Genomic DNA, 922,746 nt, shown 5'->3' with positions numbered 1-922,746 from the left:
AGGTGTTCCCGGTGCTGGATCGGCAAATCCGCGAGCTGTTGGAGACCGTGATTTCGGCCCGTTACACCGTTATTCCGCTGCACTCGCCCAAACCTTCCTTCCATATTGGACGGCTGGAAAGTGATCGCCTGCTGGAAAACGTGGATTTCTACCTGTCCGTACACAGCGAGCTGCCCGCCTCCCAGGTGATCGACAACGTGCCACTGAAAATGAAGATTGGCGCGCCGGACGATGTAGAAAAAATCCTCAACTCGGCCTTGCGCGGTGTAGCCATCCACCATGCGGCACAAACGCCATCGGCAGTGCCGGTCCGCGTGGGCAATCACTACTTTGCCTTTGAACCGCACGGCGACATCTTCAGCCGCATGCTGCAGTCGCGCAGCATCTGCATTTATGTTCCGCAAACCTTGTCAGATCTCAGCCTTGAGCTGATCGCCGTCTTCCGTTGAGAGCGCCATGAGCCAAGCCACCATTACCCCAAGCACCGAACGCCCCATCACCGTGTCCGCCCCCGCCTCACCCTCGCTGCGCGAAATGCTGGAGGACGGCATCTACCTGCTGTTTCTGTTGAAGGATGGCAATGCACCGGGCAGTGCGGTGGAGTTCAACCGCCGCGTGGACAGCTTTTTATCGCAATACGAAAAGAACGCCCGCAACTTCAACAAGGACATGAACGAAGTCAATCACGCCAAATACGCTTTTTGCGCGCTGATGGACGAAATCATTCTGTCCTCGGTCTTCTCCCTGCGTGACGAATGGGAGCGCATGCCATTGCAACTACGGCTGTTTGGCGAACATCTTGCCGGCGAAGGCTTTTTCCAGCGCCTGGAACAACTGCGGCTGGAGCCCGCCAAGAGCATCGAGGCACTGGAAGTGTTTTATACCTGCCTGCTGCTGGGCTTTCAGGGCAAATATCTGTTGGAAGGCGAAGAAAAACTGGGCTATCTCACCCACAAACTGGGTCAGGAAATACAGCAGGTGCGTGGAGGCAAGGCAGAATTCGCCCCCAACTGGCAGTTGCCGCAGCGCTTCCAGGCCTTTGTGCGGCACGAACTGCCCTTATGGCTGTATTTCGCCCTGCTGGCGGTGGTGGGTAGCGGCATCTTCCTGACCTACCGCTGGCTGTTGTCACAACAGCTCAGCAAGCTGTTTGGCGGCTGAGATGAGTAGCTTCAGCCGACACACGCTACTGCAGCCATCGGTGCTTGACCGACTGCTGGACGACCATCCGGAAAACAGTGCATTTGACCATGCCGCGCTGTACGAGCTGCCCCAGTTCAAGCAGTCGTTGGCGCGTGATCTGGAAGCCCTGCTCAACACAAGGCTGATGCCGGCTGAAGTGCGCGATGACGACTACCCGCTGGCACGCCGCAGCATGCTCAACTATGGCATTCCCGACCTGAGCGGCATCAGCCTGCTGAATCCGGACGATCGCGAACTGCTGCGCGAACAACTGCGCCGCGCCATCGAAACGCACGAACCGCGCCTGTCGCGCGTGCGCGTCAATCTGGACGCCCCGCGTGAAATGGAGCGGCACCTACGCTTTCGCGTGGACGCCGTGCTGCGCATTCATCCGCACCGCCCGCCCGTCACTTTCGACGCCACGCTGCAACTGTCATCCAATGTATACAAGGTGCAATAAGCATGGCACGCCCCGCCCTGCCAGCGCAGCCCCTTGTCATGAATAAGAGATAAATCCGGGATGGACCTTACCAGCCTTTTAAGCAGCTTCGCCGCCGCCTTTTCCCAGCACCAGCGTCTGCTCACCCTGCAGCTGGATGGCGGGCAGATCGCCGCCGAGCAGTTATTGCCACACACGCTGGACGGCAGCGAGGGCGTGTCGGAGGCCTATCGCTATCAGCTCAGTTGTTTGTCGCCGGATGGCACTATCGAACTCAAGTCCTTATTGGGTGTAGCCGCCCGCCTGGGGGTGCTGGATGCCGCTGGCAGCCAGGTAGTGCGCTGTGGCGTGGTGTCACGCGCCGAGCTGTTAGGCAGCGATGGCGGCTTTGCCAAGTACGGCCTCACCATCGAGCCGCCGTTTGCCCTGCTGCGGCTGCGTCGTACCTCGCGGGTGTTTCAGGACTTGTCGGTGCCGGACATCGTCAAACAGATCCTGGCCGAGCATCAGGCCAACAACCCGGTGTTTGCCCAAGTGCAGACGCTGGAGTTCCACACCGCCAGCGCCAGCCCGCGCAGTTATTGCCTGCAATACCGTGAGAGTGATTTCGACTTCATCGTGCGGCTGCTGCATGAAGAGGGGTATGCGTGGAGGTTTGAACATATCGATGGCGAGCATCCGCAGGTCAAGCTGGTGGTGTTTGATGACGCTTACAGCCTGCCGCCGGCGGCCAGTGAGCGGGTGCGTTTTCATCGCAGCGATGCCACCGAGGAAGAAGACGGCCTCACCGATTGGAGCGCCGCGCGGCAGGTGGTGTCCGGTGCGGTGGCACTGGCCAGTTTCGATTACCAGCCGGTGAGCACCCAGCACAGCGGCGATCAGAGCCGCATCCAGCAAGGCCGCAGTGGTGATGCACTGCAATCCACCTTGCAGGATTACGACCCGCAGTCGCTGTACTACGCCAGCGATGCCGAGCAACTGAGTCAGTATGCGCAGCGGCGTCAGCAGGCGCACGATGTGCAGGCCAAGCAATTCTCTGGCAGCGGCTCAGTACGCAGCCTGCTCGCTGGCCAATGGTTCCGCCTGGATGAACATCCGCTGCACGAGGGCGATAGCAGCGAACAGCGCGAGTTTGTCGTCACCGGTCAAACCTTCCGCGCCAACAACAATCTGCCGGGTGAGCTGGCCAGCAGCCTGCGCGGCTTGCTGGGAGATAGCAGCACATCAAACGACAGCCAGAACAGCAGCCCCTTCCAGACCACCATCACCGCCCAGCGCCGCGGCATTCCGCTCACCCCGGCTTACGCCCACAGCGCGCAGGCCAAGCCGACATCTAAAGGTGTACAGACCGCCACCGTGGTCGGCCCGGAAGGCGAAGAAGTCCATACCGACGAGTTGGGCCGCATCAAGGTGCAGTTCCACTGGCAGCGGCCAGACGAACACCCCGGCAGCGGCGCCAATCTGGACGACCGCTCCTCCTGCTGGCTGCGCGTGGCCATGCCCAGCGCCGGGGCCGGCTGGGGCCACCAGTTCATCCCGCGCATCGGCCAGGAAGTGCTGGTCGACTTTATCGAAGGCGATATCGACCGCCCGGTGATTGTTGGCGTGCTGTACAACGGCAGCCACGCCACCCCGGCCTTCAGCGGTGCCGGCGCTTTGCCCGCCAACAAGACCCTGTCCGGCATCAAATCCAAAGAACACCAGGGCGGCCAGTACAACGAACTGCTGTTCGACGACACGCCCGGTGAAGTCCGCGCCAAGCTCAGTAGCGAAGCGGGCAAGACCCAGCTCAACCAGGGCTACCTCACCCACCCGCGCAGCAATGGCAAAGCCCAGCCGCGCGGCGAAGGCTTCGAACTACGCACCGACCAGCACGGCGCCATCCGCGCCGGCCACGGCCTGCTCATCAGCACCGAAGCGCAAAACGGCGCATCCGGCAAACAACTGGCGCGCGAACACGCACAAAGCCAGCTCGACGCCGCGCTCAGCCTCAGCCAAAGCCTGGGCGACACCGCCGCCGCGCAACTGGCCGACAGCATGGAAACCGGGCCGGACGCCATCAACTCCGACAACGGCAAAGACGGCAACAAGGACAGCGGCCACCTGCAACACCACGCCGCCGCACTCAAAGCCTGGGAAGCCGGCAGCAATACCGACAAGGAAGGCAAAACCGCCAGCAGCGGCAACAGCAGCCAGGCTGGCCAACAGCCGCTGCTCATCCTGTCCGCCCCGGCCGGCATCGCCAGCCTCACCGAACAAAGCCACACCCTCAGCGCTGGAACCAACCTCAACCTCATCGCCCAACGCGATGCCAACCACACCACCGGCCGCCGCTGGCTGCACAACGTCGGTCAGCACATCAGCCTGTTTGTGGCCGGGGTGAAGGACAAGGTGGCGCTGAAGCTGATTGCGGCGAAGGGCAAGGTGCAGGTGCAAGCGCAGAGCGATGCGATGGAACTGACGGCGGATAAGGATGTGACCATCACCTCCTGCAAAGAAAGGATTGTGGTCAATGCCAAGCAGGAAATATTACTGACGGCAGGAGGCGGATATATCCGCATCGCAGGTGGCAATATCGAAATCCACTGTCCGGGGACAGTAAGCGTGAAGGGGGTGAGCCACAATCTGAGCGGGCCGGACCAGATGAATCCGCCCCTGCCAAGCTTCCCTAACACCGTCTGCAAACCCTGTATGGCCAAAGCATTCAATCAGGCCAATCCGCTGGTAGCCGCCAAATGAGTCAACGCATCCTGTTAAACCAAGCCACGCCTGAGGCCTGGCTCACGCTGCTGCAGAACCATGCTGCCGCACTGGCGCTGGAATGGCTGGACCTGATTGTGGATCAGGCGGAATTAAGCCCTGCATGGCAAAACCGGATTACCACACTCAACAAACCGGTGGCACTGCTACAGGACACCCCGCACGAAGAAGCGGCAGAAGCTGGCCCGGTACTGCTACGCGTACCGCTCCATGTCACCGCCCCGCAACTGCTGAAATTACTGCAGCAATGGCATGGCCAGCCCAGGGTAATGGCCCTGCTAAGCAGCTGGGACTTTGCCGACCTGGTCAATAACTGCCGTCTGTGCCTGCAGGCATCCTGGGAACGGGGATTGAAAAAAGGCGTATTGCGCTATCACGACCCCCGGCTGTTTGCCGCAGTGGTGGATACGCTGGATGACGACAATCGCAGCCTGCTATTACGCCCCACCCGTGAATGGCACTGGCTGGACCGTGATGGCAACGCCCGCATGCAGGACACCGGGAAATGGCAAAGTCCGCCGCCTGCCATCTGGCTGGACGAAACCCTGCCATTACAAGACAGCCAGGTGGATGCCCTGGCCAATTGGCATGTTGCCGAGCAATGGCGGCAAAACCACCTGCTCAGCCCGGAGGAATTCCAACTGCAGTCCGAAGAAGAGCTGATGACGCGGCTGGCACACGCGCACCAGGCTGCGGACAAAGCAAAATTGTGGTCGGAAGATGCACGCCTGCCATTCATTGAGCAATTTTTGTGTATTAACTAAGCATATTTAAGATGTTGTAACGACACCCTTAGCGAAGACAAATCAAAAATGAAAATCAAACAGAAAAGCACCACTGCACTTCTTAGCTGGGCATTCTTGATTAGCAACATATCAACAGCACCAATAGCATTGGCTGGCAATAATACTTCTCCACTGGCAGGCAGTTATGTATTGACAGACGACAACTGGCTACCATCCCATCTAAAACTGGAAAAGTCAGGAAAGTTTCAATGGAATTTATATTACAACGGGCACTATAACGTTAGCGGCACCTGGAATATAAAAGATGAAAAAATAAACCTAATAGCCAACAAAGAAAAAGGCCACCCGAAGTACCAGCCATACATATCAGATCAAATAAGATTCCGCCACCCCAACGACGTGATCGGCACCTACATCATTGGCACCGAAATACAAGGCATAACTGGAGATGCCGCAATTTTTGAAGATGAAAAAGGCCAAATAATAAATGGCGAAACAGATCAGAGAAATAGAGGTTTGCTAACAGCAAAAAAACCTCCTTCCTGGGGGCCATGGAAAAGAGTCGCCCTTAAGCGTATTGACGGTGAAGACAAATGGAACTGGTTTTCCGTCACAGATGCTGCACAGGAGAGCGGCATCATGCCTATGATGCTAAAAAATTCCAACAAAATTGCTCCGGCATTCAATAACATCTTACTTTCCTTAAATAATGGGGAAAACGACGAATTGATACTTTCCATGCCAAAGCCGGAAATAAAAGAAAACCCTTTCGCAAAAAGTATTCAAAGCTTATCTTATCGAAAACAGGAAAAGCCAATCAAAGAAAAATTTATAATCGGAAAATACACATCATCCAGTACAAAATCTGAATTATGGTTAGAAAAAAATCACAGAGCAGCATGGTACTCGCAATTTGACTATCTGGAAGGAAAATGGCATATCGAAAATGGACTAGTTAAGTTCACAACCGAACTGCCTAAAACTCAGCCTACCTACCGCTTAATGACTAATGATGAAGAAAAAATCATTAAGCCTGCCACCAATGAGGAGCTGATTATTGTCGTTGGCGTGCCAAAAGCTGGAGGTGCCGAGGATATCGAAGTGCAATTCCAATCAAATGGAAAAATATTGGGTCATGCAGTCAGCAACAGTAGCGGCGATGCCATTTTACAGTGGAGCGGATCGGCTTCTGACTGGACAAAGGTCGGTTTACGAAGAAACGGCAGCCATGATTCTTGGTCCTGGTTTGACATTCCACCTGAGCGACGCAGCAAGCGCATTGTCGGTGTAGCCATCAATGATCTTGGTTTGCTTAAACCCTTTGTATCTGAGTTATGGATAGGTCAATCTCAAGATGGTAGGCTTATTTTACTAGACCCACTCATGAAGTCGGCTCTGCGCTACACGAAGAAAACAGAAAATAGTAATGCGCCTTAAAATAAATCCAAGTTAGCTGACACAGTCAATGCAACGAATGATGGCAAGTGCTTTTAATTAATTAGGCATAACACAGCCACATCGAGGGCACTTGCCATACAAAAAATGGATGAATAGAAAAGCCATGAAGGCGCTAATAGGTATCGAAAAATAGCACAAAATTATCAGAAAATGGCTATCTGCCTACTCGACGACGCAAACCAGGATATGGAATTGCTATGCGAAGCAACGCGCTTAGCAACAGAAAATGTTAAGAAATAAATTATTGGCCATCATCAGCACCCTTGCCCTGCTTAGCGGCTGCCAAAGCATGGCCGACGAAGCCACCATTGGCATTCCAGGCAGAGTAGTTAATACCGACAGTAATATCATAATACTCCGTGCAAGCCTGAATGGTAGCGGAGTGAGTGGGGCTGGTGGTGATGAATGCTGCATGAGTATCCCAGCCAAATGGAAGCCGGGCATGACAGCAACGCTTAGCTGGACCAAGGACCCCAGTCCTGACATTAACCCTGATGGGAAAAGAGCCCCTATAATAAAGAATGGAATAAGCACTCCAGAATGGGATTCCTGGATGGCAAACCACAGGAAGAATTATAGAACTATAGAAAAAACAATACCACTCCCTAAATATGGGGAGACGTGTGGAGTAACATTCGTATTTTTACCGTGCGACGATGCGCGTGTAATAATTGATTGCGAAGAAGAACACCGGTTGTTTTCGAAACTACCTGGCGGTAAAAATTTTGATTCAGAACTAATTCGCCGTCTTGGAGGGAAAAAGACATGCCGGTAAGCCTTGCCCCACACTATCCGGAATCTGGCTTCTTTCCAACTAGGATTGCGGACATCTTGCGACAGCGCCGCGAACAACAAAAGGATATTGCCGAAAGCTGAATGGATGAATGGGTCGTTTAATAGCCCACCCTTTAACAGTAGCCAACAGCATGACGATTCGACGATGCAGCAAATAAAATGACCAGCAAAAATATTGGCAAGTAGTACATAAAATGACAATACGAAACGATTCAACCAAGCAAGAGCACAATGTTTAACAATAAATTATTGGCCTTTATTATCAGCACCCTTGCCCTGCTTAGCGGCTGCCAAAGCATGACCGACGAAGCCACTATTGGTATTGCTGGCAGAGTAGTGAATGCAGACAGCAGCGTCCAAATACTTAATGCAAGCCTGAATGGCAGCGGTGTGAGCGGGTCTGGTGGTGATGAATGCTGCATGAGTATCCCGGCCAAATGGAAACCGGGCATGGCCGCAACGCTTAGCTGGACCAAAGACCCCAGTCCGGGAGTCAATCCAGATGGGAAAAGACGACCAGCTCTGCCGAATGGAATAACTACTCCAGAATGGGAAAAGTGGATGAAAATTCATGAAGCCAATTATAAAAAAATGGAAAAGATCATCCCCTTACCAAAGTATAGTAAGACGTGTGGAGTGACATTTGTATTTTTACCATGCGATGATGCGCGGGTAATTCTAGATTGCAATGAAGAGTACAATTTATTCAGAACATTACCTGGTGGGAAGGACCGCTATCCTGAATTGATTCGTCGTATGGGAGGACGTGCGGTATGCCAGTAAGTCTTGCACCTCACTATCCGGAATCCGGCTTCTTTCCAAGCAGGATTGCGGACATCTTGCGACAACGCCGCGAACAGCAAAAGGATATTGCCGAAAGCTGCATGAAGGAACGTACCATTAAATATGGCTGATTCTTAAAGGCGGCAAACAGCATGATGATTCGACGATGCAATAAATAAAGTAACCAGCAAAATATTGGCAAGCCCTACGCAAAATGACGATACGAAACGATTCAACCAAGCAACAGCACAATGTTTAACAAAAAATTATTGGCCATTATCATCAGCACCCTTGCCCTGCTTAGCGGCTGCCAAAGCATGGCCGACGAAGCCACCATTGGCATTGCTGGTAGAGTAGTGAATGCTGACAGCAGCGTTAAAATACTACGTGCAAGTCTGAATGGTAGCGGCGTGAGTGGTTCTGGCGGTGATGAATGTTGCATGAGCATCCCGGCCAAATGGAAGCCGGGCATGACCGCAACGCTTAGCTGGACCAAGGACCCCAGTCCGGAAGTCAATCCAGATGGAAAAAGACGACCAGCTCTGCCGAATGGAATAACTACTCCAGAATGGGAAAAGTGGATGAATATTCATGAAGCCAATTATAAAAAAATGGAAAAAATCATCCCCTTACCTAAATATGGTGAGACGTGTGGAGTGACATTTGTATTTTTACCATGTGACGATGCGCGAGTTATTCTAGATTGCGATGAGAGATACAAATTATTCAGAACATTACCTGGTGGCAAGGACCGCTATCCTGAATTGATTCGTCGTATGGGAGGACGTGCGGTATGCCAGTAAGTCTTGCACCTCACTATCCGGAATCCGGCTTCTTTCCAACCCGAATTGCGGACATCTTACGACAATGCTGCGAACAGCAAAAGGATATTGCCGAAAGCTGCATGATTGAACGTACCGTTCAATCTGCATCAGACGATGCAGTAAATAAAATGACCAGCAAAAATATTGACAAGCCCTACGCAAAATGACGATACGAGACAATTCAACCAAGCAACTGCACAATGTTTAACAATAAATTACTGGCCATCATCAGCACCCTTGCCCTGCTTAGCGGCTGCCAAAGCATGGCCGACGAAGCCACTATTGGCGTTCCAGGCCAGGTAGTCAACACCGACAGCAGTATCAATATTCTTAATGCAAGCCTGAATGGTAGCGGTGCAAGTGGAACAGGTGGCCAAGAATGCTGCATGAGCATCCCGGCCAAATGGAAACCGGGCATGACTGCAACGCTTAGCTGGACCAAGGACCCCAGTCCGGGAGTCAATCCAGATGGGAAAAGACGACCAGCTCTGCCGAATGGAATAACTACTCCAGAATGGGAAAAGTGGATGAAAATTCATGAAGCCAATTATAAAAAAATGGAAAAGATCATCCCCTTACCTAAATATGGTGAGACGTGCGGTGTCACATTTGTATTTTTACCATGCGACGATGCACGTGTAGTGATTGATTGCGAAGAAAAACACCGGTTGTTTTCGAAGCTACCAGGCGGTAAAAATTTTGATTTTGAGCTAATTCATCGCATGGGAGGGCGTGCAGTATGCCAGTAAGTCTTGCACCTCACTATCCGGAATCCGGCTTCTTTCCAAGCAGAATTGCGGACATCTTGCGACAACGCCGCGAACAGCAAAAGGATATTGCCGAAAGCTGCATGAAGGAACGTACCATTAAATATGGCTGACTCTTAAAGGCGGCAAACAGCATGACGATTCGACGATGCAATAAATAATGTAACCAGCAAAATATTGGCAAGACCTACGCAAAATGACGATACGAAACGATTCAACCAAGCAACAGCACAATGTTTAACAATAAATTATTGGCCATCACCATCAGCACCCTTGCCCTGCTTAGCGGCTGCCAAAGCATGGCCGACGAAGCCACCATTGGCGTTCCAGCACGGGTAGTCAACACCGATAGCAGTATTAAAATACTTAATGCAAGCCTGAATGGTAGCGGTGCAAGTGGAACAGGTGGCCAAGAATGCTGCATGAGCATTCCGGCCAAATGGAAACCTGGCATGACCGCAACGCTTAGCTGGACCAAGGACCCTAGCCCAGGAGTTAACCCAGATGGGTCACGACCACCGAAACTTACTAGTGAAATATCTACCCCAGAATGGGAAAGGTGGGTAAAAATACACAAATCTAATTATAAAAAAATGGAAAGAACTATCCCTTTACCAAAGTACGGAGAAACATGCGGCGTAACTTTCATCTTTCTTCCGTGTGATGGCATCAGAATTGTTATAGATTGTGACGAAAAATACAGTCTCTTCAAGGATCTTCCTGGTGGAAAGGAATTTTATCCTGAACTAGCCCGTCGTGCGGGGGGAGCAAAAACATGCCGGTAAGTCTTGCACCACACTCCCCTGAGGCTGGTTACTTTCCAAGCAACATAGCCCATATCTTGCCACAACGCCGCGAACAGCAAAAAGATATTGCCGAAAGCTGCATGAATGAGTGAGTTGTTAAATAGTCCGCGCTTTAACTGTAACCAACAGCATGACGATTCGACGATGCAGTAAATAAAATAACCAGCAAAATATTGGCAAGTAGTACATAAAATGACAATACGAAACGATGCAACCAGGCAACTGCACAATGTTTAACAATAAATTACTGGCCATCATCAGCGCCCTTGCCCTGCTTAGCGGCTGCCAAAGTATGGCCGATGAAGCCACTATTGGCGTTCCAGCACGGGTGGTCAACACCGATAGCAGTATTAAAATACTTAATGCAAGCCTGAATGGTAGCGGTGCAAGTGGTACAGGTGGTCAAGAATGCTGCATGAGCATTCCGGCCAAATGGAAACCGGGCATGACCGCAACGCTTAGCTGGACCAAGGACCCCAGTCCGGGAGTCAATCCAGATGGGAAAAGACGACCAGCTCTGCCGAATGGAATAACTACTCCAGAATGGGAAAAGTGGATGAAAATTCATGAAGCCAATTATAAAAAAATGGAAAAGATCATCCCCTTACCTAAATATGGTGAGACGTGCGGTGTCACATTTGTATTTTTACCCTGCGACGATGCACGTGTAGTGATTGATTGCGAAGAAAAACACCGGTTGTTTTCAAAGCTACCAGGCGGTAAAAATTTTGATTTTGAGCTAATTCGTCGCATGGGAGGGCGTACGGTATGCCAGTAAGTCTTGCACCTCACTATCCGGAATCCGGCTTCTTTCCAACCCGAATTGCGGACATCTTGCGACAGCGCCGCGAACAGCAAAAGGATATTGCCGAAAGCTGCATGAAGGAACGTACCATTGAATATGGCTGATTCTTAAAGGCGGCAAACAGCATGATGATTCGACGATGCAGTAAATAAAATAACCGGCAAAATATTGGCAAGTACTACTTAAAATGACCATGCAAAACAATTCAATCAAGGAACAATTCAGTGTCAAGAAATAAATTATTGGCCTTCATTATCAGCACCCTTGCCCTGCTTAGCGGCTGCCAAAGCATGGCCGACGAAGCCACTATTGGTGTTCCTGGCAGGGTAGTCAATACAGACCGTAGTATCATTATTCTTAATGCAAGCCTGAATGGCAGCGGTGTGAGTGGAACAGGTGGTCAAGAGTGCTGCATGAGCATTCCGGCCAAATGGAAGCCGGGCATGACAGCAACGCTTAGCTGGACCAAGGACCCCAGTCCTGACATTAACCCTGATGGCAAAAGTGCCCCGGTAATAAAGAATGGTATAAGCACCCCAGAATGGAAAGCCTGGATGGCAAACCACAGGAAGAATTATAGAACTATAGAAAAAACCATCCCCCTACCTAAATATGGAGAAACATGTGGGGTAACTTTTATTTTTCTTCCGTGTGATGGCATCAGAATTGTTATAGATTGTGACGAAAAATACAGTCTCTTCAAGGATCTTCCTGGTGGAAAGGAATTTTATGCTGAACTAGCCCGTCGTGCGGGGGGAGCAAAAACATGCCGGTAAGTCTTGCACCACACTACCCTGAGGCTGGTTACTTTCCAACCAACATAGCCCATATCTTGCAACAACGCCGCGAACAGCAAAAAGATATTGCTGAAAGCTGCATGGACGAACGCGCAGCTGGCAAACCAGCACCCTGCGATATGGTGCTAAATATCAGCCTGTTCTTTGATGGAACCAATAATCATGGTGATTCCGATGATAAGGCAAACCCGGTATGTAGCAGTAATATCCGTCGTCTCTACAACGCCACAATCGGTGAAGTATCTGCTCAGAAGAGTGGATACTTCAGTTATTACATGCAAGGTGTTGGTACAGAATTTAAAAAAATCGGCGAAGATGGCCCTTCTTCCAGCGGGCTGAGTTTTGCCAGTGGTGGCGAGCGCAGAATTCTATGGGGATTAACCCGGCTTATTGATGCTTTACAACAAAGTTTGATTTCAAAGGAAGTTGATGACCGTCAAGCCATGAAGGTAATCCAGCAAATGGAATTTACCTACAAGGAGGGTAATCATGGCGTGATGGTAAAAACCGGCACCAGCAAGGATGATCGCCGCGCAGCGATGAAGGCTGGCATGAGCGATGTTCTGGCCAAACTGGATAGCAAGCCGACCATCCTGAAAATCAAGCTGTACATTTATGGCTTTTCCCGTGGCGCTGCCGAGGCCCGTGCTTTTTTGTGGCGCCTGGATGAGCAGATGCAGGACAGCGCCTTCTTTGGCATCCCGCTGACAGTGGAATTTCTCGGGGTACTGGATACGGTGGCCTCGGTTGGCCTGACCGAGCTGGCCCCCGGTGCACAAGGCCATATGGATTGGGCTGATGGCACCATGCAACTGCCGCAGCGCGAGTGGCTCAAGCGCTGTGCCCACCTGGTGAGCGCACACGAACAGCGCCTGTGTTTTCCACTGGACTCGGTGGCCACCACCACCCAGGGTGCCTACCCTTCCTGCGTGGTAGGCGAATGGGTTTATCCCGGCATGCACAGTGATGTAGGCGGTGGTTACCCGCCAAACGATCAAGGCAAGGCGCGCGAAGGACAGGAAATGTTGCTGTCGCAGATTCCGCTGAATCATCTGTATCGCCTGGCTTTCGATGCGGGGGCACCGCTAAAAATTGACGCCAGCCGTTGCAAGGGTGGAACTGCAAGTGAGAAGTCCAAAATCAAAATGTTGCAAAGTAGCGAGCCATGGAGGTTCTTTGACAAGAACACATCAGATTTATTCATGGTTGAAACACAACTCATCCAGCGCTTCAATGCATGGCGGCATGCGTCAAGATCAGGCGGCTCGCTGATTGACCTGATCAAGAACCAGACTGCGCAAATCAATGCCTGGCGTATCGAGCGCTATGCAGGCGGCTTGCATGGCAGTGGCGGGCAAAGCCAGGAAACTACCGACTACTACAAATATGCGGCGACAGAACGCGAAACGCCGGACTGGGCAATCAAACAAGAGAAGGATGCCTGGGAAACCCAAAGTAAAAAGGGCAAAGCCAGTGCTACCAAGATGAAGTGGCCGGAGCACCGCGTTTCCAATATCAATGGCCGCGGTAGCCATGTCGAGCCCGTGCCCGAGGACAGCATGTCGGCCAATGACAAGGCTTATGTAGGCCGGGACTATCAACCCAATTTGTCCAAGGGCTATGAACCTACCCTGGACGGAACCCAGCTGCGGATGGGTGCCAAAGACTTCCGCGATGACTATCTGGGCCTTCACAGCGTAGACCCGAACCCGCTAGGTTGGCTGGCATCCCTGTTTACTGCCATCTCCCGCCCCTTCAGTGCCGACTGTACCGGCACCGAGCGCGCAATGCTGATCAAACACAGCGAGGCCAAATACCAGAAGCTGATTCAAAACGCGGATCTCATGCTGCTATTCGACGAACATGTCCACGACTCCCGCGCCTGGTTCATGCAATCCACTCTGGGCAAGCTAGAACCCCATGGCTCTTATTGGCGCTATCGCACCATCTTTTTCACGGATGACGACAACAACAAGAAACTCATCTGCAAGGCCCCGGATAGCGAGAAAGATGATGATGATTCCGCTGCTGCAGCCGAGCAGCCAGACCAAGGCACAACAACGCCAAGCAAGGACTTACCCGCCACGGCCTTTTGACATGCCTGCCACCTTGGCGATGGGCAACGATGCATGGGTGCGATGACCTGGCCTTATAAATTAAGACAGCCAATCTGCCGAGCAAGATGCAGCGGGGAAGGCTGGGATACATATAAGCAAAGAAGATACTGATCAAATGAAAAGATACATATATCCAGCGCGAATTACATCGAATATAAAAACGCAGATACTCGCCCTGGACATATTTTCCAGTCCAAAATAGCAGACCCTATGATACATGGGTAAAATACTTCAGGGAGTTTAAAAAATGAAATTAAAGACCATATTAACCATCATTGCCCTTACAAGCACGACCACTATATTTGCATGTGATTTGCACGAATGGAAAATGACAATAAAAAATGGAACCATTGAATCTGTTACCAAATTTATAAAGTCCAATCACTGCGAGATAAACCAGGAACTGGATAGCCTATCCAAGACGCCGCTAGTCTATGCAATTGAAGAAAAAAACATGGGCGCGATCACTGCAATCGTAAATGCAGGGGGTGATGTTAACTACGACGGCTACGATGGAAAAACACCACTTTACTATGCCATCAGCAGCCATCAAATAAATAGTGTGAAATACCTCATTTCGCACGGAGCCGACACGAATTCGAACACTCGCTTTTCAGGAATGACATTACTCATGTTTTCCATTTTAGAGGCAAAACCAGCCATAACGGCTTACTTAGTCTCTCATGGAGCATCACTTAATGAACAAGACAAATACGGTCAAAAGCCTGTTGATTACGTAAAAAAACTGGCAGCACCACAGCGAGCACCCATGTATAGAGCATTACTAAATCAACAATAAATTAAAAAGACCAATACATGTAACACCTATCGCGACATATAAACATTACTCATACCATGATTGGAATATAGTATTAGCACACCATACTTATTTGTTATTGAAAAATGCAAAACAAGCAAAAATAAAAAAACTACAAGCAGTTTTATAAAGTGTTGGAAATTTAAATAATTCATCATCAAGTCATTTTAAAAATACAGAAATAGCAAGCTCAAATGAAAAATTTCATTCGTGCAAAAATTCTGATCGCAAGTATTTTTACATCACTACAAATCACAGCAGCACCACTATATGTTGAAAAAAATACGACAACGCAATGCGGTGGCTTACACCTTGGCATCACCATGTCATGCCAAGCATCAGGCGACGCATTCACTGCGGGGCATTGCAAAATGCCTGGGCTATTAAAAATTGAAAATGCAAACTCCAAAAAAACGCTCACAACAAAAATACCTAATCTGTCTTCGCAAGACGCTTTACCTTACATTAAAAGCAAAACATACCCAACTCTTTATCCACGAGTAATTAGCTGCGCCGTTGTCAATGGCAATCAGTTTGTACAAATTTCGTACTATAGCAATGACAAGCAAAGCTCATGGAATGAATTGACCGAATACTACAGCGAAAATGGATTAATTCAAAAAGGAAAACAGGAAGACTTATTGATTCGATTCTTCGCTGGGCATGTAAGTCAATCTACAAGCAAGTATGTAGATTTAAATGATGAAGATAAGTTGGATAAATAAATACACCCCGACCACTTCAAGCAAAGTTGGAATGCACGGGAAGAGCTAAATACCAGATAAACATTCTTGTTTAATTTAAATATCGACATACAAATCAATGGAGAAATTATTGAACAGTTACACATTGACGACAGTGAGTAGATTTTCTTTTGCCTTGCTTGCACTTCTTGCATCAAATTCATCTGATGCTGAATCGCTGAAAATACAATCGCCGTCACAGAATGAGTCCGTATCTTATAATTGCAGTCAATCCACATGTTCCGCATGGATTGACCGTCATAGTGATAGGTTGTTCTTTTTTAAAAACCTCCCTATTAATGCAGTTACAGCAAGATGGATATCTTCAGACATAGCTCAAGTATCATTTTCATGCGGAAGCCCATGCTCCGTAAGCTTCTTTTATAAAGAATCAAAAGGTATTTCAAAAGATATCCATGACATTCTTGCGATTAGCATACCGAATGAATGTGCCTTAATACCTACCGACGACGGAATTGCCACAATCTATCTATTTGATAAAAATCAAGACAGGACACTGTGGCACGCAAGATACAATGATAGAAAATTTGATTTTAACACTCAATCGGCCACACCATTCTCAACAATAAAAGCAAAATTCAATGCAGATAACACCCTGGAGTTGAATTACCAAAATAGCAATAACTCCTTAATTAGCAGGAAAATTAAAAATCCATGCATTATTAAATAATCACACCAAATCATATTGGCATTAATTGAAGTAACAAGTCAAATCAATACATTGAGAATTAAAGAAGATTACTACTGAAAAATCCAAAACCCGCAAGACGATCACAAGGGAGGATTTTCAACGTGAAATTAAAACTACTTCTATTAACAAGTACGTTAGCTGCAAACACATCTTTCGCAGGCAGCAGAGGATATAATATAGTTCTAATAAACATTGGAGAGCAAAGTTTTTACCATTCAGAAGAGTACAAAAATTTTATCGAAATGAATATCGATCTCAATAAAGAATGTTGGAATAGCACTGCCGCGGGTGAAGAGAAAATATCTCTCATTGCAAAGAAAAAAATACCACCAGGCATCACGGTAAAACTTGCTCGCCAGGCAATAAATGGCGACAGCAGCTCAATCGAATCCATCAGAAAATTGATGATTGGATACAAGGATGAGAATGCGTACCGTGGCTTTGACGGGACATTAATAATCGATCCCAATCCAGAAAAAATTAAAATAATGGGAATTGGGATAAATTCAAAAAATCCATCAAAAATATTTGAAAGCAATTGGAAAACATTCCCTGCAAGGAAAAAGGCACAGCAGCTTGATCTTTTATTTTGCAAAGCAAGCAACCCTCTTGATATTGGATTTGGATTTTAAAATAAAACACCAACCACAGCAGACATTACAAGGAATCGTACGAATCCAATCAAGCACACAAACAACCAGGATAACAAACCAGCAACTGCGTTATCACTTTGCAAAGCCTCAAGAATAGCCTTGCAGCTTACCATTCACCACAGATTGCATAACAAAAAATCACAATAAATTAAAAATGAACCTACTATCCGTTTTGCCAAATTTAGCTATGAAACCACTATTGAACCCGTTGAGTTTCTTTTAAATGCTTGAATCCCTCCTCCCCTATTACGAGCGCGAGCTTGGCCATTTACGGGAATTGTCCGGCGAGTTTGCCCGCCGCTACCCGAAGATAGCCGGCCGGCTGCAGATGGAAGGCGACCAGTGCGCCGATCCGCACACCGAGCGGTTGATCGAATCGTTTGCGCTGCTGGCGGCGCGCATCCACAAAAAGCTGGATGATGATTATCCGGAAGTGGCGGAAAGCTTTCTGAATGTGCTGTATCCGCACTATCTGCAGCCCATTCCCGCCGCCACCATCGTGCAGCTGGAGTGTGACCCGGCGCGGCCGGAAATTACCCGCCGCTACCGGGTGGAGCGTGGCCAGATGGTGCAGGCGCCAGCCATCAACGGTGTGGTGTGCAAGTTCCGCAGCGCTTATCCGGTGGATTTGTACCCGCTGTCGCTCAGCGAGGTGCGGCTGGAGCTGACCAGCGGTTCGGCCTATCTGCGCCAGTTGGCACCGGATGCTGCCGCGGTGTTGACGCTGGAATTGCAAACCCACGGCGGTTTGTCGGTGAGTGCCATCGGGCTGGAGTCGCTACGCTTTTTCCTGGACGGCGAACCGGCACAATCGACACTTTCGACCCAGATAAGTTAAATAAAGAATTATTTGGATTCGACAGTAAGAAATCATCAAAAAGCAGAAAGACAACTTAAATGAGAAAAACCAAAACACTAAGTTTTGCATTAAGTCTACTTGGGATGATTACCACAGGGGTCGCGCTCGCAGGCAGTCGGGAGGCATATTTTATATTAACCGCAGCATCCAATGCGGAGTCTGCTGACTATGCATACAAAAGCCTTGACCAGTTCTTCAACAAAGAACTTGATAGCCAATACTATCGATGCGGCGATAAAAATACTTACCCAGAAGAGTTGGATTTTGATAAAGTTTTTTTAAAAAAAATGCCTACCCAACTCAAGAAAATTGATATAAATCATTTGGAAAAACCATCGGAATCAAAAAAACTACGGTCTCTACTTAGAATTTATCATGATGCAGATGCCCCGCAGGGGTTCGACATCTTCATTACTTACAAAAAAATTGGCGAGCGAATAGAGTTCACATCCCTTGGCGCATCTGATCTAAGCATCAAGAAAGCTTACTCTGAAAATTCCTCACCCAAAGCAATAGCAAAACCACTTTGCAAGATAATTACTGGAACTGGTTTTTCAGATTACATCAAACCATAAAAAGCATAATACCAATAGAAAATACAATATTTTCGCCACAGGAAAATAGATAAACCACTCAAGCTTCAAAACAACGAAACCATATCCAATTTAATTAAACAATGCTTGAATCCCTACTCCCCTATTACGAGCGCGAGCTTGGCCATTTACGGGAATTGTCCGGCGAGTTTGCCCGCCGCTACCCGAAGATAGCCGGCCGGCTGCAGATGGAAGGCGACCAGTGCGCCGATCCGCACACCGAGCGGCTGATCGAATCGTTTGCGCTGCTGGCGGCGCGCATCCACAAAAAGCTGGATGATGATTATCCGGAAGTGGCGGAAAGCTTTCTGAATGTGCTGTATCCGCACTATCTGCAGCCCATTCCCGCCGCCACCATCGTGCAGCTGGAGTGCGACCCGGCGCGGCCGGAAATTGCCCGCCGCTACCGGGTGGAGCGTGGCCAGATGGTGCAGGCGCCAGCCATCAACGGTGTGGTGTGCAAGTTCCGCAGCGCTTATCCGGTGGACTTGTACCCGCTGTCGCTCAGCGAGGCGCGGCTGGAGCTGACCAGCGGTTCGCCCTATCTGCGCCAGTTGGCACCGGATGCTGCCGCGGTGTTGACGCTGGAATTGCAAACCCACGGCGGTTTGCCGGTGAATGCCATCGGGCTGGAGTCGCTGCGCTTTTTCCTGGATGGCGAACCGGCACAGATGCACCTGTTGTATGAGCTGCTGCTGGCCAATGTGCGGCGGGTGCAGGTGGGCGATGGCAGCGAAGACCCGGCCCGTACCCGGCAGTTGCCCGCGTCCTGCATCACCCCGGTGGGCTTTGGCCGTGACGAGGGCATGCTGGAGTATGACGAGCGCTCCTTTGTCGGCTACCGGCTGTTAACCGAGTACTTCTGCTATCCGGACAAATTCCTGTTTGTTGATTTGGGCAATCTGGACAAGGCCGTAGTGCGGCTGGATGGCGACCGGCTGGTGCTGCGGGTGATGCTGGACAAGTTTCCGGATGGCGAGCGCTATAACCGCCTGCTGACCCAGTTGGGCGTGCAGCATCTGAAGCTGGGCTGCACGCCGGTGGTGAACCTGTTTCGCCATGCGGCGGAGCCGATTCGGGTGACGCATCAGAAGTCGTCCTATGCGGTTAGCCCCGATGGCCGCAAGCCACACGCCTACGAGGTGGTGCAGATCAGGCGGGTGCAAAGAGTGGAAAAATCTACCGAGGGCGAACGCAGCGAGGAAGTGCCGCCCTTTTATGCCATCCGTCATGCCGTGCAGGACAAGGCAGCGCGCTTTTACTGGCATGCCAGTCGCCAGGATTCGCCGCATCAGGGCGACAAGGGCAGCGACCTGGAAATCCACCTGGTAGATCTGGCCTTCCACCCGGTGCGCCCGGCTACCGAAGTGCTGAGCCTGGAGCTGCTGTGCAGCAACCGCGACCTGCCCGAACAGATTCCCTTTGGCGGCAGCCAGGCCACGGCCCGCTCGGACTTCACCATTCCCGGCCACGCGGTGGTCAAGCGGGTGCGGCTGTTGCGCAAGCCCGGTGCCACCCAGCGCAGCCCGCTGGGGCGTGCGGTGCAGTGGCGGCTGATTTCGCATCTGTCGCTCAATTATCTGTCCATTGTCGATTCCGGCGTGGAGGCACTGCAGGAGATGCTGACGCTGTACAACCTGACCGATTCCGCCGCCAACAGCCGGCAAATCCAGGGCATTGTGGCAGTAGCCAGCGGGCCGGCAGTCACTCGGGTGGCCGGGCGGGACTTCACCGGTTTTGTCCGTGGCAGCGATATCCGGCTGAAGCTGGATGCCGATTATTACGTGGGGGGCAGCGTGTATCTGTTTGCCTCGGTGCTGGAGCGTTTTTTTGCCCTGTACTGCGCCCCCAATAGTTTCACCCGCCTGCATGTGGAAAACGTACAGGACAGCGAGGAGGTGCTGACATGGCCAGCCCGAGCCGGCGAAGCCCTCGTGATTTGAGGCAGGAACTGGCGGCCGATGCCAGCCAGTTCGGTTTTTTCCAGGCGGTACGCCTGCTGGCGCTGTCGGGACGCAAGCGCGCTGGCAGCAAACGACGCCTGCCCGCCGAGCTGCGGTTTCGCACCCTGGCCACCCTGTCGTTTCCGCCCAGTGAACTGGCGGGCTACCAACCGGCACCGGAACCGGAGCAGGCACCAGACGACGCCCCCGCCACCGCGGAAATGGCCATCAGCTTCATGGGGCTTACCGGGCCATCCGGAGCCTTGCCCATGGCCTATACCGAGCTGCTGCTGGAGCGCAAGCTGCGCCATCGCGACAGCTCCATGCATGCGTTTTTCGATATTTTCAGCCATCGGGCAACGGCGCTGTTTTACGAAGCCTGGCACAAGTACCGCTTCTGGCTGGATCTGGAAGCCGGTGAGCGCGATGGTTTCACCCGCCACCTGCTGGACTTGGGCGGCACCGGCCTCTCCACCTTGCGCCAACAAATCGGGGAGCGCATGGCACTGGACGAAAACCTGTTCGTCTACTTTGCCGGCCTGCTCAGCCAGAAACCGATGTCGGCCCAGTCGCTGGCCACGCTGATTGAAAGCTTTTTTGGCGTCAACGCCCAGGTTGAGCAATTTGTCGGCCAATGGATGGTGCTGCCCGAATCCGAGCAAAGCCGGCTGGGCGATCAGGCCTGCGAACTGGGGGTATCGCTACTGGCAGGCAGCCGGGTGTGGGACCGCCAGACCAAGCTGCGCCTGCGTCTGGGCAGCATGGATGCACAACGCTATACCGCGCTGCTGCCCGGTGGCGATGCCGCTGCCGCGCTGCGCGCGATACTGCAGTTTGCACTGGGCCACAACCTGGCGGTGGAAGTCTGCCTGGTACTGGAAAAACAAGCCGTGCCCGCGGCCACCCTGTCCGCCGCCACCCCGCTGCTGCTGGGTGGCAATTGCTGGCTGGGGCCGCAGTCACACGATCCGGACGATATGCGTTACGCCCTGCTGCACTAGCCGGACAGGCTGCTTCGAATTTTGATTCAAATCATTGGAAAACTATATGTCGGTATCTCTCAAATCGCTGATCGAACGTCTTACCCCCGCCGCACGCCAGGCGCTGGAACAAGCAGCCAGCCGGGCGCTGGGGCGTACCCACTTTGAAGTGGAAATCGAACATGTGCTGCTGGCCCTGCTGGATCAGCAAGACAATGCCGCCCTGGCCGCCTTGCTGGCGCTGGGCCTGCCCCTGGACAAGCTGGGCCGCGAACTGGATGCAGCCCAGGACAGCTTTCGCAGCGGCAACACCCGTAATCCGGTACTGTCCGCCTGGCTGCCACGCTGGCTGGAAAAAGCCTGGCTGCTCGCCAGCATGGAACATGGCGAAAGCGATATCTCCACACTGGATCTGCTACTGACGCTGTGGCAGGACGATGCGCTGCGCAATGCGGTGCAAGGCAGTTCCCGCACGCTGGCCGCACAGGACAGCAGCCTGCTGCACGGTGCCTATCGCGAACTGCGCCGCCATGGCGGTGAAGGCAGCGCCAGCCCGGCCAGCCAGCCAGCAGAAGCTGCCGAACAGGCCGACGACACCAGCGCCAGCCAGGAAAAACCGCAACGGACACGCGGCAATCCGGCACTGGACAAATACACGGTGGACCTCACCGCCCAGGCGCGCGCCGGCAAGATCGACCCCATCCTGGGCCGTGACAGTGAAATCCGCCAGATGATAGACATCCTGATGCGCCGCCGTCAGAACAACCCCATTCTGACCGGGGAACCGGGTGTGGGAAAAACCGCCGTGGTGGAAGGACTGGCGCGGCAGATCGTGCTGGGTGAAGTGCCGGACACCCTGCTGGGCGTGACCCTGCGTACGCTGGACCTGGGCTTGCTGCAAGCCGGTGCCAGTGTGAAGGGCGAGTTTGAAAACCGCTTGCGCCAGGTAATCGACGAGGTCAAGGCCAGCCCGGTACCCATCATTCTGTTCATCGACGAAGCACACACCCTGATCGGGGCTGGCGGTGCGGCAGGACAGAACGACGCAGCCAATCTGCTGAAACCGGCACTGGCGCGCGGCGAGCTGCGCACCATCGCGGCCACCACCTGGGCCGAATACAAAAAATACTTCGAAAAAGATGCCGCGCTGGCCCGCCGCTTCCAGGTAGTCAAAGTGGAAGAACCGGCACCGGACATGGCGGTACAAATGGTGCGCGGCCTCACCGCCGCCATGCGCCAGCACCATCAGGTGGACATTCTGGACGAAGCCATCCGTGCCGCCGTACACCTGTCCAGCCGCTACATTACCGGCCGCCAGTTGCCGGACAAGGCCATCAGCGTGCTGGACACCGCCTGCGCCCGGGTGGCGCTGTCGCGTGCCGGCAAACCCGCGCCGCTGCAGGACATCCAGGTGCTGATCGACAACGCCGAACGGGAAATCGACGCACTGTCGCGTGAGGAAGGCCACGCCGAGCGGATTGCCGAACTCACCGCCCGGCTGGACACGCTGCGTCTTGATCGGGACGCCCTGCACGCTGCCTGGCAACAGCAGCAGCAACTGGTGGATGAAATCGAACAGTTGAAACAGCAGGCCGCAGAAGCGCGCCCCAAGGGCAGGAAAGTCAGCCCCTTGCAACAAAAGCGGCTGGAATTGCGCCAACTGCAAAAAAACCAGCCACTGGCCTTCGAGTGCGTGGATGAAAGCGTGATTGCCGATGTGATAGCCGGCTGGACCGGCATTCCGCTGGGCCGCATGGTCAGCAACGAGCTGGAACAAGTACAAAAGCTGGGCGCGCTGCTGGCCGAACGCGTAATCGGCCAGGACCACGCGCTGGCGCAGATTGCCGAACGGGTACAGATTGCCAAGGCCAATCTGGAAGACCCCGGCAAACCCAAGGGCGTGTTCCTGCTGGTAGGGCCGTCCGGCGTGGGCAAGACCGAAACCGCGCTGGCACTGGCCGAAGCCCTGTACGGCGGTGAGCGCAATCTGATCACCATCAATATGTCCGAATACCAGGAAGCCCACAGCGTATCCGGCCTGAAGGGCTCACCACCCGGCTATGTCGGCTATGGCGAAGGCGGTGTGCTGACCGAAGCGGTGCGTCGTCGCCCGTATTCGGTTGTGCTGCTGGATGAAGTGGAAAAAGCCCATCCGGACGTGATGGAGCTGTTTTTCCAGGTATTCGACAAGGGCGTGCTGGAAGACAGTGAAGGCCGCGAAGTGGACTTCAAGAACACCATCATCCTGCTCACCTCCAACGCAGGCACCGACCTGCTGATGCGCGCCTGCGAACACGGCGTGACGGTGGAAGGCGAAACCCGCGACCCCACCCCGGCCGACCTGGTGGAAATCCTGCGCCCCACGCTGCAACAGGCTTTCAAGCCGGCATTGCTGGGCCGGCTGGACATCGTGCCCTACTTCCCCATCAGCGACGATGTATTGCACGCCATTGTGGCCCTCAAGCTGGAGCGCATCCGCAACCGCATCGCCGCCAACCACGGCGCCAAGGTGGAGTTTCCCACCAGCCTGGCCGCCACGCTGGCCGCCCGCTGCATGGATGTGGACAGCGGTGCGCGCAATGCCGACGCCATTCTCACCCGCACCTTGCTGGCACCGATTTCCTGCGATCTGCTCGGCCGCATGGCCAGCGGCAAGCCGGTAAAGAAAATCGCTGTCTCGCTCAAGGGTGAGGATATCAAGGTCAGGCTGAGCTAAGGGCAGATCACATGTTGAGATTGCTTACCCTGTTTGGCGGTTTCACCATCGGCTGGTGGGGTCTGCTGTGGCTGGTGCTGCCGCTCAGTTGGCAGCGCATCAGCCCCTCGGCCATGCTCTTGCTGCATATCGTGCCGCCGGTGGCCCTGACACTGGGGCTGCGCTGGTGGACGGCCCGCAAAGAGAAAAAAGCCGAAGCCGAACGCCAGCAAGCCGAAGCCGCTGCCGAAGCCGAACGGGTGGCGGCACGAGAAGAGGCGCGCCGCCGCCACCAAGCAGCCCTGGCAGAACGCCGCCAGACCATTGCCTGCCGCTGGCTGCATTGCAGCGCCGTAGCGGTGGGTGACGAACCCGCCTGGCTGGCAGATGCGGATGAATGCTGCCAATGGCTGCCCCTGCAACGGGATGAACTGGAAGACGACACCCTGCTGGACGCCCTGGCCGCGCCACAACGCGACGCGCTGGAAGCCTTGTACCTGGCGGCACCGGGCGCGGCCTGGCTACCGGTATATACCGAGGTGATTCCCACCGAGTCGGGCATCGAACAACTGGCCGCCTTGAAAGCCGTGCAGCAGGAGGCCGCGGCACTGGCACTGGACGCGCATCCACCGCTGGTGGAATGCCGCTTCCTGCCCGGACATGGCGCGGTGGCAGAACGCGCGCGCCAGGTACTGCTGCAGATGCCGGAATGTCCGGGCCTGGTGCTGCTGGCGGCGGATGCGCCAATCCTGCCGCTGCTGGAAGAAGATGAGTTTGACGCCAGCGCAGACCCCGAACAGGCCTGGCGTGGCAAACCGGGATTTGCCGTTGCCTGCCTGCTGTTCCTGCGCCAGGGCCTGCCCTGCGAGGAAGGCAGCAGTGCAATACCGCAAAACGATCAGCAGGACCCTTATCAGCCCTACTGGGAAAAAGCGCAAGTCAGCCCGCACAGCACCAACTGGGGAGCGGTGCCGCCCAGCCGCCAACCCAGCCTGGCGGCGCTGCCGGTATTGGCAGAGCTAAGCCAAGCCACCCAGGGTGCGGCGGCATCCAGCCGGGCCATGCAACTAAGCCGTCAGTTGCAACCCATGCTGGACAATGCCCTGGTCAATGCCTGCTTGCTGGACTATCCGTTCAGCGAGGAAGACGCCGAGCCAGCCGCCAATCGTGCCAGCAGCCTTGGCTGGCTGGTACACAACAGCGGCGAGGTGCAGGTGGGCGGTGCCCGGCTGTCCGCCCTGTCCGGCGCGCTCAGCCGCCATCAGGTTGAACTCCACCCCATCGACCAGGCCAGCAACAGCGTGCGCGAATGGGGTGATGCCGGCGTTGCCACCGCCGCCTTGCTGTGTGCCACCGCCATCACCTGCAGCCATGCCCTGGCCGCACCGGTACTGCTGGCTCAATTTGGCCCGGACGAAGCTGCGCTCAGCGTAGCCAGGCCACCCTTGGAGGAAATGTCATCATGAAACGTGTGATCCGATTGGGCGACCCCACCGACCATGGCGGGAATGTCGTCAGCGCCGCGGCCAGCACCACCCTGTTCGGCAAGCAGGTGGCCTGCCTGGGCGATGCCGTCAGTTGCCCGCAACAGGGCCATGGCAACTGCACCATCGTGGAAGGCGATGGCAGTTGGCTGGTTGGCGGCAAGCCCGTGGCGCTGGAAGGTCACAAGACCAGTTGCGGTGCCGTCCTGATTTCCACCTTGCCCGCTGTCGGCAAGGGTTGATTACCCATTTGCGGAACCATTATGCAAGACACCATCGAAGCCCTGCTCAACCCTGTGGCGGCAGACAATCCGGCAGGAGAGGACCTTAGCTACTCCACCTTGTTCGATCAGATTCGCGAAGCACGCCGCAGCGACGACCCGGCCCTGGCCCAAGGGGAATGGGAACAAACCCTCAAGGTGGCGGAATGGCCACGCGTCATCCGCCTGTGTGAAGCGGCCTTCACCGAGCAAAGCAAGGACCTGCAGCTACTGAGCTGGCTGGCCGAAGCCTGGGTACGCCAGCACGGGATCAGCCGGCTGAGCGATGCGCTGGCCTTGCTGAACGGCTGGCTGGCACGCTTCTGGGAAAACGGCTATCCGGAGCTGGATAGCGCCGATCCGGAAGAACGCGTCGGCAAGCTCGAGTGGCTTAATCTGCAACTGTCCGCCGCCATCCGCAGCGCCCCGCTGCTCAAGGCCGAATTTGGCGGCTATAGCTGGCAGGACTGGCAGGAATCACGCGCGGTGGACAATCTGGGGCTGAAAGACCCCGCGGCACGCGACGCCGCCTTGGCCGAAGGCAAGCTGGCCGGTGAAACCTTCGAGAAAGCCGCCAGCCAATCTGGGACCAACTGGTTCTCCGGCCTGCACGACCAACTGGTACAAGCCTTGGCCGAGTACGAAAAACTGGAGCAGCAGACCGATGGCCGGCTAGGCAAATACGCGCCCAGCCTGGTGGAAATCCGCAATGCCATTTACGCCTGCCAGGACCTGGTGCTGCGCTATCGCAAACAGAACGGCGGCCCGGACATCAGCCCGGCCACCCCCGCCGCAGAAGGAAACACCCGCATGGCCACCCCCAGCCAGACTGCCAGCAGCCCCGCCGTGGCAGCTTACCAAGCCGCCACGGCCAGCCACTTTGACGGCCAGATCCACAGCCGCGAACAGGCGGTGCAGATGCTGGGCGAAGTGGCACGTTATTTCCGGGCCCACGAACCGCACAGCCCGGTTTCCCTGCTGGCCGAGCGCGCTGCGCGCTGGGCGGAGATGAGCCTGGAAGAATGGCTGCAGCATGTCATCAAGGACGACTCCACCCTGAGCCAGTTGCGCGAACTGCTGGACTGCTAATCCAGCGCTGGTGCGCGGCCAGGCTGAGGCTGCGCACCAAAATCGCGCAAACACACCACCCGCGCGGGACCGCACAGGCCCGCCCTGCCTGCGCTGCCTGCAATGGCGCTGGTCGCTGTCGCCTGCAAGCACGACGGCATGCCATGCCGCCGCTGGCGCGATTCATGCTTTGCTGTTGGCCATCCGGAATCTCGACGTATAGTGTGACATATGCAGATCTTCCCTATCAGCCGGCATGAGGAGGCGTGATGCACGCAAGTATTGCACTGGAAACGGCAGGCAGCCTGCTGCAAAGCATGGGGACACCGCAATTCACCAGCCAGCTATGGCAATGGCTGCATGATGTGGTGGACCCGGCGTCCTATCACATGACAGCGCTACGCTTTCGCCGTGGCAGTCAGCAGTCAGCGGTGGAGCAACTGGATGTGCTGTTTTTTGCCGGCGAGGCCGACCCGGAAGAAACCCGGCTGGCCTTGTCGCTCTATCAGCGTGACATGGAGTGGAAGCAGGACAGACAGCTATTGCAATTCATCGAGCAGGTGCAGGACCCGCAACTGGTCCTGTCGCGCAACGATGACCATCCGCCTACCGCCTATGGGCGCATGATTGCGCAAAGTCCACTGGGCGAGGAATGCAGCCTGCTGGGCTGTGAAACCGATTATGTCTATCTGCTGTCGATTTTCCGCACCCGCCACACCCCGTCCTTCACCCTGTCCGAGCTTAGCCGCCTGCGGCAGACCTGCCACTTTCTCATTCCCCTGCTGGCCCGCCACGCGCAACTGAGCACACCCTGTCTGGCTGCATCACAAGATGTGCTGCAGCAGTATTTCGACCGTTGTCTGCAATTGGCCGGCAAACAGCTATCAGGCCGGGAAAGGCTGATTTGTCACGCCATGCTGCAAGGCTGGTCGGTACCGCAGATCGCCGAGCATGTCTCCATCAGCCAGTGCAGCGTACGCACCTATATGGAGCGCGCGCTGACCAAAATCGGCGTGGCCAACAAGTCCGAGTTGTTTGCCTGGTGCGTGGCGGTTGAGCAAACGCATCGTCAATCTGCACTGCTGTCCTGAAATCAGAGGACAGACAGCCGCTGCCCCTCCACGCATGATCATTGCCAGTAGCGCACCGTTGTGACCGGCCCGGCCTTGCCCCGGCGTTCATCACAGTGCGCAGGTCATGAATCAGGAGGCAGGCATGCAGTATCCCGAAAAAATCTATTACAACGGCAGCATCCATACCGGTAACGACCTCAACGCCATGCACACCGCGCTGGCCATTGGCGGCGGCAAGATCATCGCCAGCGGCGATGACCAGACCATCCGCGCCATGGCCGGCAGCCAGACCCAGCAGATCGACCTGGCCGGCAAGCAGATCATCCCGGCCTTTGTCGATGGCCATGCCCACCCGCTGGAAGGGCAGCAAATGGTGGGGGATATCGACCTGGCGCGGGCCGACAGTGCCGAGGGGGTGCTGACGCTGATCCGCGAAGCCGCCATGGCCCAGGCGGAGGAGCCCTGGGTGTTTGTCGGCGGCATTGATTTAAGCGTGTTCGGCAACTACCCCACCCGTCAGCAACTGGATGTCGCCCTGCCCGACCGTCCCTTGCTGCTGCTGGGCCACGATGTACACAGCGGCTGCCTGAACACCCTGGGACTGGCAGCCGCCGGCATCGGCGCTGACACCCAAGACCCCAAGGGAGGCATCCATGAGCGGGAGCCGGGCAGCCAAGAGCCCAGCGGCGTGGTACATGAAGCCGCCCTGTACCGGCTGTTTGGCCTGATTCCGCAACTGGGCCCCGCCCGTTATCCGCAGTCCTTGGCCAAGGCCATTGCCATGGCACACCGCCTGGGCATTACCGGCTGGTTCGATGCGCGGGTGGATGAAGGCCTGCTGCAAGCCTATGCGGCGGCACGCGATGCCGGCACGCTCAAGCTGCATGTCAGCACCGGCCTGCTGGCCACACCACGGCATGATCCCGCGGCACAGATTGCCCGCTTTCAAGACTGGAAACGCCGCTACGAAGGCGACACCCTGCACGTGCATACGGTGAAGATCTTCATTGACGGGGTGACAGAATCACGGACCGCCGCCCTGCTGGAACCTTATCCCGGCACAGCGGACCATGGCCTGGCACTGTGGGAGCAAGCCGCACTGAATGAAATTGTCGCCATGGCCGATGCCGCCGGTTTCGACCTGCACTTTCACACCCTGGCCGACCGCGCGGTGCGCATGGCGCTGGATGCACTGGAATGGGCGGCCAAGTGCAATGGCCCGCGTGACCGCCGGGCACAGTTGGCCCATTTGCAACTGGTGCATCCGGACGACATGCCCCGCTTCAGCCCGCTTGGCGCCATTGCCAGCGTACAGGCGCTGTGGACGGCGGCTGCGCCGGAGCTGCAGTCGTTCTATAGCGAAATCCTGGGCAGCGAACGGGCGGCGCACAGCTACCCGCTGCGCAGTCTGCGCAACGCCGGCGTCATGCTGGCCGGCGGTTCGGACTGGCCGGTTTCCACCATGGACCCGCTGGCCATCATGCAGACCGGTGTCACCCACCAGCCCACGGATGACCCTACGGCAGAACCCTGGAACCCGGATGAGCGCCTGGATCTGCAAGTAATGCTGCAGGCACACACCCTGAACGCCAGCCATGCGCTGCGCTTTGATGATTGCCGCGGCCTGTTGCCAGGCCATGAGGCCAATTTCCTGATTCTGCAGCGCAGCCTGTTTGCGCAAGCGATACAGCAACTGCACCAGACCCGGCTGCTCTGCACGGTATTCCGTGGCGAAACCGTGTATGGCGCGGATACGGATTGCAACGCAGTCGCTGCCTGATTCCCGTTTGTTCACACCATGCCGCCAGCAGAGCGGCCATCACTACAAAGGCTGAGAAATGAAGAAACTGATCCATACCTGTTGTGCGCTCGCCCTGCTGGGCAGCGTGTCCGGCCATGCGGCTGCCGATGCCGGCCAGGTCAATGTCTACAACTGGGGCAATAGTCTGGCCAAAAACAGCAATGCCAACTTCCTCAAGCAGACCGGCATCAAGGTGCGCTATCAGGAGTTCGATAGCAACGACACCCTGATGAGCAAGCTGCTGGTGGGCAATTCCGGCTACGACGTTGTCGTACCGTCCGATGCCTACTTTGGCCGCCAGTTGCAGGCCGGCATGCTCCGCAAGCTGGACAAGAGCAAGATTCCCAATCTGGCGAAGCTGGACCCGGCATTGATGAAGATTCTGGAAGGCAGCGACCCCGGTAATCAATACGGCGTGCCGCTGAACTGGGGCACCGACGGCATCGGCATCAATCTGCAAAAAGTGGAGTCCGTGCTGGGCAAGGGTGTGCCGCTCAACACCTGGGACATGCTGTTTGACCCCAAATACATGGCCAAGCTGTCCAAGTGCGGCGTGTCGGTGCTGGATTCGCCGGTGGACATGTTCGGCATGGGCTTGTACTACCTGAAAAAGAATCCGCTAAGCACCAATCCGGCCGATTACCAGGAAGTATTCAAGCTGCTGAAAACCATCCGACCCTATATCGGCCAGTTCAATTCCAGCAGCTATGGCCCCGATCTGGCCAGTGGCGATATCTGCATGGCCTTCGGCTACTCCGGTGATGTCAACACCGCGCGCATTGCCGCCCTGGCCGCGCACAAGCCTTACACCATCCAGTACATCCTGCCCAAGGAAGGCAGCGTGATCTGGTTTGACGTGATGGCCGTGCCCAAAACCGCCCCCAATTTCGATGCCGCGATGAAATGGATCAACCACGTCATTTCGCCCACTGAGGCCGCGGCGCTGAGCAATGAAACCTTCTACCCCAGTGCAGTACCGGCGGCCAAGCCGCTGATCAGGCCGGAAGTGCTGTCCGACCCGACGGTCTACCCCAGCGCCGCCGAAATGAAAAAGCTGTTCACCGTGCGCGCGCTGCCCACCGAAATCATGCGGCTGGAAACCCGTCTGTGGCAGGAACTGAAAACCCACTGAACGTCATCGCTTAGCCATTCGGGGTACACATCATGCAAAGAAAACTGATTGCCATGGCCATCATGGCGCTGCCCGTGGTGACACAGGCCGGCACCGACAGCAGCGCGGCCCTGCTGCAAAAACTGGAAGCACTGGAGCAGCAGGTAAAGGCCCTGCAGCAAAGCAACGCCCAGATTCCACTGCTGCAGCAGCAAGTACAAAACCTGCAACAGCAACTGGGCAGCAACAACACCGCAGCGGCTACGGGCAATGCGGCATCGGCAAGCGAAAGCGAGGAGCCGGAAACCCTGCAGCAAACCGTCAACAGCCTCAAGATCAAGGTGGACACGCTGAGCGAGGCGGCGCAGACGGGGCCGATTGCCGGCCTGAGCGTAACCGGCTTTGTTGACCCGATGTTCATCTACAACCGCAACAGCAACTCTGCCGGTTTCCGCTTTCTTAACAAGAATGGCGCTTACAACTACTACGACAGCAATCTGGGCGATGTCTACCTGGATATCAAAAAGACCTTTGGCGTGGGGCCGGAGGCCCCCAGCGTGGAGCTGGTCATCCAGCCGGACCGCGGCAGCGGTGCCAGCTTCAGCAGCGAAAGCGGCGGCCTGACCAACAGCATTTTCAATCAGGCCAATGTCAACCTGCCGCTCAGTTCCACCGGCACCCTGCAACTGGGCCTGCTACCCAGCCTGGCCGGTTATGAGCCCAATCCGGCCAGCCAGATCCAGACCCTCACCCACAATCTGCTGTTCGACTTCAGTGAGCCGGCGTCCTACCTGGGCATGAACTACAAGCTGTTCACCAACAACTACCAGACGCTGTGGCAGTTCATGCTGGCCAATGAGCAGCTCAAGTCGGCCGGTGCCATCGTCAACGGCCAGAACGGACGCAGCAACAGTAACAGCACCCCCACGCTGGCGGCGCGGGTGGACTACCAGTACACCACCTCGCTGGACCTGGGCTTCTCCGCCAATATCGGCCGGCAGACCATCCTGACGCCATCCAGCTGCAGCGGTGGCTATGGCTACCAGTGCAATCTGTCCTCACCGTTTGGCCGCTACTTTTATGCCGAGGCTGATCTGACCTATACCTGGTCGGACATCCAGTACAACGCCCAACTGGATTACGGCCAGCAGGCGCACGCCGCCTGGAATGGCGGCATGGCGCAATGGTATGGCTTCTCCTTGCTGGCCGCCAAAAAGTGGTACACCGACTGGCTGGGCAAGGTGGGTACGGTGGTGCGGGTGGACTACCTGAACAACAGCCGCAACGGTGGCGGTGGCAGCGGCATCCTGTATGGTCAGAGCGGCAACATCGCCAGCATCAACCCCAGCAGCGGCTGGGGCGTGGACCAGCAGTGCCTGAACAGCTCGGGCAATAACGGCATTGACTGCAAGGGAACCAACCGCAGTGACATCGCGCTGGATTTGCTGTTCTACCCGGCGGACAAAATGACGGTGAAGCTGGAATACCGCCATGACTTTGCCAGCAATGCAGTGTTCCAGCGCAGCGATGGCAGCCTGTCACGCAATAACGACATTCTGGCCACCCAGTTCATCTACGCTTTCTGAGCATGCCGCAGCAGCCCGCCTCGCCAGCGCGAGGCGGCTATGTTTCAAGCCAGCCGGTAGATGGCAATCTCCACCCGCTCGGCCAGCGGATAATGCACCGTCCCGACAAAAAGCTGATGGTTCACCCACTGATAGCGGCCAGCGCCAGTCCTGATTTCTGGCTGGCAGCGGCAGTGATACAGCTCAGCCGGGATCGGCCAGACACCCGCCGCCTCCAGTGCAGCACCTTCGGTTGAAAAATGCAGAAAGCCGCGGTTATGCACCAGCAGCACCGCACCATCATCCAGTTGCAGCGCATAGCGGGCATCCATGCTGCCAATGCCGTTGCTGCCCTGGCAATAATTGTCAAAGCCACCGGGCAATACCCGGCCACTGATTCCGCCCACCCCCTGCACGCTGCCGCCGGTGATGGGGTAAAGCACACGCCGCCCGTCGGTGGTATGACCGACAACTGTCTCTGCGCCGATAGTGACCGAGAGGTTTAACCACAACTGCAATGAGGGGGAAAGTATGACCGGCTGCATCAGCGCGCTCCTGCAAAAGAGGGGTGGAAAACCCCACACGCTACCCGCAGTCAGCCATGCTTGCTGTCATCGGATCCGATGGCAAGCCGCATCACTGCCGCCAGTTGGCCAACATACCACCTCCGGCCACCAGCCAAACTAGCCGGCTGCCAGCGGCGGCAGCAAGACATGACGGCGATACATGCCGGCTTGGAAATGGCCCGGAATGTAGCAGGCAAACAGCACGGTCTTGCCCTTGCCCGCGGCAAAACGCCAGACCATGGTTCCGGTCTGGCCGCCTTCAAGTGACAGCACATTGCCAGCGTGATGCTGATGTGCCATCCCGCTCATTTGCTGACGCATGGCCGATAAATGCTGCCGGCCAAAGGCCTCATCGCCAATGCTGAACTCATGCCGGGCCTGACCGCGGTTGTGAACGATGAATTTGACGACTTCACCCGCCCGGATATCCATGGCATCGAATTGCAGTTGCATCTTGTCGCTGGCGTCCACATGGATGGTCCGGCTGGCCTCCTCCGCTGCCGCGGGCTGACCAAAGGCAAAGCCTTGCGGACCGTCTATTGCATGCGGCTGCTGCGCCATGGCGCAGCCCACCGGCAGCAACAGCGCCAATAAGAAAATTGCTTGATATTGCATTGCTTGGCTCCTGCCCGGCGCGGTGGAGAACGCTTGCGCCGCCCCCACCCCGTCGGGTGATGACTCAGAAACGACCGAACAGCACGCCGGTACGCTGATCCTTGCGCATGGTGTAAATAGCCAGGGTTCCGGGCTTTTCCTCACCCATGCCGGGACTGTTCAGCGGCATGCCGGGCGCGGACAGGCCCACCACATCGGCCTGGCTGGCCAGCAACTGGCGAATGGCGGCCACCGGCACATGGCCTTCAATGGTGTAGCGGCCAAGCTTGGCACTATGGCAACTGCCCAGACCGGGCGTGACGCCCAGTTGCTGCTTGACCGCCTGCATGTCCTCCCGATTGATGGCCGTGACAGCAAAACCGTTGTGGCGCAGATAGCTGATATACGCCTCGCAGCAACTGCAACTGGGACTCTTGTACAGCGTGAGCGGGGTGGCGGCCACAGCCGCAGTGCTGAATGCGCCGAGCAAGACAGCAAGAACGTGAGTACGAATGGTGGCCATGCTGGCCCTCCTTGTGGTGATGACAATGCTGCGAAAACCGGCCAGCAGGCCGGAACGTTGCAAGATGCAATCAGACTGTCAACGGAGGGCGATGTGGCGGAGAAAGCGTGATGCCGGCCAGCAAGGGCGGCTGAATGGGCTGCAGAATACCGGATCCGGCCCAGAGCGCGACCGATAAGGTGGGCTGCAGCAGCAGCGCAGGCGCGCAATGCTGCACACAGCCGCTGCTGCAAGGCAGGGCATGGGCGGATTGTTGCGGGCTGCCGGGCGTGGAAAGCTTGCCTGCGGCGTGCTGATGACAAGACGCATGCGCTGCATGTGCGATGCAGTCCTCAGACAGGCCTGCCCGGTTTGCCATGGCCATGTCCATCCCCGCCGCCAGCACATTGAGTGCAGGCAGCGCAAACAGCAGCATGAGCAGGAAACGGTAACAGGCTTTCATGGCGGGCAAGATATCACTGTTTGGCCACACCGGTGAACCGCCAGGCAGCGCGTCGGCAGCTATGGTTGATCTGGATCAGGTGCCGTGCTGGCGTGCTGCCGGCCTTACAGTTTCAGCAGCCCCAGCAGCAGCGCCACCACGCCACCGGCAATCAGCGGCCCCACCGCCAGGCCGCGGAAAAAACACACGCCAATCAAGGTGCCTATCATCAGCGCCGTCACCGCCTCCGGCGAGGACTTCATGAACGGCACGCCCTGCGCGGCAATCCAGGCCACCAGCAAACCGGTCAGCACCGCAATCACCCCCGCCGGGGACTTGAATACATTGGCAATACTGTTGGCATCCACCCGGCCGGACACCACCGGCACCAAGACCGCAGCCGTCAGCACAGCCACGCCGACATTGATGCCCTTGGATTCGATGACCGGCAGCCAGCTATCCAGCCCCAGCAGCTTGATCAGCAAGAGCACCAGTGCCGCAATCGACACGGTGAAATTATTGCCGATCAGGGAGATGGCCAGGATGAGCAGGATGGGGAGATTGTCAAAATGCATTGTGGATCGCTTAGGGAAAGTGCAGCGGCTGCCAGCAGCCGCGCGGCCTTGGCGGCAGGCGCGGCGGCCAGGATGGCATACGGTAATGAGTAAGACTCGCAATTATACGCCATCGGCACTGCAGCGCCGAAAGCAATGCAGCAACAAAAAAACGGAGGCACTTTACCATGCCTCCGCACAAGGCCGCAGTAGCCACCAGCACGCTGGCAGCCAGACAGGATTGCGGTTTACTTGATGAAGCTCAGTTGCTGGCAGATTTTGTCCAGCACCGGTTTTTTCCTGGCCTGGAACTGCTGCTTGTTTTGCTGGATCAGGTTATTGCCCTGGGTGTCGATGGAGATGATCAACGGGCCGAATACCCGTACCCGGTTGATCCACAAGGTTTCCGGCATGCCCAGGTCCTGCCATTCGGCACCTTCGATTTCCTCCACCAGCGTGGCGGCCAGCACGGCGCAACCACCGGGGAAGATGGCATGCACAGCCTTGTGCTCCTGGCAGCCGGCAGCGGTTTCCGGCCCCATGCCGCCCTTGCCGACAATCAGCTTTACCCCGGTCTGTTTGATGAATTCACGCTCGAACTTTTCCATGTGCATGCTGGTGGTGGGGCCGATGGACACCATTTCAAACCTGCCGTCGTCCTTTTTGCGCACGATGGGGCCGGCATGAAAGATGGCCCCGCCTTCCAGATTCACCGGCAGCTCACGGCCTTGTTCGATCAGGCGGCAGTGCGCCACATCGCGACAGGTCACCAACTGGCCGGTGAGATACACCACGTCGCCAATGCGCAGCTCGGCCAGGTCTTCATCTTTGATCGGAGTTGTCAGGATTTTTTTCACAGCACCACTCCTTCGTGGGACAGGATTTCATAGGACAGGTCGGCATGGACGCGAATCTTGCCGCGGCGATGCGCCCAGCAGCCGGTATTCACCGCCACGCCCAAAGGACTGCTGCGCATCAACGCGCCACTAGGCTTCGGGCGCTCCTACATCGGCCCGGCGATTTCGGCTTTCAATCGGCGTTATCCGGAAGTGGAAGTCCAGCTGCACCTGAGCGACCGCCCGGTCAACCTGCCGGATGAGGCCATTGATATCGCCATCCTCTTTGGCGAAGCACCGGACTCCCGCCTGATTGCCAAGAAAATTGCCGCCAACCGCCGCCTGCTGTGCGCCTCGCCGGCTTATCTGGCCGCCGCCGGCAGCCCGCAGACGCCGCACGACCTCACCCGCCACCAGTGCATCGTGCTGCGACAAAATGAAATGGCGGCGGGCAACTGGCGACTGAGCCATGGCAAGCAGACGGAAACGGTGAAAGTACATGGCGCGCTCAGCACCAATGATGGCGAGGTAGCGCTGAACTGGGCGCTGGATGGCTATGGCATCCTGATGCGGGCGGAATAGGATGTGGCCAAATACCTGCGCAGCGGCAGGCTGGTCCAGGTGCTGGCGGAATTCGACACCCCGCCAGCCGATGTCTACGCGGTATACATGGCAAGGCTGAACCTGTCGGCCAAGGTGAGCTGTTTTGTCGAGCATCTGCGCAACTTCATGCGCCAGCATGCCGACGGCCCGGCAGCCGGGCGCACCGCCTGGTAGATGTCCTGCCCGCTGAGCGGCCTAGCCTGCCAGGCGGGTGGCAAACCATTGCTGCAGAAAAGCAATGCACACCCGCACCTTGGCCGAAGCGGAAGAGCGTTCCGGATACACCGCCCAGACATCGGCCGGCTGGTATTGCTCAGGCAAGATGTGCAGCAGGCGTCCGTGCTGCACATCATCCGCCACATCCCAGGCCGAGCGCAGGATGATGCCATGCCCGTCCAGCGCCCATTGCCGGGCGATTTCGCCATTATTGCTGGCCAGCCGCCCGCCCACCCGCACCACCGCCTCCCCTTGCGGGCCGTGCAGCGTCCAGCGGCCATAGTCCTGATCCCGCTCGCGGATGAGAATACACTGATGCCGGGGCAGCGCGGACACCGACTGCGGCATGCCATGCGCAGCCACATAGGATGGCGCGGCACACAAAATCCGCCGGTTGGCGGCAATGCGGCGGGTAATCACATTGCCTTCACGCACGCTGCCCACCCGGATATCCAGTTGGAAACCCTCCTCCACCAGATCCACCGCCCGGTCCAGCAATTCCAGTTGTATTTCCAGTTGTGGCTGCTGCAGGGCCAGCGCCGACAATGCCGCCGCCAGCTTGCTGCGGCCAAAGCCGCTGCTGCTGCAGATGCGGATCAGCCCGTCGGCCTGTGACTTCTCCTGTGACACCGCCTCGCCCATCAGCCGCACATCTTCCAGAATGCGCAGCGCCCACTGGTGTACCACCTCGCCCTGCGCCGTCAGCCCGACATGGCGCGTGGTGCGGTGAAACAGACGCTCCTTGATCACCTGTTCCAGCAGGCCGATACGCTTGCTGACCAGCGCCTTGGACACCCCCATGGCACGGGCGGTGGCGGCAAAGCTGCGGTGACGCACCACCTGACAAAACAATTGCAGATCATCCAGTTGCGGCTTGTCGTTCACGATTCGTATCCAATCAATCAACAGTCGCGTCAATTGTAAATAATTCGTAGCTTGTTAAGCTAAGCTTTTGCACCGTCGCTGGATGAAAGTAGACACCATGAAACACAAAATTGCCGTGATTGCCGGGGATGGCATTGGCCAGGAAGTAATGCCGGAAGGCTTGCGCGTATTGCAGGCGGCCAGCCGCCGGTTTGGTCTGGAGCTGGAATTTCAGGTATTCGACTGGGCCAATTGCGATTACTACCTGCAACACGGGCAGATGATGCCGGACGACTGGCATGCGCAGCTATCCGGCTGCGATGCCATTTATTTTGGCGCAGTCGGCTGGCCGGACAAGGTGCCGGACCATGTCTCGCTATGGGGCTCGCTGCTGAAGTTCCGCCGCGAGTTCGACCAGTATGCCAATGTGCGTCCGGTGCGGCTGATGCCCGGCATCCCCTGCCCGCTGGCCGGCAAGCAGGTGGGCGATATCGACTTCATGGTGGTGCGCGAAAACACCGAGGGCGAGTACTCCTCCATCGGCGGCCGCATTTTTGAAGGCACCGAGCGGGAAACCGTGCTGCAGGAATCCATCTTTACCCGCCACGGCACCGATCGCATCCTGAAGTTTGCCTTCGAGATGGCACAAAAACGGCCGAAAAAACACCTCACCTCCGCCACCAAATCCAACGGCATCGCCATCAGCATGCCCTACTGGGACGAGCGGCTGGAAGCCATGGCCGCTCACTACCCGGATGTGGCCTGGGACAAATACCACATCGACATCCTCACCGCGCGCTTCGTCCTCAGCCCGGAGCGCTTTGACGTGGTGGTGGCCTCCAATCTGTTTGGCGACATCCTGTCCGACCTGGGCCCGGCCTGCACCGGCACCATCGGCATTGCCCCATCGGCCAACCTCAACCCGGAACGCAACTTCCCCTCGCTATTCGAGCCGGTACACGGCTCCGCCCCCGACATCTTCGGCCAGGGCATTGCCAACCCGATTGCCATGATCTGGTGCGGCGCGATGATGCTGGAATTTCTGGGGCAAGGCGATGCCCGCTACCAGGGGGCACACGATGCCATCATGGCGGCCATCCATCATGTCCTGGAACACGGCCCGCGCACCCCGGACATGGGGGGCAATGCCAATACCGAGACCCTGGGCAAAGCGGTGGCCGCCGCGCTGGAACAAGGCCACTGAGCACTTGCGCTGCAGAACTCAGGCGCATATGGCGCAGCGGGAGATGCCCTGCCTGCACCCTGGCCGGTGCCGGCGGCCAGCGTGCAACTCAGGCCAGCGTATCCAAGGCACGAGCGAAGTCGGCGATCAAGTCTTCCACTTCCTCCAGCCCCACCGATACCCGAACCATGCCATCCGGGATGTCCATTTCCTTGCGTTTTTCCGGGCCGGCTTCCCAGAAAATGGTGGCGGCCACCGGAATCACCAGGGTGCGGGTATCCCCCAGGCCGGTGGCCTTGATCGGCAGTTGCAGGGCATTGAGGAAGGCATTGGTCTGCTCGGCAGCGCGCAGCTCGAAGGACAGCAGCCAGGCATTGGCACGAAACAGCTTACTGGCGCGCTGATGCTGCGGATGGCTGGCCAGGCCGGGATAGCACACCTTGCGTACCGCCGGGTGTGCCGCCAGGTATTCGGCCAGCCGCTGGGCGCTGGCGCTGCTGTGTTTCACCCGCAGCGCAAGTGTTTCCATGCCGATGGAAATCTGGTTGGCGTGTTCGGAGGACAAGGAAGCGCCCATGTCGCGCAAGCCCTTCTTGCGGATCTGGGTAAGGCCCTGCTGCGCCACCGCCACCTTGCGGTATTCATCGGCGATATTGGGATAGCCGGCCCAATCAAACAGGCCGGTATCAGTCACCGCGCCACCCAGCGCCGCGCCGTGGCCGGAGATGGTCTTGGTCAGGGAATTGACCACCAGGCTGGCCCCCACGCTGGCCGGGTTAAACAGGGCCGGTGAGGTAATGGTGTTGTCCACCACATAAACCAGCCCGTGCGCGCGGCACAGGCTGCCAATGCCTTGCAGGTCGGCAATCTGGGTGCCGGGATTGGCAATGGTTTCCACAAACACCATGCGGGTAGCCGGGGTCAGCACCGCCGCCACGCTGTCGGCAGAGGCCATGTCCACCATGCTGACCTCCACACCGAACTGGCGCAGCGTACCCAGCAGGCTATTGGTATTGCCAAACACATGGCGGCTGGAGACGATGTGATCTCCCGCCTTGAGCAGGGTAAGGAAGATGGCGGCAATCGCTCCCATGCCGGTGGCAAAGCACACCGTACCCACGCCGCCTTCAATCTCGTTGATCTTGGCCTCCAGCATCGCCGTGGTGGGTGTACCCTGGCGGGCATAGTTGAAACCACCCTTTTTGCTTCCCTGGAAGATGCCGATCAGGTCCTCCACGCTTTCCAGCCCGTACTGCACCGAGCTGTGCAGCGGTGCGCGCAATGCGCCATGCTCCATGCCGGCACGGCGGTCGCGATGCACGATGGTGGTGGTGAGGCCCTGCTTGTCTGTTTTGCTCATTGCTCCGATTCCCGATACAGATTTTCTGCGTGCTGTGCTGTCACTGACAGGGCTTGCCGCCTTGCCACCGGCGGTGGGCCGCACAGATGGCAGACAGGCAAATCCTGCATGAATACTGGTAGCCGGCAGATGCGGTGCAGAGTCCTGCCCGCGACTGCGGCAAGCCTCCACGATACACCTTTTGCCCGTGAAATTGACCCAGCCGCCTGCATTTACGCTGCGGACGGATGCAGATTGCTGCGCCGCACATGGCGCGGCGCAAGCAAGCGGCAGCAGGCAAGCCAGCTAAAAACGGGGCCGATAAGCGCTGCCGGACACAATACTGCCGCCGGATGAAAAAGCGGCCGGCAGGCTGCAATGCAGCGCGCCGGCCCAGGCATGAGACTGCTGAGAACGCGGGGAAAACGGTAGTGACTGTCTGGCTCAGCACCAAGGACTCAACGGACGACGGACTCCACCGTCCAGGCATTGTTTTTCACCACCGACAGCGTTACCGGGGCTTTTTGCAAATTGCCGTTGGCGGTAAAGGCAAAGTCCGCCGTCACGCCGCTGTAGCGGATAGCCGCCAACTTGGGCAGGTATTTGGCCGGTTCAACCGAGCCCGCCTGCTTCATCGCCTCGGCCACCAGCATCACCCCGTCGTAAAACTGCGGCCCCAGCAATACCACGTCCTGGTGGAAGCGTGCCTTGTAGCGGGTTTCAAACGCCTTGCCCGCCGGACGGGCGTTGAGCACACCGCCTGGCACTGCCGAGTAATGTCCGGCAGCATCGGCACCGGCCAGTTGCAGGAAAGTGGGCGTGTTCATCATATCGCCGCCCATCAGCCTGGCCTTCAAGCCCAGCCGCTTAAGCTGCTTGGCCATCGGCGCGGCCTGGGCATCGGCTCCGCCATAGAAGATGACATCCGGATTAACCGCCTTGACTGCCGTCAGGATGGAGGTGAAATCGGTGGCCTTGTCGGTGGTGAATTCACGCCGTGCCACCTTGCCGCCATTGGCGGTGACGGCTTTGACAAACTCGTCGGCAATACCCTGGCCATAGGCGGTGCGGTCGTCGATCGCGACAATGCTCTTGGCCTTCAGCGTCTTGACGGCAAACTGACCCAGCGCCCCGCCCACCTGGCTGTCGCTGCCCACCAGACGGAAGGTGGTTTTATAGCCTTGCTGGGTGTAGGCCGGGTTGGTGGACACCGATAGCTGCGGAATGCCGGCATCGGAATAAATGCGCGAGGCCGGAATCGACACCCCGGAATTGAAGTGGCCAATCACCGCCTTCACCCCGGCATCCACCAGCCGCTGCGCCGCCTGGGTGCCAATGCGCGGGTCGGCCTGATCATCCTCCGACACCAGTTCGAACTTGATTTTCTGCCCGCCCACCACCAGGCCCTTGGCATTGATGTCGTCAATGGCCATTTTGGTGGCGTTTTCATTGTCCTTGCCGTAATGCGCCTGCGGGCCGGACAAGGGCGAGGAAAAGCCGATCTTCACCACGGTATCGGCATGCGCGGCAGCAATGGCAAACGGTGCCATCATGCCCCCCAGCGCCACCACCCAGTTCAGCTGGGCAAACAGTTTGTTCTGTGCCATGTCATTTCTCCTTTGATGCTGCATTTATTCAAGAGAAACCAGGTGGTTCCCCCTGCTACTGCTCTCCTGCCCTTACCGGTCTGCGCCGGCCCGAGGCAGGATCAAAAACGACACATGCGGTAGGGCTGCATGTCCAGGGCGGGCGTCTTGCCCTGCAGCATGTCAGCCAGCAGAAGCGCCGTGGTGGCGGCCAGGGTGAGGCCCAGATGGCCATGACCGGTGGCAAACCACAGGCCGGGCTGCTGCGGAGCCGGGCCGATGATGGGCAAGGTGTCCGGCAGTGAGGGGCGGTTGCCCATCCATACCGTCATGTCTGCGGTGGAAAAATCGCCGACGATGCGCCGCGCCTTGTCCAGCAGGATGTGGGCGCGCCGCCAGTCGGGCGCGGCATCACGGTGTGCCAGCTCCACCGTGCCGGCCAGGCGCAGGCCGCCATCCGCCATGGGCAGGATGACAAAGCTTTCGCTGGCGCACTGGATGAAGTGGTGCAGCTTCATTCCGGCCCTGGGCAGGTTGACGTGATAGCCGCGTTCGCTTTCCAGCGGCACGCGGTAACGATGCTGACGGGTAAAGCGGTCGCTCCACACGCCGCAGGCAATCACCGTGGCAGCCGCCTGCAAGCGGCCATGGTGGGCTGTCTCCACCCCGCTGACGCGCCCACCCTGCTCCAGCGTGGCCAGCACCTCATCCTGCACAAAACGTCCGCCTTCACGGACAAAGGCATCAAACAGACCGCGGCTGAAGGTGTAGGGATCGTCCACATGCGACCAGTCCGGCACCCGCACTGCGTATTGCCATTCTTCGGCCAGCAAGGGTTCCTGCGCCAGCAACTGGCTGCGTGACAAGGCATGCCATTGCACGCCGTGGCGGCGCTTTTCCTGCCAGGCGGGCAGGGCGGCATCGAACTCCTGCTGATTGCGGTAGAGGGTGAGGTTGCCGTGGCGTCGCCACATGGCCGTGAGCCCGGCCTTGTCGATCAGCGCGGCGTAGTCCTGATTCACCCGTCCCAGCAAGGCGGACAGATCGCGGGTAAGCGTAGCCACCCGGCTGGGGCGGCTGGCAGCCAGAAAACGCAGCAGCCATGGCAGCAGGCTGGGCAGGTAGCGCCAGCGCAGGGCCAGTGGCCCCAGCGGGTCCAGCATCCAGCCGGGCACCTTGCGCAGCACGCCGGGTTCGGCCAGCGGTATCACATCGCTGATGGCAAAGGCACCGGCATTGCCATAGCTGGTTTCCATGGCCGGTTCGCCACGGTCCAGCAGGGTGACGGCAAAGCCTTCCAGCCGCAGTTGCAGCGCAATGGCGATGCCGACCACCCCGGCCCCCACCACGATGACTTCGTCGCCCGCAACATGGGTATCGGCCATGGCTCAGGCCTCCCGCACGCCATCCAGCAGGCGTGGCAAGCCCTGCGGATTGGCATGTTTCAGCGCGGTTGGCAGCAGTGCATCCGGCAGGTCCTGATAGCACACCGGCCGCAGGAAGCGCTGGATGGCCGCGGTGCCAACCGAGGTGGAGCGCACATCCGAAGTGGCCGGGAACGGCCCGCCATGCACCATGGCATCGCACACTTCCACCCCGGTGGGCCAGCCATTGACCAGGATGCGGCCAGCCTTGCGCTCCAGCACCGGCAACAGGCGGCGTGCCAGCGCGATATCGTCGTCATCCAGTTGCAGCGTGGCGGTAAGCTGGCCTTCCAGCGCCTCCGCCAGTTGCAGCAGCTCCACCTCATCGCTGCATTGCACAATCAGCGCGGCAGCGCCGAATACCTCGGCCTGCAAGGCCGGATTGGCCAGATATTCCGCCGCCCGCACCCGCAGTAACTGCGGCTGGCACTGGTTGGGGCCGGTGGGCAACACGCCCTTGGCCACGGTGCTGGCGTGGCGGGACAGGCTGTCCACCCCGTCCTGATACGCCGCCCAGATGCCCGGCGTCAGCATGGTTTGCGCCGCACTGTGTTGCAGCAAATCAGCCGCGCTGGCGACAAACTGTTCCAGCGCCGGCCCTTGTAGCGCCACCAGCAGGCCGGGATTGGTACAGAACTGCCCTGCCCCCTGCGTCAACGAGCCGACAAAGCCCTGCGCCAGCACCCCGCCGCGTGCCTGCAAGGCAGCGGGCAGCAGGAACACCGGGTTGGTGGAGCTCATTTCCGCATACACCGGAATCGGCTCCGCACGCTGCTGTGCGCTCTGACACAGGGCCAGACCGCCAGCACGCGAGCCGGTAAAGCCCACCGCCTTGATGCGCGCATCGTTCACCAGTGCCTGCCCTACTTCGCGGCCACTGCCAAACAGCAGGGCAAATACCCCGGCGGGCAGGCCGCATTGCTCTAAGGCGCGCACAATGGCCTGGCCCACCAGTTCGCTGGTGCCGGGATGGGCGCTGTGCGCCTTGACGATGACCGGGCAACCGGCCGCCAGTGCCGAGGCGGTATCGCCCCCGGCCACCGAAAACGCCAACGGGAAGTTGCTGGCCCCGAAAACGGCCACCGGCCCCAGCGGGATCTGGCGCTGGCGCAAGTCGGCACGCGGCAGCGGCTGGCGCGCGGGCTGGGCCTGATCAACCCGCACATCCAGCCATTCGCCAGCCCTCACGGTACGGGCAAAGGTGCGCAACTGGCCGCAGCTGCGGGCCCGCTCGCCCTGCAAACGGGCCTGCGGCAAACCGGTTTCCAGCATGGCGCGTTCAATCAGCGCATCGCCCAGCGCTTCGATTTCCCCGGCAATGGTTTCCAGCAACTGCGCCCGCTGTGCCGGCGTGGTTTCGCGGTAGCTGTCAAACGCCGCCCAGGCCAGCGCGCACGCCTGTTCCACCTGAGCCTGATCGCCCCCGGCATAGCCCGGTTGCAGGGTCTGGCCGGTGGACGGGTTGATGGCGTGCTGCGCTTCACGCTTGCCACTGATGGATTGCCCGCCAATCAGCATTTTGCCTGTCAGATTCATAGGGTTTCCTGCTTGAAATGAAGTCCCGACCACGCCGCGGGCGTGGCACGGCTGCTCAAGGTCTGGCTCAGGCCACATTCAGCCCGGCCGACCAGTTGCGATACCAGCTACGGAACAGCGTGTACTGGGTTTCGGCATAGCGGCGCTGGGCTTCGGTCAGGGCATCGGTTTCGTTGAAGTGCAGGCTGTATTCGGTGTCACCGTTCAGCACCATCAGGTACTTGTAATACAGCACCAGATCGCAGCCTTCATCGAAGGAGGACAGCACCGCCAGCGCGGATTCCAGCTCGCGCGCCTGACGGCGCGCTACTGCGTCTCCCTTGGCGGCGGCCTTGCTCAGCGCCACCAGATGCAGCACCTCGCGCGGCAGCGCATTGCCGATGCCGGTAATGGCGCCGGTGGCATTGCAGTTGACGAAGCCATGCACCACCTGGGTGTCCACCCCCACCATCAGGGTGACCTGATCATCCTGCGAGGTGATGTGCTCGGCGGCGTAGCGCATGTCGGCGGCACCGCCGAATTCCTTGAAGCCGATCAGGTTGGGATAGCTGCGGCGCAGTTCGAAGAACAAATCGGCACGGGTGGCAAAGCCGTAGTAGGGGCTGTTGTAGATGACTGCGGGCAAGTCGGGTGCAGCGGCGAGGATGGCGGAAAAGTGGGCCTTTTGCGCGGTCGGGGACGCGCCACGCGACAGCACGCGCGGAATCACCATCAGGCCATGCGCGCCAACGCGGGCGGCATGGGCGGCATGGGATACCGCCTCACGGGTGTTCACCGCGCCGGTGCCGACAATGGTGGGCACCCCGGCGGCCACCAGGCGGGCCACGCCTTCCTGACGCTCGGCTTCGGTCAAGAGCGGCCAGTCGCCCATCGAGCCGCAATACACCACCGCGCTCATGCCGGCGGCAATCAGCTCGCGCCCCTTTGCCACCAGCGCGTCAAAGTCCGGCTTGCGCTCGGCGGTACACGGGGTCATCAGGGCCGGGATGCAGCCGGTGAAAATGTTGTCGCTCATTGTTTTGCTCCTTGCAGCTTGTATGTATGTGTGTGTATGGGGTGTTGTCTGTACAGCACGGGGCTCAGATGCCCCAGGCGAAAGGGTCTTGCGGGTCGATCAGCAGGGTGCTGCTGGCGGTGACGAAGGCGCGACCGGTAATGAAGGGATGGATGTAGTCCCCCTCCCTCCGGTATTGGCCGATGAACTGGCTGCCGGTGATGCCGGCCTGCACCCAGTCTTCGCCTTCGGCCAGCTTGCCGTCGGCGGCCAGGCAGGCCAGCTTGGCGCTGGTGCCGGTGCCGCAGGGCGAACGGTCGTAAGCCTTGCCCGGACACATGACGAAATTGCGGCTGTCGGCGCTGGCATCGTCGGCAAACAGCTCCACGTGGTCGATCAGCGCGCCATCAGCCCCGGTAATGCCCTGTGCTTCCAGCGCTTGCAATATGGCCCAGGTGAAGGCTGTCAGCGCTTCCACATTGGCCATGTCCAGCGTCATGCCGTGTTCGGACACCAGGAAGAACCAGTTGCCGCCCCAGGCAATGTCACCGTGAAACACACCGTAACCCGGCACGTCCACCGCCACCTGCTGGCGATAGCGGTAAGCCGGCACATTGCCCAGCGTCACCGCGCCATCCTCATGCAAGGTGGCGCTGACCGGCCCCACCGGGGTGTCGATCTTGTGTACGCCAGGCGCGATCAGGCCCTGGTAATGCAGCGAGGCAATCAGGCCGATGGTGCCGTGGCCGCACATGCCCAGATAACCGGTGTTGTTGAAGAAGATCACCCCGCAAGTGGCGTCCGGCGACACCGGCGGGCAATACAGCGCGCCCACCAGCACCTCGCTGCCGCGCGGCTCCAGCAAACAGGCCCGACGCCACTGGTCGTGCTGCTGACGCAATTGCTCGCGCTGCTCGGCCATGCTGCCGCCGCTTAGCGCCGGGAATCCTTGCATCACCAGCCGGGTGGGTTCGCCCCCGGTGTGGGAGTCGATGATGTGTATCTGTTTCATTCGCCTGTCCATTCTGAAAACCTGAATGACGGATGGCGGACAGATGCAGCAGGCCGGGCCAGCCAGGGCAATGCCTTGCAGTGCCTTGATTCCATTGCATCTTCGTGCCGCATCCGTCTGCGTCAGCACCTGCATAGAATGGCTTTATTGCCGCCAACATTCTTGATGGTTATCATCAGCGACAATGACGAAATCGGCACAATTGGCGTTTTCGCGATCAAAACCGCTGCCGGACGGCCACCGGGGGTGACACCTTAGGGGGAGGGAGAAAGCTGATGACAGGCGAGCTGGTGGACACCATCGCGCAATGGCAGGGGAAAATGCGCCCGGCCACTCTCGAAGCGCTGCTGGCCGGGGTGGCCCCGCTGCTGCCGGTGCTGGACCTCATCCCCAATGCCGCCATCTTCATCAAGGACAGCCAGGCGCGCTATCTGTGCGCCAACAGCACACTGGTGGCGCGCTGCGGCCTGAAAAGCCTGCAACCGCTGCTGGGCAAGACCAGCGCGCAGGTGTTTCCCGCCCAGTTGGGGCCGGGCTATACCGAGCAGGACATGCAGGTACTGCAAGAAGGGCGGGTGCTGGAAAACCAGTTGGAGCTGCACCTGTTCAAGAGCCGGGAGCCTGGCTGGTGCCTGACCTACAAATGGCCGCTGTACAGCGCGGCGGGGGATATCATCGGCCTGATCGGCATTTCACTGGACCTGCAATCCGCCAGCAACACCCATCCGGCTTACAAGCGGCTGGTGGCGGTGGACGAATTCATCCGCAAGCACTTCAACCGTTCCATCAGCATGGCCGAACTGACCGCCATTGCCGGTGTTTCCGCCGCCCAACTGGAACGCTATTGCAAGAAAGTGTTTCATCTGACCCCGCGCCAGATGATACACAAGGCCAGGCTGGAACATGCCCACCGCCTGCTGCACAGCGATATGGCCATCACCGATGTCGCCCTGCACTGCGGTTATACCGACCACAGCGCCTTCAGCCGCCAGTTCAAGGCGCTGACCGGCTTTACCCCGCGCCAGTACCGTCAGGCCACGGCACAGGATTAAGGGCGGCACAAAAACAGCCTAGCCCCGCGGCCAGGCACACCGGCACAGGTAGTCGCAGCAGTACGGCAAGGCGGCAGCAGGTTTTGTGTTAGCCGCGCCAAGCCCGCGCGTGGCGGCCACCTCCCCGCCACCGGCCAGGTTTTGGACTGACAATGGCTATGCTGCTTCCACGCTGCCGCCCAGATAGAACTGATGTACGTCTTCACGCGCAGCCAGCTCGGCCGAACTGCCGGAGAGCGCCACATGGCCGTTTTCCAGCAGATAGGCCTGATGGCTGTAGTGCAAGGCCAGGTTGGCGTTCTGTTCGGCCAGCAGGAAGCTCACCCCTTCCTGCCGGTTCAGCGCCTGCAGTATCTCGAAGATTTCCTCGACGATTTTCGGTGCCAGTCCCATGGATGGCTCATCCAGCAACACCAGCCGTGGTGCGGCCATCAGTGCGCGGCCAATGGCCACCATCTGCTGCTCGCCGCCCGAGGTATAGCCCGCCTGCGAGCGACGACGCTCTTTCAGCCGCGGGAAATACTGGTAAATGCGTTCCAGGTCCTGCTGCAAGGCAGCACGGCTGGGCTTGCGCACGAAGGCACCGGTCAGCAGGTTTTCTTCCACGCTCAGGTGGGCAAAGCAATGCCGCCCTTCCAGCACCTGCACCAGCCCGCGCTGCACCAGCTCATGCGGCGCAGTATGGCTGACATCCTGCCCGGCATAGACAATGCGCCCTTGCTGCAGGCAGCCGCGCTCGGCTGCCACCAGGCCGGCAATGGCCTTGAGCGTGCTGCTCTTGCCTGCCCCATTGGCACCCAGCAAGGCCACGATCTGCCCCTCATCCACCTGCAAGGAAACACTGCCCACGGCCAGAATGGCCTGGTTGTACACCACCTGAATGCCTTCCACCTGTAGTAAGGGCTGGCTCATGATTCAACTCCGCAATCCGTCAAAAACCGGGTGACAAAAACCCGGCGCAGCAAGCCGCGCCGGGCGTGGACGGGCTCAGGCCATCACGATTCCTTGCTGCAATCGCGCGGGGTGATGCCCTTTTCCTTGGCGTACTTGTGCGAGGAGTCCTCGATGATGGGGCGCAGCAGCTTGCGGTCGGCCTGTACCCACGGCGAAATCACCTTCCACTGCTGGCCGTCCCACTGCTGGAAGCGCACCGCACCGCCGCCTTCGTGGTCGGCGCAACTCAGTTGCAGCGGTTGCAACAGGCCCAGCGCGCCCACTTCCTTCAGCCGCTTGTCGTCAAAGTGCAGGTGCTCGAAGCCCCAGCGCACCTGCTCGCCGGTCAGCGGTTTCTTGCCGAACTTGGCCTGCGCCAGGCGCACGGCTTCCACGTTCAGGATGCCGTTGACCACGCCCAGGTTGTAATACACCGTGCCAAAGCGCTTGGCGTCGGCCAGATTGCCCTTGCCGGCATCCAGCACGGTTTTCTTGATGCCCTGCAGCACCGGGAACTGGGTGCCGGACGGGTGGGTGGTGATCGAGATGAAGCCCTTGGCGGCGGCACCGGCCGGGGCGGCGTCTTCTTCCGAGTTACTCCAGATATTGCCGATGATGTGGTCTGCCGGATAACCGGTTTTCTGGGCGGTTTTCAGTGCCACCGGGTTCATCACGCCCCAGCCGCGCAGAATCACCCAGTCCGGTTTTTGCTGGCGGATGGTCAGCCACTGCGACTGCTGCTCGTTACCCGGATGCGGCACTTCCAGCGACACCAGCTGGAAGCCGTATTTCTTCGACAGCAGCTCCAGGATGGGGTTGGTTTCCTTGCCATAGGGCGAGCCGTGGTAGAGCACGGCAATCTTCTTGCCCTTCAGCTTGGCAAGGCCGCCGGATTTCTGGCCGATGTAGTTGATGATGGCCGACACCTCGGAATACGGGTTCAGCTGCAGCGGGAATACATAGGGAAACACGCTGCCATCGGTGGAGTCGGTACGGCCGTGGTTGATGGTGATCAGCGGCAGCTTGTCGGCGGTGGAGCGCTCCAGCGTGGCATAGGCAATGCCCACCGACAGCGGGTTGGTAGCAGCAGCCGGTGCGCCGTTCAGGCCTTTTTTCAGGCGCTCGTAGCACTCCACCCCTTTTTCCACCACGTATTCGGTTTCGCACTCGCTCCAGGTCAGCTTGACGCCGTTGACGCCGCCTTCCTTGAGATTCACGTACTGCAGGTAATCAATAAAGCCTCCGAAAAAGCCGGTGCCGCCAGCCGCATACGGCCCCACGCGGTAGCTTTGCAGCGGGAAATACTGCTCGCCGCCCGCCTGTGCCGTGGCCGATGCTGCCGCCATGCCCAATGCCAGTACGACCGCCCCTTTCAGTGTGTGCAGATGATTTTTCATTATGGGTAAACTCCCTGGTTCAGTAGACGAAACTGCTAACGGAAACAACAAGACAAAAACGCTCAGAAACGCAGTGGCCACAGCCGGGCGCGGGCGCGCCAGCCTTGCCACAGCCGTGCCAGGCCATCCGGTTCCTTGATCAGGAACAGGATGATCAGCACGCCAAAGATGATTTTTTGCAGGTTCTCCAACTGCCCGGCGGGCAGCACCCCGCTGAGCAAGCTGCCGGACAGGATGGACAGCACGATGGGCAGCAGCACGATGAAGGCCGCGCCAAGGAAATTGCCCAGAATGCTGCCCATGCCACCCAGGATGATGATGAACAGCACCTGAAACGAGCGGCTGAGATCAAAGCCATGCGGCTCCACCGTGCCCAGATAGGTAAACGCCCACAGGGAACCAGCCACCCCCAGGATGAAAGAGCTGATGGCAAAGGCCAGCAGTTTGGTGCGCAGGATGGGGATGCCGATGACAGCAGCAGCGGTATCCATGTCGCGTACTGCCATCCAGTTGCGGCCCAGGCTGCTGCGTACCAGATTGGCCGCCAGCACAAACAGCGGCAGCACCACACTCAGGGTGAGCAGGTAGCGCCCGGCAGGGCTGCCAAAATCGTGACCGGCCACCAGCAGCGGCGGCGCGGTGATGACGCCGGACTCGTTACCGTTGGAGAACCAGGCAAACTTGGTGAGCAGCCACTCGACAAAGAACTGCGCCGCCAGCGTGGACACCAGCAGATAAAAGCCCTTGATGCGCAGGCTGGGCAGGCCGAACACCACCCCCACTGCCGCGGCCACCACGCCACCGGCGACAAAACTGAGCAAGAGCGGCAGGCCCGGCAGCAGGAATTGCAGCTTGTAGCTGGCAAACGCCCCCACCGCCATGAAGGCGGCCGAACCCAGCGACAACTGGCCGGCATAGCCGGTGAGCAGGTTCAGCCCCAGCCCGGCCAGCGACAACACCAGAAACGGAATCAGAATGGCGCTGAACCAGTAGTCGTTGCCAATGAAGGGCAACAGGCCGAAGGCCAGCAGCAGCACGCCCCACAGCGCGGCACGCTGCTGCCACAGCCGCAGTGCGCGGCCATCCTGCCGGTAGCGGGTGCTGAACTGTCCGGATTCCTGATAAAACATGCGTCTTCTCCTTATTAGCGCTGCTAACAAAACCTCGTAGAGAACCCAAGCCAAGGCGCGCCGACGCAGACAGTACAAGCAGTACGGCAACACAGGCGCGGGGGTTTTGTTAGCGGGTCTTACACCCGTTCGATGGCGCGTTCGCCAAACAAGCCCGCCGGGCGCAACAGCAGGAACAGCAGCGCCAGCACATAGGGAAACCAGTTTTCAATGCCGCCACTGAGCAGCGGCCCCAGATACACTTCTGCCAGTTTTTCGCTGGCCCCCACAATCAAGCCGCCGACAATGGCGCCGCCTATCGAGGTGAAGCCGCCAATGATCAATACCGGCAAGGCCTTGAGCACGATCAGCGACAGGGAAAACTGCACCCCCAGCCGCGCGCCCCACAACAGTCCGGCCACCAGCCCCACCAGCCCGGCCACCGCCCATACCAGCACCCACATGCGTTGCAGGCGGATGCCCACTGCCAGCGCGGCCAACTGGTCGTCGGCCACGGCGCGCAGCGACAGGCCGATGCGGGTCTTGTTGAACAGCAAGGACAGCAGCAGCACCAACAGCCCGGCGCTGCCGGCGGCAAACAGGTCGAAGCGCGACAGCATCAGGCCGCCCAGCTCCAGCGGCGTGTCCTCGATGCCCAGGTCCAGCCCGTGAACCTGTGCGCCCCACAGCGCCTGGGCCACGCCTTCCACCACATAGCTCAGGCCCAGCGTGGCCATGAACAGGGTGATGGGCGGCCGGTTCACCAGATGGCGCAGCACCTGCCGCTCCAGCAACAGCGCCAGCAGCAGCATGGACAATAGGCTCAGCACAAAAGCCACCCAGAACGGCAGGCCACGCTCCAGCAGGCTGACAAAGGTGAGCGCGGCAAACAGCACCATCGAACCCTGGGCAAAATTGAACACCCCGCTGGCCTTGTAGATCAGCACGAAGCCGATGGCCACCAGCGAGTACATCACCCCGGCCAGCAAGCCGCCGAGCAGTACTTCCATGAAAAACGACATCAGACAGCCCCCTTGCCGGAACACCGGCGCAACAGGTCCCCGCCCCGCGCGGGAATACCGGCGGAGACTGTGGATACGAAAAGGTGGATACGGATAAACAGGTTTCAGTGGCGCTGCTGGCCCAGATAAGCGGCAATCACCTCTGGCAGCGCACGCACGGCTTCGGGCTCGCCATCGCCGATCTTGCGGCCGTAGTCCAGCACCACCACGTGGTCGGACAGTTCCATCACCACGCCGATGTCGTGCTCGATCAGCACGATGGTGGTGCCGAACACCTGGTTGACCTCGCGGATGAACTGGCTCATCTCACGCTTTTCCTCGCGGTTCATCCCGGCCATGGGCTCATCCAGCAACAGCAGGCGTGGCCGGGCCGCCAGCGCCCGCCCCAGCTCCACCCGCTTTTGCAGGCCATAAGGCAGTTGGCCCACCGGGGTGTGCCGCCAGGCTTGCAGGCGCAGGAAGGCAATCACCTCCTCGGCCACCGCGCGCTGGGCTTCTTCATCAGCCACTGCACGGCCCAGGCGCAGCGCCTGCTCCAGCCAACTGCTGCGGCTGGCCAGGTTGCGGCCGGTGAGAATGTTGTCCAGCACGCTCATGCCCTTGAACAAGGCAATGTTCTGGAAGGTGCGGGCAATGCCTGCCACCGCAGCCTCGTGCGGCTGCATGGCGCGGCGGGCGCGGCCGGCAAAACGGATTTCCCCTTGCTGCGGCTGGTACACCCCGTTGATGACATTGAGCAAGGAGCTCTTGCCCGCGCCATTGGGGCCGATCAGCGCGCAGATCTCCCCTTCGGCCACGTCAAAACCGATGTCGGTCACCGCCTTGACGCCCTTGAAGCTCAGGGAGATGTGCGCCAGGCTCAGCAAGGGCGCTACGGTCTCGGACATAGTGTTGTTTCCATTTCTTGATTCAGGCTTGCAGCGGAGGCGTAGCGGAAGGCCGCCATTGCTGCGTGCTGGCTTCGGCTTGCAGCGGGCGTTGCTGCCATTCACCGCTATCCGGCCAGTTGCGCACCTCCACCCCCAGCACGGCAAAAAAGTGGCGGGTGTTTTCCGCCAGCGGCGCACCCAGCAGCAACGGCACCCGCGTGCGGCTGAAGCCCAGCACATCGCGCAGCGGACGAATCACGCTGTAATGCCCGGCCCAGCGCCAGAAGCGCCCGGCATCCGGTTGCAGCACCCGGTCCACCAGCGCGCGTTGCCAGCTACCGGTGGGTGGCAGGCGGCTGCGCGCCAGTTGCTCCAGCCGGCTATAGGTTTCGCGCGTACCGGCCACCAGGGTGGGCCCCAGTTCGCGACGGTCGTTGTCACGGGTGGCCAGGTTTTCCGGGAAATTCAGCCGGAAACCGGCTTGCAGCCACGGTGCCAACAGGTAGCGCACCTGGGCGGAACTGGCAAAGGCACGCGAGGCCAGTGCGTCTTCGTTGGCAGTCAGGCCTTCGGCCTGCAGCAACTGGCTGCCCGCCTGCAGCAAATGGCCATGCTGCAAGGCTTGTTGTTGCAGCGCGCCGCGGCCATCCACGCGCCAGAAGCGGAAGGCCACCGCGCCATTGCTGGCCAGTACCGCCGGCTCAGACAGCGCGGCACCCACTTGCTGTAACTGCGCAACCGACAGCCAGCCAAGCCCTACCCGCTGCTGCAAGCCACGCCCTTCGGCATAGAGCAATAGCGCAGGGGCAGGCAGGTCACGCGGCAGGCTGTGCAGGGCCTCGGCATCTTCCACCAGCAGCCAGCGCGGCTGTAAATGCAGCAAGATGGCCTGCAAGTCGCGCACCGGCTGTTGCGGGTCCTGCGCCACCGCCTCCCCGCCCAGCCACTGCGCCGCCAGGCTCAGCAGCAATACTTCGGGACGCGGGTGACTGAGCAACACCAGGCTGTGCCCGGCCGCAAAGCCATGCGCTGCCAGACCGGCAGCCAAAGCGGCCACTTGCTGCTGCAGCTCGGCCCAGCGCCATTGCTGCCAGATACCCAGCCGCTTGTGGCGCAGGGCAATGGCCTGCGGCTGTTGGTCGGCCTGCCATGCCAGCCAGGCTGGCAGGCTGGCGCTGCCGGGCAGCGGTGCTTCCTGATGTCGCTTCATCACCCTTGCTCCTGTCAGGCGGCTACGGCTTCGTGCTCTTTGGCGCGTGCTTCCAGCTCACGCACCAGCGGCAGCACTTTTTCGCCGAAGTAGGCCACTTCTTCCTGGAAGTGCAGGAAGCCACTGAGAATCAGGTCCACACCCACGGCCTTCAGGGCAACAATGCGCTCGGCAATCTGTTGCGGGGTGCCGATCAGATTGGTCTTGAAGCCGTCGTTGTACTGCACCAGGTCCTCAAAGGTGGACTTGGCCCAGTTGCCCTCGCCTTCCGGGCTGGCCTGACCGGCCTGCTTCACCGCATCGCCAAAGGCGTTGACTGCTTCCGGGTCGGCCTTGTCGATGATTTCGGCCAGCACGGCGCGGGCTTCTTCTTCGGTATCGCGGGCAATGATGAAGGCGTTGACGCCAACCTTGACCTGATGGCCGTTGGCCGCCGCCTTGGCGCGGATGTCATCCACCTGCGCCTTGATGCCTTCCACAGTATTGCCGTTGGTGAAGTACCAGTCGGACACACGCGAAGCCATGTCACGCGCGGCACGCGAGCTGCCACCCTGGAAGATTTCCGGGTGCGGCTGTTGCAGCGGTTTCGGCTTCAGGGTGTAGTCGTTGAAGCGGTAGAAGTCGCCCTTGAAGCTGAAGTTGTCCTGGGTCCAGATGCCCTTGAGCACGCGGATGAATTCTTCCGAACGACGATAGCGTTCGTCATGCTCGAGCCACGGTTCGCCAATGGCGGTGAATTCGCCCTGGAACCAGCCGGAAACGATATTGACTGCCACGCGGCCACCGGTGAGGTGGTCGATGGTGGCAATCTGCTTGGCCAGCACCGCCGGGGTCCACGGGCCGGGCAGAATGGCGGCAATCACGCGCAGTTTTTCGGTGGCCGCCAGCAGCGCATGGCTGAAGGAAACCGACTCGTGCTGGTATTCCGCGCCATAGCCGGCGGTAAAGCGGATTTGCGACAGCGCGTATTCAAAGCCGGCCTTCTCGGCGATTTGCGCCAGCTTGCGGTTGTAGTCGATGTCCCAGCTGGTGCGCTGTTCGATCTTGCTGACCACCAGGCCACCGCTGACATTGGGTACCCAGTAGGCAAACTTGATGGCGTTTTGTGCTTGGCTCATGTGATTTCTCCGTGTAGATGCAGGTAATGGTTAAGAGGGCAATGCAGTGTTGATTCAGGCCAGGGAAGATGTCGTGCTGGCGGACTGCGCGCTGGCAATCACCGGCTGACGGTGGCTGATCAGCGGCAAGGCGCGTTCCACGGCCAGACGGATGCGTGCCTGCAAGGCGCTATCGCTGACCTGGTAGTCGCTGAAGTCGGCCTCGGCGGCGTATACCCCCAGTGGCAGGGTTTGCGCCTGGAAGAAGCTGAACAGTGGGCGCAGCTGATGTTCGATCACCAGCGCATGGCGCTCGCTGCCACCGGTTGCAGCCAGCAGTACCGGCAGGTCGAACAGGGCTTCGTGATGCACGAAATCAAAGAAATGCTTGAACAGGCCGGTGTAGCTGGCGCGGTAAACCGGGCTGGCCACAATCAGCAAGTCGGCCTGCTCCACCGCCCGGATGGCTTCGCGCACGGATTCCGGCAAATCCGCCGGGCGGGTGACGCCGCCGTAGTGCGGGGCCAGATCGCCCAGCTCGATCACACGGGCTTCCACCGGCAGGTGGCCGGACAATTCGGCCAGCAAGGCCTGCACCAGCGCCAGGGTGCGCGAGGGGTGCTGCAGACTGCCGGAGACGGCAACAACATTAAAAGAGTGGCTCATGCTTGCTCCATCATCAGGGTTCACCTGATACATAGCAGCAAGTGTGCCAGCTTTATATTTATTTATTTTCAATGACTTACGAAAATAAAAAGCCCCCTCGCAACTGCTGCTGCCGCACCAGCATGCTGACCGGCTGCTGCCTGGGCAGCAGCGGCAAAACCATGCAAAGCAATGCCGGATGGCTGATATACAAACAGCATCAACTGCAATGCAAAAATGCTCACTTCCAATACAAAAAAAGCACACCCCATAGGGTGTGCTTTTCATGATGAAGACGGTTGCCGGACCGGTCTTGCTTCAGCTTATTTGCCGTCCCACACGATGTCCTTCACCACCAGCGGCTTGGGAATCAGCTTGAGCTTGAAGAAGGTATCGGCAATGCGTTGCTGCTCTGCTACCACCTTGCCATCCAGCAGCTTCACGCCATAGCCGGAGCGCTTGGCAGCCACCTGCACGATGTCCTTGTCCAAGCCGATCTGCCCGGACAGCTCGGCCGCAACTTCCGGAATATGGCTCTTGCCCCAGGCATCCAGCCGTTGCAGTTCTTCCAGCACCACCTTGATGACCTTGGGATTGCTGGCCACATAAGGCTTGCGCGCCAGATAGAACTGGGTGTTGTTGACGATGCCCTTGCCGTCCGCCAGTTGACGGGCATTCAGTTGCTTCTCGGCTGCGGCCAGGAAGGGGTCCCAGATCACCCAGGCATCCACGCTGCCCTGCTGGAAGGCGGCGCGGCCATCAGCCGGGTTGAGGAATACCGGGGTGATGTCCTCGTATTTCAGCCCGGCTTTCTCCAGTGCGCGCACCAGCAGGTAATGCACATTGGAGCCCTTGTTCAGCGCCACGCGCTTGCCTTTGAGGTCTTTCACGCTGCGGATGGGCGAATCCTTGCCCACCACGATGGCCTCGCCTTCCGGCGCGGCCGGTTCATTGGCCAGATACAACAGGTCGGCACCGGCGGCCTGGGCAAAGATGGGCGGGGTTTCACCGGTGGTGCCCAGGTCCACGCTGCCCACGTTCAGCGCTTCCAAGAGTTGCGGGCCGCCGGGGAATTCCGCCCATTTAACCTTGACGCCCAGCGGGGCCAGGCGTTTCTCCAGCGTACCCTGCGCCTTGAGCAGCACCAGCGTGCCGTATTTCTGATAACCGATATTCAGCGTGTCGCTGCCTGCAGCCAGCGCGGTGGCCGACAACGAAGACAGCGCAAGGCCGGCGGCAGCCAGCAGGCCCAATACACGACGACGGGTGGGGTTGAAGTGTTGCATCACGATTCCTTGTTGTTTGCAGTATGGGGTTCAGGGTTTAACGCAGCGGACCAAATGGGCTGGCTACCCGCAGGCAAGGCGCAAGGCACCTCGCAGACATCTTGTTCATTGCTACAGGCCGAACAGGCGGGCGGCATTGCCGTACAACACCTTGTCCAGCACATGGGGCCGCAGGCCCAGGCCGTGCAGGTCGTCTATCGATTGCCCGATGGGGCGGAAAGGATAGGACGAGCCAAACAGCAGCTGGTCGGCCATGAAGCCGTTGGCCGCCTCGATATACAGCTGGCTGCCGGGCAGGAACTGGTACATGTCCGGCACCACCAGCACGTTTTCGTGACGGAAGGCAATGCCGACAATCTCGGCCACCCGCGGCCAGTAGCCGTGGTAGCAGACAATGGGCAATTGCGGGAAATCCGCCGCCACCCGCGCCACGCCGGCCGGGTCGTTGAAACGCGGGTCCGGTGTGGTGGGGCCGGACATCAGGAATACCGGCACGCCCAGTGCGGCGCAGGTTTCGTAGATGGGGTAGTACACCGCATCGTCCGGTTGGCGCGCAGGCACGCCAAAGCCCGGTTCGATATCAATACCAGCCAGGCCCAGATCCTTGATGGCGCGCTCGGCCTCGGCCACTGCCGCCTGTTCGCCCTGCAAGGCCGGGTCCACCCCGGCAATGCCCAGCAGGCGGTCGTGGCCATGCACGATCTGGTGAATGGTGTCATTGGGCAGATGCTGGCCCGGCGTATGCCGCCCCACCACCACTGCGTGGCTGAGACCGGCGTTTTCCACTTCATCCAGAAAACCCTGCTGGGTGAGCGAGTTGACAAAGTGCTGGTCGTCACGCGAGCCCACGCGGCGATTGAGCCAGCGCGCTGCTTCGTAAGCCTGGGTGCCGGGCGAGGCACCAAAGAAGTCGTGCAGGAAGGCGGGCCTGCAACGCATGTCGATCACCTTCATGCGGCCTCCGTTTCGGCCACGGGTTTCTTCACCACGGTGCTGGCATCAAACGGGCCGCCGGTCTGCACCCGGTCGTCGCCATACACCCAGCGCTTGCCCGGCAACAGCGGGAATACCAGTTCGGCAAAGCGGTAGGCTTCTTCCAGATGCGGGTAGCCGGAGAGGACAAAGCTGTCCACGCCCAGGTCGGCATATTCCTTCAGCCGCGCGGCTACGGTTTGTGCATCGCCCACCAGCGCGGTACCGGCACCGCCACGTACCAGGCCGACACCGGCCCACAGATTGGGGCTGACTTCCAGCTGATCGCGCTTGCCGCCGTGCAGGGCGGCCATGCGGCGCTGGCCTTCGGAATCCATGGCGGCAAAACGCTGCTGCACCTTGGCAATCACTTCGTCATCCAGATGGCTGATCAGTGCATTGGCCGCCGCCCAGGCTTGCTCGGTGGTTTCGCGCACAATCACATGCAGGCGCACGCCAAAGCGCACGGTGCGGCCCAGTTTGGCAGCGCGGGCGCGTACATCGGCAATCTTCTCGGCCACGGCTGCCGGGGGTTCGCCCCAGGTGAGGTAGGCTTCCACATGCTCGGCCGCCAGGTCGTGCGCGGCATTGGACGAGCCGCCAAAGTACAAGGGCGGTGCCGGTTTCTGTACCGGCTCGAAGAAGTTCTGCGCGTTTTCCACCGTGTGGTACTTGCCGGCGTAGCTGACGGTTTCGCCGGCCAGCAGGCGCTTCCAGATATGCAGGAATTCGCTGGCTTCTTCGTAACGCTGGTCGTGATCGAGGAAAATGCCGTCGGCAGCCAGTTCGGCCGAATCGCCCCCGGCCACCACATTGAGCAGCAGACGGCCATTACTGGCCTGGTCTAGCGTGGCGGCCATGCGCGCGGCGGCGGTGGGCTTGGTCAGCGCGGTACGCAGCGCCACCAGCAGCTTCAGGCGGCTGGTGACCGGCACCAGGCTGGAGGCCGTCACCCACGGGTCCAGGCAACCGCTGCCAGTGGGAATGAGGATGCCGTCGTAACCCAGATTGTCCGCCGCCACGGCAATCTGCCGCAGGTATTCGTTGCTGACGGCGCGGCCGGAGCCGGACTGGCCCAGATAACGGGTATCGCCGGAGGTCGGCAGAAACCAGAAAATGTCGAGACTCATGCTGCTTCCTTTGCTGGCAGATTGCATGACACCGCAGCGCGCCGCTCTGGCCGCTGTGGCATGAAGGTGATGGGCCGATTCTAGTCAGCGCCCTGCCCGGCACGAACCAAGGAAAACAGCAAAGCAAATCAATTTAAGTCATAACCTGTCATGACAGCTTGCCCGGCGTTTGGGCTTATACTCGGCGCAATCCAATCAAGCCCTGCCCGCCCATGACCACATTAGCCACGCCCCAGGCCCTGCATGCCCGCATCCGCGAAAGCCTGCGCAGCCAGATTCTCAGCGGCCATTACGGCCAGCACGACAAACTGCCATCGGAAAAGCAGCTGATGGAAAGCTTTGGCGTCAGCCGCATCACCGTGCGCCATGCGCTGGGCGCACTGGAACAGGAAGGCATGATCTTCCGCATTGCCGGCAAGGGCTGCTATGTGGCCAAAAGCAAACCCGCCCAGACCCTTACCCGGCTGCAAGGCTTTGCCGAAGCCATGCACAGCCAGGGCTATGCCGCCTGCAACCGGGTGCTGAGCCTGCAAACCCTGCCCGCCAGCGAAACCGTGGCCCAGGCATTTGGCGTGGCCGTGGGCACGCCCATGGTGGAGCTGCGCCGCCTGCGCTATCTGGACAATCTGCCGGTGTCGCTGGATATCAGTTATTTCACCCAGGAACTGGGGCTGCGGCTGGCGCGTGAAGACCTGGCCAGCCGTGATGTGTTTCATATTCTGGAAAACGACTACGGCCTGCCCTTGGGCCATGCCGACCTCAGCATAGAAGCCACGCTGGCCAGCGCAGAAGAGGCGCAGCTGCTGGACGTGGCACCCGCAGCCCCGCTGCTGGCCTTGCAACGCATGACCCGTGGTGCCGATGGCGCCGGGCTGGAGCTGGACTTCATCCGCTACCGTGCCGACCGCTTCCGCTACCAGTTGCGCGTGGAGCGCAATTAAGCCCGCAGCCATCAGCGCCCCCTGCTGCGCTGGCAGCAGCCAGCCAGCACACTTGTGCTGATTTACAGCAAAAAGCCGTGTTTTACGGCGCAAAACCACGCATTTTGTCAGGCACGCTTATTGCCATTCCTGTGACATCCCCGGGTATCCGGACTTACACAAGGAATGTGCGATGACTACCTCTCTGGCCGGCCACGAGGCCGTACGTGTCAACTCTCCCGAGCCTTTCGCCGCCCGCCCGCGCCCCACTACCCCGGCGCACATCATCCGCGACGATGCCGAAGCCATCGCCGTGGCGCGTCAGCTGGCCATCCGCTTTGCCCACGATGCATCCCTGCGCGACCGCGAAGGCCTGCTGCCGCTGGCCGAGGTGGACGCCTACTCGCAAAGCGGGCTGTGGGGCATCAACGTGCCCAAGGCCTATGGCGGCGCAGGCGTGTCCTACGCCACGCTGGCCGAGGTGATCAAGATCATCGCCGAAGCTGACTCCAGCATCGCCCAGATCACCCAGAACCATCTGGCCATCAACCTGCATATCGCACTGGATGGCAGCGAAGCGCAAAAGCAGGAACTGTTTGGCCTGGTATTGCAGGGCTACCGCTTTGGCAATGCCTTCTCCGAACTCAACAGCAAGACGGTGGCCGCGTTTGAAACCCGCTACCAGCTTGACGGTGACACGGCGGTGGTGAATGGCGAGAAGTTCTACACCACCGGCGCACTGCTGGCCCACATCGTGCCCATCGTGGCGGTGGGTGAAGACGGCGTGGGCGCACTGGTATTTGCCGACCGTGACACGCCGGGGCTGAGCGTGATCAACAACTGGTCCAGCTTTGGCCAGCGCACCACCGCCTCCGGCGGGGTGAAGATAGAACAGGTACGCGTACCGGCCAGCCGCGTGCTGCCGATTGCCGCCTTCGACACCCCCACCGTGGCCGGGCCGGTATCGCAGATCATCCAGGCCGCCATTGACGGCGGCATTGCCCGCGCCGCGCTGGCCGACACCATCGAGTTCATCCGCTCGCAAAGCCGCCCCTGGCTGGACAGCGGCAAGGACAAGGCCGCCGACGACCCGTTTACCGTTTCCGCCATCGGCCTCTTGGAAATCCGCCTGCATGCGGCCGAAGCGCTGCTGGAAAAGGCCGGCCGCCTGATCGACGCCGCCCTGGCCCAGCCGGATGAAAGCAGCGTGGCACTGGCTACCGTGGCCACTGCCGAGGCCAAGGTGCTGACTACCGAAATTGCCATCGAGGCCAGCAACAAGCTGTTTGAACTGGCCGGCACCCGCGCCACCCTGATTGCCCACAACCTGGACCGCCACTGGCGCAATGCCCGCGTCCACACCCTGCACGACCCGGTGCGCTGGAAATACTTCCACATCGGCAACTACTACCTGAACCACATTGCGCCGCCGCGCCATGCGTGGAACTAAGCCATGACCGGCAGTGCAGCACTGCCGGTATTCGCCATATCGCCATACAGGAAACAACCATGAGCCAACACACCCTGCCGGACGACCTGTCCACCGGCACCGACTACGAAACCCTGGCCCAGCGCTTTCGCCCCATCTTTGCCGAAATCGCCCAGACCGCCCTGCAACGCGAACGCGAGCGCAAGCTGCCGTACGAGCCGATCAACTGGCTGAAACAGGCCGGTTTTGGCGCGGTGCGCGTGCCCAAGCAATATGGCGGCGCCGGTGCCTCGCTGCCGCAGTTGTTCCAGTTGCTGGTGGAACTGGCCACCGCCGACTCCAACCTGCCGCAAGCGCTGCGCGGCCATTTTGCTTTTGTCGAAGACCGCCTGAATGCCCCGGCAAGCCCGGAACGCGAAGTCTGGTTCAAGCGTTTTGTTGCCGGTGAAATTGTCGGTAATGCCTGGACCGAAATCGGCGAAGTGGCCGTGGGTGAGGTCATTACCCGCGTCAGCCGCCAGGGCGACAAATTGCTGCTCAATGGCCGCAAGTTCTACAGCACCGGCAGCATTTTTGCCGACTGGATCGACGTTTACGCCCAGGTGGATGGCACCAACCAGGACGTGATTGCCGCCATCCGCACCAGCGACCCCGGCGTGACGCAAAGCGACGACTGGGACGGCTTTGGCCAGCGCACCACCGGCAGCGGCAGCACCGTGTTTGAAAACGTGACGGTGGAAGCGGAAAACCTGATCGACTTTGCCAGCCGCTTCAAATACCAGACCGCCTTCTACCAACTGGTATTGCTGGCGGTGCTGGCCGGCATCGGCAAGGCGGTGGAACGCGATGTGGCGCAGCACGTGCGCGATCGCAAGCGCGTGTTCAGCACCGGCAATGCCAGTAGCGTGAGTCAGGATGCGCAGATCCAGCAGGTGGTGGGCGAAATCTCCGCCCTGGCCTATGCTGCCGAAGCCACCGCCATCCGCGCCGCCCACCCGGCCCAGCGCGCTTATGAAGCCCGCTTTGGCAACGATGCCGCGCGCGAACGCCAGGCTAATATCGACGCCGAGCTGGAATCGGGCAAGGCGCAGATCGTGGTCTCCGAACTGGTATTGCGTGCATCCACTCAGCTGTTCAATGCGCTGGGCGCATCGTCGGCCCGCGCCGAACTGCTGCTGGACCGCCACTGGCGCAATGCCCGCACCGTGGCATCGCACAATCCGCTGATCTACAAGGCGCGCATTGCCGGTGACTGGGCCATCAACGGCACCGAACCGCCCTATGTCTGGCAGATTGGCCGCGGCAAGGCCTGATGGTTTTACAAATTGGATAATGACAAGGCCCGCGCTTGCGGGCCTTTTTTGATTGATGGCTTATGTGCAGCATGGAAAATCATCTGCGGCAGAATATATTCATGCCAACAATTGCATGATTAGCAGCAGCCATGCAGCAGAATATGCGTGGCTTGCAGCACAGCCAAAGCAATCAATCGCAAACAGTATCAGCAGCAGCCACCTAGCCGGCAGTAATGGATATTGATTAGCGGGCAAAACCCTGACCGTGCAGGGTTTTCAGGCAAAATAAAAATACCTCCCGCGCTGGCATGCATATTGCAATCAAACAGGAATGCAATCCAACACCCCGGAGTAATCATCAATGAGAAGAAAATTCCTGCTATCTGTGCTGGCTATTGCCAGCTCGCTGGCTGCCGCCCCCTGCTTTGCCGAGACAGCCATTCCATCCCTCAGCGGAAAACGCATTGCGCTAAGTACGGTAGGCACCAGCATTTACTATGACAGCCGTGCATTTCAGGCTGAAATTGACGAGGTAAAACGGCTGGGTGGCATCCCCATCACGCTGGATGCCGGACGCAATGACAAGACACTGGTGACACAACTGCAAACCATCGTTGCCCAGAAACCGGATGCTGTCATTCAATTGCTGGGAACGTCCTCTGTGATTGAACCCTGGCTGAAAAAAATCAAGGACGCAGGCATCCCCTTATTTACCGTGGAAGCCGAATCCCGCTACAGCATCAATGACGTCACTGCCAATAATTATACAGTTGGCCTGCAGCTTGCCGAAAAGCTGGTAAAAGACCTGAAGGGCAAGGGGAATATTCTTGTATTCAATGGCTTTTATGGCGTAAAAAGTTGCGGGCTGCGCTACGACGCCTTGAAAAAAGTATTGGAAAAATATCCGGATATCAAAATCATCCAGCCGGAATTGCGTGATGTGATTCCCAATACGGTGCAGGATGCCTATTCGCAAGTCAGCGCACTGCTGAACAAATATCCCAAGGGAAGCGTACAGGCAATATGGGCTGCCTGGGATGTGCCACAGCTAGGCGCAACCAAGGCATTGATTGATGCCAAGCGCAAGGAAATCCTGACGTACGGCGTGGATGGTTCACCGGAAATCATCAATCTGCTCAGCCAGGGCGATGCCCCGATTGGTGCGGTGATTGCACAACAACCGGCGCTGGCCGGCCGTATCGCGGTACAGAATGTCGCCCGTTATCTGGCGGGGCAGAAGAACCTGCCCAAAACCAGCCCGGTACCCACCCTGCTGGCCACCACCGCCAATGTCGCTGAAATCAAACGGATTCGCGGCGACAAATAAAGCCGCAAGCGGAAAGTGTCCTCCCGCCACATCCCCATGCCAGCATGGGGATTTTTCATGCCCGGTCCGGCCTGCCACTGACATCGTCACCAACAAAAAAAGGGCGTCTGCGGGACGCCCTGCATGCCGGATTGCCAGCCGGTCAGACTGCACCACCGCGCCGGGCGCCAAAACTGATCATCAGCACCAGCAGGATGAATCCTCCGGTCGCCACCTGCTGCCAGAAAAAACTCCAGCCAATCAGCAGCAAGCCGTTTGCCACGATATTCAGGAACAGCACCCCGGCCAGGGTGCCCAGCACATTGGCCCGCCCGGATCGGTTCAAGGTGGTGCCGATAAACGTTGCACCAATTGCATTCATCAAAAAGGCATTTCCGGACAATGGCACATAGGAGCTGACCGTGGTGGTGAGCAGGATGCCGGCCACCGCCGCCAGAAAAGCAGCCACCACAAATACCGAGCCGGTAATCCAGCGTGCGGACAAGCCGGTATAGCGCACCACGGCCGGCTGCAGGCCGGTAGCCGTCAGCAAGCGGCCATAGGATGTTTTCCCCAGCACGACAGCCGCCACGGCAGCCAGCAGCAAGGCAAGAAATATCGGCAGCGGAATGCCCAGCAGACTGGTGCCAACCGTGTTGAGCTGTGCCGCATGATCGATATAAATGGGCTGACCGCCGTTGGATAGCAATTGCTGGGTGCTGGTGCCGATAAACAGGGTACCCAGTGTTGCCAGGAACGGGGTGATTCTCAGGTAGCCGGTCAATAGCGCATTGAAGGCACCGGCCAGCAAACCGGCCAGCAAAGCCAGCACAATGGCCGCAGCCGGTGAATAGCCATGATTGAGTGCCAGCACCAGGGCCAGGCCGGAAAAGTCCAGTGCCGTGCCCACCGACAAATCAATCCCCCCGCTGGCCACCACAAAGGTCATGCTGACCGCGGTAATCGCCAGAATGGAAAAATTGTTCAGTAGCAGGCTCTTCCAGTTTGGCAGCGTCAGGAATGCCGGTGCCAGGATTGCGAAAAAAAACACCAGCACGATGATGAGCGCGGGTACCAGCAAGCGTACCCACGCCCCCTCCTTCAAAAGCACCCGATTGTAGATGTGTGCAAGCGGCATGTCAGACCTCGCGGGAACGCAGGAAAGTGGAGGCGGCGACAATGGCCAGAATCAATGCGCCCTGCACCCCATTCACCCAGAAATTGGAAATGTTCAATAACTGGAATCCGTTGATCAGTGCGCCGATAAACAGACCAGACAACAGCGTGCCGCCTATCGTGGGCACAAAACGTCTTGAAAACACCACGCCCAGCAAGGCAATGGCAATCACCGGCAGCAAAAACTCTTGCGAGCCGGTGCTACTGCCACTGAAAAAGACCGATGCACAAATACCGGACAACCCACCGCACACACCACTGATGACATAACTCAGAAACACATAGCGGCTGCTGGGCAGGCCGATGGCCCGCGCAGCTTCGCGGTGCTCGCCGATGGCATAAAGCCGCAAGCCAAAGGGGGTGTACTGGATCAGCAGCAGCAATACCGCTGCAATCAGCAGCAGCAGATAGCCCAGCAGCGGAATGCCAAAGCGGTCACTGCCGGAGAGCAGGTCGATCAGCGGGCTGCTGGCAGGCAGGACGGTATTCTGGGTCAACACCAATTCAAGCCCGGCCAGCAGATTCATCACCGCCAGGGTGGCCAGCAAGGGCGGCAGGCGAAACAGCACAATCGTCAGCCCGTTGAGGCTGCCGGCCAGAGCCCCCACACCAACCGCGCTGACAACGGCAATGGCATCACCGGCACCATGATTGATCAGGGTGGAATAGATGGCGGAAGTAAAACCCAGCGTGGCGGCTACCGACAAATCAATCCCACCGTGAATGACATTCCCGCCACCGGCGATCACCACCACTGTCAAACCAAAAGCAAGAATGCCCAATATCGAAGTCTGGGCAAAAATATTGGCAATATTGGTGAGGCTGAGAAAATGAGGGGCAAAAACGGCAAAAGTGAACAAAACCAATGCAAAAACGATATAAGCCCCGCCCTGAATCAGATGCAGGGCAAGTGGTTTGCTAATTGAGCTGGACACTGACATTCTCCAGGGCTGCTTGTTGTGTGTGGTGGGCGATGGGCGCGGGCGGATTCGCCAAGGCACCGGTTGCCACAGCCAGTATTTCGTCCACATTGGTGTTTGCGGCGGCAACATTGCGTACGATTTCTCCGCGATAAAACACGCCGATGGCATCACTCAGCTTGGTCAGTTCGAGCAAATCCGAGGTCAACAAAATGACTGCCGCGCCCTTGCTGACCAATTCTCCGATCAGGCGGTAGATTTCCACCTTGGCTCCCACATCCACGCCCACTGCCGGTTCGTCAAAGACATAAACGCGGGCATCGCGCTGCAACCATTTGGCAATGGCAACCTTCTGCTGATTGCCACCGCTTAACTCGGACAGATAGGCATCCTTGCTGCTGGTTTTGATGTGCAGTGCCGCAATCAACTGCTCTGCCGCTGCGGCTTCTTTTTTGCCGGACAGGAAACCCAGGCGGGAAAACTGCCGCAAACTGGCCAGGGCAATGTTTTCCGACACAGTCAGACTGGTGGCAATGCCATGCCGACGCCGGTCTTCCGGCACCAGACCGATACCCGCCTTGACCGCATCCGTCGGAGAACTGATACGTACCGGCTCGCCAGCAAGGTGTATCGTGCCGGAATCCGGTTGTTTCAGACCGAACAGGCTCTCCACCACGGCTTTCACCCCGGAGCCAACCAGTCCGGTCAAGCCCAGGATTTCCCCTTGCCGGACGGTGAAGGAAACATTCTGGTAATGCCCACTCAAGCCAAGCTGATTAACCGACAACACGACCTCGCCCAGCGGTACCTTGGCCTTGGGATACATTTCGGTGACATCACGATTAATCATCAAACGCGCAATCTCGGCACTGGAAACATCAACAGGCTTCACCGTGCCAACGTTTTTGCCATTGCGTAAAATGGTGACTTCATCGCATAGCGTTTCTATTTCCTGCAGGTAATGGGAAATATAAATCACCGCAATACCCTGCTGTTTCAAGCGCAGGATGATTTTTTGCAATTGATCCACTTCGCGTTTGATCAAGGCCGCCGTCGGCTCATCAAATACAATCAGCCGCGGGCTGGATAATAATGCCCGGGTGATTTGTACAATCTGCTGCTCCGCCGTACTTAACTCACCAATCAATGCATGGCCGGACAGGGCGATATCAAAGTACTCCGCCAGGTAACGCTCGGCTTCCCTGGCCATTTTTCGGCGATTCAACAAGCCGAACCAGGTTTTTTCCTTCCCCAGAAACAATGCCTCGCCCACCGTGAGCGTGGCTGGCAGCAGCCGGTCCTGATGGATGAAATGAATACCCAGCGCCTCTACGGTAGCAGGCTGCAGATGCGTTACCGGCTGGCCATTCAACAGGATTGATCCGCTATCAGGCTGATACAGACCGGCAAGAATCTTGATCAGCGTGGATTTGCCGGCACCATTTTCGCCAACCAGGCCATGCACCGTTGCCGGCCTTACCTTTAGTGTTGCGCCATCCAGGGCTTTGGTGACGCCAAAACGCTTGCTGATATCCCGTAGCTCCAGCACTGTGTTTTCCGTCTGGCTCATCTGCTTTCTCTTTCTGCCAAGGGTGAGTGAAAACGGTAACGATCCGGCTGCCGCATCAGTCGCCGCGCAAGCGGTTTACCTCGGCCACATTGCCATGGTTTGCCAGCAAGGTTGGTACATAGCTTTCCTTGGGCAATTTATTGCCTGCCAGATACTTGGCGACATTGCGGATGGCTGTTCTGCCAATTTCGGCTGGTTGCTGTGCCACATCACCACCCACCGGGGCTTTGGGGTCGTTCAGCAAGGCCAGCACTTCCGGCGAGCCATCCACGCCATAGGTTTTTATTTCGGTACGCCCCGCCGCAATCAATGCCTTGGTCGCGCCCAATTGCGGTACATCCCATGCCGACCAGATGGCTGCAATACTGCCCTTGGGGTATTTGTTCAACAGCGCCGTCACCTGCGTATAGGCATCCTGTACGGTATTGGGAATCACATCGCGCAGCTCTGGCTGGATGATTTTTAATCCGGGATGGTTTTTCAGGGCAGCTTTCAATTCGTCATACCGGATAGCGCAGACCGGGACACCATAAAAACCGTTGAATACCAGGATATTGCCTTTTCCACCGGTATCCTTGATCAGCTGCTGCGCCAGGTTTCTACCGATTTCATGATTATCCGAGGTGGTATTGTTGATGCTGTGTACTGAAGGCACATCAATGGTAAACAGCGGAATGCCTGCCTGTTTTATTTTCTTCAGATAAGGGTCGATCACGCTGAGGGTGCCCAGGGTTTGCACGACGGCATCAGGCTTTTGTGCAATCACGGTCTGTAATTGGGAAACCAGATTCTTGTCATTGCGCCCGGCATCCAGGGTAATGGGCGTGCCACCCAGGCGTTTGACTTCTGCCACCTGGGCCTGGAAGGCTTTCAAGTCGAAGTAGTGGTCGGTCCCGGTGACGCTGATGGCAATGCGCTTGCCCTTCAGCGACGGTACGGCGGCATCATCGGCATAAGCAGTCAGGGCAACGGCCAGTGCCAGCACGGCGGCGGCCAGTTTGCCAAATGGTTTTTTCAGCATATTGATCTCATTTCCATGGACAGAAGGACAGCCGACCATCCGCCTGTGGCGGGCGGCGGTCGGAATCATGCATGGCAGCCCTGCCACCCCGCGGCTGCGGGCTGCCAGCAGGCTGGTGGAATCAGGCCGGTTGCAGATCCGCCGCGGCAGCCTGCGGGTGTTTTTGCTTCCAGGCTTCGATGTCGCGGTATTGCGCGGCCGGGTGGTTGTCCGGCAATAGCGGGCCGGCACCAAACAGCTTTTCGCGCAGGGTGCCAGGACGGTATTCCGTCTGGTACACGCCACGGCGCTGCAATTCCGGCACCAGGTACTCCACCACGTCCTCGAAGGTTTCATGGGCAACGGCATAGGCCAGATTGAAACCATCGGTATCGGTGGCTTCCACCCAGTCCTGCAGGATGTCAGCCACGGTGGCGGCCGAGCCGACAAACACCGGCCCCAGCCCGCCAATGCCGCCAAAGCGCGCCAGTTCGTCGATGGTCCAGGCCTTGCCGCCATTGGACAGATGCTCCACCGCCGAGATGATGGCGTTGGTATCGACATGGCGCACCAGCTCGGTGGGGGCGTACTGGCCGAAGTCGATGCCGGTCCAGCCGGACATGAATACCAGCGAACCATCGTAGGAGGCATAGCGCTGGTATTCGGCAAACTTGGCCTGGGCCTTGGCATCGGTTTCGTCCACGATCACCGTCACCAGATTGAATATCTTGATCTGCTGCGGGTCGCGCCCGGCGGCGGCGGCCTGGCTGCGCACATCATCCACATAGCGGCGCAGGATGTCCTTGGTGGGCGCGGCCACAAACACGCACTCGGCATGCTGGGCGGCAAAGGCCTTGCCGCGGCCGGATGCGCCAGCCTGGAACAACACCGGCGTGCGCTGCGGCGAGGGTTCGCTCAGGTGATAGCCCGGCACCTCGAAGTATTTGCCCTTGTGGCCGATTTCATGCACTTTTTCCGGGTGGGCGAAAATGCCGCGCTCACGGTCGCGCACCACCGCGCCATCTTCCCAACTGCCTTCCAGCAGCTTGTAAATCACCTCGATGTATTCGTCCGCCACATCGTAACGGTTGTCGTGCCGGCGCAAGCCGCCCTGGCTGATGTTCTTGGCACCGCTTTCCAGATAGGAAGTCACGATATTCCAGCCCACCCGGCCCTTGGTGTGGTGGTCCAGCGTGCTCAGGCGGCGGGCAAAGGGGTATGGGTGTTCGAAGGAGGTGGATGCGGTAACGCCAATGCCCAGATGCTTGGTGGCCAGCGCAATCGGCGCGGCCAGCTGCAGCGGGTCGTTGACCGGCAACTGGGCCCCTTCGCGGATGGCGTGGTAGTTGCTGCCCTGATACACGTCGTAGTAGCCGATTACATCGGCAATGAACACGGCATCAAAAAAGCCACGCTCCAGAATGCGCCCCAGGTCGGTCCAGTATTCCAGGTCCTTGTATTGCCAGGAACGGTCTCGCGGGTGGGTCCACAGGCCGGGTGACTGGTGGGCCACGCAGTTCATTTCAAAGGCATTGAAGCGGATGGTCTTGCTCATTGCAGTTCCTGTCAGGGTTGAATGATTACCCGGAGCAGATTGCAAGTTCCATACCCGCAAACCACGGCATTCATCATCATTTCCGCTAAGCAATCCATTTTTTATGCTGTTTGTTATTTTAAATTTATCTGTTTATTTTCAGCATCTTAAAATAACAAGCTAAAGTAATTTGCCATTAATTCTTCAGATTTCACTTTAACTATCACCTCAGCCCACCCGACTGGCTGCTGCCCTGTCAGCAGCAGGCCAGCAGCGCATGCGGCACAGGCAGCAGGCCGCAAAAAACGGCCCGCCAGCGAGCCGTTTTTCAATTTTGAAGCAACACGGACACACCTCACCTCACTCCTGCTGCAACTCCTCCTCGATGCCACGCAGGCGTGCCGGTGCCAGCAGCTTGAGCGCGACAAACCACGCCAGGCCCAGGCCTACCAGCAGCAGGAACACATAAGGCAGCCAGGCATACACACCGCTGGGCAGCGGATAGAAACTGCCCACCAGCGGAATGGCCAGCAACAGCACCGACACCAGGCTGATCAGCACATGCTGCGGCTTGAGCCTGCCCTGACGGCGCAGATACAAGGGCGCGCCCACCGCCACCAGCACGTAGGCCAGCAGATAGCCATAAGTGGCCACCGAGCTGAGATAGCCGTAGGAATCCAGCAAGGCCGTGCCATTGGCGGTAAAGATCAGCCCCACGATCAGCGCCAGCACCACCAGCAGCGTGACGGCGATATGCGGCGTGGCATTGCTGGCATGCGCCTTGCCGGTGGCCTCATGCAGCAGGCCCTGACGGGCAAAGGTGTAGACAATGCGGGCGGCAGCATTGATGGAGGAGAAAAACGCGGCGAAGAAGCTGAGCGCCACCCCGGCATCGATGATCAGGCCAAAACCACCCAGACCCAGGCGATGCGCCAGGATGGACAGCGGGCCATCGGCCTGGTCCAGCCCCGGATGCTGACCATGGAAGGCCGCCACCAGCGCATAGGACGCCAGAATGAACAGCAGCGCCGGGCCGACAATGCTGATGATGACCGCGCGCGGAATGGCTTTGAGCGGCGATTGCGCCTCGGCACCCAGCACGGTGGCGCTTTCAAAACCGGTAAAGCTGAAGAAGGCCAGCATCATGCCCAGGCGCAATTGCTCGGGTTTTACCCCTTCCAGCGCGATCTGGGACTGGTCGACATGGCTGCTGCCGCTGAGCAGATAGGCAATCAGCACCACGACAATCAGCAGGATGGTGAGCAGTTCCACCAGCAAGGTAAAACGGGTGGACAGCCGGATGTCGCGGTAGGCAATCGCCCAGGCCGCCAGCGCCACCACCACGGTCAGCAGCAGGCTGACGGCCAGTGGCGGATGGGCGGCAATCAGGCCCAGCTCACGCGCCAGCACCAGGAAGGTATTGACCGTGCCTTGCAGGATGCCTGCCGCCCCCACGGCATAGGCAATCAGCAAGGACCAGCCGCAGATCACCCCCCAGATGGGGCCGATACCCTGCGAGGCATAGGCATACAGCGCACCGGGCGAGGCCGCGCTGCGGGCAAACAGGGTAATGCTCCAGGCAGAGAACAGCAGCGCCACGGTGGCAAAGGCATAGGCCAGCCAGGTGCCGTTACCGGCGGTGGCAAATACGGCCGGCACCAGAATGCCTACTCCGCCGGACACACCGACCAGTCCGATGGACTGCGCCACCAGTTCGGGCAGGCGCAGGTAATTGCGCCGCAGCGTGCCGCTCTGGCTTTCTGTCTGGGCGGCCGGGCTGTCCAGCACCGCCTCGCCTTGAGTGGAGTGAATCATGAAACACCTCTTGATGGTTGTTGTTGGCTGACAAGTCACCGGCACCGTCACCCTGCCCCGGCGCGCAAGCGCCATGCAGCAAGGATGCGGCACGGTCAACAGCCGGTATGGCGGATGGGCATGGCGGCTCCGGCGGCCCGCAGTACGCGGGCCGCATGCGTGGTGATCAGTTCCAGGAATGCCGTGCCGGCTTGATGCCGTTCAGCGTGTAATTGCCAATGGCGTGGTACTTCCAGCGCACCGGGTCGTGCAGGGTGTGTACGCGGGCATTGCGCCAGTGGCGGTCATAATTGAAGCGGCCCTGGGTGGCCTTGCTGCCGCCCAGCTCGAACAGCTTGCTGGCGGCCAGCAGCGAAATTTCCGTGCTGGCAATCTTGGCCAGCCCCACCGCAATGGCTGCCTCTGCCACGGAGTCTTCGGTCGGCTCGGCCTTGGCAATGTCGATAAAGCGGCCAGCCCGCTCCAGCAGCGCTTCTGCCGCTACCAGCCGGTATTGCAGATCGCCAATGGCGACGATGGTCAGCGGGTCGTCCGCCGCCCGCTCCACCCCGCTGTCTATCCATGGCCGTGCCTGCTGGCGCACAAAATCCACGGTATCGGCCAGCGCGGCGCGGGCAATGCCCAGGTCGATGGCGGCGGTGGTGATCTGGGCGAACGGCCCGGCAAAAGTGGGCCGGTCGTAGGAGCGGTGGGTGTAGAAAATCTGGAAAGGCTTCAGGCGCACCTGCTCGGCAATCACCGTGCCACTGGCCGTGGTGCGTTGGCCAAAACCGCTCCAGTCGTCCACCACGGTCAGGCCGGGCGTGCCTTGCTCGACAAAGGCCAGCAAGGCCTTGCCCTCTTCATCCACCGCCAGCACCGGCACCCAGTGCGCATACAGTGCGCCGGTGGCGTAGAACTTGCGGCCATTGAGCACATACTCGTCGCCATCGCGGCGGATGGTGGTCTGGATATCCAGCACCGTCTTGCCACCGGCTTCGGAAAAGGCATTGCCATAGCGCTGGCCGCGCAGCACCAGCTCAAAGAAGTAACGCTGCTGCTCCGGGCTGCCTTCCAGCCGGATGTCTTCCACCAAGCAATAGTGATTTTGCGGAATCTGTCCCAGCGACGGGTCTGCCGCCGAAATGATAGCAATCACCTCGGCCAGCGTGACGGCAGATACCTCGGCACCACCAAAGGCACGCGGCACGGTGATGCCCCACAGGCCGCTGCGCGAGAACAATTCCACCTCGTCAAACGGCAGCTTGCGTTGCTGATCGCGCAGCGCGGCCTGCTCGGCCAGTTGCGGCGCCAATGCGCGCGCCACTTGCAGGGCTTCGGCATCATTACGAATCACCGGCACGCTATCCGGCGTGCTGACGGGGGATGTGGTTTCCAGTACGGCGCTGCTCATGCTGCGTTCCTTGTGGGCCACCAGTCAGTGACAGGCAGCGGGATGGCGAAATGGTCAGACATCTCACTGCAAACAGCATGCCAGTCATTTTTTTGTTTTATTTCAAATACTTGCAAAAATCTTAAACAGCAAGCCACTGAACCGGCAGCAGCAAGCTTGCTGCACGGCTGCTGCCATTCCAGCAGGCACAAACCCCCTGTACATACAAAAACACCCGCCGTAGCGGGTGTGAATGGCAAAGCGGCAGACCAACTCAGACAGGCACTCCCACAGCAGTTGCGGCCAACGCCGCCATTTCGGTACGTTCGCGATAGGCAATCAGGTCGGCAATGGTGATGATGGGCAGGCCGTGCTGGCGGGCAAACCGTAGCAGCTCGGGGCGGCGCGCCATGCTGCCATCGTCATTGACGATTTCGCACAGCACCCCGGCCGGGGCCAGCCCGGCCAGGCGCGACAGGTCCAGTGCCGCCTCGGTGTGTCCGGGGCGCGCCAGCACCCCGCCCGGCGCATAGCGCAAGGGGAAGATATGCCCCGGCCGGGCAAAGTCGCCAGCCGGAATGCGGCTGTCCGCCAATGCCCGCAGCGTGGCGGCGCGGTCGGCGGCGCTGATGCCGGTAGTGGTGCCGTGCAGGTAGTCCACGGTCACGGTGAAGGCGGTGCGCTGCGATTCATTATTGCTGCTCACCATCAGCGGCAGTTGCAGTTGGTCCAGCCGCTCGCCGGTCAGTGCCACGCACACCACGCCACTGCTGTAACGCACCAGAAAGGCCATCTGCTGCGCGGTGATTTTTTCGGCGGCGATGATCAGGTCGCCTTCGTTTTCACGGTCGGTATCGTCCACCACCACGGCAAAGCCACCGGCGGCAATGGCGGCAATGGCTTGTTCCACACTGTCAAAATCGTCTTCAACTGCTTGCAGGTTCTGGGTCATCTTGGGTCTCAGGAATAAAACGAGGGGGTCGGGTACTGGCCATTCAGTGCCCAGTCACCCAGCTCTTGCAGCTTGTAATCCAGCGGATCGTGCAGGCTGTGTACGCGCAAATTGCGCCAGAAACGGTCCAGCCGCAGCGCGGCGCTGGTGGCGCGCGCGCCGGTCACGTCGAAAATGCGGCTGGTCAGATCCAGCCCGCTGCGGCTGGCATGCACCTTGGCGGCGGCTATCTGCAAGGCCAACTGGCCACGGCCAGCTTCATCCAGCGCATCGCCCTGCTGCCAGGCGGCATCCAGTTGCTGACCCGCATGGTCGGCCAGCAAGCGGGCACCTTCCAGTGCAGCCTGGAATTCACCGTAATGCAGCAGGGTGTAAGGGTCCTTGTTGGCCGATTCCGCCAGCGAGGCGGGCCACAGGCGGCGCTGTTCCAGCGTATAGCGCCGGGCTTCGGCCACCGCGCCTTCGGCAATGCCCAGATAGATATTGGTGAGGATGAGCTGGGCAATCAGCGGACGCAGGCAGGCGCGTGGTGTGGATAGCGGGCCGGGTTGCAGCAGCAGCTCGTCCGCCCCCACCCACACCTGCTCGAAACGGGCAGAGCCGCTATCGGTCTGGCGCTGGCCGATATTGTCCCAGTCCTGATGAATGTGGACGCCGGCCCGGCGGGTGGGGATCACGGCAATCAGCAAACCGCCCTGCCCGGCGCGCAAGGCCGAGGCCAGCAGCATGTCCGAATCGGTGGCGCCGGAGCAGAAGCTCTTGTCACCATGAAAGCGGTAACCGTCGCCATCCGGCGTGGCCAGCGTGCGGGTATCCAGCGGATTGAGCGCATTGCCCCAGAACCAGCGCTCGCGCACGGTCTGCTCGAACCAGGGCTGCCATTGGTCGGGCCGACCAAACAATTGGGCGGTGGCCAGCAACAAGTGCTGAAAGGCAAACACATGGGCCACCGAGCTATCCACCCGCGCCAGTTCGCGCACGATGTGCAAGGTGGTGCTCCAGCTCTCGCCCAGGCCGCCGAATTCGCGCGGAATGATCAGGCCAAGCAGCCCGCTGTCGCGCAGCGCATCGCGTTCGGCCTTGGGCGTGCCACCTTGCTGGTCACGCGCCACGGCGGTGCGGGCAAAACGGCCGGCCAGTTCGCGGGCAATGGCCAGCGGGCTGTCCGGAGCAAGGGGTTGGCTAGTCATGCAGCCTCCCGCCCTGGCGGTGCTGCTTGCGGCCAGATGAAACATTTTTGCTGCTGAATAAATGAATAAGCATGAGATTACCTGCGGCTGAAATTAAACCGGGTGCGGTTTTGCCAGACAGGCATTAGCAGATTGCATGCCAGGCAATTCAGCCTCATTCATGCTGAATCCGGCCAGTTATTGCTGCTGCAGCAGCAATTCATTCATCAGCGCTGCTGCGTGTACAGCAGCCAATAAACACGGTGCTGCAGCAGCAGCAGCACTCAAAAAACGGATATCGGCTGCCATCTGCCGCTAATTCGAATTCTGCATATATTCCTGATAAATCCTTGGTTTACAGCAGCTGATTGGCACGGTTAAAACTGTTGCCAATGTGTCAGATAGCACACCGTATAAAAGGATGAACGCTTGAACCTGCCTCACCACCTGCTGGCACCCTCGCCCAGCGCCAGCACTCCCGCCTCGGCCCTGCTGCTGGCGCAGCAACTGGCTGCCCAGTTTGCGGCTACCGCAGCAGAACGCGACCACGCCGGCGGCACGCCCAAGGCGGAACGCGACGCCATTCGCGCCAGCGGGCTGCTGGGCCTGTCCATTGCCAGCGAGCTGGGTGGCCTGGGTGCCAACTGGCAGCAAACCCTGCTGGTGGTGCGTGAATTTGCCAAGGCCGACAGTTCGGTGGCGCATGTGTTTGCCTTTCATCACCTGATGCTGGCCACAGTGGAGCTGTTCGGCCAGCCGGAACAATGGCAACCCTGGCATGAAATCACCACCCGGCAAAACTGGTTCTGGGGCAATGCCCTCAACCCGCTGGACGAGCGCACGGTATGCAAGCGCTTTGACGGCTGGCAGGAGTTTTCCGGGCAAAAAAGCTTCTGCTCCGGCGCGCTGGATTCGCAAATGCTGGTGGTTTCCGCCCGACAGCAGCACAGCGGGCAATTGGTGGTGGCGGCCATTCCCACTGGCCGCAGCGGCATCAGCGTGCAGCAGGACTGGAACAATATCGGCCAGCGCCAGACCGACAGCGGCAGCGTGAATTTTGAAAAAGTGCGTATCGAAAACAATGAAGTGCTGGCCAATCCCGGCCCGCTTACCACGCCGCGCTCCTGCCTGCGGCCACTGCTGGCGCAGCTGATTCTCACCAATATCTACCTGGGGATTGCCGAAGGCGCATTCGAGGAAGCCCGGCACTACACCTTGCACGAGGCGCGCCCCTGGCGGGCGGCTCAGGTGGACCACACCCACGAAGACCCATACATCCTTGGCCATTACGGCGAGTTCTGGGTGGGGCTGGAGAGCGTGCGCGCCCTCACCGACCGTGCCGGCAACAGCATGGTGGCCGCACTGGCACGCGGCGAAGCACTGACGCAGGAGGAGCGTGGCGAAGTGGCCATGCACATTGCCGCGGCCAAGGTGGCCGCCACCCGGATGGGCCTGAACCTGGCCTGTCAAATGTTTGAGGTCACCGGCGCGCGCGCCACCCATGCCGGACTGCGTCTGGACCGGCACTGGCGCAATCTGCGCACCCACACCTTGCACGATCCGGTTGATTACAAATTAAAGGAGTTAGGGGAATGGGCTTTGATTCGCAACTATCCGACACCGACGTTTTATTCCTGAAACCCGCGTCGGCCCGCAGGGCCGAGCCAGCCCAAGGCCCGGCCATGCCCCTGATCACCCTGCCTAACCGGCAAAGCCTCACCACCTCCATCCGCGCCACGGCACAAGTGTTCGAGGACCCGCTGTCCACCGCCCTGCTGGCCCGGATACAGCTGATTGCCCCCAGCGACGCCAATGTGCTGATCATCGGCGAAACCGGCACCGGCAAGGAGCTGATTGCCCGTCATGTACACGCGCTGAGCCAACGGGCCGACCAACCCTTTGTGGCGGTCAATTGCGGCGCGTTTTCCGAATCACTGGTGGAAAGCGAACTGTTCGGCCATGAAAAAGGCGCATTCACCGGCGCGTTTGCCGCCAAGCCCGGCTGGTTCGAAGCGGCCAATGGCGGCACGGTGTTTCTGGATGAAATCGGTGACTTGCCGCTGAACATCCAGGTAAAGCTGCTGCGCATCCTGCAGGAGCGCGAGGTGGTGCGGCTGGGCTCGCGCAAACCCATTCCCATCAATGTCCGGGTGATTGCCGCCACCAATGTGCGATTGGAAGAAGCCGTGGCCGCCGGCCATTTCCGCGAGGACCTGTTCTACCGCCTGCGGGTGGCGCATCTGGCCCTGCCTGCCCTGCGCGACCGCCCCGGCGACATCCTGCCGCTGGCGCGGCATTTTGTGGATGAATACCGCCAGCGCCTGGGCTATGGCGATGTCGCGCTGCATGCCGATGCCGAGCGCAAACTGCTGCAACACCCATGGCCGGGCAATATCCGCGAACTGGAAAACGTCATCCACCATGCTTTGCTGATCTGCAAACAGAATGTGGTGCGCGGTGAAGACTTGCAGCTATCCTCGCTGCAACTGAACCGCCGCAACGAGCGCCACAGCACACCGTCAAACCCGGCCCACAACAGCCACGACGCAGACCAGGGCCACCAGCAATTGCAGCAAGCCTTGCAGGCGCTGTTTGAAACCAATGGCAGCAATCTGTACGAAGACATCGAAAGCACCATCATCCGCGCCGCCTACAACTATTGCCATCGCAACCAGGTGCAGGCCGCCCGCTTGCTGGGCATCAGCCGCAACATCATCCGCGCGCGGCTGATCCGCCTGGGGGAAATCAGCGCGCTGCGCTGAGCGTTACTGACAAAATACCTGCGGCACTGGCACGCCTTGCATCAGGGTGCCATGTTCTTACACGCCACGCCAAGGCCGGGCAACACTCAGGCCCAGGCAGCGCCGCCGTGCAGGTGCAGCACTCAGGCCCAGGCAGCACCGCCGTGCAGGTGCAGCACTTCGCCGTTCATGCTGCGGTTGTGCATCAGGAACAGCGCCGCTTCGGCAAATTCAGCCGCCTGCCCCAGCCGCCCCAGCGGCAAGCCGGCTGCCAGCGCCTGCAGCCGCGCCGCATCGTCCCCCAGCGCGGCGGCAAGCAAGGGCGTTTCCATCGGGCCAGGGCTGATGACATTGATGCGGCGCGGCGCCAGCTCGCGCACCAGGCTGTGCGCCAGGGTTTCCACCGCGGCGGCAGCCACCGCCGCCATCGCCTTGCCCGGCTGCGGACGCTGCACCACCATGCCGGAAGTCAGGGTGATGGACCCTAGCTCTGCCATGCGCGGCAAGGCGGCACGCAAGCAATGCACACTGCCCCAGAAGCGGCTGTCCAGATTGCGCTGCAAATCAGCCATCGTGGACTCCGCCAGCCGCCCCGGACTCAGTACCGCCGCAGTCACCAGCAGGTGATCCAGCTGCGGCAGGCGGGCAAAGAACTGTTCAATCGACGCCGCGTCCAGCACATCCACCGGCCAGCCGATGGCAGATTTTCCCAGCAGTGCCAACGCCTGCTGCAAGCGCTCCGGCTGACGCCCGCCTATCACCACCTGTGCTCCGGCTTGCACCGCGGCCTGTGCGGCAGCCAGCCCCAGCCCGGAACTGCCGCCCACCACCACCACGGTTTGTCCCTGCAATGATTTGTCTTGCATCACCCTGCTCCTGCTTTCAGTGAAAAAACTGATGCTAAAGCCGGAGGAGCAGGGTTTATCCCAGCCTTTTCCTGTCTGCAAATTGGCTATGTCTGTAAATATCCCAGGCAAATGGCAGACATGGCGTCAGACACATCCCGGCCAAGCCAGGCTTGGCGACGTAAAAAAGGCATTGCCGCAGCAATGCCTTTTTGCCTGGTTCCGAATGAACACCTATTTTTGCCAGGCTAGGCTGTAGAGCTTGTCGTTATTGGCATAGGACTTACGAATCTGCGCCTTTACTGCTGCTGAGTTCTGGTAGATCTGTACAAACTTCAACAGGCGCGGGTCACGGGCATTGTCTTCGCGGGCGACAAAGCGCAGTGCATATTGCTCGTCATCCTTGCCGGAGAAGATCAGCGCACTGCCGGGGTCAAACGCATGGGCGGCCACGATGAAGTGCGGATAACCCTGCGCCAGATCCACATCATTCACCACCCGCACCAGCTGCGGGCCTTCCACTTCCACAAACTCCAGCTTGCGCGGATTGCTGACAATATCACTCAGCTTGCCACGTGCGCCCACGCCGTCACGCAGCTTCACCAGCCCGGCCTTTTGCAGCAACAGCAAGCCACGGCCCTGATTGATGGGGTCGCTGGCAATGGCCACCTTGGCACCGGTTTTCAACTCGCCAAACTGTTTGATGCGGCTGGAGTACAAGCCGATATTGGCCAGGATGCCCAAGCCTACCGGCTTGAAATGATAGCCCTGGGTCTTGATGACATTGTCCAGAAAAGCCTGATGCTGGAAGTAATTGGCGTCCAGATCCTTGCTGGCCAGGGCCACATTGGGCGTGGTCCAGTCGGAAAACTCCACCACATCCACGTCCAGCCCCTGCTTTTTCGCCTCCTGCGCCGCCACCTGCACCGAGTCGGCATAGGCCCCCGGTGTAACACCAATCTTCAATGCCGCCGCCAGTGCGCCTTGCGCCAGCAGCAGGCCGAGCAGCGCCAGCGCGCCCAGTTTCTTCTGGTGATGCTTCATGATTTTCCCTTGAGTGTGTGATGTTGTTTTGGTTTCTTGTCGCGTCAGCGTGGCCGGTAGCCCGCCGCCGCATGGCGCGCCGGCAGGCGGTCTCCCTCGGCAAACAGCTTGTGACGCAAGCTGCCTTCGGCATAGGCCGTCTTGTAACTGCCGCGGTTTTGCAGTTCCGGAATCACCAGATCGATAAAGTCTTCGTAGCTTTCCGGCGTCACGGTGCGGGACAGGTTGAAGCCGTCCACGCCCACCTCGTTGACCCAGCTTTCCAGCTCGTCCGCCACACTGGCGGCATCCCCCACCAGCGTCGGGTAACGACTGCCCAGCCGGAAGCGTTCCAGCAGCTTGCGCCGGGTCAGCTGGTTGGCGGCGGCGGTTTTGGCTGCCGACTGGATGGCATTGCTGCCACCGTATTCAATCGGGTCGTCCAGGCCATAACGGCTGAAGTCCACTCCGATGCTGCTGGCAAAGTGGGCAAGGCCCGCTTCCGCGCTGGCGTACTGCCAGTAGTCGTCAAATTTTTCCTGCGCCTCGGCCTGGGTTTGTCCCACCACGGCGGCGATGCCGATGAAGATTTTTACATCCTCGGCACGGCGACCGGCGGCCACCGCCTGACGGCGGATGTCCGCTACCAGTTGGCGCGTCTTGTCCTTGTCCTGCGCGGCAATGAAGATGCCCTCGGCATGGCGGGCGGCAAACTGCTGGCCACGGTCCGAGCTGCCGGCCTGAAACAGCACCGGGGTGCGCTGGCGCGATGGCTCGCACAGGTGGTAGCCATCCAGTTGGTAGAACGGCCCTTGATGGCTGATGCGGTGGATGCGGCTGACATCGGCAAACACCCGCGCCGCCTTGTCGCGCCGCACTGCCTCGTCTTCCCAACTGCCTTCCCACAGCTTGTACAGCAGTTCCAGATAATCATCGGCACGGTCGTAGCGCTGGTCGTGTGCGTCCTGCGCCTGCAGACCCATGGCGCGCGCGCCGCTGTCCAGATAGCCGGTGACGATATTCCAGCCCGCGCGGCCAGCGGTGAGGTGGTCCAGCGTGGACATGCGCCGGGCAAACAAATAGGGCGGTTCGTAGCTGAGATTGGAGGTGACGCCAAAGCCCAGATGCTGGGTCACCGCTGCCATGGCAGGCACCAGCAGCAAGGGGTCGTTGACCGGCAACTGGATGGCTTCGCGCGCGGTCAGGTCTATCGACTGCTGGTACACATCGTAGACACCGATGATGTCGGCGATGAACAGGCCGTCAAACAAGCCGCGCTCCAGCGTTTTGGCCAACTCGGTCCAGTAGCCCAGGGTGTTGTAGTCCACCGAGTTGTCACGCGGGTGGGTCCACAGGCCGTGGTTGATGTGGCCGACGCAGTTCATGTTGAAGGCATTGAGCAGAATCTGTTTTTTCGCCATGTCACAGCGCTCCGTGCCGCGGCGGCAGCACATCGTTCAGCACGTAATTGCCGATGGCGTGGAATTTCCAGCGCAGCGGGTCGTGCAGGGTGTGGACGCGGGCATTGCGCCAGTAGCGGTCCAGATTGCGCGCTTCCAGCGTGGCGCTGGTGCCGGCCAGTTCAAACAACTGGCTGCCGGCCTGCAAGGACACTTCGGTGGTCAGCACCTTGGCTTCCGCCACCGCCACCGAGGCCTCGGCCACGCTGCGCGCATCCGGGAAAGCCTGTGCCTGCAGTGCATCCAGCACCCGCCCGGCGCGGCGCAGCAAGGCATCGGCGGCCCGCAAGCGCACCCGCAGATTACCCACCCGCTCCAGCAAGAGCGGGTCGCGGCTGGCCTTGTCCACACCGGAATCTATCCAGGGACGGGCATGCTCGCGCACATAGTGCAGCGCTTCCTGGTAGGCACCTCGCGCCTGGCCCAGGTCGATGGCGCAGTGCAGGATCTGGGCAAACGGGCCGATGGGGGTGGGCCGGTCAAACGAGGCCTTGAACGGCACAATCCATTCCGGCTCCACCCATACCTGGCTGAAGCTGACCGAGCCACTGCCGGTGACGCGCTGGCCGAAACCGTCCCAGTCGTCGGTAATCTCCACCCCGGCACTGTCACGCGGAATGAAAGCCAGATAGCTGTCCTGGTTGTCATCCACCACCAGCGTGGGAATCCACTGCGCGTACAGCGCGCCGGTGCAGTAGAACTTCTGTCCGCTGACGCGATAGCCCTTGCCTTCCGGCGTCAGGCGGGTGCGGCGCTGGTAGTCCTTGTGGCCGATTTCGGCCAGTGCATTGCCAAAGCGCACGCCATCCAGTGCCAGGCCGTAGAAAAAGCGCTGCTGCGCCTCGCTGCCGCCCACGCGCAGCACTTCCAGCGCGTAGTAATGGTTTTGCGGAATCTGCGCCAGCGAACCGTCCGCCGCGCTGATGGTGGCAATCACCTCGGCCAGCGTGACGGCGGACACGCCGGCACCGCCATATTCGCGCGGCACGGTAATGCCCCACAGTCCGCTCTGGCTATAACCTTCCAGCTCGGCCCAGGGCAGGATGCGCTCGCTGTCGCGGCGGGCGGCGTCACGGGCAAATTCACCGGCCCAGTGGCGGGCCAGTTGCAAGGCTTCTTCATCACTGGCAACGCGGTGGGCCGCCAGCGGCTGGGCCTGCTGGCCTTGCTGGCGCAATGCAGCCAGTTCACTCATGCTGCTCTCCTTTCAATTCCATTGATGACGTGCCGGAAACACGCCATTCAGGCTGTAATTGCCAATGGCGTGGTATTTCCAGCGCACCGGGTCGTGCAGGGTGTGTACGCGGGCATTGCGCCAGTGGCGGTCCAGTTGGTGGCGCGCACGGGTGGCGGCCGAACCGGCCAGCTCGAACAGCTTTTCACTGGCTTGCAGGGCAATTTCGGTGGTCAGCACCTTGGCTTCGGCCACCGCGATGGAGGCTTCGGCGCTGATGGCATCCGTCACCTCGCCGGTGCGCAGGCGGTCCAGCGTGCGGGCGGCATCGTCCAGCACTTCCAGTGCGGCATGCAGGTCGATCTGCAAACGGCCCACCGCCTGAATCACATAGGGGTCGTCGCTGGCACGGCTGACGCCGGAATCCAGCCAGGGCCGGGCATGTTCGCGCACAAACAGGATGGCGTCGCGCAAGGCGGCCTCGGCAATGCCGGCATCGATGGACGCCTGGATCAGTTGTGAAATCGGCCCGGTGAGATTGGGACGGTCCGCCAATTGCCATACCGGCAGCAGCAGCGCCTCTTCCACCCGCACCCGGTCAAAACGCACGGTGCCGCTGGCGGTGGTGCGCTGGCCGAACGAAGACCAGTCGTCGATGACTTCCACCCCCGGCGCATGCCGCGGCACCAGCACCTGTACGGTCAGGCCGGATTCATCGCGGGCGCGGGTGGGAATCCAGTCGGCAAACAAGGCACCGGTGGAATAAAAGCGCTGGCCGCTCAGGTAAAGCCCGTCCGCCTCGCGGCTCAAACGGGTACTGAGCTGCTGCATGGGCTGCTTGCCCTTTTCCGGCCCGGCATTACCCAGACGACGCCCGGACAGCACTTCGCTGTAGATGAAGCGCAACTGGGCCGGCGTGGCCAGCAGCGGGAACAGCTCCAGCACGGCAAAGTGGTTTTGCGGAATCTGCCCCAGCGAGGGGTCGGCCGCGCACAGGATGCGGAATACCTGCGACAGCGTCAGCAGGCTGACCCCGGCTCCGCCAAATTCGCGCGGTACGGTAATGCCGCCCAGGCCACTGGCGGAATAGCGCGCCAGCTCGGCCCAGGGCAGGCGGCGTTCACGGTCACGCACGCCGGCTTCCACGGCAAACTCGGCTGCCAGTTGGTGTGCCACTTCCAGGGCTTCGGCATCGCTGCGGATCAGCGCAGCTTCTTGCAGGATTGCTTGTTGGCTCATGAAACGGCTTTCGCTTATTGACGATGATTCAGACGACGCGCCAGCACGTCACCGGCGGTTTGCACCACGCTGACCAGCACCACCAGGCCGATGAGCACCGACACCATCACCTGGGTATCAAAGCGCTGATAGCCGTAACGGATGGCGACATCGCCCAGCCCACCGGCCCCCACGGCACCGGCCATGGCCGAGGAGCCGATCATGGCCACCAGGGTGATGGTGAGGCCGGAGACGATGCCCGGCAGCGCTTCGGGCAGCAGCACATGCCACAGCACATCGCGCTTGCGCCCGCCCATGGCCTGCACCGCTTCAATCAGCCCGCGGTCCACTTCGCGCAGGCTGACTTCGGCAATACGGGCAAAAAACGGAATACCGGCCACCGACAGCGGCACCACCGCCGCCCACACGCCGATGGTGGTGCCCACCACCAGCCGGGTGAAGGGCAGCAATACCACCAGCAGAATGATGAAAGGCACCGAGCGGAACACATTCACCACACTGCCCACGCCCCGGTTGAGCCAGGGGCGGGCGTACAGGTCGCCCGGACCGGTAGTCACCAGCAGCAAGGCCAGCGCCAGGCCGAAGATGGCGGATACCAGCGCCGACACGCTGACCATTTGCAGGGTCTGCCAGGCGGCAGTCAGATACAGATCGAAAGAATCAGGCATGGTCGACGTACCCCAGGATGCGGATATTGCCAGCCGGAATGGCCAGCTGACGGGCCAGATCGCCCAGCCGGTTGCGTGACTGCGGTGCGCAGGCCAGCACCAGCCTGCCCTGCGCCCGGCCCTGTATGCGCTCCACGCCGCCATGCAGCAGGCGGGTGGCCGGTCCCAGTGCCGCCACCAGCGGGCCTAGCGCCGGGTCCTGCCCGCTGACGCCATCCAGCCGCACATCCAGCAGCAGTTCCGACTGCGCACTGGCCGGTTCCGCCACAATGCGCCCGGCCACATCAGCCGGCAGTTCATGATTCAGCGAGGCCAGCAAGGCGCGGGTGGCATCAGCCTGCGGCGCACCAAACACCTGCCATACCGGCCCCAGCTCCACCACCTTGCCCGCTTCCAGCACCGCCACGCGGTCACACACTTCGCGGATGACGGCCATTTCGTGGGTAATCAGCACCACGGTGACCTTGAGCTGACGGTTGATATCGCGCAGCAGCGCCAGAATGGACTGGGTGGTTTCCGGGTCCAGCGCCGAGGTGGCTTCGTCGCACAGCAGCAGCTCCGGCTGATGCACCAGCGCGCGGGCAATGCCCACCCGCTGCTTCTGGCCGCCGGACAAGCGGGCCGGATAGACATCGCGCTTGCCCTCCAGCCCCACCAGTTGCAGCAGGCTGTCGACGCGGGCGTCAATCTCGGCCTGCGGCAGCCCGGCTATCTTCAGGGGCAGGCCGATGTTCTGCGCCACCGTACGCGAGGACAGCAGGTTGAAGTGCTGGAATATCATGCCGATGCCGCGCCGCGCCTGCGCCAGCTGGGCTTCGTTCAGGCCTGACAAATCCTTGCCCGCCACCAGCACCTGCCCGCTGCCGGGTGACTCCAGCCGGTTGATGGTGCGCAGCAAGGTGGACTTGCCCGCGCCGCTGCGGCCGATGATGCCGAAGATTTCGCCACGCTGGATGTCAAAGCTCACATCCTGCAAGGCCTGCACGCTGCGCCCGCCAGCCTGGAACTGACGCCCCACCTGCCGGAAACTCACCAGCGCCTCGCCGGCGGGCTTGACCTCCCGCTGCCACAAGGCCGGGCCTTGTTCTACCTCTGGCCGGATTGCCTCTGCCAAAGCATTCATGCGCCTCTCCCTCACAGCCAGGCCGGGGCGTACAACTTGCCGAACACCTTGTCCAGCGAGGCACGCACTTGCTTTGATTGCTGATAGATGGCAATGAAGCGGCGGATTTGCGCATTGTTCACATCCTGTTTGCGCACCACCCATTGCAGGGCGTAAATCTTGTTTTCCAGCCCGTCAAACAGCAAGGCATTGTCCGGGTTGTCGCCCGCCAGCTTGAGGAAGGACGGATAGCCTTGCGCCAGATCCACATCATCCAGCGAGCGCGCCAGTTGCGAGGCTTCCAGCTGCACGATCTGCAGCTTGCGCGGATTGGCCACGATATCCTGGATGGTGGCCTTGTAACCCAGGCCGGGCTTGAGCTTGATCAGCCCGGCTTTTTCCAGCAGCAGCAAGCCACGGCCGCCATTGACCGGGTCGCCGGCAATGGCCACCTTGCCTCCCACCGGAATCTGGGCAAAGGATTTCCATTTGTGCGAATACAGGCCGATTTTCATGATGGTGCCGGGGGCAATCGGCACGAAGTCGTAACCGCCCTGCTTCTTGGCGTTTTCCAGAAACGGGATATGCTGGAAATAATTGACATCGATATCGCCATTGGCCAGCGCGGCATTGGGCGTGTTCCAGTCGGAAAACTCCACCAGCTCCACATTCAGGCCCTGGGCCTTGGCTTCCTTCACCGCGATTTGCAGCGATTCGATTTGCGGCGTGGACGACACCCCTACCTTGATGCCATTGGGACCGGCCACGGCCAGCGTACTGACAGCCAGCAGCAGCGTGGCCAGCACACCGCCCCAGCGTGAGGATTTGATTGTTGATGACTGCATTGCAGACTCCCTGATGGTGGCTGCCGCAAGTGGGTGGGCAGCGCATTCAGGGGACAGACTAACCATCCGGCATGAATTAACAAACCAATAAAATCGCCGTTAAATATCGAAAATAAAGATAAATGACTGCAATTAACGACAAATAGCGCCCATATTTTCATATGGGCGCTGCATTGGATCAAACCGGAACTGCACTCAAACGATGGCAGCAGCCTGCTCGAACGCCAGCCGCGGCCCGCGCGGCGGCAAACCTTCGGTCACGCCGTAACCCAGGTTCACCACCAGCAGGCTGCGCCACTGGCCATCAGGGAAGAAGGCCGCATCCACGGCTGCGGCATCAAAGCCGGACATGGGTCCGGCGTCCAGCCCCAGCGCACGGGCGGCCAGGATCAGATACCCTGCCTGCAGACTGGCATTCAGCCGCGCATGCGGCTCCACCAGTTGCGGCAGGCCATCGTAAAAGCCCTTGGCGTCGTAGGCCGGAAACTGCTGGGGCAGATGCTGATGAAAGGCCGCATCCCAGGCCAGCACCACGGTAAGCGGCGCTGCCGCGGTCTTGTCGCGATTGCCCGATGACAGCGCGGGCAGCAGTTTTTGCCGGGCCTCGTCGCTGTGGATGAACAGGTAACGGCCTGGCTGGCCATTGAAGGCGGTCGGCCCCCATTTCAACAGTTCGTACAACTGGCGAATGGTGGATTCGGCAACCGGCTTGTCCTGGAAACGGTGATTGGAACGGGCGGCAACAAACAGTTGCTGCAGTGCGGCTTCGGGCAGAATGGCGCTCATGCCTGCTCCTTACGCCAGCGTGGCAATGGACACTTCGGTGGACTTGACGAAGGCAATCACCGGCGAGCCCACTTTCAGTTGCAGCTCGCGTACCGAGCGGGTGGTAATCACCGAGGTGACAATGCCGGAGGCGGTTTCCACATCCACTTCGGACAGAACCGGCCCTTCCAGGATTTCCTTGATCACGCCCTTGAACTGGTTGCGGACATTGAGGGATTGAATGCTCATGGTGACTCCTTGATGTGCATGAAAGCTGGCAAGTCATACGCCTGCCTGACAAACAGCACGCTAGCAGAGCCGCGACGGCAGGCTAACCAAGAAAAAATGATCTGCTTAACAGAAATGCTGCATTGACAAGACCAATCAGCCACCCTCCTCTGAAGAACATCCCCGCCATGACTGAACCGTATTGTCAGCTCACGGCAGACGGCTGATTCGCGGAGTGGCCGAGTTCCCTGGCGCTTGCTGCATCAGATGTCCTCGCCCTGCTGCTTTGATGTGTGGGTACAAGCGGAACTGTGATTAAACGTGCAGCACCCATCGGCCTCTGAATACTTTCATTTCACTGCGACCAATAAAAAAGCAGCATCCGGTGATGCTGCCTGGTAAAAAACGGCAATGCTTTAATTGGCTGGACTGGCTTGCACGCTGGGGATGGTGTACTTGATCAATTCCGTTTTTCTCCATTGGAGGTGTCGGCCCAGCATATCTGCGGAGGAATACTCGATCTTGACGAAGAAACCAACAGATGGCGCATACCAGTATATTTCGTACCATGGGCCGCTATAGTTGTCCTCATCATGCCACGTACCGTTCAGCTTGATGCGGTAGGCATCAAAGACTCCAGCGGGTGTTTCAACCTTTTCAAAGTCCGTAACATTGACCTTTATGGTATTGCCTTGGTATTGATAAGAGTATGAATTACCCACGGTAAGAGGCCATCTCAGAATCTGGGCCTCACTGACTTCACCCGTCTTCTTGTCCACTGCGAAGTTGTTCAGGTTTTTACTTCTGTAAACCGTGTACTTCCCTTCTCGATTAACGCCGCTATATGCGTAATTGCCGTTCTTCATGCCTTGAAATGTCAGCGTCCAGTGCTGATTTTCCGCGCCAGTAAAACCGTCAACGCGGTGAAATTCAAAAGTGGCTCCGGGCGTCAGAGTGGGCGGCATCACATCGCCGGCATGGGCCGAGAATGCAGCAAACATTGCAGTTGCAAGCAAGAGGACTTTGGCTTTGATGGCAGTTTTCACGGGCATTTCTTTATAATCAGCAATCGGTTATTAACACTATACCGGTGCCATAATGCCCAATCCATCACACCTGCACAGCGACGCCAGCACTCAGGCGGCAAAGCGACGGCGATACTCCGCCGGCGTGCAGTGCAGTTCGCGCTGGAACAGCCGGCGAAAGCTGGCCGCATCGGCATAGCCCACCCGGCTGACAATTTCATCCAGCGGCAGCGCGGTGGTTTCCAGCAAGCGCCGGGCCGCCTGCAAGCGTAGCTGCTGCAGATAGCGCAGGGGTGGCTGGCCCAGCACCAGTTGAAAGCGCCGCATCAGGGTACGTGCGCTCACCCCCATCTGATCCGCCAGCGTCTCCAGCCGGTAGGGGCGATCCAGATGCCGCTGCAACCAGTCCTGGCAGCGCAGCACCAGTTCATCATCATGGCCGGCAAAACTCTGCATCGACATATACGGTGCCTGACTCACCCGGTTGAGATCGGCCAGCATCAGGCGGGAACAGGACATGGCCAGCGCCACTCCGCCCTCCTGGCGGATCAGCCGCAGGGCCAGATCGATATAGGAAGTGGTGGCCCCGCCGCACCATACCCCCGCGTCCTCGCTGCAGGTGGCGTAATCCTGCAACTGCACCTGCGGGTAGCGCTGGCGGAACCAATGATGCAGCCACCAGCTCACCGTGGCCGCACGACCATCCAGCAAACCATGCTCAGCCAGCAAAGGCACGCCGGTACAGAAAGACAGCACCCGCCGGCCCGCCGCATGCAGCCGCAGCGCCAATGCACCGACGGCCTTTTCTGCGGCCAGCCGGGCTTCAAAATCGCTCAGCCGCTGATAGGCAAGCGGCGGCAACACCAGCGTGTCGGCCTCCTCTGCCAGCGCGGCATCCCCGTCCGCGCTCAGCACGATGCCGGAGGCCGTGCTGACCGGCCGGCCATCCAGGCTGAACAGCCGCCAGTGAAATGGCGGCGGCCAGCCCTTGCGGGCGGCAATCTGGTTGGCGAAATGCAGCAGATCGGTAAATCCGGTCACGCTGCCGGCATAGCAGCCATCCAGCAGAAGCAAACGTAGCTGATGCATGATATTGGCAATATCGACATGAATATTGTCGATATTGCCACTGCAGCCGGCACAATGCCACTGCTAGACTGCCGCCAGTCACTTTCTTCAGCCGTGCGATACAAGGAAAACAGCATGCAAATCGAAGACGTCTGCCGCAGCATCACCCCGGTGGCCGACCAGCCCGGCCTGTTTACTGCCGAGGTGGATGATAGCTGGGCGCAGGGACGCACCCTGTTTGGTGGCATACAGGCACTGCTGGCGCTACGTGCCATGCGGGCAGCCATGCCGGACTTGCCGGCACTGTGGTCGCTGCACACCACATTTGTTGCGCCTGCCGCGCCCGGCCCGCTCAGCCTGCGGGTGGAGCTGCTGCGCCAGGGGCGTGCCGCGGTGCAGGTGGCAGCGCGGCTGATGGCTGGCGAGCAGGTGGCAGCCATGTTTGTTGCAGTCTTTGGTGCCTCAAGGGATTCTGCCTTGTCGTTCAAGCCGGAGCTCAAGCCACTGGCGACGGACAGCAGTCCCGGCCCGGAACTGCCCTTCATTCCTGGCCTGACGCCAGAATTCACCCGTCACTATGCCTACCGCTGGGTGGAAGGCGGCCTGCCGTTCAGCGGCCACAGCGCCACCACCAACCGTATCCTGCTGCGCCAGCGCGACCCGGGCCTGATGGAAGAAGAACAGATTGTTGCCATGGCCGATGCCATCCCGCCGGTAGCCCTGTCACTGGTACAGGGACACGCCCCGGCCAGCACCATCAGCTGGGAACTGGAGTTCGTGCATCACGGCCAGCCCGTCAGCAATGAGGGCTGGTGGCGCATGGACGCCAGCCTGGTTGCCGCCCGCGATGGCTATGCCAATCAGGATGCCCATCTGCATGGACCGGACGGCGAATTGGTCGCCCTGTCCCGCCAGGTGGTGGCGGTGTTTGCCTGAGTTGCGTCACCGCGGCAGCGGCACAAGGATGTGAGCGTGCCAAATTGGTAAACATTTTTCTCCAGATGCTACAATCCGCCACGGTCCGTCTGCAGGCGGGCCGCTCTGTCTGCCTGGGGATGCCATGACCAACACCACCACACTGCCGCCAAGCGAATTTCGCGCCAAGCAGGTTTACGAACAAGTGGCCGACAAGATTCGCGAAGGCATCTTGAACGGCCAGTTTGCCGTGGGTTCACGCCTGCCCGCCGAACGCGTGCTGGCCAGCCGTTTTGGCGTCAGCCGGCCCGCCGTGCGGGAAGCCATCGGCGCTTTGCAAAACGAAGGACGGGTATTCACCCGGCAGGGCTCCGGCACCTATGTCAATCCGCCGCCCGCCCCCCTGCCTGCCACCACTGGCGCGGCCGATGCCCAGCGCCCCGCGCCCGACGCCGACCTCAGCCCGCTGGCCACGCTGGAAGTGCGCCTGCTGATGGAGCCGAATATTGCCCGGCTGGCCGCCAGACAGCACCGGCGCGATGCGCTGGCAGAGCAGTACCTGGCCATGATGGCCAGCGTGCATGACATCTCCGACCCGCAGCAGCAAGCGCTGTGGCACGAAACTGACCGCCTATTTCACCGCCAGTTGGCGGTGATGACCGACAATCCGCTGATCATCCGGATTGCCAACGAAATCTCCAGCAGCATGGACCAGCAGCTATGGCAAAGGCTGCGAGACGATGGCATTTACGACCCCAACCGCATCCGGCTCTATATTGCAGAGCACCAACTGATCTACGAAGCCATTGTCAACGGCGATGCCGATGCCGCCGCCTTCTACGTGGAAGGGCATATCAAGCGGGTGCGCAAGGACATTGCCACACGCTAAACGGTAACAGCCCGGCCGCCGCCAACCGCACACACCGCCTTGCCCGCCGTCGGGCAAGGCCCTCAGCAGGCTCGCCCCGCTCATGCCCGCCCGCTTCCGCCAGCCCTGCGCACGGCCACGCACCGGCCAGACCAATCCCACCGCTGCCGCAGCAACGCGGCGAAACCAACAGCGCCAAATACCAGTTTTGGTATTTTTAATTTGCCAAAATGGCAGCTAATTGGTAAAAAACCAGGCAAGCCAGCAAGCCGTTCAGCAGCGCCCACGCCGCGCAATACGCAGCCACCGCGGATTACAGCCGCCGCGCCAGACAGGACACGCCATGATCCAGCCAACAGCACTGCCGCCACTGAGTGCCCAGCAAACTGCCGCCATGCTGCCGTTCGACAAGCTCTGCCAGGCGCTTGCCAGCGCAGCCACCGCCTACCAGGCAGGACAGATTGTCAGCCCCGAGCGGCAAGTCCTGCCGCTGGCAGGCAGCGGCGTGCTGCTATCCATGCCGGCCAGCGCACACGATATCGGCATCCACAAGCTGGTAAATGTCTGCCCGGACAACGCAGCCCGCCGCCTCCCCACCATCAACGGCATCGTCAGCGTCTACGATGCGCTCACCGGACTGCCGCTACTCCTGCTGGACGGCCCCACGGTAACGGCCAGACGCACCGCTGCCGTTTCCATGCTGGCCATATCCCTGCTGCATCACGGCAGCCCGGCACATGTGTCGCTGATTGGCAGCGGCCAGCAGGCATCCGCCCATCTGGCCGCCCTGGCCGCCCTCTACCCGGGCATCCGGGTGGATGTACACAGCCGCCAGCCGGATGCCGCCCGTGACTTCTGCACACAACACGCCAGGCTCCCTCTGCAACTGCAGCCGGCAAGCGGCAGCATTGCCGCGGCCTCTACCGTGGTGATCACGCTGACCACCAGCAAGGTGCCGGTATACCAGCAGGCAGCACGGACCGACCGGCTGCTGATCGGCGTGGGTGCATTCCGGCCGGACATGGCCGAACTGGGCCCCTTGCCGATTGCCGGCAGCCAACTGTTCTGCGACGACCCGGCGGGGGCGCGTCACGAAGCCGGCGACCTGATACAGGCCGGTGTCGACTGGAACAGCGTGGCCTCGCTGGCCGATGCGCGGGCCGGACGGCGGGAGCCAAACCGCCCGGTCGTCTTCAAGAGCGTGGGAACAGCCGCATGGGATCTGGCGGCAGCCCGCTGCGCCCTGCAATGCCGGCAAGCCAGCACCCAGGCCCCGTCATGAACCAGACCGGGCTGCCGCCCGGCCCCGCCCATCGTGCCGCAAACCAAGGAAAGACAAGCCCATGAGCATGCAACTGGCAGGTTTTGTGATTGAAACCGTGGAAATGCATACCGGTGGCGAACCGGTACGCATCGTCTGCAATCTGATCGAGCACATCCAGGGCGCAGACATCCTGGCCAAGCGCCGCTTCATGCATGAGCAACTGGATGCCGTGCGCCACCTGCTGATGTTTGAACCGCGCGGGCATGCCGACATGTATGGCGCGGTGCTGGTGGCCCCCACGCTGCCCGGCGCCGACCTGGCGGTGCTCTTCATGCATAACCAGGGCTACAGCACCATGTGCGGCCACGCCGTCATCGCACTGGCACGCTTTGCCGTGGACAGTGGCCGGGTGCAAGCGCAGGCACCGCTCACCCGAGTGGGTATCGAATGTCCCTGCGGACTGGTATCGGCCTATGTCGAGGTGGTCGATGGCAAGGCAGGCAAGGTGCATTTTGACAGCGTGCCTGCCTTTGCCTTTGCGCTGGAATTGCCGGTATCGGTGGCGGGCATGGGCGAAGTAGTGGTCGACATTGCCTACGGCGGCGCTTTTTACGCCATTACCACCGCGGCGCAACTGGCGGTCAGCCTGGATGGCCGGCTGCGGGATGTGGTGGATGCCGCCTCAGCGCTGAGCGCCGCGGTAAGACAGACCATCCAGGTACACCACCCGGCTGCGGCCGATCTGGGCTTTCTGTATGGCAGCATTGTCACCGATGGCCGCGAGACTGCGGCAGACGGCTGCAGCCGCAATATCTGCGTGTTTGCCGATGCGGAAGTGGACCGCAGCCCCACCGGCTCCGGCGTGACCGCCCGCATGGCGCTGCGTCATGCCAAGGGCCTGGTGCAAACCGGTGAAAGCTGCCAGTTCGAAAGCCTGACCGGCGCACGCTTTAGCGCGCTGGTCAAACAGCCCGTCCCCTTGCCGGGGCAGCAGGCCGTGTGCGTCCAGGTGACGGGCATGGCCCATTACTGCGGCAAGGCCAGTTGGTCGCTGGAAGAAGGCGATCAGATTGGCCGTGGCTTTCTGCTGCGCTAAGCGCCGGTTCAATGGCGGGGCCAGCGCTTGCGCCTCGCCACGCGCCTCCCCCGAAACGCGGTGCCAATGCGGCAACGCTACCAGGCACAGATCGCCGCCAGCGCCGCTTTGCCTGGCCATGACCACAAGGCCGGGCCGGCTGCAGAAGCGGCAACAAGCTCAGCTCATGCTCTGATACAGCTCATCTTCCTGGGCAAAATGCAGTTGCAGCACCGTGTCCAGGCTGTACAGCGTGCGTTGCAGCTCCAGGATTTCCAGCTGCGATGCCGGCTGCGGCAAGGCGGCAATCTGCATGGCCAGCTTGCGCGAGAGCTTGAAGATTTCCTGATGGCTGCGGCTGAGCGCGGCCAGCGGATCCTCGCCACCCAGCAGTTGCGCCATGGCCGGATAAACATGCTGCTCCTCCATGGTTTCATGCGGCAGCAATTGCTGGGTCAGCATGGCATCCAGCCGGACCAGCTCCTCCAACTGCTGGGCATATTGCAGTTGCGGCAGGCCACGCGCCAGTGCCGCCAACTGCTGCAGCAGCGGATGCAGCCTGGCATGCTCGGCCTTGAGCTGCTGCGCGGCATCCGCGCTCAGTGGCCGCACCTGCAGCAAGGCCGGGTGCGGGGTCAGCGCCCGCAGCGCATTGAGGATGACGGCCAGGTCTATCACCTCCTGCAGCACGGCACCGGCCACCGGCGGCAGATAGCCGCAGGCCGCCGCCAGCATGGCCAGCAAGGACAGCCCCATGCCAGCCATCACGCTTTGCCGGGCGATGGCCATGGTACGGTGGGCCGTCATCACCACTTCGGCCAGCCGGTCCAGTCTGTCGTTCAGCAGCACCACCCCGGCGCTCTCGGCCGCTGCTGCCGCACCCTGCCCGCCCATGGCCACACCGACACCGGCGGCGCTGAGCGCCGGCGCATCGTTGACACCATCACCCACCATGATGGTCACCCCATGGCGGGCGGCTTCCTGCAAGTGGCGCAACTTGTCCTGCGGCTGCAAACCGGCATAAATCCGGTCCACGCCGATGCCATGGCCAATGGCCTCCGCCACATCCTGGCGATCACCTGACAGCATGCTGATCTGCCGGATGCCGCTGCGGCGCAGCATGCGCAGGGCGCGCGGGGTTTCCAGGCGCAACTGGTCCGACATCTCCAGCACGCCCAGCAATACGCCATCTCGCGCAACAAACACCGCGCTGGCACCCTCGATATCCAGACGCCCCTGCAAGGCGCTTGCCCAGTCAGGCATGGTGTTGATCTGTCCGGCCACAAAGGCATGGCTGCCCAGCGCCAGCCGCCGGCCATCCAGCACGCCGCACAGCCCGGCACCCGGCGTTTCCTCCAGTTGCTGCGGCAGCGGCAGCTTGGTTTCGCCCTGCTCCAGCGCCGCCTGTAACACCGCGGTGGCAATCACATTGCAGGACATCTGGTCCAGCGCCGCAGCCAGGCGCAGCACCTCGGCGGGCGCTATCGTGGCCGCCGGATGAATAGCCACCAGCCGCGCCTTGCCACCGGTCAGGGTGCCGGTCTTGTCAAAAAACAGCAGCGTGGCGCGATCCAGCGCCTCCAGCACCGCACCGCCCTTTACCAGCACACCACGGCTGGCACAGCGCGAGATACCGGACAAGATGGCCACCGGCACCGCCAGTACCAGCGGGCATGGCGTGGCCACCACCAATACCGCCAGCGCCCGCAGCGGGTCCTGGCTAAGCAGCCAGGCAAGCCCGGCCAGCCCCAGCGCCAGCGCCAGCGGGATGAACCACAATGCATAACGGTCCGCCATGCGGGTAAGCGGTGCCCGCGCCCCGCTGGCTTCGGCCACCAGCTTGATGATGCCGCTGAAGGTACTTTGTGCGGCGGTGGTGGTGGCCGTCATGCTGAAGGCGGCACCGGCATTGAGCGTGCCACTGCGCAACAATGCGCCAGCCTGGTGGTCCACCGGCTTGGCTTCACCGCTGAGCGTGGACTCATCCAGCAAGGCGGCAGCATCCAGCAGGCGGCCATCCACCGGCACGGTTTCACCGGCCTTTACCAGCAGGCGGTCCCCCACCCTCACCTCATCCAGCGCCACCCGCAGCATGCCGTCCTCACCCAGGCGGTTGGCATGCCGTGGCGCCCGCGCCAGCAAGCCGGACATCTCCCGCTCGGCCCGGCCTGCGGCATAGCGGTCCAGCCAGCGGCCACTGGCCGTCATCGCGGCGATGATGGCTGCGGTCAAGGGCTGCTGCAATGCCAGCGAACCGGCAATCGACAACAGCGCCAGCAAATCCACCCCCATATCGCGCTGGCGGATGGCCCGCCAGACGTCACGCAACAGCAGCAGCATGGCCGGCATGGCCGAGACCGCCAGCAAGAGGTCCACCGGCATGGCCAGGCCGCTTAGCTGCTGCAATGCCCATGCCAGCAAGGCCAGCACCGGGGATGACAGCAAGACGGCATACAGCAGGTTCTGGTTTTGTTTCACCTGATAAACCTAGTGAGCACACGAAGGGGAAACCGGCTTGGCGCCATGGTCAAAACAGATGTCCAGCCAGGGCGCGTCCGCCTCAGCCTGACAGGCCAGCACCCAGCCATCGTCAACTTCTTGTTGCAACAATACAAGATTATTGTGCATGACCACCTTGCCCTGCGCCACCTTGCACCGGCATGTGCCACACCGGCCGGCGCGACAGCGACAGCGCGGCCGCAGGCGCTGGCCGACAGGCAGCCGGAGTTGATGACACCTGCCATGCAAGCTGATTTGCACCACCGCATCCGGCACGGACGGCGCTGGCGCTTACGGCGGTGGCGCGGGCGCGATGCGCGGCTGGCTGGGCGCGGCTGGCTTGCGCCCGGCCAGTCCCAACATGAAGCGCAGCGCCGCCCGGCGCAACAGCAGCAGCAAGGCGATATGCAGACCGATCAGCCACAAGCTCAGCCCGGCCAGCCCGGCGTGCAGCTGCGCCGCATCCAGCACCGGCCAGCCGGCAAACAGGCCGCCCAGCGCCTGGGCCGCGGCCTGCGGCATCAGCCACTGCAGACCATGGCTGATCACCGCCGCGTTATCCACCATCACCACCCCGCTAAGCAGCAACAGTGCCGTAACACACAGCAGGGCGAGGGTAAGGCATCGGCTCCACTGCGCGTGATTGCGCAGGCGCGCCAGATTCACCCCAGCAGGAAAACCCTTGCTGCGCGACCATGCCGCCCACACGCGCCAGCCCAGCAACAACAGGCCGCCATACCCCAGCCAGGCATGCGCCAGCCCGGCATCCTCCCCGCTCAGATAGGTCAGCACAAACAGCGCCACCAGCACCCAATGAAACATTCTGAAGCCCATGCAACCTCCCCGGTCAGACTGGAACAGGCCTGCATCATGCGGCGGGAAACTTAATACGCGCTTAAACCCAGCCAGGCCGCATCCAGCCGCCTGGCACTGGCGTTAAGCGCCGCTTAAGCCGGTAAAACTAAGATCAGCCTGTGTTCAATACAGGAGAGCGAACAATGCGCCCATGGATGATCCTGACCCTGCTGATGGTCAGCGGGGCTGTCATGGCAAGCCCGGCCATCATCAGCGACTATGCCGCTCAGGCAAAGCAGGCCAATAGCGGATTTGCCGGGTTTTCTGCCGAGCGCGGCAAAAGCCTGTACTACCGGGAAGCCGTACAAGGCGGCAAGAAAATGAGCTGCGCCACCTGCCATACCGCAGACCCGCGCCAGCCGGGCAAGACGCCTGCCTTTCGTCCGCTTGATGCCATGGCACCGGTCATTACGCCAACGCGCTTCACGGATGCAAAAAAGGTGGAGAAATGGTTTCGCCGCAATTGCGACGATGTTTTCAAACGGGAATGCACCGCCCAGGAAAAAGGCGACTTCCTGACCTTCCTGAGCAGTCTGAAACAAGGATGAATCCAATGAAAAAGCCTATGCTGCTGGCCGCCCTGCTGCTACTGACCGCTGCCAGTGCAACACTGTGGGCCGAGGACGGCGAGCACCACGGCGGTGCCAAACACCCCAAACAGACAGGCCGCGCCCTGGCCCAGGCCCCAGCGCTGTGGAAAACCGAGTGCGGTAGCTGTCACATGGCCTATCCGCCCGGCTTGTTACCGGCCACGGCCTGGAACAGGCAGATGGACACACTGAAAAATCATTACGGCGTGAATGCCAGCCTGACGGCGGCAGATGAAAAAGTGATCCGCAGCTATCTGCTCAGCGCAGCGGCCAGCGGGCGCGGGGCGGCAGAACCACCGGCCAGCTCCGAGCCGCCACGCATCAGCCGTAGCGCCTGGTTCATCCGCAAGCATGATGAAATCAGCCCGGCAGTGTGGAAGCGCAAATCCATCGGCAGCGCATCCAACTGCCAGGCCTGTCACAGCGGCGCTGCGCGCGGCGACTTTGACGAAGACGGGGTCAGGATTCCACGCTGACCGGTGCGCCCCGGCAAGACCGCCATCACGCGGCAAGCTGCTGCAAGGGCTTAGAAATCCTGCACGGTGGGGCGCAACACCACTTCATTGATGGACACCTCGGCAGGCTGGCCGATGGCATAGGCAATCGCCTGCGCCACCGCCTCTGCCGGAATGGCCTGCTGGCGATAGAACTCCACCACCTCATCCCGGCTGGCCGCATCGCCAGACCCCAGCGGCAGTTCGCTCTGCACCGCACCGGGCTCGATGGACGTCACCCTCACCTTGCCGGCCAGCTCCTGGCGCAAGCCTTCGGAAATCGCCCGCACGGCAAACTTGGTGCCGGAATACACCGTGCCGCCTGGCGCGTACACCTTTAACCCGGACACCGAGGAAATATTGATCACATGTCCATCGCCCTGCTGCTCGAATAATGGCAGCACCGCGGCAATGCCATACAGCACGCCCTTGATGTTGATGTCTATCATGCGGTCCCACTCGTCGCTGCGCACCTGCTGCAGCGGCGCAATTGCCATCAGGCCGGCGTTGTTGACAATCACATCGATGCGGCCAAATGCTGCGCGCCCGGCATCCACCAGCGCCTGCACATCGGCCAGCCGCGTCACATCGGTGCGGACGCAAACCACCTGGCCACCCGCGTCACGGATGTCTGCCGCAATCGCGTCCAGCCGCTCCAGCCTACGCGCACCCAACACCACCCGGGCACCCAGTGCCGCCAGATGGCGCGCCGTTGCTTCGCCCAGACCGCTGCTGGCACCGGTAATCACCACCACCTTGTTCCTGATTTCCTGCTGCATTGCATTCTCCGCTGATGGACGGGACTCCCCCGTGAAGGCTTACAGTATTCCGTCGTACATTACGGCAATAAATGAAATTGTTTCGACTTCTCAATTCCATTAAATGGAATAATCAGCAGCAGTCTTCCGGGAGAAACCCTCATGCTCAATCGTCTGGAAATGCTGCGGATTTTTTGCACCGCCGCCGACTGCGGCAATTTCAAGGAAGCGGCACAGCGGCTTGGCATTTCGCCACAGGCCGTCACCCGCGCCATCAAGGAGCTGGAACAGCTACAGGGCGAATTGCTGTTTCACCGCAATACCCGGCACAGCCGCATCACCGCCTTTGGCGCGGCGCTGGCTGCGGATGCCAGGCGCAAGGTGCAGGAGATAGACGCACTATTCAGCCAGCGCCAGGCACAGGCTGACAGCGCAATCAGCGGCCTGGTGCGCATCACCGCCCCGGCAGCACTGGGTGAACATCACCTGGTACCGGCGCTGGCCGACTTGCAGCAGCAACATCCGGCGCTGCGGATTGACCTGCGCCTGTCGGATGAAATGAGCGATGTCGTGGATGAACAGATTGATATCGGCCTGCGGGTGGGCGTGATGCGGGACAGCCGCTTTATTGCCCGCGCCGTGGCTCCGGTGCCGTTCTACATTGTCGGCAGCCCGGCGCTGCTGGCGCGCTGCGGGGTGCCGGACTCGCTGGAGGCGCTGACACGGCTGCCAGTCACCGTCAGCCTGGACCCAAACACCGGCAAGCCCTGGCCATGGTTTTTTGCCGGTGGCCAGCAATGGCATCCGCCCACCCCGGCCTTCATGGCCACGGATACGCGTGCCGAGTGCGCCGCCGTGGAAAACGGCATCGGCCTTGGCCAATTGGCCGGTTTTCTGGCCATTCCGCTGCTCCGGGCAGGCCGGCTGCAGGCTGTGCTGCCGGCCCTGCAACCCACACCCTGGAATCTCAATCTGTACCGCCCGCAGCGCGGACCGGTGCCGGCCCGCATCCGGCTGGTGTATGACCACCTGCTGCAGCGCTTCGCCCAGAGCAGCTTCTTCCCGACGACAGCGGCCAACTGGCCCGGCTAGGCCTGCTTGCGGGCCTCCTCGTGCTCACCCCACATCGCGTTCAGAATGCCCAGCGACACGGCAAAGCCGATACCCAATACCCATGCGAAATACCACATGACACCCTCCTCTCAATACGCAGTGTGATTGTTTTCCCGCACATAAGCCGCCGTCACCTTGCCGGCCATCACCCGGTAGGCCCAGCGGGTGTACAGGATGATCAGCGGCATGAATAGCAGCGTCACCACCAGCATCAGGCCCAGCGTCAACTGACTGGACACGCTGTCCCACACCGTCAGGCTGGACGCCGGATGCGTGGACGAAGGCATGATGAAGGGAAACATGCTGACACCGGCGGTGCCGATGACCCCGGCCAGCCCCAGGGCTGAGGCCCAGAAGGCGGCAAAACTGCGACCACTGCGCAGCAACAGCATGGCGGCAACACAGCCCAGATAGCCGCTAGCCGGCAGCAGCATGGTGAGTGGCCAGCGCTGGTAATTACCCAGCCAGGCCCCGGCGGCTCGGCTGACGGTTTTGGCCAGCGGGTCCGGCAGTGCATCCGGCTGTACGGCCGAGCTGATCACATAACCATCAATGCCGCGCGCCAGCCATATGCCGGCCAGGGTAAAACCAAGCAGCCAGATCAGCCCCGTCACCCGCACCCAGGCTTGTGCACGCTGCTGGATGTCGCCCTCGGTGCGGTGCGCCAGATACACCCCGCCGTGGAAGCTGATCATGGCGCTGGACACCACGCCGCACAGCAGGGCAAACGGGTTGAGCAGACCCCAGAAGCTGCCGTCGTAGGTGGACAGCAGATTGTTGTCGAAATGAAAAGGCACGCCTTGCAGCAAATTACCAAAGGCCACGCCAAAGATCAGCGGCGGCACCGTTCCGCCGACAAACAGGCCCCAGTCCCATACCGAACGCCAGGTGGGGTTGTCTATCTTGCTGCGGTAGTCAAAGCCCACCGGGCGGAAAAACAGCGCCCACAACACCAGCAGCATGGCCCAGTAAAAACCGGAAAACGCCGTGGCATACACCAGCGGCCAGGCCGCAAAAATCGCCCCGCCACCGGTGATGAACCATACCTGGTTGCCGTCCCAGTGCGGGCCGACGGTGTTGATCACCACCCGCCGTTCGGTATCGTCCTTGCCAACAAAGGGCAGCAGCGTGCCCACACCCATATCGTGACCATCCATGATGGCAAAGCCGACCAGCAATACGCCAACCAGCAGCCACCAGATCACCTTCAGACTTGCATAATCCAGCATGATTATTCCTTTGTGCTGTGCACGAAGCAGCACAACAGCCCTGCCGCAATACAGCAGCAGATCTGTTGTAAGCCGATATCAGTGAGCGGTTTCATTGTCGTAGCGGCCGGTGCCCAGGCTACCCGGCCCCTGACGGGCAAAGCGCATCATCAGCATCATTTCCACCACCAAGAGCACGGTGTAGAAACCGACAAAACCCGCCAGCGAACCGTACAGCGACTCCACCGACAGGGTGGACACCGACAACCGGGTGGGCAGCACGCCGTAGATGGTCCATGGCTGGCGGCCGTATTCCGCCACCACCCAGCCCAGCTCGCAGGACAGCCACGGCAGCGGCAGGCAGCACAAGGCCAGCTTCAGCAGGCGCGGACGGTGCTGGAAATCCCCCTTGAGCGAAGCCCAGAACGACCAGCCGAACAGCAGCAACATGGCCATGCCCATGCCCACCATCAGGCGGAAGGACCAGAACATCGGTGCCACGCGAGGAATGGTGTCGCGCGCGGCGGCATCAATCATCTGTGGTGTGGCCGTGGCCACATCGGTGGTGTACTTCTTCAGCAGCAGGCCAAAGCCCAGATCCTGCTTGTGCGCTTCCAGCACCTTTAGCGCAGCACTGTCCTTACCATTGCGCCGCACGGCTTCCAGCGCCTGCACCGCCAGCATGCCGGACTGAATGCGCAAGCGGTTTTGCGCCATGATTTCGTGGATGCCGGGAATCTGCTTGCTGACAGAGCGGGTGCCAATCAGGCCCATCACCCAGGGAATGCTCACCTGCCAATCGTTTTCCATGCGTGTTTCATTGGGCCAGGCCAGCAGGTTGAACGACGCGGGGGCCGGCTCGGTATGCCACATGGCCTCGATAGCGGCCAGCTTGGTCTGCTGCGCCTCGCCCACGGTGTAACCGGACTCATCTCCCAGCACAATCACCGAACAGATGCTGGCAAAGCCAAACGCCGCGGCAATGCGGAAGCTCTTGCGGGCAAACTCCACATTGCGCCCACGCAGCAGATACCAGCTGGAAATGGACAAAACAAACATGGCCCCGGTGACATAACCGGCGCTGACGGTATGCACGAACTTGGCCTGGGCATCCGGATTGAACAGCAGCGCGGCAAAGTCGGTCATTTCCATGCGCATGGTCTGGTAGCTGAATTCCGCGCCCACCGGGTTCTGCATCCAGCCATTGGCAATCAATATCCACAAGGCCGACAGATTGGTACCGATGGCCATCAGGATGGTCACCAGCAAGTGCTGCTTGCGTGACAGGCGGTTCCAGCCAAAAAAGAACAGGCCGATCATGGTGGATTCCAGAAAGAAAGCCATCAGCCCTTCAATGGCCAGCGGAGCGCCGAAAATATCGCCCACATAATGCGAGTAATACGCCCAGTTGGTACCAAACTGGAATTCCATGGTGATGCCGGTGGTCACCCCCAGCGCAAAGTTGATGCCGAACAGCTTGCCCCAGAAACGGGTCATGTCCTGATACACCTGCTTGCCGGTCATTACCCATACCGCCTCCATGATGACCAGCATCCACACCATGCCGATGGTGAGCGGCACAAACAGAAAGTGGTAAAGCGCCGTCACGGCGAACTGCAGTCGCGATAAATCGACGACATTATCTAGCATTGTTTTTCTCCAGTTGTTGGCTGCTTTGTGCCGGATTCAGCACCTTGCCGGCGACGGAATCGGCATCTACCGCCACGCGGTAAGGCGCGATGAATGCCTTCCAGATGATCAGCAGCAGTACCAGCTTGATACCGATGATCCAGGCCAGCTCACGGCTCAGCTTGCTTGATGTCTTTTTCATGGGCTGATTCCCGTTGTCAGGGCAAACAGAGCCACACCGGCCATTCCGGTCGGGCCCACCCTGCCTGACAGCGCTGATTGCAAGTGCCATGCCAGCAGCCAGAGGGCGAAAATTCGCTGTATTGGCGGCATTTTCCCGGCTAATATGACAATTTCGTCATGTCATTTACGTCACCATGTCACCACTGACCACCGCAGCCAGCCTGGACACCATCAGCCGCATGCTGGATGAACTGGACGAGCCACGCATCGTCATTACCGAACAGTTTGAAATCCTGCATGCCAACCCGGCGTATCAAGCCCTGTATGGCCAGGTGGTGGGTCAGCGCTGTCATGCGGCATCCCATGGCTATCAGCGGCCTTGCAATGAAGAAGGCGAATCCTGCCCGCTGCAAATGACGCTCAGCAGCGGCCAGCCGGAACGGGTACTGCACATTCACCGCACCGCGCATGGCGAAGAACATGTGGATGTGGAATTGATGCCGTTGGCCGACATCAGCGGGCACCGCCATTTGTTCATCGAGAAAATGCAGCACCTGCCACAAGCCAGCAGCCAGCCGGTGCCGGACAAGATGGTGGGCCGCAGCCCGGCGTTTCGCAGCATGCTGCTGCTGGCCCAGCGCGCCGCCCCCTCGCATGCCGCAGTGCTGCTGATTGGCGAATCCGGCACCGGCAAGGAGGGACTGGCGCGCGCCATTCACCAGAATGGCGGCCCGGCCCAGCGGCCCTTCATCGCCGTGGACTGCGCCAGCCTGACCGAGACCCTGCTGGAGAGCGAACTGTTTGGTTACGAGAAAGGGGCGTTTACCGGCGCACAGCAGCGCAAGCAGGGCCTGGTGGAAGCGGCCGATGGCGGCACGCTGTTTCTGGATGAGATCGGTGACTTGCCACTGTCGCAGCAGGTGAAATTATTGCGTTTGCTGGAAAGCGGCAGCTTTCGCCGCGTGGGCGGCATCAGCAGCATACCGGCCAATTTCCGCCTGATTGCCGCCACCCATCGCAATCTGCAAGCCATGGTGGCCGAGGGCAGCTTCCGCGCCGACCTGTTCTATCGCCTGGCGGTGTTTCCCATCCGCCTGCCACCGCTGCGCGAACGGCGCGAGGATATCCCGCTACTGGCCACCGCACTGCTGGAGCGCGTGGCGCCGGGCCGCCAGTTGCAACTGGATGCCGACGCCCGGCAATGGCTGGTAGAGCAAGCCTTCCCCGGCAATATCCGTGAACTGCGCAACCTGCTGGAGCGCGCCAGCCTGCTGACCGATGGCGACACCATCACGCCGGAGCAACTGCGCGATCAGCCCTGGCCGGACAGCCCGCCAGTCCCGGCTGCCGGCCATGCCGACCCACTGCCGTTCAGCAGCACGCTGCAGCCGCTGGCGGAGCTGGAGGCGGCCTATCTGCAATGGGCAGTGACCCACAGCGGGCTAAGCCGCAAGGCGCTGGCCCAGCAGCTGCAAATAACCGAACGCACGCTGTACCGCCATCTGGCCATGCTGGAAAAGAAAACCCCCGCCATGTAGACGGGGGCAAAAAACTACAACCTTGGGTAAGCCTGACTAGCAAACTTCGTTCCAGCCGCTGGCATGCCATCACCTCGGCCGCACTTCACGGCACAGCAGCCCAGCCGGGCAGCCGCGCCACCATGCCGATCCCTGCCGCACAGCCACAGCGGCGCAGCCCCTGCAGCAGCCCGGCCTGATCCGCCAGCCGCGCTGACATACGCCGCTGGCAAACACGGCCTGCCGCCATTCCGGCGGGTAAAGCCGGTGCGGCGCGCGGAGCCTGCCACGGCCCAAAGCCAAGCGGGACGGGCCATTGCCCAGCCACGGCAGCCACAGCCGTCGGCCAACTGCCGTCTTTTTGCCAGACGCGGGCAAACCGCATGCCGATGGCAATCCGCCAATCCTCACTCGCTTGCCGTGCGCCTGGCGGCCACACTGCATCCAGCATCGCCTGCCGACAAAACTCCACTCCCGCCTGCCTGGCGGCCAGCCATTGCGCCGCCTTGCACAGCAAGCCGGCACAAGACACTGCGGCGGTAAGCCGCACCGCCAAACCGGCCAGCCAGACGGAATTCCGCCCTGCGCCCGCCACAGCGGCCAAGCCGCCTCACTCAAAGCTGAGTTGCGGTGATGACAACGGACGGCCGGATGCCTGCCAGGCATCGTAGCCGCCTGCCAGCGCATATACCGCCACAAAACCCATCTGCTGCAGCGTTTGCGCGGCCAAAGCGGCGCGACCGCCGGTTTTGCAATACACCACGATTCGACGCTGGGTGTGCTGCAACTGCGGATCGGAAGAAATCACAAACTCCAGCATGCCGCGCGGGATGTTGAGCGCAGCGGCAATATGGCCTTGCTGATATTCGGCAGGCTCACCTACATCCAGCCACAGCACGGTGGGGTCGGCCAGCAAACCATCGGCCTGCCCCAGCGGAATCTCACTGATGATGGCGCGCGCCTTGAGCAGTAGTTGATGGGCGGAAACAAACATATAGCCTCCTGATGCAAACCACTGCAATCGCCGGTACCACCCGCGCCAGGCCGGGATGGTGTCAGCACCATTCTTTATTATATTTATTTATATAATATAAATGCAATAAATCATCCGCCCGCCGGCAATCTCACACCGCCTCCCGATCCGCCGCCAACATGCCGGCCATGCCGGACATGACGCTCATATTGGCTTCCTCCATGGCGGCCAATGCCGCCAATGCCGCTGCCAGATCGCCACGCTGGTAACTGCTGACCGCGGCACGGGCATGGTCATGCACTGCCTTGTGCGGCAGTTCCATGGCGCGATATCCCGGCAGGCTGGCAAACGAAGCCCGCCCTTCCCCCTGGTAATACCAGCGCCCCAGCCGGCATTGGGTCTCATCCGGCACATCCTCCGGACGGATGCCGGACAGGCCCAGCAGCGCTTTGTAGACCTCCAGCTTCAGCGTCAACTCTTCCAGATTGGCCAGTTCCACATTAGCCAGCCGGGACGCTGCCGCAATACGCTGCTGCATATGCACCGACAGGCCAAGCAGATGTTGCATGCTCTGCATCGCCGCCATGCTTTCGGCACTCTGACTGGCGGCATCACCCGCCCCCATTTCCATCACTTCCCGCGCCTGACTGGTTTCCAGCTGGATGCCGCTGACCAGGCCGCTGATTTCCGTGGTGGCCTTGGCCGTGCGTTCCGCCAGTTTGCGCACCTCATCGGCCACCACCGCAAAGCCCCGCCCCGCTTCCCCGGCGCGCGCGGCCTCGATGGCCGCATTCAGCGCCAGCAGATTGGTTTGCTCGGCAATTTCCTTGATCAGTTGCACGATGCCGCCAATCTGCCCGGCGCGGCGTGACAAGCCCTCCACCCGCTCACCGGCACTGGCGATGCGTTGTTGCATATCGTGCAGATCGGTCGAGATCTTCTCGAAAGCGCGGCGATTGGCATCCGACTCCGCCGCCGTAGCCTGGGCGGCTGCGGCCTCCTCGTTCAGCAAGGTGGACAAGCCGGAGAAAGAACTGCGCATCCCATCCAGCGAAGCGCCAAACCGCGGCAAATTGCCTGTCACACCGTCCAGCAACTGCTGCCGCTGCACCAACTGGCGTTCCCGCGCCTCAGACTCGGCCAATTGCCGACGCAGCAAGGCCACCTCGGCCACAAGCGCCTGCTTATCTGCCATCAGCTGCTGATTGTCCTGCCGGGAACGTTCCAGATCCTGCCTTGTATTGAAGCCAAACATGGCACTGCCTTTACGGGTAAGACGAACCAGCCGCGGCTGCCGCGATCGCGGCGGCAGGCATGCCGGCCCGATAAGATTCATATGAAATGCATGTATTGCTGTACAATACAGCGGCGCTGCCCACTGCCAGGCGCAGACCCACCTGGCAGCATAGTGCAAATAATATCGCAATACGATATTTAAGTCAGCCTCGGCAGCAGCCCATCCATCAGACCATCATCGGTCGCCAAAGCGCAGCCGCCCGGCCAGCGGGCAGGCCATGCCCTCCTTGCCGCCACCAACCCATAGCGCTGCTGCATTCCGCAGCACGGGCTTGCAGACGCCGGCAAGCCCTGCCAGCGCCAGTAAGCTCAGGGGTGAGTTGTCGGTTAAATCAAGCATGCTGAGCAACTGCCAAGTCAAATTATTCATTTAAAATTAAATTCTCATTTAAAATGAATAAGCCCATGTCAATTGACTAGGTGATTATGCGTATCGTCACTCCCCGACCGCATTCATTAGAATCAGCAAGTTATGCCGTACCAGCCGTAATGTGGCCGGCTTGCATGCCGTCACCGCGCTTTCTGGAAGCGCAGCAAGACAAAGCCAGCACCCTCTGTTACCCATCCCGCCCAGATGGCAAGGATCACCCAAGCGGCTGTCTCCCACTCACGGAAAACCGGATTGACCCCCTATGCGTCTGAATACTGCAATTGGCAACAATCAGCATCAGAAGACCGTTCGCAATTGGCTGGAACGCCTACCCATGACCAATCATTACGGCAGTGGCGAGCAGTTGCTGGAAATCCAGACCTTCATCCAGAAAAACGAGACATCCCCCACCTTACGGCTGGCGCTGCAAGCCCAGCTATTTGCGCGTAGCTGCCAATGGCTGCTGCAACTGGAACAGCAGTTTGCAGAAAATGCCTGCAACCATGCGGCATTACGGCTGGCCAGAATGGGGAGCCGCGTGCTTGCCCAGCAGTTGGAAGCCATTCAGCACATGCTGAAAACCTCCTTGAATACCCGCCCGCTGCTGGCCTGGCGTCGGCGCGCCCAGCAAGAACTGACCCTGGCGCTGGACATCGCGCAGCGCTATGCCTGCTTTGCCCTGCGCTGCCATGTCGAGCTCAATGCCAGCTACTGGCTGTGTACTCACTATCTGTATTACCACGCCATGCAGCATGGCTGGTTGAAGCTGCAGACCGCCTCTGGCAGCAGCGTCCTGAGCTGCTATCAGCAACTGCAACTGCTGGGCATCACCGACGGCAAGCACATGTCAGGCGAGGAAATCGAAACCGCCATCCGCTTGAGCGAACAACTGGCGGACAAGGTGGAACTATCCAGCCTGCAGACACAGCAGCACACCCACGCCGGCCACATCTACCTGCTAGACCTCACCCGCGGCAGCCCGCCGCAATTCCTGCTGTATTCCGACAGCTTGCGGCGGGATGAGCACTGCCTGGCATTTGAGCTGCACCAGGTCATTGCCCGGCTGCAGCACTACGGCAGCACAGAACGCGCCGATGGCAGGCCAAACCGCGCCCTGACCGTCATCGTGGCCCATAAGCTGGCCGAGAGCTGGACCACGCCCAGAAGACGACGGCACAACCGGCAAAGCATTTTGCAATCCATGTCGCTGATTGCGCAGATGCGCGTCATTCGCCAGGTGCTGGGCAGCAATAGCGATCAGCCCGCCCAGCGCGAGCAGCCGGAGCACCAGGCCCGGCGTTCACACATCGCCATCTTCCAGGCGCTCAACAAGAGCGATAGCGGGCTGCTGCTGCGCGGCAACCCTGGCCGGCAGTCACTCCACATCGGCGAACTGCTGCTGCTGGCAGACAAGCAGGCACACCGCATGCCATCGCTGTATGCCGTGCGCTGGACGGCGGTATCCGAACACGCCAACGAAGTATCCTGCGGTGCCGAGCTGATCGGTAACGATCCGGAAGCAGTAGACGTCATCCCCCTGGGCAGCAGCCCGCGCACCGGGTTTCAACCCGCCTTGCGCCTGCATGCCAACCAGGGAGAGCAAATCTCCAATCTGCTCATCGTTCCGGGCCAGCCCTTTGCCCTGTGCCGCGAATTCCGCCTGCGTGACCGCCGTGGAGAGCACAACATCAGGGTAACCAGGGTACACATGCAAACCGCGCTGTATCAGGCAATGGAATTCCAGCGCACTTAGCGCCGCCCACAAAACCCTGCTGCACTGCGCTTGCTTGCGGCACGCCGGGTACTGGCGGCATCGGCGCGCCTTGCCCCTGCGCGGCCCTGCTCTTGTCAGCCGCGGCAAGAACCGGCGGATGGGTATTGCAGTCCGGCAACGCCATGCGGTCAGCCCCTGCTGCACGACAGTGACATCAAGATGAAGGACGCAAGCGCATGCAAGCTGAAACGGCCTGGCGCTATACGCCCGAGCCAAACCACCCGCCCAGCATTTGCCGGATGGCCGCAGCATTAAAGCGCGGCATGCGGCCATCGGCCCATTCCGCACGGTCCAGGTGAAAGTTGTAGCGCTCAAATTCGGCAAGCTGATTCAGTGCATTGCTGCGGGTGTACAAGGTGACCCAGGGATCACCCTCACGCCAGGCGATAGCCACCGGCACACCCTCCACCTCGCCAGACCATAACTGGTCGGTTTCGCAAAAATGCACATCATCCATCAACACCATGTTGACGATGGCGGACAACCCGCCGTGCTCGGCATAAACCCGGCGCAGGTGGCGGCACAGCCTTTCCTTGCTGCCCAGCGCAGCACGCGCGCCGCGCAGCAGAAAATAATTGCAGGTACAGGTAAGCGTGGCGGGGTCCACGCGGTAGCATTTGCCCGGCGTAATCGAGCTGTGGATGATGACGGCGGGAAAATCCAGCGGCGGGAAAGTCAGCCGGTCACGAATGTATGGCCAGGGACGGCGCACCCACGATTCCTCACGCCGTCTTGCCGGGCTGGGCGCAAGCGGTGGCGCGCTGCTCAGAATCTGCGGATCGGGAAGCGGGCCGGCATCCCATGCGCGGAACGCACCGCCAAACAGCCCGGCCAACGCAGCGACAAGCAGACCAGTCAAAATCAGCAACAGCACACTCAGCCACATATACCCCCCGTATTGTTTTTGTATTCGCCGTGACCGTGCCACTACGCAGGATTCCGTTGTCAGTCAGCATGAGAATCCCAGGCACACACTTGTTGTAGTGTATCTGCCTTGCATTTTCGACCTGCAGACCGGCATATTTGCGCGGCACATGAAAAAACCGGCCTAAGCCGGTTTTTTCATGACAACAGCGCTGACAAACCACCCTTAGCGTGACTTCACAAAAGGCACGCCAATGGCCTTGGGTGCCACCGCCCGACCGACAAAACCAGCCAGCAGCAACACAGTCAGCACATAGGGAATGACCTGGATGGCCTGCGACGGAATCTGGCCGACGATTGGCAGATCCACCCCTTCCAGCCGGATTTGCAGCGCATCGGCAAAGGCAAACAGCAAGCAGCCCAGCACCGCAGGCAGCGGGCGCCATTTACCGAAGATGAGTGCCGCCAATGCCAGAAAGCCCTTGCCCGCCGTCATTTCCTTGATAAAGGAACCAGTCTGGTACACCGACAGGAAAGTACCGGCCATGCCGCACAGCACACCACCCCAGAACAGCGCGATGTAACGCACCCGCGCTACAGACACGCCAGCGGTATCCGCCGCATGCGGGTTTTCGCCCACCGCGCGCAGGCGCAGGCCAAAGCGGCTGCGGTATACCACCCAGCTCACCAGCGGAATGATCAGGATGGTGAGATACACCAGGATGCTGTGCCCGGATAGCAGCTTGCTATACAGCTGGCCAAGGACAGGTACATTCGACAAGGCATCGGCAAACGGCAGGGTGATGTCGTGAAAGCGCGAGTCATCATCCAGTTGCGGCGTATTGCCACCTTGCTGGAACCAGGCCAGACCCAGCACCGGCGTAATGCCGGAGGCAATGGTATTGATGGCCATGCCGGAAATCAGCTGGTTGCCGTTATAGGTAACCGAAACAAAGGCATGCACCATGGCCATGCTGACTGCCGCCATCACCCCGGCCAACAGGCCGAGCCAGGGCGAATGGGTGACAAAGGCCGCCGCGCCGGAGGCAAACGCCGCCACCAGCATCTTGCCTTCCAGGCCGATGTCCACCACGCCGGAACGCTCGGAGAACATGCCTGCCAAGGCCGCCAGCACCAGCGGCGTGGCCACGCGGATGGTTGAATCAAGCAGACTGAGCCATTGCTCCATCACTTATCCTCCTTGCGTTTGAACAGCCCGGCGATGAAGGGCTCGAACAGGTTTTCCAGTGCGCCGCAGAACAGGATGATCAAACCCTGGATGAAGATGATCATCTCGCGGGTAATCACCGGCTTTTCAAACGACAGCTCCAGCCCGCCCTGGGTCAGGCCGCCAAACAGCAAGGCGGACAGGATGATGCCTACCGGATGGTTGCGCCCCATCAGCGCCACGGCAATGCCGACAAAGCCCACGCCATTGGTGAAGGACACATTCATGCGGTGGGTGGAACCCAGCAGTTCGTTGATGGCAGCAAAGCCGGACAGCGCACCGGAAATGCACATGGCCAGCATGATGGTCTTGCTGACATTGATACCGGCATAGCGCGCCGCGCTTTCGTTTACGCCGACGGTGCGCAGCTGGAAGCCCCATCGGCTATGCCACACCAGCAGGTAGAACAGCACGCAAGCCAGCAAGGCCATGATGAAGGTGAGGTTGAGCGGGGTATTGGGCAGTTCGATTCCCACACCGGCAGCCAGTTGATGCAGGGCCGGAATCCAGGCATTCTGGCCGAATTCCCGCGTGGTGGGGTTTTGCGAACCGGCTTCAATCAGGTGATGGCCAATCAGGTACAACATCAGCGAATAGGCGATGAAGTTGAACATGATGGTGGTCACCACGATGTGGCTGCCACGTTTGGCCTGCAACCAGCCCGGAATAAAGGCCCAGGCGGCACCAAAGCCCATGGCTGCCAGTATGCACAGCGGCACCAGCACCAGCGGCGGCAGGGTGTGGTCAAACGCCAGCACCACCAGCGTAACGCCCAACCCAGCCAGATAGGCCTGCCCTTCCCCGCCGATATTGAATAGCCCGGCATGAAACGCCGTCGCCACGGCCAGGCCGGTAAAGATGAAGCCAGTGGTGTAGAACAGCGTATAACCAATGCCCTCACCACTGCCAAAGGCACCGCTGACCAGCAGTTGCAGGCATTCCCACGGGTCTTCGCCAATCAGCCAGGTAACAAAGCCGGTCACCAGCAAGGCGGCCAGCAGATTGAGTACCGGCAGCACGCTTAATTGCGCCCAGCGCGGCAAGGTGGACGGTTGTCCGAATTTCACTGTTTATGCCCCCCCATCAACAAGCCCAGCGATACGGTGTCGGCTTCCTTGGCCGCCACTTCGCCACTGATCTGCCCGCCCGCCATCACCAGGATGCGGTCGGACAAGGCCAGAATTTCTTCCAGTTCCACCGACACCAGCAAGATGGCCTTGCCGGCATCGCGCAATTCCACCAGCCGACGGTGGATGAACTCGATCGCGCCGATATCCACCCCGCGCGTGGGCTGGCCGATCAGCAGCAAGTCCGGGTTGGCGTGGATTTCCCGCGCCAGCACCACTTTTTGCTGATTGCCGCCAGACAGCAGGCCCACTCGCAGTTGGGCATTGTCCGGACGGATGTCAAACTGGCGGATGAAGTCGCGGGTACGCGCCAGCAGCGCCTGGCGGGAGAACAGGCCGCGGCGGCTGATGGTCTTGTCGTTGTGGTAGCCCAGAATGGCGTTTTCGAACATGGGGAAGGATTTCACTAGCCCCTCGCGCGAACGGTCTTCCGGCACATGGGCAATACCCTTCTGGCGATACAGCGCCGCACGCGGCTGGCTGGATTTTTCCTGCAGTAAGTCCTTGCCGTGGTAGCGGATTTCACCGCTGGTGGGTTCCACCATGCCGGCCAGCACTTCCAGCAGCTCGGACTGGCCATTGCCGGAAACGCCAGCGATGCCGACGATCTCACCGGCACGCACCTGAAAATCCAGTCCGTCCAGCAGCTTGACGCCGCGCGCATCGGTCAGGCTCAGGCCACGTACCTCCAGCACCGCTGCGCCGGGCGTACGCTCGGCCTTGTCCACTTTCAGTGATACCTTGCGCCCCACCATCAGGTCGGCCAGCTTTTCCTTGTCGACATCGGCGGTGCGCACATTGCCCACCACGGTGCCGGCACGCATCACGCTCACCGCATCGGTAATGTCCATCACCTCGCGCAGCTTGTGGGTGATCAGGATCACCGTCTTGCCCTGTTCGCGCAGCGCACGCAGGATGCAGAACAGATGGTCGGCCTCCTGCGGGGTCAGCACCGCGGTGGGTTCGTCCAGAATCAGCACATCGGCACCGCGATACAGCGCCTTGAGAATTTCCACCCGCTGTTGCAGGCCCACGCCCAGCTCGCCCACCAGGGCGTCCGGGTCCACTTCCAGCGAATAATCACGATTGAGCTGCAACAAATGCGCCCGCGCCTGCTCCAGGCCCTGCTTGAGCAGCAGGCCACCTTCGGCACCCAGCACAATGTTTTCCAGCACGGTAAAGGTATCCACCAGCATGAAGTGCTGATGCACCATGCCAATACCCAGGCGGATGGCCTCCTGGCTGTTACGGATGCGCGCTTCGCGGCCATGCACCCGGATACTGCCTTCGTCGGCCTGGTAATAGCCGTACAGAATGCTCATCAGCGTGGATTTGCCCGCACCGTTTTCACCGATGATGCCGTGAATGCTGCCCTTGGCGATGTGCATCGTCACATCGCGATTGGCCTGCACCGCGCCAAAGCGCTTGCTGATGCCGGCCAGTTCGATGGCGAAATCAGTCATGCCTGTATTTCCCCGCATGCAATAAATCCCGGCCCGGCCACAAGAACCAAACAGGCACGAGGGCCGGAGCCATCGTGCCTGCAGTCCTCCCGGGCCGCAGCCGGGAAAAGATCATCTAAAGACTTACTTCACCGGACAGCTATTGTTGGTGCGATAGTCCACCACGCTGAGCTTGCCACTGATGATGTCCTTCTTGGCCGCACCAATCTTCTTTTCCATATCGGCAGAAATCAGCTTGCGGTTGTTGGCATCCAGCGCCCAGTCCACGCCGCCTTCCTTCAGGCCCATGACTTTCACTTCCGGCTTCCAACTGCCATCCTTGGCCGACTTGAAGGTGTCGTACACGGCATTGTCCACGCGCTTCACCATGGAAGTCAGCACAAAGCCCGGATACAGGTGGTTCTGGTTGCTGTCCACGCCGATGGACAGCTTGCCCGCGGTCTTGGCGGCTTGCAGCACGCCCAAGCCGGTGCCGCCGGCAGCGGCAAACACCACGTCCACGCCACGGTCAAACTGGCTCTTGGCCAGTTCGGTGCCACGCGCCGGGTCGTTGAAGGCCTGCGGAGTGGTGCCGGTCATGTTCTGGATGACTTCGGTTTTCTTGTTGGCATACTTGGCACCTTGCACATAGCCACAGCCAAAGGCGCGGATCAGCGGCACATCCATGCCACCGATATAACCCACCTTGCCGGACTTGGAAGCCAGCGCAGCGGCCATGCCCACCAGGAAGGAGCCTTCCTGTTCCTTGAACACGATGCTCTGTACGTTCGGACCCTTGGCCACGGAATCAATAATGGTGAACTTCACCTTGGGGAATTCCTTGGCCACGGTTTCCACCGCCTGGGTAAAGGAGAAGCCGACCGAGACGATCAGGTCGGCATTCTTGCGCGCCAGATTACGCAGCAGTTGTTCTTTCTGCGCTTCGGAGGCGATAGTGCCTTCGCGGTAGCTGATCTTGAATTCCTTCTTGAAACGCTCGGCACCATTGAACGCCGCCTCGTTAAAGCTCTTGTCGAACTTGCCGGCCTGGTCGTAGATCACCGCCGGGCTGAAATCCTTGGCGAAGCTTGTGCCAGCCAGTACGGACAGGGCAAGGGCAAGGCTTGCGCGTTTCAATTGAATGGTCATATCAGGAACTCTTGGTTTTGTTGGTCAACATGCAGATGGACAGCAGTCTGCATCATGCAGTCTCGGAAAGCCCCAGCTTCCGCATTGGCTATTTTTTGCGCAACTCATCCGGCAGCAGCTAAATCGATCTCAGCCAACCGCACGGTATTTCAACTTGATGGGCGCGGCGAATTGTAATGAGGGGGAAATTGACTGTAAACATTTTCCTCTCTACTTTGAAATACCCTGTCGCAAAGCTGGCATTTAGCAAACAGCAAAACAGCATCACGCCGCCGCCGCGCGCCACAAAATACATGCCAGCCACGCATGACAGAACAGAAAATATGACGTTTTGCTGACAACGCTGCAAGATTTCACTGCAAACATCGTGCCGGACTAGCCGCTTTTCCCGCCGCAGCCCTTGCCCGCTGTCTCAATTCAGCCACGGCAAGCGCATCTGCATACCCAAGCCGGGGACAAAGCCCTACAATCGCCGCCTTCGCCTCATCAACACTGCCATGCTACCCATTCTTTACCGCGACCCGCAGTTGATCGCCATTCACAAGCCGTCCAACTTGCTGGTCCACCGCTCCGAGCTGGACCGCCATGAAACCCGTTTTGCCATCCAGTTGCTGCGCGATCAGATCGGCCAGCGGGTTTATCCGGTACACCGGCTGGACAAAGGCACTTCCGGCGTCTTGCTGTTTGCGCTGGACAAGGACAGCGCGCGCGAAATGAGCTGGCAGTTCGAGCGCCAGGAAGTCAGCAAGCGCTATCTGGCGGTGGTCCGCGGCCATCCGGCCGAATCCGGCCATATCGATCACGCCCTCAGCCGCCGCGTGGACGATCTGGCCTGGCTGGGCGAAAAGGTGCAGCCCGGCCCGCAGGAAGCACAAACCGACTACCGCCGCCTGGCCACGGTGGAGCTGCCCATCGCGGTGGACCGCTACCCCAGCAGCCGCTATGCACTGCTGGAGTTATCGCCGCTCACCGGCCGCCGCCACCAGTTGCGCCGCCACATGAAGCACATCGCCCACCCCATCATTGGCGATGCCACCCACGGCAAAGGCGTACACAACCGCATGCTTGCCGAGCACTTTGGCAGCCAGCGCCTGCTGCTGGCCTGCATGGAAATGCAGATTACCCACCCGCTGACCGGTGCCGCCATCACCCTGAACTGCCCGCTGGCGGAGGACTTTGCCAGCGTGGTGCGCGCATTGGGCTGGCAAAGCGCCCTGCCCGCCCACTGGCTGCCCAGCGTCTGAAGCGCGGTCAAATCCGCTACAATGCCGCCATTGTCTTAGAAAGCTGATGCATGCTGAGTTATCGCCACGCCTTTCACGCCGGCAACCATGCCGACGTGCTCAAGCACCTGATTGAAATTGCCGTACTGGACTACCTGGGCCAGAAAGACAAACCCTACTGGTATATCGACACCCATGCCGGTGCCGGTGGCTATGCGCTGCAGGAAGGCTATGCGGCCAAGAATGCCGAATACCTGAGCGGCATTGCCCGCCTGTGGGACCGTAGCGACCTGCCCCCCGCCGTGGCGGCCTATGTGGACGTGGTACGCGAGATGAACCCGGATGGCGAACTGCGCTACTACCCCGGCTCGCCCTGGTGCGCCGCCGCCGTGATGCCGCCAAGCGACAAGCTGCGCCTGTTCGAGCTGCACCCGACTGACTTTCAGTTGCTGGAACAGAATTTCGGCGGTCATCCACGCCGCACCCAGTTGCAGCAGGCCAATGGCTTTGAAGGCATCAAGGCCATCCTGCCGCCACCGCCGCGCCGCGGACTGGTGCTGATCGACCCGCCTTATGAAGACAAGCGCGACTACCAGCACGTAGTCACCGCGCTCAAAGAAGGCCTGAAGCGCTTTGCCACCGGCATTTACGCAGTGTGGTACCCCTGCCTGCAACGCGCCGAAATGAAAGAACTGCCCAAGGAACTGAAAAAGCTGCCGGCCAAGAGCTGGCTGCGCGCCGAATTGCATGTGCAGGCACCGTCGGCAGACGGCTTTGGCATGTACGGCAGCGGCATGTTCCTGCTGAACCCGCCATGGACCCTGCCGGCCATGCTGAAGGAAGTCCTGCCCTATTTGGTTGAACAACTGGGCCAGGATGCCAAGGCCAGCTTCATTCTGGAAACCGGCGGCGATCTGTAAGTCACCGGCCATGCCCCAACATCATGCCACCGCTTGCGGTGGCATTTTCATTGCATGAGGCGCATCAGCAGCCGGCTGCCCTGCCGCTGGCGACCGCGGCCTACTCACCGACAGGAGTCTGGCGCAGGCCGGGCTGCCGCCGCATCCGGCCTGGGGTGGCGCTAGTATTGGCCACGCATGGTCAGCATGATATTGCGCGGTTCGCCATAGAAGTTGTAGATATTCGGCGTACCCACCGAGGCGTAGTAGCGGGTATCAAACAAGTTGTTGATATTCAGCGCCAGGCTGTAGTTCTTGTTGAACTGGTAGCCGATACGGGCATTGGCCACCACGTAGCCGCTGTTCACCACCTCGTCCGACCAGCCGCGCGAGCTTTGCGTCCGGCTTTGGGCAATCAGCCCGCCACCCAGCGAATAACCCTTGAGCCAGCCGCTATCGGCAAAGCTGTAGTTGCTCCACAGCTTGAACTGATGACGCGGACTCTGGATGGAATAGGTTTTGCCCTGATTGCTCGGATCGGACAGATAGGTGGTGGTCAGATAGGTGTAGCCGGCGCTGATGTCAAAGCGGCTGTTCAGCTTGCCCTGCACCTCCAGCTCCACCCCTTGCGATTCAACTTTCCCGGCATTCAGGTAGTAGTTGGAGCTGGGATAGGCCGGATCGGCATAGGCGCGGTTCTTGTCGCGGATATTGAACAGGGCCAGGGTTGCACCCAGCCTGGAATCCAGAAAATCTCCCTTGGCACCCACCTCATACTGCCTGCCCAGGCGCGGGTCCAGCGTGGAACCATCGGCCTTTTGCTGGGTTTGCGGCACAAAAATGCTGGCATAGCTGGCGTACAGCGTCAGTTGCTGGCTGATGTCGTACAGCAGTCCGGCATAGGGGGTGACGCGATTGCTGGCCTTGGCCCCGTCTTTCCAGTCGGTAAAGGTGGACGGGGCAATATTGTGCGACTTGGCCAGGAAGGTGGTGGTGCGCCCCCCCAGCACCAGCGTGGTGGCATCGCTCAGCTGCAGGCGGCCCTGGGTGTAGAAGCCGCTTTGCCGGGTATTGCTTTCGCTGCCCGCGGTGTAGTTGATCACCGGTTCGGCCAGGCTGCTGCCGCTGGCGTAGTTCACCCCTGAATAAGTAGGCCCGCGACCGGAACGGCCCTTGCTATTGTATTCGTCCACATTGAAACCCAGCAGCATGTCATGCTTGCGACCCCACATGTCCAGCGGCCCGGCCAGGCTTACGTCCATGCCGTCGCGGGTATAGGTGTAGTCACCGCGCATGGTGCTGTAGTTGATGGTATTGGTCCGCGGATTAAGGCCGGACGAGGTGTAGGCATATTTGTAGTACAGCTCCTGCACCCGGTGGTTCACATTCAGTTTGGCGGTCCAGGCATTGCCAAACTTGTGCGCCAGCGCGGCGGACAGCTCCTGGGTGTTGTAGCTGCTACGCCCCCAGTCCGGGGCATTGAAGGTGGAGGGTGATACCTTCAGTAACTGGTAGTGACCGCTGCTGTCGGTGCTGGTGTAAGTGGGCAGGCCGGACCACGGGTCTTTCACGGTCTGATTCTGCCCGGTATAGCTGAGGTCAACAGTGGTTTGCGGGCTCAGTTCCACACGCAGCATGCCGGACAGCAGCCACTTGTTGCTATGGGTGTGGTCGTAAAAAAAGTCGCGGTCTTCGCTGCTGGCAATCAGCCGCCCCTGCACGCTGCCGCTTTCGTTCATGGCACCGGTGACATCGCCCACCAGACGGTTATTGCTCCACGAGCCGGTACTAGCTTCCCAACTGGCGGCAAAGTCCTTCTGCGGCTTTTTCTTCACCAGATTGACAATGCCACCGGGCTCGCCCACCCCGCGCAGCAGCCCGGCCGGGCCGCGCAGCACTTCGATGCTTTCATACAAGGGCAGGTCAAACTGGTGTGAAGGCGACAGGCCGTTATAGGACGTCACCCCGTCATACATCACCCCCACCGAGTTGTAGCCGCGAATCAGGTACTGGCTGCTCAGCGTATCATTGGCAATCACCGTGACACCGGTAGCCTGCTGCATGGCATCGGCCACCGTGGTCATGTGCTGGTCTTCCATTTGCTGCTTGCCCAGCACCGATACCGAGTTGGCAATTTCACGCAGCGCCAGCGGTGTCTTGCCAAAGATGGCAGCCTTGTCGGCCTTGTAGCTGTCCAGTGCAGTGGCGGTCACCACCACTTCCGGCATTAGCTGTGTATCGCCTGCCTTGGCAGACTTGACGATGAGATAAACCCCGGCGGGGGTTTTCCGGGCTTGCAGGCCACTGCCCTGCAACAATGTCACCAAGGCCACCTCAGCCGACATGGTGCCGTTAAGCCCGGTGCTTGCCAGACCGTGCAGATCAGCGCGGTCAAACTGCAAGCGCAAACCGGTCTGAGCGGCCAGCCCATGCAAGGCCGCAGCCAGGCTTTGCGCAGGGATATTGAGGTGCGGATTCTGTGCCAGCACAGTTGCCGAATAGAATGCACAGAGCAGGAGGACCAGGCGAGCGCCTTGCTTGGTTGTCTTCATTTTGTTTCTTTATTTAATGTATTCAGCACGGATACCGCAGAAATGGTAATAAGCCTTATCGGCAGCCTGTTTTTATGCAGCAGTTGCCTTCCATGCCCGCCATTCATATCGCCAACAGGACAAACAGCATCAATGCCGTCAGCCAGAACCGCACAATCATCCCTTGCTGCTGGCGCTGTATTGCATGGCCGGTAACGCGGGGGCTGGAAAACAGCGCCACCATGCCAGACAAACTGCGGCGCAAGAATGCGACCAAATGTCGCAAGGTGCAGACATGCCTGGTTTACAAGGCTTGCCGCCATGCGACAGATTGTCGCAAGGTGCAGACATGCCTGGTTTACAAGGCTTGCCGCCATGCGACAGATTGTCGCAAGGTGCAGACATGCCTGGTTTACAAGGCTTGCCGCCATGCGACAGATTGTCGCAATAGCCCGCAGCATCAAATGGCCATTAAAAAACCGCCTGACAAGAGGCGGCATGCGTGATTCACGGTTTGCGGTATTACCAAATCCTGGTTTGGGCTCGCGCAGAATAATGGGGGATATATCAGCCGGTCCGGGCTGCGGCCGGTGAAGGCGCAAGGCCATTGACCAGCACACCCTGAAATACCGGCAGTCCGCCAGCCGATCAGCAATACCAGACCCATCGCCATTTCAGGCCATCGCACCATATCGGCGGCAGCGCCGGTTGTGTCGGGCAAACCGGCCTGGCCGGCTTCATGCGACGGTCGGGAAAAACGCCGGATTGGAAAAATCACTGACCAGCGCGTCGTATACCACCCGGACACGCGCAGGCACCGGGCTGCGTTGCGGTCGGTATACGCTCAGCGCCCACGGCGCAGGGGCCAGCGTCGGCAATATTTCAACCAGCGCCCCGCTGCGCAGGTGGGGAATGGCAATAAAACCGGGCAATTGGGCAAAACCAAAACCGGCCAGCACAGCAGCACATTCGGACTGGGTGCTGTTGCTGATGAAGGCCAGATCGCGCGGGGTCCACTGGGCCTCCTGACGGAAAAACCAGGGCCATGGCTTGCCGGTGCGCTGATCGATGGTGCTGACCACCGCATATTGCTGCAATTCTGCCAGGCTGGCAGGCATGCCAAGCTCGGCAAGCAAGGCCGGAGCCGCAACAATGAAGAACGGCACTTCGGCAACCTGTCTGGCAACAAAGCGACTATCCCTGATCAAGCCGTGGCGAATGCCAATATCGATCTGCTCGTCGATCACATTGGTTTCGTCATCCTCCAGGTGCAGCTCAAAGCGCAATCCCGGATAGCGTTGCCGCAAGCGGGCAAGGCTGGTGACCAGACTGCTCTGGCCGATGGCATCCGGGGCGGTAAGCCGTACCGTGCCTTCCAGTTGGGCTCCGGCCTCCTCCGCCTGCTGAAACAGGCAGTCAATCCCCTCCACCCCTTTTCTTGCCAGTTGCGCCAGCCGTTCACCTTCACGCGTCACGCGGCATTGGCGGGTATTGCGGTGGAACAACAGCTCGCCGAACTGGCTTTCCAGCTCCCGGATGGCTCGGGTGACCACCTGCGGTGAAATGCCCAGTTGCTGGGCCGCCTCCTTGAAGTTGCGCGCCTCGGCGGCGGTACAGAAGATGCGCAGCATTTCCAGTCGATTAAGCATGTAAGAACTCCGGCCTTGATCCAGTCAGAGTATTCCCGTTTACGGAATACTGAAAGGATATTTCATCCATTTATGCGAATCATGGAAAAAGTAATACTCCATGCAGCACAGCAATCAGGAGCCGCCATGCAAGACCAGACAGCGCAGCAGCGCCACCCGATTTGGGCTGCGCAACATCCGCCATTGCCGCCACCACGCCGCAGCCGGCGCTAGTGGGGCCATGCCGTCAAGCTTCCGCTGGCGCACAGGCTTGCTGGCTCAGCCGTTTTTACACCCTCCAACTCCACAAGCAAGGCAGGCTGCAGCGCCTCTGCGGCAATCAAAGACGAATCACCATGCACCAGATCCTCAGTTCAATCTTGCCCCTTCTGCTGTCCCTGTCAGCCGGTTATGCGCTTGGCCTGGTACTGCCACACCGGCACATCCGGCATGGCAGCCGCTTGCTGACACCACTGATCTGGCTGCTGCTGTTTTACTGCGGCAAAGAGTTTGGCCATGTTCTTGATGATGGCGCAGCACTGGGCAATACCCTGCTCACCGCCCTGGTCTACGCCAGCTTCACCACCATGCTGCCCTGGGGCCTGATTGTACTTTTCATGCGGCAACCCGCGGCAGCAGCGCCGCCAAGCGATGACAGCCCAACGGACGCCCCCCATTTGCTGCATGCGCTGCGCGACTGCCTGCTGGCTCTGGGCATGGTTGGCGCGGGCGCGGTGGTCTCACGCTGGGGCTGGAACTGGCTGGACACCATCTCGACAACGCAGTTGCTCTACCTGCTGATTGCGCTGGTCGGCAGCGAACTGGTGGAAGTGAACATTGGCAAAGCCTGGCGTGCGCCAGACGTGGTGATGATCCCGATCCTGGTCATCCTGGGCTCGATGGCCGGCGGGCTGGTGGCGGCTGTTTGCACCGGAGAAGGCATCTGGACATCGCTGGCGCTCTCCAGCGGTTTTGGCTGGGTCACCCTGTCCAGCATCCTGGTCAGCAGCAAGCTGGGCAGCACTTATGGTGCCATTGCCATGCTGACCGACCTGTTTCGCGAACTGATGGCCATCATGATGCTTTATTTGCTGGGCGCACGCTGCAGCCGTGAGGCCATCGGCATCTGCGGCGCCACCGCGCTGGATGCCACGCTGCCGCTGATCCGGCTTAAATGTGGTACCAGCCACGTCACCCTGGCCTTGATCAGTGGCTTTGTCCTGACCCTGACCAGCCCGGTGCTGATCATGATTGCGCTGGCCAGCGCCTGATCCTGACCCCGCGCGGCTGAGCCGCCCTGAGACATGGGGACGGTCGCGCAGCATCACCTGCCGCGGTGCAACGCCACTGCCCCGGCACAGAACACGCCGCTTGCGCGCCGGGCAGATCAGCCATCCGGCCACCGCACTGCCGTGCTGGCTGACAGCGCCGCGCCGCCGCAAAGGCGACCGCCTACACCCCGATTTTCCCACGACGGATCCACCCCGCGCGGCATGCATGCCTCTTGCAGAGATAAATGTTACGTTATAACATTATTTTCATCACACACCAGCAGCCCCTGCCGGCACGCAAGCACCACCAACGCAGCGCGCAGCAGGAGCACGCACTACGCCGGCAAGCACATGAAAATGCCTGCCGCTCACCGCCACAACATATAGCAGGACAAAGCATGACACAGCCAAACAACAGCCAAGACGCCCGCCTGCCGGTCACTGTACTGTCCGGTTTTCTCGGCGCAGGCAAGACAACCTTGCTCAATCATGTGCTGAACAATCGGCAAGGCCTGCGCGTTGCCGTCATCGTCAACGACATGTCCGAGATCAATATTGACGCCCGGCTCATTGCCGAAGGCAGCGCAGCCTTGTCGCGCGCCGACGAAAAAATGGTTGAAATGAGCAATGGCTGCATTTGCTGTACCCTGCGCGAGGATTTGCTGATCGAGATCGCCAGGCTGGCCCGGGAACAGCGTTTTGACTATTTGCTGATCGAGTCCACCGGCATTGCCGAACCGCTGCCCGTGGCCGAAACCTTTACCTTCCGCGACGAAGACGGCACCAGCCTGTCCGACATCGCGCGCCTGGATACCATGGTGACGGTGGTGGATGCTTATAACTTCCTGCGCGACTACAGCTCCCAGGACTACCTCAGCGATCGGGGCGAAAGCCTGGGCGAGGATGACCAGCGCACCGTGGTCAGCTTGCTGATCGAGCAGGTTGAATTTTGTGACGTCATCGTGCTCAACAAAACCGATCTGCTGTCAGCCGCCGATGTCACACGGCTGGAAGCCATCCTGCGCGCGCTCAACCCGCGAGCGGACATCCTGCATGCCAGCTTTGGCAAGGTAAAGCTGGAGCGGATTCTGAATACCGGCCGCTTCGATTTTGAACAAGCGGCCGAAGCGCCGGGCTGGCTGCAGGAACTGCGTGGCGAACATATCCCCGAAACCGAAGAATATGGCATTTCCAGCTTTGTCTATCAGGCGCGGCGGCCCTTTCATCCTGCCCGCTTCCATCAGTGGATCCAGCAGGGCTGGTCTGGGGTGATCCGTTCCAAAGGCTATTTCTGGCTGGCCAGCCGGCCCGGCCTGGCCGGTAGCTGGTCGCAGGCCGGCCCCATGATCCGCCATGAACTGGGCGGCCTGTGGTGGGCAGCCGTCGCGCGCGAGGACTGGCCGCAAGATGAGGAAAGCCGCCGCATCATCCACCAGCGCTGGGTAGAACCCTACGGCGATGCGCAGCAGGAGTTGGTGCTCATCGGCATCAATATGGACCAGCACGCGCTGCGCCAGGGATTTGATGCCTGCCTGCTGACAGAGGAGGAACTGGCTGCCGGCCCCCAAGCCTGGGCCAAATATCCAGATCCCTTCCCGGACTGGGCCATCGGCAGCGCGGCAGCAGACTGAGCACCGCTCAGACTTACCCGCCCCCAGCCATACGGCATCCCGAGATGGATGCGTCCCGCCGCATCCATCTCAGCCGGCCGTCGCCCATTCCATTTGTTTGCTGATCGAAAGCAGAACATGCAAGCCCCCCTCGCACACGCAGCAGGCTGCGCCTTCATCGCAGATGATGCGCTGGCGCTGACACAGATCTTTGACGCAGACATCCAGCTGGCCATATGGCGCCGCGCCGTGGATGAGCACATCGCAGGATGGCTGGAACAACACGCGACAGCGCTCGGCACTGGCTTTCGCCAGATTCTGCCAGCCGGTCAGATACCGGATCTCAGCCGCCTGCCAGACGGAGCAGGCCGCACGGCCCTTGCCACAGATATTGCCTTGCTGGCCGACATGCTGGGCGAACTGCTGGATGCCCCCACCATCGGCATCCGGCTGGAAGTCATCAGGCAAGCCATGTGTCCGCGCCTGCACGTTGATCATGTCGGCATCCGGCTGCTATGTACCTATCGCGGCGATGGCACGCAATGGGTTGACAGCAGCAGCGTGGATCGGCGCTTTCTTGGCGCGGCGGGTGCCGGCAAGCCAGACGAAAGCTCGGGCCTGCTTAACCCCGGCCACCGGATTGAAAGCATCCCGCCCTTCAGCGTCGCCCTGCTCAAGGGAAGCCTGTGGCAAGGCAATGCCGGCGGCGGCATTGTGCATCGCTCCCCGCCGGTCGCTCAGCCACCGCGCGTGCTACTGGCCCTCGACGCCAGTTGGGATGACTGAATGGCGCATCAGACCGGCGCGCACTGCGGCTTTGCACGACTAGCAGTCGCGCATGGCGTCACACCGGGCCAATCCAACACCAGCGCTAACAGCACAACGCTACAGCCCACATGCAACAGCCCCCGGCCTTGACCGGGGGCTGTTGCTACGCGCCTGGCTGCGCTTAGGTTTTCACACGATAGTCCTTGATCAGATCATGTACCAGCTTGGCCTGCGAAGTAAGCTGCACCGCGGTGGACGCGCACTGCTCGGCATGTGTGCTGACTGCCTGTGTGGCATTGTCGATCTGGTGCAAGCCCTGGGTGATCTCCTCGATACCGCTTACCTGCTCCTGCGATGCCATGGAAATGCTCTCCACCAGTGCAGACAACTCTTCGGCACTGGAGACAATCTGCCGCAGCGAGTCGGACGTTTTATTCGCCACATTAACACCAACCGCAGTCTTGGCACTGGAAGACTGCACCAGCTTGGCCACCTGCTGGGCGGCATTGGCGCTGCGAATCGCTAGTGAGCGCACCTCGTCGGCCACCACGGCAAAACCACGTCCGGACTCCCCGGCACGGGCAGCTTCAATCGCCGCATTCAAGGCCAGCAAATTGGTCTGTTCGGTAATGTCGTTGATGGCCTGAATGATCGAGGTAATATTGTCACCAGAGGCTTTTATTTCCTGCATTGCCGCCAGCATTTCACCCATTTCACGCGCACCATTCAACGCAGCCGCATGCGAGGTCTGGGAAATGCTTCTGGCGCGCACAGCATTGTCGGCATTGCTTTTTGTCTGGGAACTGATCTCCGCCATGGCGGTACTGATCTGCTCGATCGAAGCCGCGGAACTGCCAGCCCCCTCGGACAACTCCTGGCTGAGGGCGGACATGTCTTTAGCGTTCCTATCGATGGCCCGGGCTTCATTCTGCAAATTGCCTATCATCCGGTTCAGGTTTTCCACCATCTTCTGCAGCGCCCTGCCCAACTGGTCGGATTGCGAAGTCAGCTTGACGTCGCAATCCAGATTCCCCTGGCTGATCTGCTCGGCCAGATTCACCTTTTCCTGCAGGCTGTCGGACATGCTGTTCAGGGCGGAGGCCAGTTTGCCCACCTCATCAGCAGAAGCCACGCTCAGCCGGGTATCAAAAATGCCATCTTCGATTTTCTGCGCCATGTCGGCGGCATCGCGGATTGGTTTGGCAATGCGCGCTGACATACGCCACAGGAACAGGCTGGCCAGCACAATGATGGCCAGCCCGATACCGATCTGCAGCATGGTGGTAAAGACAGAACGGCTGGTAATGTCATGATTCAGGGTGTTCACCTGCTCCAGCACCACGTCCTTCGGCACCTGAATCAACACCGCCCATGGCTTGCCGGTTTTCCCCAGCGGGATGGGGGCCAGTGCATTCATGGTATTCGCTGCGTCATCGGTCCAGGTCTTGGACTTGCCGGCCTGAATGTCGGCAAGCAGGCCCTGCGCATTGGACTCGCCCACCTCGGGGGTGAAAAGCTTGCCAATCAGGTCCGGATGGGCACTATCGGCCACCACCAGGCCACGATCACTCAGGATCAGCAGCTTGCCCTTGCCCTCATACAGTGTCTTATTGGTTTCCTGGCTGATTTTCTGCACAAAGTCGAGGTTGTAGTCGGCCCCGGCCACCCCCATGAATTTGCCATTGATGATGATGGGCACCGACATGGTCGCCAGGAAGACACTCTTGCCTTGCACGATGTATGGCAATGGTCCCAGCACGCTTTCCTTACTGCTAGCCTTCGGCCCGGCATACCAGCCGCCCTTGGGCACGCCGTTCGGATGCAAGGCATCCGAGTCGTACTCCACCAGCGGCTGCACCGCGATGGCACCACTCTCGCTACGGGTCCAGTACGGCGTGAACCGGCCGGTCTGGGGATTGTTGCCATTGCCTGCCGTTGCGTTCTGCGCATCCCCGCCGTCAACCGCATTAGGCTCCCAGCACGAATAGGTGCCGTTAAATTCCGGATTGCTCAGCAACACGTTATGCAGAATCGCATTCAGTTGCTGACGTCCCATCGGCAGGCTGCTTTTTGACAAGGCAAAGGTGTGCGCCATGGTACGTGCCGCATCCAGTGCCAGATCGAAGCGCGCCTGGATGGCACCGGCCTGGGCGGAGGCAAGATTGCTCAACTTGGCCTCGGTTTCCGTCCGGATCAATTCATTCATGCGCCCATTGACCATGCTTTGGGTCATCATCGACGAACCGACATTGATCGTTAGCAACACTACGGAACTGATGACCAGGGCCGTACCAGCCGCGACCGCGATGCGGCCCTGAACTGACTTCAAGCCCACCGCTTTGATTTTTTCTTTTGTTATTTTCATACCAACTCCCTGTTATTAAATATCCCCGGCAGAGCGACAGAAAGCCAAGATACTGCCGCCTCGGATCATGGCCATTCACCAGTAACCGACGCAGCCCTGTCCACCCTGTTTTTTACCCAGCAGTACCTGCATTTGAAACTAACAAAACATAAACCCATCCCGCGCAGCAGCACACAGCAAGCAAATGCAGATAAGCTACCGCGCATCCAGCAACATCCAAGCGGGTTGCAAACCCAGAAATCGGCAATAGTATTCCTTGGCACAAGGTGATCCGAGCGGCATCAAACTCAAGTCATGCTGTATATTCCTCAGCCCGGTAGCGAATCAAGATTCAAAGCCGATAGCGCGGCACAGACCAGATACAGACCAGCAGCCTCAGGCCAGAATGGACGATTGGCCAAGAAGCCGGGCCAGCAATAGGCAGCTTGAGCAACTTCACCTCAGTTTCCATACAAAGCCGCAGCCCTCAGATGACAAATATCAAGTTGCTGCACTTTAAGTTTGCAGTGACAAACTATTGTTTTACGCCAGCAACATGGCGCTTTAAATCGAATGCGATAACTATTTACAACAAGCACCCGAAGCAAAAACGCAGAATGCAGGCGGCAGTTCATTTCGCATCAAGCATGCAGCCGCAATAAACGCGTAGAAAATTGATATCCGGCATTGCATTGCTACAGATAAAACGCCGCAAAGCCGAAATAAAGATCACACGAATAAAGAATAATACATGGCAGAGATATTCCCATAAGCAGCCCCGATAAATACCTACTACTTTAGTCTTATTCCCTGATGAATATAGCCATGCTTGCCCTATATCCAAATATAGCGAGACTCACTCGCATTAAACCAATTGCGTAGTTAATTCATAAAAATCGATGACATTGAAATTTACAGCGCAGATATCACCACAAAATAAAGCCTTGACATCAAATAACGGTATAAAGCAGAGCAATACCAGCATGTCCGCAGACGCGACCCCGACTTGCTGGCCCAGCCAGCAGGTTCACTCCATCGCCAAGCAGGTGGCACAGCGGGAACAACAAGACAAGGCGGCAGCAGCAAGTGCCGAAAGGAGAAGCCGCAAGGCAGAGCACTGCGCCATCCGGGCCGCCTGCGGGTGTGGTGCATGTGGCTTGCATGCTGCTCGCCCTACCCTCGGCCGGGACAGTGGCTCAGGCGAGGGAGATCAAGCCGACTCGCCACGACAACAGACTGAGCCAGGAGCCGCGGCGTCAACCATGATGCATGGCGAGCACAAACAAAAACCCTCATCCGCTTTCCATGCCAGGGCAAGGAAAACAAATGAGGGTCGGTTTTCAGGCGTGTAGCACAATGGCTTGGCACTGTGCGCCGCCAGGGACTGCGGTTATGGCGCTGCGTGCAAGGCCATACGCAGCGTCAGCCCCTATTTAAAACAACTTGGAAATATCCTTGGCTTCCCAGTGCGGGAAGTGCTTGCGCACCAGTTGGTTGAATTCCAGCTCGAAAGCACGCAGGCGGGCCAGCTCGTCGCTCACCGGCTCGGCGCTGGATTCGGCCGCAGCCGTCACCATGCCCGCAGCAGCAGTGGCATTGCTCAGGCGGTCAATGATGATGAAGCTGCCAGTGCCACGGCACTGAGCATAGGCATCAAACACTACCGGGGCGTTCAGCTCCACGCGGCACAGGGCGATTTCGTTCAGCGCCAGCTCTTGCGCGTCAAACTGTTGCAGCGAGTTGACATCAACACGGTGCTCAATGGCAGACACACGTCCGCTCACCACCTTGCCCGCCAGCTTGAAACCGTATTCCTTGGCCACCACCAGCGGCGCCTCGGCCATCCACACCACATGGGCATCAAACGCCTGCGCCACATTGGGTTGCTGCTCGCCAGCACGCACAATCATGTCGCCGCGGGAAATGTCGATTTCATCTTCCAACGTCAGGGTAATGGCCTGACCGACAAAAGCTGAGGGTTGATTGCCTTCAAAGGTAACCACTTCCTTCACCTTGCTGCGCTTACCGGACGGCAGGGCCACAATCGCGTCGCCCGGCTTGACTTCGCCCGCCACCACGGTGCCGCAGAAGCCGCGGAAATCCAGATTCGGGCGATTGACATACTGCACCGGCAGACGGAAGGCTTCCAGCGCCACATCGTGGCTGACTTGCACGCTCTCCAGCAGCTCCATCAGGGTGGCACCCTGATACCAGCCCATGTTTTCGCTGCGGGTCACCACGTTATCGCCACGCAGGGCGGAAATCGGCACAAAGCGGATATCCGGGATGGTCAGGTGCTCGGAAAAGGCTAGGTATTCTTCACGGATACGGTCATACACTGCCTGGCTGTGCTCCACCAGGTCCATCTTGTTGATGGCCACAATCACGTGCTTGATGCCCAGCAGGCTGACAATGTAGCTGTGACGACGGGTCTGGGTTTGCACACCACGGCGCGCGTCAATCAGGATGACCGCCAGGTTGCAGGTAGACGCGCCGGTAGCCATGTTGCGGGTGTACTGCTCGTGGCCCGGGCAGTCGGCAATGATGAACTTGCGCTTTTCGGTGCTGAAGTAGCGGTAGGCCACGTCAATGGTAATGCCTTGCTCGCGTTCGGCCTGCAAACCATCCACCAGCAAGGCCAGGTCGATTTCCTGGTCGGTGGTGTTGTACTTTTTCGAATCGCGCTCGATTGCCGCCAACTGGTCTTCGAAAATCAGCTTGGAGTCGTGCAGCAGGCGGCCAATCAGGGTGGATTTGCCGTCATCGACATTGCCACAGGTGATGAAGCGCAGCATGTCCTTGTTTTCATGCTGTTTCAGGTATTCCAGGATATCGCTGGCAATCAGCTCGGACTGGTGAGACATGATCGTTCTTTCCGCTGTAGCCCACCGCCAGGGCGATGAGCATCAATTCTTCAGAGTGGTGACTGGATGGAGCCGGGCTTAGAAATAGCCTTCCATCTTCTTCTTTTCCATCGAACCTGCCTGATCATGGTCGATCAGACGGCCCTGACGCTCGCTGGTGGTGGTCAGCAGCATTTCCTGGATCACCTCCGGCAGCGTGGCGGCAGTGGATTCCACCGCGCCGGTCAGCGGGTAACAGCCCAGCGTGCGGAAGCGCACCTGCTTCTTGGTGATGCTGGCTTTTTGCTCGGGCGTCAGGTATTGCAGGATGCGGTCGTCATCAATCATCACCAGCGTGCCATTGAGGTTGACCACTTCACGCTCGGCGGCGAAATACAGCGGCACGATGTCGATGTTTTCCAGGTAGATGTACTGCCAGATATCCAGCTCGGTCCAGTTGGACAGCGGGAACACGCGGATGCTCTCGCCCTTGTCGATCTTGCTGTTGTAGATGTTCCAGAGTTCCGGACGCTGGTTTTTCGGGTCCCAGCGGTGGTTCTTGTCGCGGAAGGAATACACGCGCTCCTTGGCGCGGGATTTCTCTTCGTCACGACGCGCGCCACCAAAGGCCGCGTCAAAACCGTATTTGTTCAGTGCCTGCTTCAGGCCTTCGGTCTTCATCACGTCGGTGTGCTTGGCACTGCCTACGGTGAACGGGTTGACGTTAGCCTTCACGCCCTCTTCATTCACATGCACGATCAGGTCCCAGCCTTCGGCTGCCTGCTTGTCGCGCAGGGCGTACATGTCCTTGAACTTCCAGGTGGTGTCCACATGCATCAGCGGGAACGGCGGCTTGCCCGGCGCAAAAGCCTTGCGCGCCAGATGCAGCATCACGGCAGAGTCCTTGCCGATACTGTACAGCATGACCGGATTTTCAAATTCCGCGGCCACTTCGCGAATGATGTGAATCGACTCGGCTTCCAGCTGCTTGAGATGAGTCAGCTTCTGTTGACTGATATTCATGGTTCCCGCCTGTTTCTGGCCTGCCTGCACTCCTGATGAGCACAGCACGATAGTTTGCTTGCCGCTCAATTTACCGGAAGGGCCACAAATTTCCAAAACCAGTTGGATATATCAATATGCACTATCCAAGTGAAAATTCAGTCCAAAGAGCAATAACGCAATACCGATTAAGCCATGCCGCACGGGCTGTTTAGCCATATAGTGACAAGCAGGGAGAAAACATCATGAACCGCGACAACAATAATGCGGAATACCAGCCCATCCGTCACATCCACGGCAGCGATGGCAGCACCTTGCTGCAGGCTGAGGCCAACGGACAGCAATACCTGCTCATGCCAATGACAGAGCAGACCGACACTGTCACACCGCCGCATGGTCTGCTGGCCAGACCATCTGACACCGCAACCGTGGGCGCGCAGGACTATGCTTGCTATCTGCTTGGCAAGCAGCAGTTGCTGGCAGACACCCTCCATCGCCGTGTGGACGACAGCGAGGCGGCCGGCATGGTGTGCGACATCCTGGAGGTTCTGCTGCATCTGCAATTACAGCAGCGCGCGCTGCCACATCTGGATGCCGAACACAGCCTGATCGACTCGCACGGTCAAATCAGCCTGCTCGGCTTGCACGCCAGCATTATCGAACAAGCGGTTCAACATACACTGGGCTTGTCCTATGCCACGCTTGGTGCCAGCACTGCCGACATGTGGAGCTTTCCCGCGCGCATCGTCAACAGCCTTGAACCCTACCCGCCCGGCCCGGTGCGCCAGCCACAACACAGCGGGGCCCGGCTGCGCATGCTGGGCAACCTGGCCAATGAACTGACTCAACTGCTGACAGGGCCGGCCAGCCTGCGCACCAGCCAGCTTCAGCCACTGCTGGCCCGTTACGAGCGAGCCTGCACCGTGGAAGCAAGCACCCTGCACGCGCTGATTGCCGCCAGCCAGGCCGAATTTGCCAGTTATTTGCATGAATGGAGCGGCGACAGCAGCACGCAAGGCAATGCCCAGCTACTGAAGACGGCTTCGCTTGGCCTCCAGCCCGACAGTCAGCACCTCCCCGCCACACCCGAACTAGAAGCCAGCTATGTCCATACCCCGGCGGCAACCACATCCTTGCTTTCCAGTGGCGTGCAGGACATCACCAGCACACTGCTGGGCAGTTATCAACTTAACGATCTGCTGCGCATGATTCTGGAAATCATGTACCGTGCGGTGGGCTTCGATCATGTGCTGCTCTGCACCCGGGATGCACGGCAAAACATTTTGCAAGCCCGCTTCGGCTTTGGAGAAGACACAGCCTTGCTGCTGAGCCAGTTCAAGGTGGATCTGCAGCAACAGGACAATGCTTTCTGCATTGCCATGGAGCGCAATGTCGACATATTCATTGAAGACGCCAGCGCCCCGGCCATCAGCAGCCATATCCCACTGTGGTACCGCCAACTGGATCTGGCACAGACGTTTATCATCTTTCCGCTGGTGCTGGAAAAGAGGAAAATAGGCTTTCTATATGGTGACAAAAAGCAGGCGCACAGCCTGCCATTGCGCCCAGACGAACTTAACCTGCTCAAAACACTGCGCAACCAGGCTTTACTGGCCATCCGCCAGAAGCAGAACTGAACCGGTACACCTCCAGGAAAGCCGCTTGCCCACCAACATCATGACACGCAGAAAGCTGCTGCAATACGGCCTCGGCACAGCCGGGGCCATGCTGCTGCAGGCCTGCGGCACCGCGCTGCAGCGATCTGCCACCGTCAAACCAGCTCATAGCACCATGCCACTGCAAACCCAGGAAATCGCGCTACTCGCCTGCTCAGGAACATTGCCCAACGCCCTGCAACGCCAACACGGCGTGGAGCGACTGCAACAGGCGGGTTTTAACATCAGTAACCGCAGCGCAATCGATCGTCAATACCAGCGCTTTGCCGGGACCGACCAAGAACGGCTGCAGGACCTCAACCACCTGACACAGCGCCAGGACATGCCGCGCATGCTGCTGGCTGGACGTGGCGGTTATGGTGCATGCCGCCTGTTGCCATACATCGACTATGCCAGGCTGTGTCCCATGCTCAAGGAAGCCGGCACCCAGATCATGGGCTACAGTGATTTCACCGCCATCCAACTTGCCTTGCTGGCCAAGGGCGGAGTTGGCAGCTTTGCCGGCCCCATGCTGTACAGCGACTTCGGCGGGCGCAAGCTCAGCCCGATGACCATGCAGCACTTCATCCAGGCGACAACAACGGAAAACTGGACCGTCTCCACCCCCACTCCACAAGCCAGCACGGCAACAGGTGAGGGCATATTCTGGGGCGGCAATCTCAGCGTCTTGTCCAGCCTGGTCGGCAGCCCATACCTGCCGGACATTCGCGGTGGCTTGTTGTTTCTGGAGGATGTAGGCGAGCAACCCTACCGCCTCGAGCGCATGCTGCAACAACTCTATCTGGCCGGTATTTTGCAGCGGCAAAAAGCCATCTTCCTGGGTGATTTCGCCATGGGCCGCATCGTGGATGCCTACGATGCAGGCTACACGCTGGATACCGTGATTGCACAAATACGCAGCCAGCTAAACATCCCCGTTTTCACTGGCATTCCGTTCGGACACATTCACGACAAAACCACCCTGCCGCTGGGCTACCCTGCCCGCTTCACTGCCAATGAAACCGGCCTTTCGCTTACCTTCAGTCACTACCCGGTGCAGCCTGCCAGCGGACTCACGCTGGAACGGCTGCTGACGGAAAGCTAAGCCCGGAAACAATAAAGCCACCCAAGGGTGGCTTTATGTTTGGCTTTTTGTTTGGCACCGCAGCAGGCCCAGCCGGACTTCAGGCTGACTGCGCGCTGGCAGCCTTCCCTACAAGGAAGCGCCGTGCAGCACGGGCAAAGAAAAGTTCAGCAGCAAGAAGACCGCCGCAGATGGCGGGCAGTACAGTCCGTTCTGACTGATTGAGAATTAGCCGACCATAAAAGCACAAAGCCCAGCTCGATTGAGCTGGGCTTCTGTAAGGGGAGTCTGGCAGTGTCCTACTTTCACATGGCGAATGCCACACTATCATCGGCGCTAAGGCGTTTCACGGTCCTGTTCGGGATGGGAAGGCGTGGGACCACCTCGCTATGGCCACCAGACATAAACTGTCAACAAACTTGAAGAAGCTTTGTCATCCAGACTTCGTCTGAATCACTGAATTAATTAGGTATCTTATCTTGGATCTTTGATCGCGTCGCACATTCACTATCCATCCGGTCTCGGTTTCCCAAGCCACTCAAATGATAGGATCAAGCCTCACGAGCAATTAGTATCGGTTAGCTTAACGCCTCACAGCGCTTCCACACCCGACCTATCAACGTCCTGGTCTCGAACGACTCTTCAGGAGGGTCTAGCCCTCAGGGAAGTCTCATCTTCAGGCGAGTTTCGCGCTTAGATGCTTTCAGCGCTTATCTCTTCCGAACTTAGCTACCCGGCAATGCCACTGGCGTGACAACCGGTACACCAGAGGTTCGTCCACTCCGGTCCTCTCGTACTAGGAGCAGCCCCCGTCAAACTTCCAACGCCCACTGCAGATAGGGACCAAACTGTCTCACGACGTTTTGAACCCAGCTCACGTACCACTTTAAATGGCGAACAGCCATACCCTTGGGACCGGCTACAGCCCCAGGATGTGATGAGCCGACATCGAGGTGCCAAACACCGCCGTCGATGTGAACTCTTGGGCGGTATCAGCCTGTTATCCCCGGAGTACCTTTTATCCGTTGAGCGATGGCCCTTCCATTCAGAACCACCGGATCACTATGTCCTGCTTTCGCACCTGCTCGACTTGTCGGTCTCGCAGTTAAGCTACCTTTTGCCATTGCACTATCAGCACGATTTCCGACCGTACCTAGGTAACCTTCGAACTCCTCCGTTACACTTTGGGAGGAGACCGCCCCAGTCAAACTGCCTACCATGCACTGTCCCCGATCCGGATAACGGACCAAGGTTAGAACCTCAAAGGGGTCAGGGTGGTATTTCAAGGTCGGCTCCACAGGAACTAGCGTCCCTGCTTCAAAGCCTCCCACCTATCCTACACAAACCACTTCAAAGTCCAATGCAAAGCTACAGTAAAGGTTCACGGGGTCTTTCCGTCTAGCAGCGGGGAGATTGCATCTTCACAAACACTTCAACTTCGCTGAGTCTCAGGAGGAGACAGTGTGGCCATCGTTACGCCATTCGTGCGGGTCGGAACTTACCCGACAAGGAATTTCGCTACCTTAGGACCGTTATAGTTACGGCCGCCGTTTACTGGGGCTTCGATCAAGAGCTTGCACCCCATCACTTAACCTTCCAGCACCGGGCAGGCGTCACACCGTATACGTCCACTTTCGTGTTGGCACAGTGCTGTGTTTTTGATAAACAGTCGCAGCCACCGATTCTCTGCGACCTGTCGTAGCTCCCACCGCAGGGTGTTCACCACAACAGGCATACCTTCTCCCGAAGTTACGGTATCAATTTGCCGAGTTCCTTCTCCTGAGTTCTCTCAAGCGCCTTAGAATTCTCATCCTGCCCACCTGTGTCGGTTTGCGGTACGGTTCTTGTGTAGCTGAAGCTTAGTGGCTTTTCCTGGAAGCGTGGTATCAGTCACTTCAGGTCCGTAGACCCTCGTTATCACTTCTCGGCGTTAAAGAAGGGCGGATTTGCCTACCCTTCACGCCTACCGGCTTGAACGACCTATTCCAACAGGCCGCTGACCTAACCTTCTCCGTCCCCACATCGCACTACACAAAAGTACGGGAATTTTAACCCGTTTCCCATCGACTACGCTTTTCAGCCTCGCCTTAGGGGCCGACTCACCCTACGCCGATGAACGTTGCGTAGGAAACCTTGGGCTTTCGGCGAGCGGGCTTTTCACCCGCTTTATCGCTACTCATGTCAGCATTCGCACTTCTGATATCTCCAGCATCCCTTACGAGACACCTTCACAGACCTACAGAACGCTCCCCTACCATCTGCACTTACGTGCAAATCCGCAGCTTCGGTTATCAGTTTGAGCCCCGTTACATCTTCCGCGCAGGACGACTCGACCAGTGAGCTATTACGCTTTCTTTAAATGATGGCTGCTTCTAAGCCAACATCCTGGCTGTCTGGGCCTTCCCACTTCGTTTACCACTTAACTGATCATTTGGGACCTTAGCTGGCGGTCTGGGTTGTTTCCCTCTTGACGATGGACGTTAGCACCCACCGTCTGTCTCCCATGCTCGCACTTTCCGGTATTCAGAGTTTGCCATGGTTTGGTAAATCGCAATGACCCCCTAGCCATAACAGTGCTTTACCCCCGGAAGTGATACATGAGGCACTACCTAAATAGTTTTCGGGGAGAACCAGCTATCTCCGAGTTTGTTTAGCCTTTCACCCCTATCCACAGCTCATCCCCTAGTTTTGCAACACTAGTGGGTTCGGACCTCCAGTGCGTGTTACCGCACCTTCATCCTGGCCATGGATAGATCACTCGGTTTCGGGTCTACGCCCAGCAACTAAAGCGCCCTATTCGGACTCGGTTTCCCTACGCCTCCCCTATGCGGTTAAGCTTGCTACTGAACGTAAGTCGCTGACCCATTATACAAAAGGTACGCAGTCACCCCTTGCGAGGCTCCCACTGTTTGTATGCATCCGGTTTCAGGTTCTATTTCACTCCCCTCCCGGGGTTCTTTTCGCCTTTCCCTCACGGTACTGGTTCACTATCGGTCGATCACGAGTATTTAGCCTTGGAGGATGGTCCCCCCATCTTCAGACAGGATTTCGCGTGTCCCGCCCTACTTTTCGTATGCTCAGTACCAAGAATGAAATTTCGTGTACGGGGCTATCACCCACTATGGCGGACATTTCCAGGTCCTTCCACTATCTCAATCTCTATCACATACAGGCTATTCCGCGTTCGCTCGCCACTACTGACGGAATCTCGGTTGATTTCTTTTCCTCGAGTTACTTAGATGTTTCAGTTCACTCGGTTCGCTTCCACAGACCTATGTATTCAGTCTGGGATACCCTTGCGGGTGGGTTTCCCCATTCGGATATCGCGGGATCAAAGCTCTATTGCCAGCTCCCCCGCGCTTTTCGCAGGCTTACACGTCCTTCATCGCCTGTGATCGCCAAGGCATCCACCAGATGCACTTAGTCGCTTGACCCTATCATTTCAGTAACCTGAGTTACCAATCCGACAGGATTGTGTTTGTGCGACATGTCACACCGCCCCTTTTGTGATGGCGACATGACATTAGATACAATCAAATTCCCAAGATGACGATTTGTCCTGCATGCAGAGTTAACTTCATGCATTTCATTTCGCCGTCTAATTAATTCGGCTTCTTCAGTTTGTTAAAGATCGGGCGTTCGACCTTGCGGTCAATTCAACGCAAACAAAAAGATACCCGGAAACAACGTTTCCAGATGCGTTTTTGTTTGAGTTGAGGTGGTGGAGGATGACGGGATCGAACCGACGACCCCCTGCTTGCAAAGCAGGTGCTCTCCCAACTGAGCTAATCCCCCAAACTGGTGGGTCTGGAAGGACTCGAACCTTCGACCCCTGCGTTATCAACACAGTGCTCTAACCAGCTGAGCTACAAACCCAGTCAAACCCTTAAAATCTCGAATAACCGATAGGCTGTGAATACTTGACGATCGCCTTCTCTAGAAAGGAGGTGATCCAGCCGCAGGTTCCCCTACGGCTACCTTGTTACGACTTCACCCCAGTCATGAATCCCACCGTGGTAAGCGGCCTCCTTACGGTTAGCCTACCCACTTCTGGTGAAACTCACTCCCATGGTGTGACGGGCGGTGTGTACAAGACCCGGGAACGTATTCACCGCAGCATGCTGATCTGCGATTACTAGCGATTCCGACTTCACGCACTCGAGTTGCAGAGTGCGATCCGGACTACGATCGGTTTTATGAGATTGGCTCCACCTCGCGGCTTGGCTACCCTCTGTACCGACCATTGTATGACGTGTGAAGCCCTGGTCATAAGGGCCATGAGGACTTGACGTCATCCCCACCTTCCTCCGGTTTGTCACCGGCAGTCCCATTAGAGTGCTCAACTAAATGGTAGCAACTAATGGCAAGGGTTGCGCTCGTTGCGGGACTTAACCCAACATCTCACGACACGAGCTGACGACAGCCATGCAGCACCTGTGTTACAGCTCCCTTTCGGGCACCAATCCATCTCTGGAAAGTTCTGTACATGTCAAGACCAGGTAAGGTTTTTCGCGTTGCATCGAATTAATCCACATCATCCACCGCTTGTGCGGGTCCCCGTCAATTCCTTTGAGTTTTAACCTTGCGGCCGTACTCCCCAGGCGGTCAACTTCTCGCGTTAGCTACGCTACCAAGGATTCAAACCCCCAACAGCTAGTTGACATCGTTTAGGGCGTGGACTACCAGGGTATCTAATCCTGTTTGCTCCCCACGCTTTCGTGCATGAGCGTCAGTGTCATCCCAGGGGGCTGCCTTCGCCATCGGTATTCCTCCGCATCTCTACGCATTTCACTGCTACACGCGGAATTCTACCCCCCTCTGACGCACTCTAGCTGTGCAGTCTCCAATGCAGTTCCCAGGTTAAGCCCGGGGCTTTCACATCAGACTTACACAACCGCCTGCGCACGCTTTACGCCCAGTAATTCCGATTAACGCTTGCACCCTACGTATTACCGCGGCTGCTGGCACGTAGTTAGCCGGTGCTTATTCTTCAGGTACTGTCATCCCCCAGCGATATTAGCGCTAGGAATTTCCTCCCTGACAAAAGTCCTTTACAACCCGAAGGCCTTCTTCAGACACGCGGCATGGCTGGATCAGGCTTGCGCCCATTGTCCAAAATTCCCCACTGCTGCCTCCCGTAGGAGTCTGGGCCGTGTCTCAGTCCCAGTGTGGCGGATCATCCTCTCAGACCCGCTACTGATCGATGCCTTGGTGAGCCTTTACCTCACCAACTAGCTAATCAGACGTCGGCCGCTCAAATAGCGCAAGGTCTTACGATCCCCTGCTTTCCTTCTCAAAGCGTATGCGGTATTAGCTATCCTTTCGGATAGTTATCCCCCACTACTCGGCACGTTCCGACGCATTACTCACCCGTTCGCCACTCGTCAGCGGAGCAAGCTCCCTGTTACCGTTCGACTTGCATGTGTAAAGCATGCCGCCAGCGTTCAATCTGAGCCAGGATCAAACTCTTCAGTTCAATCTCATAGCAAATTTTCTGGCACGCAAGATCAAAGAAAATAACAAGTATTTCTTGTCTTGCAGTGCAAGTATTTGGCTTTCGCCAAGCACTCACACCTATCGGTTATTCTGTTTTTTAAAGAGCGGTGCAGGTCGCTGCGTTTCGTTTCCGTCGCTGCGTTGTCTGCTGAGGAGGCGAACTATACCGCCCTGCCCCACCCTCGTCAACACTTTGTGCGAATAAATCTGCAGGATTTGCCAAAATTCCGTCCCGCAGACCGCTAAGTCACTGAACGGTAATACTTTATGAAATACGGGTTTCATGGCTGTTTTGCTGCGCATGCACAGTCAGCGGCGCACTGGCGTCCATCCTGATGCTGACCCACGGGGGAAACTGGCGCAAAAAGCGGGTCTCACCACCGGCACAGGCAGCAAAAAGCCCGGCTGCGCCGGGCTTGGTGACTTCCATATAGATGCAAGCGCGTATTCAGCGCTGCTTCAGCTTGGCAAATGCCGCAGCCATGGCTGACTCGCCAGCGGGCTGCTGCGCACGACCTTGTGACGGGCGGTTACGCTGCTCTCCTGCTGGGCGGGCGTTGTCAGAACGGCCGGCACGGCTGTTTGCACCCACTTCGTCATTCAGCCGCATGGTCAGGGCGATGCGCTTGCGCGCCACGTCCACTTCCAGCACCTTGACCTTAACCACATCACCGGCCTTCACCACCTTGCGCGGGTCGTCGATGAATTTGCTGGACAGTGCGGAAATATGGACCAGGCCATCCTGATGCACGCCAATATCCACAAAGGCACCAAAGTTGGCCACATTGGTGACCACCCCTTCCAGCACCATGCCGGGTTGCAGATGCTTGATGTCCTCGACACCATCCTGGAAGGTGGCAGTCTTGAACTCCGGCCGCGGGTCCCGACCCGGCTTGTCCAGCTCTTTCAGGATGTCCATGACGGTGGGCAGGCCGAAACGCTCATCGGTATAGTCAGTTGCCTTGACCGACTTGAGCGTCACCGAATCCCCCAGCAAGGACTTCACCTCCCGGCCCAGCCTGGCAACGATTTTTTCTACCACCGGGTAGGCTTCCGGGTGTACCGACGAGGCATCCAGCGGATTGTCACCGCCGCTGATGCGCAGGAAGCCCGCTGCCTGCTCGAAGGTTTTCTCACCCAGGCGCGGCACTTTCAACAGTTGCTTGCGGTTCCTGAACGCGCCGTTCTGGTCGCGATAAGCCACGATATTGGCGGCCAAGGTAGCATTCAGCCCGGAGATGCGGGTCAGCAGCGGGACGGATGCGGTATTCACGTCCACACCCACGGCATTCACGCAATCTTCCACTACAGCATCCAGCGCGCGTGCCAACTGGCTTTGGTTGACGTCATGCTGATACTGGCCCACGCCGATGGATTTGGGGTCGATCTTCACCAGCTCGGCCAAAGGGTCCTGCAAGCGGCGGGCAATGGAGACTGCACCGCGCAAGCTGACGTCCATATCGGGGAATTCCTTGGCTGCCAGCTCGGAAGCCGAATACACCGAGGCGCCCGCCTCGGACACCACGATCTTGGTCATGCCCAATTGCGGGTAAGCCTTGATCAGGTCCTGTGCCAGCCTGTCGGTTTCCCGGCTGGCCGTACCATTGCCAATGGAAATCAGGTCAACATGGTGACGGGTACACAGAGCACCCAGAATGGCGATGGACTTGTCCCATTCGCGGCGTGGCTCGTGCGGGTAGATGGCGGTGGTGTCCAGCACCTTGCCGGTACCATCCACCACGGCTACTTTCACGCCGGTACGCAAGCCCGGATCCAGGCCCAGGGTGGCGCGCTGACCCGCCGGTGCCGCCAGCAGCAAGTCGTGCAGATTATCGGCAAACACCTTGATGGCCTCGCCATCTGCCGCTTCTTTCAGCTTGCCCATCAGGTCCAGCTCCAGCGACAGGAAGATCTTGGCGCGCCAGCACAGACGGACACCATCCAGCAGCCATTTGTCGGCAGCGCGGCCCTTGTCTTGCACACCAAAGCGCTGGGCGATCATCAATTCGTAAGCGGAACGCTCGGTAATCGGCGTTTCATCCGGCTGATATTTCAATGCCAGACTGAGCACGCCTTCATTGCGACCGCGCAGCAAAGCCAGCGCACGATGGGATGGCGTGGCGCGAATGGCTTCGCGATGGTCGAAGTAGTCGGCAAACTTGGCACCTTCCTGCTCCTTGCCCGCCACCACACTGGCAGCCAGCTCGCCTTCGTTCCACAACTTTTCGCGCAGGCGACCCAGCAGCTCGGCATCTTCGGCGAACTGTTCGATCAGGATGGCACGCGCGCCATCCAGTGCAGCCTTGACATCAGCCACACCAGCCTCGGCATTGAGATAGCCTTCTGCCAATGCTTCCGGCTGTTGCGTGGGATCGGCAAGCAGACTGTCAGCCAGCGGCTGCAAGCCGGCTTCGCGGGCGATTTGCGCCTTGGTACGACGCTTGGGCTTGTAAGGAAGGTAAAGGTCTTCGAGTGCCGTTTTGTTGTCGGCAGCGTACAGCGCAGCGGTCAGCTCAGGGGTGAGTTTGTCCTGGTCGCGAATGCTGGCGAGGATGCTGTCGCGACGTTCATCCAGCTCACGCAGATACACCAGCCGCTCGGCCAGGGTACGCAACTGGGTGTCGTCCAGCCCGCCGGTCACTTCCTTGCGGTAGCGGGCGATAAAGGGAACGGTGGCACCACCGTCGATCAGTTCGATGGTGGCCGCCACCTGGTTTTCACGTACGGCGAGTTCAGTGGCCAGACGACTGGCAATGCTTTTCAACATCGGTTTTTATTCTTTCGTGCTGAACAAAAACCGCTACTGTACCGCCATTCACTCCAAAATCAAGCAGCAACCGGCTTTGCCAACCAAGCCTGAGCCTCTTCCACCGTATCGAAATATTCAAGATGGTTGTGTGACAGCAGGCCGGCAATGTGGGCCGCCAGCTTGATCCATACATCATTCACTACCAAGGCAATGCGGCCAAAATCCTGCTCGTGCGCGCGCACGAACTTGACCTCTTCCAGCGCCATATCAAGGGTAAAGTCCACCAGCTCGGACAGATCCAGCAGCACATCCGGCTTGCCTTGTTCGGCAACGCGCTTGACCAGCGCGTCTTCAAACAGCTTGAAATCTGCCAGCGAGAATTCATTAAACAGCGCCACATCCAGACCATAATCCTGTTCGCGGATAGAAATCATGCTGCATCTCCTAAAGTGTGAGTTTTGCCTGTTATTGTTGATGAAACCACGCCGGCATCGATGGCGTGATCATGATTGTATTCTAGTGCGCGGCGGTGAAGATTCTGCTGACAACCGTCAAGGAGTGGCATGTTTTTGGCATGAATCAGCGCAGTGCAGCCAGCAAACCCGCCCCGACAATCAGGCCCATGCCCAGCAAGGCATCCGGCCCCAGCGCATCACCCCACAGCAAGACGCCCAGCAAGGCCGAGAACACCACGGTGAGGTAGGCAAAACTGGCCACCAGATATTTACGCCCCACCTTGTAAGCCATGGTCATGGCCAACTGCCCCAACATGCCGCAAACTCCCACCCCCAGCAAGGCCGATACATTGCCAGCATGCACCGGCGAGAAGCCCGGACCAAGCAGCAGCCATATCGCCCCGAACAGGCTGGCGATGGCAAAAAACCAGAACACCACCCGCCAGGATGGTTCGCCCATCTGGCCCAGCTCCCGCACCTGGAACACGGCAAAGCCAGCGCTGATGCCGGACAGCAGGCCCACCACGCCGGCCAGCCATTGATCCGAGCTGAAGGTAGGCCGCAACAATAGCACGATGCCCAAAAAGCCCAGCCCCAGCGCCAGTGCGGCCGGGCGTGACAGCTTGTCTTTGAGCTTGACCACGCAAATCAGCGAGAAAAACAGCGAGGAGGTGTAGTTGAGCGTAACCGCCGTGGACAGCGGCAAATGGGTGAGCGCATAAAACAGCGCCGACATGGACAGATAGCCGACAAAGCTGCGCTTGATATGACCCAGCCAGTGCGGCGTGGACAGCGACAGCCCGCGCCAGCGGATGGCGGCCCCCAGAATGACGGTGCCGATCAGGGTGCGCCAGAACAGCAGCTCAATAGCATTGAAGTGCTGCGCACCGGCTTTGACAAACACGCCCATCAGCGCAAAGAAAGCCGCAGCAATTACCATCCAGCCCGCCCCCAAGCGGCCATGACGCAGACGGGCAAACAGCGATTCAGCCATGCAAACAACACTCCCGTGGCATTTCAGCCGGCATCATGGCTTGCGCAAGCTGGTGGCCGACAAGCAGATGGCTTCCATCTGGTGACGGTAGGTTTTGAATTCGGATGCATTGGCCGCACAGCGCGCTTCCAGCAGGCGCTTGCCTGGCGTTGGCAGGAAAACATGCAGATTATGCCGCACGATCCACAAGCGCCCGGAAACGAAACGACCCTCGCGATATTCGGTCACCAGCCGCCCGGTGTGGGAATTGAGCCGGGCATACAAGGCGGCCTCGCGATCGCCATCTGCCTGGCGGTAGCGGCGCAACAAGCGCTCCGGCGCATCTTTTCGTCCCGCCTTGTACTCCTGCAGCGTCACTTCGATGGCGGCACGCTCGCGCTGGTCTGCCTTGGGCGGCACCACCTTGATCACACGCACGCCCTCCTGCACCACGCTGCGCACTTTCCAGCCTGCCGGCAAGGTAAAGCTGATCTTGCTGGCCGGATCGGTAAAACTGGCGGCCAGTACGGGCCCAGCCATCAGGCTGATGCCAAGAATATAGAGATGTTTTTTCCAGTGCATTGTCATCAAGACAAAGAAAAAGGCGCGGAAACCCGCGCCTTTGCCATTCTGCACTGAAACGCCCGGCTTAGCCAGCCATCGCATCGCCCATCAGGCGACGATAGAACTCGTGGAAGTGTTGCATTCCTTCCTCGGTGGGGTATTGATACGGCCCCACTTCGCTCTCGCCCCGCAGCCACAGAGCCCGACGGCCCAGGTGCATGCGATAGCAGATTTCGTCGTCTTCCTTGGCGGTTTCGAAGTAGGCGGCCTGCTCTGCCTCGACGAATTCCGGCTCGAAATACACCACATCTTCCGGGTAGTAGAACTCGGTGATGACGGTGCATTTTTCCGGGCCACGCGGAATCACCACGCTGACCACCAGCACATGCGGATACCACTCCACCATGATGTTGGGGTAGTAGGTGAGCCAGATAGCGCCGAATTCGGGCTGACGGTCGGCAAAGCGGCGGCGCACTTCCTCGTGCCACTTGCCATACACGCGCGAGCCGGAACGGGCCAACTGGTTTTTCACCCCCACCGTCTGCACGTGATACTGCGCACCCCACTCCCACTTGAGTTCGGCGCAATCGACAAAATTGCCCAAACCCGGATGGAAGGGATCGACGTGGTAGTCCTCGGAATAGACTTCGATGAAAGTCTTCCAGTTGAAGTCATACTCGGTGGTATGCGTCGAATGGAAGGCAAACTCGGAGAAGTCCAGGTGTTTGGCCACGCCAAGCTGCGCCAGATCGGCGGCGATGTCACGACCGGCATCAAACAGCAAACCGTTCCAGTTGGTCAGTTGCGTCTGATTCAGGTTCAGGCAAGGCGTTTGCGGGAAATGCGGCGCGCCCAGCAGCTTGCCTTCGGCGTCGTAAGTCCAGCCATGCAGATTGCACACCATGTGGTTGCCATTGCCGCGACCCTGATAAATCAGCGCCTGACGATGGCGACAGACGTTGGAAATCAGCTTGATTTCACCGCCCACATTCTTGAGCATCTTGCCGTGGCCCAGCCATTCCAGCGTGTGATAGTCGCCCTCATTGGGCACCATCAGCGCATGGCCGTAGTACTGCGGAGCAGTGGCAAACAGTTGTTTTTGCTCCAGCTCGTAATGAGCCGGGTCAAAATAGGTATAGATAGGCAGCTGAGCAGCAGATGCTTGCAGCATCTGCGAAGAAGCCAGATCAGACATTATTCCCACACCTCCGTGGAAGAAGATATAAGACCAGCCGAATCTCGCTAAACGAGTTTACGGAACCATCAAAACGATAATGAAAACAAAGGCAAAGCCCCTGCTTTTCGAGGGCGGGATTATGCCCCGCCCCGCAAGGGGGGGCAAGCTATTTTTGGCGATGACAAGCCGCCGCAGAATGAAACATTGCCACTACAAAGCGTATTTTTGCGGATTTTGACACAAAAACCCCACGGTCAGCCTTAAAAATCATTGCGTTAGCGCAAGTTGTGCGCAGCAATATCAGCACTTGATGATGGCTATGCTATACTCGGCGCACGGTTGAACCGGCAAAATGGCCAGAGGCTAGCTGAAACGTGACAGCAAGCTTGCACATGGCGTGCCAACACCGCATCCGCCACTGGCGGACAGCAGGTGCAAAGCCACGCCAGCAAAGCAATGCAGCAACAAGGTAAAACCCGTATTGCAGCCTTGTGGGACCCACCGGATAATCGCCAGCCGGCTCATGCCGATCAAAGGAAAATCAAGAGGAGCCCGTCTACTGCACAGCCGGTCATCAGGCCGACACAGTCATAACCTTAATATGGCCAATCCACCGGATTGATGCAGTGATTTTCCCCACGGACCCCTTTTTCGTCATTTACGACCCCCCAGTGCCTATGAAATCAAGCATTCTCGTTATCAACTGCGGCAGTTCCTCGCTGAAATTTGCCCTGATCGACACCACCACCCAGCAAGCCGTCCTGACCGGTCTGGCAGAAAAACTGGGCCTGGAACAAGGCCAGATCAGTTTCAAGCATGCAGGCCAGAAAGACAGCCAGGCGCTGCGCGAAGCCAACCATGCTGCAGCCATGCACGCCATCATTGCGCGGCTGCGTGAACTGGACTTGCTGGACAGCGTCAAGGCCGTAGGCCATCGCGTGGTGCATGGCGGCGAACACTTCAAAGCCTCCGCAGTCATCGACGACACTGTCATCGCCGAAATCGAGAAATGCGCCAAACTGGCTCCGCTGCATAACCCGGCCCACCTGCTGGGCATTCGCACCGCCATGCAGCAATTCCCCGGCCTGACCCAGGTGGCCGTATTCGATACCGCCTTCCACCAGAGCATGCCGCAACAGGCCTATCTGTATGCCGTACCCATGCAGCTATACCGCGAGCATGGCGTGCGCCGCTATGGCTTCCACGGCACCAGCTACCGCTTTGTCACCGGCGAAGCGGCACGTCTGCTGAACAAGCCGCTGGAAGAAACCGCCTTTGTCTGCGCCCACTTGGGCAACGGTGCCTCCGCCGCTGCCATCAAGGGTGGCAAGAGCGTGGACACCACCATGGGCCTGACCCCGCTGGAAGGCCTGGTGATGGGTACCCGCTCCGGCGATATCGATCCGGGCATCTTTGGCTATCTGGCTTCCGAACTGGGCCTGGACGTGAATGGCGTCACCGATCTGCTGAACAAGAAGTCCGGCCTGCTGGGCCTGTCCGAGCTGTCCAGCGACTGCCGCGAACTGGAAGACGCCGCCCTGGCCGGCCAGCCAGAAGCCATTCTGGCACTGGATATTTTCAGCTACCGCCTGGCCAAGCACATTGCCGCCCTCACCGTGGCACTGGGCCGACTGGACGGCGTGCTGTTTACCGGCGGCATTGGCGAAAACTCGTCCTACCTGCGCGCCCGTGTCATCAAACAGCTAGGCTTCCTGGGCCTGCAGCTGGATGAAGCAGCCAATGAAGAGTGCATTCGCGGCAAGGCTGGCCGCATCACCACCGCCGACTCCGTGCCTGCCCTGGTGATCAACACCGATGAAGAACTGATGATTGCCCTGGACACCGCCCAACTGGCGGGCTTGTCCGTCTGAGGCAGCGCAAGAAAGAGTCCGAAGCATGCATACTTTTTTCCTGGCACCGACCGGCTTTGATGCCGGACTCACCTCGGTAGCGCTGGGCATGATCCGCGCGCTGGAGCAATCCGGCCTGCGCGTGGGTTTTGTCAAACCCATCGCGCAGGGGGCGGACAGCTCACCCGAGCGCTCCACCCACTTTGCCCGCGCCATCTGCCACCTCAACCCGCCAGAACCTCTGGCGATGGAACGGGTGGAACACCTGCTGTCGCTGGGCGAAATCGACCAGTTGATGGAAGAAGTGGTATCGCTCTACCAACAGGCCTCGCACAATGTGGACCTGATGATCGTGGAAGGCCTGGTGCCAGACCAGAAACAGGTGTTCTCCACCTTCCTCAACACCAAGGTTGCCCGCAATCTGCAAGCACAGACCATCCTGGTGACTGCTGCCGACAAGCTGGCCAGCCATGAAATTGCCGAGCAACTGGAACTGAGCATGCAAGCCTTCGGCGCGCAGCCGGGCCACGTGGCAGGCTACATCCTCAACCGTCTGCCCAAAGAGCAAAACGCCCAGCAACTGGCCATGGAAATCCAGGAGGCCGGCAATCTGCTGCAGAAGAACCGCCTGCCGATGATCGGTGCCATTCCCGCCGAGCCGGAACTGCTGGCCCCGCGTACGCTGGATGTAGCCCACTACCTGCAAGCGCGTGTGCTGCACGCCGGGCAGATCAGCCGCCGCCGCGTACGCAGCATGGCCGTGACCGCGCGCACCGTACCCAATGTGGTGCATCTGCTCAAACCCGGCGCGCTGATTGTCACCGCCGGCGATCGCGAAGACATCGTGCTGGGCACCTCCATGGCGGCAATGAATGGCGTACCGCTGGCCGGCCTGCTGCTGACCTGCGATTCACTGCCCGATCCGCGCATCCAGCAACTGTGCCACCAGGCCTTCACCAGCGGCCTGCCGGTGATGTCCACCACCCACAACACCTTTGAAACCGCCAGCATCCTCAGCAATATGAGCCGTCAGGTGCCGGCGGACGACCTGGAACGCATGGAACGGGTGATCGACTTTGTGGCCGAGCACCTGGATGCCGACAAGCTCAAGCGCAATGTGGGCGCGCCGCGCGAACACCGCATGCCGCCACCGGCCTTCCGCTACCAGTTGATGGAAAAAGCCCGCCGCGCCGGCAAGCGCATCGTGCTGCCGGAAGGCAACGAACCGCGCACCGTCAAGGCCGCCGCCATCTGTCAGGAAAAGGGCATTGCCCATTGCGTGCTGATTGGCAACCGCGCCGAGATCGAACAGATTGCCGAAGCCCAGGGCGTCACCCTGCCCGCTTCGATCGAAATCCTCGATCCCAACGAAGTACGCGGCAACTACATCCAGCCCATGGTGGAACTGCGCAAGGGCAAGGGCCTGAACGCACCGATGGCCGAGCAACAGTTGGAAGACAATGTAGTGCTGGGCACCATGATGCTGGCGCTGGGCGAAGTGGACGGCCTGGTATCCGGCGCGGTTCACACCACCGCCAACACCATCCGCCCCGCCCTGCAACTGATCAAGACCGCCCCGGAAGCCAAGCTGGTTTCCAGCGTGTTCTTCATGCTGATGCCGGAACAGGTGCTGGTTTATGGTGACTGTGCGGTCAACCCGGACCCAAGCGCAGAAGACCTGGCCGACATCGCCATCCAGTCGGCAGACTCCGCCGCCGCCTTTGGCATTCCGCCGCGCGTGGCGATGATTTCCTACTCCACCGGCAGCTCCGGCAGCGGCTCGGACGTGGAAAAAGTGCGCGAAGCCACTCGCATCGCCAAGGAAAAGCGCCCGGACCTGGAAATCGACGGCCCGATGCAATACGACGCCGCCAGCGTGGAGTCGGTCGGCCGCCAAAAAGCCCCGGACAGCACCGTGGCCGGCCGCGCCACCGTGTTTGTGTTCCCGGACCTCAACACCGGCAACACCACCTACAAGGCAGTACAGCGCTCGGCAGGCGTCGTCAGCGTCGGCCCCATGCTGCAAGGCCTGCGCAAACCGGTGAACGACCTGTCGCGCGGCGCATTGGTGGACGACATTGTCTACACCATCGCCTTGACCGCCATTCAGGCCGACAAACGCTAACCCTGCACATCAGCCGGCAAACAGCCCGACAAGCCTTGCTTGCCGGGCTGTTTTTTTACCATGGCCGATACAGGTCAGATACTTCCCCCTTCAGCGCGTAAGACAACAGCCCCTGCCACAGCACCGGACAGGCCATAGCTGGCAGCCCAGCTTTGCGCCCATGTTTCTTGCCTTCCCACCCGCAGCACTAGATAATCCCCACCGTGCCGTTCAATAGCGGCATCGGGATTGGCGTCCTGTAATCAGACGGACTTTGGTCAAAGCCCATGCTTTGTCGCGTCCGTACACCATTGCACGTCTTCTATGGCGGGCCATGGTGGGAGCCTCTTACGAGGCGCCGTTCCTGGTTACGGTACGCCAATCCTGCCATGTGCCTGCCACCCCCGATTGGCGTCGGGCGGCAGGTAAACATTCCAGGAGACCATTCATGATTTTCCCTGTTTACTTGCTTGCCGCCTCCGCCCTATGCCAACCAACGGGAGGGCGCAGCTCATGACACACCAAACCACCACACCCATCCTCCCCCTGATTCGCCAACACATCGTCCTGCTGCAGACCATGCTCCAGCAGGACCGCTTTGCCGCACTGCGCAGCCCGGTGCAGGATTTGGCACGTGGTTTTGCCCAGCTGGAATCCGCATTGCGGCAGCAGGCCCAGACGCTGGAGGCGGTATTGGCCTTGCTTGCCTTGCACCCGTCTGATGCCTACCGCAGGCACTTAATGCAGGGCTTGCTAGGTTTGCAGCAGCAACAACAGCAATTGCTGGCTTAAACCCGCGTAATTCATCCATGTAAAGCAACCCGGCTGCCAAATGGGCAAGCCGGGTTGTTGTTAGCGTCGAAACAAACACTGCACCAGCCCGAATCTGCCCTCCTGGCGATTCCCCTCAGATCTTTTGCTGCGCGCATTCCGACATTGCGAGAGTCCCAACAGAGCCACCGCATGCTCCATTGCCACAGGCTGCCGCCCTAGCGGCCAAGCCAGCGAACAACGCTTTGTCCATCGAGATGGCTGCTCCATAAAACACACACTGCCGCCCCTTGCAAAGCAAAAAGTACACAGCTGTCACTGACTGACCACCCAGCTGACACGTACTCAGCCCATAGCGCGATTGCCGATTTCAAACGGTTGTTTTACATTAGCCCGACATCCGTAATCGGGTGAAAAAAGCAAAACAATACTTACAAATCAAGACGCAACGAGGGAGAACTCACCACATGACTGCCAAGTCCGTAACCGACTGGTTCATACCGGAAACTATCCGCCAATCCCCCGCCCAGGCCATTGGCGCACGCACGACAGTGGGCGTCGGCCTGCTGGCCGGTTGTATTGCGCCGCTGTTTTCCATCGAGTATTTCATGCTGCATCACCCGGCCATGGGCACCGGCATTGCGCTGGGCGGGCTGGGTTTGTTGCTGGCGCCACTCTTGCTGAAACTTACCGGTGCGCTACGCTTTTGCGCCGAGCTGATTACCAGCTGCATGTTCGTGATGGTGTGCTGGATGGTGTATGTCAACGGCGGCATCATGTCCACCAGCGTGGTGTGGTTTGCCTCCATTCCGTTTACCGCCATTTTCGTATCCACCCGCCGCTCCGGCATGGTGTGGATGGTGCTGACCATCCTGGCTATCGGGCTGTTCTTTGTGCTGTCGTCCGCTCCGGGCGCGCTGCCGCCGGTGCCGATCGACCATGCCGAAATCCCCAAACTGCAAGCCAAGTCGCTGATTGGCCTCACCATCGTGGTGTTGTCGCTGGCCCTGGCCTTTGACAAGGCCAAGGTAAAAAGCCTGGAAAAGCTGGAACAGGCACGCGCCGAGTCCGAACAGGCCAGCCGCACCATGCGCGAGATGATGGAACAGGTGGCGCGCTCCATTCGCGCTGCCTCCAGCGCCAGCCGCGACATTGCCGACAGCACTGGGCTGATGGCGCAAACCATGGCCGAGCAGCGCAGCCGTGCGGAAGACATGATGGCGGTGGCGCAGCAGATGGCGGTCGTCACCAGCCAGAATGCCGCCCAGTCCGACAGCGCCACCCGGCTGGCACAAACCGCGGGCCAGGCGGCCAGCAGCGGCGGTCAGGTGATGGACCAAGCGGTATTGCAACTGGGCCGCGCCGGGGAAGTCATCTCCCATGCCGCCAGCAAGCTGGAGGACCTGGGCCAGCGCAGTACCGAGGTCAACGGCATCGTGCAGCTGATTCGTGATATTGCCGACCAGACCAACCTGCTGGCGCTCAATGCCGCCATCGAAGCCGCCCGCGCCGGCGAAATGGGACGCGGCTTTGCCGTAGTGGCGGACGAGGTACGCAAGCTGGCCGAGCGCACCCAGAACGCCACGCTGGATATCGAAACCAAGATCAAGCTGATTGTGGATGGCACCAATCAGGCCATCATCGCCATGCGCGACGGCAACAGCCAGATGCAGGCCGGGCGCAGCAATGCCCAGGAGGCGCAGCAGAACCTGCAAGGCATCATTCAGGAAACCCGCCAGTTGGCCAGCCTGCTGGAGGAAGTCTCCCGCGCCGAAAGCAGCCAGAACCAGGGCTTTGCCCAGTTTGCCAGTGACATCACCGCGGTGGGCGAGTCCACTCGCTCGCTATCCACCGAAACCCGCTCCATTGCCGATGCCATCAAGCGGCTGGACCAGTTGCTGGATGATCTGGGTCGCAGCTCGCAGGCCCAGTACGCCGGCTAGTCGCCACAAGGCCTCATCATGCCCAGACCGCCACTCAGGCGGTCTTTTGCATTTTGTCCCCCTCCCCCCTCTGCTATACTGCCCGGCTTGTGTAAACCAGTGCTCTTTGCCCGATGACCACCCCAGCCCAGCAACTGTCCCAACTGAAATCCCGCCTTGCCCATTGCCTGCTGCGCGACCGCCACGGCCTGCGACGCAAGCTGAATGATGTGGCTGAACGGCTGAAAAAAAACCAGCCGGCCGACAAGCTGCTGGATGATGTCCGTGCCCAGTTGGAGCGCTCGGCCGCCCGCGCCGATGCCCGCCGTCAACACATGCCGCGCCCGCAGTTTGACCCGGCCCTGCCGGTCAACCAGAAGCTGGACGACATCAAGGCCGCCATTGCCGGGCATCAGGTGGTGATCATCTGCGGCGAAACCGGCTCGGGCAAAACCACGCAGATTCCCAAAATCTGCCTGGAGCTGGGCCGTGGCGTGTACGGGCTGATCGGCCACACCCAGCCGCGCCGTCTGGCCGCACGCTCGGTGGCCACCCGCATTGCGCAGGAGCTGGGCTCGCAACTGGGCGAGCATGTCGGCTTCAAGGTGCGCTTTACCGACAAGCTGTCGGAAAAGTCGGTTATCAAGCTGATGACCGACGGCATCATGCTGGCGGAAACCCAGACCGACCGCTATCTGGAAGCCTACGACACCATCATCATCGACGAGGCGCACGAACGCAGCCTCAACATCGACTTCCTGCTGGGCTTTCTCAAGCAACTGCTGCCGCGCCGCCCGGACCTTAAAATCATCATCACCTCGGCCACCATCGACGCCGACCGTTTTGCCCGCCATTTCGACGGCGCACCGGTGATTGAAGTCTCCGGCCGCACCTTCCCGGTGGAAGTGCGCTATCGCCCGCTCAAGCAGCGCGACGAAGACGAGCGCGAAATGGAAATGGAAGACGCCATTGTCGATGCCGCCGACGAGCTGTCGCGCCAGGGTGCTGGCGATATGTTGGTGTTTTTGCCCGGTGAGCGCGAAATCCGCGAAACGGCGGAAAAATTGCGCAAGTCCGGCATTCGCGGTTATGAAATCCTGCCCTTGTTCGCCCGCCTGTCCAACGAGGACCAGCAGAAAATCTTCAAGCCATCCGGCGGACGGCGCATCGTGCTGGCCACCAATGTGGCGGAAACCTCGCTTACCGTGCCGGGCATCAAGTACGTGATCGACACCGGCCTTGCGCGCATCAACCGCTACAGCCCGCGCGCCAAGGTGGAACAACTGCAGGTGGAGAAGATTTCCCAGGCCGCCGCGCGCCAGCGTGCCGGTCGTTGCGGCCGGGTGGAAGCCGGTATCTGCGTGCGCCTGTACAGCGAAGAAGACTTCAACGCCCGCCCGGCGTTTACCGACCCGGAAATCGTCCGCTCCAACCTGGCGGCGGTGATTCTGCGTATGGCCGCGCTGCGCCTGGGCCGGGTGGATGCCTTCCCCTTTCTGGAAGCCCCCAGCAGCCGCCTGATTGCCGACGGCTACCAGGTGCTGACCGAGCTGGGCGCGGTGACCGACAGCAATGAACTGACCTCTATCGGCAAGGAGCTGGCGCGCATTCCGGTGGACCCGAAAGTGGGCCGCCTGCTGCTGGCGGGCCGCGACTTCGGCTGCATGCGCGAGGTGCTGATCATCGCCTCGGCACTGTCCATCCAGGACCCGCGCGAGCGCCCTTTCGAAGCACGCGAAGCCGCAGAACGTGCCCAGGCGCGCTTCAATGATGAAAAATCCGACTTCCTGTCCTATCTGCACCTGTGGGACTTCTTCAGCGAAGCCATCAAGCACAAGAAGTCCAACCGCCTGCTGGTGAACACCTGCCACGAGCACTTCCTGTCCTATCTGCGCCTGCGCGAATGGCGCGAGCTGCACGGCCAACTGGCGGAAATTGCCAGCGAACTGGGCCTGATCAAGCGCGAAGCAGCGCATGCCGATGCCGAGCAGCCCGATGCCCAGATGTCGCAGAAAAAGCGCCAGCAACTGGATGCCGTGGCCTATGAAAACCTGCACAAGGCGCTGCTGACCGGCCTGGTGGGCAATATCGGCATGAAGAATCTGGAAGGCGACGACTACCAGGGCGCTCGCGGCGTCAGCTTCCATGTCTTCCCCGGTTCCGGCCTGAAAAAGAGCAAGCCCAAGTGGCTGGTGGCGGCCGAACTGGTGGAAACCACCCGCCTGTACGCCCGTTGCGTGGCCAAGATCGAACCGGAATGGGTAGAGAAACTGGCTCCCCATCTGGTGAAGTATCACTACTTTGAACCGCACTGGGAAAAGAGCCGCGGCGAAGTGGTGGCCAGCGAACGTGTCACCCTGTACGGCCTGACGCTGATTCCGCGCCGGGCGGTGAGCTATGGCCGCATTGCGCCGGAAGAAGCCCGCGAGCTGTTCATCCGCGGGGCGCTGGTGAACATGGATTACGTCAGCAATGCGCCCTTCTTCCAGCGCAACCAGCAGTTGATCCGCGAAGTGGAGCAACTGGAACACAAGGCGCGCCGTCAGGACGTGCTGGTAGATGAAGAAGCGCTGTATGCCTTCTATCACGAGCGCATTCCGGCCACGGTGGTGGATGCCGCCAGCTTTGAAGCCTGGCGCAAGGAAGCGGAAAAAACCGAACCCAAGCTGCTGCACCTGACCCGCGACGAACTGATGCGTCACGCCGCCCAGCACGTGACGGAAAACCAGTTCCCGGAATGGCTGGAGCTGGAAGACGGCAAGCTGCGGCTGAAATACCGCTTTGAACCCAAGCACCCGCTGGATGGCGTCACCATGGATGTGCCGCTGGCCATTCTCAACCGCCTGCAACCCGCCCCGTTTGAATGGCTGGTGCCGGGCATGATCCGCGACAAGCTGCAACAACTGCTCAAGGGCCTGCCCAAGCAGGTGCGACGCTGTTGCGTGCCGGTACCGGACTTTGTCACCCGCTTCCTCAGCAGCAATCCGGACCTGCAGCAGCCCATTGCGCCGCAACTGGCGCGTTTCATCCTGCGCGAAACCGGTGGCGTCAAGGTCGACATCGACGACTTCAACAAGCAGGAATTGCCGGAACACCTGCTGTTCAACTTCCGCATCATCGACGACGGCAAGCAGGAAATCGGCCTGGGCCGCGACCTCGTGGCCCTGCAAAAACAGTTTGGCCAGGCCGCTCAACTAACCTTCCGCGACAGCAGCGCCGATTTTGAACGGGATGATGTCAGCAGCTGGGACTTTGGCGACCTGCCGGAAAGCATCCAGTTTGCCCGTGGCCGCCAGCAGCTTACCGGCTATCCGGCGCTGACGCTGGAACAGGACAAGGTGGCCATCCGCCTGTTCGACACCCAGCCCGAGGCTGAACGCCACCACCGCGCCGGGGTGATCCGCCTGTTGCAACTGCAATTGAAGGAACAGATGAAGCAACTGGGCAAAGGCCTGTCCGGCATGACCCAGATTGGCCTGAACCTGCGTAATGTGGCCAATGTGGATGTGCTGCTGGCTGATGCCATTACCTGCATCTGCGACCGCGCCTTTATTGGCGAGGACACACTGCCGCGCAGCGAAAAAGCCTTCAACGAGCAGAAAACCCGCGCCCGTACCCGCCTGCCGGCAGTGATTCAGGCAGTCACCCAGTATTTGAGCCAGATTGGCAGCGAATACATGGTGCTGTATACCAAAATGCAGAAACACCGGCTGGGCAATGAGCTACAACAGCAATTAAGCCGTCTGGTTTACCCCGGTTTTCTGCAGGCCACACCTTGGGCACAACTGCCGCACCTCACCCGCTACATGCGGGCCATGAGCTTGCGCATGGACAAACAGCCGGCCAATCCGCAGCGCGATGGCCAGCGGGCGGCAGAAATCCGCGAGTTGTGGAACAAGTGGGAAGCCCGACTGGCAGATGAGCGTGAGCGCGGCGAGCCATCCGCCGCCTTGCTGGATTTTCGCTGGCAGTTGGAAGAACTGCGCGTCAGCCTGTTTGCCCAGGAGTTGAAAACGCCTTATCCGGTTTCGGTAAAGCGCCTGCAAAAAGCATGGCAGGACTTACCTAAACAATGATCATTATCAACATTTCACCGAGGTAAACGCTGGTCGGACTGATGACATGGCTATAAAATCTTGCCATCAAACCGACTACAGTCCGCCATGCCTGACAATCCGCTTTCTGACAAGCTCAAATCCAGCGCCATCTCCATCGGCAAAGAGTTGCCGATGGATGTCTACGCCAAGAACGGCATCCTGCTGCTCAAGCGTGGTCATTATGTGCTGTCGCCGGACATGAAGCACCGGCTGGTCAAACTGGGTTTTGCCGAGCAACAGGAAGAAAGCAAGCCGGTGGAGAAGCCGGATCCGGACCAGCTCAAAAACCAGTCACTGTTTGAGGAAATCATCTTCCTGCAGCAGCGGGTACGCAGCATGCTGCTGCATGCATTGAGCCGACCGGGACTGGAAGCCAGGGTGCGTTCCATCGCCCAGAAAGTGCTGGAGCTAAGTGAGCGACACCCGGATGGACTCATCGCCTCCATGCTGTTGCTGCCATTTCAGGACTACGGCGCGGCACACACCCTGCACACCGCAGCCCTGCTGGCGCTGATCACCCGCCACATGCCATTGCCCGCCGGCCATCGGGAAGTGTTGCTGTGCGCGGCGCTCACCATGAACATCTCGCAGATCGAACTGCAAAACGAGCTGTTCAGCCATCAAGGCACGCTGGCACCCGAGCAGAAAACTGCCATCCGCGAACACCCATTGCTCAGCTCGGCCATCCTGCGCGAAGCCGGCATAGAAAACGAGCTGTGGCATGCACTGGTGCAGACCCACCATGAAAACTGGCAGGGCAGCGGCTACCCCTTCGGGCTGGAACGCAAGCAGATCCTGCCGCCGGCGCATCTATTGCACCTGGCCGACATCACTTGCGCCAAGCTGGCCCCGCGGCGCTACCGGGCGGCACAACTGCCTGCCACTGCGCTGGGCAACCTGTTCCAGCGCAAGGATGTCGATTTTGATGCCGCTTTCACCACCATGCTGATTCGCGAACTGGGCATTTACCCGCCCGGCAGCTTTGTCAAACTGGCCAATAATGAAATCGCCGTTGTCCTGGCACGGCGTCACAAGCCCAGCGAACCGCAGGTGGCTGCGCTGCGCAAGGCGGATGGTCCGGCCTATGCCGAAGTGCTGCTGCGCGAAACCACACAATCCATCTACAAGATCACCGCACCTTGCTCTGCCAGCCTGGCGGGCGTACGCATCTCCTTTCTCGCCAGCCTGTGGAAAGGCTGACCCAGCCAAGGCAGGCCGCCGGCCACGGATAAACACGCGCAAAAGCCAAGCACGGCCTGGCGCTTGGGCCTATAATCGCCCTTGGCTGTCAGGATGGGTCTTGCAGCCATTTGCCACCCCAAGCCGACGATAGCCGCAGCATGACCACCCGTTTCAAAAAGCTTCTGCACGACAAGGTCGTGCCCGAACAGATCCGCATGGGCAAGGAGCTGCCGCTGGATGTCTATGCGCGCAACGGCCTGCTGCTGCTCAGCAAGGGGCATTTCGTACTGAGCGACCGCCAGCGCGAAAAGCTGCTGGAGATGGGTTATTCGGTGGATGGCAACCGCATGGACGCGGTCAGCCTGCCCGAGCAGCCGGACACCATGACGGTGCGCGAAAGCGTGCTGCATGAAATGGCCTTCCTGCAGCAACGTACCCGCACCCTGTTAAGCTATGCCATGCAGCTGGAAGACTTTCCGCGCAAGGTGGGCATTCTGGTGCGCGATATCATCCGCCTGACCGAGCAACATCCCGACGGGGTGATCGCCAGCCTGCTGCTGGTGCCGTTCAACGAGTACGGCCCGGCGCACGCCCTGCACACCACCGCCTTGCTGGCACTGCTCAGCCGCCGCATTCCCGACCTGAGCGCAGCACGCCGCACCACCATGCTGTCGGCCGCGCTCACCATGAATATGTCGATCTGCGAGCTGCAAAACGCGCTCTACCATCAACAAGAAGCACTGAGCCAGCAGCAGGAAGATGAAATCGCCAGCCATCCGCTGATGAGTTCCGCCATCCTGCGCGAAGCAGGTGTCCGTGACGAGCTGTGGCACTGGCTGGTGCAAACCCACCATGAATCCTGGCTGGGCAATGGCTACCCCTACGGCCTGGCACGCGGCGAGATCGAATCGCTGGCCCACATGCTGCACATGGCGGACATCACCTGCGCCAAGCTCACTCCGCGCAGTTACCGTGCCGGCATGGTGCCAGCCGCTGCCCTGGGGCATATCTTCCAGCGCAAGGACCACGAATTCGACCCGGCTTATACCACGCTGCTGATCAAGGAACTGGGCATCTACCCGCCCGGCAGCTTCGTCAAGCTGGCCAATGACGAAATCGGCGTGGTACTGGCCCGGAGCGAGAAGGCCAGCGAGCCGCAGGTGGCTGCCATCCGCCGGGGGGACGGCCCGGCTTATATTGACGCCTTGATTCGGGATACCAGCCTGCCAGCGCACAAGGTGCTTGCCCCCTGCCCGGCCACCCTGGCTGGCGTGCGGCCTTCGCATCTGGCGCGGCTGTGGCGCACCCAGGCCAACTGAACTTTCAGCTGCAAAAGCAAAAAGCCGGCATTTGCCGGCTTTTTGCTTGAATCAACGCGCTTAGCTGGCCTCACCCACAGCCGGCCCCTGCAACACGTTTTGCGGAATGGCCAGCGCCTTCACCTGCGCCTGCCGCGCGGCAAAGGCCGGGCTGAGGATTGCCTGCTGCCAGCCGGCAATGTCGCCGGTCCCGGCCATGCGCTGCAACCGCTCGGCCAGACGCGGCTGGGCCGGCGGCTGCAGGCCGGCCAGCACTTCATCGGCGCGCTCCGGCTGATTGCACACCAGCACCATGTCGCAGCCTGCCGCCAATGCAGCTTCGGCTCGCTCGACAAAGCTGCCGGCACTAGCAGCACCTTCCATGCCCAGGTCGTCGGAGAAAATGACGCCATCAAAGGCCAGCTTGCCGCGCAGGATGTCTTGCAGCCATACCGGGGAGAAGCCCGCCGGGCGGCTATCCACCGCCGGGTAAACCACATGGGCCGGCATCACCGAACCCATGCCGGCCTCAGCCAGGCGGGCAAACGGAATCAAATCGTCCGCTTCCAGCTCGGCCAGCGTGCGGTCGTCCTGCGGCATCACGAAATGACTGTCGCCAGCGACAAAGCCGTGGCCGGGGAAATGCTTGCCGCAAGTGGACATGCCACCCTGTTGCAAGCCGCGCTGCAAGGCCAGTGCCAGCTCGCTGACAATCTGCGGATCACGGTGGAAGGCACGGTTGCCGATCACGGCACAGCGGCCCCAGTCCAGGTCCAGCACCGGGGTGAAGGACAGGTCGATGCCGCAGGCGCGCAATTCGCCAGCCAGCACCAGGCCGACATTCTCGGCAGCGGCACCGGCGGCGGCGGCGTCCTGCTGCCACAGCTCGCCCAGCACATTCATCGGCGGCAGACGGGTAAAGCCATCAAGAAAACGCTGTACGCGGCCACCTTCATGGTCCACGGCAATCAGCAGCTCCGGCGTGCGCAGTGCGCGGATTTCAGCAGTCAGCGCCTTGAGCTGGGCGATATTGTCAAAATTGCGGCGAAACAGGATGACCCCGCCCACCAGCGGGTGGGACAAGCGGGCTTTTTCCTGCTCGGTCAGGCTAAAGCCGTGTACATCCACCATTACCGGACCACGCGGCAAGTTGAGCGCTTGCATGGCTGACTCTCCAGACTGTGCGGGGGCTTTCCCCCTGATTGATGATCATGCCGGGCAGTACCCGGCGCGGCGCTTAGGCCTGCTCCAGCACTACAAAGGCCAGTGCATGCTCCCGCTCGTCGGTGATGGAAACATGGCTGCGCACAATGCCGCGCTGGCTGAGAAATTCCTGCAGGGCAGCAGCAAAGACCAGTTGCGGCTTGCCCAGTTCATCATGACTGACAGCAATGGCAGTCAGCAGCACCGGATCCACCACCCCGGTGCCGACGGCCTTGGACAGCGCTTCCTTCACGGCAAAACGCTTGGCCAGAAAGCGGGCCTGATCGCGGGATTGCAGGAAATCCGCCATTTCGCACTCGGCCAGAATGCGTCTGCCAGCCTTGTTACCCCAGCGCTGCAGCAGGCCCTGCATGCGGGCGATTTCCACCATGTCAGTGCCAATGCCGTAGATCATCTGCCCGCTCCTGCCCTGCCTCAGCCCCGACGGGCTTCTTGCATCAGCGCCTTCATGTCGCGCACGGCACGATCCAGCCCGACGAACACCGCCTGGCCGATGATGGCGTGGCCGATGTTCAGTTCGCTGATTTGCGCAATGGCAGCAATCGGTTTGACGTTGTGATAGTTCAGGCCGTGACCGGCATTCACCACCATGCCCAGCTCGGCGGCAAAAGCAGCCGCGCCACGGATGCGTGCCAGTTCTGCTTCGCGTTCGGCGGCATGCACGGCATCGGCATAGGCACCGGTATGCAGCTCGATCACACGGGCACCGGCTTCATACGCCTTGCTGATCTGGGCGCGGTCCGGGTCGATGAAGATGGACACGCGGATGCCAGCCTGCTGCAGGGTTTCGGTGTAATGGCAGACATCGGCATAGTGGCCCAATACGTCCAGACCGCCTTCGGTGGTGACTTCCTCACGCTTTTCCGGCACCAGGCATACGTCTTCCGGCGCCACCGCCAGCGCATTGGCCAGCATTTCCGGCGTCATGGCCATTTCCAGGTTCATGCGGGTCTTGATCACCTGACGCATGGCCACCACGTCGGCGTCCTGAATATGGCGGCGGTCTTCACGCAGATGCAGGGTAATCAGGTCGGCACCGGCGGTTTCCGCCACCAGCGCGGCTTCTACCGGGCTGGGATAGCGGGTGCCGCGCGCCTGGCGCAGGGTGGCAACGTGGTCAATATTCACACCAAGCAAAATCATCTTCAGCTCCTGTTGGCAGGCTTCAGTCGGCAATGGCGCTGATGGCCTGCAAGAGTTCACGCGAGGCAAACGGTTCCTCGCCCAGCAAATCGGTCAATAGCAGCCGCAGCAGGCTGCGCGCCGCCCGGCGGGTGCTGATGGCACTGTAGTTGTCAGCCTCGATGGCCAAGAGTTCGCTGCCAGGCAGCCGTAAAAATGGCCCGACCGGATCAAAACCGGCATCGCGCTCCGCCAGCGCGCCACCACGGCACAGATACTGGGCAGTGGCTTCGATGGCTTCGCCATGCTGATCGCAGGCGAAGCTGCCTGCATAGCCCAACGCCTGCAACAACCGCAATTCGTAGCGGCGCAAGGTGGCGGCCAGTGAGTCGGTGCCAGCCAGCGCGCGCACTGCCTGATCATAGACGGCGAAGGCGCGCGGTTCGGCATCGTCACGGGCGGTGAGCTTGAGCATCAGCTCGTTCAGGTAGAAACCGCATACCAGGCGGATGCCAGCCAGTTGCGGCACCCCGCCATTCCATTCGGCCGTATGCAAGGTACGCACTTCCCCCTTGCCAAACCAGGACAGGGTGAGCGGCTGAAACGGCAATAACACGCCGCGCACATCGGCACGCGGTCGGCGCGCCCCGCGCGCTACCATGGTGAAACGGCCATGCTGCGGGGTCAGCACTTCCACCAGCAGGCTGGTTTCGCGGTAGGGCTGCGCATGCAAGAGATACGCCTGCTGACGGTCTACCCGGCCCGGCTGGCTCATGCGTCGGGACTCCTGCCGCGATCGACACGATCCACCTGCAGCGAAAACTGCACCCGGCTCTGGCGGCCACTTTCCCGCGCCAGCAGATGCTCGGCATGCACACGCCAGGCCGCGATGGCGTCAACATCGTCCCAGTAACAACGGGCAACGGCGGTGCCATTGCTGTCCTGAACCGGATCGGCGCCCAGATAGCCAGCCTGCAGCTGCGCCAGGCGCAACATGCGGCCAGCCATGTCGGCAGGGCCGGCGGGTGCAGAAAAAACCACCGCCCAGCAGGGCGGTCGTGACGGGTGCTGCGACATCAGTTCAGGCCGAATTCCCGCAGGAAACGTACATCATCCGCCCAACCGGACTTCACCTTCACCCACACTTGCAGGAAGACTTTGCCATCAAACAGTTTTTCCATGTCCAGGCGCGCTTCAGTAGAAATCTTTTTCAGCTTTTCCCCGCCCTTGCCAATGACGATGGGTTTCTGGTTTTCCTTGTCCACCAGAACGGCAATGTGGATGCGGCGCAGCGCACCGTCCATCTCGAACATTTCCACTTCCACATTCATTTCGTAGGGCAGTTCTTCACCCAGATAGCGGAACAGTTTTTCGCGCACGATTTCGGCGGAGAGGAAGCGCTCGCTCTTGTCGGTCACCATGTCTTCCGGATACAGCGGCATGGATTCCGGCAAATGCGGGCGCACTTTGTCCAGCAGCTCGGACAGACGCTGGCCATGCTTGGCGCTGACCACTTCGCAATCGGTAAAGGGGAATTCGGCGCGCACACCGTCGATGAATTCCTGCAGCAGCAACTTGTCCTTGACCTTGTCCAGCTTGTTGATCACCAGGATTACCGGCGTGTGTTTGGGCAGCAGCGCCATCACTTCGCGGTCGGCCGCGCTGATGCGCATGGCTTCCAGAATGAACAGCACACAGTCCACGCTGCCCAGCGAATCCTTCACGCTCTTGTTCAGCGTTTCGTTCAGTGCGCCCTTGTGGAAGGTCTGGAAGCCCGGAGTATCAACAAAAATGAACTGGGCATTGTCTTCGGTATGGATGCCGTTGACCCGGTGGCGCGTGGTTTGCGCCTTTTTGGAGGTGATGCTGACTTTTTGGCCGATAAGATGGTTCATCAGCGTGGACTTGCCCACATTGGGACGCCCGACGATGGCCACAAAGCCACAATGATATGCGTGTTCGTTCATAGGTTTTTCTTGCCTGTGGCCAGTTTCTGTTCAAGCTGCTGCAGCGCAACTTCGGCAGCCTGCTGTTCGGCTGCGCGGCGGCTGCCGCCCTCACCCTGGGATTCGATCATCAGATCACCCAGGTCGCACACCACCTTGAACCATTGTTCGTGTGCCTCACCAGTCTGGGTGAGGATGCGGTATTTGGGCAGCGGCCATTTGCGCGCCTGCAAGGCTTCCTGCAGACGGGTTTTGGCATCCTTGGCATGCTTGGTGGGGTCGATGGCGGCCACGCGGCTGGCATACAGGCGGCGCACCACCTGTTCGGCATGCTGGAAGTCGGCATCAAAACTGACCGCAGCAAAGGTTGCCTCCAGCGCATCCGCCAGGATGGATGGCCGGTTGAAACCGCCACTTTTCAGCTCGCCCTCACCCAGATACAGGTAATCGCCCAGCTTCAGTTCGTGGGCAATTTCCGCCAGGGTGTTCTGGTTGACCAGATTGGCGCGCAAGCGCGACAGCTCGCCTTCGCTCAGGCGCGGAAACTGGTCGAACAGCATGCGCGCCACGGTGTAGTTGAGAATGCTGTCGCCAATGAATTCGAAGCGTTCGTTATTGGAGGCCGCAAAGCTGCGGTGTGTCAGCGCCTGACGCAACAGGTCGGGCTTCTGGAATGCATAATCCAGCGCCTCGGACAGGCGCCGGAATCGGGTATCAACTTGGTTCACTGTAGTTACTGAGGTGTCTGTCCAGCCTGGGTGTCGAAATCGAAAGCCAGGCTGACATTGGCAAACAGCGGCACTTCGCGGCGATAGGCTGCACGCACGAAAACACTGTTGGCCGTGGTAATGATGGTGAGGTTTTCCGGCTTGATCGAGGAAATGTCGCCCACCATGGCGTGATTCATGAACTCGCGGCGCAATTCGGTTTCACCCTTGCCGGTCTGACTGGCCATGTCAGCCACCGCCTTGCGCACCTCGGCATACTCGTTGTACACCGGCAGCACCTTGCCGGCCAGCAGCACGCCGACACCGACAATGACCATGATGAAGAGCACCGAAATGACTGACAAACCCTGCTGGCGCTGCATGTTAGCCCCCTGGTGAAACGGTTAGCGAATGGTGGTGCCAATGCGCGACAGGGCGCTGAAGTTCATCCAGATCAGGAAGGCCTTGCCCACCATCAACCTGTCATTAACAAAGCCCCAGTAGCGACCATCCAGACTGTTGTCGCGGTTGTCGCCCAGCATGAAGTAATGCCCCGCCGGCACCTTGCAGACAAAGCCGTTGTCATCATACTGGCACTGGTCACGCGAAGGGAAGTCAGCAACCTGCCCCAGCGCCACCACCGGCGCATCAGGAATGTTGAGCACCTTGTAAGACTTGCCATCCATCACTTCCTTGAACTGGTCGTTGTGAATCATGGCCATGCCCTGTTCAAGATAGTCGTAGGTACCGTCTTTTTCATCCGGCACCGCCTTGCCATTGATAGTGAGGCGCTTGTTGCGGTACTCCACCACATCACCGGCCACACCGATCACACGCTTGATGTAGTTGACCTTGGGATTGGGCGGATAGTTGAACACCACCACATCCCCACGGCCGACCTTGCCCACCGGCACGATCACATTATTGAGCACCGGCACACGAATGCCGTAGGCAAACTTGTTGACCAGGATGAAGTCACCCACCACCAGCCCCGGCCGCATCGAGCTGCTGGGAATCTGGAACGGTTCCACCAGGAAGGAACGCAGCAGGAACACCACCAGGATGACCGGGAAAAACCCGCGCGAGTATTCAACAAAGTGTCCGGGTTCTCCGGCGCGTTTCTTGGCCAGCAAAAACTTGTCCAGGCCCCATACCACACCTGTCACCAGCACGAACACCAGCATCACCGCGGTGAAGCTCATGTAATTGGACAACAGGCCAAAGCCACCGATCACCAGGGCCAGATAGCCCCATTGCACCGGCACCGGCCAGTCCTTCTGTCCGACTTCGCGCTGCCCGCCAAACGCAATCAGCATGCCGCCGACAATGACGGCCACGGTAAATACCCAGAACAGGTTTTCGCCCACTTATTTGTCCCCTACTTGAAGAATGGCCAGGAAAGCCTCTTGCGGGATTTCCACATTACCCACCTGCTTCATGCGCTTCTTACCAGCCTTTTGTTTTTCCAGCAGCTTTTTCTTACGGGTAATGTCGCCACCGTAGCACTTGGCCAGTACGTTCTTGCGCAATGCTTTTACTGTCTCACGGGCAATGATGTGTCCGCCGATGGCGGCCTGCACCGCAATGTCAAACATCTGGCGCGGAATCAGTTCGCGCATCTTGGATACCAGTTCGCGGCCACGGTAAATGCTGGAAGCACGATGCACGATCAGGCTGAGCGCATCCACTTTCTCGCTGTTTACCAGCACATCCAGCTTGACCAGGTCGGAGCACTGGAATTCCTTGAACTCGTAATCCAGCGAGGCATAACCACGGCTGGTGGACTTGAGCTTGTCAAAGAAGTCCATCACCACTTCGTTCATCGGCATGTCGTAGGTCAGCATCACCTGACGGCCAAGATACTGCATATTGCGCTGTACGCCGCGCTTCTGGGTACACAGGGTAATCACCGCGCCCACATAGTCCTGCGGCACCAGGATGTGCGCCGTGATGATGGGTTCGCGGATTTCCTCGATCTTGCCCGGATCCGGCAGGCGCGACGGGTTTTCCACCTGAATGATGCTGCCATCCTTGAGCACCAGCTCGTACACCACGGTGGGTGCCGTGGTGATCAGGTCCATGTCGAACTCGCGTTCCAGACGTTCCTGCACGATTTCCAGATGCAACAAGCCAAGGAAGCCACAACGGAAACCAAAGCCCAGCGCCTGCGACACTTCCGGCTCGAACTTGAGCGAGGCGTCGTTCAGCTGCAGTTTTTCCAGCGCATCACGCAGCGCTTCGTAATCATGGCTTTCCACCGGGTACAGACCGGCAAACACCTGCGACTGCACTTCCTTGAAGCCCGGCAGCGGTTCGGTGGCCGGGGTTTTCATCAGGGTGATGGTATCGCCCACCTTGGCCGATTTCAGTTCCTTGATACCGGCAATGATGAAGCCCACTTCACCGGCGTTCAGCACGTCGCGCTGCACCGACTTGGGCGAGAACACACCCACCTGCTCCACCAGATGCTCGGCACCGGTGGCCATGAACTTGATCTTGTCCTTGGGACGTACCTGACCGTCCTTGACCCGCACCAGCATCACCACGCCGACATAGTTGTCGAACCAGGAGTCGATGATCAGTGCCTTGAGCGGGCCATCCGGATTGCCTTCCGGCGGCGGAATCTTGCTGACCACGGTTTCCAGGATGTCTTCAATGCCGATGCCGGACTTAGCCGAGGCACGCACGGCATCAATGGCTTCAATGCCGATGATGTCCTCGATTTCCTGCGACACGCGCTCGGGCTCGGCCGCCGGCAGGTCGATCTTGTTCAGCACCGGCACCACTTCCACCCCCAGGTCGATGGCGGTGTAGCAGTTGGCCACGGTCTGCGCTTCCACGCCTTGCGAGGCATCCACCACCAGCAGCGCGCCTTCGCAGGCGGACAGCGAGCGGGAAACCTCATAGGAGAAGTCAACGTGTCCCGGCGTGTCGATCAGGTTCAGGTTGTACACCTGACCGTCGCGCGCCTTGTAATGCAAGGCTGCCGTCTGGGCCTTGATGGTAATGCCGCGCTCTTTCTCGATATCCATCGAGTCGAGCACCTGGGCACTCATTTCACGCAGTTCGAGGCCACCGCAAAACTGGATAAAGCGGTCGGCCAGGGTCGATTTGCCATGGTCGATATGGGCAATGATCGAGAAATTTCTGATATGTTTCATCGGTATCCAGCAAAAAGATAAGGGCACGCTGGCGTGCCCTTGAACAACTCACACTGGCGCGGATTTTAGCCGATTTCGCCCAAATGTGCAGCCAAAGCAGGAATATCCAGATGCCAGTGACAAATCTCGTGTTCGCCATCCATCAAAACCGGCACCAGTTCGTTGAATCTGGCTTCCAGAACGGGGTCTGCATCCACATCCACCACATCCAGCGCAAAGCCATGCTTGTCCTGCCATGGCTTGAGTTCAGCCAGCATCTGATGGCACAGGCTGCAGTACTCCCTGAAATACAAAGTCAGTTTCATTCATCTCCACCAATTGTCAGCGGCACAAACAGGGTGATGCCCTGCCGCCAAAGCTGCAAGGCCAGCGTACTGCCCTTGGGCGCAGCAGTTACCGCCGCCTTGAACTGAGCAAAACTGCCCAGCGCCTCGCCACCCAGACCAACAATCACATCACCCGGCTGGATGCCGGCACGGGCGGCAAGGCCGGTGGCACGCTTGACCTGCAGACCATATTTGACCCCCACCTTGCCCAGTTGCTGCGGCGACAGCTCCTGCAAGGCCAGGCCCAGCTGCTTCATGTTCTGCGCATCCGGCACCGCTTGCGGCGAACGGTACTCCCGCTGAGCGGTACGGGCGTCTTCGGTTTTCAGCTCTTCCGGCACCACGGTCAACTTCTGCACCGCACGATGACGCCACACTTCCAGCACCACCGGCTTGCCCGGCCGGATGGCACCGATCAGACGTGGCAAGTCTGATGAGGACTCCACCGCCTGACCGGCAACGGAGAGGATGATATCACCGGTGCGCAAGCCTGCCTTCTCGGCCGGGCTCTTTTTCTCCACATCATTGACCAAGGCACCGGATGGTTTTGCCAGTCCGAATGATGCCGCCAGATCCTTGTTCAGCTCCTGAATTGCCACGCCGATGCGACCACGACTCACCTTGCCGGTGGCCTTGAGCTGATCGGCCACATTCATCGCCACATCAATCGGAATGGAAAAGGAAATCCCCATGAAACCGCCAGAGCGGCTGTAGATCTGGGAGTTGATGCCAATCACTTCACCCTTCAGATTGAACAGCGGGCCACCGGAATTCCCCGGATTGACCGCGGCATCGGTCTGCAGGAAGGGGACAAAATTCTCATCCGGCAGCAGGCGGTTCTTGGCCGACACAATGCCGGAAGTGACGGTGTTCTCAAAGCCGAAGGGCGAGCCGATGGCCAGCACCCATTCACCAACCTTCACGTCCGCCATGTTTCCCAGCCGCACCACCGGCAGGTTCTTGGCGTCAATTTTGAGCAAGGCCACATCGGTGCGGGCATCCGAACCGATCACCTTGGCTTTGTACTCGCGCTTGTCGGTAAGCGTGACGGTAATTTCATCAGCCCGCGCCACCACATGGGCATTGGTCAGCAAATAGCCATCGGCAGAAATGATGAAGCCGGAGCCCAATGAGCGTTCTTGCCGCTCCTGTTGCTGCTGCGGCGCAAAGCGACGGAAAAATTCGAAGAAGGGATCGCCCTCCATGCCATCGGGTAGCGCACTGACATTCTGCTTGATGGTGGAAGTGGTGCTGACGTTGACGACAGCGCGGCCTTCGGTTTCGACAATACGGGTAAAATCAGGTAGATCAGCAGCCCATACGACAGTCGGCTGAATGGTGAATGCAGAGGCCGCCAGCATGGCAGCAACGATCAGTTTCTTGATCGACATGGTCGCTCCATCTTGATGTGGTTTGCACAGAAAACAGCAGGAAAATAAAGCAGCCGGCCACCCCCGAATACGGCGGGACAGCCGGCCAGCACCATCATGGTTTGAGTGTGATCTTGAGATTACGGATCATGGCCAGCATGGTGGGCTCTGGCAGATCACCCACCAGAGTGACCAGGTAATCACCCTGCACCGCCGTTGCCATATTGACGGCACCATGCAGGTTGACTGCCCGCTCCGGCCGACCTTCGGCTTGCGGCTCGATGAACAGCGACAACATCACCAGCCCGTCACTGAACACCATATGCCGCACCGTGCGCTCGGCCTGACCCGGCAGGCTGCGCTGCACCGCACGCAGCAACTTGAAGCCAGCGGGCATGCCGCTGACTTCAGACGGCGCATCCGCATCCAGAGTCATCTGCGGCGCGCTGGCACTTCGCAGAACATAGTTCTGCTTGTATTGCGGCCGGAAAGCGGACTTTTCCCTCGGTCCCTGCAGTTCAATCTCGGTGAAGGTAAACTGCTCCACCGTTTCGCCCGCAGCATTCTGGGACATCACTTTCAGTGGCAAGCTGCTGGCCGTATCGATGCACAGGCGCAGCAGGTAACGCTTGCTGTCCTTGGGCTTGAGATCCGTCCAGTTGCAATCACGCTGCGCCACCCGGTCCTTGCCACTGCGTTTTACCGTATAGGATTGGGCGATATTGCCTATGTCATCCGGCAGGATGGCAGGAAAAAGCCGCATGGCACTGACCTTGGCCGCCGACAGCGATTTCGCATCCGGGGCATAACAGGTCAATTCCTGCCCCTTGCGAATAATCTCCCGTGACGGCCCGTCCAGTGAAGTGCGTTTTTCCTGGATGTTATCGCCCGCCCCTCCCCGGACAATGCGGAAAGTCTCCAGTGAACCGTTCATCTGGTGCAGATAGGTTCCCGTCAAGGGCTGCTGCCTTGCGGCAACAGCCGCCCTTTTCACCACCAGCCAATCATCATCTGCATGGGCAAGCACTGCCACACCCATCAGACAGACCCCGGACAGCTGTGTCAGACGCATCAGTGGCGGACTCCATTTCCGTAAGAGACCTTGTACACGCTCTGGTCTGCCGTCATTTCCTGATGGGCTGCCAGATAAAGGTCGTCCTGCTCCTGTGCCGACTGAACCGCCGCCACCGGAACGCCACGATCAGCAACAGCGGAGGCCGCATTGCCATGCGACAACTGCTGCCAGCCCACCACGGCGGCAAAGCTGACGCTGGCCGCCAGTGCCACCGCACCGGCACGCCGCCTGTGTACCGGGGCAAACCAGCGGCGTGGTGCCAGCACCGTGGGCTCGGCCACCAGGCGCTCTGCCACCTGTCGGCGGACATCGACCGCCACATGCGTATTGGCACGCATGGCATCACCAATCAGGTGATAGGCATCCCACACCTGCTTGAGCTCCTCTTCTTCCGTGATGGCTTTGATGGCTCTCTCTGCGGGCTGCCCGTCCAGCTCGCCATCCATCAGTGCAGATAATTTTTCTTTCATACCTACCACCTTCTGTTCTTTGCCGTATCCAGCAATGGCCTCAATTCGGCAGCAATGGCCTCCCGCGCCCGGAAAATGCGCGAACGGACGGTGCCGATGGGACAGTTCATCACCTGTGCAATCTCTTCATAGGACAGTCCGTCCATTTCCCTGAGGGTAATGGCCGTTCTGAGCTCCTCCGGCAGAGCCTGCACGGCACTGTTCACTGTCGTCACGATTTCCTTGTTCATCAGCTCGGTTTCGGGCGTGTTCATGTCGGGAACTTGCGACGCCAGGTCGAAGCTCTCGCCATCCTCGTCCTCAAACTCGCTGTTGACCACCGGACGTCGCCCGGCGGAACTGAGGAAATTCTTGGCAGTATTGATGCCGATTCGGTACAGCCATGTGTAAAACGCACTCTCGCCGCGAAACGACGGCAAGGCGCGATACGCTTTGACGAATGCTTCTTGCGTCACATCTTCGATGTCGGCGCCGTCGCGAATGAAACGTGACAAAAGTCTGGCCAGACGACGCTGATATTTTGCAACAAGCAGGTCGAAAGCTCTTTTTTCACCTCGCTGGGCACGCTCCACCAACTGTTGATCGATCTCACGATCACTCATGTCGTTGTAATGCTCCCTGAATTGTCCACTGGTTTAGTTGTATGTACGGCTGTGCGGACACAGCACTAGACCGTGGCACGTGCAATGAGTTCCCCCGAGCTTTGTTGCCCGGAAACATAGCAGACCTTCAGCAAAAGCTGAAACTTTCCTCCTGCTTGCAGTGCGATAGCGCATTTGCACTCCAACCAAGCACTTGCTAGAATGACCGCAACATCACCCGCACTCAATATAAGGACCTTGCCATGAGCACACCCGGTCAACGCTTCCGCCGCGCCGTTGAACAAGAAAAGCCGCTGCAGGTTGTAGGCGCAGTCAATGCCTATGCAGCACGTTTGGCCGAACACTCAGGCTTCAAGTCCCTTTATCTGTCCGGTGGCGGTGTTGCCGCTTGCTCCTGCGGCATTCCTGACTTGGGCATCACCACCCTGGAAGACGTGCTGATTGATGTGCGCCGCATTACCGACGTGACCGAACTGCCGCTGCTGGTGGATATCGATACCGGCTGGGGTGGTGCTTTCAATATCGCCCGCGCCATCCGCAGCCTGGAAAAAGCCGGTGCTGCTGCCGTGCATATCGAAGACCAGGTACAGCAAAAGCGCTGCGGCCATCGCCCGAACAAGGCGATTGTCAGCCAGGAAGAAATGGTAGACCGCATCAAGGCCGCCACCGATGCGCGCAAGGATGACAGCTTCGTCATCATGGCCCGCACCGATGCGCTGGCCGTGGAAGGACTGGATTCCGCCATCGAACGCGCCGTGGCCTGCGTGGAAGCCGGTGCCGACATGATTTTCCCGGAAGCCATGACCGATCTGGCCATGTACAAGCAGTTTGCCGAAGCCGTGGGCGTGCCGGTGCTGGCCAACATCACCGAGTTTGGCTCCACCCCGCTCTACACCACGCAGGAGCTGGGCGAAAACGGTGTGTCGCTGGTGCTGTACCCGCTGTCCGCCTTCCGTGCCATGAGCCAGGCCGCACTGAATGTGTACGGCGCGCTGCGTCGCGACGGCACCCAGAAAAATGTGCTGGACCTGATGCAGACCCGCATGGATCTGTACGAACACCTGGGCTACCACAGCTACGAGCAAAAGCTGGATGGGCTCTTTGCCGAAGGCAAAAACAAGTAACGGTCCGCCGAAGGCAAAAACAAGTAACGGTCCGCCGAAGGCAAAACAAATAACTGTCTGCCACCAGCAAGACTGGCAGCAAAACCAATCAGTCAGGCAGCCCCGCGCAGCCTGACCATGCGCACAACAGTAACAGCAGAGAAATTGTCCAAGGAGAAATGGCATGACTGAAGTGGTTCTGACTGGCAAGCCGAAGAAATCGGTCGCCCTGTCCGGCGTGGCCGCCGGCAATACCGCCCTGTGTACGGTTGGCCGTACCGGCAACGACCTGAGCTATCGCGGCTATGACATTCTGGATATCGCCGATCAGTGCGAATTTGAAGAAGTCGCCTACCTGCTGGTGCACGGCAAGCTGCCGAACAAGGCCGAGCTGACAGGCTACAAGCAAAAGCTGAAAGCCCTGCGCGGCCTGCCGCAAGTGGTGAAGAGCGTGCTGGAAGCCCTGCCCGCCTCCGCCCACCCGATGGACGTGATGCGCAGCGGCGTGTCCGCCCTGGGCTGCACCCTGCCGGAAAAAGACGACCACAATAGCGCCGGTGCGCGTGACATCGCCGACCGCCTGATGGCTTCCTTCGGCTCCATGCTGCTGTACTGGTACCACTTCAGCCACAACGGCAAGCGCATCGAGGTGGAAACCGACGACGACTCCATCGGCGGCCATTTCCTGCACCTGCTGCACGGTGAAAAGCCGTCCGAGCTGTGGGTGAAGGCGATGCATACCTCGCTGATCCTGTACGCCGAGCACGAATTCAACGCCTCCACCTTTACCAGCCGCGTGATTGCCGGTACCGGTTCGGACATGTACTCCAGCATTACCGGTGCCATTGGCGCGCTGCGCGGCCCCAAGCACGGCGGTGCCAATGAAGTGGCGTTTGAAATCCAGAAGCGTTACGACAATCCGGATGAAGCCGAGGCTGACATCAAGGCCCGCGTGGAACGCAAGGAAGTGGTGATTGGTTTTGGCCACCCGGTGTACACCATCTCCGACCCGCGCAACAAGGTGATCAAGGAAGTGGCGCGCAACCTGTCCGCCGCAGCCGGCGACAGCAAGATGTTCGACATTGCCGAGCGTCTGGAAAGCGTGATGTGGGACATCAAGAAGATGTTCCCCAATCTGGACTGGTTCTCCGCTGTGTCCTACCACATGATGGGCGTACCGACTGCCATGTTCACCCCGCTGTTCGTGATTGCCCGTACCAGCGGCTGGAGCGCACACGTGATCGAGCAACGCATTGACGGCAAGATCATCCGCCCGTCGGCCAACTACACCGGCCCGGACGATCAGGCCTTCGTGCCGCTGGCACAACGCTGATGGTCAGGGGAGCTAAGCCGCAAGGATAGCTCCCCGCTTTGCTTCCACCCTGAGAGTTTTAGCGACGCCATGAACAAAAACTACCGCACCCGATTGCCCGGCAGCCAGCTGGACTACTACGACACCCGCGCCGCCGTTGACGCCATTGCGCCCGGCGCCTATGCCACCCTGCCCTATACCTCGCGCGTACTGGCCGAGCAACTGGTGCGCCGCTGCGAACCGGAACTGCTGACCGACGCGCTCAAGCAACTGATCGAACGCAAGCGCGACCTGGATTTCCCCTGGTATCCGGCGCGCGTGGTGTGCCACGACATTCTGGGCCAGACCGCACTGGTGGATCTGGCCGGTCTGCGCGACGCCATTGCCGACAAGGGTGGCGACCCCTCGCTGGTCAACCCGGTGGTGCCGACACAGTTGATTGTCGACCACTCGCTGGCCGTGGAATGTGGTGGTTTCGACCCGCAGGCTTTCGAAAAAAACCGCGCCATTGAAGACCGTCGCAATGAAGACCGCTTCCACTTCATCGAGTGGACCAAGACTGCCTTCAAGAACGTGGACGTGATTCCTGCCGGCAACGGCATCATGCACCAGATCAATCTGGAAAAAATGTCGCCGGTGATTCAGGTGCGTGACGGCGTGGCCTTCCCCGACACCTGTGTCGGCACCGACAGCCACACCCCGCACGTGGATGCGCTGGGCGTGATTGCCATCGGCGTGGGTGGCCTGGAAGCGGAAACCGTGATGCTGGGCCACCCGTCCATGATGCGCCTGCCGGACATCGTGGGCGTCAAGCTCACCGGCCAGCGCCAGCCCGGCATTACCGCCACCGACATCGTGCTGGCCCTCACCGAGTTCCTGCGCAAGGAACGTGTGGTGGGCGCTTACGTGGAATTCTTTGGTGATGGCGCTGCCAGCCTGTCCATCGGCGACCGTGCCACCATTTCCAATATGTGTCCGGAATATGGCGCCACCGCGGCCATGTTCTACATCGACCAGCAAACCATCGACTACCTCAAGCTGACCGGCCGCGAAGCCGAGCAAGTGGCGCTGGTGGAAAACTATGCCAAGGTCAGCGGCCTGTGGGCCGACAGCCTGGAAAGCGCGCAATACGAGCGTGTGCTGGAATTCGACCTGTCCAGCGTGGTGCGCAATATGGCTGGCCCGTCCAACCCGCACAAGCGTCTGCCCACCTCGGCACTGGCCGAGCGCGGCATTGCGGTTGACCTGGACAAGGCCCGTGCCGAAGAAGCCGAAGGCCTGCTGCCGGATGGCGCGGTCATCATTGCCGCCATCACCAGCTGCACCAACACCAGCAACCCGCGCAATGTAGTGGCCGCCGGCCTGCTGGCCAAGAAAGCCAACGAACTGGGCCTGCTGCGCAAGCCGTGGGTGAAGTCCTCGTTTGCTCCGGGCTCCAAGGTGGCCAGGCTGTATCTGGAAGAGGCCGGACTGCTGCCGGAACTGGAAAAGCTGGGCTTTGGCATCGTCGCCTATGCCTGCACCACCTGTAACGGCATGTCCGGCGCACTGGACCCGAAAATCCAGCAGGAAATCATAGACCGCGACCTGTACACCGCCGCCGTACTGTCGGGCAACCGCAACTTCGATGGCCGTATCCACCCGTATGCCAAGCAGGCCTTCCTCGCCTCGCCGCCGCTGGTTGTGGCTTACGCCATTGCAGGTACCGTGCGCTTTGATATCGAAAAAGACGTGCTGGGCGTGGTGGATGGCAAGGAAATCCGCCTGCAGGACCTGTGGCCGTCCGATGATGAGATCGACGCCATCGTGGCACGCTGCGTGAAGCCGGAACAGTTCAAGCAGGTGTACATCCCGATGTTCGACCTGGGTCAGGTGGAAGAAGCCAAGAGCCCGCTGTACGACTGGCGTCCGATGTCCACCTACATCCGTCGTCCGCCCTACTGGGAAGGCGCGCTGGCTGGCGAGCGCACGCTCAAGGGCATGCTGCCGCTGGCGGTGCTGCCGGACAACATCACCACCGACCACCTGTCGCCGTCCAACGCCATCCTGCCCAGCTCGGCTGCCGGTGAATACCTGGCCAAGATGGGCTTGCCGGAAGAGGACTTCAACTCCTACGCCACCCACCGTGGCGACCACCTCACCGCCCAGCGCGCCACCTTTGCCAATCCGCAACTGGTGAACGAAATGGCCGTGGTGGATGGCGCGGTGAAGAAGGGTTCGCTGGCGCGCATCGAGCCGGAAGGCAAGGTCACCCGCATGTGGGAGGCCATCGAAACCTATATGGCGCGCAAACAGCCGCTGATCATCATTGCCGGTGCCGACTACGGCCAGGGCAGCTCGCGTGACTGGGCAGCCAAGGGCGTGCGGCTGGCCGGGGTGGAAGCCATCGTGGCCGAAGGCTTCGAACGCATCCACCGCACCAACCTGGTGGGCATGGGCGTATTGCCGCTGGAATTCAAGGCCGGCACCAACCGCAAAACCCTGGCCATTGACGGTACCGAAAGCTACGACGTCAAGGGCGACATCTCGCCGCGCTGCACGCTGACGCTGGTGATTCACCGTCGCAATGGCGAGACGCTGGAAGTGCCGGTCACCTGCCGTCTGGATACCGCCGCCGAAGTGCGGGTGTATCAGGCTGGCGGCGTGCTGCAACGCTTCGCCCAGGACTTCCTGGAGTCCACCACCGCTTGAGTTTTGCTGCTCCCGGCCTGCGGGTATGTCCCTGCCGGCAGGCCGGACCCAGAGCAGCCCCCAACCGCAGGGCGGCGCGAAATCCGTTTCGCAGCCGCCCTGCTGCTTGCCACCCTATTCCGGCAATGCCTGTTGACGGCCTTGCCCACAGCATGACAGGAGAGACTGCATGGCCCATGCTCCACAAATCCGCATTCCTGCCACCTATATCCGTGGCGGCACCAGCAAGGGGGTGTTTTTCCGCCTGCAAGACCTGCCTGCCGCCGCCCAGCAGCCCGGCCCAGTGCGTGATGCCATCCTGATGCGGGTGATCGGCAGCCCCGACCCCTACGGCAAGCAGATCGACGGCATGGGCGGTGCCACCTCCAGCACCAGCAAGACGGTGATCCTGGCCAAGAGCAGCCGGCCCGATCACGATGTGGACTACCTGTTTGGCCAGGTGGCCATCGACAAGGCGTTTGTCGACTGGAGCGGCAACTGCGGCAACCTGTCCGCCGCCGTCGGCTCCTTTGCCATCATGAGCGGGCTGGTGGACGCCAGCCGCATCCCGGCCAATGGCGTGGCCACGGTGCGCATCTGGCAGGCCAATATCAGCAAGACCATCATCGCCCATGTGCCCATCACCAACGGTGAAGTACAGGAGACCGGCGATTTCGAGCTGGACGGCGTTACCTTCCCGGCGGCCGAGGTACAACTGGAATTCCTCGACCCGGCCGACGAGGGCGAAGGCGATGGCGGCGGCGGCGCGATGTTCCCCACCGGCAATGTGGTGAACACGCTGGATGTTCCGGGCGTGGGCAGTTTCCAGGCCACCATGATCAACGCCGGCATCCCCACCATCTTCCTTAACGCAGCAGAACTGGGTTACAGCGGTAGCGAACTGCAGGAGGCCATCAATGGCGATGCGACGGCACTGGCCCGCTTTGAAACCATCCGCGCACACGGCGCGGTACGCATGGGGCTGATCAAGGACATCACCGAAGCGGCCACCCGCCAGCACACGCCCAAGATTGCCTTTGTCGCTCCGCCTGCGGCCTACATCGCCTCCAGCGGCAAGGAAATCACCGCGGCAGACATCGACCTGCGCGTGCGCGCCATGTCCATGGGCAAGCTGCACCATGCGATGATGGGCACCGCTGCGGTGGCCATCGGCACGGCTGCCGCCATTCCTGGCACGCTGGTAAACCTGGCCGCCGGTGGTGGCGAACGTCAGTCGGTGCGCTTTGGCCACCCGTCCGGCACCCTGCGCGTTGGCGCGGAAGCAAAGCTGGTGGATGGCCAATGGCAGGTCAGCAAGGCCATCATGAGCCGCAGCGCCCGCGTGCTGATGGAAGGCTGGGTGCGTATTCCCGGCGACAGCTTCTGAGCGCAGCAGTCCGCCAACAACAATGGCCACCCTTGGGTGGCCATTTTTCATCGGCTAATGGCCAGCCTCAGCCAGCCACCACCACCCGATTGCGCCCGGCACGCTTGGCCTGATACAGCGCCATGTCAGCCTGTTTCAGCCAGGCGGCCTTGTCGGCCATCAACAGTGAGGCACTTGCCACCCCCAGGCTCAGGGTCACCATGATGTCGGCCTGACTGGCATGCACCAGACGGGCCGCCATTTGCTGGCGCAGGGTTTCGGCCAGCAGCGTGGCATTTTCCAGCGTGGAATCCGGCAGCACCAGCAGGAATTCTTCGCCACCGTAGCGGATGGCGGTGTCGTGCAGGCGCAGGTGCTCCTGCAACAGCATGGCCACCTGCACAATCACCTGATCGCCCACATCGTGGCCGTATTCATCATTCACCTGCTTGAAATGGTCGATATCCAGCATGATCAGCACCGCCTGCTGCCCTGAGCGCTGACTGCGCAACCATTCCTGCTGCAATACCTCGTCACCGGAACGGCGATTGAGCAGACCGGTCAGCCCATCCAGCCGCACCAGTTGCGCCAGGTGGGCATTGCTCTGCTGCAGCGCATCCAGCAATTGCTGGTTACGCCCCTGCCAATGCAGAAACAACCGATAGGCAAAAAAAGCGTTGAACAATACCAGCAGGGCAAACACCCAGAAAAACACCCAGCCGGTCTGGGTCATCACCATGGCGGCATGGTGGATTTGCGGCGGCAGACCATGTTGTAATTGCCCCAACAGCAGACTGCTACCCAGGCTGAGCGACAAATAGCCGTATACCAGCGCCCCCACGCTGACCAAAACCAGCAGCAGTACGATCAAATGGCGCGACTCGGCCTCACCGGCAGGCTGTAATGCAAGATGGCGGCTGAGCCAGCGGTCGGTTGCCGGCCAGCTTTGCGACAGAACCGGCCCCACCAGAAACAGGTTCTGCAGGAAAAAACCCAGCCACCAGCCTTGCCAGATGGGCAGCAGTTCGCTAAATGGCTGATTATTGCAATAAGTCCAGATCAGTGCGCCGCTGGAGCTGAAAATGCTGCCAACAAATGATAGCTGGACAAAGTGCAGCACCGAATCCATGCTGCGCAGCCCGCGTAACATGGGCAATGCCCGGAAACCCAGCACCATCACCGCCACGCCCAGCGGGTCGGCAAAGGCAAACAGGGCTGCCCACTGCCAGACCATGCCGGCATACAGGGCCAGCGCCAGCGTAGTCAGATAGCCCTGCACAGCACCCCACCACCAACCCAGGCACAAACTCCACCACAGACTGATCAGCAAGGCCGGATACACGGTGATGTAGACCGTCACGCCGCCAAACTGCAGCGGCATGCCGGACCAGTTATCCGCCACCGACAACACGCCCAGCCCGAGTGACAACAACAGGCTGAACAGCCAGCCACCAAACAGGATGCAGCGCTCACGCCGCGAAATCATGTGCCATAGCTGCCAAGGCGTCATGATGGCAGGCCGCAACAGCGCATCCGGCGTGGCCAACGGCAGCACGGCAGAAGGTCCTGACAGGTCTGTATTCATGAGAGGGGTCGAATCACCGCACAAAGAAAGCCTCCCCGACCACATCAACCACCGGAGAGGAGCACGCTGGCCCGCCAATCAAACCCAGAGCCACAGTGACATTAGCATAGTTCAACACGCGCGCAGATGGCGCACATGCATTCGCGGCGGATATAAAAAAAACCGCCAACGGCGGTTTTCACCTCAGACCAGATCGGCCATGCATTCGCCCAGTCTGACCGGGCCAGCCGGCTGCCAAGCCGCATTAAACTGCAAACCCGCTGCCGCGGGGAACAACAGCACCACGGTAGAACCCAGTTGGAAGCGGCCCATTTCCTCGCCCTTGCGCAGCATGATCTGCTGGTCCTGATAATCCCAGCGTTGAATCCGGCCCGGACGCGGCGGATTGACAATGCCATGCCAGACCGTGCCCATGCTGCCTACAATGGTGGCCCCCACCAGCGTCAGCACAAAACGGCCATGCGGGCCTTCGAACTCACACACCACCCGCTCGTTACGGGCAAACAGACCGGGTACACCACGCGCCGTAGCCGGGTTCACCGAAAACAGCGCACCGGGCACATAAGTCATGCTGAGCAGACGCCCATCGCAAGGCATGTGGATGCGGTGGTAATCACGCGGGCTCAGATAAATGGTGGCGAACTGGCCGTCCTGATAGCGTGCCGCCATGTCGGCATCGCCGCCCACCAGTGCGGTAGTGGAATAATCATGCCCCTTGGCCTGGAAGATCTGATCGGCACGGATCGCCCCAAACTGACTGATGGCACCATCTACCGGGCAGATCAGCGCGCTGTCGGCCAAGGGCCTGGCATCGGCACGCAGCGGGCGGGTAAAAAACTGGTTGAAGCTGGGGTAGCTGCTGATATCCGGATTGGCCGCTTCGGCCATGTTCACCTGATAGCGTCCGACAAACCAGCGGATGACCGCCGTGGTCAGGCTGCCGGCTTCGGCACTTGCCAGCTTGCCGGCCAGAATGGTTAAAGCCTGCTTGGGCAGAAGATATTGCAGCCATACGGCAAAGCGTTCGGACACGATGTAAAACCTTGAATGCGGACAGCCGCACATTATAAGCCGGACTGCCAGTGAATGCGAAACGCCGATCTGCATTTGCCTGCACTGCCGCTGACTGACCACAAGCACTGGAAAGCAGGACCACTGCTATCTAGAATGCAGACGGGTTCTTCATTCAGCCCCACTTCCTCATAACAAGGAACCAAGATGAGCACACTGAACGTTCTGGCCATTTGCGGCAGCCTGCGCCGTGCCTCCACCAATATGGGTCTGCTGCGCTACGCCAAGGCACATGCGCCAGCCGGCATCCAGATCGACATTGCCGACATCAGTCAGGTCCCGTTCTACAACGCCGACATCACTGAAAAACCGGCCGCCGTGCAACAACTGCTGGCACAACTGGCAAAAGCCGACGCCTTGCTGCTGGGCTGCCCGGAATATAACTACTCCATGGCCCCGGCACTGAAAAACGCGCTGGACTGGGCTTCGCGCGAGCCGGACAACAAACTGCTGGCAGGCAAGGCCGTGGCCATTGTGGGCGCTGGCGGCGGCATGGGTACTTCGCGCGCGCAGTACCACCTGCGCCAAAGCTGTGTGTATCTGGACCTGCACCCGCTGAACAAGCCGGAAGTGTTTGCCAATGCCTTTGCCGGCGGTTTTGATGCCGAGGGCAACCTCACTGACGAGCGCCTGCAAGGCCTGGTGGTACAGCAACTGGAAGCATTGCACGCCTGGGCCGCCCAACTGAAAGCCTGATCGCACCGCAGCACGCCCTGCGCTGTTCCACACCTGGCTGCGGGACAGCGCATTATCTTGTTTTTACTCAATTTTACTTCCATCCTGCCGATATACAGACATCTGCCGCAGGCCATACGGCACGCAGACCCGGCGCCATGCACAGGCTGGCGTCCTTCTCCGTTTTCAGCAGGAGCCTCCCATGACCGTCAACAGCGTCAACAGCAGCCTGTTGCTGAATGCCAGCTACAGCAGCAGCACCATTACCGACAGCAAAACCGGCAATAGCATCAGCAGCAGCACCCTCACCGTGGACGAAGTGGTCACGCTGGGGCAAAACAGTGAGGACAACAGTGCCCTCACCTATGGCAAACCGACCACGGGCAGCAGTACGCCGGTGGATGTACCTGCCTTGCTGGCCAAGTCCAACCAGCAGGTGTCGGATTTCCTCAAGCTGCTGGGCAATCTGGTCCAGCAGCAGGGCCTGCAATGGAACAAGGTGGTCAGTGGCGAACAGAAGCTGACGGTTGACCCGCAGACCAAGGCAGAAGCCACCCAGGCGGTGTCGGAAGATGGTGATCTGGGCATCAAGAACACCGCGCGGCGCATTCTGGACTTTGCCCGGCTCGGCATAGGCAACGACCCCGGCAAGATAGACACCATTCGCGCTGCCGTGCAGCAGGGCTTTGACGAAGCCAAGAAGGCATTTGGCGGCAGCCTGCCGGACATCAGCAACCAGACGCGGGATGCCATCATGGCCACGCTGGTCGACTGGCAGAAAAACGGCCTGCCGAGCAATAACGACTACACGCTGATCCGCCCGGACTTGCAGCAAGACCAGCAGCAGAGCAGCTGACAAAAACCCGGTAACGGCATCGTATTTTCGCGTACTGTCTGCGCCGGCGCGTCTGGCCCGCAGGACGCCACGCGCTTGCCAGCCGCTTCAATCCCCGCAGTCCGTCACCCGACTGCGGGAACACCAGCCGTGTCAGTAAATATCGCGGCCGAAGTACTGCACGCTCAGCTTCTTGAACGTGCCATTGGCGCGCACGGCGCTGATGGCCTTGTTCAGCTTGTCCAGCAAGGCCTTGTCCTCCTTGCGCACCGCCATGCCGGCACCGGAGCCCAGCACCTCGCGCTCAGCGGCGTTGTCACCATTGATGGACGGGCCGACAAAGGCAAAACCCTTGCCCGGTTCGCTCTTGAGAAAACCCGCTTCCACTTGCAGCTCGTCCTGGAAGCTGGCATCCAGCCGGCCATTCACCAGGTCGGCATAGGCCTTGTCCTGATCCTCATAGCGCACCACATCCATGCCGCGCGGCCCCCAGAACTTGCTCAGGTACATGTCGGCCGTAGTGCCGCGCTGCACGCCTACCCGCTTGCCTTTCATGCCCTCCACCGTGAACCTGAGCGGACTGCCCTTGGCGGCAATCAGCCGCTGCGGCGTACGGAAATAGCGCTCGGTGAAGCTGACCACCTTGGCCCGCTCGGCGGTAATGGTCATCGACGACATGATCACGTCGTATTTTTTGGCCATCAGCCCCGGAATGATGCCATCCCAGTCCTGATTGATCAGGCTGCAATGTGCTTTCATTTCCTTGCACAAGGCAGCAGCCAGGTCGGCCTCGAACCCGACAATCTGCCCGGCCAGGTTCAACGATTCGAACGGCGGATAGGTGGCATCCATGCCGATACGCAGATTGTTCAGATCCGTCGCTCCCGCTTGCAGGACGACAGCAGACAACAACACGGCACACCAGGATTGCAGCTTCATCTTCATTCCTCCGGACTGGGTGAGTAGACAAACGCAGGACAAGGGACGGCTTGGTGTTATCACGCCACGCCCGTCAAGGGGCGTGGCGGTACGGCAAGACAGTTCTGACAATCAGGACAGATCACGCTCCAGCAACAACATGTCGTCGAAGCGTTCCTGACGGCGGATCAGGCGGTACTGGCCCGGCCCGTCAATCAACACCGCAGCGGAACGCGGCTGGGCGTTGTAGACGGTCTGGTTTTCCAGCTGGTAGGCACCCACATCCAGGAAGGCCAGCACATCACCCGGCGCACTGGCCGGTGGCAGCAGAAACTGCTCGCCCAGCGGGCCATGGCGGAAGTAATCGCCACCGTCGCACAAGGGGCCGCCCAGCTTGACCGGCTGGCAGTGGCTGTCCGCCATGCGGCTGGCGTTGTAGACATAGAAGTACCAGTCCTTGTAATCCGGAATGGCATTGAAGCCGGCATCCAGCATGCACCACTGCACCTGGCCTTCCACGCTGCCATCCTCGCGCAACAAGGTTTTGCGCTTGGCGGTCACCATGCGGGTAAGCAATACCCCGGCACTGCTCACTACCTTGCGGCCCGGCTCGATGCAGATTTCGATATCCTCACGCCAGGCGTGTACTTCGCGGATGACGGCAGCGGCAAATTCATTGGCGCCGATTTGCGGCTGCATATTGTCCGGCCCGCCCAGGCCACGGTCGGTGGCGTAGCGGTACGGTGCCGGAATGCCGCCGCCGACGTTGATCATGTCAAAGCGCACACCCAGTGCGGTTTCCAGCTGGCGGGCACAATCCACCAGCACACGGGTGGCCGCGCCAAACGGCTCGGCATCCGGCACCTGGTCACCCACATGCATGTGCAGGCCGCACAGCTTTACATAGGGCATGTCCAGTGCCTGACGGCAAATGCCTTCGGCGTCGGCCAGATCCACCCCGGACTTGGCGCGGAATGCCGTCATCAGGCCCTCATGGGTGGCAGCCTTGACGTTGGGCTCCACCCGCAGGCAAATGCGTACCGGGATTTGCAGCTGACGGCTGATGCGGTCGATGGCCAGCAATTCGTGCTCGCTATCCACATTGATGGCATGCAGCTGCTGGCCGATGGCAAACTCCAGTTCTTCATCCCGCTTCACCACGCCGTTGTAGACAATCTGGTTGCCGGCAAAACCTGCGGCCAGACAGCGGCGGATTTCATTGGCCGAATTGGCTTCGATGCTGATGCCGGACTCACGCACCACCTGCAATACCGCCAGCAAGGAGCAAGCCTTGGAGGCGTAGCAGATGCGGGTATTGGCATGGCTGGCAAAGGCCTGCTTGATTTCGTCGACATTGCGGCGGATTTCCGGCGCGGAATACACGAACAGTGGCGCGCCGAATTGTGCGGCCAACGCGGCCAGCCCCACCCCCTCCATCTGCAACTGTCCATCCGCAGCAGACAGACGACGGTCATGTTGCAGGGTGTATTGCCGTTGGGAATCAAAATCGTGATGCATGTGCGCTCCGTCATCTTGTGTTGTTTGTTGCCAAACATACGGAAATCGCCTAGTTTTCACGAACGAATAATTGGCATTGAACCATTCCAATCTGTCATGACTGAAACCCACCACCTGCCCTCACTCAGTGCCTTGCGCGCCTTTGTCACCGTGATGGAGACCGGCAGCTTCACCGCCGCGGCGCAGCGCCTGTTTCTGACCCAGGGCGCCATCAGCAAGCAGATCAGCCTGCTGGAACAGCACTATGCCACCCCGCTGTTGCAGCGGCAGCACCGGCAGATCCGCCCGACACCGGCCGGCCAGACCCTGCTGCCGGTAGCGCGCGAAGTGGTGCAAAAGCTGAAGGAAGTGGAGCGGCAAATCAAAACCCGCAGCGACATTCTCAGCCTGCAGGTGTATGTAAGCTTTGCCGTACGCTGGCTGATGCCGCGGCTGGGCAGCTTCTACCAGCAGCACCCGCTTACCCAGCTACGCATTGACAGCATGGTGTACGAACCAGCCGAACTGGACCCGGACATCAACCAGGTCTACATCCTGTTCGGTCATGGTCAATGGCCGGACATGCAGGCCGAGCTGCTGCTGCCCGAACTGCTCAGCCCGGTGTGCGCGCCGAGCATGCTGGCCAAGCTGCAGTCGCTGGATGCACTGGCTGGCCACACCCTGTTTCACACCACCCGCGACTACGAGGAATGGATTGCCTGGCTGGATACCCAGGGCATACACACGCTTGCCGCCTACAAGCATCAAGTGGTGGACTTGCACCACCTGGCGTGGACGGCGGCTGCCAGCGGGCTGGGTGTGGCGATCGGTGACATGGCCTTGCTGCAGGACGAGCTGGAACAAGGCCGGCTGGTCTGCCCATTCGACAGCCAGTTGCATACCGGTTCCGGTTACTGGCTGGTCTACCCGGAGAGTTATGCCGAGCATCCGGGCTTGCAGGATTTACTGTCCTGGCTGCGCGAGCAGGCTGGCGGCATTTGCCACGCACCATAGAAAAAGCCCGGCATGGAGGCCGGGCCACAAGTCAACAACACAGGAGAAATTACAAAGGAAGATGGCTGGACAAGGCATTGAGCTTGCGCAGGGCCAGCCGGAAGCGGGTGTGGGCGCGGGAGACAGTGGACTCACTGATATCCATTTGCTGGGCAGCAAAGTAGCCGGTCATGCCTTCTACTTCCATCAGCCACACGGCTTCACGCGAACGTTTTTTCAGACCGATCAGGTCGGCCACCTGGTTGAAATCATCAAGTTTCATGGCGCTGATCTCCGACATCATGGGTGGGAAATGATGTACCTGGCCAGTGCCGGCCGGCACTGGCGACCCCGGTGGACATCCACACACGGGGCCTGTATCTGCAGCATAGATGCTTGCATTAAAAATGCACTATCTGATTTCTGCCCGCGGGCAAAATCACCACTTGTCACGGTGGCCCAGCCAGTTAAGCATGCCTTGCGCGGCGGCACGGCCACTGGCCAGACAAGCAGTCAGCAGGTAGCCACCGGTGGGGGCTTCCCAGTCCAGCATCTCGCCGGCGCAGAACACGCCGGGCATGGCCTGCAACATCAGGCCAGGTGCAAGCGCCTCAAAACACACCCCGCCGGCGGTGCTGATGGCTTCGTCGATGGGCCGGGTGGCATGCATGGTCAGCGGCAAGCGCTTGATGCCGGCTGCCAGGCTGGCCATGTCGTTGAATGCCTCCTTGCTCAGACACTCGCGCAGCAGCCCCGCCCTCACCCCCTTCAGGTTCAGGCGGCTTTGCAGATGGCTGGACAGCGAACGCGAACCCCGCGGGTGCATCACTTCTGCCGCCACCTGCTCGGCGCTCTTTTGCGGCAGCAAATCCAGATACACCGTGGCACTGCCATTGGCCAGCAGGCTGTCGCGGATGGGCGCGCTGAAGGCGTACACCAGATTGCCCTCCACCCCATAGCTGCTGACCACGCACTCGCCGGTCTTGCGTACGGTATGACCGGCCAGATCGGTAAACTCCAACGCCACCGACTTGAGCGGCTGGCCGGCAAACTTGTCGGCAAAATGCGCGCTCCAGTGGCAATCAAAGCCGCAATTGGCTGGCAACAGCGCACGCACGGCCACACCGCGCTCGGCCAGTAGCGGCAACCAACTGCCATCCGAGCCCAGCTTTTTCCAGCTTCCCCCGCCCAAGGCCAGCAGCACGGCATCATGACTGGTTTCCAGCTCACCTTGCGGCGTGGCAAAGCGCAGCGCGCCTTGATCCGTCCAGCCCAGCCAGCGGTGGCGTACCCTGAATTGCACCCCGGCCTCGCGCAAGCGCGTCAGCCAGGCGCGCAGCAAGGGCGCGGCCTTCATTTCACGCGGGAATACCTTGCCGGAGCTGCCGACAAAAGTCTCCACCCCCAGCCCGTGTACCCAGTCACGCAAGCGGTCGGCATCGAAATCCGCCAGCCAGGCCGTGATTTCCGCCTCACGTTCGCGGTAGCGCGCCACAAAGGCGGCATGCGGTTCGGAATGGGTGATGTTCATCCCGCCCACCCCTGCCAGCAGGAATTTGCGCCCCACCGAGGGCATGGCGTCATACACTGTCACCCCCAGCCCGGCAGCAGACAATACTTCGGCTGCCATCAGCCCGGCGGGGCCGCCACCAACAATGGCTACATGAAACGGGGACGCAGATGTGGACATGACAACTCCTGATTCCTGGCTCGCAGGCCAGCGGCAAAACACATAAAGCAGGCAGCGCCAAATAGCCACTGCCGGACGGAGGGCGGATTGTTGCAGAAATCCAGTCATCGCCCAAGTACGATGATGATTGGCTGGCTCGGGAGGTAAAATTCTTGATATAAGCCAAGCATTGATACTTTGCCTTGCGCTAGGCTGCGCGCTGTCAGCAGCGCATCACATTGCCATGTAACAATAACGACGCTGCAACATAACAACAGAGAACAAAACCAAAGGAGGCGGGGCTCCCGTACATATAATGAAAAAATTTTCCGAATGGCCAATCTGGCTGAGATTAACCAGCGCCATCTGGTGCTGTCTGGTGGTGGCATGGAGTGGACTGATTGCCTGGGAAACCACGGTCAGCCGCGACATTGCCGTTTCGCAGGCCAAGGATCTGGCCAGCAGCATGAATGAAATGACGCTGGCCGGCCTCACCGGCATGATGATGACCGGCACGGTAGCCCAGCGTGATGTATTCCTGGACCAGATCAAGGAACTGTCCGCCGTGCGTGAATTGCGCGTGATTCGCGGCGAGGCGGTCAGCAAGCAGTTTGGCCCCGGCAATGCCGGCGACAAGGCACATGCCGCCGACGAAGCGGAAAAGAGCGCCCTCTCCACCGGCCAGCCTTTTGTGGCCATTGAATCCAGCCCGCAACTGGGCGAACACCTGCATGTGGTGTACCCGGCGCGCGCCGCCAGCAATTATCTGGGCAAAAATTGCATGAGCTGCCATCAGGTGAGCGAAGGCACGCCGCTAGGCGCGGTCAGCATGCGCATCTCGCTGGAAAAACCCTATGCCTCGGTGGCGCAGTTCCGCAACCAGAGCATCCTGTTTGCCATTGTTGCTTCACTGCCGCTGATGGCCGTGGTATTCCTGTTCATCCGCCGCTTTGTCACCCGCCCGCTGCAAGCCATGGCCGCTGGCCTGGCCGAACTGGCCAAGGGAGAAGGCGACCTCACCCGCAGGCTGGAGGTGAAACACCAGGATGAAATCGGCCAGACCGCCACGCTGTTCAACCAGATGCTGGGCTCGATTGCCGATCTGGTCCGCCAGGTAGGCACCGCCGCACATAGCGTGGCCACCTCCTCCGCCCAGTTGCGCCAGGGCGCAGAACGGGTGGCCGATGGTTCGCGCGCGCAGAACAGCCAGTCGCAGCAGGCCGCCCAGGCGGTGGAGCAACTGGCAGAACATATCGGCGATATCGCCCGTCATGCCGAACAGGTGCTGGCACAGTCGGACGAAAGCCTGCAGCGTTCGCAGCAGGGACGGCAGAACCTGGCCCAGTTGCAGCAGGAGGTGGGCCAGATCCAGCAAGCCGTCGAGATGATGTCAGAGGCGGAAACCGAGCTGATGCAATCCACCCATTCAATCACCAGCATGACCCAGCAGGTGCGTGACATTGCCGAGCAGACCAATCTGCTGGCGCTTAACGCCGCCATCGAGGCCGCCCGCGCCGGCGAAGCCGGACGTGGCTTTGCCGTGGTGGCGGACGAAGTGCGCAAGCTGGCAGAAAAATCAGCCCTGTCCGCCCGCGAGATTGATAGCGTCACCGGCGCGCTGAACCACAAGACCGAGGCCGTGCGCCAGGCGGTGGCGGCCAGCCTCAGTTCGCTGGAGGCCAGCAATCAGTCAGCCGCACAGGTAGCCAGCGTGCTGGATGCGGCCAATGACTCGGCGGTTGCGGTGCGCAACGGCCTGCAACAAATCGTGCAAGTGACCGAACAGCAGCGCGAAGCCAGCCAGCGGGTAACCGGCAATATCGACAGCATTGCCGAGCTGGCCAGCACCAACGACGCTGCCATCCAGCACACGGTACATTCCGCCGAAGCGCTGGAAGGACTGGCCGGCGGTCTGAACGACTCGGTGGCGCGCTTCAAGGTATAAGTCCCGGCGCGGATTGAGCCACCACGCCAGTGCGCCGGCACGCACTGGCGTTTTTCGTGCCTGCGCCACCCGCAAAACCACACAATGCAGGCCGATTGCCCGGCGCTGCCAATAGCGGGTTTGGACAATGCGCCGCCAACTGTTACACTGCCCACCCGTTTCTGTCGTGATACCGCCAAGTCCGTGAAAAAAATCGCCTTTTCTACCCTCACCGCGCTGCCTGACGCCCTGCTTTCCAACCTGGACAGCCTGGGTTACCACAGCATGACCCCCATCCAGGCTGAAAGCCTGCCGGTGATTCTGGAAGGACGCGACCTGATCGCCCAGGCCAAGACCGGCAGCGGCAAGACTGCCGCTTTCGGGCTGGGCATGCTGGCCGGCATCAATCCGCGCTGGTTTGCCGTGCAGGGCCTGGTACTGTGCCCCACGCGCGAGCTGGCCGACCAGGTGGCGCAGGAAATCCGCCGCCTGGCACGCAGCATCGACAATATCAAGGTAGTGACCCTGACCGGCGGCTCGCCGATGGGACCACAGCGCGGCTCGCTGGAGCATGGCGCGCACATCGTGGTGGGTACGCCGGGCCGGCTGCAAGACCACCTGTTCCGCCAGTCGCTGGACCTGTCCAATGTGAAAATGCTGGTGCTGGACGAGGCCGACCGCATGATTGACATGGGCTTCATCGAGGAAATCGTCGGCATCGTGCGCGCCTGCCCGCGCCAGCGTCAGACCCTGCTGTTCTCCGCCACCTATCCGGACACCATCCGTAAGGCCAGCGCGCAGTTCCTGCGCCAGCCGGTGGAAGTGAAAGTACAAGCGCTGCACAGCGGCGACCATATCGAACAATGGTTCTACAAGGTGAAGCCGGAAACCCGGCTGGAAACCGTCACCCGCATCCTGCAGCATGTGCGCCCTGCTTCCGCGCTGGCCTTCTGCAATACCAAGGAACGCTGCAAGGAGCTGGTGAAAGATTTGCAGGCCCGTGGTTTCTCCGCGCTGGCACTGTATGGCGATCTGGAACAGCGCGACCGCGACCAGATTCTGCTGCGCTTTGCCAACAAGAGTACCACGGTGCTGGTGGCCACCGATGTGGCCGCTCGCGGGCTGGACATCAAGGAACTGGACCTGGTGATCAACGTGGACGTGAGCCACGACCCGGAAGTACACATCCACCGCATTGGCCGCACCGGCCGCGGCGAGTTGCATGGCCTGGCCATGACGCTGACCTGCGACAACGATGCCCGCCGTCTGGTGCAGATCGAGGATTACCAGAAAGCCCCGCTCACCTGGGCCGACGTGGACGAGCTGACCCCGGCACCGGGCGGCCAGTTGATTCCGGCCATGGTGACGCTGGAAATTGCCGGTGGCAAACGTGACAAGCTGCGCCCCGGCGACATTCTGGGCGCGCTGACTGGTGACGGCGGCATTGCCGGCAGCCATGTAGGCAAGATCAATGTGCTGGAAGGTGCCAGCTTTGTCGCCCTGCAGCGCGACATCGCCCAGCAAGCCTTCGAGCAGCTGGCTGTGAGCAAGATCAAGGGCCGTCTGTTCAAGATGCGCTTTGTCGAATAAGTCTTGCGCGACGCACCATGCAAAAGCCACCCCAAGGGGTGGCTCCAGGCTGCTGACAAAGTTATTTGGTGCGCTTGTACTGGACCCGGCAAAGCCGGGCCTTTCGACTAACTCTTAGATTCCGCAGCCTTCCCATCTATTCCCAATCCCCCCGCCCTTGCCCTGCAAGGGAGCCTCGCTTTCTATCCAGAAAGCGAGAGGGGTTGTCAATAATCTCAAGCCACCCCGCAGGGTAGTTTTTTGTTTGGCTGACTCACATTCTGTCGTTCAGAAGGGTTTGTCACCCAGAATCGTCGCCCGGTGCATGATGCGACGGTTGGGGCGGTAATCGTCCACCGCATAATGACTGGTGGAGCGGTTATCCCAGAACGCCACATCGCCAGCCTGCCAGCGCCAGCGGATGGTGAATTCCGGCCGCGCCTGATGGGCGAGCAGGAAGGCCAGCAAGGCCGCGCCCTCTTCTTCCGGCAACTCGTTGATTTCAGTGGTGAAACCGCCATTGACGAACAAGCCCTTGCGCCCGCTCACCGGATGGGTGCGCACCACCGGATGGCTCAGCGGCGGATTGTCGCGCCGGGTCTGTTCCCATTTTTCCCGGTCGGCCGGGGTCAGGCCAAAGCGCTTGAGCGGGAAAGTCTTGGTGAAGTCATGGGTGGCAGTCAGCCCTTCCAGCAAGGTTTTCAGCCGGTCGGACAGCGCATCCCAGGCGGCAAAGCTGCTGGCCCACAGCGTGTCACCGCCGAACTCCGGCAGCAAGCGCGCCGCCAGCACCGCAGCGGCCGGCGGGGTTTCGATGAAGGTGACATCGGTGTGCCAGATGGCATTGTCCTTCAGGTCGAAAGCGTCGGTGTCCAGAATCATCACCTGTGGCGCATCCGGGTGTTGCGGGTAGATGGGGTGGGTGTGCAGATCACCAAACCGGGCGGCAAAGTCGCGCTGCTGGCGCGGGCTGATGTCCTGATTACGGAAGAACAGCACCTGATGTTGCAGCAGCGCCTGCTGTATCTCCTGCTGCAAGCTGTCAGTCAGCGGCTGCGCCAGATCCACACCTTCGACAATCGCGCCCAGCGCCGGGGACAAACGGGTAAGAGTCAGACTCATCTTCTATTCCTTGCATCATTCGGTTCTGGCCGCCACCACAGGCAGCGGCCATGAAATCTTCAATCCAGCTGGCCATGCCAGGGGGCGAGTCGTCGCTGCAACAGGCGCAAGCCCAGCTCCAGCGCAAAGGCAATCACCGCAATCACCGCGATGCCCAGAATCACCACATCCGTCACCAGGAACTGCGCTGCCGACTGCACCATGAAACCCAGCCCGCGGGTGGCAGCCACCAGCTCGGCCGCCACCAGGGTGGACCAGCCGGTACCCAGGCCGATGCGGATGCCGGTGAGGATTTCCGGCAGAGCCTCCGGCAGGATGACAAACCACAGCAACTGGCTGCGGCTGGCACCCAGCGTCTGCGCAGCACGCAGGCGGTTACGGCTGACCTGTACCACGCCGTGGCTGGTGGCGATGATGACCGGGGCCAGTACCGCCAGGAAAATCAGCAGCACCTTGGACAATTCGCCGATGCCGAACCAGATGACAATCAGCGGCAGATAGGCCAGCGGCGGCACCGGGCGATAGGCTTCAATCAGCGGGTCCAGCAAGCCACGCGCCACCGGGCTGACGCCCATCAGCACCCCCAGCGGAATACCCAGCAGCACCGCAGCCAGCAAGGCCAGCACGATGCGCTGCAGGCTGGCCGCCAGGTGCTGCCACAAGGTGGCATCCATGAAACCCTGGGTGCTGACGGTGATCAGCTTGGCCACCACCGCTTCCGGCGCAGGCAGAAACAAGGGCGGCACAATGCCGCTGTGCGACAGTCCCCACCAGCCGCCCAATACCGCCAGCAGGCTGATCAGGCTGAGCCAGCCGCGACGGTATTGCCGCCAGCGGGAGCTACCAGCGCGCGGGCTGCTGACCGGCAGTTCGTCCGGTACGGTGTTGCTGACGGCAACATCAGCCAGTTTTTGTTCCAGTGTCTGTTCCAGTGCATTCATGCGGCAATCTCCTCGGCCTGACGGCGATGGTCGAACAGGGTGGCCAGCAATTGCTCGCGCAGCGCGATGAAGGCCGGATCGGACTTGATGGCCCGCGCCGACTCACCCGCCCGGTAACGCTGGCTGAAGCCCGGGCGCAGGGTTTCGACAATGCGGCCCGGCCCCGGCGACATCAGCACCAGTTCGGTAGCCAGAAACAGCGCCTCTTCGATATCGTGGGTAATCAGGAAAATGCGTCGCCGCGCCTGCTGCCACACCTTGAGCAGCAGCTCCTGCATTTGCTCGCGGGTAAAGGCATCCAGTGCGCCGAAGGGTTCGTCCATCAGCAATACCTGTGAGTGGCTGGCCAGCGCACGGGCAATCCCCACGCGCTGACGCTGGCCGCCGGATAGCTGCCAGCTATAGCGACTGCCGGCCTCCGGCAGGTCGACCAGGCGCAGCACCTCGTCAGCCCGCGCCAGCCGTTCGGCCTTGGCCACGCCTTGCAGGCGCAAGCCAAACGCCACGTTGTCGCGCACGGAAAGCCAGGGCAGCAAGGCGTCGTGCTGAAACACCACGGCGCGGTCCGCACCCGGCCCGGTCACCCGGGCTTCACCAAAGCGCACCTCGCCGCCATCCGGCTGGACAAATCCGGCAAACAGGTTCAGCAAGGTGGTCTTGCCGCAGCCGGACGGCCCCAGTGCCACGGTCAGGTCATCCGGACCGATGTCCAGCGACACTTCGGACAAGGCGGGCCGGTCCTGACCGGGATAGCGCACGCTCACCTTGTTGGCGGAGAGGATGGCCATGATTATTTCGCAGCCTTCACAAACTGATTGCTCACATAGGGGCTGTAATCAGCCTGCAGGCTGTCCACCTTGCCCTGCGACTTCAAAAAGGCCGCGGTATTGGCTACGGCCTGCACAAAGGGCTTTTGCAGCAGGGCAATCTGCTCCTTCTGGGTAAGGAAGCGGTTGCCCTGCAGGCCGGCAATCACGTCCGGTGCGGCGGCACCGGTCAGGCGGCTGATCTTGTCGATATTGTCCTTGTTGGCAATAAAGGCCTTGGGGTTGGCCACATAGCCGGCGATGGCGTCCAGCGACACCTTGGTAAACTTGTTGACGAATTCCGGATGGGCCTCGGCAAAGTCCTTGCGCACGATCCAGATATCGTAAGTCGGCGCGCCCCACTTGGACACTTGGGCCGAGCTGGTCAGCACCTTGCCGTTGGCCTTGATTTTGCCCAGTGCCGGGTCCCATACATAGGCGGCATCAATGTCGCCACGCTGCCAGGCCGCAGTGATTTCACTGGGGCGCAGGTTCAGCACATTCACCTTGCTGGCATCCACATTCCAATGCTTGAGCGAGGCCAGCAGGCTGTAATGGGTGGTGGACACATAGGGCACGGCCACTTTCTTGCCGATCAGGTCCTGCGGCTTGGCAATCTTGCTGCCATTGCGCACCACCAGTGCCTCGGCGTCACCGATTTCATCGGCCACCAGGAAGGTGACAATCGGCAGGCCACGGCTGGCGGCGGCGGCCAGCGGGCTGGAGCCCAGGTTGCCGATCACCACGTCACCCGAGGCCACGGCGGCAATCACTTCCGAACCGCTTTCAAACTTGCGCCAGTTAATCTTGCTGCCGGTGGCTTTTTCATAGGCACCATCGGCTTGCGGAATCTTGGTGGGATCGATACCGGTCTGGTAGGCGATGGTGACGGTGTCGGCGGCGTGAGCCAGATTGCCCAGCAAGGCAAGAGAGGCTGCAATCAGGGAGAGACGGACAGTCTTGGCGTAATGCTTCATGGTGTTTTCCGCAGTTGGCTATGTGTTGGATGGTGAGCAATCTAGCAAGCGGCACCGGGAAAACTAAGCAAGAAAAAATGAATTACTTATCAGAAACATGCCATTGACTGCGCCATTTACCAGACCAAAGCAACACTGGCTTTATCAAAATCATCTGACGTGACGCAAGGCCCTGCCCACGCTGCGAGCTTAAGATTTAAATCAGGAAATTTAAAAAGCAACATTCAACTGCAAGTACATCTGCATAATCACGCTGGACAAGCGCACGGCGGCACATGGTTTAACTTTGTCAGCGCACGGCAGAACACGGCAAAGTGTTTAAGATAAATGCATAAATCTTTAAATAAAACCTTATTGGCACTCGGAGACTCGTTTAATGTTTGGTTCAAGCCACAAAAAGCACATACAACAACTGCAAGACCGGGTGAGTGAACTGGAAAATGCGCTGCAACACAGCCAGCAGCAACTACGGGACAGCGAACAGGCACGCCAGCAAGCCGAGCAGCAATTGCAGCAGCTACAGCTTACCGGGCAGCGCAGCCAGAGCTATATCGAACCCTTTGGCGACTTCTGCGGCAGCCTGGCCAGCATCCGCGCCTCGTTTGCCGAACTGGCCAGCCTGATGGAAAACAATTTCGGGGCCGCCGCCGATGCAGTCACCACCCTGCATGGCACCCGCAGCGCAGTGGATACCCTGGCCAACAGCTTTGATGACATTGCCCAGGCACAACAGAAAACCGCTGAATCCATGGACTCGCTCAACAGCAAGACCGGGCAGATCCGCCAGTTTGTGCAGCTGATCAAGGATGTGGCCGACCAGACCAATCTGCTGGCATTGAACGCGGCCATCGAAGCCGCCCGTGCCGGTGAACAAGGCCGTGGCTTTGCCGTGGTGGCGGACGAAGTACGCAAGCTGGCCGAACGCACGGCCAATGCCACCAATGAGATTTCCAGCCTGGTGGGCGATGTGGAAGGTGCCTCGCACAGCACCAAGCAACAGGTGACCGAAGCGGCCAGCCAGGTGGCCGGCTATCGCGAAACCGGCGTGGCAACAGCCAATGCCATCCGCAGCATGGTGGATGTCAGCGAACAGATGGCACGGGTGATTGCCCAGGGTACCAACACCAGCTTCATGGAGGTGGTGAAGCTGGATCACATCGTGTTCAAGCTGGACATCTACAAGGCCTTCATCGGCTATCACGACCTGTCATCGGACAAGGTGTCCTCGCACCAGCACTGCCGCCTGGGCAAGTGGTACTACGAAGGCCGTGGTGCGCAGGAATGCAAGGGCAATAACAACTACACCCAGTTGGAAGCACCGCACGCCAATGTACACAACTTCGGCAAGGAGGCACTGGACGCCTTCCATGCCAAGGACTTTGCCAAGGCACAGCAGGCCTTGCGCCGCATGGAGGATGCCTCGGCAGAGGTGATGGACATCCTCACTGCCATGGAACACGAACCCTGTACCCGCAAGATTTGAAGCCACGGCCAGTATCTGCCCGCCCGGAACGCGGCAGCCGGTCCATCACCGGCGGTTGGCCTCTCAGGCTGCGCCATCCAGGGCGGCACGCAGCGCCGCAATATATGCCGGCCCGGTACGGCAGCAGCCGCCAATCAGCCTGGCCCCTGCCTGGTGCCAGCGCCTGGCCTGTGCGGCAAAGCGGGCCGGGCTGGCCTGCCCATGCCAGCACTTGCGCTCAGCGTCCCACTGCTCACCCGAATTGGGATAGGCCAGCAGCGGTTTGTCGGTCACGCTGGCCGCCTGTTGCAGCAGCGCAGCCACCCAGCGCGGGTCGCTGCAGTTCACCCCCAGCGCCACCACTTGCGGTACGGCTGCCAGCATGGCCATGCAGTCGGCCAAGCGTTCGCCCTGCCATACATGCTGTGCATCGCGGCAACTGAAGCTGATCCAGGCGGGCGTGGCGGGAAATTCCTGCTGCAGCAAGCGCGCCAGCGCTTCGGCCTCCTGCGGGCAGGGAATGGTTTCGCAGGCCAGCAAATCGGCCCCGCTGGCGGCCAGCACCGCCAGCCGTGGCCGGTGGAAATCCATCAGCTGCGCCACGCTCAGGCCATAATCACCCCGGTATTCCGAGCCATCCGCCAGCATGGCCCCGTAAGGCCCGACTGACGCCGCCACCAGCGGCGCTGTCACTGTTTCTGGCTGTTCTGCCATGAAGCGTTGACGTGCCTGCAAGGCCAGATCAACCGACAACTGCATCAGCCCGGCGGCTTGCTGCCGGTCCAGGCCGCGCCGGGCAAAGCCCTCAAAACTGGCCTGATAGCTGGAGGTGGTGATGATGTCGGCCCCGGCCTGCAGATAGTCCAGATGCAATTGGCCGATTGCCTGTGGCGCTTCCAGCAACACGCGTGCCGACCACAGCGGGTCGGCCAGATCAAAACCGCGCGCCTCCAGCGCGGTGGCCAGCGCCCCGTCCAGCAACAGGTAGTTACTCTCATGCAGGCGCTGCTGTAGCAGATGCAGTGCGGCAGCACTCATGCACCACTCCCGGTCTTGTGCTGCATGCGCTGGCGCAAGGCTTCGATGGCGTAGCGCACTTTTGCCGGCTGGGCATCACGCCGTGGCGTCACCACATAAATGCCCAGCGCCGGCAAACGCCACTGCGGCAATACCCGCAGCAGTCGGCCATCGGCCAGTTCCTGCCGCACTTCCGGTTCCGGCTGGATGGACAAGCCCATGCCGGCCAGCACAAACTGCCGCGCCGCCAGAATATTGTTGCTGCTGACCCGCTGCGCCACCAGCGGCCGTTCCACCTCACCGGCACTATTTTCCATGGTCAGCCAGGTTTGACTGCGTTCATGGTCCAGCATCACCCATTGGTGCTGTTCCAGTTGCGCCGGGGTGGTGATGGCAGGATGACGCGCCAGATAAGACGGTGCGGCACACAGCACGCTTTCCCAGTCCGCCAGATGGCGCGCCACCAGCGAGGAGTCTTTCAGATCGCCGGCGCGCAAGGCCAGATCGATGCGGTGCTGTACCAGATCAATCATTTCGTCATGGAAAAACAGCTTCAGGCTCAGGCGCGGATAGGCCGCCAGCAGCGGAGCCAGCGCCTCGGTCAGCATCGGTCCGGCAAAGCCGGTGGGAGCTGACAGGCGCAATTCGCCCACCGGGGCATCGCGCAGCTCGCTCAGGCGTTGCTCGGCCAGCCGGGCAGCAGCCAGCATGTCGGCACAGCCCTGATAGAACAGGCTGCCGGCTTCGGTCAGGGTGAGGCTGCGCGTGGTGCGGTGCAACAAGGACACGCCATGTTCCGACTCCAGCTTGCTGATGTGCTGGCTGACCGCCGATGGTGTCATACTCAGGGTGCGTGCCGCCGCCACCATCGAGCCTTGCTCCACCACGGTGGCAAACACGGCCATGCGGCGCAAGATATCCATATTGTTAAGTCCTGCTAATTTATCAATACCAGTATTGCCCGATTATCAGCCATGCAGCAAGCTATTACACTGCAATCCATCCACTATACGAAAGGAAAGCAAGATGAAAATCGCTCTGATTGGTGCCACCGGCTTTGTCGGCTCCGCCGTATTGCAAGAACTGCTGGCACGCCAGCACCAGGTATCGGCCATTGTCAGCCGTCCGGAACGCCTGCCCAGCCACCCGCAACTAACGGCGGTGAAGGCCGATGCCTACGATGCCGCCGCCATTGCCCAGGCGGTTGCCGGACACGATATGGTGATCAGCACCTTCAATCCGGGCTGGGACAAGAGCGACATCCGCGCCCTCTTCCTCAAGGGCCATGCCGCCATTGTGGCCGGCGTGAAGCAGGCCGGTGTCCCGCGCTTTCTGGAAGTAGGCGGTGCCGGCAGCCTGTATGTGGCACCGGGCGTGCAACTGATCGACACCCCGCACTTCCCCGCCGAATACAAGGAAGGCGCGGAAGGCGCCCGCCAGGCGCTGGCAGACTTGCAACAGGAAACCGTGCTGGACTGGGTGTTCCTGTCGCCGCCGGCTCTGCTGGCACCGGGCGAGCGCAGCGGCCAGTACCGTCTGGGCGGTGATGAACTGCTGATGGATGGCGACCAGCCCGCCGGCATCAGCGTGGCCGACCTGGCCGTGGCCATTGCCGATGAAGCCCAAACCCCGCGTCACAGCCGCCAGCGCTTTACCGTGGCCAACTGATTTTCTACGCCGCCACTTCCAGCCGCCATGCAGCTTGCAGGCGGCTTTTTGCATTTGCCCGCCGCATGCTGCAAGCGCACATCAAAACCCGCGTCAATATTGGCGTTGACAGCCATTCCCGGCTTATCTACAGTGCCAGCCAGCCGTACTGGATGGCGCAGGAGAGATCACCCCAGCGGTGACGCCGAAGGGGTATCGCCCCAGAAACTCTCAGGCAAAAGAACTGCACCATCGTCTGGCTCTCTGGAGAGAAGACCCGGGCATCTGCCCTGCGGTCTCGCCGAAGGAAGATCGCCCCGCGATCACAATCTCTCAGGCAAAAGGACAGAGGGGGCTGCGCCGCGTGAAGTCTGCCAGGGCAGGTTTGCCCGGTGGGCTGGCAAGCGACGGTCCCTGCCTGCTTCGGCCCGCCCGCCTGCCGCCACAGACCCACGCCTGTCTGGCCCCCCGCAAGCAACTTGACGCTTCACGACGCCTGATGGCCGGAAGCAGAACAGTCAGCCTGCAGCAAGCATGACACGCTAAGGTATGACACACAGGCTGTCTCCCCGCAGACGACAGCCCCCTACCCGCAACACCGGCGGCCCGCGCGGCGGACTGCCTGCATCAGACAAGAGAACATCATGGCAATCAGTGTTTTTGACCTGTTCAAGATTGGTATCGGCCCGTCCAGCTCCCACACCGTCGGCCCGATGCGCGCCGCGCGCCAGTTTGTCGCCCGGCTGGAAAAAGACGGCCTGCTGACAGCCACCCGCCGCGTGCGCAGCGAGATGTATGGCTCACTGGGTGCCACCGGCAAGGGCCACGGTTCGGACACTGCAGTATTGCTGGGCCTGGCGGGCGAACTGCCCGACATGGTGGATACCGACGCCGTGCCGGATATCCTGGCCACCATCCGCCGCGAAAAACAGTTGAAGCTGCTGGGCACGCAGGCCATTGCCTTCAATGAGCCGGACGACCTGATCCTGCACAAGCGCAAAACCCTGCCCTACCACCCCAACGGCATGATTTTTGAAGCCTTCGACGCCGACGGCAACAGCCTGTCCAAGCGCGCCTACTATTCGGTAGGCGGTGGCTTTGTGGTGGATGAAGCGGCCATCGAAGCCGGTTTTACCCCGCCGGGCGTTACCGAACTCAAACACCAGTTCAATACCGCCGCCGAACTGCTGGCACTGTGCAAGGAACAGGGCAAGAGCATCAGCCAGATCATGCTGGAAAACGAACTGGCCTGGCGCAGCGAGCAAGAAGTGCGCCGCGACCTGCTCACCATCTGGGGCGTGATGCAAGCCTGTGTCAAACGCGGCTGCCAGCGCGAAGGCACCCTGCCCGGCGGCATGAAGGTAAAACGCCGCGCCGCCGACATGTACCAGAAGCTGCTGGCCGCACCGGAAGCCGCGCTGCGCGACCCGCTGACGGTGATGGACTGGGTGAATCTGTACGCACTGGCGGTGAACGAAGAAAACGCCGCCGGTGGCCGTGTGGTGACGGCTCCCACCAACGGTGCCGCCGGCATCATCCCGGCGGTGATGCATTACTACGCCCGCTTTGTGCCGGGTGCCAGCGAAGACGGCATCGTGCGCTACCTGCTGACCGCCGGTGCCATCGGCATCCTGTTCAAGCTCAATGCCTCCATCTCCGGTGCCGAAGTAGGCTGCCAGGGCGAGGTGGGCTCGGCCTGCTCGATGGCGGCCGGTGCGCTGGCCGAGGTGATGGGCGGCACGCCGGAACAAGTGGAAAACGCGGCGGAAATCGGCATGGAACACAATCTGGGCCTCACCTGCGACCCGGTGGGCGGCCTGGTGCAAGTGCCGTGCATCGAGCGCAATGCCATGGCCTCAATCAAGGCCATCAATGCCGCGCGCATGGCCTTGCGCGGCGACGGCCAGCACTGCGTGTCGCTGGACCGCGTAATCAAGACCATGCGCGACACTGGCCGCGACATGAGCACCAAGTACAAGGAAACCGCACGTGGCGGCCTGGCCATCAATGTGATCGAAGTACCGGTCAACGTAGTGGAGTGCTGATACCCGCACCTTGGCCTGCGGGCCAAAACACAAAACGCCGTGGCATTGTGTCCACGGCGTTTTGTTTATACTCCACAAAACTATACGTACAGAAAATTCTGCATTACATGCAAGAATAATACATGTAAAAATAATAAATTTCTTCCCGGCGATAAATCTACAATGATTTCATAAAAATCGAGGATCAATTTTTCATGAAATTAATGTCAAAAATATTCATTGCATTATTTTTACTTTCCACAAGCAAAAACATCGCCGCCAATGTAATGTGCTACGATCCCACAGGACCTTCCTGGCGAAACCTGGTTTACAAAACATTAAATATCAACAACAGCTCCATAAGTTGGAGTGGCCCCGCGAATACATTGAGTCCAGGAACTTCACTTGCCAGTTGGTCAGACTCTGCGACAGACTATTCTTTCTTTTCATGCCCCGGCATCACCTATATCTCATCAGATTCACACAACCCTCAAACTTGGATAATTTCCAGCAAAACACCGCTAAATGGCTTTACCTACACACTAAATGGAGTAACCTATCCGGTATTCCCTACAGGAGCACAAGGCATTGGTTATATTCTTGGCGCAGCCGATCCAAACAAAGTCTTGACGCCATTAGGAAGTACAGCACTACAAATGTTCTCCACTACTGATGGTGGTAAAACCCTGGGTGTAAAATATCTATTCCGCTATGTCATCACAGGTCCATTAAAGAGTGGCATCACCAATATTCCCAGTCAACAAATTGGAACAATTCAAATGCGTGATGGCCCTACGGTTCTTGCCGCAGGATCCAGCCCGATCTTCTTGAAGAGCGCAACCTTGACAGTGACCGCCGCTACCTGCACTGTCAATACCAACAATATTTTCGTTACTCTTCCTTCGATAGACATCACCAAGCTAAGCGCTGTCGGCAGCACATCCACGCCAAGCAATTTCAATATCTCGCTCACCTGCCCTGGTGGAATTAACACTTACATGGTAATGACTGACAATACCAATACAGCAAACCGAAGCGATAGATTGTCATTAGTCCCCAGCTCAATAGCAAAGGGCGTTGCCGTGCAAATTACCAAAGCAGATGGCAGCTTGGTCAAATTCGGGCCTGACTCTGCCAATCCTGGTACAGCAAATCAATTTCTTGTATTTAACAATCTCTCGGGTACCCAGTCCATTCCACTCACGGCAAGACTTATCCGGACAGGCCCAATCACACCAGGAAGCTTAACCGCCATTGCCACCTATACTTTCTCTTACCAATAATCACTCCGTCATGAAAAACGCCGTAGATATTGTCCACGGCGTTTTTCATGGCTGGCACTGTCTGGAAACTAAACCGCCAGCGGCTCCAGCTTGCGCAGCCGCAGGGCAATCAGCAGCAGTGCCAGCAAGCCCAGCGCAATCATCGCCGCCACACCATTCCATTTGCCCATACCCCACAGCAGGCCGGAGAAGGAACCCACCACACTGGAACCCAGATAATAGGCAGTGAGGTAAAACGCCGAGGCCAGCGCCTTGCCGCGTTGCGCACGACGGCCAATCCAACTGCTGGCCACCGAATGGCCACCGAAAAAGCCGAAGGTAAACAGCGCAATGCCCGGCACCATCAGCCACAGCGAATCCGCCAGCGTACACACCAGCCCGGCGGCCATCAGCACCACCATCAGCCACAACATATTGCGACGGCCAAAGCGGTCGGCCATGCGCCCCACCCAGGCCGAGGCCCAGATGCCCACCATGTACAGCGAGAACACAAAGCCCAGCACGCTGTGGCTCAGGTTGAACGGTGCGGCCAGCAAGCGGAAACCCAGGTAATTGTACAGGCTGACAAAGCAGCCCATGAACAGGAAGGCTGACAGGAACAACCAGGGCAGGCCGCCGTCGGCAAAATGGCTGCCCACGTCCCGCCGCAGTTCGGCCATATTCAATGGCACCGGCTTGAAATGGCGCGAATCCGGCAGGCTGCGCCAGAACTCGATGGCACCGGCAAGGCCCAGCACGGCCAGCGCCAGCACCGCTGCGCGCCAGCCAAAGTGGTCGGCAATCACCGCGGCCAGAAAGCGCCCGCTCATACCGCCCAGCGCATTACCGGCGATATACAGGCCGATGGAATGGCCCAGTGACAAGGGCTCCACTTCTTCGCTCAGATAGGCCATGGCCACGGCCGGCAAACCGGCCAGCACCACCCCGAAAATGGCACGCAGATAGAGAAACTGCTGAAAGCCGGGGGCAAAAGCCGCCAGCAGCATCAGCAGCGCGGCCAGGCTCAGCGCGATATTCATCACCGGCTTGCGCCCCACCTTGTCTGCCAGAAAGCTGGCCGGAATCAGCGCCAGCGCCAGGCCGGTGGTGGGCACCGACAGCACGCTGCTGGCGGCAGCCGGGCTCAGGGCAAAGTCTTGCGCAAACATCGGCATCAGCGGCTGCATGCTGTACAGCATGGAAAAGGTGCAGAAGCCGCCGACAAACATGGCACGCGCAGTAGCGCGAAAGGCGGGCGAACCGGCTTGCAGGCGGGCGCTGGGGGAAATGGTGTTCTCCTGTGCAGAAGCAGGGCCTGCATGTAGCGTAGCAGCACAGGAAGCAGAATCGGGAGGCATGATGAAACCGGTAGCAGTGATACAGGATTCGAGCTTAGCCCTTGACAAAACAGCAGTCCAATATATCTTTATTCAATTATTAATACTTTAAAAGTATCAATATGGAACTGCGCCACCTGCGTTATTTCGTCACGGTTGCCGAAGAACTGCACTTCACCCGCGCCGCCGAACGCCTGCACATCGCCCAGCCGCCCTTGTCCCAGCAAATCCAGGCACTGGAAGCCGAGCTGGGCGTGGCCCTGTTTCTGCGGGAAAAGCGCAAGGTGGAACTGACCGCCGCCGGCCAGCAATTTCTGCAACGCGCGCGGCGCATTCTGGCCGATACCGAAGAGGCCGCCGAACAGGCCAGACGCGCCGCGCGTGGCGAGGTGGGCGAGTTGCGCATCGGCTTTACCTCCTCCCTGCCGCTCACTCCCATCCTGCCCGCCGCCTTGCATGCCTATCGCCAGCACTACCCGGCAGTGCGGCTGACCTTGCGCGAAATGTTCACCACCGACCAGTTTTCCGCCTTGCAGCAGCAGGATATCGATGTCGGCTTCGTGCGTTTCAACGGCCTGTCTCCGGCAGACCGGATAGTGGTGCAGGAGCTGCGGCGCGACCCGCTGCTGGTGGTGATCAACAGCAACCACCCGCTGGCAGGTGAGCCCAGCCTGTCGCTGGGGCAATTGCGCGACGAGGGCATGATCAGCTATCCGCGCAGCGCCGGTACCGGCCTGCACACGGTCATCCGCCAATTGTGCGAGGCCAAGGGCTTCGAGCCACGCATCACCCAGGAAGCGGGTGAGGCCACCACCCAGGTGGGCCTGGTGGCGGCCGGCCTTGGCATCGCCATCCTGCCCTCGCCACTGAACTGCGTGCAGTTGCCGGGGGTGCGCTATATCCCGCTGACCGACGAGGGCGCGTATCTGGCCATGGGCATTGCCACCCGCGAGGGCGACAGCTCGCCGCTGGTGGCCGGTTTCATCACCCATCTGTGGGACGAAATCCCGGCCATTTAGCACCGCCCCCCTGCTGCTACTGCCTGATGCCGCACCTGGCCTCCAGCGTGGCCATCAACCAGATCCGCACCCTGCAGGCGCTGCGCGAAACCCTGGGCGGCCCACGGCTGGCCATGGCAGTGTGCGACCAGCACGGCACCCTGCACTGTGCCGAGCCCGGCTTTGTCGACCTGCTGCTGACCGAGTGGCCGCAGTGGACCGGCCCCGGCCTGCCCGCCGGCCTGTCACCGCAAGGGCATGACGATGCCCGGCACCCGGATGTTTCCGCCGGAGCAAACCGCTGGGCTGCCACCTTTCTCTACAAATACACCCGCGGCGTAGGCAAAAACTGGGTGCTGGAGGCCTCGCTGGAAGCCCAGTTCTACGGCAACAACCACAACTATCTCGGCAACAACCTGCAACAGCAGCCCTTGTACCGCCTGCAGGCCTTTGCCTCCTATGACTTCACGCCGGACACCTATGGCGCGCTGCGGCTGTACCACAGCCGTGGCGGGGCCTTGCGCCTGAATGGACAGGAGCTGCCCGACACCCGGCAGAACAGTACCCAGCTTGGCGTCGAACTGGGCCACTGGCTCAGCAAGCAAGACCAATTGCTGCTGATGCTGGCGCGCAATGCCCACACCACCAACAGCTTTGACAGCAGCCAGGCCATGTTGCGTCTGGTACATGTTTTCTGAGCTGACTACCCGACAAGAACATCCGCCCGACGGATCACCCACTACCGAGGAAAAACCATGAACACACTATCCAGCGCCAAGCTCGCCGCGCCGGCACACCAGGCGCGTCCGGCCATGGCCGCCATTGTCGGTTTTGCCGCCATCGCCCCGGCCGTGCTGATGATGGCCACCGCCGTCGCCAGCCAGTTGGCCAGCCAGCTGCAACTGGGGCCGGTGGCTATCGGCAACTTGTTCTCCGCCGAACTGGGGGCGATGAGCCTGGCCACCCTGCCGGCCATGTTCTGGCTGCCACGCGTCAACTGGCGTAGCGCCGCCTGGCTGGCGGTGCTGGTATTCATCGCGGCCAACCTGCTGTCAGCCATTACCGTCAGCTATCCGCTGCTGCTGAGCTTGCGCTTTGTCAGTGCGCTGGCCGGTGGTTCGCTGATGATTCTGTGCCTGTCCGCTGCCGCCACCCTACCCAACCCCGACCGCGCTTATGGCTTGTGGGTGATGGGCCAACTGGCACTGGGTGCCGTGGGGCTGCTGGTGATGCCCACACTGTTTGCCCGCTTCGGCATTGCCGCCTGTTATATCAGCCTCGCCTTGCTGATGACGCTGTGCGCACCGCTGGCGCGCTGTTTTCCCCAGGGCCAGCAAGGCGCAGCCCCAACACACGCACCAGCCGCTTCCGGCCCACGCCGGGGCCGGGCCGCACTGGGCATCATCGCCACGCTGGCGTTTTACATCAGCCTGAGCGGGGTGTGGACCTTTGTCGGCCAGATTGCCGTGCAATCCGGCATTGCACCACAGCAAAGCGGCAATATCTTCGCCATCGCCACCTTGCTGGGTGTGGCCGGTGCCGGTACTGCCTCGCTGATTGGCCGCCGCCTGCCACGCTCCCGACTGCTGCTGGCCGGCTTTGCCATGATGATGGCGGCCATGCTGCTGTTGCTGCATAACCCGGCACTGGCGCGCTTTGCCACCGCAGCACTGCTGTTCAAGTTCAGCTGGACTTTCATCCTGCCCTTCATCCTGGCCACGCTGGCCGACATCGACCACAGCGGCAAGCTGATGAATGCCACCAATCTGGTGATCGGTGGCGGCCTGGCCATCGGCCCGGCGCTGGCCGGTCAACTGATCGCCGCCAATGGCGGCAGCCTGCATGTCTTGCTACTGCTGGCCACGGTGGTGGCCGCCCTGTCGCTGGCCCTGTTGCTGGCGCTGCAAACACCCCGCCCCACCCCTGCCCACGCCTGAAAACGAGGAGAAGCCATGACATCCGCGACCGCCTTTTACTTTGATGAGCTGTGCATGTGGCACAGCACCGGCCTGCATGCACTGACGCTGCCGGTGGGCGGCTGGGTGCAGCCGCCAGCCGCCGCCGGCCATGCCGAATCGCCGGAAACCAAGCGCCGGCTGAAAAACCTGCTGGATGTGGCCGGCATCAGCCGCCAGTTGCGGCAATGCACAGCCGCGCCGGCCAGCCGTGAAGACCTGCTGCGGGTACATGGCGCCGCCTATCTGGATGAATTCAAGCGCATCAGCGATGCCGGTGGTGGCGAACTCGGCCCGCAAGCCCCGGTCGGGCCGGGCAGCTATGACATTGCCTGCCTGTCTGCCGGCCTTGCCATCGCCGCCGTGGATGCGGTGTGGCGCGGCGAGGTGGCCAATGCCTATGTGCTGACCCGCCCGCCGGGCCACCACTGCCTGCCGGATGCCGCCATGGGCTTTTGCTTCCTGTCCAATATCGCCGTCGCCATCGAAGCGGCCAAGGCGCGCTACGGCATCGAACGGGTGGCAGTGCTGGACTGGGACGTACACCACGGCAACGGCACCCAGGCCATCTACTACCAGCGCCCGGACGTTCTCACCATGTCGATTCATCAGGATGGCTGCTTCCCGCCGGGCTACAACGGCAGTGAAGACCGCGGCACAGGGGCCGGGCTGGGAGCCAATATCAATATTCCGCTGTTACCGGGCAGCGGCCACGACGCCTATCTGTACGCCATGCAGCTCATGGTGCTGCCGGCACTGGCACGCTATCAGCCGCAGTTGATCATCGTCGCCTGCGGCTTTGACGCCAATGCGGTGGACCCGCTGGCACGCATGCTGGCCCACAGCGATACTTTCCGCCAGATGACCACCCTGCTGCGCAGGTTTGCCCAGCAACACTGCGCCGGCAAGCTGGTGCTGATGCACGAAGGGGGTTATGCCGAAGCCTATGTGCCGTTCTGTGGCCTCGCCACCATCGAAGCCCTGTCGGGCCTTAGCAGCGAAGTAGTCGACCCGCTGCTGGACTTCATTCGCCAGCAGCAGCCCTGCGCCGCCATGCAGCAATTGCAGCGCCAGTTGCTGGATGAGATGGCCAGCCTGCACGGACTATAAGCCCTACCACCGCAGCGTTGATCTAGCGCGCTGAAACGAACAAGGCCCCCCAATGGCGGGCCTTGTACTGGTTACGCAATAAGTCCTGGCATGACGACATCAGCAGCAAGCCGCCAGCAGCGCCGGGCTAAGCACACCTGGAGAGGAGGTCTCCGCGGTCCGCCACCCGGTTCGGTCATGGACTGAGCCATGCCGTAGCGAGGGCTTAGGCTTTGGAATGGATCATGCCGCGGCGCTGCTGATCGGCAAGCGATGTTTCCGGCGTAGACGGAGGCGGCAAGGCAGGGCTGCGATTCAGCGTGAAAGGCACTTTGGCATCCAGATAACGGGCAAAACGCATGGCGCTGGTGGCAAACACCGCATACACCAATGTTTCATCGTTGTCAGCGGCAATACCGCTGGGATAGCAGTGATCAGCGTGATCACAGCGCCATTGCAAGGGAAGGTCCTGTTCATGGGCATCCTCATAATGCGTGAACAAGGCGGTAATGCGCTGCCTGTTGGCATCAATTTCCAGGCTGGTCTTACTTGCATCAATAGGAATGAGCGGCAGATCAGCCTTACCACCGAAGGCGTGATTGAGCATTTCCTGACTCAGGTGAACCACCCGTTTGGCCTTGATGGCAAAAATCACCGGCAACTGGTGATTGGGCAGACAAGGCACCGTCGCCAGGCTGCGCTCGTCGCCCTTGCTATCACAGCGCTTGCTGCGTGTCGCCATTTGCTGCAAGAAACGACGGTAGTCACTTCCCGGTACCAGCTCGTAAATGGCCGGCTCTACCGCCAATAGTGCCTGCATGTGGTGGCTGGCCATATTGGCGCCCCCGCTAAGAAACTGCGCCGCATTTTCCAACTTGATGCCACCAGACTGATCTTGCTGATACAGAAACAGAATGGCTGGTGGCATATCCGGACTTAACCAGGCGGCCAGGGCGTCGGGTTTGTCCGGCATCACCACAGGCCCTTGACTATCTGTTTTACTGTAGCTGCGCCGGATGACATAGGAATCAGAGTGATAGCCCTGTAGCAGTTGGCCATCATCCAGCCTGACTCCGCCCTCGAGTGGCCGAACCGATTCCAGCTCTCCATCCTGGTTGAGCTTGGCATAAACAAATGGCAGTTCACCCACATCAATATTTACCACGCCTCCATTATCAAACAGCATTGAAATAAACGGAATTGCCTGATCAGTATCAGTATATTGGCCACTCCCGGCATGACGAAACGAACCCAGAAAGCCAGTCAAGTTGGCACTGGCACAGCCTACCAACATCGAGGCAATCACAACAATGGACACAAAGTCTTTCAATCTCACAAAACACTCCTTAAATATATTAAGTAATACAAATATGTATTTCGATAGAGAATATCGACTGCAATACGTTCCATTGGGTGCAATTTCCATACACAGACCAACACCACCCCAGTCATTTTCAAATGTCATCACATCTTGAATATCAGTCACAGCCACACTGATTTCTCAACAATATCGGCCACTAATATAGGACCTGACATTTAAATGACATACACCGCAGATACTGAACCAAAGTACAGTTAATAAGAAAAATACAATATAACTTATTGATAATTCAGCTCAGCAGACCAACAATTCATACCGCAGGGCAAGAAAATTCTCAGCAATGAGTCGCCTTGCTGTTTGATTAATAACCGATGGGATTTATCATGAACAAGATTGAAAGCAACAATAAAACATATATCGCCCTACAAAAGGGTTTTAATTTGCGCTGGCCAATTACCAGCGAAGATGGCGCGCAGCGTATTTATATCTGCAGCACACCGGAAGAAGTGCAAACCGCAGCCAATGAAGCCTTAAGCGAAGGCTTCCGCATTACGGTACGCAGCGGTGGCCATTGCTATGAAGGTTTTGTTTCCAACCGTCTGAATGCCACAGAAAAACTTGCCATCATTGACCTTGGTGAAATGAAAGGCATGGATCATGATGCCGCTGGCAAGGTCAAGTCACCTTATGACAAGGATGGTCACGGCTATCAGTTCCGTATTGCCACCGGCAATCAAAACTGGGATGGCTACATTTCACTCTACAGACAAGCAGGAAAAACCATTCCGGGTGGTTCTTGCTACTCGGTTGGTGTTGGTGGCCACGTCAGTGGCGGTGGTTATGGCCTGCTGTCCCGCCTGCATGGCCTGACGGTAGACTGGGTCAGCGGCGTGGATATCCTGGTCGCCGCCGCGGATGGTAAAAGCTTGCAATTCAAGCATGTACGGGCCGATAGTACCGATGAAACCGACCGCATGCTGTTTACGGCCTGCTGCGGTGCGGGTGGCGGCAACTTTGGCATCATCATCAATTATTACTACGCCAAACTGCCGGAAGCCCCGCAACAAGCATACTGGTATCCGCTGAAATATGACTGGAAATGGTTCCAGGCGCACCCGGAAAATTTCACCAAACTGCTGCAGGCTTATTGGCAATGGTTTCATGACAATGATGCCAATTCCAATAATCCGGACCCGGCAATTGGCAATGGGGGCTTGTTTACCCTGTTCAAGCTCAATCACATCAATAGTGACGACAATATTGTCCTGGCCATCCAGTACACCGGTATAGATGGTTTGGTTGGCGGTGAGCGCGACAAGCCACTGAATGACTTCATCCAGAAGATGAATGATGCAGCAGGCAAACCCGGTGTGGTTCATGATGCCTTCCTGCTTCCCAATATCAACCCCTTGGGACGCCGGGATGCCGGCATGACACTCAGCCAGGCAGACCCGCTGATGGCGATGGACTGGATTTATGTCACCCAAAGCATCAATGGCTCGGGTAATAATCAGCGTGGCAAATATAAGTCTGAATATCAGATTGAAAACTTCAGCGATGAGGTATGCAAAGCGCTGTTTGAAAACCTGACCAACCTTAACGACACGGCAATGACGCAATCCCTGGTGCAGATTGACTCCTATGGCGGCAAGATCAATGCCAATGGCACTGGACATACTGCCGTTCCGCAACGTCAATCCATCCTCAAGGCACAATATCAGACCTACTGGACTGACCCGAAAGAGGACGACGTGCAAGTAGCCTGGATTCGCCGCATTTACAATGCCGTGCATGCCTCGACGGGTAATCGCCCGCTACTGCCGGCATACCAGGGCTGCTATATCAATTATCCCGATGTGGATATGAAATATGTCAACGATGGCTCAACCCAGGTTGATCCGAATTGGCTGCATCTTTACTACCAGGATGAGGCATTGATTGACCGGCTGATTGCGCTGAAAAACAAGGTTGACCCGCACAATCTGTTCCGTCATGAAATGTCCATTCCATTGCAACGCCCTACCCGCTAACGGACATGGTTTTGCCATCTGAAACAGGCTGAGCCTGTTCAACGCAGGCCCGCAATTTTGCGGGCCTTTTGCTTGGCAGGAAGGCCAGGAGCAAGCTGCGCAGAGGCCACGTCCGGCCGGTGCCGCACGGCAGTCGACCCATGGCTGGAACGAAAAAGGCCCGCCATTGGCGGGCCTTGTTACGTCACCGGTTCAAACCCGGTGTGGCAGCTTTACTGCTGTTGTCCGGCGGGCTGCGGCATGCTGCTGTCTTGCTCCGGTGCTGCATCAGGCAGATTGCCTTGTGGTGCCGAAGCCTCTGGCTGCTCTGACTGTGTCTGCGGCGCGGGAGAGGCGGCAAATACCAGATTGATCAATCCCAGACTGGCCGGAGGCAGGGAAAGCATGGCAACAACAAGCAATTTCTTTTGCATGAGCTTCTTTCAATGTGGTTGGAAGACAAGCCTGTTTTTGCAAACACCATGCCAGCCACACATTGTCATTTAAAAACAATGCTTTGCATTGAAAAGCACCCACCCAGACCATGCCAGTTGTCGGCAGTGAGCGACAAGCATGGCAAGAAATTACCCAAGTTATTGAAATGGCAGCACTTTTTGAGTCGCCAATTGACGACACTCAGGCATCACCTCACCCAGTTTCCTGATTTGACAGCATTTTTCAGCACGGCAGGCATGAAAAAACCCGCCGTAGCGGGTTGGTGGCCAATGCGGTAGCACGCAGCCGGTCAGGCCGGTTTGCTGGCCAGCTTGAGCTTGCCTGCCAGCCAGGTATGGTCGTAGCTGACGATCTCGAACGGGTTGCCGAACGGATCGACAAAGCTGATGGAACAGAAAAACTGGTGATCCACCACCGAGTCGCGCGCCACCGTCTGGCCCGCGCGGTCGATCACCCGCTCGCCGGCCAACTGGTCTATCCATTCCAGAAAATCCTGGCCGCTGACCAGAAAGGCTACCGAGCCCGGCTCACATACCGGCTTGTCTTCCTGCGAAATGGCCAGACGCACCGAACCATTGCTGTTCATCAGCATCACGACGCCGTGCGGCCCGCTCTGCATGTGCTTGTAGCGGGTGTCCGGTGCCAGGTTCAGTACACGCTGGTACCAGCCCTGCGCCTTTGCCAGATCGGTGACACGGATATGGATATGGTCAATCTTGCCAAGCGATAGCATTGCATCCTCATCGGGTGTGGGTGACGCGCCAGCAAGCGACGCGTGCTCATTCTACGGTGTTTGCCGCCGTCGGCAACGATATGGCAATGTGGCCGGCGGCGGCTTGGTACTGCGCAGCGCGTGCCGCGCTCAGGTGCGCGGTTGCAGCAGCGGCTTGAGATAACGCCCGGTATGGCTGAGCGGATTATCCGCCACCTGTTCCGGTGTGCCGGTGGCAATGATCTGGCCACCACCCGCGCCGCCTTCCGGGCCAAGGTCGATCAGCCAGTCGGCGGTTTTGATCACGTCCAGATTGTGCTCGATCACCACCACGGTATTGCCGTTTTCACGCAGGCGATGCAATACCTGCAGCAACAGGTCGATATCGTGGAAGTGCAGGCCGGTGGTGGGTTCATCCAGAATATACAAAGTGCGGCCGGTGTCACGCTTGGACAGTTCCAGCCCCAGCTTCACCCGTTGCGCTTCGCCACCGGACAGCGTGGTGGCGCTCTGCCCCAGGCGGATATAACCCAGGCCCACGTCCATCAGTGTTTTCAGCTTGCGGGCCACTGCCGGCACCACGCTGAAGAACTCCAGCGCCTGCTCCACTGTCATGTCCAGCACTTCGTAAACGTTCTTGCCCTTGTACTGCACTTCCAGTGTTTCACGGTTGTAGCGCTTGCCGTGGCACACGTCGCACGGCACGTAGATGTCCGGCAAAAAGTGCATTTCCACCTTGATCACCCCGTCGCCCTGGCAGGCTTCGCAACGCCCGCCCTTGACGTTGAAGCTGAACCGGCCCGGCCCGTAGCCGCGCTCACGCGACAGCGGCACCCCGGCAAACAGTTCACGGATAGGGGTGAACAGGCCGGTATAGGTGGCCGGGTTGGAACGCGGGGTGCGGCCGATCGGGCTCTGGTCGACGTTGATCACCTTGTCCAGCAGCTCCAGCCCTTCGATGCTGTCGTAAGGTGCCGGTTCTTCGCTGGCGCCGTTCAGGTCGCGTGCGGCAATCTTGTACAGGGTGTCGTTGATCAAGGTGGACTTGCCGGAACCGGACACGCCGGTAATGCAGGCCAGCATGCCCAGCGGCAGCTCCAGCGAAACGTTCTTCAGGTTATTGCCGGTAGCACCATGCAGCTTCAGCACCCGTTCCGGGTTGACTGCGCGGCGCTCGCCCGGCCAGTTGATGCGGCGGCGGCCGGACAGGAAGGCACCGGTCACCGAATTTTCATTGGCTGCCACATCAGCCGGCGTGCCGGCCACCAGCACTTCGCCGCCGTGTTCGCCAGCGCCGGGGCCCATGTCTACCAGGTAATCGGCGGCGCGGATGGCGTCTTCGTCGTGCTCCACCACAATCACGCTGTTGCCGATGTCGCGCAGGCGCATCAGTGTGGCCAGCAGGCGGTCGTTATCGCGCTGGTGCAGGCCGATGGATGGCTCATCCAGCACATACATCACCCCGGTCAGGCCGGAGCCGATCTGGCTGGCGAGGCGGATACGCTGTGCCTCGCCACCGGACAGGGTATCGGCGGAACGTGACAGATTGAGGTAGTCCAGACCGACATTATTCAGGAAGGACACCCGCTCGCTGATTTCCTTGACGATCTTCTCCGCCACCGCCTGCTTCTGACCGCTGAATTCCAGCTGGGCAAAGAAGGCCGCAGTTTCTTTCAGCGGCAGTTGATTCAGTTCGTGCAGGGTGCGGCCACCGATGAACACATGGCGCGCCTCCAGCCGCAGGCGCGAGCCCTGGCAGTGCGGGCAGGGCTGGTTGTTCTGGTACTTGGCTAGTTCCTCGCGCACCGCGCTGGAGTCGGTTTCGCGGTAGCGACGTTCCAGGTTGGGGATGATGCCCTCGAACGGATGGGCGCGGGTAAAGCGGGTGCCCTTCTCCGACATGTAGACAAATTCGATGCTGTCGCGCCCGGAACCGTGCAGCACCACATGGCGCACTTTTTCCGGCAAGTCTTCAAAGGCCAGCTCGGTAGGCGAAAAGCCGTAATGCTCGCCCAGCGCCAGCAGCATCTGGAAGTAAAACTGGTTGCGCTTGTCCCAGCCCTTGATGGCACCGGCGGCAAGGGTCAGCTCCGGGTGGGCCACCACGCGCTTGGGGTCGAAGAAGGTGATTTCGCCCAGGCCGTCACACTTGGGGCAGGCACCCATGGGGTTGTTGAAGGAGAACAGGCGCGGTTCCAGCTCCGGCAGGCTGTAGCTGCATACCGGGCAGGCAAACTTGGCCGAAAACCAGTGTTCCTGGCCGCTATCCATCTCCACCGCAATGGCGCGGCCTTCGGCATGGCGCAAGGCGGTTTCAAAGCTTTCCGCCAGCCGCTGCTTCATGTCCTCGCGCACTTTCAGGCGGTCGATCACCACCTCGATGGTGTGCTTCTTGTTCTTGTCCAGCTTGGGCAGGCTGTCGATTTCGTAGACTTCGCCATCCACCCGCACACGGATGAAGCCCTGGGCGCGCAGGTCGTCGAACAGGTCGAGGTTTTCACCCTTGCGACCGACAATCACCGGGGCCAGGATCATCACCCGGGTTTCTTCCGGCAGCGCCAGTACATGGTCCACCATCTGGCTGACCGTTTGCGATGCCAGCGGCACGCCGTGTTCCGGGCAGTGCGGCTCGCCCACACGGGCAAACAAGAGGCGCAGGTAGTCGTGGATTTCCGTGACAGTACCCACGGTGGAGCGCGGGTTGTGGCTGGTAGCTTTTTGTTCGATGGAAATGGCTGGCGACAGGCCTTCGATCAGGTCGACATCCGGCTTTTCCATCAATTGCAGGAACTGCCGCGCATAGGCCGACAGGCTCTCTACATAGCGGCGCTGGCCCTCGGCATACAGGGTGTCAAAAGCCAGAGAGGACTTGCCGGAACCGGACAGGCCGGTGATGACGATCAACTGGTTGCGCGGCAAATCCAGATTGACGTTTTTCAGATTGTGCGTCCGAGCGCCACGAATGCGGATGGTGTCCATGTGTGAGAGCGTTACTCAGTCGGTCGGGGAACCTGATAATATACCCGACTTGGCTACCGCCGCTCCACCAAAGTATGCGCTGCAGCAAAAAAGGCAGCGCAGGACAATGGCCTGCAAGGTAAACCGCTGGCCATCGGCGGCGTTGATAGCCTGACTCCTGAATCGATAACGACAACACACATGAATTCGCTTGAACTGCGCGCCAGCCTCGGGCTGGCTGGTATTTACGCCCTGCGCATGCTGGGCATGTTCCTGATCCTGCCGGTGTTTGCCATCTACGCGCAAACCCTGCGCGGAGCCGACAACCACACCCTGATTGGCCTGGCACTGGGCAGCTACGGCCTCACCCAGGCCCTGCTGCAACTGCCGCTGGGCATGCTGTCTGACCGCATCGGCCGCAAGAAGGTGATTTACGGCGGACTGCTGCTGTTTGCCATCGGCAGCTTCGTGGCTGCCGGTGCGCACGACATTGTCACCCTCACCATCGGCCGCGTGATCCAGGGTTCCGGTGCCATCTCCGCCGCCATCACCGCCCTCTTGGCCGACCTCACCCGCGAAGAGAACCGCACCCGCGCCATGGCGATGATAGGCATGAGCATCGGTACCACCTTTGCCGTCAGCCTGGTGCTGGGGCCGGTACTGGCGCAGTACATCGGCGTCAACGGCATTTTCGCGCTCACTGGCGCGCTGTCGCTGGCCGCGCTGGTGGGCGTGTGGCTGATCATCCCCGACCCGGCCATCTCGCGCTTTCACTCGGATACCGAAGCCAATACCAAACGCCTGCCGGCGGTACTGAAAAACCCGCAACTGCTGCGGCTGAACTACGGCATTTTCGCATTGCATGCCGCGCAAATGGCCATGTTCGTCACCATTCCGTTTGCCCTGATCAAGACCGCAGGCCTGGACAAGGCCCACCACTGGGAGGTGTACCTGCCGGTTACCGTCATCGGCTTCCTGCTGATGGTGCCTGCCATCATCTATGGCGAGAAAAAAGCCCGGCTCAAACAGGTATTCATCGGTGCCATCGCCATCATGACTGCCGCCCAGCTGGGCATGGCACTGGCGCTGGACAGCTTCTGGCAGATCGTGATGTGGCTGGGCCTGTATTTCATCGCCTTCAACATTCTGGAAGCCACCCTGCCCTCGCTGATTTCAAAAATTGCCCCGGCCGATGCCAAAGGGACGGCCATCGGTGTGTATAATACGGCCCAGTCTTTTGGCTTGTTCATGGGGGCCGCCGCCGGCGGCTGGCTGTACACCCATTACGGCCCGGCCGGTGTGTTCGGCTTTACCAGCCTGCTGATGGCCAGTTGGCTGCTGGCATCCTTCAGCATGCAGGCACCACAGGCAGTGCGCTCGGTGATGTTCCACATCGGCGAGGACTGGCAAGGCAACCCGCAACAGCTATCACAGCAGCTGTCCGCCCTCGCCGGCGTCAGCGAAGCGGTGGTGGTGATGGAAGACCGGGTAGCCTACCTCAAGGTTTCCCAGCAAGGCTGGGACGAAAACAGCGTGAAACAACTGGTTGAAGCCACTTATTCCTGACGGTGCGGCCATTGCCAGGACGCACCTCACCCTGCAATCATGCGTCGGCCAATACCGGCGCAGCATTATCGAATCGAATCGGAGATCCACATGAACAGCATCACTTTTGACGGACGCCTGGCGGCAGACGCCGAACTGCGCTACACCCCGAGCGGCGAACCGGTGCTGAGCTTCCGCGTGGCCAGCGACATCGGCTTTGGCGAGCGCAAGACCACCAACTGGTTCAGCTGCCAGGTATGGGGCAAGCGCGGCGAATCGCTGAAAAACTTCCTGAGCAAGGGCCAGCAAGTGACCGTGTACGGCCAGCTCACCCTGCGCGAATGGCAGAACAAGGAAGGCCAGAAACAACTGTCGCCGGATGTGCGCGTGAACGAACTGAGCCTGCAAGGCGGCAAGCGCGAAGGCGGCTCGTCCATGGACGACAACTACGCCTACGGCGAACCGGCTGCCCAGTCCCGTCCGGCCGCCACACCGGCCGCGCCGCGTCGCATGGAAGCCAAACCGGCACCGAAGCTGGACGATATGGACGACGACATCCCGTTCTGACAGCGACTTCCTTACTGTTTTGTTGATAAAAAGCCCATGTTCCTAGCGGACATGGGCTTTTTGTTATTTGGATTAGCCACACCACACTTTGATAGCGGTATCGAGCGGGCGAGCCTGCCTGGCTTTGACCTCTTGGCTGACGGCATCGGTGATGGAGGAGATCCGGCTGGGTGAGACTGCGGTGCCATCCCTCTTTTCCGGATGGGCCTGGATTTCCCGAACAGTCGTATTCCGGGCATACAGCGAGATGACTTTGCCGTCGAAGCCGCTCCAGCGGGTCTGGTGCTTGGGGATGCGTTGCGGCGCAAAGATAGCCTGGCGGTCGCGTGCTACCGCGACAGGCAATTCGCCGAACGCGCCCTTGCTGGCGCACCCAGCCCCAGTTGCGGCTGGATTGCTCGGCCGCCACCAGGCCCTTTTCCAGCAAGGCAACTTTCAGGCCGCGCCGGGCCAGATGCAGGGCTGCACTCACCCCGACCACACCGATGATGACTACATCGGCACTGGCGGGGCGCGGGTCGTTTGCTTCCACCCGGTTGCAGGCTTAGCGCAGCATGGCTGCAAAGGCTTGTGACTTCATGTTGTTTGCCCCCTGGATTCGGCGCTAAGGCGTCCGGCCTGCATGTGGACGGCACGATCGCACAGGTGATCGATCACATCGCCATCATGGCTGACCAGTAGCATGGACAAGTTTTGTTGCTGTTTCAGCCTGGTCAGCAGGTTGAGGATTTCCGCCTGTACCGACATATCCAGCGCCGAGGTGGGTTCATCCAGCAGCAACAGCCGCGGCTGCAGCAGCAAGGCACGCACGATGGCAATGCGCTGGCGCTGGCCGCCGGAAATCTGGTGCGGATAGCGCGTGGCGATGTCCGGCTCCAGCCCCACGTCCTGCAAGGCGGCATCCACGCGTGCCGCGATGTCCCGCTCGCCCTGCAACTGCAATGGCTCGCTCAGGGTACGCCGCAAGCGATGGCGCGGGTGCAAGGAGGCGTAAGGGTCCTGGAATACCATCTGCACATCGCGCCGCAACTGGCCGGCAAAAGGCTGCCCCGGCCGCAGCGCGGTGCCGAATATGGACATGGTGCCATGCCAGTGCGGATTGAGCCCGGCCAATGCCCACAGCAGGGATGACTTGCCGCAGCCGGAAGCGCCGATCAGGCCGAAACACTCGCCCTGCCGGACCTCCAGATCAACATCATGCACCACCTGCCGGCTGTTTCTGCCTGCCTGGTGGCTGACGCCAAACCCCTGTAAACGGATGATGGTTTGCTGTGTCATGCCAGCGTCTCCAGCCATTGCCGGTCAAATACCGGCAGCACCGTGCCGTGACTGTGCTTGCCGGGGCGGCAGGCCCACAGCGTACGGGTATAGGGGTGGGTAGCCTGCGGTAAATCCGCGGCTGCCAGCTGGTCCACCAGTCGTCCCTGATACATCACCAGCGCGCGCTGGCAATGCTGCGCCACCAGCGGCAGGTCATGGCTGATCAGCAACAGGCCACTGCCCTGCTCAGCCACCAGTCGCAACATCAGCGCCAGCATCTGCTCGCGCAGGGCGGCATCCAGTGCCGAGGTGGGTTCGTCGGCAATCAGCAAGGCCGGTTCGGTGATCAGGGCCATGGCCAGCATCACCCGCTGCCCCATGCCGCCGGATAGCTGATGCGGCAAGGCATGTTGCAAGCGGGCCGGGTCGGGCAGGCCAACCGCATCCAGCATGTGCAGCACCTTGTCGCGCCGTTCGCGCGGGGACAGGCGGGTATGCAGCAACAAGGGTTCTTCCAGCTGCGTACCAATGCGCAAACCGGGGTTCAGTGCGTATTTGGGGTCTTGCAGCACCATGGCAATCTGCCGGCCCCGCAGGCTGCGCCATTGTTTTTCACCCAGCGACAGCACATCCTGCCCGGCAAAGGACAAGCGCTGTGCCTGCAACTGGCAGGACGGGGACAGCAAGCCCATCAGTGCGCGCGCAGTCAGTGACTTGCCGGAGCCAGACTCCCCCACCAGCGCCACGCACTCCTTGCCCATGGTAAAGGAAATGCCTTTTACCAACTGGCGTTGCGGCTGCTGGCGCAAGGAAATGGTCAGCGCCTCTACATCCAGCAAGCAAGGCGTTTGTTGATCAGGCTGCATGGCGCGGGTCCATTCTGTCACGCAGGCCATCGCCCAGCAGATTGAAGGCCAGGCTGGTGAGCAAGATGGCACCACCCGGTGCCGCCGCCACCCACCACTGGTCAAAAATCACCTTGCTGCCTTCGGCCACCATCGCGCCCCATTCGGCCATCGGCGGTTTCACCCCCATGCCGAGAAAGCCCAGCCCGGCTGCAGCCAGAATGATGCCCCCCAGGTTCAGTGCAGTGCGCACGATGGCACCGGGCAGACATAGCGGCAGGATATGCCCCACCATCAGCCGCCAGCCCTTGATGCCCTGCATGTGGGCGGCAGCCAGGTAGTCGCTGCGGCGTAGGCTGAGGGTTTCGGCACGCGCCTGCCGGGCGAAACCGGGCCAGCTGGTCAGCGACAGCGCCAGCGCACCATTGAGCAGGCCCGGCCCCAGGATGGCGACAAAGGCCAGCGCAATCACCAGGCTGGGCAAGGCCAGAAAGGCGTCGGTCAACCGCATCAGCAGCACCTCCAGCCAGCCGCCACGATAGCCGGCAGTAATGCCCACCAGCAGGCCTAGCGGCACGGTAAGCAGCAGGATGAGCGCCACCAGCAGCAAGGTGGGCCGGGTGCCGAACAGCACCCGCGACAACAGGTCGCGGCCGAAGCCGTCGGTTCCCAGCCAGTGGCTGGCCGACGGCGCTTGCAAGCGCTCGCTGATGTTTTGCAGGTTAGGGTCCCAGGGGGTCAGCCAGGGTGCCAGTACCGCCAGCGCGATGATGCCGCTGATGATGGCGCTGCCCAGCGTAAAAGCATTGGTTTTGGACAACATTGACATGATGATTTATCGCGATGAGGGGTGAGCGATGTCGGCCTGCCGACTGCGCGGGTCCAGCAGCAGGACCAGGCTGTCCGCCAGCATGTTCAGCAGCACGAAGCTGCTGCCTATCACCAGCGTGGCCCCCAGAATGGCGGCCACATCCGAGGCAAACAGCGCCGTGGTCAGATAGCGGCCTATGCCCGGCCAGGCAAACACGGTTTCGGTGAGGACCGCACCTTCCAGCAGGCTGCTGTAGGACAGGGCCAGCACCGTCACCAGGGTGCCGCTGACATTGGGCAGCACATGCCGCCACAGAATGCGCCAGCGCCCTGCTCCCTTGGCCCGCGCCAGCGTGACGTACTCCTTGCCGCACTCTTCCAGCAATGCCGCCCGCAACAAGCGCGTGATACCCGCCATGGAGAGCATGGCCAGCAGCAACACCGGCAGCCACAGGTGCGACACGGCATTGCGCAATATTTCGGCATCGCCACTGCGCCAGCTATCGAGCAGGATGAAGCCGCTGCGCTCATTCAGGCTGTACAGATAAGCATCATCCAGCTGGCCCGGCCCGCCTGCCCAATGCAAGCGCGCATAAAACAGCAGCAGGCCCAGCAGCCCCAGCCAGAACACCGGCACCGAATAGCCCAGCAAGGAAAAACAGCGCACCAGATTGTCCAGCCAGCCGCCGGGCTTCAGTGCCGATAGCAAGGCCAGCGCCACACCACACACCGAAGCCAGCACGATGGCGTAAGTCGCCAGCTCCAGCGTGGCCGGAAAAGCACGTGCCAGGTCGCTGGCCACCGGCTGGGCGGTGGTGCTGGAGACGCCCAGATCGCCATGCAGCAAGCGCAGCAGATAGCGGCCCAGTTGCAGCGGCAAGGGCTGGTCCAGCCCCAGCTCATGACTGACCTGGGCATAAGTCTGCTGACTGGCATGGTCGCCCGCCACCTGCAACACCGGGTCGATGGGCGCCATGCGCGACAGCAAGAAGGTCAGCGTCAGCAACAGCAGCAGCGTCAGCAGCATGGTCAACAACTTGCGCGCCACGCCCCACAGCGGGCCAAACAGCAGACGCTCGGACACGCTGCGCATTACTTGCTGACCTTGTCGTAAAACACCATGTCCGGGTTCACGCCCTGCACATAGCCTTTCAGGTTGCTGCGCACGGCAATCAGGCTGCGGGCCTGCAGGCCAATCACAAACGGCGAAGACTTTTGTACCGTCTTTTGCAGCTTCTGATAGGCGGCGGCGCGCTTGGCCGGGTCGGCAATAGCAATGGCCGCCAGTGTTTGCCGGTTCAGCTCCGGAATATGCCAGCCGGCACGCCAGGCCAGGGTCTTGCTGCCGTTTTCCGGGTTATAGGCAAAGGCCGAGGCATTGGTATGCGGGTCGAAATAATCCGGCCCCCACGATGTCAGCACCGCATCGTAATCCAGCGCCTTCACCTTGGTGGATACCTGCGCGCTGATGCCGGGCAGCAGCTCCACCTTCACCCCGCCCTTGGCAAAGCTGGCCTGCAAGGCCTGGGCGATGTCCAGATAAGGCGGCTGGTTGTTCACCGACAATTTCAGCGTGATATTGCTCAGCCCGGCACGGGCCAGGATGGCACGCGCCTTGTCCGGGTCGTAACGGTAGGGCTGGTCTTTCAAGGCCCCCGGATAGCCATCGGGCAGGAAGGACTGATGCACCTGGAACTGGCCTTGCAGCAGCTGATTGGCAATCTTCTGGTAATCGAACAGCCAGCGCGCCGCCTCCCAGAACGCCGGATTCCCCAGCGCCGGCGAGGCCTTGCTGTTGATCTGCAGGAAATACAGGGAAGCAAAAGGAATGGCCAGCGGCTTCACGCCGGGCTTGCCCGCCAGGCCTGCCAGTTGGTCCGCTCCCAGATTGCGTGCGATGTCGGCATCGCCCTGCTCCAGCAACAGGCGGCGTGCGGCGGCATCCGGCACGTTCTTGATGACAATGCTTTTGAGCTTTGGCGCGCCGCGTGGCGAACTGGGGTTGGCGTCCAGCACCAGTGCCTCGTGCGGCACATAGCTGCGAATGCGGAAGGGGCCGCTACCGGCGGAATGGCTGCCCAGCCACTGATGGCCCAGGTCATTGTCCTGCTGGTGCGCCAGCGCCTCCTTGCTGTCCACAATGGATGCCACCGGCGCCGACAGCAGGCGCAAGACAAAATCGGCGCTGGCGTCCAGCGTCCAGCTCAGCTGCACGGTCTGGCTATCCACACGCCGGATCAGGCTATCCACGTTCTGCGCCGTCCAGCCCAACTGACTCAGGATGAAGGACGGCTCCTGGTTCAGCTTCACCACCCGCGCCAGCGAAAACACCACGTCGTCTGCGGTGAGCGCATTACCCGAGGCAAAACGCGCCTTGGGGTTGAGTTTGAAAATCAGGCTGCGCTTGTCCTTGCCAAGCTGCCAGGACAGGGCCAGGTCCGGTTGCAGCCGCTGCGGGTTTTGCACATCGGCCTGCACCAGACGCTGGTACAGATTATTGAAAGCCTGCACCGTGGTCAGCTCAAAGCCCTGGGCCGGGTCAAAACTGGAGGTGTCATCGATGGACTGGGCAATAACCAGGGTATTGGCCGGCGTTGCGGCCAGCGCCGGATAGCAGAATGCTGTCAGGCTGGCCAGCAGCGGCATGGAGTACGAGATTTTTTTCATTTGCTTTATTTATCTGCCAGGAATCTGCCAGATATTAAACAAAGCATTGCCAACGGCTAAATCAGAATTTCTGCTATGCAAATCAGCAAGAAATCAAACAAATCAACTCGCCGTATTTAACATTTTTTTACCTGAATCACCCTCCTCCGATAATGGCATTCCTGTCACTCGCAATACCGTCCGGTTCAGGAAAATCTGCATTGCTTATACATAAATGGATTTTGGAAAAAACCCGCCAAATCAAATAATGGGCATCCAATTCAAGGAGGATGAAGCATGCACAAGCCGATTGCGCTTGCCATATTGACCGGGCTGGCGCTGTGCCAGACGGCCAATGCCGGCACCCCGAAAAATGTCCTGGTGGTGGCTCAGTCCATCGACGATCTGGCCAGCCTGGACCCGGCCGAGGGTTTCGAATTCAGCAGCGTACAGTCATTCAACAGCCTGTATCAGCGCCTGGTGCAGTCCAACCGCAGCAACCCGGCCAATATCGAAGCGGCACTGGCCAGCCACTGGGTGGCCGGCAAGGACGGTCAGTCCCTGCAATTCACCCTGAAACCGGGCGCACGCTTTGCCAGCGGCAACCCGGTACGGCCGGAAGATGTCATCTACTCGCTGGCACGGGCCGTCAAGCTGAACAAGTCCCCGGCCTTCATCCTGAATGAACTGGGCTGGAAGGCCGACAATATCGATGGCTTGCTGAAAAAGACCGGCAACAAGCAGGTGGAACTGTCCTGGCCCGCCAAGGTGGGCCCCAGCTTTGCGCTGAGCATTCTCTCGGCCCCGATTGCCTCCATCGTGGATGCGAAAATCGTGCAGGCCAAGGAACAGAATGGCGATGCCGGCAATAGCTGGCTCAAATCGCACTCGGCCGGCAGCGGCAGCTTCCAACTGCGCGAATACAAGCCGCACGAGGCACTGGTGCTGGATGCCAACCCCACATCGCCGGCCGGTGCGCCGCTGCTCAAGACGGTAATCTTCAAGAATGTGCCGGATGCCGCCGCCCGCCGCCTGCAACTGGAACAGGGTGATGCCGACATTGCCCGCGACCTGAGCGCGGACCAGATTGCCGCCCTGAGTGGCAAGCCCGGCGTCAAGGTACAGGTTTTCCCGTCGGCAGCGCTGTATTACGTGGCTTTCAATACGGTCAGCCCCAGCAACAGCAGCCTGAAGAACCCGGCGGTGTGGGAAGCGGCGCGCTGGCTGATCGACTACGACGGCGTGGCCAACAAGCTGCTGCGCGGGCAATTCAAGGTGCATCAGTCCTTCCTGCCCAGTGGTTTCCTTGGCGCACTGAAAGACCAGCCCTACCGCTTTGACCCGGCCCGTGCCAAGGCCATTCTGGCCAAGGCCGGCATCAAGGACCTCAGCATCAAGCTGGACACCTTCAATCAGCCGCCCTACGCCGACATTGCCCAGTCCTTGCAGGCCAGCTTTGCCCAGGCGGGCATCAAGCTGGAACTGCAACCGGCCATTGGCAGCCAGGTATATGCCAAGGTGCGCGCCCGCAGTCATGAAGGCGTTTTGCTGAGCTGGACGCCGGATTATTTCGACCCGCATTCCAATGCCAGCGCCTTTGCCCTCAACCGCGATGACGGCACCAAAACCCTGGCCTGGCGCAATGGCTGGGTGATTCCGGCGCTGAGTGACAAGACCGACCAGGCAGTACAGGAAACCAGGCCGGCCAAGCGGGTGGCCCTGTACAGCGCGCTGCAAAAGGACATCCAGAAGAACTCGCCGTTTGTACTGGCCTTCCAGGCGAGCCAGCAAGTGGTGTTGCGCAGCAATGTGCAAGGCTTTTTGCAGGGCCTGAATGCCGATCAGGTGTATTTCGACAAGGTCAGCAAGTAACAGGCTTGCGCTGGCCATCAAGAAAAAACGCAGTGCAAAAATGCACTGCGTTTCAGGCTGCTGACGAAGTGATTGGGTTCGATTTCACAGGACCCGGCAAAGCCGGGCTTTTCTACTCACTGCTTGATTCAGCAGCCTTCCCATCCATCCCCGCCCCCCGCCCTTGCCTTGCCAATTGAAACAGCGGGCCTCGCTTTCTGTTCAGAAAGCGAGAGAGGGTTTATCAACAAGCTGGATCAGGCTGCTCCCAGATAGGCATTCTGCACGGCGGCATCATGCATCAGCTGCTGCGCCGGGCCGGACAGGGCAATCCGGCCGTGCTCCAGCACATAGGCATCATCGGCAATGCGCAGTGCCGAGCGCGCATTCTGCTCCACCAGCACCACCGTCACCCCGTGCTGGCGGATGGTTTCGATCACCCGGAAAATCTGCTGCACAAACTGCGGTGCCAGCCCCAGCGAGGGCTCGTCCAGAATCAGCAGCCGCGGTCTGGCCATCAGCGCCCGGCCTATGCACAGCATTTGCTGTTCGCCACCGGACAGGGTGCCGGCCAACTGTTTGCTGCGCTGCTGCAGGATGGGAAAGATGTCATGCACAAAGGCCAGCTCCCGCTGCCAGTCCCGCTGCGCCCCGGCGCCCAGTTGCAGGTTCTCCCTTACCGTCATGCTGGAGAAGATCTGCCGCCCTTCCGGCGCATGCGACAAGCCGCTTTGCACGATGCGGTGGGCCGGCTGGCCATGGATGGGCGCACCGTCAAACCGTATGCTGCCCTGCCCAAGCGGATAGATACCGGAAATGGCGCGCAACAGGGTGGTCTTGCCCGCGCCATTGGCACCCAGAATGGTGACAATGCGCTGCGGCTCCACAGTGAGGGAAACCTCACGCAGAATCGGCACCCCGCCCAGCGTCACGCTGATGTTTTCAACTTCCAGCAACGCCATCAGGCCTCCTCGCTGCCAAGATAGGATGTAATCACCGCCGGGTCGCGCATCACCTGTTCCGGGCTGCCTTCGGCCAGCAAGCGGCCGGATGACAGCACCAGCACACGGTCGCAGATTTTCTTTACCAGGCTCAGGTCATGCTCCACCAGCAACAGGCTGAGCCCTTGCTGGCTCAGCTGGCGCAAAAAGTCGGCCAGGGCGGCGGTTTCGCTGTCATTCAGCCCGGCCGCCGGTTCGTCCAGAATCAGCAAGCCCGGTTGCAAGGCCAGGGCGCGGGCGATTTCCAGATACTTGCGTTTGCCATAGGACAGATTGGCCGCCAACTCGAACGCCAGCCCATCCAGCCCGGTCCGGCGCAGTGCCGCCCAGGTGGCAGCACTCACCGCCTGCGCACTGTGCTGCTTGCGGCTCCACAGCGCACGCCAGCCAAAGCGCTGCTGGCTGAGTGCGCCGATGCTGACATTGTCAAACACCGTCATGCCGGGAAACACCCGCAGGTTCTGGAAGGTGCGTGCAATGCCCTGCCGGGCGATCTGCGGCACCGGCAGGCCGTCGATGCGCTGTCCGGCGTAATGCACTTCGCCGTGGCTGGGGCGCGAGAAGCCGGTAATCACGTTGAACAAGGAGGTCTTGCCCGCGCCATTCGGCCCGATCAGGCCGGTAATGCCACCGGACGGCAAGCGCAGGGAGATATCCTCCAGCGCATGTACCCCGCCGTAGCTTAGCGACAGCTGTTTCAGTTCCAGCAGCGTATCGGTCATGATTGCTCCAGGGCTTTGAGGTGGCTACGGAACACCCGCAGCGCCGAGTATTCGCCAATCAGCCCCTTGGGCAGGAACATGATGAAGCCGAACATGATGGAGCCCACCACCAGCATGCGGTAATCACCCAGGCTGCGTAGCAACTCCGGCAACAGGGTAAGCAACAAGGCCCCCATGATGGCACCGGGCAAGCTGCCCAGCCCGCCGATCACCACCATGGCCAGAATGGTGATGGATTCGCTGAAACGGAAATCACCCGGCGACACATAGCGGGTGGAGTGCGCCCACAGCGCACCAGCCAGCCCGGCAATGAAACAGCCCAGCACCATCACCTGTATTTTCAGCCGCGCCGGGTCCAGCCCCATGGCGGCCACGCACTGCTCGTCCTCGCGCAAGGCGCGCAGCGCATTGCCGTAGTAGGAATGGATGGTGCGTTCCAGCAGCAGGTAACACAGCAGGAACACCAGCATCACCAGCCCCAGGTTGATGGCCGGGCTGGCCGTACTGAGCGGAGCGATGTCGGTAATGCCCATCGGGCCACGGGTGAAATCCACCCAGTTAAGCAAGGTGACATACACCGCCTGGCCTATGCCCAACGTGGCCACGGCAAAATGCACATTCACCAGCCGCCGGGTCAGCCAGGCAGTCAGCCCGCCCAGCAGCGCCGCCGCCAGCCCGGCCAGCGGCAGGGTAAGCCAGGGCGAAAACTGGTACTGGCTGGACAGCAAGGCGGCAGTATAAGCCCCCACGCCGTAAAAGGCCGCATGGCCCAGCGTCATCATGCCGGCCACGCCGGTAATCAGGTTGGCACTGGCCGCCAGCAGGCCGAACACCAGCGCCATGCTGGCCAGCCGGTACAGGTAGCTGGCATCCAGCCAGCCCAGCAGCAGCCACAAGACGGCCAGCAGCAATAGCGGCCTTGTTGAACGGGACAGACTAGACACGTTCCACCTTCTTTCCGAACAAGCCGCGCGGGAAGTACAGCAGGGTGATGAGCAACAGGCCGTAGCTGATCAGCTCGGACCAGCCCTGCGACACGAAGTCGGTGGACAGTGCTTCACACAGCCCCAGCACGATGGCACTGATGACGGCACCGGGGATGGAATCCAGCCCACCCATCACCATGGCCACAAAGGCCTTGATGCCGGGCGAAAAACCCATCTGCGGGAAAATATTGCCCGAATACAAGCCCACCACAATGCCGGACACCGCGCCCATCAGCGAGCCGATGGCGAAGGTGGCAATGATGATGTGATTGACATTGATGCCCACGTGCAAGGCACCCAGCCGGTTATTGGACACCGCGCGGATGGACAGGCCCAGCCGGGTACGAAACAGCAACCATTGCAGCAGCACAAACATCAGCAAGGCCGTGACGAAAATCAGCACCTGCCCGCTGGCAATGCTCAACGGCCCCAGCTGGATGGGCGTCATCAGCAGATAGGCTTGCGGAATGGACTGCATGTCGGCACCGACATACAGCTGCATCAGCTCGCGGGTGATGATGGAAATGGCCAGCGAGGACAGCAAGGTGGCCTCGCGCAGCGCCTTGGACTTGAGCGAGGCCTCATCGTTGAAACGACGAAATGGCCGGAAAGCCACCCGCTCCAGCAACACGCCCAGCACCAGCCCGGCCGCGGCCACCAGCAGCAGCACGGCAAAGCCGGGCGGTGCCAGCACCTGAATGGCCAGCAGCCCGGCAAAAGCGCCCAGCATGTAGATTTCGCCGTGGGCGAAATTCACCACATTGAGCACGCCGAAAATCAGCGTGAAGCCGATGGCAATCAGCGCATACACCAGGCCCTGCGCCAAGCCGTTCAGCAACTGCTGCACCAGGAAAACATCAAAAAAATCCAGCATGTGCATTCTCGTGCAAAGCCCGCCAGGCGGGCCGTGAATCAATTGGCTACCGCAGTGAAATCGCCATTGCGGATTTGCAGGCGCGACAGGCTCTTGGCCGGTTCGCGAGTCACCGGGTCAAAGGTGGTCTTGCCGGTGACGCCGGGGAAGTCCTTGGTGGCGGCCAGTGCATTGCGCACTGCCTCGCGGCTGGCTTTTTCGCCACCGGCCTTGGCAATGGCATTGAGCATGATGCGGGTGGCGTCATAGGCCTGACCGGCAAACATGGACGGCTCCACGTGGTAACGCGCCTGGTAAGCCTTGACGAAGGCCTGCACGTTCGGCTCCTTGCTGCTGGCGGTAAAGGTGGTGGAAATCTTCACCCCTTCGGCTGCCGGGCCAGCCAGCTGGATCAGCTTTTTCTCGTACATCGAGGACGAGCCATATACCGGCACATTGAAGCCCAGTTGCTGCTTTTGCTGCAGCAAGGCCGCGCCGTCTTCATACATCAGCGCGAGATAAATGGCATCGGGGCGGGTGCGGGCCACCTTAGTCAGGATGGCGCGAAAATCGCGGGTACCCGGATTGAAGCTTTCCAGCGCGGTGACTTCGCCACCGGCGTCCTTGAAGGATTTGGCAAAATTCTTGCTGGCGGTCTGGCCCCAGTCGTTCTGGATGCTGATGACGGCCACCTTCTTGATATTGTTCTGGCTGATCCAGCGGGCGTTATACGGCCCTTCGAATGCCTCGGTGATGATATTGCGGAATTGCCAGGGGCTGATCTTGACGAAATCCGGATGCGAGGCAGTTTGCGACAACTGAGCCAGATGGGTTTCGGCATATACCTTGCCCGCGGCAATGGATACCGTGGAGGAGAAATCGCCGATTACCCCGACAATGGAATTGTCGTCGGAAAACTTGTGGGCAATCGACACGCCTTCCAGTGCATCACCCTTGCTGTCGGCAAACTTGATGACCACCGGCGCGGCTTTATGTGTCTGATTATATTCATCCAGTGCCAGATTGGCGGCATTACGAAACTGGTTGCCATACTGGGCATATTCACCGGTCAATGGGGCCTGATAGCCAATGGCAACCGGGGCGGCAAGCGCAGAGAAGGAAACCGAGGAAAAAGCGGCAACAAGCAATGCCTTGTGATATTGACTGGCGGCAAACATGAGTAATCCTTAGCTGACATTGAAAGCAGGAAATTGGCAAAAAACAGGCTGCCATGATGCAAACAATGGCAGCCGTAGGGTTAATGCCACCAATCTAGCACTGCCGCCGCCAGCGCTGATTGCACATTCTTCACATGCTTATCATTTATTCATGTTTGACAGGGAAAATCGGCACAATGACGCAATAAAACAAGCGCGAAATACCAATTCCAGACAATAAAATCATGAACCGAATGCGATTGGCGCAATACTGAATGCTTGTCTTTATTTCCGATTTACAGTGCAGGAATTGATATTTGGCCGCCCAAAAACCCATGTTAGGGTGTGGTTTTTGCCATGGATGTTTTGCAACATGACTAGCAGCGCACAAACACAGGGCCTGGCGGCTCTGGAAAGCCGTATCCGGCAAGACCTGGACTATCTTGGCCTGCCGGCCAAAAACTGGACCATCCCGGCCAGCCACCCGGAAGGTGAAGTCAAGGATGTGGTGATTGTCGGTGGCGGCATGTCCGGCCTGGCGGTGGCCGCCGCGCTGGCTTTCAATGGCGTGGATGCCGAAATCTACGACCAGTCGCCCGCCGGCCTAGAAGGCCCCTGGGCCACCACCGCCCGCATGATTACCCTGCGCTCCCCCAAGGAGCTGCCCGGCCCTTGCCTGGGCATTCCCAGCCTCACCTTCCGCGCCTGGTACGAGGCGCAGCACGGCCTGGAAGGCTGGCAGCAACTGGACAAGATTCACCGCCTGAGCTGGATGGAATACCTGCGCTGGTATCGCGAGGTGCTGCAACTGAAGGTACATAACCTGCAAAAGCTGGTAGACGTGGAAGCGCGCGCCGATGGCGTGGTTGCCCTGTCTTTCCGCGACGACACCAGCGGCCAGACCCGCCGGGTGCTGGCGCGCCACGCGGTGCTGGCCACCGGGCGCGATGGTCTGGGCGGTGCCAGCCTGCCCGCCTGGGCTGCCCGCCTGCCATCCAGCCACTGGGTACACTCCGGCGCTGCCTGGTCAGGCGAAATGCTGCGCGGGCGCAATGTCACCGTGATTGGCGGTGGCTCCTCCGCCATGGATGCCGCCGCCACGGCACTGGAACACGGGGCCAGAAGTGTTTCCCTGCTGATCCGCCGTCACGACCTGCCGCGCATCAACAAGAGCAAGGGCACGGTCAATCCCGGCATGGCGCATGGTTTCCGCCTGCTGTCGGACGAATGGAAATGGAAAGTCCGCCATTACCTGAACACCACCCAGGTGCCGCCGCCGCACAGCAGCACCTTGCGCGTGTCCCAGTACCCCAATGCCAGCTTTCACTTTGGCATTCAGGTGGAAACGGCCCGGCTGGAGGATGACCGGGTTGTGCTCAGTACCAATCTGGGCGAAGTCACCACCGACTTCGTGATTTTCTGCACCGGCTTTTGCACCGACTGGGCGCAACGGCCGGAATATGCCCGCATCGCCGGCCATGTGCGGCTATGGCAGGACCACTACCCCAGCCTGCCCGGCGCACCGGATCGCGAGCTGGCCGGTTCGCCTTATCTGGGCAGCCTGTACCAGTTTCTGGAAAAACAGCCCGGCAGCCTGCCCGGACTGGAGCGGATTCACTGCTTCAACTACGCGGCAGCCCTGTCGCAGGGCGCCAGCGCCGGTGATATTCCGCAAGTCAGCGACGGTGCGCAACGGCTGGCTTCCGGCCTGATTGCCAGCTTGCTGGCAGAGGATGTCGATCAGCACTATGCCCGGCTGCAGCAATACGATGAGCCGGAACTGGATGGCAGTGAGTGGCGTGCGGCAGCTAGCCCGCTGCCAGATCAGGCACATCTGTAGCCCTTCCAGCGGAGATTTGCCAGCCGGCTGCCAGACCCATGGCCTGGGAAGGCAGCGCAGGCGCCGCACATGACAAGTCGGCGGCAAATATCCGCCTTATTGCACCTGAAGTGCTGATGGAATGCAGATCAAACACCGGATGCCAGCCGCTGCCCTGCCCCGCATTTCACTGCGACGGCGACCACCGGCATGGCTGGCATGACGGTGTCTGCGTTGTGGGACAAGAACCAAGCCAATACCGCCGGGAATGAACCGGGGCGCTTGATTTAGCAAAATAATATATAAACTTATATTATATTCCTAAAAATATAATACGTTTTTTTACTTATCATGGCTCCAGCAACATAACAACAGGCCATGGGGTAAGTAATGAAACAAAGAGGAATTCAAATAGCACTGCTGTTGGCAGGGCTGGTACCCAGCAGTTGGGCAACCAATGGTTATTTCGCCAATGGTTATAGCGTCAAATCAGAAGGCATCGCCGGCATCGGCATTGCCTTGCCACAGGATACGCTGGCCATCGCGGCCAATCCAGCCGGGCTGACCAGCATTGGCAACCGGCTGGATGTCGGAGCCAACCTGTTTACCCCAAAGCGTTCCGCCAGCATCAGCGGTAATGGTGCCGGGCTCAATGGCCAGTACGATGGCAATGCAACCCGCGATTTTGTCATTCCGGAGCTGGGGTACAGCCAGCAACTGACCCCCGAACTGGTGGCCGGGGTGGCCCTGTATGGCAATGGCGGCATGAATACCGATTATCAGCGCAACCCCTTTGCCGCCGTGGGCGGCAAAGGCAGTGCCGGGGTTGAGCTGTCGCAACTGTTTGTGTCACCCGCCATCGCCTGGAAGCTGAACGAAACGCAAAGCCTGGGCCTGGCCTTGAATCTGGCGTATCAGACATTCACCGCCAAAGGGCTGGATGGCTTTGCCGGTTTCTCATCCTCTGCGGCCAATCTGGATAGTAATCGGCGCGACAGTTCGACCGGTGTCGGACTGAGGCTGGGCTGGAGTGGCAAGCTGTCCGAGCAGTTGACGCTGGGCGCTACCTGGTCTTCGCGTATCCGCATGAGCAAGTTTGACGATTACCGCGGCCTGTTTGCCGATCAGGGCAGTTTTGACATTCCGGAAAACTACGGTGTCGGCTTGAGCTATCAACTGACGCCAAGCGTGTTGCTGGCGGGGGAATACCAGCGCATCCGCTTCAGCCAGGTCGGCTCGATTGCCAACAGCGTGGACAGCCTGTTCAGCGGCAAGCAGCTTGGCAGCAATCAGGGGCCGGGCTTTGGCTGGCAGGACATCAATGTCTATCGCCTGGGCATCAGCTACACGCTGAACGACAACTGGACGCTACGCGGCGGTTACAGTCATTCCGATCAAGCCGTGCCGGCCAGTCAGACGCTGTTCAACATCCTGGCACCCGGTGTCGTGCAAAACCACGCCACCGTCGGCCTGAGCTGGAAAGTCAGCAAGGATAGCGAACTGAGCGCGGCCTATGTGCATGGTTTCAAGCAGACGGTGCATGGCCAGGGTTCAATCCCGAACGCACTGGGCGGTGGCGAAGCGGACATCAGCCTGTCGGAGAACCTGTTCGGCCTGGCCTGGGGCTGGAAGTTTTAAGCTGAACGCAGGCTGGCGCTTGCCACCATGGTGCGTTGAGACACCCATCGCCACAACCCGGCTGCCTGCCATGCCGCCGGGTTGTTTACTTGCCGCGAATCACCGGAAAAACCGGCAGGCTTGGGCCTAATGCCGCAGGATTTTCCACAGGAATTGCGCTGCATGTGCTGGTCTGGAAGCACTGCCACCAAAGCATGCGTGCTTGCTGCAATCGTCCACGGTCTGGCCCCGGTTGATGCAAATCACCCGCTTGGCCACTTTGCGGGCGAAACCCATGTCGTGGGTGACACACATCATGGCCCTGCCCTGTTTGGCCAGCGCCTCCATCACATCCAGCACTGCCTTCACCATCTGCGGGGCCAGCCCATAGCTGGCTTGGTCAAACAACATGGCAAGCGGGGGCAGCGCCAGCGTTCTGGCAATGGCTGCCCGCGGCGGCCAAGCATGCGTTTTTAATCCGCGCAGCGCCGCACGCAAGCGGGGGCCAATTAAATATTGCCATTGCCCATACACTGGCAGGTTTTTTGCGTGCAGGTCTGATCCCAGCACACCACAGGCCAAACGCGTGTCACACCAGCCAGCAAACCCGCCCCAGCAAGTTCTGCAGCTACGCCGCGACTACAACAGTTGGGTGGCGCGCGAGTCGCTGGAAGACTATGCGCTGCGCTTTACCCCGCGCCGCTTTCGCCAGTGGTCGCTGTGGCGGGTGGCCAATACCGCGCTGGGCGGGGCGGCGTCTTTTCTGGTGCTGGAAGCCGTGGGGGCCACCATGCTGGTGCAGGCCGGTTTCTTCAATGCCCTGCTGGCCATCCTGCTGACCGGGCTGGTGATCTTGCTGGCCGGGCTGCCGATCTCGGTGTATGCCGCCCGTTACGGGGTGGATATGGATTTGCTGACCCGTGGTGCCGGTTTCGGCTATATCGGCTCCACCGTTACCTCGCTGATCTACGCCTCCTTCACCTTCATTTTTTTTGCGCTGGAAGCGGCCATCATGGCTTATGCGCTGGAGCTGGGCTTCGGCATTCCGCCAGTAGCCGGATACCTGCTGTGCGCCTTGCTGGTGCTGCCGCTGGTTACGCATGGGGTTACTGCCATCAGCCGCCTGCAAAGCTGGACCCAGCCCTTGTGGCTGCTGCTCTTGCTGCTGCCCTATGGCTTTGTGCTGTGGCAGGAGCCTGCTGCCGTGCAGGGCCTGTGGCATTACCCTGGTGCGTACGGCGCAGGCACGCAGTTTGAGCTGCGCAGTTTTGGTGCGGCCTTCGCGGTGGGCATTGCACTGATTACCCAGATGGGCGAACAGGCGGATTATCTGCGCTTCATGCCGCCGCGCACCGCTGACAATGCGCGTAGCTGGTGGCTGGCCTGCCTGCTGGGCGGACCGGGCTGGGTACTGCCGGGCGTGGCCAAGATGCTGGGCGGCGCGCTGCTGGCCTGGCTGGCCCTGCGCAATGCGGTGCCGCTGGCCAAGGCGGTGGACCCGAACCAGATGTATCTGATCGGCTATTCCCATGTGTTCAGCGATGGCCGGCTGGCCATTGCCGCCACCACGCTGTTTGTCATCGTGTCCCAGCTCAAGATCAACGTCACCAATGCCTATGCCGGCAGCCTGGCGTGGTCCAATTTCTTTTCCCGCCTCACCCACAGTCATCCGGGCCGGGTGGTGTGGGTGGTGTTCAATACGCTGATTGCCCTGTTGCTGATGGAGCTGGAGGTGTTTCAGGCGCTGGGGCAGGTGCTGGCGCTGTACAGCAATATCGCCATTTCCTGGATCATGACGGTGGTGGCGGATTTGCTGATCAACAAGCCGCTGGGGCTCAGTCCGCCCGGCATCGAGTTCCGGCGCGGCTATCTGTACGACATCAACCCGGTGGGGCTGGGCGCGATGGCGCTCTCATCGCTGCTGGCGGTGGCCGCCCATCTGGGGGTGATGGGCGAGACGGCGCAGGCGCTGTCACCGCTGGTGGCCATGTGTGCCGCGCTGCTGCTCTCGCCGCTGTTCGCCTGGCTGAGCGGCGGGCGCTATTATCTGGCGCGCCGCCCCTCCGGCATGCAGCAGGCACGCTATCGCTGCGTGCTGTGCCAGCGCGAATACGAGGCGGAAGACATCGTGGGCTGCCCGGCGTATCAAGGCCACATCTGCTCGCTGTGCTGCACACTGGATGTGCGCTGCGGCGATCTGTGCAAGCCGCAGGCCACGCTGGCGGCGCAATGGCAGGGCTTGTTGCAGCGCCTGCTGCCGCGCGGCCTGCAACCTTATCTGCAACGCGGGCTGGGGCATTACCTGCTGCTGATGACCGGCATCACGGCTTTCTTGCTATTGCTGCTGGGCCTGTTGTATTTCATCGCCCGGCAGGAAGGTGCGGTGGCCGGGCTGGCCGGCCTGCTGTTCCGCCTGTTTGCCGTGCTGCTGCTGGCCAGCAGCGTACTGGCCTGGTGGATGGTGCTGACCCGCAATAGCCGCCAGGTGGCACAGGAGGAATCGCGCCGCCAGACCCGCCTGCTACAGCAGGAAATCGACTCGCACCGCCAGACCGATCTGCTGCTGCAGCAGGCGCGCGAAGCGGCCGAGCAGGCCAATCAGGCCAAGAGCCGCTATGTCAGCACCATCAGCCATGAATTACGCACCCCGCTCAACAGCATGCTGGGCTATGCACAGATTCTGCATGCCGATGCCAGCCTGTCAGCAGCGGCGCGCCAGGCAGTGGAAGTGGTGTACAAGAGCGGCGACCACCTGCTGTCGGTGATAGAAGGCACCATGGACATTGCCCGCATTGAAAGCGGCAAGCTGACACTGGACATGCGCCCGCTGGACTTTACCGCCTTCATCAAGCAGTTGGTGGCCATGTTCAGCCTGCAGGCGCAGCAAAAAGGGCTGGATTTCAGCTTTGTCCCGCAAGGCGAACTGCCGCAAGTGGTACGCGCCGATGAAAAGCGCCTGCGGCAGATCCTGATCAACCTGCTGGGCAATGCGGTCAAGTTCACCCACTGCGGCGAGGTCAGCCTGGGGCTGCGCTATCAGCGCGAAATGGCCACCTTTACCATTCGTGACAGCGGGCCGGGGATTGCGGCCGAGGACCAGGCCCGGCTGTTTGAGCCCTTCGAGCGTGGCCGCCAGTCGCAACAAGGTGGCAGCGGGCTGGGCCTGACCATCAGCAAGATGCTGACCGACCTGATGGGCGGCGAAATCCGCCTGGACAGCACGCCGGGACAGGGCGCGCTGTTTACCGTGCGGCTGTTCCTGCCGGCGCTGCACGGCCAGCAGGCCGAACAGGCCGTGCCACGGCTGCAGCGTACCGGCTATGCCGGGCCGCGCCGCCGCCTCTTGCTGGTGGACAACGAGGCGGTGGACCGCGCCATGCTGCGCCACATGCTGCAAGCACTGGGTTTTGAGCTGGCCGAGGCCAGTAGTGGTGCCGCCTGTCTGGCGCAACTGGCCAGCTTTCGCCCGCATGCGGTGTTCATGGACCTGGCCATGCCGGGCATGGACGGCTGGCAAACACTGCGCGCCATCCGTCAGCTACAACAGGGCCAGCCCGATGCCGCGCAACTGGCCGTCATCTCGGCCAATGCCTTTGACAAGGGCCAGGACAACGATGTCGGCATCAGCGCGGCGGATTTTTTCGTCAAACCCATCCGCCTGCAAGAGATACTGGACTGGCTGGGGCAAAGGCTGGCGCTGCAATGGCACAGCGACAGCCAGCCGCTGGCCAGCCCTGCCCTGCAACCCTTGCATGCCAGCGCAGCGGCGCTGAGCCTGCCGCCAGCCGACTTGCTGCAGCCCTTGCTGGAGGCGCTGCAACTGGGCTACCCCAAGGGAGTGAAGGCCGCCTTGCACACCCTGGCCGGCCAAACCACCCAATATGCTGAATTCCTGCGCCGGGCCGAGGCGCTGGCGGCAAACTTTCAACTTGATGCGCTGCGCAGCCTGGCGCAGCCGGATAAGGACCAAGCCTGATGGACAAGGCCGCACAACGCAGCCCACTGGTGCTGATCGTGGATGATGTGCCGGACAATCTGCAATTGCTGCACGATGCGCTGGACGCTGCCGGCTACACCGTGCTGGTGGCCACGCATGGAGAAGCCGCGCTGCAGCGCGCCCGGCTCAGCCTGCCGGATGTGATTCTGCTGGATGCCCTCATGCCGGGCATGGACGGTTTTGAAGTGGCACGGCGGCTGAAGGCGGATTTTGTCACCCGGCCCATTCCCATCGTGTTCATGACCGGCCTGACCGAGAGCGAACACGTGGTGGCGGCCTTTGCCGCCGGCGGGGCCGACTATGTCACCAAACCGCTGCGGCCACCGGAAGTGCTGGCGCGCATTGCCGCGCACACGGCCAATGCCCGCCAGATGCAGCAGGCACGCAGCGCGCTGGATGCCTTTGGCCAGGCCACGCTGGCGCTGGACCCGCACAGCGGCCGCCTGCTGTGGCAGACCGCGCTGGCCCGTCAGCTACTGCAGCGCTACTTCGACGTAGTGGGCGAACAGGCACCGCAGCCGCTGTTGCGCTGGGCTTGCCATGCCGAGCAGGCCAGGCTGGCCGGGCAGGAGCTGCCGGGGCAGTGGCCGGGAGAGGCCGGCCAGCGGCTGCTGGCCAGTTTTCACCTGGCCCCCGGCGCAGCGGAATGGCTGGTGGTGCTGCGCGAAGACGGTGTGCAATCCAGCGTGGCCGCGCTGGTGGCGGCCTTCCGCCTGACCCAGCGCGAGGCCGAGGTGCTGCACTGGCTGAGCCTGGGCAAGACCAATCGCGATATTGCTGACATCCTTGGCATGAGCCCGCGCACCGTCAACAAGCATCTGGAGCATGTGTTTGCCAAACTGGGAGTGGAAACCCGCACCTCGGCGGTTGCCATCGCCCTTGGGCGCGCCCACTGAGGGCCGCCCCGCGCCATCCATACCGCGCCTGCCGGATGGGCGGCGGCTTCGGCTCACAGTTTGAGCATGCCCTTTTCCTCGATGATGGCGATGATGTCGGCCAAGCCCTGCCCGCTTTTCAGATTACTAAACACAAACGGCCGCTCGCCGCGCATCTTGCGCGCATCACGCTCCATCACCTCCAGCGACGCGCCCACCAGCGGTGCCAGGTCGATCTTGTTGATCACCAACAGGTCCGACTTGCAAATACCCGGCCCGCCCTTGCGCGGAATCTTGTCGCCGGCGGACACATCGATCACATAGATGGTGAGGTCGGACAGCTCGGGGCTGAAGGTGGCGGCCAGATTGTCGCCGCCGCTTTCGATAAAGATCACGTCCAGTCCCGGATGGCGCGCATTCAACCGCGCCACCGCTTCCAGATTGATCGACGCATCCTCGCGGATGGCGGTATGCGGGCAGCCGCCGGTTTCCACGCCGATGATGCGGTCTGGTGCCAGCGCCTCGTTCTTCACCAGAAACTGCGCGTCTTCCTGGGTATAGATATCGTTGGTCACCACGGCCACGTTGTAGATATCGCGCAGGGCGCTGCACAGCGCCCAGGTGAGGTGGGTCTTGCCCGAGCCGACCGGCCCGCCAATGCCCACGCGAAGTGCGGTCTGTTTCATGCTGGATGTCCTTTGTACTGAGGTAATACGGTGGCAGATGGGGATTCAGTCTGGAGTTGTTTACTCATGAAGATACTGAACGGATCTTCACGGTAATGGGCAAACGGCCCGCAGCGGCTAAAACCAAAGCTTTCATACAAGGCCAGCGCAGGCAGAAATGCCGCGCTGCTGCCGGTTTCCAGGCTGAGCCGCTGATAGCCGCGTTGCTGCGCGGTGTGCAGAATGTGCGCCAGCATACGCTGCGCCACGCCCTTGCGCAGATGGGCGGCGGCGGTGCGCATGGATTTGATTTCGCCATGCGCGGGCTCAAGCTGCTTGAGCGCGCCACAGCCCAGCAGCACCTCCCCCTCCCACGCGGTCCAGAAGGTGATATCAGGGGCTTGCAGCCCGGTCAGGTCCAGTGCGTGTACGCTTGCCGCTGGCGAGTTGGCATACATGCCGGCCAGATGTTCCTGCAGCAGCGCATGCACGCGCGGGTCGCTCAGTTCATCAATGATGATTTGCATGGTGTGAGGCTTGTCAGAATGCTAAAACGCGGGGCTGAGGCCGTGCTGCCGCAGCGGGGCGGCAAAGCAGCGAATCCACCGACTCATGATCGGAACAGCCTGCTGTATTGGGTTTCATGCCTCATGGCCGCCCACATCAGGCCGGGGGCAAAATTGCTGTGTTGTTCGGCAGGCAGGCTGATGGCGCGCTCCACCGCACTGGCCAGCAGCGGCAACAGCGCAGACAGCAGTTGCTGACCGGCGCTCTGCCCCATGGGCATGGCCTTGAGCAGCACCATCACCTGGTTTTCCAGCCAGCTCCACAACAGGGCGGTCAGCGCCTCGCGCTCGGCAATGCCCAGCACCTGCGCCGCCATGGCCCAGGCCACCGGCAGGCAGATGTCCTCGTCCAGCAAGCTGACAGGCCAGCCCATGGCCTGGCCTTCCGGCAGACCGGCCAGCAACTGGCGCAGCGAGTAGCCCATCTGCAGGGTTTCCTGCTGCTGTTCGCGGCAGTCACGGCTGGCCAGATAGCGCTGATTGAGCCGGGCCAAACCCTGCGCGTCAGCAGCGGCCACCATTCGTATGGCTTGCACCAGCAAGGCGGCGTCAAACTGGCAGACCGGGCCTTGCAAGGCATCGCCCAGCCACTGGCGGGCGCTGGCGGCATCGTGGACCAGGCCCAGCTCCAGCGCGCTTTCCAGCCCCTGCGAATAGCTGAAACCGCCAATCGGCAGGCCCGGACTGGCCAGGCGCAACAGTTGCAACAGCGGCAGCAATGCCGTCATGCCGGCTGGCCAAACAGATGCAGCTTGGGCGCGTACTGGAAGGCCGCATCCTTGCCGTGCGAATGATGATGCCCGCCGCCGTAGGCACCGCTTTCCGGATTGAACGGCGCAAACAGGCGGCTTACCTCCGCCCCCAACTGCTGCAGCATTTGTTCCAGCACATAGTCGTCCAGCAGCCGCAGCCAGCCATCGCCCACTTGTAGATGCACGTGGCGATTGCCCAGATGGTAGGCGGCGCGGCACAGCTCCTGTGCATTGGCGCAGCGCACATGCAGCAGCGGCTCGTCCGCCGCCACCACGCGCAACACCCGCCCGTCCTCGGCCTGCAGCAACTGGCCATCGGCCAGCGGTGCGCCTGCCGGCAGGAACAGGCCAACCTCTTCGCCATTGCTGGCGCGGGTGCGCAGCCGGGTTTTGCTACGCAATTCAAAAGTCAACAGCAGCTCGGCCTCCCAGCCGGCGGCCTGCGATAAACGTTGTGTGACAACCAGCATATTCCTGTCTCGCTTTCTGGTTTTCCATCCGAAGAAACACGCCTTTCCATGCCCTGATTTCTCCATCTTCAGAACAGGAAATAACGCTGGGCCATGGGCAGCACCGCGGCCGGTTCGCACCACAGCAGTTGACCGTCGGCTTTTACCTGATAGTTTTGCGGGTCCACTTCAATCTGCGGCAGGTAGTCGTTGTGGATCAGGTCGGTCTTCTGCACGCTGCGGCAGCCCTGCACTGCCACCAGTCGCTTGCTCAGGCCCAGCGCCTGGCCGATGCCGGCATCCAGCGCAGCCTGGGAAACAAAGGTGACGCTGCCATCGGCAATGGCCTTGCCAAAGCTGCCGAACATCGGGCGGCTGTGTACCGGCTGCGGGGTGGGAATGCTGGCATTGGCATCGCCCATGGCGGCCATGGCGATGATGCCGCCCTTGAGGATGAGCGAAGGCTTGACGCCAAAGAACATCGGCTTCCACAGCACCAGGTCGGCCAGCTTGCCCACTTCGATGCTGCCCACCTCATGGCTGATGCCGTGGGTGATGGCCGGGTTGATGGTGTACTTGGCGATATAGCGCTTGATGCGGGCGTTGTCGCAGCCCTCGCCATCACCGGCCAGCGGGCCGCGCTGCTGTTTCATCTTGTCGGCGGTTTGCCAGCACCGCAGGATGGTCTCCCCCACCCGGCCCATGGCCTGACTGTCGGAGGACATCATGGCAAACGCGCCCAGATCATGCAGGATGTCTTCGGCGGCAATGGTTTCGCGCCGGATACGGCTTTCGGCAAAAGCCACATCCTCGGCAATGGCCGGGTCCAGGTGATGGCACACCATCAGCATGTCCAGGTGCTCGTCGATGGTATTGACGGTGAAGGGCCGCGTGGGATTGGTGGAGCTGGGCAGCACATTGGCAAAGCCGCAGGCCTTGATGATGTCCGGCGCGTGGCCGCCACCGGCACCCTCGGTGTGATAGGTGTGGATGGTGCGGCCCTTGAACGCCGCCAGCGTGGCTTCGACAAAGCCGGATTCGTTCAGCGTGTCGGTGTGTATGGCCACCTGCACATCCATCTCGTCCGCCACGCTCAGGCAGTTGTCGATGGCGGCCGGGGTGCTGCCCCAGTCCTCATGCAGCTTCAGGCCGATGGCCCCGGCGCGCACCTGTTCGCGCAGTGCTTCCGGCAGGCTGGCATTGCCCTTGCCGGTAAAACCCAGGTTCATGGCAAAGCCTTCTGCCGCCTTGAGCATGCTGGCCATATGCCACGGCCCCGGCGTGCAGGTGGTGGCATTGGTGCCGGTGGCCGGGCCGGTGCCGCCACCAATCATGGTGGTGATGCCCGCGGCCAGTGCTTCTTCAATCTGCTGCGGGCAGATGAAATGGATATGGCTGTCGATGCCGCCCGCTGTCACCAGCATGCCTTCACCGGCAATGATTTCGGTGGCCGCACCGATCAGGATGTCCACACCGGGCTGGATGTCCGGGTTGCCCGCCTTGCCGATGGCGGCGATGCGGCCCGCTTTCAGGCCGATATCAGCCTTGACGATGCCCCAGTGGTCGATGATCAGCGCATTGGTAATCACGGTATCCGCCACCTCGGCAGCCACGCACTGACCCTGGCCCATGCCGTCGCGGATTACCTTGCCACCGCCAAACTTCACTTCTTCGCCATAAACGGTGAAGTCACGCTCCACCTGTGCCCACAGGCCGGTATCGGCCAGTCGCACTGCATCGCCCGTGGTGGGGCCGAACATTTCGGCATAGGCCTGTCTGCTGATTTTCATAAGTCCCCCATCACCCGGCCCTGAAAGCCGAATACGCGGCGTGCGCCATCCAGCGCCACCAGTTCTACCGTCCGGGTCTGGCCCGGCTCGAAACGCACCGCCGTACCGGGGGCGATATTCAGCCGGAAACCACGTGCGGCAGCGCGGTCGAACCGCAGTGCGTCGTTGGCTTCGGCAAAGTGGTAATGCGAGCCGACCTGTATCGGCCTATCGCCGCGATTGGCCACCACCAGGCTGATGGTGTCGCGGTCGGCATTGAGTGTGATCTCGCCGTCCCGCACGCGGATTTCTCCTGGAATCATCTGCGTCTCCTGTGGGCAGAATGAGGTTCAGACAATGGGCTGGTGCACAGTGACCAGCTTGGTGCCATCGGGAAAGGTGGCCTCCACCTGGATGTCCGGAATCATCTCCGGCACGCCGTCCATCACCTGCTCGCGGCTAAGCAGCGTGGTGCCGTAGTGCATCAGCTCCGCCACGCTGCGGCCATCGCGCGCGCCTTCCAGAATGGCGGCGCTGATATAGGCCACGGCCTCGGGGTAATTCAGCTGCAGGCCGCGCGCCAGACGGCGTTCGGCCACCAGTCCGGCGGTGAAGATCAGCAGCTTGTCTTTTTCGCGGGGGGTCAGTTCCATGAATGCGCTTTCTTGTCAGCTTGCCCAGATGCGCGGCTGGCTGGCTGCGCGTCCGTGGCTGAAGGGATAGATCAGGTCGCGACAGGCACGCAGCCAGTGATGGGCGGCTTCGGCACTGTCGCCAATGAAGCGGGCCAGCCAGAGGCCGGGCAACTGGCTGGCGGCGGCACGTCCGGCGCAGGGCAGCGCCAGACAGGCCTGATGCAGTTCGGGTGGTAGTGCCGGGCCGGCCCACAGCAAGCTGGCCAGCACGCTGTGGCCGCCCATGCCCACCGGCGACGCCAGCAAGGGGCTGTCTCCGGGTACATGGCTGTGTTCACACCACAGCAGTTTGTCGTCGCGCCATACCTCGCTGCCTTGCTGCCAACAGCCGCGATCAAAGCGCTCGGCACTGGCCGGTCGGCCCAGGCACATCACCTCGCCGCTCAGCAGGCGGGCATCGCCCTGCAACTGAAAGCGGTTGTCCAGCGCCACCACGCTGCCGGCATACAGAATGGTTTCCTGCGGCAGCCATTCCAGCAGGCTGCCCGGCTGCTGCTCCACCCGTAGCTGCTGGGAGGAGGCACGGCCAAAACCGTCATACCACTTGGCCGCGCCGGGGCTGGTGAGCAGTACCTGGCTGCCGGCGGCCAGATCGATATCCAGCGTCAATCTGTCCCCGCCGGCCATGCCGCCGGGCGGATGCACCACAATGTGCTGGCACTGGCCGTGGCCATCGATAAAGTGTTTCTGCACCCGCAGCGGCCCCTGGTGACGTCGATGCACCGGCACGGTGCGGCCTTGCACCACGGCATAGCCCAATTCCAGTGCAGCCGGCCAACCGGCCATCAGTCCGCTCGGCAAGGGGCTGGCAGATACCAGCTCGTTCATGTTCATCAGCAGTCAACCGGCTATGCGAATGGGGGTGAACCAGCAATTTGCGTGCCGGGCTCTGTCCTTATATGGCCAGCAGTTCGCGCACGCCATCGCTGGCCATCTGGCTGCCCTGCCCGCTGCGGATCACCTCGCCGCGTGACATCACCAGATAGCGATCGGCCAGTGCTTCGGCAAAGTCGTAGTACTGTTCCACCAGCAGGATGGCCATGTCGCGCCGCGCCGCCAGATTGCGGATGACTTCGCCAATCTGCTTGATGATGGAGGGCTGGATGCCCTCGGTGGGTTCGTCCAGCACCAGCAGCGATGGCTGGCTGACCAGCGCCCGGCCAATGGCCAGTTGCTGCTGCTGGCCGCCGGACAGGTCGCCGCCGCGGCGCTGGCGCATGTCGTACAGCACCGGGAACATCTCGTACACCGAGGCCGGAATCTCGCGCCCGGCCTTGCCGCCAAAGCGGGCCAGCCCCATGCGCAGGTTTTCTTCCACCGTCAGCCGGCCAAAGATTTCCCGCCCTTGCGGCACATAGGCAATGCCACGCGCCACGCGCTGGTGCGGCGCGCAGCGGCTGATGTCCTCACCCTGCCAGCGTATGCTGCCGCTTTTGGCCGGCAGCTGCCCCATCAGGCAGCGCAGCAAGGTGGATTTGCCCACGCCATTGCGGCCGAGCAGACAGGTCACCTGGCCGATTTCGGCTTGCAGGCTGACGCGGCGCAGAATGTGGCTGCCGCCGTAGTATTGGTCCAGTTCTTGTATGTCCAGCATGTCAGCGCCCCAGATACACTTCGATCACCCGTTCATCCGCCTGCACTTGCTGCAGGCTGCCCTCGGCCAGAACCGCCCCCTCGGCCAGCACCGTCACCTTGCCGGCAATGCTGGCGATGAAATCCATATCGTGTTCCACCACCATCAGCGAATGGCGGCCCTTGAGGGTGAGCAGCAGCTCGGCGGTCTTTTCGGTTTCGGCATCGGTCATGCCGGCTACCGGCTCGTCCAGCAGCAATAGCTGCGGTTCCTGCGCCAGCAGCATGCCGATTTCCAGCCACTGCTTCTGGCCATGCGACAGCAGACCGGCCAGCCGCGCCCGCTGCTCACCCAGGCGAATCAGCGTCAGCAATTCGTCGATCCGGTCCCGCTGCTGCCCGGAGAGGCGGGCGCGCAGACTGGCCCATACCGAGCGCGGCCCGGCCAGCGCCAGTTCCAGGTTTTCCTGCACCGTCATCGCCTCGAACACCGTGGGTTTCTGGAACTTGCGTCCTATACCGAGCTGGGCGATTTCCGCCTCGGAATGCTGGGCCAGATTGATGGTCTGACCGAAAAAGGCCGAACCGCTGTCGGCACGGGTCTTGCCGGTAATCACGTCCATCATGGTGGTCTTGCCTGCGCCGTTGGGGCCGATGATGCAGCGCAGCTCGCCCACGGCAATGGACAGTGATAAGCGGTTGAGCGCACGGAAACCGTCAAAGCTGACGCTGATGTCATCCAGATACAGAATCTGGCCGTGGGTGACATCCACCCCCGGCTGCAACAGGCGGCCGCTGGCCGGGGTATCGCCATCCCAGCTTTCCCGCTGTAGCGCTTGCGAAGTAGTGACGGGCATCATGCCTTCTCCTTGTGACGGCGCAAGAGGCCCAGCAGGCCGCGCGGCAGAAACAGCGTGGTGGCAATGAACAGCCCACCCAGGAAAAACAGCCAGTATTCGGGAAAGGCCACGGTAAACCAGCTCTTGGCCGCATTGATGAAACCAGCGCCCAGCACCGGGCCGATCAGGCTGCCACGCCCGCCCACTGCCACCCAGATGGCAATTTCGATGGAGTTGGCCGGTGACATTTCCCCCGGATTGATGATGCCCACCTGCGGCACATACAGCGCCCCGGCCAGGCCGCACAACATGGCGGACGCCACCCAGATGAACAGCTTGTAATACAGCGGGTTGTAGCCGCAGAACATCAGCCGCGACTCGGCATCGCGAATGGCGGTGAGGATGCGGCCGAACTTGCTGTTGACCAGCCAGAAACCGGCGGCCAGCGCAGCGATCAACAACAGCACAGTCAGCAGGAACAGCGTGGCGCGCGTGCCGGGCGCGGCCATGCCGTAGCCGAGGATGCGCTTGAAGTCGGTAAAGCCGTTATTGCCGCCAAAGCCGGTTTCATTGCGGAAAAACAGCAACATGGCAGCATAGGTGAGCGCCTGGGTCATGATGGAAAAGTACACGCCCTTGATGCGCGAACGGAAAGCCAGCCAGCCGAATACCAGCGCCAGCAGCCCCGGCACACCCACCGCCAGACACAGCGCCCAGGCCAGATGCTCGCTGCCCTGCCAGAACCAGGGCAGGGTTTTCCAGTCCAGAAACACCATGAAGTCCGGCAGGTCGCTCTGGTAATTGCCGTCATGGCCGATGGCACGCATCAGGTACATGCCCATGCCGTAGCCACCCAGGGCAAAGAACAGGCCGTGGCCCAGGCTGAGCAGACCGGTATAGCCCCACACCAGGTCCATGGCCAGCGCCACGATGGCATAGCACAGGATCTTGCCCACCAGGGTGAGGGTATAGGCCGATACATGCAGGCTGCTGGCCGGGTCCGTCCATAAATGCAGGGCCGGCATGGCCAGCAGCACGGCCAGTGCCGCGGCAGCTGCCAGTTTCAGCGGCTGCGGCCCCAGACGGGTGGCCAGCCGCAGGGAAAGTGCGGTTTGCATGATGGTCTCTCCTAGTCCAGTACCCGGCCCTTGAGGGCAAACAGGCCTTGTGGACGTTTCTGGATGAACAGGATGATGAAGCCGAGGATGAGGATCTTGCCCAGCACCGCCCCCAGCGACGGTTCCAGAATCTTGTTGACGATGCCAAGGCCCATGGCCCCGGTGACGGTCCCGGCCAGTTGGCCTACCCCGCCCAGCACCACCACCATGAAGCTGTCCACGATATAGCCCTGGCCCAGCTCCGGGCCGACGTTGCCGATCTGGCTCAAGGCCACGCCGCCCAGCCCGGCAATGCCGGAACCCAGACCGAAGGCCAGCATGTCCACCTTGCCGGTGGGCACCCCCACGCTGTCGGCCATGCGGCGGTTTTGCGTGACGGCACGCACGAACAGGCCCAGCCGCGTCTTGTTGAGCAGCAGCCAGGTCAGCAGCAACACGCCCGCGACAAAGGCAATGATGGCCAGCCGGTTGTACGGCAGGGTGAGCGCCGGGGTGATTTCCCAGCCACCGGACAGCCAGGACGGGTTGGCCACTTCCACGTTCTGCGCGCCAAACAGCATGCGCACCGCCTGGATCAGCATCAGGCTGATGCCCCAGGTGGCCAGCAGGGTTTCCAGCGGACGGCCATACAGATGGCGGATGATCAGCCGCTCCAGCGCCATGCCGATGACAAAGGTGACAGCAAAGGCCACCGGCAGCGCGGCCAGCAGATAGGCATCGAAAGCGCCCGGCCACCAGCTGCGGAACAGGTTCTGCACCACATAGCTGGCATAGGCGCCAATCATCAGCATTTCGCCATGCGCCATATTGATGACGCCCAACAGGCCATAGGTAATGGCCAGCCCCAGGGCGGCCAGCAGCAGTACCGAGCCCAGGCTGATGCCGCTGAAGGCATAACCCAGCATGTTGTAACGCCACTGGCTGGCCTTGATGTCGGCCATGGCCTGGCTGGCGGCGGCGCGCACGCTGGCTTCCGGCTCGCTGGCGGCAACCGTCAGCGGGGCCAGCAGGCTGAGGGTGGCCGGGTCGGCACTGTCGGCCAGGGTGTGGATGGCACTCAGCCGCTGTGCGGCATCCGGGCTGGCCAGTTGCAGGCGGGCGCTGGCCATGTGCAGGGCCTGTCTGACCTGGCTGTCCTGTTCCTGTTGCTGCCGGCTCAGCAGCAAGGGCAGCAGGCCGGGGTTGGCACTGTCCTGCAAGGCCTGAATGGCGCTAAGGCGCTTGCTGCGGTCCGGGTCGGCCAGATCACCAGCGGCATGAAACGCCTCCAGCGCGCTGCGCACGCTGTTGTTGACCGGCAGTGCATCCAGACTGGCGGCATCGCCAGCCACCGGCTGGCCGCTGTCCACATCGCTGAGCTTGCCGTCAGCGCCTTGCAACAACACATGATTGCCATCGGCACTGGTAAACAGCCTGCCCTCTTCCAGTGCGGCAACCGCCTGACGGCGCGGGCCGTCGGCCTGCACCGTCCACTGGGTGATCAGCCCGGCACGGTCGGCCGGGTCGGCATGTGCCAGCTCGGACAGCGGGCTGGCGGCCACCAGACCACTGCACAATGACATTAGCAAGAGCAGGGACAGCCGCAGGAACAGGGGTTTGAACAATTGCATGGTGCTTTCCTTACAGGATATGCCCGCCACCACCCGGACAGGGCAGCAGCGGGCAAGGGCGTGCGTCGTCCCGTGCTGTGCCTGAAACAAGCAACCAGAGCGGCTGAGAAACAGGCGCAGCAGGGATGTTGTCAGCCGCTGTTACTTGCTCTTCACCGGGGTGTCGGGCTTCTTGTCATTGCCCGGAATGAAGGGGCTCCACGGCTGGGCGCGGATCGGGGTCTTGGTTTTCCACACCACCGAGAACTGACCGTTGGGCTGGATTTCGCCAATCATCACCGGCTTGTGCAGGTGATGGTTTTTCGGGTCCATTTCCAGCGTGAAACCGGACGGGGCGGCAAACTTGATGCCGGCCATGGCCTTGGTGACGGCAGCGACATCGGTGGTGCCGGCTTTCTTCACCGCCTCGGCCCACATATTGATGCCCACATAAGTGGCTTCCATCGGGTCGTTGGTCACCAGCTTGTCGGCATTGGCCAGGCCCTTCTTCTTGGCCCAGGCGCGGTAGTCGGCAATCCACTTGCTGTTCACCGGGTTCTTCACGCTCATGAAGTAGTTCCAGGCGGCCAGATGGCCCACCAGCGGCTTGGTGTCGATGCCCTTGAGTTCTTCCTCACCCACCGAGAAGGCCACCACCGGCACGTCGGTGGCTTTCAGGCCCTGATTGCCCAGTTCCTTGTAGAAGGGCACGTTGGAGTCGCCATTGATGGTGGAGATGACCGCCGTCTTGCCACCGGCAGCGAATTTCTTGATGTTGCCGACGATGGTCTGGTAATCGCTATGGCCGAAGGGGGTGTACATCTCCTGGATGTTCTCGTCCTTCACGCCCTTGCTGTGCAGGAAGGCCCGCAGGATCTTGTTGGTGGTGCGCGGGTAGACATAGTCGGTCCCCAGCAGGAAGAAGCGCTTGGCAGCGCCGCCCTCCTTGCTCATCAGGTATTCCACCGCCGGAATGGCCTGCTGGTTGGGCGCAGCACCGGTGTAGAACACATTGGGCGACATTTCCTCACCCTCGTACTGCACCGGGTAGAACAGCAGGCCGTTCAGCTCCTCGTACACCGGCAGCACCGATTTGCGTGATACCGAAGTCCAACAGCCGAAGGTCACCGCCACCTTGTCCTTGCTCAAGAGCTGACGCGCCTTTTCGGCAAACAGCGGCCAATTGGAGGCCGGGTCCACCACCACCGGTTCCAGCTTCTTGCCCAGCACGCCGCCCTTGGCATTGATCTGGTCGATGGCAAACAGCGCCATGTCCTTGAGCGAAGTTTCCGAAATGGCCATGGTGCCGGACAGGGAGTGCAACACCCCCACCTTGATGGTGTCGGCGGCAAAGGCCGGCATGGACAGCAGGCCGGCGGCGGCCAGAACCAGCGGAGCGGACTTCAGAAAAGTGCGACGAGTAGATGCCATGAGATTCCCCTGATGATGTGCTATTGATGTTGCGCTGCGTCATCAAGATAACTGCAATCCGACACCCCCCAAATACGTCACTTGACGTAACTGAGCCGTGCGGTGAAGGCAGCGCAGCGGCCCGCTGGCCTCCGCGGCAGGCCGAAAGCCGGTGCGTATCCATTTCAGTGCAGCACTGCCTCGCTTCGGTGCAACACCATGGACATCTGGCCGCGCACATTCCCGGCCATATACCGCCATAGCCCGCCATTACTGGCTTTTACCGACAAATAAACCGGCTGGCACAGTCTTTGCGTTAACTGGCTCAGCAACTGGTCTGACCGGACAGACCAGACGGACCACCAGAGAGCACAACATGAACGTCCCACAACAAATTGCCCAGGCCTTGCAAAGAAAACTGCAGGATGGCCACTACCGCGCCGGGGAAAACCTGCCGGGCCAGCGTGAACTGGCCGAAGCCATGGGCGTGAGCCGCGCCTCGCTGCGTGAGGCCATTTCCATGCTGGAAGCACTGGGACTGGTGAAATCGCAGCCGGGCAAGGGCGTGCTGGTGACTACCGGCCAGGTGCGCCAGCACAAGGACATTCCGGCAGGGCCGTTTGCGGCCAGCCCGCAAGCCACTTTCGAGTTCCGCATGGTGCTGGAACCGGCGGCGGCAGCGCTGGCGGCGCGCCATATCACGCCGGAGGGCAAGGCCTTGCTGTGGCAGATCCAGTCCACGCTGGAAGACGCGCTGAAAAACCAGGACCTGATCGCCGCCGCAGAAGCCGACCTGGAATTTCATCTGCAAGTGGCCCGCCTGTCCGGCAATGCCCTGTTCCACCAGGTGGCGCGTTCGCTGTCGGCCCCCATCGGCCACAGCCTGCGGCTGCCCTTTGCCGACCACCTGCATATCTGGGAAACCGCCCACGAGCATCAAGTGATCACCAACGCCATTACCCAGGGCAATCCAGCAGAAGCCCACCTGGGAATGCTCAACCATTTGCGCAATGCCGCCGCCAGAGTGGGACTGCAGATGGACTCGCTGTAAGCCACGCCAACACCCCGTCTATTCCCTGGAGAAATCATCATGCATCGTCGCACCTTCATCCGCGGCCTGTTGGCCGCCAGCCTGCTGGGCAGCCTGTGGGCCTTGCCGGCCAAAGCCGAACGCCTGGCCAGCATCAAACAGGCAGGCATCATCAAGATTGCCATTCCGGCGGACTTCCCGCCGTTTGGTTCCACCGGCCCGGACATGAAACCGCAAGGCTACGACATCGACACGGCCGAACTGATTGGCCGCGAGCTGAAAGTGAAAGTGGAGCTGGTGCCGGTCAGCAGTGCCAACCGCATTGCCTACCTCACCACCGGCAAGGCGGACCTGCTGATTTCCAGCCTGGGCAAGAACCCGGAGCGGGAAAAGGTCATCAGTTTTTCCGTTGCCTACGCGCCTTTCTTCAATGGCGTGTTCGGCCCTAAGGATATGACGCTGGACAAGCCCGAAGGGCTGGCTGGCAAGACAGTGGGTGTGACGCGCGGCTCTATCGAGGACCTGGAACTGAGCAAGGTGATTCCGGCCAGCGCCAACCTCAAGCGCTTTGAAGACAATAACGCCACCATTGCCGCCTATCTGGCCGGCCAGGTGCAAGTAGTGGCCACCGGCAATGTGGTAGCTGCCACCATCAATGCACAAAGCAAGCGCCCGCGCCGGCTGGAGCAGAAATTCCTGATCAAGAACTCGCCATGTTACGTGGGGGTGAACAAGGACGATCCGCAACTGCTGGAACAGGTGAACCAGATCATCAACAAGGCCAAGAAGGATGGCGAGCTGAACCGCATCTCGCTCAAATGGCTGAAGACACCGCTGGCCAGCGCACTGCTGTAAGCCAGCCTGTGGCAGCAGGCCGCGCCACAGCATGTGGCTGGCGGGCTGCCCCCTTCCTGCCCACTCGGGAGAATGGTGATGAGTTATCAGTTTGACTTTCTGGCCGTGGCCAGAGAGGCGCCGGAACTGGCCGCAGGCCTGGCCCGCACCGTGGAGCTGACCGCAGTGGCCTGTGTTGCCGGCTTGCTGATCGGCATTGTTGGCGCAGTGTGCCGCGCCTGGCAGTTACGCCCGTTCAACACCCTGTTTGCCGTGTATGTGGAAATGTTCCGCAACACGCCGTTTCTGGTGCAGTTGTTTTTCCTGTTCTTCGGCCTGCCCACCCTCGGCATCGACATTGCGCCGGACAGTGCGGCCATGCTGGCCATGGTGATCAATCTGGGTGCCTATGCGGTGGAAATCATCCGCTCCGGCATCGAGGCCACGCCCAAGGGGCAGATCGAAGCCGCCCAGGCGCTGGCCCTCAAGCGCTGGCAGATTTTCCTGCACGTGGTGCTGCGCCCGGCGCTGTTGCGGGTGTGGCCGGCCATGACCAGCCAGGTAGTGATCGTGATGCTGGGCTCGGCGGTGTGCGCGCAGATTTCCACCGAAGAGTTGAGCTATGCCGCCAGCCTGATCCAGTCGCGCAATTTCCGCGCCTTTGAAACCTATTTTGTCACTGCCGGGCTGTATCTGGCGCTGGCGCTACTGCTGCGCCAGACCCTGCTGCGCGGTGGCGGACGGCTGTTGAAACGGGGACGACCATGAACGATTTCACTCTGGGCGACATCCTGCTGGCCCTGCTCCATGGCCTGCAGTGGACGGCCATCCTGTCGCTGACGGCTTTCGTGCTGGGCAGCTTAGGCGGGCTGATCATTCTGGCATTACGCCTGGCGCATCGTCCGGCACTGGTGTGGCTGGCCAAAACCTTTATCGAGGTATTCCAGGGCACGCCGCTGTTGATGCAGCTGTTCATCGTGTTTTTCGGCCTGTCGCTGGGCGGGGTGGAAATTCCGCCCTGGCTGGCTGCGGCACTGGGGCTCACCCTGTACACCAGCGCCTACCTGGCCGAAATCTGGCGCGGCTGCGTCAATGCCATTCCCAACGCCCAATGGGAAGGGTCGGCCGCGCTGGCGCTCAACCGCTACCAGCAAATGCGCCATGTCATCCTGCCGCAAGCGCTGCGCATGGCCATTGCGCCCACCGTGGGTTTCCTGGTGCAGGTGGTGAAGGGCACTTCCGTTGCCTCCATCATCGGCTTTGTCGAACTCACCAAAACCGGCGGCATGCTGGCCAATGCCACCTTTGAACCCTTCCTGATTTACGGACTGGTGGCCGCAGGCTACTTCCTGCTGTGCTACCCGCTTTCGCTGTATTCGCGTCACCTGGAAAGGACACTCCATGTCGCTCGTTAACATTACCGGCCTGCACAAGCATTACGGCCCCAACCATGTACTGAAAGGCGTGGACCTGACGGTAAGGCAAGGCGATGTGGTCACCCTCATCGGCCGCAGCGGCTCGGGCAAGAGCACCTTGCTACGCACCATCAACGGCCTGGAAAGCTTTGACCAGGGCAGCATCTCCCTGGCCGGCCAGACCATTGGCAGCCGCGATGCCAAGGCCTTGCAGCAATTGCGTCTGCAAGTGGGCATGGTGTTCCAGCAGTTCAATCTGTTTCCGCATCTCACCGTGGGCGAAAACATCATGATGTCGCCGCGCGTGGTCAAGGGCGAATCGCCCCATGTCCTGCGCGAAGAGGCCCACGCCCTGCTGAGCAAGGTGGGCCTGGCCGACAAGTTTGACGCCTGGCCGGACCAGCTCTCCGGTGGCCAGCAACAGCGCGTGGCCATTGCCCGGGCGCTGGCGATGAAACCCCAGGTGCTGCTGTGCGACGAAATCACCTCGGCACTGGACCCGGAACTGGTCAACGAAGTGCTGGCCGTGGTGCGGCAACTGGCGCAGGAAGGCATGACGCTGATCATGGTCACCCATGAAATGCGCTTTGCCCGCGATGTCAGCAACCACGTGGTGTTCATGCATCAGGGCAAGATTCACGAAGCAGGCCACCCGGCCGATTTGTTCTCCCGGCCGCAAACCCCGGAGCTGCAAAACTTCGTCAGCGCCGTGATGTGACACTACCCTATCCAGCCAAGGAAACACCATGAACCACCCTGTTTTGACTGCCTCCCCGGCCGTGCTGCCGGACTGGGCCAGCCAGGCCATCAATCTGGCCGACCCGCGCATTGGCGCCCGCGGCCTGTATGCCAGTGATGAATTCTTTGCCCCGCTGGCACGCATGCTCAAGCCGGAAGCCGCCATTTTCGTACCCGGCAAATACGACGAAAACGGCAAGTGGATGGATGGCTGGGAAACCCGCCGCAAGCGCCATCACGGTCACGACTGGAGCATCATCCGCCTGGCCAGGCCGGGGCGGATTGCCGGTTTTGATATCGACACCAGCCATTTCACCGGCAACTACGCGCCAGCCATCTCGATAGAAGCCACCCACTGCGCCGACGACAGCCTGCAGGCGCTGGAGCAAGCCGTGTGGCAGGAAATCCTCCCGTCCTGCGCACTGGGCGGCAACCAGCATCACCTGCTGCAAATCAGCAATGACGGTGTCTGGAGCCACTTGCGCCTGCGCATTTACCCGGATGGCGGCATTGCCCGCCTGCGCGTGTATGGCCAGCCGGATACCGCATCCGCACTACAAGCGGTGGCAGAGCCGATTGACCTGGTGGCAATGGAAAACGGCGGCCGCCCGATTACCTGGAACGATGCCCACTTCGGCCATCCTTCCAACCTGCTGTTACCAGGACGCGGCAGCAATATGGGGGAAGGCTGGGAAACCCGGCGGCGGCGCGAACCGGGCCACGACTGGTGCATTCTGGCACTGGGCGTGCCTGGCATCATCGAGCGCATCGAAGTGGACACCGCCCATTTCAAGGGCAATTTTGCCGATCGCTGTTCGCTGCAGGCCGCCACGGCCCTCAGCAGCATGCCGGCCGCGCTGATTGCCGAAAGCCAGTTCTGGCCGGTGCTGCTGCCGGAAACCCCGCTCAGCATGGATGCCATCCACACTTTTGCCGATAGCGTGGCCAAGTTGGGGCCGGTCAGCCATGTCAGGCTGAATATCCACCCGGACGGCGGTATTTCGCGCTTGCGCCTGTTCGGCCAGGTGGCGCGATGAGCACGCCCCTCCTGCGCATCGAAGCGCTGACTGCGGCCGCCTTCCAGCCTTTTGGTGAGGTGATAGAAGCCAGCCCGACGGCGCAGCACTTTGCCATCAATGGCGGCAATACCCTGCGCTTTCATGACCTGGCCCGGCTGGACGCCGGCCCCGACGGGCGCATGATGGTCAGCATTTTTCGCGGCCAGCCACGTCAGCTACCCTTTGCGGTGAGCATGCTGGAACGCCACCCCAAAGGCAGCCAGGCGTTCATGCCGCTCTCCGGACAGCCTTATCTGGTGGTGGTGGCCCCGCCCGGCCCGCCACCCGGAGTGGACACACTGCGCGCCTTTCTTGCCAGCCCGCAGCAAGGGGTCAACTATGCGGCAGGGGTGTGGCACCACCCCTTGCTGGCCTTGCACCAAGCCTGCGATTTTCTGGTGCTGGACCGGATGGGCAGTGGCCCCAACTGTGACGAAATACAACTACAGCACAAGGTCATGCTCAGTCTTTGATACGGCCATCCTGGCACCATCGCTAAAGATGCCACGCCGGCACTTCCTCTCCCCACCTTGCCGTGCCAGAGGCAAACGCCCGCCCCCCAGCGGTGCCGCCAGCCCATCCACTTCCTGCTGGCGCACCGCCGCTGCTGCCGCGCTAAATCGCCTTGCCGCACAGCCTCTCCCCCTCCTTCTTGCACTAGCTGCCTCAGCCTGCCCTAGCCCAAAGGCGCAGGCTCTAGTCAGCCGATTAGCGGGGTGTATCCACCGTCGCTGAGTGGGCATGGCCAGCGGGACAGCCCATGTGCGTACCGCCATGCCACCAGACCAAGACCAGCCCTGATGTGTGCAAGACCATCATGGCGAAATTGAACAATGCCCCGGAATTGGATGCAATATAAAGGCTGATATCAAGCACAGCACATAATGCCAATGTAATATATGATTTTTTTATTTCTCATATCACATATTTATATTTGACAATTAATAAAATAATCATAACCATTTGGACTACCAATCCGCAGTTACGCTGGAATCATATGCGCAAGACATTGCTTGCCGAAAATGTCAACGGCATTTACCATGATTTACATCAAGCGCTATTACCATAAGCAGCGCCAGCCAAGGGGGGATCAAGCGCTCAATATACAAACGCATATATTACGATGGGTAATGCCCTATCCATCGCAAGAAGCATAAATCACTCATTAGCGACAATGGCAGTGAGTTGGAACACTATATTGACCATAGAATCCGATATAAAAAAGCATGCATAAGAACAAGCCCAAACAGGCATCCACAGCGAAAATCATTGGTTCTCATTTCCTATCGATGACATTTAGTAATGCGTGCCGAAACATCAGCAAGCACTGCCAGACTATCACGCAAGCACCCTGCCAATTCCAGCAGAATGGTTGATACGATAGCCATCATTCCTATGATCGATACGGCATTCATCGGTATACCTTCGCAGTCAACATACCTGGCCGCAGCACTGGCCATTCATTTCAATACGGGACTCGTCCAAATCCATGCGCACTCTCAAATAAGCTGCCCCACCCCATCTTAGCGATAACTAGCATAACAAACACACCCGCTGGAGACATTTAAACTTACCTCACGCCTATCCATACTCACAAAACGTTACGTCGAGCATGAATATAAGCAAAAATCTCATAATAAATTACCAAACCAGGGATTGATGCAAACAGAGATAATTACCATGTCAATTGCTTCAAACTTACAAGTGCTTGCGCATCAACCATAAGCAACATCAACAAAATCAGGGAGTAATGCATGACTATTTCAAGAAAACTATTAATACTGATTCTCATCCCGATCTTAGTTCTTTTGATTGTTCTTGGATTTAATTTTTCCGACATGAAGCGAGCCGAAGCCATTCAGCGTAGCTTCGTAGAAGATGGCTACCCTAGCACCATCATATTGGCAGATGCCAGAGCTGCAATGTGGAAAATGCGAAAGGCAACCAGTGATTATCGTCTTAGCAAATACGAAACAGGACATATCGCCAATAAAAGCCAATTTGAAGATGCATATTCTGATTTGCAGCGAGCACTATCAGAATTCAAGCCGCTTATCAATGGCGATGATAAAGATCAGAAGTATTGGGAAAATGAGTCAAAGTATGCTACCGAATACCATGATATCGCATTAAAACAGATGGCAAAATTTGACAGCGGAGACTACCAGGCAGTCACAAGCATCGGCATTCCGCTAAAAGAGACCGGAGAAAAATTAAGAGAATCGCTGCTAGAGCATATCAAATATCAAAAAATACAAATCCAGGCACAAATAGATAACAGCAAAAGTGAAAATACCACCAGCCAGATAATATCAATAGCACTTGCAGTCATCAGCATTCTATCGTTGATTATCACTGGGCTGCTGATTAGCAGATCAATCACAAAACCATTGAATCAACTGACTGATGGCATGCTGCATATTGAAGAGAAACTTGATCTCACCCAAAAAATTCCTGAAATCAATAGCAATGATGAAGTTGCCAAAACAATTTCAAGGTTTAATGCATTAATACAGCGCCTTAAAGACAGCATCCATACCGTTTCGTATCAAGGTGGTGAACTGGCGGGTCTTTCCAGCAATCTTGCAGCCGCCGCCGGCAATGCATCAGCGATGGCCAGCCAGCAAAGCAGTTACGCATCAAGCATAGCGGCAGCCATCGAGCAGTTAACTGTCAGCATTAACCACATCAGCAACCAGACATCAACACTGAGGGAAACAGGGAAGAATGCTTATGCCGAAGCAGAAAACGGCAGCATGATCATCGAAAAGACCGTAGATAGTATTCAAGCAATCGCGGACACCACACAGAAAACAAGTCTGGCCTTGCAAGATCTGGCACGCAGCACCAATACAATTACCACAACAGTTGGCCTGATCAAGGATATAGCAGATCAAACCAATTTACTGGCACTGAATGCAGCCATTGAGGCGGCACGGGCCGGGGAACAAGGACGTGGTTTTGCCGTAGTGGCCGACGAAGTGCGTAAACTGGCTGAACGTACCGCTCACCTTACTAGCGAGATTGATGGGCTGACAAAAGACATTGAAAGAACCTCGCAAGCCAGTATTGTTTCCATGGACGAAACACGTTTACAGGTTCTCAGTGGCGTGGAAATGGCAGGTAATGCATCAACTGCAATGGAAAAGATCAGCCATGAGTCACATCAATCAATGTCAATGGTGAGTGATATCGCAGCAGCCATTCAGGAGCAAAGCGCTGCCAGCAATCAAATTGCACAAAATATCGAACACATTGCTCAAATGGCAGAAGAATCCAATGCAGAAGCACAAAAAGGCTTGCAGCTCGCCACGAAAATGAAAGAAACCAGTGATGTACTGCTTAAGTCGTCCAGCGTGTACAAAACATAAGTTTTTTTGCGACCGCACAGACTTTATTGGCTGGTGTATTCGTTAATTTCACAAATGCCTTCTCTACACGCTAGCGAAGGCATTTTTTCAGTGCTGGCGATATGTATTGCTTGCACCGCCCCACTTTGCCCAGACTACTCGACACTCTGCCACCAGTGGTATCAGAAGCTGCTCTCTGCCAGCCACCTTGCACAAAGCGTTCAAGACCGCAGCAGCATCCAACAGCTTACCCAGCGCAGCTCTTATATCAGCGCACCAGCCAGCCGCACCTACCGCACAGCCAGCCCAAATCTTTTGCTCGAAGGCAGCAGGAAAACCCACGGCCAAGGAGCGCGGCAGCCGAAGCGCCGTCAATAAAAACCCTGTCGTGGCCTAGCGCCACCCTACCGCACTGCTTGTACTGTCTGCGGCGGTGCAACTGGCGCCAGGGATGCTGCGCTATTTTGTTAACCACGCCAAACACCACACTCTTTGCCAAAGAGTGTGGACCGGACATGCCCTCATCCCGGCCCATGCGTCGCCCAGTGCTAACTCAGGCCGGGGTCGGCACAGCCCAGTGGCGAGCACGCCTGGATAGCCATGGCACACGGCACAGAGCTGGGGGGATCAAGGCGTGCTGCGGCAAAGCACGCGCCCTGGCAGCACAGGGGCGCGGGCCATGCCCAACACAGGGATATGCGCTCGCGCCGTAAAGCCTGTGCAGCCATCTTTGCCAGGGCTGAAGCCTCTGGAGCAGCCGTGGCGTTTCACATCGTTATTTCGCAAGATACAAAGCCCTGCCGAATAATCCAATGTCATTTTCACGCTTTGACATCCATTACAATTCCTGATGAATTCATACCAAATTCTAATTTGGAATGATAACTATTATTATCTAGAATATGTCCCATTCAAGGGGCATCCACGGTAAAGGCGGATGTTTGACTCAATATACATTTACCCAATCACCATATTGCACAGTATGGTGGGTATCAAGGTGACACCGTGACTTTAAATGTAAGAAAAGTAATTTTCGCCTGCGCGACATTATTGCTATCTTCATCAATTTTTGCATCCAAATTCCCACTGACTGTTCTGGATGCGGCAGATAGAAGCGTAACGCTCAAGCACGAGCCTACCAAGATTGTTATACAAGACGGCAGGGATATTCTTGCATTTGCACTGCTAGATAGGGACAATCCATTCAAACGCATTGTCCTGTGGAATAATATCCTCAAGAAAAACGACCCCTCCTCCTGGGCCACCATTGTAAAAAAATGGCCAGTTGGCAATGATATACCAGACATGAACTTCAACGATGATGGTCAGGTAAATCTGGAAGAGCTTATAGCAAAAATGCCGGACCTGCTTATCGCTCAGTTACGATCAAAAACCGTCCTGCAGCAATCAGGTGTTTTTGACAAACTTTCCCGTCTGAATATTCCCATTGTATTTGTCGATACCGAAGTTGAACCTGTTAAAAACTCAATCAAAAGCATTGCATTGCTCGGCAAGATATTAAACCGGGAAGAAGAGTCTGCGCAGTATATCAACTTCTACAATACACACCTGGAAAGCCTGGAAAAAACAATCAGAAAACAAAAAAATCATCCATCGGTATTTGTTGAGGCACTCGCCGGAAAAGCAGGTCTGGATTCTTGTTGTTTTACACATGGCAATAAGGGATGGGGAAAGCTGGTAGAAGCAGCAGGCGGCGTTAATGTTGGCAGCAAGCTATTACCAGGTGCCACTGGCACGGTCTCGGTCGAGAAGTTACTTGCCATACAACCTGACATCTATGTGATGACAAGTTCGCAATGGACTAGCAAGGGGTCTGCTTCCATACCCTATGGCTATGGTGCCAACGAGAAAAAGATTGATACTGCATTTTCAAACCTGCTCAACCGTACTGGTTTTTCATCTTTGAATGCATTTAAAAAAGATAAAATATACGGAATCTACCATCAATTTTACAACCATCCGTACAATATTGTTGCGCTTGAATATCTTGCCAAGGACTTTTACCCAGAATCATTTACCACGCTAAATCCGGAAAAAACATACAGCGAAATCATTGCCAGATTCACACAAATTCCTGACTTACCGATTATCACCGGGTCTAAAATGCCAGCCGGCAAGCATTAAATCATTCCGGCCTGTATGATTAGCAAACAATACAGGCCACTCACCTACCCGGATGCCATGTCAAGCGTGCAATATATTCTCATGCATATTCACTGCATATATTGCAATTCTTGCATGGCATGAACAATTTTGAGACAAGATGAATTCAAATGTGTGTGTTTCGCTAGAAACAAGTCAAGCACCAGAGCGCGCAATACATAAACGCTACCAAGCCAGCATCAGAAAAAAAATACTCGTATTTGTTGTGCTGGCTGTACTTTTACTAGTCTGCGCAGTTGCCGACATTGCCATTGGCTCAGGTACATTGGACATAAGCCAAGTATGCAATGGGCTTATTCACCCGTCCCAGGTGAGCCCTGCGATACAAGTTGTGCTGTGGGAAATCCGGATGCCCATAACATTGACAGCGGTTGTTGCCGGTTTGGGCTTGGCCATATCCGGATCACTTATGCAAACTGCGCTTGCCAACCAGTTGGCGGAGCCATTCACCCTAGGAATTTCTGCCGCAGCAGGATTTGGTGCGGCGATCGCTATTGTATTTCAAACCTCGATTATCGGCCTGATCGGAATACCGATTGAATATGTGATCATGCTTAACGCATTTTCATTTTCACTGATGACGGTGCTGATGATAGCGTTTTTTGCCACCAGAAGAGATTTCAGTATTGAAATGATTGTTATGCTTGGAATAGCAATTCATTTCATCTTCAGCTCGCTTCTTGGTATTACGCAATACATTGCCGACGCCGACCAGTTGCAATCTTTGATTTTTTGGAGCATGGGCTCATTAGCAAAAACAAACTGGACCAAAGTGTATATCAATTGCGCCGTGGTATTTTTATCCCTGCCTATAATATTTTTTCATTCCTGGAAGATTTCCGCACTCCGCGCCTTTGGTGACAATGCAATTACATTTGGCATTCCGGTAAAAAGAATCAGGATGCTACTGTTACTGCTCTCAGCACTGATCGCCGGCTGCATTACCTCAACCATTGGCATCGTTGGATTTATTGGCCTGGTTGCGCCCCATGTAACCAAAATATTAGTTGGTGAAGATCAGCGATTTGCCTTGATTATTACTGCCCTCACCGGATCAGTGATGATGACCATGGCATCCATACTGAGCAAGGTCATTTTCCCTGGCGTGATACTTCCCATCGGCATGGTGACATCATTAATTGGTGTTCCATTTTTCCTGTGGCTAGTCATCAATAAAAGACGAGGAATCTGATTGTGCTTGCAGTGAATAACTTAAATGTAAAATTTGGCAGCTTGAATATTCTGAACCAGGTGGATTTCAATGCACACCGTGGTGAGACGCTTGCCATTCTGGGCAGAAACGGGGCGGGCAAATCGACCATTATAAAATCAATTGCCGGCTTAATTAACTGCAACTGCACGCTGCGATTAGACAACAAGGATATAACAAGCCACAACCCGGTTGCACGTAGCAAGTATATTGGTTACGCAGGACAGACAGATCATTTCAATAATGTAAAACTAACCACATTCGAGTTACTGCTACTGGCCCAGCAAGGCAGGTTTGCAGGCTGGAGCGTGCAGGATGAATGTTTGCAATCGGCAATAGCCATGCTGTCCATGTTGGGTATTGAAGACCTGGCTCATCAATATCCGGAGAAAATGTCAGGTGGGCAACGTCAGTTGGTTTCACTGGCATTGGCGTTGATCAGCGCGCCTGAAATCCTACTTCTGGATGAGCCTACCTCTGCTCTTGACATCGCAAACCAAATTCATCTGCTTTCGGTTGTTGCCAATTACACCCGTGAGAAAAACATCATCACCATTGCGGTTCTGCACGATCTTAATCTGGCAAGCCAATATGCAGACCGCTCCATCTTACTGCACAATGGCGGTGTTTTTGCGGAGGGAAATACTGCCGAGGTATTAAACAATGACAATATCTCTCAAGTATATGGGGTGCAGTGTGAAATTCTGTCAACTTCAGGATTGAATTTAATCTTTCCCGTCAGCATAAGCCATGCGCTGGCCTATTAGTTTCTGGCATAGTGCAATCTTCACCCAATTGGCCCGATGCTGAAGCGAGCCGCACCATGAAAAAAGCGCTACATCGGTAGCGCTTTTTATTGCTGCCTGTTAGCCCAGCTTTTTCAACAGCGCTTGCGCTACGCCTTCGGAGCTGGCCGGATTCTGGCCGGTGATCAGGGTGCCATCTTCCACGATGAACGGTGCCCAGTCGGCTCCTTTCAGATAAATGGCCTGCAGACGCTTGAACTCGTCCTCGATCAGGAAAGGCACAACATCTGTCAGCTCAACCGCCTCTTCTTCGCTATTGGTAAAGCCAGTTACCTTGCGACCGGCCACCAGCGGCTTGCCATCGCGGGCTTTGACGTGACGCAGTACACCAGGGGCATGGCAAACAAAACCAATCGGCTTGCCGGCGCGCTCAAATGATTCGATCAGTGCAATTGACTGCGCTGATTCGGCCAGGTCCCACAAGGGGCCGTGACCGCCGGGGTAAAACACCGCGTCGAAATCTTCCTGTGTTACCTCAGCCAGGCGCACGGTATGGGCCAGCGCCTGCTGGGCCTCCGCGTCGGCCTTGAAACGGTGGGTCAGTTCGGTCTGGAATTCTGGCAGATCACTCTTGGGGTCCAGCGGTGGCTGGCCGCCCAGCGGTGATGCCAGCACCAGCTCCATCCCTGCGTCTCTGAAGACATAGTAAGGTGCGGCAAATTCCTCCAGCCAGAAGCCGGTTTTCTTGCCGGTATTGCCCAGTTGATCGTGTGAAGTCAGCACCATCAATACTTTCATGCTCGGGTATCCTTTATTGTGCGGCCAGTTTGCGGCCGGATTGCAGTGTCATGCGGTTTGCAAGAAGGCTTTGATTGCTGCCAAACCGTCTTGATGCGGAGCGCGCAGACGCAGATTCGATGCGCCATCCTCGCTTTGCACCACCACAGCCTTGGCGTGGCTAAAGCGTTTGAAGCCGTGAATACCGTGATAGGCCCCCATGCCGGAGGCACCCACGCCGCCGAAGGGCAGACTGTCGATGGCGGCATGTGTCATCACATCATTGATCACCACGGCACCGGATGTCGTCTGCAGGCTAAAGCGTTGCTGTTTGTCCTGCTGATGGCCAAAGTAGTAGGCCGCGAGTGGGCGCGGGTGTGCATTGATGTATTGCAGCGCGGCATCAAAGCTGGGAATGCTCATCACCGGCAGCAGCGGGCCAAAAATCTCTTCTTGCATGATGGCCATGTCGTCGGTGACATCCAGCACCAGGTGCGGAGCCATCTTTCTGCCATGGGGGTCAGCATCTGCCTCCCCTGGCGCAGCCAGGCTGATGACGGTGGCGCCTTTTGCCCGCGCATCGTCCAGCAAGCCTTGCAGCCGTGCGAAATGCTGCGGGCTGATGATGGCCGTATAGTCCGGATTATCCTGAAAACTGCGGTAGCTGTTGGCAACAAATCTGCGTGCAGCATCTACCAAACCGGGACGGTGTGCTGGGGTGAGCAGCAGGTAATCCGGTGACAGGCAGATTTGGCCGGCATTGAAGGCTTTGATGGTGAGCGTGCGGGCGATGGCGGTCTGCAGATCCGCATCCTCATCTATCACTACCGGGGATTTGCCACCCAGCTCCAGGGTGACTGGCACCAGATTTTCAGCCGCAGCCCGCATCACATGCTTGCCCACTGCCGTGCTGCCGGTAAACACCAGATGATCGAACGGCAAGGCACTGAATGCGCGGCCAATATCGGCATCGCCTTGCACCACCACCAGTTCATCCGGGGCAAAGTACTGCCCCACCAGTTCGGCCAGCAAGTCCGAGGTGCGCGGTGTCAGTTCCGATGGTTTGAGCATGGCGGTATTACCGGCGGCAAACACCCCGGCCAGCGGACCGAATGCCAGGTTGATGGGGAAATTCCACGGGCTGATGACCCCCACCACCCCCAGGGCTTGTTGTTCGATGCGGGCCTGCATGCCAGGGGTGCCCGCTTCCACCACTTGCGGGCGCATCCACTCACCAACATGCGCGGCGGCATATTGCAAACCCTTGATGGTAGTCACCATGTCGACCAGCAGTGTTTGATACTGGCTGCGGTGGGCAAAGTCGGCGCTGATGGCATCCGCCAGTGCCTGATGGTTTTCCTGGATCAGCCGTACGCTACGCTGCAGGCGATCACGCCGCAGCTCCAGGCTGGCCGGGCCTGCGGCCAGTTGCGCTTTCTTCATTGCCTGCAGGATGTGGTGCAAGTCTTGTGGAGTTTGGGTGTCCATATACGGTTTCTCTTGAGTTGGGCCAGTTGGAGCGGGGAATCAGATTACCTGCAGTGCAACGTCGATATTGCCGCGTACTGCATTCGAATATGGGCAGGTGGCATGGGCGGTGGCTACCAGCGCCTCCGCCTGCTCCCGCGCAACACCAGGCAATTCAATGCTCAGGCTGATGGCCAGGCCATAGCCGCCTTCGCTGCGCAGACCAATCCCCACCTGGGCGGTGACGCGGGCATTGTCCGGCACCTTGGGATGCGCGCCCTTGCTCAGGGCGGACACTGTCTTCATGGCACTCAGAAAGCAGGCGGCATAGCCGGCTGCAAACAATTGTTCCGGGTTATTGCCAACATCCTTGCCGCCCAGTTCGCGCGGCAGGCCCAGCCAGATATTCAGCGAGCCATCGCGGGTGCGGGCATAGCCATCACGGCCGCCGGTTGCAGTGGCTTCAGTTTGATACAGAATATTAGTCAACATGGTTATCCCCTTGATTGGTGTGCATTTCTGCGATGGGGAAATCATAGGGGAGACTGGTATCTGGCCGCCAACAAGGGTATTTTGGCGGGGGTATAATTTTTTTTATGGGCAAGCCATGTCACTCGTTCGTCTCAGAACTTTTGTCGAGGTATACCGACAGCACTCAATCAGTGGTGCCGCCAGAAGCCTTAACCTGACCCAGCCGGCGGTGTCGCAGCATATAGCCGGTCTGGAAGTGGCCATCGGGCGGCCCTTGTTCGAAAGGCAAAGCCAGGGCGTGCTACCGACTGCTGCGGCAGATGAACTGGCTGCGGATATCGGCGACAAGCTGGATGCGGCAGAGGCGGCGCTGTCCACGGCGCGAGCACGTTCGGCGGATATCGCCGGCAATCTGCACATCATCGGTCATGCCGACTTCCTGGCGGAAAAGCTGGCGCCTGCCCTCGTCCCCTTGCTCAAAGAGGACATCCGCGTTCGACTGCATGCTGGCGATGGGCCGATGGTGACGCAGATGTTGCTGGAGGAACACTACGACCTGGGCTTCTCCGCTCACCCAGTCACGGATGCCCGGCTGAAGGGAGAACTGATCCTGAGTGACCGGATTCTGCTGGTGGCTGCGCCCGAAGTTGCCCGACGACTGAGAACTGCCCAGGATCTGGGACAGGCGCTGCAGGCTGAACCCTTGCTGGCTTACAATCTGGAGCGCTCCCTGATTGACCACTGGCTGGAAAAAAACCGTATTCATGCGCCCGGTCTGATTCCCGCACTTACCGGCCAGGATCTGCGAGGCTTGCGCAGCCTGCTGAGCCAAGGCTTTGGCTGGACGCTGCTGCCGCACTATCTGTGCCAATCCCAGCTGCACAGCGGTGAACTGGAAGAAATTCCCCCCCCGCTGGGCCACACCGAAATCCGCTATTACCTGATCTGGTTGCCAAGTAAATTACGCAAGCCGCGCGTTGCGCACGCGCGTCAAACACTGCTGTGGCAACTGGGTGCCAACGCTAAAAAAGCAGACACCAGCACCGCATAGCGTTTACCCGCCAGGCGTGAGAGAGGCAGCTCACACCACGGCCAGATAGGCATGGGGCAGCTATCGCGGCCAACCGCGGTGGCCCGGTTGTGGGGCCAAGGCCCAAGCAAATGGCGGGCAGTTGTGGCGATGCCAGGCACCTTGGCACCGCCGCTGACGGGTGCTTGACAGCAAGCGCCTGCACCGCCACGCACCGCAAAAATGCCAGCCATGCAGGCAGCACAGCGATCCGGCTCTTGCGGCTGGAAAAACACCGCCCGGTTACGGCAGCAGCGACATCCCACCACGCCCAGGCAAGCAGCGCTTTCAGCGCTTGGCGCGTACACAGGCAAGACATAAGAAAAAAGCAAAGTCCTTTATGTAAGAACTTTGCTTTTGCTGATCGCGATTAAGCTGCCATCAAGCCGGGCAGATCAATCAGTGATGGGCAGGTTTATTTATGAAACTCCGCCTCTACGCCGGCGTGCAGCAGCTCCTTGATGTTTTGGGCACTCTTGGTGCCGTTGTATTCAAAGTCGAATTGCGTGCCGCCCGCGCCACCGTTCTTGATGGTAAAGCGCACCCCGCTGAGGATGAAAAAGCCAAAACCAGCCGCCAAGGCAGTACCCACTCGCAGACGGCCGGACAAGAAGGTAAGCAGGCCATCGGCGGCTTTGAGCTGATCACTCCAGTCCACTTCGGTAATCAGATCCAGTTGCGCAGTGGCAAGCGGTTCGTCCGTCTGCGGAGCCACCACATTCGCCAGGCTGATCAGTTCGGCATGGGAATTGCACAGTGCCTGATGGCTGCTAACCAGTGCCTGATAAGCCTGGGCAGAAACTTGCTGCGGCGGACGGCCGGGGGTGACGGTCCATGTGCCATTGGGCAGCAGCGTCACCGTGCAATTGAATTGCTTGAAGTCAGACAGTTGCACGGTAGCCGCCTGGCTGGCGACATCCGTCCATTGCGCCAGGGCGTTGTAATCGAAGGAGCCGGTGCTGATATAAAAAGAAAACTTTGGCTCCAGGGTACGGGTTACGCCCGGTGCCGGCGACCAAGTCATGCCAATAAAGCCGGCAGCCGATTGAATACCGAAACTCATATTGGAAAACCAGCTATTTTCTTCGTTGCCGGGTTTATCAAAATTATTGCTGGTAATCTGAATGGTGCCATCCTTGGTGGCAGCACCGGTTTGTTTCATGGTTGGCCCTTTTTTGGGCGGCACCGTTTGCTGATAATTGGCCAGGAAGGCCTGGTTAATCTCGGCATTCAGCGAGACATTGGAAGAAATCTGCACATCCAGGCCCACGGCCTGATTGCTGGCACCAGCGCCCACCCGGTATTGCAGCGGCACGCCAAAATTATTCAAGCTTTGTGAATTACTATCGATGGTCAGGCAAGCGCTGGAATTGGCGAATACCGCCGGATCAGCCTCCAGGGCTTGCGGTGGCTTCAGGAACAACCAGAAATTCTGAGTATCTGCCGATTTATTGATTACATAGATATTGTAAGTCTGTGCCATTTCAAATTTCTCCAAAATGAATAATATGCTGAGTCATCAGCCTATTAAATATAAAAAATGGCGAAATTATTTGCAGCATCAGATCCGCATCATTTTGGTATCAGATAAATATCAAAGCGGTAGCAGATAACGGCAGCAGGCTGACTACTCCACGCAGGCAAACAGGCTGTCCACTTCCACCTCCAGCGCCAAGGCCAGGTTCTTGGCAGTGCGGTAGCGTACCGGCGAGCCCAGTTCGGCACGTTTGATCGAGGCGGAGGAAACCGGACAGCGGCTGTTGCGGGCATGCCTGGCCAGGTCGTCCTGACTGAAGCATTTGCTTTTGCGCAATTTTTTCAGCCGCAGCGGATCAAGCAACACTTTTCCATCATCAATGACTAACTTGGACATGCAGCCCCCGACAGTTATGTGGCCAGATAGCACAGCATGCTGCTACCACATGGCAGGATCAGTCTTGTTACACGGCACAACCAGGCAGTGCCAATCCACATGACACGCCTGGTCCGGTTCACCAGTCTACAAAGGCTGGCTGGCCTCGGTGGCCGGCATGGCCGGGCGGATCAGCCAGGCAATCAGCCCGGTAAGTAGCAGGATGATGGCGGCCAAGAGCCACAACACGCCATGAAAAGCCTGGTCATAGCCCTTGATCAGAATGCTCTGCAACTGACTGGCCAGCGCCATCGGCGCGGGCGCTGCCAGATTGCCGGCCGCCGCGGCATTGATCCAACCATGTATTTGCTCTGCATTGCTGCTCAAGGTGGTCAGCGCTCCATGTGCCGCATCGCCCAGCAGCGTAGCCAGCAAGGAACCGTACAGCGCCACGGCCACCGCCTCGCTGCCCAGGCGGAAGGTATTGAGCAAGCCGGCAGCCATGCCGGCTTTTTCCGCCGGCACCATCTTCAGCGCCATCCCATCCACCAGCCCTGCTGACAGGCCCATGCCGCAGCCCAACAGCAGCATGGGCAAGGCCAGTTGCCACCAAGTGCTGGACGGATTGCTGAAAGCGGCCAGCAAGATGATGCCCAACAACAGGCTGAGCAGGCTGGCATTGAGCACACGGTTGGCAGATACGCCATGGGCCACCAGCTTGCCTGCCAGCAGCGGGCAGATCAGCATGGGCAGGGTGAGCAGCAGCATGGTCAGCCCGGTGCGGGTGGGGGCCAGTTGCAGCACACCGCCAAGATAGCTGGGCAGATAGGTAAGCAAGGTGACAAAGCCGAAGGATGCCGCCACCGTCACCAGTGCCATGCCGACAAAACGCTGATTGGTGAGCAAGGACAGATCCAGCATGGGATTGGGGTGGCGCTTTTCCTGCCAGATAAACAACGCCAGCGTGGCCACGGCCAGCGCCAGCAGCAGCAGGATGCCCTGACTGTTCCAGCCCCATTGCGAGCTTTGTACGATGGCGGTCATCAGCGCCAGCAGCAGCAGAATGAACAGGCTGGCCCCCACGGTATCAAACTGCAGCCGCTGCCCGATCGCGGGAAGATCGCGCGGAATGATGGCGCTGCCCAGCAAGACCAGCAGCAAGGCAAGAGTGTGGCACCAGAAGATGGCGCGCCAGCTGAAATGCTCCAGAATCACCCCGGACAGGGTGGGCCCCAGGCTTACCCCCAGACCGGCCACCGTGCCAAACAGGGCAAAGGCCCGCAAGCGGGCGGCCCCTTCGAAGCGGGTGGACAGAATGGCAATGCCGCAGGAAAACACCGCAGCCGCGCCAATGCCTGCCAGCGCCCGCGACAAATCCAGCAGCATGGGGCTGTCGGCCAGCGCCGACAACAGGGACGCCAGCGCATACAACACCGCACCCAGGCTGAAGCAGGTCTTGCGGCCAAAATTATCCGCCACGGCCCCCCAGGACAGGGTGAAGCAGGCAAAGGTCAGGTTGAAGGCATTCACCACCCACTGCAGGCTGGTCAACGGAGCATGGATGTCCAGACCAATGGCAGGCAGTGCAACGGCAGTACCGGAAATGGAACTGGGCACGACAAAGATGGCCAGCAAAATGATGGCCAGCAGTCCTTTGTCTGCAATGGATTGCTGCATGATAATTCTCGTTTCCTGATTAGCGAAGGGTTAATCCGCAGACCGGCAGGGATGCGGGTCTGCGCAGAATGGTGCCGTGGGTCCATGGCACGCTGGCGGCGGGCTGCGCCAGTTGCAAGTCCGGCATGCGCTGCAGCAGGATCTCCAGCACGGTGGTGATTTCCATGCGCGCCAGTGCGGCACCCATGCAGTGATGCATGCCGTAACCAAACTGCAAATGCTTGCTGGCATTGCGTTGTGGATCAATCCGCAAGGGATCGGCAAATACTGCGGGATCCCGATTGGCGGCAAACACATCGGCATACACCACGCTGCCTGCCGGAATGAAACCAAAGCTGCCATGGACACCTTCACTGGCGATGCGGGGAAAGGTGGAGGTGGTCCCCAGCGGAATCAGCCGCAGCAGTTCTTCCACCATGGCGGGGAGGGTTGCCGGCTGCGCGCGCAGCGACTGCCATAAGGCTGGTGCCGCCAGCAGGGTATAAACCACCTTGCACAGCACGGTCAGGATGTTCTGATCGCCGCCGATCAGAATGCCCAGCAGAATCCCCACCAGTTCTTCATCGTTCAGCGGCGGCACACTTTCGTGCCGGGCGGCGACAAAGCGGCGAATCAGCCCGTGGGGGGCGGTGGTACGGCGGCCGGTCACCAGATCCATCAGGTAGTCATATACCAGCCAGAACTGGCGCAACAACTCGGGTACATCACGCGGATCGGCAATCTGCACGGTATGGGTCAATGGCCGGTAATAACTGCGATCCGCCAGCGGGATGCCCAGCAAATGGCAATCCACTTCTGCTGGAATGCATTCCAGCACCAGGTCCAGCAAATCAATCACGCCCGTCTGCGACGACAGCGCATCCAGCCTGGCATGGGTGGCCTGTATCACCGTATCGCGCAGTGTCGCCACCCCGGCGGCGCTGAAATCCTTCGCCACCACCTTGCGCAAGCGCGCATGGCTGGCACCATCATTGTTCAGTAACAGCTCATTGGGCGTGATGGTGGGCAGAAAGCTTGGCCCATCCTCGGTATTGCAGGGCCGCCGCACAAAGCGGGCATCGGTCAGCACTTGCAGCACTTCGTGATAGCGGGTCAGGTGATATGCCACATGGCCGCTGGGCAAGATGATGCGGGCCATGCCGTTGGCCGGGCTGGTGGCGTGGTATACCGCGGCGGCATCCAGTTGCGGGATGTCGCCAACCCATACCGGTGCCAAGGCAGAGACAGGAGCGTTCATATTGCGGCCAGCTCCATGTGCTCACGCAGGGCCACCCTGGTGATGTTTTCCAGCTCCAGCAGTGTCTGGGCATTATCCTGGAACCACAGGGTGTGCCAGCCCAGGCTGGCCGCCGCTTCGATATTCTCTTGCACATCGTCGATCAGCAGGCAGTCAGCGGGCTGAACCGCCGCCCGTTGCGCCGCAATGGCAAAAAAGCGGGCATCGGGTTTGCGGCAGCCTTCCTTGCATGAATCCACCACCAGCTCCACCACGCTGTCCAGTTGCAACATGGCTCGCCAGTGTGGCTCCCACTCCAGCACATTGTTGGTGAGAATGCCCACCTGATAGCCAGCGGCTTTCAACTGGCGCACCGCCTGCAGCATGGTCCGGTTCGGGCTGACCCCGGCAAACCACTGCGCGCCAAATTCGCGCAGCCGGGCGCGGGACAGGTCAATTTCGGGATGACGCATGCGCAAGGCGTTTTCCAGCCGCCGGCCCCACTCCGCCTCACTGATGACGGCATTTTCCACCGGGGCCAGCATCGGCAGTGCCATCTGGGCGGCCACATCGCGCATGGCTTGCTGCAATTGCGCCGGGGCCAGGCCGGTCTTTTGTTGGTATTGCTGGAACAAGGCGGGAATGGGCGGAGACAGCACGCCGCCAAAATCAAACCAGATCATCTTCGGAGTACGCATCTCACACCCCTGCTGGCTGCGTTTGTGTCAGCGACAGCGGCGCGGTCAGGCGCACATCGGCAGCAGCGGCCAGCGCAGCAAGCTCCAGCGAAGCGGTGGCAATCACCTGGCCTTCCTGCTCGATCAACAAGGACATCAGCACCGTTTCATGATCGTCAGCCAGGCAGACTGCATCGCTGGTCAGGCGGCAACTGGTGGCAAGGCCGAATTCGCCAAAGCGGGTGAAGCGCACCTGGCAGCGCGACAGCAGCACCTCTTCCGGATTGATGCCCTGGTAACGGTTGGCGGCAATCAGCGCGGTCTGGCGGAAGGCTTCCAGCAGCAACATGCCGGGAATGTGATCGAGCGGATGGTCGAAAATGCCGGCATTGCCCTGATCGACAATCACCGGAACGGTCAACGCGCCATCCTGCTCCTGGATATGCGCCCCCACCACCACATTACCGGCATAGGCCCGCCCCACCAGCGAGGGTTGGGCCGGTGCCGGGCGCTGAATCTGCGGGTCGGCATTGACGATGACTTTATGCATGGCCTTGGCCCGCATGCGCTTCCAACTGGCCTCATCCATCCAGCGGATGCCCATGCGCTTGTGTGCGGCGGCCTCCCCCTGGATCAGCAAGCTCATGTCCAGCGTCACCCCGGCGCGCACGCCGTTGCGCACATATTCATCCACCACTTTCACATCCACCAGCGCGGTGGCGGGGCAATCGCGCATCAACAGCGCGGAGCGTTGCAGCAGCCGGGTATCGCTATCCAGATAGATGAATTTGTCCTGCATGCTGACCTTCAGAAAGGCGTGGGCAATATAAATCGAAGCCTGACGGAATACCTCCAGCAACAGCAGCATGTCATAGTGTGACTGCGGGTGGGTGTGATCACTAAAATAGCGATGCGCACGCGGTAATTGCGCGCTGCACTGAAAGTGCAGATCACTGCAGGGCAGCCCGCCGGTCAGAAACACTTCGCTGACTGCTGCGCGGTGCACCATATGTCGCGGAACGGTGCTTTCGTAAGCCAGACCCGGCGAGGCGTAGCCAAGATCAATCTTCATCGATCAACTCCTGTTCTTAAAGTGCACAAGATTTCGCAACTCGCACTATCATCATGCGCGTATGGTTTGACACCCATCGAAGGTTCGAATATCTTCGAACCAGTGCTTTATAGAACAGCGCCATACAATATGTCAAATGAATTTTTTGGAGAGGAATGAATGCCAGATGAGCAAGGCCACCCTGACCGGGATGAAATTGAACTGGGTAAAGTATTGATGGCACTGGCGGACCCGACACGCCGCCGGGTGGTCAAGGCACTGCTGGAAGATGTGGAAGATGCCGAGCGGCATTGCACTTCGTTCGGCTTGCAGTTAAGCAAGGCCACGCGCTCACACCATTTTCGCATCCTGCGCGAAGCCGGCCTGATCCGTCAGGTGGATCGTGGCAACAGCCGCATGGCCCAGTTGCGCCGCCAGGATATTGAGCAACGCTTTCCCGGCTTGCTTGGGCTGATTCTGCAGGAAAAAGATACCCAGCCATGACATCGCGACCGGCGCTGCAAACGCGCGCGTGCGGTGTACCGCGGGGACGACTACCGGGGGCTGCGCGTATTGTCTGCGACTGAGGCTGCCATGTGACAGGCATTGCCAACAGCCTGGATGCCCGGCCTGAGCAGCAACACCAGCGAGGTTTACCGACACGATTGTGCTTGCCCTGCTGGCGCGCAGCGCCGCGGGCAATCCCGCCCGTACACAGCCGTCCATCCTGTGTGGAGGCCATGCCCGACAGCAGCCCGGCCCGGCCGCCCTTTACGGGAGAAGCAAATCAAAATGCGCCTGCAAGGCCCTCTTGCCACTGGCTGTCAGTTGCAAGGCGCGGCTATCCAGTTGGCGCACCACCCACCGCTGTTTCTCAAATGCCTGCAGCAACACTGCGCCCAAGTGGCCACCAAGATGCGGGCGGCGCTCACTCCAGTCCAGACAGGCACAGGCAAACTTGCGCTGTGCAGGTATGGCTTCCAGCGATAAGCCGATGCCTTGCAGGGCCTGCAAACCGGCGGCACTCAGGGTGTAATGTTGCGCATCCAGCCAGCCCTGGCGGCACAGTCGGTCATGCAGGGCCACGGCAAGCTCCCCGGCCATGTGGTCATAGCAGGTACGGGCAAAACGCAAGCGTTGCGGGGTCTTGCTGCGCGGGGTGATCGGCTCGCTCCCCGCCAGCCCCATCAGCTTTTCCAGCGCTTCGGCCACCTGCACGCTGGCCAGCCGGAAGTAACGATGCCTGCCCTGCGGCACACAGTCGATCAGGCGCTGCTGCTGCAGCCGCGCCAGGTGGCTGCTCGCCGTTGAGGCAGTGACATCGGCCACCGTGCTCAATTCGGTTGCGGTATAGGCGCGGCCATCCATCAGTGCGCACAATATGCGCACCCGCGTGCGTTCGCCAATGGCGGCAGCCAAGGCGGCCAGTTGGGTTTCAAAATGCGCTTCATCCATATTTCGATGGTAAGCGAAGCATCACCGCGCAACCAGCCTTATCGTGACGCTGCTTGTTACCAAGGAGAGACGCTTGCTTACCACCCCCCCCACCCTGCCAGATGCCATTGCGGCTGCAACCAAGGACGATCCACGCGCCGATTACCAGACCTTGTCCGTCCAGGGTATGGTTTTTGATCAGGAGCGGCGCTGCTGGGTCGCCGCCGCCAATGCCATCGTCCGCAGCGCACTGCACTGCCCCGCGCTGATGGTCCGCCCGCCACATGAGCCGGTTCCCGCAGCCTTGTCCGCGACTGTTGCTGGGGAAATTTTTGCCAGGCTGGTCCGCATGAATGATGGCCCAGTGCATCTGGCGCTCAAAACAGCCGTGCAGCAGGCCCTGGATAGTATTCCGCAAGCGACGGTTTACCAGGCAAGCCGGGACATTGCCGGCTGGTTTGCCCTGCCCCAGCCGCTGGATGGCGCATCGCTCACCCGCTTTAACGATGGGCTGCCCATCCTGGTGCTGGCCAAGCTGTTCGGCATTGCGGCACCGCACTGGGCGGAACTCATTGATGATGTGCTGGCCTTTGTGCGTTGCGTGGCCCCCGGCGGCAGTGCAGAAGAAATATCCGTCGGCATGGCTGCCGCCGCCCGGCTGAGCAGCCGCATGCAGTGTCAACTGGATGCCCCCGGCCCGCTGTTGCAGGCCCTGTGCCAGGCCATGGCTAAGCAGGACTTGCCTGACACGGCCAGGCAGTGGACGGTAGCCAATGCCATTGGCCTGTGGTTTCAAGCGGCGGAAGGAACAACCGGGCTGATCGGACAGGGATTACTGCAAGGACAGGCCGGCGGATGGCAAGGCAGTGCTGCGGCATGGATTAGCCATGTGCTGGGCGATTTGCCCCCCATCCAGAATACGCGCCGCTTTGCGTCCTGCCCGATCAGTCTGGCTGGCTATGCGCTGCAGGCTGGTGATCCGGTATTACTCCTGCTGGCAGGCCCGGCGGCCGACGCGGCACAGAATCTGGCCTTTGGCGCGGGCGCGCATGCCTGCCCCGGTGCGACGTGGGCCCGGCTGATTGCCATGACGGGTATCGAACATCTGTTGGCGCACGGGCTGAGTGACCAGCCCCTGCCACGGCACACCTGGCGCCGCTCAGCCAATGTCCGCCTTCCCGAATTCACTGCATGAGGTGCATGAGATGATCGCTGTCATTTTCGAAGTGGAAGCGGCTGCCGGTGCGCAGCAAACCTATCTGGACATGGCGGCAGCACTCAGGCCGCTGTTGCAGGATATCGAAGGATTCATCTCCATCGAACGCTTTGCCAGCCTCAGTCAGCCAGGAAAACTGCTGTCCTTGTCTTTTTGGCGAGATGCCGCCGCAGTTGAGCAATGGCGCCGCCTGGAGCATCACCGCGCGGCACAGCAACAGGGACGCGCAGGCATCTTTGCGGCTTACCGCTTGCGCGTGGCCACGGTGGAGAGGGATTACGGTTTGCACGACCGCAAGCAGGCTCCGCCAGACAGTCTGAGCTACCATCAGCCCTGAAACACTGCCGCCTGGAGCGCTGCCTGCTCCAAGCGGGCAGACAAGACCGGAGCTGCCATGCACCACACGGCACTTACCCTCAAGGCGCAACCGTAGCGGCCTGGTGTTGGCAGACCCGGTTACGCCCCTGCTGCTTGGCCTGGTAGCAGGCGGCGTCGGCCAGCTTGATCCACTCATCCCAACTGCAGCCTGGCTGGTCGAGGCAGACCAGACCGATGCTGATCGTGACCTTGTAACGGGCATCACCCAGATCGATTTCCTGGGCCGCGGCCTCGCAGCGCAGGCGTTCCGCCATCTCACGCGCGTCTTGTGTGCTGATATCCGGCAGGAAGACAACAAATTCCTCACCACCAAAGCGCGCCATCACATCCACCGCGCGCAGCACGCGCTGCAGGGTTTGCGCCGTCACCGCCAGTAACCGGTCCCCACCCAGATGCCCAAAGGTATCGTTAGCCCGTTTGAAATGGTCAACATCAATCATGATGATGGCACTGCCGGGCTGCGCCAGCGGCGGCAGACGGGCAAACAGGAAGCGCCGATTACCGATGCCGGTAAGCTCATCACGCTCACTGGCCTGCTTGAGCTGGAAGGCGGCACGTTCGGACAACATCGTCAGCACAAACAGCACCAGGGAGAAATTACAAATGATTTGCGCAAAAAACGCCCAGGCTATTTCCTGCACTGTCCACGCCCCGGCGAGAATCCAATAACACTCACCACCATATAGCAGCGCACTGCCTAGCAGAATCAGGCTAAGCAGCCATCTGGAACAAAGCGGTTCTATATGTCTATCCTGCCAAATGCAGAATGACGCCGCCAGCAGAAAGAAAAATGAATTGAAATGAAACGCTGCCGCACGCAATGTATTCTGCATGACAAACCCGGACCATATGCCGCTTAGCAACCATAAGATCGGAATGATAAAGGCAATAATCCGGTAGCGTCGCCATGAATGGCTGCTTAACGCGGCCAATCCCAGCCACAAGATGGCATAGCCGCCAATGCCAAGAGAAAAATGAATATACAGCCAAAAACCTGGCCAGGGCAGCAGATTATTTTCCGTCACGCTGGCCAGCGCACCACCAGTTGCCAGCATGGCAAACGCCAATGCAATAAAACCAAGGCCCATCCTATTCCGGTTATGGTGCCATACATAAAGCATGGCCAAGGTACCGGCCAGCAGCGAGCTTGAATATAAAAACAGCACCGTTGGTAAATCAAGGGTGAGCATGGGCATTTACTTTGCTGCTGAATTGCATAAGACGAAGCACTCCGGAATTTGACATGATTACAAGTCAGGGTGTCAGTTCATCTCCTGCCCTGTACTTTGCAAGTGATGCTATCACACCATTTTTACTATGCCATTTACAAAGCCAGGCACCACATCTCCGGCCTGCATGCGCGCAGATGTCACCACTCAAGCTGCCATCCCAGCCAGCTAAACCTTCTGCATCCGGACACATCAAGTAAGCAATAACCCAGCATGCGCTGCTCGCGCCGGCTTGCCCCATCGCATGACAAGCGCGCCCTGAGATTTAAATATTGCCCGGCCTTGCCTGCAGGCGTCCGACCAAGCAAAAGCGACTTAACAAGCCCGTTATATGTCCTGCCCAGAAGGTGCATCAGCTTGATATTGCGCAGGTCGGCAATGCAGGATTGCCACCCGCGCGCTAAGGACAGGACGCCAGGTGGAATGGGCATGGGCAGGCAAGCCTCACCGCTTGCTACAGATAAAGACGGCCACTTTCACCAGGAAAGCGGCCATGTGGTTCTCATGCCTGGCAATCAATTCCGCCACGCACATGCGGCATGGCCGGTTCGGCCCCGGCCACGCGCAGCAGTGTCAAGCCACGGCCTTGGCCTGGTTTGCCCATGCCTGCGGGAATTGCCCGGCGCGAATGGCCGGTGCAATGGCCTGCGTGCTGAAGCCGGCCAGTTGGTGAATGGCAAAGGGGTCGGCTGCAATCATCTGCTGTATTTCTGCCTCCTGCTCAGCATATGCCAGGATGTATCCGCCGGTGCCGCCCAGCAGCGGGCCGGCAAACAGGATGCGGCCTTGGCGGATATTGTCGACCAGCCATGTCTTGTGGCCTTCCAGTTGTGCCTGGACTTCCTGCTCCGGGCGCAGATAGTGGAGGGTAATGGCAAATAGCATGTTTGTTCTCCGGTATGGAAGGTGAGTTACAGGCTGGCAATGGCGCTTTTGGCTTTGGCAATGCCTGCCTGACGGATTTCAGCAGCTTTGGATGCACCTTCCGCGCGAACGAACTGCACATCGTCTATGCCCAGAAAGCCGAAGAATGCCCGCAGATAGCCTTCCTGGAAGTCCATGTGTGCCAGCGGGCCTTCGGCATAGAAGCCACCACGGGCCGAGGCGACAATCACGCGCTTGCCACCGGCCAGACCAACCGGGCCGCGCTCGGTGTACTGGAAGGTACGCCCAGCCTGGGCCAGACGATCCAGCCATGCCTTGAGCTGGGTGGGAACGGAAAAGTTGTACATCGGGGTGCCCACGACAATGACATCGCTGGCCATGAATTCCTGCAGCAACAATTCCGATAGCTGATGTTCCTGCTGCGTGGCTGCGTCAAACGTGCTTACGCCGCTGGGTCGGAATCCGCCGGCAATGGCAGCGGTAAGGTGACGGATTTCCTGCTGCACCACATCGCGGTAGACCACGCGGGCGTCCGGGTGTGTGGCTTGCAACTGCTGCACGATGGCGGCAGACAAGTCACGGGTGATGGACTGTGCGCCAAGAATGCTGGCATCAATATGCAGAATATTCATGGGTATCTCTTTGCTGGGTGAGGTGTTAACGACTGGCAGCCTGGGCTGCCCGGTCTAGCAGGCGGGCGATGGTCGCCGGGCGGGAAATCATCGAAAGATGGCTGGCAGGCACCGACCACACGGTGGCACCGATTTGCCCGGCCATGCGTAGCTGAACCGCGGGCGGCAAGGCCTGGTCTTGCGTGGTATGCACATACCAACTGGGCTTGTCGTGCCAGGCCGCATGTCCCACCTTGCCGCCAAAGCTGGCGCTGGCAATGGGCTGCTGCACGGCGGCCAACAGCCGCGCCTGTTTGAGAGGCACATCGGCAGCCATCACCTGGCGGAACCGGGCCGGCTGGTCCAGCCACAGCATGCCGTGCGCATCGGCAGCCAGCCCTGCCATCGGGGCCTGCAGGCGGGTCAGCAAATCACTGACCGATTCATCGTTATCCGGCACCAGGGCGGACAGGTAGACCAGGCCTTTCACATTGGCAGCATTGCCCGCCTGGGTGATGACGGCCCCGGCCCAGGAGTGGCCAACCAGCAGCACATCTCCCGTCTGGCGCTGCAGTACCTTTTCGGTGGCGGCAACATCGTCCGCCAATGAAGTCAGCGGGTTTTGCACCGCCGTAACGTGATAACCCAGCCGCTGCAGCCGGCTGATGACTGGTGCCCAACTGGAGCCATCAGCAAATGCGCCATGTACCAGCACGATATTGCGAATGGCAGGCGCGGCCTGGCCAGGCGTGCTGGCCAGTGTCAGCATCACACCGGCGAGGGCCAGCAGTTGCTGCTTCCAGTTGCGGGCTTGCCGTGCGTTGGCATTCTGGCTTGAAAAGCCTGTTGCATCATTTACTTGTGACATTTTTTCCATCCGGTGAGTCAATGTCATGCAGTGTAGCCGGGTGGATGAAGGCAAATAAGATGGCGAACTGGACATTGTTCATGCAAAATTCGCCAAACAGACAAGGGGAAGATCATGCAGATCGCCATCGTGGCACTGGAAGGCAGTTTGTTATCCGCCATCAGCGGCCTGGCGGACATGTTCTGGATCTGCAATCAGGCCAGCCGCAATCCGCCACCGGGGGTGGTAACAGCCCTGGCAGGCAGTCCCGGCCCGCTGTTTCACACCCGGATTGTCAGTGCCGATGCCCAGCCGCTGCGCGACACACAAGGACGGTGGATCCCGGTGGATGGCGCGTTTGACGCAGAAACAGCCTACGATGCCATCCTGATTGCCGGCATGGCGCTGGGGCCTGACGGCCAGCCGCCGCATAGCGCGGCCCACGCGCAGGCGGCCCGCTGGCTGTCATCCCGCCATCAGACTGGCGTGCTGATTGGCGGCGCGTGTGCCGGGACCTTTGTGCTGGGACAGGCTGGTTTGCTCGACCGGCGCCGTTGCACCACCACCTGGTGGTTACACCATGTGTTCAAGCAGCGTTTTCCGGCTGCCTGCCATGTATGGGGCAGCGCCCTGGAGGAGCAAGACGGCATCATTACCACCGGAGGGCCGCTGTCCTGGGTGGACCTGGCACTGCATGTCATCCGGCGACTGGCCGGCCCGGAGCTGGCCAGGCTGGCAGCGGACATTTCGGTGGCCGACAGCCTGCCGCTGCCGCAATTGCTGTATGCCCCGCGTGGCTTCGTCAACACGGCCAACCCGCTGCTGTTGCAGGCAGAGCAAATCATCCGCCATGCCCACCCCGGAATGACGGCGGAGGCACTGGCCCAGGCCTTGCACCTGAGCGAGCGCACCTTGCACCGCCGCCTGAAGCAACTGACCGGTGAGTCACCCAAGGCCTTCATCACCCGTGTGCGTATCGAAACAGCCTGCGTGTTGCTGGCTACGCCGGGCATCAGCATCAAGCAGGTGGCCGGCCAGTGTGGTTATGGCGATGAAACCGCCTTCCGCCGCGCCTTCATACAGGCCATGTGCCTGACCCCGGTGGATTACCGCCGCAGGATACAAAGCCATCAGCAGTAAGGAGCGGTTATCCCTGCCGGATAAACACATGCCGGGAGAATTGACTGCGCTGACAAGCAGGGCATGGCGCAAGCTGGTGCAGCAGCCTCCGTGCCGGCACGCATCCCGGCAGCCTCCTAGGTGATGCGCGCATCGCCAGAGGGCGAAGCAGGCAGCCATTGCCCGCCGCCGGCCCGGCCAGGGGAGTGATGCTCGGCTACGCAGGCGCTCTGGACGATGGAGCAAGCGTAATTGGGCTGGCGCAGCGAGGGCATGCGCGGATCAATCCCCCGCTGGCGGGCAAGACGCAGGCAATACCCATGGGATTCAGCTTTGGAAAGCCAATAAGAACGTAGTGACCGCCAGCCCCACCCAATGGTCGACTTGCGCTGCCGATGGTCGTGATGCCGGATGCGTGAGCAGTTCAAACTGCGCCTCATGCCGCAGCAAGCTGACAAATAGCTTGGTGACATCCGCCAAGCCCATGCCCTTGAGTTGTAGCTGACCTTCCTCCACAAAAACCGCAATCTGCTGTGCAAGCAAATCAGCCACCACCTTGGGGCCTGCCAGATAAAACTGGCGCGCCAAGTCAGGAAACCGTGGTGCTTCCGCCACGATGACCCGGTACAAGGCAATGCCGGTGGGTGACAGGATGATGTTCAGATAATCGGTACCGATATCCGAAAGTGTGGCACGCAAGCCATGTGATCTTGCATCTATGCTGCGGATGGTACTCATCAGCTTGGCGCACTCTTGCTGGATGACCGCGGCAAACAGCGCCTCCTTGTTGGCAAAGCGCGCATAGACCGTGGCCTTGGACACCCCGGCTTCACGCTGGATCATGTCGGTGGTGGCTGCGCTGAAACCATGCTGTAAAAACACCGTCGTTGCTGCTTGCAATACCACACTGGCTTTGTCACAAGCCACAGCCGAACCGGCACTGCTGGCGGCTTCATCCTTCATTTCAAACCGATCGGTACAATTTTAACCCTTGCATTATCCGCCGACGGCGGAACTGCTGTCCAGCAAACGCCAGCAGCATGCCGCAAAGAAGACCATGCTGTGCATGGTGCTTGACAGCCACCGGCCAGTTGCCTAGTTTAAAAAAAGAGCTGTACCGATCGGTACAGTCACAATGACTGATTGCGCCAACACACCATGCCAAGCTCACCATTCCCTCTGCCCGGCAGGCTGTCCGGCAGACTGCTGCTACTCGCACTCGCCAGTTGCCTGAGTGCCTGCGCGCATCAAGCGCGCATCCCGTCCGTGCTGCCGGACACGCCACGCACGCACCTGCAAGACGACCCCACCCTGCCCAGCCAGCCCTTGCCCGCCAAGTGGTGGCAGCTACTGCAGGACCCGCAGCTCGATGCCCTGATGGAGCAGGCCATGGCAGGTAATCTGGACCTGCAACTGGCCGCCAGCCGGGTGGCCGCCAGCCGGGCCCAGGCCGGCCTGGCCGATGCCGCCAGCCAAATACAACTGGGCGCGCAAGCCGGCTACAACCGCAACGCCAACAGCGCGCACTCGCCACTGGTTCGCCTGGGAGCGCCCACCCGCCCCTACGACCTGTGGCAAGTGGGGCTGCAAAGCAGTTGGGAGCTGGATTTATGGGGCTATCTACAACAGCAGCAACGTGCCGCACAAGCCAATGCCCAGGCGGCCTACTTTGGCGCACAAGCCACCCAGGTGGCGGTGCTGGCCAATGTGGCACAACACTACCTGCTGCTACGCCACAGCCAGCGTGCGGCCACCCTGAACAGCCAGCTACTGCAACTGAGCCAGCAGCAAAGCAAGCTGCTGCAAAGCCGGCAAGCACAGGGCCTGATTGGTGCTGCGCCGCTGGAACGGGCCCAGGCGCTTACTGCCCAACTGCAGGCCAAACAACAGGCGCTGACGCTGCAAACCGCGCGCTTGTGCAATGCGCTGGCGCTCCTGCTGGGCCGCAATCCGGGTGAGCTGGATCAGCAACTGGGCGCAGCCAGCAGCCTGCCCCTGCCGCCTGACCGGCTAGCGGTCGGGCTGCCTTCCAGCCTGGCCCACAACAGGCCAGACATCCTGCAAGCCGAAGCCAGCCTGCATGCGGCACTGGCCAATGTGGCCGCCGCCGAAGCCGACTTCTACCCGCGCCTCACCCTGAATGCCGGCCTGGAAAGCCTGGCTTTTAACGGCCACGACCTGGGCATGTGGAATGCACGGCAGTTTTCCTTTGGCCCCGCGCTCTACCTGCCCTTGTTCAATGGAGGACGCCTGCAACAAACCCTGGCACTGACCCAGGCCCGGCAGCAGGAAGCTGCCATCCGCTACCGCCAAACCGTTCTGCAAGCCTGGCATGAGGTGGACGATGCCGCCCAGGCCTTGCACAGCACCCGGGCCAGCCTGCAGCAGCAACAAGCCGCGCTGGCTCAGTACCAACAGGCCGAGCAGCATGCCCGCCATGCTTATGCCGAAGGCCTGAGCAGCCGGCTGGAATGGCTGGAAGCCCAAGCCGCCACCACCGAACGACAGTTGGCGCTGAATGACGCGCGTGCCGCCGTCAGCCAGTCCATGGTGGCGCTGTATCGCTCACTGGGGGGCAACTGGCCAGAGGATAAGGCGGAGGCGGCCCATGACTGAGCACGCCGCCGCCCAGTCGGCCAGCCCGCCAGCCGCGCCGACATTTGGCCTGCGTCTGGCCACCGGACTGCTTGGCGTACTGCTGGCAGCCATGATGGCGGGCTTTAACAACCGGGTGGTGGCCCTGGGCCTGCCCGACCTCTACGGCCAGCTAGGCTGGGATGGCGACCAGGCCTCCTGGCTTGGCAGCGCCTACAGTGCCGGTGAGCTGGTGGCCATGCCATTTGCCACCTGGTGCGCCGTCACCTTCTCCATGCGGCTCTTCCAACTGATCATGCTGACCCTGGTATTGCTGATTGCCCTGCTGCTCCCCGCCGTACACAGCCTGCCGCTGATGCTGGCGCTGCGCGCGGTACAAGGGCTGTGCTGCGGCAGCCAGATTCCCCTGCTGATGATGGGCGCCTTGCGCTTTCTGCCGTTATCCATCCGTCTGCACGGCCTGGCGCTGTATGCGATGACCGCCACCTTCGCCCCCAATATGTCGCTGGCGCTGGCCGCCAGTTGGCTGGACCGGCTGGAAGACTGGCGCTGGCTGTACTGGCAAACCGTGCCGCTCAGCCTGCTGTCCATGGCGCTGATTGCCTGGGGCATACCAGTCATGCCGCCCATGCTGCAGCGGCTGCGCCAGGCCAACTGGCCCGGACTGCTATTGGGAATGGCTGGCCTGACACTGCTGGCACTGGGCCTGGACCAGGCAAACCGGCTGGATTGGTTTCACTCCCGCGCCATCCGGCTGATGCTGTTTGGCGGCGGGGTGCTGACCACGGCTTTTCTGCTGAGCGAATGGTTCCACCCTGCTCCTTTCATGAAGCTGCAACTGCTGCAACGGCGCAATCTGGGGCTGGGCTTTACGCTGTTTTTCTGCCTGCTGATCGTGATGCTGGCCGGCACTACGCTGCCCAGCATGGCGCTGGGCCAGCTACAGGGCTTTCGTGTACTGCAAATGGAAGGCATCGGCATGCGCATTGGCCTGCCGCAGTTGCTGCTCGGCCCGCTGCTTGCGCTGCTGCTGTACCAGCGCAGAATCGATGCACGCCATGTCTTCGTGGTGGGATTGCTCTGCATGGCTGCCGCCTGCTGCTTGGGTAGCGGCCTGACCTCAGCCTGGATGGGCAATGAATTCCGCCTGGCACAGTGGCTGCAGGCCATCGGCCAACCCATGGCAGTGATTGCCTTGCTGTTTCTGGCCACCAGCGTAGTGCAGCCGATGGAAGGTGCCTATGTATCCGGCATCGTCAATACCCTGCGCGCCTTTGCCACCCTGTTTGGCAGCACCGTGCTAGGCCGTCTGCTGACCCTGCGCAGCGACTTCCACCACGAGGTGCTGCAAGACCAGTTCAGTTGGCAAGGCAGCAGCATGTCGCTGACCCAACTGGCAGGCCAGCTCAGCGCACAAGCCAGCACCCTGGCCATTGCCGATGTCTATCTGCTGCTGGGCATGCTGGCCCTGCTGCTGATTCCCGGTGTGCTGCTGATGCAATACATCCCGGCTCCGCTTATTCCTTCACGCCCACCAAACCATGGATGACACCATGCCAGTCAACAACATCACTGCACCCCGCATCGCGCTGGGGGGAATCACCCTGGCCGTGCTGGCCAGCGCTTTTTATTATCTGAACCGCGACGAAGCCTCCGCCGCCACCCAGGCCACCGACGACGCCTATGTCGCCGCAGACATGACGCTGATTGCGCCGCAAGTACAAGGCCAGATCAGCCGGGTACTGGTGGAAGACAATCAGCCGGTCAGCCCCGGAACGCCACTGGTGGAAATCGATGATCGTGATTTCCGCATTGCGCTGGCGCAGGCACAGGCCGGCGTGGCGGCGGCCAGCGCCGATGTTGCCAACCTGCAAGCCCAGCTCGACAAGCAAAGCAGCAGCCTGGCCCAAGCCAGCGCAGCACTGCAGGCCAGCAGTGCCAGCCTGCAACTGGCGCAAGCGGAGAGCAGCCGTTTTGCCCATCTGGCAGCAGACGGCTCCGGCTCGGTACAGGCACAGCAGCAAGCTGCCGCGCAATTAAGCATCCAACAGGCCAATCACCAGCGTGACCAGGCCACGCTACAAGCGGTAAGGCAACAAACCCGCGTGCTGCAAGCCGAGCTGGACAAAGCAAAGGCGGGACTGGCCAAGGCCCGCACCCTGCAAGATAGCGCCGCACTCAATTTGGCCCGCACCCACATTAGCGCCCCGGTAGCCGGCGTGATTACCCAGCGCGAAGCCCGTACAGGAGCGCTGGCCAGCATTGGCAAACCGCTGATGGTGGTGGTACCGCTGCAATCGCTATATGTGGAAGCCAACTTCCGCGAAACCCAGTTGGCCAATCTGCGCGTGGGTCAGCCGGTTTCGCTGCAGGTGGATGCCCTGCCGCACAGCAAGCTGCGCGGCCACATTGCCAGCATTGCACCGGCCAGCGGTGCCAGCCTGTCACCGCTGCCGGCCCACAATGCCACCGGCAACTTCACCAAGATCGTGCAGCGCTTGCCAGTACGCATCGCACTGGATGCCGGACAGCCGCAACTGCAGGCTTTGCGCGTTGGCATGTCGGTACATCCGGAAATCCAGACCCACTCATAAGCACCAGCAGGAGCGGCATTCACATGACACACCCCACTGCCCACGGTTTTCCACGTCTCACCATCAGCCTGGACAGCGCACGCCAGCTACTGGCCGCGGCACAGCAGTTGGCACACCGTGCCGGCTGGGCCATCAGCGTTGCCGTGGTCGACCCTTCTGGCACGCTGGTCGCCTTCGAGAAACACGACCACGCCATCGGCATCAGCCCGGAGGTGGCCATTGGCAAAGCCCGCACCGCCGCACTGCTGCAGGCGCCATCGGGCATGTTTGAACGTTTCATCAATCAAGGTCAGCCCAGTTTCCTGGCTACGCCCGGCACCACGCCGCTGGAAGGCGGGATTCCACTGCAATGGCAGGCGCAGTTTATCGGTGCCATTGGCGTGAGTGGCGCGCATGGCGCGAATGACACCGCTATCGCATTACAGGCGGCACGGGCACTGGGCCTGGACGCACCCACTGACGCTGACGCAAGGAGCAACGGATGAGCAAGATCGCAGACCAGACCGTGGTCATCATCGGCGGCAGTTCCGGCATCGGCCTGCGCGTGGCAGAGCTGGCCGCCCAGGCCGGAGCCCGCTTGATCATCGCCGGGCGCAATCCCGCACGGCTGGCCGCAGCCAGCAGCAGACTCAAGGCCCTGGGAGCAGACGTGGACAGCCATCAACTCGACGCCCACGACCACGCCGCCCTGGCCACATGGTTTAACGCCCTGCCGGACTTCCACCATCTGGTTTCCATGGTGGGGGATGTCATGGGCGGCGGCTTCCTGCAGGCAGAGATGGCCGAAATACGCAGGGTGATGGAATCAAAATTTTTCACCAATGTGCGCATCGGCCAACTGGCGGCAAGCAAGCTGAACCAGGGTGGCAGCATGGTGTTTACATCCGGCACCGGCGGACGCGCCCAGCATGCCTGCGCCAGCTATGTCGGCAACCTGGGCATTAATGCACTGGTGCAAGGCCTGGCGGCCGAACTGGCACCACAGGCAAGGGTGAATGCGGTATCCCCTACCTGGACGCTGACACCCTTCTGGCGTGACATGCCCGCCGCCCAGCTCACGCAGATCAAAACCCGCTTTGAGCACGACATTCCATTGCAGCGTCTTGCCAGCATCGACGAACTGGCATCTGCCTATCTGTTCCTGCTGCAAAACGACTTCATCACCGGTCAGCATATTGCCGTGGATGGCGGCATCATGCTGGGCCACTAAACACCCATTCTCAGGAGAAGGCCATGCAGGGCTACCAGATCACTTTCTATACCCGACAGGACCGCAATCACGGCACCACACCGCTGGGGCAATGGCTGCTGGAACTGGCCCAGGAACTGGCTATTGGCGGCGCCACCCTCAACGGCGCAGTAGAGGGATTGGGACACGATGGTCGTCTTCATGCCATTACCATGTTCGACCAATCCGAGCAGCCGCTACAGGTCATCATGATTGTCAGCCAGGCAGAGAAAGCGCGCTTGCTTCAACGCTTGCAGCAAGAAAAGGTAAGCATTTTTTACGTTGCCCAGGCCGTAGAATATGGATTTTCATAAACAGGGAAGAAGCCACCTTCTCTTTGCGCACTAAACACCGGCTTGCTTAAGCTGCATCTGCCGCAGCGCCTGGACTTGGCGTGGCCTTGACCATGGCGGCAGCATGGTCAAGACCACCCAAATGGCATGTAAGTTTTTGTAAGCCATGACTGCTGCGCGGCCCATTATAATATTGCGCCTCAAACGAGGCAGAACAGATCGTGGCAAAAATATTATTAGTAGAAGATGAGACCGAGCTGCGCGAGGAACTCACCAGATTCCTGCTGCGAAGCGGTCATCAGATATTGCAAGCCGGTTCACTGGCCGAGTTTGCACAACTGCAGAGCAATGTGGACATTGCCATCCTGGACATTGGTCTACCGGATGGCACAGGGCTTGACGTAGCACAGCTTATCCGCCGCAACTCCCCCCGTACCGGCATCATCATGCTGACTGTACGCAGTTCAACGCAAGATATGCTCAGCGGTTTGAATGGTGGTGCTGATCATTATCTGGTCAAGCCCTTCCACCTGCTGGAGCTGGAAGCCATCATCAATGCCCTTTTTCGCCGCATCGGTGGAGATTGGTGCCTGAACCTGCGAACGCATCAACTACTCTCTCCGCAGGGCCAGCATATTTCGCTGTCGCAGACTGAACGCATATTGTTCCAGCAGCTTTCCGCCGCAGGCTTGCAAATCCTGCCACGCCGGGATCTGGTTGAAGCACTGGGCTATAACTGGCTGGAGTTTGACATGCGCCGGCTGGACACCATGATCAGCCGCTTACGCAAAAGATGGGCCGATGAAACCGGCACCGCCTTGCCGTTAAAAACCGAACACGGCAAGGGTTACAGCTTTCTCGCCACCATGACCGTATTGCAGTGAACCGCAAGTCACAGGAAAAACCTGCACGGCCCTAGGCCACACTGAAGTCTGACACCTCGGCATGAATGGGCAAAGACAGATGGATTTTGCAGCCCTTGCCCTCGACGCTGTCTATTGTCAGACTTCCCCCCTGGTTTTCCATCAGCTTGCGAGCCAGCATCAAACCCAGCCCGCTACCTGGTTTGCCAGCACTGTTTGCACCACGATAATGCGGCTCGAACGCACGAGAAAGCAGCTCGGCATTCATGCCAGGTCCGTTATCACTGATCAGAACCTCAATGCGCTCAGCATTGATGCTGCCCGTAAACACGATGGTTGACCCAGGTGGCGTGTATTTCACCGCATTGTCTGCCAGGCTGCGCAGCACCAGTAACATCAGGTCAGGATCGCAGACAATGTTTTCCGGCAGCGGATCCAGCTGCAAGATGAATTGATGCGAACAAGACAGAATGGAGGCGGAACGGGCCGCATCCTCCAGCATCATATGCAGATTGCAATGCTTGTACTGCACACCACGCCGCATCAGCGTAAAGCTGTCTTCATTCAGATATCGGTCCAGCAACAGGCTTAGCCGCTTAGTTGCCTGCAATATCTTGCGATAACGGGTACGGGTTTCCGCATCCCCCTCTACGGCATCCAGTTCCAGATTTTGTGCCGTCATATCAATCACCGTCAAAGGTGTGCGTAATTCATGCGAGACCGTTGCAAAGAATTCGCGTTGCTCCGCACGCGCCCGCCGCTCAAGCTGCAAGGATGCCTCAACCTGGCGCACCGCCTCCTGTAACTGCATGGTGCGTTGTATAACCTGCTCTTCCAGCTCATGTTCATTCTTTTTGGACAGCTCTAATGCATCGTTCAGGGCTTGGTCATGTGCCTGCCTCAGCGTCTTCACCTTCATGCTTACTGCGTAATTAAGTGCCAGCACATACAATACCATACCAATATAGTAGGCATTATCTGTCAGGATATTAGATGGCAACAGCGCCATATTGCGAAAACTGCGCAAGGCCACTGCCAGCCAGAATGGAAATAAGGCCAACAGAATACGCATTACCATTTTGTTCTGGCGTCGCGTAACAAAGATAAATACGGTGCCAAATAACATGTTCAGCAGAATCCACACCTGAAAAGCAGGTCGAATCCACTGCTGATCCGCCAGAAAAAGAAAGACTACCGCCAGCAATGACACAAGCCAATCCAACAGGATAACCATCCTGAACAATTTGCTTTTTATTTCCAGATAAGAAAGCAGTAATTGCCCACCAGTAGGAACGCCAAAGTAAATACTGACAATCAATATCACCTCATTCCATTCAGGAGCATTCCCGAACAGATATTGATACAGATAGCCCTCCGACCCAAGCATGACGAAAAGATTACACAATGCATACAAGCCAAACCATGCATAAGACCAGTCACCCGAGGCACGGCAAAGCCAGAATCCATTTATCAGCAAGGCAAAATAAATCGCAGCCAGCGCCCCAAAAAAAATCTGCTCCGTTGCAATGCTTTTCATCAGTGATTTGCACGTGTAAAAGGCAGGCGTCACCGTCATTGTATTCTGACTACTCAGACGAATATAAACCACGTATGGCTTACTCGCCGGGATATTTAGTCGAAATACCGGATTGCGGTAATCAATTTCACGATCACTCATAGGCGCATGATCGCCCATCGTCCTGATTAACTCTTTTCCCGTGGCATCTTTTTCGTATAGCGTCGCATAGTCCAGCATGGGGGACTGCAACTCCAACCACCACTGTTCAGCTTGCTCCGGCTTGCGCAGCATCTCAATTCTTATCCATAACGCACCTTTCAAATAGCCGAAAGCATTGGAATGGACAGGTTTGAACAGATGATCACTCAAACGAATCTGTTCAATCTTCATCTCCCCAGTCGGATCAGCCAGGGTTTTCCATGAATATTGCAAAGTAATATTATTTGGCGCAGAAAATGCAAAATGCATATTCAATAACACAAGCAATACCGTCGTAAAAATCCAGGTAGATAGACGAAAAGAAAGTGCAAGCATGCGTTGAATCAGTGGCAGTAAAAGTAGCGGCCAATCCTAATCGTCTTCTCGCTTTTTTTCCAGTTACTCCCATTACAAAACGCCACGTAAGAAACCGTAAGGATTAGTAAGCAACGGTAAGGTCCACATGCCATGAACTTGGCATTATCAATCCCGGTTTTTCTTCGATTCAGATGGATGTTTTCTACCGAAAACGTCAATTTCTGCAAATGATTTAAACCGAAGAAGTTACTTAAAAAATATATTTACAAATTGGCAAGCCAGAGTCAGTCACTCGTTGATGCGACATGGCTATGGGGTAATGAGAAAATGAAAAGATCCGACATCGGGTACCGCTTGACCAAAGTTGGCGGGAAGATGGCTTCTGTTGCCATGTGCGCGCTCACGGGAATGGTGATCACCTCCATGGTGAATATGGCCATGGCAACACCGGTTGTGTATTTCCAGACATTTGTTGCCGGTGAAACTCGCTTGCAGGATACAGTGAATACCTATTCATCCGGAGCCTCTTCAACTTTCACCAGCACGACGGTAAACGGCTTGTCTGATGGCACCAGCTGGAATGTTGGCGGAATCGCCATCTCTGCCACCAACGGTGCAAGCCGGACAGTAGATGCAACTTATCTGAGTAATTCGCCAAGCCTTACCGCAGCCGGCGGAACAACCGGCCAGGGCATCAATATGACAGCCTCGGGCTCGGACCCAACAGGTAGTGGCCTGACTTTCAAGTTTGGCACGCTGATGAATGCCTTCGGCATCCAACTGGGCGACTGGGGAACGTGCTGCTATAACTCATCGCTATATATCCAGTTTGGTAATCAGGCCAGCAATACGTGGGAAAATGCACAGCTGATCGGGACGGCAACACAACGATCGGATGTCCCAGAGCAAAATAGTAATGGCACTTATACGTTTATTGGTGCCATCAATGACACCAATTTCTTTGATACGGTACGTATCTATGGCAATGGCAATGGTGATGTACTATATGCAGGCGGAACGATTTACACCGGCTCAGTAACACTCAACTCGGTTCCCGCCACTGCAGGCTCATCCACCCAGACCAGCAGTACCGATATTAACAAGGCCCAAGCGCAATATCTGGCCAGCAATCTTGGCTCAACAGTAAACCCGGCTTTTGTGGGCGGCACACTGAAAAGCGATACAACTACTGTTGCACAGAATTTTACTATTGATGATTCTGCCAATGGGGCAAGCAGCACCATTGACCAGAATGGCATGAACAGTACCTATAGCGGCGTCCTGTCTAACGCCAGCGGCAAAACCGGCTCCATGACCATCAGTAATAGTGGTACCGGTGGCAGTGTTACATTCTCCGGAGTCAATACCTACACCGGCAGTACAACCATTGATAGCAATGCAACGCTGGCCTTGGCGGGTGATGGCAGTATTTCCGCGTCCAGCGCGGTGATTGACAATGGCACGTTCGACATTTCCGCAACCAATAATGGTGCCAGCATCAACAGCCTGGCGGGTAACGGCAGCGTAGCGCTGGGCGGAAAAACGCTGACTCTCACCAATGCCAACGATACTTTTGCTGGCGTCATCTCCGGCAGCGGCGGCCTGACCATCACCGGCGGCAATGAAACCCTGAGCGGGGCCAATACCTACACCGGAGCCACTCAGGTAAACGGCGGCAGCCTGACCTTGTCCGGCAACGGCAGCCTGGCCAGCACCAATGTCAGCATTGCCAATAACGCCACGCTGAACGACAACAACAGCGGCCTGTCTGCTGCCACCAACCTGACTGCCAATGGCGCACTCACCCTCGGTGCGGATGAAGCCATTGCCCAGCTCAATGGCGCAAGCAGCGGCACGGTGGCACTGGACTCCCACACCCTCACCATCGGTAATGGCGGCAACTTTGCCGGCGTGATCGGCGGCAGCGGCGGCCTGACCATCACCGGCGGCAATGAAACCCTGAGCGGGGCCAATACCTACACCGGAGCCACCCAGGTAAACGGCGGCAGCCTGACCTTGTCCGGCAACGGCAGCCTGGCCAGCACCAATGTCAGCATTGCCAATAACGCCACGCTGAACGACAACAACAGCGGCCTGTCTGCTGCCACCAACCTGACTGCCAATGGCGCACTCACCCTCGGTGCGGATGAAGCCATTGCCCAGCTCAATGGCGCAAGCAGCGGCACGGTGGCACTGGACTCCCACACCCTCACCATCGGTAATGGCGGCAACTTTGCCGGCGCAATCGGCGGCAGCGGTGGTCTGACCATTACCGGCGGCAACCAGACCCTGAGTGGTGAGAACACTTATAGCGGTGCCACCACTGTTGCCAGTGGTGCCGGCCTCACCTTGGCCAACGGCGGCAGCTTGGGCAATTCGACGATTGCCAATGCAGGTAGCCTCACCCTGACCGCCAATGCGGCTGCCAAATCCTTGTCCGGCAGCGGTAATGTGAATCTGGGCAGCAATACCCTGACACTGAACAATGCTGGTGATACCTTCTCTGGTGTTATTGGTGGTAGCGGTGGCCTGGTGCTGAATAGTGGTACTGAAGTCTTGAGCGGTGCCAATACCTATAGCGGTGGCACCCGCATCAATGGCGGCACCTTGCAGGTATCCTCTGATGCCAATCTTGGTAGCGGAGCGCTTACCCTGAATGGTGGCACGCTACACAGCACAGCCAGCTTTGCCACCAGCCGGGCGCTGACTTTGCAGGCAGGCTCCACCAGCGCGATCACTACCGACAGCGGCACCAACCTGCTGCTGGAAGGTGTGATCAGCGGCTCTGGCAGCCTGCTGAAAAACGGTGGCGGCACGCTGGAAGTGAATGGCGCACACAATACCTTCTCCGGGCAAACCACGATTAATGGCGGTGTGGTACAGATTGACGATGGCGCATCGCTGGGTACCGGCCAGATTCTTCTTAACGGCGGTACCTTGCAGACGCTGAGCACCCTGAGCAATGCCCAGCAAGTGGTGATCAGCGGCAGTTCTTCCGTCAACACCAACGCAGGTACCACCGCCACCATGTCCGGTACGGTAACGGGTTCCGGCAGCAGCTGCTTTAACAAGACTGGTGCCGGTACCCTGAACATGACCGGTAATGCCACGCTTTCAAACGGCACCTGCGTTCTGGAAGGCACCTTGCGGGCCAATGGTGACCTCACCAGTAATGTAACGGTAGACAACAGTGGTACGTTGCGCGGCACCGGGATAATCAATGGCAAGACCACGGTAACCGGCAAGCTGGCTCCGGGTAACTCCCCTGGCACACTGGTTTCCACCGGTACCGTCACCATGACCAGTGGCAGCACCTTCGAAGAAGACATTGATGGCACCGGCACCGGCACCGGGGCGGGCAATTACTCGCGCTTGATCATTACCGGTAGCAACAGCCAATTTATTGCTGCTGGCACCTTGACCCCGCTGCTGCGTGGCATCACCACTGATCCGGCCATCTCCACCAGTACCGCCAATAACAACTTTACGCCGTCGCTTGGAGACAGCTTCCGCATCATTACTGCTGCAGGTGGCATTGTCGGTCGTTTTGACAGCCTGACCCAGCCCAGCGCCGGTCTGGCGGCAGATACCCAGTTGGTGGCTTTTTACAATCAATTGGGTAGCAACAGCATCGATCTGCGCCTGACGCCGACTTCGTATGCCAAGTATCTGACGGGGAGCAGTCAGAATGCACGCAATGTAGGCGGCGTGCTGGACAAGGTGCTTACTGGCCAGGTGAACAATACCGATACTGCAGCGCAAAGCAATTTGCTGTATGCGGTTTCCGGTTTGAATGCCAAGCAGTTGAAAACGGCAGCACAACAATTGTCGGGTGAAGTACACGCTGCACTGGCCGCAACCGCACCGCTGGCTTCGCGCGCCTTGCAAAGTGATGTCAGCAACCATCTGCAGCAAGATACGACGGCAGGGGTAAATCAGGATGGCACACCGGCCAGAGTGCTGTGGGCAACCTCCAACATCAACCACCAACAACTGAAGGCAGACGATTATGCCTCGGGTTACAAGACGAACCGCAGCCAGTTCAGTGTCGGTATTGATGCGTACATCACCAGTCAGACCCGGGCGGGTTTTGGTATGTCGCATGCCGAAACTTCAATTGGTCAGGAGTCTGGCTCGGGCAATCTGACTGAAACCATGGTGTTTGTGTATGGGTCGCAGGCATTGGGCAAATTCTACCTGGATGGCATGGCCTCGATCGGCAGCGCAGACTGGAGTAGCGGCCGTAGCGATCCCCTGCAAACGCAAGGTGGATTGTCTTCCAGCTCCACAGGCAGCAACAGCCTGTTGAGCACTGGCCTGCGCATGCCAATTGTCATGAGCAATGGTGTGATCGAACCATTTGCCAGGGTGATTTGGCAGCATAGCAACCGGGATGCACAAACCGAGGGCAATGCATCGGTAGCGGCGCTGAATCTGCAGGGCTATTCCGCCAGCGGCATCCGCAGCATGGTTGGTTTCAGTGGCAAGTCTCTTGAACAGGACCCCCTGAAGGCCGCCTTTACCTACCAGCTATCGCTGGCAGTTGGCCAAGACAGCGGCAAACTGTCCCGTCCGCAACTGGATAGCCAGCTTGCCGGCATGGCGCTGACGACCACATCGACACACAGTGGCCGCCAGTTTGTGCAAACCCAGTTGAACGGCACCCTGAAAATTGGCAAGCAGTCCTACCTGTACGGCGGGGTGAATGGCGAGTTGGCACAAGGGCGCAGCGAATACGGTGCTTCTGCCGGCCTGCGTATCGCGTTCTAAGCCAGGCTGAGTCGTTGCCATGTCAAAGCCGGGGGCCTTTCACAGGAAGGCTGCCCGGCTTTTATTTGCGCGATGGTTATGACTTTGTTACTTGGCGTCAGCGCCCTGCTGATTCGCCATCTTGTTCATCCGGTAAACAATGATTCGTCTGTTCCAGTTTCTTGCCCTGATCTACCTGGCATTTTCGGGCAGCGCCCACGCCATCAATCTGCGTAGCAGTGCCCAGGCAGGAAACCTGATGCGCTTTAATCCCCACAACCCTGCCCTGCCCGGTTTCAGCATTGAATTGATCCGGCTGCTGCAGGCAGATCCTCAGTTGCATATTACAGGTCAGGACAGCATGCGCTCCTTGCGCCGCCTGGAAAGCGACCTGGAGCAAGGCAGGATAGACATGGTCGTTGGTCTGGCAGATTCAGCTTCCCGGCAGCGGCGCTTCATCGTGATAAGCAGGCCCTTACTCTATATGCAGCAGGCTGCAGTGGCGGTACGCAGAGAAGATGCCTTATTCCAGCTACCGGAAAATAAGCTGAGTGGATTGGGCCAGAACGGAGTGATTGCCATCATCCAGGGCTCCGCCTATGGCGCGCATCTGAGCAATCCGGCACCACTGCAAATGGATGATGGCGCGATTAGCCTGGCGGCAAATCTGGGCAAGCTGGTACGCCACCGCGTGCGTTTTGTCCTGCACGCAAAAGAAGAGCTGGACTGGCATATCAAACAACTGCAATTACAGCAGCGGGTACGTGTGATTCCACTGCATGGCATGCAAACAGGAGTCCATCTGATGCTATCCCGCAAGCTGCCCTCCTCCACCATCCGTTACTTGCAAGCAGCGCTGCAAAAATTGGAGGATTCCGGCAATCTGCATGCCTTACGCGTCAAATATGGATTGAATCCGGCATCATGAATGGTCGGTAAATTAGTACGCCAATTGGCCAGATCGCTTAATACTGTATCGGTGTCACAAAACCAGGCGGAGCATCCGGTAGCTGGCCCGCAATACATGCATGCCGCATGCTCAATGGTCCGCATAAACCTTAATCCCCATACACGGGGCAGCCCTGCCCTGATGCAAGATCCACTCACCTCAAGCAAACACCCCCGGATTGCCATTCCCATCCAATACCAATATCGCTGGGCAGCGGTTTGTATGCCAGCGCAATCGGATGCAATGGCGCGATAAAGGCAGGGATGCATACAGCGCAGACCGCAGTTGATCCTGGCGAACAAGCAGCGGACAAGCCGAGAGGCTATTGGGCATGCAGCAAGCGCTGTAGGCCGGTCATTCAGCCCAACATCACCGATGGCTGGGAACAGCCAGGCAAGCTTGATCATTTCCAGCATGTCGCCACCTGGCAATAGCATCGCTGCGCTCAGCGACAACAAGCGTCATCCCTTGCAGACAATACAACCTTCCAGTACCAAAAGTGCAATTAAAACAGCACTCACTTGTGCTAACGGCATTTGTGGTCTATTAAATGAAGAATTGAAACAGGCATGACTTACAATTGATTAATTTAAAATTAATCAACAATCTCAGGCCAAGCAGCGTCAAAATTAACGCAGGGGGAAAGATCATGCTCAGCCAACTGACCGTCAGGCAAAAGTTAATTGGTGGATTCACTTTAGTGATTCTGCTGCTAGTCATCCTGTTGGGCACTGCGGTTTATAATATGCGGGCCATCAATACTCAAATAATTGAAGTAACACAAGGTGAATTCCCCCAAATAGAACTGTCAAAAAATATCACAATCAAATCTCTTGATATTGCCAGGCAAGTTAGAAATGCTGTCATTTTCAGCTCCAGCAATACTGAGGATTATCTTTCAAAAGTAGAAAACCTGAATCGCTCCAAAGAAGAAGACATGGCAAAAATCGCCACCCTTCTTTCCACAGAAAAAGGCAAAGCACTTTTTTTGACACTAAAAGCAGAAGACCAAGCCTTAAACAAGGCGCTAGAACAACTCTACCCCTTAATCCGTAACCATCAATCAACAGAAGCTGCCGAACTGATCAAGCAAAAAATAGCCCCGGCCAATAATACCTTTATGGCCAGTCTCAATGAGTTCGCCACCTTTCAGGAAGGTCTGATGCGCCAAGCTGTAGCAGATACTTCTCGCGAATATGAGGAGTCTATGCTTAGCATGTTGACTATAGGGGGAATTGCACTGGTCATGGCAAGCTTGTGCGCGCTATTTATCTCCGCATTGATTGTGACACCACTGAAAAAATCTTCCCAATTAGTTGAAAAAATTCGCCAAGGCGACCTCACCGGCGAAGATGAGGCTTACCCCCCGGCGCGTGATGAGGCTATTCAAATTGCCCGTGGCATCCAGGAAATGCGCAGCGGTCTGCGCGGAATCGTGAAGTCGATTCAGCAGAATGCAAGCAATGTGTCGGACTCCGCCCGCGAGCTGTCCAGCATGGCGGAACAAGTGGCCAGCGGCGCGCAGCACCAGGCCGAAGCCACCTCGGAAGCCGCCGCCACCATCGAACAATTGACCGTCAGCATCAATCATGTGGCGGACAATTCCGACGAGGCCAAACGCCAGTCCTTGCAGACCGGCAGCCTGGCCCGTGACGGTGGCAAGGAAGTGATTGATTCAGTGGCCCGTATCAAGGATGTCAGCCAGGCGGTCAGCGGCACCTCCACCCAGATGAATATGCTAAGCAATGAGGTGCAAAAGATTGACAGCATCGTCACCGTGATTCGCGATGTTGCCGACCAGACCAATCTCCTGGCGCTGAACGCCGCCATCGAAGCCGCCCGCGCCGGTGAAATGGGACGAGGCTTTGCCGTGGTGGCCGACGAGGTGCGCAAGCTGGCGGAACGCACCACCTCGTCCGCGCGTGAAATTACCCAGATGATCAACGCGATCCAGCATGGTGTGTCACAGGTGGTGGGCAGCATGGATTCCAGCCTGGACAGCGTGCAGGCTGTCACCAGCAGCACCGAACTGGCCTCGCAAACCATCACCCGTATTGGCAACAGCACCCATGCAATCGAACGCAGCATTGCCAATATCACCGATGCACTGGGTGAGCAGCGCATCGCCAGCCAAAGCCTGGCACAAAACATGGAGCGAGTTTCGCAGATGGCGGAGGAAAACAGCGCCACCGTGGAGGAGCTGGCAACCACGTCCACCCAGCTAAGTGCCCTCTCGAATAACTTGCACGAAATTACCGCTCGTTTTCAGGTATGAAACAGACCAGAAACTGCCTCGCCGTTGCCAACTGCTTTGCTGGCCGCTGCTAATTGGCAAGCCGCCAACGTTCATTTAAAACGCGCAGCCCCGCTTAGACAGGCTGCCATCAAGATAACGCCCCGTCCCGCCACCGGATATGCGGAGGCCTCTGCTGGTTTGTGCTAGGCAGATTGACGCAAATGTTAATGCATCTAGAGAAGCCGGGACGATTCAGGCTTGCCGTTAAAGCTTATTCATCCATTGCGCTAACGCAGGCTGCTGATCCGGAATGTACCAGGTGCCATCCCAACTTGCTTTTTGAAGAATCGGCAGAAATAGGCGGGGTCGGAAAATCCGAGTTCATAAGCCAGTTGAGATATTGATGTACTGGTATAAATCAGTTTTCGACGCGCTTCCAGAAGTAGCCGTTCCTGGATGAAGCCAAAGGCAGACTTGCCGAAATTTTTCTGGCTCAGGCGATTAAGCCGGCTTTCAGTCAGATTGAGTTCTGCGGCATAACGTTCGACAGGCCAGTGCTGGGCATAGTGCGTTTCAACCAGTTCGCGAAACCTTACCGTCAGGCCAACAGTCTTTTCATCGCTGTTCATTTCACTCTGCAACTGGACCCGCACCAGCAAAAGCAATAGCGCCCTCACCTGCCATACTTGCAAGCGGATGCTGGCAGGGCCGGGGTTATTGAACTCCGCGGCAATTTGTTCCAGCAAGGCCTGGATACGTGCGGCACTGCAGTTGCCTTCAGCTGCCAGCACCATCACATCGGCTTTCCCCTTGAGAATGGAAAACATCTGTGTTCCATCCTCGGATTCCGCCGCCAGCCCGGAAGCATCAAGGGTCAGAACATAACCCCTGGTCTGTGATGCAAACTTGAAAGCATGAATTACGCCTGGCGGAATAATCACCGCAATCGCAGATTCATATTCGCGTTCATCACTATCCAGCTGCACCCGCGCACTGCCTGAAAAAACAAATAATAATTGCAACATGCCCTCGTGGGTATGGGTGTCTATCTGCCAGTTTCGCGCGGCACTGCGTGTCGATATTTCTTCTATATGGAGATATTCCCGGCTGATGCTGGTGGGTTGTTCTCCGTATAAGGAAAATGTTGGCACAAGAATGTTCATATTGAAAAAATACCAGCAAAAGAATGAATACAGCCACAATCAAGCTTGTTGACATAAGAAAAGTACAAGTCTTTGCACTGATTGTCCATTGGAGCATGGGCTGATGAAGACTAGTCTCTCCATTAGCCAGTAGCTGGCATCACGATGAATTGATCCGGTGATCATTCCCTGGGTATTTGGGCAGGGAATGCGGCGATTTCAAACAAGGAGACATGAAGTGAAAACAAGTGTTTGCATTATCGGTGGCGGCCCATCCGGCCTTATGCTTTCACAACTATTGCATCTAAAAGGAATTGACACGGTTGTCCTTGAGCGGCAAAGCCGGGAATATGTGCTGCGCCGCATTCGCGCCGGGGTTCTCGAGCACGGTTTCGCAGAGTTGATGCGTGAAGCCCAGTGTGGTGAACGCATGGACCGGGAAGGTGAAATTCACGATGGCTTTATCATTGCGCACAATGGCAAACAGCGCCGTGTTGATCTGCACAAATACAGTCACGGCAGCTCGGTTGTTGTATATGGCCAAACGGAGCTGACCCGTGATTTGTATGAAGCACGTGATCGTATGAATGGCATCGTCATCCATCATGCCGAAGATGTTCAACTGCATGATCTGCTGTCCGCCAATCCACATGTTACTTATCGGATAGGTGACGAAGCTAGGCGTATTGATTGTGACTACATCATCGGTGCAGACGGTTTTCATGGTGTAAGCCGCAAGTCAATTCCCCAAACAGTACTTAAAGAATACGAAAAGGTTTATCCCTTCGGCTGGCTGGGCGTCCTGTCCCGCACCAAGCCGGTTTCGCCGGAATTGGTTTACGCCAAGCATGAGCGAGGCTTTGCGCTCTGTTCACTTCGTTCGCAGGTGCTGAGTCGTTACTACATCCAGGTACCATTGAGCGACAATATTGAGGACTGGCCCGACGACAAATTCTGGGATGAATTGAAACGACGTTTACCGGAAGATATTGCAGCCCGTCTGATTACCGGCCCCTCGATAGAAAAATCCATCGCTCCGCTACGTTCCTATGTGGCGGAACCCATGCGCTATGGCAGCCTGTTCCTTGCTGGCGATGCTGCGCATATCGTGCCACCGACAGGTGCGCGCGGCCTTAATAGTGCGGCATCAGATATTTATTACCTGTATCACGCGCTGCTTGCACACTACCAAAACAATGACAATACCGGTCTGGATACATACTCCGAGAAAGCACTGGCACGGGTATGGAAGGCGCAGCGCTTCTCCTGGTGGATGACAACCATGCTGCATACCTTTCCGGAAAGTAATTTTTACGATCAGAAATTGCAACAAACCGACCTTGAATACCTGTTCTCATCCGAAATGGCTCAGGGAGCGCTGGCGGAGAACTACGTCGGATTACCGTTCTAGCGCCTGCCAGCTGATAATGTGGGTTTAATGGCGTGCAACCCTTGCCATTAAACCCACAATTCTTTTCTGCCCTGCCATGAATCGGCTTTCATGTTTAATCTCCATGGCTGTCTGAATCGGCGTTAAAGTCCGGCACTACTCAATAGCGCGGCACTGGTTTATTCCCTATCTGTCGTGAAGATAAAAAGAGGGGCGGATGCGGCAGCATGCCGTATCCACCCCAACTTCCCGGTCATGCTACAAAGCTGCTTGTCCGGGAAGCACAGGAGAAGGGAAACAATGCGCGCCGTACCAGCTCCTCTGCCGAGCCGTCATCGCGCAGCCCAAGGCGGCGTGCGATGGCGTCATCCAGGACAGGATAGCGGCCAAAGACGGCTTCCACCTGTTCTTGCCGGGCATAGCGCACCAGTGTCCGGCCATCGACGCCATACAAGGCAGAGAGGGTTTCCACCATTTGCAGCATGGACAGCCTGAGCACCGGCATCGCCCAGGTGCGCTCGCTGTGACCATCGGTGTCCAGCGCCGGGTCCATGGTTGCGGCATGCAGCAGATTCTCGGCACAGCGCTGGGCTGACATCCACCAGGCGGTGGCCTGCGGGCCGACCGGCAGCGTTACTGCTTCGCCGGCGGCCAGGGCATGCATCAGTTCGCTCATGAAGGCCGAAACCAGTCCGGAGGCAACGCGCGGACGCGCCACAATGCCCGGCAGCCGTAGCGATCGGCCATCCAGCTGTCCACGGCGCGTTGCGTCGGCCAGCAGGATTTCGCAGGCGCGCTTGTGCGCGCCATAGATCAGCGCCGGTCGTGTGGGCGTGACCGGCGTCACCGGGTCTGACAAGGGCGTGCCATAGACGGCAATGGTGCTGGCATACACCACCACGGGTGGCCTGGCCGATGCCGCACGCTCGGCGACCAGCGATGCAAACAGGTCCAGCGTGGCATCCAGGTTGACGCGGCGGCTCAAGGCCGGATCGGCCTCGGCCGCGCCCCCAGGCAGGGCAGCGAGGTGAAAACAGACATCCGCAGCAAAACTGGCGATGCGCGCCTGCACCTGCGCATCCTGTAGTTCGCCTTCGATGCGCTCAACCGTACCGGGCAGCGGCGGCAATTGCCGGTCCAGCGCCGCCAGAGCAGTGATGGGCTGACTACCCACCTGCCCTGCCTGCTGCAGCAACTGCAACAGCACGGTGCCGATGAAGCCGCCTGCGCCAGTGACCAGAACCTTCATGACGCCTCCACCACGCGCTGTTGCACCACGCCGAAGGGGCCTGGGCGGCCATCCTCGTAGCAGGCTTGCATGCGGACCTCATCGCCAAAGCGCATGAAGCCGGTACGGATTTCGCCCAGGTCGATCTTTTCGATCACGCGCCGTTCCGCGATGCAGGCTGAGCCCGCCGTGCGCGCCACATTGGACACTGTGCCGGAACCGATGATGCAACCGGCGGTGAGGCGGCGGCTGTGCGCAGCGTGGGCGATCAGCTGGCCGAAGGAGAAATTCATCTCGCCACCGTGCGGCTGACCAAAACGCTCGCCATTCCACTGCACATGCAAGGGCATCTGCACGCGACCATCGCGCCAGGCCTCGCCCAGTTCATCGGGCGTGACGGCGATGGGCGCAAATGAGGTGGACGGCTTGGCTTGCAGAAAGCCGAAGCCGGTCTTCATTTCATGCGGGCCGAGTGCGCGCAGGCTCCAGTCATTGAGCTGCACCACCAGGCGCACGGCGCGCAAGGCTTCTTCCGGCGTCGCCCCCATGGCGACCGGGCCGATGACGACACCGAACTCGCCTTCGAAATCGATGCCCTCCTGCTCCGAGCGCAGCGGCACCTCCTGATACGGGCCAAGGAAATCATCGCTGGCGCCCTGGTACATCACCGGAACCGTGTCGAACTGCGGAATCGGCGGCGTCTTGAACGCCTCTTCCATCAGGCGGCCATGATTCAGAAAGGCCGAGGCGTCCAGCCACTGCGGCGCACGCGGCAGCGGTGCCATGCACTGCTGCGGATCGAAGGCAATGATGCCCTCGGCGCGGCCTGCATTGAGTGCCAGATCGTGCGCGGCCAATGCCGCCAGCACCTCGTCCCAGCGCGCCATGGCATCAATCAGGCTGCGGGCCACCTGTGGCACCGGCAAGGCGCTGCGGGCGTCACGGGACACCAGCACCAGCCTGCCATCGGGGCTGCCGTCACGCAGTGTGGCGAACTTCATGCTGCATTCCCCCTGGAGAGTTGAGCGGCAATGGCCGGGTCGTATTGGCCATCCACCAGGACAAACAGCATGCGGCAAGGCTTGCCCGAGCGATTGGCCCAGGCATGGTTGGTGCCACGCTGCACTACCACGCTGCCGGGTTTCAGGGCGACTTCGCCCCGCTCCAGCACCAGCGTCATCTCACCTTCGATGACGATGCCGTAGTCCACCGATTCGGTGCGGTGCATCAGCGGATGCGGGGAGTCGGCCTGCACGGTGGAGGCGGCGGCTTCACCGATCTGGCTGAAGGCCTCGTGCATCTTGCTGTCGGCACTGGCGAGAAACTCTGCGGTATCGGGCGGAATATCAACGAAGCGGATGCGCGTGCCTTGCTCCGGCGGCGAGAGCACCAGCGCACCCAGGGTAGGATCGGCACCGTTGTCCACGCACACCGGGGTGGTGCTGGTGCTCCATACCTCATGGAACAGCGTGCCGGGAATGGCCGCCACTTCAACAATGGTAGGCAGCGGGCCGTCGCTGCTGACGATGGACCGGCCTTGCGCATCGTGACCGGTGACGACGCGGTGAATGGGGGGAAAGGACATCATGGGCTCCTGTAAATGGCTTGCTTGGCGTCAGTCTGCTGTTGGCAAAGCAGGCATTCAGGGTTCGTCGAAAATCGCCACCGCCCGCGTCCAGCCGGCGCTGGCGCCACGGATCTTGTGCGGGAAGCAGCTGATGGTGAAGCCATGGCCGGGCAAGGCTTCCAGGTTGTGCAGTTTTTCCAGGTGGCAGTAGCCGATGTCACGGCCTGCCTTGTGGCCTTCCCAGATCAGGGCCTTGTTGCCGGTTTCGGCCACGCGCCGGGCGGTGTAGGAAAACGGCGCGTCCCAGCTCCAGGCATCGGTGCCGGTCAGGCGTACGCCGCGTTCCAGCAAATACATGGTGGCTTCGTAGCCCATGCCGCAGCCGGCACCGAGATAGTCCTGCTGACCGTAGCGCGAACCGGCACGGGTGTTGACCACCACGATGTCCAGCGGCTGCAGCTCGTGGCCGATGCGCCTGAGTTCGGCTTCCACATCGGCGGCGGTAGCAACATAGCCATCGGGAAAATGGCGGAAGTCCAGCTTCACGCCCGGCTGGAAGCACCACTCCAGCGGCACTTGGTCGATGGTGATGGAGGGGCGCGCACCGCCGTTCTTGGCATCCTGGGTGGAATGAAAATGCCAGGGGGCATCCAGATGGGTGCCGTTGTGCGTGGTCAGCGTCACCCACTCGGCAGCGGCGGCCTCGCCGTCGGGATAATCCTCGGGCCGGGTGCCGGGCAGCATGGCCATGAATTCCGGCAGGGTGTCGGCATGGGTCTGGTAGGTGATCTTCGGTGCCAGCGGCGGCGGGTCGGAGAGCACATCGTTTTCAAGATAGATGGACAAATCGACGAAACGATGACGCCGACGGGCTTGCAAGGATGCGGTCATGCCAGTGCCTCCTGGGTTTGAACAGCGCTGCTGCGCGGCAGCCGCGAGAAACAGAACGATGCAGCCACACCCAGTACCAGTGTCACCGGCCCCAGGCTGGCATAGCCCCAGCCCTGTACCAGCGTGCCACCGAGGATGGGGCCAATGGCCGCACCGGTCATCAGCATGGCGGGCGTGGCGGCCATGGCACGGCCACTGCGGTCCAGGCGGGCCATCAGGCCGAAGGCAAAGGTGTGGGTGAAGATCATCACGGCGGCAAACACCGAAGCGGCCGCCGCATAGGGCGCAAAGTGAACCGAGGTCATGATCACCACCACCAGCAGGGCCTGCACCAGCGGGCCTGCCATCAGCACGGTGCGGGCCGGCAGGCGTTTTTCCAGCAAGGCGGCCAGCGGTGCCGGCAGCAGGTTGACGAAGCCCAGTGCAATCAGCACGCCGGTCACGGCGTTCAGGCCGAAGCCACGATCACTGCCGACGCGTTCCAGAAAGCTGAAGGTCATCGACTGCACCAGCCCCATGCAGGCGATGCCGACAATGCCGTACCAGATCTGGCGCGGCACCGGCTGGCGAGGCTGGGTCACGCGCGGTAGACCGCCGCTCTCGGGACGCGGAAAGGCCAGGGCGCAGGCCAGCGCACCCACAGCCATCACACCGGCAAACAGATAGAACAGCACCGGGCCACCCAGGCTGGCGACGACAGGCGGCGCAGCGCCGAGAAACAGGATGGCGAACACACCCAGCGCAATGCCCACCAGCGCAAAGCCGCGATGCGGATTGCTGCCCCTGGCGATGGTGCCGTGCGTAACGCTCAGCGACATCCCGGTGGTGATGCCGCATAGCGCATGCAGCGCAGCCAGCAGCAGGTAGTGACTGGTTTGTGCCGCCACGGCGAACAGCAGGGCCGACAGGCTGAAGCCGATGGCGGCCTGCCAGCGCGCCGTATCCGGGTTGAAGTACGGTGCCAGCACGGCGCTGGCCAGCACGGCCCCGCCCAGGAACAGCGAAGCCAGCAAGCCGGCCTGCATGGGGTCGAAGTGGTAATGCGCCACCAGCGTGCCAACCCAGATCGGCAGCGCGACCAGGTCTATCATGCCGGCGCAATGCGCCAGCATCAGCGCAGCCAGCGCGCGCTTGGAATTGCTCGTGATCATCTTGTCTCCTTGCGTTGCACGCAAATTGAGAAACATCAATCGTCCATGTCGTCCGGAAATTCAGATCGGCAGCGCCAGCGCGGCATGTGATTCGCGCATGATGCGGGAGTGCTCGTCCTTGTCGCCGCCTTCGACCTCGATCTCGCCTAGCCGGGCCGAGTTCTCCACCACCATGCGGCAACGCTCCCAGCGGCGCTCTTCGAAGGCCGACAGGGCCAGCGGCACCTGACTATGGCGCGCCAGTTCCTCGGCCAGCACCAGCGCGTCTTCAATGCCGATGCAGGCACCCGAAGCCAGGTGCGGGGTAGTGGCATGTACGGCGTCGCCGATGAGCACCACCCTGCCCCGGTGCCACGGACGCGGCAAAAGCAGGCCTTCCAGCGGACGGAAGATGATGCGGGCCTTGTCGTCGATCTGCTCGCGTATGGTCTGCAACACCGGAGCGCTGAAGCCTTCCAGCAAGCCGCGCAGATGGCTGACGAAGGTAGCCGGATCAACATGGTCATTCACCGGGCGCGGCTCGGTGACGAAGAGGTACATCTCCTCCCGGGAAACCGGATTCACGCCCGGCTTGATGCGCGGCCCCAGCCACATGGTGGCCGTGACGATCTCTGGCGGGCGCGGCAGCACCGCACGCCATACCGCCTGACCGCTATAGCGCGGTTTTGGGGCGTCGGGAAAGACCTCGGCGCGCAGCTTGGAATAAAGACCGTCGGCGCCGATCACCAGGTCGTAGCGACGGGTCTGGCCATCGGTGAAGTCCACCTCGACTTGCTCGCCGACTTCGCGCAGTGCGGTGAAGGTGCAGCCCAGGCGCACGTCGGTACCCGCGGCGCGGGTGGCATCAGCCAGGATGCGGGCCAGTACCGGCCGCAGGATCGCGCCGCCGCCCGGCACATCGGGCGCGGCCAGGCGTGGCGTGGGCAGTTCGGCAACTTGCGGGCCATGCGGCAGGCACAGGCGTACGCCGTCACCGGCGGCGCCTTCACGCAGGAAGGCGTCGAGCACGCCCAGTTGCTTCAAGGCACGCAGGGTGGCCGGTCCCAGGCTGATGCCGGCACCATAGTTGCGCCACTGGGCATCAAGTTCGACCAGTTCTACGTGTGCGCCACGGCGGCGCAGGTCGATGGCGGCCGACATGCCGGAAAAACCGCCGCCGATGATGAGGATGCGTTGCGCTGCTAGTGTCATGATGTGTCTCCTTTATTTTCTTGTTGAATTTTTCTTGTACGAATTAAATCTGCTCACCCCCGGCCACATGCAGGCCACCTGCGTCATCGATGCGCAATGGCACCGGGATGAGCCTGTCGCCCAGACAAGGGCCGAGCGTACACAGCCCGCTGAGCGGATCGAACCGCGCGCCATGGGCGGCACAGACCACGTGCTGGCCGCTAGTGTCGAGGTAGGCATCGCGCCGCCATGGCAGCGGTGTGCCGTGGTGCGGGCAGAAGTCCCGCCAGCCGCGCAGCTGATCGCCCTTGCGCAGCAGGAAGATGGTGGCCTGCCCTGCGCCTGCGGTATCGAAACCGCGCGCACCGTCCTCGGGTAATTCGCTGATGTGGCACAGGTACATCGCCGTCTCCGCGCTGCTAATGTCAGCCTGCCGCGCCAGGCGGCGGCGGGCTGCCCGGTGCCCACTTCTCACGGTACTGGAACAGGAACAGTTGCGAGGCATCCGCGCCCATGGGCGCTTCGCGCGCGGCCCACTGTTCATCGTGCAGGTCCATGTCGGCGTCGTATTCGACATGGCAGCCCAGCGGCGAATTGAAATACCAGAACCAGTTGCTGCCAAAGCGGTGGCGTCCCGGCCCCCAGAAGCTCTGGTAGCCCTTCTCGACAAAGCGGGTACCGGCCAGCAGCACTTCAGTGGGGCCGCCCATGTGGAAGGTGAAGTGTTCGCAGCCTTTCATGAAGGGCGGCGTCTGGATCATGAACAGGGTGTGGTGATCTTGCGTGCCGGCCGGGCGCAGAAAGGGTCCCACACCGGTGAAACGGTCGGTGCAGCTAAAACCCAGGCGTTGATAAAAAGCCTCGGCCTTGGCGACGTCTGGCACGAAATACACCACATGCGACAGGGTGCGTGGCAGCGCTGGCAAGTCCGCAGGCAAACCCAGTTGATTGGGTGGGCGCTGGGCGTCGCCGGGGCTGTTGACGCGCTCGGAAGGCAGCGCCAGATCGCGCCGCACCGTCAACTGGAAAGCCAGCGCAAAACCCATGTCATCGACGCTGCGTACCACACCATCGCGACGGCTGACTTCGCGGTCGCGGCGCAGTTCGGCTTCGATGGCGTCCAGCGTGGCGACATCGGCCACGCCATAGACGGTTTCGCGCAGCAGGCTGGCGGTACCCATGGCCGGTGGCAAGGTGGCGTCGTCCTCGGCGCGCAGCACGATGGCGGTGCCATCGAGGGCTTCGAAACGGTCGCCACCGGCATCTTTCAAGCCATAGTCGCGCAGGTACTGACGGCAGGCGGGCAGATCACCCACGCCGAAGACCAGGGCATCGGGGCCAATGATGTTCATCGGTATTTCCTTTGATTGACTCAGTGTTTTCGTGTTGCGTTGTGCGGTAGACATCAGGCCTTGGTCCGCCCGCCCAGGGTTTCGGCCACCCAGTCGGCGATGACGTGACCGGCATTGATGGAGTTGTCGAAACTGGCGTGCTGCACGCCGCCTTCGCGCTCGGTAAAAATCTTCAATTCACGCTTGGGGCTGTTGACCAGTTGTTCGTAGGTGCGCTGCGCCCACTTGAGCGGAATCTGGCTGTCCTTCTCGCCGTGGGTAACCAGGAAAGGCACGCGGATTTTCTCGACCACGCCATCCAGATGCACGTCTTCGGCAATGCGCATGAAGTCGTCGATATCCTTCGCACCCCATACCCAGCACACGTGCTGCCAGTAATGCGGCACGGGGAAGTCGCCCTCCTTTTCCAGACGGCGCTTCTGCACGTCGCGCCAGTCGTGATTGGCTCCCCACACCACGCCGCAGGCAAAGCGCGGCTCCATGGCCACCACGCGCGGGCAGTAGTAACCGCCCAGCGAGACGCCTTCGCAGCCAATGCGTGTCGGGTCCACGTCGTCGCGCTGTTCCAGCCAGTCCACCACGTGGCGCGCCCAGTGCTCGGCATCGAAGCGCGCGGTCAGGCCGTGCAGGCGCAGGGCTTCGCCGGTGCCGGGCTGGTCGATCACCAGCGAGGAGACACCCCGCTCGGCCAGCCAGCCGGGCAGGCCGACCATGTATTTCATTTCCTTGGTCGAATCCAGTCCATTGAGCTGGACCAGCAGCGGTGCCGGGCCATCAACCTTGCTGGCGCGGACATACAGCCCGGAAATGACCTTGCCCTCATAAGGAATTTCCACGCGCTCGCAGTTCTCGCCCGACAAGGCAATGCCGCGCTGGAACACCTCCAGGAAGCGCCGGTACAGTTCCAGCCGGCCCGGTGCGCCGTGCCCCTGCAGGCGTTCACAGGTCAGCAGATAGCTGGCTGCGCGCTTGTACTTGGCACCGGCGGAGAGCAAGCGCCCGCGCCCTTCGTCCTCGGCAGCCAGGCTGCACAGCTTTTCTGCCATGTCGGCCCAGGTGGCACGAAAGGCGGCAGTGCCCTCCGCGTCCGGCTGCCTGGCCGCCTCTTGCAAAGGCGCGCACATGGCTTCGATTTCTCCGATACGCGCGCCCATCTCGATGGCAAGATCGACGGAAAGATTCCAGACATAGTTCGTCGGGAAGTAACGGAACATGGTTTTACTCCTTGGATGATGAGAGATGCCGGGGAATGCGGCGTCCAATAAGCTCAGTGCCGCCCGTCCAGCCACAGCGGCATGGCGAAGTTGATCCAGACGGCATTGCTCTTGGCCGTGTTGGCGGCATACACGCCTTGCTGGTAGTTCATGTTGATGTTGAAGCTGCCGGCGTTGTAGGCCACGGTCGGCCCGATGGCGAAGCTGCGCGCGCGGTTGCCGGTGATGGTGCTGCCGTTCTGGCTGTCGTCGGTGAACTGGTTCAGATAGGAGCCGGTCACGCCGACCTTCCACTTGCCGAAGTTCCAGCCGCCGATGAAGTCGGCCACATAGGCCGAGCCAGAGCGGTAGTGGGTATCGCTGTTCTTGTCATTGAAGAGCAGGCGGTTGGAAATGCCTAGGTCCAGGCCGTCCGGGTCGTTGTGGCGGATGGCCAGTACCGGCTGGTAGGAGTTGTAGCCCACCGCCACGCTGGTGCGGGCAGGGTCGTAAGCACCACTCTTGAGGGCGAAGTCGAACCCCCAGGTGACATTGGTGTTGGCCGCCACGTCCCAGCGCAGCAGCAGCGGTGTGACGGTGACATTGGAGAGGCCATTGTGGGTCTCGCCCTGCCCCGCTACTTCGGTATGCAGTGAAACAAGCGGCAGCACCAGTTGCGAATACACCTTGGCACCGAGAAATTCCACGCCATAGGAAGCCAGCAGGCGGGTGGTGGAACTGAAAGCGTCGGACTTGAACGGAATGGGCCGCTTGTTACCCTGGTTGTCGTAGAGGCCGTTCGAACTGCTGTAGTTGAACTGTTCCACCGCGAATACCCCCGGAATGGGCGGCAAGGCGGCGATGTATTCACTGGTCGATCCGGTCGGGAATGGCGAAATGCCACTTTCAAAGGCCAGCGCGGATTGCATGCTGCCAGCACCCAGAACGCTCAAGGCAGCATAAGCGGCCAGCCGACGGGCTGGTACGTGTTTGGTTTTCATTTTTGTCTCCTAGTCTCCTACCTTGCCTGGCTTGTTGTTTCGCCGTTGCGGCGTATTGTCTGGGCCAGGCAGAACAGCGGTGCGGGGAGCACCACCGACTTGCCGTGCCGGCCTTTTCTCGTGTTTCTCTGCGAGGCCGTGCAGCGGATGAGTCAACATTAAGAGCGAGGTTGATATTGATCAAATGGATTGTTTTGATTCATGCTATGGACGGCATCAATACCTGACCGCACCCAGCAAGCCTGCGCAAGCAGCGCTGGCACCCCACCAGGGAGACTCACCCATGCGCTTCAACAAGCTCGACCTGAATCTGCTGGTTGCTCTGGATGCGCTGCTGACCGAACTCAACATCAGCCGCGCCGCCGAGAAGACCAATCTCAGCCAGTCAGCCATGAGCAATGCCCTGGCACGCCTGCGTGAATACTTCGATGACGAATTGCTGATCCAGGTTGGACGCCGCATGCAACCCACGCAGCGCGCCGAGGTGTTGCGCGACGCGGTCAACGATGTACTGCGGCGTATCGAAGGCTCCATCTCGGCCAAGCCGGCCTTTGTTCCAGGCGAATCCAACCGGGAATTCCGCATCTCGGTGTCGGACTTCAGCCTGAGTGTGCTGATCCCGCGGGTGATCGCGCGCGCCCATGCCCAGGGGCCGCGCATCCGCTTTGCGCTGATACCGCAGGTGCAGGACCCGACCCGCGCGCTGGACCGCGCCGAGGTGGATCTGCTGGTGCTGCCACAGGAATTCTGCACGCCCGACCACCCTGCCGAAGAAGTCTTCCGCGAACGCCATGTGTGCGTGGTGTGGCGCGGCAGCGCCTTGGCCGAAGGCGAGCTCACGCTGGAGCGCTACATGAACGCCGGCCATGTGGTGATGGTGCCGCCCGGCACCAATTCCAGTTCGGTGGAAGCATGGATGGCCAACAAGCTGGGCTTTGCGCGACGCGTGGAGGTAACCAGTTTCAGCTTTGCCTCTTGCGTGGAACTGGTGAAGGGGACGGACCGCATCGCCACCGTACATGGCCGCCTGGCGCGCAAGCTGGCACCGCTGCTGCCGGTGGTATTGAAGGAAAGCCCGCTGCCATTGGCGCAGATGCACCAGATGATGCAGTGGCATCGCTATCGCACCAATGACCCCGGCATTGAATGGTTGCGTCAGATCATCCTGGAGAGCGCGCGCGAGATGGAAGAGGACATGGGCTGATTTCGCCGGCATCGGCGGCTTCGGCATCGGCTTTGAAAACGCCGGTTTCACCACCGCCTGGCAAGTCGAAATCAAGCCCGTTTGCCGCGCCGTCCTCGCCGACCGTTTCCCCCACGCCCGCCAGTTCGACGACGTGCGTACCGTCGGCAGCCACAAGCTCAGCGCCGTTGACGTCCTGGTCGGCGGCTTTCCCTGCCAGGACCTGTCCACCATGGGAGCCCGGCAAGGCCTGGCCGGCCAGCGCTCTGGCCTGTTGTTTGAAGTCTGCCGCCTTGCCCGCGAGCTACAGCCTCGCTGGCTGGTGCTTGAAAACGTCACGGGGCTGCTCTCTTGCCGAGATGGCCAGGACTTCCAGACAGTCATTTCAACGCTTGCCGCATGCGGGTATCTGGGATGCTGGCGGGTGCTGGATGCTTCATGCTTCGGAGTCCCCACAAAACGCCGTCGCGTATTCATTGTTGCCGGTCTTCTTCTGCTCATGGTGCATCCCCCCATCGAGCTGCTGGCTGACGCCTGCACAGTGGCAGCAGTTCCTGGCACGCCGCCAGCGCAACAATCCGGGCTCACGCCTTTCCCTACTTTACTTGCCGGACAAGCTGCCAGCCAGATCCCTATCCATGGTGCAGGCCTCATCGCTCAAGCCGACGGATGGGATTCGATGGCTGAGCGGGCCCGAGCGTCTGAGCATCATGGGCTTTGCCTCGGACTGGATGCGACCAACTTTGCAGAGGCTCAAGCTGCCGGCAACGCCGTTGTGCCGCAAGTCGTGGAATGGATCGCCCGGAAGCTGAGGGGGACTTACGTGTAGGGACGGTGGATAAGCAGGACGAAGGGGGCGGATGCCCCCTTCTGTTTGGCTGGATGTCGGCCAAAGCAGACGACCGAGTGATCGATGAAAAATGGCCGCTTTCCTACTGAAAGCGGCAGCAAATGTATCTAGCAAACTGGGTGTGATTCAATCTCTGCGTTCAACTAACCCGGCAGAGTTAATGTAAATCAGCCCATTTTTATCTCGAATAGCATTATGTAAGTTATCGTCTGCCCTGACGGAGGGACGGTCAGCTGACTCACAATGAACTATTTTTTGTGTGCGTGCGTAGACATTCTGCTTGTCAACAGCGAAAGCATACGTAAGGAATTGAATGCTCTCTGGGTCAAGGCCAGGTACAGGTTTCCGATAGCGTCTACCAAGTAAATAATGACCGCCATCATCGATCAGTACATCATCCCAGACTGCTCTCGCAGTTGCCACATTAATTGCGCCTGTATTTGTGATGATTTTACCTTCGTAGAGAAGGTGCGGCCCCATTCGGGCATAAAGATACCCTAGACTGACAACACTTTCCGGTGTTGCTATATTGCGCTTACGTACGCCAGCATAAATCAATCCCTTAGCATCGCGCGCATACGGCCCGCCTATAAGCTCGAAGCTTTGTGAGTCAATTTTGGTCATGGTTAACCATCCACGTGGATCAACGTAGTAAGCTTGCTGTGAATCGATATACCAGCTGTTGCGCACAGCAATAAATGTTTCAGGATCGCCTCCGACTATCAGGCTGTCATTGCCACTAACAGAGTCACCAATGGCAGTGGGCGCGAAGCGTAGACCTGAACGGTCGGCGGCAAAACGATCTACAATATGGCAGAAGCTTTGAAGATCAAAATCATTCAACGCGAGAAAATGCCTTTCATCCCCTGCACGAATCCATACCCGTTCACCATCGCTATAGTATGGCCCACCAATAGAATGAAGCGCATCGTCTGAAATATTTGATGCATTGCGCTGCCTAAACTCATGCTGCAGTTCCACTTCTGCAGTTTGCCTTTCTGCCAATTGGATTTCACTCGGAACAAACTGCTCGAGATACTTCTGCTGCAGTGAAATTATGTTAGCAAGACACAGCACTCCATGAGGAACAGATCTGAGATATAGCGACCAATCATTATTTTTGTCCGTGTAAAACCAATGCATACCCTCCCCATCCCATTTCGTTATATCTGTTCGTGAGAGTAGATCGGATCGTAGTGCTTTAATTTTTCCGGAAACAAAAAACATAAGACCATGATTCAAATATTCGTCGAACACTAAATCGTTTCGTTGAAATAATTCCTGCACTATCGCGGCGAGATCATGAAGGTTATTTGGCATGATGGTAAATGCTGCTCACACAAAAGGTGCGTTTGTTTTCCTTGAGTTTAAAGTATTGGTTGGCAGTTACGGAGTTGACTCTGCGGATTATTTCTAATTTGGCTCACTTTACTGATATTTTGAATATTGCATCATGGTGAAGAGGTCAAAACATGTCCGAAGTTTTGTGTGGGCTGGCTGCAAAACACCATGGTGCCGACAGGAAAAATTGGCCGTCCTACTGACACCTCGTCGGCCTGCTTAGCCGCAGTTCGGTTAAAACTCTCCTTGTGTGACAGATAAAGAATGGCTTCTTCAATTTAGCGAGCCATAAAGATATCTGGCAAATGAGAGCCAATCACTCATCTCCCTTATACAGGGTGCGGAACTTGAATAGCCCGATGCCATTTAGCGTACCCTCATAGAACGCATCCTGAATGAATCCGGCCACGGAGTCATGAATATAACTTTCAAGAAAGTGCTCAATGGCAGGTGTTAGCCGTCGCAGATCCATACTGGCGGCGACGTTAACCGGGTCTGTTTCTAGTAATACGGATGGGCTGAGAACCCGGTTGTGCTGTGTCGGTCTGTGCTTTATTTTTACTGCTTCGCGCATCGGATCAAAATCTGGTGCCATCGGGTTGCCGGCATTCAGCTTACTCAAACCAGAGATGATTCCTTGCTGGGTTTGTCGTAAATACTCTTGATGCTTGCTACTGGCTGTGCGGTAGGGCGCACGCTGGGTAAACTCGCGCCGGTATTTGAAACGATGGCTCAGGTATAGCGCCATATGTTGTTGGTGCATTTTTTCGGCCGAGGCCGGGGTGACCTTGGCATCACGCAGATAAGCGTTGAAGTCGTTGATGACCTGCGGGGTGGGACTAATTAAATCCTGAATCTTTTTGTCTAACTGCTCCATTGCTTGCAGAGGCACTCCTGCCTGACGCGCCGCTTCGTACATGCGGCGGCAGGGAATCACGCACATCTGGCTGTTTTGTGCAGGCATGATGCCCAAGGCACCACTGGCGTAACCTCCGCCGACATCGGAATGCGAACCTGGGTACATTACTTCCACCGCATTGCCAGGATAACTATTACCGCGACGTACAGTATCCAATGGGAAGCAAGCGCGCACCTCGTGCCCGGCAATATAGTGGACACATTGCTCGACTGCCGGGTGTATGGCCAGGTTTCCATCAGCCCATGCCATATGTCCGGTAGCAGGCAGGTTGTCTGGAAACAGCTGGGCGATGCCGACGGATGCTACCGTATCAAAAATCCCCAGGAATTGGGTGCGCAGCGGAGTACCAGCAAAGTGCCAGCCGCCATTTTCCTGCTGGCAGAGCCGGTACAGCCAATTCACAAAGGCACGTGCTTCAGTAGCGCCGCGCGAAAAACCAAATACTGATAGGTTTATTTGCGTTACCTCGGGTTTGCGGCCCTTCAACGCAGCCTGTAATCGACGTTGCCAATTAGTGAACAAGGCCCAGCGCATTGCACCGCCCGTTACGCCGCTGGCCATTTCCGTGATGGACTTGGCTAGTCCATCGTCAATCAAGACCCCTTTAGTGACATAGCGATACGGTGCATTTACCAGTCGTGTCAGTGCCCACAGTATACGGGCTTCCCCTCCTGCGCCAGCACCGCCGCCAAGCATGCCGCCCTTATCGCCAATTTCCGGGAATGGTGTGCCTACACCAGGCATATAAAATGCGAAATAGCCACTATCTGGCTTGTCTCGCGCCGCCAGAAACAGACGGGCGATATTACTGGGCTTCTGCTGGTCCGGCTTGGCCTGGTAATAGTCCAGATTGAGGTTGTTGCCGGTGCCATCGAAAAACAGCACCACATGAATCTGGCCTTGGCACTTGGCACTGTTCTTGCCACTGACGCAGGCCAGCGCTTGTGCCCGTTGTAATTGCTCCCGTGCGGTGAGTGCGCGTTGCCCGCTTGGGTAGGGTGCTGGATTTTGGGTACTCATTGTGTGGCTTTCTGCATCTCGCGGGGATAGGCAGGTCGATAATCCGGGTGCTCAGGGAAAATATCACTCAATTTGACCAAGACCTGGTCGTTGGGCAGGAAGTGAATATCAACATGCTGCATTTCTTTGGCCTGATATTCCGGGATGGTCACAGTGCGCGTTTTGCGTGGAGCTGCCACATATACTTTTATGCCATCCCGAATAATGGGCTGGCCATTTTTATTACGCAGCCAGTCACCATCGTTTTCCCAGCCGATTGTCACGGTTAACCCCGGCCGCCATTGGCTGGGTACTATAACGCAACAGACCTCTTTTCCCCCTCCGCCCATGGCGGGAGCGTTAAGAATCCCCCCTTGGCCATTGATGGTGATGGAGAGTACCGATTTGTCGGTGTGATTGACCGCCAGATAGCTCAGACTGGTTTTTTCTTCTTCGCAGCCTGCCAGGAATAGCAGACTCAGCAGTAATAATGCGGAGAGTCGCTTGCGCAATATGCTCATTGGAAACCTCTCTGCTTCCGGTGGATATGTGGGTGACGCGTACTCATTGAGAAGTGTGCTGCATCTCACGAGGATAGGCAGGTCGATAGTCCGGGTGCTCAGGGAAAATATCACTCAATTTGACCAAGACCTGGTCGTTGGGCAGGAAGTGGATATCAACATGCTGCATTTCTTTGGCCTGATATTCCGGGATGGTCACAGTGCGCGTTTTCCAGCTGCCTTCAATAAATACCTTGTTGCCGTTTTTCATCACGACATTACCACTGGCATCGCGCTGGAAATGTCCACCTTGCAGCCAGCTGATCTTTACTGTCAGCCCCGGCCGCCATTTGCTCGGCACTATGACGCAGCAGACTTCTCCGCCGCCGCCACCCATCGCAGGGACATTCAGCACACCGCCTTGATCGTTAATGGTGATTGAGTCGATTGGCTTTGTGGTGTGATTGACCGCCAGATAACTCAGACTGGTTTTTTCTTCTTCGCAGCCTGCCAGGAATAGCAGACTTAGCAGTAATAATGCGGAGAGTCGCTTACGCAATATGCTCATTGGAAACCTCTCTGCTTCCGGTGGATATGTGGGTGACGCGTACTCATTGAGAAGTGTTCTGCATCTCACGAGGATAGGCAGGTCGATAGTCCGGGTGCTCAGGGAAAATATCACTCAATTTGACCAAGACCTGGTCGTTGGGCAGGAAGTGGATATCAACATGCTGCATTTCTTTGGCCTGATATTCCGGGATGGTCACAGTGCGCGTTTTCCAGCTGCCTTCAATAAATACCTTGTCGCCGTTTTTCATCACGACATTACCACTGGCATCGCGCTGGAAATGTCCACCTTGCAGCCAGCTGATCTTTACTGTCAGCCCCGGCCACCATTTGCCTGGTACGATGACACAGCAAACTTCTTTGCCGCCACCACCCATCGCAGGGACATTCAGCACACCGCCTTGATCGTTAATGGTGATTGAGTCGATTGGCTTTGTGGTGTGATTGACCGCCAGATAACTCAGACTGGTTTTTTCTTCTTCGCACCCTACCAGTATTGGTAGGCCCAGTATCAGTAACAAAGCGATTAGTCTTCGGAGTATTATCATGGGGGGCCTTAATAAAGGGGCTGATGAGAACAGTCAATGGAGTATCGTCGTTGATTGAGTTGTGCTCTCCCTCTGATTGACAAATCCTTGGGAATCCAATTTTTGCAATGTATTTTCTGGCAATGCTTACTATGTTGGCGGGTATGTTTTCCAAAGAAAGGTAAGGTAGATGCTACCATAAATCAATAACATTATTATTATCGATACTATTTTTATAGTTATTTTTTGCACTCCATTTATTACCCATGCGGACAAGGGAAGTAGTGCCATTATTAGAAGTGGGAAAGTTAGGATTAGAAAGTAAATGTGGTTTAATGCCGACCAATCGCCCTCTGTTGTTGGGTCCGGGGTTCTTGTGTATTCAAAATATGTGATGCCGATAGCGAATATCCAGATTATGGAAATAATTACCAATGCACTGGTCAACAACAGCGGGTGGATAGTTTTTTTTACTACTGATGCTTTTTTCGTATGTGTCATGGTTAATTCTCAAGAGGTATGAGCATCGTCGAGTAACGGAGCAAGTCCTTCGCTCAGGGAGCATCTTTGCTCGACAAAGCTCTGCAGTATCTGGATCAGCCGAGGATCATCCAACAAGCGCCCCTGGCTATAGCAGACGGCCACCGCTACGGTTAGCTGCTCAGGGGCATCCTCAATATGATGCTCTGCTAACAGATCGGCCGTACGTTGCAGCCAGCCATACAGTACTGCACCAGAGGCAGGGATCAGGTCGGCAAAACCTTCGTGCAACTGGTCTGCCAATACGTCTGCCAGGGAGGCATGCATTAAGGCGGTGAACTCCTGAGTGCTCAGCCGCCATGGGTCCTGCGCATCGGGAGGAAGCGTCTTGGGCGGCATGGGCAATGCCCGCAGTTGGCTGTAGCGGTCAATAATCAACCACTGCTCCACTGGTTCGCACAGCCGTTGCCATGCTGCCGTAGCCAGTACTTGCGGCAGACTGGCAGCGATGCGCGTATCGGCAAAACGGACGACGTACCACTGCCCGTCTTCGGTGGTGGCATTGAGGCTACATTGCCAGGCATCCCGTAGGGCGGGGGCGCTAAGCTGGCTTGTTAGAAAGCTCAGCATCGGCCGTCCCTTGCAATGACGCAGCAGTTGTTGCAGCTCTGGTTGATTGCCAGGATGCAATGCGAGAAGTCGTGGTGATACTTCGCGTAGCTCACCCCACTCCTGTAGGTGATACAAAGGCCAGCTTGCTTTGGTCTGCCATATCTTGCGCCGCTTGAAATCGAATCCATCATCCAGCAGTGCGTAGCAATACAGACCGTCTGGCAGTTCTTTCAGTAGCGTTTCCAGTTTTTGTGACTGTTCCGCAATATTTCCTTCGTCCATTGCAAAATACATTGCCATTCCTATTGTCCCGCCAGCGGCAGACCGGACTTGATTGCATTGAGCATGCATTGCAAGCAGAACTGCTTGCCAGGGAAAACCGGCATCGGAATATTCATGCTGTCCGGCCCGCTCCAGTCATGGCTACCCCCCTTGAAGCTGACGGTGCCGGGGGCGTGCAGCTCGATCTTGCCATCCTTGATCCGCACGTAAGCGCCGCCGCTGGTCAGCAGAATTTCCTGCTTGCCATTCAAGTTGATGTTCTGCTTGGCCGAGGTAATCGTCACATCCTTATCCGCCGTCAGTTCCATCGCATCGCTCTGCGCCTGTAGCTGCACCTTGCCCTTGGCGGCGATCAGTTTCAGCGCCACTTTGTCTTTCACCCCGGCCACAAACAGGCTGATGTGCTGGCCGACGTTGTGCAGCCAGCGGCGGCCGGTGGTGTGGTTGCTGTCGCGTTGGGCGATGAGGTTGAGGTTGGTTCCGGCAGAGATTGTGTGGCTTTGTTCGGTCAGGCTGGCGATGCCGGCCGGGGCGGACAGGATGAGCAGCGGCTGTTGGCCGGCCTGGTCTTTTGCCGTCTTGCCGTCTTTGTCGGTGTTGCTGCCGGCTTCCCAGGCTTTGAGCGCGGCGGCGTGGTGTTGCAGGTGGCCGCTGTCCTTGTTGCCGTCTTTGCCGTTGTCAGGGTTGATGGCGTCCGGCCCGGTTTCCATGCTGTCGGCCAGTTGCGCGGCGGCGGTGTCGCCCAGGCTTTGGCTGAGGCTGAGCGCGGCGTCGAGCTGGCTTTGCGCATGCTCGCGCGCCAGTTGTTTGCCGGATGCGCCGTTTTGCGCTTCGGTGCTGATGAGCAGGCCGTGGCCGGCGCGGATGGCGCCGTGCTGGTCGGTGCGTAGTTCGAAGCCTTCGCCGCGCGGCTGGGCTTTGCCATTGCTGCGCGGGTGGGTGAGGTAGCCCTGGTTGAGCTGGGTCTTGCCCGCTTCGCTACTGAGCTTGGCGCGGACTTCACCGGGCGTGTCGTCGAACAGCAGTTCGTTGTACTGGCCGCCCTGGTGTTCTTTGGATTTGATGCCGGACAGGGTCTTGTTGGCGGGCAAAGCGCCGGCACCGCTGAAGGCCGGGGTGGCGTGGCTGCCGTTGTACAGCACGCCAACAATCACCGGGCGGTCGATATCGCCTTCGATAAAGTCGACCAGCACTTCCTGGCCGATGCGCGGGATGAACTGGTGGCCCCAGCCGGCCCCGGCGCTGGGCATGGCCACGCGCAGCCAGCAGGAGGAGCGGTCGTCCAGATTGGCGCCGCTGCCGGGGTGTTCGTCTGGCCGCTGCCAGTGGAACTGCACCTTGATGCGGCCCAACTCGTCGGTGTGGACTTCTTCCCCCTCGGGCCCCACCACGGTGGCGGTCTGTACACCTTTAGATGTCGGCTTGGCCTGCGTGCTGTGGGCATAAGCCGGGGTGAGCGGAATGCCGCGGCGCTGGGCGGTGATCTGGGTCTGGAAGGGGCTGCTGTTCTGGCTGTCGTTTGATGTGCTGCTATCTCCCAGCAAGCCGCGCAGGCTGCTGGCCAGATCACCCGGCAGATTGTTGTTGGCACGGAAGGTTTGGCCGGTGACCACGAATTCACGCTGCTCGCTGCTGTCGCCCTCGTGCAGCGGATGTTCATCCAGGCGGAACCATTGGCCAGCGAGCAGGCTGCGTACTGAGCCGCTGCCAGAGAATTGCTTGGCCTGCACATCGTGCGCCTGCTGACGCCGCTGCGCATACTGACTCAGTTGCTCGGCATCGCTGGCGTAGTACAGCGACTGCGGGTCGTAATCCTGCAGGGTGGATTGCAAGGCATCGCCACTGCGGCCTTGCTGGATGCGGCTCTGATCGCCGCTGTGCTGGGTGCTCACCGGCTGGTAATCGAAACTGGCCAGCGCCACCGCACCGGACACCACCTGACGGGCGGCGCTCCAATCCGTCAGGCCGTCTTCTTCCTCGGTGGCATCGCTGCGGTGAAAGCGCACCCGCTCACTGGCGGCGGGCGGCAGGCTGTACGCATCATCAAACACCACCAGCTTGACCTGCGGATGCTCACCATCGACATGCTCGAAACGCCAGGCGTAACCCTCTTCGTGCAGCAGGCGCACGATGAAGTCGAAATCGCTCTCGCGGTATTGCAAACAGTAACTGCGCGGGTTGGCGGAGGCAGTGTGAAACTCCAGCGTCTGTACCTGGGCAAACACCGGATTATTGGCCTGATGCTCGGCCAGGATCTGCTTGACGATGTCCGGCACCGACAAGTCCTGAAACACCCGCGACGTACGACGCAGCCGCAGCAGCGCAAACGGCGGCTCGATGGTGAGGCCGTACTTGGCAAAACCGCCATCCGAACCCAGCAACTCGGCCCGTGACACCACCCCGCAACGCACCACCTGGCTGCCATCGGCATCCAGCACCCCCAGGCGGGCGGCCACACCGAGCAGCGACTTGAGCTCGATATTGCCATCCGGCGACAAACAACTGAGCTGATAGCGATAGGCTTGCGACACCCCCTCGCTGCCATCCAGCGTGTGTGGCAATAACTGCTCGGCGGCGATCTGCCCGCCATCCAGCTGCAGGGTGAGCAGGCGCTGGTGCTGGGAAAAGGCGGCGGCGAAGCTGGCGAGCAGGGAGGAGAAATCCATGGTGCGGGCTATCACGTCGGCTGACGTGAATCATCACATTCTGTTGAAAGTTCAACAGTTTATGCCTTCAGCATGGTGCAAACAAGGCTGAATGGCATGAATGCGTAGTTCTACGGATACGCCTGCATGCAGGAGGAAGGAGCCGGAGGATCATGCTGTATTTCAGCTGTTTTGCTCATTACTATAGCTTTGCAAGACCCAGCTGACGACAACTTCCTGCTGCTCGGGGATGCCGCGTAAGCGCTCCCACCAGTTAGTCTGCAGAGGAACTGTCATGGTTGGAAAGGGCTCTCCCTGATGGATATGTCGTTTTTCACTCGCCATTTGGTAAGCCGATAGATCAGTACACCATAGCCCGCTTTGTGGGCAGACAGCATGGCTGGGGGCTGCGTATCCTAATTTGATTTTGGGTGGCTGTTTCGGTTTTGGCAGTTCAGCCTTGGGCAAACCGGTGGCTGGATCCAGATTTTTGGCTTTCGCTAGGCCAATCACCAGCTTTTCATCAGGCTTGGCTGGTGGCGTATTTGCCTTCCACTCTTTTTCCCATTCAAAGCTGCCATCCCATGAGGGGAGCTTGGCAGGTGGCAACGGTACGATCTTGTCGATATCAGGTACCTTGGGGTTGCGACCATCGTAGCGCTTCAAAAAGGTCCAGATTGCCTCATAGCGTTTTACACGCTCCGGGTCGGGTTGGACATTCAAATAGTTGAGGTCGTTTTTACTCTTGCTTTTCTCTGCGTCAAATGCCGCCTGCAAGCCAAGAGCAGAAGCCGAATCTCCGGCCTTGGCAGCCTGCTGAAATGCATACATGGCATCGGGATAGATCTCGTCCGTTTGTAAATCAAACCCTAGACTGACGGCCGCTTTAGCATGCCCTTGTTCTGTAGCGCAACGCAGCATCTGCCGACCAATTTTGGGGGCAAGCTCAGGAGGAAGCAGTAGATCACCCACATACGCTTGAGCATCTGCGCTACCAAGATCGGCAGCTTTGCGGAAATACATCAGTGCCTTTTCATTATCCTGATCGAAGCCATAGCCGGTTTGCAAATAATGACCAATCAGGTAATAGCCGTTGGGGATGTTTTCGGCTACTAACTGTTCAGCCAAATCCAGCACTTCGTTGACGGCATCTGGTGATTCGACATCTCCCTTGCTCACCATGCGTTGCAGGTTGTTGTTGGCCTTGTAGTGGCCATGGGCGGTGGCAATACGGTATAGCCGCCCGGCCTCGGGCAGTAGTTCCGGCTTGTATTGCAGTTGAAGCCAACGAGCGTATTTGAACAGTTGATCCACTTCAGGGGCTAATTGAGGTAGGTGATCTGCTTCATGTACGCAGCTAAAGGCCAACTTGGTCTGTACAGCCTTAAGATCGGGTTGTTGTGCCATTGGAGTGTCCTTGTGGCCGCAGGCGGCCAACAGCAAAGGTAATACGAGCCAGGCAATACGCATCGTTTAGTCCAGGTCGGTGGTGCTACTGGTGTCACTGCTGAATTTGACTAGTGGGACAGTCGGATTAAATTTCTTTGCTCGCAACGGAATGTTTTTATCCATAAGTTGTCTCCATTGGTCATAAACCAGCGCAAGCTGTTGTTGTTTGCGGGCATCAGCAGTATTTCCCTGATTTGCCGTATGTTTACCCCATAAATAATCCCGGGTTACACGGGTGATCTCTGGCTGACAATGGCAGACATTGATTTCGCTATCGCCCACCATGCTGCGCAAGTTGATATTGGCAGAACCCAGGGTCATGAAGGTATCGTCGATCATCATCAGCTTGGCGTGGATATAGACATACTGCCAATCGTGTCCCGGCTGGTAGCCATCCTTGGATACCAGCGAGCAAATATGGGTTTTCAGGCCGGGAGTGTCTGTGTCTGGAATTTTGTCTTGCTTGGCATCCGCCTGCTTTCTCTTCAGCTCTTCCAGCTTCTTGCGTTTTTCCGGCAAACCAAGGCTGGCTTCTGATGGCAAGGCACCAGATGGACTGCGCATGGCATTACGCTTCTGTTCGGCCATGATGACCTCCTGCCTTGCCCGGCTTACCTCTTTGCTAAGGTCACCTCGAGCCAGCTCTGGCATTTGCCCGCGTTTGCCTAGTGCATCCAGCATCCTGTATGTGTTCTTGACACCCTTGCCCATGCCTTCGGCATTGTCATTGGTCACTACCATCAAATACAAAGGACCATGCAGCCCTGGGTCACGACTATTTGCTAACTGATTCTTGGTGGCCTGCTTGATCGCATCAGCGAAGTTCACCCAGCGGAAATACTGGTTTTCAATGTAGATGTACTGGCTGGCATGATTGATAGCGTTCAAGTACAGATGCTTGATGTCCTGCACAGTAAACTCCCCGTCCACCTTACCCTTGGGCCGAGTCTGGCTTTGCGTACGGGCAATCTGGGCCATGACTGGTGTCCCCAGCGTTGGTCGAGGTTTGAAATGTTTTAATTCCAGAACTGCGCGCTGACCGGTCAGGTTTTCGCCTGTCGCCTTGTCCCAGCCCGATACGAAATTATGGTTGATATGAACGAGAATCGGCCCAGTCAGTCTGCTGGAAATGTCATGTCGGGCAGTAGCGCCATTGCGCCCCAGATGAGGCTCCTGCTTCACATAGTGATGGTCATCCTTATCCCAGTAGGCATCCAGCATGTTGTGCCCCATGACAAAACCCAACGCTTGATCTGGATGCTCATAATCGATCAATACGGTTTTTTGATGGTGACTGGGTGTTTTGGAGGTGGCAGCCGCATGTATGGCTGAGGCACCATTGCGCAACATATTTGGCAGGATGTATGCATTTTTGTCGGTATCGTCGAAATCCCGAGTGCGAAACTGAATGTTTTTGTTTGCACGGATATCCTGATGCCAACCGATATCGTAACACTCCTGCAGAAAATTCTCGTTATCGCCCCGCTTCAGGTTATAGCCAGGATTCATTACCTCGGGAATTTGTCCGATGGGATTATTCCAAGTCAGAATCCGGATTTTGACACCCTCCAACGACTTCATTTCCAGCAGTTCGCCAATAGGCATGAGCTTGCCTTTGGGATGCAATTTGCGACGGGTGAATGGTAGCTTGCCGGCCATATCGTCAACGACCTGATCAATATTGTCCTTGGTTAGCGGTGGAAGCTGGGGCTGTTGCAGGAAATCCTTGATCGGTGGAGCAGAGGTGCCCCGTTTGAAATACATGGAGGGTTGAAAACCCCAGCAGACGATGTCCACGCTATGCTTGGCGGTCAGGATGGCATCGTAGATGGCCCCAAACGCGGCCTCTCCATTGATGAGTGGCTGGAAGGTGGCGTTCACCTCGTGAAATTCAGGTTTGTAGCCTGGCGGGTTGCTATCGGACAGGCGACGTCCCCCCGGTATTGAGTAGCACGTGACTTTAGAGTCCAATCAACCCCATATGGAGATTGGACATGAAGAAACGTTTCACCGAAGAACAGATCATCGGCTTCCTGCGCGAAGCGGAAGCCGGCATGCCCGTTGCACAGTTGTGCCGCAAATACGCCTTCTCAGAAGCCAGCTATTACCTTTGGCGCAACAAATTCGGCGGAATGAATGTCTCCGAGGCCAAGCGTCTCAAGGAGCTGGAAACCGAGAATGCGCGCCTGAAGAAACTCCTGGCCGAGACCATGCTCGAGAACGAGATTGCCAAAGAGGCCTTGCGAAAAAAGTGGTGAGCGCACCGTCACGGCGGGAGTTGGTGCGCCATCTGGTGGGCAAAGGGCTCAGCGAGCGTCGATCGCTCCGTCTAGCCGACATGAGCCCCAGTTCATTCCGCTACCAACCCGCCACCGACCATAATGTCGCCTTGAAAGCGCAGATCATCGCGCTCGCGCAACGGCACCGTCGCTACGGTGCTGGCATGATCTATTTGAAGCTGCGGCAGAGCGGCATGGTGGTCAATCACAAGCGGGTGGACCGGCTTTATGCTGAGGCAGGTCTGCAAATTCGCCGGCGTAAGCGCAAGAAAATTCCCGTGGCCGACCGTCATCCACTGGCTCGCCCTTTGGCGGCCAATCAGGTTTGGTCGATGGACTTTGTGTTCGACCGGACGGCGGAGGGGCGTGTCATCAAGAATCTGACGGTGGTCGATGATGCCACGCATGAGGCAGTCGCCATTGTTCCGGAACGTGCGATGGGAGGCCTGCATCTGACCCGCGTCCTTGACCAGTTGGCGAAGACACGTGGCTTGCCCAAAGCCATCAGGACCGATAACGGCAAGGAATTCTGCAGCCGAGTGATGTTGAGCTGGGCCCACGCTCATGGGGTTCAGCTCTTTCTCATCGAGCCGGGCAAGCCCAATCAGAACGCTTACATCGAATCCTTTAATGGGCGTTTCCGGGATGAGTGCCTGAACGAACACTGGTTCACCAGCCTGCGCCAGGCCCAGGTTGTCATCGAAGCCTGGCGAAGGGAATACAACAATGAAAGGCCGAAGAAAGCACTGGGTGGTTTGACGCCGGCAGCCTATGCCGAATCATTTGCGGAGAAATCAGGTAAATTAAGCTTGGACTCTAAAGCCCCCTGCTACTGAAAGTGGGGGGACGTCGGTTGAACGACATCTCGGGCGAACTGGTGAACCTCTACCGGGTGGTGCAACACCACCTGGAAGAGTTTGTACGCCAGTTCAAGTGGGCACTGATTTCGCGGGAAATGTACAAGTGGCTGCAGATCACCCCGGAGGTCATCCTCACGGATATCCAGCGGGCAGCCCGCTTTTACTACCTGCAGAAGATGGCCTTTGGCGGCAGGGTCAGCAGCCAGGTCTTTGGCACTGCCACCACCACTCCACCCCGGATGAACCTGCTGCGCATTGAGGAGGAGCTGTCGTCCGCGCACTTGCGCCTGGCCCGGACCTACATTGAGCACCTGGACTGGAAAACCTGCATCCAGAAGTACGACCGGCCTCATACCCTGTTCTATGCTGATCCGCCTTACTGGCAGACGGAGGGCTATGGTGTGCCGTTTCCGTTTGAAGAGTACCAGGCGCTGGCCGAGGTGATGCGCAGCTGCAAGGGCAAGGTGGTCTTGAGTATCAACGACCACCCAGATATTCGTGACGTGTTCGCAGATTTCAGGATGGAGCAGGTAGCTATCCAGTACAGCGTGAATCCGAAGAAAGGGAAGTCCAGCGCGGAGCTGGTCATTTGTAGCTGGTAGCCAGCTTGAACCATGGTCAATTTTTATCATGCTCTTGGCATGGTATAATCATTCGCTTCAATGAATCATGCTGGAGCAGGCGATGGGAAAAGCAATTATCCGCGAGGGTGATCCAACGTCTCACGGCGGTACGGTGCTGGAAGCATTTCCTCACCTGTCCGTCTATGGAAAAAATGCAGCCGGTGTAGGACACAAAGGCTATTGCCCTCAATGCAAGCGGGACTTCGTCATTGTTGCTGGCGCTCAGAATGTGGCTTACTTCGGTAAAAACGTCGCGGTTGAGGGGATGCTGACATCTTGTGGTGCAACTCTGATTGCAACGCAGAGTCAAGCGACTATCGATGTTGCTCCAGGTGGACAGGCGATAATGGCGGGTTCTCTGATGGCATCCGTACTGCAGAAAGCCGCAGCCTCCACACCGTCATTTGATGAACAAATCAAATTCGTCCTTCCCAATAATAGCGTTTTGGCGAATACCGCTTATGCATTGACGCTGGCAGACGGCACCACCATCGAGGGCTCTACTGATGCGGAAGGAAAAACGCAGCGGATCGAAACAGATAGCGCACAAGATATTGTCAGCGCCGAATTTTATCAGGACATGTTTTATGGCTGTGACTGTGCAGCCGACCACATGTGCGAGGCCGGTGGGCGTGCGCCAACGCCCGCGATGAAGGTCGAGTTAAAAGGCATTAAAACCAACTCACAAGCGATTGGATCATCTGTGGTCAATCACCCCCTGCCCGCACCTGATGTGCGGCCAATGACAGCAGGTGAAATCACGATGGCGAAGACCGTCTTTAAAGACGCCATCGACTATAGCTTGGTCAAAATCCACAAGGGTGGTCTCTTCGGCCAGCCGGACCGCTCTGACAACGCCATGACGCCAAAAGGGGAGATTCACTTCCCCTCCAGTGCGTATGAGCCCGATTTTTCTGCTCCTTCCGTCGAGCCTGGTACTCAAGTCTGGTTCATTCATGAGATGACTCACGTTTGGCAATACCAGCTTGGCTATTCAGTCGTTTGGGCGGGCATCAAGCTAAGTACTAGAGGGGGATACTCGGACGATGGCGTAAAAGGTCAGCCGGCACCTGCGTATCGTTACAACCTTGATGGCGAGGATAAAGGCAAGACAATGCCCGATTTCAATATGGAGCAGCAGGCCCAGTTGGTTTCCCATTACTTTGGCGCTACTGTGTTGAGCATGTCAGTGTATGCCAAAAGACTGCCCGGTCTACGAGCTGCATTGACACGCTTCATCAATACTCCGAAAGATCCAACCTTGTTACCACAGACGACTAAAGTGGAGCCAAAGCCATGACAATAAAAAAAATGGCATTCTTGATGTTGCTAGGGAGCATATCGACATGGGCGACCGCAATGTCCAAACCCTATGATGCTGTGGCTGGCCTCACCCTTCGTAGCGGTAAACCGTGCATCTTCTCGCAGGAACCTCTTCCCCAGGAGCCACCAGACTACATGAAGGATATGGGATTAGCATTCCGTGTTTTCAGCGAGTCTCCAAGCGCACCAGGATACCTCTGGGATGCATGGTTCAAAGTATGGAAAAAACCCTTACCGGACTCAGCCTCTACCTGTGTGGCCTACGGGGAAGCACAATCTGATATAACCCGCCACCCAGCCAAACCCCTACCATTGGATACACCACTATCCTTCGATATGGATGGCCAGTATGGCCGTCACAACGTACGATTTTGTCTGCGCAAAGATTCTCAAGGTAAGCGTTATTTATCCACAGCAGTTCGTAAAGATGGTGTGTCTGCATGTACAGCAGATCCACTTAAAAACAGTCATCCTTAAATTGTCTTCAGGAGGCCAGTGATGGATACGAATCCCATAATTGCCCTATTTGAAACACAAGCCCAGATGCTGGATGTCAGTGACCAACAAACGAACATTGATGATGCTATTGTCAAGCTGACCACTTGGCTTTACTTGAGCCAGGGCGTGTTATCTGAGGATGATATGACTCTACTCGTTGAAGTCGGCGGCATTCTCTACAGAGAAGGGTTGGAGCGCCGTTTGCAGCAGCGACGCAATGATATGGGCTTCTAGCGCCAGCTACCGGCCCCTTTCCCGCATCTTTGTACTCCCCATGCCCGCACAATGCGGGCATGACTACTTCGAATGACCATTTATTCGTATGGGTGAATACCATATCCAACATCAGTCACTGCTAGAGTTTTCAGCAGCAGATGACTTATTTAGATGTCTCGAACATTAAACATCTGAATCGCCCCTCCTTTCCTAGACACTTCGCGAGCCTCACACTAGGCCCCACAAGGAGGTGTCATGAGCAAGCCGCGTTTCCCCGAAGCGTTCAAGATTGAAGCAGTCAAACAGGTAACCGAGCGTGGTTACCCAGTGGCCGAAGTCGCCAGCCGTCTCGGCGTATCTGCCCACAGCCTGTATCAATGGCTGAAACGCTTCGACCCCAAGCGCGCCCAACCGGCCGAACCCGCAGACCAGCAAGCCGAAATCCGACGTCTCAAGGCAGAGCTCAAACGGGTCACCGAGGAGCGCGACATCCTAAAAAAGGCCGCCGCATACTTTGCCAAGGAGTCCGGGTAAGGTATGCCTTCATCCGGGCCCATGCACAGCAGTTCCCTATTCGACGTCTGTGTCGTGTTATGTCGGTGCATCCCAGTGGCTACTACGCCTGGAAAGCATCCCCGCATTCACCACGAGCGCGTGAAGACCAGCGCTTGCTGGAGCACATCAAGCAGGCGTGGCTCGAAAGTGGCGGTGTCTATGGCTATCGCAAGGTGCATGACGACTTGCAGGCTCAGGGAGAGCGCTGTGGCAAACATCGTGTGGCTCGGCTGATGAAGCAGGAGGGCTTACGTTCGCAGACGGGTTACCACCGGCGTCCTGGGCATTACAGTGGCCGCCCGGCCGTGGTGGCACCTAACCACCTACAACGCCAGTTCTCCGTGAATGAGCCGAATACAACCTGGGTGACCGACATCACTTATATCCGCACGCATGAGGGGTGGTTGTACCTGGCGGTGGTGCTGGACCTGTTCTCGCGGCAGGTGATTGGCTGGTCGATGCAGTCACGTATCGATAGAGAGCTGGTGCTGAATGCCCTGTTGATGGCGGTATGGCGACGTCAGCCCAAGCAGGAAGTGCTGGTGCATTCCGACCAGGGGAGCCAGTTCAGTAGTTACGACTGGCAGGACTTCTTGAAGGCTCATCGCTTGGTACCCAGCATGAGTCGGCGTGGGAACTGCCACGACAATGCCGTGGCAGAGAGTTTCTTCCAGTTGCTGAAGCGGGAGCGCATCAAGCGCAAAACCTATCACGACAGGGAGGAGGCCCGGCGGGATATCTTCGATTACATCGAAATGTTCTACAACCCGAAACGCCGGCATGGTTCCGCAAACGGGCTATCGCCGGTAGAGTTTGAGAAGCAATATTTCCAACGGCTCAAGAGTGTCTAGAGAAGCCGGGGCGATTCAATTCGATTGTGGGAGCCTCAGCGGTGGGAACCTGGAGAGCCATGCACTCGTTGGTAGCAGTGGGCGGCAACTTTACGATTTTTTTAGCGCAGAGGGTTGCATGAAATTTGAATATACGGCGGTAACTGATCTGCAGTGGGCTAACAACGGCCGCGCAATCACGATGACCGTATGTTTTGTCACTCTGGGGGCCGTGCCATTTACGGCAGCGCCAGATGACACGACAGAACATGGCCGGGAGCTTTTTGCGCGGGCCGTTGCCGGTGATTTTGGAGACATCCGAGAGTCGGATACTGATGATGCCATGCTGCGTTATAACCAGATTCAGCAAGCACAAGCTGCGCTGGACGCGTCTGACCGAACGGTACTACGCTGCTACGAGAAATCTATTCAGGTACCGACCGAGTGGGCAGCGTATCGTAATGATCTAAGGGAAATCATCCGCGCGACATCATTTGATTCCTCGGTGAAACTTCCGACTAGACCGCCATTCCCACTGGATGCCTGATGGCTAAAAACTACGCTATGGTTAGAGCCTGCTTTTGCAGGCTCTTTTGCATTTGTTGCGAGGGGTACTCAGTGCAAAAGCGCGTGCGAAAGTGTGTGTGGGGGGGTAGTTATTTTGTCACCGGTATTTGATCGGCGATGAAGCGACGAAAGCCAGTAACCAAGAGGCGATCAGCATGGCGGGGGCATCCAGCTTGTCGTGCAGGAAAATGCGTAAAAATAGCTGTAGATTGATTGATCTTGCAGTATTTTTGACACCGGACCGAATGGTTTGTGGCTCTGGATGAATGGTCGGATAGCATTCATCATTGGCCGCCTGGTACATCAAGGGCGCCGGTTGGAGATAGCGCGGGCCAGTTGGTTTTGGCAAGTCGAGCGCATCATTCAATAGCCGCCTGAGGCGCTCGACATCCGTATCTCCGGCATGATGGGCTGAACCTCGCAGATGGACAGGCCGTTAGACTAGTGCCCACCTGTCCTTTTGGAAACTGTCGAAAAGTAGAGTCAGGCCACCAGTGCGTCCAGGGCCTGGGTCATGGTTTCACGACTGCCGCCCCTGGCAATGTAGTCATACAAAAAGGCCACCACCTGGCCACGCTGGTCCGGACGCAGCTTCAGGCCACGTTCTTGCAGGATGGACTCCAGCACCGATTCCACCATCTGCAACATGGCAACGTCCACGGCAGCGGGTGCCGCACCCTGCGTTGCTGACAACTGCCTGGCGGCTGCCACCAACGGCTCCACCTGATACTGCTCTGGCAGCCGATACACGCGGCGCTCCCCTCCCCGCCCGGTCACCGTCTCGCTATACCACTGCTCTCGATCGGCCCGCGCAATGATGGCAGGTTTGCTCGTCGGCAAACCGGGAATCCGCAAATCGGCAATCTCACTGGCTGATAACAAATCCTGCACCTAACACTTACCCCACTTAACCGTTAAGCACGGCCTGACAGTTACCGCATCAGGCACGCACAAAATTAGCCAACAAAGGCAGCGGTTTAGATGAATAGCGACGCAGCAGTCATAAAGTACAGAAACGATAAGTGTTAATCACTTAACACATTGACCGTTATTTTCTTAACACTTAACGTGTTCACACCTGATCACCGCAAAGGATTAAGGCATGAACACATCTGCTGCCGTCAAAAAAACCGCACCGGACTGGCACCGTGCGGACATCGTAGCGGCCCTGCACAAACAGGGCTGGTCCCTGCGCAAGTTATCGCGGGAAATCGGCCTGAGCGCCGGAGCGCTCAACAACGCCCTGGACCGGCCCTGGCCCAAGGCGGAACGCATCATCGCCGCCACCATCGGCCAGCCACCAGAAGTGATCTGGCCCAGCCGCTACGCAAAACGCCATTCTAAACCGGTTTTGCCTCCTCTTGTTTCCGCCATGGTACTGGCCGACCCCGCCAGCGCCCTGTCCTGAATGAATGGTAAGCACGCATCCGCCAGCGCGCCACCACCACGATTCCCGCACAGAGGAAACCCACGGTGAGAAAACCCAACTGGAAACATCGCTACGCCAGCAATCTAGATGAAGCCATCGAACTGTGCGCCGACCACGCCGCCGACAAGCTGCGCCGTCCGGCCAAAGTCATGGCAGACCTGATGGGCGTGGAGCTCAAGACCTACTACCGCTGGCTGGCCGAATCCTCCATGCCGCTTAACCGCCTGCGTCAGTTTGAAGCCTTCACCGGTGCCAGCTACATCAGCGACTACCTGTGCCTGGCCCATGGTGACAAGGTCGTCATCCGCATTGCCAGCGGTAAAAAGGCCGACCACACCGACCTGGCCGATCTGCACGCAGGCTTTGCCGACGCCATGTCCCTGCTGGTGCGCTTTTACCAGCACGGCGAATCGCTGGACGAAACCGTGGACGCCCTCACCGGCATCCTGTCCCGGCTGGCCTACCAGCGCGAAAACATCAGCAAGAGCAGCGAACCGGAACTGGCCCTGTTCGGGAGCCAAACATGACGTCCCGGCAGTACAGCGCCACCGAGCTGCTGGCCCTCAAACTGCCGGTACTGCCCGGCAGCAAGGTCGCCCTGCTCGCCCGTGCCGACAAGGAACACTGGCCCTATCAGGAAAGCCGTGGCCGCGGTGGCAAGCGCAGGCTCTACACCCCACCGGCCTATGTGATGGACGCCATGCGCCAGGCTCAGGCTGGCAGTCTGATCAACAGCGAACCCGCGCCGCCCCCGGCCCCCCTGCCTGCCGCAGCGCAAAACACGGCCCAAACCCTCTGCGCCGATGCCCGTCTTGGCGTCTTGCAGGTCCTGCAATCGCTGATGCAGCGCACCGGTTACCCGATGAAAAAAGCCGCCGCCCTGCTGCTGGACATGGCCCGGCTGGGCAGCGCCAGCGAGCAGCTGCAAGCCATGCTGAAACTGGCGCGTGACGAGCGTGGCCGGCCCAGTACGGACGGTTTGCCCAGCGTGCGCAGCCTGCTGCGGCTGGCCGAATACCAGCAGCAAGGCCGTCTGGCCCCGGCCCAGCGCCAGCCGCAGCTGAATGTGCCGCCGTGGGCTGCCAGCTTCATGCGCCACTATCAGCGCCCGGAAAAACCCACGCTGGAACACGCCTACCGTCAGTTTGCCGCGCAGTGGAAGGCTGAACAGGGCCAGGCCGATCTGCCCAGCGTGTGGCAGGTACGGCGCTTTGTCAGCAAGGTGGGCGAAATCAGCCGCCACAGCGGCCGCATGGGCGAGCGCGAGCTCAAAACCCTCAAGCCCTTCATCCGCCGCAGCTTTGCCGACCTGCAACCGGGCGACATCTACAGCGCAGATGGCCACACCTTCGACGCTGAAGTACAGCACCCGCTGCACGGCCGCCCCTTCCGCCCGGAAATCACCACTCTGGTGGACATCGCCACCCGCAAGGCCGTGGGCTGGTCGGTGGGGCTGGCAGAAAGCGCACTGGTAGTGCTGGACGCGCTACGCGATGCCTGCCTCAAGCACGGCATCCCGGCGGTGTTTTATGTCGACAACGGCAGCGGCTACAAAAACCAGATGATGCTGGACACCGCCACCGGCTTCATGGCCCGGCTGGGCATCGAGATGATCAACAGCCTGCCCTACAACTCCCAGGCACGCGGGGTGATAGAACGGCTGCACCACACCATCTGGGTGAATGCCGCCAAAACCCTGCCCGGCTATGTCGGCCGGGACATGGACAAGCAGGCCAGGCATGCCAGTTTCAAGATCACCCGCCACGCCATCCGCCAGTCCGGCAAGAACGGCAGCAGCGCTGCCATGCCGCTGCTGGGCTGGGCCGACTTCGTGCAGTTTTGCGAGCAGCAAGTGGCTGACTATAACGCCCGCCCGCACCGCAGCCTGCCGCGCATTGCCGACCCGGCCACAGGCCGCCGTCGCCACATGAGCCCGGACGAACAATGGGCCGCCCACCTCACCCAGGGCTTTGTGCCGCACAGCATCAGCGATGACGAAGCCCGCCCGTTGTTCCGCCCGCAACTGCTGCGCACCGTGCGCCGCTGCGAAATCGAATTGCTCGGCAACCGCTACTTTGCCCGCGCACTGGAAGAACACCACGGCGAGCAGCTGCATGTCGGCTACGACATCCACGACCCCAGCCGCGTGTGGGTGTACGACGCCGCCGGCCGCTACCTGTGCAGCGCCGAACTCAACGGCAACCAGCGCGACTACCTGCCGCGCAGCCTGCTGCAACAAGCCCGCGACAAACGCGCCCAGGGCCGCGAACGCCGTCTGCAACAGCAGCTGGCGGAAGTCCGCGCCGAACGGCAAGGCCAACCCGCCCTCACTCTGCAGGCTGACGAAGTGCTGCCCGGCCTGCGCGGGACGGACATCGCCGGGGCCTTCGAGCGCCTGCACAGCAGCCCGGCGAGCCCGCCGACCGTCAGTGCAGACGGGTTTGCCGTCCCCGCCGACCCACAGCAACGCCTGAACTTGCACCGCCAGCTCAGCTCCAGCGACACCCCGCTCAGCCCGCAACAACAACGCTGGCTGGCCAGCTACGCCAAGAGCCACGAATACAAGGTATTGCACCAGAAAACCGCCTGAGGACCACCATGACCCACCCGCACAGCCACCGCATCGCCCCCATTGCCAACCTCGACCTGGTCGCGGTGGTGATGGAAAAACTGGTCAACCGCCAGGACAGCCTGCCCGGCCTGGCCGTCTACTACGGCCCCTCCGGCTGGGGCAAAACCACCGCCACCGTGGCGGTGGCCAACCGCAGCCGCGCCTATTACGTGCAACTGCGCAGCGCCTGGAGCCGCAAGACCCTGCTGGAAAAAATCCTGTTTGAAATGGGCATCAAGCCCGCTGGCACCATCCCCGCCTTGCTCGACCAGATCTGCGAACAACTGGCCGCCAGCCGCCGCCCGCTCATCCTGGACGAATTCGACTACTGCGCGGACAAGCACGGCATGATCGAACTGGTGCGCGACATCTACGAAGGCAGCCAGTCCAGCCTGCTGCTGGTGGGTGAGGAACAACTGCCGCACAAGCTCAAGCGCTTCGAACGCTTCCACGGCCGCGTGCTGTCCTGGCTGCCCGCCGCCGCCGTCAGCCTGGCCGACAGTCGCCAGTTGGCTGCCATCTACTGCCCGGACATCCCGCTGGCCGACGACCTGCTGCAACACCTGGTGGCCCTCAGCCACGGCAGCGTGCGCCGCGTGTCGGTCAACCTGGTCAATGTCTACGACACCGCCCTGGTGGAAGGCATGGACAGCGTGGACCTGGCCACCTGGGGCCAGCGCCCGCTGTACACCGGCGAAGCCCCGCGCCGCCATGGCAGCGCAGCATAAGGAGCCCGCCATGAAAACCCTGCTCCCGAACCGACTGCCCGCCCAGCTGGAACAACGCGGTGGCAAAAGCAAGCGCCAGCGCATCTGGGAAGCCATCCGCGCCCGGCAACAAGACCTCAGCGTCGCCGAACTGGCCTGCGCCAGCGGCGTGGACAACGCCACCACCATCAGCTACCTGCGCGCACTGGAAAAAGGCGGCTACCTGCACGCCCACAGCCCGGCCAGCAGCAACGGCACCGGCAAACGCTACCGGCTGATGCGTGACAACGGCGTGGAAGCCCCGCGCCTGAACAAAAGCGGCCAGCCGGTCAGCCAGGGCAACGGCAACGAAACCCTGTGGCGCACCATGCGCATCCTCGGTCAGTTCAGCAGCCGCGACCTGATCCAGCACGCCGCCAGCGCCGGCATCCACATTGCCGATGACAGCGCCAACACCTATCTGCGCACCCTGTACCGCGCCGGCTACCTGCAACTGCTGGAAGCCTCGCGCCCGCTGGGCGTGGGCAAGGGCAAAACCCTCAACCGCTATCGCCTGCTGCCCGGCAAATACACCGGCCCGCGCCCGCCCATGATCCAGCGCAGCAAATGCGTGTACGACCCCAACCTGGCCAGGGTGGTCTGGCAAGAGGACATCCGCCATGACGACGACTGAACCGCACTGGCTTGCCCTGCTACGCCGCGCCGCCGCAGCCAGCAGCATCGGCCAGCTGGCCAAGCGCATGGGCTACAGCCGCACCACCCTCAGCCTGGTGCTGGCCGGCAAATACCCCGGCGACACCCGCCACGTGGCGCGCAAGGCGCTGGCACTGCTGGACAGCTGCCACTGCCCCTGGCTGCAACAGGACATTCGCCAGGCGGACTGCCGCGCCATCGCCCTGGCCCAGGCCCCCACCCATCACCCCGGCAAGCTCGCCCACTGGCGTGCCTGCCAGCACTGCCCGCAACGCCCACAAGGAGAAGGAGAACGCCATGACGCCAACCATCCTGCCTGACCCCGCCGTGCCGCCGCATGTGCAGGACAACGCCAGCATGCTGCTGGCCGCGCTGCGCATCGCCCAGGCTGTGCGCCAGCTCACCGAACGCGGCCTGTCAGTAGTCAGCGCCAGCCTGCAACACACCGAGCGCCCCACCATCCGCATCCGTACCAGCCCGCGCTGCCAGCGGCTGATCGCCAGCGGGGACGCCGTCTATTACAGCTTTGGCCACGACACCTATTTCGGCCACTACCGCCAGGGCCAGTTCCAGCTGGAAGGCTGCCGCATCGTCTGGACCGAATTCGGCCACTAAACCCTCAGGAGACCACCATGCACGACACCCCCGTCAAGCAAGACTACCGCAGCCTGCGCCGCCAGACCGGGCTGAACCAGCAACAGTTCTGGAGCCGGGTTTTCGTCACCCAGTCCGGCGGCAGCCGCTACGAAAACGAGCGTAGCGTCCCCGCCCCGGTGGCCGAACTGGTGCGCCTGCACCACCAGCTGGGCATCGACACCAGCAAGATCACCCCCGCCAACGCCGAACTGCTGCGCAGTCTGCTGTCCGGCGACATCGACAGCGCCATGCTGGAAGCCACCGCCCAGCGCTGCCGGCTGGTAATGGCCGCCCTGGGCAACGGAGCCAGCGAACTGCTCACCCTCAGCGGCCACATCACCCGTGTACTGGGTACCCACACGGAGGCCCGGCCATGAGCACCCCGCAAGGCTACAAACAGGACGCCCGCGGCCGGCTGGTGCCGCTGGAACACATCAAGCCCATCGACCAGGCACGGGATGATCTGGTCAACGACATCGTCAACCGCGCCCGCCAGCTCAACCGCAGCCTGGCGGACTTCAAAACCGCCGTGTTTGCCGACATCAACGCCTTTGTCGAACTGTCCGGCGAACGCTACGGCGCGAAGCTGGGCGGCTCCAAGGGCAATGTGACGCTGCTCAGTTTTGATGGCCGCTACAAGCTGCTGCGCGCCATTCAGGACACGCTGGCCTTCGACGAAGGCCTGCAAGCCGCCAAAAGCCTGATCGACGAATGCCTACACGAATGGACGGAAGACGCCCGCAGCGAAATCCGCGCCATCGTCGGCGATGCCTTCAATGTCGACAAGGCCGGCAACATCAGCACCGGCCGCATCCTCGGCCTGCGCCGCCTCGACATCCAGGACGAGAAATGGCAACGCGCCATGCAGACGCTGTCCGACTCGGTGCGGGTGCAATGCTCCAAAAGCTACATCCGCATTTATGAACGCATCGGCGACAGCGACCAGTATCAGGCGCTGCCGCTCGACATCGCAGGGGTATGACATGGACACCATACAGCGCCGGGTGCGCGTCACCATTGAACGAGAACTCACCATCGAACTGCCCGCCGACTTCGCCAGCGAAGACTATCTGCAGCAGTTTCGCGATGGTCTGTGGGACATCGACAGCATCGACGACGTGTTCTGTTACGCCGCCGAAATGGCCGTCACCCATGGCAGCAATAGCCAGCACGACGGACTGGGCTGGATCTGCGAAAAAGGTATCCCGCCCACCCGGCCCATCAAGGTCTGGTTCGACACCCTTAGCAATGATTGCGATTGCGAAATCATTATCCACCGCTTCTAAGGAGCACAGCATGAACAAGCAACAACTCATCACCGCCCTGTCCGACAAGGCCGGCCTCAGCAAGGCCGACGCCCTGCGCCTGGTCGACGCACTGGAACAGACCATCCGCGAACAAGCACAGCAAGGCAATGAAGTCGCTTTCGCCAGCATCGGCCGCTTCAAGGTACGCACCAGCGCCGCCCGCAACGGCCGCAACCCCAAAACCGGCGAAAGCCTGGCCATCCCGGCAAAACGCAAGGTGGTGTTCCTGCCGGGCAAGGCCTTGAAGGACGCCATTGCCTGACCTTCCGCGAAACCGCCGCGAGGCGGTCTGCCCGGCGTGGTGGCCGGGTACTGATGAGCAGCCAGGAGAATGCAATCAAGGATCAATGATGCAGAAAAACCAAGAAATCAATACAGAGCGGCTCATTCGGTGGGCTCAGGAAAGTAGTGAAGCAGCATGTCGCGGTAAGCAACTCCTTGCTCAATCCAACTCTCCTGCAGGGCGCTGGAAAGCCAGTTTGAAACAAGGTGCTCGCTACTTATTTGGAAGACTTTTTTGGCGGCGCTTGGATTCGAATGGGTCGAGAGAAGTGAAATAAGCAAGCTGGTCATTACTTGCTGCTGCACCTCAAGTGTGCGAAGCCGCTCTTGAACATTGAGGTTAATAGCATCTTGCTGATTTGACATAGCTGAACTCCCACGACGGTGAATGAAGTGCACGTTGACTGCATGCATTGCCATTTTACCCGAATGGGATGTGCGAAACCGCCGCGAGGCGGTCTGCCCGGCGTAGTGGCTGGGTACTGATGAGCAGCCAATCCATTATTCAACACCTTGCAGCCGTGAGCAGCCAGCCCCGACCAACTCACTGGGGTGCCGTCCTCTGATACAACGGCAGGCTGCTCACGCATGCATTGCGCCGAGGAAGCGCCATGAAAGACTCTCGCAAGGCCCTGATCGCCAAACTGCACATCGCCCGCCAGCAACTGGCCATGGCCGATGCTGACTACCGCAGCCTGCTGGCGCGCATCGCACCCGGCTGCACCAGCAGTACCCAACTGGACCTGCTGCAGTTATTGCAGGTGCTGGCGGAAATGCAGCGCCTGGGCTTTGTTCCCAGGCCCGGCCCACGCCACAGCAAACGGCCACAACCCACCGCAGGCCGCCAGGCATTGATAGGCAAGATCGAAGCACTGCTGGCCGAAGCCCGTCGCCCCTGGCACTACGCCGACGCCATGGCCAGGCGCATGTTTCAGATAGACAAGGTGGATTGGCTGGACGCACAGCAACTGCACAAGCTGGTCGCCGCGCTGATGATGGACGCACGCCGCGCTGGGAGGAAAACAAAATGAAACTGGAACAGGTTCAACACTTGCTACCAGAAATGGCGCAACTCATCGCCAGTCTGATCGGCCTGCCCAAGGCGCTCAAGCTGATCGAAGCATGGGGCGGCACCACTTTTCCCGTCAGCAAAAACCAGCGCCGCCAGGGACAAATCCGCTACGAGGCGTTGGCCGAAGTGGTGGGCGTGGACGCTGCCGACATCCTCACTCGCCACTTTGGCGGCGAGGTCCTGGCCATCCCGCGCTGCGCCGCCGCCCTGCGTGCCATGCGCAACCAGCAGATCCGCGACAGCTTTGACAGCCTCAGCCGCCACCACCCCGCCAGCCACGCCGTGCACCAGCTGGCAAGGCAGTACCAGATTACGGAGAGGCAGGTGTGGAGCATATTGAAGACGGCAACTGACCGGACGACGGGAGAGCAACAAGGGGCGTTATTCTAGTCTGAGCAATTTCACTCGTAATTTGGAGTTGCTCACCATGCATCGCCCTCAGTTTTGCCCGCCGAAGGAAGTAGTTGAAACCGCCTTTGCGCAAATGACCCATGATATTGACTGGCCGGAGGCCATTAGAGCCACCTTGCTAGAGCAATTTGACCAAGGCCTGGTCAAGGGGGATACCGACTGGTCTGCCGAAGAGATGGAAGCCACGCTAAAAACGGTAGATTGGCAATGGCCTTGGTTTGATGAGTGGGCCGCCCGTTTCAAGGAAAGGGAAGATTGGCCTTATATGTGGGCAGACGGTTGCCTGGATGAAGACCCACCCAGCGCTCCAAGCACCTTGGAAGAGGCCAGTGAGTTTCTGTTGGTCAAGCAGATGCGCAGCCTGCTGAAAAGCAAGGGCATCACAACCCTGCCGACCAAGCGTAGTGAAGTCGAGCAGCTATTCCGCAATACAATGAACCTGGAGGAAGCCGCCGAACAGATCCAGAAGCGACTAGATGATCTGCTCAGCGACTACCGGGTAGAGCATCACCGTCAGCGTTGCCGCTTGCTGGTCCACACCATCCAGGCCAGAACCTACATCCTGCGCCGGGCCATGGACTACATCGCATTGAGTGAAGATAGCACCCAAACCAGGTATATGGTCCTGGAATTCTCGGGTGATGACACCCTAGAAGAAGAGATCGCCCAAGAACTGGGGGATCAGGTGTGGCAGCAGCTACCGCCGCTTTTTCCAGGTGACCGCACCCGCATACGGCTGAAACGGCAGAACGAATAGCTTATGCAAAACAGCAAATAATCAGGGCAAACGACTTTTCGCCGGTTTCGGCGAAAAGTCCGGCGAAAACGCCACGGCACTAACAATCACGCCGCACACCTGCAAGGGCGGTGGTACCAGATTACCGAACGGCAGGTGTGGTGTTGTCTGGAGAAAGACGAGCAACTGTAAGTCACTAGGCCAGGAGACATGTTTCAAAGACGGGAGCCCAAAGGAACGCAAGTACCAACGAGGGAAGCAAAAGCTCGCTTTGGGCTTTCCTGACTTGGTTGAAGCGATAGGACTCAGTGTTTCGGCCCTCTGTTGTGTGTTGCTTGGCGATCTCGTAACGTGTCGTTATTGTTTTTTAAAAAATGATTTTTTCGAGCCACTCCTGTATATCGGCTCGATACTTCAGTGTTTCCAGCTTTAAGATTAACAACCTCAAACTGCCCTGTGTGATTGCCTATTGATTTAACAATCACATCCCCAGTTTTTGTTGTAAATAGACGCACATCATTTTTGTAAAGCAGATCTCTTATTTCCTGCCTAGGATGATCGAATTGATTTCCATAATTGGATGTTGCAATAGCCAAGATTGGCTTTACTTCCTTAATAAAAGTTGACGTTGTAAATCCATTATCTGCACCATGATGAGCCATGATCATAACATCCACCTCCGAATAAATAGAACGAGTTCTTCTGAGGTATGATGCAATTTGCGTTGACTCAACATCACCAAGACTTAAAACATTAAAACAACCGCTCCTAAATTGCTTTACTGTAGAGTTATTATTTGCACAATCATTATCAATTTCTTTTGGCCAGTATAATATATTTTTGTACCCATAGCTTGATGATGGGCTAAGGCTTTCTATATACTTCGGAGTAATAGATACTATGTTATCAACTAAATTTTTTTCTTTGTAATATCTTATTATATCCAGACTCTCCTTGCCGCAATCAGTATGTGGCGCATATCCGGGATATTCGATTTTTCTTGGATGAAAATCATCGATAATTTTTTGCAACTGAGAGGGCGAGCAGTGATCCTGGTCCCAAGATGTAATATGTAAAACTCCTATCTTCTCAATCTCACATATACTCATCTCTTGTTTAATGCTGTATTCATTCGCATCGCAGTATCGACCTTCTATTAATATAAATTCATTACCACTAAAGTAGGAAAATGAAGATCCAGCCGTGTCGAGCTGATATGCGCGAAATCTGGTATTTATTGACTGAATTGTCATTGAGAGGCCTCATTATCTTTGCTATGGTGTTCAATCCGGGCAACAATGTATTTAGTTTGCTTTTTGTATGAAAATAGAAATAGAGTAAGCAATAAAAACAAAATTATGTAGCGCATATATGGCGCAATGAATGTGGCTGTAGTAGAAAAATACACCCACATTCCTGTAGCAAGAACACAAACCAACAGCGCAATTACACTTCTATAAACGTTACTTGTTTCTAAAAGCGTAGCAATTTGCTCATCTTTGGCAAGAGCTTTTATGTATTTCTTATACTCTGAAAATTCAACAAATTTTACCTTTTTAAGAAACGGCTCAACCATTATTGAGCTAACTCTTGATATCACCATTCCACAAAAGTAATAAAAAAACGCCGCAGATAAATTATTGTTATCTATTAGCGATAATCCCCAAATTTTTTCAACCAAGATGGAGTAGACAACTCCTGGAAATAAATTTGTGAAAATATTGTAAGCTGATATTTTATCAATTAATTTTTCCATTTATCACCTACCAATATTCACTGACAATTGTGTACTGCCGTTAAGTAGGCCCAACTTGAAGGCTTAAATTTTATGGGACATGCCAGAGGGCTACTTCTCATCGATAGTTACCACACTATCACATTGTCATTAGCAAGTATATTGACGGCGTTCGAGATGACTACCCACTAACCGTTGACCTTGATCTCAAAGAGACGATGCCAACGAAGCCTTGCTGCCCTTTGTCAGCCTAGACTGACTGGATTCCCCCACTGAACCCCTTCACAGCGCCCCACTCGGAGCGCTTTTCTATTCTGGTGGCCATTACCTACTTTGATGGACGCCAGCAGCATGGCCAGCCGCCTTGTTACCGACCTTCACCCCGACTTGCAGCCCTTGGCGCATGCCTTTGTGCGCCAGTGCGCCGATGCCGGGGTAGACGTACTGATTTACTGCACCTGGCGTTCCGGGGCCGAGCAGGATGCCCTGTATGCCCAGGGCCGCAGCAAGCCCGGCCCCAGGGTGACCAATGCCCGCGCCGGGCAGTCGGCCCACAACTTCACCATCCAGGGCAAGGCTGCGTCCCGTGCGTTTGATGCCGTGCCCATGGTGGGCGGCAAGCCGCAATGGGATGCCCGTCACGCGCACTGGCAGGTGATGGGCCGCATTGGCGAGGGGCTCGGGCTGAACTGGTATGGCAACCCCAAGGCGAAGTTTCGTGAGTTTCCGCATTTTGAACTGGCCAAGGGGTGGCAGTAATGGGCTGGCTGGACCTGATCCGCAACCCGGCCAGCGGTCGGCTATCCACCAGCGACAGCACGCTGGTGGGGGCGTTTGTGGTCAGCTCGCTGGTGCTGCTGTGGATTACCGTCAGCGGCAAGCTGGATGAGTGGCTGTATGTCGGTTATCTGGCGGCCTGGGTGGCGCAGAACCAGGCATCCAAGCGGGCGGCGATTGCCCGCGATGCCCTGCAGCAGGAGGAAGGCCGATGACGCTGCCCTTTGCCAACCGTCGCTGGGTGTGGCTGCTGGGCGCTGTCACCCTGGCTGCCGGGCTGTTCACCGCCGGATACCGCTGGGCCGAGCGTAGCTATCTGGCCGATATCGCCCGACAGCAAGCCAGCTATGCCCAACAACAGCGCCAGCAGGCAGAAGCCCAGGCCGAGGCACTGGTCAGCGCGCTGCGTGACAAGCAGCAACTGGAGGAGCAGGCCTACCGGGTGGGCGTGGCATTGCTGCAAGCCCGCGCCGACCTGGCCCGCAACCAGGCACAACTCAGCCGGAGGATTGCCCATGTCGTACAACAGGATGGCGAGCGTTTTACTGGCCTTGGCCCTGACAGCCTGCGCCTCTACCTCGCCGCGCTCGGTTACACCAGTGACGATGCACATCTGCCCGCAGCCGATCCCGGAATTGCGGTTCAAGCCGATCAAACCGCCACCGCCGCAGGCGGATTACCACCCCTAGCCCTGCTGTACCACGCGGCCGACTATGGCCGGTGGTGCCAGCAGCTGGAACAGCAACTGGATGCCTGGCAGGCGCTGTTTCCGCCAACTCAAGGAGAAGCCCATGCCGGACCATGAAGAACTGCAACGTGCGCTGGGGCGCATGGAAGGCAAGATGGACCTGATGCTGGCACGGCAGAACATCCATAACGAGCGCATCGACCGCATGGATGGCCGCCTGCGTGACGTGGAAATCCGCGCCTCCAAGAACGGCGCGGTCAGCGGCGCCATTGCCGCCATCGGCACCGCCATTGCGGCGGAAATGATCAAGCGTGGAATCCTGTAGTGGCACACGGGCAGGACACCCGCGACAGGCTGCGCCGCCTGTATGTGCTGGAGCGCATCAGCCTGGAAATTGCCGCCCTGCAATGCGCTATCTCGCAGTCCACCGCCAGCCGCTGGAAGCGCGAGGCGCTGGATAAAGGGGATGACTGGGACAAGCTGCGCGCCGCCCACCTGCTGGCCGGGGATGGCATCGAGGCCGTGGCCCGCGCCGCACTGGCCGGCTTCATGACCCAGTACCAGGCCACCATGGACGCGCTGAACGCCAACCCGGACATCCCGCCGGAAAAGAAGGTACAGATTCTGGCCAGCCTGGCTGATAGCTTCAACAAGACGGTGGCCGCCAGCAAGCGCGTGCTGCCGGAAACCAGCCAGCTGGCCACGGCGATGGAGGTGGTGCAGAAGCTGGCCGGGTTTATCCGCGAGCGTTACCCCAAACACGCCCAGGCCTTTGTCGAGGTGCTGGAACCGTTTGGGGAGGAGCTGGCGAGGGTGTATGGCTAGAAAATGCTGTTAAACACAGAGACCACGGCTTCCGGGTTATCACAGGCTTTCTCAATCAGCTTGTTGGTGAGCGTTTTCAACGCTTCACCCGGTAGTTCTTTTAACTGATCCACAAAGCGCTTCTTCTCTGGAGCCGGGAGCTGGGATTCCATGATTCGGATTTCGAGCAGGTCACGGATGGTATCGGCATGGAGTTTGACTGTAACCGTACCGAGGATGGCAGATAGCCCGCCATCCTGCTGAAGAAAGTCCATCCCTTTAGCAGTCGCTTTATAACGGTGGTTTTTTGGCTCTACCAAGGCATGCTCAATCAGATATTGGATATTACTTTCAAATAGCTCCACTTTGTCATGCCACTCAGCATTGAGATTGTTAAAGATCCAATATTGATCAACATCTTCAGGATAGGCCCTAGCCAGAGCATTAAGAATTTCTCGCTGCAACTCACGATCAAGTTTCATAAGACTCTCTCTAAAAATGACATGAGCAAGCTTACCAAAAAATCCTTCCTGCAGGACCTCGCCCAGCTGGCCGCCGCCTACCGCAGCCAGCTGGAGGCCGAATGCGAAGGCTTCGACCCGGACCCGGCCGCCAGTCAGGCGCGCCGGCTGCAGGCCATGGCCAGCTTCCGATTTTTTGCCCTCACCTACTTTCCGCACTACACCCGGCGCGAACCGGCCCGGCTGCATGACTACCTGTTTACCCGCTTCCAGCAGATCATCGACAACCACACCGGCGACCACGACGCGGTGGCCGCGCCGCGTGGCCATGCCAAGTCCACGCTGATCACCCAGATCGGCACGTTGTGGTGCGTCATCACCGGTCGCAAGCACTACCCCATTCTGGTGATGGACGCGCTGGACCAGGCATTGCCGATGCTGGAGGCCATCAAGGCCGAACTGGAATTCAACCCGCGCCTGCTGCGTGACTTTCCCGAAGCCTGCGGTCAGGGCCGGGTGTGGCAGGTGGGCACCATCCTGACGCGCAACGACGCCAAGATAGAAGTGTTCGGCTCCGGCAAGCGCATCCGGGGTCGGCGGCACGGGCCATGGCGGCCGGATCTGGTGATCGGCGACGATCTGGAAAACGACGACAATGTGCGCAGCCCGGAACAGCGCGACAAGCTGCATGCCTGGCTCAACAAGAGCCTGCTGTCGCTGGGCGATGCCGACGACAGCCTGGACGTGTTCATCATCGGCACCATCCTGCATTACGACTCGGTGCTGGCGCGGCTGCTGGCCAACCCGCTGTGGCACGGGGCCAAGTTCCGGGCCGTGGAGCAATGGCCGGAACGCATGGACCTGTGGGACCACTGGACCGAGCTGCTGCTGGCGCAGGGGGTGGACGCCGCCCTCGCCTACTACCAGGCCCACCAGCCGGACATGGACGCCGGAGTGCAGATCTGCTGGCCGGGCGGCACCAGCTTTTACCGGCTGATGGTAAAGCGCGCCCGCGATGGCAAGGCGGCCTTCGACAGCGAACAGCAAAACGACCCGCTGTCCGGCGACGATGCCCCGTTTGCCCAGTGCATCCACTTCTGGGTCAACCGGCTGGCCGAATGGCTGTTTTACGGGGCCTGCGACCCTTCGCTGGGCCGGGCCGGTGCCAGCCGCGACCCGTCCGCCATCCTGGTGGGCGGCTACAACCGCCACAACGGCGTGCTGGACGTGGTGGAAGCCAGCATCCGCAAGCGCCTGCCGGACCGCATCATTGAAGATGTCATCGCCTTCCAGCAGCAATACCACTGCCTGCTGTGGCTGGTGGAGTCCGTCCAGTTCCAGGAATTCATGCGTACCGAGCTGGTAAAGCGCGCCGCAGCGCGTGGCATCCCGGTGCCGGCGCGTGGCGTCACCCCGATTGCCGACAAGTTGCTGCGCATCGAAACCCTGCAACCACACATGGCCAATGGCCTGATCCGCCTGCATCCCTCGCAGCACACGCTGATCGAGCAGCTGCGCCACTTTCCCAAGGCCGACCACGACGACGGCCCGGACGCGCTGCAGATGCTGTGGGCCGCCGCCACCAGCGGCAGCAACGCCATTGCCTATACCCCGGTTCACCGCGAACAGGCCGCTGCCTTTGGCAGCGGTGCCTGGTAGGAGTCGCCATGCCCCGTCTGCTGGATCAATACGGCCAGCCCCTCCAGCGCGAAGTGCTGGCCGAACCACAAACTGCCCGCATCGGCTGGGTGACGCGGGAGTTTGCCGAGCATCCCTCACGTGGCCTCACCCCGGCGCGGCTGCACCGCGTTCTTGAGGAAGCCGAACAGGGCGTGCTCAGCGCCCAGGCCGATTTGTTTACCGATATGGAAGAAAAGGACGGCCACATCTTTGCCGAGATGAGCAAGCGCAAGCGCGTGCTGCTGACGCTGGACTGGTCCATCGTGCCGCCGCCACAGGCCAGTGCCGCCGAGAAGACGCTGGCCGGCCGCCTGCAGGAATGGCTGGACAATATGCCCGACCTGGACGACGTGCTGCTGGACTGCCTGGACGGCATCGGCCACGGCTTTGCCGCGCTGGAAATCCACTGGCAGCAGTTGGGGCGGGAGTGGCTGCCGGAGAAGCTCAGCCATCGGCCACAGCGCTGGTTCCAGACCCTGCCAGAAAACGGTAACGCACTGCGCCTGCGCGATGGCAGCACCGAAGGGGCTGAGCTGTGGCCGTTCGGCTGGGTGCTGCACCAGCACCGCGCCAAATCAGGCTACCTCACCCGCGCCGGGCTGCACCGCATTTTGTGCTGGCCTTATCTGTTCAAGAACTACGCCGTGCGCGATCTGGCCGAGTTTCTGGAAATCTACGGCCTGCCGCTGCGGGTGGGCAAATACCCCAGCGGGGCCACCGATGCTGAAAAAGCCACCCTGCTGCAGGCGGTGGCCGGCATTGGTCACAACGCGGCCGGCATCATCCCGGAGGGCATGCTGATCGAGTTCCAGGAAGCGGCCAAGGGCAGTCACGACCCCTTCCAGGCGATGATGGACTGGTGCGAACGCACCCAGAGCAAGGCCATCCTCGGCGGCACCCTCACCAGCCAGGCCGATGGCAAGACCAGCACCAACGCGCTGGGGCAGATTCACAACGAAGTGCGCCACGACCTCACCGTCAGCGACGCCCGTCAGCTGGAAGGCACGCTCAGCCGCGATCTGCTCTACCCGCTGGCGGTGCTCAACAGCGGCCAGATCGACCCGCGCCGCCTGCCGCGCCTGGTGTTCGACACCCGCGCCGTGGAGGACATGGCCAGCTATGCCGACAGCCTGCCCAAGCTGGTGGGACTGGGCCTGAAAGTGCCGGTCAGCTGGGTGCGCGACAAACTGGCCATCCCGGCCCCGGCCGAGGGTGAAGAAGTGCTCAGCGCGCCCCGGCCAGAGCTGGCCTTGCCACCGGCACTGCGGCCAACAGCCAAACCCGACAAGGCCGCGCTGCACTACCGCGCCGTGCTGCGTAATAGCGACGGCGAAACGGTTTACCCGGACCAGCAGGCCATCGACGACATCAGCCTGCCGCAGCTGGACAGCGCCGTGCAGCAGCTGCTGGCCCCGCTGATTTCCCGCATTCAGTCCGGCGAGAATCCGGACATCCTGTTGGCCAGCCTGGCCACGGCCTGGCCAGAGCTGGACGACAGCCAGCTGCAACAACTGCTGGCCCAGGCCATCTTTGTGGCCGATGTGTGGGGCCGCCTGCATGGCGACAGCTGACTTAAGCTTTGCCATCGGCCTGCCGCCGGAGCAAGCCATCCGCTACTTCGAGGCCAAGGGCTACACCATCGGCTTTGACTGGCAGGAGGTGTGGGGCGAAGCCCACGCCCGCGCCTTTACCGTGGCGGGCGTCACCAAACTCGACATCCTGGCCGACATCAAGCAGGCACTTGTCGAAGTATTAAAAAATGGCCAAACCCTGGCCGACTTCCAGAACAGCCTGCAACCACTACTGGAGGCCAAGGGCTGGTGGGGCAAGGGCCGCATCGTGGACCCGGACAGCGGCGAAATCATCGGCAAGCGGCTGAACCCGCGCCGGCTGGACACCATCTTCCGCACCAATCTGCAATCCGCCTATATGGCCGGGCGCTACCGGGCGCAGCTGGACAATGCCGAGGCGCGGCCGTGGTGGGAGTATGTGGCGGTGATGGACAACCGCACTCGCCCCATGCACCGCCAGCTGCATGGCCGTGTGTTCCGTTTTGACGACCCGTTCTGGCGCAGCTTCTACCCGCCCAATGGCTGGCGCTGCCGCTGCCGGGTACGCACCCGCAGCAGCGCCGACCTGGAGCGCCTGGGCCTGCAGGCCGATGACAGCAACGGCCAACTGGCAACCGTGGACCAGCCCATCGACCGCCAGGGCAACACCCGCCCGGCCCCTGCCTGGACCAACCCGCTTACCGGCCAGCGCTTCATGGCCGATGCCGGTTTTGGCTGGAGCCCCGGCCGCGCCGCCTGGCAACCGGAGCTGGACAATTACCCGGCTGACATCGCCCGCCACTACGTGCAAGGCAGCCTCAGCGGGCCGGACTACGCCCGCAGCTATAGCCAGCTGGAACAGGCCGTCAGTCAGTCATTAAAGGATGGCAAAGACAGCAGCGTACTGCGCCAGGCACTGGGCAGCGGCCAACGCTGGCCGGTGGGCGTGCTGCAGCCGGCCGACATGGCCCGACTGGGCACGGACAGCCAGACGGTCTGGCTGTCTGACGACACGCTGATCAAGCAGCTGGCCCACCGCCAGGGACAGGCAGTGGCACTGCAAGACTACTGGCGGGTGCAACAGGTGCTGGAACAGCCGGAATTGATTATTGGTGGCCGCGACTATCACTTGCAGTTTGTCAGGGAAAAAGACCGCTGGTGGACCGCTGTCGTGAAGGTCACACGCGATGGCAAAGAGAATTGGCTACAGACGTTTTACCCGATGAACGACCGGGAAGTGGCCCGGCTCAGGCGTAGCGGCAAGATAGTGTGGGAGAAGTAAGCCCGGGAGGGACTCCCTGTCCCCTCACGCGATCCGTCTTGCGACGTCCTACGGCTGGGAGATTCACCGTGTTTCCGGGCTAGTCACCAGTATAGCGCAGCACTGCATTACAAAGTGACAAGCCGCTCCAAAGGACGGCTTGTGAAATTGGTGGTACCGGGAGAACCTGAAAAAGCGCTCGACAGACAGACAGCGACGGACCAGCCCTCGCCTCATACAACATCCCGGGAAAAACCCTGCTACCGATACCTTGTTTAAAATTAGACCATGATTTCTCTCGATGTAAAGATAAATTCTGTAGAACAGACACTGCGCCGCCTGCAACAGGCCACCAGCCACACCGCCCCGCTGATGCGCAATATCGCCGGCATCATGGCCGATGCGGTGGAACAGAACTTTGCCGAAGAAGGCCGCCCGGCCTGGCAGGGGCTGAAACCCGGCTCCTGGCTGTCCCGCACAGGGGCACTAACCAAACGCGGCCAGGTTTCCGCCGCCCGGTTTGAGCGCCAGGTACGCGGTGGCAAGATTCTGCAAGACAGCGGCCGCCTGGCCAGCAGCATCACCCCGGCCAGCGATGCCAACAGCGCCCAGGTCGGTACCAATGTGAAATACGCCGCCATCCACCAGTTCGGCGGCCAGACCAGCGCCCACACCATACGCCCGCGTAACAAGAAAGCCCTGGCCTGGGCTACGGGCCGTCATCCGGTCAAACAGGTGAACCACCCCGGCAGCAAGATCCCGGCACGGCCCTTCCTGCAACTGACGGCCTGGGATGAAGGCGAGATAGAACGGGAGGTGGAAAACTACCTGCGCGGTGTGGTCGGGCAGTAAAGACAACAAGGCACAGAAACGGCCTCTGGCGCGTTGCAAGCCGCCCGGATGGGGCAGTGCCGCAGCGTAGGGGCGATCGTTGAAATTAAACAGGGTTTAAACGGGCTTACATAAGCCACAACAGGTTTCACTATTGATTATAGTGCCAAACCTCACTACCATATATTACATTGGTATTATTTAATGGATTTAATTATGAAAAAATTTAAAACCACTACAAATGGCTTACCAGACATACCGCAAGAATTGATAGAAAATGCCAAAAAATTGGATATATTTCTACAAAACTCTCCAAACAATCCCTTGAATAAGTTAAAGTCTATTTACTCCTACCTAGATGAATACAACCAATTCGTGAGGACATTTACCAAGTGCAGTTCCGGTTGTAGTCATTGCTGCAAACATGATGTTTCCATTACGCAATTGGAAGCTCGCTTCATCGAAGAAAATTATACGCAACTTTCTCTAGTAATACCAAAGAGTTCCAGCTATGGAAATAAGGGTTCCTGTCCATTCTTATCAAACACGGGCACATGTAAAATTTACAGCCACCGCCCTCTAAATTGCAGGACATTACATACAATTGACTCACCCAAACTATGCGCGACAAACAAGAGCCATAAACTATATGGAGCCGTAGGAGGACGTGCAGGGATACTAAAATACATCGAAATGGCCGTTAAATCCTTAAATGAAATTGATAAAGGCACCAGCGGTGACATTAGAGACTTTTTCCCTGGAACTCCGATTATAAATCCCATTGAAAATACCGCTTCAAAAATTAAAATTTTTTGGAAGAAGATTTTCTCTTAGAGTTATTTTCATCACAAGCATCTTTACCTTTCACCGATCAAAATATTAAGAGAGCAAATGCAACTATAAAAAAGACTTGGAGATGCCCGGCACTGAATTCAGAAATAAGATGGCGTACTGCCTTGGCAGTGTTATTACTGTCTAGCTTGCATGGTTACATTGTCGTATGGACCATCGTCAAAATGAAATCGGTTTTAAATACATTGCACTGAACCCCTTCACACAGTCCCACCCCCACCATGCCCCGCACACTGCGGGGCATGGCACATCTTGCACCCCGCATCGCCGCGCTGACGATTGACATCACCCCCGGACAGACAGCCCTCAAGCTGCTGCCGGCAGGGACCTTCCGTGCCCGCGATGGCCGCCCCGCCGAATGCCCTTACTGGCAGCTGGATGCCGCCCTGGCCGCCGCGCTGGTGATTGCGGCAGCCCAGCGGCAGACGCGCTATGTCATCGACTACGAACACCAGACCCTGAACAGCCCGGTTAATGGCCAGCCTGCGCCGGCTGCCGGCTGGTTCGGCACGCTGGAATGGCGCGAGGATGGGCTGTACGCCACCGATGTGCAATGGACGGCGCGCGCCGCCGCCATGATTGATGCCCTGGAATACCGCTATCTGTCTCCGGTATTCGCTTACGACAAGGCGGGCAATGTCATTGCCCTGCTGCATGTCGCCCTCACCAACAACCCCGCGCTGGACGAACTGCCGGAGCTGCAGGTAGCGGCCTTGTCGCGTCTGGTTTCCTCAACGTCCCTTATTCAGGAGGACACAACGATGGACGAATTGATCGAGCAGCTACGCTGGTTGCTCAACCTGCCGGTCGGCGTCACCGCTGACGAAATCAAGACCCACTTGCAAAAGCTGATTGACCAACTGTCAGACGGCAAAGGCATGGCGGCGGCCAGTGTGGACCTGCGCCAGTTGCTGGCCAGCCAGCAGACGCAGATTGCCGCGCTGACGGCTAACCAGGCCGACCCGGCGCGCTTTGTGCCGGTCGACACCATGCGCGCCCTGCAACAACAGGTAGCCAGCCTCAGCGCCCAGCTGCAAAGCGGCTCGCAGGAGCAGTTGATTGCCGCGGCACTGGCCGATGGCCGCTTGTTGCCAGCACAGGAAGCCTGGGCGCGGGAGCTGGCCGGCAGCAATCTGGCCGCACTCACCAGTTATCTGGCTACTGCACCGCGCATTGCCGCGCTGTCCGGCACCCAGACCGGTGGCAAACCACCGGCCAGCGATGCCCCCACCACGCCTGATGCCGACACCCTGGCCATTTGCCAGCAGTTCGGCCTCGACCCGGCAGCACTCAAGGACTAAGCCATGGCCCAGACCAACAAGGACCGCAACACGCCCATGATGGACGGCCAGTTGCTCAATCTGCCGATGGCATCGGGTATCAGCATACCGGCCGGCACCATCGTCACCGTGCATAACAGCACGGGCATGGCCTATGCCGGTGTTTCCAACGTCAACACCGTGGCCATGGGCCGCGCCGAGGAGAACAAACAGAACAACGGGGCTGATGGCAGCGTGTTCATTCAGGTGCGCCGGGGCAAGGCCTTCAAATGGGACAACAGCCCCACCGACCCGGTCATCGCCACCGGCCTGGGCCGCCCCTGCTATGTGCAGGACAACCAGACCGTCTGTCGCAGCGGTAATGGCCTGAGCCTGGCCGGCACCGTCATCCAGATCGACCCGGACGGCGTCTGGGTACTGATGTAAGGAGCGCTTCATGCTGATCAATGCCAACAACCTCAAGACCATCTTCCTCAACCTGAAGACCATCTTCAACAACGCTTTCGAGGCCGCACCCAGCCAGTGGCAGGAAGTGGCCATGCTGGTGCCGTCCAGCGCCCGGCAGAACGACTACGCCTGGCTCAGTCGTTTCCCGCGCATGCGCAAATGGATGGGTGACAAGGCGGTCAAGGCGCTGGAAGCCTCGAAATACACCATCGTCAATGACGACTGGGAAGCCACCGTCGAGGTGGACCGCAACGACATCGAGGACGACCAGCTGGGCATCTACAAGCCGCAGGCCGAGATGGCGGGTTTCTCTGCCAAGCAGCTGCCGGATGAAATCGTGTTCGAGCTGGTGAACCTGGGTTTCAGCAGCCGCTGCTACGACGGTCAGTATTTCTTTGACAAGGACCACCCGGTGAATGGCAAGTCGGTGTCCAACCGGGGTACGGCCAAACTGTCCGCTGCCAGCGTGGCGGCAGCACGCGCCAGCTACGGTGCCGCCCGCACCGCGATGCGCAAATTCCGTGACGACGAAGGCCGACCCCTCAACATCACCCCCAATGTGCTGCTGGTGGGGCCCGCGCTGGAGGACGAAGCCAACGCACTGATGACGGTGGACCGGCTGGAGGATGGCAAGGCCAACCCTTACAAGGGCACGGCCCGCGTGGTGGTGGCACCGTGGCTGAACTCCGACAGTACCTGGTTCCTGCTGGATACCAGCAAACCGGTGAAGCCCTTTGTCTACCAGGAGCGCAAGCGCCCGGAATTCGTGCAGCAGACCGACCCGCAGGCCGACGACGTGTTCATGCGCAAGCGTTACAAGTTCGGGGCCGAAGCACGCGCGGCCGGCGGCTATGGCTTCTGGCAGCTGGCCTATGGTTCTGACGGCACGGCCTAAAACCGGCAAAACCCGCTTTGATCCGATTTTCAAGGGGACAAACATGATTCGCATCACCGCACGGGACGACGGCTTCCGCCGTGCCGGCATGGCACACAGCGCCACGCCCACCGAACACCCGGACGAGACCTTCACCCCGGAACAGCTGCAGGAACTCAAGGCCGAGCCGCTGCTGCTGGTGGAAGTGCTGCCCGACCCACAGGCCGAAACGACCGGCAATGGCGAGCAAGTGAAGGAAGAAACCGACCCGCCTGCCGACACGGCCAAAACCACGGCCAAGGCCAGCAGCAAAGCCAAGGGAGCAGCCTGATGGTCGCCACGCAGGATGCACAGGCTGCCCGCCAGCCTTACGCCACGCAAGATGAGATGACGGCTCGTTTTGGTATGCGCGAGGTCATCGCCCTGACCGACCGCGGCCTGCACGGCGTCATCGACGTGGACGTGCTGCAAGCGGCGCTGGTGGATGCCTCGGCAGAAATCGACGGCTATCTGGCCGCCCGCTATGCACTGCCGCTGGCCGGGCCGCCGCGCATCATCAGCGGCTATTGCTGCGACATCGCCCGCTACCGCCTGTGTGGCAGCGAAACCCTGCAAACCGAGCTGATTCGCGAGCGCTACCAGGACGCCATCCGCTTTCTCACCCTGGCCGCCGCCGGCAAGGTGACGCTGGGCGGCATGCCAAACGGCGGCGTGGCGGCTACCGACAACACCGTGCAGTTTCAGCCGGGCAGCCGCGTGTTTGCCCGTGATGCCGGAGGCTATTGATGATTGCCCTGATCGAAAACGCCCTCATCCAGCGCCTGCAACAGGGTCTGGGCCAGCTGGTGCGCGAGGTAGGCAGTTACAGCGGCGAGCTGGACGACGACCTGCCCGAAGCCATCCGCCGCTTTCCGGCGGTGTGGGTGACCTTTGGCGGCATTGTCGACAGCAAGCCGCGCAGTACCAGCCGCCAGCAATACCGGGTGCAGGGCCAGTATGTGGTGATGGTGGGCGAACGCTCGGTACGCAGTCACCAGGCAGGCCGCCAGGGCGGCCCCGGCGCTGGCGAGGTCGGCAGCTATGCCCTGGTGCGCGCCGTGCGCCGCCTGCTGACTGAACAGGATCTGGGCCTGGACATCAGCCCATTAAATCCCGGCAAGGTACGCACCTTGTTTAACACCCGTCTGGCCGACCAGGCCTTCAGCGTGTTCGCCTGTGAATTTGCCTGCAGCTGGCTGGAACAAGCCTTACCGCTGGGCGGCTGGCCCACACCACCGCTGCCGGATGCCCAGGGCCTGATTGATGCCAGCCACCCCGATGCCGTGTTCAGCCTGGCGCATGGCCAGACCGGCGTGGCCGACCCGCCCTTGCTGGGTATCGGCCTTAACTACCACCTGTCCCCGGACGACGGCCAGGCCGACGCCCAGGACATGCTCAGGAGTACCCCATGAACGTGATTGCCGCACCCGGCCTGCAAGTGCCGATGGAAGACCAGCCGCGCCGCTACATCAGCGACAGCGAATCTGTAACGGTGGAGCCGACTGCCTATTACCTGCGCCAGCTGGCCGATGGTGACCTGCTGGAGGAAGACCAGGCTGACAGCCAGGATCTGGCTGCCCTCGACCACCTGCCCGACGACAGCGCCGAGCTGGCCGCAGTCGGTGTCAAAAAAACCGCCAGCAGCAAGAAAGGAACAGCCTGATGGCCAGCCAGCACATCAACTTCGACACCATCCCGGCCAGTACCCGCAAGCCGGGCCATTACTACGAATTTAACACCCGGCTAGCAGTACGCACCCTGCCGGGCAACCCGCAGCGCGTGCTGGTGATTGGCCAGCGCCTGGCGTCCGGCAGCCAGCCCGCCTTGCAAGCGGTGGACGTGTTCAGCGATGCCAAGGCCGCCCAGCTGTTTGGCCAGGGCAGCCAGGCCCACCTGATGGCGCGGGCAGCAATTGTCGCTAACCCCTATTTGCAGCTGTCCGTCATCGGTGTGGACGATGCACCAGCCAGCATCGCCGCCAGCGGCAAACTCAAGCTGGAAGGCAGCGCCAGCAGTGCCGGCGTGTTCAGCCTGTGGGTCGGCAACCAGCGTATTGATATTGGTGTGGCCAACGGCGACAGCGCGGCCAAGGTGCTGCAAAGCCTGCATGCGGTGTTTTACACCCGCATTGCCGATTTCCCGGTCAGCGCCAGCCTGGAAAACGGCAGCATCACCCTGAGCGCACGCAACAAGGGCAGCCAGGGTAATGGCATCCGGCTGCGCAGTCAGTGCACTGCCACCGGCCTGCTGGCCAGCCATCCGGCCAACCTGACCGGTGGCAGTGTGGACCCCGACCTGCGCCCGGCACTGGCTGCGGTCGCCGCTGCCGGTCATCAGATCATTGCCAGCCCGCTGGCGGAGGCGGAAGCCCTGCAACAGCTACGCCAGCATCTGGAGTTCGTCTCCGGCCCCATGGAGCAGCGCGGAGCCATCGCTACCGCAGGCTGGCCGGGCAGCCTGGCTACCGGCACCGCGCTGATGGCGCAGATTAACAGCGGTCGCATCAGCATGGCCTGGCATCGCGGCTCTTTCGCCCTGCCATGCGAGATTGCCGCCGGTTACGCCGCCGTAGCGGCCAGCGAGGAAGACCCGGCCCGCCCGCTCAACACGCTGGAAATCAAGGGGCTGGATGTGCCGCCGCTGGCCGACCAGACCATGCGCACCGAGCAGGAAAACGCCCTGTACAACGGCCTCACCCCGCTGGAAGTCGGCCCAGGCGGCCGGGTGCAGATCGTGCGTGCCGTCAGCAGCTACACCCGCGACGCCCAGGGCGTGGAGGACGAAGCGCTGCTGGACCTTACCACCATCCGCACGCTGGACTATGTGCGCCGCGCCTGCCGCCAGCGCACCACCCAGCGCTTTCCCCGCGACAAGCTGTCCGAACGCACGCCGGACAAGGTGCGCAGCGAAATCCTGGATGTGCTGTACAAGCTGGAAGAGCTGGAAATCCTGGAAGCGGTCGATGCCAACAAGGACGGCGTGCTGGTAGAGCGCGACCAGCAGAACGTGGGCTGGCTGTGCGTGCGCATTCCGGCGGATGTGGTGAATGGCCTGCATGTGATTGCCGGCCGCATCGACCTGCTGCTGTAAACCACCAGACAACCCGGCAGCGACCGGAGGCCACCAGACCTGAGAAAGCCGCTGCTAATACCAGGAGCACACCATGCTGGAAGAATACGCCGGGGCCATCGTGCTGGAAGTGAATGGCCAGGAGGTGGAAGTCATCGACCTGTCCGTCACCGGCAAGACCGGCCGCAAGCTAGTCAAGACCATGAACAAGACCGGCCGCGCCAAGGGCTTTGCCAAGGGTATTGCCGAATACGACCTGGCCGCCACCGTGGCCATCCCGCTGTCCGGGGACCTGGACTGGGACGGCATCGAAGGCGAAAAACTCACCGTCTACCCGCTCAGCCCAGGCGGCAAGCGCACCAGCTATCTGGACTGCTTCAGCACCGAGGTGGGCGAGAAATACAGTGTCGATAACGAAGCCCGCCGCGACATCAAGCTGCAGGCCTTACGCAAGGTAGAAGAATGATGATGACCGAATCCGGACAACTGCTATACGGCGTGGAATGGCCAGAAGGCTCTGGCCAACTGCATGTCGACTTCACCCTGCGCCTGCCCACCATCGGTGACAATATTGCCGCCATTGAGCAGCACGGCGTGGCTTCCAATATCCGCATCAACACCGCAATGCTGGCCAGCTGCCTGGTAAGCCTGGGCAACATTCCGGCCGAGCAGCTGGATTTTGCGCTGGTCAGCCGCCTGGTGGATGACGACTTCGACACCCTGGCCAGTGCCCGCGACGCCCTCAAAAAAAAGCGCAGGCAGCCGAGCAGCAGCTTGCCGGCTACCGACTCACCGTCCTTGCCCTTGGCCGCTACGGCATCAGCGAATCCGCCATCCGCCAGCTGAACCAGGCGCAGCTGGACGGTTATCTGGCCGCCCTGGCCCGGCTGCATGGCCACAAGACCGGCAGCCGCAGCCAGACGCAGCGCATTACCTCCTTGCGCAGGAAACCCGTTAAATGAGCCGCAATATGGAACTGGCGCTCACCCTCAAGGCGCGTGACGACATGTCGCGCACCGTGGGCCGCGCCCTGCAAACCATCAGCCAGGAAAGCCAGCGCGCCGAACGGGCGGTGGTCGGCCTGTCGCGGGAAAGCCAGCGCATGGCCAGCGCCCGCGAAACCCTGGGCATCCGCGCTGAGCGCGCCATCCAGCGCGAAATCGCCCAGACCGAAGCTGCCTACCAGCGCCTGAGCCGCAGCGGCAGCCTGTCCGCCCGCGAACAGGCCCGCGCTTATGACGCCATGCGTGACAAGGTGGGCAAGCTGCGACAGGAAATGCAGGGCGTGGAGAGGCAGCAGAGCAAGCTGATTGCCGGGGCCAAGGGCTTGGCAGCAGTCGCAGCGGGGGTGACAGTCGGTGCGCGGGTATTGTCCGGCCCGGTGAAACAGACCATGGGCTATGAACGTCGGCTGGCCATGATGGCCAATACCGCCTATGCCGACCGTAATCTGTCGGGCCGCAAGCAAGGGATGGTCGAACTGGATAACACCATCAACAGCGCCGTGCGTCATGGTGGTGGCACTCGCGAAGAGGCGGCCGGCACCCTGGACAACCTGATTGCCTCCGGGGCCATGGACATCAAGACGGCCAGCAGCTTGCTACCCACCTTGCAGATGATGGCCACCGGCACCGGAGCCGATCCAAAGCTGCTGGGCAATATCGCCATCCGTGCCATGCAGACCATGGGCATCAAGCCGCAGGAAGTCTCTTTCATCCTGGACCAAGCCATCATGGCAGGCCAGAAAGGTGGCTTTGAACTGCCGGACATGGCCAAATGGCTGCCACAGCAAATGGCAGCAGCCAAACTCAGCGGCATCACCGGCAAGGATGGCATGGCAAAGCTGCTGGCGGCCAACCAGGCTGCTGTCATCACCGCCGGCACCAAGGACGAAGCTGGCAACAACCTGGTGAACCTCCTCACCAAGATCAACAGCCAGGACACGGCCCGCGATGCCGCCAAAATCAGCGCCACCACCTTCCGCGAAAAGCGCAGGGGCGAACAAGGTATTGACCTGTCCGGAACCCTGGCCCGTGGCCGCGAAAAAGGGATGGATGCACTGGACAGCTTTATCGGCCTGACTGAAAAAGTCATCGGGGGCGACAAACGCTATCAGGCCATTCAGGACAAACTCAAGCACACCACCGACAAGGATGCCCGCCTGGAGCTGATGAAATCCCAAGGCGACATCCTGCAGGGCTCAGCCATTGGCAAGCTGATTCAGGACCGCCAGGCCCTGATGGCTCTGGTGGCCATCATGAACAATCGCGACTACATGCAGGACATCGAAAAAGCCTTGCCCAATGCTGCAGGCACCGGCCAGGCCAATTTTGATCTGATCGCTTCTACTCCCGCGTTTAAAACCGAGCAGCTTGCCAATGAACGGGCCATTGCCACACAGAAAGCCATGGAGGGACTGAACGGGGCACTGGGAGATGCCGCAGGCAAGCTGGTGCAGTACGCCCAGGAATACCCTGGCCTGACCACCGCCCTGGTGGCTGCCGGTACCGCAGCGGGGGCCTTGGCTGCCGCAGCCACCGCTGCGGCCATTCCGCTGGCGCTGATTGGCAAGGGCGGGATACCTGGTTTGCCTGGGGGTGGTAGTGGCGGTGGTGGCATTGTCCGCAATGCAGGTCAGATCGCTCTGCGAGCATTACCGGTGGCCACAGCTGGCGCGGTGGGTTATGGCATCGGCAGTCTCATCAATACTGGCATCACCAAGACGCTGACTGCTACGAATAATGGCAAGGAACGCACACTGGGCACCTGGCTGTACGATTTGATTCACGGAGACCAGGATGCAAAACAATTGGCACCTACGCCCATCAAACGCAACGCCCCCGATCCCGGTGCCCCTATTGCCCAGTCCGGTTTTAACGCCCCGGCCCCGATGCCGCCGCTGGCACTGCTGCAAGCCAGTGTCGATGCCTCCAGCAAGATGAACCTGGCCGCCGACAAGATGCAGCAAACCAGCCAGCAGCCCATTCCGCTGCATGTCACGGTGGATGTTCAGAACGGCAATATCGTGGCCGCCGTCAACCAGGCCAACAGCCTGATGCTGAGGAGAAACTGATGTCCTGGAAGAATAACCTACTGGACGCCAGCTTCCGCGGCTTGGTGTTCGACTGCCTGCAAACCGAGGACGAGGCCGAGCGCGATACCGCCAGCCATGCCTACCCGTATATAGACGGCGAGGACGTGGAAGACCTGGGGCGCAAGGCGCGCCAGCTGCGGCTGACGGCGGTGTTTTTTGGTGACGATTACGACAGCCGCTTGCAGGCTTTTCTGGCGGTGCTGGATGAACCCGGCCATGGCGAGCTGATTCACCCGGTATTCGGCAGCATGGCGCGCATGCAGCTGCTGCGCCATGTCGTCCGTCACTCCGCCGAGGAGGTGGATTACTGCACGGTAGAGCTGGCCTTCAAGGAAGCCACGCCCAGCCAGCCTTTCTTTGTGCAACAGCTACCGGCACAGCAGGCACAAGGCCTGGCCTTGCAGGCGGATGCTGCCCGCCTGGCTGGCATTGCCGTGTTCGAGCAGGCATTGTCCCGGTTGCAGCAATGGCAAGGCCAACTCGCCCCCTTGCAGGCGCTGGGCGCTGTGATGACCGGCACGCTGGCGGCAGTGCGCAGCCAGCTGCATGGTCTGGTCGCCGGGGCCGGCTTGCTCGACAGCCCCCGTGCCTTTGCTGCGGAGCTGGTGGGGCTGCTGGACGGGCTGGTGGACCTGCGCGGCTTCGACACCGACACCATCGCCAGCGACTGGAACAGCCTGGCCCGGCAGCTGGACCGCATCGTGCTGCTGCCGGCACAACTGGCCAGCCCGTCCAATACCAGTGATGCCACATCACCGGTCAACAGCCTGCCGCCCGCCAGCACTGACAACGCCATTCCAGCCCCAAGCCTGCCCGCGCGTGCGCAAGACGTGGCCCAGCTCACTGCCCTGGTGCAGTTGCTGACCGCCAGCACGCTGGCCAGCACCGCCAGTGAGCTGCTGGCCGATCAGGCCGAGCAGCCCACGCTTACCCCGCCGCAGTTGGAAACCATGGCCAACGATGTGCGCCAGCTACTTCAAGCTGGCATCACCAGCCATCAGTCAGCCTACCCGCTGGAGCAGGCACGCCCGGTGATTGAGGCGTTAAAAGACACGGCACTGGCGGTGCAGGAAGCGGCGCGCACCGTTATTGCGCTGGCCCCGCCCCTGATCCAGCGCCGGGTGGAGCAGGACGGCAATCTGCACCTGCAGGCATTTGCCTGGTATGGCGATTACCGCCGTGCCGCTGAGCTGGCCCGCCTAAACCCCACACTACGTAACCCCAACCATCTGCACGCCGGAGACCTGCTCAATGCCTACGCCCGCTGATACCGTGCCTGCCGACCACATCGTCAGCCTGCTGCTGGCTGGCAAGGCCCATCACACATGGAGCAGCTACGAGATCGACTCTGATCTGCTGACCCCGGCTGACGCCTGGCAGTTGCAACTGGGCCTGCCCGATGGCCGCCTGCCGGCAGCGCTGCAAGAAGGCGCGGCAGTGCAACTGCGCATTGGCCGCGACCTGGTGCTGAGCGGACGCATCGACGACATCGAGGACCCGATAGAGCACGGCGCGCACAGCCTCACCCTGCGTGGGCGCGATGATGCGGCGGTGCTGGTGGACTGCTCCTCGCCCATCTTCACCCGTCGCCAGGCCACGCTGGCCGACATCGTCGCCCAGGTGGTCAAGCCGCTGGGGCTGAGCAAGATTCGCATCGACGCGGCGCTCAGCCTCACCCGCGAAAAAGTCAGCGTCGAACCCGGCGACAGCGCCTGGGACACCCTGCGCAATGCGGCCGAGGCCAACGGCCTGTGGCCGTGGTTCGAGCCGGACGGCACGCTGGTGATTGGCGGGCCAGACTACCAGCGCCCGCCGGTGGCCAGCCTGATCCTGCGCCGCGATGGCCAGGGCAATAATGTGGAGCGCCTGCATCGGGTGCGCAGCATGGCCGGGCGTTACTCGGACATCACCGTGCTGGGCCAGTCACATGGCAGCGCGTTGCAGGCCGGCCGCCACGCCATCAAGGTGGTGGAGCGCGATAGCAGCGTCAGCGTGTACCGCCCGCGCATTGTCATCGACCACGACGCCGACAGCCTGGCCGCTGCCCGCGCCCGGGCACGCAAGATACTGTCGGACTCGCGCCTGCAAGGCACCACCCTGCAAGCCACGGTCAAGGGCCACCGCACCAGCGCTGGCCTGCTGTGGACGCCAGGCCAGCGCCTGCATGTATTGAGCGAGCCGCACGACATCAACGGCATTTACTTTTTGATGGCGCGCCGCTTTAGCGGTGGCCGTGGCCGCCCCAGCCAGACCCTGCTCACCCTGAAAGAAGACGGAGCCTGGGTACTGGACGCCCACCCGCACCAGCGCAGCCACCGCCGTGGCAAGAACAGCAGCGCCAGCGAAACCCTGGTGGCGGTGGATGTCAGCCGCCCTAATACCCTCAGCAAAGGCCAGCCATGACCCCAGACATCGACCGCCGCATCAGCCGTGCGCTGGCCGGCATCCGCCAGGCCTTCCGTGGCGTGCTGGGACTCACCAGCAACGGTGCTGCCAGCCAACTGGCACAGGTGGAGGGCTTGGCCGACGAGCCTTTGCCCGATCTGGAGCTGTTCCAGCAGTTTGGCTTCAGCAGCAACCCACCGCCCGGCACCGCCGTCGTGGTGCTACCGCTGGGCGGCAAAACCAGCCACGGCATCATCATCGCCACCGAAAACGGCCAGTTCCGCGTGCAGGGCCTGGCCCCCGGCGAAACGGCGGTGTTTAACGCCTTCGGCGATACCTTTGTATGAATCGCCCCTCCTTTCCTAGACACTTCGCGAGCCTCACACTAGGCCCCACAAGGAGGTGTCATGAGCAAGCCGCGTTTCCCCGAAGCGTTCAAGATTGAAGCAGTCAAACAGGTAACCGAGCGTGGTTACCCAGTGGCCGAAGTCGCCAGCCGTCTCGGCGTATCTGCCCACAGCCTGTATCAATGGCTGAAACGCTTCGACCCCAAGCGCGCCCAACCGGCCGAACCCGCAGACCAGCAAGCCGAAATCCGACGTCTCAAGGCAGAGCTCAAACGGGTCACCGAGGAGCGCGACATCCTAAAAAAGGCCGCCGCATACTTTGCCAAGGAGTCCGGGTAAGGTATGCCTTCATCCGGGCCCATGCACAGCAGTTCCCTATTCGACGTCTGTGTCGTGTTATGTCGGTGCATCCCAGTGGCTACTACGCCTGGAAAGCATCCCCGCATTCACCACGAGCGCGTGAAGACCAGCGCTTGCTGGAGCACATCAAGCAGGCGTGGCTCGAAAGTGGCGGTGTCTATGGCTATCGCAAGGTGCATGACGACTTGCAGGCTCAGGGAGAGCGCTGTGGCAAACATCGTGTGGCTCGGCTGATGAAGCAGGAAGGCTTACGTTCGCAGACGGGTTACCACCGGCGTCCTGGGCATTACCGTGGCCGCCCGGCAGTGGTGGCACCTAACCACCTGCAACGCCAGTTCACCGTGAATGAACCGAATAAAGCTTGGGTGACCGACATCACTTATATCCGCACGCATGAGGGGTGGTTGTACCTGGCGGTGGTGCTGGACCTGTTCTCGCGGCAGGTGATTGGCTGGTCGATGCAGTCACGTATCGATAGAGAGCTGGTGCTGAATGCCCTGTTGATGGCGGTATGGCGACGTCAGCCCAAGCAGGAGGTACTGGTGCATTCCGACCAAGGAAGTCAGTTCAGTAGCTACGATTGGCAGGACTTCTTGAAAGCTCATCGCTTGGTGCCCAGCATGAGTCGGCGTGGGAACTGCCACGACAATGCCGTGGCAGAGAGTTTCTTCCAGTTGCTGAAGCGGGAGCGCATCAAGCGCAAAACCTATCACGACAGGGAGGAGGCCCGGCGGGATATCTTCGATTACATCGAAATGTTCTACAACCCGAAACGCCGGCATGGTTCCGCAAACGGGCTATCGCCGGTAGAGTTTGAGAAGCAATATTTCCAACGGCTCAAGAGTGTCTAGAGAAGCCGGGGCGATTCAGTATTTAAAGACGGCCAGATAGCAGGCACGACCAAAACCTTTACCCTCACCGCTACGGAAGGCATGCGCTTTGATAGCCCACAGGCCGAATTTACCGGCCAGGTCATGGTACGCCAGCAACTAACGGGCCAAGGCGGCATGGCCATCAAAGGGGGTGATGGCGCGGTGTTCAGCGGGGATGTGCGGCAGGAAGGTGGCAGCTACCAGACCGATGGAGATGTGGTGGCGGGTGGGGTGAGTTTGCGCAAACACAAACATCCGGGGGATTCAGGCGGGGTGACAGGCGAACCAACCTGAAACACAATCTGACATGTTAGTATCATTTTTCATTAACAAATGGTGCAACTTATGGATATGCAACCTCAAAAGCCTCTTATTGATTGGCTTCTTAGCATTGATCGCGAAGAGTGCGTTGATATTTTATTTTTATCCTTTCATTCTTCAGATAAGTTCCTAACGGACTTCCCACGCTTTGAAAATAGCAGTGAAGTTGAGAGCTTCCTGCTAAAAGTTAGTGACTGGATCGACCTAGCAGAAGATTCATATTTTGAGCGTCTTGGACGCATATTGGCTGTAAAGTCAGCTATCGAGTACATCGTGGCAATTCGTTCAAATTTGTCCACATGGAAAGATGCTTTACAACGAAACCAAGCAATGCTGCAGGAGGCTACATCCTCTGCGAATTCGCCTCTAGCGAATAGCGTAGATATGCTTACCAACCTAGCTGCAAAAATTCCTGAGAGAGAGGCTAAGTGGAAAGTGATTGGTCCATCTTGGGCAGTACTTGTTGAAAACTACTTATCCCATGAAAAACTAGAAAACTGGTCGTTCAGCGCGATGTCCCACAAGCACACCCACTGAACCCCCTCAGCTAACCCCGCCTCCCACCATGCCCCGACAATCGGGGCATGGACGCTTTACTCGACCCCCACACCGCCAGCTATGCCGGTAGCCGTACCAGCACGCTGGCCAATGCCGTTTACCTGCGCCTGGCCACGCCGCTGGGCAGCTGGTGGGCAGACCCCTCACTCGGCTCACGCCTGCATGAGCTGCAACGGGCAAAAGACCTCAGCCGCATCGACACGCTGGCACGGCAGTATGCCGAGCAGGCGCTGGCCCCCTTGTTGCAGGACGGGCGTGCCAGCCGCATTACGGTAGACAGCCAGCGGCCCCGGCCCGGCTGGCTGGTTTTGCTGATTGCCGTTACCGCTGCCAGCGGTGCGTTGCAGACCTTCCGTTATCCGGTACGGGTGGGCGGCTGATGGCTTATCCCTTGCTCACCATGGCGCAGATTCGCGCCGACATGCTGCGCGATATCCGCAACCTGCTGCCGGAGGCCGATGTCGGCGCGGATTCCGACTATTTCATCCGCGCCACCTCGGTGGCCAGTGCGGTGGAAGGCCTGTACCAGCATCAGGCATGGATGGTGCGGCAGATCTTCCCCGACACCGCCGATCATGATTATTTGCTGCTGCATGCCCGCTTGCGTGGCCTGGCCCCCAAGCCTGCCGTCACCGCCAGCGGCCGCATGCTGTTGCGGGGCAATCCCGGCAGCCCCGTCGCCGCCGGGGTGCAGGGCAAGTGGGGCGACCAGTTGTATGTCAGCCGTGAGGCCGGGCTGATCGGAGCCGATGGCACAGCGACACTGGCCGCCGCCGCCATGCAGGCCGGGCTGGCAGGCAATGCGCCAGACGATGCCCGGCTGGAGCTGCTGGCCCCGCCACCCGGTGTGCAATCGGCTGCTGTGCTGACTGAGATGCGTGGCGGCGTGGAGGAAGAAAGCGATGCTGAGCTGCTCGCCCGTCTGCTGGACCTGATCCGCCGCCCGCCGGCCGGTGGCAATGTGCATGACTACCGGCGCTGGGCGCTGGAAGTGCCGGGCGTATCGGCGGCCTATGTCTACCCACTACGGCGTGGGCTGGGTACGGTGGACATCATCATTACCTCAGCCGGTGGCCTGCCATCGGTGGAGACGCTGGCCGCAGTGCAGACGCATATCGACGCACTGCGCCCGGTCACCGCCAGGCACAGCCTGGTGGCCGCGCCCACGGTGCGGCTGGTGGATGTGGAGCTGCAACTGGCGCTGTCCGGCCTGACGCTGGAACAAGCCCGGCTGCAGCTGACACCGCAGTTGCACACCCGTTTCGACCAGTTGGCCCCTGGTCAGCTGCTGGTCCGCAGCCAGTTGGAAACGCTGGCCTCCAGCCTGCCTGGGGTGGTGGACCGCCGCATTGTGCTGCCCGCCGCCAATGTGCAGCCGCTGGTAAATGAGCAGCGGGTGGAATGGCTGCGGCTGGGCCGACTCGACATCAAGGCCATGCCATGAGCCACGCCACGCTTTTGGCACTACTGCTGCCACCGCAATCCTATGCCCGCAACGCCCAGCCCTTGCAGATCGAGCTGCAGGCCGAAGGCCGGGCTCTGGATGTGGCCGAGCGGGATGGCCTGCAGGCGGCTGCGGCCATCTCGCCCTTCTTTGCCGAATACACCTTGCCGGACTGGGAGCGTGTGTGTGGACTCACTCCGCCCAGCGGCGCGGGCTATCAGCAGCGGCTGCAGGCGGTGCTGGCCAAGCTGGCGGCCACTGGCGGACTGAGCATCCCTTACTTCCAGCGGCTGGCCAGCAGCCTGGGTTACCGCATCGACATCGTCGAGCCACAGCCTTTCCGCGCTGGCATCAACCGGGCCGGCGACATGCTGCAGGTGGCCGACATCCTGTGGGTGTGGCAGGTGGTGGTGCATGCCGCCCAGGTGCAGGCCTGGCGTTTCCGCGCTGGCCAGTCCACTGCGGGCGAGGCGCTGGCCAGCTTTGGCGACCCGGTGATTGAAACCGTGTTCCGCGAGCTGAAACCCGCCCACACCTTTGTCTACTTCGCCTTTCAGGAGGGCTGAATGCAGAAGATCAACACCCCGGACAACCTGTTTCACGATGGCGACCCGTCCAGCGGCGCGCTGGGCACCATCGTTACCGCCGCCTGGCTGAATGCCATGCAGGGTGAGCTGGTGAGCGTGATCGAGGCGGCCGGCATCAAGCTGGATGCCGCAAAAACCGACCAACTGCGCCTGGCGATTGCCAAGCTGGTGAGCGATGCGGCCGCGCCACTCAAACATGGCCACGCGTGGGCGGACGTCAGCAAGACCCCCACCACACTGGCAGGGTATGGCATTACCGATGCGCTGCCCCTCAAACCGCTGCTGGGCGCAAAGGTGGATCTGGACGGCATTATCAGCACCGGCTGGTATCACCAGTCACTGAATAGTAATGCCGCCAGTGGCAGCAACTACCCGACACCCACTGCGGGCATGCTGTCGGTCTATGCCTCAGACACCATGGTCTATCAGCTCTATCAGGACTTTCAGGGCAAGCGGCTGTGGTGGCGGGTCCAATACAACGACACTTGGTCGGCCTGGCAGTCCGGTGCGACCCTGGATGACATCGCCACCACCGTACCTGCCGGTCACGTAAGTTTCTTTGCCCGCAGCAGTGCGCCACCGGGTTATCTCAAAGCCAATGGCGCAGCCCTCTCGCGTAGTGCCTACGCCAACCTGTTTGCTGCCATCGGCACCACCTTTGGCGCAGGCGATGGTGCATCAACGTTCAACCTGCCGGATTTGCGTGGTGAATTCGTGCGCGGCTTTGATGATGGGCGGAGTGTTGATCCCGGCAGGCTGTTCGGCAGCGCGCAAGCGGATGAACTCCGGTCGCACTATCACGAGTATCGCTTTGTTGGCAGCGCTAGCTCTTCGACACCCGATGATTACGTTTCCCAAGGGGGATCGTGGCCACGCAATTTCCCTGGTTCTACCGGACGTACCGGAGGGATTGAAACCCGCCCACGCAACATCGCATTGCTCGCCTGCATCAAGTTCTAAGGACAGACCATGCATATTTATCACTACGACCCGCTGACTGCCGTCTACCTGTTTGCCGGCGAAGCCGACCCTTCACCACTGGAAGATGAAGTCTGGCTGATTCCCGCCCATGCCACCGCACTGCCCCCGCCGGAAGCGGATGACAAGGTAGCGGTATTTGTGGACGGTGCCTGGCAATTGCAGGATGAACATCGGCAAATCCCGCTTTGGCAGGCTGACGGTACGCCCTACAGCATTGGCGAGACGATTGCAGCACAGGTTTATCATGGTCTGGGGCCACTGCCTGACTGGCTCACCGCGACACCACCGCCAGGGCAGTTCATGTGCTGGGATCATGACCAAGCGAAATGGAAGCTGGACGAAGATGCACAGCGCGAGGATGCGGCAGCCGCTGCTGCTGCAGAACTCGCCCGGCGACGCAAGGAGGTAGATAGCGCCATCGTTCCGCTGCAGGATGCCATCGACCTGAACATGGCCACCGACAGCGAGAAAAGCAGCCTTGCCACGTTAAAACGCCGCCGCGTGCTACTGGCCCGCGTACCGGAGCAGCCGGCTTACCCCATGCACATCGACTGGCCTGATTAGACGGCCCTGCATTATTGAGAGACAGCGACCGGATGGGTGCTACCAACACCCACCCGGCCAGCTGACCCGCAGACGATACCTGCAAGTCACCCCAAGGCTGCCACTTTCTGCGCAGAAAGCCCGGACAGTCTAACGGTTAAACGGTCCCGGACCACCTTGCCGATGTCACTACCCGAAATCCGCTGCGGCCATTGCGGCCGCAAACTCGCTGAGGGCCACGTGCTGGTCCTCAGCATCAAATGCCCGCGTTGCCGGGCACACAATCACCTGAAGGCCGCCGAGCCTCCTGCCAGCGCGTCATCGCACGCCACTGCAAAGGATGCACATGCATGGCCCACACCCCACCATCGGTAGCCTGTTCGCCGGCATCGGCGGCTTCGACATCGGCTTTGAAAACGCCGGTTTCACCACCGCCTGGCAAGTCGAAATCAACCCCGTCTGCCGCGCCGTCCTCGCCGACCGTTTCCCCCATGCCCGCCAGTTCGACGACGTGCGCACCGTCGGAGTCCACAACCTCAGCGCTGTTGATGTCCTGGTCGGCGGTTTTCCCTGCCAGGACCTGTCCACCATGGGTGCCCGGCAAGGCCTGGCCGGCCAGCGCTCTGGCCTGTTCTTTGAAGTCTGCCGCCTCGCCCGTGAGTTACAACCTCGCTGGCTGGTCCTTGAAAACGTCACGGGGCTGCTCTCTTGCCGAGATGGCCAGGATTTCCAGACAGTCATTTCCACGCTTGCCGAATGCGGGTATCTGGGATGCTGGCGGGTGCTGGATGCTTCATGCTTCGGAGTCCCCACAAAACGCCGTCGCGTATTCATTATTGCCGGTCTTCACGAACAGCCCCCCATCGAGCTGCTGGCTGACGCCAGCCCAGTGGCAGCAGTTCCTGGCACGCCGCCAGCGCAACAATCCGGGCTCAAGCCTTTCCCTACTTTACTTGCCGGACAAGCTGCCAGCCAGATCCCTATCAATGGCGCAGGCCTCGTCGCTCAAGCCGGTGGATGGGATTCGATGGCTGACCGGGCCAGAGCGTCTCGCGATCATGGGCTTTGCCTCGGACTGGATGCGACCAACTTTGCAGAGGCTCAAGCTGCCGGCAACGCCGTTGTGCCGCAAGTCGTGGAATGGATCGCCCGGAAGCTGAGGGGGACTTATGTGTAGGGAGGGAGGGTAAGCAGGACGAAGGGGGCGGAGGCCCCCTTTTATGCATTGTGGATTAGGAGTAAGGTGACGGGTATCGGATAGGTGCGGGTGTTCGCTTAATGGCGACATAGGACTGCTCGAGGCCAGTTGCGGCCTTTTAGGCCGAAATACATGATCGACCAAGTGAGATTCGAGGCCGGCCAGGAACTAGCATCGACACTCGATAGCTTATACTCGCCAGCAGTAGATAACGACTCGGACGAAGGGTTGCAAAATGGCAAATGGGACGGGTGGAGCTGCGGTCGCGCCGCAGCCGTTTAGTGATGGCGACGTACTGGAAGCGAGTTTCCACCTTGAAGCAGCGACCGAGGGCACCGAGCCTGCACGAAAGCTCTTCCTGCGAACGTACAGGCTCGCCAACGCTCAGACTCGAACTTGGCACGAAATGCCTAAGGAAGACTGGCCGCTGCTGGCAACTATCTTTCCGAACAAGATCATCATGCGGCCGATCCATGTAAATCCGCACGCACAACGCTACCTGACGCCCAAGAACGGACGTTTCACTACGGTTATCTACGTCGATGACTACGACGACAAGTTGCCGGATGACGCTGAGGCTGCAGCGTCGCACATTGAATTGCGCTTAGCCTGGGGTATCTTTGACCCTCCGGGCAATGGCCTCGGTCTGAACAAGCACCTTGACCCGATGTGGCAAAGCCTATCGCGGATTCAGGGCGCCGATGACCTCGTGATCAGTCGACACCCGGAAATGCACGCCAAAGACGGCGTGATTTCGATTAGCACTCAGGAAGTCGACAAGCTGCGTCGCGCCTTCAATCGGGTCACGACGAATGGCCGTAAACTGATTCGTCAAACAAAGCAGGGCATCGTGCACGACGACTTGCTGACAAGGCTTGACCCCGAACGATTCCGTCGAATCGTGCAGGTGAAGACGCCCCTGGTCGAGGTTCGACGCGAGAGCGCGAAGCAGGCTGCGGCCCGGGAACGCGCCGAGCGTCGATCCAACGTGCAGGCCGTGCGCAAGCAGCTCGGTGAGCTAGTCACCGAAGCTCCCCAGGAGCTGATGACGCTACACGCCGAGATTGAACGGGTGACGCTCGCAAAGATGATCGAGGCATTCAAGGCGAAGCTTGCCGGCAAACTCACGGAACCGCACTGGCAGACGTTCTTTGAACAGAACAAGTTCGTCCTGAGCTTGGCCTTTGCGCGGCCCGTCGAGCTGACCCATACGCAATTCCATGCAAAGGGTTCCACCTTGACAGGTGCAGGTGCTCAGATCGGCGACTTCCTGTTCAAGGAATATGGTCAAGCACTTGCCATAGTTGAAATCAAAACGCCGGAGACGGCCTTGCTGCAGGGCACAGCCTACCGCGGTCAGGAGGTCTTTGGTCCGACTTCGGATCTCTCCGGTGCAGTGACCCAGGTGCTGTTTCAGCAGAGCGAGCTTAGGCAACGCTGGATGACTCATTTGAATGACACCCCAGCCCTGCGCCTGTCCGGTGCAGATGTCATCAAGTGCGTGGTCGTCGCAGGCCGCATCCCCACTGATCCGAGTAAACTGCGCAGCTTTGAGGTGTTCCGAAACGCGTGCAGGGACGTGGACATAGTCACCTTTGACGAACTTCTAGCGAAGCTTGAGTTCCTGGAGAAGCAACTGACACCGGAGTCAGAACCAGACCTGTTCTGACTCATGACCCTGCCACAGTTCTAACGGTCGCCAGCACCAACAGACATCGCCCAGTACCCTCTCATTCTTCAAGGCACTGAGGCCCACAGAACGGTTGCTGGGGGGCACAATGGTGATGCCGGTTTGTGGAGACCAGAGACGGTGACAGGCAATTCACTGTTTAGCTCAGGTGTCACCGCGTGAATCTTGGGCTGGGTCATACCGGCGGGCGGTACTCAACAGGTATTTTTGGATGCTCTGCCACACCGTTGAACGTCCGCCTCTGCAGCAAACCGCAATGGGTCGAAAGCAGTCGACAACCAACATGACACCCTGCCTTCAGCCAGGATGTTTTCATTTCAGGTAGTGGTAGAGCACGGAGAACCAGGACTTGACTACCCTCCTCCATCACAGGGAAAAGTAGCGGTAAGGAAGCGTTATATTTTTGCGTACCGGTGACAAAAGAAGCGCAAATAGTGACAAAAACCCTGCAAATTGGCGGTGACAATTAAAGTGCAAACGAGTGCCAAAACTGCCGCAAAGTTACAGTGTGCAAAACAATCCGCGACGTTACACTCTTATCGCCAATGTGTAGGAGTGTTGTGTAGAACTCAGGGGCAAATAAGCCTTGCAGAACCTGAATTTACTGTAAAAACAACACTTTAGGGGTGTTTGGCGGAGAGGGGGGGATTCCGAATTTCACCACAAAATCCCCTTATTTTCTTGGCACTTTTCATACTTCTACACACTAAAACGACAGCCTTTGTGTAGAAGTCTTCTATCCCATTGTAGTATATGCATTCACGCTTCGTAAAATTATTTAGGTGCCACGGTATTGGCAAGATAAAAGAATTAACCTAATTTTTTACTCACCTCGTGACCAAAGCGGTCTGTGCGTATTTCAAAGAGATATGCCTGATTCCACTTAAATACAGGTCATGCCATTAACCAAATTTGAATACAGTCCTCAGGGCCATTAAGAAATCTGCACGACCTGCAGCTGATTCAGGCCTTGCCAGCAAGCACTTCTCCAGAACACTGCAGTGCATATAAAGCAGCAATTTGAGCATGCTCCTCCTGCTGCAATGGACACACCAGCTTGTCATGCAATGCTTGTGCAACTTCACTCATCTGATGAGCCCCTATCTGACTTGAGGCAGTGGCTATTCGGGACAGCAAGGCCCTGGCCTCGGACAGGCGGCAATTTGACAACGCTGGCCACAGCAGTTTCAGGTCATCCGCATTGTCTTCCAGAAACATGGTCAGTATTTCTTGCTCACACACCACGTCTGCGCCTGACAAGGCGACGAGCGCATGGTGGTCTACAGTAAAGCGGCGGCACTCTGCCGGCCACTCCCGACAAATCGTCCGCATCAGGTCCAATTCATCGGTAAAGGAAAGAATTCCGGACTGTGGCGGAACGGCTTGCTTGCCTGCCAGAACCCATAATGATGACTGCTCCGTCTCTGACAACAAGCGTGACAGCCTGCTACCGGCAAAAGTCATGCTGTCATCCGCTTGAGCGCAGTAAATGATTCGCCTCGGCTGAAGACTGCTGATCATCAATGCGGCATCTTCGAGTGTCGTTGCCAGCGTCAGCTGCATTCCTCTTTCCTGCAACAAATGGCCGACCACATCTGCCAGCATGGCGGACGGTGCAATCATCAATACCGGGTGGTCCTTCCCTCCCGGCTGGATTGATATTTTTTCTCCCTGACGCAGGGGGATTTGCACTGTGGCACTGATGCCGCCTGTGCTATTGGATTCCAGTTGCAGTGTTCCGCCCAGCAAGCCAATCAGCGACCGTGCCAATGCCAGTCTCAGGCCAAGGCCATCATGCGAGCGGGCAGTACTACCGTCAGTTTGCGTAAACAGCTCACCTACTCTGGCAAGCTCGCTTTTGCTCATGCCGATGCCACTGTCTTCAATCCTTATCACCAGCTCATCCTGAGTCGTAGTGGTAAGGCAATCCAGGCTGACTGATACCTGGCCAACCCTGGTGAACTTAACTGCATTATCGAGCAGCTCGGCAATGCTTTTCCCCAGGTAGCGCCGGTCACTCTTGATCAGTACATCAGCTGGAAGCTTGTTGCTGTAGCGCACATCCAGCTGCTTTGCCGCCGCAGCAGATCGACAGCTGGGCAACAGTTCATCCATCAATCCATTGATGGAAAATGTTTGCGCATCAGCGCGGATGGACGCGGTTTCCAGGCGGGTCCAGGCCAGCACATCGTCAATCATGCCCAACAGCTTGTTGGCTGCGGTTTCAATTTCCTGGGCATAATCCCGCTGCTCTTCATCCAGCTCACCCATGCACAGCAGCTCCAGCATGCCCAGGATGGCATGCATCGGTGTGCGAAACTCGTGGCTCATCACGGCAAGGAATGAAGACTTGGCCTGACTGGCCAGATCTGCCTGCTTCCTGGCTGCATCGAGACTGACATTTATCTGGTGATAATGGCTCATGTCAGTCACTGACAGAATCATGCCGCCAAACGCTGCCCCCGCCCGTACCAGTTGCCCGTCAATAATCAGACTACGCTCAGTACCGTCCATGCAGCGCATGGTTCTTTCAAATCGGAATGCTTCGCCACCTGCGAATCCTTGCCGGATGATCTCTTGCAAGGCACGGTATGTTTCCGGCTCCGGGAAGCACTCGGACAGCTGGTTGACGACTTCAATATCTGCACACAGCAAGTGTCTGCCAGAGGGGTTGATGCGCAAAATCGTTTCTGATGCATCAATATGCAATAACGGTACGGGTACGGCGATGAACAGTGCCTCACTGAGCTGCAGCAAATTGCGTTGCAACTGCTCTGCATGCTGCTGACGCTGTCTGTCCGAAGCCAGCTGTTCACACAAGGCCAGCCAGCCGAGCCACATAGAATCTGGCGGTATGGTTTCCTCACCATCATGCAGCAAGAGGCCGCACCGTCCGCCGGTCAGCACCACCGGACAGGACTGGATGCCCGTTTCAGGCCACGCAGCATCCCCATGTGTGTAGATGCATGTGCCCCCGACCGGACCGGGAACCTGCAAAGACCAATGCCGCGCGTGACACACCGCGGCCAGTTCGTCCCCAAGCAAGGCAAAGAAATCCGCCGGGCTGCAATCCCGTCCAATCATTCCCGCCAGACGCAAGGGAATATTGCTCTGCTGCGCGCCATCCTGACTAGCCTGACGGTGGTGATGTCTTACCCTGGATAGTCTGGACGTTTCCATGTGGCACCATCAGAAAAGTTCGACCTTTGGGGCCTCATTTTCGACTTTCCCGCCCATCCTTCTGGAAAAGTCCTCGCGCTGGACATGCATTACATGCCCCTCCCCCAGCTGCCGGACAATGGTGCTGATATCGCTCACTGTCATATCCACACCCTGCTTGATGCTCGCGGCCATTTGCTGCTGGTGCTCAGCCGAGCTGGCAGCAACGCGCACCAAGTGCTCCAGTTGCTGCCGCACGATATCCTGAAACTGCATTTTCTCCAGTGCCAGCCCCACGCCACCGGCAATGGCCTGTACTGCCGCATGCACATGAGAGGTGAAGCCTTGCTGCTCCTGCACCACCGCGGCCAGGTGGTCATTCATTTGCAGGAACTGACTGGAAATAAGGGAAAGTTTTTCACCTTCGCGTTCATGCAGGTCCATACGCATGATCTGTTCCAGTTCTGCCGCAATCGCAGCGGTGACCGCAGCAATACCATCAGTAATCTGCGCAGCGGCACTGTCAGTCTGGACCGATAGGTTGCGCACTTCATCTGCCACCACCGCAAATGCGCGGCCATGTTCACCGGCACGTGCGGCTTCGATGGCTGCATTCAGTGCCAGCAAATTGGTCTGGTTGGCTATTTTGCGGATCAGTTCGGCATAGGGTTGCAGCCGCTCCACCTCAACAGAAACCTTGGCAATACGCGACTGTTCTTCCTGTTGCCGCGTGGCTCTTTCTCGTTGCATATTGCCCAGCTCGGTGATGGATTCACGATTCATGCTGGCTTCCTGGCGGGACGATGCCACCAGCCCGGATGCATGCTCCAGGAAGTTGCCGGTTTCCGAGACAATCTGTCGACTTGTCTCTTCTATACCCTGCAACCCTTCCATAACGCCGATGGCTGCGGCTTCCGTAGTGCGCTCTATGTCTTTGAGCTGGTCTTGCAGGAAACCGTTGAGGTCTGCATATGCATGCAGCTGAGTGGCTACCTTTTCAGTCTGCTGATCATTTGCTTGCTGTTGCACCGGTACGGGCGGTGTGGAGACACGCGGTTCGGTCAGCAGGCAGACAGCCAGCACCACACCTTCAGCAAGCACCATGTACCAGCTGACACTGCCCGACCAGCTCAGCAGGACTGTGGCCAGCAGGACCACCGCCAGACATGCCCAACGCACGAGAGCAAGTTTCGCGCGCGGGTCAGGGGCAGGTTCTGTTTCACGCATCATGTTCAGGCTCCTGGCAGCACCTGGCGAATCACCTTGAGCAGATCCGCGCCAGTAATGGGCTTGACCAGCCAACCGGTGGCCCCATGTTGTTTTGCCACATCCCGACTGGCCTGCTGGGTTTCGGTAGTCAGTGCCAGAATAGGGGTGAAGCGCAGCAACTTTCTGGCTTCCTTGATGAGCTCCAGTCCATTCATGTTCGGCATGTTGATATCGGTAATCATCAAGTCAGGGCGCAACCCGGTCTTCAGTTTGTCCAGACCCTGCACACCATCCGCGGCAGTAACCACGGTAAAGCCACTCATCTCAAGGGTCTGGCGCAAGCTCATGATCATGGTTGCGGAATCATCGACCAGCAGAATGGTTTTCATGCCTCACTCCTTTCACGCTGCAACAAGGGAAATACATAGCCGGCCATGAATCCATCACGTGGTGGCTTGAAATGCTCGATACGGCTGACCAGCAATGCCTGGAACACAGCGGCATGAATGTGCTCGCAATCCTCCAGATCGACTGTTGCGGCTTCCTGGTCTGCCAGCCAGACCAACAGTGTCTCGGCATCTTCGACACCAACCTGTCCGACCAAACGGGCAGAGCGCCCTTCAAAAATCAGAGGCATAGCAGCAACTCCTTGGGATTGATCACCATCAGGACGGTACCGTCTCCCAGCAGGGCCGTACCCGAATACACGGACAGTTGCGCCAGGATGCCCTCCATGGGCTTGAGAATGATGTCCACGGTTTCGCGGAACTCATCCACGACAATGCCTACGTTTTCCGCACCCATGCGCAGCACCAGAACCGCCAGCTCGTCCTGCTCGTTGGCCATCTGCTCCTCATCCAGCGCCAGCAAGGCATTCAGGCCGTACAGGGGAACAATACGGCCACGCAACACGGTGGAGCGATTGTGCTTGAAATGACGGATCTGGCTTCGCGCAACCCTGACGGTTTCCACCACCATTTCCATCGGCACACCGAAGATCTGCCCGGAAGACTCGATAATCATCACATTGGTGACGGCCATGGACAGCGGCAGAGCAAGTTGCAACAAGGTGCCCTCTCCAACCTTGCTTTCCAGCTGGAAACTGCCATGCACGGCTTCAATGGCGGAGCGCACCACATCCATGCCCACACCCCGCCCGGACAGGTCGGAAACTTGCTCCGCCGTGGAAAATCCGGGATGGAAAATCAGCTGGATTGCATCCGCATCGCTCAGGCTTTCAGCCTTGGCAGCATCGATCAATGACTTTTCCATGGCCTTGCGCCGCACATGGGCCGGATCTATCCCCTTGCCATCATCTCGAATCTGGATGATGACCCGGTCTGCCTCCTGATGGGCACTGATGCGGATGCAACCCTGGGCGGGTTTGCCGGCAGCAAGACGGGCCTCGGGTGATTCGATGCCATGGTCCAGGCTATTGCGCAGGATATGGATCATCGGCTCGGCAAGCCGCTCGATGACATTCTTGTCGGCTTCGGTGTCCTCTCCTTCAAGAACCAGCTCCACCTGCTTGTGCAGTTTTTTCGACAAGTCACGCACCAGGCGGGGGAAGCGCTGGAAGATGGTGCCCACCGGCATCATGCGTACCTGCATGATGGCATCCTGCATTTCTTCGGCAATGCGGTTGATCACCAGATATTGGGATTTGATTTCGCGTGCCAATTCGCGGTTGCCGAACTGGTTTTCCGCCTTTCCAGCCAGGTATGGCAGCGCATTCTTGGCCACCACCATTTCGCCGATCAGGTCCATCAGCCGGTCTACCTTTTCCTGGCTGACCTTGAGTACCCGGCTGGCCTTTTCAGCAGATTCATCCGTCCGCCGGCCAGCATCCTCCTGCACCGGGCCGGCAACGGGAGCACTGCCTGCCAGGGCACTGCTGGTGCCATCGACGAAACCTGCCGGATTACCATCTCCGCCGCGCAGCAAACGCAAGACAGGTTCGGCGCTCTTGAGCTCGATGCACCGGTCATAGGCCTGGGACAGCGCTTCCAGCATGGGTTGCGACTGCTGATAGCGATAAAGATTGGCCAGGGTCTGCACCACGGACTGCAAACGCCCTTCCCAGATACCCGTATCCGCCGGCAGTTCAAGAATCTTGCGCTGCGTTTCAACAATCTTTAACCAGGCCGTGTGCTCTTCTTCTGAAAGGGGACGCGGGTCAGATTCGGCTTCATCCAGATAGAAAACCGGGCGGAATGTCGAGCCCTGTAATTGCCGCACCTTTGTATAGGGGGCCATGTAGCGGAACAGCTCTTTGAGTGCCTGACCGTCCATGCGGCATAGAAAGCGGATTTCCAGATTGCAACGATAGATGTCCAGTTCCGCCATGTCGGGCCAGGGGCTGACGGGTTGAATGTCGAGCCAGCGTAAACCCTCTACCTGGCGCAACTGCAATAGCGGGTCTTCCCCACTGAAAAAGCATTCACTGTCAGGCTGATAATGCACGGCACTCAGGGGATGACTCTCACGGGCAGCATCATGCTTTTCCTGTTCAAGCACGTTGGCGGGAAAGGATTGCAACCAGTCGGCAACCACGGCCGGGCTCTGTGGCTCAACTGGACGCACCGCCGGGCCGGCCTGCCCCAGACAGCCTTTCAGGGCAGTGGCAATCTGCGCGGCTCTGTCATCCCGCAGTACTTGCAATTCGCCACCGGTTTCCAGATCGTCCAGGCAGTCGGACACGAAGTCGGCCCACTCCAGCAAGATATCTGCATAGTCGGCCACAAAAGGCAGTACGCCGTTGCGTACCTGGTCCAGCAGGTCTTCGGCATGGTGGGTAGCCCCCGCCAATGGTGTCAGTCCCAACAGCCCGCTATTGCCTTTCAGCGTATGGATGCTACGGAACAGGGCATTGATGACTTCCTTGTCATCCGGAGCATGCTCCAGTTGCAGCAAGGCACGGCCGATGGTTTCCAGCCCTTCGCGTGCCTCCTGCACAAACTGTTCAAGTAAAGGGTTGTTCATCAGTCAGGCTCCCCCAGTAACAGTCGTGTCAGCAAGGTCAGCTCCACCGGTTTGGCCGGCTTGATGATGTAACCGTTGGCGCCTGCCATATAGGCCACCACTACATCACCTTCCTTGGATTCGGTGGACACCATGATGGCCGGGCTTTGCATCAGGCTCAGGTCGGCACGCAAGGTCCGTACAAAGGTATATCCGTCCATCTTGGGCATGTTGATGTCGACGATATAAAGGTCGTAGGGCGACTGCATGGCCTTTTCCAGCGCCTCGATACCATTCACGGCCTCGTCCACGCTCAAACCGGCATCGGTCAGTATCTTGCGGTGATAAAGTCGCACGGTGGCGGCATCATCAACAATCAGTACGCGTTTCATACCTGAGCCTTTCAACCGAAACGAGGTTTCTGGTAAACGATGGCATCCGGAAACTTGCGCACCGTGAAGAGTGGAGAAATACGGCTCATCGACTCGGAGTGCCCCAGACAAATGAAGCCGCCATGATTGAGAGAGTCGTAAAAGGTATCCGCCGCATCCTTGCGAGAGATGTCATCAAAATAAATCAGCAGATTGCGACAAAAAATGATGTCGATATTGCTGAAGCGCCGCGTGTCATTACGGTCATTCAGGTTGACCCGGCTAAACTCGATGGACTGGCGCAGGTCTTCGATAATCTGGTAGCGCTGATTGCTGTACGGTTCGAAATAGCGGTCCAGATAGGTTTTCGGCAGATATTGCAGCGAACGCATGCTGTATATCCCCTGTTTGGCCGAGTCCAGAATCGAGGTATCGATATCCGAGGCCAGGATCTCCACATCGAACTGTTCTATCTTTGGCCACAGCTCCAGCAGGAAAATGGCAATGGAGTATGGTTCCTCCCCCGACGAAGACGGAATGGACCAGATACGAATGGTGTCTCCTGGCTTCTTCTGTGCGGCCACCTCTTCCAGCATCGAGTTCACCAGGCAGTCAAACTGGTAGGACTCCCGGAAAAAGTAGGTCTCGTTCACCGTCATGTCATTGACCAGTTGCTGCAACTCCTCGCCACTGGCCTGAAAGCGCAACATGGTGAAATAGGTACGAAAGTTTTCCGAACCGGATTCCCTCACCCGTTCCGCCAGGCGCTTATCGACAAAGTAACGCTTGGACTCGTCGAAATAGATTCCTGTCTTGCGATAGAAGAATTCACGGAACTTCATGAAATCTTCTGTCGTGATCAGCGGCTGTGCCATGGTGCTATTCCTGACGGATGCGGGCTTTGGCCATGTCGACAGCAAAGCGGATGAAAGGGTCGTCGGCAAACCGGTTTGCTGCCGACTCCAGGGAGGCCAGGGCGTGTGGACTGCCGACCTCACCCAACAGGTCAATTGCAGTGGCCACGACATTGCAATGCATGTCCTGTTCCACCACGCTGATCAGCCAGCCCTCAACACCAGGATGCTTGAGCGACTCCAGAATATTGACCGTGAAAATGCGTACATCCGGGTCGACATCACGCAGCAGGGTTTCCACCAGACTGGCGGTGGCATCCGGCATTTCCTGCAATACCTCGATGACGCCATTACGCAGCATCGGATCATCGGAACGGAGAAAATCCGCCAGATGCTGCGCCACTTCGACACCCCCCAGGCGGCGCAGGCTGCCCAGCGCTGCATCACGCACAGCGCGATCCGACTCTGCCGGCAAAATACGGCACAAGGGCAGTACGGCTTCCGGATACTGGCCCAGCGCCAGTGCAGCTTGCCGACGTTCGTCGACGGAAACACTGGACAGCCGGGTAATCAGGTCGGCAAATGACAACGACTCTCCCGCATCCTCAATAGCCGGCGTGACACTTTTCTTGAGCGCCATGACGCTTCTCCCCTTGTTGGCACCAGGCAATAAGCTGGCTGGCAATGGCATGCGCTGGCAGAACAATGCTGGCGCCGCCGCGGCGCGCCAGTTCCATTGGCATGCCGAACACGATGGCGGTTTCCTCCGACTCGGCAATGGTCCGGCCACCATGCTGATGCAATTGGGTCATTTCATCGGCACCGTCATAGCCCATGCCGGTGAGCATGACCCCAGTCAAATGTGATGCGGGCAGACAGTCCATGGCCGAACGAACCATCACGCTAACCGAGGGATGCCATAACACTGCCGGGTCTGCCGGACGTGGCGTTGCCATCACCAGCGACTTGCGACGGGACAATTGCAGGTCTGCACCGCCGCGTGCAATGTAGATATTTCCAGCGCGCAAGGGCATGGCGGCGTGCACCTCCTGTACCGGGAGTACACAGTAGCGATCCATGCGCTCGGCAAAACTCTGGGTGAAGCCGGCCGGCATGTGCTGCACCACCACCACCGGGTGGGGAAAGTCGGCCGGCAGCTGGGGGAGAATCAGCTCCAGCGTTTTGGGGCCACCGGTTGATACCCCAATCAGTACCATGCCACTGATTTCACCATCGTCAACGGGTGCAGCGGCGGTGGGCGGGCTGAGTCTGCGTGGTCTTTGCGGCACGGCATCCACAGCCGGCTGTTGTGTGATTTTGCCCAGCCGTGCCGAGGCGGCAGCCCGTGTCTTGACGATCAGCTCGTCACGGATGCTGCCAATATTCAGGGAAATCGTTCCTTCGGGCTTGGTTACTACATCGACAGCGCCAAGTGCCAGGGCTTCCAGGGTTGCCATTGCCCCAACACGGGTAATCGATGACACCATCACCACCGGAGTCGGCCGGGCTGCCATGATCAGCGCCAGTGCCTGCAAACCATCCATCTGCGGCATGTTGACATCCAGCGTGATGACGTCGGGTTCCCACTCCATCAGCTTGGCAATGGCTTCTTTGCCGTTGTGTGCCGTTTCGGTCAGCATGTCTTCTTGCTCGCCAAACAATGTGGTCAGATGCCTGCGCATCAATGCCGAATCATCGACGACGAGTACCTTGATCTTCTTGCTTCCCATCCTCACCTCCTCCCCACCGTCAGGCGGGCTGCTCCAGTGACATTTGCAGCGAGCCGACCTCCCCGTCGTCCAGCAACATTCCCGGGTCTATCATCATGATCAAGCGGCCCTGCTTTTGCAGATTGGCCACCCGGCAGATCAGCCGGCTGCTTCCTTCACCCATGTCAGGCGCAGGCTCGAAGGCATGGCGGGGTACTTTCAACACTTCGGCAACGGAATCCACAATGAAACCGGTGCGCAAGCCACGCAGCAGATACACCATGATGCGCTGCCGTTCACTTCTTTCGATGGAGCCCAGCCCCAGACGCCGCCGCTGGTCAATTACCGGCAACACCGTGCCTCGCAGATTGATGACGCCCTCCATGTAATCGGGTGCGGTGGGCAGAAATGTCAGTTGCTCCGGCACGCGGACGATTTCCTGCACCGACATGATGGGCACACCGAATTCCTCCTTGCCCAGCCGGAACACCACCACCTGCTCGTCCTCGTCATGACTATCCGCATCAGCCACAAGACCGTCATCACTTGCCATATCACTCTCTCCCTCTTCTGCAGCATCGGTCCGCGCCAGCTCTACTTCATCGAACATCTGTCCGACATCCAGAATCGAAACCAGTCGCCCCCCATCCTCCAGCCGGCAAATGGCATTGATTTCGCGGGTCTCGCGGCGATTCCACATGCCCGGCACTTCATCAATCAGGTTGAAGGGCACACGCAATACTTCGCTGACACTATCTGTCACCAGACCCACCATCTGCTCACCACCAAGGTGAATCACCACCACACGGTCCTGCTCTCTATCCTGGTCGTATGGCATGCCAAACAATCTGCGCAGCGAGATGAGCGGCAAGAGTCGGGAGCGCAGAGTAACCACGCCCAGCTGTGCTGCCTCGGACTGCGGCACCCGTACCAACTGGCCATCCATCTGGACGATTTCCTGCACATCCTGGATATCAATGGCGTATTCCTGACCATCCACACTGAACGAAACAAGCTGACGTTCATCGTCGCTTTCATCGCGCAATATTTCCTGTTGCGATGCGGTCAGGGCAACTTCAGACCCACCATGCTCCTGTCGCAACTGAATACCGGAAAAATGACGGTCAATCAGAACCTGGAAATCAAGCAGCAGGATGAGACGTCCGTCCCCGTCCTTGATCACGCCTTGCAGGAACTCACTGCGTGCGCTATCCGGCAAGGTATCGGTAGACTGGATATCTTCGTCACGGGCGCTGACCACACTGGCCACGTGATCCACCAGGAAACCAAGTGGCATGCCCAGATTGATGACCAGTGCACGGGTTGCTTCATCCGCCGCACGGTCAGGCAGGCCAAACAATCTGCGCAGAGAAAGGATGGGTAACACCTTGCCACGCAAATTGGCCAGGCCGTCCAGGGCTGACGGTGCCAGTGGCAAGTGGACAATACCGGGAACCCGGATGATTTCCTGCACCGGAGCCATCGGGACGGCAAACAGCTCCCCCTCCACACAGAAGGTCACATAATGGCTGCCATCCGCACCACCAGCTTCATCATCCTGCGGTAGCGCCAGCTGCAGCTCGGCAGCCTGTTCATCACTTGTAGACATGGTGTCATTCCCCAGCTGATGGCTTAGCCGTTGCTCTGCAACTCATCAGCCAGAGAGGCGATTTCCTCGATTGCAGCCGACAGCTCCTCTGCGCCTTGTGCTTGCTGTTTGGCTGCCACACTCGCCTGCTCCGCCGCCTTCTCGGCTTCGGCGGATGCGCCGGCAATCTGTTCGACACCGCCTTTTACTTCACTCACCATGGCAACAATCAGCTGCGACTTATCCAGCGCTGACCTGTTGCTGGAAAGGATATCGGCAACATCGATTTCAATTTGCTGCATGTCCTGCACCACGACTTTGGCTTTGTCGGCCTCCGAGATGGCACCTTGCATGATTTCTTCGATATCCCGCTGCACAAAGCCGACCTGGTCCTGGATGTCCTTCACCATGTCCTTGATGCGGTCGGCATTCTCGGCCGAGTCATGCGCCAGATTACGGATATCCGTCGCCACCACCACAAAGCCCTTGCCGAACTCGCCTGCGCGCGCAGCTTCAATCGCACCATTCACCGCCAGCATGTTTGTCTGGATCGACACCGTGGTAATGGCATCCACAATCTTGTCGATACGGCGTGAAATCAGTGCCAGATCCTTGATTTGCTTGAGACTGCCCTGACTATCGGACACTGAATCCCCGATTACCTTGATAAGGCTGTCAATCAGCTTCTTGTTCTCATCCAGCAATTCCTGGATGTTGTTGGCTTTTTCCAGCGAGGATTGGCAGCGAGCCTCGGTCAGCTTCAATCCGGACTCGATCTGGTTGATGGCGGAAGATGATTGTGCAGTGGCTGCGGCCTGTTGCTGGGCACCTTTGCGAATCTGGTCCAGCGCCAGCATGACCTGGGAACTGGAACGGTTGATTTCCTGGATGCTGGCAGACAACTCTTCGGCGGCAGCCGCCACGTCTTCCGCGCTCTTGTTGATATCGGTGGAGTTCTTCAGCTCATCCGACAGTTCAGACAGACTTTGCGCGGCCTGCTCGCACTCGGACAGGGCCAGGCTTTGCTCGCCAACGGTTTTGTTGCTCTCCTCGCAAGCTGCAGACTGCTCTTCGGCCGCGGCTGCAATCGCCTCAGCGCCCTGCATGGCTTGCTCACCAGCCTTTTCCGACTCGCTTGCAGCATTCAGCAGGGTTGCGGCATCCGCGGCAATATCCTGACAAGCCAGGCGAATCACCTCCAGCTGGTTGGTAATCACAGTGCTTCTGTCTACCTCCTGCTCAATGGTGGTGGCAGCCTGATTGATACGGGTGGAAATCACATTGACTTCTTGCTGGATTTGCGAGACCAGCTCCTGGATTTCCTTGGCACTTTTTTCCGAGGTTTCAGCCAGCGTACGCACTTCATCGGCCACTACGGCAAACCCTTTGCCATGCTTGCCGGCACGTGCAGCTTCGATAGCAGCATTCAAGGCCAGCAGATTGGTTTGGTCTGCAATACGCGCAACTGCCTTGACGATATCGCCAATATTCGAAGCCTGGCGCTCCAGCTCACCCACCATCTGGGTCGAAGTCTTCTGCCGTTCGGCAGCCAGCCTGATATTGCCGATGGTCAGCGATACCGAGCCATTAATCTGGCGGGCAATCTGCTGCATGGCCTCTGCCTTGCCCTTGGCGGTATTGGCTGCGACTTTCTGCTCGGCAATATCCCGGCTCATATGGTCAATGGCGCGCAAGGACTGCTGGGCAGCACCGGATGCCTGTTCCGCACCACTTGCAATCTGGTCACTGGCCCGGCGCAGTTCTTCTGCCGCTGAAGCTGCCTGGTTGATGCCGGAAGCCAGTTGTGAACAGGCGGCAGCAATGCGTTCGGCCGCCTGTTGCTGCTTGGCCAGTGTTCTGGCCTTGCGACGCTGTGCTTCTGCCTCACGCAAACTGTTCTGACCGACCAGCTTCTTCACCTCCGGGTCGGCTTCAACCTTGACCGGTGTCTTTTTAACCAAAGCCATCTTGACCTCCCTAGCTCCCGCTAGCCGCTGATTTGAATGAAATTGGATGTTTTTAAATCATTTGATTAAAAAGCATCGGCACCATGCATTGAATAACTTACTTTTATCCTTGTTAGCAGAGCTGATTTAGTTTTCAAGAAAAACATTCTCGTCATAGATGTAACGTTGCTCCGTGCCTGAGCAGCTTGGAGATCAAGCAAATGGACGACTGTGACTTGTCATCGCGCCAAGCCGGAATGGCCAAGGGGTGTCCACATTCCAGATTGAACGAAACGGTCAGCACAGCTGCTGCTTCATCTTCATCTGCAACTGCATTTTCGAGAGGCATGAAGTGCGACTGGCTACTGTTAAGAGCGGCATTGCAAGGCAATGTCGGCACTGATCCCTGAATGCAGAAGAAGAGATGTGGAATGGGCGTTGGCTGACGAGATGTCTGCAAGATCTGCTGTTTTACCCGGGCGCGCAGGGGGGATGACTCAGACATGCAGGGAGCTGTCTTGTCTGCAAGCGGAGGAAGCAGTCATGGATGCCATCACTCATGCGCAGAGAATGCAGAATTGCGCAACTTGATTGCATTTATTTAAAAAGAAGTCAATTTATTGCCATTTCTGACAAATACATTGGAAAGTTGCACCGAGCGATGCTCCTGTCTATAGAACATCACAGGAGGTGCGCCACATGATCAATGAAGCCACTGCCCGCATCAGCGAGGCACTACGCATTTGCGGGGGAGAAGCCTCCAGTGAACTGCGGGACATATCCGAATTCTTCAAAGCCATCAACCGCAATCAAGCCATCGTGGAGTTTGATTTGCACGGCATCATTGTTGAAGCCAATGATAATTTCTTGCGCTTGTTTGGTTTCAAGCGGGATATGCTGATTGGCAAACACCACCACGCCATCTGGATTGAATCGCAGGTCAACAGCGGTGAATACGATGCACTATGGAAAGCCTTGTGCAATGGGGAGGCCGTCAGCGGCGAGTTTCACCGCAAGAAAGCCAGCGGCGAAGATATTTACATCCAGGCGTATTACAACCCGCTGCTCAATGAAGATGGTGCCCCCTACAGGATCATCAAATTCACAGCGGACATCACCGCGCGGAAAAAAGCCCAGCACGAAGATCAAGGCAAGGTAGCCGCAGTTGAACAATCGCAATGCGTTATCGAATTTGACCTGGATGGTCGGATCGTCGCGGTCAACGACATTTTCCTGAGGTTGATGGGTTACTCGCACGAAGGGGTAATCGGCCAACATCACAGCATGTTCTGCCCAGTAGAAGTTTCCCAAAGCGATTCCTATGAATCTTTCTGGAATGCGCTGCGTGATGGACGAGCTCAATGCGGAGAGTTCCAGCGTCTGAATCACCGCCACCAGCCCGTATGGTTGCAGGCAACCTATACGCCCATCCTGGGACTGGATGGCAAACCTTTCAAAGTGGTGAAGTACGCCACAGACATTACCGCAGCCAAAGAAAAAGCCCTGGAAGATGAAGGCAAGGTGAATGCGATTTCCCGCTCCCAGGGCGTCATCGAATTCGATATGGCAGGTATTGTCCAGCAGGCAAACCAGAACTTCCTGAAACTGATGGGCTATGAGCTGGATGAAATCAAGGGCCAGCATCATCGTTTGTTTGTGACTGAGGAAGAGGCAGAGAGCCCTGCCTATCGGGCATTCTGGCAGAAAATGAACAAGGGTGAGTTTGATGCTGGCGAGTATCTGCGTATCGGCAAAAATGGCAAGCGCATCTGGATACAAGCCACTTACAATCCTATCTTTGACTTGGAGGGAAAGCCGGTCAAGGTGGTGAAATATTGTAGTGACATCACTTCGGAAAAGCAGGATGCGCAGGAGAACCGCAGCCGTTTGAAGGCCGTCAGCGAAAGTCTGTGCTACGCCGAACTTGATCGTGAAAGCAATTTCATTCAGTGCAACGAACAACTTTGCCAGGTTCTGGGCTATACCCATTCCGAAATGCTTGGGAAGGGTTTGCAAAAACTGCTTTTTGAAGAAGATCAGGGCAGCGCAGCCAATCAGGACATCTGGCGCGAGTTACACCGTGGCCATGTCTACTGCGGTGAAATGCGCGTTCAGGCTGCAGGACGGCAAGAGGTATGGATCAGCCTTAACTTGACTCCCGTCACCGGCCTGGCAGGAGAATTGTCCAAAGTGATTCTTCTGGCGCGAGACATCACCAAAGAGAAACTGGAACGGCTGGAAACCGAGGGAAAACTGTCAGCCATCAATCGAGCCCAGGCGGTGATTGAGTTTGACCTGAGCGGTAAGGTACTCGGCGCCAATGATAATTTCCTGGCCTTGATGGGCTATCGCCTGGAGCAGATCCAGGGAATGCATCACCGGATGTTTGTTGATCCTCAAGAAATATCCAAAGCAGATTACCAGAACTTCTGGGAGCGTCTGGCGCGCGGGGAATTCTTCTCGGGCGAATACAAGCGGATTGCCAATGGCGGAAAAGAAGTATGGATTCAGGCTACCTACAATCCGGTTCTCAATCCCAGCGGCCAGCCAATCAAGGTGGTGAAGATTGCCAGTGATATTACCCAGGCCAAACTGCACAATGCCGAATACCGGGCCAAGGTAGATGCCATCAACGCTGGACAAGCCATGGTGGAATTCGACCTGCAAGGTAATATCCTGACGGCAAACCGTAATTTCCTCGCTGCCATGGGCTATACGCTGCGAGAAATCCAGGGGCATCACCACAGCATTTTCTGCACCGCTGAATATACCCATAGCGCTGAATATCGCGACTTCTGGTTAAGTCTGAGTGAAGGAAAGTTCGTCAGTGGCCGCTTTCACCGGGTGGGTAAATTCAGCCGCGATGTATGGATTCAGGCCACATACAATCCCATTCTCGATCTGAACGGTGCAGTCTGCAAAATCATCAAATACGCTTATGACGTCACCAAAGAAGTGCAGATGGAGCGTGAAATCTCGCAGAAATCACGCGAAATGGCAGACAGCGTCAGTATCCTGGTGGAAAGCATCAATATGGTGGCAACCCTCTCCGGACAAGCTTCAGTTCTTTCCGGGCAGGCCGCATCCGTGGCCAGTGAGGGAAGTCAGGCACTGGAACAATCCTTGCAACTGATTGCAAAGATACGCCGTAGTGCTGATCGCATCGCAGAGATTGTCGGTGTAATCAGTGAAATTGCCAATCAGACAAACCTGCTGGCATTCAATGCAGCCATCGAAGCGGCACGGGCGGGTCAGCACGGTGTAGGTTTTTCTGTCGTGGCAGCCGAAGTCCGCAAACTGGCAGAACGCTGCTCCAAAGCGGCACAGGAAATCACCGAGCAGGTTCAGCTGGCAGACGGCCAGGTAGATCAGGGCATCGAGGCCAGTCAGCGTGCCGCCAGCAACTTCAAGGGAATTCACCATGGTGTAGAGCAGACAGCAAGCAGCATTCAGGAAATTGTCGATGTTACCCGGCGCCAGGCAGAGCTGACCACGGAGGTAAAACACTTGATTACTTCGCTTGCCCGCAACAGCGGCAATACCGGGAGCAATTAAGTGGCATCCCGTCGCTACGGAATCTTTGCCGTCGACGATAGCCTGCTGGCACTCGATATCGAATGCCTGAGAGAAGTGGTGCCTTGCCCGGTACTCAATACCATGCCAGGACGACACCCAGCGCTGAAAGGTTGTTTCAGCCTGCGCGGTGTGCTGATTCCTGTCATCGATCTTCGGGATTTGATGTCAGCTGGAAGTGAGTCGGCAATACTGGATAACGTAGTTGTGGTCACCACACGCAATCGCGTGCTTGGTCTGTTGGCATCGGATGTTCAGCAGGTGGTCGATTGTGAAGCGCAACTGGTTGTGGATAGTGACAAGGAGCACATCATTACCGGCGGCTTCACCCTGCCGGGAGAACAGCGACCTGTCAGTGTGATTGATGCTGACAGATTGTGTGCCTTGCCGGGCATTCCGGTTACCGAGCAAGGGCAGGCCAAACCCGACATGGCGGATAACAACACCATTGGCAGTACAATCCATCATCTGATGCTGATGAGTAGTGGTGGGGTGCCGCTTGCCATTGACGCCACCGTTGTTCACACCATCATCCTCAACCCTGTCATTGAAAGCTCACCGATAAAGTCCGGTTTTTGTCTGGGCATCATCCGTTATCAGAATTTGCGTATTCCCGTACTCAGTTTGCTCGGAGCATTGGGCATAGACCAGCCAGGCGCGCCTCCCAGGCAGGCCTTTGTCATCCGCTATGATGATTGCTATCTTGCATTTACCGTTGAAAACATCTTCGACGTCGTCAAACTGGAGCAGTTTCATCCCATGCCACTGCCAGCACGCTCTTTCAAGGAGGCTGCCAACTTTATTGGAGTGGTGTCTGTCCGTGATTTACCGGTCGACACGCTTGGCATCAACGGCGACAGCCAGCAACACTTTCTGTTGATTGCCGATACCCAGCTGCGCAACCGGCAAACACTGCGGGATATCGCTCACATCACCATGCCGGATAAAGCTGCCCAAGCGGATACGCTGCAAGCAGCAGATGGCTCCGGAGGAAAACAAACCCTGCATGTTCTGACTGTGGACGTGAATGGTGAGATTGCCTGCCGGGTGGATCAAGTCTTGCAAATCCTGCCATGGTCTGAAGGTAAATTACTGACCTGCTCCGGAGGGAAGCAGGCAGGCCTGGTCGTCAGTCGTGAACAAGCCATCCCGACTTTTTGTCTCAGCTCGGTACTAGGCGTGGCACAATCCCCTGTCAGCAATACCGCCAGTATTCTGGTGGTACAAACAGAATGCGGCATCGTCGGTTTTTCAGTACCCCGGCTGATTACCATCGACAATGGCCGCCCGATTCCTCAGGCAGAATCATCATCAACATCAGACGAAAAAGCATGGGTAGCAGATGCTGCATCAGGCCATGTCTCACTGCAAACAGCCCATGGACCTCGTTTACTCACCTTGCTTGATTTGCAAAAACTGGGGCAATACTGCCTGAGCCAATAAAAAACAGGCTGCATTGCGAGTACTGGCGCGATAATCCGGGGCCACCGCAAAGTGCTGACAATTCTTGGTGCCATTCAAGCAAGTGCGTTACCAAGCAGAAGTAAGAATCAGCTGCTTTGTGCTGTTTTTTCCAGACAGCGCAACGCTTCCTCAGCCAACTCCCATTTGTCCGCCAGCAAGAATAACTCCATCGCACTGATCTTTCCTTGCCGGAAAGCCAGATGCCCACTTTCCATGGCTGCAAATGCTTTGCGTTCAAGAGTGGCAGCTTCCTGGATATGCAAATCATCAGGTATCGGCATCAAGCATCTCCTTGGTTCAAAAGGATGCAAAGTAAACCGAACTTGGCTTACTTAAACTTGAGAATTGAGACAAGCATACCGATACCATTGAAATGAAAAATACGTAAAATGGATTAATTTCACAAAAAACCATGCAAATATTCATTTTTCTTGAGTTTGGCCGCGTTTAACCAAGAATCGGCATACTCGCACGATTCTGATAATGAGTTACCCCAAATAACCATTAGTACTTCACGTTCACTCTTTGACAATCGAACAGGCGCTACATCAGTGGCGCCTGTTCGATTTCTTTCTATTAGCCAAGCATTTGCAACAGCACTTGCGCAACACCTTCGGAGCTTGCCGGATTCTGCCCTGTGACAAGGGTGCCATCTGTCACGATGAACGGTGCCCAGTCCGGGCCCTTCTGGTAGATGGCTTGCAGATGCTTGAACTCATCCTCAATAAGGAAAGGCACAACATCAGTCAGCTCAACCGCATCTTCTTCGCTATTGGTAAAACCCGTCACCTTGCGACCAGCCACCAGCGGCTTGCCATCACGGGATTTGACATGACGCAGTACACCAGGGGCATGGCAAACAAAACCAATCGGCTTGCCAGCACGCTCAAACGATTCGATCAGTGCAATGGACTGTGCTGATTCCGCCAGATCCCACAAGGGGCCGTGACCGCCGGGGTAAAACACCGCATCGAAATCCTCATGCCTTACCTCGGTCAAGCGCACGGTACTGGCCAGTTCCTGCCGGGCCTGCGCATCAGCCTTGAAACGGTGAGTCAGTTCGGTCTGGAATTCTGGCAGGTCGCTCTTGGGGTCCAGCGGTGGCTGGCCACCTAGCGGTGATGCCAGCACCAGTTCCACGCCAGCATCCCTGAATACATAGTAAGGTGCTGCAAATTCTTCCAGCCAGAAGCCGGTTTTCTTACCGGTATTGCCAAGTTGATCGTGTGAAGTCAGCACCATTAATACTTTCATGCTCGGGTATCCTTTATTGAGCGGCCAGTCTGCGGCCGGATTGCAGTGTCATGCGGTTTGAAAGAAGGCTTTTATTGCTGCCAAACCGTCTTGATGCGGAGCCCGCAGCCGCAGATTCGAAGCACCGTCCTCGCTTTGCACCACCACAGCCTTGGCGTGGCTAAAGCGTTTGAAACCATGCAGGCCGTGATAGGCCCCCATACCAGAGGCACCTACCCCACCAAAGGGCAAGCTGTCGATGGCAGCATGGGTCATCACGTCATTGATCACCAGGGCACCGGATGTCGTCTGCAGGCTAAAGCGTTGCTGTTTGTCCTGCTGATGGCCAAAGTAGTAGGCAGCGAGTGGGCGCGGGTGTGCATTGATGTATTGCAGCGCGGCATCAAAGCCGGGAATGCTCATCACCGGCAGCAACGGGCCAAAAATCTCTTCTTGCATGATGGCCATGTCGTCGGTGGCATCCAGCACCAGATGCGGAGCCATCTTTCGGCTATGCGGATCGGCATCAGCCTCCCCTGCCGCAGCTAGGCTGATGATGGTGGCGCCTTTTGCCCGCGCATCTTCCAGCAAACCCTGCAGCCGTGCGAAATGCTGCGGACTGATGATGGCGGTGTAGTCCGGATTGTCCTGAAAACTGCGGTAGCTGCTTGCGACAAAGCGCTGCGCAGCATTCACCAGGCCGGGCAAATGCGCTGGCGTAATCAGCAAGTAATCCGGCGACAAGCAGATTTGGCCAGCATTGAAGGCCTTGATGGTGAGCGTACGGGCGATGGCAGTCTCCAGATCCGCATCCTCATCTATCACTACCGGGGATTTGCCACCCAGTTCCAGGGTGACTGGCACCAGATTCTCAGCCGCAGCCCGCATCACGTGCTTGCCCACAGCCGTGCTGCCGGTGAACACTAGGTGATCGAACGGCAAGGCACTGAATGCCCGGCCAATGTCCGCATCGCCCTGCACCACCACCAGTTCGTGCGGAGCAAAGTATTGACCTACCAGCTCGGCCAGCAGGTCCGAGGTGCGCGGTGTCAGCTCGGATGGTTTGAGCATGGCGGTGTTACCGGCAGCAAATACGCCCGCTAGCGGTCCGAATGCCAGGTTGATGGGGAAATTCCAGGGACTGATCACCCCCACCACACCCAGGGCTTGTTGCTCGATCCGGGCCTGCATGCCAGGGCCGCCAGCTTCCACCACTTGCGGGCGCATCCACTCACCAACATGCTCGGCAGCATGTTGCAAGCCCTTGATGGTGGTGACCATGTCGACCAGCAGTGTCTGATACTGGCTGCGGTGGGCAAAGTCGGCGCTGATGGCATCCGCCAGTGCCTGATGGTTTTCCTGGATCAACCGTACGCTACGCTGCAGACGGTCACGTCGCAGTTCCAGGCTGGCCGGGCCAGCGGCCAATTGTGCATTTTTCATTCCTTGCAGGATGCTGAGCAAGTCTTGCTGTACTTGAGTGTCCATGTGTGGTTTCTCTTTGTTGGAGCAGATGAAGCAGCCAGGTCAAAGCACGTGTAATGCAACGTCGATGTTGCCTCGCACTGCATTCGAGTATGGGCAGGTGGCGTGTGCAGCGGCGACCAGCGCCTCAGCCTGCTCCCGCTCAATGGCCGGCAGCTCGATACTCAGGCTGATGGCCAGGCCATAGCCGCCTTCAGTACGCGGACCAATTCCCACCTGGGCAGTAACGCGGGCATTGTCTGGCACCTTGGGATGCGCTCCCTTGCTCAGCGCCGACACTGTTTTCATGGCGCTGAGAAAGCAGGCGGCATAGCCAGCTGCAAACAGTTGTTCCGGATTGTTGCCAACATCCTTGCCACCCAGCTCACGCGGCAGGCCCAACCAGATATTCAAAGAGCCATCACGGGTACGCGCATAGCCATCACGACCGCCGGTTGCAGTGGCTTCGGTTTGATACAGAACATTACTCAGCATGGTTATCCCCTTGATTGGTGTGCATTTCTGCGATGGGGAAATCATAGGGGAGACTGGTATCTGGCCGCCAACAAGGGTATTTTGGCAGGGGTATAATTTTTTTTATGGGCAAGCCATGTCGCTCGTTCGTCTCAGAACCTTTATCGAGGTGTACCGCCAGCACTCGATCAGTGGCGCCGCCAGAAGCCTTAACCTGACCCAGCCGGCGGTGTCGCAACATATAGCCGGTCTGGAAGTTGCCATCGGGCGGCCCTTGTTTGAAAGGCAAAGCCAGGGCGTGCTGCCGACTGCTGCGGCAGATGAGCTGGCTGCAGATATCGGCGACAAGCTGGATGCGGCAGAGGCGGCCCTGTCCACGGCGCGGGCACGCTCGGCCGATATCGCAGGCAATCTGCATATCATCGGTCATGCCGACTTCCTGGCGGAAAAGCTGGCCCCTGCCCTCGTTCCCTTGCTCCAAGAGGACATTCGTGTACGACTGCATGCTGGCGATGGGCCGATGGTGACGCAGATGCTGCTGGAGGAACACTACGACCTGGGCGTCTCTGCTCATCCAGTCACGGATACCCGGCTGAAGGGAGAGCTGATACTGAGTGACCGGATTATGCTGGTCGCCGCGCCAGAAGTTGCCCGACGGCTGAGAACTGCCAAAGATCTGGGAGTGGCGCTGCAGGCTGAACCCTTGCTCGCCTACAATCTGGAGCGCTCCCTGATTGACCACTGGCTGGAGAAAAACCGCATTCATGCACCAGGGCTTATCCCGGCACTGACCGGTCAGGATCTGCGCGGCTTGCGCAGCCTTCTCAGCCAGGGGTTTGGCTGGACGCTGCTGCCGCACTATTTGTGCAAATCACATTTGCAAAGTGGCGAGCTGGAGGAAATAGCCCCTCCGCTGGGCCACACGGAAATCCGCTACTACCTGATCTGGCTGCCAAGTAAATTACGCAAGCCACGCGTGGCACATGCGCGACAAACACTGCTGTGGCAACTGGCTGAAAAAACAGGAAAGACAGAATAAGCGGATGGCGGGGATGGCCTGGTGTCGCAGCATCCGCAACCGCATGTTCAAACACTTGCACTCAAGGGTAGTTCAGTCCGGCATTGCTGCCAGCTTCCGGGAATATGGACAAGACAATTCCCGGTACCGAATTGAGCGGCCTGCCACACAATACATTCCATGCACTGCTCGTCAACCAGAGTACTGTTCAAGTACATCCATAGCGACATTCTGTGCATGAATATCGGAAAACCTGCTCGACAAGTGGTCTATGCAAGCCTTGATGCGGGGGGAGATCAACGCACGATGGTGGTATTGCATTACAAGCTGACAAGGCCCCGGGTCGTGCTTGCCCAGTAACAGGACCTTCAACTGTCCGCGTTCAAGATAAGGCCATGCATGCTGTACCGCTACTTGCGTAATGCCCATATGCCGGACAGCTGCTTCAGTCATTAGCTCAGGCGATGACAGGGTCAAGCTGCTGTGGGCAATATCCAGCGTGTGAATTTCGTCATCCCGCTCCCGGAACATCCAGGGGCAAACCTTACCCGCGGAAAAGCGCCTTGTAATCAAGCGGTGACTGACAAGCTCTGCCAATGTTTGCGGTACACCAGCCTGAGCAAGATAAGCCGGTGATGCCACCAGAACCATCTGCAGATGACAGATAGGTCTGGCAATCAAGCTTGCATCCTCAATATGGCTGCCGCGTATCACGATATCGTAGCCACCCTCAGCCACATCCACGACCCGGTCGTCAAAATCAATGTCGATTGCCAGTTGCGGATGGCTGGCAAGCAAGTCGGACAAGGCTGGCAGCAGATGCTCACGGCCAAAGGCAACCGTACTCAACATACGAAGCTTTCCGCTGATTGCATTCTTATCCTGCCCAATGGCATCGGCGGAAGAATCCTGTGAATCCAAGGCCAGGCGTGCCTGCTGCAAAAAGGCAGCGCCTTCTTTGGTCAGGCTCAACTTGCGTGTGGTACGGTTAAGCAGCCGTACGCCCAATGCCTGCTCAAGCCCCGCCACATTCTTGCTGACTGTGGCATTGGAGACACCCAATTTCCGGGCAGCCGCCGTAAAGCTACCGGCGTCCACGGTATTGACAAAAGACAGTACCGAACGCGTACGCTGCGATAAATCCATAGCGGTTTCCTCGGTCAGATCTATGCTCTGTAATGCGGTATGAACCAGAAAATGACAGACATGCAGTGCAGATAGTGGTGTCATCCATTGACTGATGGAGTCCAGCCACCACCCAATGCTTTGAATGCTGCAACTGCTGCACGTGCCGCTTCTGTGCGTGCCTGGGCCTCGGCATCGGAGGCACTGAGCAGGCTTTCATCTGCCTGCAGTACCTCAATCAGACTGACCAGCCCGCTTTGATAAGCCGCAAAAGACGCTGACCGGGCCCGGCCAAGGGAATAGACCCCTCGCTTGAGGACTGCAGACTGCTCTTCCCGCTTGGCCAGTGCCGAGTAGGCGTTTTCCACATCTTCTGCAGCATGGAGCGCGGCCAGTCGATAAGCCGCCAGCATCTCCGCTTCCTGCCCCCTGGCTTGATCAATCTGGGCATTGATCCGGCCAAAGTCGAACAAGCGCCAGCGAAGCCCCAGCATACCTGTAGCCTGGCTGGCACCACTGGTAAACACATTACCGGAGGACACGGCCGTTGCACTGCCAACAAGGCCGGTCATGGAGAGCTTGGGATAGTACTCGGCAATGGCAACGCCAATCCGTGCACTCGCTGCAGCCAGCCGGCGCTCCGCCACGATGAGATCCGGCCTCCGTCGCAGCAATTCACCTGGCGTTTCAGAAGTGCTGATGCGAGGGGCAACCGGAATATCACTCATGACGGCCAGCTCTGCACGATGGGTACCGGGGGGGGACGCCAGCATCACATCAAGTGCATTCATCGCAGCATCCAGCCCGGTTTCGAGAACAGGTACGGAAGACTTTACTTGAGCCAGCACCCCTTCTGCTTGATCCACCTGCAGTTCGGGAGCCAATCCTTTGCTGTAAAGAAGCTGAATCTTGCCAAGCAGTTCTTGCTGTTTCTGTACCTGTCGCCGCGCGATATCAAGGCGGGTTTGCAATCCACGGATACTGATGTAGATGTCGGCAGTCTGGGCCGCTACTGCCAGACGAGCAGCGGCAGCACCTGCTTCCGAGGCCTGGTACTCTGCCAATGCTGCTTCCCGGCTGCGTCGCAATCCACCAAACAAGTCAACTTCCCAGCTTGCCCCCAGATTGACCTCGTAATCGTTGCCAAAGCGGTTAAAGCCGGGTTGTGCATTCAAGACCTGTCCCAGGGGCGTTTCCACTGACTGGTAAGCCCTGCCGGCTTGTCCGCTGATGTTTCCAGAAGGCATCAGCGCAGCATTGGCGGCCCCCAGTCCCGCCCGTGCTTGCACTACGCGGGCGGATGCCTGTGCAAGGTCGAGATTCTGCGCCAATGCCAGCGAGACATATCGACTCAGTTGCTGATCCTCGAACGCAGTCCACCATGCTGTCAGGTCAGTATTGGCAGCAGCCTGCTGCTGTGCGGCCGAGCCAGCGCCAATGTAGTGGTCAGGAAGCGATATTTTGGGCCGGACATAATCAGGACCAACTGCACAACCAGCAAGCAGACTGGCTGCCATGAACAAGGCAAGAGGATGCTTAATCAACACGGGCCGACTCCAAATCAGGGTGAACTATAGTGACCATAATACATAATAGTCACTCATTGTCAATTTTGGGGCCCCTGTGTAAGCTATGCCTCATGAAAAATACACAAGCCTCCACCGCGGCCTCCCGAGGCCCGGCTGATCACGAAGTACGCAATCAAATCGTGGCCGCTGCCACCGAGCACTTCAGTCTCTATGGGTACGAAAAGACAACCGTATCCGACCTTGCCAAGGCCATCGGCTTCTCAAAGGCTTATATCTACAAGTTTTTCGAGTCCAAGCAAGCCATTGGAGAGATGATCTGCGCCAACTGCCTGCTTGAAATCGAAAATGATGTCCGGGCAGCAGTAGACGAAGCCGAAGGCGCACCGGAGAAGCTGCGCCGGATGTTCAAGACCATCGTAAAATCAAGCCTCAGGCTGTTTTTCCAGGACCGGAAGCTGTATGAAATAGCTGCCTCTGCTGCAGGTGAACGCTGGGCCGCCACCGTTGCATACGAACAACGTATTCAAGGCTTGCTGCGAGATATCCTGCAACAAGGTCGACTCAATGGCGACTTTGAACGCAAAACACCTCTGGATGAAACGGCCAAAGCAATTTATCTGGTCCTGCATCCCTATCTGCACCCGCTTATCTTGCAGTACAACTTCGACAACACCGAAGAAGCACCTGCACACCTGTCGAGTCTGGTACTGCGCAGCCTGGCACCATAGCTGCTCAATACGATAGTGACTATTGACTAAATTAGTCACAAGAATAATACTGAAAGTCCCGATTATTTCGTCAAAGGGACTTTCATGCCCCGGCATCGCCTCACCATCTCAACTCTCATCTGCGCATTGCCGTTTGCCCTGGTCGCTTGCGGCGAAGAAGCACAGACAGACCCTCGTACCAATACACCCTTGGTACGCACAACGCTTGTTCAGGAAAGCGTCCCTGACGCACGCACTTTCACCGGAACCATCGCCGCCCGGATACAGAGCGATCTTGGATTCCGTGTTGCGGGCAAGGTATCGGAACGTCTTGTTGACACCGGCCAAATCGTCAGGCGCGGCCAGGTGCTGATGCGGATAGACCCTATCGATCTGCGGCTTGCCGCCAACGCACAGCAAGAAACGGTATCTGCAGCACGGGCACGGGCACAGCAGACTGCCCAGGATGAAATCCGCTATCGCGAGTTACGTGGAACAGGTGCCATTTCAGCTTCAGCCTACGACCAGATAAAAGCAGCAGCCGATGCTGCAAAAGCACAGCTGAGCGCAGCAGAAGCACAGGCAGACGTTGCCAAGAATGCCAGCCGTTATGCCGAGCTGATCGCAGACGGAGATGGCGTGGTGATGGAAACGCTGGCAGAGCCGGGCCAGGTGGTTAATGCAGGACAACCCGTCGTGCGCATCGCGCACGCAGGTCGCAGGGAAGCGCTGATTCAGTTGCCGGAAACCATACGTCCCGCCGTTGGCTCTGTCGCACAAGCCACGCTGTTCGGCAAGGATGATGTCAATGTACCGGCAAAACTGCGTCAGCTCTCTGAGACGGCAGACCGCGTAACACGCACCTTCGAGGCACGTTATGTGCTGGATGGGGAGCTGGCCAACGCCCCCCTGGGAGCGACGGTAACCATCCGGATCCCGGAAGGCCGGACCACTGGCAATGCAGGCTTGCAAGTCCCCATCAGCGCACTGTTTGATGCGGGCAAAGGGCCGGGCGTATGGGTTGTTGATGGTCATCCGGCCAAGGTTTCGTGGCGTCCGGTCACCATTCTCAAGCTTGATGACGACGGAGCCCGCGTAACGGGAGGCATCAATCGCGGCAATCGCATCGTGGCGCTTGGTGCCCACCTGCTCCACGAAGGAGAGCAGGTCAAGGTGGCAAGTACCGCGACTGGCACTACAGCAGAAGGAGTGAAGCCATGAGCGACAGTCGATTCAATTTGTCGGCTCTGGCAGTACGTGAGCGTGCCATTACACTGTTCCTGATCATCCTGATCTCACTGGCAGGGCTGGTCTCGTTTCTTAAACTGGGCAGAGCAGAAGACCCTGCCTTTACCGTCAAGGTGATGACGATTGTCACCGCCTGGCCAGGCGCTACAGCACAAGAGATGCAAGACCAGGTGGCGGAAAAAATCGAAAAACGCCTGCAGGAACTGCGCTGGTACGACCGGACTGAAACCTACACACGCCCCGGACTGGCATTCACAACGCTGACCTTGCTGGATAGCACGCCTCCTTCAGAAGTAAAAGAGGAGTTTTACCAGGCACGGAAAAAAGTTGGAGATGAAGTTCAGAACCTTCCTTCCGGCGTCATGGGCCCCTTTCTGAATGATGAGTATTCGGATGTAACCTTCGCCTTGTTTGCCCTGAAGGCCAAAGGCGAGCCGCAACGCGTACTGGCCAGGGATGCAGAAACCCTGCGTCAGCGCCTGCTGCATGTGGCCGGGGTCAAAAAGGTCAATATCATTGGAGAACAGGCAGAGCGGATCTATATCGAGCTCTCCCACGATCGCCTGGCTACCCTGGGAATCAGCCCACAGGATGTATTCACTGCGCTTAACAACCAGAATGCGCTGACACCTGCCGGTTCAGTCGAAACCAAGGGACCTGAAATATTCATCCGCCTGGATGGTGCCTTCAACCAGTTACAGAAAATTCGTGACACCCCGGTAATTGCACAAGGCCGTACGCTGAAGCTGTCTGACATTGCCACCGTAAAACACGGTTATGAAGATCCTGCCACCTTCATGATCCGTAACGGCGGGGAGCCGGCCTTGCTATTGGGCGTCGTGATGCGCGACGGCTGGAATGGCCTGGATCTGGGCAAAGCGCTCGATAGCGAAGTCAATGCCATCAATGCGGAACAACCGCTGGGCATGAGCCTGTCCAAGGTTACCGACCAGGCGGTAAACATCCACAGCGCAGTTGGCGAATTCATGATCAAGTTCCTGGTCGCCCTGCTGGTGGTGATGCTGGTCAGTTTCATGAGCATGGGCTGGCGTGTCGGCCTGGTGGTGGCAGCGGCAGTGCCACTGACACTGGCGGTCGTCTTTGTGGTGATGGCGGCAACCGGCAAAAATTTTGACCGCATCACCCTTGGCTCACTGATTCTGGCACTTGGCCTGCTGGTGGACGACGCCATCATTGCCATTGAAATGATGGTGGTCAAAATGGAAGAAGGCTATGGCCGGATTGCTGCTTCCGCCTATGCCTGGAGTCACACGGCAGCACCCATGCTGTCCGGCACCCTGGTCACTGCGGTGGGCTTCATGCCCAATGGTTTCGCCAGATCGTCTGCGGGGGAATACACCAGCAATATGTTCTGGATTGTCGGTATCGCGCTTATCGCCTCGTGGGTGGTTGCCGTGGTATTCACCCCCTATCTGGGCGTCAAGCTGCTGCCTGATTTCAAGAAGGTTGAAGGTGGGCATGCCGCCATTTACGACACGCCACGCTATAACCGCTTCCGCATGCTTCTGGGACGCGTCATCGGCCGCAAATGGATAGTCGCTGGCGGAGTGATTGGCTTGTTTGTGGTTTCCATACTCGGCATGGCATTGGTGAAGAAGCAATTCTTTCCTGTTTCTGACCGGCCGGAAGTGCTGATTGAAGTACAAATGCCGTATGGCACAGCCATATCACAAACCAGCTCCGCCACTGCCAAGGTTGAAGCATGGCTCTCCAGACAAAAGGAAGCCAGAATCGTCACCTCCTATATTGGTCAAGGTGCTCCCCGCTTCTATCTGGCCATGGGGCCTGAACTCCCGGATCCCTCATTTGCCAAGATCGTGGTGCGTACCGATAACCAGCTTGAACGTGATGAGCTGAAACAGAAGTTACGCCAAGCCATCGCCGCAGGTCTGGCACCTGAAGCGCGCTTGCGTGTCACCCAGCTGATTTTTGGGCCCTACTCACCATTCCCGGTTGCTTACCGCGTTTCTGGTCCTGATCCGGACAAATTGCGCGGGATTGCCGACCAGGTACGTCAGGTACTGGAATCCAGCCCGATGATGCGCACGGTCAACACCGATTGGGGAGTTCGCGTCCCGACCCTGCACTTCACCTTGCAACAAGACCGGTTGCAAGCACTGGGGCTTAGCTCCAGCGCAGTGGCCCAGCAACTACAGTTTTTCCTTCAGGGGGTGCCTGTCACTGCGGTACGCGAAGATATCCGCACGGTTCAGGTAGTGGCACGTTCTGCAGGCAATACGCGTCTGGACCCGGCCAGAATCAACGCCTTTACCTTGGTTGGCATGCACGGTGAACGCATTCCGCTATCACAAGTAGGCAAGATTGAAATGCGCATGGAGGAGCCGATTCTGCGCAGACGCGACCGCGTGCCCACCATCACGGTACGGGGCGACATTGCCGATGGCTTGCAGCCGCCCGATGTATCAGCAGCCATCACCAGACAGCTGCAGCCGATGATTGTCACGTTGCCAAGTGGCTATCACATCGAGGAAGCCGGATCGGTAGAAGAATCAGGCAAGGCTACCGCAGCCATGATGCCCTTGTTCCCCATCATGCTGGCGGCGACGCTTTTCATCATCATTCTCCAGGTGCGCTCGCTATCCGCCATGGTGATGGTGTTCCTGACCAGTCCACTTGGCTTGATTGGCGTGGTCCCGACGCTCTTGCTGTTCCGGCAGCCTTTCGGAATTAACGCACTGGTCGGATTGATTGCACTTTCAGGCATCCTGATGCGCAACACATTGATCTTGATAGGACAGATCCGGGAAAACGAGCACGCAGGGCTAGACCCGTTCAGGTCTGTCGTGGAAGCAACCGTACAGCGTGCGCGTCCCGTCATCCTGACCGCCCTGGCAGCCATCCTGGCGTTCATTCCGTTGACGCACTCAGTGTTCTGGGGAACCCTGGCCTATACACTGATTGGCGGAACATTCGCAGGAACCATCCTGACGCTTGTATTCCTGCCAGCCATGTATTCCATCTGGTTCAAAATCAAACCGGTTGCACAAGTCAGCTGAGACAAGCGGCCAATACCAAAGAAGCTGCACCGGGCGGTGCAGCTTCTTTGGTTTCCTGCAGGTGGCGTAGCACACACCTGGCACTACCCTGCTGTCTTGTCAGCCTGAGATACAAGCTGTTCAGTCACGCCATTTCACCCTGAAGAACATTGCAGGTGCAGCCAGAGACACCGGCCTGCATACCGGCTTGTTCATTCTCTTATTTCAGGTTGGCAGAAATGCTCGGGGGTAACGACCCCGGGTATGTGCTTCTGCCCCCACTGAGCCAGCGATTGCAATACGCCAGCCAAATCTGCCCCTTTGGGCGTGATGAAGTACTCCGCACGTGGCGGTTTGTCTTGATAAAACTCTTTTTTGACCAGGCCGGCTGCTTCCAGACGTTTCAACCTGTCAGCCAGGATGTTGGTCGGGATGGCCTCAGGTGAAGACTGGAATTCTCCATAGCGATGTTTTCCGGCAAGCAACAAATCACGCACGACAAGTAGCGTCCATTTGTCACCAACGATATCAAGCACATTGGCGATCGGGCAGGTGGAACGATACCCCTCAGGGCAGGCGGGAGTCGGGTTTTCATTTTTCATGTACAAAATTCTAGATAAGTCACTTGCATTTTACAAGTTTAGGTCTTAGCATTAACTTGCAATTTGCAAGTGACTAGACATTCCTGTTCCGTCAAGGCCCATGAGGCAGGGCTGGAATCGTGAATGCACAGCGCAATACCCCTCACAGAGCACAGGATGAATCACATGAATGACGCAGGCTCCACAATCGACTCTCAGGCTCGTCGCCAAGTTCTTCTCGGAGGCGCAGCGATGGCCGCGACAATTTCCCTTCCATTGACTGCCAACGCTGCCGCTCTATCCACCAGCACGAGCGATATCAGTTCAGCTGCATCGACAACCCGCTTTGTCGAGGTTGACGGGCGCAAGCTTGCTTACCGCTCTGTTGGCAAGGGCAAGCCGATTGTGCTATGTCATCGATTCCGGGGGGTACTTGGCCTTTGGGACCCTGCTTTCATCGATGCCTTGGCCGCGCAGGAATATCAGGTCATTACTTTTGACTACTCAGGTATCGGGCTGTCGACTGGTGAGCGAAGTTATAACCCTGGCGCCATGGTCAAGGATGTCCGGGACCTGATCAATGCCCTCGGCCTCAAGGATGTGGTGATTGGCGGCTGGTCGATTGGCGGGATTGTGGCGCAGATTTACCTGGCCATGTTCGGGCAAGAAGTAAGTCATGTCGTGCTGCTCGCCACAACGCCTCCCGGCCATCTGGTAAAGCCAGCCGAGCAACTCTTCTATGATGCGGCAGCGGTACCCGGCATCGGGCTGGAAAACTTCACGACCATCTTCTTCGAACCTGGCGACGAAGGCAGTCGCCTGGCATCCAGGCAGTCATTTGAACGCATCATTGCGCAAAAAACCCCGCGCAGCCCCGATGTACCTGCCGATTGGGCAATCAGCCAGATTGGCACCACACCGCGCAATCCGGTGTTTCCATCTGACGATGTATTGAATGTCCTGAAATCCACCAAAACCCCCATCCTGCACATCGGGGCGGATCACGACATCATTTTCCCGGTTGAAAACTGGTATGCGCTCAATGGCCAACTGCCAACCCTGAATTTGATTACTTACCCCAAATCCGGTCATGCCCCTCATCACCAATATCCTGAGATGGCCGCCACTCAAATCGCCGCCTTCATCCAGGGTTACGCATAAATCCTGAACGGGGCTGATAAACACTCTTCACTCAAACTGCAACAAAAGGACACATCATGAAGCTCGAAGGCAACACTATTCTCATCACCGGAGGTGCTTCCGGTATTGGACGAGGCCTGGCAGAGGCATTTCATCAGCGCGGTAACAAAGTCATCATCGCTGGCCGCCGTAAAGCACTCCTTGAAGAGGTCATCGCGGCAAACCCTGGCATGGAGGCCATTGAACTGGACGTGGCAGATCCTGCCAGCATTGGCGCCGCTGCCAAGGAACTCATTACTCGCTACCCGACACTCAATGTTCTGATCAACAACGCCGGCATCATGCCATTTGATAATGCAGCCGGTGAAATTGATGAAGCCACTTCCCGACGCCTGGTCGACACCAATCTGCTTGGCCCTATCCTGCTGACTTCTGCCTTGATCGAGCATCTGAAACGGCAGCCGCGCGCAACCATCATCTACAACACCTCGGTTCTGGCCTACCTGCCCTTGGCACCCAGTGCTGTTTATTCCGCCACCAAGGCCGGACTGCATTCTTATGCCCTGTCACAGCGCTTCATGCTGCGCGACAGCAATGTGACCGTTCAGGAAATTGCTCCGCCCTGGGTAGATACCGACCTGATCAAGAAAGGCGCAGATCCGCGCGCCATGCCGGTTGAAGCCTTTATCGCCGAAACCATGCAAGGGCTGGCAACAGAAATACCTGAAGTGGTGGTCGAAGCGGTTCGGGCCATCCGCGCCAATCCGGGACCGAATGAACATGCCCTGGTTGATGCTTTCAATGCCGATTTGGTAGCCAACCCACCTGCATTCTGAAATTCAAACAGGAGATAGCACCATGACGAATACCAAAGTTGTTCTTGTAACCGGCGTGTCATCCGGTATCGGACAAGCTACCGCGCTGAAATTTGCCAAACAGGGATGCCTGGTATTCGGCACGGTGCGAAATCTGACACAGGCACAACCCATCCCAGGGGTTGCGCTGCTGGAAATGGATGTGCGTGATGAAGATGCAATCCAACGGACCATCCAGACCATCATCAATCAGACCGGGCGAATCGACGTATTGATCAACAGCGCAGGAGTCACCTTGCTTGGTGCAATGGAAGAGACATCCATTGCAGAAGCGCAGGCCTTGTTGGACACCAACTTTTTCGGCCTGCTGCGCGTAATCAAGGCGGTACTTCCCTATATGCGCGCACAGCGCTCCGGTCGCATCGTGAACATCAGTTCGGTGTTGGGCTTTCTGCCAGCACCTTATATGGCACTTTATGCTGCGTCCAAACATGCAGTGGAAGGATTATCCGAGACGCTTGATCACGAAGTCCGCCAATTCGGCATTCGTGTGTCCTTGGTGGAACCGGCATTCACCAAGACCAATCTCGATATCAATGCACCACAAACCTGCACTCAAATACCAGCTTATGACCTGGAGCGTATTGTCGTCTCCATCGCCATTCAGACCAATGTCCAGCAAGCACCGAATCCTGACGGCGTTGCCGCAACCATTGTCGAGGCGGCACTGGGACGGTGGAAGATGCGCCACACACCCAAAGGCAAAGCCTCTTTACTGGCCAAACTGCGACGTTTCCTGCCTGCGGGACCAGTCAGCCAAGGGATAAGAAAGACCTTCGGATTAGTCTGAGGCAATCTGCGCCAGTCAGAAACAAATCATCGCAACGAACACCGTACTGCGAAATCCATGAGGCTGACAGCCGGGGCCAGTCAATGACAGATGCTCAGAGCAAGTCCATAAAACCCACGCCTAAAGACATGAAACACATACCTGAACACTTGGACCGCAGAACCTCCAGTCCCTGGCAAGTATTTTGGGTAGCCAGTCTGGCGGTGTTTATCGTATCGATGGACGGAACAATGCTGTTTTCGGCGTTCAGTGCCTTAAGGACTGGGTTCCCGCTTGCAACGCCAGCAGATCTGTCCTGGGTGCTTAATGCCTATACAGTAACCTATGCAGCCATGCTGATACCTGCAGGAGGCCTGGCGGACAAACATGGACGTAAAAAAGTCTTTCTGCTGGGCCTTGTGCTGTTTTTGATCGCATCAGTCGGCTGCGGATTGGCTGTCAGTGTGACATGGCTGGTGATAGCCAGAGTCTTGCAGGCTATCGGTGCTTCACTACTGACACCTTCCTCACTTTCCCTGGTGATTGCGGCATTCCCGGGAGACAAGCGCGCCATCGCTATCAGTTTATGGGGGGCAGTGGGCGGCCTGGCCGCGGCGATAGGCCCCAGTCTTGGTGCTTTCGTGATCGCAGCAATTGGCTGGCAGTGGGCCTTCTACCTGAATGTGCCAATAAGTGTGCTGGCCATCTGGCGTGGCACAACAATACTGAGGGAAACCAGGCAGACTTCCCGGCAGCAAGCGCCAGTAGACGTGCTGGGCATGGCATTGCTGATCATTGGCATCGCCGCCCTGGCGCTATCCATCGTGCAAGCCGAATCACCAGCGTGGTCGCAAAACGAACTGTTTGCCGCAGCCGGAGCAGGCCTTGTATGCACGCTGGGCTTTATTGCCTGGGCAGGTATCAGCCGCGCACCACTGGTGGACCTGGCGTTGTTTCGCAACGTCACCTACCGGTATGTCAATCTCGCCACCTTGAGCTTTGGCATCGCATTTTCGATGATGTTCTTTGCCTTCTTTTTCTACATGAAGTCAATCTGGCACTACTCGCTGCCACTGGCTGGTCTGGCGGTAGCACCAGGCCCGTTGATGGTCATACCGGTCGCAGCCATCTCGGGCAGGATAGCAAGTCGCCATGGCCACCGCGCCTTACTTGTAGCGGGATGTCTGATCTACGCCAGCAGTGCATTGTGGTTCTTGCTGGTGCCCGGCGCCAGGCCAGCGTATCTGACCCACTGGCTTCCAGGCATGCTTATCAGCGGGGTTGGTGTGGGAATGGTCATGCCGTCCTTGTCAGGTGCAGCGGTAAGCCACTTGCCGTCAAGTCATTATGCCGTCGGCGGTGCCATTAACCAGGCCATACGGCAAATTGGTTCGGTATTGGGCGTTGCCCTTACCGTGCTCTTGCTGGGTCGTGCAGGTCTGGAGAGAGCTGATTTCAATACAGTCTACCTCTGTCACATGAGCTTGGCCCTGCTGACGGCACTGCTATGCCTGCCTATCAATACACGCCCTGCAATGGCAGCAAGAACCGGCCACTAATGCCGCGGGTAAACCATCCGCTTATGTGAAAAACCCAATTCATTCAACAATATTACCGCACCATATAAAAAAGACAGAACGCTGAGCCATATAAAAACACAGCCAATATCATTGGCAGTACAAATATTCATGAACACAATAAAAGCAATCAATCTCCAAGCCAAGACATCAGCCAGATTCGCCTTAATTTTGCGTAGTCAGCATTAAAACTTTCCATTACCGCAGCACGGCCTCATATCTTAACAAACAGGAGATTAAAATGAGCCAACATGAAATTGTACTGTGTCACCCGGTACGAACCGCTATTGGTTCATTTGGTGGATCCTTGAAGTCCATCTCCGCCATGATGCTTGGTGGTGTCGTGATTCGCGAGACGCTAAGACGCTCCGGACTTGATCCTGAAAAAATAAATGGCGTGGTAATGGGTAATGTTATCCAGGCCGGAAACCGCATGAATCCTGCTCGCCAGGCCGCCATCGCTGGCGGTTTGCCCGAAGCGGTACCGGCCTTTACCGTCAACCGTGTCTGCGGGTCTGGTGTTCAAGCAATCGTATCTGCCGCGCAAGAAATCAGCTTTGGTTTCTCCAAAGCGATTATTGCAGGGGGCATGGAAAACATGGATATGGCACCCTACTTGCTACCCACTGGCCGATGGGGAGCGCGCATGGGCAATGTACAGACGCTTGACAGTATGCTGCATGACGGTCTGGTTGATGCATTTTCTCAAAAACACTCCGGATGGCATACAGAAGATCTGGTGGATAAATATAATATCAGCCGTGAGGATCAGGATCGCTGGGCTCTACGATCGCAACTTAATTTCTCTGCCGCACAACGCACTGGGGTATTCGATGCTGAAATAGCTGCAGTTGAGATAGAAACAAAAAACGGCATCCATCAGTTCAAACGGGACGAAGCCAATCGTCCAGATACAACGCTGGAAGTATTACAAAACCTGAAGCCGGCATTCCGTACCCCCGGCACCATTACCGCAGGTAATGCGCCAGGCTTGAATAGTGGTGCCGCAGCACTGATTGTGGCTGAAAGAAGTTTTGCTGAAAAAAACAACTTGGAAGCAGTCGCACGCTTAGTATCATTTGGCATTGCTGCGGTTGAACCGGGCATGTTTGGAATTGGCCCCGTACCTGCAGTCAAACAAGCTCTGGAGCGTGCCAACTGGACACTGGATCAACTTGACCGAATTGAGATTAATGAAGCTTTTGCAGCGGTCCCGCTCGCGGTAATGCGCGAATTGGGAATCGATGAAAACATTGTCAATGTCGAAGGTGGCGCCATTGCGCATGGACATCCAATTGGTGCAACCGGTGCGATATTAACGACGCGTCTGATTCACTCGCTCCAGCGAGCCGGGCTGAAACGCGGTCTGGTAACACTATGCATAGGCGGGGGACAAGGCATTGCCTTGGCAATTGAGCTGTTATAATTCTTGCATCACCCAATCAGGCTCAAATCAAACTACCGCGCATGATTGATTAAAAAGGCGGGGAAAGTCGACAAGACTCTCCCCGCCTTTTTCATTCCAAGGCACTGCCTAAAAAACCATTGAATAAAACCACGGCATTCGAATCACCATATCAGTCCTTGATTGCAATATGATTTGAATACCCAGTGCAAGCCTGGCATCAGGTAGGGCGATGTGCTTCGTAAAGCCACTTAACCATTGCAGGGTCTCGGTGATCAAAAAATGCACTGCTGGCCGTATCGAGCGTAGCAATTCTGGCCATATCTTCAGCACGCAATTCGAAATCCGTGATGGTGAAGTTTTCCAGCATCCTATCCGGACGGACGGATTTTGGAATGGCAACCACGCCGCGTTGCAGCAGCCAGCGCAGAACGACCTGAGCCACGGAACGACCATGCTGTTGCGCGATATCTTGCAATACTTCATTACCAAAAAGATTATTACGCCCCTCAGCAAATGGCCCCCACGATTCGATCTGGATGCCCTGCTCCTGCAAAAACCGTGCACTCGCTGTCTGCTGACAGAATGGGTGCGTTTCGATCTGGTTTACCGCTGGCACAACCTTGTTACGCATCACCAAATCCATGACACGATCCGGATGGAAATTACTGACGCCAATGGCACGGATACGTCCATCCCGGTACAACTGTTCCATGGCTTTCCATGAGCCATGGATATCACCATAGGGTTGATGGATCAGATACAGGTCCAGATAGTCCAGCTGCAGCCTTGCCATGGAACGTTCAAAAGCCTGTAGCGTCTGTTCGTAGCCTGTATCGTGCAACCAAAGCTTGGTCGTGATGAACAGTTGTTCACGTGGAATGCCACTGGATGCAATGGCACGTCCAACTGCCTCTTCGTTGCCATAGGAAGCTGCGGTATCGATCAGTCGGTAACCAGTCTGCAAGGCTGCCAAGACACAGGCTTCGCACTCAGCCTGGTCACTCATCTGAAATACACCGAATCCTTGCAATGGCATCTGAATGCCGTTGTTCAGTGTCGTTGTTTGCATATCATTCTTCCTTGTCAAGATGTTATACGCGCAATACCGATAAAATCAGGCCTCTTGCTCCGTGACCTTGTAATTTGTGTTCCGCTGATATGACTGGGTCACTGGATGAAAGCGGATGTAACGCATGGATACAAACAAAGCGATAATCAGGAATAGCGCTGACATATACAGAACATACCCGGTATGTAAAGCCATACCCGCCGCATCATAGGCAGTGGCATGTCCACCGGAATAAACCACAACCAGAATGGCTAGCCCCAAGGTTGCGCCAATCTGGTGAGCCACATTGAGAATACCGGAAGCAGCACCTGCATTTTCTGGCGCGACCCCGGCCACTCCGGCAACAGTCAGTGGTGCCAGCACCCAACCTTGTCCGAATCCCACCAGCAACATCGGTAACAGCACACCACCAACATAAGACAGGTGCACGGCACCAAGACCCTGCAACAAAACGCCAACGGCACAAACCGAGAGCCCTGTCAGCAAAATACGACGATGGCCAAAACGTTTTACTGCGACAGGCACAGTAAGCGAAGTAAGCATTTGGGGAATGGTTACCGGGATAAATGCCAATCCGGCCAACATCGGAGTGAAACCAAGTGCACCTTGCAAGTACTGTGCAGTAAAGAACCAGAAGCCAACCATCCCGCTCAGAAACAGCAGTCGCGCAAGGTAGGCAGCATTACGCTTTGCATCATTCAGCAGCGTCAGCGGCAATAACGGTTGCCTGGCCTTTGACTCAATCCGGATGAATGTCATCAATAGCACGAGTCCAATAGTCATGCTGCCCCAGGTCAATGACGATGCCCAGCCGGACTCAGCTGCTTCAACAATGCCAAATACCAGTGCACACATACCGAACGTGGAGGTCAGCGCACCGGCAATATCAAAGCGGCCTGTTTGCCGGGGAGTTTCATTTATATAACGCAAGCTTCCAATCATCAGCGCTGCGCCAATTGGAAGATTGATGAAAAATCCTGCACGCCAGGAAATAAGATCTGCCAGCAAGCCGCCAAGTACCATGCCAACCGTTGCGCCAATTCCGGCGGCGGCGGCATATAGCGACAGTGCGCGCGTGCGGGCGCGGCCTTCTGCAAAGTGCGTGGAAATCAAGGCTAGTGTCGATGGTGCCAACACCGCAGCACCCAAGCCCTGGACTGCCCGAAAGATGATCATCCAGGCTGGACTGCTTGCCGAGCCAATTGCAAGTGAGGCCAAGGTAAAAATGGCAAGGCCCGTGATGAACATGCGACGTCGGCCCAGAATGTCGCCAGTCCGTGCTCCCAGCATCAGGAAACCACCAAACGCCAGGGTATATGCATTCTGGATCCAGGACAGACCGGCTGGGGTAAAACCAAGTGCGGCCTGGATGCGTGGAAGCCCTGTCAACACGATGGACGTATCAACCACCAGCATCAGGTAACTCACCATGATGATGCTTAGCACCATGCCGTGGTTCACTGGCTTATTTTGAGGGTTCATGCTTTGCTCACACCCAGGCTCTGCCCAGTCTCCAAGCCTGGAGTCAGTGCAAGCTTGGTAATCAGCGTGGAAAGGCTGTTCAGCGATACCTCATGCCCTTTGAATGGCTCGCCTTTCCTGGTCAACTGGTAATTGAAGGATTGGTCACGTGTGAACCAACCGGGACGCAGCACGGTGTAGTCAAGCCCAGAGGCCTCTACAAGGGCTGCCGAATCTCGGTATGGGTCTAAAACGCTGCGGTATTTCTCCCCCGGCACTTCGCCATAAATACCCATCGAGCTGATGAAAATAAGACGACGCACACCAGCAGACTTCATTGCGGTGATAATGCTCTGCGCCTGAGCCGCCATATCACCTGCCAGATTGGCATAAACCACATCCTGACCATGCATTGCTGCCTGGAGTGCAGCTTGATCAAGGACATCGCCTTCAATCATGGACACACGTTCCGGATCTGGATTGGCAAGCCGGTTTTTTCGACGCAAATACAGGGTCAGCCGTACGTCTTGGTGAGCAAGAAGAAATGGAATGGTATGCCTGGCCAACTGACCATTGGCACCGAGAATCAAAATGTGTGTCATCAAAATATTACCTGTCACCTTACCCTTGACTACTCATTTCCTGACAGCAACATGTAGCCGGGAACAGAACATTACATAATGGCAAGCCGTCTTGTAACAAACGACTTGCCTTTCACTTGGCGAAGTAATGCAAAGCTATTCTTAATCCGGTGTCGCCAATGTTCCGGTTTTCATTGCTGCGATTACACCGCCATCAATCAGCAGGTCACTGCCGGTAACGAATGCGGCATCCGGTCCCAGCAAGAAAGACGCAGCCATGGCAATTTCTTCTGGCGGTGCCATGCGCTTGGCAGGGGATGCTTCAATCATGGCGCGGTACATGCCTCCGATTTCCGAGTTCAGCTCATGCAGTGCCAGCGGTGTGACAACAATGCCAGGACTGATGGAGTTCACACGTGCACCACGCGCACCCCAGCTGATTGCAGAGGCTTGCACACGGAGGTGGTTGGCGCGCTTGGCGATCATGTAAGCCACCACCGTATTCGGGATCGCCTCTGCTTGCAGGAAAGGCAGGGACAAGAGTTCTTCGGTCGGCGTATGCAGCAGCGCCTGGTCTTGCTCCGGCGGCAGCGCTGGCATCATGTGACCGGCCATGCTGGAGATGATCAAACCTGACCCTTTCGGTGCAATGACCTTCTCGAACTCATCAAACACTACCGCTGCGCCATACAGGTCGACTTTCAGCACATCTTCAACCGGTGCCATGTTTGGTGACAGGCCTGCCGTATTGACAACCTGCATCACATCCCCAAGTGCCGCTGCAGTCGCCGCCAGTTCCTGGACAGATTCACGCGAGGTGACATCAACCCGTTTCGTCTCAACCCGGTAACCGGCATCACGCATCGATTGCGCAGCCTGATTGAGGGTTGTCTCGTTGTAATCGGCCAGTAGCACGGTACGGCCAAAACCTTGACGACGTGCGATGGCAACACCGATACCACCCGCACCAATAATGACGATGACTTCATTGCTCATTGTTTTCTCCTTGATTGATGTGATTTAGAGGGCCAGTTGCAGAATCTCTGCCACAACGTCTCTCGTGTAGATGTCGGCAATACCAAACCACTGCGCATTGCCCAGCACTACATCAGTGATGGCTGGCAGATCGCCCCTGGTGATCCCGAGCTGTGACAGTCGTGTGGGGGTGCCGATGCGGTCAAACCAGCTTTCCAGTGCGACAATGCCTTGCAATCCGCCATCAAGATCAAACACCTGCTTGGCAAATCGCTGGAACTGGGACGGGTTGCGGTCGTGATACCACTTCATCCAGGCCGGCATGATGACTGACAGACCGGCGCCGTGCGGCACATTGAACAGTGCGGACAAGGCGTGCTCGATCATGTGATTGGGGTAGCTGAAACCGGCAGTCCCGGCGTAGATCAGGCCATTGAGCGCCTGCGTGGCCGCCCAGGCAAATTCGGCACGGGCCGGATAGTTGTCCGGCTGCTCCAGCAAGACCTGGGTATTCTCGATCACGGTCTTGACAATAGCCTCCACCATGCGTGAGTGCAGCTTCGGTTGCACCGTGGCGGTGAAATAACCTTCAATGCAGTGGGCAATGATGTCGGCCGCCGAATACACCAGATAGTCGCGCGACACCGTCTGCATCAGCGCCGGGTTGACAATGGACACGCGCGGGAAGGTATGCACCGACTGGATGGCAAATTTCTCTTTGGTGGCTTCGTTGGTCACCACTGCGCCACTGTTCATCTCGCTGCCGGTGGCCGCCAGCGTGAGGATGGAAAATACCGGCAGTGCGGAATCGATGGCTGCCTTGCCGATGAACAGATCCCACACATCACCGGCGTAAGCCACCCCGGCGGCAATGGCCTTGCTGCTGTCCAGCACCGAACCGCCACCCACACTGAGTACGGCCCCCACCTGATGACCGCGTGCCAGCGCAATACCGTCACGCACCTTGCTGAGCAGCGGATTGCTGACAATGCCGCCGAATTCGACAAATTCGATGCCTTGCGATGCCAGGCTCTGGCTCACCGTCTGAAACAGGCCGTCACGCTTGATGCGCTCGCTACCATAGCACAGCAGCACCTTGCTGATGCCATGTTCGGCCAGGTGCTGGCCGATGAGCTGCTCTTTGTCAGTACCGAAGTCAATCTTGGTGGGATTGAAAAAAGTAAAGTTGTTCATGTCTGTACCCTGCACTCTTGCTAGTCAGTGTCATTGATGAACGTAACTTTAATTTGCGGACAGACATTCAACTAGAGCATTATCATTTGTATGATATACAACTTTTTGATGTTAATTAAATCAGGTTAAAACATGTCAATTAACGAGCTGCGCTCCATCACCACCTTTGTCCGTACGGCCGAACTGGGCAGTCTGAGCAAGGCCGCACAGGCTCAACAGATCTCACCACAGGCTGCCAGCAAAGCCCTGGGACAGCTGGAACAGTACCTTGGCGTACGCTTGTTCCACCGTACTACCCGCAGCATGTCGCTGACCGAAGAAGGACAGCGCTTTCTGGAAGCGGTACAGCCTTCGCTGATTGGTTTTCAGCAAGCTCTCACCACGGTACGCAAAAGCAAGGACGAACTCTCCGGGCCGCTGCGCATCGTTGGACCGCGCACAACCCTGCATGCGGTGATAGGCCCGGTAATGGACGAATACTGTCGGCTCTATCCGGAAGTGCAAATGGATGTGCAGCTGGATGACCGCATAGGAAACTGGGTGGAAGACCGCATCGACGTCGGCTTCCGGCTGGGCAATTCACCACAGGAAGGGCTGGTGGCGCGCCGCCTGTTTCCCATGCAGCTGATTATCTGCGCGGCACCCAGTTATATACGCAAATACGGCATGCCACAGAGCCTGTACGAACTGGGTGCCCATCGTTGCAGCGCCTTTCGCCGGGCCAGTGATGGCCGTGTGGTGCCCTGGCGTGTACGGGTAGGCGACAGCATGCAGGATCAACCGGTCAATCCGGTCTTCTGTACCAATGACGAGACGATTGAATTGCGTGCCGTACTGGCAGGTGAAGTGATTGCCCAACTTGCTGCACCCACCGCAGCGCACCTCATCCGCAGTGGCCAGCTCGTGCCCATCCTGCTGGAAAACATGGCCGACAACTACAGTCTGTTCATTTATTACGGTAGCCGGGCTGCACAACCTGCACGTGTAAGACGCTTCATTGATCTGGCAGTAGACAGACTGACTGACTCTCCTGACTTCTTGCTGAGCAAAGAGGAACTCTCTCTGGCCTGTCACCGTTCTTGAGACCGAACCAATAGCTGATCATCTTCCTCATCACGCTTGGCAAGACGTCCATAAAGGCAAGGCCATGCTGCATGGCTGACGGACCAAATACGCCACACAAAATTATGTCACTTAGTGACATTTGTCATTCAACGACATAATATTGATCCGAACTTCAGGCAGCCAATGTGCCTTTCCTTTAATCGACAGGAGTCTACTGATGTCCTCAACACCCTACCTCCCACTTTATTTATGGATCGATGGCCAGAAGCTGGCTGGCGACAACCGGACACACAGCGAAGTGATCAACCCTCTGAACGGCAAGGTACTGGGAGCCATGCCACATGCCACGGCTGAGGACTTGCAAAAGGCATTGAGTTCGACTCAGCGCGGCTTCAAAACCTGGCGCAATGTACCGGCATGGGAACGTGCAGCTGTAATCGAACGAGCTGTTGCCTGGCTGAGAGAGCGTCGTGAGCAGCTTGAATCCTTGTTGACGCTGGAAGTTGGCAAACCAGGTGCCGAAGCCCGGATGGAAGTGGATTTGACGCTTGACTCCATGACATGGTGCGCCGAAGAAGCCAAACGTATTTATGGCCGTACCCTGCAGCCACGTATTCCTCATGGCAGAGCCGTGGTATCCCATGAACCAATCGGCCCAGTGGCTGCATTCGCTCCATGGAACGTCCCTGCACTACTGACCGGCCGCAAAATCGCAGCTGCTCTCGCTGCCGGTTGCTCCATGGTAATCAAGCCTTCGGAAGAAACGCCGGCCACTTGTCTGCTTATTGCCGAAGCCTTCGCGGAAGCTGGTTTACCTGCTGGTGTTCTTAATGTAGTGCTGGGCGATCCTGACTTTATTTCTCGCACAGTCGTGACTTCCAGAATTATCCGCAAGGTTTCATTCACAGGTCCGGAGCCGGTTGGTCGGAAGTTGGCAAAACTGGCGGCAGAAAACATCACGCCCATCACCATGGAGCTGGGTGGCCACGCACCGGTCATTGTTTGTGACGACGCAGACATCGAAGCGGCAGTTGCCGCATCGGTCCCGAACAAGTTCTTTAACGCAGGTGCCAGTTGCATTGCACCGACTCGCTTCTATGTTCAGGATGCTGTCTACGAGCAATTCGTGACCGCATTTGTACAAGGAGCCAAGGCGATCAGACTGGGGGATGGTTTCGATCCAGAAACAAAGATGGGACCTCTGGCCAATGCCCGCCGCCTGGCAGCAATGGAACACTTGATCGCCGATGCACTGGCACGCGGGGGCAAACTGGAAACCGGTGGATATCGCATCGAAGGTGAGGGATTTTTCTGGGCTCCGACGGTACTGACCAACGTGCCAGAAGATGCAGAGATCATGAACCAGGAGCCATTTGGCCCGGTCGCCACCATCTCCCGCTTTGAAAAACTGGAAGATGCAATCGACAAGGCCAATCGCCTTCCCTTCGGTCTTGGCGCATACGCATTCACCCGCTCGCTGGCTCGGGCAAATTTGCTGGCGGATTGCATCGAGAGCGGAATGGTCGGTATCAACACATATTATTTTGGTATGCCTGAGGGGCCGTTTGGTGGTGTCAAGCAAAGTGGCTACGGTAGTGAAAATGGTATTGAAGGCATCAGTGCCTATTTGCTGACAAAATTCGTCCACATGGTTTGAACCATGTCATAACGAGCAAGCTGGCTGGCTTCAATCTGCCTGCTGCCACCGACATGCGCCATACTTTCACGTATGGCGCATGTCCATCTGGACTGCCCCGTCTGCTATGCTATGCAGCCCAATCAATCAGCTAGCTGATGATGTAACCACAACTTGAAGGAGTTGACCTTGGGTTTAAGGCAGTCAAAGAAGGACAAGACCCGGTTGCAGTTATTGGAAGCGGCATTGCTGCTATTCCGCCAGCAAGGCTTCGAGGTCACCACCATCAATCAAATCGCCGCAGCCGTCGAAATATCACCTCGTACGCTGTTACGGTACTTTCCCACCAAAGAAGACATCGTCCTGAGCTGGCTGGAGGAAAGCATGTCGGGCTTTCTTGCAGGGCTGGTGCACAGAGCAGAACAAGAGCCGATCATGGATGCGCTGATTTCCAGTGCACGTGAGTTACTTGCCCTGTATGCATCCCGCAAGGATTTTTATCTCTCATTGGAACGGGTGATTGAATCATCCCCACAAATCAGTGCGCGAAAACATGCAATGACTGCGCAACTGGCCGATGAGGTTGCAGACATCATTGCAAAGAAAGTCTCGACTGAAAGCCCGCAGCTGTCACTTGAAAGACAGCTCTACCCCAATGTACTTTTTGCAATCATCCGGGTTGTCGTCACCCAGTGGGTTCGACATGACGGCAACGCAGATTTGCAAATACTATTCAGTGATGCACTACGCCTTGTGCAATTCCAGCACACAAACTGACCCTCGACTGTGTTTGAGCAGTGTGTACTCCTGTTCACTCCGCACCACGGTATGACTGCAATCTGGCACACGCCATACGCTGCGCCCTGCTCTGCTCTGCCCTGCACCGCAAGGTAGCTCTTGTCCGATAAACCGCTAGCGTCGAAGTGATCCTTATTGTTGTACGCGCATTGAAACCCGATAGCCATTCAGTGCGTGGCCATTTTTGCGTTGTATTGCCACTCCAGCCTGGCAAGACAGAAAACATAGCCGCCCGTACACCTGATTAATTTGTTGCCAGACGTGACAAATAAGCCCCATGTGCCGCAGCAAGCTCTCCATCGCTCAAAATGAAATCAGGACTGTCGAATAACCTTGCAATCGCGAGATCGAGAAAAGCCCTGACCCTTACTGGCAATGCATTGCGGCTGCCATAGTACACGTGGAGTGAAATCGGTGAACTGACATACGAAAGGAAAAGCGGAATCAGCGAGCCGGAACGGATATGAGGCGCGACAGAGAGATTGGCCAATTGCCCCATCACTTGCCCGGAAAGAACGGCCTGGACTTCCAGCTCAGTATCATTGCTGCAAAAGGCTGGCGTGAAATGTCGCTGTTCGACTTTTCCATCCACGGTCAGGTACCAAGGCGATACCTTACCGGTTACCGGATGGCGGAACACGCTGCAACGGTGCGTAGCCAGCTCTTCTGTTGTCGACGGCATACCATAGCGATCAAGATAGGCAGGGGATGCGCAAACAATCAACTGCACCGGAAACAAACGGCGGCTGATAACCCCTTCCTGAGCAGATGGCCCAATACGGAAACCGACGTCCACCCTGTCCAGCACCCAATCGCCAAGTCCATCATCCAGCTGCACATCCGGCCTTACCCCAGGGTTCATCCGGCAGAACTCATCCAGCAGCGGCATCAGGATACCGGCAAAAGATGACTTGGGACCGACAATACGTAATGGCCCGGCAATTCCTTCCTTGCCTGCTCTTGCAGTATTGACAGCCCGTTCAAGCGTAGCCAGTGCAGGCTGCGCATCTTCCAGGAACTGTTGCCCCTCCTCCGTCAAGGCCAGGCTGCGCGTGGTGCGATGCAACAGCCTCACACCCAGGTGCTTTTCCAGCATCGAGATAGCCTGTGTCGCCGCCTGCGCGGATACGCCCTGCGCCAGCGCAGCCTTGCGGATGCTCCCTAACTCCACCGCCTTGGCAAACATGGAAATGGAGCGTAATTCATTGATGGGCATAGCACACTTTTCGTATGGACCACGCCACCAATTATCAATAAAAAATTGCTTCTCATGCAATTTTTTATCGGCTATTCGATTGATACTCAATTTTCTATAGTGAGCACATGCACACTAACAGGAATCGAGATCATGCAAAAAGAAGTCGTTGTAGTTGTGGGTGCCGGCTTGATTGGCCAGGCCATTGCGCGGCGGATTGGTGTAAACAAGCAGATCCTGCTTGCCTCGCTGAGTCTTCAAGATGCAGAACAAGCAGCCATTCAGTTCCGTAATGCAGGATTCATTGCGTCTGCCGCCTGTGTGGATGTGGGTTCACGTCAATCGGTGCAGGCACTGGTTGAACAGGCAGAACAGCTTGGGCCGATTACCGGCGTGATTCATGCTGCCGGCGTCTCCCCTTCCCAGGCACCGGTAGAGACGATTTTGCGTGTCGATCTTTATGGCACCGCACTGGTACTGGAACTGTTTGGCAATGTCATCGCGCATGGAGGCTCGGGAGTTGTCATTGCCTCACAATCTGGGCATCGTTTGCCAGCCCTGCCCGCCGAGCAGGATCGGGCACTTGCCATGACCCCGGTAGAAGAACTACTGCAACTTGATTTCCTGCAGCCGTCCCAAGTGGTGGACACCCTGCATGCCTACCAACTATCCAAGCGTGGAAATTCACTCCGTGTAATGGCCGAAGCAGTGCGCTGGGGGCGGAGAGGGGCGCGGGTCAATACCATCAGTCCCGGCATCATCATCACCCCTCTGGCAAATGATGAGCTCAATGGTCCTCGTGGTGCAGGGTACCGTCGCATGATTGAAGGTAGCCCGGTTGGTCGTGCAGGCACCCCGGATGAGGTAGGACATGTTGCAGCCCTGCTGATGGGGCCTGATGGAACCTTCATCAGCGGCAGTGACATCCTGATGGACGGCGGCGTCACTTCAGCTTTCCGTTTTGGTGACATTCAACAACCCGTCATCCAGTCCTGAATTGCTGAAGGAAGAACACACATGGAAAAACGTCTGCTTGGCCGCTCTGGCCTGAGCGTTTCAGCAATAGGCTATGGTTGCATGGGCCTGAGTTTTGGTTATGGCCCTGCCATTGATCGTCGGGATGGCATCAAATTGATTCGCACCGCTTTCGAGCAAGGTGTGACGCTATTCGATACCGCCGAAGCTTATGGTGCACAGAATGAAGAAATGGTCGGTGAAGCACTGGCGCCAGTACGCGATCAAGTTGTCATTGCAACCAAATTCGGCTTTCGCAACGGTAATGTCAATGACGGACTGGACAGCAGGCCGGAACGGATACGCATTGCCGTCGAGAACTCTCTGCGCAATTTGCGCACCGACCATATCGACTTGCTATACCAGCATCGTGTAGACCCTGACATTCCGATGGCAGAGGTCGCCGGCACGGTAAAAGACCTGATTGCTGAAGGTAAGGTCCGCTACTTTGGCTTGTCTGAAGCAGGTGTAGAATCCATCCGTCAAGCACATGCAATCTTGCCGGTCACGGCCTTGCAAAGTGAGTATTCACTCTGGTGGCGAGAACCCGAGCAGCAACTGCTACCTGTGCTGGATGAACTGGGCATCGGTTTCATACCGTTCAGTCCACTCGGGAAAGGGTTCCTGACCGGAGCCATCAACGCCAGCACCGAATTCACAACGGATGACTTTCGCAACGTCGTGCCCAGATTTTCGGTTGAGATGCGGCAAGCGAATCAGGGACTGGTCCTGGCGTTAAAAGAAATTGCCACGGCAAAAGGTGTGACCACCGCGCAAATTGCTTTGGCCTGGTTACTGGCACAGAAACCTTGGTTGGTGCCCATTCCGGGAACAACAAAAACCAGTCGCCTCATGGAAAACCTTGCAGCAGCTGAAATAAGGCTTTCTGCCATAGAGCAGCAGCACATAGCCGACATTTTAGCAGGCATCCCGGTAGCAGGAGATCGTTATCCTCCGTCACGTGCAGCACTGATCAATCGTTAATTATTCACAAATTTGGTAACACACAAAAGATGGCACGGAAGATGATTACTCAGAATCGTCTTCCGTGCCATTATTTAAACACCATGAAGTTGATGATAATACTCATCGCTGACTGGCTCTAGCCATTCATTCTTGCTCTCACTACCTGGCACCTCGACAGAAATATGACTGAACCAGCTGTCAGCCCTTGCACCATGCCAGTGTTTTTTACCTGCCGGAATATAGACAACAGAACCTTCTTTCAGGCTTACTGCCTGCTCACCTTCCTGTTGATACCAGCCCTCCCCTGCAGTACAAATCAGTATTTGCCCTCCACCACTTTGCGCATGATGAATATGCCAATTATTACGACAGCCCGGTTCAAATGTAACATTAGCCATGAACAAGGGAGCAACACCTGGCTTCAACAGCCAATTCAAATATGACTTCCCGACAAAATATTCAGCATAGGCTTCATTTGAGTCACCCGTACCAAATATATTGATATTTTCAAACACTTCTTTACTTGCATATTTCATTATTTTACACCTAAATATCTTAGCAAACTCGGCAGATAAAACACTTTTTCATTCACTCCATATTTCCTTGGCACACCTGAATGCACCCCAGGCCTTAGGCCAACCTATGTAAAACGCCAAATGTGTAAGCACCTCCACAATTTCATCTTTGGCAATACCATTATTCTTGGCAATCTGCATATGAAAACTGAGTGGACCATCAAGGATTCCACTGGAAACCAATGCCGTTACGGTAATAAGACTTCTATCACGCTGAGAGAGCTCGACATCACGAGACCACACCTGTCCAAACAAAATATCATCGTTAATCTCTGCAAACTTGGGTGCGAAATCTCCAAGCTGATCCCGCCCTGCAGTAACTTTTGGCTTAGTCATGCTGTTATCTTTCATGGTTTATCTGATTACATGGCCACTTTCCAGAACAAGTTTGAGAAAGTATGCGCACCAGTGGATGGTTGACTTGCAAGTAGAACAATTCACATCTGATCAGCATGGCGTCTTTCACCGACAATCAGATTACTTGCATCAGCGCAACGGCAGCCGGGAAGTGTGACTGGCACAAGCAGCTCAACTCATTCAGCGACGTGCATTAATTTAATCTTCGGCAAGCTTTGGCACTAGATGGCAAAATAGGGAAACACTTATTCACAGGTGCATTAATGCAAACACAGGATTTGAATGATCTGGTTGCACTGCTCACAGTGGCACGTGAACGCAGCTTCACCAAAGCGGCACTGTTGCTGGGCACCTCTCAGTCATCACTGAGCAGAACAGTCAGTGCACTGGAAGCAAGACTTGGCATGTTGTTACTGACGAGAACGACACGCAGCGTAGCCCCGACCGAAGCTGGCCAGAAACTGCTGGATGCCATAGCACCCAGGATTGAAGAAATAGAAGCTGAACTGGAGTCAGTGAAAGCGTTGAGGGAACGGCCGGTAGGAACGGTGCGGATCACCGCGACCGACTATGCGGCCAATCAATACGTCTGGCCAAAGTTGCAACCATTGTTGAGACAATACCCGGAGTTAAGTGTCGAGATCATCAATGATTACGGGTTTGCCAACATCGTCGAGCGTCGCTTTGACATCGGTATTCGATTGGGGGATGAAGTCGAAAAAGACATGATCGCGGTTCGTATCGCGCCTGATGAGACAATGTCAATCGTGGCCTCACCCGCATATCTGCAGGACAACCCCATCCCCACTACCCCGCAAGACCTGACAGCACACAACTGTATCAACCTCAGACTACCGACCAAGGACTCCCTTATGTCATGGGAGCTACGCAAGGGTGACAACTGGTTAAACGTAAAAGTCAGAGGACAATTAGTCTTCAATAACGCATATCAAATGCTTGATGCAGCACTGGCCGGGTTCGGGCTGGCATACCTTCCGCGGGCACTGGCCCAACCACTGGTAGAGGCAGGTCGGCTTATATGGGTATTGCAAGACTGGTTTCCGACATTCACCGGTCACCATGCTTATTATGTAAGCAGAAAACAGTCATCACTAGCCGTGCGCCTGGTTATTGCAGCGCTCAAGCAATGAAGGGCATGCTGCTGCCAAAAGTAAGCCCTTGGCTGTGGACTGGGTAAGAAAATATGGGCCATTGCCCATGGAGGCGAGAAGATAAGTGGTCTGTTCTGCTCTTTGTGGACACTAGTTTCAAGATGGGCATGCTGACATCAGGCCATAGAGTCTATTATGAGCTGTTTGGCAAACGCCCACAGCCAAGAAAGACCGGGCATCGAGCACGATGCCCGGTCTTGAGAGAGAACAATTTCCTTACCAACATTACCTTATCCCGCTCACTGGTCCGCCAAGACCAGTTGTCGTGCTCCCCGCCGCCAAGCAGAGAACACGGCACATCACTGCAATGGGCCGCCAAGCCCTTCCCCCGTAGGGGTGCACACATTTTTCCACCGCTGGCAGTTTTCGAGTACCGGTTGCCCGGTTCACGCCTCCCTTGACTGATTAGGTCTCGAGATTTGCTCAAACTCTACTCTCCGCCGCTCCCTCTCTTGTGCCGTCCCGGGTGCCAACCCAGTCAAATGGCCGTCAGAGATTCCCACGTTAGCTGATTGTGTCGAAACCACGATTTAGGAATACGTCATTTCAAAGTGATGGCATCGCATACGCTTACCCGGTTGCCCGGTTTCTGTCGCGCGATGTTCCATAGCCGCAACTTACCCGCCCTCACTCGTCATCAATGAATCACCCCATACAGGGGCGTACCCAAGATTTCTTACTGCGATAAAGGGGACTCTCACCCCTATTTACATGCTTAAGCTATCCAGCGACCCTTCCATTACGAAGGTGCCATGTACCCAGGACAGAAGTTGATATCTTCTGCTTATTTTTACCCCGGTACACCTACGCCATTTCTGACGCATCAGCAGCCTACACGCGCAGTCTTTGTCACGCCGTTCATTTCCAAACGTCCCAAAGCCCGGATTTTCACCGGTTCACATATCAGCAGGGTTGGTCTGCGTTACCGCAGCTCCCGTTTCCGTGTCGCCCAACCTCTAAAGTGGATTGGGTCGAGCATGGCATGTCTGCCATAGGCGCCCATTTCAGCCGCACCAGCCAGCGTTACCCGGCATGCAGCTAAGGCGGTGTACGAAAAGTTGGCAGCTTTTCGCGTGTCTTTCGACATGTGTGTGTTTGCAGGTTGGCGTCCTGCGTTTTGCCTCCTCACCTGTGTAAAGAGGCATAACGCAGAACACCGTGCATGCGAGCTGGCCAGATTCTCACCTGGCTGCCTGCCCTGAAACACAACGTTCCTGCTGGTGTATAGCGAAATGCTCTGAAAATCTTGGAACATCATTACGTGCAAGCCGTAGCTACCGAATCACATTGCACAGATATACGTTTTCTTCGCTATACAGCACATCAGCAACTGAATAAGAAAGCTTGTATGTCTGCTTCAACACCGATTGCACGCAGTAAAACCGCCGCCCTAGCCCGCATCCTCGATAACGTCCCCAAAGGCTATCACCGCTATACCTGCGGCACCGTGGCAGCACGGAAAGCCGAGTCCCTAGCGCAGAAATTTCATACCTTATATGGCATAGGCTGCTCACCCGCTCAGCGACTCATCCGAAAGGGTAAAGGGCTGGCAAATGTGGTGTTGGTCATGCACTGGCCGGTGGATGCCGAAAAAGTGGAATGGCTGCTACTCGCAACCGATGGAACAGGACTTGAACAGGAGACCTTGCTAGACGTCAGGGATAAACAGCGTTTGAAATGGCTTGGTTATGAATTGGTTCGTCACACCAACCGGGCGAAAGTGATGTGGACGTGGCGACGGACAAAAGAGGAAATGACAGAACTGCATGCACTGATTGCCATGCAAGCCAACCAGCACAACACCGCGGCAATTTCTGAAACGCTGGAACGCATCGCAAGACAGCCTGGATTTCGCGGAGTGCGAACCCAGTCGTGGGCACTATGCGAGGCGGCACTACAGCGTGGATATGATGGTCCACTACCCCATCTGTTTTTTGTGCAGAAGATAAGTCATGGGGAGCGGCTGGCACTGGACTAATCCTGTACGGCCCATGAGCGAGGATGCGCCGGGCAGGGCCATGCCTGCCGGCGCTGCACGGATACCTCATGACTGAAGAAAACTGTCGAGGAGCCATGGAACACAGCGTCCTCGCTTGCGTGCTACCGATTGTACGCAACGGTAGATACGTGACACGTAGCCATTCTCTGGCTGCAGAAACGGGTTAAACCCACAGGTTGGTGGGGGCCTCAGGCTTCAATGGTGACTGAGAATTGCGGCTGAAAATCTGCTTGGAAAGTGCTCTACCGCTGTACTGACATCACTCACCGCAGGGTTTCGGTGTCGGGTCTGGCATGTTTGCTACTGGCACTACAATGCACCGACGGAGCATTGCATCACTAAAGTAAGAAGAAATCCGGGTCAGGGTTGGCTATCTTCTTTGGCTGCCAATTGCTCGGCTTCCTGTAGCAGCGCTGAAGCAGGTACGCCCAGCGCATCCGCAATCTGCCAAAGTGTGCCCACTGACATAGCGACATCACTTCGTTCAATGCGCCCCATGGCGTTCCTATGCAGCATTGCTGCTTCAGCAAGCTTTTCCTGCGACATCTTAAGTTGTAAACGGGTTTGCCGTATTACCACTGCCAGTGCTTCTATTCGATTCATGCCTGAGTCCCGGTTTTGGCCGAGTGTCAGGGGTTTTCATGCTAGAATCCACACACTAAAGTGTTCCACACTTTAGTGTTCATTAATCATATGACTTACCATGCGAAGACCTCACGTTACTATGGACTACATGGCAGGCAATACCAAGATAGGGACACGTATGAAAAATAGGCCCAACAGGGTGAGAAAAATATGGAATTTTGACTGGCATACGCGGTTGCGTAACCAATTGAAATTGGCACAAACAATGACTGCGTCGCAGCAGCTGCGGAATACAATGCAACTACTGGAACAACAGCTCGCGGAAACTGATGAGTGTGTTCATACCGTTACAGCCGTTTTGCCTGCGTCAACTGTCTTCTCGGGAGAGTATTTGTTTAAGCTTGTTCAGGAGAACTGCGATGTAGAACCCAGCGAAGTTTGTCTTAAGCCTGACGGAAGTATCGCAGTCACCCTGACGGCCAGAGGCCCGTACAGTCATGTACTTGGAATGGCAGAAGCCATTTTGTCGGCAGGCGTCTCTGATGCCAAAAGTAAACTCTTGGCTGATGACTGGGTAAGAAAATATGGACCATCACCCATGGAGGCGAGAAGATAAGCAACTTGCTCCTGAACGCCAGCTCCGATACCTCACCACCCCGTATTACGGGGTGGTTTTCTGCCTCTTGCTAAGTCGACACAGCAGGCCATGGCAAAGAGATAGACCAACCGGATGCGGTAAGCCATCGTAGTCGCTCGACGTCCTCTTACGTCTTCTTCGTGTTCATTGCAACCGTTAAAGGGTCTAGACAAGCACAAGAGATTCATGTATCGACAACCACCCCATACTTAGTCCACACTTTAAGGACATATGAATATTGAGTGTTCTGGGAGAGTGGTATGGCTAGGGGGCGGAAGGCCAGTAACATTTTTGCGGGAGGGAAGAGAGCAAAAAAAAGCGATTCTGTACTCGTTGGTGTTCTGGTGATAGTTGGGTTGATGTACAAGGCAATCTCAATGGTTCCAACATGGGTGTGGTATGTATTAGCTGTACTTCTGGCATTCGTCATTGTCAGGTACCTTTCCCAAGCTGCAGCCAAATCTTCCAAGGCACGACAGGTCCCTGCAAGTCGCATTGTTTCTAGCCCAATACCACCCAAAGCCAATCAAACATTGACCCCAGCGCTCGTGGCGGAGCCAGTCGACCATTCAATTCCAAGCACAGCTTCGAGGCAAACTTCTTCTGCTGCTATTGACGCCACATCAGTGTCAATATTTGCGGACGACAATCTAGTTTCGATACGGCCCGATACGCCGCATTCAGGTACTAAAGAACATCGTTTACCTCCACCCCCGAAAGAGCTCGCGGGTATTCGTTGGATTCCAGCTGGTGAGTCTATTGATGTTGAAGGTCTGCAAATAGCAGGAGGTATGCTCTATGTTGGAATACCTCCGCGTAACACATCAAATCCGGCATGGATTGACCTGACAAAGAAGGTAGCTGCTACAGGGGACTACCATGAACGTCAGTTGGACTACTGGCCGAACTACTCAGAAGCCACGCCGATAGCACGTCGGGCCTATCTCAACTGGCTTGCATCAGGGAGAAATGACCCAGATGCTGATATCGGATTTGTCTTCCTCTACTTTTATGGCCTTGAATACCGGGCTCTAGTTGATGCTCAAGAGGATGCTGCGGCCAAAGCGGAAATTCCGGAAATAGTGAATGAGCTTAAGCGCCTTCTCGCTATCTACGGCAATGCTTCTGGGTCGTTCCGGAGCTATGCAGGAGGTTTGTACGAGCTACTGTCTCTTTCTGAGCTGCCAAACCAATTGTATCTAGTAGCAGTTCCCGACCTGCCGCAATCCTATGAGGTGCCCCTGTACATTCGGCTTGCTCTGGGCTCTGCAGCCGTTGATGGCGCCCCTGTACCAGCTGCTTTGGCCCGTGCATGGGTGCAGCATTCTCCTCTGGTCCGCCTTAGAACTCCTGCAATTCGCTGCAGTAGTCAATTTGACCAACTTTTTGACCTGCATTATGAGGAGGCTTTCGGTGAGGGGATGGTTCTACCTCGGAACAAAACCAAGCTCAAGTGCGTTTACCGACCAGCTTCAATGGGATTGCGCCAAAAAGACGTGACCGCCACTTTTGGGGACATCCCCGACGTTACTGTTCTGACTAAACCAATCAAGCTACTTGGAGAACTCACGGAAAGAGTCACCCAAGAACTTGACGCTTACAGTCGGTATCTTGCTAAGAGCCCAGATGCTGGGAATGCGCTCGAAGGATTACTTTTGTTGCCTCCCGCCCTATGGCCAGAGACGCTTGTCAGTACATTGGGAGAACTGAAAGGCAAAATGGGCGATGGTACGTTGATTCTTTCGTTCCAAGAGCTGCTGAGCTGCCTGGATGCAAGAACAACTCTCACGAAGGATAAAGCCATAACCATGGCAAAGGCTTTGGAGTCATTCTGTATAGGAATTGAGCCGGACATCCTTAGTGGTGCGCGCTTGCCTAAGCCCGATGACAAGTTGGTACTTTTTGCTATCCAGCCGGGTGAAGAAACTTCACGCTCCACTCAGGGCTACCAAGTTGCGGCATTGACACTACAAGTAGCCTCTATTGTTGCCGCAGCTGATGGGGATTTCAGCGCTAGCGAGATGAGCAGCCTATTGCACCACATTGAATCTTGGACCCATCTATCACCTAGCCACATCAGTCGTCTCAAGGCCAACTTGCGGTTGCTGGTGATGACTCCCGCATCACTTCCTGCATTAAAGAAAAAGCTAGAGCCGCTAGATGCATCAACCAAGGAAACTCTTGGGGCTTTCATGGCTACTGTTGCCCAAACGGACGGCATCGTCACACCCGAAGAAATTAAAGCCCTCGAGAAAATTTACAAGGCTTTGGGTATCGACCCCAAAAAGGTATTCAGTGATGTACATGCTGCCACCGCTGGTTCTTCTCCCACAACGACAGCAGTAGAAGCCATTGAGAAATCTGGCTTCACACTAGACCCTGCGCGAATCGCCGCTCTTCAAAGTGATACGGCCAAGGTATCCGCTCTCCTTGCGAGTATTTTTAATGAAGATACGCAGGGTGAAGTTGGACAAATCAGTTCAGACGTACCACCTCTCGACACTGATGAAGAACTTGAGCCAGAGATTAGCTCCCAGAAAAATCTGATGGGGCTTGATGAGTTACATACCGCATTTGCCAGGCTACTTATCTCCCGCCCGCAATGGACGCGGGGGGAGCTGCAAGATGTAGCCGCTGACATGGACCTGATGCTTGATGGCGCGCTTGAGCGGATTAATGAAGCCGCATATGACAGCCATGACATCCCTTTCACCGAAGGCGACGACCCCATTGAGGTTAACGCTGAAGTTCTGGAGAAGATTGACGCATGACGACAACTATTCGCCCAAAAGACCGGGATTCTGTTCTCCAATCTCTTCGTGCCGGCGTAGTACCACGCGCTGGTCAGCACCTTATCCAGGTTGGACGTACGCGAGAAATTGAAACGCTGGTTAATGATATAGACCGCATTGCAGATGGCGGTTCAGGTTTTAGAGTCGTGATTGGTGAGTATGGTGCTGGCAAAACCTTCTTTCTGAACTTGGTGCGTGCTGTCGCGATGGAACGAAAGCTGGTAGTAGCTAGTGCTGACTTGAATCCTGACCGTCGCTTGCATGCTAGCGGCGGTCAGGCACGTTCTCTTTATGCTGAATTGATGCGTAATCTGTCGACACGTACGAAACCTGAGGGAGGAGCGCTTGCCGGAATTGTTGAGAAGTTCATCGCAACGGCGAAGACTGACGCCAAGGCACAAGGCCTGGCTACTGAGGTCATTATCCGGGAACGACTCAATCATCTTACCGAGCTGGTCAATGGTTACGATTTTGCAGACGTAATTGCGGCTTATTGCCGTGGGTTCGAAGAAGGCAATGAAGAGCTCAAAGCAAATGCTATCCGTTGGTTACGTGGAGAATACTCGACGAAAACTGATGCCCGACAGGCATTAGGTGTGCGTAGCATCATCGATGATGCTTCCATTTACGACCAACTAAAACTACTGTCGCGCTTTGTACGATTGGCAGGCTTCTCTGGCTTACTGGTTAGTCTCGATGAGCTGGTCAATCTTTACAAGTTGGCAAATACGCAGGCTCGCAACTCCAACTATGAGCAGATTCTACGTATTCTGAACGATTCTCTCCAAGGCTCCGCCGAAGGCCTTGGCTTTGTCCTTGGAGGCACGCCAGAGTTTCTGCTTGACCCTCGACGTGGTCTATATAGCTACCCTGCATTGCAGAGCCGGCTATCCCAAAACAGCTTTGCAACTGGGGCGTTGGTCGACTTCAGCGGTCCGGTAGTTCGGCTATCCAGTCTCACGCCAGAAGATTTTTACGTGCTACTCCAGAAAATACGAGGCGTGTTCGCGCTGGGTGATGAGAGCAAGTACCTCGTTTCTGACCAAGGCATCTTCAGTTTTATGGAGCATTGCTCAAAGCGTATTGGCGAGGCGTACTTCCGCACGCCCCGAACCACTATTACGTCCTTCATTAACCTGCTAGCTATCTTGGAACAAAACCCAGGCACAGCATGGCAGGAGCTATTGGGAAGCGTTGAGGTACTCGCAGATACCGGTGGTAATGCTGATTTGGCGGTCGAGAGCGAGGACGGTGATGAGTTCGCATCCTTTAAAATGTAAGCCAGCCTGATGACGTCTCACTCCTCCAACTCTTTCTTCCTGCTGGATGAGCGTATCCAGCGCTTTCTCTGGCAAGAGCAGTGGGAGGCGCTACGTGAAGCCCAGGAAGCTGCTATTCCGCTCATCGTAGGGGCTGACCAAGATGTCATCGTGGCAGCTGCTACCGCGGCAGGTAAGACTGAAGCGGCATTCTTGCCTGCACTCACACATCTCCTGCAGCAAGAGACCCCTTCTCTTATCGTATATATCAGCCCATTGAAGGCACTTATTAACGACCAATTCGGTCGACTAGAGCGCCTCTGTGAGCAACTAGGGATTCCGGTCTGGCCCTGGCATGGAGATATTGCTACCTCAATTAAAGCCAAGTTCACTTCTCAGCGACAAGGTGTACTGCTCATTACACCGGAGTCACTAGAGGCACAGCTATGTAATCGAGGCTCTGCCGTTCCTGCTCTGTTTGCACGCACTACCTACTTCGTGATTGATGAGCTTCATGCTTTCATCGGCTCGGAGCGGGGCAAGCAATTGCAGTCACTGTTGCACCGAATTGAAATCGCTATCAAACGAACCGTTCCGCGAGTTGGGCTGTCTGCGACACTGGGAGATATGAGTTTAGCTGCGGAGTTTCTTCGCCCAGGTAGGGGGAACAGCGTGGCGATGGTTGTATCAAAATCAGAGGGTGGCGAGCTACGTATTCTTCTGAAAGGCTATGAGGAGCCCCTTGTTATTCCGGCTAGACCTGCATTAGTCGATGATACCGAGGTCAAGGAGGCGGCTGATGAATATGAAGGTCCACCAGAGCCCCAGATGCCTGCGACCATAGCTGCACATCTATTTCAGCACCTAAGAGGTTCCAACAATCTTATATTCCCGAACTCACGCAGAGAGGTTGAACGTTACACCTACTTGCTCAACCAACTATGTGATGCACAACGAGTGCCAAACGAGTTCTGGCCGCACCACGGAAGTTTGTCTAAAGAGCTACGTTTGGAGACTGAAGCTGCCCTGAAACAGAAGGAAATGCCTGCTTCAGCCATTTGTACGAACACGCTTGAGCTCGGTATCGATATTGGAGCCGTCAAGAGTGTGGCACAAATTGGACCTCCTCCTTCTGTTGCCAGTTTGCGCCAACGTTTGGGTCGCTCCGGTCGTAGGAAGGGAGAGCCCGCAATCCTACGTGGCTACTCTATCGAAAATGAACTAGGAGGCAAGTCATCTCTGGCCACAGACCTGCGCTTAAATACCGTTCAGGCCATTGCGATGATTTCGCTACTCATCGAGGGCTGGTTTGAACCACCAGCCGTGCATGGTATGCACTTGTCCACGCTCATTCAGCAGGTGCTCTCCGTGGTAGCACAATATGGCGGTGCCACCATTGGTCAGCTCTATGGGTGCCTCTGTGCCCTTGGCTGCCCTTTCAACGGAATCAGTAAGGATGAGTTTGTCACGCTGATTCGCCATCTGGGGCAGGAAGACCTATTGGTTCAAGACTCATCTGGATTGCTCCTGCACGGCCAGCTTGGTGAGAAGTTTGTTAATCACTACAGTTTTTTTGCCGCTTTTTCCACTGAGGAAGAATTCCGTATTGTTTGTGGTAACCGAACCCTTGGCACACTGCCAATATCCCAGATGTTGACCGAAAATCAGCGCATTCTGTTTGGCGGGAGAACGTGGTTAGTAAAAGAAGTCCACGAGGAAGAGAAAGTCGTTGTCGTCGAGAAAACCCGTCGAGGAGTTGCCCCTGCATTCGCGGGTGGGGCTGGCCGTACACATTCCAAGGTTAGGCAGCGGATGCGTGAGCTGCTGGAGGGGGGCGATACACCGGCTTATCTTGATTCGACTGCTGCTCGTTTCTTGTCGGAAGCTCGTCACAGTTACGAGAGGCTCGGTCTACACGGTACATCATTTCTAGACTTGGGGAGCAGCGTAGTCATTTTGCCTTGGCTGGGTGACGATGCGAATGAGTTTATCGCTTGCCTACTGAGATATCACGGATTCGAAGCCATGCTGGCAGACCCCTTTGTTGAAGTACAGAAGGGACGTCGAGGAATAGTAGAAATGATACAGGCGTTGAAGCAAGGTATTTCGCCGGAACGCCTGACCGACCTTTTTTCGGAAAAAGATAACCTTCAAAGAGAGAAATGGGATTGGGCACTTCCAGATACGTTACTCCGCAAAGGGTATGCAAGCCAATATTTGGACATAGATTCAGTGACATTATGGACATCTGCATTATCGTTAAAGTAAAAATACGAAATGCCCAATTATAGAAAAATCGAACTTTAAAAAATTATCATTTATTGAATATTTCACCAAAAATAATTAGACCTCTCTCCCACACCTGCAATAGTTCACGCCCAACAAAATCAAGATATATTTATTAACATAATATAAAACAGAAATTTTTAAACTAACAAGAATGCCACGAAAGTGATTTTAAAAAAATGACAAGCATTCCTTTGCAATCCCTAATCAGCTTTGCTACGATTTTTATCAGCCTACTCAGTGCACTTGTCGCCTTATGGAAGTTTGTACGGATTGATTTCAGGGAAAGTCTTCACTCCGAATATCAATTTGCGAAGCAGCTCATTGAATCAGACTTCCACACAAACCAACCACATTATGTTCGCAAACTCGGCTATGCCGCATTGACTGCGGGCGCTGACATTACCAGCAAAGAGGCTGAATATTTACTTGAATTTGCCGAAAACAGACAGACCTTTATACAATACGAGCGTTGTAAGAAATACTTGGAAATTGTTGACTCTCCTGCAGGCTGTCAAATGCAGTTCAGGTCACGTTGGAGAAGTAAATTTAAACGTCGTGCCAGCAATAAGATCGCAGCATTCTTCTACTTTGTCTTTGCTTTAGTTGCCACTTGGCCAACCATCGCACCGCTTACTGGTGTGTCTCCAACACTCACTGGCGGCATGACATGGCCACAGAGGCTATCCTTTCTTATCCCATTTTTTACAATGGCCTTCTGGTGTCTTTCGCTATCTACAAAGCTCAGCAATTCCGAGAAATTGATAGGACTGCAGAGTGCATTGCCTCGTCAGCGAAAAAAAGCGCGCAAATCTTGTTGCCGCAAGAAATCTTGGACAGACCGTTCTTAAACGCACATATTTCGTTATCCTCTCGGTCACCTACTTCGTCAGACTCACTACCATTTGTTTTGGTGCCAGCAGTCATGCAAGTACTGACCTTGGTACACTCCTTCACCAAGGAGAGTGAGCCATGCAGTTGCAAATCGAGAAGTACATAGACGGGGTGTGGTGGCTTGCTGCCACGCTGCACATCGACCAGCCGGCCAAGGGGCTGGCGTCGAGCTGCACGCTGGAGTACCTGCCTGACTATGTTCTTGAGCATCTCGACCGCAGTGACGAAGCCAGTCTGGATTTCCGGCACCCTCTTTCCTTCAACCACTATCGTTGCGATGGGTGGCCGGCTTTTTTCCTGGATTTGCTGCCGAGCGGCTATGGCCGGGATACCCTTCTCACCTTGCTGAATAGCAGTGCCCGCGATGGTGCGCAGTACGATGTCAGCGTACTGATGCATGGGGCCAGTCAGCCTCCTGGCTGCATGCGTATTCGCGAGGCGCATCTGTATTTGGCTGGTGCGATGCCACAAGGCTTTGGGGGCTGGTCTGAGGCGGAACTGGCAGAGGTCGGCACCGGGTTTGAATCCCTGCTACAAGAGCATGGTGTCTTGCATGGCGTCACCTGCATGCTGGGGCAAGCGCCCAAGCTATGGATGAGCCGCGCCAAGAATGGCCGGCTTTACCCGGATACCTGCCTGACCGAGGACGATATCGTTGAGCGCTTGCTGGTCAAATTTCCACGCAATCGCGAAGAGCAGGTTTTGCTGGAACATGAGTTTGTCTGGCTGAAACTGGCCAAGACTGCGGGGCTGGACGTGCATGGCCAGCCTTTCATGCTGGGCAGCTTGCTGTTCATCCCGCGCTTTGACTGTGCTTTGGTGCAGGGCCAGTGGCAGCATCATCACCTGATGAGCATGTACACCCTGCAGGATGCGCAGCAGCATGGGCTGAAACTGTTTCATGAGGACGTACTGACGAACTGGCAGGCCCATGCCGCGCCGGACGAATTCCTGCAGCAAGTGGCTGAGTATTTGCGCCGGGATGTGCTGTCCTATTGCCTGAAGGCCGAAGACAATCACGGCCGCAATACCGCCTTTCTGAAGCATGGCAGTCGCTTGCAGCTCAGTCCGCTGTTCGACTTCTCTCCGATGTTCCTGACGCGTGACCCTCCTACTCGGCTGACTAGCTGGCGTAGCTTCCCGGTGGGTCTGCATCAGCAATGGCCCTTATTGTTTGACGCATTCCTGCCCACGCTACTTGGCGAGGCGGCATGTCACACCCTACGAGCGTCCATGCGTGACTGGTGCTCGACACTGGCGGCAGTACAGCAACAGTTCGCGACACTGGAGCTGGATGAGCGTACCGATGCTTGCCACGCTCGTTTCGCCACGGCATTGGCTGCACTGGACTCGCTGTAAGCACGGAGGACATCACATCAGGATTCAGCATGGACACCTCCCCTGCTCCGTCTGAAACACGCCGCTTACGGCTTGTCCGCTCTAATGAACGCCACCTCCGGGAAGGTGATGCGCGACAGGATTTCCAGTTTCTTGTCGACCGGCAGTTCACCCCGGTATTTTTTCACCACTGCTGACGCTTCCTGATTGACCTGTCCGTTCTGGATGGTCTCGATGCTAGTGATATTGCTGGCATGGCCGGTAATGGTTTCCGCACTGACCACGCCCAGCACCATGGCCCGGTGCAGGAAGGTGGAGCGAAAGGCGTGCATGCCGACGATGCGGGCATTCGGGGTTTCGTCGCGCAGGCCGATTTCTTGCAGGAATTCGGTGAACCACTTCATCGCCTTGGGCGAGGCGCGGCCAGCGGCGGTCGGGAAGGCCTGGAACAGCAAGGTGTCGCCCCGTTTCTTGGCTGCCGCCACATAGTCCAGAAAGCCCAGCTCAATCAGTTTGGGATGGACGGGCAGCTTGCGCTTGGAGCCGCCGGTTTTGACTGACTTGTCGATGCGGGAATCTCCTTCGGATTCGTCGGTGATGTCCATATACCAGATGCCGGTCTGCGCATCCTGCGTGATATCGACTTGCGGGTTCAGTTGGCATAGCTCATTGACCCGCGCACCGGTGAACAAACCCAGATGGGGAAGCCAATATTTGTGCGCCATGGCGGGTCGTCGGGCAAAGCGTGCCATTTCTGGCCCTTCAAACAGCCGCTTCAGTTCTGCCGATTCAAACGCACGTTGCCCGCCTTCGGGGTCGCGACGGGAGCCTAGGTATTGCACCCCTTCGGTGGTCAGCGTCATCGGCCAGCCGTGGTCCTGCCATTTGCGGCGGCAGTATTTGATGAACGGCGTCATCACGGCGAGGTAGGTGCCGTCGAAGGTCCCTTTGCTCATCTCGCCGCGTTGCTGTTTGGCCAGTTCCAGTGGGCGCAGTTTTTCCTGACGGCAGATGTCTTTCCAGCGCGGTGGCAGGGTTTGCACAGCCTCGAAGTAGGCTTCAAGGTCGGTTTGCTTGAGCAGGCCGATGGGTTTGTCGCCGATGATATCCACCAGTAGCGGCATCACGGCCGTCACCTTGCGCAGCATCGCTACCTTGTCCAGCTTCTGGTAGTAGGCCAGATAGCTTTGGGTCACCTCCGACAGCATCGGGGTTTCCAGCCGCTGTGCCATGACCGGGGTCGGCACTTCCTTGCCGTCATAGCGACTGAGCAGCTTTTCGTTGGTGCGGATGGCCATGCGGCCATAGGCCAGTGCCAGGCGGCGCATTTCGGGTTCAGTGGCTTTCAGCTGGTAGCGATATAGACGCAGGAATTGTTCCAGCGGGCCACGCAAAAGCTCGTAGTCACCAATGGCTACCGCGCCTTTGAGAATGCGGTTGGCCTCGGTATAGCCACTCTGGTATTCCTCGACTTCGTCCAGCGTGTAGTGGCCGTTTTCGCGACGAGCTTCATCGCCAGCCAGGCTGACCGACTCAGCATGCAAACAGATGGCGTCGATGGCCTCGGGGGTGAGTGCGTCGATACGGGTGATGGCGGCAAGTTGCGTACGGGCGTAACGCTCTGCCTGCCGCTGTCGTTTTTCTTCCCACTCGCTGGTTAAACGGGCTTCTTCCGCACGATGGCGCTCGACGGCAGTGCGGTAGTCCTTTGTGCGTAGCGAGAACGTGATTTCTTTTTTGCCGGGATAGCAAACAAGAACGTCAGACGGGATGCGACGACGAAGATAGTAGGTGCCGGATTGGGGGTGGCGTTGCAGACCTGTAGGTAACATTGGCATCGTTCATTGAGTTCCGATCCAGAGTATAGGAAGCCAAGAAAAAAACTGAACTCTTATCGCCAATGTGTAGGAGTGTTGTGTAGAACTCAGGAGCAAAAAAGCCTTGTAGAACCTGAATTTACTGTAAAAACAACACTTTAGGGGTGTTTGGCGGAGAGGGGGGGATTCGAACCCCCGTTAGGGTATTACCCTAAACACGCTTTCCAGGCGTGCGACTTAAACCACTCATCCACCTCTCCAGATGGCTGCTGAAGCCTGCTTTACAGCGTTTTGGCCTCAGAGGCTGCGCAGTATATAAGCCCTTAATCTGCTGCGCAAGGGGTTTTGTACGCGGTATGCAAAAAAAGTGTTTCGCGGTAGTCCTGCACCGCCCTCCTCTCTCGCGCCAGCCAGTCACTCAGGGCGGTGCGAAAGCGTGGGTCGGCTATCCAGTGTGCCGAGCAAGTGCCAACCGGCACAAAACCGCGCGCCAGTTTGTGCTCACCCTGGGCCCCACCTTCAAAACATTGCAGAGCGTGGGCAATGGCGTATTCGATAGCGCTGTAATAACACAGCTCGAAATGCAGACAGTCCACGCTTTCCAGCGCGCCCCAGTAACGGCCATAGAGCGTGCTGCCGTCTTGCAGGCACCAGCTGGCGGCAATGGGCTGATCTCCCCTGCTGGCGATGAACAGAACGCAGTGGCTGGGCAGTAAACGACCTGCCATGCGGAAGAAGTCCAGGTTGAGATACGGCGGCGAGCGGTGTTCCAGATAGGTCTGGCGGTAGCAGCGTTCGAAGAACTGCCAGTGCAGATCGGTAATTTCTGCACCGCGCAGGACTTGTATGCTGATGCCGGCATCGCGCACCTTGCGCCGTTCCTGGCGGATTTTCTTGCGCTTGCTTTGCGACAGTGCTGCCAGAAAAGCATCGAAATCGGCATAACCCTGGTTTTGCCAGTGAAACTGCACACCGTGGCGAACCAGCCAGCCGGCCTGCTGCAACAACTCCAGTTCTTCTGCCGCTGGAAACAGGACATGGGCGGAGGAGAGTTGATAATCCGCCACCACTTGCTGCAGGCCGCCGATGAGCGCGGCTCTGGCTTCGCCCTGCCCCAGCAGGCGCTGGCCGGTAACCGGGGTGAAGGGTGAAGCCAGCAGCAGCTTGGGATAGTAGTCCAGCCCGGCGCGTTGCCAGGCTTCGGCCCAGGCCCAGTCAAACACGTATTCGCCACGCGAATGGCTTTTGAGCCAAGCGGGTGCCAGGCCTTGCAGCTGGCCGTGCTGCTCGCTCCAGATGGGCAGGGGCTGCCAGCCGGTGGCCGCGGTGGCACAGCCGCTGTCATGCAGGGCGGTCAACCATTGCCGCTGCATGAACAGGCCGGCATTTGCGGCAAGGCGGTCCCATTCTGCCGCATCCAGGGCATTGAGTTGATCGGCCAGTTGCAGATTCACGTGGTTTCCTTTCGGGCAAGTGCGCATTCTTGGGGTAAAATCGACACTATCCAAACCCATGGTTGTGTTCAACATGCGTATTGCGCTCGCTCAGTTCAACCCCGTTGTTGGCGATATCGCCGGCAATACCCGAAAAATTCTCGATCTGGCCCAGGCTGCCATCGCCCAGGGGGCGGATGTGCTGGTGACGCCGGAGCTGGCGCTCACCGGCTACAGCCCGGAAGACCTGCTGCTGCGTGACAGCTTCTATCAGGCCTGTTCGGCCGCTATGGACCAGTTGCTGGAGCTGGATGGCATTACGCTGGTGATTGGCCATCCGGTCAAGCTGGGTCATGAACGTTTCAATGCGGCCACCGTGCTGCGCGACGGCAACCGCCTTGGCCAGTATCACAAGATGCTGCTGCCCAACAACGAAGTGTTTGACGAGTGCCGCTACTTTACTCCGGGTGCCACGCCACTGGTGTTCCAGCAGGGCGAACACAAGGTGGGTGTGCTGATTTGCGAGGATGTATGGTCGGTAGACCCTGCTGCCGAGGCCGCCGACGCCGGGGCGGATGTGGTGGTGGTGCTCAATGCTTCTCCTTTCCATCGCAACAAGATTGAAACCCGGCACGAGGTGCTGCGCTACCGCAGCGAAGAAACCGGCCTGCCCTTTGCCTATGTCAACCTGGTAGGTGGGCAGGACGAGCTGGTATTTGATGGTGCATCCTTTGCCGTCAACAAGGCTGGCGAAGTGGTTGCCCAGGCCGCCGCCTATGATGATGAATTGCTGCTGGTGGATTTTGCAGCGGGCGATCTGCAAGCCGCCCCCGCAAAGGCTGCCCTGCCCGACCCGCTGGAAAGCGTGTACCGCGCGCTGGTGGTGGGTGTGCGCGACTACATCAACAAGAACGGTTTCCCCGGCGTATTGCTGGGTCTGTCCGGCGGTATCGACTCCGCCCTGACACTGGCCATTGCCGTGGATGCACTGGGCGCGGACAAGGTGCATGCGGTGATGATGCCCTCGCGCTATACCGCCGATATTTCCGTCATTGATTCGCGCGACATGATAGGCCGGGTGGGCGTGAAGTATGACGAAATTGAAATCTGGCCGATGTACGAAAGCTTCATGAATGCGCTGGCTGCCAATTTCAACGGCCTGGCGGAAGACACCACCGAAGAAAACCTGCAGGCGCGCATTCGCGGCACCTTGCTGATGGCGCTGTCCAACAAAACCGGCAAGCTGGTGCTGACCACCGGCAACAAGTCGGAAATGACCACCGGCTACTGCACACTGTACGGCGACATGGCCGGCGGCTTTGCCGTGCTGAAGGATGTGGCCAAGACCCTGGTATTTGCCCTGTGCCGCTGGCGCAATACCCAGGGTGAAATCATTCCGGAGCGCATCATCACCCGCCCGCCGTCTGCCGAGCTGCGCCCGGATCAGAAAGACCAGGACAGCCTGCCACCTTACGACGTGCTGGATGCCATCATGGCGCGCTATGTGGAAGAAAACCTGTCGGCCGAACAGATCATTGCCGATGGTTTTGCCGAGGCCGATGTGCGCAAGGTGGTGCGCCTGCTGAAGATCAACGAGTACAAGCGCCGTCAGGCACCGGTTGGCCCGCGTGTCACCCAGCGTGGTTTTGGCAAGGATTGGCGCTACCCCATCACCAACAAGTTCAGCTAAGGCCAGGGTGGCAGGCGGGTACAGCCTGCTTGCCACCCCTCGCCAGTCATGCCAAGCTGCGCCCTATCCCCTTGTCATTACCGGAAAGCCCCATGAAACTCCGCCCGGCCCTGGCCACCCTCCCACTTATCATTTCTCTTGCCCTGCTTGGTGGCTGCGCCAGCCCGCTGGCCGGCAAATCTGCCGATCTGGCCACCCGCCAGGTGCTGCGGGAAAACCTGCAGCATGCCAGCTACAACTTCAGCGGTGAGCTGGGCTTTACCTCGCTGCATGGCAGCAGCACCGATGATGGCAAGCCGCAACTGGCCTACACCATCAATCAGGTTGCCCGCTCCACCAAGGTGGCGGTCAGCGGCGCGGTGGACCAAGGCAGCAAGCGGCTGGAGCTGATTCCCGCCTTCCGCTTTGAGCGGCGCAATCTGCAAGCCAGCCTTACCTTGCCGCTACAGCTCAACCTGCAGGACTTCTCGCTGCTGGTGGATCCGGCAGCATTCAATCTGTTCCTACCCGAGCTGTACAGCGAACAGCCACGCTTTGTCCGCTTCAAGCTGCCACGCAACATGGCCAACAGGATTCCGCTGGATGCCATGCTGCAGGCGCTGCCTGGCCTGGTAGACGAGGGTTATGGCAGCGTGGACAAGCAGGTATTCACACTGGAAAAGCTGGACGCCACCGCGCATGAGCTGGGTGCCAGCTACCAATTGCGCATTGCCATGAATCCGCTGCAGGAAAGCCAGGTGGTGGTGCATATCGTCGATGGTCTGGCCAAGGTGGTACAGCAGGAAGCCGAACGACAAGGCCGTCCCGAAGATGGCAAGCAGGCTGCTGCTGCCTCGCAATTGATACGAGCCCTCACCCAGCGCTCGAGCGCCGACTTGCAAGCCACGCGTACCGTGTCCCATCTGTATGCCAACCGCCAAGGCCAGCTACTGGGTGTGAACCAGGAAATCATGCTGGACACCCCGCAACTGCACGGTCGTGCCTACATCCACCTGCGCTACAGCAATCACGGCAAGCCCGTATTTGCCTACCAGCCCGGCCCCGACGACATCATCGACTATGACAAGCTGCCCAAGCCGCAATGGCTGCAGGATCTGGGCAAGTAAGCAGTAGCAGCCCCGCCTACATTCCTTAACAGGATGGGGCGAACCGGCTGCCTCACTTGCTGTCACACTATGCTGCAATGCAATAACCAGACAGCACTCCCCATCCCGCCGGGCTGGGCCAGCCTGCGCAGCCACACAAGGCACAGGCGGCCCCACCCGGCGGACCGCAACAAGGACAAGTCATGAAAAAAATAGCCCTGGCCATGCTGGCCAGCGTGCTGGCCTTGCCGGCACACGCCTCAGCCATTGCCCAGCTCAAGGCTTTTGTCAGCGATACCAAAACCCTGTCCGCCAACTTCAACCAGGTGGTCAGCTCCAAAAACAAGCACGAAGAAGCCACTGGCACGCTGGAGATTTCCCGCCCCGGCAAATTCCGCTGGAGCTATAACAAGCCCTACGAGCAACTGATTGTTGGCGATGGTAAAACACTGTGGATCTACGACAAGGACCTGTCCCAAGTCACCCGCAAGAACCTGGACGGCGCATTGGGCTCCAGCCCGGCAGCACTGCTGGCCGGCAACAATGCCATTGAACGTGACTATGTGCTGAAAGAGGCCGGCAAACAGGGCGATGTGGAATGGCTGAGCGCCAGCCCGAAAAAGGCCGACAACACCTTCAACGCCATCCGCATGGGCTTTAGCAACAAAATGCTGGTGGAAATGGAGCTGACCGACAGCTTTGGCAACAACACCCGTATCCGCTTTAGCGCACAGCAAAAGAACCCGGCACTGGCCACCAGCCACTTCAGCTTTACCCCACCCAAGGGTGCCGATGTAGTCAGCGGAGACTGAACAAGGACTGGCGGCGACAGCCTGCGCAATGCCCTCCGGCCGTCATGGCGCTACCGCCCAGCCAGCCCGCTGCAGAAACTGCCCCACCGCACGGGTATAGTCGCCCGGCAGACCCAATTGCTGGTTGATCTGGCCATGGCTTAAATCCAGCGGTAATAGCTGCACCGTCACCCCCACCATGCGCCCCTTGTCCGCCAAGCCCTGCGCCTGACGGCAGGACTCTCCCCGTCGCGTGGAACATACCGCCAGCAGCGGTGGCGTGGCAGCCGTCAGCAAGCGCGTGGGGGACACACCATCCCAGCGGGCCGCATCCGCACCAAAAGCCTTGTCGTACAAGGGCAAATGCGGGCCGCGCATGATGGCTGCCACATCCAGTGCCGCACTATCCAGCAGCACCGTTGCCAGCCAAGGCTGCACGCCATGGCGCTGACGCAACGCGGCATCGGTACTCAGCAAACCCGCCAGATGCGCGCCGGCAGAATGTCCCATCAATACCAGTTGCCGCCTGTCCGCTCCCCACTCTGCGGCATGCATCTGCACCCAGGCCACGCCACTGGCCACATCATCGGCCTGCTGCTCCACCGCGGCCTGCGGCAGCAGGCGATAATCCAGCGACACCAGCACCACGCCGGCGGGCAGCCAGTGCGCCAGCTTGTTATCCACCACATTAGCCGCCTGCTTGCTGCCCATACGCCAGGCACCGCCATGCATCATGACCAATAATGGCCGGCCCTGCCCTTCGCCTGCAGGCAGATAGACATCCATTCGCTGGCGCACATCCGGGCCATACGCCAAGTCCGCCAGCTTGCGTGCACCAGCAGGCAAACGGCCACTGCTGGCAACATCCTCCTCCGCCAGAGCATCGTGACTGGCCGCCCGCTGCTGCAGCCAGTCCCGCAACGGCCCGCCCGCCGCGGGCAGTGCCAACGCCAACAACAGCAAAATCATGCCCTGTTTCATCCCCCACTCCGCTTAGCTGACACTGCGGCGGCTGCAGCACAACTGATATACTAGCAGGCCGTTTCTCCTGCCATCTTAGCCGCCATGAATGATCTGTTTGCCCAGGAAGCCAAAAAACCGCTGGCCGAGGCGCTGCGCCCCGCCGCGCTGGATGAGGTGATTGGCCAGCAGCACCTGATCGGCCCCGGCAAGCCGCTACGGCTGGCGGTGGAATCCGGCACCCTGCACTCGATGATTCTGTGGGGACCGCCCGGCGTGGGCAAAACCACGCTGGCGCGCATTCTGGCCGGTAGTTTCGACGCCGAGTTCATTCCGCTCTCCGCCGTGTTTTCCGGGGTAAAGGACATTCGCGACGCGGTGGAACAGGCCCACGCCGCGCTGCAACGCTCTGGCCGTCACACCATTCTGTTTGTCGATGAAGTTCACCGCTTCAACAAAAGCCAGCAGGATGCGTTTTTGCCTTTTGTCGAATCCGGCCTGCTCACCTTTATTGGCGCCACCACGGAAAACCCGTCCTTCGAGGTGAACTCCGCCCTGCTGTCGCGAGCGCAGGTGTATGTGCTGAACAGCCTGGGTGAAGACGAGCTGGTGCTGTTGTTCCAGCGTGCGCGCGACAAGGGCGCGCTGGACGGGCTGGAGTTTGACGACCAGGCCATCGCCGCCCTCACCGGCTATGCCGATGGCGACGCCCGGCGCTTTCTCAATCTGCTGGAACAAACCCGCACCGCCGCGCTGGCACGCAAAACCGGCCAGATCACGCAGGACTTTCTGGCCGAAGTGCTCAGCGTCAACGCCCGCCGTTTTGACAAGGGCGGCGATGCCTTCTACGACCAGATTTCCGCCCTGCACAAATCGGTGCGCGGCTCCAACCCCGACGCCGCACTGTACTGGCTCACCCGCATGCTGGATGGCGGCGCGGACCCACGCTATCTGGCGCGCCGCCTGGTGCGCATGGCCTGGGAAGACATCGGCCTGGCCGACCCGCGTGCCATGCAGATTGCCAACGACGCCGCCGCCACCTACGAGCGACTGGGCAGCCCGGAAGGCGAACTGGCGCTGGCGCAAGCTGCCATCTACCTGGCCGTGGCGGCAAAGAGCAATGCCGGCTACATGGCCTACAACCAGGCACGCGCCTTCATCAAGCAGGACAAGAGCCGCCCGGTGCCGGTACACCTGCGCAATGCACCCACCAAGCTGATGAAAGAGCTGGGCTATGGCCATGAATACCGCTATGCCCATGACGAACCGAATGCCTACGCTGCCGGTGAAACTTATCTTCCTGACGGAATAGAAGAACCGGGTTGGTATCAGCCAGTGCCTAGAGGGTTAGAGATCAAGATTGGTGAAAAACTTGCACAGCTGAAGAAGTGGGATGAGGAAGCGGGCAAGAAATAAGTTAATTATGACAAAAATTTCTTTTCTCCACTCCGGCCTTCCAAATAATTGCATATCACCGAATATCATTTCAGAGCAAGGCTTGGAAGAATACCCTGGCATGGCTGGGACTGGATTCATAGCAAAGCGCGCCAATCAACTCTATTACATAACAGCTCGCCACTGCCTGACGAAAAATCACAAAGAAGAAATTGGACTTCTTGCTTCAAAACTCAACATCCCGATTCGCCTTACAGGGCGAACAGAAAAACCTTCTGATTATTTGCACCTTGAAGAAGCAATTTCACTGAAGCACAATTCAGAATTCCTAGCTGGTGAATTGATATATTTAATTGTGCTTCCTATTAAAAACCCAGAAAAAGAAAAAGATAGAAAGCACCTACTATCCAGAGCTATTAAACTTCCACCTTCTGGGAAATGGCTAGATAGTTTTTTTGAACAACCTCCAATTCAAGAAGCCATTGCCATGAGCAAAGGCCAAAAATTTGTTATCATCGGATATCCACAAAATGGCACTAGCAGTGAAATTATATACCCAGAAAAACCTGGAGAAAGTCCAAACATAATAACGCAAGCAGCACAATTCCACGGATACCTTGCAGAAGACTTTCACCCTGACAGATTCAAGCTCACAGGAGTCACATGGGAGCATGACTTGAATGGCTTTAGTGGCGCACCCGTTTTAGTTACATTCAAAAATGAAAATGGCCCTCAGTATGGACTTGCCGGAATGTTGGTAACTGGTGGCAATGGAATAGCTTACTTCATAAAAATCAGCATTATCACCCAAGCACTTGTGTAAACGTGCCTCCTTCGTACAGCTACTTGCCACCACTCATCTACATCAACTAACAAGCCTCCAGCCGCCTGCTCAAGCACAGTAGGTTGCCTGCCAGCATCTACAAGCCCGCCGGCATTGCTTATAATGCTGTTTTTGCCCGCAACAGACAGGACAAAGCCTGCCGGTTGCCGTTACACTTGCGTCTTACAGAACAAGTTGGCGCTGCCAGCCACAGGCAGACAGTGCAGCGCCACACAGCGGTTGCTTTCCCTCCGCATGCAGCATTCCGTAAGGGGCTGACGCTGTTGCCCAGCCACTTACCAGCAAGACACTTCAATACCATCAGGATTTTCCATGCTAGACATTCAATTGCTCCGTAACGATCTGGACGCTGTTGCTGCCCGCCTGGCCAGCCGTGGCTACACCCTGGACACCGCCGCTTTCACCGCGATGGAAGCCGACCGCAAGGCGCTGCAAACCCGTATGCAGGAACTGCAATCGCGCCGCAATGCCACCTCCAAGCAAATTGGCGAAGCCAAGCGCAAGGGTGAGGATGTGTCTGCCATCATGGCCGAAGTGGCAAACCTGGGTGATGAACTGAAAGCCGCCGAAGCCGCCTTCGAAGCCGTGCAGGCCAAGCTGGACGCTCTGCTGATGAGCATTCCCAACCTGCCGAACGAATCCGTTCCGGTAGGCAAGGACGAGCACGACAATGTGGAAGTACGCCGCGTTGGTGTACCGCGCCAGTTCGACTTTGAAGTCAAAGACCATGTCGATATCGGCACCCCGCTGGGCCTGGATTTTGACACCGGTGCCAAACTGTCCGGTGCCCGCTTCACCGTGCTGAAGGGTGACATTGCCCGTCTGCACCGCGCGCTGGCGCAGTTCATGCTCAACACCCATACCGGCGAGCATGGCTATACCGAGCACTACACCCCCTACATCGTCAATGACAGCGCCCTGCTTGGTACCGGCCAGTTGCCGAAGTTTGCCGAAGACATGTTCAAGGTGACCAAGGGCGGTGAAGAAGGCACGGTGGACCAGTACCTGATTTCCACCTCGGAAATCACCCTGACCAATACCGTGAGCAACAGCATCCTGAAAATGGAAGAGCTGCCGCTCAAGCTGACCGCCCACTCGCCTTGCTTCCGCTCCGAAGCCGGCAGCTATGGCCGTGACACCCGCGGCATGATCCGCCAGCACCAGTTCGACAAGGTGGAAATGGTGCGCATCGAGCATCCGGATCACTCCTATGCCGCGCTGGAAGAAATGGTCGGCCATGCCGAAAACATCCTGAAAGCACTGGAACTGCCCTACCGCGTGATGACCCTGTGTACCGGCGATATGGGCTTTGGTGCGGCCAAGACTTACGATCTGGAAGTATGGCTGCCGGCGCAGAACACCTACCGCGAGATTTCCAGCTGCTCCAACTGTGAAGCCTTCCAGTCGCGCCGCATGCTGGCCCGCTACAAGGACGAAAACGGCAAGAACCAGTTGGTACACACCCTGAACGGTTCCGGCCTGGCCGTGGGCCGCACCCTGGTGGCCGTGCTGGAAAACTACCAGAACGCCGATGGCAGCGTGACCATTCCGGCGGTGCTGCGCCCCTATATGGGCGGCAAGGAAAAGATCGGCGGCTGATATCGGGCCAACAATCCAATGAAAAAGCCGGGACATGGTCCCGGCTTTTTCATTGCCTGCGCCGCTAGGTGTTCACGCTCAATCTTCATCTGCCCAACTGGGGGTGCGCTTGCCCAGGAAGGCGGAAACCCCCTCCAGTTGCTCGGCTTCACCAATCAGTGACAGCAAGGCGGCACGCTCCTGCTGCAAGTGCGCCTCCAGCGTTGCACAGGGGCTGGATTCAATCAGCTGACGTGCGCGCGCCACGGCCTGTGGTGCCTGATTGGCCACCTTGCCGGCCAGGCTTACCGCCATGATCTTGGCAAAGCCGGGGTCGACGATCTCTTCAACCAGGCCAATGTCGTAAGCCTTTTCGGCGGTAAGGATTTCACCGCCCAGCAGCATGCGTTTGGCCCAGGACAGTCCCACTTTGTCGGCCAGCGTCTTGCTGCCGCCAGCGGCGGGCAACAGCCCCACCCTGGCTTCCGGCAAACCAAGCTTGGCACCACGCTCGGCCACAATGTAATCGCACATCAGCGCGCACTCCAGCCCGCCACCCAGGGCATAACCATTGATGGCGGCCACCGTGACCCCGGTGTAGTTACGCAGTGCGGCAAAAGCGCCAGCAAAGGCATCCAGCAGATCAGCCACTTCCTGCTTGCTGCCCTTGCTAAACAGGTTCAGGTCGGCACCAGCACAGAAAAAAGCATCTCCGGCCCCGGTAATCACCACCGCACGCACCGTGCTGTCGGCTTGCAGCGTGGTCATCAGGTCGGCAAGTTCTCGCAGACTGGTGATATTCCACGCATTGGCGGGAGGATTGTTGATCGTGATGATTGCAGATTGGCCCAGATGTTCGAGCGTCAAATACTTGGCCATGTAGTGTCCTCAGTTTCTTTATTAGGTCGTTACACATTGCAGCACCTGCCGGATTGGCCTTGTTGGTTTGACCATCCCCGATTACCGGCAGGAAAGAAAGAGCATTCTCAGGGCAGAGGCCACCTTTTTCCAGCGCGGAATTCCTTTGCCCAGCACTTTTTTTCTAGCTCCCCGCGCACCGCAATGCCAAACAGAATTTGTGTTTTTTTTTCGATTACAATGTCACATTTTGCTTAAAAATCAGGCAAGCTCGCATATTATGCCCTCTGGTAGAATAGGGATTTAAACAACAGGTTGTCGCATGTTAGAAACAGGTTTCTGGGTGATCTTTCTTGCCGGCCTGCTTGGCGGCGGGCATTGCATGGGCATGTGCGGTGGAATAGTCACGGCGCTGACGCTGAATCTGCCTGCCGGCCAGCAACGCTGGCAAATCATGCTGTCCTACAACAGCGGACGCATTCTGAGCTATGTGATGGCCGGGGTGGCACTGGGCGGCCTGGCTGAAGCCGGACTCAGCCTGTTGAGCGCCAGACCGGCGCAAATGGCCTTGCTGGTGCTGGCCAATCTGATGCTGATTGCCATGGGGCTGTATCTGGCCGGGCTCTCCAGCGCCATTATCGGCCTGGAAAAGCTGGGTCGCCCGGTGTGGCAGAGGCTGCAACCACTGCTGGCGCGGCTGCTGCCCATCCGCCGCCCGCGCACGGCGCTGCTGGCCGGCATGTTGTGGGGCTGGCTGCCCTGTGGGCTGGTATACAGTGCAACGCTGTCGGCCCTGGCCAGCGGCAAGGCCTTGCAAGGCGGTTTGCTGATGCTGGCTTTTGGCCTGGGCACCTTGCCAAACCTGCTGCTGATGGGGGTGTTTGCCGATACCTTGCGCCAGTGGATACAACGGCGTCCGGTGCGTTTGCTGGCGGGCATGCTGGTTGCCGGCATGGGGCTGGCCCGCTTGTTGATGCTGGTTTTGCAGGCATGAAAAAAGCCGCCCGGATTTAGCGGGGCGGCTTGTTGGCTGCAGTCATGCTTTAGCGGAATGACTTCATGATGGTTTCCACATTATGGTGGAACAATTTCAGGTAGGTGCTGGCCGGGCCATCGGACTTGGACAGGGCATCAGCATACAGCTCGCCGCCGATACTCACCTTGGCTTCCTTGCTCAGTTGCTCCAGCAGGCGCTTGTCGGTCATGTTTTCCATGAATACCGCCTTCACCTTTTCCTGCTTCACCTGCTTCACCAGTTGTGCCACGCCCTTGGCGGAGGCTTCGGCTTCGGTACTCACCCCCTGAATGGCCAGCATCTTGATGCCATAACGCTCACCAAAGTAGCCAAAGGCATCGTGCGAGGTCAGCATCTTGCGCTTGGCGGCCGGGATGGCAGCAAACTGCTTGGCGGCCCAGTCGTCCTCTTGCTTCACCCGCGCGGCAAAGTCGGCGGCGCGGCGCTGGTATTCGTCCTTGCCTTGCGGGTCGGCCTTGATCAGGCCGGCCGTGATATTGCGGATATACACTTGCACGCGTTGCGGATCGTGCCAGGCATGCGGGTCTACCACGTCATGGCCATGCTCTTCGCCCTCTTCCGCCGGTGCCATGCGCGTCTTGATGCCCTTGCCGGCCTCCACCGTCACGCCCTTGAAACTGGAAGCCTTGGTCAGACGGCCCATCCAGCCTTCCAGACCCAGGCCATTGGTGACAAACAGCCGGGAAGCGGACAGGCGCTTGACATCAGCCGGTGCCGGCTGGAACACGTGCGCATCTTGATCCGGGCCAACCAGGGACACCACATCCACCCGGTCGCCACCGATTTCACGGGTCATGTCACCCACAATGCTGAAACTGGCCACCACCGGCAATTTGGCTGCCAGTGCCGCCATCGGCAAGCCCAGCAACAGCAGGCTTAACAGACTTTTTTTCATGACAACTCCTCAGGATTCAAAATGCCGCGCGCGGATATAGCGCGGCAAGGCACCGCCCGCCGGAGCGAACAGCAGGGAAAACAGGTAGAACAAGCCGGCCACCAGGATGATGGCGGGGCCGGAAGGCAGCTCGAAGTGATAGGACAGCAACAGGCCAGCCAGCCCGCTGCCAAAGGCCACGCTCACCGCCATTACCAGCATGCCTTCCACGGTTTCCGACCACAGCCGGGCGGTAATCGCCGGCAGCATCATCAGGCCCACGGCCATCAGGGTGCCCAGTGCCTGAAAGCCGGACACCAGGTTCAGCACCACCAGCATCAGGAAAGCCATATGCCACAGCCCGCCACGCGCGCCCACCGAGCGCAGGAACACCGGGTCCAGGCTTTCCAGCAACATCGGCCGATAAATGAAGGCCAGGGTAATCAGCGTGACCGATGCCACACCGCCCACCAGATACAGCGCGGCATCGTCCACCGCCAGTACCGAGCCAAACAGAATGTGCATCAGGTCCACATTGCTGCCGCTTTTGGACACCAGCAGCACGCCGATGGCCAAGGACAACAGGTAGAAAGCGGCAAAGCTGGCATCTTCCTTGATGCTGGAAAAGCGCGTGGCCAGGCCGGCCAGCACCGCTACCAGCACCCCGGCCACAAAGCCGCCCAAGCTCATCGCCGGCAGGCTGAGCCCAGCCAGCATGAAGCCGACGGCCGCACCGGGCAGCACGGCATGGCTCATGGCATCGCCCATCAGGCTCATGCGACGCATGACCAGAAACAGGCCGATGGGGCCGCTGCCCAGCGACAGCGCCAGGCAACCGGCCAAGGCACGGCGCATGAAGGCAAAATCCACAAAGGGAGCAATCAACAAGTCATACAGGTGTTGCATCAGGCATTCACCCCGTCTACCTGGCACACCGCCGCGCGGTCCTGCCAGTGGGCTGCGGTATCCACCGCACGTTTCAGATTGGCATCGGTCAGCACCTGCTCGGTGCGCCCCCAGGCCACCACCTCGCGCGCCAGCAGCAGGGTGTGCGGGAAATAGGCACGCACCTGTTCGTAGTCGTGCAGAACCGCAATGATGGTGCGGCCTTCTTCCTTCCAGCGCCGCACCAGTTCCAGCAGATCGAAGGTGGTTTTGGCATCCATGGCGGTGAAGGGCTCATCCAGCAGAATCAGCCGGGCATCCTGCAGCAGGATGCGGGCAAACAACACGCGCTGGAATTGCCCGCTGGACAGGGCAGAAATGGAACGCGGCGCAAAGTCGGCCAGGCCCACTTGCTCCAGCGCATCCATCGCCTGCCCCAGGCCGGCACGCCCCACCTTGCCAAACGGACCGGTGCGGTGCCACAGGCCGGTGGCTACCAGATCCAGCACACTGACCGGCAGCGAACGGTCGATTTCCGACTGCTGCGGCAGATAGGCAATATCCTGCCGCGCATAGCCATCCAGCCGGGCCTGGCCGGAGTCCGGCTTGAGCGCGCCTATCATGGTCTTCAGCAAGGTGCTCTTGCCCGCGCCATTGGGGCCGAAAATGGCGGTGGCATCCGCCACGGCAAAACTCCCGCTGACATGATGCACCGCCGGGTGGCGCTGGTAAGACACAGTGAGGTTATCCAGTACGACCTTCATGCCACCTCCTGCAATGCCCACAGCACCACCGCCCACAACACGGCCAGCAACAGCAGGGCCAGCAGCAGGCGTTGCAGGGCCGACATGGCCAACAGGCTGATGGGGGGACGCAGATTGGCCGCAGTCAGGTGCTGGTGCGGCGCAACAGCGTGATCATGGCCGTGCGCATGATCATGCTGATCATCAGGCGAAGAATGTTGATGTTTCATGGTTTTTCTTACTCGAAGCAGGCCTGCAGCGCGGCCTCGACCGCTGCGTTATCCAGTGTCGGGGCAATCAGTTCAAAACGGCTGTCACGCCGCCAGGACACCTGGCTGGCTCCCCACTGGCCCTCGGCCCAGTTCAGCCACACCCAGCTATCGAGCACCTTGAACACCCCTTTGGCGCGCACCAGTCCTGGCACACGCCGGGGCAGATCATCAAAGAAGTCGGTGAGTTTTTCACCGCTGAAAGACTGCTCTGGCGGGAAGGTCCAGCCGGCGGAATCCCAGCCATTGCCGCTATCCGCCGGAATGGCCGGGCGATAGCGCGGCTTGATAGTGACAGCGGCATCCAGCCAGCTCACATTCAACTCGCCATTGCGTACTTCGGCGATGACGGACTTGGGCGGGAACAGCTTGCCGGCCTGAGTACGGAAGGCTTGCATGGTTTCCACATCGGCCATATCGGTCTTGTTGGCCACCAGCACGTCGGCAATGGCCACCTGATCGCGGTACAGCGGCTGGCGCAGGTAATCCGGGCTGACAAACTGGCGCGGGTCCACCAGGGTCAATACCGCGCCCACTTCCAGCGCATCGCCCAGCGGTTTGGCGCGCAGCTCATCAATCACCCCGGCGGCATGGGCCAGGCCGCTGGCCTCGATCAGCAGCCGGTCCGGCCGCTCGCGCCGCAGCAAGGTGGCCACGGTGGTGGTCATTTGCGGCCCGGCCACACAGCACAGGCAGCCACCGGCGATTTCCGCCACCGGCAGCTCATCGTTCATCAATGCGGCACCGTCGATGCCCACTTCACCGAACTCGTTGACAATCACCGCCCACTTTTCCGTGGCCGGACGGGTGGCGATCAAATGGCGCAAGGCCGTGGTCTTGCCCACGCCCAGAAAGCCGGTAAACAGATTGACAATGGTTTTTTTCATACCCGACATGCCTTGCAAAGTCCGGTCAGCATCAGGTTCTGGCTGCTCAGGGAGAAGTCGGCAGCCGCAGCCACGTCGCGCAGGCCGGCCAGCGCCGCCATCACATCAACTTCCTGCACCTTGCCGCAGGTTTCACACACCAGAATCATGCTTTCGTGCTGACACTCAAAATGGTCACAGACAATAAAGCCGTTCAGTGCATCTACCCGATGCAGCAAACCCTGCTCTACCAGAAAATCCAGTGCGCGATACACCGTGGGCGGTGCCGCAATGCCGCGCTCTTTTTGCAGATCGGCCAGCACCTGGTAAGCCTTGACCACGCCCCGGTGGCGCAGCACCAGCTCCAGCACCTGTTTGCGCAAGGCCGTCAGCTTGCAGCCACGGCGTTCACAATGTGCTTCCGCTGCCTGCAGATAATGAATGCTGTCCATAGACTGCTCCTGTCAATTGGGACGAATGTTACTGTATAACATCACACCAACACAACCATTAACACTCAATGGGTATTGGCTGTCATCCAGTCGTGCTAGCCTGCGTTATCCCCTGTAGCAGCTTGCAACCTTCAAAGGAGTTCACATGAAAAAAGCCCTCATGCTCAGCCTTTGCGCCGTACTGGCCAGCTCTGCCTTTGCCGCCACCGATCCGGTGTCCGCCCGTCAGGACATTTTCAAGCAGTTCAAGAAAGACGCCGCTGCCATGGGCAAGATGGTGAAGAGCGATGCCATCAACAAGGAAGAATTCAGCAAGCTGGCCGCTCACCTGGATGCCATCGCCCAGCAACCCTGGCAACACTTCCCGGCTGGCACGGCCAGCGGCCAAGCCGCCAGAAAAACCGATGCCAAGGCTGAAATCTGGAGCAAGCCCGCTGAGTGGACCAAGGCAGCAGATGCGTTCAAGGCAGAAACCGCCAAGCTAAAACAGATTGCCGCCGCGGGCGACACCGCCAGCATCAAGAACCAGTTTGGCGCGGTACAGAAATCCTGTAAGAGCTGTCACGACGCCTTCCGCAAAGACTGATAGAATTTTTACCTGGCCCAATGAACGGCAGCCGCCCGGCTGTCGTTCTGTGGCAAGCCCCTCACAACCCACAGCCAACACATCCAGCCCCTTATGAAACAGACCATCACCGCCCTGCTGCTGGCAGCACTGGCCATTCCGGCAGCCATGGCAGACTCCCCGGCGGAAATCCGCACCCAAAGCTTCAAGAAAATCCTGCGCGCTTTCGAGCCGATGGGCATGGTGGTGCGCGATCGTGACCCGTACAACAAGGCCAAATTCATTGCCATGGCCGATAGCCTGAAACAGATTGCCGCCGAACCGTTCAACCATTTCCCTGCGGGCAGCATTGACGGCAAAAGCCGCGCCAAACCGGAAATCTGGAGCCAGCCGGCCAAGTTTCAGGCTGCACGCGACACCTTCCTGAAAGCCGTCAACGAGCTGGACAGCACCGCCCACAATGGCGACCTGGCCAGCATCAAAAAGAGCTATGGCGTGGTGGCACAAAGCTGCAAAGCCTGTCATGACAGTTTCCGCGGCCCGGAAAAATAAAGCTGCCAGCCATTGCCCGCCAGTAAAACAAAAAGCCCTGATGCGTCAGGGCTTTTTGCTTGGCAGCAGGCTGCATTTACAAGCGGGTAAGCAATAACCAAACCCCGCCACAGGACAGCAGCAGCGTCAGCAGCGCCACCGGCCAGCCACGGAAATACAGTGGTGCCGCCTTGCCATCCGCCGACTGATAGCCAGTCAACATGGGGCGCACCAGGTTCTGCTTTTTCAATACCCGATAGGCAATGATGGCAGCTACATGCATCCCCACCAGCAGCAGGATGATGTTGAAAAACAGCTTGTGAAAACCGGTGACTGACTCTGACAACCCGCCATCAATCAGCTTGGCCAGCGGCCCGTCAAAGGTATAACTGTCCACATCACTGGAAAACAAGCCACTGCCCACCTGCACCAGCAGCACCAGCAGCAGCGCCACCACCATCAGGCCGCCTAGCGGGTTGTGGCCGGGCTGTTCCTGCTGCCCACCCTGCAGATAACGGCGGATGGCCGCCGGGCCTTTGACAAACTGGCGGAAACGCGCCGTTTCACTCCCCACCACGCCCCAGATCAGCCTAAACAGCAACAAGGCGGCAATCGCCTCGCCACACCATACGTGGTAATGCAGCCAGTCCCCGCCCTGCTCGCCGGTAAACCACATGCCGCCAAACAACAACACCAAACTCCAGTGAAACAGCCGGGTTGGCGCATCCCATACCTTGATCATCTTTTCCATGCTCACACTCACTGGACAACACAGTCGAAGGCCAGAGTGTAACCAGCAGCGGCAAGACTGCCTACCGCGGCCTGGTTAAAGACTGTTGCTGCGCCACCAGAACAGGGCAAATCGCCGGAGAATGCCGGTTTTGGATTCGGCCAAGGCGGTTTTCGGGTAGAATCAGCCCTTTCGCCGCCTCCTGCCCGCCCAGACGGGAAGGACAGACGGCCAACGCACTGACAGCCCGCTGCGGCTGTGTTTTCACGCATTGAGTTGGAGAAAGTAATGACCCAAGCTTCACTGATCGAGGATCTGGAGGCCCGCGGCCTGATCGCGCAAACCACAGACGCCGCCGCCTTGTCCGAACTGTTGGCCAAGGAACAGGTTACCCTGTATTGCGGATTCGACCCGACCGCCGACAGCCTGCACATCGGCAGCCTGGTTCCCATTCTGATGCTCAAACGCTTCCAGTTGGCAGGCCATCGCCCCATCGCCCTGGTGGGCGGTGCCACCGGCATGATCGGCGACCCCAGCTTCAAGGCCACCGAACGCAAGCTGAACACCCCGGATGTGATTGAAGGCTGGGTAGACAAAATCCGTGCCCAGGTTTCGCCCTTCCTGTCTTTCGAAGGCGAGAATGCCGCGGTAATGGCCAATAACTACGACTGGTTTGGCGGCATGGGCGCACTGGAATTCCTGCGCGATATCGGCAAGCACTTCTCGGTCAATGCCATGATCAAGAAAGAAGCGGTACAACAACGTATCAACCGCGACGACCAGGGCATTTCCTATACCGAATTCTCCTACAGCCTGCTGCAGGGTTACGATTTCTCCGAGCTGAACCGTCGTCTGGGCTGCAAGCTGCAAATCGGCGGCTCCGACCAGTGGGGCAATATCACCGCCGGTACCGACCTCACCCGTCGCCTGAACCAGCAACAGGTGTTCGGCCTGACCATGCCGCTGGTCACCAAGTCCGATGGCACCAAGTTCGGCAAAACCGAATCCGGCACCATCTGGCTGGATGCGCGTAAAACCTCGCCCTACGCCTTCTACCAGTTCTGGCTCGGCACCGCCGATGCCGACGTGTACAAGTTCCTGCGCTACTTCAGCTTCCTGTCGGTGGCGGAAATCGCCGCCATCGAAGAGGCCGACAAGGCCCGCGAGGGCAAGCCGGAAGCCCAGCGCATCCTGGCCGAACAAGTGACCGAACTGGTACACGGCAAGGCCGCGCTGGCCGCTGCCCAGCGCATTACCCACAGCCTGTTCAGCAATGACCTGTCCAGCCTGACCGAAGACGATTTTGCCCAACTGGCGCAGGACGGCCTGCCGCACTTCGTGCTGAACATCAGCGAAGACAGCCTGATTGACGCCGTGGCCAATGGCGGCCTGGCCAAGTCCAAGAGCGAGGCGCGCACCTTCATCCAGAGCGGTGCAGTCAGCATCAACGGCAACAAGGCGGACAGCATCGAGCATCGCTTCACTGCCGATGACCGACTGTTTGGTCGCTTCAGCCTGCTCAAGCGCGGCAAGAAGAACTACGCCCTGATCGAATGGCAGGCCTGATACCGGCCTGATGCCCGACCTGTCGGGCAATGTCATCGCGGCCCGCTCCTGCACTTGCAGGCGGGCCGTTTTTTCATGCCATCCTGGCAAGACTCGACGCCGTGGCAGCCATGCCACTAGAATTTCGCCATCCTCCATTGTCCGCAAGGCTAGCTCCATGGAAAGAATCGGTTTTATCGGACTGGGCCTGATGGGCCTGCCCATGTGCCGCAGGCTGCAGGCTGCCGGCTTCCCGCTCACGGTGTGGAACCGCTCACCGGACAAGCTGGAACAGGCCCGCGCCGAGGGCATGTCCGCCTCAACATCGCTGGCGGAACTGGCGGGTGCCAGTGACATCATCATGCTGTGCATTGCCGATGCCGCTGCGGTGCAAAGCGTGGTGGCGCAATTGCTCCCGGTCTTGCGCGCCGGCCAGCTCGTCATTGACCTGTCCAGCATCGACCCGGACACCACCCGCCGCTGCGCAGAGCAAGTCAGGCAACAGGGTGCCAACTGGGTGGATGCGCCGGTATCCGGCGGGGTAAGGGGTGCGGAACAAGGCACACTGGTGATCATGGCCGGTGGCAGCGAGGCGGACATCCAGCGCGCTAGCCAGGTACTGCAGCCGCTGTCGCAGCGCATTACCCGCATGGGTGATGTCGGCAGCGGGCAGGTGACCAAAATCTGTAACCAGCTGATTGTGGCCGCCAATGCCATGCTGATTGCCGAAGCCGTGGCGCTGGCCGAAAACAATGGTGTGGATGCCAGCCTGCTGGCACCAGCACTGGCTGGCGGCTTTGCCGATTCGCTACCCTTGCAAATCCTGGCCCCGCGCATGGCAGCGCGTCAGGCCGAGCCGGTACAGTGGAAGGTGGCTACCTTGCTGAAGGATCTGGACAACGCCGGTCAGCTATCCAGACAAAGCCAGTCGGCCACCCCACTGGCCGCGCTGGCCAGCCAGTTGATGCGCCTGCATGCGGCACAAGGCCACGCCATGGCCGACCTCAGCAGCGTCATCAATCTGTATCAGGAACCCAGACCATGTTGAAGCTCTGCGCCAACCTCAGCATGCTGTTCAGCCACCTGCCGTGGCCGGAACGCTTTGCCGCCGCCCGCGCCGCCGGTTTTGCTGCAGTGGAAATCCAGTTCCCCTATGAACATACGGTGGAACAGCTGCAAGGCTGGCTGAATCAGCATCAGCTAAAGCTGGTACTGATCAACGCCCCGGCCGGTGACCTGATGCAAGGTGGCGCAGGGCTGGCCGGCCAGCCCGGCAAGGAAGCGGAATTTGCCAGCGGCCTGCAGCAATGCCTGCATTACGCCACGCAACTGGGCGTGGAAGCGGTGAACATCCTGCCCGGACGCCTGGCCGAAGGCAGCCGCCGCCAGCAGGCCCTGGCCACACTGAATGCCAATCTGCTGATGGCTGCCGAGCTGCTTGGCCAGCATCACATCCGCTGCACCGTGGAGGCCATCAACCGCCATGACATGCCGGGCTTTCTGGTGAGCACACTTGCCGAATTGCAGCAACTGCCCGCTCACCCCAATCTTTTCTGGCAAATCGACCTTTACCACATGGCCAGCATGGGCGAAGCGCTGGCGCCCTTGCTGGCGCAACACTGGCAACGCATCGGTCATTTGCAGTTTGCCGACTACCCCGGCCGCGGCGCTCCAGGCAGCGGTGCGCTGGACTTTGCCAGCTTGTTCAGTCAAATCAAGGCCCTGCCCTATGCCTTCTGGAGCGGCGCGGAATACCGCGACAATAATGGCGACATGGGCTGGCTGGCCTCGCTGCCAGGCCAGCAGGACGATGCTGCACTGCGGCACTGAAACTTGCAGCCGGCTGCAATTTTTGATTTTTTGCCACATCTCCTGACAGGGAATCAATCACTTAGCCGGCCATTTTGCAGAAAATGCTTGCAAAGCGCTATTTTTTACCGTAGAGTGCGAACCCTTCTGATTTCCAATTTCCACCGGCAGATTCAGCAGCAGCAATGCAGCAACTGCCGGCGTGATGCTTCATCGTCCCTGACCGATATTCCAGGCTTCGTCCACGTAGTGTCTCTTTTGACTGGACTGCTGTTCGCCGCTTGCACAGGTTGGTGCCGATGACCGACAGCCTCACACGAGGCTGCTAACCGCCACATCTCCTGGCCAAGCGACACCGGCTCAATTCCGGTTTGAAAGGACATTATGCATTTCTCCGACCTGGGCGTAGCCCCGACCATCCTGCGCGCACTCGAAGCTGCTGGTTACGACACCCCCACCGGCGTACAAGCCGAAGCCATTCCTGCTGCCATTGCTGGCCGCGACCTGCTGGTTTCCGCTCAAACCGGTAGCGGCAAGACCGCAGCCTTCCTGCTGCCGGCCCTGACCAAGCTGTCCGAGCGTTCCACCGGCAAGGGCCAAGGCCCGCGCGTTCTGGTGCTGTGCCCGACCCGCGAACTGGCGCAACAGGTGGAAAAGAACGCCCTGGAATACGGCAAGGACCTGCGCTGGATGCGTACCGCCTGCCTGGTGGGCGGCGCTTCCTTTGGCTACCAGACCCGCGCCCTGTCTCGCCCGATCGACCTGATCGTGGCTACGCCGGGCCGCCTGATGGACCACATGCGCTCCGGCCGTGTTGACTTCTCCCGCCTGGAAATGCTGGTGCTGGACGAAGCCGACCGCATGCTGGACATGGGCTTCATCGAAGACATCGAAACCATCGTCAAGGCCACTCCGGAAAGCCGCCAGACCGTGCTGTTCTCCGCTACGCTGGATGGCACCGTTGGCCGCATGGCTGAAAAAATCACCCGCGAACCGCAGCGCATCGAAATTGCCCGTACCGAAACTTCCGGCGGCACCATCGAAGAACACCTGCTGTACGCGGACGACCTGAACCACAAGCATCGCCTGCTGGATCACATCCTGAAAGAATCCGGCTTTGACCAGTGCGTGATTTTCTCCGCCACCAAGGCTTACAGCGAAGAACTGGCTGACAAGCTGTCCGACCAGGGCTACTCCGCCGCCTGCCTGCATGGCGACATGCCGCAAAGCTGGCGTAACCGTACCCTGAACGACCTGCGTCGCGGTCGTATCAAAATTCTGGTGGCTACCGATGTGGCTGCACGCGGTATCGACGTACCCACCATCACCCACGTGGTGAACTTCGACCTGCCGAAACAGGCTGAAGACTATGTGCATCGTATCGGTCGTACCGGTCGTGCCGGTCGTGACGGCACTGCCATTACCCTGGCGGAATCGAAAGAATTCCACAAGGTACGCCGCATCGAGCAATACCTGAAGCGTCAGATCACCGAAGGCGTGATCGAAGGCATGGAGCCGACCCGTCGTCCGCCGAAAGGCCCGCGTCGCAATGGCAAGCCGGGTGGCTATGGTGCTCAGGGTCAGCGTCGTGGTGGTAGCAGCAACGGTAACGGCTATGGCCGCGACCGTCGCGAAGGCGGCTACGGCCGTGGCACTGGCGGCAGCTACGACAAGCGCGGCCCGCGCGCTGCCGGTAGCAGCCAGGGTCAGCGCAGCACCCAGCGCGCCGACTAAGCTCGCAGCAGTTGCTTAACAAAAAGGCGATCCACGGATCGCCTTTTTTGCGCCCTGCCGCTTCAGGCATGCACAAAATGCATGGCAACCCCGGCATAAACTCGCTTGTCAGCCTGCCATGCGCACACCAGAATATCCGGACACACAGCACTGGATAACGCATGACTACCCTGCTCACCATTCCCCAGCGTCTGGCCGCCTTGCGCCAGGCCATGCAACAACAGCATATTGATGCCTGCCTGATTCCCTCTTCCGACCCGCATCTGTCCGAATACCTGCCCGCCTACTGGCAGGCAAGGCAGTGGCTGTCCGGCTTTCACGGCTCGATGGGTACACTGATTGTCACCCACGACCAAGCCGGCCTGTGGGCCGACAGCCGCTACTGGGAACAGGCCGCCAAGGAGCTGGACGGCAGCGGCATCAGCCTGATGAAAATCCAGACCGCCGCCAGTACACAGCATCTGGACTGGCTGGCAGAACACCTGCAGCCGGGCCATACCCTGGCGGTGGATGGCGATGTAATCGGCCTGGCCGCTGTCCAGGCACTGCAAGGCCGACTCGACAGCAAGGACGTGCGCCTGCGCACCGACCTCGACCTGCTGCAGACTATCTGGCAAAACAGGCCGCCCCTGCCGCAGGCCGCCATCTACCAGCACCTGCCACCGTTTGCCAGCACCAGCCGCCAGGACAAACTGGCCGCGGTGCGGCAGGCCATGCAGCAGCACGGTGCGGATTACCATTTCATTTCCACACTGGACGACATTGCCTGGCTGCTGAACCTGCGCGGCGCGGATGTCAATTACAACCCGGTGTTCATCAGCCACCTGCTGCTGGGTCCGGACAGCACCACCCTGTTTGTTGATGGCAAGAAAGTGGATGCCAAGCTGCAAGCCGAACTGGCAGCCGACGGCGTGCAACTGGCCGATTACCACAGTGCCAAGTCGGTACTGACTTCCCTGCCCCACAGCAGCACCATGCTGCTGGACCCGCGCCGCATCACGCTGGGTTTCCATCAGGCCATGCCACAAAGCATGCCGCGCGTGCAGGCCATCAACCCCAGCACCTTGCTGAAAGCCTGCAAGACCGCCGCCGAGGCAGAACACATCCGCCACACCATGGAGCAGGATGGCGCTGCGCTGTGCGAGTTCTTTGCCTGGTTCGAACAGGCAGTCAACCGCGAAGCCATCACCGAACTGAGCATCGACGCGCAGATTACCGCCGCCCGCGCCCGCCGCCCCGGTTTTGTCTCGCCCAGCTTTGCCACCATTGCCGGTTTCAATGCCAACGGCGCCCTGCCCCATTACCGCGCCACGGAACAGGCCCATGCCAGCATTGCCGGTGACGGCCTGCTGCTGATCGACTCCGGCGGTCAGTATCATGGCGGCACCACCGACATCACCCGCGTGGTGGCGGTCGGTACGCCCAGCCCGGAACAAAAGCGCGACTTCACCCTAGTGCTCAAGGGCACACTCAATCTGTCGATGGCCCACTTCCCGCGTGGCACCCTGTCGCCGATGCTGGATGCACTGGCCCGCGCCCCGATGTGGCAGCACAATATCGACTTTGGCCACGGCACCGGCCATGGCGTGGGTTATTTCCTCAATGTGCATGAAGGCCCGCAAACCATCTCGCGCAGCCTGCCGGATGCCAGCATGGCCATGCAGGAAGGCATGATCACCTCGGTGGAACCGGGCATCTATCGCCCCGGCCAATGGGGGGTGCGCATCGAGAACCTGGTGTTGAACGTAGCGGCGGAGAAAAACGGCTTTGGCGACTTCCTGCGCTTTGAAACCCTCACCCTCTGCCCGATCGACACCCGCTGCATCGAGCACAGCCTGCTGTCACGCCAGGAAGTGGACTGGCTGAACCACTATCACGCCGAAGTACGACGCCGCCTGCAGCCATTGGTTGATGGCACGGCCCGTGACTGGCTGCTGCAGGCTACCAAGCCCATCTGATAGAAACCCGTTTGGCTGCCACAAAAAAAACGCCCTGGAATCCAGGGCGTTTTTGTTCTTGCGCGGACTGCGGTGCTTACATCGCTTCCAGCACCTTGATGCCCAGCAGGTCCAGGCCGGTGCGCAGGGTTTTGGCGGTCAGCGCTGCCAGTTGCAAGCGGCTGGCACGTACCTCGCCTTCGCTCTTCAGGATCGGGCAGGCTTCGTAGAAGCGCGAGAACAGCGTGGCAATCTGGTACAGATAGTTGGACAGGTAGTGCGGGTAGCAACCTTCCGCCACTGACAACAGCGTGTCTTCAAACTGGGCCAGTGCCGCCGCCAGATGCTTCTCCGCTGGCTCGGTAATCACGATGGGCGCATTGGCGTCCACGTTTTCCGCCTTGCGGAATACGCTCTGCACGCGGGTGTAGGCGTATTGCAGATACGGCGCAGTATTGCCTTCAAAGGCCAGCATGGTGTCCCAGTTGAAGATGTAATCGCTCATGCGGTTTTTGGACAGGTCGGCATACTTCACCGCACCAATACCTACCGCCGCAGCGATTTCGCGCTTTTCAGCCTCGGACAGCTCCGGGTTCTTTTCCGACACCAGCGCGTAGGCACGCTCTTCCGCCTCGTCCAGCAGCTCGATCAGCTTGACCGTGCCACCGGAGCGGGTCTTGAACGGCTTGCCGTCATCGCCCATCATCACGCCAAAGCCGATATGCTCCAGCTTCATGCTTTCCGGCGCAAAACCGGCCTTGCGGCAGATGCTGAACATCTGGGCAAAATGCTGACTCTGGCGCGCATCCACCACGTAAATCACGCGGTCCAGGTTCAACACCTTGTGACGGTAGCGCACCGCGCCAAGGTCGGTGGTGGTGTACAGGAAGCCGCCGTCTTTCTTGCGGATGATCACGCCCATCGGCTCGTCGTCCTGGGTGCGGAATTCCTCCAGGAACACCACTTCCGCGCCTTCGCTTTCGCTCAGCAGGCCAGCGGCACGCAGTTCTTCCACAATCACCGGCAGGTCGTCGTTATAGGCGGACTCGCCGCGCACATGCTCGCGCTTGAGGCCGACATTCAGCTTTTGATACACCGCTTCGCAATGCTTGAGCGAGATGTCGACAAACTGCGCCCACAGCTTGAGCACTTCTTCGTCACCGCCTTGCAGGCGCACCACATAGTCACGGGCGCGGTCGGCAAACTCTTCGCTTTCGTCAAAGCGCTCCTTGGCGTTGCGGTAGAAGGTTTCCAGATCGGACAATTCCAGCGCGTTGTCACCAGCCTGACGAATTTCCACCAGATAGGCGGTCAGCATGCCGAACTGGGTACCCCAGTCGCCCACGTGGTTGGCACGCACCACATCGTGACCCAGGAATTCCATCACCCGTGCCAGTGCGTCACCAATAATCGACGAGCGCAGGTGGCCGACGTGCATTTCCTTGGCCAGATTGGGCGAGGAGTACTCCACCATCACGCGCTGGGCCGCTACCGGGCTGATGCCCAGCTTGTCGTCCTTCAGGGCAGCTTCGCTGCGGCGGGCCAGATATTCAGGGGCAAGATGAATATTGATGAAACCCGGACCGGCGATTTCCACCTTGTCGGCAATGCCTTGCAGGTCGAGCGCGGCGACCACCTTCTGCGCCAGCTCGCGCGGATTGGTCTTGAGTACCTTGGCTGCACCCATGACGCCATTGGCTTGATAGTCACCGAATTCCGGCTTGGAAGCCGGCTGGATCACAGCCGGCGCTTCCGGCGCACCGGCAGCGGCCAGCGCTGCCTGTACCCGTTCATTGATCAACTGCAGAATTGTCATGCATCGCCCCATATTGCCGTGAAAACGAAAAAAAACCTTCGTTTTCGAAAAAATTAACAGTGTCGATTGTATGCCCCCCGGCCTTGACGAGCAATGTTTGCATTGCAGCAAAAGGCAAGGCATGCGCCAATCCGGTGCCAACCGACCGCGGCAGGACCAGGGCAAGGCCGAATCCTTACAACCAGATGGTTTCGCCAATGGCCGGCAGCATGAAATCCGCGGCACTGACATGTTGTTCACGCAAGGCCATCGCCAGTTCGGCCATGGGCTGCTGGATCGGCTCGTCTGTCAGAATGAAGGTTCCCCAGTGTACCGCCCAGGCCTTGCGCGCAGCCACATGCCGGAAAATGCGCACCGCCTCCTCCGGATTGACATGCTGCGCCCGCATGATCTTGCGCGGTTCATACGCACCAATAGGCAGCAGCGCAAAGTCTACCGGGCCGATATGCAGGCCAATCTCATGAAACAATTCGGCACGATAACCGGTATCACCGGGAAACCAGATTTTCTTGCCGCCGCCTTCCAGCAAAAAGCCTCCCCACAGCGCCCGGTTAAGGTCGCCCCATGGCCCGCGATTACTCCAGTGGTGCGCCGGTGTCAGCAGGATGCGCAAGGGGCCATGCCGACAAGCCTGCCACCAGTCCAGCTCGACGATGCGCTCTGCGGGAATGCCTGCCGCCCGTGCCGCCCGCGATACCCCCAGCGGCAGCACAATATGCGGCGCACCGCCCTGCTGTCCGGCCAGACGCCGCAGGGTGGCAAAATCCAGATGGTCGTAATGCAAGTGGGTCAGCAGCACCAGGTCGATACGTGGCAGCGCGGGCAGATCCAGCGGCATGGCTACCTGCCGCTTGGGACCGACAAACCCAAACGGCGACACTCTGGGTGACAGCACGGGATCGATCAGCACATTCATGCCTTCCAGCTGGATAAAGCTGCTGGCATGCCCCAGCCAGGTGATGCTGGGCCGCCGCCGATTGGTACGCAGCGCTGCGGCATCCCCAGCACAAACCGGAATCATCTCGGGCCGGTGATCCGGCGGTTGCCGCCACAGGCTGGACAGTTTCCAGTACAGCAGGCTGGCCAGCGATGGCAAGGCAAAGGGGTAAAGATTGCGATAGCCAGCCGGGCCATGGTGAGTTTTGCCAGGGCGGGCTTGATACGGCAGCCGGTTGAACATGGCGGCCATCCAGTCTGGGCGTTTGAGCATGAAGTAATCCGCAAGTGGGGTAAGCGGCAGATGCAGCCGGCCTGGCCATTTGGCAAGAGGCCGCATGAAAAATGGCCTCCAGCGGAGGCCATTCGCGCAGTGAAACAGTCTGGTAATCAGAAGCTGTACACCGCCTGGGCGGCAAAGATATCGTTGCTCTTGCGATAGCTGCCATCGTTACGCAGGAACACATCACGATTGGCCCAGTCGTGGCGCACTTCCATCTTCAGGGTAAGCTGGTCGGTGGGGTAGAACAGCAAGGCTGCGGTCAAAGCCTGACGGGTAGCGCCGGCGCAGTCCGTGCCATTGACACTGCTGCTATTGAAACAGGCTTGCGAAATACCGAAGCCGTTGGTGCTATCGACACCAGCGTAATTTCCGCCAGTTACACTATTCGTACCCGAGGAAAGCGCGATACCACCGCCACCGCCGCCGTTCTTGCTGTCGTTCAGGTAGTCATAGCGCAAGGTGGCACCCATGCGGCCGAACCAGTCGGAATTCCATTTCTGATGGGCCAGCAGTGAAAAGCCATACCATACGGCATCACCACCGTTCCAGGCTGCCTGCTTCTGGCGACCATAATCCAGTTCGGCATTCAGCACACCGTCGGTCATGGTGTAAGTGGCATCCAGCTCGGCAAAGTAGTAATTGCTATACGGGTTGCTAGACGTACCCTGATAGCCGTAGGTCTTGTCGGCATTGCCACTGGAGTCGGTATGCGCCACCAGTGACTGTCGTCCCACATTGGCAGAACCACCGATATCCAGCGCACTGCTCCAGGTGTAATCAAAGCGACCGGTTACACTGGGCGTGTTATTGGCAGACTTGCCATTATTGGTATTCAAGGAATTTGCCGAGGTGCGGTACTGCTCGTTGGCAATCATGAACTTGGTGGCCCATGCGCCGTGCGCCCAGTTGAAACCGGCACCAACATAGCTGCCCGGATCGCTGAAGTCGTACAGCAAGCCATGGGTGATGGTGTTCATCTGGTTGGATTGCTGAACTTCGTAGCCACCAAAGCTGTTCATCAGGCCGGCCACCAACTGGGTGGTGTCCGATACCGGGAAGTTGATGATGGCAGTATTGATGATGTTGTTGGTACCGCCGCCGTCCAGCAAGGTATTACCGGAGCCACGATTGGGCAAGATGCTGATTTCGGCACTGGGTGCCATCGGGCCAACACCAAAGGTTTTCTTGATGTCCAGGTAGACATCACCAAAGGTGCTATTGGTATAGGCATAGCCACTGTTGTGGTTGACGAACTGGAAGCCCGCACTCTTGCCGCTACGGTTATACAGATAAGTCGGGTCCAGATAGCCAGTCACGCTCAAGCCGGCAATCGGCCCTTCGCTGGCATCGGTGCTCAGCTTGTCCACCTTCATTTCCATGCCGGCCACACGCTGCTTCAGTTCGGCATTGCCGTCATCCGCATCGGGTGCCTTGGCTGCGGTGGCCGCATTCACCGCCTGTTGCAGTTGTTGCATTTGCGCCTGCAGAGCCTCTAGCTGGGCCTTGAGCTTGGCGATTTCGTCTCCCTTGGCATCGGCCATGGCTACGCCGGGAAGACCTGCGATCAGAGCACTGATCAACAATTTCCTCATTTCATTTCTCCCTTGTACTACAGCATGAACAGCACTTCTCCTACGCTTTGGATAAAAAACGGGGCAGCAACCGGAATCTGACATCCCACCTGCTACCCCGTGGTCGTTACACGATTTCCCCGTCGTGTCAGGCTTGCTTGAAAGCCAACTGCATTTCGCGATCGCGCTTACGCTGAGCGGAACGCATATAGAGGTTGCCCGCCACAACGCCCACCGACACCACCAGGATGAACAGGGTGGCCAGCGCATTCATTTCCGGGTTCAGACCCAGACGTACGCGGGAGAACACCACCATGGGCAGCGTGGTGGAGCCCGGACCGGACAGGAAGGCAGTCAGCACCAGGTCGTCCAGCGACAGGGTGAAAGACAGCAACCAGCCGGAAACCAGCGCTTGCGAAATCAGCGGCAGCGTGATCACAAAGAACACCTTCAGCGGGCGCGCTCCCAGGTCCATCGCGGCCTCTTCCAGCGAACGATTAAGCTCACGCACACGGGATTGCACGATGATGGCCACATAGGACACGCACAGCATCACGTGGCCAATCCAGATGGTGAACACGCCACGACCTTCCGGCCAGCCAAAAGCCTGCTCCATGGCCACAAACAGCAGCAACAGCGAAATACCCTGGATCACCTCGGGAATCACCAGCGGTGCATTGACCATGCCGGCAAACAGCGGGAACAGGCGGAAGCGGTTAAGCCGCGCCAGCACGAAACCGGCCCAGGTTCCCACCACCACCGATGCCGTTGCCGTCATCAGCGCAATCTTGATGCTGAGCAGGGCGGCGGTGATCAGCTCATCATCCTCCAGCAGCGCCCAGTACCACTTGGTGGAGAAACCAGACCATACCGTCACCAGCTTGGACTCGTTGAACGAGTAGATGATGAGCAGCAGGATGGGCAGGTACAGGAAAGAGTAGCCAAAGCCAAGTACCGCATAAGACAGCGGTTTGCTGGGTTTCATGGTGCTCATTTCACTTCCTCCATCGCTTTTGCCTGGTAATGCTGGAACATCGCCATGGGCACCAACAGCAGCAGCACCATCGCGCAGGTCACGGTAGCCGCCATCGGCCAGTCCATATTGTTGAAGAATTCATCCCACATCACGCGACCGATCATCAGCGTGTCCGAACCACCCAGCAGTTCCGGAATCACGTATTCACCGACCGCCGGAATGAACACCAGCAGGCTGCCGGCAATGATGCCGTTCTTGGACAGCGGCAAAGTTACCTGCAAGAAGGCTTTCCACGGGCGGGCACCCAGGTCGTAGGCCGCTTCCAGCAAGCGCAGGTCCATTTTCACCAGGTGGGAATACAGCGGCATGATCATGAACGGCAGATAGGAAAACACCATGCCGATATATACGCCCCAGTTGGTGTGATAAAGCCGCAATGGCGTATCAATCACGCCCAGCCACATCAGGAACTGGTTGAGAAAACCGTCATTCTTCAGAATGCCGATCCAGGCATACACGCGGATCAGGTAGGAGGTCCAGAACGGCAGCATCACCATCATCATCAGCGTGTCACGGGCGGACTCGGACGCACGGGCGATGTAATAGGCCATGGGATAGCCGATCAACAAGCACAGCACGGTAGAGACAAACGCCATCTTCACCGAACTGATATAGGTGGCGAAATACAGATCGTCACCCAGCATGAACTTGTAATGACCGATGTTGAGTACCAGGGTGAAGACATCGTCTTCCATCTTGGTCAGCGGCGTGTAGGGCGGAATGCCCAACTGCTGCTGAGAGAAGCTGATACCCACTACCAACAGGAAAGGCAGCAGGAAAAAGACAAACAGGAACAAAAACGGTACACCAATGGCAGTAGTCCTGCCGGACGGTAACCATCGACTGATTTTGAGACTTTTCATGATTTAGCACCACTTGGCCGGTGGGACCGGCTTGCCAAGCCCATCTTTACAGCCATCAAATCAAGGCCCTGTCACGACTCGCCCTGATGTGATGACTTACGTTTCACTGCAAACCCGTCTGCGGGACCGGTTTGCAACCCTCACTCCACTTGCTTTTTTCTAGCCGCTCACCATCGCTGTCACCTCTGGCCAGCGGCTGTTGCATCAGCCCATACCCACCGGACCGTGCTGTCATGGCCTGCCGGCGCGTTCACGCACCGCCAGGCCGGGACACAGTTTAGCGGCCAGTCTTCAATTGGGTCCACAGGCGGTTCTGCAGACGCATGATGTCAGCCGGCAGCGGCTTGAGCAGGAACAGGGTCTTCATGACCGATTCCGGCGGATAGATAGACGGATCGTTGGCGATTTCCGGCTTCACGAACTTGCGTGCCGCCGCGTTGGCAGTGGGGTAGAACACTTCATCGGTAATCGCGGCGTTGACTTCCGGATTCTGGATGTAGTTGATCCACTTCAGGGCCGACTCCACATGCGGAGCATCTTTGGGGATGACCATCACGTCAAACCAGATCGGCGCGCCGGATTTCGGAATCACGTAGCCCAACTGATAAGTACGCTTGGCTTCCGCGGCACGATGCTTGGCAATGTTGACGTCACCGGACCAACCCAGCGCCAGACAGATATCACCATTGGCCAGGTCGTTGATGTAGCCGGAGGAATTGAACTGGGTGATATAGGGGCGGATTTTCTTCAGCAATTCGAAGGCGACCTGATAATCAGCCGGGTTCTTGCTGTTCGGGTCCTTGCCCAGGTGGTGCAGTGCAACGGCAAAAACGTCGTTGGCCTGATCCAGCACCGATACACCGCAGCCCTTGAGCTTGGAAACGTATTTCGGATCAAACAGGATGTCCCAGCTATCCAGCGGCGCATTGGCCCCCAGAATGGCTTTCACCTTGGTGAAGTTGTAGCCCAGGCCATCAGTACCATACGCCCAGGGCACACCGTGGGCATTGCCCGGATCAGCGTCCTGAATCTTGGCCATCAGGGCCTTGTCCAGATTCGCCAGGTTTGGCAGCTTGGATTTGTCCAGCTTCTGGTATATGCCAGCTTCAATCTGCTTGGCCATGAAGTTGGAGGTAGGAACCACGATGTCGTAGCCGGCACGGCCGGTCAGCATCTTGGCTTGCAGGGTGTCGTCGCTATCGTAAACGTCATACTTGACCTTCACGCCGGTTTGCTTCTCAAAGCCAGGGATGGTGCTCTTGGCAATGTAGTCAGACCAGTTGTAGACATTCAGCATCTTGTCTTCTGCCAGAACGCCAGCACTTGGCAGTAACAGAAGCAGCGAACACAGCACCTTCTTGACAAGTTTCTTCTTCATTACAGGCTTCCTATGTATTGCAAGACCATAAACTCCCTGTGTCTGGGGACGTCAGGGACCTGATGAACTGCACCTCATGATGACCGCGCGGGGATTCTCCCTCCTATCCGGTCAACGCCAAACCTGGGGCGAATGCGGCACGCTTATCCGCTAAGCAATATTCGTGCACAACATTTATAACCCCATCCTATCCACTCTGGCTATTTCCAATCCAGCTGGACGTGACATCAGTCGGGCAAGAGACGAAGGACAAGGCAACGTAAGGCTGCCAGCCTTTTCACATTTATTGTTATCGCAGGAAACCCGTGGAAACCGACCACGCAGACAGTCTGAAAAACTGCCGGACATCAATCGTCTTCCGCACAGGCCATGACAAGCATGACCTGGCCTCCTCCGTTGTAGATTGCACCTCTGTATGTTTAATAAAATCCACATTTCGTGGTGAGGTGTTACAGCTTTTTAACCACAAAGACATTTAGCCGCAACATGATTTTTTTCCGCAGCGCAAAAAAACCGCGCGCACGAGCACGGGATATCGCCTGGCGTTTGCTGCGCTCCACATCTGATCATTTATCCGTCACTGAGCGATCAATAGCACCAAATAGCCCACATATATGATCAAAACATCCAACAGACTTGCTGTTTCAAGGGTTTAGCCGGCCTGGGCCGCCACCGCGTCGACAAACCGGCATCGCATAAAACGCAAGATGGGCTAACGATTCAACGCAGCCGCCTGGCGGTCGGTGGACAGAAAAAGATTTTTCTTGGCAATGCCCGGAATGAGGCAGATTTGCCACAGATCAAATCTGACACTGCCATGCTGTGTCTGCACCGCAAAGAAAAGCGGATTGCCCCTGCAGGCAACCCGCTCACGTTTTAGCAAGAATTTTGCACCCGGATAATTTGATCAGATCAGCCGTGCCAGCAAGGCTTTTTCCATGCCGGCCATGTCAGGAATGCGTACCTGCATGCCGTTACCCGCCGCCAGCTCCACCGCCACGCCGTTACGGGTCATCTGAGTCAGCTGCACGATGCGATTGCCACGCGGATGGATCACCTCGATGCGATCCCCCACCCCAAAGCGGTTTTTCACCTCGATCAGCGCCCAGCCGTCGGCATCCACTTCCAGCACATCGCCCACATACTGGCTTTGCTTGGCCTTGGAATGGCCGTCCAGGTAGTTCTGGTAATCCTGGGTCTGGTGACGCTCCAGGAAGCCCGGGGTGTAGCCACGGTTGGCCAGGCCTTCCAGCTCGGCCAGCAGGCTGTAGTCAAACGGACGACCGGCCACGGCGTCGTCGATGGCACGGCGATACACCTGGGCGGTACGCGCCACGTAGTACAGGCTCTTGGTACGGCCTTCAATCTTCAGCGAGTCCACACCGATCTTCACCAGCTTCTCCACCTGCTCTACCGCGCGCAGGTCCTTGGAGTTCATGATGTAGGTGCCGTGCTCGTCTTCGATGATGGGCATCAGTTCGCCCGGACGGCTGCCCTCTTCGATCAGATAGGTCTTGTCGGCCAGCGGATGGCGCTCGGCACCGCCACAGGCGGCAAAGCTCTGGTTGGCCTCTTCCAGCGCCTTGTGGAAGTCCAGCTTGATGGTCTGCACGTCGCCGGCATCGTCGGCCTGGGTGTCGTGCATCTTGTAGTCCCAGCGGCAGGCATTGGTACAGGTGCCTTGGTTGGGATCGCGGTGATTAAAGTAACCGGACAGCAGGCAGCGACCGGAATAGGCAATGCACAAGGCACCATGTACAAACACTTCCAGCTCGATATCCGGGCATTCCTGGCGGATTTCGGCAATCTCGTCCAGGCTCAGCTCGCGCGACAGGATGATGCGTGACACGCCCAGCTTCTGCCAGAACTTCACCCCCATGTAGTTGACGGTATTGGCCTGCACCGACAGGTGGATCGGCACTTCCGGCCAGCGCTCGCGCACCATCATGATCAGGCCCGGATCGGCCATGATCAATGCATCCGGCTTCATGGCAATCACCGGCTCCATATCGGCCATATAGGTCTTGATCTTGCTGTTGTGCGGCAGCAGGTTGCTGGCTACGAAAAACAGCTTGCCCCGGGCATGGGCTTCATCAATGCCGGTTTTCAGTTCTTCGAGCTTGAAGTCGTTGTTGCGTGCGCGCAGCGAATAACGCGGCTGGCCGGCGTAAACCGCATCGGCACCAAAATCGTAGGCGGCACGCATCTTGTCCAGCGTGCCGGCGGGCAGCAGCAATTCCGGGGCTTTTAACATAGTGGCTTGGCTTTCTTAATGAGACAGACAGGCAATGGGCAAGGGCATGCGGTCCGGCGGCACAAAGGCGCGGCGTGAGGCATCCTGGTTCAGCCTGTCTTCCGAATAGTATGCGAGCAGAACGGCGCGGGCGTCCTGTAGCACATCGTCACACTGCGCCAGGAAAACCGGCCAGTCTGCCACCATGTCCGGGCTTTGCTGGGCACGGTGGTACAGGATGGACAGCAGCGACATGGTGATGGTGTGGTGATATTTCTGGGCAGCGCCCTGTGCCATCGCGTAGCGTGACAAGGCGCGTGCGCAGCGCACGGCCGCCTCGGCCGCAGGGTACTGCCGGCGATAAGCCCAGGCGGCATACAAATGCGCCTGATGGGTAAACTCGGATGCAGGCAGCGTATTGGATTCCAACTGACGCAAAAACGCCTGGTAGTCCATGAATCGGGATCTCCGAAAACTGTAAAAACAAAAAGGCCCCGCCGTATCCGGGGCCTTTTCTATTATGTTGCGGCGCGATTATGCGCCGCCTGCACCGGCATCGTCAAGCATTAAACCCATGGGCGGGCTGGCATTAAACCCCTGTTTTCAATGCCATTTTTTCCTCATGGTTTTTTAGCCAGCAACACCAGCATCAACAATTGCACCAGCAGGGACAGCAGCAGCAGCGCGCCCCAGCCAAGGGTGAGCACAGGTGACTGTGCAAAGCTCAGCTCACTCATCACCGCCGCACTTAGCACAAATGATAATGTCGCCCCCAACAGACCACCAACGGCCTGCTTGCGCTGACAGCGAAGACGCTGGATAAACCGGAAAATCATTACTCACTCCACGCCGACATACCGTCGGACCAATTGATTGAATGCAGCCATGCCATCAGACCGACTGCGTGGATTTGGCATGTTGCAGCCATGCCAGCTCTGCCTCGGTGAAACCGGCGCGGCGCCGCGCATCCAGATTGTAGCTGCCACGGTGGACGGTCAGATCGTGCTCGTCCAGCAAGGCCATGAAGGTGCTTGCCGGATCCTGCCCACGCTCGCGGCACAGCCAGTGAAACCAGTGATTCCCCACCTGCACATGACCTATTTCATCCTGCAGGATGATATCCAGAATCGCTGCGCTGGCATGATCACCGATATTGACCAGCTTGCGCTTGAGTTCCGGACTGGCATCCAGGCCGCGGGCTTCCAGCACCCTGGGGACCAATGCCATGCGTACCAGCACATCGTGATCGGTATGGTGGCAGATTTCCCACAGGCCGTTATGTGCCGGGAAATCGCCATAGGCGTAACCCAGTTGCTGCAGGCGCTGCTGCAACAGCCGGAAGTGCCGGGCTTCTTCTGCGGCAATGCGCAACCAGTCACTCACAAAGGCATCCGGCATGTCGCGAAAACGCCAGGCGGCATCCAGTGCCAGATTCACCGCATTAAATTCGATATGGGCAATGGCATGCAACATGGCCGGCTGCCCCTGCGGCGAGCCCGGACGACGGCGCGGCACCTTGGTGGCATGCACCAGTTCCGGCTTGTCTGGATGCCCGGCCACCGGCAGGCGTGTCAGCCCCGCCTCCAGCCTTTGCAGTTGGCCAGCTTGCCACGCGACATGCAGCGCCTCGGTTGCAGCCAATTTGGCTGACACATCGCAGCAGCGCAATGCCGCCTCAATCTGCGGATACAGGGAAGAAGGATTCATCATGGTGCAGCATTCTAACGGTTCGCACTGCTTTCAGGCGAAGCAGCACCATTCTGGACAAGTGGCGGGCAGCATATCAGCATCGTCGCCAGCATAGGCTTGATGCATAATGCTGGCATCTGCCACAGGGAGAACATCATGCTATTCAATTCCAGCCAACTCGGCACCGTAGAAGTGGATGAAAGCACCATCATCAATTTTGCCCAAGGCATCCCGGCCCTGGAAAACTGCACCCAGTTCAAACTGTTTCACAATGCCGACAGTGACAACCCATCGGTCTTCTGGATGCAGTCGCTTAACGATGCAGAGATTACCTTCAGCGTCACCCATCCGGCCCAACTTGGCGTGCGCTATGAAGTGGAACTGAGTGATGAGGAAGTTGCCCGCCTGAAACTGAGCAAGCCGGAAGATGCAATCATTCTGGTACTGCTATACCAGGAGCAGGCAGAATCGGAATCCCACCCGGCACTGGGTGAGCTGAAAGCCAATATCCGCAATCCGCTGATCATCAATCTGGCAAGCCGCCAGGGCCTGCAGAAAACCGGCCTGTCCTGCGACATCCTGATGCACAATCTTGCCTGATCCCCCAGGCCCGGCCAGTGCCGGGCCTGCCTGGAGTGTCCATGTACCCAGCATCCCTGCCCCGCTGTCACTGGTGTGGCGACGATCCGCTCTATATTGCCTACCACGACGAAGAATGGGGCCGCCCGCAGCACGATGAGCACAAGCTGTTTGAAATGCTGATTCTGGAAGGCGCACAAGCGGGTTTGTCGTGGATCACCATCCTGCGCAAGCGGGAAGGCTATCGTCGGGCGTTTCACGGTTTCGATCCGCAACAAGTCGCCCAGATGACCGAGGCAGATGTCGAGCGCCTGATGCAGGATAGTGGCATCGTACGCAACCGGCTGAAAATACGCAGCGCCATCCGCAACGCCAAAGTTTTCCTGCAACTGCAGCAACAACACGGCAGCTTTGATCAGTGGCTGTGGGCACATACCGCTGGCGTCAGCCAGTTGAATCACTGGCAATCCGCCAGCGAATGCCCGGCCACCTCGCCACTATCAGACTGCATCAGCCGGGAACTGAAAAAAGCCGGGATGAATTTCGTCGGCAGCACGGTGATCTATGCCTATCTGCAAGCCACCGGCGTCGTCAACGACCACCTGCTGGGCTGCCACCAACACCCGGAATACCAGCCAACTGCGGATCAGGCCGGGCAGGTATCAAATACCACGGTGCAGAACAAACCATCCGCTGAATGAAACGGGTGGGCGCGCACCAGCTCGTCCTCCCGGCAGAAGGCCATCATGCGCCAGCCCTGAACCAGCTCGCGCACTTCCTGTTCCGACCACGGCCCCTCAACCCGATCCGGCACCAGCGCCGACAGCTCACGGCACAGGTGGTGCAGGTGCTCGGGCATCTCCAGTTGCTGCAGAGTAAAAAACAGCGTTTTGTCCTGATGCATGCATAACCTTTCGCCATAACCGGCAGGCGGTGAGCAGCCATCATTTCATGCTTTATTCATCAAATCCAGTTAAAAGACTATTCGTAAATATCATTTACTTCAGCCAGTGCAGAGAAACAACAATAGCCAAGAAAAAGGGCCATCCATGCTGGATGACCCTGTTGCAAATACATCAGGCACCACTCAGAACAACTTCAAACCCTTGAGCATGACCACCAGAATCAGCAGCGGAGAGACAAAGCGCACCACCAGCAGCAGCACACGCACCAAGCCCTCGTTATGCAGCCGCCCTTCATTGGACAAGGCAGCTTTCAAACGCTCAAAGCCCCACACCCAGCCAACAAACAGGCAGAGGAAAATCCCCCCCAGCGGCATCAGGATATTGGAAGTCACAAAGTCAAACAGATCAAACATGGTCATGCCAAACAGTTTGAAATCGGCCATGCTGCTGTTGGACAAGGCACACGTTGCGCCAAACAGTGCCAGCACCAACAAGTTCAATACCGTTGCCCTGGGACGGCTGATGCCAAAGCGCTCACTCAATACCGATACCGGCACTTCCAGAATCGACAGCATGGCACCGGTAGAGGCAATCGCAGCCAGAATGAAGAAAGCCACCATGAACAACTGCCCCATGGGCATGCTGGCAAACACCGCCGGAATGGTAATGAACAGCAGCGACGGCCCGGCTTCCGGCTTGAAGCCAAAGGCAAACACCGCAGGAAAGATGGCAATGCCGGCCAGCATGGATACAAACAGGTCGGCACACATCACGCGCAGCGTGGTAGCCGGAATGTTCTGATCATCGCGGAAGTAACTGCCATAGGTCATCATGGTGCCCATGCCGATGGACAGCTTGAAGAAGGCCAGCCCCACCGCGGTGAGCACCACCCCGGCGGTAATCTTGGAAAAATCCGGGGTAAACAGAAAGCTGACCCCCTGCATGGCACCCGGCAGCATCAGGCTGCGCACACCGATTACCACCAGCAACAGGAAAAGGATGGGCATCAGTTTTTTGGTGACCGCCTCAATCCCCTTGGCCACCCCCATCAGCAGAATGCCGCCAATCAGCGCCAGCACCAGCCATTGCCACAGCAGCGACTGCACCGGATCGGCAATCAGCTTGCCAAACGCCGAAGAGGTCACTTGTGGATTGCTGGACAAAATGCCGCCGCCAATGGCCTTGAACACATAGGCAAACACCCAGGCGGCCACTTCGGAATAAAACGCCATGATCAAAAAGGCAGACAACACGCCAAAGGCGCTGATCAGCCACCAGGGCTGACCGGCAGGTGCCAGTTTCTTGAGTGCAGTCACCGCATCGGACTTGGCACGGCGCCCCAGCATGATTTCGGAAATCATCACCGGCAGCCCCACCAGCAAGGTGGCACAGACATAAACAATCAGAAAACCGGCACCACCATTGGTACCGGTCAGGTAGGGAAACTTCCAGATATTGCCAAGGCCTACGGCCGAGCCCAGCGTTGCTGCCAGCACACCGAAGCTGGAGGTAAAACCGTCACGCGCCTTGCTGGCGCCTGCGGAGGCCGAGGATCTGCTGTCCTGTTTCATTTGGTCTCTCATCACGACAAAATTCAAGCCCGTTCAGGCGATAACCTGAACGGGTGCCACGGATTCCGGGGTCACCGGAGCGGCGATTCTGAAGCGATTTGCCAGACCATGCAAAAATATTTGTCAGGCCGGATCCTGCGTGCGACACAACTCCTCGGTCAGCCGTGCCAGCCAGTCAAAACAGGCCGCCAGTTGACTCTCCTCAATAAACTCATCCGGACGATGTGCCTGCTCGATCGACCCCGGCCCCAGCACCACGCACGGTATTCCCGCCGCATGGAACACCCCGGCTTCCGTGGTGTAGGCCACACCATCTCCGCCATGGCAGGCACACAGTTTTTCAACATAGTGCAATACCTCGCTATCAGGCGTGGCCTCGAAGGCCGGGCAATACACCCGCGGCACAATGCTGATGTCAGCCTCTGAAGCCACCTGGCGCATCTCCAGCAGCAGCTTGTCAGCGTAATCCCGCACCGAATCGACAAAGCGTTGCGGATCATCCCCCGGCAACCAACGGCACTCAAAGGTGAATTCGCAATCCTTGGGCACGATATTGTTGGCAGTACCACCATGAATGGTACCGGTCTGCAAAGTGGTGAACGGCACATCATATAAAGGTTGATGATGGCCAAAAGAAGCCTCGGTATCCGCCAGCCTGCGCACATGGGTGATCAGCCGGGCAGCGTACTCAATGGCATTGACGCCTTGGGGCGTCAAGGAAGAATGGGCGGCGCGCCCCTGCACATGGCAGTGATAATGGGCAATGCCCTTGTGTGCAATCACCGGCCGCATCGAGGTAGGCTCCCCGATGATGCAGCCGGCCACGGCCACCTGGTCCTGCAACAAGCCATCAATCAGTCTTGGCACCCCCAGACAACCAACTTCCTCGTCATAGGAAAGGGCAATACCGATGCCCTGGCGCAAGCGCCCCTGCCCCGCCAGCTCCACCCAATGCGGCACATGGGCCAGAACGCAGGCGATAAAGCCCTTCATATCGGCAGCGCCGCGACCATACCAGCGGCCATCGCCTTTGTCAGTCAGTTGGAAGGGTGGGGTTGACCATGCCTGACCATCCACCGGTACCACATCGGTATGGCCGGAGAGCAGCAACAGCGGCTGATCCTCCGTACCGATGCGCGCAAACAGATTGGCCTTGTTTCCCTCGTCATTCAGGGTGCGCCGGCATGCAATGCCATGATCGGCCAGATATTGCTGCACCCAGTCGATCAGCTCCATATTGGAATGGCGACTGGTGGTATCAAACGCCACCAATGTGCGCAGCAAGGAAAGATAGGAAGAAGACATGGCGCGATCCTGTAGACAAATGCGGTACATGGCCAAGTCTGCCCCGACTTCCCGTCGCACGGCAATATTCGGCACGCAAAAAACCGGCACCACGTCGCGCCTGCGCGTCCAAGCGCCCGACATGCATATCCTGCTTGGCAAACAAGATGAAACCGGCTATTATTCGCACTCTTCTGCGGCGGGTCTCCTCGCATTGTACGGTAGCAAACCTGGTCAGGTCCGGAAGGAAGCAGCCATAGTTACTTAGTGCAAGTGCCGAGGGTCAGGCTCGCCACCCCTCCCCTTTGTTTTCCATCATCTGTGTACATGTTTACGACATGAAGCTACCATTTTTCGGCCAAATGGTGTTCATTCCATTGTATTCATAGATAAGAATACGCTAACATAGCAAACATGCGTATGTAATCCATCCAGGAACTTAATGATTATTTTCAAATCAGATTATTCCTTATGGATTTTCTTTGCTATTTTTAGGACATAGGGCAGTGTCCTAAGCCAGAACAATAATTCAATACAATACTGTTTAGCCTTTTAAGAGGAACAACCCATGAAACTCTTTGAAAAAATCACCAACCCGCGTGAAATCCGCCGCAAGCTCGGCCTCAACCAACAGGAATTCTGGAGCCGCATTGGCGTAACCCAGTCCGGTGGTTCTCGTTACGAAAGCGGTCGCAACATGCCAAAACCGGTACGCGAACTGCTGCGTCTGGTGCATGTTGAGCAGATCGACCTGTCGAAGGTGCGCCGCGAAGACTTCGAAATCGTCGAGTATCTGAAGGAAACCCACCCTGACCTGTACAAGAGCCTGCGCAAGGCCGTACGTGCCAAGATGGAAGCTCAGGAAGGCAGCAGCGAAGCAACCGCAAGCTGATCGCGCTTTCTGATCCAAGGGCAGTGGCGCTCATCCTCGCTGATGAGCACCACTGCCCTTTTTCATGCCTGAGCCATAGCCCGCAACACCAGGTCCTTCCGCTTACTCACCGGCGTTACGCACCAGCAAAACCGGCACATCCGCCTGCTTGAGCAAGCCCTCGGCCACGCTGCCCATCAGGATGTGCATCAAGCCGCTCCAACCGTGGGTTCCCATCACCACCAGATCGGCCCCCCAGCTATTGGCATCATCCAGCAACACCGAGGCAATCTTGTCGCCCCAGCTTTCCAGGATCTTCACTTCCGGTGTCAGCCCGGCAGCCACTGCCTGCGCCTGCGCCTGACCCAGCACTTGCTCACCAGCTTGCTTGATGGATTTTTGCAGTTCTGCCGCATCAAGAAACTCGGTGCCACCCCAGCCAAACTGCGCCAGATCCACCACATGCACCAGCCGGATGGTGCTGTTCATGCTTTTCGCCAGCCGGCATGCTTCAGCCAGCGCAAGGTTGGAAGTGTCGCTGTCGTCCACCGGCACAAAAATGCGTTGGTACATAACCCTCTCCTTGTGTGTGTGTTGGTACTATGCATTCAGTCTATCAAACCGAGCCTGCCAGCGGTTGATGCAGATTAAGACAGTCGATTAGACTGAAGGCCATTTTATTCAGGTGAAATCATGGCCCGCATCAAGATTGCGCTTCCCGAGCACTTCCTTTACCAGACCAGCATGGAGGTTCGCATCGGTGACATCAACTATGGCGGTCACATGGCCAATGATGCCATTTTACGGCTGGCCCATGAGGTACGCTTGCGCTGGCTCAACAGCATGGGTTACAGCGAACTGGATGTCGAAGGTGCCGGGATTATCATGGCTGATGCTGCGATAATGTACCGCGCCGAGGTCTTTCATGGCGACAGTCTGCTCTTCAAGCTGGGTATATGTGACCCCAACAAATATGGGCTGGATATCGTCTACCAGGCAATCGATGGCAACAGTGGCAAAGAAGTGGCAAGATTGAAGACGGGAATCGTCTTTTTCGACTACCAGACCCGTCAGGTGGCCACCATGCCACCGGCCTTCGCCACCAGACTCAACCAATAACAACAGGGGATTCCGTCATGCGTCCATATCCGATCAACAGCCCGCAGGCCATTGCCCGTTTACTGGCAATGTTCATGATTTCCGATGGCAATATGGATCCGCGCGAGCTGGACTTGCTAGAAGACGTCAACGTGTACGATCTGATCAAGCTGCCACGCAAACAGTTTGCTCAGGTGCTGGTGGAATACTGTGACGACATTTCTGACGAGGCAGAGCAGGATGGCACCATCCATCTGCTGGACAGCGACCGCATCGAAGCCATGCTGGCAGAAGTGACCGACCCGAACAAACGCATTCTGACCTGCGTTCTGGCCATGGACATCAGCAAGTCCGACGGCACCATCAGTGATCCGGAAATCGTCCTGCTACGTCACATGATGAAAGAATGGAACATCAGCCTGGAAGATCTGGAACGCCAGTTCGTGCGCTGAAATCGCTGGCAGCAGTCTCACGGAACACACGAGGACCGTGTGCTGCCAGTCAAGCAGTCTGAAAGCCGCCCCGGCTGTCCGCGGCGGCTTTTGTACGGAATAACAACAAGGCCAACCCACATGAACACACGCTTTAACGGCAGCGCCAGCTATGTTGCCACCGATGATCTGATGATGGCGGTCAATGCCGCCATCACCCTGCAACGTCCGCTGCTGGTCAAGGGAGAGCCTGGCACCGGCAAGACAATGCTGGCTGAAGAAATTGCTGCCAGCCTGGGACGCCAGCTCATCATCTGGCCGATCAAATCCACCACCAAGGCACAGCATGGCTTGTACGAGTACGATGCCGTATCGCGCCTGCGCGATTCGCAACTGGGCGACGCCAAGGTCCACGACATCGGCAACTACATCATCAAGGGCCAGTTGTGGCAGGCATTCGAAGCCGAAACCGCACCGGTGCTGTTGATTGACGAAATCGACAAGGCCGATATCGAATTCCCCAACGACCTGCTGCGCGAACTGGACCAGATGGAGTTCTTCGTGCATGAAACCCAGCAGTTCATCCGCGCCAGACAACGGCCCATCATCATCATCACCTCCAATAATGAAAAAGAACTGCCCGACGCCTTCCTGCGTCGCTGCTTCTTTCACTACATCCGTTTTCCGGATCGGGCCACCATGCAATCCATCATCGAGGTGCATTATCCCGGTCTGCAGCAACAACTGGTGGGACAGGCACTGGAAGTGTTCTTTGCCATCCGCGAATTGCCTGGGCTGAAGAAAAAACCAACCACGTCCGAACTGTTGGACTGGCTGAAACTGCTGACCGGCGAGAACATTGACAGCGCAGAACTGGCACAGCGCCATGCGGAAGCCAGCCTGCCGCCTCTGGCCGGCGCACTGCTGAAAAACGAACAGGATCTTTCCTTGTTTGAGCGGCTGGCCAATATGGCCAGACTGCGCCGTGGCTGACATGAGCGATCTGCTGCAGGACTTTGCCCAGCAACTGCGCCTACAGGGCAAGAGCCCGCACACCCAGGATGCCTATCTGCGGGACTTGCAGGCGCTGCAGACCCTGCTGGAGCCCGCCGACTGGCTGCATGTCAGTGCTGGCGACATCCGCAAGGCAATGGCCATCCTGCACGCAGGCGGCATGCGCAGCCGCAGCCTGGCGCGCAAGCTGTCGTCCTGGCGACAGTTCTTCGACTGGCTGTTGCGGCAACAACAACTGGATGCCAACCCCTGTCTGGGTCTACGCGCTCCCAAACAGGACAAACCACTGCCCAAGGCACTGCCGGTCGACGGTACGGCGGCACTGCTGGAACACATTCCGCCGGAAGACACGCTCAGTCTGCGTGATCGCGCCCTGTTCGAGCTGATGTACTCTTCCGGCTTGCGCCTGTCCGAAGCAGTTAGTCTTGATCTGGCCGACATGGACCTGGCCGACCAACTGCTACGGGTACGTGGCAAAGGCAACAAGACCCGCCTGCTGCCGATTGGCCGCACCGCGCTGACATACCTGCAACAATGGCTGCAGGAAAGAGTGGCAGAACCGGGCTGCCAGGCAGTGTTTGTGGGCAGGTATGGCAAACGCCTTGGTGCGCGCCAGGTGCAAAAGCGTCTGGCGGAATGGGCGATACGCACCGGCATGGACCGGCACGTCCACCCACACATGCTGCGCCATTCCTTTGCCAGCCATTTATTGCAGTCATCCGGCGACCTGCGCGCGGTGCAGGAGCTGCTGGGACACGCCAATCTTTCTAGCACCCAGATCTACACCGCATTGGACTTCCAGCATCTGGCCAAGGTGTACGATGCTGCCCATCCGCGTGCGCGCAAGAAAGACTGAGGCCGCTGGCATGCAAGAAAAAGCGCCGCATGCTGGCGGCGCTGTTGCTCAGATGCACGTGCTGCTTAACTGCGGCGCGGCACCGCGGCCAGTACGGCCTTGAGCAGTTGCCAGGCCTTGTCCACCGAGGCCAGTTCCACACGCTCTCCCGGCGCATGCGCCCCGCGGATGGTGGGACCAAAGGAAACCATATCCATGGCGGGATATTTGGCCCCGATGATGCCGCACTCCAGACCGGCGTGAATGACCTGCACCCCAGCCTTGCCGCCGAATTCCTGCGTATAAACCTGCTGGAACAGGGCCAGCAAGGGCGATTGCGGATTCGGTGCCCAGCCGGGGTAGCCGCCTTCCATTTCCACGGCAAAACCGGCCAGGCCAAACAGGCTTTCCACTTCCCGCGCCAACATCCAGGTGCCGGAATCCAGCAGCGAGCGCACCATCAGATTGGCAAAAACCTTGCCCTGCTCCACCCGCACCACCCCCAGATTGTTGGAGGTTTCCACCACACCACTGACGCGTTGGCTCATGCGTTTGACCCCATGCGGTGCGGCGTGCAGTGCCGCCAGGATGGCCGCCTGATCAGCCGCCGCCAGCACGCTGGTGGCCGAGGATGACTCGGCAACCACGGTGACGCCCTCATCCACACCCGCCAGTTCGAACCGCAGCAAGGACTGGAAGGCATCCAGCTTGGCTGCCACACGCTGTGCATCGGCTGCAGGATAGGCCACCTGGGCAACGGCCTCACGCGACAAGGCATTCCGCGCGGTGCCGCCCACAAAGGAGATCAGACGCAGGTCTGTTTCGGCTTCCAGCTCACGCAGCAGGCGCACCAACAGCTTGTTGGCATTGCCACGGCCAAGATGGATATCGGCACCGGAATGCCCACCCTTCAGGCCACGGATCAACAGGGACACTGTCTGATAGCCGGCCGGCAGGGCAAGCGTGTCATAGCTGCGTGTGACATTGACATCCACGCCCCCGGCACAGCCCATGTAGAACTCACCCCACTCTTCGGTATCGATATTGATCATCATGCTGCCTTGCAACAGCCCTGGCTCCAGTCCCAGCGCCCCCCCCATGCCGGCTTCCTCGTCCAGAGTCATCAGCACTTCGATCGGGCCATGCGCAATATCATCACTGGCCAGCACCGCCAGCCCCATGGCCACACCAATGCCATTGTCTGCGCCAAGCGTAGTGTTTTCCGCCACCAGCCAGCCATCCTGCAAGACCGGGCGGATCGGATCCTTGAAGAAATCATGCTCCGTGCCGGCATTGGCCTGGCACACCATGTCCAGATGCCCCTGCAATACCACGCCGACACGGTCTTCCAGACCGGGTGTAGCCGGTTTGCGTACGATCAGGTTGCCCGCGGCGTCCACCACGGTTTGCAAACCGCGCAACTCGGCCCAGCCCTTCAGATAGTCGCGTAGCTGCTGTTCGTGCTTGGAGGGACGGGGGATGTCGCACAGGGTCTGGAAATGCTCCCAGACCGCCTGCGGCTGAAGCTCGGCAATATTCACCACAATATATCCTTTGACATGACATGGTGACGGGCATCTTGTGCGCCGTCAGCGATAGTGCGTGGCAGAGACTGTCAATGACAGCCCTGTTTTGTACACAATCGACTTTAGCATGCGCACGCCGTCCGGTCATGTGGCATTGCACTGCGGGCCTGCCCTTGCCATGGCAACATGGCTCTGAAATCAGGCAGGACGCATCAATCCGGCAGCCACCGGCGGTGTGGCCGAGCGCATGTAGTAGTCCAGCAGCATGCGCATGAACTGATGGCTGCGGCAGATGGCGTGCCGCAGACGGCTGATGGTTTCCGCAGATGGATTCAGCCCCACCAGGGTGACGATGATTTCCAGCGCCTCCCAGGGATGGGCATCATCATATTTGGCGTGCAGCTTCAGCCATTTCATGGCCTTGGCACGCACTGTTTCATCAAATAGCTGGGCATAGTGGGGCTCGGCGCACACCCGCGCCGACCACTCACCCGTTGCACCTTCGATGGCATAGTTGGTTGCTGCTATGGCCACGGCCAGGGAGTCGCGGTCGCACACCTGCCAGCACCACTGGCTCAGGCACAAGGTTTCCAATGCATGCGTGCCATGCAGCATGGCAGGCACATCCACCCCGGATGCCGCAGCCCAGTTGACCCAATGGTCGGCGTGATTCTGTTCTACCCGGATATTGCGGATCAGGTAACGGCGCGCCATATCCTGCCCTGGTCCCTGCCCATAGCGGATCTTCAGCAGATTCATGGCCATGTATTGCGGAAACTGCTCAATCACCGGCCAACCACCAGACAGGAAGGCTTTGTGCGTTGCATGATCCAGGCAGGCTTGCTGCATCCGGCCAAACAATTCGTGCTCCACCACCTCGCTTTTGTAACGGTCGCAGTGATAGACCAAATCCTGCGTCCAGGCCGGATAACTGGAGACATCCATCAAGGGACCGGTGCGGACAAATGGCTGCTGGTCTGACATGTTTCACTCTCTCCTGAAAAGGACCGTCATTACTTGCGATCAGGCAAGCGGTATATCGCCGGTTCCGGTCGATTGCGGGCTGGCGCGACAAAGGGCTGCGGCTCGCCAATATGATAGCCCTGTGCATAATCCACGCCGATTTGCTGCAATACGGCGAGAATTTCCGGCAGGCCAACAAATTCTGCAATGGTTTTTTTGCCAGTGACATGGCCGATATGGTTGATCATTTCCACCATGGCGCGGTCTACCGAGTCATTCACCATGTCCTTGACAAAGCTGCCATCAATTTTCAGGTAATCCACCGGCAAATGCTTGAGATAAACAAAGGACGACATGCCAGCGCCAAAGTCATCCAGCGAAAAGTGGCAACCCAGGCTCTTGAGTTCGCTGATGAAGCGCGTGGCTTGCTGCAAATTGGAAATGGCACTGGTTTCGGTCACTTCAAAACAGATCATCCCGGGCGGAATGGCATAGCTGACAAACTGCCGGCGGATAAAGTCGAGGAAGTTGTCATCACACAAGGTGGCTCCGGACAGGTTGATGGCACACAGTGCAATGGAATGATCGCCGTGTTGCCGTTGCTGCCACAGGGTTTCGAAGGTCAGGCGCACCACGATGCGGTCTATGTCCGGCATCAGGCTAAAACGCTCGGCTGCCGGAATGAAGGCAGCAGGCAGGATGATACGGTCAGTCTCATCCCGCAGCCGCAGCAGCACCTCGACATGCCGCCCTTGCTTCTTGCCGTTGGACTGCAAGGGGATGATCTCCTGGCAGTAAAGACAGAACCGCTCCTCCTCCATGGCCGAGCGCAAGCGTTGTACCCATGCCATTTCCACCGAGCGGACTGCCAGTTCGGTATCTTTGGAACTGTATAGCTGGATGCGGTTGCGTCCCTTTTCCTTGGCCATGTAGCACGCGATGTCTGCCGCCTGCATGGCCTCGGCCAGCGTAACGCCGGGCTCACCCAGAAATACCAGTCCAATGCTGGTACTGATGGAAAACGGGATGCCTTCCCACTGGAAACCGGCTTGCTGTACCGCACGGCGCAGACGATCTGCCTTATCCAGCGCACCGTCAATGCGGCAGTCCTCCAGCAATACACCAAACTCGTCGCCACCCAAACGGGCCAACACATCGGATAGGCCCAACTGCTCCTGCAGCACCCGGCACACCTGACGCAACAGTTCGTCACCGGCGGCATGGCCATTGGTGTCGTTGACCAGTTTGAACTGGTCCAGATCAACAAACAGCAGTGCATGCGAGGTATCGGTCACCATCAAGCGGCTGAGCGCACGGGTTACGCGCTGTTCGAATTCACGCCGGTTGTACAGGCCGGTGAGGGCATCATGCGCCGCCTGCCAGGAAAGGTGGCTGATGTATTGCTGCTCGATGGATTTGTCATGCAAGGCCAGCACCAGCCCATCCACCTCCCCGTGTGTATCCCGAATGGGCGAGACCACCAGAGAAACCATGTGGCTGCTGCCATCCACACTTTGCAGTCTCAGGCTGGGATAAGTTTGCTTGTTTTCACTGTGGGCGCGTAACTGGCTGGCCGTCACCAGCTCCATACCGCTGCCGGACAAATCTATCAAGGAGAAGATATCTTCAAAATAACGCCCCAGCACTTGCCGCCCGCCACCGATCAGGTGCTGGGCCACTGCATTCAGATAGCGTAGCTGGCCGGACAGATCAATGGTGATCACCGCATCACCAATGGCATTGAGGGTGGTTTCCACCCTCTCTTTCTCGGCATTGAGTTCCGCTTCAAAGCGGGCAGACTGACGCAGCAAGGCGTGGACCTGGCGTACCGTCAGCAGCAGCAGGGCCGCGCCGGCCAGCAGATTGAGCCACAGCAGCAGGGACGTGGCAAAGCGCGACCCCTGACCCAATACCTCGGAAAACGCACGTGCCGGCGACTTGAGTTCTTCGTTGATCTCGACAATGCGGCTGCGGAGCAATTTCAACTCATCATCACTGATGTAGCCATGATTGAATGCGCCATGCAGACGTTCGGCAATGGCCGCCGTTTCGGCCACATAGCGGTCACCGATTTCCCAGTACTGAATGGCCTGGCTCAAGTAGCTGACATGGCGGAACCACAGAAAGGCGGTGATGACATTGTCGATGTCATCCGGGTGATTACCACCCTGTAACAGTCCGGCGCGGGCCATGTCCAGATCGGGCGAGATCCGATCCAGTGCCAGCCGGGCCTGACGATCCCCCAACTGGATGGCGATGGCATTCTGGTACGCGTGAAAATCCTGCTCGGAACGGCTGCCGGCATAGCGTGAGAGATAGTAGATGGCATCTTTTTGCGCCTTGGACCATAAGCCCTCGCCACCCACATAGGCACGGATGGTGGACAGCGCATTAAGGCTGAACACGCTCATCAGCAGCAAGGCACCGACAATGGCGACGAAGGGCCATACCACCCGGATCAGCTTGCGGCTGCCATTCCTACTCATCGCTGTCATTAAGCTCCCTTGCTTGGTTTTACGCGATACGCAGCTGTGCTGACAGCTGGCCTCGACAGGTGGCAAATCTGGCAATGGCTAGGCAGCGAGCGGCAGCATGCGCCGGCTGCAGTTAGCTTGCACTTGCGAGTGGGGGCGATAATCTATCAATATTATTTGAATGTCTATTAAACAAGCTGTCAATGCCAGAGCAATTGCAGCGGAATATCACTCTCTGGATATAGCCCGCTTTTACCGTGATGCCCGGCTGATTTTGCAGCCAGGTGCCACGAAATGGAAAAGGCTGCCACAGGCAGCCTTTTTCTTCATGCACCAGCCGCTAACGTCGCGGGTCAGACCGGCACTTCCTCACCATCCTGCTGCTCCTGCTGCAGCCGCCACATCTCGGCATAACGCCCACCCAGCTCCAGCAAGTCACGGTGGGTGCCGCGTTCGAGCACATGACCACCATCCATCACGATGATCTGGTCGGCATCCACAATGGTGGACAGCCGATGCGCAATGATCAGCGTGGTTCGGTTGGCAGCAATGCTGGCCAGTTCATGCTGAATGGCCTTTTCCGTACGGGAGTCCAGCGCGCTGGTTGCTTCATCAAAAATCAGGATGGGCGGGTTTTTCAACACGGTGCGGGCAATGGCCACCCGCTGCTTTTCACCACCTGACAGCTTCAGGCCACGTTCACCGACCTGTGTGTCATAACCATCGGGCAGGCTCATCACAAAATCGTGAATATGCGCAGAACGGGCAGCCTCCATGACTTCTTCGCGGCTGGCACCAGGGCGGCCATAGGCAATATTGTAGTAAATGCTGTCATTGAACAGCACCGTATCCTGCGGCACGATGCCGATGTGGGCCCGCAGGCTGTCCTGGGTAAGCTGGCGGATGTCGCGACCATTGATGCTGATGCTGCCACGGGACACATCATAAAAACGGAACAGCAAGCGCGACAAGGTAGATTTGCCGGCCCCACTGGCCCCCACCACGGCCAGCGAACTGCCTGCCGGTATCTCAAAATCCAGCCCATGCAGAATGGTGCGCTTGCCATCGTAGCCAAATTCCACATCACTAAAGCGGATACCGGCCTGCCGGGTATCCAGCACGCTGGCACCCGCGGCGTCGTCCACCTCCTGATGGGTGGAGAGCAAGCCGAACATGCGCTCGATGTCTGCCAGCGAGTGCTTGATCTCGCGGTAGATGAAGCCCAGGAAGTTCAGCGGGGTATAGAGCTGGGTGATGAAGGTGGCCACCAGCACCACATCACCCACCGTCATTTTGTGCTGCACCACGCTGTTTGCCGCCAGCACCATGATGAGGGTGACACCGCTGGCAATGATGACCCCCTGCCCGGCGTTGAGCATGGACAAGGACACCTGATTCTTGATGGCAGAAGCTTCCCACGCAGCCAGATTACGGTCATAGCGTGCCGCTTCATACGCTTCGTTATTGAAATACTTCACGGTTTCGTAATTGATCAACGCATCAATCGCCTTGGCATTGGCCTTGGAATCCAGGTCGTTCATGCTGCGCCGGAACACCGTGCGCCATTCTGTCACCACCAGGGTGAACAGGATGTAAATGCCAATGGTGCCCAGCGTGACTGCCGCAAACTCCCAGGCATAGCGACTGAACAGGATGACCGATACCATGCCGATTTCCAGCAAGGTCGGCAGAATGTTGAACACCATGAAATTGAGCAGGAAACCGATACCCTTGGTCCCGCGCTCGATATCCCGGCTCATGCCGCCGGTCTGCCGCTCAAGATGAAAGCGCAAGGACAGGCGGAGCAAATGCTGGAACACACCACGCGCAACGCTGCGCACCGCCCCCTGGATGACGCGGGCAAATACGGCATCACGCAATTCCCCCAGCACACTGGAGGTCAGCCGGGCCAGGCCATAACCCACCAATGCCATTACCGGCACCGCCAGCATGCTGGCCGGAACAGACAGGCGGTCGACAATATCCTTGAGATAAAGCGGCACGGTCACTGCCGCCACCTTGGCCAGAATCATGCAGCTCAGGGCCAGCAGCACCCTGCCCTTGAAGGCCCACAAATAGGGCAGCAGCGTTCTGAGCGTTTGCAGATCGTTACGGTTGGCGGGCGCAGGGCCGCTATGGGTAAAACGCATGAAGACTACCTGTCGGATGGCCAGCCGCAGCCAGCACAAGATTGGACACACCCCGCATGTCCTCGCGGTACTTACGGGGTGAGAAGGTGGCAGTGCCGGGCTGGCACCGCTTAATGCAAGACGCGCGGTGCCACCAGCGTCATTTCCGGAATGGTGACATCAAAGCGCTTGCCGTCATCCGCCAGCATCTGGTAACTGCCCCGCATCGAGCCATAAGGTGTTTTCAGATGCGTAGCGCTGCTGTATTCGAAAGTCTGGCCCGGCTCCAGCCGCGGCTGCTCCCCCACCACACCCATGCCGCGTACTTCCTGCTCCTGATTGTTCGCATCGGCAATAATCCAGTGACGGCTGATCAGTTGGGCGGCTTCATTACCGGTATTGGTCAGACGAATGCGATAACCGAACACATAAACGTCGGTTGCCACATTGGATTGCTCCGCAATGTAGTGTGGTTCGGCTTCTACTTCAATCTGGTAGATTTTGTCTGCCATGCTGTTTTCCTTGTGCTGGTGTGCTGCATTTTATCGCGCTGGGCCGCGCTGGCGCGGTAGAATAAGCGCCTATTTCATGACTCCATCCGTGTTTGCAAGGTAGACCATGCGCGACTTCCGTATTGCCCCCAGCCTCCTTTCCGCCGATTTTGCCTGTCTGGGCCAGGAGGTGCGCGATGTCATCGCCGCCGGAGCCGACATCATTCACTTTGATGTCATGGACAACCATTATGTCCCCAATCTGACCGTAGGCCCCCTGGTATGTGAAGCCATCCGTCCGCATACACAAGCGCCCATCGACGTACACCTGATGGTCAAACCGGTGGACAGCCTGGTGCCGATGTTTGCCAAGGCCGGTGCCGACATCATCACCTTCCACCCGGAAGCCTCGGAACACATCGACCGCACGCTGGGACTGATCAAGGAATCCGGCTGCAAGGCCGGGCTGGTTTTCAACCCGGCCACCCCGCTGTCCTATCTGGATCACGTGATGGACAAGATCGACATGGTGCTGATCATGTCGGTGAATCCCGGCTTTGGCGGCCAGTCTTTCATTCCGCATGCGCTGGAAAAAGTGCGCGCCGCGCGCCAGCGCATCGATGAGTATACCGCCAAGCACGGCGGAGAAATCTGGCTGGAAGTGGATGGCGGCGTAAAAGTGGACAATATCGCTGCCGTGGCTGCCGCAGGTGCCGATACCTTCGTCGCCGGTTCGGCCATTTACGGTCAGCCCGACTATCAGGCCGTGATTGCCGCCATGCGCGCCGAACTGGCCAAGGCAGCCTGATGCAGGCCGCCATCATCAGCGGTGCCTCACGCGGCCTGGGCCTGGCCTTGACTGCCGACCTGCTGCAGCGCGGCTGCATGGTGGTTGGCCTCGCACGGGAACACAGCCCAGCTTTGCAGCAACTGGCGGTCCAGCATGCAGAGCGCCTGCACTTCCTGCGCGCCGACCTGGCCGACAGCGACAGCCTGCACGGCATCATGGCCGAGGCCTTGCAATGCCTGCCGCTGGAGCAGATTACCCAATTGCTGCTGATCAACAATGCCGGCGTGGTCAGCCCCATTGCCAGTGCCGGTTTCTACCCCACAGCCGAAGTATCGCGTGCGCTGGCCATCAACCTGACCGCACCCATCTTGCTGACCGATGCACTCTTGCGGCTGACCGATACGCTGGAATGCGAACTGCGCATTGCCTGCATTTCCTCAGGCGCCGCCGTCAAGGCTTACCCCGGCTGGGGCATCTATGGCAGCAGCAAGGCCGGGCTGGACCACTTCTGCCGCCATGTGGCGACCGAACAGCAAGCCGGTAACGTACGCATTGCCGCCATTTATCCTGGTGTGATTGATACGGACATGCAGGCCAGCATACGTCAGAGCGACCCGCAGCAGTTCCGCGAACTGGGGCGCTTTACTGCGCTCAAGCGTGATGGCGGCCTGAGCACGCCACAACAGGCGGCCCGCAAGATTGCCGATTATCTGCTTAGCACGGTGTTCGGCATGGAACCCGTCATCGACATCCGGCAATTGCCGGATAATGCACAATATTGAACCTAATCCAAGCCATGAATCTGAAACACATCAAAGCCGTCGCCTTCGATCTGGATGGCACCCTGGTTGATTCCATTCCCGACCTGGCCGCTGCGGCCAACGCCATGCGTGAGCATCTGGGCCTGCCCGCCCTCACCGACTTGCGCATTCAGGAGCATGTCGGTGACGGCATTGCCAGCCTGGTCCACCGCGCCATCACCGACGAACGCCACGGCCAGGCCGACGCTGCCATCTGGGAGCAAGGCTTCAACTTCTTCGTGCGTTACTATCACGCCCACCTGACTGACAACACCAGGGTTTATCCCGGTGTGCGCGATGGCCTGGGCCTGCTGCGGGCCTTGCAACTGCCGGTGGTGGTGATCACCAACAAATCGGAATACCTGGCCGTTCCGCTGCTGGAGCAGCTGGATCTGCGCGATGCCTTCAGCCTGGTAATCGGCGGCGACACCCTGGCCGAGAAAAAACCTTCCGCCCTGCCCTTGCAGCATGTTTGCGATGTACTGGACATCCAGACCAGCGAACTGGCCATGGTTGGCGACTCCGAAAACGACATCCTGTCGGCCCGTGCTGCCGGGTCCACCGCCATTGCGGTGAATTACGGCTATGCCGATGCCACGCAGTTGCAAGCCGACCTCGTCATCGGCAACCTTGCCGAACTGTACGATTTGATGAAAAAATAAAGCCTCGATTTTTCATTCCACATGGATAAAGCCTGCATCATGACTTTCCTGCCCGCACCGGCCAGTTGGCGATGGCAACGCTGAGCCACATCCTGTTCATCCCTTTCGCTTTCAATCCGGTTTCAAGGTAGCTCACTCATGACGCAAGACGAATTCAACCGGCTGGCCACCGCCGGCTATAACCGCATTCCAGTCACGCTGGAATTGTTTGCCGACCTGGACACCCCGCTGTCCGTGTATCTCAAGCTGGCCAATCAGCCCTACTCCTATCTGCTGGAGTCGGTAGTGGGTGGAGAGCGTTTCGGTCGCTACTCCTTCATCGGCCTGCCCGCCACCACGCGGCTGCGTGTCAATGCGCGCAAGGTACAGGTGGAGTATGGCGACAAGGTGATTGAGCAACACGAAGGCGACCCGCTGGCCTTTATCGAAAGCTTCCAGCAGCGCTTTACCGCCCCGCCGGTAGAAGGCCTGCCGCGCTTTACCGGCGGCCTGGTGGGCTACTTTGGCTACGACACCATCCGCTATGTGGAAAAGCGCCTGGCCGCCACGCAAAAGCCCGACCCTATCGGCACACCCGACATCCTGCTGATGGTGTCCGAAGAACTGGCGGTAGTGGACAACCTGTCCGGCAAACTCTACCTGATTGTGTACGCCGATCCGGCGGTACCGAACGCACTGGCCAAGGCAGAAAGCCGGCTCGGGCAATTGCGCGCACGCCTGCGCGAACCGATGGAAATTCCACTGTCGCTGCCCTCGCAAATCAGCAAAGCCATCTCTGAATATGGCCAGGAAGAATTCAAACAGGCGGTCGAACAGTGCAAGCGCTACATCGTCGATGGCGACATCATGCAAGTGGTACTGGCGCAGCGCATGCAAATGCCCTATAGCGACTCGCCGCTGTCGCTATACCGCGCGCTGCGCAGCCTGAACCCCTCACCCTATATGTTCTTCTACCATTTCGACGACTTCCACATCGTAGGCTCGTCACCGGAAATCCTGGTGCGCCGCGAGCAGGAAACCGTTACCGTTCGCCCCATTGCCGGCACCCGCGTCCGCGGCAAGAACCGTGAGGAAGACGAAGCACTGGCCGAAGAGTTGCTCTCCGACCCCAAGGAAATTGCCGAACACGTGATGCTGATGGACCTTGGCCGCAACGATGTCGGCCGCGTGGCCAACACCGGCAGTGTCAACATTACCGACAATATGGTGATCGAACGCTATTCCCACGTGATGCACATCGTTTCCAGCGTGGAAGGTCGCGTCAAAGGCGATGTGTCCAATATCGACATCCTCAAGGCCACCTTCCCTGCCGGCACCCTGTCCGGTGCCCCCAAGGTACGTGCCATGGAAATCATCGACGAATTCGAACCGACCAAGCGCGGCGTTTACGGCGGTGCCGTCGGCTACCTGGGCTTTAACGGAGACATGGACCTGGCCATCGCCATCCGCACCGCAGTCATCAAGAACGACACGCTCTACGTGCAATCCGGTGCCGGCATCGTGGCCGACTCGGTGCCGGAATCCGAATGGCAGGAAACGCAGAACAAGGCACGTGCCGTCATCCGCGCAGCAGAGCTGGCGCAAGCCGGACTTGATGCCTAAGCAATCACTTACCCCACCCTGCCCAGCAACCCCGCCAAAGCGGGGTTTTTCATGTTGGGTATACACACTGTCGTTTTGGCCGGTTGCGTACACTTTGCCGTAACTGCCACAGAAATACTGCCATCAAGGGCAGGGTTGCCATTGGCCAAGCCACCAAGCGGAACAACAAGATATTAAAACCTGCAAACCATGAATCACCCATCAAGAAAAACCAACAGGTGGCCGATACCATAGACACAATAATTTTATTCAGGCAAATGAAAAAAATTTCACTGCCAGTAAAATTTTCCAGCTTAGCGTAAAGCATGGTCGAAAAAAACAATCCTGCTACAAAATAAAATGCAGAATCCATAAACATATACAATGTCCAAAAAATATCCCCTGGTTCAAAATGCTGCATAGAGATCATATAAAAATACCCCAACAGCAAAACCAGAATCCCCTTGCGAAAACCCACCAAAATACCCGCCAAATAAACAAAATCATTACCCATGTAAAATACAAAACGACTAAAGACAAGACAAAATATCCCCACCGACACCACTAGAAAAGTCATTAAAAACAACATACAAAACGTATATTGCCGACAAAAGAAATCTGGTGAAAATATAGAAAAGACAGCATCCAGAAATCCACTTTTCGACAAGAAAAACAAGCCATACATCAACAAAAACAGTAAAACTATATACGGATAACCTTCCCAAACATAGCGTAAATGATATTGCAGCAACATAAAAAAATCGCTCAACTGATACATTGCAACCTCCAACAAATAAATTAACATCAATCTAAATATATTGCAGCAATCTCACAACACCAGCCGATAAATACAACAGCAATCAACCCAAGCATTTAAACCAAACAATACCCCTACAACACCATACTGATGACGCAAGCCTCACACAGGTATCTGCTGACGATATTCCCGCCAATCCATTTGTACGCAATAAATAAAGCCAACCAGCAATGGCAACGACACCACTGGCCAGCCAAGCACTCTCAACACCAAAACATCAAAAAACAGATTCCAGGTATCTGAAAAGAAAATAGCAAAGACGCCGGCAGAGCAGACACTGGCCAATAATTTATTAACAGCAATAAACCAAAAATCACTCCACACCATATTTTGCAAATCAACATTCAACGATTTGCGCACAAGCACACCAACCAAGCCATAAATCAACATATCAATAAACCGCTGAAAAAATGGCACATCCAACTGCAACTCTCCCAGCTTGACAGCACTACACAGCAAAGCCAATATCAAAATAAAAACTGCACGCACCGGCACCAACAGAACACCAGCCAGAAAAATAAAATCATTCCGCATAAACAGAATTCTATCCTGATAAAACGAAATAGAAATAAAAAGGCTTACCAACACCATCAACGCCAGCAAGACAAAAATGTAAAAATAAAACCATTTAACACCCACACGATGCCGAAAAAAAAGCAACCCATCCAAAAAAAGATAACGACAAACTGACCACACAACAAAAAAAGCCAGAAAGTGCACATAAATAAGCGGCATATTTGCCAGCAACAATTGCACATAATGAAATGCCGTATATCGCAGGTAATTATTATTGGGCATACCCACCTCCAAACCTCATTGCGATCAAAACCAGCCAAAAAAAGTCAAGGGCCAAGGCAGTAGGCAACAACACTTTTATTCTGTTAGTCCAAATGAAAAGACAAAAAAGAAACCGGCCGCAACTAGGCAAGCCGAGCTAATTTCAAAACTACTAATTTAGCTCCCGGCCATGCGGCAATAAATCAGAAACTTCTTGGAATTTGTCATTCACAGGCAACGCTGACCAGCCAGGCAGTGGCACATTCAGCATCGGTGAGGCGGCAGAAGCAGGTATAATCAGCCGGTCACGCTCTTACGCCACTGGATGCCATTCGTTATCTGACACGGCGAGACTGAGACTGACCGACCATCGAAGAGAAGATCCGTTTACATGACCCGCCCGTTCAGCACACTGCAAACCCTGACACTGATCTGCACCTTGGCAAGCTCGTGGCATGCCATGGCCAACAGCAATGATGAATTGATCGCCGCCCGCGATGCTTACCGCAGTAACAATCTGAGCAAGCTCAGCGCCATCGTCAGCGATATGCCGGACAATTATCCGCTCAAGGACTATCCAGCTTATTGGCTGACCCTGAAGGCGCTGGACAAAGACAATGACAGGCAGATCGTCGGTTTTCTCAACAGTGTGCGCGAAGGCTGGATGCCGGAGAAAATTCGTAACGAATGGCTGAAAAAACTGGGCAAACGCGAAGACTGGGGCAGCTTTACCGCCGAATGGAAGAAACTGCCTGCAGAAGCGCGGGATGAGGAATCCATCTGCTACGGGCAGTTGCTGGATGTCCGCCAGGGCCGCAAACCAGACGATCTCAACCGTTTTTTGGACATGCGTGCCGCTCCGGATGGCTGTAACCAGCTGATCACGGCAGCCGCAGCCCAGGGCATGCTGTCGCAGGACTGGCTGTGGCGCCGGGAACGTCTGCTGCTGGCAGGCAATTTCGTCTCGCAAGCACGCCAACTGGCCGATGCCACCAATCTGCCGCTGGACAATGCCAGCCTGAATAATCCGGCCAGCGCCAGCCCGACCACGCCGGGCGGCCAGGAAGCCATCGTCTACGGCATTGTCAGCAAGGCCAGAAGTGACATCAGCGGTGCCGCCGCCCGCCTGAGCGCAATTGAAGCGTCCTTGAGCAAGGACCGCAGCGCGTTTGCCTGGGGCCAGCTCGCGCTGTTATCGGCACGCAAACAAATCATGGGACAGGCACTGCAATGGTATGCCAAGGCGGATCCCCAGCAACTGACCAGCGAACAATGGGAGTGGTGGGCACGTGCCGCGCTGCGCGGCGAGCAATGGGCCGCTCTGGAACAGATCACCCGCAATATGCCGATGGCGGTGGCCAACAAACCGGCATGGCAATATTGGCGCGCCCGCAGCCTGAAGCAACTGGGCCGCGGCAGTGAGGCCCCTGCCCTGTTTGCCAAAGCCAGCAGCGGGCACCACTACTACGCGCTGCTATCGCTGGAGGAGCTGGGCAACACCCTGTCCACGCCGGCCAGCAAAACCGTCCCCAGCAATGCCGATATTGCCGCCATGCGCGCCAATCCGGCCATCCAGCGCGCGCTTGCCTTGCTGGACATCAGCAATAGCGAGGGCCGGGCCGAACTGCGCAGTGATGCACAGCGGGAATGGCGCTGGGCCATGCGCGGTCGCAATGATATGGAGCTGCTGGCTGCCGCCGAAATCGGTCGCCGTGAGGCCTTTTACGACATGGCCATTTACAGCGCCGAACGCACCAAGGAAGACCACGACTATTCCCTGCGCTACCTGACGCCTTACCGGGATGTCACCCAGCGCTACGCCCGCCAGTTGAATGTGGATGATGCCTGGGTCTACGGCTTGATCCGCCAGGAAAGCCGCTTCATTACCGCGGCCCGATCCGGCGTGGGGGCATCCGGCCTGATGCAGCTGATGCCAGCCACCGCCAAGTGGGTGGCCAAAAAGATGGGGCTGGGCAATTATTCGGTCACCGATATTGAAACCAATGTCCAGCTCGGGACGTGGTATCTGCGTTATGTGCGCGACAGCCTGTCCGGCAACGAGGTAATGGCCACCGCAGCGTATAATGCCGGCCCGGCACGCGCCCGCGCCTGGCAGGATAGCCGCCCGCTGGATGGCACCATTTATGCCGAAACCATTCCATTTAGCGAAACGCGCGACTATGTTCAAAAGGTGATGGCCAATGCGGCCTACTATGCCAGTACCTTTGGTCACGACAATATTTCGCTGAAAACCCGTATGGGCACCATTCCGGCCCGTTAGCCCACTTTGCAGCACAGGAGAGAGCAATGCATGAGCAGCGCATTTGTCTTATTGGTGGCAGTGGCTTCATCGGCAGTTATATTGCAGAACGCCTGGCAGAACAGGAAGCCGAACTCACCATTGCCACGCGCAATCGCGACCGTCACAAGGCAGCACTCATCGTACTGCCCAAAACCGAAGTGGTTTCCACCAATGTTCACCACCCGCTGGCCCTGCAGCAATTGCTGGCCGGCCACGATGCCGTGATCAGCATGGTCGGCATCCTGCACGGTTCGCGCAAGGACTTTGAGCGGGCGCATGTGGAACTGCTGGACAAGATCATCGACAGTTGCCACAAGCAGGGCATCCGCCGCATCGTACACATCAGCGCGCTGGGGGCGAACCCGCACGGCCCCAGCGACTACCAGCAGACCAAGGGCATTGCCGAACAGCATTTGCGCGACAGCGCACTGGACTGGACCATCCTGCGTCCTTCGGTTGTCTTCGGACGCGGCGACAGCTTCCTTACCCTGTTTGCCGGCCTGCTCGACAAGCTACCCTTCCTGCCCTTGGCCGGAGCCCACACCCGCTTTGCCCCGATCTGGGCAGATGACCTGGCGCGGGCGGTGCTTGCCTGCCTGAGCAAGCCGGAGAGCATAGGCCAAAGCCTGGATCTGACTGGCCCCCGCAGCTATAGCCTGGCCGAACTGGTGACCTATGTTGGCCGACTGCGCGGTACGCAGCGTCCGCTAATCGCCCTGCCGCAAAACCTGGCCATGCTGCAAGCCGGCCTGATGGAGCTGCTGCCCGGCCCCACCCTGATGAGCCGTGACAATGTCCGTTCGCTCGCCATCGACAATATCAGCCCCCATCCCTTCCCCAGCGACTTGCTGGGCTTCAGCCCCACGCCACTGGAAGTAGTGGCACCGCAGTATCTGGGGCAGGACGAATTCAATCTGGTTTTGTCGGCTTATCGCCGGGAAGCAGCACGCTGATGCAAATCTACCTGGTTGGTGGTGCGGTGCGTGACCGCTTGCTGGGCCTGCCGGTCAAGGACAGGGACTGGGTGGTGGTGGGTGCCAGCGTGGAAGCCATGCTCAAGCAGGGCTACAAACCGGTGGGCAAGGATTTCCCGGTATTCCTGCACCCGCGCAGTCACGAAGAATACGCACTGGCACGCACCGAGCGCAAAACCGGCAAGGGTTATCACGGCTTTGCCTTTCATGCCGATGAAAGCGTCACGCTGGAGCAAGATCTGGCGCGGCGCGACCTCACCATCAATGCCATTGCCGAGGATGAACAGGGTCGGGTGATTGACCCTTATCACGGCCAGCAAGACCTGCGCGCCGGCATACTGCGCCATGTCAGCCCGGCTTTTGCCGAAGACCCGGTGCGCATCCTGCGCCTGGCGCGCTTCGCCGCCCGCTTCGGCTTCAGCGTTGCGCCGCAAACCATGCAATTGATGCAGAACATGGTGGCTGCCGGCGAGGTGGACGCCCTGGTAGCCGAGCGGGTGTGGCAGGAAATGGCCAAGGCACTGATGGAGGACAATCCATCGCGCTTCTTTCTGGTATTGCGTGAGTGTGGTGCCTTGCAACGCATCCTGCCGGAAATCGATGCCTTGTTCGGCGTGCCGCAACGGGCGGATTACCACCCGGAAATCGACACCGGCGATCATGTGATGCGCGTCATCGACATGGCAGCCAGCATGCAGCAGCCATTGGCGGTACGGTTTGCCGCCCTGACCCACGACCTGGGCAAGGCGCTGACACCTGCCGATGTGCTGCCGCGCCATATCGGCCATGAACACCACGGTGAAAAACCCTTGCTGGCATTGTGCGAACGGCTGCGCGTGCCGGCGGAATGCCGTGATCTGGCGCGCATCACCGTGCTCAACCACACCAAGATTCACGGCACCGCCCAGATGAAGCCGGCCACCATCTTGCGCTTGTTCAAAGACTGCGACGCGCTGCGCCGCCCGGATCGCTTCCGCCAGATGCTGTGCGCCGTACTGACCGACGCCCGTGGCCGCCTGCATTTTGAAGACTGCGCCTATCCGCAAGTGGAGTGGATGGAAGAGATGCTGCGCGCCGCGTTGGAGGTGGACGCCGGAGCCATTGCCCGCAATTGTGACGACCCGCGCCAGATACCCGCCCAGGTAGAAGCCGCCCGCGTTGCCGCCATCACCCGCGCCCGGCAAGCCTTGCCATCCTCCGCGGCATAACGATGCCAATGTGCTAAACTGCGCACATTCCCAGCCCAGGAGAACCCCTATGAAAACCTGCCTCAGCCTGATTCTGCTGGCATTGAGCACCAGCGCACTGGCCAACTCGGCTTGTGACAAACCCAAGAACGATTTTGACGGCCTGTACTGTCTGAACAAGGTGTACAGCCAGGCAGACAAAGACCTGAACGAGAGCTATGGCGAATTGGCCAAAATGCTGGATGCCAACGGCAGGAAGCAACTGAAAAGCAGCCAGTTGGAGTGGATTCGCCAGCGCAATGCCGACTGCAGCTACAGCGATTCGCGTGGCTTCTTTGTCAATCTGGATTGCGCCACCCGCACCACCATCGACCGTCTGCAATTCATCAATGATCGCAAGCGCGAGTGCAAGAGTGCAGGCTGCATGAACAGCAAGCTGCAATAAACCGCCCCCAGCAGCGCAGGACTATTACTGCCGGACGGCCGCCTGACAACGGGCGGCACCGGCAGCAATGGCACGCGCCAGCCCGGCAGTCACCGCAGGCTGGGACAGCCTCTCCTCTTCCGCCGCGTTCACAATCACCCCATGCTCGATCAGCACCGCAGGCTGGGTGGCCGTCTTCAGCACCACCAGATCATCAAACCAGTAAATACCCAGTGCAGCATCAGCCAGCGGGCGGTTTTCGCCGGCAATCGGCTCGGCATGGTGCAAGGTGGGTCGTTCGCCCGCCTCTTGCAAGGACAGGGCGATCTGGCGGGCGCAGGCCAGGCTGAGTTCGGCAAACGGGTTCTTGCGCGACACAAACAGCGAATAGCCATGAAAACGCCTGGCTTCCGGCAAATATTGCGGCTGCACCGAATCATGATGCACCGACAGCAATAACTGCCGGCCTTGCGCCAGCCGGCTACGCTCGCTCAGTTGTGTGATATTGCCCTCAGCCCCGATCACACTCACCTCCAGCCCGCGTTCACGCAGTTGCTGGGCCAACAGCAGCCCGGCTCGGCGATTGAAGCTGAACTCGGTCTGTCCACTGGCACTGCGGGCTCCGGATGCCTGCAGCGAGTGGCCGATATCCACGGCAACCGACCGCACCTCGGCGGCAGAAACTGGCAGCGCCAGCGCGGCGAGCAAGCCGCACAGTAATAGCCGGCCGCTCAACATGCTGCCCGCGCTTCCAACTGCCTTACCCGCTCGAACAGGCAGACTGTGGCGGCCATCGCCACATTAAGGGATTCGGCATGCCCCGGCATGGGAATGCGTACCCTGGCATCGGCCAGTGCCAGCAAGTCCTGGCTGACACCCGCGCCTTCATTGCCGAACACCAGTGCGACTGGCCCGGTAAGATCCTGGCTATACAGCGAACAGCTCCCTTCCAGATAGGTAACCAGGGTGCGACCAGTAAAATCAGCCAGCGCAGCTTGCAGATCAACCTGCTCGTGAATGTGCAGGACAAAATGGGCACCCATGCCGGCACGCAGCACCTTGGGCGAGTAGACATCGACACAGCCCTTGGACAGCAGCACGTCGCGCACTCCGGAGGCGGCAGCACAGCGCAGGATGGTGCCCAGATTGCCCGGATCCTGAATGTCTTCCAGCACCACCCGTGACGCATCCGCTGCCGGTAACGGCGGTTGAGGGCGCTCACATAGCGCCAGCAGCTCAGGCGGTGTGGTCAGGGCGCTCACCTTGGCCATGATGGATTCCGGCAGCATGATCAGCGTCACGCTGGCCGGCAGCCGCGCCAGCAGGGCCTGCACTTCTGCGTGCTGGCTGGCCGCTTCATTCAGGTACAGCCGGTGTGGTGGCTGCGGCGTGGCCAGACAGGCCTCGGCCAGGTGAATCCCTTCCAGCACCATCAGGCCCTGCTTGCGCCGTTCGCGGCTGTTTTGCACCAGCCGCGCCAGTTGCTTGATTTCTTCGTTATGCGGAGAACTTATGGTTTTAACGGTGTACAACATGCATCAATGGTGCGGCGTCAGCCTGGCCACCAGTTCCTTGAAACGGTGATAGCTCGTGTCGTCGATAGCCCGCCCGCTGCGGCCATTATCCACATAGAACACCCCGGCCAGACGATGACCAAGGTAAAGGCTCATGACAGCAAACTCGCTATCACCGATGTGTTCGAAAAAGTCATCCTCGTACTTGCGTACCAGTTGATTGCGCACGCTTTCCGGTGCATGGAAGCTTTGCGCCTTGCTGGTGAGCAGGGCAAAGAAAGTGCCGGGTTCCAGCTCCAGCACCAGCTTGCGCAGCGCATGCCCCTCTGCCAGCCCTACCTGGTATTTCAGACGCAGGCTGTGGCTGTCGTGATCGTAGCGGTAATACAGCACACGCTCGTATTTGAGGTCATTGGACAGGTGGCGGATGGATTCGCGGATGCCTTGCTCCAACTGGTCCGGCGTTGCCAGGCTGACCGCCTTCTTCATCTGCGGCCGTTTGTATTCCCCTTCGATGAACAGGATGGCACGGGCCGGATAGGTATAGGCCGGGGCGCGGGGCTGGCGGGCTACGGTGAGGCAGGCCTGCACCACCCCCAGATACACCTGCTGCGAAGTGGCACCGATCAACTTGGCCGCCACATCCAGTCCGACATTCCATGGTGCTCGCCACCAGCCCTGCTCCAAGGAATTGGCGGTGGCCATGGCCAGCTTGAGCAATTGCTTGCGCTTGGTGGGTGCGCCACCACCCAGCAAGGTAAGCAAACCGGCGGGCAAGGGAATGGCACGGACAAACTGCTCCAGCAGCTTGGAATAATCGCTGCCGAAATGATCGGCAACCTCTTGCAACAAGGGCTTGTCCGGCAACTGGTTGCGATAGATCAGGTACAGGCAGGCTGGCAGATTGTAGATGAGCGCCGCGACAAAGCAGTCTTCCACCTTGTGCTCACCCGCAATGGAAAGCCATTCCTTGATGATCAGCGCGGCAACCCGGCTGCGGCCCAGCCAATCCTCTACCGCTTCCACCACCTCGGCATCCAGCTTGTCCGGAATCACATGCATGGCGGAGAGCTTGCCAAAACGTGCCACCACCGCCTCCAGCCCCATCAGCATCAGGGTCTGCTCAACCGAGGGAACCGATTCATTGCGCTGCAAGGCACGCGAACCACCCACCACCCGCAGCAGGTCAAACAGCAGCAGCGGATCGGACAGACAAAGATTGGCCAGATCGGTAAAGCTGATCAGGTCGTTGTGACGTGCGCAGGCATCCTTCACCCCATTCAGTGTGGACGGGAGAATCGGCCAGCGCCGCTCGGAGATGGACTGAAACCAGTTAGCGAGATCCATGAGGGTGGCACCAGATCAGCAATTCTTTCTGCAGCGGACCGCCAAGCGGAATCCGGCTATCAGGTTGGACATCGGGAACCGTGAAGGTATTGCTGACCAGCACACTGGCCGCAGCACCTTCGGTCAGAAATTTGTGCCAGACGCGCGGCATGGGAGCCGGCGACAAAAAGGCATATACCGCATCATGCTGGCCCCAGTGCTCATGCCAGAAACTGCGACAGCCAAAGCGCACCTGCACCGGGCGACCGGAAAAATACCAGCGCAACCAGGCCAGCAAGCAGCTACCCCAGGCATTTTCCAGGCCGAGAATGTGCAGATCCGGCCGCAGCGCCGCCAATTGCATGGCCAGCCGGCCATCGCCACAACCGGCCTCCAGCACACGTGCGCCCTGCGGCAGATAAGCGGCCAGCCTGTCGGCAACCTCCTGCGCGGAACGGTAGAGCGGCACGCGCTCGGTCAGGGCATTTCTGCCCAGAGCAAAAGTCAGCAGCAAACCCAGCAGATACACCCAGCCGGGTAGCGCCAACTGCTGCAACACCACTACCGCAGGCACAAACAGGCCATGCACAAACTTTTGCCAGCCCGGCATCCGCCATACATAAGTCAGCAAAACGGCAAACAACCCCTGCAAGATGGCCCAAGCCTGCGGCTGTACCGCCGGCGCAATAAAAAACCATGCCAGCATGGCCGCCAGTAGCTGAAGCAGCAGATGTCGCAGCAGGGATGCGCGCATGCCGGTTTATTCGCTCTTGGCGGACGGGCTTTCAGCCGGACCGATAGGTCCGATCGGCTCCTGACTGAGAGTTGGCTTCACGCCATCGTTCTGGATGGCCTGCTCGGCATCCTTGTTGAGGACCACAATGGTGATACGGCGGTTTTCCGGGCTGAACACATTACTCTTGATCAGCGGGTTGGCTGCCGCCACGCCAACCACGCGCATCACCTTGTCATCTTGCAGGCCACCTGCGATCAGTTCGCGGCGGGCGGTATTGGCACGATCAGCCGACAACTCCCAGTTGCTGTAACCGTTTTGCCCATTACCAAACGGTGTGGCGTCGGTATGACCGGAGATGCTGATACGGTTGGGCAACTGGTTGAGCTGCTGCGCCAATTGCTGCAGCAAGACGCGGGTGTGCGGCAGCATGCGTGAGCTGCCGGAGTCAAACATGGGACGGTTCTGCTCGTCGACAATCTGGATTTTCAGCCCTTCCGGCGTCATTTCCAGCTTCATCTGGTTCTTGTAGTCCTTCAGCACCTGGCTTTGTTCGACGCTGGACTGGATTTTCTGCTGCAGATTATCCAGCGCCTGCTTTTCCAGTACCTTGCGTTCTTGTTCCTTGCTGCTCTTGTTGACCTGGCCGGCTTTCTTGGTGAGGTCGTTGCCGCCGCCCTTCACCACCGAAGTGGCATCACCAGCACCATCGCCGCCGGACATGGCCACCTTGAGTGGCGTCTTGAAGTATTCGGCAATCCCGTTCAGCGTCCCCTGCGAGGCGGAGCCCAACAGCCACATCAGCAGGAAGAAGGCCATCATTGCCGTCACGAAGTCGGCATAGGCAATCTTCCAGGCACCGCCATGATGGCCATGCCCGCCTTTCTTGATGCGTTTGACAATAATGGGGCGTTGCGATTCGTCAGCCATGATCCAACCCTGCCTCGCTTATTTCTTGGCCTGCTTGACGTGGTCTTCCAGTTCCTTGAAGGAAGGACGATCCGTCGAAGTCAGCACCTTGCGACCAAATTCAACGGCCACCTGCGGGGCATAGCCGTTGAGGCTGGCCAGCAAGGTCACCTTGATGGTCTGATAGACACGGGTGCCGTCGCCCAGCTTGTGTTCCAGAATGGTAGCCAGCGGACCGACAAAACCGTAGGCCAGCAGAATACCAAGGAAAGTACCCACCAGTGCGTGAGCAATCAGCATGCCCAGCTCGGATGGCGGTGCGCCCACCGATTCCATGGTGTGTACCACCCCCATCACCGCCGCCACAATACCGAAGGCCGGCAGACCGTCGGCCAGGCCCTTCACGGCATTGACCGGGACTTCGCCTTCATGATGGTGGGTCTCGATTTCCACATCCATCAGGTTTTCGATCTCAAAGGCATTGAGGTTGCCACCCACCATCAGCCGCAGGTAGTCGCAGATGAACTCCACCACATGGTGATCGTGCAATACCGCAGGATATTTGGAGAATACCGGGCTGGCCTCGGGGTTTTCCACATCGGCTTCGACCGACATCAGGCCTTCCTTGCGCACCTTGGACAGAATTTCAAACAGCAAGGTGAACAGCTCCATGTAGAAAGCCTTGTTGTAAGGACTGCCCTTGAACACGGTAGGCAGTGCCTTGGTGGTGGCCTTCAGCGGCGCACCACCGTTGGCCACCACAAAGGCACCAATGGCCGCACCGGCAATCATGACCACTTCCAGCGGCTGCATCAGCGCGCCCAGATGGCCCCCGGCAGCAACAAAGCCCCCCAGCACGGAGCCAAGGATGATGAGATAGCCGATTCCGACAAACATTAGCTTGATCCTGTAATTGTGATTATCGCGACTCGATTGTCCGTTACTGGTTGCTGAATCCGGCATCCCCGCCAAGACCATAACGGACATCAGGCATCAACGTCACATGCTTTCTTGCAGGCCCCAGAGCAGCCGTAGCAACCCCCTGACAAGGCAATGACAGCACGAATAATAGCATGGCATGCCTCGCTTGCAGCGCGCCTGCGTTTATCTTTTGTAGCTGCCAGCCTTGCCGGCAGGCAAGTCGGGCATGACACGGCCAACATGAAAAACGGGCTACCCGCAGGGGCAGCCCGTCATGGCTCAAGCCATCAGCCCGTCACACCAGGCCGCGTTCTTTCAGTTGTTTCTCGAACTCCACCATGCATTTGGCGGCGGTTTCCAGCATCTGGTCGATTTCTTCCTTGCTGATCACCAGCGGCGGAGCCGACACGATATGGTCGCCGCAGGCGCGCATGATCAGATTGTTCTTGAAGAAGATATCGCGGCACATGGTGCCGATTTCGCCAAAATCCGGGAACAGCTCACGCGTGGCCTTGTTCTTCACCAGGGTAAACGCCTGGATCAGGCCCACGCCGCGGACGTCGTCCACATGCTCGAACTGGCTGAACACCTCGCGCCAGCGTTTTTGCATGTAGGGGCCGGTGTCGTTCTTGACGCGATCGACTATGCCTTCGTCACGCAGCGCCTTGACATTGGCGTGCGCCACGGCAGCAGCCACCGGGTGACCGGAGTAGGTAAAGCCGTGATTGAAATCACCGCCTGCGGCCAGGGTGGTGGCAACCTTGTCGTTGACGAATACCGCGCCAATCGGCTGATAGCCGGAGGACAGGCCCTTGGCGGTAGTAAAGATGTCCGGCTTGAAGCCGAATACCTGCTGGCCAAACCATTCACCAGTGCGACCAAAGCCACAGATGACTTCATCGGCCACCAGCAGGATGTCGTATTTCTGACAGATACGCTGGATTTCCGGCCAGTAGGTGGACGGCGGCACAATCACGCCACCCGCGCCCTGGATGGGCTCACCCACAAAAGCGGCCACCTTGTCGGCACCCACTTCCAGAATCTTGTCTTCCACCCACTTGGCAGCAGCCAGGCCGAATTCTTCCGGCGTCATGTCCTTGCCGTGCTTGTACCACCACGGCTGTTCCACATGGACGATGCCCGGAATCGGCAGGTCGCCCTGTTCGTGCATATAAGTCATGCCGCCCAGGCTGGCGCCACCGATGGTGGAGCCGTGATAACCGTTCCAGCGGCCAATCAGGGTTTTCTTGTCCTTCTTGCCCTTCACATCCCAGTAGCGACGCACCATGCGAATCATGGTGTCGACGGATTCAGAGCCGGAGTTGGTATAGAAAACGTGCTTGAAACCTTCCGGTGCCACTTCGGACAGCAGGTGGGACAGCTCCACCACCGCCGGATGCGTGGTCTTGAAGAAGGTGTTGTAGTAAGCCAGCTGTTCCATCTGTTGCTTGGCTACTTCCGGCAGATCCTTGCGGCCATAACCGATATTGACACACCACAGGCCCGCCATGCCGTCGAGAATCTTGTTCCCTTCGGAGTCGTACAGGTAGATACCTTCTGCCTTGGTGATGACACGCGCACCCTGCTGGTTGAGCGAGTTGGTGTCAGTAAACGGGTGCAGATGGTGTGCTGCATCCAGTTCGCGCCATTCGGTCGTAGTACGTTGGTTCTGCATAAAAGCTTCCTCTCTACTATCTCTCCAGCCCTCTGGGGGCTTATTGTTGGGCTGACCGGAATCGGCCAGCCTCAGGCTGCAACAGGACGCTTTCCACACCAAACCCGGCGGTGCGGGCGGCGGAATCAAGCCATCCCTTGCAACTGTCACTACCCTGACATCCGGCACCCCGAACGTCGGCTGCCGATCATCGCTGACCGGCAGCACTCACCTGAAGCTTCTTCTTATACGTGCAGCAGCAGGAACTTGCGCTCCCACGGGCTGATGACGCGGAAGTATTCGGAGAATTCCTTCTCCTTCATGCCCAGGTACATCTTCACAAAGTGCGGACCCATGACTTCCGGAATATCCGGGCAGGCAGCCAGACGCTTGAGCGACTCTTCCGCACCGTGCGGGAACTGGAAAGGCAGCTCGTAAGCATCGGTGGACATCGGCTCGCGCGGCTTGATCTTGTTGACGATGCCCAGATAGCCACAAGCCAGGGTGGCCGCCATGGCGATGTACGGGTTCACGTCCACGCCAGGCACGCGGTTTTCCACGCGGCGGGCGGCCGGGGAAGAATGCGGCACGCGCAGACCGACGGTACGGTTGTCGTAGCCCCACTCCACATTGGTCGGTGCCGCGGTATACGGGCTCAGACGACGGAAGGAGTTTACGTACGGCGCAAAGAACGGCATCACTTCCGGAATGTAGTGCTGCATGCCGCCAATGAAGTGGAAGAAGATGTCGGACGGGCTGCCATCTTCATTGGTGAACACGTTCTTGCCGGTGTTCTTGTCGATCAGGCTCTGGTGCATGTGCATGGCGGAGCCCGGCTCGTTCTCCATCGGCTTGGCCATGAAGGTGGCGTACATATTGTGGCGGAATGCCGCTTCGCGCACGGTACGCTTGAACAGGAATACCTGGTCGGCCAGATCCAGCGGATTGCCATGCAGGAAGTTGATTTCCATCTGGGCGGTGCCGATTTCGTGAATCAGCGTGTCCACTTCCAGATTCTGCGCATGGCAGTAGTCGTAGATGTCTTCGAACAGCGGATCGAATTCGTTCACCGCATCAATCGAATAGGAACGGCGGCCGAATTCGGCACGACCGGTACGGCCGATCGGGGCGGACAGCGGAATGTCCGGATCCGGGTTCGGCGACATCAGGTAGAACTCCATTTCCGGTGCCAGCACCGGCTCGAAGCCCAGTTCGTCAAACAGGCCCAGCACGCGCTTGAGCACGCTGCGCGGTGCCACGTCCACCAGCGAGCCATCGGCGCGGTAGCAGTCGTAAATCAGTTGGGCGGTCGGGTCCACAGCCCATGGCACAAAGCGCAGGGAGTTGGGATCCGGTGTCAGCACCATGTCCGGATCGGTCAGGTCCAGCATGCTGTCGTCCGGATAGTCGCCGGTCACAGTCTGGATCAGCACCGCTTCCGGAAGACGCATTTCCGGGTCGGAGACAAATTTATCCTTGGGAACAATCTTGCCGCGTGCCACGCCGGTCATGTCCGGTACGATGCACTCGACTTCCGTGATGCGATGTTCTCGCAGCCAATCATTGATTTGATTCATGTTTTCCTCTACTTCCATAGTGGCCGGTAAACCGGCTCTGGATGACGTGCGTCTCAGCCCTGGCGGCTGGCACGACGCGCGCGGCAAGCGTCACCGAACGCGTTGAAAATGGCCATGGACACCGGGTTTTCCCAGTATTTCCATTCCGGATGCCACTGCGCGCCATAGGCAAAGCCCTTGGCATCGCGGACCCGGTATGCCTCCACCAGCCCGTCATCCGCCACACCTTCCGCAATCAGGCGGTCGGCCAGACGTTTGATACCTTGCTGGTGCAGCGAGTTCACCTTGACTTCATCCTGCCCCAGCCAGCTCTTGAGCAAGCTGTCCGGTTGCAGGTGCAAGGCGTGAGCCAGACCATACATCTCATCCAGATTCTGAGTATCCGGCTCGCGATGATCGCGGAAACCTGGCTCTTCCTGTACGTGCTGGAAGAGTTCGCCGCCCAGTGCAACATTGATTTCCTGGAAACCGCGGCAAATACCCAGAAGCGGGATGCCTTCTTGCAGAAGAAGGTCGATGAACGGCAGCGTGGTTGCGTCACGCGCCGGATCATGAAGTGTTCCCTGGCGGCTGGCTTCTCCGCCATAACGATGTGGCTCTACATTGGACAGCGAACCTGGCAGCAGTACGCCGTCCACCAATTTGAGATATTCGCGCAGCGGCGCTGCATCACCCAGCGACGGGATCAGCACCGGAATACCGCCCACGCCACCTGCGGCAGCGGCAATGTACTTCTCGCCAACCGCGTGAAATGGCAGACCGCTTACCAGTTTCACATCACACGGAATGCCGATGATCGGTTGCTGCATAAGGACCTCGTTAACTCGATTGAGGCGTTCGCTACTGCGAGCGCCGACAGTTGCAACTTCACTGCGCTGGTGCGCCGACCGGGCGGGACTGGCCGGCGCAAACCCGGCAACACCGGCCGGGGGCCTTCATTGGCATGACATATTCTGCGCCCTGCTACCGCAACTGCCCAGCCAGTCTCGCCATTGCCAGGCAAGGGACAAAACAACTACGCAGTGGAAAGTATGCTGTCGCTGTGCAGAATACCAGCACGAAACAGCATGCCATGGTTCTTGCATCAAGCCAAGGTTTGATCAAATATACCGTTGCGCTTGTTTAAAAAAATCCACAGCGCACTTGATTCCTGTGGTCGATTCTGGCTATAAACTCGAAAACTTGCAAAATAATTTGATTTTGCGACGCAACAACAGATGCAGGATACGATCAAAAACCCTATGATGGAACGTCTAAAATTATTAACATAGATGGAAACCGCCAGATGGATGTTGGAGCACGATTGAGAGTGGTCAGAGAGCGCTTCGGACTCTCGCAACGCGAACTTGCCAAGCGGGCAGGCGTCACAAACGGCACGATCTCGCTGATCGAGCAGAATCGCGTCAGCCCGTCGATCAGCTCCTTGAAGAAAGTGCTGGAGGGCATGCCCATGACCTTGGCCGAATTCTTCACTTTTGATGTAGAGCCGCAACAGCCACGCGTGTTTTATCAGGCCAAGGAGCTGCCCAATCTGGGCAATGATCAAATCAAGCTGCTGCTGGTTGGCACTGCGCACGAACGGCGTGACATTGCCATTCTGAAAGAACATTACGAACCGGGTGCCGACACCGGGCCGGACATGCTGACGCATGAAGGCCAGGAAGGTGGTGTCATCATCGCCGGCTCGATCGAACTCACGGTCAATAATGAAACCCGTGTCCTGGGACCGGGCGACTCTTACTATTTTGACAGCAAGCTGCCGCACCGTTTTCGCAATATCGGCCAGCAAGTCTGTGAAATCGTCAGCGCCAGCTCGCCGCCCACATTCTGATTGACGGTTGCCAGCCACGAGCAACCGGGATCACCGCATATAACATCAGGAGAACACCAATGGCTCGTACCCATGCACAGTGGAAGCAGTTTGCTGCCGAACTCAATATCGAAGGCCGCGCTTTCATCAACGGCGCTTACACCAGCGCCGCCGATGGCAAGACCTTTGACTGCATCAACCCGGCCAACGGCCAGAAGCTGGCCGACATCGCCTGGTGTGGAGAGGCGGAAGTGGATGCAGCGGTCAAGGCAGCCCGTGCCGCTTTTGATTCCGGCGCATGGTCCGAGCTGGCTCCGCTGGCACGCGGCAAGATCCTCAAGCGCTTTGCCGCGCTGATCCGTGAGCATGGCGACGAACTGGCCCTGCTGGAAACCCTGGACATGGGCAAGCCGATTGGCGACTCCACCACGGTGGACGTGCCGGGTGCGGCGTATTGCGTGGAATGGTTTGCCGAAGCCATCGACAAGATCGGTGGCGAAGTGGCCCCGGTCGACCCCAAGCTGGTAGGCCTGGTCACCCGTGAAGCCATTGGCGTGGTGGCTGCGGTGGTGCCGTGGAACTTCCCCATCCTGATGGCAAGCTGGAAATTCGGCCCGGCGCTGGCTGCCGGCAATGCCGTCATCGTCAAACCGTCGGAAAAGTCTCCGCTCACCGCCATCCGACTGGCCCAACTGGCCAAGGATGCCGGCATTCCGGATGGCATTTTCCAGGTATTGCCGGGTGCCGGTGAAGTCGGCAAGGCGCTGGCGCTGCACATGGACGTGGATTGCCTGGCCTTCACCGGCTCCACCGGCGTGGGCAAGCTGATTGCCGGCTATGCCGCACAGTCCAACCTCAAGCGCGTGTGGCTGGAGCTGGGCGGCAAATCGCCCAATATCGTGCTGGAAGACTGCGCCGATATCGCCAAGGCTGCCCGCACCGCTGCCGGCGGCATTTTCTTCAATATGGGGGAAATGTGTACCGCCGGCTCCCGCGTATTGGTACACCGCAAGGTAAAGGAACAATTCCTGGCTGAATTCAAGCAGGCCGCGCAAGGCTGGTATCCGGGCGATCCGCTGGATCCGGCCACCAGCATGGGTGCCATCGTGGACAAGATCCAGTACGACAAGGTGCTGTCCTACGTGGACAAGGGCATCAGCGAAGGTGCCGGCCTGATTTGTGGCGGCAAGGCGGCCCACACCGACAAGGGCCTGTTTATCGAGCCGACCGCCTTTGATTGCCAGCGCCCGGACATGACCACCTGCCGCGAGGAAATCTTCGGACCGGTCCTGTCGGTGATTACTTTCGATACCATCGATGAAGCTGTCCGCATTGCCAATGATACCGAGTACGGCCTGGCTGCCGCGGTATGGACATCCAATGTCAGCACCGCGCATCAGGTGGCGCGCCGTCTGCGTGCCGGTACGGTATGGGTGAACTGCTATGACGAAGGTGGCGACATGAACTTCCCCTTCGGCGGCTTCAAACAATCCGGTAATGGTCGCGACAAATCGCTGCACGCGCTGGAAAAGTACACCGAGTTGAAGAGCACGCTGATCAAGCTGTAAGCCAATCCGGCTTGTTGTAAACATGCGGGCCTTTGCCAGTGATGGCGAAGGCCCGTTTTGCCATACACGTGCTCGACAGATTTACAAGGTGTACTGCTGAATGATGCCGATTTGCCGCTCCGCCAGCGTCAGCAATTGACCTGCATTACGCGCAGCGTCTGCAGCACTGACGGAAGATGCTTCGGCCATTTGCACCACCTGCTCGATACGATGGGCAATGCTGTTGGCCGACTGCCCCTGCTCGGCAATGGAAATCGCCATTTCCTCTACCATTTTGACGGTACTGACTGTCGCATCACCAATCTTGTTGATTGCCTGATCCGCATCATCGGCTCTGGATACGCCCAGCCGCGCCAACGCTTCGGCAACTTTCATTTGCTCGGTGGCCTGGGTGGATTTATCACGCATCGCATGAATGGTTTGTGCGATTTCCTGGGTGGAAACCGAGGTACGCTCTGCCAGCTTGCGCACCTCGTCGGCCACCACGGCAAAACCCCGTCCCAGCTCCCCGGCCCGCGCGGCTTCAATGGCGGCATTCAAGGCCAGCAGATTGGTCTGGTCGGCAATATCCTTGATCACCAACACCACGGTATTCACTGTGCTGCTATAGTTTTCCAGCTCGCGAATGCTGGCTCCCGACCGTTCCACCGCCTGGGAGATTTCACGGATATCCTGAATGGTTTGGGTAATGGTAGCCGATCCCTGATGCGCCAGCGTTCCTGCCTCTTGTGCAAGATTGCGGGCATACGCCGTGCGCTCGGCAATATGGTTTACCGCAACCGTCATTTGTTCGATCGAAGCGGCCATACTGGCAGATGCTTCACTCTGCTGACTGGAAGCCAGGGCTACCTCTTTGGCTGACTGACTGAAATCTTTGGAAGACACCATCACGGCGCGCGCACTGGTCTGCATTTCGCCAAAGTTATGATGCAGATTCTCAATCAGCGCGTTCACCGTATTCAGCACATCACTGACTTCATCCCTACCCTTTCTCACATGGCGCACGGTGAGGTTCTTATCCTTGTTTAACTGATGAATAACGGATTTCATTTCTGCCAAGCCACCAGCGATAGCCCGATAAACATTTAAATATACAAGCGACAATATCAGAAAAGAAATTCCGGCAACGGAAGAGAGTATAAGCACATTGCGGGCCGAAGCAGATGCATCCTCGTGCTGAATTTTTTCGGCGATTTTCATATTGTAGGCAATATGCTCACGAATAGCGCGCATGAATGCCTCGGCCGCCACCTTGACATCTCCACTCAAAAATTGCGCAAGAGCAAGGCTTCGCCCGGTCGCGGTGGCTTCCATAGCAAGTGCAGACAGCACCACTTTATGGTAGCGATCAAAAGCTTCCTTATTTTTCAAGAGCAGTGCCTTATCCTGCTGGTCATATAGATCATTGCTTTCATATCGATCCAACGCCTGCTTCAGTTGCACTGCTGCCGCCTGAAACATTTGCAGCAGTTTTTTACGCTCCTCAGCAGAATCCACCAGCAATGTCTTGTTGGCATCGGTACGCATTTCTACAAATGCATCAACAGCACTATTCAAATCCCTGACTGATGGCAGCAGATTATTCAACGCATCATCCAATCTTCGATCTGCCATTTTTTCAAAACTGATTGCCATTACCACCAGAATCAGCATGGTCAATACCGAGACCAGAATGGACATTAATAATCTTGATGAGAGCTTCATCACACACCTCAGTCATTTGGCGGGAAATATCTTGCTTATAGCACCCTCATCATCAGCTACAAGCATTACCAAATAACTGCGGCTTAGCCTTTAGTACAGGTGGAAATATCTGCAAAAAATCGGCTATAAACTAAGGCAGTTTTATCATCAAAATCTCATTACATACAGCCTGCCTTTACCAGCCACCGCAATTAATAAATTAAAATTCAAAATCCCAATAAAAAAGGCGCTTCCTCAGAAGCGCCTGGTAACAACATCGGTATTGATTGATTAATGCAAAGCCATTACCCGGCCTGACAGCCAGCACGCGTGAAGCAGGCTGCTGCTCAGGCCATGGGACACAGTGTCAGGCTTGCGCTGCCATATTCAATGCCAGCGCCTCGGCCACACGAATACCATCCACCCCGGCAGACAGAATACCGCCAGCGTAACCGGCACCTTCGCCAGCCGGATACAGGCCTTTCACGTTCAGGCTTTGCAAATCTTCACCACGGGTGATGCGCAGTGGCGAGCTGGTGCGGGTTTCCACCCCGGTCAGCACGGCGTCGTGCATGTCGTAGCCACGGATTTTCTTGCCAAACTCCGGCAGTGCCTCGCGCATGGCGGCAATGGCAAAATCCGGCAGCGCGCTGGACAGGTCGGTCCAGTGAACGCCGGGCTGGTAGGACGGTTCCACCGAACCCACGGCGGTGGAGGGGCGTCCGGCCAGGAAGTCGCCTACCAGTTGGGCCGGGGCTTCATAGGTGCTGCCACCCAGTACATAGGCGTGACTTTCCAGCGCGCGCTGGAAAGCAATGCCGGCCAGCGGGCCGCCCGGATAGTCTTCCGGGTTGATGCTCACCACCATGCCGGAGTTGGCATTGCGCTCGGCACGGGAATACTGGCTCATGCCATTGGTCACTACGCGGCCTTCTTCCGAGGTGGCCGCTACCACCTGACCACCCGGACACATACAGAAGCTGTACACGGCACGGCCATTGCTGGCGTGATGCACCAGCTTGTAATCGGCAGCGCCCAGAATGGGGTGACCGGCATACTTGCCCCAGCGGGCCTTGTCGATCATGGTTTGCGGATGCTCGATGCGGAAGCCGACCGAGAAGGGTTTGGCTTCCATGAATACGCCACGCTGGTGCAGCATTTCGAAGGTGTCACGCGCACTGTGGCCCAGCGCCAGAATGACGTGATCGGCCTCGATCTGACTGCCATCGGCCAGGGTCAGACCGCGAATATGACCATTGTCGATATGCAGATCAGTCACGCGCTGCTGGAAACGGATTTCCCCGCCCAGCGACTCAATCTCGGCGCGGATTTTTTCCACCATGCTGACCAGGCGGAAGGTACCGATGTGCGGCTTGGCAATAAACAGGATTTCTTCCGGTGCGCCGGCCTTGACGAACTCGGTCAGCACCTTGCGCCCCAGATGGCGCGGGTCCTTGATCTGGCTGTACAGCTTGCCGTCGGAGAAGGTGCCGGCTCCGCCTTCACCAAACTGCACGTTGGATTCCGGGTTCAGCACATTCTTGCGCCACAGGCCCCAGGTGTCCTTGGTACGCTCACGCACTTTCTTGCCGCGCTCCAGCACGATGGGCTTGAATCCCATCTGCGCCAGCACCAGCGCCGCCAGAATGCCACAGGGGCCAAAACCCACCACCACCGGACGCTTGTTCAATGTGGCCGGTGCCTGGGCAACAAAATGGTAGCTGGTATCCGGCGTGGAGAGCACATGGGGATTGCCCTTGAAGCGGGCCAGCAGCTTGGCCTCGCCTTCCACTTCCATATCAATGATGTAGGCCAGGCTCATCACGCCGCGACGGGCATCGTAGCTGCGCTTGAAGACGGTATAGTTTTTCAGGTCGGCCGGTTTGATGCCCAGATAGGCCACAATGGCGTCGGTGAGTTCTGCTGCGCTGTGATCCAGCGGCAGTTTGAGTTCGGTAATGCGTAACATGCTGATTCCAATACCCTGGTTGCTGTCTATTCAACAAGGGCCGTATTGTAGGAGGGACGCCCTGCAAAAGCAAAACCGGCCACAGCGGGCCGGTTTTGCCAGGCAGAAAACTGGCTTAGTCGCGGAAGTTGTTGAACTGCAGCGGTACGCCGTTTTCCTTGTCGTCGGCAATTTCCTTGCGCAGCAGGGCAATGCACTCTTGCAGCAGGTCGCGCTTGGCACCGGACACGCGCACCGCCTCGCCCTGAATGCTGGCCTGCACTTTCAGTTTGGCATCCTTGATGATCTTGACGATTTTCTTGGCCATCTCGGTTTCCAGGCCTTCCTTCACGGTCAGCACTTTCTTGACCTTGTTGCCGCTGACTTTTTCCAGCTTGCCGTATTCCAGGCTGCGCACATCCACGCCGCGCTTGGACAATTTGTTGACCAGGATGTCGTTGACCTGGTCCAGCTGGAATTCGGCATCCGCATACAAGGTGATGTCCTTGTCGGTCTGCTCGATGCGGGAGTCGCTGCCCTTGAAGTCGTAACGGGTGGACACTTCCTTGTTGGCCTGCTCGACAGCATTGCGTACTTCTACTTTATTGACTTCGGAAACAATATCGAAAGACGGCATGGCGTGATCCTGTAAGGCATGTATATCTGAATGGCGCAATTCTAGAGATTGCGCACGGCCTTGTCACTCGCCAGCCTGCGCACCGCCCTCGCCCAGGCGCGCACGCATGGCCTCCACTTCCTGCAAACGGTTGCTGATGGATCCCCAGTACCGGGTATTAAGCGCGGCGATCACCGCATCCACCAGCAGCATCAGCGGCGTATTGCTGTCCCAACCGGAAGGACCTGCGGTATGCGCGGCCAGGGTGAAGCGCGCCACCCGGGAAACCGGCGACAGCCACTGATCGGTAAACAGCAGCACGTTCACCTTGCGCTGGGCGGCCATCTGCGCAATGTTGAGCGCACCATCCCAGTAGCGCCGGATGTCAAAGATCACCAGCACATCGTGCTTGCCCATGTCCACCAGCGAGTCCGCCCAACTGGAGGGCAGTCCGCGCAGATGCACCACATCAGCACGCACCACTTTCAGGTGGTGGCACAAATAGGCCGCCAGCGGATCGGTCAGCCGGCCGCCCAATAGCCAGATGCGGTGTTTGCGTTCGCCCAGCATGTCCACCACACCATCAAATTCGGCACGCGGCAGATGGGCCACGGTCTGCTGCATCAACTGCGCCACCTTAGTGGCGTAAGCCACCAGAAAGTCGTGATCGCCCTGCAACTGGGCCGGATCGTGACGCAGCAAGGGCGACTGCAGCCTGACCTCCAGCTCATCCCGCAGCGCAGTCTGGAAGGCGGTATAGCTGTCATAGCCCAACTTGCTGATCAGCCGCAGCACGGTTGGTCCGCTGACATCGGCACGCGCTGCCAGTTGGGCAATGGTTTCCAGTCCGGCCACCGGGTAATTGGCCAGCAGCACGCGCCCCACCTTGCGCTCGGTTGGGGTCAGGCTTTCAAACAGACTGCGGAGTTCTTCCGCAATGGACCGCTGATGACTCAAGGTGTTCTCCACAATCAGGCCATGACTGACAAGCCCTTGTTAACAATCCTGCAGGCTAAACGGCAGCGGGATGCATGAAGCAAATGATACCAGCCATCTTGTAACAAACCGCATTGTGGCATTGCTTCCACATTGCATAGCACAATCTAATTTCTATTACATTTTATTCTTGATTTGCAAATTTCTAACGAACAATACTGCGCACAACAGGAGGAAGACCACACCTGCCACCCACCCAACACCAGCACAAGGAGCAATCATGGATGCTCGGCATGTGAAGACAATGGCGGATTTGAAAACCCTGATCGAACAGCGTCAGTTACGGCAGATCAAGGTTGGCCTGGTAGATATCGATGGCGTGATGTGCGGCAAATACATGTCGCGCGACAAGTTCCTGTCCTCGCTGGAGGGCGGCTTTGGCTTCTGTGACGTGGTATTCGGCTGGGATGTGGGAGACAAGCTGTACGACAACACCCTGCTTACCGGTTGGGGCCGCGGCTATGGCGACGCGCAGATCAGGCTGATTCCCGAGTCCTGCCGCGAGCTGCCGCTGGAAGACAATATGATCTTCGTGCAGGGCGAGGTGCTTGGCCGGCTGGAAGGGCTGTGTCCGCGCGGCGTGCTGCGCCGGGTAGTGGAGCGCGCCCGTGCCATGGGCTTTGAGCCGATGGCTGGCTTCGAGTATGAATTCCTGGTCACCGACGAAAGCCATGAGGCGCTGCAGGGCAAGCTATACCAGCAGCCCAAGCCACTGGGCAGCGGTGCTTTTGGGTACTCGGTCTTGCGCAACTCGGTGAATACCGAGTTCTATCGCGGCCTGCTGGATTTGTGCGAACAGATGGATATGCCGATCGAAGGCTTTCACGAAGAAACCGGCCCCGGCGCACTGGAAGCCGCCCTGACGGTGGACAAAGCCATGACGGCGGCCGACAACGCCGTCTGCTTCAAAACCTTTTCCAAGGTTCTGGCGGAGAAACAGGGCCGCATGGTGTGCTACATGGCCAAATGGAACGAGGAGCACTCCGGCCAGGGAGGCCACATCCATATCTCGCTGAAAGACCGGGACGGCCACAGCGCCTTCCACCAGGACGGGCGTGAGCACAATATCAGCGACACCATGCGTCATTTCATTGGCGGCATCCAGAAACTGATGCCGCAATTCATGAGCCTGGCCGCACCCACCATCAATAGTTTCCGCCGCCTGGTACCCGGCTACTGGGCTCCCACCAGCGCCCTGTGGGGCGTGGATAACCGCACCGTGGCCATTCGTGCCATTCCGGGCAGCAGCAAATCCCAACGGGTGGAATACCGCCTGCCGGGTGCGGATACCAATCCTTATCTGGCACTCGCCAGCGGTCTGGCCGCCGGACTGTACGGCATAGAAAACAAGATTGAGCCGGAAGAACCGGTGACTGCCAACGGTTACCTGATGCAGGCACCACCGCACCTGCAACTGCACCGCACCCTGTGGGATGCCGCCCAGGCCCTGCGCGCCTCGTCTGCTGCCCGCGACTGGTTTGGTGATGATTTTGTCGATCACTTTGCCGCCACCCGCGAGTGGGAAGAACGTGAGTTCCAGCGCCATGTCACCGACTGGGAATTGAAACGCTACTTCGAGATCATCTAAATGCGCACATCTTATTCCGTGATTTCTCCCGTCGATGGTGCCGTCCTGCTGGAGCGGCCCTATGCCACGGCCAGCCACACCCAGGCGGTACTGGATGCCGCCAAGGCAGCACAGCACGGCTGGCAGCATACCCCGCTGGCCGAACGCCAGGCCTTGATCGGCCTAGCCGTGGACTGGCTGGTCGCCCACAAGAATGCCTGTGCCGAAGCCATTAGCCGCCAGATCGGCCGCCCCATCAGCCAATCGCCCGGCGAAGTGCGCGGTCTGGAAGAGCGCGCCCGCTACATGCTGTCCATTGCCGAGGAGGGGCTGGCCGACATCCACCCTGCCGCCAAGCCCGGCTTTCAGCGCTTTCTGCGCCGCGAAGCGCTGGGTACGGTGTTGGTACTGGCACCATGGAATTACCCCTTCCTTACCGCCATCAACACCATCGTGCCGGCGCTGGCCGCCGGCAATAGCGTCATCCTCAAGCACTCCTCGCAAACACCGTTGGTGAGTGAGCTGTTCCAGCAGGCTTTTGATGCCGCCGGGCTGCCGCCGGGCGTATTCCAGAGCCTGCAACTGGACCATGCCGCCACCCTGCGGCTGGTGGCGGCACCGCAGATCGATTTTGTTGCCTTTACCGGCTCGGTGGCCGGTGGCCGTGCCGTACAGCGGGCGGCCAGTGAGCGCTTTATCGGTGTAGGACTGGAGCTGGGCGGCAAGGACCCGGCCTATGTGCGCGCCGATGCCGACCTGGCCTGCGCCATCGAAAACCTGGTGGACGGTGCGTTTTTCAACTCCGGGCAATCCTGCTGCGGTATCGAACGCATCTATGTTCACCGCAGCCACTACGCCGCCTTTGTTGACGGCTTTGTCGCGCTCACCAAGGCTTACCGCTTTGGCAATCCACTGGATGCCGACACCAATCTGGGCCCCATGGTGCGTGCCAGCGCCGCCAGTTTTGTGCGCGGCCAGATTGCCGACGCCGTGGCCGCCGGGGCCAAGGCCCTGATTCCTGCCGGCCACTTTGCCGCCGATGCACCCGGTACGGCCTATCTGGCCCCGCAGGTGCTGGTGGACGTGCATCACGGCATGAGCGTAATGCGCGACGAGAGCTTCGGCCCGGTCATCGGCATCATGCCGGTGGACTCGGATGCCGAGGCCATCGCCCTGATGAATGACAGCACCTACGGCCTGACTGCCTCGCTGTGGACGCAGGACCACCAGGCGGCAATCCGCTTGGGGGATGAGCTTGCCACCGGCACCGTGTTCATGAACCGTTGCGACTACCTGGACCCTGCCCTCGCCTGGACCGGGGTCAAGGACACTGGCCGGGGCATTTCGCTGTCGGTACTGGGCTATCAGCAACTCACCCGCATCAAGTCCTTCCATCTCAAGGGGTAGATCATGCAACTGCAAGGCAACTGGAACTATCCGACCAGCATCCGCTTTGGCGCAGGCCGCGCCAGCGAATTACCCGCACTGTGCCGACAACTGAACATGCACCGCCCGCTGCTGGTTACTGATCCGGGCCTCTGTCGGCTGCCGCTGGTGGCGCGCTTGCTGGACTACCTGGCATCCGCCGGCCTGCCAGCGCAGCTATTTAGCGACATGCGCCCCAATCCGGTGGGGCGCGATGTCTACGCCGGCATCCATGCCTACAAGGAAGGCCGGCACGATGGCGTGATTGCCGTGGGGGGTGGCAGCGCGCTGGATGTGGGCAAGGCCATTGCCCTGATGGTGGGCCAGGATCGTCCGCTATGGGATTTTGAAGATGTGGGCGACAACTGGCTGCGGGTGAATGTGGCCGGCGTGGCCCCCACCATTGCCATCCCCACCACTGCCGGCACCGGCTCCGAAGTGGGCCGCGCCTCGCTGATCATTGATGAGGAAGACCACCGCAAGGTCATCATCTTCCACCCGTCCATGCTGCCACGACTGGTTCTGGCCGACCCGGAACTCACCACCGGCCTGCCGCCACAGCTAACCGCGGCCACCGGCATCGATGCCTTCGTGCACAATTTCGAAGCCTATTGTTCACCGTTTTATCACCCACTGGCACAGGGTGTGGCGCTGGAAGGCATGAAACTGGTGCATGACTGGCTGCCGGCCGCCTATGCCGATGGCGGCAATATCGAAGCCCGTACCCACATGCTGGCGGCGTCCATCATGGGCGCCACCGCCTTCCAGAAGGGACTGGGCGGCGTGCATGCGCTGGCCCATCCCATCGGTGCGGTGTTCGACACCCACCACGGCCTGGCCAATGCCATCCTGCTGCCCTATGTGATGGTGCGCAATCGTCCTGCCATTGCCGACAAACTGACCGCCGCGGCGCGCTATATCGGTCTGGCCGATAGCAGTTTTGACGGTTTCCTGGCCTGGATACTGCAATTGCGCAGCGCGCTGGGCATTCCGCACAGCCTGGGTCAGATCAACCTCCCGATCGGGCAGGCTGACACCATCGGCCGCATGGCCAAGGCCGATCCCAGCGATGGCGGCAATCCGCTCGCGCTCAGCGCCAGCGACTACAGCAGCATCTATCAGGCCGCCGTGGAAGGAAGGCTGCCATGAAGCCCCCGCTGATCGGCCTGACCACCTACCCCGCCGGCCAGGGCCATGGCTATCACACCCCGCTGGACTATGTACACGCCGTGGTGCGGGCGGGCGGGGCACCGGTATTGCTTCCCCCGGTGGGGCAATCCGCCATCGACAGCTGGCTGGCTGCCCTGGACGGGGTTGTGCTGATTGGTGGCGGCGATATTGCGCCAGCGCTGTTCGATGGTGGCTTGCACCCCACCATCTACAACCTCAGCCCGGAACGGGACGAAACCGAAATCGCACTGGCACGCTCCCTGCTTGCATGCAAGCTGCCCACGCTGGCCATCTGCCGCGGTTTGCAGATTATCAATACCGTGCTGGGTGGCAGCTTGCATCTGCATCTGCCGGATGTGGTGGGTGAAGCGGTAGAACACCGGGTGCCGCCACGCGACCCCACCCTGCACAGGGTGCGGGTGGCCGCAAACTCCTGCCTGGCCGGGCTGCTGGGCAGCACGCAAATCAGCAGCAAATCCTGGCACCACCAGGCAATCGACCGTGCAGGCCATGGCGTGCGCGCCGTCGCCTGGGCCGAGGATGGCGTGATTGAAGCCATTGAAATCGATGATGCACCGCAGGTGATTGCAGTGCAGTGGCATCCGGAGCTTTCCGCTGCCGAAGACAGCCGCCAGCAGGCGCTGTTTGATGCATTGATCCGCATGAGCAGCAACAAGAACTGAAGCCGGTGGCTGCACGCACCGCCATTCGGTCATTACGGCAGCAACGTGCCGCAGAACACCAGCAGCAGACCGGCAGGAACAGGATCGCCGCCATGGGGGCGAGCAATAGGCAACACCGACCCTCGGCCATCCTCTTGCCCGGCGCTTGCTGGTAATGCAAAGGGTGATGTTTCAGCAAGTGCATTTCCACAAGGTGTCATTCAACACAGGAAAAAGGATCATCATGAAGCGAGATCAGCACGCCGCCACGCCGCCGGGCGAGGACGAGAAACTGTTACACAGCATGGGTTACGCTCAGGAGTTGTCCAGACGCATGAGCGGTTTTTCCAACTTTGCCATTTCCTTTTCCATCATCTGCATCCTGGCCGGCGGCATCACCGCCTTTCCCGCCGGACTGAGCGCCGGAGGCGGCGCATCCATCGGCATAGGCTGGCCGGTGGGTGCCCTGTTTGCCAGCATTGTCGCTGCGGCCATGGCGCAAATTGCCTCTTCCTACCCCACCGCCGGCGGCCTGTATCACTGGTCGTCCATCCTCGGCGGCAAGGGCTTGGGTTGGGTCACCGCCTGGATCAATCTGCTAGGGCTGATCTTCGTAGTGGCTTCGGTCAATTTCGGCGTGTATGACCCCTTTTTCAAAACCCTGATTGCCCCCCTGCTGGGCATCAATCCAGAGCAACTCACCTGGACGGAACAAACCCTGTTTCTGGCGGGCATCACCATCAGCCAGGCATGGCTCAACCATCTGGGCATCAAGATCACCACCCGTCTGACCGATATGTCCGGCTACCTGATTTTCGTCATTGCCGTGGTCCTGACCGTTGCGCTGCTGGCCTATGCCCCCGGACCGCTGGACTTCTCCCGCCTGTTCACCTTCAGCAACTTCAGCGGTGCCGATGGCGGCACCTGGCCCAAGACGGACAGCAGCCTGCTGGTTTTCCTCTCCGGTCTGCTGCTGACGGTGTACACCCTCACCGGCTATGACGCTTCGGCCCACACTTCCGAAGAAACCCATCAGGCCGCCCACAATGTACCCAAGGGCATTTTGCGCTCCGTGCTATGGTCCGCCCTGTTCGGCTACATCCTGATCTGCACCTTCGTGCTGGTACTGCCCAGCATGCAGGCTGGCGTCAAGGCCGGCATGGGCTTTTTTGACCTGCTGCTGGGCAGCCTGCCGCCGCTGCTGAAGGCCGTGCTGGGCATCGGCATTTTCCTGGTGAACTATCTGTGCGGCCTGGCCTGCCTGACATCCACCTCTCGCATGATGTATGCCTTTGCCCGTGATGGCGGCCTGCCCTTCTCCCACCAGCTTAAACAGGTACACCCGGTTCACCGCACCCCCGGCCTGGCCATCTGGGTGAGCGCCACCCTGGCTATCGTCGCCACCCTGTACGGAGATGCCTTTACCGTATTGTCCGCCGGTTCTGCGGTATTCCTGTACATTTCCTACATCATTCCGGTGACTGCAGGGATGTTTGCCGAAGGCAAGACCTGGACGCACAAAGGTCCGTTCAGCCTGGGCGCGGCATCAAAACCGATCGCCCTGCTGGCCACTCTTGGCGGTGCCATTCTGGCCTTTGTCGGCATGCAGCCGCCCAATCAGAAGGTGTTATACCTCACCGTGGCACTGCTGCTGGTGCTGCTGTTTTTCTGGTTCGTACTGGGGGTGCGCAAGCAGTTCAAGGGGCCGCCCATCGGTGAGCGCATCCAGAAACATCAGGCACACATCCGCGAGATCGAGAGTGCGCTGGACAAGACCGCCTGACCCTGAGGTCGGCAACCATGACGGCCATGCCCAGCATGGCCGTTTTCTGTTGAATACACCGGGAACAAAGCAAGCCAACCGGACAAGCCTGCTTGTCCGCTGCCAGAAAATACTTAATGATGTTGTCTTGTTTACCCTGAGAGCGTCGCCATGATCGTAAGCCCTGAGCAACTGGCAGCCTTCACTGCCGCAGCAGTACTGATCACCCTCTCCCCCGGACCTGACAATCTGATGGTCCTGAGCCTGGGCATCGCCAAGGGGCGGCGGCAGGGCATGGTATTTGGCCTGGGCTGCGCGCTGGGCTGCATCACCCACACCCTGCTGGCGGCACTGGGGGTGAGCGCACTGATTGCCGCCTCGCCCACTGCCTTTGGCCTGCTGAAATTTGCCGGAGGCGCGTATCTGGTATATCTGGGCTGGCAGGCTATCCACAGCAAGGGAAGCAGCCTGCACGCCGATGGCAGTCAGGCTGGGAACACCCCGCTGGCAGCACATTTTCGCAAGGGCCTGATTGCCAATGCCATCAACCCCAAAGTCGTGCTGTTCTTTCTGGCCTTCCTGCCGCAGTTCGTCAATCCGGCCCAGGGCCACAGTGGCTGGCAAACAGCGATTCTGGGGCTGATCTTCACCGCACAAGCCGCAATCTTGTTTGGCAGCCTGGGTTATTTTGCCGGTGCCATTGGCAACTGGTTTAAGCGCACCCCCAAGGCCAGCCAGTGGCTGGATCGCCTGGCCGGTAGCATTTTCATCGCTCTTGGCCTGCGGCTGATCCTGTTGCCACCGCGCTAAGCGGCACGGCAAACAGTGCATATCACCATAAAAAAACGGGTTGGCAATGGCCAACCCGTTTTCATTACGTAGTGCTGTTTACTTCAGTACCAGGAACTCCACCAGCACGTTCTTGAAGATGAAGCCGACCACCCCGAAACCCAGTACCAGAAACAGCACGGCAGTACCCATCTTGCCTGCCTGGGACTTCTTGCCCAGGTCCCAGATGATGAAACCCATGAAGATGATGAGACCGGTCAGACACACGGTCATGGAAATATCGGTAAATTGCTCTTCAGACACCCTGATGTTCCTTGATGAATGCAGTAATGGGCTCACATGGCTTGTCGTGACATCTGCCAGTCAGGCAAACAGAATCGATACGATACGCCGCCCTGAGCCGGCTCTCAACTTTTCCACCAGATAAATGCAGCAAAAAACAAAAACCGCCCGAAGGCGGTTTTTTTTAGCGGGCCAATCAGCCGCGCTTGAGTTTGGCATTGGCGGCAATCCGCATGCGCAGGGCATTGAGGCGGATGAAGCCGGCTGCATCGGCGTGGTTGTATGCGCCGCCGTCTTCGTCGAAGGTGGCGATGTTCGGGTCGAACAGCGAATCGGTCTTGGATTCGCGCCCCACCACGATGACATTGCCCTTGTACAGTTTCAGGCGTACCCAGCCGTTGACCGTGGCTTGCGAAGCGTCGATCAGGCCTTGCAGCATCTGACGCTCCGGGCTCCACCAGTAGCCGGTGTAGATCAGCTTGGCGTACTTCGGCATCAGCTCATCCTTCAGGTGGGCCACTTCGCGGTCCAGCGTGATGGATTCGATGGCGCGGTGCGCCTTGAGCATGATGGTGCCGCCCGGAGTTTCGTAGCAGCCACGGGACTTCATGCCCACATAACGGTTTTCCACGATGTCCAGACGACCGATACCATGCTTGCCGCCCAGACGGTTCAGCTCGGTCAGCACTTGTGCCGGGGTCATGGCCACGCCGTTGATGGCGGTGATATCACCCTTTTCGTAGCTCAGCTCGATGTATTCGGCCTGGTCCGGGGCATTCTCCGGGCTGACCGTCCACAGCCACATATCTTCTTCCGGCTCGGCTGCCGGGTTTTCCAGCACGGTGCCTTCGTAGGAGATGTGCAGCAGGTTGGCATCCATGGAGTACGGGCTGCCACCATTCTTTTTCTTGCTGATGTCGATGCCATGCTTTTCAGCGTAGGCCAGCAGTTTTTCACGGGACAGCAGGTCCCATTCGCGCCACGGTGCAATCACCTTGACGTCCGGTTTCAGCGCGTAGTAGCCCAGCTCGAAACGCACCTGGTCGTTACCCTTGCCGGTGGCACCGTGCGATACCGCATCGCCGCCCACCGCATTGGCGATTTCGATCTGGCGCTTGGAGATCAGCGGACGGGCAATGGAAGTACCCAGCAGGTACTCGCCTTCGTAGATGGCGTTGGCACGGAACATCGGGTACACGTAGTCGCGCACAAACTCTTCGCGCAGGTCTTCGATAAAGATGTTTTCCGGCTTGATGCCCAGCGCAATGGCTTTCTTGCGGGCCGGTTCCACTTCTTCACCCTGGCCGATGTCGGCGGTGAAAGTGACTACTTCACAGTGATAGGTGTCTTGCAGCCATTTCAGGATGACGGAGGTATCCAGGCCACCGGAGTAGGCCAGCACTACTTTTTTGATGTCAGACATGATGCGTTTTCTTTCCAGCGAATCTAGTGGGTTGTCCTGCCAGTTCAGTCGTACTGATGACCAAGCAGCAGATATTCGATCAGGGCTTTCTGGGCATGCATGCGGTTTTCCGCCTCATCCCATACCACGCTCTGCGGGCCGTCGATGACCTCGGCGGTCACTTCCTCGCCGCGGTGGGCCGGCAGACAGTGCATGAACAATGCGTCCGGCTTGGCATGCTTCATCAGCTCGGCATTTACCTGGTAGCTGGCAAAGGCTTCCAGACGGGTGGCACTTTCGGCCTCGTAGCCCATGCTGGTGAACACGTCGGTGGTCACCAGATCAGCGCCTTCCACGGCCTTGACGGCACTGTGGCTGGGCTCGAAGTGTTCCGGGCCGTAATGCTCACCATCCAGCACGGTCAGCTCGTAGCCTACCGGGGTTGCCACCTTCAGCTTGAAGCCAAGAATCTTGGCCGCCTGCAGCCAGGTACGGCAGACATTGTTGCCATCGCCGATCCAGGCAACGGTCTTGCCCTTGATCGAGCCACGATGCTCGATGAAGGTAAAGATGTCCGCCAGAATCTGACAGGGGTGGTATTCATTGGTCAGACCGTTGATCACCGGCACTTTGGAATGCGCCGCCAGACGCTCTACCAGCGACTGTTCGAAGGTACGGATCATGATGATATCGCTCATGCGCGACAGCACCCGTGCCGTGTCTTCGATTGGCTCACCACGCCCCAACTGGGAGGTTTTGGTGTCCAGGAACATCGCATGGCCGCCAAGCTGGGCCATGCCGGCTTCAAAGGAAACCCGCGTACGCGTGGAATTCTTTTCGAAGATCATGGACATTACGCGGCCTACCAGCGGCTGATACAGCTGTTTTTCGCTGTGTCGTCGCTTCAGAACCTTGGCACGCTCGAAGATGTGACGATACTCCTCGTGATTCAGGTCGCTGAATTGCAGGTAATGTCCTACTTGCTTCATGGGTAAGATTTCCAAAAAAAAAGACCATCGCGCATAGAACACGGTGTGTGTCTTCATGCGCAATGGCACATTACTACACGCAGGTCTCAAGTCAGTTAACTGGTGTCGCAATCCCGTAGCAATTGGATACTGGATTTATATATTTGCGACAATTGTTATATTTATCGGAAATTGACCATTCTGACAAGGTCTCAGCCGAACAATAATCTGTCAGGCAAATGGGAAAGTTCCCTATCTTTTAGCACTCTGACATACATTTCCCCGCCATCTTCGGCCAGTCCATGCATTTCTATGGTCTTTTGTGTCTTTTGCAGACGCGCCAGATAAGACAGGATACTGTCGTCAATCACCTGCCCCGGTACCAGAACAGGAATGCCGGGCGGGTAAGGCACGATCTGGTCGCAACACACCCGTCCATTCAGGGCCGCATTGGGTCGACCATCATCATCCAGCAAGGGCAGGCGCTCGCCGGCTTCGTAAAACGCGTCGCGCGGCAGGCAGGCCAGGCGGGAAAAACGTGGGATCTCCGGCATGCGGCCGACGGCACGCGGTGCGCGCTTTTCCTTGGCCAGCCGCAGCAGCGCATCATACAGCCGTGATACCTTGCTGCGCGTAGTACCCATGGTCAGCAGCAGGGTGATGGTGCTGAAAGTGGATTTCTCCACCTGGATGTTGTAACGCTCGAACAACTCGTGTTGCAGCTCATCGGTGGTAAAACCGGACTGGCTGATATCCACGGTCAGCTTGGTCGGGTCCAGCCGGATGCCATCCTCGCGCATCTCCTCGGGCAGCAGGTCTTCCAGCTCCAGCACACGGAAAGCCCCGGTGGAGTTGATCTTGTCGCGCAGCTCCTCCGCCAGCTTCAGCGTACGGTCCAGCAGCCGGTAGCCCTCGGTCACTGCCTGCTTGCGCGCCACGTCCAGACTGGCAATCAGGTTGTATTGCGGGCTGGTGGAGGTATGCATGTTGAAGTTTTCCCGGAACAGATGCTCGTCAAATCCGGGGTCATTCACGTGAATCATGCTGGCCTGCGAGAAGGCGGACAGAATCTTGTGAGTGCTTTGCGTGACATAGTCGGCACCGGACTCCAAGGCTGTGGGGCGGAAGGCCGGGTGGAAGCGGGCAAAACCGTACCAGGCCTCATCCACAATCACCTTGATGCCCTTTGCATGCGCAGCTTCAATGATGGGCACCAGATCGTATCGCAGGCCATCATAGGTGCAGGAAGTCAGAATCAGCACCCGCGCATCCGGGTTGGCTTCGATGGCGGCAAAGATGGTGGCCTTGGGCACCGGGCCGAAAATGCCGTACTGCTTGTTGATGGAGGAGTCCAGATACACCGGCAAGGCACCCGACAAGATCACCCCGTGATGCACCGACTTATGGCAATTGCGGTCCAGCAACAGCTTGTCACCCGGAGCCAGCAAGGTCTGGAAGATTACCTTGTTGGAGGTGGAAGTACCGTTGGTGGCGAAATAGGTCTTGCGCCCGCCAAAGGCTTTGGCAGCCAGCTTTTGCGACTCGGCAATCACCCCGGTCGGGTGCAGCAGGGAATCCAGCATCGGTACGGAAACGGACAGGTCGGCGCGCAACATGTTCTCGCCGACAAAGTCGTAAAAATCGCCGACCCACGGGCTGCCCTTGAGCGAATCGCCACCAGCGTGGCCGGGCGTGTGCCAGGAATCCTTGGCCATGCGCACGTATTGCTTCAGCTTGTCGTAAAACGGCGTGGCAGACTTTTCCGCCAGTTCGGCAGTGAGGATACGGAACCAGCCGTTGTAGTCGGTTTCGTCGCGGTAGAAATAGCCATCCACCGCGTGGCTGGCCAGATTCTCCACCAGCACACGCTCGTCATCATCCATCAGCAATACATATAAGGACAGCTCGGGCCGGAAGTCGCTGATCTGATTGGCCAGCGCAACCGCCGCCTGATTCAGTCCCTTCTCCTGCAACTGCTTGTCTACCAGCACAGCCTGGATATCACCATCACGCCGGATGATGTCCATCGCCTCCTTCAAACGGGAGGCACCGATAAAAGTCAGGCCATAAGGGTTTTCCAGCCGCACGGCCACGGCACCCAGCCCGGCCAGAACGTCGGACTGCCACTTTGCATCATCGCTTACCACCAAAACGCGGCTAACGGGTGTCATCAACTCATTTCTCCTGTGTGCAGAACACTGCGTACTTGTTATTTGTCTGTCCGTGCGTACGCAAAACGTGTCAGCTTTTTTCTTGTCACACCTCAACCAGCTTCCGCTGGTGACTGCGCCATTTCTGATCACGCCTGATGAATTGTTTTGCGGCTATCCTAGCCACAAGCAGAGCGCGGCGTCATTTTGCAAAGCAACATTTGCGCGCAGACGAAAATCCATGACGCTTTAGCACCTAAACCACCCCCTCCTTGCGGTACAATCGCGCCATGCTGACCGATGCCGAAAAAGACGCCATTCGCGACCACTACCGCACCATTGCCGACAACCTGCCCGGCTTTCGCCCGCGCGCGGCACAACGCCGCATGCTGGCCGAAATCGCCAACGCCCTGTCCCGCAGCCTGGAAAAGCAAGGCGATGCTTATCCCAACCGCGAGGGTGAAAGCATCGCGGTGATCGAAGGGCCAACCGGCGTTGGCAAAAGCCTCGCTTATTTGCTGGCCGGTGGCGTCATGGCAAGGTCGCGCGGCAAAAAGCTGGTGGTCACCAGCGCCACCGTCGCCCTGCAAGAGCAACTGGTCAACCGCGACCTGCCCTTCGTGGTGGAAAACAGCGGCCTGCCACTGACCTTTGCCCTGGCCAAGGGCCGTGGCCGTTATCTGTGCCCGCAACGCATCTACGCCCTGACCGCAGAAAATGCCCAGGGGCAACTGCTGGCTCCGGACCCGATGCTGGCATTGTGGGACCGCAAGCCACAGGCTGGCGAAATTGAAGCCCTGCGCAGCATGGCGGATGAGTTCTACTACCGGCGCTGGAATGGCGACCGCGACACCTGGAAAGAAGTGATCGAAGACGGCCTGTGGAGCCGTGTCACCAACGACCGCCACGGCTGCCTGAAAGCCGCCTGCCCCAACCGGCCGGAATGCCCGTTCTACCTGGCGCGCGACACCCTGGAAACCGTGGATGTCATCGTCGCCAACCACGACCTGATGCTGGCCGATGTCTCGATGGGCGGCGGCGTCATCCTGCCCGCACCGGAAGACAGCTACTACTGTATTGACGAGGCGCACCATCTGGCCAAAAAGGCCATCAACCAGTTCTCGGCTGAACACTCACTGGCCCAAGCCATGGGCTGGCTGGACAAGGTAGCGCCCACTGCCGCACGGGTGGAAACCCTGACCGGCAAGGTGGAAATCACCACACAAGCCATGGATGCCGCCAGCGCCTGCATGGAAACACTGAACGAATGGTTGTGGCTGCTCAGCGGCGAAGAGTCCCTCAGCGCCAACAGCGAAAACATGGAACCCACCTGGCTGATGGAAGACGGCCAATTGCCGGAACGTCTGCAACAGCCAGCGCGCAATATGGCCATGGCCGCGCGCGCCATCTTCAAACATCTGTCCGCACTGAACGATGCACTGACCGAGGCGCGCAAGGAAAAAGGCAGCGACACCACGCAAATTGACAAAGCTGCCGCCGATATCGGCTTTCTCAATGGCCGGGCCGAGCAACTGATGGCGGTATGGGACCTGTTTGAAAAAGAAACAGAAGAAAGCGCGCCGCCCATTGCCAAGTGGATTACCCGCCGCATCGAGGGCAAGGGTGACTATATTTTCTCCGCCTCCCCCGTCAGCGCAGCCGCCAGCCTGGCAGCCACCTTGTGGCGTCGTGCCGCCGGAGCAGTCCTCACCTCGGCCACCCTGCGCTCACTCGGCGCATTTGACCTGCTGCTATCGCAAACCGGGCTGAAATGGTTGCCCCAAGTTAGCTGTGTGGCACTGGATTCACCCTTCAACTTCACCGAGCAAGGCGAACTCTACCTGCCGCCCATGCTGGCCAGCCCCAAGGACCCACAAGGCCATACCCGCGAAATTGTCGAATGGCTGCCCAAGCTGGTGGATATTGCCGAACCGGTTGGTACGCTGGTGCTGTTCTCCTCACGCAAGCAGATGCAGGAAGTTGCAGCCGGGCTGCCGGAGAACCTGCGCACTCAGTTGCTGATCCAGGGCGAGATTCCCAAATCGGTCTTGCTGGAAACCCACCATACCCGCCTCAAGAATAGCCAGGCCAGCGTCATCTTCGGGCTGGATTCCTTTTCTGAGGGACTGGACTTACCCGGTGAAAGCTGTGTCCACGTTATCATTGCCAAACTGCCGTTTGCCATGCCGGATGATCCGGTGGGGAAAACCCTGTCACGCTGGATTGAAAAGCGCGGTGGCAACCCTTTTGTCGAACTCACTGTTCCGGAGGCATCCATCAAACTGATTCAGGCAGTCGGCCGGCTGATACGCACCGAGCGGGATTACGGCCGTGTCACCATTCTGGACAACCGTCTGGTGAAACAAAGTTACGGAAAAAAATTGTTAGCCTCGTTACCGCCATTCAAGCGCATCTGATTTTCAGGTAAAATTGCGGGTAAACCCGCTATTGCCCTGCAACAAAGACAGACCAAAACAAAAATCCTGTCTTTGCTATAGATAAATACAGAGACCACACCTTAAAAGCACACCCGGTTCATCACCATGATTTGCAATCCATATGAAGTAGTCATCCAGGGACTCACCTCCGAAGGCCGCACCTTCCGCCCCAGCGACTGGGCCGAACGTCTGGCAGGCATCCTGGCCTCTTTCGGTGGCGATCAGAAACTTTCCTACCACGCCTACGTACGCCCGATGCTGCTTGAGGGCGTGCGTTGCGTGGCCGTCGACAAGAAGCTGCAGAAGATCGATCCGCAGGTCTTTCAGTTTCTGATGGACTTCGCCAAGGACAATGATTTGCGTATTGTCGATTGTCGAACCCTGATCGACGAGATCTACCCCAACAAGTTTTTGGCGTAAATACAACAAATCCGGTTTGGCGAGGCTTGATCTGCATCATTACTGCAACATCAGCGTCACATTTTGTGGTTAAACTTCGACAGTACTGACGTGCTGGACGGCTCATACATAGAGTTCCGCCACAGCCAGTACGCATAACGAAACACAAAACCCCTGATGGAGCACTGATGATGCACAAGAAAAGCCTAGCCGCACTGGTTGCAACCCTGTTCGCCGTTCCGTTCGCCGCTCACGCTGACGTAACCATTTATGGTTTCCTGAGCAGCAGCATCGAATCCACCAAAGCTACTGGCGCAAGCGCGAATACAGCTGGTGACTACAAGTCCCGTACCCGTGTCGTTGATGACAACTCCCGCATCGGTTTCAAGGGCAATGAAGACCTGGGCAATGGCACCAAGGCCATCTGGCAGGTTGAAAGCAGCCTGAAGTACTTTGAACAGGGCGGCACCAACGACAAGGGCGAAACCGCCACCTTCGCCACCCGCAACAGCTTTGTTGGCCTGGACAACGGCACCTTCGGTAAGGTACTGCTGGGTCAAAACGACACTGCATACAAAACCCTGACCAACATCGGCCTGAACCTGTTTGGCGATACCACCGCTGAAAACAACGGCTCCAGCCAGGTTTACAGCCGCGCCGAAACTCGCCTGAAAAACTCCATTCACTACTTCTCCCCGAACTGGTCCGGCTTCCAGTTTGGCCTATCCTACGGTGTGGATGAGACCCGTGCTCTGGACGTAAACAGCGCACAAACCAACGCTTCCCGCATCTCCTTGGCAGCCAACTACACCAATGGTGGCCTGCAAGTTGCTGCTGGCTGGGATCGCCAGAATGACAAGGCACTGAGCAGTGCCAACTCTTCCAGCAACGTATCCGGCAAAAACACCACCTTCTACAAACTGGCTACCAGCTACAAATTTGCCACCGGCACTTTTGTAGGTGCTGGTTATGAATTTGGTCGCTTTGATTCCAACAACAGTGGCAATACGCTGAAGCAGGACGACTGGACTCTGTCCGTTGGCCAAGATATCGGTGCAGCCACCCTGAAGCTGGAATACAGTTCGCTGGGTCGCCTGAAAGGTGCAGCCGCAGGTACTGAAGGTGATTACAAAGCGCATCAGTGGGCGCTGGGTGCTGACTACAACCTGAGCAAGACCACCAAGGTGTTCAGCTACTACACCAAGATCACCAACAAAGCCTCTCAGAACGCCAACTTTGCTAACACTCCGATCTACACTTCGAACGTTGGCAATTCCGGTGCTTCGCTTTCCAAGGGTGTTGATCCGCAAGCCTTCGGTGTTGGTCTGAAAGTTGCGTTCTAAGCTGAACACTGTTTAGTGACAAACGTGAAAACGGGCATCCCATGGATGCCCGTTTTTTCATCATTTGCTAGAATGGAACATTGCCGCACACACCAAGACCACCACAATGAGCGTTGAACTGAAAACTCCCGCCGATATCGAGAAAATGCGTATCGCCGGCAAGCTGGCTTCCGAAGTACTCGACTACATCACTCCTTTCGTCAAACCCGGTGTCACCACCGAGGCCATCGACAAGCTTTGCCATGACTACATGGTCAATGTGCAAGGCTGCATTCCGGCTCCGCTCAACTACGCGCCGGACGGCCACAACCCCTACCCCAAGTCCATCTGCACCTCGATCAACAGCGTGGTGTGCCATGGCATTCCCAATGACAAGCCTCTGAAGAACGGCGACATCATGAACATCGACATTACCGTCATCAAGGATGGTTACCACGGCGACACCAGCCGCATGTTCTATGTCGGTGAAGTCAGCGAACACGCCCGCCGCCTGTGCAAGATTACTTATGAATGCATGTGGCGCGGCATCGAAAAGGTCAAACCAGGCGCCACGCTGGGTGATATCGGCTATGCCATTCAGCAATATGCCGAGAGCAGCGGTTACAGCGTAGTACAAGAGTTCTGCGGACACGGCATTGGCAAGCGCTTCCACGAGGAACCACAAGTGCTGCACTACGGTCGTCCAGGCACTGGCCTGAAGCTGGAAGCCGGCATGATCTTCACCATCGAACCGATGATCAACCAAGGCAAACGCCATCTGCGCATGATGGGCGATGGCTGGACAGTCGCCACCAAGGACCGCAGCCTGTCGGCACAGTGGGAGCACACCATTCTGGTTACCGAAACCGGCTACGAAGTACTCACTCAGTCGGCCGGCACCCCCGCAAAGCCAAGCCGCTAACTGGCAACACCTGCAAACACCGCATCAATGCATACCACACCCGCTACCAGCGGGTGTTTTTGCATGTAAAAACTGGTTAATACGCATCGACAGCGCTATAGTCAAACACATGATCTGACAGCATAAAGTGAGCATTGCATGCTTGGCATCAACAGCAACCTTGGCGCCCTGAATGCCCAGACCCAACTGGACAAGTCGCGCAAGAATACCGAGCAGACTCTGGCCCAACTGGCATCCGGCAGCCAGTTGAACAGCGCTGCGGTCAATGCAGCCAATACCGCCTTGTCGCAATCCCTGGAGGCGCAGATTCGTGGCGACAATCAGGCCAGCAGTAACGCACTGGATGGGATTTCACTGGTTCAGACCGCCGATGGTGCCTTGTCGCAATTACAAAGCAATAGCCAGCAGATTCAGGAGCTGGCGATACAGGCTGGCAATGCAGCACTTAGCAGCAGCAACCGCCAAGCTTTGCAACAACAGGTGGATCAGCTCACCCAAAGCAACTCGGCCATCATTCAAAGCACCCAATACAATGGCACGGCATTGCTGAGTAGCAATAACAGCCTGCAGTTCCAGGTTGGTCCGGATGGAAACAACAGCAATCAGATCAATGTCAGCACCAGCAATCTGTCAGCGTCCCCATCCAGTGGCGGCCTCAACAGCTACAATGCCAATCTGTCAGCCACCGGCACCATCGATATATCCAGCCCGGCAAATGCCATTGCCGCACAGTCCAAGATTGAGTCCGACCTGAACACCATTGCCAGCTCACGCACCCAGATGGGGACAGCCAGCAATCAGTTTTCCACGGCCATCAGTAATTTGCAGAATGCCTCGCTCAATGCACAGGCCGCCAACAGTCGCATCAGTGACACCGACTTTGCCGCAGCAACTGCGCAATTGGTGCAGCAGCAAATCCTTAGCCAATCCGCCATCGCCGTGCAGGCGCAAGCCAATCTTTCGCAACGCAGCACACTCAGCCTGCTTGGCTAGGACAGAGGCAACTTTCCGTCGTTCAGACACTCCAACTCCAATACTTCATTTACCACCATGCGCACAGGCATTGAAAATGCCTGTGTTTTTTATTGCGAGAAGGAGTCAACCATGCCCAGCCAACCATCCATCATTGTTTCCAGTCTTGATTACGAAAGGCTGGCAGCCTGGATGGAGCGTACGCCAGCACAGGACAAGACAACGCTGGCAGCGCTGGAAGCCGAGCTGGAACGTGCCGAAGTGGTAGAGCCGGAAGACATTCCGGCCGGCATCATCACCATGAACAGTACGGCGCGCGTGCGTATCGAACAAAGTGGCGAAGAAAAACTGCTGACACTGGTCTACCCTAATCAGGCGGATGGCACTGCAGGGCATGTTTCTGTTCTGGCCCCAGTTGGCGCAGCACTGCTAGGCCTGGCCGAAGGCCAGTCGATTGATTGGCCCACGCTGGCAGGTCAAACCCGACTCACCGTGCTGGAAGTCACCTACCAGCCTGAAGCGGCAGGCGATCTGCACCGCTAATTAAAAATAGCCAGTCAACAGACTGGCTATTTTCATATTGGCAACAGCGGCTTACCAACAGCGCTGAATCATTTGCCCCAGTTTGATCAGCTTGCCATGGAAGAAATGCCCCGCCCCAGGGAATACCAGGACAGGCAAGTCCTGCGGGCGCGCCCAATCCAACACCGCAGACAGTGGAATCACCTCGTCTTCCTCTCCGTGGATCACCAGCGTATTTGCCGGCACTGGCGGTGTGGGGATTTCATACTTGCCAACCGCCACGCCCATCAGCAACAACTTGTCAGCCTCAATCACGGCACGGGTACGCGCTGCCACAAAACCACCAAACGAAAACCCTGCCAGTGCCAGCGGCAACTGGCCATGCACGGTGCGGGCATGCTCGACCACGGCAATGACATCCTCCACCTCGCCAACCCCATGGTCATGCTGACCACCACTCTCCCCCACCCCGCGCAGGTTAGGACAGTAGCAGGCATAACCCAACTGTGACAGCGCCTTGGCGGCTGTCTGCACCACCTTATTGGTATTGGTGCCCCCCTGCAGCGGGTTGGGATGGCAAATGACGGCAATTCCCTGCGGCTCGCCTTGCGGCAATACCACGATGGTCTCCAACTCGCCTACCGGGCCGGGAATCACACACTTGTTCAGGGCTTTCAACATCAGATCTTCAACCTTTCAACAATACGCCCAGCCACTACGTGCTCATCGATGATTTCGTCGATGTCTTCGCGGTCGATAAAGGTGTACCAGGTCTCTTGCGGATACACCACCATCACCGGACCATCATCACAACGCCCCAGACAACCAGCCTTGTTGATGCGGACCTTGCCTTCCCCCGCCAGCCCCAATGCCTTGACCCGGTCCTTCATATAGCCCAGCAGTTCGCTGGAACCGTGGTTATTGCAGCAATCTTCTCCGGCAGCACGCTGGTTGCAGCAGATAAATACATGTTGGTCGAAAAAGCTCATGAACTACCTTTCCTGTAGGAATGCACACCCTGACTCTTGCTAACCGACAGGCTTAGCCGTCGCTGTCCGCCCAACCGCTGATACCCAGCGTGGCGGCATTCTCAAACTTGGCATGCTTGCCGACAAATGCCAGCCGCACCGCACCGGTAGGGCCGTTACGATGCTTGCCGATGATGGCCTCGGCCATACCCTTCACTTCCGCGTTTTCCGGGTTGTAGTACTCTTCGCGATACATGAAGATGATGATATCGGCATCCTGTTCGATTGCGCCGGATTCCCGCAAGTCAGACATCATCGGGCGCTTATTGGGACGCTGCTCCACCGCACGCGATAGCTGCGACAGCGCAATCACCGGCACCTGCAACTCCTTGGCCAGGCCTTTCAGGCCACGCGAAATTTCACCCAGTTCGGCGGTGCGGTTATCCCCACGCCCCGAACCCGACATCAGCTGCAAATAGTCGATCACGATCAAGCCAAGCTTGCCGCCATGCTGGCGTGCCAGACGGCGGGCACGGGCACGTAGTTCCAGAGCGGTGAGTGCCGGGGTTTCGTCAATATACATCGGCGCTTCAGACAGCTTGCCAATGGCGTAGGTGAGTTTTTGCCAGTCCTCGTCACCCAGCTTGCCGGTACGCAACACATGCTGATCCAGCCGTCCAACCGAGCCGAGCATCCGCATCACCAACTGTGCCCCGCCCATTTCCATGGAGAACACGGCCACCGGCAAATGTGCCTCCACCGCCACATGCTCGGCAATATTCATCGAGAAAGCGGTTTTACCCATGGACGGACGCCCGGCAACGATGACCAAATCCCCCGGCTGCAGGCCGGATGTCTTGGCATCCAGATCGATAAAGCCAGTGGGAATACCAGTGACTTCGTCCGGATTATCCCGGCTGTACAGCATGTCAATCCGCTCGACCACCTCTTTGAGCAAGCCCGGCATTTCCAGAAAACCCTGCTTGGACTTGGCAGTGGATTCGGCAATCTGGAACACCTTGCCTTCAGCCTCGTCCAGCAACTGGGCAGCATCGCGTCCTTGTGGCGTGTATGCCGATTCGGCAATCTCCGCCCCAACCACCGCCAACTGACGCATGATGGAACGTTCGCGCACGATTTCCGCATAGCGACGGATATTGGCGGCCGACGGCGTGTTCTGCGCCAGCGTTGCCAGGTAAGACAGACCGCCCACATCTGCCAGCTCGGCGTTCTTGTCCAGCACCTCGGATACCGTGACAACATCGGCAGGACGCCCCAGCTCGATCAAGCGCGCTATGTGCTTGAAAATGAGTTTGTGGTCGTGACGATAGAAGTCGGCCTCGGAGACAACGTCGGCAATCTTGTCGAAAGCGCCATTATCCAGCATCAAACCGCCAAGGACCGACTGCTCGGCCTCGGTCGAATGTGGCGGTGTGCGCAGGGATGCCATGGCACCATCAAAATTTTCGTACTGTTCGGTCATGGAGACTCAATGAAATGTGCAACAGGCAACAGCATGGGATAAGACGGCAATTCTAGCAGTTTTTGCCGGCCACATAGCCGGATGACCACGCCCACTGAAAGTTGTAACCACCCAACCAGCCGGTGACATCAACCACTTCGCCGATAAAGAACAAACCCGGAACATCCTTGGCTGCCATGGTTTTGGAAGATAGCGCTTTGGTGGAAACCCCGCCGCGCGTCACCTCAGCCTTCTTGTAACCCTGGGTGCCATTGGGCTTGATGCGCCAATGCTGTACCTGTTCAGCCAGCTGCAAGCGCTTTTTGGGCGACAAATCCTTCAGCCGGACATTGAAACCCAGCCGGCTCAACCACGCCTCGGCAAAACGCTTGGGCCAACCCAGCTCGGCCAGCGCGTTGCTCACCAGTTGTTCACTGCTTTGCCGCTCGTCCAGAAATGCCTGGACGTCACAGTCCGGCAGCAGATTGATCACCACATCCATGCCCGGTTCCCAGTAAGAGGAAATCTGCAGGATGGCCGGACCAGACAAGCCTTTATGGGTAAACAGGATCTGCTCACGAAAACGCCCCTTGCCGGCGCGCACTTCCACATCCAGCGACACCCCGGCCAAGGGAGCAAAAGCCTCGGCATCCGCTACATGGAAAGTCAGCGGCACCAGAGCAGGACTCAGCCCTGTTACCGGCAACCCAAACTGCTCGGCAATACGGTAGCCCAGCGGTGTTGCGCCGATTTGCGGGATGGACAAGCCGCCGGTGGCCACCACAAGGGCCGTTGCACCGAAGACACCCACAGAGGTTTCCACCCAGAACAAACCGGCCTCATCCTTGCGAACAGCACCAATGCTGATACCCATCTGACGGACCACCCCGCCTTTTTGACATTCGGCGTCCAGCATATCGATGACCTGCTGACTGGAGTCATCACAAAACAACTGGCCCAGTTTCTTTTCGTGATAGGCGATGCCATGGCCTTCAATCATGGCTATAAAGTTCTGCGGACCAAACTGTGCCAGTGCCGAACGGCAAAAATGAGAATTTTCTGAAATATAGCGATCTGGTCTGGCATCGATATTGGTGAAATTACAGCGACCACCACCAGAAATTCTGATTTTCTCTGCCAATTTCTCTGCATGGTCAAGCAGCAAAACCTTGCGCCCACGCTGGCCCGCGATGGCTGCACACATCATGCCAGCCGCCCCGGCACCCAGCACCACGACATCGTATGACTTATTCATTTTCTTACTTTACTTATTTAGTCAACTATTGGCGATCAACAGTTGAATCCAGTACACTTGCTGTTACAGTAATCCGCTAGATACGGCTTTCGCAATTTCGCAAGCCCAATTCTCAACAAGGAGAGCATGATGGAACACAAACTGCCGGAACTGCCTTACGCACTGGATGCGCTGGCCCCCCACATCTCCAAGGAAACCCTGGAATTCCACTACGGCAAGCATCATCAGACCTACATCACCAACCTCAACAACCTGATCAAGGGCACCGAGTTTGAAAATGCCTCGCTGGAAGAAATCGTCAAGAAATCTTCCGGTGGCATCTTCAATAATGCCGCTCAGGTATGGAACCACACTTTCTACTGGTTTGGCCTGGCACCGAATGCGGGTGGCGAACCGACCGGCGCACTGGCTGATGCCATCAACGCCAAGTGGGGCTCCTTCGAAGAGTTCAAAAAAGCCTTTACCCAGACTGCCGTTGGCACCTTCGGCTCCGGCTGGGCTTGGCTGGTAAAGAACAGCGATGGCTCGTTGGACCTGGTATCCACCAGCAATGCCGCCACTCCGCTGACCACCGACAAGACCCCGATCCTGACCTGTGATGTGTGGGAACACGCCTACTACATCGACTACCGCAACAGCCGTCCTAACTATCTGGACAGCTTCTGGAAGCTGGTTAATTGGGATTTTGCTGCCAAGAACTTCGCAGCCTGAGCCATTACCAGACAGCATTAAAGGGCCTTTCGGCCCTTTTTTTATTGCATGGCAATGCAGCAGGCGGCAAGGCCGGTTATGGCCTTGCCTGTCATGCCCTTATTGCTCACTCTGATCGTTAAGCTGCTGCTTGCCCATCTTGACCGGGTATTTCTGCCGCAAGGTTTCCAGATAGCTGCCAAGCTGACTGCGCGCAGTCATCTGCACCATGGCAGCAGCCAACTGTGTACGCTCTTCATCCGTTACTGCAGCACCAGGCGCGACACTGGCGATCTGATAAATGGCGTAGTCACCATTATCATGCTTGCTACCGGCAAATGATGGCAGCGGGCTGCTCTGTGCTGCAAACACCGCACGCACGTCAGCAGCGGCCATGGCTCCAGGATTACGGCGCGATATGGTCAGCGGCTCACTCCACTTCTGCGCATCAATACCCTTGCCTGACTTAAGCTGTGCCAGCAAGGCCTGCCCCTGCTTCTCTGCCAGTTTGGCCCCCTGGGTAGCAATCAGCTCATTCTTGATGCCATCACGCACTTCATCCAGCTTCTGCTGACGCTCTGGCTGATGATCAGCCACACGCACCACCACCAGATTACCGCCACCGATATCCACCGGTTCGCTATTGTGCTTTTTCTTCAGTACATCATCACTGAATGCTGCATCCAGCACCTTGGGATTTGCCAGCACCGGATCCGTGGATTTCTTGTCGCGCGACAACCAGTCAGAATGCTTGATTTGCAGCTTGAGGGCATCTTGCACACCCTTGAGCGAATCAGCCTGCTGATACGCCACCTCAGCCAGCTTGTCGGCCATGCTGCGCAGTTGGCCTGCGGCTTTCTGCTGTTTCAACTTGGCTTCTACCGCCGCTTTTACCGCAGCAAAATCCGGCTGCTTCACCTCATCCAGCTTGATGATGTGATAGCCATATTCGGTTTCCACCACTTCACTGATCTTACCCGGCTGCATGCGGAACACCACATCATCAAACGGCTTGACCATCGCACCACGGGCAAAGAAGCCCAGATCACCCCCATTGGCCGCAGAGCCCGGATCTTGAGATTTGGACTTGGCCAACTCGGCAAACTTGCTGGGATCTGCACGCAGTTGTTTGAGCAGGGATTCGGCTTCAGCTTTAACTTTGGCCTTGTCTGCCGGCTTGGCATCCTTGGGTACGCTCAGCAGGATATGTGAGGCACGGCGCTCTTCACCAGCCAGATCAGCCTTGTGCTGCTCGTAATATTGCTTCACCTCTGCATCACTGACAGTCAAACCGTCAGCAACGGCTTGCGGCGACAATACGACATAATCCAGTTTGACCGATTCAGCCGTACGGAAACGCTTGGCGTTGGCATCGTAAAATGCCTTTAGGGCAGCATCGTCGGTTTTGACTTGGGAGGCAAAATCTGCCGGCTTCAACAGCAGCAGACGCACTTGGCGCTCCTGCGCCATCAGCCCCCCCATGCGCTCCACCATACTGCGGGAAACAAAACCAGTGCCAGCAAAATTATTGATCTGGTTTTGCAGCATGATGTCACGGCTGATTTTGGCTTCAAAAGCCTCGGGCGACAGATTGCGTGCCGCCAGGAATTCCTTGTAACGCGCAGCGCTGAACTGACCGTTTTCCTGCAGCTCAGCTATACCAGCAATGACTTTGCGCAATTGCTCGGGACTGACGGTAGCGCCACCATCCTGAGCGGCCGCCAGCAGCAAGTCCTGACGGATCAGGTCATCCAAGGCTTGTTGACGTGTTGCTGCGTCAGAGGGCTGCCCCTCCAGAATACGATCAAGATCGCGTTTGTAAATCTTGGCCGATCCTACCTTGACCAGATATGGATCATCCACGGCGGAGGTATAGCTCCCCACGCCAAAGCCAACAAAGGTCAGCGCTACCGCGCCCAGAATGACTTGAATGGCAATTTTATTATTCTGAACAAAATCGAACATGGCGATATCGGCGCGAGCCACCCCAATGGTAAAAAAAAAGGTGAACGACTGAACACGTTCACCTTTTCTGTAGATTCTGGCGGAGTGGACGGGACTCGAACCCGCGACCCCCGGCGTGACAGGCCGGTATTCTAACCAACTGAACTACCACTCCAAACTATGGTGGGCGTTGACGGAGTCGAACCGCCGACATTCTGCTTGTAAGGCAGACGCTCTACCAACTGAGCTAAACGCCCGCTATAAAACCTTGCCGCTATTTCTAACGACAAGGTTGGATATTATAGCGCGTCTTTCAGTGCCTTGCCAGCACGGAACTTCGGAGAACGTGCAGCCGGGATCTTGATGGTTTCGCCGGTTTTCGGGTTGCGACCGCTGCGCTCAGCACGCTCGCCAACATAGAAAGTGCCAAAACCTACCAGAGTCACGGTGTCGCCTTTTTTCAGGGCGTCGGTAACAGCGGCAACCATACCATCCAGTGCCTTGGCAGCTGCAGCTTTGGAAATATCGGCTTCAGCGGCGATTGCATCAATCAGTTCAGACTTGTTCACGTAAGTCCCCTTTCGTCGTTCTTCGGTCTACGTAATTCGGATAAAAACCGCTTGCTTTATAGCAAGGTCAAAATCCTTGTGTCAAGCGGCTTCCAGCGGATTATTGCCATTTGGCAAACCCGGCTGGAAAGCACAAGCGGCCCGGTAATTTAACTACGGCTGCAACATACTGATTTTTAATGCGTCATTACGGATACACCAGACGCACCTTCCGATGCGGGGTGCAACTCGTCCGGCTTCGTTTCTTCGGGCAAGGGTTCGGGCTGACGCTCAAGTGCCAGGGCCAATACCTCGTCGATCCACTTAACAGGATGAATTTCCAGCTTCTGCTTGATGTTGGCAGGAATATCCACCAAATCCTTGGCATTGCCGTGCGGAATCAATACATGCTTGATTCCACCACGATGTGCGGCAAGCAGTTTTTCCTTCAGTCCACCGATGGGCAGCACTTCACCGCGCAAGGTAATCTCACCGGTCATGGCAACATCAGAGCGTACCGGAATTCCCGCCAGAACGGAAACAATTGCGGTTGTCATCGCGATACCGGCACTCGGTCCATCCTTGGGTGTTGCACCTTCCGGCACGTGAATGTGCATGTCATGTTTTTCATGAAAATCGGGCTTAATGCCCAATGTGCGCGAACGACTGCGCACCACACTCATCGCCGCGGTAATCGACTCTTGCATCACCTCGCCCAACTGGCCGGTACGCACGATATTACCCTTGCCCGGCAGCGATACCGCTTCAATGGTCAGCAGCTCGCCACCCACTTCGGTCCAGGCCAGACCGGTAACCTGTCCGATACGGTTTTCCTTCTCGGCCACACCATAATCAAAACGATGTACACCCAGATACTTGTCCAGATTCTTGGCGTTTACCGTTACTTTGGCGGCCTTGCTCTTGCCAAGCAGCGCTCCCGTTACCACCTTGCGGCAAATCTTGGCGATTTCCCGGTCCAGGCTACGCACGCCAGCTTCACGCGTGTAGTAGCGCACGATGTCGCGCAAGGCGCTTTCTTGCACAACAAGCTCGCCTTCCTGCACCCCGTTGGCCTTCATCTGCTTCGGTACCAAATACTTCAGCGCGATATTGACCTTCTCGTCCTCGGTGTAACCAGCCAGTCGGATGATTTCCATCCGATCAAGCAGGGCATGCGGGATGTTCAAGGAGTTGGCGGTTGCGACAAACATCACATCCGACAGGTCGTACTCAACCTCGGCGTAGTGATCGACAAAAGAGTGATTCTGCTCCGGATCCAGCACTTCCAGCAAGGCAGATGAGGGATCGCCACGGAAATCAGCACCCATTTTGTCCACCTCATCCAACAGGAACAGCGGGTTCTTCACCCCAACCTTGCTCATGTTCTGCAATACCTTGCCTGGCATGGAGCCAATATAGGTACGACGATGACCACGAATCTCGGACTCATCCCGCACACCGCCCAGTGCCATGCGCACGAACTTGCGATTGGTGGCGCGGGCAATGGACTGGCCCAGCGAAGTCTTACCCACGCCCGGAGGGCCTACCAGGCAGAGAATCGGTGCCTTGAGCTTGTCCACCCGCTGCTGCACCGCCAGGTACTCCAGAATGCGCTCTTTGACCTTTTCCAGGCCAAAGTGGTCTTCATCCAGCACGGACTCGGCATTGGCCACATCCTTGTTGATCTTGGTCTTCTTCTTCCACGGCAACTCAAGCAGGGTATCGATGTAGTTGCGCACCACCGTGGCTTCAGCCGACATCGGCGACATCATCTTGAGCTTTTTAAGCTCGGCACTGACCTTGTCCTTGGCTTCCTTGGGCATGCCAGCCAGACGAATCTTCTTCTCAAGCTCATCAAGATCGCTAACCTCATCCATGTCACCCAGCTCTTTCTGGATGGCCTTGACCTGCTCGTTGAGGTAGTACTCGCGCTGACTCTTTTCCATCTGGCGCTTGACGCGACCACGGATGCGCTTTTCCACCTGCAGGATATCGATCTCACCCTCGAGCTGGGACAGCAAATGCTCCAGTCGAGCGCGCACATCGAACATCTCCAGCACTTCCTGCTTTTGCTCCAGCTTGAGCGGCAGATGGGCAACGATGGTATCCGCCATCCGTCCGGCACGCTCAATGCCTGCCAGAGAGGTCATGACCTCAGGAGGAATTTTCTTGTTGAGTTTGACGTACTGTTCAAACTGGGCCAGCAAGGCGCGGCGCATGGCTTCAGACTCAGTGGAGTCCTCACCGTCAGCGGCCAGCGGAGTAAGGGTGCCAACAAAGCAGCCACCATCCTCTTCAACCTGGGAAATTTGCGCACGCTGACGCCCCTCGACCAGCACTTTTACCGTGCCGTCAGGGAGCTTGAGCATTTGCAGCACCGAGGCTATCGTGCCGACGCTGTAAAGGTCATCCGCTTCAGGTTCGTCCTTGGAGGCAGAGCGCTGGGCAACCAGCAACACCTGCTTGCCTTCATCCATGGCGCTTTCCAGGGCACGAATGGACTTGGCCCTGCCGACAAACAGCGGGATGACCATGTGGGGGAAAACAACCACATCCCGCAGCGGGAGCAGGGGCAATGTGGTTTCTTCGCGGAGTTCTGCGGGTTGGGGCATATCACCTAACCTTGCGTACGTGAAACATTGCATGAAAGATGGGGCAGTCATGCTGAAAATCAACACCCCATACTAAATCAGTTTGGCGGCATTACAAAAGAAAACCGCCCCTTAAGGGCGGCTTTGCCTGTTACAGAGTCAACTCAGGCGGACTGAACCTGCTCATCCTTATCGCGATAGATGAACAAAGGCTTTTCACCCTTTTCGATAACCTTTTCATCCACCACGACTTTTTCCACATTTTCCATGGAAGGCAGCTCATACATGGTATCCAGCAGCACGCGCTCGATGATGGAACGCAAGCCACGCGCACCGGTCTTGCGAATCAGTGCCTGTTTGGCAATAACGCGCAATGCGGACGGGCGTACTTCCAACTCGACGTTTTCCATGCGGAACAAGCGCTGATACTGCTTGATCAATGCATTCTTCGGCTGGGTCAGGATGGTGACCATGGCCTCTTCGTCCAGCTCTTCCAGCGTGGCCACCACAGGCAGACGGCCAATCAGTTCGGGAATCAGACCAAAACGGATGAGGTCTTCCGGCTCAGCCTCCTTGAACAAGGCCGAGGTGGACTTGCTGTCATCCTTGGAGCTGACTTCCGCGCCAAAACCGATGCCACCCTTTTCCGAGCGGCGGCGGATGATCTTTTCCAGACCATCAAACGCACCACCGCAAATGAACAGGATATTGGTGGTATCCACCTGAATGAATTCCTGGTTCGGATGCTTGCGCCCACCTTGCGGCGGAATGGAGGCAACCGTTCCTTCGATCAGCTTAAGCAAGGCCTGCTGCACACCCTCACCGGAAACATCACGGGTGATGGACGGGTTTTCCGACTTGCGCGAGATCTTGTCGATTTCATCGATATAGACAATGCCGCGCTGGGCCTTTTCCACATCGTAGTCGCACTTTTGCAGCAGCTTCTGGATGATGTGCTCAACGTCTTCCCCCACGTAACCGGCTTCGGTCAGCGTGGTGGCATCCGCAATCACGAACGGCACATCCAGCAGGCGTGCCAGCGACTGTGCCAGCAAGGTCTTGCCGGAACCAGTAGGGCCAACCAGCAAGATATTACTCTTGGCCAGCTCAACCTCATCCTTGTCGCTTGCCGGGGTGTACAGCCGCTTGTAGTGGTTGTACACGGCAACCGACAGGGTTTTCTTGGCAAAATCCTGGCCAATGATGTATTGGTCAAGATCGGCACGGATTTCCTGCGGCGTCGGCAAAGTCGTCGAAGCAGTGGCTGCCTCACCGATTTCACCGACCACTTTTTCCAGTTCTTCACGAATGATGTCGTTGCACAACTCAACGCACTCATTGCAGATAAAGACCTGGGGGCCGGCGATCAGACGCTGGACTTCATGCTGGCTCTTGCCGCAGAAAGAGCAATACAGAAGTTTTTCGTTGCTGTTTTTATCAGCCATTAGCTATTTCCACTGCTTACGCCGTGACATCCTTGCGGGAAGTCAGCACTTTATCAATCAGGCCGTATTCGCGTGCCTCGTCGGCGGACATGAAATTGTCACGCTCGGTATCAGCCTGCAAACGCTCAATGGTCTGGCCGGAATGCTTGGCCAGCAATTCATTCATCTTGGCCTTCACCTTCACCAATTCGCGGGCATGGATCTCGATATCGGTTACCTGGCCACTCAGACCACCGCCATACAACAACGGCTGGTGAATCATCACCCGGCTATTGGTCAAGGCAAAGCGCTTGCCATGAGTACCGGCAGACAGCAGGAAAGCACCCATGCTTGCAGCCTGGCCAATGCACAGAGTTGAGATGTCCGGCTTGATGAAATTCATCGTGTCGTAAATGGACATGCCCGCCGTAATCGAGCCACCTGGCGAATTGATGTAGAAGTAGATGTCCTTGTCCGGATTTTCCGACTCAAGGAACAGCATCTGCGCCACAACCAGGTTGGCCGATTCGTCGGTGACGGGCCCCACCAGGAACACGATACGCTCCTTGAGCAGGCGCGAGTAGATGTCGTAAGCACGTTCGCCACGACCACTCTGCTCCACTACCATGGGCACCAGACCCAGCCCTTGCGGTTCAATCATCGATTTCATCGACCAACTCCGTTTGCGTCGTTATCAGGCGTTGTTACCCATCAGGGCATCAAAGGACAGTTCTTCTACTTCAACCTTGGCCTTGGACAGAACGAATTCCACCACATTGTCTTCCAGCACCATGGAGGTCGGACCTTCCAGACGGTCGGCGCTGGCGTAGTACCAGGTCAGCACTTCTTCCGGATGCTCATAGCTGTCGGCAAACTCTTCGATCATGGCCTTCACCTGCTCCGGCTTGGCTTCCAGCTTGTTAGCATCCACTACCTCAGCCAGGATCAGACCCAGCGCCACGCGGCGCTCTGCTTGCTGGGCAAACAGTTCCGGCGGGAAGGGCATATCCTTCACGTTCATGCCGCGTTGCTGCATGTCGCGTTGTGCCTGTTCGATCAGACGGCCGATTTCCAGCTGAACCAGTGCCTTGGGCAGGGTGATTTCAGTGGCATCCAGCAGTGCCTGCATCACGGCTTCCTTGGTGCGGGCTTGCAGACGACGCTTTACTTCACGCTCCACATTCTTGCGGATCTCAGCGCGCATCTTTTCTACGTCGCCATCAGCGATACCCAGCAGCTTGGCGAACTCTTCATTCACTTCCGGCAGCGTTGCTTCAGCAACATTCTTCACGGTGATTTCGAAGACGGCAGTCTTGCCGGCAACATCCTTGCCATGATAGTCAGCCGGGAAGGACACTTCCACGTTCTTGACTTCACCTTCCTTCATGCCGGTCACGCCAGCTTCGAAGTCAGCCAGCATCTGGCCCTGACCAATCACGAAGGGGAAGTTCTCGGAGGAACCGCCATCAAACAGTACCCCGTCGATACTACCCTTGAAGTCGATGATCACGCGGTCGCCTTCGGCAGCAGCGCGCTCTACGCGGTTATAACGGGTACGCTGCTTGCGCAGGATATCGATGGTTTTTTCGATTTCAACATCAGTTACCGGCGTGGAAGGCTTCTTGATTTCCTTGTCGGCCAGTTCGCCAACTTTCACTTCCGGGTAAACCTCGAAGGTTGCAGCAAACTTGAAGTTTTCTGCATCGCCCTCGGCTGCAACCGGCTCAAAACGCGGATAGCCGGCAACGCGCAGCTTTTGTTCGTTCACTGCGCTGTAGAAACCTTGCTGAACCTGCTCGCCCAACACTTCTTCACGCACCTGGGCACCGTAGTTGGCTTCAACGATTTTCAGCGGAGCCTTGCCCGGGCGGAAACCTTGAATCTTGGCAGTACGTGCCACGCGCTTCAGGCGCTCAGTCACTTGAGCATCAATGGCAGCCATCGGCAGAGCGATGTTCATGCGACGCTCAAGATTGCTCAACGTTTCCAGTTGTACTTGCATGTTCAATCCTTAAACTAGTCATCTGAATACGAGTTCGGCCCTTGCACGAACATTTCGTATTTTGGAAAACAGGTGAAACCCCCTAGGGCTTCGGCTCTATATGGGGCCACAAGCCCCGGCTACAAGTGCAGTCCCCACCCTTGCCTGCGTAACGCAGCCACGACTGGACAGCATCCCATTGCGAAAACGCGCAGTATAGCATGCAGCCTGTTTTTGTATGCAGGCGAATCATGCGGCCAAGCCAAGCATTCAACACAGCGTGCGGACAACAGGGCGCCTTCATATTGATGAATTTATTAAGTACTGCAAAACAGACACATGCACCGCATGCCGCAACCATCCTGCCCAAAAAAGTCAGATCTCGGCAGTCATCGCTGAAGCCATGCAGCAAACAGGGGCATGAAATCACCAGTAATGCATCACACTGGACAACAAGGGGAGTTACTACTTGGGAAAATCAGGAAATATGTGTGGTGCGAGCGGAGAGACTCGAACTCTCACGCCTTGCGGCGCTGGAACCTAAATCCAGTGCGTCTACCAATTCCGCCACGCTCGCCCTGTCAGGACATTGAATATCACCGACGAAGAGGGCGCACTATACCCCAGCCCAGTTTATCTTTCAAGCCATTCACAATGAACTATTGGCATGGTTTCATGTCACAATGCTGGCACTTGATTATCATGCCAGCTGTTTTGAACAGCAAACACCACACCAAGAGAGGGCAGCATGCAACCAGACCTGCACAATACTTACCAGGCCAGCACCGTCGGCCTTGCGCGTAACAAGGTTTTGCGCAACACCTATGGCTTGCTCGGCCTTTCCATGATCCCTACCATCATGGGTGCGCTCATTGGCACACATCTGAACTTTGCCTTCATGGCCGCCAGCCCTATCATGGGCATGCTTGCCATCATGGCTGTTTTTTATGGCCTGGTATTCGCCATCGAAAAGAACCGCAATAATTCGCTGGGCGTGTTCCTGATGCTGGGCTTCACCTTCATGATGGGTCTGCTGCTCGGACCGTTGCTGCAGTTTGCGCTGCGTTTCAGTAACGGAGGACAGTTGATCATGACCGCAGGTGCTGCCACGGCACTGGTCTTCGCCGTCATGGCCGGCATTGCCAGCACCACCAAACGAGACCTGTCAGCACTAGGCAGCTTCCTCACCGTTGGTGCCATTGTGCTAATGGTGGCTGTTGTCGCCAACCTTTTCTTGCAGATGCCCGGGGTTCAGTTGGCAATTGCCGCTGCATTTGCCTTGTTCAGTTCGCTGATGATCCTCTGGCAGGTAAAGGTTGTTGTGGATGGCGGTGAAACCAGCTATGTATCGGCCGCGCTGTCGATCTACATCAGCATCTACAATTTGTTTACCAGCCTGCTGCAACTACTGCTGGCCTTCAGTGGCGATCGCGACTGAGTCATTAGCCGCATAGCAAAAAGCGCCTTGTCAAAAGGCGCTTTTTTATTGCTCCGGCAACCATTCCGGCCAATAACCATCCGGATCATAACACTCGCTGGAAACTGCCACGCCAGGCAATGCCAGCAATTTCCCATCCGCATCAGACAGCAAAGGCCACTGCTTGCGCAACAAGGGCGGAATCCCCGCTTCCTGCAGCAACTTCTTCACCTGCCGCCTGCCCGCGGGCTGCAACAACAACTCGCCCCCACGCCTTGGCGACAGGTAAAACCCGCGCTCCAGCACATCAGGGGAAATTCCACCGCGGCGCTCCCAGCGCAAACACCCCCCCCAGGATGGGACGCGCTGCTCATGCACCTGCTCCATGAGCGCGGGCTGCATAAATTGCGACTGCAAACCCTCCCGCAGACGAAACACATGCAGATTGCCACGGTAGCGCAATACGACCACTTCGCGCACAACCAGACTGGGCTGGCTTTGCTCAGCAGCACACCTGAGCTGGCGCAGAAATTCCTGCACACGATCTGGAGCCACCGCTCCCACCCCCTGCTCATGCAGCCAGGCGAGCAAGACAAACCCCTGCCTGACTTCCGACAAGGCCAGCAGGCTGGCTACATCAAAACCATGCCCTCTCCTGCCCTGCGCCAGATCAGCAGCAACAACCTCATCAATCAGTGCTGATGCCTGGCTCATATGCCAGGCAGTTCGCACAATATGCTGGCGATAAGCAGGCAAGTGTTCAGCCAGCAAAGGCATCACGCAATGACGCAACATGTTGCGGCGGTAACGGGTATCAATATTGCTGTCATCCTCCACCCAGCGCAGCTGGAACAGCGCGGCATACTGTTCCAACTGCTGCCGCGAGTAGGCCAACAAGGGGCGCCACAAGACCAAGCCGGCCAATGACCGGCAAGCCGGCATGCCAGCAAGCGCCTTGACACCGCCACCGCGCAGAAGCTGCAACAATACCGTTTCTGCCTGGTCATCCTGATGCTGGGCCAGCACCATTACCTGGGCAGACGCTTGGGCATAAGCCTGGTAACGCAATAAGCGGGCATGAGCCTCCACCCCCTGCGGGGCAGCCCGATTCACACTGACCCGCGCCACACGCAAGGGGACATCCCAGTTGGTACAGACCGACTGGCAATGCTGCACCCAAGCCTCGGCATGATCACTAAGACCGTGATGCACATGCACAGCAGATATCTGCAACTGCGGACGGTACTGCCTTGCTCGCACCAGCAATGACAGCAATACCATGGAGTCAAGCCCGCCACTTAGCCCCACTTCAAAAGCAGAAAGGCCGGACAAATTGTCCGGCCAACTGGCTAACAGGTCAGGCAGCAGGTCAGGCTGCATCTTCCTTGAAACGCCCGTAACTCATCAGACGATCGAAACGCTCTTTAAGAAGCGCATCAATCGGACGATTGGCAAAGTCTTTCAGTTGCTCCTGAATTACCCGCTTCATCGCATTCATCATCTGAGCATGATCACGATGCGCACCGCCAACCGGCTCGTTGATCACACGATCGATCAAGCCCAGAGTCTTCAGTCTATTGGCTGTAATACCCAGCGCCTCGGCAGCCTCAGAAGCACGTTCTGCAGTTTTCCACAGAATGGACGCACAACCTTCAGGTGAAATCACCGAGTAGGTTGAATATTGCAACATGTTGACTTGATCGCCCACGGCAATGGCAAGCGCGCCACCGGAACCACCCTCACCAATCACCGTGCAGATGATGGGAACACGCAGACGCGTCATCTCGTAAAGATTGCGACCAATTGCCTCGGACTGGCCGCGCTCTTCTGCGCCAATGCCCGGATAAGCACCCGGCGTATCGATAAAGGTGATGATGGGAATGCCAAACTTCTCGGCCAGCTTCATCAGGCGCAATGCCTTGCGATAGCCTTCCGGACGCGGCATGCCGAAATTGCGATAAATCTTTTCCTTGGTATCGCGGCCCTTCTGATGGCCAATCACCATCACGGGCTGGCCATTGAAACGGGCCAGGCCACCCACGATTGCCGGATCATCGGCAAAAGCACGATCGCCATGCAGCTCTTCGAAGTCAGTGAAGATGCTGCGCAGGTAATCCAATGTATATGGACGCTGCGGGTGGCGTGCCACCTGGGAGATCTGCGAGGGGGACAGTTTGGCATATAGAGTCTTGGTCAGTTCCAGACTCTTCTTTTGCAGGCGTGCGATTTCTTCGGAGATATCCAGTACGGAATCGTCCTGTACGAATCGCAGCTCTTCTATCTTGTTCTCGAGCTCGGCGATAGGCTGCTCAAAATCGAGAAAGGTCGGCTTCATTATGCACATCATCCGATTAAGCGAATCGGGCAATCATACATGACTGCCAAAGAGTCCGTCACGCCCCTGTCTGACAAAATTCAGTCGGCATAAGCGGGCGATTTGATTATTCCCGGATTTATGCAAAAAAGTGAAACCTCCCCCTTGCGCGGACTTTTAGGCTGTGCTTTAATTCGCCTCCTCGCTGAGACGCAAACGCAGACAGCGAACAGATTTCAGGGCGTTTAGCTCAGTTGGTAGAGCGTCTGCCTTACAAGCAGAATGTCGGCGGTTCGACTCCGTCAACGCCCACCAAGGTTGGAGTGGTAGTTCAGTTGGTTAGAATACCGGCCTGTCACGCCGGGGGTCGCGGGTTCGAGTCCCGTCCACTCCGCCAACAGTTTACACAGCAGTAACCCTTTTCGGGCGTTTAGCTCAGTTGGTAGAGCGTCTGCCTTACAAGCAGAATGTCGGCGGTTCGACTCCGTCAACGCCCACCAAGGTTGGAGTGGTAGTTCAGTTGGTTAGAATACCGGCCTGTCACGCCGGGGGTCGCGGGTTCGAGTCCCGTCCACTCCGCCAACAGTTTAAAAGCAGTAACCCTTTTCGGGCGTTTAGCTCAGTTGGTAGAGCGTCTGCCTTACAAGCAGAATGTCGGCGGTTCGACTCCGTCAACGCCCACCAAGGTTTGGAGTGGTAGTTCAGTTGGTTAGAATACCGGCCTGTCACGCCGGGGGTCGCGGGTTCGAGTCCCGTCCACTCCGCCAACAGTTTACACAGCAGTAACCCTTTTCGGGCGTTTAGCTCAGTTGGTAGAGCGTCTGCCTTACAAGCAGAATGTCGGCGGTTCGACTCCGTCAACGCCCACCAGGTTGGAGTGGTAGTTCAGTTGGTTAGAATACCGGCCTGTCACGCCGGGGGTCGCGGGTTCGAGTCCCGTCCACTCCGCCAACAGTTTACACAGCAGTAACCCTTTTCGGGCGTTTAGCTCAGTTGGTAGAGCGTCTGCCTTACAAGCAGAATGTCGGCGGTTCGACTCCGTCAACGCCCACCAAGGTTGGAGTGGTAGTTCAGTTGGTTAGAATACCGGCCTGTCACGCCGGGGGTCGCGGGTTCGAGTCCCGTCCACTCCGCCAACAGTTTAAAAGCAGTAACCCTTTTCGGGCGTTTAGCTCAGTTGGTAGAGCGTCTGCCTTACAAGCAGAATGTCGGCGGTTCGACTCCGTCAACGCCCACCAAGGTTGGAGTGGTAGTTCAGTTGGTTAGAATACCGGCCTGTCACGCCGGGGGTCGCGGGTTCGAGTCCCGTCCACTCCGCCAATAATCAAAAAGCAGCCTAAGGCTGCTTTTTTGCATTTAGCCACTGCCCCGCTTCCCACGTAAAAAAGCCGGTATTTCGCATCATGCAAAATACCGGCTTGATCAATTGACTGAATCAGGATTTGCGAAACGCCAACCATAGTTGCAGCGCAATCACGCCGACAAAGAAAACCGCCACCCAGAATGGCATCGCCTGCCCCAGGAAGGTCCAGTCAACCTTGGCACACTCGCCACTGCCTTTGAATACCTTGGACAGCACATCCCACAGCGGAGAAGTTTCCATCAGGTAATCCAGGCCAGGCCCACAAGCAGGAACCATGTCTTCCGGCAGGCTTTGCAGCCACAACTGACGCAAAGACACCGCACCACCAGCCATCGCGGCCAGCACGCCCAATACACCCCAAACCCTGTAACCAGTGCGCCCCGGGTTATGCAGGGCAGCCAGCAAGGCAATAATACCGACGGAAATCACCCCGACCCGCTGAAAAATGCACAAGGGGCAGGGCTCCAGATGCAATACATATTGCGAATAAAGGGCAAAAGCCATTGCTGCGGCGCAGCCGACCGCCACCAGAAAAAAACCCTGTCTGCGTGATAAACGAATACTCACAACTTCCCCTTGTCTTTGTATTGGGCTTGAAAATGGAACCTCTAGGATTTTAGTCCTGATTCAAAGTTCCAGAAATTGTCTGATGGCATCTTTTTGTGCCAGCGCATCCTTGTAGCCAAGTGCAATCAAGGCACGGCAATAACCTGGCTCAAACAGCAGATAAGTAGCCAGTGTCATGCCGCGCTTTCTGGTTCCACCAGCCCCCTTCATCAGGAAGCGCAAAACCGGTGGAAATTCGTGCGCATGCTGATAGGCAATACTCTCCAGCGACTGACTGGGGCTGAGCATGAAAACATCCACTTGCTTGAGGCTGGTTTGTGCGCACAAATCCTGATGCCCCTGCAGCAACGATACCGTGTGATTGACACGTAACAGGCGTTCCATGTCTATGGACATGCTATCGACAAAAATGCTATTGAGCAGATGCCCGAAAATCTGTGCTGGCGTGGGCACCACACTGCTTATCCGGCGTTCGGCTGCTGTTGGCCGCTGGCTGGTAAGGCCCACAATGAACAGCTTGTCCGCACCCAGATGCAAAGCGGGCGACAGCGGCGTCAATTGCCGGATGGCACCATCGCAGTAATACTGCTTGCCAATCTGGGTGGAGGGGAAAATCAGCGGAATGGCCGACGTTGCCATCAGGTGATCCAGCGAAATACGTTCACGCACCCCCATGCGCTGATGGCGCGACCATTCGTCAATATGGGGCTGACTTTCAAAAAAAGTAACCGACATACCGGTACTGAAACAGGATGCGGTCAGCGCCAGTGCCTGCAGACTCCCCTGCTCCAACGCGTCGCGAATCCCATCAAACGGCATCACCCGGGCAAGAAAGTCACGCAAGGGCGCATTATCCAGAAAGCTTTTCGGATTACGCCAGCCATGGCCGCCGGTGGCAATGGAAATGCCGAAATGGAAAAAGGTCTTGATAAAATAGGCCAGACTGGCATCGTACACATCCTGAATGTGCAACTGCTTCCACATCTGCGCCAGATAATGCACCGCCTGACGGTAATTATTAGCACCCGAGGCAACGGCTACTGCATTAATGGCCCCCGCCGAAGTGCCACAGATAATGGGAAAAGGATTACGCCCGGAATCCGGCATCATCCTTGAAATGGCCAGCAGCACACCGGCCTGATAGGCTGCCCTGGCCCCGCCTCCCGACAGTACCAGGCCAATATTGCTCTTCCCCGCCATCTTGCACCTCGCATTGGATGCATTGTTCCTTGCTTTAGAAATAGCCCCAAAATAGTAAGCTTGACAAGCAACAGCTTGCCAAGGCCCCACTCTGCAGCTTTTATCAAGACCCGGGGTTAGCCCTCACCGGCAACCATCATGGATTCGATCAGCACCGAGCCCATCACCTTGCCACCGCGGGACAGCGTATCGGTCCCGACAGCCACCATGCGCTGGAACATCTCGCGCAGATTGCCGGCAATGGTGATCTCTTCCACCGGATAGGCAATTACCCCGTTTTCCACCCAGAAACCGGCCGCGCCGCGCGAGTAGTCACCGGTGACGGTATTGATGCCATGCCCCAGCAACTCGGTTACCAGCAAGCCAGTGCCCACCTGCTGCAACAGCTCGCCAAAGCTTTCACCCGTGGTATGTACCAGCAGATTGTGTGGCCCGCCAGCATTGCCGGTGGACTGCATACCCAGCTTGCGTGCCGAATAGCTGGCCAGCATGTAGCCTTGCAACACGCCTTGATCAATCAGGCGGCGCGCCGAGGTTTCCACCCCTTCGCTGTCAAAGGCACCACTGGACATGCCACGCAGCACAAACGGGTCCTCATCAATAATGATATTCGGATGAAACACCGGCTGCCCCAGCGCACCCAGCAGGAAGGACGATTTGCGGTAGAGATTACCGCCGCTGATGGCGGATACCAGATGACCGATCAGCGACGCAGCCACCGGGGCCTCGAACAATACCGGGTACTGGCCGGTCTTCACCCGGCGCGCAGACAGCCGCCGCACCGCACGCTCACCTGCCGTGCGGCCCACCGTGAGCGGATCATCCAGATCTGCAGGATGCCGGGCGGCTGAATACCAGTAGTCGCGCTGCATGGAGCCAGCCTCCTCTGCCACTACGGCGGCGGAAATGCTGTGCCGACTCCCCGGATAACCCGCCATGAAGCCATGGCTGTTGGCATAGATGAAATGACTGGCTTGTGCCGATACCGATGCACCCTCGGAATTGCTGATACGCGCATCGACGCTGCGCGCGGCATCCTCACAGCTACGGGCAAGCTCGATGGCTTGCTCCACCGGCAGATTCCAAGGATGGAACAGATCCAGATCCGGAAAGTCGCTTGCCAGCAACTGGCGATCGGCCAGACCCGCACATGCATCTTCGGCAGTAAAGCGCGCAATATCCAATGCCGCCTTCACCGTGTCCTGCAAGGCCTGATCCGAAAAGTCGGAGGTGCTGGCATGGCCTTTTTTCTGACCAAGATAGACGGTGACTGACACACCCTTGTCCTGGTTGTACTCAATGGTCTCCACCTCACCCAGACGCACGCTCACCGTTTGACCCAATCCTTCGGAAACATCGGTTTCGGCCGCAGTGGCACCATGCTGAGCCGCCAGCTCCAGCACGCGGCTGGCAATGCCTTGCAATACGTTGTTACTGAAACTGAATGTGTTGTCTGCCAATGTCTTATCTACCATGATGAATGTTGCCTTGCCCATGTGGTAACTGTAGGAACAGCACCACGCCAGGCGTGTTTGCACGGGAATCGGCCCGCCTTTTCCGGTATCATACCAGCCTTGAAAACCGTAGAGACTTTTGAACGATGACTGATTACCAGAACGACAGCCTGCCCGACGGCATGGTCAGCAAGTCCCAGCGCAAACGCGATATGGACGCGCTGCAGGATCTGGGCAAGGAGCTGGTCGAACTCTCCAAGGATACGCTGAAGAAAATGCAGCTGCCGGAGGATTTGCTGACTGCCATTCTGGACTACAAACGCTTTACCGCCCACGGCGCACTGCGCCGCCAGTTGCAATACATCGGCAAGCTGATGCGCGACATCGACCCGGAACCTATCCGCCAGTACCTGCTGGTGATCAAGGGCGAGTCGGCCGAACACATTGCCTGGCAGCATCTGCTGGAACGCTGGCGCGAACGCCTGATGAGCGATGACAAGATGTCCGCAGCCTTTATCAATGACTTTCCAGGCACCGACCCGCAGCAACTGCGTACGCTGATTCGCAACGCGCGCAAGGAACAGGCTGAAAACAAACCGCCCAAGTCCTTCCGCCTGCTATTCCAACTGATCAAGCAAGCCATCCCCGAACCGGGCAAACCACGCCAGCAGGCAGATGCCACCGAGGATGACGCCTATGGAGAAGATGAGTAATGCTGAAAATCGGTCTGGTATCGGTATCTGATCGCGCCAGCACGGGGGTGTATCAGGATCAGGGCATTCCGGCGCTGCAGGACTGGCTGGCCAGTGCCATCTGCAGTCCATTCACCACCCAGACCCGGCTGATTCCGGACGAGCAGAACGAAATTGAAGCAACCCTGCGCCAACTGGTGGATGAAGAAGGCTGCCAACTGGTACTCACCACCGGCGGCACCGGCCCCGCGCCGCGTGATGTCACGCCGGATGCCACCCTGGCCGTGGCCGACCGGGAAATGCCAGGCTTCGGTGAGCAGATGCGTCAGATCAGCCTGCGCTTTGTACCCACTGCCATTCTGTCGCGCCAGCTTGGCGTCATCCGCAACAGCACGCTGATCCTTAATCTGCCGGGCCAACCCAAGGCCATCAAGGAAACGCTGGAAGGGCTGAAAAACGAGGCCGGTGAGGCGGTGGTTCCGGGTATTTTTGCCGCGGTCCCCTACTGCATCGACTTGCTTGGCGGTCCTTACATTGAAACCGACCCCAAGGTGGTCAAGGCATTCCGCCCGAAGTCGGCACAAAAACCGGCCTCTGCCTGATGAGCTATACCGCGCCACCCTGGCTGCCGGAAGGTCACAGCCAGACCATCTGGCCAGCACTGATGCTACGCAGCCCCCGCCCAGCCTACAGACGTGAGCAGTGGACCACGCCAGACGGCGGCTCCATCGCCCTGGATTTTGTTGATGGCAAAGCAGGCAGCCCGCTGGTTGTGCTGTTTCACGGCCTGGAAGGCAGCAGCGACAGCCACTATGCCCGCGCACTGATGCGGCAGTTGGCCGAGCGTGGCTGGCATGGCGTCGTACCGCATTTTCGTGGCTGCGGCGGCATGGACAACCCCTTGCCACGTGCCTATCACGCTGGGGATGCGGCAGAAATCCGCTGGATTCTGCAGCGCCTGGCCCTGCGTTATCCGGTCATGGCAGTCGCTGCGGTATCGCTGGGAGGCAGCATGCTGCTCAACTATCTGGCCGAAGAAGGCCCATCGGCCCTACCGCGGGCCGCAGCGGCCATCTCCGCCCCGCTGGATCTGGTTGCGGCCAGCACCCGGCTGGATCGTGGCCTGGGCAGGGTGCTATATACCCGCATGTTCATGAATACCCTCAAACCCAAAGCCCTGGCGACACTGCAACGCCATCCCGGCTTGTTCGATGGCAAACAATTACGCCGCGCCCGCACCTTCATCGAGTTTGACAACTTGGTCACTGCCCCGCTGCATGGCTTTGGCACCGCGCTGAACTACTGGAAAACCGCCAGCAGCAAATCACGGCTGCAACAAATCAGTTGCCCAACCCTGGTGCTCAATGCACAAAACGATCCGTTTCTGCCGGCCAGCGCCCTGCCCTCGCCGCATGAAACCAGCCCCGCCGTACTACTGGAGTTCCCACGCCATGGCGGCCATGTCGGTTTTGTCAGTGGCCGCTTTCCCGGCCACATCAATTGGCTGCCACAGCGCGTGCTGAGTTTTTTCCAGCCCTATCTCTAAGCCCGCAGCGGGCTCTTGTGCCGGCAAACAAACCGCCGCGCGCATTGCCAAAGCCCGTGCAGTTCTGCATGATGTCCGTTTTGGCTGAACGCATTACCACAGGCTTACAGAATGTCCGACATCCTCAATACCATTGTTGCCACCAAACATCAGGAAGTCTCTGCCGCCCTGCAAACCCGTCCGCTCAGTGCCGTACGTGAAGCGGCCGAAGCACGGCGCACAGACAAGCGTGACTTTGTTGCCGCCATGCGCGCCAAGCATGTGCTGGGCCAGCCGGCGGTGATTGCCGAAATCAAGAAAGCCAGCCCCAGCAAGGGCGTGATCCGTGCTGACTTCAACCCGGCAGCCATTGCCGCCAGTTATGCCAGCGCTGGCGCAGCTTGCCTGTCGGTGCTGACGGACCAGCAGTATTTCCAGGGTGATGCCAGCTATCTGGAAGCGGCCCGTGCCGCCTGCCATCTGCCGGTTCTGCGCAAGGACTTCATGGTGGACGAATACCAGCTGTATGAAGCCCGCGCCATGGGAGCGGACTGCATCCTGCTGATTGCCGCGGCCCTGCCGCTGGCACAGATGCGTGACTTCGAAGCCTTGTCGCGCGAGCTGGGCATGGCGGTTCTGGTAGAGGTTCACAACGAGGAAGAACTGGAACAGGCCTTGCAACTGGAAACCGAGCTGATCGGGGTGAATAACCGCAACCTGCGCACTTTCGAAGTCAGCCTCACCACCACGCTCAAACTACTGCCGGGTATCAGCAATGGTCGCATCGCCGTCACCGAAAGCGGCATCCTCAGCGTGGACGACGTGCGCCTGATGCGCAGCCACGCAGTACACAGCTTCCTGGTGGGCGAAGCCTTCATGCGCCAGGATGCCCCCGGCGCAGCTCTGGCAAGCCTGTTCTTCCCCGCCGCATCATAAAGCAGATAAAACCGCCGCCCCAGCATCGGCAACCACCATGACAAAACGGCCACTCAAGCAGTGGCCGTTTGCATGGTGGAAGGTGCAGCTCAGTAATCCGCCCCCAGGTAAAGGTAGGCGCTGGGCTTTCCGTTCTTCGCATTCCCCATGCCAAGAAAGAATGGGCCAAGAATGGTATCTGCAGCCAGGAACACCGATCCGGCAGGAATCCAGCCGGTATTGCTACCACTGAACGGATTGCCCCACACCCGGCCCACTTCCGCCGACATCCCGGCATACAGCCCGCTGCCCAGCACTGAAGGCAGGGAGGAAGCCCGCCAATACACCATCAGCCGGGAGAGCGCCACCTTTTCACCCAGCAGCTCCCCTGCCTGGTAACCAGTCAGGTTGAGGAAGCCGCCCAGCGATTCCAGCCGGTAATCATCCTGCTTGCGGCTGACAATACCACGGGCCTTGCCAGTCAGCCGGAAGGTGATATCACCAAAAGTCTTCACCCCCTCCACAATCGCATCGTAATCACGGCTGGCGTTATAGCTGCCCAGCGCCGGCAGCGAGGAAGTAAGCACGGTATTCATGAAGTAACCAGAACGTGGCCAGCGGGGATTGTCGAACTGATCAATAACCAGCTTGCCCCGTACCCCTGCATAATTGTGGGTCACCGTGTCGGACAGATAGGAAAACTGTCCCTGCGACAGGTAGCTTTCCACGCGGGAATCAAACAGACCAACCCTAAACTCCCCATAGCGCCCAAGTACGCCACCGATATCGGCATTCACTGAGGTCACATCATTACTGATTTCTGCGTATTTGATGTGGCTGCCATCATAAAAAGACAGCGGCTGCTGGTGATAGCTGAGCGATACCGCGGCAAACAAGGGGCTGTCATAGGACCACGGCTGATAGAGTTCGGTCTTGAACAGCTTATCCTTGCCAATCACCATCTCATTCCGCCAGGAACCGCCGGCCGCATTCAACCAATTGCGCTGGTGCGCAGCCAGGAAACTGAAGTTGGAATCTCCCGGCGTGGAGCTGTTCAGGCTCAGCCCGAAATGCAGGGTATTGGGGCCAACGCTCTTTTCCAGCGGCATGATGGTCATCACATTGCGGCCACTGCTGGCATCAAGCACGTAACCAAGCTGATCATAATCCCCGGTGGCAAACACATCGCGCAGTTTCTCACGCACCTCGTCAACCGGCTGGCCACCACGCAATCCCGCAATCGTTTTGGCAATGCTTTCTGCGTTGACAAAACGACTGCCCTGCTGCACCTCAACCGCATCCACCACCGGATAAGGCGGCAGCTGCAAGCGCTCACGCCACGCGGCATAACGCTCCGGGCTGACAGAAAAACGGCTCAGTGCCTTGGCTTGCGCCAGCGCCGCAGCAGTACCGCGCGCCATGATTGCCTGGTTGTCGCCAAAGGCCCCAGCGCTGTAACCATTCAGATCCGGCCGGATCAGCACATCACCCGGCTGCATCAGCGCCATCTGCTCCCTGACATTCCGGCTGACCATGAGATTGGATGTCTGGGCCACCACGTCGAACAGACTATTGATCTCATCCTTGCTCAAAGGCGGCGTCCCCACATCCACCACAATAAGATGCTGGGCGCACTGCCGTGCATCCTGAATGGGCAGATTACGAGCCAGGCCACCATCCACCAGCAAACGACCATTGGTTTCCACCAGATCGAACAAGCCAGGAACTGCCATGCTGGCGCGTAAGGCTTCCGCCAGCGGCCCCTTGTCGAACACCACCGCCTCACCATTGGCAAGATCAGTGGCAACAGCGCGGAATGGAATGGGTAGCTGGTCGAAGGAATCAAGCTGCCTGTCACGGGTCAGCTTGCGGATGAACATTTCAATTTCTTGCGAATTGATGGCACTGCGCGGCACGCGCAACTGTCCGCCCTGCAAACCAAAGGTGACATCCAGATAATTCTTGTAGTCATCGCGCTTTTTGTCGTAGGGGATATCGCTGCGCGGCAGGCGTCCTGACAGCATCTGATCCCAATTTGCATTTTTGAAATCAGCAGCCATCTGATCCAGATTCATTCCATTGGCATACATTCCGCCAATCAATGCGCCAGCACTGGTACCGGCAATGCAGCGGATAGGGATATGCAGCCGCTGCAATTCACGCAGCACCCCCAGGTGGGCAAAACCGCGCGCCCCTCCCCCTCCAAGCACCACACCCACCCCCTCATCGGGACTCAGCTCAACGGCCGCGGCATGTAAGGGGCTGAGCATCAGCGCGCCAGCCAACAACATCATTCCCAGCAGGAAATCGGAAATTCTTTTTGTACGAGAATGCATATTCAGTAAAAAAGGGAAATTTACTATTTCACCTAAGCATCACGGTGACGTAAGATATAGTGACATACATTCGACAAAACATAGAGCCCAATAAAGCTAAGGCACAATGTTCGATTTTAAATCTCTGGTCAGCTCCCTGCTCACAAAAAACTCCCTGGCAACGGGCATCGCACAATCTGCGACCTTGCTGGTGAGGGATCTGCCGCAGACTGAATACTTCACGGCGCTTGTCGAAATCATCAAGGCCATCTCCAAGATCAACGCGGATACTGACATTCCGTTGAAGGAGCGTATCAAAACCCTGGTCTACGTGGATGACAAAGCCCACAACATCCATCATCAGCTTTGCCAGGATTTTCTGGCTGCCACGCCGGGCAGCAAGAACTATCTGCCAACCATTCTGGCCTTCTGGCACGAGCTGGCCAATGCCTACCAGATTTGCCTGCGTCTGTATCAGGCCGCACCAAACAATACCATGGAAGCCGACATCAGGCTGATCACGGCGCGCGGCCTGCATCACCAGATGCGCCTGATTGCATGGAACTCACTGCGCTACCTGAAACCGGAAGGCTCGGTCTGGCAGCAGGGTTTCCGCTTTTACATGCAGGCGGAAGATGCTGGCGTGGCCCGCACGCCGCTGATGCTCTATCCGGATTCCAAGGTTGAAGTCAGTTGTGAACAGCTGCTTTTGCAAGGCTGCATGCTGTATCTGGCACAAACCGACAACATGCTGCATCGGGAAATCATCGCCGTCGACCAACTGATGATGCCACTCAGCCAGGGCATCCACCTGGAAAAACAAGCACCGACACAGGAACCGGTCTTTGTCATCAATCTGAGCATGCCGGAGCACCCGCAACCCATCTTGCGCGGCATGGCCGGCAAGTGGCTGCGTTACTGGTCTACCAACGATCTGACCAGCCGCCTGGCAGATCTGATGTTTGACCTGGATCGTGACATTCCGCCGATGCTGCGGGCACTGGATGCCAAACTGGAACGCGAAGAATGGCTGGCCCTGTGCGAGAAACTGGCCATCCGCTGGTCGGATGATGGCGGCAAGTCTTTGCGCAAATCAGAACGCTCTTTGCACAGCTCCTCGGCACAAGTCACCATTGGCTTTGAGCGCGCCGCCTTTGCCGTCAAGATTCAGGACATCGAGAACAGCAGCGGCAACAATGTTCAGGATTGGAAAGTCAATGACATCAGCAGCAGTGGCATGGGTCTGACTTTTGTTGGCAAGAGCGTGGAACAACTGGCCATTGGCCGCATTGTCCTGGTCAAGACCGAGAGCCACCCCCTGCTGCTAGGTGCCATCCGCCGCATTTTGCGGCAGCAGAATGGCACCAAGGTTGGTATTGAAATTCTTGGACAAAGTCCGGTAGGCGTCTCATTGACCGAACCTGGCGGTGACCGAGAACAGCCCACCACCGCCATTTACATCACCCAGCCCAACTCCCGCAAAGGGCAGCGCTGGTTTCTGATGCCCAAGTCACTGGCCGCCCCCGGCAAGGAGCAAATCCTGACTGCGCAAGGCAAGTCTTATCTGATCCGGCTGAAAACCCCGCAACAGGAATTTGAAGACTGTAGCAACAGCGACTTTGACACGCTGTCAAAAGTGGATTGATCGCGCCAACGCTGGCAGCGGCTTATCGCCTACATCTGCATCACAATAAAAAACGCCCGCATATGCGGGCGTTTTCATGACAGCCGGATTGGCTTACAACACTTCGATAATACCCGCAGCACCCATGCCGGTACCGATACACATGGTCACCATGCCATAACCCTGCTGGCCGGCATTACGCATGCCATGTACCAAGGTAGCGGTACGGATGGCACCCGTAGCGCCCAAGGGGTGGCCCAGAGCAATCGCCCCGCCATGCGGGTTGATCTTGCTGGTATCCAGTTCCAGATCACGCGTCACCGCCAGTGCTTGCGCGGCAAAAGCCTCATTCAGCTCAATCCATTTCAGATCATCCTGCGTGATGCCCGCTTGCTGGCAAGCCGCCGGGATGGCTTCTTTCGGGCCAATACCCATGATTTCCGGCGGCACACCCTTCACCGCGAAGGTGACATAGCGTGCCAGCGGCACCAAGTTGAATTCCTTCAGTACGCGCTCGGACACCAGAATCACCGCGCCGGCACCGTCGGACATTTGCGAAGAGTTACCGGCAGTCACCGAGCCCTTGGCATCAAACACGGTTTTCAACTTGGCCAAGCCTTCCAGCGTGGTTTCGCGACGCGGACCTTCGTCGGTATCCAGCAGCTTGGTCTTGCTGATGACTTCACCGGTTTCCAGATTCGGGGTGCGGTAAGTCACCTCCAGCGGGGTGATTTCGCTCTTGAAGGCACCGGAATCAATAGCAGCCAGCGCGCGGCGATGCGACTCAAGGGCAAATACGTCCTGGTCTTCACGCGACACACCCCACTGCTGGGCTACTTTTTCTGCCGTCAGGCCCATGCCGTAAGCGATGGCATAGTTCTCATCCTTGGCAAAAATTTCCGGGTTCAGCGATACCTTGTTACCCATCATCGGTACCAGCGACATGGACTCGGCACCGGCAGCAATCACCACGTCGGCCTCACCCAGGCGAATGCGGTCAGCCGCCATCTGTACCGCATTGATACCGGACGAGCAGTAACGGTTGATGGTGATACCGCCAACGGTATTGGGCAGCCCTGCCAGCAATACGCCGATACGCGCCATGTTCAGGCCCTGCTCCGCTTCCGGGAAGGCGCAACCCACCACGCAGTCGGAAATCAGTTTCGGATCCAGCGTCGGCACCTGGGCCAGCGCGCCGGTAATCACATGCGCCAGCATGTCATCCGGACGCACATGACGCATCATGCCACGCGGTGCCTTGCCCACCGGGGTACGGGTGGCAGCGACGATATAAGCTTCCTGTACTTGCTTGACCATTTTTCAATCTCCTTGCAGCCGACAGCTCCGCCCCTCGCGGCCGTCGGTCTGATGCATTGTTCGTATTAGTTGCGCAGCGGTTTGCCGGTGGTGAGCATGTTGGCAATGCGATCCTGGGTTTTGGAATTTTGCAGCAGGGTCATGAAGGCCTTGCGTTCCAGATCCAGAATCCACTGCTCGTTCACCAGCGTACCGGCCTCAACATCACCACCGGTCATGACATCGGCGATTTGCGAAGCAATGAAGAAGTCATGCTGGGAGATGAAATTCCCTTCCAGCATATTGATCAGCGAGCCCTTGATGGAAGCGGCACCAGAGCGGCCAGCCACCGGGAAGCCCTTCACTTTCAATGGCGGGCGATAACCGGATTCGGCCATCGCCAGTGCTTGCTGCTTGGCGACATACAGCAGTTCATAAGCATTGAATACCACCGGATCGCCCTTGCGGAAGAAGCCGATTTCCTGCGCTTCCTGACCGCTGGTGGCCACCTTGGCAGTGGCAATCGCCATGAAGTAATCCTTCAGTGCGGCCAACACATCACCCTTGGCTTCCTGTGCGGCACGCAGGGCGAATTCCTTGCAACCACCACCGCCCGGCAACAGGCCAACACCCACTTCCACCAGACCAACATAGGATTCCAATGCCGCAACGGTCTTGTCGCAGTGCATGGCAAATTCGCAACCACCGCCGAATACATAACCCTGGGTTGCCGCCACGGTAGGCACCTGGCTGTAACGCAGGCGCATGGAGGTTTCCTGGAAGCGGCGCACGGTAGCGTCAATGGCAGCCCAGTCGCCAGTCATGAAGGCAGGCAGCATGGATTGCAGATCGGCACCAACCGAGAACGGCTCTTCGGTCTGCCAGATCACCAGCCCCTTGAAGCGCTGCTCGGCTATATCCAGTGCGGTGTTCAAACCGGTGATGACATCCGGGCCAATGGCATGTGCCTTGGACTTGAACGACACCACCAGAATGTCATCGCCCGTGGTGAAGGCACGTACGCCATCGTTTTCGAATACGGTTTCGCCCAGCGGAGCAGCCACCTCACCCAGCACACGGGCCGGGGCCAAATGGCGTTGGTATACGTCCAGCGTAGAGCGGCCCACCAGATTCTGGCCTGCCGCATTATAGGAACCGTCAGCAAAATGCACGCCGGCACGGTCGGCCTGCAATGCCCATGCCGGCAGTGCAGCACCGGACAAGGCCTTGCCTGCCTTGATGTCTTCATCAATCCACTGTGCTACCTGCTGCCAACCGGCAGCTTGCCAGGTTTCAAACGGGCCAACCGACCAGCCAAAGCCCCAGCGAATGGCAAAGTCTACATCGCGTGCGCAGTTGGCAATATCCGCCAGGTGGAAGGAGATGTAATGGAATACATCGCGGAAGCAGGCCCACAGGAACTGTGCCTGCGGATGCTCACTCGCGCGCAGCTGACGGAATTTTTCGGCCGGGTCGGCAATTTTCAGGATGTCCTTGACCGCATCATCACCCTTTTGCCCGCCACCAACATATTCGCCGCTGGCAGCGTCGAGCACGAACATTTTCTTGCCGTCTTTCTTGTAGATGCCAACCTTGGTCTTGGCACCCAACGCACCGGCAGCAATCAGTTTTTGCAGCCATTCCGGCGACTTGAACAAGCCATGCCACGGGTCGCCCGGCAGCGTGTCGTCCATGGTTTTTACCACGTGGGCAAAGGTATCCAGGCCAACAACGTCGGCAGTACGGAAGGTGGCAGACTTGGGACGGCCCAGGCGCGGACCGGTCAGGTCGTCAACAATATCAAAGCGGATGCCGAATTTTTCGGCATTGGCAATGGTTGCCAGCATGGAGAACACACCAATGCGGTTGGCAACGAAGTTGGGGGTATCCTTGGCGCGTACCACACCCTTGCCCAGGGTGGAGACCAGGAAACGCTCCAGATTATCCAGCATGCCCGCATCCGACGTTACGCACGGGATGATCTCGACCAGGTGCATGTAACGCGGCGGGTTGAAAAAGTGTACACCGCAGAAGCGCGGACGCACGGAATCGGGGCAGCTCTCAGCCAGTTTGTTGATGGACAGGCCGGAGGTATTGGTGGCGAAAATGGTGTGCTCGCCCAGATGGGGTGCCACCTTGTGATACAGATCGGCTTTCCAGTCCATGCGCTCGGCAATGGCTTCGATCACCAGATCACAGTCTTTGAGCAAGTGCAGGTGGTCTTCGTAGTTGGCCGGTTCGATATAAGCCACGGCATCCTTGTTGGACAGCGGGGACGGCTTCAGTTTTTTCAGACCATCAAGTGCCTTGAGCACGATGCCGTTCTTGTTGCCTTCTTTGGCCGGCAAATCAAACAGGATGGTCGGCACTTTGGCATTGACCAGATGAGCGGCAATCTGCGCCCCCATCACGCCAGCACCCAGCACTGCCACCTTGCGTACATTGAACTTGGTTTGAGACATGGTTTCCTCGTTATGTTGAAACTCATCAATCATGGGGCAGGCCCCTCATGCCTGCCTTGCTTTCGGGCAGCGACGACCAAGGCCACCGCTGCCCTGCCACGCCCCTAAACCATTACTGTCTGTTTAGAAGCTGTAGTTGTACTGCAGACCAAGGAATTGCAAATTGGTCTTGTAACTGCCAATGGTATTTTCACCATTACCCGTGCAGGTAGTGGAAACCGGGGTGCAGCCATCTTTGTAATTGATATTGGCATTCTTGAAAAAAACATAAGAATAGGCCAGATCAATCGACGATTGTTTGCTCAATTTGTAATTGGCGCCAAAAGACAACCAGTAACGATCACTATCTGGTAGCGCCGGGTGACGCAGGTCGTCATTTTTTACCGGAGACTGATCCCAGGCAATACCAGTACGCAGCAACAGACTATCGCTGTAATGGTAATTGGCACCCAGCGACAGTTTGAAAGTATCACGCCAGCCTTGCTTGATGACCAGATCACCCTCACCTGGTTGGCTAAACTTGATGTCGATACTGTCCATGCGGGAATGTCGCGTCCAGGTCAGATCAGCCATCAAATCCACTTTATCATTCAGCTTGTGGAAAGTATTGGCAGAAATAGACTCCGGGGTATCTACCGTAACCGAGCCACCAGAACTGACATGTCCGAGATTTTGGGCCGAGTTCAGAATTGCATTCATCACCGTTGTATTTGCGGTGACACCAGAATAGTTCCAGGTTGCATTACCATCGAGCTTATGATGGATATTCGAGCGATATGCCAAGCCAAAACGGGTGTCGTCATTCAGTTGGTACATATAGCCCAAATTGAAACCAAAACCCCAGCCATCAGCATCAAGTGATGCCTGTCCATCATTCAAACCATAAGCTGCTTTGATTGCAGCAATAGTAGCTGCCGAATAACCACTTTCACGCAAGCCACTAGCAATATCTACTGCCTTGGCCAAGCTAGCCTTCATGTATTGAGCGGAGATACCTGCACCAAAGGAATGGTGTTCATCAAGCTTGAAAGAAACGGAAGGATTAAAGTTCAGCGTTTCCAACTTGATGTTTTCCAAAGCATAACGACCAGCCCAGCTGTTGCCATAATCCAGCTGTGCTCCGAACGGCACAAAAATACCAAGACCAACAGTCCACTTGTCGTTTAGCTGATGAGTGGCATAAAAAGATGGCGCCACTACATAATCAGGGGCGAAATTACCTCCATTGCCACCACCGGTAGCCGAGCCAATTACGGTTTTTGAACCTTTATCGGTATATTCTGAATCCGGCAGCACCAGAGTCAGACCACCGGAGAAATTATTTCCGGTCAGACGAGACATACCGGCCGGATTATAAAAGATGGTGGAAGCGTCATTCGCTTCTGCGCCATTGGCAAATGCCGTGCCTTGCGCGGAAACGCTTTGTGAGCCGAAGTGATAACCGGAAGCCAGTGCTGTGGAAGAGAACGCCCCGACGGCAACTCCCATCAGCATCACGGATTGGCTGAGGTGCTTGAGTTTCATGTGTCATCCCTCTCTGCGAATATATCTGTATGTAGTCCTAGTCGCTTTTTATGTCCGTCTTACGACGGATCATTTTGGATACTACCAGAGAATTAGAGCATGTCCACTAAAATAAGAGCGTTTGTTCCAAACGATCGTTTCACACAACAACCATGCAACAAAATCGGCAAAAATCAAACAACTTCAGCCAAATTACGAGATCTCCCATCCATATCGATCGCTACAAAAGTAGCGATCACCTCGGTGACAAATACCAGCTCACCATCCAGCCTTTCCGCCTCGACCGAAATCTTCAAGGTCACCGACTTTTGTCCCACGCGCAGTCTTTCCACATACAGATTGACCACATCGCCCAGCAGGATGGGATGGGTGAACTGAAAGGCATTCACCGCAACCGTAGCCACAGGGCCGCGCGCCAACCTTTCAGCATCAAGGCTACCCGCCATATCGATCTGCCCCATCAGCCAACCAGCCTGCACTCTGCCGTAAGCATTGGTTGCCGTCGGCAGCGCGCGAACCCGCAAGGTGGGTAAACGAGTAGTAGGCGAATCCATATGGCGCTCCTGGTGATCGATCGCTCAGCCAAGTTGCCGCATCACAGCAGCTTGGCTGAACGGCCGGATGGCTAACCATCCGGCAATGCATTCAGTCTAGATAATCAGTTTAGAAAATGTGCCGCTTCAGTAGCGCCGCATCGTGCCGCTCCAGCGCCATGTCAAAATCATCCACCATGATGACGTCGCGCTTAAGTTTGCGTGCCCGGCTTACTGCCTCGAACTCTGACTGCGTCAGCAAACCAGCCTGCAATGCCTCCTCCAGCCGTTCTCTTGCCGTTACACGCTTGAACTTGCCTTCCCGCGCCAGCTTGCGCAGCTTCTGCTCCAGCGGTTCAGTCGCCAGGATGGCATCCAGCGCATGACGCAGCACGCCGACAGCATCCTCCTCCGACGGTGACACATACATGCCGCGGGTCAGGCGATCACGCATGCCACCGGGCTCCATCATGCCGCGCGCCACCTTGGTGCCAATGCGGTCGGATGCCGGCTTAAGCGTCAGGCCCCATGGGAAAATGATCTTGCGCAACACCCAGGCCAGACCACGGCTGGGCAGGTTAGCCAGAAAACCATCCATCGCGTGCTGCAGGTCAAACAGGGCATTCTCAACCGCCCAGCCAAGTACCGCGAGATCTTCTTTTTGCGCACCTTCGCGTTCGAAACGCTTGAGGCAGGCCGTGGCGATATACAGATTGGACAACATATCACCCAGGCGGGCAGACAATTTTTCGCGGAACTTCAGCGAGCCGCCCAGGCTGAACATGGCCATATCGGACAGCAAGGCAAAGGCGCTGGAGAAACGGGTAATCTGCTTGTAATAGCGCGCGGTTTCGCCACCGCGCGGCGCACCGGCAAAGCGCGCCCCAGTCAATCCCAGCCACAGCGAACGGAACACATTGCTGATAACGAAGTTGATGTGGCCGGTGATGGCACGATCAAACTCGACCGCGTCATTGGCCATGGCAGCCTTCATTTCACGCAGCACAAAGGGATGGCAGCGAATGGCACCCTGACCATAGATGATCATCGAACGGGTGAGGATATTGGCACCTTCCACCGTAATGCCGATCGGAATGGATTGATAGGCACGGGCCAGATAGTTGCGCGGACCCAGCACCACGGCCTTGCCGCCATGAATGTCCATCGCGTCATTGATGGTTTTGCGCATGCGTTCGGTGTTGTGATACTTCAACACCGCCGACAGCACCGATGGCTTCTCGCCCATATCCAGGCCGGTCAGTGCCAGGTCCTGCGAAGCTTCCATCTGGTAGGTATAACCACCGATGCGCGCCATCGCCTCGTCCACGCCTTCGAACTTGCCGATGGGCAGGCCGAACTGGTCGCGAATGCGGGCATAGGCACCAGTGGTGAAGGTTGTCACCTTACCGCAGGCCACCGACATGGCCGGCAGGGAAATGCAGCGGCCAACCGACAGGCACTCCACCAGCATGCGCCAGCCCTGACCGGCAAACTCGCGCCCGCCAATGATCCATTCCAGCGGAATGAACACATCCTTGCCCCAGGTCGGGCCATTCATGAACACCGCACCACCGGGGAAATGACGGCGGCCAATGCAGACGCCTTCATGCTCGGTCGGCACCAGTGCGCAGGTAATGCCAATCTCTTCCTTGTCGCCCAACAGGTGGTCCGGGTCGTACATCTTGAATGCCAGACCCAGAATGGTGGCCACCGGGGCCAGGGTAATCCAGCGCTTTTCCCAGCTCACACGCAGGCCCAGCACGTTTTCGTGCCGCTGGCCGCTGCGCGGGTCGGTATAGCTGCCACGGCAGACAATGCCGTAGTCAGGAATGCTGCCTGCGTCCGAACCGGCATAAGGGCTGGTCAGCGCAAAGCAAGGTACTTCCACGCCCTTGGCCAGACGCGGCAGGTAATAATCTTTTTGTGCTTCGGTGCCATAGTGCTGCAGCAACTCACCCGGACCGAGCGAGTTGGGCACCATGACCGACACCGCGGCAGAACCGCCACGGGTAGCAATCTTGGTCACCACTTTGGCGTGGGCATAGTTGGAAAACTCCAGACCGCCGTACTTCTTCTTGACGATCATGCCCAGAAAGCCGTTGTCCTTGATGAACTGCCACACTTCCGGCGGCAAGTCCTTCAGCTCGTGCGTGATCTTCCAGTCGTCAATCATCGCGCACAGCTGCTCGGTGGGGCCATCCAGGAAAGCCTGCTCTTCCGCGCTCAGCTTGGCATCCGGGAAGGCCAGCAGACGCTGGTAATCCGGCTTGCCGGAGAACAGGTCCCGATCCCACCACACCGTACCGGCATTGATCGCTTCCTGCTCGGTTTGCGACATGGCCGGGGTGATTTTCTTGAAGATGCCGAATACCGGGCCGGTGAAAACGGCACGACGCAGCGGCACGATATTCAGCACAAGCGCCAGCAGTGCAAACACACACCAGGCAATGGTGGAAACCGGGCAGCCAAACGCAAATTGCAGGCTGGCCAGCCAGGCCGCCAGCCCTACAGTCCACGCAAGCACCGGCGCGCGATAGTACGCCAACGCACCGATCAGTGCGATGAGAAGAACAGCAGCAAACATTGTGATTTACCCTCGTGTTGACCCTGCTAACCTTCGACAGGCGAGACCAACCCGGCAACCACAAACGGCACAAGATACTTCACGATCATGTCAGGATCCCTGGCGGAAACGATCTGGCTGCGCGTGAAGATTTTCAGCACATCGTTTCCGGCAAAGGCGTTGAACATGACACTGAATGCGAAGTGCATCCTCCAGGCCAGTTCCTCAACCCCAAGCTCTGGCAGCGCATGGTGAAATGCGCGCGAGTAGCGTTGTACGAATACACTGTATTGCTGTGAGATGGTTTCACGCAGCAGCCGGTGGTTTTCCACCAATGTGCGTGACAGAAGTCTGACGAACAGGGCCCCGCCCCTCGCAGGGTCCTTGGACAGCGCCAGACACGGACGAATGAATGTCGTGACCAGCCCTTCTACCGACAGCTTCTCTTCTCTTGCCTCCAGCTCGTCCAGTTCGGCCAGGCAGGACGCAATCAAGGGCGCCAGCCTGCGCATGAACACGGCTTCAAACAGTGCATCCTTAGAGCCAAAGTGATAATTCACCGCGGCCAGGTTGACTTCGGCCTGCTGAGTAATCATGCGAAGCGAGGTAGCCTCGAAACCGTGCTCCACGAACAGCCGCTCGGAAACGTCCAGAATGCGTGTTGCCGTATCCGGTCGGCTGGCTTCCATGTTCTCTTGTGCCTTTTTTGTACTTGCAGGGTATTTAGTCTTGTCCATCTCAGCTTTCGAACAAGCGTTTCAAACTTACGTTTTAATTTGATCAGTGTCAAGAGCCCCCTCCTTGCAATAGGGATGGATTTCCAGTACACCATCGCGAAAACGGCAGTCTAAAGTCTAGACTGCCGTTCGTTTGAATGAAACGCAGGTATAAATATTTAGTCAAGTCCGCGCGCCAGATCGGCCTGCAGATCTTGCACATTCTCCAAGCCCACCGCGACACGGATCAGCCCCTCCACGATGCCGGCCTTCTCACGAATCTCTGGCGCAACCCGCGCATGGGTGGTCGATGCAGGGTGGGTAATTGTACTCTTTACATCACCAAGATTGGCAGTTCGCGAAATCAGCTGGACGCCATCCACCAGCTTCCATGCCCCAGCACGACCACCCTTGACCACAAAAGACACCACCGCACCACCGGCTTTTTGCTGACGCTGCGCCAGTTCATGCTGCGGATGGCTGGGCAGCCCCGGATAGTAGACACGTTCGATGGCGGGATGCGCCTCCAGCCAGCGCGCCAGTTCCAATGCATTGGCGCTGTGTTTTTCCATGCGCAGCGACAAGGTTTCCAGACCGGACAACAGCACCCAGGCATTGAACGGAGCCAGGGTCGGGCCGGCGGTGCGCACATGCAGGTAAACCTGCTCTACCAGTGCATTGCTGCCGACAACCGCACCACCCATCACGCGACCATGGCCATCCAGGTATTTGGTGGCCGAATGCATGACCAGATCGGCACCCAGTTTCAGCGGCTGCTGCAAGGCCGGTGAACAAAAACTGTTATCCACCACCAGCAAGGCATGATGGCGATGGGCAATGGCGGAAATGGCAGCGATGTCTGCCACTTCCGTCAGCGGATTGGAAGGTGTCTCCAGAAAGAACAGCTTGCTGTTGGGTTTGGCCGCAGCCTCCCATGCCGCCAGGTCGCGCGCATCAACAAAGGTGGTTTCCACCCCGAATTTTGCCAGCAGACCGGCAAACAGATTGGTAGTGGAGCCGAACAGACTTTGCGAGGAGACAATGTGATCGCCAGCCTTGAGCAGGCTCATCATGATGGCCTGAATGGCCGCCATGCCGGTGGCGGTGGCAATGGCACGCTCGCCGCCCTCCATCAGCGCCAGTCGCTGCTGAAAGGCCGTGACGGTGGGATTGGTGAAACGGGAATAGGTATAGCCCTCTATTTCACCCAGAAACATGGCGGCAGCCTGCTCCGCCGACTCATAACAGAAACTGGAAGTCAGGTGCAGAGCCTGGCTGTGTTCGCGATATTCGCTGCTTTCGCGCCCGCCACGGATTGCCAGTGTTTCAGGATGATAGTGCTGTGCTGTATTTTCGACTGACATGATGATTCTCGAACTTGTTACCGGCGACAAACCACCATGACTTGTCACCGCCTTGTGCGGGCTATATTGCCTGATGGCAACAGTTTAGCTAAATGAAATTGCGGCATAACGATGTCAGCGGCCAGCGCTATTCAACGCCCACAATGAAAAAACCGGCTTGCGCCGGTTTTTTCTGCGCCTGACTTACATCAGGTTTTGCTCTGCCACATTCAGGTTCAGGTCAATCATCTGGGTGCTGACCGGATTTTCCTCTTTCTTGTCCGCACCACGGGCGCACTCGATGGCATCCAGATAAGCCGCCGTGATATCGCCGGTGATGTACTTGCCATCAAAGCAGGAGGTTTCAAACTCATGCAATTTCGGGTTCACCGAATGCACTGCTTCTTGCAAGGCCGACAGGTCCTGGTAGATCACCGCGTCCGCGCCAATCTCTGCCGCGATCTCCAGCTCGGTGCGGCCGGTGGCCAGCAGTTCGGCACGGGTAGGCATGTCGATACCGTAGACATTGGGGAAGCGCACCGCCGGCGCAGCGGAAGCAAAGTACACTTTTTTGGCTCCGGCATCGCGCGCCATTTGTACGATTTCCTTGGATGTCGTGCCGCGCACAATGGAGTCATCCACCAGCAGCACATTGCGGTCCTTGAACTCGCAAGCCACCGGGTTCAGCTTCTGCCGTACCGATTTTTTACGCACAGCCTGCCCCGGCATGATGAAGGTGCGACCGATATAGCGGTTCTTGATGAAGCCTTCGCGGTACGGCAGGCCCAGGCTATTGGCCAGCGCCAGTGCGCTGGGGCGGCTGGTATCCGGAATCGGCATCACCACATCGATATCCAGCGCCGGCAGCACGCGGCGGATTTTCTCGCCCAGCTTCTCCCCCATCACGATGCGTGACTGGTAGACCGAAGCACCATCAATCACCGAATCCGGACGAGCAAAGTAAACATATTCAAACAGACAGGGCGCATGACGCACTTCCTTGGCGCACTGACGGGCATGGAAGTCACCATCAAAGCTGACAAACACACCCTCACCCGGCTCGACATCACGCAGCGTGCTGAAACCGGAGCAGTCCAGCGCCACCGATTCGGAAGCAAACATGTACTCGGTCTTGCCACTACCCTGGGTACTGCCGATCACCAGCGGACGGATACCATTGGGATCGCGGAAGGCCACCAGGCCATAACCGGCAATCAGCGCCACCACGGCATAAGCACCGCGCACACGGCGATGCACTGCCTCGACGGCACCAAAGATGGCATCCACGCTCAGTTCAAAGCCCACCACACGCTCGGCCAACTCGTGCGCAAATACGTTGAGCAACACCTCGGAGTCGGAGTTGGTATTGATATGGCGCAGGTCATGACGGAACATGTCCGCCTTGAGTTCATCGGTATTGGTCAGGTTGCCGTTGTGCGCCAGCACGATGCCAAACGGCGAGTTGACATAGAACGGCTGGGCCTCGGCCAGACTGGAGGCAGAGCCGGCAGTCGGGTAGCGCACATGGGCGATACCGGCATTACCCATCAGCGAGCGCATATTGCGGGTGCGGAATACGTCGCGCACCATGCCGCTGCCCTTGTGCATGTGAAAGGTCTTGCCACTGGAGGTGACAATACCCGCCGCATCCTGCCCACGGTGCTGCAGCACTTGCAGTCCGTCATACAACAACTGGTTGACGGGAGACTGCCCTACCACGCCTAGAATTCCACACATTGCTCTACTCTCTCTTCCCAACTACCTGGATTTTCAGACAAAACTTACAGCCAAAGAAAAAGGCGGAAATCTTGAGGTGAAGATATCAAGATAATCCGCCTGTTCCATCACACTAGCCCGTGTAATGCAGATTGTCTGCCAGCATGGCTGGCAGCCAGGGCCTTAATGACAAGGCCAGTGATTCGAATGGAGCGGCCAATACCGCATTCCTCCACATAGGCTGGCGCGGCATATCACTCAAGCCGCCCACCAGCACCAGCACCGTCACCAGCACCAGCCCGCGAGCCAGGCCGAACACGGCACCCATCAATCGGTTCAGACCACCCAGGCCAGTCGAATCAAGCAGACTGGTCAGGGTGATGCGTAATAATGCCGTGGCCAGCCACGACAGGAAAAACAACAGCACAAAAGAAGCAACCAGCCGCAAACCCTGACTGGGCAACTCATTGGGCATGAAGGTGGCCAGCAGCGGAGACAGCTCCTTGGCACACCAGAACGCCAGAATCCACGAACCCAGCGACAGCACTTCGGCCACCAGGCCACGCACCATGGCCACCAGCACGGAGCCGATCAGGATGGCAATCACCACATAATCGAAGACGGTCATCGCTGCTTACTTGCTCACGATAATGCCAGACACGCCAGCCTGGGACAGCTTGCGCAAGGCAGCCTCCGCCTCGGCACGACTGGCAAACGGCCCAACCCGCACGCGAGTTACTTCGCCCTTGCTGGTTTGCACCTTGGTAAAGTGAGCCGCCACACCCAGACCGGACAATTTGCTCTTGAGTGCATCAGCCTTGGCCGGGTCTGACAGGGCTGCCAGCTGAATCACCGACTTGCCACTGCCGACATTATCCACTTTTTCTGCTTTGGACTCACTTTTCTTTGCCGGAGCCGGCTTGGCCGCAGGCTCATCATCGAAATGCCCAGCCAGGATTGCGGCAGGATCTGCTTGCTTGTGCTTGGCCGCGGCTGGCTTTTCCACCTTGGCCGGTTTGTTGTCTGCAGCCGCAGGCTGATGCAGCTCAGCCGGTTTACTGGCTACTTTCTTCTTTGCTGGCTGATGCGCCAGAGGCTGACTGGCCGCACCATCCGCCGGCTTGGGTTTACTGGCCTGTACTGCAGCCACGGCACCAACCGCGGCGACCGCAGCAGCCGCCGGCGCTGACAGTTTGGGCGCGGCTACCGGCTTGTCCTCGCCAACCGAGCTAAGATCTGCCGGCAGTTGCGTGGTGGCCACCTTGGCTGACGGCGCGGAAGCAGCGGCCAGCACAGGAGCGGAAGCCACAGACTTGCCCGCCTGGGATGCCGGGCTGCTCGCGGCCAGGTTCACTGCCGGCGGCAATGCGGTTTCAGCCGGCACTCCGGATGCTTCACTGGCAATTTCCACCGATTCCGGGCGCATCTGCTGGTCAGGCAAATGGCCAACCACATTCCACAACACCACCGTGGATACCGTGACCAGCACAACCGCACCGACCAGACGACGCCTGGCACGCTTGCGCAACAAAATCAGTTCATCGTGAGCAGACAGAGCCATGCAATCCTCAAATGCGTTGCCGACGGGCTTCCAGCACCTCGGCAACAGTGTGGAAAGAGCCGAAAACGGTAATTCTATCATTCTCGCCCGCTGCCGATAAGGCAGCTTGCCAGGCAGACGCAACATCATCAAAGGCGCGCACCTTGCCGATGCCCGCTGCATGCAGTTGCGCGGCAATCTCGGTGCCGCTCTGCCCGCGTGGCATATCCAGCCCGGCCACAAACCAGGCATCGAATTCATCCTTGGCCAATTCGGCTACTGCAGCCAGATCCTTGTCCGCCAGCATGGAAAATACCGCATAGCGGTTTTCAGCGAATGGCAGTTGACGCAGGCTGGCCACCATGGCCTTGACCGCATGCGGGTTATGCCCCACATCCAGCACCACCACCGGTCGCCCTGGCAATACCTGGAAACGCCCTGGCCATTCCACTTCGACCAAACCTTGCTTGAGCGCACCAATGCCTACCGGCAGACGCGCATGCAGGCAATCGAGCACGGCCAATGCGGCTGCGGCATTGCCTAGCTGGTAGCCACCACGCAGCGCAGGCATGGGCAAGGCATGGCGACGTGCGCTGCCCATCTGGAAGGACCATTGATTGTCCATGCGGGAATAGTTGTAATCGCGGCCCAGAAGCTTGAGATCGGCACCGATGGCCGCGGCATGCTCCAGCAGGCGCTGCGGCGGCTGCGGGTCTGCGCAGATGGCTGGCTTGCCCGGCCGGTAGATGCCGGCTTTCTCGAAGCCGATGTCTTCGCGGTTGTCACCCAGAATGGCAGCGTGGTCGATATCCACACTCACCACCACCGACACATCCGGTTCAAAGATGTTCACTGCATCCAGACGCCCACCCAGGCCAACTTCCATGATGGCTACATCGACTTTTTCTTCGATAAAGCTGTGCATGGCACCCAGGGTGCCGAACTCGAAATAGGTCAGCGAGGTGTCCCCGCGTGCCGCATCGATGGCGGCAAAACTGTTGATGATACGTTCATCACTGACCGGCTTGAGATCGATTGCCACCCGCTCGTTATAGTGGCTGATGTGCGGCGAGGTGTAACAGCCCACCTTGAAACCGGCGCGCTGGTACATGGTGGAGAGCATGGCACAAACCGAACCCTTGCCATTGGTCCCTGCCACCATGATGACCGGGAAGGATGGCTGCAGTTGCATGGCATGCCACACTTTGCGCACACGCTCCAGGCCCATGTCTATGGTGGTGACGTGCAGGCCTTCCAACCATTGCAGCCAATCGTTCAGGGTAGTTCTTTGCATCATGGACTTTCCAATACCGCAGGCGATGCCTGCTTTGCTGCCGGGTAAAACCACAGCAAATACACGCGCAATTGCCGCAATGCTGGCTGATCGGCACTGTCTGGCAGCAACAAGCAGCTACAACGACGCCCGGCGCGCATTACATTGACAATGACAAATAGTGGGGAGACGAAACAGTCGTCGCGCAGCGAAACCTCGATTGACGCCCCGTCCTGGTGCCAGTGCATCCGGCCTAGCGCATCCACCTCGATGCGCATGACCCGATGCGGCTGCCACCATCCATTGGCGCGCACGGCAAACCAGGCCAGCACGCACTGCAGGGGAATCATCGCCGCCCACTGCGGCAGGTAGTACAACAGCAGGGAAATCGACAAGGACAGACTTGCCAGCACCAAGCCCAACCAGAGGCGCGATGGCCGCAACTGCAGGGCAAAAGGCGGCAGCAGACGGGCCTTGTGCATGAGATGGCTTACAGTTCGCCCGCCGGGCTGTTGCTGATGTCGCCCTCTACGGAATCGAGCACGGTGGAGTGGATTTCCACATCGAACCACTCCCAGAAAGCCTTGAGGGACATGTCCTTGGGCCACAGGTCTTCGTCGTCATACCAGGATGCCACTTCAATCTTGAACAGCTGCTCGTACTGCTCGTCGATATGGGCAACCGCCTCTTCCGGCTCATTGAACTCCGGCAACAGGATCACCGTGCAGTCACTGCGCAGGCTGTCCAGGGTCAAATCCACCATATCGTTGCCGGGCACGGCATTCAGCCAGTCCAGAAATGGCTGTTTGGGTTTGATTACGGCAACCGAGCGGTCAACAAAATACATGGCAATCCTTTCAATCCAAAGTTGGCGCGCATTGTAACCCAAGTCGGCAAGGGCCAGCACACCGCATGCTACAATTGCGGCCATTGAACCCTGATTACAAGATGCCGCAATGTCATTGATTTCTGTTGAAAAGGCCTGCCTGGCGTTTGGCCACCACGCCCTGCTGGATAATGTCGATTTCGCACTGGAGCCAGGCGAGGTAGTGGGGCTGATCGGCCGCAACGGTGCCGGCAAGTCGTCCCTGCTCAAGGGTATTGCCGGTGTCATCACACTGGATGATGGCCGCATCAACACCAAGGGTGATGTGCGCGTAGCCTATGTGGCACAGGAGCCGGAACTCAATCCGGACGACACGGTGTTTGATGCTGTTGCAGCCGGACTTGGCGAACTGAAGGCCTTGCTGCGTGAATACCACCATGTCACCCAGCAACTCACCCAGCCGGATGCCGACCACGCCACCGCCCTCTCACGCATGGAAACCCTGCAACACGAGCTGGAAGCCCGCGATGGCTGGCAGTTTGACGCGCTGATCGCCACCACCCTATCCCACCTGGACCTGAAACCAGACACCCTGATTCGCGAATTGTCCGGCGGCTGGAAAAAGCGCGTCGCGCTGGCACGGGCATTGGCGGCCAAACCGGATGTCCTGCTGCTGGACGAACCCACCAACCATCTGGATGTTTCCGCCATCGAATGGCTGGAAGGTTTGCTGAAGAACTTCAGCGGCAGCGTGCTGCTGATCACCCACGACCGGCGCTTTCTGGACAATGTCGCCACCCGCATCGTGGAACTGGATCGAGGCATCCTGCGCAGCTATCCGGGCAGCTTCACCGCCTACCAGGTACGCAAGGCCGAGGAAATGACCATCGAAGAAGAACAGAACCGCATCTTCGATAAATTCCACGCCCAGGAAGAAGTATGGATCCGCAAAGGCATCGAGGCGCGCCGCACCCGTAACGAAGGCCGCGTGCGTCGCCTGGAGGCCATCCGCCGTGAGCGCAGCGCCCGTCGCGAGCGCGTGGGCCAGGTCAACTTCCAGTTGGATGCCGGTGAGCGCTCCGGCAAACTGGTGGCCGAGCTGGAACATGTCAGCAAGGGCTTTGAAGGCCGCACCCTGATCAAGGACTTCACCACCCGCATCCTGCGCGGCGACAAAATCGGCCTGATCGGACCGAACGGTGCCGGCAAGACCACCCTGCTCAAGCTGATTCTGGGTCAGCTGGAAGCCGACAGCGGCAGCATCAAGCAAGGCAGCAAGCTGGAAATTGCTTACTTTGACCAGTTCCGCGAACAACTGGACGAAGACACCAGCGTGGCCGATATCATCAGCCAGGGCAATGACTTCGTCGAAATCGGCGGGGTGAAAAAACATGTGATGAGTTATCTGGAAGACTTCCTGTTCTCGCCACAACGTGCGCGCAGCCCGGTGCGCTCGCTTTCCGGTGGCGAACGCAACCGCCTGCTGCTGGCCCGCCTGTTCACCCGTCCGGCCAATGTGCTGGTGCTGGATGAACCCACCAATGACCTGGACATCGATACGCTGGAACTTCTGGAAGACGTGATTGCTCAATACAGCGGCACTGTCTTTCTGGTCAGCCACGACCGGGCTTTCCTCGACAACGTCGTCACTCAGGTGATTGCCTTTGAAGGCAATGGCCAGTTGGAAGAATACCCCGGCGGCTATCAGGACTGGATAGACACCAAGGCCCGCATGGCGGCGATGCAGGGCGAGAACGCCAGCAAGACTACGGCAGCGGCAGGCAAGCCAAGCCCGCAAGCCAAAACTGACAAACAACGGAGCAATCGCAAGCTTTCTTATAATGAAACCCGCGAGCTGGCCGCGCTGCCCGAGGAAATTGCCACACTGGAAAACGAGCAGGCTGTGCTGAACCAGCAACTGCTTGATCCCAATTGCTATCGCGACACCCCCAAGGAAGCCATTGCCTGGCAGCAACGCATCGAAGCCATCGACGAACTGCTGCTGGAAAAACTGGCCCGCTGGGAAGAACTGGAGGCAAAACAATCATGAGTAAAACCCGGCCCACCCCGCCCTCGCTCGAACGCCGCCGTGTGCTTGGCGGTGCCATGCTGGGAGCCCTGGCCTTGTGGCTGAGTGCCTGCGGCACCCCGCCCCGGAAAACAAGCCAGAGCCGCCCACGTCCGGGGCAGGACAAGACACTGTCAGCCCTGAAAGCCGACGGTGCAGGCCGGGAAATCCTCATGTACACCCTGGGCCTGCTGGACCTGGACTACAAATTTGGTGGTGCCAACCCGGAAGCCGGACTGGATTGCAGCGGCATGGTCAGCTACATCTACCAGAATGCGGTGGGCGTGAAGTTACCGCACAATGCCGCCCAAATCGCCAGCCTGGCCCGTCCCATCAGCAACAGCCAGATGCAGGTGGGCGACCTGGTGTTCTTCAATACCATGAACCGCGCCTTCTCCCACATGGGCATCTACATTGGCGACAACAAGTTCGTGCATGCCCCACGCACCAATAGCGCCATTCGCGTGGACAGGCTGGACAACAGTTATTTTGCCGCCCGCTATGAAGGGGCGCGCACCCTGTTTGCCTGAACATGGCACACCACTGGCAGGACAGCTTGATCCGGAGATGGCGGCAACGGCCAGCCCTGCACCGGGATGGCGTATCACTGCAAGAAGACTGGCTGCTGCGCAAGCTGCAGCAGGCATTGAATGGCGACAGCCTGCAAATTGATGACCTGTCGCTGCTCAGCCGCGACAGCACCTTGCATTTGACTACACATCAACCCCTTGCCGCCCGGCTGACCCTGCATTTCGATTTTTTACCCATAGACTGGAGCAGCAGGCAGATCCATTTGCGCTACCACGTTCAGGGCGAGGCGATTGCCCCTTCTACCACCCGCCGCCTGCTGGGCGGACTGCTGCTGGGCGTGATGGAAGGCGCATTCGGCCACAAAGCCCTGCAACAACTGGCCAAGCCACTGGACTGGCTGAACCTGGAGCAGGATGTTGCCATTATCGACCTCACCCAACTGCCGGCATTGCAACAATGGCTGGACTACCCGCTGCTGGGCAAACCACTGGCGGCACGCCTGAGCATCAAGGCCATCGAGACCAGCCCCGGCCTGCTACGCATCCGCCTTGGCCGCGCCCCGACACCCGCAGACTGAAAAACACATGCAGATATGCCAGGCACAATAAAAAAACCCCGCCGCAGCGGGGTTTTTCGCGTCAGGGTGAAAGCAATCAGCCCTTGACTACCTTGGCAATGGCTTCAGCCACATAAGGCAGGTTCTTGCTGTTCAGCGCAGCCAGGCAGATACGGCCGGTGGAAACAGCATAGATGCCAAATTCGCTCTTCAGCACTTCCACTTGCGCTGCAGTCAGGCCGGTGTAGGAGAACATGCCGCGCTGCTGCGCCACGAAGGAGAAGTCCTGCTCCACGCCTTGGGCCTTGATGGCGTCAACCAGACCGGTACGCATGGCGCGGATGCGGTCACGCATGCCGGCCAGCTCGTCTTCCCACTGCTGGCGCAGCTCGGGGCTGGACAGCACGGCAGCGACGATGGCTGCACCGTGGATCGGCGGGTTGGAGTAGTTGGTACGGATCACGCGCTTCAGTTGCGACAGCACGCGGCCGGTTTCTTCCTTGCTGGCAGTCACGATGGACAGGGCGCCAACACGCTCGCCGTACAGCGAGAAGCTCTTGGAGAAGGAGCTGGACACGAAGAACTGCAGGCCGGAAGCCGAGAACAGACGCACGGCAACAGCGTCAGCATCAATACCGTCGGCAAAACCCTGGTAAGCCATATCCAGGAAAGGAACCAGACCCTGGGCACGGCACACTTCCACCACCTCGGCCCATTGGGCGTCGGACAGGTCGGCACCGGTCGGGTTGTGGCAGCAGGCATGCAGCACGATGACGGAACCGGCAGCCAGGCTTTGCAGGAAGGACTTCATGCCCGCAAAGTCAACGCCACGGGTAGCCGCGTCGTAGTAGGGGTAGTTTTCCACGGTGAAGCCGGCGGATTCAAACAGCGCGCGGTGGTTTTCCCACGACGGGTTGCTGATGTAAACCTTGGATGCCGGGTTCAGGCGTTTCAGGAAGTCGGCACCGATCTTCAGGGCACCGGTACCGCCCAGCGCCTGGGCAGTTACTACCTGACCATTGCTGATCAGCGCGCTGTCGGCACCGAACAGCAGGTTTTGCACGGCGCTGTCGTAAGCGGCCGGGCCTTCGATCGGCTGATAACCACGCGGCAGCAAGGCATCAACACGGGCCTTTTCCGCAGCCTTGACGGCGGCCAGCAGCGGAATCTTGCCATTATCGTCGCTGTACACACCCACACCCAGGTTCACCTTGAAGGGACGGGTATCGGCGTTGAAAGCTTCGTTCAGGCCAAGAATCGGGTCGCGCGGGGCCAGTTCCACCGCGGCGAAGATCGAAGAGGTCATGCAGGGGCTCCATTTGCTTTGCAGAACAGCCGCAACCGGGTGCTGAGCAAGCAGCTGGCCACGGCTGATTGATGAAAATCTTTGTCCGGCACAAAGTTTACCACCATCTGGCGGCTTGCTGCGCTGCAATGCCGACAAAACAACAAGCTGCCAGCCGTGGGCGATCTGACGCGAGATTGCATACCGTCGCGATCGAAGTCGCCCTATCCATGCCGCCACTTGAACCTTGCCACGCACGGACTAGTCTTATGACAAGTACAAACGCACGACGAGGAGTCCTGACCATGAAAAAAGGCATCCTGCTGTTCTGGCCGTCTTTTCTGATCGCCGCACTGGCCACCAGTGTGTTTTTCTCGATTTTCGACCCTGCCGAACTCAAATTGCACGGCAATGCCCTGTTTGCCGACAAGTTATCGGCCTATTCGGTATTTTTCCTGGTCAGTTGGGCCTTTGGTGCGCTCAACACCGCCATTGTGCTGGTGCTGGAAAAGTCATCGCGCGAGATCAATGGCTTTACGCCACCGCCGGTGCAGCCGATGGATGATGCGGAAGATCCGCTGCGCAGTTGAAACGGCGTGCTTGATCGGCAATGCAAAAGGGCGACCCGCGTCGCCCTTTTGCGTGACTGTCTTCAGTCAGATTGCTCAGCCCTGAGATGGCGGTGCCGGTGTCTGGCACACCACGAAGTATTTGCGCACCGCCTGCACCACCTCAAACACGCCCACAAAGCCGGCGGGTATGACTGCCGCCTCACCAGCCTTCACTGCCACGACCTTGCCAGTCTCATCGTGCAAGCGCACCAGGCCTTCGATCACGCAGAAAAACTCGTGCTTGTCAGCGGCAAAGCGAATACGCCACGCCCCTGTTTCACAAGCCCAGATACCACAACTGAGCGCTTCATCAGCCGTTTCGTAGTGGGTCCAGGTATAGCGTTGTGGATTCCCGGCCAGCAGTCGATCCGGCCGCGGCTGATCGACCACGGGTGTAACTGTTTGGGAAAAATGGGTAATGGCGGGCATGCTGCTTGTTTCCTGCAAACGAAAAGCGTCATTATCGCCGCTGCTGTCCAGCGGAGCCAGACTCCCCCAGCCGCTGCGCCATGCGCTGCAACATCAGCTTGCTCAGCAGCCAGTACACTGACAGCAGCGCCAGACCGTGCGCGCCATGCAGTTACACCATGTCATCATGGGTGGCGGCTCAGTTGGGCGCGGCACCGGAGAAAATCGTCAGTAGCTGTGCTGCGCCCGGTTCGACGTTGCGGCAGTATGGCTGCTGCAGGTCGCGCAACGGGTCATGCGCAGCCTGCAGCAGGGAGTCCGGCATGGCGCGTTTCCAGAAAGAAAAGCTGATTATCCTGCAACTGCCGTCCGTGGCTCCATTCCTGAAACCACCTCGCGCCCAATGAAAAACCGGCCACGCGGACCGGTTTTCTGGTCAGGACGCGCTCAATCAAATACTAGCTGACCGTTGCGCGCCTCCACCATGACGGTGGCTTTGGGCGGATACTTGCCGGCCAGTATCGCCTTGGCCAGCGGGTTTTCCAGCTCGTTCTGGATGGCGCGCTTGAGTGGGCGTGCGCCATACACCGGATCGAAACCTGCCTCGGACAACAAGGACAAGGCCTCTTCGCTGATTTGCAGGTTCAGCTCCAGCTTGGCCAGACGATTCTCCAGCCCCTTGAGCTGAATGCGGGCAATGGCCTTGATGTTCTTCTCGTCCAGCCCGTGGAACACCACCACCTCGTCGATGCGGTTGATGAACTCGGGGCGGAAATGGGTTTTCACCTCGGCCATCACCGCCAGCTTGATCACCTGATAGTCATCGGTCGCCATGGCCTGGATCTGCTGGCTGCCCATATTGGAAGTCATCACCACTACCGTGTTCTTGAAGTCCACGGTACGGCCCTGGCCATCGGTGAGGCGGCCGTCATCCAGCACTTGCAGCAGGATGTTGAACACATCCGGATGCGCTTTTTCCACCTCGTCCAGCAGGATCACGCTGTACGGTTTGCGCCGCACCTGCTCGGTCAGATAACCGCCCTCTTCATAGCCGACATAGCCGGGAGGCGCGCCGATCAGCCGTGCCACCGAGTGCTTCTCCATGTATTCGGACATGTCGATGCGGATCAGGTGCTCTTCGCTGTCGAACATGAAGCCGGCCAGGGTCTTGCACAGCTCGGTCTTGCCCACACCGGTCGGCCCGAGGAACAGGAAGGAACCATAGGGCTTGTTCGGATCGGCCAGGCCGGAGCGCGAACGGCGAATGGCATCGGCCACCGCACGTACCGCCTCATCCTGCCCCACCACGCGCTGGTGCAACACGTCTTCCATGCGCAGCAGCTTTTCCCGCTCACCGGTCAGCATTTTAGATACCGGAATACCGGTGGCACGGCTGATGACTTCGGCAATTTCCTCGGCACCCACCTGGGTACGCAGCAAGCGGTTAGGCTTGTTGTCAGCGCCGGCATCGGCGGCTTCTGCTTCGCGCAACTGCGCTTCCAGCTGCGGCAGCTTGCCGTATTGCAGCTCGGCCAGTTTTTGCCAGTCACCCTTGCGCTTGAGGTCCTCCATGTCCACCTTGAGGCGGTCGATTTCCTCCTTGATGGTCTGGCTGCCTTGTGCTGCGGCTTTCTCTGCCTTCCAGATTTCCTCCATGTCAGCGTATTCACGCTGCAAACGCTGGATTTCGTCTTCAATCAACTGCAGGCGCTTCTGGCTGGCCTCGTCGGTTTCCTTGTTGACCGCTTCACGCTCGATTTTCAGCTGGATCAGGCGGCGGTCCAGCTTGTCCATGGCTTCCGGCTTGGAGTCCAGCTCCATCTTGATACGGCTGGCGGCTTCGTCGATCAGGTCGATGGCCTTGTCCGGCAGGAAGCGATCGGTGATATAGCGGTTGGACAGCTCGGCTGCCGCCACGATGGCCGGGTCGGTAATGTCCACACCGTGGTGGATTTCATACTTCTCCTGCAGGCCACGCAGAATGGCGATGGTGTCTTCCACCGTCGGCTCATTCACCAGCACCTTCTGGAAGCGGCGCTCCAGTGCGGCATCCTTTTCGATGTACTTGCGGTATTCGTCCAGCGTGGTGGCACCAATGCAGTGCAGCTCGCCACGCGCCAGGGCCGGTTTGAGCATATTGCCGGCATCCATCGCGCCATCGGCCTTGCCCGCCCCCACCAGGGTGTGGATTTCGTCGATGAAGATCAGCGTCTGGCCATCGTCCTTGGACAGGTCATTCAGCACGGCTTTCAGGCGTTCTTCAAATTCGCCACGGAACTTGGCACCGGCAATCAGCGCGGCCAGGTCCAGCACCAGCAGACGTTTGTTTTTCAGGCTGTCCGGCACTTCGCCGTTGACGATGCGCTGGGCCAGGCCTTCGACAATGGCGGTCTTGCCCACGCCAGGTTCGCCAATCAGCACCGGGTTGTTCTTGGTACGGCGCAGCAGCACCTGAATGGCGCGGCGGATTTCGTCATCGCGGCCAATAACCGGGTCTAGCTTGCCGTTACGGGCGCGCTCGGTCAGGTCGGTGGTGTACTTTTTCAGTGCCTCGCGCTGGCTTTCCGCGTCCTGACTGCCCACGGTCTGGCCGCCACGCACCGCCTGGATGGCCGCCTGGATGGCATTGTGATTACCGCCATGTTCTTTCAGCAGACGGCCGGTCTCGCCCTTGTCCTGCGACAGGGCAGACAGGAAGGACTCGCTGGAGATGTATTCATCGCCCTGCTTGGTGGCAATCTTGTCGGTGACGTTGAGCAGATTGCCCAAGTCGCGCGAGACGGTGATTTCACCATTGGTGCCCTGCACTTTCGGCAGGCGCTGGATGGCCGCCTTCAGTGCTTGCTTGAGGCCGGGTACATTGACGCCGGCGCGGGCCAGCAGGCCGCCGATGCCGCTGTCGTTGTCATCCATCATCGCCAGCAGCAGGTGCTGCGCTTCGATATAGGCATTGTCTTCGGCCAGTGCCATGCTTTGCGCATCACCCAGGGCCTGCTGGAATTTTGTGGTCAGTTTTTCGAATCTCATCAAAAGGCTCCCTCAAAACAAGATCTTGATCTGTTTGCAATATTGACTCATTGCTACACATCCTGCCCGACCAGAAAATGCAGCTGCATTGACCATGATATGGAGGCAGTTTTTCCCGCCACAAGTCATGGTATGCAGTTTTGTCATGGCTTGATCTTGCTTCAGGTTCTGAACGCGCGCACTTCCTCCTTCAGAGAGTCGGCCAGGCCGGCCATGTGACGGGCCGTTTCGGCGGAGCGCTCGGCGGCTTCATTGCTGGTTTCGGCCTGGCTGGCCACTGAATTCACCCGCTCGGCCATCTGTTCCACAATACCGCGCTGCAAGGACAGTTCGTGGTTGATACGCTGCACCACCTCCATGGCACGGCGGGAGTCTTCCACAATGGAGCCGATGGCTTGCCGTGCCGCCGAAGTGATGGCTGCGCCTTCGGATGCCTGCACCACCGACTGGCGCATGGATTTGACTGCCTCATCGGTAGCAGACTGAATCTTGCCTATCATGCCGCTGATTTCCTGGGTAGAAACGCTGGTGCGCTCTGCCAGTTTGCGTACCTCATCGGCCACCACGGCAAAACCACGCCCCATTTCCCCCGCACGGGCAGCTTCAATGGCGGCATTGAGCGCCAGCAGATTGGTCTGGTCGGCAATATCGTGAATCACATTGACGATGGCGGTGATCTGCTTGGCACTGCTTTCCAGCGTAGTCAGGCTGTCGGCGGCGGCGGCCAGGGTGGCCGAAATGTGGCTGACACCATCCACGGCGGCTACCAGGCTGTCGCTGCCTTGCATGGCCGCTTCGCTGGAGGCGCGTGCCGCATCACTGGCTTCACTCGCTACCTGTTCAATCTGGGCCACCCCGGCAATCAGCATGCCGGTTTGCTCGGACATGGCCAGCGCACTGCTACGCTGCTCGCCGGAGCTGGCAGCGGCGGCACCGGCCTTCTCGGACAACTCCTGGGCCGCGTGGTCCAGATCGACCGCGTGCGAACTGGTGCGGTTCAGTGCCTGCTGGAAACTGTCCAGCAGGCCATTCATGGCGTCAGCAACCTGCCCCACCTCATCTTTGCGGTTGATGGCCAGGCGTTGGGTGAGGTCACGGCTGTCACGGATGCTGCCAACCTGCCGCACCAACTGTTGCACTGGTTTTGCCACCAGATGGCGGGTAAACAGCAGCAGCGCCAGCGCAAGAATCACCAGCAGGAGGCCGGCACCACCGGCAAGCCACAATAGCAACTGGCGGTTTTCCTTTTCCAGCTCGCTACGGGTTTCATTGCTGACAATCATCCAGCCCCAGGGCTTGTAGGTGGCATAGGACAGCATGTGATCTGCGGCTCCGGCCTCACCAGGCAGCTTGATGATCTGACTGCCCTGACCTGCCGCCATCAGCTCCTTCGCATAAGGCTGACCATTGGCGTCGACATCCTTGCTGACCGGCTGGCCGGACAACTTGGGATGCTGCACATACTGCCCATAGGTTTTGGAATTCTTGTCCGCATCGATGATATCGACATGACCGCTTTCACCCAGCTTGACCTTGGACAGTCGCACCAGCAAACCGGCAATACCCTCGGTGGCACCAACACCGACAAAAGTGGCACCAATCACGTGCTGGCCGGCATCCTTGATGGGGCTATAGCTGGTGATGTAATCACGGCCATACAGGTCCACTCTGCCAGCGTAGTTTTCACCATTCATCAACTGGGCATAGGCCGGGCTGTTGTGATCGAGCTTGCTGCCCAGCGCACGGCCACCGTCTTCTTTCAGCACCGAAGTGGCAATACGGATGAACTCATCACCGTCACGCACAAACAGCGTTGCCACATTGCCGGTCTTGGAAGAAAACCGATCCACAATGTCGTTGTTGCCGTTGACCGGGGTATTGCCCAGCACCAGTGCCGGCGTGGATGTGCCGGACACCTCGATACGGCTGGCGGGATTGAGGGAAAACGCGCCGCCGATTTCGCCCAGCAGGACTTTTTCAAACTGGCGGGTGGTGATTTTCAGCGACTCGTTGAAGGCGTCAATCATGTTGATGGACTGCGTGAGCAACTGCGCCTGGACTTTTTCCGTCCGCTCCTGCATCACCCTGCCGGTGAACAAATACAAGGGCAGCATCAATGCCATTGCCACCACGATCATCAACACAACCTGGGTTGTAACCAGTCGCGATCCGATACTCATGCCTCGCTTCATCAGCTTCTACCTCCCCACTGCCCTTCCCGTGATACGGGACTGTTTATTTATAATTCAGTATCTTTTTGAAATACTGGCTTAATGTCAGTGAACAAGAAAAATGCGCGAGAAACATCTGATTGTCAATCAGGCCGCATCTTGTCATCCGCTGGCAAACAAGCAGGATTCGCGCCAAGACAAGCGGGCGGTAAGGTGTTTATCACCAGCCTAGCCTGCTTTTAGCGCTGGGCAGCGACACCGCGGTAGAAATGTCTGCACCATGAAAAAACCCGGCGCCGGGCCGGGTGTGTTGTGCTGCTGCAAGCTAACGTCAGTCAACCAGAATCTGCGCATCGCCTGCGCCCAGATGGCCGATGGCCCGGGCATAGGCAAAGCCTGCGGCATGAAATGCCGCCAGCACCGCATCCGCCTGCTCCGGAGCAACAGCCACCAGCAGACCGCCACTGGTTTGTGGATCAGCCAGCAGACGTTGCTGCCAATCGGGAATACCGGCGGCAAAGTGGACATATTGACCAAAGCTGGCCTGGTTGCGCTCTATCGCCCCCGGACCATAGCCCTGTCTGGCAAAATTCTCAGCTTCCTTGATCACCGGCACCTGCGCCATGGTCACGCGTGCCTGCAGGCCGGAACCCTTGCAGATTTCCAGCAGATGCCCCAACAGGCCAAAGCCGGTGACATCGGTGAGCGCATGCACGCCGGGCATGCCCGCCAGCGTTGCACCCACCTTGTTCAACTGAGTGGTGGAGGCGATCAGGGCTTGATAGCCGGAATCATCCAGCACACCTTTTTTCATTGCCTGGGCAAGAACACCCACACCCAGACCTTTGCCGATGATCAGTACATCGCCATCCTGTGCGTCACAATTGCGCTTGAGCTGGTCGGGGTGCACCACCCCCAGCGCAACCAGGCCATAGATCGGTTCGGGAGAGTCAATCGAATGGCCACCGGCAATGGGAATGCCGGCAGCGGCACACACGGCCTGGCCACCATCCAGAATGGCGCGGATGGTTTCCACCGGCAGCACGTTGACCGGCATGCCGACAATGGCCAGCGCCATGATGGGCGTGGCACCCATGGCATAGATATCGGATAGTGCATTGGTGGCGGCAATCCGGCCAAAGTCGAAGGCATCATCAACGATGGGCATGAAGAAGTCAGTGGTTGCCACAATGGCCTGCTCGTCATTCAAGCGATACACCGCGGCATCGTCACTGGTTTCGGTACCCACCAGCAACTGCGGAAACACCATCTTTTCACGCGCGGTTGACAGGATGGACTCCAGCACCGCGGGGGCAATTTTGCAGCCGCAGCCACCGCCGTGGGATAATTGCGTCAATCTGATTTCTGCCATTTGAGGGCCACTCCCACCATGCATTTCAAGGTCGCGAAGCTATCACAGCTGGGGCAGTTTGACGAGATCATCGACGTGCGCTCACCCGCCGAATTTGCCGAAGACCACTTGCCCGGCGCCATCAATTGCCCGGTGCTGGATGATGAAGAACGCATCCGGGTGGGCACGCTCTACAAGCAAGTCAGCCCGTTTGAAGCCCGCAAGCTGGGTGCGGCACTGGTGGCACGCAATATTGCACACCACTTGCAAGAACGCTTCCATGCCAAGCCAAAATCCTGGAAACCGCTGCTTTACTGCTGGCGTGGCGGCCAGCGTTCGGCCTCGATGGCCATCATCTTCAGCCAGATAGGCTGGGCCGCCCATCAACTGGAAGGTGGCTACAAAAGCTATCGCCACCAGGTGCTGGAAGATCTGGCCACCTTGCCCCGGCAACTGCAGCTACAGGTGATTTGCGGTCCCACCGGCTCTGGCAAGAGCCGTCTGCTGGATGCGCTGCAGCGCACTGGCCGGCAGGTACTGGACCTTGAAGCGCTGGCAGTACACCGAGGTTCGGTACTGGGCCGCCTGCCCGATCAGCCACAGCCATCACAAAAGTGGTTTGACAGCCAGTTGCGCCAGGCCATGTTGCGGCTGGATCCGGTACGGCCGGTATATATCGAAGCGGAAAGCCGCAAGATAGGCCAGCTCAGCCTGCCGGACAGCCTGTTCGCCTGCATGCATGCCAGTGACTGTCTGACCATGACCGTGCCGCTGGCAGAACGGGTGCGCTGCTTGCTGGAAGACTACCCGTTTTACCTGCAGCAACCGGAGCGGCTGATTACCCAACTGGGTTTCCTCAAGGCCGTGCATTCGCGTGAACAACTGCAACACTGGCAGCACATGATAGGACGCGGCGATTTCGCCACCCTGGTCGAAGAACTGCTGGCCCAGCATTACGACCCACTGTACAGCCGCTCCATGAACCGCCACTACAGCCGCCTGACACAAGCAAGGCAGCTTGCGGTACACAGCCTGAGCCCCGCCGCACTGGACGCTGCCGCCAGCCGGTTGCCCACCTGACGGCCACCGGCCTGGCTTACGCCTGTTAACAGTTAAATCCGCCATTTGCTGACCGATACGCCCATGCCGGCTTGGTGAAAGGGGTAGAATACGACCCTCCTTGGCGCCTCTTTACAACACGCACGCAAGCATGAGTACACACGCACAACTTGACTGGCTGGATGGCCAGCCGGTCTCGGTCGCATTTGGCGATGTCTATTTCTCCCGCAACAGTGGCCTGGATGAAACCCGCCATGTATTCATTCATCACAACCAGTTGCAGCAACGCTTTGCCGCCCTGCCCGAGCAAGGGCAGTTCTGCATCGGCGAAACCGGCTTTGGCACCGGCCTGAACTTTCTGTGTGCCTGGCAAGCCTTTCTGGCCCATGCACCACAGACGGCACGCTTGCACTTCATCAGTGCAGAAAAATATCCACTCACCCCGGCTGATCTGCAGCAGGCACTGCAGCTATGGCCGGAACTGGCACGCGAAGCCGATCAGTTGCTGCAGCAGTACGATGCGCTGAGTGCTGGCTGGCACCGCTTTGTGCTGGAGAACGGACGGATATTGCTGACCCTGCTGATAGGCGATGTATTGGAAGTGCTGCCACAGCTGGATGCCCGCATCGACGCCTGGTTTCTGGATGGATTTGCACCATCCAAAAACCCGGACATGTGGCAGCCGGCACTGTTTGCCCAGATGGCACGACTGGCAGGCCCTGACACCACCTTTGCCACCTTTACCAGTGCCGGCTTTGTACGCCGTGGCCTCAAAGAGGCCGGTTTCAGCGTCAAAAAAGTACCAGGCCATGGCCAAAAGCGGGAAATGAGCTGCGGCCAGTTGGTACAGGCCCCGGCGCAAGACTGGACGCCGCCATGGTATGCCCGTCCTGCACACCAGCCAGGACGTGAACGCAGCGCCATCGTGGTGGGAGGCGGCATCGCCGGTGCCTCCACCGCATACAGCCTGGCCATACGCGGCTGGCAGGTGACGCTGGTTGAACGCATGCCGGCGCTGGCGCAAGCGGCCTCCGGCAATCCGCAAGGCGTGCTCTATACCAAGCTGTCCGCCCATTTCACGCCACTCACCCGGCTGGTACTGGCCGGATATGCCTATTCCCTGCGCCAACTGCACCAGCTACTGCCGCAGAGCGAGGAAAACTGGCAGGCCTGCGGCGTGCTGCAACTGGCGCATGAGCCCAAGGAAGCCGAACGGCAATCCCTGCTGGCCAAGGCTGGTCTGCCATCCAGCCTGCTACGTCAGGTTGGGCCGGCAGAAGCCAGCGCACTCGCCGGCATTGCACTACAACATGGTGGACTGTTTTTCCCACAGGGCGGTTGGCTGCACCCACCTGCCCTGGTACGCGCCCTGTGCCAACATCCCGAAATCAGCCTGCGCACCGCCCGTACCGTGGTGGAACTGGACTGGAACCCGCAGGAGCAATGCTGGCTGGCCAGCGATGAACAAGGGCCGCTGGCCATGGGCAGTATTGTGGTCCTGGCCACCGCTGCCGATACCACTGCATTCGACAGCACCAGCCATCTTCCGCTGAAGGCCATCCGCGGTCAGGTCAGCACGGTTGCGGCCACCACCGCCAGCCATGCCTTGCAAACCGTGCTGTGCGGCGAAGGCTATATTTCCCCCGTGCGCGGGCAACAACACTGCCTGGGTGCCACATTCAAGTTTGATGCCGACAATCTGCTGGTGAATTCGCAAGAACATGCGGAAAACCTGAGCATGCTGGCGCAACTGGCACCTGCTTTGCATCAGGCATTGGAAGACGGGAACGGCAACATCGCGGTGACAGGTGGCCGTGCTGCCTATCGCTGCACCAGCCCGGACTATCTGCCCCTGATCGGCCCGGTGGCCAATCGTCAGCAATTTGCTGCCTGCTACCGCCAACTGGCTAATGATGCCACCCTGAAGCTGACGCAGGATGCTCCCTGGATAGACGGCCTGTATGTCAATACCGCACATGGTTCGCGCGGCATGATTACCGCACCGCTGTCTGGAGAAATTCTGGCGGCTTATCTGGATAATGAACCTGCGCCGTTACCCAGCGCACTGATGCAGGCCGTGCATCCCAGCCGCTTCATGCTGCGCCAACTGGTACGCAAGCAGACATGAACTAGTGCTGCGCCGCAGCCTGCAGGACGGCCATCCGGATATCATCCGGAATGGCTACCGGTACGCCAGCCTGATAATCCACCCACACCAGCGTCACATCGGCATAGGCATACACGGTATCCGGGTCCCCCTGCCGGTAGAAGTGGTGGCGTAGCTGCAAACTGCTGCGGCCCAGCTTCTCAAGCTCGATGGTGATTTCCACCGTGGCCGGGTAAGTCAGCTGCTTGCGAAAAGTGCAGGAGGTACTGGCCAGCACCGGGCCAGTGCCTTGCGGGTTGATGCCATGCCCCAGCGCCTCCAGCCAGTTGAGGCGAATCTGCTCCAGATAGCGAAAATAATAGGTATTGTTCAGATGACCGACGGCGTCCATATCACCCCAACGCATGGTGATGGACTGGCGATCAATGACGGGATAAGACTTCTCCAAAACCACACTCCTTACCTTAGCGTAATGCTGTACTGCATCATAACGCTGGCCGTCATGCGCCGTCACAAAAATACCAAGCAAACATGCTATTGGCCCGGCAAAGCACTATTGATAATGAAGTGTCTGCGCAGCATTGTCATGATGCGGCAAAGACAGACTGCCAGCCTGAAAGTCGGATTCCCCCTGCACTCATCCGGCTGGCAGTTCCTGAGCGAAGGTGCAAGCTGGAGCCCCGCCCCCCCAAGGTCGGGGCTCATTTTTTATCAGCCGCCGCCCGGCAGCGCCAACGGCAGCCAAAGCCAGACATGCCAAGAGCCGCAATAGCGGCTCTTGGTGGTATCGGTTGCGCTGGCATGCCCTACATCACCAGCTTGGCACCCACAATGGCCAGCATGACCGCCAGCGCAGGTCGCAGCCATGAATCGGTCAGCCGGCGAGTCAGTTTGCTGCCCAGCCAGATGCCGGGCAAAGACCCCATCAGCAGGTTCAGCAGCAGCATGTAGTTGAGATTACCCATGCTGGCATGACCCAGGCCTGCCACCAACGTCAGCGGAACGGCATGGGCGATCTCGGTTCCCACCAGACGGGTGGTAGGCAAGGCCGGGTACAGCACAAACAGCGCCAGCGTGCCAAGGGCACCGGCCCCAATCGAGCTGAGGGTGACCAGCACGCCCAGCCCCACGCCGATCAGGACCGTGGGCAGCGGCTTGAGCGCAAACTCAGCCGGCGGGTGGCCATGCGGGTTAATCAGCTTGATCAGTTTGGGCTTGAGCAAAATGGACGCTGCAGTCAGCAGCAGGGCCAAGCCCAGCACCAGCTTGAAGATCGAATCAAGCGCATGGCTGGATAGGTGCAGCCAGGACAGCAAGCCCAAGGTGAGCAGCGAGGCAGGAACACTGCCGGCGGCCAGCCAGCCGGTCAGTTGCCAGTCCACATGCTTTTGCTTGTGGTGGACAAACACACCACCAGCCTTGGTAATGGCGGCATACAGCAAGTCGGTACCCACGGCAGTGGACGGCGCAATGCCAAACCACAGCAAGATGGGCGTCATCAGCGAACCGCCCCCTACCCCTGTCAGTCCGACGATGAAGCCCACCACCAGGCCAGCTACTGCGTATCCCAACTCCATGACAGCTCCAGACTAAGTTCTGGCGCTATGCTACTGCACCCAGCATATAACAAACTAGATTGTTTGATTTATTCGATATGCCATAAAAGTCTATGTCATCTGACAACGGGCTAACAGCGGAAATAGAGCCGCAAATCTGCTACAAATAACCATACGTGGTGACGACTGTAGCGGCAATCACACAACATTTTGCGGATTGCATACCATCTCGGACTTTACAAATGTTTGAAATACAGTCAAGTTTTAATGGTTGGCACAACCAACCGCATGATGTGTAGTACCCAATCAGGAGGTGCAAGGATGATTTCCCGTATTCCTCTCAGTGTCCGCCGCAAGCAGGCACGTGACCAGCATGAAAGCTTTCTCTACGCCGTGGCCAAGCCACAACTGAGTGATACCGAACGCTGCCGGCAACAAAAAGTTCGCCAGCGCGCCCATGACCGTGATGATGCCCGCTTCATGGCCGAACGCAGCGAAGACGACTTGTTCTAGCAAGCTCTTTTCACATTTACCGGCAAAGCGCCAGACTCTTGGCGCTTCCAGCCTTTTTGTCGCCTGAAATCGGCACGCCGACAGCACAAGGCCAACCGCACATCCACACCAACAATGCCGCCGGCCCGCCTGCTTGAGGCGCGCCCGGCATTGATCCGGCTACGGCAAGCCCCCTGCTGACGCCTGCCACCGGTACTAGCCTCCCATTCCCATGCCTGTCCAACACGCTGCTGATGCTGCGCTGTTTCCTGATTTTTCTGGATTTTTATAGTTTCTTTATTTTTCCTCGCTGCTTTTTATCAGGTTTTTGACAGCCGCTTGCGTAGCTTTGTCTGGCACATATCGCCTCATAAAGGAAATGCAAAATGGATTTGGTCTATCTGGGCCTGACTCTGGGATTTACTGCACTGACCCTGGCTTTTGTCCGGCTATGTCAGCAGGCGGAGGGGAAACAGTCATGAACCTGTTCTATCTGATCAGCACCCTGCTGGCGCTGGGCCTGCTGGCCTATCTGCTATACGCCCTGTTCAAACCGGAGAACTTCTGACATGAGCACACCTGCCATTCTCCAACTCAGTTTGTTCCTGCTGGTATTGCTGGCGCTGGCCTGGCCATTGTCCAGCTGGATTACCCGCATCATGCAGGGTGAAAATCCCGGCCCGCTGCGCTTTGTCGCGCCACTGGAAAAATTGCTCTACCGCCTGGCAGGCATCCGCCAGAACGAGGAAATGGGCTGGAAAGCCTATGCGGTTTCCCTGCTGATTTTCAATCTGCTGGGGGTGCTGGCCGTATATGGATTACAACGCCTGCAAGCTGTACTGCCCTTCAATCCGCAGGCCATGACGGCCATCTCGCCCGATTCGGCCTTCAATACCGCCATTTCCTTTGTCACCAATACCAACTGGCAGGGCTATGCTGGCGAAAGCACCATGAGCTATCTGACCCAGATGCTGGGGCTGACGGTACAGAACTTCCTGTCCGCCGCCACCGGTGCCGCGGTGGTGATTGCCCTGATCCGTGGCTTTGCCCGTCACAGTGCAGCCCGCATCGGTAATTTCTGGGTCGATGTAACCCGCTTCACCCTGTATGTGCTGGCTCCGCTGTCGCTGGTTCTGGCACTGGCTTTCACCCAGCAAGGGGTGGTACAGAACCTGCTGCCTTACCAGACCGCCCAGACCGTGGAGCTGACGCACTTCCAGCAGGCCAAACTGGATGCCAAGGGCAATCCGGTCAATGGCAAGGATGGCAAGCCCATCATGGTGGATAGCCAAACCCGACAGCAGACCCTGCCGATGGGCCCGGTTGCCTCGCAGGAGGCCATCAAGATGCTGGGTACCAACGGTGGCGGTTTCTTTAACGCCAACTCGGCCCATCCGTATGAAAACCCCACCCCGCTGGCCAACTTCCTGCAAGACCTGGCCATCTTCCTGATCCCGGCAGCCTTGTGCTTTGTCTTTGGCCGCATGGTGGGAGATCGCCGCCAGGGTTGGGCCATCATTGCCGCCATGCTGCTGATGTTTGCCACGGCCGTGGTGGTGGAAACCAGCGCCGAACAGGCCGGTGTGCCGCAACTGACGGCCATGGGGGTTGATCAGCAAGCCAGCAGTCTGCAGGCCGGCGGCAATATGGAAGGCAAGGAAAGCCGCTTTGGCATCATCGACACCGCGCTGTTTACCGTGATTACCACTGCCGCCTCCTGCGGTGCCGTCAACGCCATGCATGACTCGCTCACGCCTATCGGTGGCCTGGTACCGCTTTTCCTGATGCAACTGGGTGAAGTGGTATTCGGCGGTGTGGGTTCCGGCCTGTACGGCATGCTGGTATTCGCCATTCTGGCCGTCTTCATTGCCGGCCTGATGGTGGGACGCACACCGGAATATCTGGGCAAGAAGATTGAAACCTACGAAATGAAGATGACCGCCATCACCATTCTGGTGACCCCGATTCTGGTGCTGGTCCTGACGGCCATTGCCGTCAGCGTGGACGCCGGCAAGGCGGGCATTGCCAATCCGGGAGCGCATGGTTTCAGCGAAATCCTCTATGCCTTTACCTCGGCCGCCAACAATAACGGCAGCGCTTTTGCCGGGCTGTCGGCCAACACGCCGTTCTACAACATCATGACCGGCATTGCCATGTTCTTTGGTCGCTTCCTGATGATTGTCCCCATCCTGGCCATTGCCGGTTCGCTGTCCGCCAAGAAACGCCTGGCGGTCAACAGCGGCACCCTGCCCACCCATGGTCCGCTGTTCGTGGTGCTGCTGATCGGCACCGTGCTGCTGGTGGGCGCGCTCAACTACGTCCCGGCGCTGGCATTGGGTCCGGTAGTGGAGCATCTGCAAATGGTGAGTGGACATTAATCCTGCACGTGGACACCAAACAGGATCAAGGAAAACAAGATGAACGATCGCAATCATTCCATAGTGCCGGCTGTAGCAAACAGCACAGCCGGCCAGCACGACAAACCGGGCAAGGGCATGTTTGACCCGGCCTTGCTCAAACCGGCCATCATCGACTCTTTCAAGAAGCTGTCACCGCGCACCCAATGGCGCAACCCGGTGATGTTTGTCGTCTATGTTGGCAGCATCCTGACCACGGCACTCTGGCTGCAGGCCTTGCTTGGCAAGGGCGAGGCCGCAGCCGGCTTTATCCTGGCCATCTCGCTCTGGCTGTGGTTTACCGTGCTGTTTGCCAACTTTGCCGAGGCACTGGCCGAGGGCCGCAGCAAGGCGCAGGCTGCCAGCCTGCGTTCGGCCAAGAAAAACGTGGTGGCAAAAAAACTGTCCGGCCCGCGCCGGGAAGCCGGTATCAGCATTGTGGATGGCCACAGTCTGAAAAAGGGTGACATCGTGCTGGTGGAGGCTGGCGATGTGATTCCGGTGGATGGTGAAGTCATGGATGGTGTGGCCTCGGTGGACGAATCGGCCATTACCGGTGAATCGGCCCCGGTGATCCGCGAATCCGGCGGCGACTTCTCCTCGGTCACCGGCGGCACCCGCGTGCTGTCAGACTGGATTGTGGTGCGCATCACCGCCAATCCGGGGGAAACCTTTCTTGACCGCATGATTGCCATGGTGGAAGGGGCCAAGCGCCAGAAAACCCCGAACGAGATTGCGCTGACCATCCTGCTGGTGGCACTGACCATCGTGTTCCTGATCGTCACCGCCACCCTGCTGCCCTACTCCTTGTTCAGCGTGGATGCCGCCAAGGCAGGCTCGCCCATCAGCATCACCACGCTGGTGGCATTGCTGGTTTGCCTGATTCCCACCACCATTGGCGGCCTGTTAAGTGCCATTGGCGTGGCGGGCATGAGCCGCATGATGGGGGCCAATGTGATTGCCACCTCGGGCCGTGCGGTGGAAGCGGCGGGCGATGTGGATGTGCTGCTGTTGGACAAGACCGGCACCATTACCCTGGGCAACCGGCAGGCATCGGCCTTCATCCCGGCTCCGGGCATCAGCGAACAGCAACTGGCTGACGCCGCCCAACTGGCCTCGCTGGCCGATGAAACCCCGGAAGGCCGTTCCATCGTGGTACTGGCCAAGCAGAAATTCGCCCTGCGCGAACGCGAACTGGCCAGCCATGAGGCAGTATTCATCCCGTTTACCGCACAAACCCGCATGAGCGGCATCGACTACGATGGCCGGCAGATCCGCAAGGGTGCCATCGACGCCATTCGTCGTCATATCGCCGAGCAAGGCGGCGTCTTCCCCGATGCCCTGGCCAAGAGTGCGGATGAAGTGGCCCGCCGCGGCTCTACCCCGCTGCTGGTGGCCGAAGGCAAGCGCGCACTGGGGGTGATTGAGCTGAAGGACATCGTGAAGGGCGGCATCAAGGAGCGCTTTGCCGAGCTGCGCCAGATGGGCATCAAGACCGTCATGATCACCGGCGACAACCCGCTGACCGCCGCCGCCATTGCCGCTGAGGCCGGCGTGGACGACTTCCTGGCCGAAGCCACGCCGGAAGCCAAGCTCAGGCTGATCCGCAGCCATCAGGCCGAAGGCAAGCTGGTGGCCATGACCGGCGACGGCACCAACGACGCCCCGGCGCTGGCCCAGGCCGATGTGGCGGTGGCGATGAACACCGGCACCCAGGCGGCGAAAGAGGCCGGCAATATGGTGGACCTGGACTCCAACCCCACCAAGCTGATCGAGATCGTGGAAATCGGCAAGCAGATGCTGATGACCCGTGGTTCGCTCACCACCTTTTCCATCTCCAACGACGTGGCCAAGTACTTCGCCATCATCCCGGCGGCCTTTGCCAGCACTTATCCGCAGTTGAATGCGCTGAACGTGATGGGCCTGAACAGCCCGGCCTCGGCCATCATGTCCGCCGTCGTTTTCAATGCGCTGATCATCGTGTTCCTGATTCCGTTAGCCCTCAAAGGGGTGAAATACCACGCCAGAAGTGCGGCAGAACTGCTGCGCGGCAATTTGCTGATCTACGGCCTGGGCGGCCTGCTGCTGCCCTTTGCCGGTATCAAGCTGATTGACATGCTGCTGGGCAGCCTGGGTCTGGTCTGAGTCACGCCCTCACAAGAAGGAAATCATCATGCTTAAAACCCTACGTCCGGCACTGCTGCTGTTTGCCATGCTATCCCTGCTGACCGGCCTGGCCTATCCGCTGCTCACCACCGCGCTGGCTCAGGCGCTGTTTCCGCAGCAGGCCAATGGCAGCCTGATCGAAAAAAATGGCCAGATCATCGGCTCCCGCCTGATCGGCCAGCACTTTTCCGGCAACCAGTATTTCTGGGGCCGGCCATCCGCAACCAGTCCCATGGCCTACAATGCCGGCGGCTCCGGCGGCTCCAACCTCGGCCCCACCAACCAGGCCCAGCTAGATGCCGTGAAGGCCAATGTAGAACAGTTGCGCAAGGCCCACCCCACCGAGAGCGGTGCCATACCGGTTGATCTGGTAACCGCCTCGGCCAGCGGGCTTGACCCGGACATCTCGCTGGCGGCAGCTTATTACCAGATGGCACGGGTTGCCCAGGCGCGCGGAATTGCACTGGCACAGGTACACAAGCTGGTGGATGATCACGCCATCGCCGAAACCTTCGGCCTGCTGGGTGAACCACGGGTCAATGTGCTGGAACTGAACCTGGCGCTGGATGCGCTGAAGTAAACTCGCTTGCTGTTTGCCCGGCATCGCCCTGCCCTCACCGGCAGGGCATTGTGCTGTACTGCCATACACCACGATGGACCGAACATGACGGATACCCGCCCTGATCCAGATGCCCTGCTGGATGAGCTGAAACAGGAAGAGCTGGCTGCACAACGCGGCCGCTTGAAGATTTTCTTTGGTGCCTGCGCCGGCGTGGGCAAGACCTATGCCATGCTCAGCGCCGCAAGAACACGCCAGCAGGAAGGCTGCCAGGTGCTGGTGGGCGTGGTGGAAACCCATGGCCGCAAGGAAACCGAAGCCCAGCTGCAAGGCCTGGAAGTACTGCCACCGGCCCAGATCGAATACAAGGGCCGCAGTCTGGCCGAGTTTGATCTGGACCGCGCACTGGCGCGGCATCCGCAACTGATCCTGATGGACGAGTTTGCCCACTCCAATGTCCCCGGTTCGCGCCACAGCAAACGCTGGCAGGACGTGGAAGAGCTGCTGGCCGCCGGCATCGACGTCTACACCACGCTAAATGTGCAGCATCTGGAAAGCCTGAACGATGTGGTGGGCCAGATCACCGGCATCGTGGTGCGCGAAACCCTGCCCGATCACGTATTTGACCAGGCCGAGGAAGTGGCACTGGTGGATTTGCCGCCAGACGAACTGCTGGCGCGGCTGGCCGCAGGCAAGGTTTACCTCGCCCACCAGGCCGAGCGTGCGGTAAAGAACTTCTTCCGCAAAGGCAATCTGCTGGCACTGCGCGAACTGGCACTGCGCCGTACCGCCGACCGGGTGGATGCCCAGATGCGCGCCTACCGCGCCGACCAGTCGATCAAGCCGGTATGGCATGCCCGCGAACGCTTGCTGATTTGCGTGGGGCATGGTCCGGGAACGGAAAAACTGGTGCGCAGCGGCAAACGGCTGGCCGCCAGCCTGGATGCCGACTGGATTGCCGTCTTTGTTGAAACACCGGCCCTGCAAGGCCTGTCGGAAACCAAGCGGGCCCGCATCATGAAAGGCCTGAAACTGGCACAAGAGCTGGGCGCGGAAACCACCGTGCTGGGGGGCAGCGATCTGGCCAGCACCCTGCTGGCCTATGCCCGCAGCCGCAATGTTTCCAAGCTGGTGGTGGGCAAGTCATCCGCCGGCAAGCTGTGCCGCCTGCTAAAACGTCCCTTGCTGGAACAACTGATGCAGCAAGCCCAGGATGTGGATGTATACGTGGTATCACATGCAGCAGACGACGACAGCACCAGCACCCGGCCGGATGGCTTCAACCGCCTGCTGTTTGGCGAGGCCGGCCGCCAGAAACAAGTCCATGGTTATCTGGCGGCCCTGCTGGCCTGCCTGCTCACCACGGGTCTGGTCAGCCTGCTGACACCGTTTTTTGCACTGTCCAACGTCGTCATGCTCTACCTGCTGGCGGTGGTGCTGGTGGCGGTGCGCTTTGGCCGTGGCCCCGGCGTGCTGGCATCCTTGCTGGCGGTGGCCGCCTTCGATTTCTTTTTCGTGCCGCCACGGCTGTCGTTATCGGTTTCCGATACCCAGTACCTGCTGACCTTTGCGGTGATGTTTGCCGTCGCCCTCATTATCAGCCAGCTCACCGCCCGCCTGCGCTTTGAAGCCACGCTTGCCACCTATCGCGAACGCCGCACCCGCGCCCTGTACGAACTGGGGCGGGAACTGGCCGGCGCCCTCACCGCCAGCCAGATCATCGACATCGCCGTCAGCCGCCTGCAGCCCCTGTTCAATGCCAGCATCGTGCTGTTCACCCCGGACAGCAAGGATGAGCTGCGCGCCGAAAACGACAGCAGCGTCCAGGCCGACCCGGGCGTGGCGCAGTGGGTGTATGACAAGCAGCAGCCCGCTGGCCTGGGCACCCTCACCCTGCCGGCCAGTACCATGTTGTATCTGCCGCTGAAAGCGCCGATGCGCAATCGCGGCGTGCTGGCCGTGCTGCCCGAACAACTGGATCAGGTTTTCCTGCCGGAACAGCAACGCCTGCTGGAAACCTGCGCGGCACAGATTGCCCTGGCGCTGGAACGGGTGCATTACGTGGAAGTGGCGCAAGACGCCATTGTTGCCATGGAATCCGAGCGCCTGCGCAACAGCGTGCTGGCGGTGATCTCGCACGATCTGCGCACCCCGCTCACCACTCTGGTCGGGCTGTCCAGCATTCTGGCAGCAGGCCAGGTCGATGCAGCCAAACAGCTCGATATCGCCCGCTCGATCCAGGAAGAATCACTGCGCATGAACCACCTGGTCACCAATCTGCTGGACATGGCCAAGCTGCAATCCGGCGTACAACTGAACCGGGAATGGCAACTGCTGGACGATGTGGTGGGCAGCGCGGTACGCGCCTGCCAGCACAGCTTGCAAGCGCATCAGCTGCAAGTGGCGCTGGCCGATGATCTTCCGGTGCTGGAATACGATGCGGTGCTGATTGAACGGGTATTGGTCAACCTGCTGGAAAATGCCGCCAAATACACGCCAGCGGGCAGCCATATCACGCTCAGCGCCAACAGCGAGGGCGCTACAATACGGGTTTGCATACAGGACGATGGCCCCGGCCTGCCCGGCGGGCAGGAGCACAAGCTGTTCGACAAGTTCACCCGCGGCAGCAGTGAAACCACCACGCCAGGCGTGGGCCTGGGGCTGGCCATCTGCCGCAGCATTGTCGAGGCCCATGGTGGCAGCATTGCGGCGAGCAACCGCCAGCCGCAGGGCGCACAATTCTGTTTCACCCTGCCTGTCAGCCCCATGCCGGCCCTGCCGGGCGAAGAGGATATCAAACCATGAGCGAAACCCCCGTCAATCTGGTGGTCATCGAAGATGAAAAGCCGATACGCCACTTCCTGGCCTCAGCACTCAATGGTGACAACTGGGTCGTCCACCCTGCCGAAACCGGCCGGCAGGGCCTGATCGAAGTGGCCACCCGCAAGCCGGACATGGTGATACTGGACCTGGGCTTGCCGGACATGAACGGCATCGAGGTTATCCGCCAGTTACGCGAGTGGACCGACCTGCCCATCCTGGTACTGTCGGCCCGGACGCAAGAAGCCGAAAAGGTTCAGGCACTGGATGCCGGGGCCGACGACTACCTGACCAAACCCTTTGGGGTGGCCGAATGCATGGCGCGCATCCGCGTGCTGCTGCGTCGGCGTGGCAATGGCAGTGCCGCCCCGGTGCAGACCTTTGCCTTTGGGGAGATCAAGGTCGATCTGGTGGCCCGCACCGTACACAAGGGCGAGGTCATGGTGCATCTCACGCCCATCGAGTACCGCCTGCTGGCCACTTTGATCCGCAATGCCGGCAAGGTCATCACCCACCGCGAGCTGCTGCTGGCGGTATGGGGGCCATCCTTCTCCGAGCATAACCAGTACCTGCGCGTCTACATGGGCCATCTGCGGCAAAAGCTGGAAGACAACCCGGCCATGCCGCAGCACATCCTGACCGAAACCGGCGTGGGCTACCGCTTGCTGGAAAGCTGAACCGGCTGGCACATCAGCCACTTGACAGAGCACGGCGGCCACCCCGGCACGCCGCCGACCAACACCTGCGCAGCCAGGCTTTACGCCACAAAACGCATTTTACCGCCGCCCCACTCTCCCACCCGGAATAACCCAGAAATTTCCAGTCAAATGGATAGTCCATTTCCTGACTACTGAATCAGAAATCGGCTATTTCTGGCCGCCTTCCCTCATTTGTAGACTGCTCTCCCACCAACATCGCCTCGCGCTGCATGGCACGCCAGGCCGGTACTTCACGCCTGGCCGCACCGCAGCGCGTGCATCCATACGGGAGAGACCTTGAAACGCTTCGCCATTGCCGGCATCCAGATGTCGGTTTCCGCCTTCGAAGAAAACATCACGCGCATGGGACATTACGTTGCCCATGTCAAACACCGTTTCCCCTGGGTCGACATGGTGTTGTTTTCCGAACTGGCCCCGTATGGTCCCAGCCCGCTAAAAGCGGAAGCCATGCCGGGTGATGCCGAACAGCGCCTGTGCCAGATCGCCGCCCAGCACGGCATCTGGCTGATCCCCGGTTCGCTGTTCGAACTGCGTGACGGCCAGGTTTTCAACACCAGTCCGGTGATCAATCCGCACGGCGAAGTCATTGCCCGCTTCAGCAAGCTGTTTCCCTTCCTGCCCTACGAAAAAGGCATCAGCGCCGGCGACCAGTTCGTGGTGTTTGATGTACCCGACGCCGGACGCATCGGCATCTCGATCTGCTACGACATGTGGTTCCCGGAAACCACGCGCACGCTGGCGGCGATGGGAGCGGAAGTCATCCTGCACCCCACCATGACCGACACCATAGACCGCGAAGTGGAACTGGCCATCGCCCGTGCCTCCGCCGTTACCAACCAGGTGTATTTCCTCGACATCAACGGGGTGGGTGACGGTGGTGTCGGCCGCTCCATCGTGGTGGACCCGGCAGGCTATGTACTGCATCAGGCGGGCAATGGCCCGGAAATCATTCCGGTGGAAATCGACTTTGACAAAGTGCGACGCGAACGCGAACGCGGCCTGCGCGGCCTGGGCCAGCCGCTCAAGAGCTTCCGTGACCGGCGCTGTGACTTTGCGGTGTACCAGCGCGACAGCGGCGTGGACAGCTATCTGTACCAGTTGGGGCCGCTGGCCAAACCGCAAGACCACCATCAGGGCGAACTATCCGGCCCCGGCGGCCCGATGGCGGAAATCAAGGCGGACAGCGAAGCACTGACCGCCAGCCAGGGCCAGTCATGATCAGCAGCCTGGCAGCAGGCTGGCTGCGCTATTGCCGGCAATGGCTGCATAGCTGGCGGCAAGCCAGCACCCAGCTGCACACATCCAACACCCTTCCGCCAGCCGCTCAGGGAGAGCACCCCATGCAAAAAGTCAGCAATATTTCCGATCTGCGCCTGCTGTTTCACCGCAACGAAAGGCCGATCTACTTCATCAGCGCCACCAACTTCAACCTGCTGGGCATAGACCAGTGGGTCAACCGCTTCAAATACATCAACTACATCGATTGCTTCGATGGCCGCCACCCCAATGTGTTTGTGCCGCCGCAACTGCCGCACAAGGAATTCCAGTCTATCGAGGACATCAATAACTACCTGCTGCAGCACAAGGATGTAGTGGATTATGTCGAGCGCGCCGGTGGCCGGCCGGTGGCGGTGTTCCTGATGTTTGATGCCGAAACCGAACGCCTGTGCCAGGAACTGGGCATTGAAGTGTGGTTCCCCAGCGCCGCCTTGCGCGAACGCTGCGACAACAAGATGGAAACCGTGCGCATCGGCAACAAGGCGGGCGTACCTTCCGTCCCCAATGCCCTGAGCAAGGTGGACAGCTATGCCCATCTGCGCCAGATTGCCGACGCCCATGGCCTGGGCGAACAGTTGGTGGTGCAAACTGCCTTTGGCGACTCCGGCCATACCACCTTCTTTATTTCCAGCGAGGCGGATTTCGACCGCCATGCCGAGGAAATCATCCAGGATCCGGAAGTCAAGATCATGAAGCGCATCAACTGCCGCGGGGCCACGCTGGAAGCCTGTGCCACCCGCAGCGGCACCCTGGTCGGCCCCTTGCTGACCGAGGTGGTCGGCGAGGCGGAACTGACGCCCTATCGCGGCGGCTGGTGCGGCAATGAAATCTTCCCCGGCGCATTTAGCGAAGAAGTGCGTGCCAAGGCACGCGACATGGCTTACCGCTTCGGCAACCAGTTGATGGCCGAAGGCTATCGCGGCTATTTCGATCTGGACTTCCTCATCGACAAGGACACGGACGAGGTTTATCTGGGCGAACTGAACCCGCGCATCTGCGGTGCCAGCCCGATGACCAACCACGCCGCCTTCGCCTATGCCGATGTGCCGCTGTTCCTGTTCCACCTGCTGGAATTCTCCGGCATCGAGTTTGAACTGGATGTAGAAGAACTGAACGCCCGCTGGGCCAATCCGGCCTTTATCGACAGTTGGAGCCAACTGGTGCTCAAGCACACCGCCAACAATGTCGACATCATCACCCATGCTCCGGCCACCGGCATCTACCGCATGGCGGACGACGGTTCGGTGTCCTACCACCGCTTCGACTACAAACGCCAGGATATCGAATCGGAAAACGAGGCATTCTTCCTGCGTATCAGCGGACCGGGCGACTATCGCTACGAAGGAGCCGACCTGGGCATCCTGATCACGCGTGGCCGCTCCATGACGGACGACTTCGCCCTCAACGAGCGCGCGCGCAACTGGATCAGCGGCATCAAGAAATACTATGCGGCCAAACCCATCATGGCCCTGCACGAAGAGCAAGTCCCCCCGCCCGGTGCCTTCAAGATTCTATAATCCCCTCAGCGCCACCCCGGTCGTCGCCTGCAAGACGGCGGCGACCCGCAAACTAGTGAGACACATGCGCTGTACATTCGAAGCAATCCGGGAAGACACGCCAGGCGCACGCTGGCAGGCACTGTTCCAACTGCGCTGGCCGGCCTATCAACAATGGTTTTTGCGTGATGGTTATCGCGCCCGCCCCTCTTATCTGGCTGGCCGGCGCGCACTGCGCCAGCACATGCCGGAGCTGGCTGGACTGTATCAACAACTTTGCGAGCTGGCCGGCGGCGGCGATCTGGAAGCACGCTTCCTGTCACAGTGGTGCCCGCCGTCGTATATCTCCGGCTGCTCACAAGCGGTATGGCTGGACCCCTACGGCGTGGAAGGCCCGCTGCTGGCGCGCAATTACGACTACGCACCGGCACTGCTGGAAGGGAGCTGGCTGTCCACGCGCTGGCTGGGCCGCCAGGTGCTGGCGATGAGCGACTGCCTGTGGGGCGCGCTCGATGGCATCAACGAGGACGGCCTGGCGGCCTCGCTCTCCTTTGGTGGCCGCACTGCCGTGGGCGAAGGCTTCGGCATACCACTGGTCATGCGCTACCTGCTGGAAACCGCCAGCAACACCAATGCGGCGGTGGCCATCTTGCAGCGCCTGCCGGTACACATGACTTACAACATCACCTTGCTGGATCGTCACTGCCAATGGGCGACGGTCTTTGTGGCTCCGGACCGGCCCGCTGAAGTGGTCTACCGCCCGGCGGTAGCCAACCATCAGCACAGCGTGGAATGGCAGGCCCATGCCCGCGCCACCCTGTCCGAGGAGCGCGAATGGATGTTGAACCAGGGCGTACGCAAGGCAGAAACAGCCGATAGCGTTCTGCGGACGCTACTGCGGCCGCCACTGTTCCAGACTGCGTATGGCCGTGGCTATGGCACGCTGTACACGGCGACCTACCGTCCACACACCCTGATGGCAGAACTGCTATGGCCAGACATGCGCTGGCCGCAATACTGCCTGGATGTGCAGGAAGGCGTGCTGAACATACGCTTTGATGCCAATCATGCCGGTTAGGCTGCAAGCACTGCCAGGCAAGATCGGCCAGACGCCGCCATACCCGACAACCGGCAGGCCCTAGGCCCAAGGCCAGGCCCGGCCTGCCTATGCCATTGAAATGGCAAATCATGGCGATAAATGACAAAAAAACTTTCCGTCATAAATCGGTAATAATTTTTACGCAAAGCGTGTGGCAGACTAGGGCTAGTTTTTAAAACAATTTAGTACAGTTGCTTTACTAAAACTTCCATGGTGAGGCCGCTGTACACGCAAGGAATGCCAGCATGAATGCCGCCAAGAAAATCCGCCGATTCATTGAAGAAAACAAGGATCACGAGCAAGTCCAGGTATTGAAAGACCTGGCTGCCGCACTGGAGATGGGACGGCCCTTCGACTTAGGCAGCCTGTACCAGATTGATATGCGTTACTTTGAAGTGGCACTGGATTTGCTGAAGGATTGGCGCTTTGATCACCACATCGCCGCCCGCAGCAAGCTGCTGGAACAACTGCTCACCGAAATCGCACCCGACCTGCGCGTGGATGACAGTGCCAGCGCTGCGCCCGCCGAGCAGCCAGCAGCAGCGCCGCAGCTAACAAGCACTGCGCCGGCAGCAGAACAGCCGGCAGCGGAAGCCGTGGCGGCCAAACCGGCACGCAGCCGCCGCAAAAGCCCACCCCAGGCCTGATATCCAGCCTGCCTAAGAGCAGACTTCAGCCAGCCGCTGCGGCTGGCTGACCAGATAATTCCCCTCACCCTGCAAGCTGATTACCCGGCCATCACGACGGGTTTCCCAATCATCCACCGGATACTGACGTGCCCAGGCACACATCAGTTGCCGGTCCTGCCGGCTCATGTTCAGCCCGTAGCGCTGGTGCATGTAAAGCGTGATGCGCGCGGCACGACCACGGACTTCCTCCCGCGGCTGTACCCGTTTGCCGGCAAAATCCACCACCGTGCCGCACTGGCCATAAATGCGTGCCGGCTGTTTTGCCCAGGCACCGTAGGAAAGATTGCTGCGATCGGCATTCACTTCGCCCACCGCCGGCACCAGATTGTTCAGATCACCTTCGGCCTGCCGGAATAAGGCATCGTTGCTGGCGCAATTCTTGCGACCACCGTTCTGCCAGCACTGGCGCTGATGGCCCAGCACCCAGGCCGGGACCACATGTTCCCACTCGATACGCTTGGCCCGCTCCGGGTTCTTGCGCGGCACATAGCCGCAGGAAAGCCAGTCCACGTCCTTGCCCTGATAAGCACAGCCACAGTAAAAATCCTGCTGCATGCCGGCAAACACCTTGGGCAGCACACGCTTGGCACCATTGAAATCACGATGCCCCACCGCCTTGTCACCACGCACCAAGGCCGACAAAACCACCTGCTCCTGCCCGGCCTGCCCCTTGGTGGCATGCATCGCAGTCCCGTCCAGTTGCCGCACCACGGTTTCGCCCAGTTGTGCCAGGGTCTTCACTTCTCGCGGCAGCTTGAGGCCACCATCCTTGTCACAAGCTGCCACGGCCAGCAGCAACAAGACACCTACCATCTTTTTCATTGCAGTCCTGCCGCAAGACCTGCTACGGGTCTTGCTACCTCCTGTACTTTAGGGAGGGGGGACTATAACCGCAGTCCCGGCAATTTCAAACCATGCAAGGTTGCCGGTCAGCAGCAAAGGCCATGGCTGCGTTACAATCCGGCCACGGCAATATCGCCCGCATTCCTACAGCAGATCAGGTCAAGCATGTCGAGAAAACCCCGCCTGCGTGCCGGCTCCGGCATCACCATGCATGATGTCGGCCAGGCTGCCGGTGTCAGCGCCATTACGGTATCCCGCGCACTGAACACCCCGGACAGAGTATCTCCGGCGCTGCGAGAGAAAATCATGCAGGTGGTGGAGCAACTGGGTTATGTGCCCAACCGCTCGGCGCGCCAATTGGCATCGGCCCGTTCCCATACGGTGCTGGTACTGATTCCATCGCTGAGCAATACCGTGTTCATCGATGCGCTGGCCGGGATTGAAAGCGTGCTGCAGGCGGCTGGCTACCAGATGCTGATCGGCAACACCCATTACAGCAGCGAGGAAGAACTGGCCCTGCTGCGCGCCTATCTGCAACACAGCCCGGATGGCCTGCTGGTCACCGGGCTGACCCAGCACGAAGCCTTTCGCCAGATCCTGGAGCGCCAGTCCTTGCCGGCGGTGTACATGATGGACCTGAGCGATGACGGGCGGCCTTGTGTGGGGTTCTCCCAGGAGGCAGCCGGTGCGTGCATGACCCAGCACCTGCTGGCGCGCGGCAAGCGCCGCATCGCCTTCATGGGCGCGCAACTGGACGAGCGGGTGATGAAGCGGCTGGCCGGTTATCGGCTGGTCTTGCAACAGGCCGGCTGCCATGCGCCGGCACTGGAGTGGCTGAACCCGGCACCATCCAGCATGCAGATGGGCGCGGACATGCTGGATGCGCTGCTGGCCGCCCACCCGGACTGCGATGCTGTGTTCTGCTGCAATGATGACCTGGCCATCGGCGCCATCGCCCGCTGCCAGCAGCGTGGCATCAGGCTGCCAGAGCAGTTGGCCATCGGCGGTTTCAATGACCTGCAATCCGCCGCCTGGACAACCCCGCCACTGAGCAGCATTGCCACCCCGCGCTTTGAAATCGGCCAGGCCGCGGCACGCATGCTGCTGCAACAGATAGAAGGCCTGCCACTAAGCCATGAGCGGCTGGATCTGGGCTTTCGGCTGCAGCAGCGCAGCAGCACCTGAAGCGGCGGCGGCGTACCGCAAATACCACAGCATGCCCCGCCGCCCTGATTGGTAAACCTGCAGTGCCAGCCCGGCGCAAGCCATTGATCCACCATAAAAAAATGCCGGCCATTATTTCCGCTTCAGCGCCGACCGGCTGCGCCGCGCCCGCTATTGCTGCCCCCCTGCCACGGCTTGCTGCCTTGCAACATCAAAACCCTTTGCTGCGCTTATATTGTTAGCGCTAACATCCGCAAGCTGTCTTGAGGCAGTTTTTATTTACCCTGTTTTGTTAGCGCTAACATGAATATTCCCAACATTGTCGTCATGGGCGTGGCCGGCTGTGGCAAAAGCAGCCTTGGCCAGGCATTGGCAGCGGCACTGTCTTCCGACTACATCGAAGGTGACAGCTATCACCCGCCACAAAACATTGCCCGCATGGCTGCCGGCATTCCACTGAGCGATGCAGATCGCGCCGGCTGGTTGCAGCTGTTGGCGGATCAACTGGCCAACAGCAAAGCGCGCGGCCAGCACGTGGTACTGGCCTGCTCCGCGCTTAAGCAACGTTACCGCGACACCCTGCGCAGCGGCGATCCGGCATTGTTGCTGGTACACCTGACCGGCAGCAAATCACTGATTGCCAGCCGCATGGCAGCCCGCAGCGCGCACTTCATGCCCACCTCATTGCTAGATAGCCAGTTTGCCGATCTGCAAGCACCGCTTCCCGCGGTGGAAAACGTCATCACACTGGATATCAGCCAGCCCCTGCCGGCATTGCTCCAGCAGGTGCTGCAACACCTTTCACAACCCATTAACTAATACAACGACATCCCGACAGAGGAGAATTCAGGTGACAACGCTCAACAAATCGCACCGTGGCACACAAAGGCGCTGGCGTATCGGAGGCCTGCTTGGCATCGGTGTGCTGGTCAATTATTTCGACCGCATCAGCCTGTCGGTGGCAGCACCGCAGCTACAGCAGGAGTTTCATCTCTCCAGTAGTGACCTGGGGCTATTGTTCAGCGCTTTTTTCTGGACCTATGCCCTGCTGCAAATTCCAACCGGCTTGATCCTGGACCGTTTTGGCGTGACGCGGGTTGGCCGCTGGGGTGCCTTGCTCTGGGGCGTGGCCTCCACCCTGACCGCCTGTGCGGGCGGCTTTGGCGGCATTTTTGCCGCCCGTGCGCTGCTGGGCGTAGCCGAAGCCCCAGGCTTTCCGGTCAGCGCCAAGGCAACCGGCTACTGGTTCCCGCGCCGTGAACGGGCGATGGCCACAGCCATCTTCGATGCTGCCGCCAAGTTTTCCAATGTGATCGGGGTGCCGCTGGTGGCCCTTACCGTGGTACACCTGGGCTGGCGCTGGGGATTTGGCCTGACTGCGCTGCTCAGCGTGGCTTACTTTATCGCCTTCAGTCTGATTTATCGTGACCCCAGCCAGGACCGCAAGCTGTCTGACCGCGAATACCAGTACATTGTGCAAGGTGGCGCAGCGGCCGAGGGCGTGGGCCAGGCCGGGTCGCTGGCCATGCTGGGCTACCTGCTGCAACAGCGCAAGGTGTGGGGACTGTCCATCGGCTTTGCCGCCTATGGCTATGTGTTTTATCTGTTTCTGACCTGGCTGCCCGGCTATCTGGTGCAAAGCATGCATATGAGCATTCTGAAATCGGCCAGCTATGCCGCGATTCCATGGGTATTCGCCACGCTGTCAGACCTGCTGGTGGGCGGCTGGCTGATCGACCATCTGATTGCCCGCGGCCATGACGAAACCCGCGTCCGCAAGGGGGTGCTGCTGGGCGGAATGCTGTTGGGTCTGGCCGTGTTTGGTGCCACCACCACCAGCGATCCGGTCATTGCCATCATCTGGATCACCATCGCCCTGAGCGGGCTGGCGGCTGCCGCGCCGGTAGGATGGTCGCTGCCCTCGCTGATTGCCCCGCGCGGCGGTACCGGCACGGTGGGCGGCATCATGAATTTTGCCAACAATATGATGGGCGCAGTTGCCCCCATCGTGACCGGCTATATCGTGGGCAGCACCCACTCCTTCACCAATGCCTTTCTGGTCGCCGGCGGCATGCTGATCATCGGCGTATTTGCCTTTGTCTTCCTGCTGGGGCGTATCGAGGCCATTGCGGAACCGCCAGTAACAAGCGACAGCCTGGCCGGACAGCAAGGCTGAGCAGTCAGCGCCATGACAAACAGACAACGACCCGCCTGCCGGGTCGTTTTGCTGTCCGGCCTGCGCAAGCAGGCTCAGTCGGCTGCGCGTAGCAGCTTGACCGCGACCGGGGCAGACAGCTTGTCCGCAACCCAGTTGCGATAAGCCTGGTAATGGGCAGAAGCACGATGTGCTTCAACTGCCGCCATGTCCTGATAGCACTCCACCACGTGCAGGACATGGGCAGCCCCCTCCTCCTGCAATACCTGATATTGCAGACAGCCAGGCTCGGCCCGGCTATCACGCTGCATGCCCAGCATGGCATCGCGAACGGCGGCAAAGGCCTCCGGCTTGCACTGCAAAGTAGCAAAAACAAACAGACTCATGCATTTTCCTTTCCGCTTGGGTGCAACAAGGGAATGTTGCCTGCCGGATCTTACTGCAAGCATGGCCGGCCCGTCTTGCCCCATCCTCCCCGCGCCTGCTGGCATGGTCATCACATAAAAAATCAAGCAATCGCTTGCTAGCAAGTCGGGGGCGACGCTGGTATTGTGGCAAGACATTTGATGCAGCGCATCAGCAAAACAACACGGGAGAAACTGACGATGAAACAACGCGATATCGTGATACTGAGTGCCGTGCGCTCCGCCATCGGCACATTTGGCGGCGCACTCAGCCACCTGGAACCAGCCGACCTTGGCGGCCTGGTGATGAAAGAAGCGCTAGCCCGTTCCGGAGTGGATGCCAGCCAGATCCATCATGTCACCGTGGGCAACTGCATTCCCACCGAAAGCCGCTACGCCTATGTGGCCCGGCTGGCCTCCATTGCCGCCGGTCTGCCGATGGAATCGGTTGCCATGGCGGTAAACCGCCTGTGCGGTTCCGGCTTGCAGGCGGTGGTATCTAGCGCCCAGGCCATCATGCTGGGTGATGGTGATTACGCCATCGGTGGCGGGGTGGAAGTCATGTCGCGTGCCGGTTACCTGTTGCCGCAATTGCGCAGTGGCGCACGCATGGGAGATGTAAAGGCCGTGGACATGATGACCGCCGCACTGACCGATCCCTTCGGTGTGGGCCACATGGGCATCACCGCCGAGAACCTGGTGGACAAATGGCAACTGACACGCGAAGAGCAGGATGCGTTTGCGCTGGCCTCGCAGCAGCGCGCCGCCGCGGCCATTGCAGCCGGGCATTTCGTTTCGCAGATCGTCCCCATCGTCAGCCAAACCCGCAAGGGCGAGGTGGTATTCGATACCGACGAACATCCGCGTGCCACCACCCTGGAAGCGCTGGGCAAGATGAAACCAGCCTTCAAGAAGGACGGCTCGGTGACGGCAGGCAATGCCTCGGGCATCAATGATGGTGCAGCCTTCCTGGTACTGGCCGGGGCGGATGCTGCCGCGGCCGCCGGCCACCAGCCGCTGGCACGCATCGTGTCCTATGCGGTGAGCGGTGTGCCCAACCACATCATGGGTGAAGGCCCGATTCCGGCCACCCAGGCCGCGCTGCAGCGTGCCGGACTGAGCCTGGACCAGATGGATGTCATCGAATCCAACGAAGCCTTTGCCGCCCAATCGCTGGCGGTATGCAAGGGGCTGGGCCTGGACCCGGCGCGCTGCAACCCCAACGGTGGCGCGATTGCCCTGGGCCACCCGGTGGGTGCCAGCGGCGCGGTGATTGCCACCAAGGCAGTGCATGAGCTGCAGCGCATCCATGGCCGCTATGCACTGGCCACCATGTGTATTGGCGGCGGCCAGGGTATTGCGGTGATTTTCGAACGCCTCTGAGGCGATCAACGCTTGGCAAACCGCCCGCCTGCCGGGCGGTTTTTCAATGCATTTTCTGCGCTAACGCAAGCATTCGACAATTTTCACGAGATTCATAATTTCGCTGTATAAAATCAGACAGAGTCTTGCTACTAAAAGTATTCAGTAACCCTCTCATCCACTTCATCATCATGACAACCCGTCATACCGGAAGTTAGCCATGGCGATATGCAGAGCTTTGCTGCTGTTACTACTGGTCCTGTCTGCCGCTCAGGGACTGGCCGCAACGGCGGCGCGAAACTGGGATGGCCCCAAAGATGGCCCGGCGCGCCAGCCTGGGCATTATCTGGTCACCTATATTGCGCAGGATTTGCGCAATGGCGGCATCGGTGGCAACTATCGCGCCTTTGCCAGTGCCGCCCGGCTGCTGGGCTGGCAGATACAGGTACTGGATGCCCAGGGCGATAATCTGCTGCTGCGCAAGGCGTTTGCCAGCGCCATTGCCAGCCGCAGCAACGGTATTATCCTGGGAGGATTCGAGGCGGCCAGTCTTTCCGCTGAGCTGGCACAGGCGCAGCGTGCGCATATCGTCCTGGTGGGCTGGCATGCCGCAGCCCGGCCTGGCGTGGTGCCGGGACTGTTTTACAACATCAGCACCGATCCGCAGGAAGTGGCCCGTAGCGCCGCCAACCATGTGATACAGCAAAGTCGCGGCAGTGCAGGCGTAGTGATTTTCAATGACGCACGGTTTGACATTGCCAATAGCAAAACCCGCTACATGCAGGAGCAAATCCAGCGCTGCAGCGGCTGCAAGCTGCTGGCTATCGAGAACATTCCCATCAACAGCGCCAATCAGCGCATGGAGGGCATCGTGCGTCAGTTGAACCAGCGCTATGGACGCCAATGGACGCATACCCTGGCCATCAACGATGTGTATTTTGACGAAATGAACTACCCGCTGCTGCATGCAGGGCGGGCGGACATCCGCAACATCTCGGCCGGTGATGGCTCCAGCAAGGCCATCACCCGCATACGGGCCGGGCTGTCACAGCAAGTGGCCACCGTGGCAGAACCGCTGGGGGTGCAAGGCTGGCAACTGGCGGATGAAATGAATCGCGCCTTTGCCAATGCCAAACCCAGCGGTTATGTCAGCAAACCCATCCTGCTTACCCGCCAATTGCTGCAACAACTGGGCAATCAGGAGATCGATGCAGGCCTGCCCTATCAGCAAGCTTACCGCGCCATCTGGTTTGCTCGTTGACAGCACGGCAGGCCGCTGCGGCTCAGGCCAGCAGCTTGCGTTCGCGCTTACCGTATTTCAGCGATTGTTCATCCGGCAACATCAGGCCGGTGCTTTCGTCCCGTCCCTGCAGAATGAAGCGCGCCTGCGGCTGACCCAATTGCTCGGCGGCCAGTTTGCTATCCGCGCCGATCTCGCCTTTCTTCATGCGATTCACAATCAGCCCCACCGAGGTGTCGGCAAAATCGCGCAGCATCCAGGCATCGCCATCGCTATCACCGGCCACCAGGATGGGGCCATAGCCTTTTTTCGCCTGTAGCTGCTGGCGGATGCCCACGGTTTTGCCCGGCCCCCAGTTAAAGTGCCAACCCGGCTGATAGCGGTCGGTATATTTGCCATCCGCCATTTCCAGCCGCAGGCCGATGACGTTTTCCGCCGGCACGCCGTAGCCAAAATCTTCATGACCGGCAAACACCCGCACCACATCGTCAATCGAAGCGGTGCTGACATACACATCAATCCCGTTGGCGCGCAGGGTGTGCATCAGACCGCGGATTTCCTCATGCACGCGGATGCCATGAAAATGGGTATCCGCCACCACCCCGGCCTTGCCCGGCAGGCTGCGCGGGCTTTCATAACGCACTTTGCGCAGCGCGTCGCCCAAGGCCGCCTTGTTGGAGGCCATTGCCATCGCCTGCAATTCCGCCGGGCTCATGTTCTTGTAGAAATAGATGATCCACTTGTAGCCGATTTCCAGCGGGAAGCTGTCGCAGATGGCGTCATACATGAAATACAGCTTGGCGCGAAAATCCTTGAACTGCTCGCTGGCCTGGATTTCCTCCAGGCTGCGGCTGCCGGCCAGGCCCTGGTAATTGGTATACAGCCAGCGGTAGTCAGACACCACATCCGCCGCGATATCCGCCATCCGCACCGGCTGGCCATCCACCGTCTTGTAGTCGGCGATAAAGGTTTCATCCGGCACATCGCGCCACACTACCTGGCTGAACTCCTCGGGCGTCAGCTTGTACTGCAGGTGGTTGATCTGGTACATCAGCAGCGCTTCTTCGCAGTCGTTCATGATGCAGGTGTTATCCCAGTCGAACACGGCATACGGCTTGCGCTCGGCGCGGTAAGCCGCACTGGCACTGCCATGCTGACTAAGCAGCAATTGCAGCCGCTGTACATTGCGCGGCGACCAGCGCGCCGCATCCAGCGGCACGCTGACATTGCCGGCAGCAGCGCGGGCGGTGGTGGACGTCAGCAGCAGGGGGCTGCTGGCGGTTACGGCGGCAAGGGCATGTATGAACTGGCGGCGCTGCATGGTCTCTCCCGGGATGGTGTAGGGGTGGACGGACAGACTCTCTGCCCGTCAGCATGCACAGCATGATAAATACCCAATATTACAACTTTGCCACAAAAGTACACAAAATGCCGGAATGCGACCCAGCCTGAGCGCGCGGCAAGCGGCTTGACAGCCCCCTCTGCTATCTCGCAATGTGCATTGCCATTCTTCCACTGTCTTCCCGCAGGAGTACCGCAGCCATGTGGCAACAGGAACGCTACCAGCGCATCCGCGCCTTGCTGTCCACGCAACACCGCCTGAGCACAGAACAACTGGTCAGCGCATTGCAGGTATCGCGAGAAACGGTACGCCGCGATGTGGCGGCCCTGGAAGCCATGGGAGAGTTGCGCCGCACCCATGGCGGCGTGATTGCCCGCAGCGGCGAGGAAGCGCCAATTGCCGAGCGCGCCCAGCAACAAGTGCCTTACAAGCAGGCTATCGCCCGCGCCGCTTGCAGCAGGCTGCAGCAGGGACAAACGCTGTTCATCGATGCCGGCACCACCACCGCACTGCTGGCGCGCGAACTGGCCACGCTCAGCGGCATGACCATCATCACCAATGCTTTCGAAGTGGCACTGGCCTTGCGCCGGCCCGCACAGGACAAGGGCCATCAGCTCATCATGCTGGGGGGTGAACTGGGTGAACGCGCGCCGGCCACGGTGGGCGGCACCACGGTGGCGGAAATCTACCGTTATCACGCCGACATCGCCCTGCTGTCGCCCGTCGGCGTCAGCGCCAGCATGGGCGCCAGCAATTACGACCCGCGTGAAGCAGAGGTGGCGCGCGCCATGTGCGCTCAGGCGGATCAGGTCTATATGCTGGCCGACTGCAGCAAACTGGGCATCAACAGCCGCATCAGCACCTGCACCGCCAGCGACATCGACTTGCTGATCAGCAACCGGCAGGCGGCCGACATGCCGGCCTGCCAGCAACTGGCGGCACTGACAGGAGAAATGTGGCTGGTGTGATGGTGCCAGCCCCACTGAGATCAAGATGGCATATGCAAACAAGAAAACGTTATTTTTGTTATATTAAAAACAGAAATATCCTGTTTTAAGTTATATGAATCAGGATAGTTTCATGGCCAATTTCTTCCTTCGTGCAGTGAGCACACCGCAGCACCCCTTTCTGTCGCTGTCCCGCACGGAGGCCGCGGCATGAACTTCCAGCAACTGCGCATCATCCGTGAAACCGTACGGCAAAACTTCAACCTGACCGAAGTGGCCAATGCGCTGTACACCTCGCAATCCGGCGTCAGCAAACACATCAAGGACCTGGAAGACGAACTGGGCGTGGAGCTGTTCGTGCGCAAGGGCAAGCGTTTTCTCGGCCTGACCGACCCAGGCAAGGAATTGCTCACCATCGTGGAGCGCATGCTGCTGGATGCCGGCAATATCAAGCGTCTGGCAGAACAATTCAGCCAGCGCGACGAAGGTCAGCTCACCATCGCCACCACCCACACCCAGGCACGCTATGCCTTGCCGCAAGTGGTCACCGCATTCAAGAAAGCTTTTCCCAAGGTACATCTGGTGCTGCATCAGGCCAGCCCGGAAGAGCTGGTACGCCTGCTGCAATCGGGTGATGCCGACATTGGCATCGCCACCGAGGCGGTGGCCGAAGTGCCGGAACTGGTGTCCTTTCCCTACTACGGCTGGTATCACAGCGTGATTGCCCCACCGCATCACCCGCTGCACCAGCAGACGCTGTCGCTGGAAACCCTGGCCGAATACCCCATCGTCACCTACCACCAGGGTTTTACCGGCCGCGCCCAGATCGACCGTGCCTTTGCCCGCGCCGGGCTGGTGCCGGACATCGTGATGTCGGCCCTGGATGCCGACGTGATCAAGACTTATGTCGAACTGGAACTGGCGGTGGGCATTGTTGCCTCCATGGCGGTAGACCCGCAGCGCGACAAGGCGGTGCAAGTGGTGGCCGGAGAACCGCTGTTTGGCCAGCAGACCACCCGCATCGCCATTCGGCGTGGTCACTACCTGCGCAGTTATGCCTACCGCTTTATCGAGCTGTGCTCCGCCGCGCTGGATGAAACTACGGTGCGCAGCGCCTTGAGCCCGGCGCTGCAAGACTGATCAGGCCCAGGGCATCAGTCGGCCAGGACATTACAGAAATTGATGTTTCTTGCCGCAAGTTGACGTGGCAGACGGGTATTCTGCAGGCTGATTTGCTGAATGCCCGGTCCTTGCACCGGCAAGGACTGCCTGTTTCATGTTCAAGCTGATTGCCCGCCTCACCTCCCGCCGTAAAGTGCTGCCCCCTCTGGATAATGCCAGTGCGGGCAAGCTATGCCAGCAGTTTCTGCCTGCTGTGCAAGCGCTATGCCAGCAAAGGCTCAACCGCATGCATGGCATGCTGACAAGTCCGCTGACGCTGCGTAGCGAAGACAGCATGACGCTGTACGAACGTGCCTGCCTGTATCTGGAATTTGGTGAATGGCACAAGGCCGTGACCCTGCTGGAGGCCGCCGCCCAGCGCCTGCACGCCCACTCGCCCAGTGCCGCCGCCGGCCTGCTGCAGCTTAGCCGAGACATGCGCGGGGCCGAACGCAAGCTACGGGAACTTTCCAGTCATTGAGATGGTCTGCCGAGCTGGCTTGACCCATGCAAGCAGACAGGTAACATCTCAGTCTGACATCTTCCCGCAACCCTGCAGCCGGCCATGCCGCGGCTGTACCGCATATCGATCTTCATGCTTTCACACACCCGCCTGAACACCGCACTGGCGCTTGCCTCCGTGCTCTCCTGTAGCCTTGCCACCGTGGCGCATGCCGACTCACTGTGGGACAGCGCCCGCAACGAAGTACAGCATGTCTGGGATGATGGCACGCTGGATGCCTATCTGCCGCTGAATACCTACCACATGCGCTGGGCCTATACCAAACAGAAGATTGCCGAGTTCAACGAAAACCCCTGGGGCTTTGGCCTGGGCCGCAGCCTGCGCGATGACAACGATAACTGGCATGCCCTGTATGCCATGGCCTTTCTGGATTCGCACAAGGAAGTGGAACCGATTGTAGGGTATGCCTACACCCACCCCTTTGCCCGTGCCGGTGAATGGCGGGCCGAGATCGGCTACACCGCCTTCATCACCTCCCGAACCGACACCCTGCACTCCTTCCCCTTCCCCGGCGTACTGCCGCTAGTGGGCATCAGTTATGGCAAGTTCACCATCAACAGCACTTACATCCCCGGCGGCAAGGGCAATGGCAATGTGCTGTTTACCTTTGCGCACTATCATTTCTGAGTCGCCACAAAGCAGCCACCGGGTGCAGTCGCCACACACCCTACCGTGTAAAGCATGTTAAACGGGGCTAAATCATTTCGCTTCGCTCAAAGCCATGTAAAACCTGCACCAGCCTGCTTGTGATGCAGCGACCGCCTGATTAAGGTGGTCGCATTGTTCATCATGAATGCAGAATCACCATGCGCCCCACCTTCTTTGCCAGCGCCATGCTGGCCCTGCTGTTAAGCAGCAGCAGCTACGCCGCCGCCGCAAACACCCCGACCGACACCCCGCCGGCACAAGGCTGCCAGCGCGATCATCTTGCCAGCCCGGCTGCCGCGGGTGAGGCTGGCGGATATTGCGACCCGCATGGCCCGCACCACGGTGAAGACCATCACCTCCCACCGCCGCCGCCACACGAGCCGCCGCTGGCTGCGGTCAAGGCTTGCCTTGGTAAAAAAGCAGGCAGCAAAACCACCATCTACGTCAACGGTGACAGCATTCCAGCCGTATGCCAGCACTATGACGGCATGATTCTGGCCAAGCCCTTGCAGCCACTGCCGCCACCCGCCTTGCCGCAGCAGCCAGAGGATGTGCCACGCTAAACACGGCGGAAATACCATCCAGCGGACAAGGCCGGGCCATGCCCGGCCTTGTCGTATGCATGCAGTCAATACGGTTGCCACAGATAACATGCCCTTGTGCTAGGCTGTCACTCCCCCCACCGCGGAGCCCTTTCATGCTGCCACGCAGCGCATGGCGCGATTTCACCGCCGTCATCTTCAGTGTCGCCCTGCTGGGCCTGGGCCTGGGCAGCACCATGCCGCTCACCGCCCTGACACTGACCCAGCGCGGTTTCAGCCCGGAAGTGATTGGCTGGACCGTGGCCGCCAGTGCCGTGGGCGGTGTGCTGGCCACCATGGCAGCACCGGCGCTGGCACTGCGCCTGGGCCGCCGCAATGTCATGCTGGCTTGCTTGCTACTGGCCAGCGCCTCGGTCATGCCCTTGCAATACCTCAACAGTATTCCGGGCTGGATGCTGGCTCGCTTGCTGTTTGGTGCGGCCATGGCACCGCTGTTTGTACTGGGAGAAAGCTGGATCAACACGCTGGCCGCAGACCATGCCCGTGGCCGCATCGTCGCCATCTACTCCACCTGTTTTACCGCCTGTCAGGTGCTGGGTCCCTTGCTGACCGACCTGCTGGCACGCTGGCCAGAGCAGGCTTTCCTGTTGTGTGGCGGCCTTTTCCTGCTGGGACTGCCGGGTATCATGCTGGCAGCACCCGAGCAAGCAGACAGACCGCCACACGGACACAGCACCAGCGAAGCGCAGAAAGCGAGCAGCACCAGTTGGCTGGGCATTGTCCGCACCGCACCCGCCATCCTGCTGGGAACCGCTTTTTTTGCCTCGTTCGACACCATCATGCTGAGTTTTTTGCCCCTGGTCGCCATGGAATCCGGCATGAGTCAAAGCCGCGCACTGGCGTCCGCCTCCATTTTGCTGTCCGGTGACGCGGCGCTGCAGTTCGGCATCGGCTGGCTGGCCGATCATCTGGGCCGCCGCCGGGTTCACCTGCTGTGTGGCACGCTGGTCTGCCTGCTACTGCCCTTGCTGCCCACCATGCTGCATCTGCCAGGCTGGTGGGAGGCTTATCTGTTCCTGCTGGGCGGCTGTGCCGGAGCCATCTACACCCTGTCGATGGTGGCCAGTGGCGAACAGTTCAGCGGTGCCGCATTGCTGCGTGTTTCCGGTTTGATCTCATTGAGCTGGAATGCGTCCAGCAGCCTGGGCCCGGCAGCCACAGGACTGCTGATGCAGCATGCCGGTTCTGGCTGGATGGTAGCGGTGCTGTGGGGCATCGGGCTGCTATTCCTGCTGGCATGCAGACTGCACAACAAGACGGCTGCCACAGGCTGAGCCCGGCCAGACCGGCGGCCTCAAGCCAGACGCAGCAGCATGGCACCGGCAGCCATCACCAGTGCAGACCACACCCGCTGCCGACCAGGCCGCTCCCCCAGCAGCAGCCGGGCCAGCAGCATGGCAAACAGGATGGAGGTTTCCCGCAATGCGGCCACCACCGCCACCGGTGCCAGCGTCATCGCCCACAACGCAATGCCATAAGAGGCGATGGTGCCGGCACCACCCAGCAGGCCACGCCACCAGTCACGCCGCAGGGCAGCACGCAGCGCCGCCGGCTGATACCGGCAGGCCCAGATGGGAAGCGGCAGGCCGCATAGCAAGAAGATCCACAAGGTATAGCCGGCAGGTGCAGCAGACAAACGCACGCCTATTCCATCCACCATGGTGTAAGCGGCAATCACCAGCGCATTGAGCAAGGCCGGCAGCACCCCGTGACGCGGTCCCTGCGGTACCGAACAGGCCATGCTCAGAATGCCGCCGCACAACACGGCGATGCCGGCGATGGCCATGCTGCTGAGCGATTCGCCAAATACCGCAGCATTGCATACAGCCACCAGCAAAGGGGCCGTGCCGCGCATCAAGGGGTAGACCAGTCCCATGTCCGCCACCCGGTAGCTACGGGAAATCAGCCACAGATACAACACTTGCAAGGCAACCGAAGCGGCAATATACGGCCAGCTTGCCAGCGCCGGCGCAGGCAGCCAGGGCAGGATGCAGCAGGCCAACAGACTGGCAAAACCCGCGACCAGCACCGTGCCGAACCAGGCGGAGGCAGACGCCTTGATCATGGCATTCCAACTGGCATGCAAGGCGGCAGCCAGCAATAGCAGGGCAAACACACCGGCTGTCATTGCGCTAACACCGGTGGTGCGGGCAAAAGAACATTACGCACTAGCATCTACCCTCCTCCTGCCGCGCAGGCCGCAAAAACTGCTCGACCAATGCCAGAAAGGCTGCCGCTGCTGGCGTCGGGCTATCGTGACAGGCCAGATACACACGGCGGCGCGGGCCGTTTAACACCGGCCGCGCCGCCAGCATGCCATGCTGACCGGCCCCCAGCGCCGGTACCATGCCGATGGCAGCGCCGGTGCTGACCAGGCTGACCAGCATATCGGCGTGATTCACCTCGAAACTCACCCGTCGCTTGATGCCCTGCGCGGCAAACGCCATGTCGGTTTGCTGGCGCGGCCCGGTGCCGGCCGGCCAGTCAACCAGGGTTTGCTGCGCCAACTGCTGCAAGGTAAGGCTGGGACAAGCAGCCAGCGGGTGCTGCGGATGCAGCAAAGCCAGCAGCGGCTCTTCCCACAGCAGGCGGGCATCCAGCCCCAATACCGGTTCACCAGGCCATACGCCAAGAAAGGCCGCGTCAATCTGCTGCACGCGCAATTCTTCCATCATCACATCACTCATGCGCATGGCCACCTGCACCTCAACCTGCGGATGGCGGCGATGGTATTCCGCCAGCAGGCCGGGCAAATCCAGCCGGCTGAGGGTGGAAATGTAGCCTATGCGCAGATGGCCGCGGATTTCTCCGGTAGCCGCCGCCATTTCATCTTCCAGCCGGCGCGCCGCATCGCGTACCTGGCGTGCATGATTGACAAAGGTATGCCCCGCTGGCGTCAGCGTGACCTGGCGCGAAGTACGTTCAAACAAGCGGGTGCCAAACTCCTGTTCCAGCCGCGCAATCTGGTGGCTGAGGGCAGATTGCACGGTATGGCAACGCTCGGCGGCGCGGGTGAAGTTCTCTTCCTCGGCCACGGCCAGTACATAGTCGATCTGGCGCAGATTCATCCTGCTATCTCACTTTGACATCAAAAATATGAAAACAATACATTGGAGTCATCTTTGATGCCAGCAGATACTTTGTGGCCTGCCATCGAGCACCCGCAATATCACTAGCCACCGGAAGCACACACTTGAATACCACCCATACCCTAGCCCACCCGCCAAAAGCATCGACCGGCCTCAGCCCCGTGCTGATGTGGCTGATGACGGTGGCCACCGGCCTGGCCGTGGCCGGCAATTACTACGCCCAGCCACTATTACCGGAAATCACCCGCGGACTGGGCATCTCCGCCGCCAATGCAGGCGGCATCGTCACCACCGCCCAACTGGGCTATGCATTCGGGCTGCTGCTGATTGTCCCGCTGGGCGACATGCTGGAAAAACGCCGGCTGATCATCCTGATGATGCTGCTGGCCACCACCGGCTTGGTCATCAGCGCCAGTGCCGCCAGCTTGCGGCAGTTGCTGCTGGGTACCGCGCTGGCAGGCTTGTGCTCGGTAGTGGCACAAATCCTGCTGCCGCTGGGCGCCAGCCTGGCGGCAGAAAACACACGCGGCCGGGTGGTGGGCACCATCATGAGCGGCCTGCTGACCGGGATTCTGCTGGCGCGCACTGTGGCCGGCATGCTGGCGGACCTGGGTGGCTGGCACACCGTCTACTGGTGCGGCGCGGCAGCCATGCTGCTGATGACGCTGGTGCTGGCGCGCCAGTTGCCGGTCAGCCCGGCGGGCAAGGGCTTGTCCTACCCGCAATTGCTGCAGTCGGTGCTGCGGCTGTTGGTGGAAGAACCCATGCTGCGTCTGCGCGGCCTGCTGGGGGCCATGGCCTTTGCCACCTTCAGCGTGATGTGGACTTCCATCGCCTTCTTGCTGGCCGCGCCACCATTTGGCTATTCCAACAGCACCATCGGCCTGTTTGGTCTGGCCGGTGCCGCCGGTGCCTTGTCGGCCAATGTGGTGGGCCGGCTGAGCGACAAGGGCCACGGCGCGCTGGCCTCCCGGCTCAGCCTGGGCCTGATGTTGCTGGCCTGGCTGCCGCTGGCGCTGGCACCGCATTCGATTACCGCCCTGCTGCTGGGCATCCTGCTGCTGGACCTGGGGGTGGCAGGCTGCCATGTCAGCAATCAGGGGGCGATTTACCGCATCCGGCCAGAAGCCCGTAACCGGCTGACATCGGCCTACATGACCAGCTATTTCATTGGCGGTGCAGCAGGTTCGCTGGTTTCAGCCTGGGCCTACGGCCACTGGGGCTGGATGGGCGTGGTGCTGGCCGGGGCAGCGTGCAGCCTCACCGGCATCTGCGCCTGGGCGCTGTCCGGCCCCCGCCATCATGGCCTGACTGGCTGAGGCGACAGCACCTGACAGTCATGGTCCTGCACATCACCCTCGGAGGAAGCAAAGTTGCCGGCCAGCACATCCGCCTTGCTGGCCAGTAGCCAGAAACCCGGCCCGTCGGCCAGACGGGTGGCAATCACCGCCAGCGTGTAGCTGCCCATCTGCCCGCTGGCACCGGCCACCTCATCGGCCAGCAAACGGAATGGCCGAACGCCATCCAGTGTTTCACCCGGTACAGCACGCGCCAGATAGGCGTGGCCGTTGATGCCGTCCGCCAGCGGCTGCCACTGCAGCCCGATGCCTGCCTGCTGCAAGCGCGCGGGTAGCTCTGGCCGGACGCAGGAAACATGAATGTGCAGCTGGTTCTGACTGCGGCCCCATTGCGAGTTCACCGTCAGCGCCACCGCCTCGCGCGGCAGCACACTGCCATGCAGCCGCGCCATCCACTGCCTTGCCTGCCAGGCGGCAGCCCAGTAGTCCGGTGCATCCGCCTGCAATAGCAGCGGGCTTTCAATGCCACTGACCCGCGCGGTGGGAATCAGCAGATATTGCAAAACGCCGTGGATGTCCTTGAGGATGGCATGCCCTTGCGGCTCACCCTGTGTCATGTCCAGCGCGGCACACGGGGCCGGGTCCTGCGCCTGCTGCCAATGCGGCACACATTGCTGATGCACGATATTCCACAAGGCATCGGCATTGGCGGCATGCACCGCCCACGACACCAGCAGGCCAAGCAGCGCCAGCACGGCACTGGCGCGGAAGATTTTCACCGTCATGGAGTGATGCTTTCGCCAGAGGAAAAACCGCATGATCAATCAGGCAGGTGACAAACCGTCGCTCAGCGCGGCGGCAGCAGGCTGGGCAGCGGCCAGCGCTTGACCGTCCACTGCGCATACAAGCCCAGCAAGGCCGCCAGGCCCAGCGACACCACAAAATAACCGGCAGGCCCGACAGAAGCCATCACCGCCGAGCACAGCAAGGGCCCCAGCGTGCCACCCAGCGCATACACCATCAGCAGGGATGCGCTGATTTCCACCCGGTGGCGTGGCGGCATGGCATCGTTGGCAATACCGCTGAGCGTGCCGTAGAAGGTAAAGGCAATCGCCACATACACCATCACCAGCGGCAGCATCCAGCCCGAGCCGGTCAGCAGGATCAACACCAGTGACAAGGCGGCCACCACCATTGCCGAATAGGCCAGCAACTGGGCGCGGTCGCTGCTGTCCGCCCATTTGCCCATCGGCCATTGCAATAGCGGTGCGGCCAGCAAGGCCATGCCCATGAAACCGGCAATGTCTGCTGCCGACTTGCCCAGCTGGCTGAGCATGGCGGGCAACATGGTGTAAAAGGCGCTGTTGAAACAACCGGCCAGCAATGCGCCCACCAGACTGAGCGGCGCACGCCGCCCCAGCAGACGCAAGGTACGCAGCGCCCGCGCCAGCACATTGCCCGCAGCCGGAGCCGACAAGACCTGCGGCCGTTGCTGGGTGAGCGTGACCGGAATGATGGCCAGCGAAAACAGCATGGTCACAATGATGAAGGCCCAGCCAGGCTGGCTGAATGGCAGCTTGAGCAGCCACTGCCCGGCACTAGCACCCAGATAGCTGATGATCAGGTACAGGGAAAACAGCTGGCCACGCTGGCTATTGGTCACACAGCCATTCAGCCAGCTTTCCACCACCATGTAGATGCCCACCATGGCCAGACCATTGCCCAGCCGCGCCAGCAGCCACAACCAGGGCGCGGTGAACAAGGCCTGACACAGGGTCAGCACACAGATCATGGCGGTAAGCGCGGCAAAGGCGCGGTGATGGCCATACTGGCGGATCATGCCGCTGCAAAAGAAACCGCCAATGAAAAAACCGGCATAGTAGGCCGACTGCACCATGCCCGCCACCGCCACCGGCACGCCATTGGCCAGCAGGCTGAGCGAGGTTTCGGTACTGCCCAGCGCATTGCCCACCACCAGCAAGGCATAGGCCAGCAACAGGCTGGCCACCGCGCGCAACATGCTGCGCCAGCTGCGTTCCTCCACCATCATGCCTTCCATCACCATGCCACCCCTTGCCACGCCATTTCAAAACGATGTCATTATCCATGACAAACCCAGCCCTGACTGGCCATAAATCGACAGCTATCGACAGCTACAGTGCTGCGTTAAGCATTCCGTCCTCTTGCCGCTGCAAACAGAAAACCGCCCACTGCTCAAGTGGGCGGTCTGCCATGTGCCGCACTGCGGCAAGTAATCACGCGGCTAGCGGCTGTACTGCACGCTTTTCGACAAAAAGCTGCACGTCATCATCTGCAGCTGGAGTGAGAATATCACTTGGGGCTCGGCCTGCACTAGCTGCCCATCCCGCAACGTAAGGATGCACTTCCCGTGCATTCAGTTATTCATTGTCGTGCCGCATTCAGTTGGCAACCCGGTAACAGCGCGGAATAAAGAATCAAGCCAGACAATCGCTCAGCCTATGCGCGCGGCCAGCTGGCGCGCCGCCTGAATCAGGGGGCTGGAATAACTGCGGCTTGCCTGTTCGCTCAGCTCATTGCTGGCGACACAGATGCTGATGGCGGCAATCGGCTCATGGCTCAGATTGACCACTGGTGCGGCCAGACAACTGACCCCACTCTCGATTTCCCCATGTGTCACGGCATAACCCAGGCGCTGGGCACGTTCCAGCTGGTGGCGCAGCTCCGGTGGCGCGATCAGGAACTCGCCATCCAGATAGGCTTGCAGATAATCCTTGCTGCGCAGGCTGAGAATGGCCTTGCCAGCGGCGGCACGGTGCAAGGGCAAGGTCTGACCGATGTAGGAATGAAAACGGTGGCTCAGTGCAGACTCCAGCCTGGCTACCACCACCACGGTATTACCCACCGGAATGCTCAACAGCACGGTTTTGTGTACTTCGTTCTTGAGGATTTCGGCAATCGGGTGGAAATACGGAATGATGCTTTGCCGGCCATAAATGGTGGAAGCCATCTGGAAAATCTTCGCACCGATGGCATAGGACTTCTTGCGCCCCGGATCCATCACCACCAGCTGGGCCTGTAACAGGCTGCCCAGAATACGATAACAACTGGCGGCAGGAATACCGGTTTGCGCACTGATCTCAGCCTGGGTCAGCGGGTAGGCGGCATTCACCAGCGACTGCAAAATGGCAATCGCGCCATCCACTGCGGGGGCGGTTGGTCGCGCAGGCAAGATGCGCTCCTGTGACAAAGCCCTGCGCTGTCGGCTGCTACAGCCAGCGCAGGGCCTGGTTGATAACAAGGGTTAGCTGAACGGCTCAGTGCCAATCCTGCAAAATCATCTCAGCCGCTTTTTCCGCCACCATCATCACCGGTGCATTGGTATTGCCGGAGGTGATGTTGGGAAAGATGGCGGCATCCACCACCCGCAGCCCGGCAACTCCATGCACTTGCAGCCGGTGGGAAACAACAGCGCTGGCCGGATCCGGCCCCATCGCACAACTGCCACACAGATGATAGATGGAACCGGACTCCTCGCGGAAGAAGCGCAGCATGCTGTCATCGTCATCCACCTTGCCAGCCGGAGAAACCTCCTCCACCGTAATACGGCGCAAGGCCTCGGCCTGCATCAGGCGGCGGATGAAGCGGCTGCCCTGCACGGCTTCGCGCCGGTCCTTGTCGGTAGACAGATAATTGGGCCGGATGCTGGCAGGCAGCGCCGGGTCGGCACTGCTGATGGCGACCGAACCCCGGCTGCTGGGTCGGCAGGGATTGAAGCACAGCAGGAAACCGGAATAGGGTTCGGGCTTGAGTGCCGCCCTGGCATCCTTGGGAATGCTGTAGGACAGCGGATTGAAATACAGTTGCAGATTCGGCCGCTCCTCCTCTTCACTGCCACGGAAAAAGCCCCCGGCCTGATTCACACTCAGCGCCAGCGGCCCCTTGCGGGTGAAGGCATAGCGCAGCGCCGCCATCCCCTGCCCCCACAGGCTGCCCAATTCATCATTCAGCGTCTTGCAATTGGCGCGGTAGTAAAAGGACACACACAGATGGTCTTGCAGGTTCTGGCCCACCGCCGGCAGGTGCTGGCGCAGTGGAATGCCCAGTTCTTGCAGCAAGGCGGCATCGCCAATGCCGGACAATTGCAACAGCTTGGGTGAGTCCACCGCACCGGCCGCGATAATCACTTCCTTGCTGGCAAAAAAGCGGCGTGCCACACCGTTTTGCCTGACCGCCACCCCATTGGCACGCCCGGCAGCGTCAAACAGGATGGCTTCGGCCTGACAGTGGGTCTCCACCGTGAGATTAGCCCGCGTCATGGCCGGGTGCAGATAGGCCACCGCACTGGACGCACGCTCGCCATGCCGGATATTCGCCTCGTAAATGCCCGCGCCTTCAAACCGGGCGGCGTTGAAATCGTCATTCAGCGGCAAACCCAGTTGCTGGCAGGCTTCCAGATAATTCTGGCAGATGGGGTGTGCCTGCTCCCGCATCGGGGTGATGCCGATCAGCCCCTTGTTGCTGCGCCAGGGGGTTTCACCAGCCGGGTGGTTTTCCAGTTTCTTGAAGTAAGGCAGCACATCGCGATAGCCCCAGCCCGGATTGCCTGCGGCTTCCCAGTCGTCGAAATCTGCCGGCTGCCCGCGCACATAAATCATGGCATTGATGGCACCGGAACCACCCAGCACCTTGCCACGCGGTGCATACAGCTTGCGCCCGGCCAGATTGGCCTCCGGTTCGGTGTAATACATCCAGTTGGTGTGTGGGTTGTAGTAGTGTTTGACGTAGCCCACCGGCAGACGGAACCAGAAGGAATCATCCTTGCCACCGGCTTCCAGCAATAACACGCGATGCTGGCCGGACTCGCTCAGGCGACTGGCCAGGATGCATCCGGCAGAACCCGCCCCCACGATGATGAAATCATATTGCTGGCTCATAGGCTTTTATCCGTATTCCAGCGGTTTTTCCAGGCGTCGGATGACTGCGTCCGCACATCAAACGGCTTCGGGTCCATCAACAGGTGCAAACGCTCGCCCACATAGGGCGAGTGCGCCCTGACGACATCCATGTTCAGCTCCACGCCAAGGCCAGGCGCGGTCGGCGGAATGATGAAACCGTCTTCCCAGCGGATAGGCTGCTTGAGCACCTGGGAATGGAAGCCATCCCAGGTCATGATGCTTTCCTGGATCAGGAAGTTTGGCGTGGCGGTGGCCAGTTGAATGCTGGCAGCGGCACCCACCGGCCCGTTGTACAGATGCGGGGCAATCTGGGCGTAATAGCCTTCGGCCATGCCGGCAATTTTCTTGGCTTCCAGAATGCCGCCCACCCGTCCCAGATTCATCTGCAATATCGACGCCGCGCCTTTTTGCAGCAGCTCCAGGAATTCATACTTGGTGGTCAGGCGCTCACCGGTGGCAATCGGAATGCTGGTTTTGCCGGCCACTTGCGCCATGGCGTCGGCCTGACCGGGCGGTACCGGCTCCTCGAACCATAGCGGGTCGTATTTTTCCAGCCTCTTCGCCAGACGGATGGCGGAGGCTGGCGTCATCTGGCCATGGGTGCCGAACAAGAGATCGCACTTGCTGCCGACGGCTTCACGTATCCTGCGGCAGAACAACTCGCACTGGTCCATCACCTCCAGCGACAGATGATGGCCGGAATACACGGTATAAGGCCCGGCCGGGTCAAACTTCAGTGCGGTAAAGCCTTGCTGCATGTACTGTGCGGCACATTCTGCGGCCAGGTCAGGGTCGTCGTAGTCGTACTGACCGTGGGCATTCTCGGGATAAAGATAGGTGTAGGAGCGCAGGCGCGCATTCACCTTGCCACCAATCAACTGGTAAACCGGCTGATTGGCCGCCTTGCCGATGATGTCCCAGCAGGCCATTTCCAGGCCGCTGGTGATGCCCATCATGGTGAGATCGGGGCGCTGGGTAAAACCGCTGGAATAGCACTCACGGAAGAAGCGCTCCACCTGATGCGGATCGTGGTTCAGCAAGTAGCGCTCGAATACATCCTGGATGGCCGGGACCATCACCTTGGGATGGAAGCTGGCGGCATACACCTCCCCCACCCCTTCAATACCGCAGTCGGTTTTCAGCGTGACAAAAATCCAGTACATACCGCCAACATGCGGCGGCGGAACCGCAACTACATGGGTCTCCAAGGAAATGATTTTCATCGCACAGACTCCCCTTGTTTATTCAGTTGTTTGAAATAAAACACTGCAGCAGTCCCCAGCAGCCCGCAGCAGGCGATATAGGCGAAATAGAAACGGCTGCCATCAACACCGGGGTAATGTGCGGCAAAGGCGGTATTGATCATGGGCAGGAAAATGTCCGGCAAATAGCCGATGACCGAAATCAGGCCGATGGCCAGGCCGGTAACGGAAAGCGGCACCCGGCAGGCATCCAGCAAGGCCCAGTACAAGCCGCGAATGGCATAGGTAAGCACGCCGATCAACAACACCAGGGCCAGCAAGAAGTAAATACCGGCGCGGCCAGGGAAAAGAATCAGGCCAAACAGGCTGAGTGAAGCAAGCAGCATGCACAGTCCCAGCACCCCCTCCTTGGAAATACGGTCGCCCAGGAAACCGCCGCCAATCCCACCGATGGGACGCATCCACAATTTGGTGACGGTAATGAAACCGGCCGCCACCGCGCTCATGCCATAGCCCTGCTGCAAATAGGCCGAAAAGGAATAAGTGGCCCAGAACAGCTGATAGCCGCAGAAGATGATGACGGCCAGCAGCCAGATTTGCGGGATGCCCAGCAATAGCCGCAGATCCGCCAGCAGGCTGCGCTGGCGCACCGCCCCGCTGGCGCGCTCGGCCACGCCCCTGTCCAGAAACAGCAGAATCAGCACGGCAATGGCCAGGCAGGTAAAGGAATACAGATAAATCACCTGCCGCAACGCCAGCTTTGCCTCTCCGCCCTGCTCAACATGAAAGGCAAAGATGGCCAGCGCAATGGAGGCCAGCACCGCCTCGACCAGGCCGCGGCCACCATCCAGAATGCCAAAGAAGCGCCCTTGCTCATTGGCCGCCGCCAGCATCTTCACGCCCTTGAGCAGCGCCGCCCAGAAGGTAAGCCCGGCAGCCAGTCCCCAGCCGACAAAAATGATTTCCAAAGCCTGATACGCCGGGAATGTGGCAAACCACAGCCCCAGCCCGCCCACCGCCGACAAGGAGAAAGCAATCAGCAAACGCGGCGGGAAGCGGTCCGCCAACCAGCCGCTGGGCAAGTAGCTGACGGCGTAGACGACGCCCAGCATGGAATAAAACACACCCAGATCGCTGCTGCTGATCTGGAAGCTTTGCAGGATGGTGGTTTCAAAATTCTGCCGCAGATACAGCAGTGGATAGATGGCACCGGCGGCCAGCAGCAGCAGGCCAAACTGGAAAAAGCGCAAACGATTGCGGGCATGCAGCGGCGACGCTGCAAGCAGAGTGTCAGCAAGTTTCATCTTGATGGTGTCTCCTGCTGCATCGCAGGACTTGTGGCAGGCCTTATGCGTTGGCCGTCCTGTCGTGTGCAGACTTGTTGTGAATCCGGATGAATGACTGGGAGAAAGCTCAGTATTTCAGGACGACCAGCCGCGTCTGGGTGAACTCCAGCATGCCGTGCTTGCCATCGTCGCCACCCAGGCCTGAGCGTTTCCAGCCGGCGTGATAACCCTGGTAGGGGTCTGCCGGGGTGCGGTTGACATACAGCTCGCCCGCTTCGATGTGGTTGGCAAAACGCATGGCGGTTCGGTAGTTTTCGGTATACAGCACCGAAGCCAGACCAAACTGGTGGTCGTTGGCCAGCAGCAAGGCTTCTTCTGCCGTGCTGTATTTGAGGACGCACAGTACAGGGCCGAAAATTTCTTCCTGTACGATTTCCATCTCCTGACGGCACTGGGTAAGCAAGGTGGGTGGGTAAAAAAAGCCAGGGCCTTGCGGAATGAAACCGCCGGTTTCCAGCACCGCACCATCATCGACCGCCCGCTCTACCATCTGCTGGATATTGAGCCGGGTTGTTGCATTGACCAGCGGACCCATGTAGTTGGGATGCCGCGCCCGGTTGCCATACTGGCGTACTGAAAAGCGCTCCTTGAGCAAGCGCACAAAATCCTCGTACACGCTGTCCTGCACATACACCCGTTCCACCGAGGTACACAGCTGGCCACAGTGGCTGAGGGCGGATGCCACAATGTCATTGGCTGCCTGCACCAGCTTGGCATCCGGCTCGATGATGGCCGGGGTCTTGCCGCCCAACTCGAGCGATGACCTGGCAATATTCACCTGGGAATACTCCAGCACCTTGCGGCCGGCCCCGACACTGCCGGTCAGGGTGATCATCCCTACCTTGGGATGGGTGCAAACGGTTTCTGCCACCGCATGGCTCATGGTCAGGATATTGACCACGCCGGCAGGCAGGCCGGCATCCAGCACAGCGTGGGCGATTTCAAAGGCCGAGCACGGCGTGTTGTTGCTGGGCCGCACCACCACGGTATTGCCGGTGATCAGTGCTGGCGCGATCTTGCGCAGCAAGGTGTAGACAGGGAAGTTGAACGGAATGAGGCAGACCACCACGCCGATGGCCTCGCGCATCAGCAGCAGGTTTTCCTGCGGGTTGTCGCTGGGGATGACCTCCCCTTCGATACGTCTGGCCCATTCGGCATGGTAGCGGGTGATTTCAGCGGCATAGCCAGCTTCGGCCATGGCATCACTCAGGCTCTTGCCAGACTCATCAGCCAGTGCGGCACCGATCTGCGACGAACGCGCCTGTAGTGCCTCTGCCAGTTTGTGCAAATACTGTGCGCGCTCACAGGCAGGCAAGGCAGCCCAGCCTTTTTGGGCTGCCGTTGCCGCCTCAACTGCCGACAGCGCTTCGGCAGTGGTGGCAGCGGATACCTGCGCACGAGGCTGGCCGGTGGCAGGGTCTACCACGCTGAAACTGACATCGCTTTCGGGCTGGATAAAGCTGTTGTTGATGAAATTCTGATAGCACTGCATGGGAGCAAACTCCTTGACTAGAGTATTGGCTCCATCACACCAGCCACCCATCCCAAGGTCAAAGTAATTCCATGGATGAATATTTCATTTCACCCATGAAATTTACTGCCTTGCCGGACAGTCAGACCGCCAGAACAAACCTGCATTTACAACAGCTTCATTCACTCCTGGCGACGCTTCCAGGCAGCCAGCTCGCTCAGGCGCAGCCCACGTGGAAAGGGCCGGTGCTTGCCATGGGCAATGCGCTGCGCACGGTAAATGCCGCTATGGCCAGAAAAATAATAACTGGCCACGCAGGCCAGCGCGGCGTAGATGCCCACCTCACTGCCGAACAGCTCCATCGCCATGATGGTGGAAGCCAATGGCGTGTTGGCCGCACCGGCAAACACGGCGACAAAACCCAGTCCGGCCAGCAGGGAAAACGGCAGATGCAATAGCGGCGACAGGACATTGCCCAGCGTGGCACCAATAAAGAACAACGGCGTCACTTCCCCGCCCTTGAAGCCGCTGGCCAGCGACAGCACCGTGAGCCCCAGCTTGGCGGCAAAGTCGTAGACAGGCAGCGGCTGGGAGAAGGCGTCCACAATGGTGGGAATGCCCAGCCCGATAAAACGCTCGGCCCCGCTAGGCCAGACAATGGCCACCAGCAACACGCCGCCCAGCAAGGGCCGCAACGGCGCATAGGACACATGGCGCTTGATCAGCGCCGACAAGGCATGGGTGCTGTTGGCAAACAGCTTGCCAACCAGGCCAAACAGCGCCCCGGCCACCAGCGTGGCCAGCAAGGTCCAGGCACTGAGTACGGGAAACTGGCTGATGGCGTAATGGGTGTGCTGCACGCCCCAGCCCAGACCCACCTGATCGGCCACGATGGCCGCCAGCAGGCTGGGAAACAGCGCGTCATAGCGCATGCGGCCAATGGCCAGCACTTCCAGCGCAAACACCGCCCCGGCCAGCGGGGTGCCAAAGACCGAGGCAAAACCGGCGGCAATCCCGCACATCAGCAGAATGCGCCGATCGGCATTGCCCAGTCGCAGCAAATGCGTGACCTGATCAGCCAGCGCGCCGCCCATTTGCACGGCGGTGCCTTCGCGCCCGACCGATGCGCCAAACAGATGGGACATCACCGTGCCCCACAACACCAGCGGCACCATGCGCAAGGGCACGATGCGGGTGGGGTCGTGGATTTCATCGATCAGCAGATTATTGCCGGCCTCCACCTGACGGCCATAGCGCAGGTAGACCCAGCCAACGGCAAAACCGGCCAGCGGCAGCAGAAACAACAACCAGGGCTGGCTTACGCGCAGGGACGTGGCCCACACCAGGCTATGCAGGAAGAAGGCAGAAGCAGAACCGGCCAGCAAAGCAACCAGGCAGGCCAGGAACAGCAGCTTGCTCATGCGCGGCAGCATGGCAAGGGTTTCGCAACGGGAAATGGCAGACATGGAATTCTTCTGAATGACAACACGAAATCACCCCCCATGCCGGAACACACTGACGCACCTGCAGCTCCCGGCACGGGATACCTGCAGGCATCATCAGCCCGGACGGGCGGTTTGCTGCCGCCACTTCCTAGTCGGAAGCAGCCAACAGGCGGGAGGCATGCCATCTCCCGAAGAAAAGTCATGCTAGCGGCAAAGACGGCTGGCGACAAGCAAAAAGCCGGGCGGCCCCAAAGGGACGGCCCGGCCAGACCAGCAGCAGAACAGGGACTAAACCGGCAGATCAGCCTCAGGACAGGCTGTCGCCCGGCGCATTGCGCGTCTTGTACAGCGAGTACAGCACGCCGCTGATCAGCAGGCCCAGTGTCACCACCAACGACACGCCGGTGGGGATGTGGAACTGCACCAGTTGGATATCGTTCAGGTATACCAGCCCCACTTTTACCCCGATGAATACCAGCACGATGGCCAGCGAATACTTGAGGTATTCAAAGCGATGCACCATGGCCGACAAGGCAAAGTACAGCGCCCGCAGGCCCAGAATGGCAAAGATGTTGGAGGTATACACCAGGAAGGGGTCCTGGGTGATGGCAAAAATGGCCGGAATGCTGTCCACGGCAAACACCAGGTCGGCACTCTCCACCAGGATGAGCGTAAACAACAAGGGTGTGGCCCACCAGCCGCGGCTCAGGCCGTGCTGCTCGCCACGCACCAGGAAATCATGGCCATGCAAGGTGGGCGTCAGGCGCAGATGACGGCGCAGCCATTGATACAGCTTGTTGTCATCCAGCGAGGGATGGCCTTCATCCTTGCCCAGCAGCATTTTGATACCGGTGAGCAGCAGGAACAGGCCGAACAGCACCAACACCCATTTGAATTCGGCCACCAGCACGGCACCCAGGCCAATCATCACGGCACGCAGCACGATCACGCCCAGAATGCCCCAGAACAACACCCGGTGCTGGTACAGGCGCGGCACCGCCATGCCGCTGAAAATCAGCGACATCACAAAGATGTTGTCCATCGACAGCGATTTTTCCACCAGATAGCCGGTGAGGTACTGCATGCCGGCATCTCCGCCGCGGTACCACCAGACCCAGCCGCCAAACGCCAGCCCGATGGCAATGTAAAACGCTGACAGTTTCAGGCTTTCCTTGACGCCAATCTCGTGGTCATCCTTGTTGAGCACACCCAGGTCAAACAGCAGCAAGGCCGTGACGATGCCCATGAACATCAGCCACATCCACAGCGGAGTACCAGCAAACAGCAGATTCAGCCATTCCATTTTCTTGTCTTTCACGATGTGTCTGCCTGCCACATGGCAACAGACCGGATAAAACAACAATGAGCAGGGTGGGCCTGCTCATTGTTCACCACTCAGCAGGTCCGGCTGACTCAGCGCGCAGCCTGCAAGGCAGCAATGCGCGACTCCAGCGACGGGTGGCTGGACATCAGCCCCATCAGGCCGGCACCACCAGAAATACCGGACGCGGCCATGTTCTGCGGCAGCTCACCAGCATGCACACCACCCAGACGCTGCAGCGCGGCAATCATCGGCTGCGGGCTGCCCAGCAGTTTGGCCGCACCGGCATCGGCACGGTATTCACGCTGACGCGAGAAGTACATCACGATGAAGGAGGCCAGGATGCCAAACACGATTTCACACACGATGACGGTAATGAAGTAACCGATACCGGTACCGCTGGACGACTCCTCGTCATTGCGGCGCAGGAAGTTGTCCACCACATAACCCACCACGCGGGCCAGGAAGAAGACAAAGGTATTCACCACGCCCTGAATCAGCGTCAGCGTCACCATGTCGCCATTCTGGATGTGGGCAATTTCATGCGCCAGCACCGCTTCCACTTCCTGCTCGGTCATGGATGAGAGCAGACCGGTGGATACCGCCACCAGAGAATTGGATTTGCTGGCGCCAGTGGCAAAGGCATTCGGCTCGCCCTCATACACGGCAACTTCCGGCATCGGCAGGCCGGCACGGTCAGCCAGCTTGCGCACGGTAAACAGCAGCCAGCGTTCGGTTTCATTGCTCGGCTGCTCGATCACACGGGCACCAGTACTCCATTTGGCCATGGTTTTGGACATCCACAGCGAAATAAAGGCGCCGCCAAAGCCCATCAGGCCGGCAAAGGCCAGCAAGCTGCCCATGTTCAGGCCGCCAGCGGTGATGAAGCGGTTGATACCCAGTAACTGGGCGGCGATGCTTAGCACCAGCATCACCGCAATATTGGTGGCGATCAGCAGAATCACACGTTTCATGATCTATCCCCTCGGTGGTGGTTGGTTATGACCCGGCAATCAGCACAGGCCTTGACATTCAGATACTGCATGATAGATGTTTCCGCACCACGAAAAAATCAAATAAACTAGTAAAGTTAATACGAAAATCTCGAATAATCATGTTCAGCCAGCTCAACTACAAGCATCTGCATTACTTCTGGGCCGTGGCACGCGCCGGCAGTGTCACGGCAGCCGCCCGGCAACTGGGCATGAGTGCGCAGACGGTGAGTGGCCAGATTTCTCGCCTGGAACAGCAGATTGGCCGCGCCCTGTTCAGCCAGCAAGGACGCGGACTGGTACTGACCGAAGCCGGACGCCTGGCGCTAAGCTATGCCGACCGTATTTTCCAACTGGGCGAGGAGCTGCAGGAAATGCTGGCGGATGAGCAACTGGACCATACCCTGCGGCTGAGCAGCGGCATCAGTGATGTGCTGCCCAAGAGCATTGCCTACCGCCTGCTCAAACCGGCATTGTCTCTGCCACAACGGTTACGCCTGCATTGCAATGAAGGTGCTTTCGATCAACTGCTGCATGAGCTGGCCAGCCACAGCCTGGACCTGGTGCTGGCTGACCGTCCGGCACCGGCCGCCGGCCAGCAGACAATGCAGTCACATCTGCTGGCACGTTGCCCGGTCATGATTTTTGCCACCCCGGAACTGGTAGCACGCTATCGGGATGGTTTCCCGCACAGCCTGCAACGCGCCCCACTGCTGCTGCCCAGCCGGGACAATGTCTTGCGCAGCCAGTTGGAACACTGGCTGGATGAACAGGGCATCCGCGCCGAGCTTGTCGGCGAGTTCAAGGATGGCGCTTTATTGCAAACATTTGGTGAACAGGGGGTCGGGCTGTTCCCCGCCCCGGCCTTTGCAGTGGAAGACATTACCGCAGGCGGCAAGCTTGGCTTGCTGGGCCGTGTTGCCGGCGTGGAAGAGCATTACTACGCCATCACCAACCGCCGTAAATTGCAGCACAAGGCAGTACAAGCGATTATTCTGCAGGCAGAAGCAGAAGCTTCCTGATCATGATTTTTCATCCAAGATGATCGATATTTCAGACTGCAGTGGAACTCGTCAAATATAAGAATAGTCTGATTCTCGATCCGTATCGCATGCTGCATGGCAACAAGGTTAGTTGACTGCCGCGTGCCAGGCACGCAGCCTGCATGCAATGGCAGAGGCCGGACAGTCCCAAGCGATGGCTGTACTAACATGGCCCCGGACCAGACTGGCGATACCACACGCAACAACGACAGACCGGCGGCGCAACTCCAGGTTAGCGCAGCCCCCACAACGGATGCCACATTTGCCCAATTCCACGCTTGATGCCATTTTTATCAGTCTGCAACAGGGTGAAACCACTGCTGCAGACGCACTGGCCGATCTGGTGCGCAGCCTGCGGCCAGCCAGTGCGGATGATCACGAACAGGCCATCATGAATTTGCGTGCATTGGCCTGGTTGCTGGAACACCATGCCGACTACCGTCAAGTTCTGCGCAGTGCATTTCTCGATTTGCTGACCCAAACCAGACAAATCCCGCTGTATACCGAATCCGGAATTCTGGCCAATACCGGTTTTTTCACCACGCTGTCCAAACGCATCGGGGAGCGGCTGCTGCCCATGCCTATCCGGGAAGATTCGCTGCAAGACCGCTTTGGCCGCCTGTTTCGCTGGAAGCAGGACCATATCTGGCTGGCCGCGATTCCGGATGCAACCTGGCAGCAGCTATGGCAGGCCATGGCCTGGCAGGAAGAACAAGACCGCAGCAGTTGGGTGCAAACCAGGCTGCAGATGCTGGAATCGGTACAGATACTCAGCGCCCGGGTTACCGCCATTGGCCTGGAACCGGAACTGGTACGGGTGTATCCGGACATCGAGCGTTTCGAATCACCTTTCCTGCACCTGAATGCCGCGGTGCTCCACTATGCCGACAGCTACCGCCGAGCGCTGGCCACGCAAAGCAGTCCTGAAGAAGACGACAAGCATATTCTGGTTTTACTGGAACAGTGTGAGCTGATTCTGGGCAAGATCCGCAAGAACGCTTCGCGCAATGGCATTTCCGTCAATCTCACCTATCAGGCATTGCGCCTGCTGCAAAGCCTGAACCGGCTGCGTGCGCTGCTGGCCTTGCTGGAGCCGGAGCACGATCCGGGGCAGAACCCTGCGCTGTTCCACTTGCTGGTGGATTTTGTCCGGGCGGAAAACCGCAAGTACAGCGTCAGCGACGTGTTCAAGTCCAATACCGAACTGCTGGCGCTACAAGTCACCGAACATGCCGGCCGCCATGGCGAGCACTATATTGCCGAATCGCGCAGTGAATGGGGCAGCATGGCCAGGGCGGCCATGGGCGCAGGCCTGATCGTGGGAATCATGGCGCTGATCAAGCTATTGCTGTCCCAAGCCCACCTGCCCCTGCTGTGGGAGGGTCTGGCCTATGGCATGAACTACGCCATCGGCTTCATCATCGTGCAACTGCTGCACTTCACCATTGCCACCAAGCAACCGGCAATGACAGCGGCCCGGATTGCCGCGGCCTTGCACCAACAGGAAAAAAGCGGTGCCAAAGTTGCACTGGACGAGCTGGCCGAACTGGTGGTCAAGGTACTGCGCACCCAGTTCATTGCCATCCTGGGCAATGTGCTGCTGGCCATTCCCACCGCGGCCATCATCGCCCTTACCTGGCAGGCCATCTTCGGCCAGCCGGTCGTCAGCACGGAAAAGGCAGCCCACCTGCTGCACGATCTCGATCCGCTGTCCAGCCTGGCCCTGCCGCATGCGGCCATTGCCGGCGTGTTTCTCTTCCTGTCCGGGCTGATTGCCGGTTACTACGACAACAAGGCCATCTACCGCCGCATCCCGGAACGGCTGGCCGCCCACCCGCTGCTGAACCGCCTGCTGGGCCGCCACCGTGCCTGGCAGCTTGGCCACTATGTGGAACACAATCTGGGCGCGCTGGCCGGCAATTTCTACTTCGGCCTGTTTCTGGGGCTGACCGGTACCATCGGCATCATGCTGGGCCTGCCACTGGATATCCGCCACATCACTTTTTCGGCGGCCAATCTAGCCTTTGGCATGGTGGCACTGGACTTCCAGCAGCCACTGGGCATGGCTGCCCTGTACTGCGGCGGCGTCGCCCTGATCGGCTTCACCAACCTGGCAGTCAGCTTTAGCCTGGCCTTGTGGGTGGCACTGCGCTCGCGCAAGCTGAGCGGTCGTCAGGTGCTGCCGCTGCTGCCCTTGCTGCTCAAACGGTTTGTGCGCCAGCCGCTACAGTTTTTCATCCCGCCGGCGGCGGAGCGCCACAACCCGCCGGAAGCGGATGAACAACATCCCGACAGCCCGCGCTAAACCGGGAATATGAATATACGTAGTTTTACAGCTCGGTTAAACTTGCCACTCTCTCATCCCTCCCCTTGTCCTGATGACCAAGCGCCGTATTTTCGACAGCATCATCACCCGGCTGGTGATCATGGTGGTCTGCCTGGTCACGGTGGGGACGGTAATACGTTACTTCGCCCTGGGCCATTTCCTGCGACAGGACCTTACCATCGTGGTGCAGGAGCAGCAGCAGGCGCTGGCGGGCTATGTAGCCCGTGATATCGATGACAAGATCACCCAGCGCCAGACATTGCTGAAGCAACTGGCTGCCGATCTGCCGCAAGCACTGCTGTCCAGGCCCGCCGCGCTGCAGGACTGGCTGCGCCAGCACTACCGCTACCAGAGCCTGTTTCCCGGCGGACTGTTCGTTACCGACCGCCATGGCCGGGTCATTGCCGACTACCCTACGGCACCGGGACGCCAGAACCACAGCTACGCCGACCGCGATTACATCCAGGTGGCCGCCAAGGGCAGCGGCTATATCGGCAAGCCGGTAATCGGTTATGCGCTGCGCCTGCCTATCCTGCCCATGGCAACCCCGCTGTTTGACAACAACAAACAAGTCAGCGGCATTCTGGTCGGGATTACACCGCTGTCCTCGCCAGGCTTTCTCGATCTGCTGCAAAAAACACAAATCGGCCATGGCAAGGGCGGCTTCCAACTGGTATCGCCTCGCGACAATCTTTATGTCGCCTCCTCCCAGCAGGCGCTGGCACTGGCTCCACTGCCGGTCCCTGGCAGCAACCCCTTGCATGACCGCGCCATGGCCGGCTATCGCGGCAGCGGCATCAGCAGCAACGCGGCAGGCGAGGAGGAAGTGCTTGCCATGGCCACCGTCCCCAGCACCAACTGGTTTGTAGTGGCACAAGTGCCTGCCAGTGAAGCGTTTGCCACGGTCGGTCATGCCCAGATTTTTGCCATCAAGAGTGCCATCGTCGCCACCATCCTGTTTGGCCTGCTGGCCACGGGCTGCATGTATTTTGTGCTGCGACCGCTGTTTCACGCCGCTGAAGATGCCGAGCGCATGGCACATGGCGACATACCGCTGGTACCGCTATCCATTCGCCGCATGGATGAAGTCGGCCATCTGATTGCCGCCTTCAATCGCCTGTTGGGCAAGCTGCACGAACAGCAAGGCCAACTGGAACGGCTCGCCCACCACGATACCTTGACCGGGCTACCAAATCGCCGCCTGCTGGCAGACCGTCTGAAGCTGGCACTGGCACAATCCCGCCGCCACGGCACACATCTGGCCTTGCTATTCATGGATCTGGATGGATTCAAGCGCATCAATGACAGCCAGGGGCATGATGCCGGTGATGAAGCCCTGCGCATGGTCACGGAGCGGCTGCAAGCCATTGTGCGCGAGTCGGACACCCTGGCGCGCATCGGCGGTGACGAGTTTGTCCTGCTGATGAGCCATCTGGACACACGCGCTGCAGAAACGGCCCGTATCGTGGCGGACAAATGCATTGCCGCCATGCAGCAGCCACTATCGATTAACGGTGCCAGTTGCAAGGTAGGCATTTCCATCGGCATTGCCATGGACACCCCCGCCAGCACGGCTGACTCGCTGATGCAGCAGGCTGATCAGGCCATGTACCTGGCCAAGCACTGCGGCGGCGACTGCCTGCGGCAAGTCTGATCTCCTACTGCAGTGCAATATCCATCGCGTGAAAATACCCGTGGTGAAAAGCGGGTATTTGATACCGATCAAGCCGACCAAGCTCCGCTGCAGATTCAGCAGCCGATCACCTAAATCAGCCTGTTTCCCAGCAGATAACACTGTTGAATGAAAAAACTACAGTGAATAAGACCAAGGCCGCCTCCATATACTACAAAACACCCATAGCTGGAAACCGACGCTGCAATAGTGTTTTCAGACCATTCTGATGCCGGTATTTCGGCTTGCCGAGCAGGCAGCCTGCAGCAGGCTGCTCACCCCCTGCCCGTGACGTTTGCTGTTGCTTCCATCCAATAACAGAAGGAGACGGTAATGTTGATCGGTGTACCCAAGGAAATCAAAAACCACGAGTATCGCGTTGGCCTCACCCCTGCCGGCGTACGGGAGCTGGTGGGCCATGGCCATAAGGTACTGGTGCAGACCCAGGCCGGGCTTGCCATCGGTTTTACCGACGAGCAATACATCCAGTCAGGAGCCTCGATTGCCTCTTCCGCCGATGAGGTTTTTGCCAAGGCCGAGATGGTGGTCAAGGTCAAGGAGCCGCAGCCCGTGGAATGCCGCATGCTGCGTCCGGGACAAATCCTGTTCACTTATCTGCACCTGGCACCGGATCCGGAGCAAACCAAGCTGCTGACCGAATCCGGCGCGGTGGCCATTGCCTATGAAACCGTCACCGACGAACGCGGTGGCCTGCCGCTGCTGGCACCGATGTCGGAAGTAGCTGGCCGCATGGCCATTCAGGCGGGTGCCCATGCGCTGGAGAAAGCCCAGGGTGGCCGTGGCGTGCTGCTGGGCGGCGTGCCAGGCGTGGCCCCGGCCCGCGTGGTGGTAATCGGTGGTGGCGTGGTGGGCCTGAATGCGGCCCGCATGGCCGCCGGACTGGGTGCTGACGTCACCATCCTGGACAAGTCGCTGCCGCGGCTGAAGGAAATCGACATGGTGTTTGGTGGCCGCATCAAGACCCTGGTGTCCAACACGGCCAATATCGATGAATCCATCCGCGAAGCCGACATGGTGGTGGGGGCGGTGCTGATTCCGGGTGCTGCCGCGCCCAAGCTGGTAACCCGCGCCATGCTGGGCAATATGAAACCCGGTGCGGTGCTGGTGGATGTGGCCATCGACCAGGGCGGCTGTTTTGAAACCAGCCGTGCAACGACACATCAGGACCCCATCTACGTAGTGGACGGCATCGTGCATTACTGTGTGGCCAATATGCCGGGCGGTGTGGCACGGACTTCCACCCAGGCACTCAACAACGCCACCCTGCCCTTTACCCAGCAATTGGCGGACAAAGGCTGGCGTCAGGCCCTGCTGGACAACCCGCACCTGCGCAACGGGCTTAATGTGTGCCATGGCAAGATTACCTACAAGGCCGTGGCGGACAATCTGGGCTATCCCTATGTGGACCCGGTGGAGGCCATCAAGGCGGCATCCTGACACCGAGCCAAGCCGCAACACGCAGAGCGGGCATTCCGAAAGAAAGCCCGCTTTTTTGCATGCCGCTATCCACACCACGCAAAGCGCCTGGCAGGCGGGCATAAAAAAACCGCTGCCCGGCAATGGACAGCGGTTCTTGGCCAGAGCGCCAGGCTTACTCAGCCAGCAGCTTCTGCACCACATCGATATAACCCTGCTTGGCCTCATCGCTGGCCATGCCCTTGAGCTTGTCCCAGGCGTCGTATTTGGCGCGGTTGATGAAATCCATCATGCCCGGGCGCTCACCGGTGACATCTCCCTCGCTGGCTTGCTTGTACAGCGCATACAGCTGCAGCAGGGTCTGGTTGTCCGGACGCTCGGACAGCGAGGTGACATCGGCCTGGGCCTGGGTGAACAGCGTGTTCAGATCAGACATGTTTCTTCCTTCGTGGTCGGATAACAAGAGCGGTATGTTCCGCTGTATTGGATCGCTCCTGGCGGACATCTGCCGCGCAGGATGTGCTGAATTTAGCATGAAACCGCCGCTGCGGGCGTAGGCAGGGCTTCAATTATTGGGTGCCGTGCCGGTATCACCATCTGCCTGGGAACCGATGCGGATCAACTTGAAGCTTTTTACCGCATGGCCATCGCGGATGGCCGGATAGAAGCTTGCCTGGCGGAAAATTTCCATCAGCGGCAGCTCTGCCCCTGCCGGCCGTGCCGACACCATCTGCACGGCATCCACCCCGCCTTGCTCGTTGATGTAGACACGCAGGGTAATGTCCACATCGTCCATGCCTAGCCCGTACGGCGCCACCAGTTGGATCGGCACCTGCTCCAGCGCCAGCACATCCACTTGCCGGGCGGCATAGTAGAAGTCCAGTCCCAGTTGTTGGGCCGCGCCATCATCGCCCACCGGCGCTGAGGCAGCATCCCGTAGCAGCATGACCGGTGCCGATGCTGCCACCGGCTCAGGCTGTGGTACTGCATGCGGTGGCAAGGGTGGCTGCGCCTGTGCGGCGCTGGCGCTACTGGGCAGATGCAGCTTATGCCGCGCGGACAGCATGACCCGGTCGGCGGATGGCTTGATCTCAGGCGCGGGATGCCGCGGCACCGGATGCGCCGGCGGCACAGGCGGCGCATTGAGCGCGGCATTCGGTGCTGCATTGCCGGCCAGGCGCACCGACAAGGCCTGGGGCTGGCCGCGCAGGCTACCCTCCGCCGCCAGGCGCATCCACAAGGGTGCGTGCAGCAGTAGCGACAGGCTGAGTGCCAGCATCAACCTGTCAGCCTCTGACAAGGCCGACCAGCGCCAGGACTGCGGGCGCCAGCGCAGCCCGAACGGCAGTTTCATGATGCCCGGCGTACTCCGGCTACAGGCTTATTTGGCATCCAGCAGCTTTTCGATATCTTCTTTGGCGATGGCTCCCGGCACCAGGCGACCATTGGCAAAAATCAGTCCCGGCGTGCCGGTGATGCCCAGTTCGTCACCCATGGCTTCAATCTTGTCCAGCGCGGAAGTATCACACTTGTCGCTGCCGGTCAGTTCCTGGCCATCACGCATAAAGGCAGTCCAGGTTTTCAGACGGTCCTTGGAGCACCAGATCTGGCGCGCCTTGCGCGGTGCATCCGGATGCAGTTGGGCCAGCGGGTAGAGGAAGGTATAAATGGTGACATTGGTGATGTCCGGCAGGCTTTCGCGCTCCAACTGTTTGCAGTACGGGCAGTCCGGATCGGTAAACACGGCCAGCTTGCGCGAACCATTGCCACGTACTTCCTTGATGGCGTATTGCAACGGCAGCTTGTTGAAATCCAGCCGGTTCAGATCGGCCATTTTCTTTTCGGTGAGGCTGGTCTTGGCATCCGCGTCAATCAGGTCGCCAACAAACAGATACTTGGCTGCCGCATCGGTGTAGACAATCTGCTTGCCCTTCACCACCACCTCATAAATGCCTTGCACCGGGGTTTCGCTGACACTGAGCACCTGCCGGTTAGGGAAGCGGGTGGTGAAGGCTTTCTTCACCTGCTCGGTGCCGCTGGAAGTGGCGTTGGCATTGCAGGCAGTCATGCTCAGCAACAGGGAGGCGGCCAGCGCCAGGGCTTTTACAGTGGTGTTCATTCAATATCCTCGGGTTCAGAAGCCAATGGCATGACGGGCGAACTGGCGCTTGAGCGGTGCCAGCCGGTTGGTCAGGCTCAGGCCGGTATTGCGCAGCCAGGACAGGCCGGGCACATGTTGGGTGTGAAACAGACGGTACAGACCGTCACAGGTGAACTGCATGGTTTTCACCGCTTCGCGCCGCTCGCGTTCGTAACGGCGTAACAGCATCCAGTCTCCGGCATCGCCAGGCGCTTGCAGCAGGGCGGCCAACTTGGCGGCATCCTGGAACCCCAGGTTCACCCCTTGCCCGGCCAGTGGATGCACGGTGTGGGCGGCATCGCCCACCAGCGCCAATCGCTGGCTGACCACCGCCTCGGGCTGGATCAGGCGCAGCGGAAAGGCCGCCGCCGCGCCCAGCAGGCGCAGATGCCCCAACTGGTGATTGCCGGCGGCCGCCACGCGGGCGCACAGTTGCTCGGCGGACAAGGCCATCAATTCATCAGGCTTGGCAGTAGACCACACCATGGAAATGCGATTGCCCGCCATGGGCAGCCAGGCCAGGATGCTGTCGCCAGTAAACCACTGGCGAGCAATATTGCCATGCGGCTTTTCACAGGAAAAATTGGCCACCACCCCGCTTTGGCCATAAGGCTTGATGCTGGCCGCCAGCTCAGTCTGGCTGCGCACCCAGGAGTTGGCACCATCCGCTCCCACCACCAGGCTGGCATGCAGTGCCCGGCCATCTTCCAGCGTCAGGCAGGCCATGCTGGCGGTCGTGGAGAGTGAGACGGGGCGCACCCCGGTCAGGCACTGCACCGGGCTGTCAGCCAGGCGCTGCCACAGGCTGGCCAGCAGCCAGCGGTTTTCCACAATCCAGGCCAGCGCGCTGGCACCGGCATCGCTGGCGGAAAACTGGATACGACCACCGGCATCGCCGCAGACATCCATGCTGGCAATGGTGCCAATGCGCGACATGTCCGGCCAGGCTTGCAGTTGTTCCAGAAAACGGCGGTTAAGCGGGCTGACCGCGTAAATGCGGGCATCCCAGCCTTGCTCCAGATCTTCAAAGCGTGCGTCTGAGCCTTCCAGCAAGGCAATCTTGCGCCCGCTGTCAGCCAGCGCCAGTGCCAGGCTGGCACCCACCAGGCCACCACCGACGATGATGACGTCGTACTGTGTCATGAATCTGTTTCCTAAAGGCCGAACACCAGGTGGCGGGCAAAGGCACGGCGCAAGGGCGGTACGCTGTCCAGCGTGCTCATCCCCACCCCGCGCAAGGCGCTGACCAGGGCCGAGTCACCATCAAACAGCTTGATCAGGCCGTGAGTGAAACCCACCACGGCATGGCTGTCCAGTTTGCGGCTGGCGGCATACACTGCCAGCGCGGCAGCAGCGCCCGGATCACACACCTCACGCAGGGCATCGCTCAGTCCGATGGCATCGCGCAGGCCCAGGTTCAAGCCCTGCGCCGCCACCGGATGCATGGTTTGGGCGGCATTGCCAATCAGCACCACCCGGCCACTGCTGACCCGGTTGACCTGACGCAGCGCCAAGGGGAAGCTGGCACGCGGACCAATGCTCAGCACCTTGCCCTGGCGCTCGCCAAAGGCCTGCTGCAATTCGGCCATCACCTGCTCATCGGGCGCTTGTTGCAAGGCCTTGGCATCGTCGTGACTGCGGGTCCACACCAGCATGTAATTGTCGCCGTGCGGCAGCAAGGCAAACGGGCCTTGCTTCGAAAAGCGCTCATAAGCCACACCGGCCGGAGGCTGTTCGGTGCTGACTTCGGCCAGTACCGCGCATTGTTGGTAATCATGGGTCAGCCGCTTGATACCCGGCAGACTGTCTGCCAGCGCGCCGCCCTCGGCCAGCACGACCAGGCGCGCGGTGAGGGTAATCTCGCCATGCACACCGCTGGTTTTGACCGTGGCATAGCAGGCCATGCTGCTCACGGCATCGACACGGGTTTCCCACCACACCTGCACCCCGGCCTGCTCCAGCCTGGCATTGATGGCGAGGGTGAGCGCCGGATAATCCACCACCACGCCCAGGTGCGGCAGCTTGAGATCGGCGGCATCCAGCCGGGTACGGCCAAAAGCCCCCTGCTGCGATACATGCACGCTGTCTATCATGCTGGCAGGCAGGTCGTCCGGCCATGCGCCGGCGGCAAGCAGTGCCTCGCGGCTATACCAGGACAAGGCCAGTGCGCGCGCATCGGTCAGCGGCGCATCCTTGGCGCGGGCCTCCACCAGCAGCACCCGCCGTCCGGCGGCGGCAAAGCGCAATGCGGCCAGCGCGCCTACCGGCCCGCCGCCAACGATAATGATGTCGGCGTGTTCGCCGCCATCGTGGCCGCAATCGCGGCTGTGTTGTCTGTCTGTGTTCTTCATGTTCAGACACCCTGCATCAGGATTTCAATTGCATCGATTTCTTTGGGTACGTCGGCGGTATATACCTCGTGCCCGGTTTCAGTCACCAGCACATCGTCTTCAATCCGGATGCCGATATTGTGCAATGCGGGCGGGACATTCTGAGCCGGGCGGATATACAGGCCGGGCTCGATGGTGGTACACATGCCAGGCTGATAGCTGCGCCACTGACCGCCCAGCTTGCGCTGGCCGACATCGTGTACATCCAGGCCTATCATGTGACCGATGCCATGCATGTAGAACTGACGGAAGGCACCGGATTCGATCACCCCGTCCACGCTGCCGTTAAGCAACTTGAGGTCCAGCATGCCTTGCACCAATACCTTGAGCGCGGCATCACCCGGCTCGTTCCACAGCGCACCAGGCTTGACCGCGGCAATGCCGGCCAGTTCCGCAGCCAGCACGATTTCGTAGACATCGCGCTGGGCCGGGCTGAACTTGCCATTCACCGGGAAGGTGCGCGTGATATCGCCGGCATAGCCGTTCAGTTCGCAACCGGCATCAATCAGCAGCAGATCGCCATCGTTCAGCCGGGCATTATTGGCTGCGTAATGCAGGGTGCAGGCATTGGCACCGCCAGCCACGATGCTTTCGTAGGAGGGGTAGCGTGCGCCATTGCGAATGAAGGTATGCAGGATTTCCGCTTCCACCTGGTATTCCATCATGCCTGGCCGGGTGGCACGCATGGCCTGGATATGGCCCAGGGCGGAAATCTGTCCGGCCCGGCGCAAGGTAGCGCGTTCGCCAGCGTCCTTGATCATGCGCATTTCATCCAGCAATACCAGCAGGTCGTGGTATAGCGCGGGCGGCTGCTCACCACTGCGGTAACGCTGGCGCACCGCGTCCAGCCAGCCATTTACCCGCACATCAAAACCGGCATTGCGACCTATATTCCACCACAGCGATTTCTGACCGCTCAGCAGGTCGGGCAGGCGGGCATCCAGTTCACTGAGGGGATAGGCTTCGTCAAAGCCAAAGGCTTCGCGCGCGCCATCCGGGCCAAAACGGAAGCCCTCCCACACCTCGCGCTCCAGATTCTTTTCCCGGCAGAACAGGATGGATTTGCCCGTCCCCGCGTCCAGTACCAGTACGGCCTGCGGCTCGGCAAAGCCGGTGAGGTAGAGAAAATGGCTGTCAGCCCGGTAGGGATAGTGGTTGTCGGCGTTGCGCACCACTTCGGGCGCGGTGGGCAGGATGGCAATGCCCTGCCCCATCTGCTGCATCAGACGCGTACGGCGTTCGGCATGACTCTGGTACATGATGACTCTTTCGCATGACTTGAACCGGCCAACATCCCGGCATGGCTGCAGTTTACACTGCTGCGACAGCGCTGCCGATGCTGACAATCAGTAAATGGCAGGCATGAAAAAGGCTTGCCAGCAGGCAAGCCTCAGATTACTGCCAAGCCCACGCGTTTTCTGGAAAGAAAACGACGCACTCTTCCTCAATTGGCAAGGCAAGGGCGGGGATTGGGAATAAATGGGAAGGCTGCGGAATCAAGCTGTAAGGTGGAAGGCCCGGCGTTGCCGGGTCCAGACAATCGCACCAAATCACTTTGTCTGCAGCCTGCAGCTTGCCCGCGGGCAAGCCTTGCCATATGGCATCAGTCCAGCAGCGTGGCCGAGGTGTACACGTCCTGCACGTCGTCCAGGTCTTCCAGCGCATCCAGCAGCTTTTGCATGCGCATGGCGTCTTCGCCGGCCAGTTCGGTTTCGTTCTGCGGCTTCATGGTGACTTCGCCCATTTCGGCCTTGAAACCCTTGTCTTCCAGCGCCTGTTTCACATCGCTGAATTCGTAGGGGCCGGTGATGACTTCGATGGAACCGTCATCATTGGTGATCACGTCTTCGGCACCGCATTCCAGTGCCGCTTCCATCAGCGCATCTTCGTCCACGCCCGGAGCAAACACCAGGAAACCGCAATGGTTGAACTGGAAGGCCACACAGCCGTCGGTGCCCATATTGCCGCCATACTTGGAGAAGGCATGACGCACATCGGCCACGGTACGGGTCTTGTTGTCGGTCAGGCAGTCCACCATCACGGCAGCGCCACCAATGCCATAACCTTCGTAACGGCACTCGACATAATCCACGCCTTCGAGCTGACCGGTACCGCGCTTGATGGCGTTATCGATATTGTCCTTGGGCATGGATTCGGCCTTGGCCTTGTCCACTGCCAGGCGCAGACGCGGGTTCATGTTGACATCGCCGCCGCCCATCTTGGCAGCAACGGTGATTTCCTTGATCAGACGGGTGAAGATCTTGCCACGCTTGGCATCCTGACGACCCTTGCGGTGCTGGATGTTCGCCCATTTGCTATGACCTGCCATAATTGCCTCAATCTGGTGTGGCCCGTCACCGGGCCGGTTTAATGCTGGAAAATTTGGCCGCTATTCTAGCAGAAAGCTATTTCGCCTTCAGCATGGCCAACATGAAGGTGAAGGCCTGACCGTATATCTGTTCGATGGCCGGCACCATCAGCGGTAACGTCAGATAGATGGTGATGAAACCGATCATCAGCGTCAGCGGAAAACCAAAGGTAAAAATATTGAACTGTGGGGCGGCACGGGTCATCACGCCAATCGCCAGGTTAGTGACCAGCAAGGCGGCAATCACCGGCATGGACAGCCAGATACCCCAGGAGATGATGTGGCTGCCCCATAACACCAGCGCCTTCAGCCCCTGAGCCGGCATGCTCATGCCGATGGGCAGCACCTGGAAGCTTTCCACCAAGGTGGAAATGACGACTTGATGGCCATCAAAGGTGAGGAACAGCAGGAAGACAAACATCGATAGCAGTTGCGACACCACCGGCACCTGGGCCGCGTGCATGGGGTCGAAGAACATGGCAAAGCCCAAACCGGTTTGCGCACCCATGATGAAACCGGCCATTTCCACCGCGGTCATGGTCAGCCGCATGACAAAGCCCATGGCCAGGCCAATGAGCAATTGCTGGAACAAAATGGCAATCCCCGCCGCCGATATCACCGGCACGGCTGGCGCGGGAGGCAGCAATGGCACCACCAGCACAGTCAGCATCAGGGCGAAACCGGCCTTGAAGCGGCGTGGCACGCCGCGATAGGCATACAGGGGTTCCACCAGAAACAGGCCGATGATGCGGGCAAAGGGCCAGGCAAACATCGCAACCAGTGCGCTGATCTGTGCATCGGAAATACTGAACATGGCGGGCGGGGTCAGCCAATCACAGTAGGGATGCTTTGAAACAGCCGGGTAGTGTATTCCACCAGGGTGTTGAGCATCCACGGCCCGGCCAGCACCAGCACCAGAAACATCGCCAGCAGCTTGGGAATGAAGGTGAGCGTCATTTCGTTGATTTGCGTGGCGGCCTGCAACACGCTCACCAACAGACCCACCACCAGCGACACCAGCAGTACCGGTGCCGAGACGATGATCAGGATGTACAGTGCGTTCTGCACCAGATTGATGACCAGTTCCGGACTCATGATTCTCTCCTTGCGTCGGCAGGCTCCTGCCAGCCGCCTTTGGCCATCAGCCAGTTTTCCAGCGTCTCGCCATCCCGCGTCACGGTATTGGCGCGCAACACCGCATAACCGGCCTGTTCGAATACCGGTCGGGCAGCATGACTGGCCCAGGCATGCAGGGCCACAAGCCCGGCCTGTGCCGCCGTCTCTTCCAACTGGCGGATCATCTGCAATGCCAGGCCGCGTCGCTGCGCGGCAGGCGCCACATACAACATGTCCAACGCTCCGGCATGGGTCAGCCAGGCAAAACCCAGCAACTCACCAGCCGCACTGACAGCAACGCTCCAGCTAGCGGACAGGCGCGCAGCCCAGGCTGCAGCGGTTTCATCATCCCAGATACCGGCCCAGGCCAGGCGGGCCGCCAAGGGGTAAGCCTCATCCGGCAAGGCGGCTATGCAATCGGCGCACAGGGCATGACACAGCGGCAGCATGTCCGGCGTAATGGGGTGAAACTCCATGTTCAGCCCGTATAAAAGCTTTGGACCAGTGAGCCCATCAGCAAGGTCCAGCCGTCCACCAGCACAAACAGCATCAGCTTGAACGGCAGCGATATGGTGACCGGCGACACCATCATCATCCCCATGGCCATCAGGATGCTGGCCACCACCAGGTCGATGATCATGAAGGGGATGAACACCATGAAGCCGATCTGGAAGGCGGTTTTCAGTTCGCTGATGACATAGGCCGGAATCAGCGTTTTCATCGAGACATCAGCCTTGGTGGCCGGTTTTTCCGAGCGGGAAATCTCAATGAAAAAGGCCAGATCCTTCTCGCGGGTCTGGCTGAGCATGAAAGCCTTCATCGGCTTGCTGGCCTCTTCCACCGCCTGGTTGAAGCTGATCTTGTCGTCCGAAAACGGTGCCCAGGCCTTGTTGTACACCTGATCAAACGTTGGCCCCATCACAAACAGGGTGAGGAACAGCGACAAGCCCAGAATCACCTGATTAGGTGGCGACTGGGTCACACCCATGGCCTGGCGCAGCAGGGACAGCACAATCACGATGCGGGTGAATGCGGTGGTCATCAACAGCATGGCCGGGATGAAACCCAGCGCTGTCATGAACAACAGCATCTGCAAGGACAAGGAATAATTCTGGCCGCCACCCGCACCCGGGGTACTGGTCATCAGTGGCAAACCCGCAGCCTGCGCCAATGGCGGCAGAACCAGCAGCAGCAAAGGCAGCAATCTGGAGAAGAGTTTCATTATTTGTTTATGACTTCGGATTTCTGGCGTCCCTTTTCCATGGCCGCCTTCAGCCAGCGGGCAAAGGGTTCACCGGGCTGCACCACCTCGGCACCGGCATCTGGCGGTCTATCCATCTTGGTCAGCAGATTGACGCTATGGCTGGTTACGCCCAGCACCAGCCACTCACCTTCCAGTTCGACAATCACCACCTTTTCCCGCTGCCCCACCAGCACACCACTGATCACCCGCAAGCGGCTGGAACCGCCCAACATGCCACCGGACATGCGGCGAAACAGCCAGGCCAGGCCGACGATGGCGGCCAGCACCACAGCGAGACCAAGAATCACCTGCAGCAGGCTGCTAAACGGCGTGGGCGTGCTGGCGGCCAGCAGCGGCTGGGAGGCCGTCATGCTCGCAAACGCGCCAGCTGAGCATATCAGCAGCAAAAGGCCGCACGCCTTGCCGGTAGCACGCATTACTTCTGCAAGCGGCGGATACGTTCCGCCGGGGTAATGATGTCGGTCAGGCGGATACCAAACTTGTCGTTCACCACCACCACTTCGCCCTGGGCGATCAGGCAGCCGTTGACCAGCACGTCCATCGGCTCACCGGCCAAGCCATCCAGCTCCACCACGGACCCCTGTGCCAGTTGCAGCAGGTTGCGGATGGCAATCTTGGTACGTCCCAGCTCAACAGTTAACTGAACCGGAATATCCAGGATCATGTCCAGATTGCTGGGGACATTCAATGCAGGTTCGCTGCTGCCCAGCTCCTGGAACAGATTGGTTGCCGGCTGCACATTGGCGGCGGTCTGTTCTGTATCGCTGGTTTCCTGTTCTGCCATGGCGGCAGCCCAATCATCCATCGATACCTCTTCTTCTGCCGCTCCCGGGGTCTGACCTTCTTCTAGCTGCTCAGTCATTGCTTGTTGTCTCCTGCGGGCTCGACGAATTCGCCGGCCCCGGCCAATACCTTGTCTACCTTGAGGGCATAACGCCCCTGCACGGTGCCATAGTGGCATTCCAGAACCGGGATGCCGGAAACATCCACCACCACGGCTTCGGGAACGTCCAACATCACCACGTCACCGTTTTTCAAATTGAGAATCTGTCCCAGCGTGACCTTGGTTTCCGCCAGCGTGGCCACCAGTTCCACCTCGGCTGCCTGCACCTGATGCGTCATCAGGCTGACCCAGCGATTGTCCACTTCGGTCCGGTCGGCCTGCATGGTGCTGGACAGCACGTCACGAATCGGCTCGACCATGGAGTATGGCAGACAGATGTGAAAATCGCCGCCGCCAGCACCCAACTCGATATGGAAGGTCATGGCCACCACCACCTCGGTAGGGGTGGCAATATTGGCAAACTGGGTATTCATTTCCGAACGCAGATACACAAACTCGATGGGATGCACCGGCTCCCATGCTTTCTGGCACTCGGTGAATACCACCTCCAGCAGGCGGCGGATGATGCGCTGTTCGGTAGGGGTGAAATCACGCCCTTCAACACGCACATGGTAGCGCCCATCACTGCCAAACAGATTATCGACGATCAGGAAAACCAGATCCGGGTCGAAAATCAGCAGGCCGGTGCCGCGCAGCGGCTTTACATGAACCAGATTGAGGTTGGTGGGCACCACCAGATTGCGAATGAATTCGCTGTACTTCTGCACCCGTACCGGCCCCACGGAGATTTCCGCGTTGCGCCGGATGAAATTGAACAAGCCTATACGCAGGTTGCGGGCGAAGCGTTCATTGATGATTTCCAGCGTCGGCATGCGGCCGCGCACAATGCGCTCTTGCCGGCCGATATCGTAGCCGCGGACTCCCTGGGAGTCCTGCGCACTGTCATCATCTTCGTCCTCGCCGGTGACGCCCCTGAGCAGGGCATCCACCTCTTCCTGGGACAGGATATCGTCGCCCATCGCTTACTGCTTCTGAATGATGAAGGAAGTGAACAGAACGCTTTGCACCAGCTCTTCTTCGCCGGCGTCCATCGATTCGTTAATGATCTGTTTGACCTGGGCCTTGAGCTTGACCTTGCCATCCGGAGTAGACAGTTCCGCCGCCGTTTTGGAAGACAGCAGCAAGATCAAGGCACTGCGAATCTTGGGCATGTAATCGGTAAACTTCTTCTTGGCTTCTTCATCGCCAAGTTCCGCTTGCATGTCCACTTGCAGCAAGCTGCCATCGCCGCCAGACAGATTGACCACAAAGGTATCGATCTTTTCGAAGATGGGCGGGCCTTCTTTTTTCTTCTTCGGTTTTTCTTTGGTCTGCTCGGTCTGGGCAGCATCATGCGGCTTGTTCATATTGGTGAACATCACGTAGGCAAGGCCACCCATACCGGCCAGTACCAGAACCAGAAGAATCACCACCACCAGCATCAGTTTGTTGCCACCCCCCGCTTTTTTCTCGCCCTTGTCCGCTTTGTCCGCTTTTTTGTCTTCTGCCATGGGTCTTCAGTCCGTACGTTAGGTTTATAAGGAAATCTTAAGCCATTTCCTTATTTTATTTTCCAGATTTCCGCACGAACTGAACAGAGCCCCCTTTGAGCAATATCAGGCAAAGATACTGAGTATCCCGCGTGCGGACTTGATGGCTGCCAGCGTATCGTCCTCGTCGTTGCCAGCTGCACTCTGGCGGCGGCCATTCTGATTCTGGTTGGATTGCTGTTGCCGATTCCCGGATTGTCCGCTGGAAACCTGTGCATCGGCAAGAGCTATACCACTGGAAGCCATCATGGAAGCAAGTTTCGGCATGTTGTTTTCCAGAATTTCACGCGTTGCCGGCACTGCCGAAGTGAAAATCACCTGCGCCTGGTCATTGCCATTCATTTTCAGCGTCACCTCCACCGGACCCAATTGCGGCGGATTCACCTGTATGGTGGCCTTGTCCAGTTTCATGCTGACCATGGACACCAGTTGGTCCCCCAGGGCCTTGGACCAGTTGGGATCGGTCATCGGCTGGGAAATGGTCAGCGTCTTGGTCTGACTGGCCTGAGCCGCCTGCGTGGCCTGGTTGGCATTCTGGCTGGCCGCAAGCTGATCGGCATTGGGCGGCAAGAATTGCAGTGCTGCGGCATCCTTGCCCGGCAATTCTTGCGCCTGCAGGCCTGCCTGATGCTTCAAGGGGCCAGCCCCCTGCAGCAGAGAATCGATGGCGACGTCCTTCGCGGCGGCAGGGTTTACCTCGGCCGTCCCCGGCTGGACAGCGGTCTTATCCTGTACTGGTGTTACCTGCAGGCCAGCTTGCAGCATTGGCAATGCGGCCAGCAGCATATTGGCACCATTGTCGGTGGAGGCGGCATCGTCGCCAGAGGCGGAATCCTTGTCCTGCTTGCCTTTGCTGTCGCCCGAACCGGCATCTGCCTGCGCGGGCAAGGCAGTGGTCAGACTGCCGATCTGCGCGCCCAGCAAACTGGCAAACAAACCACCGGCATCCTGCGCGCCGGTGTCTGCCTGCCCTGGCGGCATGGCTGTCTTGGCGCTGCTCGCCGGCATTACGGTAATGGTCATGGCCGAAACCCCCTGGGGAAAGATGCAGGCTTAGCAGCAATTTGCATGCCAGCCAGTCACATCACAGCCCGTCTTTGCCGCTTGCTAACATTATTAATGCGAATCATTATCTTTTACCTTACAATTGTAAGGAATCCTGCCAAACCCGGTGTACTTACACACCCGATTCGCGCAGTTCCCGTTGAATATCTGCAAGGAGCACACCCAGATGTCCCGTCCGTCCCTCCGTATTCTCACCACCGCCCTGCTGGTTTCCGGCCTGTTCACTGCCACCGCCCACGCTGCACCCAGCGCCGATGGCATCGTGGTTTACAACGCCCAGCATGAGAGCCTGACCAAATCATGGGTTGAAGGCTTTACCAAAGAAACCGGCATCAAGGTAACGGTACGTAACGGTAGTGACAGCGAAATGGGCAACCAGATCGTGCAGGAAGGCGCATCCTCCCCGGCCGATGTATTCCTGACCGAAAACTCCCCGGCCATGGTTTTGGTGGACAATGCCCGCCTGCTGGCTCCGGTGGAGGCCAGCACGCTGGCACAGGTTGATCCGGCCTTCCGCCCGGCCCAGGGCAAGTGGGTTGGCATTGCCGCGCGCTCCACTGTTTTTGTCTACAACAAGAATCGTCTGACCCCGAAAGAGCTGCCCAAATCGCTGCTGGATCTGGCCAAGCCGGAGTGGAAGGGCCGCTGGGGTGCCGCCCCGGCTGGTGCCGACTTCCAGGCCATCGTCAGCGCCTTGCTGGAACAGAAGGGCGAAGCCGTCACCCTTGGCTGGCTGAAGGCGATGAAGACCAATGCCCTGCCCTACAAGGGCAATAGCGTGGTGATGAAGGCGGTGAATGCCAGCCAGATCGATGGCGGGGTTATCTACCACTACTACTATTTCGGCGATCAGAACAAGACCGGCGAAAACAGCAAGAACACCGCCCTGCACTACTTCAAGCAGCAGGATCCGGGTGCTTTTGTCAGCCTGTCCGGTGGTGCAGTTCTGGCATCCAGCAAGCACAAGGAAGAAGCCCAGGCCTTCCTGAAATGGGTTACCGGCAAGGGCGGCCAAACCATCCTGAAGAACGAAAACTCCTTCGAATACGCCGTGGGTCTGGGAGCACAGTCCAATCCGAAACTGGTGCCGCTGAAGAATCTGGACGCACCGAAAATCGATGCTTCGCGTCTTAACAGCCGTAAAACCGTCGAACTGATGACCCAGGCGGGCCTGCTGTAACACCATGAGCACATCGCACACACGTGCCTCTGCAGGACCGTTGCCGAAGGAAAACGGCACGGTCTTGCCTGCCGGCCTGCGCTTGCCGGGCCGGCAGGCTCCCGCCTGGCTGCAAGCCAGCTCACTGCTGGTTTCGCTGCTGGCCCTGCTGCCATTGGCCTTCATCATTACCATTGCGGTTGAAACCGGCTGGGATACCGTAGTCCAGTTGGTGTTTCGGCCACGCGTCGCTGAACTGCTGCTCAATACCACCCTGCTGATGCTGCTCAGCCTTCCGCTGTGCGTTGCCATGGGAACGGCCATGGCCTGGCTCACAGAGCGCAGCAATCTGCCGGGACGACGCATCTGGTCGGCGCTGGCCATCGCCCCGCTGGCGGTGCCGGCTTTTGTCCACAGCTATGCCTGGATCAGCCTGCTGCCAGCCTTCAACGGCTTGAGTGCCGCGGTATTGCTATCGGTAATTGCCTATTTCCCCTTCATCTACCTGCCTGCTGCTGCAGCGCTGCGCCGCATGGACCCGGCACTGGAAGACAGTGCCGCCTCGCTGGGACTAAGCCCCTGGGCGGTATTCCGCCGCGTGACCATGCCACAGCTCAAACTGGCAATCTGGGGCGGCAGCTTGCTGGTAAGCCTGCATCTGCTGGCCGAGTACGGCCTGTACGCCATGCTGCGCTTCGATACCTTTACCACCGCAATCTTTGACCAGTTCCAGTCCAGCTTTAACGGCCCGGCAGCCAATATGCTGGCCGGGGTGCTGGCGCTGTGCTGCCTGGCCCTGCTGTGGCTGGAGGCTGGCACACGTGGTAATGCCCGCTATGCCCGATTGGGCTCCGGCTCTGCCCGCGACGCAACGCCAGCGCGGCTGGGCTGGCGCTGGACCGCGCCCGCGCTGCTGCTTTGCCTGCTGAGTGCCGCCCTGACGCTGGGCGTGCCGCTGATTACCCTGGGACACTGGCTATGGGAAGGTGGCACCGCCGCCTGGCGTAATGACAGCCTGTGGCCGGCGCTTGAGCAGACCATGCTGTTTGGTGCGCTAGGTGCCATGCTGACCGTGCTGGCTGCCATCCCGTTGGCCTGGCTGTCCATCCGCGCGCCAGGCCGGCTACAGCGACTGCAGGAAGGCTGTAACTACATCACCAGCGCCCTGCCCGGCATTGTCACGGCGCTGGCGCTGGTCACCATCACCATCAATCTTGCCCGCCCGCTCTACCAGACCGTCTTTACCATCTTGCTGGCTTACCTGCTGATGTTCCTGCCGCGGGCGCTGGTGAGTCTGCGCGCCGGCATTGCCCAGGCACCTGCCGAACTGGAAAACGCCGCCCGCAGCCTGGGCAGTACCCCCAGCCAGGCGCTATGGCGCGTGACGCTGCGACTGGCTGCTCCGGGCGCGGCCGCCGGTATGGCGATGGTGTTTCTGGCCATCAGCAACGAGCTGACTGCCACCCTGCTGCTGGCCCCCAACGGCACGCGCACACTGGCTACCGGCTTCTGGGCCATGACCAGCGAAATCGACTACATCATGGCAGCGCCCTATGCCCTGCTGATGGTGCTGCTGTCGCTGCCGCTGACCTGGCTGCTTCATTACCATTCCAAACGGAGTGCCGGACGATGACTTCCCTGCACCTGCAACACCTGAGCAAACACTTTGGCACCACCCGTGCTGTCGATGATGTCTCGCTGACGACCAAACAGGGCAGCCGCCTGGCCATTGTCGGCCCTTCCGGCTCGGGCAAGACCACCCTGCTGCGCATGATTGCCGGCTTCGAATATCCCGACCAGGGCAGCATCAGCCTGAATGGCCAGACGCTGGCTGCCGACGGACGAGCCCTGCCCGCCCACCTGCGTGGCATTGGCTATGTGGCGCAGGATGGTGCCTTGTTTCCCCACCTGACCGTAGCGGACAATATCGGCTTTGGCCTGACGCTCAAAGGCGCAGCCCGCCAGCGGCGCATTGCCGAACTGGTGGAAATGGTGGCGCTGGATACCTCCATGCTGACGCGCTGGCCGCACGAGCTGTCCGGTGGACAGCAGCAGCGTATCGCGCTGGCACGTGCGCTGGCGCAGCAGCCGCAACTGATGCTGCTGGATGAACCGTTCTCGGCACTGGACACCGGCCTGCGCGCCGCCATGCGCAAGATGGTGGCCCAGTTGCTGGGCGATGCCGGCATCACCGCCATTCTGGTGACCCACGATCAGGCCGAAGCACTGTCCTTTGCCGACCAACTGGCCGTCATGCGCCAGGGCAGGCTGATTCAGGCCGGCAGCCCGCAACAGCTATACAGCCAGCCGGCGGATGAAGCCACGGCGCTGTTTCTGGGTGAAGCCCTCATTCTGCCCGCCCGGGTTCATGCAGGAACGGCACATTGCGCGCTCGGCCAGTTAGCGGTCAACAACGCCCAGTTCAGCGGCGACGCACGCATCATGCTGCGCCCGGAACAACTGACGCTGCTAGCGGACAAGCAGGCCGAACCGACGCCCAAGGCGCGTATCGTGGAGTGTGATTTTGGTGGGCATGACAGCCTGGTAAGCCTGCAACTACCGGGGGCGGAGCAATTGCTGCAATTGCGTACCAGCAGTTGGGCGCTGCCCACGCCGGGCAGCACGGTAGGATTGGCGATTCAAGGGCAGGCACACCTGCTGCCAGCCTGAGCCGCGCTCAGTCGTCGCCGTGCGTCTGATCCCAGAAACGACGGGTGGCAAATTCATCCGTCGTTTTTTGTTCGCGGCGCGCCTGAATCAGTTGCTCGCGTTCGTGCTCACGTTCCAGCAGCTTTTCGTAGGCCTTGAGCTTTTTGTGCTCGTTACGCCAGGCTTGACGCTCCATGATGAAGCGCTGCTTGGCAAACTCGGCATCACCCTGCTGAATGCGCACCGCCTCGTCCAGCCGGCCTAGAAACTTCTGGAAGTCCTGCCATTGGGCAATGCTCATCCCCTTCATGCCACCGGAAGTGAGCCGCTCACGGTATTCCGCACGGAAATTTTCCAGTTGTTCCTGCCGGTTCATGGCTTCCAGCAATTTGGCCTGCGCCTGGCGCATGCGTTCGGCCGCGGCGGCCTGCTTGTCCTCGGCCAGCTTGATCAGGAAGGTGTATTTGCTCTGTGCCATGGCCTAAGCGCCTTACGCCAGCACGCTTTCCAGTTGCAACTGGCTGGTGCTGTAGTCCTGCGACTCGTGCATGGGCTGGGTGAGAAAACTGGTCATTTGCAACTGGCGGCGCATGGCTTCATCCAGTACCGGATCGGACCCCGGCACGTAAGCACCCACGCTGATCAGATCGCGATTGCGCTGATAGCGTGAGTACAACTGCTTGAAGTAGCGCGCCTGATCCATTTGCTTGGGCGGCACCACATCCACCATCACCCGGCTGATGGACTGTTCGATATCAATCGCCGGGTAATGCCCTGCTTCGGCCAGCTCGCGCGATAACACGAAGTGACCATCCAGAATGGCGCGTGCCGAGTCGGCAATCGGGTCCTGTTGGTCATCGCCTTCGGACAACACGGTATAAAAACCGGTAATCGAGCCGCCGCCATTGGCCGCATTGCCGGCACGTTCAATCAACTGCGGCAGGCGGGCAAACACCGAAGGCGGATAACCCTTGGTCACTGGCGGCTCACCAATGGCCAGCGCGATTTCGCGCTGCGCCATGGCATAACGGGTAACCGAATCCATCAGCAGCAGCACATCCTTGCCCTGGGCACGGAAATACTCGGCCAGTGCGGTGGCATAGGCCGCGCCATGCAGGCGCATCAGCGGCGGCATGTCCGCCGGGGCCGCCACCACTACGGCGCGGGCGATGCCCTCCTCGCCCAGAATGTTTTCGATGAAGTCCTTGACCTCGCGTCCCCGCTCGCCGATCAGCCCCACCACCACCACGTCAGCACGGGTAAAGCGGGCCATCATGCCCAGCAGTACCGACTTGCCGACGCCGGAACCGGCAAACAGGCCCAAGCGCTGGCCGCGCCCCACCGTCAACAGGCCATTGATGGCACGCACACCCACGTCCAGCACCTGCTTGACCGGCGAGCGGTCCAGCGGGTTCATCGGCTGGCTGTGCAAGGGAAAGTAGGCTTCGGGATGGATTGGCCCCTTGCCGTCCAACGGACGGCCCAGCGAATCGAGAATGCGCCCCAGCAGGCTTTCACCCACCGGCACCTGACGCCCGGCCGGGCCATTGACCCGCGCCGATACCACGTTCTGCCCATAACAGGGTGGATGGGATGGTGCCAATGGCCGTACCGGCGTGCCGGGTAGCAGACCATGCACATTGGCCAGCGGCATCAGATAGACACGGTCGCCGGAAAAGCCGACCACCTCGGCCTCCACCACATGGTTGTCGGCCAGCTCCACCTGGCAGGCACTGCCTACCGGCAGCTTGATGCCGGTGGCTTCCATCACCATGCCAGTAACCCGCAACAAGCGCCCGCAGGGCTGCCACAGCGGTGCCTCCCGTGCCGCGCGGGCACAGTCGCTCAGGAACTGACGTTGTCTGTCAATCAATGTGGTCATCGGATGCGGCTTCCAACCCCATGGCACTGCGCAGCGCGGCCACGCGCGCCGACAGGCGCAAATCCAGTTGCAGGGCCGCGGTATCGATGATGCAGCCACCACGCTGGATATGCGGGTCTTCTATCCATTGCCATTGGGTTTCCGGTGTTTCCTGTTGCAGAAACTGGCGCACGGCCTCCAGATCGGCCGGATTGACCCGCAAGCGGGCCTGACTCATGGTGGCGGGTAATTCATTCAGTACCTGTCGCAACTGGGCGATGATGGCACTTTCGCTATGCTGCAGATGCTCTCCGGCCAGGCGCTCGGCCATCTGCATGGCCAGCGACAGCAGGGATGCGGCCAACTCTTCTTCCACGCGCGCCAGTTCGCGCGCGAAGTTGGCAGACATTTCCTGTAGTGGCGTCCACAGTTGGGCAAACTGAACCGCCGCCTGGTCATGTCCCTGTTGCAGCCCCTGCGCCAAGCCTTCGGCGTGACCTGCCTGCACGCCTTCGTCGTAGCCGGTCTGCCAGGCATCCTGATGAATAGCCTCCAGCTCGGAGGCGGTAGGATAGCCGGAGGCCGCTGGCGGTTCGTCCTCAGGCTCGGCACTGGGCGCAGCGTTATCGGCAGCCTGCTCGGCAGCGGCCACGGTCGGGGCCTGCTCCAGATGGCGGCGCAAGGCGTCCAGTCCGGCAAGCTGATCCGGGCTGAAACTGCCGTCGTTCTGGGTCAGCTCGGCTGGCGTCCAGCTTTGCCAGCCTTGCAGTTGCTCACCAGGAATAATGGGATTATTCGACAAGGCCTTCGTCACCACCCTTGCTGCCTAGCACGATCTGGCCATCGTCGGCCAGCTTGCGGACCACCTTGAGGATTTCCTTCTGTTCGGCTTCCACCTCGGACAGTTTGACCGGCCCCTTGGATTCCAGATCGTCGCGCAGCATTTCGGCCGCACGCTGCGACATATTGCGGAAAATCTTGTCCTTAAGCTCGGCACTGGTGCCCTTGAGCGCCACCACCAGCGAGTCGGACTGCACTTCGCGCAGGATGGTCTGGATGGAGCGATCGTCGATGTCGAGAATGTTCTCGAACACGAACATCTTGTCCTGGATGCGTTGCGCCAGTTCCGGGTCGTACTCGCGGATGTAGTTGAGCGCCGAACCTTCCACATTGGAACCCATGAAGTTGAGGATTTCCGCCGTGAGGCTGATGCCGCCGGATGCGCTCTTCTTGATGCGGTCCGAGCCGGACAATAGCTGGGTCAGCACGTCGTTCAGTTCGCGCAGCGCCTGCGGCTGCACCCCTTCGAGCGTGGCGGTACGGATCAGCACCTCGTTGCGCAGCCGCTCCGGGAAGAAGGACAGGATGGAGCTGGACAGGTCCGGCTCCAGGTGAACCAGAATGGTGGCAATGATCTGCGGGTGTTCGTGGCGGATCAGGTCGGCAGCCGAGGACGGGTCCATCCACTTCAGGCTTTCGATACCGCTGTGATCGTTGCCCTGCATGATCTTGTCCAGCAGGTTGGCCGCCTTGTCCGGCCCCAGCGCTTCGATCAGCACATTGCGCAGGTATTCGTCCGACGCGCCAATGCTGGCGCGTGCCGCGCACTCCTCGCGGAATTTGCCAACGATGTCGTCAATCTGGTCGTAGCTCAGATTATTGATGGCCGCCATGGCCAGCGAAATCTTCTGCACTTCCTTGGGACCCAGATATTTGAACACTTCCACCGCTTCAGCCTGTCCCAGGCTGAACAGCAGGACCGCACTGCGGTGAACTCCGTTATCACTCATCGGCGCTAATCCATTCCTTGATGATCTGGGCTGCCATGCGCGGATCAGACTTCACCAACTCACGCGCAGCTTCCAGATTCTGGTTGTACTGACGCATCTGGGCATCCTTCGGATTTTCCGGCGAACCATCCGCATGCGTAGCAGCCGCACCCTTGCCACCAGCCGCCGCCGCAGTTGCGCTGCCGCCCTCCTCGTCCCCAGCCACCGCCAGCAAACGGCCACCGGCATCGGTAAGCGGCTTGCCATCCGGGCCTTTCTTGACAGCGTCTTGCGGCTTGACCAGATCCTTGACGATAGGCCGCACCACGCCAAACAGCAAATACAGCACGGCAATGGTGAGCAAGGCGTACTTGATCAGGCTGGAAGCATTGTTGGTGAGATAATCGGTCACCTTTTCCTGCATGGTCACCGGTACCGCCGCATCGGCAAAAGCCGCGTTCACCACATTCAGCGTATCACCACGCTGACTGTTGTAGCCCATGGTTTCCTTGACCAGATTGTTGATCTGCTGGATTTCCTGGGCGGTTAGCGGCGTCGGTTTCACCTCGCCGTTCTTGTCCGGCATCTTGCGGTAGTTCACCACCACGGCAGCAGACAGACGCTTCACCACCCCTTGCGGCATCTTGGTGTGCTGGATGGTCTTGTCCACCTCGTAATTGGTGGTGATATCACGTTCCAGCGCGCCGGATTGCCCCATGGCCTGACCGGACAGCGTCGCCGTACCCGGCGCAGCACCCGGTGGCAGCGTAATGGGGGCGGAGGCCGATGATGGCGGCTGATTGGACAAGGCACCCGGCACCCCACCGGCATTGGCCGCGCCACTGCCCAGACGCTCGACGATCTGCTGACTACGCGTGGCCGAAGGATTGGGAGTGGAATTGGGTCGGTAGCTTTCCGAGGTCTGCTCCACTTCGGAGAAATCCACATTGGCCGTAACCTGGGCGTGGATATTGCCCTGGCCAAAAATCGGTTCCAGGATGCTTTCAATACGCTTGACGTAACCGTCTTCCACCTGGCGCACATAGCCCAGTTGGGTCTGATCCATGCCTGCAGTGTCCTTGTCGGACAGCTTGGACAGCATATTGCCGTCCTGATCCACCACCGTGACATTCTTCACCGGCAGATTGGGCACGGCACTGGACACCAGATGCACGATGCCGGCCACCTGGCCCTGATCCAGCGTGCGGCCGCGGAACAGATTGAGCATGACCGAGGCTGTTGGCTGTTGCTGGTCACGCACGAAAACGCTTTGCTTGGGAATGGCAATGTGGATGCGGGCAGACTCCACCGAACCGATGGCTTCGATGGTACGCGCCAGCTCGCCTTCGATGGCGCGCTGGTAATTGACTTGTTCGGCAAACTGGCTGATGCCGAACTTCTGGTTATCCATCAGCTCGAAACCCACCCCGCCCGCCTTGGGCAAGCCTTGGGCAGCAAGACGCAGACGCGCGTCATACACCTTGTCGGCCGGAACCGACACCGTGCCGCCATCACCCAACTGATAGGGAATGTTCATCTGCTGCAGGGCAGCAGTGACCTGACCGCCATCGCGGTCGGCAATATTGGAAAACAGGATTTTGTAACTGGGCTGCCGGTTCAGGACAACGGCACCGACAATGACAGAGAAAATGGCAGCCAAGGCCACCAGGAAGAGGATCTTTTTATTGTTGGGAAGCGACTTGAAACGCTCGGAAGCATCGTTGAGCCGGGTTCGCCAAACAGGAGTTGCGTTTTGTTCTGCCAGATCAGCCATACAGTGGTTTTAGTTTCAGGCACAGCCACTGCCGGCAGCATAAGGATATGGTGTCGGCCAGGCTATACCTGGGTATTCATGATTTCCTGATAGGCGGACACCAGCTTGTTGCGCGCCTGGACCATGGTCTGGAACGACAGGCTGGCTTTCTGCAAGGAGACCATCACGTCCTGCAGGTTAACCCCCTCGTCTCCCAACTCGAACTGCTTCTGCATTTCCTGCGAAGTTTGCTGAGCAGAATTCACCTGCTCAATCGTTGATTTGAGAACATCGGCAAAGTCAACCTGCGACGCGTCCTGCGACTGCGCGGCAGGCTTTCCGCCAGCCAGGGCCGATGCGGCCCGCAGCTCGCTCAACATCTGGTCTACATTATTAATCGACATGGCTACTCCGTACTGCGTACGTCCAGGTCATCCGGATCCTCGTCCTGGCCATCTTCTTCGCGGTAGCGCTGCAGTTTGTAGCGCAAGGTGCGTTCACTGATGCCCAGTTTTTCAGCAGCGAGTTTCTTGACGCCTCCCACTGCTGCCAGTGTATCCAGAATATGACGTTTTTCCAGCGTTTTCATGTCGGACTCTGCCGTCATGATAGGCGGGACTGTGGTTTCTGTCCGGGTAAGCGGTGTCGAACCGGAAGCACCATCCAGCAACAGGTCGGCGGCAATAATTGCCGGACCGGCGGCAAGAATCACCGCACGCTGCATGACATTTTCCAATTCGCGGATGTTACCTTCCCAACTATAGGCCGTCAATTGACGTTCCGCCTCTTCGGAGAGGCTCAATCCGGAACGCCCGGCCGCTTCAGCATATTTCTTAAGCACAAGCCGTGCCAGCGGCAGAATGTCCTCGCGCCGCTCGCACAGCGCCGGAATACGCAGCGGGAAAACATTCAGGCGGAAATACAAATCCTCGCGAAAACGCCCGGCATCCACTTCGGCAGCGACGTCGCGGTTGGAGGTGGCCAGTACACGGATGTCCAGTTTGATGGTGCGGGTGCTGCCCACCCGCTCCACTTCACGCTCCTGCAATACCCGCAGCAGCTTGGCTTGCAGGGACATTGGCATTTCGGTGACTTCATCCAGCAGGATGGTGCCACCCTGCGCCTGTTCGAACTTGCCCGGCAAAGCCTGTGCCGCACCGGTAAACGCTCCTTTTTCATGGCCGAACAGCGTGGATTCCAGCAGATTATCCGGAATGGCCGCGCAATTGACCGCAACAAACGGGCCGTCGGCACGACGGGAGTGGCGGTGAATGTAGCGGGCCAGCACTTCCTTGCCCGCGCCGCTGGGGCCGGTAATCATCACGCTGGCATCGCTGCTGGCCACCCGGCTGGCCAGGGCGAACAGTTGGCGCATTTGCGGTGATTCGGCCACGGCTTCGTCCCGGTCGCTATCCGGCAACTGGAGAATATGCTTTTCCACTTCGGCAATCAGGCTGCCCGGCTCAAACGGCTTGAGCAGATAGTGGGTGGCACCGGCACGCAGCAGGGCAATGGCGCGTTCGATGACGCCATAGGCGGTCATCAGGATGAAGGGAACGCCCGGATAACGAATTTTTACCTCTTCGAACAGGCTGTAACCGTCCATCGGTGCCATTTGGGCATCGGAAATGATCAAGCCGACCGGGGTTTTCTTCAACTGCAGCAAGGCTGCACTGCCATCTCCGGCTTCCAGCGTCGGATAGCCGGCCAGGCTGAGGGTGTCAACGATGGCTTCACGCAAATCGGCGTCGTCTTCGACGACAAGAATGGGCAACTTCATTGTTTCTTCTTATACGGTTGGCTGACGTTGGGCCACCAGCGCCACCAGGCGGCTGGCGATGGATGTCAGGGGCAATACTTCGTGATGACCTTTCAGGGCAATGGCTTCCTTGGGCATGCCGAACACCACGCAACTGGCTTCATCCTGGGCGATGTTGTAGGCGCCGGCTTCCTTGAGTTCCAGCATGCCTTGCGCGCCATCACGCCCCATGCCGGTCAGAATGACGCCGATACAGTTCTTGCCGGCCAGATTGGCCGCTGACCGGAACAACACATCCACCGATGGCCGATGCCGGTTGACCGGCGGCCCGCTGTGCAGCGCCGTGGCGTAGCCGATGGTCGCCGCCGACTTGAGCAGCAGGTGCGAATGGCCGGGTGCGATATATACCGTGCCTGACTGCAGGCGTTCGCCGTCTTCCGCCTCCTTCACATGCAGCTGGCACAGTGAATCCAGCCGGGCGGCAAAGGATTTGGTGAACAGTTCCGGCATGTGCTGGGTCACCAGAATGGGCGGCATGCTGGCGGGCAGCGCACTGAGCAGGACACGCAGCGCCTCGGTACCTCCGGTGGATGATCCCACCACGATGACGGTCTGGCGCGCCAGCGGCGTGCGACCGGTCTGGCGCGGCAGAATGACATCGGCGCTGTGACTGGGCACCACTTCCATTGGTGCCATTGATTCCCGCGAAAACTGTCCCATTTGCTTCCTTGCAATCTGTACGGCCATGGCGACCGTATCCGGGTGCCTAGCTTAAGCCCACACCGGCATTATGCCAATACAATCAGCCTGTCGGCTGCGTGATTCCCCACTGCCGAAGCTGGCTGATCCAGCCATCGCTGGCGGACTCGATCAGGTCCAGCACCAGATCAAAGCCATGCGGACCGCCGTAGTAAGGGTCCGGCACTTCCTGTGGCGGCTGTTTTCCAAGCGGGGCCAGGATGTAATCCAGCCGCGCGCGGCAACTGGCCGGACACATGGCGCGCAGCGCGGTCATATTGTGCCGGTCTGCCGCCAGGATGAGGTCGAAGCGTTCGAAATCCGCAGCGCTGACCTGTCTGGCACGCTGTTGCGACAGGTCATAGCCACGCTTGCCGGCAGCACGGCAGCTACGCGGATCGGGTGCTTCGCCAACATGGTAAGCATGGGTGCCGGCTGAATCCACGCCGACCAGGTGATCCAGGCCGGCCTGCTGCAGCCGGGCACGCATGACGCCTTCCGCTGTGGGGGAGCGACAGATGTTTCCCATGCAAACCATCAGGATGGTGAATTGCTTGTTCATGTTTCCCTGCTCTTGCCTTGCGGGCTCCACCGTGGAGGTCCGTCATTCCTTCAACATAAACCAATCTGGCTGACGGCATAAACCAATCATGCGCCAGCGCTGTCTTCCTGCCAGTAACGCGCAGCCCACGCCTGCTGGCCGGCCTGATCCAGAAAGCTCCAGGCCAGCAGGCGGCTGCGCTTTTGTCCCTGCGCCATGGCCACCACCCGGCTTTGCCTTGCTCCCGCAGCGCGCAAGGCATGCTGCAGCGCTGGCAGGTTGTCCGCGCTGGATAACAGGCTGGTAAACCAGCAGCACTGGCGGGCAAAGCGGGTGCTTTCGGCAATCATTGCCGCCACAAAGGCGCGTTCTCCTCCTGGATAGCACAGCTCCTGCTGCTGCCCACCAAAATTCAGCAGCGGATTGCGTGCGCCCCGTTTGTCATCCTGCTTGCCCAACTGGCGCCACTTGCGCAGGCTGCCGGCTGCGGCATCTGCGCGCGAAGCATGGAAGGGCGGGTTGCATACCGTGACATCAAAACGCTCGCCGGGACGGATGATGCCGCCAAACATGGCATCAGCCCGAGTCTGATGACGCAGTTCCACCTGGCTGGCAAGCGCCGGATTGGCCTGCAGGATGGCCTGGGCATTGGCCAGCGCCGGACGATCAATATCAGCGCCGACACAATTCCAGCCGTACTCGGCATGTGCCAGCAGGGGGTATACCAGATTGGCACCGGTGCCGATATCCAGCAGCCGGATGGCTGGCCCCTGCGGCAAGCGGCCTTGCTGGCTGCCGGCCAGCAAGTCGGCAATGCTATGGATGTAGTCGGCACGACCAGGAATGGGCGGACACAGATAGCCTGCGGGGATGTCCCAGCCCTGAATGCCATACCACTGCGCCAGCAGTGCCCGGTTGAGCAGTTTCACCGCCTGCGGGCTGGCAAAGTCGATACTGGGCTGCCCGTGGGCATTGGCTTTGACATGGGGCTTGAGCGCCGGACAGGCGGCAATCAGTGCGGCAAAGTCATACTGGCCCTGATGGCGGTTGCGCGGATGCAAGCGGGCTGGGGCTGGCTTGACCTGTGCATGCGACTTGGCGGGCATGCGGACTCCTTGGCGACAGGAAAACGGCGAAAAGCCGGCATTGTGCCAGCATTCCGCCATGCTGTCCGGCCCTTGCCCTGACTGACGGCATGTCAGAGATGCGGGGCGGCCTGGACATTCTGGTAACGTGTTTCTATTTCATGATAGCCGCCGCTCTGGCGCAGCAGTTGCAGTCCCCGGTCAAAATTGTCGCGCTGCCATTGATGGCGGAATGCCATCTGGTAAGGCGTGGGTGCGAACAAGGGATATACCGTGATGGGTTGGCGCGCCACCAGTTCGGGCGGCAATTGCTGGTTGAAATAGCTGATGATGCGCCAGTCGCCCACGATGACATCCACCCGACCGGCGTAAAGCAGCTGATTGCGCACCTGCTGGTCGCCCTCCTCCCGGTAACGCGGATTGCTGCTTGCCATGGCCTCGAACTGCGGCCCGAGCAACTGGCGGGCGCGCTGGAATGTACTGACCGCGTAGCGCGACAGATCGCTGATGTCATGCAGCACCAGCTTGCGCTGCGTCAGCGCCACCGCCACATTGTGGTACTCCAGGTAGGGCTGGGAAAAATAAGCCTTGAGCTTGCTATAGGGGTTGGTGGTGGCAATACCATCCAGCCGCCCCTGCTGCAACATGCTCTGCAGGCGCTCCATGGGGGCGAAGAAGGGCTGCACCTCCATGCCGGCGCGGCGCGCCGCGGCCACGATCAGGTCGACCTCCAGTCCGCGCCGCTCGGACTCGAATACATAAGGCGGCTTGTTGCTGCCAAAGCCGATCTGCAGCACCACGGCATGACTGCTGCTACCCGTTACCGCCAGTGCGGGCTGGCTGGCCAGCACACCGCAGATGCCCAGTAAAAGGGCGCGTCTTGTTATCATTTCCCCTGCCCTGGCCACCTGCTTAAATGGATGGCCCATCTCCCAGTTGTTGCCATACGCCCTGCAACTGCCATTGCCGGGTCCATGCCGGCAGCGCGGCCGCCGGCATCGGTCGCGCAATGCCATAGCCCTGAACCTGGCTGCAGCCCATCCGCCGCAGTGCCGCGCCGTGTGCCAGGGTTTCCACCCCTTCGGCAATCACCTGCCGCTTGAATACCGCTGCCAACTGGATGACGCTGGCGACGATACCCAGATCATCGGCATCCTCCAGCATGCCCAGCACGAAGCTTTGATCGATTTTCAGCGTATCCAGCGGCAGCTTGCGCAGGTAAGTGAGCGAAGAGTAGCCGGTTCCGAAATCATCCAGCGCAAAATGCACGCCCAGCGCGCGGCATTGCTGCATCACCCGGAAAGCCTCTTCCATATCGTCCAGCGCCGCCGACTCCAGCACCTCCAGTTCCAGCAGGGCCGGACTCACCGCCGGATGCCGCTGTAGCGACTGCTGCAGGTGGCTGCAGAAATCAGGATGCAACAGATAATTGGCACTGACATTGACACTGATGGCCATGGCCATGCCGTCGGCTTGCCAGCGCGCGGCCTGGGCCATGCTCTGTTCCAGCACCCAGCGGCCAAAGGTCAGTTCCAGTTCGCTGTTTTGCAGCGCTGGCAGGAAGTCGGCCGGGGCCAGCAGGCCGCGCTCCGGATGCTGCCAGCGGATGAGTGCTTCCACGCCGATTACCCGTCCATCGTTCAGATCAACCTTGGGCTGGTAATACAGCAGGAACTGCTGCTGTTGCAAGGCCCGCCCCAGTGCTTCCAGTGTGCGCCGGTGCAACTGTGCCTTGCGGTCGCTTTCCGGGTCGAATAGCTGGTAGCGGTTTTTCCCGGCTTCTTTGGCCTGGTACATGGCCTGGTCGGCATGGCGCAGCAGGGTGTCTGCATCGGCCTCATCCTGCGGGTACAGGGTGACGCCCACGCTGGCACTGGTGCTGATGCGGGCCTGATGAATGACAAGCTCCTGGCTGACGGCGCTGAGCACGCGATCCAGGATGGGAATGCAGGCGTCTGCTCCGGCCAGATCAGACAGCAGCAGCACAAATTCGTCCCCGCCCAGCCGGGCAAGGGTGTCCTCGGCCCGCAGCACGCTCTTGAGCCGTTCGGTGACGGCAATGAGCAGTTGGTCGCCCGCCTCATGGCCATGCAGATCGTTGACGGTCTTGAAGCCGTCCAGATCGAGAAAGCACACCGCGCAGGCCAGCCCTTTACGCCGACTGCGGGAAAGCGCCTGTTCCAGCCGGTCTGATAACAGGCGTCGGTTGGGTACGCCGGTCAGCGGATCGTAATTGGCAATGCGGTCCAGCTCGGCTTCATGCGCCTTGAGCGGGGTGATGTCGGAGAAAATCCCGATATAGTGCTGGATCTGGCCAAACTGGTCGCGCACCACCGAAATGGATAGCAATTCGGCGTAAAGGTCGCCATTCTTGCGCCGGTTCCATATCTCACCGCGCCAGAAGTCGTGCTGCCCCACCATGGACCACATGTCCTGATAGAAAGCGGGGCCATGCTGTCCTGATGACAGGATGCCGGGCGATTGGCCCAGCGCTTCGTGCTCGGCATAGCCGGTGATCCGGGTGAAGGCGGTGTTGATTTTGGTGATGCGCCGGGCCGGGGACACCACCATGATGCCTTCGTAACTGCCTTCAAACACTACCGCTGCTTCTTTTTGCGCCAGTGCGTGGATCTTGTGCTCGGTGATGTCGCTATGGGTGCCGGACATCATCAGCGGGCGGCCCTGTGTATCCCGCTCCACCACCCTGCCGCGTGACAGTATCCAGCGCCAGCCGCCCTGCAGGCTCTGGCAGCGCATTTCCATTTCATAGGCCGGGGTCTGGCCATCCAGGTGACGCTGCATGGTGCTTTCCACCAGCGGCAAGTCTTCCGGATGAATATGCGCCAGCCACATCTGACGTGTGATGTCGGTGGCGTCCGGCGCGTAGCCCAGCATGGTCTTCCAGCGCAGGCTGACCTGGAAGTCGTCGGTCTGGACATTCCAGTCCCAGTAGCCCTGGTCCGAGCCTTCGATCACCCGCGCCAACTGCTGTTCGCGTGACTGCAAGATGCGCTCGGCGGTCTTTTTTTCCGTCAGGTCACGGCCAAATGCCATATAGCGCCCATCCTGCATGCGTACCGTGGTCAGCTCGGCCAAGACGATGCCGCCGTCCACCCGGTTCAGCTCCCACTCGCTGCGGATGAAGCGCTGTTCTTCCAGCGCCTCCAGGTGGGCGGGCAAGACCGCCAGGCTGGCGGGTGCCAGCAGATCGACGATATGCATCTGCAGCAACTGGCTCTGGCTGTGGCCGGTCATGCGGCAGGCCGAAGGGTTGGCAAACAGGTACTGGCCTTGTTCATCGGCAATCCAGATGGCGTCACCCGCTTCGTTCAATACCAGATGCAGGTCCTCGTCCAGCCGACGCCGCTCGGTGATATCGGACAAGGTGCCGACCAAGCGCAATACCTCGCCACTGGCACTACGTTCCACCGCCCTGCCGCGTACCCGGATCCAGCGCAGCTCACCACTGCGGGTGATCAGCCGGATATCAAACTCCATCTGGCTGGTTTCGCCACGCAGATGGGCATGGAGCGCCTGCTGCCAGATGGCCACATCCTCGCTGAGCAGCAGTTGGCGGAAAAACTGCACATCGTGGGTATCGTCCTCGGGGCGGTAGCCGGTAAGGGTGTAATAACGGGCCGAGCGATACACGTAGCCGGTGCGCAGGTCCCAGTCCCAGAAACCGTCGCTGGTGGCTTCCACCACTTGCTGCAAACGACGTTCGCTGCTGCGGATCTGCATGGTGAGCCGCATGCGCTCACTGATGTCCTGCACCGTGCCCTGCAGCCGCAGCACGCGGCCAGCGGCATCGCACAGCGCTTCGCCACGGGCGGTGATCCAGCGGCGCTCGCCATCGGGACGGATGACTTCGGCATCGCATTGATAAGGCTTGCCATCCCGCAGGCACTGCTCCACCAGCGCCGACAGGCTGGCCCAGCTTTCCGGCGTGAAATAACTGGCTACTTCGGGGTAGACCGCGGGCGGCAGATCTGTCGCCCGGCCATAGATGCGATACACCTCGCCAGACCACTCGTGCCGGTCTTGCACCACGTCCCAGCTCCAGTTGCCAATCCCGGCCATGCGCTGCGCGGCGCGCAGATCGGTTTCGCTTTGCAGTAGCCGCTGCTGATCCTGCTGCTGACGAGTAATGTCGCGCGAAATGCCAAACAGGCCGACAACCTGCCCATCCATGCCGAATACCGGGCCCTTGCTGACCTGGAAAACCATTTCCGACCCGTCTTGCAACCGCAGATACTCCTCTGCGGTATGCAGCTTGCCAGCCAGCATGATGGCATTGTCGCCCGCCATCAGCCGGGCAGCAGAGTCGGCGTCGAACAGCGCCCTGTCATCCTGTCCGATGATGTCAGGCAGAGCCCGGCCAACAAAGCCGGCGGCAGCGGCATTCACCATCAGGTAGCGTCCCTGCCGGTCCTTGACGAAAACAGCATCGGAGGTGCCACTGACCACGGCATCGAGCAGGCCGCGGTGGGTCTCGTTGCGTTCTGCCAGGCCGCGCAGCAGGCCGCTGAACAGGCTGACGGTGATGCCGCACAAGCCAAGAAAACCCCATTGCAGGAGATAGGCCGGCTCGGCGGCGGCACTGTGGAAATGCGGCATGGCCAGCAGATCCACACCGAGGACACAGAGCGCCGTTGCCAGCAGGCCGGGGCCGATGCCACCTAACAAGGCACTCAGAATGATGGGAAACATGAACATGATGAGCATGGGGCGCGCATACACGCTCAGCGGCAACAAGTGACGCAAGCCCAGCACCGCCAGCGCGGCCACCAGGGCAAACAGGTAAGCCAGCCAGGGCGGAATTCGCGGGCGCGACATGCGTTCCGACCAGTTTTCCAGCAGGCCGGCAGCCGGGCTGCGTTCCACGGCGGGAACCGCATGCAGGGAAAAATACAGCATCACCGCCGTCATCAGGACAAACACAACGCCCTTCCAGGTTGAGAGCTGCAACATGGTATCGGCATTGGCCAGCAAGGAAAGCAGACTGTCAGACAGCAATATCCACAGCAGGGCCAGCACGCAATAAGCACAGACCACCAGCCGGATGAAACGGGTTCTTGCGGGAGCAACCATGCTGCGATAACCCTGGTTCATGCTGTAAGGACAGCAGATAAAGTTTTGTTGGTATGCCTTGCTGACTGGCCATGCTACACAGCCCGGTGCAGTCGAACATAAATGCAGTCACACCACATTGCCATACCCCATCGGGAGTAGGGCGGCCGTATGGTCCGGCCACCGTGATGGTCAGCGCAGGCGGAAGCGGCTGACAATGCCATGAATCTGTGCCACCTGCCGGTCCAGTTCGGCCAGTGCCTGGCCGGTGGCATCAGCCTCGCTGCGGGTTTCCGAAGCACCGCCGGCAATACCGCTCACGTCCTCGGCCAGTTCGGCGCAGCTTTGTTGTTGCTCGGCCACATTCTGGCTGACCCCACCCACCAGTTGCACCACCTCGCTCGCCTGCTGGCTGATGGTTTGCACCGACTCACCGGCCCGATTGATGTTGTCCACACTGGTGGCCACGCTGTCTTCCACTTGCTGCATGTCGGCCACGGCAAGCTGTACCTGACTGCCAATGGATTTGACGATGGTCTCGATTTCGCCAGTAGAACGGCTGGTGGAATCGGCCAGCTTGCGCACTTCGTCAGCCACCACGGCAAAGCCGCGCCCGGCCTCACCGGCACGCGCGGCCTCGATGGCGGCATTGAGCGCCAGCAAATTGGTTTGCTCGGCCAGCGATTCGATAACGCCGACAATCCTGGTAATGGCGGCACTGGAGTCCTGCAGCTGATGCAGACAGTTGGCGGTTTGGCCCACGGCGGCGGACACCGAGCGGATGTCATTCAGCGCGGTATGAATGATGGACTTGTTCTGGTGCGCACGCTCTGCCGAATCGCTACACAGCGTGGCGGCCTTGTCCACCTTGCGCAGGATGTCCAGCATGCCGCCGTTCAATTGTTGCAAGGACTGGTCGATATGCTGCGACGCTCGCTCCCCGGTTTCGGCCACCGTGCTCAAATGCTCCGAGGTGACGCCCATATTACGATTGGCCTCCACCACCGCCTGCAGGCAGGTTTCCACTTGCAACATGCCATCCTGCAAAGCGTGCAACAGGCGATTGAGGGCCTCGCCGGCCCTGGCTGCCTGCTTGCTGCACAAGCCTTCCACCCGCAGGGTGAGGTCGAAGTTTTCCGCCACGGCAATCATGGTGGACTCGATACGGCGCAGGTCGTAAATCTGCTTGAAGGTTTGGTACTGGCGGTACACCACAAACAGCCCAAACAGAAACAGCAGGCCCAGCACCAGCCGCACCACCAGCATGGTATTGCGCTGACTGGCATACAAGGGCGCCAGTTGCCGCTCCAGTTGCGCCGGGGTCAGGTAGTAATACAGCGTCCATGGCTTGTCGCTGTGAATTTTCAGCGGCAGGCTGAGCCAGGCACCACCCAGCGTCGCGGCCTGTTGTTTGCCACTGAGCAAATCGGGCAGCACGGTATTGCGACGGTCGAAAATACGAATGCCGCGCTCCGCGTTGACCAGCGCAAAATTACCCGCCTCCTGCGGCATTTTCAGCCCGGTTTTGGCCGCTGCTTCCCTGTCTTTGGGGGTAAGAACCAGGTACGGCATATTCAGCAATGCGGCCTCGAACACATTGGCGCGCACGATGGACGACACCACGCCGATGAACTGGTGCTGCATATCGTAAACCGGCACGGAATAGAGGAAGCCGGCAGCGTCGTACACATTGCACTGGGATTTGGAGTAGTACTGGGTATTGTCGCAGGTGCGCATCAGCGGCGAAGTGACTGCCGGGATGTCATCCAGCACCTTGAAATCAAAGCGCGGGTGTGATGCCTTCAGCTCGGCCATCTGGGTGGGGAAATAGCTGTATTCCTCATCTTCCAGTTGCTCGGGGACGTCCGGGTCCTTGCTTTTGGCTTCGTCCTCGTCTTTTTTCCCGCCTTCCGGCTCCAGCCGAACGGTATCAAACATGAAAAAAGGCACTTGGCCTTTTTTGAAATCCAGCCCGTCCATCACAGCATAAACTTCTGACACGCGGGTACGGCTGACCAGATTGTTGAACACCTGCTGCACGGTGAGGAAGGCATCGGCGGTAAAGCGGTGGTTGGCCACCACATCTTCTTTGTCATCCACCCGGTTGCCACCACGGATTTGCCGCACGCTGGGCATCAGGCTGATGGTGCGGGTGTTTTCATACATGGTGTCAAACATGTCCTGCAACTGCCTTTGCTTATGCTCCAGTTGCGGCATGGCTTCTTGCTGGATCAGCTGCTCGCGCGCAGTGGCCAGACGACCGGCAGACCAGCGCTGCATGGCCCATTCGCTGGCAATCAGCACCATGGCCAAGCCAAGCAGCAGGTAGCACAAGCGGGCAAACAGGAAAACCTTCCACGGTGACCGCCTTGTGTTTGTCATGTTTGCTCAACTTTTAATTAACCAATGAAAACTACTCGCTCCCAATATCACGGTTATAGAAAGAAAACAGGCCTTGCGGTAGCTGTTTTGATCGGGCAGGTATGACAGCAGCGCCGCGCGTGCCGCCCTCAGCACGAACAGGACAGCATGACCCGTCCAGCATGAAACTGGATAATTCCCTTGATACCCCTTCTTTTACGCCTTAAATCCTGGTTTATCGAGATTTAACCGAACAACAAGCAGGCTGCCAAACCCGCCAGGCACCGTGCTGTCCTGGCCTCTCCGGCCGGGTCTGGCTGGAAATGACGCTCAGGCCGCGCCCGCAGCCGCCGCGGAGCAGAGCCTGCGGCCCGCCTCAGCCTTCACTGAGCGCCAGCATGGGCAATGCGGGCAGGCCATGCTTGTGCCGGGCTTTGCGGCATTGCGCATCGCCGGCCTGCACCTCGTGACAGGGAGAGGGACGCTGGGCATACAGGCTGCAGGACACGGACTGCCCTACTTCGCCCACGAGGGCCTGGCAGCGTGGCGCGGGCTGATTGGTGCCGGCAAGACAGGCATGCCAGGGGGTGAGCTGCTGCACCATGGCAGCGGGCAATCCCAGGCTGTCGGCCTCGGCCCAATAGAAGGAAACACGGAAACTGGCGCAGCAGGCGCCGCAATCCAGACAGGGATTGAAAGTGACAGTGGCAGGAGCGTTCATCATTGAGCGTGTCAGACAAAGTGATGGACCAGCCGCCGCCCGCTAGTAACCGTGGCGGCGTGGCTGCATCGCGGCCACCGCCGGGGTGGCGCACACGGACACAGCCGGGCAGCACTATACCTGCCTGTCATCGCTCAGAAAAGTCTGAGTTCTACTGCACTGCAGCAACACACCACAGCCGCCCGCCAGACAGCTTGTCAGGCTGCCACGGGACGCATCGACCTCACATGGGTCAAACCCTGCTTGGTCTTGGCGCGGCTAACAAAAGCCCAGCGTGCTTGGGACAAGAAGACGCAACACAGCAGCAGGGCTTGTCAGCGGTTTTTGTCACTTGTCACCGGGGCAGGTCTGCGCCTGATCGTTCAAGCCCTGCTGCTCCACCCGGAAGCTGGCCCGCGTCTGCCCGGCCTGCTGCTGCAGAGTGACGACATACAGGCTGTCGAAATCGCTGTAGTGCCATGCCGGCACCAAGGAGGGATCTGCACCGTTAGCCGCCAGCAACTGCGCGGCCAGCTTGGCTGCCAGGCGATGCTCCCAGGCCACGAACACCGTGGCGTCCCGATACGCTGGCTGGGTGATGGCCGCCTGCAGGGCATCCAGATCATCCAGGCCAAAATCGGTATTCACCGGCATGCCCAGCCGGATGGCGGTAGGTTCGATGGTGGCCAGCGGGCGGATGTAGTTGTACGGCACGCCAGCGTCTTTCTTGCGTATGCCGGGATTGGGGGCAAACAGCGCGGCCGGACGGTCAAACTTGCGCAGCAATACCGCCGGCAGCGCCAAGGCCCGGTTCAATCCCTGGCAACTGATCTGGCCAAGCCCGGCCGCCGGTTTTTCGGCATGGCGCAATAGCACGATGGTTTGGTCGGCATGACTGTTGCCACACAGCAGCAGTCCCAGCAGCAGCGCCAGCGGGCGCAGGGTCTTGGGCATCTGGAAGGTCCGGAAGTAAACAAAGGCAGCGACCAGCAGCCTGGCCACGGATGCCGGCAGGCTAGCAGAAAACCCGGACCGGCGCTTGCTCAAGTCATCCTGATCAGGCCATGGCGTCTGTGCGGCCTGCGCCATGACTGCTGGCGATGGCCTGCAGTTGTGGTCCCAATTGTACGGCCAGTTGCCACAGGCGCTCGGCAACCGGCGACAAGGAGCGCTGGCGACGGCGGATCAGCATGATGTTGCGACGCTGCTCCGGCAACAATGGTTTGACCGTCAGCCGGCTGCCGGCTGGCAAGGGCAGCGCCAGCCCCGGCGATACGCTGATGCCGATGCCCGCCTGCACCATCTGGAAGACCGAGCTGGAATGGCCCAATTGCTGCGCCACCGGGCAGCGCACCCCTTGGGCCAGCAGAATGCGGTCGATGATGGGACGGCTGCCGGAACTGTAATCCAGCAACACCAGCGGCAAGCCTTCCAGTTGCTGCCATGACACGGCAGGCAGCGCCGCCAGCGGATGATCGTCGCGGCAGATCAGCCAGAAACCGTCATCCAGCAGCGGCAGGCATTCCAGATCATCCATCTCGCCGGGTTCCACCACGATGCCAAAATCCACCTCGCCGCTACGCACGCTTTCCACGTTCAGCCGCTGAACCTGGTCGTGCAGTACCGGCCTGATATGCGGAAACTGCCGCGCGCATTGCGCCAGCAAATCCGGCATCAGGCTGGCCGACAAGGTGGGGCTGCTGGCGATATGTACGGTGCCGTGGGCCTGTTCTCCCTCCTTGCGCGCCTCTTCCAGCAGCAATTGCAACTCGTCCAGCAAGCGGGCCAACTGGCCGGCAAAACGCAGGCCGGCAGCGGTCAGCTCCACCTCGCGCGTGGTGCGGTCCAGCAAGCGCATGCCCAGCTCCGATTCCAGCTCGCGGATACAGCGGCTGACTGCCGGCTGGGTGAGGCCGATTTCATCGCCAGCCCGGCTGAAACTGCGCAAGCGGGACACTGCACGGAACACCTGTAACTGACGCAGACTTATATTCATAAGAAATAATCATGTATTGATCCAATAAATCAATTTGTAGTCTGAATGCTTTCGCGGTTCAATAGCAAGCTGATTTCTTGCTGCCCGATGGTGCCCCATGTTGAAAATGATTGATTCCTTCACCCTGGCGCTGATCGCCACGGTCACCCTGGCCAGCCTGTTTCCCTGCCAGGGCGAAGTGGCGCAGGCCATGAACCTGATTACCATCCTGGCTATCGGCCTGTTGTTTTTCCTGCACGGGGCCAAGCTGTCGCGCGAAGCCGTGATTGCCGGGGCCACCCACTGGAAGCTGCACCTGACGGTGATGGCCTGCACTTTTGTGTTGTTTCCTGTGCTGGGACTGGCGCTCAAGCCGCTGCTGGGCCCGCTGGTGACGCCGGAGTTGTATCTGGGCGTGCTCTACCTGTGCATGCTGCCGTCCACCGTGCAATCGTCGATTGCCTTTACCTCGATGGCGCAAGGCAATGTGCCGGCGGCCATCTGTAGTGCCACGGCGTCCAATATCTTCGGCATTTTCATCACGCCGCTGCTGGTGGGCATGCTGGTGATCAGCCATCACGGCGCTGATCAGGGCATGGGCTCCATCACCGACATCGTGTTGCAACTGCTGCTGCCCTTTGTGGCCGGGCAGATTGCCCGCCGCTGGATTGGCGGCTGGGTGGACAAGCACAAGCCGCTGCTGCGCTATGTGGATCAGGGCTCCATCCTGCTGGTGGTGTACACCGCCTTCAGCGCCGCGGTGATTACCGGCCTGTGGCAGCAGACCCCGCCGCAATCGCTGCTGGGCCTGCTGGTGGTGTGCGGCCTGCTGCTGGCCATCCTGCTGGGGCTGACTGCCTACTCCAGCCGCAAACTGGGTTTTGACCGCGCCGATCAGATCACCATCGTGTTCTGCGGCTCCAAGAAAAGCCTGGCCAGCGGCGTGCCGATGGCCAAGGTACTGTTTGCCGGCCATCCCATCGGTTCCATCGTGTTGCCACTGATGCTGTTTCACCAGATTCAACTGATGACCTGCGCCGTGCTGGCCCAACGCTACCGCAAGCAGCAACTGGCAGCCGAGGCAGCCCAGACTGTATAAATACAAGGCCGGCAAGACAAAGCCCCGTCAGCATCACACTGACGGGGCTTCAAGCTGCTGACAACGTCGTTGGCTGCGCTGGCACAGCGCTCCGGCACCGCCAGCACTTTCGACTCGCGGATTGCTGCCGCAGCCTCCCATCGATTCCCCTTCCCCTTCCCCTTCCCCGCCATTGCCCTTGCCCTGCCAATTGAAGAAGGGTGCCTCGCTTTCCTTGCAGAAAGCGCGAGCGGGCTGGCAATAAATGCGGGTTACAGATCGCTGATGAACATCTTTTCCTTCAGCGCCTTCAATTCGTCGCGCAGGCGGGCGGCTTTTTCGAATTCCAGATTGCGCGCCGCTTCCATCATTTCCTTCTCCAGCCGCTTGATTTCCTTGGCCAGCGTCTTTTCGTCCATCATCGCCACTTTGGCTTCATCCACCAGCTTCTTGCGCTGGTCTTCCACGCTGTACACGCCGTCGATGATGTCCTTGATCTTCTTGTTGATGCCCTGTGGCACGATGCCATGCTCGGCATTGAAGGCCAGCTGCTTGGCGCGGCGGCGTTCGGTTTCGTCCATGGCACGACGCATGGAGTCGGTAATGCGGTCGGCGTACAGCAGTGCCTTGCCGTTAAGGTTACGCGCGGCACGGCCTATGGTCTGGATCAGCGAACGGTCCGAGCGCAGGAAGCCTTCCTTGTCGGCATCCAGAATCGCCACCAGGCTGACCTCCGGAATATCCAGCCCTTCCCGCAGCAGGTTGATGCCGATCAGCACGTCGAACATGCCCAGGCGCAGGTCGCGGATGATTTCCACTCGCTCCACGGTATCGATATCGCTGTGCAGGTAGCGCACCTTGATGCCGTGCTCGGTGTAGTAGTCGGCCAATTGCTCGGCCATGCGCTTGGTGAGCGTAGTGACCAGCACCCGCTCGCCCAGGTCCATGCGCAGGCGGATTTCCGACAGCAAATCGTCCACCTGGGTGGCCACCGGGCGGATTTCGATCACCGGGTCTACCAGGCCGGTAGGACGTACCACCTGCTCCACCACCTGACCGGCGTGTTCTTTCTCATACGCAGCCGGGGTGGCGGAAACAAAGATGGTTTGCGGCATCAGTTGTTCGAATTCGTGGAACTTCAATGGCCGGTTATCCACCGCGGACGGCAGGCGGAAACCGTAATCCACCAGATTGCTCTTGCGCGCAGCATCGCCCTTGTACATCGCGCCCACCTGCGGCACGGTGACATGGGATTCGTCGATGAACATCAGCGCGTTCTTGGGCAGGTAGTCAATCAAGGTGGGCGGCGCATCGCCCGGTGCGCGGCCGGAAAAATGGCGCGAGTAGTTTTCGATGCCCTTGCAAAAGCCCATCTCGTACAACATTTCCAGGTCAAAGCGGGTGCGCTGCTCAATGCGCTGTGCCTCCACCAGCTTGCCTTCCTTCTGATACCACTGGATGCGCTCGGCCAGCTCCAGCTTGATCTTTTCGCAAGCCTTGAGCACGGTGTCGCGCGGCGTCACATAGTGGCTGGACGGAAACACGGTGTAGCGGCCCACCCGCTGTTTGGTGACGCCTGTCAACGGATCGAACAGGGTAAGCGTTTCCACTTCATCGTCAAACAAGCTGACCCGCAAGGCGGTGTCGCTGCTTTCCGCCGGGAAGATGTCAATCACATCACCGCGCACGCGGAAGGTGCCGCGGCCGAAATCCACATCATTGCGGTCGTACTGCATGGTGGTGAGGCGGCTGATGATGCTGCGCTGTGGCGTGGTTTCGCCCTCTTTCAGGTGCAGGATCATCTGGTGGTAGTCGGATGGATCGCCAATACCGTAAATGGCCGACACCGTGGCCACGATGATGCAGTCCGGCCGCTCCAGAATGGATTTGGTGGCGGACAAGCGCATCTGCTCGATGTGTTCATTGATGCTGGAGTCTTTTTCAATGAACAGATCCCGGCTGGGAACATAGGCTTCCGGCTGGTAATAATCGTAATAGGAGACAAAATACTCAACCGCGTTTTCCGGGAAGAACTCGCGCATTTCGCTGTATAGCTGCGCCGCCAGCGTCTTGTTGTGCGCCATGATGATGGCGGGCCGGCCCGTACGGGCGATGACATTGGCCATGGTGAAGGTCTTGCCCGAACCGGTAACCCCCAGCAGGGTTTGATAGGACAGGCCATCCTCCAGCCCCTCAACCAGCTGGGCAATGGCAGTGGGCTGGTCGCCAGCAGGCGGGAATGGCTGATGCAGACGGAAAGGACTATCCGGGAAGGTAAGCAGCATGGTGTTTTCGCGCGGGTTCAAGTCCAACGATTTTACGCCGATAAGGTGTGGAACTCACTCCCGATTCGCAACAGAATTTATCTGAAAATTGCCTGCCGCAATGGCAAAACATTGTTTAAAATGTAAGCAACCCGATCACGAGCCGAGATGAAGAATCCTTGCACATCAACATGATGTAAGCATGTTTTCTGACAGGCTGTATCTCCACCGACAAGACACGGGAGTGTATCTCTTATGCTGAGAAAATTTGCCGCCCTGCTGGTTTCCGCCGCCCTGGCGATGCCGGCAGTGGCCGCGCCGCCTGGCGTCATGGTAGCCAGCCAGATGGCAGACCATGCCGTACCACGCCTGAATTCACATTCGGTACTGGTACTTAATGGCAATACCGGCGAGCCGCTGTACGAAAAAAACATCCACCAGCGCATGCCCATCGCCTCCATCACCAAGCTGATGACCGCCATGGTGCTGCTGGATTCGGGAGTATCACTGGATCAGGAAGTCACGGTTTCCGATGCCGAGATCGACCGGTTGAAAAACACCACCTCGCGCCTGGCCGTGGGCACCACGCTGCCGCGCAAGGAAATGCTGCTGCTGGCACTGATGTCCTCGGAAAACCGTGCCGCCGCCACGCTGGCCCGCACCGCCCTGCCCGGCGGCACTGCCGCCTTTGTCGAGCGCATGAACAAGAAGGCGCGCAGCCTGGGCATGAACGAAACCGTGTTCTACGACCCGACCGGTCTGGATCTGCGCAACACCTCCACCGCGCACGACCTGGCCCGCATGGTGAAAGCCGCGCACAACTACCCGTTGATCCGCACCTTCACCACCACGCCGGAGCACCAGATCGTCTCGGTTCGCAACCGTGTGCTGCAGTATCGCAACAGCAATGCATTGGTGCGCGAGGGTAACTGGGACATCAGCATCCAGAAAACCGGTTACATCCAGGAAGCCGGGCGCTGCATGGTGATGCAGACCACCGTGGGTTCGCAGCCGCTGATCATCGTGCTGCTGGCCGCTGGAGGCAATTCCGCCCGCGTTAATGATGCGCGCAGCATCAAAACCTGGCTGGAGGCGCATCCTGGCAACTGGCTGGCGGGCTGACCGCTTGCTGACAGAAACATCCGGGCCGGGTAACCGGCCTTTTTTCATCATGCCGAAGCAGACGGGTCTGCCGACCCGCAGCAGGAGTTGCTCTTGACCCTTACCATCCGCCCCGCCACCCGTGCCGATGCTGCACTGATTCTGGGTTTTATCCGCGAACTGGCCATTTACGAAAAAGCCGAACACGAGGTGGTGGCCAGCGTGGCTGACATCGAAAACTCCCTGTTCGGGCCGGATGCCACCGCCCATGGCCTGATTTGCCTGCAGGACGAGCAGCCGGTGGGCTATGCAGTATATTTCTTCAATTATTCCACCTGGCAGGGCAAGTACGGCCTGTATCTGGAAGACCTGTACATCACCCCGGCAGGACGTGGCAGTGGTGCCGGCAAAAAACTGTTGCGTCACCTGGCGCAACTGGCCGTTGCCCGCGGCTGTGGCCGCTTCGAATGGAGCGTGCTGGACTGGAACCAGCCAGCCATTGATTTCTATGAATCCTTTGGTGCTGCCGCCCAGTCCGAATGGGTGAAATACCGCCTGGCCGGCGATGCGCTGCTGCAGTTTGCCGAGCAGGCCTGAAGCAACCAGCTCCAGCAAAAAGCCCCGCATTACGCGGGGCTTCTTTACAGGGGCTCAACGCCGGGTCATGAAACGGACGTAATCGCCCTCTTCCACCTTGAGCCTGGCGCTTTGTACCTGGGCAATGGAGAAGTTGGGCTGGACCTGGGTAATGGTGATGGTGCCGGACAGTTCCTCTGGCACGCCCAGCTCACGCACACCGCCGCCACTGCGCACGATCTGGGCCGAACGCGGCTTGTACAGCAGCATCTGGTCGCCCACCTTCATGCCATCCAAACCACCGACATTGACAAATACCTGCCGGCCATCTTCCACTTTCACCACCTTGGCCGATAGCGGAATGCAGCTGACCACATCCACCAGTTGGCGGCTGGCCTGGTCGAGCAGCGCATCCACCACCTTGCCGTAATCGCCCTGCCAGAAGGCAGCGGTGGCAAAATCCACCGGCAACTGCGCCACCACCTTGCCCTGGGCAATGCGGCTGATGCGCTGGTCAGCCAGCACCGCGCCGGTCAGCGCATCGTACACCCATACTTCCAGGTCGAACTGGCGTGCCGAAGCGGCATATTTGAAAGCACCGCCAAACAGCCCGGCCAGCGGCCCGGTGTAGTAAGCACCCTGCTGGCTGGTATTGTTGGATTCATACATGGTATGGCGCAGACTCTTGCCCACCACGCCGGTGGACAACACCCGCCCGGCCACCACGAACTGCACATCTTCACGCCGCCCCAGTTCACGCACCGTTTCCCAGCCGGCCACCGGCTCATCCGCGGCCATATTGCTCAACACGGTAAGGTGTCCGGCATTGCGCACATCAAAGCGGTTTTGCTGGCGCAAACGGCGGGCCAGCTCTGCCGGCAGGCTGCTGGCCAGATTGCGCAGGTCGTTGGCTTCTGCCGGATTCACCACATAAAAATAAGTGGTCAGCAACTTGCGGCGCAGGCTACGGCCAGCCGGCATGCCGCAACTGGCATTTTGCGCCGGTTGCGGCGCGGCCCCTACCGGACCGGCGGCACTGGCTTGCGGGTCTATGCTCAGCCGCACGTGATACATGCCGTCGCTGCTGTACTCCTGCAGTATCTTGACCTTGCCCTGCAAGGATGGTGCGGACAGCACGCTGCTTTCACTCAGATTGCCGGAATCCAGCAACTGCAGCGATTGCAGCTCGGCACCATTGCTGATGGCGGCCTGCTGCAGGGCATCGCGGATGGCCATTTCGCGCGCCGCCGGGCTGCCGGCATCCATATCGGCCACCCCTTCGGCCACGATGGGGGCGGCATGCAAGGCGGCAGACAATGCAAAAGCCGCCACAAGGGCGGCTACCATGCGGGACAGAAGCCGTGTCGTCATCAGTGGGCTACGTAGTAATTGCTTTCATAACGGGTAGCACCGCAGTTGCCTTCGGCGCACTCCAGACCAGCCACGCCATTTTGCTGGGCGGCCTTCATTACACTACCCGTTTTTTCCAGCGCATTCTTGTATTGCTTGTAGAAATCCTGATCCAGGGTGATTTCCGCCACGGCCTCGCTGGTGCCATCCGGCAGCATATTGGTGGACACCAGACGCACGCCGCGCAGGTAGGCATCCACATAGGTGCGGAAACCGTCGCTGGTGGCCACCATATTGGCCACCGAGCTGTTACCCACCAGTTTCATGCCCTGCACCTGTTCGGCAATGGAGCGGAAGGCATCCAGCCGAGCGGCGCGCATGGACAGCAGCTTGCGCTGCGAGGGGGTCAGTGCCGAGGAATACGGTGCTGCGCCACTGCCGGTCGCCCGGATGACGATGGGCGCATTGGGATTGATTTCCTTCACCACCACACGGGGCGCTTCCGGCTCGATACCGGCACCGGCATAGCCCACGCCGGTAAACACGGTATTGCTGGCAGCAGGTTCGGGCGCAGTGCGCGGCGCTTCGGCAACAGGCTGACTGGCCGAGGCACAGGCAGTCAGACCCAGCAACAGGGATACGGCGGCCATACGGCAGGTGCGGATGTTCATGACGGTGACCATTTCTACTTGTTCTTGGGACAAAGGCAGGCGCACGCGGGCGCAGCGTCAGCATTATATCGACTGCACCTGGCTTTACTTTAGTTAATTTTTGTCAAGATGCCGCCGCTGTCTGTTGCACCCGCTGCCACTGACGGGCCGATGAAAACCCGGCAGCCAGCGCCGCCTTTTCCTTGGACAGCCCGGCAGCGCGCCACTGACGGGCCAGGGCGGCCCGCAGGGCCAGATGATAATCATGCACCGACACCCCGGCATGCTCGCGAAACAGCCGCGACAGATGGCGCACACTGACATGCACCTGATCGGCCAGGGCGGCCAGGCTCCAGTCCCGCTCCGGGCTGGCGGCTATCAGGTCCTGCACCTTGTGTACCGCGGGATGCAGGTGATTGCGATGCGCCAGCCACGGTGACAACTGCACATCCTGAGCCGAGCGGCGGAAATACACCACCATCTCGCGCGCCACATCGCGGGCAATGGCCGGGCTGGCCAACAGGCTGATCAGTTGCAGTGCCAGATCAATGCCGGCAGTAATGCCTGCGCTGGTCCAAAGCGGCCCATCCTGCACGAATACCCGGTTTTCCAGCACCCTTGCGCTACGGTCGCTCACTTGCAAGCGCTGGATCAGACTGTGATGGGTGGTACACTGCCGCCCGGCCAGCAAACCGGCGGCACCGGCCAGCAAGGCCGCCGAACAGACGGTGGCCAGCACATGGCGCTGCGGATCAAAACAACGGCCAAGCCAGGCGGCAATCTGCCGCGCCTCGGGCATGGCGTAGGCTTCAGCCGAGCAATCGGCACCGGGGATGATGATCAGGCTGTCATCCGGCAGTTGCTGCGGCAGCGCCTCCATGCCGCCTAGCGGCAAGCCCAGTGAGCAGCGGACGGCAGGTGCCACTGCCGCGTAATGCAGGCTAAAGTCCGCACCAAATTCGGTGGCAATACGAAACGCTTCGGCCGGGCCGGCGAAGTCCAGCAGCATGAAACGCGGCGGCAGGACAAACCAGACTTCACGCGCCATGGGCCACCACCCCGCGCCGCCAGCGTGCCAGCAGCATGCCGCCAAACACGTTCACCACCAGTCCGGCCAGCAACAGCACGCTGCCCGCGGCCTGCAACAGGCTCAGCCGTTCGCCCAGCAACAGCGCAGAGGTAAGCACCCCCACCACCGGCACCAGCAAGGAGAATGGGGCCACTTTATTGGCCGGATGGCGGCTGAGCAGGCGGCTCCACATGCCATACCCCAGCAAGGTGGCCATGAAGGCGAGATAGGCCACCGCCAGGAAAGAGCCGAGCGAGAAATGGCGCAAGGCGATTTCCATGCGCTGCGGCCCTTCCAGCCACCAGGACAAGGCCAGGTAGGGCAGCGGCGGCACCAGGCTGGACCACACCACCAGGTTAAGCGGCTCCACCTTGTGCCCGGCCTTGCCCATCAAGCGCACAATGATATTGGATGCCGCCCAGCAGAACGCCGCCGCCAGCGTCAGGCCAAAGCCAATGGCGGTCATGCTGCCGCCCTTGGCCAGTCCGATCAGCGCCAGCCCGGCACAGGCACACAGCAGGCCCAGGATTTGCGCCGCCTGCCAGCGCTCATGCAGCATCAGCCCGGCCAGGATCAGGGTAAAGAAAGCCTGCGACTGCAATACCACCGAGGCCAGTCCGGCCGGCATGCCCAGCTTGATGGCGGAGAACAAAAAGGCAAACTGCCCCACTCCCACAGTCAAGCCATACGCCGCCACCCAGCCCCAGGGCAGCGTGGGCCGGCGCACCAGCAACACCGCCGGAAAGGCCGCCAGCATGAAGCGCAAGGCCCCCAGCAACAAGGGCGGCACATCGGCTACGCCGTACTTGATCACCACGAAATTGACGCCCCAGATCAGCACGATGGCCAGCGCCTGCAATACATCCTTCAAGGGCATGAAACTTGCTCCGTAACAGCAGCAGGCCGCCATGGCCTGCCTGCCGGATAAATAGGTGGTCTACAGCCGCGCCAGCGCCTGCTCCACCGTGACGATGTCGGCAAAACGTCCGGCCAGCACCAGCTCGGTCTTTTCGCGGATTTCCTCCGCGCTGTACAGCTTGCCGCTGAGCGGATGGCGCATGGCAAACGTCATGGTGGCTTCACTGACAAAATCCACCGCAAAACCCAGATCGGACGCCACCCGAGTGGTGGTTTCGCAGCACTGCTCGGTGCGGATGCCCGACACCAGCAGCTTACCGATGCCACGCTGGGCCAGCCAGGGCTGCAGGCCGGAATCCAGCATGGCATTGTGCACGTGTTTGATGAAGATGGCATCCGGATTGGCCGGCAGCCAGGCCATGGGCCGCACAAAGCCACTGGCCGCGGCAAACGGGCCGTCGCCATCCTCGTGCAGCACATACACCACCGGGATGCCTGCCGCGCGCGCGCCGGCAATCAGCGCCAGCACGTGCTGGCGAAACGGCGGCAAGGCGGTTTCGTCCCAGTAGTCGCGCTGCAAAAAGGAATCCTGCACATCAATCACCAGCAGTGCTGCCTTGTCCATATCCATGCTCCCTGTGAAATAGGGACACAGTCTAAGGCGACACGGACTGAGGCAGAATGCCACCAGCAGACAAGACACTGCCAGATCGGGACATAAGCTCAGCTTACAGCAGCCCCGGCCAGGCATGGCGGATTTCATCCAGCAGCAAGCACAGCGCGGTGCCTCCCATCAGCAGACCCATCAGCAGATTGAACAGCAGCAAGGCCGGAGCGGCACTGAGCAGATGGCGCAGCCGCTCGCCCATCCAGGCCCACAGGCTGATACAGGGCAGATTGACCACGGCAAACACCAGCGCCAGCAACAAGGCGGCGCTCAGCCGGGTTTCCGCCGCGGCCGGCATGAACAGGATTGAGGCATTAAGCACCATCACCCAGGCCTTGGGGTTGACCCACTGGAACAGCGCCGCCGCCAGAAAGCTCATCGGCTTGCCGCCCTCCCCGCCCTGCGGTGCGGCAGAACGGGCAATTTTCCACGACAGCCACAGCAAATAGATACAGCCGGCCACCGCCAGCGGCAGCCGCGCCACCTGTATCCATTGCAAGGCCCAGGCCAGCAGGCTGGCGGTAATGAATACCTGGGCCGAACAACCCAGGCTGATGCCCAGCATGTGCGGCAGGGTGCGGCGAAAGCCGTAATTGACGCCGGAAGTGGCCAGCATCAGGTTGTTGGGACCAGGCGTGATGGACATCACACCCACATAGGACAGCAAGGCGGCTTCCAGCATGTGAGGGCTCCTCAGGGCAATGCATCGACCCGGTTGGTGATGCGTTTTCATCATGCTAAGGCCACAGCGCCAGATGGTGACAGCCGCAACAATTCACTATTGTCATGGTGACAGTTATACATTTACCGCAACTGTCACCACAGACTATGATGAGCACTGTCACTGTCGCCAGTTGCCGTGCTGCGGCATTGTTGATGCTTGCCTCAGCCCTGCCCGGAATACCTGCCTATGCCACCAGACATCCTGCCGCGCACCAGCGCCCCCAACGCCACCTTGTACCAGCAACTGGCCGAAGACCTGTCGCTGGCCATTGCCCGCGGCACCCTGCCGCCCGGTTCACGCCTGCCATCGGTACGGCGTACCTCGCAAAGCCGGCAACTGAGCCTGAACACCGTGGTGGCGGCTTACCGGGTGCTGGAAGACCGCGGGCTGATCGAGGCCAGGCCGCAGTCCGGCTACTATGTGCGGGCGCGCCTGCCCTCCCCCGCCCGCCCGGTGATGACTCAGAGCAGCGCCGCCAAGCCCACCGAAAGCAAGGTACTGGATTTGATCGGCGCAGTGCTGGATGCGCAGCAAACCCCCGGCTTCATCGACCTGGCACTGGCCTGCCCGCGCGGCAGCGACTTCTACCCCGGCAACAAGCTGGCCAGGCTGATGGGGCAGATATTGCGGCGTCAGCCCGGCATGGTCAGCACCTATGCCCTGCCGCCCGGCTCGGAGCGGCTGCGGGTGCAGATTGCCCGCCGCAGCATGGAGCTGGGCATGGCCTTGCAGGCGGAAAACATCATCCTCACCAATGGCTGCATGGAAGCACTGCAACTGGCACTGCGCGCCGTCACCAAGCCGGGCGATGCGGTGGGGCTGGAATCGCCCACCTATTTCAACCTGCTGCCGCTGTTTGCCAGCCTGGGCCTGAAGGCGGTGGAGATTCCCACCGACCCGCAACACGGCTTGTCGGTGGATGCGGTGGAGCTGTTACTGTCCGAAGGCCGCATCAGCGCGCTGGTGGCCATGCCCAACATTCATAATCCGCTGGGCTGCAGCATGCCGCTGGAAGCCAAAAAGCGGCTGGCGCGGCTGGTGAATCATTATCAGGTGCCGCTGATTGAGGACGGGCTGTATGCCGAGCTGCAGTTCAGCGACACCCAGGCCCCGGCGGCCAAGGCCTTTGACGAAGATGGCTGGATCATCTTCTGCACCAGCTACACCAAGACGCTGGCCCCGGATTTTCGCATCGGCTGGATGGAAGGCGGCCGCTTTGGCGCGGCCTTGCGCAAGCTGAAGTTTGCTTCTTCGGTGGCCCAGCCCATGGTGCTGTCCGAAACGCTGGGCGCGTTTCTGGAATCCGGTGGCTACGACCACCACCTGCGGGCGCTCAAGCGCCATTACGCCCAGCATGTGGAAAAAGTGCGTGGCCTGATTGCCCGTCACTTCCCGGCCGGCACCCGCGCCACCGACCCGGCCGGCGGCTTTCTGATCTGGCTGGAACTGCCGGAAGGCTGCGACAGCGTGGCGCTGTTTCATGCCGCCATTGCCGAAAACATCAGCATCATGCCAGGTCCGCTATATTCACCCGGCGGGCGCTACCGCAATGCCATGCGCCTGTCCTGCTGCTATCCGCTGGACGAGCGCTATGTCGCCGCCCTCACCCGCGTGGGCATGCTGGTGCAACAGCAACTGGCGCAGCAAGGCGGCTGATGTCGGCTTAGTGGCGTGGCCGCTGCCGGGTCTGGCTGGGCGTTTCGCCAAACAGGCGGCGATAGTCGTAGCTGAAATGGCTGGGACTGGCAAAACCCCAGTCTTCGGCCAGTTGCTGGATACTCTCCTGCCCGCTGACCGGTGAGCGCAGCAGGCGACGCACCTGATTAAGCCGGAGTGCGCGCAGGAAAGGCAGCGGACTCATGGCGGTGACTTCCTGAAAGCCGTTCTGCAGGGTACGGCGTGTCACATGCAGCTCACGGCACAAACCCTCCACGCTCAGCCAGTTCTGCGCCGGCTGCAAGGCGCGCTGGCGTGCCTGCTCCACCCATTGCCAGTGGCGCTGACTGCTGCCCTCACGCCGCAGCAATGGTTCTGCGGCAGACTGTGACAAGGCCAGCAGCAAGGCATCCACCGAACAATCCAGCAGTAATTGGCGGCCAATGCTGTCCGGGGTTTGCCGCGCCAGCGCCAGCAGTTCGGCAATCTGTCCGCACAAGGCCTGGTGCGTGTCTGGTGCCAGGCAGACCGCAGCCGTCTGCAGCCAGAGCGGCGGCAGCTCGCGGCCAAACAGCTCCAGATGGCGCTGCGCCAGCACCTGCTGCTCCAGCACGATGCCGTAAATGGTGAAGTCGTCCGGGGTGCGCAAGGTGAAGTCGGTGCCGCCCATGGCCACCAGCACCGCGGAAGGAGGCACGCTGCGGCCATGAAAGCGCAAGCGCTCACCACTGCCCGGTGCCGGAATGCCAAACCAGATGGCACCTTGCCACGGCTGGCATTGCTGGTAGGTTTCGCGGGCCGAGTATTCGCGGAACACCTGCAAGCGCCCCAGGCACAGCTCATCCAGCCGACCGGAAAAACGGCCACAGGAGATCTGCGCGTAATCCTGCTGCCAGCCACTGATGAAGGCGGCCTGATCGGCAGCATCATCGGCCAGGCGGGTGACAAACTGCAGTGATAAGCCATGTGCCAGCGGGTCCATCTGCGGCTCCGTGAAATCGTTGATCCTGCAGATGATTAGCAAGAAGCACACCAGCCCTGATGGCGCTTTTCTGCGCCAGCGCTATCGTAAATCGGCAAATTCCCCGCCTCGGTGCATCTGCGCCAGCCGCATGCCTCATCCCGGTGCCAAATCGGCACTGCAAGCATGCCATCGCGCACCACCAGCCATCATGGTCCGGGCATGACTCTTGCACGGTCACGACCAGGTACCGCGCAGAGCAGCGGCAGAGCGCGCAAGCGGTGATTCTTGTTTTCCGATTTCCGATAACGCCGCTTGCACCAGCCTGCCTAGCATACATCACAGACCCCGGATGCCATCGCACCGGGCAGGGAGAAGTGAGTCAAAAAAGAGGAAATGTCATGAGCAACAGCAATCACGGCCTGGCGCGCAAGCTGGGCGGCTGGCAACTATGGGGGATCGCCGTCGGGCTGGTGATCTCGGGAGAATATTTCGGCTGGAGCTATGGCTGGGCCCAGGCCGGCACGCTGGGCTTTCTGCTCAGCTCGGTGTTTGTCGCCATCATGTATACCGCCTTCATTTTCAGCTTTACCGAGCTGACCACCGCCATTCCGCATGCCGGCGGCCCGTTTGCCTATGCGCGCCGCGCCTTTGGCCCGGTGGGCGGTTTTGTCGCCGGCTTTGCCACCTTGTGCGAATTCGTGTTTGCCCCGCCGGCCATTGCGCTGGCCATTGGTGCTTATCTGAACGTGCAGTTTCCCGAGCTGAGCGCCAAGTGGATTGCCTGCGGTGCTTACATCGTGTTCATGGCGCTGAACATCGTCGGTGTCAGCGTGGCCGCCGCCTTCGAACTGGTCGTCACCCTGCTGGCCATTTTCGAATTGCTGCTGTTCATGGGCGTGGTGTCGCCGGGCTTTAGCTGGGACAACTTCACCCACCACGGCTGGGCCGGTGGCGACAGCTTCAGCCTGAGCGCCATCGGTGGCATGTTTGCCGCCATTCCGTTTGCCATCTGGTTCTTCCTGGCCATCGAAGGCGCTGCCATGGCCGCCGAGGAAGCCAAGGACCCCAGCCGCACCATTCCGCGCGCCTATGTAGCCGGCATCCTCACCCTGGTGGCGCTGGCCATGGGCGTGATGATCATGGCAGGCGGTGCCGGTGACTGGAGCAAGCTGGCCAACATCAACGACCCGCTGCCGCAGGCGATGAAGCTGATCGTGGGCAGCAACAGCGGCTGGCTGCACATGCTGGTATGGCTGGGCCTCTTGGGCCTGATTGCCAGCTTCCACGGCATCATCATGGGCTATTCGCGCCAGATTTTCGCGCTGGCCCGCGCTGGTTATCTGCCGCCGATGCTGGCGGTGATCCACCCGCGCTTCAAGACACCGCATCGCGCCATCATCGTGGGCGGGATGGTCGGCATTGCCGCCATCTTCAGTGACGACCTGATCCAGATTGCCGGTCAGCCGCTGACCGCCAACATCGTCACCCTGTCGGTATTCGGTGCCATCGTGATGTACATCGTGTCCATGCTGGCCCTGTTCAAACTGCGCCGCAGCGAACCCACCCTGACCCGTCCGTTCAGCGCACCAGCCTACCCGCTGCTGCCCGGCCTGGCACTGGCCTGCGCGGCGGTATGCCTGCTGGCCATGATCTGGTACAACCAGTTGCTGGCGCTGATTTTTGCCGGCAGCCTGGCCGTGGCCTATGCCTACTACCTGCTGACCCATCGCCAGCGTGCTGCTGCCGCCAGCGATCATCTGCTGGAAGGTGGCGACGCCACCACGCTGAAACCTGCTGTTGCCCGTAGCGAATAAGAGAGAGGCGGGGTGTGCCCGGCACACCCCGGTAAACCATGTCCTACGCCATTACCATCGGCCCGCGCCGTTACCGTTTCGACGATCTGAAAACCCTGCTGGCCCGCGCCACGCCCTTGCGTTCGGGCGACCAGTTGGCCGGGATTGCCGCCAGTAGCGCCGAAGAGCGGGTGGCGGCACAAATGTGTCTGGCCGACGTGCCACTCGCCACCTTCCTGCAAGAGCTGCTGATTCCTTACGAGCAGGACGAAGTCAGCCGCCTGATCATCGACAGCCACGACGCCCACGCCTTTGCCCCCATCCGCCACCTGACCGTGGGCGGCCTGCGCGACTGGCTGCTGTCCGATGCGGCCAATAGCAGCACGCTGGCGGCGGTGGCTCCCGGCCTGACGCCGGAAATGGTGTCCGCCGTCAGCAAGCTGATGCGCAACCAGGACCTGGTGTGGGTGGCCAGCAAATGCCGGGTGATCACCCGTTTTCGCAATACCCAGGGCCTGCCCGGCCATATGGGCGTGCGCCTGCAACCCAACCACCCCACCGACGACGCGCGCGGCATTGCCGCCGCCATGCTGGACGGCCTGCTGTACGGCGCTGGCGATGCGGTGATCGGCATCAATCCGGCCAGCGACAGCCCGGAAGCCATCCACACCATGCTGGCGATGATGGACGAAGTACGCCAGCGCTATGCCATTCCCACCCAGAGCTGCGTGCTGACCCACGTCACCAGCACGCTGGAATTGATCCGGCGTGGCGCACCGGTGGATCTGGTGTTCCAGTCGATTGCAGGCACCGAACAAGCCAATAGCGGCTTCGGCATCAATCTGGCGGTACTGGGCGAAGCACAGCAGGCCGCACTGGAGCTGCGCCGCGGCACGGTGGGCGACAATGTGATGTATTTCGAAACCGGCCAGGGCAGCGCGCTGTCGGCCAATGCCCACTGGGGCGTGGACCAGCAAAGCTGCGAAGTGCGCGCCTATGCGGTGGCGCGGCATTTTTCACCCCTGCTGGTGAACACCGTGGTGGGTTTCATCGGCCCGGAATACCTGTACAACGGCAAGCAGATCATCCGCGCCGGGCTGGAAGACCACTTCTGCGGCAAGCTGATGGGCCTGCCCATGGGCTGCGACATCTGCTACACCAATCACGCCGAAGCCGACCAGGACGATATGGACAGCCTGCTCACCCTGTTGGGTACGGCGGGCATCCACTTCATCATCGGCGTGCCCGGTGCCGACGACATCATGCTGGGCTATCAGAGCACCTCGTTTCACGATGCGCTCTACCTGCGCCAGTTGCTGGGCCTGAAGCGCGCACCGGAATTCGAAGACTGGCTGGAGGGCATGGCCATTACCCGCGCCGGCAAGCTGCAGGCACAAGACCGCCAGCAAGCCCTGTTGCAATTGATGGAGACCCTGTCATGAATGCACCTCTCAGCCACGGCAGTATCAGCCCGATTACCGAAGACAGTTGGCAGGACCTGGCCCAGCACACCGTGGCGCGCATTGCGCTGGGACGGGTGGGTGCCAGCCTGCCCACCCGCGAAACCCTGCGTTTTGCCCTGGCCCATGCCCAGGCCCGCGATGCCGTTCACACCCCGCTGGACCTGTCCGCGCTGAGCGCATCCCTGCAAGACCTGCAACTGCCCAGCCTGCAAGTGCGCAGCGCCGCCCCCAGCCGCGCCGCCTATCTGCAACGGCCGGACCAGGGCCGCCGCCTGCACCCGGACAGCCGCGCCAGCCTGCTGGCTGCCGCAGTGGAACCCTGTGATGTGCTGTTCGTGATTGGCGATGGCTTGTCGGCCCGCGCCGTGGCCAGCCATGCTGTGCCGCTGATTGCCGCCACCCTGCCCTATTTGCAAGAGCAGGGCTTGCGCCTGGGGCCGGTGGTACTGGCCACCGAAGCGCGGGTAGCGCTGGCCGATGAAGTGGGTGAATGCCTGCAGGCGGCCATGGTGGTGATGCTGATTGGCGAGCGCCCCGGCCTGAGCTCACCGGACAGCCTGGGGGTGTATCTCACCAGCGCGCCACGCAGCGGGCGCATGGATTCCGAGCGCAACTGCATTTCCAATGTGCGCCCGCAAGGCCTGCCCTACCCCCTGGCCGCCTACAAGCTGGCCTGGCTGATCCGCGCCGGTCGCACCAGCGGCACCGGGGTGGCACTCAAGGATGGCAGCGCCGCCGAGGCCGGCTGGCTGCACCTGCAACAACTGGCACTGGCCGCACAGCAGGGCTGAGGACTTCAGCCACAGCAGGCCGCCTCTTATTGCAGGCGGTCGTGCAAGGCCGCCTCGCTCAGCGGCACCGACAGACCGAAACCCTGGAACTGGCTGCAAGCCATTTCTTGCAGCAACTGCAACTGGGCCGGGGTTTCCACGCCTTCGGCCACCACGGTCTTGCCCAGATTGCGCCCCAGCGTCACCACCGCGCTCACCACCATGCGTTGCTGTTCATTGCTTTCAATGCCCGCCACCAGGCTGCGGTCTATCTTGATGATGCCCAGCGGAAAGCGCACCAGATAAGCCAGCGAGGAATAGCCGGTACCAAAATCGTCCATCGCCAGTTGTGCGCCCCAGGCCTGCAGCTCCTGCATCTGGCGGATGATGTGTTCGGTATCGCCCAATAACAGCGACTCGGTGATTTCCAGCTCCAGCCATTGCGGCGGGAAGTTGCACTCGGCCAGCACGCTGGCCAGTTCGCGGCACAAGTGGTCGCGCTCGAACAGTCGCGGCGACAAGTTGACCGCCAGGCTGATGGGCTGGCTGCGTTGATGGTTGCAACGCGCAATGGCCTGGCAGGCCTGGCGCAGAATGGTCATGGTCAGCGGCTGGATCAGACCGCATGCCTCGGCCACCGGAATGAAGCGGTCCGGCGCAATATTGCCCAGTTGGGCATGCTGCCAGCGCGCCAACGCCTCCACCCCGACAATCTGCCCGGCACGATCAAACTTGGGCTGGTAGGCCAGGGAAAATCCGCCCTGTTCCAGCGCCAGCCGCATTTCCCGCTCCAGGGTGAAGCGCTCGTCGGACTGCTGGTCCAGCTTGCCGGTAAAGAAATGCAGATTATCCTTGCCCGCCGCCTTGGCGGCATACATGGCCACATCGGCATGGCGCAGCAGCGTCTGTTCGTCCAGCCCATCGCGCGGGTACAGCGCCACCCCCAGGCTGGCGCTGACATTGCAACTTTGTGCCTGCAACTGCACCGGCTGACTGGTACGCAGCCGGATGCGCTCCAACAAGGCAGCCAGCGCGGCTTCGCTGTCCAGATCGTTGAGGATCAGCACAAATTCGTCCCCGCCCAGCCTGGCCACGGTATCGAGCTTGCGGATGCTGCCGGCAATGCGCTCGGCCACGATCTTCAGCAACTGGTCGCCGGCGGCATGGCCCAGGTTGTCATTAATGAACTTGAAGTTGTCCAGATCGATAAACACCACCGCCAGCCGGCTTTGCGCCCGCGCGGCACGGGCCACGCACTGCCTGAGCCGGTCGTACAGCAAGGCGCGGTTGGGCAGGCCGGTCAATGCATCAAAATTGGCCTGCATCTCCAGTTGCTGCTGGTAATGCTTGCGCTCGGAAATATCCTGCACCGTGCCTTCGTAATACAGGAAACGACCGTGTTCCGACGACACCACATGTGCGTTTTCCGAAATCCAGATGCGCTTGCCATCCTTGCGGTAGACCTCGGATTCGAAGTTGACCACTTCGCCAGCCGTTTCCATCAGGTGCAAAAAGGCTTCACGCCGCCCGGCTTCCACATACAACTGGCAACTGATGTCGGACAGATTGAGTATCAGCTCTTCCGGCGAGGCATAACCATACAGCCGCGCCAGGGCCGGATTGGCCGCCAGGTAACGTCCGGTCTTGCTGCTCTGGAAAATCCCCTCCTGCGCATGCTCGAAAATGGTGCGATAACGCATTTCGGCCTGGGCCAGCGCCCGGATGGTGCGCTGCTGGCTGGTGACATCCATCACGAAGCCTTCCAGCAGCATGCCATCGCCATCCGGCGAAGCCACCCCGCTCTCCCTCACATGGCGTATCTGGCCTGCGGCAGTGCGAATACGGTATTGCAACTGAAAGCGGCCATTGCCACGCAAGCTGCCCGCCAGGGCCTCGGCTACTGCGGCGCGGTCATCCTTGTGAATCACGCCCATCCAGCCTGCATCACTGGCCAGCAGCGTGGCGGCGGCATAACCGGATAAGGCCAGACAGCCACGGCTGACAAACTGCATGCGCCGCGCCGGATCATCCCGGCCACGGTAAGCCATGCCATCCAGATGATGAATCAGGTTTTCCAGCACACTTGGCTGAAACGCCGACAAAACATGAGTCGGACCGGGACGGGAAGATTGGGTACTGGGCGTCAAGGCAGTGCAACCTGTCAGTCATGGGATAACAGACTGAAACCAGCAATAAACATGCCCGTGTTTCTTGCCTGGCGGCCGGAGCAGGCTTGCCGTCTTTACATGGGCAAGCATTCCGCCAGGCAGGTGAATACGGTAGCATGCTGCGGTGCAGGCACTATCTTGCCCTGCCCGCTCGTACAATCTGGCTGCGCTTGCGCAGTTCTGCCTTATCACGGAGACCCATGCGGGCCATTGTCATTCTCAGCACACTGCTGCTGCTTGGCGGCTGCAGCAATCTGATGCAAAGCAGCCGGGACTTGCTGCAATCCCTGAACCGGGCAATCGCCGGCCCATCGTCTCGCGCCAATGCCAGCAGCAATGCCGCCGGCACACCTGCCACCGACTGTTACGTCAGCAAATACCTGATTGCCTGGGGCAGGGAATACAAGGAAGCCAGCGGCAGCGGTTTGATCAGCAGCTATAGCATCACCACCGACCAGGGCCAGCTGCATGTAGACGATACCGCCGTCTACAACGACATCATGGCCAATAAGGGCAAGGAAATTCTGCTGCAGATGTCAGCCGCCAGCGGTGGCTGGATTGTCGATCTACCCGGCGACAGTCAGCGCAACCGCATCCGCAGCAGCGTGATGTGTCACCCGCTGGGTGGCCCCGGCATACCCGGCCCCTGAGGCCTGGTCCACTACAAGCACCATGACGGCTGGCCATGCCGGTTTAGCCGGCAGGCCGGAATTATTGCAATATTCTGACTTGCATCACAGATCGCCTGATGATGCTTGGCTGTTTGCAATAACAGTAGCTATAGTGTGGCTTACCAGCAGAGTCGGGAATAATGAATAAAAATAAAAAAATATTTAAATATTTTCTGATAAAACAAAATTCAAGCTCGGCACTTGCCGTCAGCAGTAGCATGCATCAGGCTGTCATGCACAAAAATACCGCCGCACGCATTGACGCGCGGCACACCAGTAAGGGCATTGTCCTGTACCGGTTATCTTCCACACTTCGTCTAGGATACCCCTGTGTCAGACCTTCTTAAAAAAATCGATGCCAGAACAAAACTGGCAGGGACCAACAAGCTGGAAATCCTGCTGTTCTCCCTGGGTCACGACCAGCGTACCGGGAGAAAAGAAGTTTTCGGCATCAATGTCTTCAAAGTGCGTGAAGTCATGCGCACCCCCGAAATCACTTCCGCTCCTGAAATGCCCTCCTCCGTCGAAGGCATGGTCAGCCTGCGCGGATCCCTGGTCCCCGTCATCGATCTGGCCAAGTACGCCGGCATCGTCACCAGCAACAAGCCCGAAATCATGATCGTGACCGAGTACAACGGCCACACCCAGGGCTTCCTGGTCGAGGCCGTCGATACCATCCTGCGTCTGGACTGGTCCGCCATGCGCGTGCCGCCCGACATGATCACCAACCGCATGGCCGGCCTCGTCACCGCCGTCACCGAGCTGGATCACGGCACGCTGGTGATGATGATGGACGTGGAAAAAGTCCTGGCCGAAACCTCCCTGGTCGACGACTCGCATCACTTCATCAATATCGAGCCGGTGAAAGAAGAACGCATGATCTTCTTCACCGACGATTCCGCCGTCGCCCGCAAACAGATCGAGCGCACGCTGGACGCCATGCAGGTCAAATACGCCTATGCCATCAACGGCATGCGCGCCTGGGAAGAATTGCAAAAAATGGCCATGCAGGCCGACTTGTCCGGCAAGCGCCTGAACGAAACCCTGCATCTGGTGCTCACCGATGTGGAAATGCCGGAAATGGACGGCTATATGCTGACCAAACTGATCAAGAGCGACCCGCGCTTTGCCGGTATTCCGGTGCTGATGCATTCCTCGCTCTCCGGCAGTTCCAACCAGAAGCTCGGCCAGTCCGTCGGCGTCGATGAGTACGTTTCCAAGTTCGAAGCCCAGAAGCTGTCGATGAAGTTGCGCGAAATGCTCAAGCTGACCAACAACTAAACCAGAACAGACTTCATCCGGGAGAGGTATCCAATATGTCAGCAACCGACGCATCCCTGCTCGCCAGCGTGGACGCCCGCACCAAGCTTGCCGGCTCCAACAAGATGGAAATCCTGCTGTTTTCCCTGGGAACCCGTGAAACCTTCGGCATCAATGTGTTCAAGGTGCGCGAGGTGTCCCAGACCCCCGCCATCACCAAAACCCCCAACATGCCCTTTGGCGTGCAGGGTGTGTTGTCGCTGCGCGGCAACATCATTCCGGTGATTTCGCTGGCGCGTTTTGTCGGCTCCGAGCAGAGCGGCCGCAAATTCGACACCATGATCGTTACCGAATTCAACAAGAGCACCCAGGCTTTCCTGGTGGACTCGGTGGACCGCATCATCCGGGTGGACTGGGATCGCGTACGCGCCCCGGAAAACATGATGAACAGCAGCAGCACCACCAATTCCAACCTGATCACCGCCATTACCGAACTGGAAGACGGCAAGCTGGTTTCCATTCTGGACGTGGAGCAGATTCTGGCCACGGTGGTGGGCGAACCGCGCCTGCCGGAAATTCCGACCGCGCAGATGGACAGCGACCAGTACCTGTTCTTCGTGGATGACTCGGTGGTGGCGCGCAAGGAAATCACCAGTGTGCTGGAAAAAATGGGCATCAAGTTCCAGCAGGCCACCAATGGCCGCGAAGCGTGGGAGCGCCTGCAGGTGCTGGCCAGCCGCACCTGGGGTGAGGATGAGTGCCTGCACGACTACCTGAAGATCATTCTGGTGGATGCGGAAATGCCGGAAATGGACGGCTATGTGCTGACCAAGCTGATCAAATCCGATGTCCGCTTCAAAGGCATCCCGGTTATCATGCACTCCTCGCTGTCATCCAATGCCAACAAGGCGATGGGTTCCAGCGTGGGTGTGGATGCCTATGTTGCCAAATTCGATCCGGCAATCCTGGCTGAAACCCTGATTCCCTACCTTCAAAGATAAACAGCCCGGCCCGGCACAAGACCCGGGCTGCTGACGGGCAGAGATTACGGATTCATTCTTTGGAGCTTCACTTATGGTGGACAAGAACATGAAGTTTCTGGTCGTGGATGATTTCTCGACCATGAGACGTATCGTACGCAACCTGCTCAAAGAGCTGGGTTTTACCAATATCGACGAGGCCGAAGATGGCCAGGTGGCCTTGCACAAGCTGAAAACGCAAAGCTTCGACTTTATTGTTTCCGACTGGAACATGCCGAACATGACCGGCATCGAGCTGCTCAAGGCAGTACGGGCCGACCAGCAGATCAAGCATCTGCCCTTCATGATGATTACCGCCGAAGCCAAGCGGGAAAACATCATCGAGGCCGCCATGGCCGGTGCCAGCGGTTACATCGTGAAGCCCTTTACTGCAGCAACCCTGGAAGAAAAGATGAACAAGATCTTCCAGACCATGAACAAGTAACGCATACACATGGCAAACCGACCTGCCAGGTCAGCCCAGAGGAGAAGCTATCGTGCCGGATCATATTCTAGATAGCGGAGATTCACCGGATCTCGAAGCATTGTTCGACAGCATTGCCAGCCAGCAAAAAGAAGCCACCGAAACCCAGCCCGCAGCAGAAGCAGCCGTGCAAAGCACCGGCACGGCACATGGCGGGAACGAAGAAATGTACGAGCAGATCGGCCAGATCACGCGCAAGATGCACAATACCCTGCGTGACATGGGCTACGACAAGTCGCTGGAGCGGGTGGCCGATGCGATTCCGGACGCGCGCGACCGTCTGAGCTACATCGCCTCGCTGACCAAGAGTGCCGCCGACCGGGTATTGAACGCAATTGATGTGGCCCAGCCGCTGCAGGACAATCTGGGCAGCAGCTCACAAACCCTGTCCGAACGCTGGAACCTGCTGTACGCCAACCAGCTATCCACCGCCGAGTTCAAGCAACTGGCCGATGACACCCGCCAGTACCTGAACCAGGTGCCGCAACAAACACATGAAACCAGCACCCAGTTGCTGGAGATCGTCATGGCGCAGGACTTTCAGGATCTCACCGGCCAGGTCATCAAGAAAATGATGGACATGTTCAAGACCCTGGAAGCAGAAATGGTGGCGCTGCTGGTGGAGTTCTCACCAGAACACAAGAAGGGTGCGCTGGACACCAGCCTGCTCAACGGACCGGCCATCAATCAGGAAGGCAATCCGGACGTGATGTCCAACCAGCAACAAGTGGACGACCTGCTGGACAGCCTGGGCTTCTGAAACCCGCCCATCGCCCGCCTCCCCCGCAAACAGGCCCTGACAGCATCAGGGCCTGTTTTCCGTACCGCCCGCAGCAGAAGCGGGCCTCCCTTACAGTCCGCGGCAGTCTCACCTGCCGGCCATATGCCACACGCTGTCCGCGCCACCTGCCGACAGGCGGCGGCCGACAAACGCCGCCTGCCAGGCCAGCAGCCCACTGGCAAGCAATGCCGTCACATCGACGGCCCACCCGGTGGCATAGCCGCCCTGCGCCACCGCCACCAGCAAGGACGACAGGGGCAGGGCCAGCGTGGCCAGCGTGCAGAACCACAGCAAATCACGGGATGCCCAGGCCGCGCCGCGCAGGAAAGCCCAGGCAATGGACAGCAGGAATACCGCGTAGTAAAGCGGCAGATGCCATTCCTGCCCGGCGGCAAAATGGTTCAGCAGCTTGCTGGCGGCCAAGGACAGGGAAATGCCACTCATGCACCCCAGGCTGATTCCCACCGACAGCGCGGCCATGCAGCGCACATCACGCCGCTGTTGCGGCACGCGGCTGTCGCCACGCGCGGCCTTTACCCTGCGCGACTCTATCCACAGCAGGTTGCCACTGTAAAACAGCCAGGCACCGGCCATGGCCAGCAGGAAATACAGCCACTGCAGCAACACGCCGCCAAACGATGCCATGTGCAGGGCAAAGAAGCTGCTGATGAAGGTGTTGGAGAGCGATTGCGCGCCTGGCACCATCTCCTTGCTCACCAGCTTGCCGGTATATGGCTGCAGCACCAGAAAGCCGCCACGCGGACGTGGCATCACCGCCCGGCTGTCATGTCCCCACACTCTCACCAGCGGGCGCGCACCCGCAATATCCTGGTATTGCAAGGCATCCACCTGCATGGTTGGTGCCAGTTGCTGCGCGCGTGCCAACAACTGTTGCGGGCTCAGCAGCTTGACCGGCGGATGTCCGGGCAAGGCTTGATGCTGCATGCTGCGCACCGGGCGCGGCGGTTTGCCGGACAGTTGGTCCTGCACCACGTAGAACAGGTCATGATAGGCAAATACCACGGCGGTGATGGCCATCACCAGATGAAACGGCAGGCTGATAATGCCGACGATATTGTGCGCATCCAGCCACATGCGCTTGAGGTTGCGGCCGGTACGCAGCAGGAAGAAGTCCTTCACCAGAGAAGGCAGCAGCACCACCACACCGGAAATCAGCGCCAGTGCATACAGGACGGCAACCACCCCCATCACCCAGCGCGCATAGTCATGATCCACCGGCAGGCCGATTACCCGGTGCAGGGTATCGATAAAGTCCGGCAGCCCGGCACCGTGCAACTGGCGGATTTGCAGGCTGCCGTCTTCACCCAGCCCGGCCATGAACCATCGTCCCGCCGCATGCTCTTCTTCGCCATCGCGCTCCTGCCAGCTCAGGCGGGCCGGAATGCCGCCCTGCTCCGTTACATGCACGGTAAAACCGGCAGCCACGCCGGGCTTGCTGCTCAGCACGGCGTCCATCAGCCGGCCTGCGTCTGCCAGCGCCACCATGCGTAACTGCGCCGGCGGCTGCAACCAGGCACGCAGCGGCTCCTTGAACACGGCAAAGGCACCGGCATAAAACGCAATGAACAGGCCCAGACCGGCAATGATGCCTACCCAGGTATGCAGCGATTTGTAGATACGGATGATTTCCGAGGGGACTTTCATGCCAGCACCCTCCGGCTGAGCCAGGCCAGCCACAGCCAGGCCAGTGCGTTTGCGCTCCCCAGACAGACCAGGGCGCGCCATGCATTGCGAAACAGATAAACCCCGCCAGCAACACCAAGCCAGACCGGCGCCACCAGCCACATGGCAAGCTGGGCGCGTACCGGCAGCGGTACCTCATCAAGCAGCCGCAACAACAGTCCACCACAGGCAAACCCCAGCGCCAGGCCCAGCACCTGCCCGGTCAGCGTTTTGGCCAGCCAGTGTTTACGGATGGGAGAACGGTGCATCAGCCGGCCCTCCCGCTGCGCCGCAGCACACCCAGATAAGGGCAGAGCTGCAGCAACAGCATGCTCAGGCTGATGAACACAAAGACCGCGCTTAGCAACTGAAACACCGCACACAAGCACAGCAGCCCCACCAGCAATAGCGCCAGGGCAAGCAGCCGCGCCGCGGTGCGGGGCAAGGGACGGGAGCGCCAGTTCTGGTTGGCCGAGGCCAGAAACAGGCTGGTAATGCCCAGCGCGATGGCCAGCACGCCATATACAAGATTCATCATCGGGACTTCCGGCATAAGCCATGCCATATCAGGGTTGTTGAACAAAAAACTCCATGCCGCGTGCCAGCGCCGGCAGCCAGGCAAAGCCATGATTCTCGCCCTCCAGCACCTGGAAACGGACACGACCGGCCTGTCCGGGCAAGGCCTGCAAGGCTTGGGCCAGCTTGCGCGCCGGGGCGATCATCGGTCGCGACAGCAAGGCCGCGCGCCGCTCTGCCGACAGTTTTCCTGCTGGCAGCTCATCCTCCAGCGCCCCCACCGTCAACTGGAATGCCGGCAGACCATCAGCGGGTACTGCTGTCGGTAGCTGATCGAGCACCATCTGGTTTTCCCACCACAAGGAAGGGCTGGATGCCAGGCAGGTGGAAAAGGCTTGCGGGTATTTCAGGCAGACATAACTGACAAACAAGCCGCCAAAGGAATGGCCGAAAATCCCCTGCCGCCGGGCATCCACCGGGAAGCGCGACCGGATCAGCGGCTTGAGCTCGGTTTGCAAAAACTGGAAGAAACGTTCTGCGCCGCCATAAGCGGCAGCTAGCGGCTGGCCTGGCGCGGAGGGGGTGTAATCCCGCGCGCGACCGTCGTAATTGAAATCATCCTGCTGCGGATAAGCCACAGCCACCACCAGCGGCGGCACCAGGCCGGTTTCACTGCTGCGCCGGGCAATACCCCGGGCAATGAAGGCCGCAACCGGAAAGGCGGCATTGCCATCCAGCACATACAGTACCGGATAGCCCTCAGCCGGGGCCGGGGTATCCGGCCGGGACACCATGATGCGATAAGATACGCCGTTGCTGCGTGACTGCAGGTCGATCTGCTGCCCGGCCTGAGGCGTGAGCACCTGCCAGCCGGCAGCGGCCGATACGGCTGACAGCCCGAAGGCCATCAGCCCGCATACGCTCCGGCGCAGATGCTGTCGGAGTTTACCCATCGCTCAGAAGTCCGTGGTGGCTGACACGGTGTAGGTGCGTGCCTGACCCAGGGTGGCAATCGGCGTACTGTCGCTGAAGCTGCCCGAGTAGTAGTGGCGGTTGAACACATTGTCCACACCAGCACGGAACACGGTTTTCTTGCCGCCCACACGGGTGGTGTAGCGCGCCCCCAGATCCAGCTGACTCCAGCCGGAAATCTGCTGGGTATTGGCGGCGTCCAGATACAGACTGCTGGTGGCCATCACGCGGCTGCTCAGCGTCAGGCCCGACACCCAGGGCGTATCCCACTCCACCCCCATATTGCCCTGCCAATGCGGCACGCCCACCGCCCGCTTGCCGTCGTACTGGCCATAGGCCGTCTTGGTCTGCACACCCTGGCTGTAGGTGATACCACCCAGCAGACGCAGCGCACGCGTCAGCTCACCGCTGGTACTCCACTCCAGCCCGCGCACCCGTTTTTCGCCACTGTCCACATAAGTGGGATTGGCCGTGCTGCCGATGGCCACCAGGGTGGGCTTGGTGATTTCAAACAGGCTGGCGCTATGAGTGAAACTGCCGGCATCCCACTTAAGCCCCATTTCCTTCTGCTCGGTCTTGTAGGGTGAAAACACCTGGTTGTAGTTGGTGGCGGCGGTATCGGTCACGGTATCGCCCTTGGACAGACCTTCCACATAATTGGCGTACAGCGAGACTGCAGGTCCCCAAGGTTTCACCACCACGCCAACAGCGGGCGAGACTGCCGACTTGTCATAGCTGGCCGTGGTGGCACCCGCGCTATTGTATGAAGTGGTCTGCACCCGCTGGCTGCGCAGGCCCAGGGTGAGCTTGAGCCGGTCATCCAGCAGGGAAAGCGTGTCCATCAAAGCCAGGCTGGACAAGGTGACATCGCCGGTTTTCGGCGCGGTGGACGGCGTGCTCGGCATCACCGCTGTCACCGGCGCGTACAGATTGGACGAGAAGCTCGTCATATTCACCGCAGAGCCGCTTTCCTGCTGCAACTCGCTGGCATGCACCACCAGCTCGTGCCCGATGCTGCCAGTGTTGAAGCGGCTGCGGATACCCGCCTCTGCCGAGACATTCTCGTCATAACCACGCTGCGCCACCATGCGGCCGCTAAAATTGCCATTGGCCTGGATGCTGCGCGCATGGGTGCCATTGATGAAGCCGTCGTAGTCGTGTCGCATGGTACCCAGACCGGCAAACAGCGATACGGCGTCATTCAGCGCATACTCACCGCGCAGAATGGCTGCCTTGCTTTCCAGCGTGCCTTGCGCATTGGGGAACAGATTGGTGCTGGCATCCAGTGCCGCGGGAATCGCGCTGGTGGCAAACCAGTACATGGCGGGCGTACCACCGCTGAAGGTTTCCTTGCTGTAATAGGCATCAAGGCTGGCCTTGAGCTGCTGGCCACGATAATCCAGCGCCGCAGACAGGAAATCACGCTTCTTGGACTGGCCGCTCAGCGTGGTATCACCGTCACTGAGCGCGGCATTCACCCGCACGCCCCATTCATTGTCCTCACCATAGCGACGCCCCACATCCAGCGTGGTACCCAACTGGGAGTCCGACTGAAAACCAACGGACACCCGGGTCAGCGGCGTATCAGCCGCCCGCTTGGGCACAAGATTAATCACCCCGCCCACCCCACCGCTGGGGGCCATGCCGCTGAACAAGGCACTGGGGCCCTTGAGCACTTCCACCTGCTCGATGAACTCCACCGGCGTATGGCCATAGGGTGCCAGACCATACATGCCATTGATGGCCAGATCATTGGCGCTGACATCAAAACCGCGAATGCGGTAGTTCTCGTAGGCATGGCCGCTGGAGGTGGTAAACCGCACGGATGGATCGTTCTGCATCACATCAGCCAGGGTTTTGGCCTGTTGATCCTCAATCAGCTGTGCGGTGTAACTGGTAATGCTGAACGGCGTATCAAGCACCGCCTGCTTACCCAGCACCCCCACGCTGGCAGCTTTCGACACCTGCCCTGCCGCATAGGCAGCAGCCAGCGGCGGCTTTTCCGCCGTAACAACAACGGTAGAAAGTTCGGCAGCATCGGCAGCGACATTCCCCTTCGCGCTTTCTTCAGCCAGCAGAACAGTTGGAAACGTGGCAACTGCCAATGCAATGGCAATTGGCGTCATCCGCAGCGACATAACTTCTCCTTGCAAGAAATCACACCAACCCCGGAACAGGCTGGTGCAACCATCCATGAGCGATGGACAAAGAACCGGCGTGAAATGCCCTAGCACCGCCGCTATCAGCCTCCCTCAGGGCCAAACAGCACAGGCCAGGCCAGCACGACCGCAGTGTTCTCCACTTGCCGGAGATGGCAGCCCGCAAGCTGGCAAACCATTCCACATCATTTTTTTCTTGGACTGGAAGCAACCGCCAAGTGGAAAGATGCGCATACTAATGCAAATGATTCCTATTTGCAATTAATTTAATCACGATGACATAATGCGGCACCATGCGGTAAACAATTCGCTCAAGAGAAAAGCCGAAGCGGCATACAACAAGACAAGACCCACGAAAGCAGTGGGTGGCGTAACGCGGCCGCCGACGCCACATCAGCGCAGGAGCAAGCAGACAAAGCACACCCGGACACCGGCCGGCGGCAGCGGAAGGCGGTGGACATCATTTGCCTCGACTGGATGCCACCAACTTCGCCGAGGCCCAAGCTGCCGGCAACGCCCTTGTGTCGCAAGTCGTGGAATGGATCGCCCGGAAGCTGAGGCGGACTTACGTGCAGGGGTGGAGAGTAAACAGAACGAAGGGGGCTGAAGCACCCTTTTATGCATTGTGGATTGAGAGTAAGGTGGTGGGTATTGGCCAGGAGCGGAGGTATGCACAGACCTTAGGCGATGATAAGATCGCGACTTCGTAATCGGGGTACCGCTCTCTCAACCTCTGCCTGCGCTCGGTATAAGCGTGTGGACTAGAGGTGCTCTATGCGTGACTCTACATATGCATGGCTTGTACTCGCTGCAAGCGTGCTGGCCGAGGTTGCCGGAACCATGGCCCTTCGCCATTCTGACGGCTTCACCCGACTTATTCCTTCTCTCATCACTGGTCTTTGCTACACCGCAGCCATCTGGCTTATGGCTGTATCTGTGCGGAATCTTGCAGTCGGCTTGGCTTATGCCGTGTGGGCGGGCAGTGGTACCGCCGTAACCGCACTGCTCGGAATCATTTTGTTTGAAGAGTCAGCCAGCCTACTTCGGCTCTCTGGCTTGGGACTCATCATTTCTGGTGTTGTCGTTCTGAATCTGAGCGCACAGTAATTTCGCCTGAAATGACTGCTTTAGGTCATAAGCTGCCAATCATGAGATGAGTGCCCACAGACGGTCCTGACCGAAACGATACAAGTCGCCGACCAACATGACACCCTGCCTTCACGCAGGGTGTTTTCATTTGCAGGTAGTGGTAGAGGACGGCGAACCGGGACTTGACTACCCTCCTCCATCACAGGGAACGGTAGCAGGAAGGAAGCGTTAGATTTTTGTGCGCCGGTGACAAAAAAAGCGCAAATAGTGCCAAAAACCCTGCAAATTGGCGGTGACAATAAAAGTGCAAACGAGTGCCAAAACTGCCGCAAAGTTACAGTGTGCAAAAGAATCCGCGACGTTACATTTAATGCAGGTTTTTATGCAGGAAAAATCCAATAGGCAACAAAAAAGCCCTGAATGATCAGGGCTTTAATGTAGATATCTGGCGGATAGGGGGGGGATTCCAAATTTCATTACAAAACCCCCTTATTCTCTTGGCACTTTTCGTACTTCTACACATATAAACATCAACTTTTGTGTAGAAATCACTTTTTTAGTGTAGCTGATGTATAGGCGGCTTGCTAACCTTTATGGATATCTTGGCATCAACGTGGAGAATACGTGTCTCAGCCCGGACGATCATTTGAGTAAACGTATCTGGAAACTTGCCACTACCCGTGATGGTATGGGTATGCTTCTCCAATCCCTACGGCAGCAGCAACAATGATCGTCAAACTGCACAAACAAGCCCGCACGACACCGGCTATCCGCGAAGAAATCCGCAACGCAACCGGTACCCTGGCCGAACTTGCGGCGCGCTTCAACATCAGTATTCCCACCATCATGAAGTGGAAGAACCGCGACTCGGTTCAAGCCGCTCGCACACCGCCCATCGGCTACAAACCACGCTGACGCCTGCGCAGGAACGTATCGCGGTTGAACTGCGCAAGATACTCAAGCTCGGTTTGGACGATCTGCTCGTCGTCGTACGCGAGTTCCTGAACCCCTCCGTTTCACGCTCCGGACTGGATCGCTGCCTGCGCCGCCATGGCATCGGCAGCCTGCGCGACCTAGAGCCAGCACCGGCCAAACGCCCCGGCAAGCCGTTCAAGGCGTACGACCCCGGCTATTTCCGACGTCAAATATTTGCCGCAAATGCGGGACGAAACGTCCCGCCGCTACTTGTTTGTCGCGATCGACCGGGCTACGCGCTGGGTGTTTGTGCAGATCAAGCCAAACAAGACGGCCGGTGCCGCCCGGGCGTTTCTGAACGCCTTGCAGAAAGCGGCACCGTGCCATATCCAGACGATCCTGACCGACAATGGCAGTGAGTTCACTGACCGGCTATTCAACAAACAGAAACACCCCAGCGGCGAGCACGAATTCGACCTACGGTGCGCAGAGTTCGGTATCGAGCACCGGCTGACCAAGCCGCGCAGCCCGCAGACAAACGGCATGGTCGAACGCTTCAACGGCCGGATCAGCGATGAACTGGCGACACACCGCTTTGAATCCGGTGCCGACTTGGCTGATACGCGGGAACGCTATGTGCTGCTCTACAACCAGCATTTACCGCAATTGGCGCTACAGCATCGGACACCGATTCAGACCATGAAAGAGTGGCAAAAGCAGCATCCCGGTTTATTTAAAAAGCACGTGAGCAATCGCCCGGACTGGACATTTAGCCCACACAGTCCTGATTCAGTATCCATGATGTGACAGTTCTGAGTGCCCCGGGCGAATATGCGTATCTCCCTGACAGCAGAAATAATCCCCGTTTCCAAAAAGGCCACTGAGAGGACAGTTGATAATCAAACCATTCACTTCGTAAAAGCCCGTGAGTTGCCCCCGGCAATTTTCTGATACAGCGAGGAGTACGGGATGGTAGTGCTTTGGCCCAGACCGCAACTGTTTCATCAGCGTCTACATTCCGGTCATCCTGGCCCATCACAATTAACACCGGAGTATGTGTGCTGGAAATATCTTTCGTCGCATCAGCCAGGGAATTCCTGCGTTCAAAGTCCTGGCGCGTACATTGGGAATTGCAGGGAAGAACAGCTGCTTCTTCTGTAAACTGGCGGTCAAAAACCTCTGCTTCATGTTTTTTAGCATCCTGAATATCGTCCAGAGAGAAGCCTTCGACTTTAAGTCGTTGTCCTGTATAGTATATGCTCTGATTCCGCCAGTTTATCGCCGCACCTATGAGTACAGCAAATTCGGTTGTTGTCAGTTGGCTTGACTGTGGTACAACCCAACCTGCCTGCGAAAAGCCGAGATAACCTCCGCGACTTTCTTTCAGTTCTGGCTGTTCTCTTATTTTTTTTAACGCCAAGACCGCCTCCTCTGCGCGATCTGACATTGTCTGCGCCAGCCAGTTACCTGTACTCTTACCGACACCAGGTTTATCCCATGAAAAAACAGCAATTCCCTGCGAGACAAGAAATTTAACAAATGGAATATATCCGCCTTCTGACCAGCGATCCTGAAGACCGTCTCCATGAACTAAAAGCACAAATGGAGGAAAAACCTTACCAGGAGGTAGAATTAACGTGCCCTCCAGAACATTGTTACTATGCTCAAAAGATACAGTACGCTTCTGCACGTCACCTGGAAGATCGAAATCAGACAATCGGTCAAGTAAAAAAACAATGAGGACGGCAATAATAATCGAAAATGATACCACATATTTAACCATGCATAACTCTCTATGATTTATAAAATTAAATAGACTTTTTTTGAAAAAGCAGCCGCAGGTCGAACTCTCCCAATCCCCAGACGGATTTATCCCATGCGGACCGTTTGCGGCGTGCCCAGTGCTGTGAAGCGATTTAGAATCGCTGCACAGATTTGAAGCTCCGCCACCTGCCGGTCAAAGTCCCGTGACTTAACCCGGTCTGCCAGCAATTTGAAACAGTGCATCTTCGTTTCGACCAGACTGTGGCGATGGTAGCCGCTCCACTTTTTCCAGAGTGTGCGCCCTAGATACTTCACCGAGCGTAGTGACTCATTGCGAGCCTGATTGCCCAGTGAACTCCCTTTCCAGAATTGGCCGTTTCGACGTGGGGGAATGATGGCTGCTGCTCCACGCTCTGCAATCGCTGCGTGACATAGGCGTGTGTCGTACGCCCCATCCGTGGTCACTGTCACCAGTCCCTCTACCGCCGGAATTTGCGCTAGTAGCTCTGGCAGCATCGTGGCATCTCCAGTGCGATTGTCGGTCACTTCCATTGCCCGGATTTCCAGCGTTTGCGCATCAATTCCCAGATACAGTTTGCGCCATTGGCGGCGGTAGTCTGCACCATGCTTTTTCACTTTCGACTCGCCTTCACCCATCATTTTGATGCCGGTGCTATCCACCAAGAGATACAGACAACCCTGTTTTTTTGTACCGGAATGCGCACTTGCAGGTCTTTCTGGCAGCGGGAAAGGGTATTGAAGTCGGGAACGGCCCAGTCAAGCCCAGTCACTTGAAGGACTGGTTGTAGGACTGCCCATTGATGGTTTGGTACTTGGGAGGGAGGGGTTTGCTCATGCTGTCATTCTACCGAACAGACGCAAGCCCTGATTTGTGCAACAAGGCCCTTCAAAATCATATCAAGTCTCTCTTTAGCAATTAATTTTAAAGAAAGAGAATGATTAATTCTGCATCTATTGAATGGAGAACATTTGTCGTTAATGTGTAGATTTCATGGAGGGCGGTTTCAAGAGCCAAGCGTGTAAAACAACATGCAAAAGTATCCACTGGAGGCAGGATAAAGATGAAGCCTGCCTCCTGCAAAAACCCGTCTGTGAATCAATACCCTGCAGTCAAACCGAAATCCAGCATGACATTGGCTCCGGTCACCCCTGCACAGGCGGGAGACAGCAGCCAAAGTACATGGTCGGCCACCTCGGAGGGGGTCAGGAAACGGGCTTTGTCCTGTTGAGGATAGTGCGCCATCAGTCGGCGATAGTAGCCTTCCGGATCGCCATCCCCGTAGCGTGCAGCCTGGAACTCCAGCATGGGGGAGAAAATATCGGACGGGCACAAGGCATTGACGCGAATACCACTGGGGGCCAATTCCCTGGCCAGCGCCTTACTCATGACGGTGACGCCCCCCTTGCTGGCACAGTAAATGGCGGCACCGGCATTGCCGATCACACCGGCATCGGAACTGACATTGACGATGGCTCCCTGCGTCTCGCGCAGCGCCGGAATGGCACGGCTGCAAAGAAAGAACACCGCCTTGAGGTTGATATCCACGCAATGACGCCAATCGTCTTCGCTGGCCAACTCGCTTGGCCCTTCCACCCATACGCCTGCGCAGTTGGCCAGCCCATCCAGCCGGCCGTATTGCTGCAGGCTGAAGTCAATCAGGGCTTGCGTGTTTTCAGCCTGGCGCAGGTCGGCAGCAAAGGCCGCAGCGCCAAGCGCGTCTGCGCGCTGTTGCAGCAGATCGCGCTGTACGTCGGTCATGACAACCTGCGCCCCCAAGGACAACAGTTTTTCCGCCACGCTCCCACCCACCCCGCCGGCAGCACCGGTTACCAGGTAGACACGTCCGGCAAACAGATCTGGCTTGAATGGTGTCATCCCTTGCGCTCCTGCAGACAGTTGGCACCATCCACCACCAGCATTTCTCCATGGATGTAGCTGGCGGCGGGCATGGCAAGGAATACGATGACCGCGGCCATTTCTTCCGGGGTACCGGCACGGCCTATCGGGGTATGCATTGCGGCTTGCTTCTCCACCTCAGTCTGCGATGCCGTGGCCACCCAGCCCGGTGCAACACAGTTAACGGTAATGCCCTTGTGGCCAACTTCCAGCGCGAGTGCCCGGCTCATGCCTACCATGCCGGCTTTGGCCGCGCTGTATGCCACTTCACCGGGGTTCGCCACGACTGGGCCAGTGACCGATGCCACGTTGATGATGCGGCCCTGGCCTGTCGCCAGCATGCCGGGCAACACACGCCGCGTCAGCAAATAGCAAGTATCGAGATTCCGCTGGATGGTTTTTGACCAGTCGCTATCCGCCAGCATGTCAAAGCTGATAAATGACTCGGCCTGCCCCTCCTGCGCCATACCCGCGTTGTTAACCAGAATGTCGATGCGAGGAAAGTCATGCGTCACTCGCGCCAGCAAGCGATCCACTTCATCAGCAACGGTAAGGTCTGCGGTATAGCCCTGAGCCGCTATGCCTTGTTCTCGCAAAGAGGCTGCACGTTCGTGGATACGGGGGCCCGTGGCACACAAGGCAACACGGCAACCAAGCTCGCCCAGTAATCTGGCAGTGGCAAAGCCGATACCTTCTGCGCTGCCGGCACCACTGATCAGCGCGGTCTTCCCTTGCAAACTGAACAAGGGATGTGCTGCAGGCGGATGTGTCATTGTCTTTGTCATCAATTCAACATTTATGATCAAATAAATAAGGATTGAATCGATATTTACCACAAACATCCTGCATACTTGCAAATTTATGATCAAATATCGGCCCAGTTGCTATCGCTAGTGTTTTAACTTGGCAACATCACCCCTAACCGTGGTCGCTGAAGGAGTAGAAAGCACGGAACAAGCAAACGTGCTGCGTAAGCTTTGCTGCACAGTCGGGCAGGGCTTTATGTGGTCTCCAGCAGTGGCCCGCCACGCAAGCCTTGCAGCTACTGCAAAAAATGGGGCGGAGAGACAACCAAAACCACGCTGGACCTGTCACCGTTCCAGCGCCTGCACCAGTTGGAGGCACTGTACCAGGACGCCCCGGTCGGCTTGTGCTTTATTGATTGCCAGATGCGGATTGTCAGTGCCAACCAGTTACTGACTCGCTATCCGGGCATGGAGCTGGATTCCATACTACGCAACCCTGCCAGCCAAGTATTCGGTGATGAAATGATGCCCGACCTCATGACGGCACTGGTGCAGTTGATGGCAGGTGAAAGCTGCGAGACTAGGGAATACTGTTATCAGCCGAGCGGCGCTGCCTTTCTGGTTGCCCATCAGCGGATTGTCGATGCCCAGCAACTACCGCTGGGCGTATCATTAGTGTTAGTCGATATTACCAGTCGTGTAGAAGCTGAAAGACAACTGCAGCAAAGCGAAACACACTTCCGCACGGTGCTGGAGCTGGGCCCCAACGTCATCTGGCGTGTTGGACCGGATGGTCAGGTTAACTATATGGGTGAATTCATCGATTACGCCGCAGATGCCAGTTATCAGAAACGTTATACATGCTGGCTGACGCGGATGGAACCAACAGACCGGGTGCGGGTGCATGAAACTTGGCTGAAGCATCTGCCCAGCAAACAGCCGTTTTTTATTGAATTCCGTATTTTATGGCCAGACGGCAGTTGGCGCTGGATGCGTAGCCGGGCGTTTCCGGCCATGAATGAACAAGGTGAGGTGCTAGCCTGGTACGGCATCATTTCCGACATCACCTCCGAGCACGAGTTGCTACTACGTATGGCGGTACTGGAGCAGAAACTTGGCGAACGTCAGTCCAATGCCTTGCCTTAGCCGAGCGGGTTGAATCGCCCTGGAGAGTCTAGATGTGCAGCTTTGGACGATTGCTCACGCGCTTTTTGAATAACTCATGCCATCATGCTACCGGACGAACACAAGGCCTAATTTGTGCAAGCAAGCCGATTGGAACTGGCAGATATTGCTGCTCTTGACATGCTCGGCTCAGCTTACTGCAACAGAACCCCATGGAAGCCCGCAATACCCGGACTGAGCGGCAGAGCACAAGACTCGAGCATTTCTGCACATTTTTAAGTGAGGCCAGTGCTTAGAATGAGCTTTCCCTTTCACGGAATCAGAATCATGAAAAAACTCGGTTTGATCTTGGCCAGCCTGACCCTCTGTACTCTGGTTCATGCCTCCGGATTCACCCTGCAGAGCACAGACTTCAAAGACCAAGCACCTATGGGCAGCAAACAGGAATTCAACAGCTTTGGCTGCACTGGTCAGAATGTTTCTCCTCAGTTGAGCTGGCAGAACGCACCGATCGGTACCAAAAGCTTTGCCATTACGGTATACGATCCAGATGCCCCCACCGGCAGTGGCTGGTGGCACTGGTTGGTGGTGAACATTCCGGCAAGCGTCAATCAGCTTGCCAGTGGCCAGGTACCAGTAGGTTCCTTGCAAACCCGCACCGACTATGGTGGCAATGTCTACGGCGGAGCCTGCCCGCCGGCTGGAGATAAGCCGCACCGCTATATTCATACCGTGTGGGCGCTGGATGTTGAACAATTGCCGGTTGATGCCAATGCCAGCGGCGCACTGGTCGGTTTCATGCTCAATCAGCATGCGCTGGGCAAAGCCCGGCTTACCACCTTTTTCAGTCGCTGAGGAGTCACCATGCAGAGCAAGCAGATTACCCGGGGCATGGTTCGGGCCAGCAAGCCACAGACATTGCGCCAGGTAAGCTGCCTACAGGCCACACTGATGCGAGTTCGGAGCGGGGAAAAGCATTTCTGGATCAACGAGCGAGCCCATGTTGCCCGGGCAGATCACCTTATCATGGCCCCCGCAGGCCTAACGTTGAACGTGCATAACCTGCCTGATGCTCACGGGTATAGCTGCGAAGTGCTGGTACTCGATGCCGATCTTTTACAGCAGTTCCGTCTGCAATATGCCGAGCAGGTTCTGGCCCTTCTGGCGCACCCACCGCAACTCTTCTCCCCGATTCAGGGAACGATGCGCCAGTTGTGGGATGAGCTTTTTGCCGCAGTGACCCGCTCAGAAAGCGAGCCCTTGCTTCGCCATCGTGCGCAGGGTTTGCTACTAGCACTGGCGCTGGCTGGCCTGGGCGGTGTACTTTTTGCCGACCGGGAAACTGGTGTGGCAGACCGACTACGCCAGACCATGCTCTTGCAGCCAGGGCGTGATTGGAGGTTGGCGGAACTAGCCCATCAGTTTTTCATGGGCGAATCCACGCTGCGCCGCAAGCTGGATCAGGAAGGCCATTCCTTCCGCAAAATTCTCGACCAGGTGCGGCTCAATACCGCATTAGGGTTGCTTCAAAGCACCCAACTTCCAATAGGAGAAATCGCCCGCCAGTGTGGCTATGCCTCACATTCGCGTTTTAGCCAGCGCTTTCAAAAACAATTTGGCATCAAGCCTATGCAGTTGCGGGCTACGCACCCATGAGCATGCTCAGCCATATGGCAGTGGGCGTGTCCTAAGTTATGTGTATAGCAGTCGTTTTCACAACTTGATGGAGCATCCGCTAAGGCCGAAAAACTGCCTACCACCAATCGCCCCATACTACCGCCCTTCAGCAACAGCATCCCCTGCACTTCCTCCACACCCCAAGGCCATTGGCCCCCCTTCACCCGCCAAACACCAGCCCACCCGCACAGGTCATGGCCATTCAGCCATGACCTGGCTCGATATCGGTGATGGGCAGCTTGTTCATCACCTTGATTTCCCTGAGCGAGATATTGCTGCGGATGCTGAACACTCCCGGTAATTTGCGCAGTACTTTCTCGACAAAGCGGCTGTAGTCATCCAGGTCCCGTGCGACCACTTGCAGCAGGAAGTCGGCTTCGCCGGTGGTGTTATGGCAGGCCAGTATCTGCGGGCAGGCCTGGATGATGCGTTCGAATGCGGCGGTGGCTTCTTCGCTGTGCTGGGTGCAGACAATCTGCACAAAGGCCATCACCCCTATTCCCAGCTTGCGCCGGTTCAGTACCGCTTTGTATCCCTCGATAACCCCCAGCTCTTCCAGCCGTTTCTGCCGTCGCCAGCAGGAGGCTTCGCTCATGGCAAATTGCTCGGCCAGCTTGGCGTTGGACAGGCGGCCATCCTGTTGCAGCTTGTCGGCGATGGCGAGGTCTACTTTGTCGAGGTCGGTCATTTTGAAGAAAGCTTTCACTGGAGGTTTGATCAGTGAAATCCTATTTCAGATTACGGCTTATTCCAATGGCAATCTGACAGGTAATTTCTCGGAAAACGTTCACAATAAATGCACCATTACACCGAGGAGTACTGCATGAAAGCCATTGTTTACGAATCGTTTTCGGCCCCGCCGCAACTGACTACCGTGCCGGACCCGACGCCGGATAACAGCGGTGTGGTGATCCAGGTGATGGCAACCGGCGTGTGCCGCAGTGACTGGCATGGCTGGGTTGGCCACGACCCGGACATCCAGCTGCCGCATGTTCCCGGCCATGAGTTTTCCGGGGTGGTGACTGCGGTTGGCAAGCAGGTGGGCAAATGGAAGATTGGCGATCGGGTCACGGTGCCGTTTGTGGCTGGCTGTGGCCATTGCCCGGAGTGTCATTCGGGCAATCATCAGGTGTGCGACCACCAGTTCCAGCCCGGCTTCACTCACTGGGGTTCGTTTGCCGAGTATGTGTCCATCCATCAGGCGGACATCAATCTGGTGGCCTTGCCGGATTCGCTGGATTTCACCACCGCCGCCAGTCTGGGATGCCGTTTTGTGACATCGTTCCGCGCGGTGGTGGATCAGGGCAAAACCTCGGCCGGACAGTGGGTGGCGGTGCATGGCTGCGGTGGCGTTGGCCTGTCTGCCATCATGATTGCCAATGCCATCGGGGCGAATGTGATTGCCATTGATATTTCGGACGACAAGCTGGAACTGGCGCGCAAGCTGGGGGCGGTGGCCACGGTGAATGCCAGCAAGGTGCCGGATGTGGTTGAAGCGGTGATGGACATCAGCCGCGGTGGTGCGCATGTGTCACTGGATGCGCTGGGCCATCCGGTCACCTGCTTCAACTCGATCAGCAATCTGCGCAAGCGCGGCAAGCACGTGCAGGTGGGCCTGATGCTGGGCGAGCACAGCACCCCGGCCATCCCGATGAGCAAGGTGATTGCGCACGAGCTGGAAATCCTGGGCAGCCACGGCATGCAGGCGCATCGTTACGATGCCATGTTCGCCATGATGGCTGCGGGCAAGCTGGCACCGGAGCAGCTGATAGGCCGCACCATCAGCCTTGAGCAGTCGATTGAGGTGCTGATGAATATGGACAGGTTCGAGGTGGCCGGGGTAACGGTGGTGACGGAGTTCTGACTCCCCGTCAGCCTGCCGCTTGCGGTCATGCAGCGCATGGTGGATCGCCCGCCGGGGCATCCACCTTATGCCAGGGCCAGCAGGGCTTCGCTCAGCTCGCGCAGCTTGGGGCTGTGGCGGCCAGGCTCGGGCATCACCAGAAAATAAGCCAGCGTGCTGGTGGTCATGGCGGCAAAGGGCATCACCAGCTCGCCGCTGGCCAGCCGGTCTTGTGCCAGCCGCGGGTCTCCCAGCGCAATGCCGTAGCCCAGTACCGCAGCCCCGGTGGCGGATTCCAGCGAGTCGAACTCGACATGCCGCCCTGCCATTTCCCCGCTGCCATATTGCCGCCACCAGCCTTGCCACGCTTGCTGGCCGGCATCGGCATGAATCAGGCAGTGCTGCTGCATGTCGGCCGGGCTGTGCAACTCGCGCGCCAGTGCCGGACAGCACATCGGGGTAAGGTGTTCGGCAAACAGCCGTTCGGCATGCAGGCCATGCCATTGGCCATCGCCGCGCACCAGCATGGCGTCCAGCTCGGTGCCGGTGAAGTCGGGGGTATCGCTGATGGAGGTGCTGATGTCGATGCGGATGCCGGGCAGCAACTGTTGCAGGCTGTCCAGCCGTGGCAGGAACCAGCGCAGTGCCAGCGTGGATGGCAGGCGCAGGCGGATGACTTGCTGCTGCCGGCTGGCCAGTTGCGAAAACGCGGACAGCTCGGCCAATACCCGCCGGGCAAGCTGTTGCAGTTGCTCGCCTTCCGGGCTCAGCTGCATGCCGCTGGCGCTACGCCGGAACAAGGCTAGCTGGTAGTACTGCTCCAGTTGCTGGATCTGGCGGCTCACCGCGCCCTGGGTGCGGTGCAGCTGGGTGGCGGCACGCGACAGGCTGCCCAACTGGGCGACGGCGACAAAGGCCTGCAAGCCCATGATGGATGGCAGGGGTTTGGTCAGTTCGCCAAGCGGGTATGCATCCGCTGCATATCCGGCTTCAGAATTTGTCGATATTCGGCTCATGGGCAAATGGCTAAGGTGGTGGCTCACACCAAACAAGGAATACAGCAATGTCCGGTATCGATACGGCGCAGTACGCAGCCAGGCTGACAGACTACCTGCAGGCACTTGAACAGAGCAATGTTGACGGGGTGGTCGCCCTGTTTGCCCCGCAGGCCACCATTTATTCTCCCCTGTTGGGGTGGGTCAGTCCCGCATCGTTTTACCGCAAGCTGGCCGAGGCTTCCGGCAACAGCAAAATCACCCTGCTGGACCTCTTCCACAGCAGCCAGGGCAGCCGCCGTGCCACGGCTTATTTCCGCTATGACTGGGTGCTGAAAGACCAGAGCACCGTCAGCTTTGATTGCGTGGACGTGTTCGACTTCAATGCGGATGGCCTGATTGAAAAGCTGGTCATCATCTACGACACCCACACCATCCGTGCCGACCTGGGCGACCGCTTCAGCCCGGATTGACAGGCCACGCATCCCGCCATGGTGGAACGCCCCGCCGGGGCATCCACCCTCCCCGCCTGTCACGCAGGGCGGAAGCCCCAGGATTTAGCGGGGTGTTCCGCCATAGTTCGACTATCGCCAAAGAAATTTCCCGAAAGCAGTACAGCCATTTTCTTCTCTGAAACACCTGTCGGAGCCGCCCCGGTCCCGTCAGCGCGAGCCGACGCAGACGTGCTGCACAGGGTAAGTAATCGGTCGGCTATTCGCCGCGACATCTCCATCCCATTGCATGCCAAGCCAATCAATAAACCGGGGCACCTGACGCCGCGGGCTGGCAGAAGCCCGCACGGCGCAGGAAGCATCTGCGTATAATCCCCACTTCGCCCTCGGCCCATGTGCCTGAGGGCGGTGTTTTTTCCTGGCACTCCGTCGCGACGAAAGTAAACGCCGGGCTACCGCTTTTCGCCACCCAAACCTTGCAGCACGGCATTCCCTCATGATCATCCTGAAAAACGTGGCCTTGCGTCGCGGCACCAAAGTCTTGCTGGACAACGCAACAGTCAGCATCAACCCCGGCGAAAAAGTCGGCCTTGTCGGGCGTAACGGCGCGGGCAAGTCATCGCTGTTTGCCGTGCTCAACGGTAATCTGCACGAAGACGGTGGCGATTTTTCCATTCCCAGCCAGTGGCGCATGGCGCAAGTGGCGCAGGACATGCCGGAAACCGCGCAAAGCGCCACGGAATTCGTGGTGGAAGGCGACCTCACCTTGCTGGCGGCGCGGCGCGAAGTGGCCGAAGCCGAAGCGGGTGAAGACTATATGCGCATGGCGCACGCCTATACCGCGCTGAATGATGCCGGCGAACATGATGCACCGGCACGGGCGCAGGCGCTGATTCTGGGCCTGGGTTTCAGCGTGGCGGAGCTGGATCAGCCGGTGAACAGCTTCTCCGGCGGCTGGCGCATGCGCCTGCAATTGGCGCGGGCGCTGATGTGCCCTTCCGACTTGCTGCTGCTGGACGAACCCACCAACCACCTGGACCTGGACGCACTGGTGTGGCTGGAAGCCTGGCTCAAGCAATACAGCGGCACCATGGTGGTCATCAGCCATGACCGCGAATTCCTGGACGCGGTCACCAATGTCACCCTGCATATCGACCACGGCAAGCTGGTGCGCTACGGCGGCAACTACAGCAAGTTCGAGGACATGCGTGCCGAACAGATGATTCTGCAGCAGGCGGCACAGGCCAAGCAGCAGGAAAAGATGGCCCACCTGCAAAAATTCATCGACCGCTTCAAGGCCAAGGCCAGCAAGGCCAAGCAGGCGCAAAGCCGGGTGAAGGCACTGGAGCGCATGGAGAAGATTGCGCCGGTATTGGCCGATGCGGAATTCCAGTTTGAATTCAAGGAACCGGGCAGCCTGCCCAACCCCATGCTGACCATGTCGCAGGCATCATTCGGCTATCCGGCAGCGGCAGATGCACCGGCAGACACGCCGCCTACGGTGATTGTCAAAGGGGTGAACCGCTCGGTGCTGGCTGGCCAGCGCATCGGCATCCTGGGGGCCAACGGTCAGGGCAAGTCCACGCTGGTGAAAACGGTGGCCGAAGCATTGAAAGCCACCAGCGGCGAAATCATCCGCGGCAAGGGCCTGAGCATCGGCTACTTCTCGCAGCAGGAGCTGGACGTATTGCGGCCGGAAGACGACCCGCTGCAGCACATGCTGCGCCTGGTGCGGGAAACGCCAGCCCAGCTGCGTCCGCCCGCCAACGACTGCCGCGAGCAGGGCTTGCGCAACTTCCTTGGCACCTTCAATTTCAGCGGCGACATGGTCAAGCAGGCGGTGGGCAGCATGAGCGGCGGCGAAAAGGCCCGACTGGTGCTGTGCATGATTGTCTGGCTGCGCCCCAACCTGCTGCTGCTGGATGAACCGACCAACCATCTGGACCTGGCCACCCGCGAAGCACTCAGCGTGGCGCTCAACGAATTTGAAGGCTCGGTGATGCTGGTGAGCCACGACCGCGCCCTGCTGCGCGCCGTGTGTGACGAGTTCTGGATGGTGTCGCGCGGCGGTGTCAGCGACTTTGACGGCGACCTGGACGACTACCAGGTTTACCTGCTGGCAGAAGCCAAGCGCCGCCGTGAAGAAGCGGCGGGCAAACGCCAGACGGCAGCATAAGCAAGGCCGAACAACAGGAATTTCTGCATCAGAAATTCTGCATGAGCCGGATTGGGAATGGTGCGGCAAGGTGATCCCTCGCTCGCGGGGGACGACTTCGCCGCTGGTGAAGAAGAGGATGTCGCCCGTGGTGCAACGGCGAAGCTGGAGACCTAAGCAGCAAAGTCCGTCCCGCCATCGCGGCGAAGGTTTGCATAATGTTGGCCACCCTGGAATGAAGGACTAGCGCCGGATAGGGTCAGCCAGTGCGCGCTCATGCAAAAACTGCTGGTCGGTCAGCGTACCCAGAAACGCAATGATGTTCTGCTGCTCCTGCCGGCTCAGTTCGATATTGCCGATCAGCTCGCTCTTGTAGGGATTCAACCTGCCATCGCCCTGGTATTTTCCATATGCAATCCTGCGGCCACCGGCGGCATAGAAAGCCAGCACGCGGGTAAATCCGGCAGGCTGCCGTCATGCATGTAAGGCGCGGTAACGGCGATATTGCGCAGGCTGGGGGCGCGGAACTTGCCCATATCCTCAACCAGGCCGGTCAGCTCGTATACCCCGCGATTGCCCTCGGGGAATGCCCCCTTGCCGTCCAGGTTGTACAGCCCGGTGTTATGGAACCGCATCTCTTCCAGCCGGGTTTTGACTGACATGGACTGGTCACTGAAATTGAAGCCGCCATGACTGGTCTGTCCCGCTCTCCGAGGACAGCAGGACAGGCCACCATCCCGGTATCGACCTTGGCTTGTCACTTCAAAAGCGGGTCTGCTTTACCCAGGAAATACCGCAGCGTCAGCTTTTGCACCCATGATGCATAGGGAGGGTGAAAGAGCTGTGTCGGAAAGAATCGCCGCCGCTTGAATACAGTGCGCGCGTGTGACAACTCCCGGAAGCCTTCAATACCGTGGTAAGTACCCATACCCGAATTACCATTGCCACCGAAGGGCGCATCATGGTTCACCACATGCCAGCCCCAGTCGTTAATGGTGACCCCGCCTGAGCGCGTGCCGGCCAGCAGGATGTTCTGCTCCTGCCTGTCGTGTGAGAAGCAATACAGCGCCAGTGGACGCGGGCGCTTGGACAAATAGCGCAACACCTCATCCATGGAGTCGTAACCCAGCACCGGAAGAATGGGACCGAACAGTTCCTCCTGCATCACCCGCATGTCGGCACTGCAGTTAAGCACAATGTGCAAGGGCATGCGCCGCCTCGGGTCATCGACATCACAGGGCGCACAGGGGATGACGGTTGCCCCCTTGGCACGAGCATCGGCCAGCATGTCCTGCAGGCGCTGGAACTGGCGTTCATTGATGATGGAGGTGTAGTTACGGTTGCTGGCATAACTACTGCCGACCATGGTTGCAAAGCTCTGTCGCGCCGTGGTGATAAAGGCATCCATACGAGCCCGAGGTACCAGTGCATAGTCTGGTGCCACGCAAATCTGTCCGGCATTGCTGGTTTTGCCATGCACGATGCGTCTGGCTGCATCCTCAATAGGGTAGTCCCCCCCTACCACTGCGGGTGACTTGCCACCAAGTTCCAGGGTAACCGGGATGAGGTTATCTGCCGCCGCCCGCATGATGGCCTTACCTACTGCAGGCGAGCCGGTAAACACGATGTGATTGAAAGGCAGTGAGGTGAACAACTCGTAGTCAGGCAGTTTTTCAAACACCACCACCACTTCGTCCTCAGCAAACACTTCTTCCAGCATGCGCGCCAGCACCCTGCCTGTTTTAGCGGCGGCCTCCGGCATTTTCAGCATTACCCTGTTTCCCGCAGCCAGTGCTGCCGCCAGAGGGCCTAGCGCCAGGTAGATCGGAAAATTCCAGGGCACGATGATGCCAACCACCCCCTTGGGTTGATATATCACCTGCAAGACATTGCTCTTGAACAACAATTCGGTCGAACGCCGTGACGGTTTCATCCAGCGACCAACATGGGAGATCAGATGGTTCAGCTCCAGCGTGGAACCCAGAAGGTCAAACAGCTTCGACTCCGTAGCGGAACGGCAGCCAAAATCGGCATTCATCGCCTCAACCAGCACATCCTGGTAACGACCGAGCTGCCGCTTGAGCAGGCCCAGTCTGGACCGGCGCACCCTGGCATTGGGACAAGGATCGGCTTCAAAGGCGGCCTGCTGGGCAGCAAAAATGCCTTGTAGCCAGCATCCCACATCGCTTCGGGAGGCAAAATCGACATCATCACGCTTCATGCTGTTTTCCCTTTGCGCGTAAGCTCACTGGCGATGCTGCCGGATGCCCCGAAAGTAGATAACAAACAGATGGATCATTCGGCCTCATGTTTGCCAGCAAACAGCCCGCCAAGAGGACTGAAGTCGTGTTGGCGGCCCCCATCAAACTCAGGCACGAGTTGCTCATGGCAGTGCTGCTCCGGCGTTCAGACGCAATTGCAAGCCGTCAGTGTGTGCAATGAAGGCTGGCCGTGCATCCTGCAGTCCCAGTACACGCAGGTTCTCCGCCATGCGATGGTTAGTGCGGCCAATGTGCATGCGGACCGAGCCTGGCAGACACATTGGCCCTTTGGCACGGATATTGACCAGGGTTCGCAGCATTTGGCCATGGTGTGCGGAGTAGAGAATAAGATTGATCAAAGGGGCAGTTACCCCGAGACCAATCTTGCCGGACAGGCTGCATAGCGGACTACCACCCGCAGGATCATGCACCGCACCGTGGAACTGTCCCTGTTGCAGCGAGAAATCAATCGGTGTCACAAACTTCGGATAGCCCCAGATATCGCGGCCGGCCGCACAAGCCGCCGGGGTGGTGACCGGCAGGTCAATCACATTGAAACCGACAATCCCCTTGTCCACCCCCTTGAACAAGGAAAGCAGTGGCCTTGCCGGTTGCCGGCTTCCCTTTGGCACGCATGCAATGGCGGTACCTACCTCGTTGTAACTGCCGATGGAGGTGGTTCGGTATTGATAAAACGCCAATACCGCCAGTGCCTTGCGGCCAAAACGGACGACATCCAGTCCCTCGCTCAACAAGCTTTGTGCACGCGCGCAGTCAACCCAGAAGAAAGCCATGCACTGGGAACTGTCGTAGTAGAGGATGGGCATTTCCACTTCGCCTTCCGAGGTGGAAACGGTGTTTCTCGGATATTGGAAAAACGCATCACTATCCCAAGGTTTCATGCTTACACCCCTACGGTAAATCGGTCATCCAGAAGATGACCCTGCCAGTCTTCAATGAGTGACAGGCGGTTGATCTGGTTTGTCCCTTCAAAAATCCGGGTCAGGCGCACATCACGGAATATCTGCTCCACACGCTGGTCGTGCAGACCGCCATGGTCGGCCAGAAGATCCATGGCCATTTCGCAGACATGCTGCGCGCGATCAGTGACATGGAACTTGCAAAGCGAGGCATGGAGCTGCCTGGGTTGCCATGCATGTCGCGCCTCCTGCCACACCAGGCTGCGCATGGTCCGGGTTTCGGCCACCATGCTGGCCAGATGCAGCTGTACATCCTGGTAATGGATCAGGGGTTTGCCTGCCAGCGTGTACTGTCGGGCAAACCGGATGGCAGTTTCCGTTGCGGCACGGGCAAAACCCACGCCCATGGACGCCACCGGAATCCGCGAGGTATTGAGCGTAGCCCGGTTGATCAGCCACCCCTGGCGCAGCCCTCCGATGACACGGTGGTGAGGAACAAACACGTTTACAAACTCCACCTCGGCAGCACCGGACGCCCGCATGCCCATTTTCAGTTCGGTACGGGGTACCGCAACGCCCGCGCTGTGACTGTCGACATGGAAGCATGTCCAGGACTCCATCCCCTCGCCTTTCAGCGCTGCAAACACCGTCATGCTCTTGGCAAGGTCTCCGCCGCTGATATAACACTTGCGGCCATTGAGCAAATATCCGCCCTCGGTCGGGGTGGCCACCACACCGGGCTTGTACTGCTCGGCACCATGACCTTCTTCCACATCAGAGCCGGCCTGCGGCTCGGTAATGGCAAAGGCGACAAGATGCGGCTCGCCTCGCAGGTTGCTGCGATAAATCGGTAACAGCTCGCGCATGATGGTCTTGATATTGCCGGAGAGCAGCAAGGGCATGCAGCCCAAGTGGTGGGCGGACAGCAGCAGCATGAGGCCGCCACAAGCCCGGCTGAACTCTTCTACCACCAGACTGCAAGCCCAGATGGGTGGCCTGGTAGTCGCCGCCCAAGGCAGGCTCCCCAACGGCGCGGGCAGGAAATAACTCAGCCAGCCCTCTTTACCGGCGTCAACCAGTAACGCCTGCACGGCAGGATGGCATTCCCCGGCGGCCAGGTGCGGTGCGCGGTCGATCTCGGCCGAAAGTGGCAGCAGATGCTGTTCGGCAAAACGTCTTGCCTTCAAGCGCAGGCGGGCTAACCCACCCGGAAGGCGTGAGAAATCGGTTTCCCACAAATCCGGCAGCGGGCTATTGCTGACCAGCCGTGTCAGCAAAGGCAGATTGCGATAGTGCAGTTGGGGAGACAGCAGGTGATCAAACGGCAAATGGCCATCAAGATGAGCAATGCGTGTCATGCTTGTACCTCACCCAGCCCTGCCAGCAACAGCGGCAGCTCACGGGTGCCTCCTGCTTGCAACTTCAACATGTTCTGGTCACGCACGATTTTTTCAGCACCCAGATCGCGCATATAACCAAGACCACCATGCGCCTGAACCGCCTGGTTGGCCGCGTGACAGAGCAAGGCATGCGTTGTGGCGCGGGCGCTTGCCACTTCCCGTATGGATAGCCTATCCAGCGGGCGTGACAGCCGCTGGATACCGGCATCAGCCTGTTGCACCGCCATCTCCAGCTCACCCAGCATCTGCTGGACGGCGGCATGCCCGCCAATGACTTTCCCGCCTTGACGACGGACGCTGGTGAAATCGACAGTCATATCCTGCGCACGCGCCAATGCACCCGCACCGATGGCCAGCAGACCCAGCATGTCAAGCATCAACACACGGGCGTAGAACATCCCGTCATCTCTTGGCACCTCGTGTACCGGCACATCCGCCATCGGCTCCAGCTGAACCCGAAAGCTGCTCAGGTCATCAAAGCCATGCTGAGAGGACAATGTCTCCACCTGCATCCGGCTGCGCGGTGCCAGCTGCCATCCAATCCGCCCTTCCTGCCACACCGGCCACAATACCGACTGCCACACCGGCACTGCGGTCAGCACGCCGGACTTGCTTTGGCGGTCCAGCCAGTCTTGCAGCTTGGGTTTGTCCTCTCCGGAGCACTCACCCGCCAGGTACTGGCCAAGACTGGCTTGCGCCAAGCCATAATGCCCGGTACTTAGCAGCGTGGTATCAAGCACCGTCGCCTTCTCCGTCCGGATTCCCAGAGCAGACATCACATGCCGGGCCAGCGCATAACGGTGCCAGGCAAAGGCAAGGCCCGCATTTGCACGGCCCACGTGGCGCAACAAGCCCATATTGAAAGCCATTGCCCCACTGCCCGTGACATCCTCCCACAGTGAAAAACCGGGCTCTTCCTGAGCAAGCGGCAGCAGACCCATCTCGCTTGCTTCATTACTCAGCGCGAGCAGAATATCCAGACTGACAGGTGTTTCTGGGCGTTCAGATGCCGGAGCAATCCGTTCCCGGGCAAAGATGGCGACCTCAGCCAGCAAGCCGTCGACATCTTCCATCTCGATGGTCATCGTTCCCTCCTCCTTGTTTTGTTTTGATGTCAACTACGTGTCATCAACTTAACAAGGAAGTCCCTTCACTCCGTATAGCGGTCACGGTCATAAAATCTTTTTTGCCGGACAATCGCCAACATGACTGGAGACAACCAGGACAGCAGCAGTGCCTGATACCTGAGCGCAGGTAGCTGGTTGCGGCCTTCTCATGCTGCAGGTTTGAATCAGGCGCTTGAATCAGTGGATGGGAGGCGCTGGTCAGAACGGTTGCTGACCGAACAGGAGGAGAGACGGGGACTTAGGCTCAATTTTGGATACGTTTGCTGCACAGGCGTCAGACGTGTGACTGACACCCGTGCAGGGGAGAATGGCTTATCTGGATAATTCCACCAGCAGTTCCGGCACCACGGTGAACAGGTCACCGACGATGCCGTAATCGGCTACCTGGAAGATCGGCGCTTCTTCGTCCTTGTTGATCGCTACGATCACCTTGGAGTCCTTCATGCCGGCCAGATGCTGGATGGCACCGGAAATGCCCACGGCGAAGTACAGTTGCGGCGCAACCACCTTGCCGGTCTGGCCAACCTGGTAGTCGTTCGGTGCGTAGCCGGCGTCAACCGCAGCGCGGGAAGCACCCACGGCAGCACCCAGCTTGTCAGCCAGCGGCTCGATCACGGACTTGAACTGCTCTTCCGAGCCCAGCGCACGACCACCGGATACGATGATCTTGGCAGCGCCCAGTTCCGGACGGTCAGACTTGGTCAGCTCCTGGCCGACAAAGCTGGACAGTTGCGGATCAGCAGCCACGGCAACGCTTTCCACGGCGGCACTGCCGCCCTGAGCTGCTGCGTCAAACGCAGTGGTACGTACGGTGATCACCTTGATGGCATCTGCCGACTGTACGGTGGCCAGCACGTTGCCGGCATACACCGGGCGCACGAAGGTGTCAGCGGATTCGATGGCGGTGATTTCGGAAATCTGTGCCACATCCAGCAAGGCAGCCACGCGCGGCAGCAGGTTCTTGCCAAAGGAGCTGGCCGGAGCCAGTACATGGCTGTAGCCCTTGGCCACTTCCACCACCAGGGCAGACAGCGATTCGGCCAGGCCGTGCGCGTACTGGGCGGCATCAGCCAGCAGTACCTTGGCCACACCGGCCACGCTCTTGGCCGCATCGGCAGCGGCAGCGGCGTTGTGACCGGCCACCAGTACGTGTACTTCGCCCAGCTTGGCAGCGGCAGTTACGGTATTCAGGGTGCCTGCTTTCAGGCTCTGGTTGTCGTGTTCAGCGATAACGAGAATGGCCATGGCTTACAGCACCTTTGCGTCGTTTTTCAGTTTGGCTACCAGCTCGGCAGCGTTGGCTACCTTGATGCCGGCAGAGCGCTTGGCCGGTTCGGCCACTTTCAGCGTTTTCAGGCGCGGCGTGACATCCACTCCCAGATCGGCCGGGCTGGTCTTGTCCAGCGGCTTCTTCTTGGCGGCCATGATGTTGGGCAGCTTGATGAAGCGCGGCTCGTTCAGGCGCAGGTCGGCGGTCACCACGGCCGGCAGACGCAGCTTGACGGTTTCCAGGCCACCGTCGATTTCGCGGATCACGTCCACGGTTTCGGCAGCGACATCCACCTTGGAGGCGAAAGTGCCTTGTGCCCAGCCCAGCAAGGCAGCAGCCATCTGGCCGGTCTGGTTGGCATCATCGTCAATGGCTTGCTTGCCAACGATCAGCAGTTGCGGTTGTTCCTTGTCAGCAACCGCCTTGAGCAGCTTGGCCACGGCCAGGGGCTGCAGTTCGGTTTCGGTTTCCACCAGGATGGCGCGGTCGGCACCCATGGCCAGGGCGGTGCGCAGGGTTTCCTCGCACTGCTTGACACCCATGGACACGACTACGATTTCGCTGGCCTTGCCGGCTTCTTTCAAACGCACGGCCTCTTCAACGGCAATTTCGTCAAAGGGGTTCATCGACATCTTGACGTTGGCCACATCGACATCGGACCCGTCAGCCTTCACGCGGACCTTCACGTTGTAATCGACAACGCGTTTGACACCTACTAGTATTTTCACAAGCATTATGTCCTCACTGGTTTCAAGTGACTGACTCAATCCTCCCGCTGGCCAAGTCATCACTCTTGTTATTACTGATGCTTCCTGCAAGCCAAGATCAGCCCAGATACAAACAGCCTGGCCGCTTGCATCAATCTAGTTGACTGAATCCACCCATGACAGGGCATGCCGCATTTATAAAAGCACGAAAATTACTATCCCTGTAAGCAGCAAATTACCACTAACTCCTTCCAACGCCACCTTGGTTAGCGGATTAAAAATTATTAAAAACGGACAGCCCCACCATGAATGAATGGAATTTTGGACGCAATATCGCTGGCATAAAGCTGCTGGTGGAACTGGGAATGGATTACGGTGTTGACGAAAAAAAATGCCTGAGCGGTACCGGAATAAAACATTCCAACCTGAATGATGCTGCTTTCATTGTGACTGGGGAGCAAGAATTACGTGTGATCAGAAATATCGTCACCCTGCTCCGCGGTGAGCAAAACCTGGGGCTATCAGCTGGGCAGCGCTATCATTTCACTACTTTTGGCATGCTCGGGTTTGCCATGGTAAGCAGTCCAAATCTGAAGATTGCACTTGAGCTTGCCCTGCGTTACTTCAATCTTACTTTTGCATTCTGTCAGTTCTCCATTGAAGAAACAGAACAGGAAGTTCGTGTCAAAATCAATGCCGATCATCTGCCTGCAGAGCTGAGGAAGTTCTGCCTGGAACGCGATATCACCGCGCTGATAACCATTCAAAGGGAACTGCTGGAAGTAGACAGTATTCTGGTTCAAACCAGTCTTGCCATCCCTACCCCATCGAACCCACAGCCCTATATTGAATTTTTTGGTAGCCGAGTAGGCTTTAACAAGAAAATCACCCTGGCCCATTTTGACAAGAACAAGATGCAACAGCCCATAAGGCAGGCCAACCCGCTGACGCTGCAGCAATGCGAAGATCAATGCGCAAAGCTTATAGAAAGATATTGTTCGCGCATTGGTCTGGCGGCCAGAGTCAGGGCCAAACTGATCAATGACATTCATATGGACATGGAAAAAATGGCTGCCATGTTTTTCATGACTTCACGCACGCTACGCAGGCAGCTGGACGAAGAAGGCACTTCCTTCATCAAACTCAGGGATGAAGTACGTTGTGCCCTGGCAGAGGAATACCTGTCGGCGCTGAATTTGTCAGTAGATGAAACCTCACACCGACTAGGGTATGCCTCTTCCTCTTCCTTCATTGCGGCGTTCCGCAGAATGACGGGCAAAACACCACTATCCTTCAAAAGGACAAATGAAGGCGGCGTTTAAGACAAGGCGTGATATACACCTGACTCAGCTGAATTCGCCAGGACTTAACAAATCATTGCAAGATGACAGCCATTTTCCGGTTTTTTGCGAGGCTTATTGCAAGATTGTCCTCTCACAGTGATTTTTTGTCTGCCATCCATACATTCATTGCTTGCATTCTGGCCTATATTGCAAACAAACCCTCAAACAGATGCTTACTCGCATGAAGCACTGTTTGATCCATCATCATGTTTGCAAACACAGCAGATTGAGAAAATCCAGCTTACCTAAGCTGCCCTTGCCGATACATCTACGCCTGACAGTCAAGCCATGAGAAAAACCAGGAAACATCGAAACACACCAGAGCTGATTATCAAAAAAAGTCTGGAAATGTTTAACAAGCAAGGAGAAAGAAATGTCACAACCAATCACATTGCGCAACAGCTTGACTTGAGCACAGGAAATCTTTATTACCATTATGGTAGTAAAGATGAAATCATTCTCGAATTGGCACGCAGATATACAAATGAATTCAATGAGATAATCCAGCGAAGCATTTCCAACAACGTGGAATTTGGCAGTATTATCCAACTACTAGAAAATATCATAGGATTACGCTGGGAATATAGATTCATCATGCATGGAAAATTCGGAATGTTTCCATTCAATGAAAATATCAAATCCACTTACTTTGCCACCGAGCATAGCAATATCGAATTACCGATCAGCAGATTTTTCCAGAAATTATATGATTTTGGAATATTCAACATTCAGCAGCAGGATCTTGATTTACTGGCCAAACAATTCAGCCTACTCCAGGAAGCATGGCTAAGTATGCAGATATTGAACATGCCCACACGCCCCAGCACTGAAATCATATCGGCTGGGCGTCATTACATGCTGAAATTCATTTATCCAACTTTAAACAAAGAATGGCAGTGCAAATGTGACTCTGTCTTTCTAGCCGAACCGCCATCAACTGCCACTCTATTTACATCACCTCAATAAATTCAGCAACAAACTTGCCATACATGATTGTCTACTGACCGGATCCTATGTTCGTTTCAGTAGATTTTTGCATCTCCACAACATGCGACCTACCATCTTGCTGCTTGCCTGCATCGACATCATGCGTGATACCAAAGAACATTGCGATTGCAACAATTGCGGCCAAAGGGGCTGCCATGATCATGACTCGTTACTCCATTAACATTACCGGAAAATGGTAACATTTAGCGACGAATCATATTTCAGAGTATCGGACTTTTTATATTTATTTCAGGAATTATGATTGGGAAATTTCGCAGCATAATGGAATAATTTGAGCCATCCTGATTTGCCAGATACGCAGAGGGCTGCTTTCTTAACGAAAACAGCTATTCTTGACTCTGACCTGACTGATAGCTTCGACCGAAAACAACAACAAGCATCACCCCGCAGCGCGGGGTGGTTAGAGAACGAGTGAATACAGAGCAGCGTATCCACCCGGGCTTACCTTCAACAATATGCCTGCTTTGCTCGCTGACCGGCCAAGGTCAGCATTCATCCCGCTCGCTGCCAGGCGAGCAGCGATGGCACATCACTACAACGGGCTGCCAAGCCCAACCACAGGGCGTGTACTGAATTTTGTGTAAACGGACATTTGGCAGGAAACTGCCACCTAGTCTGGAGAGGGCCTGTCCGAATTTTTGTGTAAACGGGGTTTGGGTTACCCCTGTGGAATGCGTTCCTCGAGCTGAATAGTTGAATCGCCCTCGCTTTTATAGTTACGTTTACGGCTGCTTCCTAATTGGAAGCAGCCATATTTTATCTGGGATATGAGGGTCCGCTATGGCCGATGATCTGCCCGTTGTGAATGCACTGCATGATCCTCCGGCTCCTTCCTCCCGCATGCAGGCGCATCCGTAGAACTACGCATTCATGCCATTCAGCCTTGTTCGATCCATGCTGAAGGCATAAGCTATTGAACTTTCAACAGAATGTGATGATTCACGTCAGCCGACGTGATAGCCCGCACCATGGATTTCTCCTCCCTGCTCGCCAGCTTCGCCGCCGCCTTTTCCCAGCACCAGCGTCTGCTCACCCTGCAGCTGGATGGCGGGCAGATCGCCGCCGAGCAGTTGCTGCCGCACACCCTGGATGGCAGCGAGGGGGTGTCGCAAGCTTATCGCTATCAGCTCAGTTGTTTGTCGCCGGATGGCACTATTGAACTCAAGTCGCTGCTCGGTGTGGCCGCCCGCCTGGGGGGGCTGGATGCCGACGGCAATGAGGTGGTGCGTTGCGGGGTGGTGTCACGGGCCGAGTTGCTGGGTTCGGATGGCGGTTTTGCCAAGTACGGCCTCACCATCGAGCCGCCGTTTGCGCTGCTGCGGCTGCGTCGTACGTCGCGGGTGTTTCAGGACTTGTCGGTGCCGGACATCGTCAAGCAGATCCTGGCCGAGCATCAGGCCAATAATCCGGTGTTTGCCCAGGTACAGACGCTGGAGTTCCACACCGCCAGCGCCAGCCCGCGCAGTTATTGCCTGCAGTATCGCGGGAGTGATTTCGACTTCATCGTGCGGCTGCTGCATGAAGAGGGGTATGCGTGGAGGTTTGAACATGTCGATGGCGAGCATCCGCAGGTCAAGCTGGTGGTGTTTGATAATGCTTACAGCCTGCCGCCAGTGGCCAGCGAGCGGGTGCGCTTTCATCCTGTCCGCCCCGGCCGGCATCGCCAGCCTGACCGAACAAAGCCACACCCTCAGCGCCGGCACCAACCTCAACCTCATCGCCCAACGCGACGCCAACCACACCACCGGCCGCCGCTGGCTGCACAACGTCGGCCAGCACATCAGCCTGTTTGTGGCCGGGGTGAAGGACAAGGTGGCGCTGAAGCTGATTGCGGCGAAGGGCAAGGTGCAGGTGCAAGCGCAGAGCGATGCGATGGAACTGACGGCGGATAAGGATGTGACGATTACCTCCTGCAAAGAAAGGATTGTGGTCAACGCCAAGCAGGAAATCCTGCTGACCAGCGGCGGCGCTTACATGCGGATCAAGGATGGCAAGATCGAGCTGCACGCCCCCGGCACCGTCAGCTTCAAGGGGGGTAGCCATGACTGGAGCGGGCCGGACAGCATGAATATTCCGATACCGACGCTACCAAAAGACAAATACACCCCACCCAATTCTCATCCGTTCTCGGAATAAGCGGATATCAGCATGATCATCAGTCCCCCGATTCTTAAAACGCCCCAAGGCACGGCCACAGATGAACAGTGGCTGGCCGGTTTGATGCCCTTTAGCTCTCGCGGAGGCTTTCCTATCGCCAGCCGTATGGCCTGGCATGGTGGCCAACATATCGAGCATACCGACACAGGTGCGCATGGCGAGCCGGTTCGCGCAATTGCCGATGGCGTGGTGGTATACAAGCGAGACCCATCTCCTGATGCGGATAAGAAGCCTTTGGCCTATCAGGGCGAGACCGACAATGGCTGTGTGGTGATCAAGCACAGCACAGAAATTGGCGAGGGAACAGACGGCCAGATCGAGTACTACTCGATTTATATGCATCTCAAACAGGTCTTCGTCAAAAAGAAGCAGCCGGTATATCGCAAAGATAGCTTGGGCAGCGTAGGCAGCTGCAACGGCAACAATGCCATCCATCTGGAAATCATCTGCGACGATGCCAACCTGAAAAAAATCGTCGGTAGAAGCTCGGGCACGCTGGATATCAGCAAGGATGGCCGGGACAAGATCGTCTATGGCGATATGCATTTCTATCTACCGCCAGGCACACTATTTTTTGCTTCTATTGCATCGCCGCAAGCTCCCGCAGGCAGTGGCGCTGTCGTTCATACCTCCACTGTCCCTCTGTTTGTGACGATGCGTTTTGAACGCGGGAAATGCCTGCTCACCACTCGGCAAGAAGATACTCAACAACAGGGTGTATTCGTTGAGGTCGGCGCAGCACTAGCAGATAGCGACGACAAGTATGAGTACAGTCTTTACAGCAAAGCGACCGCTCTGGGAGATGCTTTTCATATTGCACCAAGTGCGGCTTACGAGTTGCTGCGATTTGGCCGGGTCATCAATACCGAAAATGAAACCGCTATCCCTGCTGGCTCAGTCCCACATTGGCACAAGGTCAATTACCCAGGCGGCCAAGGCTGGGTAAATCTGAATGCGGTAGGCATCAAGAAATTCAGCGATGCCGATTTCCCCCATTGGCTTGGCTGGACCTTGATTGACGATGACCCCACACCGGATAGCCAATGCAACTCCCCCATGCTTGAGAAATGGCTTACGGGGAATAGTGGAAAAAAGTTGGATAAAGGCGTGTTAGCAACTGCACTGACCGATGCAAAAGTCCAGTCACGACTTTCACGAACAATTTGTAAATTTCCGACTGAGCGGGAAAAATCCACAATTGATACTCGATATGCTTGGCTAAAAAGTAAAAGTGAGGTATTGGACGAATCGATGAATGAGAAGAAATATGCCGAATTCAAGGCGCATGTTGAATCTTTATCATTTTGGGAAGAGGCTGGACTGAAGATTCCTAGTGCTCATTGGCATTTTCACCCTAGAGTATTTGTTGAGCAGTTTAGGCGATGTAACTGGATCGATAAGAATGAATTAAAGAGAATATATCCTGATGATATTCAGAAGAAAGATAAAGGAAAAGTTCAGGTTGCTCAAAATGGATTGAGTGACGCTGTGCGAGAAAAGTATAGAAAAGATATTTGCATTGCAATCAGAAAGCATTTAATTAATAAAACTGGCTTGCGGATGGTAAATTTCTTTGCTCAAGGAGCAGAGGAGTCGAGGACGCTCACATGGATGAATGAGGCACGATCTGAAGAGTCATGCAATCGTCTTTATGGTGGAATTCTGGGAAATGATCTTCCTGGCGATGGATACAAGTATAGAGGCAGGGGTATTAAGCAACTTACAGGGAAGGCTAACTACGCAGGTTATTGGGTTTATCGTGGAAAAATCAAGAGAAGTTCATTTGACTCCGCATGGTGGTCTAAAAAAAATGCTAGAAGGCCTGAAATCTTTAATCCTGATTTTTTAATCAATAACACTTATGCAACAATAGATGCAGGGGCATGGCATTGGGAGGCTGGACCAAGAAGAGGAGAGCCAAGGAAAGAGAGTACGATTAATAAAATTATCGATAGTTTTCAAGGTGATCTAAATGCCTTGGCAAGAGCGGTTTGTAGGGAAATAAATGGTGGGGATATGGGTTTGGAGAATAGGCAATACCACACTCTTAGAATTGCAAAAATATTAACGGACTCAATTTAATGAGTAAAATTACATTGGTGTTACTTTTTTTAGTATTTTCTCATCTAAGCGATATGTCACTAGCAGAGTCAATTAAACTAAAGGAACAGATCAAGAAAATAGATAGAGGTCTATACCGGGGTGTGGATTTTAATGAAGGCCCGGGGGAGATTGATATTGATTTATCTTTAGCAAAGCCCAGAGATGGGTATAGCTCAGAATCCATAAGTATTTGCACTTCCGCTGAGAAGTGTGCTGAAAGTAATTGGGATCTAGTTGGGGAGAGGAATTACTTCGTTGAGCCATACTATACTGAAATGAATAGCTTTGAGTTGGATGGGATTGATGTTTATACGGCATTTGGACCATGTCAAATAAGTGATGAGAAGTGGGGAATTTCTATGGCTGGGAAATGCTTCACAATAATGGGAAGGAAAAAAAATAAGAAGTTTTTTTATAACTCTTATTTGGGCCGGGCGTCAGGATGTAGGCCGGATAGTAAATGCTGGCAGAAATCTGCTAAGCGAAGGATAGAATTTATTTCGAATTTCTTGAAGGTGTCTGAGATGGAAATATTTGAGCAAAGTAAGTAATATTATAGTCAGGTCTCCATAATTGAACGGATTTAACGTGAAGAATCTTAGCAGACTGCTAATATTACTTGCGACTGAGTAAGTACGGCATGTTTTTATTGGGAGTTAACTGGGGTTAATAAGTCTGCAAGTAAAGGCATTGCCAGATATGATTGTGATACAGTTACTGCATTGGTAAATAAATACACAGATTTATATGCTAAAAGATTTGAGCATGCGGTGCGTATATATGAGAGGGTTGGAGACAAGGTGTGAAGAAATTTTTTATAATGATAGGGATGTGTATTTCACAGCTTGGCTATTCTCAAGAATGTCCTAAGATAATTAGGAATAAAGTTGGGGGTGGTGAGTTTAATGTAAGAGTAAATGAAGCCCAATATTATCTAAGACTCAGATCTGATCCTGTGAATGGAGGCTGGACTGCAAACAATAGATATATTGTTTTCTTTGGTCTTGACCAGCGAGCATCCCCACAAAATCCACAAATTTCATTTCTAACTGTATTTGAACTTTCTCAAAAATTTAAGAAACCATTATGACAAAGATTTTTGGAAGTGGAATTAAGTCTGCATATTTTATAGAGGGCGGGAAAGTGTATGTTTCAGAAATAGCTGAATATGAAGTTGATGTAAAAACGAGGAAAATAAAAGAGCTTTCTGAAATTCCGGCAGAGCAATTATGCCCAATAGAAGTTCGCCAAAGTTAAATAGTTGTAGAATAATTTATTGGTAATGAGTAGTTTTCTACTCTACAAGGGCTGTAAAAATAATTAACAGATGGTTTGGATTAAATGAAATTTTTTTTATTCCTCTTGTCGATGTACTCGTTGTCGTCTCTGGCAGGTATTGTTAAAACTGAAGCGTCTGGTGAAATAACTAAAAATGAGAGGGCATATAGGAAAAAATACATTAACCTAAATGGGGATTATGCTAAGGGAGAAATTTTTTCAGCGGCCACTTGGAGCTTAAATGGGAGAGATACGGTTTTGCTCTTCTTGCAGTTTCATGGACAGTGTCGTGTTGTTGAATTTTCTACTCCCGAGCGCAATGCCACCAATGGGATCTTGCTGGATAGCCCGTGGTGTAAATATAAATCAAACCCCATTGTCGAAGAGCGCGGTGATGAGAGTATAATTAAGTATGCGGTAAGAATAAAGAGTGACACCTCGGCAGAGGAAATTAGATTAAATAATAAAACGGGCGACATTTGCTCAAACTCGTTCGGAAATACCGAAATGCAGTGCGAATGACATGTGACTACCCGGGCAATGAAAAACCGCCGAGCAAAGCTCGGCGGTGGTAGTTGCGCATCACTATGATGCGACAGTGGCCAGTTGGCCGTTAGTCATGCTTTGTACTGGTCTGTACCGGTTCAATAGGCGATTAAGATAAGACTGCTCTTTGTGTGAAAGCAGTCAATGTCGGGCAGAATCTGAACTCCTGCTTTGGCCGACCAGCCGCCGGTGAGTCTGCTAGGTAGACGGCGGTTCGGCCAGAGCTGCCATCCCCCCATCTAAGCAATGGCTGCTTCTGTATCAGAAAGCAGCCATTCTGGAGTCGACTGAGTTTGGGGGCGATCAACTTTCAATGACGAATGACATTTAAACTCTCACCGTCCTGTGGTGGCTCGTAATATTGGGTAATCCGGTCAAAGGTGGCATCGTCAACGGTGAATGGGTGGGTGCCGGACTGGTTGCGCAGGTGCAAGCGCTCCTTGCAGACTGGATCTGGAACATCCAGGAGATGTAGAGCGTGAGCTACTCCGGCTCGAGTACAAATCGACATAGCCCATTGCCGGGATGCAACGGTATTAGCCGGCACGTCCAGTACGACTGAAAGACCGGTACTCAGCAGCTCTGCCACGTGTTCTCCCAACACATTCTTTAGCTGTCCAGAACAGCGCACATAGTCGGCCACTTCCTTGATGGCATCCGGATACAGCCTGGCTAGCCACTCATCCTCGCTAATCAGCACGGTTTTGGGTTCTTTGACTAGTTGTCGTGCCAAGGTTGATTTTCCAGAGCCAATTTTGCCGCACAGCAGATGCAGGGTGGGTGGCGTCTCAAGCAGACTGGTGCCGTAGGAGTTATCGATGGCACAGCGCCATACACCTGCTGGATTCCGGCGGAACACATAAGTGGCGAACCGGGTAGCCTGCCAAGGCTGTCCAGCATCACCTTCCGCCTGTAACTCGGTACGGGCCAGTACTAGAGCGGTATCACCACCCGCGACGACTTGCATGTCTGCCTGACTGACTCGTAGGGTGTGATTGAAGTAATTGGCGATAGCTGGAAAGGCTGCGCGAATCTGTTCCTTACCTTGCGCGAACATACCGGGCTGGATCACGAGCACTGCGTCGCTGGCGTAAAACGCCATCAGTTCGTCAAAGTCTTCCTGGTTGATTGCCTGGTCGGCGGCTGCGATGATTTCTTTCAGTTCCTGCTGTGGCATGGATTTGCTCCTGGTCTGTAGCGTGATAACCAGTCAGACGGAAACAAAAAACCCGCCTGCTGGGGCGGGTTGCTTGGACTGAACCGTGACGCGTACTAACCCACCATTCCGGGAATGGTAGTAATAATTGCATTTATGCATTGATCATTACGTGTCATGCGGTTCATTCTGTAGACAAGCAGAGAGGATGTCAACCAGTGGAACTGGGATGCGAGCATGTCCGAAAATCTGTGTAAACCAGTCATTGCCTAGCAAGCCGAGGAAGGACCGCTAAGGCCGACTTACTACCATTTGTTTTGATGCCAGCAGTCATGCAAGCACTGACCTTGGTACACTCATCCACCAAGGAGAGTGAGCCATGCAGTTGCAAATCGAGAAGTACATAGACGGGGTGTGGTGGCTTGCAGCGACGTTGCACATCGACCAGCCGGCCAAGGGGCTGGCGTCGAGCTGTACGCTGGAGTACATGCCTGACTATGTTCTTGAGCATCTCAACCGCAGTGACGAAGCCAGTCTAGATTTCCGGCACCCTCTTTCCTTCAACCACTATCGCTGTGATGGGTGGCCTGCTTTTTTCCTGGACTTGTTGCCAAGCGGCTATGGCCGGAATGCCCTACTGACGTTGCTGAATGGCAGTGCCCGCGATGGTGCGCAGTACGACGCCAGCGTGCTGATGCATGGGGCGAGTCAGCCGCCTGGCTGCATGCGTATTCGCGAGGCGCATCGGTATTTGGCTGGTGCGATGCCTCAAGGCTTTGGGCGCTGGTCTGCGGCTGAACTCGCGGAGGTCGGCACCAGGTTCGAGTCCCTGCTGCAAGCGCATGGTGTCTTGCATGGCGTCACCTGCATGCTGGGGCAAGCACCGAAGCTATGGATGAGCCGCGCCAGGAATGGCCGGTTTTATCCGGATGCCTGTCTGGCCCAAGACGATAGCGTTGAGCGCTTTCTGGTCAAATTTCCACGCAATCGCGAAGAGCAGGTTTTGCTGCAGCATGAATTTGTCTGGCTGAAACTGGCCAAGACTGCGGGGCTGGACGTACATGGCCAGCCTTTCATGCTGGGCAGCCCGCTATTCATCCCGCGTTTCGATTGCGCCTTGGTGCTGGGTCAGTGGCAGCATCATCACCTGATGAGCATGTACACCCTGCAGAATGTACTGCAGCATGGGCTGAAACTGTTTCATGAGGACGTACTGACGAACTGGCAGGCCCATGCCGAGCCGGACGAATTCCTGCGGCAAGTGGCTGAATACTTGCGTCGGGATGTGCTTTCCTATTGCCTCAAGGCCGAAGACAATCACGGGCGTAATACAGCCTTTCTGAAACATGGCAGCCGTTTGCAGCTCAGTCCGCTGTTCGACTTCTCTCCGATGTTCCTGACGCGTGACCCGCCGACCCGGCTGACTAGCTGGCGTAGCTTCCCGATGGGGCTGCATCAGCAATGGCCGCAGTTGTTTGACGCAATCCTGCCCACGCTGCTGGGCGAGGCGGCATGCCACACCCTGCGTGCGTCCATGCGTGACTGGTGCTCCACACTAGCCGAGGTGCAGCAACAGTTCGAGACGCTGATGCTGGACGAGCGTACCGATGCTTGCCGCGCTCGTTTCGCCACGGCATTGGCAGCGCTGAACTCGCTGTAAGCACGGAGGGCATCACATCAGGATTCAGCATGGGCACCGCCCTGCTCCATCCGAAGTCTCCTCTTACGGCTTGTCCGCCCGAATGAACTCCACCTCCGGGAAGGTGATGCGCGACAGGATTTCCAGCTTCTTGTCGACCGGCAGCTCTCCACGGTATTTCTTCACCACCGCCGAGGCTTCCTGATTCACCTGGCCGTTCTGAATGGTCTCGATGCTGGTGATATTGCTGGCATGACCGGTGATGGTTTCGGCACTGACCACGCCCAGCACCATGGCTCGGTGCAGGAAGGTGGAGCGGAAGGCATGCATGCCGACGATACGCGCATTCGGCGTTTCGTCGCGCAGCCCGATTTCCTGCAGGAATTCGGTGAACCATTTCATTGCCTTGGGCGAGGCGCGGCCAGCGGCGGTCGGGAAGGCCTGGAACAGCAAGGTGTCACCACGTTTCTTGGCTGCTGCCACATAGTCGAGGAAGCCCAGCTCAATCAGTTTGGGATGGATGGGCAGCTTGCGCTTGGAGCCACCGGTTTTGACCGATTTGTCGATGCGGGCATCACCTTCGGATTCTGTGGTGTGGTGAGGTTAATTGCACAGACAGAAAACCGGTGGGACTACCTGGGATGATGTGGGAAAAGGTGCGCCAGGCAAGCATCTCAGCAATCAAACCGCTTTACGCCACACCCCGTTAAAGACTTGCAAAAGAAAACCGCGAACCAAGCTATAAACAGCAGGTTTCGCGGTTTTTTTTGCATTTGATGCTGGAGGAAAAATCACATCAACAGTTACTTGAGCCCTACTTAGATCTGCCTGCCAAACCAGACAACACGGCCAACCACGGCAAAGTCACCTTCAGGCTTGCTGGGGTCAACCTCAAAGGGCATATAAGCCTCATTGGCACTCAAGATAGCCAGGCGGCCACCAGGTAGCTTCTGCACGCGCTTCACCAATAAATCACCATCTACACGCAGAACGTAAAGACCACTTGTTGGGGACGTATCTGCATGGTTGATAAGAATTACGTCCTTATTGTTCAGCACGCCCTCCATCGAATCTCCCTTCACCGACAGGACAGACAGATCCTTCGGGTCAATTCTCAGGTAGTTATCTATCCAATAGCGACGGAAAGACATTGAGAACATGGGGGACTCGCCTGCGACAGCCGCACCATGACCGGCAGCAGCTTTCAGGTTATACCGTGGAATGAAGACGAACTCTTCCAAGTCCACCGGATTACCCAAAGTATCAAGACAGGAGCATGGCTCTTTACCTACAGGGTGACCAAGCGGTGAAGCACTGACCAACATACCCCCTCGCCCTGCGGCAAGCCATTCGATTCGCACACCGGCAGCATCGGCCAGCTTCACCAGGTTTGACCTTGACGGGTCAGCCTCTCCCTTTCTCCATCTAGACAACGTCGCAAGCGTCACACCCGCCTTCCGAGCAGCCTCTGAAGGACCACCTGCCATTTCAATCGCCTTCGTGATTCGAAGGGGGAAGTCATCGTAAAGGTTATCCATGTCGATCTTTTACGCAGATATCAGAATTTCTTTCGCCGTAAAAGTAACAATGCAAGTATCTGATAAGTATGAAATTTTTATCAAACTAGATACTGATGCACGATAAACTTAACTTTTACGATCAATTGAATCTTGTTTGATTGATCTTTTACGATTAACATGTGTTCACCTAATCACCGCGAGAGATTAAGTAATGAGCACATCGTCAACCCCAAAAAAAACCGCCGAGGATTGGCACAGGGCGGATATCGTCGCAGCCGTTCGCAAGGCCGGATGGTCTCTACGGAAACTATCTATCAAGGCTGAACTTAGCCCTGGCGCATTGAACAATGCGTTGGATAGATCTTGGCCGAAAGCAGAAAGAATCATCGCCGCTGCTATCGGTGTCGAGCCGGAAACCATCTGGCCGAGCCGCTACGCTCGGCGCCATTTTAAGCCAGTTTTCCCATCCGTTCCCCTTTCATCTGCAAATACTCCGGCAGCACCCCGCCGGGTTGTTGCTGCTGAGTGAATGGTAGAGAGCAATGCAGCCTGCTGCCAGCTCCACGATTCTATATAAGGGGAATTTAACAATGCGAAATCGTAAGGGTCATTCAATTCCTTCGAGTCTGGATGATGCGATTCAATGCCAGCTTGCAACCGCTGAAAAATTGGGGCTAGTACCCAAGCGCATGGCCGACCTGATGGGCGTCGACGTCAAGACCTACTACCGCTGGATGGCTGACTCATCCATGCCGCTGAATCGTTTACGCCAGTTCGAGACATTCTGCCAAGCATCCTATATCAGTGAGTACCTCTGCACGGCTCATGGTGGTCGCGTTGTTATCACCATTCCAACCGGTAAGAAGGCCAAAGCCAGTGATCTGGGTGAAATGCAGGCTAATTTCGGGCGCGTAGTTATGTTGCTTGAGCAGTTTTATCGCGACCAATCCGACCTGACAGAAACTATCGAAGCCCTCACCTGCGCACTCTCGCAGGTCGCCTACCATCGTGAAAACGTGATCAAGAACGGCAATCCTGAGCTGGAACTGTTTGGAGTTCAGGAATGAGCCAGGCAGAACTAAAGACCCATTACAGCGCGGCAGAACTCGCCGCAATGAAATTGCCGAGCATACCAGGAGCAGTCAAAAACATCATCGCCAAGGCATCCCGTGAGTTATGGGCCTGCCGAAAGCGGGAAGGCAAAGGCGGTGGCCTTGAGTATGAATTGATGAGTCTCCCGCCAGAAACCATCGCATCAATCAAAGACCGCCTGGTCAAATCGATCATTGCAGCCCCGGTCGTCGCATTACCGACCCCACCTGCCACCACCCAGCAACTGGAACTGGCGCTGACCAGCCGCCAGCAGACGATTGAAGGTGCGCGCAAGGGCCTACTGGTTGCGATCGAGCGCCTGATGGCTGGCTGCGGCGTCACCCGTGAAGCCGCTATTCACACCCTGCTGACCCAGGCCAAGGCCGGAACGCTGGACCCGCACCTGGAGAGAATGCTGCGCGCTGCCCATGATGGTCGTGGCCGCAAGGGTGACAGCCCCTACCCCTCGGTGCGCAGCATCAAGGGTTGGCGTGCACTGGAAAAACAAGGCCATCTGGCACCCAGAACTGCCATGACAGCGGTGCTGGAAATCCCGGCCTGGGCCAAATCATTTCTGACTTACTGGCAGCTTCCTTCCAAACCCAGTGTCTCGCATGCCTATGAGCAGTTTGCACGGGACTGGACCGATAGCCCGGAAATGCTGCCCTCCATTCACCAGGTGCGCCGCTTCATCGGCAAGCTGGGAGCGGTCTCGCGGGAAACCGGCCGGATCGGCCCGCGTGAGATGAAAAACATCAAGCCTTTTGTGCGCCGGGACATCGCGCAGCTGCAGCCGAATGACGTATGGACCGCTGACGGCCACACCTTCGATGCAGAGGTGCAGCATCCGATGCATGGCCGGCCTTTCCGCCCGGAAATCACCGCCATTATCGACATTGCCACCCGTCGCATCATCGGCTGGAGCGTGGGCCTGGCCGAATCAGGACTGGCGGTGCTGGATGCCATCACCCATGCAGTGACCCGTGAGGGCGTGATGGCGATCTTCTATGTCGACAATGGCTCCGGCTACAAAAACGACATGCTGCGCAATGAGTCGACCGGCGTAATGGGGCGACTCGGGGCCGACATGCGTTTTGCCCGCCCCTACAACTCACAAGCCAAGGGCGCTGTAGAGCGGCTGCACCAGTCGGTATTCGTGCGCGCCGCCCGCGAACTGCAGAGCTATATCGGTGCCGACATGGACCGCGAGGCCAAGCTGAGCCGGTTCAAGCTCACCCGCAAGGCCATCAAGGACGGGGGGCAGAGCAAGCTGATCAGCTGGCCGCACTTCATCGACTTCATCAACCAGCGCATTGCCGACTACAACGCTCGGCCCCATCGCAGCCTGAATGGCATCAGCCCGGACATGAAGCTGGCCGAGTTTGTTGCCCTGGGCTGGGAGCCAACCCGCCTGCGCCCAGGTGAAGAGGCCTATCTGTTCCGGCCCCAGGTCGAGCGCAGCATCAGCCGCTGAGAAATCGCGCTGTTTGGTAACCGCTACTTCAGCCGGGCACTGGAAGAGTTTCACGGCGAGCGCCTGCGTATCGGCTACGACGTGAACGATGCCAGCCGGGTCTGGGTATATGCCGACGATGGCAGGCTGATTTGCACCGCTGAGTGGAATGCCAACGTCCGCAGCTTCTTCCCTGTTTCCGTGATTGAACAGGCGCGAGACCGTCGTGCGGCAGGCCGGATCAATCGCCTGCAAGCACACCTGGACGAGGTACAAGCAGAGCGTCGTGGCCAGCCGGCCATTGAGGCTCAGCAGGAGATCGTGATTCCAGGGGTGATCAGCGGCACGCGTGAGCAGCTGGCAGAAGCCGCCGCCCAGGCCCGCATCCAGCGGCAACCCATTGCAGCGAAGAGCGTGCCGTCCCCTACCCTGCGACTGGTTGATGTCGCGCCGACACCCGCGCCCAGCAACGTGCTGAGCCTGCCGGATACCCCGGACGCCCGTTACCGCTACTTCTGCACCCTGCGCGACCGTCACCAGCGCGGCGAACCCTTGGGTGAGCGTGAGCTGGACTGGCTGCTGAACAAATATGTCCGTACCAACGAATACCGAACCCTCAGCCAGCGCTGAGCCATGAAAAACAGGAGCCTGAACGTGAATCGCATTGCACCGATTGCCAACCTTGATCTTGTCAGCATTGCCATGAGCAAGCTGATCAACCGCCAGGACGGCTTGCCCGGCCTGGGGGTGTACTACGGTCCCAGCGGCTACGGCAAAACCACCACCATCGTGGCGGTAGCCAATGAGACCCGCGCCTATTACGTGCAGATGCGCAGTGCCTGGGGCAAGAAAGCCCTGCTGGAAAAAATCGCCTTTGAAATGGGCCTGCACTCCGCCTCCACCGTGTCAGCCAATCTGGATCTGATCTGCGAACAAATGTCGACCAGCCAGCGCCCGCTGATTCTGGATGAGGCCGACCACGCGGCCTCCCGCCCCGGCATGGTGGAGCTGCTGCGCGACATCTACGAAGGCAGCCAGGCTCCGCTGATGCTGGTGGGGGAAGAAATGCTGCCCAGCAAGCTGAAGAAGTTTGAGCGCTTCCATGGCCGGGTGCTGGCCTGGGTACCGGCACAGCCGGTGACGCTGGATGACGCCCACCAGTTGAAGGGCATCTACAGCCCGGATGTCACCATCGCAGATGACCTGCTCGCCCATGTGGTCGAGATTGCCCACGGCTCGGTACGTCGGCTGTGCGTGAACCTGGTGAACATTCAGGAGCACGCCATGCTGCACGGTCTGGATACCATCGACCGCGCAAGCTGGGGTAGCCAAGCACTGTATACCGGCGATGCGCCGAGGAGGGTTTGACCATGCCGGCAACCAAGCAGAGACGGCGTAGCGCCCATCTGGAAATGGTGGGGGGTAAGGGGGGACGTCAGCGACTCTGGGAGGCCATCCGCAAGCTGCGCACGGACTTCAACATGATCGACCTGGCCGCCAAGGCAGGCACCGACATTGATACTGCCAAGACCTACCTGCAGGCACTGGAAAAAGCAGGCCATATCGAGGTGGTTCAAGAGAACCATGGCCACACCGACAAGCGCTGGAATCTGCTGCGGGATAACGGGCTGGAAGCACCACGCCTGACACGGGATGGCAAGCCGGTCATCCAGGGACGGGCCCGTGAGGCTATGTGGCGGACCATGCGTATCGTCCGTGACTTCACCTTTCACGAACTGGCGGCACTGGCCAGCTCGACAGAAGTCACGGTTGCGCCCACGACTGCCAAAGACTATCTCAAGCACCTGTTGAATGCTGGCTACCTGATTGTGATCAACAAGGGAAACAGCAAGGGAAATGGCCACAAAGCCAGCCGCTTCCGCTTCAACCCGGCGCGCAATACCGGTCCGCGCCCGCCGATGATCCAGCGCACCAAGGCGGTCTACGACCCGAACCTGGGTCAGGTCGTCTGGCAAGAGGAGCCTGACCATGACTGCTGACTGGCTGGACATCCTGCGCGCTGCCGTGGCCGAGCGTGGCCAGAAGCCGGTGGCCGCCGAGCTGGGCTATTCGCGCAGCACCATCAGTCTGGTGTTGGCCGGCAAGTACGCAGGCAGGACCGAGGCTGTCGAGAAGCAGGTCCGGGCCGTCCTCGCAGTAGTGACCTGCCCTTTCAACAATCAGCCCATGACCATGGCCGACTGCCGCACCTTCAGCAGTAGCCGGCCACCGACGCACCACCCGTTGAAACTGACGCACTGGCGGACCTGCCGCTCGTGCAAGCACTGCAGCAAAGGAGAGTGACATGCAAACCAGTACTGCCCCGCAGCGCCCTGTAACAGCCTTCCTGCCCATCAACACCCTGATGCTGCAGGCGATCAAGAAGGTGGAACAGGTTATTCACGAGTTGGGCCGGCGCGGCTTTGCCGTGGCCAGCATCGACATGAGCAGCCCGGCCTACCCGACTGTCCGCATCCAGACCAGCGCCCGCTGCGTGCAGCTGATCGAATCGGGCCAGGCCGCCTACTTCAGCTTTGGTCAGGGCCAGATTGGCCGCTACCGCGAAGGCCAGTTTCGCCTGGATGGTTGCCGGGTGGTCTGGACTGAAAACGCAAATTAACCCACGCCCAGGAGAACGACATGAGCGAACAAACCGTAAACCGTGACTACCGTGTCATGCGCAAAAAGATGGGACTCAATCAGTCCCAGTTCTGGGGAGCCGTGAAGGTGACCCAATCCGGTGGCTCCCGCTACGAAAGCGGCCGGCAGGCCCCGGCCCAGGTGGATGAGCTGGTCCGCTTGCGCCACGAGCTGGACATCGACACGGCACTGATCACCACCGAAAACGCGGCCCTGATCCGGGCCGTTCTGGAAACCGGCATCAAGGTAGTGGGAGATGGCCACATCGCCTGAACTGGATGCGGCCACCAAGGCCCTGCTGGCCAGGAAGGTAGAACGCCTGGTGGGCATGGGCATGGACCGCAAGGCAGCGCGGCGGGTGGTGTGGGATGACTACCAGGCCGAACAAGCCGCCCTCGCCGCCCTTCCCCCGGCATCCGTGATGACCACAGGCGCAGAAGCACCGGCAGCAACACCAGCCGACAGCCGCTTCTGGAATGCCAGGGACGAGCCGGAGCTGACGCCAGACTGGCTGGACAGGAATCGCCAGCAGCTGGCGCGGGTGAAACAACTGATTGGAGCAAGGAGCAAGTAATGCAAAACAGCACCCCCATTCCGGAGGGCTACTGGCAGGACGCCAAGGGCTGCCTGGTACCGGAAAACATGATCAAGCCCATCGACAAGGAAAGAGACCAGCTGGTGCAGGATCTGGTACGCCAGGCCCGCACCGTGTCCGCCACCCTCGCCCGCTTCAAGGCGGCGGCATTTGGTGACATCGAAGCCTTCATTGATCTGTCGGCCGAGCAGTACCAGGCACAGATCGGCGGCAAGAAAGGGAACCTCACCCTGTACAGCTTTGATGGCCGCTACCGCATCCAGCGGGCCAATCAGGATCGCATCACCTTCGACGAGCGCCTGCAGGCAGCCCGTGTGCTGATTGATGAGTGTCTGACCGACTGGACCGAAGGTGCCCGGCCGGAGCTGCAAGCCATCGTCAACCAGGCTTTTGCAGCGGACAAGGAAGGCAAGATCAACACCGGTCGCGTACTGGCGCTGCGCCGCATGGACATTCACGACCCACGCTGGCAACGCGCCATGACCGCCATCAGCGAAGCCGTCCAGATTGTCGGCAGCAAGGCCTACATCCGGGTCTACGAGCGGGTTGGCAATACCGACCAATACCAGCCCATCGCCCTGGATATCGCCAGCGTCGGACTGCAGTAGAACACCCGTCATTTACACCGTTTTTTAACGTCACACCAAGGAGTACAGCATGAACAAGGCAGAACTGATCACCACCCTCGCCGCCAAGACCGATGCCACCAAGGCCGACACCCTGCGCTTTGTCGACGCCCTGGAGCAGACCATCCGTGAGGAGCTGCAACGCGGCGGCGAAATTCCGCTGGCCATCACCGGCAAGTTCAAGGTCAAGACCACCGCCGAGCGCACCGGCCGCAACCCCAAGACAGGTGAATCGCTGGTGATTCCGGCCAAGCGCAAGGTCACCTTCACCCCGGCCAAGGCGTTGAAGGACGCCATCAGTCACTAGAACCCGGTGTCGAGCCTGTTAACGCAGGCTCCGCAACGTGTTTTAACCCGCAATGCAGCCGTGACCGGCCAGCCCCGACCAACACACTGGGGTGCCGTCCTCTGATAAAGCCGGCAGGCCGGTCACGCATGCACTGCGCACCAAGGAGAACCCCATGACAGACCGACGCAAGGCGATGATCTCCAAGATCCACATTGCCCGGCAGCAGCTGCAGATGGCAGATGACAGCTATCGCTCCCTGCTGGCACGTCTGGCAGATGGCAAGACCAGCAGCACCACCCTCACCCTCGCCCAGCTGGACCTGGTCCTGGCCGAGTTCAAGCGGCTGGGCTTTGTGCAAAAACCGGCGCGAAAACATGGTCGCCGGCCCAAGCCGGTCGACAGCCGTGAAACCCTGATCGCCAAGATCGAAGCCCAGCTCAGCAGCGCTGGCCGGCCATGGGACTACGCCCACAGCCTGGCCAAGCGTATGTACCGGGTGGAGAAACTGGAATGGTTGAATAACGAACAGCTGCAAGGCGTGATGGTCGCCCTGGTCTACGACGCCAAACGCCACGGGAGACCGGCATGAACCGCAACGACCACGAAATGGCCATGGCCCGTGCCCTGCACCTGGTCCCGGAAAACGTCCGCACCATCATCGACCTGATCGGGCTGAGTGCCACCATCAAACTGGTGGAAGCCTATGGCGGCACCCACTTCCCGGTGCCCAAGACCGTGCGCCAGGAAGGGCAATATTTTGCGGCGCTATCAGAGGCGGTAGGCGTTGAACCGGCTGCCATGCTGGTGAAGCATTATGGCAACACCCGCCTCTATGTGGCCAAGTGCGCTAGGGCCATCCGCGCCCTGCGTGATGCCAGCATCCGGGCCGACTACGACGCCCACTGCCTGGAGCTAGGCCACAACGCCACCGTCAACAACGTGCTGGTGCCGAAATACCGGCTATGTGACCGCAGGATAGAGGAGATTCTTGAAAAGGATGATGACTTGGTGCCACTGAGTGGCACTGGGCAAGGCTCACTGTTCTGAAGTAAAAATGGCCCCGATGGGGCCATTTTTACTTCTACTACATCAGCGAACAACTCAAATTCGGCCAAAACAGCCAAATGTGACCCGAATTTCGAAGGCCTGCTTATTGCTTAAAACAGCCATCGATGTATCTAAAAATTTCGCGACGATTTATCTTGCATTTTTGCGGCTAGGCTTTGCTCGGCTCTTTAATTCAATGCAATTAATCTCATGCACTCTCCGCTCTCTAAAGTAATAAGTGGCCGTTATTAATACAGAAAGAATTGCAGAAAAAAAGCTGAAATAATAATAGCCTTTGATGTACGAAAAAAATGCGGCGAAGCTTAAAAATGAGCTATGCACCAGTGCATCAAGTATCCACGATAGGTGTTTGTTCTTCGTTTTTCGCCATACCCATTTTATTGTTCTGGCAATAGGATTTCTGCTTACTTTCTTTTTTACATTTTTATTCTGGTATATAAATGGCAAATAACCAAATGCAGCAAAGGCAGCATAGACCAGAAAACCTAACCATACTGACTCCCACAAAATCTCTCTTGCAGATTGGATATCCAACTCAGTAATCTCCATAATTTTCACCAATTAAATCCATCAAATCATCTAAGAATTTAATGCATTTAACGTTGAAGAAAAAATGTATCAGTAACGTCCAGAAACCTTGTGCCCAATAAGGAATGCGAACGAGCCTAGGCTGATATAGCCAAGAATCACTTCGATAATCACAGCTAGCTGCCCCCACCCTGGCACAGGCGACATATCTCCATATCCAAGAGTTACGAATGTAACGACACTGAAGTAGAAGGCCGAAAGGAACGTACAGTCCAGATTCTTTATGAGACTGATGTTCGCATGGTAGTAAGCTGCGAATAGCAGATTCAGCAGCAAGACTTGCATGCCCAAAACTGTAAGAGATGTCCAAACTTTGCTGAAAATGACCGATATGGAGAACATCACTCTTTCGCCCATTGGGAGCATCTTGAAGTCACGGAATTTGCTAAAAACGTACTCGTACCATTGAACATAGTTCTTAACAGAGGAGTTCCGTAGACCAGACAGACCAGAAGTGTCGTTAAAAAGGAAAACTGTGTGCTTCCTCCTCACTATAGCGCCAGACTCTGAGAAGCCATTCTTAGAAAACCAGCATTTTAACAAAGCCCATAGTAAGTAGAAGTAGCTAATTTCCTGAAATGTCAACTTATCAGGAATGCTAACGTCATTCATGGTAACGGCATTAAGGAATGCCCCGGAAATATCTGCTCCAGACATTCCACTATTCGAGAAGCGTACTTGCCCAAGTCGGGCGTCCCTCAGGGAAGAAAAGTTAAGGCTTGAGTTTTCAAAGGCAACACGCCCAATTTGCGAGTCATCCAGGTTTGCATAGGTCAGTACGACATTACGGACGGTGCAGTTATTTATCTTTACTCCCTGCAAGTCAATACCGGACAAATTCACATGCGGATAAATCTTGGAATTAGCATAGAGCTCTTGAAACTTAGCAATGGTATATTGCTCGCCATTCAGCTCGAAGGAAAATCCAGAGAAATCTAAGATAAAAGTCGACATTGAGTCAAAAAAAGTTCCAGCCTCAAATGCCTCATTTATAACTTTTCTATTATTCTCCTGTTGTAACTGTATAAACTCCCGTACTGCTCTCTGAACTTCTATACCTATTGGGGTTTTCCATCGAATTTGATCCTCAAAACGTTGAAAGTCGGTTGGGCTGAATCGTTTGTTGATCTCAGTCGCAACCTTTTCCCTATGGGCAAACCAAAATTCGCCAGCGTTTTCGCTAGCCCCCATACCGATACCGGTAAGAATTTCGAAAACTGCGTCAGGTAAATACATTGGTATCTGCTCCTTGGCATGTGCAGTTCACTCATTTTGCCTGTTTTTCGCCTATCATGCCATTTAGATGTAAGTGACATTCACCCATCAATTAGCCAGCATCTAACTCACATTCCCCGTTGCAGGAAACTAACGTCCAGTGCTGGTAACAGATAAACGGCCGGTATATGCCAAGAATAGATACTCATAGTAGATAGGATGGCAGACCGCTTTGGCCGAACTTGAGACCTTGACTGCATATCTGGACAATGGCCATAACTGACTTAAAGCTGCCAAGAGCTGCCAAGAGCTGCCTCAACGGCAGCTTACGACCCAAAGCGGTCTAGTTACTACGTCTGGGAAGACGTTACTCGTTAAGCCCAGATATTCACAGGTTAAGCGTAACGTCATTCGGCGTAAACAAATGCAACCCGATTGATTAACGGCATAAGCACGATGATCCCATGCCCGGTATAGGCATACCAACTACCCTGTGCAGAGACCGCACGGTTGATCTCGCTTACAACCTCAGCTTTGATTGGAATGCCAAAGCCATACCGATTTAAGTAATTGTCAAGTAAAGGCCCTGGTTCTGTACGTGAAGCCCCTTCCCCCTCAAACCACTCGCGATGACCATGCAAGGGAGTTGCCTCCCATGTCAGTTCAGGTACCAAGTCGCTTGGATTTTTGTGGGACATATGCGAAGGAAGCTCATACAAGATGACTCCCGTCTCATTTCCTCCGGGGCCAAAACCCCAAGAGTTAGTCTCGGAGTACAGAACTTTTTGCACTTCTAGCTGCGGAGGAAGCAGAGATAAGCGATTTGGTGTTCCGAGAAACCACACTGCAGCCGAGAACGCTACGCAAAGAAGCAAACATGATAGTAGGCAACCCAGCGTTCGACGTTTCATATGCATGCTGAGTAGAAAAATTTCCATCTGACTGTTCTTGTCCTATAGCATCCCTGCATCAATGTCTTTCTACGACCCGTAGCGGCCGGTCAGACTTTTGGAAAGTGGACGCTCCAACGTTGGACTTAAGCGGCACCGGCACGGTGTCCGCTTGAAGGACTTGTTAGTCTAGAGTTATGTGGTTGATTATTGAATCAAGGGATTGTGCTAGGCGCTGAAAAATCGCCATGTAAATTTCTTCGTTATGCCGATTCTCTGCACATATATTCATGCGATTATAAATAGAGTCCATTTTTTCTTCTATAGTCCCCTCTGACTGAAGATGGCACATTACTATCCGATAGTCATAGAGAACAAAAAATGGACACATTAGTTCGTCGCTGTTTTCCAATAAAAAAACACTGGACAGTAGGGTACTGAAAAGCTTTAACCCTTTAAGACCTTTGACATCAGCGCTGGGTGCCTTTTCAAGAATTATCTCTTTTATGCTCTTCTCGCAGAGAGCCTCTACGAATATTCTATTGAGTGATTCAACAACAGGGGCGACGTGCCTATTTTCCCAGAAAACAGGTTTTTGAAGGTCCGCTATTGTTCTCGATATTTCGCCCTCAAGCTTGAATAACTTATAGCCAAATTTATTTTCAAACAGATCAGATAGCTTTTCTCTGGCCTGAAAAACTTTGCTTTCAAGCGCGCTTTCAGCCCATTCGACACATATCTGCGCATCATAGAATTCAGAATGTATCTCGAATTCTGGCTCTATGTTTTCAGAAACCAAGTAATATTTTTCCTTGTCAGGCAGACTGTCGATATCGCCAAGCCACATCAATATGCTTTTGTTTCTATTGATGCCAAATGAAATATGCCATTCATCTTTGCAAGACAAATTACCGTAAGTGGATGATAGGATTTTTATATCATAGTCAGGATGTTGGGTGTACTTATTAAGCACGTCCATGTTGAAATAGACCGGAACAAGGAAGCCGTCATTCTGCGATCCTATTAGGCCTGGTATAAAGTAATATTCCAAAGCGGAGTATTTGAAAGGCAAGTTATTGCAGTATGAAAATCTTTTTGATTTAAGACTATCCGGTGGGGAAATCGTAATCTTGCTCAGCCCCTTGGTTTTTGCTCCGTCTACGACATTTTTCAAAATGACTCTTGCGCACTGAGGAAGGTAAAGCTCATTTGTTTCCTCATTTTTCAAATGCGGTATGCCTTCAAGGGATATTTGTATGCCTTCGAACTCAAACTGATACACATTGGTTGTAAAATGCAGTTTTGTGCCGTTTTCGCAAAAATACTCATCTGTTGTTTTCAATTTATTTTCCAAAAGCTAATTGGATGACCCCTCACGACAGAATGGTTAGGCCTATATGCTCGCAGCGATTTGAGAAAAAGCCTCTCCTGAAACATTTCTTTGAAACACGACCGCCACATCGTCAGGTTTGATAGTTTTATAGCTAAGGCATGTTGCGCCTTGGTATACAAGTTTGTAGCCGCCGTGATCGGCATGGTTGTCGACCTGATACACACCTTCAGCCTTGATGGGAAAGAATAGTTCTTTGGGACGTGAACTTTTTTCTGAGCTGGTCTTGGTGTGCCATGTGACAACTGTGCTATTTACGCGAGCCTTTGAAGATGCGGACGAGCAGGAATAGACGATAGGTTGGGTTTGTGACTTGAGACAATTGAGTATCCAGCCTCTTTCAGCACTGTGCTTTCCCCACATGCTGTCATTCTTTGTTGCCATATGCGCTCCAAAAGTGAAAAGAAAAGGCCTAACGTTTGACGTGAGGGGCCGCCGTAGCGGCGAAGCCACGAAGGGTGGTTAGGGTGCACAACGTGTAAGGACATGTCTGATCGCTATTTTATACGCAAACAGATGTGCCAGTTCGACACTTACTGGATCTCCAGCGTTTGGTAGTGGGTATAGCGGATTATTCAATGCTGCAATTTGGTTAATTTTCCCTTGCTTCCAGGTTTACCCATTGTGAGTTATACACCGCGTACGGCGTAATCCTACCTCAATCCCAAAGAGTAGGGCGCACTGAGCGTAGCGAACTGCGCCGAATGACAAATGGATCGACTCACAAAAATCGTGTATTACTGGGGCAAAATCAAACCATCCAGTGCAATGCGCTTCGCTTATTTTCACCCTACAACGACCGCTTTCGGCGTGGAATCACCACCGGTCGCACTTGGCCGAAATCGGACGGTCTCTAATGACTACCAACCTATCATGCCTTGCCATGATAATACTCATATGGCATTCCACAGGAAAGGCTTAGCTGGCTACCAATCTCAGATATCACTTATCGCCCCTAGCTGTACCGAACCCCTTCCCAATCTGCCCCCGTCCTGACTTTCCCTACGATTTGCCTCATGTCTCCCATGAGGAAATATCGTGTCCCGCACCATCAACCTGATTGTCATTCACTGCGCCGCCAGCCCCAACGGCAAGGTGCTTGGCGCTACATCCAGGACGGCCGCAGCCGTCATTGACCAGTGGCATGCTCAGCGCGGTTTTCACCGCCAGCCGGCTGCTATTGCCGCTTACAACCCCGACCTCAAGGCCATCGGCTACCACTTCGTCCTGGACGTGGATGGCAGCAAGTCCACCGGCCGCGCCCTGGATGAAATCGGCGCGCATGTGGCTGGCCACAATGCCAACTCCATCGGTATCTGCATGGTGGGTACGGATCAGTACAGCACCGCGCAATGGGGTGCGCTGGCCAGCCTGGTGAAGGCTCTGCTGGCCAAGTATCCGGGAGTGCCGGTGGTTGGCCACCGTGATTTGTCACCAGACAAGAATGGTGATGGCACTGTGGAGCCCAGCGAGTGGACCAAGACTTGCCCCGGCTTCTTCGTTGCCAACTGGCTGGCTGCCGGCATGAAGCCGCAAGCCAAGAACATCCTGGCCAGCTAATGCACCGGCCGCTCATTTACCTGTTGCTGCATGCCCTGGCAGCCCACCATCGTCCGTTATCCCGGTGGCGGGTGACTGGTAGCCAGTCCGCACCGGTAGGCCATCGTGGCCCAAGCGGTGTGGCCAAGGTCAAGCGTGCTGCAGCCAAGCGAAGGAACCGCCGTCGTGCAACTTGCTGACATCCTCACCAACCCGGTTACCCAGCGCCTGTCGCAGAGCAAGTTCTGCATCGCGGTCGCCTTGGTGGCAACCACCTTTGCCCTGGTCTGGGAGGTGGTGCATGGCCGCGCCACGGAATGGCTGTATGGGCTTTATCTGGCCGCATGGGTAACCCATGCCCAGGCCAGCAAGCGGGCCGCCATTGCCCGTGATGCCTTACCTGCTCCGGCGGCAGGAGACGCGCCATGAACCTGACCATCCCTCTCATCCCGACCTGGGTAAAGGCCGTGGCCATCGGGGCCGGCCTGGCCTTCATCGCCTACAAGGTGCATCAGCACGGTGTCGAGTCGGGTGCCGCTGCCCAGCACAGGGCAGATGAGACCGTGCGTATCGGTCTGGTGGCTGACTACGAAAAGCAGTTGGGTAAGTTCAAAGACCAGTGGGCCGCTGAGCTGGCCACAGCCCTGCGCGACAAGCAGACCCTGGAGCAGCAGGCCAACCAGATCGGTGCAGCCCTGCTGGAGACGCGCGCCCAGCTGGCCAGAACTCAGCAGCAACTGAAACAGGAGATTCCCCATGTCGTACAAGCTGATGGCCCTCGCTGGACTGGTATTGGCCCTGCAGGGCTGCGTCTCTACGCCCAAAACCTCGGATACCCCGTCGCCAGTGGTGGTCCGGGTCTGCCCGGAGCCTACCCCGGAGATGCTGCAAAAGCCGACCAAGCCGGCAGCGCCGGAGCCGGGCTATCACCCACAGACCTTCTGACGCATTCGGCGGATTACGGCCAGTGGTGCCAGAAGCTGGAGCAGCAGCTGGATGCCTTCATCACCCTGCATACCAAGGACGCACCATGACCGATCTGACCATCCAAAACGAGCAAGGCCAGTTGATGGAGTCCCTGGAAATCAAGGGCGCAGCGCTGGCGGCTGTCGTCGGCCAGATCGCTCGACTCGGGGGTGATGCGGAGTGTGCAAAAGAGGCTGCAAAGCGTCTGTCCGAAGCACTGTACTGGGCTGACCGGGCAATGGGGGCCTTTGATGGATCCGTTTGATCGTGCCCAGAAGCTGGAGCTGGACGAGCGCGAAGGCCACATTGCTGCACGCCAGGCACTGGTCCCGCATGGCCTACCAGCCACGCATTGCATCGATTGCGGGGGCGAGATTCCACAAGAGCGACAGGTCGCGGCACCCGGCCTGCGCTGTACACGTTGTCAGAGCGCCATCGAGCGCCGAAATGGGGGAAACCGGTGACGGTCACTGTTGATTTTTGGTATCTGGTCGGCCTGCTGCTGGGCTTTCTGGGCGTGGTGTTCACCTTCGGCAAGCTGTTGCTGGGCCAGTTTGAGCAGCGTCTGGATCAGCGCTTCAAGGCGATTGATGAGGCGAACAAGGCCACCAGCACCCACTGGGACACCCGCTTTGCCGAGCTGATGGAACAGAACCGGCGCGAGGCGGATGGCTGGCAGCGCATCGAAAAAGACTTCCTGCGCTTCCAGGCTGAACTGCCGTTGCAGTACGTGCGCCGGGAAGACTACGTCCGCAACCAGACCGTGATCGAGGCCAAGCTGGATAGTCTCGCCCTCAAAATCGAAAACGTCCAATTGAAAGGACAGCAGCAATGAATATTGATACCGCCAAAGTACGCCGCGAGAGCATCCGCTGGTATCTGGTGCTGGCCACCTATAACGCCCGGCCCAATGAAATCACCGAAGATGTGATCCAGCAAACCATGCGCGCCATCATCCCCGATGTCTCGCCGCTGGAGGTACGCAAGGAGCTGGACTATCTGGAAGACCGCGCCATGGTGAAGTTGCGCAAGGAGCCATCGGGCCGCTGGTGGGCGGACATCACCCGCTATGGCGTGGACCTTGCTGAGTACACCATCGACTGCCAGCCCGGCATCGCCCGTCCCGAAAAGTACTGGGATAAATAAGATGGCCGCACGCAACAGCGTTTCAATGCTGCCGGCCGAGGTACGTGCCTGGCTGGACCAGTCCCTGGTCGATGGCAATTTCAGTGGCTACCAGGCACTGGAGGAGCTGCTGCGCGACAAGGGCTACAGCATCAGCAAGTCCGCCATCCACCGCTATGGCCAGAAGATTGAACGCCGCTTTGCTGCCATCCGTGCCAGTACCGAAGCGGCCAAGCTGCTGACCCAGGGCGCATCAGATGATACCGACACTCGCTCCGAAGCCTTACTCGCCCTGGTACAGACCGAGCTGTTTGAATCCATCGTCAATCTTCAGGAAGCCGGGGACGAGGATGTCTCCAATGAAGACCGGATCGCCATTCTGTCCAAAGTGGCCAAGAACATCGCCACCTTGAGCCGGGCCAGCGTGAACCAGAAGAAATTCCGCCTGGAAGAACAGGCCCGCATCGAGCAGAAGGCCCGTGCTGCGCTGCTGGCCGAGCAGGAACAGAAGCTGGAAGAGCTGCGCGGCTCGGATGGTATGTCGGAACAGATGGAAAGCAGCATCCGTCGCATCCTGCTGGGTAAAGAGTGATGACCGAAACCGTACAGCAAGCCCCGTTAAAAGCCCTGGGCAGCCCGCGCAAAATTAACCTGGCCGAGGAGCTGGAGCTGGCCGGGGTGGTGGTGCCGCAGGAAGTGGCCGAGGCCATCCCGGCCGAGCAGCCGGTTTTTCTACCCTACCAGCAGCGCTGGTTTGAGGACGAGTCCCAGATCATGATCGCGGAGAAGTCGCGCCGTACTGGTCTGACCTGGGCAGAAGCTGGCCGCAACGTGGTAAAAGCCGCCCGGCCGCGCCGTCGCCAGGGCTGCAATACCTTCTATGTCGGCTCCAAGAAAGAGATGGCGCTGGAGTACATCGCCGCCTGCGCGCTGTTCGCCAAGGCCTTCAACGAGCTGGCCAAGGCGGATGTGTACGAGCAGACCTTCTGGGACGAAGGCAAGCAGGAGGAAATCCTCTCCTACATGATCCGCTTCCCCAAGTCGGGTTTCAAAATCCAGGCACTGTCCTGCCGGCCGTCCAACCTGCGCGGCTTGCAGGGTGACGTGGTGATTGATGAGGCAGCATTCCATGAGTCCCTCGAAGAGCTGCTCAAGGCCGCGTTGGCGCTGACCATGTGGGGCAACAAGGTACGGCTGATCAGCACCCATAACGGGGTCGAGAACCTGTTCAATGAGTTGATCCTGGAAACCCGTGCCGGCAAGCGTGACTACAGCATCCATCGCATCTCGCTGGACGATGCCATTGCCGATGGCCTGTACCAGCGCATCTGCTACGTCACCAATAAAGAATGGTCGGTCGAGGCCGAGGCGAAGTGGCGTGCCGATCTGTACAAGAACGCCCCGAACCCCGAGTCGGCCGACGAAGAGTACGGCTGCGTCCCCAAGAACAGTGGCGGCAACTGGCTCAGCAGCATGCTGATTGAAAAGCGCATGTCCGCCGACACCCCGGTACTGCGCTATGAGTGCCCGGCTGGCTTTGAACTGGAGCCGGACCATGTCCGCACCAGCCACTGCCAGGACTGGATTGATTCGGTGCTACAGCCGGAGCTGGACAAGCTGCCCAAGGGTGTCCGCAGCTTTGACGGTGAGGACTTTGCCCGTAGCGGTGACTTGTCGGTCCATGTCCCCTTGATTGAGATGCAGAACCTGGTCAAGCGCGTGCCCTTCATCCTGGAAATGCGCAATGTGCCCTTCCGCCAGCAAGAGCAAATCACCTTCCACCTGCTGGATAACCTGCCGGGCTTTGCCGGTGGTGCATTCGATGCGCGGGGTAATGGCCAGTATCTGGCCGAGGTGGCCATGCAGCGCTACGGGGCGGATCGCATCCACCAGGTGATGCTGTCGGAAAGCTGGTACCGCGAACACATGCCCCCGGTCAAAGCCGCCCTGGAAGATGGCGACCTGGACGGACTGCCGAAGGACAAGGATGTGCTGGCCGACATGCGCGCCGTGCAAATCATCAAAGGGGTGCCGCGTATCCCGGAAACCCGCACGACTGGTGAAGACAAGGGCAAGCGCCACGGTGACGTGGCAGTCGGAGTGGCCCTCGCCGTGTATGCGTCCCGCGTGATTGATGCAGCCCCGCTGGCCACCAGGGGCTACAAGTCCATCCCTCGCGGGAGCATGGCCATGTCGGCCCGATTCGGGCGCGGAACATGGTAACGAAACGGAGTGCAAAACATGCCGCAAATTGTCGATCACAACGGACAGCCGATTAACACCGGCCTGCTCAAAACCACCATCGCCACCCCGACTACCACCGGGGTGCGTCAGATCATTGTCTCGGCCAGCCATGGGCTGGACCCAGAGATGCTGGGCCACATGCTGCGCCAGGCAGTGAATGGGGATGCCAGTGCCTACCTGCGCCTGGCCGAAGACATGGAAGAGAAGTACCTGCATTACGGCTCGGAGCTGTCCACCCGCAAACGCGCCCTGGTTGGCCTGGAGCTGTACGTGGAGCCTGCCGGCGACGATGCCGTCAGCCAGCGGGCGGCCGAGCTGGTGGAGCAGGCCATGGCCCCGATCAAAGAAAACCTGTTCGATATCCTGGACGCCATCGGCAAGGGTTTCAGCGTCCATGAGATTGACTGGGAAACCAGCGCCAAGCAGTGGATGCCGGTTGGCTTGTCCTACCTGCAGCCGTACTGGTTACAGATCCGGCGCGAGGAGCCGGAAACGCTTTACCTGCGCTCGGACAGCAATATCTACGGTGAGGCGCTGGCCCCGTACAAATTCATCACGCACAAGGTCAAGGCCAAGTCGGGCGTGCTGATCCGGGGCGGCCTGGCACGTATGGCCTGTTGGGCTTTCCTGTTCAGCAATTACGCCATCAAGGACTGGGTCACGTTCGCCGAGGCCTACGGCCAGCCGCTGCGGGTGGGCAAGTACGATGTGTCGGCCACACCGCAGGACATTGAAACCCTGCTGATGGCCCTGCGCAGCCTGGGCACGGATGCCGCAGCTGCTATCCCCAAGAACATGGAGATCGACTTTGTCGACGCCGGCAACAAGTCAGCCTCAGTCGATATCTATGCCCGACTGACGGAGTACTTCGATAAGCAGACCAGCAAGATCGTGCTGGGCCAAACCTTGTCGACCAATACCGGTGGCGCAGACGGCGGTGGGGCTTATGCCCTGGGCAAGGTCCACAACGAGGTGCGGGAAGACATTCTGGAGGCCGATGTCGAGCAGCTGGAAGCCACCCTCACCCGCGACTATGTAAAGCCGGTGGTGGACCTCAATATGGGGGTGCAGCCGGCCTACCCCACCATCAAGCTGCGGATCAACAAACCAGAAGACCTGACTGCACTGGCCGGGGTGGTTAACACACTGGTGCGTGCTGGCTTGCCCGTCGGCCAGGAGTCCACCTATACCCGCTTCGGTCTGGAACGCCCCAAGCAGGGTGAGGCGATACTGGTGCCGGTCGATACCCCGGTCCAGCAAGCGATGAATCGCTATCGGGCGATGAATGCCCTGCAGCCTGGCCAGGCCGACCCGATGGCACCGCTGCTGGAGCTGCTGACCAGCAAGACCGCCGACCCGATGGACGCCATGCTGCAGGTGATTCGCCAGGCACTGGCAGACGCCCCGGATCTGGAGTCCTTCCAGGCGTGGCTGACCGGTGCGTTTGGTGACCTGCCAACCACTGAGCTGCAACGGGTGATGAATACCGCCTTCAGCCTGGCTGAGCTGTCCGGCCGCTACGAGGTCAGCAATGGCCGATAGCGCGGCTCCGTTGAGTGCGATCTTCAAGCAGCCCTGGCAGACCCAGCTGGACTATTTCCAGCAGAAGCTGAACCTGCCGACTGAGAAGTGGACCGACATCATGAAGGCGCAGCATGACCGCTCCTTTGTGGTGGCCGGGGCCATGACCTGCGACTTGCTGGAGGATCTGCGCCAGGCAGTGGGCAAAGCCATTGAAGGCGGCAGCACACTGGCCGACTTCCGGCGCGACTTTGACCAGATCGTGGCCACGCATGGCTGGGACTTCAAGGGCGGCCGCAACTGGCGCACCCGCGTCATCTACCAGACCAACCTGCAGACCAGCTATGCCGCTGGCCGCTACCAGCAGCTGACCGACCCGGACATGCTGAAGGTCCGGCCGTACTGGCGCTATGTGCATTCCGACTCGGTGATGCGCCCCCGGCCGCAGCACCAGGCGTGGAACGGGCTGATTCTTCGCGCCGACGATCCCTGGTGGAACGTTCACTACCCACCCAATGGCTGGGGCTGCCAGTGCACGGTACGTGCCGTTTCGCTGCAGGAGCTGCGTGACAAGTACGGAAAAACTGGCCCAGACACTGCGCCGGTTATTCAGACACGCAGGGTGGAGCAGGACGATGGCAGCGTGGTCTATGTGCCGGATGGTATCGACTTCGGCTGGGACTATGCGCCTGGCCAGGCCTATGTCGGCAAGTTGCTCCTGGACAAAGCGGCGACCACCTCGGCCCGGATCGGTGCCAATGCCATCCAGAGTGCGGTCAACAATATCGACGCCCTGGACAAGATCATCCAGGAGCGCTGGCAGCCGCTGGTACAGCAGATCTACCCGGATCCGGCCAACTACCGGCCGACCAAGCAACGCTTCCACATCGGTGCACTCTCGCCGCAGTTAGTCGACTCCATTGAGCAGGCCACGGGCGAACCGCTGGCCACGGCTGTGGTGTCGGTCGATGATAGTGAAGTGAAGCATGCGCTGCGTGATGCAGGGGGCAAGGCCAGCAAGCGGATCAGTGAAGAAGATGCTATGCAGGCAGTGGTTGGCTTGTGGGAGCCGGAGCGTGTCTATCAGGCTGTAGAGGGTAACCAGGTGCAACCTGTTTATCTGCTGATCTTTCCATCCAAGGATGGGCAGCGCCAGGTCAAAGCTGTGGTCAGTGCAAATTACCGCACGAAAGACAAAGACCAGACCGGGAAACGATTTGTACTGCAGACCAACTCGCTCACTACGCTGGGATACGTTGATCTGAATGATTTGGAAAATCCAGCCCAGTACAGGCGGATTCTTTAGAAGGAGGAAAAACCGTGTCGGCAGGACGCCACCCCCTGCATATGCACGCCCAATGGGCTTGCAGTACGTTCATGCGCTATTTCACGTACCTCGGCACGGCTTGTATTCATTATGAGTGACAACAGCTTTGAAATCCAAGTTATCAACGACAGTGTTGGCCAGGCACTGGGTCAACTGTTGGCCCAAGCCCACAACCTGCGGCCGGCACTGCTGGACTTTGCCGAGTGGGCCACGGCTGAGACGGACCAGCGCTTTGCCGACCAGGCAGACTGGCATGGCCAGCCCTGGGCACCCAATGCCGAGCTGACGTTGGCCAACTATCTGCGCAGCCATGGCGGCAGCAAGAACTTCAAAAAGGACGGCAAGCTGAGTGCGGCAGGTACCAGGCGGCTGTCCGCCAAGCGTATCTTGCAGGTGGACGGTACGCTGCGCCGGGCTGCATTCAGCTATGACGCCACCAGCGACAGCCTGCGCTTCGGCCCCTGGGGCAATGGACTGGACGCCTATGCCGCCATCCAGAACTTTGGCGGCCAGGCTGGCCGGGGACTCAAAGTCACCATCCCCATGCGCCAGTACCTACCGGTCGATATCGATGGCACCCTGGCCGATCCTGCAGAAGCCAAGCTGCTGGACGTGCTGGCCACCCATTTCCAGCAAAGCTGACTTTCCCCATAAACTGCCCTTGGCGCATGCGCAGTGCAGGCAGACCGCCAAGGGTTGGTAGCAATGGTGTAAAACGCCGTCTACCCCCGTTAACGGGTGTTAATTAGGCACCCGCATCCACTACACTCCCTTCCATTGTTGCTCTCCGAACGTAATAATGCTGCTTTTTGGATTTATTCCATTGGTATTAACATGAAGAGAGTGATTCGTTTAGGGGACCCAACTGACCATGGTGGGCATGTTGTGAGTGCGGCTTCGACTACTACTTTGTTTGGTAAAAATGTTGCCTGTATTGGCGATGCTGTCAGTTGCCCACGCCAAGGGCATAACAACTGCGTCATTGTGGAAGGTGACCCATCCTGGTCTGTCGGTGGCAAGGCTGTCGCCCTCGAAGGACATAAAACCAGTTGTGGTGCAGTCCTTATCAGCACCAATGGGAGAAGTCAGCCGATCCTATGAGGCAAGCAGTCAATCAAGTGCCGGGCCTGCTACATCCCCCCCACCAGCATCAGCCTTGGCAAGTAATAGCGACATCCAGTTCGACGACAAATACCGTTTGGTTGATCCAAACACACAACGACCAATCGCGAATCACCTTTATGCAATTGAGCGTGAGAACGGTGATATAGAGCATGGTCAAACCGATGCTGATGGGCACACCCATCTTCTTTCTAGTATTGCGGCAAAAGAAAACATCAAGATTTACCTGGAGGGCTGATCACCATGGGAGAAACCACCATCAAGTCACCAGCAGGACGAGACCTGCATCTCGTTGCAACAAAGTCGACGACACCTAGCTCAAACAACACGGTAAAGCATATCGACGTAGCCAGAGAAACAGTGGAAGTACTGGTCAGTGATTCGAGAATCATCTCCAAAGGCTCACAATTCGGCCATGTGGCAATCTCGATTGACGGCACCGTTTATGGCCGAGCGCATCCTGGCTGGGATATTGCGGCACGCGATGCCTACCTGAAACGACAGCAGATCAACATGCACCGTGCAACTTGGGGGTATGTACTCATGGTCTCCAAAGAGGAGAAAGCGAAAATGCTGGCGGACATCAAAAAAAGGGCTGCGGCAAATGAACCCTACTCCCTTGATAGCAATAGTTGCTCTTCCAATATCGCAGAAGTCCTGGAGTTCGCAGGCATCCCGGCATATGACCCGCGCTGGTCTGGCTTCACGATGATATCTCCGGCTGACCTGATGGTTGGATTAAGCCACTCCAGACGACTGATTCAAAAGAATACCTACGCCCCAAAATGAAAAAAATTCTTTGCTCCATTGCCCTTACGCTTTCCGCCTGCTCAGGCCACGCGAATGAAGTCTGGACTGTGCAAAAAAGCATGCCGGTCTTCAAAGAACCCAATGACGACCTGAAAGCCCCCATCTTCGTGCTGCAACCCGGAGAGAAGTGCATTCCTCTGGATCATGCAGTCGCCAAGGTCTATGCCTACACCCAGGTGCGATGTGGTGAGCGAGAGGGCTGGGTTGCTGATGATGATTTTCTGAAACAGCCCCCTCATTGAGTCGTGCAGTCTCAATAACAAGCCCCCCTACCGAACCCCTTCCTCCGTTTCCTCTCTTCCATGGCTGCGCACAATGCAGCCCATGAAGCTCATCCCCGAAGACATTATTCGTGCCCTAAACAGCCTGCAACCTGATGGCCTGCAGCGGGCGAGCTGCGCCATTGCGTTTTCCATCGCCTTAGCGCTGGGGCCGAATGGTGAGCCGCCCGAATGGTGCCAGGTCATTCCGGCCGGCACGTTCATGGGCCGCGATGGCCGTGGACCGTGGCATACCGACACCGCCGCCGTACTGACTGACTTTGCAGCAAACCAGGCGATGGGCATTGATCCGGTTGTCGATTACGACCACCTCAGCATGGTGTGCCTGGAGACCGGCCAGAAAGCACCGGCCGCAGGCTGGATCAAGCAGCTGGAAATCCGGGATGGAGAGACCTGGGCACGCATTGAGTGGAATGCCGCAGCCAGTACAGCGATCCAGGCCAAGGAATGGCGCTACCTGTCACCCGTCTTCGACTTTGATGCCAGCGGCCGCGTGGTCCGCCTGGTAGCCGTGGGGCTGACCAACCAACCCAACCTGTTTTTACGCGCACTCAACACTATGGAGACTTCTGTGGACTTGCTGAAACAACTGATTGAGCTGCTGGGGCTGGACCCGGCAGCAGATACCGCAACTGCCATCAACTCGGTCAAGGCGCTGAAATCAGCTAGTACCGACACCCAGACCGCCATGAACAGCCTGCGCCAGGCAATCGGTGCGGCTGCCGACGCTGACCTCAAAACGGTGGCCAACAGCATCATGACCAGCTTTGCCCCCCGCGCTGAGTACGAGCGCGTGGCTAACTCGCTGCAGCAGCTGCAAGCCGGCACTGCTGCCGCCGAAGTCGACAAGGCGCTGGATGAAGCCATTGCAGCCGGCAAGATCGCACCGGCCAGTCGTGGCTTCTACCAGGCCATGTGCAGTACCGACATGAAGGCCTTCAAGGACTTCGTTAAATCCGCCCCGGTTGTGGTGCAGCCCGGTACCGAAACCACCACGCGCGCCGCCAATAGCAAGCATGACAACCAGCAGGCTGGAGACAACCCGCTGATTGCCAACGCCAAGGCCCGCGCCGGCACCAAGTAACCCGATACGGCCCTTGGCCAGAAAAGGACAGTCATGGAATCCCTGACGATCAATCAGACCCTGCCGCCCCAGATCCCTCTGGTGGGTAAGCCGGATGAATACTGCGAAACCCTGTTTGTCGGCCCGGCCGCATTGCCTGCCGGCACCATTCTGGGCGTGGCCACGCTAGACGATGAGCTGGCCGTGGCCTGGCATGTCGGTGACGACCCGCTGGCTTTCGTGCTGGGCGTGACCCGCCACGCGCTGCCGGCAGCCGATGCCGGTGTCACCTCCCGCGAGGTGGGCACGGTAGCCGGTGATTGCCTGGTGGCACTGGATACGCTGCCGGAGCTGCAAGCGGCACAAGTATCTGCCCCGGCCAAATACCGCCACGTTTACCGCCAGCTGTCGGCCCGTGGCATCCGCATCACCGAGCGTGCCGGCGACTAAGCGTCACCCGCTGTCACGACCTCAAGCAAAGGAAAACTGAGCCATGCCTCAATCTATCGCTGACATTCTGAAAGACCCCGCCTTCGGTATCGCCAGCCTGACCGAGTCGATCAAGCTGCTGCCGAATACCTATTCCAAGGTAGGCCAGTCCGGCATTTTTGTTCGCCAGGGTGTGAATGCCCGTACCATCGCCCTGGAGTATGCCGGTGGCCAACTCCACCTCCTGTCCAATCAGGACGTGGGTAGTCCGGGCCAACGCACCAAGCGTGACAAGAAGAACGTGCGGTTCTTCGGGGTGCCGCACATCCCGCACGACGACACCATTCTGGCAGCCGAGCTGATTGGCTCCCGCGTCTTTGGTGGCAACGACACCTTGACGGTGGCCGACGTCGCCAACGTGGTGAACAACCATCTGCAGACCATGAAGGTTCGCCACGACCTGACCCAGGAATGGATGATGCTGGGTGCGCTGAAAGGCATCATTCTGGATGGTGATGGCGACGTGATGTACGACCTTTACAAGGAATTCGGCATCCAGAAGACGGTCATCGAATTCAAGCTGTCTGACCCGAAGTTCAATGTGAAAAAAGCCTGCATGGATGTATGCCGCCACGTTGAAAAGAACCTGCTGGGCGATGTTTCCACTGGTGTTGGAGCATTTGTCGATGCCGACTTTATGGATGCTTTCACCACCCACCCGAACGTGGAAAAGGCATTCCAGGGCTGGATGGCCGCCCAGGAGAACATTGGTGGCGACGTGCGCGCCGGCTTCAAATTCGGTGGTGTGACTTTTGCGGAATACACCGGTGAAGTGCCAAAGGCTGATGGCAAGAGTACCGTATCGCTGATCAGTGCAGGCACCGGCCACGCTTATCCGCAGGGTACCCGTCAGACCTTCCTGATGTACGACGCGCCGGGTGACTTCATGGAAGCCGTCGGTACCCTGGGCCAGCCGTACTACGCCAAGATCAAGAACACCGATTTTGACCGTGGTGTGGATGTCCATACCCAGTCCAATCCGCTGCCGCTGTGCGCTCGTCCGGGTGCCCTGGTGGAATTGAAACTGATCTGATGACGCCGTAAGGCGATAGAGAGACAGCGACCGGGTGGATGCTACCAACACCCACCCGGACAGCTGACCGCAGAAGAGACCTGCAGGCCAACCCGAGGCTGCCACTTTCGTGCACGAAAGCCTGGCAATTCTAACGGGTTTTAACGACCTTGCAGAGACATGAACACCGATATTCGCTGTGGCCATTGCGGCCGGAAAATGGCCGAAGGCCAGTACATTACCCTCAGTATCAAGTGTCCGCGCTGCCGGACACTCAACCATTTCAAGGCCGCGAGCCACCCACCAGCGCACCAGGGCGTGCCAGACAGGACATCGCCTGATGCAAACCCTTCCGATCATTCCCTGGATAGGCGGTAAGCGCCGCCTGGCAAAACACATCCTGCCGCTGTTCCCGGAGCATACCTGCTACGTGGAACCGTTCTGCGGGGCAGCGGCCCTGTACTTCATGAAGAAGCCCGCCAAAGTCGAGGTGTTGAACGACATCTCGGGCGAACTGGTGAACCTCTACCGGGTGGTGCAACACCACTTGGAGGAGTTTGTACGCCAGTTCAAGTGGACACTGATCTCGCGGGAAATGTACAAGTGGCTGCAGATCACACCGGAGGTCATCCTCACGGATATCCAGCGGGCAGCCCGCTTTTACTACCTGCAGAAGATGGCCTTTGGCGGCAGGGTCAGTAGCCAGGTCTTTGGCACTGCCACCACCAGTCCGCCACGGATGAACCTGCTGCGCATCGAGGAGGAGCTGTCGGCCGCACACTTGCGCCTGGCCCGGACCTACGTCGAGCACCTGGACTGGAAAACCTGCATCCAGAAGTACGACCGACCCCACACCCTGTTCTATGCCGACCCACCGTACTGGCAGACGGAGGGCTATGGAGTGCCGTTTCCATTTGAAGAGTACCAGGCACTGGCCGAGGTAATGCGTAGCTGCAAGGGCAAGGTGATCTTGAGTATCAACGACCACCCGGATATTCGTGACGTGTTCGCAGGCTTCAGGATGGAGCAGGTAGCCATCCAATACAGCGTGAACCAGAACAGGGGGAAGGCTAGTTCGGAGCTGGTAATTTGTAGCTGGTAATTGCTTGGCCATGACTCACTTTCATGCCATTGTGATAGCATTGATACCAAAGCTGGATACTGCTAGCGTCTGAAAGTGATAAACATTCCCAATTCACACTTACTTTACGGAGCCCCCCTGAATGGCTGAGTTTGACTTTTGCGATATGCAAATCCAGCGCATGGTTGCACATACTGTCTATGCACGTGGCAAAGGTAATGTGAAAAAAGACCCTGACTGTTCGGATGAGCTTATTGGACTTGATCAAGAGTCTCTTGATTTATTGCAACTTAGGATCATCGGGGCTCTCGGCAACCGTTCGCACGGTGTAAATATGTCAATTGCGAGGGCGAGTGCAGAGTCATTCATGCAGAATGCGGCTATGGTAATGGGAGAGGATGACGCCACATTCATTAATGTATCGAAGCAATTTGCCCGTGATCTTACTGAGGCGCAAACCAACCCGCGCTGGCCAGGTGGGGTACTTATAGTTCTATCTGGTCGTATCGGTGCGCCAAGCAAGCGATTTGTTGCCGTCATCAAAGCTGAGACTGACAAAGGATTCAACGTTGTTGAGGAAGGTGGAAAAATCCAGCTGAGACTGATCAAGAAAATGCTTCTATCGGAAACTCAACGGCTCTATAAAGTCGGAATATTGATCGAACTGGCAGATGTAATGGCAGGCCATGATGGACTAAAGAACGCTGACAACTATTTGGCTTTTCTCTTTGATCACTTGTTAACCAGTAGTGAGACTGGGAAAGCTGCGGCGTATTTCTACGACAAATTCTTGGGCATGAGCATCGCGACTTCTTCACGCCACCAAACAAGGGTTTTCTTTGAAGAAAGCAAGAGCTTCATCAGTAGTTCAGAGCTTTCTGATGAAGACCGCTACACCTTGCGTGAAGCCTTACGTACAGAACTAAAAAACCATGTACCAACGCTTAACTTGGAGGAGTTCGCCGAACGGACTTTCCCAGAAGAATTACGAGATGCATACATTGAACATATGACTGCAAAAGGCTTTCCTAGCCAGTCGATTGTCAAAGATACTGAATATATCAAACATCAACTGAAGAAGCCCAGAAATGTGACCTTCACTAGCGGCGTACTGATTAGAGTACCCGCTGAGCATGATTTTAGGGAAATGGTGGACATTCAGGAAAATGTTGAGGGCTACACGCAAGTACGCATTAAGGGTGCAGTCCAGGCACAAGAATAATGGATTTAAACGTATTTCGTCATGATTTGGAACAAAAACGACCTCAGTTAGAAGCCTGGGGCCGTTTTGTACAGTCTTGCATTCTTGACAGGTTGAATGGGCTACCCGTTTCGATGCAGATCACAGGCAGTCGAGCAAAGGAAGTTGATTCGGCAATTGGTAAGATCGCAAGAAAAAATTATGACGATCCACTGATGCAGATGACAGACCTGGTTGGCGTACGGTTCGTAGTACTAATTTCCCCCCAGATCAAGGTTGTCAGTGAAGTACTTGAATCCATTGATTCGTGGGCATTCTCCCTCGACAGAGACTGGGAGCAAGAAGTAGAAGTTGCGCCGGAAACATTCGGATATCAGTCTCGTCACTACGTGGTCCGCTCCAAGTATGCACTCGATTTTGATGGGGTAACGGTACCTGCAAACCTTCCCTGTGAAGTACAGATCAGAACTATAATGCAGCATGCCTACGCTGAAATGATGCATGACAGCATCTACAAAGCAAACGGCATTGTTCCCCCACAGGCCAAGCGTTTTGCTGCAAGCAGCATGGCGCTCATCGAAACTGCTGATCATTTATTTTGTGAAACCATGCGCCTTCTTGACGAAGAAAACAGACCTAGAAAGCAGCTCTGGGAAGAGCTTGTAGGTATGTATCGTGCCAAGATTGGTGACACGGGTTTTGGCTATGATGAACGTCTCAATCTTGAAATACTTGATCAGTGCAATAAGTACCTTACGCCAGATGTAGCAACAGAAATACAGTTAATGGTGCGTGACCGCCCTGCAATTGTCGAACGCATAAAATCGAGAACAACAAGCGATCCGTTCTGGTTACAACCAACTGCCTTCTTTGCATATTGGCTTGTCCTGAAAGATCGCAGACATGCTTTCGATATATGGCCATTTTCTAGTGCTCATGACGCAATGAGTCTTGTCTATTCTGATCTTGGCATGTCTCTTGGTCGCCGCTACTAGGTGTGAAGTACAAGCATCACTAGTTTATTGATTACTCAGCTAGGCACTATACCCAAGCCAATGCATCGCTACATTTTATATTCTTCAGTAGAATTGGAATACTCTCTTAAAATCATTGCATATTTCATTGCATCACCTCCAACTTCTCTACCAGACACAATTCGTCTAGCCTCTTCTAAAAATCTACCCTCCAAGACATCTCTGAGATAAGAATACTTACTGAACCTCATAGAATTCATCTTATTAAGCTCTTCCTGCGTAAAGAAATTCTCTAACATTTTTTTCATGCCATTAGTCCTATACCAAGGAACATGAGATTTTTTCTTAACTCCTTCCGAAATTTCAAAAGCCAATCTAAACGTCAGTGCCCTGTATGCAAAAAAATGAAACCACAATTTATCACTGAATCGCCCCGGCTTCTCTAGACACTCTTGAGCCGTTGGAAATATTGCTTCTCAAACTCTACCGGCGATAGCCCGTTTGCGGAACCATGCCGGCGTTTCGGGTTGTAGAACATTTCGATGTAATCGAAGATATCCCGCCGGGCCTCCTCCCTGTCGTGATAGGTTTTGCGCTTGATGCGCTCCCGCTTCAGCAACTGGAAGAAACTCTCTGCCACGGCATTGTCGTGGCAGTTCCCACGCCGACTCATGCTGGGCACCAAGCGATGAGCTTTCAAGAAGTCCTGCCAATCGTAGCTACTGAACTGACTTCCTTGGTCGGAATGCACCAGTACCTCCTGCTTGGGCTGACGTCGCCATACCGCCATCAACAGGGCATTCAGCACCAGCTCTCTATCGATACGTGACTGCATCGACCAGCCAATCACCTGCCGCGAGAACAGGTCCAGCACCACCGCCAGGTACAACCACCCCTCATGCGTGCGGATATAAGTGATGTCGGTCACCCAAGCTTTATTCGGTTCATTCACGGTGAACTGGCGTTGCAGGTGGTTAGGTGCCACCACTGCCGGGCGGCCACGGTAATGCCCAGGACGCCGGTGGTAACCCGTCTGCGAACGTAAGCCTTCCTGCTTCATCAGCCGTGCCACACGATGTTTGCCGCAGCGCTCACCCTGAGCCTGCATGTCGTCATGCACCTTGCGATAGCCATAGACACCGCCACTTTCGAGCCATGCCTGCTTGATATACCCCAGCAAGCGCTGGTCTTCTCGAGCTCGCGGTGAGTACGGTGACGCTTTCCAGGCGTAGTAGCCACTGGGATGCACCGACATAACACGACACAGCCGTCGAATAGGGAACTGCTGCGCATGGGCCCGGATGAAGGCATACCTTACCCGGACTCCTTGGCAAAGTATGCGGCGGCCTTTTTTAGGATGTCGCGCTCCTCGGTGACCCGTTTGAGCTCTGCCTTGAGACGTCGTATTTCGGCTTGCTGGTCTGCGGGTTCGGCCGGTTGGGCGCGCTTGGGGTCGAAGCGTTTCAGCCATTGATACAGGCTGTGGGCAGATACGCCGAGACGGCTGGCGACTTCGGCCACTGGGTAACCACGCTCGGTTACCTGTTTGACTGCTTCAATCTTGAACGCTTCGGGGAAACGCGGCTTGCTCATGACACCTCCTTGTGGGGCCTAGTGTGAGGCTCGCGAAGTGTCTAGAAAAGGAGGGGCGATTCAGTTCTACTCCAACGCCAATACCCCAATCGTTGCCGGAACTCTCTACTCTGGTGCCAAACTTTACTATGCGCAGTTGTATACATCCGGTTCGTCCCAGTCTGTGACGCAAGGGTCCGTGGTTTATTCGATTGTGGGAGCCTCAGCGGTGGGAACCTGGAGAGCCATGCACTCGTTGGTAGCAGTGGGCGGCAACTTTACGATTTTTTTAGCGCAGAGGGTTGCATGAAATTTGAATATACGGCGGTAACTGATCTGCAGTGGGCTAACAACGGCCGCGCAATCACGATGACCGTATGTTTTGTCACTCTGGGGGCCGTGCCATTTACGGCAGCGCCAGATGACACGACAGAACATGGCCGGGAGCTTTTTGCGCGGGCCGTTGCCGGTGATTTTGGAGACATCCGAGAGTCGGATACTGATGATGCCATGCTGCGTTATAACCAGATTCAGCAAGCACAAGCTGCGCTGGACGCGTCTGACCGAACGGTACTACGCTGCTACGAGAAATCTATTCAGGTACCGACCGAGTGGGCAGCGTATCGTAATGATCTAAGGGAAATCATCCGCGCGACATCATTTGATTCCTCGGTGAAACTTCCGACTAGACCGCCATTCCCACTGGATGCCTGATGGCTAAAAACTACGCTATGGTTAGAGCCTGCTTTTGCAGGCTCTTTTGCATTTGTTGCGAGGGGTACTCAGTGCAAAAGCGCGTGCGAAAGTGTGCAAAACAATCCGCGACGTTACAGAAGAAAACTGAACTTATTACCGCCAATGTGTAGGAGTGTTGTGTAGAACTCAGGAGCAAAAAAGCCCTGCAGAACTTGAATTTACTGTAAAAACAACACTTTAGGGGTGTTTGGCGGAGAGGGGGGGATTCGAACCCCCGTTAGGGTATTACCCTAAACACGCTTTCCAGGCGTGCGACTTAAACCACTCATCCACCTCTCCAGATGGCTGCTGCAGTGCTGCAACAGAGAGGGCGATAATACAGGCACTGTCTGGTTTTGGCAAGATCCCAACAAAAAAATTGCTAGCCGCGTCAGGTGCGGCTGCAGTTGCTGCCGTGCAGGTCGTCATGTGGGCGGAATTGATCGCAACGCGCTTACCATGCAGTAAACTGGCCAGCACCTTGTCCAGATGCAAAGCAAATCATGTTACCCATTTTTACGCCCAGATTGCGACTGCGCGAATTCACCATGCAGGATGCACCGCTGGTGCTGGCCCTGCTGACTGACCCGGATTTTATCCGCAATGTCTCGGATCGTGGGGTGTACACGCTGCAAGATGCCGGCGACTACATCAGCCGTGGCCCGCTGGCAAGCTATGCGCAGCACGGCATCGGGCTGTGGTGCATGGAAAGGCTGGAGGATGACCAGCCTGTCGGCATGTGCGGGCTGATCCGGCGTGAAGGACTGGCGGATGTTGATGTGGGCTATACCATGCTGCCCACATGGCGCGGACTGGGCTATGCCAGCGAGGCTGCGGCTGCCTGTGTGCAGTATGGCCTGACACAATTGCAGTTACCGCGGGTTGTCGGCTATATCAATGCCGATAATCTGGCATCGGCACGGGTACTGCAAAAGGCTGGCCTGCATCGCTGCGGGCTTTTTGACTTTCCCGGCAGTAGCGTCCCCACCCTGCTCTACAGCAGTGAGCCAGCTACGGCTCAGTCATAGCGCTGCGACTACTCTGCAAGACTTAGCAGCAATACGCATGGAGAAGATCGGACACTTGGCCGAACCCCTCATGCGCAATCCCCGCGACAGGCCAGGCTACGTCAGCCATGACACGACCGGACTGCGGCACGATAGAAGTCCGTGGCAACAAACTTTTTCCATCTTGAAATGCGCCACCACCAGTTTGCCTGGAAGGCAGCACGGCCCTAATCGGGATTACTGCAAGCCATATACCTTTCTCGCAATCAATGGCGATGGTCATGCTGCGCACGACTGGCAGCCGGCCTACTCATCCGCCGCCATGCCCAAGGCTTTCACACTCAAGCCATGACATCTGCCAGCTTACACGGTAGGTAAAGCCACTTAGATTTATTGCCCGAGCTGAGTGCCTGCCATATAGAGCAACACCTTTTTTTCAAATAAGGGCAGCAACGGATTCATCTATGCACATCCAAGGAAGGAAAGTGCGATGTCACTGCCCTCATCAGCCTTTCGACAATTTGATCTATTCATGCAGCATCGCATGGTGCTGGATGTTGCCGCACCAATAGTGTTTCTATTGCTGTGGGCAACAGGATTTGCCGTAGTAAAAATCGGTTTGCAGCATATCGAACCGCTTACCTTCCTGGCATTGCGCTATGGCTGCGTCGTTGTCATTCTTTTACCCATCCAGCTTGGATTCCGCCTGCCCGTTCCGCATCACGGCCGTGACTGGCTAAACGTTTGCGTAATCGGCGTTTGCATTCAAGTCATCTACTTTGGCGGAACCTATCTTGCACTCAGGGCAGGGCTATCAGCCGGAGCGCTGGCGCTTATGGTCTCCTTGCAGCCCATTCTCGTCGCAATCATTGCCCCGATATGGATCAAGGAGCGCGTTTCAAGCAAGCAGTGGTGCGGACTCAGTCTGGGCTTTGCCGGCGCGGCTATTGTCATCCTGTCAAAATCGGCCATTGAGTCAACGCCGTGGCAGGGCATCACGCTGAGCTGTATTGCCCTGTCCGGCATGACTCTGGGAGTGTTATACGAGAAGAAAACGTCGGCTTCCATGCACCCGATTTCCGCCACACTGATACAGACCAGCGTAGGACTGCTGCTGATAGCACCACTCGCCCTGCTGCTGGAGTCTGGCCATATAGAGTGGCGCAGCGAGATGCTGTGTTCACTCGCCTATCTGGTGATCGGCAACTCGCTGATTGCGATTGGGCTACTCCTCCATCTTGTCCGGCATCGCCCTGCATCCAGGGTCTCAGCACTGTTTTTCCTGGTTCCGCCCTGCGCTGCCATCGCGGCGGGGGTGCTGCTCGGGGAGTCCATGCCCGGGCTTGCCTGGCTCGGGATTGGTCTTGCCACCGCGGGCGTATGGTTGACCGTCAATCTTCGATAAGCAGCCATCTACAATCCAGCAAGCCATGCCACAAAACAAAAACCCCGCACATCCAGGCGGGGTTTTGCTTGTATCAGCGCGGGTGCAGCTTCAGGCTGACACGCGCAAGTCCTGCAGGCCGTCCTTGGCCGGGACATCCACATAGCGGACCAGGCCCGGCAAATCGTCCGGCAAGGCTGTTGTCGCCGCGGCACCTTCCAGCAGCGCCAGCACCGGCTGCAACACCACGCGGCGCAGCAGGCCTTCGTCGGTGCTCAAGGCATCCAGTCGCAGGCTGTAGGTCCATTCATCGCCAAACGGCGATTCGTCATCTTCCCAGCGCAGCAGGCGGCCTGCCTGATTCAGCCAGGGTTGCCAGCCGGTGGCGGGGAAGCCGACGTAGGCGTCGTAATCGAAGCTGAACTCACAGGTCCAGTGCGCAATATGCAGCACCGGGCCCAAGGGCTCGCCCTGCCCGCCCGGACCGACCCGTGGCACGCCGTCGCCCGCCAGGCTGATCTGGAAATTCAGGAAGGCGACAATAGTGTCCTTGCGCTTTTTCTTTTGCAGCAGCGGCAGGCTGCAGCACAGCGCCTGGCGGGATTCGCCGCGCTTTTGCTGTTCGGTCAGCGGCTTGCCCACGGTACACAGCCCGCTGGCCGGCAAGGCCTGCTGCAGTAGTTCGATCAGCGCCTGTTCCAGTTGCTTGGCATGGCGCCAGGCGTGCTCGGCTTCCCGTGCGGAAGCGTCGGCCTGTGTGTTCTGCATCTTGTCATTCCAGTCTGTTCGGCATGATGGATGCCGGAGTCAAGTGCGGATGATAGCCGGATTTACCTGCTGCCGTCCGCCGCTTCTCATCAAAGCCAGCGCATTTTGTGCTGATCACCATAAAAAAACCGGCCCCTGGGGGCCGGTTTGTTCACTTTGCGCTGACTGATCAGGCCAGCAGGTGGTTGTTGAGCTCGCGCATGCCGGCAGACAGCATGGCCAGATCCAGCACACTGAAGGACTGCAGCTCGGCAAACATCTGGTAGCACAGTTCCAGCTCGCCACGACGCTTGGCCAGCCAGGCATCGGCAAAGGCCTTGTCGCCGGTGGCTTCGCTGAGGGCCAGCTTGGCCAGCTTGCAATGCAGGCGGTACAGATCGTCACGCAGCGCGGAGCGGGCTAGCGACTGCCAGCGGTTGTCGCGCGGCAGGCCGGTAATGGCGTCACGCAGCCAGTCCAGTTGCAGGGTGCGACCGAGCTGGAAGTAGTTCTGTGCCACTTCGTCCTGCGACAGTTCGCCGCCTTCGCTGATTTCGATGATGTCCATCAGCGGCACGGCAAACTCCAGACGCGCCAGCACGCGGGCCAGTTCCTGCGGCATGTTCGGCATGCTCAGGCGGGCTTCCAGCTCGGCCACGGCCGGGTACTGTTTGGCATCCACCAGCGCCGGCAGACGTGCCAGCAGTTCCTGTACCTTGCCGGCGTACTGTTCGATCACGGCATTCACCGAGGTGAACGGACGCTTGTTGCGCAGCACCCAGCGGGTTACGCGCTCGATCAGGGTACGCACCAGCACCATCATCTGCATTTGCTGGTCGGCCGGAATCAGGTTGTCCAGCGCTTCGATCTGGCCCCACAGGTTTTCCGCATCAAACACGCGGCTGGCAATCCACCAGGCGCGGGCGATGTCGGCCGCGGAGAACGGCGACTCTTCCTGCAGGCGGAACACGAAGGTGGTGCCCATGCGGTTGATGATCTGGTTGGCCAGCTGGTTGGCGATGATTTCGCGACGCAGCTGATGCTGTTCCATCTGCTTGCCAAAGCGCTGTTGCAGCGGTTTGGGGAAGTAGTTGACCAGCACCGGCAGGAAGTCGGCATCGTCCGGCACATCGGTGGCCAGAATGGCCTGATCCAGCGAAATCTTGCTGTAGGCCAGCAGTACGGCAACTTCCGGCACGGTGAGACCCTGACGCGCCAGGCGGCGTTCGTTGATCTGGGTATCGGACGGCAGGTATTCGATTTCGCGGTTCAGCTCGCCAGTCTTTTCCATGTGCGCAATCATGCGGGCATGGGTGGACAGCATGGAAGCGGCTTCCAGACGCTTGATGGCCAGCACCTGGGTTTGCAGCACGTTGTTGCGCAACACCAGATGACCCACTTCTTCAGTCATTTCGGCCAGCAGCTCATTACGCTGTTTCAGCGTCATGTCACCGGCTTGCATCACCGCGCCCAGCAGGATCTTGATGTTGACTTCGTGGTCGGAGCAATCCACACCAGCGGAGTTGTCGATGGCGTCGGTGGCGATACGGCCGCCGCACAGCGCAAATTCGACACGGCCCAACTGGGTGCAAGTCAGGTTACCGCCTTCGGCCACCACGCGGGCTTGCAGTTGGTTGCCATTGACCCGTACCGGATCGCAAGCGCGGTCGCGGGCGTCGGCATGGCTCTGAGTGGAAGCCTTGATGTAAGTACCGATACCGCCGTTGTACAGCAGGTCGATCTTGGCCTTGAGGATTTCATGGATCAGCTCGTTCGGCGCCATGTGGTCCTTATCGGTTTCCAGCCAGGCCTTGACTTCAGGCGACAGCGGAATGGACTTGGCCGAGCGCTCGAAAATGCCACCACCCTTGGAAATCAGCTCGCGGTTGTAATCGGCCCAGCTGGAACGCGGCAGATTGAACAGGCGCGCACGTTCGGCAAAGCTGGTCTTGGCGTCCGGGGTCGGGTCCAGGAAGATGTGCAGGTGGTTGAACGCAGCCTTCAGGCAGATGTGTTCGGACAGCAGCATGCCGTTGCCGAATACGTCGCCAGCCATGTCGCCAATGCCGATCACGGTGAAATCCTGCTCCTGGGTGTTGATGCCCAGATGGCGGAAGTGGCGCTTGACCGATTCCCAGGCACCGCGGGCGGTAATGCCCATGCCCTTGTGGTCGTAACCGGCGGAACCACCGGAGGCAAAGGCGTCACCCAGCCAGAAACCGTAGGATTCGGAAATGCCGTTGGCGATGTCGGAGAAGGTGGCGGTGCCCTTGTCGGCAGCCACCACCAGGTACGGATCATCCGGGTCCAGACGGCGCACGTCCTTGGGCGGAATGATCTGGCCGGTCACCAGATTGTCGGTGACATCCAGCAGCGCGGAGATGAAGATCTTGTAGCAGGCGATGCCTTCGGCCAGGAAGGCTTCACGGTCGCTCGGTGCCGGCAGTTGCTTGCCGACAAAGCCACCCTTGGAACCCATCGGCACGATGACGGAGTTCTTCACCATCTGCGCCTTCACCAGACCCAGCACTTCGGTACGGAAGTCTTCCATGCGGTCGGACCAGCGCAGGCCGCCACGGGCCACCTTGGAGCCGCGCAGATGCACGCCTTCCACACGCGGGCTGTACACCCAGATTTCAAACATCGGGCGCGGCTGCGGCAGGAAGGGAATCTGGTTGGATTCCAGCTTGAAGGAGATGTAGGACTTGAATTCGCCATCTGCCGCCTTCTGCCAGAAGTTGGTGCGGCGGGTAGCCAGAATCACGGCCAGGAAGCCGTTCAGGATGCGGTCTTCATCCAGGTTGGCCACATTGTCCAGCAGCTCCTTCACTTCGGCCAGCAGCACGTCGGCGCGGGCGTCGTCGGCATTCACCGGGTCCAGGCGGGCGACGAACAGCGCCACCAGACGACGGGTGATTTCCGGGTAGTTGGCCACGCACTGTTCCAGATAGTTCTGGCTGAAGGTGAGGCCGCCCTGACGCAGATACTTGGCCAGTGCGCGCACCAGCGAGATTTCACGCCAATCCAGGCCGGCAATCAGCGCCAGACGGTTGAAACCGTCGTTTTCGCAACGCTTGGCAAACACCTGGGACAGCAGCTCCTGGAAGTCTTTTTGCACCACTTCACTGGACATCTGCTCAAAGAAAGCCCCCACGTCCAGGCCGAAGTCGCTGATCCACACCGCGGAGCCATCTTCGCGCTCTACGCAGTACGGATGCTCGTCACGCACCTTGACGCCCATGTTTTCCAGAATCGGCAGGCTGGCGGACAGGCTCATCGGCTCGCCTTCGCGGAACAGCTTCAGGTTGAATGCCTGATTGCCGCGATGGAAAGGACGGTACAGCTTCATCGCCAGCGGCTTGCTGGCAGAGACGGATTCCAGCAATTGCACGTCCAGCACCGCATTGCGCACGGCAAATTCTTCGCGGTAAGCCACCGGGAAGGCCGAACGGTAACGCTTGAACAGCAGGTTGCCGGCTTCTTCGCCATGCACTTCCACCAGTTGCTGGTGCATTTCTTCCACCCAGCCACGCACCAGGCGGGCGATTTCCGCCTCGATGTCGGATTCGCGGAAGGTCGGCAGCTTGGACGCATTGGTGCGGATGATGTAATGCACGCGCGCCAGCGAGCTGTCGCTGATCTGCACGCTGAATTCCGCCGAGCTGCCGTTGAAGGCTGTCATCAGCACCTTCTCGATTTTCAGGCGCACTTCGGTATTGAAGCTGTCACGCGGCACGTATACCAGGCTGCTGACATAGCGGTGGTAGCGGTCCTTGCGCACGAACAGGCGCACGCGCGGGCGCTCTTGCAGGCTGACAATGCCTTCGGCAATCGGCCCCAGCACATCGGCCGGAATTTCAAACAGCTCGTCGCGCGGATAGCTTTCCAGCACAAAACCCAGGGTCTTGGCCTTGTAGCTGTCGTCAACAAAGTCGCAATTGGCCACCACGCTGGCCACTTTCTGGCGTACCAGCGGAATGTCCTTGGGCGAAGCCTGATAGGCGCTGGCGGTATACAGGCCGAGGAAGCGGCGCTCGCCAATCACTTCGCCCTTGTCGTTGAAGCGCTTGATGCCGACAAAGTCGACATAGGCCGGACGGTGGATGATGGAGCGGGTTTGCGATTTGTTCAGGATGATCAGCTGCGGCAGGTGCGCCAGTTCGCGCAGTTCTTGCGGCAGGGTTTCAAAGCTGGCGGAGTATTCCTTGTCGCCCTGGTCGCGCAGGATGCCCAGGCCGGAATCCTTGACGATCTTCAGGCTGTCCTTGCCGTCGCGCTTTACCAGGTCGTAATCGCAATAGCCCATGAACAGGAAGTGATTGGCCGCCATCCAGCCAAGGAAATCCACGGCTTCCTTGGCTTCCACCGCGCGCTCGCCCTTCACCTTGGCCAGATCCTTGCCGATGTCGCCCACCACGGCGCGCATTTTCGGCTCGTCGCTCACCACCAGACGGATGTCGGCAATGATGCGGTTCAGCTCGGCTTCCAGCTTTTGCAGGGTGGCGGCATCGCTGACGCGGTCGATCTGCACGTGGATGAAGGATTCCAGCGGCAGGCTGCGGTCTTGCGTGCGTTTTACTTCCAGCAGGTTGCCGTTCTTGTCGCGACCCACCGACAACACCGGGTGTACCAACAGGTGCAGATTGATGTTGTAGCGCGACAGCAGCATGGAGATGGAGTCGATCAGGAAAGGCATGTCGTCGTTGACGACTTCAATTACCGAGTGGGTGCTTTGCCAGCCATCACGCTCGAAATCGGGAGTATAGATACGCACCTTGTGCTGGCCGGCGCTGCGCTTGCGCGCAAACTCGAAATGGGCCAGTGCGGCACCGAACAGGTCCAGCGAGGAAAACTGGCGCAGATCGGCATGTTCGGTTTCTTCAAAGTAAATCGGGAAGAATCCGGCGAGTTGTTGTGTCTCCTTGGGTGAAAGCTTGCTCTGGGCAACGGCCTGAATATCGGCAATCAGGCTCGCCAGTTCGGTCTTGTTGGTAAGCGACATGGGGCTTCTCTTGTTGTATGCACGGTTTGTGTCGGGGCATTGTAGTAAGCCCGCTACCCGCGGGATTTCCTTAATGCGACATCGACTTACAGAAAGATGGGATGCAGTGCAGCATGAAAAAACAGCCGCAGTTGCGGTGCTGGTTTTTCTCCCACTATTTGCCTTATAGCAATGCGACGGCCAATTACAAAAAGGCTGTGACAGCCTACATTGTATACAATCCAACAATCAACACATAAGTGCATGATTTTGATGACGTTTCACAATGTATACAAACTGGCGTAGAATGCGCCCCTTCGCAATTTGCTGCTATCCGCGCCAAATGCGACTGATTGTTGGGCAAGGAGTTTCCATGCCACCATTGCCTGGCGTCTTCACCGGAGGCGCATGCAGGCATAACAACAACAGGTTCCGGCCGTGCTGTCTCAGGGCAGCCACCCCATCCACGCCGGGTTTACAAAGTAAGACCACGGGAACAAGCCGCACGCTTGCTCCCTGCATGCGAGAAGCAGAGACACATATGAAGAAGGTTATTTTTGCGGCTGCCGTAGCCGTCAGCCTGTCCGGTTTTGCCAGCCACGCAGAAACCATCCGCTTTGGTGTAGACCTCAACTACCCGCCGTTCTCCAAGCAAGGTGCTGATGGCAAGCCGGAAGGCTTCGACATCGACATGGCCCGCGCCCTGTGTACGGCCATGAAGGTAAGTTGCCAGATCGTGCCGCAAGACTGGGATGGCCTGATCCCGGCACTGAACGCCAACAAGTTCGATGCCATCCTGTCGTCGATGCAAATCACCGAAGAGCGCAAGAAGGCCGTCGACTTCAGCAACAAGTACTACAACATCGCCAGCCGCATCATTGCCAAGAGCAACACCCAGGTGTCGCAAACTTCCTTCAAGGGCAAGAAGATCGGCGTGCTGCGCGCCTCCACCCAGGAAAAATTTGCCCGCGACTTCTGGGGCAAGAACGGTGCCACCATCGTGGCTTACACCAAGTCTCCTGAATCCTTCCTCGACCTGAAAGCCGGCCGCGTGGATGCGGTGTTTGTGGACGGTGCCGTTGGTGAGCAGGAATTCCTCAAGACCGACGGCGGCAAGGGTTATGCCTTTGTCGGCCCCAATTATGCCGATGTGAAGTACTTCGGCCTGGGTGCCGGCATTGCCGTGAAAAAGGGCAATCAGGCTCTGGTCACGCGCATCAACAAAGCCATCGAGCAGATCCGCAAGGACGGCAGCTACAAGAAAGTACAGGACAAGTACTTCCGCTTTGACGTTTACGGCGGCTAAGCCAGCCACGTCTGCTGCATGAAGAACTGACCACGCCGGCAGCCTGGCTGCCGGCGGGCTTTGCCTCATACCACAACAAGACCCACCGGAGAAACCATGTTCAAGTCCCTCATGGTGCTGGGCGCGTGCGCGCTCGGCATGGCTGCTGCTGCCCAAGGCGAAACCTTGCGCTTTGCCACCGATGCCAGTTACCCGCCGTTTTCCCAGCAAGGCCCGGACGGCAAGATGAAGGGCTTCGACCCCGATATCGCCCAGGCCCTGTGCGCTGCCATGAAAGTGACCTGCGAAGTGGTGCCGCAAGATTTCGACGGTATCATCCCTGCCCTGCAGGCGCGCAAGTTCGACGCCATCATCGCCTCGATGAACATCACCGAAGAGCGCAAGAAAGTCGTCAGCTTCTCGGACAAGTACTACAACATGCCCAGCCGGCTGGTGGCCAAGCAAGGCAGCCAGATCAATGACGCCTGGTTCAAGGGCAAGAAAATTGGCGTATTGCGTTCTTCCATCCAGGAAAAATACGCCCGCGACAACTGGGTGAAGCTGGGCGCGAAACTGGTGTCCTATGCCAAGGCCCCGGAATCCTTCCTCGACCTGAAGGCCGGACGCGTGGATGCCAGCTTTGTTGATGCCGCCGTGGGTGAGTCCGATTTCATCAAGACCCCGGCTGGCAAGGGCTATGCCTTTGCCGGGCCGGAGTACAACGAGGTGAAGTACTTCGGTGAAGGGGCTGCCGTGGCGGTGCGCAAATCGGATGCAGCCTTGCTGGCCCGCATCAACAAGGCGCTCAAGCAGATTCGTGCCGACGGCAGCTACGACAAGATCCAGAAGAAGTATTTCAGCTTCGACATCTACGGCAAGTAAACCGTCATGGTGGCGCGGGCAGAGCATGGCCTGCGCCGTCCCTTCCCGGGAAACACAGGGGTAGTACATGTTTTTACACGGATATCTTCCCAGCATCCTCGAAGGAGCGGTGCTGACACTGAAACTGGCGGCGGCATCGCTGGCGGTTTCGGTGCTGCTGGGACTGGTGGGTGCCATGTTCAAGATGGCCCCCTCCAAACCCTTGCGCACACTGGCCGAGCTTTACTCCACCGTGGTTCGTGGCGTGCCAGACCTGGTATGGATGTTTTTGCTGTTCTTCGGCGTGCAGATGCTGCTCAACGATCTGGCCGCAGCCATGGGCTGGGCCGCACCGGACATCGACCCCTTTATCGCCGGCGTGCTGACACTGGGCTTCATCTTCGGCGCTTACATGACCGAAACCTTCCGCGGCGCCATCATGGCCGTACCCAAGGGACAGATGGAAGCCGGCGCTGCCTACGGCATGGGCCCGCTGCGCATTTTCTGGCGCATCACCTTTCCGCAGATGGTGCGCTTTGCCCTGCCCAGCTTTACCAATAACTGGCTGGTGCTGGTCAAGTCCACCGCCCTGGTATCGGTGATCGGCCTGAATGACGTGATGTACCGCGCCGACGCAGCCAAGTCCAATACCCAGGAGCCGTTTACCGTCTACATGCTGGTAGCGGTGATCTTCCTGGTGATCACCAGTGTGTCCAACATCCTGCTGGGCATGCTGGAGCGGCGCTACTCCACCGGTCTGAAGGAGAACGGCCTGTGATCGACTTTCAGCTTATCCTCGACAAACTGCCGGCCTTTCTGGGTGGTACCGACGGCCAGCCAGTGCTCAGCACCAGCGACGGCATCGTGATGACACTGGAGCTGCTGGGCGCATCGCTGCTGTTGGGCATGCTGCTGGCCATTCCGCTGGCGCTGGGCCGGGTATCGAAAAACCGCCTGCTGTCTGGCAGTGTCTGGCTGTACACCTATGTATTCCGTGGCACGCCGCTGCTGGTGCAGTTGTTCATCATCTATTACGGCCTGTCGCAGTTTGACGCCGTGCGCGAGAGCTGGCTGTGGCAATACCTGCAGGATGCCTGGTTCTGCGCCATTCTGGCCTTCACGCTCAATACCGCGGCCTACACCACGGAAATCATCGCCGGGCAAATCCGCACCACGCATTGGGGTGAAATCGAAGCCGCGCGCGCCATGGGCATGAGCAAGTGGCTGATGATGCGCCGTATCGTCATTCCTTCTGCCCTGCGCCGCGCCCTGCCGGCCTACAGCAACGAAGTGATCATGATGATGCAAAGCACAGCAGTGGCCGGCCTGGTCACGCTGGCCGACATCACCGGGGTGGCACGCCGCATCTACAGCGACACCTATATGGCCTTCGAGCCCTTCCTGATTGCGGGTGCCATTTATCTGCTACTCACTTTTGTCTTTGTCTGGCTATTCAAGCAGGCAGAGCGACGCTGGCTGGCCTATCTGGCTCCGCGCAAGCATTGACAGCGTGGGCGGCAAACACGCCGCCCTCTTTCAGCAATGGCCGCCATGTAAAGCGCGGCAGATGAAACCTTAGAACAAGGGTTGCAAGCATGAAACAAACCAACGCAGCACCAGCCACCGAGATCAAACTGCGCGTTGCCGACCTGCACAAAAGCTATGGCAGCCACGAAGTGCTCAAGGGCGTCTCCCTCACCGCCCATGCCGGGGATGTAATCAGCATCATCGGCTCCTCCGGCTCGGGCAAGAGTACCTTCCTGCGCTGCATCAACCTGCTGGAACACCCCAATAGCGGGCAGATTCAGCTAGGCGGTGAAGAACTGCAACTGGTGGCCGACAAGAAAACCGGTGCGCTGCGTGCCGCCAGCCACAAACAACTGGAACGCATCCGCACCAAGCTGGCCATGGTGTTTCAGCACTTCAATCTGTGGGCGCACATGACGGTGCTGGAAAACATCATCGAAGCGCCCATCCATGTACTGGGCCTGTCGCGGGACGAAGCCATCACCCGTGCGCGCAAATACCTGGACAAGGTGGGCCTGAAAGACGTGGAAGGCAAATACCCGTCCCATATGTCCGGCGGCCAACAGCAGCGCGTGGCCATCGCCCGCGCACTGGCGATGGAACCAGAAGTCATGCTGTTTGACGAACCCACTTCGGCACTGGACCCGGAGCTGGTGGGTGAAGTGCTGCGCGTGATGCAGGACCTGGCGCGCGAAGGCCGCACCATGGTGGTGGTGACCCACGAGATGGGCTTTGCCCGCGAAGTGTCCAATCACGTGATTTTCCTGCACAAAGGCAAGATCGAAGAACAAGGCAACCCGCGCGAAGTGCTGGTCAATCCGCAAAGCGAGCGGCTTGCACAATTCCTCTCCGGCAGCCTTAAATAAATCGTACAATGCCACACAGAAATAGCAGCGCCACGCCGCCCGCGGCATGGCCTGCTTTTTTGATATAGTGCTCAACTTTTTGCAAACATGGGTCAATCAATGCACGCTGCCAAACCGTTACGCTACGGTTTCCTCCTGCTTCCGCACGCTTCCATGGCCGACTTTGCCATCGCCAGCGAAGTGCTGACCCGGGCCAATCAACTGGCCGAAAAAAAGCTGTACGAATTTTTGCCGCTGTCGCTCAACGGCCTGCCAGTAGCCATGTCCAACGGGCTGAAACTGCCGGTGGACCTGCCGCTGGCCTATGCCCCCAAACTGGATGGCCTGTTCATCCTGGCCGATGACATCACCATCGATGTCAATCTGGACGAACTGCTCAAGAGCATCAGCGGCCTGCACACCGACAAGCTGCCCATTGCCGGTATTGGCTGCGGCAGTTACTGGATGGCCCGTGCCGGTCTGCTCAACGGCTTTCGCGCCACCATACACTGGCAGGAAATCAGCCGCTTCACCGAGGAATTCCAGGAAGTCATTGTTTCGTCCAATCTGTACGAAATCGACCGCTGCCGCATGAGCTGTGCCGGCGGAGCCGCCACCCTGGATTTCATGCTGTCACTGGTAGGCAGTCAGCACAGCCACGAATTTGCCGCCCGGCTGTCGGAAATGTTCAGCATTGAACGCATCCGGCCTGGCAATGAACGCCAGCGCATTCCGCTGGCTACCCGCATTGGCGGCAGCCAGCCCAAGCTGACCGAAGCGGTCAGCCTGATGGAAGCCAATATTGAAGAGCCGCTGACTACCGACGATATCGCCTATTACGTCGGCGTCTCGCGCCGCCAGCTCGAACGCCTGTTCAAGCAGTACCTCAGCACCGTACCGTCCAAATACTATCTGGAGCTGCGCCTGAGCCGCGCGCGCCAGTTGCTGCAGCAAACCAGCAAGTCCATCGTGCAAATCGGCCTGGCTTGTGGCTTCTCCAGCGGGCCGCATTTCTCCAGCACCTACCGCAATCACTTTGGCATCACGCCGCGCGAGGAGCGCGCCCAGCGCACCCAAGTAGTGGTGGAACCACGCTGAGTCCTTGCCCATCACCATGCAAAAGAGCCGCAATGCGGCTCTTTTTTGTACCCGGATAGCACGGCATCAAGCGGCTGCGCTTGGCGCGGCATCGGGTGCCGTCACGGTCTGCGAGAGAGGCAGTTCGATACGGAAGCAGGCACCGCTGGCCGGAATGTTCTCCGCACTGATCAACCCGCCATACTGCTCCACAATGGTCTGGCAAATTGACAAACCCAGGCCCATGCCATTCTGCTTGGTGGAGAAGAAGGGATGGAACAACACTTCCAGCGACTCCGGCGAAATGCCACGCCCGGTATCGCGCACCTCCAGAATGGCTTTCTTACCCTCGCGCCGGGTATGAATGATGATATGGCGCTTCATCACCGGCTCGTCGCGCAGCGCATCCATGGCATTGGACAACAGGTTAAGCACCACCTGCTCCATCTGGATGCTGTCCGCCATCACCGCCATCGGGTAAACCGACAGTAATTGCACCATCTCGATGCTGCGCTCTTTCAAATCATACTCAGCCAGGAACATGCAGTTGCCCACCACCTGATTCAGGTCGATCAGGCGGATTTCCATCGCCCGCTTGCTCACCAGCGCGCGCAGCCGCTTGATGATTTCACCGGCACGATCAGCCTGGGCCACGGCCAGGCGCAGGGCAGACTCAATCTGCGGACGACTCTCCTCGCCAAACTCCAGCAATTGCAAGGACGCCTGGCAGTAATTGGAAATGGCCGTCAGTGGCTGATTCACTTCATGCGCAATGCCCGACGCCATCTCGCCCATGGTGTGCAGGCGCGCCACATGAGACAGCTTTTCCAGATGCTCCTTCACCCGCAACTCACTGGCTTCCAGTGCTTCGGCAGCACGCTGGCGTACCGGCCCCATATCACGTAGCGCACATACCACACCCGTCAGGCTGCCACTGCGGGAAAACAGCGGCGCAATCGCCCCCTCTACCAGTCGCACATGGCCTCGGGCTGTCGCCAACTGCATCCGTTCGGGCAACACCACGGTACGCGCTTCGCGGTAGCATTCGCTGATCGGGTCCTCGGCCAACTCGGAAGACAGCTCGCCAATCAGACGGAATGCATTCTGAAACGGCTGACCGACCACCTCCTCACGGCTCACCCCCAGCAGGGAAAGCGCCATGGGATTAGCCATTTCAATCTGCTGCTGTGTATCCAGGATAATCACGCCATCATGCACCGCATTGAGTGCCACGGCCGCCCGCTCACTTTGCAGAAACAATGCCTCATCTGCCTGGCTTTGCGCCTTGCGCATGGCCAGACGCTGGCTGTAAATCAACCACAGTGAAATCACCAGCGACAGGATCAAACCCTCACGCAGCAGCAGGCCGATCAGCTTGAAGTCAGCCAGAAAGACATCCTTGCCAACGCGCAGACTAAACGGTTGGGATTCACTGACCAGTGGCAGGCTGACTTCAAGGCGAGACAGCGCAGGAAGCCAGCTGCTTTGATGCTTACCAATGGCACTGTAAATGGCGGCCCCCCCATTACCCACAGTCTGAATCGTCAGATCCAGATCATTGGGAACACCTTCATTGGGTGCAATGGTCAACAACTTCTCGCAATACACCACCAGTGCAACCACCCCGATCAGGGTTCCACGGCCGGCAGCCCCCGCGCCTGCCGCCCGCCCCAGAAACACCGGCTGCATCAGCAGATAAACTCGTCCACCTTCGTACAGGTCAAAGGGGGCCGACGCCACTTTCCGGCCAGTGCGGATTGCGCGTTGCATGTCGGCAGCAAAGCGCGGCTCATGCAACACGTCAAAACCATATACCGAACTGGCTGCCGGAATGTCGGGTTCTATCATGGTCACCACCAGGTGCTGGTCACGCACCGGTGCCGGCAACCAGCTACGCCGTCCCGAAATATCAAAATCACGGATGAAAAAAGTTTTGCCAAAGCGCTGCTGCATCTCTTCAAGAAATGCCGAGCGATTGTCACGGGTAACGTTCTGGAAGAACTCAAAGGTGTAAAGCTGGGAATAGTGCGCCAACAACTGGTGCGAGAAAGACTTCAGTACCGGCATGTCAAACTTCTGCCGCGACAATAACAGAGCATCAACCGCCGCAAGCACCGATTCATTCTGGTCCAGCTTCCGCGCGATGACACCGTGCGCCAAGCGTGCACTACGGTCAAACTCTTCTTGAATGCGCTGATACTCCGACATTGCCCACTGCATGCCAACTATCAGCGCCACACCCAGCCATAGCAGGACAAACAAGTGCAGTCGTTTTCGCGGGAAGTCAGGCAACATACTCTCTCAGGCTGGCAAGATGACAAAGCGGCTATCAGGCCGTAATCCGGCCCGGTATTGTAACCTTGCCTGCCTGGCTGCGACAGCGTAGTACTGCTTAGCCGGTCAGTCGCAGGACATACGCTTCACAAGACTCAGCAATAAAGACGACGGTTCAGACCAAGCTGCTGCCCGCGCCACAAAGCACAAAGCCCAGCTCGATTGAGCTGGGCTTCTGTAAGGGGAGTCTGGCAGTGTCCTACTTTCACATGGCGAATGCCACACTATCATCGGCGCTAAGGCGTTTCACGGTCCTGTTCGGGATGGGAAGGCGTGGGACCACCTCGCTATGGCCACCAGACATAAACTGTCAACAAACTTGAAGAAGCTTTGTCATCCAGACTTCGTCTGAATCACTGAATTAATTAGGTATCTTATCTTGGATCTTTGATCGCGTCGCACATTCACTATCCATCCGGTCTCGGTTTCCCAAGCCACTCAAATGATAGGATCAAGCCTCACGAGCAATTAGTATCGGTTAGCTTAACGCCTCACAGCGCTTCCACACCCGACCTATCAACGTCCTGGTCTCGAACGACTCTTCAGGAGGGTCTAGCCCTCAGGGAAGTCTCATCTTCAGGCGAGTTTCGCGCTTAGATGCTTTCAGCGCTTATCTCTTCCGAACTTAGCTACCCGGCAATGCCACTGGCGTGACAACCGGTACACCAGAGGTTCGTCCACTCCGGTCCTCTCGTACTAGGAGCAGCCCCCGTCAAACTTCCAACGCCCACTGCAGATAGGGACCAAACTGTCTCACGACGTTTTGAACCCAGCTCACGTACCACTTTAAATGGCGAACAGCCATACCCTTGGGACCGGCTACAGCCCCAGGATGTGATGAGCCGACATCGAGGTGCCAAACACCGCCGTCGATGTGAACTCTTGGGCGGTATCAGCCTGTTATCCCCGGAGTACCTTTTATCCGTTGAGCGATGGCCCTTCCATTCAGAACCACCGGATCACTATGTCCTGCTTTCGCACCTGCTCGACTTGTCGGTCTCGCAGTTAAGCTACCTTTTGCCATTGCACTATCAGCACGATTTCCGACCGTACCTAGGTAACCTTCGAACTCCTCCGTTACACTTTGGGAGGAGACCGCCCCAGTCAAACTGCCTACCATGCACTGTCCCCGATCCGGATAACGGACCAAGGTTAGAACCTCAAAGGGGTCAGGGTGGTATTTCAAGGTCGGCTCCACAGGAACTAGCGTCCCTGCTTCAAAGCCTCCCACCTATCCTACACAAACCACTTCAAAGTCCAATGCAAAGCTACAGTAAAGGTTCACGGGGTCTTTCCGTCTAGCAGCGGGGAGATTGCATCTTCACAAACACTTCAACTTCGCTGAGTCTCAGGAGGAGACAGTGTGGCCATCGTTACGCCATTCGTGCGGGTCGGAACTTACCCGACAAGGAATTTCGCTACCTTAGGACCGTTATAGTTACGGCCGCCGTTTACTGGGGCTTCGATCAAGAGCTTGCACCCCATCACTTAACCTTCCAGCACCGGGCAGGCGTCACACCGTATACGTCCACTTTCGTGTTGGCACAGTGCTGTGTTTTTGATAAACAGTCGCAGCCACCGATTCTCTGCGACCTGTCGTAGCTCCCACCGCAGGGTGTTCACCACAACAGGCATACCTTCTCCCGAAGTTACGGTATCAATTTGCCGAGTTCCTTCTCCTGAGTTCTCTCAAGCGCCTTAGAATTCTCATCCTGCCCACCTGTGTCGGTTTGCGGTACGGTTCTTGTGTAGCTGAAGCTTAGTGGCTTTTCCTGGAAGCGTGGTATCAGTCACTTCAGGTCCGTAGACCCTCGTTATCACTTCTCGGCGTTAAAGAAGGGCGGATTTGCCTACCCTTCACGCCTACCGGCTTGAACGACCTATTCCAACAGGCCGCTGACCTAACCTTCTCCGTCCCCACATCGCACTACACAAAAGTACGGGAATTTTAACCCGTTTCCCATCGACTACGCTTTTCAGCCTCGCCTTAGGGGCCGACTCACCCTACGCCGATGAACGTTGCGTAGGAAACCTTGGGCTTTCGGCGAGCGGGCTTTTCACCCGCTTTATCGCTACTCATGTCAGCATTCGCACTTCTGATATCTCCAGCATCCCTTACGAGACACCTTCACAGACCTACAGAACGCTCCCCTACCATCTGCACTTACGTGCAAATCCGCAGCTTCGGTTATCAGTTTGAGCCCCGTTACATCTTCCGCGCAGGACGACTCGACCAGTGAGCTATTACGCTTTCTTTAAATGATGGCTGCTTCTAAGCCAACATCCTGGCTGTCTGGGCCTTCCCACTTCGTTTACCACTTAACTGATCATTTGGGACCTTAGCTGGCGGTCTGGGTTGTTTCCCTCTTGACGATGGACGTTAGCACCCACCGTCTGTCTCCCATGCTCGCACTTTCCGGTATTCAGAGTTTGCCATGGTTTGGTAAATCGCAATGACCCCCTAGCCATAACAGTGCTTTACCCCCGGAAGTGATACATGAGGCACTACCTAAATAGTTTTCGGGGAGAACCAGCTATCTCCGAGTTTGTTTAGCCTTTCACCCCTATCCACAGCTCATCCCCTAGTTTTGCAACACTAGTGGGTTCGGACCTCCAGTGCGTGTTACCGCACCTTCATCCTGGCCATGGATAGATCACTCGGTTTCGGGTCTACGCCCAGCAACTAAAGCGCCCTATTCGGACTCGGTTTCCCTACGCCTCCCCTATGCGGTTAAGCTTGCTACTGAACGTAAGTCGCTGACCCATTATACAAAAGGTACGCAGTCACCCCTTGCGAGGCTCCCACTGTTTGTATGCATCCGGTTTCAGGTTCTATTTCACTCCCCTCCCGGGGTTCTTTTCGCCTTTCCCTCACGGTACTGGTTCACTATCGGTCGATCACGAGTATTTAGCCTTGGAGGATGGTCCCCCCATCTTCAGACAGGATTTCGCGTGTCCCGCCCTACTTTTCGTATGCTCAGTACCAAGAATGAAATTTCGTGTACGGGGCTATCACCCACTATGGCGGACATTTCCAGGTCCTTCCACTATCTCAATCTCTATCACATACAGGCTATTCCGCGTTCGCTCGCCACTACTGACGGAATCTCGGTTGATTTCTTTTCCTCGAGTTACTTAGATGTTTCAGTTCACTCGGTTCGCTTCCACAGACCTATGTATTCAGTCTGGGATACCCTTGCGGGTGGGTTTCCCCATTCGGATATCGCGGGATCAAAGCTCTATTGCCAGCTCCCCCGCGCTTTTCGCAGGCTTACACGTCCTTCATCGCCTGTGATCGCCAAGGCATCCACCAGATGCACTTAGTCGCTTGACCCTATCATTTCAGTAACCTGAGTTACCAATCCGACAGGATTGTGTTTGTGCGACATGTCACACCGCCCCTTTTGTGATGGCGACATGACATTAGATACAATCAAATTCCCAAGATGACGATTTGTCCTGCATGCAGAGTTAACTTCATGCATTTCATTTCGCCGTCTAATTAATTCGGCTTCTTCAGTTTGTTAAAGATCGGGCGTTCGACCTTGCGGTCAATTCAACGCAAACAAAAAGATACCCGGAAACAACGTTTCCAGATGCGTTTTTGTTTGAGTTGAGGTGGTGGAGGATGACGGGATCGAACCGACGACCCCCTGCTTGCAAAGCAGGTGCTCTCCCAACTGAGCTAATCCCCCAAACTGGTGGGTCTGGAAGGACTCGAACCTTCGACCCCTGCGTTATCAACACAGTGCTCTAACCAGCTGAGCTACAAACCCAGTCAAACCCTTAAAATCTCGAATAACCGATAGGCTGTGAATACTTGACGATCGCCTTCTCTAGAAAGGAGGTGATCCAGCCGCAGGTTCCCCTACGGCTACCTTGTTACGACTTCACCCCAGTCATGAATCCCACCGTGGTAAGCGGCCTCCTTACGGTTAGCCTACCCACTTCTGGTGAAACTCACTCCCATGGTGTGACGGGCGGTGTGTACAAGACCCGGGAACGTATTCACCGCAGCATGCTGATCTGCGATTACTAGCGATTCCGACTTCACGCACTCGAGTTGCAGAGTGCGATCCGGACTACGATCGGTTTTATGAGATTGGCTCCACCTCGCGGCTTGGCTACCCTCTGTACCGACCATTGTATGACGTGTGAAGCCCTGGTCATAAGGGCCATGAGGACTTGACGTCATCCCCACCTTCCTCCGGTTTGTCACCGGCAGTCCCATTAGAGTGCTCAACTAAATGGTAGCAACTAATGGCAAGGGTTGCGCTCGTTGCGGGACTTAACCCAACATCTCACGACACGAGCTGACGACAGCCATGCAGCACCTGTGTTACAGCTCCCTTTCGGGCACCAATCCATCTCTGGAAAGTTCTGTACATGTCAAGACCAGGTAAGGTTTTTCGCGTTGCATCGAATTAATCCACATCATCCACCGCTTGTGCGGGTCCCCGTCAATTCCTTTGAGTTTTAACCTTGCGGCCGTACTCCCCAGGCGGTCAACTTCTCGCGTTAGCTACGCTACCAAGGATTCAAACCCCCAACAGCTAGTTGACATCGTTTAGGGCGTGGACTACCAGGGTATCTAATCCTGTTTGCTCCCCACGCTTTCGTGCATGAGCGTCAGTGTCATCCCAGGGGGCTGCCTTCGCCATCGGTATTCCTCCGCATCTCTACGCATTTCACTGCTACACGCGGAATTCTACCCCCCTCTGACGCACTCTAGCTGTGCAGTCTCCAATGCAGTTCCCAGGTTAAGCCCGGGGCTTTCACATCAGACTTACACAACCGCCTGCGCACGCTTTACGCCCAGTAATTCCGATTAACGCTTGCACCCTACGTATTACCGCGGCTGCTGGCACGTAGTTAGCCGGTGCTTATTCTTCAGGTACTGTCATCCCCCAGCGATATTAGCGCTAGGAATTTCCTCCCTGACAAAAGTCCTTTACAACCCGAAGGCCTTCTTCAGACACGCGGCATGGCTGGATCAGGCTTGCGCCCATTGTCCAAAATTCCCCACTGCTGCCTCCCGTAGGAGTCTGGGCCGTGTCTCAGTCCCAGTGTGGCGGATCATCCTCTCAGACCCGCTACTGATCGATGCCTTGGTGAGCCTTTACCTCACCAACTAGCTAATCAGACGTCGGCCGCTCAAATAGCGCAAGGTCTTGCGATCCCCTGCTTTCCTTCTCAAAGCGTATGCGGTATTAGCTATCCTTTCGGATAGTTATCCCCCACTACTCGGCACGTTCCGACGCATTACTCACCCGTTCGCCACTCGTCAGCGGAGCAAGCTCCCTGTTACCGTTCGACTTGCATGTGTAAAGCATGCCGCCAGCGTTCAATCTGAGCCAGGATCAAACTCTTCAGTTCAATCTCATAGCAAATTTCTGGCACGCAAGATCAAAGAAAATAACAAGTATTTCTTGTCTTGCAGTGCAAGTATTTGGCTTTCGCCAAGCACTCACACCTATCGGTTATTCTGTTTTTTAAAGAGCGGTGCAGGTCGCTGCGTTTCGTTTCCGTCGCTGCGTTGTCTGCTGAGGAGGCGAACTATACCGCCCTGCCCCACCCTCGTCAACACTTTGTGCGAATAAATCTGCAGGATTTGCCAAAATTCCGTCCCGCAGACCGCTAAGTCACTGAACGGTAATACTTTATGAAATACGGGTTTCATGGCTGTTTTGCTGCGGGCGCACAGGCCGCGGCGCACTGGCCTCCATCCTGATGCTGACCCACAGGGGAAACTGGCGCAAAAAGCGGGTTTCGGCATCTTTTCGCTCACTGCTTAGCCTGTTTTCAGCGGTTTTCCTGCCTGGATGTGGCGGCAATTTCTCATCGGCCAATACCGGACCATGCTGCTCATCTATAGATGGCGACAACGCAGATGCCGCCTGACGGCGGTTCTGCTAATCTTGAGCCTTCTGCAAACTGCCCTACTCCGCCCCGACGGCGGCATCTGCCATGCTCAAGTTTGATGTTCTGATTATCGGAAGTGGTTTGGCCGGCATGACGCTGGCCTTGCATCTGGCTGCCACACGCAAAGTTGGCCTGATTACCAAACGTGATCTGCTGGAAGGCAGTTCGACTTATGCCCAGGGCGGCATCGCCGCGGTGCTGGATACGGAAGACTCTGTTGAAGAGCATATCCGCGATACCCTGATTGCCGGTGCCGGTTTGTGTAATGAAGAGGCCACGCGCTTTATTGTGGAGCATTCCAAGGAGGCGATTGACTGGCTGATTGCGCTGGGTGTGCCGTTTACCCGCGATGATACCCACAAGACGGGTTATCACCTGACTCGCGAGGGCGGCCACAGCCATCGCCGCATCATTCACGCTGCCGATGCGACCGGTGCGGCGGTGACATCCACCTTGGGTCAGAAGATCAAGGCACATCCGAACATCACGGTACTGGAAGACTTCATTGCCATCGACCTGATTACCTCGCGCAAGCTGGGTCTGGAGGGCAAGCGCTGCTATGGCGTTTATGCACTGGACAAGACGCTGGATCAGGTTGTCACTATTGCTGCCAAGCACACCATGCTGGCTTCCGGTGGGGCTGGTAAGGTTTACCTCTATACCACCAACCCGGACACGGCAACTGGCGATGGCATTGCCATGGGCTGGCGCGCCGGGTGTCGGGTGGGGAATATGGAGTTCATCCAGTTCCACCCGACTTGCCTGTACCATCCGCATACCAAGTCCTTCCTGATTTCCGAAGCGGTACGTGGCGAAGGGGGCATTCTGAAATTGCCGGATGGTACCCGCTTCATGCCGGATCACGATCCGCGGGCCGAACTGGCACCGCGCGACGTGGTGGCGCGTGCGATTGACTTCGAAATGAAGAAGCATGGTCTGGATTGTGTTTATCTGGATATTTCCTACAAGCCAGCCAATTTCATCAAAGAGCACTTCCCCAATATCTATGCGCATTGCCTGGAGTTGGGCATCGACATCACGCAAGAGCCGATTCCGGTGGTGCCAGCCGTTCACTTTACTTGTGGTGGCTTGGTGACTGACCTTACCGGCCATACCGATGTGGACGCGCTGTATGCGGTGGGCGAAGTGGCCTGCACCGGCCTGCACGGTGCCAACCGCCTAGCCAGTAATTCCTTGCTGGAGTGCCTGGTGATCGGCAAGGCTGCGGCTGAGGATATTCTGGCGGCCCCCGATATTGCGCTGCCGCCGATTCCGGATTGGGATGACAGCCAGGTGACCGATACTGACGAGGAAGTGGTGATTTCGCACAATTGGGACGAGCTGCGTCGTGCCATGTGGGACTATGTCGGCATCGTGCGCACCAACAAGCGCCTGATGCGGGCACTGAGCCGGATTCGCTTGCTATCGGAAGAAATCAATGAGTACTACAGCAACTTCCACGTCACCAACGATCTGATCGAACTGCGCAATCTGGTGCAGACCGCCGAACTGATCGTGCGCTCCGCCCTGCTGCGCAAGGAGAGCCGTGGCCTGCATTACAGCCGGGACTACCCCGACATGCTGCCGGAAACCCAGGAAACCGTGCTACAGCCCACGCAGCACTGAACCGACCGCAACGTCAACGGCACCCTTGGGTGCCGTTTTTCATGAGGCTTACACGTCGCGACGTAAAGGCAGGGTAAACCAGAACACACAGCCACCGCTCACGCCGGTGCTGACGCTGAATTCGCCACGATGAAACTCGACGATGGAACGGCAGATGTTCAAACCAATCCCCATGCCGTCGGGCTTGGTGGAATAAAACGGAGTAAACAACTCGTTCTTGATGTTATCGGCCAGTCCCGGTCCGTTATCGGCCACTTCCACCCGCCAGAAAGCGGCACCGACGGCAGTGCGCACGATGATGTGCGGCCGGCGCGTCTGCGCGTCCACCATGGCTTCGATGGCGTTTTTCATCAGATTGAGCAGCACCTGCTCGATCAGCACCGGGTCCATGTCCAGGCGGCAGGCGGTGGCATCCTGCTCGATCACCAGTTGCACACCCGCCTTGAAGGCCATCATTTCCGCCAGACCAGCCGCGCGCGCCACCACCCGTGCCGGATCTACCGTCTCCAGTTGTGGCTCATGTTTTTTCACAAAGGCGCGGATACTCTTGATGATCTGCCCCGCCCGCTGGGCCTGCTGGCTGATGGCCGCGACGGCCTCGCGCACGCCGGATGGCAGCGCCAGGTTCTCTGGCAAGCGCCTTGCCAATCCGGCTGAGTAAGTGGAAATGGCCGTCAGCGGCTGATTCAGCTCGTGGGCCAGACTGGACGCCATCTCGCCCATGGCAATCAGGCGCGAGGTAGTCTGGAAGCGCTCTTGCTGCGCCTGCGCCCGTCCTTCGCGTTCGCGCTCTTCCGTGACATCAGCCAGGATGACCAGCCAGGCGGCTTCACCACTCACCCATTCCAGCCGCCGCCGCTGCATCTGGAACCATTGCTTGCCATCCTGCAGCGTAAACTCACTGGCCAGATCATCCTGATCCGGCTCTGCGCGCAGCCCCGGCAGCAGCAGGCAAGATGGGGCTTCGGGTTCCTCCGCCAGCCACAGGAAAGAGAAAGTCGGATTGGCATAGAGCAACTGGCCACTCTGCTGACTCACCACGCACACCCCGGCCTGCATGCCATTGAGCACAGTGAGAAAACGCTGGTGGGAGGCATTAAGCGCCAAGCGCTGACGTTTGCGCTCGGTAATGTCGAATAGCGCGGCAATCCAGCCCCGGTGGCTGCCATCACGCTCGATCAGCGGTGTGGCATACAGCCGTACTTCGACAAAGTCGCCATTCTGACAGGCAAAGCGTAATTCGAAGCCCTGCTCCGGCTGCATGCCCTGCTTTACCGCATCCATGGCAGCGCGCATCTGTTGATGGTCGCTGGCGGGCCAGAACACATGTGGCGGACGCTGACCCACCAGTTGCTCTGGCGCATAGCCCAGCATTTCACAAAAAGCACGGTTCACCCGCAGGATTTCACCTTCCAGGCTGATGGCCACCAGACCACTCTTCATGCAGTCCTCAATGGCCTGACGCAAGGCAACTTCGGTGGAGAGTGCCTGCTCGGCGCGTGAGCGTTCGCGCATGTGGCGACGAATGCGCCAGATGGAATACAGCAAGGCTGCCGCCAGCAGGGTAATCAGGCCGGTGAGTACCGGCAGGGTCAGTCCCAGGCCGGAACGGTAGCTGACCGCGCGCAGGTACACACCGAAACCCGGTGGATCGAAACTGGTCTGGTGCGAAATATTGCCGGGGTGTTCCGACGGGTCGAACTTGCTGGCCAGTGTGCGCCCCCCCACATCGACAAAACTGATGTAGTTCTTGGAGGCAATCCACCACGGCACCTGACGGTGCAGCAGCTGATCAAACTGATACACCAGCCGGATGCTGCCCAATACTTTTTCATTGGCAATGATGGGCACGGCCAGATCAAAGCGATATTTGCCATCCGGCCGGCGATACGGCTGACCGTACGACGAACGACGCAAACGCGTTGCACGCCAGACTGCATCATATTCATCGCCATGCAACACCCTGCCGGGGGCCACCTGCCCGTGCTGATCGCGCAGCAGCATGGCGTTTTGGTCGATCTGCTGTACCAACAGCACTTCCGGGCTTTCCCGCATCAGGAAGGCGGCACTGGAAATAAAGCGTTCCGGGCTCAGTCTGCCATTGGCGATATCCGCCGCCACCCCCTCCGCCCACTCTTGCTGGCCTTCCATATGCAGGCGCATCGACTGCTCCAGCCACAAAACCTCTTGGATCAGGTTGTCGCGCTGCTCATCTACCCAATCGCGGTACACCAGATAGAACAGTCCGCCGAGGGCCAGTACCAGGGCAATCAGGGTAAGGGAGGTTCCCAGCCATAACAGGCGGGGAGAACGGCGACGGGCGAGCAGATCGATCACATGCATAAGCTGATGCGGGAAAACCCCAATGCTGAAGTCCCCAATGGCAGGTTGTTGGCGCGGCTTCTACTTTACACGGTATTAACAGCTCGCAGACAAGGGCTGTAATGCAAAGCAAAAACATTCAACGCAAACGTAAACACAAACGGAGAGACATATGAAACTGAAGATTGCTGCATTGCTGATTGGTGCATCCTTTGGCGTGGCTGGCATGGCCCAGGCTGCGGGTGAAATTGTCATCAAGTTCAGCCACGTGGTATCGCCGGACACCCCCAAGGGCAAGGCTGCCGAATACTTCAAGAAACTGGCGGAAGAACGTACCCACGGCAAGGTCAAGGTACAGGTTTATCCCAACAGCCAGCTTTACAAGGACAAGGAAGAACTGGAAGCCCTGCAACTGGGCGCGGTTCAGATGCTGGCCCCGTCGCTGGCCAAGTTTGGTCCGCTGGGCGTGAAGGAATTCGAAGTTTTCGACCTGCCTTATGTATTCGACAACTACGACGAAGTGAACAAGGTGATGCACGGTGCCATCGGCAAGCAATTGCTGGGCAAGCTGGAAAGCAAGGGCATCAAGGGCCTGGCCTACTGGGATAACGGCTTCAAGAACTTCTCTTCCAACAAGCCGATCCGCACCCCGGCCGACCTGAAGGGCATGAAGATTCGTATCCAGTCCTCCAAGGTGCTGGAAGAAGAAATGCGTTCGGTAGGCGCACTGCCGCAGGTGATGGCCTTCTCCGAAGTCTATCAGGCGCTGCAGACCGGCGTGGTGGATGGCACCGAACTGGAAGCCTCCAACCTCTACACCAGCAAGGCTTACGAGGTGCAAAAGAACCTGACCCTGACCCAGCACGGCTTCCTGGGCTATGCCGTCATCGTCAACAAGAAGTTCTGGGACGGCCTGCCGGCTGATGTGCGGACCCAACTGGATGGCGCGATTGCCGATGCGTCCAAGTACGCCAATGACATCGCCAAGAAGGAAAACGACCGCTCGCTGGCTGCCATCAAGGCCTCCGGCAAAACCCAGGTTTACACCCCGACCGCAGCCGAGCGTGCTGCCTTCAAGAAGGCCATGCTGCCGGTACACACCAAGATGGCTGACCGCATCGGTCCGGACCTGCTGAAGGCCATCTATAAAGAAACCGGCTTCAACCCCAACAACTGACCCATCTTGAATCGAGCGTGCGTGCCCAGTTGCACCCACGCTCTTTTTGCGAAAAGAGAACAATCATGCTGAAATTCCTCGACCATCTGGAGGAGTGGATGATTGCCCTGTTGATGGGAAGCGCCACCCTCATCACCTTTGTGGCCGTGGTTCACCGCTACGGCTCGGGCATCGAAACCCTGCAACCCTATCTGGCCCACATCAATATGGCATGGGCTCAGGAACTCACCATCTACCTGTTTGTATGGATGGCCAAGTTCGGCGCGGCCTATGGCGTGCGCACCGGCATCCACGTGGGGGTGGATGTATTGATCAACCGTCTGTCCGACAAGACCCGTGCCAAATTCATCATTTTCGGCCTGCTCTCCGGCGCGCTGTTCACCGGCGTGATTGCCGTGCTGGGCGGCAATTTTGTCTGGGAAATCGCCCATACCGACCAGACATCGCCCGACCTGGAAGCGCCGATGTGGCTGGTTTACCTGGCCATCCCCTGCGGCTCTACCCTGATGTGCTTCCGCTTCCTGCAAGTGGCCTGGAACTTCATCAAGACCGGCAGCCTGCCCAAGCATGACCACGGCCATGTTGATGGCATCGAAGAAGGTGCCGAAGATCTGGACAATCTGCACCCGCACGACCTGAACCACGGAGGCAAGCACTAATGACCACCCTCATCATTTTCGGTCTGCTGCTTACCCTGATGCTGACCGGCATGCCGATCTCCATCTCGCTGGGTCTGACGGTACTGACCTTCCTGTTCACCATGACCCAGGTTCCGATCGAATCGGTGGCGCTCAAGCTGTTCACCGGGATCGAGAAGTTCGAAATCATGGCGATTCCCTTCTTCATTCTGGCGGGCAACTTCCTGATGCACGGCGGTGTGGCCAAACGGATGATCCGCTTTGCCACCACCCTGGTGGGCCACTGGTATGGCGGCCTGGGTCTGGCTGGCGTGGTGTCCTGCGCACTGTTTGCCGCCATTACCGGCTCTTCCGTTGCCACCGTGGTAGCCGTGGGTTCCATCATCCTGCCGGCCATGGTGAAACAGGGCTACCCGCAGCGCTTTGGTGCCGGGGTGATCACCACTTCCGGCGCGCTGGGCATTCTGTTCCCGCCGTCCATCAACCTGGTGATGTACTCCATCGCCACCGCCGGCATGGACGTGACCGGCCCGGATGGCATGAGCGTGTCCACCGCATCGGTAGGCCAGTTGTTCATGGCGGGTGTGCTGCCCGGCCTGTGCCTGTCGGTATTGCTGGGCCTGACCACCTGGTACCGTGCCAAGAAGTTTGACTACCCGCGCCTGCCGCGCGCCAGTTGGGGCGAGCGTCTGCAAGCCTTCCGCGAATGCGTGTGGGGCCTGTTGCTGATCGTACTGGTGATTGGCGGTATTTACAGCGGCATTTTCACGCCGACCGAAGCCGCCGCCATGGCCGCCGTGTACGCCTTCATCATTGCCGTATTCGTCTACAAGGACATGGGCCTGAAGGATGTGCCGCGCGTGCTGATCAACGCCGCGTCGATGAGCTCGATGCTGCTGTACATCATCACCAACGCCGTGCTGTTCTCCTTCCTGATGGCTTCCGAACAGATTCCGCAAGCCATGGCTGCGTGGATGACGGCACAGGGCCTGGGTGTGGTGGCCTTCCTGTTGCTCACCAACATCCTGTTGCTGGCGGCCGGTAACTTCATGGACCCGTCGGCCATCGTGCTGATCATGGCGCCCATCCTCTACCCGGTGGCAGTCAAACTGGGGGTGAATCCGGTACACTTCGGCATTCTGATTGCGGTGAACATGGAAGTGGGCATGTGCCATCCTCCGGTGGGGCTTAACCTGTACGTGGCCTCCGGCATCACCAAGATGGGCATTACCGAGCTGACCGTGGCCGTGTGGCCGTGGCTGCTCACCATGCTGGGCTTCCTGGTGGCCGTGACCTATCTGCCCGGTATATCACTGTGGCTGCCCCGAATGTTAGGTATGATGCACTGATAGCAGGACAGGACAAAGTACGCGGCAGAGGTGAAAACCTCTTGCCGCGTACTTTGTCTGACAGGACCATAGCCCCGATAGAGGGTTAGCCCTTATAATATTCAGCTAAATTATTCAAAACGACCATAAGAAACCACCCAGGAGTTCACGAATGGACGAGCAACTGCGCCAAGCCGCACTCGATTTCCACCAGTTTCCTCAGCCCGGCAAGATCCAGGTGTCCCCGACCAAACCGCTGGCTACCCAGCGTGACCTCGCCCTTGCCTACTCCCCCGGTGTGGCCGCCCCGTGTGACGCCATCGTGGAAGACCCGCTCAATGCCTACAAGTACACCGCACGCGGTAATCTGGTAGCAGTCATCACCAACGGTACCGCCGTACTGGGCCTGGGCAACATCGGCCCGCTGGCCGGCAAGCCGGTGATGGAAGGCAAGGGTGTGCTGTTCAAGAAGTTTGCCGGCATCGACGTTTTCGACATCGAACTGAACGAAAACGACCCGGACAAGCTGGTGGACATGATCTGTGCGATGGAGCCGACTTTCGGCGGCATCAACCTGGAAGACATCAAGGCCCCCGAGTGCTTCTACATCGAGAAGAAGTGCCGCGAACGCATGGGCATTCCGGTCTTCCATGACGACCAGCACGGCACCGCCATCGTGGCCGCTGCCGCGGTGCTCAACTCGCTGCGCCTGGTCAACAAGGACATCGCCAATGTCCGCGTGGTGGCCTCCGGCGCCGGCGCTGCCGCCATTGCCTGCCTGGACCTCCTGGTAGCGCTGGGCGTGAAGCGTGAAAACATCACCGTCTGCGATTCCAAGGGCGTGATCTACCACGGCCGTGACGAAAAGCTGGACGAATCCAAGCTGCGTTACGCCATTGCCGACAACGGCTGGCGCAAACTGGCCGACGCCATGGTTGGCGCCGACATCTTCATGGGTCTGTCCGGCCCGCGTCTGGTGTCGCAGGAAATGGTCAAGAGCATGGCCGCCCACCCGGTGATTCTGGCCATGGCCAACCCGGAACCGGAAATCCTGCCGCCGCTGGTGAAGGAAGTCCGTCCGGATGCCATCATCGGTACCGGTCGCTCCGACTTCCCCAACCAGGTGAACAACGTACTTTGCTTCCCCTTCATCTTCCGTGGTGCGCTCGACGTGGGTGCCACCACCATCAATGAAGAAATGAAGCTGGCCACCGTACGCGCCATTGCCGACTTGGCCATGGCCGAACAGTCCGACGTGGTAGCCTCCGCCTATGGTGACCAGGAACTGTCCTTTGGCCCGGAATACGTGATTCCGAAACCCTTCGACCCGCGCCTGATCGTCAAGATTGCCCCGGCCGTAGCCAAGGCTGCCATGGATTCCGGCGTGGCCACCCGCCCGATCCAGGATTTCGACGCCTACGCCGACCAGCTCACCCAGTTCGTGTACAAGACCAACCTGTTCATGAAGCCGGTGTTTGCCCAGGCCAAGAAGGAAAGCAAGCGCGTTGTTCTGACCGAAGGTGAAGACGAGCGCGTCCTGCACGCCACCCAGGAAATCGTGCTGGCAGGCCTCGCCCGCCCCATCCTGATCGGCCGTCCGAGCGTGATCGAAAAGCGTATCGAAAAACTGGGCCTGAAGCTGGAACCGGGCAAGGATTTCGAACTGGTCAACAACGAATCCGACCCGCGCTTTGCCGAATACTGGAAGGACTACTACAACCTGATGAAGCGCAAGGGCGTTTCCCAGGAGCAGGCCCGTCGTCGCGTGATTGGCAACACCACGCTGATTGGCGCACTGATGGTTCGCCGCGGTGATGCCGATGCGATGATTTGCGGTACCTATGGTACTTACCGTCAGCATTTCGATATCGTGGAAACCGTGCTGGGCTACGACAATGCCGACAAGGTGGCCGGTGCCATGAACGCACTGATCCTGCCGACCGGCAACATCTTCATCACCGACACCTACGTGAATGCCAAGCCGGATGCAGTCCAACTGGCCGGCATCACCAAGATGGCGTCCGAAGCGATGAAGCGTTTCGGTATCGCACCGAAGGCCGCGCTGCTGTCCAACTCCAGCTTCGGCACCATCAACGGTGAATCCGCCGACAAGATGCGTACCGCGCTGGAACTGATCCGCGACGCCCAGCCTGACCTGGAAATCGATGGTGAAATGCAGGGCGATGCCGCCCTGGTGGAAGCCATCCGCACCCAGGCCATGCCGGAAACCACGCTGAAGGGCTCGGCCAACCTGCTGATCATGCCGAACGTTGAAGCTGCCAACATCAGCTACAACCTGCTGCGTGTTTCCGCGTCCGACGGCGTGACCATCGGCCCCATCCTGATGGGCATGAGCAAGCCGGTACACATCCTGACCCCGATCTCCTCGGTACGCCGCATCGTCAACATGGTGGCCCTGGCCGCTGTGGATGCGCAGGTGGCAGCCAGCAACAGCTAAGCCATCGGCTTTGGTCTTATACTGAACGGGCAAGCCAGCGCTTGCCCGTTTTTTTTGACCAGGAGAGCCAGCCATGAGCGCAGATTTCACCCCGAACGACCCATTCGCCATGTTCCGCCAGTTCTGGCAAACTGCCACCCCGGCTAGTGCGCAGCCCTTTCTCCCGCCGATGAGCGAGGAGGAAATCGACCGCAAGCTGGCAGAACTGCGGGTAGTGGAAGGCTGGCTGACCATGAATCTGGGCATGCTGTCCATGCAGATGAAAACGCTGGAAATGCAGCGTGCCGCCATTGCCGCTCTAAAACCACGCGAAGACAAGAAATAAACCGTCACAAACGGTAACGACGACGGGACAAGCCGGCCAAAGACGCCGACACCCGAATAAACAATAATGCATTTCCGTGCATGAACGCTTTTAGAAGAACTCTGTGTGAAAACAATCGAATCACCTTCGAGGCCTCACCCTGTCCGGCTGCTGGGGCAGCTGGCCAGTGGAGAGTTTTCCCGACGGGACTGTCTGGATGAACGCAAGAACCGCATCAAGCTGGTTTTGCGCAGCCTGCTTTCCCTGTCCAGCAGCTATCGCTGGCTAAGCTATCTGAGCAGCGAGCCACTGCTGCTGGACTACCTGAAACTGGCACCACGCCTGTCGCAAAAGCTGCACCGCCCTTACCTGCACCGCAGTCTGGGCAATGCGGCCAAACTGGAGCTGCTGCAACAACACTATGGCCGGATGCTGCAACTGCCGGCAGCGGTACGCAGCCAGTTGCTATCGCTGGACAATATCTGCATTGCCAGCATCACGGGCAAGGATGAAAGCAGCTTTAGCTGGGTGATGGGGCATAACCATTACTTCGACAAGGAAGGCGAGCTATCACTGCAGTTTGTCGATGCCCAACAAGTGGCGCTGGCCACCCTCACCTTTACCCTGTGCCAGTATCAGGGTCAGTCGGTGGCGCTGATTGGCGGCTTGCAAGGCCCGCGCAAGGAATTTGGCCATGACTGCATCCGCACCGCCACCAAGGCTTGTCACGGCCTGTTTCCCAAACGGCTGGCACTGGAAGCACTGACGGTGCTTGCCCGTGAAATGGGCTGCCAGCAAGTGCTGGCCGTGTGCAAGGACAGCCATATTTACAGCTCCTGGCGCTACCGGCGTGAATTCCAGGCCGACTATGACAGCTTCTGGCTGGATATCGGGGCCGAGAAAATCAATACCGAATACTTCCGCATCCCCTTCCCCATTCCGCGCAAGCCAATGGAGGAAATTGCCAGCAAGAAGCGCAGCGAATACAACCGTCGCTATGCCTTGCTGGACGAGATGGCAGAAAAAATCAGCCAGGCCTTGCGCTAAGCCTTGCCAAGAAAAAAGCACCTGACAGGTGCTTTTTTCATTTATACGGTCAGACGAAATCAGGGCCGTGCCAGCGAGAAATCCGCATGCACCAGGGTGTAGGCATCCCCGGCCAGCTTGCCAATGGGGTGCAGTGCCTGCACATCAATCCGGCCTTCCTGATACACCGCATCCGCCACATGCACATGGCGGATTTCACCCAGTACCAGCGTACTGCCGCCCGCCCCATGCCCAAGGTCGAGGCAGCTATGCAGCACACACTCATAGCGCACTGGCGAGCGCGCCACGCCGGGTGCCTTTACCTGTTTGCTGCGCACCTTGGCCAGGCCGGCCAGATCAAATTCGTCCACTTCCGCCGGATAGGCGGCACAGGACTGATTCATTTCCTCGACCAATTCCTGGCTGACAATATTCACCACAAATTCCCCGGTAGCGCGGATATTGGCCAGACTGTCCTTATCACTGCCATCAGGCTTTTTCAGAATACTGACTGCCAATACCGGAGGGTTGAGGCTGGCCACGGTAAAAAAGGAAAACGGCGCCAGGTTGGCCACGCCCAGCAAATCCTGCGTGCTGAGCCAGGCAATGGGACGCGGCAGCACGCTGCCAGTCAGTAATTTGTACAGGCTGCTGCCCTCCAGCTCTCTGACATCACAATCCATTTCACTCACCGTTTAGCTGATTGCAGATGCCACCATTCTAATGCTGCGACGCAACACAAGAAAAGGAGCAATGACAGGCTGGTGACAATCACAACAAACCTCCAGCCCACGGCAGCGAGCATGCCGCCATCGGGATGCGATTTATCTTGCCGCACGCATGGTGCAGATGCCGCGCTGCCGGTAAAATGCCGCCATGAACGCACCCCGCTTTATCCATCTTCGCCTCCACTCGGAGTTTTCCATCACCGACGGTATTGTCCGCCTCGACGACGCAGTAAAGCGTGCGCAGAAGGACAATATGCCTGCCATGGGCATGTCGGACCTGATGAACCTGTTTGGCATGGTCAAGTTTTACAAGTCCTGCCGCAACAAGGGCATCAAGCCCATCGTCTCGGCCGATATCTGGCTGGAAAACGAAGAAGACCGCGACAAGCCCACCCGCCTGATGCTGACGGTGAAAAACCGCGAGGGTTATCGCAGGCTTTGCGAACTGCTGACCCAGGCCTTCACCCACAACCAGTACCGTGGCCGCGCCGAAATCAAGCGTGCCTGGCTGGAACAGGGCGATAACAGCAATCTCTTGTGCCTGTCCGGTGCGCATCTGGGTGATGTCGGGGTGGCACTGGCCATGGGTCAGCGCGAAGAAGCGATGCGCCGGGCGCAATACTGGGAAAGCCTGTTTCCCGACAGTTTTTATCTGGAAGTCCAGCGCGTGGACAATGCGCAGGTGGAAAGCGTGGTACAGGCCACGCTGTGGCTGGCTGGTGAAACCGGCCTGCCGGTGGTGGCCACCCATCCCATCCAGTTCATGGACCCGGATGACTTCAAGGCGCACGAAGCACGGGTGTGCATTGCCGAGGGCTACACGCTGGGTGACAAGCGTCGTCCGCGCAATTTCTCCGAATGCCAGTATTTCCTGTCCACCGAACAGATGCTGGAGCGCTTTGCCGACATTCCGGAAGCGCTGGAAAACACCGTAGAAATTGCCAAGCGCTGCAATATTTCCGTGGTGCTGGGCAAGAACTACCTGCCGCTGTTCCCCACCCCGGAAGGCATGACGCTGGATGATTTCCTGGTGTACGAAGCCAAGCGCGGGCTGGAAGTACGGCTGGAGCAACTGTTTCCCGACCCGGCCGAGCGCGAGGCGCGCCGGCCGGAATACGATGCCCGGCTGAAGTTCGAGTGCGACACCATCATCCAGATGGGTTTCCCCGGTTACTTCCTCATCGTGGCCGACTTTATCCAGTGGGGTAAGGGCAATGGCTGCCCGGTGGGACCGGGCCGGGGCTCCGGTGCCGGTTCGCTGGTGGCTTACAGCCTGAGCATTACCGACCTCGACCCGCTGCGCTACGCCCTGCTGTTCGAGCGTTTCCTGAACCCGGAACGGGTATCCATGCCCGACTTCGACGTGGACTTCTGTCAGGAAAACCGCTGGCGCGTGATCGAATACACCCGGCAGAAATACGGCGAAGAAGCCGTCAGCCAGATTGCCACCTTCGGCACCATGTCGTCCAAATCGGTAATCCGCGATGTGGGCCGGGTACTGGACCTGCCCTTCGGCCTGTGCGACCGCCTGTCCAAGCTGATTCCGCTGGAGGCCAACAAGCCCTTGGGCCTGGAAAAGGCGATGGAAGTGGAGCCGCAGATCGGTGAAGTCATTGAATCGGAAGGTGCCAATGAGCTGATCGAACTGGCAATGAAGCTGGAAGACCTCACCCGCGGCATCGGCATGCATGCCGGTGGCGTGCTGATTGCGCCGGGCAAGCTAACCGACTTCTGCCCGCTATACATTGCCAGTGCCGACGGTGCCTCGCCGGTGTCGCAGTTCGACAAGGACGACGTGGAGCAGATCGGCCTGGTGAAGTTCGACTTCCTGGGCTTGCGCAACCTCACCATCATCGAACTGGCCCAGCGCTATATCAAGCAGGTCAGCAACGAGGACGTGGACGTTGCCCACCTGCCGCTGGACGATGCCGACGCCTACAAGATTTTTGCCAGCGCCAACACCACCGGCGTGTTCCAGTTTGAATCCTCCGGCATGAAAAAAATGCTGGTGGAAGCCAAACCCAGCAAGTTCGAAGAAATTATCGCCTTCGTGGCCTTGTACCGTCCGGGCCCGATGGACCTGATTCCCGACTTCATCCAGCGTATGCACGGTGCCAAGTTCGAATACCTGCACCCGCTGCTGGAGCCGGTACTGGCCCCCACCTACGGCATCATGGTGTATCAGGAACAGGTGATGCAGTCCGCCCAGGTGATTGGCGGCTACTCGCTGGGCGGCGCCGACTTGCTGCGCCGCGCCATGGGTAAGAAGAAGGTGGAGGAGATGGTGGCGCAGCGCGCCATGTTCGTGCAGGGTGCCGCCAAGCAGGACATTCCCGAATCCAAGGCCAACGAAATCTTCGACTACATGGAGAAATTCGCCGGCTACGGTTTCAACAAATCGCACGCCGCCGCCTATGCGCTGGTGGCCTACCATACGGCCTGGCTCAAAGCACATCATTGCGCCGCCTACATGGCCGCCACCATGTCCACCGAACTGGACAATACCGACCAGCTCAAGGTGTTCTATGACGACGCCACCGACCCCAAGAACGGCCTGCGCTTCTTGCCGCCGGACGTCAATCACAGCTTCTACCGCTTTGTGCCGGTCAGCCGTCAGGAAATCCGCTATGCACTGGGCGCGATCAAGGGCAGTGGCGAATCTGCCGTCGACCATATCGTGGCGGTGCGTGAAGCCAGTGGCCCTTACACCAGCCTGTTTGATTTCTGCCAGCGTACCGACAAGAAGCTGGTCAACAAGCGGGTGATCGAAGCGCTGATCCGCGCCGGTGCCTTCGACAGCATCGAACCCAACCGCGCCCTGCTGTTTGCCAATGTCGGCCTTGCGATGGAGGCGGCTGATCAGGCCCATGCTAATGCCAATCAGGGCGGCCTGTTCGACATGTTTGGCGACGACGTGGCCCCGGCGGTGGAAATGGTGGCCACCCGGCCATGGAATGACGCCGTCAAGCTGGCGGAAGAAAAACTGGCCATCGGCTTCTACCTGTCCGGCCACCCGTTCTCCGCTTATGCGCAGGAAGTACGCGCCTTCATCAAGACCACGCTGTCGCGCCTGACGCCGCGCAAGGAGCCGCAACTGCTGGCCGGTTTTGTCACCGGCATCCGCGTCAAGATGGGCAATCGCGGCAAGATGGCCTTTGTCGAACTGGACGATGGCAGCAGCAAGCGCGAAATCGGCCTCTTTGGTGACAGCTACGAAGTCAACCGCAACAAGCTGAAAGAAGACATCGTGCTGGTGGTGCAAGGCAAGGTGAGCGAGGACAGTTTCTCTGGCGGTCTGCGCATCATGGCCGACCGCATTTACGATCTGGGCGAGGCACGCAGCTGCTTTGCCCGTGGCCTGTCCTTGCAGATGAACGGCAATGCCGATGTCAACCGGCTGAAAGCCTTGCTCACCCCCTATCGTGACGAGGAAAATGGCGGCCTGGTACGCATCAGCTACAGCAATGCCCAAGCGCGTGGCGATGTAGCCCTGTCGCAAAGCTGGGCCGTCCGGCTGGATGACAGCCTGCTGCTGGCCTTGCAGGACTGGCTGGGCGACAGCGCGGTGAAGGTGCTGTGGTAGCCAGCCGGACAATTGCGCGGCAGCCTGACTGAGGTCTTGGCCTGTCGCGCACGGCAACAATTTTTCATCAATTATCGGCTTGTAGCATTTGGCAGCAGACGGGCTGCATCGTAAGCTGAGCCGCTGTTCTCGCTGGCAACCTCTCACTCCTTCATGCCCACCGCGCCCGGAACCGGCAGTCCAACCGGGTTGCGGGTGCGGCATGGCTGAATCTATCGAAGGGAAAACATGGACTGGAATCAGGAACTGGCAACCAGCATGGTCTGGGTAGCCAAAGCCTATGGCATTACCTGCCTGCTGTTTGGCATTGCAGTCTGGGCACTGGTGCGGCTCACCAGTTGGGGCCGGCAATTCTGGCAACTCAGCGGCGCTTACTTCAGCCTGCAACGTAGCGCCAAACCATTGCTGGGTCTGGCCTTGATCCTGCTGCTCACCCTGATAGGTGTGCGCATTGATGTCGTACTGTCCAACTGGAGCAACGGGCTATACAACTCGCTGCAGCAACTGAATGAAAGCCTGTTCTGGAGCTTTATCCGTATCTTCTGCATTGTCGCTAGCCTGCATGTGCTGCGCAGCCTGTTCAGCTTTTATGTCAACCAGAGCTTTTCCATCCACTGGCGCGCTTGGCTGAACGAACAATTACTGCAAAAACTACTGCAGCACGACGCCTTCTACCGTCTGCAATACCTGCCACAGCGCAGTGACAACCCCGACCAGCGTATCCAGCAGGATGTCAGCAGCTTTGTCGACAGCTCGCTCGGCCTGTCGATGGGCGTGGTTAGATCACTGGTTTCCACCCTGGCCTACACGCTGATCCTGTGGAGTCTGTCCGGCCCCCTGCAGTTGCTGGGGGTGGAAATACCGCGCGCCATGGTGTTTGCGGTGTTTGTCTACGTGCTGATTGCCACGGTGCTGGCGGTGAAGATCGGCCGGCCGCTGGTGCGCTTGAACTTCCTGAACGAGCAGTACAACGCCAACTATCGTTACCTGCTGGTGCGCTTGCTGGAGTATGCGGAAAGCATTGCTTTTTATGCCGGGGAAAAAGTGGAGGGCATGCTGCTGCGCAGCCGCTTTGGCCAGATCATCCACAACAACTGGCGCATCGTGTTCCGGTCGCTGAAATTCCAGGGCTTCAACCTGATTGTCAGCCAGACCGCCGTGGTGTTTCCGCTCATCGTGCAGGCCCATCGTTTTTTCTCCAAGCAGATTACCTTGGGCGATCTGATGCAGACCTCCGGTGCTTTTGGCACGCTGCATGACAATCTGTCCTTCTTTCGCAATGCCTACGACGATTTTGCCGGCTACCGTGCCGTACTGAACCGGCTGTCCGGTTACTGCGATTCCATGCAGGAGGCTGCGTCGCTGCCACGCCCCGATATACAGCCGGATGGCAAGCGGCTGGCACTGGAAAACTTCTGCCTGCAGGCTCCGGATGGGCGCAAACTACTGGAGCAGGTTGATCTGGACATCCATAGCGGCAGCGCGCTGCTGATCCGCGGCAGCTCCGGCTCTGGCAAAACCACCTTGCTGCGTAGCCTGGCCGGGCTATGGCCCTATAGCAGCGGTCGCATCATCCGTCCGGAACACGGGCTGATGTTCCTGGCGCAAAAGCCTTACCTGCCGGGCGGCAGCCTGCGTGATGCGCTGTACTATCCGGCCACGCCCCCCGCCGGGGATAGCCAACAGGCAATAACGGTCCTACAAGCCGTACAACTGGGTCATCTGCAAGCACGGCTGGACGAGGAGCGTGACTGGAGCCAGACGCTGTCGCTGGGCGAACAGCAACGCCTGGCCTTTGGCCGGCTATTGCTGAACCAGCCGGATATTGCCTTTCTGGACGAAGCCAGCTCGGCGCTGGATGAAGGGCTGGAAGACGCCATGTACCGCCTGCTGCGAGAGCAACTGCCTGCCACCACCATTGTCAGCGTGGGCCACCGCAGCAGCCTGCTGCAATACCATCAGCAGCAATTGCAGATTCTGGGTCAGGGCCGCTGGCAGCTACTGGCGCAATAGCAGCACCCGTCGTATCGAAACGCACCGCAGTGCATCCGCACTGCGGTTTTTTTATTGTCCCGCCACCGTGCTGGCATCAAAGCAGGGCATGCCCAGGCTGACACTTTTACCGCATGGTCAGCCAAATTAAAAACAATTAATTAAAATTAAAATCTATTTTTATTTATAAAAAGTATAAAAACCATCATCGCGTATTCAACTTTCCCTACATTCGTCAGGATTCGATGCTATAGGTATAAATACGTAGTCAAGCCATACTAATAACCAGGTAATCCGCAACAAAAGCGCTTTCTGCAAGGACCATCTCATGACCATCATCCGCCGCCTCATCCTGACCCTGGTCATTGCCCTACTCGCCTTATTATTGGTGGGCGGCTTTGGCATTTACCAGCAAAAGCAGGCCAGCAACCGTTTTGAAGACACCATCAGTAATGTTGCGCCCAGCATTCGTGACCTGAACGGCATGCTGTATGCCTTCATGGACATCCGCAGTGCCATCATCCAACACTCGGTATCGCATACTGCGGGGGAAAAAGCGGCAGCCGAAGCCATGTCCGGCGAGGCTGACAAAAAGCTGGACGAGCTGCTGAATGATTACGAGAAAAACCTGATCACGGATGATCACGACCGCCAGCTCTTGCAAGACGACAAAACCAAGCTGGCTGCTTATCGTGCTGAACGCAGCAAGTACTTTGACTTGTCGCGATCAGGCAAAGAAGATCTGGCTGATGCCATGCTGCGCAGTGGCCCCTTGAATACCACCGGTGCAGAGCTGCGCAAGGCCTTGAATGCCCATACCGAGTACAACCTCAAACTGGCCTTCGACACCCTGGAAACCAACAAGGCTGCCTATAACGCTTCCATGCTGCAAACCGGCGGCATGATTGCCGCTGTCACCTTGCTGGTACTGTTCATGGGCGTCACCCTGTTCCGCAGCATCAGCCGTGGCCTGACTTCCATCCAGCACACCCTGCAGCAGGTCAGCCAGTCGCTGGACTTCACCCAGCGCGCCCCGGTGATCCAGCAGGATGAAATCGGTCTCACCGCCACGGCATTCAACAGCCTGCTGGCTGGTTTGCAAACCAATCTGAAATCCATTCTGGACGGCGCGCGTTCGGTGGCATCCGCCTCGCAGGATCTGTCGCAAACCGCCACCCAAGTGGCTGCAGCAGCGGATGCGCAATCCTCATCCTCGGCCAATATGGCCGCCACCATCGAGCAGATGACGGTAAGCGTCAACCACGTGGCCACCCGTGCCGAAGAATCGCGCGATCTGGCACACAATGCCGGCACACTGGCACATCAGGGCTCCACCACCATCAGCCAGACCATCAAGGACATCCGGGAAATCTCCAGCGCGGTGGACCATGCCGGAGGCAGCATTCGCGAGCTGGACACCTATAGCGCCCAGGTGGATACCGTGGTGGGGGTGATCAAGGATATTGCCGACCAGACCAATCTGCTGGCGCTCAATGCCGCCATCGAAGCGGCGCGAGCTGGCGAAATGGGCCGCGGCTTTGCCGTGGTGGCAGACGAGGTACGCAAGCTGGCCGAGCGCACCAGCAGCTCCACCCAGGAAATCTCCTCCACCATCAATGCCATGCGCGACCGCTCCCGCCAGGCCACCGAGCAGATGCGCTGTGCAGAAGAACTGGTACGCAACGGGGTGACGCGTGCCGATCATGCCGACCAGGCCATCAAGCAGATTGGCGATGCCACGGGCAATACCGTACATATGGTCAGCGAGATTTCCGATGCCATCAAGGAGCAAGGCAAGGCCACCAACAATATTGCGGTACAAGTGGAACAGATTGCCCAGATGACCGAGGAAGCATCCTCGGCTGCACAAGAAGCCGCCAGCAGCGCGCGCCATCTGGACCAGTTGGCACGACAACAAATCAGCACACTCAGCCAGTACCGGCTGTAAATCACCTCAACGCCCGCACAGGCCGCCCGACCCGCTCTGGCGGCCTGTTGCATTGGAAAGCCACCAAAAAGAAACCCGTCCAGCCTGCGAACGGGTTATTCACCTTTCCCGGTGAAAGGCTGGTCACGCCAGTCGCTGCGCAACCAGTAAGAAAGTTATAGCCCCGTTTGCGTGGTCCTGTGCAAGAAATGCGGCTGCACCGCAGGGCTGGCACCCGGCCAGCTTGACCCTGGCGCACGCCAGCCATTACCATAAACAAATGTTTTATGCGCAAACATTTGTTTAATGACTGAACGTGAACAGGAAATCCTGCAACTGCTGCGCCAGGACCCGCTGATTCCACAGCAGCAACTGGCCGACCAACTGGGCATCAGCCGCTCGGCGGTAGCCGGCCACATCATGAAGCTGATGCAAAAGGGCCATATTCTGGGCAAGGGCTATATCCTGGCGGACAACCCTTATGTGGTGGCCCTGGGCGGTGCCAATATGGACATCCGTGGCAGCAGCAGCCATCGCCTGCGGCAAGGCGATTCCAATCCGGGGCAGGTCAGCTGCTCGCCTGGCGGTGTGGCACGCAATATTGCCGAGAACCTGGCCAGACTGGGAGCAGACTGCCGCCTGATCACCGCCGTGGGCGACGATCTATATGGCCGAGCCTTGCTGGAAAGCACCCAGCGCGCCGGGGTGGATGTCCGCCCGGTCCTGCTGCTACCCGATGCCGCCACATCCACCTACCTGTCCCTGCATGGTCCGGACGGTGACATGGCCATTGCCATCAACGACATGGACATCCTGTCGCGACTGGACGCCGCCCGCCTTGCCCCACAGCGTGAACTGGTGCGCCATGCCGGGCTGATCGTGGCCGATGCCAACCTGTCGGCAGAGGCATTGGCCTGGCTGTTTGCCGAAGCCGGCGACACCCCGGTGTTCATGGATACCGTGTCGGCGTTCAAGGCCGAGCGCATCCGGCCCTGGCTGGGGCAGATCCACACACTCAAACCCAACCGGCTGGAAGCCGCCGCGCTGTCTGGCCTGCCACTGGATCAAGCCAGCCAGGCCGCCGCCGTTGCCGACTGGTTCCATCACCAGGGGGTGACGCAACTCGTGCTTAGCCTGGCGGAACAAGGCGTGTACTACAGCAGCCCAAGCGTGCGGGGTTGGAGCCCTGCGCCCCGCGTGAACATCGTCAATACCACCGGCGCAGGCGATGCCCTGATGGCCGGGCTTGCCTGGGGCTGGCTGCAGCAGCAGCCGCTGGACGAAGCCACCCAACTGGCCCAGGCCTGCGCCGCCCTGACACTGGGCTGTGCCGCCACCAACAACCCCACCCTGTCGCTGGCCGCCGTCCAGCACATGTGCATCACCTTGCAATATGCGGAGCAATCATGAAGCAATACAGCCATCTTGATATTCATCCTGAAGTCGCCGCCGCGCTGACTGTCGGTCGTCCGGTCGTGGCACTTGAATCCACCATCATTTCCCATGGCATGCCCTATCCGCAGAATGTTGCCACCGCGCTGCAGGTTGAGGCTGAAGTGCGCGCCCATGGCGCGGTGCCAGCCACCATTGCCATTATCGACGGTCGCCTGAAAGCCGGCCTGACGGCAGATGAAATCGAGCTACTGGGCAAACGTGGCCGGGAAGTGGTCAAGGTCAGCCGCCGCGACCTGCCCTTCATCGTGGCCGCACGCCAGACCGGTGCCACCACCGTGGCTTCCACCATGATCATTGCCGCCATGGCCGGCATCCGCGTATTTGCCACTGGCGGCATTGGTGGCGTACACCGTGGCGCACAGCAAAGCTTCGATATTTCGGCTGATCTGCAAGAACTGGCCCAGACTGCCGTCACCGTGGTATGCGCCGGTGCCAAGTCGATTCTGGACCTGGGCCTGACGCTGGAATACCTGGAAACCCATGGCGTACCGGTCATTGGCTTCCAGACCTCCACCCTGCCGGCCTTCTTCACCCGCGAAAGCGCGTTCAAGGTGGACTACCGGCTGGACCATCCTGCCGACATCGCCGCGGCGATGCAGGCTAAATGGGAACTGGATCTGCACGGCGGAATGGTGGTGGCCAACCCCATTCCGGCTGAATACGCCATGCCCGCCGACAAGATTGACGCGGCCATCAACCAAGCCCTGCAGGAAGCGGCGGATCAAGGCATCAGCGGCAAGGAATCCACACCCTTCCTGCTGGCCCGCGTATGCGAGCTGACTGGCGGCAACAGTCTGGCTTCCAATATTCAGCTGGTACTGAACAACGCCCGCCTGGCGGCAGCCATCGCGCGCGAGTATTGCCTGCAGTCGGTCTGAGCCGGCAAGTTGCACACCCTGCAGCCCACATGGTTGACGCCATCGGGCTGTAGCGGTGTAATCGCTGCCCCACTTAGCGGAATACCGCCATGACCACGCACAACGATGTCGCGCTGCAATACTGGCAACAACAGCTGATTGCGCTGTTGCAGCAGCAAGCGCCTGATGAAGACGGTGCCCACGACCTGACACATTTCCACCGGGTATGGGCCGCCGCACGCCGCATCATGCAGCAACATGCGCAAGCCGATGCACTGGTGGTGCTGGCCGCCTGTTACCTGCATGACCTGGTCAATCTGCCCAAAAATCATCCTCAGCGTGAACAAGCTTCACGCATGGCCGCAGCCAAGGCCAGCCAGTTGCTGGCAGAAAACGGCTTTCCCGCCGACCGGATTGCCGCGGTAGCCCATGCCATCGAAGCACACAGCTTTTCCGCCAATATCACGCCGCACAGCATCGAGGCCAAAATCGTGCAGGATGCCGACCGCATGGATGCGCTGGGCAGCATCGGCCTGGCCCGCATGTTCTACACCTCCGGTCGCATGGGCCGGCAACTGGCACATCCGGATAATCCGCTGGGCGAAGGCCGGGCACTGGATGACCGCGAATTTGCGCTCGACCATATCGATGTCAAGCTGGCCAAGCTGCCCGGCATGATGCACACCGCCGCGGGCAAGGCCATGGCGGAGGAAAGGCTGGCACGGCTGCTCAGTTTCCGCCAGCAGTTTGTCGAGGAATGGCTGGCACGCTGAATCTTGCCCGGCATGCATGGGCAGCGCCGATGCAGCGGCGTATGATGGGACAAAAGCTGTTCAATAAAGAAGCGCCACACCACAGCCTGCTACGCGCAGCAAACAGTTGGCCAGGGCGCTTCGCAGAGGAGACGTCCCATGCAATACCACTCTGGCAGACTGTTAGACCACGTCCACCTGCAGGTACGCGACCTGGCCGCCAGCAAACGCTTTTATCGCGCCGTGCTGCAAGTACTGGGCCGTGAACTCACGGCGGAAGGCCCGGACTATTTCTGGGCTGACGAACTGTTTGTCTCTACCACCACCGGGCAGCACAGCCATGTCCACCTTGCCTTCCAGACTGGCGACCCCGATCTGCCACGGCGCTTTCAGCAGGCCGGCCTTGCCGCTGGCGGACAAGCTGCCGGGCAAGATGACAGCGGACCGCGACTGAAATCGGCCACCCTGCTGCGCGACCCGGATGGCAATTACATCGAAGCGGTCTTCCACAGCGGCCAGCACACTGCCAGTGCCTGCCTCATGGACAGCCCGGCCCCGTTCAGCGTCTGCGAGTGAAAGCCGGCCTAAGCGCGCAGGCAAAAAAAGACGGAGGGCATTGCCCTCCGCACAAGTCTTGTAGCCAGGAGTGTTACAAGAAAATCCGGCACGGGCTGTCACGGCGGGCAGCCCGGCAGTTAAACCTTGGCCGGTTTACTTCCAGCCTTGCGGCAATTTGTAACCGGCGTATTTCTTCTTCGCCCAGTCGCTGAATGCCTTGCTGTTGTACGCGGCAATCACATCACGCGCCCAGGGTTTGCCAGCATCGGCAGCGCGCACCACACCCCAGTTGATGTAGGCGTAGCTCTTTTCCTGGAAGATGGCTTCGGTCAGCTTGATGCCGGAACTGGTGGCGTAGTTGCCATTGATCACGGCAAAGTCCACGTCGCTGCGCGAACGCGGCAACTGGGCGGCTTCCAGTTGCACGATCTTCAGTTTTTTCACGTTGACGGCAATGTCACGCTCGGACGCGGTCAGCGGATTGACGCCCGGCTTGAGCTTTACCCAGCCCAGATCGCTCAGCATCACCAGCGCGCGGGCAAAGTTGGACGGGTCATTCGGTGCGGAAATGGTGCTGCCGTCCTTCACCTCTTTCAGCGACTTCAGCTTGCCAGGATAGATGCCCAGCGGCGCGGTAGGTACCTGGAACACTTCCTTCAGGCTGAGTTTGTGTTCCTTGACGAAATTGTCCAGATAGGGCTTGTGCTGGAAGACATTCACGTCCAGCGCACCTTCCTGCAATGCCAGGTTGGGCCGCACATAGTCAGTAAATTCCACCAGTTTTACCGCATAGCCCTGTTTTTCCAGGATGGGCTTGATCGATTGTTTGACCATATCGCCAAAGTCACCCACAGTGGTGCCAATCACGATTTCCTTTTTGGCCGGGTCGGCAGCCAGGGCGGAGCCGGCCACGGCCAGCGACAGCAACGAGGCGGCCAGCGCCTTGATGACGAATCTACGCATGAAAACTCCTTGCAATATCAGGTAAGGGATCTGCCGGTCTGCCTGACATCCGTCGGACAGCGGCTGCAAATGCCGGACTGGCCATGGCCGTCCGGTCTGGTTTTCCGGTTTAACGCTTGTCCAGCCGCGCCGCCAGCCGATTGCCGACAAACTGGATGATCTGCACGATCAGCACCAGCAGCAGCACCATGGCCACCATCACATCGGTCTGGAAACGGTAATAACCATAACGGATGGCCAAATCACCAATGCCACCACCGCCCACCACACCCGCCACGGCGGAATAGCTCAGAAAGCTGATGGTGAGAATGGTCAGGCTGGAAATCAGCCCGGCGCGTGCTTCGTTAAGCAGCACCTTGCAGATGATTTGCCAGGGACTGGCCCCCATCGCCTCCGCCGCCTCCACCACCCCGCGTGGAATTTCGCGCAGGGTCTGTTCCACCAGCCGGGCAAAATAGGGAATCGCGGCAATCGACAGCGGAACCGCAGCGGCCACCGGACCAATGGTGCTCCCCACCAGCAAGCGGGTCAGCGGCACCAGCGACACCATCAGGATGATGAAGGGGAAGGAGCGCACCAAATTGACCGTCCAGCCCAACACACTGTTGATCAGGCGGTTGGCAAACAACTGCCCCGGCTGCGACAGGTAAAGCAGGATACCCAGCGGACCACCCAGCACGATGGCCGCCGCCAGTCCCACGGCCAGCATCAGCGCGGTTTCGCGACAGGCCTGCCAGATTTCCGGTGCCATGCCGGACAGATCGGCCAGTGCCGCAACAAAAGTCAGTTCTTCCATCACGCAGCCTCCAGCAGAGAACGGGCCAGATCGGAGCGTGCATCCACCACGCCGGCACTGACTTCAACCACTTCCACCACATTGCCGGCATCCAGCACGGCAGCACGGTGGCAGATGGAGCGCACCACATGCATTTCATGGGTGACGATCACCACGGTGACAGCAAAGCGCCGGTTGATATCCTGCAGACAGTCGAGGATGGACTGGGTGGTCTTGGGGTCGAGGGCAGATGTCGGCTCGTCGGCCAGAATCACCTTGGGGCGCGGAGCCAGCGCCCGGGCAATGCCCACCCGCTGCTTCTGACCACCGGATAACTGGGCCGGGTAATGTTCGGCACGGTCGCTCAGGCCAACCACCTCCAGACATTCCGCCACGCGCTGGGCGATATCGGCCTTGGACCAGCCGGCAATCTCCAACGGAAAGGCGACATTCCCGGCCACCGTGCGGTTGGCCATCAGGTTGAACTGCTGGAACACCATGCCTAGCTGCTGGCGGGCACGGCGCAAGGCGCGTGCGTCCATGGCGGTAAGATCCTGGCCCGCCACGATGACGGCACCGCTATCGGGACGCTCCAGCAGGTTGATCAGGCGCAGCAAGGTGGATTTGCCCGCACCGGAAAAACCGATCAAGCCGAACACTTCACCCGGCGCGATGGATAACGAGGTATCGCGGACAGCGTCAAACCAGCCACCGTCAGGGCGGCGAAAACGCTTGCGGATATTTTGCAAATGAATCATTCAAATACTCCGGAATGCATAAAGCCCGCCGATGACGCTGGCGGGCTTTATGCATGGAATCTTTGAATACTGAAAAGATTATATAAGCAGAAGCTGAATTGATACGGGGTCTGCTTACCCACGCTTTAGCTGTTTTACGCCCGCAAGCTGTGTCAAATCGGCGATTAATTTCCGGTATTGAACATCAATTTTCGCTTTACGTCAAGGCTGACGCAGTATTCCTGCCCTAAAAGCGCAAGCTTTGCAGTAAAACGGAAATTTTGCTGCTTATAAAGCAGGATTACGGCATGGTTTTATCAATCGCCAAATACTGATGTTTCATATCGAACATCAGCATTTTCAGGCTGGAAGCAGCGATGCCGTCAGAGGCAAGTGGTCGGACAGGCGCGACCATGGCCGCCCGTGCAGCACCTCGGCACTGACGGTGCGCAAGCCACGGGTATAGATGCGGTCCAGCGGCAATACCGGCAAACGGGCAGGAAAGCTGGAGGCATGGTGGCCACGATATTGCTGGAAGACTTCCTGCAAGCCGGCCTCGCGCAGGCAGTCTGAGGCCTCGCCCTGCCAGTCATTGAAGTCCCCCGCCAGGATGATGGGTACATCCGGGGCAATCGCCTCGCGAATGTAATGCACCAGATTGGCATATTGCTTGCGCCGGTCGCGTGCCAGCAGATTAAGGTGCGCACACAATGCCGCCACCGGCTGGTGCCAGCCCTTGGGCAGCATCATGCAGTGCAATACACCGCGGCTTTCAAAACGGTTGACCGAGATGTCACGATTACACCATTCGATGATGGGATAGCGAGACAACACCGCATTGCCATGATGACCATGCTCATAAGCGGCATTCAGGCCATACACCACCTTGTGATCCAGCCGCCGCGCCAGATAGTGATGCTGCGGCTGGACCGGCCAGCCCTCATGGCGCAGGGAGCGCAACAGATTCTTGCCTTGGACTTCCTGCAGGAACAGCAGATCGGGAGCGAGGGTTTCCAGCGCATGGGCAATCTCGTTGACCCGCAGATGGCGATTCAGCGGCGACATGCCCTTGTGAATATTGTAGGTGGTGATATTGAGCGGTTTCATGGCTTATCCATAGCGCAATCAGGGGGCCTTGCGCCAGGCATTTTCGCAAATAACCACCGGTTTGCTGTGCGCCACCCACCTGCAGCAGCAGTCCCGCCGCCAGAAACAGGGATGGCTAGGCGTGTTACTTGAGGTAGGAGCGTACAATCCGCATCACCTGATCCACCTCTTCCTGCCGCGCCGGAGGCTGTTCCGGCTCGCCTGCGGCGGGCGCAGGCAACAGCAAATGCTCGCGCAAATGACCTTCCAGCACCTCGGCCATCAGGCCGTTTACCGCACCGCGGATGGCAGCAATCTGCTGCAACACCGCCATGCACTCCTCGCCCTCTTCCAGCGCTCGCTCAATGGCTGCAGCCTGGCCCTTGATGCGTCTTACCCTTGCCAGTAAAGGCTTTTTTCCCTTGACGGTGTGTCCCATGCGGCGATTTTCTTTCTCAAAATATACTGGGGTGGAGTATATTGCCAGGCAATGCTCATCGTGAACCCGACATCATGCCACCTCTTTTCCAACTGATACAGCAAGGCTCCACCAATCTGTGGCTGTTCATTCCTTCCGCCATCCTGCTGGGGGCGCTGCACGGGCTGGAACCCGGCCATTCCAAGACACTGATGGCCTCCTTCATCATCGCCATCCGCGGCAGCATTGCCCAGGCCGTGCTGCTGGGCCTGTGTGCGGCCCTGTCGCATTCGCTGGTGGTGTGGTTGCTGGCCGCTGCCGCGCTGCACTTTGGCAACCAGTTGCTGGTAGAGCAGGCGGAGCCATGGCTGCTGCTGCTATCGGGACTGATCGTACTGGGGATTGCCAGTTGGATGTTCTGGCGCACCCGGCTGGACAATCTGGCTGCCCGCGCCTGGCAGCAGGCTCCGCACGGCGGCCAGATCATCAATACCGGACACGGGGTGGTGGAGCTGCTGCTCGACCACAACAGCGCATGCTGGCAACTGTATTGCTACACCCCGCGCATGCGGCCGCAACAAGCCGCTGGCGATGTCCGCTATGTACTGCACCTGCGCCGCGATGACGGCAGCGAAGAAAGCCATGTCTTGCAGCCCAAGGGAGCGTATCTGCAGTCAGCCAGCCCGCAGGCAGCGCCACATCAGTTTGATGTCACCCTGGACATGCAGCACGGCGACCACAGCCACCGCTTTAGCCTGCGCATTGGTGCGGCGGCACAACAGGGCTACCGCCAAGCAGGCCGGCTGCAAGCCAGCGGCATGCGCCCGGCCATGGCAAGCCACTCCGCTTTGCAGCGGCCGCGCCGGTCCGAGCCGGTCTATCAGGATCCCCACGAAAAAGCACATGCCGATGAAATTGCCCGCCGCTTTGCCGGGCAAACCGTCAGCACCGGCCAGATTGCCCTGTTTGGCCTGACCGGTGGCCTGATGCCCTGTCCGGCCTCGGTCACCATTTTGCTGCTGTGCCTGCAGCTCAAGCGGGTGGCACTGGGAATCACCATGGTGGCGTCCTTCAGCCTGGGGCTGGCGATTTCGCTGGTCAGCGTGGGGGTGCTTGCCGCCTGGGGCGCACAAAAGCTGGGACAGAAAATGGGCAGGCTGGATGATGCGGCGCGGCGTCTGCCTTATCTGTCCAGCCTGCTTATGGTGGTGATAGCGCTGGTGATGATGATGCAAGGCTGGCTGCAGCTGACTGCCTGAGTGGCAGCGCGCGCTGCAAGAACGCGGCGCTGGCCTGCTTGCTGATTACCGCAGCGGCCCAGCCTTCAGGCCTTGAGCCAACCACGGGCAATCGGTCTGGCCAGCAGGCAGCGATAGCTGCGGTTGACCGCCGACACCAGGCTGGAACCGAACAAGGGCCAGAGCCGGTGCAGCAGCCAACTGTAGGGCAGCGACAGCAGCAGGCCGCCCAGGATGTCCAGCGGCCAGTGTACGCCCAGGTAAATGCGCGCCCAGCCTACCAGCAGGGTCATGCCCAGCAGCAACTGGCCCAGCCCGGCCTTGCCGGCCAGCCAGAAGGCAAAGGCGGTGGTGGCAAAGATGGTGGTGTGGTCACTGGGAAAGGATGGATCGGCCACATGGTTGATAAAACGATATCCCAGCCCAATGGCAAAGGGCCGCGGGTGATCCCACAGCAGGCCAATCAGTTGGTTCGCCAGCAAGGCCAGCGCCACGCTGCTGAGCACCTTGAGTGCGCGTTCGCGCTGGGCCGCATCCCCCCACAACCACATGGCCAGCAGCAGCACCGGAATCAGCAAAATCAGGTATTTGGCAAAGAAGATGGCCAGCTTGAGCATCAATGCCGCGGAGGCAGGTGTCGCGTTGATGAACAGGAAACAGGCCTGATTGATGCTTTCCAGTGCAGACATGACAGTAAGGTTACATGAAAATTTAAAAACGGATTGTAACGACAGCCACCGCTGATGTCCTTGCCTGTTTTGTGACGAAGTTTGTCATTGCCAGACAAATTGCCGACAATCCAAGCACCCTCCTGCCAGGACCCAGCGCCCCACCATGCACAACACCGCAGAACAACAAGTGCCAGCCCCTGTCAGCCTGCGCCAGGCATTTGGCTTCTGGCTCAAGCTGGGCTTCCTCAGCTTTGGCGGACCAGCCGGGCAGATTGCCATCCTGCACCAGGAGCTGGTGGAGAAACGGCGCTGGATTTCCGAACGGCGCTTTTTGCATGCGCTGAACTACTGCATGCTGCTGCCGGGGCCGGAAGCACAGCAACTGGTCACCTATATCGGCTGGCTGATGCATCGCAGTGCAGGCGGCATCATGGCCGGCGGACTGTTCGTCTTGCCTTCGCTATTCATCCTGATTGGGCTGAGCTGGGGATATCTGGTGTTTGGTCAGCTCCCGCTACTGGCCGGGCTGTTTTATGGCCTCAAGCCAGCCATCGTGGCCATCGTGCTGCAGGCGGCACTGCGCATTGGCCAGCGCGTGCTGAAAAACCGGGGACTGTGGCTGCTGACCTTGGCGGCATTTCTGGGGCTGTCGCTGCTGCAACTGCCGTTTCCGCTCATCATCCTGTCCGCCGCACTGACCGGCCACTTGGCCAAGTACCGCTGGCCAGCCGTGTTTGCCCGCGCCAACACCCGCCACGGCCAGCCCGGACAGCATGGCGGTCCGGCGCTGATTGATGATGACACGCCCACCCCGGCCCATGCCCGCTTCAGCCGGGGCGGTCTGCTGCGCGTCGTGCTGGCCGGCGGCCTGCTATGGTGTGGCCCCATGCTGCTGCTCTACAGTCTGCTGGGCTGGCAACACCCCTTCACCCAGATGGGCTGGTTCTTTACCAAGGCCGCCTTGCTGACTTTTGGCGGTGCTTATGCGGTGCTGCCCTATGTGTATCAGGGTGCGGTGGCACATTACGGCTGGCTGAGTGCCGGACAGATGATGGATGGCCTGGCACTGGGTGAAACCACGCCCGGCCCGCTGATCATGGTGGTGGCCTTTGTCGGCTTTGTCGGCGGCTACCAGCATGTGAGCATGTTGTCGCCGGCGCTGGCAGGTACGCTGGCCGCCACGCTGGTGACCTGGTTTACCTTCCTGCCATCCTTTCTGTTCATCCTGGCTGGTGGGCCGCTGATTGAACGCAGCCATGACAGCCAGGCACTGAGCGCCCCGCTCACCGCCATTACCGCAGCCGTGGTTGGGGTGATTGCCAATCTGGCGCTGTTTTTTGGCTGGCAGGTGCTGTGGCCGCAGGGCTGGCAAGCCGGCCCGGACTGGACGGCGCTGCTGATTGCACTGGCGGCTGCCGTGGCCTTGCTGCGTTACAAGCTGGGCATCATCAGGGTGATGGCTGCCGCCGCATGCTGCGGCTACCTGCTGCACTCTTGAGGCTTAAACCAGGCCAAGCCGGCTGGGCAGCAGGCGAATGGCAGCGGCATTGGACGGGGAAAACACCAGCGCGGCGGCCTGCTGCCATGGCAGCCATTGCTGGGCGGTGTGCTCGCCGGGAGCCAGTTGCACCGGCTGCGGCTTGTCCAGTTGCAGGCCAAACACATACTCGTCGTTATGCGTGACGCCGGCAGGATAGCGATGCCGCCAGTGCGGGTAGATTTCGTAGCGGTTGTGCAATTGCCAGTCACTCAGCACATGCTGGTCGGCATCCAGCCCGGTTTCTTCCAGCACCTCGCGCCGGGCTGTTTCCAGCAGGGCCTCGCTGCCTTCGCGGCTGCCAGTGACCGATTGCCAGTAGCCGGGCTTGTCCGCCCGTTCGATCAGCAGAACCTGGCCATCCACGGTGTGGATCACCACCAGCACCGACACCGGCTGTTTAGTGCCCATCGCTACGGCTCCCGCCACTGTCGGCCTGACTGGCAGCCAGCAGGCCGGCCAGCTCCACCGCAGACTTGACGCCCATTTTCTCGAACACGCGCGAGCGATGGACCTCTACCGTCTTCATGCTGATGGAAAGATCCTCGGCAATCTGCTTGTTGAGCTTGCCCAGCAGAATCAATTGCATTACTTCCTTCTCGCGCTCGGTAAGCTGTGCCAGCAGCCCACCCACGCGCTGGCGGCGGGCATGGCTGGCGCGGTTGGCCTCATCCTGCTGCAACATATTATCCACGCGCGCCAGCAGCACTTCGTCATCGAAGGGCTTTTCCATGAAATCCAGCGCCCCCAGCTTGATGGCTGCCACCGCATGCGGCACATCGCCATGGGCGGTCAGCATGATGGCAGGCGGGCAGTACTCCAGGCCGGCCAGCCGCTCCAGCAGCATGATGCCGGACATGCCAGACATGCGCAGGTCGACAATCAAGCCGTTGAAGCTGATATCCGGGCCGGTGGCCAGAAACTCTTCCGCGCTCTCGAAACCGCTTACCTGATAACCCTGGCCGTCCAGCAGCCAGATCAGCGCCTGCCGGACGGCAGCATCATCATCCACGATGGCCAGTTTTTTGCCGCTCATGCCTGCTCTCCCTTGCCGGGCAGCGCCACGGCCACATCGCTGACAATACGCACATCCCGCTGCGGATAGGGAATCTCGATGCCCAGCTCCTTGAAACGCCGCCAGATGGCCAGATAGATTTCCGAACGCAAGCCCATGAAACCGTTTTCCGGGTCTTTCACCCAGATGCCCAGCTCCAGATTGATGCCGCTATCGGCAAAGGCGGTGACAAAGGCGGCCGGGGCCGGAGCGGTCTGCACCCGCGGATGGGCGGCCGACTCACGCAATACCGCCAGCGCCTGATCCAGATCGGTGCCGTAATCCACCTGGATGGGCAGGCTGATCCACATCGCCTTGTCCGAGTAGGACTGGTTGATCACGGTATTGGAAATCAGCGCGTCGTTCGGCACCAGCGCTTCCGAGCCATCGGCGCTTTTCAGTACCACGTAGCGCGAGGTAATGCGCGTGACGTAGCCAACGCGGTTGTCCACCATCAGGCGGTCGCCAATGCGGATGGAGCGGTCCAGCAGGATGATGAAGCCGGACACATAGTTGCTGGCAATCTTCTGCAGACCGAAACCCAGCCCCACACCCAGCGCACCACCAAATACCGACAGCACGGTGAGGTCTATCCCCACCACCGGCAGGGCAATGAGCACCGCCACGACAATCAGCAAGGTGCGCGCCATCTTGGCAAACACGATGCGCAAGGACAGGTCCATGTGCTTGAGCGCCATCACCCGCGCTTCAATCACCCGGCTGACCCACAAGGCCACCACCACGATGATGGACACCCACAGCATGGCGTTGAGGATGGTGAGCAAGTCCAGATGGGTTTTACCCACACTGAAGGACACCGACTGCAGCCAGTCCAGCATCACATCATCAAAGCCGATGGCCCAACTGACAAAGCCCAGCCACAGCACCGTGGCGATGAAGTGTTCCGAATTGCGTTCGAATTTGCCTTGCGGCAGCGCCTGGCGCATGACTGCGGTAAACAGGCGGATCACCCCCAGCCAGAACAACATGGCGGTAAACAGCGGCAGCAGGTGCGGACGGCTGTGAGTCAGCCAGTTCCAGATCAGGATGCTCAGCAGCATGCAGCCCAGCGACACCGTGGGCAGCACCAGCCGGAAGGCCGCATAGGGCAGAAAATGCTCGTAGCGTTCCGGGTGGTGCAAAAACCAGCGCCGGAAGGACTGCCGGGCGGCAAAAGTGCCGGCCAGCAGGCATAACACACCCAGCAGCAGCTGGATCAGCCCCGACCCGGTTTGTATCACCAGCATGACCGAGTCGAAACTCATTTCTTCACGAACAAACAGCATCCGTTTCTCCCGGAGGTTTCAGGGTGACACTCAGGCCAGCGCCGCGTCCTGCAGCCGGCCTTCCACCAGCCGCAAGGTACGCTGCGCACGGGCTGCCAGCTCCAGATCATGCGTAACGATGATCAGGCTGGTACCCAGGCCCTCGTTCAGTTCCAGCATCAGGTCAAACACCTGGCGCGCGGTCTGGTAATCCAGATTACCGGTGGGTTCATCTGCCAGCAGGCAGGCAGGCTCGGTCACCAGCGCGCGGGCAATGGCGGCCCGCTGCCGCTCGCCACCGGACAGCTCGCCCGGCTTGTGTTGCAGGCGTTGGGCCAGGCCAACCCGCGTCAGCATGCTGGCCGCACGCTCCTCGGCCTCCTGGCGCGGCAGGCGACGAATCAGCAAGGGCATCATCACGTTTTCCAGCGCCGAAAATTCCGGCAACAGGTGATGAAACTGGTAGACAAAGCCCAGCGACTGGTTGCGCAGCACACCACGCTCGGCTTCGGACAGGCCGGCCAGATCGCGCCCCAGCACTTCCACCACGCCCTGGCTGGGCGTATCCAGCCCGCCCAGCAAGTGCAGCAGCGTGCTCTTGCCCGAACCGGAGGCGCCGACAATGGCCAGTCGCTCGCCCTTGTCCACGCTCAGCGACACATCGGACAGCACGGTGAGGTTGAGCCGCCCTTCGCTATAGGTTTTGCCCAGATTGCGGCAGTTCAGCACATTACTCATAGCGCAGCGCCTCCGCCGGCTGGGTGCGCGCTGCGCGCCAGCTTGGATAAATGGTGGCCAGCAAGGCCAGCAACAGGGCAATCACGGTAATGGTGCTGACGTCTCCCAGTTGTACATCGGAAGGCAGGTAATCAATCATGTACACCTCGCTGGACAGCAATTTGGTGCCCAGCACGCGCTCGATCAGCGGCACGATCACATCCAGATTCAAGGCCACCAGCACGCCACCGACCACCCCGGCCAGCGTGCCGCTGACCCCGGCGACCGAGCCCTGGATCATGAAGATTTTCATGATGCTGGACGGTGCCGCGCCCAGGGTGCGCAGGATGGCAATATCGGCCTGCTTGTCGGTCACCACCATCACCAGCGTGGACACCAGATTAAAGGCCGCCACCGCCACGATCAGGGTGAGGATGATGGTCATCATGCGTTTTTCAATCTGCACCGCACGGAAGTAATTGGCATTGGTATCGGTCCAGTCGCTCACCTGCGCCTGTTGAGCCAAGGCCTGCTGCAAATTGGCCTTGACCAGCGGAGCGAGCATCGGATCATCCAGCTTCAGCCGCACGCCACTGACGGTATCCCCCATGCGCGACAGCACCTGCGCGTCCTGCAGATGAATCATCGCCAGCGAGGCGTCGTACTCGAACATGTCCACCTTGAAAATGCCAATCACGGTGAACTGCTTGTAGCGCGGAATCATGCCGGCGGGCGTAACCGTGCCTTCCGGGGTAAACAGCGTTACCTTGTCCCCCAGGCCGACATTCAGCTGCCGTGCCAGCTCCACCCCCAGCACGATGCCAAAACTGCCGGGCTTGAGCGCCTCCAGCCTGCCCTTGAGCATGTGCTGGCCCACATCCACCACCTTGTCTTCCAGTACCGGCTCAATGCCGCGCACCATGCCGCCACGCACATTGCCATAGGCGGAAAACAGGCCCTGGCCATTGACAAAGGGCGCTGCCGCCAGCACGTGGCTATCGCGTTCCGCCACCTTGGCCATGCTCTGCCATTGCGGCAGCCGGCCATCAAAGGCGGAAATTTCCACATGGGACGCCACGCTGAGAATGCGGCCACGGATTTCCTTCTGGAAACCGTTCATCACCGATAGCACGATGATCAGCGCGGCCACACCCAGCGCAATGCCGACAATGGAAATCAGGGAAATAAAGGAGATAAAACCGTTGCGCCGTTTGGCGCGCAGATAACGCAGCCCGATCAGGACTTCAAAAGGCCATTGCATGCCGGATTGCCTTTCAGCTCTGGTAGGGGTTATGCAGGCTTTGCATCAGGCGTACCAGAAAGTCCTTCACCTGGCCTTCGTCGCAGCCCATCAGGATGGCATCTTCCAGCGCGTCCTGCGCCATCTGCTGCAACTCTTCCAGGTTTTCATTCATTACCTTGATCTTTTCCACACAGGCGACAATACCCCCCTGCGGGTCTTTCCATACCGGAATTTCAATATTCATGGCCATGTCTGGCTATTCCTGAAAACGCAATGCCCGCACAGGCGGGCATCGTGGTGATGACAGCCCGCCACGCTGTCAGTTGGCGGACTTTTTCTTTTTACCGTGGCCGGCTTTGGCCGCTTTGGCTGGCTTGCTGCCCTTGTCAGCCTTGCCGGCTTGCTTGCCAGCCTTTTTCTTGCTGACAGTGGCTTCGGCCACCGGCTTGCACTTCCTGCCCTTGCGGCACTTCATCTTGGCGGCACCTGCACTGCTGCCCGCCGCCCTGGCCGCAACGCTGTCACCTGAGGTGTCGGCCTCTTCGGCCACCACGTTGTTGACATTGCTGCGGTTGATGCGACGCGCACCATTCCAGCGGCTTTGCCAGTAACTCTGGTTCAGGCTGACCACTTCGATATTGCGGCCGGTGCGCGGCGCATGGATGAACTTGCCATTGCCCATATACATGCCGACATGGGAGTAGGCAAAACCACGGGTGTTGAAGAAGACCAGATCACCGGCCACCAGTTCACTTTTATCGACAGCCTTGCCGATATGCGCCATCTCGGCCGAGGTGCGTGGCAAATTGACCTTGAGGGATTTCTGGAACACATAACGGACAAAGCCGCTGCAATCCAGGCCGCTGACCGGCGAATTGCCCCCGAAACGGTAGGCAACACCCAACAGGCTCATCGCCTGCAGCAGCAAATCTCCTACAGCATCCTCGCCGGGCGAGGCATACTTGGCAATGGGGTCTTCCGAGGCCTCGACCTTGGGCCGTGCGTCCTGCGCAGTTTTTTCAGGTGCGGCCTGGGCAAAAACCATGACGCCAGCCAGCATCACGGCGAGTAATCGGAGTTGCAATTTCATAGGCCGCACTCTATCGGACAGGGACGGGAGTGTAAAGCCAACTTGGACACCAGATAGCCCATGCTCAGAGAAACTCTTGTTGCAATGCGCGATCTTCCGCGCCTGAAGGAAATCAGCGGCATCCTCATCCGCCACGGTCTGGGCGAGTTCGCCCAGCGTCTGCGCCTGCCGCGCGCGATGGAAAAAGCCGGCGAATGGCTGAATCTGCACCTGCCGGATGCCGATGCCGGCCTGCCCACGCCAGTGCGGGTGCGGCTGGCCTTTGAAGAACTGGGGCCCACCTTCATCAAGCTGGGGCAGATCCTGTCCACGCGGGTGGACGTATTCCCGGCCGAGTGGATTGCCGAATTCGAAAAACTGCAGTCCACCGTGCCGCCGGTGGACCCGGCTTCGGTACGCCTGCTGGTGATCAAGGCACTGGGCAAACCGCCGGAAGAGCTGTTTGCCAGCTTTGATGACAAGCCCATCGGCTCGGCCTCCATCGCCCAGGTGCATTTTGCCACCTTGCATGATGGCAGCCATGTGGCGGTCAAGCTGCGTCGGCCCGGCATTGTCGACAAGGTAGATGCCGACCTGCGCATCCTGGCACATCTGGCCACGCTGATCGAACTGGAATTCCCCGATGCACGGCGCTTCCAGCCGGCGGAAATCGTCAGCCAGTTTTCCCGCTCGCTCAAGCGCGAGATGGACCTGGCAGTGGAAGCGCGCAATATGGAACGCTTCGCCCGTGACTTTGCCGACGATCCGCAAGTGGTGGTGCCCAAGGTGTACTGGGACTACACCAATCCGGCAGTCAACGTGCAGGAGCATATCGACGGTCTGTCAGCCAGCCGGCTGGACCAACTGGCCGACAGCGGGCTTAACCCGGTGCTGCTGGCCAGCCGCGGCGCGGATGCGGTGCTGAAAATGATTCTGCTCAACGGCTTTTTCCACGCCGATCCGCACCCCGGCAATGTGTTTTTTCTGCCGGAACACCGTATTGCCTTCATCGACTTTGGCATGGTGGGACGCATCAGCCATGGTCGGCGTGATGAAATCGTCGACCTGCTGGCGGCATTAGGCGAACGCAACGAACACGCGATGATGGATGTGCTGGTCGAGTGGACTGGCAACACGCCGGTGGATGAGCAGAAATTTGCTTACGACATCAGCGAATTCATGTTCCAGTACGAGCACGTGCCGCTGAAAGACCTCAACATCAGCCAGCTGATCAACGACATCATGGCGCTGATCCGCGACCACGGCATTCTGCTGCCGCCGGACATGGCCATGCTGTTCAAGGCGCTGATCACGCTGGAAGGGCTGGGCCGGCAGTTGAACCCGAACTTCCAGTTGGTGGAACACATCACGCCCTTCGTGCGCGAACTGATCGTGGCGCGCTACCACCCCAAAACCCTGCTCAAGCGCGGCAAGCTCACCCTGCAGGAAACGCTGGGCATGCTCACCGGCCTGCCGCGCGACATCCTGCGCCTGTCCAAGGACATCCGCCAGGGCAAATTCCGCATCAATCTGGACCTGCAGCGGCTGGACAGCTTTGGCAAGCAACTGGACCGCAGCACCAACCGCCTGACCATGGCCATTGTCACCGGCTGCCTGATCATCGGTTCCTCCATCGTGATGACGGTGAACGCCGGGCCCAAGCTGTTCGGCCTGCCCTTCTTTGGCTTCATCGGCTTCATGATTGCGCTGTTCAACAGCGTGTGGCTGATCTGGTCGATCTGGCGCTCCGGCAAGGAGCTGTAAATGCGTTCCGTGTTACTTGTTGCGCTCTTGCTGGCCAACAGCGCCGCCCAGGCGCTGCAACTGGTCGAACTCAACTGGCGCGCGCCCAGCGAACTGCAAGCGGCGCTGCAGCCGCAACTGCGGCCAGATGAAAGACTGAGCGCGATGGACAACAAGCTGATCATCGACGCCAGCCCGGCGCGGGAAGCCCAACTGGCGGCGCTGGCCAGACAACTGGACCTGCGCCCGGCCAGCCTGCGCCTGGAGGTGAACCAGTCCGGCAGCAATGCGCAGAACCAATCCGGGGTGCAAGTGCAAGGCAGCATCAGCATCGGCCGCATCATGCCGGGTCAGCCTGGCAATGGCCTTGCCTTGTCCGCGCAAGACGACAGCCGCAGCCAGCGCAGCCAGAGCCTGCAAAGCCTCACCTTGCTGGACGGGCGCAGCGGCTTTATCCAACTGGTGCAAAGCCGCCCGCTGCCCTGGCTGATGCTGACAGCACAGGGCGGCATGCTGCGTGGCAGCAGCATGCAGGATGCCATCACCGGTTTTTATGCTCGCCCGCGGCTGAACGGGCAGCGGGTGAGCATCGAACTGGCCGTCAGCCAGCAGGCGTTCAGCGGCACGCAACGCACGGGCAGCCAGTTGTCCAGCACGGTGGAAGGCCAATTGGGTGAGTGGCTGGAGGTGGCGCGTATCACACAGGACAGCCAGGGATGGGAAAGCCTGCTGATCGGCGGTAGTCAGCAGCAGGGACAGCAAAGCCACAGCGTGCGCATCCGCGTACAGGCCCTGCCCTGAGTACAGGCGCGGGCCAGTAGCCACAGTAGGCAGCCCGCAACACCATCATGCAGATGGAATGCTGTTGGACTTGCATTTGTAAATGGTAATGATTATCATTTGCAAAACTTATCCGACAGGAGTCACTCATGAACGCAATGCTGGTAGGCGCAGATACCCTGGGCAACATCCCGTCCGTGCTGCAGGAACATGGCATCCAGATTCACCGTCACCTGAGCGGACGCAACAGCTCGCACCAGCGCAAGCTGGACCGCCTGCCGGCAGGGACCGACTTGCTGATCCTGTTTACCGATTTCCTCGGCCACAATGTGATGCGCCACTTCCGCTCGCTGGCGGCAGAGCAGGACATCCGCTTCATTGCCTGCCGCCGCTCGGTGTGTGCGCTCAAGCAGTCGCTGACCGGTGCCGGGCTGTGCGAACAGGCTTGCGCCAGCTGTCCGCAGCGTCAGACACAGAGCAAGCAGGCACACTAGGCCCCAGAGCTAGGCCGCATGAGCAATGAAAAAGCCGACCCGCAGGTCGGCTTTGCTTTGGCCTGTGACAACCCAGGACTGGCTGCGGAACAAGCTATTCGCCGCGCCCGGCCTGGCGGGCCGACTGGCGCAATACTTGCAGCTGATGCGAGAACTGGCGGCAATTGCCACACATCCACAAATGCACGCGCAGACGCACGTGATCCCACTGGCTCAATGGTTGATCCAGCCCTTGCGATATCAAACGGCTGGCTTGCCGGCAATTGATCTTCATGCCCTGGCCTCCCCGGTCCAGCGTATTTCGAAACATTCGCGCAGGCTCATGCGGGCGCGATACAGCAGTACTGAACAGTTGGTCGCGCTAATGTCCAGATTGTTACAGATTTCGGCAATTTCCAGCCCCATCACCTCGCGCATGACAAAAGCCATGGCGGTGCGACGCGGCATCACCTCGGAACAGCGCTCGAATACTTCCCAGAACTGACGGGCAATCAAGGACTCCTCCGGCCCGCTCCAGGCCTTGATCTTGTCCTGCCAGTGGCCATCCTTGCTGAACAGGCCGTCAAAATCGCTATCGTCGGTTTCATCCTCCAGCGATTCGAACAACACCTCCTTGCCCTTGCGGCGCAGGCGGTCCACCAGCTTGAAGCGCAAGATGGACGTCAGCCAGGTGCGCAGGCTGGATTTGCCGCTGAAACTGTCACCGGACTCCAGCGCCGCCAGCACGGTTTCCTGCACCACCTCGTTGGCGGCATCACGATCACGCAACTGGGCCAGCGCATAGCGCTGCAGATAGCCCAGTTCCGCTTCCAGATCAGCATGGGAAATCATGCTCAGTCTCCGCGACAGTAATCAACCGCATGTTCCAGCCGGTCCACCGTGATGATCTGCAGGCCCTCAATCGGCTGGCGCGGCTTGTTGGCGGTAGGAATCAGCGCACGGGTAAAGCCCAGTTTGGCCGCTTCTTTCAGCCGCTCCTGCCCGCGTGACACCGGACGCACTTCGCCAGCCAGCCCCACTTCACCGAATACCACCAGTTTTTCCGGCAAGGGCTTGTTACGCAGCGACGACACCATGGCCAGGATGACGGCCAGGTCGGCTGCCGGTTCGCTGATCTTCACCCCGCCCACGGCGTTCAGGAATACATCCTGATCGAAACAGGCCACACCGCCATGGCGGTGCAATACCGCCAGCAACATGGCCAGCCGGTTCTGCTCCAGGCCCACGGTGAGGCGCTTGGGCTGCATGCCATGGCAATCATCCACCAGCGCCTGCACCTCCACCAGCAAGGGGCGCGTGCCTTCCTGTGTCACCAGCACACAAGAGCCGGGCACATCGTCGCGGTAGGACGACAGGAAGATGGCCGAGGGGTTGGACACGCCCTTGAGCCCGGTTTCGGTCATCACGAACACCCCCAGCTCGTTGACCGCGCCAAAACGGTTCTTGATGGCGCGGATCATGCGGTGGCTGGAGTGGGTATCGCCTTCGAAATACAGCACGGTGTCCACCATGTGTTCCAGCACGCGCGGCCCGGCCAGCGAGCCTTCCTTGGTGACATGGCCTACCAGCAGGATGGTGGTGCCGGTCTGCTTGGCCATGCGGGTGAGCTGGGCCGCACATTCGCGCACCTGCGATACCGAGCCAGGTGCCGAGGTCACTTGCTCGGTATACAAGGTCTGGATGGAATCGATCACCGCCACTTCCGGCTGCTCTTGCTTGAGCGTTTCCAGAATGGCTTCCAGGCGGATTTCCGCCAGCAGGTTCACCTGGCTGGGGTCGACCGCCAGCCGTGAAGCGCGCAGGGCAATCTGCTGCGGCGATTCCTCACCTGACACATACAGCACCTTGCGCCGCTTGCCGATTACCGCCAGCGCCTGCAACAGCAAGGTGGATTTGCCAATGCCGGGGTCGCCGCCAATCAGGATGACGGCACCACGCACGATGCCGCCGCCCAGCACGCGGTCCAGCTCATCGATGCCGGAAGGGTCGCGCGGCACTTCTTCGGTTTTCACCTCGGACAGCACTTGCACGCGGGCATTGGTGGTGGACCAGGACTGGAAACGCGGATTGCTGCTGGCGGGCGTGGAGACGGCCTCTACCAGGGTGTTCCAGGCGGAACAATGCGGACACTGGCCCTGCCATTTCGGCACTTGGCCGCCGCACTCGGTGCAGCTGAAAACAGTTTTGGTTTTTGCCATCAGGAAAAGCGCAGGAAGGGGTTCAACCGGGATTGGCATTGTCAGCCGGAGCATCGCCATCGGCAGCCGGCTTGTTGCCATTGAGTTGCTGGATGATGTTGAGCAGGCGTTTCTGGTCTGGTTCGCCACCGCTGCTGGGCTTGGATTTCGGCTTTTCGCCACCGCCATTCTTGCGAATGGCCGCCAGTACGGCAGCCACCTGGGGATCACTCTTGGCGGCCTTGTCCGCCTCCTCGCTGGTGAGGGGGGGCGGTGCCGTGGCGTCATTGGACTCTGTGCGGGAAGACTTTCCTTCCGCCGGGGTACTGGCTGCCGCCTTGGGCGAGGAACTGTCCGCATGGCCCGCCGCACTGTCCGTTGGCGGCTCCATGGTTTCCAGCTTGTTCTTGGCCATGTATTCGTTCATCTCGCGCCAGCCGGCATAAATGGCCGCGGTATCGGCGTCCGGATTGCGCCGGAAGCACTCTTCCAGCGAGCGGCCAGTCTGACGACAGGCGGCACCCAGCGCCTTGTGCGCTTCCTTGGACAAGCCGGATACATTATTGACCCAGTTGCAGCCAGCCAGCACCGCCAGCAAAGGCAGAATCCACAGACTCTTCATGCTTTACCCCCATGATGCCATCCGCCGCAGCCGGCAAGGCCACGGCGCGGATACGGCTTATTCGCCCTTTTGGCTGCGCAGATCCAGCTCGATGATTTCGCCGCTGCGGCCCTGGCTGGCAGCAGACTGCCAATACAAGAGGTAGGGCATCAGCGTGGACAGATCGGCGCGTTCGCTCTTGGCTTCGCCCGGATGGGTACGATTGCGTTGCGGCGAATTGACCGGCCCCGGAATCAGCTGGTTGACCCGCAGGTTCGGGTAGACCTCCCATTCATCGGCGGCCACCTTGGTCAGATAGTTCAAGCCGGCCTTGGATGCACCAAAGCCACCCCAGTAGGCCGCCGGGTGCAGGGAATGGCTTTCGCCCATGAACAGCACGGAAGCATCCGGCGATTCCTTCAGCAGCGGCAGGCAGGCACGGCTGAGCGCAAACGGTGCCACGGTGTTGATGCGGTACTGGTTCATCCACTCCTCAATGCCCTGGTTGGACAGCGGTGACAAGGCATAAAAATGCGATGCGCAATGCACGATGCCATCCAGCCGGCCCAGCGTCTGCTTGATCTGGAAGGCGGCATTGCCCAGTTGCTCGTCCGTGGCCGTCAGCAAGTCCAGCGGAATGGCTGCCGGCTCCTTGCCCCCTGCGGCCAGAATTTCATCGTAGACCTTCTCCAGCCCTTTTACGCTGCGCGCCAGCAATACCACGTCGGCACCATGTGCGGCAAACGTCAGCGCGGCTTCCCGACCTACCCCTTGCGTGGCCCCTGTCACCAGAATGACGCGACCAGCCAGACAATCCTTGGCAAATGTTTGGTTCATTTTGTTTTTTCAGCTAAGGACCACCCGCTGGTGGTCCGTGATGATGGCAAATCCTGCATTAACTGGCTGGCAGCATGCACACCACTGCGCACCGCACCTTCCAGCGTGGCGGGGTAATCCGGACATAACCAGTCCCCCGCCAGATAAACCGATTGTACCCTGCTACGGCAGTGTGGTCTTGTCAGTCCCACCACCGAGCCGAAGGTGGCGCGCTTCTCCACGATCAACTGGCTGTCCAGCAAGGGTGTTCCCTGCAAGGCGGGCAATAGGTATTCCACCTCGGCCCGCAACTGGTGCAACAGGGCTGCACGCGGCATGTCCTGCAGCGCCGGCGAAGGTGCGCTGATTACCGCAGCCAGCAGTCCGCGCTCACCCGACAGGGCCTGGCGGTCGAACAGCCAGTCCAGCGTGCCGCCCTGCAAGCCCATCATCGGCAGCGGCATGCGGATATCGGCGTCGTAGCGCAGGTATGCGGTATATATCGGCCAGTAATGGAAAGCCTTGACCTGAGTCTGCAAAACCGGCTCCTGCAACAGTGCGCCCGCATGATACGGAGCCACCGCCACGATAGCAGCATCGAACAATTGCCCGTCCACCAGCACACCATTCCCGGCTGGCGTGATGCTGGCCACCCGGTGGCCGGCCTGCCAGTTTGCGCCATGGGCGCACAGCCAGCGCAGCGCCGCTGCGGGGAAGAGTTCCGACAGGTCCAGCCGGGGCAGCAGCAGATCGCTGTCGGCACGGCTGCCGCCCAGACTGTCACGCAGCGTGGTGGCCAGAATCTGCATCGAGGCCTGTTCCAGCGGGGTATTGAGCGCCGACAGCACCATGGGCCGCCAGAATTGTGCGATCAGCCAGTCCGATTGATGCTGCGCCTGCAGCCACTGCGCCACCGTCACATCCTCGGCCAGCCGCCAGCGCTGCCATTTCAGACGCTGCAAGGCCAGCGCCAACTGCCATTTGTCGCGCCAGCTCAAGCCACGAGCGGACCACAAACCAGCCAGCACATGCAGCGGGGCCGGCCAGCGCGGACATTGCAGGGCGATACCGTCCTGCCGCTGCCAGGCAAGCGGCAGCCGCAGCATGGCACTATCCACCTCCACCCCTACCTTGCGCATCAGACGCAGGCAGTCGCGGTAGGCACCAATCAGGATGTGCTGGCCGTTGTCCAGCGCACTGTCAGCGCCCTGGATGCGCCGCGCCCGCCCGCCGGGAGCGCGACCGGCTTCAAACAGGGTCAGCTCGGCCTGAGCGGCCAATTCCACCGCCGCGGCCAGCCCGGCCCAGCCGGCACCGACAATGGCAACCCTTGGTCTGGCGTCCATCATGCACTCAGGCCTTGTAACCCAGCGTCCAGGTGCGCCAGGCCAGCCACAGCTTGCGCAGCGGGGTCAGCGACAGGCGCTGGTTCAGCACCTTGGCCGGGCCATCCAACTGGATTTCTTCCAGCGTGGCGCGGTAGATGGCGGCCATCAGCAGGCCGGGACGCTGGCTCTTGCGGTCCACCACCGGCAGCAGCTCCCAGGCGCGGCGGTAATATTCACGCGCGCGTTCGATCTGGAAGGACATCAGCGCGGCAAATTCCGGACTTTCCTTGTAGTTCATCAGGTCGCTGGCCGGTACATTGAAGCGCTGCAACTCTTCTACCGGCAGGTAGATGCGGCCACGGCGGGCGTCTTCGCCCACATCGCGGATGATGTTGGTCAGCTGGAAGGCAATGCCCAATTCGTGGGCGTATTTGAGGGTCTGGCGGTCCTGATAGCCGAAAATCTGCGCCGCCAGTTGCCCCACCACCCCGGCCACGCGATGGCAGTACAACAGCAGGTCCTGGAAGCGGTCGTAACGGGCGAAGTCCAGGTCCATCTGCATGCCGTCGACAATTTCTTCCAGCAGGTTCTGCGGCAGGTCCAGCGCGCTGACATGCGGCTTGAGCGCCAGCATCACCGGGTGATCGGGCTGGCCGTGGTACAGCTTTTCCACTTCGCCACGCCACCAGGCCAGCTTGGCGCGGGCGACGTTTTCGTCGTGGCATTCGTCCACCACATCATCCACTTCACGACAGAAGGCATACAGCGCGGTAATGGCATCACGACGCTCTTCCGGCAAGAAGCGGAAGCTGTAGTAAAAGCTGGAGCCGCTGCTGGCGGCCTTGTCCTGACAATACTGCTGCGGCGTCACACGCCTCTCCTTTGTTGCCGGCGGGTCAGCCTGCTGCTTCCCGCCTGTGTGAGTATGGTTATCTGTTATTTGGCGCGCAGCGCACGCCACAGCATGTAAATCCAGTCGCGCCAGGTCAGTACCGGGCGCTGGCGGAACACATCGCCACCGCTGTCGTGCAGTTTTTTCAGGATGCGCTCGCCGCCCATGATGATGAGGCGCAACTCCAGCCCCAGGCGGCCCTTGAGCACCTTGCCCAGCGGCGCGCCGGCCTGCAGCATCTTGCGGGTGCGTTCGATCTGCGCCAGCATCATCGGCCGCCACAGGCCGGTGGCATCGCGCCCGGCAATCTGCGCTTCGCGGATGCGGAATTTTTCCAGCTCGTCCAGCGGAATGTAGATGCGGCCCTTGTTCCAGTCCACGCTCACATCCTGCAGGAAGTTGATCAGTTGCAATGCCGTGCAGATGCCATCGGACATGGCCAGGCTGCGCGGGTCGTTTTCACCATACAGCGCCAGCATCAGCCGCCCCACCGGATTGGCCGAACGCCGGCAGTAGTCCACCACTTCGGCAAAGTTCTGGTAGCGGGTTTTCACCACATCCTGGCTGAAGGCCGACAGCAAGTCATAAAACGGCTGCAGCGGCAGTTGGTGCTGGCTGATGACGGTGGCCAGATTGCGCATGAGCGGCATGGCCGGTATGCCGCCATCACGGATCACATCCAGCTCGTCACGCAAATGCGCCAGTTCGCGCAGGCGTTCGTCAGGCAGTTTGTCACCTTCGTCCGCCACATCGTCGGCATAGCGGGCAAAATGGTAGATGACATGCACCGCGCGGCGCATGTGCCGGGGCAGCAAGATCGACCCGACCGGGAAGTTTTCGTAGTGACCAACCGACATCGGCAATCCAACCCTGTCATTGCAGAACCGGTGATTATAGCGCAGGGGCGGCGCTAAAATTTTTTTCGCAGATCCCTTTACAGCCGCGGGCAGCCTGTCTATACTGCGCCCCACTGTGAACGACAGACACGGGGCTATAGCTCAGCTGGGAGAGCGCTTGCATGGCATGCAAGAGGTCAGCGGTTCGATCCCGCTTAGCTCCACCAAAGGTCTTCACAGGTTTTGCCTAGGGTCCCCATCGTCTAGAGGCCTAGGACATCGCCCTTTCACGGCGGTAACCGGGGTTCGAATCCCCGTGGGGACGCCAAGAATTCGACGTAGTACCCGTGGGGGTATAGCTCAGCTGGGAGAGCGCTTGCATGGCATGCAAGAGGTCAGCGGTTCGATCCCGCTTATCTCCACCACAATTCAGATACTGATGACATCGCCTGACGGGTTTCATCTGTAACGTCGCGGATTGTTTTGCACACTTTCGCACGCGCTTTTGCACTGAGTACCCCTCGCAACAAATGCAAAAGAGCCTGCAAAAGCAGGCTCTAACCATAGCGTAGTTTTTAGCCATCAGGCATCCAGTGGGAATGGCGGTCTAGTCGGAAGTTTCACCGAGGAATCAAATGATGTCGCGCGGATGATTTCCCTTAGATCATTACGATACGCTGCCCACTCGGTCGGTACCTGAATAGATTTCTCGTAGCAGCGTAGTACCGTTCGGTCAGACGCGTCCAGCGCAGCTTGTGCTTGCTGAATCTGGTTATAACGCAGCATGGCATCATCAGTATCCGACTCTCGGATGTCTCCAAAATCACCGGCAACGGCCCGCGCAAAAAGCTCCCGGCCATGTTCTGTCGTGTCATCTGGCGCTGCCGTAAATGGCACGGCCCCCAGAGTGACAAAACATACGGTCATCGTGATTGCGCGGCCGTTGTTAGCCCACTGCAGATCAGTTACCGCCGTATATTCAAATTTCATGCAACCCTCTGCGCTAAAAAAATCGTAAAGTTGCCGCCCACTGCTACCAACGAGTGCATGGCTCTCCAGGTTCCCACCGCTGAGGCTCCCACAATCGAATAAACCACGGACCCTTGCGTCACAGACTGGGACGAACCGGATGTATACAACTGCGCATAGTAAAGTTTGGCACCAGAGTAGAGAGTTCCGGCAACGATTGGGGTATTGGCGTTGGAGTAGAACATCAACGCAAATGAACCTACGCTTCCCGCCCCACAATCGGTAGACAGCTTATTAGCGAAAAGGCTTTTTATGTCGCCACCAATGGCAGCAAATGCAGACGCAATACGTGATGCCAGCCCGGACATAGTTAGCTCTTGGACGTCGTGTACACAGCCAGGAAATCGGTTGTCGGATCACCAATACCCAAGTTCGCGCATGCCTGCAACTGCTGTGCTGCTGTAAGCGATTGGGCATCGGCAAAGGACAATCGATTTCCTACCGCTGTCAGCAGGTTAGCCAGCGCTGTCTTGCCATTGCCGAGCTCGGCCTCAATCTCCTGCAGCGTGTCATATGCTGAGGAGGCACCACCCAGGATCTGGTTTTTAAGGTCGGCCAGCAGGCTTGTAACTTTTGTAGACGAAAACGTTGAACCAGCACTGGCTTCAGCATCATTGATTGCTGCGCCAGATGATGAGCCGGCAGCTTGGGCCAGCTGCAAAACCTCGTTGATAGCAGCAACCAGCGATGACTTGGAGGTGGTATTAAGCGCGGCCAGATTGCCGCCTACGGCCTTGAGCGACTTGATGTCAGCCGCGATACCCTGCGCCAGTTCGGTAATACGTGTTTGCAGAGACATTTGCACTCCTAGAGTTTGGCAATCTGATAGATCAGATTGAGATCGATATCGAATACATCGGAACCGGCTGGGCCTGGTGGTCCAGGAGGGCCTTGCCGAGCGACATCAACAATGGTTTCTCGCTCGGTGATAGTGACTTCAAGAACCTCGCGGGCTGGGGGCGTAGTCAGTTCAATCACTTCAGTCATGCCAATACCCCCGGCAGGACTTCAATCCGGCCTGTCATGAACGGGTCAACCCGGCGAGGCTCCGGCCCAGGCCATTTAACGCGTAGGTTAAACACAGCATCACGCCAGGTGTATGCTCGTGTGACAGCCTCCTCAATGCGGAGGGTGATGGCATTACCGTTGACGGTGATACCGGTATTTGTAGTCGTGAGATGGACCAGCGCGGTCGCGTTGTCCGTGCTGGACTTGGCCACCAGTTCAAACTCGGCCCCGGTCAAATCAACCGGTTGACCACCCGCAGTCCATTCCCAGGTATGCAAGAAGGTGCAGCCCTGGACGATGATCAACGGGGATGTGCGGACATAGGGGAGCAATGTGGCCTCTCAAAACAAAACACCGGACATTGAGTGCCAAGTGTCCGGTGTTCTGCTTAGAATGAAACGGGTGAAAGGGTTCGTCATACTAGAGCCACCATCAGATCGGACTCGTCGGAATCGCCATGAAAATACCTCTCAAGTACATCAAATATTTCCACATATCTCAGTTGGCAAGGTATGAGCATCAAAGAAGATGGCTAGTACAGGCTTATCAAGAAGATCGACACCAAGCTAAGGATGGAACTGCAAGGCAAAGAGTGCTCGATGACATGCGTATGGAGCTTGATCTTCATGATGAGGAAGTTCGCGTGTATCTGACGAATAAGTGGGCCGCAAAGGCTAGGCGACTAATGATTCCGATGCCTGCTAGATATGACGATGATGGGAGTGAGACCCCATTTTGGGAACAGGGCCAGTACACTGGAGATTGGTATTTAACCAACCGAGGTCTTGCCATATTGCGTTCTGAAATTCGCCGAGAACACAAAGAAAGCTATGAGCGTTGGACCCCAATCGTTACGGCAATAACAGGGATCGTTGGAGCGGTTACTGGCATGATTGCTGTGATCTTGGGGCATGCTAAGTAGCTGTAATGAGAACGCGTTTTTTGCGCAGGGTTTTGCATTAATTAGCATCGATAACCTGGCTGTCAGACAAAGAAAAACGACTCATCCCCTTCGTTGTCCGACAGGTAGATTTTGCCCGGTGCAATCGCCCGCAGGTAGACCGCATCAGGGCTGGACTTGATGACCGCACTGCCGATGTAGGGCGAGGCTGCCAGCGCGTCACCGAAGCCGGCATAGTTTATATGCTTGGTACCACCTTCCGGGACATCATGGCACTGCAGGCTAAACACATTGCCGGCATGGAGTGTGAAGGTATGCCCCACTATCGAGGTACGTGGATAGACGACATCGATAAACACTTCGTCCCCCAGCAGCCAGGCTGACATTGTCCGATCGTAGATGCCGTGCTCCTGCAAGTATGGTTCTATATAAGCCCACCCGATGTTCGTATTCCCGCCCATGTCGTGGACCACATCCTTGTACTCGGCCAATGGTTTGCCATTAATCTCATAGCGCACATGAAAGACACTCTGATAGAGCGTTGTACTTTCTGTGTGGCCTGCTGGACCAACTGGAAAAGAGACCTCTCCCAGAAAGACAGTGCCGCTGAGATTGACGACATCGATGTTATGCACCGTATTTTTCTCAATATCGACCACGCGGCCAATGCTGTCGTTGTAGCGGGTGTAAGCCAGGGTGACATCGTAGCGAACCTTGCTTGAAGTTCTTTCGTTGATGACACCGGTTTTTTTCTCCACACTGACAGCAACATCATAAAAATACCTGCCGTCGTAGACCACTACACAGCGGCCATCCAGCGATGAACATACCCACTTCGGACTGAAGACTGGCGCATCGCCTGAAACTGTCACGTTAAATGCCGGCCTTACCGATGAACTTCCAAGATCAGTCATCGCCGCACCAGCCGGCGCACCAATCCACAAAACCTCACCAGGTGCGATAGGAAACAGCCAGCCAACGTCGACGGCGGAAAATAACGGTACGGGAAATCGGTACTTCCCAGCGTATAAGCATGGATTCGGCCCATACGACCAAACCTCACGGCGCGCACCAGGAACGTTATGCGGTGCAGAAGGCACAATGGCCCGGTTGCAGTACGCAGGCCAAGACTTCACATCTGGAAAATTGTAAAACGGGCTTGCACCCTCCCAAGAAAACCGTTGACCATCATCCCGTACAAATACACCCTGCCCATTTGAAACGTTCTCAACGTGGCCACCAAAAAAGCCCATGCTGACCGGCACTATCATGATGGCAGCTTCCCACTAAGGGTAATGGTGACGGACGTTCCGGTAATAGCATTACCGGAGGCATCAGATTCCGCCAGGGTGATGGTTTTAACCGGCACCATCCCGATGGCGAATAGCCCATCACTGGTGAACTTGGTGGCCAGCTCTGTAGATACATCTCCCCATGTCCTGGCCGTTTCCACATAGGCCGCAGCCAGCCCGGCACTACCGGCACCGCTGACCGCTTCCTTGGCCTTACCCCGGAAGATACCTCCGGCAATGCCACCCGGCCCGCTGACTGCCGGAAGGCTGCCGCTTGCAGACGGTTGATTGTTCTGACCAGCGAGAGCCTTGGCGACTTCTGCTGCTTGCTGTGTATTCATCCGCGCCATCGCTCAGCCCTCATAGATCGGGTTAGTGACCAGGGAGACATTGCTGTATTCCCCATCCGCCAGCGCGGACTGGTCGACCAGCAACCACACGGCCTGCATGCCACTAACCACCTGGCCCAGATCGACGGATGCACTGGCGCTGGCCAGTGCAGACAGTGAGGTGGCCAGGTGGATGGCGCTGGCTGGCACACCCGGCAGTACTGCATTGGCAGTCAACGTGATGCTGCCACCACTCGCGGCCTGGGCCTGGGCGGTTCCATCCGTCCCCACCCAGATCCGGGTAGCCGTGCCGCCCTTGATGGCCAGGCTGGCCAGCGGCAGGGTCCGGCCCGCGTCTTCATAAAACCCAAAGGTCAGACTCATCGCATTTCCAGGGTATCGACCGGGATGGCCACGCTGATGTTGTAGGCCAGCTCCCGCGAAACAGGGTCAGTTAAAAACACCGGAATATCCGGCACTGCAATCGCCACTTCATGCGGATATTCTGAGCTGGTATCACCTGCGGCTCCAGTGGTGTAGCCGGTGGTGGTGGCACTGTAGGTTCCCAGTCCCTCCAGGCAGGTACCCAGATCCGCGCTATCTGCCTGGGACATGTTCGGCAGACTGGTGAGTTCCGGGGCCAGAATCGGATCGCTATTGGCGGTACCGGCAGCCACCAGCCCGGAAATAGCCAGTTCCACATCGGTGATGGCACTGCCGGCAGAGGTGTCGTAATGCTCTACCAGGCGTGCCACCTTGCCGCTGGCCAGCATGTCGACACTGTTCACGGTCACTCCCATGTCCACATCCAGCAGTGGGTTACTTTGCGCTTTGAATTGCACTCGGGTGGTCCGGTGCGATGCCAGGATCTGGCGACGGGCGATGGCCGCCAGCGTCTGCAGCGCAAGGTTGGCATCATCACGACTCGCCCCTGCCAGTGAGGTCAGGTCCGTGGTGGTGGTGCCGATATCAGGCTGCATGGTGGTCGATTCGGTCCAGGCAGTCGCATCAAACAGACCAGAGGCATCCATGCTGACTGTCTGACCCTGACGCTTCAGGGTGCCCAGCGCGGCCACGCTATCTGGAGCATGGACAGTAATGCGCCAGCGCTCTGTCATGGATTGCACCACACGCCTGGCGATTTGCAGGACTGCGCCGGCACAGCGCGGGTCGTCGGCAGCCGGGCCGGTATAGTCGTTGCGGAAGGTCAGGATAGCTACTGCGCTCGATGGCGGGTTGCCGGAAATGATTGCTCCAGAAGCATCGACATAGCCAACGTACTGGGTGCCTTGCAGCGGAGCGGTCCAGGCCTCCGAGCGCAGCTTCCAGCCACTGCTTTCCACGGCTGAACGGAACAGGCTCTTTTCGGGCAGCTTGAACGGCTTGCCATTACGGCCCTGGACGAACTGACCATAGGACAGGCCCATGCTCCAGTTGATAACGCGGCGGTACTCATGCAGGCGCGGGTAGCGATACTGCAGGCTGCAATCCACGACCTGCTCCATGGCCGACTCGCTGGTCACCGCGCTACCTTTGCCATCTCGTGCCACCTGGAATGGCGTGCCCCACATGATGCATGCTGCTGCGCCGGCACTGAGTGTGACCTTGGGGGTATAGCGGCCATCGGCCAGAACCTTGGTCGTGACGGACCAGGAGCCGGTGCTTCCTGCCACGGCGGTCAGCACCTGGCCAGCAATGTCCACCCGGATATTCATGCCAGGCACGGCGATACCGGTCAGGGTTGGCTGGGGATTGTTGGTCAGGGTTTTATTGTCAGCAAGATGACAAATCGGGGTAGTGCTGACCGGCTGGACGCCAATATTGTCATTGGTGACCAGGTTGACCACGGACTGACGGGCAGCCGGCTGGATCGCAAGCGATCCGTCTGCCAGATCGTCGTCCGTCAACGTCAGCCGGGAATCCAGACCGGCCCACGGCGTCAGCCGGGGTGCGCCATACACATCAAGATCATAGGCGGCGGGCAGCGTGGACAGACGGTCCTGGGCGTACTGCAGGCTGTCGGCATAGCGGGCAAACACATGGGGCGACCAGAAGCCACCGAGCAAGGCATCCAGCTCGGTGCGCGTGGCCAGGGCCAGCGAGTCGCGCCGGCCATCCGTACCATGCAGGGTGGCAATGCCGGTTTCAGCGTCAATCTCCGGCAATGCAACACGCCCGGTAAACCTGCGTACCCAGGCACTCAGGCGGGTGTGCTGCACATCAATGAGCAGGACTGCGCCAGAAAGACTGGCAAACGACTCGCCAGCAACCAGGAGCAGCCTGACCGTGGCGATACGGGCCGAGTCTTCCTCGGCTTCGATAGTGACTTCCCCGGCAATGCGGTCAGAGACATCCACCCCACCCAGCGTCACCCTGACATCCCATGCCTCGGCGGGTAGAGACTGGGCATGCGCAACGGTAATCACAAGCGGCAAAGAGACGGTCTGTCCAGCATGAACCGTTGAACCAGCAGAAGCCGAAGACAGACCGATCGGGGTTTCACCAAACGGAGACAAGCCGAACATCATGATGGTGTGCCGCCACCGTTATTGATGATGGCTGGCATATCAAACCAGTTCAGCTCACCAGTCAGCTTTTGTTCCTGGATGACGACATAGCCACGGCTGGTAAACGCGCATAGCAATACCAGGCCCTTATCCCCATCCACAATATTGGGGAAAACATATCTCCTTCCATCCGGGCCATACGGCTTGGGGAAATAGTAAGTGGTTGCAGAGACCCATGCGTTATCCCGCACCGTATAAGGCAGCAATACCGGAGAGAAGTTAACCAGGAACTGAATATCTCCCGCCATGAGCGGAAGATAAACCCTGGCTCCGTTGGGAATGGGTTTACTGGCATCATCAAAAGACACCGCATTGGTTGCCATCCCTCTGCCGACCTTCTCGGCATAAACATGCCCCTCCATTGCATACGCGACACCGGATTGGCGATAGGTCACACCATCAACTACCCATTCAAATACAAGATTCGCATAAGAATTGGGAAACTGGAGCAGGATGGTATCCAGATTGATCCAGTTCGCGAGCTGGGGTGTTCCCGTACCAACCCATTCAGCAGTCAGCGTGGTTTCCCAGCCATCCAGATAAACAGCCTGACCAGGATTCGGTGCAACACGGGGGTAATAATCACTATTCGGGGTTGCCATCATTGCTCCTCAAAATGCAGATTCCAGCCCCAGCTTGCGGAGCGGATATCGGTGTTCTCGGCAATCGTGATAAAGCCGGTCAGGCGCGGCCAGTAGTAATACATGCCATTGCGGACCACGCCTGGGATATCCGGGCGTTCACTGACTACCGTGCCAATCGGCACCGCCCTGGGGGCGGCGCAGTCCAGAACGTGGGGGGCGGTTTGATCCAGGGCAGCCAGCGGTGCCGGCATCCAACCGGTGGCGGCGATATCGGAACGAATCTTCTCCCAGCGGGACTGCATCACGCCCCGGCCGGAGCGCATGCGCAGCAGATTGCGCCCGCCGGCACGTTCATAGGTCTGCGTTAATTTCACGACGGCCTTGATCGGAATTAACGTGCCATCAATGCCCAGCGTCAGTGCGTATTCGTGGACGTTTGCCATGTTCAGCCTTGTTTCAGGTTCATCAGGGTTGCGGCCTTCACCAGTTGCTGGACTGCATCGTCATCGCCATAGAGCGGCACCGGCGCGGCCTGGCCTGGCAGGTAGATATTGAGCGGGGTCTTCTGGCTGGCCGGGCTGGCGGCCGCAGCACCCTGCATGGTCGGGATGCCCGCCATGGCCCGGCTCACTGCCGGTAGCTGGCCAACAGCGCCACCGACAGCAAAGCGTGGCAGGCGCATCTGGTTGATGGCCTGCAGCAGGCCGGGGCCGTAGTAGCTGGTAGCGGCAGCCTTGACCACGAATTCCCCATTGCTGAGCCAGCTGAGAATGCTGTCCGATGTGCCGGTACCGGGGCCAGAAATGGCACCACCATCGGCATGGGACTGGATGTCCGGCAGTCCGACTTGCCGACGGGCCGCCGCAAGATTAGTCGCTGCATCGCTGCCGCCGATATAGTTCACCGGCACCTTGATAGGATTAGCCTTGGCAACCTGCTGGGCACTATCCAGAAACTGGTTCAAGTCAGCTGTCGCTGTTTTCTTATCAACTTCGGCCGGTATCGTTGCCGCTGCTGCTTTCTTGTCACTGCTTCCAGCAGTAGATGGCCCCGGTGTCAGTTCTGAGGTAGGACGGTCTGGCAGACCAATTGCCTGGCGCGCATCCTGCAGCAGCTTTCCATCGGGTCCGACTAGCGCAGTGGAAATCTTGACTGGATGAGCCTGGGCCGCCTGCTGGATACGGTTGATCATGCTTTCCATATCCTGGACGGCCTGCTTATCATTGAAGCTCACCGATATATCCAGTTTCTGGATGGCTGCGGCAGCGGCTTTCAGGGCTTCCATCTTTTCCATTGCCGCTTGCAGGGAAGATTTGGCGGTTTTTTCTGCGCCGGCATCCAGACTGTCCTGGGCACGGCCAGCCTGGTCATTGAACAGCTTGAATTCGCCTTCAGTGATCTTGCCGCCGCTACGCAGTTGATTGATGACATCCATCACTCGACCGAAAGCTGTTTCAGCAGCGGCAGCATCGCGGGTGGCTTTTTGAAAGTCGCCATCAAGACCCGTGGTATTAGCTGTTTTCTGGCTGTCCTGAGCAGCCCGCGCCAGTGCCTGAGCTTTCTGCAGGCTGTCGTAATAGTCGGCAACGCCTTGTGGTTCAGTGGCCTTGGCGGCAGGGTCTACCGCTTTATTGTTGGCCCAAGCGTCCTGATGTTTCTGGCGTGCTGCAACAGCGGCTTGGAGTTGCTCATTGGCTCTGTCATAAAGCTTTTGCTCTTTTGCCAATGCGACAGCCAGCGTTTCCAATTGACCATTCTTGATGGCCTTAATCTGGTTGCTATATCCGGTTTCTAACTTGAGACGCTGCGCCTCATAATCATCCAAAGCCTTAAGGGCCTTTTTATAAGTAATCGCATCGGCCAGATATTTTTGGTACTCCGGGTCTTTATCAGAATCACCACCGGCACGAGTGACGTTCCGCGCCCGCTGGACTGCTTGGTCAAACTGAATTTTGTGAGCACGATCCAGATTCTCACGGTAGCTTTTGAGCTGGGCGCTGCTTGAACTGGCTAGCTCACTGGCTGTCATGATTCGTGTGACTGAGCCGGTACCGGTACCACCATCCTGCTTCGCCCCCTCTCGCTCAAGGCGATTAATTTCCTCTAGTGTTTGACGCTTCTGCTCCAGGGCGTCCACTTCCATCTTATAGAGATCAATGGTATTGCTGATTATTGGTTCAAGCGCCTTATAAGATGCATAGGCTACTGTTCCAAATACAGTAAAACGGGCAATTAATGCGGTCACTCCGGTCAACGATACCGATGAGGTCAGTGCCACCTCAGATGTCATGCCCATCCAAGCCTTTTTTGCGACATTAGCAGCAGCGCTCCAGGCCGCACCGGACTGTATTGCCGCAGTCTCAGCCGCCTTTGCTCCTTCTACAGCAACACCGACACCTGCAGCACCTGCGGCAGCTGGAACAGCTTTAGCAAGGCGATAGGTTTCCGTGACGCCTTGTGCATAGGTCGCCCCCTCCATCACGCTACCGGCAACCTTTGTCAGTACGGAGGTCGGCTGAGCTGCTTTGGCTGCTGCCGTCGCCTTGCGGACACTACCTTTGCCGACCACGGTATCAATGATGTCGCCCACAGTCTGGGCTTCTTTCAGCGTCCGCAGTGCGGTAGCCGCTTTGGTAGCAGCAGTGGCAAAGGTCACCAGATCCGTGGCTAGGCCAGCAAACAGTTTCTTGGCGGCCAGCGCACCATAAACTGCAGCCACCGCAATGATTGCATCGTGATGCGCGGTGATGAACTTGGCAGTACCGATGGCGATCTTGCCCAGGGCCTGCAGCGCGTCTGCGATGTCGTGGGCGATCTTGGACAGTTCGCCGGTCTCTTTCATTTTCTGCAGCGCAGTCGTTAGCTGGGTGATGCTGTCCTTAGCAAACTGCAGCAGCCCGGCTTGGCCAATGCTGTCCAGGAACTCCTGCCACAGGTCGGTGGCATTCGATACCACGCCATTCCAGGTCTGCATCTGGGAGGCGGCTGCACCGGCCGCATCGTTCTCCATAGCCTGCATCAAGGCGGTGATGGCATCCCGGCCCAGCTGGCCGTTTTCGGACATCTTCATCAGCTCGGCCGCTGACTTGTTCATTGCCTTGGACAGCAAGTCCCACACCGGGACACCGGCCTCGTTGAGCTGCATGATCTCTTCGCCCTGCAGCTTCTGCTTTGTCCACGCTTGGCCCAGTGCCAGGGTGATGCGCTCCAGCATTTCCTGGGACGCACCCAGCTTGGCGGCCTGGTCGATGATGGCCTGCATGCTGCCGGCCGTCGGGTCCAGCCCGTAATTGCGCAGCCGGATATAAGTCTGGGTCAGGTTGGTGACCTGGAATGGGGTATTGACCGCCTGCTGCTTGATGTAAGCGAAGGCGTCACCGCCCTTGGTGGCCGACTTTTCAACGGCGTTTAACTGGGTGCGCAGGGTTTCAAACTGGCCAGCCGTGGACAGGATGCTGCGGGTCAGTGCCAGCGCAGCGTTGAGCGACACCACCGCACTGGCCATAGCCACCAGCTTGCCGGCACCGGTCATCAGGAAGCTGCTGGCTGGCATCGTGCCCTGCAGCTCGGCGCGCAGTTCAGCAATCCTGGCTTTGGTGGCCGTGGCCGCCCTGGACAGCTCGGCCATGCTGATTGCCGGGTTCTGGGTCAGGCGCGTGAATGCAGCAGACACTTGCTGGATTTCGCGCTGGATGTCGGTCTGGGAGCGGATGCCCAGGACGTCACGGGCAGCACCTGTACGTTGTGCCTGGTTGACGGACGCAGAAGGAGCCGTAAACAGCTTGACCTCCTCGGCACCACCACGCAGCTCCTGGCGCAGGGCCGCAATACGGGCCTTGGTCGCGGCGGCGGCTCGGTCCAGCTCGTTATGCGAAACCGTCCCGGTGGCAGCGAGGCGGTCATACGCTGCTTGCACCTGGCTGATTTCGCGGGTGATATCCAGCTCGGAGCGGATGCCCAGGACATCGCGGGCGGCACCAGTGCGGCGCACCTGGTTGACCGATGCAGATGGGGCTGCAAACAGCTTGACCTCTTCGGCACCGCCACGCAGTTCCTGGCGCAGGGCGGCAATCCGGGCCTTGGTCGCGGCGGCGGCTCGGTCCAGCTCGTTATGCGAAACCGTCCCGGTGGCTGCGAGGCGATCATAGGCCGCCTGCACCAGGTTAATTTCGCGGGTGATATCCAGCTCGGAACGGATGCCCAGGACATCGCGGGCAGCATTGGTACGGCGGTTCTGGATGACGTTTGCAGATGCTTTTGCAATCGCGCTGGCCATCTTGTCCTGCTCTGCAGCCAGGTTGCGGGTATCGACACCGGCCGCCGCCAGCGCTTGGCGCATGGAGACCACTGCTGCTACCTGGCCACGCATGGCAGCCTCGGTCTTGCTGATCGCGGCCTCAGCCTTCGCCAGTTGCTGGCTTTGCTGCAGGGTGCCGCCACTTTCACCCAGTGCCTTGCGCACCTGCTCTGTGGTGGTCTTCAGCTTGACCAGGGCGGTGCCAGTGCTGTCTGCGTCTTCCTTGGCTTGCTTGAACAGGCTGATCTGCTTGGCCTTGTCCGACATGCCCTTGAGTGCCTGGCCATAGATGGTTTCCGCCTTGGTCACGGCAGTGACAAAGTCGGAGCTGTTGGCCTTGATCAGGTATTCCAGGGTTTTCATGTGGCGTTTCGGCTATTCAGGTCATCAATGACTGCGGCAAAGAAGCGCAGCGGGTACTGCGCTGCATTGGGGTGGCCCGCTTCAATCAGCCGGCCCAGATTGGTTTCCAGCTGGCTTAGCTGTTCAGCTGGGCCAGGGCGATCATCTCCGCCTTGGCCTGCGCCTGTTCCAGCCGCGCCTTCATGCCGAAAAAAAGCGGGTTCAACTCCCGGCACTTGTCGCGCAGTGTTTGCAGCTCGGAGTCAGCCAGGCTATCCAGCAGCTCAGGCTCCATCGGGGCCATGGCGCGCAGCTCGTCCAGTCGCAGATCCGGCAACAGGGTGGCATTCAGCACCAGATCAGCTTGCGCCGGGATCAGCCCGACATCGCCATGTTGCTGCATGGACTCAACCAGCAATGCACGAATATCCGCGACTGTCAGTTCGCGGATGGTGATGACGTGGTCACCGATAGGGGTGGGTTTTTCGATACGCATGACAAGCTCCAGGGCGCAGCCAGGCTGCGCCCATCGGTAATGGTGGATGGCTTACTTCAGCAGGGTTTCACGTACCCACTGGGACAAGCCGTCACCGGTCTGCAGCGGGTCAGCCAGTACCTCGAATTTCAGGCCGGCACTACGGAAATCCTTGCCCAGGATGGAGTACTTGTCGGCAAAACCGAACTTGCCCCGGAACACCTCCATCACCACCTGCTTGCGGTTGGCCTTGTTAACACCATGGAAGATCAGGCTGCGCTCTTTCTGGGAGCCGGCCAGCCACTCGACCACATTGGCCTCCAGTGCCTTGTAGCTCACCTTGATCTTGGTGCCGTCCTGGATGCTGCCATTGGCCAGCGGGATGATGCCGGCTGCGGTCGGGAAGTAGTCCTTGCCGGCGATAAAGGGATCACCACCCACTTCCTTGGTAACGACATAGTCACCCGTACCGATATTTTCCAGCGGCACCAAGACACCCTTGTAAGCGGTCTGGACTTCATCGGAAATGGTCTTCTCGGCACGGGCATTGGCCACGCCCATTGTCATTTCGGCAATGATTTCCGGCTGGAAGGTGGACACCTTCAGATCCAGCGATACCGACTTCACCGAGTACAGCTTGTCGTAGTTGCCTTGACCGGTGTACGAGTCCGCCAGCTCCTGGGTTTCCTGCTCAATGGTCAGGTCAGCCGATTCGCACATGGCAAACGGGGTGTATTTGGGGACACCATACTCCGCCATCATGATCTGGCCGGAGACCGAGTAAGAGTGTTTTTCAGTCGATAGAATGACGGGTGCGTAGCTCATGCTTCAGGCTCCGTGAAAGTGGGGGTGGACTGCTTGGCCGTTGCCGGCTTGGCAATGTTGTTGCGGTACAGCCAGTCGGCCGTGCTGGGTGATACGTCCAGCTCTTCGCCGGCTGGGTATGTCGTGCCGGCATTCTTGTGTTCCTGGAGCAGCTCGACACGCTCCTTCTGGGTTGAGCCAGCCATGGGTTTCCTTTCTCGGTCAGGCATAGAAATCAGCGGTAAACAGCAGCGGAAAATAGCCCCAGTCGCTTATGTAGAGGGCTGCCGGTGGTGTGGAGGCCTGCAGCGGGTCATACAGCCCGACATCCGGGGTCCAGCCCAACAGAGCGGCACGCACCTTGGCCAGCAGCTCCCCGGCCTTGGCCAGCATCTGGTCGGCACTACCCTGGAGAGCGGCCACCACCATCCATTGCTGCAGGATGTGGTTCTGGGCCTCCTGCGACTGACCATCACCCGGCAGGACATCACGCACGTAGATCACATACAACGACGGCGAGACTTGCTCACCGCTGGTCACATCGGTCAACTCGCCGCGTTGCACGATCTGGCGGACATCACTGATCTGGGCTTTGAGCTGGGTGACGATGTGCTTGCCCAGGGCGAGGTGGTCGGGTCGGTCGGGACGCATCAGTAGTCCCTCATGCTGCGGCGGGTAAATTTGCGGCGCGGGCCGGACATGACCACCTTGCCGGTGGAGCTGGCCGGGGTTTCCGGTACCGGCAGGCCCAGCGACACCACGCCATTGGCCACGTCCTTGAGCCATTTCACACCATCGTCGTAACGCTTGGTCACTTCTTCACCTGGCTGGCTGGAATACATGAAGTAGCGCACCAGGTCAGCTGCTACACGCTCCAGCGCACCAGGTACAAACGGCACTGGCAGGGTGTAGCGCTTGCCCAGGTAGGAATTGACCAGCTCGGTGGCATCACTGATGGCACGATTGACCTTGCCCTGGTCGACCTCCCCGGTATTGGTCGGGTCGGTGATACGCAGCAGGAACTCCCGACCGAAACGGTCTTCCAGGCCTTGCTGGGTGATGTAGGGGGTAGAAGTAGTCATGCCCGCATTGTGCGGGCATGGGGGGGGCAAAAAAGGCAGGAAAGGGTTCGGCAGCGACTGGACTGCTAAACCATAACTTTGTGATGGATCATTTTAGGGATTTAATTGTGTCCTGAATTTCAAAAGCTAGCTTTGTGTTTTTGTCAGAGTCGTCTTTCCATTCGCTTAGTAATGACTCAAGAAGACGCTTGGTTAAATCGCTGTACTCCGGAAAATGTCGCAGCTCGTAGATGAATGCACGCTGACTAACCAGCTTTAAAATACCATCGCCATCTTGCCCTCGGCTTATTTTCTGCAGTAGTGAGTGGTACTTTTCGTAACGTTGGCTATTTAACTCATCCCTACGTATTGTCACATAGCGAAATGCAGAAAATGCTAGAACCATGACAGACAGTACAAAAGCCAGTACGGTAAACACAGCGCTGATCTCGTTTAGGTTTTGTCGTATCCATTCCCACATGTTATCACTCCATAGTTTTCCATGAAGTGAAATATACCGCTTCTTGCATCATTACGGTTTAAGACCTTGTGGGTAGTAGATATCACTAAGAAGTTAGCATCATTGCCAGTTACTAATGATCAGCTCTGCACTGGCCTTTCCCTTGTTCTGATTCACGCTGTACTGGATGGCGACCTGCTCCATCCTGAAGCCCTCGAACACGTCACGAATATCCGGGTGGTCGTTGATGCTCAAGATCACCTTGCCTTTGCAGCCGCGCATCACCTCAGCCAGTGCCTGGTACTCCTCAAACGGAAACGGCACACCATAGCCCTCCGTCTGCCAGTACGGCGGATCAGCATAGAACAGGGTGTGGGGCCGGTCGTACTTCTGGATGCAGGTTTTCCAGTCTAGGTGCTCAATGTAGGTCCGGGCCAGGCGCAAGTGAGCGGCCGACAGCTCCTCCTCGATGCGCAGCAGGTTCATTGTCGGTTGGTTAGTCGTACTAGTGCCGAAGGTCTGACCACTGACCTTGCCGCCAAAGGCCATCTTCTGCAGATAGTAAAAGCGGGCTGCACGCTGGATATCCGTGAGGATGACCTCCGGGGTGATCTGCAGCCACTTGTACATTTCCCGCGAAATCAGTGCCCACTTGAACTGGCGTACAAACTCCTCCAGGTGGTGTTGCACCACCCGGTAGAGGTTCACCAGTTCGCCCGAGATGTCGTTCAACACCTCGACTTTGGCGGGCTTCTTCATGAAGTACAGGGCCGCTGCCCCGCAGAACGGTTCCACGTAGCAGGTATGCTCCGGGAACAGCGGCAGGATGTGTTTGGCCAGGCGGCGTTTACCGCCTATCCAGGGAATGATCGGAAGGGTTTGCATCAGGCGATGTCCTGTCTGGCACGCCCTGGTGCGCTGGTGGGTGGCTCGTGGCCTTGAAATGATTGAGTGTCCGGCAGCGCGGACACTTGATACTGAGGGTAATGTACTGGCCTTCGGCCATTTTCCGGCCGCAATTGCCACAGCGAATATCGGTGTTCATGTCTCTGCAAGGTCGTTAAAACCCGTTAGAATTGCCAGGCTTTCGTGCACGAAAGTGGCAGCCTCGGGTTGGCCTGCAGGTTTGGTCTGCGGTCAGCTGTCCGGGTGGGTGTTGGTAGCACCCACCCGGTCGCTGTCTCTCTATCGCCTTACGGCGTCATCAGATCAGTTTCAATTCCACCAGGGCACCCGGACGGGCGCACAGCGGCAGCGGATTGGACTGGGTATGGACATCCACACCACGGTCAAAATCGGTGTTCTTGATCTTGGCGTAGTACGGCTGGCCCAGGGTGCCGACGGCTTCCATGAAGTCACCCGGCGCGTCATACATCAGGAAGGTCTGACGGGTACCCTGCGGATAAGCGTGGCCGGTGCCTGCACTGATCAGCGATACGGTACTCTTGCCATCAGCCTTTGGCACTTCACCGGTGTATTCCACAAAAGTCACACCACCGAACTTGAAGCCGGCGCGCACGTCGCCACCAATGTTCTCCTGGGCGGCCATCCAGCCCTGGAATGCCTTTTCCACGTTCGGGTGGGTGGTGAAAGCATCCATAAAGTCGGCATCGACAAATGCTCCAACACCAGTGGAAACATCGCCAAGCAGGTTCTTTTCAACGTGGCGGCATACATCCATGCAGGCTTTTTTCACATTGAACTTCGGGTCAGACAGCTTGAATTCGATGACCGTCTTCTGGATGCCGAATTCCTTGTACAGGTCGTACATCACGTCGCCGTCACCATCCAGAATGATGCCTTTCAGCGCACCCAGCATCATCCATTCCTGGGTCAGGTCGTGGCGAACCTTCATGGTCTGCAGATGGTTGTTCACCACGTTGGCGACGTCGGCCACCGTCAAGGTGTCGTTGCCACCAAAGACGCGGGAGCCAATCAGCTCGGCTGCCAGAATGGTGTCGTCGTGCGGGATGTGCGGCACCCCGAAGAACCGCACGTTCTTCTTGTCACGCTTGGTGCGTTGGCCCGGACTACCCACGTCCTGATTGGACAGGAGGTGGAGTTGGCCACCGGCATACTCCAGCGCGATGGTACGGGCATTCACACCCTGGCGAACAAAAATGCCGGACTGGCCTACCTTGGAATAGGTATTCGGCAGCAGCTTGATCGACTCGGTCAGGCTGGCGATACCGAAGGCGGGGTCTTTCAGAATGTCAGCGATAGATTGAGGCATGGCTCAGTTTTCCTTTGCTTGAGGTCGTGACAGCGGGTGACGCTTAGTCGCCGGCACGCTCGGTGATACGGATGCCACGGGCCGACAGCTGGCGGTAAACGTGACGGTATTTGGCCGGGGCAGATGCTTGTGCCGCTTGCAGCTCCGGCAGCGTATCCAGCGCCACCAGGCAATCACCGGCTACCGTGCCCACCTCGCGGGAGGTGACACCGGCATCGGCTGCCGGCAGCGCGTGGCGGGTCACGCCCAGCACGAAAGCCAGCGGGTCGTCACCAACATGCCAGGGCACGGCCAGCTCATCGTCCAGCGTGGCCACACCCAGAATGGTGCCGGCAGGCAATGCGGCCGGGCCGACAAACAGGGTTTCGCAGCATTCATCCGGCTCGCCCGACAGAGGGATCTGGGGCGGCAGGGTCTGATTGATCGTCAGGGATTCCATGACTGTCCTTTTCTGGCCAAGGGCCGTATCGGGTTACTTGGTGCCGGCGCGGGCCTTGGCGTTGGCAATCAGCGGGTTGTCGCCAGCCTGCTGGTTGTCATGCTTGCTATTGGCGGCGCGCGTGGTGGTTTCGGTACCGGCCTGCACCACAACCGGGGCGGATTTCACGAAGTCCTTGAAGGCCTTCATGTCGGTACTGCACATGGCCTGGTAGAAGCCACGACTGGCCGGTGCGATCTTGCCGGCTGCAATGGCGTCATCCAGCGCCTTGTCGACTTCGGCGGCAGCAGTGCCGGCTTGCAGTTGCTGCAAGCTATTGGCCACGCGCTCGTATTCGGCCTTGGGTACAAAGCCGTTCATGATGCTGTTGGTTACTGCCTTCAGGTCGGCATCGGCAGCGGCACCGGTAACCTGGCGCAGACTGTTCATTGCGGTCTGGGTCGAATTGCTGATGTCCTTCAGCGTCTTGATGGCATTCAATGCGGCAGACAGTTTGCCGGCTGCATCCATGGCATCGCTGATGCTGATACCAAGCTCCTGCAGCAGCTGGTCAATCGGGTCCATGCGGTTCTCCTGTGAGTTGAGGGCACGTAAAAACAGGTTGGGTTGGTTGGTCAGCCCCACGGCGACCAGGCGGACCACGCGGCCGCTGGCATCAAAATCGAAGACGGGTGACAGGTAGCGCCATTTCTTGGCCGTGATCACCTGAACGGCGTCGGCATTCCATTCAATGCGCGCCCAGGTCTCCCCATCCCGGATTTCCAGCTGCTTGATCCAGCCCGCAGCCTCTGCTTTCTGGCCGGTCTGCAGGCACACCATGCTGAGGTGGTCGTAGTCGACCACCGGATCAATGCCCTTCGCCTGGTTTGCTGCAAAGTCGGCCAGCACGGCCGCGGTGTCGGTATGCCACGGTCCACGGCCATCCCGGCCCATGAACGTGCCGGCCGGAAGGACCGGGCACCACTCTGGCGGCTCACCATTTGGCCCCAGCGCCAGGGCGATGGAGAGCGCAATGGCGCAGCTCGCCCGCTGCAGGCCATCAGGCTGCAGGCTGTTGAGTGCACGGATAACGTCTTCGGGAATGAGCTTCATAAGCTGCATTGTGCGCAGCCTGGTGAGGGCAAAAACGGGGGAAGGGGTTCGGTAAATGCACAGACTGGCCGGATGCAGCAGGCGGCTGACTGTCTGAGTTAGGAATTAACACGCGTTAACGGGGGTAGACGGCGTTTTACCCCATTGCTACCAACCCTTGGCGGTCTGCCTGCACTACGCATGCGCCAAGGGCGGTTTATGGGGAAAGTCAGATTTGCTGGAAATGGGTGGCCAGCATGTCCAGCAACTTGGCTTCTGCAGGGGCGGCCAGTGTGCCGTCGACATCGACCGGCAAGTACTGGCGCATGGGAATGGTGACTTTGAGGCCCCGGCCCGCCTGACCACCAAAGTTCTGGATGGCGGCATAGGCGTCCAGGCCATTGCCCCAGGGGCCGAAGCGCAGGCTGTCGCTGGTGGCGTCATAGCTGAATGCGGCCCGGCGCAGCGTGCCGTCCACCTGCAGGATACGCTTGGCGGCCAGCCGCCTGGTGCCTGCCGCACTCAGCTTGCCGTCCTTTTTGAAGTTCTTGCTGCCACCATGGTTGCGCAGGTAGTTGGCCAGCGTCAGCTCGGCATTGGGTGCCCAGGGCTGGCCATGCCAGTCGGCCTGATCGGCAAAGCGCTGGTCCGTCTCTGCTTTGGCCCACTCGGCAAAGTCCAGCAGGGCCGGTCGCAGGTTGTGGGCTTGGGCCAACAGTTGACCCAGCGCCTGGCCGACACTGTCGTTGATGACTTGGATTTCAAAGCTGTTGTCACTCATAATGAATATACCGTGCTGGAATACGTGAAATAGCGCTGTACGTATTGCAACCCCGAAAGGGCGTGCACACGCAGGGGGGTGGCGTCCCTGCCGGCACGGTTTCCCTCCTTCTATAGAATCCGCTTGTAAAGCTGCGGATTATCCAAATCCCGCAGGTCCACATAGCCCAGGGTCAGCAACGTGTTTGTCTGCAAGGTATAGCGCTTACCTGATGCATCCTTGTCCTTGGTCCGGTAGTTCACGTTAATCGCTGCTTTAACATGCCGGCTGCCATCTGCGGCTTGCCAGACTGCCAGATAAACAGGCTCCTCTTTGCCATGATCAATCTGCTGATAAACCCGCTCCGGCTCCCACATGCCGACGACAGTCTGCATGGCATCGTCCAGGGCAATCCGCTTGTCCGCTTTTGCCCCGGTATCACGCAGCGCATGCTTCACTTCACTGTCATCGACCGATACCACTGCCGTGGCCAGCGGCTCGCCCGTGGCCTGTTCTATCTTGTCGACCAGTTGCGGCGAGAGTGCACCGATGTGGAAGCGTTGCTTTGTCGGCCGGTAGCTGGCCGGGTCCGGGTAGATCTGCTGTACCAGCGGCTGCCAGCGCTCCTGGATGATCTTGTCCAGGGCGTCGATATTGTTGACCGCACTCTGGATAGCATCGGCACCGATCCGGGCCGAGGTGGTCGCCGCTTTGTCCAGGAGCAACTTGCCGACATAGGCCTGGCCAGGGGCATAGTCCCAGCCGAAGTCGATGCCGTCGGGCACATAGACCACGCTGCCATCATCCTGCTCCACCCGGCGCGTCTGAATCACCGGTGCAGTATCCGGGCCGTCCTTACCGTACTTGTCACGCAGCTCTTGCAACGAAACCGCATGCACGGTGCATTGGCAGCCCCAGCCATTCGGCGGGTAGTGAACGTTCCACCAGGGATCGTCGGCGCGCAGGATCAGCCCATTCCACGCCTGGTGCTGCGGCCGGGGGCGCATCACCGAGTCGGAATGCACGTAACGCCAGTACGGCCGGACCTTGAGCATGTCCGGGTCGGTCAGCTGCTGGTAGCGGCCAGCGGCATAGCTGGTCTGCAGGTTGGTCTGGTAGATGACGCGGGTGCGCCAGTTGCGGCCGCCCTTGAAGTCCCAGCCATGTGTGGCCACGATCTGGTCAAAGTCGCGCCGGAAATCGGCCAGCGTGCTACCGCCGGCAATGGCTTTGCCTACTGCCTGGCGAAGATCCTCCAGCAAGTCGCTGGCCATGGCCCCGGCCACAACAAAGGAGCGGTCATGCTGCGCCTTCATGATGTCGGTCCACTGCTCAGTCGGCAGCTTCAGCTTCTGCTGGAAATAGTCCAGCTGGGTCTGCCAGGGCTGCTTGTAGACCGCAGTCAGCGGAGCCGCGCTATCGGCCATTGCTCACCTCGTAGCGGCCGGACAGCTCAGCCAGGCTGAAGGCGGTATTCATCACCCGTTGCAGCTCAGTGGTTGGCAGGTCACCAAATGCACCAGTCAGCCACGCCTGGAAGGACTCCAGATCCGGGGCATCGGCCAGGGCCTGGCGAATCACCCGCAGCATGGCGTCCATCGGGTCGGCCGTCTTGCTGGTCAGCTGCTCCAGCAGCGGTGTCATCGGGTCAGGCTGGCCCGGCTGCTGGGCATTCATTGCACGATAGCGGTTCATCGCCTGCTGGACCGGGGCATCCACCGGCACCAGTATCGCCTCGCCCTGTTTCGGGCGTTCCAGTCCAAAACGGGCATAGGTCGATTCCTGACCCAATGGCAAGCCGGCGCGTACCAGGGTATCGACCACTCCGGCTAAAGCGGTCAAGTCCTCAGCCTTGTTGATCCGCAGCTTGATGGTCGGATAAGCAGACTGCACGCCCAGATTGAGGTCGACCACCGGCTTGACGTAGTCGCGTGACAACGTGGCTTCCAGCTGCTGGACGTCGGCATCCAGGATGTCTTCCCGCACCTCGTTGTGGACCTTGCCCAAGGCGTAAGCCCCACCGCCGTCTGCGCCACCGGTATTGGTCGACAAGGTTTGGCCCAGCACGATCTTGCTGGTCTGCTTATCGAAGTACTCCGTCAGTCGGGCATAGATATCAACCGATGCTGACTTGTTGCCGGCGTCGACAAAGTCGATCTCCATGTTCTTGGGGATAGCAGCTGCGGCATCCGTGCCCAGGCTGCGCAGGGCCATCAGCAGGGTTTCAATGTCCTGCGGCGTGGCCGACACATCGTACTTGCCCACCCGCAGCGGCTGGCCGTAGGCCTCGGCAAAGGTCACCCAATCTTTAATTGCGTAATTGCTGAACAGGAAAGCCCAGCAGGCCATGCGCGCCAAGCCGCCCCGGATCAGCACGCCCGACTTGGCTTTGACTTTGTGGGTGATGAATTTGTACGGGGCCAGCGCCTCACCGTAGATATTGCTGTCCGAGCGCAGGTAGAGCGTTTCCGGCTCCTCGCGCCGGATCTGTAACCAGTACGGCTGCAGGTAGGACAGGCCGACCGGCATCCACTGCTTGGCGCTAGTTTCCCAGTCAATCTCATGGACGCTGAAACCCTTGCCAATGGCGTCCAGGATATCAAACAGGTTTTCTTTGATCGGTGCCAGTGCCTGCTCCACCAGCTCGGCAGCACGTTGGCTGACGGCATCGTCGCCGGCAGGCTCCACGTACAGCTCCAGGCCAACCAGGGCGCGCTTACGGGTCGACAGTTCCGAGCCGTAATGCAGGTACTTCTCTTCCATGTCCTCAGCCAGGCGCAGATAGGCGCTGGCATCCCCATTCACTGCCTGGCGCAGCATGTTGCCCAGCAGCTCCGGGTCAAGCCCATGGCTGGCCGAGGCAATGATCTGACGCACCCCGGTGGTGGTCGGGGTAGCGATGGTGGTTTTGAGCAGGGCGGTGTTAATCGGCTGCCCGTTGTGATCGACAATTCGCGACATGTTTTGCACTCCGTTTCGTTACCAGGTGCCGCGCCCGAATCGGGCTGACATGGCCATTCTCCCGCGAGGGATGGACTTGTAGCCCCTGGTGGCCAGCGGCGCAGCATCAATCACACGGGACGCATACACGGCGAGGGCGACTCCGACTGCCACGTCACCGTGGCGCTTGCCCTTGTCTTCACCGGTCGTGCGGGTGTCCGGAATACGCGGCACCCCTTTGATGATTTGCACGGCGCGCATGTCGGCCAGCACATCCTTATCCTTCGGCAGCCCGTCCAGGTCGCCATCTTCCAGGGCAGCTTTGACCGGGGGCATGTGTTCGCGGTACCAGCTTTCCGACAGCATCACCTGGTGGATGCGATCCGCCCCGTAGCGCTGCATGGCCACTTCAGCCAGATACTGGCCATTACCCCGCGCATCGAATGCGCCACCAGCAAAGCCCGGCAGGTTATCTAGCAGGTGGAAGGTGATTTGCTCTTGCTGGCGAAAGGGGACATTGCGCATCTCCAGGATGAAGGGCACGCGCTTGACCAGGTTCTGCATCTCAATCAAGGGGACATGGACCGACAAGTCACCGCTACGGGCAAAGTCCTCACCGTCAAAGCTGCGGACACCCTTGGGCAGCTTGTCCAGCTCCGGTTGCAGCACCGAGTCAATCCAGTCCTGGCAGTGGCTGGCACGGACATGGTCCGGCTCCAGTTCAAAGCCTGCCGGGCACTCATAGCGCAGCACCGGGGTGTCGGCGGACATACGCTTTTCAATCAGCATGCTGCTGAGCCAGTTGCCGCCACTGTTCTTGGGTACGCAGCCGTACTCTTCGTCGGCCGACTCGGGGTTCGGGGCGTTCTTGTACAGATCGGCACGCCACTTCGCCTCGGCCTCGGCTGACCATTCCTTATTGGTGACGTAGCAGATGCGCTGGTACAGGCCATCGGCAATGGCATCGTCAAGCGTGATCCGGTGGATGCTGTAGTCGCGCTTGCCGGCACGGGCTTCCAGGATCAGCTCATTGAACAGGTTTTCGACCCCGTTATGGGTGCTGATCAGCCGTACCTTGTTGCCCCACATTGTCAGCGCCAACGCCGCCTTCAGCAGCTCCTCGAGGGATTCATGGAATGCCGCTTCATCAATCACAACGTCACCCTGCAGGCCGCGCAGGTTGGACGGACGGCTGGACAGTGCCTGGATTTTGAAACCCGACTTCGGGAAACGGATCATGTAGGAGAGGATTTCCTCCTGCCGGCCCTCATCCCAGAAGGTCTGCTCGTACACGTCGGCGCGGGCCAGCTCATTGAAGGCCTTGGCAAACAACGCGCAGGCGGCGATGTACTCCAGCGCCATCTCTTTCTTGGAGCCAACATAGAAGGTATTGCAGCCCTGGCGACGGCGCGGCCGGGCGGCCTTTACCACGTTGCGGCCGGCTTCTGCCCAGGTCAGACCGGTGCGGCGCGACTTCTCCGCGATCATGATCTGGGACTCGTCCTCAAACCAGCGCTGCTGGTAGGGCAGAAAAACCGGCTGTTCGGCCGGGATGGCCTCGGCTACTTCCTGTGGCACCACCACCCCGGCCAGCTCCAGCTCCTCGGCCAGGTTAATTTTGCGCGGGCTGCCCAAGGCTTTTAACGGGGCTTGCTGTACGGTCTCGGTCATCACTCTTTACCCAGCAGGATGCGGCGGATACTGCTTTCCATCTGTTCACTCATGCCATCCGATCCACGCAGTTCTTCCAGCTTCTGCTCCTGTTCGGCCAGCAACGCAGCGCGGGCCTTCTGCTCGATGCGGGCCTGCTCTTCCAGGCGGAATTTCTTCTGGTTCACGCTAGCCCGGCTCAAGGTGGCGATGTTCTTGGCCACCTTGGACAAAATGGCTATCCGGTCTTCATTGGAGACATCCTCGTCCCCGGCTTCCTGCAGGTTGACGATGGATTCAAACAGCTCGGTCTGTACCAGGGCGAGTAATGCTTCGGAGCGGGTGTCGGTATCATCCGACGCACCTTGGGTCAGCAGCTTGGCGGCTTCGGTACTGGCACGGATGGCGGCGAAGCGGCGTTCGATCTTCTGGCCGTAGCGGTGGATGGCCGACTTGCTGATGGCGAAGCCCTTCTCGCGCAGCGCCTCCTCCAGCAGCTGGTAACCGCTGAAGTTGCCCCCGACCAGGGACTGGTCCAGCCAGGCCCGCACCTCGGCTGGCAGCATGGAAACACTATTGCGTGCAGCCATATCAGCTCACCAGTACTTTTCGGGGCGGGCGATGCCGGGTTGGCAGTCGATGGTGTACTCGGCAAGGTCGACACCATAGCGGGTGACATCCACCCACCAGCGGCCCGATGGCTCCTTGCGCAGCTTCACCATGGCGCGGTCTTCCAGATAATCCAGCTCCTTACGTACCTCCAGCGGCGATACATCGGGGTAAAGGGACCGCATGGTTTGCTGGATGACGTCTTCGACGACTTCGGTTGGCCGGGCGTTATATGCTGCCAGCACCAGGTACCAGCGCAGGCTCTCACGGCGGATTTTGGCTTCGTCGATATTCATTGCTGCTGTCCTTTCAATTGGACGTTTTCGATTTTGAGGGCGAGGCTATCCAGCTTGGCCTCGATCACGGTCTGGTTGCGTACGTAGTCTTCCCGGCGCACGTACTGCACCGGCAGTTCAGCCTGGAAGCGCAGGAAGTCTTTTTCGATGCGCTGCCAGCCATCGGCCTCGCGCCGGTTCTGTTCCATCAGCTCGGCAAAGCGGGTGTCCCAGTGGTTGCTGGTGGCCTTGTTCGCCTCATCAATGGCTTTGAAGCGCTGGTCCAGACGCTGCTCAATCTGGCCCAGCAACAGCTTGCCGAAGGTGAACACCACGCCCAGAAAGCCCAGCAGCAGGCCGACCAGATACCAAAAATCAACAGTGACCGTCATCGGTTTCCCCCATTTCGGCGCTCAACGGCGCTCTGACAACGTGTACAACGCAGGCCGGGTGCCACGACCTGACGTTCTTTCGGAATTTCGACCCCGCAATCAATGCAATGCGTGGCTGGCGGACCATGCGGGACCAGTGCCTGGCGTGCAGCAATGTGGCCTTCGCGCTCGTCCAGCTCCAGCTTCTGGGCGCGATCAAACGGATCCATCAAAGGCCCCCATTGCCCGGTCTGCCCAGTACAGTGCTTCGGACAGCCGTTTTGCAGCCTCATTTGCACACTCCGCATCACCACCGAGGCGGGCGATCTGGCCGACGACAGCCGCCAGCGCTGCCCCTTTTATTTCCAGGGACTCCATCAACTGGCCTTGCTCGTTTTGAATGGTCAGTTCGGTCATGGCGCGTCCTTGGTATGTAGGGTGATGAAGGCATCCAGCTGCTGCTCCAGCTTCTGGCACCACTGGCCGTAATCCGCCGAGTGCGTCAGGAGGTCTGTGGGTGATAGCCCGGCTCCGGCGCTGCCGGCTTGATCGGCTTTTGCAGCATCTCCGGGGTTGGCTGCGGGCAGACCCGGATCACCACTGGCGAGGGGGTAGCCGAGGTTTTGGGCGTAGAGACGCAGCCCTGCAGGGCCAATACCAGTCCAGCGAGGGCCATCAGCTTGTACGACATGGGGAATCTCCTGTTTCAGTTGCTGCTGGGTACGGACCAGTTGGGCGCGGGTCTCCAGCAGAGCTGCACCGACCTGGTTGGCCTGCTGTTCCAGCGTCTGCTTGTCACGCAGGGCTGTAGCCAGCTCGGCGGCCCATTGGTCTTTGAACTTACCCAGTTGCTTTTCGTAGTCAGCCACCAGACCGATACGGACGGTTTCATCCACCTTGTGCTGGGCAGCGGCACCAGACTCAACACCGTGCTGATGCACCTGGTAGGTGATGAAGGTTAGGCCGGCCCCGATGGCGACGGCCTTTACCCAGGTCGGAATGAGCGAGATGGACATCATTGCTCGTCCCCCTTGGGTTGATTGGCGGGCTGCGGCAAGGCATCACGGCTGATGGCTGCCCGCTTGCTGGCCTGGGCATGGGTTACCCATGCGGCCAGATAGAGGCCATACAGCCATTCTGTGGCGCGGCCATGCACCACCTCCCAGATCAGGGCAAAGGTGGTGGCCACCAGGGCGACCGTGATGCAGAACTTGCTCTGCGACAGGCGCTGGGTAACAGGGTTGGTGAGGATGTCAGCGAGTTGCACGACGGCAGTTCCTTCGCTTGGCTGCTGCACGCCTGGCCTTGGCTACACCGCTTGGGCCTCGATGGCCTACGGATGCGGACTGGCTCCCAGCCACCCGCCACCGGGATAACGGAAGATGGTGGGCTGCCAGGGCCTGCAGCAACAGGTAAATGAGCGGCCGGTGCATCAGTTGGCCAGGATGTTCTTGGCCTGCGGCTTCATGCCGGCAGCCAGCCAGGCGGCAACGGTGAAGCCGGGGCAAGTCTTGGTCCACTCGCTGGGTTCAATCGTGCCGTCACCATTCAGGTCGGGAGACAGATCACGGTGGCCAACTACTGGCACACCCGGATACTTGGCCAGCAGAGCCTTCACCAGGCTGGCCAGCGCACCCCATTGCGCGGTGCTGTACTGATCCGTACCCACCATGCAGATACCGATGGAGTTGGCATTGTGGCCAGCCACATGCGCGCCGATTTCATCCAGGGCGCGGCCGGTGGACTTGGTGCCGTCGACGTCCAGGACGAAGTGGTAGCCGATGGCCTTGAGGTCGGGGTTGTAAGCGGCAATAGCGGCCGGCTGGCGGTGGAAACCGCGCTGGGCGTGCCACTGGTCAATGACGGCTGCAGCCGATTTAGACGCAGCGCCAAGCACCTTGCCGTTGAGACTGGCGGCGCAGTGGATAACGATCAGATTGATGGTGCGGGACACGATTTTTCCTCATGCAGGACATGAGACAAATCGTAGGGAAAATCAGGAGGTGGGCAGATTGGGAAGGGGTTCGGTAAGCAGCATAGGTAGCATGGATAAGGCAAGGCCCCCAGCCAGCTACTGTGGTGGGGGCCCGTGATTTACTTCTTACTGATGTAAATCTTAAACGGCTTGACCTTGGCTCGGATCAACTGACCATTCACATGGCGTGTCCAGCGCAAGATGAACGTACCGCGTTCGTCTTCATAAGTCATGGCTTTTCTCCAATAGACTTGGGTTGCCATCACTTGTTTTTTGGACAATGCTGTGTGCCGTATGTATAATTCCAAAGCTACTTGTAGTACACAACATCGCAGACTGCGGATGGAAGACAGTCTTGTCTAGCTGTACTTGGCGGTACTGCTAGCACCTAAAGGGGCTTGCCATGTTGGCGCATGGTAAGCCTCTGTTCTTTAGAACAAGCTCAATTGTCTTGGCAGTCCTTTCGGGAAAATTGCTTGCAAGGCTGCTGTCGCAAAAACATCTGCCTGCCATTCTGCATCCTCCTCCTGGACAGCTTGAGTATCGCGTTTAAAGTGAAGCACCGGCTTGTGGCTTAAAAAGATATGCCCAAGCTCATGGAACAAAACGAACAAGGCTTCTGGGTCATTCTCGGCCATACGTACATACAACGTATTCGGCATCACAATGGTCATTGATGATGGCTCGCAAAGTGCCTCAGCTATGCCATACAACTCCCATTCATCATCTTCAATGGGATCCAAATCCAGCGGAATCCCATGGTGAGTGCGGAGGTTTTCAATCGCTTCAAGTATGGATGCATGCTTCTTACTGTTAAGCCGCAACAGCTTACAGAGTCGTTTTGCATAGAACTCGATATCTGCCTGTCTCACTGCTGCCACTCGTTGGCCACGCAAAAAATACTGTTCTGAATTTTCACTACATTGCTCGCTCACCATCTATTTTTCCCTTATTTATTGGCATACAAGTTCTCGAAAAATTCACGGATTCTCTGCAGATCCTCCTGTGAAAAATCAGACTTTGCAAAACCAGACACAAGTAATTGATGCTGCAAAGGAAGGCCACTTATTGACACATTCTCGTTAGCTGCATCTGCATACTTCGAGAGGTTTTCAATAGGTACGCCCAAGTCTTTAAAGTAGTTATCAATTTTCTCAACCCAGGGAGCGGGGATCTTGTTCCTCCCCGTTTCCATGGCACTGAGGAACGCCGGAGACGTACCCAGATCGTTCGCCATAGCCATGAGAGTCTTCTTGACCTGTCCCCGAGCTTGGCGAACCTCCTGTCCAAACTTGGTTATCTTCATAGTTGACACTCCAATCGATGAACTTCGTTTTCCCCTGCCGCCATTCATGTCCATACTGCGATGCTTCTATGAAAGGGCAGACCACTTGGTTTTTTAGTTAATTTATTCGTTACGCAGTAACGTTGGTTACATTGCAACAGACCGGATGATACATTGAAGTTTTCTACTTTTCAAGTTTTTTAGTAGAAAAGTGTTTGCATGCTCAAACTCTCAGCCTGGCAAGAATGAAAAAGCCCCGCTCAGCGGGGCTTTTTCATTCACAGTGAGAGCTACTCTAAAAGAGACTTCCTTGAGTTGCGACTGGCAATAGCTCATCCGCCTTAGACAAAATTTCCTCAATCCTACGGTCACAAAGTCTGTACTTGGGTACAAGCACATTGTTGACCGTGGCGTTGTGCCCCAACTCACCGCATGACATGTCATAGTCAGCACGAATACTGGCATCACGTAGGGCGCGCAGTGCTGCAGCGCACTTTGGCACATACAGTCGGGTATTGCCGTACCTCTTTACCAGCTTATTGGCAGCATCGACCCCCACGGCCTCCGCCAGTGCTGCAAAATATTGTCCCTCCTGCCTGGCGGTTTTCGGGATCGGGAAGTGTGTGCCACCATAGGCATCTACCAGTTTCAGCGTGGTAGCCAGCGTCAGCATATCAACGAGCTGGCGGGCATTTTCTGGCAACAGGTGTGCAGCACGGGCCATTGCCATTTCGTGGTCACTGCGGTTCATGCGGGCCTCCCATTCCGGCGTGCGTCATAGACAAGGGCGACCATCACCCCATTCAGCTGCTCGTAGTCCAGCCATTCTATTTTTTCGATCCGATACATGCGTTTTGCCATGCCCTGGGCGTATTCCCACGACCGGCCAGCGGTGGCCAGTTGTGCCTCAATCTTGGCCATCAGGGTCTCACGGGAGTCCTTCGGCTGCGGACGGCGGCCATGCTTTTGCGCAGGCTTTTGCACAAAGCCCAGGCGTTTCATTTCGGCAAGCACGTCATCCAGCTGCTGCAGGGTCAGCTTTGTGCTGCTGGTTTTGCCATCAGCCAGGCGTGCCAGCATGGCGCGGTAGCTGTCGTCAGCCATCTGCAGCTGCTGCTGGGCGATCTTGATCTTTGCGATCATCGCCTTGCGTCTGTCGGTCATTGTTCTTCTCCTGGTCAAACTCAATGCACGCGTGACCGGCCATGCCGGCTTATCAGAGGACGGCACCCGCTAGTTGATCGGGGCTGGCCGGTCACGGCTGCATTGAGGGTTAAAACACGTTGCGGAGCCTGCGTTAACAGGCTCGACACCGGGTTCTATTGGCCGATGGCCAGCGGTTTGTTGTCCACGCCATGGTTCAGCTGCGCCTGACGACCAGCATGCCAACCTGCTGCCCGTGCATTCACATCACCATCGCGAAGACTCTTGCCTGCCTGGCGATCCCTGGGAACCAAGGTGCCAAGGTCCGGGTATTCCTTGGCCATGTAGACCTCCAGTGCTTCTTCGTTGGCTTGCGTGCCTGCAAAGGCCTCAATCTGGCGACGAACGCCAGCCACCCAGGCTTCGCAGAACAGATCGGCGCGGCGAGTCCGACTAGCCGGAACAAGGCGTTTACAGTGGGTCTGCTGGTACTCACTGCGGGCTTTGCGCAGCTGGCGCATCAGCACGGTGTAGGCATAAGTGGCTATCTCTGCTGCCGGGCCGCAGCCGATAAACGTCCAGTAGCCTGCTTTCAATTCCTGGACAAAAATCTTGCGGCAGCCAAAGGCGGTGGCCACCGTGGTGGACAGCTGGCTTTCCCACTTCACAGGCTTGGTTCTGGCACCAGCTTTCACCTTGGCTTCGCTTACCTCGGCCATCAGGATGTCGCCATCCTCAACCCCGTACTTGCGCATCAGTGCCTGTGCCTGGCGCAGCGCGGCTGCGGCTTCGTGTTCGTTGGCACTCTTGGCAAGAGCCAGACATTTCCTGATTTTTTCAATTGCGGTTTGCTTGTCCATGTTTTCCTCGGCTGCTCATCAGTACCAAGCAACCACGCTTGGCAGACCGCCCTTGCAGGCGGTTTCGCGGTAATACTTAATTTCGCCAGATGCCATTTCTGATTCGGTAGGTAGCTAGTGCCTGTACACACCTGTCAGCCTCTTCCTCTGAGTAGCACCAGCCTTTAACAGCAACTGGAGATGTTTCTCCGGTCCTGGGGTCTTCTATTAACCCTTTTGGCATCCATACACCTGGCTCATGCTGATAGTGTTCGAAGTGCAGTAGTAGGCCGGTTTTTCTAAAGCGCTTTGTCATGTTTGGGGTCTCGTAATTGTGTCCATCCGAATTGGCTGGACTGCATTTACATTCCTGTCACGACTTGACCAGCGCAACGGATCTGGCTGCTCATCAGTGCCTGGCCACCACGCCAGACAGACCGCCCTTGCGGACGGTTTCGCACGGGTTAGCCTGCTGCAGCCTCTTTCAGACGCTTGGCTGGGGAGAACTTGGCGGCACGCTTGGCTGCAATCTGGATGGTTTCGCCGGTCTTGGGGTTGCGGCCGGTCTTGGCGGCATGCTCCACACTGCCGAACTTGCCCAAGTCAGTGATTTGCAGCTCACCACCGGCACGGACGGTGTCCAGGATGGTGGTGGTCAGGCTGTTGATCACGGCTTCGGCCTGCTTGGCAGTCACTTCAGCGTGTTCGGCTACGTGTTTGATCAGCTCTTGCTTGTTCATGCTTTTCTCCTTGGCACTGCGTTGTAAAAACTACTTGAAAGGGATGTTTCCGGTTCTGAGGTTGCGGATCAGAAGCCGCCAATTGCTAACAGTCGGCTTACTCAATGGACCGTGCCGTTTTTCGGCACAAACCGGACGTGCTTCTGGCAGAACTCGTCTAGTAGGCTCTTGAGCAGCACGGCATCTTTATCCTTGTGCGCCAACACCACTTTCCCGAAGTCGGTGAATACGTGCTGCATGATGGCTTTCTGATCAGCCAGCTGGATGTCACGCTCCAGCAGCTGGTCATTCGCGCTATACAGCTCCTTGCGCAACTCTTCGATGGTATGCAGCGCTTCCGGATTGGCCATGGATGCCCCCATATGCACGCTTATTCCAAGTGCACCGCCATACGGGTTTGGTGCGGACATGGCCTCCTTCCCCAGGCTGGCCAGGGCAGACTTGAGGAAGCCATAAACGAACTTTCCATCATCGACGGCGCGTAGCATTGATACGGCAGCGGTAATGGTGCCGGTCAGGTAGTCAATGGCATCGCCTTGATCAAGTTTGGCCGCAGCAGCCAAAGTGTTTTCCATAGCCAGCGCCAGGGAATCAGAAATGGGTTTGGTGTTTTCCATGTCGTTTCTCTCAATTCTCAATCGGGGTCAGTTCTTCAACCGGAACGAATGCGTTGTATTCCTGATCGCAGTGCGGACACTTCAGAACCAGATCAACGACTGGACTAGGTCCGACTTTGCTGTTGAAAACGTCTGCTTTCACATGCTTGAACCAATCCAGCTCGTTGCTGCAGTTGATGCAGTTAGCCATCTCACACTCCCGCCATATCAAGGGGGATCGGCTGGTACTGGTCGGTATCGCCAATCCGCTCGTACACGCGGATGTAGGACTTGGAACACTGCACCCGTACCGAGTCGCTGAGGGCATTCATGGCCCGCTGCCACTTCTCGTCCTGGATTTCCAGGCGGCGCAGGCTGAGGATGCGCCCGGTGGAAATCTTTCCCTCTTTGTCCACGTTGAACGCATCGCTAATCAGGGTGCGGATCTCACTGCGGGCACCTTCAGTCCACTCATGCACGCACTCGTCGATCAGGGCTTTGGCGGCCTGCAGGCCTTCGTCAAAGGTGAGCGTGTCGCTGACTGCACGCTTGATCATGTAGTGGCCATCAAAGGTGGCCAGGGTGGTATTGCCCTTTGCCCCACCGATCTTTGCCCCGTACCGCTCAGCAGAAAGCTCAATGAAGGCCTGGATATCCGCAAAAACGCCGGACTTGAAGTCAGCCAGCATCTTGTTCACAGCCAGTGCTTTCTGGACGATTTCGACAACCAGGGCATCACGGGTCAGGTCGATCTCCTTGATTGATTCGACCGGTACCAAACGGCCCTTGGCATCCTTGCGGTAGCCGTTCGGGGTGTTTTGCGTTGCGTTTTGCATTACCTGCTCCTTACTCCAACAATTCGTTTCACTTGCGCCAGCTGCTGCCGGTTTCGCTCAAGCCATTCCGGTGTTAGCCGGGGTTCTTCCTTTGCGTCCCAAAACCGGCTGGTTCTTGCCGGTGGCTCTGGGCCGGGCAGAACCGGATCAGGGGCTGTCGGCGCTGGGAGCGGTATTTCCTGCTCCTGGACTGGCTCTGTCTCCGGTGGAGTGGCTACTGGCTGAGCTGCCGCCGTATAGGCTGCCAACTCGTCCAGGTAGTCATCCCACACAATCCGCTTTGCCCTTGCCCGGTCATGCCCCATGCTCACCAGCAGATCAACCTCTGCCCGCAGCTTGGCTTTGGTGGATTCATCCAACTCGACCTGCTTAGTCATTGCTACTGCAAGGCCTCTGCTGTCTCCTGATGGCCAGCGATCAGGTTAGAAACCGACTGAGCCAGTTCGGTCAGATCAACAGCACCATTGCCAAGGTGAATCAGCAGATCACGGCAGCGATTAGCGTTTTGCAGCAGCAGCTTGCTATCCAGCGTGCCAGCCAGAATGGCGCGAATCAGGTCGGCGTTTTCCGGGGTGATCAGGGCGGTATCAATGCCGAGTTCATGGCGGAGACGCACCAGCTCGTCTACCTGGACCGGAGCCTGGCGGCCACTTTCGTAGCGGGAGCCACCCGACTGGGTCACGTTGACAGCCCCCCAGAACTGAGCCTGATTCATGCCCATTGCACGGCGCATGGCGCGATAGTCACGGTTTGCATTGGTCTCAGTGGTTTGGTTTTTCATGGCTACTGCCCCTCATTCAATTTGTTGATAAAGCCCTGCAGATCATTCAGGTTGGAGAATCCGAGGCGGATCGGACCTCCGGTAACATCCAACTGCACATGTCCAGCGATAGGAATACGAGTCATTGGGAGCGGGAGCGGCTTGGGTGGTGCCTTCTCTACCGGGGCAGCTCGTTTTTTCTGCGCAGGCTTGGTCTGTACCTTGACGATCCAGACGGAATCACGGCCAACCATACGTTTCCCCACCTGGCCAGCGATCTCCATCTGAAACAGCGCCGCCCCAACGTCTGCAGCAGGTTGGCCGGTTGCTTTGGCGACCTCTTTGGCTGACATACCGAAGCGACTCCCTTGCAGTACGTTCAAAATCTGTTGCGTATTCATGGTTTTACTCCTGGTCAGTTAGCGTTTTCGGTCCACACCACGCGGCAGCCATCCAGGCAGAATTGGCCTTCGCGATAGCGGCCAATCTCACCCAGGCCAAAGCCGTAGTAAGCAGCCTGGCCCGACTCAATCAGCTGGGCGCAGCGGGCACTGGTCTGGATCTGGACGGTGGGGCGCGATGGAGTGCTCATGTCGATGCCGACCACGGCAAAGCCGCGACGGCCCAGCTCCTGGATCACCACTTCCACTTTTTTCACGGCCTGCAGCATCAGGGCATTGATGGGCAGGAATGCAGGCACAGGGCGCTGCGGGGCGGCAGTTTGTTGCATCGTCACTCTCCTTTGCTGCAGTTGACCGGGCACTGGCGGCAGGCCTGCCAGTGCGCCATCTTCACGCGGTTATGGGTGGGGGCTTTGCTGTTGGCCATGGTCTTGCACACAGTCAGCGCAATCGAATCCCCCGTGTACGGGCAGGTCACCTTGCCCAGCTCTTCCTTCACCTTGGCCAGGACCAGCTCAGTGCGGCCGGTGTATTTCCCAGCCAGCACCAGGCTGATGGTGCTGCGGGAGTAGCCAAGGGTTTTGGCTACGGCCGCCTGGCCTTGCTGCTCAACGGCCTGGCGCAAAACTTCAAGCAAATCACTCATCGTCGGCTTCCTCCTGGAACACCACTTCGGCCCAGTTCGGGTCAAAAACACGCTTCAGGCGCTGGATCATCGGGGCACGCGGGCCGGGCTTCTTGCTGTTGATTCGGTTGTAAGGCAGCAAGCGCCAGCGGGCCGGGGTTTTGCCCCCCTTCATGGCCGGCTTGGTTTGCGGGGCTACGACCATGTCTAGGTAGCCGGCAGAGTGCAGAGCCTTCAGGTAGCTGCGGGCGGTTTCCGGCTTGACCTGGTGCTCCGGGGTGGAAGCAGAGCGGGCAATCTCCAGATAGTCAAAGTCGCCCTTGGTCAGACGCATCACGCGCCACATATTGGTGGTGCCCATTCCCTGGGTGACAGGCTTGCCTTCTTTGGTCAGGCGTGGGGCTTCCATGCCGATATCGCGGGCCAGCTGCCACCGCTTTTCATCGTGGCCACCACGCTTGCCGGACACGTCTTCAATAAAACCGGCACGCTCTAGCGTCTGCAGATAGGTCTTGGTGGTATCCATATCCACATCAGCCTTGTGTGCGCAGTTGATCAGGTTGAATTCCTTCAGCGTGCGGATGGCTTCCCAGATGCGTTGGCGCTTCGGCTTGCCGCCGGCCATTTCCAAGTGAGCCGGGCGGCGGCCGGGTACTTTGCGGCGGGTTTCAGTCATTACGGCAGCCTCCGGGTCGGAGCCTTGCCGGTGTACAGAGTGCGATTGCCCCAGTTGGCCAGGGTGGCGACATCCCAGCCTTCGGACAGACCTTCTTCACGGATCAGGTTGAGGTTGTTGCCCACGCGGCGAACGGAGCCGCGTGCCTCGTCGACCAGCAGCTGCAGCAGGTCATCGGCCACCGGCATGTCTTCGGAGTAGATCGGCACCAGCTTGCGGGCATCGTCCAGGCTGACCGGTTGCGCAGGCACCCAGTCCAGCACGCGGGAGTGGAAGCGCTCCCACTTGGCCAGCTTCTGCGGCAGGGCCTCTTCGCCTACCAGGATGATGCTGGCCTTGTAGCTGTTGTCGTGGATGTCGCGGATCAACTGCACTAAGCGCGGCTTGTCGGCGGCGTAGTCAGCTTCATCAATGATCAGCGGGCGGCTGCTGGCGGACAGCTGCTGGGCGACCTGGTCCAGCATGGCCGCGCCAGTCTTCTCCGGCTGGATGTCCATTTCGATCAGGATCTTTTGCAGGAAAGTCTTGCAGGTCCACTGGTCAGACATGCGGACGAAATAGCCGTTGTGGCGGAGGTAAGCCTGGGTGGCTGCCTGGGTTTTGCCGAAGCCGGAAGGACCGTACAGCACAGCCATACCATCGGAACCAGCCGGGCGGCCCAGCAGGCGCAGGGTGGTGGCGTGCATCAGATCGACATTCGTGATGTCAGCGGTCTGGTTGGCGGGGCGACTCATGTTCTTCTCTCCTGTTTAGTGATTGCCAGCGAGGGCAGCGTCTTGCGTATTGCGTTGCAGGTGCTTTTGCATCTGCACTTGGAAACGGGCGGTTTTCTGCCAGCCCTCGTAAAACTTGACCTTGTCTGCCGGTAGCGTCTGGCCACGCTTGGCCATCGCATCCAGTTCCAACCACTGGCGGAACTTGGTTTCGTCGCTCTGCGGCAGGCTGATCACCGGGGCCGGGGTAGCCTGGCCAAGGTGGCGCTGCACGGCGGCCGGGATCTGGGCATTCAGGCCGCGATCCACGGCATGGGTGGCAGCTGCAGCAGCGCGAGTGCCTGCGGTGTTGACCGGTACGGCCAGCTTCGGCATGGCCACCAGCGTCCCGGCCTGGGCGGCGTTGTGGCGCAGGATCTCTTGCACCACGTCATCGGTATTGACCTTGCGGGCCATGGCCTTGAGTTCGCGTTTCTGGCGGCTGACCTCGGCGGCCTGCATCTTTTTGGCCTTCTGGGCGACTTCCTGGCGATTCATACCGGTACGCTCCGGGCACTCGGCCACGCAGACAAACTGGCCATCGTGGAAGACATACACACGGCCCAGATCCAGCGGATCCAGTCGCACCTGGACATCGCGGCCAACCAGGTTGACGGCCAGTTCCGGGGCGATGAACCAGGCATCGTCGATTTTCAAACCCTTCTTCTGAACCGTGCGCTGGATGCGTTCGGCCAGCAGGACATCCAGCAAACGCGGGTTGTCGATGCGTTCCACCGAACCCGTCCAGGACGCGGCCTTCTGGAAAGGACTCATATCCAGGGAACCGTGGTCGCGGTTGTGGTAGCGCACCAGCCAGTCATCACAAAAGGCCTGCAGCTCAGCGGCAGTCATCGTCATGTCCACCACCTCGTTTTTGGTGAACAGACGCTCACTGAAGGCCTTGCGGGCTTCAATGGCCTTGCGGTCAGCGACGTTGTGGCCGATGTAACCCGGCAGCAGCTCAAGCAAGTCGTGGCTGAAGGTGTGGAAGAAATGCTCAATGTGCGGCTTGTGCCATGGTTGGAAAGGCGGACACTTGGTCTGCTCGATGTCCAGGGCGCGGAACACGTCATCGACATAGACGCCCACGTATTCCTGGCCGTTGTCCGTCTTCGCCTCTTCGCACTTGCCCCAGTCCAGCAGGGCAGCACGCACCAGGGCACCAACACCCACGGCGCGGGAGGACTTGGCCACCAGCAGCTTGGCGCGGCGGGTCCATACGTCGATCACGCCCAGCAGGCAGTGGCGACCATCGGCCAGCATCAGATCTGCCGGTGTGGAGTCGAACTCCCAGCGCTGATTCATGCGCAGCACGTCTTCAGAGGAGGAGCCTTGCGCCACCATGAAGCTGTTCTTCCACTGGTCCGGGTTGGCAATGGCGGTGAACAGCTCAGCGTTCTGCTTCTTCCATTCGTTCAGGAAGCGGCGGAAAGCGTGGTAACTCGGCACCTTGATAGAGGCATGGCCATCAAAGCGGGCCTTGGCAGCGTCTTCCAGGTGAACCGGCTTGATATGCGGATTGGCCACCACCATGGCGACGGTGAAATCATGCAAATCCTTCTGCACACTGATCGTGCATTTGCCCTTGCGGTGCGCGCCGTCATTGCCATCGACGAAGGCGGCCAGGCCTGCTTTCTCGTAGTCCGACACCCACAGCTGCAAGGTGCGCAGGGCAATGCTGTCGACCACACCGGCCGTGGCCAGGGCCAGCTCCGGGTATTGCACCTTGTTGGCTTGCAGGTGACCGGCATTGAAGTGGCTGACAAATGCCTCATACAGGGCATTGGTCGGCTTCATGCCGCGCAGCTTCAGGAAGCCATACCAGGCCATCACAACGGCGCGACGGGCTTCAAAACGGGCAACCTGCTTAACGGTCAGGCTGGGCAGCTGCAGCAACACGGCCTGGTCGGACTCGCGGCGTTCTTCTGCGTCTAGTAAGCCTATTTGAGTGCTAGGTACCTTCTGGCTAGATGCTGGTACGATGGTTTTCTGTGGATCCTGCAATTTCTGAATCCGTGCAGACATCTCGATGTGGGCAAGAATCGACTTGACCATGTCAGCAGGCATGCCACTCAACGTATATTTTTTGACAAGACCACCACGCCCCCTGCCACTTTCTTCAATGAAATCCCAGCCTTGTCGCTTGGCTGTGTATTCAATTCCTTGTCTACTTTCAGCCAGTCCAGGCAACTTCATCGAAGCCAGTTCAGCTGCGCTGTAGTGTGTTTTAAGTTCGACCTGGCTCATGCCCGGCCTCCTTGTTGGGTGAGGGTTCTGCCGATTTGGGTAGAATGGCGATGCAGGCCGCAAACTTGCATGTCATAAACCTTCACTGGAGAGTCCTCATGGGGAAAGTGAAACTTTTTTCGGTGTGCCCCAACAGCACCTGCCACTTCAAAGAGAACATCACTGACAGTGGCATGGCTCATTGCGCTTTCTGTCCAAAGTGCGGCTCACCGATGGTTACTGCCTGCACTGCGTGCGAACGTCCTATTTGGTACAAGGGCGATTACTGCAGTGGCTGCGGAAAGAGCTTTAAGACCACACCCGACGCCTAGCACCACACTTCGGGCAGAACAAAGCATCAGCGTCCGCTTTATCAGCCTCGCTTCGTGGCAACGACCAGCCACAACCGTGAAGGCGGACGTACTGCTTTTTGCTTTTATTGGGCAGTACGGCGCGAATCAGTTGTTTTTGAATGCGGATAAACCACTGTTTATTGATCATGGTTCCCGCAACCTTCTTTGCTTTTCTCATCACTTATTCCCCAAACAGTTCAAGTTCCGGTTGCCCGGTTTTAATGACGTTCTCGCGGTGGTACGCCACCTGAGACAGCACCTCGTTCAACACCCCAAGGGTTTCTGGCAGGTCGGTCTGGCCTCGGTAAAACTGTTCCAGGAGCATCACGACCTTGCCGAAGTTGGCCTGCATCTCGCCCAGGTCACTGGCCTTGGCTTTCTTGCCAGTCGGAATGCTCACGACCAACTTTCCGCAAGCAATGGCCAGGTACTCAATGACATGGGCTGAACCGCAAAGCACGGAGAACTGCAGCAAACGGCCGGCAGGCATCTCGCAGTCGGACACCCAGCGGGCATAGGTGGAGCGGTTGGTACCCATCAGCTCTTCCATCTGCTTGCGCGGGCGGCGGTGTGCTTTCAGGGCATTTGCTTCATCAAGATCGAAAGCCTCAGCAAGGCTTGTAGGTCTGCGGGTTTTCCCGCCGTTGTTTCTCATGGCATCACTCCTTGCGCAGAGAATCTGTGTGGTGGCCATTAGGTCAGTTCGCCCCTACTATTCACTCAGCAGCAACAGCCATGCGGGATGCCGCTGGGGTATTTGCAGATGAAAGGGGAATAGTTGGGAAAACCGGCTTAAAATGGCGTTTTTCGTAGCGGCTTGGCCAAATGACTTCCGGGGCTACTCCAATAGCAGCAGCAATGATTTTTTCTGCTTTGGGGTAGGGACGATTCAGTGCCGTTTTTAGAGTTGAAGGACTCAGACCGGCTTGCCTGGAAAGCTCCGCCATAGACCAGCCTCCCTTGCGGAGGGCCGCTCCGATATCCGCCGGATGCCAATCGACGGCGGGTTTTTTTTGGGCTTTGAGTACATCCATCGGTTACACCATTTGCGTTACTCGGTTGCTGAATACTACTTAGCAAATGATTTTCTGTAAAGCATTTGCTAAGTCAGAATTACTCAAATGAGTTGAGATTATGCGCAAATGATTGATTTAAATGACAAAATTAACACGCAAAAAAGTTGCGCTTTTGCTTAGTTTTGTTGCTTAGTCTGACAAGGATTTAGCAAATGAGTGATTTCAAGAGCCGCTTGGTTCAGCTTTGGGGGGCAGACGCAGCTCCATCAGTCATTGCGTCTGAGATAGGAATGTCCACGACCGGCTTCCTGCGGGTATGGAATGAAGGAGCCATTCCAAAAGCAGAGACCCTCATCAAGATCAGTGAGGTAAAGCATTGCTCAATTGATTGGCTGCTTACCGGCAAGGGAAACGCACCTGGTGCTGCATTAGGGTCTTCAGCAGCAGTTGCTGAAACCAAGATTGGTACGTGCTGCCTAGATACCCTTGGCAACCCTGTAGACCTCAGTGAGTTCGTCTTCATCCCTCGCTACAACGTGAAGGCGGCTGCAGGGCATGGGTCTGCTGTAGAGGGCGAGAAGCCCATGTTTTCCATGTCTTTCCGGCGCTACTGGATAGAAAACTACCTGCGTGTCGATCCCAGGGATCTTTCTGTGCTGTCTGTGAAGGGGGACTCAATGGAAGGCGTCTTGAATGACAGGGATGTCATCCTGGTGAACCATGCGGATAGGCAGCCCACCAGTGGCCTGTACGTGCTTCGCCTGGATGAGGATCTGATCGTCAAGCGCGTGCAGAAGCTGCCTGGGGGGAAATTGCGGATACTGAGTGCCAATGAGGCCTACGATCCGTTCGAGGTGGAAGTTAACAGCCCAGAGGTGGACTTTGCGGTGATTGGCCGTGTTGTGTGGTTCGGCCGTCAGATCTAAGCGTTAATTCTAAAACGTTGTGTTCAATCTTTAATGCAAAAGGCCGCGCAAATGTTGTGTGTTTGTCGCGGCCCCAATGCAACGGCGGGCACCGTGTGCATTTTGATGGGTGATCTGGGCTGAAAGCTAAGCCTGGCGCGGATCATCCCGCATCATCCCAGTTCTTCCCGCCCAGTTCTCCCCACTGCAATACTTCCTGCACAACCACATCATCAGTCCAGCATTACGGGGGTATAGCTCAGCTGGGAGAGCGCTTGCATGGCATGCAAGAGGTCAGCGGTTCGATCCCGCTTATCTCCACCACTACACAGTCAGCTGCCGGATGGCTCCAGACCATCAGACAGACAAAGCAATACGGGGGTATAGCTCAGCTGGGAGAGCGCTTGCATGGCATGCAAGAGGTCAGCGGTTCGATCCCGCTTATCTCCACCAACACAAAAGCCGGAATCACACGATTCCGGCTTTTTCTTTGCCCTGCCCACATGCATTCAGCCACTTGCTGCCTGTTCCGGGCCGAGCAGCGGCAGCACCCGCGCCAGTTGCTGCTTAATCTGCAGCAATATGGGATGCTGCGTCATGCCAAAGCCCTCCCCCACCAGCGCCAGCAGAAAACGGATACCGTGCAATACCAGCCAGGCCACCTGCTGTTCCTGTGGCAGCAGCATATTGCCACTGCTGCGTACCCTTCTGCGGCGCTCGCTGGCCAGTGGCCCAGGCTGCGGCAGCGGCGTGGCTGCCACCTGCCTGCTGTACAAGCGATAAGGCAAGGGCCAGTCATCCACCACGTCAGGCTGACGACCCGTAAGTTCCTGCACCACCTGCACCCACTCATCCACCAGGCGCGACAGACGCTCCAGCCCACTCTTGGCCTGGCCTCTGCCGCCATTCATCATCTGTTCGCGCAAGTGCTGCACGCGCCGCAACAGAAAACGCAACTTGGCCAAGGCTAACTGGCGCGCCTCTTCGTCCTGGCCCTGGCCGGCACGCCGCGCCAGATCGTCAAGCCAGGCCACCCAGTCCAGATACTCGCCCAGCTCTGCGCTACCCACCACATCGTCTCTTGCCGTGCCAACGGGCAACAGCTTGCCGCGCCGATTGTGCGGTGCAGTCCAGGCCGTGGTATCCAGCCCGACATTCTGCTTGGCGGTAATTTTCATCATGACGCCTCGTCTAGCGGGACTGCGCACGACATTTTCAAAATATTATTGATTTATTTTAAATCTATCGACCAATCCGGCACTAACTTTAGCGCAGCGCAAACCGTGGCAACAAAGAAAATGCCAGCGCACTGCGCTGGCATTCAGGGGAAACAGCAGGGAGAGAGCGGATCAGGAAAACAGCATATGGCCCAGTTTGGCGGCCTTGGTATCCAGATAGCGATCGTTATGCGGATTACGCCCCACCATCAGCGGCACCCGCTCCACCACATCGATACCGGCGGTCTTGAGGGTTTCCAGCTTGCGCGGGTTGTTGGTCATCACCCGTACACTCTTGATATTCAGCGCATCCAGCATGTGGCGCGCCACGCGGAAGTCGCGCATGTCCGCCGGAAAACCCAGTTGTTCGTTGGCTTCAACCGTGTCCGCCCCGCCGTCTTGCAGCTTGTAGGCGCGAATCTTGTTGATCAGACCGATGCCACGGCCTTCTTGGCGCAAATACAGCAAGGCACCGCGGCCTTCTTTGGCAATGGCATCCAAGGCCGCTTCCAGTTGAAAGCCGCAGTCGCAGCGCAAGGAGAACAAGGCATCGCCAGTGAGGCATTCCGAATGCAGGCGCGCCAGCACCGGCTGGCCATCGGCCACATCACCCATGGTCAGCACCACATGCTCGCGCCGACTATCCCTTTCCTCGAAGCCATGCATGGTGAACACGCCCCAGGGCGTGGGTAGCTTGCAACTGGCCACGTAATCAACGACGGGTTCTACCTGCGGATTGGGATATTGCACAGCCATGCTTGCTCCGGAGTCTGTTCAGAAGCCTTGACGCTTGCCACGCCAGGGCATTGGAAAAATCAGTACCCCCTAATTGAGGGCAGATTACGCCTTTTCAAGCGGGGCCATGGCAGCAAATGGCGCGGCCAGCACGATGGCAAGCGCCGCCAGCCACACCAGCCTGCTTTCATCAAAGTGCGCCAGTTGGCCTGACTCTGCATCCAGAATGCCCAGCACCCGGTCATGCTCATCCACCACGGGCAGGCACACTTCGCTCTTTACCTTGGGGTCGCACTCGTAATAACCACCGCCTTCGGCGCGCCAGGCGGCGACATCCTCAATCAGCACGCCCCAGCCGGTCAGGCCAACACGGCTGTTATTGCTGCCTGCGGCAAACGCTTCGGTCAGCGGAAATTCGGCGCGGCTGGGCAGGCCCTGATAGGCCAGCTTCACCAGACGGGCATCCTTGCCCTCACCGGCGCGGCGATAAATACCCAGCCAGTCGGCACCGATTTTCTGATTGACCGAATCGACCAGGGCATTGAAATTGGTCAGCAAGGCACGCGCGGCTTCGGTTTCACCGCCAAACCAGACGGAGAGGTCATAGGGCTCGTCAGCCAGCTCTTCCACCAGCGAGCAGGCACCATCCTCGCTCAGCTTGGGCACCGGATAACGGAACAGATCGCGCTGCAGCGGCGGCTTTTCCACGTCCAGCACCGCCTGCAGGGTCATGACGGCAATTTGCAATTCGGTACGATCTAGCTTCAGGCCCTGTTCACGCAGGTAGTCGTTAAGCTGGCGGGTAGGTATCATCAATACTCCTGGCATTGCTTGGAACACAGACAGCCAAACGGCCAGACTGTCTGATAAAACGCGTTAGCATACCAATACTGCCAACAAAAGTCGCCCTTCCCCCTGCCTGCATCGTTTAGCCATGACTGCCATCCATATTCCGTTTCCTCCCTTGCGCATCCGCGCGGGTGCTCACGCCATCTCCCTGCTACGGCAACACGGCCTGTCAGCCGACCGGGTTGGCAGCCTGCCCGGTGCGGCCGGAGGACCCAAGGCGATTGGCTTGTGCGGGCTGGATCAGGCGGTATTCGGCTGGCTGGCCGACAGCCCGCGCCCGCGCGAACTGGTGGGCGCATCTATTGGCAGTTGGCGCTTTGCCTGTGCCATGCAGGCCGATCCGCAGCAGGCGCTGGCCCGGCTGGCCGAGCGCTATACCGCAGAATGCTATGCCGACAATGTGGACATCGCCGGCATTACCGCGCAAACCCGGCTGATGCTGCAGGACATCCTCGGCCCGGACGGCCTGCAAGCCATCCTGCAGCATCCGCATTACCGTTTGTCGCTGCTGCTGGTGGCATCGCATGGTTTGCTGCGTCACGAGACGCCGCACCACCTGCTACCGGGGCTGGCGATCAGCGCAGTACTCAACATAGCCCATCGAAGTCTGCTGCGACACAGTTTCAGCCGGGTGATTTGCCACGATGCCCGCAGCAGCCTGCATTTTGTGCCGGATGATGGCCTGCCTACTCGGACCGTGCCGCTGAGCGCCGATAATCTGAGCGCCGCCTTGATGGGCAGTGTCGCCATTCCCGGCGTGCTGCACGGAGTGGCGCTGCCCGGCACAACAGATGGCCGCTACCGGGATGGCGGCCTGCTGGATTACCACCTGGACCTGCCCTTTGCCCGGCAAGATGACATCACCTTGTATCCGCACTTTGGCCCGCGCATCGTACCCGGCTGGTTCGACAAATTCCTGCCCTGGCGTCATCACCAGCCGTCCCACCACCGCAATACCCTGTTGCTTTGCCCTTCTGCAGATTTTCTGGCGCGGCTGCCCGGCGGCAAGCTGCCGGACCGCAGCGACTTCAAACGCTATCGCGGCCAGGACAAGCTGCGCCAGCAGCAGTGGCGCACCGCCTGCAGCGAAAGCCAGCGGCTGGGGGATGCCTGGCTGGAATGGCTGGCGCGCGGCTGCCCGCTGGATGTGGTGGAAGCGCTCTAGTGATTGCGGCTGGATCACCAAACAAAAAGCCCCCTAACGGGGGCTTTGGTTTGCTATCAGGCAATCAGGCTCAGCCAGCACGGCCCAGCTTGAAGTTTTGCCACAGGCGGGAATAGATGCGCAGGGTTTTCGGGTCCACCGACTTCATGATGAAACCCTTCTTCACATCGTCAGCGGTCGGGAAGATGCTGCGGTCAGCCAGATACTTCTTGTCGATGAACGGACGTGCGGCCAGGCTGCCCGGTGCATAAGTCACCTTGTTGGCATTGGCGGCAGCGACATGCGGGTCCAGCGTGTAGTTGATGAAGGCCAGTGCGTTGGCGACATTGGCGGCATCTTTCGGGATGGTCATGCTGTCCACCCAGAAGGCCACACCGGTGGACGGCATCAGCACCTTGATGTGGACACCGCGCTTGGCTTCCTCGGCACGGCGCTTGGCAATATTCAGGTCGCCACCGTAGCCCATGGCCAGGCAGACGTCGCCGTTGGCGATGTCATTGATGTAGCCGGAGGAAGAAAACTGGGTGATGCTGCTGCGGATGGCAGCCAGTTGCGGGGCCACCGCCTTGTAATCAGCCTCGTTGTTACTGCCCGGCTGTTTGCCGTAGTAATGCAGTACCTTGGGTAGTACATCGGAAGCAGAGTCCAGAATGCTCACGCCGCAGGACTTCAGCTTGGAAGCATATTCCGGCTTGAACAGCAGGTCCCATTCATTGGCCGGCAGCTTGCCACCCAGGACTTTCTTCACCTTGTCTTCATTGATGCCCAGGGTAATCACGCCCCAGAAGTAAGGCACGGCAAACTTGTTGCCCGGGTCGGATGCTTCCATCAGCTTGAGCAGGGCCGGGTCCAGGTTTTTGTAGTTGGGGATCTTGCTCTTGTCCAGCGGCTGGAACAGACCACCCTTGATGCCCACTTCCAGCACATTGTTGGACGGCACGGTGATGTCATAGCCGGAATGGCCGGTCACCAGCTTGGCGTTCAGGGTTTCCATGCTGTCATAAACGTCATAGCGCACCTTGATGCCGGTTTTCTTGCTGAAATCCGGCACGGTGGTCGGTGCAATGTAGTCAGACCAGTTGTAGATGTTGACAACCGGTGCGCCAGCCTGAGCAGCCAGTGCAGATGCAGCCAGCAGGCCGCCTACGATGATTTTTTTCATTGTTTCCCAACTCCTTTGGTACAGGTTTTGTTGCTGCTTGCCGTTTAGGATATCAGTACATTTGTGATCAAATCTACCATTTCCTTAAACAGCAATCTGCCATAGGCCGGATGGTGTGCCGCAAAAATGCAGAAGCCGCCAAATATGGCGGCTTTCATGTCATCCGGCAAGCAAAACCGGCAATCTTAATGACAAATTAATGGCGCGCTTCGCGCACGGCAGCCAGCAGATCATAGTCGAACAGCTCGTTGGCATCGTCTTCATCAAACACATAGTGCTGATTGCAGTAGTCGCAGACGATTTCCACACTGCCTTGTTCCAGCAGCACCTCACCCACTTCCTGGCCACCGAGCATCTTCAGCATATTGCCCACCCGTTCACGGCTGCAGTTGCAGGAGAAGCTGACACCTTCCGGCTCAAACACGCGCACGGTTTCCTCGTGGAACAGGCGATGCAGGATGTCGGCCGCCGGCAGGGTAAGCAGTTCTTCGGCTTGCAGGGTGCCGCCCAGGATACGGATGCGATCCCAGCCTTCCGGTTCACCATGCCCTTCCGGCAGGCGCTGCAGCAGCATGCCGGCAGCGGTGTTGTCGTCGCTGGCCAGCACCAGGCGGGTATCCAGTTGCTCGGAACGCAGCATGTAGTTTTCCAGCATCTGGCCAATGCTGTCGCCTTCCAGCGCCACAATGCCTTGCCAGGTTTGCGACTTGTCCAGTTTGGGTTCCAGCGTGATGACAAACTGACCGGCACCGCCCAGCAAATCCAGAATGGGTGCATCGGGCAGATCACCATCCCACTTGGCGGTGGCACGCACCGTGCGGTCATGGTTGCACTCCACCACAGCCAGGCGCAACGGGCCGCTGCCATGCAGTTGCAGGATCATGGCACCGTCAAACTTCAGATTGGCCGACATCAGCTGTGCGGCTGCCATCATCTGCCCCAGGATGGTCTTGAGCGGTGCGGGATAGGCACGGCGGGCCAGTACCTGCTGCCAGGCACCGTCCAGGCGCACCAGTGCGCCGCGTACCGGGGCACCATCAAACAAAAAGCGTTGCAGGGTATCGTGTTGACTCATGCTGTTTCTTTCCTGGCGGTATCGTCAGCCACTTCTACGGTATAGACGGTCATGGGCAGGCTGGAATTGACATCGAACTCGCAGCCGGCCTGCACGCCGATTTCTGCAATCTCGCGTGCGCTGAGGTTCTGCTCGTAAGCGACATGCATTGCGCCCATGGCAAACTTGCGCCCCGAGCCTATCGCCCAGAACCGCGAGAACTGGTAGATCTCGCGCATGGGATAAACACCGAAAATACCGTGGGCATTGGCAATCACCACCATCATCTGGCTGGATTCGTATGGGTCTTCCTCATCCTCTTCCGGACGCAGGTAAAACCCGTCTTTCAATTTGGGATGCAGCTTGCGGAAGGTATCGAAAATGCCTTTGCGGCTGGAAAAATCCTTTTTCTTCAGTTCCTTCAACGCACCTTGCAACACCAGGTCGTGAGCGGCAGAGCCGGAAATGGCCAGATAGCTGTCACCGTGGCGGAAGATCTTGTCATGAAAACAATCATAGCCCGCGAGGAGTTTCTGATCGTCGCCAAAAGTAGTCTGGCTGTCGGCGGCTATCGCAATCTGATTGCCTTTGCGTACTGCCACGATGGTTGTCATTGCCGGATACGCCTGCTTGCAAGGGAAGGGGCTAATATAGGGCCGCACGGCAAAAATGCAAGCCTGACCAGATACAATGCAACAAGCCGACTGACGTCGGCTTGTGAGTTGACTATCCGGACCCGCCCTACAGAACCACGGCGGGCTTGCGCACGCTCTTGAGTTTGCCACCGGCCGAATTATAGGACTGCGGCGCAGGGACGCTGTGCGGTTCTGCCTGCTGCTCCAGCGGGGCGGCATCCTTGGGTGGCAGGGACAGCCAGCGCACTGCCGCCAGTTCAGCCGGCGCACCGGCACTGCCCTTGCAAGTCAGGCACACCGGCTTGCCGCTGCGCTCTTTCAAGGCCTGGTCCACCCGACGCCCCACCACGGCAACGCCATGGGTGCGCTGCCACTCCAGCAGGCTGTCAGCCAGATGCGGGAAAGAAGGATCATCCTGCTTGTAGTGGTTCTTGTAAGCGGTGAGCCACAACTCCCCGCCAGCATCTTCATTCAGCAGCACCGTCTGGTAAGCCACGGTAACGGCAGCACCCTTTTGCACTGCATCGGCCAGGCTGAGCGCATCCGGGTTCTTCAGCCGGATACAGCCATGGCTGCGAAAGCCCGGCACGGAAGCCGGCGCATTGGTGCCATGAAAGCCCAGCCCCAGCTTGGCCTCGCCAAAGCGGATAAACACCGGCCCCAAGGGATTGTCCGGACCAGGCGGCACCACGGTCAGCACCGGCTTGCCCTGGTTCTTCTGCTCTTCCTGGATGGATTTGGGCACATGCCAGCTAGGATCGCGATAAACGCCGGTGATGGCATAACTGCCAACCGGAGTCTGGGTCAGCATCTTGCCCACGGCAACCGGGTAGATTTTCTGCAATCGGCCATCCTGATAGAAAAACAGGCGAGCCTGTGGCAGGTTAACCACCAGATGCTGCCCGCTCTGATTCAGCAGGATATCGGGTTCCGGCATGGCTGCAGCCCATCCCGCCATGCCCGTCATCAGCAAAATCGCACCAGGAACAAGAGTAAAAGCCGACACCTTCATTGCGCACCAGACCAGTCGTTTTCGATTGATGACATGATAACAGAAACCCTCTAGCCACCACCTTGGCAAAAACCCCTGCGCGGCGCGGCATATTTTGAGAAAATCACGCTTTTCCGCCTGATTTACCACACCAATACAATGACTCAGCAACAGACCATTGCTCTGGTCGAATCCCTTGACCACGAAGGCCGCGGGGTCGCCCACGTCGACGGCAAGACCATCTTCATCGACGGCGCATTGCCTTATGAAAAGGTAATATACAGCGCATACCGTAAAAAACCCACGTACGAAAACGCCGACACCACCAGTGTGCTGAAGGAAAGCTTCATGCGCACCACGCCGCGCTGCCCGCATTTTGGCACCTGTGGCGGCTGTTCCATGCAGCATGTCGAATTTACCGCCCAGGTGGCCATCAAGCAGCGCGTACTGGAAGACAACCTCAAATTCATCGGCAAGGTGAAAGCGGAGCGCATTCTCACCCCGATTGCCGGCCCCACCTGGCATTATCGCCACCGCGCACGTCTGTCGGCGCGCATGGTGCCGAAAAAAGGCGGCGTACTGGTGGGCTTTCATGAAAAGAACTCCAGCTACATTGCCGAGATGAGCGAATGCCACATCCTGCCCAAGAACATCTCGGACATGATCATGCCGCTGCGCGAGATGATCGCCAAACTGTCGATCCACAGCCGCATGCCGCAAGTGGAAGTGGCCGTGGGCGACAAGGTGGACATCCTGGTATTCCGCAATATGGATGCCATCAATGCCGCCGATGAAAAGCTGCTGCAGCAGTTTGCCGACACCCATCGCCAGCCCGATCGGCCAGTGCAAATCTGGCTGCAACCCGGCGGCCCGGACACCTGCTACCCCATCTACCCGCTGGATGCACCGCGCCTGACTTACAGCCTGCCGCAGTACAGCGTGGAAATGCCCTACTACCCCACCGAATTCACCCAGGTGAACCCGCAAATCAACGCGGTGATGGTGTCGCGCGCGCTGGGCTTCCTCGACCCGCAGCCGGGCGAACGCATTGCCGACATGTTCTGCGGCATCGGCAACTTCACCCTGCCCATTGCCCGCTCCGGTGCCACCGTACACGGCATGGAAGGCAGCCAGGCGCTGGTGAAGCGTGCGGTGGAAAACGCCACCCACAACGGCCTGCAAGACAAGGTGAGCTATGAAATGGCCAACCTGTTTGAAGTCACGCCGGAAAGCTTTGCTGCGCTGGGCAAATTCGACAAGATGCTGGTAGACCCGCCGCGCGACGGTGCCATCCAACTGCTCAAGGCCATGACCGACGACACCGCGCCGCAGCGCATTGTCTATGTGTCCTGTAACCCGGCCACGCTGGCGCGCGACGCCGGTGTGCTGGTCCACACCAAGGGCTACACCCTCAAGGCGGCGGGCATCATTAACATGTTCCCGCACACCGCCCACGTCGAGTCCGTCGCCTGGTTCGAAAAAACCGGCCCAGCCAAGAGCCTGAAGGAAGTGGCTGACATGGAAGCCGCGGAAGAAGCCATCCGCGAAGCCAAGCGTCAGGCCCGCAAGCAGCAGGAAGCCGAGGCAGAAGCCCGTAAACAGGCAGAACTGGCGGAAAAAGCCGCTGCCAAGGAAGCCCGCCGTCAGCACTATCTGGCCAACAAGGACTACTACGACGCCCGTAGTGCTGCCCAGCAGCAGGCACGGGATGCCGCTGCCGCTGGTGAGGATGTTTCCAGCAAGGAATAAGCTGTTTTAGGTGTTTGCCTGTAGCGTTCGACCCCGGTTGTCCCCCCGGAGCGAACCATGCAGGCGCAGCTGACCGACAGCTATATAGCCAGAATCAAGACCCCGGATTCACGTGTTGAGCTTAAGGACACGCGGATACCGGGGTTTATTGCGACTGCGCGCCTGCAGCTTGAGCTGAACTGAGAGGGGCAGGACAGCGTGGGCTTGGGCGGGGATGGATGTGCTAAAACCCTTTAGTGCGGGATGGCATTACAGCATTAGTAAGCAGCAGCCTATGAATATGTCGCTCTGCTACTACAACGACGAAATTAACAATTGTAAACAAAGAAAATTCACCTCTAGAATTAGACCGTTACAGGCAAAACCGGTGAAAACCGGCGACGCAAAACTAAAGGGACTACCGGAGGCATTTGCCCCCATGTCAGCCAGTTGCCAGCAACGACATCCGTAGCTGCGTGTGCGCCTTTGGCTTTGCCGGATACTACTGAAGGAAAGCAATGAGCGCCTCCAATCCCCTCCCCCGCCAGCAAGATGGTCAACTGGACAGTATTTCCGGCTTGAAAGCTGCTGATGAATTGCTAAGCAGCATCAGTCTTGGTGCCTTGCGCGACTTTGCCACCCTTTCCCAAGCCGCGGCCATGCTGCGCTCGGCCCAGCCCCTGGTGAGCCTGAGCAGCACCATCGTCAGTGCCGGCACGCAGGCATCCAGCGCTGCACTGGCCGGCAGCAGCACGCAAACAACGGGCATTTCCACCGTAAAAACCGGCAGCACCACTGCACCCGGCTGGATTGCCACGCTGACCGATGCCGCCTTGAAAGCCGACATGAACGCCATGTCCGGCAACGTGACCGAAGCGGGCCTGGCCAAGATGGTGACCGATCTGGCCGCCGAACTGACCAGCAGCAAGAGCACGCTGTCCACCAGCCAGTTCAACGACCTGAAAACCATTGTCACCAACCTGAATGTTGGTGAAACGGCGTCGTCCTATTCCCAATACACCCTGAATGCGCTGGTGAACGGCAATGCTGCCAACAGCAGCTGGACCGGTGGGGCGGCCAGCTCCAGTTCGCTGGGCAATCTGGCGGTCGGCTCCAGCGCCGCCCAACTGAGCAACCTGAATGGCAAATGGCTGCAAGGCACTGACCTGCCCACCTCAACCGTCACTGTCAGCGGCTCTACCTCCAAGATTAGCTACGCCACCAGCACTGCTTCGCTGTTTGGCAGCAGCGGCCCGCTGGCCAGCGACATCAATCAGGGCAAACTGGGTGACTGCTATTTCCTGGCGTCGATTGCCGAGGTGGCAGTCAAGAACGCCGGCATCATCAAGAACATGATTACCGACAACGGTAATGGCAGTTACGGCGTGGCCTTCCACGTCAAGGGCGCGACAGAATACGTTACCGTCAACAATGTGCTGCAAACCGGTTGCAACTCCGGCCCCAATATGTGGGCCACCTTGCTGGAAAAAGCCTACGCCCAACTGCAGGCCATCAATGTCACCACCGGTAACAGCTATAGCGGCAACAGCTTCACCGCCATCGGCAACGGCGGTCTGCCGGAATATGCACTGGAATCCATCACCGGTGCGTCGCAAATCACCGACTACAGCGGCAGCGGCACCAGTTGGCTGTGCCGTACCTATAACTCGTCCTTGTCCGGTACCGGCTCGCAAAGCGGCCTGAGCAATGCCACGGTATTGAGTTCGCTCAAAACCCATCTGGCTGCCGGTGATGATGTGGTGCTGTCGTCCTATACCTGGAGCTACGACGCCGCAGGCAAGGTGCAACTGGTGGCCGGCCATGCCATGTCGGTTTACGGCATTGATGCCGCCAACGACTATCTGCAGATTCGCAATCCCTGGGGTAGCCAGACCGGCCAGTACTGGAACACCACTTTTGAAGTCAGCCTGTCCACCCTGCTGGCCGCTGGCGATACCATTACCGTGGACAATGCCGGTGGCACCGTGCCGCTGGTACCGAAAGCACCGGTCATCAGCGCCCAGACCGCCAACCAGACCGTTGCCGCCAACCACGCCTTCTCGGTGTCGCTGGGCAATGTGTTTACCGACCCGCAAAACCAGACGCTGAGCTACAAGGTGACCCAGGCCAATGGTCAGGCGCTGCCGTCCTGGATGACTTACAACGTCGGCACCAACACCCTGTCCGGCACCACACCGGTGACCAGCAGCAGCACCCAGATTCTGGTGACGGCCACCGACACCTCCGGCCTGTCCGCCAGCGAAACCTTCTCCATCACCGATACCGCCTTGGCCCCTATCCTGGCCAAGGCCACCGCCACCCAAGTGGTGACACCGGGTCGGGCCTTCAGCTTTGCCCTGCCCGCCGGCACCTTTACCGACCCGCAAGGCGAAACGCTGAGCTATACCGCCAAGCTGGCCAGCGGCGCTGCACTGCCGTCCTGGCTCAGCTTCAATGCCCAAAACCAAACCTTCAGCGGCACCGCGCCCACGGCCAATACATCGGTAGCCGTGCAAGTGGTGGCCACCAATCAGGCCGGCCTCACGGCATCGGAAAGCTTTACCCTGAACGATGCCTATGTCGCCCCTACCCTGAATGCGCAAACCGCCAACCAGACCCTTGCCGCCAACCATGCCTTCTCGGTATCGCTGGCCAATGCCTTCAGCGACCCGCAAGGTCTGGCTCTGAGCTACAAGGTGACCCAGGCCAATGGTCAGGCCTTGCCGTCGTGGATGACTTACAACGCCAGCACCAATACCCTGTCCGGCACCACCCCGTATGGCAGCAGCAGCACCCAGGTGATGGTAAAGGTGACGGACACCGCCGGGCTGTCCTCTTCGGAAACCTTCACCATCAGCGATACCGCCTACGCACCGACGCTGAGCAAGGCCACGGCGACCCAACTGGTGACACCGGGCCATACGTTCAGTTTTGCCCTGCCCGCCGGCACCTTTACCGACCCGCAAGGCGAAACGCTGAGCTATACCGCCAAGCTGGCCAGCGGTGCCGCGCTGCCATCCTGGCTGAGCTTCAATGCCCAGACCCAGACCTTCAGCGGCAGCGCCCCGACTGCTAATACTTCGCTGTCGCTGCAAGTAACCGCCAGCAACCAGGCCGGTTTGTCCACCTCGGAAACCTTCACTCTGAACGATGCCTATGTGGCCCCGACGCTGAACCAGCAAACCGCCACCCAAACCATCAATGCCGGCAAGGCCTTCAGCTTTACCCTGCCGTCCACCACCTTTATCGACCCGCAAGGGCTGGCGCTCACCTACAAGGCTGCACTGGCCAATGGTCAGGCTTTGCCTGCCTGGCTGAACTTCAATGCCCAGACCGAAACCTTCTCCGGTACGGCTCCGACCACAGCCGGCAGCTTCTCGGTCAAGCTTACCGCGACCGACAGCGTCGGGCTGTCCACTTCGGAAACCTTCACCATCAATGATATCGCCACCGCACTGAAGGCACCGGTGGTGAACCCGCTGCCATTGCTGATCGGTTTCAATGCCAATGGCACGCTGAATATCAGCGTGCCGCAAGGCACCTTTACCGATCCGCAAGGCCTGGCACTGACCTACGGTGCCAGCCAGTCCAACGGCCAGGCATTGCCGAGCTGGATCACCTTCAATGCCCAGAACGACAGCTTTACCGCCACCCTGGGCCATCAGACCGAATCGGCCATCATCACGGTGAAAGCCACCGATACGGCCGGCCTGTCCGCCAGCGAAACCTTCTCGCTGACACTGGGTGCCGTGGCCGCCACCCCTGGTTTGGTGGGCGAGGCTGCGCCGACCATTTCGCTGGTTGGCTTGTCCCACAGCACCACCGACAACGCGCTGCATATCGCCTGAGTTCTGGCAAACAAAACGGCGTACTGTCTGTCGCAGTACGCCGTTTTACATGCCAACAAGCCACTAGCTTGCCGCCAGATTCAACGCCGACCTGGCAGCACCGAAAAGTGGCGATCCAGCAGAACCAGGTCAGCCAAGCCCAGCGCACCACAGTCGGCACGCAAGGCAATCCAGCTCACCAACTGGTTGTATTGCGCCAGCAGCAGGTCGCGCTTGGCCTGATATAGCTGTTCCTCGCTGTTGAGGATGTCAGTCAGCGTCTTCACCCCTGCCGCCAGCCCAAGCTTGCTGGCCTTCACCGTCTCGGCACTGGAGAACACCGCTTTTTGCAGCGAAGCCACCTTGCCGGCACCATTGCGCACCCCATAAAACTGCCGGCTGACTTCCAGCTCCACCTGGGCGCGGGCATTGTCCAGTTCGGCCAGCGCCTGACGGTACTGGGCCGTGCTCTGGGCAATCTGGGCGTTATTGTAGCCACCATTGAACAACGGCAGGTTCAGCTCCACGCCAATCACGTTCTGGCTGATGCGCTGGTTGATGGTGGACACCGAACTGGCACTGGAGCGGTCCTTGCTGGCCACCAGTTCCAGCGTCGGATAATTGCCGGCGCGGGCACGCTTTACCTCTTGCTCGGCAATGCGCACATTCTGCTGTGCCGCCAGGATGTCCGGGCTGAGCGCCAAGGCCTTGTCGCGCCAATCAGCCAACTGCCCCTCCAACGCAAGATAGCGACCGATGTCCGCTTCCGGTTCGGCCAGCTCACTCGCGCTCTGACCCGTGCTCACCTGCAGGGTGCGCTGGGCAATCAGCTGCATATTGCGCGCCTCAATCACCTCCGCATCGGCCATGGCCATGCGCGCTTCCGCGTCGTGGATGTCAGTCACCGTGCCATCACCCTGATCGAACAGCTTCTGCGCCTGGGTACGTGCGGCTTGCAGGGCATGCAGCTTGGCTTCGCTCAGGGCCAGGTTCTGCTGCGACAGCAACACTCCCAGATAAGCCGACAGATAACGCAACACCAGCTCGTTGTCCTTGCGGGCAAACAGCGCCTGGCTGTAATCCACCCGCGCCAGCCCCTGCTGGTACAGCGCCCAGCGTTGCAGATTGAACAATGGCTGGCGCAGCTGGATGGCCGCATCCTGGCTCATGTAATTGAGCGGCGAGGTGGAAATGGCACCGGTAAAGCCCGGTGCGGTATCGCTGCCGGTCACTTTGCTGCGGCTGAAGCTGGCATTGAGCGTGGGCAGCAACTGCGCGCGGCCCATCGGGCCATTGGCCTCACCGGCCTCGCGTTCGGCCAGCGCCGCCTGGTACTGGGCATCGTTGGCACGGGCCAGTTGCAAACCTTCAAGCAAGCCATAGCCGGCAGACAGTGCCGGCATCAACAACAGGCAGGCCGCTGCCAGCAGCGTCGGGCGAAATAGCGGTCGCTTGCTCATCAACTTTCCTTGAAGGCCAGATTCATCCGATCGAGCACCGGCTTGAGCAGATAGCGCAGCATGGTGCGCTCCCCGCTCTTGATGACAATGCTGGCCGGCATGCCGGGCTTGACCTGCTGATCACCCAACAACTGCATGCCTGCCGGTGTCACCTTCACTTGGGCCAGGTAATAGGGCATGCCGGTTTTGGCATCCAGCAAGCGGTCAGCCGAGAAGGTGGCCACCACGCCCGGAATCACCGGCGTGGTTTGCTGGTTGAGCGCGGGGAAGCTGACATCCACCGCCAGGCCCGGATGCACCTTGGCGCTCATCGCCGGGTCCACCATGGCCTCAATCAGCAAGGGCTGATTCTCCGGCACCACTTCCAGCAAGGCTTGTCCGGCTTGTACCACGCCGCCCACGGTGTGCATTTTCAGCCCCAGCACCCGCCCGGCCAGCGGCGCACGGATAATGCTGTTGGCCAGCACATAGCGCTGCGCGGATAGCCGGTCGCGCAGGCTGGCGGTTTCTTTCTGGATGTCGGTGAGCAGTGATTCCACTTCTTTCTGGTAGTCCTGCTTGCGGGCCAGTTGGCGCAGCCGGGTTTCCGCAATGGCATCCTGCACCCGGCCGATGCTGGCAATGGTATCGGCCAACTGGCCACGGATTTCCGCAGCACCGCGCTCCAGTTGGTACAGCCGGTTCTTGGGCACATAGCCCCCCGCCGCCAGCTCGCGGATGCCGTCCAGCTCCTTGTCTTGCCATTTGCTTTGTTCGGCACGGGCGGCCTTCATGCCTTGCAGACCGCGCAATTGTTCTTGCAGGCCCTTGATGTTTTCATCCTGCGCCTGCAGTTCGCTGTGCAGTCCTTCGCGCCGGGTGTGAAACAACTGGGTCTGTAGCTGCTTTGCCTGCTGCACACGCACGGCATTGCCCGGCTGCTCCTGCCCCAGCGCATCCAGTTCTGCTGAAAACTGCAGGCTGTTGCTGCCCTCACGCTCGGCCAGCAGCCGGTCCTCGATGGCACGGGCGGTAATGAACTGCGCCAGCGTACTGCCAAATTGCGCACGTGCTTCGGTATCGTTCAGCGTCAGCAGGGCCTGGCCTTGGCGCACCATATCGCCCTCGTTCACCAGCAGCTTTTCCACGCTGCCACCGGTCAGGTGCTGCACGGTCTGGCGGTTGCTGGCAACGATGACGCTGCCGTTGGCGGTGACGCCCTCGTCCAGCGGTGCCAGTGCCGCCCATAGCACAAAACCGCCAAAACCAAACAGCAGGACCTTCACTCCCCAGCGCCCGATGCGCTTGTCGTCGGTATCCACCCGGCCAAAGGGTTCAATCGCCGACGGGGTGGCAGGCGCCGCTGCTTCCCGGCGTAATGCAGTCAATTTGCGGAACAGATTCATGCCAGGGTTTCATCCGGATTCTTGCCGGCCTGCTGCTGCATGGCGGCTTGTTGTTGCAAGGCTTGCTGGCTGGCCTGATTGAGGGCGTACAGCACCTGGTCGCGCGGGCCAAACAGGTGCAATTGACCGTCGCGCATCACCAGCAGCTTGTCCACCGCATTGAGAATGCTGGTGCGGTGGGTGATCAGCAGCACGGTGCTGCCACGAGCCTTGAGGTCCATCACGGTATGGATGAGCGCTTGTTCGCCCACATCGTCCAGATTGGAGTTGGGCTCGTCCAGCACCACCACGGCCGGACTGGCATAGATGGCACGCGCCAGGGCAATACGCTGTTTCTGCCCGCCGGACAGCATATTGCCGCCATCACCCAGACGGGTGTCGTAGCCCTGTGGCAGCCGCAGAATCATTTCATGCACCCCGGCGCGGGTGGCGGCCTCAATCACCAAGGCCGAGTCCACCTTGCCAAAGCGGGCAATGTTTTCGGCGATGCTGCCTTCAAACAACTCGATATCCTGCGGCAGATAACCGATGTGCGGTCCCAATTCGTCCTTGTTCCACTGGAACACATCCGCCCCGTCCAGCCGCACCTTGCCCGACTGTGCCGGCCAGACGCCCACCAGCAGGCGCGCCAGGGTGGATTTGCCCGCCGCACTGGGGCCGACAATGCCCACCACATCGGCATGTTGCACGGCAAAGCTGATGTTTTTCAGAATGGGCAGGCTGCTGCCCGGCGCTGCCGCCACCACGCCCTCAAGCTGCAGATTGCCTTGTGGCCGCGGCAGGCTCATGCCGCTGATGCGTGCCGGATACTCCACCAGCAGCTCATCCAGGCGCTGATAGGCGGCGCGGGCAGAGATCAGTTGCTTCCAGGTGGCGATGGCCATTTCCACCGGCTGCAAGGCGCGGCCCATCAGGATGGAACCGGCAATCATCATGCCGGGGGAAATTTCATTCTGGATGGCCAGTACCGCCCCCACTGCCAGCACCAGTGATTGCAAGGCCAGCCGTACCAGCTTGGAGAGCGCGCCAATGCGTGCGGCGCGGTCGGAAGCCTCGGTCTGTTTTTCCAGTACCCGGCTTTGCAGCAGGAACCAGCGCTCGCGCAGTGCCGGCAGCATGCCCATGGCTTCAATCACTTCGGCATTGCGCAGATTGTTGTTGGCGTAATTGCTGGCGGCAATGGCCGCCTGATTGGCCTCACCCAGCGGTTTGCGGGTGGATAGTTCGGTCAGCCAGGCCAGCGCGCACAGGATCAGCATGCCGGCCAGCACGAACAGGCCCAGCATCCAGTGGAACATGAAAGTGACCACCAGGTAGATGGGTGCCCACGGCGCATCGAAAAAGGCAAACAGGCCATTGCCGGTGAGAAACTGGCGCAGCGTGGTGAGGTCGTGCAGCGCCTGGCCGGCATTGCCGTTGTTGCGGCGCAAATTGCGCTCAAAGGCAGCGCTGAACACGCGAAAGTTCAGCTGCATGTCCAGTCGGTTACCCACCCGGATCAGCACCGCCGAGCGCACCAGCTCCAGCAGCGCCATCAGGCCATACAGCCCCACCACCATCAGGGTGAGCATCAGCAGCGTGGTTTCATTGCGACTGTGCAGCACCCGGTCGTAAATCTGCAGCATGTAGATGGAAGGCAGCAGCATCAGCAGATTGATGACGGCACTGAAACCAGCCAGCCGGTAAAACACCTGCCGGAAAGTGAGCATGATCTGCGCCAGTTCGGACCGGGATTGCAAAAGACGTTTCATGAGCGGAAATCTCGAAATGGCAGGTCGGCAGCAAAAGCGCAGGCCGCAACAGTACGGCCATGTAAATAAATGCAAGCAATCTTACCATTGACATGCAGCGCGCCTCATTTCCAGTTTAGTCAGCGGGTTAACGCTTCGCCGCCGGAAAATCACCGCCGGGCCAGGCTGGTCAATAGCGCACATGCGCGCTAAGGTAACCGGCTTGCTTGCATTGCACGGACACAGGATTGCCATGTTTATCGAAGACAGCAGCAGTATTGCCTACCGCCAGCTTGGCAGCGCTGACGGTACGGTGTTTTCCGTGCCGGAGTTCATCCTGCGGGTGGACGAGGCAGACTTCCATGGCTGGCAGCTGCGCTATGGCGAATGGACCGACTTTGCCGACCGCCCCGGTGCCGATGGTGCAGCCCAGGCGCTGCAGTTGGCGGTGGAGGAAATGCTGGAGCGGGTGGAATATCGCGGCAAATGAAAGCGCCCGGTCGTTTCACCAGAAACGGACCGGGCGGGCTGGGATGGCAGCCTGAGGGCTTGGGCGCTGCTCACCAGAGCGTAGCGCCCCTGGGCCAAGAAGGCGCTAGGCAGCAGCAGGCGCTTTGGTGGCGGCGCTTAGTGCTTCAGCATGATGTGGCGCACGCAGCTGTAATCTTCCAGCGCGTACATCGACATGTCCTTGCCATAGCCGGAGCGCTTCATGCCGCCATGCGGCATTTCACTCACCAGCATGAAGTGGGTGTTGACCCAGGTGCAGCCGTATTGCAGTTGGGCGCTCACCTGCATTGCCCGGCCCACGTCTGCCGTCCACACCGAGCTGGCCAGGCCGTAGTCGGAATCATTGGCCCACTGGATCACCTGCTGGGCATCATCAAACGGGGTGATGGACACCACCGGGCCAAACACTTCACGCTGCACGATTTCATCCTGCTGCCGTGCGCCGGCAATCACCGTAGGCTGGTAGAAGAAGCCCGGCCCCTCGCCCAGCTTGCCGCCGGTCAGCACTTCCACATGTGATTGTTGCTGGGCGCGCTCGACAAAGCTGGCCACCCGGTTGCGTTGGCGCTCGGAAATCAGCGGCCCCATTTCCACGCCTTCCAGATGCTGGTGGCCCACCTTGATGCTGCCCACCGCGCTGGCCAGATCGGCGGCAAAGCGTTCGTAAACACCTTTTTGCACATACAAGCGGCAGGCGGCGGTGCAATCCTGACCGGCATTGTAGTAACCGAAGGCGCGGATGCCCTCCACGGCTGCGGCCAGGTCGGCATCATCAAAAATGATGACCGGCGCCTTGCCACCCAGCTCCAGGTGGGTACGCTTGACCGAACGCGCGGCGGTTTCCAGCACGCGCTGGCCGGTGGACACATCGCCGGTGATGGAAATCATCCGTACTTGCGGCTGGGAGATCAGCGGGCTGCCCACGCTTTCGCCCCGGCCCAGCACCAGGTTGAACACCCCGGCCGGAAACAGGCCGGCCACCAGCTCGGCCAGCTTCAGCGTGGATAGCGGCGTCTGCTCGGATGGCTTGAGGACCACGGTATTGCCTGCCGCCAGCGCCGGTGCCATTTTCCAGGCTGCCATCATCAGCGGGTAGTTCCACGGCGCAATCGAGGCCACCACGCCCAGCGGGTCGCGGCGGATCATGCTGGTATGGCCAGGCAGGTATTCACCTGCCAGCATGCCGGTCTGGGCACGCACCGCGCCGGCAAAGAAGCGGAACACATCCACCACGGCGGGAATTTCATCATTCAGGGCCAGATGATAGGGCTTGCCGCAGTTGAGCGATTCCAGCCGGGCGAACTCCGGCCCGCGCGCCTCGATAGCATCGGCCAGTTGCAGCAGCCTTTCGGCACGCTCGCGCGGGGTGGTGGCGGCCCAGGCCGGGAATGCCGCCTGGGCGGCAGCCACGGCTGCCTGTACCTGTTCCAGCGATGCTTCGTTGATCTTCACGATCAGCTCACCGCTGGCCGGGTTGAGAATGGCTTCCGCATCGCCCTCCCCGGCCACGAATTCACCATTGATCAGCATTTTGCATTGCAGAGTCTTGTCCATGCTCAGTCCTCGTCGTCTATTTGCCGCTGCCGGCAATGTCTTCCGTGCCACGGGTCAGGGTATAAGCAGCCAGAATGGGCAGTGCTGTCATCAGCATCACGCACAGGGCCACCACATTGGTAATGGGTACATCGCGCGGCCGGGTAAGCTGGTTCAGCATCCAGATGGGCAGCGTCACTTCATTCCCGGCGGTAAAGGTGGTGACGATGATCTCGTCAAAACTCAAGGCAAAGGCCAGCATGCCGCCCGCCAGCAGCGCGGTGGCAATCTGCGGCAGGATGACATAGCGAAAGCTCTGCCACATATCGGCCCCCAGGTCTTGCGAGGCCTCCAGCAAACTGGTGCTGATACGGCGAAAGCGTGCAATCACGTTGTTGTACACCACCACCACGCAGAAAGTGGCGTGGCCGATGGCGATGGTCCAGAAACCCGGCGTGATGTCCGCCAGCCGGAAGGCCGACAGCAAGGCAATGCCGGTGATGATGCCGGGCAGTGCAATCGGCAGGATCAACATCATGGTGATGGCGTCCTTGCCCAGAAAGTCGCGCCGGTACAGCGCCGCGGCGGCCAGTGTGCCCAGCAGCAGCGCCAGCACCGTGGCCAGTGCCGCCAGCCGCAAGGACAGGCCGATGGCGGCCAGCACATCATCGCGGGCAAAGGCAGCGGCAAACCAGCCCAGGGTGAAGCCCTGCGGCGGAAAGCTGTAACCCGAACTTTCCGCATTGAAGGCATACAGCACAATCACAGCAATGGGCAAAAACAGGAAACCAATGCCGCCAAAGGCCAGCAGGCGCAGCCACCACGGGGCGCGGTCGGATTGATCAGAGTGCATCGAACGCTCCCAGTTTGCGGGCACCCAGCAGGTACAGGCCGATGATGCACACCGGCACCACGGTAAAGGCGGCGGCCAGCGGCATATTGCCGATGGAACCCTGCATGGTGTACACCATCGAGCCGATGAACAGGCCGGAAGGGCCGATCAGTTGCGGGATAATGTAGTCGCCCAAGGTCAATGAAAACGTGAAGATGGAACCGGCCACCACACCAGGGAAAGCCAGCGGCAGAATCACATGGCGGAAGGTTTGTGCACCGCTGGCACCCAGATCGCTACTGGCCTGCAGCAGATTGGCCGGCACCCGCTCCAGTGCCGCCTGGATGGGCAGGATCATGAAAGGCAGCCAGATATAGGTAAACACGGTAAAGCGCCCCAGGTTGGAGGTGGTGAGCGAATTGCCCCCCAGCAGCGGCAGTGTCATCAACCAGTCGACAATGCCCTGCAAGCCCAGCGACTGATAGGCCCAGTACACGATGCCGCCCTTGGCCAGCAACACCGTCCAGGCATACACCTTGACGATATAGCTGGCCCACATCGGCAGCATCACCGCCACATAAAAGAAGCCCTTCTGCCAGCCACGGGCATAGCGCACCATGTAATAGGCCAGCGGGAAAGCCAGCACTGCCGAGGCCAGCGACACCAGCGTGGCCATGCTGAGGGTGCGCAGCACCACGTCCAGATTGGCCGGCGACAGCAGTTGCCGGTAGTTTTCCAGCGTCAGTTCCCGGCTGACCGACATGGTGAAGTCGTCAAAAGTGAACACGCTTTGAGCCAGCAAGGTACACAGCGAACCCAGATACACCAGCACAAACCACAGCAGCGGCAGCGCCAGCAGCAACAGCAGTTGCAAGCCGGGGTGACGGTAGAGGGTGATGCCCAGGCGTATCAGCAATCCCTGCCGGGCTGGCGCAATCTGCCCCTGGGGCAGCGAAGCAGTCATCATCTTGTCCTCCTCAACCGGCCAAGGCATGCATGGCCTGTGCCGGCAGCCATACCGTAAGGGCCTGGCCCGGTGTCAATGCCAGCGTGGCAGCCGCATCGTCATTGGGCAGCACCATGCTGATGATGCGCTCCGGGCCGGCTTCCAGCTCGTAGCGGCTGACCGCGCCCAGATACTGCACATCCAGCAGACGGGTGGGCAGGCGGATGCCATCACCATCCTGGCCGTCTTGTGCCGGACGTATGCGCTCTGGCCGCACGGCAAAAGCCTGCTGCTGGCCGGTCAGGCTGGCGGCCCAAGCGGCATCGAACACATTGGAAGTACCGACAAAGTCGGCCACAAAGGCGGTGGCCGGACGGGTGTAGAGTTCTTGCGGGGCGGCAATCTGTTCGATACGGCCCTTGTTGAACACCGCCACCCGGTCCGACATCGACAGTGCCTCGCCCTGATCATGGGTGACATAGATGAAGGTAATACCCAGCTTGCGCTGCAGAGCTTTCAGCTCGGTCTGCATCTGTTCGCGCAGTTTCAGGTCCAGCGCGCCCAGCGGTTCATCCAGCAGCAGGACACGCGGCTGCAGGATCAGCGCCCGCGCCAGTGCCACGCGCTGCCGCTGGCCACCGGACAGGGCCGACGGGCGGCGGCTGCCGTACTGCCCCAGCTTGACCATTTCCAGCATGGCTTCGGCACGGCGATGACGCTCGGCACGGGCCACGCCCTTGATCATCAGCCCGTAGGCCACATTGTCCAGCACACTCATGTGCGGAAACAGCGCGTAGTCCTGGAACACGGTGTTGACGTCACGCAGATTGGGCGGCAGGCCAGCGGCTTCACGGCCGAAAATCTGGATGGAGCCACTGCTGGGCTGCTCGAAACCGGCAATCAGCCGCAGACTGGTGGTTTTGCCGGAACCGGACGGCCCCAGCATGGAAAAGAATTCGCCCTCGGCAATGGCAAGGTCGATCTGGTCAACCGCGCGCACGGCATCGTAATGGCGGCTGACCTGTTGGAAACGAACGGCAAGGCTCATGAACAAAGCTCCCCGCTGCCCACCGCTCGCACACCGGCAGGCAGCATGTTCTGCATGCGGTCAGCGACCGCCCATGATGGCAATGTAATCGGCAGTCCAGCGGCTGTAGGGCACACAGCTACCCTGGCTGCACTTGGCCACCGGCGTACGCCAGAAGCGGATCTGGCCGAAGCGGTCAAAACCGTTGCTCTGGCAGAAATTGCTGCCACCAGGAGCCTTGGTCTTGCAGGCGTCCGCCACCACCGGATTGGAACCAAACCATTCGGCCAGTGCGGATTGCAGATTCTTGTTGAGCGACCACTCCATCCACTTGTATGCACAAACCGGGTGCTGGGCCTGGGCATGCAGCATGGTGGTATCAGCCCAGCCGGTGGCCCCTTCTTGCGGAATGGTGCCGGCCACCGGGAATTTCTCTGCTTGCAGGGTGTTGATGGTGTACCCCCAGGCACTGGAAACCGCCACGCCTTCTTTCTTGAAGTCGTTCATCTGTACCGTGACATCGTGCCAGTAACGATGGGTCAGGCCCTTTTGCTGGCGCAGCAGTTGCAGCACGGCAGCGTACTGGGCCTCGTTCAGTTCATACGGGTCCTTGATGCCCAGCTTGGGGTTCTTGTGCATCAGGTAAAGCGCAGCGTCGGCAATATAGATGGCACCGTCGTATGCTTGCACCCGGCCCTTGTTGGGCTTGCCGTCCGGCAGATTGCCCGGCTCAAACACCACCGACCAGCTACTAGGTGCTTTGGGAAAGATCTTGCTGTTGTACATCAGGAAGTTGGCCCCCCACTGGTAGGGCACACCATAGGGCTTGCCGGCCACGGTGAACCAGTTGCCGTTCTTCACGCGCGGGTCCAGCGTCTTCCAGCTGGGAATCAGGGCCGGATTGATTTCCTGCACCTTCTTGCCATAAATCAGCCGCAGCGAGGCATCGCCCGATGCCGTCACCAGGTCGTAATTGGGCGAATTCATCAGCGACACCATTTCATCCGAGGTGGCGGCGGTCTTGACGTTCACCTGGCAACCGGTGGCTTTTTCAAAGCCGGTCACCCAATCGTAGTTCTTGTCGCTCTGACCACGTTCGATATAGCCCGGCCAGGCAATGATATTGAGCTTGCCTTCCGGCTTGCCCAGGCTGGTCAGCGGTGCGGCCAGCACGGCAGGGGCAATCAGGCTGGAACTGACCAAGGCGGCGGTCAGGCGAATCAGGCTGCTTTGCATCACGTTTCTCCTTCTCCAAGGACTGCGCATTGTGCGTCTGGGAATGTGTGAGCCGATTCTAGGCAGTGTTCGCCAGCGCCCCTAGCCAGTGTGGCCAATGACAGCAATTGGAAAAACAGATAGCTCATGCCAGAGGCAGGCAAATGGGAATAACGCAGACCACAGAAACTACACCGGACCGCCGTGCAGACCAGGTCTACCACATGACATTGGGTAATTTATCGAAAATTCCGATCAGCAATACGCGATTATCTTTTAAACAGATATCAGGAGAAGGTCTGTTTGTGGCTGCGACTGTACTCTCTGGCCAGGGTAAGGAAGTTATGGGTGTTGTCAGAAACCTGCATGCCGCGCCGCCATACCACCCCGACTTCCAGTGTCGGCGTTGCCTCCTGCAAGGGCAGCACCTCCAGCCTATCCCCCTCCAGCGACCAGGGGCGATACAGCACATCCGGCATGATGGCCAGCCCGGCACCAGTCGCCACCAGGCTACGCATGGCCTCCACCGACGCAGTACGCACCGCCAGTTGCGGCTTGCGGCCAATCTGCCGCCATAGCGCGGTGGCCACGTCTTCCAGCTCGTCCAGCTTCAGCGCCACCAAGGGCTGGTCGGCCAGATCCGACAGTGTCACCCCACCACCATCCAGCAAGCGATGACCGGAAGGCAGCCACAGGCGATAGCTGGATTGTTGCAACACCTCGGTATGCAAGGCCTGACGGTTCTGCACATTGGAAACAATGAGGACTGCGGCATCCAGCTCGCCATTGACCAGCAGGTGTTCGATATAGTCGCGCTGATCCTCCACCACCCGCACTTCCACTTGCGGGAAGGTGCTGCGAAACCGCTCCAGCAGATAGGGCAGAAAGTAACCGCATACCAGGCTGGTGACGCCGATATTGAGCTGGCCGGTGACGGCATCAGGTCGGGTAGACAGGGCTTCGCGGGCATGGCGCACCGAGGCCAGAATCTGGTGGGCATGGCGCAGAAACTGATAACCGGCATGGGTCAGGCTCATGCCACGGGCGTGACGGGTAAACAACAGCACCCCCAGATCATCCTCCAGCGCGCGAATGGCCTCAGTCACCACCGATTGCGAAACATTCAGGTCCTGCACCGCACGAGAAATGGATTCCATCTCGGCCACGGCAACAAAATAGCGCACGTTTTTCAGCGTGATCGACACCCCAACCCCTTTCAACTACCAGTCCTTGTTATCTGGCAGATTGTGCCCGAGCGCAGCCAGGACGGACAGCACAATGCAAAAAGCCCAGTCATTGCTGACTGGGCTTCAAATGCTTGGCTCCCCGAGCAGGGCTCGAACCTGCGACCTGCGGATTAACAGTCCGTCGCTCTACCGACTGAGCTATCAGGGAATTGCCTAAAGAGAAAGCTATTCTATAAACTCTTTGTGAAACCGTCAAGCCCCTGCAAGTAGTTTTTGCAGGGGCCATGCACGGCATCAGCTATTGCGGGTTTCCACCTGCTTGAGTTCAATCGCCACCGGCTGCTCTGCTGCCTGACGCACCACATCGCGGCGACGCGGACCAGTCGGCACTTCCACTTGTGGCACCACCACGTCGGATACCGCCTTGGTGGCAACCATCACCAGGCCGCCCAGATCCGCCGGCAACTCGGCTTCCAGCTTGGGCTGGGCTGCTGCCGCAGTTTCCACCACCACCGGTGCCACGGCCACAGGCTCGCTCACGGCAACTTCTGCAACTTGGGCAGCAGCAGGCTGTTCGGCAGGTGCCGCTTCGGCGGCAATGGCCACCTCAGCCTGCGCCACCTTGGTTTCAACCACGGTGCTGATCTGCTCCAGCGGGGCAGCCACTTCGGCAACTTCCACAGTCTCGACAGCCACAGCAGCTTCGGTAACGACAACTGCAGCAGGCGCAGCCACCTCGGCCACCACCACTTGTTCTGCCTGCGCAGCCGGTTCGGGTGCAACTTCAACCGGGGCGGCTTCAACAGCAAGGGTCTCGACCGGTGCCGCCACCGGGGCAACAACTTCTTGCGCTACCTCGGCCGGAGCCACGGCAACTTCCACCACGTCCACTGCAACGGCAGCTTCTGCTGCCGGCTGGGCGATCACTTCGGCAGCCGGCTGGGCGACAGCGTCGGCAGCTACCGCAACCGCAGCAGCGGCAGCCACGCCAGCAACCGCCGCCACTTCGGCAGTCACATCGCCAGCAGCAGTTTCTGCCACCTGAGCAGTGTTATCGCCTTCGACATTGTCACGGCGACGGTCACGACGGCCACGACGACGACGACCACGTTCGCCACGCTCTTGTTGCTCGGCAGACTCGGCGGCAGCTTCCACACCTTCAGCGCTGTTCAGGTTCAGTTCTTCCTGCGCGGCAGCCTGCGGCTTGTCAGCTTCGTTGCGCTCGGCCTGCTGGCGACGACGGGACGGCTTCTCGGCCGCCTGCGGTGCAGCTTGTTCGCTACGCTCTTCAGTTTGCGGGCGGGCATTCTGTTCACGCGCTTCGCGGTTTTCACGCGGCTCGCGTTCACGACGCTGACGCGGTTCGCGTTGCGGCTGTTCGCTGCGCTCGGCACGTTCCGGACGCTCTGCGCGTTCGGTACGCTCGGCACGTTCCGGGCGTTCTACGCGTTCCGGACGCTCTTGACGATCGCCACGGTCACGGGAGGACTGACGACGGCCATCCTGACGCTCGCCATCGGCACGGGCTTCGGTCGGACGCTTGCCGGCTTCTTCGCCATGACGACGTTCATTGTGATCACGACGCGCCTGGCTGCCCGGACGACGCTCGTTATTACGCTGACGGTTGCCATTGCGCTGACCTTCGCGCTGGCCGGCAGCGGCCGGTTTTTTCTTCTCGTTTTCCTGCGGAGCAGCTTCCGGCTCGGCAAACAGGCTCTTCACCCAGCCGAAGAAACGGCTGACCACGCCCTGCTCGGCCACCACCGGTGCAGCGGCGGCAACGGGCTGGGAGGATACCGGGGCCGGCTGTTGCGGGGTAATGCCCTTGACTGCGGCTTCCTGACGCTCGGCCTTCGGCTTTTCCTGACCAAAGTTGGTGATGATGTCTTCTTCCTGCACTTCCACGCGCAGATAGCTCGGGCCATCGCCCAGTTCGGCCAGATCGTCGTGACGGATACGGGCGATCTTGTAATGCGGGGTTTCCAGATGGATGTTCGGAATCAGCACCACATCCACGTCCAGACGCTCTTCGATGGAGTGGATTTCGGCACGCTTTTCGTTCAGCAGGAAGGTGGCGACGTCAACCGGCACTTGTGCGTGTACTGCACCGGTGTTTTCCTTCATCGCCTCTTCCTGGATGATGCGCAGGATGTGCAGGGCGGAGGATTCGGTACCACGGATGAAGCCGATGCCATGGCAGCGCGGGCAAGGCTCGTGGCTGGTTTCGCCCAGCGACGGCTGCAGACGCTGACGTGACAGTTCCAGCAGGCCAAAGCGGGACAGCTTGCCCATTTGCACGCGGGCGCGGTCGTGCTTCAGCACATCGCGCAGCTTGTTTTCCACTTCGCGCTGGTTTTTCGGGTTTTCCATGTCGATGAAGTCGATCACGATCAGACCGCCCAGGTCGCGCAGACGCAGCTGGCGGGCGATTTCTTCGGCGGCTTCAACGTTGGTGCGCAGTGCGGTTTCCTCGATGTCGGCACCCTTGGTGGAGCGGGCGGAGTTGACGTCGATGGAGACCAGTGCCTCGGTGTGGTCGATCACGATGGCACCACCGGACGGCAGCTGCACGCTGCGCGAGAAGGCGGTTTCGATCTGGTGTTCGATCTGGAAGCGGGAGAACAGCGGTACGTGATCCTTGTACAGCTTCACGCGATGCACCATGTTGGGCATCACGTGGCTCATGAACTGGCGGGCCTGTTCGTAGATTTCGTCGGTGTCGATCAGGATTTCGCCGATGTCCGGATGGTAGTAGTCACGGATGGCGCGAATCACCAGGCTGCCTTCCTGCAGAATCAGGAAAGGCGCGCTTTGCGAGCCGGCCGCGCCTTCAATGGCACGCCACAGCTGCATCAGGTAACCCATGTCCCATTGCAGTTCTTCCAGATTGCGGCCGATACCGGCGGTACGGGCAATCAGGCTCATGCCATTGGGGACTTCCAGCTGGGAGAGCAGGTCTTTCAGTTCCTGACGTTCTTCACCCTCGATGCGGCGCGATACGCCACCACCACGCGGGTTATTCGGCATCAGGACCAGATAGCGGCCAGCCAGGCTGATATAGGTGGTGAGGGCTGCGCCCTTGTTGCCACGCTCGTCCTTTTCCACCTGGACAACCACTTCCATGCCTTCACGCAGCACGTCCTGAATACGCGGACGGCCACCGTCATAGCCCTGGAAATAAGAACGGGAGACTTCCTTGAACGGCAGGAAGCCGTGACGTTCGGTACCGTAATCGACAAAGCAGGCTTCAAGGGAGGGCTCGATGCGGGTGATGATGCCCTTGTAGATGTTCCCTTTACGTTGTTCCTTGCCAACGGTTTCGATATCGAGGTCAACGAGCTTTTGCCCGTCAACGATGGCAACGCGCAGCTCTTCGGCCTGCGTTGCATTAAACAACATGCGTTTCATAAACATTCCCTGCGCAGGCACTCACGCAAGGGATGCAGCCAGTATTTGACGGCCCAGAGGCTATTGATGGGCGCTTTCCGAAAGAAGTGTTGGTATAAAGATCATTACAACCGAGATATCAAGCCTACTTCCTGACGTAATTTCACACGAGCCCGGGGGTTTGAGCGCATTGGCGCAACGGATATTTTCTTCCGGGCTGCCATCACGGGCAGCCTGGACAAACTGGAGGGTAATCGTGCCGGGTCAAACTTTGCTGCAAGATTTCCTGACTGGCTTTGCATCAGGAAATGGAATACTCGTGAGTGCGTTATGCGACTAAATGCATTACCATCGCTGCTTTTTGGTGAGCGAGTTAACCTTGGCTGCGGCCGGTTGACGCGGCATCAGGTCAGGGTCATTACCCTGCCGGCCGGTTCACTTTCCCGCAGCAGCATCACGCGGCAATACTGCCTGTGACCATGGCTTTCCGGAACGCTGTCATCGCACTGAAATGTGCGGTTGAGCGCACGAAGTATAAGCAATATGACTGACATTCGCAAAGACTCCGTCACGTTTCTTGACGTGGACGAGGGAGATTCCGGCCAGCGGCTGGACAACTTTCTGGTACGCATTCTCAAAGGCGTGCCAAAAAGCCATATTTACCGCATTCTGCGCTCGGGCGAAGTCCGGGTGAACAAAGGCCGTATCGACGCTGCTTACCGCATCCAGGCGGGCGATTCGATCCGCATTCCACCCATCCGCCTGGCCGAGCGCCCGGTCAATGATGTGCCGCCGGGCAGTTTTCCGGTGGTATACGAAGACACGGCCCTGCTGGTGATCGACAAGCCGGCCGGCGTGGCGGTACACGGCGGCAGCGGCGTGTCCTTTGGTGTGATCGAACAATTGCGCAAGGCGCATCCGGACTGGAAATACCTGGAGCTGGTACACCGGCTGGACCGCGAAACCTCCGGCCTGCTGATGCTGGCCAAGAAACGCTCGGCGCTGGTGAAGCTGCACGACATGATGCGCGCGAACGTGCCGGACAAACGCTATCTGGCTCTGGGCATCGGCCAATGGGACCCCAGCAAGAAAGCGGTCAAGCTGCCCTTGTTCAAGTTCCACACCGCCGACGGCGAACGTCGCGTCAAGGTGGCCGAAGGCGACGACGGCCAGTTTGCCCACACCAATTTCAGCATTGTGGAACGCTTTGCCGACTTCACCCTGGTGGAAGCCCATTTGCGTACCGGTCGCACCCACCAGATCCGCGTACACATGCAAGCCAGTGGCTGTCCGATTGCCGGTGATGAAAAATACGGCGACTTTGCGCTTAACAAGGAACTGGCGCGCAGCGGCCTCAAGCGCATGTTCCTGCACGCGCGCAGCCTGACCCTGCCCCACCCGCTGACCGGCGAGCCACTCAAACTGGAAGCCCCCTTGCCTGCCGAACTGGAAGGCTTTTTGCAGAAACTGAGGCGCTGATGGCACGTGTTTACGACCTGCTGGTATTCGACTGGGACGGTACGCTGATGGACTCCACCGCGCATATCACCCACTCCATCCAGAATGCCTGCCGCGAACTGGGCCTGCCGGTGCCAGACCGCCAGGCCGCCAGTCATGTGATCGGCCTGCGGCTGGATCAGGCGCTGCACATGGCCTGCCCCGGCCTTGACGACAGCCAGCACAAAGCCCTCACCGAGAGCTTCATCCGCCATTACCGCAGCAGTGACGATGGCGTGACATTGTTTGATGGTGTGCGCGAAGGCCTGCACGCCTTGCGCGAACGCGGCGTGTTCATCGCGGTGGCCACCGGCAACAGCCGGGTGGGCCTCAATCGCCTGCTGGCGGAAACCGGCCTGGGGCCTTTGTTTGATGCCACCCGCACCGTGGACGAATGCCACTCCAAACCGCATCCGGCCATGCTGCAGGAAATCAGCGACGAGTTGGGCGTGGAACTGGCGCGCACCGTGATGATTGGCGACACCAGCCACGACCTGAACATGGCACTGAATGCGCGGGCCCATGGCGTGGGGGTAAGTTACGGCGCCCACGACGTGAAGCTGCTGCAGGACTGCCAGCCGCAAACCATCGTTCACAGTTTTGCGGAGTTGCAGCAATGGCTGCTGACACGGCTAGACTGATCTGCGACAGCGCGGCCCTGCTCGATAGCGGCCGCGCGGTGCGCTTTGAAGTGCCTGGCCCGGATGGCCAGCCGCAAGCTGCCATCGCCCTGCGCTATCAGGGCCGGGTGTACGGCTATCTGAACGCCTGCCGCCACATTCCCATCGAGCTGGATTTGCAGGATGGCAATGTATTTGATCTGTCCGGCCAGTACCTGGTGTGCAGCATGCATGGCGCACTGTATTTGCCGGCAAATGGCCGCTGCGTGGGCGGCCCTTGCCGCGGGCAAAGCCTGCAGGCGCTGCCGCTGATGGAGGCGGAGGGCAAGGTATGGCTGAATGTCATGCCTGACTGATTTTTGCTAGACTGCCGACATTCGCACTCAGGGCAAGCACAATGAACGACACTCCGAACTGGGAACGCCAGCTAGTGGAAAAACTGGCCATGGCCGCCGTGGTGGAACAACGCCGCGCCCGACGCTGGAAAATCTTTTTCCGCCTGGTGTGGCTGGGCATCATCGCTGCACTACTGGCCACCATCTTCCTGCGTAATGATGACAAATCGACCGAGGCCCTCACCGGCAGCGGCCACACTGCCGTCATCAGCCTGGATGGCGTGATCGACAGCGAAAACAATACCGCCGAAAAACTGAGCGCCGCACTGGAAGACGCCTACGGAGACCGCGGCACGCGCGGCATCATCATCGAGGCCAACAGCCCTGGCGGCAGCCCGGTGCTGTCCGGCATGGCCTATGATGAAATCCGCCGCCAGAAGAAGCTGCACCCCAGCATCCCGGTGTATGTCACGGTGCAGGAAGTGTGCGCCTCCGGTTGCTATTACATTGCCGCCGCTGCCGACAAGATTTTTGTCGACAAGGCCAGCATCATCGGCTCCATCGGCGTACTGTCGGACGGCTTTGGCTTTACCGGGCTGATGGACAAGCTGGGCGTGGAGCGCCGCCTGAAGACAGCAGGTGAAAACAAGGCCATGGGCGACCCCTTCTCCCCGGTCAATCCCAAGCAGGATGCCATCCGCCAGCAATTGCTGGATGACATCCACCAGCAGTTCATCAAGGCGGTGAAGGATGGCCGCGGCAGCCGGCTCAAGAGTGATCCGCAGCTTTTTTCCGGCATGGTGTGGATTGGCGAGAAGGGCATTCCGCTGGGACTGGCCGACGGCCTGGGTAATACCCGCTCGGTTGCGCGCGACGTGATCAAGGCAGAAAAAACCGTGGATTACACTCAACAGGATGACCTGTCCAGCCGCGTGGCACGCAAGATTGGCGTGGAGTTTGCCGGCGGCGTACGCAGCCTGTTCAACACCCGCCTGTTCTGATCATACGGTCCACGGAGCACACAATGGCACGCAGAAGACGTCGGCAGGAAGAAGAACACGAGAACCACGAACGCTGGCTGGTTTCCTATTCCGACTTCATCACCCTGCTGTTTGCCTTTTTCGTGGTGATGTATGCCATTTCCTCGGTCAACGAAGGCAAATACCGGGTGTTGTCCTCCGCCATCGTCGATGCTTTCCGTAGTGGTTCTGCCATCAATATCCAGACCACCCCGCCCACCGGCGGAGCCAACACCATGATAGAGATTCCCGACACCAAGCCGATTGCCAAGGCGGTAAAGGGTGATCACCACATCGACCCGGCTTCCAAGCAGGGTTCACTGGCCGCCGACATGGCCAAGGTGATGGACCCGCTGGTCAAGGGCGGCCAGGTCAACATCACGCAAAGCCCCAAGGGCATTACCGTGGACATCCGCGACACCGCCCTCTTTCCGGTAGGCCAGGCAACACCCAACGACCAGTCACGTCAGATCATGTCCAGCATGGCTGCCCTGCTGTCCAAGGTGGACAACCAGATCCGGGTGGAAGGCTTTACCGACAACGTGCCGATCAAGACCTCCACCTATCCCTCCAACTGGGAGCTGTCCGCCGCACGGGCCGGCAGCGTGGTGCGGCTGTTCCAGGAAAACGGCATCAGCCCGGCACGGCTGGTTGCCGTGGGGCGTGGCGAAAATCTGCCGGTGGCCGACAATGCCACTCCGGACGGCCGCGCCACCAACCGCCGCGTCTCCATCACCGTGCTGGCTGAAGACCAGAACGAAGCCGAAGTGCTGCCATCGCGATCTTCCACCAGCGCGGCATCCGCGCCTGCCGCGGTGCCGGTGGGCAAGTAGCCCTCACAACATAACAGGACATTTTGATGAGCACTCCGCTTCCAGCAGCCGCCCTGGCGCAGCTATTTCACGATGCCCGCACTCACAGCCACTGGCAGCAGCGGGAGGTCAGCGATGAAACGCTGCAACAATTGTTTGAGCTGCTCAAGCTTTGCCCCACCAGCGCCAATGCCTCGCCAGCACGCTTTGTCTTCCTCAAAAGCAGCGCTGCCAAGGAACAACTGCGCCCCTTCTTGATGGAAGGCAATGTGGACAAAACACTTAGCGCACCGGTGTGCGTGATCGTGGCCCAAGACATGCAGTTTTACGAACATCTGCCGCGCCTGTACCCGCATGCCGATGCCAAGAGCTGGTTTGAAGGCAATGCCGCAGCGATAGAATCCACCGCGGCACGCAACAGCAGCCTGCAAGGCGCTTACCTGATCATGGCTGCGCGCTCGCTGGGACTGGACTGCGGCCCGATGTCCGGCTTTGACAATGCCGGCGTGGATCAGGCCTTTTTCCCGGATGGACGGTTCAAATCCAACTTCCTGATCAATCTGGGCTATGGCGAAGCCGGCAAGCTGCACCCGCGCGCGCCGCGCTTTGATTTCGCCGACGTCTGCCAGATCCTCTGAGCCGCCATTCTGACGGTCAGCCAGGCTGCTGACCGTCAAAACTTCGGTTTCACCTGCCTCCCCGGTTATACTAGCGGCCATATTCACTCCGGAGACGCCGATGCTCTACCCCCTTCTGCGCCCTCTGCTGTTCAGATTTGACGCAGAAACCGCCCACGAACATACCCTGCACCTGCTGGACAAGGCACACCAGTTGCGCCTGCTGTCCCTGGCAGCCCCCGCGGCCACGCGTGCGCCAGTCAAGGCCATGGGCCTGACCTTTCCCAATGCGGTAGGCCTGGCGGCAGGGCTGGACAAGAACGGTGATCATATCGATGCACTGGCGGCACTGGGTTTCGGTTTTCTGGAAATCGGCACCATCACGCCACGCCCGCAAGATGGCAACCCCAAACCGCGCCTGTTCCGCGTACCGGAGCATCAGGGCATCATCAACCGCATGGGCTTCAACAACCGTGGTGTCGATGTGCTGCTGGACAATGTGCGCAATTGCCACTTCAACGGCGTATTGGGCATCAATATCGGCAAGAATGCGGTCACTCCCATCGAAAATGCCGTGGATGACTACCTGATCTGCCTGGACAAGGTATATGCCTATGCCAGCTATATCACGGTCAACATCTCCTCGCCCAACACCAAGAATCTGCGTCAGTTGCAACAGGGCGATGAACTATCCCGCCTGCTGACTGCTCTCAAAACCCGTCAGCAGCAATTAGCCGACCAGCATGGCCGCTACGTGCCGCTGGCAGTCAAGATTGCGCCCGACCTGGACGACGAACAGATTGCCGACATTGCCCGCTTGCTGACTGTCAACAAGATTGATGGTGTGATTGCCACCAATACCACCTTGTCGCGCGTGGAGATTGCCGGCCATCCCTTGCAAGACGAGGCCGGGGGCCTGTCTGGCGCGCCGGTACGTGAGCGCTCGACAGCACTGATTCGCAAGCTGGCACGCGAACTGGACGGCAGCCTGCCCATCATTGGCGTAGGCGGTATTTTCAGTGGCGCGGATGCCGTGGAAAAACTGCAAGCTGGTGCTGCGCTGGTGCAACTGTACAGCGGCCTGATCTATCAGGGTCCGCCACTGATTTCCCAGTGCAGCCAGGCCATTGCGCGGCATTTGCAGCAACAATCCCGAAACTGATTTCAAGGAGCCCATCATGTTTTACAAGATGACCCGCCTGGCCTTGCTGGGCAGCCTTTCACTCGGCCTGCTGGCCGGCTGCGCCACCTCGGACTCGGCTGCAGTCTATTCGCAAGGCCAGATGCGCCGCGCACAAACCGTTGAACTCGGCACCGTGGTATCGGTGAGCAACGTGAAGATGGAAGGCAAGAACAACGAACTGCTGACGCTGGGCGGTGCCGCCTTGGGCGGACTGGCTGGCAGTGAGCTGGGTGGTGGCCGCGGTTCGATTGCCGGCGGCATTGTCGGCGCACTGGCCGGCGGCTTTGGCACCCAGGCCGCCCAGCGTAGCCTGGGCACCAAGAACGCACTGGAAGTGACCGTCAAGCTGGATGGCAGTGGCCGCATGATTTCCATCGTGCAGGATGCCGACATCCCGCTGGCCGCCGGCCAGCGCGTGCGGGTACTGACCGGCAGTGGCGACGATCGCGTAGTCCCCTTCTGACCAGCAGCACTATGCAACACGCAACAGGCTGAGCTGGCTCGGCCTGTTGTGCATTTGCCGCCTCAGGCCGTTGGCGGCATCCTTACCCAGCGCCCATCATGCAGGCACTCCAGCGGACGGTACTGCGACTTGTAGGCCATCTTGCGACAATCGGCAATCCAGTAGCCCAGGTACAGATAGGGCAAGCCCCATGTCCGCGCCAGTTCCACCTGCCACAGCACATTGAACACGCCATAGCCCGCCTTGGTATCTTCCGGCGCGTAAAAGGTATACACCGCCGACAGTCCATCCGACAGACGGTCGATCAGGCTGACCATTTTCAGCTCTCCTGCCAGCCGGAACTCCGCCAGCACACTCTCGACACCGCTTTTCAGGATGAACTCCGAATACTGCTGCACATTGTCCTCGGCCATGCCGCCTCCAGCATGGCGTGATTGCTGATAACGGTGATAGAGCTGGTAATGATCGTCACGGAACTCCAGCGGCAACAGCCTGACATCCATCTGCTGCAGACGCCTCCAGCCGCGACGCTGGCTGCGGTTGGGCACAAACTCCGCCACCGGCAGCCTCACCGGCACGCAAGCCTGGCAACTGTCGCAATACGGTCGATAGGTATACAGGCCGCTACGGCGAAAACCCAGCTTCACCAACTGGCTATACACGGCGGCGTCGATGGCTTCGGCAGGAATGGCTACCTGCGACCGCGCCTGGCGATCGTCCAGATAGCTGCAAGGGTACGGTGCGGTTGCATAAAAATGGATGGCAACCGCCGATGGGGCATCACGATGGCTCATTGTCGAAGTGATAGGTCCACATGCTGTCCGCCTGGGGTTCAAGCGTACTTTGCTTCAGCTTAGCAAGAAAAAGGCTTCTTGGAATCAGCCTTGCCCCCAGACTTTCCAGATGCCGGGTGTGCATCTGGCAATCGATCATCCGGACACCATGCTGCCCCAGGTGGCGGGCCATGTGGACAAAGGCAATCTTGGAGGCATCAGTACGGTGAGAAAACATCGATTCGCCGTAAAACATCCGGCCTAGTGCGACACCATACAAACCACCGGCAAGCTCACCATCCATCCACACTTCAAAGGAGTGGGCGGCACCAAGAGCATGCAGCCGGCAGTAGGCATCCACCATGGGCGGGATGATCCAGGTTCCGGCAGCACCGGGGCGGGGTGCGGCACAGGCCGCAATCACCTGCGCAAAGGCGGTATCAATAGTTACACGGTAGGAACGATTACGCAGCACCTTGTCCAGCGAACGCCTGACGTGCAGTTGCTCGGGAAACAGCACCATGCGGCGGGCTGGCGACCACCACAAGATGGGCTCTCCCTCGGAAAACCATGGGAAGATGCCCTGGGAGTAGCCCAGTAGCAGCCGGGCTGGAGACAAGTCCCCGCCGGCGGCCAGCAGGCCATCCGGCTCGGCCAGTGCGGTACGAACCGGAGGAAACACCAGTTCTTGGCCAAGCCAGGGAATCATTACTTACTGCCGGACTTGCCCTGGCACTCTACACATTCGCCATACAGGTACAGGGCGTGCTCGGCGATGCGAAAACCGTGCTGGGCAGCGATGCGGTCTTGCAGTGCTTCGATTTCCGGATCGAAAAACTCCATCACGCTGCCACACTTCACGCACACCATGTGGTCGTGATGACCGCCCTGGTTCAGCTCGTAGACAGCCTTGCCAGATTCGAAATGGTGACGCACCAGAATGCCCGCCTGCTCAAACTGAGTGAGCACACGGTAGATGGTGGCCAGGCCGATATCGATATTTTCGGCCAGCAGTTTACGGTAGACATCTTCGGCAGACATGTGGCGGTCTTCGGTCATCTCGAACAGGTCAAGAATCTTCAGACGCGGGCCGGTAGCCTTCAGGCCGATATCTTTAAGGTGACTGGCTTTGCTCATCGTGATATAAATTGGGTCGATTTTTGAAGCATGATAAAGCCTTTTTGCGGCTTTGCCTAACATCGCCAGTTAAATATTACTCAGCTCATCGGAGTCTCATGCGCGCCCTGACCATCGCTGCCGTCATTGCCCTCTCCGGCTGCACCTCCATGAATCCCGTCCACTGGATTAGTCCTTACAAAATGGAAATCCAGCAGGGCAACTATGTCACCGCAGATGCCGTGGCCAAACTCAAACCCGGCATGACCCGTTCGCAGGTTCGCTTCCTGCTGGGTACGCCGCTGCTGACTGATGCCTTCCACGGCAATCGCTGGGATTATCCTTATCAGGATACCAAGCAAGGCACACTGGTTGACAAGAAACTGCTGACCGTTTTCTTTGACGGTGACACCATGGTGCGTGTGGAAGGTTCGGCGCAACCGGCAGAACGCCCGCTGCTACCGCTTGACGCATCGGCTCCGGCCCAGCAGGCACAGCCCGCCGCGCAGGAAGGTGCAAAACAATGAGTGAACTGAATGTCGTCATTGTTGGTGCTGCCGGCCGCATGGGCCGCACGCTGATCGAATCCGTGCTGGCCACGCCCGGTGCCCGTCTGCACGCCGCTATTGACCGTGCCGGTTCCGACTTCATCGGTCAGGATGCCGGCCTGTTCATCGGCCAGCAGACCGGCGTGAAGATTGCCAGTGATTTTGCCGCCGCCCTGTCCGGTGCCGACGTGGTGATCGACTTCACCCGTCCGGAAGCCACGCTGGACTACCTGCAACACTGCCAGCAGCACGGCGTGCAGATGATTATCGGCACCACCGGCTTTGACGATGCCGGCAAGGCCGCCATCAAGGCTGCCAGCGAAAAAATCGGCATCGTATTTGCCTCCAACTTCAGCGTCGGGGTCAACCTGACCTTCAAGCTGCTGGACATGGCAGCCCGCGTGCTGAACGAGGGCTACGATATCGAAATTACCGAAGCGCATCATCGCTTCAAGGTGGATGCCCCGTCCGGTACCGCCCTGCGCATGGGCGAGGTGATTGCCGACGCGCTGGGCCGTGACCTCAAGCAATGCGCGGTCTATGGCCGTGAAGGCGTCACTGGCGAACGCGATCCGAATACCATCGGCTTTGCCACGGTGCGTGCCGGTGATGTGGTTGGCGATCACACCGTGCTGTTTGCCACATTGGGCGAACGCGTGGAAATCACCCACAAGGCTTCCAGCCGTGCCACCTTTGCCAATGGTGCCGTGCGCGCGGCCAAATGGCTGGCAGAAAAGCCGTCCGGCCTGTTCGACATGCAGGACGTGCTAGGCTTGCGTTAACGCCCGCGCAGCGCCCTGCCTGGGCCAATCTGGCCTGCTGACAGCGCTGCCCACAACGCAAAAGACCCGGTTTTACCGGGTCTTTTGCATGCCAGGGGGCCTTCAACGCCTGCCGCTTCAAGCCAGTCCCCCCTTGGCGGCAAGCGGGTAACAGACTGCCCTTACCTGCACAGAAGCCGATTGCCGGCTTTTCTGCCTGCGATGGTCTATAGCCGTTGCAGCTCCAGATTGGATTTCACTTCAAAACGCTGGCTGATGTTGCCGTCGTTGTCTGCGCTTTCCAGCCGCACATCAAAGCCCCACAAGCGCCCCACGTGCTTGAGCACTTCCTGCGCACTGCCTTCGTCCAGCGGACGGCGATTGTGCATGGTGTGACGCAGGGTCAGGCTGCGATCCCCGCGTACATTCACCGACCACACCTGGATATTCGGCTCGCGCGAACCCAGATTGTATTGCTCGGCCAGCTTGCTGCGGATGTCGCGGTAGCCGTTTTCATCATGAATGGCCGACACTTCCAGCTTGTCCTCATGGTCGTCATCACGAATGGCGAACAGGCGGAATTCACGGATCAGCTTGGGTGACAGGTACTGCGAGATGAAGCTCTCGTCCTTGAAGTTCTTCATGGCGAACTCCAGCGATGCACGCCAGTCGGTACCGGCCAGATCGGGGAACCAGGCCTTGTCTTCCTCGGTGGGGTTCTCGCAAATGCGCTTGATGTCCTGGTACATGGCAAAACCCAGCGCATACGGGTTGATGCCGTTATACCAGCGTGCGGTTACCGGCGGCTGGTACACCACATTGGTGTGACTTTGCAAAAACTCCATCATGAAGCCATCGGTCACCAGCCCTTTTTCGTACAGGCGGTTGAGAATGGTGTAATGCCAGAAGGTGGCCCAGCCCTCGTTCATCACCTGGGTCTGGCGTTGCGGGTAGAAATACTGGGCAATCTTGCGCACGATGCGCACCAGTTCGCGCTGCCACGGCTCCAGCAGCGGCGCGGATTTTTCGATGAAGTACAGCAGGTTTTCCTGCGGTTCGGCCGGGAAACGCGGCGGCTCGCGATTGGCATCATCCTTGTCACGGCGCGGAATGGTGCGCCACAAGTCGTTCACCTGCATTTGCAGATACTGCTCGCGTTCTTCCTGCCGCGCCTGTTCTTCGGCCAGCGACAGCTTTTGCGGCCGCTTGTAGCGGTCCACGCCGTAATTCATCAGCGCGTGGCAGGAGTCCAGCAGTTCTTCCACCGCATCGATGCCATAACGCTCCTCGCATTTGCTGATGTAGGACTTGGCAAACACCAGGTAGTCGACAATGGCCGAGGCATCGGTCCAGGCACGGAACAGGTAATTGCCCTTGAAGAAGCTGTTGTGGCCATAGGCGGCATGGGCAATCACCAGCGCCTGCATGGTCATGGAGTTCTCTTCCATCAAATAGGCAATGCAGGGGCTGGAATTGATGACGATTTCGTAGGCCAGGCCCATCTGGCCGCGCTTGTAGCTTTTTTCGGTGGAGACGAAATGCTTGCCGAAGCTCCAGTGGTGATAATTCACCGGCATGCCTACCGAGGAGTAGGCATCCATCATCTGCTCGGCAGTAATCACCTCCAGCTGGTTGGGATAGACATCCAGCTTGAATTCATCCACCGCAATCTTGCGGATTTCACGGTCGTACTCGTCAATCAGGTCGAAGGTCCATTCGGACCCGGTGGAAATGGGTGTCATGCTGTTTTCCCCTTGGCTGACAGCCCTTGCGCTCAAGCGCGCGTGGCTGGCTGGCGTTTGAACAGCTCCCGGAAAACCGGATAAATGTCGGAGGCAGAACGGATTTTCTGCATGGCAAAGTGACGCTGGCGCTCCTTGACCTTGAGGTACTCGTACCACAGGTTCTGCGGCTCCCCTTCGGTGATTTCGATGTAGGCGAAATACTGGCAGTAAGGCAGCAGTTGTTCTTCCATGATGCGGCCGCAATTGGCCGAATCACTGTCCCAGTTGTCGCCATCGGATGCCTGGGCGGCGTAGATGTTCCACTCGCTGCTGCTGTAGCGTTTCTTGACGATGTCCGCCATCAGGTTGAGTGCGGAGGACACCACGGTGCCGCCGCTTTCGCGCGAATGGAAAAAGTCTTCTTCGTTCACCTCCACCGCACTGGTGTGATGACGGATGAACACCACTTCGATCTTGTCGTAGTTACGCTGCAAAAACAGGTAGAGCAGGATGAAAAAGCGCTTGGCCATGTCCTTCTTCTGCTCGTCCATGGAACCGGACACATCCATGATGCAGAACATCACCGCCTGGCTGGTGGGTTTGGGCTGCTGGATCCGGTTGTTGTAACGCAAATCGAAGGGGTCGATGAAAGGAATGCTGGCCAGCTTCTCGCGCAGCAGATGAATGCGTTTGCGTTGCTCACGCACGTCCTGCGTGCTTTCATCGTCCGATTCCAGCAGTGCGTCCAGATCCTCCTCGGCCTCGCCCAGCCGGGCTAGCGTTGGCGCAGCCATGGCCACCCGCCGCGCCAGCGCACCGCGCAAGGAGCGCACGATGCTGATATTGGCCGGGGTGCCGTCATTGGTGTAACCGGCACGCACCTGCTTGAGTTCTTCCACCCCCATCAGCTGGGTCTT

At 58.6% G+C, this 922,746-nt stretch carries 863 protein-coding genes, 27 tRNA genes, 6 rRNA genes, 5 other RNA genes, 8 pseudogenes and 3 riboswitches (2 of these 912 cut by a window edge); of the genes and pseudogenes, 418 read left to right on the top strand and 491 right to left on the bottom strand.

The genetic code is table 11. The features are described from left to right. The 31 genes from tssK to DLM_RS07900 form a co-directional block, all read left to right on the top strand. Window positions 1-449, top strand: the 3' end of a protein-coding gene (tssK, locus tag DLM_RS08035) for a type VI secretion system baseplate subunit TssK (protein WP_089084310.1). The gene continues 898 nt to the left of window position 1, outside the view; the window shows 449 of its 1,347 coding nt (coding positions 899-1,347); its start codon lies beyond the left edge, outside the window; it ends in the stop codon at window positions 447-449. A 7-nt stretch (window positions 450-456) separates the two neighbouring features. Continuing rightward, window positions 457-1,161 carry a type IVB secretion system protein IcmH/DotU gene (gene icmH, locus DLM_RS08030; RefSeq protein ID WP_089084311.1) on the top strand — a complete coding sequence of 235 codons (705 nt, stop codon included), beginning with the start codon at window positions 457-459 and terminating at the stop codon, window positions 1,159-1,161. 1 nt (window position 1,162) lies between these two features. Next, window positions 1,163-1,642 carry a type VI secretion system baseplate subunit TssE gene (gene tssE, locus DLM_RS08025; RefSeq protein ID WP_089084312.1) on the top strand — a complete coding sequence of 160 codons (480 nt, stop codon included), beginning with the start codon at window positions 1,163-1,165 and terminating at the stop codon, window positions 1,640-1,642. 60 nt (window positions 1,643-1,702) lie between these two features. Next, complete coding sequence (locus tag DLM_RS08020; protein ID WP_119313214.1) at window positions 1,703-4,360, top strand: type VI secretion system Vgr family protein; 2,658 nt, start codon at window positions 1,703-1,705, stop codon at window positions 4,358-4,360. After that, window positions 4,357-5,145, top strand: a complete 789-nt coding sequence (locus DLM_RS08015) for a DUF4123 domain-containing protein (protein WP_089084254.1) — start codon at window positions 4,357-4,359, stop codon at window positions 5,143-5,145. Before DLM_RS08020 ends, DLM_RS08015 begins: the two co-directional genes overlap by 4 nt. Before the next feature lie 48 nt (window positions 5,146-5,193). Further along, window positions 5,194-6,564: a hypothetical protein gene (locus DLM_RS08010; protein ID WP_089084253.1), complete on the top strand. Its 1,371-nt coding sequence runs from the start codon at window positions 5,194-5,196 to the stop codon at window positions 6,562-6,564. Window positions 6,565-6,829: 265 nt separating this feature from the next. Beyond that, window positions 6,830-7,360, top strand: a complete 531-nt coding sequence (locus tag DLM_RS08005) for a DUF3304 domain-containing protein (protein WP_167467060.1) — start codon at window positions 6,830-6,832, stop codon at window positions 7,358-7,360. A gap of 251 nt (window positions 7,361-7,611) precedes the next feature. Beyond that, on the top strand, window positions 7,612-8,163 hold the full coding sequence (locus DLM_RS08000) for a DUF3304 domain-containing protein (RefSeq protein WP_089084251.1): 552 nt from the start codon (window positions 7,612-7,614) through the stop codon (window positions 8,161-8,163). A 251-nt stretch (window positions 8,164-8,414) separates the two neighbouring features. After that, window positions 8,415-8,966: a DUF3304 domain-containing protein gene (locus DLM_RS07995; RefSeq protein ID WP_089084250.1), complete on the top strand. Its 552-nt coding sequence runs from the start codon at window positions 8,415-8,417 to the stop codon at window positions 8,964-8,966. Next, on the top strand, window positions 8,957-9,154 hold the full coding sequence (locus DLM_RS23000; RefSeq protein WP_145985799.1) for a hypothetical protein: 198 nt from the start codon (window positions 8,957-8,959) through the stop codon (window positions 9,152-9,154). Before DLM_RS07995 ends, DLM_RS23000 begins: the two co-directional genes overlap by 10 nt. Window positions 9,155-9,187: 33 nt before the next feature. Then, window positions 9,188-9,736, top strand: coding sequence for a DUF3304 domain-containing protein (locus DLM_RS07990; protein WP_089084249.1), 549 nt, complete (start codon window positions 9,188-9,190; stop codon window positions 9,734-9,736). Window positions 9,737-9,987: 251 nt separating this feature from the next. Continuing rightward, on the top strand, window positions 9,988-10,539 hold the full coding sequence (locus DLM_RS07985; protein ID WP_089084248.1) for a DUF3304 domain-containing protein: 552 nt from the start codon (window positions 9,988-9,990) through the stop codon (window positions 10,537-10,539). 250 nt (window positions 10,540-10,789) lie between these two features. Continuing rightward, window positions 10,790-11,338 (top strand): DUF3304 domain-containing protein, encoded by a 549-nt coding sequence (locus DLM_RS07980; protein ID WP_167467059.1) that lies wholly within the window; start codon window positions 10,790-10,792, stop codon window positions 11,336-11,338. A 251-nt stretch (window positions 11,339-11,589) separates the two neighbouring features. Next, entirely contained in the window at window positions 11,590-12,141 is a 552-nt protein-coding gene (locus DLM_RS07975) for a DUF3304 domain-containing protein (protein ID WP_145985798.1), read from the top strand. Next, complete coding sequence (locus DLM_RS07970) at window positions 12,132-14,258, top strand: T6SS phospholipase effector Tle1-like catalytic domain-containing protein (RefSeq protein WP_089084245.1); 2,127 nt, start codon at window positions 12,132-12,134, stop codon at window positions 14,256-14,258. Before DLM_RS07975 ends, DLM_RS07970 begins: the two co-directional genes overlap by 10 nt. A 268-nt stretch (window positions 14,259-14,526) precedes the next feature. Beyond that, entirely contained in the window at window positions 14,527-15,078 is a 552-nt protein-coding gene (locus DLM_RS07965; RefSeq protein ID WP_089084244.1) for an ankyrin repeat domain-containing protein, read from the top strand. 212 nt (window positions 15,079-15,290) lie between these two features. After that, entirely contained in the window at window positions 15,291-15,821 is a 531-nt protein-coding gene (locus DLM_RS22995; protein WP_145985797.1) for a hypothetical protein, read from the top strand. Between the two features lie 109 nt (window positions 15,822-15,930). Beyond that, on the top strand, window positions 15,931-16,530 hold the full coding sequence (locus DLM_RS22990) for a hypothetical protein (RefSeq protein ID WP_145985796.1): 600 nt from the start codon (window positions 15,931-15,933) through the stop codon (window positions 16,528-16,530). A gap of 122 nt (window positions 16,531-16,652) precedes the next feature. Then, window positions 16,653-17,183 (top strand): hypothetical protein, encoded by a 531-nt coding sequence (locus DLM_RS07960; protein WP_145985795.1) that lies wholly within the window; start codon window positions 16,653-16,655, stop codon window positions 17,181-17,183. A gap of 244 nt (window positions 17,184-17,427) precedes the next feature. After that, the gene (locus tag DLM_RS07955) at window positions 17,428-18,042 is read left to right on the top strand and encodes a type VI secretion system baseplate subunit TssF (RefSeq protein ID WP_231960130.1); all 615 of its coding nucleotides are present in this window, start codon (window positions 17,428-17,430) and stop codon (window positions 18,040-18,042) included. 59 nt (window positions 18,043-18,101) lie between these two features. After that, complete coding sequence (locus DLM_RS07950; RefSeq protein WP_145985794.1) at window positions 18,102-18,638, top strand: hypothetical protein; 537 nt, start codon at window positions 18,102-18,104, stop codon at window positions 18,636-18,638. 101 nt (window positions 18,639-18,739) lie between these two features. Next, window positions 18,740-20,599 carry a type VI secretion system baseplate subunit TssF gene (gene tssF / locus DLM_RS07945; protein WP_089084241.1) on the top strand — a complete coding sequence of 620 codons (1,860 nt, stop codon included), beginning with the start codon at window positions 18,740-18,742 and terminating at the stop codon, window positions 20,597-20,599. Next, window positions 20,563-21,600 carry a type VI secretion system baseplate subunit TssG gene (gene tssG, locus DLM_RS07940; protein WP_089084240.1) on the top strand — a complete coding sequence of 346 codons (1,038 nt, stop codon included), beginning with the start codon at window positions 20,563-20,565 and terminating at the stop codon, window positions 21,598-21,600. The genes tssF and tssG overlap by 37 nt, the downstream gene beginning before the upstream one ends. A gap of 46 nt (window positions 21,601-21,646) precedes the next feature. Beyond that, window positions 21,647-24,295, top strand: a complete 2,649-nt coding sequence (gene tssH / locus DLM_RS07935) for a type VI secretion system ATPase TssH (RefSeq protein WP_089084239.1) — start codon at window positions 21,647-21,649, stop codon at window positions 24,293-24,295. Between the two features lie 11 nt (window positions 24,296-24,306). After that, complete coding sequence (locus DLM_RS07930; RefSeq protein ID WP_089084238.1) at window positions 24,307-25,740, top strand: hypothetical protein; 1,434 nt, start codon at window positions 24,307-24,309, stop codon at window positions 25,738-25,740. Continuing rightward, window positions 25,737-26,000, top strand: a complete 264-nt coding sequence (locus DLM_RS07925) for a PAAR domain-containing protein (RefSeq protein WP_089084237.1) — start codon at window positions 25,737-25,739, stop codon at window positions 25,998-26,000. Before DLM_RS07930 ends, DLM_RS07925 begins: the two co-directional genes overlap by 4 nt. Before the next feature lie 21 nt (window positions 26,001-26,021). Further along, window positions 26,022-27,107: a type VI secretion system protein TssA gene (gene tssA, locus DLM_RS07920; protein WP_089084236.1), complete on the top strand. Its 1,086-nt coding sequence runs from the start codon at window positions 26,022-26,024 to the stop codon at window positions 27,105-27,107. A 248-nt stretch (window positions 27,108-27,355) separates the two neighbouring features. Then, window positions 27,356-28,177, top strand: a complete 822-nt coding sequence (locus DLM_RS07915; protein WP_089084235.1) for a helix-turn-helix transcriptional regulator — start codon at window positions 27,356-27,358, stop codon at window positions 28,175-28,177. A gap of 124 nt (window positions 28,178-28,301) precedes the next feature. Then, window positions 28,302-29,939: an amidohydrolase gene (locus tag DLM_RS07910; protein WP_089084234.1), complete on the top strand. Its 1,638-nt coding sequence runs from the start codon at window positions 28,302-28,304 to the stop codon at window positions 29,937-29,939. Window positions 29,940-29,997: 58 nt separating this feature from the next. Further along, on the top strand, window positions 29,998-31,092 hold the full coding sequence (locus tag DLM_RS07905; protein ID WP_089084233.1) for an extracellular solute-binding protein: 1,095 nt from the start codon (window positions 29,998-30,000) through the stop codon (window positions 31,090-31,092). A gap of 32 nt (window positions 31,093-31,124) precedes the next feature. Further along, window positions 31,125-32,657 carry a DUF3138 family protein gene (locus DLM_RS07900; protein ID WP_089084232.1) on the top strand — a complete coding sequence of 511 codons (1,533 nt, stop codon included), beginning with the start codon at window positions 31,125-31,127 and terminating at the stop codon, window positions 32,655-32,657. Between the two features lie 44 nt (window positions 32,658-32,701). Here the strand turns inward: DLM_RS07900 and DLM_RS07895 are convergent, their stop codons facing one another. From DLM_RS07895 to ttdB, 6 genes are all read right to left on the bottom strand, one after another. Beyond that, window positions 32,702-33,181 (bottom strand): DUF3237 domain-containing protein, encoded by a 480-nt coding sequence (locus tag DLM_RS07895; protein ID WP_089084231.1) that lies wholly within the window; start codon window positions 33,179-33,181, stop codon window positions 32,702-32,704. Window positions 33,182-33,319: 138 nt separating this feature from the next. Next, complete coding sequence (locus tag DLM_RS07890; RefSeq protein ID WP_089084230.1) at window positions 33,320-33,817, bottom strand: cupredoxin domain-containing protein; 498 nt, start codon at window positions 33,815-33,817, stop codon at window positions 33,320-33,322. A 64-nt stretch (window positions 33,818-33,881) separates the two neighbouring features. Continuing rightward, window positions 33,882-34,319: a DUF411 domain-containing protein gene (locus DLM_RS07885; RefSeq protein WP_089084229.1), complete on the bottom strand. Its 438-nt coding sequence runs from the start codon at window positions 34,317-34,319 to the stop codon at window positions 33,882-33,884. 70 nt (window positions 34,320-34,389) lie between these two features. Beyond that, complete coding sequence (locus DLM_RS07880; protein ID WP_089084228.1) at window positions 34,390-34,761, bottom strand: hypothetical protein; 372 nt, start codon at window positions 34,759-34,761, stop codon at window positions 34,390-34,392. 104 nt (window positions 34,762-34,865) lie between these two features. Further along, window positions 34,866-35,315 carry a DUF441 domain-containing protein gene (locus DLM_RS07875; RefSeq protein ID WP_089084227.1) on the bottom strand — a complete coding sequence of 150 codons (450 nt, stop codon included), beginning with the start codon at window positions 35,313-35,315 and terminating at the stop codon, window positions 34,866-34,868. A 227-nt stretch (window positions 35,316-35,542) separates the two neighbouring features. After that, window positions 35,543-36,151 (bottom strand): L(+)-tartrate dehydratase subunit beta, encoded by a 609-nt coding sequence (ttdB, locus tag DLM_RS07870; RefSeq protein ID WP_089084226.1) that lies wholly within the window; start codon window positions 36,149-36,151, stop codon window positions 35,543-35,545. Between the two features lie 57 nt (window positions 36,152-36,208). On the opposite strand from ttdB, the gene DLM_RS07860 reads away from it, so the two are divergent. Both DLM_RS07860 and DLM_RS23490 read left to right on the top strand, forming a co-directional pair. Next, on the top strand, window positions 36,209-36,712 hold the full coding sequence (locus DLM_RS07860) for a LysR substrate-binding domain-containing protein (protein ID WP_197715534.1): 504 nt from the start codon (window positions 36,209-36,211) through the stop codon (window positions 36,710-36,712). Window positions 36,713-36,715: 3 nt separating this feature from the next. After that, the gene (locus DLM_RS23490; protein WP_197715533.1) at window positions 36,716-36,907 is read left to right on the top strand and encodes a hypothetical protein; all 192 of its coding nucleotides are present in this window, start codon (window positions 36,716-36,718) and stop codon (window positions 36,905-36,907) included. Between the two features lie 21 nt (window positions 36,908-36,928). Here the strand turns inward: DLM_RS23490 and DLM_RS07855 are convergent, their stop codons facing one another. After that, window positions 36,929-37,834 (bottom strand): LysR family transcriptional regulator, encoded by a 906-nt coding sequence (locus tag DLM_RS07855; protein WP_089084225.1) that lies wholly within the window; start codon window positions 37,832-37,834, stop codon window positions 36,929-36,931. A 97-nt stretch (window positions 37,835-37,931) separates the two neighbouring features. Between DLM_RS07855 and DLM_RS07850 the strand changes: the two genes are divergently transcribed. Beyond that, complete coding sequence (locus DLM_RS07850; protein ID WP_089084224.1) at window positions 37,932-39,017, top strand: tartrate dehydrogenase; 1,086 nt, start codon at window positions 37,932-37,934, stop codon at window positions 39,015-39,017. Window positions 39,018-39,105: 88 nt separating this feature from the next. Here DLM_RS07850 and DLM_RS07845 read toward each other — a convergent pair whose 3' ends face one another. From DLM_RS07845 to DLM_RS07820, 6 genes are all read right to left on the bottom strand, one after another. Next, complete coding sequence (locus DLM_RS07845; protein WP_089084223.1) at window positions 39,106-40,356, bottom strand: cystathionine gamma-synthase family protein; 1,251 nt, start codon at window positions 40,354-40,356, stop codon at window positions 39,106-39,108. A 437-nt stretch (window positions 40,357-40,793) separates the two neighbouring features. Beyond that, on the bottom strand, window positions 40,794-41,942 hold the full coding sequence (locus tag DLM_RS07840) for a branched-chain amino acid ABC transporter substrate-binding protein (protein ID WP_089084222.1): 1,149 nt from the start codon (window positions 41,940-41,942) through the stop codon (window positions 40,794-40,796). 101 nt (window positions 41,943-42,043) lie between these two features. Further along, entirely contained in the window at window positions 42,044-43,306 is a 1,263-nt protein-coding gene (locus DLM_RS07835) for an NAD(P)/FAD-dependent oxidoreductase (protein WP_089084221.1), read from the bottom strand. Window positions 43,307-43,309: 3 nt separating this feature from the next. Next, window positions 43,310-44,881: an aldehyde dehydrogenase (NADP(+)) gene (locus DLM_RS07830; protein WP_089084220.1), complete on the bottom strand. Its 1,572-nt coding sequence runs from the start codon at window positions 44,879-44,881 to the stop codon at window positions 43,310-43,312. A 67-nt stretch (window positions 44,882-44,948) separates the two neighbouring features. Further along, a complete protein-coding gene (locus DLM_RS07825; protein WP_089084219.1) occupies window positions 44,949-45,896 on the bottom strand; it encodes a dihydrodipicolinate synthase family protein in 948 nt (315 codons plus the stop codon). A 64-nt stretch (window positions 45,897-45,960) separates the two neighbouring features. Then, window positions 45,961-46,887, bottom strand: coding sequence for a 4-hydroxyproline epimerase (locus DLM_RS07820; protein WP_089084264.1), 927 nt, complete (start codon window positions 46,885-46,887; stop codon window positions 45,961-45,963). 275 nt (window positions 46,888-47,162) lie between these two features. On the opposite strand from DLM_RS07820, the gene DLM_RS07815 reads away from it, so the two are divergent. Beyond that, the gene (locus DLM_RS07815) at window positions 47,163-47,939 is read left to right on the top strand and encodes an AraC family transcriptional regulator (protein WP_089084218.1); all 777 of its coding nucleotides are present in this window, start codon (window positions 47,163-47,165) and stop codon (window positions 47,937-47,939) included. Window positions 47,940-48,095: 156 nt separating this feature from the next. Here the strand turns inward: DLM_RS07815 and DLM_RS07810 are convergent, their stop codons facing one another. The 12 genes from DLM_RS07810 to ssuD form a co-directional block, all read right to left on the bottom strand. Continuing rightward, window positions 48,096-48,851 (bottom strand): ABC transporter ATP-binding protein, encoded by a 756-nt coding sequence (locus tag DLM_RS07810; protein ID WP_045848236.1) that lies wholly within the window; start codon window positions 48,849-48,851, stop codon window positions 48,096-48,098. 83 nt (window positions 48,852-48,934) lie between these two features. Continuing rightward, the gene (locus DLM_RS07805; RefSeq protein ID WP_089084217.1) at window positions 48,935-50,269 is read right to left on the bottom strand and encodes an ABC transporter substrate-binding protein; all 1,335 of its coding nucleotides are present in this window, start codon (window positions 50,267-50,269) and stop codon (window positions 48,935-48,937) included. Window positions 50,270-50,331: 62 nt separating this feature from the next. Beyond that, window positions 50,332-51,399, bottom strand: a complete 1,068-nt coding sequence (locus tag DLM_RS07800; protein WP_089084216.1) for a branched-chain amino acid ABC transporter permease — start codon at window positions 51,397-51,399, stop codon at window positions 50,332-50,334. 119 nt (window positions 51,400-51,518) lie between these two features. Beyond that, window positions 51,519-52,400, bottom strand: coding sequence for a branched-chain amino acid ABC transporter permease (locus DLM_RS07795; RefSeq protein ID WP_089084215.1), 882 nt, complete (start codon window positions 52,398-52,400; stop codon window positions 51,519-51,521). A 104-nt stretch (window positions 52,401-52,504) separates the two neighbouring features. Further along, window positions 52,505-53,287, bottom strand: a complete 783-nt coding sequence (locus DLM_RS07790) for an ABC transporter ATP-binding protein (protein ID WP_089084214.1) — start codon at window positions 53,285-53,287, stop codon at window positions 52,505-52,507. 22 nt (window positions 53,288-53,309) lie between these two features. Beyond that, window positions 53,310-54,479, bottom strand: a complete 1,170-nt coding sequence (locus DLM_RS07785; protein WP_089084213.1) for an AMP-binding protein — start codon at window positions 54,477-54,479, stop codon at window positions 53,310-53,312. A 14-nt stretch (window positions 54,480-54,493) separates the two neighbouring features. Further along, window positions 54,494-55,597 (bottom strand): dimethylsulfone monooxygenase SfnG, encoded by a 1,104-nt coding sequence (sfnG, locus tag DLM_RS07780; RefSeq protein ID WP_089084212.1) that lies wholly within the window; start codon window positions 55,595-55,597, stop codon window positions 54,494-54,496. Window positions 55,598-55,651: 54 nt separating this feature from the next. Further along, window positions 55,652-56,242 carry an FMN reductase gene (gene msuE / locus DLM_RS07775; RefSeq protein WP_089084263.1) on the bottom strand — a complete coding sequence of 197 codons (591 nt, stop codon included), beginning with the start codon at window positions 56,240-56,242 and terminating at the stop codon, window positions 55,652-55,654. Between the two features lie 68 nt (window positions 56,243-56,310). Further along, complete coding sequence (locus DLM_RS22985) at window positions 56,311-56,493, bottom strand: hypothetical protein (RefSeq protein ID WP_145985793.1); 183 nt, start codon at window positions 56,491-56,493, stop codon at window positions 56,311-56,313. Between the two features lie 51 nt (window positions 56,494-56,544). Continuing rightward, a complete protein-coding gene (locus DLM_RS07765) occupies window positions 56,545-57,507 on the bottom strand; it encodes a sulfonate ABC transporter substrate-binding protein (protein WP_045848243.1) in 963 nt (320 codons plus the stop codon). Between the two features lie 111 nt (window positions 57,508-57,618). Continuing rightward, the gene (locus DLM_RS07760) at window positions 57,619-58,461 is read right to left on the bottom strand and encodes an amidohydrolase family protein (protein WP_089084210.1); all 843 of its coding nucleotides are present in this window, start codon (window positions 58,459-58,461) and stop codon (window positions 57,619-57,621) included. Then, entirely contained in the window at window positions 58,458-59,609 is a 1,152-nt protein-coding gene (gene ssuD / locus DLM_RS07755) for an FMNH2-dependent alkanesulfonate monooxygenase (protein ID WP_089084209.1), read from the bottom strand. The genes DLM_RS07760 and ssuD overlap by 4 nt, the downstream gene beginning before the upstream one ends. Window positions 59,610-59,821: 212 nt before the next feature. Between ssuD and DLM_RS07750 the strand changes: the two genes are divergently transcribed. The 4 genes from DLM_RS07750 to DLM_RS07735 all read left to right on the top strand — a co-directional run bounded on the left by DLM_RS07750 (window position 59,822) and on the right by DLM_RS07735 (window position 64,580). Further along, the gene (locus tag DLM_RS07750; RefSeq protein ID WP_089084208.1) at window positions 59,822-60,550 is read left to right on the top strand and encodes a GntR family transcriptional regulator; all 729 of its coding nucleotides are present in this window, start codon (window positions 59,822-59,824) and stop codon (window positions 60,548-60,550) included. A gap of 172 nt (window positions 60,551-60,722) precedes the next feature. Further along, window positions 60,723-61,979, top strand: a complete 1,257-nt coding sequence (locus DLM_RS07745; protein ID WP_089084207.1) for an SfnB family sulfur acquisition oxidoreductase — start codon at window positions 60,723-60,725, stop codon at window positions 61,977-61,979. Window positions 61,980-62,038: 59 nt separating this feature from the next. After that, the gene (locus DLM_RS07740; RefSeq protein ID WP_089084206.1) at window positions 62,039-63,271 is read left to right on the top strand and encodes an acyl-CoA dehydrogenase family protein; all 1,233 of its coding nucleotides are present in this window, start codon (window positions 62,039-62,041) and stop codon (window positions 63,269-63,271) included. A 343-nt stretch (window positions 63,272-63,614) separates the two neighbouring features. Next, on the top strand, window positions 63,615-64,580 hold the full coding sequence (locus tag DLM_RS07735; protein WP_089084205.1) for a sugar ABC transporter substrate-binding protein: 966 nt from the start codon (window positions 63,615-63,617) through the stop codon (window positions 64,578-64,580). 142 nt (window positions 64,581-64,722) lie between these two features. Here DLM_RS07735 and DLM_RS07730 read toward each other — a convergent pair whose 3' ends face one another. The 9 genes from DLM_RS07730 to DLM_RS07690 all read right to left on the bottom strand — a co-directional run bounded on the left by DLM_RS07730 (window position 64,723) and on the right by DLM_RS07690 (window position 76,088). After that, window positions 64,723-65,697: an ABC transporter permease gene (locus tag DLM_RS07730; protein WP_089084204.1), complete on the bottom strand. Its 975-nt coding sequence runs from the start codon at window positions 65,695-65,697 to the stop codon at window positions 64,723-64,725. Window position 65,698: 1 nt separating this feature from the next. Next, a complete protein-coding gene (locus tag DLM_RS07725; RefSeq protein WP_197715531.1) occupies window positions 65,699-66,670 on the bottom strand; it encodes an ABC transporter permease in 972 nt (323 codons plus the stop codon). Beyond that, window positions 66,654-68,225, bottom strand: coding sequence for a sugar ABC transporter ATP-binding protein (locus DLM_RS07720; protein ID WP_089084202.1), 1,572 nt, complete (start codon window positions 68,223-68,225; stop codon window positions 66,654-66,656). The genes DLM_RS07725 and DLM_RS07720 overlap by 17 nt, the downstream gene beginning before the upstream one ends. Window positions 68,226-68,280: 55 nt before the next feature. After that, the gene (locus tag DLM_RS07715) at window positions 68,281-69,246 is read right to left on the bottom strand and encodes a sugar ABC transporter substrate-binding protein (RefSeq protein WP_089084201.1); all 966 of its coding nucleotides are present in this window, start codon (window positions 69,244-69,246) and stop codon (window positions 68,281-68,283) included. Window positions 69,247-69,367: 121 nt separating this feature from the next. Further along, window positions 69,368-70,780, bottom strand: a complete 1,413-nt coding sequence (locus tag DLM_RS07710; RefSeq protein ID WP_089084200.1) for an LLM class flavin-dependent oxidoreductase — start codon at window positions 70,778-70,780, stop codon at window positions 69,368-69,370. A gap of 339 nt (window positions 70,781-71,119) precedes the next feature. Next, entirely contained in the window at window positions 71,120-72,574 is a 1,455-nt protein-coding gene (locus DLM_RS07705) for an APC family permease (protein ID WP_167467058.1), read from the bottom strand. 166 nt (window positions 72,575-72,740) lie between these two features. Then, the gene (locus DLM_RS07700; protein WP_089084198.1) at window positions 72,741-73,967 is read right to left on the bottom strand and encodes an SfnB family sulfur acquisition oxidoreductase; all 1,227 of its coding nucleotides are present in this window, start codon (window positions 73,965-73,967) and stop codon (window positions 72,741-72,743) included. Window positions 73,968-74,220: 253 nt separating this feature from the next. After that, window positions 74,221-74,898: a 3,4-dihydroxy-2-butanone-4-phosphate synthase gene (ribB, locus tag DLM_RS07695; RefSeq protein WP_089084197.1), complete on the bottom strand. Its 678-nt coding sequence runs from the start codon at window positions 74,896-74,898 to the stop codon at window positions 74,221-74,223. Window positions 74,899-74,906: 8 nt separating this feature from the next. Beyond that, window positions 74,907-76,088: an acyl-CoA dehydrogenase family protein gene (locus DLM_RS07690; protein ID WP_089084262.1), complete on the bottom strand. Its 1,182-nt coding sequence runs from the start codon at window positions 76,086-76,088 to the stop codon at window positions 74,907-74,909. Window positions 76,089-76,496: 408 nt separating this feature from the next. On the opposite strand from DLM_RS07690, the gene DLM_RS07685 reads away from it, so the two are divergent. Continuing rightward, window positions 76,497-77,705, top strand: a complete 1,209-nt coding sequence (locus DLM_RS07685; RefSeq protein WP_089084196.1) for an acyl-CoA dehydrogenase family protein — start codon at window positions 76,497-76,499, stop codon at window positions 77,703-77,705. Between the two features lie 44 nt (window positions 77,706-77,749). Continuing rightward, window positions 77,750-78,829 carry a sigma-54 interaction domain-containing protein gene (locus DLM_RS07680; protein ID WP_089084195.1) on the top strand — a complete coding sequence of 360 codons (1,080 nt, stop codon included), beginning with the start codon at window positions 77,750-77,752 and terminating at the stop codon, window positions 78,827-78,829. A 122-nt stretch (window positions 78,830-78,951) separates the two neighbouring features. On the opposite strand, the gene DLM_RS07675 is transcribed toward DLM_RS07680, so the two are convergent. From DLM_RS07675 to DLM_RS07620, 12 genes are all read right to left on the bottom strand, one after another. Next, window positions 78,952-79,674, bottom strand: coding sequence for an SDR family oxidoreductase (locus DLM_RS07675; RefSeq protein WP_089084194.1), 723 nt, complete (start codon window positions 79,672-79,674; stop codon window positions 78,952-78,954). Between the two features lie 213 nt (window positions 79,675-79,887). Continuing rightward, on the bottom strand, window positions 79,888-80,697 hold the full coding sequence (locus DLM_RS07670) for a MetQ/NlpA family ABC transporter substrate-binding protein (protein ID WP_089084193.1): 810 nt from the start codon (window positions 80,695-80,697) through the stop codon (window positions 79,888-79,890). Between the two features lie 44 nt (window positions 80,698-80,741). Beyond that, on the bottom strand, window positions 80,742-82,097 hold the full coding sequence (locus DLM_RS07665) for an LLM class flavin-dependent oxidoreductase (RefSeq protein ID WP_089084261.1): 1,356 nt from the start codon (window positions 82,095-82,097) through the stop codon (window positions 80,742-80,744). A gap of 1 nt (window position 82,098) precedes the next feature. Further along, window positions 82,099-83,331 carry an SfnB family sulfur acquisition oxidoreductase gene (locus DLM_RS07660; RefSeq protein WP_089084192.1) on the bottom strand — a complete coding sequence of 411 codons (1,233 nt, stop codon included), beginning with the start codon at window positions 83,329-83,331 and terminating at the stop codon, window positions 82,099-82,101. A gap of 12 nt (window positions 83,332-83,343) precedes the next feature. Continuing rightward, complete coding sequence (locus DLM_RS07655; RefSeq protein WP_089084191.1) at window positions 83,344-84,549, bottom strand: SfnB family sulfur acquisition oxidoreductase; 1,206 nt, start codon at window positions 84,547-84,549, stop codon at window positions 83,344-83,346. 14 nt (window positions 84,550-84,563) lie between these two features. Beyond that, window positions 84,564-85,217 (bottom strand): methionine ABC transporter permease, encoded by a 654-nt coding sequence (locus DLM_RS07650; RefSeq protein ID WP_045847827.1) that lies wholly within the window; start codon window positions 85,215-85,217, stop codon window positions 84,564-84,566. Next, window positions 85,210-86,340: a methionine ABC transporter ATP-binding protein gene (locus DLM_RS07645; protein ID WP_089084190.1), complete on the bottom strand. Its 1,131-nt coding sequence runs from the start codon at window positions 86,338-86,340 to the stop codon at window positions 85,210-85,212. Before DLM_RS07645 ends, DLM_RS07650 begins: the two co-directional genes overlap by 8 nt. An 11-nt stretch (window positions 86,341-86,351) precedes the next feature. Beyond that, the gene (locus tag DLM_RS07640) at window positions 86,352-87,164 is read right to left on the bottom strand and encodes a MetQ/NlpA family ABC transporter substrate-binding protein (RefSeq protein WP_089084189.1); all 813 of its coding nucleotides are present in this window, start codon (window positions 87,162-87,164) and stop codon (window positions 86,352-86,354) included. 195 nt (window positions 87,165-87,359) lie between these two features. Then, window positions 87,360-87,950, bottom strand: a complete 591-nt coding sequence (locus DLM_RS07635; protein WP_089084188.1) for a malonic semialdehyde reductase — start codon at window positions 87,948-87,950, stop codon at window positions 87,360-87,362. Between the two features lie 9 nt (window positions 87,951-87,959). Then, window positions 87,960-88,178 (bottom strand): TOBE domain-containing protein, encoded by a 219-nt coding sequence (locus DLM_RS07630; RefSeq protein WP_045847830.1) that lies wholly within the window; start codon window positions 88,176-88,178, stop codon window positions 87,960-87,962. A gap of 395 nt (window positions 88,179-88,573) precedes the next feature. Beyond that, window positions 88,574-89,203: a hypothetical protein gene (locus tag DLM_RS07625; RefSeq protein WP_145985792.1), complete on the bottom strand. Its 630-nt coding sequence runs from the start codon at window positions 89,201-89,203 to the stop codon at window positions 88,574-88,576. Window positions 89,204-89,293: 90 nt separating this feature from the next. After that, a complete protein-coding gene (locus DLM_RS07620; protein WP_089084186.1) occupies window positions 89,294-90,271 on the bottom strand; it encodes a GlxA family transcriptional regulator in 978 nt (325 codons plus the stop codon). Between the two features lie 114 nt (window positions 90,272-90,385). On the opposite strand from DLM_RS07620, the gene DLM_RS07615 reads away from it, so the two are divergent. From DLM_RS07615 to DLM_RS07600, 4 genes are all read left to right on the top strand, one after another. Next, the gene (locus DLM_RS07615; RefSeq protein ID WP_167467057.1) at window positions 90,386-91,186 is read left to right on the top strand and encodes an acyl-CoA thioesterase; all 801 of its coding nucleotides are present in this window, start codon (window positions 90,386-90,388) and stop codon (window positions 91,184-91,186) included. A gap of 124 nt (window positions 91,187-91,310) precedes the next feature. Then, on the top strand, window positions 91,311-92,054 hold the full coding sequence (locus tag DLM_RS07610) for a FadR/GntR family transcriptional regulator (protein WP_089084184.1): 744 nt from the start codon (window positions 91,311-91,313) through the stop codon (window positions 92,052-92,054). Between the two features lie 322 nt (window positions 92,055-92,376). Then, on the top strand, window positions 92,377-93,315 hold the full coding sequence (gene lhpI / locus DLM_RS07605; protein ID WP_089084183.1) for a bifunctional Delta(1)-pyrroline-2-carboxylate/Delta(1)-piperideine-2-carboxylate reductase: 939 nt from the start codon (window positions 92,377-92,379) through the stop codon (window positions 93,313-93,315). A 61-nt stretch (window positions 93,316-93,376) separates the two neighbouring features. Beyond that, a complete protein-coding gene (locus tag DLM_RS07600) occupies window positions 93,377-94,393 on the top strand; it encodes a proline racemase family protein (RefSeq protein WP_197715530.1) in 1,017 nt (338 codons plus the stop codon). Between the two features lie 159 nt (window positions 94,394-94,552). Here the strand turns inward: DLM_RS07600 and DLM_RS07595 are convergent, their stop codons facing one another. From DLM_RS07595 to DLM_RS07585, 3 genes are all read right to left on the bottom strand, one after another. Next, complete coding sequence (locus tag DLM_RS07595; protein WP_231960129.1) at window positions 94,553-96,850, bottom strand: heavy metal translocating P-type ATPase; 2,298 nt, start codon at window positions 96,848-96,850, stop codon at window positions 94,553-94,555. 9 nt (window positions 96,851-96,859) lie between these two features. Further along, entirely contained in the window at window positions 96,860-97,000 is a 141-nt protein-coding gene (locus tag DLM_RS24000; protein ID WP_231960128.1) for a hypothetical protein, read from the bottom strand. Between the two features lie 162 nt (window positions 97,001-97,162). Then, window positions 97,163-97,705, bottom strand: a complete 543-nt coding sequence (locus tag DLM_RS07585) for a hypothetical protein (protein WP_145985791.1) — start codon at window positions 97,703-97,705, stop codon at window positions 97,163-97,165. 164 nt (window positions 97,706-97,869) lie between these two features. On the opposite strand from DLM_RS07585, the gene DLM_RS07580 reads away from it, so the two are divergent. Beyond that, window positions 97,870-98,274, top strand: coding sequence for a DUF1924 domain-containing protein (locus tag DLM_RS07580; protein ID WP_089084180.1), 405 nt, complete (start codon window positions 97,870-97,872; stop codon window positions 98,272-98,274). Window positions 98,275-98,279: 5 nt separating this feature from the next. Further along, on the top strand, window positions 98,280-98,792 hold the full coding sequence (locus tag DLM_RS07575) for a diheme cytochrome c (protein WP_089084179.1): 513 nt from the start codon (window positions 98,280-98,282) through the stop codon (window positions 98,790-98,792). A 50-nt stretch (window positions 98,793-98,842) separates the two neighbouring features. Here the strand turns inward: DLM_RS07575 and DLM_RS07570 are convergent, their stop codons facing one another. After that, window positions 98,843-99,589: an SDR family oxidoreductase gene (locus DLM_RS07570; protein ID WP_089084178.1), complete on the bottom strand. Its 747-nt coding sequence runs from the start codon at window positions 99,587-99,589 to the stop codon at window positions 98,843-98,845. A 141-nt stretch (window positions 99,590-99,730) separates the two neighbouring features. Between DLM_RS07570 and DLM_RS07565 the strand changes: the two genes are divergently transcribed. Continuing rightward, window positions 99,731-100,660, top strand: coding sequence for a LysR family transcriptional regulator (locus DLM_RS07565; protein ID WP_089084177.1), 930 nt, complete (start codon window positions 99,731-99,733; stop codon window positions 100,658-100,660). Here the strand turns inward: DLM_RS07565 and cydX are convergent. The 4 genes from cydX to cydP all read right to left on the bottom strand — a co-directional run bounded on the left by cydX (window position 100,657) and on the right by cydP (window position 103,720). Beyond that, the gene (gene cydX, locus DLM_RS07560; protein WP_089084176.1) at window positions 100,657-100,758 is read right to left on the bottom strand and encodes a cytochrome bd-I oxidase subunit CydX; all 102 of its coding nucleotides are present in this window, start codon (window positions 100,756-100,758) and stop codon (window positions 100,657-100,659) included. The two genes, DLM_RS07565 and cydX, sit on opposite strands and share 4 nt — an antisense overlap. 12 nt (window positions 100,759-100,770) lie before the next feature. Beyond that, window positions 100,771-101,910 (bottom strand): cytochrome d ubiquinol oxidase subunit II, encoded by a 1,140-nt coding sequence (cydB, locus tag DLM_RS07555; protein ID WP_197715529.1) that lies wholly within the window; start codon window positions 101,908-101,910, stop codon window positions 100,771-100,773. 78 nt (window positions 101,911-101,988) lie between these two features. Then, a complete protein-coding gene (locus DLM_RS07550) occupies window positions 101,989-103,539 on the bottom strand; it encodes a cytochrome ubiquinol oxidase subunit I (RefSeq protein WP_089084175.1) in 1,551 nt (516 codons plus the stop codon). Next, entirely contained in the window at window positions 103,529-103,720 is a 192-nt protein-coding gene (gene cydP / locus DLM_RS07545; RefSeq protein ID WP_062790996.1) for a cytochrome oxidase putative small subunit CydP, read from the bottom strand. Before cydP ends, DLM_RS07550 begins: the two co-directional genes overlap by 11 nt. A 175-nt stretch (window positions 103,721-103,895) precedes the next feature. Between cydP and DLM_RS07540 the strand changes: the two genes are divergently transcribed. Then, window positions 103,896-105,239, top strand: coding sequence for a sigma-54 interaction domain-containing protein (locus tag DLM_RS07540; RefSeq protein ID WP_089084174.1), 1,344 nt, complete (start codon window positions 103,896-103,898; stop codon window positions 105,237-105,239). Window positions 105,240-105,324: 85 nt separating this feature from the next. Here DLM_RS07540 and DLM_RS07535 read toward each other — a convergent pair whose 3' ends face one another. The 4 genes from DLM_RS07535 to DLM_RS07520 all read right to left on the bottom strand — a co-directional run bounded on the left by DLM_RS07535 (window position 105,325) and on the right by DLM_RS07520 (window position 107,857). Next, window positions 105,325-105,822 (bottom strand): hypothetical protein, encoded by a 498-nt coding sequence (locus tag DLM_RS07535; RefSeq protein ID WP_089084173.1) that lies wholly within the window; start codon window positions 105,820-105,822, stop codon window positions 105,325-105,327. Between the two features lie 6 nt (window positions 105,823-105,828). Then, entirely contained in the window at window positions 105,829-106,212 is a 384-nt protein-coding gene (locus tag DLM_RS07530; protein ID WP_089084172.1) for a rhodanese-like domain-containing protein, read from the bottom strand. A gap of 130 nt (window positions 106,213-106,342) precedes the next feature. Continuing rightward, window positions 106,343-107,446, bottom strand: coding sequence for a methyl-accepting chemotaxis protein (locus tag DLM_RS23850; protein WP_089084171.1), 1,104 nt, complete (start codon window positions 107,444-107,446; stop codon window positions 106,343-106,345). Window positions 107,447-107,662: 216 nt separating this feature from the next. Further along, window positions 107,663-107,857: a hypothetical protein gene (locus tag DLM_RS07520; RefSeq protein ID WP_089084170.1), complete on the bottom strand. Its 195-nt coding sequence runs from the start codon at window positions 107,855-107,857 to the stop codon at window positions 107,663-107,665. Between the two features lie 334 nt (window positions 107,858-108,191). Here DLM_RS07520 and DLM_RS07515 point away from each other — a divergent pair, with 334 nt between their 5' ends. Further along, entirely contained in the window at window positions 108,192-109,610 is a 1,419-nt protein-coding gene (locus DLM_RS07515) for a hypothetical protein (RefSeq protein ID WP_145985790.1), read from the top strand. A gap of 220 nt (window positions 109,611-109,830) precedes the next feature. Here DLM_RS07515 and DLM_RS07510 read toward each other — a convergent pair whose 3' ends face one another. From DLM_RS07510 to DLM_RS07490, 5 genes are all read right to left on the bottom strand, one after another. After that, a complete protein-coding gene (locus DLM_RS07510) occupies window positions 109,831-110,499 on the bottom strand; it encodes a hypothetical protein (protein ID WP_145985789.1) in 669 nt (222 codons plus the stop codon). A 222-nt stretch (window positions 110,500-110,721) separates the two neighbouring features. Next, window positions 110,722-111,684 (bottom strand): ABC transporter permease, encoded by a 963-nt coding sequence (locus DLM_RS07505; RefSeq protein WP_197715528.1) that lies wholly within the window; start codon window positions 111,682-111,684, stop codon window positions 110,722-110,724. After that, a complete protein-coding gene (locus tag DLM_RS07500; RefSeq protein WP_089084166.1) occupies window positions 111,684-112,790 on the bottom strand; it encodes an ABC transporter permease in 1,107 nt (368 codons plus the stop codon). Before DLM_RS07500 ends, DLM_RS07505 begins: the two co-directional genes overlap by 1 nt. Then, the gene (locus DLM_RS07495) at window positions 112,787-114,313 is read right to left on the bottom strand and encodes an ABC transporter ATP-binding protein (protein WP_089084165.1); all 1,527 of its coding nucleotides are present in this window, start codon (window positions 114,311-114,313) and stop codon (window positions 112,787-112,789) included. The genes DLM_RS07500 and DLM_RS07495 overlap by 4 nt, the downstream gene beginning before the upstream one ends. A gap of 123 nt (window positions 114,314-114,436) precedes the next feature. Then, entirely contained in the window at window positions 114,437-115,441 is a 1,005-nt protein-coding gene (locus DLM_RS07490) for a BMP family lipoprotein (RefSeq protein ID WP_089084164.1), read from the bottom strand. A 497-nt stretch (window positions 115,442-115,938) separates the two neighbouring features. Between DLM_RS07490 and DLM_RS07485 the strand changes: the two genes are divergently transcribed. Continuing rightward, complete coding sequence (locus DLM_RS07485; protein WP_089084163.1) at window positions 115,939-116,685, top strand: tRNA pseudouridine(65) synthase TruC; 747 nt, start codon at window positions 115,939-115,941, stop codon at window positions 116,683-116,685. Between the two features lie 50 nt (window positions 116,686-116,735). Then, window positions 116,736-117,584, top strand: a complete 849-nt coding sequence (locus DLM_RS07480; protein WP_089084162.1) for a 23S rRNA (adenine(2030)-N(6))-methyltransferase RlmJ — start codon at window positions 116,736-116,738, stop codon at window positions 117,582-117,584. Window positions 117,585-117,745: 161 nt separating this feature from the next. Here the strand turns inward: DLM_RS07480 and DLM_RS07475 are convergent, their stop codons facing one another. From DLM_RS07475 to DLM_RS07470, 3 genes are all read right to left on the bottom strand, one after another. After that, a complete protein-coding gene (locus DLM_RS07475) occupies window positions 117,746-120,115 on the bottom strand; it encodes a TonB-dependent siderophore receptor (RefSeq protein ID WP_089084161.1) in 2,370 nt (789 codons plus the stop codon). Continuing rightward, a complete protein-coding gene (locus DLM_RS22980) occupies window positions 120,112-120,702 on the bottom strand; it encodes a hypothetical protein (RefSeq protein WP_145985788.1) in 591 nt (196 codons plus the stop codon). The genes DLM_RS07475 and DLM_RS22980 overlap by 4 nt, the downstream gene beginning before the upstream one ends. Before the next feature lie 129 nt (window positions 120,703-120,831). After that, the gene (locus DLM_RS07470; protein ID WP_089084160.1) at window positions 120,832-121,743 is read right to left on the bottom strand and encodes a LysR family transcriptional regulator; all 912 of its coding nucleotides are present in this window, start codon (window positions 121,741-121,743) and stop codon (window positions 120,832-120,834) included. Window positions 121,744-122,078: 335 nt separating this feature from the next. Between DLM_RS07470 and DLM_RS07465 the strand changes: the two genes are divergently transcribed. From DLM_RS07465 to DLM_RS07455, 3 genes are all read left to right on the top strand, one after another. Beyond that, complete coding sequence (locus DLM_RS07465) at window positions 122,079-122,993, top strand: lysine exporter LysO family protein (RefSeq protein ID WP_089084159.1); 915 nt, start codon at window positions 122,079-122,081, stop codon at window positions 122,991-122,993. Window positions 122,994-123,391: 398 nt separating this feature from the next. Beyond that, complete coding sequence (zigA, locus tag DLM_RS07460) at window positions 123,392-124,624, top strand: zinc metallochaperone GTPase ZigA (RefSeq protein WP_089084257.1); 1,233 nt, start codon at window positions 123,392-123,394, stop codon at window positions 124,622-124,624. A 117-nt stretch (window positions 124,625-124,741) separates the two neighbouring features. Further along, window positions 124,742-125,389 carry a DUF1826 domain-containing protein gene (locus DLM_RS07455; RefSeq protein ID WP_089084158.1) on the top strand — a complete coding sequence of 216 codons (648 nt, stop codon included), beginning with the start codon at window positions 124,742-124,744 and terminating at the stop codon, window positions 125,387-125,389. A gap of 163 nt (window positions 125,390-125,552) precedes the next feature. Here the strand turns inward: DLM_RS07455 and DLM_RS07450 are convergent, their stop codons facing one another. The 3 genes from DLM_RS07450 to cysD form a co-directional block, all read right to left on the bottom strand. Beyond that, window positions 125,553-127,736 (bottom strand): methyl-accepting chemotaxis protein, encoded by a 2,184-nt coding sequence (locus DLM_RS07450; protein WP_145985787.1) that lies wholly within the window; start codon window positions 127,734-127,736, stop codon window positions 125,553-125,555. Window positions 127,737-129,148: 1,412 nt separating this feature from the next. Next, entirely contained in the window at window positions 129,149-130,579 is a 1,431-nt protein-coding gene (cysN, locus tag DLM_RS07445) for a sulfate adenylyltransferase subunit CysN (protein WP_089084157.1), read from the bottom strand. 78 nt (window positions 130,580-130,657) lie between these two features. Continuing rightward, window positions 130,658-131,581 (bottom strand): sulfate adenylyltransferase subunit CysD, encoded by a 924-nt coding sequence (gene cysD, locus DLM_RS07440; RefSeq protein ID WP_089084156.1) that lies wholly within the window; start codon window positions 131,579-131,581, stop codon window positions 130,658-130,660. Window positions 131,582-131,805: 224 nt separating this feature from the next. Here cysD and DLM_RS07435 point away from each other — a divergent pair, with 224 nt between their 5' ends. Both DLM_RS07435 and DLM_RS07430 read left to right on the top strand, forming a co-directional pair. After that, a complete protein-coding gene (locus DLM_RS07435) occupies window positions 131,806-133,197 on the top strand; it encodes a GAF domain-containing protein (protein WP_089084155.1) in 1,392 nt (463 codons plus the stop codon). Between the two features lie 25 nt (window positions 133,198-133,222). Continuing rightward, entirely contained in the window at window positions 133,223-134,320 is a 1,098-nt protein-coding gene (locus DLM_RS07430; protein WP_231960125.1) for an LD-carboxypeptidase, read from the top strand. 265 nt (window positions 134,321-134,585) lie between these two features. Here DLM_RS07430 and rrf (DLM_RS07425) read toward each other — a convergent pair. The 10 genes from rrf (DLM_RS07425) to DLM_RS07380 all read right to left on the bottom strand — a co-directional run bounded on the left by rrf (DLM_RS07425) (window position 134,586) and on the right by DLM_RS07380 (window position 145,731). After that, a 5S ribosomal RNA gene (gene rrf / locus DLM_RS07425) occupies window positions 134,586-134,700 on the bottom strand. A gap of 146 nt (window positions 134,701-134,846) precedes the next feature. Continuing rightward, window positions 134,847-137,733, bottom strand: a 23S ribosomal RNA gene (locus DLM_RS07420). Window positions 137,734-138,018: 285 nt separating this feature from the next. Further along, window positions 138,019-138,094 (bottom strand) — tRNA-Ala (locus tag DLM_RS07415). 4 nt (window positions 138,095-138,098) lie between these two features. Continuing rightward, window positions 138,099-138,175: transfer RNA gene (locus DLM_RS07410), tRNA-Ile, on the bottom strand. Window positions 138,176-138,239: 64 nt separating this feature from the next. Then, window positions 138,240-139,775, bottom strand: a 16S ribosomal RNA gene (locus tag DLM_RS07405). Together the 16S, 23S and 5S rRNA genes with 2 tRNA genes alongside form the textbook arrangement of a ribosomal RNA operon. Before the next feature lie 468 nt (window positions 139,776-140,243). Next, window positions 140,244-142,562, bottom strand: coding sequence for a Tex family protein (locus tag DLM_RS07400; protein WP_089084855.1), 2,319 nt, complete (start codon window positions 142,560-142,562; stop codon window positions 140,244-140,246). Between the two features lie 59 nt (window positions 142,563-142,621). Beyond that, window positions 142,622-142,978 carry an STAS/SEC14 domain-containing protein gene (locus DLM_RS07395; RefSeq protein WP_089084854.1) on the bottom strand — a complete coding sequence of 119 codons (357 nt, stop codon included), beginning with the start codon at window positions 142,976-142,978 and terminating at the stop codon, window positions 142,622-142,624. Window positions 142,979-143,123: 145 nt separating this feature from the next. Then, complete coding sequence (locus DLM_RS07390; RefSeq protein ID WP_231960123.1) at window positions 143,124-143,993, bottom strand: DMT family transporter; 870 nt, start codon at window positions 143,991-143,993, stop codon at window positions 143,124-143,126. Window positions 143,994-144,026: 33 nt separating this feature from the next. After that, window positions 144,027-144,512 carry a hypothetical protein gene (locus DLM_RS07385; protein WP_231960121.1) on the bottom strand — a complete coding sequence of 162 codons (486 nt, stop codon included), beginning with the start codon at window positions 144,510-144,512 and terminating at the stop codon, window positions 144,027-144,029. A gap of 109 nt (window positions 144,513-144,621) precedes the next feature. Beyond that, the gene (locus DLM_RS07380; protein WP_089084853.1) at window positions 144,622-145,731 is read right to left on the bottom strand and encodes an aromatic ring-hydroxylating oxygenase subunit alpha; all 1,110 of its coding nucleotides are present in this window, start codon (window positions 145,729-145,731) and stop codon (window positions 144,622-144,624) included. Window positions 145,732-146,390: 659 nt separating this feature from the next. On the opposite strand from DLM_RS07380, the gene DLM_RS07375 reads away from it, so the two are divergent. The 7 genes from DLM_RS07375 to DLM_RS07345 all read left to right on the top strand — a co-directional run bounded on the left by DLM_RS07375 (window position 146,391) and on the right by DLM_RS07345 (window position 158,958). Then, a complete protein-coding gene (locus tag DLM_RS07375) occupies window positions 146,391-147,584 on the top strand; it encodes an acetate/propionate family kinase (RefSeq protein WP_089084852.1) in 1,194 nt (397 codons plus the stop codon). A 25-nt stretch (window positions 147,585-147,609) separates the two neighbouring features. Further along, a complete protein-coding gene (pta, locus tag DLM_RS07370) occupies window positions 147,610-149,688 on the top strand; it encodes a phosphate acetyltransferase (RefSeq protein WP_089084851.1) in 2,079 nt (692 codons plus the stop codon). Between the two features lie 492 nt (window positions 149,689-150,180). Next, complete coding sequence (locus DLM_RS07365) at window positions 150,181-150,459, top strand: hypothetical protein (protein WP_089084850.1); 279 nt, start codon at window positions 150,181-150,183, stop codon at window positions 150,457-150,459. A 446-nt stretch (window positions 150,460-150,905) separates the two neighbouring features. Beyond that, complete coding sequence (locus tag DLM_RS07360) at window positions 150,906-152,381, top strand: methyl-accepting chemotaxis protein (protein ID WP_089084849.1); 1,476 nt, start codon at window positions 150,906-150,908, stop codon at window positions 152,379-152,381. Between the two features lie 113 nt (window positions 152,382-152,494). Then, complete coding sequence (gene hrpA / locus DLM_RS07355) at window positions 152,495-156,436, top strand: ATP-dependent RNA helicase HrpA (RefSeq protein ID WP_089084848.1); 3,942 nt, start codon at window positions 152,495-152,497, stop codon at window positions 156,434-156,436. 87 nt (window positions 156,437-156,523) lie between these two features. Then, window positions 156,524-157,657: an HD-GYP domain-containing protein gene (locus DLM_RS07350; RefSeq protein WP_089084847.1), complete on the top strand. Its 1,134-nt coding sequence runs from the start codon at window positions 156,524-156,526 to the stop codon at window positions 157,655-157,657. Between the two features lie 140 nt (window positions 157,658-157,797). Continuing rightward, a complete protein-coding gene (locus DLM_RS07345) occupies window positions 157,798-158,958 on the top strand; it encodes an HD-GYP domain-containing protein (protein WP_089084846.1) in 1,161 nt (386 codons plus the stop codon). A 60-nt stretch (window positions 158,959-159,018) separates the two neighbouring features. On the opposite strand, the gene nagZ is transcribed toward DLM_RS07345, so the two are convergent. The 16 genes and pseudogenes from nagZ to rpoE form a co-directional block, all read right to left on the bottom strand. Then, the gene (gene nagZ, locus DLM_RS07340; RefSeq protein ID WP_089084845.1) at window positions 159,019-160,101 is read right to left on the bottom strand and encodes a beta-N-acetylhexosaminidase; all 1,083 of its coding nucleotides are present in this window, start codon (window positions 160,099-160,101) and stop codon (window positions 159,019-159,021) included. Between the two features lie 73 nt (window positions 160,102-160,174). Beyond that, on the bottom strand, window positions 160,175-160,555 hold the full coding sequence (gene acpS, locus DLM_RS07335; protein WP_089084844.1) for a holo-ACP synthase: 381 nt from the start codon (window positions 160,553-160,555) through the stop codon (window positions 160,175-160,177). A gap of 20 nt (window positions 160,556-160,575) precedes the next feature. Further along, window positions 160,576-161,304, bottom strand: coding sequence for a pyridoxine 5'-phosphate synthase (pdxJ, locus tag DLM_RS07330; protein WP_089084872.1), 729 nt, complete (start codon window positions 161,302-161,304; stop codon window positions 160,576-160,578). A 22-nt stretch (window positions 161,305-161,326) separates the two neighbouring features. Further along, window positions 161,327-162,058: a DNA repair protein RecO gene (gene recO / locus DLM_RS07325; protein ID WP_089084843.1), complete on the bottom strand. Its 732-nt coding sequence runs from the start codon at window positions 162,056-162,058 to the stop codon at window positions 161,327-161,329. Further along, entirely contained in the window at window positions 162,055-162,360 is a 306-nt protein-coding gene (locus DLM_RS07320; protein ID WP_089084842.1) for a hypothetical protein, read from the bottom strand. The genes recO and DLM_RS07320 overlap by 4 nt, the downstream gene beginning before the upstream one ends. Beyond that, a complete protein-coding gene (gene era, locus DLM_RS07315) occupies window positions 162,360-163,250 on the bottom strand; it encodes a GTPase Era (protein WP_089084841.1) in 891 nt (296 codons plus the stop codon). Before era ends, DLM_RS07320 begins: the two co-directional genes overlap by 1 nt. Further along, window positions 163,247-163,957 (bottom strand): ribonuclease III, encoded by a 711-nt coding sequence (gene rnc / locus DLM_RS07310; protein WP_089084840.1) that lies wholly within the window; start codon window positions 163,955-163,957, stop codon window positions 163,247-163,249. Before rnc ends, era begins: the two co-directional genes overlap by 4 nt. Before the next feature lie 5 nt (window positions 163,958-163,962). Continuing rightward, entirely contained in the window at window positions 163,963-164,319 is a 357-nt protein-coding gene (locus DLM_RS07305) for a DUF4845 domain-containing protein (RefSeq protein WP_089084839.1), read from the bottom strand. A 21-nt stretch (window positions 164,320-164,340) separates the two neighbouring features. Next, window positions 164,341-164,967: a signal peptidase I gene (lepB, locus tag DLM_RS07300; RefSeq protein WP_420000712.1), complete on the bottom strand. Its 627-nt coding sequence runs from the start codon at window positions 164,965-164,967 to the stop codon at window positions 164,341-164,343. Window positions 164,968-165,078: 111 nt separating this feature from the next. Continuing rightward, window positions 165,079-165,180, bottom strand: a pseudogene (locus tag DLM_RS23995) (signal peptidase I); the annotation flags it as partial. A 123-nt stretch (window positions 165,181-165,303) separates the two neighbouring features. Then, complete coding sequence (gene lepA / locus DLM_RS07295; protein ID WP_089084838.1) at window positions 165,304-167,097, bottom strand: translation elongation factor 4; 1,794 nt, start codon at window positions 167,095-167,097, stop codon at window positions 165,304-165,306. Window positions 167,098-167,162: 65 nt separating this feature from the next. Next, the gene (locus DLM_RS07290) at window positions 167,163-167,402 is read right to left on the bottom strand and encodes a glutaredoxin family protein (protein WP_089084837.1); all 240 of its coding nucleotides are present in this window, start codon (window positions 167,400-167,402) and stop codon (window positions 167,163-167,165) included. Next, window positions 167,399-168,814, bottom strand: a complete 1,416-nt coding sequence (locus DLM_RS07285) for a DegQ family serine endoprotease (RefSeq protein ID WP_089084836.1) — start codon at window positions 168,812-168,814, stop codon at window positions 167,399-167,401. Before DLM_RS07285 ends, DLM_RS07290 begins: the two co-directional genes overlap by 4 nt. A gap of 94 nt (window positions 168,815-168,908) precedes the next feature. Next, window positions 168,909-169,865, bottom strand: a complete 957-nt coding sequence (locus DLM_RS07280) for a MucB/RseB C-terminal domain-containing protein (RefSeq protein ID WP_089084835.1) — start codon at window positions 169,863-169,865, stop codon at window positions 168,909-168,911. After that, window positions 169,865-170,338, bottom strand: a complete 474-nt coding sequence (locus DLM_RS07275) for a sigma-E factor negative regulatory protein (protein ID WP_089084834.1) — start codon at window positions 170,336-170,338, stop codon at window positions 169,865-169,867. Before DLM_RS07275 ends, DLM_RS07280 begins: the two co-directional genes overlap by 1 nt. Before the next feature lie 2 nt (window positions 170,339-170,340). Then, entirely contained in the window at window positions 170,341-170,940 is a 600-nt protein-coding gene (gene rpoE, locus DLM_RS07270; protein WP_089084833.1) for an RNA polymerase sigma factor RpoE, read from the bottom strand. A gap of 242 nt (window positions 170,941-171,182) precedes the next feature. Here rpoE and prpB point away from each other — a divergent pair, with 242 nt between their 5' ends. From prpB to prpF, 4 genes are all read left to right on the top strand, one after another. After that, window positions 171,183-172,064: a methylisocitrate lyase gene (gene prpB, locus DLM_RS07265; protein WP_089084832.1), complete on the top strand. Its 882-nt coding sequence runs from the start codon at window positions 171,183-171,185 to the stop codon at window positions 172,062-172,064. 163 nt (window positions 172,065-172,227) lie between these two features. Beyond that, on the top strand, window positions 172,228-173,376 hold the full coding sequence (prpC, locus tag DLM_RS07260; RefSeq protein WP_089084831.1) for a bifunctional 2-methylcitrate synthase/citrate synthase: 1,149 nt from the start codon (window positions 172,228-172,230) through the stop codon (window positions 173,374-173,376). Window positions 173,377-173,445: 69 nt separating this feature from the next. After that, window positions 173,446-176,046, top strand: coding sequence for a Fe/S-dependent 2-methylisocitrate dehydratase AcnD (gene acnD, locus DLM_RS07255; protein WP_089084830.1), 2,601 nt, complete (start codon window positions 173,446-173,448; stop codon window positions 176,044-176,046). Window positions 176,047-176,215: 169 nt separating this feature from the next. Beyond that, complete coding sequence (gene prpF / locus DLM_RS07250; protein ID WP_089084829.1) at window positions 176,216-177,412, top strand: 2-methylaconitate cis-trans isomerase PrpF; 1,197 nt, start codon at window positions 176,216-176,218, stop codon at window positions 177,410-177,412. Window positions 177,413-177,479: 67 nt separating this feature from the next. Here the strand turns inward: prpF and DLM_RS07245 are convergent, their stop codons facing one another. Both DLM_RS07245 and asd read right to left on the bottom strand, forming a co-directional pair. Continuing rightward, window positions 177,480-178,976 carry a GGDEF domain-containing protein gene (locus DLM_RS07245; protein ID WP_167467055.1) on the bottom strand — a complete coding sequence of 499 codons (1,497 nt, stop codon included), beginning with the start codon at window positions 178,974-178,976 and terminating at the stop codon, window positions 177,480-177,482. 183 nt (window positions 178,977-179,159) lie between these two features. After that, on the bottom strand, window positions 179,160-180,008 hold the full coding sequence (gene asd / locus DLM_RS07240) for an archaetidylserine decarboxylase (RefSeq protein ID WP_089084827.1): 849 nt from the start codon (window positions 180,006-180,008) through the stop codon (window positions 179,160-179,162). A 186-nt stretch (window positions 180,009-180,194) separates the two neighbouring features. Here asd and DLM_RS07235 point away from each other — a divergent pair, with 186 nt between their 5' ends. Both DLM_RS07235 and DLM_RS07230 read left to right on the top strand, forming a co-directional pair. Then, the gene (locus DLM_RS07235) at window positions 180,195-180,743 is read left to right on the top strand and encodes an NADPH-dependent FMN reductase (protein ID WP_089084826.1); all 549 of its coding nucleotides are present in this window, start codon (window positions 180,195-180,197) and stop codon (window positions 180,741-180,743) included. A gap of 181 nt (window positions 180,744-180,924) precedes the next feature. Further along, the gene (locus DLM_RS07230) at window positions 180,925-181,578 is read left to right on the top strand and encodes a hypothetical protein (protein WP_089084825.1); all 654 of its coding nucleotides are present in this window, start codon (window positions 180,925-180,927) and stop codon (window positions 181,576-181,578) included. Between the two features lie 132 nt (window positions 181,579-181,710). On the opposite strand, the gene DLM_RS07225 is transcribed toward DLM_RS07230, so the two are convergent. Then, on the bottom strand, window positions 181,711-182,496 hold the full coding sequence (locus DLM_RS07225) for an ABC transporter substrate-binding protein (protein WP_089084824.1): 786 nt from the start codon (window positions 182,494-182,496) through the stop codon (window positions 181,711-181,713). A 111-nt stretch (window positions 182,497-182,607) separates the two neighbouring features. Continuing rightward, window positions 182,608-183,993 (bottom strand): diaminopimelate decarboxylase, encoded by a 1,386-nt coding sequence (lysA, locus tag DLM_RS07220; RefSeq protein WP_089084823.1) that lies wholly within the window; start codon window positions 183,991-183,993, stop codon window positions 182,608-182,610. A gap of 96 nt (window positions 183,994-184,089) precedes the next feature. On the opposite strand from lysA, the gene DLM_RS07215 reads away from it, so the two are divergent. Continuing rightward, window positions 184,090-184,986, top strand: coding sequence for a LysR substrate-binding domain-containing protein (locus tag DLM_RS07215; protein ID WP_167467054.1), 897 nt, complete (start codon window positions 184,090-184,092; stop codon window positions 184,984-184,986). Window positions 184,987-185,035: 49 nt separating this feature from the next. Here DLM_RS07215 and DLM_RS07210 read toward each other — a convergent pair whose 3' ends face one another. Continuing rightward, on the bottom strand, window positions 185,036-185,248 hold the full coding sequence (locus tag DLM_RS07210) for a sigma factor-like helix-turn-helix DNA-binding protein (RefSeq protein WP_089084870.1): 213 nt from the start codon (window positions 185,246-185,248) through the stop codon (window positions 185,036-185,038). Between the two features lie 156 nt (window positions 185,249-185,404). Continuing rightward, the gene (locus DLM_RS07205) at window positions 185,405-186,655 is read right to left on the bottom strand and encodes a TIGR03862 family flavoprotein (RefSeq protein WP_089084821.1); all 1,251 of its coding nucleotides are present in this window, start codon (window positions 186,653-186,655) and stop codon (window positions 185,405-185,407) included. A 295-nt stretch (window positions 186,656-186,950) separates the two neighbouring features. Between DLM_RS07205 and DLM_RS07200 the strand changes: the two genes are divergently transcribed. Together DLM_RS07200 and dbpA are read left to right on the top strand one after the other, a co-directional pair. After that, a complete protein-coding gene (locus DLM_RS07200; protein WP_089084820.1) occupies window positions 186,951-188,579 on the top strand; it encodes a methyl-accepting chemotaxis protein in 1,629 nt (542 codons plus the stop codon). 183 nt (window positions 188,580-188,762) lie between these two features. Further along, window positions 188,763-190,148: an ATP-dependent RNA helicase DbpA gene (dbpA, locus tag DLM_RS07195; protein WP_089084869.1), complete on the top strand. Its 1,386-nt coding sequence runs from the start codon at window positions 188,763-188,765 to the stop codon at window positions 190,146-190,148. 267 nt (window positions 190,149-190,415) lie between these two features. Here dbpA and tauD read toward each other — a convergent pair whose 3' ends face one another. The 4 genes from tauD to tauA are packed head-to-tail and all read right to left on the bottom strand — an operon-like array spanning window position 190,416 to window position 193,973. Further along, the gene (gene tauD, locus DLM_RS07190; RefSeq protein WP_062787079.1) at window positions 190,416-191,249 is read right to left on the bottom strand and encodes a taurine dioxygenase; all 834 of its coding nucleotides are present in this window, start codon (window positions 191,247-191,249) and stop codon (window positions 190,416-190,418) included. A gap of 59 nt (window positions 191,250-191,308) precedes the next feature. Beyond that, complete coding sequence (gene tauC, locus DLM_RS07185) at window positions 191,309-192,190, bottom strand: taurine ABC transporter permease TauC (RefSeq protein ID WP_089084819.1); 882 nt, start codon at window positions 192,188-192,190, stop codon at window positions 191,309-191,311. After that, window positions 192,187-192,978: a taurine ABC transporter ATP-binding subunit gene (gene tauB, locus DLM_RS07180; protein WP_045847932.1), complete on the bottom strand. Its 792-nt coding sequence runs from the start codon at window positions 192,976-192,978 to the stop codon at window positions 192,187-192,189. The genes tauC and tauB overlap by 4 nt, the downstream gene beginning before the upstream one ends. A gap of 2 nt (window positions 192,979-192,980) precedes the next feature. Then, the gene (gene tauA, locus DLM_RS07175; protein WP_089084818.1) at window positions 192,981-193,973 is read right to left on the bottom strand and encodes a taurine ABC transporter substrate-binding protein; all 993 of its coding nucleotides are present in this window, start codon (window positions 193,971-193,973) and stop codon (window positions 192,981-192,983) included. A gap of 376 nt (window positions 193,974-194,349) precedes the next feature. Here tauA and DLM_RS07170 point away from each other — a divergent pair, with 376 nt between their 5' ends. Continuing rightward, window positions 194,350-195,456 (top strand): methyl-accepting chemotaxis protein, encoded by a 1,107-nt coding sequence (locus tag DLM_RS07170; RefSeq protein ID WP_089084817.1) that lies wholly within the window; start codon window positions 194,350-194,352, stop codon window positions 195,454-195,456. Window positions 195,457-195,519: 63 nt separating this feature from the next. Here the strand turns inward: DLM_RS07170 and mmuM are convergent, their stop codons facing one another. Beyond that, window positions 195,520-196,473 carry a homocysteine S-methyltransferase gene (mmuM, locus tag DLM_RS07165; RefSeq protein ID WP_089084816.1) on the bottom strand — a complete coding sequence of 318 codons (954 nt, stop codon included), beginning with the start codon at window positions 196,471-196,473 and terminating at the stop codon, window positions 195,520-195,522. Further along, entirely contained in the window at window positions 196,470-197,375 is a 906-nt protein-coding gene (locus DLM_RS07160) for a LysR family transcriptional regulator (RefSeq protein WP_089084815.1), read from the bottom strand. The genes mmuM and DLM_RS07160 overlap by 4 nt, the downstream gene beginning before the upstream one ends. Before the next feature lie 103 nt (window positions 197,376-197,478). Between DLM_RS07160 and DLM_RS07155 the strand changes: the two genes are divergently transcribed. The 3 genes from DLM_RS07155 to DLM_RS07145 all read left to right on the top strand — a co-directional run bounded on the left by DLM_RS07155 (window position 197,479) and on the right by DLM_RS07145 (window position 201,406). Beyond that, window positions 197,479-198,120, top strand: coding sequence for an NAD(P)-dependent oxidoreductase (locus DLM_RS07155; RefSeq protein WP_089084814.1), 642 nt, complete (start codon window positions 197,479-197,481; stop codon window positions 198,118-198,120). A 148-nt stretch (window positions 198,121-198,268) separates the two neighbouring features. Continuing rightward, window positions 198,269-198,356, top strand: a riboswitch (glycine riboswitch). A gap of 387 nt (window positions 198,357-198,743) precedes the next feature. Then, the gene (locus DLM_RS07150; protein WP_089084813.1) at window positions 198,744-200,144 is read left to right on the top strand and encodes an L-serine ammonia-lyase; all 1,401 of its coding nucleotides are present in this window, start codon (window positions 198,744-198,746) and stop codon (window positions 200,142-200,144) included. A gap of 194 nt (window positions 200,145-200,338) precedes the next feature. Beyond that, window positions 200,339-201,406, top strand: a complete 1,068-nt coding sequence (locus DLM_RS07145) for a fimbrial protein (protein WP_089084812.1) — start codon at window positions 200,339-200,341, stop codon at window positions 201,404-201,406. A gap of 68 nt (window positions 201,407-201,474) precedes the next feature. Here DLM_RS07145 and DLM_RS07140 read toward each other — a convergent pair whose 3' ends face one another. Continuing rightward, a complete protein-coding gene (locus tag DLM_RS07140; protein WP_089084811.1) occupies window positions 201,475-202,743 on the bottom strand; it encodes an MFS transporter in 1,269 nt (422 codons plus the stop codon). 101 nt (window positions 202,744-202,844) lie between these two features. On the opposite strand from DLM_RS07140, the gene DLM_RS07135 reads away from it, so the two are divergent. The 4 genes from DLM_RS07135 to DLM_RS07120 are packed head-to-tail and all read left to right on the top strand — an operon-like array spanning window position 202,845 to window position 206,785. Continuing rightward, window positions 202,845-203,741 (top strand): LysR family transcriptional regulator, encoded by an 897-nt coding sequence (locus DLM_RS07135; RefSeq protein WP_089084810.1) that lies wholly within the window; start codon window positions 202,845-202,847, stop codon window positions 203,739-203,741. Between the two features lie 26 nt (window positions 203,742-203,767). Continuing rightward, on the top strand, window positions 203,768-204,418 hold the full coding sequence (locus tag DLM_RS07130; RefSeq protein ID WP_089084809.1) for a transporter: 651 nt from the start codon (window positions 203,768-203,770) through the stop codon (window positions 204,416-204,418). Between the two features lie 57 nt (window positions 204,419-204,475). Beyond that, a complete protein-coding gene (locus tag DLM_RS07125) occupies window positions 204,476-205,657 on the top strand; it encodes an MFS transporter (protein WP_089084808.1) in 1,182 nt (393 codons plus the stop codon). Between the two features lie 15 nt (window positions 205,658-205,672). Beyond that, window positions 205,673-206,785 (top strand): class II histone deacetylase, encoded by a 1,113-nt coding sequence (locus DLM_RS07120; RefSeq protein ID WP_089084807.1) that lies wholly within the window; start codon window positions 205,673-205,675, stop codon window positions 206,783-206,785. A gap of 205 nt (window positions 206,786-206,990) precedes the next feature. On the opposite strand, the gene DLM_RS07115 is transcribed toward DLM_RS07120, so the two are convergent. Continuing rightward, window positions 206,991-208,250, bottom strand: a complete 1,260-nt coding sequence (locus DLM_RS07115; RefSeq protein WP_145985786.1) for a hypothetical protein — start codon at window positions 208,248-208,250, stop codon at window positions 206,991-206,993. A gap of 218 nt (window positions 208,251-208,468) precedes the next feature. On the opposite strand from DLM_RS07115, the gene DLM_RS07110 reads away from it, so the two are divergent. Continuing rightward, a complete protein-coding gene (locus DLM_RS07110; protein WP_089084868.1) occupies window positions 208,469-210,115 on the top strand; it encodes a BBE domain-containing protein in 1,647 nt (548 codons plus the stop codon). Between the two features lie 212 nt (window positions 210,116-210,327). Here the strand turns inward: DLM_RS07110 and DLM_RS07105 are convergent, their stop codons facing one another. Next, window positions 210,328-210,528: a hypothetical protein gene (locus DLM_RS07105; protein ID WP_089084805.1), complete on the bottom strand. Its 201-nt coding sequence runs from the start codon at window positions 210,526-210,528 to the stop codon at window positions 210,328-210,330. 12 nt (window positions 210,529-210,540) lie between these two features. On the opposite strand from DLM_RS07105, the gene DLM_RS22975 reads away from it, so the two are divergent. Then, the gene (locus DLM_RS22975; RefSeq protein ID WP_145985785.1) at window positions 210,541-210,828 is read left to right on the top strand and encodes a hypothetical protein; all 288 of its coding nucleotides are present in this window, start codon (window positions 210,541-210,543) and stop codon (window positions 210,826-210,828) included. A gap of 11 nt (window positions 210,829-210,839) precedes the next feature. Here the strand turns inward: DLM_RS22975 and DLM_RS07100 are convergent, their stop codons facing one another. Further along, window positions 210,840-211,283 (bottom strand): VOC family protein, encoded by a 444-nt coding sequence (locus DLM_RS07100; RefSeq protein WP_045848294.1) that lies wholly within the window; start codon window positions 211,281-211,283, stop codon window positions 210,840-210,842. A 129-nt stretch (window positions 211,284-211,412) separates the two neighbouring features. Continuing rightward, a complete protein-coding gene (gene uvrA, locus DLM_RS07095) occupies window positions 211,413-214,241 on the bottom strand; it encodes an excinuclease ABC subunit UvrA (RefSeq protein ID WP_089084804.1) in 2,829 nt (942 codons plus the stop codon). A 180-nt stretch (window positions 214,242-214,421) separates the two neighbouring features. Between uvrA and DLM_RS07090 the strand changes: the two genes are divergently transcribed. Beyond that, the gene (locus DLM_RS07090) at window positions 214,422-215,786 is read left to right on the top strand and encodes an MFS transporter (RefSeq protein ID WP_089084803.1); all 1,365 of its coding nucleotides are present in this window, start codon (window positions 214,422-214,424) and stop codon (window positions 215,784-215,786) included. A 90-nt stretch (window positions 215,787-215,876) separates the two neighbouring features. Continuing rightward, entirely contained in the window at window positions 215,877-216,332 is a 456-nt protein-coding gene (locus tag DLM_RS07085; RefSeq protein ID WP_089084802.1) for a single-stranded DNA-binding protein, read from the top strand. Window positions 216,333-216,416: 84 nt separating this feature from the next. Here DLM_RS07085 and DLM_RS07080 read toward each other — a convergent pair. The 7 genes and pseudogenes from DLM_RS07080 to DLM_RS07050 form a co-directional block, all read right to left on the bottom strand. Next, window positions 216,417-216,695, bottom strand: a pseudogene (locus DLM_RS07080) (transposase); the annotation flags it as partial. A 43-nt stretch (window positions 216,696-216,738) separates the two neighbouring features. After that, a pseudogene (locus tag DLM_RS23990) lies at window positions 216,739-216,804 on the bottom strand (hypothetical protein); the annotation flags it as partial. Between the two features lie 104 nt (window positions 216,805-216,908). After that, window positions 216,909-217,610 carry an ABC transporter ATP-binding protein gene (locus tag DLM_RS07070; protein ID WP_089084800.1) on the bottom strand — a complete coding sequence of 234 codons (702 nt, stop codon included), beginning with the start codon at window positions 217,608-217,610 and terminating at the stop codon, window positions 216,909-216,911. Further along, complete coding sequence (locus DLM_RS07065) at window positions 217,607-218,458, bottom strand: ABC transporter ATP-binding protein (RefSeq protein WP_197715525.1); 852 nt, start codon at window positions 218,456-218,458, stop codon at window positions 217,607-217,609. Before DLM_RS07065 ends, DLM_RS07070 begins: the two co-directional genes overlap by 4 nt. Beyond that, the gene (locus DLM_RS23935) at window positions 218,448-219,266 is read right to left on the bottom strand and encodes an ABC transporter permease (protein WP_089084799.1); all 819 of its coding nucleotides are present in this window, start codon (window positions 219,264-219,266) and stop codon (window positions 218,448-218,450) included. The genes DLM_RS07065 and DLM_RS23935 overlap by 11 nt, the downstream gene beginning before the upstream one ends. Before the next feature lie 6 nt (window positions 219,267-219,272). Beyond that, the gene (locus tag DLM_RS07055) at window positions 219,273-220,340 is read right to left on the bottom strand and encodes an ABC transporter permease (RefSeq protein WP_089084798.1); all 1,068 of its coding nucleotides are present in this window, start codon (window positions 220,338-220,340) and stop codon (window positions 219,273-219,275) included. Further along, window positions 220,340-221,914: an ABC transporter substrate-binding protein gene (locus DLM_RS07050; RefSeq protein WP_089084797.1), complete on the bottom strand. Its 1,575-nt coding sequence runs from the start codon at window positions 221,912-221,914 to the stop codon at window positions 220,340-220,342. The genes DLM_RS07055 and DLM_RS07050 overlap by 1 nt, the downstream gene beginning before the upstream one ends. A gap of 276 nt (window positions 221,915-222,190) precedes the next feature. On the opposite strand from DLM_RS07050, the gene DLM_RS07045 reads away from it, so the two are divergent. After that, entirely contained in the window at window positions 222,191-223,765 is a 1,575-nt protein-coding gene (locus DLM_RS07045) for an ABC transporter substrate-binding protein (RefSeq protein ID WP_089084796.1), read from the top strand. 236 nt (window positions 223,766-224,001) lie between these two features. Here DLM_RS07045 and DLM_RS07040 read toward each other — a convergent pair whose 3' ends face one another. From DLM_RS07040 to DLM_RS07020, 5 genes are read right to left on the bottom strand one after another with little or no spacing between them, the layout of a single operon-like run. After that, window positions 224,002-224,700, bottom strand: a complete 699-nt coding sequence (locus tag DLM_RS07040; RefSeq protein ID WP_089084866.1) for an ABC transporter ATP-binding protein — start codon at window positions 224,698-224,700, stop codon at window positions 224,002-224,004. A 5-nt stretch (window positions 224,701-224,705) separates the two neighbouring features. After that, on the bottom strand, window positions 224,706-225,467 hold the full coding sequence (locus DLM_RS07035; RefSeq protein ID WP_089084795.1) for an ABC transporter ATP-binding protein: 762 nt from the start codon (window positions 225,465-225,467) through the stop codon (window positions 224,706-224,708). Beyond that, window positions 225,464-226,411 carry a branched-chain amino acid ABC transporter permease gene (locus tag DLM_RS07030; protein WP_145985784.1) on the bottom strand — a complete coding sequence of 316 codons (948 nt, stop codon included), beginning with the start codon at window positions 226,409-226,411 and terminating at the stop codon, window positions 225,464-225,466. Before DLM_RS07030 ends, DLM_RS07035 begins: the two co-directional genes overlap by 4 nt. Beyond that, the gene (locus tag DLM_RS07025) at window positions 226,404-227,327 is read right to left on the bottom strand and encodes a branched-chain amino acid ABC transporter permease (RefSeq protein WP_089084865.1); all 924 of its coding nucleotides are present in this window, start codon (window positions 227,325-227,327) and stop codon (window positions 226,404-226,406) included. Before DLM_RS07025 ends, DLM_RS07030 begins: the two co-directional genes overlap by 8 nt. Window positions 227,328-227,365: 38 nt before the next feature. Continuing rightward, a complete protein-coding gene (locus tag DLM_RS07020) occupies window positions 227,366-228,484 on the bottom strand; it encodes an ABC transporter substrate-binding protein (RefSeq protein WP_089084793.1) in 1,119 nt (372 codons plus the stop codon). Between the two features lie 352 nt (window positions 228,485-228,836). Between DLM_RS07020 and DLM_RS07015 the strand changes: the two genes are divergently transcribed. Together DLM_RS07015 and DLM_RS07010 are read left to right on the top strand one after the other, a co-directional pair. Beyond that, window positions 228,837-230,303: an FAD/NAD(P)-binding protein gene (locus tag DLM_RS07015; protein WP_089084792.1), complete on the top strand. Its 1,467-nt coding sequence runs from the start codon at window positions 228,837-228,839 to the stop codon at window positions 230,301-230,303. Window positions 230,304-230,672: 369 nt separating this feature from the next. Beyond that, complete coding sequence (locus DLM_RS07010; RefSeq protein WP_089084791.1) at window positions 230,673-231,920, top strand: OmpP1/FadL family transporter; 1,248 nt, start codon at window positions 230,673-230,675, stop codon at window positions 231,918-231,920. Between the two features lie 126 nt (window positions 231,921-232,046). On the opposite strand, the gene DLM_RS07005 is transcribed toward DLM_RS07010, so the two are convergent. Next, window positions 232,047-232,310, bottom strand: coding sequence for an amino acid ABC transporter ATP-binding protein (locus DLM_RS07005; protein WP_089084790.1), 264 nt, complete (start codon window positions 232,308-232,310; stop codon window positions 232,047-232,049). Between the two features lie 175 nt (window positions 232,311-232,485). On the opposite strand from DLM_RS07005, the gene DLM_RS07000 reads away from it, so the two are divergent. After that, on the top strand, window positions 232,486-235,875 hold the full coding sequence (locus DLM_RS07000; RefSeq protein WP_197715524.1) for an ATP-binding protein: 3,390 nt from the start codon (window positions 232,486-232,488) through the stop codon (window positions 235,873-235,875). Continuing rightward, the gene (locus tag DLM_RS06995; RefSeq protein ID WP_089084789.1) at window positions 235,875-236,792 is read left to right on the top strand and encodes a DNA-binding response regulator; all 918 of its coding nucleotides are present in this window, start codon (window positions 235,875-235,877) and stop codon (window positions 236,790-236,792) included. The genes DLM_RS07000 and DLM_RS06995 overlap by 1 nt, the downstream gene beginning before the upstream one ends. Before the next feature lie 53 nt (window positions 236,793-236,845). On the opposite strand, the gene ureG is transcribed toward DLM_RS06995, so the two are convergent. The 13 genes and pseudogenes from ureG to urtA all read right to left on the bottom strand — a co-directional run. After that, window positions 236,846-237,457 (bottom strand): urease accessory protein UreG, encoded by a 612-nt coding sequence (gene ureG / locus DLM_RS06990; RefSeq protein WP_089084788.1) that lies wholly within the window; start codon window positions 237,455-237,457, stop codon window positions 236,846-236,848. Further along, the gene (locus DLM_RS06985; RefSeq protein ID WP_089084787.1) at window positions 237,454-237,963 is read right to left on the bottom strand and encodes a GNAT family N-acetyltransferase; all 510 of its coding nucleotides are present in this window, start codon (window positions 237,961-237,963) and stop codon (window positions 237,454-237,456) included. Before DLM_RS06985 ends, ureG begins: the two co-directional genes overlap by 4 nt. Window positions 237,964-238,046: 83 nt before the next feature. Then, a complete protein-coding gene (locus DLM_RS06980) occupies window positions 238,047-238,730 on the bottom strand; it encodes an urease accessory protein UreF (RefSeq protein ID WP_089084786.1) in 684 nt (227 codons plus the stop codon). Then, window positions 238,727-239,224, bottom strand: coding sequence for an urease accessory protein UreE (gene ureE, locus DLM_RS06975; protein ID WP_089084785.1), 498 nt, complete (start codon window positions 239,222-239,224; stop codon window positions 238,727-238,729). The genes DLM_RS06980 and ureE overlap by 4 nt, the downstream gene beginning before the upstream one ends. 68 nt (window positions 239,225-239,292) lie before the next feature. Then, a complete protein-coding gene (ureC, locus tag DLM_RS06970) occupies window positions 239,293-240,993 on the bottom strand; it encodes an urease subunit alpha (protein ID WP_089084784.1) in 1,701 nt (566 codons plus the stop codon). Beyond that, on the bottom strand, window positions 240,990-241,295 hold the full coding sequence (locus DLM_RS06965) for an urease subunit beta (RefSeq protein WP_089084783.1): 306 nt from the start codon (window positions 241,293-241,295) through the stop codon (window positions 240,990-240,992). The genes ureC and DLM_RS06965 overlap by 4 nt, the downstream gene beginning before the upstream one ends. A 27-nt stretch (window positions 241,296-241,322) precedes the next feature. After that, window positions 241,323-241,625: an urease subunit gamma gene (gene ureA, locus DLM_RS06960; RefSeq protein ID WP_089084782.1), complete on the bottom strand. Its 303-nt coding sequence runs from the start codon at window positions 241,623-241,625 to the stop codon at window positions 241,323-241,325. 15 nt (window positions 241,626-241,640) lie between these two features. After that, complete coding sequence (locus DLM_RS06955) at window positions 241,641-242,495, bottom strand: urease accessory protein UreD (RefSeq protein ID WP_089084863.1); 855 nt, start codon at window positions 242,493-242,495, stop codon at window positions 241,641-241,643. 67 nt (window positions 242,496-242,562) lie between these two features. Further along, window positions 242,563-243,261, bottom strand: coding sequence for an urea ABC transporter ATP-binding subunit UrtE (gene urtE / locus DLM_RS06950; protein ID WP_089084781.1), 699 nt, complete (start codon window positions 243,259-243,261; stop codon window positions 242,563-242,565). A gap of 1 nt (window position 243,262) precedes the next feature. Next, window positions 243,263-244,099 carry an urea ABC transporter ATP-binding protein UrtD gene (gene urtD, locus DLM_RS06945; protein ID WP_089084780.1) on the bottom strand — a complete coding sequence of 279 codons (837 nt, stop codon included), beginning with the start codon at window positions 244,097-244,099 and terminating at the stop codon, window positions 243,263-243,265. Beyond that, window positions 244,096-245,196: an urea ABC transporter permease subunit UrtC gene (gene urtC / locus DLM_RS06940; RefSeq protein WP_089084779.1), complete on the bottom strand. Its 1,101-nt coding sequence runs from the start codon at window positions 245,194-245,196 to the stop codon at window positions 244,096-244,098. The genes urtD and urtC overlap by 4 nt, the downstream gene beginning before the upstream one ends. A gap of 11 nt (window positions 245,197-245,207) precedes the next feature. Then, window positions 245,208-246,806, bottom strand: a complete 1,599-nt coding sequence (urtB, locus tag DLM_RS06935; protein WP_167467053.1) for an urea ABC transporter permease subunit UrtB — start codon at window positions 246,804-246,806, stop codon at window positions 245,208-245,210. Window positions 246,807-246,947: 141 nt separating this feature from the next. Further along, a pseudogene (urtA, locus tag DLM_RS06930) lies at window positions 246,948-248,135 on the bottom strand (urea ABC transporter substrate-binding protein); the annotation flags it as partial. A gap of 436 nt (window positions 248,136-248,571) precedes the next feature. Between urtA and DLM_RS06925 the strand changes: the two are divergent. The 11 genes from DLM_RS06925 (at window position 248,572) to DLM_RS06875 (ending at window position 260,781) form a co-directional block, all read left to right on the top strand. After that, complete coding sequence (locus tag DLM_RS06925) at window positions 248,572-249,246, top strand: FadR/GntR family transcriptional regulator (RefSeq protein ID WP_089084777.1); 675 nt, start codon at window positions 248,572-248,574, stop codon at window positions 249,244-249,246. A 39-nt stretch (window positions 249,247-249,285) separates the two neighbouring features. Next, window positions 249,286-250,080, top strand: coding sequence for a transporter substrate-binding domain-containing protein (locus DLM_RS06920; protein WP_089084776.1), 795 nt, complete (start codon window positions 249,286-249,288; stop codon window positions 250,078-250,080). Window positions 250,081-250,158: 78 nt separating this feature from the next. Further along, a complete protein-coding gene (locus DLM_RS06915) occupies window positions 250,159-250,827 on the top strand; it encodes an amino acid ABC transporter permease (protein WP_089084861.1) in 669 nt (222 codons plus the stop codon). Next, a complete protein-coding gene (locus tag DLM_RS06910) occupies window positions 250,824-251,474 on the top strand; it encodes an amino acid ABC transporter permease (protein ID WP_089084775.1) in 651 nt (216 codons plus the stop codon). Before DLM_RS06915 ends, DLM_RS06910 begins: the two co-directional genes overlap by 4 nt. Next, window positions 251,461-252,192, top strand: coding sequence for an amino acid ABC transporter ATP-binding protein (locus DLM_RS06905; protein ID WP_089084774.1), 732 nt, complete (start codon window positions 251,461-251,463; stop codon window positions 252,190-252,192). The genes DLM_RS06910 and DLM_RS06905 overlap by 14 nt, the downstream gene beginning before the upstream one ends. 28 nt (window positions 252,193-252,220) lie before the next feature. Continuing rightward, complete coding sequence (alc, locus tag DLM_RS06900) at window positions 252,221-253,249, top strand: allantoicase (protein WP_089084773.1); 1,029 nt, start codon at window positions 252,221-252,223, stop codon at window positions 253,247-253,249. Further along, window positions 253,246-253,743 (top strand): ureidoglycolate lyase, encoded by a 498-nt coding sequence (locus DLM_RS06895; protein WP_089084772.1) that lies wholly within the window; start codon window positions 253,246-253,248, stop codon window positions 253,741-253,743. Before alc ends, DLM_RS06895 begins: the two co-directional genes overlap by 4 nt. 1,281 nt (window positions 253,744-255,024) lie before the next feature. Then, window positions 255,025-256,641, top strand: a complete 1,617-nt coding sequence (locus DLM_RS06890; protein ID WP_089084771.1) for a methyl-accepting chemotaxis protein — start codon at window positions 255,025-255,027, stop codon at window positions 256,639-256,641. A gap of 984 nt (window positions 256,642-257,625) precedes the next feature. Then, window positions 257,626-258,765, top strand: a complete 1,140-nt coding sequence (locus DLM_RS06885) for an ABC transporter substrate-binding protein (RefSeq protein WP_089084770.1) — start codon at window positions 257,626-257,628, stop codon at window positions 258,763-258,765. Between the two features lie 139 nt (window positions 258,766-258,904). Then, a complete protein-coding gene (locus tag DLM_RS06880) occupies window positions 258,905-259,996 on the top strand; it encodes a FecCD family ABC transporter permease (RefSeq protein ID WP_089084769.1) in 1,092 nt (363 codons plus the stop codon). Window positions 259,997-259,998: 2 nt separating this feature from the next. Continuing rightward, a complete protein-coding gene (locus DLM_RS06875) occupies window positions 259,999-260,781 on the top strand; it encodes an ABC transporter ATP-binding protein (protein ID WP_167467052.1) in 783 nt (260 codons plus the stop codon). Window positions 260,782-260,880: 99 nt separating this feature from the next. On the opposite strand, the gene DLM_RS06870 is transcribed toward DLM_RS06875, so the two are convergent. From DLM_RS06870 to DLM_RS06860, 3 genes are read right to left on the bottom strand one after another with little or no spacing between them, the layout of a single operon-like run. Further along, entirely contained in the window at window positions 260,881-261,558 is a 678-nt protein-coding gene (locus DLM_RS06870) for a type 1 glutamine amidotransferase domain-containing protein (RefSeq protein ID WP_089084767.1), read from the bottom strand. A 48-nt stretch (window positions 261,559-261,606) separates the two neighbouring features. Next, window positions 261,607-263,025, bottom strand: a complete 1,419-nt coding sequence (locus DLM_RS06865; RefSeq protein ID WP_089084766.1) for a coniferyl aldehyde dehydrogenase — start codon at window positions 263,023-263,025, stop codon at window positions 261,607-261,609. A gap of 39 nt (window positions 263,026-263,064) precedes the next feature. After that, complete coding sequence (locus tag DLM_RS06860) at window positions 263,065-263,496, bottom strand: organic hydroperoxide resistance protein (RefSeq protein ID WP_089084765.1); 432 nt, start codon at window positions 263,494-263,496, stop codon at window positions 263,065-263,067. Window positions 263,497-263,611: 115 nt separating this feature from the next. Here DLM_RS06860 and DLM_RS06855 point away from each other — a divergent pair, with 115 nt between their 5' ends. Continuing rightward, window positions 263,612-264,526, top strand: a complete 915-nt coding sequence (locus tag DLM_RS06855) for a LysR family transcriptional regulator (RefSeq protein WP_089084764.1) — start codon at window positions 263,612-263,614, stop codon at window positions 264,524-264,526. A gap of 433 nt (window positions 264,527-264,959) precedes the next feature. On the opposite strand, the gene DLM_RS06850 is transcribed toward DLM_RS06855, so the two are convergent. The 6 genes from DLM_RS06850 to DLM_RS06825 form a co-directional block, all read right to left on the bottom strand. Continuing rightward, window positions 264,960-266,027, bottom strand: a complete 1,068-nt coding sequence (locus tag DLM_RS06850) for a hypothetical protein (RefSeq protein ID WP_089084763.1) — start codon at window positions 266,025-266,027, stop codon at window positions 264,960-264,962. Between the two features lie 144 nt (window positions 266,028-266,171). Then, a complete protein-coding gene (locus DLM_RS06845; protein ID WP_089084762.1) occupies window positions 266,172-266,417 on the bottom strand; it encodes a helix-turn-helix domain-containing protein in 246 nt (81 codons plus the stop codon). 126 nt (window positions 266,418-266,543) lie between these two features. Then, window positions 266,544-268,073, bottom strand: coding sequence for an MFS transporter (locus DLM_RS06840; protein ID WP_089084761.1), 1,530 nt, complete (start codon window positions 268,071-268,073; stop codon window positions 266,544-266,546). 19 nt (window positions 268,074-268,092) lie between these two features. Next, a complete protein-coding gene (locus DLM_RS06835) occupies window positions 268,093-269,310 on the bottom strand; it encodes a cytochrome P450 (protein ID WP_089084760.1) in 1,218 nt (405 codons plus the stop codon). Then, entirely contained in the window at window positions 269,307-269,987 is a 681-nt protein-coding gene (locus tag DLM_RS06830; protein WP_089084759.1) for an HAD family hydrolase, read from the bottom strand. The genes DLM_RS06835 and DLM_RS06830 overlap by 4 nt, the downstream gene beginning before the upstream one ends. A gap of 1 nt (window position 269,988) precedes the next feature. Beyond that, window positions 269,989-271,038, bottom strand: a complete 1,050-nt coding sequence (locus DLM_RS06825; RefSeq protein ID WP_089084758.1) for a ScbA/BarX family gamma-butyrolactone biosynthesis protein — start codon at window positions 271,036-271,038, stop codon at window positions 269,989-269,991. Between the two features lie 159 nt (window positions 271,039-271,197). Between DLM_RS06825 and DLM_RS06820 the strand changes: the two genes are divergently transcribed. Further along, window positions 271,198-271,521, top strand: coding sequence for an ArsR/SmtB family transcription factor (locus DLM_RS06820; protein WP_089084757.1), 324 nt, complete (start codon window positions 271,198-271,200; stop codon window positions 271,519-271,521). A gap of 267 nt (window positions 271,522-271,788) precedes the next feature. Here DLM_RS06820 and DLM_RS06815 read toward each other — a convergent pair whose 3' ends face one another. Further along, window positions 271,789-272,472: an ArsR/SmtB family transcription factor gene (locus DLM_RS06815; protein WP_089084756.1), complete on the bottom strand. Its 684-nt coding sequence runs from the start codon at window positions 272,470-272,472 to the stop codon at window positions 271,789-271,791. 73 nt (window positions 272,473-272,545) lie between these two features. Here DLM_RS06815 and DLM_RS06810 point away from each other — a divergent pair, with 73 nt between their 5' ends. Continuing rightward, on the top strand, window positions 272,546-273,646 hold the full coding sequence (locus DLM_RS06810) for a cytochrome (protein WP_089084755.1): 1,101 nt from the start codon (window positions 272,546-272,548) through the stop codon (window positions 273,644-273,646). Window positions 273,647-273,656: 10 nt separating this feature from the next. Next, window positions 273,657-274,004 (top strand): antibiotic biosynthesis monooxygenase family protein, encoded by a 348-nt coding sequence (locus DLM_RS06805; protein ID WP_089084754.1) that lies wholly within the window; start codon window positions 273,657-273,659, stop codon window positions 274,002-274,004. 79 nt (window positions 274,005-274,083) lie between these two features. Here DLM_RS06805 and DLM_RS06800 read toward each other — a convergent pair whose 3' ends face one another. The 4 genes from DLM_RS06800 to DLM_RS06785 all read right to left on the bottom strand — a co-directional run bounded on the left by DLM_RS06800 (window position 274,084) and on the right by DLM_RS06785 (window position 277,638). Next, window positions 274,084-275,241, bottom strand: a complete 1,158-nt coding sequence (locus DLM_RS06800) for a GGDEF domain-containing protein (RefSeq protein ID WP_089084753.1) — start codon at window positions 275,239-275,241, stop codon at window positions 274,084-274,086. A gap of 606 nt (window positions 275,242-275,847) precedes the next feature. Continuing rightward, the gene (locus DLM_RS06795; RefSeq protein WP_089084752.1) at window positions 275,848-276,159 is read right to left on the bottom strand and encodes a YciI family protein; all 312 of its coding nucleotides are present in this window, start codon (window positions 276,157-276,159) and stop codon (window positions 275,848-275,850) included. 26 nt (window positions 276,160-276,185) lie between these two features. Continuing rightward, window positions 276,186-276,791: an FMN-dependent NADH-azoreductase gene (locus DLM_RS06790; RefSeq protein WP_089084751.1), complete on the bottom strand. Its 606-nt coding sequence runs from the start codon at window positions 276,789-276,791 to the stop codon at window positions 276,186-276,188. Window positions 276,792-276,816: 25 nt separating this feature from the next. Further along, a complete protein-coding gene (locus DLM_RS06785; protein WP_089084860.1) occupies window positions 276,817-277,638 on the bottom strand; it encodes an alpha/beta fold hydrolase in 822 nt (273 codons plus the stop codon). A 114-nt stretch (window positions 277,639-277,752) separates the two neighbouring features. Here DLM_RS06785 and DLM_RS06780 point away from each other — a divergent pair, with 114 nt between their 5' ends. Beyond that, complete coding sequence (locus DLM_RS06780; RefSeq protein WP_089084750.1) at window positions 277,753-278,757, top strand: GlxA family transcriptional regulator; 1,005 nt, start codon at window positions 277,753-277,755, stop codon at window positions 278,755-278,757. A 116-nt stretch (window positions 278,758-278,873) separates the two neighbouring features. Here the strand turns inward: DLM_RS06780 and DLM_RS23295 are convergent, their stop codons facing one another. After that, complete coding sequence (locus DLM_RS23295; RefSeq protein WP_167467050.1) at window positions 278,874-279,011, bottom strand: hypothetical protein; 138 nt, start codon at window positions 279,009-279,011, stop codon at window positions 278,874-278,876. A 52-nt stretch (window positions 279,012-279,063) separates the two neighbouring features. Beyond that, window positions 279,064-279,699 carry a TetR/AcrR family transcriptional regulator gene (locus DLM_RS06775; RefSeq protein ID WP_089084749.1) on the bottom strand — a complete coding sequence of 212 codons (636 nt, stop codon included), beginning with the start codon at window positions 279,697-279,699 and terminating at the stop codon, window positions 279,064-279,066. A gap of 195 nt (window positions 279,700-279,894) precedes the next feature. Here DLM_RS06775 and DLM_RS06770 point away from each other — a divergent pair, with 195 nt between their 5' ends. The 7 genes from DLM_RS06770 (at window position 279,895) to DLM_RS06740 (ending at window position 286,330) form a co-directional block, all read left to right on the top strand. Next, window positions 279,895-281,352 (top strand): efflux transporter outer membrane subunit, encoded by a 1,458-nt coding sequence (locus tag DLM_RS06770; protein WP_089084748.1) that lies wholly within the window; start codon window positions 279,895-279,897, stop codon window positions 281,350-281,352. Then, window positions 281,345-282,880 (top strand): MFS transporter, encoded by a 1,536-nt coding sequence (locus DLM_RS06765; protein ID WP_089084747.1) that lies wholly within the window; start codon window positions 281,345-281,347, stop codon window positions 282,878-282,880. The genes DLM_RS06770 and DLM_RS06765 overlap by 8 nt, the downstream gene beginning before the upstream one ends. 4 nt (window positions 282,881-282,884) lie before the next feature. Further along, window positions 282,885-283,925, top strand: coding sequence for an HlyD family secretion protein (locus DLM_RS06760; RefSeq protein ID WP_089084859.1), 1,041 nt, complete (start codon window positions 282,885-282,887; stop codon window positions 283,923-283,925). 23 nt (window positions 283,926-283,948) lie between these two features. After that, the gene (locus tag DLM_RS06755) at window positions 283,949-284,410 is read left to right on the top strand and encodes a GlcG/HbpS family heme-binding protein (RefSeq protein ID WP_089084746.1); all 462 of its coding nucleotides are present in this window, start codon (window positions 283,949-283,951) and stop codon (window positions 284,408-284,410) included. Then, window positions 284,407-285,135 carry an SDR family NAD(P)-dependent oxidoreductase gene (locus tag DLM_RS06750; RefSeq protein WP_089084745.1) on the top strand — a complete coding sequence of 243 codons (729 nt, stop codon included), beginning with the start codon at window positions 284,407-284,409 and terminating at the stop codon, window positions 285,133-285,135. The genes DLM_RS06755 and DLM_RS06750 overlap by 4 nt, the downstream gene beginning before the upstream one ends. Window positions 285,136-285,158: 23 nt before the next feature. Continuing rightward, the gene (locus DLM_RS06745) at window positions 285,159-285,467 is read left to right on the top strand and encodes a DUF190 domain-containing protein (protein WP_089084744.1); all 309 of its coding nucleotides are present in this window, start codon (window positions 285,159-285,161) and stop codon (window positions 285,465-285,467) included. Between the two features lie 200 nt (window positions 285,468-285,667). Next, a complete protein-coding gene (locus DLM_RS06740; protein WP_231960116.1) occupies window positions 285,668-286,330 on the top strand; it encodes a response regulator transcription factor in 663 nt (220 codons plus the stop codon). A 31-nt stretch (window positions 286,331-286,361) separates the two neighbouring features. Here DLM_RS06740 and DLM_RS06735 read toward each other — a convergent pair whose 3' ends face one another. Further along, entirely contained in the window at window positions 286,362-288,362 is a 2,001-nt protein-coding gene (locus DLM_RS06735; protein ID WP_089084743.1) for a sensor histidine kinase, read from the bottom strand. Between the two features lie 1,239 nt (window positions 288,363-289,601). Between DLM_RS06735 and DLM_RS06730 the strand changes: the two genes are divergently transcribed. The 3 genes from DLM_RS06730 to DLM_RS06720 all read left to right on the top strand — a co-directional run bounded on the left by DLM_RS06730 (window position 289,602) and on the right by DLM_RS06720 (window position 296,317). Further along, the gene (locus DLM_RS06730; RefSeq protein WP_167467049.1) at window positions 289,602-293,114 is read left to right on the top strand and encodes an autotransporter domain-containing protein; all 3,513 of its coding nucleotides are present in this window, start codon (window positions 289,602-289,604) and stop codon (window positions 293,112-293,114) included. A 139-nt stretch (window positions 293,115-293,253) separates the two neighbouring features. After that, on the top strand, window positions 293,254-294,021 hold the full coding sequence (locus DLM_RS06725) for a substrate-binding periplasmic protein (RefSeq protein WP_089084741.1): 768 nt from the start codon (window positions 293,254-293,256) through the stop codon (window positions 294,019-294,021). Window positions 294,022-294,691: 670 nt separating this feature from the next. Then, on the top strand, window positions 294,692-296,317 hold the full coding sequence (locus DLM_RS06720; protein ID WP_089084740.1) for a HAMP domain-containing methyl-accepting chemotaxis protein: 1,626 nt from the start codon (window positions 294,692-294,694) through the stop codon (window positions 296,315-296,317). A gap of 248 nt (window positions 296,318-296,565) precedes the next feature. Here the strand turns inward: DLM_RS06720 and DLM_RS06715 are convergent, their stop codons facing one another. Next, window positions 296,566-297,441, bottom strand: a complete 876-nt coding sequence (locus DLM_RS06715) for a helix-turn-helix domain-containing protein (protein WP_145985783.1) — start codon at window positions 297,439-297,441, stop codon at window positions 296,566-296,568. A 217-nt stretch (window positions 297,442-297,658) separates the two neighbouring features. On the opposite strand from DLM_RS06715, the gene pobA reads away from it, so the two are divergent. Further along, window positions 297,659-298,831 carry a 4-hydroxybenzoate 3-monooxygenase gene (gene pobA, locus DLM_RS06710; RefSeq protein ID WP_089084738.1) on the top strand — a complete coding sequence of 391 codons (1,173 nt, stop codon included), beginning with the start codon at window positions 297,659-297,661 and terminating at the stop codon, window positions 298,829-298,831. Window positions 298,832-299,063: 232 nt separating this feature from the next. Here the strand turns inward: pobA and DLM_RS06705 are convergent, their stop codons facing one another. From DLM_RS06705 to DLM_RS06660, 10 genes are read right to left on the bottom strand one after another with little or no spacing between them, the layout of a single operon-like run. Continuing rightward, window positions 299,064-300,059 carry an NAD-dependent epimerase/dehydratase family protein gene (locus DLM_RS06705; protein WP_089084737.1) on the bottom strand — a complete coding sequence of 332 codons (996 nt, stop codon included), beginning with the start codon at window positions 300,057-300,059 and terminating at the stop codon, window positions 299,064-299,066. Further along, on the bottom strand, window positions 300,056-301,039 hold the full coding sequence (locus DLM_RS06700) for a fumarylacetoacetate hydrolase family protein (protein WP_089084736.1): 984 nt from the start codon (window positions 301,037-301,039) through the stop codon (window positions 300,056-300,058). The genes DLM_RS06705 and DLM_RS06700 overlap by 4 nt, the downstream gene beginning before the upstream one ends. Beyond that, window positions 301,036-301,626, bottom strand: coding sequence for a cupin domain-containing protein (locus DLM_RS06695; RefSeq protein ID WP_197715523.1), 591 nt, complete (start codon window positions 301,624-301,626; stop codon window positions 301,036-301,038). Before DLM_RS06695 ends, DLM_RS06700 begins: the two co-directional genes overlap by 4 nt. Window positions 301,627-301,680: 54 nt before the next feature. After that, window positions 301,681-302,496: a cyclase family protein gene (locus DLM_RS06690; RefSeq protein ID WP_089084735.1), complete on the bottom strand. Its 816-nt coding sequence runs from the start codon at window positions 302,494-302,496 to the stop codon at window positions 301,681-301,683. Continuing rightward, window positions 302,493-303,647 (bottom strand): MFS transporter, encoded by a 1,155-nt coding sequence (locus tag DLM_RS06685; RefSeq protein WP_089084734.1) that lies wholly within the window; start codon window positions 303,645-303,647, stop codon window positions 302,493-302,495. The genes DLM_RS06690 and DLM_RS06685 overlap by 4 nt, the downstream gene beginning before the upstream one ends. A gap of 60 nt (window positions 303,648-303,707) precedes the next feature. Further along, on the bottom strand, window positions 303,708-304,838 hold the full coding sequence (locus DLM_RS06680) for an FAD-dependent oxidoreductase (protein ID WP_089084733.1): 1,131 nt from the start codon (window positions 304,836-304,838) through the stop codon (window positions 303,708-303,710). Window positions 304,839-304,881: 43 nt separating this feature from the next. Continuing rightward, entirely contained in the window at window positions 304,882-305,220 is a 339-nt protein-coding gene (locus DLM_RS06675; protein WP_089084732.1) for a Rieske (2Fe-2S) protein, read from the bottom strand. A gap of 22 nt (window positions 305,221-305,242) precedes the next feature. Further along, window positions 305,243-306,169, bottom strand: a complete 927-nt coding sequence (locus tag DLM_RS06670; protein ID WP_089084731.1) for a VOC family protein — start codon at window positions 306,167-306,169, stop codon at window positions 305,243-305,245. Between the two features lie 53 nt (window positions 306,170-306,222). Continuing rightward, window positions 306,223-307,383, bottom strand: coding sequence for an alpha/beta hydrolase family protein (locus DLM_RS06665; protein WP_089084730.1), 1,161 nt, complete (start codon window positions 307,381-307,383; stop codon window positions 306,223-306,225). A 53-nt stretch (window positions 307,384-307,436) separates the two neighbouring features. After that, window positions 307,437-308,363 (bottom strand): SphA family protein, encoded by a 927-nt coding sequence (locus DLM_RS06660; RefSeq protein ID WP_197715522.1) that lies wholly within the window; start codon window positions 308,361-308,363, stop codon window positions 307,437-307,439. A 283-nt stretch (window positions 308,364-308,646) separates the two neighbouring features. Here DLM_RS06660 and DLM_RS06655 point away from each other — a divergent pair, with 283 nt between their 5' ends. After that, on the top strand, window positions 308,647-309,567 hold the full coding sequence (locus DLM_RS06655; RefSeq protein ID WP_089084729.1) for a LysR family transcriptional regulator: 921 nt from the start codon (window positions 308,647-308,649) through the stop codon (window positions 309,565-309,567). After that, a complete protein-coding gene (locus DLM_RS06650) occupies window positions 309,494-310,375 on the top strand; it encodes a DNA cytosine methyltransferase (protein ID WP_089084728.1) in 882 nt (293 codons plus the stop codon). Before DLM_RS06655 ends, DLM_RS06650 begins: the two co-directional genes overlap by 74 nt. A gap of 147 nt (window positions 310,376-310,522) precedes the next feature. On the opposite strand, the gene DLM_RS06645 is transcribed toward DLM_RS06650, so the two are convergent. From DLM_RS06645 to DLM_RS06600, 9 genes are all read right to left on the bottom strand, one after another. Beyond that, window positions 310,523-311,716: a hypothetical protein gene (locus tag DLM_RS06645; RefSeq protein ID WP_089084727.1), complete on the bottom strand. Its 1,194-nt coding sequence runs from the start codon at window positions 311,714-311,716 to the stop codon at window positions 310,523-310,525. 337 nt (window positions 311,717-312,053) lie between these two features. Further along, on the bottom strand, window positions 312,054-313,676 hold the full coding sequence (locus DLM_RS06640) for a T6SS phospholipase effector Tle1-like catalytic domain-containing protein (RefSeq protein WP_089084726.1): 1,623 nt from the start codon (window positions 313,674-313,676) through the stop codon (window positions 312,054-312,056). Then, the gene (locus tag DLM_RS06635; RefSeq protein WP_089084725.1) at window positions 313,673-314,176 is read right to left on the bottom strand and encodes a DUF3304 domain-containing protein; all 504 of its coding nucleotides are present in this window, start codon (window positions 314,174-314,176) and stop codon (window positions 313,673-313,675) included. The genes DLM_RS06640 and DLM_RS06635 overlap by 4 nt, the downstream gene beginning before the upstream one ends. A gap of 43 nt (window positions 314,177-314,219) precedes the next feature. Next, window positions 314,220-314,723 (bottom strand): DUF3304 domain-containing protein, encoded by a 504-nt coding sequence (locus DLM_RS06630; RefSeq protein ID WP_089084724.1) that lies wholly within the window; start codon window positions 314,721-314,723, stop codon window positions 314,220-314,222. Between the two features lie 43 nt (window positions 314,724-314,766). Continuing rightward, on the bottom strand, window positions 314,767-315,243 hold the full coding sequence (locus tag DLM_RS06625) for a DUF3304 domain-containing protein (protein ID WP_231960114.1): 477 nt from the start codon (window positions 315,241-315,243) through the stop codon (window positions 314,767-314,769). 516 nt (window positions 315,244-315,759) lie between these two features. Beyond that, the gene (locus tag DLM_RS06615) at window positions 315,760-316,635 is read right to left on the bottom strand and encodes a DUF4123 domain-containing protein (RefSeq protein ID WP_167467048.1); all 876 of its coding nucleotides are present in this window, start codon (window positions 316,633-316,635) and stop codon (window positions 315,760-315,762) included. Window positions 316,636-316,643: 8 nt separating this feature from the next. After that, window positions 316,644-319,289: a type VI secretion system Vgr family protein gene (locus tag DLM_RS06610; RefSeq protein WP_119313212.1), complete on the bottom strand. Its 2,646-nt coding sequence runs from the start codon at window positions 319,287-319,289 to the stop codon at window positions 316,644-316,646. A gap of 162 nt (window positions 319,290-319,451) precedes the next feature. After that, on the bottom strand, window positions 319,452-320,738 hold the full coding sequence (locus DLM_RS06605; RefSeq protein WP_089083750.1) for a sel1 repeat family protein: 1,287 nt from the start codon (window positions 320,736-320,738) through the stop codon (window positions 319,452-319,454). A gap of 3 nt (window positions 320,739-320,741) precedes the next feature. After that, window positions 320,742-322,598 (bottom strand): phospholipase D-like domain-containing protein, encoded by a 1,857-nt coding sequence (locus DLM_RS06600; RefSeq protein WP_089083751.1) that lies wholly within the window; start codon window positions 322,596-322,598, stop codon window positions 320,742-320,744. Between the two features lie 113 nt (window positions 322,599-322,711). On the opposite strand from DLM_RS06600, the gene DLM_RS06590 reads away from it, so the two are divergent. The 7 genes from DLM_RS06590 (at window position 322,712) to DLM_RS06565 (ending at window position 328,448) form a co-directional block, all read left to right on the top strand. After that, window positions 322,712-323,832, top strand: a protein-coding gene (locus DLM_RS06590) for an IS3 family transposase (protein ID WP_420000704.1) whose coding sequence is annotated in 2 segments (ribosomal slippage) — window positions 322,712-322,970 and window positions 322,970-323,832 — 1,122 coding nt in all. Because the reading frame shifts where the segments join, the coding sequence is not laid out codon by codon here. A 17-nt stretch (window positions 323,833-323,849) separates the two neighbouring features. Continuing rightward, window positions 323,850-324,458, top strand: a complete 609-nt coding sequence (locus DLM_RS06585; protein ID WP_231960112.1) for a DNA adenine methylase — start codon at window positions 323,850-323,852, stop codon at window positions 324,456-324,458. A gap of 67 nt (window positions 324,459-324,525) precedes the next feature. Further along, window positions 324,526-325,779, top strand: a complete 1,254-nt coding sequence (locus DLM_RS06580; RefSeq protein ID WP_231960106.1) for a PAAR domain-containing protein — start codon at window positions 324,526-324,528, stop codon at window positions 325,777-325,779. A 59-nt stretch (window positions 325,780-325,838) separates the two neighbouring features. Then, window positions 325,839-326,279, top strand: a complete 441-nt coding sequence (locus DLM_RS22970) for a hypothetical protein (RefSeq protein ID WP_145985782.1) — start codon at window positions 325,839-325,841, stop codon at window positions 326,277-326,279. A gap of 21 nt (window positions 326,280-326,300) precedes the next feature. Further along, the gene (locus DLM_RS06575) at window positions 326,301-326,534 is read left to right on the top strand and encodes a hypothetical protein (protein WP_089084287.1); all 234 of its coding nucleotides are present in this window, start codon (window positions 326,301-326,303) and stop codon (window positions 326,532-326,534) included. A gap of 237 nt (window positions 326,535-326,771) precedes the next feature. Then, window positions 326,772-327,922, top strand: a protein-coding gene (locus DLM_RS06570; RefSeq protein ID WP_119313181.1) for an IS3 family transposase whose coding sequence is annotated in 2 segments (ribosomal slippage) — window positions 326,772-327,009 and window positions 327,009-327,922 — 1,152 coding nt in all. Because the reading frame shifts where the segments join, the coding sequence is not laid out codon by codon here. Between the two features lie 118 nt (window positions 327,923-328,040). Further along, window positions 328,041-328,448 (top strand): hypothetical protein, encoded by a 408-nt coding sequence (locus DLM_RS06565; protein ID WP_119313196.1) that lies wholly within the window; start codon window positions 328,041-328,043, stop codon window positions 328,446-328,448. 117 nt (window positions 328,449-328,565) lie between these two features. Here DLM_RS06565 and DLM_RS22965 read toward each other — a convergent pair whose 3' ends face one another. Beyond that, window positions 328,566-328,835 (bottom strand): hypothetical protein, encoded by a 270-nt coding sequence (locus tag DLM_RS22965; protein WP_145985781.1) that lies wholly within the window; start codon window positions 328,833-328,835, stop codon window positions 328,566-328,568. Between the two features lie 116 nt (window positions 328,836-328,951). Further along, window positions 328,952-329,308 (bottom strand): hypothetical protein, encoded by a 357-nt coding sequence (locus DLM_RS06560; RefSeq protein ID WP_145985780.1) that lies wholly within the window; start codon window positions 329,306-329,308, stop codon window positions 328,952-328,954. 262 nt (window positions 329,309-329,570) lie between these two features. Between DLM_RS06560 and DLM_RS06555 the strand changes: the two genes are divergently transcribed. From DLM_RS06555 to DLM_RS06500, 12 genes are all read left to right on the top strand, one after another. After that, the gene (locus DLM_RS06555) at window positions 329,571-329,876 is read left to right on the top strand and encodes a helix-turn-helix domain-containing protein (RefSeq protein WP_045847835.1); all 306 of its coding nucleotides are present in this window, start codon (window positions 329,571-329,573) and stop codon (window positions 329,874-329,876) included. Between the two features lie 65 nt (window positions 329,877-329,941). After that, entirely contained in the window at window positions 329,942-330,424 is a 483-nt protein-coding gene (locus DLM_RS06550) for a hypothetical protein (protein WP_089083904.1), read from the top strand. Then, window positions 330,421-332,487 (top strand): Mu transposase C-terminal domain-containing protein, encoded by a 2,067-nt coding sequence (locus tag DLM_RS06545; protein ID WP_089083903.1) that lies wholly within the window; start codon window positions 330,421-330,423, stop codon window positions 332,485-332,487. The genes DLM_RS06550 and DLM_RS06545 overlap by 4 nt, the downstream gene beginning before the upstream one ends. Before the next feature lie 8 nt (window positions 332,488-332,495). Continuing rightward, entirely contained in the window at window positions 332,496-333,236 is a 741-nt protein-coding gene (locus DLM_RS06540; RefSeq protein ID WP_045847837.1) for an AAA family ATPase, read from the top strand. Between the two features lie 10 nt (window positions 333,237-333,246). After that, the gene (locus DLM_RS06535) at window positions 333,247-333,888 is read left to right on the top strand and encodes a helix-turn-helix domain-containing protein (protein ID WP_089083902.1); all 642 of its coding nucleotides are present in this window, start codon (window positions 333,247-333,249) and stop codon (window positions 333,886-333,888) included. Then, on the top strand, window positions 333,875-334,228 hold the full coding sequence (locus DLM_RS06530; protein ID WP_089083901.1) for a helix-turn-helix domain-containing protein: 354 nt from the start codon (window positions 333,875-333,877) through the stop codon (window positions 334,226-334,228). The genes DLM_RS06535 and DLM_RS06530 overlap by 14 nt, the downstream gene beginning before the upstream one ends. Further along, window positions 334,206-334,523, top strand: coding sequence for a hypothetical protein (locus tag DLM_RS06525; RefSeq protein ID WP_052694199.1), 318 nt, complete (start codon window positions 334,206-334,208; stop codon window positions 334,521-334,523). Before DLM_RS06530 ends, DLM_RS06525 begins: the two co-directional genes overlap by 23 nt. A gap of 17 nt (window positions 334,524-334,540) precedes the next feature. Then, window positions 334,541-334,921 carry a helix-turn-helix domain-containing protein gene (locus DLM_RS06520; RefSeq protein WP_197715520.1) on the top strand — a complete coding sequence of 127 codons (381 nt, stop codon included), beginning with the start codon at window positions 334,541-334,543 and terminating at the stop codon, window positions 334,919-334,921. Next, a complete protein-coding gene (locus DLM_RS06515; RefSeq protein WP_089083900.1) occupies window positions 334,918-335,526 on the top strand; it encodes a DUF3164 family protein in 609 nt (202 codons plus the stop codon). Before DLM_RS06520 ends, DLM_RS06515 begins: the two co-directional genes overlap by 4 nt. A gap of 1 nt (window position 335,527) precedes the next feature. After that, entirely contained in the window at window positions 335,528-335,830 is a 303-nt protein-coding gene (locus DLM_RS06510; protein ID WP_197715519.1) for a hypothetical protein, read from the top strand. Window positions 335,831-335,840: 10 nt separating this feature from the next. Further along, window positions 335,841-336,113, top strand: coding sequence for an HU family DNA-binding protein (locus DLM_RS06505; RefSeq protein WP_089083899.1), 273 nt, complete (start codon window positions 335,841-335,843; stop codon window positions 336,111-336,113). 4 nt (window positions 336,114-336,117) lie between these two features. After that, window positions 336,118-336,180: hammerhead ribozyme type II (locus DLM_RS06500), an RNA gene on the top strand. A gap of 55 nt (window positions 336,181-336,235) precedes the next feature. On the opposite strand, the gene DLM_RS06495 is transcribed toward DLM_RS06500, so the two are convergent. Next, complete coding sequence (locus tag DLM_RS06495; RefSeq protein ID WP_089083898.1) at window positions 336,236-336,499, bottom strand: hypothetical protein; 264 nt, start codon at window positions 336,497-336,499, stop codon at window positions 336,236-336,238. Between the two features lie 70 nt (window positions 336,500-336,569). Between DLM_RS06495 and DLM_RS06490 the strand changes: the two genes are divergently transcribed. From DLM_RS06490 to DLM_RS06475, 4 genes are all read left to right on the top strand, one after another. Then, window positions 336,570-336,632, top strand: an RNA gene (locus DLM_RS06490) — hammerhead ribozyme type II. A gap of 112 nt (window positions 336,633-336,744) precedes the next feature. Continuing rightward, window positions 336,745-337,164 (top strand): gp16 family protein, encoded by a 420-nt coding sequence (locus DLM_RS06485; protein WP_089083897.1) that lies wholly within the window; start codon window positions 336,745-336,747, stop codon window positions 337,162-337,164. Further along, the gene (locus tag DLM_RS06480; protein WP_089083896.1) at window positions 337,161-337,595 is read left to right on the top strand and encodes a Mor transcription activator family protein; all 435 of its coding nucleotides are present in this window, start codon (window positions 337,161-337,163) and stop codon (window positions 337,593-337,595) included. The genes DLM_RS06485 and DLM_RS06480 overlap by 4 nt, the downstream gene beginning before the upstream one ends. A 37-nt stretch (window positions 337,596-337,632) precedes the next feature. Beyond that, the gene (locus DLM_RS06475) at window positions 337,633-338,373 is read left to right on the top strand and encodes a hypothetical protein (RefSeq protein WP_089083895.1); all 741 of its coding nucleotides are present in this window, start codon (window positions 337,633-337,635) and stop codon (window positions 338,371-338,373) included. Between the two features lie 284 nt (window positions 338,374-338,657). Here the strand turns inward: DLM_RS06475 and DLM_RS06470 are convergent, their stop codons facing one another. Both DLM_RS06470 and DLM_RS22960 read right to left on the bottom strand, forming a co-directional pair. Continuing rightward, entirely contained in the window at window positions 338,658-339,605 is a 948-nt protein-coding gene (locus DLM_RS06470; protein WP_089083894.1) for a ComEC/Rec2 family competence protein, read from the bottom strand. Then, on the bottom strand, window positions 339,602-340,108 hold the full coding sequence (locus tag DLM_RS22960; protein ID WP_145985779.1) for a hypothetical protein: 507 nt from the start codon (window positions 340,106-340,108) through the stop codon (window positions 339,602-339,604). The genes DLM_RS06470 and DLM_RS22960 overlap by 4 nt, the downstream gene beginning before the upstream one ends. Window positions 340,109-340,438: 330 nt before the next feature. On the opposite strand from DLM_RS22960, the gene DLM_RS06460 reads away from it, so the two are divergent. The 5 genes from DLM_RS06460 to DLM_RS06440 are packed head-to-tail and all read left to right on the top strand — an operon-like array spanning window position 340,439 to window position 342,377. After that, the gene (locus tag DLM_RS06460; protein ID WP_089083908.1) at window positions 340,439-340,846 is read left to right on the top strand and encodes a M15 family metallopeptidase; all 408 of its coding nucleotides are present in this window, start codon (window positions 340,439-340,441) and stop codon (window positions 340,844-340,846) included. Then, window positions 340,846-341,079 (top strand): hypothetical protein, encoded by a 234-nt coding sequence (locus DLM_RS06455; protein ID WP_089083892.1) that lies wholly within the window; start codon window positions 340,846-340,848, stop codon window positions 341,077-341,079. Before DLM_RS06460 ends, DLM_RS06455 begins: the two co-directional genes overlap by 1 nt. Beyond that, window positions 341,076-341,669, top strand: coding sequence for a hypothetical protein (locus tag DLM_RS06450; RefSeq protein WP_089083891.1), 594 nt, complete (start codon window positions 341,076-341,078; stop codon window positions 341,667-341,669). Before DLM_RS06455 ends, DLM_RS06450 begins: the two co-directional genes overlap by 4 nt. Then, window positions 341,656-341,877 (top strand): hypothetical protein, encoded by a 222-nt coding sequence (locus DLM_RS06445; RefSeq protein WP_045847847.1) that lies wholly within the window; start codon window positions 341,656-341,658, stop codon window positions 341,875-341,877. Before DLM_RS06450 ends, DLM_RS06445 begins: the two co-directional genes overlap by 14 nt. After that, the gene (locus DLM_RS06440) at window positions 341,877-342,377 is read left to right on the top strand and encodes a DUF1804 family protein (RefSeq protein WP_089083890.1); all 501 of its coding nucleotides are present in this window, start codon (window positions 341,877-341,879) and stop codon (window positions 342,375-342,377) included. The genes DLM_RS06445 and DLM_RS06440 overlap by 1 nt, the downstream gene beginning before the upstream one ends. Here the strand turns inward: DLM_RS06440 and DLM_RS06435 are convergent. Further along, window positions 342,374-342,838, bottom strand: a complete 465-nt coding sequence (locus tag DLM_RS06435; protein WP_089083889.1) for a hypothetical protein — start codon at window positions 342,836-342,838, stop codon at window positions 342,374-342,376. The two genes, DLM_RS06440 and DLM_RS06435, sit on opposite strands and share 4 nt — an antisense overlap. Before the next feature lie 21 nt (window positions 342,839-342,859). Here DLM_RS06435 and terL point away from each other — a divergent pair, with 21 nt between their 5' ends. The 30 genes from terL (at window position 342,860) to DLM_RS06285 (ending at window position 369,059) form a co-directional block, all read left to right on the top strand. Next, a complete protein-coding gene (terL, locus tag DLM_RS06430; protein WP_089083888.1) occupies window positions 342,860-344,476 on the top strand; it encodes a phage terminase large subunit in 1,617 nt (538 codons plus the stop codon). An 8-nt stretch (window positions 344,477-344,484) separates the two neighbouring features. Beyond that, window positions 344,485-346,068 carry a DUF935 domain-containing protein gene (locus tag DLM_RS06425; protein WP_089083887.1) on the top strand — a complete coding sequence of 528 codons (1,584 nt, stop codon included), beginning with the start codon at window positions 344,485-344,487 and terminating at the stop codon, window positions 346,066-346,068. Beyond that, on the top strand, window positions 346,055-347,329 hold the full coding sequence (locus DLM_RS06420; protein ID WP_089083907.1) for a phage minor head protein: 1,275 nt from the start codon (window positions 346,055-346,057) through the stop codon (window positions 347,327-347,329). Before DLM_RS06425 ends, DLM_RS06420 begins: the two co-directional genes overlap by 14 nt. A 267-nt stretch (window positions 347,330-347,596) precedes the next feature. After that, a complete protein-coding gene (locus DLM_RS06415; RefSeq protein WP_089083886.1) occupies window positions 347,597-348,160 on the top strand; it encodes a phage virion morphogenesis protein in 564 nt (187 codons plus the stop codon). Between the two features lie 195 nt (window positions 348,161-348,355). Continuing rightward, complete coding sequence (locus tag DLM_RS06410; RefSeq protein WP_167467047.1) at window positions 348,356-348,973, top strand: YkgJ family cysteine cluster protein; 618 nt, start codon at window positions 348,356-348,358, stop codon at window positions 348,971-348,973. A gap of 260 nt (window positions 348,974-349,233) precedes the next feature. Then, window positions 349,234-350,292, top strand: coding sequence for a phage protease (locus DLM_RS06405; protein WP_089083906.1), 1,059 nt, complete (start codon window positions 349,234-349,236; stop codon window positions 350,290-350,292). 3 nt (window positions 350,293-350,295) lie between these two features. Continuing rightward, entirely contained in the window at window positions 350,296-350,697 is a 402-nt protein-coding gene (locus DLM_RS06400; protein ID WP_089083884.1) for a hypothetical protein, read from the top strand. A gap of 10 nt (window positions 350,698-350,707) precedes the next feature. Continuing rightward, window positions 350,708-351,613 (top strand): Mu-like prophage major head subunit gpT family protein, encoded by a 906-nt coding sequence (locus DLM_RS06395; protein ID WP_089083883.1) that lies wholly within the window; start codon window positions 350,708-350,710, stop codon window positions 351,611-351,613. A 43-nt stretch (window positions 351,614-351,656) separates the two neighbouring features. Further along, window positions 351,657-351,923: an HI1506-related protein gene (locus tag DLM_RS06390; protein ID WP_089083905.1), complete on the top strand. Its 267-nt coding sequence runs from the start codon at window positions 351,657-351,659 to the stop codon at window positions 351,921-351,923. Further along, window positions 351,923-352,378, top strand: a complete 456-nt coding sequence (locus DLM_RS06385) for a gp436 family protein (RefSeq protein ID WP_089083882.1) — start codon at window positions 351,923-351,925, stop codon at window positions 352,376-352,378. Before DLM_RS06390 ends, DLM_RS06385 begins: the two co-directional genes overlap by 1 nt. Further along, a complete protein-coding gene (locus DLM_RS06380; protein WP_197715518.1) occupies window positions 352,378-353,043 on the top strand; it encodes a DUF1834 family protein in 666 nt (221 codons plus the stop codon). Before DLM_RS06385 ends, DLM_RS06380 begins: the two co-directional genes overlap by 1 nt. Beyond that, the gene (locus tag DLM_RS23630) at window positions 353,040-353,294 is read left to right on the top strand and encodes a DUF2635 domain-containing protein (protein ID WP_231960104.1); all 255 of its coding nucleotides are present in this window, start codon (window positions 353,040-353,042) and stop codon (window positions 353,292-353,294) included. The genes DLM_RS06380 and DLM_RS23630 overlap by 4 nt, the downstream gene beginning before the upstream one ends. Further along, window positions 353,294-354,721 carry a phage tail sheath C-terminal domain-containing protein gene (locus DLM_RS06370; RefSeq protein ID WP_089083880.1) on the top strand — a complete coding sequence of 476 codons (1,428 nt, stop codon included), beginning with the start codon at window positions 353,294-353,296 and terminating at the stop codon, window positions 354,719-354,721. The genes DLM_RS23630 and DLM_RS06370 overlap by 1 nt, the downstream gene beginning before the upstream one ends. Window positions 354,722-354,794: 73 nt before the next feature. Next, on the top strand, window positions 354,795-355,166 hold the full coding sequence (locus tag DLM_RS06365; protein ID WP_045847861.1) for a hypothetical protein: 372 nt from the start codon (window positions 354,795-354,797) through the stop codon (window positions 355,164-355,166). After that, entirely contained in the window at window positions 355,163-355,546 is a 384-nt protein-coding gene (locus DLM_RS06360; protein ID WP_089083879.1) for a hypothetical protein, read from the top strand. The genes DLM_RS06365 and DLM_RS06360 overlap by 4 nt, the downstream gene beginning before the upstream one ends. Before the next feature lie 112 nt (window positions 355,547-355,658). Beyond that, window positions 355,659-357,773: a phage tail tape measure protein gene (locus DLM_RS06355; RefSeq protein ID WP_089083878.1), complete on the top strand. Its 2,115-nt coding sequence runs from the start codon at window positions 355,659-355,661 to the stop codon at window positions 357,771-357,773. Next, a complete protein-coding gene (locus DLM_RS06350; RefSeq protein WP_089083877.1) occupies window positions 357,773-359,062 on the top strand; it encodes a DNA circularization protein in 1,290 nt (429 codons plus the stop codon). The genes DLM_RS06355 and DLM_RS06350 overlap by 1 nt, the downstream gene beginning before the upstream one ends. Next, window positions 359,046-360,197, top strand: a complete 1,152-nt coding sequence (locus tag DLM_RS06345) for a phage baseplate assembly protein (protein WP_089083876.1) — start codon at window positions 359,046-359,048, stop codon at window positions 360,195-360,197. Before DLM_RS06350 ends, DLM_RS06345 begins: the two co-directional genes overlap by 17 nt. Then, window positions 360,194-360,526 (top strand): phage baseplate assembly protein V, encoded by a 333-nt coding sequence (locus tag DLM_RS06340; protein WP_089083875.1) that lies wholly within the window; start codon window positions 360,194-360,196, stop codon window positions 360,524-360,526. The genes DLM_RS06345 and DLM_RS06340 overlap by 4 nt, the downstream gene beginning before the upstream one ends. A gap of 60 nt (window positions 360,527-360,586) precedes the next feature. After that, a protein-coding gene (locus DLM_RS06335; RefSeq protein WP_119313209.1) for an IS3 family transposase occupies window positions 360,587-361,737 on the top strand; the annotation gives its coding sequence in 2 pieces (ribosomal slippage) (window positions 360,587-360,824 and window positions 360,824-361,737; 1,152 coding nt in all). Between the two features lie 81 nt (window positions 361,738-361,818). Next, window positions 361,819-362,052, top strand: coding sequence for a hypothetical protein (locus DLM_RS06330; RefSeq protein ID WP_167467046.1), 234 nt, complete (start codon window positions 361,819-361,821; stop codon window positions 362,050-362,052). Window positions 362,053-362,103: 51 nt separating this feature from the next. Beyond that, on the top strand, window positions 362,104-362,616 hold the full coding sequence (locus DLM_RS06325; RefSeq protein ID WP_145985778.1) for a hypothetical protein: 513 nt from the start codon (window positions 362,104-362,106) through the stop codon (window positions 362,614-362,616). A gap of 47 nt (window positions 362,617-362,663) precedes the next feature. Further along, complete coding sequence (locus DLM_RS06320; RefSeq protein ID WP_089085460.1) at window positions 362,664-363,017, top strand: phage GP46 family protein; 354 nt, start codon at window positions 362,664-362,666, stop codon at window positions 363,015-363,017. Further along, complete coding sequence (locus tag DLM_RS06315) at window positions 363,017-364,081, top strand: baseplate J/gp47 family protein (RefSeq protein ID WP_089085459.1); 1,065 nt, start codon at window positions 363,017-363,019, stop codon at window positions 364,079-364,081. Before DLM_RS06320 ends, DLM_RS06315 begins: the two co-directional genes overlap by 1 nt. Then, complete coding sequence (locus tag DLM_RS06310; protein ID WP_089085458.1) at window positions 364,078-364,647, top strand: YmfQ family protein; 570 nt, start codon at window positions 364,078-364,080, stop codon at window positions 364,645-364,647. The genes DLM_RS06315 and DLM_RS06310 overlap by 4 nt, the downstream gene beginning before the upstream one ends. Then, complete coding sequence (locus DLM_RS23625; RefSeq protein ID WP_089085457.1) at window positions 364,648-365,628, top strand: tail fiber protein; 981 nt, start codon at window positions 364,648-364,650, stop codon at window positions 365,626-365,628. A gap of 9 nt (window positions 365,629-365,637) precedes the next feature. Further along, complete coding sequence (locus DLM_RS06300) at window positions 365,638-366,213, top strand: tail fiber assembly protein (protein ID WP_089085456.1); 576 nt, start codon at window positions 365,638-365,640, stop codon at window positions 366,211-366,213. 162 nt (window positions 366,214-366,375) lie between these two features. Continuing rightward, the gene (locus tag DLM_RS06295; RefSeq protein WP_089085497.1) at window positions 366,376-366,567 is read left to right on the top strand and encodes a Com family DNA-binding transcriptional regulator; all 192 of its coding nucleotides are present in this window, start codon (window positions 366,376-366,378) and stop codon (window positions 366,565-366,567) included. Then, window positions 366,539-367,369: a DNA cytosine methyltransferase gene (locus DLM_RS06290; RefSeq protein WP_231960101.1), complete on the top strand. Its 831-nt coding sequence runs from the start codon at window positions 366,539-366,541 to the stop codon at window positions 367,367-367,369. Before DLM_RS06295 ends, DLM_RS06290 begins: the two co-directional genes overlap by 29 nt. Window positions 367,370-367,625: 256 nt before the next feature. Next, window positions 367,626-369,059, top strand: coding sequence for a Shedu immune nuclease family protein (locus tag DLM_RS06285; protein WP_089085454.1), 1,434 nt, complete (start codon window positions 367,626-367,628; stop codon window positions 369,057-369,059). A 984-nt stretch (window positions 369,060-370,043) separates the two neighbouring features. Here the strand turns inward: DLM_RS06285 and DLM_RS06280 are convergent. The 12 genes from DLM_RS06280 to DLM_RS22955 form a co-directional block, all read right to left on the bottom strand. After that, window positions 370,044-372,260: a sensor histidine kinase gene (locus tag DLM_RS06280; protein ID WP_089085453.1), complete on the bottom strand. Its 2,217-nt coding sequence runs from the start codon at window positions 372,258-372,260 to the stop codon at window positions 370,044-370,046. A gap of 9 nt (window positions 372,261-372,269) precedes the next feature. Next, on the bottom strand, window positions 372,270-373,469 hold the full coding sequence (locus DLM_RS23840; RefSeq protein ID WP_119313207.1) for a methyl-accepting chemotaxis protein: 1,200 nt from the start codon (window positions 373,467-373,469) through the stop codon (window positions 372,270-372,272). 2 nt (window positions 373,470-373,471) lie between these two features. Then, a complete protein-coding gene (locus tag DLM_RS06270; RefSeq protein ID WP_089085452.1) occupies window positions 373,472-373,837 on the bottom strand; it encodes a response regulator in 366 nt (121 codons plus the stop codon). Next, window positions 373,834-374,085 carry a hypothetical protein gene (locus DLM_RS06265; protein WP_089085451.1) on the bottom strand — a complete coding sequence of 84 codons (252 nt, stop codon included), beginning with the start codon at window positions 374,083-374,085 and terminating at the stop codon, window positions 373,834-373,836. Before DLM_RS06265 ends, DLM_RS06270 begins: the two co-directional genes overlap by 4 nt. Beyond that, entirely contained in the window at window positions 374,076-376,430 is a 2,355-nt protein-coding gene (locus DLM_RS06260; protein WP_089085450.1) for a chemotaxis protein CheA, read from the bottom strand. Before DLM_RS06260 ends, DLM_RS06265 begins: the two co-directional genes overlap by 10 nt. Beyond that, the gene (locus DLM_RS06255) at window positions 376,430-376,801 is read right to left on the bottom strand and encodes a response regulator (RefSeq protein ID WP_089085449.1); all 372 of its coding nucleotides are present in this window, start codon (window positions 376,799-376,801) and stop codon (window positions 376,430-376,432) included. Before DLM_RS06255 ends, DLM_RS06260 begins: the two co-directional genes overlap by 1 nt. A gap of 11 nt (window positions 376,802-376,812) precedes the next feature. Beyond that, window positions 376,813-377,655, bottom strand: coding sequence for a CheR family methyltransferase (locus DLM_RS06250; protein WP_089085448.1), 843 nt, complete (start codon window positions 377,653-377,655; stop codon window positions 376,813-376,815). Between the two features lie 4 nt (window positions 377,656-377,659). Then, window positions 377,660-378,274, bottom strand: coding sequence for a HEAT repeat domain-containing protein (locus tag DLM_RS06245; RefSeq protein WP_089085447.1), 615 nt, complete (start codon window positions 378,272-378,274; stop codon window positions 377,660-377,662). Continuing rightward, window positions 378,240-379,364: a chemotaxis-specific protein-glutamate methyltransferase CheB gene (cheB, locus tag DLM_RS06240; protein WP_089085446.1), complete on the bottom strand. Its 1,125-nt coding sequence runs from the start codon at window positions 379,362-379,364 to the stop codon at window positions 378,240-378,242. The genes DLM_RS06245 and cheB overlap by 35 nt, the downstream gene beginning before the upstream one ends. Before the next feature lie 19 nt (window positions 379,365-379,383). Next, the gene (locus DLM_RS06235) at window positions 379,384-380,952 is read right to left on the bottom strand and encodes a chemotaxis protein CheW (protein ID WP_089085445.1); all 1,569 of its coding nucleotides are present in this window, start codon (window positions 380,950-380,952) and stop codon (window positions 379,384-379,386) included. Window positions 380,953-380,975: 23 nt separating this feature from the next. Then, a complete protein-coding gene (locus DLM_RS06230) occupies window positions 380,976-382,898 on the bottom strand; it encodes a methyl-accepting chemotaxis protein (protein ID WP_089085444.1) in 1,923 nt (640 codons plus the stop codon). A 151-nt stretch (window positions 382,899-383,049) separates the two neighbouring features. Then, complete coding sequence (locus DLM_RS22955) at window positions 383,050-383,382, bottom strand: hypothetical protein (RefSeq protein ID WP_145985777.1); 333 nt, start codon at window positions 383,380-383,382, stop codon at window positions 383,050-383,052. A 194-nt stretch (window positions 383,383-383,576) separates the two neighbouring features. Between DLM_RS22955 and DLM_RS06225 the strand changes: the two genes are divergently transcribed. Beyond that, window positions 383,577-386,432 (top strand): methyl-accepting chemotaxis protein, encoded by a 2,856-nt coding sequence (locus DLM_RS06225; protein WP_145985776.1) that lies wholly within the window; start codon window positions 383,577-383,579, stop codon window positions 386,430-386,432. Continuing rightward, window positions 386,433-387,893 (top strand): chemotaxis protein CheW, encoded by a 1,461-nt coding sequence (locus tag DLM_RS06220; protein WP_089085443.1) that lies wholly within the window; start codon window positions 386,433-386,435, stop codon window positions 387,891-387,893. A gap of 107 nt (window positions 387,894-388,000) precedes the next feature. Here DLM_RS06220 and DLM_RS06215 read toward each other — a convergent pair whose 3' ends face one another. The 4 genes from DLM_RS06215 to DLM_RS06200 all read right to left on the bottom strand — a co-directional run bounded on the left by DLM_RS06215 (window position 388,001) and on the right by DLM_RS06200 (window position 391,106). Beyond that, the gene (locus DLM_RS06215; RefSeq protein ID WP_089085442.1) at window positions 388,001-388,195 is read right to left on the bottom strand and encodes a hypothetical protein; all 195 of its coding nucleotides are present in this window, start codon (window positions 388,193-388,195) and stop codon (window positions 388,001-388,003) included. Window positions 388,196-388,490: 295 nt separating this feature from the next. Further along, the gene (locus DLM_RS06210; RefSeq protein ID WP_089085441.1) at window positions 388,491-389,168 is read right to left on the bottom strand and encodes a type 1 glutamine amidotransferase domain-containing protein; all 678 of its coding nucleotides are present in this window, start codon (window positions 389,166-389,168) and stop codon (window positions 388,491-388,493) included. Window positions 389,169-389,216: 48 nt separating this feature from the next. Next, window positions 389,217-390,635 carry a coniferyl aldehyde dehydrogenase gene (locus DLM_RS06205; protein ID WP_089085440.1) on the bottom strand — a complete coding sequence of 473 codons (1,419 nt, stop codon included), beginning with the start codon at window positions 390,633-390,635 and terminating at the stop codon, window positions 389,217-389,219. 39 nt (window positions 390,636-390,674) lie between these two features. After that, a complete protein-coding gene (locus DLM_RS06200) occupies window positions 390,675-391,106 on the bottom strand; it encodes an organic hydroperoxide resistance protein (protein WP_089085439.1) in 432 nt (143 codons plus the stop codon). 115 nt (window positions 391,107-391,221) lie between these two features. Between DLM_RS06200 and DLM_RS06195 the strand changes: the two genes are divergently transcribed. Next, a complete protein-coding gene (locus DLM_RS06195; protein ID WP_089085438.1) occupies window positions 391,222-392,124 on the top strand; it encodes a LysR family transcriptional regulator in 903 nt (300 codons plus the stop codon). A gap of 171 nt (window positions 392,125-392,295) precedes the next feature. On the opposite strand, the gene DLM_RS06190 is transcribed toward DLM_RS06195, so the two are convergent. Next, window positions 392,296-393,333, bottom strand: a complete 1,038-nt coding sequence (locus tag DLM_RS06190) for a LysR family transcriptional regulator (RefSeq protein WP_197715517.1) — start codon at window positions 393,331-393,333, stop codon at window positions 392,296-392,298. After that, entirely contained in the window at window positions 393,330-394,775 is a 1,446-nt protein-coding gene (locus DLM_RS06185) for an efflux transporter outer membrane subunit (protein ID WP_089085436.1), read from the bottom strand. Before DLM_RS06185 ends, DLM_RS06190 begins: the two co-directional genes overlap by 4 nt. Window positions 394,776-394,867: 92 nt before the next feature. On the opposite strand from DLM_RS06185, the gene DLM_RS06180 reads away from it, so the two are divergent. The 3 genes from DLM_RS06180 to DLM_RS06170 all read left to right on the top strand — a co-directional run bounded on the left by DLM_RS06180 (window position 394,868) and on the right by DLM_RS06170 (window position 399,750). Further along, a complete protein-coding gene (locus DLM_RS06180; RefSeq protein WP_089085435.1) occupies window positions 394,868-395,485 on the top strand; it encodes a TetR/AcrR family transcriptional regulator in 618 nt (205 codons plus the stop codon). 84 nt (window positions 395,486-395,569) lie between these two features. After that, window positions 395,570-396,685 (top strand): efflux RND transporter periplasmic adaptor subunit, encoded by a 1,116-nt coding sequence (locus DLM_RS06175; RefSeq protein ID WP_089085434.1) that lies wholly within the window; start codon window positions 395,570-395,572, stop codon window positions 396,683-396,685. After that, complete coding sequence (locus tag DLM_RS06170; protein WP_089085433.1) at window positions 396,682-399,750, top strand: efflux RND transporter permease subunit; 3,069 nt, start codon at window positions 396,682-396,684, stop codon at window positions 399,748-399,750. The genes DLM_RS06175 and DLM_RS06170 overlap by 4 nt, the downstream gene beginning before the upstream one ends. Window positions 399,751-399,941: 191 nt before the next feature. On the opposite strand, the gene DLM_RS06165 is transcribed toward DLM_RS06170, so the two are convergent. Beyond that, window positions 399,942-400,331 carry a winged helix-turn-helix transcriptional regulator gene (locus DLM_RS06165; RefSeq protein ID WP_089085432.1) on the bottom strand — a complete coding sequence of 130 codons (390 nt, stop codon included), beginning with the start codon at window positions 400,329-400,331 and terminating at the stop codon, window positions 399,942-399,944. A 165-nt stretch (window positions 400,332-400,496) separates the two neighbouring features. Here DLM_RS06165 and DLM_RS06160 point away from each other — a divergent pair, with 165 nt between their 5' ends. The 5 genes from DLM_RS06160 (at window position 400,497) to DLM_RS06140 (ending at window position 406,097) form a co-directional block, all read left to right on the top strand. After that, window positions 400,497-401,471 carry an alpha/beta fold hydrolase gene (locus tag DLM_RS06160; protein WP_197715516.1) on the top strand — a complete coding sequence of 325 codons (975 nt, stop codon included), beginning with the start codon at window positions 400,497-400,499 and terminating at the stop codon, window positions 401,469-401,471. A gap of 56 nt (window positions 401,472-401,527) precedes the next feature. Continuing rightward, window positions 401,528-402,286: an SDR family oxidoreductase gene (locus DLM_RS06155; protein WP_089085431.1), complete on the top strand. Its 759-nt coding sequence runs from the start codon at window positions 401,528-401,530 to the stop codon at window positions 402,284-402,286. Window positions 402,287-402,308: 22 nt separating this feature from the next. After that, window positions 402,309-403,115, top strand: a complete 807-nt coding sequence (locus DLM_RS06150; protein ID WP_089085430.1) for an oxidoreductase — start codon at window positions 402,309-402,311, stop codon at window positions 403,113-403,115. Window positions 403,116-403,198: 83 nt separating this feature from the next. Then, entirely contained in the window at window positions 403,199-404,653 is a 1,455-nt protein-coding gene (locus tag DLM_RS06145; protein WP_089503686.1) for an MFS transporter, read from the top strand. Between the two features lie 259 nt (window positions 404,654-404,912). Continuing rightward, complete coding sequence (locus DLM_RS06140) at window positions 404,913-406,097, top strand: thiolase family protein (protein ID WP_089085429.1); 1,185 nt, start codon at window positions 404,913-404,915, stop codon at window positions 406,095-406,097. A gap of 199 nt (window positions 406,098-406,296) precedes the next feature. Here DLM_RS06140 and DLM_RS06135 read toward each other — a convergent pair whose 3' ends face one another. From DLM_RS06135 to DLM_RS06115, 5 genes are all read right to left on the bottom strand, one after another. Further along, window positions 406,297-407,148 carry an aldo/keto reductase gene (locus DLM_RS06135; RefSeq protein WP_089085428.1) on the bottom strand — a complete coding sequence of 284 codons (852 nt, stop codon included), beginning with the start codon at window positions 407,146-407,148 and terminating at the stop codon, window positions 406,297-406,299. A 45-nt stretch (window positions 407,149-407,193) separates the two neighbouring features. Then, window positions 407,194-408,630 carry an MFS transporter gene (locus DLM_RS06130; protein ID WP_089085427.1) on the bottom strand — a complete coding sequence of 479 codons (1,437 nt, stop codon included), beginning with the start codon at window positions 408,628-408,630 and terminating at the stop codon, window positions 407,194-407,196. Further along, window positions 408,627-409,211 (bottom strand): NAD(P)H-binding protein, encoded by a 585-nt coding sequence (locus DLM_RS06125; protein WP_089085426.1) that lies wholly within the window; start codon window positions 409,209-409,211, stop codon window positions 408,627-408,629. The genes DLM_RS06130 and DLM_RS06125 overlap by 4 nt, the downstream gene beginning before the upstream one ends. 141 nt (window positions 409,212-409,352) lie before the next feature. Then, window positions 409,353-410,186 carry an SDR family oxidoreductase gene (locus DLM_RS06120; RefSeq protein WP_089085425.1) on the bottom strand — a complete coding sequence of 278 codons (834 nt, stop codon included), beginning with the start codon at window positions 410,184-410,186 and terminating at the stop codon, window positions 409,353-409,355. A 24-nt stretch (window positions 410,187-410,210) separates the two neighbouring features. Further along, entirely contained in the window at window positions 410,211-411,359 is a 1,149-nt protein-coding gene (locus DLM_RS06115; protein WP_197715515.1) for an iron-containing alcohol dehydrogenase, read from the bottom strand. Window positions 411,360-411,491: 132 nt separating this feature from the next. On the opposite strand from DLM_RS06115, the gene DLM_RS06110 reads away from it, so the two are divergent. The 3 genes from DLM_RS06110 (at window position 411,492) to DLM_RS06100 (ending at window position 414,837) form a co-directional block, all read left to right on the top strand. Continuing rightward, on the top strand, window positions 411,492-412,442 hold the full coding sequence (locus DLM_RS06110; RefSeq protein WP_197715514.1) for a LysR family transcriptional regulator: 951 nt from the start codon (window positions 411,492-411,494) through the stop codon (window positions 412,440-412,442). Between the two features lie 199 nt (window positions 412,443-412,641). Next, window positions 412,642-414,081 carry an NAD-dependent succinate-semialdehyde dehydrogenase gene (locus DLM_RS06105; RefSeq protein WP_089085423.1) on the top strand — a complete coding sequence of 480 codons (1,440 nt, stop codon included), beginning with the start codon at window positions 412,642-412,644 and terminating at the stop codon, window positions 414,079-414,081. Between the two features lie 153 nt (window positions 414,082-414,234). Continuing rightward, complete coding sequence (locus tag DLM_RS06100; protein ID WP_197715513.1) at window positions 414,235-414,837, top strand: TetR/AcrR family transcriptional regulator; 603 nt, start codon at window positions 414,235-414,237, stop codon at window positions 414,835-414,837. Window positions 414,838-415,102: 265 nt separating this feature from the next. On the opposite strand, the gene DLM_RS06095 is transcribed toward DLM_RS06100, so the two are convergent. Then, window positions 415,103-416,074 carry a LysR family transcriptional regulator gene (locus tag DLM_RS06095; protein ID WP_089085422.1) on the bottom strand — a complete coding sequence of 324 codons (972 nt, stop codon included), beginning with the start codon at window positions 416,072-416,074 and terminating at the stop codon, window positions 415,103-415,105. A gap of 54 nt (window positions 416,075-416,128) precedes the next feature. On the opposite strand from DLM_RS06095, the gene DLM_RS06090 reads away from it, so the two are divergent. Together DLM_RS06090 and DLM_RS06085 are read left to right on the top strand one after the other, a co-directional pair. Continuing rightward, a complete protein-coding gene (locus tag DLM_RS06090; protein ID WP_197715512.1) occupies window positions 416,129-417,049 on the top strand; it encodes an SDR family oxidoreductase in 921 nt (306 codons plus the stop codon). A 21-nt stretch (window positions 417,050-417,070) separates the two neighbouring features. Further along, window positions 417,071-418,051 carry an aldo/keto reductase gene (locus DLM_RS06085; protein WP_089085420.1) on the top strand — a complete coding sequence of 327 codons (981 nt, stop codon included), beginning with the start codon at window positions 417,071-417,073 and terminating at the stop codon, window positions 418,049-418,051. Window positions 418,052-418,125: 74 nt separating this feature from the next. On the opposite strand, the gene DLM_RS06080 is transcribed toward DLM_RS06085, so the two are convergent. Together DLM_RS06080 and DLM_RS06075 are read right to left on the bottom strand one after the other, a co-directional pair. Then, window positions 418,126-418,569, bottom strand: coding sequence for a cupin domain-containing protein (locus DLM_RS06080; RefSeq protein WP_089085419.1), 444 nt, complete (start codon window positions 418,567-418,569; stop codon window positions 418,126-418,128). Between the two features lie 48 nt (window positions 418,570-418,617). Beyond that, a complete protein-coding gene (locus tag DLM_RS06075; protein WP_231960099.1) occupies window positions 418,618-418,959 on the bottom strand; it encodes a carboxymuconolactone decarboxylase family protein in 342 nt (113 codons plus the stop codon). 269 nt (window positions 418,960-419,228) lie between these two features. Between DLM_RS06075 and DLM_RS06070 the strand changes: the two genes are divergently transcribed. Then, entirely contained in the window at window positions 419,229-420,116 is an 888-nt protein-coding gene (locus tag DLM_RS06070) for a LysR family transcriptional regulator (RefSeq protein WP_089085418.1), read from the top strand. Between the two features lie 1,267 nt (window positions 420,117-421,383). After that, window positions 421,384-422,115: a hypothetical protein gene (locus tag DLM_RS06060; protein ID WP_231960096.1), complete on the top strand. Its 732-nt coding sequence runs from the start codon at window positions 421,384-421,386 to the stop codon at window positions 422,113-422,115. 381 nt (window positions 422,116-422,496) lie between these two features. On the opposite strand, the gene DLM_RS06055 is transcribed toward DLM_RS06060, so the two are convergent. Beyond that, a complete protein-coding gene (locus DLM_RS06055) occupies window positions 422,497-422,739 on the bottom strand; it encodes a helix-turn-helix domain-containing protein (RefSeq protein ID WP_045848692.1) in 243 nt (80 codons plus the stop codon). A gap of 130 nt (window positions 422,740-422,869) precedes the next feature. On the opposite strand from DLM_RS06055, the gene DLM_RS06050 reads away from it, so the two are divergent. From DLM_RS06050 to DLM_RS06030, 6 genes are all read left to right on the top strand, one after another. Beyond that, the gene (locus DLM_RS06050) at window positions 422,870-423,337 is read left to right on the top strand and encodes a hypothetical protein (protein ID WP_145985775.1); all 468 of its coding nucleotides are present in this window, start codon (window positions 422,870-422,872) and stop codon (window positions 423,335-423,337) included. 380 nt (window positions 423,338-423,717) lie between these two features. Then, complete coding sequence (locus DLM_RS06045) at window positions 423,718-426,129, top strand: TerB N-terminal domain-containing protein (RefSeq protein ID WP_197715511.1); 2,412 nt, start codon at window positions 423,718-423,720, stop codon at window positions 426,127-426,129. Continuing rightward, window positions 426,126-427,430 carry an ATP-binding protein gene (locus DLM_RS06040; protein WP_089085413.1) on the top strand — a complete coding sequence of 435 codons (1,305 nt, stop codon included), beginning with the start codon at window positions 426,126-426,128 and terminating at the stop codon, window positions 427,428-427,430. The genes DLM_RS06045 and DLM_RS06040 overlap by 4 nt, the downstream gene beginning before the upstream one ends. A gap of 9 nt (window positions 427,431-427,439) precedes the next feature. Beyond that, entirely contained in the window at window positions 427,440-429,677 is a 2,238-nt protein-coding gene (locus tag DLM_RS06035) for a DEAD/DEAH box helicase (RefSeq protein WP_089085412.1), read from the top strand. Window positions 429,678-429,874: 197 nt separating this feature from the next. After that, the gene (locus tag DLM_RS22950; protein WP_145985774.1) at window positions 429,875-430,546 is read left to right on the top strand and encodes a hypothetical protein; all 672 of its coding nucleotides are present in this window, start codon (window positions 429,875-429,877) and stop codon (window positions 430,544-430,546) included. Between the two features lie 121 nt (window positions 430,547-430,667). Further along, window positions 430,668-431,948 carry a HipA domain-containing protein gene (locus DLM_RS06030; protein ID WP_089085411.1) on the top strand — a complete coding sequence of 427 codons (1,281 nt, stop codon included), beginning with the start codon at window positions 430,668-430,670 and terminating at the stop codon, window positions 431,946-431,948. A 65-nt stretch (window positions 431,949-432,013) separates the two neighbouring features. On the opposite strand, the gene DLM_RS06025 is transcribed toward DLM_RS06030, so the two are convergent. From DLM_RS06025 to DLM_RS06015, 3 genes are all read right to left on the bottom strand, one after another. Beyond that, window positions 432,014-433,759 (bottom strand): site-specific integrase, encoded by a 1,746-nt coding sequence (locus DLM_RS06025; RefSeq protein WP_197715510.1) that lies wholly within the window; start codon window positions 433,757-433,759, stop codon window positions 432,014-432,016. Window positions 433,760-433,913: 154 nt separating this feature from the next. Further along, window positions 433,914-434,004 (bottom strand) — tRNA-Ser (locus tag DLM_RS06020). A gap of 63 nt (window positions 434,005-434,067) precedes the next feature. Then, window positions 434,068-435,198 (bottom strand): GNAT family N-acetyltransferase, encoded by a 1,131-nt coding sequence (locus tag DLM_RS06015; RefSeq protein ID WP_231960095.1) that lies wholly within the window; start codon window positions 435,196-435,198, stop codon window positions 434,068-434,070. A 73-nt stretch (window positions 435,199-435,271) separates the two neighbouring features. Between DLM_RS06015 and DLM_RS06010 the strand changes: the two genes are divergently transcribed. The 3 genes from DLM_RS06010 (at window position 435,272) to lolA (ending at window position 438,764) form a co-directional block, all read left to right on the top strand. Then, entirely contained in the window at window positions 435,272-436,867 is a 1,596-nt protein-coding gene (locus tag DLM_RS06010; protein ID WP_089085489.1) for an NAD+ synthase, read from the top strand. A 92-nt stretch (window positions 436,868-436,959) separates the two neighbouring features. Further along, a complete protein-coding gene (locus DLM_RS06005; RefSeq protein ID WP_089085408.1) occupies window positions 436,960-437,973 on the top strand; it encodes a hypothetical protein in 1,014 nt (337 codons plus the stop codon). A 182-nt stretch (window positions 437,974-438,155) separates the two neighbouring features. After that, window positions 438,156-438,764 carry an outer membrane lipoprotein chaperone LolA gene (lolA, locus tag DLM_RS06000; RefSeq protein ID WP_089085407.1) on the top strand — a complete coding sequence of 203 codons (609 nt, stop codon included), beginning with the start codon at window positions 438,156-438,158 and terminating at the stop codon, window positions 438,762-438,764. A gap of 42 nt (window positions 438,765-438,806) precedes the next feature. Here the strand turns inward: lolA and DLM_RS05995 are convergent, their stop codons facing one another. Beyond that, a complete protein-coding gene (locus tag DLM_RS05995; RefSeq protein ID WP_231960093.1) occupies window positions 438,807-439,712 on the bottom strand; it encodes an alpha/beta hydrolase in 906 nt (301 codons plus the stop codon). A 96-nt stretch (window positions 439,713-439,808) separates the two neighbouring features. Here DLM_RS05995 and DLM_RS05990 point away from each other — a divergent pair, with 96 nt between their 5' ends. The 3 genes from DLM_RS05990 to serS all read left to right on the top strand — a co-directional run bounded on the left by DLM_RS05990 (window position 439,809) and on the right by serS (window position 443,541). Continuing rightward, entirely contained in the window at window positions 439,809-441,119 is a 1,311-nt protein-coding gene (locus tag DLM_RS05990) for a replication-associated recombination protein A (protein ID WP_089085405.1), read from the top strand. 7 nt (window positions 441,120-441,126) lie between these two features. Further along, window positions 441,127-441,921 carry a hypothetical protein gene (locus DLM_RS05985; RefSeq protein ID WP_145985773.1) on the top strand — a complete coding sequence of 265 codons (795 nt, stop codon included), beginning with the start codon at window positions 441,127-441,129 and terminating at the stop codon, window positions 441,919-441,921. Window positions 441,922-442,254: 333 nt separating this feature from the next. Continuing rightward, a complete protein-coding gene (gene serS / locus DLM_RS05980; protein WP_089085403.1) occupies window positions 442,255-443,541 on the top strand; it encodes a serine--tRNA ligase in 1,287 nt (428 codons plus the stop codon). Between the two features lie 78 nt (window positions 443,542-443,619). On the opposite strand, the gene DLM_RS05975 is transcribed toward serS, so the two are convergent. Beyond that, on the bottom strand, window positions 443,620-444,399 hold the full coding sequence (locus tag DLM_RS05975; RefSeq protein ID WP_089085402.1) for an enoyl-CoA hydratase: 780 nt from the start codon (window positions 444,397-444,399) through the stop codon (window positions 443,620-443,622). A 301-nt stretch (window positions 444,400-444,700) separates the two neighbouring features. Here DLM_RS05975 and DLM_RS05970 point away from each other — a divergent pair, with 301 nt between their 5' ends. Further along, entirely contained in the window at window positions 444,701-445,372 is a 672-nt protein-coding gene (locus DLM_RS05970; protein ID WP_089085401.1) for a sulfite exporter TauE/SafE family protein, read from the top strand. Between the two features lie 49 nt (window positions 445,373-445,421). Here DLM_RS05970 and DLM_RS05965 read toward each other — a convergent pair whose 3' ends face one another. From DLM_RS05965 to DLM_RS05940, 6 genes are read right to left on the bottom strand one after another with little or no spacing between them, the layout of a single operon-like run. Beyond that, window positions 445,422-446,309: a metal ABC transporter substrate-binding protein gene (locus DLM_RS05965; protein WP_089085400.1), complete on the bottom strand. Its 888-nt coding sequence runs from the start codon at window positions 446,307-446,309 to the stop codon at window positions 445,422-445,424. Between the two features lie 9 nt (window positions 446,310-446,318). After that, window positions 446,319-447,194, bottom strand: coding sequence for a metal ABC transporter permease (locus DLM_RS05960; RefSeq protein ID WP_089085399.1), 876 nt, complete (start codon window positions 447,192-447,194; stop codon window positions 446,319-446,321). After that, window positions 447,194-447,937, bottom strand: a complete 744-nt coding sequence (locus DLM_RS05955) for a metal ABC transporter ATP-binding protein (protein ID WP_089085398.1) — start codon at window positions 447,935-447,937, stop codon at window positions 447,194-447,196. The genes DLM_RS05960 and DLM_RS05955 overlap by 1 nt, the downstream gene beginning before the upstream one ends. Next, a complete protein-coding gene (locus DLM_RS05950; RefSeq protein WP_089085397.1) occupies window positions 447,934-448,146 on the bottom strand; it encodes a hypothetical protein in 213 nt (70 codons plus the stop codon). The genes DLM_RS05955 and DLM_RS05950 overlap by 4 nt, the downstream gene beginning before the upstream one ends. Before the next feature lie 8 nt (window positions 448,147-448,154). After that, a complete protein-coding gene (locus DLM_RS05945; protein WP_167467045.1) occupies window positions 448,155-449,081 on the bottom strand; it encodes a CobW family GTP-binding protein in 927 nt (308 codons plus the stop codon). Continuing rightward, window positions 449,069-449,503: a Fur family transcriptional regulator gene (locus DLM_RS05940; RefSeq protein ID WP_089085395.1), complete on the bottom strand. Its 435-nt coding sequence runs from the start codon at window positions 449,501-449,503 to the stop codon at window positions 449,069-449,071. Before DLM_RS05940 ends, DLM_RS05945 begins: the two co-directional genes overlap by 13 nt. Before the next feature lie 145 nt (window positions 449,504-449,648). On the opposite strand from DLM_RS05940, the gene DLM_RS05935 reads away from it, so the two are divergent. Next, complete coding sequence (locus DLM_RS05935) at window positions 449,649-450,089, top strand: c-type cytochrome (protein WP_089085394.1); 441 nt, start codon at window positions 449,649-449,651, stop codon at window positions 450,087-450,089. 93 nt (window positions 450,090-450,182) lie between these two features. Next, window positions 450,183-450,620 carry a c-type cytochrome gene (locus DLM_RS05930; protein WP_089085393.1) on the top strand — a complete coding sequence of 146 codons (438 nt, stop codon included), beginning with the start codon at window positions 450,183-450,185 and terminating at the stop codon, window positions 450,618-450,620. Between the two features lie 76 nt (window positions 450,621-450,696). Here DLM_RS05930 and DLM_RS05925 read toward each other — a convergent pair whose 3' ends face one another. Beyond that, on the bottom strand, window positions 450,697-451,350 hold the full coding sequence (locus DLM_RS05925) for a cytochrome b/b6 domain-containing protein (RefSeq protein ID WP_089085392.1): 654 nt from the start codon (window positions 451,348-451,350) through the stop codon (window positions 450,697-450,699). Between the two features lie 267 nt (window positions 451,351-451,617). Between DLM_RS05925 and tyrS the strand changes: the two genes are divergently transcribed. The 5 genes from tyrS to DLM_RS05900 all read left to right on the top strand — a co-directional run bounded on the left by tyrS (window position 451,618) and on the right by DLM_RS05900 (window position 458,375). Continuing rightward, window positions 451,618-452,895 carry a tyrosine--tRNA ligase gene (tyrS, locus tag DLM_RS05920; protein ID WP_089085391.1) on the top strand — a complete coding sequence of 426 codons (1,278 nt, stop codon included), beginning with the start codon at window positions 451,618-451,620 and terminating at the stop codon, window positions 452,893-452,895. A gap of 157 nt (window positions 452,896-453,052) precedes the next feature. Then, window positions 453,053-453,922 carry an NAD(P)-dependent oxidoreductase gene (locus tag DLM_RS05915; RefSeq protein ID WP_231960091.1) on the top strand — a complete coding sequence of 290 codons (870 nt, stop codon included), beginning with the start codon at window positions 453,053-453,055 and terminating at the stop codon, window positions 453,920-453,922. Then, window positions 453,916-454,704 (top strand): hydroxypyruvate isomerase family protein, encoded by a 789-nt coding sequence (locus DLM_RS05910; RefSeq protein ID WP_197715509.1) that lies wholly within the window; start codon window positions 453,916-453,918, stop codon window positions 454,702-454,704. The genes DLM_RS05915 and DLM_RS05910 overlap by 7 nt, the downstream gene beginning before the upstream one ends. A gap of 363 nt (window positions 454,705-455,067) precedes the next feature. Beyond that, the gene (locus tag DLM_RS05905; RefSeq protein ID WP_089085389.1) at window positions 455,068-456,417 is read left to right on the top strand and encodes a DEAD/DEAH box helicase; all 1,350 of its coding nucleotides are present in this window, start codon (window positions 455,068-455,070) and stop codon (window positions 456,415-456,417) included. 170 nt (window positions 456,418-456,587) lie between these two features. After that, window positions 456,588-458,375: an aminopeptidase P family protein gene (locus DLM_RS05900; protein WP_420000711.1), complete on the top strand. Its 1,788-nt coding sequence runs from the start codon at window positions 456,588-456,590 to the stop codon at window positions 458,373-458,375. Between the two features lie 76 nt (window positions 458,376-458,451). Here DLM_RS05900 and argS read toward each other — a convergent pair whose 3' ends face one another. The 10 genes from argS to DLM_RS05850 all read right to left on the bottom strand — a co-directional run bounded on the left by argS (window position 458,452) and on the right by DLM_RS05850 (window position 470,180). Beyond that, complete coding sequence (argS, locus tag DLM_RS05895; RefSeq protein ID WP_089085387.1) at window positions 458,452-460,170, bottom strand: arginine--tRNA ligase; 1,719 nt, start codon at window positions 460,168-460,170, stop codon at window positions 458,452-458,454. A 175-nt stretch (window positions 460,171-460,345) separates the two neighbouring features. After that, window positions 460,346-461,380: an MBL fold metallo-hydrolase gene (locus tag DLM_RS05890; protein WP_167467044.1), complete on the bottom strand. Its 1,035-nt coding sequence runs from the start codon at window positions 461,378-461,380 to the stop codon at window positions 460,346-460,348. Window positions 461,381-461,496: 116 nt separating this feature from the next. Beyond that, entirely contained in the window at window positions 461,497-462,981 is a 1,485-nt protein-coding gene (locus DLM_RS05885; RefSeq protein WP_089085385.1) for a DUF3138 family protein, read from the bottom strand. 127 nt (window positions 462,982-463,108) lie between these two features. Then, complete coding sequence (locus DLM_RS05880) at window positions 463,109-463,945, bottom strand: ABC transporter permease subunit (protein WP_089085487.1); 837 nt, start codon at window positions 463,943-463,945, stop codon at window positions 463,109-463,111. A gap of 5 nt (window positions 463,946-463,950) precedes the next feature. Further along, the gene (locus DLM_RS05875; RefSeq protein WP_089085384.1) at window positions 463,951-464,859 is read right to left on the bottom strand and encodes an ABC transporter permease subunit; all 909 of its coding nucleotides are present in this window, start codon (window positions 464,857-464,859) and stop codon (window positions 463,951-463,953) included. A 277-nt stretch (window positions 464,860-465,136) separates the two neighbouring features. Beyond that, window positions 465,137-466,237: a polyamine ABC transporter substrate-binding protein gene (locus DLM_RS05870; RefSeq protein WP_089085383.1), complete on the bottom strand. Its 1,101-nt coding sequence runs from the start codon at window positions 466,235-466,237 to the stop codon at window positions 465,137-465,139. Window positions 466,238-467,144: 907 nt separating this feature from the next. Continuing rightward, window positions 467,145-468,491, bottom strand: coding sequence for a tRNA 5-hydroxyuridine modification protein YegQ (gene yegQ / locus DLM_RS05865; protein ID WP_089085382.1), 1,347 nt, complete (start codon window positions 468,489-468,491; stop codon window positions 467,145-467,147). Between the two features lie 15 nt (window positions 468,492-468,506). Further along, window positions 468,507-468,926 carry a hypothetical protein gene (locus tag DLM_RS05860; RefSeq protein WP_089085381.1) on the bottom strand — a complete coding sequence of 140 codons (420 nt, stop codon included), beginning with the start codon at window positions 468,924-468,926 and terminating at the stop codon, window positions 468,507-468,509. A gap of 164 nt (window positions 468,927-469,090) precedes the next feature. Further along, a complete protein-coding gene (locus DLM_RS05855) occupies window positions 469,091-469,306 on the bottom strand; it encodes a hypothetical protein (protein ID WP_119313206.1) in 216 nt (71 codons plus the stop codon). Window positions 469,307-469,361: 55 nt separating this feature from the next. Continuing rightward, window positions 469,362-470,180 carry a ferritin-like domain-containing protein gene (locus tag DLM_RS05850; protein WP_089085380.1) on the bottom strand — a complete coding sequence of 273 codons (819 nt, stop codon included), beginning with the start codon at window positions 470,178-470,180 and terminating at the stop codon, window positions 469,362-469,364. 135 nt (window positions 470,181-470,315) lie between these two features. Between DLM_RS05850 and fliW the strand changes: the two genes are divergently transcribed. Next, complete coding sequence (fliW, locus tag DLM_RS05845) at window positions 470,316-470,759, top strand: flagellar assembly protein FliW (RefSeq protein WP_089085486.1); 444 nt, start codon at window positions 470,316-470,318, stop codon at window positions 470,757-470,759. 41 nt (window positions 470,760-470,800) lie between these two features. Beyond that, window positions 470,801-471,439, top strand: a complete 639-nt coding sequence (locus DLM_RS05840) for a DNA-3-methyladenine glycosylase I (protein ID WP_089085379.1) — start codon at window positions 470,801-470,803, stop codon at window positions 471,437-471,439. Here the strand turns inward: DLM_RS05840 and DLM_RS05835 are convergent. The 3 genes from DLM_RS05835 to argE form a co-directional block, all read right to left on the bottom strand. Further along, on the bottom strand, window positions 471,385-471,642 hold the full coding sequence (locus DLM_RS05835) for a hypothetical protein (protein WP_089085378.1): 258 nt from the start codon (window positions 471,640-471,642) through the stop codon (window positions 471,385-471,387). The two genes, DLM_RS05840 and DLM_RS05835, sit on opposite strands and share 55 nt — an antisense overlap. 183 nt (window positions 471,643-471,825) lie before the next feature. Continuing rightward, complete coding sequence (locus DLM_RS05830) at window positions 471,826-473,214, bottom strand: sodium-dependent transporter (protein ID WP_089085377.1); 1,389 nt, start codon at window positions 473,212-473,214, stop codon at window positions 471,826-471,828. A 123-nt stretch (window positions 473,215-473,337) separates the two neighbouring features. Beyond that, window positions 473,338-474,519, bottom strand: a complete 1,182-nt coding sequence (argE, locus tag DLM_RS05825; RefSeq protein WP_089085485.1) for an acetylornithine deacetylase — start codon at window positions 474,517-474,519, stop codon at window positions 473,338-473,340. A gap of 177 nt (window positions 474,520-474,696) precedes the next feature. Here argE and ffs point away from each other — a divergent pair. Then, window positions 474,697-474,795: signal recognition particle sRNA small type (ffs, locus tag DLM_RS05820), an RNA gene on the top strand. A 271-nt stretch (window positions 474,796-475,066) separates the two neighbouring features. After that, window positions 475,067-475,390 (top strand): helix-turn-helix domain-containing protein, encoded by a 324-nt coding sequence (locus DLM_RS05815; RefSeq protein ID WP_089085376.1) that lies wholly within the window; start codon window positions 475,067-475,069, stop codon window positions 475,388-475,390. Between the two features lie 102 nt (window positions 475,391-475,492). Here DLM_RS05815 and DLM_RS05810 read toward each other — a convergent pair whose 3' ends face one another. Further along, a complete protein-coding gene (locus DLM_RS05810; protein ID WP_089085375.1) occupies window positions 475,493-475,942 on the bottom strand; it encodes a universal stress protein in 450 nt (149 codons plus the stop codon). 120 nt (window positions 475,943-476,062) lie between these two features. Here DLM_RS05810 and DLM_RS05805 point away from each other — a divergent pair, with 120 nt between their 5' ends. From DLM_RS05805 to xerC, 4 genes are all read left to right on the top strand, one after another. Then, window positions 476,063-476,488, top strand: a complete 426-nt coding sequence (locus tag DLM_RS05805) for a thioesterase family protein (protein ID WP_089085374.1) — start codon at window positions 476,063-476,065, stop codon at window positions 476,486-476,488. Window positions 476,489-476,505: 17 nt separating this feature from the next. Further along, window positions 476,506-476,919, top strand: a complete 414-nt coding sequence (locus DLM_RS05800; protein ID WP_089085373.1) for a TerB family tellurite resistance protein — start codon at window positions 476,506-476,508, stop codon at window positions 476,917-476,919. A gap of 120 nt (window positions 476,920-477,039) precedes the next feature. After that, window positions 477,040-477,891 (top strand): AAA family ATPase, encoded by an 852-nt coding sequence (locus DLM_RS05795; protein ID WP_089085372.1) that lies wholly within the window; start codon window positions 477,040-477,042, stop codon window positions 477,889-477,891. A gap of 1 nt (window position 477,892) precedes the next feature. Continuing rightward, a complete protein-coding gene (xerC, locus tag DLM_RS05790; RefSeq protein ID WP_089085371.1) occupies window positions 477,893-478,768 on the top strand; it encodes a tyrosine recombinase XerC in 876 nt (291 codons plus the stop codon). Window positions 478,769-478,833: 65 nt separating this feature from the next. Here xerC and DLM_RS05785 read toward each other — a convergent pair whose 3' ends face one another. The 5 genes from DLM_RS05785 to apaG all read right to left on the bottom strand — a co-directional run bounded on the left by DLM_RS05785 (window position 478,834) and on the right by apaG (window position 486,351). Beyond that, entirely contained in the window at window positions 478,834-480,288 is a 1,455-nt protein-coding gene (locus DLM_RS05785; RefSeq protein ID WP_231960089.1) for an aminoacyl-histidine dipeptidase, read from the bottom strand. A 183-nt stretch (window positions 480,289-480,471) separates the two neighbouring features. Beyond that, on the bottom strand, window positions 480,472-481,257 hold the full coding sequence (locus tag DLM_RS05780; RefSeq protein WP_089085369.1) for a TenA family transcriptional regulator: 786 nt from the start codon (window positions 481,255-481,257) through the stop codon (window positions 480,472-480,474). A gap of 29 nt (window positions 481,258-481,286) precedes the next feature. Beyond that, window positions 481,287-483,731 (bottom strand): putative bifunctional diguanylate cyclase/phosphodiesterase, encoded by a 2,445-nt coding sequence (locus DLM_RS05775; protein WP_089085368.1) that lies wholly within the window; start codon window positions 483,729-483,731, stop codon window positions 481,287-481,289. Window positions 483,732-484,063: 332 nt separating this feature from the next. Next, window positions 484,064-485,860 (bottom strand): ABCB family ABC transporter ATP-binding protein/permease, encoded by a 1,797-nt coding sequence (locus DLM_RS05770; protein WP_089085484.1) that lies wholly within the window; start codon window positions 485,858-485,860, stop codon window positions 484,064-484,066. Window positions 485,861-485,970: 110 nt separating this feature from the next. Continuing rightward, the gene (apaG, locus tag DLM_RS05765) at window positions 485,971-486,351 is read right to left on the bottom strand and encodes a Co2+/Mg2+ efflux protein ApaG (protein ID WP_089085367.1); all 381 of its coding nucleotides are present in this window, start codon (window positions 486,349-486,351) and stop codon (window positions 485,971-485,973) included. Between the two features lie 106 nt (window positions 486,352-486,457). On the opposite strand from apaG, the gene rpe reads away from it, so the two are divergent. From rpe to trpE, 4 genes are all read left to right on the top strand, one after another. Next, complete coding sequence (rpe, locus tag DLM_RS05760; RefSeq protein WP_089085366.1) at window positions 486,458-487,138, top strand: ribulose-phosphate 3-epimerase; 681 nt, start codon at window positions 486,458-486,460, stop codon at window positions 487,136-487,138. Further along, on the top strand, window positions 487,138-487,902 hold the full coding sequence (locus tag DLM_RS05755; RefSeq protein WP_231960088.1) for an SDR family NAD(P)-dependent oxidoreductase: 765 nt from the start codon (window positions 487,138-487,140) through the stop codon (window positions 487,900-487,902). Before rpe ends, DLM_RS05755 begins: the two co-directional genes overlap by 1 nt. 14 nt (window positions 487,903-487,916) lie before the next feature. Next, on the top strand, window positions 487,917-488,582 hold the full coding sequence (locus DLM_RS05750) for a phosphoglycolate phosphatase (RefSeq protein WP_089085364.1): 666 nt from the start codon (window positions 487,917-487,919) through the stop codon (window positions 488,580-488,582). Window positions 488,583-488,720: 138 nt separating this feature from the next. After that, window positions 488,721-490,184 carry an anthranilate synthase component I gene (gene trpE / locus DLM_RS05745; protein ID WP_089085363.1) on the top strand — a complete coding sequence of 488 codons (1,464 nt, stop codon included), beginning with the start codon at window positions 488,721-488,723 and terminating at the stop codon, window positions 490,182-490,184. A 49-nt stretch (window positions 490,185-490,233) separates the two neighbouring features. Here the strand turns inward: trpE and DLM_RS05740 are convergent, their stop codons facing one another. Beyond that, a complete protein-coding gene (locus tag DLM_RS05740; RefSeq protein ID WP_145985772.1) occupies window positions 490,234-490,941 on the bottom strand; it encodes a hypothetical protein in 708 nt (235 codons plus the stop codon). A gap of 141 nt (window positions 490,942-491,082) precedes the next feature. Continuing rightward, window positions 491,083-491,778 (bottom strand): hypothetical protein, encoded by a 696-nt coding sequence (locus tag DLM_RS05735; RefSeq protein ID WP_089085361.1) that lies wholly within the window; start codon window positions 491,776-491,778, stop codon window positions 491,083-491,085. 370 nt (window positions 491,779-492,148) lie between these two features. On the opposite strand from DLM_RS05735, the gene DLM_RS05730 reads away from it, so the two are divergent. The 4 genes from DLM_RS05730 to DLM_RS05715 are packed head-to-tail and all read left to right on the top strand — an operon-like array spanning window position 492,149 to window position 496,665. Further along, window positions 492,149-494,038: a lytic transglycosylase domain-containing protein gene (locus DLM_RS05730; RefSeq protein ID WP_089085360.1), complete on the top strand. Its 1,890-nt coding sequence runs from the start codon at window positions 492,149-492,151 to the stop codon at window positions 494,036-494,038. 26 nt (window positions 494,039-494,064) lie between these two features. After that, on the top strand, window positions 494,065-495,012 hold the full coding sequence (locus DLM_RS05725) for a complex I NDUFA9 subunit family protein (protein ID WP_089085359.1): 948 nt from the start codon (window positions 494,065-494,067) through the stop codon (window positions 495,010-495,012). Then, the gene (locus DLM_RS05720; protein WP_089085358.1) at window positions 495,012-496,241 is read left to right on the top strand and encodes a multifunctional CCA addition/repair protein; all 1,230 of its coding nucleotides are present in this window, start codon (window positions 495,012-495,014) and stop codon (window positions 496,239-496,241) included. Before DLM_RS05725 ends, DLM_RS05720 begins: the two co-directional genes overlap by 1 nt. Before the next feature lie 49 nt (window positions 496,242-496,290). Further along, on the top strand, window positions 496,291-496,665 hold the full coding sequence (locus tag DLM_RS05715; protein WP_089085357.1) for a lysozyme inhibitor LprI family protein: 375 nt from the start codon (window positions 496,291-496,293) through the stop codon (window positions 496,663-496,665). Between the two features lie 24 nt (window positions 496,666-496,689). On the opposite strand, the gene DLM_RS05710 is transcribed toward DLM_RS05715, so the two are convergent. The 9 genes from DLM_RS05710 to DLM_RS05670 form a co-directional block, all read right to left on the bottom strand. Then, a complete protein-coding gene (locus DLM_RS05710; RefSeq protein ID WP_089085356.1) occupies window positions 496,690-497,382 on the bottom strand; it encodes an N-acetylmuramoyl-L-alanine amidase in 693 nt (230 codons plus the stop codon). Next, window positions 497,376-498,179, bottom strand: coding sequence for a TrmH family RNA methyltransferase (locus tag DLM_RS05705; protein WP_089085355.1), 804 nt, complete (start codon window positions 498,177-498,179; stop codon window positions 497,376-497,378). Before DLM_RS05705 ends, DLM_RS05710 begins: the two co-directional genes overlap by 7 nt. A gap of 3 nt (window positions 498,180-498,182) precedes the next feature. After that, window positions 498,183-499,505, bottom strand: a complete 1,323-nt coding sequence (locus tag DLM_RS05700; protein WP_089085354.1) for an HDOD domain-containing protein — start codon at window positions 499,503-499,505, stop codon at window positions 498,183-498,185. Beyond that, a complete protein-coding gene (locus tag DLM_RS05695; RefSeq protein ID WP_089085353.1) occupies window positions 499,492-500,238 on the bottom strand; it encodes a class I SAM-dependent methyltransferase in 747 nt (248 codons plus the stop codon). Before DLM_RS05695 ends, DLM_RS05700 begins: the two co-directional genes overlap by 14 nt. Window positions 500,239-500,244: 6 nt before the next feature. Next, on the bottom strand, window positions 500,245-501,147 hold the full coding sequence (gene motB / locus DLM_RS05690) for a flagellar motor protein MotB (protein ID WP_089085352.1): 903 nt from the start codon (window positions 501,145-501,147) through the stop codon (window positions 500,245-500,247). Between the two features lie 18 nt (window positions 501,148-501,165). Further along, window positions 501,166-502,023, bottom strand: coding sequence for a flagellar motor stator protein MotA (gene motA, locus DLM_RS05685; RefSeq protein ID WP_089085351.1), 858 nt, complete (start codon window positions 502,021-502,023; stop codon window positions 501,166-501,168). Between the two features lie 319 nt (window positions 502,024-502,342). After that, a complete protein-coding gene (locus DLM_RS05680; RefSeq protein WP_089085350.1) occupies window positions 502,343-503,722 on the bottom strand; it encodes an aspartate aminotransferase family protein in 1,380 nt (459 codons plus the stop codon). Window positions 503,723-503,946: 224 nt separating this feature from the next. Continuing rightward, window positions 503,947-505,278 (bottom strand): glutamine synthetase family protein, encoded by a 1,332-nt coding sequence (locus tag DLM_RS05675; RefSeq protein ID WP_045848620.1) that lies wholly within the window; start codon window positions 505,276-505,278, stop codon window positions 503,947-503,949. Between the two features lie 53 nt (window positions 505,279-505,331). After that, the gene (locus DLM_RS05670; RefSeq protein WP_089085349.1) at window positions 505,332-506,087 is read right to left on the bottom strand and encodes a gamma-glutamyl-gamma-aminobutyrate hydrolase family protein; all 756 of its coding nucleotides are present in this window, start codon (window positions 506,085-506,087) and stop codon (window positions 505,332-505,334) included. 476 nt (window positions 506,088-506,563) lie between these two features. On the opposite strand from DLM_RS05670, the gene DLM_RS05665 reads away from it, so the two are divergent. Together DLM_RS05665 and DLM_RS05660 are read left to right on the top strand one after the other, a co-directional pair. Continuing rightward, window positions 506,564-507,109, top strand: a complete 546-nt coding sequence (locus DLM_RS05665) for a cupin domain-containing protein (RefSeq protein WP_089085348.1) — start codon at window positions 506,564-506,566, stop codon at window positions 507,107-507,109. 59 nt (window positions 507,110-507,168) lie between these two features. Beyond that, the gene (locus tag DLM_RS05660; protein WP_089085347.1) at window positions 507,169-508,656 is read left to right on the top strand and encodes an aldehyde dehydrogenase; all 1,488 of its coding nucleotides are present in this window, start codon (window positions 507,169-507,171) and stop codon (window positions 508,654-508,656) included. Window positions 508,657-508,737: 81 nt separating this feature from the next. Here the strand turns inward: DLM_RS05660 and DLM_RS05655 are convergent, their stop codons facing one another. From DLM_RS05655 to DLM_RS05640, 4 genes are all read right to left on the bottom strand, one after another. Continuing rightward, complete coding sequence (locus DLM_RS05655) at window positions 508,738-510,336, bottom strand: methyl-accepting chemotaxis protein (RefSeq protein ID WP_167467043.1); 1,599 nt, start codon at window positions 510,334-510,336, stop codon at window positions 508,738-508,740. Between the two features lie 370 nt (window positions 510,337-510,706). Then, window positions 510,707-512,308, bottom strand: coding sequence for an NAD(P)/FAD-dependent oxidoreductase (locus DLM_RS05650; protein ID WP_089085345.1), 1,602 nt, complete (start codon window positions 512,306-512,308; stop codon window positions 510,707-510,709). Between the two features lie 115 nt (window positions 512,309-512,423). Beyond that, window positions 512,424-512,924 carry a YajQ family cyclic di-GMP-binding protein gene (locus tag DLM_RS05645; RefSeq protein WP_045848614.1) on the bottom strand — a complete coding sequence of 167 codons (501 nt, stop codon included), beginning with the start codon at window positions 512,922-512,924 and terminating at the stop codon, window positions 512,424-512,426. A 63-nt stretch (window positions 512,925-512,987) separates the two neighbouring features. Beyond that, window positions 512,988-513,860: a MurR/RpiR family transcriptional regulator gene (locus tag DLM_RS05640; RefSeq protein ID WP_145985771.1), complete on the bottom strand. Its 873-nt coding sequence runs from the start codon at window positions 513,858-513,860 to the stop codon at window positions 512,988-512,990. A gap of 259 nt (window positions 513,861-514,119) precedes the next feature. Here DLM_RS05640 and DLM_RS05635 point away from each other — a divergent pair, with 259 nt between their 5' ends. From DLM_RS05635 to DLM_RS05610, 6 genes are all read left to right on the top strand, one after another. Next, window positions 514,120-515,487 carry a glutamine synthetase family protein gene (locus DLM_RS05635; protein ID WP_089085343.1) on the top strand — a complete coding sequence of 456 codons (1,368 nt, stop codon included), beginning with the start codon at window positions 514,120-514,122 and terminating at the stop codon, window positions 515,485-515,487. Beyond that, window positions 515,488-516,873: an aldehyde dehydrogenase family protein gene (locus tag DLM_RS05630; protein ID WP_089085342.1), complete on the top strand. Its 1,386-nt coding sequence runs from the start codon at window positions 515,488-515,490 to the stop codon at window positions 516,871-516,873. It abuts the gene before it with no gap. 3 nt (window positions 516,874-516,876) lie between these two features. Then, window positions 516,877-518,040, top strand: coding sequence for an iron-containing alcohol dehydrogenase (locus DLM_RS05625; protein WP_089085341.1), 1,164 nt, complete (start codon window positions 516,877-516,879; stop codon window positions 518,038-518,040). Further along, complete coding sequence (locus DLM_RS05620; protein ID WP_089085340.1) at window positions 518,037-518,744, top strand: gamma-glutamyl-gamma-aminobutyrate hydrolase family protein; 708 nt, start codon at window positions 518,037-518,039, stop codon at window positions 518,742-518,744. The genes DLM_RS05625 and DLM_RS05620 overlap by 4 nt, the downstream gene beginning before the upstream one ends. Before the next feature lie 223 nt (window positions 518,745-518,967). After that, window positions 518,968-520,506: an amino acid permease gene (locus DLM_RS05615; protein WP_197715508.1), complete on the top strand. Its 1,539-nt coding sequence runs from the start codon at window positions 518,968-518,970 to the stop codon at window positions 520,504-520,506. 150 nt (window positions 520,507-520,656) lie between these two features. Beyond that, entirely contained in the window at window positions 520,657-521,295 is a 639-nt protein-coding gene (locus tag DLM_RS05610; RefSeq protein WP_089085339.1) for a LysE family translocator, read from the top strand. A 78-nt stretch (window positions 521,296-521,373) separates the two neighbouring features. Here the strand turns inward: DLM_RS05610 and DLM_RS05605 are convergent, their stop codons facing one another. The 4 genes from DLM_RS05605 to DLM_RS05590 form a co-directional block, all read right to left on the bottom strand. Beyond that, the gene (locus DLM_RS05605) at window positions 521,374-521,547 is read right to left on the bottom strand and encodes a DUF2788 domain-containing protein (protein ID WP_420000710.1); all 174 of its coding nucleotides are present in this window, start codon (window positions 521,545-521,547) and stop codon (window positions 521,374-521,376) included. A gap of 205 nt (window positions 521,548-521,752) precedes the next feature. Next, window positions 521,753-522,979, bottom strand: coding sequence for an argininosuccinate synthase (locus tag DLM_RS05600; protein WP_045848611.1), 1,227 nt, complete (start codon window positions 522,977-522,979; stop codon window positions 521,753-521,755). Window positions 522,980-523,023: 44 nt separating this feature from the next. Further along, window positions 523,024-523,947, bottom strand: coding sequence for an ornithine carbamoyltransferase (gene argF, locus DLM_RS05595; RefSeq protein WP_045848610.1), 924 nt, complete (start codon window positions 523,945-523,947; stop codon window positions 523,024-523,026). Between the two features lie 191 nt (window positions 523,948-524,138). Continuing rightward, on the bottom strand, window positions 524,139-526,097 hold the full coding sequence (locus DLM_RS05590; protein WP_089085337.1) for an aminotransferase class I/II-fold pyridoxal phosphate-dependent enzyme: 1,959 nt from the start codon (window positions 526,095-526,097) through the stop codon (window positions 524,139-524,141). A 269-nt stretch (window positions 526,098-526,366) separates the two neighbouring features. Here DLM_RS05590 and dinG point away from each other — a divergent pair, with 269 nt between their 5' ends. The 6 genes from dinG to rnk all read left to right on the top strand — a co-directional run bounded on the left by dinG (window position 526,367) and on the right by rnk (window position 532,672). Next, on the top strand, window positions 526,367-528,493 hold the full coding sequence (gene dinG / locus DLM_RS05585; protein WP_089085336.1) for an ATP-dependent DNA helicase DinG: 2,127 nt from the start codon (window positions 526,367-526,369) through the stop codon (window positions 528,491-528,493). A 126-nt stretch (window positions 528,494-528,619) separates the two neighbouring features. Further along, window positions 528,620-528,934 carry a DUF3579 domain-containing protein gene (locus DLM_RS05580; RefSeq protein ID WP_089085335.1) on the top strand — a complete coding sequence of 105 codons (315 nt, stop codon included), beginning with the start codon at window positions 528,620-528,622 and terminating at the stop codon, window positions 528,932-528,934. A 167-nt stretch (window positions 528,935-529,101) separates the two neighbouring features. After that, the gene (locus DLM_RS05575) at window positions 529,102-530,256 is read left to right on the top strand and encodes a porin (RefSeq protein WP_231960084.1); all 1,155 of its coding nucleotides are present in this window, start codon (window positions 529,102-529,104) and stop codon (window positions 530,254-530,256) included. Between the two features lie 106 nt (window positions 530,257-530,362). Beyond that, on the top strand, window positions 530,363-531,157 hold the full coding sequence (gene map / locus DLM_RS05570) for a type I methionyl aminopeptidase (protein ID WP_089085334.1): 795 nt from the start codon (window positions 530,363-530,365) through the stop codon (window positions 531,155-531,157). 138 nt (window positions 531,158-531,295) lie between these two features. After that, entirely contained in the window at window positions 531,296-532,150 is an 855-nt protein-coding gene (locus DLM_RS05565) for a flagellin (RefSeq protein WP_089085333.1), read from the top strand. A 111-nt stretch (window positions 532,151-532,261) separates the two neighbouring features. Beyond that, window positions 532,262-532,672: a nucleoside diphosphate kinase regulator gene (gene rnk / locus DLM_RS05560; protein WP_089085481.1), complete on the top strand. Its 411-nt coding sequence runs from the start codon at window positions 532,262-532,264 to the stop codon at window positions 532,670-532,672. A gap of 51 nt (window positions 532,673-532,723) precedes the next feature. Here rnk and DLM_RS05555 read toward each other — a convergent pair whose 3' ends face one another. From DLM_RS05555 to DLM_RS05540, 4 genes are read right to left on the bottom strand one after another with little or no spacing between them, the layout of a single operon-like run. After that, window positions 532,724-533,332 carry an alpha/beta hydrolase gene (locus tag DLM_RS05555; RefSeq protein WP_089085332.1) on the bottom strand — a complete coding sequence of 203 codons (609 nt, stop codon included), beginning with the start codon at window positions 533,330-533,332 and terminating at the stop codon, window positions 532,724-532,726. Then, window positions 533,332-533,640: a (2Fe-2S) ferredoxin domain-containing protein gene (locus DLM_RS05550; protein ID WP_089085331.1), complete on the bottom strand. Its 309-nt coding sequence runs from the start codon at window positions 533,638-533,640 to the stop codon at window positions 533,332-533,334. The genes DLM_RS05555 and DLM_RS05550 overlap by 1 nt, the downstream gene beginning before the upstream one ends. 52 nt (window positions 533,641-533,692) lie before the next feature. Continuing rightward, window positions 533,693-535,102 carry a replicative DNA helicase gene (gene dnaB / locus DLM_RS05545; RefSeq protein ID WP_089085330.1) on the bottom strand — a complete coding sequence of 470 codons (1,410 nt, stop codon included), beginning with the start codon at window positions 535,100-535,102 and terminating at the stop codon, window positions 533,693-533,695. Window positions 535,103-535,154: 52 nt separating this feature from the next. Further along, a complete protein-coding gene (locus tag DLM_RS05540) occupies window positions 535,155-536,336 on the bottom strand; it encodes an NAD(P)/FAD-dependent oxidoreductase (RefSeq protein WP_089085329.1) in 1,182 nt (393 codons plus the stop codon). Window positions 536,337-536,465: 129 nt separating this feature from the next. On the opposite strand from DLM_RS05540, the gene sodB reads away from it, so the two are divergent. Then, window positions 536,466-537,047, top strand: a complete 582-nt coding sequence (sodB, locus tag DLM_RS05535; protein ID WP_045848599.1) for a superoxide dismutase [Fe] — start codon at window positions 536,466-536,468, stop codon at window positions 537,045-537,047. 99 nt (window positions 537,048-537,146) lie between these two features. Here the strand turns inward: sodB and DLM_RS05530 are convergent, their stop codons facing one another. From DLM_RS05530 to DLM_RS05490, 9 genes are all read right to left on the bottom strand, one after another. Then, window positions 537,147-538,991, bottom strand: a complete 1,845-nt coding sequence (locus tag DLM_RS05530) for a SurA N-terminal domain-containing protein (RefSeq protein WP_089085328.1) — start codon at window positions 538,989-538,991, stop codon at window positions 537,147-537,149. A gap of 77 nt (window positions 538,992-539,068) precedes the next feature. Beyond that, a tRNA-Asp gene (locus DLM_RS05525) sits at window positions 539,069-539,145 on the bottom strand. Between the two features lie 6 nt (window positions 539,146-539,151). Next, window positions 539,152-539,227 (bottom strand) — tRNA-Val (locus DLM_RS05520). 42 nt (window positions 539,228-539,269) lie between these two features. After that, window positions 539,270-539,539, bottom strand: a complete 270-nt coding sequence (locus tag DLM_RS05515) for an HU family DNA-binding protein (protein ID WP_043572292.1) — start codon at window positions 539,537-539,539, stop codon at window positions 539,270-539,272. 176 nt (window positions 539,540-539,715) lie between these two features. Beyond that, window positions 539,716-542,130: an endopeptidase La gene (gene lon / locus DLM_RS05510; RefSeq protein ID WP_089085327.1), complete on the bottom strand. Its 2,415-nt coding sequence runs from the start codon at window positions 542,128-542,130 to the stop codon at window positions 539,716-539,718. Window positions 542,131-542,273: 143 nt separating this feature from the next. Further along, window positions 542,274-543,554, bottom strand: a complete 1,281-nt coding sequence (clpX, locus tag DLM_RS05505; RefSeq protein ID WP_089085326.1) for an ATP-dependent Clp protease ATP-binding subunit ClpX — start codon at window positions 543,552-543,554, stop codon at window positions 542,274-542,276. A 16-nt stretch (window positions 543,555-543,570) separates the two neighbouring features. Then, on the bottom strand, window positions 543,571-544,203 hold the full coding sequence (gene clpP / locus DLM_RS05500) for an ATP-dependent Clp endopeptidase proteolytic subunit ClpP (protein WP_089085325.1): 633 nt from the start codon (window positions 544,201-544,203) through the stop codon (window positions 543,571-543,573). Between the two features lie 24 nt (window positions 544,204-544,227). Beyond that, window positions 544,228-545,535 (bottom strand): trigger factor, encoded by a 1,308-nt coding sequence (gene tig / locus DLM_RS05495; RefSeq protein WP_089085324.1) that lies wholly within the window; start codon window positions 545,533-545,535, stop codon window positions 544,228-544,230. A 471-nt stretch (window positions 545,536-546,006) separates the two neighbouring features. Continuing rightward, window positions 546,007-546,091 (bottom strand) — tRNA-Leu (locus tag DLM_RS05490). Between the two features lie 171 nt (window positions 546,092-546,262). Between DLM_RS05490 and DLM_RS05485 the strand changes: the two genes are divergently transcribed. After that, window positions 546,263-546,952: a Bax inhibitor-1 family protein gene (locus DLM_RS05485; protein ID WP_089085323.1), complete on the top strand. Its 690-nt coding sequence runs from the start codon at window positions 546,263-546,265 to the stop codon at window positions 546,950-546,952. Between the two features lie 45 nt (window positions 546,953-546,997). Here the strand turns inward: DLM_RS05485 and tilS are convergent, their stop codons facing one another. Both tilS and DLM_RS05475 read right to left on the bottom strand, forming a co-directional pair. Then, window positions 546,998-548,311, bottom strand: a complete 1,314-nt coding sequence (gene tilS / locus DLM_RS05480; protein ID WP_089085322.1) for a tRNA lysidine(34) synthetase TilS — start codon at window positions 548,309-548,311, stop codon at window positions 546,998-547,000. Then, the gene (locus DLM_RS05475) at window positions 548,301-549,266 is read right to left on the bottom strand and encodes an acetyl-CoA carboxylase carboxyltransferase subunit alpha (protein ID WP_045845354.1); all 966 of its coding nucleotides are present in this window, start codon (window positions 549,264-549,266) and stop codon (window positions 548,301-548,303) included. Before DLM_RS05475 ends, tilS begins: the two co-directional genes overlap by 11 nt. Before the next feature lie 218 nt (window positions 549,267-549,484). Here DLM_RS05475 and DLM_RS05470 point away from each other — a divergent pair. The 12 genes from DLM_RS05470 to DLM_RS05415 all read left to right on the top strand — a co-directional run bounded on the left by DLM_RS05470 (window position 549,485) and on the right by DLM_RS05415 (window position 550,565). Beyond that, window positions 549,485-549,560, top strand: a tRNA-Val gene (locus DLM_RS05470). 5 nt (window positions 549,561-549,565) lie between these two features. Continuing rightward, window positions 549,566-549,642 (top strand) — tRNA-Asp (locus DLM_RS05465). Between the two features lie 27 nt (window positions 549,643-549,669). Further along, window positions 549,670-549,745: transfer RNA gene (locus tag DLM_RS05460), tRNA-Val, on the top strand. Window positions 549,746-549,750: 5 nt separating this feature from the next. After that, a tRNA-Asp gene (locus tag DLM_RS05455) sits at window positions 549,751-549,827 on the top strand. Window positions 549,828-549,853: 26 nt separating this feature from the next. Further along, a tRNA-Val gene (locus tag DLM_RS05450) sits at window positions 549,854-549,929 on the top strand. 6 nt (window positions 549,930-549,935) lie between these two features. Then, window positions 549,936-550,012: transfer RNA gene (locus DLM_RS05445), tRNA-Asp, on the top strand. A gap of 27 nt (window positions 550,013-550,039) precedes the next feature. Next, a tRNA-Val gene (locus tag DLM_RS05440) sits at window positions 550,040-550,115 on the top strand. Between the two features lie 4 nt (window positions 550,116-550,119). Further along, window positions 550,120-550,196: transfer RNA gene (locus tag DLM_RS05435), tRNA-Asp, on the top strand. Between the two features lie 27 nt (window positions 550,197-550,223). Then, window positions 550,224-550,299, top strand: a tRNA-Val gene (locus DLM_RS05430). A 5-nt stretch (window positions 550,300-550,304) separates the two neighbouring features. After that, window positions 550,305-550,381, top strand: a tRNA-Asp gene (locus tag DLM_RS05425). 26 nt (window positions 550,382-550,407) lie between these two features. Further along, window positions 550,408-550,483: transfer RNA gene (locus DLM_RS05420), tRNA-Val, on the top strand. A gap of 5 nt (window positions 550,484-550,488) precedes the next feature. Beyond that, window positions 550,489-550,565: transfer RNA gene (locus DLM_RS05415), tRNA-Asp, on the top strand. A gap of 115 nt (window positions 550,566-550,680) precedes the next feature. On the opposite strand, the gene DLM_RS05410 is transcribed toward DLM_RS05415, so the two are convergent. Genes DLM_RS05410 through pmbA form a run of 3 tightly spaced genes read right to left on the bottom strand, consistent with a single transcriptional unit; the run spans window position 550,681 to window position 553,850 of the window. Further along, a complete protein-coding gene (locus tag DLM_RS05410) occupies window positions 550,681-551,175 on the bottom strand; it encodes a disulfide bond formation protein B (RefSeq protein WP_197715507.1) in 495 nt (164 codons plus the stop codon). Between the two features lie 60 nt (window positions 551,176-551,235). Next, window positions 551,236-552,465 (bottom strand): patatin-like phospholipase family protein, encoded by a 1,230-nt coding sequence (locus DLM_RS05405; protein ID WP_231960081.1) that lies wholly within the window; start codon window positions 552,463-552,465, stop codon window positions 551,236-551,238. Between the two features lie 26 nt (window positions 552,466-552,491). Next, window positions 552,492-553,850: a metalloprotease PmbA gene (gene pmbA / locus DLM_RS05400; protein WP_167467042.1), complete on the bottom strand. Its 1,359-nt coding sequence runs from the start codon at window positions 553,848-553,850 to the stop codon at window positions 552,492-552,494. Window positions 553,851-553,975: 125 nt separating this feature from the next. Between pmbA and yjgA the strand changes: the two genes are divergently transcribed. The 4 genes from yjgA to trpC all read left to right on the top strand — a co-directional run bounded on the left by yjgA (window position 553,976) and on the right by trpC (window position 556,982). After that, entirely contained in the window at window positions 553,976-554,542 is a 567-nt protein-coding gene (yjgA, locus tag DLM_RS05395) for a ribosome biogenesis factor YjgA (RefSeq protein WP_089085320.1), read from the top strand. Beyond that, a complete protein-coding gene (gene mog, locus DLM_RS05390; RefSeq protein ID WP_089085319.1) occupies window positions 554,542-555,123 on the top strand; it encodes a molybdopterin adenylyltransferase in 582 nt (193 codons plus the stop codon). Before yjgA ends, mog begins: the two co-directional genes overlap by 1 nt. Further along, complete coding sequence (locus tag DLM_RS05385) at window positions 555,123-556,067, top strand: YheT family hydrolase (RefSeq protein WP_089085318.1); 945 nt, start codon at window positions 555,123-555,125, stop codon at window positions 556,065-556,067. The genes mog and DLM_RS05385 overlap by 1 nt, the downstream gene beginning before the upstream one ends. Window positions 556,068-556,178: 111 nt before the next feature. Further along, on the top strand, window positions 556,179-556,982 hold the full coding sequence (gene trpC, locus DLM_RS05380; RefSeq protein ID WP_089085317.1) for an indole-3-glycerol phosphate synthase TrpC: 804 nt from the start codon (window positions 556,179-556,181) through the stop codon (window positions 556,980-556,982). 89 nt (window positions 556,983-557,071) lie between these two features. On the opposite strand, the gene DLM_RS05375 is transcribed toward trpC, so the two are convergent. Next, window positions 557,072-559,231: a patatin-like phospholipase family protein gene (locus DLM_RS05375; protein ID WP_167467041.1), complete on the bottom strand. Its 2,160-nt coding sequence runs from the start codon at window positions 559,229-559,231 to the stop codon at window positions 557,072-557,074. Between the two features lie 256 nt (window positions 559,232-559,487). On the opposite strand from DLM_RS05375, the gene DLM_RS05370 reads away from it, so the two are divergent. After that, complete coding sequence (locus tag DLM_RS05370) at window positions 559,488-560,921, top strand: PilZ domain-containing protein (RefSeq protein WP_231960203.1); 1,434 nt, start codon at window positions 559,488-559,490, stop codon at window positions 560,919-560,921. A 93-nt stretch (window positions 560,922-561,014) separates the two neighbouring features. Here DLM_RS05370 and DLM_RS05365 read toward each other — a convergent pair whose 3' ends face one another. The 13 genes from DLM_RS05365 to DLM_RS05305 all read right to left on the bottom strand — a co-directional run bounded on the left by DLM_RS05365 (window position 561,015) and on the right by DLM_RS05305 (window position 576,713). Beyond that, window positions 561,015-562,217, bottom strand: a complete 1,203-nt coding sequence (locus tag DLM_RS05365; RefSeq protein WP_089085314.1) for an acetyl-CoA C-acyltransferase — start codon at window positions 562,215-562,217, stop codon at window positions 561,015-561,017. A 65-nt stretch (window positions 562,218-562,282) separates the two neighbouring features. Then, window positions 562,283-564,658, bottom strand: a complete 2,376-nt coding sequence (locus DLM_RS05360) for a 3-hydroxyacyl-CoA dehydrogenase/enoyl-CoA hydratase family protein (RefSeq protein WP_089085478.1) — start codon at window positions 564,656-564,658, stop codon at window positions 562,283-562,285. A gap of 123 nt (window positions 564,659-564,781) precedes the next feature. Further along, window positions 564,782-566,182, bottom strand: a complete 1,401-nt coding sequence (locus tag DLM_RS05355; protein WP_089085313.1) for an OmpP1/FadL family transporter — start codon at window positions 566,180-566,182, stop codon at window positions 564,782-564,784. Between the two features lie 173 nt (window positions 566,183-566,355). Continuing rightward, the gene (locus DLM_RS05350; RefSeq protein WP_089085312.1) at window positions 566,356-566,736 is read right to left on the bottom strand and encodes an acyl-CoA thioesterase; all 381 of its coding nucleotides are present in this window, start codon (window positions 566,734-566,736) and stop codon (window positions 566,356-566,358) included. Window positions 566,737-566,845: 109 nt separating this feature from the next. Next, on the bottom strand, window positions 566,846-569,299 hold the full coding sequence (locus DLM_RS05345; RefSeq protein ID WP_089085311.1) for an acyl-CoA dehydrogenase: 2,454 nt from the start codon (window positions 569,297-569,299) through the stop codon (window positions 566,846-566,848). A gap of 26 nt (window positions 569,300-569,325) precedes the next feature. Next, window positions 569,326-569,967 (bottom strand): TetR/AcrR family transcriptional regulator, encoded by a 642-nt coding sequence (locus DLM_RS05340; protein ID WP_089085477.1) that lies wholly within the window; start codon window positions 569,965-569,967, stop codon window positions 569,326-569,328. A 206-nt stretch (window positions 569,968-570,173) separates the two neighbouring features. Continuing rightward, the gene (locus DLM_RS05335; RefSeq protein ID WP_089085310.1) at window positions 570,174-571,358 is read right to left on the bottom strand and encodes an O-succinylhomoserine sulfhydrylase; all 1,185 of its coding nucleotides are present in this window, start codon (window positions 571,356-571,358) and stop codon (window positions 570,174-570,176) included. Between the two features lie 183 nt (window positions 571,359-571,541). Beyond that, window positions 571,542-573,074 (bottom strand): amidophosphoribosyltransferase, encoded by a 1,533-nt coding sequence (gene purF / locus DLM_RS05330; protein WP_089085309.1) that lies wholly within the window; start codon window positions 573,072-573,074, stop codon window positions 571,542-571,544. 112 nt (window positions 573,075-573,186) lie between these two features. Beyond that, window positions 573,187-573,681 carry a CvpA family protein gene (locus DLM_RS05325; protein WP_089085308.1) on the bottom strand — a complete coding sequence of 165 codons (495 nt, stop codon included), beginning with the start codon at window positions 573,679-573,681 and terminating at the stop codon, window positions 573,187-573,189. 6 nt (window positions 573,682-573,687) lie between these two features. Beyond that, entirely contained in the window at window positions 573,688-574,614 is a 927-nt protein-coding gene (locus DLM_RS05320) for an SPOR domain-containing protein (RefSeq protein WP_089085307.1), read from the bottom strand. 7 nt (window positions 574,615-574,621) lie between these two features. After that, on the bottom strand, window positions 574,622-575,887 hold the full coding sequence (folC, locus tag DLM_RS05315; RefSeq protein ID WP_089085476.1) for a bifunctional tetrahydrofolate synthase/dihydrofolate synthase: 1,266 nt from the start codon (window positions 575,885-575,887) through the stop codon (window positions 574,622-574,624). Then, window positions 575,887-576,348: a protein YgfX gene (locus tag DLM_RS05310; protein ID WP_089085306.1), complete on the bottom strand. Its 462-nt coding sequence runs from the start codon at window positions 576,346-576,348 to the stop codon at window positions 575,887-575,889. Before DLM_RS05310 ends, folC begins: the two co-directional genes overlap by 1 nt. An 8-nt stretch (window positions 576,349-576,356) precedes the next feature. Then, window positions 576,357-576,713, bottom strand: a complete 357-nt coding sequence (locus DLM_RS05305; RefSeq protein WP_089085475.1) for a hypothetical protein — start codon at window positions 576,711-576,713, stop codon at window positions 576,357-576,359. A gap of 109 nt (window positions 576,714-576,822) precedes the next feature. Between DLM_RS05305 and DLM_RS05300 the strand changes: the two genes are divergently transcribed. Genes DLM_RS05300 through DLM_RS05290 form a run of 3 tightly spaced genes read left to right on the top strand, consistent with a single transcriptional unit; the run spans window position 576,823 to window position 579,868 of the window. Then, window positions 576,823-578,742 (top strand): ATP-binding cassette domain-containing protein, encoded by a 1,920-nt coding sequence (locus DLM_RS05300; RefSeq protein WP_089085305.1) that lies wholly within the window; start codon window positions 576,823-576,825, stop codon window positions 578,740-578,742. Continuing rightward, window positions 578,739-579,290, top strand: a complete 552-nt coding sequence (locus tag DLM_RS05295; RefSeq protein ID WP_231960078.1) for a C40 family peptidase — start codon at window positions 578,739-578,741, stop codon at window positions 579,288-579,290. The genes DLM_RS05300 and DLM_RS05295 overlap by 4 nt, the downstream gene beginning before the upstream one ends. Window positions 579,291-579,292: 2 nt before the next feature. Beyond that, window positions 579,293-579,868, top strand: a complete 576-nt coding sequence (locus tag DLM_RS05290; RefSeq protein WP_089085304.1) for a hypothetical protein — start codon at window positions 579,293-579,295, stop codon at window positions 579,866-579,868. A 76-nt stretch (window positions 579,869-579,944) separates the two neighbouring features. On the opposite strand, the gene DLM_RS05285 is transcribed toward DLM_RS05290, so the two are convergent. Beyond that, on the bottom strand, window positions 579,945-581,153 hold the full coding sequence (locus DLM_RS05285; RefSeq protein ID WP_089085303.1) for an amino acid aminotransferase: 1,209 nt from the start codon (window positions 581,151-581,153) through the stop codon (window positions 579,945-579,947). Between the two features lie 284 nt (window positions 581,154-581,437). Between DLM_RS05285 and DLM_RS05280 the strand changes: the two genes are divergently transcribed. Further along, window positions 581,438-581,722, top strand: coding sequence for a hypothetical protein (locus tag DLM_RS05280; RefSeq protein ID WP_089085302.1), 285 nt, complete (start codon window positions 581,438-581,440; stop codon window positions 581,720-581,722). Window positions 581,723-581,797: 75 nt separating this feature from the next. Here the strand turns inward: DLM_RS05280 and DLM_RS05275 are convergent, their stop codons facing one another. The 5 genes from DLM_RS05275 to selD form a co-directional block, all read right to left on the bottom strand. Continuing rightward, window positions 581,798-582,172: a cupin domain-containing protein gene (locus tag DLM_RS05275; protein WP_089085301.1), complete on the bottom strand. Its 375-nt coding sequence runs from the start codon at window positions 582,170-582,172 to the stop codon at window positions 581,798-581,800. A 178-nt stretch (window positions 582,173-582,350) separates the two neighbouring features. Continuing rightward, window positions 582,351-582,476 (bottom strand): hypothetical protein, encoded by a 126-nt coding sequence (locus tag DLM_RS23835; protein ID WP_269461354.1) that lies wholly within the window; start codon window positions 582,474-582,476, stop codon window positions 582,351-582,353. Window positions 582,477-582,598: 122 nt separating this feature from the next. Continuing rightward, window positions 582,599-585,178: an ATP-dependent chaperone ClpB gene (gene clpB, locus DLM_RS05270; RefSeq protein ID WP_089085300.1), complete on the bottom strand. Its 2,580-nt coding sequence runs from the start codon at window positions 585,176-585,178 to the stop codon at window positions 582,599-582,601. A gap of 161 nt (window positions 585,179-585,339) precedes the next feature. Next, window positions 585,340-587,358, bottom strand: a complete 2,019-nt coding sequence (locus DLM_RS05265) for a methyl-accepting chemotaxis protein (protein WP_167467040.1) — start codon at window positions 587,356-587,358, stop codon at window positions 585,340-585,342. Between the two features lie 322 nt (window positions 587,359-587,680). After that, window positions 587,681-588,721: a selenide, water dikinase SelD gene (gene selD / locus DLM_RS05260; RefSeq protein ID WP_089085298.1), complete on the bottom strand. Its 1,041-nt coding sequence runs from the start codon at window positions 588,719-588,721 to the stop codon at window positions 587,681-587,683. An 18-nt stretch (window positions 588,722-588,739) separates the two neighbouring features. On the opposite strand from selD, the gene mnmH reads away from it, so the two are divergent. Both mnmH and mnmC read left to right on the top strand, forming a co-directional pair. Next, window positions 588,740-589,780, top strand: a complete 1,041-nt coding sequence (gene mnmH / locus DLM_RS05255; protein WP_089085297.1) for a tRNA 2-selenouridine(34) synthase MnmH — start codon at window positions 588,740-588,742, stop codon at window positions 589,778-589,780. 130 nt (window positions 589,781-589,910) lie between these two features. After that, on the top strand, window positions 589,911-591,887 hold the full coding sequence (gene mnmC / locus DLM_RS05250; RefSeq protein ID WP_089085296.1) for a bifunctional tRNA (5-methylaminomethyl-2-thiouridine)(34)-methyltransferase MnmD/FAD-dependent 5-carboxymethylaminomethyl-2-thiouridine(34) oxidoreductase MnmC: 1,977 nt from the start codon (window positions 589,911-589,913) through the stop codon (window positions 591,885-591,887). Window position 591,888: 1 nt separating this feature from the next. Here the strand turns inward: mnmC and DLM_RS05245 are convergent, their stop codons facing one another. Further along, window positions 591,889-592,314, bottom strand: a complete 426-nt coding sequence (locus tag DLM_RS05245; RefSeq protein WP_089085295.1) for an acyl-CoA thioesterase — start codon at window positions 592,312-592,314, stop codon at window positions 591,889-591,891. A 358-nt stretch (window positions 592,315-592,672) separates the two neighbouring features. After that, complete coding sequence (locus DLM_RS05235) at window positions 592,673-593,443, bottom strand: sulfite exporter TauE/SafE family protein (RefSeq protein WP_089085293.1); 771 nt, start codon at window positions 593,441-593,443, stop codon at window positions 592,673-592,675. A gap of 300 nt (window positions 593,444-593,743) precedes the next feature. On the opposite strand from DLM_RS05235, the gene DLM_RS05230 reads away from it, so the two are divergent. The 11 genes from DLM_RS05230 (at window position 593,744) to DLM_RS05180 (ending at window position 607,094) form a co-directional block, all read left to right on the top strand. Then, window positions 593,744-593,935 carry a hypothetical protein gene (locus tag DLM_RS05230; protein WP_059285177.1) on the top strand — a complete coding sequence of 64 codons (192 nt, stop codon included), beginning with the start codon at window positions 593,744-593,746 and terminating at the stop codon, window positions 593,933-593,935. 457 nt (window positions 593,936-594,392) lie between these two features. Beyond that, entirely contained in the window at window positions 594,393-594,482 is a 90-nt protein-coding gene (gene kdpF / locus DLM_RS05225) for a K(+)-transporting ATPase subunit F (protein ID WP_119313205.1), read from the top strand. Window position 594,483: 1 nt separating this feature from the next. Further along, window positions 594,484-596,292: a potassium-transporting ATPase subunit KdpA gene (gene kdpA, locus DLM_RS05220; RefSeq protein ID WP_089085291.1), complete on the top strand. Its 1,809-nt coding sequence runs from the start codon at window positions 594,484-594,486 to the stop codon at window positions 596,290-596,292. Between the two features lie 117 nt (window positions 596,293-596,409). Continuing rightward, the gene (kdpB, locus tag DLM_RS05215) at window positions 596,410-598,455 is read left to right on the top strand and encodes a potassium-transporting ATPase subunit KdpB (RefSeq protein WP_089085473.1); all 2,046 of its coding nucleotides are present in this window, start codon (window positions 596,410-596,412) and stop codon (window positions 598,453-598,455) included. A gap of 28 nt (window positions 598,456-598,483) precedes the next feature. Continuing rightward, on the top strand, window positions 598,484-599,056 hold the full coding sequence (kdpC, locus tag DLM_RS05210; RefSeq protein ID WP_089085290.1) for a potassium-transporting ATPase subunit KdpC: 573 nt from the start codon (window positions 598,484-598,486) through the stop codon (window positions 599,054-599,056). Window positions 599,057-599,140: 84 nt separating this feature from the next. After that, on the top strand, window positions 599,141-601,840 hold the full coding sequence (locus tag DLM_RS05205) for a DUF4118 domain-containing protein (protein WP_089085289.1): 2,700 nt from the start codon (window positions 599,141-599,143) through the stop codon (window positions 601,838-601,840). Then, on the top strand, window positions 601,837-602,532 hold the full coding sequence (locus DLM_RS05200; RefSeq protein WP_089085288.1) for a response regulator: 696 nt from the start codon (window positions 601,837-601,839) through the stop codon (window positions 602,530-602,532). Before DLM_RS05205 ends, DLM_RS05200 begins: the two co-directional genes overlap by 4 nt. Before the next feature lie 318 nt (window positions 602,533-602,850). Next, complete coding sequence (locus DLM_RS05195; protein ID WP_197715506.1) at window positions 602,851-603,792, top strand: carbon-nitrogen hydrolase family protein; 942 nt, start codon at window positions 602,851-602,853, stop codon at window positions 603,790-603,792. Between the two features lie 122 nt (window positions 603,793-603,914). After that, entirely contained in the window at window positions 603,915-605,369 is a 1,455-nt protein-coding gene (locus DLM_RS05190; RefSeq protein WP_089085471.1) for a biotin carboxylase, read from the top strand. 64 nt (window positions 605,370-605,433) lie between these two features. Then, entirely contained in the window at window positions 605,434-606,426 is a 993-nt protein-coding gene (locus DLM_RS05185; RefSeq protein WP_089085287.1) for a C45 family autoproteolytic acyltransferase/hydolase, read from the top strand. Between the two features lie 266 nt (window positions 606,427-606,692). Further along, window positions 606,693-607,094 (top strand): hypothetical protein, encoded by a 402-nt coding sequence (locus DLM_RS05180; RefSeq protein ID WP_089085286.1) that lies wholly within the window; start codon window positions 606,693-606,695, stop codon window positions 607,092-607,094. 12 nt (window positions 607,095-607,106) lie between these two features. Here the strand turns inward: DLM_RS05180 and DLM_RS05175 are convergent, their stop codons facing one another. Next, window positions 607,107-607,958: an endonuclease gene (locus DLM_RS05175; protein WP_089085285.1), complete on the bottom strand. Its 852-nt coding sequence runs from the start codon at window positions 607,956-607,958 to the stop codon at window positions 607,107-607,109. Window positions 607,959-608,144: 186 nt separating this feature from the next. Here DLM_RS05175 and DLM_RS05170 point away from each other — a divergent pair, with 186 nt between their 5' ends. The 3 genes from DLM_RS05170 to DLM_RS05160 all read left to right on the top strand — a co-directional run bounded on the left by DLM_RS05170 (window position 608,145) and on the right by DLM_RS05160 (window position 611,319). Then, the gene (locus DLM_RS05170; protein WP_089085284.1) at window positions 608,145-609,164 is read left to right on the top strand and encodes a LacI family DNA-binding transcriptional regulator; all 1,020 of its coding nucleotides are present in this window, start codon (window positions 608,145-608,147) and stop codon (window positions 609,162-609,164) included. A gap of 282 nt (window positions 609,165-609,446) precedes the next feature. Beyond that, window positions 609,447-609,962, top strand: coding sequence for a gluconokinase (locus tag DLM_RS05165; RefSeq protein ID WP_089085283.1), 516 nt, complete (start codon window positions 609,447-609,449; stop codon window positions 609,960-609,962). Between the two features lie 31 nt (window positions 609,963-609,993). Continuing rightward, a complete protein-coding gene (locus DLM_RS05160) occupies window positions 609,994-611,319 on the top strand; it encodes an MFS transporter (protein WP_089085282.1) in 1,326 nt (441 codons plus the stop codon). 74 nt (window positions 611,320-611,393) lie between these two features. Here the strand turns inward: DLM_RS05160 and DLM_RS05155 are convergent, their stop codons facing one another. Further along, entirely contained in the window at window positions 611,394-611,684 is a 291-nt protein-coding gene (locus DLM_RS05155; RefSeq protein WP_089085281.1) for a putative quinol monooxygenase, read from the bottom strand. A gap of 219 nt (window positions 611,685-611,903) precedes the next feature. Here DLM_RS05155 and DLM_RS05150 point away from each other — a divergent pair, with 219 nt between their 5' ends. Together DLM_RS05150 and DLM_RS05145 are read left to right on the top strand one after the other, a co-directional pair. Further along, a complete protein-coding gene (locus DLM_RS05150; RefSeq protein ID WP_089085470.1) occupies window positions 611,904-613,085 on the top strand; it encodes an acetyl-CoA C-acyltransferase family protein in 1,182 nt (393 codons plus the stop codon). A gap of 199 nt (window positions 613,086-613,284) precedes the next feature. Next, complete coding sequence (locus tag DLM_RS05145; RefSeq protein ID WP_089085280.1) at window positions 613,285-614,325, top strand: substrate-binding domain-containing protein; 1,041 nt, start codon at window positions 613,285-613,287, stop codon at window positions 614,323-614,325. 22 nt (window positions 614,326-614,347) lie between these two features. Here the strand turns inward: DLM_RS05145 and DLM_RS05140 are convergent, their stop codons facing one another. Next, window positions 614,348-615,625 carry a haloacid dehalogenase-like hydrolase gene (locus DLM_RS05140; RefSeq protein WP_089085279.1) on the bottom strand — a complete coding sequence of 426 codons (1,278 nt, stop codon included), beginning with the start codon at window positions 615,623-615,625 and terminating at the stop codon, window positions 614,348-614,350. A 221-nt stretch (window positions 615,626-615,846) separates the two neighbouring features. Here DLM_RS05140 and DLM_RS05135 point away from each other — a divergent pair, with 221 nt between their 5' ends. The 6 genes from DLM_RS05135 (at window position 615,847) to DLM_RS05110 (ending at window position 620,801) form a co-directional block, all read left to right on the top strand. Further along, window positions 615,847-616,614 carry a DeoR/GlpR family DNA-binding transcription regulator gene (locus DLM_RS05135; protein WP_089085278.1) on the top strand — a complete coding sequence of 256 codons (768 nt, stop codon included), beginning with the start codon at window positions 615,847-615,849 and terminating at the stop codon, window positions 616,612-616,614. Window positions 616,615-616,803: 189 nt separating this feature from the next. Then, the gene (locus DLM_RS05130; RefSeq protein WP_089085277.1) at window positions 616,804-617,733 is read left to right on the top strand and encodes a CysB family HTH-type transcriptional regulator; all 930 of its coding nucleotides are present in this window, start codon (window positions 616,804-616,806) and stop codon (window positions 617,731-617,733) included. Window positions 617,734-617,869: 136 nt separating this feature from the next. Continuing rightward, a complete protein-coding gene (locus tag DLM_RS05125; RefSeq protein ID WP_089085276.1) occupies window positions 617,870-618,235 on the top strand; it encodes a hypothetical protein in 366 nt (121 codons plus the stop codon). Window positions 618,236-618,349: 114 nt separating this feature from the next. Beyond that, on the top strand, window positions 618,350-618,904 hold the full coding sequence (gene pagP / locus DLM_RS05120; RefSeq protein ID WP_167467039.1) for a lipid IV(A) palmitoyltransferase PagP: 555 nt from the start codon (window positions 618,350-618,352) through the stop codon (window positions 618,902-618,904). A 179-nt stretch (window positions 618,905-619,083) separates the two neighbouring features. Further along, window positions 619,084-619,488, top strand: coding sequence for a hypothetical protein (locus tag DLM_RS05115; RefSeq protein WP_089085274.1), 405 nt, complete (start codon window positions 619,084-619,086; stop codon window positions 619,486-619,488). A 134-nt stretch (window positions 619,489-619,622) separates the two neighbouring features. Beyond that, the gene (locus DLM_RS05110; RefSeq protein WP_167467038.1) at window positions 619,623-620,801 is read left to right on the top strand and encodes an MFS transporter; all 1,179 of its coding nucleotides are present in this window, start codon (window positions 619,623-619,625) and stop codon (window positions 620,799-620,801) included. A 20-nt stretch (window positions 620,802-620,821) separates the two neighbouring features. Here DLM_RS05110 and DLM_RS05105 read toward each other — a convergent pair whose 3' ends face one another. Both DLM_RS05105 and DLM_RS05100 read right to left on the bottom strand, forming a co-directional pair. Beyond that, window positions 620,822-621,655: a DMT family transporter gene (locus DLM_RS05105; protein WP_089085272.1), complete on the bottom strand. Its 834-nt coding sequence runs from the start codon at window positions 621,653-621,655 to the stop codon at window positions 620,822-620,824. A 40-nt stretch (window positions 621,656-621,695) separates the two neighbouring features. Further along, on the bottom strand, window positions 621,696-622,595 hold the full coding sequence (locus DLM_RS05100) for a LysR family transcriptional regulator (RefSeq protein ID WP_089085271.1): 900 nt from the start codon (window positions 622,593-622,595) through the stop codon (window positions 621,696-621,698). Between the two features lie 125 nt (window positions 622,596-622,720). Between DLM_RS05100 and DLM_RS05095 the strand changes: the two genes are divergently transcribed. After that, the gene (locus tag DLM_RS05095) at window positions 622,721-623,935 is read left to right on the top strand and encodes an MFS transporter (protein ID WP_269461353.1); all 1,215 of its coding nucleotides are present in this window, start codon (window positions 622,721-622,723) and stop codon (window positions 623,933-623,935) included. Here the strand turns inward: DLM_RS05095 and DLM_RS05090 are convergent. The 10 genes from DLM_RS05090 to htpX form a co-directional block, all read right to left on the bottom strand. Then, window positions 623,917-624,699 carry a CDP-diacylglycerol diphosphatase gene (locus DLM_RS05090; RefSeq protein WP_089085269.1) on the bottom strand — a complete coding sequence of 261 codons (783 nt, stop codon included), beginning with the start codon at window positions 624,697-624,699 and terminating at the stop codon, window positions 623,917-623,919. The two genes, DLM_RS05095 and DLM_RS05090, sit on opposite strands and share 19 nt — an antisense overlap. A gap of 62 nt (window positions 624,700-624,761) precedes the next feature. Further along, window positions 624,762-625,994 (bottom strand): MFS transporter, encoded by a 1,233-nt coding sequence (locus DLM_RS05085; protein WP_145985770.1) that lies wholly within the window; start codon window positions 625,992-625,994, stop codon window positions 624,762-624,764. Window positions 625,995-626,387: 393 nt separating this feature from the next. Further along, a complete protein-coding gene (locus DLM_RS05080) occupies window positions 626,388-627,125 on the bottom strand; it encodes an IclR family transcriptional regulator (protein WP_197715505.1) in 738 nt (245 codons plus the stop codon). Between the two features lie 85 nt (window positions 627,126-627,210). Then, window positions 627,211-628,830 (bottom strand): GMC family oxidoreductase, encoded by a 1,620-nt coding sequence (locus DLM_RS05075; RefSeq protein ID WP_089085266.1) that lies wholly within the window; start codon window positions 628,828-628,830, stop codon window positions 627,211-627,213. Beyond that, complete coding sequence (locus DLM_RS05070) at window positions 628,827-630,074, bottom strand: mandelate racemase/muconate lactonizing enzyme family protein (protein WP_089085265.1); 1,248 nt, start codon at window positions 630,072-630,074, stop codon at window positions 628,827-628,829. Before DLM_RS05070 ends, DLM_RS05075 begins: the two co-directional genes overlap by 4 nt. Further along, window positions 630,071-631,357, bottom strand: coding sequence for an MFS transporter (locus DLM_RS05065; RefSeq protein ID WP_089085264.1), 1,287 nt, complete (start codon window positions 631,355-631,357; stop codon window positions 630,071-630,073). Before DLM_RS05065 ends, DLM_RS05070 begins: the two co-directional genes overlap by 4 nt. A 109-nt stretch (window positions 631,358-631,466) precedes the next feature. Beyond that, on the bottom strand, window positions 631,467-632,891 hold the full coding sequence (gene aldA / locus DLM_RS05060) for an aldehyde dehydrogenase (RefSeq protein ID WP_089085263.1): 1,425 nt from the start codon (window positions 632,889-632,891) through the stop codon (window positions 631,467-631,469). Between the two features lie 161 nt (window positions 632,892-633,052). Continuing rightward, window positions 633,053-634,336 carry a voltage-gated chloride channel family protein gene (locus tag DLM_RS05055; RefSeq protein WP_089085262.1) on the bottom strand — a complete coding sequence of 428 codons (1,284 nt, stop codon included), beginning with the start codon at window positions 634,334-634,336 and terminating at the stop codon, window positions 633,053-633,055. A gap of 77 nt (window positions 634,337-634,413) precedes the next feature. Then, window positions 634,414-634,513: riboswitch (Fluoride riboswitch) on the bottom strand. Between the two features lie 109 nt (window positions 634,514-634,622). Then, window positions 634,623-635,633, bottom strand: a complete 1,011-nt coding sequence (locus DLM_RS05050; protein ID WP_231960075.1) for a TerC family protein — start codon at window positions 635,631-635,633, stop codon at window positions 634,623-634,625. A gap of 95 nt (window positions 635,634-635,728) precedes the next feature. Next, window positions 635,729-636,610, bottom strand: coding sequence for a protease HtpX (htpX, locus tag DLM_RS05045; RefSeq protein WP_089085260.1), 882 nt, complete (start codon window positions 636,608-636,610; stop codon window positions 635,729-635,731). 140 nt (window positions 636,611-636,750) lie between these two features. On the opposite strand from htpX, the gene nhaR reads away from it, so the two are divergent. The 4 genes from nhaR (at window position 636,751) to ald (ending at window position 643,127) form a co-directional block, all read left to right on the top strand. Beyond that, window positions 636,751-637,650, top strand: coding sequence for a transcriptional activator NhaR (nhaR, locus tag DLM_RS05040; RefSeq protein WP_089085259.1), 900 nt, complete (start codon window positions 636,751-636,753; stop codon window positions 637,648-637,650). Window positions 637,651-637,933: 283 nt separating this feature from the next. Beyond that, a complete protein-coding gene (locus DLM_RS05035) occupies window positions 637,934-639,976 on the top strand; it encodes a site-specific recombinase (RefSeq protein ID WP_231960072.1) in 2,043 nt (680 codons plus the stop codon). Between the two features lie 73 nt (window positions 639,977-640,049). Beyond that, window positions 640,050-641,651, top strand: a complete 1,602-nt coding sequence (locus DLM_RS05030; protein WP_089085257.1) for a GGDEF domain-containing protein — start codon at window positions 640,050-640,052, stop codon at window positions 641,649-641,651. 351 nt (window positions 641,652-642,002) lie between these two features. Then, window positions 642,003-643,127 carry an alanine dehydrogenase gene (gene ald / locus DLM_RS05025; RefSeq protein ID WP_089085256.1) on the top strand — a complete coding sequence of 375 codons (1,125 nt, stop codon included), beginning with the start codon at window positions 642,003-642,005 and terminating at the stop codon, window positions 643,125-643,127. 154 nt (window positions 643,128-643,281) lie between these two features. On the opposite strand, the gene DLM_RS05020 is transcribed toward ald, so the two are convergent. The 16 genes from DLM_RS05020 to DLM_RS04945 all read right to left on the bottom strand — a co-directional run bounded on the left by DLM_RS05020 (window position 643,282) and on the right by DLM_RS04945 (window position 655,840). Beyond that, on the bottom strand, window positions 643,282-643,542 hold the full coding sequence (locus DLM_RS05020; protein WP_089085255.1) for an acyl-CoA-binding protein: 261 nt from the start codon (window positions 643,540-643,542) through the stop codon (window positions 643,282-643,284). A 129-nt stretch (window positions 643,543-643,671) separates the two neighbouring features. Beyond that, entirely contained in the window at window positions 643,672-644,460 is a 789-nt protein-coding gene (locus tag DLM_RS05015) for a hypothetical protein (protein WP_089085254.1), read from the bottom strand. Between the two features lie 27 nt (window positions 644,461-644,487). Further along, window positions 644,488-645,225, bottom strand: a complete 738-nt coding sequence (locus DLM_RS05010; RefSeq protein WP_089085253.1) for a DsbC family protein — start codon at window positions 645,223-645,225, stop codon at window positions 644,488-644,490. A gap of 15 nt (window positions 645,226-645,240) precedes the next feature. Beyond that, complete coding sequence (locus DLM_RS05005) at window positions 645,241-646,389, bottom strand: UbiH/UbiF family hydroxylase (RefSeq protein WP_089085252.1); 1,149 nt, start codon at window positions 646,387-646,389, stop codon at window positions 645,241-645,243. An 11-nt stretch (window positions 646,390-646,400) separates the two neighbouring features. Continuing rightward, the gene (locus DLM_RS05000; protein ID WP_089085251.1) at window positions 646,401-647,597 is read right to left on the bottom strand and encodes an FAD-dependent monooxygenase; all 1,197 of its coding nucleotides are present in this window, start codon (window positions 647,595-647,597) and stop codon (window positions 646,401-646,403) included. Between the two features lie 2 nt (window positions 647,598-647,599). Beyond that, window positions 647,600-648,895: a Xaa-Pro aminopeptidase gene (gene pepP / locus DLM_RS04995; RefSeq protein WP_089085250.1), complete on the bottom strand. Its 1,296-nt coding sequence runs from the start codon at window positions 648,893-648,895 to the stop codon at window positions 647,600-647,602. 344 nt (window positions 648,896-649,239) lie between these two features. Beyond that, window positions 649,240-649,965 carry a YebC/PmpR family DNA-binding transcriptional regulator gene (locus DLM_RS04990; protein ID WP_045848341.1) on the bottom strand — a complete coding sequence of 242 codons (726 nt, stop codon included), beginning with the start codon at window positions 649,963-649,965 and terminating at the stop codon, window positions 649,240-649,242. Between the two features lie 76 nt (window positions 649,966-650,041). Beyond that, window positions 650,042-650,818, bottom strand: coding sequence for a flagellar biosynthetic protein FliR (gene fliR / locus DLM_RS04985; protein WP_089085249.1), 777 nt, complete (start codon window positions 650,816-650,818; stop codon window positions 650,042-650,044). Window positions 650,819-650,829: 11 nt separating this feature from the next. After that, window positions 650,830-651,099, bottom strand: a complete 270-nt coding sequence (gene fliQ / locus DLM_RS04980) for a flagellar biosynthesis protein FliQ (RefSeq protein WP_089085248.1) — start codon at window positions 651,097-651,099, stop codon at window positions 650,830-650,832. Next, complete coding sequence (locus DLM_RS04975; protein WP_089085247.1) at window positions 651,096-651,596, bottom strand: GNAT family N-acetyltransferase; 501 nt, start codon at window positions 651,594-651,596, stop codon at window positions 651,096-651,098. Before DLM_RS04975 ends, fliQ begins: the two co-directional genes overlap by 4 nt. Before the next feature lie 2 nt (window positions 651,597-651,598). Further along, on the bottom strand, window positions 651,599-652,342 hold the full coding sequence (fliP, locus tag DLM_RS04970) for a flagellar type III secretion system pore protein FliP (RefSeq protein WP_089085246.1): 744 nt from the start codon (window positions 652,340-652,342) through the stop codon (window positions 651,599-651,601). Continuing rightward, window positions 652,342-652,734 (bottom strand): flagellar biosynthetic protein FliO, encoded by a 393-nt coding sequence (gene fliO, locus DLM_RS04965; protein ID WP_231960071.1) that lies wholly within the window; start codon window positions 652,732-652,734, stop codon window positions 652,342-652,344. Before fliO ends, fliP begins: the two co-directional genes overlap by 1 nt. Window positions 652,735-652,799: 65 nt before the next feature. Continuing rightward, entirely contained in the window at window positions 652,800-653,246 is a 447-nt protein-coding gene (gene fliN / locus DLM_RS04960) for a flagellar motor switch protein FliN (RefSeq protein WP_089085244.1), read from the bottom strand. Beyond that, window positions 653,243-654,247 (bottom strand): flagellar motor switch protein FliM, encoded by a 1,005-nt coding sequence (gene fliM / locus DLM_RS04955; protein WP_089085243.1) that lies wholly within the window; start codon window positions 654,245-654,247, stop codon window positions 653,243-653,245. The genes fliN and fliM overlap by 4 nt, the downstream gene beginning before the upstream one ends. A 3-nt stretch (window positions 654,248-654,250) precedes the next feature. Continuing rightward, the gene (locus tag DLM_RS04950; protein ID WP_089085242.1) at window positions 654,251-654,778 is read right to left on the bottom strand and encodes a flagellar basal body-associated FliL family protein; all 528 of its coding nucleotides are present in this window, start codon (window positions 654,776-654,778) and stop codon (window positions 654,251-654,253) included. 105 nt (window positions 654,779-654,883) lie between these two features. Then, on the bottom strand, window positions 654,884-655,840 hold the full coding sequence (locus DLM_RS04945) for a flagellar hook-length control protein FliK (protein ID WP_089085241.1): 957 nt from the start codon (window positions 655,838-655,840) through the stop codon (window positions 654,884-654,886). Window positions 655,841-656,048: 208 nt separating this feature from the next. Between DLM_RS04945 and DLM_RS04940 the strand changes: the two genes are divergently transcribed. From DLM_RS04940 to DLM_RS04930, 3 genes are read left to right on the top strand one after another with little or no spacing between them, the layout of a single operon-like run. Next, a complete protein-coding gene (locus tag DLM_RS04940; RefSeq protein ID WP_089085240.1) occupies window positions 656,049-657,062 on the top strand; it encodes an iron ABC transporter substrate-binding protein in 1,014 nt (337 codons plus the stop codon). 4 nt (window positions 657,063-657,066) lie between these two features. Then, window positions 657,067-658,674, top strand: a complete 1,608-nt coding sequence (locus DLM_RS04935; RefSeq protein ID WP_089085239.1) for an ABC transporter permease — start codon at window positions 657,067-657,069, stop codon at window positions 658,672-658,674. Then, on the top strand, window positions 658,671-659,711 hold the full coding sequence (locus tag DLM_RS04930; protein ID WP_089085238.1) for an ABC transporter ATP-binding protein: 1,041 nt from the start codon (window positions 658,671-658,673) through the stop codon (window positions 659,709-659,711). Before DLM_RS04935 ends, DLM_RS04930 begins: the two co-directional genes overlap by 4 nt. A 7-nt stretch (window positions 659,712-659,718) precedes the next feature. On the opposite strand, the gene fliJ is transcribed toward DLM_RS04930, so the two are convergent. The 16 genes from fliJ to DLM_RS04850 all read right to left on the bottom strand — a co-directional run bounded on the left by fliJ (window position 659,719) and on the right by DLM_RS04850 (window position 679,323). Next, window positions 659,719-660,168 (bottom strand): flagellar export protein FliJ, encoded by a 450-nt coding sequence (fliJ, locus tag DLM_RS04925; protein ID WP_089085237.1) that lies wholly within the window; start codon window positions 660,166-660,168, stop codon window positions 659,719-659,721. A gap of 12 nt (window positions 660,169-660,180) precedes the next feature. Next, window positions 660,181-661,572, bottom strand: coding sequence for a flagellar protein export ATPase FliI (fliI, locus tag DLM_RS04920; protein ID WP_089085236.1), 1,392 nt, complete (start codon window positions 661,570-661,572; stop codon window positions 660,181-660,183). Continuing rightward, entirely contained in the window at window positions 661,556-662,353 is a 798-nt protein-coding gene (locus DLM_RS04915) for a flagellar assembly protein FliH (RefSeq protein WP_231960069.1), read from the bottom strand. The genes fliI and DLM_RS04915 overlap by 17 nt, the downstream gene beginning before the upstream one ends. Further along, window positions 662,343-663,341: a flagellar motor switch protein FliG gene (gene fliG, locus DLM_RS04910; protein ID WP_045848354.1), complete on the bottom strand. Its 999-nt coding sequence runs from the start codon at window positions 663,339-663,341 to the stop codon at window positions 662,343-662,345. Before fliG ends, DLM_RS04915 begins: the two co-directional genes overlap by 11 nt. Continuing rightward, window positions 663,334-665,094 carry a flagellar basal-body MS-ring/collar protein FliF gene (gene fliF, locus DLM_RS04905; RefSeq protein WP_089085234.1) on the bottom strand — a complete coding sequence of 587 codons (1,761 nt, stop codon included), beginning with the start codon at window positions 665,092-665,094 and terminating at the stop codon, window positions 663,334-663,336. Before fliF ends, fliG begins: the two co-directional genes overlap by 8 nt. Before the next feature lie 62 nt (window positions 665,095-665,156). After that, complete coding sequence (gene fliE, locus DLM_RS04900; protein WP_089085233.1) at window positions 665,157-665,477, bottom strand: flagellar hook-basal body complex protein FliE; 321 nt, start codon at window positions 665,475-665,477, stop codon at window positions 665,157-665,159. Between the two features lie 2 nt (window positions 665,478-665,479). Then, entirely contained in the window at window positions 665,480-666,853 is a 1,374-nt protein-coding gene (locus tag DLM_RS04895) for a sigma-54-dependent transcriptional regulator (RefSeq protein ID WP_089085232.1), read from the bottom strand. Between the two features lie 9 nt (window positions 666,854-666,862). Further along, the gene (locus DLM_RS04890) at window positions 666,863-667,528 is read right to left on the bottom strand and encodes a chemotaxis protein CheB (protein WP_231960067.1); all 666 of its coding nucleotides are present in this window, start codon (window positions 667,526-667,528) and stop codon (window positions 666,863-666,865) included. Window positions 667,529-667,634: 106 nt separating this feature from the next. Continuing rightward, on the bottom strand, window positions 667,635-668,132 hold the full coding sequence (locus DLM_RS04885) for a low molecular weight protein-tyrosine-phosphatase (RefSeq protein WP_231960065.1): 498 nt from the start codon (window positions 668,130-668,132) through the stop codon (window positions 667,635-667,637). 86 nt (window positions 668,133-668,218) lie between these two features. Further along, window positions 668,219-669,217 carry a 23S rRNA (adenine(1618)-N(6))-methyltransferase RlmF gene (rlmF, locus tag DLM_RS04880; RefSeq protein WP_089085468.1) on the bottom strand — a complete coding sequence of 333 codons (999 nt, stop codon included), beginning with the start codon at window positions 669,215-669,217 and terminating at the stop codon, window positions 668,219-668,221. Window positions 669,218-669,309: 92 nt separating this feature from the next. After that, on the bottom strand, window positions 669,310-670,086 hold the full coding sequence (locus tag DLM_RS04875) for a substrate-binding periplasmic protein (protein WP_089085467.1): 777 nt from the start codon (window positions 670,084-670,086) through the stop codon (window positions 669,310-669,312). 22 nt (window positions 670,087-670,108) lie between these two features. Further along, window positions 670,109-674,287, bottom strand: a complete 4,179-nt coding sequence (locus tag DLM_RS04870; RefSeq protein WP_167467037.1) for a PAS domain S-box protein — start codon at window positions 674,285-674,287, stop codon at window positions 670,109-670,111. 171 nt (window positions 674,288-674,458) lie between these two features. Next, on the bottom strand, window positions 674,459-676,648 hold the full coding sequence (locus DLM_RS04865; RefSeq protein WP_119313204.1) for a methyl-accepting chemotaxis protein: 2,190 nt from the start codon (window positions 676,646-676,648) through the stop codon (window positions 674,459-674,461). 355 nt (window positions 676,649-677,003) lie between these two features. Then, on the bottom strand, window positions 677,004-677,351 hold the full coding sequence (locus DLM_RS04860; RefSeq protein ID WP_231960061.1) for a YkgJ family cysteine cluster protein: 348 nt from the start codon (window positions 677,349-677,351) through the stop codon (window positions 677,004-677,006). A gap of 324 nt (window positions 677,352-677,675) precedes the next feature. Beyond that, a complete protein-coding gene (locus tag DLM_RS04855) occupies window positions 677,676-678,281 on the bottom strand; it encodes a hypothetical protein (RefSeq protein ID WP_089085464.1) in 606 nt (201 codons plus the stop codon). Between the two features lie 103 nt (window positions 678,282-678,384). Then, window positions 678,385-679,323: a LysR family transcriptional regulator gene (locus DLM_RS04850; protein WP_089085229.1), complete on the bottom strand. Its 939-nt coding sequence runs from the start codon at window positions 679,321-679,323 to the stop codon at window positions 678,385-678,387. Window positions 679,324-679,420: 97 nt separating this feature from the next. On the opposite strand from DLM_RS04850, the gene DLM_RS04845 reads away from it, so the two are divergent. Continuing rightward, a complete protein-coding gene (locus DLM_RS04845) occupies window positions 679,421-680,401 on the top strand; it encodes a bile acid:sodium symporter family protein (protein WP_089085228.1) in 981 nt (326 codons plus the stop codon). 251 nt (window positions 680,402-680,652) lie between these two features. Here DLM_RS04845 and uvrB read toward each other — a convergent pair whose 3' ends face one another. Beyond that, window positions 680,653-682,665, bottom strand: coding sequence for an excinuclease ABC subunit UvrB (uvrB, locus tag DLM_RS04840; protein WP_089085463.1), 2,013 nt, complete (start codon window positions 682,663-682,665; stop codon window positions 680,653-680,655). Between the two features lie 234 nt (window positions 682,666-682,899). Here uvrB and DLM_RS04835 point away from each other — a divergent pair, with 234 nt between their 5' ends. Together DLM_RS04835 and DLM_RS04830 are read left to right on the top strand one after the other, a co-directional pair. Next, complete coding sequence (locus DLM_RS04835; RefSeq protein WP_089085227.1) at window positions 682,900-683,766, top strand: serine hydrolase; 867 nt, start codon at window positions 682,900-682,902, stop codon at window positions 683,764-683,766. 93 nt (window positions 683,767-683,859) lie between these two features. Next, a complete protein-coding gene (locus DLM_RS04830) occupies window positions 683,860-684,342 on the top strand; it encodes a GNAT family N-acetyltransferase (protein ID WP_089085226.1) in 483 nt (160 codons plus the stop codon). A gap of 54 nt (window positions 684,343-684,396) precedes the next feature. Here DLM_RS04830 and DLM_RS04825 read toward each other — a convergent pair whose 3' ends face one another. The 6 genes from DLM_RS04825 to DLM_RS04800 all read right to left on the bottom strand — a co-directional run bounded on the left by DLM_RS04825 (window position 684,397) and on the right by DLM_RS04800 (window position 689,597). After that, entirely contained in the window at window positions 684,397-685,692 is a 1,296-nt protein-coding gene (locus tag DLM_RS04825) for a flagellar assembly protein T N-terminal domain-containing protein (RefSeq protein ID WP_089085225.1), read from the bottom strand. After that, window positions 685,692-686,342: an LPP20 family lipoprotein gene (locus DLM_RS04820; protein ID WP_089085462.1), complete on the bottom strand. Its 651-nt coding sequence runs from the start codon at window positions 686,340-686,342 to the stop codon at window positions 685,692-685,694. The genes DLM_RS04825 and DLM_RS04820 overlap by 1 nt, the downstream gene beginning before the upstream one ends. Before the next feature lie 103 nt (window positions 686,343-686,445). Then, a complete protein-coding gene (locus DLM_RS04815) occupies window positions 686,446-687,369 on the bottom strand; it encodes a GlxA family transcriptional regulator (protein WP_089085224.1) in 924 nt (307 codons plus the stop codon). Continuing rightward, window positions 687,359-688,267, bottom strand: a complete 909-nt coding sequence (locus tag DLM_RS04810; protein ID WP_089085223.1) for an EamA family transporter — start codon at window positions 688,265-688,267, stop codon at window positions 687,359-687,361. Before DLM_RS04810 ends, DLM_RS04815 begins: the two co-directional genes overlap by 11 nt. A 60-nt stretch (window positions 688,268-688,327) precedes the next feature. Beyond that, complete coding sequence (locus DLM_RS04805; RefSeq protein ID WP_231960060.1) at window positions 688,328-688,873, bottom strand: isochorismatase family protein; 546 nt, start codon at window positions 688,871-688,873, stop codon at window positions 688,328-688,330. 103 nt (window positions 688,874-688,976) lie between these two features. Next, entirely contained in the window at window positions 688,977-689,597 is a 621-nt protein-coding gene (locus tag DLM_RS04800; RefSeq protein WP_089085221.1) for a LysE family translocator, read from the bottom strand. A gap of 228 nt (window positions 689,598-689,825) precedes the next feature. Between DLM_RS04800 and DLM_RS04795 the strand changes: the two genes are divergently transcribed. Next, complete coding sequence (locus DLM_RS04795; protein ID WP_089085220.1) at window positions 689,826-691,295, top strand: PLP-dependent aminotransferase family protein; 1,470 nt, start codon at window positions 689,826-689,828, stop codon at window positions 691,293-691,295. Window positions 691,296-691,302: 7 nt separating this feature from the next. On the opposite strand, the gene DLM_RS04790 is transcribed toward DLM_RS04795, so the two are convergent. Continuing rightward, the gene (locus DLM_RS04790) at window positions 691,303-692,277 is read right to left on the bottom strand and encodes a helix-turn-helix domain-containing protein (RefSeq protein ID WP_089085219.1); all 975 of its coding nucleotides are present in this window, start codon (window positions 692,275-692,277) and stop codon (window positions 691,303-691,305) included. A 380-nt stretch (window positions 692,278-692,657) separates the two neighbouring features. Here DLM_RS04790 and eat point away from each other — a divergent pair, with 380 nt between their 5' ends. Genes eat through eutC form a run of 3 tightly spaced genes read left to right on the top strand, consistent with a single transcriptional unit; the run spans window position 692,658 to window position 696,306 of the window. Continuing rightward, complete coding sequence (gene eat, locus DLM_RS04785) at window positions 692,658-694,073, top strand: ethanolamine permease (protein WP_089085218.1); 1,416 nt, start codon at window positions 692,658-692,660, stop codon at window positions 694,071-694,073. A 38-nt stretch (window positions 694,074-694,111) separates the two neighbouring features. After that, window positions 694,112-695,494 (top strand): ethanolamine ammonia-lyase subunit EutB, encoded by a 1,383-nt coding sequence (locus DLM_RS04780; RefSeq protein WP_089085217.1) that lies wholly within the window; start codon window positions 694,112-694,114, stop codon window positions 695,492-695,494. Beyond that, the gene (eutC, locus tag DLM_RS04775) at window positions 695,491-696,306 is read left to right on the top strand and encodes an ethanolamine ammonia-lyase subunit EutC (RefSeq protein ID WP_089085216.1); all 816 of its coding nucleotides are present in this window, start codon (window positions 695,491-695,493) and stop codon (window positions 696,304-696,306) included. The genes DLM_RS04780 and eutC overlap by 4 nt, the downstream gene beginning before the upstream one ends. 26 nt (window positions 696,307-696,332) lie before the next feature. Here the strand turns inward: eutC and DLM_RS04770 are convergent, their stop codons facing one another. Next, the gene (locus DLM_RS04770; RefSeq protein ID WP_145985769.1) at window positions 696,333-698,432 is read right to left on the bottom strand and encodes a putative bifunctional diguanylate cyclase/phosphodiesterase; all 2,100 of its coding nucleotides are present in this window, start codon (window positions 698,430-698,432) and stop codon (window positions 696,333-696,335) included. A gap of 221 nt (window positions 698,433-698,653) precedes the next feature. Between DLM_RS04770 and DLM_RS04765 the strand changes: the two genes are divergently transcribed. From DLM_RS04765 to cheZ, 5 genes are all read left to right on the top strand, one after another. Next, the gene (locus DLM_RS04765) at window positions 698,654-699,103 is read left to right on the top strand and encodes a hypothetical protein (RefSeq protein ID WP_089085214.1); all 450 of its coding nucleotides are present in this window, start codon (window positions 698,654-698,656) and stop codon (window positions 699,101-699,103) included. Window positions 699,104-699,454: 351 nt separating this feature from the next. After that, window positions 699,455-700,405 carry a chemotaxis protein gene (locus tag DLM_RS04760; RefSeq protein WP_119313203.1) on the top strand — a complete coding sequence of 317 codons (951 nt, stop codon included), beginning with the start codon at window positions 699,455-699,457 and terminating at the stop codon, window positions 700,403-700,405. A gap of 35 nt (window positions 700,406-700,440) precedes the next feature. Beyond that, a complete protein-coding gene (locus DLM_RS04755) occupies window positions 700,441-701,385 on the top strand; it encodes a chemotaxis protein (protein ID WP_119313202.1) in 945 nt (314 codons plus the stop codon). Between the two features lie 76 nt (window positions 701,386-701,461). Beyond that, the gene (gene cheY / locus DLM_RS04750) at window positions 701,462-701,848 is read left to right on the top strand and encodes a chemotaxis response regulator CheY (protein WP_420000709.1); all 387 of its coding nucleotides are present in this window, start codon (window positions 701,462-701,464) and stop codon (window positions 701,846-701,848) included. A 52-nt stretch (window positions 701,849-701,900) separates the two neighbouring features. Further along, the gene (cheZ, locus tag DLM_RS04745; RefSeq protein WP_089084132.1) at window positions 701,901-702,647 is read left to right on the top strand and encodes a protein phosphatase CheZ; all 747 of its coding nucleotides are present in this window, start codon (window positions 701,901-701,903) and stop codon (window positions 702,645-702,647) included. 108 nt (window positions 702,648-702,755) lie between these two features. Here the strand turns inward: cheZ and DLM_RS04740 are convergent, their stop codons facing one another. The 5 genes from DLM_RS04740 to DLM_RS04720 are packed head-to-tail and all read right to left on the bottom strand — an operon-like array spanning window position 702,756 to window position 707,977. Continuing rightward, the gene (locus DLM_RS04740; protein WP_089084133.1) at window positions 702,756-704,333 is read right to left on the bottom strand and encodes a PepSY-associated TM helix domain-containing protein; all 1,578 of its coding nucleotides are present in this window, start codon (window positions 704,331-704,333) and stop codon (window positions 702,756-702,758) included. After that, window positions 704,330-704,620: a hypothetical protein gene (locus tag DLM_RS04735; protein ID WP_089084134.1), complete on the bottom strand. Its 291-nt coding sequence runs from the start codon at window positions 704,618-704,620 to the stop codon at window positions 704,330-704,332. The genes DLM_RS04740 and DLM_RS04735 overlap by 4 nt, the downstream gene beginning before the upstream one ends. After that, the gene (locus DLM_RS04730; RefSeq protein WP_145985768.1) at window positions 704,620-704,889 is read right to left on the bottom strand and encodes a hypothetical protein; all 270 of its coding nucleotides are present in this window, start codon (window positions 704,887-704,889) and stop codon (window positions 704,620-704,622) included. Before DLM_RS04730 ends, DLM_RS04735 begins: the two co-directional genes overlap by 1 nt. A gap of 28 nt (window positions 704,890-704,917) precedes the next feature. After that, entirely contained in the window at window positions 704,918-705,820 is a 903-nt protein-coding gene (locus DLM_RS04725; protein ID WP_089084136.1) for an alpha/beta hydrolase, read from the bottom strand. Between the two features lie 3 nt (window positions 705,821-705,823). Beyond that, window positions 705,824-707,977 (bottom strand): TonB-dependent receptor, encoded by a 2,154-nt coding sequence (locus DLM_RS04720; protein ID WP_089084137.1) that lies wholly within the window; start codon window positions 707,975-707,977, stop codon window positions 705,824-705,826. Between the two features lie 795 nt (window positions 707,978-708,772). Between DLM_RS04720 and DLM_RS04710 the strand changes: the two genes are divergently transcribed. Both DLM_RS04710 and DLM_RS04705 read left to right on the top strand, forming a co-directional pair. Continuing rightward, window positions 708,773-709,105: a DMT family transporter gene (locus DLM_RS04710; protein ID WP_089084139.1), complete on the top strand. Its 333-nt coding sequence runs from the start codon at window positions 708,773-708,775 to the stop codon at window positions 709,103-709,105. A 708-nt stretch (window positions 709,106-709,813) separates the two neighbouring features. Beyond that, window positions 709,814-710,809 (top strand): annotated as a pseudogene (locus DLM_RS04705) (IS481 family transposase). On the opposite strand, the gene DLM_RS04700 reads toward DLM_RS04705, so the two are convergent. From DLM_RS04700 to DLM_RS04685, 4 genes and pseudogenes are all read right to left on the bottom strand, one after another. Then, window positions 710,772-711,785 (bottom strand): alpha/beta hydrolase family protein, encoded by a 1,014-nt coding sequence (locus DLM_RS04700; protein WP_089084140.1) that lies wholly within the window; start codon window positions 711,783-711,785, stop codon window positions 710,772-710,774. The pseudogene DLM_RS04705 and the gene DLM_RS04700 sit on opposite strands and share 38 nt — an antisense overlap. 86 nt (window positions 711,786-711,871) lie before the next feature. After that, window positions 711,872-712,572 (bottom strand): annotated as a pseudogene (locus tag DLM_RS04695) (IS5 family transposase); the annotation flags it as partial. 311 nt (window positions 712,573-712,883) lie between these two features. After that, window positions 712,884-713,663 (bottom strand): SDR family NAD(P)-dependent oxidoreductase, encoded by a 780-nt coding sequence (locus DLM_RS04690; protein WP_089084142.1) that lies wholly within the window; start codon window positions 713,661-713,663, stop codon window positions 712,884-712,886. Then, window positions 713,660-714,520, bottom strand: a complete 861-nt coding sequence (locus tag DLM_RS04685) for an SDR family NAD(P)-dependent oxidoreductase (protein ID WP_231960058.1) — start codon at window positions 714,518-714,520, stop codon at window positions 713,660-713,662. The genes DLM_RS04690 and DLM_RS04685 overlap by 4 nt, the downstream gene beginning before the upstream one ends. Before the next feature lie 168 nt (window positions 714,521-714,688). On the opposite strand from DLM_RS04685, the gene DLM_RS04680 reads away from it, so the two are divergent. The 3 genes from DLM_RS04680 (at window position 714,689) to DLM_RS04670 (ending at window position 717,211) form a co-directional block, all read left to right on the top strand. Next, window positions 714,689-715,576 carry a PAS domain-containing protein gene (locus DLM_RS04680; RefSeq protein ID WP_231960056.1) on the top strand — a complete coding sequence of 296 codons (888 nt, stop codon included), beginning with the start codon at window positions 714,689-714,691 and terminating at the stop codon, window positions 715,574-715,576. Between the two features lie 306 nt (window positions 715,577-715,882). Continuing rightward, on the top strand, window positions 715,883-716,410 hold the full coding sequence (locus DLM_RS04675; RefSeq protein ID WP_089084145.1) for a YbhB/YbcL family Raf kinase inhibitor-like protein: 528 nt from the start codon (window positions 715,883-715,885) through the stop codon (window positions 716,408-716,410). 9 nt (window positions 716,411-716,419) lie between these two features. Next, a complete protein-coding gene (locus tag DLM_RS04670; protein WP_089084146.1) occupies window positions 716,420-717,211 on the top strand; it encodes a helix-turn-helix transcriptional regulator in 792 nt (263 codons plus the stop codon). A 223-nt stretch (window positions 717,212-717,434) separates the two neighbouring features. Here DLM_RS04670 and DLM_RS04665 read toward each other — a convergent pair whose 3' ends face one another. Then, complete coding sequence (locus DLM_RS04665; RefSeq protein WP_045848252.1) at window positions 717,435-717,920, bottom strand: Lrp/AsnC family transcriptional regulator; 486 nt, start codon at window positions 717,918-717,920, stop codon at window positions 717,435-717,437. 135 nt (window positions 717,921-718,055) lie between these two features. On the opposite strand from DLM_RS04665, the gene DLM_RS04660 reads away from it, so the two are divergent. Then, complete coding sequence (locus DLM_RS04660; protein WP_089084147.1) at window positions 718,056-719,096, top strand: zinc-dependent alcohol dehydrogenase family protein; 1,041 nt, start codon at window positions 718,056-718,058, stop codon at window positions 719,094-719,096. Window positions 719,097-719,161: 65 nt separating this feature from the next. Here the strand turns inward: DLM_RS04660 and DLM_RS04655 are convergent, their stop codons facing one another. Beyond that, the gene (locus tag DLM_RS04655; RefSeq protein ID WP_089084148.1) at window positions 719,162-720,091 is read right to left on the bottom strand and encodes a LysR substrate-binding domain-containing protein; all 930 of its coding nucleotides are present in this window, start codon (window positions 720,089-720,091) and stop codon (window positions 719,162-719,164) included. 47 nt (window positions 720,092-720,138) lie between these two features. Here DLM_RS04655 and DLM_RS04650 point away from each other — a divergent pair, with 47 nt between their 5' ends. Together DLM_RS04650 and DLM_RS04645 are read left to right on the top strand one after the other, a co-directional pair. Continuing rightward, window positions 720,139-720,543 (top strand): nuclear transport factor 2 family protein, encoded by a 405-nt coding sequence (locus DLM_RS04650; protein ID WP_045848214.1) that lies wholly within the window; start codon window positions 720,139-720,141, stop codon window positions 720,541-720,543. 475 nt (window positions 720,544-721,018) lie between these two features. After that, window positions 721,019-722,698, top strand: coding sequence for an ABC-F family ATP-binding cassette domain-containing protein (locus tag DLM_RS04645; RefSeq protein ID WP_089084149.1), 1,680 nt, complete (start codon window positions 721,019-721,021; stop codon window positions 722,696-722,698). A gap of 222 nt (window positions 722,699-722,920) precedes the next feature. Here DLM_RS04645 and DLM_RS23280 read toward each other — a convergent pair whose 3' ends face one another. The 8 genes from DLM_RS23280 to DLM_RS04610 form a co-directional block, all read right to left on the bottom strand. Continuing rightward, window positions 722,921-723,061, bottom strand: a complete 141-nt coding sequence (locus DLM_RS23280) for a hypothetical protein (RefSeq protein ID WP_167467032.1) — start codon at window positions 723,059-723,061, stop codon at window positions 722,921-722,923. Further along, window positions 723,058-723,339, bottom strand: coding sequence for a hypothetical protein (locus tag DLM_RS04640; RefSeq protein ID WP_089084150.1), 282 nt, complete (start codon window positions 723,337-723,339; stop codon window positions 723,058-723,060). Before DLM_RS04640 ends, DLM_RS23280 begins: the two co-directional genes overlap by 4 nt. 95 nt (window positions 723,340-723,434) lie before the next feature. Next, complete coding sequence (locus tag DLM_RS04635) at window positions 723,435-724,898, bottom strand: coniferyl aldehyde dehydrogenase (protein ID WP_089084151.1); 1,464 nt, start codon at window positions 724,896-724,898, stop codon at window positions 723,435-723,437. A gap of 162 nt (window positions 724,899-725,060) precedes the next feature. Then, window positions 725,061-725,840 (bottom strand): acetoacetate decarboxylase family protein, encoded by a 780-nt coding sequence (locus DLM_RS04630; protein ID WP_089084152.1) that lies wholly within the window; start codon window positions 725,838-725,840, stop codon window positions 725,061-725,063. 2 nt (window positions 725,841-725,842) lie between these two features. Continuing rightward, window positions 725,843-727,216 carry an acyl-CoA dehydrogenase family protein gene (locus DLM_RS04625; protein ID WP_089084153.1) on the bottom strand — a complete coding sequence of 458 codons (1,374 nt, stop codon included), beginning with the start codon at window positions 727,214-727,216 and terminating at the stop codon, window positions 725,843-725,845. Further along, window positions 727,213-728,343, bottom strand: a complete 1,131-nt coding sequence (locus DLM_RS04620) for an acyl-CoA dehydrogenase family protein (protein WP_089084154.1) — start codon at window positions 728,341-728,343, stop codon at window positions 727,213-727,215. The genes DLM_RS04625 and DLM_RS04620 overlap by 4 nt, the downstream gene beginning before the upstream one ends. A 354-nt stretch (window positions 728,344-728,697) precedes the next feature. After that, a complete protein-coding gene (locus DLM_RS04615; protein WP_119313199.1) occupies window positions 728,698-729,630 on the bottom strand; it encodes an electron transfer flavoprotein subunit alpha/FixB family protein in 933 nt (310 codons plus the stop codon). Between the two features lie 3 nt (window positions 729,631-729,633). Next, entirely contained in the window at window positions 729,634-730,383 is a 750-nt protein-coding gene (locus tag DLM_RS04610; RefSeq protein ID WP_119313286.1) for an electron transfer flavoprotein subunit beta/FixA family protein, read from the bottom strand. 284 nt (window positions 730,384-730,667) lie between these two features. Here DLM_RS04610 and DLM_RS04605 point away from each other — a divergent pair, with 284 nt between their 5' ends. The 9 genes and pseudogenes from DLM_RS04605 to DLM_RS04580 all read left to right on the top strand — a co-directional run bounded on the left by DLM_RS04605 (window position 730,668) and on the right by DLM_RS04580 (window position 738,773). Continuing rightward, window positions 730,668-731,684, top strand: coding sequence for an AraC family transcriptional regulator (locus tag DLM_RS04605; protein ID WP_089084291.1), 1,017 nt, complete (start codon window positions 730,668-730,670; stop codon window positions 731,682-731,684). 309 nt (window positions 731,685-731,993) lie between these two features. Further along, window positions 731,994-732,671 (top strand): TetR/AcrR family transcriptional regulator, encoded by a 678-nt coding sequence (locus DLM_RS04600; protein WP_089084292.1) that lies wholly within the window; start codon window positions 731,994-731,996, stop codon window positions 732,669-732,671. A 1,010-nt stretch (window positions 732,672-733,681) separates the two neighbouring features. Further along, window positions 733,682-734,383 (top strand): annotated as a pseudogene (locus tag DLM_RS23610) (type VI secretion system Vgr family protein); the annotation flags it as partial. After that, window positions 734,268-734,849, top strand: coding sequence for a DUF2345 domain-containing protein (locus tag DLM_RS23605; protein WP_420000703.1), 582 nt, complete (start codon window positions 734,268-734,270; stop codon window positions 734,847-734,849). The pseudogene DLM_RS23610 and the gene DLM_RS23605, both read left to right, overlap by 116 nt. A gap of 12 nt (window positions 734,850-734,861) precedes the next feature. Continuing rightward, window positions 734,862-736,952, top strand: coding sequence for a peptidoglycan DD-metalloendopeptidase family protein (locus DLM_RS04590; RefSeq protein ID WP_119313198.1), 2,091 nt, complete (start codon window positions 734,862-734,864; stop codon window positions 736,950-736,952). Further along, window positions 736,952-737,524 carry a hypothetical protein gene (locus tag DLM_RS04585; RefSeq protein ID WP_089084358.1) on the top strand — a complete coding sequence of 191 codons (573 nt, stop codon included), beginning with the start codon at window positions 736,952-736,954 and terminating at the stop codon, window positions 737,522-737,524. The genes DLM_RS04590 and DLM_RS04585 overlap by 1 nt, the downstream gene beginning before the upstream one ends. A gap of 251 nt (window positions 737,525-737,775) precedes the next feature. Beyond that, entirely contained in the window at window positions 737,776-738,063 is a 288-nt protein-coding gene (locus DLM_RS22945; protein WP_145985767.1) for a hypothetical protein, read from the top strand. Then, window positions 738,060-738,230 carry a hypothetical protein gene (locus tag DLM_RS23270; RefSeq protein WP_167467030.1) on the top strand — a complete coding sequence of 57 codons (171 nt, stop codon included), beginning with the start codon at window positions 738,060-738,062 and terminating at the stop codon, window positions 738,228-738,230. Before DLM_RS22945 ends, DLM_RS23270 begins: the two co-directional genes overlap by 4 nt. Before the next feature lie 84 nt (window positions 738,231-738,314). After that, window positions 738,315-738,773 (top strand): hypothetical protein, encoded by a 459-nt coding sequence (locus tag DLM_RS04580; RefSeq protein ID WP_089084357.1) that lies wholly within the window; start codon window positions 738,315-738,317, stop codon window positions 738,771-738,773. A 334-nt stretch (window positions 738,774-739,107) separates the two neighbouring features. Here the strand turns inward: DLM_RS04580 and DLM_RS04575 are convergent, their stop codons facing one another. Beyond that, window positions 739,108-739,974: an SgcJ/EcaC family oxidoreductase gene (locus DLM_RS04575; RefSeq protein WP_089084356.1), complete on the bottom strand. Its 867-nt coding sequence runs from the start codon at window positions 739,972-739,974 to the stop codon at window positions 739,108-739,110. Window positions 739,975-740,332: 358 nt separating this feature from the next. On the opposite strand from DLM_RS04575, the gene DLM_RS04570 reads away from it, so the two are divergent. Continuing rightward, the gene (locus DLM_RS04570) at window positions 740,333-741,613 is read left to right on the top strand and encodes a HipA domain-containing protein (RefSeq protein WP_089084355.1); all 1,281 of its coding nucleotides are present in this window, start codon (window positions 740,333-740,335) and stop codon (window positions 741,611-741,613) included. A 63-nt stretch (window positions 741,614-741,676) separates the two neighbouring features. On the opposite strand, the gene DLM_RS04565 is transcribed toward DLM_RS04570, so the two are convergent. Further along, a complete protein-coding gene (locus tag DLM_RS04565) occupies window positions 741,677-742,075 on the bottom strand; it encodes a hypothetical protein (protein ID WP_089084354.1) in 399 nt (132 codons plus the stop codon). 335 nt (window positions 742,076-742,410) lie between these two features. Further along, window positions 742,411-743,079 (bottom strand): S24 family peptidase, encoded by a 669-nt coding sequence (locus DLM_RS04560; RefSeq protein WP_089084362.1) that lies wholly within the window; start codon window positions 743,077-743,079, stop codon window positions 742,411-742,413. A gap of 244 nt (window positions 743,080-743,323) precedes the next feature. Here DLM_RS04560 and DLM_RS04555 point away from each other — a divergent pair, with 244 nt between their 5' ends. From DLM_RS04555 to DLM_RS04490, 15 genes and pseudogenes are all read left to right on the top strand, one after another. Beyond that, entirely contained in the window at window positions 743,324-743,641 is a 318-nt protein-coding gene (locus tag DLM_RS04555; RefSeq protein ID WP_089084353.1) for a helix-turn-helix domain-containing protein, read from the top strand. A gap of 61 nt (window positions 743,642-743,702) precedes the next feature. Beyond that, complete coding sequence (locus DLM_RS04550; RefSeq protein WP_089084352.1) at window positions 743,703-744,179, top strand: hypothetical protein; 477 nt, start codon at window positions 743,703-743,705, stop codon at window positions 744,177-744,179. After that, window positions 744,176-745,678, top strand: coding sequence for a DNA-binding protein (locus DLM_RS04545; RefSeq protein ID WP_089084351.1), 1,503 nt, complete (start codon window positions 744,176-744,178; stop codon window positions 745,676-745,678). The genes DLM_RS04550 and DLM_RS04545 overlap by 4 nt, the downstream gene beginning before the upstream one ends. Before the next feature lie 3 nt (window positions 745,679-745,681). Continuing rightward, a pseudogene (locus DLM_RS23985) lies at window positions 745,682-745,756 on the top strand (Mu transposase C-terminal domain-containing protein); the annotation flags it as partial. A gap of 3 nt (window positions 745,757-745,759) precedes the next feature. Further along, a complete protein-coding gene (locus DLM_RS04540) occupies window positions 745,760-746,287 on the top strand; it encodes a Mu transposase C-terminal domain-containing protein (RefSeq protein ID WP_231960051.1) in 528 nt (175 codons plus the stop codon). A 24-nt stretch (window positions 746,288-746,311) separates the two neighbouring features. Next, complete coding sequence (locus DLM_RS04535) at window positions 746,312-747,025, top strand: AAA family ATPase (RefSeq protein WP_331852737.1); 714 nt, start codon at window positions 746,312-746,314, stop codon at window positions 747,023-747,025. A 2-nt stretch (window positions 747,026-747,027) separates the two neighbouring features. Further along, the gene (locus DLM_RS04530) at window positions 747,028-747,657 is read left to right on the top strand and encodes a hypothetical protein (RefSeq protein WP_089084348.1); all 630 of its coding nucleotides are present in this window, start codon (window positions 747,028-747,030) and stop codon (window positions 747,655-747,657) included. Beyond that, window positions 747,647-747,961, top strand: coding sequence for a hypothetical protein (locus DLM_RS04525; RefSeq protein WP_089084347.1), 315 nt, complete (start codon window positions 747,647-747,649; stop codon window positions 747,959-747,961). Before DLM_RS04530 ends, DLM_RS04525 begins: the two co-directional genes overlap by 11 nt. A 1-nt stretch (window position 747,962) precedes the next feature. After that, window positions 747,963-748,277 (top strand): hypothetical protein, encoded by a 315-nt coding sequence (locus DLM_RS04520; RefSeq protein ID WP_089084346.1) that lies wholly within the window; start codon window positions 747,963-747,965, stop codon window positions 748,275-748,277. A 20-nt stretch (window positions 748,278-748,297) separates the two neighbouring features. Further along, window positions 748,298-748,570: a helix-turn-helix domain-containing protein gene (locus DLM_RS04515; RefSeq protein ID WP_089084345.1), complete on the top strand. Its 273-nt coding sequence runs from the start codon at window positions 748,298-748,300 to the stop codon at window positions 748,568-748,570. Then, window positions 748,554-748,871, top strand: coding sequence for a hypothetical protein (locus tag DLM_RS04510; RefSeq protein WP_089084344.1), 318 nt, complete (start codon window positions 748,554-748,556; stop codon window positions 748,869-748,871). Before DLM_RS04515 ends, DLM_RS04510 begins: the two co-directional genes overlap by 17 nt. After that, the gene (locus tag DLM_RS04505; protein ID WP_089084343.1) at window positions 748,871-749,500 is read left to right on the top strand and encodes a DUF3164 family protein; all 630 of its coding nucleotides are present in this window, start codon (window positions 748,871-748,873) and stop codon (window positions 749,498-749,500) included. Before DLM_RS04510 ends, DLM_RS04505 begins: the two co-directional genes overlap by 1 nt. A 49-nt stretch (window positions 749,501-749,549) precedes the next feature. Continuing rightward, window positions 749,550-749,825, top strand: a complete 276-nt coding sequence (locus tag DLM_RS04500; RefSeq protein WP_089084342.1) for an HU family DNA-binding protein — start codon at window positions 749,550-749,552, stop codon at window positions 749,823-749,825. Window positions 749,826-749,979: 154 nt separating this feature from the next. Further along, window positions 749,980-750,396, top strand: a complete 417-nt coding sequence (locus DLM_RS04495; RefSeq protein ID WP_089084341.1) for a gp16 family protein — start codon at window positions 749,980-749,982, stop codon at window positions 750,394-750,396. Further along, window positions 750,393-750,854 (top strand): Mor transcription activator family protein, encoded by a 462-nt coding sequence (locus DLM_RS04490; protein ID WP_089084340.1) that lies wholly within the window; start codon window positions 750,393-750,395, stop codon window positions 750,852-750,854. The genes DLM_RS04495 and DLM_RS04490 overlap by 4 nt, the downstream gene beginning before the upstream one ends. 150 nt (window positions 750,855-751,004) lie before the next feature. On the opposite strand, the gene DLM_RS22940 is transcribed toward DLM_RS04490, so the two are convergent. From DLM_RS22940 to DLM_RS22935, 4 genes are all read right to left on the bottom strand, one after another. Beyond that, the gene (locus tag DLM_RS22940) at window positions 751,005-751,433 is read right to left on the bottom strand and encodes a hypothetical protein (RefSeq protein WP_145985766.1); all 429 of its coding nucleotides are present in this window, start codon (window positions 751,431-751,433) and stop codon (window positions 751,005-751,007) included. Between the two features lie 60 nt (window positions 751,434-751,493). Then, window positions 751,494-752,699, bottom strand: coding sequence for an ion channel (locus DLM_RS04485; RefSeq protein WP_089084339.1), 1,206 nt, complete (start codon window positions 752,697-752,699; stop codon window positions 751,494-751,496). Between the two features lie 1,053 nt (window positions 752,700-753,752). Then, window positions 753,753-754,910, bottom strand: coding sequence for a hypothetical protein (locus DLM_RS04480; RefSeq protein ID WP_089084338.1), 1,158 nt, complete (start codon window positions 754,908-754,910; stop codon window positions 753,753-753,755). Between the two features lie 51 nt (window positions 754,911-754,961). Next, window positions 754,962-755,342: a hypothetical protein gene (locus DLM_RS22935; protein WP_145985765.1), complete on the bottom strand. Its 381-nt coding sequence runs from the start codon at window positions 755,340-755,342 to the stop codon at window positions 754,962-754,964. A gap of 654 nt (window positions 755,343-755,996) precedes the next feature. On the opposite strand from DLM_RS22935, the gene DLM_RS04475 reads away from it, so the two are divergent. The 22 genes from DLM_RS04475 to DLM_RS04365 all read left to right on the top strand — a co-directional run bounded on the left by DLM_RS04475 (window position 755,997) and on the right by DLM_RS04365 (window position 771,734). Next, window positions 755,997-756,518, top strand: coding sequence for an N-acetylmuramoyl-L-alanine amidase (locus tag DLM_RS04475; protein WP_089084337.1), 522 nt, complete (start codon window positions 755,997-755,999; stop codon window positions 756,516-756,518). A gap of 165 nt (window positions 756,519-756,683) precedes the next feature. Continuing rightward, window positions 756,684-756,926, top strand: coding sequence for a hypothetical protein (locus DLM_RS04470; RefSeq protein ID WP_089084336.1), 243 nt, complete (start codon window positions 756,684-756,686; stop codon window positions 756,924-756,926). Further along, window positions 756,923-757,531 carry a hypothetical protein gene (locus DLM_RS04465; RefSeq protein ID WP_089084335.1) on the top strand — a complete coding sequence of 203 codons (609 nt, stop codon included), beginning with the start codon at window positions 756,923-756,925 and terminating at the stop codon, window positions 757,529-757,531. Before DLM_RS04470 ends, DLM_RS04465 begins: the two co-directional genes overlap by 4 nt. Then, window positions 757,528-757,728: a hypothetical protein gene (locus DLM_RS04460; protein ID WP_089084334.1), complete on the top strand. Its 201-nt coding sequence runs from the start codon at window positions 757,528-757,530 to the stop codon at window positions 757,726-757,728. Before DLM_RS04465 ends, DLM_RS04460 begins: the two co-directional genes overlap by 4 nt. A 195-nt stretch (window positions 757,729-757,923) precedes the next feature. Further along, the gene (locus DLM_RS04450) at window positions 757,924-758,298 is read left to right on the top strand and encodes a hypothetical protein (RefSeq protein WP_089084332.1); all 375 of its coding nucleotides are present in this window, start codon (window positions 757,924-757,926) and stop codon (window positions 758,296-758,298) included. Then, window positions 758,295-758,609, top strand: a complete 315-nt coding sequence (locus tag DLM_RS04445) for a hypothetical protein (protein WP_089084331.1) — start codon at window positions 758,295-758,297, stop codon at window positions 758,607-758,609. Before DLM_RS04450 ends, DLM_RS04445 begins: the two co-directional genes overlap by 4 nt. A 1-nt stretch (window position 758,610) precedes the next feature. Then, window positions 758,611-759,180: a DUF3486 family protein gene (locus tag DLM_RS04440; RefSeq protein ID WP_089084330.1), complete on the top strand. Its 570-nt coding sequence runs from the start codon at window positions 758,611-758,613 to the stop codon at window positions 759,178-759,180. Beyond that, the gene (locus DLM_RS04435; RefSeq protein ID WP_089084329.1) at window positions 759,180-760,811 is read left to right on the top strand and encodes a hypothetical protein; all 1,632 of its coding nucleotides are present in this window, start codon (window positions 759,180-759,182) and stop codon (window positions 760,809-760,811) included. The genes DLM_RS04440 and DLM_RS04435 overlap by 1 nt, the downstream gene beginning before the upstream one ends. 18 nt (window positions 760,812-760,829) lie before the next feature. Beyond that, complete coding sequence (locus tag DLM_RS04430) at window positions 760,830-762,374, top strand: DUF935 domain-containing protein (RefSeq protein ID WP_089084328.1); 1,545 nt, start codon at window positions 760,830-760,832, stop codon at window positions 762,372-762,374. Then, window positions 762,364-763,659, top strand: coding sequence for a phage minor head protein (locus DLM_RS04425; RefSeq protein ID WP_089084327.1), 1,296 nt, complete (start codon window positions 762,364-762,366; stop codon window positions 763,657-763,659). The genes DLM_RS04430 and DLM_RS04425 overlap by 11 nt, the downstream gene beginning before the upstream one ends. Before the next feature lie 111 nt (window positions 763,660-763,770). Continuing rightward, a complete protein-coding gene (locus tag DLM_RS04420) occupies window positions 763,771-764,322 on the top strand; it encodes a phage virion morphogenesis protein (protein ID WP_089084326.1) in 552 nt (183 codons plus the stop codon). A gap of 192 nt (window positions 764,323-764,514) precedes the next feature. Then, a complete protein-coding gene (locus tag DLM_RS04415) occupies window positions 764,515-764,781 on the top strand; it encodes a PAAR domain-containing protein (RefSeq protein ID WP_089084325.1) in 267 nt (88 codons plus the stop codon). After that, window positions 764,756-765,040: a hypothetical protein gene (locus tag DLM_RS04410; protein ID WP_197715504.1), complete on the top strand. Its 285-nt coding sequence runs from the start codon at window positions 764,756-764,758 to the stop codon at window positions 765,038-765,040. Before DLM_RS04415 ends, DLM_RS04410 begins: the two co-directional genes overlap by 26 nt. A gap of 5 nt (window positions 765,041-765,045) precedes the next feature. After that, complete coding sequence (locus DLM_RS04405) at window positions 765,046-765,591, top strand: DUF4105 domain-containing protein (RefSeq protein ID WP_089084324.1); 546 nt, start codon at window positions 765,046-765,048, stop codon at window positions 765,589-765,591. Further along, complete coding sequence (locus DLM_RS22930; protein ID WP_145985764.1) at window positions 765,588-765,854, top strand: hypothetical protein; 267 nt, start codon at window positions 765,588-765,590, stop codon at window positions 765,852-765,854. Before DLM_RS04405 ends, DLM_RS22930 begins: the two co-directional genes overlap by 4 nt. Before the next feature lie 82 nt (window positions 765,855-765,936). Continuing rightward, the gene (locus DLM_RS04395; protein ID WP_089084360.1) at window positions 765,937-766,977 is read left to right on the top strand and encodes a phage protease; all 1,041 of its coding nucleotides are present in this window, start codon (window positions 765,937-765,939) and stop codon (window positions 766,975-766,977) included. A 33-nt stretch (window positions 766,978-767,010) separates the two neighbouring features. Next, window positions 767,011-767,406 carry a hypothetical protein gene (locus tag DLM_RS04390; protein ID WP_089084322.1) on the top strand — a complete coding sequence of 132 codons (396 nt, stop codon included), beginning with the start codon at window positions 767,011-767,013 and terminating at the stop codon, window positions 767,404-767,406. A gap of 43 nt (window positions 767,407-767,449) precedes the next feature. After that, the gene (locus DLM_RS04385) at window positions 767,450-768,478 is read left to right on the top strand and encodes a major capsid protein (RefSeq protein WP_089084321.1); all 1,029 of its coding nucleotides are present in this window, start codon (window positions 767,450-767,452) and stop codon (window positions 768,476-768,478) included. Between the two features lie 159 nt (window positions 768,479-768,637). Next, complete coding sequence (locus tag DLM_RS04380) at window positions 768,638-768,835, top strand: Com family DNA-binding transcriptional regulator (RefSeq protein WP_089084320.1); 198 nt, start codon at window positions 768,638-768,640, stop codon at window positions 768,833-768,835. Further along, complete coding sequence (locus DLM_RS04375) at window positions 768,798-769,559, top strand: DNA adenine methylase (protein ID WP_089084319.1); 762 nt, start codon at window positions 768,798-768,800, stop codon at window positions 769,557-769,559. The genes DLM_RS04380 and DLM_RS04375 overlap by 38 nt, the downstream gene beginning before the upstream one ends. Window positions 769,560-769,680: 121 nt before the next feature. Further along, window positions 769,681-770,760, top strand: coding sequence for a nucleoid-associated protein (locus DLM_RS04370; protein ID WP_089084318.1), 1,080 nt, complete (start codon window positions 769,681-769,683; stop codon window positions 770,758-770,760). After that, on the top strand, window positions 770,760-771,734 hold the full coding sequence (locus DLM_RS04365) for a GTP pyrophosphokinase (protein ID WP_089084317.1): 975 nt from the start codon (window positions 770,760-770,762) through the stop codon (window positions 771,732-771,734). The genes DLM_RS04370 and DLM_RS04365 overlap by 1 nt, the downstream gene beginning before the upstream one ends. Before the next feature lie 68 nt (window positions 771,735-771,802). Here DLM_RS04365 and DLM_RS04360 read toward each other — a convergent pair whose 3' ends face one another. Next, on the bottom strand, window positions 771,803-772,021 hold the full coding sequence (locus DLM_RS04360; protein WP_145985763.1) for a hypothetical protein: 219 nt from the start codon (window positions 772,019-772,021) through the stop codon (window positions 771,803-771,805). 134 nt (window positions 772,022-772,155) lie between these two features. Then, window positions 772,156-773,306, bottom strand: a protein-coding gene (locus DLM_RS04355) for an IS3 family transposase (protein ID WP_119313197.1) whose coding sequence is annotated in 2 segments (ribosomal slippage) — window positions 772,156-773,069 and window positions 773,069-773,306 — 1,152 coding nt in all. Because the reading frame shifts where the segments join, the coding sequence is not laid out codon by codon here. A gap of 285 nt (window positions 773,307-773,591) precedes the next feature. Here DLM_RS04355 and DLM_RS04350 point away from each other — a divergent pair. Beyond that, window positions 773,592-773,999 carry a hypothetical protein gene (locus DLM_RS04350; protein ID WP_119313196.1) on the top strand — a complete coding sequence of 136 codons (408 nt, stop codon included), beginning with the start codon at window positions 773,592-773,594 and terminating at the stop codon, window positions 773,997-773,999. Between the two features lie 230 nt (window positions 774,000-774,229). Here the strand turns inward: DLM_RS04350 and DLM_RS04345 are convergent. Continuing rightward, a tRNA-Ser gene (locus tag DLM_RS04345) sits at window positions 774,230-774,320 on the bottom strand. A gap of 203 nt (window positions 774,321-774,523) precedes the next feature. Between DLM_RS04345 and DLM_RS04340 the strand changes: the two genes are divergently transcribed. The 3 genes from DLM_RS04340 (at window position 774,524) to DLM_RS04330 (ending at window position 776,432) form a co-directional block, all read left to right on the top strand. Next, on the top strand, window positions 774,524-775,048 hold the full coding sequence (locus tag DLM_RS04340; protein WP_197715503.1) for a GNAT family N-acetyltransferase: 525 nt from the start codon (window positions 774,524-774,526) through the stop codon (window positions 775,046-775,048). Window positions 775,049-775,085: 37 nt separating this feature from the next. Further along, window positions 775,086-775,379: a hypothetical protein gene (locus DLM_RS04335; RefSeq protein WP_089084101.1), complete on the top strand. Its 294-nt coding sequence runs from the start codon at window positions 775,086-775,088 to the stop codon at window positions 775,377-775,379. A 138-nt stretch (window positions 775,380-775,517) separates the two neighbouring features. After that, a complete protein-coding gene (locus DLM_RS04330) occupies window positions 775,518-776,432 on the top strand; it encodes a DMT family transporter (protein WP_197715502.1) in 915 nt (304 codons plus the stop codon). A gap of 90 nt (window positions 776,433-776,522) precedes the next feature. On the opposite strand, the gene DLM_RS04325 is transcribed toward DLM_RS04330, so the two are convergent. Both DLM_RS04325 and DLM_RS04320 read right to left on the bottom strand, forming a co-directional pair. Beyond that, entirely contained in the window at window positions 776,523-777,179 is a 657-nt protein-coding gene (locus DLM_RS04325; protein ID WP_089084102.1) for a hypothetical protein, read from the bottom strand. Between the two features lie 169 nt (window positions 777,180-777,348). Further along, entirely contained in the window at window positions 777,349-782,160 is a 4,812-nt protein-coding gene (locus DLM_RS04320; protein WP_089084103.1) for an NAD-glutamate dehydrogenase, read from the bottom strand. Window positions 782,161-782,680: 520 nt separating this feature from the next. On the opposite strand from DLM_RS04320, the gene DLM_RS04315 reads away from it, so the two are divergent. The 6 genes from DLM_RS04315 to DLM_RS04290 all read left to right on the top strand — a co-directional run bounded on the left by DLM_RS04315 (window position 782,681) and on the right by DLM_RS04290 (window position 787,755). After that, complete coding sequence (locus tag DLM_RS04315) at window positions 782,681-783,445, top strand: ABC transporter substrate-binding protein (protein ID WP_089084104.1); 765 nt, start codon at window positions 782,681-782,683, stop codon at window positions 783,443-783,445. 96 nt (window positions 783,446-783,541) lie between these two features. After that, a complete protein-coding gene (locus tag DLM_RS04310; RefSeq protein ID WP_089084105.1) occupies window positions 783,542-784,306 on the top strand; it encodes an ABC transporter substrate-binding protein in 765 nt (254 codons plus the stop codon). A 67-nt stretch (window positions 784,307-784,373) separates the two neighbouring features. After that, entirely contained in the window at window positions 784,374-785,063 is a 690-nt protein-coding gene (locus DLM_RS04305) for an ABC transporter permease (RefSeq protein ID WP_089084106.1), read from the top strand. Then, the gene (locus DLM_RS04300; protein WP_089084107.1) at window positions 785,060-785,791 is read left to right on the top strand and encodes an ABC transporter permease; all 732 of its coding nucleotides are present in this window, start codon (window positions 785,060-785,062) and stop codon (window positions 785,789-785,791) included. The genes DLM_RS04305 and DLM_RS04300 overlap by 4 nt, the downstream gene beginning before the upstream one ends. 89 nt (window positions 785,792-785,880) lie before the next feature. Further along, on the top strand, window positions 785,881-786,678 hold the full coding sequence (locus DLM_RS04295) for an ABC transporter ATP-binding protein (RefSeq protein WP_089084108.1): 798 nt from the start codon (window positions 785,881-785,883) through the stop codon (window positions 786,676-786,678). A 99-nt stretch (window positions 786,679-786,777) separates the two neighbouring features. Next, window positions 786,778-787,755, top strand: coding sequence for a GlxA family transcriptional regulator (locus DLM_RS04290; protein ID WP_089084109.1), 978 nt, complete (start codon window positions 786,778-786,780; stop codon window positions 787,753-787,755). 66 nt (window positions 787,756-787,821) lie between these two features. On the opposite strand, the gene DLM_RS04285 is transcribed toward DLM_RS04290, so the two are convergent. The 6 genes from DLM_RS04285 to DLM_RS04260 form a co-directional block, all read right to left on the bottom strand. Continuing rightward, window positions 787,822-789,942 carry an ATP-binding protein gene (locus DLM_RS04285; protein ID WP_089084111.1) on the bottom strand — a complete coding sequence of 707 codons (2,121 nt, stop codon included), beginning with the start codon at window positions 789,940-789,942 and terminating at the stop codon, window positions 787,822-787,824. A 312-nt stretch (window positions 789,943-790,254) separates the two neighbouring features. Further along, window positions 790,255-790,369, bottom strand: a 5S ribosomal RNA gene (gene rrf, locus DLM_RS04280). Window positions 790,370-790,515: 146 nt separating this feature from the next. Further along, window positions 790,516-793,402, bottom strand: a 23S ribosomal RNA gene (locus DLM_RS04275). Window positions 793,403-793,687: 285 nt separating this feature from the next. Further along, a tRNA-Ala gene (locus DLM_RS04270) sits at window positions 793,688-793,763 on the bottom strand. Between the two features lie 4 nt (window positions 793,764-793,767). Continuing rightward, window positions 793,768-793,844: transfer RNA gene (locus DLM_RS04265), tRNA-Ile, on the bottom strand. Window positions 793,845-793,908: 64 nt separating this feature from the next. Next, window positions 793,909-795,444 (bottom strand): 16S ribosomal RNA (locus DLM_RS04260). A gap of 591 nt (window positions 795,445-796,035) precedes the next feature. Between DLM_RS04260 and nadB the strand changes: the two genes are divergently transcribed. Then, window positions 796,036-797,616 carry an L-aspartate oxidase gene (gene nadB / locus DLM_RS04255; RefSeq protein ID WP_089083134.1) on the top strand — a complete coding sequence of 527 codons (1,581 nt, stop codon included), beginning with the start codon at window positions 796,036-796,038 and terminating at the stop codon, window positions 797,614-797,616. Between the two features lie 48 nt (window positions 797,617-797,664). Here nadB and DLM_RS04250 read toward each other — a convergent pair whose 3' ends face one another. Then, window positions 797,665-799,959: a PAS domain-containing sensor histidine kinase gene (locus DLM_RS04250; RefSeq protein WP_089083133.1), complete on the bottom strand. Its 2,295-nt coding sequence runs from the start codon at window positions 799,957-799,959 to the stop codon at window positions 797,665-797,667. A 151-nt stretch (window positions 799,960-800,110) separates the two neighbouring features. Between DLM_RS04250 and DLM_RS04245 the strand changes: the two genes are divergently transcribed. The 6 genes from DLM_RS04245 to DLM_RS04220 all read left to right on the top strand — a co-directional run bounded on the left by DLM_RS04245 (window position 800,111) and on the right by DLM_RS04220 (window position 806,890). Continuing rightward, window positions 800,111-801,115, top strand: coding sequence for a TRAP transporter substrate-binding protein (locus tag DLM_RS04245; RefSeq protein ID WP_089083132.1), 1,005 nt, complete (start codon window positions 800,111-800,113; stop codon window positions 801,113-801,115). A gap of 65 nt (window positions 801,116-801,180) precedes the next feature. Next, entirely contained in the window at window positions 801,181-801,774 is a 594-nt protein-coding gene (locus tag DLM_RS04240; RefSeq protein WP_089083131.1) for a TRAP transporter small permease, read from the top strand. Next, on the top strand, window positions 801,774-803,102 hold the full coding sequence (locus DLM_RS04235) for a TRAP transporter large permease (RefSeq protein WP_045847197.1): 1,329 nt from the start codon (window positions 801,774-801,776) through the stop codon (window positions 803,100-803,102). Before DLM_RS04240 ends, DLM_RS04235 begins: the two co-directional genes overlap by 1 nt. A 151-nt stretch (window positions 803,103-803,253) precedes the next feature. Further along, window positions 803,254-805,539, top strand: coding sequence for an NADP-dependent malic enzyme (locus DLM_RS04230; protein ID WP_089083130.1), 2,286 nt, complete (start codon window positions 803,254-803,256; stop codon window positions 805,537-805,539). Between the two features lie 73 nt (window positions 805,540-805,612). Then, window positions 805,613-805,864 carry a PhaM family polyhydroxyalkanoate granule multifunctional regulatory protein gene (locus DLM_RS04225; protein WP_089083129.1) on the top strand — a complete coding sequence of 84 codons (252 nt, stop codon included), beginning with the start codon at window positions 805,613-805,615 and terminating at the stop codon, window positions 805,862-805,864. A 105-nt stretch (window positions 805,865-805,969) separates the two neighbouring features. Then, window positions 805,970-806,890 carry a VirK/YbjX family protein gene (locus DLM_RS04220; protein WP_089083128.1) on the top strand — a complete coding sequence of 307 codons (921 nt, stop codon included), beginning with the start codon at window positions 805,970-805,972 and terminating at the stop codon, window positions 806,888-806,890. Between the two features lie 59 nt (window positions 806,891-806,949). Here the strand turns inward: DLM_RS04220 and DLM_RS04215 are convergent, their stop codons facing one another. After that, window positions 806,950-807,552, bottom strand: coding sequence for a flavin reductase family protein (locus DLM_RS04215; protein ID WP_089083127.1), 603 nt, complete (start codon window positions 807,550-807,552; stop codon window positions 806,950-806,952). Window positions 807,553-807,745: 193 nt separating this feature from the next. Here DLM_RS04215 and dnaE point away from each other — a divergent pair, with 193 nt between their 5' ends. From dnaE to DLM_RS04180, 7 genes are all read left to right on the top strand, one after another. Next, window positions 807,746-811,180, top strand: a complete 3,435-nt coding sequence (dnaE, locus tag DLM_RS04210; RefSeq protein WP_089083126.1) for a DNA polymerase III subunit alpha — start codon at window positions 807,746-807,748, stop codon at window positions 811,178-811,180. 228 nt (window positions 811,181-811,408) lie between these two features. Then, window positions 811,409-813,193: an ABC transporter ATP-binding protein/permease gene (locus tag DLM_RS04205; protein ID WP_089083125.1), complete on the top strand. Its 1,785-nt coding sequence runs from the start codon at window positions 811,409-811,411 to the stop codon at window positions 813,191-813,193. A gap of 307 nt (window positions 813,194-813,500) precedes the next feature. Then, a complete protein-coding gene (locus tag DLM_RS04200) occupies window positions 813,501-815,120 on the top strand; it encodes a methyl-accepting chemotaxis protein (RefSeq protein ID WP_089083124.1) in 1,620 nt (539 codons plus the stop codon). Window positions 815,121-815,405: 285 nt separating this feature from the next. Next, window positions 815,406-816,509, top strand: a complete 1,104-nt coding sequence (locus DLM_RS04195) for a PfkB family carbohydrate kinase (protein WP_089083123.1) — start codon at window positions 815,406-815,408, stop codon at window positions 816,507-816,509. Next, on the top strand, window positions 816,506-817,432 hold the full coding sequence (locus tag DLM_RS04190; protein ID WP_089083122.1) for a pseudouridine-5'-phosphate glycosidase: 927 nt from the start codon (window positions 816,506-816,508) through the stop codon (window positions 817,430-817,432). The genes DLM_RS04195 and DLM_RS04190 overlap by 4 nt, the downstream gene beginning before the upstream one ends. Window positions 817,433-817,521: 89 nt before the next feature. Then, window positions 817,522-818,184, top strand: a complete 663-nt coding sequence (locus DLM_RS04185; protein ID WP_089083121.1) for an HD domain-containing protein — start codon at window positions 817,522-817,524, stop codon at window positions 818,182-818,184. Between the two features lie 138 nt (window positions 818,185-818,322). After that, window positions 818,323-818,739 (top strand): VOC family protein, encoded by a 417-nt coding sequence (locus DLM_RS04180; protein ID WP_089083120.1) that lies wholly within the window; start codon window positions 818,323-818,325, stop codon window positions 818,737-818,739. Window positions 818,740-818,874: 135 nt separating this feature from the next. Here DLM_RS04180 and DLM_RS04175 read toward each other — a convergent pair whose 3' ends face one another. From DLM_RS04175 to DLM_RS04155, 5 genes are all read right to left on the bottom strand, one after another. Further along, window positions 818,875-819,684: a MetQ/NlpA family ABC transporter substrate-binding protein gene (locus DLM_RS04175; RefSeq protein ID WP_089083119.1), complete on the bottom strand. Its 810-nt coding sequence runs from the start codon at window positions 819,682-819,684 to the stop codon at window positions 818,875-818,877. Between the two features lie 109 nt (window positions 819,685-819,793). Then, on the bottom strand, window positions 819,794-820,480 hold the full coding sequence (locus DLM_RS04170; protein WP_089083118.1) for a methionine ABC transporter permease: 687 nt from the start codon (window positions 820,478-820,480) through the stop codon (window positions 819,794-819,796). Further along, a complete protein-coding gene (locus DLM_RS04165) occupies window positions 820,480-821,217 on the bottom strand; it encodes a methionine ABC transporter ATP-binding protein (RefSeq protein ID WP_089083117.1) in 738 nt (245 codons plus the stop codon). Before DLM_RS04165 ends, DLM_RS04170 begins: the two co-directional genes overlap by 1 nt. A gap of 339 nt (window positions 821,218-821,556) precedes the next feature. Continuing rightward, on the bottom strand, window positions 821,557-822,303 hold the full coding sequence (locus tag DLM_RS04160; protein ID WP_089083116.1) for an endonuclease/exonuclease/phosphatase family protein: 747 nt from the start codon (window positions 822,301-822,303) through the stop codon (window positions 821,557-821,559). A gap of 124 nt (window positions 822,304-822,427) precedes the next feature. After that, entirely contained in the window at window positions 822,428-822,721 is a 294-nt protein-coding gene (locus tag DLM_RS04155) for a metal/formaldehyde-sensitive transcriptional repressor (protein WP_089083115.1), read from the bottom strand. Between the two features lie 74 nt (window positions 822,722-822,795). On the opposite strand from DLM_RS04155, the gene DLM_RS23830 reads away from it, so the two are divergent. Next, window positions 822,796-823,959 carry a sulfite exporter TauE/SafE family protein gene (locus tag DLM_RS23830; protein ID WP_089083114.1) on the top strand — a complete coding sequence of 388 codons (1,164 nt, stop codon included), beginning with the start codon at window positions 822,796-822,798 and terminating at the stop codon, window positions 823,957-823,959. Window positions 823,960-824,024: 65 nt separating this feature from the next. On the opposite strand, the gene DLM_RS04145 is transcribed toward DLM_RS23830, so the two are convergent. Then, the gene (locus DLM_RS04145) at window positions 824,025-824,627 is read right to left on the bottom strand and encodes a phosphatase PAP2 family protein (protein WP_089083113.1); all 603 of its coding nucleotides are present in this window, start codon (window positions 824,625-824,627) and stop codon (window positions 824,025-824,027) included. Window positions 824,628-824,772: 145 nt separating this feature from the next. Here DLM_RS04145 and chrA point away from each other — a divergent pair, with 145 nt between their 5' ends. Next, window positions 824,773-826,107, top strand: a complete 1,335-nt coding sequence (gene chrA, locus DLM_RS04140) for a chromate efflux transporter (RefSeq protein ID WP_089083112.1) — start codon at window positions 824,773-824,775, stop codon at window positions 826,105-826,107. A 3-nt stretch (window positions 826,108-826,110) separates the two neighbouring features. Here the strand turns inward: chrA and nudB are convergent, their stop codons facing one another. From nudB to DLM_RS04105, 7 genes are all read right to left on the bottom strand, one after another. Beyond that, window positions 826,111-826,557: a dihydroneopterin triphosphate diphosphatase gene (gene nudB, locus DLM_RS04135; protein ID WP_089083111.1), complete on the bottom strand. Its 447-nt coding sequence runs from the start codon at window positions 826,555-826,557 to the stop codon at window positions 826,111-826,113. Continuing rightward, window positions 826,547-827,182, bottom strand: a complete 636-nt coding sequence (locus tag DLM_RS04130) for a response regulator transcription factor (protein WP_089083110.1) — start codon at window positions 827,180-827,182, stop codon at window positions 826,547-826,549. Before DLM_RS04130 ends, nudB begins: the two co-directional genes overlap by 11 nt. Beyond that, entirely contained in the window at window positions 827,179-828,486 is a 1,308-nt protein-coding gene (locus DLM_RS04125; RefSeq protein WP_089083109.1) for a mechanosensitive ion channel family protein, read from the bottom strand. The genes DLM_RS04130 and DLM_RS04125 overlap by 4 nt, the downstream gene beginning before the upstream one ends. A 30-nt stretch (window positions 828,487-828,516) precedes the next feature. Beyond that, the gene (lolD, locus tag DLM_RS04120; RefSeq protein ID WP_089083108.1) at window positions 828,517-829,203 is read right to left on the bottom strand and encodes a lipoprotein-releasing ABC transporter ATP-binding protein LolD; all 687 of its coding nucleotides are present in this window, start codon (window positions 829,201-829,203) and stop codon (window positions 828,517-828,519) included. Beyond that, a complete protein-coding gene (locus DLM_RS04115; RefSeq protein WP_089083107.1) occupies window positions 829,196-830,443 on the bottom strand; it encodes a lipoprotein-releasing ABC transporter permease subunit in 1,248 nt (415 codons plus the stop codon). The genes lolD and DLM_RS04115 overlap by 8 nt, the downstream gene beginning before the upstream one ends. Window positions 830,444-830,456: 13 nt before the next feature. Beyond that, on the bottom strand, window positions 830,457-830,669 hold the full coding sequence (locus tag DLM_RS04110) for a hypothetical protein (RefSeq protein ID WP_089083135.1): 213 nt from the start codon (window positions 830,667-830,669) through the stop codon (window positions 830,457-830,459). A gap of 75 nt (window positions 830,670-830,744) precedes the next feature. Then, window positions 830,745-831,515, bottom strand: a complete 771-nt coding sequence (locus DLM_RS04105; protein ID WP_089083106.1) for a C40 family peptidase — start codon at window positions 831,513-831,515, stop codon at window positions 830,745-830,747. A gap of 60 nt (window positions 831,516-831,575) precedes the next feature. Between DLM_RS04105 and DLM_RS04100 the strand changes: the two genes are divergently transcribed. From DLM_RS04100 to DLM_RS04090, 3 genes are all read left to right on the top strand, one after another. After that, the gene (locus DLM_RS04100) at window positions 831,576-833,258 is read left to right on the top strand and encodes an ABC1 kinase family protein (protein WP_089083105.1); all 1,683 of its coding nucleotides are present in this window, start codon (window positions 831,576-831,578) and stop codon (window positions 833,256-833,258) included. Next, complete coding sequence (locus tag DLM_RS04095; RefSeq protein WP_089083104.1) at window positions 833,259-834,038, top strand: hypothetical protein; 780 nt, start codon at window positions 833,259-833,261, stop codon at window positions 834,036-834,038. Window positions 834,039-834,166: 128 nt separating this feature from the next. Further along, window positions 834,167-834,511, top strand: a complete 345-nt coding sequence (locus tag DLM_RS04090; protein WP_089083103.1) for a DUF2325 domain-containing protein — start codon at window positions 834,167-834,169, stop codon at window positions 834,509-834,511. Between the two features lie 94 nt (window positions 834,512-834,605). Here DLM_RS04090 and DLM_RS04085 read toward each other — a convergent pair whose 3' ends face one another. From DLM_RS04085 to hpnC, 8 genes are all read right to left on the bottom strand, one after another. Continuing rightward, window positions 834,606-834,785: a zf-HC2 domain-containing protein gene (locus DLM_RS04085; RefSeq protein ID WP_045847171.1), complete on the bottom strand. Its 180-nt coding sequence runs from the start codon at window positions 834,783-834,785 to the stop codon at window positions 834,606-834,608. Then, a complete protein-coding gene (locus tag DLM_RS04080; RefSeq protein WP_089083102.1) occupies window positions 834,782-835,342 on the bottom strand; it encodes a sigma-70 family RNA polymerase sigma factor in 561 nt (186 codons plus the stop codon). The genes DLM_RS04085 and DLM_RS04080 overlap by 4 nt, the downstream gene beginning before the upstream one ends. A 2-nt stretch (window positions 835,343-835,344) precedes the next feature. Continuing rightward, window positions 835,345-836,709, bottom strand: a complete 1,365-nt coding sequence (gene radA / locus DLM_RS04075; RefSeq protein WP_089083101.1) for a DNA repair protein RadA — start codon at window positions 836,707-836,709, stop codon at window positions 835,345-835,347. Window positions 836,710-836,731: 22 nt separating this feature from the next. Then, the gene (locus DLM_RS04070; protein WP_089083100.1) at window positions 836,732-837,310 is read right to left on the bottom strand and encodes a hypothetical protein; all 579 of its coding nucleotides are present in this window, start codon (window positions 837,308-837,310) and stop codon (window positions 836,732-836,734) included. Between the two features lie 57 nt (window positions 837,311-837,367). After that, window positions 837,368-838,126, bottom strand: a complete 759-nt coding sequence (locus tag DLM_RS04065; RefSeq protein ID WP_089083099.1) for an SDR family oxidoreductase — start codon at window positions 838,124-838,126, stop codon at window positions 837,368-837,370. Continuing rightward, on the bottom strand, window positions 838,123-839,454 hold the full coding sequence (hpnE, locus tag DLM_RS04060; protein WP_231960050.1) for a hydroxysqualene dehydroxylase HpnE: 1,332 nt from the start codon (window positions 839,452-839,454) through the stop codon (window positions 838,123-838,125). The genes DLM_RS04065 and hpnE overlap by 4 nt, the downstream gene beginning before the upstream one ends. 4 nt (window positions 839,455-839,458) lie before the next feature. Next, window positions 839,459-840,304, bottom strand: a complete 846-nt coding sequence (gene hpnD, locus DLM_RS04055) for a presqualene diphosphate synthase HpnD (RefSeq protein ID WP_089083097.1) — start codon at window positions 840,302-840,304, stop codon at window positions 839,459-839,461. Window positions 840,305-840,369: 65 nt separating this feature from the next. Beyond that, complete coding sequence (hpnC, locus tag DLM_RS04050; RefSeq protein WP_089083096.1) at window positions 840,370-841,182, bottom strand: squalene synthase HpnC; 813 nt, start codon at window positions 841,180-841,182, stop codon at window positions 840,370-840,372. Window positions 841,183-841,312: 130 nt separating this feature from the next. On the opposite strand from hpnC, the gene DLM_RS04045 reads away from it, so the two are divergent. From DLM_RS04045 to DLM_RS04035, 3 genes are all read left to right on the top strand, one after another. Beyond that, window positions 841,313-841,388, top strand: a tRNA-Ala gene (locus tag DLM_RS04045). Window positions 841,389-841,413: 25 nt separating this feature from the next. Next, window positions 841,414-841,489 (top strand) — tRNA-Glu (locus DLM_RS04040). 21 nt (window positions 841,490-841,510) lie between these two features. Beyond that, a tRNA-Ala gene (locus DLM_RS04035) sits at window positions 841,511-841,586 on the top strand. 157 nt (window positions 841,587-841,743) lie between these two features. Here the strand turns inward: DLM_RS04035 and DLM_RS04030 are convergent. The 4 genes from DLM_RS04030 to DLM_RS04010 all read right to left on the bottom strand — a co-directional run bounded on the left by DLM_RS04030 (window position 841,744) and on the right by DLM_RS04010 (window position 843,503). Beyond that, window positions 841,744-842,151, bottom strand: a complete 408-nt coding sequence (locus DLM_RS04030; RefSeq protein ID WP_119313196.1) for a hypothetical protein — start codon at window positions 842,149-842,151, stop codon at window positions 841,744-841,746. Between the two features lie 349 nt (window positions 842,152-842,500). Continuing rightward, the gene (locus DLM_RS04020; protein WP_089086415.1) at window positions 842,501-842,989 is read right to left on the bottom strand and encodes a hypothetical protein; all 489 of its coding nucleotides are present in this window, start codon (window positions 842,987-842,989) and stop codon (window positions 842,501-842,503) included. An 8-nt stretch (window positions 842,990-842,997) separates the two neighbouring features. Beyond that, on the bottom strand, window positions 842,998-843,177 hold the full coding sequence (locus DLM_RS04015) for a hypothetical protein (RefSeq protein ID WP_089086414.1): 180 nt from the start codon (window positions 843,175-843,177) through the stop codon (window positions 842,998-843,000). Next, on the bottom strand, window positions 843,174-843,503 hold the full coding sequence (locus DLM_RS04010; protein WP_089086413.1) for a DUF7264 domain-containing protein: 330 nt from the start codon (window positions 843,501-843,503) through the stop codon (window positions 843,174-843,176). Before DLM_RS04010 ends, DLM_RS04015 begins: the two co-directional genes overlap by 4 nt. 152 nt (window positions 843,504-843,655) lie before the next feature. Here DLM_RS04010 and DLM_RS04005 point away from each other — a divergent pair, with 152 nt between their 5' ends. Further along, window positions 843,656-844,120: a hypothetical protein gene (locus tag DLM_RS04005; RefSeq protein ID WP_089086412.1), complete on the top strand. Its 465-nt coding sequence runs from the start codon at window positions 843,656-843,658 to the stop codon at window positions 844,118-844,120. Between the two features lie 62 nt (window positions 844,121-844,182). On the opposite strand, the gene DLM_RS22925 is transcribed toward DLM_RS04005, so the two are convergent. From DLM_RS22925 to DLM_RS03745, 49 genes are all read right to left on the bottom strand, one after another. Beyond that, entirely contained in the window at window positions 844,183-845,370 is a 1,188-nt protein-coding gene (locus DLM_RS22925; RefSeq protein WP_145985762.1) for a hypothetical protein, read from the bottom strand. Further along, entirely contained in the window at window positions 845,367-845,732 is a 366-nt protein-coding gene (locus tag DLM_RS03990) for a hypothetical protein (RefSeq protein ID WP_145985761.1), read from the bottom strand. The genes DLM_RS22925 and DLM_RS03990 overlap by 4 nt, the downstream gene beginning before the upstream one ends. A gap of 12 nt (window positions 845,733-845,744) precedes the next feature. Next, window positions 845,745-846,104, bottom strand: a complete 360-nt coding sequence (locus tag DLM_RS03985; RefSeq protein WP_089084286.1) for a hypothetical protein — start codon at window positions 846,102-846,104, stop codon at window positions 845,745-845,747. Further along, window positions 846,101-848,146, bottom strand: a complete 2,046-nt coding sequence (locus DLM_RS03980; RefSeq protein ID WP_231960185.1) for an Ig-like domain-containing protein — start codon at window positions 848,144-848,146, stop codon at window positions 846,101-846,103. The genes DLM_RS03985 and DLM_RS03980 overlap by 4 nt, the downstream gene beginning before the upstream one ends. Window positions 848,147-848,244: 98 nt before the next feature. Then, window positions 848,245-848,892, bottom strand: coding sequence for a hypothetical protein (locus tag DLM_RS03975; RefSeq protein ID WP_119313192.1), 648 nt, complete (start codon window positions 848,890-848,892; stop codon window positions 848,245-848,247). After that, window positions 848,889-849,314 (bottom strand): hypothetical protein, encoded by a 426-nt coding sequence (locus DLM_RS03970; RefSeq protein WP_089084290.1) that lies wholly within the window; start codon window positions 849,312-849,314, stop codon window positions 848,889-848,891. The genes DLM_RS03975 and DLM_RS03970 overlap by 4 nt, the downstream gene beginning before the upstream one ends. Before the next feature lie 2 nt (window positions 849,315-849,316). Then, on the bottom strand, window positions 849,317-853,531 hold the full coding sequence (locus DLM_RS03965) for a tape measure protein (RefSeq protein ID WP_119313191.1): 4,215 nt from the start codon (window positions 853,529-853,531) through the stop codon (window positions 849,317-849,319). A 115-nt stretch (window positions 853,532-853,646) separates the two neighbouring features. Further along, on the bottom strand, window positions 853,647-854,006 hold the full coding sequence (locus DLM_RS03960) for a hypothetical protein (protein ID WP_089083858.1): 360 nt from the start codon (window positions 854,004-854,006) through the stop codon (window positions 853,647-853,649). Between the two features lie 51 nt (window positions 854,007-854,057). After that, on the bottom strand, window positions 854,058-854,810 hold the full coding sequence (locus DLM_RS03955; protein WP_119313190.1) for a hypothetical protein: 753 nt from the start codon (window positions 854,808-854,810) through the stop codon (window positions 854,058-854,060). Next, a complete protein-coding gene (locus tag DLM_RS03950; protein WP_089086426.1) occupies window positions 854,807-854,995 on the bottom strand; it encodes a DUF7210 family protein in 189 nt (62 codons plus the stop codon). The genes DLM_RS03955 and DLM_RS03950 overlap by 4 nt, the downstream gene beginning before the upstream one ends. Before the next feature lie 16 nt (window positions 854,996-855,011). After that, window positions 855,012-855,440, bottom strand: coding sequence for a phage tail terminator protein (locus DLM_RS03945; RefSeq protein WP_089086427.1), 429 nt, complete (start codon window positions 855,438-855,440; stop codon window positions 855,012-855,014). Further along, window positions 855,440-855,871, bottom strand: a complete 432-nt coding sequence (locus DLM_RS03940; RefSeq protein WP_089086428.1) for a gp436 family protein — start codon at window positions 855,869-855,871, stop codon at window positions 855,440-855,442. The genes DLM_RS03945 and DLM_RS03940 overlap by 1 nt, the downstream gene beginning before the upstream one ends. A gap of 88 nt (window positions 855,872-855,959) precedes the next feature. Then, window positions 855,960-856,331: a hypothetical protein gene (locus DLM_RS03935; protein WP_089086429.1), complete on the bottom strand. Its 372-nt coding sequence runs from the start codon at window positions 856,329-856,331 to the stop codon at window positions 855,960-855,962. Window positions 856,332-856,430: 99 nt separating this feature from the next. Continuing rightward, on the bottom strand, window positions 856,431-857,195 hold the full coding sequence (locus tag DLM_RS03930) for a DNA adenine methylase (protein WP_089086430.1): 765 nt from the start codon (window positions 857,193-857,195) through the stop codon (window positions 856,431-856,433). Continuing rightward, window positions 857,158-857,316 carry a Com family DNA-binding transcriptional regulator gene (locus DLM_RS03925; RefSeq protein WP_231960181.1) on the bottom strand — a complete coding sequence of 53 codons (159 nt, stop codon included), beginning with the start codon at window positions 857,314-857,316 and terminating at the stop codon, window positions 857,158-857,160. The genes DLM_RS03930 and DLM_RS03925 overlap by 38 nt, the downstream gene beginning before the upstream one ends. 198 nt (window positions 857,317-857,514) lie before the next feature. Beyond that, entirely contained in the window at window positions 857,515-858,543 is a 1,029-nt protein-coding gene (locus tag DLM_RS03920; protein WP_089086432.1) for a major capsid protein, read from the bottom strand. 43 nt (window positions 858,544-858,586) lie between these two features. After that, window positions 858,587-858,982: a hypothetical protein gene (locus DLM_RS03915; protein ID WP_089086433.1), complete on the bottom strand. Its 396-nt coding sequence runs from the start codon at window positions 858,980-858,982 to the stop codon at window positions 858,587-858,589. Between the two features lie 33 nt (window positions 858,983-859,015). After that, window positions 859,016-860,074 carry a phage protease gene (locus DLM_RS03910; RefSeq protein ID WP_089086452.1) on the bottom strand — a complete coding sequence of 353 codons (1,059 nt, stop codon included), beginning with the start codon at window positions 860,072-860,074 and terminating at the stop codon, window positions 859,016-859,018. A 208-nt stretch (window positions 860,075-860,282) separates the two neighbouring features. Then, window positions 860,283-860,834 (bottom strand): phage virion morphogenesis protein, encoded by a 552-nt coding sequence (locus DLM_RS03905; RefSeq protein WP_089086434.1) that lies wholly within the window; start codon window positions 860,832-860,834, stop codon window positions 860,283-860,285. Window positions 860,835-860,944: 110 nt separating this feature from the next. Next, window positions 860,945-862,240 carry a phage minor head protein gene (locus DLM_RS03900; protein WP_089086435.1) on the bottom strand — a complete coding sequence of 432 codons (1,296 nt, stop codon included), beginning with the start codon at window positions 862,238-862,240 and terminating at the stop codon, window positions 860,945-860,947. Beyond that, window positions 862,230-863,774 (bottom strand): DUF935 domain-containing protein, encoded by a 1,545-nt coding sequence (locus DLM_RS03895; RefSeq protein ID WP_089086436.1) that lies wholly within the window; start codon window positions 863,772-863,774, stop codon window positions 862,230-862,232. The genes DLM_RS03900 and DLM_RS03895 overlap by 11 nt, the downstream gene beginning before the upstream one ends. A gap of 18 nt (window positions 863,775-863,792) precedes the next feature. After that, window positions 863,793-865,424 carry a hypothetical protein gene (locus DLM_RS03890; RefSeq protein ID WP_089086437.1) on the bottom strand — a complete coding sequence of 544 codons (1,632 nt, stop codon included), beginning with the start codon at window positions 865,422-865,424 and terminating at the stop codon, window positions 863,793-863,795. Further along, on the bottom strand, window positions 865,424-865,993 hold the full coding sequence (locus DLM_RS03885; protein ID WP_089086438.1) for a DUF3486 family protein: 570 nt from the start codon (window positions 865,991-865,993) through the stop codon (window positions 865,424-865,426). The genes DLM_RS03890 and DLM_RS03885 overlap by 1 nt, the downstream gene beginning before the upstream one ends. A gap of 6 nt (window positions 865,994-865,999) precedes the next feature. Next, complete coding sequence (locus tag DLM_RS03880; protein WP_089084273.1) at window positions 866,000-866,308, bottom strand: hypothetical protein; 309 nt, start codon at window positions 866,306-866,308, stop codon at window positions 866,000-866,002. Further along, the gene (locus tag DLM_RS03875) at window positions 866,305-866,679 is read right to left on the bottom strand and encodes a hypothetical protein (RefSeq protein ID WP_089086439.1); all 375 of its coding nucleotides are present in this window, start codon (window positions 866,677-866,679) and stop codon (window positions 866,305-866,307) included. Before DLM_RS03875 ends, DLM_RS03880 begins: the two co-directional genes overlap by 4 nt. Window positions 866,680-866,874: 195 nt before the next feature. Further along, window positions 866,875-867,075, bottom strand: a complete 201-nt coding sequence (locus DLM_RS03865) for a hypothetical protein (protein ID WP_089086441.1) — start codon at window positions 867,073-867,075, stop codon at window positions 866,875-866,877. Continuing rightward, window positions 867,072-867,677: a hypothetical protein gene (locus DLM_RS03860; protein ID WP_145985759.1), complete on the bottom strand. Its 606-nt coding sequence runs from the start codon at window positions 867,675-867,677 to the stop codon at window positions 867,072-867,074. The genes DLM_RS03865 and DLM_RS03860 overlap by 4 nt, the downstream gene beginning before the upstream one ends. After that, the gene (locus tag DLM_RS03855; RefSeq protein ID WP_089086453.1) at window positions 867,674-867,925 is read right to left on the bottom strand and encodes a hypothetical protein; all 252 of its coding nucleotides are present in this window, start codon (window positions 867,923-867,925) and stop codon (window positions 867,674-867,676) included. Before DLM_RS03855 ends, DLM_RS03860 begins: the two co-directional genes overlap by 4 nt. 165 nt (window positions 867,926-868,090) lie before the next feature. After that, a complete protein-coding gene (locus DLM_RS03850; RefSeq protein ID WP_089086443.1) occupies window positions 868,091-868,612 on the bottom strand; it encodes an N-acetylmuramoyl-L-alanine amidase in 522 nt (173 codons plus the stop codon). Window positions 868,613-869,064: 452 nt separating this feature from the next. After that, the gene (locus DLM_RS03845) at window positions 869,065-869,571 is read right to left on the bottom strand and encodes an ImmA/IrrE family metallo-endopeptidase (RefSeq protein ID WP_089086444.1); all 507 of its coding nucleotides are present in this window, start codon (window positions 869,569-869,571) and stop codon (window positions 869,065-869,067) included. An 11-nt stretch (window positions 869,572-869,582) separates the two neighbouring features. Then, entirely contained in the window at window positions 869,583-869,939 is a 357-nt protein-coding gene (locus DLM_RS03840; protein WP_089086445.1) for a helix-turn-helix domain-containing protein, read from the bottom strand. 274 nt (window positions 869,940-870,213) lie between these two features. After that, complete coding sequence (locus tag DLM_RS03835; RefSeq protein WP_089086446.1) at window positions 870,214-870,669, bottom strand: Mor transcription activator family protein; 456 nt, start codon at window positions 870,667-870,669, stop codon at window positions 870,214-870,216. Next, window positions 870,666-871,082, bottom strand: coding sequence for a gp16 family protein (locus tag DLM_RS03830; RefSeq protein ID WP_089086447.1), 417 nt, complete (start codon window positions 871,080-871,082; stop codon window positions 870,666-870,668). The genes DLM_RS03835 and DLM_RS03830 overlap by 4 nt, the downstream gene beginning before the upstream one ends. A gap of 155 nt (window positions 871,083-871,237) precedes the next feature. Further along, window positions 871,238-871,921 carry a DUF2786 domain-containing protein gene (locus DLM_RS03825; RefSeq protein WP_089086448.1) on the bottom strand — a complete coding sequence of 228 codons (684 nt, stop codon included), beginning with the start codon at window positions 871,919-871,921 and terminating at the stop codon, window positions 871,238-871,240. Between the two features lie 5 nt (window positions 871,922-871,926). Then, window positions 871,927-871,991, bottom strand: an RNA gene (locus DLM_RS03820) — hammerhead ribozyme type II. Window positions 871,992-872,296: 305 nt separating this feature from the next. Continuing rightward, an RNA gene (locus DLM_RS03815) (hammerhead ribozyme type II) lies at window positions 872,297-872,361 on the bottom strand. A gap of 3 nt (window positions 872,362-872,364) precedes the next feature. Then, complete coding sequence (locus tag DLM_RS03810) at window positions 872,365-872,640, bottom strand: HU family DNA-binding protein (protein ID WP_089086449.1); 276 nt, start codon at window positions 872,638-872,640, stop codon at window positions 872,365-872,367. A 101-nt stretch (window positions 872,641-872,741) separates the two neighbouring features. After that, on the bottom strand, window positions 872,742-873,257 hold the full coding sequence (locus tag DLM_RS03805; RefSeq protein ID WP_089086450.1) for a hypothetical protein: 516 nt from the start codon (window positions 873,255-873,257) through the stop codon (window positions 872,742-872,744). A 191-nt stretch (window positions 873,258-873,448) separates the two neighbouring features. Continuing rightward, window positions 873,449-874,072: a DUF3164 family protein gene (locus DLM_RS03795; RefSeq protein WP_119313189.1), complete on the bottom strand. Its 624-nt coding sequence runs from the start codon at window positions 874,070-874,072 to the stop codon at window positions 873,449-873,451. A gap of 379 nt (window positions 874,073-874,451) precedes the next feature. Beyond that, window positions 874,452-874,853, bottom strand: coding sequence for a helix-turn-helix domain-containing protein (locus DLM_RS03785; RefSeq protein WP_119313187.1), 402 nt, complete (start codon window positions 874,851-874,853; stop codon window positions 874,452-874,454). Between the two features lie 2 nt (window positions 874,854-874,855). Beyond that, window positions 874,856-875,233, bottom strand: coding sequence for a hypothetical protein (locus tag DLM_RS03780; protein WP_119313186.1), 378 nt, complete (start codon window positions 875,231-875,233; stop codon window positions 874,856-874,858). A gap of 14 nt (window positions 875,234-875,247) precedes the next feature. Continuing rightward, entirely contained in the window at window positions 875,248-875,562 is a 315-nt protein-coding gene (locus DLM_RS03775; RefSeq protein ID WP_089082697.1) for a hypothetical protein, read from the bottom strand. Window positions 875,563-875,564: 2 nt separating this feature from the next. Then, the gene (locus DLM_RS03770) at window positions 875,565-875,879 is read right to left on the bottom strand and encodes a hypothetical protein (protein ID WP_089082698.1); all 315 of its coding nucleotides are present in this window, start codon (window positions 875,877-875,879) and stop codon (window positions 875,565-875,567) included. Beyond that, window positions 875,872-876,534: a hypothetical protein gene (locus tag DLM_RS03765; protein WP_089082699.1), complete on the bottom strand. Its 663-nt coding sequence runs from the start codon at window positions 876,532-876,534 to the stop codon at window positions 875,872-875,874. The genes DLM_RS03770 and DLM_RS03765 overlap by 8 nt, the downstream gene beginning before the upstream one ends. Then, a complete protein-coding gene (locus tag DLM_RS03760; protein WP_089082700.1) occupies window positions 876,534-877,268 on the bottom strand; it encodes an AAA family ATPase in 735 nt (244 codons plus the stop codon). Before DLM_RS03760 ends, DLM_RS03765 begins: the two co-directional genes overlap by 1 nt. 15 nt (window positions 877,269-877,283) lie before the next feature. Next, a complete protein-coding gene (locus tag DLM_RS03755) occupies window positions 877,284-879,482 on the bottom strand; it encodes a Mu transposase C-terminal domain-containing protein (RefSeq protein ID WP_231960177.1) in 2,199 nt (732 codons plus the stop codon). A gap of 339 nt (window positions 879,483-879,821) precedes the next feature. After that, on the bottom strand, window positions 879,822-880,043 hold the full coding sequence (locus DLM_RS22920; protein WP_145985758.1) for a hypothetical protein: 222 nt from the start codon (window positions 880,041-880,043) through the stop codon (window positions 879,822-879,824). A 3-nt stretch (window positions 880,044-880,046) separates the two neighbouring features. Further along, the gene (locus DLM_RS03750; RefSeq protein WP_145985757.1) at window positions 880,047-880,520 is read right to left on the bottom strand and encodes a hypothetical protein; all 474 of its coding nucleotides are present in this window, start codon (window positions 880,518-880,520) and stop codon (window positions 880,047-880,049) included. Window positions 880,521-880,581: 61 nt separating this feature from the next. Then, the gene (locus DLM_RS03745) at window positions 880,582-880,899 is read right to left on the bottom strand and encodes a helix-turn-helix domain-containing protein (protein ID WP_089082703.1); all 318 of its coding nucleotides are present in this window, start codon (window positions 880,897-880,899) and stop codon (window positions 880,582-880,584) included. 194 nt (window positions 880,900-881,093) lie between these two features. Here DLM_RS03745 and DLM_RS03740 point away from each other — a divergent pair, with 194 nt between their 5' ends. The 3 genes from DLM_RS03740 to DLM_RS03730 all read left to right on the top strand — a co-directional run bounded on the left by DLM_RS03740 (window position 881,094) and on the right by DLM_RS03730 (window position 882,239). Next, window positions 881,094-881,807: a S24 family peptidase gene (locus tag DLM_RS03740; protein WP_089082704.1), complete on the top strand. Its 714-nt coding sequence runs from the start codon at window positions 881,094-881,096 to the stop codon at window positions 881,805-881,807. Between the two features lie 227 nt (window positions 881,808-882,034). After that, window positions 882,035-882,110, top strand: a tRNA-Ala gene (locus tag DLM_RS03735). A 53-nt stretch (window positions 882,111-882,163) separates the two neighbouring features. Then, a tRNA-Ala gene (locus tag DLM_RS03730) sits at window positions 882,164-882,239 on the top strand. 56 nt (window positions 882,240-882,295) lie between these two features. Here the strand turns inward: DLM_RS03730 and DLM_RS03725 are convergent. The 3 genes from DLM_RS03725 to DLM_RS03715 form a co-directional block, all read right to left on the bottom strand. Further along, the gene (locus DLM_RS03725) at window positions 882,296-882,967 is read right to left on the bottom strand and encodes a hypothetical protein (RefSeq protein ID WP_089082705.1); all 672 of its coding nucleotides are present in this window, start codon (window positions 882,965-882,967) and stop codon (window positions 882,296-882,298) included. Window positions 882,968-883,135: 168 nt separating this feature from the next. Then, window positions 883,136-883,759: a GTP cyclohydrolase II gene (gene ribA / locus DLM_RS03720; protein ID WP_089082706.1), complete on the bottom strand. Its 624-nt coding sequence runs from the start codon at window positions 883,757-883,759 to the stop codon at window positions 883,136-883,138. Window positions 883,760-883,843: 84 nt separating this feature from the next. After that, window positions 883,844-884,551: a GAF domain-containing protein gene (locus DLM_RS03715; protein ID WP_089082707.1), complete on the bottom strand. Its 708-nt coding sequence runs from the start codon at window positions 884,549-884,551 to the stop codon at window positions 883,844-883,846. 121 nt (window positions 884,552-884,672) lie between these two features. Here DLM_RS03715 and DLM_RS03710 point away from each other — a divergent pair, with 121 nt between their 5' ends. Beyond that, a complete protein-coding gene (locus DLM_RS03710; RefSeq protein WP_089082708.1) occupies window positions 884,673-885,752 on the top strand; it encodes a hypothetical protein in 1,080 nt (359 codons plus the stop codon). A gap of 70 nt (window positions 885,753-885,822) precedes the next feature. Here DLM_RS03710 and DLM_RS03705 read toward each other — a convergent pair whose 3' ends face one another. The 4 genes from DLM_RS03705 to DLM_RS03690 all read right to left on the bottom strand — a co-directional run bounded on the left by DLM_RS03705 (window position 885,823) and on the right by DLM_RS03690 (window position 889,540). Continuing rightward, on the bottom strand, window positions 885,823-886,914 hold the full coding sequence (locus DLM_RS03705; RefSeq protein WP_089082709.1) for a polyamine ABC transporter substrate-binding protein: 1,092 nt from the start codon (window positions 886,912-886,914) through the stop codon (window positions 885,823-885,825). 196 nt (window positions 886,915-887,110) lie between these two features. Next, window positions 887,111-887,989, bottom strand: coding sequence for an Hsp33 family molecular chaperone HslO (gene hslO / locus DLM_RS03700; protein ID WP_089082710.1), 879 nt, complete (start codon window positions 887,987-887,989; stop codon window positions 887,111-887,113). Next, window positions 887,986-888,582: an MFS transporter gene (locus DLM_RS03695; protein WP_089082711.1), complete on the bottom strand. Its 597-nt coding sequence runs from the start codon at window positions 888,580-888,582 to the stop codon at window positions 887,986-887,988. The genes hslO and DLM_RS03695 overlap by 4 nt, the downstream gene beginning before the upstream one ends. Before the next feature lie 127 nt (window positions 888,583-888,709). Next, window positions 888,710-889,540, bottom strand: a complete 831-nt coding sequence (locus DLM_RS03690; RefSeq protein WP_231960047.1) for a L,D-transpeptidase — start codon at window positions 889,538-889,540, stop codon at window positions 888,710-888,712. Window positions 889,541-889,753: 213 nt separating this feature from the next. Here DLM_RS03690 and rlmD point away from each other — a divergent pair, with 213 nt between their 5' ends. The 3 genes from rlmD (at window position 889,754) to DLM_RS03680 (ending at window position 895,170) form a co-directional block, all read left to right on the top strand. Beyond that, window positions 889,754-891,343 (top strand): 23S rRNA (uracil(1939)-C(5))-methyltransferase RlmD, encoded by a 1,590-nt coding sequence (gene rlmD, locus DLM_RS03685; protein WP_089082712.1) that lies wholly within the window; start codon window positions 889,754-889,756, stop codon window positions 891,341-891,343. A 57-nt stretch (window positions 891,344-891,400) separates the two neighbouring features. Continuing rightward, a complete protein-coding gene (locus tag DLM_RS23825) occupies window positions 891,401-891,526 on the top strand; it encodes a hypothetical protein (protein ID WP_269461352.1) in 126 nt (41 codons plus the stop codon). A 164-nt stretch (window positions 891,527-891,690) separates the two neighbouring features. Continuing rightward, window positions 891,691-891,780: riboswitch (cyclic di-GMP riboswitch) on the top strand. A gap of 60 nt (window positions 891,781-891,840) precedes the next feature. Then, window positions 891,841-895,170: a putative Ig domain-containing protein gene (locus tag DLM_RS03680; protein ID WP_089082713.1), complete on the top strand. Its 3,330-nt coding sequence runs from the start codon at window positions 891,841-891,843 to the stop codon at window positions 895,168-895,170. A gap of 80 nt (window positions 895,171-895,250) precedes the next feature. On the opposite strand, the gene DLM_RS03675 is transcribed toward DLM_RS03680, so the two are convergent. From DLM_RS03675 to DLM_RS03665, 3 genes are read right to left on the bottom strand one after another with little or no spacing between them, the layout of a single operon-like run. Then, window positions 895,251-896,609: a TolC family outer membrane protein gene (locus DLM_RS03675; RefSeq protein WP_089082714.1), complete on the bottom strand. Its 1,359-nt coding sequence runs from the start codon at window positions 896,607-896,609 to the stop codon at window positions 895,251-895,253. Continuing rightward, a complete protein-coding gene (locus DLM_RS03670; protein WP_089082715.1) occupies window positions 896,609-897,994 on the bottom strand; it encodes an HlyD family type I secretion periplasmic adaptor subunit in 1,386 nt (461 codons plus the stop codon). Before DLM_RS03670 ends, DLM_RS03675 begins: the two co-directional genes overlap by 1 nt. Further along, complete coding sequence (locus DLM_RS03665; protein WP_089082716.1) at window positions 897,991-899,745, bottom strand: type I secretion system permease/ATPase; 1,755 nt, start codon at window positions 899,743-899,745, stop codon at window positions 897,991-897,993. Before DLM_RS03665 ends, DLM_RS03670 begins: the two co-directional genes overlap by 4 nt. Window positions 899,746-899,977: 232 nt before the next feature. On the opposite strand from DLM_RS03665, the gene DLM_RS03660 reads away from it, so the two are divergent. Beyond that, a complete protein-coding gene (locus DLM_RS03660; protein WP_089082717.1) occupies window positions 899,978-900,214 on the top strand; it encodes a hypothetical protein in 237 nt (78 codons plus the stop codon). Between the two features lie 137 nt (window positions 900,215-900,351). Here the strand turns inward: DLM_RS03660 and DLM_RS03655 are convergent, their stop codons facing one another. From DLM_RS03655 to DLM_RS03620, 8 genes are all read right to left on the bottom strand, one after another. Further along, window positions 900,352-901,788 (bottom strand): gamma-aminobutyraldehyde dehydrogenase, encoded by a 1,437-nt coding sequence (locus tag DLM_RS03655; RefSeq protein ID WP_089082718.1) that lies wholly within the window; start codon window positions 901,786-901,788, stop codon window positions 900,352-900,354. 16 nt (window positions 901,789-901,804) lie between these two features. Then, a complete protein-coding gene (locus DLM_RS03650) occupies window positions 901,805-902,620 on the bottom strand; it encodes an ABC transporter permease (protein ID WP_089082719.1) in 816 nt (271 codons plus the stop codon). Next, window positions 902,610-903,566: an ABC transporter permease gene (locus DLM_RS03645; RefSeq protein WP_231960045.1), complete on the bottom strand. Its 957-nt coding sequence runs from the start codon at window positions 903,564-903,566 to the stop codon at window positions 902,610-902,612. Before DLM_RS03645 ends, DLM_RS03650 begins: the two co-directional genes overlap by 11 nt. Window positions 903,567-903,576: 10 nt before the next feature. Next, window positions 903,577-904,593 (bottom strand): ABC transporter ATP-binding protein, encoded by a 1,017-nt coding sequence (locus DLM_RS03640; protein ID WP_089082720.1) that lies wholly within the window; start codon window positions 904,591-904,593, stop codon window positions 903,577-903,579. A 60-nt stretch (window positions 904,594-904,653) separates the two neighbouring features. Continuing rightward, window positions 904,654-905,808, bottom strand: coding sequence for an ABC transporter substrate-binding protein (locus DLM_RS03635; RefSeq protein WP_089082721.1), 1,155 nt, complete (start codon window positions 905,806-905,808; stop codon window positions 904,654-904,656). 266 nt (window positions 905,809-906,074) lie between these two features. Beyond that, window positions 906,075-907,007: a LysR family transcriptional regulator gene (locus tag DLM_RS03630; RefSeq protein ID WP_231960040.1), complete on the bottom strand. Its 933-nt coding sequence runs from the start codon at window positions 907,005-907,007 to the stop codon at window positions 906,075-906,077. A 99-nt stretch (window positions 907,008-907,106) separates the two neighbouring features. Beyond that, window positions 907,107-907,182, bottom strand: a tRNA-Asn gene (locus DLM_RS03625). Between the two features lie 86 nt (window positions 907,183-907,268). Continuing rightward, window positions 907,269-910,382, bottom strand: coding sequence for an Rne/Rng family ribonuclease (locus DLM_RS03620; RefSeq protein WP_089082790.1), 3,114 nt, complete (start codon window positions 910,380-910,382; stop codon window positions 907,269-907,271). A gap of 522 nt (window positions 910,383-910,904) precedes the next feature. Here DLM_RS03620 and DLM_RS03615 point away from each other — a divergent pair. From DLM_RS03615 to DLM_RS03580, 8 genes are all read left to right on the top strand, one after another. Beyond that, window positions 910,905-911,840 (top strand): RluA family pseudouridine synthase, encoded by a 936-nt coding sequence (locus DLM_RS03615; protein WP_089082723.1) that lies wholly within the window; start codon window positions 910,905-910,907, stop codon window positions 911,838-911,840. Beyond that, window positions 911,840-912,499 carry an HAD-IA family hydrolase gene (locus tag DLM_RS03610; protein WP_089082724.1) on the top strand — a complete coding sequence of 220 codons (660 nt, stop codon included), beginning with the start codon at window positions 911,840-911,842 and terminating at the stop codon, window positions 912,497-912,499. Before DLM_RS03615 ends, DLM_RS03610 begins: the two co-directional genes overlap by 1 nt. Then, window positions 912,475-912,834 carry a Rieske (2Fe-2S) protein gene (locus DLM_RS03605; RefSeq protein ID WP_089082725.1) on the top strand — a complete coding sequence of 120 codons (360 nt, stop codon included), beginning with the start codon at window positions 912,475-912,477 and terminating at the stop codon, window positions 912,832-912,834. The genes DLM_RS03610 and DLM_RS03605 overlap by 25 nt, the downstream gene beginning before the upstream one ends. 41 nt (window positions 912,835-912,875) lie before the next feature. Further along, window positions 912,876-913,814 carry a S49 family peptidase gene (locus tag DLM_RS03600; RefSeq protein WP_089082726.1) on the top strand — a complete coding sequence of 313 codons (939 nt, stop codon included), beginning with the start codon at window positions 912,876-912,878 and terminating at the stop codon, window positions 913,812-913,814. Window positions 913,815-913,837: 23 nt separating this feature from the next. After that, window positions 913,838-914,665: a flagellar motor protein MotD gene (gene motD, locus DLM_RS03595; protein ID WP_089082727.1), complete on the top strand. Its 828-nt coding sequence runs from the start codon at window positions 913,838-913,840 to the stop codon at window positions 914,663-914,665. A 26-nt stretch (window positions 914,666-914,691) separates the two neighbouring features. Beyond that, complete coding sequence (locus tag DLM_RS03590) at window positions 914,692-915,282, top strand: malonic semialdehyde reductase (protein ID WP_089082728.1); 591 nt, start codon at window positions 914,692-914,694, stop codon at window positions 915,280-915,282. A 100-nt stretch (window positions 915,283-915,382) separates the two neighbouring features. Continuing rightward, window positions 915,383-916,423: a quinone-dependent dihydroorotate dehydrogenase gene (locus DLM_RS03585; RefSeq protein WP_089082729.1), complete on the top strand. Its 1,041-nt coding sequence runs from the start codon at window positions 915,383-915,385 to the stop codon at window positions 916,421-916,423. A gap of 16 nt (window positions 916,424-916,439) precedes the next feature. Next, the gene (locus DLM_RS03580) at window positions 916,440-916,907 is read left to right on the top strand and encodes a glycine zipper 2TM domain-containing protein (protein WP_089082791.1); all 468 of its coding nucleotides are present in this window, start codon (window positions 916,440-916,442) and stop codon (window positions 916,905-916,907) included. A gap of 62 nt (window positions 916,908-916,969) precedes the next feature. Here the strand turns inward: DLM_RS03580 and DLM_RS03575 are convergent, their stop codons facing one another. Genes DLM_RS03575 through fur form a run of 3 tightly spaced genes read right to left on the bottom strand, consistent with a single transcriptional unit; the run spans window position 916,970 to window position 918,817 of the window. Continuing rightward, window positions 916,970-917,701: an arginyltransferase gene (locus tag DLM_RS03575; protein WP_089082730.1), complete on the bottom strand. Its 732-nt coding sequence runs from the start codon at window positions 917,699-917,701 to the stop codon at window positions 916,970-916,972. Beyond that, on the bottom strand, window positions 917,688-918,389 hold the full coding sequence (gene aat, locus DLM_RS03570; RefSeq protein ID WP_089082731.1) for a leucyl/phenylalanyl-tRNA--protein transferase: 702 nt from the start codon (window positions 918,387-918,389) through the stop codon (window positions 917,688-917,690). Before aat ends, DLM_RS03575 begins: the two co-directional genes overlap by 14 nt. After that, window positions 918,389-918,817, bottom strand: a complete 429-nt coding sequence (gene fur / locus DLM_RS03565) for a ferric iron uptake transcriptional regulator (protein WP_089082732.1) — start codon at window positions 918,815-918,817, stop codon at window positions 918,389-918,391. The genes aat and fur overlap by 1 nt, the downstream gene beginning before the upstream one ends. Window positions 918,818-918,915: 98 nt before the next feature. Here fur and DLM_RS03560 point away from each other — a divergent pair, with 98 nt between their 5' ends. Together DLM_RS03560 and dapB are read left to right on the top strand one after the other, a co-directional pair. Beyond that, entirely contained in the window at window positions 918,916-919,323 is a 408-nt protein-coding gene (locus DLM_RS03560; protein ID WP_089082733.1) for an outer membrane protein assembly factor BamE, read from the top strand. Further along, a complete protein-coding gene (gene dapB, locus DLM_RS03555; protein ID WP_089082734.1) occupies window positions 919,320-920,126 on the top strand; it encodes a 4-hydroxy-tetrahydrodipicolinate reductase in 807 nt (268 codons plus the stop codon). Before DLM_RS03560 ends, dapB begins: the two co-directional genes overlap by 4 nt. Before the next feature lie 206 nt (window positions 920,127-920,332). Here dapB and DLM_RS03550 read toward each other — a convergent pair whose 3' ends face one another. Then, window positions 920,333-921,847 carry a SpoVR family protein gene (locus DLM_RS03550; RefSeq protein ID WP_089082735.1) on the bottom strand — a complete coding sequence of 505 codons (1,515 nt, stop codon included), beginning with the start codon at window positions 921,845-921,847 and terminating at the stop codon, window positions 920,333-920,335. A gap of 32 nt (window positions 921,848-921,879) precedes the next feature. Then, a protein-coding gene (locus DLM_RS03545) for a YeaH/YhbH family protein (protein WP_089082792.1) crosses the window boundary here: on the bottom strand, window positions 921,880-922,746 show its 3' portion. The gene runs 408 nt beyond the window's last position; the window shows 867 of its 1,275 coding nt (coding positions 409-1,275); its start codon lies off the right edge, out of view; the stop codon is at window positions 921,880-921,882.

Source organism: Aquitalea magnusonii (assembly GCF_002217795.2).
Taxonomy (GTDB): domain Bacteria; phylum Pseudomonadota; class Gammaproteobacteria; order Burkholderiales; family Chromobacteriaceae; genus Aquitalea; species Aquitalea magnusonii_B.
Note: the sequence above shows the minus strand (reverse complement) of the source record. Positions and strands in the feature narration are given on the sequence as shown.

Excerpts from the sequence above, each read along its gene's own strand:
- DLM_RS04110 (WP_089083135.1), bottom strand. The coding sequence starts at position 830,669 with ATGAATATTGAAATTCCGGTATGGAAAGACCCGCAGGGGGGTATTGTC.
- dinG (WP_089085336.1), top strand. The coding sequence starts at position 526,367 with ATGCTGACCGATGCCGAAAAAGACGCCATTCGCGACCACTACCGCACC.
- DLM_RS03905 (WP_089086434.1), bottom strand. The coding sequence starts at position 860,834 with ATGAGTGACAACAGCTTTGAAATCCAAGTCATCAACGACAGTGTCGGC.
- DLM_RS05205 (WP_089085289.1), top strand. The coding sequence starts at position 599,141 with ATGACGGATACCCGCCCTGATCCAGATGCCCTGCTGGATGAGCTGAAA.
- DLM_RS04585 (WP_089084358.1), top strand. The coding sequence starts at position 736,952 with ATGAGTAAAATTACATTGGTGTTACTTTTTTTAGTATTTTCTCATCTA.
- DLM_RS04945 (WP_089085241.1), bottom strand. The coding sequence starts at position 655,840 with ATGACCATTACCGTAATGCCGGCGAGCAGCGCCAAGACAGCCATGCCG.
- DLM_RS05970 (WP_089085401.1), top strand. The coding sequence starts at position 444,701 with ATGTTAGAAACAGGTTTCTGGGTGATCTTTCTTGCCGGCCTGCTTGGC.
- trpC (WP_089085317.1), top strand. The coding sequence starts at position 556,179 with ATGTCCGACATCCTCAATACCATTGTTGCCACCAAACATCAGGAAGTC.
- DLM_RS06905 (WP_089084774.1), top strand. The coding sequence starts at position 251,461 with ATGTCGCTCGTTAACATTACCGGCCTGCACAAGCATTACGGCCCCAAC.
- DLM_RS07170 (WP_089084817.1), top strand. The coding sequence starts at position 194,350 with ATGTTTGGTTCAAGCCACAAAAAGCACATACAACAACTGCAAGACCGG.
- DLM_RS07990 (WP_089084249.1), top strand. The coding sequence starts at position 9,188 with ATGTTTAACAATAAATTACTGGCCATCATCAGCACCCTTGCCCTGCTT.
- DLM_RS05030 (WP_089085257.1), top strand. The coding sequence starts at position 640,050 with ATGACCAAGCGCCGTATTTTCGACAGCATCATCACCCGGCTGGTGATC.
- DLM_RS04495 (WP_089084341.1), top strand. The coding sequence starts at position 749,980 with ATGACAGACCGACGCAAGGCGATGATCTCCAAGATCCACATTGCCCGG.
- DLM_RS06580 (WP_231960106.1), top strand. The coding sequence starts at position 324,526 with ATGCTGGAGCAGGCGATGGGAAAAGCAATTATCCGCGAGGGTGATCCA.
- DLM_RS05855 (WP_119313206.1), bottom strand. The coding sequence starts at position 469,306 with ATGATTTTCCGGTTTATCCAGCGTCTTCGCTGTCAGCGCAAGCAGGCC.
- DLM_RS03885 (WP_089086438.1), bottom strand. The coding sequence starts at position 865,993 with ATGGCTGCACGCAATAGTGTTTCCATGCTGCCAGCCGAGGTGCGGGCC.
- DLM_RS06870 (WP_089084767.1), bottom strand. The coding sequence starts at position 261,558 with ATGAAAGTATTGATGGTGCTGACTTCACACGATCAACTGGGCAATACC.
- DLM_RS23625 (WP_089085457.1), top strand. The coding sequence starts at position 364,648 with ATGCAGAAGATCAACACCCCGGACAACCTGTTTCACGATGGCGACCCG.
- DLM_RS05750 (WP_089085364.1), top strand. The coding sequence starts at position 487,917 with ATGAATCTGAAACACATCAAAGCCGTCGCCTTCGATCTGGATGGCACC.
- sfnG (WP_089084212.1), bottom strand. The coding sequence starts at position 55,597 with ATGAGCCAAGCACAAAACGCCATCAAGTTTGCCTACTGGGTACCCAAT.
- DLM_RS05955 (WP_089085398.1), bottom strand. The coding sequence starts at position 447,937 with ATGAAGGTCGTACTGGATAACCTCACTGTGTCTTACCAGCGCCACCCG.
- xerC (WP_089085371.1), top strand. The coding sequence starts at position 477,893 with ATGAGCGATCTGCTGCAGGACTTTGCCCAGCAACTGCGCCTACAGGGC.
- DLM_RS04425 (WP_089084327.1), top strand. The coding sequence starts at position 762,364 with ATGGCCGATAGCGCGGCTCCGTTGAGTGCGATCTTCAAGCAGCCCTGG.
- DLM_RS07155 (WP_089084814.1), top strand. The coding sequence starts at position 197,479 with ATGAAAATCGCTCTGATTGGTGCCACCGGCTTTGTCGGCTCCGCCGTA.
- DLM_RS04505 (WP_089084343.1), top strand. The coding sequence starts at position 748,871 with ATGCAAAACAGCACCCCCATTCCGGAGGGCTACTGGCAGGACGCCAAG.
- tssG (WP_089084240.1), top strand. The coding sequence starts at position 20,563 with ATGGCCAGCCCGAGCCGGCGAAGCCCTCGTGATTTGAGGCAGGAACTG.
- DLM_RS23295 (WP_167467050.1), bottom strand. The coding sequence starts at position 279,011 with ATGCCCTCGCTGCGCCAGCCCAATTACGCTTGCTCCATCGTCCAGAGC.
- DLM_RS05090 (WP_089085269.1), bottom strand. The coding sequence starts at position 624,699 with ATGACGGTGAAAATCTTCCGCGCCAGTGCCGTGCTGGCGCTGCTTGGC.
- DLM_RS04550 (WP_089084352.1), top strand. The coding sequence starts at position 743,703 with ATGCGAAATCGTAAGGGTCATTCAATTCCTTCGAGTCTGGATGATGCG.
- motB (WP_089085352.1), bottom strand. The coding sequence starts at position 501,147 with ATGGCTGACGAATCGCAACGCCCCATTATTGTCAAACGCATCAAGAAA.
- mmuM (WP_089084816.1), bottom strand. The coding sequence starts at position 196,473 with ATGAGTGCTGCCGCACTGCATCTGCTACAGCAGCGCCTGCATGAGAGT.
- DLM_RS04065 (WP_089083099.1), bottom strand. The coding sequence starts at position 838,126 with ATGAACCAAACATTTGCCAAGGATTGTCTGGCTGGTCGCGTCATTCTG.
- DLM_RS22970 (WP_145985782.1), top strand. The coding sequence starts at position 325,839 with ATGTCCAAACCCTATGATGCTGTGGCTGGCCTCACCCTTCGTAGCGGT.
- DLM_RS07065 (WP_197715525.1), bottom strand. The coding sequence starts at position 218,458 with ATGCAGCCTGATCAACAAACGCCTTGCTTGCTGGATGTAGAGGCGCTG.
- urtE (WP_089084781.1), bottom strand. The coding sequence starts at position 243,261 with ATGCTGGACATACAAGAACTGGACCAATACTACGGCGGCAGCCACATT.
- DLM_RS06085 (WP_089085420.1), top strand. The coding sequence starts at position 417,071 with ATGGAAAAACGTCTGCTTGGCCGCTCTGGCCTGAGCGTTTCAGCAATA.
- DLM_RS05780 (WP_089085369.1), bottom strand. The coding sequence starts at position 481,257 with ATGTCAGACCAGCAGCCATTTGTCCGCACCGGTCCCTTGATGGATGTC.
- DLM_RS04195 (WP_089083123.1), top strand. The coding sequence starts at position 815,406 with ATGACTGAACGTGAACAGGAAATCCTGCAACTGCTGCGCCAGGACCCG.
- DLM_RS06835 (WP_089084760.1), bottom strand. The coding sequence starts at position 269,310 with ATGAACGCTCCTGTCTCTGCCTTGGCACCGGTATGGGTTGGCGACATC.
- DLM_RS07830 (WP_089084220.1), bottom strand. The coding sequence starts at position 44,881 with ATGAATCTGACAGGCAAAATGCTGATTGGCGGGCAATCCATCAGTGGC.
- DLM_RS03665 (WP_089082716.1), bottom strand. The coding sequence starts at position 899,745 with ATGAAACGTCTTTTGCAATCCCGGTCCGAACTGGCGCAGATCATGCTC.
- kdpB (WP_089085473.1), top strand. The coding sequence starts at position 596,410 with ATGTTTGACCCGGCCTTGCTCAAACCGGCCATCATCGACTCTTTCAAG.
- DLM_RS06770 (WP_089084748.1), top strand. The coding sequence starts at position 279,895 with ATGCCAAGCTCACCATTCCCTCTGCCCGGCAGGCTGTCCGGCAGACTG.
- DLM_RS05140 (WP_089085279.1), bottom strand. The coding sequence starts at position 615,625 with ATGCAGCGCCGCCAGTTCATACATGCCCTTGCCGCCGTAACCGCCAGC.
- DLM_RS07470 (WP_089084160.1), bottom strand. The coding sequence starts at position 121,743 with ATGCTTAATCGACTGGAAATGCTGCGCATCTTCTGTACCGCCGCCGAG.
- DLM_RS06985 (WP_089084787.1), bottom strand. The coding sequence starts at position 237,963 with ATGCAAATCATCATTGATGAACTGAGCGACCCGCGCGTGCATGCGCTG.
- DLM_RS03680 (WP_089082713.1), top strand. The coding sequence starts at position 891,841 with ATGAGCGCCTCCAATCCCCTCCCCCGCCAGCAAGATGGTCAACTGGAC.
- DLM_RS06880 (WP_089084769.1), top strand. The coding sequence starts at position 258,905 with ATGAATTCAAATGTGTGTGTTTCGCTAGAAACAAGTCAAGCACCAGAG.
- DLM_RS04940 (WP_089085240.1), top strand. The coding sequence starts at position 656,049 with ATGTCCCGTCCGTCCCTCCGTATTCTCACCACCGCCCTGCTGGTTTCC.
- DLM_RS03635 (WP_089082721.1), bottom strand. The coding sequence starts at position 905,808 with ATGCAAAGCAGCCTGATTCGCCTGACCGCCGCCTTGGTCAGTTCCAGC.
- DLM_RS06825 (WP_089084758.1), bottom strand. The coding sequence starts at position 271,038 with ATGAAGATTGATCTTGGCTACGCCTCGCCGGGTCTGGCTTACGAAAGC.
- DLM_RS06135 (WP_089085428.1), bottom strand. The coding sequence starts at position 407,148 with ATGCAAACAACGACACTGAACAACGGCATTCAGATGCCATTGCAAGGA.
- DLM_RS06690 (WP_089084735.1), bottom strand. The coding sequence starts at position 302,496 with ATGACCGCATCCTTGCAAGCCCGTCGGCGTCATCGTTTCGTCGATTTG.
- DLM_RS07950 (WP_145985794.1), top strand. The coding sequence starts at position 18,102 with ATGAGAAAAACCAAAACACTAAGTTTTGCATTAAGTCTACTTGGGATG.
- DLM_RS07690 (WP_089084262.1), bottom strand. The coding sequence starts at position 76,088 with ATGACTAGCCAACCCCTTGCTCCGGACAGCCCGCTGGCCATTGCCCGC.
- tssA (WP_089084236.1), top strand. The coding sequence starts at position 26,022 with ATGCAAGACACCATCGAAGCCCTGCTCAACCCTGTGGCGGCAGACAAT.
- DLM_RS05385 (WP_089085318.1), top strand. The coding sequence starts at position 555,123 with ATGAGCTATACCGCGCCACCCTGGCTGCCGGAAGGTCACAGCCAGACC.
- rpoE (WP_089084833.1), bottom strand. The coding sequence starts at position 170,940 with ATGAGTGATCGTGAGATCGATCAACAGTTGGTGGAGCGTGCCCAGCGA.
- DLM_RS04635 (WP_089084151.1), bottom strand. The coding sequence starts at position 724,898 with ATGAAGCGTGATGATGTCGATTTTGCCTCCCGAAGCGATGTGGGATGC.
- DLM_RS04805 (WP_231960060.1), bottom strand. The coding sequence starts at position 688,873 with ATGGACAAGGCAGCACTGCTGGTGATTGATGTGCAGGATTCCTTTTTG.
- DLM_RS06730 (WP_167467049.1), top strand. The coding sequence starts at position 289,602 with ATGAACAGTACCTATAGCGGCGTCCTGTCTAACGCCAGCGGCAAAACC.
- fliW (WP_089085486.1), top strand. The coding sequence starts at position 470,316 with ATGCTATTCAATTCCAGCCAACTCGGCACCGTAGAAGTGGATGAAAGC.
- DLM_RS07805 (WP_089084217.1), bottom strand. The coding sequence starts at position 50,269 with ATGAAAAATCATCTGCACACACTGAAAGGGGCGGTCGTACTGGCATTG.
- DLM_RS07390 (WP_231960123.1), bottom strand. The coding sequence starts at position 143,993 with ATGGCTGAATCGCTGTTTGCCCGTCTGCGTCATGGCCGCTTGGGGGCG.
- DLM_RS03895 (WP_089086436.1), bottom strand. The coding sequence starts at position 863,774 with ATGTCGCGAATTGTCGATCACAACGGGCAGCCGATTAACACCGCCCTG.
- DLM_RS04640 (WP_089084150.1), bottom strand. The coding sequence starts at position 723,339 with ATGTCAGTCAAAACCCGGCTGGAAGAGATGCGGTTCCATAACACCGGG.
- DLM_RS04125 (WP_089083109.1), bottom strand. The coding sequence starts at position 828,486 with ATGCTGTTTGTTCGTGAAGAAATGAGTTTCGACTCGGTCATGCTGGTG.
- DLM_RS06280 (WP_089085453.1), bottom strand. The coding sequence starts at position 372,260 with ATGGAAACGTCCAGACTATCCAGGGTAAGACATCACCACCGTCAGGCT.
- DLM_RS06380 (WP_197715518.1), top strand. The coding sequence starts at position 352,378 with ATGATTGCCCTGATCGAAAACGCCCTCATCCAGCGCCTGCAACAGGGT.
- DLM_RS04765 (WP_089085214.1), top strand. The coding sequence starts at position 698,654 with ATGCGGGCCATTGTCATTCTCAGCACACTGCTGCTGCTTGGCGGCTGC.
- DLM_RS04620 (WP_089084154.1), bottom strand. The coding sequence starts at position 728,343 with ATGACCATCGAGATGGAAGATGTCGACGGCTTGCTGGCTGAGGTCGCC.
- DLM_RS03585 (WP_089082729.1), top strand. The coding sequence starts at position 915,383 with ATGCTCTACCCCCTTCTGCGCCCTCTGCTGTTCAGATTTGACGCAGAA.
- DLM_RS07200 (WP_089084820.1), top strand. The coding sequence starts at position 186,951 with ATGAAAAAATTTTCCGAATGGCCAATCTGGCTGAGATTAACCAGCGCC.
- DLM_RS03830 (WP_089086447.1), bottom strand. The coding sequence starts at position 871,082 with ATGACCGACAGACGCAAGGCGATGATCGCAAAGATCAAGATCGCCCAG.
- DLM_RS06750 (WP_089084745.1), top strand. The coding sequence starts at position 284,407 with ATGAGCAAGATCGCAGACCAGACCGTGGTCATCATCGGCGGCAGTTCC.
- DLM_RS05365 (WP_089085314.1), bottom strand. The coding sequence starts at position 562,217 with ATGGTCAAGCAAGTACAGGAAGCTTATATCGTCGCTGCCACCCGTACC.
- DLM_RS05170 (WP_089085284.1), top strand. The coding sequence starts at position 608,145 with ATGTCGAGAAAACCCCGCCTGCGTGCCGGCTCCGGCATCACCATGCAT.
- urtD (WP_089084780.1), bottom strand. The coding sequence starts at position 244,099 with ATGATGCCCGTCACTACTTCGCAAGCGCTACAGCGGGAAAGCTGGGAT.
- dapB (WP_089082734.1), top strand. The coding sequence starts at position 919,320 with ATGAGTGAACTGAATGTCGTCATTGTTGGTGCTGCCGGCCGCATGGGC.
- DLM_RS06505 (WP_089083899.1), top strand. The coding sequence starts at position 335,841 with ATGAACAAGCAACAACTCATCACCGCCCTGTCCGACAAGGCCGGCCTC.
- DLM_RS07210 (WP_089084870.1), bottom strand. The coding sequence starts at position 185,248 with ATGAAACTTGATGATTTCAACCAGGTGGCCGACCTGATCGGTCTGAAA.
- DLM_RS04440 (WP_089084330.1), top strand. The coding sequence starts at position 758,611 with ATGGCCGCACGCAACAGCGTTTCAATGCTGCCGGCCGAGGTACGTGCC.
- DLM_RS03575 (WP_089082730.1), bottom strand. The coding sequence starts at position 917,701 with ATGAGCCATCGTGATGCCCCATCGGCGGTTGCCATCCATTTTTATGCA.
- cydB (WP_197715529.1), bottom strand. The coding sequence starts at position 101,910 with ATGCTGGATTATGCAAGTCTGAAGGTGATCTGGTGGCTGCTGGTTGGC.
- DLM_RS23605 (WP_420000703.1), top strand. The coding sequence starts at position 734,268 with ATGGCGAGCATCCGCAGGTCAAGCTGGTGGTGTTTGATAATGCTTACA.
- DLM_RS07760 (WP_089084210.1), bottom strand. The coding sequence starts at position 58,461 with ATGAAGGTGATCGACATGCGTTGCAGGCCCGCCTTCCTGCACGACTTC.
- DLM_RS06170 (WP_089085433.1), top strand. The coding sequence starts at position 396,682 with ATGAGCGACAGTCGATTCAATTTGTCGGCTCTGGCAGTACGTGAGCGT.
- eutC (WP_089085216.1), top strand. The coding sequence starts at position 695,491 with ATGAATGCACCTCTCAGCCACGGCAGTATCAGCCCGATTACCGAAGAC.
- DLM_RS07910 (WP_089084234.1), top strand. The coding sequence starts at position 28,302 with ATGCAGTATCCCGAAAAAATCTATTACAACGGCAGCATCCATACCGGT.
- DLM_RS04335 (WP_089084101.1), top strand. The coding sequence starts at position 775,086 with ATGGAGAAGATCGGACACTTGGCCGAACCCCTCATGCGCAATCCCCGC.
- urtC (WP_089084779.1), bottom strand. The coding sequence starts at position 245,196 with ATGCAAACCGCACTTTCCCTGCGGCTGGCCACCCGTCTGGGGCCGCAG.
- DLM_RS04720 (WP_089084137.1), bottom strand. The coding sequence starts at position 707,977 with ATGTCGCTGCGGATGACGCCAATTGCCATTGCATTGGCAGTTGCCACG.
- DLM_RS05910 (WP_197715509.1), top strand. The coding sequence starts at position 453,916 with ATGTTGAAGCTCTGCGCCAACCTCAGCATGCTGTTCAGCCACCTGCCG.
- DLM_RS04340 (WP_197715503.1), top strand. The coding sequence starts at position 774,524 with ATGTTACCCATTTTTACGCCCAGATTGCGACTGCGCGAATTCACCATG.
- DLM_RS07160 (WP_089084815.1), bottom strand. The coding sequence starts at position 197,375 with ATGGATATCTTGCGCCGCATGGCCGTGTTTGCCACCGTGGTGGAGCAA.
- DLM_RS06525 (WP_052694199.1), top strand. The coding sequence starts at position 334,206 with ATGACGCCAACCATCCTGCCTGACCCCGCCGTGCCGCCGCATGTGCAG.
- DLM_RS07320 (WP_089084842.1), bottom strand. The coding sequence starts at position 162,360 with ATGTCGCAGCACCCGTCACGACCGCCCTGCTGGGCGGTGGTTTTTTCT.
- DLM_RS07580 (WP_089084180.1), top strand. The coding sequence starts at position 97,870 with ATGCGCCCATGGATGATCCTGACCCTGCTGATGGTCAGCGGGGCTGTC.
- DLM_RS05645 (WP_045848614.1), bottom strand. The coding sequence starts at position 512,924 with ATGCCGTCTTTCGATATTGTTTCCGAAGTCAATAAAGTAGAAGTACGC.
- DLM_RS05320 (WP_089085307.1), bottom strand. The coding sequence starts at position 574,614 with ATGGCTCTGTCTGCTCACGATGAACTGATTTTGTTGCGCAAGCGTGCC.
- DLM_RS04975 (WP_089085247.1), bottom strand. The coding sequence starts at position 651,596 with ATGGAGTTTCACCCCATTACGCCGGACATGCTGCCGCTGTGTCATGCC.
- DLM_RS04885 (WP_231960065.1), bottom strand. The coding sequence starts at position 668,132 with ATGAACAAGCAATTCACCATCCTGATGGTTTGCATGGGAAACATCTGT.
- lepA (WP_089084838.1), bottom strand. The coding sequence starts at position 167,097 with ATGAAACATATCAGAAATTTCTCGATCATTGCCCATATCGACCATGGC.
- DLM_RS03935 (WP_089086429.1), bottom strand. The coding sequence starts at position 856,331 with ATGTGGGAATGGATACGACAAAACCTAAACGAGATCAGCGCTGTGTTT.
- DLM_RS05995 (WP_231960093.1), bottom strand. The coding sequence starts at position 439,712 with ATGATTTTGCTGTTGTTGGCGTTGGCACTGCCCGCGGCGGGCGGGCCG.
- DLM_RS06350 (WP_089083877.1), top strand. The coding sequence starts at position 357,773 with ATGTCCTGGAAGAATAACCTACTGGACGCCAGCTTCCGCGGCTTGGTG.
- DLM_RS07550 (WP_089084175.1), bottom strand. The coding sequence starts at position 103,539 with ATGCTAGATAATGTCGTCGATTTATCGCGACTGCAGTTCGCCGTGACG.
- DLM_RS04285 (WP_089084111.1), bottom strand. The coding sequence starts at position 789,942 with ATGTCGGAGTATCAGCGCATTCAAGAAGAGTTTGACCGTAGTGCACGC.
- DLM_RS04320 (WP_089084103.1), bottom strand. The coding sequence starts at position 782,160 with ATGTCGCTTACCAACAAGACCGAACTGGCGAGCCTGATTGCCGATATT.
- DLM_RS04580 (WP_089084357.1), top strand. The coding sequence starts at position 738,315 with ATGAAATTTTTTTTATTCCTCTTGTCGATGTACTCGTTGTCGTCTCTG.
- DLM_RS05930 (WP_089085393.1), top strand. The coding sequence starts at position 450,183 with ATGAAACAGACCATCACCGCCCTGCTGCTGGCAGCACTGGCCATTCCG.
- DLM_RS05600 (WP_045848611.1), bottom strand. The coding sequence starts at position 522,979 with ATGTCTGACATCAAAAAAGTAGTGCTGGCCTACTCCGGTGGCCTGGAT.
- DLM_RS03645 (WP_231960045.1), bottom strand. The coding sequence starts at position 903,566 with ATGATGACTGCTTCGCTGCCCCAGGGGCAGATTGCGCCAGCCCGGCAG.
- DLM_RS06705 (WP_089084737.1), bottom strand. The coding sequence starts at position 300,059 with ATGAAGGTTCTGGTCACTGGCGCAGGCGGCTTCATCGGCACCGTGCTG.
- msuE (WP_089084263.1), bottom strand. The coding sequence starts at position 56,242 with ATGAGCCACTCTTTTAATGTTGTTGCCGTCTCCGGCAGTCTGCAGCAC.
- DLM_RS04525 (WP_089084347.1), top strand. The coding sequence starts at position 747,647 with ATGACTGCTGACTGGCTGGACATCCTGCGCGCTGCCGTGGCCGAGCGT.
- DLM_RS07825 (WP_089084219.1), bottom strand. The coding sequence starts at position 45,896 with ATGAGCGACAACATTTTCACCGGCTGCATCCCGGCCCTGATGACCCCG.
- DLM_RS03920 (WP_089086432.1), bottom strand. The coding sequence starts at position 858,543 with ATGCCTCAATCTATCGCTGACATTCTGAAAGACCCCGCCTTCGGTATC.
- DLM_RS04485 (WP_089084339.1), bottom strand. The coding sequence starts at position 752,699 with ATGTATTTACCTGACGCAGTTTTCGAAATTCTTACCGGTATCGGTATG.
- DLM_RS23935 (WP_089084799.1), bottom strand. The coding sequence starts at position 219,266 with ATGTCAATGTTGTCCAAAACCAATGCTTTTACGCTGGGCAGCGCCATC.
- DLM_RS05770 (WP_089085484.1), bottom strand. The coding sequence starts at position 485,860 with ATGCGTTTTACCCATAGCGGCCCTGCGCCCGCCAACCGTAACGATCTG.
- ureE (WP_089084785.1), bottom strand. The coding sequence starts at position 239,224 with ATGCTGGTTGTCACACAACGTTTATCGCAGGCCGCCGGCTGGGAGGCC.
- tauD (WP_062787079.1), bottom strand. The coding sequence starts at position 191,249 with ATGAGTCTGACTCTTACCCGTTTGTCCCCGGCGCTGGGCGCGATTGTC.
- DLM_RS04665 (WP_045848252.1), bottom strand. The coding sequence starts at position 717,920 with ATGACCGACCTCGACAAAGTAGACCTCGCCATCGCCGACAAGCTGCAA.
- DLM_RS06520 (WP_197715520.1), top strand. The coding sequence starts at position 334,541 with ATGCACGACACCCCCGTCAAGCAAGACTACCGCAGCCTGCGCCGCCAG.
- DLM_RS03925 (WP_231960181.1), bottom strand. The coding sequence starts at position 857,316 with ATGGCCGAAGGCCAGTACATTACCCTCAGTATCAAGTGTCCGCGCTGC.
- DLM_RS06805 (WP_089084754.1), top strand. The coding sequence starts at position 273,657 with ATGATCGCTGTCATTTTCGAAGTGGAAGCGGCTGCCGGTGCGCAGCAA.
- DLM_RS07140 (WP_089084811.1), bottom strand. The coding sequence starts at position 202,743 with ATGCCTCCCGATTCTGCTTCCTGTGCTGCTACGCTACATGCAGGCCCT.
- apaG (WP_089085367.1), bottom strand. The coding sequence starts at position 486,351 with ATGGCAGACAAAATCTACCAGATTGAAGTAGAAGCCGAACCACACTAC.
- DLM_RS03600 (WP_089082726.1), top strand. The coding sequence starts at position 912,876 with ATGAACGACACTCCGAACTGGGAACGCCAGCTAGTGGAAAAACTGGCC.
- DLM_RS03745 (WP_089082703.1), bottom strand. The coding sequence starts at position 880,899 with ATGGATGTACTCAAAGCCCAAAAAAAACCCGCCGTCGATTGGCATCCG.
- tilS (WP_089085322.1), bottom strand. The coding sequence starts at position 548,311 with ATGCAGCCTGACCTGCTGCCTGACCTGTTAGCCAGTTGGCCGGACAAT.
- DLM_RS07230 (WP_089084825.1), top strand. The coding sequence starts at position 180,925 with ATGACCGTCAACAGCGTCAACAGCAGCCTGTTGCTGAATGCCAGCTAC.
- uvrA (WP_089084804.1), bottom strand. The coding sequence starts at position 214,241 with ATGGACACCATCCGCATTCGTGGCGCTCGGACGCACAATCTGAAAAAC.
- DLM_RS06720 (WP_089084740.1), top strand. The coding sequence starts at position 294,692 with ATGCTCAGCCAACTGACCGTCAGGCAAAAGTTAATTGGTGGATTCACT.
- DLM_RS22980 (WP_145985788.1), bottom strand. The coding sequence starts at position 120,702 with ATGGCCTTGCGCCTTCACCGGCCGCAGCCCGGACCGGCTGATATATCC.
- DLM_RS06410 (WP_167467047.1), top strand. The coding sequence starts at position 348,356 with ATGAAAAAATTTAAAACCACTACAAATGGCTTACCAGACATACCGCAA.
- DLM_RS04950 (WP_089085242.1), bottom strand. The coding sequence starts at position 654,778 with ATGGCAGAAGACAAAAAAGCGGACAAAGCGGACAAGGGCGAGAAAAAA.
- DLM_RS06245 (WP_089085447.1), bottom strand. The coding sequence starts at position 378,274 with ATGGCGCTCAAGAAAAGTGTCACGCCGGCTATTGAGGATGCGGGAGAG.
- DLM_RS06310 (WP_089085458.1), top strand. The coding sequence starts at position 364,078 with ATGAGCCACGCCACGCTTTTGGCACTACTGCTGCCACCGCAATCCTAT.
- DLM_RS06765 (WP_089084747.1), top strand. The coding sequence starts at position 281,345 with ATGACTGAGCACGCCGCCGCCCAGTCGGCCAGCCCGCCAGCCGCGCCG.
- mnmC (WP_089085296.1), top strand. The coding sequence starts at position 589,911 with ATGAGTACACACGCACAACTTGACTGGCTGGATGGCCAGCCGGTCTCG.
- alc (WP_089084773.1), top strand. The coding sequence starts at position 252,221 with ATGAACCACCCTGTTTTGACTGCCTCCCCGGCCGTGCTGCCGGACTGG.
- DLM_RS06920 (WP_089084776.1), top strand. The coding sequence starts at position 249,286 with ATGCATCGTCGCACCTTCATCCGCGGCCTGTTGGCCGCCAGCCTGCTG.
- DLM_RS05885 (WP_089085385.1), bottom strand. The coding sequence starts at position 462,981 with ATGAGGAAATTGTTGATCAGTGCTCTGATCGCAGGTCTTCCCGGCGTA.
- DLM_RS05055 (WP_089085262.1), bottom strand. The coding sequence starts at position 634,336 with ATGTCTGCCATTTCCCGTTGCGAAACCCTTGCCATGCTGCCGCGCATG.
- purF (WP_089085309.1), bottom strand. The coding sequence starts at position 573,074 with ATGTGTGGAATTCTAGGCGTGGTAGGGCAGTCTCCCGTCAACCAGTTG.
- DLM_RS06995 (WP_089084789.1), top strand. The coding sequence starts at position 235,875 with ATGGACAAGGCCGCACAACGCAGCCCACTGGTGCTGATCGTGGATGAT.
- pmbA (WP_167467042.1), bottom strand. The coding sequence starts at position 553,850 with ATGGTAGATAAGACATTGGCAGACAACACATTCAGTTTCAGTAACAAC.
- DLM_RS05335 (WP_089085310.1), bottom strand. The coding sequence starts at position 571,358 with ATGTCAGTCGAAAATACAGCACAGCACTATCATCCTGAAACACTGGCA.
- htpX (WP_089085260.1), bottom strand. The coding sequence starts at position 636,610 with ATGAAACGTGTGATTCTGCTGATCGCCACCAATATTGCGGTGATGCTG.
- DLM_RS07045 (WP_089084796.1), top strand. The coding sequence starts at position 222,191 with ATGCACAAGCCGATTGCGCTTGCCATATTGACCGGGCTGGCGCTGTGC.
- DLM_RS06645 (WP_089084727.1), bottom strand. The coding sequence starts at position 311,716 with ATGCCAAATAACCTTCATGATCTCGCCGCGATAGTGCAGGAATTATTT.
- DLM_RS06190 (WP_197715517.1), bottom strand. The coding sequence starts at position 393,333 with ATGACACCACTATCTGCACTGCATGTCTGTCATTTTCTGGTTCATACC.
- DLM_RS03775 (WP_089082697.1), bottom strand. The coding sequence starts at position 875,562 with ATGCAACAAACTGCCGCCCCGCAGCGCCCTGTGCCTGCATTCCTGCCC.
- DLM_RS04070 (WP_089083100.1), bottom strand. The coding sequence starts at position 837,310 with ATGAAGAGTCTGTGGATTCTGCCTTTGCTGGCGGTGCTGGCTGGCTGC.
- DLM_RS05100 (WP_089085271.1), bottom strand. The coding sequence starts at position 622,595 with ATGAATCTGCGCCAGATCGACTATGTACTGGCCGTGGCCGAGGAAGAG.
- mnmH (WP_089085297.1), top strand. The coding sequence starts at position 588,740 with ATGCATTTCAAGGTCGCGAAGCTATCACAGCTGGGGCAGTTTGACGAG.
- DLM_RS04415 (WP_089084325.1), top strand. The coding sequence starts at position 764,515 with ATGAAGAGAGTGATTCGTTTAGGGGACCCAACTGACCATGGTGGGCAT.
- nhaR (WP_089085259.1), top strand. The coding sequence starts at position 636,751 with ATGTTCAGCCAGCTCAACTACAAGCATCTGCATTACTTCTGGGCCGTG.
- DLM_RS04800 (WP_089085221.1), bottom strand. The coding sequence starts at position 689,597 with ATGCTGGAAGCCGCCTTGCTGTCCTATGTGGGTGTGATGTCCATCACG.
- DLM_RS06760 (WP_089084859.1), top strand. The coding sequence starts at position 282,885 with ATGCCAGTCAACAACATCACTGCACCCCGCATCGCGCTGGGGGGAATC.
- DLM_RS03985 (WP_089084286.1), bottom strand. The coding sequence starts at position 846,104 with ATGAGTCTGACCTTTGGGTTTTATGAAGACGCGGGCCGGACCCTGCCG.
- DLM_RS04560 (WP_089084362.1), bottom strand. The coding sequence starts at position 743,079 with ATGGCAGGTGGTCCTTCAGAGGCTGCTCGGAAGGCGGGTGTGACGCTT.
- DLM_RS05485 (WP_089085323.1), top strand. The coding sequence starts at position 546,263 with ATGCAACCAGACCTGCACAATACTTACCAGGCCAGCACCGTCGGCCTT.
- argF (WP_045848610.1), bottom strand. The coding sequence starts at position 523,947 with ATGAAGCAAGTAGGACATTACCTGCAATTCAGCGACCTGAATCACGAG.
- DLM_RS07845 (WP_089084223.1), bottom strand. The coding sequence starts at position 40,356 with ATGAGCAAAACAGACAAGCAGGGCCTCACCACCACCATCGTGCATCGC.
- DLM_RS07520 (WP_089084170.1), bottom strand. The coding sequence starts at position 107,857 with ATGAATAATTTGACTTGGCAGTTGCTCAGCATGCTTGATTTAACCGAC.
- DLM_RS07400 (WP_089084855.1), bottom strand. The coding sequence starts at position 142,562 with ATGTTGAAAAGCATTGCCAGTCGTCTGGCCACTGAACTCGCCGTACGT.
- DLM_RS07930 (WP_089084238.1), top strand. The coding sequence starts at position 24,307 with ATGTTGAGATTGCTTACCCTGTTTGGCGGTTTCACCATCGGCTGGTGG.
- DLM_RS03765 (WP_089082699.1), bottom strand. The coding sequence starts at position 876,534 with ATGACTGAAACCCGCCGCAAAGTACCCGGCCGCCGCCCGGCTCACTTG.
- DLM_RS04790 (WP_089085219.1), bottom strand. The coding sequence starts at position 692,277 with ATGGACCCGCTGGCACATGGCTTATCACTGCAGTTTGTCACCCGCCTG.
- DLM_RS03825 (WP_089086448.1), bottom strand. The coding sequence starts at position 871,921 with ATGGACAAGCAAACCGCAATTGAAAAAATCAGGAAATGTCTGGCTCTT.
- DLM_RS04420 (WP_089084326.1), top strand. The coding sequence starts at position 763,771 with ATGAGTGACAACAGCTTTGAAATCCAAGTTATCAACGACAGTGTTGGC.
- DLM_RS07480 (WP_089084162.1), top strand. The coding sequence starts at position 116,736 with ATGCTGAGTTATCGCCACGCCTTTCACGCCGGCAACCATGCCGACGTG.
- DLM_RS04990 (WP_045848341.1), bottom strand. The coding sequence starts at position 649,965 with ATGGCAGGTCATAGCAAATGGGCGAACATCCAGCACCGCAAGGGTCGT.
- DLM_RS06425 (WP_089083887.1), top strand. The coding sequence starts at position 344,485 with ATGCCCCGTCTGCTGGATCAATACGGCCAGCCCCTCCAGCGCGAAGTG.
- aat (WP_089082731.1), bottom strand. The coding sequence starts at position 918,389 with ATGATTCCCTGGCTTGGCCAAGAACTGGTGTTTCCTCCGGTTCGTACC.
- DLM_RS03755 (WP_231960177.1), bottom strand. The coding sequence starts at position 879,482 with ATGAAGTTGCCTGGACTGGCTGAAAGTAGACAAGGAATTGAATACACA.
- DLM_RS06225 (WP_145985776.1), top strand. The coding sequence starts at position 383,577 with ATGATCAATGAAGCCACTGCCCGCATCAGCGAGGCACTACGCATTTGC.
- aldA (WP_089085263.1), bottom strand. The coding sequence starts at position 632,891 with ATGCAGTGCTATCAGAATTTCATCAACAACAGCTTTATCCAGCCCGAA.
- DLM_RS06025 (WP_197715510.1), bottom strand. The coding sequence starts at position 433,759 with ATGTTACCTACAGGTCTGCAACGCCACCCCCAATCCGGCACCTACTAT.
- DLM_RS07900 (WP_089084232.1), top strand. The coding sequence starts at position 31,125 with ATGCAAAGAAAACTGATTGCCATGGCCATCATGGCGCTGCCCGTGGTG.
- DLM_RS07985 (WP_089084248.1), top strand. The coding sequence starts at position 9,988 with ATGTTTAACAATAAATTATTGGCCATCACCATCAGCACCCTTGCCCTG.
- DLM_RS07365 (WP_089084850.1), top strand. The coding sequence starts at position 150,181 with ATGACACACCAAACCACCACACCCATCCTCCCCCTGATTCGCCAACAC.
- DLM_RS06655 (WP_089084729.1), top strand. The coding sequence starts at position 308,647 with ATGCGCTTCAACAAGCTCGACCTGAATCTGCTGGTTGCTCTGGATGCG.
- DLM_RS05310 (WP_089085306.1), bottom strand. The coding sequence starts at position 576,348 with ATGCACAAGGCCCGTCTGCTGCCGCCTTTTGCCCTGCAGTTGCGGCCA.
- DLM_RS07505 (WP_197715528.1), bottom strand. The coding sequence starts at position 111,684 with ATGGAGCAATGGCTCAGTCTGCTTGATTCAACCATCCGCGTGGCCACG.
- DLM_RS05020 (WP_089085255.1), bottom strand. The coding sequence starts at position 643,542 with ATGTCTGATCTGAACACGCTGTTCACCCAGGCCCAGGCCGATGTCACC.
- DLM_RS06675 (WP_089084732.1), bottom strand. The coding sequence starts at position 305,220 with ATGTACCTGTGCCACATCAGCGAATTACCCGAGGACGGTGCGCGCGGT.
- DLM_RS04630 (WP_089084152.1), bottom strand. The coding sequence starts at position 725,840 with ATGAAACCTTGGGATAGTGATGCGTTTTTCCAATATCCGAGAAACACC.
- ureC (WP_089084784.1), bottom strand. The coding sequence starts at position 240,993 with ATGAAAATCAGCAGACAGGCCTATGCCGAAATGTTCGGCCCCACCACG.
- DLM_RS04380 (WP_089084320.1), top strand. The coding sequence starts at position 768,638 with ATGAACACCGATATTCGCTGTGGCCATTGCGGCCGGAAAATGGCCGAA.
- DLM_RS06865 (WP_089084766.1), bottom strand. The coding sequence starts at position 263,025 with ATGGACACCCAAACTCCACAAGACTTGCACCACATCCTGCAGGCAATG.
- DLM_RS04520 (WP_089084346.1), top strand. The coding sequence starts at position 747,963 with ATGCAAACCAGTACTGCCCCGCAGCGCCCTGTAACAGCCTTCCTGCCC.
- DLM_RS05150 (WP_089085470.1), top strand. The coding sequence starts at position 611,904 with ATGAAACAACGCGATATCGTGATACTGAGTGCCGTGCGCTCCGCCATC.
- DLM_RS06005 (WP_089085408.1), top strand. The coding sequence starts at position 436,960 with ATGAAACTCCGCCCGGCCCTGGCCACCCTCCCACTTATCATTTCTCTT.
- DLM_RS04605 (WP_089084291.1), top strand. The coding sequence starts at position 730,668 with ATGAATGAATGGAATTTTGGACGCAATATCGCTGGCATAAAGCTGCTG.
- DLM_RS22995 (WP_145985797.1), top strand. The coding sequence starts at position 15,291 with ATGAAAAATTTCATTCGTGCAAAAATTCTGATCGCAAGTATTTTTACA.
- DLM_RS06860 (WP_089084765.1), bottom strand. The coding sequence starts at position 263,496 with ATGTTGACTAATATTCTGTATCAAACTGAAGCCACTGCAACCGGCGGC.
- tauB (WP_045847932.1), bottom strand. The coding sequence starts at position 192,978 with ATGGCCATCCTCTCCGCCAACAAGGTGAGCGTGCGCTATCCCGGTCAG.
- pagP (WP_167467039.1), top strand. The coding sequence starts at position 618,350 with ATGCTTTCACACACCCGCCTGAACACCGCACTGGCGCTTGCCTCCGTG.
- DLM_RS07035 (WP_089084795.1), bottom strand. The coding sequence starts at position 225,467 with ATGACCGATACGCTGCTGGAACTGAAACAGCTGTCGCTAAGCTACGGC.
- DLM_RS04575 (WP_089084356.1), bottom strand. The coding sequence starts at position 739,974 with ATGCCACAGCAGGAACTGAAAGAAATCATCGCAGCCGCCGACCAGGCA.
- DLM_RS05155 (WP_089085281.1), bottom strand. The coding sequence starts at position 611,684 with ATGAGTCTGTTTGTTTTTGCTACTTTGCAGTGCAAGCCGGAGGCCTTT.
- DLM_RS07740 (WP_089084206.1), top strand. The coding sequence starts at position 62,039 with ATGAGCCAACACACCCTGCCGGACGACCTGTCCACCGGCACCGACTAC.
- DLM_RS04810 (WP_089085223.1), bottom strand. The coding sequence starts at position 688,267 with ATGCCCTTGAAGGATGTATTGCAGGCGCTGGCCATCGTGCTGATCTGG.
- DLM_RS07485 (WP_089084163.1), top strand. The coding sequence starts at position 115,939 with ATGCTACCCATTCTTTACCGCGACCCGCAGTTGATCGCCATTCACAAG.
- DLM_RS06575 (WP_089084287.1), top strand. The coding sequence starts at position 326,301 with ATGGATACGAATCCCATAATTGCCCTATTTGAAACACAAGCCCAGATG.
- DLM_RS06610 (WP_119313212.1), bottom strand. The coding sequence starts at position 319,289 with ATGGATTTCTCCTCCCTGCTCGCCAGCTTCGCCGCCGCCTTTTCCCAG.
- DLM_RS06325 (WP_145985778.1), top strand. The coding sequence starts at position 362,104 with ATGGATATGCAACCTCAAAAGCCTCTTATTGATTGGCTTCTTAGCATT.
- DLM_RS05680 (WP_089085350.1), bottom strand. The coding sequence starts at position 503,722 with ATGCAGAACCAACGTACTACGACCGAATGGCGCGAACTGGATGCAGCA.
- DLM_RS07620 (WP_089084186.1), bottom strand. The coding sequence starts at position 90,271 with ATGCATCAGCTACGTTTGCTTCTGCTGGATGGCTGCTATGCCGGCAGC.
- DLM_RS04645 (WP_089084149.1), top strand. The coding sequence starts at position 721,019 with ATGATCATCCTGAAAAACGTGGCCTTGCGTCGCGGCACCAAAGTCTTG.
- DLM_RS03660 (WP_089082717.1), top strand. The coding sequence starts at position 899,978 with ATGTTTATCGAAGACAGCAGCAGTATTGCCTACCGCCAGCTTGGCAGC.
- urtB (WP_167467053.1), bottom strand. The coding sequence starts at position 246,806 with ATGCAATTGTTCAAACCCCTGTTCCTGCGGCTGTCCCTGCTCTTGCTA.
- DLM_RS04675 (WP_089084145.1), top strand. The coding sequence starts at position 715,883 with ATGAAAAAACTCGGTTTGATCTTGGCCAGCCTGACCCTCTGTACTCTG.
- yjgA (WP_089085320.1), top strand. The coding sequence starts at position 553,976 with ATGACTGATTACCAGAACGACAGCCTGCCCGACGGCATGGTCAGCAAG.
- DLM_RS06405 (WP_089083906.1), top strand. The coding sequence starts at position 349,234 with ATGGCACATCTTGCACCCCGCATCGCCGCGCTGACGATTGACATCACC.
- DLM_RS06460 (WP_089083908.1), top strand. The coding sequence starts at position 340,439 with ATGGCCAGCCGCCTTGTTACCGACCTTCACCCCGACTTGCAGCCCTTG.
- DLM_RS05730 (WP_089085360.1), top strand. The coding sequence starts at position 492,149 with ATGACCCGCCCGTTCAGCACACTGCAAACCCTGACACTGATCTGCACC.
- DLM_RS06095 (WP_089085422.1), bottom strand. The coding sequence starts at position 416,074 with ATGCCCATCAATGAATTACGCTCCATTTCCATGTTTGCCAAGGCGGTG.
- DLM_RS03770 (WP_089082698.1), bottom strand. The coding sequence starts at position 875,879 with ATGAGTGATTTGCTTGAAGTTTTGCGCCAGGCCGTTGAGCAGCAAGGC.
- kdpA (WP_089085291.1), top strand. The coding sequence starts at position 594,484 with ATGAGCACACCTGCCATTCTCCAACTCAGTTTGTTCCTGCTGGTATTG.
- DLM_RS06630 (WP_089084724.1), bottom strand. The coding sequence starts at position 314,723 with ATGAGCATATTGCGTAAGCGACTCTCCGCATTATTACTGCTAAGTCTG.
- DLM_RS05590 (WP_089085337.1), bottom strand. The coding sequence starts at position 526,097 with ATGACACCCGTTAGCCGCGTTTTGGTGGTAAGCGATGATGCAAAGTGG.
- icmH (WP_089084311.1), top strand. The coding sequence starts at position 457 with ATGAGCCAAGCCACCATTACCCCAAGCACCGAACGCCCCATCACCGTG.
- DLM_RS03580 (WP_089082791.1), top strand. The coding sequence starts at position 916,440 with ATGTTTTACAAGATGACCCGCCTGGCCTTGCTGGGCAGCCTTTCACTC.
- DLM_RS06355 (WP_089083878.1), top strand. The coding sequence starts at position 355,659 with ATGAGCCGCAATATGGAACTGGCGCTCACCCTCAAGGCGCGTGACGAC.
- DLM_RS07630 (WP_045847830.1), bottom strand. The coding sequence starts at position 88,178 with ATGAGCATTCAATCCCTCAATGTCCGCAACCAGTTCAAGGGCGTGATC.
- DLM_RS05000 (WP_089085251.1), bottom strand. The coding sequence starts at position 647,597 with ATGAAGAACACAGACAGACAACACAGCCGCGATTGCGGCCACGATGGC.
- DLM_RS07640 (WP_089084189.1), bottom strand. The coding sequence starts at position 87,164 with ATGCAGTCATCAACAATCAAATCCTCACGCTGGGGCGGTGTGCTGGCC.
- DLM_RS06605 (WP_089083750.1), bottom strand. The coding sequence starts at position 320,738 with ATGCGTATTGCCTGGCTCGTATTACCTTTGCTGTTGGCCGCCTGCGGC.
- DLM_RS07380 (WP_089084853.1), bottom strand. The coding sequence starts at position 145,731 with ATGTCTGATCTGGCTTCTTCGCAGATGCTGCAAGCATCTGCTGCTCAG.
- DLM_RS05300 (WP_089085305.1), top strand. The coding sequence starts at position 576,823 with ATGTCATTGATTTCTGTTGAAAAGGCCTGCCTGGCGTTTGGCCACCAC.
- DLM_RS04030 (WP_119313196.1), bottom strand. The coding sequence starts at position 842,151 with ATGAAATTTGAATATACGGCGGTAACTGATCTGCAGTGGGCTAACAAC.
- DLM_RS05075 (WP_089085266.1), bottom strand. The coding sequence starts at position 628,830 with ATGAGCCAGCAATATGATTTCATCATCGTGGGGGCGGGTTCTGCCGGA.
- DLM_RS06665 (WP_089084730.1), bottom strand. The coding sequence starts at position 307,383 with ATGTTCCGTTACTTCCCGACGAACTATGTCTGGAATCTTTCCGTCGAT.
- DLM_RS03940 (WP_089086428.1), bottom strand. The coding sequence starts at position 855,871 with ATGACTACTTCTACCCCCTACATCACCCAGCAAGGCCTGGAAGACCGT.
- DLM_RS05630 (WP_089085342.1), top strand. The coding sequence starts at position 515,488 with ATGCGCACATCTTATTCCGTGATTTCTCCCGTCGATGGTGCCGTCCTG.
- DLM_RS22975 (WP_145985785.1), top strand. The coding sequence starts at position 210,541 with ATGTGGTTGGAAGACAAGCCTGTTTTTGCAAACACCATGCCAGCCACA.
- DLM_RS04660 (WP_089084147.1), top strand. The coding sequence starts at position 718,056 with ATGAAAGCCATTGTTTACGAATCGTTTTCGGCCCCGCCGCAACTGACT.
- DLM_RS03690 (WP_231960047.1), bottom strand. The coding sequence starts at position 889,540 with ATGCCGGAACCCGATATCCTGCTGAATCAGAGCGGGCAGCATCTGGTG.
- DLM_RS05875 (WP_089085384.1), bottom strand. The coding sequence starts at position 464,859 with ATGAAAAGTCTCAAAATCAGTCGATGGTTACCGTCCGGCAGGACTACT.
- nagZ (WP_089084845.1), bottom strand. The coding sequence starts at position 160,101 with ATGCAAGCGCTCAACTTGCCGCGTGGTCCGGTAATGGTGGATGTACAC.
- DLM_RS04115 (WP_089083107.1), bottom strand. The coding sequence starts at position 830,443 with ATGCAATGGCCTTTTGAAGTCCTGATCGGGCTGCGTTATCTGCGCGCC.
- DLM_RS03900 (WP_089086435.1), bottom strand. The coding sequence starts at position 862,240 with ATGGCCGATAGCGCGGCTCCGCTGACTGCGGTCTACAAGCAGCCCTGG.
- DLM_RS05805 (WP_089085374.1), top strand. The coding sequence starts at position 476,063 with ATGGCCCGCATCAAGATTGCGCTTCCCGAGCACTTCCTTTACCAGACC.
- DLM_RS04005 (WP_089086412.1), top strand. The coding sequence starts at position 843,656 with ATGAAAATACCTCTCAAGTACATCAAATATTTCCACATATCTCAGTTG.
- DLM_RS04590 (WP_119313198.1), top strand. The coding sequence starts at position 734,862 with ATGATCATCAGTCCCCCGATTCTTAAAACGCCCCAAGGCACGGCCACA.
- DLM_RS03705 (WP_089082709.1), bottom strand. The coding sequence starts at position 886,914 with ATGAAAAAAATCATCGTAGGCGGCCTGCTGGCTGCATCTGCACTGGCT.
- DLM_RS06795 (WP_089084752.1), bottom strand. The coding sequence starts at position 276,159 with ATGCTATTTGCCATTACCCTCCACTATCTGCGCCCGGAGCAGGAAGTC.
- DLM_RS06195 (WP_089085438.1), top strand. The coding sequence starts at position 391,222 with ATGTCGCTCGTTCGTCTCAGAACCTTTATCGAGGTGTACCGCCAGCAC.
- DLM_RS06165 (WP_089085432.1), bottom strand. The coding sequence starts at position 400,331 with ATGAAAAATGAAAACCCGACTCCCGCCTGCCCTGAGGGGTATCGTTCC.
- DLM_RS05620 (WP_089085340.1), top strand. The coding sequence starts at position 518,037 with ATGAAGCCCCCGCTGATCGGCCTGACCACCTACCCCGCCGGCCAGGGC.
- DLM_RS05705 (WP_089085355.1), bottom strand. The coding sequence starts at position 498,179 with ATGTTGTACACCGTTAAAACCATAAGTTCTCCGCATAACGAAGAAATC.
- DLM_RS05755 (WP_231960088.1), top strand. The coding sequence starts at position 487,138 with ATGCAGGCCGCCATCATCAGCGGTGCCTCACGCGGCCTGGGCCTGGCC.
- DLM_RS05070 (WP_089085265.1), bottom strand. The coding sequence starts at position 630,074 with ATGAAAATCATTTCCTTGGAGACCCATGTAGTTGCGGTTCCGCCGCCG.
- DLM_RS05185 (WP_089085287.1), top strand. The coding sequence starts at position 605,434 with ATGCGCTGTACATTCGAAGCAATCCGGGAAGACACGCCAGGCGCACGC.
- DLM_RS07565 (WP_089084177.1), top strand. The coding sequence starts at position 99,731 with ATGCTCAATCGTCTGGAAATGCTGCGGATTTTTTGCACCGCCGCCGAC.
- DLM_RS23270 (WP_167467030.1), top strand. The coding sequence starts at position 738,060 with ATGACAAAGATTTTTGGAAGTGGAATTAAGTCTGCATATTTTATAGAG.
- DLM_RS06155 (WP_089085431.1), top strand. The coding sequence starts at position 401,528 with ATGAAGCTCGAAGGCAACACTATTCTCATCACCGGAGGTGCTTCCGGT.
- fliE (WP_089085233.1), bottom strand. The coding sequence starts at position 665,477 with ATGTCGATTAATAATGTAGACCAGATGTTGAGCGAGCTGCGGGCCGCA.
- DLM_RS05475 (WP_045845354.1), bottom strand. The coding sequence starts at position 549,266 with ATGAAGCCGACCTTTCTCGATTTTGAGCAGCCTATCGCCGAGCTCGAG.
- folC (WP_089085476.1), bottom strand. The coding sequence starts at position 575,887 with ATGCAAAGAACTACCCTGAACGATTGGCTGCAATGGTTGGAAGGCCTG.
- DLM_RS06775 (WP_089084749.1), bottom strand. The coding sequence starts at position 279,699 with ATGAAGGATGAAGCCGCCAGCAGTGCCGGTTCGGCTGTGGCTTGTGAC.
- DLM_RS05115 (WP_089085274.1), top strand. The coding sequence starts at position 619,084 with ATGCGCCCCACCTTCTTTGCCAGCGCCATGCTGGCCCTGCTGTTAAGC.
- radA (WP_089083101.1), bottom strand. The coding sequence starts at position 836,709 with ATGGCAAAAACCAAAACTGTTTTCAGCTGCACCGAGTGCGGCGGCCAA.
- pepP (WP_089085250.1), bottom strand. The coding sequence starts at position 648,895 with ATGTACCAGAGTCATGCCGAACGCCGTACGCGTCTGATGCAGCAGATG.
- DLM_RS05725 (WP_089085359.1), top strand. The coding sequence starts at position 494,065 with ATGCATGAGCAGCGCATTTGTCTTATTGGTGGCAGTGGCTTCATCGGC.
- DLM_RS04385 (WP_089084321.1), top strand. The coding sequence starts at position 767,450 with ATGCCTCAATCTATCGCTGACATTCTGAAAGACCCCGCCTTCGGTATC.
- cheB (WP_089085446.1), bottom strand. The coding sequence starts at position 379,364 with ATGGGAAGCAAGAAGATCAAGGTACTCGTCGTCGATGATTCGGCATTG.
- DLM_RS05795 (WP_089085372.1), top strand. The coding sequence starts at position 477,040 with ATGAACACACGCTTTAACGGCAGCGCCAGCTATGTTGCCACCGATGAT.
- DLM_RS07730 (WP_089084204.1), bottom strand. The coding sequence starts at position 65,697 with ATGCCGCTTGCACACATCTACAATCGGGTGCTTTTGAAGGAGGGGGCG.
- DLM_RS05610 (WP_089085339.1), top strand. The coding sequence starts at position 520,657 with ATGATCGTAAGCCCTGAGCAACTGGCAGCCTTCACTGCCGCAGCAGTA.
- DLM_RS03640 (WP_089082720.1), bottom strand. The coding sequence starts at position 904,593 with ATGAGCCTTGCCGTTCGTTTCCAACAGGTCAGCCGCCATTACGATGCC.
- DLM_RS04200 (WP_089083124.1), top strand. The coding sequence starts at position 813,501 with ATGACCATCATCCGCCGCCTCATCCTGACCCTGGTCATTGCCCTACTC.
- DLM_RS05180 (WP_089085286.1), top strand. The coding sequence starts at position 606,693 with ATGAATGCCGCCAAGAAAATCCGCCGATTCATTGAAGAAAACAAGGAT.
- DLM_RS03710 (WP_089082708.1), top strand. The coding sequence starts at position 884,673 with ATGACTGCCATCCATATTCCGTTTCCTCCCTTGCGCATCCGCGCGGGT.
- DLM_RS05345 (WP_089085311.1), bottom strand. The coding sequence starts at position 569,299 with ATGTTTGCTGCTGTTCTTCTCATCGCACTGATCGGTGCGTTGGCGTAC.
- DLM_RS04130 (WP_089083110.1), bottom strand. The coding sequence starts at position 827,182 with ATGAGCGGCAAAAAACTGGCCATCGTGGATGATGATGCTGCCGTCCGG.
- DLM_RS06250 (WP_089085448.1), bottom strand. The coding sequence starts at position 377,655 with ATGGCACAGCCGCTGATCACGACAGAAGATTTCATGAAGTTCCGTGAA.
- DLM_RS06510 (WP_197715519.1), top strand. The coding sequence starts at position 335,528 with ATGGACACCATACAGCGCCGGGTGCGCGTCACCATTGAACGAGAACTC.
- DLM_RS06140 (WP_089085429.1), top strand. The coding sequence starts at position 404,913 with ATGAGCCAACATGAAATTGTACTGTGTCACCCGGTACGAACCGCTATT.
- DLM_RS04175 (WP_089083119.1), bottom strand. The coding sequence starts at position 819,684 with ATGCGTAGATTCGTCATCAAGGCGCTGGCCGCCTCGTTGCTGTCGCTG.
- DLM_RS22925 (WP_145985762.1), bottom strand. The coding sequence starts at position 845,370 with ATGATAGTGCCGGTCAGCATGGGCTTTTTTGGTGGCCACGTTGAGAAC.
- DLM_RS07670 (WP_089084193.1), bottom strand. The coding sequence starts at position 80,697 with ATGAAGCATCACCAGAAGAAACTGGGCGCGCTGGCGCTGCTCGGCCTG.
- DLM_RS07025 (WP_089084865.1), bottom strand. The coding sequence starts at position 227,327 with ATGCTGGATTTTTTTGATGTTTTCCTGGTGCAGCAGTTGCTGAACGGC.
- DLM_RS04850 (WP_089085229.1), bottom strand. The coding sequence starts at position 679,323 with ATGAATATAAGTCTGCGTCAGTTACAGGTGTTCCGTGCAGTGTCCCGC.
- DLM_RS03560 (WP_089082733.1), top strand. The coding sequence starts at position 918,916 with ATGCGCGCCCTGACCATCGCTGCCGTCATTGCCCTCTCCGGCTGCACC.
- DLM_RS03915 (WP_089086433.1), bottom strand. The coding sequence starts at position 858,982 with ATGGAATCCCTGACGATCAATCAGACCCTGCCGCCCCAGATCCCTCTG.
- DLM_RS03760 (WP_089082700.1), bottom strand. The coding sequence starts at position 877,268 with ATGAGTCGCCCCGCCAACCAGACCGCTGACATCACGAATGTCGATCTG.
- DLM_RS06400 (WP_089083884.1), top strand. The coding sequence starts at position 350,296 with ATGGCCCAGACCAACAAGGACCGCAACACGCCCATGATGGACGGCCAG.
- DLM_RS05810 (WP_089085375.1), bottom strand. The coding sequence starts at position 475,942 with ATGTACCAACGCATTTTTGTGCCGGTGGACGACAGCGACACTTCCAAC.
- DLM_RS03835 (WP_089086446.1), bottom strand. The coding sequence starts at position 870,669 with ATGAACCGCAGTGACCACGAAATGGCAATGGCCCGTGCTGCACACCTG.
- DLM_RS07890 (WP_089084230.1), bottom strand. The coding sequence starts at position 33,817 with ATGCAATATCAAGCAATTTTCTTATTGGCGCTGTTGCTGCCGGTGGGC.
- DLM_RS03845 (WP_089086444.1), bottom strand. The coding sequence starts at position 869,571 with ATGGTGAGCGAGCAATGTAGTGAAAATTCAGAACAGTATTTTTTGCGT.
- DLM_RS04510 (WP_089084344.1), top strand. The coding sequence starts at position 748,554 with ATGGCCACATCGCCTGAACTGGATGCGGCCACCAAGGCCCTGCTGGCC.
- DLM_RS05010 (WP_089085253.1), bottom strand. The coding sequence starts at position 645,225 with ATGAACACCACTGTAAAAGCCCTGGCGCTGGCCGCCTCCCTGTTGCTG.
- DLM_RS05235 (WP_089085293.1), bottom strand. The coding sequence starts at position 593,443 with ATGGAGTTGGGATACGCAGTAGCTGGCCTGGTGGTGGGCTTCATCGTC.
- DLM_RS05275 (WP_089085301.1), bottom strand. The coding sequence starts at position 582,172 with ATGCCCGCCATTACCCATTTTTCCCAAACAGTTACACCCGTGGTCGAT.
- DLM_RS06455 (WP_089083892.1), top strand. The coding sequence starts at position 340,846 with ATGGGCTGGCTGGACCTGATCCGCAACCCGGCCAGCGGTCGGCTATCC.
- DLM_RS07435 (WP_089084155.1), top strand. The coding sequence starts at position 131,806 with ATGAACCGCGACAACAATAATGCGGAATACCAGCCCATCCGTCACATC.
- fliF (WP_089085234.1), bottom strand. The coding sequence starts at position 665,094 with ATGGCTGATCTGGCAGAACAAAACGCAACTCCTGTTTGGCGAACCCGG.
- terL (WP_089083888.1), top strand. The coding sequence starts at position 342,860 with ATGAGCAAGCTTACCAAAAAATCCTTCCTGCAGGACCTCGCCCAGCTG.
- DLM_RS04895 (WP_089085232.1), bottom strand. The coding sequence starts at position 666,853 with ATGAAGTTGCCCATTCTTGTCGTCGAAGACGACGCCGATTTGCGTGAA.
- DLM_RS05015 (WP_089085254.1), bottom strand. The coding sequence starts at position 644,460 with ATGAAACTGCCGTTCGGGCTGCGCTGGCGCCCGCAGTCCTGGCGCTGG.
- DLM_RS07575 (WP_089084179.1), top strand. The coding sequence starts at position 98,280 with ATGAAAAAGCCTATGCTGCTGGCCGCCCTGCTGCTACTGACCGCTGCC.
- lysA (WP_089084823.1), bottom strand. The coding sequence starts at position 183,993 with ATGCATCACGATTTTGATTCCCAACGGCAATACACCCTGCAACATGAC.
- DLM_RS03740 (WP_089082704.1), top strand. The coding sequence starts at position 881,094 with ATGAGTGATTTCAAGAGCCGCTTGGTTCAGCTTTGGGGGGCAGACGCA.
- DLM_RS06090 (WP_197715512.1), top strand. The coding sequence starts at position 416,129 with ATGCAATTTTTTATCGGCTATTCGATTGATACTCAATTTTCTATAGTG.
- yegQ (WP_089085382.1), bottom strand. The coding sequence starts at position 468,491 with ATGTTAAAAGCCCCGGAATTGCTGCTGCCCGCCGGCACGCTGGACAAG.
- DLM_RS07895 (WP_089084231.1), bottom strand. The coding sequence starts at position 33,181 with ATGCAGCCGGTCATACTTTCCCCCTCATTGCAGTTGTGGTTAAACCTC.
- cysD (WP_089084156.1), bottom strand. The coding sequence starts at position 131,581 with ATGAATATCAGTCAACAGAAGCTGACTCATCTCAAGCAGCTGGAAGCC.
- DLM_RS04615 (WP_119313199.1), bottom strand. The coding sequence starts at position 729,630 with ATGGCCATTCTCGTTATCGCTGAACACGACAACCAGAGCCTGAAAGCA.
- DLM_RS04375 (WP_089084319.1), top strand. The coding sequence starts at position 768,798 with ATGCAAACCCTTCCGATCATTCCCTGGATAGGCGGTAAGCGCCGCCTG.
- DLM_RS03725 (WP_089082705.1), bottom strand. The coding sequence starts at position 882,967 with ATGATGAAAATTACCGCCAAGCAGAATGTCGGGCTGGATACCACGGCC.
- DLM_RS05305 (WP_089085475.1), bottom strand. The coding sequence starts at position 576,713 with ATGTATTTTGTTGACCGCTCGGTTGCCGTAATCAAACCCAAACAGCCA.
- DLM_RS04165 (WP_089083117.1), bottom strand. The coding sequence starts at position 821,217 with ATGATTCATTTGCAAAATATCCGCAAGCGTTTTCGCCGCCCTGACGGT.
- DLM_RS05840 (WP_089085379.1), top strand. The coding sequence starts at position 470,801 with ATGTACCCAGCATCCCTGCCCCGCTGTCACTGGTGTGGCGACGATCCG.
- DLM_RS04755 (WP_119313202.1), top strand. The coding sequence starts at position 700,441 with ATGTCAGCAACCGACGCATCCCTGCTCGCCAGCGTGGACGCCCGCACC.
- DLM_RS06955 (WP_089084863.1), bottom strand. The coding sequence starts at position 242,495 with ATGAACGAGCTGGTATCTGCCAGCCCCTTGCCGAGCGGACTGATGGCC.
- tyrS (WP_089085391.1), top strand. The coding sequence starts at position 451,618 with ATGACCCAAGCTTCACTGATCGAGGATCTGGAGGCCCGCGGCCTGATC.
- DLM_RS04100 (WP_089083105.1), top strand. The coding sequence starts at position 831,576 with ATGCTCAGAGAAACTCTTGTTGCAATGCGCGATCTTCCGCGCCTGAAG.
- DLM_RS07235 (WP_089084826.1), top strand. The coding sequence starts at position 180,195 with ATGAGCACACTGAACGTTCTGGCCATTTGCGGCAGCCTGCGCCGTGCC.
- DLM_RS04935 (WP_089085239.1), top strand. The coding sequence starts at position 657,067 with ATGAGCACATCGCACACACGTGCCTCTGCAGGACCGTTGCCGAAGGAA.
- DLM_RS06050 (WP_145985775.1), top strand. The coding sequence starts at position 422,870 with ATGGCAGGCAATACCAAGATAGGGACACGTATGAAAAATAGGCCCAAC.
- DLM_RS07750 (WP_089084208.1), top strand. The coding sequence starts at position 59,822 with ATGACCACATTAGCCACGCCCCAGGCCCTGCATGCCCGCATCCGCGAA.
- DLM_RS07455 (WP_089084158.1), top strand. The coding sequence starts at position 124,742 with ATGCAAGCCCCCCTCGCACACGCAGCAGGCTGCGCCTTCATCGCAGAT.
- tssF (WP_089084241.1), top strand. The coding sequence starts at position 18,740 with ATGCTTGAATCCCTACTCCCCTATTACGAGCGCGAGCTTGGCCATTTA.
- DLM_RS04240 (WP_089083131.1), top strand. The coding sequence starts at position 801,181 with ATGCTGAAATTCCTCGACCATCTGGAGGAGTGGATGATTGCCCTGTTG.
- ald (WP_089085256.1), top strand. The coding sequence starts at position 642,003 with ATGTTGATCGGTGTACCCAAGGAAATCAAAAACCACGAGTATCGCGTT.
- DLM_RS06485 (WP_089083897.1), top strand. The coding sequence starts at position 336,745 with ATGAAAGACTCTCGCAAGGCCCTGATCGCCAAACTGCACATCGCCCGC.
- DLM_RS07880 (WP_089084228.1), bottom strand. The coding sequence starts at position 34,761 with ATGAAAGCCTGTTACCGTTTCCTGCTCATGCTGCTGTTTGCGCTGCCT.
- DLM_RS23850 (WP_089084171.1), bottom strand. The coding sequence starts at position 107,446 with ATGTTTGGCTTCAATACAAGGCAGGATCTGGAACGTTCCCGGCAGGAC.
- DLM_RS06545 (WP_089083903.1), top strand. The coding sequence starts at position 330,421 with ATGACGTCCCGGCAGTACAGCGCCACCGAGCTGCTGGCCCTCAAACTG.
- prpF (WP_089084829.1), top strand. The coding sequence starts at position 176,216 with ATGGCCCATGCTCCACAAATCCGCATTCCTGCCACCTATATCCGTGGC.
- DLM_RS04160 (WP_089083116.1), bottom strand. The coding sequence starts at position 822,303 with ATGAAACCGCTCAATATCACCACCTACAATATTCACAAGGGCATGTCG.
- DLM_RS07955 (WP_231960130.1), top strand. The coding sequence starts at position 17,428 with ATGCTTGAATCCCTCCTCCCCTATTACGAGCGCGAGCTTGGCCATTTA.
- DLM_RS07055 (WP_089084798.1), bottom strand. The coding sequence starts at position 220,340 with ATGCGCAGCGTGTCCGAGCGTCTGCTGTTTGGCCCGCTGTGGGGCGTG.
- DLM_RS06680 (WP_089084733.1), bottom strand. The coding sequence starts at position 304,838 with ATGACACTAGCAGCGCAACGCATCCTCATCATCGGCGGCGGTTTTTCC.
- DLM_RS04890 (WP_231960067.1), bottom strand. The coding sequence starts at position 667,528 with ATGGCACCAATGGAAGTGGTGCCCAGTCACAGCGCCGATGTCATTCTG.
- DLM_RS05530 (WP_089085328.1), bottom strand. The coding sequence starts at position 538,991 with ATGTTCGATTTTGTTCAGAATAATAAAATTGCCATTCAAGTCATTCTG.
- DLM_RS04655 (WP_089084148.1), bottom strand. The coding sequence starts at position 720,091 with ATGAGCCGAATATCGACAAATTCTGAAGCCGGATATGCAGCGGATGCA.
- DLM_RS07785 (WP_089084213.1), bottom strand. The coding sequence starts at position 54,479 with ATGAAGCGACATCAGGAAGCACCGCTGCCCGGCAGCGCCAGCCTGCCA.
- DLM_RS07645 (WP_089084190.1), bottom strand. The coding sequence starts at position 86,340 with ATGAATGCTTTGGCAGAGGCAATCCGGCCAGAGGTAGAACAAGGCCCG.
- DLM_RS04825 (WP_089085225.1), bottom strand. The coding sequence starts at position 685,692 with ATGACGACACGGCTTCTGTCCCGCATGGTAGCCGCCCTTGTGGCGGCT.
- DLM_RS05700 (WP_089085354.1), bottom strand. The coding sequence starts at position 499,505 with ATGGATCTCGCTAACTGGTTTCAGTCCATCTCCGAGCGGCGCTGGCCG.
- rnk (WP_089085481.1), top strand. The coding sequence starts at position 532,262 with ATGCCCAGCCAACCATCCATCATTGTTTCCAGTCTTGATTACGAAAGG.
- DLM_RS07850 (WP_089084224.1), top strand. The coding sequence starts at position 37,932 with ATGAAACACAAAATTGCCGTGATTGCCGGGGATGGCATTGGCCAGGAA.
- DLM_RS06130 (WP_089085427.1), bottom strand. The coding sequence starts at position 408,630 with ATGAACCCTCAAAATAAGCCAGTGAACCACGGCATGGTGCTAAGCATC.
- DLM_RS06470 (WP_089083894.1), bottom strand. The coding sequence starts at position 339,605 with ATGACAATTCAGTCAATAAATACCAGATTTCGCGCATATCAGCTCGAC.
- fliQ (WP_089085248.1), bottom strand. The coding sequence starts at position 651,099 with ATGAGTCCGGAACTGGTCATCAATCTGGTGCAGAACGCACTGTACATC.
- DLM_RS22930 (WP_145985764.1), top strand. The coding sequence starts at position 765,588 with ATGAAAAAAATTCTTTGCTCCATTGCCCTTACGCTTTCCGCCTGCTCA.
- DLM_RS05915 (WP_231960091.1), top strand. The coding sequence starts at position 453,053 with ATGGAAAGAATCGGTTTTATCGGACTGGGCCTGATGGGCCTGCCCATG.
- DLM_RS04930 (WP_089085238.1), top strand. The coding sequence starts at position 658,671 with ATGACTTCCCTGCACCTGCAACACCTGAGCAAACACTTTGGCACCACC.
- DLM_RS07360 (WP_089084849.1), top strand. The coding sequence starts at position 150,906 with ATGACTGCCAAGTCCGTAACCGACTGGTTCATACCGGAAACTATCCGC.
- DLM_RS04305 (WP_089084106.1), top strand. The coding sequence starts at position 784,374 with ATGTTTTTACACGGATATCTTCCCAGCATCCTCGAAGGAGCGGTGCTG.
- DLM_RS04865 (WP_119313204.1), bottom strand. The coding sequence starts at position 676,648 with ATGACAAACACAAGGCGGTCACCGTGGAAGGTTTTCCTGTTTGCCCGC.
- DLM_RS04170 (WP_089083118.1), bottom strand. The coding sequence starts at position 820,480 with ATGGAAGAACTGACTTTTGTTGCGGCACTGGCCGATCTGTCCGGCATG.
- DLM_RS07205 (WP_089084821.1), bottom strand. The coding sequence starts at position 186,655 with ATGTCCACATCTGCGTCCCCGTTTCATGTAGCCATTGTTGGTGGCGGC.
- DLM_RS07810 (WP_045848236.1), bottom strand. The coding sequence starts at position 48,851 with ATGAGCCAGCCCTTACTACAGGTGGAAGGCATTCAGGTGGTGTACAAC.
- DLM_RS04690 (WP_089084142.1), bottom strand. The coding sequence starts at position 713,663 with ATGACACCATTCAAGCCAGATCTGTTTGCCGGACGTGTCTACCTGGTA.
- DLM_RS06070 (WP_089085418.1), top strand. The coding sequence starts at position 419,229 with ATGCAAACACAGGATTTGAATGATCTGGTTGCACTGCTCACAGTGGCA.
- DLM_RS06260 (WP_089085450.1), bottom strand. The coding sequence starts at position 376,430 with ATGAACAACCCTTTACTTGAACAGTTTGTGCAGGAGGCACGCGAAGGG.
- DLM_RS04515 (WP_089084345.1), top strand. The coding sequence starts at position 748,298 with ATGAGCGAACAAACCGTAAACCGTGACTACCGTGTCATGCGCAAAAAG.
- DLM_RS07015 (WP_089084792.1), top strand. The coding sequence starts at position 228,837 with ATGACTAGCAGCGCACAAACACAGGGCCTGGCGGCTCTGGAAAGCCGT.
- fliO (WP_231960071.1), bottom strand. The coding sequence starts at position 652,734 with ATGACGGCCTCCCAGCCGCTGCTGGCCGCCAGCACGCCCACGCCGTTT.
- uvrB (WP_089085463.1), bottom strand. The coding sequence starts at position 682,665 with ATGCTGCTTACCTTCCCGGATAGTCCTTTCCGTCTGCATCAGCCATTC.
- DLM_RS04235 (WP_045847197.1), top strand. The coding sequence starts at position 801,774 with ATGACCACCCTCATCATTTTCGGTCTGCTGCTTACCCTGATGCTGACC.
- DLM_RS04105 (WP_089083106.1), bottom strand. The coding sequence starts at position 831,515 with ATGAAATTGCAACTCCGATTACTCGCCGTGATGCTGGCTGGCGTCATG.
- DLM_RS04430 (WP_089084328.1), top strand. The coding sequence starts at position 760,830 with ATGCCGCAAATTGTCGATCACAACGGACAGCCGATTAACACCGGCCTG.
- DLM_RS05615 (WP_197715508.1), top strand. The coding sequence starts at position 518,968 with ATGAAGCGAGATCAGCACGCCGCCACGCCGCCGGGCGAGGACGAGAAA.
- DLM_RS07005 (WP_089084790.1), bottom strand. The coding sequence starts at position 232,310 with ATGTTGTTTGACCAAGCCAGCTATGGGCTGGCCCCGCAGATGGTGAAG.
- DLM_RS22950 (WP_145985774.1), top strand. The coding sequence starts at position 429,875 with ATGACAAGCATTCCTTTGCAATCCCTAATCAGCTTTGCTACGATTTTT.
- nudB (WP_089083111.1), bottom strand. The coding sequence starts at position 826,557 with ATGGGCACTAAACAGCCGGTGTCGGTGCTGGTGGTGATCCACACCGTG.
- DLM_RS05130 (WP_089085277.1), top strand. The coding sequence starts at position 616,804 with ATGAACTTCCAGCAACTGCGCATCATCCGTGAAACCGTACGGCAAAAC.
- DLM_RS08000 (WP_089084251.1), top strand. The coding sequence starts at position 7,612 with ATGTTTAACAATAAATTATTGGCCTTTATTATCAGCACCCTTGCCCTG.
- DLM_RS03840 (WP_089086445.1), bottom strand. The coding sequence starts at position 869,939 with ATGAAGATAACCAAGTTTGGACAGGAGGTTCGCCAAGCTCGGGGACAG.
- DLM_RS06180 (WP_089085435.1), top strand. The coding sequence starts at position 394,868 with ATGAAAAATACACAAGCCTCCACCGCGGCCTCCCGAGGCCCGGCTGAT.
- DLM_RS05830 (WP_089085377.1), bottom strand. The coding sequence starts at position 473,214 with ATGAAACAGGACAGCAGATCCTCGGCCTCCGCAGGCGCCAGCAAGGCG.
- DLM_RS04365 (WP_089084317.1), top strand. The coding sequence starts at position 770,760 with ATGGATTTAAACGTATTTCGTCATGATTTGGAACAAAAACGACCTCAG.
- DLM_RS06435 (WP_089083889.1), bottom strand. The coding sequence starts at position 342,838 with ATGAAACTTGATCGTGAGTTGCAGCGAGAAATTCTTAATGCTCTGGCT.
- DLM_RS04290 (WP_089084109.1), top strand. The coding sequence starts at position 786,778 with ATGCACGCTGCCAAACCGTTACGCTACGGTTTCCTCCTGCTTCCGCAC.
- DLM_RS07615 (WP_167467057.1), top strand. The coding sequence starts at position 90,386 with ATGCAAATCGAAGACGTCTGCCGCAGCATCACCCCGGTGGCCGACCAG.
- DLM_RS04225 (WP_089083129.1), top strand. The coding sequence starts at position 805,613 with ATGAGCGCAGATTTCACCCCGAACGACCCATTCGCCATGTTCCGCCAG.
- DLM_RS06105 (WP_089085423.1), top strand. The coding sequence starts at position 412,642 with ATGTCCTCAACACCCTACCTCCCACTTTATTTATGGATCGATGGCCAG.
- DLM_RS06915 (WP_089084861.1), top strand. The coding sequence starts at position 250,159 with ATGAGTTATCAGTTTGACTTTCTGGCCGTGGCCAGAGAGGCGCCGGAA.
- DLM_RS04795 (WP_089085220.1), top strand. The coding sequence starts at position 689,826 with ATGCCACCAGACATCCTGCCGCGCACCAGCGCCCCCAACGCCACCTTG.
- DLM_RS06855 (WP_089084764.1), top strand. The coding sequence starts at position 263,612 with ATGTCACTCGTTCGTCTCAGAACTTTTGTCGAGGTATACCGACAGCAC.
- DLM_RS05660 (WP_089085347.1), top strand. The coding sequence starts at position 507,169 with ATGGCTCGTACCCATGCACAGTGGAAGCAGTTTGCTGCCGAACTCAAT.
- DLM_RS05815 (WP_089085376.1), top strand. The coding sequence starts at position 475,067 with ATGAAACTCTTTGAAAAAATCACCAACCCGCGTGAAATCCGCCGCAAG.
- DLM_RS05265 (WP_167467040.1), bottom strand. The coding sequence starts at position 587,358 with ATGAGTATCGGATCGCGACTGGTTACAACCCAGGTTGTGTTGATGATC.
- DLM_RS04730 (WP_145985768.1), bottom strand. The coding sequence starts at position 704,889 with ATGATGAATCTTGTATATGGCGTGCTGGCCATCGCGCTGGGCATTACC.
- DLM_RS03785 (WP_119313187.1), bottom strand. The coding sequence starts at position 874,853 with ATGAAAAACCAAACCACTGAGACCAATGCAAACCGTGACTATCGCGCC.
- DLM_RS04435 (WP_089084329.1), top strand. The coding sequence starts at position 759,180 with ATGACCGAAACCGTACAGCAAGCCCCGTTAAAAGCCCTGGGCAGCCCG.
- DLM_RS05635 (WP_089085343.1), top strand. The coding sequence starts at position 514,120 with ATGGATGCTCGGCATGTGAAGACAATGGCGGATTTGAAAACCCTGATC.
- DLM_RS07905 (WP_089084233.1), top strand. The coding sequence starts at position 29,998 with ATGAAGAAACTGATCCATACCTGTTGTGCGCTCGCCCTGCTGGGCAGC.
- DLM_RS07125 (WP_089084808.1), top strand. The coding sequence starts at position 204,476 with ATGAACACACTATCCAGCGCCAAGCTCGCCGCGCCGGCACACCAGGCG.
- DLM_RS03715 (WP_089082707.1), bottom strand. The coding sequence starts at position 884,551 with ATGATACCTACCCGCCAGCTTAACGACTACCTGCGTGAACAGGGCCTG.
- DLM_RS04555 (WP_089084353.1), top strand. The coding sequence starts at position 743,324 with ATGAGCACATCGTCAACCCCAAAAAAAACCGCCGAGGATTGGCACAGG.
- DLM_RS03950 (WP_089086426.1), bottom strand. The coding sequence starts at position 854,995 with ATGGCTGGCTCAACCCAGAAGGAGCGTGTCGAGCTGCTCCAGGAACAC.
- DLM_RS05290 (WP_089085304.1), top strand. The coding sequence starts at position 579,293 with ATGGCACACCACTGGCAGGACAGCTTGATCCGGAGATGGCGGCAACGG.
- DLM_RS06235 (WP_089085445.1), bottom strand. The coding sequence starts at position 380,952 with ATGTCTACAAGTGATGAACAGGCTGCCGAGCTGCAGCTGGCGCTACCG.
- DLM_RS05720 (WP_089085358.1), top strand. The coding sequence starts at position 495,012 with ATGCAAATCTACCTGGTTGGTGGTGCGGTGCGTGACCGCTTGCTGGGC.
- mog (WP_089085319.1), top strand. The coding sequence starts at position 554,542 with ATGCTGAAAATCGGTCTGGTATCGGTATCTGATCGCGCCAGCACGGGG.
- DLM_RS05715 (WP_089085357.1), top strand. The coding sequence starts at position 496,291 with ATGAAAACCTGCCTCAGCCTGATTCTGCTGGCATTGAGCACCAGCGCA.
- DLM_RS06315 (WP_089085459.1), top strand. The coding sequence starts at position 363,017 with ATGGCTTATCCCTTGCTCACCATGGCGCAGATTCGCGCCGACATGCTG.
- DLM_RS07705 (WP_167467058.1), bottom strand. The coding sequence starts at position 72,574 with ATGATTCACTCCACTCAAGGCGAGGCGGTGCTGGACAGCCCGGCCGCC.
- DLM_RS05835 (WP_089085378.1), bottom strand. The coding sequence starts at position 471,642 with ATGCATCAGGACAAAACGCTGTTTTTTACTCTGCAGCAACTGGAGATG.
- DLM_RS06340 (WP_089083875.1), top strand. The coding sequence starts at position 360,194 with ATGACCCCAGACATCGACCGCCGCATCAGCCGTGCGCTGGCCGGCATC.
- ureA (WP_089084782.1), bottom strand. The coding sequence starts at position 241,625 with ATGGAACTGACCCCCCGCGAAAAAGACAAGCTGCTGATCTTCACCGCC.
- DLM_RS05965 (WP_089085400.1), bottom strand. The coding sequence starts at position 446,309 with ATGAAAAAAAGTCTGTTAAGCCTGCTGTTGCTGGGCTTGCCGATGGCG.
- DLM_RS06290 (WP_231960101.1), top strand. The coding sequence starts at position 366,539 with ATGCATGGCCCACACCCCACCATCGGTAGCCTGTTCGCCGGCATCGGC.
- DLM_RS06390 (WP_089083905.1), top strand. The coding sequence starts at position 351,657 with ATGATTCGCATCACCGCACGGGACGACGGCTTCCGCCGTGCCGGCATG.
- DLM_RS04215 (WP_089083127.1), bottom strand. The coding sequence starts at position 807,552 with ATGGATTGTGATGTCAGAGAGCTGGAGGGCAGCAGCCTGTACAAATTA.
- DLM_RS05990 (WP_089085405.1), top strand. The coding sequence starts at position 439,809 with ATGAATGATCTGTTTGCCCAGGAAGCCAAAAAACCGCTGGCCGAGGCG.
- cysN (WP_089084157.1), bottom strand. The coding sequence starts at position 130,579 with ATGTCTCACCAGTCCGAGCTGATTGCCAGCGATATCCTGGAATACCTG.
- DLM_RS05880 (WP_089085487.1), bottom strand. The coding sequence starts at position 463,945 with ATGAAACCCAGCAAACCGCTGTCTTATGCGGTACTTGGCTTTGGCTAC.
- DLM_RS07995 (WP_089084250.1), top strand. The coding sequence starts at position 8,415 with ATGTTTAACAAAAAATTATTGGCCATTATCATCAGCACCCTTGCCCTG.
- DLM_RS04780 (WP_089085217.1), top strand. The coding sequence starts at position 694,112 with ATGTCCTACGCCATTACCATCGGCCCGCGCCGTTACCGTTTCGACGAT.
- fliI (WP_089085236.1), bottom strand. The coding sequence starts at position 661,572 with ATGACCACATTGATTGACAGACAACGTCAGTTCCTGAGCGACTGTGCC.
- DLM_RS06030 (WP_089085411.1), top strand. The coding sequence starts at position 430,668 with ATGCAGTTGCAAATCGAGAAGTACATAGACGGGGTGTGGTGGCTTGCT.
- DLM_RS23835 (WP_269461354.1), bottom strand. The coding sequence starts at position 582,476 with ATGCCGGACTCCCTGCTGCAGGCTGCGCATGACCCGTTGCGCGACCTG.
- DLM_RS05295 (WP_231960078.1), top strand. The coding sequence starts at position 578,739 with ATGAGTAAAACCCGGCCCACCCCGCCCTCGCTCGAACGCCGCCGTGTG.
- DLM_RS04315 (WP_089084104.1), top strand. The coding sequence starts at position 782,681 with ATGAAGAAGGTTATTTTTGCGGCTGCCGTAGCCGTCAGCCTGTCCGGT.
- DLM_RS06270 (WP_089085452.1), bottom strand. The coding sequence starts at position 373,837 with ATGAAAACCATTCTGCTGGTCGATGATTCCGCAACCATGATCATGAGC.
- DLM_RS04085 (WP_045847171.1), bottom strand. The coding sequence starts at position 834,785 with ATGAAGATCAATTGCCGGCAAGCCAGCCGTTTGATATCGCAAGGGCTG.
- DLM_RS07495 (WP_089084165.1), bottom strand. The coding sequence starts at position 114,313 with ATGACTGATTTCGCCATCGAACTGGCCGGCATCAGCAAGCGCTTTGGC.
- DLM_RS07345 (WP_089084846.1), top strand. The coding sequence starts at position 157,798 with ATGACCACCCGTTTCAAAAAGCTTCTGCACGACAAGGTCGTGCCCGAA.
- DLM_RS22960 (WP_145985779.1), bottom strand. The coding sequence starts at position 340,108 with ATGGAAAAATTAATTGATAAAATATCAGCTTACAATATTTTCACAAAT.
- lon (WP_089085327.1), bottom strand. The coding sequence starts at position 542,130 with ATGCCCCAACCCGCAGAACTCCGCGAAGAAACCACATTGCCCCTGCTC.
- DLM_RS06660 (WP_197715522.1), bottom strand. The coding sequence starts at position 308,363 with ATGAAAACCAAACACGTACCAGCCCGTCGGCTGGCCGCTTATGCTGCC.
- DLM_RS06845 (WP_089084762.1), bottom strand. The coding sequence starts at position 266,417 with ATGTCCAAGTTAGTCATTGATGATGGAAAAGTGTTGCTTGATCCGCTG.
- DLM_RS05650 (WP_089085345.1), bottom strand. The coding sequence starts at position 512,308 with ATGTTACGCATTACCGAACTCAAACTGCCGCTGGATCACAGCGCAGCA.
- DLM_RS06790 (WP_089084751.1), bottom strand. The coding sequence starts at position 276,791 with ATGAATATTCTGCATATTGATGCCAGCATTCTTGGCGCACAGTCCATC.
- DLM_RS03970 (WP_089084290.1), bottom strand. The coding sequence starts at position 849,314 with ATGGCAAACGTCCACGAATACGCACTGACGCTGGGCATTGATGGCACG.
- DLM_RS24000 (WP_231960128.1), bottom strand. The coding sequence starts at position 97,000 with ATGCACAATAATCTTGTATTGTTGCAACAAGAAGTTGACGATGGCTGG.
- DLM_RS06075 (WP_231960099.1), bottom strand. The coding sequence starts at position 418,959 with ATGAAAGATAACAGCATGACTAAGCCAAAAGTTACTGCAGGGCGGGAT.
- DLM_RS03650 (WP_089082719.1), bottom strand. The coding sequence starts at position 902,620 with ATGCACTCTGATCAATCCGACCGCGCCCCGTGGTGGCTGCGCCTGCTG.
- fliR (WP_089085249.1), bottom strand. The coding sequence starts at position 650,818 with ATGTTCAGTATTTCCGATGCACAGATCAGCGCACTGGTTGCGATGTTT.
- DLM_RS04190 (WP_089083122.1), top strand. The coding sequence starts at position 816,506 with ATGAAGCAATACAGCCATCTTGATATTCATCCTGAAGTCGCCGCCGCG.
- DLM_RS04460 (WP_089084334.1), top strand. The coding sequence starts at position 757,528 with ATGACCGATCTGACCATCCAAAACGAGCAAGGCCAGTTGATGGAGTCC.
- DLM_RS06650 (WP_089084728.1), top strand. The coding sequence starts at position 309,494 with ATGACCCCGGCATTGAATGGTTGCGTCAGATCATCCTGGAGAGCGCGC.
- DLM_RS07110 (WP_089084868.1), top strand. The coding sequence starts at position 208,469 with ATGAACAAGATTGAAAGCAACAATAAAACATATATCGCCCTACAAAAG.
- DLM_RS06365 (WP_045847861.1), top strand. The coding sequence starts at position 354,795 with ATGCTGGAAGAATACGCCGGGGCCATCGTGCTGGAAGTGAATGGCCAG.
- DLM_RS08010 (WP_089084253.1), top strand. The coding sequence starts at position 5,194 with ATGAAAATCAAACAGAAAAGCACCACTGCACTTCTTAGCTGGGCATTC.
- DLM_RS04360 (WP_145985763.1), bottom strand. The coding sequence starts at position 772,021 with ATGAAAAAAATGTTAGAGAATTTCTTTACGCAGGAAGAGCTTAATAAG.
- DLM_RS07840 (WP_089084222.1), bottom strand. The coding sequence starts at position 41,942 with ATGGCACAGAACAAACTGTTTGCCCAGCTGAACTGGGTGGTGGCGCTG.
- DLM_RS07385 (WP_231960121.1), bottom strand. The coding sequence starts at position 144,512 with ATGGCTGGGCCCGTACTGGCCGCCAGTTTTACCGATCCGGCCAGCAAG.
- argS (WP_089085387.1), bottom strand. The coding sequence starts at position 460,170 with ATGACAATTCTGCAGTTGATCAATGAACGGGTACAGGCAGCGCTGGCC.
- tauA (WP_089084818.1), bottom strand. The coding sequence starts at position 193,973 with ATGAAGCATTACGCCAAGACTGTCCGTCTCTCCCTGATTGCAGCCTCT.
- sodB (WP_045848599.1), top strand. The coding sequence starts at position 536,466 with ATGGAACACAAACTGCCGGAACTGCCTTACGCACTGGATGCGCTGGCC.
- DLM_RS03670 (WP_089082715.1), bottom strand. The coding sequence starts at position 897,994 with ATGAATCTGTTCCGCAAATTGACTGCATTACGCCGGGAAGCAGCGGCG.
- DLM_RS07735 (WP_089084205.1), top strand. The coding sequence starts at position 63,615 with ATGAGAAGAAAATTCCTGCTATCTGTGCTGGCTATTGCCAGCTCGCTG.
- DLM_RS07515 (WP_145985790.1), top strand. The coding sequence starts at position 108,192 with ATGACCAATCATTACGGCAGTGGCGAGCAGTTGCTGGAAATCCAGACC.
- DLM_RS05975 (WP_089085402.1), bottom strand. The coding sequence starts at position 444,399 with ATGGCCAAGTATTTGACGCTCGAACATCTGGGCCAATCTGCAATCATC.
- DLM_RS03930 (WP_089086430.1), bottom strand. The coding sequence starts at position 857,195 with ATGCAAACCCTTCCGATCATTCCCTGGATAGGCGGTAAACGCCGCCTG.
- DLM_RS06890 (WP_089084771.1), top strand. The coding sequence starts at position 255,025 with ATGACTATTTCAAGAAAACTATTAATACTGATTCTCATCCCGATCTTA.
- clpX (WP_089085326.1), bottom strand. The coding sequence starts at position 543,554 with ATGGCTGATAAAAACAGCAACGAAAAACTTCTGTATTGCTCTTTCTGC.
- DLM_RS07820 (WP_089084264.1), bottom strand. The coding sequence starts at position 46,887 with ATGAAACAGATACACATCATCGACTCCCACACCGGGGGCGAACCCACC.
- DLM_RS04395 (WP_089084360.1), top strand. The coding sequence starts at position 765,937 with ATGAAGCTCATCCCCGAAGACATTATTCGTGCCCTAAACAGCCTGCAA.
- DLM_RS04700 (WP_089084140.1), bottom strand. The coding sequence starts at position 711,785 with ATGGTTAAATATGTGGTATCATTTTCGATTATTATTGCCGTCCTCATT.
- DLM_RS03965 (WP_119313191.1), bottom strand. The coding sequence starts at position 853,531 with ATGAAAACCCTGGAATACCTGATCAAGGCCAACAGCTCCGACTTTGTC.
- DLM_RS06725 (WP_089084741.1), top strand. The coding sequence starts at position 293,254 with ATGATTCGTCTGTTCCAGTTTCTTGCCCTGATCTACCTGGCATTTTCG.
- lolD (WP_089083108.1), bottom strand. The coding sequence starts at position 829,203 with ATGAGTAATGTGCTGAACTGCCGCAATCTGGGCAAAACCTATAGCGAA.
- DLM_RS06035 (WP_089085412.1), top strand. The coding sequence starts at position 427,440 with ATGACGTCTCACTCCTCCAACTCTTTCTTCCTGCTGGATGAGCGTATC.
- DLM_RS06110 (WP_197715514.1), top strand. The coding sequence starts at position 411,492 with ATGTCAATTAACGAGCTGCGCTCCATCACCACCTTTGTCCGTACGGCC.
- DLM_RS07540 (WP_089084174.1), top strand. The coding sequence starts at position 103,896 with ATGTCACCACTGACCACCGCAGCCAGCCTGGACACCATCAGCCGCATG.
- DLM_RS07965 (WP_089084244.1), top strand. The coding sequence starts at position 14,527 with ATGAAATTAAAGACCATATTAACCATCATTGCCCTTACAAGCACGACC.
- DLM_RS06635 (WP_089084725.1), bottom strand. The coding sequence starts at position 314,176 with ATGAGCATATTGCGCAAGCGACTCTCCGCATTATTACTGCTGAGTCTG.
- DLM_RS05105 (WP_089085272.1), bottom strand. The coding sequence starts at position 621,655 with ATGACAGCCGGTGTGTTTGCCCTGCTATTGCTGGCTGCCGCCTTGCAT.
- DLM_RS05675 (WP_045848620.1), bottom strand. The coding sequence starts at position 505,278 with ATGAATCAAATCAATGATTGGCTGCGAGAACATCGCATCACGGAAGTC.
- DLM_RS06745 (WP_089084744.1), top strand. The coding sequence starts at position 285,159 with ATGCAGGGCTACCAGATCACTTTCTATACCCGACAGGACCGCAATCAC.
- fur (WP_089082732.1), bottom strand. The coding sequence starts at position 918,817 with ATGAGCAAAGCCAGTCACCTTAAAGATATCGGCCTGAAGGCTACCGGC.
- DLM_RS03620 (WP_089082790.1), bottom strand. The coding sequence starts at position 910,382 with ATGAAACGCATGTTGTTTAATGCAACGCAGGCCGAAGAGCTGCGCGTT.
- DLM_RS07465 (WP_089084159.1), top strand. The coding sequence starts at position 122,079 with ATGCACCAGATCCTCAGTTCAATCTTGCCCCTTCTGCTGTCCCTGTCA.
- DLM_RS05890 (WP_167467044.1), bottom strand. The coding sequence starts at position 461,380 with ATGCTCAAACGCCCAGACTGGATGGCCGCCATGTTCAACCGGCTGCCG.
- DLM_RS07795 (WP_089084215.1), bottom strand. The coding sequence starts at position 52,400 with ATGTCGTTTTTCATGGAAGTACTGCTCGGCGGCTTGCTGGCCGGGGTG.
- DLM_RS05945 (WP_167467045.1), bottom strand. The coding sequence starts at position 449,081 with ATGTCGGGTATGAAAAAAACCATTGTCAATCTGTTTACCGGCTTTCTG.
- DLM_RS05925 (WP_089085392.1), bottom strand. The coding sequence starts at position 451,350 with ATGGAAAAGATGATCAAGGTATGGGATGCGCCAACCCGGCTGTTTCAC.
- DLM_RS22985 (WP_145985793.1), bottom strand. The coding sequence starts at position 56,493 with ATGGGGTGTGCTTTTTTTGTATTGGAAGTGAGCATTTTTGCATTGCAG.
- zigA (WP_089084257.1), top strand. The coding sequence starts at position 123,392 with ATGACACAGCCAAACAACAGCCAAGACGCCCGCCTGCCGGTCACTGTA.
- DLM_RS04545 (WP_089084351.1), top strand. The coding sequence starts at position 744,176 with ATGAGCCAGGCAGAACTAAAGACCCATTACAGCGCGGCAGAACTCGCC.
- DLM_RS06780 (WP_089084750.1), top strand. The coding sequence starts at position 277,753 with ATGCAGATCGCCATCGTGGCACTGGAAGGCAGTTTGTTATCCGCCATC.
- DLM_RS05065 (WP_089085264.1), bottom strand. The coding sequence starts at position 631,357 with ATGAAACTTGCTGACACTCTGCTTGCAGCGTCGCCGCTGCATGCCCGC.
- DLM_RS05005 (WP_089085252.1), bottom strand. The coding sequence starts at position 646,389 with ATGACACAGTACGACGTCATCATCGTCGGTGGTGGCCTGGTGGGTGCC.
- DLM_RS05935 (WP_089085394.1), top strand. The coding sequence starts at position 449,649 with ATGAAAAAAGCCCTCATGCTCAGCCTTTGCGCCGTACTGGCCAGCTCT.
- DLM_RS03655 (WP_089082718.1), bottom strand. The coding sequence starts at position 901,788 with ATGGACAAGACTCTGCAATGCAAAATGCTGATCAATGGTGAATTCGTG.
- DLM_RS05285 (WP_089085303.1), bottom strand. The coding sequence starts at position 581,153 with ATGACCTCTTCGATCTTCGCCGCGGTGGAACTGGCCCCGCGCGACCCG.
- DLM_RS06415 (WP_089083886.1), top strand. The coding sequence starts at position 347,597 with ATGATTTCTCTCGATGTAAAGATAAATTCTGTAGAACAGACACTGCGC.
- dnaE (WP_089083126.1), top strand. The coding sequence starts at position 807,746 with ATGAACGCACCCCGCTTTATCCATCTTCGCCTCCACTCGGAGTTTTCC.
- kdpF (WP_119313205.1), top strand. The coding sequence starts at position 594,393 with ATGAACCTGTTCTATCTGATCAGCACCCTGCTGGCGCTGGGCCTGCTG.
- DLM_RS05355 (WP_089085313.1), bottom strand. The coding sequence starts at position 566,182 with ATGAAACTCAAGCACCTCAGCCAATCCGTGATGCTGATGGGAGTTGCC.
- DLM_RS06830 (WP_089084759.1), bottom strand. The coding sequence starts at position 269,987 with ATGCGTACTCCGAAGATGATCTGGTTTGATTTTGGCGGCGTGCTGTCT.
- DLM_RS07450 (WP_145985787.1), bottom strand. The coding sequence starts at position 127,736 with ATGAAAATAACAAAAGAAAAAATCAAAGCGGTGGGCTTGAAGTCAGTT.
- hpnC (WP_089083096.1), bottom strand. The coding sequence starts at position 841,182 with ATGTCGGTTGGTCACTACGAAAACTTCCCGGTCGGGTCGATCTTGCTG.
- DLM_RS04845 (WP_089085228.1), top strand. The coding sequence starts at position 679,421 with ATGTTGAAAATGATTGATTCCTTCACCCTGGCGCTGATCGCCACGGTC.
- DLM_RS06785 (WP_089084860.1), bottom strand. The coding sequence starts at position 277,638 with ATGTCACAAGTAAATGATGCAACAGGCTTTTCAAGCCAGAATGCCAAC.
- DLM_RS06370 (WP_089083880.1), top strand. The coding sequence starts at position 353,294 with ATGGCCAGCCAGCACATCAACTTCGACACCATCCCGGCCAGTACCCGC.
- motD (WP_089082727.1), top strand. The coding sequence starts at position 913,838 with ATGGCACGCAGAAGACGTCGGCAGGAAGAAGAACACGAGAACCACGAA.
- DLM_RS07120 (WP_089084807.1), top strand. The coding sequence starts at position 205,673 with ATGACATCCGCGACCGCCTTTTACTTTGATGAGCTGTGCATGTGGCAC.
- DLM_RS07215 (WP_167467054.1), top strand. The coding sequence starts at position 184,090 with ATGACTGAAACCCACCACCTGCCCTCACTCAGTGCCTTGCGCGCCTTT.
- DLM_RS06205 (WP_089085440.1), bottom strand. The coding sequence starts at position 390,635 with ATGGACACTCAAGTACAGCAAGACTTGCTCAGCATCCTGCAAGGAATG.
- DLM_RS23840 (WP_119313207.1), bottom strand. The coding sequence starts at position 373,469 with ATGATGCGTGAAACAGAACCTGCCCCTGACCCGCGCGCGAAACTTGCT.
- DLM_RS06840 (WP_089084761.1), bottom strand. The coding sequence starts at position 268,073 with ATGCAGCAATCCATTGCAGACAAAGGACTGCTGGCCATCATTTTGCTG.
- DLM_RS04600 (WP_089084292.1), top strand. The coding sequence starts at position 731,994 with ATGAGAAAAACCAGGAAACATCGAAACACACCAGAGCTGATTATCAAA.
- cydP (WP_062790996.1), bottom strand. The coding sequence starts at position 103,720 with ATGAAAAAGACATCAAGCAAGCTGAGCCGTGAGCTGGCCTGGATCATC.
- DLM_RS05375 (WP_167467041.1), bottom strand. The coding sequence starts at position 559,231 with ATGCTCAGCCCCTTACATGCCGCGGCCGTTGAGCTGAGTCCCGATGAG.
- DLM_RS07610 (WP_089084184.1), top strand. The coding sequence starts at position 91,311 with ATGACCAACACCACCACACTGCCGCCAAGCGAATTTCGCGCCAAGCAG.
- DLM_RS03810 (WP_089086449.1), bottom strand. The coding sequence starts at position 872,640 with ATGAACAAGCAAGAGCTGATCAAACACGTAGCCGAACACGCTGAAGTG.
- DLM_RS05665 (WP_089085348.1), top strand. The coding sequence starts at position 506,564 with ATGGATGTTGGAGCACGATTGAGAGTGGTCAGAGAGCGCTTCGGACTC.
- DLM_RS04465 (WP_089084335.1), top strand. The coding sequence starts at position 756,923 with ATGAACCTGACCATCCCTCTCATCCCGACCTGGGTAAAGGCCGTGGCC.
- DLM_RS06230 (WP_089085444.1), bottom strand. The coding sequence starts at position 382,898 with ATGGCTTTGGTTAAAAAGACACCGGTCAAGGTTGAAGCCGACCCGGAG.
- DLM_RS06210 (WP_089085441.1), bottom strand. The coding sequence starts at position 389,168 with ATGAAAGTATTAATGGTGCTGACTTCACACGATCAACTTGGCAATACC.
- DLM_RS07225 (WP_089084824.1), bottom strand. The coding sequence starts at position 182,496 with ATGAAGCTGCAATCCTGGTGTGCCGTGTTGTTGTCTGCTGTCGTCCTG.
- DLM_RS07885 (WP_089084229.1), bottom strand. The coding sequence starts at position 34,319 with ATGGCCACCATTCGTACTCACGTTCTTGCTGTCTTGCTCGGCGCATTC.
- DLM_RS03610 (WP_089082724.1), top strand. The coding sequence starts at position 911,840 with ATGGCACGTGTTTACGACCTGCTGGTATTCGACTGGGACGGTACGCTG.
- DLM_RS07375 (WP_089084852.1), top strand. The coding sequence starts at position 146,391 with ATGAAATCAAGCATTCTCGTTATCAACTGCGGCAGTTCCTCGCTGAAA.
- DLM_RS06045 (WP_197715511.1), top strand. The coding sequence starts at position 423,718 with ATGTACAAGGCAATCTCAATGGTTCCAACATGGGTGTGGTATGTATTA.
- DLM_RS05325 (WP_089085308.1), bottom strand. The coding sequence starts at position 573,681 with ATGACCGTCTTCGATTATGTGGTGATTGCCATCCTGATCGGCTCCGTG.
- DLM_RS04490 (WP_089084340.1), top strand. The coding sequence starts at position 750,393 with ATGAACCGCAACGACCACGAAATGGCCATGGCCCGTGCCCTGCACCTG.
- DLM_RS04090 (WP_089083103.1), top strand. The coding sequence starts at position 834,167 with ATGAACGCAATGCTGGTAGGCGCAGATACCCTGGGCAACATCCCGTCC.
- DLM_RS07020 (WP_089084793.1), bottom strand. The coding sequence starts at position 228,484 with ATGTTTGCCGCCAGTCAATATCACAAGGCATTGCTTGTTGCCGCTTTT.
- DLM_RS03875 (WP_089086439.1), bottom strand. The coding sequence starts at position 866,679 with ATGACGGTCACTGTTGATTTTTGGTATCTGGTCGGCCTGCTGCTGGGC.
- DLM_RS22935 (WP_145985765.1), bottom strand. The coding sequence starts at position 755,342 with ATGGCAACAAAGAATGACAGCATGTGGGGAAAGCACAGTGCTGAAAGA.
- DLM_RS03860 (WP_145985759.1), bottom strand. The coding sequence starts at position 867,677 with ATGATGTCCATCTCGCTCATTCCGACCTGGGTAAAGGCCGTCGCCATC.
- DLM_RS03910 (WP_089086452.1), bottom strand. The coding sequence starts at position 860,074 with ATGAAGCTCATTCCCGAAGACGTTATCCGTGCACTCAACAGCCTGCAG.
- fliN (WP_089085244.1), bottom strand. The coding sequence starts at position 653,246 with ATGACTGAGCAGCTAGAAGAAGGTCAGACCCCGGGAGCGGCAGAAGAA.
- DLM_RS06215 (WP_089085442.1), bottom strand. The coding sequence starts at position 388,195 with ATGCCGATACCTGATGATTTGCATATCCAGGAAGCTGCCACTCTTGAA.
- DLM_RS03795 (WP_119313189.1), bottom strand. The coding sequence starts at position 874,072 with ATGCAAAACGCAACGCAAAACACCCCGAACGGCTACCGCAAGGATGCC.
- DLM_RS03615 (WP_089082723.1), top strand. The coding sequence starts at position 910,905 with ATGACTGACATTCGCAAAGACTCCGTCACGTTTCTTGACGTGGACGAG.
- prpC (WP_089084831.1), top strand. The coding sequence starts at position 172,228 with ATGACTGAAGTGGTTCTGACTGGCAAGCCGAAGAAATCGGTCGCCCTG.
- DLM_RS08020 (WP_119313214.1), top strand. The coding sequence starts at position 1,703 with ATGGACCTTACCAGCCTTTTAAGCAGCTTCGCCGCCGCCTTTTCCCAG.
- DLM_RS04015 (WP_089086414.1), bottom strand. The coding sequence starts at position 843,177 with ATGACTGAAGTGATTGAACTGACTACGCCCCCAGCCCGCGAGGTTCTT.
- DLM_RS06925 (WP_089084777.1), top strand. The coding sequence starts at position 248,572 with ATGAACGTCCCACAACAAATTGCCCAGGCCTTGCAAAGAAAACTGCAG.
- DLM_RS06265 (WP_089085451.1), bottom strand. The coding sequence starts at position 374,085 with ATGCCTCTGATTTTTGAAGGGCGCTCTGCCCGTTTGGTCGGACAGGTT.
- DLM_RS06450 (WP_089083891.1), top strand. The coding sequence starts at position 341,076 with ATGACGCTGCCCTTTGCCAACCGTCGCTGGGTGTGGCTGCTGGGCGCT.
- DLM_RS04020 (WP_089086415.1), bottom strand. The coding sequence starts at position 842,989 with ATGTCTCTGCAAACACGTATTACCGAACTGGCGCAGGGTATCGCGGCT.
- DLM_RS04080 (WP_089083102.1), bottom strand. The coding sequence starts at position 835,342 with ATGATTTCCCATGCTGATCTGGAAGCGGAACTGGGCTATCTGCAGCGC.
- DLM_RS06565 (WP_119313196.1), top strand. The coding sequence starts at position 328,041 with ATGAAATTTGAATATACGGCGGTAACTGATCTGCAGTGGGCTAACAAC.
- DLM_RS06200 (WP_089085439.1), bottom strand. The coding sequence starts at position 391,106 with ATGCTGAGTAATGTTCTGTATCAAACCGAAGCCACTGCAACCGGCGGT.
- DLM_RS06040 (WP_089085413.1), top strand. The coding sequence starts at position 426,126 with ATGACGACAACTATTCGCCCAAAAGACCGGGATTCTGTTCTCCAATCT.
- lhpI (WP_089084183.1), top strand. The coding sequence starts at position 92,377 with ATGATCCAGCCAACAGCACTGCCGCCACTGAGTGCCCAGCAAACTGCC.
- DLM_RS07530 (WP_089084172.1), bottom strand. The coding sequence starts at position 106,212 with ATGTTTGTTTCCGCCCATCAACTACTGCTCAAGGCGCGCGCCATCATC.
- DLM_RS06515 (WP_089083900.1), top strand. The coding sequence starts at position 334,918 with ATGAGCACCCCGCAAGGCTACAAACAGGACGCCCGCGGCCGGCTGGTG.
- DLM_RS04095 (WP_089083104.1), top strand. The coding sequence starts at position 833,259 with ATGCGTTCCGTGTTACTTGTTGCGCTCTTGCTGGCCAACAGCGCCGCC.
- DLM_RS06320 (WP_089085460.1), top strand. The coding sequence starts at position 362,664 with ATGGACGCTTTACTCGACCCCCACACCGCCAGCTATGCCGGTAGCCGT.
- DLM_RS07135 (WP_089084810.1), top strand. The coding sequence starts at position 202,845 with ATGGAACTGCGCCACCTGCGTTATTTCGTCACGGTTGCCGAAGAACTG.
- DLM_RS06755 (WP_089084746.1), top strand. The coding sequence starts at position 283,949 with ATGACACACCCCACTGCCCACGGTTTTCCACGTCTCACCATCAGCCTG.
- DLM_RS06670 (WP_089084731.1), bottom strand. The coding sequence starts at position 306,169 with ATGAACATCATTGGCCCCGATGCCCTGGTCTTCGGCGTGGGTGATCTG.
- DLM_RS07350 (WP_089084847.1), top strand. The coding sequence starts at position 156,524 with ATGCCTGACAATCCGCTTTCTGACAAGCTCAAATCCAGCGCCATCTCC.
- DLM_RS04725 (WP_089084136.1), bottom strand. The coding sequence starts at position 705,820 with ATGGGTAAACTCCGACAGCATCTGCGCCGGAGCGTATGCGGGCTGATG.
- DLM_RS04530 (WP_089084348.1), top strand. The coding sequence starts at position 747,028 with ATGCCGGCAACCAAGCAGAGACGGCGTAGCGCCCATCTGGAAATGGTG.
- DLM_RS07100 (WP_045848294.1), bottom strand. The coding sequence starts at position 211,283 with ATGCTATCGCTTGGCAAGATTGACCATATCCATATCCGTGTCACCGAT.
- DLM_RS05230 (WP_059285177.1), top strand. The coding sequence starts at position 593,744 with ATGATTTCCCGTATTCCTCTCAGTGTCCGCCGCAAGCAGGCACGTGAC.
- fliM (WP_089085243.1), bottom strand. The coding sequence starts at position 654,247 with ATGGGCGACGATATCCTGTCCCAGGAAGAGGTGGATGCCCTGCTCAGG.
- DLM_RS05575 (WP_231960084.1), top strand. The coding sequence starts at position 529,102 with ATGATGCACAAGAAAAGCCTAGCCGCACTGGTTGCAACCCTGTTCGCC.
- lolA (WP_089085407.1), top strand. The coding sequence starts at position 438,156 with ATGAAAAAAATAGCCCTGGCCATGCTGGCCAGCGTGCTGGCCTTGCCG.
- DLM_RS07490 (WP_089084164.1), bottom strand. The coding sequence starts at position 115,441 with ATGACCATTCAATTGAAACGCGCAAGCCTTGCCCTTGCCCTGTCCGTA.
- trpE (WP_089085363.1), top strand. The coding sequence starts at position 488,721 with ATGACGCAAGACGAATTCAACCGGCTGGCCACCGCCGGCTATAACCGC.
- DLM_RS04405 (WP_089084324.1), top strand. The coding sequence starts at position 765,046 with ATGGGAGAAACCACCATCAAGTCACCAGCAGGACGAGACCTGCATCTC.
- DLM_RS07010 (WP_089084791.1), top strand. The coding sequence starts at position 230,673 with ATGAAACAAAGAGGAATTCAAATAGCACTGCTGTTGGCAGGGCTGGTA.
- DLM_RS06395 (WP_089083883.1), top strand. The coding sequence starts at position 350,708 with ATGCTGATCAATGCCAACAACCTCAAGACCATCTTCCTCAACCTGAAG.
- tssH (WP_089084239.1), top strand. The coding sequence starts at position 21,647 with ATGTCGGTATCTCTCAAATCGCTGATCGAACGTCTTACCCCCGCCGCA.
- DLM_RS03865 (WP_089086441.1), bottom strand. The coding sequence starts at position 867,075 with ATGACCGAACTGACCATTCAAAACGAGCAAGGCCAGTTGATGGAGTCC.
- ribA (WP_089082706.1), bottom strand. The coding sequence starts at position 883,759 with ATGGCTGTGCAATATCCCAATCCGCAGGTAGAACCCGTCGTTGATTAC.
- DLM_RS04185 (WP_089083121.1), top strand. The coding sequence starts at position 817,522 with ATGACCACGCACAACGATGTCGCGCTGCAATACTGGCAACAACAGCTG.
- DLM_RS04350 (WP_119313196.1), top strand. The coding sequence starts at position 773,592 with ATGAAATTTGAATATACGGCGGTAACTGATCTGCAGTGGGCTAACAAC.
- DLM_RS07680 (WP_089084195.1), top strand. The coding sequence starts at position 77,750 with ATGCCCCTGATCACCCTGCCTAACCGGCAAAGCCTCACCACCTCCATC.
- DLM_RS04625 (WP_089084153.1), bottom strand. The coding sequence starts at position 727,216 with ATGACACGCATTGCTCATCTTGATGGCCATTTGCCGTTTGATCACCTG.
- DLM_RS04500 (WP_089084342.1), top strand. The coding sequence starts at position 749,550 with ATGAACAAGGCAGAACTGATCACCACCCTCGCCGCCAAGACCGATGCC.
- recO (WP_089084843.1), bottom strand. The coding sequence starts at position 162,058 with ATGAGCCAGCCGGGCCGGGTAGACCGTCAGCAGGCGTATCTCTTGCAT.
- DLM_RS07700 (WP_089084198.1), bottom strand. The coding sequence starts at position 73,967 with ATGAGCAGCGCCGTACTGGAAACCACATCCCCCGTCAGCACGCCGGAT.
- hslO (WP_089082710.1), bottom strand. The coding sequence starts at position 887,989 with ATGAGTCAACACGATACCCTGCAACGCTTTTTGTTTGATGGTGCCCCG.
- DLM_RS06175 (WP_089085434.1), top strand. The coding sequence starts at position 395,570 with ATGCCCCGGCATCGCCTCACCATCTCAACTCTCATCTGCGCATTGCCG.
- DLM_RS05165 (WP_089085283.1), top strand. The coding sequence starts at position 609,447 with ATGAATATTCCCAACATTGTCGTCATGGGCGTGGCCGGCTGTGGCAAA.
- DLM_RS07105 (WP_089084805.1), bottom strand. The coding sequence starts at position 210,528 with ATGCAAAAGAAATTGCTTGTTGTTGCCATGCTTTCCCTGCCTCCGGCC.
- DLM_RS05555 (WP_089085332.1), bottom strand. The coding sequence starts at position 533,332 with ATGTTGAAAGCCCTGAACAAGTGTGTGATTCCCGGCCCGGTAGGCGAG.
- DLM_RS07765 (WP_045848243.1), bottom strand. The coding sequence starts at position 57,507 with ATGCAACACTTCAACCCCACCCGTCGTCGTGTATTGGGCCTGCTGGCT.
- DLM_RS07285 (WP_089084836.1), bottom strand. The coding sequence starts at position 168,814 with ATGTCGATCAAGAAACTGATCGTTGCTGCCATGCTGGCGGCCTCTGCA.
- DLM_RS07675 (WP_089084194.1), bottom strand. The coding sequence starts at position 79,674 with ATGCAAGACAAATCATTGCAGGGACAAACCGTGGTGGTGGTGGGCGGC.
- DLM_RS07090 (WP_089084803.1), top strand. The coding sequence starts at position 214,422 with ATGAATTCGCTTGAACTGCGCGCCAGCCTCGGGCTGGCTGGTATTTAC.
- DLM_RS06800 (WP_089084753.1), bottom strand. The coding sequence starts at position 275,241 with ATGCCCATGCTCACCCTTGATTTACCAACGGTGCTGTTTTTATATTCA.
- DLM_RS05670 (WP_089085349.1), bottom strand. The coding sequence starts at position 506,087 with ATGCAGCAACCGATCATCGGCATTCCGTGTGATGTGAAACTGGTAAGC.
- hpnE (WP_231960050.1), bottom strand. The coding sequence starts at position 839,454 with ATGATGGACGCCAGACCAAGGGTTGCCATTGTCGGTGCCGGCTGGGCC.
- DLM_RS04230 (WP_089083130.1), top strand. The coding sequence starts at position 803,254 with ATGGACGAGCAACTGCGCCAAGCCGCACTCGATTTCCACCAGTTTCCT.
- DLM_RS06160 (WP_197715516.1), top strand. The coding sequence starts at position 400,497 with ATGAATGACGCAGGCTCCACAATCGACTCTCAGGCTCGTCGCCAAGTT.
- DLM_RS07395 (WP_089084854.1), bottom strand. The coding sequence starts at position 142,978 with ATGATTTCTATCCGCGAACAGGATTATGGTCTGGATGTGGCGCTGTTT.
- DLM_RS03955 (WP_119313190.1), bottom strand. The coding sequence starts at position 854,810 with ATGAGCTACGCACCCGTCATTCTATCGACTGAAAAACACTCTTACTCG.
- DLM_RS23830 (WP_089083114.1), top strand. The coding sequence starts at position 822,796 with ATGCCACCTCTTTTCCAACTGATACAGCAAGGCTCCACCAATCTGTGG.
- DLM_RS22955 (WP_145985777.1), bottom strand. The coding sequence starts at position 383,382 with ATGTCTGAGTCATCCCCCCTGCGCGCCCGGGTAAAACAGCAGATCTTG.
- DLM_RS05605 (WP_420000710.1), bottom strand. The coding sequence starts at position 521,547 with ATGACCGTGTGTCTGACCGGTCTCATCATCTTCATGGGTTTCATCATC.
- DLM_RS06555 (WP_045847835.1), top strand. The coding sequence starts at position 329,571 with ATGAACACATCTGCTGCCGTCAAAAAAACCGCACCGGACTGGCACCGT.
- DLM_RS05710 (WP_089085356.1), bottom strand. The coding sequence starts at position 497,382 with ATGTTGAGCGGCCGGCTATTACTGTGCGGCTTGCTCGCCGCGCTGGCG.
- DLM_RS06385 (WP_089083882.1), top strand. The coding sequence starts at position 351,923 with ATGGTCGCCACGCAGGATGCACAGGCTGCCCGCCAGCCTTACGCCACG.
- tig (WP_089085324.1), bottom strand. The coding sequence starts at position 545,535 with ATGCAAGTACAACTGGAAACGTTGAGCAATCTTGAGCGTCGCATGAAC.
- ssuD (WP_089084209.1), bottom strand. The coding sequence starts at position 59,609 with ATGAGTCTCGACATTTTCTGGTTTCTGCCGACCTCCGGCGATACCCGT.
- DLM_RS07650 (WP_045847827.1), bottom strand. The coding sequence starts at position 85,217 with ATGCCTGATTCTTTCGATCTGTATCTGACTGCCGCCTGGCAGACCCTG.
- DLM_RS05540 (WP_089085329.1), bottom strand. The coding sequence starts at position 536,336 with ATGAATAAGTCATACGATGTCGTGGTGCTGGGTGCCGGGGCGGCTGGC.
- DLM_RS05800 (WP_089085373.1), top strand. The coding sequence starts at position 476,506 with ATGCGTCCATATCCGATCAACAGCCCGCAGGCCATTGCCCGTTTACTG.
- DLM_RS04370 (WP_089084318.1), top strand. The coding sequence starts at position 769,681 with ATGGCTGAGTTTGACTTTTGCGATATGCAAATCCAGCGCATGGTTGCA.
- DLM_RS04390 (WP_089084322.1), top strand. The coding sequence starts at position 767,011 with ATGGAATCCCTGACGATCAATCAGACCCTGCCGCCCCAGATCCCTCTG.
- DLM_RS03945 (WP_089086427.1), bottom strand. The coding sequence starts at position 855,440 with ATGCGTCCCGACCGACCCGACCACCTCGCCCTGGGCAAGCACATCGTC.
- DLM_RS06300 (WP_089085456.1), top strand. The coding sequence starts at position 365,638 with ATGCATATTTATCACTACGACCCGCTGACTGCCGTCTACCTGTTTGCC.
- DLM_RS04205 (WP_089083125.1), top strand. The coding sequence starts at position 811,409 with ATGGACTGGAATCAGGAACTGGCAACCAGCATGGTCTGGGTAGCCAAA.
- DLM_RS04650 (WP_045848214.1), top strand. The coding sequence starts at position 720,139 with ATGTCCGGTATCGATACGGCGCAGTACGCAGCCAGGCTGACAGACTAC.
- DLM_RS22920 (WP_145985758.1), bottom strand. The coding sequence starts at position 880,043 with ATGAGAAAAGCAAAGAAGGTTGCGGGAACCATGATCAATAAACAGTGG.
- DLM_RS06495 (WP_089083898.1), bottom strand. The coding sequence starts at position 336,499 with ATGTCAAATCAGCAAGATGCTATTAACCTCAATGTTCAAGAGCGGCTT.
- ribB (WP_089084197.1), bottom strand. The coding sequence starts at position 74,898 with ATGACCCAGAACCTGCAAGCAGTTGAAGACGATTTTGACAGTGTGGAA.
- DLM_RS07800 (WP_089084216.1), bottom strand. The coding sequence starts at position 51,399 with ATGTTTTATCAGGAATCCGGACAGTTCAGCACCCGCTACCGGCAGGAT.
- DLM_RS07925 (WP_089084237.1), top strand. The coding sequence starts at position 25,737 with ATGAAACGTGTGATCCGATTGGGCGACCCCACCGACCATGGCGGGAAT.
- DLM_RS06150 (WP_089085430.1), top strand. The coding sequence starts at position 402,309 with ATGACGAATACCAAAGTTGTTCTTGTAACCGGCGTGTCATCCGGTATC.
- DLM_RS07070 (WP_089084800.1), bottom strand. The coding sequence starts at position 217,610 with ATGACACAGCAAACCATCATCCGTTTACAGGGGTTTGGCGTCAGCCAC.
- DLM_RS07875 (WP_089084227.1), bottom strand. The coding sequence starts at position 35,315 with ATGCATTTTGACAATCTCCCCATCCTGCTCATCCTGGCCATCTCCCTG.
- DLM_RS05940 (WP_089085395.1), bottom strand. The coding sequence starts at position 449,503 with ATGGACAGCATTCATTATCTGCAGGCAGCGGAAGCACATTGTGAACGC.
- DLM_RS04145 (WP_089083113.1), bottom strand. The coding sequence starts at position 824,627 with ATGTCTGCACTGGAAAGCATCAATCAGGCCTGTTTCCTGTTCATCAAC.
- DLM_RS04710 (WP_089084139.1), top strand. The coding sequence starts at position 708,773 with ATGCGTGACTCTACATATGCATGGCTTGTACTCGCTGCAAGCGTGCTG.
- DLM_RS05740 (WP_145985772.1), bottom strand. The coding sequence starts at position 490,941 with ATGTATCAGTTGAGCGATTTTTTTATGTTGCTGCAATATCATTTACGC.
- DLM_RS05950 (WP_089085397.1), bottom strand. The coding sequence starts at position 448,146 with ATGAAACATCAACATTCTTCGCCTGATGATCAGCATGATCATGCGCAC.
- DLM_RS06850 (WP_089084763.1), bottom strand. The coding sequence starts at position 266,027 with ATGGCACAGACTTACAATATCTATGTAATCAATAAATCGGCAGATACT.
- acnD (WP_089084830.1), top strand. The coding sequence starts at position 173,446 with ATGAACAAAAACTACCGCACCCGATTGCCCGGCAGCCAGCTGGACTAC.
- acpS (WP_089084844.1), bottom strand. The coding sequence starts at position 160,555 with ATGATCTACGGCATTGGCACTGACATGGTGGAAATCGCCCGCATGCAG.
- DLM_RS06420 (WP_089083907.1), top strand. The coding sequence starts at position 346,055 with ATGGCGACAGCTGACTTAAGCTTTGCCATCGGCCTGCCGCCGGAGCAA.
- DLM_RS07660 (WP_089084192.1), bottom strand. The coding sequence starts at position 83,331 with ATGAGTGAACTGGCTGCATTGCGCCAGCAAGGCCAGCAGGCCCAGCCG.
- DLM_RS05565 (WP_089085333.1), top strand. The coding sequence starts at position 531,296 with ATGCTTGGCATCAACAGCAACCTTGGCGCCCTGAATGCCCAGACCCAA.
- DLM_RS03695 (WP_089082711.1), bottom strand. The coding sequence starts at position 888,582 with ATGACAACCATCGTGGCAGTACGCAAAGGCAATCAGATTGCGATAGCC.
- DLM_RS04325 (WP_089084102.1), bottom strand. The coding sequence starts at position 777,179 with ATGCAGAACACACAGGCCGACGCTTCCGCACGGGAAGCCGAGCACGCC.
- DLM_RS05860 (WP_089085381.1), bottom strand. The coding sequence starts at position 468,926 with ATGGACTACCAGGCGTTTTTGCGTCAGTTGGAATCCAATACGCTGCCT.
- DLM_RS05775 (WP_089085368.1), bottom strand. The coding sequence starts at position 483,731 with ATGACAGCGATGAGTAGGAATGGCAGCCGCAAGCTGATCCGGGTGGTA.
- DLM_RS04155 (WP_089083115.1), bottom strand. The coding sequence starts at position 822,721 with ATGGGACACACCGTCAAGGGAAAAAAGCCTTTACTGGCAAGGGTAAGA.
- DLM_RS06480 (WP_089083896.1), top strand. The coding sequence starts at position 337,161 with ATGAAACTGGAACAGGTTCAACACTTGCTACCAGAAATGGCGCAACTC.
- era (WP_089084841.1), bottom strand. The coding sequence starts at position 163,250 with ATGAACGAACACGCATATCATTGTGGCTTTGTGGCCATCGTCGGGCGT.
- DLM_RS06120 (WP_089085425.1), bottom strand. The coding sequence starts at position 410,186 with ATGAGCAATGAAGTCATCGTCATTATTGGTGCGGGTGGTATCGGTGTT.
- DLM_RS04310 (WP_089084105.1), top strand. The coding sequence starts at position 783,542 with ATGTTCAAGTCCCTCATGGTGCTGGGCGCGTGCGCGCTCGGCATGGCT.
- DLM_RS06820 (WP_089084757.1), top strand. The coding sequence starts at position 271,198 with ATGCCAGATGAGCAAGGCCACCCTGACCGGGATGAAATTGAACTGGGT.
- DLM_RS05695 (WP_089085353.1), bottom strand. The coding sequence starts at position 500,238 with ATGCGCGCATCCCTGCTGCGACATCTGCTGCTTCAGCTACTGGCGGCC.
- DLM_RS07815 (WP_089084218.1), top strand. The coding sequence starts at position 47,163 with ATGACAGGCGAGCTGGTGGACACCATCGCGCAATGGCAGGGGAAAATG.
- clpP (WP_089085325.1), bottom strand. The coding sequence starts at position 544,203 with ATGAAATCGATGATTGAACCGCAAGGGCTGGGTCTGGTGCCCATGGTA.
- DLM_RS06145 (WP_089503686.1), top strand. The coding sequence starts at position 403,199 with ATGACAGATGCTCAGAGCAAGTCCATAAAACCCACGCCTAAAGACATG.
- DLM_RS05135 (WP_089085278.1), top strand. The coding sequence starts at position 615,847 with ATGTGGCAACAGGAACGCTACCAGCGCATCCGCGCCTTGCTGTCCACG.
- DLM_RS07715 (WP_089084201.1), bottom strand. The coding sequence starts at position 69,246 with ATGCTGAAAAAACCATTTGGCAAACTGGCCGCCGCCGTGCTGGCACTG.
- DLM_RS07585 (WP_145985791.1), bottom strand. The coding sequence starts at position 97,705 with ATGGGCTTCAGAATGTTTCATTGGGTGCTGGTGGCGCTGTTTGTGCTG.
- DLM_RS06535 (WP_089083902.1), top strand. The coding sequence starts at position 333,247 with ATGAAAACCCTGCTCCCGAACCGACTGCCCGCCCAGCTGGAACAACGC.
- map (WP_089085334.1), top strand. The coding sequence starts at position 530,363 with ATGAGCGTTGAACTGAAAACTCCCGCCGATATCGAGAAAATGCGTATC.
- DLM_RS05350 (WP_089085312.1), bottom strand. The coding sequence starts at position 566,736 with ATGGATTCGCCTACTACTCGTTTACCCACCTTGCGGGTTCGCGCGCTG.
- DLM_RS05850 (WP_089085380.1), bottom strand. The coding sequence starts at position 470,180 with ATGATGAATCCTTCTTCCCTGTATCCGCAGATTGAGGCGGCATTGCGC.
- DLM_RS06285 (WP_089085454.1), top strand. The coding sequence starts at position 367,626 with ATGGCAAATGGGACGGGTGGAGCTGCGGTCGCGCCGCAGCCGTTTAGT.
- motA (WP_089085351.1), bottom strand. The coding sequence starts at position 502,023 with ATGTTTGTCGGAATCGGCTATCTCATCATCCTTGGCTCCGTGCTGGGG.
- DLM_RS06540 (WP_045847837.1), top strand. The coding sequence starts at position 332,496 with ATGACCCACCCGCACAGCCACCGCATCGCCCCCATTGCCAACCTCGAC.
- DLM_RS03960 (WP_089083858.1), bottom strand. The coding sequence starts at position 854,006 with ATGCGTATCGAAAAACCCACCCCTATCGGTGACCACGTCATCACCATC.
- tssE (WP_089084312.1), top strand. The coding sequence starts at position 1,163 with ATGAGTAGCTTCAGCCGACACACGCTACTGCAGCCATCGGTGCTTGAC.
- DLM_RS07665 (WP_089084261.1), bottom strand. The coding sequence starts at position 82,097 with ATGGCGAAAAAACAGATTCTGCTCAATGCCTTCAACATGAACTGCGTC.
- DLM_RS06360 (WP_089083879.1), top strand. The coding sequence starts at position 355,163 with ATGATGATGACCGAATCCGGACAACTGCTATACGGCGTGGAATGGCCA.
- DLM_RS04835 (WP_089085227.1), top strand. The coding sequence starts at position 682,900 with ATGCTGAGAAAATTTGCCGCCCTGCTGGTTTCCGCCGCCCTGGCGATG.
- DLM_RS07290 (WP_089084837.1), bottom strand. The coding sequence starts at position 167,402 with ATGAAACTGACTTTGTATTTCAGGGAGTACTGCAGCCTGTGCCATCAG.
- DLM_RS07275 (WP_089084834.1), bottom strand. The coding sequence starts at position 170,338 with ATGAAAGAAAAATTATCTGCACTGATGGATGGCGAGCTGGACGGGCAG.
- DLM_RS07050 (WP_089084797.1), bottom strand. The coding sequence starts at position 221,914 with ATGAAAAAAATCTCGTACTCCATGCCGCTGCTGGCCAGCCTGACAGCA.
- DLM_RS03750 (WP_145985757.1), bottom strand. The coding sequence starts at position 880,520 with ATGAGAAACAACGGCGGGAAAACCCGCAGACCTACAAGCCTTGCTGAG.
- DLM_RS06345 (WP_089083876.1), top strand. The coding sequence starts at position 359,046 with ATGCCTACGCCCGCTGATACCGTGCCTGCCGACCACATCGTCAGCCTG.
- DLM_RS05550 (WP_089085331.1), bottom strand. The coding sequence starts at position 533,640 with ATGAGCTTTTTCGACCAACATGTATTTATCTGCTGCAACCAGCGTGCT.
- DLM_RS03675 (WP_089082714.1), bottom strand. The coding sequence starts at position 896,609 with ATGAGCAAGCGACCGCTATTTCGCCCGACGCTGCTGGCAGCGGCCTGC.
- DLM_RS05280 (WP_089085302.1), top strand. The coding sequence starts at position 581,438 with ATGAAAAAAGGCATCCTGCTGTTCTGGCCGTCTTTTCTGATCGCCGCA.
- DLM_RS07150 (WP_089084813.1), top strand. The coding sequence starts at position 198,744 with ATGGCAATCAGTGTTTTTGACCTGTTCAAGATTGGTATCGGCCCGTCC.
- DLM_RS06895 (WP_089084772.1), top strand. The coding sequence starts at position 253,246 with ATGAGCACGCCCCTCCTGCGCATCGAAGCGCTGACTGCGGCCGCCTTC.
- DLM_RS08015 (WP_089084254.1), top strand. The coding sequence starts at position 4,357 with ATGAGTCAACGCATCCTGTTAAACCAAGCCACGCCTGAGGCCTGGCTC.
- fliP (WP_089085246.1), bottom strand. The coding sequence starts at position 652,342 with ATGAAACTCTTCTCCAGATTGCTGCCTTTGCTGCTGCTGGTTCTGCCG.
- DLM_RS05735 (WP_089085361.1), bottom strand. The coding sequence starts at position 491,778 with ATGCCCAATAATAATTACCTGCGATATACGGCATTTCATTATGTGCAA.
- DLM_RS07305 (WP_089084839.1), bottom strand. The coding sequence starts at position 164,319 with ATGCAGCGCCAGCAGGGTTTGTCAGTCATTTCGGTGCTCTTCATCATG.
- DLM_RS05190 (WP_089085471.1), top strand. The coding sequence starts at position 603,915 with ATGCAAAAAGTCAGCAATATTTCCGATCTGCGCCTGCTGTTTCACCGC.
- DLM_RS05200 (WP_089085288.1), top strand. The coding sequence starts at position 601,837 with ATGAGCGAAACCCCCGTCAATCTGGTGGTCATCGAAGATGAAAAGCCG.
- DLM_RS06530 (WP_089083901.1), top strand. The coding sequence starts at position 333,875 with ATGACGACGACTGAACCGCACTGGCTTGCCCTGCTACGCCGCGCCGCC.
- DLM_RS04870 (WP_167467037.1), bottom strand. The coding sequence starts at position 674,287 with ATGGTTGCTCCCGCAAGAACCCGTTTCATCCGGCTGGTGGTCTGTGCT.
- DLM_RS03880 (WP_089084273.1), bottom strand. The coding sequence starts at position 866,308 with ATGAATATCGACGAAGCCAAAATCCGCCGTGAGAGCCTGCGCTGGTAC.
- DLM_RS07970 (WP_089084245.1), top strand. The coding sequence starts at position 12,132 with ATGCCGGTAAGTCTTGCACCACACTACCCTGAGGCTGGTTACTTTCCA.
- DLM_RS05655 (WP_167467043.1), bottom strand. The coding sequence starts at position 510,336 with ATGTCCATTCTGGTCTCGGTATTGACCATGCTGATTCTGGTGGTAATG.
- DLM_RS06965 (WP_089084783.1), bottom strand. The coding sequence starts at position 241,295 with ATGATTCCAGGAGAAATCCGCGTGCGGGACGGCGAGATCACACTCAAT.
- DLM_RS06055 (WP_045848692.1), bottom strand. The coding sequence starts at position 422,739 with ATGAATCGAATAGAAGCACTGGCAGTGGTAATACGGCAAACCCGTTTA.
- pta (WP_089084851.1), top strand. The coding sequence starts at position 147,610 with ATGCATACTTTTTTCCTGGCACCGACCGGCTTTGATGCCGGACTCACC.
- DLM_RS03975 (WP_119313192.1), bottom strand. The coding sequence starts at position 848,892 with ATGATGGCAACCCCGAATAGTGATTATTACCCCCGTGTTGCACCGAAT.
- prpB (WP_089084832.1), top strand. The coding sequence starts at position 171,183 with ATGAGCACACCCGGTCAACGCTTCCGCCGCGCCGTTGAACAAGAAAAG.
- chrA (WP_089083112.1), top strand. The coding sequence starts at position 824,773 with ATGCACAACACCGCAGAACAACAAGTGCCAGCCCCTGTCAGCCTGCGC.
- DLM_RS07655 (WP_089084191.1), bottom strand. The coding sequence starts at position 84,549 with ATGAGCCAACAAGCAATCCTGCAAGAAGCTGCGCTGATCCGCAGCGAT.
- DLM_RS03605 (WP_089082725.1), top strand. The coding sequence starts at position 912,475 with ATGGCTGCTGACACGGCTAGACTGATCTGCGACAGCGCGGCCCTGCTC.
- rlmF (WP_089085468.1), bottom strand. The coding sequence starts at position 669,217 with ATGCCCGCCAAGTCGCATGCACAGGTCAAGCCAGCCCCAGCCCGCTTG.
- DLM_RS03805 (WP_089086450.1), bottom strand. The coding sequence starts at position 873,257 with ATGGAAAACACCAAACCCATTTCTGATTCCCTGGCGCTGGCTATGGAA.
- DLM_RS05145 (WP_089085280.1), top strand. The coding sequence starts at position 613,285 with ATGGCGATATGCAGAGCTTTGCTGCTGTTACTACTGGTCCTGTCTGCC.
- DLM_RS23000 (WP_145985799.1), top strand. The coding sequence starts at position 8,957 with ATGCCAGTAAGTCTTGCACCTCACTATCCGGAATCCGGCTTCTTTCCA.
- DLM_RS07570 (WP_089084178.1), bottom strand. The coding sequence starts at position 99,589 with ATGCAGCAGGAAATCAGGAACAAGGTGGTGGTGATTACCGGTGCCAGC.
- clpB (WP_089085300.1), bottom strand. The coding sequence starts at position 585,178 with ATGAGATTCGAAAAACTGACCACAAAATTCCAGCAGGCCCTGGGTGAT.
- DLM_RS04820 (WP_089085462.1), bottom strand. The coding sequence starts at position 686,342 with ATGAACATCCGCACCTGCCGTATGGCCGCCGTATCCCTGTTGCTGGGT.
- DLM_RS04670 (WP_089084146.1), top strand. The coding sequence starts at position 716,420 with ATGCAGAGCAAGCAGATTACCCGGGGCATGGTTCGGGCCAGCAAGCCA.
- DLM_RS06685 (WP_089084734.1), bottom strand. The coding sequence starts at position 303,647 with ATGATCACGAGCAATTCCAAGCGCGCGCTGGCTGCGCTGATGCTGGCG.
- eat (WP_089085218.1), top strand. The coding sequence starts at position 692,658 with ATGAGCAACAGCAATCACGGCCTGGCGCGCAAGCTGGGCGGCTGGCAA.
- DLM_RS07710 (WP_089084200.1), bottom strand. The coding sequence starts at position 70,780 with ATGAGCAAGACCATCCGCTTCAATGCCTTTGAAATGAACTGCGTGGCC.
- selD (WP_089085298.1), bottom strand. The coding sequence starts at position 588,721 with ATGGCAGAAATCAGATTGACGCAATTATCCCACGGCGGTGGCTGCGGC.
- DLM_RS04295 (WP_089084108.1), top strand. The coding sequence starts at position 785,881 with ATGAAACAAACCAACGCAGCACCAGCCACCGAGATCAAACTGCGCGTT.
- DLM_RS07600 (WP_197715530.1), top strand. The coding sequence starts at position 93,377 with ATGAGCATGCAACTGGCAGGTTTTGTGATTGAAACCGTGGAAATGCAT.
- DLM_RS03590 (WP_089082728.1), top strand. The coding sequence starts at position 914,692 with ATGAGCACTCCGCTTCCAGCAGCCGCCCTGGCGCAGCTATTTCACGAT.
- DLM_RS07790 (WP_089084214.1), bottom strand. The coding sequence starts at position 53,287 with ATGTCCGAGACCGTAGCGCCCTTGCTGAGCCTGGCGCACATCTCCCTG.
- DLM_RS06910 (WP_089084775.1), top strand. The coding sequence starts at position 250,824 with ATGAACGATTTCACTCTGGGCGACATCCTGCTGGCCCTGCTCCATGGC.
- DLM_RS06700 (WP_089084736.1), bottom strand. The coding sequence starts at position 301,039 with ATGAAGTTCGCCACACTGCGTGACGGCAGCCCCGATGGCAGGCTGGTG.
- DLM_RS07245 (WP_167467055.1), bottom strand. The coding sequence starts at position 178,976 with ATGAATACAGACCTGTCAGGACCTTCTGCCGTGCTGCCGTTGGCCACG.
- serS (WP_089085403.1), top strand. The coding sequence starts at position 442,255 with ATGCTAGACATTCAATTGCTCCGTAACGATCTGGACGCTGTTGCTGCC.
- DLM_RS03990 (WP_145985761.1), bottom strand. The coding sequence starts at position 845,732 with ATGAATACACAGCAAGCAGCAGAAGTCGCCAAGGCTCTCGCTGGTCAG.
- ureG (WP_089084788.1), bottom strand. The coding sequence starts at position 237,457 with ATGAAACAGACCGCACTTCGCGTGGGCATTGGCGGGCCGGTCGGCTCG.
- DLM_RS04445 (WP_089084331.1), top strand. The coding sequence starts at position 758,295 with ATGAATATTGATACCGCCAAAGTACGCCGCGAGAGCATCCGCTGGTAT.
- DLM_RS05360 (WP_089085478.1), bottom strand. The coding sequence starts at position 564,658 with ATGTCTCAAACCAAGTTCAATGTACGCAAGGTGGCAGTGCTGGGTGCT.
- DLM_RS07835 (WP_089084221.1), bottom strand. The coding sequence starts at position 43,306 with ATGGCCGATACCCATGTTGCGGGCGACGAAGTCATCGTGGTGGGGGCC.
- argE (WP_089085485.1), bottom strand. The coding sequence starts at position 474,519 with ATGTCTTCTTCCTATCTTTCCTTGCTGCGCACATTGGTGGCGTTTGAT.
- DLM_RS04740 (WP_089084133.1), bottom strand. The coding sequence starts at position 704,333 with ATGAAAGTCCCCTCGGAAATCATCCGTATCTACAAATCGCTGCATACC.
- fliG (WP_045848354.1), bottom strand. The coding sequence starts at position 663,341 with ATGAGTGATAACGGAGTTCACCGCAGTGCGGTCCTGCTGTTCAGCCTG.
- DLM_RS04250 (WP_089083133.1), bottom strand. The coding sequence starts at position 799,959 with ATGCATGTGATCGATCTGCTCGCCCGTCGCCGTTCTCCCCGCCTGTTA.
- DLM_RS05110 (WP_167467038.1), top strand. The coding sequence starts at position 619,623 with ATGCTGCCACGCAGCGCATGGCGCGATTTCACCGCCGTCATCTTCAGT.
- DLM_RS06115 (WP_197715515.1), bottom strand. The coding sequence starts at position 411,359 with ATGAACAACTTTACTTTTTTCAATCCCACCAAGATTGACTTCGGTACT.
- DLM_RS07280 (WP_089084835.1), bottom strand. The coding sequence starts at position 169,865 with ATGCGTCTGACACAGCTGTCCGGGGTCTGTCTGATGGGTGTGGCAGTG.
- DLM_RS06445 (WP_045847847.1), top strand. The coding sequence starts at position 341,656 with ATGCCGGACCATGAAGAACTGCAACGTGCGCTGGGGCGCATGGAAGGC.
- DLM_RS05960 (WP_089085399.1), bottom strand. The coding sequence starts at position 447,194 with ATGCAACACCTGTATGACTTGTTGATTGCTCCCTTTGTGGATTTTGCC.
- DLM_RS07720 (WP_089084202.1), bottom strand. The coding sequence starts at position 68,225 with ATGAGCCAGACGGAAAACACAGTGCTGGAGCTACGGGATATCAGCAAG.
- DLM_RS05340 (WP_089085477.1), bottom strand. The coding sequence starts at position 569,967 with ATGGAAGCCAGCCGACCGGATACGGCAACACGCATTCTGGACGTTTCC.
- DLM_RS05580 (WP_089085335.1), top strand. The coding sequence starts at position 528,620 with ATGATTTGCAATCCATATGAAGTAGTCATCCAGGGACTCACCTCCGAA.
- DLM_RS06330 (WP_167467046.1), top strand. The coding sequence starts at position 361,819 with ATGCGCTTTGATAGCCCACAGGCCGAATTTACCGGCCAGGTCATGGTA.
- DLM_RS06125 (WP_089085426.1), bottom strand. The coding sequence starts at position 409,211 with ATGACACACATTTTGATTCTCGGTGCCAATGGTCAGTTGGCCAGGCAT.
- DLM_RS23825 (WP_269461352.1), top strand. The coding sequence starts at position 891,401 with ATGCAGGCGCAGCTGACCGACAGCTATATAGCCAGAATCAAGACCCCG.
- tauC (WP_089084819.1), bottom strand. The coding sequence starts at position 192,190 with ATGAATGCACTGGAACAGACACTGGAACAAAAACTGGCTGATGTTGCC.
- DLM_RS04570 (WP_089084355.1), top strand. The coding sequence starts at position 740,333 with ATGCAGTTGCAAATCGAGAAGTACATAGACGGGGTGTGGTGGCTTGCA.
- DLM_RS07745 (WP_089084207.1), top strand. The coding sequence starts at position 60,723 with ATGACTACCTCTCTGGCCGGCCACGAGGCCGTACGTGTCAACTCTCCC.
- DLM_RS03550 (WP_089082735.1), bottom strand. The coding sequence starts at position 921,847 with ATGACACCCATTTCCACCGGGTCCGAATGGACCTTCGACCTGATTGAC.
- rlmD (WP_089082712.1), top strand. The coding sequence starts at position 889,754 with ATGACTCAGCAACAGACCATTGCTCTGGTCGAATCCCTTGACCACGAA.
- cydX (WP_089084176.1), bottom strand. The coding sequence starts at position 100,758 with ATGTGGTATTTCGCATGGGTATTGGGTATCGGCTTTGCCGTGTCGCTG.
- DLM_RS07915 (WP_089084235.1), top strand. The coding sequence starts at position 27,356 with ATGCACGCAAGTATTGCACTGGAAACGGCAGGCAGCCTGCTGCAAAGC.
- DLM_RS05625 (WP_089085341.1), top strand. The coding sequence starts at position 516,877 with ATGCAACTGCAAGGCAACTGGAACTATCCGACCAGCATCCGCTTTGGC.
- pdxJ (WP_089084872.1), bottom strand. The coding sequence starts at position 161,304 with ATGATTTTGCTTGGTGTGAATATTGACCACGTTGCCACCCTGCGCCAG.
- dnaB (WP_089085330.1), bottom strand. The coding sequence starts at position 535,102 with ATGACCGAACAGTACGAAAATTTTGATGGTGCCATGGCATCCCTGCGC.
- DLM_RS07130 (WP_089084809.1), top strand. The coding sequence starts at position 203,768 with ATGCCGCACCTGGCCTCCAGCGTGGCCATCAACCAGATCCGCACCCTG.
- DLM_RS07635 (WP_089084188.1), bottom strand. The coding sequence starts at position 87,950 with ATGAGCGCCATTCTGCCCGAAGCCGCACTGCAGCAACTGTTTGTTGCC.
- DLM_RS06695 (WP_197715523.1), bottom strand. The coding sequence starts at position 301,626 with ATGATGTCCTTTCCCCCCATTCACCGCGTCGTCACCGGTCACGATGCG.
- DLM_RS06295 (WP_089085497.1), top strand. The coding sequence starts at position 366,376 with ATGTCACTACCCGAAATCCGCTGCGGCCATTGCGGCCGCAAACTCGCT.
- DLM_RS04815 (WP_089085224.1), bottom strand. The coding sequence starts at position 687,369 with ATGGCGCGTGAAGTCTGGTTTGTCCTGCCGCCGCGTTTCATGCTGCTG.
- DLM_RS04330 (WP_197715502.1), top strand. The coding sequence starts at position 775,518 with ATGTCACTGCCCTCATCAGCCTTTCGACAATTTGATCTATTCATGCAG.
- DLM_RS06715 (WP_145985783.1), bottom strand. The coding sequence starts at position 297,441 with ATGAACATTCTTGTGCCAACATTTTCCTTATACGGAGAACAACCCACC.
- DLM_RS07145 (WP_089084812.1), top strand. The coding sequence starts at position 200,339 with ATGAAATTAATGTCAAAAATATTCATTGCATTATTTTTACTTTCCACA.
- DLM_RS06010 (WP_089085489.1), top strand. The coding sequence starts at position 435,272 with ATGCGTATTGCGCTCGCTCAGTTCAACCCCGTTGTTGGCGATATCGCC.
- hrpA (WP_089084848.1), top strand. The coding sequence starts at position 152,495 with ATGACCACCCCAGCCCAGCAACTGTCCCAACTGAAATCCCGCCTTGCC.
- DLM_RS04180 (WP_089083120.1), top strand. The coding sequence starts at position 818,323 with ATGCAATACCACTCTGGCAGACTGTTAGACCACGTCCACCTGCAGGTA.
- DLM_RS05870 (WP_089085383.1), bottom strand. The coding sequence starts at position 466,237 with ATGAAGAAGAAACTTGTCAAGAAGGTGCTGTGTTCGCTGCTTCTGTTA.
- DLM_RS03780 (WP_119313186.1), bottom strand. The coding sequence starts at position 875,233 with ATGAATACGCAACAGATTTTGAACGTACTGCAAGGGAGTCGCTTCGGT.
- nadB (WP_089083134.1), top strand. The coding sequence starts at position 796,036 with ATGCTCAAGTTTGATGTTCTGATTATCGGAAGTGGTTTGGCCGGCATG.
- DLM_RS04410 (WP_197715504.1), top strand. The coding sequence starts at position 764,756 with ATGGGAGAAGTCAGCCGATCCTATGAGGCAAGCAGTCAATCAAGTGCC.
- fliJ (WP_089085237.1), bottom strand. The coding sequence starts at position 660,168 with ATGGCACAGAGCAAATACACCTTCCTGATCAAGCTGGCCGAGGACAAG.
- DLM_RS04860 (WP_231960061.1), bottom strand. The coding sequence starts at position 677,351 with ATGATGAACGCTCCTGCCACTGTCACTTTCAATCCCTGTCTGGATTGC.
- DLM_RS23630 (WP_231960104.1), top strand. The coding sequence starts at position 353,040 with ATGAACGTGATTGCCGCACCCGGCCTGCAAGTGCCGATGGAAGACCAG.
- DLM_RS06475 (WP_089083895.1), top strand. The coding sequence starts at position 337,633 with ATGCATCGCCCTCAGTTTTGCCCGCCGAAGGAAGTAGTTGAAACCGCC.
- DLM_RS05985 (WP_145985773.1), top strand. The coding sequence starts at position 441,127 with ATGACAAAAATTTCTTTTCTCCACTCCGGCCTTCCAAATAATTGCATA.
- DLM_RS06615 (WP_167467048.1), bottom strand. The coding sequence starts at position 316,635 with ATGTATTTTGCAATGGACGAAGGAAATATTGCGGAACAGTCACAAAAA.
- DLM_RS06980 (WP_089084786.1), bottom strand. The coding sequence starts at position 238,730 with ATGACGGCATTGCTGCCGCTGTTGCAACTGTTGCGCCTGGCCAGTCCG.
- kdpC (WP_089085290.1), top strand. The coding sequence starts at position 598,484 with ATGCTTAAAACCCTACGTCCGGCACTGCTGCTGTTTGCCATGCTATCC.
- DLM_RS04245 (WP_089083132.1), top strand. The coding sequence starts at position 800,111 with ATGAAACTGAAGATTGCTGCATTGCTGATTGGTGCATCCTTTGGCGTG.
- DLM_RS06735 (WP_089084743.1), bottom strand. The coding sequence starts at position 288,362 with ATGCTTGCACTTTCTTTTCGTCTATCTACCTGGATTTTTACGACGGTA.
- DLM_RS05905 (WP_089085389.1), top strand. The coding sequence starts at position 455,068 with ATGCATTTCTCCGACCTGGGCGTAGCCCCGACCATCCTGCGCGCACTC.
- DLM_RS07980 (WP_167467059.1), top strand. The coding sequence starts at position 10,790 with ATGTTTAACAATAAATTACTGGCCATCATCAGCGCCCTTGCCCTGCTT.
- DLM_RS06255 (WP_089085449.1), bottom strand. The coding sequence starts at position 376,801 with ATGAAACGCGTACTGATTGTTGATGATGCCGCCACCGTGCGACTTTAT.
- DLM_RS03890 (WP_089086437.1), bottom strand. The coding sequence starts at position 865,424 with ATGACCGAGACCGTACAGCAAGCCCCGTTAAAAGCCTTGGGCAGCCCG.
- DLM_RS06815 (WP_089084756.1), bottom strand. The coding sequence starts at position 272,472 with ATGGATGAAGCGCATTTTGAAACCCAACTGGCCGCCTTGGCTGCCGCC.
- DLM_RS04735 (WP_089084134.1), bottom strand. The coding sequence starts at position 704,620 with ATGCACCGTTCTCCCATCCGTAAACACTGGCTGGCCAAAACGCTGACC.
- DLM_RS04875 (WP_089085467.1), bottom strand. The coding sequence starts at position 670,086 with ATGATAACAAGACGCGCCCTTTTACTGGGCATCTGCGGTGTGCTGGCC.
- DLM_RS04855 (WP_089085464.1), bottom strand. The coding sequence starts at position 678,281 with ATGCCCAAGACCCTGCGCCCGCTGGCGCTGCTGCTGGGACTGCTGCTG.
- DLM_RS06640 (WP_089084726.1), bottom strand. The coding sequence starts at position 313,676 with ATGAGTACCCAAAATCCAGCACCCTACCCAAGCGGGCAACGCGCACTC.
- rpe (WP_089085366.1), top strand. The coding sequence starts at position 486,458 with ATGCGCGACTTCCGTATTGCCCCCAGCCTCCTTTCCGCCGATTTTGCC.
- DLM_RS05175 (WP_089085285.1), bottom strand. The coding sequence starts at position 607,958 with ATGAAAAAGATGGTAGGTGTCTTGTTGCTGCTGGCCGTGGCAGCTTGT.
- DLM_RS06080 (WP_089085419.1), bottom strand. The coding sequence starts at position 418,569 with ATGAAATATGCAAGTAAAGAAGTGTTTGAAAATATCAATATATTTGGT.
- DLM_RS07475 (WP_089084161.1), bottom strand. The coding sequence starts at position 120,115 with ATGAAGACAACCAAGCAAGGCGCTCGCCTGGTCCTCCTGCTCTGTGCA.
- DLM_RS05125 (WP_089085276.1), top strand. The coding sequence starts at position 617,870 with ATGTTCAAGCTGATTGCCCGCCTCACCTCCCGCCGTAAAGTGCTGCCC.
- DLM_RS07085 (WP_089084802.1), top strand. The coding sequence starts at position 215,877 with ATGAACAGCATCACTTTTGACGGACGCCTGGCGGCAGACGCCGAACTG.